765 protein-coding genes, 10 tRNA genes, 3 rRNA genes, 7 pseudogenes and 1 riboswitch (2 of these 786 running past the window's edge) are annotated in these 922,746 nt (G+C 30.6%); of the genes and pseudogenes, 395 read left to right on the top strand and 390 right to left on the bottom strand.

Annotated features, from left to right (window positions below; all coding sequences use genetic code 11):
• The 3 genes from L2Z92_RS04795 to L2Z92_RS04805 all read right to left on the bottom strand — a co-directional run.
• Window positions 1-281, bottom strand: partial view of a type 1 periplasmic binding fold superfamily protein gene (locus tag L2Z92_RS04795; RefSeq protein WP_236457706.1) — the beginning only. The gene continues 292 nt to the left of window position 1, outside the view; 281 of the gene's 573 nt are visible here — the first part of the coding sequence; its start codon is at window positions 279-281; its stop codon lies off the left edge, out of view.
• 24 nt (window positions 282-305) lie between these two features.
• On the bottom strand, window positions 306-2,684 hold the full coding sequence (locus L2Z92_RS04800) for a TonB-dependent receptor (protein WP_236457707.1): 2,379 nt from the start codon (window positions 2,682-2,684) through the stop codon (window positions 306-308).
• 260 nt (window positions 2,685-2,944) lie between these two features.
• Window positions 2,945-3,280, bottom strand: a complete 336-nt coding sequence (locus L2Z92_RS04805; protein WP_236457708.1) for a hypothetical protein — start codon at window positions 3,278-3,280, stop codon at window positions 2,945-2,947.
• A 107-nt stretch (window positions 3,281-3,387) separates the two neighbouring features.
• On the opposite strand from L2Z92_RS04805, the gene L2Z92_RS04810 reads away from it, so the two are divergent.
• Window positions 3,388-4,023, top strand: coding sequence for a hypothetical protein (locus L2Z92_RS04810; protein WP_236457709.1), 636 nt, complete (start codon window positions 3,388-3,390; stop codon window positions 4,021-4,023).
• A gap of 62 nt (window positions 4,024-4,085) precedes the next feature.
• Here the strand turns inward: L2Z92_RS04810 and L2Z92_RS04815 are convergent, their stop codons facing one another.
• From L2Z92_RS04815 to L2Z92_RS04830, 4 genes are all read right to left on the bottom strand, one after another.
• The gene (locus tag L2Z92_RS04815) at window positions 4,086-5,075 is read right to left on the bottom strand and encodes an aspartate-semialdehyde dehydrogenase (RefSeq protein ID WP_236457710.1); all 990 of its coding nucleotides are present in this window, start codon (window positions 5,073-5,075) and stop codon (window positions 4,086-4,088) included.
• A 155-nt stretch (window positions 5,076-5,230) separates the two neighbouring features.
• Window positions 5,231-5,632 carry a large conductance mechanosensitive channel protein MscL gene (mscL, locus tag L2Z92_RS04820; protein WP_236457711.1) on the bottom strand — a complete coding sequence of 134 codons (402 nt, stop codon included), beginning with the start codon at window positions 5,630-5,632 and terminating at the stop codon, window positions 5,231-5,233.
• Window positions 5,633-5,729: 97 nt separating this feature from the next.
• On the bottom strand, window positions 5,730-8,168 hold the full coding sequence (locus L2Z92_RS04825) for a bifunctional UDP-N-acetylmuramoyl-tripeptide:D-alanyl-D-alanine ligase/alanine racemase (RefSeq protein ID WP_236457712.1): 2,439 nt from the start codon (window positions 8,166-8,168) through the stop codon (window positions 5,730-5,732).
• Window positions 8,169-8,171: 3 nt separating this feature from the next.
• Complete coding sequence (locus tag L2Z92_RS04830; RefSeq protein WP_236457713.1) at window positions 8,172-8,765, bottom strand: thymidine kinase; 594 nt, start codon at window positions 8,763-8,765, stop codon at window positions 8,172-8,174.
• Window positions 8,766-8,950: 185 nt separating this feature from the next.
• Here L2Z92_RS04830 and L2Z92_RS04835 point away from each other — a divergent pair, with 185 nt between their 5' ends.
• The 8 genes from L2Z92_RS04835 to L2Z92_RS04870 all read left to right on the top strand — a co-directional run bounded on the left by L2Z92_RS04835 (window position 8,951) and on the right by L2Z92_RS04870 (window position 21,577).
• Entirely contained in the window at window positions 8,951-9,808 is an 858-nt protein-coding gene (locus L2Z92_RS04835) for a hypothetical protein (protein ID WP_236457714.1), read from the top strand.
• 4 nt (window positions 9,809-9,812) lie between these two features.
• Window positions 9,813-10,172, top strand: a complete 360-nt coding sequence (locus L2Z92_RS04840) for a DoxX family protein (protein ID WP_236457715.1) — start codon at window positions 9,813-9,815, stop codon at window positions 10,170-10,172.
• 7 nt (window positions 10,173-10,179) lie between these two features.
• On the top strand, window positions 10,180-10,857 hold the full coding sequence (gene rsmI / locus L2Z92_RS04845) for a 16S rRNA (cytidine(1402)-2'-O)-methyltransferase (RefSeq protein WP_236457716.1): 678 nt from the start codon (window positions 10,180-10,182) through the stop codon (window positions 10,855-10,857).
• An 803-nt stretch (window positions 10,858-11,660) separates the two neighbouring features.
• Window positions 11,661-13,292 (top strand): T9SS type A sorting domain-containing protein, encoded by a 1,632-nt coding sequence (locus L2Z92_RS04850; protein WP_236457717.1) that lies wholly within the window; start codon window positions 11,661-11,663, stop codon window positions 13,290-13,292.
• A 25-nt stretch (window positions 13,293-13,317) separates the two neighbouring features.
• Window positions 13,318-16,677, top strand: a complete 3,360-nt coding sequence (locus L2Z92_RS04855; RefSeq protein ID WP_236457718.1) for a hypothetical protein — start codon at window positions 13,318-13,320, stop codon at window positions 16,675-16,677.
• 193 nt (window positions 16,678-16,870) lie between these two features.
• Window positions 16,871-17,290, top strand: a complete 420-nt coding sequence (locus tag L2Z92_RS04860; RefSeq protein WP_236457719.1) for an endonuclease domain-containing protein — start codon at window positions 16,871-16,873, stop codon at window positions 17,288-17,290.
• Window positions 17,291-17,631: 341 nt separating this feature from the next.
• Complete coding sequence (locus L2Z92_RS04865) at window positions 17,632-21,162, top strand: DUF6443 domain-containing protein (RefSeq protein ID WP_236457720.1); 3,531 nt, start codon at window positions 17,632-17,634, stop codon at window positions 21,160-21,162.
• Window positions 21,152-21,577 carry a hypothetical protein gene (locus tag L2Z92_RS04870; RefSeq protein ID WP_236457287.1) on the top strand — a complete coding sequence of 142 codons (426 nt, stop codon included), beginning with the start codon at window positions 21,152-21,154 and terminating at the stop codon, window positions 21,575-21,577. Before L2Z92_RS04865 ends, L2Z92_RS04870 begins: the two co-directional genes overlap by 11 nt.
• Before the next feature lie 497 nt (window positions 21,578-22,074).
• On the opposite strand, the gene L2Z92_RS04875 is transcribed toward L2Z92_RS04870, so the two are convergent.
• The gene (locus L2Z92_RS04875) at window positions 22,075-22,434 is read right to left on the bottom strand and encodes a helix-turn-helix domain-containing protein (RefSeq protein WP_236457288.1); all 360 of its coding nucleotides are present in this window, start codon (window positions 22,432-22,434) and stop codon (window positions 22,075-22,077) included.
• Between the two features lie 150 nt (window positions 22,435-22,584).
• Between L2Z92_RS04875 and L2Z92_RS04880 the strand changes: the two genes are divergently transcribed.
• The 12 genes from L2Z92_RS04880 (at window position 22,585) to L2Z92_RS04930 (ending at window position 33,166) form a co-directional block, all read left to right on the top strand.
• Window positions 22,585-22,767 carry a SymE family type I addiction module toxin gene (locus L2Z92_RS04880; RefSeq protein ID WP_236457289.1) on the top strand — a complete coding sequence of 61 codons (183 nt, stop codon included), beginning with the start codon at window positions 22,585-22,587 and terminating at the stop codon, window positions 22,765-22,767.
• On the top strand, window positions 22,764-25,184 hold the full coding sequence (locus L2Z92_RS04885) for a CHC2 zinc finger domain-containing protein (protein WP_236457290.1): 2,421 nt from the start codon (window positions 22,764-22,766) through the stop codon (window positions 25,182-25,184). Before L2Z92_RS04880 ends, L2Z92_RS04885 begins: the two co-directional genes overlap by 4 nt.
• 188 nt (window positions 25,185-25,372) lie before the next feature.
• On the top strand, window positions 25,373-26,224 hold the full coding sequence (locus L2Z92_RS04890; protein ID WP_236457291.1) for a tyrosine-type recombinase/integrase: 852 nt from the start codon (window positions 25,373-25,375) through the stop codon (window positions 26,222-26,224).
• Window positions 26,225-26,227: 3 nt separating this feature from the next.
• The gene (locus tag L2Z92_RS04895) at window positions 26,228-27,088 is read left to right on the top strand and encodes a tyrosine-type recombinase/integrase (protein WP_236457292.1); all 861 of its coding nucleotides are present in this window, start codon (window positions 26,228-26,230) and stop codon (window positions 27,086-27,088) included.
• 1,013 nt (window positions 27,089-28,101) lie between these two features.
• On the top strand, window positions 28,102-29,133 hold the full coding sequence (locus L2Z92_RS04900) for an RHS repeat-associated core domain-containing protein (RefSeq protein WP_236457721.1): 1,032 nt from the start codon (window positions 28,102-28,104) through the stop codon (window positions 29,131-29,133).
• Window positions 29,134-29,167: 34 nt separating this feature from the next.
• Window positions 29,168-29,614 carry a hypothetical protein gene (locus L2Z92_RS04905; RefSeq protein WP_236457722.1) on the top strand — a complete coding sequence of 149 codons (447 nt, stop codon included), beginning with the start codon at window positions 29,168-29,170 and terminating at the stop codon, window positions 29,612-29,614.
• Between the two features lie 231 nt (window positions 29,615-29,845).
• A complete protein-coding gene (locus L2Z92_RS21395; protein WP_319800398.1) occupies window positions 29,846-30,940 on the top strand; it encodes an RHS repeat domain-containing protein in 1,095 nt (364 codons plus the stop codon).
• Window positions 30,912-31,157 (top strand): hypothetical protein, encoded by a 246-nt coding sequence (locus L2Z92_RS04915; protein ID WP_236457723.1) that lies wholly within the window; start codon window positions 30,912-30,914, stop codon window positions 31,155-31,157. Before L2Z92_RS21395 ends, L2Z92_RS04915 begins: the two co-directional genes overlap by 29 nt.
• 58 nt (window positions 31,158-31,215) lie before the next feature.
• The gene (locus tag L2Z92_RS04920) at window positions 31,216-31,689 is read left to right on the top strand and encodes a hypothetical protein (RefSeq protein WP_236457724.1); all 474 of its coding nucleotides are present in this window, start codon (window positions 31,216-31,218) and stop codon (window positions 31,687-31,689) included.
• Window positions 31,685-31,867: an RHS repeat-associated core domain-containing protein gene (locus L2Z92_RS21465; protein WP_379678002.1), complete on the top strand. Its 183-nt coding sequence runs from the start codon at window positions 31,685-31,687 to the stop codon at window positions 31,865-31,867. The genes L2Z92_RS04920 and L2Z92_RS21465 overlap by 5 nt, the downstream gene beginning before the upstream one ends.
• Window positions 31,868-31,912: 45 nt before the next feature.
• Window positions 31,913-32,638 carry a hypothetical protein gene (locus L2Z92_RS04925; RefSeq protein WP_236457725.1) on the top strand — a complete coding sequence of 242 codons (726 nt, stop codon included), beginning with the start codon at window positions 31,913-31,915 and terminating at the stop codon, window positions 32,636-32,638.
• 3 nt (window positions 32,639-32,641) lie between these two features.
• Entirely contained in the window at window positions 32,642-33,166 is a 525-nt protein-coding gene (locus tag L2Z92_RS04930; RefSeq protein WP_236457726.1) for a hypothetical protein, read from the top strand.
• A 50-nt stretch (window positions 33,167-33,216) separates the two neighbouring features.
• Here the strand turns inward: L2Z92_RS04930 and L2Z92_RS04935 are convergent, their stop codons facing one another.
• Window positions 33,217-33,417, bottom strand: a complete 201-nt coding sequence (locus L2Z92_RS04935) for a hypothetical protein (protein WP_236457727.1) — start codon at window positions 33,415-33,417, stop codon at window positions 33,217-33,219.
• A 137-nt stretch (window positions 33,418-33,554) separates the two neighbouring features.
• Between L2Z92_RS04935 and L2Z92_RS04940 the strand changes: the two genes are divergently transcribed.
• From L2Z92_RS04940 to L2Z92_RS04965, 6 genes are all read left to right on the top strand, one after another.
• Window positions 33,555-33,770: a hypothetical protein gene (locus tag L2Z92_RS04940; protein ID WP_236457728.1), complete on the top strand. Its 216-nt coding sequence runs from the start codon at window positions 33,555-33,557 to the stop codon at window positions 33,768-33,770.
• Window positions 33,771-33,796: 26 nt separating this feature from the next.
• Entirely contained in the window at window positions 33,797-34,237 is a 441-nt protein-coding gene (locus L2Z92_RS04945) for a hypothetical protein (protein ID WP_236457729.1), read from the top strand.
• 112 nt (window positions 34,238-34,349) lie between these two features.
• Entirely contained in the window at window positions 34,350-34,886 is a 537-nt protein-coding gene (locus L2Z92_RS04950; protein WP_236457730.1) for a hypothetical protein, read from the top strand.
• Between the two features lie 117 nt (window positions 34,887-35,003).
• The gene (locus L2Z92_RS04955) at window positions 35,004-35,807 is read left to right on the top strand and encodes a hypothetical protein (protein WP_236457731.1); all 804 of its coding nucleotides are present in this window, start codon (window positions 35,004-35,006) and stop codon (window positions 35,805-35,807) included.
• A gap of 359 nt (window positions 35,808-36,166) precedes the next feature.
• Entirely contained in the window at window positions 36,167-36,625 is a 459-nt protein-coding gene (locus L2Z92_RS04960; RefSeq protein WP_236457732.1) for a hypothetical protein, read from the top strand.
• A 241-nt stretch (window positions 36,626-36,866) separates the two neighbouring features.
• Entirely contained in the window at window positions 36,867-37,418 is a 552-nt protein-coding gene (locus tag L2Z92_RS04965; RefSeq protein WP_236457733.1) for an SAM-dependent methyltransferase, read from the top strand.
• A gap of 563 nt (window positions 37,419-37,981) precedes the next feature.
• Here the strand turns inward: L2Z92_RS04965 and L2Z92_RS04970 are convergent.
• Window positions 37,982-38,674: a LytR/AlgR family response regulator transcription factor gene (locus L2Z92_RS04970; protein ID WP_236457734.1), complete on the bottom strand. Its 693-nt coding sequence runs from the start codon at window positions 38,672-38,674 to the stop codon at window positions 37,982-37,984.
• Window positions 38,671-39,687, bottom strand: coding sequence for a sensor histidine kinase (locus L2Z92_RS04975; protein WP_236457735.1), 1,017 nt, complete (start codon window positions 39,685-39,687; stop codon window positions 38,671-38,673). Before L2Z92_RS04975 ends, L2Z92_RS04970 begins: the two co-directional genes overlap by 4 nt.
• 135 nt (window positions 39,688-39,822) lie before the next feature.
• Here L2Z92_RS04975 and L2Z92_RS04980 point away from each other — a divergent pair, with 135 nt between their 5' ends.
• The 3 genes from L2Z92_RS04980 (at window position 39,823) to L2Z92_RS04990 (ending at window position 42,041) form a co-directional block, all read left to right on the top strand.
• The gene (locus L2Z92_RS04980) at window positions 39,823-40,728 is read left to right on the top strand and encodes a DUF6268 family outer membrane beta-barrel protein (RefSeq protein WP_236457736.1); all 906 of its coding nucleotides are present in this window, start codon (window positions 39,823-39,825) and stop codon (window positions 40,726-40,728) included.
• Between the two features lie 555 nt (window positions 40,729-41,283).
• Window positions 41,284-41,709 (top strand): OsmC family protein, encoded by a 426-nt coding sequence (locus L2Z92_RS04985; protein ID WP_236457737.1) that lies wholly within the window; start codon window positions 41,284-41,286, stop codon window positions 41,707-41,709.
• A complete protein-coding gene (locus L2Z92_RS04990) occupies window positions 41,709-42,041 on the top strand; it encodes a HopJ type III effector protein (RefSeq protein WP_236457738.1) in 333 nt (110 codons plus the stop codon). Before L2Z92_RS04985 ends, L2Z92_RS04990 begins: the two co-directional genes overlap by 1 nt.
• 68 nt (window positions 42,042-42,109) lie before the next feature.
• Here the strand turns inward: L2Z92_RS04990 and ade are convergent, their stop codons facing one another.
• Window positions 42,110-43,732: an adenine deaminase gene (gene ade, locus L2Z92_RS04995; protein WP_236457739.1), complete on the bottom strand. Its 1,623-nt coding sequence runs from the start codon at window positions 43,730-43,732 to the stop codon at window positions 42,110-42,112.
• Between the two features lie 137 nt (window positions 43,733-43,869).
• Between ade and recJ the strand changes: the two genes are divergently transcribed.
• Genes recJ through L2Z92_RS05010 form a run of 3 tightly spaced genes read left to right on the top strand, consistent with a single transcriptional unit; the run spans window position 43,870 to window position 47,520 of the window.
• Window positions 43,870-45,570 carry a single-stranded-DNA-specific exonuclease RecJ gene (gene recJ, locus L2Z92_RS05000; protein ID WP_236457740.1) on the top strand — a complete coding sequence of 567 codons (1,701 nt, stop codon included), beginning with the start codon at window positions 43,870-43,872 and terminating at the stop codon, window positions 45,568-45,570.
• Window positions 45,563-46,831 carry an MFS transporter gene (locus tag L2Z92_RS05005; protein WP_236457741.1) on the top strand — a complete coding sequence of 423 codons (1,269 nt, stop codon included), beginning with the start codon at window positions 45,563-45,565 and terminating at the stop codon, window positions 46,829-46,831. Before recJ ends, L2Z92_RS05005 begins: the two co-directional genes overlap by 8 nt.
• Window positions 46,832-46,860: 29 nt before the next feature.
• On the top strand, window positions 46,861-47,520 hold the full coding sequence (locus L2Z92_RS05010) for a peptidoglycan-binding domain-containing protein (RefSeq protein ID WP_236457742.1): 660 nt from the start codon (window positions 46,861-46,863) through the stop codon (window positions 47,518-47,520).
• Here the strand turns inward: L2Z92_RS05010 and L2Z92_RS05015 are convergent.
• Entirely contained in the window at window positions 47,509-48,270 is a 762-nt protein-coding gene (locus L2Z92_RS05015) for a UDP-2,3-diacylglucosamine diphosphatase (RefSeq protein ID WP_379677991.1), read from the bottom strand. The genes L2Z92_RS05010 and L2Z92_RS05015 overlap by 12 nt on opposite strands.
• Window positions 48,271-48,430: 160 nt before the next feature.
• On the opposite strand from L2Z92_RS05015, the gene L2Z92_RS05020 reads away from it, so the two are divergent.
• From L2Z92_RS05020 to L2Z92_RS05030, 3 genes are read left to right on the top strand one after another with little or no spacing between them, the layout of a single operon-like run.
• The gene (locus L2Z92_RS05020) at window positions 48,431-54,076 is read left to right on the top strand and encodes a T9SS type B sorting domain-containing protein (protein WP_236457743.1); all 5,646 of its coding nucleotides are present in this window, start codon (window positions 48,431-48,433) and stop codon (window positions 54,074-54,076) included.
• Between the two features lie 55 nt (window positions 54,077-54,131).
• Window positions 54,132-55,067 (top strand): PorP/SprF family type IX secretion system membrane protein, encoded by a 936-nt coding sequence (locus tag L2Z92_RS05025; RefSeq protein WP_236457744.1) that lies wholly within the window; start codon window positions 54,132-54,134, stop codon window positions 55,065-55,067.
• A 17-nt stretch (window positions 55,068-55,084) separates the two neighbouring features.
• On the top strand, window positions 55,085-56,950 hold the full coding sequence (locus L2Z92_RS05030; protein ID WP_236457745.1) for an OmpA family protein: 1,866 nt from the start codon (window positions 55,085-55,087) through the stop codon (window positions 56,948-56,950).
• 85 nt (window positions 56,951-57,035) lie between these two features.
• Here L2Z92_RS05030 and L2Z92_RS05035 read toward each other — a convergent pair whose 3' ends face one another.
• The 14 genes and pseudogenes from L2Z92_RS05035 to L2Z92_RS05100 form a co-directional block, all read right to left on the bottom strand.
• Window positions 57,036-57,836 carry a TIGR00266 family protein gene (locus L2Z92_RS05035; protein ID WP_236457746.1) on the bottom strand — a complete coding sequence of 267 codons (801 nt, stop codon included), beginning with the start codon at window positions 57,834-57,836 and terminating at the stop codon, window positions 57,036-57,038.
• A 119-nt stretch (window positions 57,837-57,955) separates the two neighbouring features.
• Window positions 57,956-58,918 carry a fasciclin domain-containing protein gene (locus tag L2Z92_RS05040; RefSeq protein WP_236457747.1) on the bottom strand — a complete coding sequence of 321 codons (963 nt, stop codon included), beginning with the start codon at window positions 58,916-58,918 and terminating at the stop codon, window positions 57,956-57,958.
• A gap of 23 nt (window positions 58,919-58,941) precedes the next feature.
• A complete protein-coding gene (locus tag L2Z92_RS05045) occupies window positions 58,942-59,826 on the bottom strand; it encodes a hypothetical protein (RefSeq protein WP_236457748.1) in 885 nt (294 codons plus the stop codon).
• 181 nt (window positions 59,827-60,007) lie between these two features.
• Window positions 60,008-60,328 (bottom strand): hypothetical protein, encoded by a 321-nt coding sequence (locus L2Z92_RS05050; RefSeq protein WP_236457749.1) that lies wholly within the window; start codon window positions 60,326-60,328, stop codon window positions 60,008-60,010.
• Window positions 60,329-60,560: 232 nt separating this feature from the next.
• On the bottom strand, window positions 60,561-61,577 hold the full coding sequence (locus L2Z92_RS05055) for a hypothetical protein (protein ID WP_236457750.1): 1,017 nt from the start codon (window positions 61,575-61,577) through the stop codon (window positions 60,561-60,563).
• 276 nt (window positions 61,578-61,853) lie between these two features.
• Window positions 61,854-63,860 (bottom strand): T9SS type A sorting domain-containing protein, encoded by a 2,007-nt coding sequence (locus tag L2Z92_RS05060; protein WP_236457751.1) that lies wholly within the window; start codon window positions 63,858-63,860, stop codon window positions 61,854-61,856.
• A gap of 264 nt (window positions 63,861-64,124) precedes the next feature.
• Entirely contained in the window at window positions 64,125-66,671 is a 2,547-nt protein-coding gene (locus L2Z92_RS05065; protein WP_236457752.1) for a T9SS type A sorting domain-containing protein, read from the bottom strand.
• Window positions 66,672-66,766: 95 nt separating this feature from the next.
• Window positions 66,767-67,525: a LytR/AlgR family response regulator transcription factor gene (locus L2Z92_RS05070; protein WP_236457753.1), complete on the bottom strand. Its 759-nt coding sequence runs from the start codon at window positions 67,523-67,525 to the stop codon at window positions 66,767-66,769.
• Window positions 67,525-70,449, bottom strand: coding sequence for a sensor histidine kinase (locus L2Z92_RS05075; RefSeq protein WP_236457754.1), 2,925 nt, complete (start codon window positions 70,447-70,449; stop codon window positions 67,525-67,527). Before L2Z92_RS05075 ends, L2Z92_RS05070 begins: the two co-directional genes overlap by 1 nt.
• A gap of 111 nt (window positions 70,450-70,560) precedes the next feature.
• On the bottom strand, window positions 70,561-71,292 hold the full coding sequence (gene mtgA / locus L2Z92_RS05080) for a monofunctional biosynthetic peptidoglycan transglycosylase (protein WP_236457755.1): 732 nt from the start codon (window positions 71,290-71,292) through the stop codon (window positions 70,561-70,563).
• Between the two features lie 3 nt (window positions 71,293-71,295).
• Window positions 71,296-72,408 (bottom strand): NAD(P)/FAD-dependent oxidoreductase, encoded by a 1,113-nt coding sequence (locus tag L2Z92_RS05085; RefSeq protein WP_236457756.1) that lies wholly within the window; start codon window positions 72,406-72,408, stop codon window positions 71,296-71,298.
• Entirely contained in the window at window positions 72,408-73,100 is a 693-nt protein-coding gene (locus L2Z92_RS05090) for a DedA family protein (protein WP_236457757.1), read from the bottom strand. The genes L2Z92_RS05085 and L2Z92_RS05090 overlap by 1 nt, the downstream gene beginning before the upstream one ends.
• Window positions 73,093-73,782, bottom strand: a pseudogene (locus tag L2Z92_RS21470) (dicarboxylate/amino acid:cation symporter); the annotation flags it as partial. The pseudogene L2Z92_RS21470 and the gene L2Z92_RS05090, both read right to left, overlap by 8 nt.
• Before the next feature lie 135 nt (window positions 73,783-73,917).
• Window positions 73,918-75,414, bottom strand: a complete 1,497-nt coding sequence (locus tag L2Z92_RS05100) for a dicarboxylate/amino acid:cation symporter (protein WP_236457758.1) — start codon at window positions 75,412-75,414, stop codon at window positions 73,918-73,920.
• A gap of 233 nt (window positions 75,415-75,647) precedes the next feature.
• Here L2Z92_RS05100 and L2Z92_RS05105 point away from each other — a divergent pair, with 233 nt between their 5' ends.
• The gene (locus L2Z92_RS05105; RefSeq protein ID WP_236457759.1) at window positions 75,648-79,289 is read left to right on the top strand and encodes a reprolysin-like metallopeptidase; all 3,642 of its coding nucleotides are present in this window, start codon (window positions 75,648-75,650) and stop codon (window positions 79,287-79,289) included.
• A gap of 124 nt (window positions 79,290-79,413) precedes the next feature.
• Entirely contained in the window at window positions 79,414-81,309 is a 1,896-nt protein-coding gene (locus L2Z92_RS05110; protein ID WP_236457760.1) for a S9 family peptidase, read from the top strand.
• Between the two features lie 101 nt (window positions 81,310-81,410).
• Here L2Z92_RS05110 and accC read toward each other — a convergent pair whose 3' ends face one another.
• The 6 genes from accC to pdxA all read right to left on the bottom strand — a co-directional run bounded on the left by accC (window position 81,411) and on the right by pdxA (window position 86,416).
• Window positions 81,411-82,763 carry an acetyl-CoA carboxylase biotin carboxylase subunit gene (gene accC, locus L2Z92_RS05115; protein ID WP_236457761.1) on the bottom strand — a complete coding sequence of 451 codons (1,353 nt, stop codon included), beginning with the start codon at window positions 82,761-82,763 and terminating at the stop codon, window positions 81,411-81,413.
• 111 nt (window positions 82,764-82,874) lie between these two features.
• Entirely contained in the window at window positions 82,875-83,360 is a 486-nt protein-coding gene (gene accB / locus L2Z92_RS05120) for an acetyl-CoA carboxylase biotin carboxyl carrier protein (protein ID WP_236458821.1), read from the bottom strand.
• A 25-nt stretch (window positions 83,361-83,385) separates the two neighbouring features.
• On the bottom strand, window positions 83,386-84,384 hold the full coding sequence (locus L2Z92_RS05125; RefSeq protein ID WP_236457762.1) for a beta-ketoacyl-ACP synthase III: 999 nt from the start codon (window positions 84,382-84,384) through the stop codon (window positions 83,386-83,388).
• Window positions 84,385-84,547: 163 nt separating this feature from the next.
• Window positions 84,548-84,742, bottom strand: a complete 195-nt coding sequence (gene rpmF / locus L2Z92_RS05130) for a 50S ribosomal protein L32 (RefSeq protein ID WP_236457763.1) — start codon at window positions 84,740-84,742, stop codon at window positions 84,548-84,550.
• Window positions 84,743-84,751: 9 nt separating this feature from the next.
• Window positions 84,752-85,285, bottom strand: coding sequence for a YceD family protein (locus L2Z92_RS05135; protein ID WP_236457764.1), 534 nt, complete (start codon window positions 85,283-85,285; stop codon window positions 84,752-84,754).
• 93 nt (window positions 85,286-85,378) lie between these two features.
• Window positions 85,379-86,416, bottom strand: a complete 1,038-nt coding sequence (gene pdxA, locus L2Z92_RS05140) for a 4-hydroxythreonine-4-phosphate dehydrogenase PdxA (RefSeq protein ID WP_236457765.1) — start codon at window positions 86,414-86,416, stop codon at window positions 85,379-85,381.
• A 58-nt stretch (window positions 86,417-86,474) separates the two neighbouring features.
• Here pdxA and L2Z92_RS05145 point away from each other — a divergent pair, with 58 nt between their 5' ends.
• Window positions 86,475-87,065: a riboflavin synthase gene (locus L2Z92_RS05145; RefSeq protein ID WP_236457766.1), complete on the top strand. Its 591-nt coding sequence runs from the start codon at window positions 86,475-86,477 to the stop codon at window positions 87,063-87,065.
• Window positions 87,066-87,073: 8 nt separating this feature from the next.
• On the opposite strand, the gene L2Z92_RS05150 is transcribed toward L2Z92_RS05145, so the two are convergent.
• The 3 genes from L2Z92_RS05150 to mce form a co-directional block, all read right to left on the bottom strand.
• Window positions 87,074-87,286, bottom strand: coding sequence for a PID-CTERM protein-sorting domain-containing protein (locus L2Z92_RS05150; protein ID WP_236457767.1), 213 nt, complete (start codon window positions 87,284-87,286; stop codon window positions 87,074-87,076).
• Between the two features lie 192 nt (window positions 87,287-87,478).
• Window positions 87,479-87,552, bottom strand: a tRNA-Ile gene (locus L2Z92_RS05155).
• Window positions 87,553-87,610: 58 nt separating this feature from the next.
• Complete coding sequence (gene mce / locus L2Z92_RS05160) at window positions 87,611-88,012, bottom strand: methylmalonyl-CoA epimerase (protein ID WP_236458822.1); 402 nt, start codon at window positions 88,010-88,012, stop codon at window positions 87,611-87,613.
• Window positions 88,013-88,108: 96 nt separating this feature from the next.
• Here mce and rbfA point away from each other — a divergent pair, with 96 nt between their 5' ends.
• Together rbfA and L2Z92_RS05170 are read left to right on the top strand one after the other, a co-directional pair.
• Entirely contained in the window at window positions 88,109-88,501 is a 393-nt protein-coding gene (gene rbfA, locus L2Z92_RS05165) for a 30S ribosome-binding factor RbfA (protein WP_236457768.1), read from the top strand.
• 3 nt (window positions 88,502-88,504) lie between these two features.
• On the top strand, window positions 88,505-89,704 hold the full coding sequence (locus tag L2Z92_RS05170) for an ABC transporter permease (RefSeq protein WP_236457769.1): 1,200 nt from the start codon (window positions 88,505-88,507) through the stop codon (window positions 89,702-89,704).
• Window positions 89,705-89,742: 38 nt separating this feature from the next.
• Here the strand turns inward: L2Z92_RS05170 and L2Z92_RS05175 are convergent.
• Window positions 89,743-89,822 (bottom strand) — tRNA-Leu (locus L2Z92_RS05175).
• Window positions 89,823-89,999: 177 nt separating this feature from the next.
• Here L2Z92_RS05175 and L2Z92_RS05180 point away from each other — a divergent pair.
• The 3 genes from L2Z92_RS05180 to pth all read left to right on the top strand — a co-directional run bounded on the left by L2Z92_RS05180 (window position 90,000) and on the right by pth (window position 92,342).
• Window positions 90,000-90,941 (top strand): ribose-phosphate pyrophosphokinase, encoded by a 942-nt coding sequence (locus L2Z92_RS05180; protein ID WP_236457770.1) that lies wholly within the window; start codon window positions 90,000-90,002, stop codon window positions 90,939-90,941.
• A 56-nt stretch (window positions 90,942-90,997) separates the two neighbouring features.
• Window positions 90,998-91,606 carry a 50S ribosomal protein L25/general stress protein Ctc gene (locus L2Z92_RS05185; RefSeq protein WP_236457771.1) on the top strand — a complete coding sequence of 203 codons (609 nt, stop codon included), beginning with the start codon at window positions 90,998-91,000 and terminating at the stop codon, window positions 91,604-91,606.
• 169 nt (window positions 91,607-91,775) lie between these two features.
• Entirely contained in the window at window positions 91,776-92,342 is a 567-nt protein-coding gene (gene pth, locus L2Z92_RS05190) for an aminoacyl-tRNA hydrolase (RefSeq protein ID WP_379677980.1), read from the top strand.
• Window positions 92,343-92,403: 61 nt separating this feature from the next.
• Here the strand turns inward: pth and L2Z92_RS05195 are convergent, their stop codons facing one another.
• On the bottom strand, window positions 92,404-94,635 hold the full coding sequence (locus L2Z92_RS05195) for a zinc-dependent metalloprotease (protein WP_236457773.1): 2,232 nt from the start codon (window positions 94,633-94,635) through the stop codon (window positions 92,404-92,406).
• Window positions 94,636-95,058: 423 nt separating this feature from the next.
• Here L2Z92_RS05195 and L2Z92_RS05200 point away from each other — a divergent pair, with 423 nt between their 5' ends.
• The 3 genes from L2Z92_RS05200 (at window position 95,059) to bioB (ending at window position 98,586) form a co-directional block, all read left to right on the top strand.
• The gene (locus L2Z92_RS05200; protein WP_236457774.1) at window positions 95,059-96,036 is read left to right on the top strand and encodes a bifunctional riboflavin kinase/FAD synthetase; all 978 of its coding nucleotides are present in this window, start codon (window positions 95,059-95,061) and stop codon (window positions 96,034-96,036) included.
• On the top strand, window positions 96,033-97,331 hold the full coding sequence (locus tag L2Z92_RS05205; protein WP_236457775.1) for an HTTM domain-containing protein: 1,299 nt from the start codon (window positions 96,033-96,035) through the stop codon (window positions 97,329-97,331). The genes L2Z92_RS05200 and L2Z92_RS05205 overlap by 4 nt, the downstream gene beginning before the upstream one ends.
• Window positions 97,332-97,500: 169 nt before the next feature.
• Window positions 97,501-98,586: a biotin synthase BioB gene (bioB, locus tag L2Z92_RS05210; protein WP_236457776.1), complete on the top strand. Its 1,086-nt coding sequence runs from the start codon at window positions 97,501-97,503 to the stop codon at window positions 98,584-98,586.
• A 79-nt stretch (window positions 98,587-98,665) separates the two neighbouring features.
• On the opposite strand, the gene L2Z92_RS05215 is transcribed toward bioB, so the two are convergent.
• The 3 genes from L2Z92_RS05215 to L2Z92_RS05225 form a co-directional block, all read right to left on the bottom strand.
• Window positions 98,666-100,054, bottom strand: a complete 1,389-nt coding sequence (locus L2Z92_RS05215) for a dipeptidase (protein ID WP_236457777.1) — start codon at window positions 100,052-100,054, stop codon at window positions 98,666-98,668.
• 103 nt (window positions 100,055-100,157) lie between these two features.
• Window positions 100,158-103,292: a hypothetical protein gene (locus L2Z92_RS05220; RefSeq protein WP_236457778.1), complete on the bottom strand. Its 3,135-nt coding sequence runs from the start codon at window positions 103,290-103,292 to the stop codon at window positions 100,158-100,160.
• Window positions 103,293-103,306: 14 nt separating this feature from the next.
• Entirely contained in the window at window positions 103,307-108,001 is a 4,695-nt protein-coding gene (locus L2Z92_RS05225; protein ID WP_236457779.1) for a choice-of-anchor D domain-containing protein, read from the bottom strand.
• A gap of 106 nt (window positions 108,002-108,107) precedes the next feature.
• On the opposite strand from L2Z92_RS05225, the gene L2Z92_RS05230 reads away from it, so the two are divergent.
• Together L2Z92_RS05230 and thiL are read left to right on the top strand one after the other, a co-directional pair.
• Window positions 108,108-108,584: a regulatory protein RecX gene (locus L2Z92_RS05230; RefSeq protein WP_236457780.1), complete on the top strand. Its 477-nt coding sequence runs from the start codon at window positions 108,108-108,110 to the stop codon at window positions 108,582-108,584.
• A gap of 69 nt (window positions 108,585-108,653) precedes the next feature.
• Entirely contained in the window at window positions 108,654-109,703 is a 1,050-nt protein-coding gene (gene thiL, locus L2Z92_RS05235; protein WP_236457781.1) for a thiamine-phosphate kinase, read from the top strand.
• A gap of 77 nt (window positions 109,704-109,780) precedes the next feature.
• Here the strand turns inward: thiL and L2Z92_RS05240 are convergent, their stop codons facing one another.
• Window positions 109,781-111,322, bottom strand: a complete 1,542-nt coding sequence (locus L2Z92_RS05240) for a glycine--tRNA ligase (RefSeq protein WP_236457782.1) — start codon at window positions 111,320-111,322, stop codon at window positions 109,781-109,783.
• Between the two features lie 60 nt (window positions 111,323-111,382).
• Complete coding sequence (locus L2Z92_RS05245; protein WP_236457783.1) at window positions 111,383-112,213, bottom strand: hypothetical protein; 831 nt, start codon at window positions 112,211-112,213, stop codon at window positions 111,383-111,385.
• Between the two features lie 61 nt (window positions 112,214-112,274).
• Between L2Z92_RS05245 and L2Z92_RS05250 the strand changes: the two genes are divergently transcribed.
• Both L2Z92_RS05250 and L2Z92_RS05255 read left to right on the top strand, forming a co-directional pair.
• Window positions 112,275-112,952 (top strand): ComF family protein, encoded by a 678-nt coding sequence (locus L2Z92_RS05250; protein ID WP_236457784.1) that lies wholly within the window; start codon window positions 112,275-112,277, stop codon window positions 112,950-112,952.
• 70 nt (window positions 112,953-113,022) lie between these two features.
• The gene (locus tag L2Z92_RS05255) at window positions 113,023-114,636 is read left to right on the top strand and encodes an Ig-like domain-containing protein (protein WP_236457785.1); all 1,614 of its coding nucleotides are present in this window, start codon (window positions 113,023-113,025) and stop codon (window positions 114,634-114,636) included.
• 32 nt (window positions 114,637-114,668) lie between these two features.
• On the opposite strand, the gene L2Z92_RS05260 is transcribed toward L2Z92_RS05255, so the two are convergent.
• Window positions 114,669-115,436: an amidohydrolase gene (locus tag L2Z92_RS05260; RefSeq protein WP_236457786.1), complete on the bottom strand. Its 768-nt coding sequence runs from the start codon at window positions 115,434-115,436 to the stop codon at window positions 114,669-114,671.
• Between the two features lie 102 nt (window positions 115,437-115,538).
• Between L2Z92_RS05260 and L2Z92_RS05265 the strand changes: the two genes are divergently transcribed.
• Window positions 115,539-117,815, top strand: coding sequence for an aminotransferase class III-fold pyridoxal phosphate-dependent enzyme (locus tag L2Z92_RS05265; RefSeq protein WP_236457787.1), 2,277 nt, complete (start codon window positions 115,539-115,541; stop codon window positions 117,813-117,815).
• Window positions 117,816-117,873: 58 nt separating this feature from the next.
• Here L2Z92_RS05265 and L2Z92_RS05270 read toward each other — a convergent pair whose 3' ends face one another.
• The 5 genes from L2Z92_RS05270 to L2Z92_RS05290 all read right to left on the bottom strand — a co-directional run bounded on the left by L2Z92_RS05270 (window position 117,874) and on the right by L2Z92_RS05290 (window position 124,208).
• Window positions 117,874-118,635, bottom strand: a complete 762-nt coding sequence (locus L2Z92_RS05270) for a succinate dehydrogenase/fumarate reductase iron-sulfur subunit (protein ID WP_236457788.1) — start codon at window positions 118,633-118,635, stop codon at window positions 117,874-117,876.
• Between the two features lie 91 nt (window positions 118,636-118,726).
• The gene (locus tag L2Z92_RS05275; RefSeq protein ID WP_236457789.1) at window positions 118,727-120,736 is read right to left on the bottom strand and encodes a fumarate reductase/succinate dehydrogenase flavoprotein subunit; all 2,010 of its coding nucleotides are present in this window, start codon (window positions 120,734-120,736) and stop codon (window positions 118,727-118,729) included.
• Window positions 120,737-120,753: 17 nt separating this feature from the next.
• Window positions 120,754-121,590 carry a succinate dehydrogenase cytochrome b subunit gene (locus L2Z92_RS05280; RefSeq protein ID WP_236457790.1) on the bottom strand — a complete coding sequence of 279 codons (837 nt, stop codon included), beginning with the start codon at window positions 121,588-121,590 and terminating at the stop codon, window positions 120,754-120,756.
• 139 nt (window positions 121,591-121,729) lie between these two features.
• A complete protein-coding gene (locus L2Z92_RS05285; RefSeq protein ID WP_236457791.1) occupies window positions 121,730-122,605 on the bottom strand; it encodes a hypothetical protein in 876 nt (291 codons plus the stop codon).
• Window positions 122,606-122,726: 121 nt separating this feature from the next.
• Window positions 122,727-124,208, bottom strand: coding sequence for a helix-turn-helix domain-containing protein (locus tag L2Z92_RS05290; protein WP_236458823.1), 1,482 nt, complete (start codon window positions 124,206-124,208; stop codon window positions 122,727-122,729).
• Window positions 124,209-124,330: 122 nt separating this feature from the next.
• Between L2Z92_RS05290 and aceB the strand changes: the two genes are divergently transcribed.
• The 3 genes from aceB (at window position 124,331) to L2Z92_RS05305 (ending at window position 127,666) form a co-directional block, all read left to right on the top strand.
• Window positions 124,331-125,923 carry a malate synthase A gene (gene aceB, locus L2Z92_RS05295; protein ID WP_236457792.1) on the top strand — a complete coding sequence of 531 codons (1,593 nt, stop codon included), beginning with the start codon at window positions 124,331-124,333 and terminating at the stop codon, window positions 125,921-125,923.
• 21 nt (window positions 125,924-125,944) lie between these two features.
• Window positions 125,945-127,231 carry an isocitrate lyase gene (gene aceA / locus L2Z92_RS05300; RefSeq protein ID WP_236457793.1) on the top strand — a complete coding sequence of 429 codons (1,287 nt, stop codon included), beginning with the start codon at window positions 125,945-125,947 and terminating at the stop codon, window positions 127,229-127,231.
• A 234-nt stretch (window positions 127,232-127,465) separates the two neighbouring features.
• Window positions 127,466-127,666: a hypothetical protein gene (locus tag L2Z92_RS05305; RefSeq protein ID WP_265210649.1), complete on the top strand. Its 201-nt coding sequence runs from the start codon at window positions 127,466-127,468 to the stop codon at window positions 127,664-127,666.
• Window positions 127,667-127,719: 53 nt separating this feature from the next.
• Here L2Z92_RS05305 and L2Z92_RS05310 read toward each other — a convergent pair whose 3' ends face one another.
• Entirely contained in the window at window positions 127,720-130,518 is a 2,799-nt protein-coding gene (locus L2Z92_RS05310; RefSeq protein ID WP_236457795.1) for a VPS10 domain-containing protein, read from the bottom strand.
• Between the two features lie 95 nt (window positions 130,519-130,613).
• On the opposite strand from L2Z92_RS05310, the gene L2Z92_RS05315 reads away from it, so the two are divergent.
• Together L2Z92_RS05315 and L2Z92_RS05320 are read left to right on the top strand one after the other, a co-directional pair.
• Complete coding sequence (locus L2Z92_RS05315; protein WP_236457796.1) at window positions 130,614-131,228, top strand: Crp/Fnr family transcriptional regulator; 615 nt, start codon at window positions 130,614-130,616, stop codon at window positions 131,226-131,228.
• A gap of 72 nt (window positions 131,229-131,300) precedes the next feature.
• Window positions 131,301-132,593, top strand: coding sequence for an aminopeptidase P family protein (locus L2Z92_RS05320; RefSeq protein ID WP_236457797.1), 1,293 nt, complete (start codon window positions 131,301-131,303; stop codon window positions 132,591-132,593).
• Between the two features lie 90 nt (window positions 132,594-132,683).
• Here L2Z92_RS05320 and L2Z92_RS05325 read toward each other — a convergent pair whose 3' ends face one another.
• Window positions 132,684-133,034, bottom strand: a complete 351-nt coding sequence (locus tag L2Z92_RS05325) for a hypothetical protein (RefSeq protein ID WP_236457798.1) — start codon at window positions 133,032-133,034, stop codon at window positions 132,684-132,686.
• A 454-nt stretch (window positions 133,035-133,488) separates the two neighbouring features.
• On the opposite strand from L2Z92_RS05325, the gene L2Z92_RS05330 reads away from it, so the two are divergent.
• The gene (locus L2Z92_RS05330) at window positions 133,489-133,977 is read left to right on the top strand and encodes a DinB family protein (protein ID WP_236457799.1); all 489 of its coding nucleotides are present in this window, start codon (window positions 133,489-133,491) and stop codon (window positions 133,975-133,977) included.
• Between the two features lie 42 nt (window positions 133,978-134,019).
• Here L2Z92_RS05330 and L2Z92_RS05335 read toward each other — a convergent pair whose 3' ends face one another.
• Complete coding sequence (locus tag L2Z92_RS05335) at window positions 134,020-134,982, bottom strand: helix-turn-helix transcriptional regulator (RefSeq protein WP_236457800.1); 963 nt, start codon at window positions 134,980-134,982, stop codon at window positions 134,020-134,022.
• A gap of 77 nt (window positions 134,983-135,059) precedes the next feature.
• On the opposite strand from L2Z92_RS05335, the gene L2Z92_RS05340 reads away from it, so the two are divergent.
• Window positions 135,060-135,842 carry an alpha/beta fold hydrolase gene (locus L2Z92_RS05340; RefSeq protein WP_236457801.1) on the top strand — a complete coding sequence of 261 codons (783 nt, stop codon included), beginning with the start codon at window positions 135,060-135,062 and terminating at the stop codon, window positions 135,840-135,842.
• Between the two features lie 5 nt (window positions 135,843-135,847).
• On the opposite strand, the gene L2Z92_RS05345 is transcribed toward L2Z92_RS05340, so the two are convergent.
• The 5 genes from L2Z92_RS05345 to L2Z92_RS05365 form a co-directional block, all read right to left on the bottom strand.
• Window positions 135,848-136,690, bottom strand: a complete 843-nt coding sequence (locus L2Z92_RS05345; protein WP_236457802.1) for a mechanosensitive ion channel family protein — start codon at window positions 136,688-136,690, stop codon at window positions 135,848-135,850.
• Between the two features lie 9 nt (window positions 136,691-136,699).
• Complete coding sequence (locus tag L2Z92_RS05350; protein WP_236457803.1) at window positions 136,700-139,480, bottom strand: PD-(D/E)XK nuclease family protein; 2,781 nt, start codon at window positions 139,478-139,480, stop codon at window positions 136,700-136,702.
• A gap of 63 nt (window positions 139,481-139,543) precedes the next feature.
• Window positions 139,544-140,947: an OmpA family protein gene (locus L2Z92_RS05355; RefSeq protein WP_236457804.1), complete on the bottom strand. Its 1,404-nt coding sequence runs from the start codon at window positions 140,945-140,947 to the stop codon at window positions 139,544-139,546.
• 101 nt (window positions 140,948-141,048) lie between these two features.
• Entirely contained in the window at window positions 141,049-142,245 is a 1,197-nt protein-coding gene (kbl, locus tag L2Z92_RS05360) for a glycine C-acetyltransferase (protein WP_236457805.1), read from the bottom strand.
• 28 nt (window positions 142,246-142,273) lie between these two features.
• The gene (locus L2Z92_RS05365) at window positions 142,274-145,432 is read right to left on the bottom strand and encodes a UvrD-helicase domain-containing protein (RefSeq protein ID WP_236457806.1); all 3,159 of its coding nucleotides are present in this window, start codon (window positions 145,430-145,432) and stop codon (window positions 142,274-142,276) included.
• A 106-nt stretch (window positions 145,433-145,538) separates the two neighbouring features.
• On the opposite strand from L2Z92_RS05365, the gene L2Z92_RS05370 reads away from it, so the two are divergent.
• Window positions 145,539-146,147 carry a superoxide dismutase gene (locus tag L2Z92_RS05370; protein ID WP_236457807.1) on the top strand — a complete coding sequence of 203 codons (609 nt, stop codon included), beginning with the start codon at window positions 145,539-145,541 and terminating at the stop codon, window positions 146,145-146,147.
• A gap of 415 nt (window positions 146,148-146,562) precedes the next feature.
• Here L2Z92_RS05370 and L2Z92_RS05375 read toward each other — a convergent pair whose 3' ends face one another.
• From L2Z92_RS05375 to gdhA, 9 genes are all read right to left on the bottom strand, one after another.
• Complete coding sequence (locus L2Z92_RS05375) at window positions 146,563-148,461, bottom strand: amidophosphoribosyltransferase (protein ID WP_236457808.1); 1,899 nt, start codon at window positions 148,459-148,461, stop codon at window positions 146,563-146,565.
• Between the two features lie 83 nt (window positions 148,462-148,544).
• Window positions 148,545-149,471 (bottom strand): PfkB family carbohydrate kinase, encoded by a 927-nt coding sequence (locus L2Z92_RS05380; protein ID WP_236457809.1) that lies wholly within the window; start codon window positions 149,469-149,471, stop codon window positions 148,545-148,547.
• A gap of 94 nt (window positions 149,472-149,565) precedes the next feature.
• Window positions 149,566-150,165 carry a lipoprotein signal peptidase gene (locus L2Z92_RS05385; RefSeq protein WP_236457810.1) on the bottom strand — a complete coding sequence of 200 codons (600 nt, stop codon included), beginning with the start codon at window positions 150,163-150,165 and terminating at the stop codon, window positions 149,566-149,568.
• An 84-nt stretch (window positions 150,166-150,249) separates the two neighbouring features.
• Entirely contained in the window at window positions 150,250-150,630 is a 381-nt protein-coding gene (locus L2Z92_RS05390) for a TraR/DksA family transcriptional regulator (protein ID WP_236457811.1), read from the bottom strand.
• Between the two features lie 61 nt (window positions 150,631-150,691).
• A complete protein-coding gene (ileS, locus tag L2Z92_RS05395) occupies window positions 150,692-154,093 on the bottom strand; it encodes an isoleucine--tRNA ligase (RefSeq protein WP_236457812.1) in 3,402 nt (1,133 codons plus the stop codon).
• Between the two features lie 106 nt (window positions 154,094-154,199).
• On the bottom strand, window positions 154,200-154,913 hold the full coding sequence (gene recO, locus L2Z92_RS05400) for a DNA repair protein RecO (protein ID WP_236457813.1): 714 nt from the start codon (window positions 154,911-154,913) through the stop codon (window positions 154,200-154,202).
• Window positions 154,913-155,929 (bottom strand): acyltransferase family protein, encoded by a 1,017-nt coding sequence (locus tag L2Z92_RS21475; RefSeq protein WP_379677966.1) that lies wholly within the window; start codon window positions 155,927-155,929, stop codon window positions 154,913-154,915. Before L2Z92_RS21475 ends, recO begins: the two co-directional genes overlap by 1 nt.
• Complete coding sequence (gene porZ / locus L2Z92_RS05405; RefSeq protein ID WP_236457814.1) at window positions 155,929-158,214, bottom strand: type IX secretion system anionic LPS delivery protein PorZ; 2,286 nt, start codon at window positions 158,212-158,214, stop codon at window positions 155,929-155,931. The genes L2Z92_RS21475 and porZ overlap by 1 nt, the downstream gene beginning before the upstream one ends.
• A 123-nt stretch (window positions 158,215-158,337) precedes the next feature.
• A complete protein-coding gene (gene gdhA, locus L2Z92_RS05410) occupies window positions 158,338-159,681 on the bottom strand; it encodes an NADP-specific glutamate dehydrogenase (RefSeq protein WP_236457815.1) in 1,344 nt (447 codons plus the stop codon).
• A 226-nt stretch (window positions 159,682-159,907) separates the two neighbouring features.
• Here gdhA and L2Z92_RS05415 point away from each other — a divergent pair, with 226 nt between their 5' ends.
• A complete protein-coding gene (locus L2Z92_RS05415; protein WP_236457816.1) occupies window positions 159,908-160,690 on the top strand; it encodes a THC0290_0291 family protein in 783 nt (260 codons plus the stop codon).
• A gap of 87 nt (window positions 160,691-160,777) precedes the next feature.
• Here the strand turns inward: L2Z92_RS05415 and L2Z92_RS05420 are convergent, their stop codons facing one another.
• The gene (locus L2Z92_RS05420; protein ID WP_236457817.1) at window positions 160,778-161,233 is read right to left on the bottom strand and encodes a DinB family protein; all 456 of its coding nucleotides are present in this window, start codon (window positions 161,231-161,233) and stop codon (window positions 160,778-160,780) included.
• A 196-nt stretch (window positions 161,234-161,429) separates the two neighbouring features.
• On the opposite strand from L2Z92_RS05420, the gene L2Z92_RS05425 reads away from it, so the two are divergent.
• The 5 genes from L2Z92_RS05425 (at window position 161,430) to nadD (ending at window position 164,978) form a co-directional block, all read left to right on the top strand.
• Window positions 161,430-161,786: an arsenate reductase family protein gene (locus L2Z92_RS05425; protein ID WP_236457818.1), complete on the top strand. Its 357-nt coding sequence runs from the start codon at window positions 161,430-161,432 to the stop codon at window positions 161,784-161,786.
• Window positions 161,779-162,669, top strand: coding sequence for a DMT family transporter (locus L2Z92_RS05430; RefSeq protein WP_236457819.1), 891 nt, complete (start codon window positions 161,779-161,781; stop codon window positions 162,667-162,669). Before L2Z92_RS05425 ends, L2Z92_RS05430 begins: the two co-directional genes overlap by 8 nt.
• Window positions 162,670-162,787: 118 nt before the next feature.
• Window positions 162,788-163,648: a YicC/YloC family endoribonuclease gene (locus tag L2Z92_RS05435; RefSeq protein ID WP_236457820.1), complete on the top strand. Its 861-nt coding sequence runs from the start codon at window positions 162,788-162,790 to the stop codon at window positions 163,646-163,648.
• Window positions 163,649-163,735: 87 nt separating this feature from the next.
• A complete protein-coding gene (gmk, locus tag L2Z92_RS05440) occupies window positions 163,736-164,308 on the top strand; it encodes a guanylate kinase (RefSeq protein ID WP_236457821.1) in 573 nt (190 codons plus the stop codon).
• A gap of 88 nt (window positions 164,309-164,396) precedes the next feature.
• On the top strand, window positions 164,397-164,978 hold the full coding sequence (gene nadD / locus L2Z92_RS05445) for a nicotinate (nicotinamide) nucleotide adenylyltransferase (protein ID WP_236457822.1): 582 nt from the start codon (window positions 164,397-164,399) through the stop codon (window positions 164,976-164,978).
• A gap of 34 nt (window positions 164,979-165,012) precedes the next feature.
• Here the strand turns inward: nadD and L2Z92_RS05450 are convergent, their stop codons facing one another.
• The 22 genes from L2Z92_RS05450 to L2Z92_RS05555 all read right to left on the bottom strand — a co-directional run bounded on the left by L2Z92_RS05450 (window position 165,013) and on the right by L2Z92_RS05555 (window position 183,072).
• Window positions 165,013-166,461 carry a nicotinate phosphoribosyltransferase gene (locus L2Z92_RS05450; RefSeq protein ID WP_236457823.1) on the bottom strand — a complete coding sequence of 483 codons (1,449 nt, stop codon included), beginning with the start codon at window positions 166,459-166,461 and terminating at the stop codon, window positions 165,013-165,015.
• 4 nt (window positions 166,462-166,465) lie between these two features.
• Complete coding sequence (locus tag L2Z92_RS05455) at window positions 166,466-168,109, bottom strand: hypothetical protein (protein WP_236457824.1); 1,644 nt, start codon at window positions 168,107-168,109, stop codon at window positions 166,466-166,468.
• A 36-nt stretch (window positions 168,110-168,145) separates the two neighbouring features.
• Window positions 168,146-169,216 (bottom strand): adenylosuccinate synthetase, encoded by a 1,071-nt coding sequence (locus L2Z92_RS05460; protein ID WP_236457825.1) that lies wholly within the window; start codon window positions 169,214-169,216, stop codon window positions 168,146-168,148.
• The gene (locus tag L2Z92_RS05465) at window positions 169,217-170,098 is read right to left on the bottom strand and encodes a hypothetical protein (protein ID WP_045970631.1); all 882 of its coding nucleotides are present in this window, start codon (window positions 170,096-170,098) and stop codon (window positions 169,217-169,219) included.
• A gap of 2 nt (window positions 170,099-170,100) precedes the next feature.
• Complete coding sequence (locus L2Z92_RS05470) at window positions 170,101-170,436, bottom strand: hypothetical protein (RefSeq protein ID WP_045970629.1); 336 nt, start codon at window positions 170,434-170,436, stop codon at window positions 170,101-170,103.
• Between the two features lie 135 nt (window positions 170,437-170,571).
• Entirely contained in the window at window positions 170,572-171,306 is a 735-nt protein-coding gene (locus L2Z92_RS05475) for a metallophosphoesterase (protein ID WP_236457826.1), read from the bottom strand.
• Between the two features lies 1 nt (window position 171,307).
• Entirely contained in the window at window positions 171,308-171,910 is a 603-nt protein-coding gene (locus L2Z92_RS05480) for a macro domain-containing protein (protein ID WP_236457827.1), read from the bottom strand.
• Between the two features lie 4 nt (window positions 171,911-171,914).
• Window positions 171,915-172,451 carry an RNA 2'-phosphotransferase gene (locus L2Z92_RS05485; protein WP_379677960.1) on the bottom strand — a complete coding sequence of 179 codons (537 nt, stop codon included), beginning with the start codon at window positions 172,449-172,451 and terminating at the stop codon, window positions 171,915-171,917.
• 39 nt (window positions 172,452-172,490) lie between these two features.
• On the bottom strand, window positions 172,491-173,180 hold the full coding sequence (locus L2Z92_RS05490) for a Sir2 family NAD-dependent protein deacetylase (protein ID WP_236457829.1): 690 nt from the start codon (window positions 173,178-173,180) through the stop codon (window positions 172,491-172,493).
• 103 nt (window positions 173,181-173,283) lie between these two features.
• On the bottom strand, window positions 173,284-173,700 hold the full coding sequence (locus L2Z92_RS05495; RefSeq protein WP_236457830.1) for an ADP-ribosylation/crystallin J1: 417 nt from the start codon (window positions 173,698-173,700) through the stop codon (window positions 173,284-173,286).
• The gene (locus L2Z92_RS05500; RefSeq protein ID WP_236457831.1) at window positions 173,697-174,134 is read right to left on the bottom strand and encodes an NADAR family protein; all 438 of its coding nucleotides are present in this window, start codon (window positions 174,132-174,134) and stop codon (window positions 173,697-173,699) included. The genes L2Z92_RS05495 and L2Z92_RS05500 overlap by 4 nt, the downstream gene beginning before the upstream one ends.
• Window positions 174,135-174,141: 7 nt before the next feature.
• On the bottom strand, window positions 174,142-174,741 hold the full coding sequence (locus tag L2Z92_RS05505) for a DUF4291 domain-containing protein (protein ID WP_236457832.1): 600 nt from the start codon (window positions 174,739-174,741) through the stop codon (window positions 174,142-174,144).
• On the bottom strand, window positions 174,738-175,301 hold the full coding sequence (locus tag L2Z92_RS05510; RefSeq protein ID WP_236457833.1) for a 2OG-Fe(II) oxygenase: 564 nt from the start codon (window positions 175,299-175,301) through the stop codon (window positions 174,738-174,740). The genes L2Z92_RS05505 and L2Z92_RS05510 overlap by 4 nt, the downstream gene beginning before the upstream one ends.
• 18 nt (window positions 175,302-175,319) lie before the next feature.
• On the bottom strand, window positions 175,320-175,919 hold the full coding sequence (locus L2Z92_RS05515) for a nucleoside 2-deoxyribosyltransferase domain-containing protein (RefSeq protein WP_236457834.1): 600 nt from the start codon (window positions 175,917-175,919) through the stop codon (window positions 175,320-175,322).
• 8 nt (window positions 175,920-175,927) lie between these two features.
• Complete coding sequence (locus L2Z92_RS05520) at window positions 175,928-176,458, bottom strand: NADAR family protein (RefSeq protein WP_236457835.1); 531 nt, start codon at window positions 176,456-176,458, stop codon at window positions 175,928-175,930.
• 50 nt (window positions 176,459-176,508) lie between these two features.
• Complete coding sequence (locus tag L2Z92_RS05525; RefSeq protein WP_236457836.1) at window positions 176,509-177,513, bottom strand: ADP-ribosylglycohydrolase family protein; 1,005 nt, start codon at window positions 177,511-177,513, stop codon at window positions 176,509-176,511.
• Window positions 177,510-178,442, bottom strand: coding sequence for an ADP-ribosylglycohydrolase family protein (locus L2Z92_RS05530; protein ID WP_236457837.1), 933 nt, complete (start codon window positions 178,440-178,442; stop codon window positions 177,510-177,512). Before L2Z92_RS05530 ends, L2Z92_RS05525 begins: the two co-directional genes overlap by 4 nt.
• A 6-nt stretch (window positions 178,443-178,448) precedes the next feature.
• Window positions 178,449-179,021 (bottom strand): DUF4291 domain-containing protein, encoded by a 573-nt coding sequence (locus L2Z92_RS05535; protein ID WP_236457838.1) that lies wholly within the window; start codon window positions 179,019-179,021, stop codon window positions 178,449-178,451.
• A 63-nt stretch (window positions 179,022-179,084) separates the two neighbouring features.
• Entirely contained in the window at window positions 179,085-179,912 is an 828-nt protein-coding gene (locus tag L2Z92_RS05540) for a TIGR02452 family protein (protein WP_236457839.1), read from the bottom strand.
• Between the two features lie 127 nt (window positions 179,913-180,039).
• Window positions 180,040-180,870 (bottom strand): ribose-phosphate diphosphokinase, encoded by an 831-nt coding sequence (gene prs / locus L2Z92_RS05545; protein WP_236457840.1) that lies wholly within the window; start codon window positions 180,868-180,870, stop codon window positions 180,040-180,042.
• 71 nt (window positions 180,871-180,941) lie between these two features.
• A complete protein-coding gene (locus L2Z92_RS05550; RefSeq protein WP_236457841.1) occupies window positions 180,942-181,637 on the bottom strand; it encodes an NUDIX hydrolase in 696 nt (231 codons plus the stop codon).
• A gap of 538 nt (window positions 181,638-182,175) precedes the next feature.
• Window positions 182,176-183,072: a LysR family transcriptional regulator gene (locus L2Z92_RS05555; RefSeq protein ID WP_236457842.1), complete on the bottom strand. Its 897-nt coding sequence runs from the start codon at window positions 183,070-183,072 to the stop codon at window positions 182,176-182,178.
• A 140-nt stretch (window positions 183,073-183,212) separates the two neighbouring features.
• On the opposite strand from L2Z92_RS05555, the gene L2Z92_RS05560 reads away from it, so the two are divergent.
• Both L2Z92_RS05560 and L2Z92_RS05565 read left to right on the top strand, forming a co-directional pair.
• Window positions 183,213-184,007 carry a type 1 glutamine amidotransferase domain-containing protein gene (locus L2Z92_RS05560; RefSeq protein ID WP_236457843.1) on the top strand — a complete coding sequence of 265 codons (795 nt, stop codon included), beginning with the start codon at window positions 183,213-183,215 and terminating at the stop codon, window positions 184,005-184,007.
• 4 nt (window positions 184,008-184,011) lie between these two features.
• Window positions 184,012-185,175: an iron-containing alcohol dehydrogenase gene (locus tag L2Z92_RS05565; RefSeq protein WP_236457844.1), complete on the top strand. Its 1,164-nt coding sequence runs from the start codon at window positions 184,012-184,014 to the stop codon at window positions 185,173-185,175.
• Here L2Z92_RS05565 and L2Z92_RS05570 read toward each other — a convergent pair.
• The gene (locus L2Z92_RS05570; protein ID WP_236457845.1) at window positions 185,172-186,728 is read right to left on the bottom strand and encodes a T9SS type A sorting domain-containing protein; all 1,557 of its coding nucleotides are present in this window, start codon (window positions 186,726-186,728) and stop codon (window positions 185,172-185,174) included. The genes L2Z92_RS05565 and L2Z92_RS05570 overlap by 4 nt on opposite strands.
• A 254-nt stretch (window positions 186,729-186,982) precedes the next feature.
• Between L2Z92_RS05570 and L2Z92_RS05575 the strand changes: the two genes are divergently transcribed.
• The 4 genes from L2Z92_RS05575 to L2Z92_RS05590 all read left to right on the top strand — a co-directional run bounded on the left by L2Z92_RS05575 (window position 186,983) and on the right by L2Z92_RS05590 (window position 191,029).
• The gene (locus L2Z92_RS05575) at window positions 186,983-187,975 is read left to right on the top strand and encodes an NAD(P)H-dependent glycerol-3-phosphate dehydrogenase (RefSeq protein ID WP_236457846.1); all 993 of its coding nucleotides are present in this window, start codon (window positions 186,983-186,985) and stop codon (window positions 187,973-187,975) included.
• A gap of 176 nt (window positions 187,976-188,151) precedes the next feature.
• Complete coding sequence (locus tag L2Z92_RS05580) at window positions 188,152-189,129, top strand: TerC/Alx family metal homeostasis membrane protein (RefSeq protein ID WP_236457847.1); 978 nt, start codon at window positions 188,152-188,154, stop codon at window positions 189,127-189,129.
• 167 nt (window positions 189,130-189,296) lie between these two features.
• Window positions 189,297-189,593: a hypothetical protein gene (locus tag L2Z92_RS05585; protein WP_236457848.1), complete on the top strand. Its 297-nt coding sequence runs from the start codon at window positions 189,297-189,299 to the stop codon at window positions 189,591-189,593.
• Between the two features lie 95 nt (window positions 189,594-189,688).
• Window positions 189,689-191,029, top strand: a complete 1,341-nt coding sequence (locus tag L2Z92_RS05590; RefSeq protein ID WP_236457849.1) for a sigma-54-dependent transcriptional regulator — start codon at window positions 189,689-189,691, stop codon at window positions 191,027-191,029.
• On the opposite strand, the gene L2Z92_RS05595 is transcribed toward L2Z92_RS05590, so the two are convergent.
• The 5 genes from L2Z92_RS05595 to L2Z92_RS05615 form a co-directional block, all read right to left on the bottom strand.
• Window positions 191,007-193,391: an ATP-binding response regulator gene (locus L2Z92_RS05595; protein WP_236457850.1), complete on the bottom strand. Its 2,385-nt coding sequence runs from the start codon at window positions 193,389-193,391 to the stop codon at window positions 191,007-191,009. The two genes, L2Z92_RS05590 and L2Z92_RS05595, sit on opposite strands and share 23 nt — an antisense overlap.
• Window positions 193,392-193,516: 125 nt before the next feature.
• Window positions 193,517-196,294 carry a GH92 family glycosyl hydrolase gene (locus L2Z92_RS05600; protein ID WP_236457851.1) on the bottom strand — a complete coding sequence of 926 codons (2,778 nt, stop codon included), beginning with the start codon at window positions 196,292-196,294 and terminating at the stop codon, window positions 193,517-193,519.
• A 112-nt stretch (window positions 196,295-196,406) separates the two neighbouring features.
• The gene (locus L2Z92_RS05605; protein WP_236457852.1) at window positions 196,407-196,814 is read right to left on the bottom strand and encodes a hypothetical protein; all 408 of its coding nucleotides are present in this window, start codon (window positions 196,812-196,814) and stop codon (window positions 196,407-196,409) included.
• A 61-nt stretch (window positions 196,815-196,875) separates the two neighbouring features.
• On the bottom strand, window positions 196,876-197,895 hold the full coding sequence (pheS, locus tag L2Z92_RS05610; protein WP_236457853.1) for a phenylalanine--tRNA ligase subunit alpha: 1,020 nt from the start codon (window positions 197,893-197,895) through the stop codon (window positions 196,876-196,878).
• Between the two features lie 230 nt (window positions 197,896-198,125).
• Window positions 198,126-198,482 carry a hypothetical protein gene (locus L2Z92_RS05615; RefSeq protein ID WP_236457854.1) on the bottom strand — a complete coding sequence of 119 codons (357 nt, stop codon included), beginning with the start codon at window positions 198,480-198,482 and terminating at the stop codon, window positions 198,126-198,128.
• A gap of 156 nt (window positions 198,483-198,638) precedes the next feature.
• On the opposite strand from L2Z92_RS05615, the gene L2Z92_RS05620 reads away from it, so the two are divergent.
• The gene (locus L2Z92_RS05620) at window positions 198,639-199,181 is read left to right on the top strand and encodes a CvpA family protein (RefSeq protein WP_236457855.1); all 543 of its coding nucleotides are present in this window, start codon (window positions 198,639-198,641) and stop codon (window positions 199,179-199,181) included.
• 180 nt (window positions 199,182-199,361) lie between these two features.
• Here L2Z92_RS05620 and L2Z92_RS05625 read toward each other — a convergent pair whose 3' ends face one another.
• The 10 genes from L2Z92_RS05625 to L2Z92_RS05670 all read right to left on the bottom strand — a co-directional run bounded on the left by L2Z92_RS05625 (window position 199,362) and on the right by L2Z92_RS05670 (window position 211,134).
• Window positions 199,362-200,735 carry a glycine-rich domain-containing protein gene (locus L2Z92_RS05625; protein WP_236457856.1) on the bottom strand — a complete coding sequence of 458 codons (1,374 nt, stop codon included), beginning with the start codon at window positions 200,733-200,735 and terminating at the stop codon, window positions 199,362-199,364.
• A gap of 40 nt (window positions 200,736-200,775) precedes the next feature.
• The gene (locus L2Z92_RS05630; RefSeq protein WP_236457857.1) at window positions 200,776-201,537 is read right to left on the bottom strand and encodes a tetratricopeptide repeat protein; all 762 of its coding nucleotides are present in this window, start codon (window positions 201,535-201,537) and stop codon (window positions 200,776-200,778) included.
• Between the two features lie 6 nt (window positions 201,538-201,543).
• The gene (locus tag L2Z92_RS05635; RefSeq protein WP_236457858.1) at window positions 201,544-203,325 is read right to left on the bottom strand and encodes a BatD family protein; all 1,782 of its coding nucleotides are present in this window, start codon (window positions 203,323-203,325) and stop codon (window positions 201,544-201,546) included.
• A gap of 1 nt (window position 203,326) precedes the next feature.
• On the bottom strand, window positions 203,327-204,106 hold the full coding sequence (locus tag L2Z92_RS05640) for a tetratricopeptide repeat protein (RefSeq protein ID WP_236457859.1): 780 nt from the start codon (window positions 204,104-204,106) through the stop codon (window positions 203,327-203,329).
• Between the two features lies 1 nt (window position 204,107).
• Complete coding sequence (locus L2Z92_RS05645) at window positions 204,108-205,145, bottom strand: VWA domain-containing protein (RefSeq protein WP_236457860.1); 1,038 nt, start codon at window positions 205,143-205,145, stop codon at window positions 204,108-204,110.
• Window positions 205,146-205,156: 11 nt separating this feature from the next.
• Complete coding sequence (locus L2Z92_RS05650) at window positions 205,157-206,164, bottom strand: vWA domain-containing protein (protein WP_236457861.1); 1,008 nt, start codon at window positions 206,162-206,164, stop codon at window positions 205,157-205,159.
• A complete protein-coding gene (locus L2Z92_RS05655) occupies window positions 206,161-207,783 on the bottom strand; it encodes a BatD family protein (protein ID WP_236457862.1) in 1,623 nt (540 codons plus the stop codon). Before L2Z92_RS05655 ends, L2Z92_RS05650 begins: the two co-directional genes overlap by 4 nt.
• Window position 207,784: 1 nt before the next feature.
• A complete protein-coding gene (locus L2Z92_RS05660) occupies window positions 207,785-208,651 on the bottom strand; it encodes a DUF58 domain-containing protein (RefSeq protein ID WP_236457863.1) in 867 nt (288 codons plus the stop codon).
• Between the two features lie 83 nt (window positions 208,652-208,734).
• Window positions 208,735-209,739: an AAA family ATPase gene (locus tag L2Z92_RS05665; RefSeq protein ID WP_236457864.1), complete on the bottom strand. Its 1,005-nt coding sequence runs from the start codon at window positions 209,737-209,739 to the stop codon at window positions 208,735-208,737.
• Between the two features lie 294 nt (window positions 209,740-210,033).
• Window positions 210,034-211,134 (bottom strand): DUF3103 family protein, encoded by a 1,101-nt coding sequence (locus L2Z92_RS05670; protein ID WP_236457865.1) that lies wholly within the window; start codon window positions 211,132-211,134, stop codon window positions 210,034-210,036.
• A gap of 228 nt (window positions 211,135-211,362) precedes the next feature.
• On the opposite strand from L2Z92_RS05670, the gene L2Z92_RS05675 reads away from it, so the two are divergent.
• Window positions 211,363-212,502 (top strand): ATP-binding protein, encoded by a 1,140-nt coding sequence (locus L2Z92_RS05675; protein WP_236457866.1) that lies wholly within the window; start codon window positions 211,363-211,365, stop codon window positions 212,500-212,502.
• Between the two features lie 336 nt (window positions 212,503-212,838).
• Here the strand turns inward: L2Z92_RS05675 and L2Z92_RS05680 are convergent, their stop codons facing one another.
• The 7 genes from L2Z92_RS05680 to L2Z92_RS05710 form a co-directional block, all read right to left on the bottom strand.
• Window positions 212,839-213,516: a response regulator gene (locus L2Z92_RS05680; protein ID WP_236457867.1), complete on the bottom strand. Its 678-nt coding sequence runs from the start codon at window positions 213,514-213,516 to the stop codon at window positions 212,839-212,841.
• Between the two features lie 10 nt (window positions 213,517-213,526).
• Window positions 213,527-215,395 carry a tetratricopeptide repeat-containing sensor histidine kinase gene (locus tag L2Z92_RS05685; protein WP_236457868.1) on the bottom strand — a complete coding sequence of 623 codons (1,869 nt, stop codon included), beginning with the start codon at window positions 215,393-215,395 and terminating at the stop codon, window positions 213,527-213,529.
• Window positions 215,396-215,864: 469 nt separating this feature from the next.
• Window positions 215,865-216,107: a hypothetical protein gene (locus L2Z92_RS05690; protein WP_236457869.1), complete on the bottom strand. Its 243-nt coding sequence runs from the start codon at window positions 216,105-216,107 to the stop codon at window positions 215,865-215,867.
• A gap of 48 nt (window positions 216,108-216,155) precedes the next feature.
• Complete coding sequence (locus L2Z92_RS05695; RefSeq protein WP_236457870.1) at window positions 216,156-216,386, bottom strand: hypothetical protein; 231 nt, start codon at window positions 216,384-216,386, stop codon at window positions 216,156-216,158.
• A 36-nt stretch (window positions 216,387-216,422) separates the two neighbouring features.
• Window positions 216,423-216,653, bottom strand: a complete 231-nt coding sequence (locus L2Z92_RS05700; protein ID WP_236457871.1) for a hypothetical protein — start codon at window positions 216,651-216,653, stop codon at window positions 216,423-216,425.
• 36 nt (window positions 216,654-216,689) lie between these two features.
• Window positions 216,690-216,917 carry a hypothetical protein gene (locus L2Z92_RS05705; RefSeq protein WP_236457872.1) on the bottom strand — a complete coding sequence of 76 codons (228 nt, stop codon included), beginning with the start codon at window positions 216,915-216,917 and terminating at the stop codon, window positions 216,690-216,692.
• Between the two features lie 50 nt (window positions 216,918-216,967).
• On the bottom strand, window positions 216,968-217,174 hold the full coding sequence (locus L2Z92_RS05710; protein ID WP_236457873.1) for a hypothetical protein: 207 nt from the start codon (window positions 217,172-217,174) through the stop codon (window positions 216,968-216,970).
• Window positions 217,175-217,386: 212 nt separating this feature from the next.
• Here L2Z92_RS05710 and L2Z92_RS05715 point away from each other — a divergent pair, with 212 nt between their 5' ends.
• Genes L2Z92_RS05715 through L2Z92_RS05725 form a run of 3 tightly spaced genes read left to right on the top strand, consistent with a single transcriptional unit; the run spans window position 217,387 to window position 219,221 of the window.
• The gene (locus L2Z92_RS05715; protein ID WP_236457874.1) at window positions 217,387-218,112 is read left to right on the top strand and encodes a metallophosphoesterase family protein; all 726 of its coding nucleotides are present in this window, start codon (window positions 217,387-217,389) and stop codon (window positions 218,110-218,112) included.
• 35 nt (window positions 218,113-218,147) lie between these two features.
• On the top strand, window positions 218,148-218,642 hold the full coding sequence (locus L2Z92_RS05720; RefSeq protein ID WP_236457875.1) for a DUF6646 family protein: 495 nt from the start codon (window positions 218,148-218,150) through the stop codon (window positions 218,640-218,642).
• 3 nt (window positions 218,643-218,645) lie between these two features.
• A complete protein-coding gene (locus tag L2Z92_RS05725; protein ID WP_236457876.1) occupies window positions 218,646-219,221 on the top strand; it encodes a PhnA domain-containing protein in 576 nt (191 codons plus the stop codon).
• Between the two features lie 74 nt (window positions 219,222-219,295).
• Here the strand turns inward: L2Z92_RS05725 and amaB are convergent, their stop codons facing one another.
• From amaB to L2Z92_RS05740, 3 genes are all read right to left on the bottom strand, one after another.
• Window positions 219,296-220,849, bottom strand: coding sequence for an L-piperidine-6-carboxylate dehydrogenase (amaB, locus tag L2Z92_RS05730; protein WP_236457877.1), 1,554 nt, complete (start codon window positions 220,847-220,849; stop codon window positions 219,296-219,298).
• A gap of 86 nt (window positions 220,850-220,935) precedes the next feature.
• Window positions 220,936-221,466 carry a 3-hydroxyanthranilate 3,4-dioxygenase gene (locus L2Z92_RS05735; RefSeq protein ID WP_236457878.1) on the bottom strand — a complete coding sequence of 177 codons (531 nt, stop codon included), beginning with the start codon at window positions 221,464-221,466 and terminating at the stop codon, window positions 220,936-220,938.
• 97 nt (window positions 221,467-221,563) lie between these two features.
• Window positions 221,564-222,670: an endonuclease/exonuclease/phosphatase family protein gene (locus tag L2Z92_RS05740; protein ID WP_236457879.1), complete on the bottom strand. Its 1,107-nt coding sequence runs from the start codon at window positions 222,668-222,670 to the stop codon at window positions 221,564-221,566.
• Between the two features lie 139 nt (window positions 222,671-222,809).
• Between L2Z92_RS05740 and L2Z92_RS05745 the strand changes: the two genes are divergently transcribed.
• From L2Z92_RS05745 to hflX, 4 genes are all read left to right on the top strand, one after another.
• A complete protein-coding gene (locus L2Z92_RS05745; RefSeq protein ID WP_236457880.1) occupies window positions 222,810-225,611 on the top strand; it encodes a TonB-dependent receptor in 2,802 nt (933 codons plus the stop codon).
• 10 nt (window positions 225,612-225,621) lie between these two features.
• Window positions 225,622-226,239: a choice-of-anchor J domain-containing protein gene (locus tag L2Z92_RS05750; RefSeq protein ID WP_236457881.1), complete on the top strand. Its 618-nt coding sequence runs from the start codon at window positions 225,622-225,624 to the stop codon at window positions 226,237-226,239.
• Between the two features lie 7 nt (window positions 226,240-226,246).
• On the top strand, window positions 226,247-227,596 hold the full coding sequence (locus L2Z92_RS05755) for a DUF5689 domain-containing protein (protein WP_236457882.1): 1,350 nt from the start codon (window positions 226,247-226,249) through the stop codon (window positions 227,594-227,596).
• Between the two features lie 95 nt (window positions 227,597-227,691).
• Window positions 227,692-228,915: a GTPase HflX gene (gene hflX / locus L2Z92_RS05760; RefSeq protein WP_236457883.1), complete on the top strand. Its 1,224-nt coding sequence runs from the start codon at window positions 227,692-227,694 to the stop codon at window positions 228,913-228,915.
• 51 nt (window positions 228,916-228,966) lie between these two features.
• On the opposite strand, the gene L2Z92_RS05765 is transcribed toward hflX, so the two are convergent.
• The 12 genes from L2Z92_RS05765 to L2Z92_RS05820 all read right to left on the bottom strand — a co-directional run bounded on the left by L2Z92_RS05765 (window position 228,967) and on the right by L2Z92_RS05820 (window position 239,830).
• Window positions 228,967-229,902, bottom strand: a complete 936-nt coding sequence (locus L2Z92_RS05765) for a DUF3078 domain-containing protein (protein ID WP_236457884.1) — start codon at window positions 229,900-229,902, stop codon at window positions 228,967-228,969.
• 117 nt (window positions 229,903-230,019) lie between these two features.
• Window positions 230,020-230,526, bottom strand: coding sequence for a DUF2480 family protein (locus tag L2Z92_RS05770; RefSeq protein WP_236457885.1), 507 nt, complete (start codon window positions 230,524-230,526; stop codon window positions 230,020-230,022).
• Window positions 230,527-230,534: 8 nt separating this feature from the next.
• A complete protein-coding gene (locus L2Z92_RS05775) occupies window positions 230,535-232,370 on the bottom strand; it encodes an ABC transporter ATP-binding protein (RefSeq protein ID WP_236457886.1) in 1,836 nt (611 codons plus the stop codon).
• Between the two features lie 75 nt (window positions 232,371-232,445).
• A complete protein-coding gene (locus tag L2Z92_RS05780) occupies window positions 232,446-232,769 on the bottom strand; it encodes an SUF system Fe-S cluster assembly protein (protein ID WP_236457887.1) in 324 nt (107 codons plus the stop codon).
• Window positions 232,770-232,815: 46 nt separating this feature from the next.
• The gene (locus L2Z92_RS05785) at window positions 232,816-233,235 is read right to left on the bottom strand and encodes a SufE family protein (protein ID WP_236457888.1); all 420 of its coding nucleotides are present in this window, start codon (window positions 233,233-233,235) and stop codon (window positions 232,816-232,818) included.
• Window positions 233,236-233,238: 3 nt separating this feature from the next.
• The gene (locus L2Z92_RS05790) at window positions 233,239-233,742 is read right to left on the bottom strand and encodes a hypothetical protein (RefSeq protein ID WP_236457889.1); all 504 of its coding nucleotides are present in this window, start codon (window positions 233,740-233,742) and stop codon (window positions 233,239-233,241) included.
• A 145-nt stretch (window positions 233,743-233,887) separates the two neighbouring features.
• Window positions 233,888-235,108: an aminotransferase class V-fold PLP-dependent enzyme gene (locus L2Z92_RS05795; RefSeq protein WP_236457890.1), complete on the bottom strand. Its 1,221-nt coding sequence runs from the start codon at window positions 235,106-235,108 to the stop codon at window positions 233,888-233,890.
• Between the two features lie 129 nt (window positions 235,109-235,237).
• On the bottom strand, window positions 235,238-235,783 hold the full coding sequence (locus tag L2Z92_RS05800; protein ID WP_236457891.1) for a hypothetical protein: 546 nt from the start codon (window positions 235,781-235,783) through the stop codon (window positions 235,238-235,240).
• An 82-nt stretch (window positions 235,784-235,865) separates the two neighbouring features.
• Complete coding sequence (gene sufD, locus L2Z92_RS05805) at window positions 235,866-237,182, bottom strand: Fe-S cluster assembly protein SufD (RefSeq protein WP_236457892.1); 1,317 nt, start codon at window positions 237,180-237,182, stop codon at window positions 235,866-235,868.
• A 62-nt stretch (window positions 237,183-237,244) separates the two neighbouring features.
• Window positions 237,245-237,994 (bottom strand): Fe-S cluster assembly ATPase SufC, encoded by a 750-nt coding sequence (gene sufC, locus L2Z92_RS05810; RefSeq protein ID WP_236457893.1) that lies wholly within the window; start codon window positions 237,992-237,994, stop codon window positions 237,245-237,247.
• Between the two features lie 47 nt (window positions 237,995-238,041).
• Complete coding sequence (gene sufB / locus L2Z92_RS05815; RefSeq protein WP_236457894.1) at window positions 238,042-239,490, bottom strand: Fe-S cluster assembly protein SufB; 1,449 nt, start codon at window positions 239,488-239,490, stop codon at window positions 238,042-238,044.
• A 10-nt stretch (window positions 239,491-239,500) separates the two neighbouring features.
• Window positions 239,501-239,830, bottom strand: coding sequence for a HesB/IscA family protein (locus L2Z92_RS05820; protein WP_236457895.1), 330 nt, complete (start codon window positions 239,828-239,830; stop codon window positions 239,501-239,503).
• Between the two features lie 164 nt (window positions 239,831-239,994).
• On the opposite strand from L2Z92_RS05820, the gene L2Z92_RS05825 reads away from it, so the two are divergent.
• The 10 genes from L2Z92_RS05825 to L2Z92_RS05870 all read left to right on the top strand — a co-directional run bounded on the left by L2Z92_RS05825 (window position 239,995) and on the right by L2Z92_RS05870 (window position 253,601).
• On the top strand, window positions 239,995-240,855 hold the full coding sequence (locus L2Z92_RS05825; RefSeq protein ID WP_236457896.1) for an MBL fold metallo-hydrolase: 861 nt from the start codon (window positions 239,995-239,997) through the stop codon (window positions 240,853-240,855).
• Window positions 240,856-240,937: 82 nt separating this feature from the next.
• Window positions 240,938-242,539: a S8 family peptidase gene (locus L2Z92_RS05830; protein ID WP_236457897.1), complete on the top strand. Its 1,602-nt coding sequence runs from the start codon at window positions 240,938-240,940 to the stop codon at window positions 242,537-242,539.
• A 72-nt stretch (window positions 242,540-242,611) separates the two neighbouring features.
• The gene (locus tag L2Z92_RS05835) at window positions 242,612-244,495 is read left to right on the top strand and encodes a M1 family metallopeptidase (RefSeq protein ID WP_236457898.1); all 1,884 of its coding nucleotides are present in this window, start codon (window positions 242,612-242,614) and stop codon (window positions 244,493-244,495) included.
• Window positions 244,496-245,375: 880 nt separating this feature from the next.
• Window positions 245,376-249,041: a V-type ATP synthase subunit I domain-containing protein gene (locus L2Z92_RS05840; protein WP_236457899.1), complete on the top strand. Its 3,666-nt coding sequence runs from the start codon at window positions 245,376-245,378 to the stop codon at window positions 249,039-249,041.
• An 80-nt stretch (window positions 249,042-249,121) separates the two neighbouring features.
• Complete coding sequence (locus tag L2Z92_RS05845; protein ID WP_236457900.1) at window positions 249,122-251,518, top strand: hypothetical protein; 2,397 nt, start codon at window positions 249,122-249,124, stop codon at window positions 251,516-251,518.
• A gap of 3 nt (window positions 251,519-251,521) precedes the next feature.
• Entirely contained in the window at window positions 251,522-251,965 is a 444-nt protein-coding gene (locus L2Z92_RS05850; protein ID WP_236457901.1) for a hypothetical protein, read from the top strand.
• A gap of 110 nt (window positions 251,966-252,075) precedes the next feature.
• Window positions 252,076-252,267, top strand: a complete 192-nt coding sequence (locus tag L2Z92_RS05855) for a hypothetical protein (RefSeq protein ID WP_236457902.1) — start codon at window positions 252,076-252,078, stop codon at window positions 252,265-252,267.
• 158 nt (window positions 252,268-252,425) lie between these two features.
• Window positions 252,426-252,869, top strand: a complete 444-nt coding sequence (locus tag L2Z92_RS05860; RefSeq protein ID WP_236457903.1) for a hypothetical protein — start codon at window positions 252,426-252,428, stop codon at window positions 252,867-252,869.
• A gap of 77 nt (window positions 252,870-252,946) precedes the next feature.
• Complete coding sequence (locus tag L2Z92_RS05865) at window positions 252,947-253,267, top strand: hypothetical protein (RefSeq protein ID WP_236457904.1); 321 nt, start codon at window positions 252,947-252,949, stop codon at window positions 253,265-253,267.
• Between the two features lie 190 nt (window positions 253,268-253,457).
• A complete protein-coding gene (locus L2Z92_RS05870) occupies window positions 253,458-253,601 on the top strand; it encodes a hypothetical protein (protein ID WP_236457905.1) in 144 nt (47 codons plus the stop codon).
• Between the two features lie 283 nt (window positions 253,602-253,884).
• Here L2Z92_RS05870 and L2Z92_RS05875 read toward each other — a convergent pair whose 3' ends face one another.
• Window positions 253,885-254,583: a S24 family peptidase gene (locus L2Z92_RS05875; protein ID WP_236457906.1), complete on the bottom strand. Its 699-nt coding sequence runs from the start codon at window positions 254,581-254,583 to the stop codon at window positions 253,885-253,887.
• A 213-nt stretch (window positions 254,584-254,796) separates the two neighbouring features.
• Here L2Z92_RS05875 and L2Z92_RS05880 point away from each other — a divergent pair, with 213 nt between their 5' ends.
• A complete protein-coding gene (locus L2Z92_RS05880) occupies window positions 254,797-256,932 on the top strand; it encodes a tetratricopeptide repeat-containing sensor histidine kinase (RefSeq protein ID WP_236457907.1) in 2,136 nt (711 codons plus the stop codon).
• A 20-nt stretch (window positions 256,933-256,952) separates the two neighbouring features.
• Window positions 256,953-257,594, top strand: a complete 642-nt coding sequence (locus L2Z92_RS05885; protein ID WP_236457908.1) for a response regulator transcription factor — start codon at window positions 256,953-256,955, stop codon at window positions 257,592-257,594.
• A gap of 114 nt (window positions 257,595-257,708) precedes the next feature.
• Here L2Z92_RS05885 and L2Z92_RS05890 read toward each other — a convergent pair whose 3' ends face one another.
• The 3 genes from L2Z92_RS05890 to L2Z92_RS05900 all read right to left on the bottom strand — a co-directional run bounded on the left by L2Z92_RS05890 (window position 257,709) and on the right by L2Z92_RS05900 (window position 259,304).
• Window positions 257,709-258,104 carry a hypothetical protein gene (locus L2Z92_RS05890; protein ID WP_236457909.1) on the bottom strand — a complete coding sequence of 132 codons (396 nt, stop codon included), beginning with the start codon at window positions 258,102-258,104 and terminating at the stop codon, window positions 257,709-257,711.
• Between the two features lie 125 nt (window positions 258,105-258,229).
• Window positions 258,230-258,907 carry a hypothetical protein gene (locus tag L2Z92_RS05895; protein WP_236457910.1) on the bottom strand — a complete coding sequence of 226 codons (678 nt, stop codon included), beginning with the start codon at window positions 258,905-258,907 and terminating at the stop codon, window positions 258,230-258,232.
• Between the two features lies 1 nt (window position 258,908).
• Complete coding sequence (locus tag L2Z92_RS05900; protein ID WP_236457911.1) at window positions 258,909-259,304, bottom strand: hypothetical protein; 396 nt, start codon at window positions 259,302-259,304, stop codon at window positions 258,909-258,911.
• A 361-nt stretch (window positions 259,305-259,665) separates the two neighbouring features.
• On the opposite strand from L2Z92_RS05900, the gene L2Z92_RS05905 reads away from it, so the two are divergent.
• From L2Z92_RS05905 to L2Z92_RS05980, 16 genes are all read left to right on the top strand, one after another.
• Window positions 259,666-263,184, top strand: a complete 3,519-nt coding sequence (locus L2Z92_RS05905; RefSeq protein WP_236457912.1) for a hypothetical protein — start codon at window positions 259,666-259,668, stop codon at window positions 263,182-263,184.
• A 58-nt stretch (window positions 263,185-263,242) separates the two neighbouring features.
• A complete protein-coding gene (locus L2Z92_RS05910; protein WP_236457913.1) occupies window positions 263,243-266,239 on the top strand; it encodes a hypothetical protein in 2,997 nt (998 codons plus the stop codon).
• Between the two features lie 7 nt (window positions 266,240-266,246).
• Window positions 266,247-266,792, top strand: a complete 546-nt coding sequence (locus L2Z92_RS05915; protein WP_236457914.1) for a hypothetical protein — start codon at window positions 266,247-266,249, stop codon at window positions 266,790-266,792.
• 74 nt (window positions 266,793-266,866) lie between these two features.
• Window positions 266,867-267,925 (top strand): hypothetical protein, encoded by a 1,059-nt coding sequence (locus L2Z92_RS05920; RefSeq protein WP_236457915.1) that lies wholly within the window; start codon window positions 266,867-266,869, stop codon window positions 267,923-267,925.
• A 4-nt stretch (window positions 267,926-267,929) separates the two neighbouring features.
• Window positions 267,930-268,475: a hypothetical protein gene (locus L2Z92_RS05925; protein WP_236457916.1), complete on the top strand. Its 546-nt coding sequence runs from the start codon at window positions 267,930-267,932 to the stop codon at window positions 268,473-268,475.
• Window positions 268,476-268,547: 72 nt separating this feature from the next.
• Entirely contained in the window at window positions 268,548-269,267 is a 720-nt protein-coding gene (locus tag L2Z92_RS05930) for a zincin-like metallopeptidase toxin domain-containing protein (RefSeq protein ID WP_236457917.1), read from the top strand.
• A gap of 59 nt (window positions 269,268-269,326) precedes the next feature.
• The gene (locus L2Z92_RS05935; RefSeq protein ID WP_262913003.1) at window positions 269,327-269,449 is read left to right on the top strand and encodes a hypothetical protein; all 123 of its coding nucleotides are present in this window, start codon (window positions 269,327-269,329) and stop codon (window positions 269,447-269,449) included.
• Between the two features lie 62 nt (window positions 269,450-269,511).
• Window positions 269,512-270,168: a zincin-like metallopeptidase toxin domain-containing protein gene (locus L2Z92_RS05940; RefSeq protein ID WP_236457918.1), complete on the top strand. Its 657-nt coding sequence runs from the start codon at window positions 269,512-269,514 to the stop codon at window positions 270,166-270,168.
• 1 nt (window position 270,169) lies between these two features.
• Window positions 270,170-270,490, top strand: a complete 321-nt coding sequence (locus L2Z92_RS05945) for a hypothetical protein (RefSeq protein WP_236457919.1) — start codon at window positions 270,170-270,172, stop codon at window positions 270,488-270,490.
• Between the two features lie 71 nt (window positions 270,491-270,561).
• Window positions 270,562-271,371, top strand: coding sequence for a hypothetical protein (locus tag L2Z92_RS05950; protein WP_236457920.1), 810 nt, complete (start codon window positions 270,562-270,564; stop codon window positions 271,369-271,371).
• 9 nt (window positions 271,372-271,380) lie between these two features.
• The gene (locus L2Z92_RS05955; protein WP_236457921.1) at window positions 271,381-271,920 is read left to right on the top strand and encodes a hypothetical protein; all 540 of its coding nucleotides are present in this window, start codon (window positions 271,381-271,383) and stop codon (window positions 271,918-271,920) included.
• Window positions 271,921-272,009: 89 nt separating this feature from the next.
• Window positions 272,010-272,732, top strand: a complete 723-nt coding sequence (locus tag L2Z92_RS05960; RefSeq protein WP_236457922.1) for a cysteine peptidase family C39 domain-containing protein — start codon at window positions 272,010-272,012, stop codon at window positions 272,730-272,732.
• A gap of 3 nt (window positions 272,733-272,735) precedes the next feature.
• Window positions 272,736-273,257, top strand: a complete 522-nt coding sequence (locus L2Z92_RS05965; protein ID WP_236457923.1) for a hypothetical protein — start codon at window positions 272,736-272,738, stop codon at window positions 273,255-273,257.
• Between the two features lie 33 nt (window positions 273,258-273,290).
• On the top strand, window positions 273,291-274,793 hold the full coding sequence (locus L2Z92_RS05970) for a hypothetical protein (protein WP_236457924.1): 1,503 nt from the start codon (window positions 273,291-273,293) through the stop codon (window positions 274,791-274,793).
• Window positions 274,771-275,073, top strand: coding sequence for a hypothetical protein (locus L2Z92_RS05975; protein ID WP_236457925.1), 303 nt, complete (start codon window positions 274,771-274,773; stop codon window positions 275,071-275,073). Before L2Z92_RS05970 ends, L2Z92_RS05975 begins: the two co-directional genes overlap by 23 nt.
• A 4-nt stretch (window positions 275,074-275,077) precedes the next feature.
• Window positions 275,078-275,623, top strand: coding sequence for a hypothetical protein (locus tag L2Z92_RS05980; RefSeq protein ID WP_236457926.1), 546 nt, complete (start codon window positions 275,078-275,080; stop codon window positions 275,621-275,623).
• Between the two features lie 901 nt (window positions 275,624-276,524).
• Here L2Z92_RS05980 and L2Z92_RS05985 read toward each other — a convergent pair.
• Window positions 276,525-277,295, bottom strand: coding sequence for a DUF5995 family protein (locus L2Z92_RS05985; RefSeq protein WP_236457927.1), 771 nt, complete (start codon window positions 277,293-277,295; stop codon window positions 276,525-276,527).
• A 202-nt stretch (window positions 277,296-277,497) separates the two neighbouring features.
• Here L2Z92_RS05985 and L2Z92_RS05990 point away from each other — a divergent pair, with 202 nt between their 5' ends.
• The 10 genes from L2Z92_RS05990 to L2Z92_RS06035 all read left to right on the top strand — a co-directional run bounded on the left by L2Z92_RS05990 (window position 277,498) and on the right by L2Z92_RS06035 (window position 285,697).
• On the top strand, window positions 277,498-277,974 hold the full coding sequence (locus L2Z92_RS05990; RefSeq protein WP_236457928.1) for a M15 family metallopeptidase: 477 nt from the start codon (window positions 277,498-277,500) through the stop codon (window positions 277,972-277,974).
• A gap of 48 nt (window positions 277,975-278,022) precedes the next feature.
• Window positions 278,023-278,478 (top strand): hypothetical protein, encoded by a 456-nt coding sequence (locus L2Z92_RS05995; protein WP_236457929.1) that lies wholly within the window; start codon window positions 278,023-278,025, stop codon window positions 278,476-278,478.
• Between the two features lie 16 nt (window positions 278,479-278,494).
• On the top strand, window positions 278,495-278,824 hold the full coding sequence (locus L2Z92_RS06000; RefSeq protein ID WP_236457930.1) for a hypothetical protein: 330 nt from the start codon (window positions 278,495-278,497) through the stop codon (window positions 278,822-278,824).
• 2 nt (window positions 278,825-278,826) lie between these two features.
• Complete coding sequence (locus tag L2Z92_RS06005; protein WP_236457931.1) at window positions 278,827-279,864, top strand: patatin-like phospholipase family protein; 1,038 nt, start codon at window positions 278,827-278,829, stop codon at window positions 279,862-279,864.
• 43 nt (window positions 279,865-279,907) lie between these two features.
• Window positions 279,908-280,939, top strand: coding sequence for a T9SS type A sorting domain-containing protein (locus L2Z92_RS06010; RefSeq protein WP_236457932.1), 1,032 nt, complete (start codon window positions 279,908-279,910; stop codon window positions 280,937-280,939).
• Between the two features lie 146 nt (window positions 280,940-281,085).
• Window positions 281,086-281,523 (top strand): plastocyanin/azurin family copper-binding protein, encoded by a 438-nt coding sequence (locus L2Z92_RS06015; protein WP_236457933.1) that lies wholly within the window; start codon window positions 281,086-281,088, stop codon window positions 281,521-281,523.
• 431 nt (window positions 281,524-281,954) lie between these two features.
• Window positions 281,955-282,326, top strand: a complete 372-nt coding sequence (rnpA, locus tag L2Z92_RS06020) for a ribonuclease P protein component (RefSeq protein WP_236458824.1) — start codon at window positions 281,955-281,957, stop codon at window positions 282,324-282,326.
• Between the two features lie 63 nt (window positions 282,327-282,389).
• A complete protein-coding gene (locus L2Z92_RS06025) occupies window positions 282,390-283,235 on the top strand; it encodes a DUF4349 domain-containing protein (protein WP_236457934.1) in 846 nt (281 codons plus the stop codon).
• Complete coding sequence (locus tag L2Z92_RS06030; protein WP_236457935.1) at window positions 283,235-284,869, top strand: S41 family peptidase; 1,635 nt, start codon at window positions 283,235-283,237, stop codon at window positions 284,867-284,869. Before L2Z92_RS06025 ends, L2Z92_RS06030 begins: the two co-directional genes overlap by 1 nt.
• 3 nt (window positions 284,870-284,872) lie before the next feature.
• Window positions 284,873-285,697 carry an OmpA family protein gene (locus L2Z92_RS06035; protein WP_236457936.1) on the top strand — a complete coding sequence of 275 codons (825 nt, stop codon included), beginning with the start codon at window positions 284,873-284,875 and terminating at the stop codon, window positions 285,695-285,697.
• On the opposite strand, the gene L2Z92_RS06040 is transcribed toward L2Z92_RS06035, so the two are convergent.
• From L2Z92_RS06040 to L2Z92_RS06085, 10 genes are all read right to left on the bottom strand, one after another.
• Complete coding sequence (locus tag L2Z92_RS06040; protein WP_236457937.1) at window positions 285,694-286,137, bottom strand: GNAT family N-acetyltransferase; 444 nt, start codon at window positions 286,135-286,137, stop codon at window positions 285,694-285,696. The two genes, L2Z92_RS06035 and L2Z92_RS06040, sit on opposite strands and share 4 nt — an antisense overlap.
• A 106-nt stretch (window positions 286,138-286,243) precedes the next feature.
• Window positions 286,244-287,224 carry a DUF4837 family protein gene (locus tag L2Z92_RS06045; RefSeq protein WP_236457938.1) on the bottom strand — a complete coding sequence of 327 codons (981 nt, stop codon included), beginning with the start codon at window positions 287,222-287,224 and terminating at the stop codon, window positions 286,244-286,246.
• A gap of 13 nt (window positions 287,225-287,237) precedes the next feature.
• A complete protein-coding gene (locus tag L2Z92_RS06050; protein ID WP_236457939.1) occupies window positions 287,238-288,740 on the bottom strand; it encodes a lytic transglycosylase domain-containing protein in 1,503 nt (500 codons plus the stop codon).
• Window positions 288,741-288,779: 39 nt separating this feature from the next.
• Window positions 288,780-289,970: a phosphoglycerate kinase gene (locus tag L2Z92_RS06055; RefSeq protein ID WP_236457940.1), complete on the bottom strand. Its 1,191-nt coding sequence runs from the start codon at window positions 289,968-289,970 to the stop codon at window positions 288,780-288,782.
• Between the two features lie 93 nt (window positions 289,971-290,063).
• A complete protein-coding gene (locus L2Z92_RS06060; RefSeq protein WP_236457941.1) occupies window positions 290,064-291,017 on the bottom strand; it encodes a PorP/SprF family type IX secretion system membrane protein in 954 nt (317 codons plus the stop codon).
• 62 nt (window positions 291,018-291,079) lie between these two features.
• Window positions 291,080-301,636 (bottom strand): T9SS type B sorting domain-containing protein, encoded by a 10,557-nt coding sequence (locus L2Z92_RS06065; protein ID WP_236457942.1) that lies wholly within the window; start codon window positions 301,634-301,636, stop codon window positions 291,080-291,082.
• 62 nt (window positions 301,637-301,698) lie between these two features.
• Window positions 301,699-305,187, bottom strand: a complete 3,489-nt coding sequence (locus tag L2Z92_RS21560) for a PorP/SprF family type IX secretion system membrane protein (RefSeq protein WP_236457943.1) — start codon at window positions 305,185-305,187, stop codon at window positions 301,699-301,701.
• Between the two features lie 15 nt (window positions 305,188-305,202).
• Complete coding sequence (locus L2Z92_RS06075; RefSeq protein ID WP_236457944.1) at window positions 305,203-306,723, bottom strand: T9SS type B sorting domain-containing protein; 1,521 nt, start codon at window positions 306,721-306,723, stop codon at window positions 305,203-305,205.
• A gap of 112 nt (window positions 306,724-306,835) precedes the next feature.
• On the bottom strand, window positions 306,836-308,113 hold the full coding sequence (locus L2Z92_RS06080) for a hypothetical protein (protein WP_236457945.1): 1,278 nt from the start codon (window positions 308,111-308,113) through the stop codon (window positions 306,836-306,838).
• 27 nt (window positions 308,114-308,140) lie between these two features.
• A complete protein-coding gene (locus L2Z92_RS06085) occupies window positions 308,141-308,575 on the bottom strand; it encodes a hypothetical protein (RefSeq protein ID WP_236457946.1) in 435 nt (144 codons plus the stop codon).
• 540 nt (window positions 308,576-309,115) lie between these two features.
• Here L2Z92_RS06085 and L2Z92_RS06090 point away from each other — a divergent pair.
• Together L2Z92_RS06090 and L2Z92_RS06095 are read left to right on the top strand one after the other, a co-directional pair.
• A complete protein-coding gene (locus tag L2Z92_RS06090; protein ID WP_236457947.1) occupies window positions 309,116-310,264 on the top strand; it encodes a DNA polymerase III subunit in 1,149 nt (382 codons plus the stop codon).
• Between the two features lie 4 nt (window positions 310,265-310,268).
• Window positions 310,269-310,652 carry a DoxX family protein gene (locus L2Z92_RS06095; RefSeq protein WP_236457948.1) on the top strand — a complete coding sequence of 128 codons (384 nt, stop codon included), beginning with the start codon at window positions 310,269-310,271 and terminating at the stop codon, window positions 310,650-310,652.
• Between the two features lie 8 nt (window positions 310,653-310,660).
• On the opposite strand, the gene L2Z92_RS06100 is transcribed toward L2Z92_RS06095, so the two are convergent.
• The 6 genes from L2Z92_RS06100 to L2Z92_RS06125 form a co-directional block, all read right to left on the bottom strand.
• Window positions 310,661-312,937, bottom strand: a complete 2,277-nt coding sequence (locus L2Z92_RS06100; protein ID WP_236457949.1) for a helix-turn-helix domain-containing protein — start codon at window positions 312,935-312,937, stop codon at window positions 310,661-310,663.
• An 87-nt stretch (window positions 312,938-313,024) separates the two neighbouring features.
• On the bottom strand, window positions 313,025-313,633 hold the full coding sequence (locus tag L2Z92_RS06105) for an OmpH family outer membrane protein (RefSeq protein WP_236457950.1): 609 nt from the start codon (window positions 313,631-313,633) through the stop codon (window positions 313,025-313,027).
• Between the two features lie 252 nt (window positions 313,634-313,885).
• Complete coding sequence (locus L2Z92_RS06110) at window positions 313,886-314,731, bottom strand: class I SAM-dependent methyltransferase (protein WP_236457951.1); 846 nt, start codon at window positions 314,729-314,731, stop codon at window positions 313,886-313,888.
• Between the two features lie 118 nt (window positions 314,732-314,849).
• The gene (gene mnmG, locus L2Z92_RS06115) at window positions 314,850-316,727 is read right to left on the bottom strand and encodes a tRNA uridine-5-carboxymethylaminomethyl(34) synthesis enzyme MnmG (protein WP_236457952.1); all 1,878 of its coding nucleotides are present in this window, start codon (window positions 316,725-316,727) and stop codon (window positions 314,850-314,852) included.
• Window positions 316,728-316,881: 154 nt separating this feature from the next.
• Window positions 316,882-317,301 (bottom strand): rRNA maturation RNase YbeY, encoded by a 420-nt coding sequence (gene ybeY / locus L2Z92_RS06120; protein ID WP_236457953.1) that lies wholly within the window; start codon window positions 317,299-317,301, stop codon window positions 316,882-316,884.
• On the bottom strand, window positions 317,294-320,635 hold the full coding sequence (locus tag L2Z92_RS06125) for a DUF4175 family protein (protein ID WP_236457954.1): 3,342 nt from the start codon (window positions 320,633-320,635) through the stop codon (window positions 317,294-317,296). Before L2Z92_RS06125 ends, ybeY begins: the two co-directional genes overlap by 8 nt.
• Window positions 320,636-320,741: 106 nt before the next feature.
• Here L2Z92_RS06125 and L2Z92_RS06130 point away from each other — a divergent pair, with 106 nt between their 5' ends.
• Both L2Z92_RS06130 and gltX read left to right on the top strand, forming a co-directional pair.
• Window positions 320,742-321,773, top strand: a complete 1,032-nt coding sequence (locus L2Z92_RS06130) for an alkane 1-monooxygenase (protein ID WP_236457955.1) — start codon at window positions 320,742-320,744, stop codon at window positions 321,771-321,773.
• Window positions 321,774-321,851: 78 nt separating this feature from the next.
• Window positions 321,852-323,354, top strand: a complete 1,503-nt coding sequence (gene gltX, locus L2Z92_RS06135; RefSeq protein WP_236457956.1) for a glutamate--tRNA ligase — start codon at window positions 321,852-321,854, stop codon at window positions 323,352-323,354.
• A 38-nt stretch (window positions 323,355-323,392) separates the two neighbouring features.
• Here the strand turns inward: gltX and L2Z92_RS06140 are convergent, their stop codons facing one another.
• Window positions 323,393-324,055, bottom strand: a complete 663-nt coding sequence (locus L2Z92_RS06140) for a PorT family protein (RefSeq protein ID WP_236457957.1) — start codon at window positions 324,053-324,055, stop codon at window positions 323,393-323,395.
• Between the two features lie 142 nt (window positions 324,056-324,197).
• Here L2Z92_RS06140 and L2Z92_RS06145 point away from each other — a divergent pair, with 142 nt between their 5' ends.
• Complete coding sequence (locus tag L2Z92_RS06145; protein ID WP_236457958.1) at window positions 324,198-325,175, top strand: SPFH domain-containing protein; 978 nt, start codon at window positions 324,198-324,200, stop codon at window positions 325,173-325,175.
• Window positions 325,176-325,848: 673 nt separating this feature from the next.
• Here the strand turns inward: L2Z92_RS06145 and L2Z92_RS06150 are convergent.
• The gene (locus L2Z92_RS06150) at window positions 325,849-327,531 is read right to left on the bottom strand and encodes a glutamine--tRNA ligase/YqeY domain fusion protein (protein ID WP_236457959.1); all 1,683 of its coding nucleotides are present in this window, start codon (window positions 327,529-327,531) and stop codon (window positions 325,849-325,851) included.
• Between the two features lie 92 nt (window positions 327,532-327,623).
• Between L2Z92_RS06150 and folB the strand changes: the two genes are divergently transcribed.
• Both folB and L2Z92_RS06160 read left to right on the top strand, forming a co-directional pair.
• Window positions 327,624-327,983 (top strand): dihydroneopterin aldolase, encoded by a 360-nt coding sequence (gene folB, locus L2Z92_RS06155; RefSeq protein WP_236457960.1) that lies wholly within the window; start codon window positions 327,624-327,626, stop codon window positions 327,981-327,983.
• Window positions 327,984-328,058: 75 nt separating this feature from the next.
• Window positions 328,059-328,129 (top strand) — tRNA-Cys (locus tag L2Z92_RS06160).
• A gap of 128 nt (window positions 328,130-328,257) precedes the next feature.
• Here the strand turns inward: L2Z92_RS06160 and L2Z92_RS06165 are convergent.
• The 3 genes from L2Z92_RS06165 to rnr form a co-directional block, all read right to left on the bottom strand.
• Entirely contained in the window at window positions 328,258-328,941 is a 684-nt protein-coding gene (locus L2Z92_RS06165) for a LysE family translocator (RefSeq protein ID WP_236457961.1), read from the bottom strand.
• A 49-nt stretch (window positions 328,942-328,990) separates the two neighbouring features.
• Window positions 328,991-329,656, bottom strand: coding sequence for a head GIN domain-containing protein (locus L2Z92_RS06170; protein WP_236457962.1), 666 nt, complete (start codon window positions 329,654-329,656; stop codon window positions 328,991-328,993).
• Window positions 329,657-329,742: 86 nt separating this feature from the next.
• Complete coding sequence (rnr, locus tag L2Z92_RS06175; protein WP_236457963.1) at window positions 329,743-331,920, bottom strand: ribonuclease R; 2,178 nt, start codon at window positions 331,918-331,920, stop codon at window positions 329,743-329,745.
• A gap of 113 nt (window positions 331,921-332,033) precedes the next feature.
• Between rnr and L2Z92_RS06180 the strand changes: the two genes are divergently transcribed.
• From L2Z92_RS06180 to L2Z92_RS06210, 7 genes are all read left to right on the top strand, one after another.
• Window positions 332,034-332,273: a putative signal transducing protein gene (locus tag L2Z92_RS06180; protein ID WP_236457964.1), complete on the top strand. Its 240-nt coding sequence runs from the start codon at window positions 332,034-332,036 to the stop codon at window positions 332,271-332,273.
• 784 nt (window positions 332,274-333,057) lie between these two features.
• Window positions 333,058-333,489 (top strand): ribose 5-phosphate isomerase B, encoded by a 432-nt coding sequence (gene rpiB / locus L2Z92_RS06185; RefSeq protein ID WP_236457965.1) that lies wholly within the window; start codon window positions 333,058-333,060, stop codon window positions 333,487-333,489.
• A 281-nt stretch (window positions 333,490-333,770) separates the two neighbouring features.
• On the top strand, window positions 333,771-334,673 hold the full coding sequence (locus L2Z92_RS06190; protein ID WP_236457966.1) for a cation diffusion facilitator family transporter: 903 nt from the start codon (window positions 333,771-333,773) through the stop codon (window positions 334,671-334,673).
• A 135-nt stretch (window positions 334,674-334,808) separates the two neighbouring features.
• Entirely contained in the window at window positions 334,809-338,252 is a 3,444-nt protein-coding gene (locus L2Z92_RS06195) for a pyruvate carboxylase (protein WP_236457967.1), read from the top strand.
• An 86-nt stretch (window positions 338,253-338,338) separates the two neighbouring features.
• Entirely contained in the window at window positions 338,339-339,391 is a 1,053-nt protein-coding gene (locus L2Z92_RS06200) for a hypothetical protein (RefSeq protein ID WP_236457968.1), read from the top strand.
• A 21-nt stretch (window positions 339,392-339,412) separates the two neighbouring features.
• Window positions 339,413-340,123, top strand: coding sequence for a M15 family metallopeptidase (locus tag L2Z92_RS06205; protein WP_236457969.1), 711 nt, complete (start codon window positions 339,413-339,415; stop codon window positions 340,121-340,123).
• A gap of 88 nt (window positions 340,124-340,211) precedes the next feature.
• Window positions 340,212-342,335 carry a Tex family protein gene (locus L2Z92_RS06210; protein WP_236457970.1) on the top strand — a complete coding sequence of 708 codons (2,124 nt, stop codon included), beginning with the start codon at window positions 340,212-340,214 and terminating at the stop codon, window positions 342,333-342,335.
• A 64-nt stretch (window positions 342,336-342,399) separates the two neighbouring features.
• On the opposite strand, the gene L2Z92_RS06215 is transcribed toward L2Z92_RS06210, so the two are convergent.
• The 3 genes from L2Z92_RS06215 to tatA form a co-directional block, all read right to left on the bottom strand.
• Window positions 342,400-343,092: a hypothetical protein gene (locus tag L2Z92_RS06215; protein ID WP_236457971.1), complete on the bottom strand. Its 693-nt coding sequence runs from the start codon at window positions 343,090-343,092 to the stop codon at window positions 342,400-342,402.
• A 2-nt stretch (window positions 343,093-343,094) separates the two neighbouring features.
• The gene (locus tag L2Z92_RS06220) at window positions 343,095-343,556 is read right to left on the bottom strand and encodes a hypothetical protein (protein WP_236457972.1); all 462 of its coding nucleotides are present in this window, start codon (window positions 343,554-343,556) and stop codon (window positions 343,095-343,097) included.
• Between the two features lie 131 nt (window positions 343,557-343,687).
• The gene (tatA, locus tag L2Z92_RS06225; RefSeq protein ID WP_236457973.1) at window positions 343,688-343,891 is read right to left on the bottom strand and encodes a twin-arginine translocase TatA/TatE family subunit; all 204 of its coding nucleotides are present in this window, start codon (window positions 343,889-343,891) and stop codon (window positions 343,688-343,690) included.
• Between the two features lie 128 nt (window positions 343,892-344,019).
• Between tatA and L2Z92_RS06230 the strand changes: the two genes are divergently transcribed.
• From L2Z92_RS06230 to L2Z92_RS06280, 11 genes are read left to right on the top strand one after another with little or no spacing between them, the layout of a single operon-like run.
• A complete protein-coding gene (locus L2Z92_RS06230) occupies window positions 344,020-344,889 on the top strand; it encodes a murein hydrolase activator EnvC family protein (protein WP_236457974.1) in 870 nt (289 codons plus the stop codon).
• Between the two features lie 3 nt (window positions 344,890-344,892).
• Entirely contained in the window at window positions 344,893-346,383 is a 1,491-nt protein-coding gene (locus L2Z92_RS06235) for a GH3 auxin-responsive promoter family protein (protein ID WP_236457975.1), read from the top strand.
• A 1-nt stretch (window position 346,384) separates the two neighbouring features.
• The gene (locus tag L2Z92_RS06240) at window positions 346,385-347,263 is read left to right on the top strand and encodes a carboxypeptidase-like regulatory domain-containing protein (RefSeq protein WP_236457976.1); all 879 of its coding nucleotides are present in this window, start codon (window positions 346,385-346,387) and stop codon (window positions 347,261-347,263) included.
• Window positions 347,264-347,308: 45 nt separating this feature from the next.
• Window positions 347,309-349,000 carry a DUF6909 family protein gene (locus tag L2Z92_RS06245; RefSeq protein ID WP_236457977.1) on the top strand — a complete coding sequence of 564 codons (1,692 nt, stop codon included), beginning with the start codon at window positions 347,309-347,311 and terminating at the stop codon, window positions 348,998-349,000.
• Window positions 349,001-349,006: 6 nt separating this feature from the next.
• A complete protein-coding gene (locus tag L2Z92_RS06250; protein WP_236457978.1) occupies window positions 349,007-349,978 on the top strand; it encodes a hypothetical protein in 972 nt (323 codons plus the stop codon).
• Between the two features lie 3 nt (window positions 349,979-349,981).
• Window positions 349,982-350,995 (top strand): dTDP-glucose 4,6-dehydratase, encoded by a 1,014-nt coding sequence (gene rfbB / locus L2Z92_RS06255; protein WP_236457979.1) that lies wholly within the window; start codon window positions 349,982-349,984, stop codon window positions 350,993-350,995.
• Window positions 350,996-351,043: 48 nt separating this feature from the next.
• The gene (gene rfbA / locus L2Z92_RS06260; protein ID WP_236457980.1) at window positions 351,044-351,907 is read left to right on the top strand and encodes a glucose-1-phosphate thymidylyltransferase RfbA; all 864 of its coding nucleotides are present in this window, start codon (window positions 351,044-351,046) and stop codon (window positions 351,905-351,907) included.
• Complete coding sequence (gene rfbC / locus L2Z92_RS06265) at window positions 351,908-352,459, top strand: dTDP-4-dehydrorhamnose 3,5-epimerase (RefSeq protein WP_236457981.1); 552 nt, start codon at window positions 351,908-351,910, stop codon at window positions 352,457-352,459. It abuts the gene before it with no gap.
• Window positions 352,453-353,310, top strand: a complete 858-nt coding sequence (gene rfbD / locus L2Z92_RS06270; protein WP_236457982.1) for a dTDP-4-dehydrorhamnose reductase — start codon at window positions 352,453-352,455, stop codon at window positions 353,308-353,310. Before rfbC ends, rfbD begins: the two co-directional genes overlap by 7 nt.
• 5 nt (window positions 353,311-353,315) lie before the next feature.
• A complete protein-coding gene (locus L2Z92_RS06275; RefSeq protein WP_319800400.1) occupies window positions 353,316-354,422 on the top strand; it encodes an acyloxyacyl hydrolase in 1,107 nt (368 codons plus the stop codon).
• Complete coding sequence (locus L2Z92_RS06280) at window positions 354,422-355,171, top strand: head GIN domain-containing protein (RefSeq protein ID WP_236457983.1); 750 nt, start codon at window positions 354,422-354,424, stop codon at window positions 355,169-355,171. Before L2Z92_RS06275 ends, L2Z92_RS06280 begins: the two co-directional genes overlap by 1 nt.
• Here L2Z92_RS06280 and L2Z92_RS06285 read toward each other — a convergent pair.
• Entirely contained in the window at window positions 355,155-356,381 is a 1,227-nt protein-coding gene (locus L2Z92_RS06285) for an O-antigen ligase family protein (protein WP_236457984.1), read from the bottom strand. The two genes, L2Z92_RS06280 and L2Z92_RS06285, sit on opposite strands and share 17 nt — an antisense overlap.
• 116 nt (window positions 356,382-356,497) lie before the next feature.
• On the opposite strand from L2Z92_RS06285, the gene L2Z92_RS06290 reads away from it, so the two are divergent.
• Genes L2Z92_RS06290 through L2Z92_RS06300 form a run of 3 tightly spaced genes read left to right on the top strand, consistent with a single transcriptional unit; the run spans window position 356,498 to window position 358,939 of the window.
• On the top strand, window positions 356,498-357,013 hold the full coding sequence (locus tag L2Z92_RS06290; RefSeq protein WP_236457985.1) for a hypothetical protein: 516 nt from the start codon (window positions 356,498-356,500) through the stop codon (window positions 357,011-357,013).
• Between the two features lie 56 nt (window positions 357,014-357,069).
• Complete coding sequence (locus L2Z92_RS06295; RefSeq protein ID WP_236457986.1) at window positions 357,070-357,849, top strand: class I SAM-dependent methyltransferase; 780 nt, start codon at window positions 357,070-357,072, stop codon at window positions 357,847-357,849.
• A gap of 16 nt (window positions 357,850-357,865) precedes the next feature.
• Window positions 357,866-358,939, top strand: a complete 1,074-nt coding sequence (locus L2Z92_RS06300; RefSeq protein ID WP_236457987.1) for a glycosyltransferase family 4 protein — start codon at window positions 357,866-357,868, stop codon at window positions 358,937-358,939.
• Here the strand turns inward: L2Z92_RS06300 and L2Z92_RS06305 are convergent.
• The 6 genes from L2Z92_RS06305 to L2Z92_RS06330 form a co-directional block, all read right to left on the bottom strand.
• The gene (locus L2Z92_RS06305; RefSeq protein WP_236457988.1) at window positions 358,933-360,111 is read right to left on the bottom strand and encodes an O-antigen ligase family protein; all 1,179 of its coding nucleotides are present in this window, start codon (window positions 360,109-360,111) and stop codon (window positions 358,933-358,935) included. The two genes, L2Z92_RS06300 and L2Z92_RS06305, sit on opposite strands and share 7 nt — an antisense overlap.
• An 89-nt stretch (window positions 360,112-360,200) precedes the next feature.
• Window positions 360,201-361,892, bottom strand: coding sequence for an LIC_10190 family membrane protein (locus tag L2Z92_RS06310; protein WP_379678155.1), 1,692 nt, complete (start codon window positions 361,890-361,892; stop codon window positions 360,201-360,203).
• 3 nt (window positions 361,893-361,895) lie between these two features.
• Entirely contained in the window at window positions 361,896-362,609 is a 714-nt protein-coding gene (locus L2Z92_RS06315; protein ID WP_236457990.1) for a class I SAM-dependent methyltransferase, read from the bottom strand.
• 1 nt (window position 362,610) lies between these two features.
• Window positions 362,611-363,339 (bottom strand): glycosyltransferase family 2 protein, encoded by a 729-nt coding sequence (locus tag L2Z92_RS06320; protein WP_236457991.1) that lies wholly within the window; start codon window positions 363,337-363,339, stop codon window positions 362,611-362,613.
• Window positions 363,340-363,351: 12 nt separating this feature from the next.
• Window positions 363,352-364,089 carry an FkbM family methyltransferase gene (locus L2Z92_RS06325; RefSeq protein ID WP_236457992.1) on the bottom strand — a complete coding sequence of 246 codons (738 nt, stop codon included), beginning with the start codon at window positions 364,087-364,089 and terminating at the stop codon, window positions 363,352-363,354.
• On the bottom strand, window positions 364,082-365,395 hold the full coding sequence (locus L2Z92_RS06330; RefSeq protein WP_236457993.1) for a lipopolysaccharide biosynthesis protein: 1,314 nt from the start codon (window positions 365,393-365,395) through the stop codon (window positions 364,082-364,084). Before L2Z92_RS06330 ends, L2Z92_RS06325 begins: the two co-directional genes overlap by 8 nt.
• A gap of 113 nt (window positions 365,396-365,508) precedes the next feature.
• On the opposite strand from L2Z92_RS06330, the gene L2Z92_RS06335 reads away from it, so the two are divergent.
• The 5 genes from L2Z92_RS06335 (at window position 365,509) to L2Z92_RS06355 (ending at window position 371,360) form a co-directional block, all read left to right on the top strand.
• Entirely contained in the window at window positions 365,509-366,249 is a 741-nt protein-coding gene (locus L2Z92_RS06335) for a WecB/TagA/CpsF family glycosyltransferase (protein WP_236457994.1), read from the top strand.
• 60 nt (window positions 366,250-366,309) lie between these two features.
• Window positions 366,310-367,263: an NAD-dependent epimerase/dehydratase family protein gene (locus L2Z92_RS06340; RefSeq protein ID WP_236457995.1), complete on the top strand. Its 954-nt coding sequence runs from the start codon at window positions 366,310-366,312 to the stop codon at window positions 367,261-367,263.
• Window positions 367,264-368,258: 995 nt separating this feature from the next.
• Window positions 368,259-369,242, top strand: coding sequence for a UDP-glucuronic acid decarboxylase family protein (locus L2Z92_RS06345; RefSeq protein WP_236457996.1), 984 nt, complete (start codon window positions 368,259-368,261; stop codon window positions 369,240-369,242).
• A 1-nt stretch (window position 369,243) separates the two neighbouring features.
• Window positions 369,244-370,608 carry an undecaprenyl-phosphate glucose phosphotransferase gene (locus L2Z92_RS06350; RefSeq protein WP_236457997.1) on the top strand — a complete coding sequence of 455 codons (1,365 nt, stop codon included), beginning with the start codon at window positions 369,244-369,246 and terminating at the stop codon, window positions 370,606-370,608.
• Window positions 370,608-371,360 carry a glycosyltransferase family 2 protein gene (locus L2Z92_RS06355; protein WP_236457998.1) on the top strand — a complete coding sequence of 251 codons (753 nt, stop codon included), beginning with the start codon at window positions 370,608-370,610 and terminating at the stop codon, window positions 371,358-371,360. Before L2Z92_RS06350 ends, L2Z92_RS06355 begins: the two co-directional genes overlap by 1 nt.
• On the opposite strand, the gene L2Z92_RS06360 is transcribed toward L2Z92_RS06355, so the two are convergent.
• The gene (locus L2Z92_RS06360) at window positions 371,357-372,667 is read right to left on the bottom strand and encodes a phenylacetate--CoA ligase family protein (RefSeq protein WP_236457999.1); all 1,311 of its coding nucleotides are present in this window, start codon (window positions 372,665-372,667) and stop codon (window positions 371,357-371,359) included. The genes L2Z92_RS06355 and L2Z92_RS06360 overlap by 4 nt on opposite strands.
• Window positions 372,668-372,806: 139 nt before the next feature.
• On the opposite strand from L2Z92_RS06360, the gene purD reads away from it, so the two are divergent.
• Window positions 372,807-374,078 carry a phosphoribosylamine--glycine ligase gene (purD, locus tag L2Z92_RS06365; protein WP_236458000.1) on the top strand — a complete coding sequence of 424 codons (1,272 nt, stop codon included), beginning with the start codon at window positions 372,807-372,809 and terminating at the stop codon, window positions 374,076-374,078.
• A 26-nt stretch (window positions 374,079-374,104) separates the two neighbouring features.
• On the opposite strand, the gene L2Z92_RS06370 is transcribed toward purD, so the two are convergent.
• Entirely contained in the window at window positions 374,105-374,335 is a 231-nt protein-coding gene (locus L2Z92_RS06370; RefSeq protein WP_236458001.1) for a DUF6341 family protein, read from the bottom strand.
• 46 nt (window positions 374,336-374,381) lie between these two features.
• Between L2Z92_RS06370 and L2Z92_RS06375 the strand changes: the two genes are divergently transcribed.
• Window positions 374,382-375,308 carry a DUF6427 family protein gene (locus L2Z92_RS06375; protein WP_236458002.1) on the top strand — a complete coding sequence of 309 codons (927 nt, stop codon included), beginning with the start codon at window positions 374,382-374,384 and terminating at the stop codon, window positions 375,306-375,308.
• Here L2Z92_RS06375 and upp read toward each other — a convergent pair.
• Window positions 375,303-375,956, bottom strand: coding sequence for a uracil phosphoribosyltransferase (gene upp, locus L2Z92_RS06380; RefSeq protein WP_236458003.1), 654 nt, complete (start codon window positions 375,954-375,956; stop codon window positions 375,303-375,305). The genes L2Z92_RS06375 and upp overlap by 6 nt on opposite strands.
• 74 nt (window positions 375,957-376,030) lie before the next feature.
• Here upp and L2Z92_RS06385 point away from each other — a divergent pair, with 74 nt between their 5' ends.
• Together L2Z92_RS06385 and L2Z92_RS06390 are read left to right on the top strand one after the other, a co-directional pair.
• Window positions 376,031-376,636, top strand: coding sequence for a DUF4254 domain-containing protein (locus L2Z92_RS06385; RefSeq protein WP_236458004.1), 606 nt, complete (start codon window positions 376,031-376,033; stop codon window positions 376,634-376,636).
• Window positions 376,637-376,779: 143 nt separating this feature from the next.
• Complete coding sequence (locus L2Z92_RS06390; protein WP_236458005.1) at window positions 376,780-377,775, top strand: glycosyltransferase family 9 protein; 996 nt, start codon at window positions 376,780-376,782, stop codon at window positions 377,773-377,775.
• Here the strand turns inward: L2Z92_RS06390 and L2Z92_RS06395 are convergent.
• The gene (locus L2Z92_RS06395; protein ID WP_236458006.1) at window positions 377,765-378,511 is read right to left on the bottom strand and encodes a lysophospholipid acyltransferase family protein; all 747 of its coding nucleotides are present in this window, start codon (window positions 378,509-378,511) and stop codon (window positions 377,765-377,767) included. The two genes, L2Z92_RS06390 and L2Z92_RS06395, sit on opposite strands and share 11 nt — an antisense overlap.
• A gap of 335 nt (window positions 378,512-378,846) precedes the next feature.
• Here L2Z92_RS06395 and trpS point away from each other — a divergent pair, with 335 nt between their 5' ends.
• Complete coding sequence (trpS, locus tag L2Z92_RS06400) at window positions 378,847-379,815, top strand: tryptophan--tRNA ligase (protein ID WP_236458007.1); 969 nt, start codon at window positions 378,847-378,849, stop codon at window positions 379,813-379,815.
• Window positions 379,816-380,232: 417 nt separating this feature from the next.
• Here trpS and L2Z92_RS06405 read toward each other — a convergent pair whose 3' ends face one another.
• From L2Z92_RS06405 to hemB, 7 genes are all read right to left on the bottom strand, one after another.
• Complete coding sequence (locus tag L2Z92_RS06405; RefSeq protein WP_236458008.1) at window positions 380,233-380,628, bottom strand: hypothetical protein; 396 nt, start codon at window positions 380,626-380,628, stop codon at window positions 380,233-380,235.
• A 107-nt stretch (window positions 380,629-380,735) separates the two neighbouring features.
• The gene (locus L2Z92_RS06410) at window positions 380,736-381,281 is read right to left on the bottom strand and encodes a hypothetical protein (RefSeq protein WP_236458009.1); all 546 of its coding nucleotides are present in this window, start codon (window positions 381,279-381,281) and stop codon (window positions 380,736-380,738) included.
• Window positions 381,282-381,313: 32 nt separating this feature from the next.
• On the bottom strand, window positions 381,314-383,890 hold the full coding sequence (locus tag L2Z92_RS06415; RefSeq protein WP_236458010.1) for a phosphoenolpyruvate carboxylase: 2,577 nt from the start codon (window positions 383,888-383,890) through the stop codon (window positions 381,314-381,316).
• A 100-nt stretch (window positions 383,891-383,990) separates the two neighbouring features.
• A complete protein-coding gene (gene dprA / locus L2Z92_RS06420; protein ID WP_236458011.1) occupies window positions 383,991-385,097 on the bottom strand; it encodes a DNA-processing protein DprA in 1,107 nt (368 codons plus the stop codon).
• Between the two features lie 102 nt (window positions 385,098-385,199).
• On the bottom strand, window positions 385,200-386,258 hold the full coding sequence (locus tag L2Z92_RS06425; protein WP_236458012.1) for a CNNM domain-containing protein: 1,059 nt from the start codon (window positions 386,256-386,258) through the stop codon (window positions 385,200-385,202).
• 65 nt (window positions 386,259-386,323) lie between these two features.
• Window positions 386,324-386,833, bottom strand: a complete 510-nt coding sequence (locus tag L2Z92_RS06430) for a DinB family protein (RefSeq protein WP_236458013.1) — start codon at window positions 386,831-386,833, stop codon at window positions 386,324-386,326.
• A 69-nt stretch (window positions 386,834-386,902) separates the two neighbouring features.
• Window positions 386,903-387,892 (bottom strand): porphobilinogen synthase, encoded by a 990-nt coding sequence (gene hemB, locus L2Z92_RS06435; RefSeq protein WP_236458014.1) that lies wholly within the window; start codon window positions 387,890-387,892, stop codon window positions 386,903-386,905.
• A 138-nt stretch (window positions 387,893-388,030) separates the two neighbouring features.
• On the opposite strand from hemB, the gene L2Z92_RS06440 reads away from it, so the two are divergent.
• Window positions 388,031-388,660: a hypothetical protein gene (locus tag L2Z92_RS06440; protein WP_236458015.1), complete on the top strand. Its 630-nt coding sequence runs from the start codon at window positions 388,031-388,033 to the stop codon at window positions 388,658-388,660.
• 10 nt (window positions 388,661-388,670) lie between these two features.
• Window positions 388,671-390,608 carry a hypothetical protein gene (locus L2Z92_RS06445; RefSeq protein WP_236458016.1) on the top strand — a complete coding sequence of 646 codons (1,938 nt, stop codon included), beginning with the start codon at window positions 388,671-388,673 and terminating at the stop codon, window positions 390,606-390,608.
• Window positions 390,609-390,695: 87 nt separating this feature from the next.
• On the opposite strand, the gene L2Z92_RS06450 is transcribed toward L2Z92_RS06445, so the two are convergent.
• The 9 genes from L2Z92_RS06450 to hemA form a co-directional block, all read right to left on the bottom strand.
• The gene (locus L2Z92_RS06450; RefSeq protein ID WP_236458826.1) at window positions 390,696-391,724 is read right to left on the bottom strand and encodes a DUF4421 family protein; all 1,029 of its coding nucleotides are present in this window, start codon (window positions 391,722-391,724) and stop codon (window positions 390,696-390,698) included.
• Window positions 391,725-391,745: 21 nt separating this feature from the next.
• Window positions 391,746-392,648 carry an oxygen-dependent coproporphyrinogen oxidase gene (gene hemF / locus L2Z92_RS06455; RefSeq protein WP_236458017.1) on the bottom strand — a complete coding sequence of 301 codons (903 nt, stop codon included), beginning with the start codon at window positions 392,646-392,648 and terminating at the stop codon, window positions 391,746-391,748.
• Window positions 392,649-392,711: 63 nt separating this feature from the next.
• On the bottom strand, window positions 392,712-392,921 hold the full coding sequence (locus tag L2Z92_RS06460) for a hypothetical protein (RefSeq protein ID WP_236458018.1): 210 nt from the start codon (window positions 392,919-392,921) through the stop codon (window positions 392,712-392,714).
• Window positions 392,922-393,039: 118 nt separating this feature from the next.
• Complete coding sequence (gene hemE, locus L2Z92_RS06465; RefSeq protein WP_236458019.1) at window positions 393,040-394,068, bottom strand: uroporphyrinogen decarboxylase; 1,029 nt, start codon at window positions 394,066-394,068, stop codon at window positions 393,040-393,042.
• A gap of 78 nt (window positions 394,069-394,146) precedes the next feature.
• Window positions 394,147-394,797 (bottom strand): uroporphyrinogen-III synthase, encoded by a 651-nt coding sequence (locus L2Z92_RS06470; RefSeq protein ID WP_236458020.1) that lies wholly within the window; start codon window positions 394,795-394,797, stop codon window positions 394,147-394,149.
• 1 nt (window position 394,798) lies between these two features.
• The gene (locus L2Z92_RS06475; protein ID WP_236458021.1) at window positions 394,799-395,515 is read right to left on the bottom strand and encodes a potassium channel family protein; all 717 of its coding nucleotides are present in this window, start codon (window positions 395,513-395,515) and stop codon (window positions 394,799-394,801) included.
• Window positions 395,516-395,526: 11 nt separating this feature from the next.
• Window positions 395,527-397,269: a TrkH family potassium uptake protein gene (locus L2Z92_RS06480; protein ID WP_236458022.1), complete on the bottom strand. Its 1,743-nt coding sequence runs from the start codon at window positions 397,267-397,269 to the stop codon at window positions 395,527-395,529.
• 13 nt (window positions 397,270-397,282) lie between these two features.
• On the bottom strand, window positions 397,283-398,203 hold the full coding sequence (gene hemC / locus L2Z92_RS06485; RefSeq protein WP_236458023.1) for a hydroxymethylbilane synthase: 921 nt from the start codon (window positions 398,201-398,203) through the stop codon (window positions 397,283-397,285).
• 10 nt (window positions 398,204-398,213) lie between these two features.
• Window positions 398,214-399,461, bottom strand: a complete 1,248-nt coding sequence (hemA, locus tag L2Z92_RS06490; protein ID WP_236458024.1) for a glutamyl-tRNA reductase — start codon at window positions 399,459-399,461, stop codon at window positions 398,214-398,216.
• A gap of 229 nt (window positions 399,462-399,690) precedes the next feature.
• On the opposite strand from hemA, the gene L2Z92_RS06495 reads away from it, so the two are divergent.
• The 7 genes from L2Z92_RS06495 (at window position 399,691) to L2Z92_RS06525 (ending at window position 406,550) form a co-directional block, all read left to right on the top strand.
• Window positions 399,691-400,563, top strand: coding sequence for a helix-turn-helix transcriptional regulator (locus L2Z92_RS06495; protein ID WP_236458025.1), 873 nt, complete (start codon window positions 399,691-399,693; stop codon window positions 400,561-400,563).
• A gap of 129 nt (window positions 400,564-400,692) precedes the next feature.
• Window positions 400,693-401,727: a ferrochelatase gene (hemH, locus tag L2Z92_RS06500; RefSeq protein ID WP_236458026.1), complete on the top strand. Its 1,035-nt coding sequence runs from the start codon at window positions 400,693-400,695 to the stop codon at window positions 401,725-401,727.
• Window positions 401,727-403,061, top strand: a complete 1,335-nt coding sequence (locus tag L2Z92_RS06505; protein WP_236458027.1) for an MATE family efflux transporter — start codon at window positions 401,727-401,729, stop codon at window positions 403,059-403,061. Before hemH ends, L2Z92_RS06505 begins: the two co-directional genes overlap by 1 nt.
• 93 nt (window positions 403,062-403,154) lie before the next feature.
• Window positions 403,155-403,748 (top strand): hypothetical protein, encoded by a 594-nt coding sequence (locus tag L2Z92_RS06510; protein ID WP_236458028.1) that lies wholly within the window; start codon window positions 403,155-403,157, stop codon window positions 403,746-403,748.
• A gap of 5 nt (window positions 403,749-403,753) precedes the next feature.
• Entirely contained in the window at window positions 403,754-404,296 is a 543-nt protein-coding gene (locus tag L2Z92_RS06515; protein WP_236458029.1) for a CopD family protein, read from the top strand.
• A 62-nt stretch (window positions 404,297-404,358) separates the two neighbouring features.
• Entirely contained in the window at window positions 404,359-405,771 is a 1,413-nt protein-coding gene (locus L2Z92_RS06520; RefSeq protein WP_236458030.1) for a sensor histidine kinase, read from the top strand.
• 8 nt (window positions 405,772-405,779) lie between these two features.
• Window positions 405,780-406,550 (top strand): enoyl-CoA hydratase/isomerase family protein, encoded by a 771-nt coding sequence (locus L2Z92_RS06525; protein WP_236458031.1) that lies wholly within the window; start codon window positions 405,780-405,782, stop codon window positions 406,548-406,550.
• Window positions 406,551-406,609: 59 nt separating this feature from the next.
• Here the strand turns inward: L2Z92_RS06525 and L2Z92_RS06530 are convergent, their stop codons facing one another.
• From L2Z92_RS06530 to L2Z92_RS06590, 13 genes are all read right to left on the bottom strand, one after another.
• The gene (locus tag L2Z92_RS06530) at window positions 406,610-408,322 is read right to left on the bottom strand and encodes an alkaline phosphatase D family protein (RefSeq protein ID WP_236458032.1); all 1,713 of its coding nucleotides are present in this window, start codon (window positions 408,320-408,322) and stop codon (window positions 406,610-406,612) included.
• Window positions 408,323-408,498: 176 nt separating this feature from the next.
• Complete coding sequence (locus L2Z92_RS06535; protein WP_236458033.1) at window positions 408,499-409,143, bottom strand: HD domain-containing protein; 645 nt, start codon at window positions 409,141-409,143, stop codon at window positions 408,499-408,501.
• Window positions 409,144-409,170: 27 nt separating this feature from the next.
• A complete protein-coding gene (locus L2Z92_RS06540) occupies window positions 409,171-409,866 on the bottom strand; it encodes a cyclase family protein (RefSeq protein ID WP_236458034.1) in 696 nt (231 codons plus the stop codon).
• 16 nt (window positions 409,867-409,882) lie between these two features.
• Complete coding sequence (locus L2Z92_RS06545) at window positions 409,883-410,875, bottom strand: acyl-ACP desaturase (RefSeq protein WP_236458035.1); 993 nt, start codon at window positions 410,873-410,875, stop codon at window positions 409,883-409,885.
• Between the two features lie 5 nt (window positions 410,876-410,880).
• The gene (locus L2Z92_RS06550) at window positions 410,881-411,615 is read right to left on the bottom strand and encodes a lysophospholipid acyltransferase family protein (protein ID WP_236458036.1); all 735 of its coding nucleotides are present in this window, start codon (window positions 411,613-411,615) and stop codon (window positions 410,881-410,883) included.
• Between the two features lie 94 nt (window positions 411,616-411,709).
• Window positions 411,710-412,093: a hypothetical protein gene (locus tag L2Z92_RS06555; RefSeq protein ID WP_236458037.1), complete on the bottom strand. Its 384-nt coding sequence runs from the start codon at window positions 412,091-412,093 to the stop codon at window positions 411,710-411,712.
• A gap of 105 nt (window positions 412,094-412,198) precedes the next feature.
• The gene (locus tag L2Z92_RS06560) at window positions 412,199-412,609 is read right to left on the bottom strand and encodes a BrxA/BrxB family bacilliredoxin (protein WP_236458038.1); all 411 of its coding nucleotides are present in this window, start codon (window positions 412,607-412,609) and stop codon (window positions 412,199-412,201) included.
• Window positions 412,610-412,733: 124 nt separating this feature from the next.
• Window positions 412,734-413,876: a lycopene cyclase family protein gene (locus tag L2Z92_RS06565; protein ID WP_236458039.1), complete on the bottom strand. Its 1,143-nt coding sequence runs from the start codon at window positions 413,874-413,876 to the stop codon at window positions 412,734-412,736.
• Window positions 413,877-413,966: 90 nt separating this feature from the next.
• Complete coding sequence (locus L2Z92_RS06570) at window positions 413,967-415,373, bottom strand: di-heme oxidoreductase family protein (RefSeq protein ID WP_236458040.1); 1,407 nt, start codon at window positions 415,371-415,373, stop codon at window positions 413,967-413,969.
• A 5-nt stretch (window positions 415,374-415,378) separates the two neighbouring features.
• Window positions 415,379-416,560, bottom strand: coding sequence for an imelysin family protein (locus L2Z92_RS06575; protein WP_236458041.1), 1,182 nt, complete (start codon window positions 416,558-416,560; stop codon window positions 415,379-415,381).
• A 114-nt stretch (window positions 416,561-416,674) separates the two neighbouring features.
• Window positions 416,675-417,130: a DoxX family membrane protein gene (locus tag L2Z92_RS06580; protein ID WP_236458042.1), complete on the bottom strand. Its 456-nt coding sequence runs from the start codon at window positions 417,128-417,130 to the stop codon at window positions 416,675-416,677.
• A 1-nt stretch (window position 417,131) separates the two neighbouring features.
• The gene (locus L2Z92_RS06585) at window positions 417,132-418,544 is read right to left on the bottom strand and encodes an HmuY family protein (RefSeq protein WP_236458043.1); all 1,413 of its coding nucleotides are present in this window, start codon (window positions 418,542-418,544) and stop codon (window positions 417,132-417,134) included.
• Between the two features lie 18 nt (window positions 418,545-418,562).
• A complete protein-coding gene (locus tag L2Z92_RS06590; RefSeq protein WP_236458044.1) occupies window positions 418,563-420,683 on the bottom strand; it encodes a TonB-dependent receptor plug domain-containing protein in 2,121 nt (706 codons plus the stop codon).
• Between the two features lie 107 nt (window positions 420,684-420,790).
• Between L2Z92_RS06590 and L2Z92_RS06595 the strand changes: the two genes are divergently transcribed.
• The 3 genes from L2Z92_RS06595 to L2Z92_RS06605 all read left to right on the top strand — a co-directional run bounded on the left by L2Z92_RS06595 (window position 420,791) and on the right by L2Z92_RS06605 (window position 422,687).
• Window positions 420,791-421,696, top strand: a complete 906-nt coding sequence (locus L2Z92_RS06595) for a DUF6607 family protein (protein WP_236458045.1) — start codon at window positions 420,791-420,793, stop codon at window positions 421,694-421,696.
• Between the two features lie 2 nt (window positions 421,697-421,698).
• Complete coding sequence (locus L2Z92_RS06600) at window positions 421,699-422,043, top strand: DUF6686 family protein (protein ID WP_236458046.1); 345 nt, start codon at window positions 421,699-421,701, stop codon at window positions 422,041-422,043.
• Window positions 422,044-422,201: 158 nt separating this feature from the next.
• Complete coding sequence (locus L2Z92_RS06605) at window positions 422,202-422,687, top strand: PAS domain-containing protein (RefSeq protein ID WP_236458047.1); 486 nt, start codon at window positions 422,202-422,204, stop codon at window positions 422,685-422,687.
• 32 nt (window positions 422,688-422,719) lie between these two features.
• Here L2Z92_RS06605 and L2Z92_RS06610 read toward each other — a convergent pair whose 3' ends face one another.
• Entirely contained in the window at window positions 422,720-423,109 is a 390-nt protein-coding gene (locus L2Z92_RS06610) for an acyl-CoA thioesterase (protein WP_236458048.1), read from the bottom strand.
• Between the two features lie 99 nt (window positions 423,110-423,208).
• Window positions 423,209-425,458, bottom strand: coding sequence for a TonB-dependent receptor (locus L2Z92_RS06615; RefSeq protein WP_236458049.1), 2,250 nt, complete (start codon window positions 425,456-425,458; stop codon window positions 423,209-423,211).
• 87 nt (window positions 425,459-425,545) lie between these two features.
• Between L2Z92_RS06615 and L2Z92_RS06620 the strand changes: the two genes are divergently transcribed.
• From L2Z92_RS06620 to L2Z92_RS06630, 3 genes are read left to right on the top strand one after another with little or no spacing between them, the layout of a single operon-like run.
• A complete protein-coding gene (locus L2Z92_RS06620; RefSeq protein WP_236458050.1) occupies window positions 425,546-426,193 on the top strand; it encodes a metal-dependent transcriptional regulator in 648 nt (215 codons plus the stop codon).
• 2 nt (window positions 426,194-426,195) lie between these two features.
• Complete coding sequence (locus tag L2Z92_RS06625) at window positions 426,196-427,014, top strand: ZIP family metal transporter (protein WP_236458051.1); 819 nt, start codon at window positions 426,196-426,198, stop codon at window positions 427,012-427,014.
• A 29-nt stretch (window positions 427,015-427,043) separates the two neighbouring features.
• Window positions 427,044-427,478 (top strand): hypothetical protein, encoded by a 435-nt coding sequence (locus L2Z92_RS06630; protein ID WP_236458052.1) that lies wholly within the window; start codon window positions 427,044-427,046, stop codon window positions 427,476-427,478.
• Between the two features lie 7 nt (window positions 427,479-427,485).
• On the opposite strand, the gene L2Z92_RS06635 is transcribed toward L2Z92_RS06630, so the two are convergent.
• From L2Z92_RS06635 to L2Z92_RS06655, 5 genes are all read right to left on the bottom strand, one after another.
• The gene (locus tag L2Z92_RS06635) at window positions 427,486-427,614 is read right to left on the bottom strand and encodes a FeoB-associated Cys-rich membrane protein (RefSeq protein ID WP_236458053.1); all 129 of its coding nucleotides are present in this window, start codon (window positions 427,612-427,614) and stop codon (window positions 427,486-427,488) included.
• An 11-nt stretch (window positions 427,615-427,625) separates the two neighbouring features.
• Window positions 427,626-428,471, bottom strand: coding sequence for a hypothetical protein (locus L2Z92_RS06640; protein WP_236458054.1), 846 nt, complete (start codon window positions 428,469-428,471; stop codon window positions 427,626-427,628).
• Window positions 428,472-428,510: 39 nt separating this feature from the next.
• Entirely contained in the window at window positions 428,511-430,619 is a 2,109-nt protein-coding gene (feoB, locus tag L2Z92_RS06645) for a ferrous iron transport protein B (RefSeq protein ID WP_236458055.1), read from the bottom strand.
• Window positions 430,620-430,623: 4 nt separating this feature from the next.
• Window positions 430,624-430,860, bottom strand: a complete 237-nt coding sequence (locus L2Z92_RS06650; protein WP_236458056.1) for a FeoA family protein — start codon at window positions 430,858-430,860, stop codon at window positions 430,624-430,626.
• An 80-nt stretch (window positions 430,861-430,940) separates the two neighbouring features.
• Window positions 430,941-431,603, bottom strand: a complete 663-nt coding sequence (locus L2Z92_RS06655) for an SCO family protein (protein ID WP_236458057.1) — start codon at window positions 431,601-431,603, stop codon at window positions 430,941-430,943.
• A 121-nt stretch (window positions 431,604-431,724) separates the two neighbouring features.
• Between L2Z92_RS06655 and L2Z92_RS06660 the strand changes: the two genes are divergently transcribed.
• The 3 genes from L2Z92_RS06660 (at window position 431,725) to L2Z92_RS06670 (ending at window position 439,309) form a co-directional block, all read left to right on the top strand.
• The gene (locus L2Z92_RS06660; protein WP_265210650.1) at window positions 431,725-434,286 is read left to right on the top strand and encodes a T9SS type A sorting domain-containing protein; all 2,562 of its coding nucleotides are present in this window, start codon (window positions 431,725-431,727) and stop codon (window positions 434,284-434,286) included.
• A 71-nt stretch (window positions 434,287-434,357) separates the two neighbouring features.
• Window positions 434,358-437,171: a M4 family metallopeptidase gene (locus L2Z92_RS06665; RefSeq protein WP_236458059.1), complete on the top strand. Its 2,814-nt coding sequence runs from the start codon at window positions 434,358-434,360 to the stop codon at window positions 437,169-437,171.
• Window positions 437,172-437,245: 74 nt separating this feature from the next.
• Window positions 437,246-439,309 carry a M13 family metallopeptidase gene (locus tag L2Z92_RS06670; protein WP_379678177.1) on the top strand — a complete coding sequence of 688 codons (2,064 nt, stop codon included), beginning with the start codon at window positions 437,246-437,248 and terminating at the stop codon, window positions 439,307-439,309.
• A 48-nt stretch (window positions 439,310-439,357) separates the two neighbouring features.
• Here L2Z92_RS06670 and L2Z92_RS06675 read toward each other — a convergent pair whose 3' ends face one another.
• From L2Z92_RS06675 to L2Z92_RS06710, 8 genes are all read right to left on the bottom strand, one after another.
• Complete coding sequence (locus L2Z92_RS06675; RefSeq protein ID WP_236458061.1) at window positions 439,358-440,281, bottom strand: DMT family transporter; 924 nt, start codon at window positions 440,279-440,281, stop codon at window positions 439,358-439,360.
• Window positions 440,282-440,283: 2 nt separating this feature from the next.
• Window positions 440,284-441,120 carry an NAD(P)H-binding protein gene (locus L2Z92_RS06680; RefSeq protein WP_236458062.1) on the bottom strand — a complete coding sequence of 279 codons (837 nt, stop codon included), beginning with the start codon at window positions 441,118-441,120 and terminating at the stop codon, window positions 440,284-440,286.
• Window positions 441,113-442,546 carry an ExbD/TolR family protein gene (locus L2Z92_RS06685; protein ID WP_236458063.1) on the bottom strand — a complete coding sequence of 478 codons (1,434 nt, stop codon included), beginning with the start codon at window positions 442,544-442,546 and terminating at the stop codon, window positions 441,113-441,115. The genes L2Z92_RS06680 and L2Z92_RS06685 overlap by 8 nt, the downstream gene beginning before the upstream one ends.
• A 435-nt stretch (window positions 442,547-442,981) precedes the next feature.
• The gene (locus L2Z92_RS06690) at window positions 442,982-443,332 is read right to left on the bottom strand and encodes a hypothetical protein (RefSeq protein ID WP_236458064.1); all 351 of its coding nucleotides are present in this window, start codon (window positions 443,330-443,332) and stop codon (window positions 442,982-442,984) included.
• Between the two features lie 71 nt (window positions 443,333-443,403).
• Window positions 443,404-443,961, bottom strand: a complete 558-nt coding sequence (locus L2Z92_RS06695; protein ID WP_236458065.1) for a GNAT family N-acetyltransferase — start codon at window positions 443,959-443,961, stop codon at window positions 443,404-443,406.
• Complete coding sequence (locus L2Z92_RS06700; protein WP_236458066.1) at window positions 443,958-444,500, bottom strand: YfiT family bacillithiol transferase; 543 nt, start codon at window positions 444,498-444,500, stop codon at window positions 443,958-443,960. Before L2Z92_RS06700 ends, L2Z92_RS06695 begins: the two co-directional genes overlap by 4 nt.
• Window positions 444,501-444,555: 55 nt before the next feature.
• The gene (locus tag L2Z92_RS06705) at window positions 444,556-445,035 is read right to left on the bottom strand and encodes a DUF6265 family protein (protein ID WP_236458067.1); all 480 of its coding nucleotides are present in this window, start codon (window positions 445,033-445,035) and stop codon (window positions 444,556-444,558) included.
• Entirely contained in the window at window positions 445,035-446,561 is a 1,527-nt protein-coding gene (locus tag L2Z92_RS06710) for a carbon-nitrogen hydrolase family protein (protein WP_236458068.1), read from the bottom strand. Before L2Z92_RS06710 ends, L2Z92_RS06705 begins: the two co-directional genes overlap by 1 nt.
• Window positions 446,562-446,780: 219 nt before the next feature.
• Between L2Z92_RS06710 and L2Z92_RS06715 the strand changes: the two genes are divergently transcribed.
• Window positions 446,781-447,104: a single-stranded DNA-binding protein gene (locus tag L2Z92_RS06715; RefSeq protein WP_236458069.1), complete on the top strand. Its 324-nt coding sequence runs from the start codon at window positions 446,781-446,783 to the stop codon at window positions 447,102-447,104.
• A 44-nt stretch (window positions 447,105-447,148) separates the two neighbouring features.
• On the opposite strand, the gene L2Z92_RS06720 is transcribed toward L2Z92_RS06715, so the two are convergent.
• The 3 genes from L2Z92_RS06720 to L2Z92_RS06730 form a co-directional block, all read right to left on the bottom strand.
• Window positions 447,149-448,048 carry a histone deacetylase family protein gene (locus L2Z92_RS06720; protein WP_236458070.1) on the bottom strand — a complete coding sequence of 300 codons (900 nt, stop codon included), beginning with the start codon at window positions 448,046-448,048 and terminating at the stop codon, window positions 447,149-447,151.
• Between the two features lie 9 nt (window positions 448,049-448,057).
• Window positions 448,058-449,464 carry a hypothetical protein gene (locus L2Z92_RS06725; RefSeq protein ID WP_236458071.1) on the bottom strand — a complete coding sequence of 469 codons (1,407 nt, stop codon included), beginning with the start codon at window positions 449,462-449,464 and terminating at the stop codon, window positions 448,058-448,060.
• Window positions 449,465-449,555: 91 nt separating this feature from the next.
• On the bottom strand, window positions 449,556-450,251 hold the full coding sequence (locus tag L2Z92_RS06730) for an HAD family hydrolase (RefSeq protein ID WP_236458072.1): 696 nt from the start codon (window positions 450,249-450,251) through the stop codon (window positions 449,556-449,558).
• Window positions 450,252-450,409: 158 nt separating this feature from the next.
• Between L2Z92_RS06730 and L2Z92_RS06735 the strand changes: the two genes are divergently transcribed.
• Window positions 450,410-451,162 (top strand): ThiF family adenylyltransferase, encoded by a 753-nt coding sequence (locus L2Z92_RS06735; RefSeq protein WP_236458073.1) that lies wholly within the window; start codon window positions 450,410-450,412, stop codon window positions 451,160-451,162.
• On the opposite strand, the pseudogene L2Z92_RS06740 reads toward L2Z92_RS06735, so the two are convergent.
• A pseudogene (locus L2Z92_RS06740) lies at window positions 451,159-451,918 on the bottom strand (response regulator transcription factor). The gene L2Z92_RS06735 and the pseudogene L2Z92_RS06740 sit on opposite strands and share 4 nt — an antisense overlap.
• Window positions 451,919-452,073: 155 nt before the next feature.
• Between L2Z92_RS06740 and L2Z92_RS06745 the strand changes: the two are divergent.
• The 15 genes from L2Z92_RS06745 to L2Z92_RS06815 all read left to right on the top strand — a co-directional run bounded on the left by L2Z92_RS06745 (window position 452,074) and on the right by L2Z92_RS06815 (window position 465,832).
• A complete protein-coding gene (locus tag L2Z92_RS06745; RefSeq protein ID WP_236458074.1) occupies window positions 452,074-452,760 on the top strand; it encodes a hypothetical protein in 687 nt (228 codons plus the stop codon).
• A gap of 55 nt (window positions 452,761-452,815) precedes the next feature.
• On the top strand, window positions 452,816-455,194 hold the full coding sequence (locus L2Z92_RS06750; RefSeq protein WP_236458075.1) for a TonB-dependent receptor domain-containing protein: 2,379 nt from the start codon (window positions 452,816-452,818) through the stop codon (window positions 455,192-455,194).
• Window positions 455,195-455,288: 94 nt separating this feature from the next.
• The gene (locus L2Z92_RS06755; RefSeq protein ID WP_236458076.1) at window positions 455,289-455,465 is read left to right on the top strand and encodes a class I lanthipeptide; all 177 of its coding nucleotides are present in this window, start codon (window positions 455,289-455,291) and stop codon (window positions 455,463-455,465) included.
• A gap of 91 nt (window positions 455,466-455,556) precedes the next feature.
• Entirely contained in the window at window positions 455,557-455,739 is a 183-nt protein-coding gene (locus tag L2Z92_RS06760) for a class I lanthipeptide (protein ID WP_236458077.1), read from the top strand.
• Between the two features lie 71 nt (window positions 455,740-455,810).
• Window positions 455,811-455,990, top strand: a complete 180-nt coding sequence (locus L2Z92_RS06765) for a class I lanthipeptide (RefSeq protein ID WP_236458078.1) — start codon at window positions 455,811-455,813, stop codon at window positions 455,988-455,990.
• Between the two features lie 75 nt (window positions 455,991-456,065).
• Window positions 456,066-456,251, top strand: a complete 186-nt coding sequence (locus tag L2Z92_RS06770; protein WP_236458079.1) for a class I lanthipeptide — start codon at window positions 456,066-456,068, stop codon at window positions 456,249-456,251.
• An 85-nt stretch (window positions 456,252-456,336) separates the two neighbouring features.
• The gene (locus tag L2Z92_RS06775; RefSeq protein WP_236458080.1) at window positions 456,337-456,513 is read left to right on the top strand and encodes a class I lanthipeptide; all 177 of its coding nucleotides are present in this window, start codon (window positions 456,337-456,339) and stop codon (window positions 456,511-456,513) included.
• Window positions 456,514-456,590: 77 nt separating this feature from the next.
• Window positions 456,591-456,776 carry a class I lanthipeptide gene (locus L2Z92_RS06780; RefSeq protein ID WP_236458081.1) on the top strand — a complete coding sequence of 62 codons (186 nt, stop codon included), beginning with the start codon at window positions 456,591-456,593 and terminating at the stop codon, window positions 456,774-456,776.
• Between the two features lie 75 nt (window positions 456,777-456,851).
• Window positions 456,852-457,037: a class I lanthipeptide gene (locus tag L2Z92_RS06785; protein WP_236458082.1), complete on the top strand. Its 186-nt coding sequence runs from the start codon at window positions 456,852-456,854 to the stop codon at window positions 457,035-457,037.
• A 61-nt stretch (window positions 457,038-457,098) separates the two neighbouring features.
• Window positions 457,099-457,251 (top strand): TIGR04149 family rSAM-modified RiPP, encoded by a 153-nt coding sequence (locus L2Z92_RS06790; protein ID WP_236458083.1) that lies wholly within the window; start codon window positions 457,099-457,101, stop codon window positions 457,249-457,251.
• Between the two features lie 52 nt (window positions 457,252-457,303).
• Window positions 457,304-458,434: a lanthionine synthetase LanC family protein gene (locus L2Z92_RS06795; RefSeq protein ID WP_236458084.1), complete on the top strand. Its 1,131-nt coding sequence runs from the start codon at window positions 457,304-457,306 to the stop codon at window positions 458,432-458,434.
• On the top strand, window positions 458,431-459,375 hold the full coding sequence (locus tag L2Z92_RS06800; protein WP_236458085.1) for an LLM class flavin-dependent oxidoreductase: 945 nt from the start codon (window positions 458,431-458,433) through the stop codon (window positions 459,373-459,375). Before L2Z92_RS06795 ends, L2Z92_RS06800 begins: the two co-directional genes overlap by 4 nt.
• Before the next feature lie 2 nt (window positions 459,376-459,377).
• Window positions 459,378-462,452: a lantibiotic dehydratase gene (locus L2Z92_RS06805; RefSeq protein ID WP_236458086.1), complete on the top strand. Its 3,075-nt coding sequence runs from the start codon at window positions 459,378-459,380 to the stop codon at window positions 462,450-462,452.
• On the top strand, window positions 462,439-464,640 hold the full coding sequence (locus L2Z92_RS06810; protein ID WP_236458087.1) for a peptidase domain-containing ABC transporter: 2,202 nt from the start codon (window positions 462,439-462,441) through the stop codon (window positions 464,638-464,640). Before L2Z92_RS06805 ends, L2Z92_RS06810 begins: the two co-directional genes overlap by 14 nt.
• Before the next feature lie 10 nt (window positions 464,641-464,650).
• Window positions 464,651-465,832, top strand: a complete 1,182-nt coding sequence (locus tag L2Z92_RS06815) for a lanthionine synthetase LanC family protein (RefSeq protein WP_236458088.1) — start codon at window positions 464,651-464,653, stop codon at window positions 465,830-465,832.
• 56 nt (window positions 465,833-465,888) lie between these two features.
• On the opposite strand, the gene L2Z92_RS06820 is transcribed toward L2Z92_RS06815, so the two are convergent.
• Entirely contained in the window at window positions 465,889-466,758 is an 870-nt protein-coding gene (locus L2Z92_RS06820) for a DMT family transporter (RefSeq protein WP_236458089.1), read from the bottom strand.
• A gap of 7 nt (window positions 466,759-466,765) precedes the next feature.
• Window positions 466,766-468,829, bottom strand: coding sequence for a methionine--tRNA ligase (gene metG / locus L2Z92_RS06825; RefSeq protein ID WP_236458090.1), 2,064 nt, complete (start codon window positions 468,827-468,829; stop codon window positions 466,766-466,768).
• Window positions 468,830-469,021: 192 nt separating this feature from the next.
• On the opposite strand from metG, the gene L2Z92_RS06830 reads away from it, so the two are divergent.
• From L2Z92_RS06830 to L2Z92_RS06940, 23 genes are all read left to right on the top strand, one after another.
• Window positions 469,022-469,921 (top strand): S66 peptidase family protein, encoded by a 900-nt coding sequence (locus tag L2Z92_RS06830; RefSeq protein WP_236458827.1) that lies wholly within the window; start codon window positions 469,022-469,024, stop codon window positions 469,919-469,921.
• 30 nt (window positions 469,922-469,951) lie between these two features.
• Window positions 469,952-470,311, top strand: a complete 360-nt coding sequence (locus L2Z92_RS06835) for a YraN family protein (RefSeq protein ID WP_236458091.1) — start codon at window positions 469,952-469,954, stop codon at window positions 470,309-470,311.
• 53 nt (window positions 470,312-470,364) lie between these two features.
• Entirely contained in the window at window positions 470,365-471,030 is a 666-nt protein-coding gene (locus L2Z92_RS06840) for an aspartate kinase (protein WP_236458092.1), read from the top strand.
• Window positions 471,031-471,134: 104 nt separating this feature from the next.
• A complete protein-coding gene (gene porW / locus L2Z92_RS06845; protein ID WP_236458093.1) occupies window positions 471,135-473,744 on the top strand; it encodes a type IX secretion system periplasmic lipoprotein PorW/SprE in 2,610 nt (869 codons plus the stop codon).
• A gap of 30 nt (window positions 473,745-473,774) precedes the next feature.
• A complete protein-coding gene (locus L2Z92_RS06850; protein WP_236458094.1) occupies window positions 473,775-474,158 on the top strand; it encodes a bactofilin family protein in 384 nt (127 codons plus the stop codon).
• Between the two features lie 346 nt (window positions 474,159-474,504).
• Window positions 474,505-477,348 (top strand): TonB-dependent receptor, encoded by a 2,844-nt coding sequence (locus L2Z92_RS06855; RefSeq protein WP_236458095.1) that lies wholly within the window; start codon window positions 474,505-474,507, stop codon window positions 477,346-477,348.
• A gap of 79 nt (window positions 477,349-477,427) precedes the next feature.
• Window positions 477,428-477,637: an AtpZ/AtpI family protein gene (locus L2Z92_RS06860; RefSeq protein ID WP_236458096.1), complete on the top strand. Its 210-nt coding sequence runs from the start codon at window positions 477,428-477,430 to the stop codon at window positions 477,635-477,637.
• Window position 477,638: 1 nt separating this feature from the next.
• Window positions 477,639-478,025 carry a hypothetical protein gene (locus L2Z92_RS06865; protein WP_236458097.1) on the top strand — a complete coding sequence of 129 codons (387 nt, stop codon included), beginning with the start codon at window positions 477,639-477,641 and terminating at the stop codon, window positions 478,023-478,025.
• Between the two features lie 116 nt (window positions 478,026-478,141).
• Entirely contained in the window at window positions 478,142-479,335 is a 1,194-nt protein-coding gene (gene atpB / locus L2Z92_RS06870; RefSeq protein ID WP_236458828.1) for a F0F1 ATP synthase subunit A, read from the top strand.
• Window positions 479,336-479,372: 37 nt separating this feature from the next.
• Entirely contained in the window at window positions 479,373-479,567 is a 195-nt protein-coding gene (locus tag L2Z92_RS06875; protein ID WP_014165720.1) for an ATP synthase F0 subunit C, read from the top strand.
• Between the two features lie 84 nt (window positions 479,568-479,651).
• A complete protein-coding gene (locus tag L2Z92_RS06880; RefSeq protein ID WP_236458098.1) occupies window positions 479,652-480,152 on the top strand; it encodes a F0F1 ATP synthase subunit B in 501 nt (166 codons plus the stop codon).
• Between the two features lie 2 nt (window positions 480,153-480,154).
• Window positions 480,155-480,688: an ATP synthase F1 subunit delta gene (gene atpH / locus L2Z92_RS06885; RefSeq protein WP_236458099.1), complete on the top strand. Its 534-nt coding sequence runs from the start codon at window positions 480,155-480,157 to the stop codon at window positions 480,686-480,688.
• A 45-nt stretch (window positions 480,689-480,733) separates the two neighbouring features.
• On the top strand, window positions 480,734-482,308 hold the full coding sequence (gene atpA / locus L2Z92_RS06890) for a F0F1 ATP synthase subunit alpha (protein ID WP_236458100.1): 1,575 nt from the start codon (window positions 480,734-480,736) through the stop codon (window positions 482,306-482,308).
• 86 nt (window positions 482,309-482,394) lie between these two features.
• A complete protein-coding gene (atpG, locus tag L2Z92_RS06895; protein WP_236458101.1) occupies window positions 482,395-483,252 on the top strand; it encodes an ATP synthase F1 subunit gamma in 858 nt (285 codons plus the stop codon).
• Between the two features lie 140 nt (window positions 483,253-483,392).
• Window positions 483,393-484,085 carry a hypothetical protein gene (locus L2Z92_RS06900; protein ID WP_236458102.1) on the top strand — a complete coding sequence of 231 codons (693 nt, stop codon included), beginning with the start codon at window positions 483,393-483,395 and terminating at the stop codon, window positions 484,083-484,085.
• 63 nt (window positions 484,086-484,148) lie between these two features.
• Complete coding sequence (locus tag L2Z92_RS06905) at window positions 484,149-485,270, top strand: hypothetical protein (RefSeq protein ID WP_236458103.1); 1,122 nt, start codon at window positions 484,149-484,151, stop codon at window positions 485,268-485,270.
• A gap of 29 nt (window positions 485,271-485,299) precedes the next feature.
• Window positions 485,300-487,114: an OmpA family protein gene (locus L2Z92_RS06910; RefSeq protein WP_236458104.1), complete on the top strand. Its 1,815-nt coding sequence runs from the start codon at window positions 485,300-485,302 to the stop codon at window positions 487,112-487,114.
• A gap of 49 nt (window positions 487,115-487,163) precedes the next feature.
• The gene (locus tag L2Z92_RS06915) at window positions 487,164-487,934 is read left to right on the top strand and encodes an ABC transporter permease (protein ID WP_236458105.1); all 771 of its coding nucleotides are present in this window, start codon (window positions 487,164-487,166) and stop codon (window positions 487,932-487,934) included.
• 4 nt (window positions 487,935-487,938) lie between these two features.
• A complete protein-coding gene (locus L2Z92_RS06920) occupies window positions 487,939-488,769 on the top strand; it encodes an ATP-binding cassette domain-containing protein (RefSeq protein ID WP_236458106.1) in 831 nt (276 codons plus the stop codon).
• 10 nt (window positions 488,770-488,779) lie between these two features.
• A complete protein-coding gene (locus tag L2Z92_RS06925) occupies window positions 488,780-489,508 on the top strand; it encodes a phytanoyl-CoA dioxygenase family protein (protein ID WP_236458107.1) in 729 nt (242 codons plus the stop codon).
• Between the two features lie 6 nt (window positions 489,509-489,514).
• On the top strand, window positions 489,515-490,933 hold the full coding sequence (locus L2Z92_RS06930; protein WP_236458108.1) for an AAA family ATPase: 1,419 nt from the start codon (window positions 489,515-489,517) through the stop codon (window positions 490,931-490,933).
• Window positions 490,923-491,999, top strand: coding sequence for a porin (locus L2Z92_RS06935; protein ID WP_236458109.1), 1,077 nt, complete (start codon window positions 490,923-490,925; stop codon window positions 491,997-491,999). The genes L2Z92_RS06930 and L2Z92_RS06935 overlap by 11 nt, the downstream gene beginning before the upstream one ends.
• Window positions 492,000-492,206: 207 nt before the next feature.
• Entirely contained in the window at window positions 492,207-496,439 is a 4,233-nt protein-coding gene (locus L2Z92_RS06940) for a hypothetical protein (RefSeq protein WP_236458110.1), read from the top strand.
• Window positions 496,440-496,578: 139 nt separating this feature from the next.
• On the opposite strand, the gene L2Z92_RS06945 is transcribed toward L2Z92_RS06940, so the two are convergent.
• Window positions 496,579-498,666 (bottom strand): prolyl oligopeptidase family serine peptidase, encoded by a 2,088-nt coding sequence (locus L2Z92_RS06945; protein WP_236458111.1) that lies wholly within the window; start codon window positions 498,664-498,666, stop codon window positions 496,579-496,581.
• Between the two features lie 104 nt (window positions 498,667-498,770).
• On the opposite strand from L2Z92_RS06945, the gene L2Z92_RS06950 reads away from it, so the two are divergent.
• The 4 genes from L2Z92_RS06950 to L2Z92_RS06965 are packed head-to-tail and all read left to right on the top strand — an operon-like array spanning window position 498,771 to window position 503,535.
• A complete protein-coding gene (locus L2Z92_RS06950; protein ID WP_236458112.1) occupies window positions 498,771-501,119 on the top strand; it encodes a S9 family peptidase in 2,349 nt (782 codons plus the stop codon).
• Window positions 501,119-501,547 carry a GNAT family N-acetyltransferase gene (locus L2Z92_RS06955; RefSeq protein WP_319800401.1) on the top strand — a complete coding sequence of 143 codons (429 nt, stop codon included), beginning with the start codon at window positions 501,119-501,121 and terminating at the stop codon, window positions 501,545-501,547. The genes L2Z92_RS06950 and L2Z92_RS06955 overlap by 1 nt, the downstream gene beginning before the upstream one ends.
• Before the next feature lie 5 nt (window positions 501,548-501,552).
• Window positions 501,553-502,035: a hypothetical protein gene (locus tag L2Z92_RS06960; protein WP_236458113.1), complete on the top strand. Its 483-nt coding sequence runs from the start codon at window positions 501,553-501,555 to the stop codon at window positions 502,033-502,035.
• Between the two features lie 48 nt (window positions 502,036-502,083).
• A complete protein-coding gene (locus L2Z92_RS06965) occupies window positions 502,084-503,535 on the top strand; it encodes a lipopolysaccharide biosynthesis protein (RefSeq protein ID WP_236458114.1) in 1,452 nt (483 codons plus the stop codon).
• A 74-nt stretch (window positions 503,536-503,609) separates the two neighbouring features.
• On the opposite strand, the gene L2Z92_RS06970 is transcribed toward L2Z92_RS06965, so the two are convergent.
• The 5 genes from L2Z92_RS06970 to L2Z92_RS06990 all read right to left on the bottom strand — a co-directional run bounded on the left by L2Z92_RS06970 (window position 503,610) and on the right by L2Z92_RS06990 (window position 512,517).
• Window positions 503,610-508,418: a DNA repair ATPase gene (locus L2Z92_RS06970; RefSeq protein ID WP_236458115.1), complete on the bottom strand. Its 4,809-nt coding sequence runs from the start codon at window positions 508,416-508,418 to the stop codon at window positions 503,610-503,612.
• 144 nt (window positions 508,419-508,562) lie between these two features.
• Entirely contained in the window at window positions 508,563-510,575 is a 2,013-nt protein-coding gene (locus tag L2Z92_RS06975) for a flotillin family protein (protein WP_236458116.1), read from the bottom strand.
• A gap of 38 nt (window positions 510,576-510,613) precedes the next feature.
• A complete protein-coding gene (locus L2Z92_RS06980) occupies window positions 510,614-511,264 on the bottom strand; it encodes a hypothetical protein (protein ID WP_236458117.1) in 651 nt (216 codons plus the stop codon).
• On the bottom strand, window positions 511,264-511,968 hold the full coding sequence (locus L2Z92_RS06985; protein ID WP_236458118.1) for a PspA/IM30 family protein: 705 nt from the start codon (window positions 511,966-511,968) through the stop codon (window positions 511,264-511,266). Before L2Z92_RS06985 ends, L2Z92_RS06980 begins: the two co-directional genes overlap by 1 nt.
• A gap of 150 nt (window positions 511,969-512,118) precedes the next feature.
• Window positions 512,119-512,517 carry a YbjN domain-containing protein gene (locus L2Z92_RS06990; RefSeq protein WP_236458119.1) on the bottom strand — a complete coding sequence of 133 codons (399 nt, stop codon included), beginning with the start codon at window positions 512,515-512,517 and terminating at the stop codon, window positions 512,119-512,121.
• A 115-nt stretch (window positions 512,518-512,632) separates the two neighbouring features.
• Here L2Z92_RS06990 and L2Z92_RS06995 point away from each other — a divergent pair, with 115 nt between their 5' ends.
• From L2Z92_RS06995 to rrf, 13 genes and pseudogenes are all read left to right on the top strand, one after another.
• Complete coding sequence (locus tag L2Z92_RS06995) at window positions 512,633-513,244, top strand: helix-turn-helix domain-containing protein (RefSeq protein ID WP_236458120.1); 612 nt, start codon at window positions 512,633-512,635, stop codon at window positions 513,242-513,244.
• 144 nt (window positions 513,245-513,388) lie between these two features.
• On the top strand, window positions 513,389-513,823 hold the full coding sequence (dut, locus tag L2Z92_RS07000) for a dUTP diphosphatase (protein WP_236458121.1): 435 nt from the start codon (window positions 513,389-513,391) through the stop codon (window positions 513,821-513,823).
• A 47-nt stretch (window positions 513,824-513,870) separates the two neighbouring features.
• A complete protein-coding gene (locus L2Z92_RS07005) occupies window positions 513,871-515,010 on the top strand; it encodes a hypothetical protein (RefSeq protein ID WP_236458122.1) in 1,140 nt (379 codons plus the stop codon).
• A gap of 31 nt (window positions 515,011-515,041) precedes the next feature.
• Entirely contained in the window at window positions 515,042-516,052 is a 1,011-nt protein-coding gene (locus L2Z92_RS07010; protein ID WP_236458123.1) for a sugar phosphate nucleotidyltransferase, read from the top strand.
• 13 nt (window positions 516,053-516,065) lie between these two features.
• Window positions 516,066-517,418, top strand: a complete 1,353-nt coding sequence (locus L2Z92_RS07015) for a tetratricopeptide repeat protein (protein ID WP_236458124.1) — start codon at window positions 516,066-516,068, stop codon at window positions 517,416-517,418.
• Window positions 517,418-518,182 (top strand): DUF4292 domain-containing protein, encoded by a 765-nt coding sequence (locus L2Z92_RS07020; RefSeq protein ID WP_236458125.1) that lies wholly within the window; start codon window positions 517,418-517,420, stop codon window positions 518,180-518,182. Before L2Z92_RS07015 ends, L2Z92_RS07020 begins: the two co-directional genes overlap by 1 nt.
• Before the next feature lie 46 nt (window positions 518,183-518,228).
• Window positions 518,229-519,461: a murein hydrolase activator EnvC family protein gene (locus tag L2Z92_RS07025; RefSeq protein WP_236458126.1), complete on the top strand. Its 1,233-nt coding sequence runs from the start codon at window positions 518,229-518,231 to the stop codon at window positions 519,459-519,461.
• A gap of 438 nt (window positions 519,462-519,899) precedes the next feature.
• Window positions 519,900-520,112, top strand: a pseudogene (locus L2Z92_RS07030) (ABC transporter permease); the annotation flags it as partial.
• Window positions 520,113-520,801: 689 nt separating this feature from the next.
• A 16S ribosomal RNA gene (locus L2Z92_RS07035) occupies window positions 520,802-522,317 on the top strand.
• 82 nt (window positions 522,318-522,399) lie between these two features.
• Window positions 522,400-522,473 (top strand) — tRNA-Ile (locus L2Z92_RS07040).
• 98 nt (window positions 522,474-522,571) lie between these two features.
• Window positions 522,572-522,648, top strand: a tRNA-Ala gene (locus L2Z92_RS07045).
• A 112-nt stretch (window positions 522,649-522,760) separates the two neighbouring features.
• Window positions 522,761-525,642 (top strand): 23S ribosomal RNA (locus L2Z92_RS07050).
• Window positions 525,643-525,792: 150 nt separating this feature from the next.
• Window positions 525,793-525,902: ribosomal RNA gene (rrf, locus tag L2Z92_RS07055) — 5S ribosomal RNA — on the top strand.
• Together the 16S, 23S and 5S rRNA genes with 2 tRNA genes alongside form the textbook arrangement of a ribosomal RNA operon.
• Before the next feature lie 1,013 nt (window positions 525,903-526,915).
• Here rrf and mfd read toward each other — a convergent pair.
• The gene (gene mfd / locus L2Z92_RS07060) at window positions 526,916-530,224 is read right to left on the bottom strand and encodes a transcription-repair coupling factor (RefSeq protein WP_236458830.1); all 3,309 of its coding nucleotides are present in this window, start codon (window positions 530,222-530,224) and stop codon (window positions 526,916-526,918) included.
• A gap of 77 nt (window positions 530,225-530,301) precedes the next feature.
• The gene (locus tag L2Z92_RS07065; protein WP_236458127.1) at window positions 530,302-530,925 is read right to left on the bottom strand and encodes a hypothetical protein; all 624 of its coding nucleotides are present in this window, start codon (window positions 530,923-530,925) and stop codon (window positions 530,302-530,304) included.
• A 152-nt stretch (window positions 530,926-531,077) separates the two neighbouring features.
• On the opposite strand from L2Z92_RS07065, the gene L2Z92_RS07070 reads away from it, so the two are divergent.
• Both L2Z92_RS07070 and L2Z92_RS07075 read left to right on the top strand, forming a co-directional pair.
• Window positions 531,078-532,034 (top strand): NAD-dependent epimerase/dehydratase family protein, encoded by a 957-nt coding sequence (locus L2Z92_RS07070; protein WP_236458128.1) that lies wholly within the window; start codon window positions 531,078-531,080, stop codon window positions 532,032-532,034.
• 68 nt (window positions 532,035-532,102) lie between these two features.
• A complete protein-coding gene (locus tag L2Z92_RS07075) occupies window positions 532,103-533,518 on the top strand; it encodes a glycosyl hydrolase family 8 (protein ID WP_236458129.1) in 1,416 nt (471 codons plus the stop codon).
• A 57-nt stretch (window positions 533,519-533,575) separates the two neighbouring features.
• On the opposite strand, the gene L2Z92_RS07080 is transcribed toward L2Z92_RS07075, so the two are convergent.
• The 7 genes from L2Z92_RS07080 to L2Z92_RS07110 all read right to left on the bottom strand — a co-directional run bounded on the left by L2Z92_RS07080 (window position 533,576) and on the right by L2Z92_RS07110 (window position 538,877).
• Window positions 533,576-533,935 (bottom strand): hypothetical protein, encoded by a 360-nt coding sequence (locus L2Z92_RS07080; RefSeq protein ID WP_236458130.1) that lies wholly within the window; start codon window positions 533,933-533,935, stop codon window positions 533,576-533,578.
• A gap of 424 nt (window positions 533,936-534,359) precedes the next feature.
• Entirely contained in the window at window positions 534,360-535,454 is a 1,095-nt protein-coding gene (gene gwsS, locus L2Z92_RS07085) for a grasp-with-spasm system SPASM domain peptide maturase (RefSeq protein ID WP_236458131.1), read from the bottom strand.
• Window positions 535,455-535,640: 186 nt separating this feature from the next.
• Entirely contained in the window at window positions 535,641-536,570 is a 930-nt protein-coding gene (gene gwsG, locus L2Z92_RS07090) for a grasp-with-spasm system ATP-grasp peptide maturase (protein WP_236458132.1), read from the bottom strand.
• Between the two features lie 5 nt (window positions 536,571-536,575).
• Window positions 536,576-536,806, bottom strand: coding sequence for a hypothetical protein (locus tag L2Z92_RS07095; RefSeq protein ID WP_236458133.1), 231 nt, complete (start codon window positions 536,804-536,806; stop codon window positions 536,576-536,578).
• An 18-nt stretch (window positions 536,807-536,824) separates the two neighbouring features.
• Window positions 536,825-537,049, bottom strand: a complete 225-nt coding sequence (locus L2Z92_RS07100; protein WP_236458134.1) for a hypothetical protein — start codon at window positions 537,047-537,049, stop codon at window positions 536,825-536,827.
• Window positions 537,050-537,067: 18 nt separating this feature from the next.
• The gene (locus L2Z92_RS07105) at window positions 537,068-537,967 is read right to left on the bottom strand and encodes a hypothetical protein (protein WP_236458135.1); all 900 of its coding nucleotides are present in this window, start codon (window positions 537,965-537,967) and stop codon (window positions 537,068-537,070) included.
• Between the two features lie 10 nt (window positions 537,968-537,977).
• The gene (locus L2Z92_RS07110; RefSeq protein ID WP_236458136.1) at window positions 537,978-538,877 is read right to left on the bottom strand and encodes a hypothetical protein; all 900 of its coding nucleotides are present in this window, start codon (window positions 538,875-538,877) and stop codon (window positions 537,978-537,980) included.
• A 270-nt stretch (window positions 538,878-539,147) separates the two neighbouring features.
• Here L2Z92_RS07110 and L2Z92_RS07115 point away from each other — a divergent pair, with 270 nt between their 5' ends.
• Window positions 539,148-539,447, top strand: coding sequence for a helix-turn-helix domain-containing protein (locus L2Z92_RS07115; protein ID WP_236458831.1), 300 nt, complete (start codon window positions 539,148-539,150; stop codon window positions 539,445-539,447).
• Window positions 539,448-539,563: 116 nt separating this feature from the next.
• On the opposite strand, the gene L2Z92_RS07120 is transcribed toward L2Z92_RS07115, so the two are convergent.
• From L2Z92_RS07120 to L2Z92_RS07160, 9 genes are all read right to left on the bottom strand, one after another.
• Window positions 539,564-540,061: a nuclear transport factor 2 family protein gene (locus L2Z92_RS07120; protein WP_236458137.1), complete on the bottom strand. Its 498-nt coding sequence runs from the start codon at window positions 540,059-540,061 to the stop codon at window positions 539,564-539,566.
• A gap of 34 nt (window positions 540,062-540,095) precedes the next feature.
• Window positions 540,096-541,430: an ammonium transporter gene (locus L2Z92_RS07125; protein WP_236458138.1), complete on the bottom strand. Its 1,335-nt coding sequence runs from the start codon at window positions 541,428-541,430 to the stop codon at window positions 540,096-540,098.
• A 291-nt stretch (window positions 541,431-541,721) separates the two neighbouring features.
• Window positions 541,722-541,795 (bottom strand) — tRNA-Asn (locus tag L2Z92_RS07130).
• 65 nt (window positions 541,796-541,860) lie between these two features.
• A tRNA-Asn gene (locus L2Z92_RS07135) sits at window positions 541,861-541,934 on the bottom strand.
• A 72-nt stretch (window positions 541,935-542,006) separates the two neighbouring features.
• The gene (locus L2Z92_RS07140) at window positions 542,007-543,590 is read right to left on the bottom strand and encodes a site-2 protease family protein (RefSeq protein WP_236458139.1); all 1,584 of its coding nucleotides are present in this window, start codon (window positions 543,588-543,590) and stop codon (window positions 542,007-542,009) included.
• Between the two features lie 77 nt (window positions 543,591-543,667).
• A complete protein-coding gene (locus tag L2Z92_RS07145; RefSeq protein ID WP_236458140.1) occupies window positions 543,668-545,605 on the bottom strand; it encodes a M1 family aminopeptidase in 1,938 nt (645 codons plus the stop codon).
• Window positions 545,606-545,656: 51 nt separating this feature from the next.
• Window positions 545,657-546,220: a 5-formyltetrahydrofolate cyclo-ligase gene (locus tag L2Z92_RS07150; protein ID WP_236458141.1), complete on the bottom strand. Its 564-nt coding sequence runs from the start codon at window positions 546,218-546,220 to the stop codon at window positions 545,657-545,659.
• Window positions 546,189-547,451: a pyridoxal-dependent decarboxylase gene (locus L2Z92_RS07155; RefSeq protein ID WP_236458142.1), complete on the bottom strand. Its 1,263-nt coding sequence runs from the start codon at window positions 547,449-547,451 to the stop codon at window positions 546,189-546,191. Before L2Z92_RS07155 ends, L2Z92_RS07150 begins: the two co-directional genes overlap by 32 nt.
• A 59-nt stretch (window positions 547,452-547,510) precedes the next feature.
• Window positions 547,511-548,482: a succinylglutamate desuccinylase/aspartoacylase family protein gene (locus tag L2Z92_RS07160; RefSeq protein WP_236458143.1), complete on the bottom strand. Its 972-nt coding sequence runs from the start codon at window positions 548,480-548,482 to the stop codon at window positions 547,511-547,513.
• 60 nt (window positions 548,483-548,542) lie between these two features.
• On the opposite strand from L2Z92_RS07160, the gene uvrC reads away from it, so the two are divergent.
• The 16 genes from uvrC to L2Z92_RS07240 all read left to right on the top strand — a co-directional run bounded on the left by uvrC (window position 548,543) and on the right by L2Z92_RS07240 (window position 570,729).
• Complete coding sequence (gene uvrC, locus L2Z92_RS07165; protein WP_236458144.1) at window positions 548,543-550,348, top strand: excinuclease ABC subunit UvrC; 1,806 nt, start codon at window positions 548,543-548,545, stop codon at window positions 550,346-550,348.
• Window positions 550,348-552,561, top strand: a complete 2,214-nt coding sequence (locus L2Z92_RS07170) for a patatin-like phospholipase family protein (protein WP_236458145.1) — start codon at window positions 550,348-550,350, stop codon at window positions 552,559-552,561. Before uvrC ends, L2Z92_RS07170 begins: the two co-directional genes overlap by 1 nt.
• A gap of 182 nt (window positions 552,562-552,743) precedes the next feature.
• The gene (locus tag L2Z92_RS07175) at window positions 552,744-553,901 is read left to right on the top strand and encodes a homogentisate 1,2-dioxygenase (protein WP_236458146.1); all 1,158 of its coding nucleotides are present in this window, start codon (window positions 552,744-552,746) and stop codon (window positions 553,899-553,901) included.
• A gap of 50 nt (window positions 553,902-553,951) precedes the next feature.
• Window positions 553,952-555,112, top strand: coding sequence for a 4-hydroxyphenylpyruvate dioxygenase (hppD, locus tag L2Z92_RS07180; RefSeq protein WP_236458147.1), 1,161 nt, complete (start codon window positions 553,952-553,954; stop codon window positions 555,110-555,112).
• Window positions 555,113-555,400: 288 nt separating this feature from the next.
• Window positions 555,401-556,168, top strand: coding sequence for a DUF3108 domain-containing protein (locus L2Z92_RS07185; RefSeq protein WP_236458148.1), 768 nt, complete (start codon window positions 555,401-555,403; stop codon window positions 556,166-556,168).
• Window positions 556,168-557,100 carry a tryptophan 2,3-dioxygenase family protein gene (locus tag L2Z92_RS07190; RefSeq protein ID WP_236458149.1) on the top strand — a complete coding sequence of 311 codons (933 nt, stop codon included), beginning with the start codon at window positions 556,168-556,170 and terminating at the stop codon, window positions 557,098-557,100. The genes L2Z92_RS07185 and L2Z92_RS07190 overlap by 1 nt, the downstream gene beginning before the upstream one ends.
• Window positions 557,101-557,121: 21 nt before the next feature.
• Window positions 557,122-558,363, top strand: a complete 1,242-nt coding sequence (locus L2Z92_RS07195) for a M23 family metallopeptidase (protein WP_236458150.1) — start codon at window positions 557,122-557,124, stop codon at window positions 558,361-558,363.
• Window positions 558,363-560,000, top strand: coding sequence for a glucose-6-phosphate isomerase (pgi, locus tag L2Z92_RS07200; RefSeq protein ID WP_236458151.1), 1,638 nt, complete (start codon window positions 558,363-558,365; stop codon window positions 559,998-560,000). The genes L2Z92_RS07195 and pgi overlap by 1 nt, the downstream gene beginning before the upstream one ends.
• A 166-nt stretch (window positions 560,001-560,166) precedes the next feature.
• Window positions 560,167-562,776 carry a TonB-dependent receptor gene (locus L2Z92_RS07205; protein WP_236458152.1) on the top strand — a complete coding sequence of 870 codons (2,610 nt, stop codon included), beginning with the start codon at window positions 560,167-560,169 and terminating at the stop codon, window positions 562,774-562,776.
• Between the two features lie 96 nt (window positions 562,777-562,872).
• Window positions 562,873-563,298 carry a hypothetical protein gene (locus L2Z92_RS07210; protein WP_236458153.1) on the top strand — a complete coding sequence of 142 codons (426 nt, stop codon included), beginning with the start codon at window positions 562,873-562,875 and terminating at the stop codon, window positions 563,296-563,298.
• A 40-nt stretch (window positions 563,299-563,338) separates the two neighbouring features.
• Window positions 563,339-563,812 (top strand): septal ring lytic transglycosylase RlpA family protein, encoded by a 474-nt coding sequence (locus tag L2Z92_RS07215; RefSeq protein ID WP_236458154.1) that lies wholly within the window; start codon window positions 563,339-563,341, stop codon window positions 563,810-563,812.
• A gap of 109 nt (window positions 563,813-563,921) precedes the next feature.
• Entirely contained in the window at window positions 563,922-564,410 is a 489-nt protein-coding gene (locus L2Z92_RS07220) for a GbsR/MarR family transcriptional regulator (RefSeq protein WP_236458155.1), read from the top strand.
• A 10-nt stretch (window positions 564,411-564,420) separates the two neighbouring features.
• Window positions 564,421-565,530 carry an efflux RND transporter periplasmic adaptor subunit gene (locus L2Z92_RS07225; protein WP_236458156.1) on the top strand — a complete coding sequence of 370 codons (1,110 nt, stop codon included), beginning with the start codon at window positions 564,421-564,423 and terminating at the stop codon, window positions 565,528-565,530.
• Window positions 565,531-565,547: 17 nt separating this feature from the next.
• Entirely contained in the window at window positions 565,548-568,694 is a 3,147-nt protein-coding gene (locus L2Z92_RS07230; protein ID WP_236458157.1) for an efflux RND transporter permease subunit, read from the top strand.
• 10 nt (window positions 568,695-568,704) lie between these two features.
• Window positions 568,705-570,099: a TolC family protein gene (locus L2Z92_RS07235; protein ID WP_236458158.1), complete on the top strand. Its 1,395-nt coding sequence runs from the start codon at window positions 568,705-568,707 to the stop codon at window positions 570,097-570,099.
• A 45-nt stretch (window positions 570,100-570,144) separates the two neighbouring features.
• Window positions 570,145-570,729, top strand: a complete 585-nt coding sequence (locus L2Z92_RS07240) for a TetR/AcrR family transcriptional regulator (RefSeq protein ID WP_264554483.1) — start codon at window positions 570,145-570,147, stop codon at window positions 570,727-570,729.
• Between the two features lie 7 nt (window positions 570,730-570,736).
• On the opposite strand, the gene L2Z92_RS07245 is transcribed toward L2Z92_RS07240, so the two are convergent.
• A complete protein-coding gene (locus tag L2Z92_RS07245; RefSeq protein ID WP_236458160.1) occupies window positions 570,737-571,204 on the bottom strand; it encodes a CYTH domain-containing protein in 468 nt (155 codons plus the stop codon).
• 72 nt (window positions 571,205-571,276) lie between these two features.
• Between L2Z92_RS07245 and L2Z92_RS07250 the strand changes: the two genes are divergently transcribed.
• Together L2Z92_RS07250 and dinB are read left to right on the top strand one after the other, a co-directional pair.
• The gene (locus tag L2Z92_RS07250; protein ID WP_236458161.1) at window positions 571,277-573,304 is read left to right on the top strand and encodes a site-specific recombinase; all 2,028 of its coding nucleotides are present in this window, start codon (window positions 571,277-571,279) and stop codon (window positions 573,302-573,304) included.
• Window positions 573,305-573,338: 34 nt separating this feature from the next.
• Window positions 573,339-574,451, top strand: coding sequence for a DNA polymerase IV (gene dinB / locus L2Z92_RS07255; RefSeq protein ID WP_236458162.1), 1,113 nt, complete (start codon window positions 573,339-573,341; stop codon window positions 574,449-574,451).
• A gap of 357 nt (window positions 574,452-574,808) precedes the next feature.
• On the opposite strand, the gene L2Z92_RS07260 is transcribed toward dinB, so the two are convergent.
• The 10 genes from L2Z92_RS07260 to serS form a co-directional block, all read right to left on the bottom strand.
• Window positions 574,809-574,991: a hypothetical protein gene (locus L2Z92_RS07260; RefSeq protein ID WP_264554484.1), complete on the bottom strand. Its 183-nt coding sequence runs from the start codon at window positions 574,989-574,991 to the stop codon at window positions 574,809-574,811.
• Window positions 574,992-575,012: 21 nt separating this feature from the next.
• Window positions 575,013-575,747: a hypothetical protein gene (locus L2Z92_RS07265; RefSeq protein WP_236458163.1), complete on the bottom strand. Its 735-nt coding sequence runs from the start codon at window positions 575,745-575,747 to the stop codon at window positions 575,013-575,015.
• Window positions 575,748-576,492: 745 nt separating this feature from the next.
• Window positions 576,493-577,578 (bottom strand): leucine-rich repeat domain-containing protein, encoded by a 1,086-nt coding sequence (locus L2Z92_RS07270; protein WP_236458164.1) that lies wholly within the window; start codon window positions 577,576-577,578, stop codon window positions 576,493-576,495.
• A gap of 224 nt (window positions 577,579-577,802) precedes the next feature.
• Window positions 577,803-578,360 carry a hypothetical protein gene (locus L2Z92_RS07275; protein ID WP_264554485.1) on the bottom strand — a complete coding sequence of 186 codons (558 nt, stop codon included), beginning with the start codon at window positions 578,358-578,360 and terminating at the stop codon, window positions 577,803-577,805.
• Complete coding sequence (locus L2Z92_RS07280; protein WP_236458166.1) at window positions 578,353-579,180, bottom strand: hypothetical protein; 828 nt, start codon at window positions 579,178-579,180, stop codon at window positions 578,353-578,355. Before L2Z92_RS07280 ends, L2Z92_RS07275 begins: the two co-directional genes overlap by 8 nt.
• Window positions 579,181-579,499: 319 nt before the next feature.
• A complete protein-coding gene (gene mgtE / locus L2Z92_RS07285; protein ID WP_236458167.1) occupies window positions 579,500-580,852 on the bottom strand; it encodes a magnesium transporter in 1,353 nt (450 codons plus the stop codon).
• Window positions 580,842-581,618, bottom strand: a complete 777-nt coding sequence (gene rsmA / locus L2Z92_RS07290; RefSeq protein WP_236458168.1) for a 16S rRNA (adenine(1518)-N(6)/adenine(1519)-N(6))-dimethyltransferase RsmA — start codon at window positions 581,616-581,618, stop codon at window positions 580,842-580,844. Before rsmA ends, mgtE begins: the two co-directional genes overlap by 11 nt.
• A 180-nt stretch (window positions 581,619-581,798) precedes the next feature.
• Complete coding sequence (locus L2Z92_RS07295; RefSeq protein WP_236458169.1) at window positions 581,799-582,125, bottom strand: DUF4286 family protein; 327 nt, start codon at window positions 582,123-582,125, stop codon at window positions 581,799-581,801.
• A 52-nt stretch (window positions 582,126-582,177) separates the two neighbouring features.
• On the bottom strand, window positions 582,178-583,956 hold the full coding sequence (locus L2Z92_RS07300; RefSeq protein WP_236458170.1) for a tetratricopeptide repeat protein: 1,779 nt from the start codon (window positions 583,954-583,956) through the stop codon (window positions 582,178-582,180).
• 78 nt (window positions 583,957-584,034) lie between these two features.
• Entirely contained in the window at window positions 584,035-585,306 is a 1,272-nt protein-coding gene (serS, locus tag L2Z92_RS07305) for a serine--tRNA ligase (protein WP_236458171.1), read from the bottom strand.
• A gap of 173 nt (window positions 585,307-585,479) precedes the next feature.
• On the opposite strand from serS, the gene L2Z92_RS07310 reads away from it, so the two are divergent.
• Genes L2Z92_RS07310 through L2Z92_RS07335 form a run of 6 tightly spaced genes read left to right on the top strand, consistent with a single transcriptional unit; the run spans window position 585,480 to window position 608,751 of the window.
• A complete protein-coding gene (locus L2Z92_RS07310) occupies window positions 585,480-585,983 on the top strand; it encodes an OmpH family outer membrane protein (RefSeq protein WP_236458172.1) in 504 nt (167 codons plus the stop codon).
• Window positions 585,970-586,581 (top strand): hypothetical protein, encoded by a 612-nt coding sequence (locus L2Z92_RS07315; protein WP_236458173.1) that lies wholly within the window; start codon window positions 585,970-585,972, stop codon window positions 586,579-586,581. The genes L2Z92_RS07310 and L2Z92_RS07315 overlap by 14 nt, the downstream gene beginning before the upstream one ends.
• Complete coding sequence (locus L2Z92_RS07320) at window positions 586,578-592,229, top strand: hypothetical protein (protein WP_236458174.1); 5,652 nt, start codon at window positions 586,578-586,580, stop codon at window positions 592,227-592,229. Before L2Z92_RS07315 ends, L2Z92_RS07320 begins: the two co-directional genes overlap by 4 nt.
• A gap of 10 nt (window positions 592,230-592,239) precedes the next feature.
• Window positions 592,240-596,163, top strand: coding sequence for a PKD domain-containing protein (locus L2Z92_RS07325; RefSeq protein ID WP_236458175.1), 3,924 nt, complete (start codon window positions 592,240-592,242; stop codon window positions 596,161-596,163).
• Window positions 596,163-596,870: a hypothetical protein gene (locus tag L2Z92_RS07330; RefSeq protein WP_236458176.1), complete on the top strand. Its 708-nt coding sequence runs from the start codon at window positions 596,163-596,165 to the stop codon at window positions 596,868-596,870. Before L2Z92_RS07325 ends, L2Z92_RS07330 begins: the two co-directional genes overlap by 1 nt.
• 16 nt (window positions 596,871-596,886) lie before the next feature.
• Window positions 596,887-608,751, top strand: a complete 11,865-nt coding sequence (locus L2Z92_RS07335) for a thrombospondin type 3 repeat-containing protein (RefSeq protein WP_236458177.1) — start codon at window positions 596,887-596,889, stop codon at window positions 608,749-608,751.
• Window positions 608,752-609,382: 631 nt separating this feature from the next.
• Here L2Z92_RS07335 and L2Z92_RS07340 read toward each other — a convergent pair.
• From L2Z92_RS07340 to L2Z92_RS07435, 20 genes and pseudogenes are all read right to left on the bottom strand, one after another.
• Window positions 609,383-609,586: a type II secretion system F family protein gene (locus L2Z92_RS07340; protein WP_236458178.1), complete on the bottom strand. Its 204-nt coding sequence runs from the start codon at window positions 609,584-609,586 to the stop codon at window positions 609,383-609,385.
• A 328-nt stretch (window positions 609,587-609,914) separates the two neighbouring features.
• Window positions 609,915-610,406: a hypothetical protein gene (locus L2Z92_RS07345; protein WP_236458179.1), complete on the bottom strand. Its 492-nt coding sequence runs from the start codon at window positions 610,404-610,406 to the stop codon at window positions 609,915-609,917.
• Window positions 610,407-610,409: 3 nt separating this feature from the next.
• The gene (locus L2Z92_RS07350) at window positions 610,410-611,369 is read right to left on the bottom strand and encodes a phage tail protein (protein ID WP_236458180.1); all 960 of its coding nucleotides are present in this window, start codon (window positions 611,367-611,369) and stop codon (window positions 610,410-610,412) included.
• A 9-nt stretch (window positions 611,370-611,378) separates the two neighbouring features.
• On the bottom strand, window positions 611,379-611,831 hold the full coding sequence (locus L2Z92_RS07355; RefSeq protein ID WP_236458181.1) for a hypothetical protein: 453 nt from the start codon (window positions 611,829-611,831) through the stop codon (window positions 611,379-611,381).
• Window positions 611,832-612,431: 600 nt separating this feature from the next.
• A complete protein-coding gene (locus tag L2Z92_RS07360) occupies window positions 612,432-612,611 on the bottom strand; it encodes a hypothetical protein (RefSeq protein ID WP_236458182.1) in 180 nt (59 codons plus the stop codon).
• Between the two features lie 901 nt (window positions 612,612-613,512).
• Window positions 613,513-613,641 (bottom strand): hypothetical protein, encoded by a 129-nt coding sequence (locus L2Z92_RS07365; protein WP_262913004.1) that lies wholly within the window; start codon window positions 613,639-613,641, stop codon window positions 613,513-613,515.
• A gap of 184 nt (window positions 613,642-613,825) precedes the next feature.
• Window positions 613,826-613,954: a hypothetical protein gene (locus L2Z92_RS07370; RefSeq protein ID WP_262913005.1), complete on the bottom strand. Its 129-nt coding sequence runs from the start codon at window positions 613,952-613,954 to the stop codon at window positions 613,826-613,828.
• A 3,408-nt stretch (window positions 613,955-617,362) separates the two neighbouring features.
• On the bottom strand, window positions 617,363-617,491 hold the full coding sequence (locus L2Z92_RS07375; protein ID WP_262913006.1) for a hypothetical protein: 129 nt from the start codon (window positions 617,489-617,491) through the stop codon (window positions 617,363-617,365).
• A gap of 764 nt (window positions 617,492-618,255) precedes the next feature.
• Window positions 618,256-618,381, bottom strand: a complete 126-nt coding sequence (locus tag L2Z92_RS07380) for a hypothetical protein (RefSeq protein ID WP_262913007.1) — start codon at window positions 618,379-618,381, stop codon at window positions 618,256-618,258.
• A gap of 227 nt (window positions 618,382-618,608) precedes the next feature.
• Window positions 618,609-618,860, bottom strand: coding sequence for a hypothetical protein (locus L2Z92_RS07385; RefSeq protein WP_236458183.1), 252 nt, complete (start codon window positions 618,858-618,860; stop codon window positions 618,609-618,611).
• A gap of 469 nt (window positions 618,861-619,329) precedes the next feature.
• Window positions 619,330-619,542 carry a hypothetical protein gene (locus tag L2Z92_RS07390; protein WP_236458184.1) on the bottom strand — a complete coding sequence of 71 codons (213 nt, stop codon included), beginning with the start codon at window positions 619,540-619,542 and terminating at the stop codon, window positions 619,330-619,332.
• Window positions 619,543-620,489: 947 nt separating this feature from the next.
• The gene (locus tag L2Z92_RS07395) at window positions 620,490-620,807 is read right to left on the bottom strand and encodes a secretin N-terminal domain-containing protein (protein WP_236458185.1); all 318 of its coding nucleotides are present in this window, start codon (window positions 620,805-620,807) and stop codon (window positions 620,490-620,492) included.
• 48 nt (window positions 620,808-620,855) lie between these two features.
• On the bottom strand, window positions 620,856-621,077 hold the full coding sequence (locus tag L2Z92_RS07400) for a hypothetical protein (protein ID WP_236458186.1): 222 nt from the start codon (window positions 621,075-621,077) through the stop codon (window positions 620,856-620,858).
• A 98-nt stretch (window positions 621,078-621,175) separates the two neighbouring features.
• The gene (locus L2Z92_RS07405; protein ID WP_262913008.1) at window positions 621,176-621,310 is read right to left on the bottom strand and encodes a hypothetical protein; all 135 of its coding nucleotides are present in this window, start codon (window positions 621,308-621,310) and stop codon (window positions 621,176-621,178) included.
• Window positions 621,291-621,719: a hypothetical protein gene (locus L2Z92_RS07410; protein WP_236458187.1), complete on the bottom strand. Its 429-nt coding sequence runs from the start codon at window positions 621,717-621,719 to the stop codon at window positions 621,291-621,293. Before L2Z92_RS07410 ends, L2Z92_RS07405 begins: the two co-directional genes overlap by 20 nt.
• Before the next feature lies 1 nt (window position 621,720).
• Window positions 621,721-623,124: a GspE/PulE family protein gene (locus tag L2Z92_RS07415; RefSeq protein ID WP_236458188.1), complete on the bottom strand. Its 1,404-nt coding sequence runs from the start codon at window positions 623,122-623,124 to the stop codon at window positions 621,721-621,723.
• A 1-nt stretch (window position 623,125) separates the two neighbouring features.
• Window positions 623,126-623,608 carry a hypothetical protein gene (locus L2Z92_RS07420; protein ID WP_236458189.1) on the bottom strand — a complete coding sequence of 161 codons (483 nt, stop codon included), beginning with the start codon at window positions 623,606-623,608 and terminating at the stop codon, window positions 623,126-623,128.
• A complete protein-coding gene (locus tag L2Z92_RS07425) occupies window positions 623,608-624,045 on the bottom strand; it encodes a type IV pilin protein (protein WP_236458190.1) in 438 nt (145 codons plus the stop codon). Before L2Z92_RS07425 ends, L2Z92_RS07420 begins: the two co-directional genes overlap by 1 nt.
• Window positions 624,046-624,332: 287 nt before the next feature.
• The gene (locus L2Z92_RS07430) at window positions 624,333-624,803 is read right to left on the bottom strand and encodes a hypothetical protein (protein ID WP_236458191.1); all 471 of its coding nucleotides are present in this window, start codon (window positions 624,801-624,803) and stop codon (window positions 624,333-624,335) included.
• Between the two features lie 10 nt (window positions 624,804-624,813).
• Window positions 624,814-625,878 (bottom strand): annotated as a pseudogene (locus L2Z92_RS07435) (RHS repeat-associated core domain-containing protein); the annotation flags it as partial.
• Window positions 625,879-626,297: 419 nt separating this feature from the next.
• On the opposite strand from L2Z92_RS07435, the pseudogene L2Z92_RS07440 reads away from it, so the two are divergent.
• From L2Z92_RS07440 to L2Z92_RS07455, 4 genes and pseudogenes are all read left to right on the top strand, one after another.
• A pseudogene (locus L2Z92_RS07440) lies at window positions 626,298-627,245 on the top strand (2-hydroxyacid dehydrogenase); the annotation flags it as partial.
• A gap of 438 nt (window positions 627,246-627,683) precedes the next feature.
• Window positions 627,684-628,064, top strand: coding sequence for a DUF4234 domain-containing protein (locus tag L2Z92_RS07445; protein WP_236458193.1), 381 nt, complete (start codon window positions 627,684-627,686; stop codon window positions 628,062-628,064).
• Between the two features lie 127 nt (window positions 628,065-628,191).
• Complete coding sequence (locus L2Z92_RS07450; RefSeq protein WP_236458194.1) at window positions 628,192-628,503, top strand: DUF2752 domain-containing protein; 312 nt, start codon at window positions 628,192-628,194, stop codon at window positions 628,501-628,503.
• A gap of 99 nt (window positions 628,504-628,602) precedes the next feature.
• Window positions 628,603-629,834 (top strand): IS3 family transposase gene (locus L2Z92_RS07455; protein WP_236458195.1). Its coding sequence is split into 2 segments (ribosomal slippage): window positions 628,603-628,963 and window positions 628,963-629,834, totalling 1,233 coding nucleotides; the frame shifts between segments, so codons are not numbered across the junction.
• Window positions 629,835-629,860: 26 nt separating this feature from the next.
• Here the strand turns inward: L2Z92_RS07455 and L2Z92_RS07460 are convergent.
• Entirely contained in the window at window positions 629,861-631,666 is a 1,806-nt protein-coding gene (locus L2Z92_RS07460) for a GNAT family N-acyltransferase (protein ID WP_236458196.1), read from the bottom strand.
• 167 nt (window positions 631,667-631,833) lie between these two features.
• Between L2Z92_RS07460 and L2Z92_RS07465 the strand changes: the two genes are divergently transcribed.
• Together L2Z92_RS07465 and L2Z92_RS07470 are read left to right on the top strand one after the other, a co-directional pair.
• A complete protein-coding gene (locus L2Z92_RS07465; protein ID WP_236458197.1) occupies window positions 631,834-632,595 on the top strand; it encodes an exodeoxyribonuclease III in 762 nt (253 codons plus the stop codon).
• A gap of 53 nt (window positions 632,596-632,648) precedes the next feature.
• Window positions 632,649-633,614, top strand: a complete 966-nt coding sequence (locus L2Z92_RS07470) for an OmpA/MotB family protein (RefSeq protein WP_236458198.1) — start codon at window positions 632,649-632,651, stop codon at window positions 633,612-633,614.
• Window positions 633,615-633,920: 306 nt separating this feature from the next.
• On the opposite strand, the gene L2Z92_RS07475 is transcribed toward L2Z92_RS07470, so the two are convergent.
• The 3 genes and pseudogenes from L2Z92_RS07475 to L2Z92_RS07485 all read right to left on the bottom strand — a co-directional run.
• On the bottom strand, window positions 633,921-634,418 hold the full coding sequence (locus tag L2Z92_RS07475; RefSeq protein ID WP_236458199.1) for a hypothetical protein: 498 nt from the start codon (window positions 634,416-634,418) through the stop codon (window positions 633,921-633,923).
• A gap of 6 nt (window positions 634,419-634,424) precedes the next feature.
• The gene (locus tag L2Z92_RS07480) at window positions 634,425-635,225 is read right to left on the bottom strand and encodes a tetratricopeptide repeat protein (protein ID WP_236458200.1); all 801 of its coding nucleotides are present in this window, start codon (window positions 635,223-635,225) and stop codon (window positions 634,425-634,427) included.
• Window positions 635,226-635,235: 10 nt separating this feature from the next.
• Window positions 635,236-636,231 (bottom strand): annotated as a pseudogene (locus tag L2Z92_RS07485) (hypothetical protein); the annotation flags it as partial.
• A 212-nt stretch (window positions 636,232-636,443) separates the two neighbouring features.
• Here L2Z92_RS07485 and L2Z92_RS07490 point away from each other — a divergent pair.
• From L2Z92_RS07490 to L2Z92_RS07520, 7 genes are all read left to right on the top strand, one after another.
• A complete protein-coding gene (locus L2Z92_RS07490; RefSeq protein WP_236458202.1) occupies window positions 636,444-637,481 on the top strand; it encodes a tyrosine-type recombinase/integrase in 1,038 nt (345 codons plus the stop codon).
• A 70-nt stretch (window positions 637,482-637,551) separates the two neighbouring features.
• The gene (locus L2Z92_RS07495) at window positions 637,552-638,271 is read left to right on the top strand and encodes a toxin-antitoxin system YwqK family antitoxin (protein ID WP_236458203.1); all 720 of its coding nucleotides are present in this window, start codon (window positions 637,552-637,554) and stop codon (window positions 638,269-638,271) included.
• Window positions 638,271-639,494: a hypothetical protein gene (locus L2Z92_RS07500; protein WP_236458204.1), complete on the top strand. Its 1,224-nt coding sequence runs from the start codon at window positions 638,271-638,273 to the stop codon at window positions 639,492-639,494. The genes L2Z92_RS07495 and L2Z92_RS07500 overlap by 1 nt, the downstream gene beginning before the upstream one ends.
• The gene (locus tag L2Z92_RS07505; RefSeq protein ID WP_236458205.1) at window positions 639,469-639,795 is read left to right on the top strand and encodes a hypothetical protein; all 327 of its coding nucleotides are present in this window, start codon (window positions 639,469-639,471) and stop codon (window positions 639,793-639,795) included. Before L2Z92_RS07500 ends, L2Z92_RS07505 begins: the two co-directional genes overlap by 26 nt.
• Window positions 639,785-640,267 carry a prepilin-type N-terminal cleavage/methylation domain-containing protein gene (locus tag L2Z92_RS07510; protein WP_236458206.1) on the top strand — a complete coding sequence of 161 codons (483 nt, stop codon included), beginning with the start codon at window positions 639,785-639,787 and terminating at the stop codon, window positions 640,265-640,267. Before L2Z92_RS07505 ends, L2Z92_RS07510 begins: the two co-directional genes overlap by 11 nt.
• Window position 640,268: 1 nt before the next feature.
• Window positions 640,269-641,393: a type II secretion system F family protein gene (locus L2Z92_RS07515; protein WP_236458207.1), complete on the top strand. Its 1,125-nt coding sequence runs from the start codon at window positions 640,269-640,271 to the stop codon at window positions 641,391-641,393.
• Window positions 641,394-641,770: 377 nt separating this feature from the next.
• Complete coding sequence (locus L2Z92_RS07520; protein WP_236458208.1) at window positions 641,771-642,772, top strand: IS110 family RNA-guided transposase; 1,002 nt, start codon at window positions 641,771-641,773, stop codon at window positions 642,770-642,772.
• Between the two features lie 230 nt (window positions 642,773-643,002).
• Here L2Z92_RS07520 and L2Z92_RS07525 read toward each other — a convergent pair whose 3' ends face one another.
• Window positions 643,003-643,632 (bottom strand): hypothetical protein, encoded by a 630-nt coding sequence (locus L2Z92_RS07525; RefSeq protein WP_236458209.1) that lies wholly within the window; start codon window positions 643,630-643,632, stop codon window positions 643,003-643,005.
• Window positions 643,625-644,644: pseudogene (locus L2Z92_RS07530) on the bottom strand (hypothetical protein); the annotation flags it as partial. The gene L2Z92_RS07525 and the pseudogene L2Z92_RS07530, both read right to left, overlap by 8 nt.
• Before the next feature lie 428 nt (window positions 644,645-645,072).
• Between L2Z92_RS07530 and L2Z92_RS07535 the strand changes: the two are divergent.
• Window positions 645,073-646,113: an aldo/keto reductase gene (locus L2Z92_RS07535; protein WP_236458211.1), complete on the top strand. Its 1,041-nt coding sequence runs from the start codon at window positions 645,073-645,075 to the stop codon at window positions 646,111-646,113.
• Window positions 646,114-646,339: 226 nt separating this feature from the next.
• Window positions 646,340-649,573: a VPS10 domain-containing protein gene (locus L2Z92_RS07540; protein WP_236458212.1), complete on the top strand. Its 3,234-nt coding sequence runs from the start codon at window positions 646,340-646,342 to the stop codon at window positions 649,571-649,573.
• A gap of 73 nt (window positions 649,574-649,646) precedes the next feature.
• Here L2Z92_RS07540 and L2Z92_RS07545 read toward each other — a convergent pair whose 3' ends face one another.
• From L2Z92_RS07545 to L2Z92_RS07555, 3 genes are all read right to left on the bottom strand, one after another.
• On the bottom strand, window positions 649,647-651,035 hold the full coding sequence (locus tag L2Z92_RS07545) for a PQQ-dependent sugar dehydrogenase (RefSeq protein ID WP_236458213.1): 1,389 nt from the start codon (window positions 651,033-651,035) through the stop codon (window positions 649,647-649,649).
• 105 nt (window positions 651,036-651,140) lie between these two features.
• On the bottom strand, window positions 651,141-652,760 hold the full coding sequence (locus L2Z92_RS07550; protein ID WP_236458214.1) for a DUF4139 domain-containing protein: 1,620 nt from the start codon (window positions 652,758-652,760) through the stop codon (window positions 651,141-651,143).
• A gap of 104 nt (window positions 652,761-652,864) precedes the next feature.
• Entirely contained in the window at window positions 652,865-654,040 is a 1,176-nt protein-coding gene (locus L2Z92_RS07555) for a vWA domain-containing protein (protein WP_236458215.1), read from the bottom strand.
• 182 nt (window positions 654,041-654,222) lie between these two features.
• Here L2Z92_RS07555 and L2Z92_RS07560 point away from each other — a divergent pair, with 182 nt between their 5' ends.
• From L2Z92_RS07560 to L2Z92_RS07580, 5 genes are all read left to right on the top strand, one after another.
• Window positions 654,223-656,067, top strand: coding sequence for a tetratricopeptide repeat-containing sensor histidine kinase (locus L2Z92_RS07560; RefSeq protein WP_236458216.1), 1,845 nt, complete (start codon window positions 654,223-654,225; stop codon window positions 656,065-656,067).
• A 5-nt stretch (window positions 656,068-656,072) separates the two neighbouring features.
• Window positions 656,073-656,813 carry a LytR/AlgR family response regulator transcription factor gene (locus tag L2Z92_RS07565; RefSeq protein ID WP_264554490.1) on the top strand — a complete coding sequence of 247 codons (741 nt, stop codon included), beginning with the start codon at window positions 656,073-656,075 and terminating at the stop codon, window positions 656,811-656,813.
• A gap of 61 nt (window positions 656,814-656,874) precedes the next feature.
• Window positions 656,875-657,618 carry a hypothetical protein gene (locus L2Z92_RS07570; RefSeq protein WP_236458218.1) on the top strand — a complete coding sequence of 248 codons (744 nt, stop codon included), beginning with the start codon at window positions 656,875-656,877 and terminating at the stop codon, window positions 657,616-657,618.
• A 19-nt stretch (window positions 657,619-657,637) separates the two neighbouring features.
• Window positions 657,638-661,453 carry a T9SS type B sorting domain-containing protein gene (locus tag L2Z92_RS07575; protein WP_236458219.1) on the top strand — a complete coding sequence of 1,272 codons (3,816 nt, stop codon included), beginning with the start codon at window positions 657,638-657,640 and terminating at the stop codon, window positions 661,451-661,453.
• Between the two features lie 157 nt (window positions 661,454-661,610).
• Window positions 661,611-662,354 (top strand): hypothetical protein, encoded by a 744-nt coding sequence (locus L2Z92_RS07580; protein ID WP_236458220.1) that lies wholly within the window; start codon window positions 661,611-661,613, stop codon window positions 662,352-662,354.
• Window positions 662,355-662,501: 147 nt separating this feature from the next.
• Here L2Z92_RS07580 and L2Z92_RS07585 read toward each other — a convergent pair whose 3' ends face one another.
• Both L2Z92_RS07585 and purN read right to left on the bottom strand, forming a co-directional pair.
• Entirely contained in the window at window positions 662,502-662,981 is a 480-nt protein-coding gene (locus tag L2Z92_RS07585; RefSeq protein WP_236458221.1) for a ribonuclease HI, read from the bottom strand.
• 26 nt (window positions 662,982-663,007) lie between these two features.
• On the bottom strand, window positions 663,008-663,571 hold the full coding sequence (purN, locus tag L2Z92_RS07590) for a phosphoribosylglycinamide formyltransferase (RefSeq protein WP_236458222.1): 564 nt from the start codon (window positions 663,569-663,571) through the stop codon (window positions 663,008-663,010).
• Between the two features lie 173 nt (window positions 663,572-663,744).
• On the opposite strand from purN, the gene L2Z92_RS07595 reads away from it, so the two are divergent.
• From L2Z92_RS07595 to L2Z92_RS07620, 6 genes are all read left to right on the top strand, one after another.
• A complete protein-coding gene (locus L2Z92_RS07595) occupies window positions 663,745-663,981 on the top strand; it encodes an acyl carrier protein (RefSeq protein ID WP_007137004.1) in 237 nt (78 codons plus the stop codon).
• A 294-nt stretch (window positions 663,982-664,275) separates the two neighbouring features.
• The gene (fabF, locus tag L2Z92_RS07600) at window positions 664,276-665,529 is read left to right on the top strand and encodes a beta-ketoacyl-ACP synthase II (protein ID WP_236458223.1); all 1,254 of its coding nucleotides are present in this window, start codon (window positions 664,276-664,278) and stop codon (window positions 665,527-665,529) included.
• Between the two features lie 6 nt (window positions 665,530-665,535).
• On the top strand, window positions 665,536-666,279 hold the full coding sequence (gene rnc / locus L2Z92_RS07605; RefSeq protein WP_236458224.1) for a ribonuclease III: 744 nt from the start codon (window positions 665,536-665,538) through the stop codon (window positions 666,277-666,279).
• A 114-nt stretch (window positions 666,280-666,393) separates the two neighbouring features.
• The gene (locus L2Z92_RS07610; RefSeq protein ID WP_236458225.1) at window positions 666,394-666,867 is read left to right on the top strand and encodes an IPExxxVDY family protein; all 474 of its coding nucleotides are present in this window, start codon (window positions 666,394-666,396) and stop codon (window positions 666,865-666,867) included.
• A 5-nt stretch (window positions 666,868-666,872) separates the two neighbouring features.
• On the top strand, window positions 666,873-668,303 hold the full coding sequence (gene pyk, locus L2Z92_RS07615) for a pyruvate kinase (protein ID WP_236458226.1): 1,431 nt from the start codon (window positions 666,873-666,875) through the stop codon (window positions 668,301-668,303).
• Between the two features lie 35 nt (window positions 668,304-668,338).
• Window positions 668,339-669,097: a Bax inhibitor-1/YccA family protein gene (locus L2Z92_RS07620; protein ID WP_236458227.1), complete on the top strand. Its 759-nt coding sequence runs from the start codon at window positions 668,339-668,341 to the stop codon at window positions 669,095-669,097.
• Window positions 669,098-669,213: 116 nt separating this feature from the next.
• Here L2Z92_RS07620 and radA read toward each other — a convergent pair whose 3' ends face one another.
• The 5 genes from radA to panC all read right to left on the bottom strand — a co-directional run bounded on the left by radA (window position 669,214) and on the right by panC (window position 674,071).
• The gene (radA, locus tag L2Z92_RS07625) at window positions 669,214-670,575 is read right to left on the bottom strand and encodes a DNA repair protein RadA (RefSeq protein ID WP_236458228.1); all 1,362 of its coding nucleotides are present in this window, start codon (window positions 670,573-670,575) and stop codon (window positions 669,214-669,216) included.
• Window positions 670,576-670,577: 2 nt separating this feature from the next.
• Window positions 670,578-671,786 carry an alpha/beta hydrolase gene (locus L2Z92_RS07630; protein WP_236458229.1) on the bottom strand — a complete coding sequence of 403 codons (1,209 nt, stop codon included), beginning with the start codon at window positions 671,784-671,786 and terminating at the stop codon, window positions 670,578-670,580.
• Window positions 671,787-671,824: 38 nt separating this feature from the next.
• A complete protein-coding gene (locus L2Z92_RS07635; RefSeq protein WP_236458230.1) occupies window positions 671,825-672,784 on the bottom strand; it encodes a lysylphosphatidylglycerol synthase transmembrane domain-containing protein in 960 nt (319 codons plus the stop codon).
• Between the two features lie 2 nt (window positions 672,785-672,786).
• Window positions 672,787-673,137: an aspartate 1-decarboxylase gene (panD, locus tag L2Z92_RS07640; RefSeq protein WP_236458231.1), complete on the bottom strand. Its 351-nt coding sequence runs from the start codon at window positions 673,135-673,137 to the stop codon at window positions 672,787-672,789.
• A gap of 85 nt (window positions 673,138-673,222) precedes the next feature.
• Window positions 673,223-674,071 carry a pantoate--beta-alanine ligase gene (panC, locus tag L2Z92_RS07645; protein WP_236458232.1) on the bottom strand — a complete coding sequence of 283 codons (849 nt, stop codon included), beginning with the start codon at window positions 674,069-674,071 and terminating at the stop codon, window positions 673,223-673,225.
• A gap of 107 nt (window positions 674,072-674,178) precedes the next feature.
• On the opposite strand from panC, the gene L2Z92_RS07650 reads away from it, so the two are divergent.
• The 11 genes from L2Z92_RS07650 (at window position 674,179) to L2Z92_RS07700 (ending at window position 690,354) form a co-directional block, all read left to right on the top strand.
• Complete coding sequence (locus L2Z92_RS07650) at window positions 674,179-674,985, top strand: glycogen/starch synthase (protein WP_236458233.1); 807 nt, start codon at window positions 674,179-674,181, stop codon at window positions 674,983-674,985.
• A gap of 16 nt (window positions 674,986-675,001) precedes the next feature.
• Window positions 675,002-676,645 (top strand): DUF4270 domain-containing protein, encoded by a 1,644-nt coding sequence (locus L2Z92_RS07655; protein ID WP_236458234.1) that lies wholly within the window; start codon window positions 675,002-675,004, stop codon window positions 676,643-676,645.
• A gap of 10 nt (window positions 676,646-676,655) precedes the next feature.
• Window positions 676,656-678,503, top strand: a complete 1,848-nt coding sequence (glmS, locus tag L2Z92_RS07660) for a glutamine--fructose-6-phosphate transaminase (isomerizing) (protein ID WP_236458235.1) — start codon at window positions 676,656-676,658, stop codon at window positions 678,501-678,503.
• A gap of 152 nt (window positions 678,504-678,655) precedes the next feature.
• Window positions 678,656-680,167 carry a F0F1 ATP synthase subunit beta gene (atpD, locus tag L2Z92_RS07665; RefSeq protein WP_236458236.1) on the top strand — a complete coding sequence of 504 codons (1,512 nt, stop codon included), beginning with the start codon at window positions 678,656-678,658 and terminating at the stop codon, window positions 680,165-680,167.
• A gap of 78 nt (window positions 680,168-680,245) precedes the next feature.
• Entirely contained in the window at window positions 680,246-680,527 is a 282-nt protein-coding gene (locus L2Z92_RS07670; RefSeq protein ID WP_236458237.1) for a F0F1 ATP synthase subunit epsilon, read from the top strand.
• A gap of 94 nt (window positions 680,528-680,621) precedes the next feature.
• Window positions 680,622-685,430 carry a VPS10 domain-containing protein gene (locus L2Z92_RS07675; RefSeq protein WP_236458238.1) on the top strand — a complete coding sequence of 1,603 codons (4,809 nt, stop codon included), beginning with the start codon at window positions 680,622-680,624 and terminating at the stop codon, window positions 685,428-685,430.
• Between the two features lie 63 nt (window positions 685,431-685,493).
• Window positions 685,494-686,612, top strand: coding sequence for an aminotransferase class I/II-fold pyridoxal phosphate-dependent enzyme (locus L2Z92_RS07680; RefSeq protein ID WP_236458239.1), 1,119 nt, complete (start codon window positions 685,494-685,496; stop codon window positions 686,610-686,612).
• Window positions 686,613-686,669: 57 nt separating this feature from the next.
• Window positions 686,670-687,089 carry a putative signal transducing protein gene (locus L2Z92_RS07685; protein WP_236458240.1) on the top strand — a complete coding sequence of 140 codons (420 nt, stop codon included), beginning with the start codon at window positions 686,670-686,672 and terminating at the stop codon, window positions 687,087-687,089.
• 3 nt (window positions 687,090-687,092) lie between these two features.
• Window positions 687,093-687,713: a dethiobiotin synthase gene (gene bioD / locus L2Z92_RS07690; protein ID WP_236458241.1), complete on the top strand. Its 621-nt coding sequence runs from the start codon at window positions 687,093-687,095 to the stop codon at window positions 687,711-687,713.
• Between the two features lie 82 nt (window positions 687,714-687,795).
• Window positions 687,796-689,067: an adenosylmethionine--8-amino-7-oxononanoate transaminase gene (gene bioA / locus L2Z92_RS07695; RefSeq protein WP_236458242.1), complete on the top strand. Its 1,272-nt coding sequence runs from the start codon at window positions 687,796-687,798 to the stop codon at window positions 689,065-689,067.
• Window positions 689,068-689,199: 132 nt separating this feature from the next.
• Window positions 689,200-690,354, top strand: coding sequence for a beta-ketoacyl synthase N-terminal-like domain-containing protein (locus L2Z92_RS07700; RefSeq protein ID WP_236458243.1), 1,155 nt, complete (start codon window positions 689,200-689,202; stop codon window positions 690,352-690,354).
• Between the two features lie 238 nt (window positions 690,355-690,592).
• Here L2Z92_RS07700 and L2Z92_RS07705 read toward each other — a convergent pair whose 3' ends face one another.
• The 7 genes from L2Z92_RS07705 to L2Z92_RS07735 form a co-directional block, all read right to left on the bottom strand.
• Window positions 690,593-692,521 carry a PorT family protein gene (locus tag L2Z92_RS07705; protein ID WP_236458244.1) on the bottom strand — a complete coding sequence of 643 codons (1,929 nt, stop codon included), beginning with the start codon at window positions 692,519-692,521 and terminating at the stop codon, window positions 690,593-690,595.
• Window positions 692,518-693,060 carry an RNA polymerase sigma factor gene (locus tag L2Z92_RS07710; protein ID WP_236458245.1) on the bottom strand — a complete coding sequence of 181 codons (543 nt, stop codon included), beginning with the start codon at window positions 693,058-693,060 and terminating at the stop codon, window positions 692,518-692,520. The genes L2Z92_RS07705 and L2Z92_RS07710 overlap by 4 nt, the downstream gene beginning before the upstream one ends.
• Window positions 693,061-693,073: 13 nt before the next feature.
• Window positions 693,074-693,484, bottom strand: a complete 411-nt coding sequence (locus L2Z92_RS07715; protein WP_236458246.1) for a hypothetical protein — start codon at window positions 693,482-693,484, stop codon at window positions 693,074-693,076.
• 91 nt (window positions 693,485-693,575) lie between these two features.
• Window positions 693,576-694,580 (bottom strand): recombinase RecA, encoded by a 1,005-nt coding sequence (gene recA / locus L2Z92_RS07720; protein WP_236458247.1) that lies wholly within the window; start codon window positions 694,578-694,580, stop codon window positions 693,576-693,578.
• A 378-nt stretch (window positions 694,581-694,958) separates the two neighbouring features.
• Complete coding sequence (locus L2Z92_RS07725) at window positions 694,959-695,597, bottom strand: hypothetical protein (RefSeq protein WP_236458248.1); 639 nt, start codon at window positions 695,595-695,597, stop codon at window positions 694,959-694,961.
• Between the two features lie 60 nt (window positions 695,598-695,657).
• Complete coding sequence (locus L2Z92_RS07730; RefSeq protein ID WP_236458249.1) at window positions 695,658-696,293, bottom strand: hypothetical protein; 636 nt, start codon at window positions 696,291-696,293, stop codon at window positions 695,658-695,660.
• 1 nt (window position 696,294) lies between these two features.
• A complete protein-coding gene (locus L2Z92_RS07735) occupies window positions 696,295-696,630 on the bottom strand; it encodes a PadR family transcriptional regulator (RefSeq protein WP_236458250.1) in 336 nt (111 codons plus the stop codon).
• Between the two features lie 118 nt (window positions 696,631-696,748).
• On the opposite strand from L2Z92_RS07735, the gene L2Z92_RS07740 reads away from it, so the two are divergent.
• A complete protein-coding gene (locus L2Z92_RS07740; RefSeq protein ID WP_236458251.1) occupies window positions 696,749-697,801 on the top strand; it encodes a 2Fe-2S iron-sulfur cluster-binding protein in 1,053 nt (350 codons plus the stop codon).
• An 83-nt stretch (window positions 697,802-697,884) separates the two neighbouring features.
• On the opposite strand, the gene L2Z92_RS07745 is transcribed toward L2Z92_RS07740, so the two are convergent.
• The 9 genes from L2Z92_RS07745 to L2Z92_RS07785 form a co-directional block, all read right to left on the bottom strand.
• On the bottom strand, window positions 697,885-701,373 hold the full coding sequence (locus L2Z92_RS07745) for an efflux RND transporter permease subunit (protein WP_236458252.1): 3,489 nt from the start codon (window positions 701,371-701,373) through the stop codon (window positions 697,885-697,887).
• 12 nt (window positions 701,374-701,385) lie between these two features.
• Complete coding sequence (locus L2Z92_RS07750) at window positions 701,386-702,549, bottom strand: efflux RND transporter periplasmic adaptor subunit (RefSeq protein WP_236458253.1); 1,164 nt, start codon at window positions 702,547-702,549, stop codon at window positions 701,386-701,388.
• Between the two features lie 7 nt (window positions 702,550-702,556).
• Entirely contained in the window at window positions 702,557-703,903 is a 1,347-nt protein-coding gene (locus L2Z92_RS07755) for a TolC family protein (protein ID WP_236458254.1), read from the bottom strand.
• 9 nt (window positions 703,904-703,912) lie between these two features.
• The gene (locus tag L2Z92_RS07760) at window positions 703,913-704,506 is read right to left on the bottom strand and encodes a TetR/AcrR family transcriptional regulator (RefSeq protein ID WP_236458255.1); all 594 of its coding nucleotides are present in this window, start codon (window positions 704,504-704,506) and stop codon (window positions 703,913-703,915) included.
• A gap of 301 nt (window positions 704,507-704,807) precedes the next feature.
• Window positions 704,808-705,329 carry a hypothetical protein gene (locus L2Z92_RS07765; RefSeq protein WP_236458256.1) on the bottom strand — a complete coding sequence of 174 codons (522 nt, stop codon included), beginning with the start codon at window positions 705,327-705,329 and terminating at the stop codon, window positions 704,808-704,810.
• A gap of 5 nt (window positions 705,330-705,334) precedes the next feature.
• Window positions 705,335-706,510, bottom strand: a complete 1,176-nt coding sequence (locus L2Z92_RS07770; protein WP_236458257.1) for a cupin domain-containing protein — start codon at window positions 706,508-706,510, stop codon at window positions 705,335-705,337.
• 183 nt (window positions 706,511-706,693) lie between these two features.
• Window positions 706,694-707,431, bottom strand: a complete 738-nt coding sequence (locus L2Z92_RS07775) for a DUF3108 domain-containing protein (protein ID WP_236458258.1) — start codon at window positions 707,429-707,431, stop codon at window positions 706,694-706,696.
• A gap of 182 nt (window positions 707,432-707,613) precedes the next feature.
• The gene (locus L2Z92_RS07780) at window positions 707,614-708,309 is read right to left on the bottom strand and encodes a M50 family metallopeptidase (protein ID WP_236458259.1); all 696 of its coding nucleotides are present in this window, start codon (window positions 708,307-708,309) and stop codon (window positions 707,614-707,616) included.
• 165 nt (window positions 708,310-708,474) lie between these two features.
• Complete coding sequence (locus L2Z92_RS07785; protein ID WP_236458260.1) at window positions 708,475-708,900, bottom strand: GNAT family N-acetyltransferase; 426 nt, start codon at window positions 708,898-708,900, stop codon at window positions 708,475-708,477.
• Window positions 708,901-709,441: 541 nt separating this feature from the next.
• Here L2Z92_RS07785 and L2Z92_RS07790 point away from each other — a divergent pair.
• Window positions 709,442-710,416, top strand: coding sequence for a polyprenyl synthetase family protein (locus L2Z92_RS07790; RefSeq protein ID WP_236458261.1), 975 nt, complete (start codon window positions 709,442-709,444; stop codon window positions 710,414-710,416).
• Window positions 710,417-710,449: 33 nt separating this feature from the next.
• Window positions 710,450-710,800, top strand: a complete 351-nt coding sequence (locus tag L2Z92_RS07795; RefSeq protein WP_236458262.1) for a hypothetical protein — start codon at window positions 710,450-710,452, stop codon at window positions 710,798-710,800.
• Window positions 710,801-710,833: 33 nt separating this feature from the next.
• Here L2Z92_RS07795 and L2Z92_RS07800 read toward each other — a convergent pair whose 3' ends face one another.
• Complete coding sequence (locus L2Z92_RS07800) at window positions 710,834-711,202, bottom strand: hypothetical protein (RefSeq protein ID WP_236458263.1); 369 nt, start codon at window positions 711,200-711,202, stop codon at window positions 710,834-710,836.
• A 14-nt stretch (window positions 711,203-711,216) separates the two neighbouring features.
• Window positions 711,217-711,762, bottom strand: a complete 546-nt coding sequence (locus L2Z92_RS07805; protein WP_236458264.1) for a hypothetical protein — start codon at window positions 711,760-711,762, stop codon at window positions 711,217-711,219.
• Window positions 711,763-711,877: 115 nt separating this feature from the next.
• Between L2Z92_RS07805 and L2Z92_RS07810 the strand changes: the two genes are divergently transcribed.
• Together L2Z92_RS07810 and odhB are read left to right on the top strand one after the other, a co-directional pair.
• The gene (locus tag L2Z92_RS07810) at window positions 711,878-714,649 is read left to right on the top strand and encodes a 2-oxoglutarate dehydrogenase E1 component (protein ID WP_236458265.1); all 2,772 of its coding nucleotides are present in this window, start codon (window positions 711,878-711,880) and stop codon (window positions 714,647-714,649) included.
• A 75-nt stretch (window positions 714,650-714,724) separates the two neighbouring features.
• Window positions 714,725-715,939: a 2-oxoglutarate dehydrogenase complex dihydrolipoyllysine-residue succinyltransferase gene (odhB, locus tag L2Z92_RS07815; RefSeq protein WP_236458266.1), complete on the top strand. Its 1,215-nt coding sequence runs from the start codon at window positions 714,725-714,727 to the stop codon at window positions 715,937-715,939.
• 91 nt (window positions 715,940-716,030) lie between these two features.
• Here odhB and L2Z92_RS07820 read toward each other — a convergent pair whose 3' ends face one another.
• The 4 genes from L2Z92_RS07820 to L2Z92_RS07835 form a co-directional block, all read right to left on the bottom strand.
• Window positions 716,031-716,468 carry a retropepsin-like aspartic protease gene (locus L2Z92_RS07820; protein WP_236458267.1) on the bottom strand — a complete coding sequence of 146 codons (438 nt, stop codon included), beginning with the start codon at window positions 716,466-716,468 and terminating at the stop codon, window positions 716,031-716,033.
• A gap of 74 nt (window positions 716,469-716,542) precedes the next feature.
• Complete coding sequence (locus L2Z92_RS07825; protein ID WP_236458268.1) at window positions 716,543-719,137, bottom strand: CHAT domain-containing protein; 2,595 nt, start codon at window positions 719,135-719,137, stop codon at window positions 716,543-716,545.
• The gene (locus L2Z92_RS07830) at window positions 719,100-721,121 is read right to left on the bottom strand and encodes a PKD domain-containing protein (RefSeq protein WP_236458269.1); all 2,022 of its coding nucleotides are present in this window, start codon (window positions 721,119-721,121) and stop codon (window positions 719,100-719,102) included. Before L2Z92_RS07830 ends, L2Z92_RS07825 begins: the two co-directional genes overlap by 38 nt.
• Window positions 721,122-721,202: 81 nt before the next feature.
• Window positions 721,203-722,231, bottom strand: coding sequence for a P-loop NTPase family protein (locus tag L2Z92_RS07835; protein ID WP_236458270.1), 1,029 nt, complete (start codon window positions 722,229-722,231; stop codon window positions 721,203-721,205).
• 103 nt (window positions 722,232-722,334) lie between these two features.
• Here L2Z92_RS07835 and L2Z92_RS07840 point away from each other — a divergent pair, with 103 nt between their 5' ends.
• From L2Z92_RS07840 to L2Z92_RS07890, 11 genes are all read left to right on the top strand, one after another.
• Window positions 722,335-722,919, top strand: a complete 585-nt coding sequence (locus L2Z92_RS07840) for an RNA polymerase sigma factor (RefSeq protein ID WP_236458271.1) — start codon at window positions 722,335-722,337, stop codon at window positions 722,917-722,919.
• A 1-nt stretch (window position 722,920) separates the two neighbouring features.
• A complete protein-coding gene (locus tag L2Z92_RS07845) occupies window positions 722,921-723,658 on the top strand; it encodes a tetratricopeptide repeat protein (RefSeq protein ID WP_236458272.1) in 738 nt (245 codons plus the stop codon).
• Window positions 723,659-723,678: 20 nt separating this feature from the next.
• Complete coding sequence (locus L2Z92_RS07850) at window positions 723,679-724,446, top strand: TatD family hydrolase (RefSeq protein WP_236458273.1); 768 nt, start codon at window positions 723,679-723,681, stop codon at window positions 724,444-724,446.
• Between the two features lie 65 nt (window positions 724,447-724,511).
• Window positions 724,512-725,648 carry a 1-acyl-sn-glycerol-3-phosphate acyltransferase gene (locus L2Z92_RS07855; RefSeq protein WP_236458274.1) on the top strand — a complete coding sequence of 379 codons (1,137 nt, stop codon included), beginning with the start codon at window positions 724,512-724,514 and terminating at the stop codon, window positions 725,646-725,648.
• On the top strand, window positions 725,638-726,660 hold the full coding sequence (locus L2Z92_RS07860) for an asparaginase (protein ID WP_236458275.1): 1,023 nt from the start codon (window positions 725,638-725,640) through the stop codon (window positions 726,658-726,660). Before L2Z92_RS07855 ends, L2Z92_RS07860 begins: the two co-directional genes overlap by 11 nt.
• 79 nt (window positions 726,661-726,739) lie before the next feature.
• Window positions 726,740-726,827: transfer RNA gene (locus L2Z92_RS07865), tRNA-Ser, on the top strand.
• Window positions 726,828-726,904: 77 nt separating this feature from the next.
• Window positions 726,905-727,708 (top strand): MotA/TolQ/ExbB proton channel family protein, encoded by an 804-nt coding sequence (locus L2Z92_RS07870; RefSeq protein ID WP_236458276.1) that lies wholly within the window; start codon window positions 726,905-726,907, stop codon window positions 727,706-727,708.
• Window positions 727,709-727,731: 23 nt separating this feature from the next.
• Window positions 727,732-728,154 carry a hypothetical protein gene (locus tag L2Z92_RS07875; RefSeq protein WP_236458277.1) on the top strand — a complete coding sequence of 141 codons (423 nt, stop codon included), beginning with the start codon at window positions 727,732-727,734 and terminating at the stop codon, window positions 728,152-728,154.
• Window positions 728,155-728,156: 2 nt separating this feature from the next.
• Entirely contained in the window at window positions 728,157-728,765 is a 609-nt protein-coding gene (locus L2Z92_RS07880) for an ExbD/TolR family protein (protein WP_236458278.1), read from the top strand.
• A 23-nt stretch (window positions 728,766-728,788) separates the two neighbouring features.
• Window positions 728,789-729,262 carry an ExbD/TolR family protein gene (locus L2Z92_RS07885; RefSeq protein ID WP_236458279.1) on the top strand — a complete coding sequence of 158 codons (474 nt, stop codon included), beginning with the start codon at window positions 728,789-728,791 and terminating at the stop codon, window positions 729,260-729,262.
• 88 nt (window positions 729,263-729,350) lie between these two features.
• On the top strand, window positions 729,351-730,028 hold the full coding sequence (locus L2Z92_RS07890; RefSeq protein WP_236458280.1) for a porin family protein: 678 nt from the start codon (window positions 729,351-729,353) through the stop codon (window positions 730,026-730,028).
• A 654-nt stretch (window positions 730,029-730,682) separates the two neighbouring features.
• Here L2Z92_RS07890 and rpoN read toward each other — a convergent pair.
• From rpoN to L2Z92_RS07910, 4 genes are all read right to left on the bottom strand, one after another.
• On the bottom strand, window positions 730,683-732,146 hold the full coding sequence (gene rpoN, locus L2Z92_RS07895) for an RNA polymerase factor sigma-54 (protein ID WP_236458281.1): 1,464 nt from the start codon (window positions 732,144-732,146) through the stop codon (window positions 730,683-730,685).
• 82 nt (window positions 732,147-732,228) lie between these two features.
• Window positions 732,229-733,677: an asparagine--tRNA ligase gene (gene asnS, locus L2Z92_RS07900; protein WP_236458282.1), complete on the bottom strand. Its 1,449-nt coding sequence runs from the start codon at window positions 733,675-733,677 to the stop codon at window positions 732,229-732,231.
• A 29-nt stretch (window positions 733,678-733,706) separates the two neighbouring features.
• Complete coding sequence (locus L2Z92_RS07905; protein ID WP_236458283.1) at window positions 733,707-736,118, bottom strand: efflux RND transporter permease subunit; 2,412 nt, start codon at window positions 736,116-736,118, stop codon at window positions 733,707-733,709.
• A 79-nt stretch (window positions 736,119-736,197) separates the two neighbouring features.
• Window positions 736,198-738,684, bottom strand: coding sequence for a DUF5686 family protein (locus L2Z92_RS07910; RefSeq protein ID WP_236458284.1), 2,487 nt, complete (start codon window positions 738,682-738,684; stop codon window positions 736,198-736,200).
• A gap of 298 nt (window positions 738,685-738,982) precedes the next feature.
• On the opposite strand from L2Z92_RS07910, the gene L2Z92_RS07915 reads away from it, so the two are divergent.
• The gene (locus tag L2Z92_RS07915) at window positions 738,983-739,828 is read left to right on the top strand and encodes a carbonic anhydrase (protein WP_236458285.1); all 846 of its coding nucleotides are present in this window, start codon (window positions 738,983-738,985) and stop codon (window positions 739,826-739,828) included.
• 157 nt (window positions 739,829-739,985) lie between these two features.
• Window positions 739,986-740,675: a Crp/Fnr family transcriptional regulator gene (locus L2Z92_RS07920; RefSeq protein ID WP_236458286.1), complete on the top strand. Its 690-nt coding sequence runs from the start codon at window positions 739,986-739,988 to the stop codon at window positions 740,673-740,675.
• A 52-nt stretch (window positions 740,676-740,727) separates the two neighbouring features.
• Here the strand turns inward: L2Z92_RS07920 and frr are convergent, their stop codons facing one another.
• The 3 genes from frr to L2Z92_RS07935 form a co-directional block, all read right to left on the bottom strand.
• Complete coding sequence (frr, locus tag L2Z92_RS07925; protein ID WP_236458287.1) at window positions 740,728-741,291, bottom strand: ribosome recycling factor; 564 nt, start codon at window positions 741,289-741,291, stop codon at window positions 740,728-740,730.
• 54 nt (window positions 741,292-741,345) lie between these two features.
• Window positions 741,346-742,053 carry a UMP kinase gene (gene pyrH, locus L2Z92_RS07930; protein ID WP_236458288.1) on the bottom strand — a complete coding sequence of 236 codons (708 nt, stop codon included), beginning with the start codon at window positions 742,051-742,053 and terminating at the stop codon, window positions 741,346-741,348.
• 71 nt (window positions 742,054-742,124) lie between these two features.
• Window positions 742,125-742,904: a patatin-like phospholipase family protein gene (locus L2Z92_RS07935; RefSeq protein WP_236458289.1), complete on the bottom strand. Its 780-nt coding sequence runs from the start codon at window positions 742,902-742,904 to the stop codon at window positions 742,125-742,127.
• A 65-nt stretch (window positions 742,905-742,969) separates the two neighbouring features.
• On the opposite strand from L2Z92_RS07935, the gene L2Z92_RS07940 reads away from it, so the two are divergent.
• The gene (locus L2Z92_RS07940) at window positions 742,970-743,596 is read left to right on the top strand and encodes a thioredoxin family protein (protein ID WP_236458290.1); all 627 of its coding nucleotides are present in this window, start codon (window positions 742,970-742,972) and stop codon (window positions 743,594-743,596) included.
• On the opposite strand, the gene L2Z92_RS07945 is transcribed toward L2Z92_RS07940, so the two are convergent.
• The 4 genes from L2Z92_RS07945 to L2Z92_RS07960 all read right to left on the bottom strand — a co-directional run bounded on the left by L2Z92_RS07945 (window position 743,588) and on the right by L2Z92_RS07960 (window position 748,709).
• Window positions 743,588-745,186, bottom strand: a complete 1,599-nt coding sequence (locus L2Z92_RS07945; protein WP_236458291.1) for a DUF1501 domain-containing protein — start codon at window positions 745,184-745,186, stop codon at window positions 743,588-743,590. The two genes, L2Z92_RS07940 and L2Z92_RS07945, sit on opposite strands and share 9 nt — an antisense overlap.
• Before the next feature lie 12 nt (window positions 745,187-745,198).
• Window positions 745,199-747,043, bottom strand: a complete 1,845-nt coding sequence (locus L2Z92_RS07950; RefSeq protein ID WP_236458292.1) for a DUF1800 domain-containing protein — start codon at window positions 747,041-747,043, stop codon at window positions 745,199-745,201.
• 179 nt (window positions 747,044-747,222) lie between these two features.
• Window positions 747,223-747,924 (bottom strand): tRNA pseudouridine(55) synthase TruB, encoded by a 702-nt coding sequence (gene truB, locus L2Z92_RS07955; RefSeq protein ID WP_236458293.1) that lies wholly within the window; start codon window positions 747,922-747,924, stop codon window positions 747,223-747,225.
• A complete protein-coding gene (locus L2Z92_RS07960) occupies window positions 747,924-748,709 on the bottom strand; it encodes an undecaprenyl-diphosphate phosphatase (protein WP_236458294.1) in 786 nt (261 codons plus the stop codon). Before L2Z92_RS07960 ends, truB begins: the two co-directional genes overlap by 1 nt.
• Window positions 748,710-748,803: 94 nt before the next feature.
• Between L2Z92_RS07960 and L2Z92_RS07965 the strand changes: the two genes are divergently transcribed.
• The 3 genes from L2Z92_RS07965 (at window position 748,804) to L2Z92_RS07975 (ending at window position 752,956) form a co-directional block, all read left to right on the top strand.
• The gene (locus L2Z92_RS07965; protein ID WP_236458295.1) at window positions 748,804-750,669 is read left to right on the top strand and encodes a tetratricopeptide repeat-containing sensor histidine kinase; all 1,866 of its coding nucleotides are present in this window, start codon (window positions 748,804-748,806) and stop codon (window positions 750,667-750,669) included.
• A 2-nt stretch (window positions 750,670-750,671) separates the two neighbouring features.
• The gene (locus L2Z92_RS07970) at window positions 750,672-751,289 is read left to right on the top strand and encodes a response regulator (RefSeq protein WP_236458296.1); all 618 of its coding nucleotides are present in this window, start codon (window positions 750,672-750,674) and stop codon (window positions 751,287-751,289) included.
• An 80-nt stretch (window positions 751,290-751,369) separates the two neighbouring features.
• The gene (locus L2Z92_RS07975) at window positions 751,370-752,956 is read left to right on the top strand and encodes a T9SS type A sorting domain-containing protein (protein ID WP_236458297.1); all 1,587 of its coding nucleotides are present in this window, start codon (window positions 751,370-751,372) and stop codon (window positions 752,954-752,956) included.
• Window positions 752,957-753,168: 212 nt separating this feature from the next.
• Here the strand turns inward: L2Z92_RS07975 and L2Z92_RS07980 are convergent, their stop codons facing one another.
• Together L2Z92_RS07980 and L2Z92_RS07985 are read right to left on the bottom strand one after the other, a co-directional pair.
• Window positions 753,169-753,411: a DUF3098 domain-containing protein gene (locus tag L2Z92_RS07980; protein ID WP_236458298.1), complete on the bottom strand. Its 243-nt coding sequence runs from the start codon at window positions 753,409-753,411 to the stop codon at window positions 753,169-753,171.
• A 113-nt stretch (window positions 753,412-753,524) separates the two neighbouring features.
• Window positions 753,525-754,400, bottom strand: coding sequence for a cell division protein FtsX (locus L2Z92_RS07985; protein WP_236458299.1), 876 nt, complete (start codon window positions 754,398-754,400; stop codon window positions 753,525-753,527).
• Window positions 754,401-754,586: 186 nt separating this feature from the next.
• Between L2Z92_RS07985 and L2Z92_RS07990 the strand changes: the two genes are divergently transcribed.
• From L2Z92_RS07990 to L2Z92_RS08010, 5 genes are all read left to right on the top strand, one after another.
• A complete protein-coding gene (locus L2Z92_RS07990) occupies window positions 754,587-755,309 on the top strand; it encodes a phosphatase PAP2 family protein (RefSeq protein ID WP_236458300.1) in 723 nt (240 codons plus the stop codon).
• Window positions 755,310-755,342: 33 nt separating this feature from the next.
• Window positions 755,343-758,411 (top strand): leucine--tRNA ligase, encoded by a 3,069-nt coding sequence (locus tag L2Z92_RS07995; RefSeq protein WP_236458301.1) that lies wholly within the window; start codon window positions 755,343-755,345, stop codon window positions 758,409-758,411.
• A 255-nt stretch (window positions 758,412-758,666) separates the two neighbouring features.
• Window positions 758,667-759,263 (top strand): hypothetical protein, encoded by a 597-nt coding sequence (locus L2Z92_RS08000; protein WP_236458302.1) that lies wholly within the window; start codon window positions 758,667-758,669, stop codon window positions 759,261-759,263.
• A 124-nt stretch (window positions 759,264-759,387) separates the two neighbouring features.
• On the top strand, window positions 759,388-759,807 hold the full coding sequence (locus L2Z92_RS08005; protein ID WP_236458303.1) for a hypothetical protein: 420 nt from the start codon (window positions 759,388-759,390) through the stop codon (window positions 759,805-759,807).
• Window positions 759,808-760,290: 483 nt separating this feature from the next.
• On the top strand, window positions 760,291-760,989 hold the full coding sequence (locus L2Z92_RS08010; protein WP_236458304.1) for a zinc metallopeptidase: 699 nt from the start codon (window positions 760,291-760,293) through the stop codon (window positions 760,987-760,989).
• Window positions 760,990-761,076: 87 nt separating this feature from the next.
• Here the strand turns inward: L2Z92_RS08010 and L2Z92_RS08015 are convergent, their stop codons facing one another.
• The 3 genes from L2Z92_RS08015 to L2Z92_RS08025 form a co-directional block, all read right to left on the bottom strand.
• Window positions 761,077-761,547: an Lrp/AsnC family transcriptional regulator gene (locus L2Z92_RS08015; protein ID WP_236458305.1), complete on the bottom strand. Its 471-nt coding sequence runs from the start codon at window positions 761,545-761,547 to the stop codon at window positions 761,077-761,079.
• Between the two features lie 105 nt (window positions 761,548-761,652).
• The gene (locus L2Z92_RS08020) at window positions 761,653-763,023 is read right to left on the bottom strand and encodes a saccharopine dehydrogenase family protein (RefSeq protein ID WP_236458306.1); all 1,371 of its coding nucleotides are present in this window, start codon (window positions 763,021-763,023) and stop codon (window positions 761,653-761,655) included.
• Between the two features lie 182 nt (window positions 763,024-763,205).
• Window positions 763,206-765,812 (bottom strand): zinc-dependent metalloprotease, encoded by a 2,607-nt coding sequence (locus L2Z92_RS08025; RefSeq protein WP_236458307.1) that lies wholly within the window; start codon window positions 765,810-765,812, stop codon window positions 763,206-763,208.
• 186 nt (window positions 765,813-765,998) lie between these two features.
• Here L2Z92_RS08025 and L2Z92_RS08030 point away from each other — a divergent pair, with 186 nt between their 5' ends.
• Complete coding sequence (locus L2Z92_RS08030; RefSeq protein ID WP_236458308.1) at window positions 765,999-766,388, top strand: DUF423 domain-containing protein; 390 nt, start codon at window positions 765,999-766,001, stop codon at window positions 766,386-766,388.
• Window positions 766,389-766,455: 67 nt separating this feature from the next.
• Window positions 766,456-768,081: a phosphoenolpyruvate carboxykinase (ATP) gene (gene pckA / locus L2Z92_RS08035; protein WP_236458309.1), complete on the top strand. Its 1,626-nt coding sequence runs from the start codon at window positions 766,456-766,458 to the stop codon at window positions 768,079-768,081.
• 82 nt (window positions 768,082-768,163) lie between these two features.
• On the opposite strand, the gene L2Z92_RS08040 is transcribed toward pckA, so the two are convergent.
• Both L2Z92_RS08040 and L2Z92_RS08045 read right to left on the bottom strand, forming a co-directional pair.
• Window positions 768,164-768,922: a uroporphyrinogen-III synthase gene (locus L2Z92_RS08040; protein WP_236458310.1), complete on the bottom strand. Its 759-nt coding sequence runs from the start codon at window positions 768,920-768,922 to the stop codon at window positions 768,164-768,166.
• A 9-nt stretch (window positions 768,923-768,931) separates the two neighbouring features.
• Window positions 768,932-769,603, bottom strand: a complete 672-nt coding sequence (locus tag L2Z92_RS08045; RefSeq protein ID WP_236458311.1) for a DUF4271 domain-containing protein — start codon at window positions 769,601-769,603, stop codon at window positions 768,932-768,934.
• A gap of 104 nt (window positions 769,604-769,707) precedes the next feature.
• Here L2Z92_RS08045 and L2Z92_RS08050 point away from each other — a divergent pair, with 104 nt between their 5' ends.
• The 3 genes from L2Z92_RS08050 (at window position 769,708) to L2Z92_RS08060 (ending at window position 772,222) form a co-directional block, all read left to right on the top strand.
• Complete coding sequence (locus L2Z92_RS08050; RefSeq protein WP_236458312.1) at window positions 769,708-770,433, top strand: polyprenol monophosphomannose synthase; 726 nt, start codon at window positions 769,708-769,710, stop codon at window positions 770,431-770,433.
• Entirely contained in the window at window positions 770,433-771,776 is a 1,344-nt protein-coding gene (locus L2Z92_RS08055; protein ID WP_236458313.1) for a dihydroorotase, read from the top strand. Before L2Z92_RS08050 ends, L2Z92_RS08055 begins: the two co-directional genes overlap by 1 nt.
• Window positions 771,777-771,847: 71 nt before the next feature.
• Window positions 771,848-772,222 carry a DUF4296 domain-containing protein gene (locus L2Z92_RS08060; RefSeq protein WP_236458314.1) on the top strand — a complete coding sequence of 125 codons (375 nt, stop codon included), beginning with the start codon at window positions 771,848-771,850 and terminating at the stop codon, window positions 772,220-772,222.
• 1 nt (window position 772,223) lies between these two features.
• Here L2Z92_RS08060 and L2Z92_RS08065 read toward each other — a convergent pair whose 3' ends face one another.
• Both L2Z92_RS08065 and L2Z92_RS08070 read right to left on the bottom strand, forming a co-directional pair.
• Window positions 772,224-773,219, bottom strand: a complete 996-nt coding sequence (locus L2Z92_RS08065) for an NAD-dependent epimerase/dehydratase family protein (protein WP_236458315.1) — start codon at window positions 773,217-773,219, stop codon at window positions 772,224-772,226.
• A gap of 21 nt (window positions 773,220-773,240) precedes the next feature.
• A complete protein-coding gene (locus L2Z92_RS08070; protein WP_236458316.1) occupies window positions 773,241-774,302 on the bottom strand; it encodes a TlpA family protein disulfide reductase in 1,062 nt (353 codons plus the stop codon).
• A gap of 174 nt (window positions 774,303-774,476) precedes the next feature.
• Here L2Z92_RS08070 and tyrS point away from each other — a divergent pair, with 174 nt between their 5' ends.
• Window positions 774,477-775,784, top strand: coding sequence for a tyrosine--tRNA ligase (gene tyrS / locus L2Z92_RS08075; protein ID WP_236458317.1), 1,308 nt, complete (start codon window positions 774,477-774,479; stop codon window positions 775,782-775,784).
• A 1-nt stretch (window position 775,785) separates the two neighbouring features.
• Here the strand turns inward: tyrS and L2Z92_RS08080 are convergent, their stop codons facing one another.
• The 8 genes from L2Z92_RS08080 to L2Z92_RS08115 form a co-directional block, all read right to left on the bottom strand.
• Window positions 775,786-776,763 (bottom strand): LuxE/PaaK family acyltransferase, encoded by a 978-nt coding sequence (locus L2Z92_RS08080; RefSeq protein ID WP_379677587.1) that lies wholly within the window; start codon window positions 776,761-776,763, stop codon window positions 775,786-775,788.
• A gap of 98 nt (window positions 776,764-776,861) precedes the next feature.
• Window positions 776,862-780,113 (bottom strand): T9SS type A sorting domain-containing protein, encoded by a 3,252-nt coding sequence (locus L2Z92_RS08085; RefSeq protein ID WP_236458318.1) that lies wholly within the window; start codon window positions 780,111-780,113, stop codon window positions 776,862-776,864.
• A gap of 30 nt (window positions 780,114-780,143) precedes the next feature.
• Window positions 780,144-781,013: a hypothetical protein gene (locus L2Z92_RS08090; protein ID WP_236458319.1), complete on the bottom strand. Its 870-nt coding sequence runs from the start codon at window positions 781,011-781,013 to the stop codon at window positions 780,144-780,146.
• Between the two features lie 98 nt (window positions 781,014-781,111).
• Window positions 781,112-782,755 (bottom strand): T9SS type A sorting domain-containing protein, encoded by a 1,644-nt coding sequence (locus L2Z92_RS08095; protein ID WP_236458320.1) that lies wholly within the window; start codon window positions 782,753-782,755, stop codon window positions 781,112-781,114.
• Window positions 782,756-782,859: 104 nt separating this feature from the next.
• Window positions 782,860-783,207 (bottom strand): T9SS type A sorting domain-containing protein, encoded by a 348-nt coding sequence (locus L2Z92_RS08100; RefSeq protein WP_319800402.1) that lies wholly within the window; start codon window positions 783,205-783,207, stop codon window positions 782,860-782,862.
• A gap of 131 nt (window positions 783,208-783,338) precedes the next feature.
• The gene (locus tag L2Z92_RS08105) at window positions 783,339-785,012 is read right to left on the bottom strand and encodes a T9SS type A sorting domain-containing protein (protein WP_236458321.1); all 1,674 of its coding nucleotides are present in this window, start codon (window positions 785,010-785,012) and stop codon (window positions 783,339-783,341) included.
• A gap of 221 nt (window positions 785,013-785,233) precedes the next feature.
• Window positions 785,234-786,391, bottom strand: coding sequence for a hypothetical protein (locus tag L2Z92_RS08110; protein ID WP_236458322.1), 1,158 nt, complete (start codon window positions 786,389-786,391; stop codon window positions 785,234-785,236).
• A 112-nt stretch (window positions 786,392-786,503) separates the two neighbouring features.
• Window positions 786,504-789,221 (bottom strand): TonB-dependent receptor, encoded by a 2,718-nt coding sequence (locus L2Z92_RS08115; RefSeq protein ID WP_236458323.1) that lies wholly within the window; start codon window positions 789,219-789,221, stop codon window positions 786,504-786,506.
• Between the two features lie 180 nt (window positions 789,222-789,401).
• On the opposite strand from L2Z92_RS08115, the gene L2Z92_RS08120 reads away from it, so the two are divergent.
• Window positions 789,402-790,085, top strand: coding sequence for a response regulator transcription factor (locus L2Z92_RS08120; RefSeq protein WP_236458324.1), 684 nt, complete (start codon window positions 789,402-789,404; stop codon window positions 790,083-790,085).
• Window positions 790,086-791,123, top strand: coding sequence for a sensor histidine kinase (locus L2Z92_RS08125; protein WP_236458325.1), 1,038 nt, complete (start codon window positions 790,086-790,088; stop codon window positions 791,121-791,123).
• On the opposite strand, the gene L2Z92_RS08130 is transcribed toward L2Z92_RS08125, so the two are convergent.
• Window positions 791,100-792,155 (bottom strand): glycosyltransferase, encoded by a 1,056-nt coding sequence (locus L2Z92_RS08130; protein WP_236458326.1) that lies wholly within the window; start codon window positions 792,153-792,155, stop codon window positions 791,100-791,102. The genes L2Z92_RS08125 and L2Z92_RS08130 overlap by 24 nt on opposite strands.
• A 25-nt stretch (window positions 792,156-792,180) precedes the next feature.
• Window positions 792,181-792,999, bottom strand: a complete 819-nt coding sequence (locus L2Z92_RS08135) for a UDP-2,3-diacylglucosamine diphosphatase (RefSeq protein ID WP_236458327.1) — start codon at window positions 792,997-792,999, stop codon at window positions 792,181-792,183.
• Window positions 793,000-793,101: 102 nt separating this feature from the next.
• Here L2Z92_RS08135 and trmB point away from each other — a divergent pair, with 102 nt between their 5' ends.
• The 3 genes from trmB to L2Z92_RS08150 are packed head-to-tail and all read left to right on the top strand — an operon-like array spanning window position 793,102 to window position 794,751.
• Window positions 793,102-793,776 (top strand): tRNA (guanosine(46)-N7)-methyltransferase TrmB, encoded by a 675-nt coding sequence (gene trmB / locus L2Z92_RS08140; protein WP_236458328.1) that lies wholly within the window; start codon window positions 793,102-793,104, stop codon window positions 793,774-793,776.
• Window positions 793,777-793,780: 4 nt separating this feature from the next.
• Window positions 793,781-794,407 carry a LysE family transporter gene (locus L2Z92_RS08145; RefSeq protein WP_236458329.1) on the top strand — a complete coding sequence of 209 codons (627 nt, stop codon included), beginning with the start codon at window positions 793,781-793,783 and terminating at the stop codon, window positions 794,405-794,407.
• Window positions 794,408-794,409: 2 nt separating this feature from the next.
• Window positions 794,410-794,751 (top strand): MGMT family protein, encoded by a 342-nt coding sequence (locus L2Z92_RS08150; protein WP_236458330.1) that lies wholly within the window; start codon window positions 794,410-794,412, stop codon window positions 794,749-794,751.
• 28 nt (window positions 794,752-794,779) lie between these two features.
• Here the strand turns inward: L2Z92_RS08150 and L2Z92_RS08155 are convergent, their stop codons facing one another.
• On the bottom strand, window positions 794,780-796,111 hold the full coding sequence (locus L2Z92_RS08155) for a sensor histidine kinase (protein WP_236458331.1): 1,332 nt from the start codon (window positions 796,109-796,111) through the stop codon (window positions 794,780-794,782).
• Window position 796,112: 1 nt separating this feature from the next.
• Entirely contained in the window at window positions 796,113-797,462 is a 1,350-nt protein-coding gene (locus L2Z92_RS08160) for a sigma-54-dependent transcriptional regulator (protein ID WP_236458332.1), read from the bottom strand.
• A 140-nt stretch (window positions 797,463-797,602) separates the two neighbouring features.
• Here L2Z92_RS08160 and L2Z92_RS08165 point away from each other — a divergent pair, with 140 nt between their 5' ends.
• From L2Z92_RS08165 to L2Z92_RS08240, 16 genes are all read left to right on the top strand, one after another.
• Window positions 797,603-798,841, top strand: a complete 1,239-nt coding sequence (locus L2Z92_RS08165; RefSeq protein ID WP_236458333.1) for an efflux RND transporter periplasmic adaptor subunit — start codon at window positions 797,603-797,605, stop codon at window positions 798,839-798,841.
• A gap of 27 nt (window positions 798,842-798,868) precedes the next feature.
• Complete coding sequence (locus L2Z92_RS08170) at window positions 798,869-799,570, top strand: ABC transporter ATP-binding protein (protein ID WP_236458334.1); 702 nt, start codon at window positions 798,869-798,871, stop codon at window positions 799,568-799,570.
• 11 nt (window positions 799,571-799,581) lie between these two features.
• A complete protein-coding gene (locus L2Z92_RS08175) occupies window positions 799,582-800,382 on the top strand; it encodes a GIN domain-containing protein (protein WP_236458335.1) in 801 nt (266 codons plus the stop codon).
• A gap of 59 nt (window positions 800,383-800,441) precedes the next feature.
• Window positions 800,442-802,865: an ABC transporter permease gene (locus tag L2Z92_RS08180; protein ID WP_236458336.1), complete on the top strand. Its 2,424-nt coding sequence runs from the start codon at window positions 800,442-800,444 to the stop codon at window positions 802,863-802,865.
• Window positions 802,866-802,884: 19 nt separating this feature from the next.
• A complete protein-coding gene (locus L2Z92_RS08185; RefSeq protein WP_236458337.1) occupies window positions 802,885-805,311 on the top strand; it encodes an ABC transporter permease in 2,427 nt (808 codons plus the stop codon).
• A complete protein-coding gene (locus L2Z92_RS08190; protein WP_236458338.1) occupies window positions 805,304-806,605 on the top strand; it encodes a TolC family protein in 1,302 nt (433 codons plus the stop codon). The genes L2Z92_RS08185 and L2Z92_RS08190 overlap by 8 nt, the downstream gene beginning before the upstream one ends.
• A gap of 158 nt (window positions 806,606-806,763) precedes the next feature.
• A complete protein-coding gene (locus L2Z92_RS08195; RefSeq protein ID WP_236458339.1) occupies window positions 806,764-807,906 on the top strand; it encodes an Mrp/NBP35 family ATP-binding protein in 1,143 nt (380 codons plus the stop codon).
• Window positions 807,907-807,909: 3 nt separating this feature from the next.
• Window positions 807,910-808,149 (top strand): NifU family protein, encoded by a 240-nt coding sequence (locus tag L2Z92_RS08200; RefSeq protein ID WP_236458340.1) that lies wholly within the window; start codon window positions 807,910-807,912, stop codon window positions 808,147-808,149.
• An 82-nt stretch (window positions 808,150-808,231) separates the two neighbouring features.
• A complete protein-coding gene (locus L2Z92_RS08205; RefSeq protein WP_236458341.1) occupies window positions 808,232-809,290 on the top strand; it encodes an NAD(P)/FAD-dependent oxidoreductase in 1,059 nt (352 codons plus the stop codon).
• A 65-nt stretch (window positions 809,291-809,355) separates the two neighbouring features.
• Entirely contained in the window at window positions 809,356-809,688 is a 333-nt protein-coding gene (locus tag L2Z92_RS08210; RefSeq protein ID WP_236458342.1) for a 2Fe-2S iron-sulfur cluster-binding family protein, read from the top strand.
• 55 nt (window positions 809,689-809,743) lie between these two features.
• Window positions 809,744-810,106: an S-adenosylmethionine decarboxylase family protein gene (locus L2Z92_RS08215; protein WP_236458343.1), complete on the top strand. Its 363-nt coding sequence runs from the start codon at window positions 809,744-809,746 to the stop codon at window positions 810,104-810,106.
• A gap of 1 nt (window position 810,107) precedes the next feature.
• Window positions 810,108-811,328 carry a DUF4178 domain-containing protein gene (locus L2Z92_RS08220; protein WP_236458344.1) on the top strand — a complete coding sequence of 407 codons (1,221 nt, stop codon included), beginning with the start codon at window positions 810,108-810,110 and terminating at the stop codon, window positions 811,326-811,328.
• Window positions 811,329-811,514: a hypothetical protein gene (locus L2Z92_RS08225; RefSeq protein WP_236458345.1), complete on the top strand. Its 186-nt coding sequence runs from the start codon at window positions 811,329-811,331 to the stop codon at window positions 811,512-811,514.
• Between the two features lie 8 nt (window positions 811,515-811,522).
• A complete protein-coding gene (locus tag L2Z92_RS08230) occupies window positions 811,523-811,738 on the top strand; it encodes a DUF350 domain-containing protein (RefSeq protein ID WP_236458346.1) in 216 nt (71 codons plus the stop codon).
• Window positions 811,731-813,242, top strand: coding sequence for a polyamine aminopropyltransferase (locus L2Z92_RS08235; protein ID WP_236458347.1), 1,512 nt, complete (start codon window positions 811,731-811,733; stop codon window positions 813,240-813,242). Before L2Z92_RS08230 ends, L2Z92_RS08235 begins: the two co-directional genes overlap by 8 nt.
• Window positions 813,243-813,258: 16 nt before the next feature.
• A complete protein-coding gene (locus L2Z92_RS08240; protein ID WP_236458348.1) occupies window positions 813,259-814,731 on the top strand; it encodes a 2OG-Fe(II) oxygenase in 1,473 nt (490 codons plus the stop codon).
• Window positions 814,732-814,748: 17 nt separating this feature from the next.
• Here the strand turns inward: L2Z92_RS08240 and L2Z92_RS08245 are convergent, their stop codons facing one another.
• From L2Z92_RS08245 to L2Z92_RS08255, 3 genes are all read right to left on the bottom strand, one after another.
• The gene (locus L2Z92_RS08245; RefSeq protein WP_236458349.1) at window positions 814,749-815,651 is read right to left on the bottom strand and encodes a metallophosphoesterase; all 903 of its coding nucleotides are present in this window, start codon (window positions 815,649-815,651) and stop codon (window positions 814,749-814,751) included.
• Window positions 815,652-815,763: 112 nt separating this feature from the next.
• Complete coding sequence (locus tag L2Z92_RS08250) at window positions 815,764-817,050, bottom strand: S28 family serine protease (protein ID WP_236458350.1); 1,287 nt, start codon at window positions 817,048-817,050, stop codon at window positions 815,764-815,766.
• Between the two features lie 7 nt (window positions 817,051-817,057).
• A complete protein-coding gene (locus L2Z92_RS08255) occupies window positions 817,058-817,921 on the bottom strand; it encodes an AraC family transcriptional regulator (RefSeq protein ID WP_236458351.1) in 864 nt (287 codons plus the stop codon).
• 155 nt (window positions 817,922-818,076) lie between these two features.
• On the opposite strand from L2Z92_RS08255, the gene L2Z92_RS08260 reads away from it, so the two are divergent.
• From L2Z92_RS08260 to L2Z92_RS08275, 4 genes are all read left to right on the top strand, one after another.
• Entirely contained in the window at window positions 818,077-818,991 is a 915-nt protein-coding gene (locus L2Z92_RS08260) for a dihydrodipicolinate synthase family protein (RefSeq protein WP_236458352.1), read from the top strand.
• A gap of 77 nt (window positions 818,992-819,068) precedes the next feature.
• Entirely contained in the window at window positions 819,069-820,655 is a 1,587-nt protein-coding gene (locus tag L2Z92_RS08265) for an aldehyde dehydrogenase (NADP(+)) (RefSeq protein ID WP_236458353.1), read from the top strand.
• The gene (locus L2Z92_RS08270) at window positions 820,655-821,665 is read left to right on the top strand and encodes a 4-hydroxyproline epimerase (RefSeq protein ID WP_236458354.1); all 1,011 of its coding nucleotides are present in this window, start codon (window positions 820,655-820,657) and stop codon (window positions 821,663-821,665) included. The genes L2Z92_RS08265 and L2Z92_RS08270 overlap by 1 nt, the downstream gene beginning before the upstream one ends.
• 2 nt (window positions 821,666-821,667) lie before the next feature.
• The gene (locus tag L2Z92_RS08275) at window positions 821,668-822,906 is read left to right on the top strand and encodes an NAD(P)/FAD-dependent oxidoreductase (RefSeq protein WP_236458355.1); all 1,239 of its coding nucleotides are present in this window, start codon (window positions 821,668-821,670) and stop codon (window positions 822,904-822,906) included.
• A gap of 48 nt (window positions 822,907-822,954) precedes the next feature.
• Here L2Z92_RS08275 and L2Z92_RS08280 read toward each other — a convergent pair whose 3' ends face one another.
• Window positions 822,955-823,734, bottom strand: coding sequence for a DUF3050 domain-containing protein (locus L2Z92_RS08280; protein ID WP_236458356.1), 780 nt, complete (start codon window positions 823,732-823,734; stop codon window positions 822,955-822,957).
• A gap of 124 nt (window positions 823,735-823,858) precedes the next feature.
• Window positions 823,859-825,037, bottom strand: a complete 1,179-nt coding sequence (locus L2Z92_RS08285; RefSeq protein WP_236458357.1) for an acyl-CoA dehydrogenase family protein — start codon at window positions 825,035-825,037, stop codon at window positions 823,859-823,861.
• 667 nt (window positions 825,038-825,704) lie between these two features.
• Here L2Z92_RS08285 and L2Z92_RS08290 point away from each other — a divergent pair.
• Window positions 825,705-825,899 carry a hypothetical protein gene (locus L2Z92_RS08290; protein WP_236458358.1) on the top strand — a complete coding sequence of 65 codons (195 nt, stop codon included), beginning with the start codon at window positions 825,705-825,707 and terminating at the stop codon, window positions 825,897-825,899.
• A gap of 34 nt (window positions 825,900-825,933) precedes the next feature.
• Here the strand turns inward: L2Z92_RS08290 and L2Z92_RS08295 are convergent, their stop codons facing one another.
• Both L2Z92_RS08295 and L2Z92_RS08300 read right to left on the bottom strand, forming a co-directional pair.
• Entirely contained in the window at window positions 825,934-826,950 is a 1,017-nt protein-coding gene (locus L2Z92_RS08295) for a hypothetical protein (protein ID WP_236458359.1), read from the bottom strand.
• Between the two features lie 68 nt (window positions 826,951-827,018).
• Window positions 827,019-829,430 carry a T9SS type A sorting domain-containing protein gene (locus L2Z92_RS08300; RefSeq protein ID WP_236458360.1) on the bottom strand — a complete coding sequence of 804 codons (2,412 nt, stop codon included), beginning with the start codon at window positions 829,428-829,430 and terminating at the stop codon, window positions 827,019-827,021.
• 144 nt (window positions 829,431-829,574) lie between these two features.
• On the opposite strand from L2Z92_RS08300, the gene L2Z92_RS08305 reads away from it, so the two are divergent.
• The 6 genes from L2Z92_RS08305 (at window position 829,575) to L2Z92_RS08330 (ending at window position 839,431) form a co-directional block, all read left to right on the top strand.
• Window positions 829,575-832,643 carry a glycosyltransferase family 117 protein gene (locus tag L2Z92_RS08305; protein WP_236458361.1) on the top strand — a complete coding sequence of 1,023 codons (3,069 nt, stop codon included), beginning with the start codon at window positions 829,575-829,577 and terminating at the stop codon, window positions 832,641-832,643.
• A 101-nt stretch (window positions 832,644-832,744) separates the two neighbouring features.
• Window positions 832,745-834,640, top strand: a complete 1,896-nt coding sequence (locus L2Z92_RS08310; RefSeq protein ID WP_236458362.1) for a LodA/GoxA family CTQ-dependent oxidase — start codon at window positions 832,745-832,747, stop codon at window positions 834,638-834,640.
• A complete protein-coding gene (locus L2Z92_RS08315; protein ID WP_236458363.1) occupies window positions 834,630-835,730 on the top strand; it encodes an FAD-dependent monooxygenase in 1,101 nt (366 codons plus the stop codon). The genes L2Z92_RS08310 and L2Z92_RS08315 overlap by 11 nt, the downstream gene beginning before the upstream one ends.
• Before the next feature lie 103 nt (window positions 835,731-835,833).
• A complete protein-coding gene (locus L2Z92_RS08320; protein ID WP_236458364.1) occupies window positions 835,834-836,052 on the top strand; it encodes a hypothetical protein in 219 nt (72 codons plus the stop codon).
• A gap of 283 nt (window positions 836,053-836,335) precedes the next feature.
• Entirely contained in the window at window positions 836,336-838,105 is a 1,770-nt protein-coding gene (locus tag L2Z92_RS08325) for a flavin monoamine oxidase family protein (protein ID WP_236458365.1), read from the top strand.
• A 94-nt stretch (window positions 838,106-838,199) separates the two neighbouring features.
• Window positions 838,200-839,431, top strand: a protein-coding gene (locus L2Z92_RS08330; RefSeq protein WP_236458366.1) for an IS3 family transposase whose coding sequence is annotated in 2 segments (ribosomal slippage) — window positions 838,200-838,560 and window positions 838,560-839,431 — 1,233 coding nt in all. Because the reading frame shifts where the segments join, the coding sequence is not laid out codon by codon here.
• Window positions 839,432-839,484: 53 nt separating this feature from the next.
• On the opposite strand, the gene L2Z92_RS08335 is transcribed toward L2Z92_RS08330, so the two are convergent.
• The gene (locus L2Z92_RS08335) at window positions 839,485-841,656 is read right to left on the bottom strand and encodes a carboxy terminal-processing peptidase (RefSeq protein ID WP_236458834.1); all 2,172 of its coding nucleotides are present in this window, start codon (window positions 841,654-841,656) and stop codon (window positions 839,485-839,487) included.
• Between the two features lie 146 nt (window positions 841,657-841,802).
• Between L2Z92_RS08335 and surE the strand changes: the two genes are divergently transcribed.
• Genes surE through L2Z92_RS08370 form a run of 7 tightly spaced genes read left to right on the top strand, consistent with a single transcriptional unit; the run spans window position 841,803 to window position 847,841 of the window.
• Entirely contained in the window at window positions 841,803-842,573 is a 771-nt protein-coding gene (gene surE / locus L2Z92_RS08340; RefSeq protein WP_236458367.1) for a 5'/3'-nucleotidase SurE, read from the top strand.
• The gene (locus tag L2Z92_RS08345; protein WP_236458368.1) at window positions 842,570-842,842 is read left to right on the top strand and encodes a hypothetical protein; all 273 of its coding nucleotides are present in this window, start codon (window positions 842,570-842,572) and stop codon (window positions 842,840-842,842) included. The genes surE and L2Z92_RS08345 overlap by 4 nt, the downstream gene beginning before the upstream one ends.
• A 1-nt stretch (window position 842,843) precedes the next feature.
• Window positions 842,844-843,365 carry a phosphoglycerate mutase family protein gene (locus tag L2Z92_RS08350; RefSeq protein ID WP_236458369.1) on the top strand — a complete coding sequence of 174 codons (522 nt, stop codon included), beginning with the start codon at window positions 842,844-842,846 and terminating at the stop codon, window positions 843,363-843,365.
• A gap of 11 nt (window positions 843,366-843,376) precedes the next feature.
• Window positions 843,377-844,492, top strand: a complete 1,116-nt coding sequence (gene lpxB, locus L2Z92_RS08355; RefSeq protein WP_236458370.1) for a lipid-A-disaccharide synthase — start codon at window positions 843,377-843,379, stop codon at window positions 844,490-844,492.
• A gap of 34 nt (window positions 844,493-844,526) precedes the next feature.
• The gene (locus L2Z92_RS08360; protein WP_236458371.1) at window positions 844,527-845,174 is read left to right on the top strand and encodes a C40 family peptidase; all 648 of its coding nucleotides are present in this window, start codon (window positions 844,527-844,529) and stop codon (window positions 845,172-845,174) included.
• A gap of 5 nt (window positions 845,175-845,179) precedes the next feature.
• The gene (locus L2Z92_RS08365; protein WP_236458372.1) at window positions 845,180-845,812 is read left to right on the top strand and encodes a C40 family peptidase; all 633 of its coding nucleotides are present in this window, start codon (window positions 845,180-845,182) and stop codon (window positions 845,810-845,812) included.
• 16 nt (window positions 845,813-845,828) lie between these two features.
• Window positions 845,829-847,841 carry a ComEC/Rec2 family competence protein gene (locus L2Z92_RS08370; RefSeq protein ID WP_236458373.1) on the top strand — a complete coding sequence of 671 codons (2,013 nt, stop codon included), beginning with the start codon at window positions 845,829-845,831 and terminating at the stop codon, window positions 847,839-847,841.
• A gap of 2 nt (window positions 847,842-847,843) precedes the next feature.
• Here the strand turns inward: L2Z92_RS08370 and L2Z92_RS08375 are convergent, their stop codons facing one another.
• The 5 genes from L2Z92_RS08375 to L2Z92_RS08395 form a co-directional block, all read right to left on the bottom strand.
• Window positions 847,844-848,308 carry a thioredoxin family protein gene (locus L2Z92_RS08375; RefSeq protein ID WP_236458374.1) on the bottom strand — a complete coding sequence of 155 codons (465 nt, stop codon included), beginning with the start codon at window positions 848,306-848,308 and terminating at the stop codon, window positions 847,844-847,846.
• Between the two features lie 59 nt (window positions 848,309-848,367).
• Window positions 848,368-850,173, bottom strand: a complete 1,806-nt coding sequence (locus L2Z92_RS08380) for a peptide MFS transporter (protein ID WP_236458375.1) — start codon at window positions 850,171-850,173, stop codon at window positions 848,368-848,370.
• A 25-nt stretch (window positions 850,174-850,198) separates the two neighbouring features.
• Entirely contained in the window at window positions 850,199-851,704 is a 1,506-nt protein-coding gene (locus L2Z92_RS08385; RefSeq protein ID WP_236458376.1) for a peptide MFS transporter, read from the bottom strand.
• 112 nt (window positions 851,705-851,816) lie between these two features.
• Window positions 851,817-851,975, bottom strand: a complete 159-nt coding sequence (locus L2Z92_RS08390; RefSeq protein ID WP_236458377.1) for a hypothetical protein — start codon at window positions 851,973-851,975, stop codon at window positions 851,817-851,819.
• A gap of 1 nt (window position 851,976) precedes the next feature.
• Window positions 851,977-854,148, bottom strand: coding sequence for a S9 family peptidase (locus L2Z92_RS08395; RefSeq protein ID WP_236458378.1), 2,172 nt, complete (start codon window positions 854,146-854,148; stop codon window positions 851,977-851,979).
• Window positions 854,149-854,279: 131 nt separating this feature from the next.
• On the opposite strand from L2Z92_RS08395, the gene L2Z92_RS08400 reads away from it, so the two are divergent.
• The 3 genes from L2Z92_RS08400 to L2Z92_RS08410 all read left to right on the top strand — a co-directional run bounded on the left by L2Z92_RS08400 (window position 854,280) and on the right by L2Z92_RS08410 (window position 862,629).
• Window positions 854,280-860,231 (top strand): PAS domain S-box protein, encoded by a 5,952-nt coding sequence (locus L2Z92_RS08400; RefSeq protein ID WP_236458379.1) that lies wholly within the window; start codon window positions 854,280-854,282, stop codon window positions 860,229-860,231.
• Between the two features lie 33 nt (window positions 860,232-860,264).
• Complete coding sequence (locus L2Z92_RS08405) at window positions 860,265-861,581, top strand: hydroxymethylglutaryl-CoA reductase, degradative (protein WP_236458380.1); 1,317 nt, start codon at window positions 860,265-860,267, stop codon at window positions 861,579-861,581.
• 130 nt (window positions 861,582-861,711) lie between these two features.
• A complete protein-coding gene (locus L2Z92_RS08410; RefSeq protein WP_236458381.1) occupies window positions 861,712-862,629 on the top strand; it encodes a GYDIA family GHMP kinase in 918 nt (305 codons plus the stop codon).
• A 54-nt stretch (window positions 862,630-862,683) separates the two neighbouring features.
• On the opposite strand, the gene L2Z92_RS08415 is transcribed toward L2Z92_RS08410, so the two are convergent.
• Together L2Z92_RS08415 and L2Z92_RS08420 are read right to left on the bottom strand one after the other, a co-directional pair.
• Window positions 862,684-862,756: transfer RNA gene (locus tag L2Z92_RS08415), tRNA-Phe, on the bottom strand.
• Between the two features lie 64 nt (window positions 862,757-862,820).
• A tRNA-Phe gene (locus L2Z92_RS08420) sits at window positions 862,821-862,893 on the bottom strand.
• Window positions 862,894-862,997: 104 nt separating this feature from the next.
• On the opposite strand from L2Z92_RS08420, the gene L2Z92_RS08425 reads away from it, so the two are divergent.
• The 7 genes from L2Z92_RS08425 to L2Z92_RS08455 all read left to right on the top strand — a co-directional run bounded on the left by L2Z92_RS08425 (window position 862,998) and on the right by L2Z92_RS08455 (window position 870,631).
• Window positions 862,998-863,735, top strand: a complete 738-nt coding sequence (locus L2Z92_RS08425) for a type III pantothenate kinase (RefSeq protein ID WP_236458382.1) — start codon at window positions 862,998-863,000, stop codon at window positions 863,733-863,735.
• Complete coding sequence (locus L2Z92_RS08430) at window positions 863,728-864,978, top strand: hypothetical protein (protein ID WP_236458383.1); 1,251 nt, start codon at window positions 863,728-863,730, stop codon at window positions 864,976-864,978. Before L2Z92_RS08425 ends, L2Z92_RS08430 begins: the two co-directional genes overlap by 8 nt.
• 21 nt (window positions 864,979-864,999) lie before the next feature.
• The gene (locus tag L2Z92_RS08435; protein ID WP_236458384.1) at window positions 865,000-866,370 is read left to right on the top strand and encodes a tetratricopeptide repeat protein; all 1,371 of its coding nucleotides are present in this window, start codon (window positions 865,000-865,002) and stop codon (window positions 866,368-866,370) included.
• A 1-nt stretch (window position 866,371) separates the two neighbouring features.
• Window positions 866,372-866,932: an LPS export ABC transporter periplasmic protein LptC gene (gene lptC / locus L2Z92_RS08440; RefSeq protein ID WP_236458385.1), complete on the top strand. Its 561-nt coding sequence runs from the start codon at window positions 866,372-866,374 to the stop codon at window positions 866,930-866,932.
• A gap of 54 nt (window positions 866,933-866,986) precedes the next feature.
• Window positions 866,987-867,172, top strand: a complete 186-nt coding sequence (locus L2Z92_RS08445) for a hypothetical protein (protein WP_236458386.1) — start codon at window positions 866,987-866,989, stop codon at window positions 867,170-867,172.
• A gap of 3 nt (window positions 867,173-867,175) precedes the next feature.
• On the top strand, window positions 867,176-868,444 hold the full coding sequence (locus L2Z92_RS08450; protein WP_236458387.1) for a hemolysin family protein: 1,269 nt from the start codon (window positions 867,176-867,178) through the stop codon (window positions 868,442-868,444).
• A 99-nt stretch (window positions 868,445-868,543) separates the two neighbouring features.
• On the top strand, window positions 868,544-870,631 hold the full coding sequence (locus L2Z92_RS08455) for a peptidylprolyl isomerase (RefSeq protein WP_236458388.1): 2,088 nt from the start codon (window positions 868,544-868,546) through the stop codon (window positions 870,629-870,631).
• Window positions 870,632-870,686: 55 nt separating this feature from the next.
• Here the strand turns inward: L2Z92_RS08455 and L2Z92_RS08460 are convergent, their stop codons facing one another.
• Window positions 870,687-871,124 carry a hypothetical protein gene (locus L2Z92_RS08460; protein ID WP_236458389.1) on the bottom strand — a complete coding sequence of 146 codons (438 nt, stop codon included), beginning with the start codon at window positions 871,122-871,124 and terminating at the stop codon, window positions 870,687-870,689.
• A gap of 149 nt (window positions 871,125-871,273) precedes the next feature.
• On the opposite strand from L2Z92_RS08460, the gene greA reads away from it, so the two are divergent.
• Together greA and L2Z92_RS08470 are read left to right on the top strand one after the other, a co-directional pair.
• A complete protein-coding gene (gene greA / locus L2Z92_RS08465; protein ID WP_236458390.1) occupies window positions 871,274-871,750 on the top strand; it encodes a transcription elongation factor GreA in 477 nt (158 codons plus the stop codon).
• A 1-nt stretch (window position 871,751) separates the two neighbouring features.
• Complete coding sequence (locus tag L2Z92_RS08470; protein WP_236458391.1) at window positions 871,752-872,141, top strand: HIT family protein; 390 nt, start codon at window positions 871,752-871,754, stop codon at window positions 872,139-872,141.
• A 124-nt stretch (window positions 872,142-872,265) separates the two neighbouring features.
• On the opposite strand, the gene L2Z92_RS08475 is transcribed toward L2Z92_RS08470, so the two are convergent.
• From L2Z92_RS08475 to aspS, 3 genes are all read right to left on the bottom strand, one after another.
• Window positions 872,266-872,466, bottom strand: coding sequence for a cold-shock protein (locus L2Z92_RS08475; RefSeq protein WP_236458392.1), 201 nt, complete (start codon window positions 872,464-872,466; stop codon window positions 872,266-872,268).
• Between the two features lie 77 nt (window positions 872,467-872,543).
• The gene (locus L2Z92_RS08480; RefSeq protein ID WP_236458393.1) at window positions 872,544-872,777 is read right to left on the bottom strand and encodes a hypothetical protein; all 234 of its coding nucleotides are present in this window, start codon (window positions 872,775-872,777) and stop codon (window positions 872,544-872,546) included.
• A gap of 43 nt (window positions 872,778-872,820) precedes the next feature.
• Entirely contained in the window at window positions 872,821-874,566 is a 1,746-nt protein-coding gene (gene aspS, locus L2Z92_RS08485) for an aspartate--tRNA ligase (protein ID WP_236458394.1), read from the bottom strand.
• Between the two features lie 94 nt (window positions 874,567-874,660).
• Here aspS and L2Z92_RS08490 point away from each other — a divergent pair, with 94 nt between their 5' ends.
• On the top strand, window positions 874,661-875,674 hold the full coding sequence (locus L2Z92_RS08490; protein WP_236458395.1) for a TlpA family protein disulfide reductase: 1,014 nt from the start codon (window positions 874,661-874,663) through the stop codon (window positions 875,672-875,674).
• Window positions 875,675-875,825: 151 nt separating this feature from the next.
• Complete coding sequence (locus L2Z92_RS08495; protein ID WP_236458396.1) at window positions 875,826-876,170, top strand: toxin-antitoxin system YwqK family antitoxin; 345 nt, start codon at window positions 875,826-875,828, stop codon at window positions 876,168-876,170.
• A 73-nt stretch (window positions 876,171-876,243) separates the two neighbouring features.
• Here the strand turns inward: L2Z92_RS08495 and L2Z92_RS08500 are convergent, their stop codons facing one another.
• On the bottom strand, window positions 876,244-877,395 hold the full coding sequence (locus L2Z92_RS08500) for a sensor histidine kinase (RefSeq protein ID WP_236458397.1): 1,152 nt from the start codon (window positions 877,393-877,395) through the stop codon (window positions 876,244-876,246).
• 183 nt (window positions 877,396-877,578) lie between these two features.
• On the opposite strand from L2Z92_RS08500, the gene L2Z92_RS08505 reads away from it, so the two are divergent.
• The 4 genes from L2Z92_RS08505 to L2Z92_RS08520 all read left to right on the top strand — a co-directional run bounded on the left by L2Z92_RS08505 (window position 877,579) and on the right by L2Z92_RS08520 (window position 882,060).
• Window positions 877,579-878,454, top strand: a complete 876-nt coding sequence (locus L2Z92_RS08505) for a flavin reductase family protein (protein ID WP_236458398.1) — start codon at window positions 877,579-877,581, stop codon at window positions 878,452-878,454.
• Window positions 878,455-878,466: 12 nt separating this feature from the next.
• Window positions 878,467-878,841, top strand: coding sequence for a DUF3127 domain-containing protein (locus L2Z92_RS08510; RefSeq protein ID WP_236458399.1), 375 nt, complete (start codon window positions 878,467-878,469; stop codon window positions 878,839-878,841).
• 133 nt (window positions 878,842-878,974) lie between these two features.
• Complete coding sequence (gene aat / locus L2Z92_RS08515; RefSeq protein ID WP_236458400.1) at window positions 878,975-879,610, top strand: leucyl/phenylalanyl-tRNA--protein transferase; 636 nt, start codon at window positions 878,975-878,977, stop codon at window positions 879,608-879,610.
• Window positions 879,611-879,642: 32 nt separating this feature from the next.
• The gene (locus tag L2Z92_RS08520; RefSeq protein ID WP_236458401.1) at window positions 879,643-882,060 is read left to right on the top strand and encodes an erythromycin esterase family protein; all 2,418 of its coding nucleotides are present in this window, start codon (window positions 879,643-879,645) and stop codon (window positions 882,058-882,060) included.
• A 209-nt stretch (window positions 882,061-882,269) separates the two neighbouring features.
• Here the strand turns inward: L2Z92_RS08520 and L2Z92_RS08525 are convergent, their stop codons facing one another.
• From L2Z92_RS08525 to L2Z92_RS08570, 10 genes are all read right to left on the bottom strand, one after another.
• On the bottom strand, window positions 882,270-882,980 hold the full coding sequence (locus L2Z92_RS08525) for a HesA/MoeB/ThiF family protein (RefSeq protein ID WP_236458402.1): 711 nt from the start codon (window positions 882,978-882,980) through the stop codon (window positions 882,270-882,272).
• A gap of 39 nt (window positions 882,981-883,019) precedes the next feature.
• Window positions 883,020-884,165 (bottom strand): 2-iminoacetate synthase ThiH, encoded by a 1,146-nt coding sequence (gene thiH, locus L2Z92_RS08530; protein WP_236458403.1) that lies wholly within the window; start codon window positions 884,163-884,165, stop codon window positions 883,020-883,022.
• Between the two features lie 53 nt (window positions 884,166-884,218).
• Window positions 884,219-884,989, bottom strand: coding sequence for a thiazole synthase (locus L2Z92_RS08535; protein ID WP_236458404.1), 771 nt, complete (start codon window positions 884,987-884,989; stop codon window positions 884,219-884,221).
• A complete protein-coding gene (locus tag L2Z92_RS08540; protein WP_236458405.1) occupies window positions 884,976-885,599 on the bottom strand; it encodes a thiamine phosphate synthase in 624 nt (207 codons plus the stop codon). Before L2Z92_RS08540 ends, L2Z92_RS08535 begins: the two co-directional genes overlap by 14 nt.
• Complete coding sequence (locus L2Z92_RS08545; protein ID WP_236458406.1) at window positions 885,592-886,347, bottom strand: hydroxymethylpyrimidine/phosphomethylpyrimidine kinase; 756 nt, start codon at window positions 886,345-886,347, stop codon at window positions 885,592-885,594. The genes L2Z92_RS08540 and L2Z92_RS08545 overlap by 8 nt, the downstream gene beginning before the upstream one ends.
• On the bottom strand, window positions 886,320-886,907 hold the full coding sequence (locus L2Z92_RS08550; RefSeq protein WP_236458407.1) for a thiamine phosphate synthase: 588 nt from the start codon (window positions 886,905-886,907) through the stop codon (window positions 886,320-886,322). The genes L2Z92_RS08545 and L2Z92_RS08550 overlap by 28 nt, the downstream gene beginning before the upstream one ends.
• Window positions 886,908-886,951: 44 nt before the next feature.
• Complete coding sequence (thiC, locus tag L2Z92_RS08555; RefSeq protein WP_236458408.1) at window positions 886,952-888,775, bottom strand: phosphomethylpyrimidine synthase ThiC; 1,824 nt, start codon at window positions 888,773-888,775, stop codon at window positions 886,952-886,954.
• Between the two features lie 117 nt (window positions 888,776-888,892).
• Window positions 888,893-889,099, bottom strand: a complete 207-nt coding sequence (gene thiS / locus L2Z92_RS08560; RefSeq protein WP_236458409.1) for a sulfur carrier protein ThiS — start codon at window positions 889,097-889,099, stop codon at window positions 888,893-888,895.
• A gap of 66 nt (window positions 889,100-889,165) precedes the next feature.
• A riboswitch (TPP riboswitch) is annotated at window positions 889,166-889,263 on the bottom strand.
• A 408-nt stretch (window positions 889,264-889,671) separates the two neighbouring features.
• Window positions 889,672-891,672, bottom strand: coding sequence for a T9SS type A sorting domain-containing protein (locus L2Z92_RS08565; protein ID WP_236458410.1), 2,001 nt, complete (start codon window positions 891,670-891,672; stop codon window positions 889,672-889,674).
• Between the two features lie 137 nt (window positions 891,673-891,809).
• Complete coding sequence (locus tag L2Z92_RS08570; RefSeq protein WP_236458411.1) at window positions 891,810-892,025, bottom strand: VF530 family protein; 216 nt, start codon at window positions 892,023-892,025, stop codon at window positions 891,810-891,812.
• Between the two features lie 112 nt (window positions 892,026-892,137).
• Here L2Z92_RS08570 and L2Z92_RS08575 point away from each other — a divergent pair, with 112 nt between their 5' ends.
• Complete coding sequence (locus L2Z92_RS08575) at window positions 892,138-893,097, top strand: ion channel (protein ID WP_236458412.1); 960 nt, start codon at window positions 892,138-892,140, stop codon at window positions 893,095-893,097.
• 1 nt (window position 893,098) lies between these two features.
• Here L2Z92_RS08575 and L2Z92_RS08580 read toward each other — a convergent pair whose 3' ends face one another.
• The 6 genes from L2Z92_RS08580 to rplM all read right to left on the bottom strand — a co-directional run bounded on the left by L2Z92_RS08580 (window position 893,099) and on the right by rplM (window position 900,157).
• Window positions 893,099-893,659 carry a DNA-3-methyladenine glycosylase I gene (locus tag L2Z92_RS08580; RefSeq protein ID WP_236458835.1) on the bottom strand — a complete coding sequence of 187 codons (561 nt, stop codon included), beginning with the start codon at window positions 893,657-893,659 and terminating at the stop codon, window positions 893,099-893,101.
• Window positions 893,649-897,290 carry a TraB/GumN family protein gene (locus L2Z92_RS08585; protein WP_236458413.1) on the bottom strand — a complete coding sequence of 1,214 codons (3,642 nt, stop codon included), beginning with the start codon at window positions 897,288-897,290 and terminating at the stop codon, window positions 893,649-893,651. The genes L2Z92_RS08580 and L2Z92_RS08585 overlap by 11 nt, the downstream gene beginning before the upstream one ends.
• Window positions 897,291-897,395: 105 nt before the next feature.
• Window positions 897,396-898,220 (bottom strand): translation elongation factor Ts, encoded by an 825-nt coding sequence (gene tsf, locus L2Z92_RS08590; RefSeq protein ID WP_236458414.1) that lies wholly within the window; start codon window positions 898,218-898,220, stop codon window positions 897,396-897,398.
• A gap of 136 nt (window positions 898,221-898,356) precedes the next feature.
• Window positions 898,357-899,139 carry a 30S ribosomal protein S2 gene (gene rpsB, locus L2Z92_RS08595; protein WP_236458415.1) on the bottom strand — a complete coding sequence of 261 codons (783 nt, stop codon included), beginning with the start codon at window positions 899,137-899,139 and terminating at the stop codon, window positions 898,357-898,359.
• A gap of 176 nt (window positions 899,140-899,315) precedes the next feature.
• Window positions 899,316-899,702: a 30S ribosomal protein S9 gene (rpsI, locus tag L2Z92_RS08600; RefSeq protein ID WP_236458416.1), complete on the bottom strand. Its 387-nt coding sequence runs from the start codon at window positions 899,700-899,702 to the stop codon at window positions 899,316-899,318.
• Entirely contained in the window at window positions 899,702-900,157 is a 456-nt protein-coding gene (gene rplM, locus L2Z92_RS08605) for a 50S ribosomal protein L13 (protein WP_236458417.1), read from the bottom strand. Before rplM ends, rpsI begins: the two co-directional genes overlap by 1 nt.
• A gap of 217 nt (window positions 900,158-900,374) precedes the next feature.
• Here rplM and L2Z92_RS08610 point away from each other — a divergent pair, with 217 nt between their 5' ends.
• Window positions 900,375-901,403: a LacI family DNA-binding transcriptional regulator gene (locus L2Z92_RS08610; protein ID WP_236458418.1), complete on the top strand. Its 1,029-nt coding sequence runs from the start codon at window positions 900,375-900,377 to the stop codon at window positions 901,401-901,403.
• On the opposite strand, the gene L2Z92_RS08615 is transcribed toward L2Z92_RS08610, so the two are convergent.
• Together L2Z92_RS08615 and L2Z92_RS08620 are read right to left on the bottom strand one after the other, a co-directional pair.
• Entirely contained in the window at window positions 901,398-902,129 is a 732-nt protein-coding gene (locus L2Z92_RS08615) for a nicotinamide mononucleotide transporter family protein (RefSeq protein ID WP_236458419.1), read from the bottom strand. The two genes, L2Z92_RS08610 and L2Z92_RS08615, sit on opposite strands and share 6 nt — an antisense overlap.
• On the bottom strand, window positions 902,129-903,442 hold the full coding sequence (locus tag L2Z92_RS08620; RefSeq protein ID WP_236458420.1) for a serine hydrolase domain-containing protein: 1,314 nt from the start codon (window positions 903,440-903,442) through the stop codon (window positions 902,129-902,131). Before L2Z92_RS08620 ends, L2Z92_RS08615 begins: the two co-directional genes overlap by 1 nt.
• Window positions 903,443-903,680: 238 nt before the next feature.
• Here L2Z92_RS08620 and L2Z92_RS08625 point away from each other — a divergent pair, with 238 nt between their 5' ends.
• Window positions 903,681-904,277 carry a hypothetical protein gene (locus L2Z92_RS08625; protein ID WP_236458421.1) on the top strand — a complete coding sequence of 199 codons (597 nt, stop codon included), beginning with the start codon at window positions 903,681-903,683 and terminating at the stop codon, window positions 904,275-904,277.
• 25 nt (window positions 904,278-904,302) lie between these two features.
• Window positions 904,303-907,551, top strand: coding sequence for a T9SS type A sorting domain-containing protein (locus L2Z92_RS08630; RefSeq protein WP_236458422.1), 3,249 nt, complete (start codon window positions 904,303-904,305; stop codon window positions 907,549-907,551).
• A gap of 36 nt (window positions 907,552-907,587) precedes the next feature.
• Here L2Z92_RS08630 and L2Z92_RS08635 read toward each other — a convergent pair whose 3' ends face one another.
• On the bottom strand, window positions 907,588-908,160 hold the full coding sequence (locus tag L2Z92_RS08635; protein WP_236458423.1) for a deaminase: 573 nt from the start codon (window positions 908,158-908,160) through the stop codon (window positions 907,588-907,590).
• 73 nt (window positions 908,161-908,233) lie between these two features.
• Between L2Z92_RS08635 and L2Z92_RS08640 the strand changes: the two genes are divergently transcribed.
• The gene (locus tag L2Z92_RS08640) at window positions 908,234-909,322 is read left to right on the top strand and encodes a glycosyltransferase family 4 protein (RefSeq protein WP_236458424.1); all 1,089 of its coding nucleotides are present in this window, start codon (window positions 908,234-908,236) and stop codon (window positions 909,320-909,322) included.
• Here the strand turns inward: L2Z92_RS08640 and L2Z92_RS08645 are convergent.
• The 8 genes from L2Z92_RS08645 to L2Z92_RS08680 are packed head-to-tail and all read right to left on the bottom strand — an operon-like array spanning window position 909,310 to window position 918,192.
• Window positions 909,310-910,356, bottom strand: a complete 1,047-nt coding sequence (locus L2Z92_RS08645) for a glycosyltransferase (protein WP_236458425.1) — start codon at window positions 910,354-910,356, stop codon at window positions 909,310-909,312. The two genes, L2Z92_RS08640 and L2Z92_RS08645, sit on opposite strands and share 13 nt — an antisense overlap.
• The gene (locus L2Z92_RS08650) at window positions 910,353-912,038 is read right to left on the bottom strand and encodes an ATP-binding cassette domain-containing protein (protein WP_236458426.1); all 1,686 of its coding nucleotides are present in this window, start codon (window positions 912,036-912,038) and stop codon (window positions 910,353-910,355) included. The genes L2Z92_RS08645 and L2Z92_RS08650 overlap by 4 nt, the downstream gene beginning before the upstream one ends.
• Window positions 912,035-913,015, bottom strand: a complete 981-nt coding sequence (locus tag L2Z92_RS08655; RefSeq protein WP_236458427.1) for a glycosyltransferase family 2 protein — start codon at window positions 913,013-913,015, stop codon at window positions 912,035-912,037. The genes L2Z92_RS08650 and L2Z92_RS08655 overlap by 4 nt, the downstream gene beginning before the upstream one ends.
• Window positions 913,012-913,719: an FkbM family methyltransferase gene (locus L2Z92_RS08660; protein WP_236458428.1), complete on the bottom strand. Its 708-nt coding sequence runs from the start codon at window positions 913,717-913,719 to the stop codon at window positions 913,012-913,014. The genes L2Z92_RS08655 and L2Z92_RS08660 overlap by 4 nt, the downstream gene beginning before the upstream one ends.
• Window positions 913,716-915,086 (bottom strand): B12-binding domain-containing radical SAM protein, encoded by a 1,371-nt coding sequence (locus tag L2Z92_RS08665; protein WP_236458429.1) that lies wholly within the window; start codon window positions 915,084-915,086, stop codon window positions 913,716-913,718. The genes L2Z92_RS08660 and L2Z92_RS08665 overlap by 4 nt, the downstream gene beginning before the upstream one ends.
• Entirely contained in the window at window positions 915,083-915,859 is a 777-nt protein-coding gene (locus L2Z92_RS08670) for a class I SAM-dependent methyltransferase (RefSeq protein WP_236458430.1), read from the bottom strand. The genes L2Z92_RS08665 and L2Z92_RS08670 overlap by 4 nt, the downstream gene beginning before the upstream one ends.
• Entirely contained in the window at window positions 915,849-917,294 is a 1,446-nt protein-coding gene (locus L2Z92_RS08675; protein WP_236458431.1) for a B12-binding domain-containing radical SAM protein, read from the bottom strand. Before L2Z92_RS08675 ends, L2Z92_RS08670 begins: the two co-directional genes overlap by 11 nt.
• The gene (locus L2Z92_RS08680) at window positions 917,287-918,192 is read right to left on the bottom strand and encodes a nucleotidyltransferase domain-containing protein (RefSeq protein WP_236458432.1); all 906 of its coding nucleotides are present in this window, start codon (window positions 918,190-918,192) and stop codon (window positions 917,287-917,289) included. The genes L2Z92_RS08675 and L2Z92_RS08680 overlap by 8 nt, the downstream gene beginning before the upstream one ends.
• Before the next feature lie 261 nt (window positions 918,193-918,453).
• Here L2Z92_RS08680 and L2Z92_RS08685 point away from each other — a divergent pair, with 261 nt between their 5' ends.
• The 3 genes from L2Z92_RS08685 to L2Z92_RS08695 all read left to right on the top strand — a co-directional run bounded on the left by L2Z92_RS08685 (window position 918,454) and on the right by L2Z92_RS08695 (window position 919,328).
• On the top strand, window positions 918,454-918,639 hold the full coding sequence (locus tag L2Z92_RS08685; RefSeq protein WP_265210651.1) for a hypothetical protein: 186 nt from the start codon (window positions 918,454-918,456) through the stop codon (window positions 918,637-918,639).
• Between the two features lie 2 nt (window positions 918,640-918,641).
• Entirely contained in the window at window positions 918,642-918,812 is a 171-nt protein-coding gene (locus L2Z92_RS08690; protein WP_236458434.1) for a hypothetical protein, read from the top strand.
• A 324-nt stretch (window positions 918,813-919,136) separates the two neighbouring features.
• Window positions 919,137-919,328, top strand: a complete 192-nt coding sequence (locus tag L2Z92_RS08695; protein ID WP_236458435.1) for a hypothetical protein — start codon at window positions 919,137-919,139, stop codon at window positions 919,326-919,328.
• A 114-nt stretch (window positions 919,329-919,442) separates the two neighbouring features.
• Here the strand turns inward: L2Z92_RS08695 and polA are convergent, their stop codons facing one another.
• Entirely contained in the window at window positions 919,443-922,265 is a 2,823-nt protein-coding gene (polA, locus tag L2Z92_RS08700; RefSeq protein ID WP_236458436.1) for a DNA polymerase I, read from the bottom strand.
• A 194-nt stretch (window positions 922,266-922,459) separates the two neighbouring features.
• On the opposite strand from polA, the gene L2Z92_RS08705 reads away from it, so the two are divergent.
• Window positions 922,460-922,746, top strand: the 5' end (the start) of a protein-coding gene (locus L2Z92_RS08705; protein WP_236458437.1) for a hypothetical protein. It continues 1,177 nt past the right edge of the window; only the first 287 of its 1,464 coding nucleotides appear in the window; its start codon is at window positions 922,460-922,462; the stop codon falls past the right edge of the window.

Below are 922,746 nucleotides of genomic sequence, written 5' to 3' on the forward strand. Positions count from 1 at the left end.
GCTGGATTTTGTAGTTCATTTAAAAACTCCACACGCCCAACATAACTAGATCCTGCAACTAAATTACCACCTGTCGTTGTAAAAACAGGAGCATTCGGTCCATCTCCATCTAAATCTTTTGAAGTTAATGTAATATTTTGCGAAGTACTCATTAGTGTTACTTTCACCGTTGTAATAACTTCCTCTTCATTTACTGGAGCAGGTGTGTCATCACTAGAACAAGCTGTTAATGATAAAAATGCAATAATAGAAAGAACTGAAAATTTTAAATTATTTTTCATAATCTGATTTGTTTTAATGTTTTTTTAAAAATTTAATTTAACTTGAATTTGAAAATTCCTACCCATTTCATCAACGAAAAAACGTTGTTTATTTAGGTAGTCTCTATAAGTTGTGTTTGCTATATTTTGTATTGAAAATGCAGTTGTAATACTATTCTTTTTGCCCACTTGAAAAGTCATTTCATTATAAAAATGAAGCAAATGATAAGCTTCTGGAGAAGAACTAATAGGAACCAAAACAGGTATTAATTCATTATTGACCACTATGTTTGTGGTAAAATCATTATCAGGATACTGTGTCTGACGAAAAACCAATTCACTTTTTAATTCGGCTGTCCAATGATACCATTCTTCCTTTTTATATTGTATTTTATTCCCAATAGTAAAAGCTGGTATATCAATCAAATCTGTATCATTCGTTAAGTCAATACCTCTAACATAAGCAAAATTTGCCTCGTGACTCAATCGATTGGAAACATTCCATTTATAATTCACATCAAGTCCCATTAGCAAAGCATTAGTCTGATCAAACTCCCAAACAGGAAAAGCTCCTCTAATTGTGGTTTCAAAACCAATTGGTTTCAAAAACATAAAATTTGAAACACGATTTAAAAAAGGATTTACTTCTAAAAAAACCGATTTCCAGCTTTTCTTAAAAGTAGTATTCACTTTAAATGCTTGTTCTCTTTGCAAACGCAAGTCACCCAATTCAATTTGCCCTGTAGAATGATGCAAACCATCGCTAAACAACTCTGAAGGATTCGGGTTTCGCGAAGCAAGACCTATACTTAAAAACCATTCCATTTCATGATGAAATTCTTTTCTAAAACCAAGGCTTCCTGTAAAATTATGATACATAAATTTAGGTTTTGTTAGCCATTGATTCCCTTCTTCACCAATAATAAAATGAGAAAAATTGGTGGAATAACCGCGCTCATCCCATCTCGATTTTAAATAATATTTTGTCGCTTCAATCTGAGTAAAATCATAACGTAGTCCAGACTCTAATAGTAATGAATTATCGATTTCATAATTAACAACTCCATAACCACCTAGATCTATCTTCTGATAACTCGGAATTAAAGGACGAATTCCAGTATTCGGATTCGCATAATTATCCTGAAAACCAAAATTACTTCCTAATTTTATTTTCCAAGCCTCAAAAGAATTGCTATAATCCAATTGCAAAGTATGTGTTGCCAATTGCAAATCTAAAGCAGCTTTATCATTAGCACTGTTTCTACGAACATCAAATTCTAATCGATTATTAAACTGAAACGCATATTGTAAATCAAGAGAAGCAGTATCACTAATCCATCTCTGATAATTCAGTTTAAACAAATGGTGTTGCACTTCTTGTTTTGGTGCTTCTAATGCATAAGTAAAAGGTTCAATTGTACTTGGCCTTCTATTTGTAATTGACTGATACAAATCGTTAACATTACCAATATGAGATGCCTTTACAATACCAATTTGAGCATTATAAAAACTATACATTGCATTGAAATTGTATTTTTCTTGAGCAAACCGAATACCTCCCGAAAAATCTTGCTCTCGGTTGCCCGAATTAGACAAAATATAATCTGGAGTTTCGCGATCTCCTAAGTACTTAAAAGTCCCCAAAACATTCCAGCTCCAACCATATACATTTCCTTTTTGCAAACTGGTAGTCATACTTCCTCCTCTTCCGTTTGAAGACAGATTCAGAATAGTTTTCCCTATCAAAGTATCTTTCTTAATCACTTGTGGGTCTATAATTACAACACCTCCAATAGCATCACCTCCATATTGTAAAGCTGACGCTCCTTTAATTACAGTAATTCTACCTGCTGCATTAACATCAAAATTTGGCGCATGTTCTGTTCCCCACTGCTGATCTTCCAAACGCACATTATTATTAACAATAGGCACCCTACTGCTATGTAAACCATTAATTACAGGTTTAACAACATTGCTTCCCGATTTTAAAATTGAAACACCTGAAACTTCTTTAAGCACATCGCCTAAAGATTGATTACTGTATTTCTCTATAGTTGCTTCATTCAAAACCTGTTCATTACTACTACTGTTTTTAGTCGCAATATTCTGCTGGACAGCAATTTCGTTTAAAGCAACTACCTCTGGAAACAATTGACGGTTGATTGTTAGACTTGAAGAAAGCACAATTGTCTCTTCAATAGTTTGATAACCAATATAGGAAATGTATAATTTCTGATTTCCTTTTGGAACATCATTTAAAACATAACTTCCATCTGCAATAGTTGCACTTGTTCTATTAGCTATGTGCACGTGAACATCTCTTATTGGTAAGCCGTTTTCATCTGTAATTACTCCATTAATTGTTAATTGAGCAAAACCGAAACAGCCTACAAACAAGAAAAAAAAGATATAATTGAATCGCATTTTCTTAGTTTAAATATAAACACAACCTAGTATTTAAATACTACTATAGAAACACATTGAGATATAGCTTTTTAAGAACTAAACCTAATATATTACCATTTATAGTAATGTATTAATCATAAAATTTCAGTATCATTTCTCAACCCGAAAGAGAAAAACAAAATAGTTTTTTAAACTATACTATAGCACAAGACAAACATTGAATGTTTGAATTAAAAATAGCACATCATTAAAATTATGGTTAATAACTTCTTAGTATTTTAAACTAATGCAGGAGGACCTCTTAAATAGAATGAGTTTCTATTTAATATAGTAATGTTTTCATTATTACTATACTGATAAGGTATTTCTAAAATTGGTGGATATAACGAATATGTAGTAACTTCGGGAGAAAGAAAACTTGCAAATTTAAAATCACAAACAGGACAATCTTCCTTTTCTGAAATTGTTTTACTAAACAAAGCGTTAGACTCTTTAGAAGTCGAACTAGTTTCGTTATGGGTGTGGTGAGAAAAAAAATGCAATGATTGATAACTAACGGCAAACAATACCGAAAGCATCAAAACAAAATTTACTATTGCAATTTTCTTCTTCATTAGCGACAAATATACTAAGTTTTATTGAAGACTTTGATTTATAAAAAATTTTTTATGTAATAATAATGAGATATTTTTGCTAAACAACAATAAATATTAAAATTATTATGAAAAAATTATCTATCCTAGTATTAGGTCTACTTATGTTCTCTTGTAATAGCGACGACTCAAATGACACACAAGAAGACAGTTCAAGTGCGGTTGCCTTTTTTAAAGCAAACCTTACCAATTTAAGTGTAAACTACATCCAAGACAACAGTAATTCTCCGTCCCATGTTAACCAACAATCTATTGGGTACAGCGCTACCGGTTCTAACAAGTCTTTTTATTATAGTTCTAACATGCAGCCTTTAGGTCTTAATGATTACCCTTCATTAGACATTACGCTTCATCATATGTATGAATCTACCGATGAAAACACAGAAACGACTAACTTTAATACTATTTTTAGCAACAAACCAACCAACTTCATTACATCAACCCAAGACTTTAACTGGACAAAAGGTGTTAGTGTTACCTATACAGACAATAATGATGATACTTATTCCACTTTAAGCGGTAGCCAAACTGGAAGCACTATCACTTATACTTCAACTGTTGCAGGAACAAATAGCCTTACAGGATTACAAACACAAACTGTAACAGGAACTGTCGCTTGTAAGTTATATAAAGATAACGACCCGTCAGTTATAATTAACTTAACGGCTGGTTCATTTAAATTAGTTTTTCAAGAATACAATTAAAATTTAAAAAAAAGCGCTCTTGTTTTAAGACAAGAGCGCTTTTTTTATGCTTTTTTTTCGAATTACACTAAACTATTTGCTACTAAATATTCTGCAATTTGAACAGTGTTTGTCGCTGCTCCCTTTCTTAAATTATCAGCTACAATCCACATATTTATTGTATTAGGCTGACTTTCATCTCTACGAATTCTACCTACAAAAACATCATCTTTCCCTTCTGCATAGAAAGGCATTGGAAAAGTAAACGTATCAATATTATCTTGAACCGTAACTCCCGAAGTATTGTGTAGTATTTGACGTATTTCAGTTACATCGAAATCATTTTCAAACTGAATATTCACAGATTCACTATGACCGCCAACAACAGGGATTCTAATTGCAGTAGCAGTAACAGCAATTGTTCTATCGTCTAGAATTTTTTGTGTTTCACGCACCAATTTCATCTCTTCTTTTGTGTATCCATTCTCTTCAAAAACATCACACTGAGGAATAGCATTTTTATGAATTTGATATTTGTATGCCATTTCTCCTTTTTCTCCTGCATACTCATTTTCAAGTTGCTGCACTGCTTTTACACCAGTACCTGTAATTGATTGATAGGTAGAAACAACAACTCTTTTAATTTTATATTTCGAATGAAGAGGAGCCAATGCCATTACCATTTGAATTGTAGAACAATTCGGATTGGCAATAATTTTATCTTCTTTCGTTAAAGAAGTTGCATTTATTTCTGGCACTACTAACTTTTTTGTAGTATCCATTCTCCATGCAGAAGAATTATCAATAACTGTAGTTCCAACTTCAGCAAATTTTGGAGCCCAAATTAAAGAAGTTTCTCCGCCAGCAGAAAACAAAGCAATTTCTGGTTTCATATCTACAGCGGTTTGCAAACCAACTACCTTATATGTTTTCCCATTCCATTCCACTTCTTTTCCAACCGATTTTTCCGAAGCAACAAGAATTAATTCTGTTACTGGGAAATTTCTCTCTTTTAATACTTTAAGCATTATTTCGCCTACCATTCCGGTAGCTCCAACTACGGCAACTTTCATTTTATAAAAATTTAATACTACAAAAGTATAGAATAATATTTTGTTCCTCGATTGGAAATTATAAATTTCACAAAATTTAAACAAAACATACTTTTTTATAAAAAAAGACCCCGAATAAATCGGGGTTTAATTAGAATATGTAATATAGCGGTTGACTATTTTTTTAATAAATCTCTAATTTCTGCTAATAAATCTTCTTGAGAAGGACCAGTTGGAGCTGGTGTAGCTGCTATTTCTTTCTTCTTCATAGCATTCACTCCCTTAACAATCATAAACATTACAAAAGCAACAATAACAAAATCAATTACATTTGTTAAAAATTCACCCCATAATACAGCTACTTCTCCTTCAATAACTCCTTCTGCATTCGCAACTCCTTCATGAACCACATATTTTAACTCTTTAAAGTCGGAATTAAAAATTAAACCAATTAACGGAGAAACAATACCTCCTGTAAAAGAGGATACTACTTTATTAAAAGCAGCTCCCATTACAAAACCTACAGCAATATCTACTAGGTTTCCTTTCATTGCAAAATCCTTAAATTCCTTTAACATAATTAGTTGTTTTTAGTTTGTTATTTTTTAATTATTAAGCACTAAGTTAATTCAAAAAAAATAAAATGAAGAAAAATTTATTTAAAACAAAACAAAACTATCGATAAAACACACGTTTTACCCGTTGAGACACACTTGTTAGAATTTCATACGGAATCGTTTCCAGCTGCTTTGCCATATCAATTACTGATGGATTCTTACCAAAAACAATAACTTCGTCACTAGGATTACAATCAATATTGGTAATATCGACCATCATCATATCCATACAAACATTACCTAGTATATTGGCTTTTTGGTTATGAATCATAACATATCCTTTTTCATTCCCCCATGCTCTACGAATACCGTCTGCATAGCCAATTGGTATAGTCGCTACTTTTATAGGCTTTTCTACCCTATGTTTTCTACCATAACCAATACTCTCTCCTTCATTAACGATTCGAATTTGCGAAATAACACTTTTTAATGTGCTCACATTTTGAAGGTTTTTATTTTCAATTTCAGAATTCCCTACACCATACAAACCAATACCCAAACGCACCATTTCGAATTGCATTTCGCTATAATTAAAAATACCCGAAGTATTTAAAATATGCCGAATGGGCTGAATATCTAATGCTGTAATAATCTTTTCAGAATAGGTTCTAAAACGTTCAAACTGAAGTTCGGTAAAAGTTGCAAAAGCAACATCATCAGAAGCTGAAAGGTGAGAGAAAACACTCTTAATTTGAACAAAATTATTATTTTTCAATAGCGAAATTAACTCGTCTAACGCTTCCGATTCAAAACCTAAACGATGCATTCCTGTATCTAACTTTAAGTGAATAGGATAGGATGCAATATTTTTTTTCTGTGCTAATTTTAAAAAAGCTTGCAAACCCGTAATCGAATAAATTTCAGGCTCTAAATCGTAGGCTATCATTGCGTTAAAACTACCATTTTCAGGATTTAAAACCATGATTGGTAATTTTATTCCTGCTTTTCTAAGTTCAATTCCTTCATCGGCAAAAGCAACTCCTAAATAGTCCACCTTATTGTGTTCTAAGAGTTTTGCTATTTCATAGCCTCCATTTCCATAACCAAAAGCCTTAACCATAACCATTATTTTAGTTCCTGGCTTAATCTTCGATTTATAAAAATTTAAATTATTAGATATTGCATCTAAATTAATTTCCAAAACGGTCTCGTGTTTTTTCTCTTCCAATAAAACTACAATTTCATCAAAATTAAAACTTCGAGCACCTTTAATTAATATGGTTTCATTTTGAAATGATTCGGTATTAAATCGGTTCAAAAATTCTGCTGTTGAAGCAAAGGAAATTAGATTTGAAACATCTTTTAAATATTTAGATATGGTTTCACCAATAACTATAATTCTATCTATCTTATTATTCTGAATAGCCAAGGCTACTTTTTGATATAATTTTTCTATTGGCAATCCTCCTTGAAAAATATCAGACAATATAATGGTTTTCTTTTGGTAAAATTTTTGTTGTTCTAAAAAATCCAAAGCCATTTTCAGCGATTGGTAATCGGACGAATAAGTATCATCGATTAACATACAATCATTTATCCCTTTTTTAGCCTGCAAACGTATTTCTACTTCATACAAGTTTTGAATTCTATCGGCAATCGTATTCTCATCGATAGCTAAATACAATAAGGTACAAATACAACTCATTGCGTTTTCAACCGCGATAGTATCTTGAAAAGGAATCGTTATCGAAAAAGAATTTGAATTATAATGAATGAGCAATGATGTACTGTTGTTTTTTTGCGCAAGCACTTCTACAAAAACGGCTCCACTATTATCGTCAAAACTCCATGTAAAAGTTGGCTGATGAATGTATTTTTCAATCACTTCATTTTTCTGAAGCACAACAACTTCACAATTTTTAAAGAGTTGCATCTTTTCGACTATTTTTTCTTCTAGTGTATCAAAACCATCATCGTGTGCCGTTCCAATATGTGTAAAAACACCAATTGTTGGCTGAATTATTGCTTCCAATTTAGACATTTCTCCTTTACTTGAAATTCCAGCTTCAAAAATACCCAAATCATGATTTTCATTGATTCCGAAAACAGACAAAGGCACGCCAACTTGCGAATTATAACTCCTTGGACTTCTAACCACCGAATAGTCGGGACTTAAAAGAAAATTCAACCATTCTTTAACGATTGTCTTCCCATTGCTGCCTGTAATTCCAATAGTCGGAAAACAAAACAATGCTCTATAATACTTTGCCGTTTTTTGGAGCGCAAGTGTTGTGTTTTCTACCACCAAAAAATTAGCCTTCCCTTTTGCAGCATCAGGAATATGGTCTACTACAAAGAAAGAAACCCCATTTTCAATTAATTGAGCTATATAATTATGCGCGTCGTGATTTTGCCCTCTAAGTGCAAAAAACAAAGTACTCGAATTGTTTTGCATAGAACGGCTATCAATAGAAATGTTTTCGACAATAAAATCGTCAAAAACGCCAAAAGATTGAGCACCAATCTCTTTTACAATAGTATTAATTAAAAAATTCATTTATTATTTTGCTTCTTTGCTTTCCTTGATTGCTTTATAATAGGCTGCACGACTTAAAGGCTCATATTCATCAGTTTCGCCAAGCATAACTAATTTATCATTTTCCGATTTTCGAAAACTATAATTTGCCAAATTTCCAGTGCGAGTACAAACAGCATGTACTTTGGTTACATATTCTGCGGTTGCCATTAAATTAGGCATTGGTCCAAAAGGATTTCCTTTAAAATCCATGTCGAGTCCGGCAACAATTACACGAATTCCACTGTTTGCTAAATCATTACAAACAGAAACAATTTCATCGTCGAAAAACTGAGCTTCATCAATACCAATAACATCACAACCTTGTGCTAAAATTCGAATATTTCCAGCAACAGGAACCGGAGTCGATCTAATTTCATTGGCGTCATGAGAAATAACCATTTCATCATGATATCGAGTATCTACCGAAGGTTTAAAAATTTCCACTTTTTGTTTTGCAAATTGTGCTCTTTTCAAACGTCGAATTAGCTCTTCCGTTTTTCCAGAAAACATTGAACCACAGATTACTTCTATCCAGCCAAATTGTTCAGATTGATTTACGGTATTTTCTAGAAACATTTTGTATCTTTCGGTCGATTAATATTATTTTCTACTACTTTTGTAGATTGAACAAACTTACATAATTTTACGATAAGGTCAAACTATTAAAATAAGTAAGTACTCAATTTATTAAAGATAAATAATACTAGTCAACAACATCTATATTAACCAATTTTTACATTCAATTTCTATTTAATAAAGCTATGAAAAAAAAGTTAGAAGCCGAATTAATCAGTATTGCACACCGTGTTTTAAAACTTAAAAACCGTTCGGAGACAAAACAGTTACAAGAAGAAACTCGAAAATTATATGAGCAACTAACCGTTCTGCGTTTTTATGAAGAAAATATTGAAATAGCCAAACAAGAAATCTCGATGGAAGCGCTCGAAGAAAAATTAAACGCTACACCCGTAATTGAAACACCAGCTATTGAAACTGTTTCTAAAACAGAACCTATAATAGAAAATGTAGTCCCTAAAGAAATTACTCCTGTTTTTGAAGAGAAAATTGAAGAAACAGCAATTGAAGAAACAACAACGCTTCAAGAAAAAATAAAAATAGTACAACCAAATATCTTTGAAGGTGTTCATGCCGATGATTACAAAGAAATAGATTTTGTAAAAGTAGAAGATGTTCCGAAAGAAGTAAAAAAAGCATCAGAAATGACCTTCGAAAAAATTGAAGAACCATTGTTTGATGCTATTAAAGAAACACCTAAAGAGATTATAAAAGAAGCAATACAACCCATTGTTGAAGAAAAAGAAAAACCTTTAAAAAAGGAGACAATTTCTGAAGAAGAGCCACGAACAATGTCTTTAAACGACAAGTTAACAAGAGGTATTAGTATTGGTTTAAATGATCGAATAGCATTCGAAAAAAAATTATTTGGAGGAAGTTCAGACGATTTCAACCGAGTGGTTTCGCAACTGAACACTTTCGATACTTTTGAAGAAGTAACAGGCTTCATTAACGACTTCATTAAGCCAGACTATAATAACTGGCAAGGAAGCGAAGAGTATGAGAACCGCTTTTTAGAAATCATAGAAAAAAAGTTCAACTAAGAAGATGACCAAATATTTTAAAATAGCCTATTGGGTATTCACAGTATTATTCTGTGCTATAATGCTCTATTCTGCAAACATGTATTTTAATCATTACGAAATGGTAAAAGGTTTTTTCGAATCTTTAGGATACCCTAGCTATTTAATTTACCCCTTAGCTATTTTAAAAATCATAGGAGTCATTACTATACTATCCAACTTCAACAAAACACTAAGAGAATGGGCTTATGCTGCTTTTTTCTTTGAAGTTGTACTTGCATTTTTTGCTCACTATATGGTAAAAGATGGAGCGCAAGGCACAGCAGTAGTCGCTATAATTTTATTATTGATTTCTTATTTATTAGGAAAAAAAACAGGGAAATAAAGGAAAAATGGGGAAATTATTTTTAGTACCAACACCAATAGGCAATCTAGACGATATGACTTTTAGAGCCATAAAAACACTCCAAGAAGTCGATTTAATTCTAGCCGAAGACACCCGCAATAGTGGAAAACTATTAAAGCATTTCGAAATCACGACTCAAATGCACAGTCACCACATGCACAATGAACACAAAACGGTTGAAAACTTAGTAAAAAGAATGCAAGCAGGAGAAACCATAGCTTTAATTAGCGATGCGGGAACACCTGCTATTTCAGATCCAGGTTTTTTATTAACACGCGCTTGTGTAGAAAATGGTGTCCCTGTAGAATGCTTGCCTGGTGCAACTGCTTTTGTACCTGCTTTAGTCAATAGCGGATTACCCAACGATAAATTTGTTTTTGAAGGTTTCTTGCCCGACAAAAAAGGAAGACAAACACGTTTCTTAGTTTTGGCAGAAGAAACCAGAACCATGATCTTCTACGTTTCTCCACACAAATTAAACAAAACCATCGCAGAATACATTCAGTATTTTGGAGCCGACCGACGCATTTCTGTTTCGCGTGAAATATCTAAACTTCATGAAGAAACAGTTAGAGGTACTGCCGAAGAAGTATTACAACACTTTGAAGCCAAACCCGCAAAAGGAGAAATTGTAATTTGTGTAGCAGGAAAAAGTTTGAAATAATTAGTTCGTTACTACTTGTAAAGATAATTCCCCTTATTAATGGCACAGCAATATAACGATAAACAGAAACAACTTAATCTCTTTACACAAAGTAGATAAGTCTATCATCTTTTATCTATTATCTTTCGTCAGGTTAATAGCAACTATTTTATTACAACTTGTTTGCATTTTTTTTCTATGCTTTCAAAACAAAGTAGTATTTTAAATTTATTCTTCTGTACCACAAAAACCAAACACATTAAAAGCAAAACTAAACCTTGGCATTTTTTTTGCTGTGGGTATACTATTCTACTTCAAAATTGCTGTGACAAACGTATTTATTCATTCCACTTCGTCACAAAAAGTGTGGCATTCTCTATTTTTAAATCAACAATATCACAAAAACTGTGACAGATTGTTTCTGAAAGTAAAAAAAATCACAAGTATTTTCTAAAAAAACAACACGAAATTCCTGAATTCCGTGTACAACTTGCTTTTTTATAGTAGGAAATTGCATTGTTCTAATTATTTTTACAAACGAAATAAAATCTTACAGTTTTGTAACTTTTTACTTTTCAATAACGTATAACTATAAAATATATTAAAACAGCTTTAACCAAAATGATACTCAAAAAATCAATACCGTTCCCAAGCTTTTGTCTTTTACAACACTCCTTATAAAAAGCAGTTCGTAGAAATACGTACGTATTTCTACGAAAAAAAACAGCCAAAAAACATGAAAATTACGTATAAATACGCATTGACACGCAAACAATAATCATCTAGCTTTGTAGCCTATTACTCGCTAATTAACTCTTACATCTATGTATAGCAAATTGAAAATCAGTACGGTCGCCTTATTATGCTTCGCGCCCTACTTGTCTGCCCAAGACATCCTTTGGGAAAAATCCTATGGAGGAAAACATGCCGAATATCTTTATGATGCCATTGCAACACCCGACTATGGGTTTATTCTTGCGGGAAGCTCTATTTCTGATAAAAACGGAAATAAAGAAGAAAAAAACAAAGGCGATTTGGATTATTGGCTTTGGAAAATGGACGAACACGGCAATATGGATTGGCAAAAAAGTTTTGGTGGTAACAAAGTAGACCTATTACAAAGCATTGCCATTACACACGATGGAGGCTTTATTCTTGGAGGCACATCGTCTTCTGATAAAGGAATCGATAAAAAAGACTTTAACAAAGGACTAGAAGATTTTTGGGTAATTAAACTCAACGCAAAAGGACAAGAACTTTGGCAAAAAACCATTGGAGGGAGCGGAATGGAACGTCTTTTAAGTATTGCTCCTACCAAAGACGGTGGTTATATTTTAGGAGGTACTTCAAGTTCAGACAAATCCGATAAAAATGCAGAAGGAACCGAAGACTTGTATGGTAAAACCGAAGATTCGAGAGGAAACATGGATTATTGGGTTGTAAAACTAGATAAAGATGGAAAAATTATTTGGCAAAAAACCATTGGAGGGCTTTATGCCGACGAACTAAAAAGCATTCAACAAACCACAGATGGAGGTTATATTTTAGGAGGTTATTCTAATTCGCCAATTTCTGGAGACAAAACCGAAGCCAATTTCGGCATGGGCGATTATTGGATTGTAAAACTCGATGAAGAAGGCACTATTACTTGGCAGCGCACTTTTGGTGGCGATAAAGATGATAACTTATTTACACTATCGCAAACCAAAGACGGTGGTTATATTCTGGGTGGAAATTCTAATTCTAGCGCTACCCATTCTAAAACAAAATCGAACAAAGAAGGCACCGACTTTTGGGTGATTAAACTCGATGAAAAAGGAACAATAGATTGGCAGGAAACCTATCATTATGGCAAAACCGACATTTTAACTTCTATTGTAGAAAACGCTGATGGTACTTTTTTAATTGGTGGTTATGCACAGAGTGAAGCACAAGCAAAAAGTCAAAAGTTAAAAATTAAAAGTTTACCATCCGACAAAGAAGGCATCAACGATTATATTGCTTTAAAAATTAATGCCGAAGGAGAAGAAATATGGACACAAACCGTAGGTAGCAAAGGCGATGAAGTAATGAAAAAACTATTAGAAACCAGAGATGGTGGCTATCTTTTAGCAGGAACTTCTAACGGAAAAGTATCACGAGACAAAAACAGCACTAAAGGAGGCGACGATTTTTGGGTTGTGAAACTAAGAGACAAAGAAAAAGAAGAAAAAACAAAAATAACAGTAGAAGCTGTTCCTAACCCAGCAAAGAGTTTCACCAATGTAATTGTCAACTTCGACTACGATAAAGGAACTGCAACCCTATACGATCTAAATGGTAGAAGTTTACAAACTACCGAAATTAATGGCGAACATACCGTTCCTATGGAAGTAGACACACTACCACAAGGCATTTATCTGGTAGAAATTAGAACCAACACCCAACACGGAAGCGTGAAAGTGATTAAAAAATAAAAATTGAAAAATTAAAAGACATACAATGAAAATAACAAAACTGCTAGGTATTGCATTGATTGGAATATTAGGGTTTGGGCAAAATAACCCTAACCCACAAGATTTTTTACCAAAAATAACCCCACCTTCACCTGAAGCTTATGCATTAGGAAACTACGGAAATGTTCCAGTTGGATTATTTACAGGATCTCCCAATGTACAAATCCCTTTGCTAGAATTCAAAACAAAAAATATTAATATCCCCTTCAGTCTTTCGTACAGTTCTAATGGAATTAAAGTTGATGATGTAAATTCTAAAGTAGGACTAGGTTGGAACTTAATTGGTGGAGGTGTAATAACTAGGATGATAAGAGATTTACCTGACGAGGAAAGCATGATGGATGATTATCCACTAAAACATTTAGACCTTGTAAATATAAGTCCTAACAATGAAATACTTAATACCTATTTCAATATTCATGGGGAGAATGAAGGGTATGATACTGAATCTGATTTATTTAACTTTAGTTTCTTGAATTTTTCTGGTAAATTTTATTTTGATAAAAACAATAATATAATTCAAATAGAAAAAAGTAATTTAAAAATTGAAATTAATGACAACAATGGGATTAATCCATTTAGCTTCAAAATTACTGACGGCAATGGCGTTCAATATTTTTTTCATTTAACAGAAAGAACAATGTTAAGAACATCAGGAGATGGACACTCTATACCTAACACAAACACTACAGCTTGGCTGTTAACAAATATTACATATCCAGACAATAACGTTATACATTTTGAATATGATAATTATAATGAGTATTATATTACATCCGAGAGTCAACAAGTATCTAGGTCTTTCCCATATTTTCAATCATGTACTGGTATACAAGGACTTTACGCGAAATCTGCTACATTAAGCCCAATATATTCTCATAATTATAGGGCTATTGGGTATAGATTAAGAAAAATAAAAACAGATAACCCAATAGAAGGTTATTTGTTATTCGATTACGATAACAGCATGAGTCTTAATTCTCCAGACCCAAAGACAGTTTTAGACAAGATTACATATTTTAACAAGAACAATGAAACAATCAATTTTGTTAAATTAAATTATTTTTCAACTTTAAATGATAGAATTTTTTTAGAAAGCATTCATTTTTTAGATTCTTCAAAAAAATATTCATTTGAATATATTCAACCCAATAATTTCCCAAAGAGATTAGATAAAGGACAAGATGAATGGGGTTACTTCAATGGAGCAAACAACTCCAATCTAATTCCTGAAGTTAACGGGTATGGTTTCGAAAATATTAATTTCAATTTCGCAAATAAGATTATAAACCCATCTGTTTCAAAATTAGGATTATTAAATAAAATTATCTATCCAACAAAAGGTTATACATTGATAAACTATGAACCAAACAATTATTTTGGGGATGTAAAACAATTACCAACCCAACAGAACACAAGTATTTCTGTTTCTACAGACCAAAGCATACGTTTAAAAACAACTGAGCATACTTTTTTTTCTCATTTTGGACATGAAGTAGAAATGAAAGGTGATTCTTATTTTTATAATTGTGATAGTGATTTCGACACAGGTCGTAATCACCATAAAAGCGTACTTAGTGTATTTTGTGTTGAAGACGCACAAGAAATGGGATTATATAGTTATGATCAATACGGTAATGGTTTTGTTTTTGGGGTTTCAGCCGAAATAAAAGACCTTAAAAAGGTATATTTTTTTGCAGAAAAGGACAAGACTTACCAAATAAGACTTAAAAACAGTTATAACTGTACTTACGGTTATTTAAATATAAAATATTATAATCAAAATTATACAATATCAAGACAGAACATATTAGCCGCTGGAAATAGAGTAGAATCAACAACTGACTATACACATGCAAATGACTTAAATCCAATACTTAAACAATACAAGTATAACTACCCAAATGATATTAATAGATCTTCAGGAGACATAGGTCAAACCCCTTATTATTTTGATATTAGAAAATTCAAAGATGGAAATTGTTTTAAAAAAGATATAGTAATAACATCAAGTAGTCTTTCTAATTTATATGACACTAGTGGAAGCCATATATATTATAAATATGTAAATATTTCTGAAGGCAACAATTATACGAATGGTTACATTGAAAATGAATTTATAATTAATAGGGATTATAGAGAACATATTTATAGAGGATCTGATGAATTTAGAAATGTTCCTTTTTCAAATTTTGGCTGGGATAATGGAAAACTAAAAAGCACTAAAATTTACGCTAAAGAAGGCACTCAAATAATTTTAAAAAAAGAAACGATAAATACCTATTCAAAAACCTTAGAAACACCTATAGCAATAAACTTTGCAATAAGAAACCCTTATCCTGGTGTTTTTGCAATTCAAAACCAAGATGTTTGTAGATGTAATATAAATAATGTTTCCGAATCATATTCTATAAAACATTGTACAACTTTACATATTCATAAAAAAGATGCAAATGGTAACTGTATCGCTAATAATGCGACAAACACAACTTCTATAATTGAACATCCTTGCTTTGGTGAAAACATTGGAGAACTTATAAGTATTCCTTCTATTTTCCACTTAGACATTATGCCATACAAGTACTTTTCCTATTCCTCTCAACTTACAAACACATTAGATAAAGAATATTTTAGTTCAGGTGGATCTATTAGTCACTTTACTAACTTTTTTTATGACAATAATGACCATCTCCAATTAACAAAAAAAACCACAACAAATTCAAATGGAGAAACAATAAAAACAAAGTATTCCTATGCACACGAAATGGGCAACCAAGCCATGATTGATAAAAACATGATTGCTATTCCATTAAAAACCGAATCCTTTAAAGACACAGAAAAACTTGCTGAACAAGAAACCGTATATAATGACTGGGGTAATGGCATTTTAGCTCCTAAAGAAGTTAAAACGGCCAAAGGAAGTGCAACGGTAGAAACAAGAGTGAAATATAATGTACTAGATAATACAAATGGTAACCCACTAGAAGTGCAACAAGAAGGCGGACACCCTATTTGCTACATTTGGGGCTATAACAAAACCCTGCCTATTGCTAAAATAGAAAACGCAACCTACGCACAAGTGCAAAGTTATGTAGCCAATTTGCAAACACTTTCTAATGGTACCAATGAAGGCAATTTAATTACTGCATTAGATGCTTTACGAGCTGCTTTACCCAATGCAATGGTTACTACCTACACACACAAACCGCTAATTGGTCTAAGCACTGTAACCGATCCTAAAGGAGATAAAATTACCTATCATTATGATAACTTTAATCGTTTACAATTTGTAAAAGATAAAAACGAAAATATTTTAAGTGAGAACGAATATCATTATAAAAATTAATCCAACCCTTCCCCTCCTTTGGAGGGGTGTCCGAAGGACGGAGTGGTTAAAAACATGATAGAAAAATAAAACACACACAACGTTCAATTCCCCTCCCATGGAGGGGTGCCTGAAAGGCGGGGTGGTTAAAAATAGAATACAATAAAAAACAGAAAAGCATCCGAAAGACGAGGTGGTTAAAAAGATACAAGCCATGCAAACAAAAATAACAGCCAAAATAAATGACAAATCCATTAAAGAAAATGTTCTAAAACTTCCTTATAATCCTGAATTAAAAAACAGAGCAAAGTCCCTTAGAAAAGGATATAATTTTGCCGAAGTTGTATTTTGGAAACAAGTTAGAAACAAAAGTTTTTGGGGAATTGATTTTGATAGACAAAAAATTACAGGAAACTATATCGTTGACTTTTATATAAAAAAGCTAGGACTTGTTATTGAAATAGATGGTGAAAGCCACAATAATAAAGAAACCTATGATTTAAAAAGAGAAAACTATATGCTATCTCAAGGTGTACTTATTTTTAAAACCACAAATTTTAGAATACTACACGATTTAGACAACGTTATGAAAGAATTAGAACATTTTATTATTGAAAAATACGGGTGTAATTAAATAAACCACCCCGCCCGATGGGCACCCCTCCAAAGGAGGGGAATAAAAACATAGTAGAACAGCAAAACGCAAAAATAAAAACACACAGCGTTCAATTCCCCTCTCTCAGAGGGGTGCCTGAAAGGCGGGGTGTTTAAAAAAACAATAAAACAGCAAAACGCAAAAATAAAAACACACAGCGTTCAATTCCCTTCTCTTAGAGGGGTGCCTGAAAGGCGGGGTGTTTAAAAACACAATAGAACAGCAAAACGCAAAAATAAAAACACACAGCGTTCAATTCCCCTCTCTTAGAGGGGTGCCTGAAAGGCGGGGTGTTTAATAAATGAGATAAATTATTATTTATGAAAAAAATAGTATACATACTAACCCTTATCCCAATTCTTGCTTTAAGCCAAAGTCAAGATCAAAACTGGGTGAAAAGCAAAACTTACAAGCAAGCCACTACATCGGCTATAACCAGTCCCGATGTAAGCGTTGCTAACGTACAAGTGAGTTACTTTGACGGACTTGGAAGACCCATTCAACAAATTGCACACCAACAATCCAACACAGGGAAAGACATAGTTACCCACATAGCCTATGATAACTTTGGAAGACAAATTGAAGAATATTTACCCTTTCCAAATAAAACCCCTAGTTTAAACTATACCGATGGGGCAACAACCCTTACCGAATTAAGTACTTTTTATAGTTCCTACAACGGTGGAACAACCAATCCTTTTAGTAAAAAAGAACTAGAACCTTCTCCTTTAGGACGTGTCTTCAAGCAAGCAGCTCCTGGAGACGCTTGGGCAATGGGAAGCGGTAAAGAAATTAAATTCGATTACCAAACCAATACAACAAACGACCAAGTTAGGCTTTTTTACGCTACAGCTACCTGGAATGCAACATTAGGATTATTTAACACATCTATTCATGATAACGGTTATTATCAAGTTGATGAGTTATATAAGACCATTACTAAAGATGAAAATTGGACATCAGGTAAAAATAACACTACCGAAGAGTACAAAAACAAAGAAGGTCAAGTGGTACTAAAACGCGCTTATAATAACGGAGATCCCCATGAAACCTACTACATCTACGACCAATTTGGTAATTTAACATATGTTGCTCCACCACTATCAGAACCAAGTCAATCCATCACTTGGTCCGATATAGATGGCTTATATTACCAATACAAATACGATTATCGTAACCGTTTAGTAGAAAAAAAATTACCCGGAAAACAATGGGAGTTTATTATCTATGACAAACTAGACCGACCTGTAGCTACAGGACCCGCTTTCACACCCTATGGAGGAGCAACTATTGGCTGGATGGTTACCGAATATGACACCTTTGGAAGAGTAACACAAACCGGTTGGAAACAAATGCCCGTTTCACAAAACTACAGAAAAAGCAATCAAAATAGCATTACTGCGGGAGTAAATACTTTTGCTTTAAATGCCAATGACATATTAACCAAAAACTACTATGACAATTATGATTTCTTAACAGTACCACTTCCAACACAAATTGAAGGACAAAACACGGTTGCAACAGCGAGTAAGTTAAAAGGACTACCAACAGGTTCTTGGGTAAAAGTGTTAGATGTAAACAATCCAAACGCTTCCGAAGTATCATATACTGTTTACGACGATCGTTACAGACCCATACGCAGTCATACCGACAACTATTTAGGTGGTTTTACCGAAGTAGATAGCAAACTCGATTGGGCTGGAAAAACAGAATATACCATTACTAAGCATAAATATGACACCAACGGTTCAACAACAACAATTACCGATCGTTTCTCCTACTCTGCTCAAGACCGTTTAACGCTACACAAACAGCAAATTAACAGTCTGCCAGAGCAATTAATTAGCAAAAACACCTACGACGAACTAGGACAGTTGATTAGCAAAAACGTAGGCGGTGAAGATGTTAACGCAACTGCTAATGGACTACAAAAAGTAGATTACACTTACAACATTAGAGGATGGCTGAAAGCCATTAATGATGTAGACAATATAGGCACCGATTTATTTGCTTTTAAAATTAGCTATGAAAACCCAACCGATGTTACAAAAGCCTTGTTCAACGGAAACATAGCCGAGACCTACTGGAAAACCAGTAGCGATGATAAACTAAGAAAATACGAATATACCTATGATGGTTTAAATCGATTGTTAGACGCAAACTATTCTAAAGTAGGAGTAGTAACAGCACTAAACGATTATAAAGAAACTTTAACTTACGATAAAAATGGAAACATTAAAACATTAAACCGATTTGGAACTGTAAATGACCCTGGATATAGTCCAAATATCGATAACTTAGTATACACTTACGATACCAATATTAAAAACCAATTGGTAAAAGTAGACGACAGTTCCAATTCGCCACAAGGCTTTAAAGACGGAACCAATACCGACAATGACTTTTTCTATGATGCCAATGGAAACATGACCAAAGACAACAACAAAGGCATTGGAAGTATTACGTATAATCACTTGAATTTACCTGCGATAATAGATTTTGGAAGTAAAGGAAAAATTGAATATATTTACAATGCAATAGGAACAAAACTAGAAAAAAGAGTGACATCAACACCAGAAGCTACATGGACAAATCCTTTTCCTACACCTGTAACCAATAAGACTACTTATTTGGCTGGCTTCCAGTACAAAGACAACCAATTAGAGTTTTTCCCACACGCAGAAGGTTATGTAAAATACCAATATAGCGAAAACAGCTATAGTTATGTATTCAACTATACAGACCACTTAGGAAACATTAGGGTGAGCTATTCGGACATTGACAAAAATGGAATTTTAGGTAATGAAAGAAATATTGGAAATTGCAGGATAGAAACCGACAGAAAAGGCAATCCATCTACTGTTTGCGATATTTATATTACAAGTGCGATTCTAGAAGAAAGTCATTACTACCCATTTGGACTGAAACATGAAGGGTATAATTCTAATAATCAACAACCTAATTATAACTATAAATACAACGGACAGGAGTGGCAAAGTGAATTAGGGCTTAATGTTACCGCTATGGATTATCGTCAATATGATCCTGCTATTGGTAGGTTTAATTCAATAGACAAACTTAGTGAATTCACACATTCAATAACTCCCTATCGTTTTGCTCTAAACAACCCTCTTTATTTTAATGACCCTTCTGGCTTAAGCGAGTTTATAGAAAACAACAAAATTTCAGATTACTACCGTGACAATAGAGGTAATGTTATTTTTGATCCAAATGTAAACAAAAACACTATCCTACCTAATGATTATGAATACATTGGACCTACATATACAGACCCTAATAATGGTGTAGTCTGGGATAATAATGGAGACCCTACTTATCCACTTAATGAAGTTGTTGTGACAGGGAAATCAAAAGCAAGTTCAGGTGCAGATTATCATCAAATATCATTGATGTTCAGAAGTCTTTCTGGAAAATCTAAAATCATTCAAAAACCACTAGAGGCTGCTTATTTAAGCGGAACAAGATATGCTTCTCAATTATATTCAGGCCATACTTCAAATGTTGTTTTTGAAAAGGTAATTTTAAGCAAAAAAATTTATGTTCCTTTAGGAAATTATAATACAGCAACTATAGGTAAATTATCCAAAACTCTCAAAATAACAGGAAGAACCTTAGGAGCTGTTGGAGTCGGTTTAGCTGTTTATGACATTGCAAATAATGGATTAAATATATCAAATGGATTAGATACAACAATGGCAGTTTTAGCTCTTTCTCCAACTGGAGTTGGACAAGCTATTGCAGGAGTTTATTTTATATCTAATTTTGTTTTGGCTGTAACATTTGACACAAGCATAGGAGAAATCATTGAAAAACAAATAGATGGAAAATAGAAAAATATACTTCATAGATGTGGTTTACTACAACTGTTATTCTTTTTATAGGAGATATGAAAAAGACTTAAATGAATTTTCAGGTCAAGCTTTAACAGTAGCATGTTTATCTTTAAATGGCATTGCGGCTTTGATTTCAATACAATATTTTTTCAATTTATTGCTTTTTGAAAATAAATGGTATACTTTATTTATCTCATTACCTATTTTACTTTTTATAGTTATTAGATATAACAAACACATAAACATAGTCGAGATTGAAGATGCTTTGCGTAGTAAAGAACAATACAAAATTAAAAGATTAAACTTTATTGCAGGTATTTATATTATAATTTCATTGTTCGGTTCAATTATTTTAGCAATTATTTTAGGAGAATTAAACAACCCACCACCTTTTTGGGAAACATGGAATTAACCCAGCTCGGCTAAGTGTTCTCATGAAACCGTGATGCTCTACGATGGTCACACCAGCTGCGCAAAGTGTCCTCACTTTGAGCTATAAATAAAAAAGCAAAAAGCACTCTTGTAAAAAAGGGTGCTTTTGTTGTTTTATAGAAAAAGATTATTAAAAACAGTAGTAAAAAAACATATTACATCTTTACATTTTTAAGACTACGGTTTGCCGTAAGGAAATACAAAACATATTCAAGTAATTTGTTTTTAAGAATAAGAAAGCGTTGTTAAAGCAGAAGCTAGTTAGTAAAGCAATCTTAAACTTAGAAATAATATTTAATAATTAATCAAAAACCAGCTCTTCGAGGTGTTCTTATGAAACCGTGATGCTCTACGATGGTCTCCCCAGCTCTTCGAGGAGTTCTAATGAAAACGAATAGCTCTACGATGGTCTCCTGACCTCGTAGCAAATAATAAAAAAGCAAAAACCACTCTGTAAAAAGGAGTGGTTTTGCTGTTTTATATATTCATTGCATTACTCAAAGCTTCTTTAAGTCTTTTATTTGCAATAGCAGTATCTATCATAGTGCAAATAGAACTTTTTTGTATTTCATCTAATTCATCTAATAATTTTGCTCTTTGTAAAGTAGGCTCATCAATAGAATGAATTTCTTTATTATTCTTTTTAGCTTCAAAAAATTGCACAACTTCAATTTCTAAAACATCTGCAATTCTTTGTAGAATATTCATTGTTGGATCACTCTTTCCTGTTTCTATGCGATTATATTGCACTCTATTCATTGAAAGCTTATCTGCAACATCTTGTTGAGAAAACCCTTTTTCTTTTCTAATCTTCTTTATTTGTTCTGCAATATCCATAATCTTTCTTTTTGACACTACAAAGTTACAAAATAGCAACAATTAAGCAATATGTAAAAAAATAAGAAATAAATATGTAACAATATAATTACTTTTTATATTTTTGCTGTGTAAAAAAAATGTAACATATTTTTTAATAAAATTTCACACATGAAAACAAAACAACTCAAAGTCTATAGCAAATACAGCCCGAGAGCCTATAGAAAAAGCAAACACGTAGCCGAAATACGTTTAAACGGAATATGGTTAGAAGAACTAGGATTTATAGCAAATACCACCATGATAGTACGCTATGAAAACGAAAAAATTATCCTAACACCACAAAAAGCATGAGCATAGAAGAAATAAAATCAAGGCTAACAATTGCGGAAGTACTACAACACTACAATCTAAATCCAAACAAAAACAACATGCTCCGTTGTCCGTTTCATGAGGATAAAACAGCGAGTTTACAAGTAAGTTTTACCCAAAATAAATACAAATGCCACGCTTGCGATAAAAAAGGCGATGTTATCCAATTTGTTCAAGACTATGAAAAGTTAACCAAACACGAAGCCATTTTAAAATGTGCCAGTTTAGCCAATGAGTCAATGAGCCAATTACAACCAATACCAACAACAACAGCAAAACATATAACTCACAACCTAGAACATATAACGTTCTTAGAAAAAATGTATTTAAGTTTTAGAAAAGCCATATTTAATAGTCCACCAGCTAAAGAATATTGCAGCAGCAGAAATTTAGACTTTGAAAAATTAGACATAGGTTTTAACTCTGGGCAGTTCCATCATGGAGCAAGAAAAGATGAAAAGCTAATTAATACTTGTTTAGAATACGGATTGTTAAGCAAAGGCGGTACAAACTCAAGAACAGGCGGACAAGCCTACAAACCTTTTGGAAATCGCTCAATTGTCTTTCCATTAAAAAACAAAGAAAATCAAATCGTTAGCTTTTATTTTAGATCGATTGTCACAACTTCCCCTCCTTTGGAGGGGTGCCTAAAAGGCGGGGTGGTTAGTAAACATTTTTATCTGAAGAACCGACAAGGTTTATATCCTAATTATCCCAACCCAGACACAAAGAAATTACTACTTACTGAAGCTATTATTGATACAGCTAGTTTATTACAAATCGATGCAATCGCAGCAAACTACTCACTATTAACCTGCTACGGAACTAACGGACTAAACGAAGAAATCCTAAACGCTTTAAAACCCTTAAAACAGTTAGAAGAAATCATTTTCTTTTTTGATGGCGATAAAGCAGGAAACGAAGCCGTTACCAAATACGCTGAAATACTGCGAGAGTTACACCCAAAAGCCAAAATAAGCCAAGTAGAAACACCACAAGAAGAAGACATCAATAGTTTATTACAAGGTCATGAAAGTGAAATACTAACACACTTAATCGAACAAAGAAAGGATGTCATTGCGACTACGAGAGAAACGAAGCAGGAAGCAATCTCTTCTTTTTCAATTGAAGACACGAGCCATTTTAATGGCGAACTGGCGAAGCAAACTATAAAAGTTGAACCAAAACAGGAAGTACAAAAAGCTACTCCAGAATCCAAAAAACAGATAACCAATAACGGACAACCGATAACCTTTCTACAACAAGAAAACCTACTACAAGAATTGAACAAACTGATAGAACAAAGCGGAATAGTTGGAGAAGAAAACAGCAGACTATTACTATTTATTATTGCCAGTTCCTACAAAACAAAACAACCCTTACACGCAATCGTACAAGGTTCAAGCGGAAGCGGAAAAACACATTTAATCAGTAAAATAGCCGATATTATACCACAAGAAGACGTACTTCGATTTACAAGAATAACAGAAAGTTCTTTATACAATTGGGGCGAATATGAACTGGTAAACAAACTCTTAATTATAGAAGATTTAGACGGACTAAAAGAAGAAGCCATGTTTGCCATGCGAGAGTTAATCAGTAATCAAAGGTTATCCAGTTCGGTAAGTATCAAAGACAAAAAAGGCAATATCAAATCGACAAAAAAAGAAGTAAAAGGCGTGTTTAGTAGTTTATCAGCCACCACAAAGGGAGAAATTTACGAAGACAATATGAGTAGAAGTTTTTTATTAGCAATCGATGAAAGCACAGCACAAAGCAGAAGAATTATTGACTATCAAAACAAAAAATATGCTGGAGAAATTGAACCAAAAGACCAGGAGAAAGCACGCAATAAACTACAACAAATAGTTAGAGCATTACAAAATTATGACGTCATAAACCCTTATGCAACTAAGCTAGAACTACCACAAGAAGTACACAAAATAAGACGATTAAACGAAATGTTCCAAAGCATTGTGAGGCAAATCACCCTTTTAAATCAGAGAGATAGAGCACTTAAAAACGATAAATTAATCACACAAATCGAAGATTTACAACAAGCTACAGAAGTCCTTTTTGAAAGCATCATTTTAAAAGTAGATGAACTCGACGGCTCTTTAAGACAGTTCTTTGAAAAACTAAAAAAACACCTCAAAACACAAGAGAAAGACTTTACACAAAGAGAAATTAGACAAGCGTTTAATATGAGTAAAAGTCAATGTAGTCGTTTTATCATTCAATTAGTAGAACTAGAATATTTAATTACAATGAACAAAGGAAACTTAAGAAAAATATGTTACAAAGTAGACTATTGGGATGATTATCAAAAACTTAGAATTAAAATAAAAGAAAAATTATTATTACAAATTGAGAAGCTACGACCAAACACAACAGAATAGTGAGACAATTTGGGACAATCTTGGGACAATTAAAATTAACACAACTTACTAATTACTAGTCACTAACAACTAATTACTAGTTTATTGTCTCAATTCCCAAAAAGTCACAACCTAAAACCTAACGAAGTGGTTCGTGAATACCATAGGTAAACAATAAAAACTAATGAACAAACAATCATAGGTATACTATGGAAGACATTATTTTCAACTTTAGAAAAGAATTACAAAACTTAGGCTATAGCAAAAATGCAGTAAATGAATATCCGAAATTTGTAAAAAAACTACTCCATTACAGCAAAGAAAATCCACAAAAAATAAAACCAAAACACATAGCAAACTATCATCGCTATTTACAAGAAAAACCAAAAACAAGAGGCATTGGAAAACTCAGTGAAGCCTACATAAAAAGTCAACTACTCGCTATAAAACTCTTTTTTGAATACTTAGAAAGAACACAACAAATCAATAAAAATCCGTTCCTATTAAAAGTAAAAACACCACAAAATAAAACAAGAGCAACGCTCACTGTAGAAGAGATAAAAATCCTTTACGCTTCTTGTCAAAACCAACTAGAAACCACCATTATACACTTGTGTTATGGTTGTGGACTCAGAAGAACCGAAGTACAAAATTTGAATATAAAAGACATTCATTTTTCTAAAAAATTACTCTTTATAAGAAAAGGAAAAGGCAAGAAAAGAAGAGTTATTCCATTAACAAAAAGCATCACCAAAGACTTAAAAAAATACTATGTAGAAAGTTTTCAATACAGAAAAAAAGACCAAGATAGTTTTTTAATTACTCCAGATGGAAACCGATTATTAGGCAATAGTATTTACAATCAATTTAAGAAAATAAGCAAAAGAAATCTGCTTTTAAAACAACAAAAAATCTGTTTACACTCGCTTCGACATTCCATTGCAACCCATTTATTAGAAAACGATATGAGCGTAGAAATGGTGCGGGATTTTTTAGGACATGACCAACTAAAGACAACTCAAATTTATACTAAAATAAACCACCTAAAACTAAAACAATGACACATGAATTTACACGATTATTTACACCAAAACTTACAACCATCGACAGTCAAAAACTACAATTATGAAATACAAAAATTTAGAAGCATCAATAAAAATACAGAAAAATACAACTATCAAAAAATAATGGAATATGTAGCTCATTTACGAAAAAACTACAATCCGAAAAGTACAAACAGAGCTGTAGCAGCACTCAAAAAATACTATCAGTTTTTAATTGAAACAGGCAAACGAAAAGACAATCCAACCCTAAGCATAAAACTAAGAGACAGCAAAGAAGACCCAATACAATTACAAGATTTATTCACAGAAAAAGAGCTCGAACTACTACTCCAACCTAGAAAAGAACGTTATCCTATTTTAGAAAAAAGAAACAAAATTATACTGAGTTTACTAGTCAATCAAGCTTTAAAACCTGGAGAAATACAACAACTCAAAACAAACGATATTGATCTAGAAAAAGCACAAATACACATTGCAAAAACAGGATTAACCAATAGTAGAATTTTACCACTCAAAGCCGAGCAAATCTTTTTACTACATCAATACCTCACTAAAGACAGAAATGAGCTAAAAACACTTAGAAACGATAAAAACGCTTTACTATTAGGTAAATTAGGCACACCCATAACAACAGATGACATTCATTATTTAGTGACAACGTATCAAAATCAGTTCAATAAAAAGTTAACAAGCATCACCATTAGACAAAGTGTAATCACCAATTTATTAGCCAAAAACAACAACTTAAGAATAGTACAAGAATTTGCAGGACACAAACATTTAGACACTACAGAAAAATACAAACAATCCGGAATAAAAGCCCTGCAAAATGCAATACAAATTCATCATCCAATGAAATAAATAAAAAACTACTACTCCGTATCAAAGCCGTATTAAAGCCGTATCAAAGTCATATCAAAGCCATAGATAAAGTATAACCCTCATTTAACTTTTAGTCTTTAATCACAAAAAGCAATAAAACAAAAGGCAATCAAGCGGTCTCCCTTCGGTCGTTCACTTTGCTTCGCTCGGCTGTTCCAGTCGTTCGTGCCTCTCTCCATTCCACAGACCACTTGCCACCATCAAAAAAGCCTCTTGACTTCAAGAAGCTTTTTTGTTGTTGGCTGCGCTCCTCGTCTTCGCACGTTCACTACCCTACGCTCGTCGGGGCTACTACATCAAAAAAGACCACAAAACTCCGACAAGCTACGTTTTGCCGTCTTTCTCGCTGTCGCCCCTTGTGTTTTGGGCGGTTGCTCTCTGCTACAGCCATCCACTCGGCAAGGTGTGGCAGAGCCACTAGTTTGATTATTGTTTTCCTCGTGTCCGTTACACGCTCACAGCCCTTCACAAAACTGCACTCCGTTACGTTTTGTTCACGGTCTGTGGTGGCTTTTGCATTGCCGCAACACCGACCCGACGCTCCTCAAAAAAACTCCACTTCGTTACGTCTTTTTTGCGGTGCTTGGGGGTGTTAGCACAAAAACCGATTAAGTAAAGCTCTCTTTTTTTATACGATTGCTACCACCTTTTTCTTTCAATTGAAAATAAAATTGGCAATCGTATAAAAAAAGAGAGCGAACCGTTTTAACATAGCAGCCAACTAACGGGAAACGCAGTAAAATCAGTATTTACCTGAAATTGTAACCTGGAGAAATAAAAGTAATAAATTAAAAAAGTGAGACCGTAAAGCCTCACTTTTAATCTCCTTGCAAGAGTAAGTAATATTAATTTATAAAATTCTTAAATGAGAAGAATCAAAACAAATCTAAACATATTTATTGAAATCACAAACACGAATACAAAGCGAATAACTCAAAAATAAAGCAACATCTTTTTTTTTCAATTGAAAATAAAAAGATTATTTTTAAGCAATGGGATGTCTAAAATTACATACTTACACGCATTTACATATTGCTCACACGAGCAATACGGAACACTCGCGCGAGAAAAAAAGCGATGCAGGACGATACCAGTATAAATACAATGGAGTTGAGCTTCAAACCGAATTAGGGCTTAATATGTATGCAATGGAAATGCGACAATACGACCCAGCTATTGCTCGTTGGGTAGTGCAAGATCCTATAACACATCATTCTATGTCGCCTTATACTGCTTTTGATAATAATCCTACATATTGGAAAGACCCTAGTGGAGCTGATGGAGAGCATTATAATTGGAATACAGGACAATATAATGATGGTGACGGAAATGTGATATCATTTGGTGATGCTATGGCTGCATATGGTATGAATTCTGATGGGAGTAGATGTGAAAAATGTGAAGAAACTATTGCTAATGCAAAGAAAATGATAAAAAATGCAAGAAGTGTTGGGATGAACTTTGCTGCAGATAATATGGCTTTTTTTTTAAGTGGTAAAGGTGGTGAAAAATTAATTTCTTCAGAGTTTCTAATGTCAAATCAAAGTGTAAGAACGGGTATTTTGCAAAACATTTTGAAACTTTTTGATAAAAAATTTAATAAAATGATTAATGATTTGAAATTAGGTAAAACAATAAATTTAAGTGGAGAATGGACTAGTTCATATTATGCTGGTAATAATGAGCTTGACCTTTTGTATGGTAGCGGTGGGTATACAATTTCAACAAAAGTCAACTTAAAAATAACACGTGGTGAAACTTCTTTTTTTAATGGTTATACAATTTCAGGTAGCATTGATGTTAGTTATTTTGATGAATATAATTGGGATCCAGGAAAAGGAGATTATGTACCTGGTATTGGATATACTGATGACAATGATTTTGATGAATTAACTTATTTTAATAAAGCTGCAAATTTTGATATGAAATCAAATTGGAATATAAATATTTCTAATTGGAGCTGGTTAGCTTCTGGGATACAAGGTGGAATTTTTAATATTGTAGGTGGAGAGATTTCTCATTAATTACAGATTAATAAAAATTAAAACAATTTAATAAATGAAAAAAATGTTTTTTTTCTCCTTCATACTTCTATATATTTCTTGTGATTATAATAACAAGTGTTCAGAAAAAATAGATTTTAATAATATCCATATAGAGTTAAAAAAAAATAATGCTTTATTAAGGGAATATAAAAGATTTTTAATAATATCATGTAAAGATAATGTATTAGATAAGGTGGAGTTACAAAGTGATATTGGGAATGGTGTAAAAACTTATTTATATGATACTGAATTAAATTATATTGTAATTGATTGTAATAGTAATTGGTATACTATTAACAAGAAAAATGGCAAAATTAATTATCTAGGTGAATTTTGGATGAAACCAACACCAAAAAAATATTTAGGAACTTATGTCTTATTTAGCAATAAAAAAAATGTTGAATTTATTATAGAAAAGAATATTAATTTGAAAGATGTATATAAATATGGAGGTGGATGACCAGCTCGGCTAGGTGTTCTAATGAAAACGAATAGCTCTACGATGGTCTCCTGACCTCGTAGCAAATAATAAAAAAGCAAAAGCCACTCTTATAAAAGGAGTGGTTTTGTTGTTTTAAAGAGTGGCTACTTTTTTATTTTGAAAAACAAATCAATACTGTATCAAAAATTATTATAAAATCAACGTTTTTTCTATATTTACAATGCAATAGGAACAAAACTAGAAAAAAGAGTGACATCAACACCAGGAGCTACATGGACCAATCCTTTTCCTACACCTGTAACCAATAAGACTACTTATTTGGCTGGCTTCCAGTATAAAGACAACCGATTAGAGTTTTTTCCACACGCAGAAGGCTATGTAAAATACCAATATAGCGAAAACAGCTATAGTTATGTCTTTAACTATACAGACCACTTAGGAAACGTTAGAGTAAGCTATTCGGACATTGACAAAAATGGTCTTTTAGGTAATGAAAGAAATATTGGAAATTGCAGGATAGAAACCGACAGAAAAGGCAATCCATCTACTGTTTGCGATATTTATATTACAAGTGCGATTCTAGAAGAAAGTCATTACTACCCATTTGGACTGAAACATGCTGGGTACAATTCTAATAATGCACAACCTAATTATAACTATAAATACAACGGTAAAGAATTGCAAACAGAGCTGGGGCTGAACATGTACGACTACGGAGCTAGGAATTATGATGCTACTATTGGTAGATGGATGAACATTGACCCACTGGCGGAAATGTATGACAAAAACTCACCTTACGTTTATGCATCCAACAATCCTGTTTATTTTATTGATCCTGACGGAATGAAAATAGGTACAGCCTTAATTTTAAAACAAAATAAAAATGGAGAATATTTATATCCAGAATTAGCAGAAGCTTTCTTAAATTTCGCTAACTCAGAAGCTGGAATAGCTATTTTATCTAAATTTGCTGAAGCTGGACAAAAAATAAGAGATCACACTTATACTGAGAATGGAGAATACCATAATCTTGGGATTGACTTAGTTTATTCGGTTTCACAAAACAGTGCGGCTTGCCTTGACTGTATTTCAAAAGGAAATACTGGACCAAATGGTTCAACCGCTCCTAAACCTTATATTACAAGAACTAAAAAGAAACAGGAAAGACTAAAACTAACTTTTTATGCAAATAAAGATTTGAATACAAACAACATACATGCTAAAAATTATAAAGAAGACAGAAATAATAAAGAAAAAAATCAGATTTATACTAAGCAGAACTGGAACAATTTTTCACGAAACATACATACATGTTTTGTTATTTGCAGAAGATTACAAAGATGACAAATGTCTAAATGACTCAAATATATCTAATGCAACAAAGAAAAAAAGAGGGAGTGAAGGTGGTGATATTTCTCAAGGCTATCACCATGAAACAGCTAAATCAAGCACATCATTATTTCAGACGGTAGCAATGCCTGCCTTGATAAGCATATACAAGAAATATAGTATTAAAGTAACAAGGCAGCAATTACAAAAAGAACATGAAGGTCAACATTAATAGAGTCAGCATATTTTTTATATTTATATTTATATTTTGGAATTGCACTTACAAGAAGATGTTATCGTATGATGATAAAGTAAATATAATAGCTACTGTTTTTTCAGATTCACTATCCAATCCAAATCTTTTTTATAAACAATGTGTTTTTTTAAAAGAACAAATAACTAACCCAGTAGGATTTGATTATGTAGACCCAGATTCAGGATATTTGACTACTTTTGAATCATATACAGAATATGTCTCTGAAATTTTCAAAGAAAAAGACACTACTTTTATATCAAATCAAATAGTAAAGAACTTAAAATTCAAGATAATTAAATTAGAAAAATATGGTTTTAAATTTCAGGAACATGAAGCTCCACAATTAGATAATTTATGCTATGTTTCTATATCAAAGCCATTATTTAATAGAGAAGAAAATAAATTTTATATTATTGTAAAGTCAAATTATACCACTAATGAATTTTTATTTAAAAAAGATAATGAGACATGGAAATTAGACAAAAAAATAGGAATGAGTGTAGATTAATAAATCCACACCACCAGCATTACAATACCAGTATAAATATAACGAAAAAGAACTACAAACTGAGCTGGGATTAAATATGTATGATTTAGGAGCTAGACTTTATGACCCTGAAATTGGTAGATTTATGGTAATAGATCCGATGGCAGATTTTGTAAATTATCAATCTTCATTCACTTGAAGTGACAACAATCCTGTTTTATATAGAGATGAATATAGTCTTGGAGTGCTAAATGTTATAGGGAATTTATTTAGAAGAGCTAAAAATGGTGTCAAAAAAATATTTTCCAGCAACAATTGTGATTGTGGCGGTAGAGAAGAATCTATTTCAGATTCATGGAGAAGAGAAGATTTTCCAGGGTTAAGAAACTTATTTAAAGGAAAAGGTAAATCTTTAAAAAAATCAAGAAATACAGTTATCCAAATTCCATTTAATGGGGAAGCACAAGAAACTATGACAACGAATCCAATGACCTTTAGTCTCTCAAGTTATTTTGATTCCAAAGTACTTGCCCCTGGTCTTCGTCAAAAAGCTACAGGAGACGATGATGACGATGATGATAAAAAAAAGACCTTTATATTTCAAGGAAAAACTTATGAAGCAGGTACTAAACTAAACTTTAACATCGGTTTTCAAGCCTCAAAATTTCTTATAGAAGGCTCTAAGTCCAACGATAAAACAATACAAGATTTGGTTAAAACGCTAAAAGAATATCCAGAAATAAAAATTATAATTGAAGGTAATTACAAAGCAACAGGTGCAGAAAGCGACAATGATTATATCAAGACACTTCAAGACCCTAAAAAACCTATGACAGTTAAATCGTTCAAAGAAGACAGAGCTCAATTCTTTCTAAATGTTCTGAAAGGAAATGGCATAAGTAAGAGCAGGCTAGGCATTAAAAAAGGACACTCTAACTCATTGTCTGTAACCGTTGAATTTAATAACTAAAAAATGATTGCTAAAATTTATTTATATATTTTCCTATTATTAAGTTTTTTAGGGCATACTCAAAATAAAATAATTAATGACAGTATCCTTTGGAATAAAGATTACAAAATAAAATGGACTGATTTTAAAGGAGCTGTACCTTTTGGGGATCAAGGCATTAAAAAAGCTGTATCAAATATAAGTTTAAATGTGTCGGTTATAGAGTTCATAAATGAAATACCATTATTGAAAGTTGAAGTTTATTTTCACATGGAAGGTTCTTGGACAATAGTGAATACTAACGACGTCTTAAAACACGAACAAGGACATTTTGATTTAGCTGAAATATATGCAAAAAAACTTAGAAAGATTTACAAAGAAATGAAAGAAAGAAAAATTTCTAGCACTAATGAATATTTTGTTGCTTTTGAAAAAATAAACAATGAGTTAAATACTGTTCAAAATAAATACGATAAAGAAGTTTATTTTTCGTCAGAAAATCAAATCAAATGGTATGAAAAAATAAAAAAAGAATTAGAAACCCGATAGCTCCCAGGCTGCGCATTCTATGATAAAAAGCAACTAAAAAAAGTTAAATTTTAAGATGCAAATTTATAAGTATTAATATATGATGTTTCTCTCTTTACAACAGCAAGAACTCTACTTATAAGTTTGCATCTAATATTGTTTAATACAAGCATTGGGTTTTTACCTTCTTCTTTCTTTTTAATATAACATTCTTTCAATTGTGTGACATATTTTAATATGGTCATGGCACACATTTGCAGTAATGATTTCATTTTTTTATCTGCCATATAATTTATTTTAGTTCTTCCTTATTATACTTGTTCCGGAACTATATTCAAATGGAGCAACCCCAGCTCAATTTGGACAAGGTATATGGTTTAGAGAGAATAAAGTAAGAGTTAGGCCCTACTTGGTTACCCCAAATGGGCAATTATTTGTAAATGATGTTTTTCAGAGAGGTGGGCCAGCTATTAGAGATACTCGTAAAAACATTGGAGGGAATAACATTCCTAGTGAACCAGGAAGTACAGGAAGAATTAATAATGTAAATCCAGATATAACCCCAATTGTGCTACCTACTATTTGGAATATTGATGAATATCCATTGCCATTAGATAAAAAATGATAATTTTATAAAATTCAAAAATAAAAATGATAAAATCTTTATTTACTTTTATTTACTTTTTAGTAATAGTTAATTGTTTTTCTCAGGAAGTTGAAAAAACGTCTAAAAGTTATTCTATGATACCTTTAATTGCAAATCCTGAAAAATATGATGGAAAATGGATTGGTATAACAGGTTTTTTAAAGTACGAAAAAGAAGGAGATATACTAATCTTTTTTTCTCGTGACGATTTAACATATACTAACTATAAAAACTGTTTTGTTTTGTATTTAGACAAAAATAAATTAGCAGGCATTGATTTGTCGCATTATGATGGACATTGTGTAAGTATTATAGGCTATTTTAGTAACATAAAACATTATTATTATGGTGGTGCGGTAGAAGGTGTAACCTATATTGAAAGCCGTGATGATATTAATATTGAAATAAAAGCTATGGAAATTGAAGAGAGAAAAAAGAAAAACTAGATACCTGATAGCACCAGCTCCCGCACGAATCCTTTCGTGTGGTAACCAAGAGTACATAAATATTTTTAAGGATGGACAGATTATTGAACGAAGAGTTTTTAAAAAATAAGTTATGAGAAAAATAATTATAATGATATTATTGACTTTTGTTTCGTGTACAAAGACAAAAAGAGTTGATGAAAAATCTCGATGTGAAGTTATTCAGGATTTAAAAATTCAAGCAATCACAAAGGGGGATGAATCAGCGTATGGAACATATCTTGATTTTACCAGTCAAGATAAAAATTATTATGATGTTTTAACAATTTCACTTATAATGAATCAGAAATATAAAAGTAAAAAATCATACTATCAAATTTTTCGTTCTATTGTGTCTATAAAAAAAGAAGGTATTTATGAACCAAAACAAATCGAACGTTTAAGTAAGGTAGACAGAAATTATGCACTTTACTACCTCAAAGAAGGTGCAAAGTTGAATATTGTTAATTGTCAAGTCGCATTGGAAAAAGTCTATCGAAATGGTTATGGATCAAAAGTAGAATTCAATAAGTCTGATAGTGTTTATAAAATTTTAGAAAACAATAAAGCACTTGGTGATTTTTATAGAAGAAATCGAAAGAATAAAAGTAATGTTGATGAAATCAATTAAATGAGATCCCGATAGCTCGGATTTATCAACATAACGTTAGCGCAGATTTGCAATCTGTTCCCACAAAGTAAATAAAAGCAAAAAGCACCCGCTACAAGGAATAGTAACATTTTAACTATGAAATATATACACATCATAATTAGTATTTTAGTTTTTAATGTTAATTACGCACATAAAAACGTTCAATTAGAATTTAAAAAAGGAAAAATAACTTTAATTACTTCTACTTATAATGAAGAAATTAACAAATCTTTAATATTAGCAGAATATGCCGATATATTATTGGATAGTTTAGGTTATAAAAAAGACATGAAAATTTTAAATTTTCAAAGTAATAAAAAATTTTTAAAATCTAAATATGATGATAATGATGGTCAATTAACATTTTTCAGAGTCAATTTAGAATTATTAGATATTAAGAAGTTTTTAAATTTTATTCATTACATAATTGTTAATGAAAAAATAATAAATTTAAGACAGCCAGTAGATTCAAAAAATTTAAAAGAAAGTTATGAATTAGTTGATAGAATTATTTCTATAAAAATGAAACGACCTAATGAAGTAAAAGAACTAGATTGTTTTACCAACTATTCTTATTACTTTAAAGATAATAACTATTATTTTCATAAATTAAATACTGAAAAGGAAGTAGATATTTATAACATAAATAATTTTAAACAGATTCATTCAGTTACTTCGTCCAAATTTTTAGTATTTTTAAACGACCATAAATTTGATTTAGTTGAGGAGAATAAAAAAACAAGTTTTAAACTCTCTTTTGAAGATGATTATTCTACATATTACAGGATGATTTATATCAATGAAAAATATTCTTTTATACAATCTTACAACAGAGATAAGTTGATTTTATTAGATTTAAATAATCATACCATAATAGAAGATTATTATAGTAAATTTTAAGAAGCAATGGTAGCGCATACCCCACCCTGATAGCTCAGATTTATCAACACAACGTTAGCGCAGATTTGCAATCTGTTCCCACAAAGTAAATAAAAGCAAAAAGCACTCCTCTGCTTTAGACCATATTAAAGAAGAGAAGAAAAACGGAAAACATGGTAAAGTAACAGATTACTTAGGATTTAGTTCTACTGGTTATAAGCACTATAGATTATATAGTACTAATTTTTATCCCAGTAATTTAATGCACCAATCTCAAGATCCAAACCCAGATAAAACTTTAACAAGATGGCAATTAAATAAAATGATGAGTTTATATGAAACAGGTCAATCAAACAAAGGAATGCAAAAAGCAGATTAAAATGAAAGTAGTTAAATTATTACCAATAGTCTTTTTACTAATTACTTGCTGTACTTCTTTAGAAAAAAGAATGAATAGAAATGATTCTGATTTATATATAGGGGTATATGATTGTTTTGAAGATGATTCTATTAAAATTATAATTAATAATAAAGAAATTGTAGATATTGAAAATTTAACAACGGATTCATCTCTAGGAATTACAGGCTTGTATATTGAGTACTTTTTAAAATCAAGAGATAAAGGAATAATTAAAGTTGGAAACAAAAAAGTAGTAATTGAAAAAGAAATTTTTATTGATTTAAAGAAAGATATTTCACTAGAAATAATTCGAAATAACAATAGCGATAAGTTTCAAATAGACATTAACAAAGGAAAAAAAATTGGGATAAGCGGATGTAGTGATGATAGAAAACACACGAAAATGACTTATTTTAAAAGAAATAGAACTGTTGAATAACAAACATTTATCCCAGCTCTTCGAGGTGTTCTTATGAAACCGTGATGCTCTACGATGGTCTCCTGACCTCGTAGCAAATAATAAAAACAAAAGCACTCTTGTAAAAAAGGGTGCTTTTGTTGTTTTAAAGAGTGGCTACGTTTTTATTTTGAAAACCAACTCAATACTGTATCAAAAATTATTATAAAATCAACGTTTTTTCTATATTTACAATGCAATAGGAACAAAACTAGAAAAAAGAGTGACATCAACACCAGAAGCTACATGGGACAATCCTTTTCCTACACCTATAACCAATAAGACTACTTATTTGGCTGGCTTCCAGTATAAAGACAACCGCTTAGATTTTTTTCCACACGCAGAAGGCTATGTAAAATACCAATATAGCGAAAACAGCTATAGTTATGTCTTTAACTATACAGACCACTTAGGAAACGTTAGAGTAAGCTATTCGGATATTGACAAAAATGGAATTTTAGGTAATGAACACATACAGGAATGTCCGAAACAAATAGGGTCCACACCTCCTCCATGTCAAGACTTATACGTCTTAGCTTTGGCAGAAGAAACCAGAACCATGATCTTCTACGTTTCTCCACACAAATTAAACAAAACCATCGCAGAATACATTCAGTATTTTGGAGCCGACCGACGCATTTCTGTTTCGCGTGAAATATCTAAACTTCATGAAGAAACAGTTATAGGTACTGCCGAAGAAGTATTACAACACTTTGAAGCCAAACCTACAAAAGGAGAAAGTTTAATTTTTGTAGCTGGGAAAAGTTTAAAATAATTAGTTCATTACTACTTGTAAAGATAATTCCCACTTATTAATGGCACGGCAATATAACGATAAACAGAAACAACTTAATCTCTTTACACAAAGCAGATAAGTCTATTATCTTTCGTCAGGTTAATAGCAACTATTTTTATTACAACTTGTTTGCATTCTTTTTCTATGCTTTCAAAACAAATTAGTATTTTAAATTTATTCTTCTGTACCACAAAAACCAAACACATTAAATGCAAAACTAAACCTTGGCATTTTTTTTGCTGTGGGTATACTATTCTACTTCAAAATTGCTGTGACAAACGTATTTATTCATTCCATTTTGTCACAAAAAGTGTGGCATTCTCTATTTTTAAATCAACAATGTCACAGAAACTGTGACAGATTGTTTCTGAAAACAAAAAAAGTCACAAGTATTTTAAAAACAGTTTTAATCAAAATGATACTCAAAAAATCAATATTGTTCCCAATGTTTTGTCTTTTACAACACACCTAATAAAAAGGAGTTCGTAGAAATATGCATTGACACGCATTAAACCTTAAAATCAATACGATGATTTATTAGCTCACTCTGAAAGAAGTATCCTCAACAATCCTTCTTTCCGATTTCTTGCAATGGGCAAGTTAATTTCTTTTAAATATAAAGTTACACCATCTATATGAGTGATGTACTTTGTATTAACAATATATGATTTATGAATTTGTGAAAAATATTCCTTTGGCAATTGATTTAAAATACTTTTCAATGTATGATGAACAATAATGCGTTTACGGTTTTCTAAGTGTATTTCGATATAATTTTGCATACTTTGAATGTACAAAATTTGAGTTAAAGGAACTTTTACTAAAATGCCGTTTTCTTTAAAAAATAATGGTTTCATGATGTCTTCTTGTCGCAACATCAAATCGTACATTTTTTTTGCTTTTAAAACAGAGGCTTTAAAATCATCAAAAAAAATAGGTTTCAACAAGTAATCTAATGCATTCACTTTATATCCCTTCAAAGCAAATTCAGAATAAGCAGTTGTAAAAATAATCATCGATGGCATATCTATTATCATTTTTGCAAACTCCAACCCATTCAAAAGAGGCATTTGTATGTCCAAAAAAATTAAATCAATGGTTTCTGTTTTTAATTTTTCTAGTGCAAGATGCGCGTTAGAAAAACAGCCCATATTTTCCAAAAAATCAAACTCCTTGATGAATTGATTTAGTCCTTCTCTTGCTATTCGTTCATCATCTATAACAATACATTTCATTTATTCAAATTTAATTGTAGTTGAACACTGTATTTGTTTTCTTGAGACATAATGTCTAATTTGTAATTATTGAGATAAGAGAAATCTAATCTTTTCTGAACATATTTCAACCCAACACCTTGTTTTTTTGTGCTATTTAATACAGTATCTGTTGAGTTTTTTATTTCCATAATCAGTTGATTTTCATTTTTAAAAAAAACATTTAAATTAATATAATTTGTTTTATCGGTAAAAGCAGACACATGCTTGAAAGCGTTTTCTACAAAAGTTGACAAGAGAAATGGAATAATCATTAATTGATTTTCTGGAATATTCCACTGGCAGGAAATTTGTAAATCCTCGCCAGATCTATCTTTTTCTAATTGAAAATAATGCTTTAAAAAAGAAATTTCATCATCAAGTTTTATCCACTTATTTTGCGATTCATATACATAATACCGTAATATTTTACTATATCTCGAGAGCAATTCTAGTGCTTCTTCTTTGTCTTTTCGAATCAAAAAATGGAGATTATTCAAAATATTAAACGTAAAATGTGGACTCAATTGTGTTTTCAAATGCTCTATTTCAGATTCCAAAACATTGTTTTTTAATTCCTGATGGCGTTTTTCGGATTCTACATTTTGTTTAAACAATTCTATCGAATAACTCACTCCCGAAATCAAGATACTTAGCATCAACATTCCAAAAAACAAAGATACCATTTCATTCATCGTACCCATTCTTTCAGACAAAATCAATCTTATAATAACATATCCTTGGAGTGTCAAAAACAAAGCTATAAAAACACTAGTTATCGAGGCATAAATAACAAATTTCGTAGAGTTATCAATTTTCAAATACCTATTGGCTAACCTATTAACTACATAAACCACGTAAACCCTCAAAGTCAATGTGATAGTTATAGAATAAATAAAAGCTCCCCAAAACGATAAGTCATCGGACAATTGCAATAAAGTCATTAAGAACATAAAAGTCCAAAATAGGTAATCCGCCTTTTTTATAGTAAACATATCTTGTTTTTTTACAAAAATACTTTTTTCTTGTTGGTAATAGAAAACCGTTCATCAACAAAAAATAACCAATGGTCAAAAGCAAAAAATTGCTTTGAAGTAAAAATATAGTTTTGCTTCAAATTATTAACAAATATGAAAACATCATCATTTCTTATCCTAGTGCTTTTACTTATTATGAGTATAAAAACAATCGCACAAGTGTCTATTAAAACCGAATATTTTGGTTCGTCAAGCTATAAAGATAACGACGGAAATAAGGTCGGTAACAGCAAAGGATCGGCAATGGTTTATCAAGGAAATATCAAAATTCCGATTTCTATGAAATTTAGCAAAGACAGTCTAACTATAATTTGGGGTGTGAATGCATCGGGCGCATATGCTGCGCTCAACAACAAAAACTTCTCTCAGTATTTGGTTGTATCTAATATAACCAATGTTCAGTTATCAATATTTAACATACGTCAATTAAATAAGAAATGGTCATTAATTACCTTTGCAGGTGCTGGAATTTATACAAACGAAACCAAGATTTCTAAAATAAATAGCAATAGTATTTTGGGAAGTGGTGGTGCTCTTTTCGTAAAAAAAATAAATTCAAAATTGGATCTTGGGGGAGGTCTTGCTCTTACAAATGCTTTGGGATATCCAATGCTTTTTCCAACAATTTATGTAAATTATAACTCTGACGAGAAATATACTTTCCGAGTTTCTATGTTGAGCGGTTTTCAAGGATCTGCTGGATATAATTTCAACAAAACGTTTTTATTAAATCTAATTGCAGAAATGAACGGACAATTAGCGTTACTCAAAAAAGATGGCAAAGATGTTATGTTTACACATCAATATATTGTAACTGGCTTGAGGCCTGAAATAAAAATAAACAATAATATCTCTTTGCCAATTACTATTGGAGTAAATGCAATACGCTCAGTATATTTTAATGACAGAACTCTAAAAAGCATTTTTAACGAAAATGCAACTAATTCAAAATTTGATTTTTCACCTTATGTGTCTGCTGAAATAAATTATAAATTTTAAGGGCATCAAATATCATAATGCCTCCCATAAAAAATTTAACACATACAAAATGAACAAAACCTATATAATTGCCTTTTTAGTTTCCTATTTCTATGGACAAGAACCATTAAAGGCACTATCATGGCGACGAAAATTCACAACCTAAAAGAAGCTCTTGTTCTTGGCAGAATACTATACCCGATAGCTCGGTTTTATCACGCAACGATAGCGCGTTCGATAAAAAAAACGTTGTAAAAAGGATACTTTTCTTGTTTTAAAATCTCTAATATACGTATCGTTTAAATTGTATAAGATTTGCTTTTTACTTTCTTCTAAAAGTTCTAAACCGTGTATTCTTTCAAGAGTTCTTTTATCAAATGAAGTTTGACTAGTTTCTACAACTAAATAATCTAAAGACACAGCAAGAGCATCTGATTTTTTTACTGTATCAACAGAAGGAATAATCTCTTGTCGGAGAACAAGTGTCGTTAATAATCCATAATTAACAATAAACCTTCCCTAAGTTTCTGTAAATTTGTTTTCCTAAATATTTAGAACCTAAAATAAAGAAGAAAAATGGCAACACATAGCGTAACTACAACTTGGAAAAGGAAAATGCAATTTGAATCTACAAATCCTAGTGGCGAAACTTTATTAATTAATGCAGGAGCAGAAAACGGTGGCGAAGGAGCAGGATTGCGACCAAAAGCAATGATGCTAGCGTCTTTGGCAGGTTGCTCTGGCTTAGACATTGCTTCATTAATTGAAAAAATGAAACTAGATATTGAAGACTTTAAGATTGAAACCAGTGCAAATTTAACCGAAGAAGACCCAAAAATATATGATAACGTTGTTGTTGAATATCATTTTTATGGCAACAACCTTAACGAAACAAAGTTACAAAGAGCAGTAGATTTATCAGTAGATAAATATTGCGGTGTAATGGAAATGTTTCGAAAATTTGCAACTATTGAAACAAAAACCTTTTTTCATAAAATATAATGACGATTTTAGAACTCATTAACAAAGTAAAACATTCTAAAAGTATTGTTTTTGCTGAAGTAATAGAAACAATTGATGCTCACTACACCTTCACTCCTACTTATTTTAAAAATGGTGATATTATAAATGAAGAAAACATAAATAATGGTTCTTGCAAAGTATTTTCATTTGCAAAAAAGCATTCCTTAAGTGCACAGGAAACCGTTTTTCTTTTTGGAGAACATTATCAAAAAGTAGTAGAAACACCATTAGAAAATGACCATCAAAATATTAGAAACTTTCTCAAATTTGGTTGGGATAAAATAGCATTTGAAAAAGAAGCACTTTCATAGTATTCTATTCAAAAAAAAGGATAGCAATTCAAAAATTGCTATCCTTTTTTTTATCTATATTCTTTCACTTATTTCACTTCCAAGTCTACAAAAGAGAAACTATTTCCACTAAACAAACCTTTGTCGGATAGTTTTAAATCGGGAATAACCAATAAAGCCATGAAAGAAAGCGTCATAAAAGGGGCTTTTAACTGGCTACCAAATTCTTTTGCTAAGGCATCAATTTCCTGATACAGTCTACCCGTTTCCCAACCATCTTTATTACTCATAATTCCAGCTACTGGCAACGACAACACTTTTTGTTCATCGCCATTAACCGCACAAACTCCTCCTTTATTGGCAACCAATATGTTTACTGCTTTGCAAATTTCTTCATCACTTGTTCCAACCACCACAATATTATGACAATCGTGTGCTACAGAACTTGCAATTGCTCCTTTTTTTAAACCAAAATTCTTTATAAAAGCAATAGCAGGTTTTGTATCTTCATATCGATTGACAACAGCCATTTTTAAGATGTCATTTTCAACATCAGAAACTAATTTTCCATCTTGAACTAATGACTTATGATGAATTTCATTGGTAATCAATTGTCCTTCTAGAGCTTCAATCACTCTAATTATTGAAGCTGAACTTAGTACTTCAAAATCGGACATTTGTTTAGCATTGATATTAAAATTATTAGGACAATCAAACAAAACTTTTTTAACATTTGACACACCATTTTCAGCCACTAACTCTCCGTTTATGTAAGTTTGACTAACTTTAAAATCAGTTAAATTTTCAACAACAATAAAATCGGCTGCATCATTTTCCTGCAACAAACCAACATTCATAGCATAATGACGAACAGGATTTACACAAGCCGCTTGCAACACTTTAAAAACATCCATTCCTTTCGCAATTGCTCTTGCACATAACGTATTAATATGTCCTACGATTAAATCATCTGGATGCTTATCATCGGAACAAAACATCATGTTTTCGTAATTATCAGGCAATAAATCAATTAAAGCTTCAAAGTTTTTAGCCGCACTTCCTTCACGAATAATTACTTTCATTCCCAACGATAATTTTTCAGCAGCTTCATCATAAGTAAAACATTCATGATCGGTAGTAATTCCTGCATTTATATATTTTTGTAATGATTCTCCCCTTAATCCTGGAGCATGACCATCAACTGGTTTTTTAAAATATTTTGCCCATTCTATTTTCTTCAACACTTCGGCATCATCAAATAAAACTCCCGGATAATTCATCATTTCTGCTAAGTAATGAATGTCAGAAGACGTTAACAATTCTTTTATATCCTCTGAATCGATGACAGCTCCCGCAGTTTCAAAAGTAGTTGCTGGCACACAAGAAGGGGCACCAAAATGAAACTTTAAAGGCACTTCCTTACTATTTTGAATCATATAATAAACACCTTCTTTCCCTAAAACATTAGCAATTTCATGCGGATCAGAAATGGTTCCAACCGTTCCATGCAACACTGCAATTCTAGCAAACTCAGAAGGAACCAACATTGAACTTTCAATGTGAATATGAGCATCAACAAAACCAGGCATAATAAATTGTTGCACCGAATGCTCTTTCTCTACTATTTCTTTTATCTTTCCATTAACAACGGTAACTTCACCTGAATAGATTCTTCTATTGATAATATCAACTATTTGTCCTTGAATTTTCATAACACTATTTTAAATATCAATTTCAAAAATAACCAAATTATATTTAGTCACAGAATAAGGTTACATCAATTTTAATACTAAATTTGTGTTTCAAACTTACAAGCCGAAAAAAAATCGAATTCTAAATTTTTAAAATTATGCGTTGGAATTTAAAAACAAAGCCAGAAAAAGAAAAGATACAAGCCTTACAAAATGCGCTTCAGGTTGATGAAATAACCGCTACTTTACTACTACAAAGAGGCATAACAACATATGAAGAAGCAAAATCATTTTTCCGTCCCACTTTAAACGACTTACATGATCCTTTCTTAATGAAAGACATGGACAAAGCAGTAGATCGGATAGAAAAAGCAATTGAAAACAATGAAACCATTATGGTTTTTGGAGACTATGATGTAGATGGAACTACTGCGGTTGCATTGGTTTCAAGCTATTTAAAAACCATTTATTCAAATATTGCCACTTATATTCCTGATCGCTATGCTGAAGGCTACGGTGTTTCTTATAAAGGAATTGATTTTGCAGAAGACAATGCCATCTCTTTAATTATCGCATTAGATTGTGGTATAAAATCGATAGATCACGTTAATTATGCTAAAGAAAAGGGCATCGATTTTATTATTGGTGATCACCATAGACCTGGAGAGACACTTCCTAATGCGGTTGCTGTTTTAGATCCAAAACGAAAGGATTGTTCTTATCCGTATGATGAATTGTGTGGTTGTGGTGTTGGTTTCAAGTTAATTCAAGCCATTGGTTCAAAAAGAAATCAATCGATTGAATACTTTATTCCTTATCTAGATTTAGTAGCTACGGCTATTGCTGCTGATATTGTTCCAATGACAGGAGAGAACAGAGTTTTGGCAAAATTTGGCATGGAAGTTATCAATTCAACTCCACGATCTGGCATTAAAGCATTGATTCAAAACGTAAAAAAACAAATCTTAACAATAACCGATGTTGTTTTTATAGTAGCACCTAGAATTAATGCTGCTGGAAGAATTAAACATGGTGATTATGCCGTTCGTTTGTTAACCGAATTTAATTTAGAACAAGCTAACGAATTCGCATCTGAAATTGAACAATTTAATGCCGACCGCAAAGATTTAGACAAAAAAATTACCAAAGAGGCATTACAACAAATCATTACTAATAAGGAAGAAGAAAACTTCACAACGGTTGTTTATCAAGAAGACTGGCACAAAGGCGTTATTGGTATTGTGGCTTCACGATTAATTGAGAATCATTATCGACCAACTGTCGTTTTTACAAAAAGTGGTGATAAATTAGCAGCATCTGCAAGATCCGTAAAAGATTTCGATGTTTACAATGCCTTAGAAGCTTGTGCTGAACACTTGGAACAATTTGGAGGACACATGTATGCAGCGGGTATGACATTAAAAGAAGAAAATTATGAAAATTTCAAAAATGCTTTTGAGAATATCGTAAAAGAAACAATACCTCCTGAATTATTGACTCCCGAAATTGCTATTGATCTAGAGATTAATTTTTCTGATATTACACCAAAACTCATCCGAATTTTAAAACAATTTGAACCATTTGGTCCACAAAACATGCATCCAATTTTTATGTCTTCTAATTGTCAGGATACTGGCTATGGGAAAAATTTGGGTAGCGAAGACGAACATCTAAAACTTTTCATTAAACAAGATACTGAAGAAGGAATTGGAGCAATTGGTTTCGGATTGGGAAAAAACTTATCTTTGACAAAGAATAAAAACCGATTCCAAATTGCGTATTCTATTGATGAAAACGAATGGAAAAATACAGTATCTACACAACTTAACTTAAGAGCAATACAAGAGAATAATGAATAAGAAAGATCCTTACGCAGCACTTCGTTTTAAAGAATTTCGTTTTTTCTTAAGTATGCGCTTCGCAATGGTATTTGCTTGGGCAATGCAATTTATAATTATAGAATGGGAAGTTTATAGCCTAACAAAAGACGCTATATATTTAGGGCTTATCGGACTTATGGAAATAATCCCAGCCGTTTTAATGGCATTGTTTGCAGGTCACATTGTAGATCAAAACGAAAAGAAAGGACTACTTGTTAAATGTTTAATTGGGTTTTCATTTATAAGTCTTGGTTTATTTTTAATTACTGTTCCAAGTATTAAAAACACATTAACAACTTCAAACATATTATTAGTTATTTATATTTTAGTCTTCCTTGGAGGGTTGGTACGAGCTTTCATTGGACCAACCGTTTTTTCATTATTATCTTTAATCGTTCCGAAAAAACACTACCCTAACGCAGCCACATGGAGTAGTTCTACATGGCAAATGGGGTCAATGTTCGGCCCTGCTTTAGCAGGAATATCAATAGGAATAATTGGTGTTCATTGGTCATTATGTATCGTTTTTGGATTTACTATTTTTGCTTTATTAGGTTTAAGTCAAATTTCAAAAAAACCAATATTGAACCCAAAAATTGGAGAACCTGTTATGCAAAGTTTAAAAGAAGGCATCACATTTGTTTTCAAAAACAAAACCATCCTTGGAGCAATTTCATTAGATATGTTTGCTGTATTGTTTGGAGGTGCTGTAGCCTTACTTCCTATTTTCGCACAAGATATTTTGAAAGTAGGTTCGGAAGGTTTTGGAATATTAAGAGCAGCACCAGCTGTAGGTTCTATTATAACCATGATCATTGCTGCTTATTTTTCACTAAATAAAAACGCAGGAGTTAAACTACTTACAGCAATATTTATTTTTGGAATTTGTATTATTGTATTCGGAATTTCTGAAATATTTTGGATTTCTGTTATCGCTTTGTTTTTAAGTGGTGTTGCTGATGGTGTTTCCGTTGTAATTCGAAACACAATTTTACAATTACACACCCCCGACAATATGCGTGGAAGAGTATCTTCTGTAAATTCTATTTTTGTTGGTTCATCTAACGAATTAGGAGCTTTTGAAAGTGGCGTTACTGCAAAATTAATGGGTGCTGTAAATGCGGTAATTTTTGGTGGTTGCATGACAATTGGAACCGTAATCACTACCGCTTTCATTTCACCTTCTTTTAGAAAGCTTGATTTAGAAAAAGAAGTAGAAAAATTAGAAAATGAAGTATAATATTTTAAAAACAAATAATTATCTAACCTATGAAACAGATTATCATTACCCTACTAGTCGTTATTTTATCTATTGTAGGTTACAATCAGTATAGAACATATAAGCGTTTTCACTCTCCAGGAATAGATTATGTAGTGAATACTGAAGTTGACTTAAATTATCATAATGAAAGTTTCTTGAAAAATTACTTCCTATCTATTGAAGATTTGAATGCTTTTGTAAGAATACAATGGAATGTTTACGATCTTGATGTTCGTAATCCAGAACAAGACAACGATGATACAAAGACTGCTTTTATAAACTATTCTAAAAAACTAGCTACCATAAAATTTTACGAAAGCAGACTAATTCAAGCTGCACAATTAAAACAAAAAGGACTAAAGAATAAAGACATTGTTTTCTTTGAAGAGAACGGTTATAAAGTTATTAATTACAATGATTATTTGAAAGATCAGAAAATAAAAGAAATGTATTATCAGGATCCAGATAAATTCAGTTTAAAAATCGGAGACACTAATTCATTTGTTTTTGAAATTCAAAAGAAATTAATCAAAAAAGGATTTGATATTCCTACCGATGGAATTTTTAAAGAAATAACATTAAAAGCTCTTATTGAATTTCAAGAAAAAAACAAACTCTACTCCAACGGAAAAATAGACACAATAACCTTAGATTATTTATTTAGGTAATTCTTCAAACTTTTTTAACTCAAAATTCTCACCGTCAAAAACACCATAGGTAAAATAGCCAATCCAATCTCCTAAATTTACATATTTGGAGTTATCTCCTACATCAATAATCATAGGTAAATGGCGATGACCAAAAATAAAGTAATCATAATGTTTAGATTCTAACTTGCGTTTTGCATATTGAACTAACCACTCATTTTCTTCACCTAAAAACTTAACGTCTTCTGCACCAGATATCAACTTGTTTTTAACTGATAAGTATTGTGCTAATCGCACACCAATATCTGGATGCAACCATCTAAAAATCCATTTTGAAAAAGAATTTGTAAACACTTTTTTCATTCTTTTATACCCTAAATCTCCTGGACCTTTTCCATCACCGTGACCAATAAGAAAAAGCTTGTTGTTAAATATAAATTCAACATTATCATGATAAACAGGAATATTCAACTCTTTTTCAAAATAATCCTGCATCCATAAGTCATGATTCCCTACAAAAAAATAGACTGGAATTCCAGTATCTCTAATTTCAGCAAGCTTACCTAATACACGAATAAAACCTTTAGGAACAACAGTTTTATATTCAAACCAAAAGTCGAATAAATCACCTAATAAAAAAATAGCATCAGCATCTTTTTTCACCTCATCTAACCAATTCACGAATTTCTTTTCTCGAATAAAACTTTCTTCTGGATTAGGAGCTCCAAAATGTTGGTCGGATGCGAAATAGATTTTAAGATTTTTATCCAATGTTATGTTTCTTTTTAATTTATGCAAAAATAAGAAAAATAAACAAGCTAATTTTAACACTTTATCGAAGTTATGATACATTTTACCGATAGATATTTAATAGCATCAATTAATTGTTAACTTTGAATTATTAATCAAATTTTAACTAAAATATTATAGAATGAAAAAATTATTACTTTTTTTCATGTCGATGTTTACCTTGCTTTCCTTCGGTCAATTAACAGAAGGGTTTGAAGGGACTTCGATACCTGTTTCTAGCCCACCAGGAGATGACTGGGCTTTGACTTCAGGAACTTGGAAAATACTTGATAATGGTGTTGGAACTGCTCAAAAGTGGCAAGTTGCTCCACCAGGTCAACAATATCAAGGAACAAGAGCAGCATACTTAAACAGAGAGAATGTTGGCGCTGGAATGGCTGCCGACTGGCTTATTTCTCCCTCAGTAACAGTTCCTACTGATGGACAGCTTCGTTTTTACACAAAACTGACACAAGCAGGTATACAAGGAAGTACATTTTCAATTCGTATATCAACTGGTTCACAAACTGTTTTTACTGATTTTACTACAATACGAACGTGGGATGAGATTGAGTTAATGAACGGTGGATTACTCGCAGAACAAACAACTTACATACAAAAAGTTGTTGATTTAACGCCTCATACAACTGCTGGTGAAACTATTTTTGTTGCATTTGTAATGGAAAACAATAATGGAGACAGATGGCTTATTGACAATGTAAATATTGACTCTAAATGTTTAGACAACTCTAACTTGTCAGCAACACCATTAGCTACTTCTGCAACTTTAAACTGGACAAGTCCAAGTACTGCCACACAGTGGGAAATTGAATACGGACCTAATGGTTTTACACAAGGTACTGGAACAACTGTTACAGCTACTGGAACACCAACATATAATTTAACTGGTCTTTCTGGATTAACTACATATTGCTACTATGTTAGAGCCGTTTGTGGATCTGACAACACTAGTGATTGGTCTGGACCACATTGCTTTACAACTTCTGCTCTTCCTCCAGGTTGTGGTGGAAATTTTATAGATCAAGGTGGCGTTGCTGGAGACTATGCTAGTGGTGAAGATTATATTGTTACGATTTGCCCAGACAATCCTGGTGATTTTGTAACTGTGAACTTTACAATGTTTAATACAGAATCTAACTATGATGCATTATATGTTTATGACAGCAATACTACAGATGTAGCTACACTTATATTAAGTGCTAATGGAGCGGGTAACGTTCCTGGAGGTCAAGCTGGTGGATATTGGGGTACAACAATACCGGGTCCTTTTGAAGCTTTAAACCCTACAGGATGTTTAACTTTCCGTTTTAGAAGTGATGGATCAGTAACACGACCAGGATGGACTGCAAATGTTACTTGTGCACCTTTCCCAACTTGTCCTAAACCAACAAATGTTGCGTTTACATCTATTTCTCCAACAAGTGGTAATATAACTTGGCAACATGCTGGAACACCAACACAATGGGACATCTATGTAGTTCCAACAGGGTCTACACCTCCTGGAGCAGGAGCAGTTACTACACCTTATCAAAATGTAACCGTTAATGGTCCTTTATATTCTTATCCAGTATCATTGCTATTCGATTCTACTCCTTTAAATTCATTCACTACTTACGATGTATACGTAAGACCAAGGTGTAGTGTTTCAGACATTGGAGTCTGGTCTAATATTTCTACATTTACAACCGACCCTGATTATTGTGCTGGTGATCATTTCTATGATCAAGGTGGTCCAACAGGGAATTATCTTCCAAATCAAAATACGACTACAACAATTTGTCCAAATACACCTGGAGATGTTGTAATTGCATTTTTCAATACATTCAACTTAGATACTAACGATAATCTAACAGTTTACAATGGTAGTACCGCAACAGGTACTCCTATAGGAACTTATACAGGAACAACACTTCCTCCTATCTTAGTTTCAAATGCTCCTGACGGTTGTTTAACCTTTGTATTTACTTCAAATGGTTTCACAAATTTAGCAGGATGGGATGCTTCAATACAATGTACAGCTCCTCCAACTTGTCCCTATCCAACAAACTTAACAGTAACTAACATTTCTGATGTTGGAGCTACCTTAGGCTGGACAGAAGCAGGTACTGCAAATACATGGCAAATAATTATACAACCAGCAGGAAGTGGTTACCCAACCCCTCCTTATGCAAATGCTGTAGCTGGTTACCCTCAAACAGTAACTGGTACAAATTCTTTTACAGCAACGGGTCTAAATGCGAATACAGAATATGAATTTTATGTAGTAGCAGATTGCGGAGGTGGTGATTTAAGTTTTTGGTCTGGTCCAAAACCATTCAACACTTTATTCCCTGGTTGTGGAGGCTCAGTACCAGCTGGTGATATTATTCCAGATGCTGCACCAGTATGTAACTTAAACGGATATTGTGGTAACACTTCACTACTATACAATGATGAAGGTGATTGGCCAGAATTAGACACTGCATTTTGTGGTTCTATTGAAAACAATTCGTTCTTAACTTTCCAAGCAACTTCTACTACCATTTCTATGGATGTATTAGTCGGAAACTGTATCAATGGAAGTGACATTCAATTTATGATATTTAGCGCTGCTACTCCAGGTAGTGGACCGATAGATGTAATTGGTTGTGACGGACAAATGAACGTGGGTACAAATTCTTTAACTTTTAACGGATTAACACCAGGACAAAACTATTATTTAATGATTGATGGTTTTGCCGGAGCTCAATGTGATTACTCTGTAACTGTTACCTCAGGAGGTTCAACAACTACCGATGTAGACATTACACAAAACGACACAACAATTTGTGTTGACGAGACAATAACATTAGATGTTACTGGTGGTAATGGAGTCTATAACTGGACACCTAGTACAGGATTAAGTGCTATAACAGGTTCTAGTGTTGTATTCACACCTGCAACACCAGGAACATATACTATTCAAGTTGAATCAACAGATGCTAATGCGTTATGTGCAACTTCAGACTTTGTTGTAATCACTGTTTTAGAAAAAACAATTCCTTCATTCTCTGTACCTGGACCATTTTGTACAGGAGCAACAGGACCTACACTTTCTAATACTTCTAACAATGGAGTTCAAGGAGTTTGGACACCATCTGCCACTATAGACACATCTGTAGCAGGAATTCAACAATATACCTTTACACCAGATGCTTCTTTCCAATGTGCTGAAGTATTAGTAATTGATGTAGAAATTTTAGGATCTTGTACTTTTAATTCTTTAGCAACAGCAGTTAATATAGAAAATTGCGAAACTACACCTCCAGGTGAATATTTTAACACTACTGGTTCGGGTGCTGTAAGCATTGGACCTGCATCAAATATATTTACCAATAATGATTTCGGTACTTATGTACAAGGTTCAGGTAATTTATTACTAAACGGTGGGCAGTTAAAATCTTTCAAAGATATATCAGCTTCAAACGTTTGTTCTGCAACAATGCATTACAGAGTGTATTTAACATCTGCAGGACCTAGTGGTACATTTATTGACGTACCATTAACTACCGTTGAAGATTGTGATGGTACAGGAAACTTCCCAACAGGAGGAACTTGTAATCCAGGTGACCAAAAATGGATAAACAGTGCTCCGCTAGCAGAAGATTTAACTGCTGTACCTGCACCTGGTGACTATACAGTTGAAATCTACTATACTTTGATTGGTGACAACACAAGTACAACCGCTTGTAATGACACTGTACTTGTAAACAATGGTGGAAATAACTTTAAAGCAATATTCTCTATTCAAAGTGCACCAACATTCACTTTTACGAATGAAGAATGTGCTAGTTCTAATGCTTCAATAACTGTTTCTGGATTTAATCCAGGAGACACATATAGTGTAACTTATAATGACGACACCGTGACTGTTGGGCCAGCAAACTTCACCGCTAATTCTAGTGGAGAAATAGTGATTCCTAACCTTAACGCAGGAACATACAACACTTTTAATTTTGAAATAAATGGATGTGTAACTACAGATGCAACAGAAATTGTAATTACAGATTTCTCACCATCAGTTACACAAATAACTTCAAATTCTCCTGTTTGTTTCGGTTCTGATATTGTATTTACAGTTGAAGGAACTCCAAATTACACATTAGGATACACCATCAATAGTGGAACTACACAAACGGCAACATTTGATGCAACTGGAAGTCTTACAATTACCGTAGTAAATCCAGCAGCTGGTAACGTTGTTCTTACTTTAATTAACATTTACAACACATCTTGTAATATTCCATTAACAGATACTAATACTGCAGTGGTTAATCCACTTCCTGTTATCAACAGTTTAGTTGCTGTAAATAATATTGCATGTTTAGGAAATGATGCAGTATTTACAATAAACGGAAGTGCAAATGCAGATGTAACGTACACCATAAATAATGGAGCGAATCAAACATTAACACTTGATGCTTCGGGATCTTATACTTTAACAATTGCTGCACCAACAAGTGATGTTACTGTGCAATTATTAACAGTTACTAATTCTACTACAGGTTGTTCTACTACATTAAGTGGTATTACTTCAACAGTTGCTGTTATTACAGTACCTGTACCTACTGCAGATTATGTAACTTGTGCAGACCCGACTACAACAGTGGAAGTAACTTCACCATTAATTTCTCAATCGAACTATCCTTCAGACTTATTTATTTCTGAAGTAACTGACTCACAATCTGGTTCATTAACTTATGTTGAAATTTATAATGGAACTGGAGCTACAGTTGACTTAAGTGGTTACAAACTAAAAGTGCATACCAATGGAAATCCAACTGCGACTTGTGATTTATCTTTAACAGGAATGCTACTTAATGATGACGTTGTAGTTATAAAACTAAGTAATAGTGCAAACAACGCAACTGTTACTCCAGATTTAACATTCACAACATGTTCGGGAGTTAACAATAATGATAATATTAGATTAGCAACAAGTGCAAATGTTGATATTGATTCTTGGGGAACTACAGACGGGTCTTCATTTACTCCATCAAACGGTGTTGGATATACCTATAGAAGAATCGCTGCTGGGACTGTTTTACCAACATTAACTTGGAATCCTTCTGACTGGACCGCATTAGATCCTGAAGATTATTCTGATGTAGGTAATTATACTATATTCATTTCTAGCTATGAGTATATTCTAAATGACGGAACCAATTCAACGACTCAAACAACAACTACTTTTACAGGAGTTGGTGCTGGGACTTATACTTTAGTTGCGCATGATACAGCTACAGGATGTACTTCTGAACCAATAACATTTACGATTAATGAATTGGTCAACCCAACTTTTGATCCGATTGATGATTTATGCTCAGGTTCAACCGACACTACTCTACCTACTACATCATTAGAAGGTATAACAGGTACTTGGTCTCCTGCAACTATTAACACAACTACAGTAGCTACTTCAACTTACACATTTACACCAAATACAGGTACTTGTGCATCTCCAGTAGATATTCAAGTAACTGTGATCTCATGTACTATTCAAAAAGGTATTTCTCCAAATGGAGATGGCTTAAATGATAATTTTGACTTATCAGGATTTAATGTTAGTGAATTAAAAATCTTTAACAGATATGGTAAGCAAGTATATAGTAAATCAAGTTATGAAAACGAGTGGTTTGGTCAAACTGACAGCGGTAATGATTTACCTGATGGAACTTACTTCTATAGCATTGAATTTACAGATATGGAAGCAAGAACTGGTTGGATATATATTAACAGGCAACAATAAGAAAATAAATTTACTGCCTTCTTCAGGAAGGCAGTATTTAAAAATTTAAAATAAAATGAAGAAACTATATTTAGTAGCTTTAGGCATAATGTCTTTTCTGGTTGATGCTAATGCACAACAAGACCCACATTATACACAGTATATGTATAATATGAATGTTATAAATCCAGCCTATGCAGGAAGTAAAGAAAATCTTGCTATTGGATTATTATACAGAACACAATGGGTAGATATTGAAGGAGCTCCAACAACAGGTACACTTTCTGGACATTCTCCAGTAGGTAAAAATGTAGGATTAGGATTATCCGCAATTACAGACAAAATTGGTCCTGTTGAAGAAAACAATGTATATGGAGATTTCTCATACACTCTTAACTTAGGTGGCGAACACAAACTTGCGTTTGGTATTAAAGCTGGTTTAACTTTCCATAAAGTAGGATTGTTTAGTGAAATTGGTAATGGATTTGTTCCTGATTCTGGTGACCCTGCCTTTTCTGAAGATGTAAGCAACACCTATTTTAACGTAGGATCTGGTCTTTTTTATTACACAAATAAGTTTTATTTAGCATTTTCGGTACCGAACATGTTAAAGTCAAAACATTTAGACATCAAAGTAAACAATGATCAACTAGAGTTTGGTTCAGAAGCAAGTCACTACTTTTTAACAGGAGGATATGTTTTTGATTTGAACGACAAAATAAAATTCAAACCTTTCTTTATGTTGAAATCTGCATTTAATGTAGACCCATCTGTAGATGTTTCTACAAATTTCTTATTTAATGAAAAGTTTGAAATTGGTGCAACATATAGACTAGACGATAGTTACGGTGCAATGGTTAATTATGCAATAACTCCAAACATTAGAATTGGATATGCATACGACCATATTGTATCTGATTTAAAAATAACAACTCCATCTTCTCACGAGATAATAATGTTGTTTGATTTAAATTTCCCAAGAAAAGTATCACGTTCACCTCGATATTTCTAATTTAAAAGCGATAAAACATGAAGAAATTATATATAACCTTGAGTTTTGTAATCGCTAGTGGAATACTTAGTGCGCAAAACAACAAAACTAAAAGTGCAGATAAACTATTCGATCGATTTGAATATGTTGAAGCTGCCAATCAATATTTAAAACTTGTTGATGAGAATCAAAATGACAATTATATTAATCAACAGTTAGCAGATAGCTACTATAATGTTTTCAACACTAAAGAAGCTGTAAAATGGTACTCAAAACTTGTTCAAGAAGAACAAAAGCCAGAGGTCTATTATAAATATTCTCAAATGCTAAAAGCAGAGGGTAATTATGATGAGGCAAATAAACAAATGCAAAAATTTGCTTCATTAGCACCAAATGACAAAAGGGCAATTTCTTTTAAAAACAACCCTAATTATTTAACAAAATTAAAGTCGCAAAGACCTATATTTGATATTAAGCCGTCTGAACTTAGTAGTGATAAATCTGATTTTGGAGGTATTTTAACCAATGACAATACTATCTATTTTGCAAGTGCAAGAAATACAGCTAGAAAAAATCATGGTTGGAACAAAGAACCATTTTTAGATATATACCAAGCTACATATAATGAAAACGGGACCATTAGTGAAGCAACACTTGTAGAAGGAGTAAACACTAAATGGCATGATGGCCCAGCTTCAGTTACTGCAGATGGGAACACAATGTATTATGTTAGTGAAAGTTTTAATGAAAACAAATTTGAAAAAGTTAAAGAGAAAAATGCTAAATACGGCAGAATGTATCTTTATAAAGCGACAAAAAACGAAGGTAAGTGGGAAAACGCAAAACCTATCTCATTAAACAGTACTGAATACTCTCTTCGTAATCCGAGTATAAGTAATGATGGTAAGACATTGTATTTCTCATCAGACATGCCAGGTGGTATTGGTGGTGAAGACATTTGGAAAGTAAGCGTAAATGGTGACGAATATGGAACACCTGAAAACTTAGGAGAGAACATAAATACTGGAGGGAACGAAAGTTTTCCATTCATCACAGAAGAGAATTCACTATATTTCACTTCAGATTCAAGACAAGGTTTTGGAGGTTATGATGTTTTTGTTGCTGACTTAAAAAAAGGAACAGAAGCGATTAACGTTGGTGAACCTGTTAACTCTGAAAAAGACGATTTTTCTTTTAGTTTTAATACTGCGAAAAAAGTTGCCATGTTTTCTAGTAATAGAGAAGGGGTTGATAACTTATACTTAGCAAATCCAATTTGTGGTGTTAATGCAATTGTGATTGTGAAAAGTACTGAAACAAGAAAAACTATTGAAGGGGCTACTATAAATGTTGTTGACAACACTAATAACGTAATTGCAACAGATCTAACCAATGGAGTTGGTCAAAAAATATTTGAAGTAGAGTGTGAAAAAGAATACACTTATAAAATTTCTAAAGATGGTTTTGAAGATGGTATTTTCACTTCTCCAGCCTCAGGAAATGGATCAACACTTGTTGAAGCATACTTAGAACCAATTAAACCAATAATCACAGAGAAGGAAGTTATACTTCAACCTATTTTCTTTGAATTCAATGAAAGTAACATAACTGCACAAGGAGCTGAAGAATTAGACAAACTTGTTGCTATTATGATTGAATATCCGGAAATGGTAATTTTCGCTAAATCTCATACAGATAGTAGAGGTAAGGACAAATACAACTTAAACTTATCTGAAAACAGAGCAAAATCTACAGTTCAATATATTATATCTAAAGGTATAGACAAAGCTAGAATTAGCGGACAAGGTTTTGGTGAAAGTGAATTAAAAATTCAATGTGACGATTGTACAGAAGAAGAACATTCTCAAAACAGACGTTCTGAATTCTTAATAATCAAGAAATAGTTTAGAATTCATACGTTTAGAACTAACAAAAAAAGACCATAAAAGCAAAGCTTTTATGGTCTTTTAATTTATAAAATATCACTAATTAAAACCTATTGTCTCCGTCTAAAAGATTCCCTATTCCACCTAACAAACTACCTTCTCCTTTGTCCTTTCCGCCCATTTGTGGTGCAGATTGAATAATTCTATCGGCTAAACGACTGAAAGGCAATGACTGAACATATACAACTCCAGGCCCTTTCAATGTTGCGAAAAACAATCCTTCTCCACCAAAAACTGTATTTTTAATCCCTCCAACAAATTCAATATCATAATCAATATCTTTGGAAAAACCCACAATGCAACCCGTATCTACTTTTAGTATTTCCCCTGGCTTCAATTCTCTTCTTGCTAATGTTCCTCCTGCATGAACAAAAGCCATACCATCTCCTTCTAGTTTTTGCATGATAAACCCTTCACCACCAAACAAACCTCTTCCTAGTTTTTTAGAAAATTCAATCCCAACTGTAACTCCTTTTGCAGCACATAAAAAAGCATCTTTTTGACAAATAAATTTCCCTTGATACTCTGTTAAATCGATTGCAACAATTTTTCCAGGATAAGGAGAAGCAAAAGATACTTTTTTCTTGCCATATTCGACATTTTGATATGCTGTCATAAACAAACTTTCTCCTGTTAACACTCTCTTGCCTGCAGATAATAATTTCCCAAAGATCCCACTTTCTTTTTGACTACCATCTCCAAAAATAGTTTCCATTTTTATTCCACTTTCCATCATCATAAAACTTCCTGCCTCTGCAACTACAATTTCTTGTGGATCAAGTTCTATTTCTACATACTGCATTTCTTCTCCAAAAATTTCATAATCTATTTCATGTGCTCTCATAATTTATTCTTTTTAAAGTTTATTAATTAGTCGAGAAGATCTACAAAATGTTACGATTTAGTTCGCACATACAAAAAAGCCTTGCATTTTGCAAGGCTTTCATTCTCAAAAAATTCAAATTAAGGCAGTAAAACTCTATCAATTAAATGCACAACACCATTAGAACATTGTATATCTGGAATAACCATATTTGCAGGAACTGTATTACTATTTCCTAAAATTGTAAAAACTCCATTTTCAAAAGGGCTATATGTTAATGTATTCCCTCCTGCAGTTGTTGCAGTAGTACTTGTTTGCTCTGAAGTAAAAGTACCATTATCTGAAATAGCATGATTTAACAAAACAGTTTGTAAAAAGACTGGGTCTGCATTAGCAACATCTTGAATGGTTGCAAAACCTGCAGCTTTAAAAGCAGCATCTGTTGGAGCAAAAATGGTAAATTTATTGTTTTCATCTGCTAAAGTTGGAGCTAAACCAGATGTTATAACAGCTTGCACGAGAAAAGTAAGCTCTGGTGTTTTAAACACTTTAGAATCATTTAATAACAGAGCAGATTCAACAATATTCACACCTGTAGCAATCATTACTTTGTCTATGGCATGAACTGTTCCATTACTAGCTGCTACATTAGTTAAAATAATTTTTGACCCATTTATATATAAATCTCCTCCTCTACTAACGAAACGTCTATTAATTCCTAGTGCAGAAGCAGATGTGTTTCCGTCTGTAATTTGATTTGCAAATAAATTACCATTAGAAACATGATACAATAATGTATTTGTTAAAAAACTATTTTGCAAAGCTCCTAAGCTTCCAGCATCTACCAAACCTAATTTAGCAAAAGCATCATTTGTAGGCGCAAAAACAGTATATTTTCCAGAAGGATCATTAGGATTACTATTACTTAAAACAACAGCAACACCTCCTTGAATAGCAGCAGCTTCAAGTGTACTAAAAGCAGAATTTGACACTGCAATTGAAGCTATTGAAGGCATTTCAGACTCATAATCATTATCACATGAAACTAATGTTACAAGCAATGTAAAAGCTAATAAAGCGCTTTTTATATTTATATTTTTCATTTTCTTAAATTTAGAATTAATAATTAAAATTTGTAAACCAATGCACCATAAACCCCTGTTGCTTTTCCAATATTTCTTCCTGCAACTAGTGTACTAAATCCTCCAGCTATACCAAAATCTTGATAAATTGGAGTATATAGATTCAAACCAATCTTAGTATAATTTACTTTTGTTGCTGGAAAAAAACCTTCAAAACCTTCTCCTAAAATATCTACTCCACTTGTAGAAGTTTGATTTGCCAAATAAACATCTCCATAAATTTTTGATGCAGCATACCCTAATTTAAGTTCAGAAGTATAGGAATTTGGAACATCATTTGACGCTAGATTTCCTCCAAATTGACCCGAAGCAAAAAAACCAGAATTCATTTTAAACATGGCAACACCAATTGCGCTTACTGTTGTACTTCTATTTCCAATTGCAATAATAGATTGTAAACCTTCATTCTCTTTATAATTTCCTAGAGGTGTTTTTATACCTAATGCTCCAATCAATCTTAAAGAAGAAGACCCGTAATCAAAATAAAATGGGTTATACTTTACAAAAACAGACACATCTTGAACACCGCTTCTTTTATTTTCAAAATTTAAATTATTTAAAACATCTTGAGAAGCATCTCCTTTAGCTGTAATATAAGGTAAAGTAAGTACTACATCTAATTGATCGGTTATTCCATAAGTTGCATACAATGAAGCGCTAGACAATTGCACTTCATTAAAAACAGGAACACCATCTACCTCTTCTGGCACCAAATAAACCTCATCATACTTTTCAGAACTATAAGAAATAGAAACATTTCCTTTTCCTTTTCCTTGCATAAACCCACTAATTGGGCTTTGCGATTGTACTGTATTTACATATCCTAATGTTGTTACAGCAATGACTATTAGTAATTGTTTTTTAATCATAATATTAAATCGTTTAGTTTTACTCTTTCTATCATTTACGTAGAAAGTTTCATTGTGGTTTTAAAAAAAGTAAAAAAACAATTGAATATTATTAAAACACCCATTTTTAAAGGCTTTACAAGGCATAAAAAAAGCCGAAAAAATTTCGGCTTAAAAATTTAAAGAATGATACTCTTTACTTTTATTTCATTAGGTTAGACAATTTTAATGTTTTACCACACATCTCTTTTGTGATTTTAAAAATAACATCTCCCTTTTTGCCACTTTCGGCCCATCTAACTTCTTTACCAACATTACATCCAATACTAGTTTTTGAACCTTTATTTAAAGAAACAAATCCAGTTCCAGTATAAATAGACACTTTGTCTTTAGTATCATTAATCAAAGAAAAGCTAGCTCCAATAATATTCTTTTCAGTTGAAGGTTTACTAATTTCAACTACATTAAAAGAAACTAAAACAAAGCTAAAGCTCACTAATATTACAATTGCTATTTTTCTCATATTATTTAATTTAGTTTTTAACTATTTTTCGAGTTCCTATTGAACCCTTTTCTAATTCTAAAGTTAGCAAATAAATTCCATCTGGATAATTTGTAATTTGTAAAATAGCATTTTGAGTTTCTAAAAGGAGTCTAGTCTTCCCTTTAATGAATAAAGCACTACTTTTTTAATTTGTTCTTTAACGTCAATATTTATTAGATTATTTGCGGAATGTTTTTATTCTGATTTAAAACTAGTTTATTGTTATAGTACTACCACAACCTGAATTTGCACTATATACTTTGGTTTTTGTTGAACTATAAACGTTACTACCTCCAGATTTGGTTACAGTTTGTAAATAGCCATCTGTATCACAGTTCCAAGTTGCTGTTCCACCACTACTAATCTTAGTACCTGGATTACGACTTCCAGATTTACCTACGTAAATTGTACGTCCTGAATTATTTCGAAGCGTAACTTTATTTTTTGTTTTTGATGCTTGATAATTTGCTTCATTCTGTTTTATTCTTCGCTGCAAATCAATATACTCTGGTGTTGCTTTTATAGAATCATTATACCTCTTTATTTCTTCATCACCTGCTTCTCTACTACGCTTGATTATAGCAATATCTGCTTTGTCTTTTGAAGTTAAAGGATTGGCTTGTTTTGCTTTCATAGCAGTTACGTAGTCATTAAATATTTTTTTGATATTTACCGTCTTGATATATTTATGGGTTGCTGAATAACCCGAAGATTCAAGTTTTGATTTCATTCTGTTTAAAAAACCACCTTTCTTCTTTCCTTTATTCTCTTTTGATTCTGAACGGTCTTTAACCACTACATAAATAGCTCTAACATCTTCTAGCTTTGGAACACCTTTATCTGAGATGTCATCTATTTTAAACAACATATCATCAATAGCCATATAGCCATCGTCTGTATAATCATGTTTTATAGTCATTACATTTGGGTAACTATCTACTCTACCATAATCACTTATTTCTGTTTCGCTAAAACCACCATAATCTGCAGAAACTGGTTTAGCTTCAAAACCTACAGGCTGTCCTGTTACTAGTTTTGTTACTGTTATTTTAACAGCAGGTTCGCCTCTTACGATATCGACAGTTCCATCGTCTTTTATAGATATGCCTGAAAAACCTTCATAGGTTACTGTTTCTCCATTAGCCTCAAGGGCTTCGTAAAAATTTTTTTGAGCTTGTGTTAAGGTTGTTGCAAAAATCAATGCAATAGTGACTATTATTTTTTTCATAATACAAAATTTATTTTTTAGCGTTATTATATAGTATACTTACCCAATTCGCTAACACTCGGGGTCGCTTTTTTATTCATTATTTATTGCTTATAACGACTTAGTTTTAATGGTGATTTCATAATCATGGTAAAATTTTAGATTTTGCAACTATTACTATCCTACTCTTTATCCATACAAAACATGATGAGTTTTCTGAAACATCAATACATACCTAGTTCTAAAACAAAAAAACTCGTAAGCATAACTCTTACGAGTTTTAAAGTAATAAATGAATTATTGCTTGATAAAACGTTTCGTTGACACAAATCCGTTATCGTCTTCTATTGTAATTAAATACATGCCTGTATTTAAATTGGCTGTATTGATTACAGTTGATTTTGTTTGTAATACTTGAGTTCCTAAAACACTATAAATTGTTGCTTGCTTTAAGTTCGTTTTCATTTCAATATTTAATACATTCCTTGTTGGGTTTGGATAAACTGAAAACACTAAACCTGATGTAAAGCTTTGCGAACTTAAAGCACAATTTGTACTAAAACTTGTTTGCGCATCAATATTTGTCCAATTGCTTGTGCTGTACGCTGCGTCATCTACTTGGATGCACGTTAGGTTAGGGTTGCTTTGGGCATAGAAGTTATTTGAAGTTATATTGATGTTATTCCCATTTTGAACATCTAAACTGCTTAGTTGATTGAAAGAACAATATAATAGTGTTAAACTCGTGTTTTGACTCACATCTAAACTGTTAAGGGAGTTGTTTTGGCACCATAGGGTAGTTAAACTTGTATTTTGACTCACATTTAAATTGCTTAGTTGGTTGGAATTACAATGGAAGACTGTTAAACTCGTATTTTGACTCACATTTAAACTACTTAGTTGATTGATACCACAGGATAAGTCTGTCAAACTCGTATTTTGAGTCACATCTAAACTGCTTAGTTGATTTTCATTACAATTTAAAAATGTCAAACTTGTATTTTGAGTCACATCTAAATTGCTTAGTTGATTGTTAGCACAACGTAAGTCTGTCAAATTCACAAAAGCCTCTATGCCTGTTAAATCCGAAATGGAAAGACCTGGACAACTTATTTGTCCTGTAAATGCACTTGCTTCAGTACATTCTATTTCAGTATTTCCATTTGTGTTAATGGCTGTATTTCCAACTAAGTAGGCTTTGAAGTTGGCATCTGGGATGTTTACGACACAAGGTGGTGGACAATTGGTACTAAAGCTGGTTTGTGCATCTATAAAATTCCAATTAGCAGTACTGTAAGCCACATTATCAACTGTAATACAAGTAAGGTTTGGATTACTATTGGCAGCAAAATTTGCACCTGGAATATTTGAATTATTTCCATTGGCTACATTTAAGCTAGTAAGGTTCGGGCAACTTCCAACACTTATAAGTGTAAGATTTGTATTTGCAGAAACATCTAAAGAAGTAAACTGATTTACTTGTGCCCAAAGTGTTTGCAACTTTAAGTTTGTACTTAAATCTAAAGCAGTCAATTGATTTGATGCCACATTTAGCAATGTTAGCTTGGTATTTTGTGAAACATCTAATGCAGACAAATTATTTCCATTGCATCTTAATTCTGTAATTTCAGTAAATGCTTCAATCCCTGTTAAGTCTGAAATATTAATATTATTAACATCTATTGTGCCTGTAAAAGCACTTGCTTCAGTACATTCTATTTCAGTATTTCCATTCGTGTTAATTGCTGTATTGGCAACTAAAGCGGCTTTAAAGTTGGCATCTGGTATGTTTACTATGCACGGAGGTGCAGTATATGGGGTATATACAATATCGTCTATACCAAAGTTTTCAGAATCACCATCTGTTCTAGATATTTGTATTTGCACAACATTAGTCCAATTTAAAGCCACAATACTTGCAGCTGTTGTTACATTAGCTGTTGTTGTATTAAGTACTGTTGTTGATCCATAACCATCCATCGATTTAAAAGTCCAATTACTAGTAAGTGATCCAAACACTTTAAGACTTTGGGTGTCTACCGCTGGATAAAAAGTTAAAAGCACCGTTTGTTCATATTGTGCATTACGAACTGATAAACCCGTAGATCCTTGACCTGCATTTGTTAAATTAATGAGTGTATTATTCGAGGTTCTAAAACTAGCTTCATAACCATTGATAGTTTGTATAGCCACAGAATTAGGATTTTGACTACTTCCTCCTAAAGTAGCCGTTTCCCAGTCAAAGGTTTGACTGTAAGCCAAAGTTGAAAATAAAGCAATTAATACTAGTAATCTTGTTTTCATAATAGATGAATTTTAATTATAGCAACAAAATTGTGGAAGTATTGGTGTATTTTTAGTGTTTTTCTTCTGAAAGGTTCGATTTTTTTTCTAAATCGATACTAAAAAAGAAACCACCTTGATAACAAGGTGGCTGAACAAACAAAACATAAAACTATATTACCAAAAAAGCAACTATTCCTATGAACACATACATAAGTAAAAGTGTTATTTCTAGGCGGTATTTTTCAATAAAATTCATATTTTGTTCCTTTTTATCTGAAACATCTACTTCTTAATGATTTTCTTTGTTCCTATTGCTCCACTTTCTGTTTGAAGATTTACTAAATAGATACCCGAATCTAAATTTGAAATATTTATTTCTTTTTTATTTGTTTCTAAAACTTTTCTTCCATCTAACGAATAAATAGTTATCCTATTTATAACTTCTTTCGATTGAATGTTTATAAGGTTAGTTGATGGATTAGGATATATAATAAAATCATTATAAGTTGTAAATGAATTTGAAGAAAGTGAAGGTGAACCAAATTCATAAGCTCCCATATCTACAGTAGTATTAAAAACACGTTGGTTCCCTAATAAATCTGAAGTACCTAAAACATACGTATTATTACCCGAGTCAATTGCTGGAGAACCTGACATTAAAGAATAATCTCCATTAACTAAACTTACAAATAAAGGATCTGCATTAGATGTTGCAGTAAGAGTACTGATACTATCATCGTTAAAATTAAGAGGATCTAAGGAGTTAGAAACAGCCAAAGAAGTGATTGGTGCTTCGGACAAATCAGTTATTGACCTTGCTATAGCTCCTCCTGTTGTTGTATTAAATCTAAAAATACAATTGCTAACTATTGCGTTAAATGTACTTGTTATACTGGAAGATGACATACTTATAGCAACAGTAGCTCTAGAAGAATTATTTAAAGAATTAGCTGTACCTAAATCTGTATTATTAACATATGTATTATTATATAGATTTAATGCTACGTCTGATCCATTTGCTATAACTTTAAACCAAGAAGCACTTCCACTTCCTCCAGTAGCCGTTGTTGTATTCAGGTTACCCGCTACATTTTTATCAAATAATGAATTTGCAACTGTTAAATCCACATTAGTATTAGCTCTTACAAAACTATATATACTTGTTGCTCTTCGAGACATGTTATTAATAAACTTACAATTTTCAATAATTAGTTCACCTCTAGCACCTGCTGTGTTGTTTAATTCGAATTCTGCATCTAAACCGGCATTATCATTTCTTGATACATTATCTTTTACAACACAATCTTTAAGTGTTAAGTTAGCAATTGATTTATGTTTAATTATAGCTCCACCTCTTTCAGTTGCATTCAAATTATTGTGAGCATCACTTATGGTTAAACCCTCTAATAATAAATTATTTCCAGTTTCAGTAATATTTATAATATGATAACTATTATCTGCATTTCGAGTAGTATTGCTATAATTTGATATAAAATCTGCAACATTTACATCATTTCCTTGTAAGTCTCCAGATAAAATAGTTTCATTAGCACCAATAACACGCTCAGACAATTGTGTTTCTGTACCTGCAAAACCACCATAAATTTCAATATTATCGCCATAAATAGTATATGCTACAGATCTATTTGAAGGACTTGGGTTATATGTGCCACCAGCTATCCAAACTTCTTTATTATCCTGATAACTGTTCAATGCATCATTAAGATCGTTATAAGCATCTGTCCACGATGAGCCATCATTATTACCTGTTGCATTTATATTTACATAGTATCTAGGTAGAAAAGGCATAACATTATATTTTTTAACCGATATTTTAGTTCCGTCTTTATACAATGTGTAATAATCACCTGTTACAGGGTTCATTTCAACATCTGCAAAAAAAGCAGGGTCACTAGTAGGTATACTTGGAGCTACTAATGTTGTTACTGCGTTACCTATTGGGTTAATTTTGATTAGTGCTAATTGATCGTTAACATCATTATAAATAAAATAAATATTTCCATCTTTAGCGCTTTTTCTTAATTTAATTGTACCATTTCTGTTTCCTGTAATAGTAGTTAATAAATTCGTATTATTAAAAAAAACCCTTGCTCTATCAGCAATATCTAGATAACTAATGTAGGTCATATCATCAATACCACTAATTCTACTAATATTTCGCACTGTATTTGGTGGATATAAATTAGTCACACTATAATCGGCAATAATTGCATCAATATCATATCGACTCCCTGATTGAGAGTTAGCAATATAACATTTATCAAAGGATGTTAAATCTTCAGCTTGACCAGAAATTGTTGTAAAATTCCAAGTATTATTTACATACTTAATAAAACACTGTACTGAATTAGTTGTATTCCTTGCAGATATTCTTGGAATACCAGATGCATTAAATCTAATTCTAGTTCTTCTATCTATTAGATTCCCATTCCCAAGACCCGAACCAACAACAGACCAATTAGTTCCATCATAATTATAAACGCTTAATGTATTATCTGAAGTTCTAATATATGCCACCCAAACTTCGTTTGTTACTGGATTTACATTAATAGACGGACTCATCGCATCATCAGTAGAAACCAAACTTCCTAAATTAACCCATGAAGTACCATTATACTCCATAACCCTAACATTGTTATTATTTGATGCATCAATATATGCCATATAAGTACTACCTGTTGTTGGATTAAATCCAATACCACCATCAGATGCTACATTTGTAAATTGTTGAGTTCCTACTTGTTCCCAATTTTGAGAATTCCCAATGTTACTTATTAACAATAAGATTAAAAGTAAACGTATTTTCATAATTTTAAAGTTTTATAATTTGATGTAAAATTGAAGCTTTACAGTAGTATATAATTTACTTTTTTTATGAAAGTGCTGTTTTTTTTGCTGAAAGTTTAACTATTAAAAACGTCTTGAATTATTTTAATAAATTCTTCTCTTTTATCTTTTGCAATAGGAATGGTTTTATTGTTTTCCATAATTAAATGATAACCATCCTTTTTTGACAATACTTTTATATGCTTTAAATTAATTAAATAAGAGCGATGTGGTTTATAAAAAAAAGCCGTTTTTTCTAATTGTTCTGCAAAGTGCTTAATAGGCTTACAGATTAATTCAGTTTTGTTATTTCGCAAAAATACTTTGGTGTACATGCCGTCTGCTTCAAACAAAATAATATCATCATGACTTACGAAAAGAATCCCTTTTGGAATATCTAAAGCCAGTTTGTTAATTGATAGTTGCTGAAATGCTTTTTTTAAATCATCTAACTTGTAATTGTCACCTTCCTGTTTTATATTCTGAATTGCTTTTTCGGTTGCTATTTTTAACTCGCTACCATCTATAGGTTTTAACAAATAATCTACCGCTGATAATTTAAAAGCTTCAATTGCATATTGATTATAAGCAGTTGTGAATATAATTTGAAAATCGACTACTTCATTTTCGAAAAAATCTAGAATCTCTAAGCCAGAATATTTCGGCATTTCTATGTCTAAAAAAACAATCTTAGGCTGTTCTCTTCTAATAATTTCTACTCCTTTTTCTAGATCTGGAGCCTGAAGAATTGTAGTAATTTCTCTACACTCTTTCCTCATTAAATATTCTAATAATGTTCTAGCTTTATTTTCGTCATCTATAATTAGTACTTTCATTATGTTGTTACAGGTATTTTTAAAACGATTTTAGTTCCTTTCGAACTAGATATTGTATCGATTTCGATTTTATTTTTCTTATTTGTATTAATTAATTCAATCCTCTTTTTAGTTGCATTTGTAGCAAATGATTTATGATATTGAAGTCTGTTCTTTTTTAATAATTCTGAGGCTTCAATTCCTATTCCATTATCTATAATTTCGCAGAAAAGAAGGGTTTTAGTTGAATTAAGATAAAATTTTATGTCTAAATTTCTGATTCCATCTTTATGTAACAATCCATGCTTAATAGAATTTTCCACATAAGGTTGTATGAAAAGAGAAGGTATTTTTACTTTACTACTATTAATTTCTGGATCAATATTAATTGTATAATTAAGTAAATCTTCAAAACGATTTTTTTCTAGTTCAAGATAAATATCAAGCGCATTTAATTCTTCCTTAAGAAAAACTTCATTTTCTCTACTATGGTCTAAATAAATACGTATTAATCTGGAAAACTTTATCAAAAAGGAACTAGCTAATTCTCTTTCATTCAAAACGATATATTCTTGGATCGAGTTTAATGCATTAAATATAAAATGCGGATTCATTTGCGATCTCAGATTTTCCAATTGATATAAAACTAATTGTTTATCAACTATTTCCTTTTCTAGAAGTTCATTTTGACGAATTTTTAATTTTCTAATCCTAACATTAAAATAAAAGACAAAAAATAAAGTTATTAAAAAAATAGCTAATAAATAAAACCACCACTTTTGCCAAAAAGGACTGTTAATTACAAACTTTATTTCTTTAATTGAAGAACTATCATTTATATCTGATAATATTGATTTAATTTGAAATGTATAATCTCCACTTGGCAAACTGTTATATTTTACAGAATTAACTTGTTTGTCTGTAGTAATCCAATTCTCGTTGTCTCCTAATAAGCGATACATATACCTCTTATTTTCAAGTGATTGAAAGCCATTTGCGTTAAAAACAAATTTAATATTATTTTCGTTGTACTCTAGTTCATAAAAAGAAGTGATACTATGCTCTTTTTCATTTATTTCTATGCCAGAAAAATATACTTGAGAAGGGTTTACTGTTTTGAAAACTTTATCTTTAGCGAAGCTAAACATTCCTTTATCAGAAGAAAAGACCACCTTGTTATCAAAAACCTCAATTCCAGAAATTAGATAGGTTTTTATGCCGTCTCGCTTCGTTAAACTTTTAAAAGTATTCTTTTTTGTATCTAGTAATTGAATTCCTTTTGAAGTTGCTATCCATAGTTTATTACCATCTGCTTTAATACTTTCAATTTGATTAGATAACAATCCTTTTTTAGAATTAAATTCTGCAATTACTTTCCCTTCTTTTATTGCATAAATACCTTTTTTAAATGTTCCTACCCAAATGATACCGTCTTTAGTTTGTGAAATTGTATTTGCATATATAGAGTTGTTATTAATCGTTATATTTTTTGATTGATACAAAGAATCATAAAAAACTAAATTATCAACATAAGCTACGTAAATGGTTTTTGTAGTAGCGTCATAATACGAAGAATACCCTCTTCTTTTTAGCTCCTTTGAAAGTGAAAAATCATTTTTTTTATCCTTCAAATCCTTTATAAAAACGTTACTATTCGTAACCAATAACAGTTTATCTTTTCCAATAAAAGAGAAGTTTTTTACAGATAAAAAATCTGACTCTTTAGAAAGTAGTGTAGCATTATTAAATGTATATCCTATTTCATCTTTACTGATATACGTTTTATTGTTCCATTTGTTATAAATCAAAGCAGAGACCCTTGACGTGTTGCTAAAATCAATGATTTTTTCATCGTTAGTATCTAAATTATAAATTGACACGTCTCCTTTATTAGTTCCATAAATTATAGAAGAATCATCAAGCTTTGTGAGGCAGCTAATATTTATAAAGTTTTTATTAATCTTGTATTCCTGAACGTGAATATTAGGAATAACAAAAACACCATTAGTTAAAGTTGTAAACCAATAGTTTTCATCTTTATCCTTTATGATTTTTGTAATATATTCGTTTTCTAAGAATTTACTTATGAAATGAAATTTATTTTCAAAATATTCGTAAATATAAACTCCGTTATTAGTAGCAAACCAAACTTTGTTTTCATTTTCAAAAATTGAAATCACTTGCAGTTGTTTTAATAATTCAAGTCCTTCAACATTCTTTATTTTTTTATGCTTCAAGTCTAAATTAAAAAAAACACTCTCTCTGTTTAGTCTTTTTTTACAAAACAAATAATCTTTTGACCGAAAAAATTGACTTTTTCCAGTTTCTATATTCTCTCCTAAACTATTTTTTAACTGTAAATCAAAAGTAATTAAGTCTTTTTTTAAAAAGTCTTTTTTTAAATTAATTTGTTGTAACGAATTATAACCTGCTATAAAAATGGTCTCTTCAAATTGATAAGGACTTCCTGAGTTTTTATTATCTTTTTGTTGTAGTATTTTTTTAGTAATTAAATCAACAACAAACATTTCAGAATTAGAAAAAACAACTAAATGATTTTCATATATTAAAAACTCCGTTAGCTGTCCTTTTAGTAATAAATTACTTAAGTCAATAAAAGTAATTAGTTCATTATTTTGTACATAAAAAAATTGTCCGGAAATATTATTACACCAAATACGTCCTGAACTATCTTCTTTTACTCCAAAAACAGAGTTCAATCGCTTTTCAGAATTAGAAAAATTAACAAAATCACTTCCATTGTATCTAAAAAGACCTTTATCTGCACACAACCAAATAAATCCTTTACTATCTTCTATCATGTTATAGAATTCTATGTCAGGAAGTCCATCTTTTTCAGTTAAATGAACATGAACAGGCTCTTGTGCAAAAAGAAAATTTACAAAGAGTAAAAGAAAATGAAAAAAGATTTTAAAGTTATTCAATTAAATAAAGTTATTCTGTAAAAATACCTATTACTATTTAAAAGACATTTATTTTCTTTCCAAATAGCAATAAATCTTTCTAAAACAAATCTCTTTCAAAATAAATTATAATTAATAACTCAATTTTGTATAACCAATGTATTTACTAATTTTTGCTTTTCTACCATTAATATATGATGAAGAATTTGACGCTTTGAATTTTCTTGGATTCGGAAGTATTACAGCAATTCCTGCAGCTTCATGTCTTGTTAGATTCTTTGCTTGTTTATGATACCAGTGTTTAGAAGCAGCTTCCGCACCATATACACCGTCTCCCATTTCAATACTATTTAAATAGACCTCCATAATTCTTTCTTTACTCCAGATAAGTTCAATTAAAAAAGTAAAATAAGCTTCTAGTCCTTTCCTCACGTAACTTCTTCCTTGCCAAAGAAATACATTTTTAGCTGTTTGTTGAGAAATTGTACTTCCTCCTTTTATTTTTTTTCCTTTTTTGTTACTCTCATAAGCTTTCAACATAGAGTTAAAATCAAAACCATTATGTTCTAAAAATAATCCGTCTTCACTGGCTATAACTGCTTTTTGAAGGTTTGGAGAAATATTTTCAATAGACACCCAGTCATGTGAGCAACTCATTTCTTTTCCATTTGCCTTTTGTTCAAAAGCCCTTATAATCATTAAAGGTGTAAACGGAACGGGAACAAATTTATACAACAATACAAAAAACAGACTCACAATATTAAACCAAAGTATTGATTTCCATATAAATCGAAATATTTTTTGCCCGAAAGAACGTTTTTTATTTGAAGTTTTTTTCTTTTTTGGAGTAGTTTTTTTTGCCATACACTAAATTAAATCTGCTAATTCTTTCCCTATTAAACTCCCAATAGCGACACCCATTCCTCCTAATCTTACACCACAATAGACATTTTGGGACATTTGTTCGACAATTGGACTTTTATAATTACCAACTCCCATTATCCCACTCCAACGGTGTTCAACTTCGAATTGATAATTCGGCAAAATTACAGTTTTTAATAACTCCTCCAACTTGTCTTGAATAATTTTTGTTTGATGTAATTCTGTAGTAGTTTCTCCTTCAAAGTCAAGATTTCTTCCTCCTCCAAATAATATTCTGTTCTCAATATTTCTAAAATAATAATACCCTTGATCTAAATGAAAAGTTCCTCTAATACCTAAATTATGTATTGGTTTCGTAATTAAAACCTGTGCTCTAGCGGGTTGCACTTTACCTTGGGTTAATTCACCCGCGAAACCGTTCGTAGCAAATAACAATTTATTTGTCTTAAAAGTAATTTCATTCGTAACAACCTCAACTTGATTCTCTAATTCTTGATAATTAGTTACATTCTGTTGGTTTAAAATTAAAATATTTTTGGATGCCACTTCTTTCAACAAGGCTTGCATCATATTTCCAGTATCAATCTGGCCTTCAAAAGGGTTAAAAATCAAATACTCGAAAATATTTTTAAAATTAAATCGATCTGCTTCTTTTACAAAAACATCAGTTTTAAAAATCGGTCTTAAAACATCATTTATAAAGGGTAACTTCTGAATACATTCATTAAAGAAACTCTCATCTTTTTGAAGAAATAGCTCATAACCTCCATAAGGTTTAAAATCGATTACACTATCTCCTAAACGATTTCGTAATAATTTCAATCCACTTATTCTTTTTTGAACCAATTGAATTACTTCTTCTTCAGAATGGCTTTTTAAATCGTCTATAATTTCAGATATACTTCCAAAACAAGCAAAACCTGCATTTTTTGTACTTGCTCCTTGTGGTAATATACCTTTCTCTAAAATTATAATTTTAGAAGTAGGAAACTTTTCTCTCAACTGAAGCGCACAATGAATACCAACAATTCCGCTTCCAACAATTGTATAATCTACTTTTGAAAACCAATTTTTTAATTCCCAATAACTAAGTTGCATTATTTCTCACTATTTTTTAATAATTTCTTTTGCTTAAAATAATTCAAAACTAAAGGCAGAGTTGTTATGGCAATTAGAGTTAGAATTATGGTTTCTATATGCTGTTTTAAATCAACATTGAATTGATCCAAAAAAAGACTATACAAATAATGTCCAGCGAAAACCAATAAAAAGGACCACAATAATGAGCTAAAGACATTGTAGAACATAAATTTACTTTTCTTCATATGTACGATACCTGCAATGATAGGTACAAAAGTTCTAACAATTGGTAAAAATCGTGCAAAAACAATTGCAATTCCTCCATGCTTTTCAAAGAAAGTCTGAGATTGAATTAAGTATTTTTTCTTAAAAAAGAAACTATCTTCTTTTGAATATAAATAATTACCACTTCTTGAACCAAACCAATATCCGAAAATATTTCCCAAAGTTGCCGCAGAAGCAATTAAGAGCGACAAAACAATTACATTAGACAAATCACTTGAAATAATAAAAAAAGTTTCTACTAACTCTCTATTATAAATACCAGATAAAAACAACAAACTATCTCCAGGAAGAAAGAAACCTGCAAATAAACCTGTTTCGGCAAAAACAATAAATAACACCATATAAATTCCTATTGGAATTCCATTTATCTCCATCGTTATATAAAACTCTGGATTAAAAAGTTTTGTCCAGTGAAAATCACTCATCTATTATCGATTTTGTTTCCCATTTATAAATAACTGCAGTGACAAGAGAACTACCCAAAATATTGGTCATACTTCTTGCCATATCACAGAAATGATTTATAGGTAAAATTAATGCAATACATTCTGGAGGAATACCAAACATAGCAGAAGTAGCAACAATTAAAATTAAAGATGCTCTAGAAACACCAGCAACTCCTTTACTAGTTAACATTAAAACCAACAACATTGTTGATTGCTCACCAATACCTATACCATACACTTCCGTAATAAAATACTAGCAAATGCAATGTACATCATACTCCAGTCAAGGTTAAACAAATAACCCAATGGTAAAGTAAAGGAAACTATTTTATTTTGACAACCAAATCTTTCTAATTCTTCAACTAATTTAAAAAAAATGCTTCGGAACTTGTTGTGGAAAAAGCTATTAATAGTGGTTCTTTAATTCTTTGTAGAAGCACAAACAAATGCTTTCCTAAAACGTACAACCACCAAGTAGCAATATAACACAAAGGATGATAATACCGATTGCAATATCAATCAGATAATAATTACACAAATAAAAGATTCCAAAGCCATATTTAGAAATAGCTACAGATCTAAAAATCCCAAATGGAGCAACCCGAATAATATAGGTTATCATTTTAAGAATTACATGAGATAAAGCATCTAATAATTTTACATTTTTTGAGAAATCTTCTTAAGAAGAAAGGGGAATAATAATGACTGATTTCACCAGCAAAGACACCTAAAATTACAGCTATAACTATAAGGACAAAAAAACTTATTATTTTTTAGTAGATATAAATATAATCTATTATTCTAGTTTATCAACAGACTTTGCAACAATCATAGAAACAGCAGCATCACCTGTAACGTTTACTGTAGTTCTACACATATCTAAAGGTCTATCAATTGCGAAAATTAATGCCAAACCAGCCTCAGGAATTCCAGCTTGTGCCAAAACAATAACTAGCATTACCATTCCTGCACCAGGAACTGCTGCACTACCGATTGAAGCTAAAGTTGCCGTTGCAATTATACCTAATTGCACTCCAAAACTCAACTCCATTCCGAAAGCTTGTGCAATAAAAACGGCAGCAACTGCTTGATATAAACTAGTACCATCCATATTAATTGTTGCACCAATTGGTAATACAAAACTAGCAACTTCATCATCAACACCTAAATTATCAACAACTCTTTCCATTGTAACTGGAAGTGTAGCTGCTGACGAACTAGTAGAAAATGCTAATAATTGAGCTGGAGCTATACCATTAAGGAAAAAATTATGATTTTTCTTAGTCAAAATTCTAACCAAGAACAGATAAAAAACAATCAAAAGAGCCAAACCAAAAACAACAGTTAATCCATACATCCCAAGGGCTTTAAACAAGTCAAAACTTGGAGATTCTGCTACTAAAGACGCTAACAATGCAAAAACTCCAAAGGGAGCAGCAAGCATTATTATATCTATCATTTTTAAAATAGCTTCGTTAAAACCATCAAAAAATGCTTTAACTGGAGTTGCCAATTCTGTAGGTATTAATATTAATGCAATACCAAAGAAAATAGCAAAAAATATTACCTGCAACATATTTCCATTATCCGCAGAAGCCCCAATTATATTACTTGGAACTATATCTTCCAAAGCTTGCAATGGACCTGCTTTTTTTTGATTTTCCGCAGCTTCAATTTTAGAATTAGCATCATTTGAATAACTACCAACTAATTCTGTTCTTGTTTCTTCAGAAATATAACTCCCCGGCTTTATTATATTAACAACAGTTAAACCAATTGAAACAGCAAAGACAGTTGTAAGAATATAAAGTCCGATTGTTCTTCCACCCATTTTTGAAAGCTTAGAAATATCTTTTAAATCAGAAACTCCTTTTATTAATGAAGCTAATATCAAAGGAACAGCAATTAATTTTAATAAATTAATAAATATATTTCCAAATGGTTTTATCCAGTTTCTTATAAAATTTCTTCCTTTAGATTCTGGAATTACAATATTAGATTCAACTTTTTTAATTTTATCACTTAAAATCCTAATACTTGATTCTAATTCTTCTTTTTTAGTATAAAACTCATTAAAACTCATTTTTTTTGAATCAAAATGAGATTTTGTTTCTGAAAGCTCTCCTTCAACTTTTGTTTTTTCAGACAAAAGCTTCAACCATTCAATTTTATTTTCTTGTGCAAATAAAACATTTTCTTCTTTAGGTACTCCAACATTAATCACCATTATAGCAAACAAAACTCCCATTACCATTCCCAATAATATTTGCCAATGCAACGCTAATTTCTTCATTTCAGATATGTTTCAATTTTAAGAACGTGAAAATAAGCATATTTTTTTAAACTCCTAATTTTATCATTTTAAAGAAAACCAAACCTTAACAAGTAATCAATAAAAATCACTAACAAAATTGTAGTAAAATTACACTTAACACATTGATTTAACTTTTTTTATAAATAAACTGTAAAATAATTGAAAATAATTTATATATCTTTGAAGCGCTAAAAATCAAAACTATACAAATTATGAAACAAAAATTTCTTTTAATTGCAGCAATTGCAATTACAAGTTTCTCGTTTGCGCAAAACGGAGAAACTTTTTGGAAAAAAACCACAAAGAGCGATGCTCAGGTTTTTGAAAACAAAAGCTCACTATCAAACACCAGCCTATTTAACTTAGACATCAACAGTCTTAAACAAAGCATTAGAAGTGTTTCCAAAAGAGTTAATTTTAATGAAAGCTCAAACACCATCATCTCAATTCCGAATAGGGATGGCAAAATGGAACGTTTCTCCGTATTGGAAAACTCAAACATGGAACAAGATCTAGCAAATAGATATCCTGAAATTAAATCTTATGTTGGATACGGCATTGACAATCCAACTGCTACAGTGTATTTTAGCATATCTCCTTTAGGCTTTCAATCGATGACTTTATACGCAGACAAATCTGCCGAATTTATCGAACCTTATACTAAAGATTTAAAAACATATACAGTATACCGAAAAGCAGATCGAAAAGCTGCATTTTCAAAATTTGAATGTAGTGTTGTTGAACACGCAAACAATAAAGCAGCTTCAGATGCAGCAGCTCGCCCAAATGCTGACGACTCTAAACTAAGAACATTTCGCTTAGCAATGTCAGTTACAGGAGAATACTCTTCTCATTTTGGAGGAACAAAAGCACTTGCATTAGCTGCAATAAACACTACAATGACTCGTGTAAATGGTGTTTTTGAAAAAGATTTCAGTGCAAGAATGGTCTTAATTTCTAACACAGATGACGTAATCTACACTAACGCATCAACCGATCCTTACACTACAAGCTACAACAGTCAACTGCAAAGCACATTAACTTCGGTTATTGGAGATTCCAACTATGATGTCGGTCATTTATTAACAAAAGCTGGCAATAATGGAAATGCTGGATGTATTGGTTGTGTCTGCAATTCAGGAAAAGGAAGTGGTTTCACATCAAGTACAATCCCTGAAGGAGATAATTTCGACATCGACTATGTTGCTCATGAAATTGGACATCAGTTTGGAGCAAATCATACATTTTCCATGAGCAATGAAGGAACAGGTGTAAATATGGAACCTGGTTCTGGCTCAACTATCATGGGGTATGCTGGAATTACTGGTCAGGATGTACAACCACATTCTGATGCTTATTTTCATTCTGCAAGTATTCAACAAGTAACAAACAATATCAAATCTAAAACTTGCCCAACAGTAACTAACACTGGAAACACAGTACCAACTGCTGATGCGGGAAGCGATTTTACAATCCCAAAAAGCACTCCTTTCATTCTTAGTGGCTCAGGAACCGATGCCAATGGAGATGCTTTAACATACATCTGGGAACAATTTGATAACGCAGCAAGTTCTGCTACAGGAGCAAGTTCTGCTGCAAGTGCAACAAGAACGTCTGGACCAACATTTAGATCATACAACCCTACAACTACACCAACAAGAATGTTCCCAAGACTAGAAAGTGTTTTAGCAAACTCTTCTACAACAACAGGAGCAGAAATCACAGTTGAAGCTCTTCCTTCAGTTGCTAGAACAATGAATTTTAGATTTACAGTAAGAGACAACAGAGCTGGTGGTTCAGCAAACAACAGTGACGACATGGTTGTTACAGTAAATAGTACAGCAGGACCTTTTACAGTTTCTTCACCAAATACAGCAGTTTCTTACCCTGGAAATTCATCTCAAACAATAACATGGAACGTCGCTGGAACGACAGCAAATGGAGTAAATTGTGCTAATGTTGACATATTGCTATCTACAGATGGAGGAAACAATTTCAACACTGTACTATTAGCTGGAACTCCAAATGATGGATCGCAATCTGTTACAATTCCTAACACACCAGGAAATCAAAACAGAATCATGATTAAAGGAACAAATCATATTTTCTTTGACATTTCTAATTCTAATTTTACAATTACTCAAGGTAGTGGAAATGACACAACTGCTCCTTCAGCGCCAACAAATCTTACAGCTGCTGGAACAACACAAACAACAACGAATCTTTCTTGGACTGCATCAACTGATAATGTTGCAGTAACTGGATATGACGTATTTCAAGGAGGAACTCAAATTGGAACAGCTACTACTACAACATTTGCAGTTACAGGATTAAGCCCTGGAACTACTTACAATTTTACTGTAAAAGCTAAAGATGCTGCTGGAAATATTTCAGGCACAAGTAATACCGCAACTATAACAACTTTAACTGGAACAACAGATCCGACATATTGTGATTCTAAAGGAAACAGTGTAAACGATGAATACATAGGACGAGTTCAATTCAATACAATTGACAACACTTCTAATGGAGGTAATGGCTATACAAATTTCACAAGTATCTCAACGAGCGTAAGCAAAGGAACTTCATACAACATTACTATAACTCCTACATGGACAGGTACTGTATACAGCGAAGGATATGCGGTATGGATAGACTACAATAAGGATGGAGATTTTACAGATGCCAATGAGTTAGCTTGGAGCAAAGCTGCAAGTCAAACTACACCAGTAACAGGAAGCTTCATAATTCCTACATCTGCAATTACAGGCACTACAAGAATGAGAGTTTCAATGAAATACAATGGAGTTCCAACTTCATGTGAAGCATTTTCATACGGAGAGGTAGAAGATTACTCTGTAAACATTGGAACATCAGTACCAGACACTACAGCTCCATCAGCACCAACATTATCTGCTTCAGGTACAACTCAGACATCAACAACTTTATCTTGGACAGCGTCAACTGACAATGTAGGCGTAACAGGTTATAACGTTTACCAAGCAGGAACACAAATAGGTACCGCAACGACAACAACATATTCAGTAACAGGCTTAACATCTGCAACAACATACGCATTTACAGTAAAAGCAAAAGACGCTGCTGGAAATCTTTCAGCAACAAGCAACACAGCATCTGTAACTACTCTTTCTAACTCAGTTACATATTGTACCTCACAAGGAAACAATACAAACGACGAAAGAATTGCCAAAGTTGAATATGGAAGTATCAATAATTCATCATCAGGTACAACTGGCTATGAAGACTTTACAGCTATCACAACATCTGTATCAAGAGGAACTTCACAAACAATTACAATCACTCCTTTATGGACTGGAACTGTTTACAGCGAAGGATACGCCGTTTGGATTGATTTCAATCAAGATGGTGACTTCACTGATACAGGAGAACAAGTTATAACAATTGGAGCTACAAAAAACACCCCTGTTAGCGGTTCAATATCTATTCCTACAAATGCGAATTTAGGAGCAACAAGAATGAGAGTTTCAATGAAATACAACGGAACCCCAACTTCTTGTGAATCTTTCACTTACGGACAAGTAGAGGATTACACAATAAACATTACAGCTTCTACTAGAGACAATGAAGAAACTACCTCATTAGCTTTAGAAAATGAAGTAGTTATTTATCCTAACCCGACAACCAGCTTGTTAAATATCAGTTCAATATCCAACAACGCAACCTATAAAGTACACAGTTTACTAGGACAAACTGTCTTAAGCGGAAAAATAGCGAACAACTCTATAGATGTTTCCAGATTAAATGCTGGAAATTACATTATTGAGATTACAGATAACGAGAATACAATAAGTAAACAGTTTATAAAACAATAAACTAAATCAAATTCTAAAAAAGGTCTTCAATCTATATTGAAGGCCTTTTTTTATTACTACACATACCTCCTATTAAATATAAAATATTTATTTTTAAACTTTATTACATAATAATAAACAAGAAATGAAAAAAATAGCATTAATCTTATTTAGCATGGCTGGATTATCCACAACCGCACAAGAACAAATGACACCTGAACTGCTTTGGCAACTTGGAAGAATTTCTCCTTTAGGAATATCTAATGATAATAAAAGTATCATCTACAAAGTATCAATACCTTCTATAAAAGAAAATAATTCTAAATCAAAATATTACTTATTACCAATTGAAGGCGGCACTCCAGTTGAAATAAAAGAGTACAAAGAACTACTTTCCGATAAAAACAAATCTAGCAATGGCAATTGGACTTTAACTCATAAAGAAATCAAAATACAAAGCGTAAACGGAAAAGACTTTTATCCTTCGCTAGATAAAAGCGATGTTAAAATTTATGATGCTTTAGATTATCGTCATTGGGACACCTATAATGACGGAAATCATAATCATGTTTTTATTTCTAATAATAAAAACGAAGAAGTTGACATCATGAAAGACGAACCGTTTGATTGCCCACAAAAACCATTTGGAGGTGATGAAGATTACATTTGGTCTCCTGAAGGCAACAAAATCATCTATGTATCAAAAAAGAAGGTCGGAACATCTTATGCAATTAGCACTAATACCGATTTATTCGAATATGATATTTCTTCTAAAACAACAACAAATTTAACCGAAAAGTATACGGGTTATGATGTTGCTCCTCAATTTTCACCAAACGGAGATTTATCATGGCTACAAATGAAGCGCGACGGCTATGAAGCTGATAAAAACGATATCATCGTTCGACTTAAAGGTTTTGACTCCAATCTTACCATAAATTGGGATGGAACAGTTGATAGTTTCACTTGGAGCAAAGACGGAAAAAAAATCTTTTTCTTAGCACCAGTTGGCGGTACAAAACAGCTTTTTGAAGTTAACTTTCCAGGATTAACAAAAATCGCACCAATAGTAAAACAGCTAACAATGGGGCAATTTGATGTAAATCAAATTATCGAAATTAATGAAAATAGAGCTATCATTACAAGAAGCGATATGAATCATGCCAATGAAATTTTTAGTTATGATTTAAAAAAGAAAGACTGGAAACAAATGACCAATATCAATACAGCTATCTATTCAAAATTGACATTACCGAAAGTTGAAAAAAGAATGGTAAAAACTACTGATGGAAAAGAGATGCTTGTTTGGGTTATTTTACCGCCAGATTTTGATCCTAAAAAGAAATATCCAACATTACTATATTGTCAAGGCGGACCACAAGGAGCATTGTCTCAATTTTATTCTTATCGCTGGAACTTTCAAGTCATGGCATCTCAAGGCTATATTATAGTTGCTCCAAACAGAAGAGGAATGCCAGGACATGGTGTAAAATGGAACGAACAAATTAGTAAAGATTGGGGCGGACAAGTAATGGATGATTATTTAAGTGCAATAGATAACATTTCGAAAGAAGCATACGTAGACAAAGATAGAATTGGAGCAGTGGGCGCAAGTTATGGAGGCTATTCGGTATTTTATTTAGCAGGGATTCATAAGAACAGATTCAAAACATTTATAGCTCATGCAGGAATTTTCAACATGCAAAGCATGTATGGAACAACCGAAGAAGTTTTCTTCACCAACTGGGATATGGGAGGTTCATATTGGGACAAAGACAATAAACTTGCTCAAAAATCATATAATGAATTTAACCCTATCAATCTTGTTAACAATTGGAACACCCCTATTTTTATAATACAAGGAGCAAAAGATTACCGTGTACCAATTGGACAAAGTCAAGAAGCTTTCCAAGCTGCTCAACTAAAAGGGATTAAAAGTAGATTTATGCTATTCCCTGAAGAAAATCATTGGATATTAAAACCACAAAATGGCTTAGTTTGGCAAAATGAATTTTTTAAATGGCTAAAAGAAACACTTTAATAGTGTTTCTTTTAAAACACACGCTATCATGATGCCATTTAAAGAAGTTGAAGATATTTAACAATTACATAAAAAAAAGCTCCCAATCGGGAGCTTTTTAATTATTCTTCTACTCTATCTTTCATCACAAAAGACTCCATAAATTTTGTTGTATAATTTCCAGCAACATAATCTGGTTCTTCCATCAATTGCCTATGAAAAGGAATTGTTGTCTTTATCCCCTCGATTACAAACTCATCTAAAGCTCTTTTCATTTTATTGATTGCTTCTTCTCTAGTTTGAGCAGTTGTAATCAACTTCGCTATCATTGAATCATAGTTAGGAGGAATTGTATAACCAGAATACACATGAGTATCTAAACGCACACCGTGCCCTCCAGGAGTATGTAATGTTGTTATTTTACCTGGAGATGGTCTAAAATCATTATAAGGGTCTTCCGCATTAATACGACACTCAATAGAATGGAGCATTGGGAAATAATTTTTACCAGATATTGGAATTCCAGCTGCAACCATTATTTGCTCACGAATTAAATCATAATCAATAACTTGCTCCGTAATAGGGTGTTCAACTTGGATACGCGTATTCATTTCCATAAAATAGAAATTTCTATGCTTATCAACCAAAAACTCAACTGTTCCTGCTCCTTCATATTTGATAAATTCCGCAGCTTTAACAGCAGCCTCCCCCATTGCGTTACGCAACTCATCCGTCATAAACGGAGAAGGAGTTTCTTCTGTTAATTTTTGATGACGACGTTGCACAGAACAATCTCTTTCCGATAAATGACATGCTTTACCGAATGAATCTCCTATAACTTGTATTTCAATATGACGTGGCTCCTCAATAAGCTTTTCCATATACATCCCATCATTACCAAAAGCAGCAGCAGACTCTTGACGAGCACTTTCCCATGCTTTTAACAAATCTGCTTCTTTCCAAACAGCACGCATCCCTTTTCCTCCACCTCCAGCAGTAGCCTTAAGCATTACAGGATACCCCATCTCTTTAGCTAACTTCTGAGTTTGTTCAAAAGACTCCAATAAACCATCTGAACCAGGAACACATGGAACTCCTGCAGCTTTCATTGTCGCTTTTGCAGAAGCCTTATCTCCCATTTTATCAATCATTTCTGGAGAAGCTCCAATAAATTTAATTCCGTGTTCTTGACATATTTTTGAAAATTTTGCATTTTCAGACAAGAAACCATAACCTGGATGTATAGCATCAGCATTTGTTATCTCTGCAGCAGATATAATATTTGCCATTTTTAAATACGACAAACTACTCGCAGGAGGACCAATACAAACTGCTTCATCAGCAAATCTAACATGTAAACTTTCAGCATCAGCAGTAGAATAAACAGCTACCGTTTTAATGCCCATCTCTTTACAAGTTCTAATAACACGGAGAGCAATTTCCCCACGATTTGCAATTAATATTTTTTTAAACATATCTTGATTAATTAGATAATTAGACAATAAATAAATTTAGAATACAGAAATTAAAGCCTCTAAGACAAAAATCAATAAAACTTAAACATTCTGATTTCTAATTTCTAATTTTTAAGACGGATCTACTAAAAACAATGGTTGATCAAACTCTACTGGAGAAGAATCATCAACTAATACTTTAACAATTTTACCTGATACTTCAGACTCAATTTCGTTAAATAACTTCATTGCTTCAATAACACAAACAACATCTCCTTTAGAAATTGTATCTCCTACCTCAACAAAAACAGGCTTGTCTGGAGCTGGCTTTCTATATAAGGTTCCAATTATTGGTGATTTAACAGTAACGAATTTTGAGTTATCTTCTTCTACTGGTGCAGCTGGTGTAGCTGGTGCTGTAGGAGCAACTGGCTGAGGGGCTGAAGCCTGAGGCAATGCAGCAGAAACAGGAACTTGTTGAACATAAGTTGTAGTTGCTTCTGGCCCTTCGTTTGTAGTTTTTATGGTGATTTTAAAATCATCCATTTCTAATTTCACTTCTGTAGCACCTGATTTAGCTACAAATTTAATTAGGTTTTGAATTTCTCTAATATCCATATTGTTTGGAATTTGGTTTAGTTTGTTATTTTTTGTCATATGCCCATTTTAAATAAACTGCACCCCAAGTGAATCCACCTCCAAATGCAGCAAAAATGATATTATCTCCTTTTTTTAATTGACTTTCAAAATCAGACAACAGTAATGGTAAAGTTGCGGAAGTAGTATTTCCATAACGATGAATATTAATCAAGACTTTTTCTTCATCTATACCCATTCTGTTTGCAGTTGCATCAATAATTCTTTTATTTGCTTGATGTGCCACTAACCAGCTTACATCATCATGCGAAAGATTATTACGTTGCATAATTTTTTCACTTACATCAGCCATTCCAGAAACAGCATATTTAAATACTGTCTTTCCATCTTGGAAAACATAATGTTGTTTGTTTTTTACCGTTTCTTCTGAAGGTGGCAAAATAGAACCTCCTGCTTCGATCTTTAAGAATTCTCTTCCAATTCCATCGCTTTTCAGTATCTCATCTTGCAATCCTAATCCTTCGCTGTTAGGCTCGAACAATACTGCACCAGCTCCATCACCAAAAATAATGCAAGTTGCTCTATCTGTATAATCTATGATAGAAGACATTTTATCTGCTCCAATCAATAATACTTTTTTATATCGTCCAGATTCAATATAAGCTGAAGCTGCTGAAATACCATATAAAAAACTTGAACAAGCTGCTTGCAAATCATAAGAGAAAGCATTAATAGCCCCAATTTGAGTTGCTACATAAACACCCGTCGAGGCAACAAGTAAATCTGGTGTTGCGGTAGCCATAATAACCAAATCAATCTCTTTAGGATCAATTTGTGCTTTCTCAATTAAATTTTGAGCAGCTTTTATAGCTAAAAACGAAGTTCCTTGACCTTCTTCCTTTAATAATCTTCTTTCTTTTATTCCTGTTCTAGAAGTAATCCATTCGTCATTGGTTTCAACTAGCTCTTCCAATACCTTATTAGACAACACATAGTCAGGCACATAAGAGCCTACTGCTGTAATCGCGGCTGTAATTTTATTCATAAAAATTATTTTTCCTCATTAAACAAAACATTATTTTAACGAGTGGTGGAAATTACAAAAAAAAAATCAAACCAAAGAAAAAATAGAGCTTGTAAACTAACAAAAGTCTGTTTAACAAAAAAACTCTCACTGTGTGAGAGTTTTTCTCTATTTCTTCAAAGCTTTAAGCTACTGCTACTGCTTTATCAATTACAACCTGACCTCTGTAATACATTTTTCCTTCATGCCAGTAAGCTCTATGATATAAATGCGCTTCTCCAGTGATTGGACATGTAGCGATTTGTGGTACAGATGCTTTGTAATGTGTTCTTCTCTTGTCTCTTCTTGTTTTGGAGATTTTTCTCTTAGGATGTGCCATTTTACTATATTATTTATCCGTTAATAGTTTTTTTAAATTTTCCCATCTAGGGTCAATATTTTCTTGTTCTTGTTCTTCTACTTTTGGTGCCAATTTCTCTAATGTTTCCAATGCTTCGGATTTTAAACTTCCATCTTTCACTCCTGGATGAATTCTTTTTACCGGAACAGAAAGGACTATGCCTTCATATATATATTGTGAAACATCAACTTGAAACTCACCATGAGGCAAAACAAGCAACTCTTCATTTTCATTATTAAATTCCTCGCCAAAAGTAACAATCAGTTTTAATTTTCCTTTAACAGGTAAATCAAACAACTCATTTGTCAAATCACAAGGTATATTTACGACTCCATTATAATCAAAGTTAAGCTCAAGCATTGTATTCTTTTTTTCTAAAATCAGAACAACATCGATATTAACCTCATTAAACTCGTCATAATCAAAGCAACCAAAGAACGAATTATCTAACTGATAATCAAACTGATGCTTTCCTAATTTCAATCCAGCAAACTGAATCAAATACTCTTTTAATTTCTTCATAACAACAGTTTACCCATCATTAATGGGATGCAAAGATATAAAATTATTATAAATTCAAACCAGTTATAAACATTTTTTTGTTTACAACTCTATTTACCTGACTTTCAGAGGCTTTTTTATTAACTCTAAAAACTCATTTCTTTTCTTAAAAATATCCATAGCAGAATATACCGCTTCCCTGAATGACTCATAACTAGCCTCTCCTTTACCCGCTATCTCATAGGCAGTCCCATGATCTGGAGATGTTCTAATTTTACTTAAACCCGCAGTATAATTTACCCCCTTACCAAAAGATAACGTTTTAAAAGGTATCAAACCTTGATCATGGTACATTGCTAAAATAGCATCATATTTTTCATATTGAGTAGACCCAAAAAAACTATCCGATGAATAGGGCCCGAAAACCATTTTTCCAGAATCAAACATTTTTTTAACAGCTGGCTTAATAATTTTCTCCTCTTCATCACCTATAACACCGTTATCACCACTGTGAGGATTAAGCCCCAACAAAGCAACCTTAGGCTTAACTACTCCGAAGTCCTTTTCTAAAGCATCAATTACAGTTTCTACTTTTTTAAACAAAAGCTCTTCCGTCAAAGCATTAGACACTTCATTAACAGGAATATGATCCGTTAATAAACCAACTCTAAGCTTATCATGAATCATCAACATTAATGCATCACCTTCTAGCTCCTGACCTAAATAATCTGTATGCCCAGGGAATTTAAAATCTTCAGATTGTATATTGTATTTATTTATAGGAGCCGTTACCAAAACATCAACCAAACCCTCCTTTAACGCTTTTGTTGCTGATTGAAAAGATTTAATTGCATACTTACCCACAACTTCATCGTTTTTTCCATAATCAATATTCACACCTTCCTTCCAAACATTCAGTACATTAATCTTTCCGACAACAATTTGACTCAAATCATCAATTCCATGCAAACTAGCATCTAAACTCAGATTTTTCTTTAAAAAAGACACAATCTTGATATTTGCAAAAATTACAGGCGTACACAATTCCAACATTCTATTATCTTCAAATGTCTTCAGTACAACTTCTGGACCAATCCCATTTAAATCACCAATAGATATACCTACAATTATATTTTCTGCTTTTTTAACCATAATTAGTCCTATTAAATGCTTATTTTTGAACTGCAAATTTAGTAAAATAAAATTAGTTATGTTTACGGGAATCATTGAAACATTAGGAACAGTCAAAGAAATCATTAAAGACCAAGAAAATCTTCACATAAAAATAACCTCAAATTTAGCAGACAAGCTAAAGATTGACCAAAGTGTAGCACATAATGGAATATGCTTAACAGTAGTTGATATTAAAGAAAACGAATACACTGTTACCGCAATTAAAGAAACAATCAACAAGACTAACATTGGAACATGGAAAAAAAACAACACAATTAATCTTGAAAGAGCCATGAAGCTAGGAGACAGACTCGACGGACACATTGTTCAAGGACATGTTGATCAAATTGCCACATGTATTAATAAATCTGAAGAAAAAGGGAGCTGGCATTTTACTTTTCAATATGACGAAAAACTTAACAACATAACAATTGAAAAAGGATCAATAACCATTAACGGAACCAGCCTAACTGTTGTAAATTCAAAGAAGAATGAATTTAGCGTCGCCATAATACCTTACACTTATAAAAATACAAACTTTAACAACATAAAAACAAAAGACATTGTTAATCTTGAATTTGACGTTATCGGAAAATACGTAAAAAGAATACATGATTTACAAAAATAAAAGAAGCTCTATATAGAGCTTCTTTTATTTTTGTAAATATACCTAATTGAGTAATATCCGAATACAATCCCTACAACTAACATAAACCAAACACCTCCATCAACTGGAACATCTCCAGGCGGAGGAGTAGGCGGAGGAGGAGGATTTGTTTGAGAGAACACACCCTCAAAGCTCACCAACATCATCAAAATAAAAACTATTTTATTCACTATTAACTTCATGGTTATAAAATATAAAGTTATTCCCTTAACAAGAAACAACAAATCATTAATATTTATCTACATGCAAAAACATGTCAAAAATAACAGAGCACTAAAATAATAATATTTTCGCACTAAACAATGTTTTTACAAAAATACTTAAATATTTCTTAATAAAACAAAAAATAGCCTTTACAGGCTATTTTGTTTCTGTGGTCCCACCTGGGCTCGAACCAGGGACCACCTGATTATGAGTCAGGTGCTCTAACCAACTGAGCTATAGGACCGGTTTTGAGGTTGCAATATTACAGCATTTTTTTATTACTTGCAACTTTTTTTTATATTTTATTTTATCTCCTGACAAAGCTCTATCAAGACTCCATTAGTACTCTTTGGATGAAGAAAAGCAACTAACTTATTATCAGCACCTTTTTTAGGAATTTCATTCAAAACCACAAAACCTTCTTTTTTCAATCTTTCAATCTCACTCACAATATCCGTAACATCAAAAGCAATATGATGAATTCCTTCTCCTCTTTTTTCTATAAATTTAGCTATAGGACTCGCGTCACTTATCGCCTGTAACAATTCAATTTTATTGGGACCATTCATAAAAAAAGAAGTCTTAACACCTTCACTCTCCACCTCTTCTTCCTTATAAGAAGCCACACCAAAAAGCTTTTCAAAAACCAAATTAGAGACTTCTAAATCTTTTACTGCAATTCCAATATGTTCAATTTTATTTATCATTTTATTTATCATTTTAAGAACAACAAAATAACAAAAAGTTTTACTTAAAAAAAATAACCCTTAAAATATAACAATAATCCGTATTTTTGCAAAATGGAGACTAATAGACAAAAAAAAATAGGCACACTACTACAAAAAGATCTTGTAGATATACTTCAAGGTGAAATAAGAAAAAATAATTTAAATAATTTAATTATTTCTGTTTCAAAAGTAAACGTGACCTCAGATTTATCAATTGCAAAAGTATTCTTAAGTGTCTTTCCAACTGAAAAGGCTGGAGAAATACTTACTGCAATAAAAAGCAACACACCTTTAATAAAACATGATTTAGCTCAACGCGTAAAAAATCAATTAAGAAAAGTACCTAATTTAATTTTCTACATTGATGACAGTCTTGATTATATCGAAAAGATTGACGACGCTTTAACAGGAAAAGAAAACCCCGTAACCAATCCTGATTTATTAGAAAAAAGGAAAAAATCTTAAGATTTGAATTTCCCATTTTACATAGCAAAAAGATATGCTGTAAGTTTTAGTAAAAACTCTACAATAAACATCATTACGATAATTGCAACCATTGCAATTATCGCAAGTGCTATGGCATTATTCACTTTTCTTTCTGTATTTAGTGGCCTAAGAGAGTTTACACTAAGCTACAGCAACACATCAGACCCTGACTTTACTGTCTCTCCAAATTCTGGCAAATCCTTTCTTTTTACTAAAAACCAAGAAGAACAAATAAAAAACAGCACCAACTTCAGTAATTATTCTAAAATAATTGAAGACAGAGTACTTTTTAACTACGACAACAAAGAACAAATCGCAATTATAAAAGGAGTCGACAGCTTATTCACAAGTGTAAGCGCAATTGACCGACATTTATACGTAGGAAACTGGCTAGAAGCAAATTCAAACCAAGTAATTGTTGGAACAGAAATTTCAAAAAAACTCTCACTTGGATTATTTGACTACAACAATTCCTTAAACATATTCTCCCCCAAACCCGGAAGCGGACTAATAGAGAACAATGAAAACGCATTCAACTCAGCAAAACTCCAACCAGTTGGAATCTTTAACATAAACGAAGACATTGACAATAAATATGTTTTTTGCGACATTTCAATTACACAAAAACTGTTTAATTTCAAAAACAACCAAGTAACCAGTATTGTGTTAAAATCAAACACAAATACCTCAGAAGAAACAGCAATAAAAGAACTTAAAGATATCTTTAAGAACAAGGTAACAATAAAAACCAAAGCTCAACTAAACGACTCTTTATATAAAATGCTAAATTCTGAAAACTTATTCATATACCTATTCAGTACATTAGTTGTGATTTTAACACTGTTTTGTCTAGCTGGCGCAATTGTCATGATAATAATAGATAAAAAAGAAAACATCTATACCCTTTACAATATTGGACTAAATTTCAATGATATTAGAAAAGTATTTTTCATACAAGGAACAATAATTACCTTTTTTGGATTATTCTTCGGAATAACACTTGGAACCCTATTAATACTTATTCAGCAAAAATTCTCTTTACTAATGATAACACCTGACTTTCCATATCCTGTTGTTTTCAAAATAAAAAATATTGGCATCGTCATATTAACAATTATCCCCCTAGGAATAATCTCATCATGGATTGCTTCTGGAAGAGTAAACAAAGAGATCCTAAAATAAAAAAGCTTCAATGAAATATTGAAGCTTTTTTATTTATGTACCCTGGGTGGGAATCGAACCCACACTCCGAAGAACACGAGTTTGAGTCGTGCGCGTCTACCAATTCCGCCACCAAGGCATATCAAGAAAACAATAAAAATCTTTATCTTGATGTTTGAGAGTGCAAATGTAATTATTTTTTTAAAAAAACATAACAAAATACTTGAAAAATTACTTTCAGAGTTAAAATTTATTTCTAAATTTGCAGCACAATTATACAGCACAACACTAACCAACTACTAAACAATAAATTAAGATGTCATACAACGAGCCTGAGGCAAAAATATTTGCATGTTCTCAGAGTGTGTACTTAGCGGAAAAGATAGCTGAAAGCTATGGAGCTTCGTTAGGTAAAGTTACGTTCTCTAAATATAGTGACGGAGAATTTCAACCTTCTTTTGAAGAATCGATAAGAGGGCTGAGAGTTTTTCTAGTTTGTTCAACATTTCCTAATTCGGATAACTTAATGGAACTACTGCTTATGATAGATGCTGCTAAAAGAGCATCAGCACGTCATATAACTGCAGTTATTCCTTATTTCGGATGGGCAAGACAAGACAGAAAGGACAAACCAAGAGTTCCGATTGGAGCAAAACTAGTTGCTAAATTATTAGAAGCTGCTGGAGCTACAAGAATTATGACCATGGATTTACATGCAGATCAAATTCAAGGTTTTTTCGAGAAACCAGTAGATCATTTATTTGCCTCTACAATCTTTTTACCTTATGTAAAAAGTTTAAATTTAGACAACTTAACAATTGCTTCTCCAGATATGGGAGGATCAAAAAGAGCATATGCATATTCTAAATTTTTAGAATCTGACGTTGTGGTTTGCTACAAACAGAGAAAGAAAGCAAATGTTATTGACACGATGGAACTTATTGGAGACGTTAGAGGCAGAAATGTTATTCTAGTAGACGACATGATAGACACAGGCGGAACACTTGCAAAAGCAGCCGATGTAATGATGGAAAAAGGAGCACTAAGCGTTAGAGCAATATGTACTCATCCTTTATTGTCAGGTGAAGCCTATGAAAAGATTGAGAATTCTAAATTATTAGAATTAATTGTTACAGATTCTATTCCATTACAGAAAGAGTCTAAAAAAATAAAAGTTGTTTCGTGCTCTAAACTATTTGCAGATGTAATGCATATGGTACAAAACAACAATTCCATTAGTGGAAAATTTTTAATGTAATGCACTAAAGCAGTATTACCAAATTGAATTATTTTTATTAATTATATATTTACACAATGAAATCAATTACGATTAAAGGATCAGAAAGAGAAAGCGTAGGCAAAAAAGCAACAAAAGCCGTTCGCGATGCTGGAATGGTTCCTTGCGTTATTTACGGAGGAAATCAACCAGTACATTTTGCAGCAGATGAAAGAGCATTTAAAGACTTGGTATATACTCCAAACGCGCACACTGTTGTAATTGAATTAGAAAATGGAAAAAAAGTTGAAGCTATTCTACAAGACATCCAATTTCACCCAGTTTCAGATGCAATTTTACACATTGACTTCTTCGAATTAAACGAAGATAAAGAAATTGTTATGGAAGTTCCTGTAAAAGTTACTGGAAAATCTCCTGGAGTTATGGCTGGTGGTGTTTTACGTTTAAACCAACGTCGTTTAAAAGTAAAAGCATTACCTAAAAACTTACCTGATTTTGTTGAAGCAGATATTAATCCTTTACAAATGGGTAATAAGTTATACGTTACTAAAATTGAAACAAATAACTTTAAATTAATGCATCCTGACAACACTGTTGTGTGTCAAGTAAGAATTTCTCGTGCTGCAATGAAAGCTGCTCAAGAAGCTGCAAAAGCTGCAAAAGCTGCTCCAGCAAAGAAAAAATAATCCAATTATTTTTAATAATAGAAAAAGCATCAGTTCTACTGGTGCTTTTCTTTTTTTCAACCTATCACAACTAACAGAATAGCATTTTTTATAAACAAATAAATTAAACTATTTTTGCAAAATGAATTGGCTAAAAAAAATATTTAGAAAAAAAGAAGAAAAAATACCAATGAAAAAATTTTTAATTATTGGACTAGGAAATATTGGCTCCGAATACGTTAACACACGTCATAACATAGGCTTTAAAATCCTTGATCATTTTGCAAATCAAGAAAAATTAAGCTATAATACTGTTAAACTAGGAGACATTACAGAATTCAAAATCAAAGGTAGAACATTACTATTTTTAAAGCCCAATACTTACATGAATCTAAGTGGAAAAGCGATTAAGTATTGGATGGAAAAAGAAAATATAGAAAAAGAGAATATACTCGTTATAACCGATGATTTAAATTTACCATTTGGAAGCATTAGAATTAAACCCAAAGGCAGTGATGGAGGTCATAACGGCTTAAAAAGTATCCAACAAATTTTAAGCACAAGTGAATACCCTAGGTTTAGATTTGGAATTAGTGATGAATATAAAAAAGGACAACAAGTAAACTATGTTCTTGGCGAGTGGAGTGATGATGAAAAAGAAAAACTAAAGGAAAGACTACAAGTAGCTTCAGAAGTTATAAAATCATTTACGCTAGCAGGATTAAACAACACCATGAACACATTTAATGGAAAATAAAAACAAAAGAAAGAGCCACTTTTAGAGTGGCTCTTTCTTTTGTTTTGTAATTAACTAAAAATTATTCAACAACGACTCTTTTTGTTGTTTTATTATCTCCATCTGAAATAGAAACCAAATAAACACCAGATTGAACTTTTCCTAATTCAATATTCTGACTAAAAGTGCCTAAATTAGAGAATGACTCATCATAAACCAATCTTCCACTAATATCATGAACATTAACAGAAATACGATTAGAACTTGTAAACAGTTCAATATTAAAACTACCTTTATTTGGATTTGGATATAATTTAAAACCCTCAAATTCAAACGAATCTGAACTCAACGAACTAGATATTGAGAACTTCGTAGAGTTAACACTATAAAACAAATTATTTACAGCCTCAATTTTAATTCTACAATTTGTAGAGTTAATACCATTAGGTATTGTCAAACTCTCAGAACCATCATTAGGTGTACTAGCTGACAAGACAGTTGGAAAAGTAACACCATTATCAGTAGATAAACTAATCTTAACATTTGCAGTATTAACATTATTTGCAGTAGTTCCTGCAACATTCCATGTAAACATTTGATTAGATAATCCTGTATAAGAGATTCCAGTAGTATTTTGCGAAGTAACAACAAAAGGACCTGCCACACCACTTACCGTAACAACCATATCACCTCTACTTGTCTGTCCTCCTAAAGGACTTCTATTATCTCTTACAGTAAGTGCAAAATTCATTGTTCTTGCTACACTAGGCGTCACCTCCCAAGTAGGAACTAAATTACCAGCCACAACATTTGCCAAAGGTGGCATATAACGATCTGGAGAAACAGAAGGTATTCTAGATCTGTAATTTGGACCACTAGCAGCCGACTGAACTGGCGGTTGTGTTGAAATTTGTGTATCCGTTTGTTCCCAACAATAGGTTAATGCATCACCATTCACATCTGAAGCACTCCCTTTTAAAACAAAAGCAGTAGCTCTCGGGATAGTATAATTACCTCCTGCATTAACTACCGGTGGAGTATTTCCGCTTAAAACTGTATTTGCACAAGTGGAGTATGTATTAATCATATCAACCATTTCAGCAATACTTACTGCATGGAAATGAGCATCAGAATTACTTTGTACATTTGGACCACATATTCCAGCATAAGCCATTATAGTACTTCCGCTTCCAGGTTCAACAGCTGTAGAATTATTTCTATTATTCCCACAAGAATTATTAAACGTATGATTTGCTCCAAATTGATGTCCCATTTCATGTGCAACATAATCAACATCATAAGGATCTCCAACAGGAGCACCTGAACCAGTTATTCCGCTTGCTTTAGAAGGTCCATAACAAGGTGCTGGACCAGCTAAACCTCCACCTCCAGTACTAACCGTATGCCCAATATCAAAATTTGCTGCACCTGCTATCGCAGTAATTTGAGCTTGACTTTCATCAATCAATGCATTTGCATCGTTATTAGAAAAATTATCATTGTCAATAAAAATTAAAGGATCTTGATTAGCAATTAAAACCATACGCAATGACATATCTCTTTCATAAATACCATTAACTCTTGTCATTGTTACTGTCATTGCAGATAAAACTGCACCCTTCTTTTGAGCCAAAGTACCTGCACCTAAACCAGCTGCATTAACATGAAAAGCAGCATATTCAATCGTACAAGCCATAGCTAAACGAAAAGTTCTAAATCTTCCATCAGATGCTTTTTGAGCATTACTTCCTGATATCAAATCAGCTTTATTTAAACCTAATTCATCATTAACCAAACATTGAAAATGTCTTGATTGGGAAATATTTCTTTTATTATATACAATATAATTATTTTTATCCTTAGTGTAGGTATCAATATAAGAAACAGCTTCATCCGCAGAAAAAATCATTGCATGTAATCCAAAAACGGTAATACTAAATCTAACTGTATTACTTGGTCTATCAACCCCTTTACCAATATAAGACTTTATATTACTGTATCTTGCAGCTAATGCCTCTTCCATTATTGGAGCTTCAAATACCTTATAATTTTCTAATTCCCCATTAGAATTTGGAAAAGAAATTACTACATTAGACTCACTACTTATTATATCTACAGGTGCATTAGCCAAGTCCAATTTCAATCTATCTAAATTAATAGTAAAAAGTTCAAACTTAGAAGGCATATTAGCTCTTTCCATTTTTGGAAATGTTTTTAACTGCTCTTCGGAAATTTTTTCCCAAGAAGCTCTTTGTCCATAAATAGTATTTATTACTAAAATTAGAAAGAGCGACAGTAGTTTTTGTGTTTTCATATTTTAAATATTTAAATGTTAAAAAAAACAAAAATATAAAAAAGAGCTCTTATATAAGCTCTTTTCAATTTATATTTTAACGTTATAAAAATTTAAATACTAATCTTTTCGACCAATCATCAATATGGTCTTCAACAACAACAATATACATTGCAGATTAAAAACACTACCAGCTAAATACTTTCATTAAACAATGAAGAACTATTATACGCTTTATCAAAACTCTTCTACACTAATGCTCTGAACACAAAATCTAAAACAAGTTTAGTAGTAAAAATCCCTCGATTAAGATTTGGATAAATGACTAAACATTTCATAAAATTAAATTTTGAAAACACTTCTAAAACTTTACGTTTCATTAAAAATTAAAAGTTTCAAATCATATAAAAAAGTGGACTGATAAAATTATCAATCCACTTTTTTATGTCTAAAATTAAAATACTTACTTTTGCTATAAATATATTACCATTGAAAATTTACAATTCTATAAATTCTTTTAGTAACAAAAGAAAAACAGTAATAACTATCGGTACATTTGATGGTGTACACCTAGGTCATCAAAAAGTATTAAGTAAACTAAAAATTTCAGCATCTGAAAAAAATGCAGAAAGTATATTGTTGACTTTTTTTCCACACCCAAGAATGGTTCTTCAACAAGATTTAGACATAAAACTTCTAAATACTATTGAAGAAAAAAAGAATCTTATATCTAAATTCGGAGTAGATAATCTTATTATCCATCCTTTTGATTTAGATTTCTCAAGACTTACAGCAGAAGAATTCGTAAAAAACATACTTGTAGACCAATTGAATATTTGCAAAATAATAATTGGTTACGATCATCGTTTTGGAAGAAATAGGACAGCAACAATTACTGACTTAATTGCTTTTGGAGAAGAATACAATTTTGATGTTGAGCAAATTACAGCAAAAGAAATCGATGAAATTTCAATTAGTTCAACAAAAATAAGAAATGCTTTATTAGAAGGGGATATTGAAACTGCAAATAATTTTCTAGGAAATCCATATTCGATAGACGGAATTATAGTTGAAGGAAAAAAAATTGGTAGAACATTAAATTTTCCAACAGCAAATATAAAGGTTTCTGAAAGCTATAAATTAATTCCGAAAAATGGTGCCTATATTGTTTCTATAGAAATATCAGATAAAGAATACTTTGGGATGATGAATATTGGTACAAATCCAACAGTTTCAGAAGGCGAACAAAGTATAGAGGTACATATTTTTGATTTTAATGAAACTATTTATGGTAAAAATGTAAAAGTAAATCTATTAGAACGAATTAGAGATGAAAAAAAATATGATTCTTTAGATGATTTAAAAGAACAGCTTATACTTGATAAAAAAACATCTATTGAAAAAATAATAAAATACCAATGATTTCAAGTTTATCTAAACCAATTGATAATGCTGCTTTAATTGTATTTAGAATATTTTTCGGGTTTTTATTAGCCTGTGAAAGCTTTGGTGCAATAGCAACTGGTTGGGTAAAAAAAATACTGATTGATCCACAATTTACATTTTCATTCATTGGTTTTGAATGGCTACAACCACTATCTGGAAACGGAATGTATTTCTATTTTTTTATAATGGGAATTTTAGGAATCCTAATAATGATTGGATATCGTTATACTTACGCTATGATTCTTTACACCCTTTTATGGACTGGCGTATATTTTATGCAAAAATCTTCATATAATAATCATTATTACTTATTACTAATCATAAGTTTTATAATGATTTTTCTCCCTGCAAACAAATCATATTCATTAGATACAAAGCTAAACAATGTAGAAAAAACCAATTTTATGCCACAATGGATAAAATTAGTCTTCATAACCCAAATTGCAATTGTATATTTTTATGCTGCATTTGCAAAATTATATCCTGATTGGCTAGATGGAACATTTACAAAAAATTTACTCTCAGGTACAACCAACAATACATTAATCTTTGACCTCTTTAGTAGAAAATGGTTCTATATTTCCATTGCCTATACAGGAATCTTATATGATTTACTAATAATCCCTATGCTCTTAACTAAAAAGACAAGAACTTTAGCATTAATATCTTCATTAATTTTCCATCTATTCAATGCAATATTTCTACAAATTGGAATTTTTCCTTTTTTCGCATTAAGCTTTGCTCTTTTCTTCTATCCACCAGAAAAAATTAGATCGCTTTTTTTAAGAAAAAATAAAACAATTGTTATCGATGAAGCTGAAAAAACATTTAACTCAAAAATATTTTTATGCTTTTTTACCCCCTTTTTAATTATTCAATTATTATTACCAATTCGTCATTATTTCATAAAAGGCGATGTTTTATGGACAGAAGAAGGACACAGATTAAGCTGGAGAATGATGCTTCGAGAACGTAGTGGCTACATTTCATTTAAAATTATTGATAACTCCACAAATAAATCAAGTTATCATGATTACCATAGTGACTTATCTGAAAAGCAATCGAGACAGATTGCAACAAAACCTGATTTTATTTGGCAATATTGTCAAAAAATAAAAAACAAACATAAAGATCAAGACATTTCAATCTACATTACATGTAAAAATGCCATCAATCGAAAGGAATACAAAACCCTAATTGATCCAGATTATGATATGGCAAAAGCAAAATGGAATTATTTCACTCACAATGAATGGATTACAACCTACTAAAAACAAAACTTTTTTTATTTCTATTTTTCAAAAATACATAAACACAGTTATTTACAAAATATCCTACCTCCTTTTTTTTAAATAAATTACTTCAAAAAACAATAGATTTTCATTATTTTTTTAATGTTCTAAAGTAATTCGTTACTTTTGGCACATAAAAGAATTTGGTATGAATACGATTAGATATAATTGGACTAAAGAAGAAATAATTGCTTTATATAATAAGCCTTTAATGGATTTACTTTATGAAGCTTCAACAGTACATAGAGAATTCCATAATCCAAATGTGGTTCAGGTTTCTACATTATTATCCATTAAAACAGGTGGTTGTCCAGAAGATTGCGGATATTGTCCTCAAGCTGCTCGTTATCACACCAACATTGAAGGTAATGATTTAATGACTGTTTCTCAAGTAAAAGCACAAGCACTTAGAGCAAAATCCTCTGGATCATCAAGAGTTTGTATGGGTGCTGCATGGAGAAATGTAAAAGACGGGCCAGAATTTGATCAAGTATTAGAAATGGTACGAACTATTAACAAACTAGACATGGAAGTTTGTTGCACACTAGGAATGATTACAGAAAACCAAGCAAAACGTTTAGCTGAAGCTGGTTTATACGCATACAATCATAACTTAGATTCTTCTGAAGAATACTACAAAGAAGTGATTTCAACTCGTGGTTATGAAGATCGTTTACAAACAATTGATAATGTTAGAAAAACTAATGTTACCGTTTGTAGTGGAGGAATTATTGGAATGGGAGAAAGCGTTGGAGATAGAGCAGGAATGCTTGTTGCATTAGCTTCTTTAAATCCGCAACCTGAATCAGTGCCAATTAATGCATTGGTTGCAGTTGAAGGAACTCCATTAGAAAACGAAAAACCAGTTGAAATTTGGGATATGATTCGAATGGTTGCAACGACACGTATTGTTATGCCAGAAACTCAAGTTAGACTATCAGCTGGAAGAACACAAATGAGTCGTGAAGGACAAGCAATGTGTTTCTTTGCAGGTGCTAATTCAATTTTCGCAGGAGATAAACTATTAACAACTCCAAATCCTGATGTAAACGAAGACATGAAAATGTTTGAATTGCTAGGATTACAACCACAAAAACCTTTTATCAAAAAAATGCAACCTGAAACTGTTGAGGCACAAAATTCTCAATTTGAAACATTAGGTGAAAAACCAAAATGGACAAGACCAGGTCATGCCATTGACAGAAACTTAGAAGCTTCTGGAAAAGGAAAATAAGAGTTTCACTACTATAAAATAGTACTAGTAATATCAATAAAAAAATGCCATTCATCTGAATGGCATTTTTTTAATTTACTTATTTATTCATTTCGGTAAAATATTTATAAAACAAAGGAATAGTTTCGATTCCTTTTAAATAATTAAAGACTCCAAAATGCTCATTTGGCGAATGAATAGCGTCACTATCTAGTCCGAATCCCATTAAAATAGTTTTACTTTTTAATTCCTTCTCAAACAACGATACAATTGGAATACTTCCACCAGAACGAACTGGAATTGCAGGAACACCAAAAGTTTCCGTATATGCTTTATTCGCTGCTCTATACCCAACACTATCGATAGGCGTAACATATCCTTGACCACCATGATGTGGCTTCACAACCACTTTAACCGATTTTGGAGCAATACTTTCAAAATGGTTTTTAAACAATTCAGTAATATCTTCCCAATCTTGATTTGGCACTAAACGCATTGATATTTTAGCAAAAGCTTTACTTGCTATAACTGTTTTCGCACCTTCACCTGTATATCCTCCCCAAATTCCATTCACATCTAATGTAGGACGAATTGAGTTTCTTTCATTAGTAACGTAACCTGTTTCTCCATGAACATCTTCAATAGCTAAGGCATTTTTATATTTTTCCAAAGAAAATGGTGCTTTAGCCATTTCTGCTCTTTCTTCAACTGATAATTCTTCTACATTATCATAGAAACCAGGAATCGTTATATGATTATTCTCATCATGAAGAGAAGCAATCATTTTTGTTAATATATTAATTGGATTAGCAACTGCACCTCCGTATAAACCTGAATGCAAATCACGGTTTGGACCAGTAACCTCAACCTCAACATAACTTAAACCTCTCAAACCAGTAGTAATAGAGGGTTGTGTATTAGAAATCATTCCTGTATCAGAAATCAAAATTACATCATTTGCTAATTTCTCCTGATTACGTTCAACAAACCATCCTAAACTTTTTGAACCAACCTCTTCTTCACCTTCAATCATGAATTTCACATTACAAGGCAATGTATTTGTTGCAATCATATATTCAAATGCTTTAACATGCATATACATTTGCCCTTTATCATCACAAGCTCCACGGGCAAAAATAGCACCTTCTGGATGAATATCTGTAGTTTTAATTACAGGTTCAAAAGGTGGAGACGTCCATAACTCAACTGGATCAGCAGGTTGAACATCATAATGACCATAAACGAGAACCGTAGGTAAGTTTTTATCAATTATCTTCTCTCCATATACGATTGGATATCCAGGAGTTTCACATAATTCAACAAAATCGCAACCTGCTTTTTCTAAGCTAGATTTTACCATTTCCGCAGTCATTATAACATCATGAGCATAAGCACTATCGGCACTTACTGAAGGTATTTTTAATAATTCTATTAATTCTTGTAAAAATCGCTCTTTATTTTCTTGAACGTATTGTTTTATATTTTCCATTGTATTGTTTTGGATTGTGTCTCAAAGTTACAAAATATTATAATTACAAAAAAAATGAGCTGTTATTTCTAACAGCTCATTTCGATATTATTCTTATTCTTTATTAATAAATTGTCTTTTTTACGACTCTTTCACCACTAATCAATGTTATTTGTAGAACTAGAGCTGAGTTATTTTTAACAACAGTATCTATTATTAACTCTTGATTATTAACTTTTTTATTCTCATAAACTTTCCTTCCAAGAACATCAAAAACAATTACTTCTTGAACCTCTTCAGAAAGTGATTTTACTTGAATAGTTTCATTTGAGATTATTACAATTTGATTTTCATCTGTAATAAAACCACTATTAGATAAAGTAGCATCTTTATATTTTATCACAAACCTATCATTAAAAACACCTACAGTTGAATAAAAACTATAAGGAGAAACTTTTAAATTATGGGTTACATTTAAGTGCAAATCTTCTATATAAATATTTTGATTTTCGAAAAGTCCATCAACTTCATGTATACCTATTGAGTTTGTACCTGCTTGCGTTATTTTAACTCCAAAAGGCACTTTATCTTCATTATCAAAAGGAGTTGGTCTACCTTGTACACATAATTTATTATTATTTACAAGTGAATATATATTTGAGGCAGACGATTCTAATGCAACCGCATCATAATTTCTATCCTTTTGATAGGTAGCTCCTTCAACATAACCTAAAAGTGTTCTAATTGAATTATTTTCTGCTGTTACTAAATCTAACCAGACACGATTTTTTTCTTTCCCACCTGCATCGCTAGTTTTGAAGAATTGATCGTTATTATAACTTTTACTTCTCATTGCATTATTAAACACCACGCTTTGAGTAGCAGCAGGCCCATCGTTCATTACGACAAAGAAACCTTGCCCACCAGCAATTAACCCCCCAAAACTTCCAGAACCACTAATTGCACCCGTATTATTATAAACTATATAATCATTAATATTATAATTATAACCATATGTCCCATAGAATGGATTTGAATTAGCAGTTGACGGTGAAGTTGCATGTGTCCAAATTCTAACGGCTCCTTCTATATTTGAATTTGCATTAATAAAATCTGCCGCACTAATCGCAGAAGGGTATGGATTACCTAATAAATTCAAGTTATCATTTAAATTCGTAATGGTAACTCCATTTGTTCCAGCATAATCTGCACCAGTATAACCTCCACGAGTTATTGGAACATTAATAATCCCGTTATGTGGCACACCATTGAAATTAATTGAAAAAACATTTCTCAAAATATAACCAACACCTGTATTCATTGAGTTTCCAGAAGCATTTAACCAGTTACCTAATCCTCCATTTGAATTTGAAATATCTGGGTTCCAGTAGTAATAATGGCTTGAGCTCCCTAAAGTATGTGTACTAACCGGAGATGACCAGAAAACATAATCTAAAGCAACTCCCGTTGTATTTCTTGAATAAGTTATATTTCCTGTATTTACTCCTGCATTATTAATTTGCACTAAAGAAGCATCGTCAAACACATTAAAAACACCATTCACAGTTAAATTATTCTCAATAACAATATGATTGTTTGCCGCTACATTTAATGTTCTTCCAGAATTGATTATAAGAGAACAACATTCAAAACTTCCGTATGTTGCAGTATCATAATTCCCATTAATAATCACATATTTAGTTAAGTCAGGACTTCCGTTTGACCAACTTGAACTATGCCAAGTAGTACTATTTAAATTTACTGTAATTATTGATGAATTTCCACTTGTTCCACAAGGGCTAACCGCTCTAATTCTATAATATAAAGGTGTAACGTTTGCATTAGCAACACTCAAAGAAGTTACATTTCCAACATTTAAATTTTGATATCCCGCTACAAATGTGCCAGCTGAAAAACTTGAAGATGTAGCAACATCAACAATATACGAAGATGCATTTGCTTTAGCATTCCAGTTAGCAACAAAATTATTACATGAAATACTGGTTGCAGATTGTGCAGAAACATTGTTTGATGTCGTTGTTATAGCAACTGAATTACTAAAGAAATTACAAGAACCCACACTAGAAGCAGACGAAACGATACGTCTATAATACCTAACGACATCAGAAGACGTTGCATTAACTGATGCTGGTGTGTAATCTTCCGAAGTTGCTCCAGAAATAGAAGTGAAATTCATATTATCTGTTGAAACTTGCCATTGAAAATTAATTGTTGGATTTACCGAACTACCTCTATAAGGAAATGAAGTTCCATCTAATGTATTTGGAGTTGTATTATTACACACAACTGGAGTTGATGGTGACGCAACCGAATTAGAAGCATTATTAAAAGGTTGAATACTTAAATCAGCAACATTTTGCCCTCCATATTCATAATAGTCAAATATTAAATCTGCACTTCCGTCTAAGTAAACCAATACATTCGTATAATTAGTAGGCCCTTGTTGTCTCCATTCATCAAAAACTAAAACTCCATCATTATACAATCTAATTCCATCATCTCCTCGGAATCTTATTATATAACATCCCGCAGGTCTTGTCGATAACATTCTAAACCTAACAGCAAAAACTTCTGTTAATATGTTTGTTCTATTTACTCCATTTGACAAAACTGGAAAACATGCAGTATTTCCACCAAAATTTTCGGTTATGGTTTCTGATCCAACATTATAATATCCAACATAATTAGAAGTTAGAAAAGGTAGTGTATTTGAAGGAGAATTAGGTGAAGTTCCCCCAGGAGGAGGACTAGTACCAACCCAATTATAAACGTGCCCTATCCATTCATCTGTTGCGAAAGTGGTTTGACTATCTAAAGTATTTCCTATGGCTGTTAATTCAGCTGTTAAAGAAACATTAGTCGTGTTAGTCTGCGAACAAGTACCCGAAGCGATTACAACTTTTATTTCTCCGGAATAAGTTGCAGTCCAGTTTGTAATTGTTGCACCATTTGCACCAGAAGCATTTGCAAGTTGAGCATTCGTTGTAGCGTTATAAATATTTATATTTTCATTACTACCAGAATAAACATCACCAATACTAAATCTATAATTAAAACCTTGAACAACATTAACTCTAACATATTGTGTTGCATTTGTCGTAATTGTAATTGTACTATTCGGGTTGTTAATACAAAACATCTGTATTGATCCTGTTTGTGTATTCGAAGTAGGATAAGGACATTGTGAATTAGCAAATAGCGTTGCTAATCCAAATAAAACGGTTAATAACTTTTTCATTTCAAGAAGTCAATTTAATATAGAATTTTTTTAGTTACGATTTTATCATTCATCAGTTTAACTTGAACGATAAGAGCAGTATTATTCTTCATTAAATTATTTATATATATAGTTTGATTATTAATATTCTTTTTTTCATATAGTTTTCTACCAAGGACATCATAAACTGTAACTGCTTCAATATTCTCTAGGAGAGAGTTAATTTCAATGTTTTCATTTGAGACAACAACAAGTTGATTTTCATCATTAATAAAATCATCATTAGATAAAGCACTTCCTTTGTACTTTAAAACAAATCGATCATCGAAAACACCAACTGAAGCACTGAAGATATATGGACTTAATTTTAAATCATGGGTTATATTTAAATACAAATCTTCAACAAAAATATCTTGATTTTCAAACAACCCATCTACTGTATGAATTGCAATAGAATTAATTCCTGCACTTGCAATCTTAACTCCTAATGGTACTCTATCTTCTGTATTGAAAGGAAGTGGCCTTCCTTGAATACACATTTTCTCTTCATTAATTAAAGAATAGATATTAGCCGTTGTTGCCTGTATTCCAATAGCATCGTACATTCTATCCTTTGCATAAGTTGCGTCTGATTTATATCCAATTAAAGTTCTAACAGATTCGTTATTTACATCTATAAGATCCAACCAAATACGATGTTTTTCAATTCCGTTTTGGTTTTTATCAAAAGGTGTAGTTTTAAAAAACTGACTATTATCATACGTTCTACTTCTCAATGAATTATTAAACGTTACGTTTTCTGTAGTCGTAGTTCCATCATTCATAATGACAAAAAAACCTTGAGCACCAGCAATCAGTCCGTTAAACCCTGCAGGACCACTTGTAGTTCCAATACCATTATGAACGATATAATCATTTATTGTATAATTGGAGTTAAAATCACCATAAAACGGATCAGATATTGATGTAGACGGCAAAGTGCCATGAGTCCAAAGCCTAACTGCTCCTTCAATATTTGTATTTAAGTTTAAAAAATCCAATGCACTAATTGATGAAGGATATGGATTACCAATTAAGTTTAAATTATCATTAAATCGTGTAATTGTAACCCCATTCACACCTGAATAATCAGCACCTGTATAAGTACCTCTAGAAATAGGCACTTCAACTATTCCATTATGCGGTATTCCATTATTAAATGTAGCTGTATAGGTTTGAAAAGAATTATTGAAATTATTAGGTCCTCTAACAATATATCCTTTTCCGTTATTCATTGCATTTCCAGTTGCACCAATCCAATTACCAATTCCTCCATTAGAATTCACAATCGTTGGGTTCCAACTAAAGATTAGATTTGAAGGAGTGTTTGAAGAAATATTATCTATATTAAATCCAGTTACAGGAGAAGACCAATAAACATAATCCAATCTTCTCATCGAAGTTATTCTTTCATAGGAAATATTCCCTGTGTTTACTCCTGAATCATTCACTTGAATTAACGAACCATTATTTAAGACATTCAATGTTCCATCGACAATTAGATCATTATCAATTTGCACATAATCATTTGAAGAAACCACTAAATTACGAGTAGGATTTACAGTCAAATTACCTTTTGAAATTATATTGTTTGATGTAGCAGTGGTAAAATCATTGTCTAAAATAACATTTCCAAAAATTTCTGTACCTTCTGGAGCCACTGCACTAATTATTTGCGTTGCAGTCCCTTTAAAAATTACGGTACTATTTCCTTCTTCAAATGAAGTTTCATTAACATTATTTGTCCAATTCCCTCTTAAAAATATTTGACCATCTAAAGTAGCACTATTAGAATCGTCCATATCTAGCACACCTACATTGTCAATCAATAAATCTCCAAAAACTTCTAATCTATTATTTGAATCCCCTAGAATTTCAAGTCTACTACCTAAAATATTTAGATTATTAGCCATTGCTAAATCATTATATTCATCTGAATAATTTGAATTATAATTTATTTCCGCAACATTTATAGCTGATGAATTGATTATAACATCAGTTCCTGAATCTGGAACGGAAAGTCCTTCCCAGTTTGCACAATTAAACCAATTTGTATCAATTCCACCAACCCATTGCCCTGAAGGATTACTTGCGCCAATTTGAAATGTTTTACCAGCTCTAGTTACCGAATTACTTGTTGGGTCTAAAATATATCTTCCTGTACTTAATGTCCAATTATTTGTAACATCAGCAACAGCATTAATAATTTGATTTAAAGAAGCAATACCGTGTTGTTTATCATTTTCATAATAAGCACTTTCTGCACTTCCACTTATACTCTCAACATTGAAGCAAGTTAAAGAAGAAGGCAATCTTGATTCTCTAGGATTTGAGGACAATGATGAGCTCGATCCACTACAAGCATTTGCTAAAGGAACCCAAGCAGCCCTATTTGTTAATCCATGTAATAAATTACCTGACAAATAATAATTTGCCTCATTCAAATTAATAGTTCCATCTGAAACAAAACTACCTTGAACAAGATATATTTGGTCTGGTGAACTTGTTGAAATATTAGGAGAATTTAGAATACCTCCTACTATATTTCCTGAAAACTCAGAAGTTCTAACAGAAGATGTTGTTCCAGAAATAACTGAAACACTTCCAAACCAATTAGAAGACCCATTTGTTCTTATTTGAAAAATTGATCCAGCTGGAATTGTTGAAATTCCATTATATGTTATAGTCGCTTCGTAAGGTGCTTCGCTTGGATCGTCTCCTCCGCCTCCCCATTTATTTGTTCTTACACCTGCATTTGCACCTGCCTCATATCTTGCATTTACAATTGAAAAAATTGTTCCTGGCAAAACATCAACTAAAGTAGCTACTAAATATTCATCATCTGCTCCACTACCATTTACTTGGCCATCATACCCTACAAAAATAAGCTCTCCTGGACGAAAACTTGTTCCTCCTGTAGGAGAAGAAGAAGCAATAGCTAAAATGTCAAAATTATATAATGACTCGTTAGTATCGTCATTAGTGATATTAATTGTGTTTGTAAACAAACCAGACACTGCGCTATTAAAACGAACAGTAAAAAAAGTAGAATTCCCTGGTGTTACTATACTAATTGATGGCTGTGTAATAATAAATTCCTGAGGTAACGATGTATCTGTTAAAACAAGAGGTAACGACAAAGTTAAATCTGTTGTTCCATTATTTTCAATCACAAAAGTTTTAATAATATCTGTTCCTAATGTTGTTGATCCAAAATTAGTATTATCTAAAGCTGTAGGACTTGTGTCTCCATCAACAATTGACAATCCATTTCCTGTAACATTAATTTCTGGTCCTGATGGAGGTGTTCCACAAAATACATTTATATTCTGAAAATACCACGGAGAAGTAGTTGAAGATTGTTTTCTGAACCTTACATATACATTTGCAAAAGAAGTATACGCAGATAAATTAACTGTACACATTGTAGTACTTCCTGAAGTTGTATTACTATGATCATATGCAGCAACAGTTGTATATGTTCCTCCTTGAGTTGTTGTAGAAACTTCAACATACATTGTTTTTAAACTAGAATTCCCTGTTCTTCTCAAATCAAACGTTAAAGAAGTTGGATAAGACACCGCTAACGTTGTTAATTCTCCAGTATGTGAAGCAAAACTTACTTCATTAGATGCATAACTAACATTTGTGTCTAACCAACCAGATGGCGTACTTGTAAAATTAGCTTGATCCAAACAAGGACCAGAACTTACTGTTAAATTAGCAACAGATGATATCACAGAGCTACAAGGAGAATTACCTGAAATTATAACTCTATATTGATAACCGTTCATTGATAATATTGAAGCGGTTGTTGTATAGCTATTCGTATTCGTCCCTATATTAGACCAAGAACTTCCACTATCTGTAGAAATTTGCCATTGATATGAACCTACATTATTTGCCACAACATCAAAAGTAGCTGTTGCTCCTATTGTCGTGGATTGACTAATTGGTTCAGTTGTTATAGAAACTGGATTAGAAACTGATATCATTTGAGAAACCACACCACTTGACCAACAAGTACCATTGAATATTCTCACATAATAAGTTTCTGATAAAGTAGCCACAAAAGATGTTGTTGTTGGAAAAGTTGTATTTGTTCCTGTGGCGCTTGTTTGCCAATAGGCTGATGCGCTTGGAAACGAATAGTCCAACTGAGCAGAACCACAACTTGCAGTAGCTATTATATTTCCTGTTGGATCTGCTGGTGCAATACAAGCTGTATAAGTAGTCCAAGAAATATCATCAATTTTAATTTGAGCCCCTGAAGTTCTTAATTCTAAACTAACATTTCCAGAAACATTAATTAGCTGATTATAACTTATTATTGAATTTGATGTAGGCGATACAGTTATTGCACTTCCAACTTGCGTACCATTTACCCAAACCTCAATACTTCTAGAACTTGTTCCTGTAAAAGCTCTAACATAAGAAAAACTCAAAGTTCCCATTCCACCATGGTAAATTGGAGAAGAAATGGTTCCTGAATTATTTGTACAAATAGCGTTTGAATTTATTGTCTGATCTGTCCTTGCTGAAGTTGCATTCCAAGTAACACCATCAGTTCCGATCCATGTTCTTGATAAATAGCTAGAAGAACTCGTTGTGGTTAGATTTGAAAAATTTTCTAAACCTTGCGCACATGCAAAATACCCCATAAACAGGGTGAATAGTAATCTTAATCTCATTGGTTAATAACTTTAAGACTTGGTTAATAGTTTTAAAATAGCTGCGAAATATAGTAAAAAATATTCTATTATAAGTATTTTTGTACACTAACAAAATGTTAATAAATTGAGTAACAAAGTTTTCACAAAGAACGAATTGCTTTCTAAACTAGAGTACTATTGCTCTTACCAAGAACGCTGCTATAAAGAAGTTGAAGAGAAATTATTTTCTTTAAGAGCCACTGATTCTGAAAAAGAAAGCATCTTAATACACTTAATTGAAAATAACTACATCAATGAAGAACGTTTTGCAAAAAGTTTTACAAGAGGAAAACACAATTACAAATATTGGGGAAGAAATAGAATTAAAAACGAGTTAAAATTCAGGAATATATCTTCAAAAATAATAGAGATTGCCTTACAAGAGATAGACAGTGAAAGCTATATTAAAATATTTCATGATATTGCAGAAAAAAACTGGGAAACTATTAAAGAAAGAAAAGGACCAAAAAAAAATAAAAAATTTGTAGATTTTTTACTTCGTAAAGGTTTCGAAAACGATCTCATTTATGATAAACTAAATGAATTAAACAAAAAAGAATAGAACATCCTTATTTTTTTTCTTTTCTAGAATCTATCCTATCAAAAAACTATCTTTGCAAAAAAGAAATCCATGTTAGAAGATAAAAACCAGAAAAAGACAAGCATAGCTGAATTAGGAGAATTTGGTTTAATAGAACATTTAACTAAAGATATACAAATAACACAAGAATCGACAATTAAAAGCATTGGAGATGATGCAGCTGTTCTTGATTTTAATAACAAAAAAGTAGTTGTTTCTACCGATTTATTAATTGAAGGAGTTCATTTCGATTTAGCCTACATGCCTTTGAAGCATTTAGGTTACAAAGCCGTTGTTGTTAACATTTCGGATATTTGCGCAATGAATGCAACTGCAACTCAAATAACAGTCTCTATCGCTGTTTCTAATCGATTCCCATTGGAAGCGTTAGAAGAATTTTATGAAGGTGTGAAATTTGCCGCTAAAACTTACAATGTAGATATTGTTGGAGGAGACACAACTTCATCTCAAAAAGGATTAGTTATTAGTATTACCGCAATTGGAGAATCTAATTTAGATGATATCACTTATAGAAGTGGAGCACAACCAACCGATTTATTAGTTGTAACTGGTGATGTTGGTGCTGCTTACATGGGATTACAAGTTCTAGAAAGAGAAAAACAAGTTTTTCAGGTAAACCCAAACAACCAACCCGATTTAGAACAATATTCCTATTTAATCGAACGTCAATTAAAACCTGAAGCAAGAAAAGACATTAAAGAATTACTATCAAAACTAGAAGTAAAACCAACTTCAATGATTGATATTTCGGATGGACTTTCTTCTGAAGTATTACATATTTGCAAACAGAGTTCTGTTGGATGTAATCTATACGAAGACAAAATCCCTGCTGATCCACAGTTAATCAATGTTTGTGAAGAATTCAATATAGATATAACTACAATTGCATTGAGTGGTGGTGAGGATTACGAATTACTTTTCACTATTAAAATGGAAGACTTTGATAAGATTAAAGCGAACCCAAATTTCTCGATAATTGGACATATGGTTGAAGAAAAAGAAGGAGTTCACTTAATTACAAGAGCCAATACTAAAATTAAATTAAAAGCTAGAGGCTGGAATGCTTTGAGCGAAGACTAAGAACATTGATACCAAAAAAAATAAAGCCCGATTTTAAAATTAAAATCGGGCTTTTATATTTAAGTTTTTCAAAAAAACTACATCTTCATTAACCAGTTTTTCATTGAAACTTCATCATTAATAATTTTTCCTAGTTCATCTATAGCAACTCTTTGTTGCTCCATAGAATCTCTGTGACGAATAGTTACAGTATTATCTTCTACTGTTTGATGATCGACAGTAATACAAAAAGGAGTACCTAAGGCATCTTGTCTTCTATAGCGTCTTCCAACAGCATCTTTTTCATCATAAGCCACATTGAAATCCCATTTCAAGTTTTCAATTATACTTTTAGCAATTTCCGGCAAACCATCTCTTTTAATTAATGGTAAAACGGCTGCTTTTGTAGGAGCTAAAACCGATGGCAAACGTAGAACTGTTCTTGTAGAACCATCTTCTAAGATTTCTTCTTGTAATGCTTTCGAAAAAACGGATAAAAACATTCTATCTAAACCAACAGAAGTTTCAACTACATAAGGAACATAACTAGAGTTAGTCTCATTATCAAAAAACTGTAATTTCTTACCTGAAAACTCTTCATGTGCTTTCAAATCGAAATCCGTTCTAGAGTGAATACCTTCTAATTCTTTAAATCCAAATGGAAAATCAAATTCAATATCTGCAGCAGCATTTGCATAGTGAGCCAATTTCTCATGATCATGGAAACGGTAATTCTCTTTTCCTAATCCTAATGATAAATGCCATTTTAAACGTGTTTCCTTCCAAAACTCGTAATAGTGCATTTCTTCTCCGGGTTTCACGAAAAACTGCATTTCCATTTGTTCAAACTCACGCATTCTAAAAATAAACTGTCTTGCAACAATTTCATTTCTAAATGCTTTTCCAGTTTGAGCAATTCCAAATGGAATCTTCATTCGTCCTGTTTTTTGAACATTCAAAAAGTTAACAAAAATACCCTGAGCTGTTTCAGGACGTAAATACAAATCCATTGCAGTATCTGCTGAAGCTCCAATTTTAGTAGCAAACATTAAATTAAACTGACGTACTTCTGTCCAATTCTTAGAACCAGAGTCAGGACAAGCGATACCCAATTCTTCAATTAATGATTTCACATCTGCAAGATCATCATTCTCTAATGAGCGCGCCAGACGTTGTAAAATATCATTTTTTTGTTTTAAATAACCTTTAACGCGTTCATTTGTTGTAACAAATTCTTCTTCATTAAAAGCTTCTCCAAAACGAGTTTTTGCTTTTACGATTTCTTTTTGCGCTTTTATATTTATCTTTTCAGCATAATCTTCAATCAAAACATCCGCACGATATCTTTTTTTAGAATCTTTATTATCTATCAAAGGATCACTAAAGGCATCAACGTGTCCAGAAGCCTTCCATGTTGTAGGATGCATAAAAATTGAAGCATCTATACCTACAATATTTTCATGCATTTGAACCATTGACTTCCACCAATATTCACGAATGTTCTTTTTTAACTCTACCCCGTTTTGTGCGTAATCATATACTGCACTTAAACCATCATAAATTTCACTAGACGGAAAAATATATCCGTATTCTTTAGCATGTGAAATTACATTTTTAAAAAAATCTTCCTGTTTTGCCATAGCACAAAAATAAAAATAGGTTTCTAATAAAGAAAAGAAATTGAAGGAATAATTTAAAGTTTATTCATATTCGAAAATTGTAGAGCCAATTTTCGAGAAAGAATTGTAAATATTAATTATATATTTACCTTTTATTGTTTTGTTCGACTCTAAATTTACATAGGCACAAACATCTAAATCTTTCTGATTATAAAGAGCATCAACCTTAGCACTGTAAAGTAATTTTATATCATTTAATGCAATCGAAGTGTCTTCTGCAGAAATAATTTGATTTTTAGGATTCACAACTTGTATATAGATATCTTTATTGCCCTGTCTGATAAACTCGTTTCCTTGAAGAGTGAAACAAACTCTAATCTGTTGAATTTTTCGTTCTCTTTTCTTAGCATATAAATCTGACAAAATCTTCACGCCTCTTGCCGTAACATTCAAAGCAGATAATTTATCGTGTCTTATTCTCTTGTCATTACTTTTGATTGACTCTAGTTGATCTAATGATTTTTTGTTATTTTGAATTCTATCATTAATTTCAACGATATTTTCAGAATCCTCACTAATCGCATTTTTCAACCTTTCAATCTGACTTTCTAAACTTTTATTTTCGTTTTTAGCATCGAAATTATTTTCAAAATTATTCGAACTTTCAATTGCTGATTTAATCGCTTCTTCAACTTCAATAAGTTCTGCTTCTTCAATTGTTGAATTCAACGAATCGTATTTTTTTAATATTTCATCAAATTGATTTTGGAGCAATTTATTCTCTGTTTCTGCTCTTTCAATATATGCTTCATGCTTAACGCAAATATCATGATATCCTAAAAAAGAAAAGAAGACTATGACTGTAAATATTGCCATAGATATTTTTAGAATATTTTTTTTATTTAGCGTCATTGAGAGTATTTTTCATTAAATTAAATAAATTTATACAATGTTTTAACTTATAATCGTCAAAATGCTTAAAAATCTGTTTAAATTATTATTTCCAACTTTATGTGATGGTTGTAACTCACTTCTGATTAAAAACGAAAAAATTCTCTGCACAAGCTGTGTTCATAATTTGCCTTTTACGAATCATCATCTTACAGACAATAATGAAACTAAAAATAAATTTTACGGACTAATTGATATTGAATTTGCCTGTTCCATGCTTGTATTTTCACATGATGGGATAGTTCAAAAAATGATTCATCAACTTAAATACAAAAACAGACAGGAGATTGGAAATTACCTTGGAAAACTTTACATTCCAGAAATTAAAAACAAAATTATCACTAACAAAATCGATTATATAATTCCTGTTCCACTTCATCCCGAAAAAATGAAGAAAAGAGGTTATAACCAAGTAACTACTTTTTGCGAAACACTATCTAAAGAGCTTGAAATTCCATACAATTCTGAAATTTTATTCAGAAACAAAAATACTTCTACCCAAACAAAGAAAAACAAAGAAGAAAGACAAGCCATCAATTTAAAATCGTTTGAAGCTAAAACAGACATTGAGTTCCAAAACAAACACTTTCTACTTGTTGACGATGTAATAACTACGGGTTCAACTATAGAATCTTGCGCAAAAGCATTATTAAAAATCCCTAATACAAAAGTTAGTATTATTGCCATTGCCTACACATAATCATAAAAAAAACAAAAAATTATGTTTACATTAAATATAGTTGTTATTTTGTGATGATTTTCGAATAAAGATGAAAAATATATATTTAATTTTACTCCTATTAGTCATTGGCACATTCACATTTATAACGAGTTGTGCTAAAAGAGGAACCATTAATGGTGGCTCAAAAGACACCATTGCACCAAAAATTACTTCAAGTTCTCCTGATAATTTCAGCACCAATTTTTCAGGTAAAGAAATTAAGATTTATTTTAATGAACTCATTAAAGTAAAAGACATAAACAAGCAGTTAATTATTTCTCCACCATTAGAGAAAAAACCACTTATTATTCCACAAGGAAGTGCAAGTAAATTTATCTCAGTAAAATTATTAGACGAACTAAAACCGAACACAACATATAGTTTTAATTTCGGACAAAGTATTACTGACAACAATGAAGGAAACCCATATTCTCAATTTAAATATGTGTTTTCTACAGGAACCTATATTGACTCATTGGTTCTAGCTGGAAGAATTAAAGATGCTTACGAACAGAAACCTGATAATTTTGTATCCATCCAATTATATGATGCAACTACATTTCAAGACTCTACTATTTACAAAGAAACACCTCTTTATGTTACTAACACATTAGACAGTTTAAAAGTATTTGCGCTAGAAAACCTAAAAGCTGGTGAATATAGAATAATTGCATTAAAAGATAAAAACAACAATTACAAATACGATCCAAAATCAGACAAAGTTGCATTTATAGATGAATCTATCACTCTTCCAATTTTCAACACCATTTATGAACTCGAATTATTTAAGGAAAAACCCGAATTGAAATTTGACAGACCAATTCAGCAGTCGAACAATAAGTTCTTTATTGGTTTTCAAGGTGACGCAAAAGACGTTAAAGTTTCTGCAAAAATGGGCGAAGAAGAAATTCCTTTTCGAATTACTCGATATCCAGAAAAAGAAAGAGATTCTCTTCAATTGTTTTTCCCTATCTCTAAACCTGATTCTCTTGTAATAACTGTAGAAAAAGGAGAATATATCAAATCCTTTAAGACGAAAATCAAAGAACTAAAACTTACCGATTCGCTAGACATTAATCCTACTCAAAGTAATTTAAACTTCAGAGATTCATACAGTTTAAAAACTAAAACACCTATAAATACTATAGATAAAAGCAAAATAATCCTTTTAAACAAAGATTCTTTAGCTATTCCTTTCGAATACAATTATGATGAATTTGAACAAAAAATAATTTTTGATTTCAAGAAAGAAGAAAGTCAAAAGTATCAAATTGAATTATTACCTGGAGCAATAACCGATTTTTACTCTACTCAAAACGATTCGCTACTTTTTACATTTAGTACGAAAGCACTTTCCGACTATGGAAACCTAAATGTCACTGTTAAAAATATTGACCGATTTCCTTATATCTTAGAAATACTTACAGATAAAGGAGAAATAATTGCAAGAGAAGCTAGAAACGATGACCAACCTATATTTTTCGAATCTATTGAACCTCGAATTTATACTCTTAGAGTCATCTATGATGACAACAAAAATAACATTTGGGATACTGGAAGTTATTTAGAAAAAAGGCAAGCAGAACAAATTATTTATTTCCCAAAAGGAGTAGATGTTAGAGCCAATTGGGACGTTGAACAAGAATTTGATTTAGAAGAGTAATTATTCTTCTAAATTAAATACACTATAAATCATTACAATTCTATTTTAAAAACATCTTTATCATTCAAGAAATTTAATTTATTTCTTGTTTCTTGCATTTCCTCTTTATTAATTTCAACTATAAAAATTCCCTGTTCATCTTTGCAATTGATTATTTCATCTCCTAAATAGTCGTTGACTTGAGAACTTCCAATATATTCCATACCATTAGCATCTAAACCAATACGGTTTACTCCAATCACGTAAGAAAGATTCTCTATCGCTCTTGCCTTCAACAAAGAATTCCATGCGTTGATTCTTGGTTTTGGCCAATTAGCAACATAAATCAATAAATCATAGTTCTCTACATTTCTACTAAAAACTGGAAAACGAAGATCGTAGCAAACCAAAGGACAAATTCGCCAACCTTTATACTCAACAATTAATTTTTCAGTTCCTTTTTTATACACTTTCTCTTCTCCTGCCAAAGTAAACAAATGCCTCTTGTCATAATATTCAATTTCACCATTTGGAAAAACAAAAACAAGTCGGTTAAAATAATTCCCATTTTCTACTATAACCAAACTACCTATTATTGCACTATTTTTATTTTTAGCATTGAATTGCATCCATTGAATTGTTTCTCCATTCATTGGTTCTGCAACATTTTCCGTATTCATTGTAAAACCAGAAGTAAACATTTCAGGCAAAATTAACAACTCGTAAGAATTATCACAAGAATCAATATATTCTTGAATTAGGTTTCTATTTTCTTTTGGACTTTCCCAAACAAGTTTAGTTTGAAATATAGCTATTCTCATTTTTATTCAAATATTACAGGATAAAAGTAGAAAAAATTAGTCTAAATCAATTGCAAAAACTATAATTTTACTTTACTAACTAAAACAACACACAATTCCACAATGACAACAACAATTCAGAGTTATCTCTCGGAGGAGATCAATTCCATAATACAACTTGGAGGTTATGACAACCTCAATTATCTCATTAAAACTAATACTTCAAAATATATTTTAAAAACATATCCATACAATGAAGATACGTATGATTTATTGACTGAAGAAAACAGAGTTTTAACTCATTTACAAAACTTTAAAGACACAGAAACTCCACACCCAATCAAGTTTAACAACAATGAAACCTTATTAAATATCAATATTAATAATGAAGAAAGAATTTGTAGACTTTTGTCATATATAGAAGGACAATTTTTAGGAGAAACAAAAATAAACTCAGAAGAACTATTATCTTCATTAGGAAAAACTATTGCGACATTAAATAATAACTTAAAAAAATTTAAAAGTTATTTTTACAAAAGTCGAAAATGGGAATGGAACATTGAAAATCTATATTTGAATAAAAAATATTTAGACGATATTGACAAAGTCGAAAACAAAAGAGTTGCTACTTATTTTATAGATCAATTTGATGCTAATGTAATTCCAAAAGCTGAAGAACTAAGAAAAAGTATTATTCACAATGACATTAACGAATGGAACGTCTTAATTAAAGACAATAATATCTCTGGAATAATAGATTTTGGAGATGTAACTTATTCTTTCACAATAAACGAATTGGCAATTGCAATTATTTACGCAACGTATAATAATGAAACCTATCTTACCAATGCGTTGTCAATAATTAAATCATACCATGAAGCAAAACCGTTAACCAATATAGAGATTGATTCTTTATATTATATAATTGCTGCACGATTAGTGATTAGCGTTTGTAATTCTGCGCACGTTCGAAAAACGAATCCAGAAAACGACCACGCATTCATTAGTGAAGAAAAAGCTTGGAAAATGCTACATTATTTAGTTGCAACAAACCCAATTTATTTCTCAAATACAATTAAAGAAACTCTTGGATTCAAAATAAAAACACTTCCAAATATCGAGCAAGTAAAAGAAAAAAGACACCAACACCTCGCTAAGATATTATCTGTCAGTTACAAAAAACCTATTTATGTTGAAAAAGCTACATTTCAATATATGTATGACGCTTATGGAAACACGTTTCTAGATGCCTACAACAACATTCCACATGTTGGACATTCGCATCCTAAAGTCGTAAAAGCGGGACAAGAACAGATGGCTAAATTAAACACCAATACTCGATATTTATATGAAATTCTAAATATTTATGCTGAAAAATTGCTGTCAAAATTCCCACCTTCTCTTAGCAAAGTATTTTTTGTTACTTCTGGAAGTGAAGCAAATGATTTAGCAATTCGAATGGCAAAAAAACATACTGGACATTCGAATGTTATGGTTGTAGAACACGGATACCATGGACACACCCAAGCTGACATAGATATTAGCGACTATAAGTTCAATAATCCAAAAGGACAAGGTCAAAAAAAGCATGTAGTTAAAACTATAATTCCTGATACCTATAGAGGTCGGTTTACAAAAAACGATGGTACGGCTGGAAAACAATATGCAGAAATTGCTATAAATGACATAAAAACCAGTCCTAATAAAATCGCTGCCTTCATTGCTGAACCAATAGTGGGTTGTGGTGGACAAATACCGCTAGCTAAAGGCTATTTAAAACCCGTTTACGAAGCAATAAGAGCACAGGATGGAATTTGTATTAGTGACGAAGTACAAACTGGATTTGGAAGACTTGGAGATCATTTTTGGGGCTATGAGGCGGAAAATGTTATTCCAGACATGGTTGTTATTGGAAAACCAATAGGAAACGGACATCCAATGGCTGCAGTAATATGTACAGATGAAATTGCAGATTCGTTTAATACTGGAGTTGAGTTTTTTACTTCTTTTGGTGGAAACCCTGTTTCTTGTGCAATAGGACTAGCTGTTTTAGAAGTAATCGAAGAAGAGAATCTACAAGAGAACGCAAGAATTATTGGTAACTATTACAAAGAAGAATTCGCCCTACTACAAAAGAAATTTCCTTGTATTGGAGACATTAGAGGTTCTGGGTTATTTTTAGGTTTTGACATCATTAAAGACAATACAACAGAAGCTGACACTGAATTAGCACATCACATTAAAAACGAATTAAGAGAAAGAAATATTTTAATAAGTACTGATGGACCCGCTGATAATGTTTTAAAAACAAAACCACCATTAATCTTTACAAAAAAAGATGTTGATATTGTAATTCAAAATACTAAAATCATATTAGAAAATCATTACAACGAAAAATAGGAAACAAAAAAACGCATTCATTTCTGAATGCGTTTTTTGTAATGTATTTTTTTTAAAACTAGATAATACTAGCTTTTAAATATTCTCTATTCATACGAGCAATATTTTCTAATGAAATTCCTTTTGGACATTCGATTTCACAAGCTCCTGTATTTGTACAGTTACCGAATCCTTCTTCATCCATTTGACGAACCATATTAAGAACACGTTGCGTTGCTTCCACTTTACCTTGAGGTAACAAAGCATACTGAGAAACTTTGGCTCCAACAAATAACATTGCAGATCCATTTTTACATGATGCAACACATGCTCCACATCCAATACAAGCTGCAGCCATAAAAGCTTTATCAGCATCATCTTTAGGAACAGGAATAGAATTTGCATCAATTGTATTTCCTGAAGTATTTACAGAAACGAAACCACCAGCTTGTTGAATTCTATCAAAAGAAGTACGGTCTACAACTAAATCTTTAATTACAGGAAAAGCTTTACTTCTCCATGGTTCGATATAGATAGTATCCCCATCTTTAAATTTACGCATGTGTAATTGACAAGTTGTAGTTCCAGTTTCTGGACCGTGTGATCTACCATTAATATATAATGAGCACATTCCACAAATACCTTCACGACAGTCATGATCAAAAGCAACAGGCTCTTTTCTTTCGTTAACTAACTGCTCGTTTAATTGATCTAACATTTCCAAAAACGAACTAGCTGTAGAAACATTATCTAATTTATAAGTTTCTATACCTCCTTTTGCATTAGCATTTTTTTGACGCCAAATTTTTAAGGTAATATTTATATTTTTAGCTGAAGACATAATCTTGTTTTTTAGAGTGACTAGCTTTTAGTAAATAGTGATAATTCAAAATACACTTAACTTACTTTTACCATTCACTAATTACTGTTTACTATTTATAATTACGAGCTGCAATTTTAATGAATTCGTATTTCAAATCTTCTTTATGAAGCACTGCTTTAGTTGTATCTTGACCCTTATACTCCCAAGCACCTACGAATGACATATTTTCATCATCACGAAGCGTTTCTCCTTCTGCATCTTGATACTCATCTCTAAAGTGACCTCCACAAGATTCATTACGCTGTAATGCATCCATTGCCATTAATTGTCCCAATTCTAAGAAATCTGCTACACGAAGTGCTTTTTCTAATTCAGGATTCAATTCATCTGAACTTCCTGGAACATAAACATCTCTATAAAAGTCTTCACGAATTTGTCCAATTTCTTCGATTGCTTCTTTCAATCCTTTTTCATTACGAGCCATACCTACTTTATTCCACATAACAAGACCTAACTTTTTATGGAAATAATCTACAGATTTTGTACCGTCATTATTCAAGAATTTATCAATTGAATCTTTAACATTTTTCTCAGCTTCAGCAAATTCTGTCGCATCAGTAGAAATTTTACCTGTACGAATTTCATCTGCTAAATAGTTAGAAACAGTATAAGGCAATACAAAATATCCATCTGCTAAACCTTGCATTAAAGCAGAAGCTCCTAAACGGTTTGCACCATGATCTGAGAAGTTAGCTTCTCCTGCCACGAAACAACCTGGGATAGATGATTGTAAATTATAATCAACCCAAACACCACCCATAGTATAGTGAACTGCTGGATAAATTTTCATTGGAGTTTCATATGGATTTTCGTCAGTAATTTTTTCATACATTTCGAATAAGTTACCATATTTTTCTTCAATCCATTGTTTTCCTAACTTGATAATTTCTTCGTCAGAAGGATCATGATTACCTTGAGCATAAGCAACTTCTTTACCTTTACTCTTAATTTCCGAAGAGAAATCTAAATATACACCTTCGTTTGTATCATTCGCTTCAACTCCGTAACCATCATCACAACGTTCTTTTGCAGCTCTTGAAGCCACATCACGAGGTACTAAGTTACCAAAAGCAGGATACCTTCTTTCTAAGTAATAATCTCTATCTTCTTCAGCAATTTGTGTAGGCTTTAATTTACCTGCACGAATAGCCTCAGCATCTTCTTTTTTCTTTGGAACCCAAATACGACCCGAGTTACGTAATGATTCAGACATCAACGTTAACTTTGACTGATTTGTTCCATGTACTGGAATACAAGTTGGATGAATTTGAACATAACATGGGTTAGCAAAAGCTGCACCTTGTTTATGAACTTTCCAAGAAGCTGTAACATTACTACCCATTGCATTTGTTGATAAGAAATACACATTTCCATAACCTCCAGAAGCAATAACAACTGCATGTGCAGAATGTCTTTCTAATTCACCTGTAATTAAATTACGAGCTATAATTCCACGAGCTTTACCATCAACCTTAACTAAATCAAGCATTTCATGACGGTTATACATTTTAACACGCCCTAAACCTATTTGTCTAGATAAAGAAGAATAAGCGCCTAACAATAATTGTTGTCCTGTTTGTCCAGCAGCATAAAAAGTACGTTGTACTTGTACTCCACCAAACGAACGGTTATCTAACATTCCACCATATTCACGTGCAAAAGGAACCCCTTGAGCCACACATTGGTCGATAATATTTCCCGAAACTTCAGCTAAACGATGTACGTTTGCTTCACGAGCACGGTAATCACCACCTTTAATTGTATCATAAAATAAACGGTAAATACTGTCACCATCATTTTGATAATTTTTTGCTGCATTAATTCCTCCTTGTGCTGCAATCGAGTGCGCACGACGCGGTGAATCTTGAAAACAAAAAGCTTTAACATTATATCCCATTTCTCCAAGAGAAGCAGCAGCCGAAGCACCTGCTAAACCAGTTCCTACAACGATAATATCAATCTTAGGACGGTTGTTTGGAGCAACTAATTTTAAATGATCTTTATAATCGGTCCATTTTTTTGCTAATGGTCCTTCTGGTATTTTAGAATCTAACTTCATATTATATCTGATGTTGATTATTTAGTAAAGTGAATATATAATGGAATAATTGCAAATAATAAAGGAACCACAACAGCAAAACCTCTTCCTAAAAGCTTGATTACTGGTGTAAATTTATTATTTATTCCTAATGATTGGAATGCACTTTGAAAACCATGCCATAAATGAAATGCCATAGCCAACATCGCCAATACATAACCTATAGTAAAAATTAAACCATACTTTGCATCTCTAAAGAATGCAAATGTGATTGCATGCAAATCTTTATAACCCTCAGCAAATTCTGCTCTAACAGGTTTTACAATATAAATTTTATTACCTTCTATTAATAAATTTTGTCCATCAACTTGATCTTTTGGTAAAAATTTCGATTGACCAGAGCCTTTTGTTATATAAAACTCTTGTTTAGCTCCAGAAGCTTCGTCTGTAACTGATATTGTCTGAAGAGGTAACTTTTCAAAATGCATTTTAGCCCAAAAATTCACCATGTGAGTTACGATGAAAACTAAAATAATAGTTCCTAAAACTGCCATGTTACGTGATGCGAAACTACTGTTTTCAGAAGGTTTTGAGTATGCATAATTTACTGGTCTTGCTGCTTTATTTTGAAAAGCTAACAAAATTCCATCAATTGCATGAAAAAGAATTGAAATGTACGTTAAATAAGAAAGTAATTTTACTGCCGGATTAGTGGTCATAAATAATGCATATTCATTAAATTGTAATGCATCACCAAAAATCAATTGAAGATTTCCAGCTAAGTGACCAGCTAAAAATAAGCATAAAAATAAACCCGTAAGAGCCATCCAGTATTTTTTAGCAATAGATGACTTTAGAAGTGCTGATTTTGCCATAGTTTTATTTGATTGTTCTAGTTTTTAAAAATCAATCAAAAATACTGCATATTAACTTTAAGTACAACCTTTCGTGGCTTATTTATAATGAATTTAAAAAAGAAACAACACATTCACTCCAAACAAAAACAATTAAACCCTACTTTACATAGCTAGGAATCAAGCCTCTCAATCCCATATCAACTACTTTTTCACCAGCTGAAGGTTCATATTTACCATCAAAATTAACCTCTTCCCATTCAAAACTATTATTCACAGATAAGGACAAAGTAACTACAACATCTCTAGCTTCAGTACCATTTATAAGTAAACTTTCTAAAAACTTACCCGTTACAACACAAGACCCAGGCTGAATTGGAGAAGTTGAAGCAATTGGATTAGGAACTGTAGTTGCATTCTGAGGAGCTTGTCCAAATGTTGAATAAGGATATTCATTTAACGCAAAAGCCCAATAACCCTGTAACTTATTTGCATTAACATTAAAAATATTATTCCCAATGCTATGCGTTGCTATATACGTATTATACCCAACAAAACTCTCTAACACACCCGAGTAATCTATTCCGCTATTCAATACTGAAACATTATAATTCTGATACGACAAAGATACTCTTACATATTCATAATTCCCTTGGGTAACTTGACTTAATGGTATTGATAAAAAAACTTCTCCTTCTGAAACAATTTTTGAATACGAAAAATCTATTGCCAAATCTCCTCCTTGCAATGTTTCTGGAGCATGATACAAAACGGCACCTTGACCTAATTGAGTATAAGCATTTGGTGCTAATTCAAAATAATGTGCACTTATAGAATTAAAAACAGGAGATTGTGCCGCATTACCTAGCGGAACAGAAGAAGGTTGACCTAAATTATTTAATCTTATTTGATTTTCATCAAATTGAAATTTTATTATTAATTGTGGTTCCTCATTAACCAATTCATCATCCTTGTCTGTACAAGAGAAGAACGCCATTAACACAAAAACAATAAATAAATTCACTCTCCAATTCATCTCTCTTTTTTTTTAAATTTACAAAAAAGCCAATTCAACTAAATGAATTTATATATAAATAACGAAAAAAACGCAACTATATTTCAATCAACAGCTTAAAAACATTAATGTAAAAAACACACTAACTATATTTTTCTATATAATCATTCACAATCGCACTGGTGTTTTCATTTCTTATCTTTTGCTCTAATTGTATTGGAGCCGCAGCTCTTTGCAAACAATCTTTAACTGCACAAGTCTCACAAGTAACACCCACAACTTGCCTAATAATAGATTCATTTTCAATAAACTTGAATTTCTTTTTCAACGTAGCTGTAATCAAAATACCTACAGAAATACTCCTCACATGATCTTTCTTAAAAGGATCTGGTGTAGCCGAAGAAAAAACAAGATATTCATTTTTACTATTTTCATAAGAAGAAATCTGAGCATCGAAAAAATGTTCGTTTTTCTGCTTCAAAGACTCTACCATTGTACGAACAGAAACCCATCTCCTACAATAATGCTCATTCATCTCATTAGCATGTGGCTCTTGCTGATTGGTTATATGTAACTCTTTTTTAATCTTATAATTATCGCCACCCACTTCATGTGACATTCGCAAGAAAAACAAATTCTTCAATTGAAAATCCTTAGGTAACAGATTCGTTAATCTCTGATAAAAAGACTCTGGAGAAACCTTAAAATCATTTATTAATTGGACAAATTCTTGTGGTTTTGGATTTTCTTTCGCAACAAAGACATTAAGTTTCTCAATCATCTTTTTTCTAGGCAACAATAATGCACCCGCAAAATAAGAGGCGTAGAAATTATTTAAGACTTGGTCGAAGTTTTCAAATTTTATCCAACTAAATGTATATAATCTTTCTTCAATTTGCAAATAATTATAAGCAATCTCTTTAGCAAAAATAAACGCTCTTTGCGACGCATCAACATCATTGGAAATTAATAGCGTTTTACTTTTTGCAACAAAAATAGAACGCAAATCACCTAATTCCTTTTGCTCATTAAAAACCAATTCTTCAATTTTATAATTATATTCTTCAATTAAAATAGCTTTCAATTCATTTAAAGAAATCTCAACATCTAAATCAATATGAAAAGCTTTAGCAAAATCTAACACCTTTTGTTCTAAATCCTCAAAATAATTATTTTGCGCTTCTTGGTAGGAACGCAAAGAAGCAAGAAAAAAACTCTCTCTACTTAAATTATAATGTTGTGCAATTTCAATAATTGTACTAATAAACGCATTCACTTTCGCTGGTGCATTAGCAATAATATCAATTAAATCGTTCTCTTGAATCCCAAAAAGATCAAGAGGAATTTCCTTTAATATCCCCGATTTTAAAATCTCACCAATTGGCGCCAAATTATTATCTAATTTCAATGAAACCATATTATCATAAGACACTTCTAGCTTTTCTGATAAAAGAATAATCTTATCTGTTTTTGGGTATTTTTTACCTTTTTCTATTTCATTCAAATAAGATTTAGACAAACCTGTAATTTTTGCCAAGCCAAATAATGATAAATCTTTATTTGTACGTGCTTGCTTAAGCTTCAGCCCAAAAATCAACTTTATATACTCTCTTTCTAAATTCATCATTTTCAAATATACGCTAAATAACAAAATGTTGAAAAATATTTAATTTTAAATTTTAGCGTACGTTCGCTTGTTTTGTAAAAAACTTTTTTATAATATTGTGATAACAAATTATTTAACTCATGGAAAATCAAATCGAAACAATTTTTGAATTAACTAAAAAGGGAATTTCAAAATATCCAGACATTCTGACTAATACAGCAGTAGACTATTTATGTCATTTACACACAAATTTTAATGCAAAACGATTAAACTTATTAGAAGAAAGAAAAAAGCAACAACAAAAATTTGATGACGGTGAACTTCCTTGCTTTCCAAAAGAAACTAAAAAAATAAGAGAATCAGAATGGATTACTGCATCAACCCCACCAGATCTTCAAGACAGGAGAGTAGAAATTACAGGACCAGTAGATAGAAAAATGGTCATCAACGCTTTAAATTCTGGAGCGAAAACTTTTATGGCTGATTTTGAAGACAGCACTTCTCCTACTTGGGACAATCTAATGCAAGGGCAACAAAACCTAAAAGATGCCAATACCAGAACCATACATTTATTCGATGAAAAGAAAAATAAAGAGTACAAACTAAATGACAAAACAGCTGTTTTAATAATAAGACCAAGAGGTTTACATTTAAATGAAAAACATATTGCAATAAACAACCAAGAAGTTTCTGGCTCTTTAATAGATTTTGGTTTATACGTATTTCATAATTACAAAACACTAAAAGAAAACAAAACTGCTCCCTATTTCTATCTACCAAAACTCGAACACTATTTAGAAGCAAGATGGTGGAATGAAGTTTTTGAATTCACAGAAGATTACTTAGGCATAGAAAAAGGTACAATAAAAACAACTGTACTTATTGAAACCATTACTGCAAGCTTTCAACTTGATGAAATAATTTATGAATTAAAAGACTATATCGTTGGACTAAACTGTGGACGTTGGGATTATATTTTTTCATACATCAAGAAACTAAGAAATAACGAAAAATTTATAGTTCCAAATAGAGACCAAGTGACAATGACAAGTCCATTCATGAATTCCTACTCTCAATTAGTTATTCAAAGATGCCACAAAAGAAACATTCATGCAATAGGCGGAATGGCAGCACAAATACCCATTAAAAATGATGAAGCAGCAAATGAAATTGCATTTAAAAAAGTAAAAACAGACAAAGAACGTGAAGTCAAAAATGGACATGACGGCACATGGGTAGCCCATCCTGATTTGGTTGAAGTTGCAATGACTGTATTTGATGAAAATATGCCAACAAAAAATCAAATCCATTTAAAAAGAAACGAATTAAATATTACAGAAGAAAACCTACTTGAAGTACCGAAAGGCACAATTACAGAAGAAGGAGTACGGAAGAACATTCGAATTTCTGTGCTATATATTACCTCTTGGCTAAATGGTCAGGGAGCAGCAGCTTTAAACCACCTAATGGAAGATGCAGCTACAGCAGAAATTTCTCGATCGCAATTATGGCAATGGCTTCGCAATACAGTTGTATTAGACAATGGAAAACCATTAACTGAGAAATATTATGATAAGATTGCCATGCAAGAATATGAAAAAATAAAACATGAAGTAGGTGATGAAATTCATGAAAAACAGCGCTATAAATTAGCAGAACAACTACTAGACATATTAGTAGTCAACTATAATTTTATCGACTTTTTAACTCTAATTGCATATAAACACATATAACACAACTAACAACAATACATAATGAAAACAGCAGAAACAAGAATTCAAGAATTGGTAACAGAATGGTTAACTAACGAAAGATGGAAAAACATTGAACGTCCATATTCCGCAGAAGAAGTTATAAAACTACAAGGTTCTTACAAAATTGAACATAGCATTGCGAAAATTGGTGCAGAAAAACTTTGGAAAAAACTAAATGCACAAGAGTTTGTTGCAGGACTAGGCGCTTTAACTGGAAATCAAGCAATTCAAGAAGTAGACGCAGGCTTGGAAGCCATTTATCTGAGTGGTTGGCAAGTTGCTGCTGATGCTAATTTAGCAGGAGAAATGTATCCCGACCAATCATTATATCCAGTAAACAGTGTGCCAATGGTAATTAAGCGTATAAACAAAGCATTACTTAGAGCCGACCAAATACAGGTGGTGAATCAAACTCCTGTAGAAGACAGAAAAGATTACTTAGTACCTATTGTAGCAGATGCGGAAGCAGGATTTGGAGGTAATTTGAATGCCTTCGAATTAATGAAAGCTATGATTGAAGCAGGAGCTTCTGGAGTACATTTTGAAGATCAATTAAGTTCTGCCAAAAAATGCGGACATTTAGGAGGAAAAGTATTAGTCCCAACACAAGAAGCAATCAATAAATTAGTTGCCGCACGTTTAGCTACAGATGTAATGAATGTACCAACACTAATTGTAGCTCGCACTGATGCTGATGCAGCAAATCTATTAACAAGTGATATTGACCCTAGAGATGCTAAATTCTTGACTGGTGAAAAGACAAGCGAAGGTTTCTTTCATGTAAAATCAGGAATTGAACAAGGAATTGATAGAGGATTAAGCTATGCACCTTATGCTGATTTAATTTGGATGGAAACAAGTAATCCAGACTTAAAATACGCGAAACAGTTTGCAGATGCCATACATGCGAAATATCCAGAAAAAATGTTAGCGTATAACTGTTCTCCATCTTTCAATTGGGCTGCTAAATTGAGTGTAACAGAAATGGAAACCTTTAGAGAAGATTTAGCAGCAATGGGATATAAATTTCAATTCATCACTTTAGCTGGTTTTCATGCTCTAAACACAAGTATGTTTGAACTATCAAAAGCCTATAGAGAAAGAGGAATGGCAGGTTATTCAGAATTACAAGAAAGAGAATTTGCATTACAAAAAGAAGGATTCAAAGCAGTAAAACATCAAGGGTTCGTGGGAACAACTTATTTTGATGCTGTTCAAAATACCGTTACTAACAATAGATCTTCCACTACAGCAATGAAAGACTCTACTGAAGTAGCGCAATTTTAATTTTTAAGCAAAATTTGGTTGACGAAAATGCCTTGAGAAAATCTCAGGGCATTTTTTATGAGTATATTTTTAATTTCGAATAACTATTTTTGTTAGATAAATAAAAATTAAACATGATGATTAACTTAAAGATGCTTTAGGATTTTTTAGGACAAATCTATGCTACAATACTTTTTAAAAGAGTTAATTATGAAACATTTGGAACTATTAGGATGTAATGAAAAGATATATCGTATGAAAATTATACTAACTATCGTAAATAACACGAAAGTTAATGCTAAAGAAGCAAAAAAAATGGTCGATTTTCTATTTTTAAATAAATCAATTAATTTAATATTAGATTTTGACATTCAAAAGTGCGATGAATTTGCAATGTCTTTAGCTGAATTAGGAGTAAGAATAGGTTATACGTCTTGGCACGAAGAAAACAGATAATCATGAGAAGAGTATTTAGCTATTACTTTAAATCCTCTTCTCTACATATTAAGTTAAGCTTTCTTACTATCCGTTACTTCTAAGTTAGTATAAACAGCTTCAACACCTTTTCTAATATTGACGCTGTATTTAGCAGGAAGCACGTATTGTTTTCCATTACTAGCTTTTTCAAACACTGCTTTTTTATCTTTTTTCTTCAACTTAGCAACCACTTCTTCCGATAAAATATAATCATATTCAACAACATTTAATCCTTTATTTGACATCACTTTTTTAGTAAAAACAACAATTCCTTTTTCATTCTCTATAATCACTTCTACTTCTTCGTTAGCATTAGAATAAAACCAAATTGCTGCTTTAGGCTCATATGGTTCCCCCCAAGCACTCCAACTATTACCCCAACGTTCTGATTTTTTAATTGAAGGCACTTCAAAAACATACAAAGACTTACTTGTAATGTCTGAAGTTAATTTTTGTAATTTATCTATCCCAACTTTATACAACGAACGACCATGCGTTCCCACAATTAGCTCTTTTGCTTTTGGCTGAATAACAACATCATGCACTGCTACATTTGGCATTTCAGATGAAAATTCTTCCCATGTTTTCCCTTTATCTAAGGAAACAAACAAACCGTTATCAGTACCTACAAATAATAAGTTTTCATTTTCTGTATCTTCAAGAATAACATTCACTGAGCTTTCTGGTAAATTAGCTTTTATGCTTTTCCAAGTTGTTCCAAAATCTTCCGAAACATAAACATAGGTTTTAAAGTCATCATTTCGATACCCATTCAAAGCAATATAAACACGTCCTTTTTCATGACTTGAAGCAATTACTCTTGACACCCATAAATCTTGAGGTAAGTTATCCGATATTTTCTGCCATGTTGTACCGCCATCTTTAGAAACATGAACCAAACCATCATCTGAACCAACATAGAACAACCCAAATTGAAATTTACTTTCAGAAAAAGAAGTAATCGTTCCAAAAGCCACATTTCCTTCAACAGTACCTTTCGTTAAATCTGGTGATATTTTTTCCCAACTTTCTCCTTGATTCATTGACCGGTGTAAAAAGTTAGAGCCCATATACAAAATATCTTGATTATGAGAAGACAACAGAATTGGTGTTTGCCAATTGAAACGCAATGGTTCTTCTTCTTTTTTAGCTTGTGGAGAAATAAAGTCCATTTTATGATTCGCACGATCAATTCTATAATAATTACCAAATTGAAACCCTGTAAAAACAACATCAGAATTCCTATTATCTATTTGAATTTGCATTCCATCTCCACCCATTAAGCTTTCATAAGGATATTTTCCTTCTTGTTGCCAAGAAACAGATGGGTAATAGTTATTATTTGCAACCCAAACTCCATTATCTTGCAAACCTCCATAGACATTATACGATTCTTTATTATCAACATTCACAGCATAAAACTGCCCAACTGCTTGATTGTTACATTTTATCCAATGCGCACCATTATCATAACTAATATTAATTCCACCGTCATTACCATTAATAATATGATTTGGATTCTTAGGGTTTATCCAAGTTACATGATGATCTGCATGAACATTTTCTTTACTAATAATCTCTATAGTTTTTCCGCCATCTCCTGAAAACAAAAGAGGAACACCACCAAAATAGATTCTATTTTCATTATTCGGATCGACAGAAATAGTTCCGAAATAATAACCGTAACTATAATACAAATCGTCAATAAAACCTTCATGCGTAAGATTCCATGTTTTTCCTCCATCTAACGATTTATAAATTTCACACCCAATAACTTCTGTTTCAAAAAGTGCTTTATTTGCGTCTTTAAGAATAGCTTTCACTTCAATAGGTTTTAAATCGCCTTTTTCTATCCAATTTTTTAAAGTTTGCGCTCTATATTTTTCTCTTAGATTGTGTTTCTTTAAATATGCGTTTATCTCTTTATTCGTTTTTTGAAGAAAAACCTCACCAGGAGCACTAAACATTTCTGGCATAGGCAATTTATCATCTGTTTTCGTTTTTGACTCAGGTCTATTGTTTTGATTATCTACAATTGCGTATAAAACATTCTGATTAAATACAGCAATTCCAATTCTCCCAACCCCTTCATTATTTGGAAAACCACTTCCGTCGGTGGAAATTAACTTCCAAGTAGTTCCAGCATCATCACTTTTATAAATTCCAGAACCTTTCCCATTTCCTTTAAAGTTCCAAGCTTTACGCTCTCTTTCCCAAGCAGCTGCAAACATTATATTTGAATTTTCCGATGCTACCGATAAATCTACAATTCCTGTGTCTTGATTAATAAACAAAGTTTTTTGCCATGTTTTTCCACCATCTAGCGTTTTAAAAACACCTCTCTCCTCATTTGGAGAATACAAATGACCTAAAGCAGCTACTACAATTTCATTATTATTTTTCGGGTTTACCCAAATGCGACTAATATGATGACTATCTTTTAAACCAATATTTTCCCACGTTTTTCCTTTATCAGCCGATTTTAAAACTCCAATTCCAGCATAAGAAGATCGTGAGGAATTTACCTCACCTGTTCCAACCCAAATCGTTTCAGTTTTCCAATCAACAGTAACAGAACCACAATTTAATGTTGGGGCGCTATCCATAACAGGTTCAAAACTTGTTCCATTATTATTTGTGTACCAAAGTCCACCAGAAGCATAAGCTGCATAAAATTCCGTTGGGTTTTCAGGATTCACAGCTACATCAACAATTCGACCACTCATAATTGTTGGTCCAATATTTTGAAGTTTCACATCTGAAAACATATTGTTTTGTGCCCAAATTAAACTTTGAAAAAACAAAACTAAAAGAAGAAATTTACTTTTCATTATAAAAAAATTTGCTGAAAAATACAGAATTTATAAAGGTTCACAAAATTTTTATTTCCATTTTAACAGCTGTTCTTTTCAATATCTTTATAACTTTGAATTTACAAATAGTATTTGCAGTGGAAATTAAAGATACCTCGAAACATTTTGCGACCTATATTAAATCGTTTATTAAAGATACCATCTCTGAAAATGAAATTAATTTAGCCGTTGAACAATTTTCTAAAATTGAATTAAACAAAAACAGTTATTTCATAAAAGAAGGTGAAATTTGTTCCCATTTCTGTTATGTTGAAAGCGGAATACTTCAACACTCTATTATGGTTCTTGGAGAAGAAAAAACAAGCTATTTGGCTTTAAAAAATTCTGTCACAAGTTCACTAAACAGCTTCATTAACAAAGTTGCTTCTCGAAAAAACATCAAAGCAATTTCTGATTGTACTTTATGGATTATTGATTTAGATACCTTTAAAAATCTAATAAACAACAACAATGCATTTCATCAATTCTATTTTAATCTTATTGAACGTCAACTTTGTTTAATTGATGATTATAGAGTCGATTTACTAACACTAACTCCGGAAGAGCGCTATAAAAAACTATTAATCAACGAACCAAAACTACTTCAAGAAGTTCCGCTACATTACTTAGCTTCTTTTTTAGGCATTTCAACACGACATATGAGTAGGATTCGGAAAAACATAAAATAAAGCCATTTGGCTACCTGTTTTATAGTAAACATCGCTAATTTTGGGGTTGACAACATAAAAAACCTTATACTTATGAAATACCATCAAATTGAGAGCGATCTGTTTGTGAAAAATCGCAAGAAATTTGTTTCACAGATGAAACCTAATAGCGTTGCTATTTTTAATTCTAACGATATTTATCCAGTTAGTGCAGATAGTACTATGCCTTTTGCACAACATAGAGACATTTTTTATCTTAGTGGTGCCGACCAAGAAGAAAGTATCTTATTACTTTTTCCAGATGCTCCTCATGATAATTTAAAAGAAATTTTATTCTTAAAAGAAACAAACGAACATATTGCAGTTTGGGAAGGTGAAAAATTAACCAAAGAAAGAGCCTTTGAAGTTTCTGGAATTAAAACTGTAATTTGGTTACAAGATTTCCATAAGACATTAAAAGAAGTAATGGCTTATGCAGAAACAATGTACATTAACACAAACGAACATTATCGTGCGACTATTGAAACCGAAACTCGTGAAGCACGTTTTGTAAAATGGTGGAAAGAGAATTATCCAGCACATAAAGTAGAAAAATCGAATCCAATTCTTCAACGTATTCGTTCTGTAAAAGAAAGTGAAGAATTAGATTTAATGCAAAAAGCGTGTGACATTACTGAAAAAGGTTTCCGAAGAATATTAAACTTCGTAAAACCTAACGTAATGGAATATGAAATTGAAGCAGAATTTGCACATGAGTTTTTAAGAAATCGTTCTAAAGGTTTTGCTTACACACCTATTATCGCTTCTGGGAATAGTGCAAACGTGTTGCACTACATTGAAAACAATCAACAATGTAATCCTGGTGATTTATTATTATTAGATGTTGGTGCAGAATATGCTAATTATTCTAGTGATATGACTAGAACGATTCCTGTTTCAGGAAAATACAATGACCGTCAGAAAGCTGTTTATAATGCTGTTTTAAATGTAAAGAACGAAGCAACAAAAATGTTAGTTCCTGGAACTATCTGGAAACAATATCATGTTGAAGTTGGCAAATTAATGACTTCTGAATTATTAGGCTTAGGATTATTAGACAAAGCTGATGTTCAAAATGAAAATCCAGATTGGCCTGCTTATAAAAAATATTTCATGCATGGAACGTCTCACCATATGGGATTAGATACACATGATTATGGTTTACTTCATGAACCTATGCAAGCAAACATGGTTTTTACCGTAGAGCCAGGTATTTATATTCCAAAAGAAGGTTTTGGAATTCGTTTAGAAGATGATGTTGTAATCCAATCAAAAGGAGAACCATTTAATTTAATGCGCAATATTCCTATTGAAGTTGATGAGATTGAATCTATTATGAACAGTTAGTGTTCAGTTTTTAGTATACAGTAATAACGGTTTGCGAAAGTGAGCCGTTTTTTATTAGAATGATACTACTTTAAATACAATTAATATCCATTAACTTCTCAACTTCATTAATAAGTCATTTTGAATTTTTAGGACTTTGTTTTCTTCTAGTAATTGGGCTATGAGTTGATCCTTTTCAGAAACTAAACTTTTATCTTTCTTATTTTTTGTTGTAAAATCTTCTGGAAGTTGGTCTGCAATTTCTTTAAAAAAATTATGTTTTAAAGCATAGCAAATCTCAATTAATATACCCGTTTGAATACTACTGTTTCTAGTATAATTTAAAATAGAAATTCCTCTTCTATTGATAGCATTTCCTAGTTCGGTCTTATTAATTTTATAAGATTGTATGTAATCTGCCAGTATTTTTCCTGTATTAATATTGTTTTTCCCTTTTTTCATATGTAGATTATTATTGTTTTTTATTTGTCATATGGTATCGCTTATTTTTATTGGTGTTTGCTTACGCAAACTTGTTGTTAATGGCGATTTCATATCCTTTTTACAATTATGGTGGAGCAATTTAGTATTCGAGCTACATTAAAAGTGTTTTAAATGAATTTTTTATGGTCAGATTTGATACTTTAATTATCAAATTTAACATTTATAGTAATTAAATCTTAACTTTTAACTTTATTTTTGACATTTTTAATGTAAAAAATGACCATTATACTATTAAAAATGAACTAAAAAATGTCAAATTTGAAATTATTAATGTCAATATAAGAGTGTTTTAAACAATGGATGATGTTTTTTGAAAAGAACAATTGTTTTATTACACTTTAAAATTCCTACTGACAAACTGTTGTCATATAGCCCATTTACCTTTGTATCATAATCAAATAAAAAATACATTATGAACACTACAACAGCACCTCAAGTGATTAATTCTGAGCAATTATTAAAACATTGGCAAGGGCATCGTGCCTTAACTAGACATGTAATTGAAGCTTTTCCTGAAAAAGATTTTTTTGAGTTTTCAATTGGTGGCATGCGATCTTTTTCTAAACTAACTTCAGAATTATTATCTATTGCAGTACCGGGCTTAAAAGGAATTGTAAATCGTACAGAAGAACCGTATTCAGAAGAGAAAACAGAAACACTTACTACAAAAGTACAGTATTTACAAAAATGGGATGAAGCAACAGAAGAAATTAATCAGTATTTTAAACAAATTGCTATTGAAGATTTTGAAATAAGTTTTAACCTTTTTGGTCAATATGAAGCTCCAATTATTCAAAATATTCTCTATTTTATTGATAACGAAATTCATCATCGTGGACAAGGTTATGTATATTTACGTGCACTAGGAATTGAACCTCCTTTCTTTTGGACAAGAGAATAATAGCTAAAAAACCGAAAACGCTTATTGTTTTCGGTTTTTTTTTCATTTCAAAAGATTAATCTTATAGGATTCTAACATTTCAAGCATTCTTTCTTTTAATCGCTGAGGCTCTATGATTGTAGCATAATCGGCAAACATTAATAGCCATCTTGAAAAGCCATTTTCTATATCTCTACTTAAGAAAATCATTTCAATTTTATCATCTATTTTTTTTTGTGACACAAAACCGTGGTATTTTTTCTCATAATCAAGATATTTTACAATTTTTTTATCTACTAAAAGAATCACTTGGGTTGTAGGACACTCTTTTTCTTTATTCAGATAGGTCTCTAAGGTATTGTGTTCTCTTACAAAAAGGATATTGGTTTGTTCAATGCCTTGAATTCTATCGGCTCTAAATTGTCTGTAATCTTTTCGTAAATGACAAAAACCAAAAATATACCAATTGTTATTATCATGAAAAACTCCAACAGGCTCAATAATTCTTTCAAAACTATCTGAATCAAAAGCTTGGTATAGCAATTTTACTTGTGTTTTATTGGCTATACTTTTAAACAAGATACTCATGGCATCAGGAACTTTTTCGTTGAATAAATGTACAGAGGGTTGTTGAATAATAACTTTTGATTCTATAGACGAAAGCCAATCTTTATCTGTGTTTTTTAAAACAGATTTTATTTTAAACATTGCAGAAGCATAGTGTTTGCCCAATTCTTTATCGATAAAAGTTTCCATTAATTTTTCAGAAGCGATAAAACTTGTTGCCTCTTCACGAGTAAACATTACAGGTGGTAATCGATAACCATCTACTAGTGAATAACCAACACCTGGTTCGCTATAAATAGGAACACCAGAAGTTTCCAAAGAACGAATATCTCTATAAATGGTGCGCAAACTTACCTCAAACCGATCTGCTAATTCTTGAGCTTTTACAATTCGTTTAGATTGTAATTGAATTAGAATGGATATTATTCGGTCAAATCGTTTTGGAGATTCATCTAACATAAACGTCTTTTTTTCAAAATTAACTATTTATGTGAAATTAATTCTTTCATTACCTACTAAATTCTATTTTTGCACTCATGAAATTAACCACATATAAAAATAGTAAGATTCATTATACTGATTCTGGAAAAGGAAAGGCAGTTATTTTTTTGCATGGTTTTCTAGAAAACAGTAAAATGTGGAATGCTTTGGTTCCAGAGTTAATTCAAAAAAACAGAGTCATTTGTATTGATTTATTAGGACATGGCCAAACAGAATGTTTAAGTTATGTACATACTATGGAAGATATGGCTGATGTAGTGCATCATGTTGTTCAAGAATTAGATTTAGAAGAGGTAATTTTGGTAGGTCATTCTATGGGTGGTTATGTTGCTTTGGCATTTGCAGAATTATATCCTGAAATGATGAAGGGTTTGGTATTGGTAAACTCTACAGCAAAAGAAGACAGTCCAGAACGAAAAGCAAACAGAGATCGCGCTATTTTAGCGGTAAAACAAAATCACAAAGCAGCCATTAGCATGTCGATTTCGAATTTATTTAGCGAAGAAAACAGAGACCGATTGTCTCAAGAAATTGAATGGGCTAGGAACGAAGCTTTACAAACCTCATTACAGGGTATTGTTGCTGCTCAAGAAGGCATGAAAACAAGAAGCGACAGAGAAATACTTTTACACACCACTTCTTATCCTAAAACGATTATTTTAGGCAAAAAAGATCCTGTTTTAAATTATGAAGACAATAAAACACAAGTTACAAACACAAATACTGAATTAATCACTTTTAATGATGGTCACATGAGTCATTTTGAGAACAAAGAAGAGTTGCTTGTTGTGCTACAATCTTTCTTTAAAAAGGTGTAATTATATTATTTCCCGTATTGTTTAATTTCAATAATTTCAGAAGGAAGTGAGAAACCTTTATCTACCAAACTAGACAAAACACTTTTCATTACGTTTGTTCTTACACTTAAATGATAACTTTTTGAAGCACTTTTAAACGTATCTAACCAAAAAAATATTTTTAGATTGATAGTGCTTGCAGCAAATTCATCAACAATTACTGTAGGTTTTTTTTCTTTGATTAAAACACCATCAACTTTTGAAACCGTTTCAATAATTAATGCAATAGCGTCATTAACATTGCTCCCATAGTCAATTCCAATTATAAAGTCGTTTCTTAAAAAGCCATCAATTGTATAATTAATAAGTGGTGTTTTCAAAATTTGAGAATTCGGAATGAAAACATCTTTACCATCTGTCGTTTTAATTACGGTTTCCCTTATGCGTAATTCTTTCACATAACCAATCAATTTTTCAGTTTCAATTAAGTCATTTTCCTTAAACGGACTTTTGAAAGCTAATAACATTCCAGCTAAAAAATTCTCGCCAATATCTTTAAAAGCAAACCCAACTACAAAGGTTAATATTCCTGCTCCAGCTAAAATCTTAGTCGTAATATTTTGAAAACCGATTAAATCTAGACAAAGCATTATAACAAATATCTTGATTACAATACTTAAAATTTGTGCAATAAACAATCCAGACAAAGTATTCTTAACACGTGTTTTAATATGTTTTTGGGTAAAAACCTTAATAAAATTAGCAATCCAAAAACCCAATAACAGAATCGCTAATCCAGTAAAAAATGTGAAAGCGTTTTCAACAATCACATTATAATAAAACTGTAATTTTTCAATAATTTTATCCATAATGATTCATTATAAAGTTTCTTTAAAAGGCGTTTCTGCATCTAATATTCTAAGAATCAAATTGACTAATTCAGCTTTAAAATCATTAAGAATTCCTTCATTAATTTCATTTATTACATCTTTCCCTCTTCCCAAACCAAAAGGCATAAACCCAGCCTTCATGTTTTTAAACGAAATAATTCCTGCGACTATCGAATGATTCAAAAACTCTTCTTTTTCTTTAAACATTAATGCATAACACAATAATTGGATAATTTTCTCATTCTTTACAATGGTCGTTAACCCATCAAAATTAATTACTTTTAAAGTATTTGCTTCTACTTTACCCGTTTTATAATCAATAATACGTATCGCATTATTTCTAATTTCAATTCGATCCACATTACCTGAAATCTTAACAGGATACGGTAGTTTTTCGTCTTCAATAATAGTACTCAATTTCTCTTCAAGAGAGATGATCTTAATTGCATCTCCATCATTAACCGCCTTTTTCTCTAGTTGAAGAAAATTATAAATGTTTCTTTTAGCAACCTCAAAAGCCAAAAGGTTTTTCCCCTTTTTAATTTCACCTTCTTTATAAACCAACTTGAATTGCTCCAAGGTAACACTTTCAATTCTTGAAACCATCTCTTCTAAATCTTCAAAACTCAGAAACTTATTTATATAAGGCTTATAAAGTGCTTCCAAAGCTTCATGGATAATTGTTCCTAAAGTATTTATAGCAATATTTTCCTCAACCTCTTCCATTTCGTTAATTCTCAAAACACGTTGAAAATAAAACTGAATCGGATTTCTAATATAGGCTGTTAACGAAGAGGGAGAAAAACCTTTTATAGTAGCAATTTCCTTTAATCTTTCTAATAATTTTTCAGATTTAGGAACACGTATAATACTATATGCTTTTTCTGGAAGCACTGCATTATAAATTTCATGTGTAATAGTATGATTGCGTTGCTTTTCGATTTCTAATTGAGTAATAAATCTACTTTTTTCTCCTGCATCAATACCTTCATTATCTGTATTATAAAGAATATATACGTTTTTAGCTCTAAACAACAAGTGGTAGAAATGATAACTATAAATTGCATCTTTCTCTTTATAAGTTGGCAATCCTAATTCACGTTTGACGTCGTAAGGAATAAATGAGTTTTGAGTTTTACCAGAAGGAAATTTACCTTCATTTACAGAAGTAATGATAACATTATCGAAATCCAAAACCCTGCTTTCAAGCACCCCCATTATTTGCAAACCAGTTAAAGGTTCACCTTCAAAAGATACTTCAGCAACATCTATCACCTGCTTATACATCTCATAAAGCGATTCTAAACTATTTATTCGTTTATAAGTATCACAATAATTAATAAGCTTATTAATTACTTTATAAACTGCGTAAATAAATGATTTTGAAACTTTCTCTTGTTCTTCTTCATCACTTAAAAACTTTTTAACTTTTAAAAGTATCGTTGCTATTTTATTAAGTACTTCAACTACATCTCCATCCCACTTTGAGAATAATAAATCAAAATATTCATTTTCTACATTTGGATATTTTTCATTTTTCAATCGAAACAATGTTTCTGATGAGAAAAAAGTAAAATTATTATTATGTATCGTTTGAATCACCTCACTAACACCAAGGTATGGTTCAACTAGTGGATGATTTAAAATTTCCAGAACTTCTTTATAATAGAATGTATAATTAGACGCATGTCTTTTTATTGCACTCGAATGCAATTTAAATAATTTATTAATTAACAACTGCGCAGGATTGTTCTTCCCTGAATATCCCATCGTAATATTCAAAGAATCAACCGAATTTGGCAAAGCATATAAGATTGGAATTAGCAGATTTTCATCTCCCAATACAATTGCTGTTTTATTATTATTCTTATTCTCAGCGTTTAAATCTTCAATTATTTTACCTGCAATTTTTGCTTGCCCAACTGTTTTAGGTGTTCCGATTATATTAATTCTCTTTTCTTGTTGAAAATCTTCAGAAATCCATTCGAAAGATTGAGAAAAATAACTCTTCCATTGTGTTTTAAACTTTCGAATAAACAAACCAGCATCATGATAATAGTTGTTTATAAAAAATCCATCAATATCCCAATAAACCTGTGCATTATCATTAGTCATTAAATGCAAAATTATTTTTTCTTCGGCTTGGTTTAAAGCATTAAAACCTGCAAAGACTAACTTTTTTTCACCTAAATTATTTGAATAATCAATAATTCTGTTTACTGACTCTCTATAAATTAAACCTTGGTAACCAATCTTCTTATTCTTTAAATAATCATAGAATGCTGTATAATATTCTGGAATTTTTCTCCAAAAATCCAGATGATTATCTATTAATTCGGTAGTATCAGATGGTTCTAAATCCCAACGTTTTAAAGCTTCAATGTCTTTTAAATAAGAAAAAACATGATTAGGTTCTAAAAGGTAACGATCAATTTCATTAAAATCTTGAATTAAAGTTTTTGCCCAATTAGAAAAAACATCAAATGTTTGTTGAGCTTCCTTTTTGGTTATAGACAGGTAAACTTCATAAAACTCAAAAAGTAATTCTATCGAATCTACAACTCTTATGCCTGAAATTTCCTGTATTAAGTCTTCAATACTGGTAATTTGAGGTGCAAACATTGTTTTTGTTGTAAACTTATTAAGACTATCTAATAAAAAAACCTTAGCTCTTTTATTAGGTAGAACAACAATAACATTTTGCAATTCTTCATTATAGTTTGCTATAATTTGCTTGGAAAGTTTATCTAAGAAAGATTCATTATTCATAGTATAAAAATAAAAAAAACGCTCCGATAAATCGGAGCGTTTTAAAGATATTTTATAAGGAAATTATTTTACTAATTTCACTTCAACTCTTCTGTTGTTAGCTTTACCTTTAGAAGTTTTGTTTGAATCAATTGGTGTAGATTCTCCGAAACCTTTAGATGATAATCTAGAAGTATCAATTCCGTTTTCGATTAAATAATCTTTAACAGCTGCTGCTCTTTCTTCAGATAACTTTAAGTTATTAGCTTCAGAACCATCAGCGTCAGTGTGACCTTCAATTGAGAATTTAGAAGTTGGGTATTCTTTTAAGATTGCAGTAATAGCTTGTAGAACTGGGAAAGTTTGTTGTTGGAAAGATGATTTTCCTGAATTAAATAATATAGTTTTAGCATAATCATTTAATTTTTTAACTGCTTCTTCAGAAACTTCAGGACAACCATTGTTAGCAACAGTACCAGCAACTTGAGGACATTTGTCATCTTTGTCTAATACTCCGTCTCCGTCAGTATCAGGCCATGGACAACCACCGTTATCTCTAGCTCCTTTTACAGTTGGACATTTGTCATCTTTATCAGCTACTCCGTCTCCGTCTGCATCTGGACAACCTTTCATGATTTTTGTTCCAGCTACTTCAGGACAAGCATCTTCGTTATCGATGATTCCGTCACCATCAGTATCAGGACATCCATTAAATTCTGGAGTACCAGCTACTTCTGGACAAGCATCATCTTTATCAGCGATACCATCTTTATCAGTATCAGGACAACCCATTAATTCTTTAAGACCTGGCTCATTGATACAAGCGTCTTCTTTGTCATAAATTCCATCACCATCAGTATCTTTTCCTCCAAATCTGAAAGTAAGACCTGCAAAATGCTGGATATGAGTAGGAACATCTAAGTCTGCAACTCTATTCTCGTCGAATGAATGCTTATAAGTAGATTGGAATTGGATACCAACACCTTCAGTTACCCAGAAAGTTAAACCTAAACCTCCATTAACTGTACCTGCAGAAGCATCTCCGAAGAAATTGTAACCTCCACCAACATTAACAGAAGGATCTAACCATGATAATTTAATTAAATCTTGGAAGCTATACTTCACAACAGCATCAACAGCATAGTAAGATAAGTTACCAGGATTCAATACAGCATCTGTATTTTCAGTTCCAGGAACTCTCTCTAACCATTTGTCAATTTTGTTAACAGATCCAGTTAAACCTAATGAAAAACCATCGCCTACATATCTAGATACGTTTAAATAAGACACAGATGGTAAAATGTTCCAATTATCTCTAGCATTAGCTAATTGGATAAATTGCGGTTTAGAATTACCTTCGGCACTTACCTTGGTATCTACCGCATTTGCACCAAAGGACACTGCCCATGGATTGTCACCGTTTTGTGCTTGCGATGTTAAACCAGCAAACAATAAACCAGCAGCAAATAATTTGTTTAGATGTTTCATACTTTATTTTTTAAATTACAATGCGTTATAATTGGAACAAAAATACTATTTTTTTTTAAATACAAAAAGTTTTGTTAAAAAAAGTCTAGTCTATTTCGATTCTAATTAATAATTTTCAATGATTTACCTACTTCTACAAACGCATTAATTGCAGTATCTAGGTGTTCTTTAGTATGAGCAGCAGACAACTGCACTCGAATTCTTGCTTTTTCTTTTGGCACTACTGGGAAAAAGAATCCTGTTACATAAATTCCTTTTTTTAATAATTCTTCTGCCATTGTTTGAGACAATTTGGCATCATATAGCATAACTGGAACAATTGCAGAGTCTCCGTCTATGATATCGAAGCCTGCTTTTTTTATTCCATCTTTAAAATAATTGGTGTTTGACTCTAATTTATCTCTTAATGAAGTATCTTTCTCTAACAATTCAAACACCTTCAAAGAAGCGCCCACAATTGAAGGAGCCAACGAGTTAGAAAACAAATAAGGTCTTGATCGCTGTCTTAATATTTCTACGATTTCTTTTTTAGCAGTTGTATAACCTCCCATTGCTCCACCAAGGGCTTTACCAAATGTTCCAGTAATAATATCTACCCTTCCCATTACATTTTTAGCTTCGAGAGTTCCTTTACCTGTTGCACCAATAAATCCAGCAGCATGACACTCATCAACCATTACCATTGCTTCATATTTATCTGCTAAATCGCAAATTTTATCTAATGGAGCAACTAATCCATCCATTGAGAAAACTCCATCCGTAACAATCAATTTAAATCTATGACCTGCTTCTGTAGCTTTTATCAATTGTGCTTCTAAATCATTCATATCATTATTTTGATAACGATAACGAGCCGCTTTACACAAGCGTACACCATCAATAATTGAAGCATGGTTAAGACTGTCAGAAATTATACAATCTTCATCGTTTAATAAAGGCTCAAAAACGCCTCCATTAGCATCGAATGCTGCTGCATAAAGTATCGTATCTTCTGTTCCATAAAACTGAGCAACTTTGTGCTCTAATTCCTTATGTATATCTTGCGTTCCACAAATAAATCGAACAGAAGACATTCCGAAACCATGAGAATCCAATGCATCTTTAGCTGCTTGAACAACTTCTGGATGCGAAGACAAACCTAGATAATTATTTGCACAAAAATTTAATACCGTTTCTCCTGTTGAAATCTTTATTTCTGCCCCTTGAGGCGAAGTGATAATTCTTTCTTTCTTAAACAATCCATTTTCCTGAATAGTGTTTAATTCATCTTGTAAGTGTTGTTTTACTTTACCGTACATTTTAAATATTTATAAGGTTTTATAGTACCTACAAAAGTACTATTTCTATTTTCTCCCCAACATAAACTAGTGCTTTTTTTACAACCTTGATCCCCATTTCCTCTATTAATGCAGCATAACCATTTAACTGATCTGTATATTTAATGTCAGATTCTCCTGTTTTATAATCTAACAAGAAGGCCTCTTTACCTTTTACCACTACTTTATCTGGTTTTGTATTCCCAAAGTCTTTTTTAATAATTGTTTGCTCGTTATACACCACGCCTTCTCCATCAAAAAAATCATTTAATTCAACATGATTAACAATTTCACAAAGAATTTTCTTTATACTCTCTTTTTGCGCTACAGTTATTAAACCATTTTCTAACGCAATATTTATAGCCAAGTCCACATCATCTCGATTAACAACAAAAGCTAAAATTTCATGTAATAAATTACCAAATTCAATTGCTTTTTGCTGCTCTGTATCCCACATTAACGCTTCTCTTTGGGCGATTTTTATTTTTTTAGCTTCTAATTTTCTTGAAACGAGTTTAATAAATTTTTGCTCATTATTAAAATGTTTTTTTATTGATTTTCGACTAAAATCACCAAACTCATATTCTAATTCAGCTTCATTATATTTACCTAAATTCTGAAGAAACTCAATAAAATATGAAGACAAATTATTAGGAAGCCCTGTTTTATTAACCAAATGATTCGATATAACATACAACTGTTCTTCTGCCCTAGTTAGCGCAACATAAAGTACATTTACAATATCTAATATTTCTTCTTGTGTTTTTTCTTCGTAAATCTTTTTAGCATTTTCGCCATAAGTCACAACATCTTTTTTCTGATTGACTAGAGCTTTCGGAAAATCTATTTGTTCTTTATCATCAAAATCTATCCATAACTTATTTCTACTATTTCCTGAGAAATTCTCCTCAGCAAATGGATAAATCACTACCGAAAACTCTAAACCTTTAGACTTATGAATTGTCATTATTCGAACAGCATTATTTCCTTCTGGCGATGGAATACTCTTTTTATAACCTGTTTTATCCCAATAATCTAAAAAATCAGAAATACCCGACTGTGTTTTATTATCCCTTTCCAATACCAGATCAAGAAAATATTGTACATAGGATGTATTAATTTTTTCTTTTATAAATGTAGCTACTATAATTTCAACAGCTTCATATAATGATTTCTTTCTGCAATTTTTGAAAGATATTTCTAAACCAACACCATTTAGGTGCTTTTCTAAATCTACTTCCGACAAATCTTTAGTCAAAAGAATAAAGTCATGCACTGCAAATTCCTCTTGATTATATTTCCCAATGAAATACAACACTTTCACCTTAGATTCTTGATCCTTGCTATTTTTCAAAAAACGCAAAACATCAATAATCAGCTTTACTTCTGTTGCGTTTTGTATTAGCAATGTTTCCGAAGATAGAATTGGAATATTACTTTCTGTTAAGTGATTTGCTAAATAAACTCCATCTAACTTCCTTCTTGTAAGCAATACAATATCTCTATATTCAAATCCTTTTTCAAGTACTTTGTCAATAGTTTCTAATGTTTTATCTAGATAGAGCTTTGTTTTCAAAGAATATTCTTTATCATCCTCTTCAAAAGAAAAATCTTCTTCTTCTGTATTTATAAAGGAAATATTAACATAACCACCTTCTTTATTATTTGTTTTTTGAAAACTATTCTCCAAATACAACTCTTTATAATCTTCATTATCGAATTTACTTGACAAAAAAGAAAAGAAATCATTATTGAATTTTATTACTTCTGCGTAACTTCTATAGTTAGTATCAAGCCTAATTGTCTGCTTATCTTTATTCGAAAACGGATTAACACCTTCCTTCCCTAATGCTATAAACTGCTCTGCCTTTCCACCTCTCCATCTGTAAATCGACTGTTTCGGATCTCCAACAAGCATTAAACTTCCTCTTATACCATTATCCTCACTAGAAAGTGCATTATCAATTAGCGGAACTAAATTTTGCCATTGCATGATTGAAGTATCTTGGAATTCATCGATAAAAAAATGACGGTACTTTTCTCCTAAGCGTTCATAAATAAATGGAGCTGGTTGGTTTTGAATTTCATTAAAAATAATCTTATTGAAATCTGAAATCGACAAGATGTTTTGCTCTTGCTGAATTTTTTTAAATTCTTGATTTATTGTATTTAAAAGCGAAAGTGGATTTATATTTTGCAAAAAAGCTTCATAAAATGACATTTTAGCAATATTATAATAGGCATGATTTAGAAGAACCAGTAAATCACCAGAAACACTTTCTATCACGGCTTTATCTTTAGCTGTTTTATTTATAGCAATATCCTCAAAAGACAAATACTTATAATTATCTTTTACTGATAGCGTATTTGATTCTATTTTCTCAATATGATTTGGAAAAGTTTTTCTCGAAAAAGAAGCTAGATCAATATTTGAATCAGAAATCAAAAGCAAACATTTTGAAGCAACAACTTTATTTTCTTCTTCAAACTCTTTTATTTTCTTCTTTAAAACCTCTTTTATAACTGAGAAGTCTTCAAATGATTTTGTCTCAAACTCATTTATCTCATTAACATCGTTTTCATTTACTAGGAGTTTAGAAACTTCAACTAGTTCGCGAGAAATATCCCAGTTTTTATCTTCATCCGTTTTATCCCGCGTGAAATCAATTAGCAATTGTGTTAAAAACTTATCTTCTCCCACTTTAGAGATAACTAAATCAACTGCTTCTTGAAGAATAGAGTCCGTATCTAAACTTACTTCAAAATTTGGCGGCAAATTAAGATCTTGAGCAAAAGACCGGATCACTTTATGCGTAAATTTATCTATTGTAGATATTCCAAATGCAGCATAATTATGAATTATATTTTTAATTATTGCTTTAGATTTATCTTTAAGGGTTGTAATACTTAAACCCGTTTCTCTACTAATTGCTTTTAGAACCTCTAAAGCTTTGTCTGAAGAATCATTTTTTGAAAATTCATATAAGCTATCTACAATTCTAGATTTCATTTCTTCAACTGCTTTATTTGTAAAAGTGATAGCCAAAATACGTTTATAAGCATCGTCTGAACTTGCCAAAAACAATATTTTTAAATATTCTTTAGTCAAGGTATATGTTTTTCCAGATCCTGCAGAGGCATCATACAGAGTAAAAGCAGCTTTTTCCAAATGTTTATTTATCTTAATTATCGCTCTATAAGAACAATCTATTTTTTAATCCAAAGTTAAATGTATAAATTTGGATTCGCTAATACTAATAATAAAAAATAATATTATGGCTTTTGAATTACCAAAATTACCTTATGCATACGATGCATTGGAACCACATATTGATGCTAGAACAATGGAAATACACCATTCTAAACATCATAACGGCTACACAACAAACTTAAACAATGCTGTTGCTGGAACTGATTTAGAAGGAAAAACTATTGAAAACATCTTAATCAATTTAGATCTTAACAACGGAGCTGTTAGAAACAACGGTGGTGGATATTACAATCACAATCTTTTTTGGACAGTTATGTCACCTAACGGTGGTGGAAAACCTACTGGAGAACTTGCTACTGCAATAGATGCCGCTTTTGGTTCTTTTGATGCTTTTAAAGCAGAATTTTCTAAAGCTGCTGCAACTCGTTTTGGTTCTGGTTGGGCTTGGTTATGTGTTCACAAAGGTGGAAAACTAGAAGTATGTAGCTCTGCAAATCAAGATAATCCACTTATGCCAGGAATTGGTTGTAGCGGAACTCCTATCTTAGGATTAGATGTTTGGGAACATGCATATTACTTAAACTACCAAAACAGAAGACCAGATTATGTTGATGCATTTTTCAATGTAATTAACTGGACAGAAGTTACAAGAAGATTTACATCAGAAAAGTAATCTTTACTTAACATAATAAAAAAAGAGCGCATTCTTCACAGAATACGCTCTTTTTTATACTTTTAAAATAAAAAAAAGGTGAAATCTCTTCCACCTTTTTGCCCCAAATCTACCATAAAACTTAACCTACTAATTTTCTGGTAGCGCTAAAGTAGTACAGATTTTATATGTAAACATAAAAAAATTGTTGAACAACAAAAAAAAACGATGAATTGCTATTTCAGAGCATCTTTGCTCATTTTACGAAAGTATATAAAATAAAAAAGGTGAAATTTTACTTTCACCCTTTTTGCCCCAAATCTACCATAAAACTTAACCTACTAATTTTCTGGTAGTACTAAAGTAGTGTAGATTTTATTTGTGTAAATAAAAAAATTGTTGAATGGTAAAAAAAAACGTTGAGCAGTTTAATTTACTAATAGGCACGTGCATTTTTACCTTCATAAAAATTCATAAATGCTCTATTTACAACTCTATTTCCTCCTGCTGTTGGATAATCCCCAGTAAAATACCAATCTCCTAAATTCTTAGGACATGCTTTATGAAGATTTTCAACATTTTGGTAAATAATTTCAACTTCAGCCTTTGTATCTTCTGGTTTTAACATTTGTGAAATTTTCGCTGATATTTCTTCATCTGTAAATGGAGCATATATCTCATTCACATAATTAACTACATCTGCATCTTTAAAACTTTCTTGTGCTTTTGATTTTAAATAAACTTCATCAACAATATGATACAAATCTCTTTCCTTAAGCAACTCTAAAGCCGCTTTAAAAGCAACTAGTCCTTCCAGCTTAGCCATATCTATACCATAACAGTCTGGAAACCTAATTTGTGGCGCAGAGGAGACTACAACGATTTTCTTAGGATTTAATCTATCCATCATTTTGATAATACTTTGTTTTAGGGTTGTCCCTCTAACAATACTATCATCTATAATCACTAAATTATCTGTAGGCTTAACCACACCATAAGTAACATCATACACATGAGCAACTAAGTCATCTCTACTGCTATCCTCTGTTATAAAAGTACGCAACTTAGCATCTTTTATAGCAACTTTTTCAGAACGCAATTTTACAGAAAGTATTTCTTGTAATTTCTCTTCAGACAAGCCATCTTTACTTTCTAAAATAGATTGTATTTTTCTTTGATTCAAAAAATCATTTGCAGCTTCAACCATTCCGTAGAATGATGTTTCTGCTGTATTAGGAATGAACGAAAAAACCGTATTATCAGTATCGTTATTAATTGATTTTAATACAGATGGAAAAACCAACTTCCCTAATTCTTTTCTCTCTTTATATATTTCAGAATCACTTCCTCTTGAGAAATAGATTCTCTCGAATGAACAGGCTTTCTTTTCTAATGGCGTTCTAATCTCATTTATAGAAACATCTCCATTTTTCTTAACAATTATAGCATTTCCTGGTTCTAATTCTTGCACAGCATCGAAAGGAACATTAAAAACCGTTTGAATTACTGGTCTTTCAGAAGCCACAACAACGATTTCATCATCTTTATAATAAAATGCAGGCCTAATTCCTGCTGGATCACGCATAACAAACGAATCTCCATGCCCTAACAAACCTGCCATAGCATAACCACCATCCCAATTTCTAGAAGCTCTTTCTAAAATTCTTGGAATATTTAAACGTTCTGCAATAATTGAGGATGCATCTTTCTTACTAAAACCTTCATTTTTACAATCCTGATACAATCCTGTTACTTCATCATCTAAGAAATGGCCAATTTTTTCCATTACTGTAACCGTATCTGCTAACTCTTTAGGATGTTGTCCTAAGTTAACCAAATCCTGAAACAATTCTTTAACATTTGTCATGTTAAAATTTCCTGCAACAATTAGATTTCTATGCATCCAATTATTTTGACGCAAGAATGGATGAACACTCTCAATACTATTTTTCCCAAAGGTTCCATAACGCACGTGCCCTAAAAACAATTCGCCTATGTAAGGAATTTTTTCTTTTTGAAGTGCAACATTATTTAAGTATTCTGGATTCTCTTCAAGCTCTGTACTTATCCTCTCATTGATCTGCGAAAATATATCCTTTATTGGCTGAGAATCATTAGACCTCACTCTGCTTATATATCGTTCTCCAGGATTAACATCTAGTTTTATACTTGCCAAACCAGCACCATCTTGACCTCTATTATGTTGTTTCTCCATTAAGAGATACATTTTTTGAACTCCATAAAAAGAAGAGCCGTACTTCTCTTTATAATATTCTAACGGTTTTAAGAGTCTTAGGAAGGCAATACCACATTCATGTTTAATAGCGTCGCTCATAAAGTTGTTGTGTTGTTTTTGTTGTTATAGTTAAGTCAATGAAACTTATATTAAAAATGCCCCGAAAATCGAGGCATAAATATTTAATCCAATTCTATTTCGAACTGAGTCAATGCTTTAAATTGTTTCAAACGAGAAAGCACATCCTCTTTTTTTAGTTTTTCCATTCTTTCGGTTCCAAATTTCTCCACACAGAATGAAGCTAAATTAGAACCATAGATAATACCATTTTTCATATTATCAAAAGAAATATTTTCACTTTGAGCAATATACCCTGCAAAACCTCCAGCAAAAGTATCTCCAGCACCTGTTGGATCAAACACTTCTTCTAATGGTAATGCTGGCGCAAAGAACACTTCTTTACCTTGAAACAATAAAGCACCATGCTCTCCTTTTTTAATCACCACATACTTTGGTCCCATTGCATGAATCTTCTCTGCTGCTTTTACTAAAGAATATTCACCAGATAACTGACGCGCTTCTTCATCATTAATTGTAATTACATCAACACGCTTAATCACATCCATTAATTCTGGCAATGCACAATCCATCCAAAAATTCATTGTATCTAAAACAATCAATTTTGGTTTTACTGCCATTTGATCTAAAACTCCAGACTGAACTAATGGGTGCAAGTTTCCTAATAAAACTACATCAGAATCTTTATACGCATCAGGAACAACAGGTTTAAAATCAGCCAACACATTAAGCTCTGTAACCAATGTATCTCTAGAATTTAAATCATTGTGGTATTTTCCACTCCAAAAGAAAGTTTTTCCTCCTTTTACAATTTCAACCCCTTCAATGTTTACACCTTTATTCTCTAATAAATCTAAATATTCCTTAGGAAAATCTTCCCCTACAACAGACACAATTGCTGCATCTACATTAAAAAATGAAGACGACAATCCGATATATGTTGCAGCTCCTCCTAAAATCTTATCCGTTTTCCCGAAAGGTGTTTCAATAGCGTCAAAAGCTACTGTACCAACTATTAGTAATTTATTCATTATATCCTTTTTGAAATAAGGTGCAAAGATAAAAATTTCCTTTAAAAGATTAAAGGTTTAATTTATAGATTTAGCCAATTAATTAAATTAGCTATTATTTCGCAAATGCTCTTTTATTAAAAACAATTAAAATTCCTACACCTGTTGATATAGCCATATCCGCAATATTAAAAATGGCATTAAAAAAAGAAAAGTCATTTCCACCCCAGAAAGGCAACCATTCCGGCAATTTACCTTCCCAAAAAGGAAAGTAAAGCATATCAACTACTTTCCCATGAAACCAAGTTCCATAAGGCTCATCAGAAAACATTGTTGCAATTTGACCATTACTCTCATTAAATATTACACCATAAAAAACTGAATCTATAATATTACCAATAGCACCCGCTAGTATTAAAGCAATAGCAGTAATTAAATAATTAGACTGTTCTTTTTTTATTGCGTCCCATAGCCACCAAGCTATCCCTGGCACAACAATAAGCCTAAACAACGTAAGCGCAAGTTTACCATACTCTCCAGGAATGACTGCGCCCCATGCCATACCTTCATTCTCAATAAAATGAATTCGAAACCAATCTAAATCAAAAACCTTTATATAATCTCCAATATAAAAATGAGTTTTAATATAAATTTTAGAAATTTGATCTACTAATAATATTAGGGCTACTAAAAAATAGGCTTTCTTTAATGACATTCTTTTAAAAATTTGAACAAAAATAATGATTTTAATAAACAAAAAACGCTCCATTAGGAGCGTTTTTTAAATTTTATATAAAGATTAACGTTGTAAATTCTTTGCTTCTATACTCATTGTAGCATGTGGAACTACTTTTAAGCGTTCTTTACTAATAAGTTTACCCGTTACTTTACATATTCCATATGTTTTATTTTCAACACGGAATAGTGCATTTTTTAAATCTCTAATGAATTTTTCTTGACGAATAGCTAATTGAGAATTTGCCTCTTTAGACATAGTTTCGCTACCCTCTTCGAAAGCTTTAAATGTAGGTGATGTATCATCTGTACCATTATTTAAATCATTCATATAAGCACTTCTAATTAAATCTAAATCAGCTTGTGCTTTTTCTATTTTCTTCAACAAAATCACTTTGAATTCTGCTAAGTCAGCGTCTGAGTACTTTAATGTATCCTCTACCATAATTTCTAAAATATTAAGGTTATTAATCTAACATCTAAATAGAAAAAGCAACTAAACTATTCTACTTTGATATTAATATCTTTGTTTTTACTTCATCAAACTCAATTTCTGTACCACTTTTTAATTCTTCTACAAAAACGAGTTCATTTGTTAATGTTTCCGATTTGATGTAAACCTCATTCTCTTTAACAGCCAGTTCGATAATATCATTTTTTTGTATTTGAACCTTAATTTTATCTGTTACTTCAAATCCAGAATCTTTTCTTATATTTTGAATTCTATTTACTAATTCTCTAGCTACACCTTCATTACGCAATTCATCTGATATTGTAATATCTAATGCTACCGTTACTCCATCTGCATTTGCAACCAACCAACCAGGAATATCTTGTGAAGAAATCTCCACATCTTCGGTTGTTAAATTAACAATTTTTCCTGATATTTCAAGTACAATTTCACCATGTTTTTCAATAATAGCAATCTGTTCTTGATTGAACTCTTGTATCTCTTTGGAAATCAATCCCATATCCTTACCAAAACGTGGCCCTAAAGCTTTAAAATTTGGTTTAATTTGCTTCACCAAAACACCAGATGCATCATCTAACAACTCAACTTCTTTAACATTAACCTCCGCTTTGATCAAATCTGACACAGCTTCAATCTCAAGCCTTTGTCTTTCATCAAGCACTGGAATCATTACCTTTTGCAATGGCTGACGCACTTTTATTTTCTCTTTCGCACGCAATGATAAAACAAGAGATGAAACTGTTTGCGCTTTTGTCATTTTGCTTTCCAAAGATTTATCAACAAACTTTTCAACCGATTTTGGAAATTCAGCCAAATGTACACTGTCAAAATTTTCTAACTGTGTTGTAGCTGTTAAATCTTTGTAAAGTTTATCCATAAAGAAAGGAGCTACAGGAGCTGCTAACTTAGCAACTGTCACCAAACAAGTATATAATGTTTGATAGGCAGCAATCTTATCTGTACCATATTCACCTTTCCAAAAACGTCTTCTACATAGTCGCACATACCAATTACTCAAATTCTCCTGAACAAAGTCTGAAATTGCACGTGATGCTTTTGTCGGTTCATAATCTGCATAAGCTTCATCAACAAACTTAATTAAAGTATGTAATTCAGACAAAATCCAACGATCAATCTCTGGTCTTTCCTCCAAAGGAACTTCATCCTCTGAATAATTAAACGAGTCAATATTAGCGTATAACGCAAAGAATGAATATGTATTATATAAGGTTCCAAAAAACTTTCTTCTTACTTCCGCAACACCTTCAATATCAAACTTTAAGTTATCCCAAGGATTTGCATTAGAAATCATATACCATCTTGTTGCATCAGGTCCATAATCTGCAAGTGTCGTAAAAGGATCAACCGCATTACCAAGTCGTTTAGACATTTTCTGCCCTTCTTTATCTAACACTAACCCATTAGACACAACGTTTTTATAAGCAACCTTATCAAAAACTAGCGTTGCAATTGCATGCAAAGTATAGAACCATCCTCTCGTTTGATCAACACCTTCCGCAATAAAATCAGCTGGAAAATCTTGATTTCCATCAATTTTTTCTTTATTCTCAAATGGATAATGCCATTGCGCATACGGCATAGAACCAGAATCAAACCAAACATCAATTAAATCACTTTCGCGTTTCATTGGTTTTCCAGATTCAGACACCAATATGATCTCATCTACTACATTTTTATGTAAGTCTACTAAATCATAATTCTCTTCAGTCATGTTTCCAATTTCGAATCCTTTGAAAGGATTTTCTTTTTGAAAACCAGCAACAATCGATTTTTCAATTTCGTTATATAATTCCTCGACAGAACCAATTAAAACTTCCTCTGTACCTTCTTCATTTCTCCATATAGGCAAAGGAATTCCCCAATAACGAGAACGAGACAAGTTCCAATCATTTGCGTTTTTTAACCAATTCCCAAAACGTCCTTCTCCAGTAGATTTTGGCTTCCAGTTGATCGTTTCGTTTAAATCGAACATACGTTCTTTAACCTCCGTCACTTTAACAAACCAAGAATCTAAAGGATAATATAAAATTGGCTTATCAGTTCTCCAACAATGAGGATAACTGTGTACATATTTCTCAACCTTAAAGGCTTTGTTTTCTTCTTTTAATTGGATGGCAATTTCCACATCTGCGGAACGCTCTGGAGCTTCTCCATCATTATAATATTCATTCTTAACATATTTACCAGAATAGTCACCTAAACCTTGAATGAACCTTCCTTGTAAATCTACCAATGGCACCAAATTATCATTAGCATCTTTAACTAACATTGGTGGAATTTCTGGGTTTGCCTCTTTAGCCACTTTAGCATCATCAGCACCAAAAGTAGGAGCAGTGTGCACAATTCCAGTTCCATCTTCTGTAGTAACAAAATCACCTGAAATTATTCTAAAAGCATTTTCTGGATTATCATTTGGCAAAGCCAACGGCATTAATTGTTCATAACGAATACCCACTAAATCAGCTCCTTTGAACTCTGCTAAAACTTTAAAAGGGGTTTTATAATTTCCTTCTTTAAAATTCTCAAAATCACTTGATTCTGAAGATTCAAAATATTTTTTATTAAACTGTTTCCCAACTAAATTTTTAGCTAAAACAACATTTACAGGTTCAAAAGTATATTGATTGAACGTTTTTACTAAAACATAATCAATTTTTGGACCAACAGTTAAGGCTGTATTACTTGGTAAAGTCCAAGGTGTTGTTGTCCAAGCCATGAAATGCACTACTCCAAAACCTTGAAGAAAACTTGGCAATGTTTCTTCAATCGCTTTAAACTGAGCAACAATAGTTGTATCTGTAACATCTCTGTACGAACCTGGTTGATTTACTTCATGTGAAGACAAACCTGTTCCCGCTTTTGGAGAATAAGGTTGAATAGTGTATCCTTTATACAATAAATCTTTGTTGTAAATTTGTTTTAACAACCACCAAACCGTTTCCATATACTTGGATTTATAAGTAACATATGGATCTTCCATATCTACCCAATAACCCATTTTTTCAGTTAAGTCATTCCAAACATCTGTATAACGCATAACGGTTTTCTTACATGCTTCGTTATACTCTGCAACAGAAATTTTATTTCCTATATCCTCTTTTGTAATACCTAGTTCTTTTTCTGTACCTAACTCCACAGGCAAACCATGAGTATCCCAACCTGCTTTACGCTTAACTTGAAATCCTTTTTGAGTTTTATAACGGCAAAAAATATCTTTAATAGCACGAGCCATTACATGGTGAATACCAGGTAATCCATTTGCAGAAGGAGGTCCTTCAAAAAAAACATAAGGTTGATTTCCTTCTCTAGTTGTAACACTTTTTTCAAAGATGTTTTCTTCTTTCCAAAAATCTAGTACTTCTGACGCGACTTTTGGCAAGTCAAGTCCTTTGTATTCAGTAAATTTTGTGCTCATTTTATTGCTTTCTATAATCAAAGATGCGAAAATACTAAATTTCAAATAATTGTATGGTTTTTTAAATAAAAAAGAGTAGAAGAAAACAAGATAAAATTTAATATCATTAAGAAAAAACTTCTTTCAAAACTTGAAGTGATTTTGGCTGTCTGAAATTTTCGATATTAAAACTGTAATATTGCATTAATATTTTAAGCAACAATTGTCTTTGTGATACAGAAAAAACCTTCTGATTATCATCTAATTTTAGATTCATCAACCTTTTAAACAATGTAGTTTCTTCAAAAGACAAAGCACTAATTGTTTGAGAAGACACAAAAATACCTTCAGATATATCGAAAAAAATATTCGCTTCTATGTTGTTTTGCGGATACACTCCTAGGTATTTCGTTATCTGAAGTAATAGAATTAGATGAAAATTAGCTATTTCATCATGATTATCAAACCACTGTAAAGCTACTTCTAAAAACAAATGCAGTTCTTCCGACTTACCTTCCTCTTTCAGTATATTATGAAGTATTTCTGAAAGAAAAAGTGTAATTGTTGTTTTCTCAATATTCAAATAAATACTCTGATAAGGATTTATGATCTTTATTTCCTTAAATCGCTCTAGTGTTCCTTTATTTTTATGATTTGCTTCAATCTCAATTTGATTAAGCGGTTGAAACAAAGAATTTTTCTGCTTATTATTTTTTCCTGTAAATGCGTTATTTACAAAATATGATTTAATCCCATCTGATTTTGTTAGACATTTCACAATCAAGCTTTTTTCTTGATACTTTAAAGACGAAATTACTATTGCTTTTGTTTTAACTAGCATTATTTTACAGCAGTTTTCTTATATCTATCTAAAAATCTTTTCTCAATTACAAACCAAGAAAAAATTGAGAATAATAAAGACAAAATCACAACTAAAAAACCAATATAAAATGGATTGTATATCTCAAAATAATTTAATTGTTTAAACAATTGAATTATTGGAAAATGACAGATATACAAACCAAATGTAAAATCACCATATTTTCCAAAATTATTAAAAAAGGGCAATGAATAAGCTAACAAAATTACCACAAAACCAAATGATATTGGGTAAAGAAAAAAAACAGAAAACTTAATTGAAAAAATAAACACAAAAATTGAAAATAGCAGTAATTGTATTTTATACCTAATTAATATCTTTAAATACAAAAACAAAAAAATACCTGTTGAAAAATATGACAAAACACCTGGTAATTGTTTTGCTATAAGAGGCATACCAAGATATGATTTAAAAAAATAAAAATACAATATTGAAAATATATAAACTATTATTAAAATTAATATTGGTTTATTACTTCTCTTTATAAAAAAGAATAATAAAGGTAGAAAAAAATAAAAACTTTCTTCAACTTTAATTGTCCAAAGGGAACCATTTACAGCACAAATAATTGTATTATCAAATAAAGCAGGCAAACACGGTTGCATAAAATTCAGAAAAATCATATTCCACCCTAAATACTCAAACAATTGAGGGTCAGTAAAGTATTGAAAAAAATCAAATTTTGAAAAAAAAGAAAAAAAGAATATTGAAAATAAAACAACAAACACATAAGCCGGTAAAATTCTTTTTATTCTTTTCAAAAAATAGGTTCTCAAAGAAGGTGTATTGGTATAACTTTTTGCAACTAAAAAACCACTAATAACGAAGAAACCATTTACCGCTATAAATGAATTAGAAAAATGCCCTAAAAACAAAAGGTCATCAGATTGTGACAATTCTTTAAGATGTGCAAGTAAAACATTAAATGCAAAAAAAAATCTTATAAAATCAAAACTATTGGAATTAATACTAATCATTATCTTATTATCATTACTTTTTTAACTGTCGAATCTAAGCCATCTTGAGAAGTTATAAAAACCATATAAACTCCAGACGCTACCTTATACCCTCCAAAAGCACTTGTATCCCACTCTATCGTACCTCCTGCGGAAGTTACCTCATAAACTAAGTTACCTTCAACATCTGTAATCTTAACATTTGCTTTGTCTGTCAAACCAGCAATCTTAATTGTTCCATTAAACTCTGGTCTTACTGGATTAGGATATACATAAACATTAGCTAAATCATCACTCGGTTTCGTTGAAGTTCCTAAAAAGGAAACCATACCCTTATCTGTTGCAAAAAAGACTTCACCAGTAACTTCATCAATTTCAATATCATTAACATTATCACTTGGCAAGGGAGAATTACTATTCGTAAATCTATGAATTGTTTGCTGTCCATTAGAAGAAACCAAAAACACACCACCATCAGCAATTGAAACCCATTTCCTATTTGCGCCATCTACTTTTATATCCAATATTGACTGTTGATAAAAAAGCTCCTGAGCCAAATCGCCTTCTTGAATTATAATTGCAGTTGCTGACAACATATTTTCAGAAACAAATCGATCAACACTCGAAATCACCCTTAATCCTTTAAAGGTACCGATCCAGAGCTGATTTCTATTATCAATCTCTACACACTGAACTATTGTTGATGGTAATCCTGACATATCATCAACAACAATAGACTTATTATTAAGCTTATCATTAAACCCAAGTAATCCATCATTACGAGTCGGCAACCATTTTGTACCATTTTTATCAATACTAATTGGCGCAAATCTTGACACTTGAGCTTGCCCCAATATACTTGAAAATTCATACGACTGCCATTGACCATTTGTACGCATAACTTTCAACCCGTTTGTTACAAAAGCACTTGTCATCCAGAGATTACCTTCTTTATCAAATACAGGACTATTTACCCTTATAGAACCATCATAAATATTATTCACACTACTACCTACTATTGGCTCTAAACCATTCATACCTGTATTCGTATTATCAAAAAGCGTTACCTCATCATTTTTAATTTTTAAAAGCCCTGAATAATAAGAACTAAAAAATACTTCATTAACATTATTTGGATTACTTTCTATAGATGTAAAGCACTTTGCACCTAATAATGTATCGAAAGGTAATATAGTCCAACCATTATTTTTTTGAAAATAACTTATTCCGTAATCATTCAAAATAGGCACAAAAGGAAGAGTATACCCTCCATAAACTGCCCATAATTTATCGACAGTTTTCTTAACCCTAAAAATATAATTCCTCACTGGTCCATCTGGAGAAATATTTTCAAATGAAGTAGAACTCAAAAGACTCGTAACAAACAAACCATCTTTGCCTGTCCCTATAAACAACTCATCACCAACTACATTAGCTGCAGAAAAAACAACATTATAACTTGGAATATTAGTAATATGAGCCAACTGAATAAATTGATCATTTAAAACATATACATGATTTTGGGTAGTAATTATCAATTTACCGTCATTTGTTTTTATGTTCTTTCCTTGCTGAACATGATTTAAAATTTGTTGAAATGAACCACCGCTATATCTGTAACTTATACTATTAGTATTAACTGCTACAATCTCATCATTAAAAGTTACTATCCCTGACCAAAATCCTCCATCAAAAGTTTGCCACTGATTAAAGTCATATAAAAACTGATTTGACAAACTAGCTTTTCGAATTCCATATTGCCTTGTAACAGCATATATTTCATCATTCAAGACAGTCGTCTGGAAAACCTCTGTTTCTTGACCAGACGGACCAATGAAGTATGTACTTATAAACTCTGAAGTAACTAAATTTAAAACTGAAATCCCATAATCGGTAGCAATATAAACCTTACCATTATGCTCATATATATCATTAATTCTCTTTTTATTTGGAGCAACTGGAACCTCTTCAATAATATCAACTTTTATCTGTGTATTTCCCTCTCCATCAGAAATCAAAATCAAGCCATTTAAGTTTCCTGCAATTTTTTTATCAAATTCCTCAGAATAATGGATCGCAGTAATCGATTCTGGTTTAAATCCATTCACTGAATTCAAAATATCAACATTTCCATCACTATTATTTTTACTAAAAATCGCATTTTCAGTTGCTGCAAATACAGTGTTTGAAGATGCTTCTACATCAACAATTTCATTATATGAGAAGTAACCCTTCCAAAGTTGATTTCCTTGTGAAAAAAGTAAATGATTTAAAAAAAATAATATTACAATATATTTAAACTTCATTAGTTCTAAATTTATACAAATATAAGATAAACGCTCAAAAACTTGTTTAGGTATAATTTAAAATAAAAAAAGAGATTCTCATTTCTGAAAACCTCTTTTTATATTTTAGTATTAAAAGCTAAATTAAACTACTCCTTGTGCCAACATAGCATCTGCTACTTTAACAAATCCAGCAATATTTGCCCCTTTCACATAATCAACATATCCTGTTGAATCTTTACCATATTTAACACATGCTTCGTGAATGTTCGACATAATTCCTTTTAATTTTTCATCAACTTCTTCACTTGTCCAGCTTAAACGCAATGAATTTTGTGACATTTCTAACCCAGATGTTGCAACACCTCCTGCATTAGAAGCTTTACCTGGAGCAAATAATATTTTTGCGTTTTGGAAAACTTCAACAGCTTCTGGCGTAGAAGGCATATTTGCTCCTTCTGCTACACAGATACATCCATTTGCGATTAACATTTTTGCTTCATCTTCATTTAACTCATTTTGAGTTGCACACGGTAAAGCAATATCACATTTAACTTCCCAAGGACGTTTTCCTGCAACATATTTAGCATTTGGATATTTATTAACATAATCACTAATTCTTCCGTAGTTTACGTTTTTAATTTCCATTACATAAGCTAATTTTTCAGAATCGATACCTGCTTCATCATAGATATAACCAGCAGAATCAGAAAAAGTAACCACTTTACCACCTAATTCAATAACTTTTTCTGCAGCATATTGAGCAACATTACCAGAACCTGAAACAACAACAGTTTTACCAGAAAAACTTTGTCCTTTAGTAGCCAACATACTTTGCGCAAAATACACATCACCATATCCTGTAGCTTCAGGACGGATTAGCGAACCTCCAAAAGAAATCCCTTTACCAGTTAAAACACCTGTAAATTCATTTCTTAATCTTTTATATTGACCGAACATAAAACCTACTTCTCTTCCACCAACACCAATATCTCCAGCAGGAACATCTGTATTAGCTCCAATGTGTTTAGATAACTCGGTCATGAAAGCTTGACAAAAACGCATTATTTCATTTTCTGACTTTCCTTTTGGATCAAAATCAGCTCCTCCTTTTCCACCACCCATTGGCAATGTAGTTAAACTATTTTTAAATGTTTGCTCAAAAGCAAGGAATTTTAAAATGCTTAAATTCACAGAAGGATGAAAACGAATCCCTCCTTTATATGGACCTATAGCTGAGTTCATTTGAATACGATAACCTCTGTTAACTTGAGTATTTCCAGCATCATCTTGCCATACCACTCTAAACATGATTACTCTTTCCGACTCTACCATACGCTCTAAAAGCATTTTGTTTTGGTATTTTTTATTTTCTTCAATAAAAGGAATAACTGTTTCAGCTACTTCTTTAACTGCCTGCATAAACTCAGGCTCATTTGAATTTCTTTTAGCTACAGCTTCAATAAAAGATGCTACACTTTCTTTCATGATATTTTGGTTTAAATTTGCTTTAATATACGCCTCATTAAAATTAATGAAAACGTTTTCGTTTTGCGGAACAAATATACATTTTATTAAATCACAAGATCTTTTTTTTGACAAAAAAATATCTCTCTAGACCTGTTTTAGATTTTTTTTAACGAAAAAAATAAAAAAAATTTTCATGTGAGTTTAGTTTTCATATATTTGTTGTTACTAATGAAAATACTTTAAAATGCCTAAAATAATAAAACCCCTACTTTTATTAACCCTTCTTGCATCTTTTTCTTCAAATGCACAGAGAGGGTTTTCTCACGAGATAGGAGCTTTCGTTGGTGGTGTAGCTTTTCAATCTGATTTTGGTGTAAGAAATGATTTTGAGACAAACATGGGAAACACAGGTTTTGCTGTTGGTTTAGTACACTATTTAAATTTTTCTTATGGTGCAGAATGTAATTGTTACACTCCTGACACCTATTTCAATGATCACTTTAAATTGAGAACGGAATTATCATACAACAGTACAAAATTAGAACATTTTGGAAAATGGGCTGAAAAAGATTCTAATTACGGTTTACTTTTAAGATCTATGAAAGGAGAAACTAAAGTAACTGATATAGGAATGCAATTAGAGTTTTATCCTTGGAGTGTTAGAGAATTTACAGCTAGTCGTAGTGGTGCTTGGGCTCCATTTATAGGGCTAGGTGGTCATTTTTCATTCTTCAAGAACAATACTTACTCAGAACTAGGTCCTTTAGGAACTCCTGAAACAACATATTACAGGTATTTACCAGACGGTTATTCATCGGAGGGAGGAAGTACTTTTTCGGTTGTATCTAGTGTTGGTACACGATATAAATTAACTGAATTATCAGATTTATTTGTCGAGTTAAGATGGCAATATTATTTCTCTGATTGGGTTGACGGTTTAAGAAAAAACCCAGAACTGTATAAAGAAAATAAAGCAAACGATTGGAACATTTGGTTTAATCTTGGATACATTTACTATTTAGATTAACTGATTGGAAAACAAAGATATAAAAAAGCCTTGAATAATTATTCAAGGCTTTTTTATATCTTATATTACACACTCTAGAGACACAACTTAAAGAAACTTCTTGATCTGAAACATTACACCAAGATGAATACCTTCATGGTAGTTATTAAATTCGAACGCATTTTGAAGATTAGCTATATAAAAACCTGTCTTTGTTTGATAGGAATTAAACGTTTTAAAAACACCTTCGCTGTAGTCTAATTCAGTTTTCACAATAGTTGAAAGTAATAAGTCTTTAATTTCAGCAAGTTCTTCGCTAGAAACAAAACCTTCTGGCTTTGTTCCATTTTGATACTTTTCTACCAATTCCTGAGAAACATTTAAAGGCAATTCCGACAAAGCATACACTAATTTCTGCTGAGAAACTAGAACATGCGCAACATTCCAAATTAGATTATTACTAAACCCTTCTGGTATTTTATTCAACTGTTCTAGAGAATATTTTTCTAAAAAATTTAAATACGTTTCCCTACTTGTTTTCCAAATTTCAAATGTTGTTTCCATACAAAGCTATTTTTAACGAAGATACTAAAAAAGACACAGCAAAGAAAACTGAAAAATCATCAATTAGCCCTGACGGAAACAGGATCCTTATTCTCTTTTTTCAGAAAGAGAATAAGATAAAGTGAACAGCAGGAAAATGGAATACAAATAAAAACAATGGTTTTCGCTTCTAATTTGTATTTTTGTAAAAAAAAGAATGGATACTATTTACTATTTAGCTTCTTGCGATACTTGTAGAAAAATTATAAAATCTTTACCTAAAGACGTTGAATTAGTTTTTCATGACATTAGACAAGACCCATTAACCGAAGAGATTCTAGAAAAAATGCATTCACTTTCTGGTAGTTATGAAGCGTTGTTTAGTAAGAGGGCACAATTATACAAACAACGAAATTTAAAAAACCAAACGCTAACTGAGAATGACTATAAAGCATTAATTTTAGAACACTATACTTTTTTAAGCCGCCCTGTTTTTATCATTAAAAACGAAATATTTATTGGAAACTCACAACCCAATATTTTAAAATTAATGAAGACCTTAGAAAATGTCTAAAAGAACCCTAGCTATAATAGGGGCTACATTTGTTGCAATGATTTATGGGTCAACGTTTACTATTGCGAAAGACGTAATGCCAACCTATGTACAACCCTTTGGTTTTATTCTAATTAGGAGTATTGGCGCTACTATTCTTTTTTGGCTATTGACTTTTTTTGCACCAAAAGAAAAAATCGACAAGAAAGACTTCCCAAGAATTATGGCTGCTGCTTTTTTTGGAGTTGCTTTTAATCAGCTAACTTTTTTCAAAGGCCTAAGCTATACTTCACCAATTAGCGCATCGGTAATAATGGTTACTGCTCCAATTATTGTATTAATATTATCTGCAATTCTTATTAAAGAGCGAATTGAAATAAAAAAGGTAATTGGAATAATTATTGGCCTAACCGGTACTTCAATTTTGATTCTTTACGGAAAATCTATTGGAAACAGTTCAAATGCAAATTGGGGAAACTTTTTAGTTTTTACTAATGCCTTTTCGTATGCGATTTATCTTATTATTGTAAAAAAATTGATTTCTAAATATCATGCATTTACTTTTATAAAATGGATTTATTCATTTGGTTTACTCTTCGTAATTCCTTTCGGTTACTCTGAATTCAACGCAATAGAATGGCAGTCTATTCCTATTGATATTTACTACAAAATTGGATTTGTTGTTTTCTTTACTACGTTTTTAGCCTACTTAATAAACTTAATGGCAATGAAGCAGTTAAAACCAACAACCCTTTCAGTTTTTATCTATCTACAACCTCTTTTTGCAGCTAGTTTTGCTATTAGTTTAGGTAAAGATGAACTAAATTTAATCAAAATAACATCTGCAGTTTTAATATTCATAGGTGTTTATTTAGTGACACAAAAGAAAGCAACAAGCAATTAATATTCCATTATCAATATCTTTTTTTAGTTTTCTAGCAATACTATTATCAAATTACTATTCTCTAATTACAAATTACTAACCACTATTTCTTATCTTTGAAATCTTTTTAAAGTAAAATATGATACTATCCATGACAGGCTTTGGTAAGGCTACGAAACAATTACCAAACAAAAAGATTAATGTTGAAATAAAATCGTTAAATAGCAAAGGACTCGATTTAAACATGAGAATGCCTTCTATTTACAGGGAAATGGAATTAGGTCTACGTAATGAAATCTCTCAGAAACTAGAGCGTGGAAAAGTTGATTTTTCTTTATATATTGAAATCACAGGAGAAGAGACTTCTTCAAAAATAAATGCTCCAATTATAAAAGGATACATTAACCAGATGAAAGAAATTCTTCCTGAGGCTGATGTTACCGAATTAATGAAAATGGCTGTTCGAATGCCAGATGCATTAAAAATTGAACGCGAAGAGATAGATGAAAAAGAATGGAGTGATATTAAACTTGTAATTAACGACGCGTTAGAAAACATTGTTACTTTTAGAAAAGACGAAGGATCTTCACTTGAAAAAGAGTTCCAATTGCGAATAGCAAATATTCGTTCGTACATGGATCAAGCTTTAATTTTGGATCCTGAACGTGTAAAAAATATCAAAGAGCGTTTACAAATAGCTATTGACGAACTAAAAGTGAACGTAGACGAAAATCGTTTTGAACAAGAATTAATCTATTATCTAGAAAAATTAGACATCACTGAAGAAAAAGTGCGTTTAAACAATCATCTAGATTATTTTCTAGAAACATTAAATGGCAACGAAGCTAATGGTAGAAAATTAGGATTCATTACTCAAGAAATGGGAAGAGAAATCAACACTATGGGTTCTAAATCGAACCATGCTGAAATGCAAAAATTAGTTGTAATGATGAAAGATGAACTAGAAAAGATTAAAGAACAGGTTTTGAATGTACTATAAAAGTAATTAGTAACTAGTGGTTAGTAATTGGTCGATTTATGAAGACTTTTGCTAATTACTAATTATCAATCACTAATAACTAAAAATATGACTAAAGGAAAATTATTTGTGTTTTCTGCACCTTCGGGTTCAGGTAAAACAACAATAGTAAGACATTTATTAGAAAAAGAAGATTTAAACTTAGAGTTCTCTATTTCTTGTGCTACTCGTGAGCCAAGAGGTCAAGAAATAGATGGAACCGATTACTATTTTATTTCTTGGGAAAAATTTAAACAACACATTAAAGACGAAGACTTCATTGAATGGGAAGAAGTTTATACCGATAATTTCTACGGTACTTTAAAAGCAGAAATAGAACGTATTTGGGCTTTAGGCAAACATGTTATTTTTGACATTGATGTTGTGGGCGGATTACGTATTAAACACAAATTCCCTGAAGAAACGCTAGCTGTTTTTGTAAAACCTCCAAGTGTAGACGAATTGAAACGCAGGTTAAAATTACGATCTACTGAAAGTGAGGACAAAATCAATATGCGTATTGCAAAAGCTTCGGTTGAATTAGCGACTGCTCCACAATTTGACAAAATCATTAAGAATTATGACTTAGATACAGCAAAAGAAGAGGCATATCAGTTGGTCAAGAATTTTTTGCAAAAATAATATTACACAAAGCCTCGTAAAGATGCACAGAGATACACAAAGACTTTGTGAAACTTAGCGAAAACTCTGTGAAACTCTGTGAAACAATATGAAAATCGGATTATACTTTGGGACTTTTAACCCTATTCACATTGGTCATTTAATTATTGCCAATCATATGGCTGAACATTCGGATTTAGATGAAATATGGATGGTTGTTACACCTCATAATCCTCATAAAAAGAAAAGTTCTCTTTTAGATGACTATCATCGTTTGCACATGGTTCATTTAGCAACAGAAGAATATTCACATATAAAACCTTCTGATATTGAATTTAAATTACCGCAACCTAATTATACGGTGCATACTTTGGCTCATTTACAAGAAAAATATCCTAGCTATGAATTTTCTTTAATAATGGGTGAAGACAATTTGAATTCGCTACACAAATGGAAAAACTATGAAGTGATTCTTCAAAATCATGACATTTATGTTTATCCAAGATTAAATTCAGGAGAAATGGACGATCAATTTGTAAATCATCCTAAGATTCACAGAATTGGTGCTCCAGTAATTGAATTATCATCTACTTTTATTAGAAAAAATATTAAAAACGGAAAAAATATTATTCCAATACTTCCTCCTAAAGTATGGAAATATATAGAACATAATTTGTTTTACACAAAATAAAAGAGTCTGATTTTAAAATCAGACTCTTTGTTTATTACCTCACTCTTTTACGAATATCTTCCAAAGGATGATCTATCAATAATTTCCCATCTCTGAACACTTCTTTCATTTCGCCTTGTTGTTCTTCATACCAAGAAACATTATCGGTTAAGGTATAATTTCCGTCAATTAAATCGATTTTCATTAAGCCTTTTGCTGATTTTTTGGTTCCGTCATCTGTAATGGGATCTTTAAAAATGGCTCTTCCTTCTCCGTTTACTTCTCCGTAAGTCGCTTTCATGGCAAAGCCAAAAGTATCACGTGTGTTGTATTGATACGTAAACGAACCAATTCCTAAAACGACATTGGTAGACGCAAATCCTTTTTTCTTTAACTCTTCACAAATTTGAGTCGCTCTCTCAATTGTAATACTATCGCCATAAATCGCTCCAATTTGCGGAATCAATTCTTTATAGCCTTTTTCGTTTGTGGTTCCTCCAAATGTATCCCAAAGCAATTCTACTACACCTTTTCGTTCTTGTTCGGATTTTCCGTTTGGATTTCCGCATAAAATTAGAATTGGGTCACCACTATCTGGGCGAACGACTACTTTTCCTTCTCTGCTTATAATTTCTTCTTTTAATCTTGGTAAATAATCCGTTAGTACTTTCCACAAATCCCAAGTATCAGAAACGATAGAAACAATTCCTTTTGGATAGACTTCGCAAATTAATCTTTTGAAAGTGTCATATTCTCCTTCGGTTGTTCCCATACACATAACAGAATGTTCAGTTGCTGCTACTGAACCACCTATTAATTCCTTATCTGAATTGGCATTATAATATTCTTCTAAAAATTCAATTGCTGGAATGGTATCTGTTCCTGTAAAACTCAATAAATGTCCGGCTGCTGAAATTACGGCTGCTTCAATTCCAGCCATTCCTCTCATAGAGAAATCGTGTGCTTGCCAATCTACAAATTCGGTGATCGAAGATGTTTCATTAGCATATTTATCCAATACTTTTCGGTATTGTTTCGCAATAGTAGCCGAATTACATGGCATCCAAACCACTGCTGATAATAAAGTTTCAAAATAGTTGGTTAACCAAAAGAATTCTGGTTTTGTATTGTACATCGTGAACATAGGTGTACGAATAGGCACAGAAACTCCTTCCGGCAAAGCTTTAAATACCATTGGAATATAACCTAAATCGTGTAAATCTTCAATATGTTGAATTCCAACTTGGTTTTCACCTAAATAATTATTGATTCTACGGGCATATTTTTTAGCTACTTCTTCTTTTGGTTTATTAAAGAAATGCGTTTGAAAATCTTCTAGTATGTATTTTTTGATAAAATATTGTAAACCGAAGAAAACAACCTCATCAATACCTTCAATCCTTGATTTTCTTGGCGTCCAGTTGGAATAGACTAAGGTTGTTCCGTTTGGATATTGTCTTCTGTGGTCTACTTTGTAACCGTCGGTTAATAGTAATGGGTTCATATAATTATGCTTTATTGTAATTAGTAAATTGATTTAACATTTCTTCTGATAAATTTATTCTTTTTCGCCATGAAAATGGAGCAATGCATTTTAATAGTTTAGATAGGTTTTCGTCTTGACTGTTTGAAGGAATAAATTTTTTGTTCATTTCAGAAATATGTAAATCAAGCCATTCTTGAAAATTTGTATCATTTTTTAATAAATAATTTTTTGAAGAAATTAATGTATCAATATCTATAATAACTAAATCCTTAATTCTTGCTGAATCATAATTAATTCCTAATTTATCTCTTATTTGCTTTTTGTAGTATTCATTTAAAATAAAATTTAATCCGTGAATATCAAAAATTCGTTCGCATAAAACCAAAATTGGATATATTTTATTTGAATTTCCGTAATTTAGTTTGTTATCAAATTTAAATTCATTATTTATGATCTTTTCAATGTGTAACGTTAGTTGTTGAATACCTTTGGGAGTAATAAATTTTTCTTCTAGCGCCTTAATTAATTTCTCTAAATGTCTAGATTCTTTTACTTTTCCAGCAATCATGACATCTTTACACTCAAATATAAATATATCATTACTTTTTTTATTTCTTACATAGTAATCAGGTTCAAATTTTTCTTCTTTTTCCTTTCTTTCTAAAACGATATAATTTCCATTTTTAAAAATATCATCACAAATAGAATGAAATAAATGTTTTTCTGAAAATTCAAGATTGTAAAATGAAAAGAAATCTCCATACTCCTTAATAAGATTCACGTCATCTTTGAATGCTTTTATAATATTGAACTTTATTCCTTTATAAAATCGATCTACAACAAAAAGGAAGTCAAAATATGTATAATGGTTATCCGAGAGTTTAACAATTGGATTTTCTTTTAATTTTTTAAAATCTTCGTCAATTTGAACATTATCAGAAATTAACGAATCAAAAAACAAAATATCCTTTTCTTCTATCACTTTAAATTCATTGCTATTCTTTATTTTAGTCTCAATAAATATTGTGTATAGTAATTGGTGTATATTTTGTATTAGTTCAGACTCATCATTAAAACTAAATTGTGTAATTAAATTTCTCTTTAATTCTTCTAATCCTTTCTTCCCAAGGAAAACGAATAATTTTTCTAGTTTATATACTGTAGAATAGATGTATTTTATCAAGTCTTCATTATTTTTATCAGATTCAGTGTCTGCTAAAATAAATTTATTTAAAAGTATACTATATGAAAAATTCTCTTCAGGACTTATCTCTCCAAGGTTCATTATATATTGAAGTCCAAAATTTTCTTTTTCTTCTAAATCTTCATTGATTGATAGAAAAGCTTTAAAAATATTTTCTTCAAATTCACTTATGTCAATATTCTGATTTGTTAAATTCTGATTTTGAGAAAGAATAATCTCAATTATTTTTAAATATCCAATGTCACTTATAAAATCTATCTCTTCATATTTTAGTTTAGAGATTCTTTGATTAACATTATCCTGTATATCATTATCTGAAAAAAAATTATCTAACCTTAATGTATTGTTGTGTTTAAAGGGAATTATTCTTTTAATTTCCTCAAACGGAATATTTTTTAAATATTCTATTGTGTCTTTTCTCGAATCATCGTAAACATCGGAATATTTTAATAAGTATGTCATTTTTCAACTTTTTTAGGATAAATATTTGCCATTTCCTTACTTTATTATTTTAAAAAATTTAGATTCTGGTGCGTAAGAACCATAAATCGCGTCAAATTTAGTCTTTAATTTATCAAAATCAACTTCTTGTTGGTATTGATCCAAACACGTTAGTACTAAATTATTTTTTGTTGCATTTGAATATATTTGGTCTATTCGCAAGGCGTGAAGTAACAACTCTTCGTCTAGTTTTCCAAATCGAAGTTCTTTTTGATATTCGTTGTACACACAGGTTTCTTCTTCATTATTTACCAATTGGATATTTTCTTCATTTGGCATCCAACCACTTCCATGTCTAGTAGTGTAACATCTTGATACATAAAACAATTCTATATCTTGAATATCTAATTGCTTACAAATTTCTATTGCGTTTTTAGAAGTTGTGTTCGCATACGTTACATTAGGAAACACACCATGATCCATATCTAGCAAAATGCCTTGACTGCCTTCAAAGATAAAGGTTTCATAATTATTTAAAACTTCATAAGTAGTTATTTTCCAGTCTATTTTTTCAATACACTCTAAGAAATAAACTACTTCATTTTGTAACTGATTATCATTAGAAATGCCATAATAAGAAGCTATATTTTTCAATTTTTCAATCAGAAAATCTTTCGGACCTATTAAATCTATGGCAAATAACTTGTACGTACCTTCATTGCGCTTCATAGTTGCTCCAATTCCTTTTCCACAAGAACCGTGCGTTAAATTTTTAGTGTTATTTTGATTTTGCCAAACATCAAAAGGCGTGGTTACTTTGGCTAACGGATGAATATATAGTGTTGTATTTCCTTCTTTTTCCTTTAATTCTAGAAATTCATTATACAAAAGTGATGGATGAATAGTACAATGTTCACTAAAATAAGATGGTAAACCACGTAAAGCACCACTAGCAAAACTAGAATGTATGTGTTTTTTTTCGTTTAACATTACTGTATGTGCGGCTTGTTGTCCACCTGAAAAACGTATTACTATAGCTTCTGGGTTTTGGCTACAAAGGAAATCGGTTGTGATACCTTTTCCTTCGTCTCCAAATCCTAAACCAATAACCACTTTTGCTTTTTTCATTTATAACATATCAATATGGTCAAATCCTGTTGTTCCAGGAGTACTTAAATCTCCTGTTGATTCAGTTGTTCTTCCTGATTTTATTTTATGCTTCTCACAAATGATATTTTTAATCACATCTGGAATAGTTTTATAATCTTCTACTGAAATACAATTTTCTCCTAGTACTTCTTTCCAACCAATTTCTGCCGATTGGGCTCTTGTAGAATGCAAAACGCTAATGTGATAGACTTCGTATCGTTTTTTGGCTTCAGCCAATAATTCTAAATCGCTATACGTTTGTTCTCCACTTCCCATAATCTCTTTGATAGCAGAAGCTGGTAACACTTTTAAATTAGGTTCATCTCCAATTGTGAACAATAGTCCTTTTTGACCTCTTTTTTCGAAAGCATCAATTTTTGTATGAAACGCTGCAAAGTACCAAGCTAATAAATAACTTTCTCCTGCATTTCCACCACCACCAGATTCAATGTAGGTTCTAGTTAACCACATGTCTAGTTCTTCATCACCCGATTCAAATTGGCCAACCTGCAACGGATAACCATCGCATTCGTGGTCTCCAATTCCTAAGAAAAGAAGTGCTGGATCTGGAACGCCACCATCTATAATTCCTCCCATTAGTTTTGGTAAACCTTCTTTTACTAATTCGTGAGGAATATGTCCCATACTTCCTGTTACGTCTAATCCTAAAATGATTGGGTACGAATTAGGATTTGCTTCAGAATCTCTAGCTTCTCTAAAGGTTACTCCATTAGGATTCATGGACTCATGAGCCATTCTTAATTTGTTCTGTGTAAAAATTTCATTAGCTGCTTTTGAAGCATATCCTTCTTTTGCTGCTTTACTTAACCGTGCACTAAAGTTATATTTTGTTCCTCCCATGATTAAAATGTTTTACCAAATAAGTATTCGTATCTTGTTTTTGCTATTTCGAATTGGATTTTTAGGTTTCTGATATTCAAAGACAATTCAATGTCTCTTTGTACAAAAGTATCAGGATTGAAATCGGCAAAGGTTAAACTGTTTTTGTCTAATGGACTGATGTCGATACAACTTTCTTGTTCTCTTTCTAATCGTTTTATTTTTAATTCGATGTCTTCAATGCGTCTTTTATAAATGAGTTCTGAGTCTTCTGCTATGGCTTTGGCTCTGTCTTCTCTTATTTGGTCGTTGTTTCTTCGTAAAGCGTCAACGAATCTTGGTTTTAAATCGTCACTCATATTTTTAGTTTTTATAGTTTTTATAGTTTTGAAATATATGTGTTTTCTTGTTATTATTCTTTAGTTATTTCAACTCAAATATACGTTTGTAAAAGTTCTTTTACATCATCATAAATAATGATTTTCTTGTCTAATCTAATTTCTCCCTTTTTCATTTGGATATAATGTTTGCACTACATCGCTTTGCCAAAATTCTTTCGTTTCAATATCTAAACAAGTTAGTTTCCCCATGAAAGCTGCTCCAGTATCAATATTCCAAACGTTAGCTTTATTCATAGGGGTATCAATACCGTAGTTTATAGTTGGAGTATGTCCAATATAAATTTCGTTATAATGTTTTAATCGCTTTGGATATAATTCACTAGTTTTTTTAAGATGTTTATCCATAGCTACTGCTGTTTCCCATAAGGTTCTATCAAAATAATAATCAGACTCGTTTTGTTCTTTTTCAACACCATGAATAGACGTAAATCCTGCATGAAGGAACAGCTTACTGTTTTTATGTATATAATAATTTTTCAAGTTCTGAAAAAACACCTTGTGATTTTCGTTAATTATATAACCTGTTTTTAAATAACTCTCTTTGGTTGATTTCCCTCCATGTTCTTCCCAAACAGGATTTGATGCTCCTAATTCCAACCATCTTCCACACCACAAATCATGATTTCCTCTAATAAAAATACATTCTTGATTTTCAGCAGTTTTTATTAAAAACTGAACTGTTTCTGCTGATTCGTTCCAACCATCAACGTAATCTCCTAGAAAAATTAATCTATCATCAATAGTGATTTTAGCTCTTTCAAACAATTGTTGTAAAGCTCTTAATCCTCCATGAATGTCTCCGAAAACTAATGTTCTTTTTTGTTTCATTTTAATAATCCCAAATTAATCCATTTTCATTCAATCGATATTGAAATTTTTGAGTATCTCCAAAGGTTTGATAGTCCTTATAATTTCCGTTTATTATTTCGTCATAAGCCAAAAACATTTGATTAGATGCAATATGAAATGGCATTCTTCCACATCCTGTTGCCAATCCTGGAATTGCAACTGTTTTAATGGCTTCATTATTTTTGCAAGCAATTAAAATGGCTTTCATTGCTAAATAAGCATTTACTGAAGTGGCAATATTAAAGCTCATTGGTACACGCATAGTTGGTGCAGAAATTAGAAACGGAATTTTTTCATTTCCTGTAGCTAAAGTAATGGATTTTCCAATGAGTAATTCTCTTTCATCTAATTGTGCAATTTGCGCTTGCAATTCTTCTTGTAAATGCCAGCCTAGTTTTTCAGAAAGATGCAAATCCAAACCGCCATCCATAAATCCGAAAGAATTGGCTGGACTTACAATAGCATCGCATTCGACTTCTAAAATATCTTGACCAATTATGGTAACGTTTGGACACTCTTTGAAATCTTCTTTCCAAGCTGTTCCTAATTCCTCTTCTCTGTAAACTAATTTAACTTGTAACATCTCTTTAAAATTCAATGTACGCTACTGGTACTTCATTGGTTAACCAAACTCCGTTTTCTGATATGTAAAATTTGAAACCGTCTTGGTACATTTTTGGTGCGTTGATACTCAAAATTACAGGTTTCCCTCTTCTGCTTCCCACTTTTATGGCTGTTTCTCTGTCTTGACTCAAATGCACGTGTTGTCTGCTCATTTTTTGCAACCCTTCTTTTCGAATGGCTTGTATGAATTTGTCCACTGTTCCATGATATAGAAAATGAATGGGTTCGACTTCTTTTAATTCTAATTCAACCGAAATGGAATGCCCTTGACTAGCTCTTATTTTGGTTTTGTCTTCATTGAAAGCGAATCGTTTTTTATCATTGTTTTCTACTACATAATCGAGTAGCGTACTATCTAATTTCTTATGAAACTTATTACATTGTGTAATGAGTTCGTCTACATTTGCCCAACCGTTTTCATCTAGGGTTAAGACTATTTTTTCTGGTGTATGCCTTAGTACTAAACTAAGGAATTTGCTTATATCTTTTGTTTCTATCATAAACATGTCGCTCCTCTGGAACTCTTAAAATCACTTTTGTTATTTTGCTTCTTTTACCAAAACATCAAAAACTTTTTGCATGCCTGTTGTTGCGTTTTCTTTTACATAAATAGCTCTTCCTCCATAATTACCTCCATCGTGATCTGGATTGATAATGATTAGTTGAGCATCATGCTTTATAAAGCTCAACAAATTAGCTGCTGGATAGACTTGTAAAGAAGTTCCAATTACCATAAAGATATCGGCTTGTTTTACCATTTCGATAGCTACAGGATATAAAGGTACATCTTCTCCAAACCAAACAATATCTGGTCGTAATTGCGATTCGTCTTCTGCTTTGTCACCAATTTTTATGTCTTCAAAACAATCGTACACTAATTTTCTATTGAGTGATGAACACATTTTATTTAGTTCGCCATGTATGTGTAAAATATTGGTTGAGCCTGCTCTTTCGTGTAAATCGTCTATATTTTGCGTGATGATTTGTACTTCGAAATGCTCTTCTAATTGTTTTACTAAATGATGCGCCTCATTTGGTACTACTTCTTTTAGTTTTCGTCTTCTTTCGTTATAGAATTCTAATACTACTTCTCTGTTTTTTCTCCATCCTTCTGGTGACGCTACATCTTCTACTTTGTGGTTGTGCCATAATCCGTCAGCATCTCTGAAGGTTTGGATGCCACTTTCTGCACTGATTCCTGCTCCTGTTAATAGTACTATTTTTTTCATTTTTTATATTTTTTCACATTCTCTTTTTGTCTAGAAAGTTCTCGATACATTTTTTATTCCATTCCATTGCATAAAAAACACTCGAACAGACGTACTAGATTTATTAAAGAGCATCTATTTCTTTTAATTTTTTATTCAAGGTTTCATTTTGAGAAGGTTGATACTTTTCTCCATAAAACACTTGTTTTATTTTTATTTCTCCAACGATATTCTCATTGAATGTTCTTAATTCTTCTGATGGAATCCATAATTCGTTATGGTTTTTATCACCTACATTTTGAATTTCGAATTGTTGTAAATACTCACTATCCACTTCAAAAGCCGTTACTATGCCACAATAGCTTGAAAATTCATCGGGTGTGTTCCATTCTCTTGCTATTTGTGCTGCATATTCTTGGTTCATCACTGGATAAAATATGGGTTGCCATTCTAATCTTGGTGGAAAGGTTTTGAAATTACTTGCTGTAATTAATTCCATTTCTTTTAATCCGACTGGACGATATAATGTTATTGTTTTCATTTTAATTCTTCTCTTACTTTCATTAGAATTTTTCCTAATCTATTTTTTCCTTTTCCATCGCCACCATCTCCCCAATAATTATCATTTTCAGTATGCTCAATAATAATTGCTTCATTCGTTTCTGCTAGTAGAACTCTTAATTCTTCATATTGGGTGAATTTTGCTTTTATTACTTCATACATGACATTATCTTTAAGGTTATCCCAATTCATTTTTATTTTTTCCTTTCTACTTCTCCCTAGTTCTGCGGCTTTCATTGGAGTGAGTGCGTTGGCAATCTTATCTTGATAACTCTTATTTTCAAACTTTTGAGCTTGAAAGTAATGTTCTGATGTTTTCCATATTTTATTTTTCAGTTTCACAGGATAATTGGAAAAGTTTGAAAACTCTCCATAATTACCTGATTCACTATAAAATTTTATCACTTCTTGCATTTTTGATTTATTTTGAATTTTTGGCAATTTTATTTCCAATTTCGCTATTAATCGAATATACTTTTTCGTTTGGTAATAACCTTTGAGCTTCTTTATACTTACCCTCTTTAATAAGTGTTCTGATCTTCTTAACCAAAGGAGTATAATCTTCAATATCTACAATCCATTCTTCATTATATTCTTGAATTAAAAACCTGCTAATTCCCACTTGTATAGACTGATAGTTTAATTTAGTTCCTTTAAAATTACGCTCTGGATCCCATTGAATATGAACTTTTGCTTGATTAAATTTTTCTTCCCATTCGTGTCCTGAAGAATAAACATTCGAGTCTGGATGTGTTAAGACTCCCATATTTAATGCTTCATCCCATTTATCTCTTCTTATTCTTATCGCCAAAATATATTCTTGATTGGATTTGTTTGCCCAATTACTCCTTTCCATTAACCATAAAAAAGAAGGCTTTATCCATGTCATTCTACTAAATGAAAAAGGCTCTTGAAACTTTTTATTTTTTATTGCAGGAATCGCTATTTTTTCACCATAAGCTTGATATACTATGATGGTGTCTCTGTTATAATCTGCTCTAATCTCTTGATTCTGTTTCATTTTAATTCTTCTTTCATTCGATACATAATATCACTTCGTAATGCATATTTGTAACCACTTTCTATTTTTTTGCCTTCATGTCTGTACGGATGATAAAAAACCAATAAGTCACCTGTTTTAGGTTGGATGGTAAATAAATCTTCAAATTCGGTTGCTCCACCTTCAAATTCTTCGTTGAGATAGATTAGAAAAGTGAAGAAACTTTTTTCTCTTTCATTTCTTTTAAAACTTCCATCTCTGTGCATTTTAAATCGTTGTCCTGGACTGTATTTATAAAAACGAAAAAGTTCGTTTAATCCTATTCTATCATAATTTCCAATTTCATTAGATAATAACGGCAATGCTCTTTCGTATAATTGATTAGCCAATGCTTCATCTTTGTATAAAATCCGATCATTGTCTCTTACACTTTTTAACATAGATTGCGTGTTGGCTCCCGTTTGCACTTTAGCTTCTTCATAACCAATTTGCTCACTTTTCTCAATTAAAACTTTACATTCTTCTTTGGAAAGGAAGTTTTCTATTACAAATATGTCTTTGTTATAAATGATCTTTTTCATTGTTTCTTTCATAATTCATTAGAAAACCCATTTGTTTTTTACTAATGTTGAAGCAATTTCTTCAATAAAAGAATCTGCTACTTGTTTTTCTTTGTCTCCTTTTTCTAAAACATGCCATTTAATACCATGTGAAGCAACTAACTTTTTAGCCCAATTAACACTTTCGGCATCTTCTGGTGCTCCCACAATGAAATGTTTCTTTTGAGGGTTTTTAAGGTATTCCTGAAAATAATATCCAAACTCCCAACGGCTTGTGGGTCCAATATTATTTGGAAAATTCCCTGCTTTTTCTTCTGAAAAATAGGTTGGTAACCAAAAAGCCGTAATATCACACAATCCTAAATATTGCCATTCCCAAGCTATTTGATCATTATGTACTTTATTCAATAAACTGGTATTTGATTTTTCAATAGTATTCCAATTTCCAGATTCTGGTTCGGGAGAAACAATTAGCATACTTGGGTCTAATCTTTCATCTTTTAATAACTTATCTAGTATCACTCTTCTCCAACCTGATTCCATTCTTTCGTTTGGTGGTGTTGGTCCTGCTAAGAAAACACCTAAATTAGGAAGTACCGTTTCATGTTCTCTTGAGAATAAAGTTCTTATTGTTTCCATCTTTTCAATTACTTTCTTAATTCATCCCTAACTTCCATTAAAGCAAATCCTAACAAGTTTAATCCTTTCCATTGTTTTGGATTATGACAATCTTTATGATCACTTGCTATTCCAATTCCCCAAATAGGATCAACCGGACTTGCTTCTACAATAACTCTTTCATTGGTATTCAAAAAAAACTGTTTTAAATCTTTATGCTGACTGAACTTATGGAAGTTTCCTTCTTTTACTATTTGAAATCTATTGGCTAACCATATTTCATTTTCATAATTACGAACTTCTCTGCCTAGCTTTTTGGCTTCCGCTGGTGACTTACAAAGTAGTATTTTTTCTAACACTTCTTTATCTCCAAACAACTGAGCCTTTTTTGCCATCATCCAATGTTCGGCTGTTTTGTATTCAATTCCTTGAACTGTAAAACTACTTTTCCACCATTGACTGAAACAAGTTTTTGTGATTGTTCCGTCTTTTGAAGGTTGGTGACCCCAAAAGAATAGAAATTTATTGTCTGACTTTATAGTTTCAATTGTGTATTTCATATGTAGATAGTTATTTGATTTTAAAATTGTCATATGTTATCACCTAATCTTCATTTGTGTTTGTTTGCAACAAACTTGTTGTTAGTGGTGATTTCATATTTCTCACTTAATGTATCACATAGCTTTGTGATGTCGTTTTTTCTAGCTAAAACGTTGATCCATTCTTCTGGAATACTTTCGTAGCCATATAGTAATCCTGCTAATCCTCCTGCAATGGCTGCTGTTGTATCGGTATCACCTCCTAGATTTACCGCTTTTAAAACTGTTTCTTCATAGGTATTGGAATTTAACAAGCACCAAAAACTGGCTTCGAGACTACTTAAAACATAACCACTTGAACTTATTTCTTTTTCTTTTAATTCAGCTAATTTGACCAGTTCATAGTCTCCAATTTGGTTTTCTAGTACTCTATGAAATTTGTCAATTTCTGTTTGAGAACAAATAGGATTATTGGTTAGAAAATCATTTACTTTCTCTTTCATTCCTTCGAAAGCTTCTTCTTTATTTTTTCCTCCTAAAAGCAATAAGGCATATTCTATGTAGATAAAACAAGCTATTACTGATCTTATGTGAGCGTGTGTAATTGATGAAACTTCTTTCACTGTATCAAATCTTTTGGAGATACTAAAATCTTTTACATAAAATAGTAATGGAAGAATTCGCATTAACGAACCATTTCCGTTATCTCTTTCAGATGTTCCTCCAGCTAATAATGGATTTGTTCCGTTTTCAATAGCATGTATAGCTGAATTTGTTGCGATTCCTATGTCAAAAACACGTCCGTGTGGCGTCCAAAGTTGTTCTTGTCTCCAAAGCACGAAATTATTTGCAATATCCTTTACATCATATCCTTTGCATAAACTTTCAGCCAAACAAAAAGTTAGGGAACTATCGTCGCTCCAAGTTCCTCTTGGCTGCGCATGAGAACCGTTTTCTCGCATATTGGTTACTGGAAATCTTGCTAATAATTCTCTATCTTGAAATTCTACAGGAACTCCTAGTGCATCACCAACCGCTACTCCGAATAATGCGCTATGTATTTTGTTTGTTTTCATTTTTCATTTTCTTTATAAAAAATACTTTCTTCCCATTTTTCTACAGAATTGATCCATAGCGCAGGAATTTCATCTTTTTTAGTATTCATAATCGAAATTCCTCCTGCAATAGCACAAGTAGTATCTCTATCCCCTAAACCTGACACTGTTTTCCAAAGGCAATTTTCAAAATCATTCATAAAATGATAGACATTCCAGATAGCAAAAGGAACTGTATCTTGTGTTAACATTTTAACTCCATTCCCTAAAGCAGACACTATTGTTTTAATATGATAATTACATGGTAATTGCTTTATCTTTATCAATTTATATCTTATTTCACTTTCTGGTGTATATTCTATTAGGGTATTTAACCAGTCTTTTTTTGTTATCTTTTCTCCAAAATACATTCTCGTACAAAGTGCTGTTGCTATCGCTACTGTTATTGATCCTGCTACAGCTTCTTTGTTATAGTGTGTCACTTCACACGATATTTTTGCTTGTTCTGAAACTTTATAGAAATCATCATAAAAATAAGCTCCAATTAATGATACTCTCATTGCCCCACCATTTCCCATTGAACCTTCGCCATTAAAACTAGCTTTTGTAATGGATAACCAATCTGAAGATAATTTCATTTCCATTAATTTTCTATGCATTGATGGTCCATATCCTCTTCTGCTGTCTTTATCATAGTTGTTAGCAAACTCTTTAGCAATATAATCCTGATTAATTTCTTGAAATAGTTCTAAAGATTTAAACAGTGGAATTGCCATTACAGTATCATCTGTGTATCTCCATTGTGTTTCTGGAATGGCATTATTGTAAATTGCATCTTCTACCAATTCAGTCTCTCTAAAAAAACTATCACCAAAAGCATCTCCAATTGCAATTCCTGTTAGTGATTTTTTAGCTAAATCTAATCTATCTATTTCATTAATTGTTTTCATGCTTTCTTAAGTTGCAATCTTCAACTTTTTATTTAATTCATTATCCTTGAAAATTAATGGTTTTTCTGCTGGAATCATCAGGTTTTCTAAGGTGTTGTTTTTTACATTTTCATATTCATGAGCTACAAAATCGCTGATGTCTTCTATTAACAGAATGTCTTCTTTTGCAAATGTTTTTATAAACTGGTTTCGCAATCCTATTTGTATGGCTCTTCGTTCTAATTTAGTTCCATAAGGATCGTGATCTGGATCCCATTGTAATCGGACATTTGATGATTTTACTTCGTTTTGCCATTCTTCTCTTGTCATTCCTTCTACTTGATTATATGAGGAATATACTGCATGTTGCAAATACGTTTCAAAAGCCTCTCTTTTTAAATGTAGGGCTAAAACCACTTCTTGTCCTTCTTTTGTTCCCCAACCGTTTCGGTACATCATCCAAAGGAAATTGGGTTTTATCCAGGTCATTCTTTCCAAGCTAAATGCTCCACCAAAGAATTGATTATTAACTGCAAATTGGCCGATTTCTTTTCTGTAGGATTGGTACACTATTATTTTATCCTCATCATATTGTGCCATGATGTGATAGTCTTCTTTTGGCCATTCTTGTATTTGTGTTGTATATTTTTTTTAATTCTAGTTTCATTTTAAATCAATCACTTCATTGAAAGCATTTAATACCAGCTTCTTATCCGATGAATCTCGAATTGCAAATACTATTTTCTTAAATGCGTATGAATACTTCTCTTTTATAACAGTCATAAATAAACTTGCTACTTCTCTTGGTTCATTTCTAAATACTCCACAGCCCCAAGCTCCAAGAATCAAAGTTTCTATATTTTGTTGATTTGCAATTTGCAAAACATGCTCAATTCTTTCTATAAAAACAGCTTCTATTTGTTCTATTTCTTCTGTTCGGTTGTGTTGTAACATAGCTCCTTTATTAGGTGCAGGTGAAGTTATAACGTCAACAACTATCTCTTTTGCAAGTGTATTTCCTTCATCGTTAAACCAAAATATTGTAGCAGGACTGTATATCATATAATCTGAATATAAAAAAGTACGTTGACTTTTATTATATTCATACATGGTTTTATCTTTTGTAAGTGAGGCATACAAACTTGATGATCGTGCTAAACTTTCTTCTTGTGCTGATGCTCCTCCTAAAAAGCCTCCTCCAGGATTTTTTGCTGAGGCAAAATTCAAAACTGCTATTTTAGTCTCTCTTTCTTCTATCATAGCTTCCATAGTAGAACAATTTTTAACTACTATTTGTACACTTTCATTATTCTCGATTATTGGTTTATCCATTATTCCATTCCATTCTTCTGGTGCTATGGTAAACGTTTTTTCAATGTTATTTTCTATAGCAAGACGCACTTCTACTTTTTCATTATTTTTATAATAAAATCCGTCTTGTATAATTTGTATTGTATTTTGCGCTATTCCTAGCCTACTATTTTTATTCATTTTTTCTAGTATTAATTTCTTTAAAATATTTTAAAAAAGTTTAAAACATTATGGATTTTAGGTTCTCGATACATTTTTTATTCCATTTCATTGTATAAAAAATACTCGAACTGACGTGAACTACTATTTATTTTACTTCTAATTTAATCACTTCCACATTCTCATTCTCAATATCTTTGAAAGAATTGGTTGTAAATATCTTTTTAAAAACACTTAAACTTTCAAATCCTTTGTTGAAAATACCGTGGCTTACTGCTAAGTATAAGTTGCCAGCGTTTTTGTTTTTAAGTTCTTCGGCTAAGCCAATGAATGTTCCTCCTCCATCGCAAATGTCATCTACGATTAAACAATCTTTGCCTTGTAAGTCTTCTGAATACACTTTGAAGCCTGATAATTTCCCTGTTTTTACATCTCTACTTTTACTGCATTCTACTACCTCAACTCCTCCTAAATATTCCGATACTTTGTAGATTTTCTTTAATGCTCCTCCATCTGGTGAAATTAGCAAAACATTATTTCCTATTGTTTTAATAACTTGTTGGATGAAATTATAATTGGTTACTACTTCACAATTATTCAATAATGCGGGAGTTACTTCAGAATGCGGGTCGAATACTTGGATTCTATTTAAGTTAAAACTATTGATAATGTCTGCATATACTTTAACAGACAAGGGTTCACCTGGAATCATGACACGATCTTGTCTTGCTGCTGGAAAGTAAGGAATAAAAGCATTGATGGTTTTTACCCCCATTCTTCTTAAAGCATCTATTGCCAAACAAAACAATCCTAGGTCGTTAAATGAATTGAGACGGTGTGTAACGGTTACCGTTACAGTAGTATCAAAATTGGCTGTGATTTTTATATGTGGTTCTCCTCCTGAAAAAACAAAACTTTGAAATTCAATCGTATTTTCTTTTCCTAAGGGACTAAAATTAGTATCTAAATTAAGAATCATAATATTTGTGTTTATTTTACACAAAATTATAATTTAATTTTTTACTGACAAAATTTTATTTAGTGTTTTTTTTACACTAATTTGATTTCAAAGTGAATCCCCTCTTTTTCAAGCCTTTTGTACTCGGCAACATTAAAAGTATATAATTTTGCTGGACGGCCCGATTTCTTATCTGCAAATTCTTCCGTTTCGGTTATAAACCCAAAACTCATCATTTTTTTTCTAAAATTTCTTCGATCTATATCTTTTGCAATAATAGTCGTGTATAAATTCTCTAGATCCGAAAACATAAATTTATTGGGCAACAAATCGAAACCTATTGGTTGATAGGTTAATTTATTTTTTAATCTTTTTATTGCTCTATTCACTATCTCATCATGATCGAAGGCTAGATTTGGAATTTTATCAATTTCTACCCAAGATACATGGTCAGCATCTGTATCTGCAATTAAGGTTAATTTTGATGGATCTACTAAAGCAAAATAGGCTACAGAAATTACTCTATTTCTTGGATCTCTAGAAATATCGTCTCCAAAAGTATATAATTGTTCTAGGTAATTTACTGAAACATTCGTTTCTTCTTTCAGCTCTCTTTTGACCGCTTCTAGTAAAGATTCGTCTTCTTGCACCAAACCACCAGGCAAAGCCCAGTAAGTGTTTTGGCTACCAAATTTTTGCTGAATTAACAATACATATAATTTGTTCTCTCTGTATCCGAAAACTACTGCATCTACGGCTATTTTGATATTTTGAAGACTTGCTGACATAAAAACGTGTATTTAGTACGCAAATATAGTTTATTTTGTTTTCTCTATATACTTTTGACTATTTGTTTTATGCTTTCTCACGAATTTTTGTGGTATTATTTTCTAATTATAGTTACTATAAGGTTACTATAACCTTACTATAAAGTTACTATAAGGTTACTATAAAATAGCTTCATAATGGCTAAGCAGAAGACGATAATGAAACACAAGGCAAGCTAATTTTTAAAGGTTTTTATATTTTCTAATGCTTTATCTACTAACTCACCACTTTTCCATTTCAATTGTTCTTTTACAAAATAAGGTCAAGTCTTTTCTATTGAATTTTTAAAATGATTTGCAACAACTTTATCATTCCAATTTCTAAAATGGGAAACTACTTTTTAACAAAAATTACAAAAGTCTCCATTCTCTAAGGTTTTAAAGCTTTTCAATTTTTCAGAACAAGGTTCCTTTATAGCTAAATTGTTTATAGTTCACCGTTTTACTTTTGATAAACATGAAATATGTAAACGTTTAACACTAAAAAATATAAAAAAATTTATTTTAAGAACAGTCGTAATTCCTCTATGACTTCTTCTAAAACATTATTTAGGGCTTCATTTTTTCTGGACAATAAAAAAACTTTTGTAGTAGGCATTTTGGGACTATTCCAAAGTAATTGCACTTTTTTTTCTTTTATATATGATTTGATATTAACATCCCAAACGATAGCTAATCCAGAATTTTTTATCAGGGCTTGAATTAAGTCGCTTTCAGAAGGTATGATGTAGTTAGAAACTAGCGTGGGTCTTTTTTTATCAAAAACGTATAACCAAAATAATTTTACATGCGGTATTCTTGCATCATAATTATACCATTTCTGCTTGTTTAACCAATTTTCTACTGCTATTAAATTATCGTTTTTAATTTCCTTTTTCACATCTATTATATCCAAATCATTACTTGCAATCATGATTTGTTTGATTTTTCCAAGTTCCTTTTGGATTGTATCAAAAGTATCATATTGCTTCGTTACAATTGCGAAATCTATTTTTTTTGCATCTACTAAACTAAATAACTCGTCATTTTCTCCATAGAAAAAATCAATAAAGTCGAATTTTGAAATTAATTGATTACCAAAACAAGAAAATAAATGTTTAGAGATTCCAACAGAAACTAATTTATTAGCATTAAATGCTTTATCTCTAAATCCATTTTCTACATTTTCAAGTCTATCTAAAGCCTCTATAATCAGATTATTCAGTAACTTAGCATATTCAGTAGGCTCTACTCCTTTTGATTTCCTATTGAACAACTTATAGCCTACATGTGCTTCCAACATGGCTATTTGCTGGCTTACAGCAGGCTGGCTTATGAATAATTCTTTGGCAGCATTTGAAAAATTACCATTTTTATAAACCGATTTAAATGTTCGATACCATTCTAAATTAACCATGATATAAATATATTTATTACAAACATAATTTAAATTATTTTTACTAATATCATTAAAATAGTAATTTTGATAAATATTTAAAAAATGTTGAAACATAAAATAGTAACCTTATCCTTAATTTTGATTAAAATTTAGAAAGTATGAAAAACATAGCAATAGCTTTATTATTAGTAATGACAATCAGTTGTAAAGAAAAAGAAGATACCACTGAAACAGTAACACAAAACGAAGAAGAAACAACAAAAAAAGAAACCATGAAAAAAGTAGTATTTGTATTAACTAGTCATGATGAACTGGGAAGTACTGGAGAAAAAACAGGATTTTGGATAGAAGAATTTGCAGCACCTTATTATGAATTAGCGGACAAAGGAGTTGAAATAACTATTGCTTCACCAGCAGGAGGTCAACCACCAATTGATCCAAAAAGTGCTGATCCATCATCAGCAACAGAAGACACTAAACGATTTGACAATGACAAAACCTTGCAAGAAAAGTTAGCAAATACAGTAAAATTAGCCACTATAAATCAAGCTGATTATGACGCAGTCTTTTATCCTGGTGGTCATGGCCCATTATGGGATTTAGCTTCTAGTGAAGATTCGAAATCATTAATTGCTTCTTTTTATACGAACAACAAACCTGTTGCTTTTGTTTGTCATGCTCCAGGAGTATTGAAAGATGTAAAAGTAAACGGAGAATTTTTAGTAAAAGGAAAAAAAGTTACTGGTTTTACAAATACAGAAGAAGAAGCAGTTGGCTTAACTAAAGTAGTTCCTTTCCTACTAGAAGATGCTTTGCAAGCTAATGGAGCTATTTATAGTAAAGGAGAAAATTGGGCACCTTATGCCGTTGAAGATGGTGTATTAATTACAGGACAAAATCCAGCTTCTTCTAAATTAGTAGCTCAAAAATTATTAGAACAATTAAATAAATAAGATAATGAACAATTTTGAATTATATAATCCCGTAAATTATGTTTTTGGGAAAGGTCAAATAGAACAACTGAAAGACTTAGTGCCAAATAAAAAAATTCTAATCGCTTATGGTGGTGGAAGTATTTTTAAAAATGGTGTATACGATCAAGTTAAAGCTGCATTGCCTACTCACGACGTTGTGGAGTTTGGCGGCATTGAGCCCAACCCTCGCTATGAAACTTTAATGAAGGCTGTTGAAATTATTCGTAAAGAAAAAATCGAATTCATTTTAGCTGTTGGTGGTGGAAGTGTAATTGATGGTGTTAAATTTATTTCTGCTGCTGTGAATTATGAAGGTGATGCTGCTGAAATTTTAAGAAAACGTATCTTATTCAAAGATGTTTCAAAGGTTATTCCATTTGGAACTGTTTTAACTTTACCTGCAACTGGCTCTGAAATGAATTCTGGTGCAGTAGTAACTATTGAAGCAACGCAAGAAAAGTTAACATTAGGAGGAAGCGCATTGTTTCCAGTTTTTTCTATTGTTGATCCAACCGTTATTATCTCTTTACCAAAAAGACAGTTACAGAATGGTGTTGTAGACGCCTTTACACACGTAATGGAACAATATCTAACTTATACTCATGATGCGCTTTTACAAGATAGAATTTCTGAAAGTATTCTGCAAACTTTAATTGAAATAGGACCAGAAGTTGTAGAGAATCCTAGCGATTACAAATTAGCCTCAAACTTTGTTTGGAGTGCAACAATGGCTTTAAATGGTTTGATTCAAAAGGGAGTTCCTTCAGATTGGGCAACACATATGATTGGCCACGAATTAACTGCTTTATATGAAATTGATCACGCTAGAACTTTAGCTATTATTGCTCCAAGTCTATACAAAGTTATGTTTGAAACTAAGAAAGATAAATTAGCACAATACGGTCAACGTGTTTGGAATATTACTGGGAACTCTACGGAAGAGATTGCAGAAAAAGCCATTGAAAAAACCGTAGAATTTTTCCATACAATGGGTATGAAAACTAAAATTTCTGAAAACACAGAAAACTATGAAAACACAGCAGACTTCATTGTAAGCCGTTTTGAAGAAAGAGGCTGGAAAGCAATGGGCGAAAAACAAAACATTACTCCAGAAAAGGTGAGAGAAATAGTTGAAATGAGTTATTAATTTTTTACAATTTTAACCATCTTACTTCTAGAATTTGATTCCACTTTAAGAAAATAAACACCTTTCTCAATCGTTGAGAAGTCTATTTGAAAGTTTTCTTGATTTGGAATCAGTTCTTTTACAATAACACCTAGAGCATTCATTACCAAAACAGAAGATACGATTTCTTTGGACTCAATTTTCAAAATTGTTGTCGTTGGGTTTGGAAAAACTAAAAGCTTATTAGTGTCAAAAGCAGGAGTTTGTAATGCACCAACTTCAATACCTAACACAAAAGAACTACTTCCAAATATATTGGAAACTTCAACTGTATAGTCGGTCATTGGAGAGTTTTCCGTAGGTGTACCACTAATTTCACCAGTATACACATTAAAGTTCAATCCATTAGGTAAACTAGGTACAATTGAATATTTATAGGTAATTATCTTTCTAATCTTATGATTTGCATAATCTGCTATAAAAAGCTCATCTTGACTATTAATAGTAATACCCGTTAACTCTTTAAAGGTAGCCAAAGACACAACAACATCATTTGCTCCTTGAGCACCAGTACCAGCAAAAGTAGACACATTTCCAGAAGGATCAATTTTGCGAATCTTATGATTTCCACTATCAGTTACATAACAATTATCGTTAGAGTCGAACACAAGAACAGCAGGATGGCTAAAAGAAGCCAAAACACCTAAATCATCAGTACTACCATCGGTTCCGGAACCTGCAAATGTTGAAACAATTCCATTTGTGTTAATTTTACGTATTCTGTTATTACCATAATCAGCAACATATAAAACACCTGTAGAATCAAAACAAAGTCCCGTTGGCCCATTAAATTGCGCAACAGTAACATTACCATCATTAAAACCAGAAATACCTGTTCCTGCAAGTGTAGTTACTATTCCACTGGGAGTTACTTTACGTATACAATGATTACTATAATCAGCAACATATAGATTATCATTTTCATCTATAGCCATAGCTGCTGGAAAATAAAATTTTGAATTTACTCCTATTCCATCTTGAAAACCTGCCACTCCAGAACCCGCAAACGTAGTTACCTGTCCGTTAATATCAATTTTTCTAATCTTATGATTGCTTTGATCTGTAATAAAAATATTTCCTTGAGAATCTACAATTGCGCCATCTGGATATTTGAATGTTGCAACATTTGATGCTCCATCTGCCGCACCAATACTTCCCGTTCCAGAAATAGTCGTAACAATTCCAGTTGAAGAAACACTTCTAATTTTGTGATTACTTCTATCTACAACAATTAAATTATTCTGATTATCGAAAGTAACAACTGTAGGATAATTAAAAGAAGCTACTGTAGATGTTCCATCCATTGCTCCAATAGTTCCAGTACCTGAAAAAGTTGAAACTACAGGTTCTGTAGGAACTGCACCGCCAGAATTTGTAGGATATAATGGCGTAATTGTCTGATTGTTTACAAAACTATTTGGTGTTGTATAACTAATATTTGGTGCTTGAGAAAAAACATTCCAATAAGTTATAACAAAAAAAAGAATAAGAATATGTTTTTTATTTGTCTTCATAGTACTAACAAATGTAAAACAAAAAAGCGTTCAACAGTAAATCTTGAACGCTTTTAACTAACCAACCAAAACTAAATAGATTAACCCAAACTATTTAAAATATACACATAGAACGCAACGAAAAAAAAATAATTGCCCTAGGAATGATTAAATAAATGTTAAAATTTAAATCCTAAAAAAACACACATAAAACTGTTATTTCGGATATTGAAACTATTTCTTTACCTTTGAATTTCCTAAAAATTTTATAAAAAATGGAAAAACCGAAGTTTGCTGTCATTGGTGGAGGGAGTTGGGCAACTGCAATTGCAAAAATGTTATGTGAAAACCAAGAAAAAATTGCTTGGTATATGAGAAGCACCTACGCACTAGAATGTATTAAACATCAAAAGCATAACCCTAATTATTTAAGTTCTGTTCAGTTTGACAATGACAAATTAATATTGACGAATGATATTAACGAAGCTGTAGCATTTGCTGATTATGTTATTTTCGCAATACCTTCTGCATTTTTAAAAGGTGAATTGGAAAAACTTACTGTAGATTTATCTAATAAAATTATTTTTTCAGCTATTAAAGGAATTGTACCTGAAACAAGCTTAATTGTTGGTGAACATTTTCACACACAATACAATATCCCTTATGATAATATTGGTGTTTTAACTGGTCCTTGTCATGCCGAAGAGGTTGCAATGGAGCGTTTATCATATTTAACTATTGCTTGTAGCGATAAAGATAAGGCAAAATATGTAGCTGATAACTTAAGTTCTTACTACATTAAAGCAAAAACTACCGATGATATTATTGGTACCGAATATGCAGCTGTTCTTAAAAATATCTATTCTATTGCGGCTGGTATTGCGCATGGCTTAGGTTATGGTGATAACTTTCAAGCAGTATTGATGAGTAATGCAATTCGTGAAATGAAGAAATTCATTCGAAAAGTGCACAAAATGAAACGAAATATCAATAATTCTGCTTATTTAGGCGATTTATTAGTGACAGGTTATTCTGTATTCTCTAGAAATAGAATGTTTGGAAACATGATAGGAAAAGGATATACTGTAAAATCTGCACAAATGGAAATGAGTATGATTGCAGAAGGCTATTATGCTGCAAAAAGCGCTTACAAACTTAATCAAGAACATAAAGCAGACACACCTATAATTGACGCAGTTTATCGCATCTTATATGAAGGAAAAGAAGCTAAAGAAGAGTTTAAAAAACTAACTGAAAAATTAAATTAAAAAAGTGATTTTTTATCGTTAAGAACAATAAAAATTTAATTAATTGATTTTCAAAACATTAACTTCGTTTTGTTTCAAAACCAAATAAAATAAAGCATTGAAAACCAATTGATTAAAAACGATTCCCTTGGTATTAAAAATAGATAGTAATTTCGCGGAATAAAATCAAAAAAATCATGGATTCTCTAATTAATCATCCAGTTATTTTAACTGTTTTTGCAGTTGTAATTTTCGCTATGTTACTACTTGACTTAGGTGTTCTTAACAAAAAAAGTCATGTGATTTCAAACAAAGAAGCTGCTTTTTGGTCTGTTTTATGGATTTCATTAGCAATGGGTTTTAGTGGAATCATATACAACTATATGGGATTCGAAAAATTTGCACAATTTCAAGGAGCCTATTGGATAGAAAAAGCATTGTCTGTAGATAATTTATTTGTCTTTATATTAGTTTTTGGTTACTTTAATGTAGCAAAGGAATCTCAACATAAAGTACTGTTTTGGGGAGTTTTAGGGGCTTTATTTTTTAGAGCAATATTTATATTTTCAGGTGTATGGATACTCAATTACACTTATTTACCAGAAATATCACTTCTTGGTCATACCGCTAAGATAAACTACCTATTAACTATTTTTGGAATCATCCTAATTGTTGCCGGTATAAAATCTTGGTTTAGCGACAGTGGAGACGATGGCGAAAAAGATTTTTCAAAAAGTCCAGGCTCGAAACTTGTCCACCGATTCTTCAAAGTAAGTCCGAAATTTGATGGAGATAAGTTTTTCACCATACAAAATGGAATAAAAATGGCAACTCCATTACTTGTAGTAGTTACCATAATAGAATTTACAGATTTATTATTTGCTGTTGACAGTATTCCTGCAATATTTGCAATTGCACCAGATGATCCTTTCATTCTTTATACATCTAACATTTTTGCAATATTAGGATTGCGTTCTTTATATTTCCTTTTAGCTAATTTCATGTACATGTTTAGTCGCTTGCATTATGGATTAGCTTTAATTCTAGGATTTATAGGTGTGAAAATGATTATCGCACCATTTTTCCATATATCCTCTTTAGCTTCGCTAGCAGTTGTTGGTGGTGTTTTAGCAATATCTGTCATTTGGTCTGTAGTATTTCCAATTGAAAAATAGAATAAGCTGTGTAAAAAGAATACATCTTCTTTAATTTTTTCATAAAATTTACACACTTTCAAAAACACATTAACAAATTAAAAACATGATTAACAGCTAGTTAATCATTATAATACACAATGAATATAACTGGCACATTTTTTTCATACTAAATAGAAAAAATTGTTATGAAAAGAATCATTTTATTGGCGATCTTCGGTTTCGCATCAATTTCAACTTTTTCAGTTGAAAAAAACACATCTGTAAAAACTCAGATAACAGTAGCACAGGAAGAATATAAAGAATTACCTGTAGACAAATTACCAACAGCAGTTAAGGAAGCAGTGAAAAAAGACTTCGAAGGAGCTGTAATTACTAAAGCTTATATTAACGAAGACAAAGAATACAAGCTAGAGTTACAGCTTGAAACAGTTACACAAACTGTGTTTATAGATGCTAATGGTTATTGGCTAGAAAAAGAATAAATTTATCATCATTTATTTATTTAAAAATGCTATCTCGATGAGATAGCATTTTTTATATTATATTTAGCATGAAATAATTATAAAAGAAGAATCAAATGCCAAAGATATTAATCATTGAAGATGATAATACTTTCAACAACATGCTTTTACACTTTCTAAAGCGTCATGATTATGAAGTTGTACAAACGTTTACTGCGAATGAAGCTCTAGACCAAGTTGAACTTCATTCCTTTGACATAATTCTTTCTGACTTACGCTTACCCGATATTGATGGATTAACTTTACTTTCTATTTTAAAAGAAAGACAAAAAAACACCCCATTTATATTAATGACTGCCTATGCAGACGTAAAAACAGCAGTTAAAGCAATGAAAATTGGTGCTGCTGACTACATTTCTAAACCTTTTGTTCCTGAAGAAGCTTTGCTAGTGTTGCAGAAAATTATTTCAAATTCTAAAACAGAAAACAAAGAAATCATTGTAGTAGAAAAAGAAAAAATAGAAATTCCAACATCAGGTTATTATTGGGGAAATGGAATTGCTTCTATTACTTTAAAAAAACATATTGATCTAGTTGCTCCAACAACTCTTTCTGTTTTAATAACAGGAGAAAACGGAACAGGTAAAGAAGTAGCTGCAAAAACAATACACGACAAAAGCAACCGACACAAAGGTCCGTTTGTAGCTGTAGATTGTGGAGCAATTCCTAAAGATATTGCTAGCAGTGAATTTTTCGGGCATATTAAAGGTTCGTTTACTGGTGCTATTAATGACAAAATTGGGTGTTTTGAAGCGGCTAATGATGGAACACTCTTTTTGGACGAAATAGGTAATTTATCCTATGAAAATCAGATTCTTCTTTTGAGAGCGATTCAAGAAAGGAAAATTAAAAAAATTGGATCAAACAAAGAGATTGACATTAATATACGTTTGATTACTGCAACAAATGAAAATCTAAAAAATGCTGTTGAAAATGGCAACTTTAGAGAAGATTTATTTCATAGATTAAATGAGTTTTCTGTACAAATTCCTGCTTTGAGAGATAGGAAAGAAGATTTAGAAGCATTTTCGTATTTATTCTTAGAAAAAGCTGCAATTCAATTAGAAAAAAATGTGACAAAAATATCCAAAGATGCTTTAACTATTTTTTATCAATACCATTGGCCTGGAAACCTTAGAGAGCTACAAAATTACATCAAAAGAGCCACGCTTTTAAGCGCAGAAGACACTATTGAAGTAAATAGTTTGCCCGAAGAACTAACCTCGTCAGAAAAACAAGAAAACAATTTTCAATTTGGATTAAAAGATGTTGCTGAAAAAGCTGCAATAACCAATGCTTTGTCCATTGCTAAAGGCAATAAGTCTAGAGCAGCTGAGCTCTTAGGTATTTCTAGAAAAACATTATACAACAAAATCAATCAATATGAATTAACATAAGATTCTCTTTAAAAACATTTAATCTTTTAAAGAGTAATTGAAGCATTATTGTAAGCTCATTGTCAATTCCATTTGCCTTACAATCAACCTCAATAGTATTTAGCAAGAAAAAAATATCTTTCTCTTTCAATTGTCCTACCATAGTTTGCATTTTATGACACAATGAAATTATCTTTTTCTCATCATTATTCTTAACTCCTTCTTCTAAATATTGAATATCTAAGGTTAATTCTTCAATGTATTTTTTTATAAACTGATTAATTGATTCTTCATCATCACCTAAGTAAGTTGCTAAAATAGATTTATAACTTGTTGTGTTTTTCTCTATATTTTCAATTTTTTTACCTGATAAATTAGAAATACAATTTAAAAGTTGATTTGGTGTATAAGGTTTAGGCAAAAATCCATCAAATGAAAATGATGATTTAACCGCGTCTTCATAGGGCATTTGACCACTAACAACAATTGCTTGTACATTATTAGCTGATGGAATTTTTCTCAACTGTGTAAGAAAAGCATATCCATTCATTTTAGGCATATGAATATCTGTCAGAACAAATGAAGGTAATTCTTTTTTACAAAAAGCAAGTGCTTCATTCCCATCGGAAAAAGTATACACCTCTTCAAAATATGGTGTTAATAAAGCTTTTGCTAATTGTATTTGAGAATTATCATCATCTAAAATAACACAACTCTTTAATTCAATTTCATTAGTGTTCTGATTTTTTTCTTTAACTCTAAATGGCAAATCCACAGTAAAAGTCGTCCCTTCTCCTAGTTCGCTTTCTAAATGAATACTTCCTTCTAACAAATCGGTTAATCGTTTACAAATAGACAATCCTAAACCAGTTCCTCCATACAAAAGTTCAATTTGTTCATTTTCTTGTGTAAAGGAATTGAAGATTTTCTCAAATGACTCGAGCGGTATTCCAATTCCAGTATCTTTTATTGCAATTAAAAGACGATCTTCTTCAATTTTAGTAATAATTGTTATGCTACCATTCAACGTGAATTTATAAGCATTACTTATTAAATTATATAAGATCTGTCTTATTTTATTATAGTCTCCATAATAAATCAGATTTTCAGTATCGTCGATATCATATAACAAATCAACCGTATCTTTTTGATGTAAATCAGCTATATTTTGACCCGTTTCTTCTAATAACTCATTCAAATCAAACTCTTGAAAAAGTACTTTTATTTTTCCTTTTTCCATTCGAACATAATCTAATAGATCTAAAACTAATTGTTCGATATAATGTGTTGCTGATTTAATTTTTAATAATTTTTCTCTTTTCTCGAATGAGCCTTCGTTTTCTAATAATTGAGCACTATAGCCAATTAACGACTGTAATGGTGTTTTTACATCATGACTAACCGATGCCATTAATTGCTCTCTAGATTCTAAAATTACTTCTGTCTTTTGTTTTTGCAACTCTAACTCTTCTCTGTAATTTTTATTTTTAAGAAAATCTACAGACAAAAGAAAAAAGAAAAAAACCACAATTAAAAAACAAACTATCGCTGCAATTGATAAAAGCCGAAGGGATTTCTCTTGACTCTCAATTTTTTGTTTTTTATTCTTTGCGTGTTCTAAATCGCTTGTCTCACGCAACTTTGCAATTATACTTGTAATTTTTTGAGCAATGATTAATTCGTTTTCAAGCAACTTAACCTCTTTGCTTTTTATGACTACAGAATGTTGACTTCTCTTTTTCTGAGATTCTAATAATATTATCTTCGAAGCTGTCAATATCGAATCTGCTTCTTCATGAGATATTGAGTTCGTACCATCTTTTGGCACATTACTATTCAGGTAGTCTACATAGTCTTGTGCAACTTTTCTTTGATAAGGAGTTAAACTATTCGCGTTTTTAAACAGATTTTTAATTTTTAGCTTACCTTTCTCTTTTTCTATGTTTTCAATCTTCTTTACAAGTTGATTAATAGGTAAAGAATTATTTCCCTTCATTTGAACATCAATCAACATTAGAACATTATATTCTTTGTCTTTCAAACATTGTTTTAAGGAATCGATGACAACTCTATCTTCCTTTAAAACATCATTTTTTAATGTATCTAATTTTAAAATTATTTCGTCATTATCATTAAGAAAAGCAATAACACTTTCTCTGGATTTTGTCTGCATAGCAATTTGCGACAGATTATCAGTTCTATATAGATCTTTTATCAGTTCTGTATAAACCATTTGGCGCTCATCAATATTATCTGACTTTAACAACTGATTTAGTTTTGATTGTTGTTGAAACAAATACCAAACAGAAAAAGCCATTAACCCTAACAACAATAGATAGCTAAGTAGAAGTTTAAGGGAAGTATATTTAGAAATTGAATTCATTTAAACGTTATATGAAATACAAATATAGTATTTAGAAAAACATTGATCCCATTCCTGTTTTTAATTGATACAAATTCTGCTTTATCAAGACGTTGAACATTAATAAAGCAGAATTTAAAAATTAATTATTTCACCGTTATTTCGTCAATAAAGATAAAAGCATCTCCATTAGAAGGATAGCCTTGATGCCATTCAGGTAATTTTCCAAAGTTGTATGCTTTTATTTTTACAAAACGCCCCTTTGCGTCTATATCGCTAGAAAACCCCTTAATAACCGTATTATATTCTTTTGGATCTACACTATTATCTATCGTTGCTACTTTTTTAAATGTCACATTATCTTCAGAAATATAAAATTCAACTTTTATTGGCATTAAAATCCAAGAGCGCGTGTCTTGCAGAAAATTTGCACTTATATTTTTAATCTTTTTACTTTCATTCAGATCTATAACCGCTTCAAAATCTTGAGATTGATAACCTTGCCATTCTCCTTTTCGCCAATTTTCATTACCATAAATTCCGTCTATTAAACCTTCTGCTCCACCTGCATGGTATTGTGAATTGAATTTCGATTTAATCTCAATAGTGTAGTCATTTGGTTTTTTGAAGAATTGTGCGGAAATGGTGTCACTGATATTATATTGATTTTCATATAAATAAAAACGAATATTTGCTGATTCTTTTAACAATATCTCTTTTTCAAATAATTCAAATTTTGAATTATTAATACTATAAAATATTTTCGCATTTTTATTCCAAGCTTTAAAATTAATTGGTAATTCATTCTTAAAGGATTTACTTTTTGCTTGAATTACTGGCACTTGAGTAATAGTTGGATCAGCTGCATATGCCAATATTTCTGTGGCTACTGAATCGAAATATTCGATACTTTTAATTTCTGAACCTATCAAAATAGATTTTGAAGTATTATTTTCTAAGTTAAGTTTAATTTTTTCAAAATAGGGTTTGGTCTTATTCCAAGAATTTCCAGCAGGAGTTACTTGATACATTCCCATTGAACTCAACACATACCAAGCACTCATTTGTCCGCAATCTTCATTACCTATTAAACCATCTGGTGTGTTTTTGTAGAAATTATCCAAGATGTATTTTACTTTTTCATTTGTTTTTTCTGGTTTACCGATGTAATCATACAAATAAGCCATATGATGACTCGGTTCATTTCCATGTGCATATTGTCCAATTAGACCTGTTACATCTACTTGTTCACGACCTGTAGTTTTACTTTCACTGTTGAACATTTCGTCTAATTTGGCTTCAAATTTTTCTGGCCCACCATAAGCTTCAATCATCCCTTTAATATCTTGTGGCACGAAAAACGTGTATTGCCAAGCATTGCCTTCGGTAAAGTTGTTATTGACTTCTTTTGGGTCGAAAGGTTTTTCCCAACCACCATTTTTCTTTGGTCTGATGAAACCCGTTTCCCAATCGAATAAATTCTTCCAATTTTGAGAACGCTTCATGAAATATTGATAGTCTTCATGATTTTCTAAAATAGCAGCCATTTGTGCAATACACCAATCGTCATAAGCATATTCTACTGTTTTAGAAACACTTTCATGATCATCATCAATCGAAATGAAGCCATTTTTTTTATAAGCTTCTAAACCTAAAACATCTCTCATGGCAGAAGCTTTACTGGCCTCGAATGCTTTCTCATAATCAAAGCCTTGAATTCCTTTTACCATAGCATCAGCAATTACAGAAACCGAATGATAGCCAATCATACAATCGGTTTCATTAGAAGCTAATTCCCAAACCGGCAATCTTCCGCCTTGTTCGTATTGTTTGATGAAAGTATTAATGTAATCTGACGTTCGTTTTTTATCAATTAGAGTATATAATGGATGTGCCGCTCGAAAAGTATCCCAAAGCGAAAAAACGGTATAATAATCAAATCCTTCAGCTGTGTGAATTTCATTATCTCTACCTCTATATTTTCCATCTAAATCTTGAGCTATATTTGGTTGCATCATTGTATGATATAAAGCGGTGTAAAAAATCGCTAACTTATCTTTATCACTAGAAGTTACTTCAATCTTAGATAGTTCTTTGTTCCATAAAGCTTCAGTATCTTTTTTTACTTTTTCAAAATCCCAATGTTTGATTTCGGAACTGTTCAATTTAGCTCCTTCATAACTCGTTGGAGAAAGCGATACTTTTACCAGTATTTTTTCTCCTTTTTTAACTTGTTTAGAAAACACCATGCCTTTTGTTTCAACTGCCTCACCATGTCCCTTTGATATTTTACTTGCTAAAACTTTATCAATAGAAACATTAAACTCAATTCGTGCATATACATACTGATTGGTCGCCCAAGCTTCGCTTCTTCGTAAAACCTCAACCGTTTTATCATCAATAACACGAATTCTTCCTTCCAATAACTTATCACGATGGTTTAAATCCAAAATAATATTAGCTTGACCTGTTTTATTGAAAGTATATTCATGAAAACCCACTCGTGTTGAAGTGGTTAATCGCACATCAATATTGTGTTTATCTAATTTTACGCTATAAAATCCTGCTGATGCTTTTTCATTATCATGAGAAAATGTAGAAGAATAAACTTTATTATCGAATGAAGGCTCTCCAATAGTTGGCATTAACATAATGTCGCCATAATCTGAAACACCTGTTCCATTTAGATGTGTATGAGAAAAGCCATAAATCAAATTATCCGAATAATGATACCCAGAACAACCATCCCAACTTCCATCAATTCGTGTGTCTGGAGATAATTGAACCATTCCATAAGGTGTTGTTGCTCCTGGAAAAGTATGACCGTGCCCACCAGTTCCGATAAAAGGGTTTACGTGTTTTGAATAGTCTTGTGCAAATGAATAATTTGCGATAAAAAGTAGTGATAAAAGAAAATTCCTCATTTTACAGCTTGAATTAGACTATAAAATTGAGGAATTTTTATGAGGATTGCAATATTTTGTGTTTTCTACTTTTTTCTAAGTTCTTAACTCATTTCAAACTAACAGAAAAAAATTAAACCGCCATTATTCCTTGGTTTGGAATAATAGGTAAATCGATTTTTGCATTTTTATTTATACTATTTTCTTTGAAGATAAATTTCTTATCAAACATTTGGCTTCCAATAAAATAAGACAACATAAATTCGTTCTCTAATTGCAACACATTGTTCTCTAAAAACTCTATTTTAACTGCCGTTTGTGGCTCAACTTTTGCAAAAGCATGTCGCAATTGCATCGTGTTTCTTTCTTCACCATTTATTAAACCATACGCTCGAGAAATAAGCATTGCCATTTCTAAAGTTTCATTGGTTGCGTTTAATAAATAAGCGTACCAACAATTTTCTTGAAAATCATCGCTCCATTCTTGTATTGCTACAATATGAACATTTTCTACTTTTGGGATTATAATGTCTTTTTTCATGATATTAAACAATAAGACCTAACAGGTTTTAAAAACCTGTTAGGTCTGTATAATTAAAATATTAAATACTTGATTTGAATTGTTCTAAGAAACGTACGTCATTTTCATAAAACATACGAATGTCTCCAATTTGATATAATAACATCGCAATACGCTCTACTCCCATACCAAAAGCAAAACCTGTGTATTCTTCTGCATTGATATTACAGTTCTTTAAAACATTCGGATCTACCATTCCACAACCACCAATCTCTAACCAACCAGTTCCTTTTGTAATTCTATAATCGGTTTCCGTTTTTAAACCCCAATAGATATCTATTTCTGCACTTGGTTCTGTAAATGGAAAATAAGATGGTCTTAATCTAATCTTAGATTTCCCAAACATCTCTTTTGTGAAATACAATAACGTTTGCTTCAAATCTGCAAATGAAACGTCTTTATCGATATATAAACCTTCTACTTGATGAAAAATACAATGTGAACGCGATGAAATATCTTCATTACGAAAAACGCGACCTGGAGAAATTGTTCTAATAGGCGGTTGATTGTTTTCCATATAACGCACTTGTACTGATGAAGTATGCGTACGTAACAAAATATCAGGATTCGTTTGAATAAAGAAAGTATCCTGCATGTCTCTTGCTGGATGATATTCTGGAAGATTTAAAGCGGTAAAATTATGCCAATCATCTTCAATTTCTGGCCCTTCAGAAACGTTAAAACCAACGTTTGAAAAGATATCGATAATTTGATTTTTAACAATAGATATTGGATGACGAGAACCAATAGTTACTGGCTCGCCTGGACGTGTTAAATCTCCATAAATTCCTTTTATTTCTTCTTTGCTTTCCAATTGTTGTTGTATAGCAACAACTTTTTCTTCAGCAGTGTTTTTTAACTGATTTATAATTTGTCCAAACTCTTTTTTCATTTCGTTAGGGACATTTTTAAAATCTGCAAAAAATTCTTTTAGCAAACCTTTGTTTCCTAAATATTTAATACGGAATTCTTCTAATTTCTCTTTGTTATCAGTATGAAAAACTTTCGCTTCTTCAATATGACTTTTAATCTTATCTATCATCGTATTTTTTCTAATGTGGCAAATTTAATGTTTTTTAGTGATTAGTTAAAAGAAATAGTGATTTGTAATTAGTGATTAGTGATTAGCGTACCTAATTATTGCAAGAAAATTGTATTAACTACAAGTCCTTTTCTTACTTTAAAGAATACAAAAAATTTCCTCCATTAGAAGAAAACACACTATTCGCAATATCTTATCTTTTGATAGAAAAACTTTTCACTAGTAACTAACTACTCTATTAATTCTTTCTCCAAAAAGTAGCTCACTATAGCATCTTTCATTAAAATCGTTTGTTCTCCAGCTTTTAAGGTTGGTAATTCTTCTTTAATTTTATAATGAGGCCATCCTTCACTATCGAAATATTCGAATTCGTAGTAACCATAAGGCTCTAATAATCGACATATAGCAATGTGCATTAAATTAACTTTTTCATCTTTTTGAAATTCTTGCTTAAATTTTCCTAATTCTTGAATTCCAATCAGGTAAATGATACTGTCTAAATCAAGCTCATCTCCATCTGCGAATTTAGTTGATAATATATTGACAACGCTATCCCAGCGCTCTTTTAGTTGTTCGTCTCTTGACATTTTTCTTTAAGAAAATAGAAAATAGAGAAAAGAAAAAGTCTTTTCACAATATTTTCAAAATTAGATTGCAAAGATAACATTTCTATCTACTATTCTCATGATCTTTCTCTCCAAAAAAATCTATTATCTTTGTTCTATTCTCTTTAATCTTTAACTATGAGTTTTATTGATATTGTTTTTGCGGTTTTATTATGTTACGCGTTGTATAAAGGAATTAAAAATGGGCTGTTTGTAGAGCTCGCTTCTTTAATTGCTTTAGTGACGGGTATCTATGTTGCTATTAAATTCTCTTATATAACAAAGAATTTCTTAGAAACTAAAGTGAGTTGGGAACCAAAATACATTGAAATAACAGCCTTTGCTTTAACTTTTATACTTGTTGTGCTAATTATTCATCTTTCTGCTAAGTTATTAACTAAAATAGCCGATTTCGCCTACCTAGGATGGATTAACAAACTAACAGGAGCCCTTTTTAGCTGCTTAAAAACGATTTTATTATTAAGTGTTGTTATCTTTTTATTTGAGAAGATAAACACCAACAATACACTTGTAAAACAAGAAACGTTAGATGCATCTATTTTTTACAATCCTACAAAAGAAATTTCTGCTTTTATCTACCCAAAAATAGAAGAGTGGTATGAGAATACTATAGAAACCTCTTCTGATGAGAAAGAAACGAATGAAGATGAACAAGCATAGTATTCTGTAACAGTAAGCATATTCGAGAAGCATATTCGGAACAAATAAAACGTTTATCTCGCAACTTAATTGGATAAAGTTATTTTAGAATATTAAACACAAAATTATACTATTTGGGATGAAAATTTCTGTAATGTTATTGAATTTCATAGTATCGGAATTTATCGCTATGGCAATTATTTAATCACCACAACCTCCACAGCCTCCACCGCAAGAGCTTCCACAACTCGACCCACAACTACTACCACAGCTCGATCCACATCCTGAAAAAAAGTTAGAACTAGTGTATGAATTTGCTAAAGGAATAAATGCAGTGGAAAGTAACGCTGTTCCACTTAAGAAATAGTTCCATTCCCAACTGTTATGCGCTGACTTATTATTAGGAATTACTTCTTCTTTAAAATAATTAGGAATGGTTTTATTCGTTATTCTATTCCATGTTTTTTTTAGAAAAAGAAAAGAAAGATACAACGCGAGTACAAGTACAACTACAAGAAACAGGACTTGTTTCTCTCTTATTATGCCAATAACTAACCTAGTTATTCCAATAGCGATGAACAACAGCACAAATGCATAATTAAACACAAATAATTCCAAATTACTTTTCGAAGTTTTAATGGCTTCCTTGCTATTATTTGTTGCTTTAGATATTGTTGTAAAAACAGGTTTATTTATTAGTATAGCTAATAACTGACCATATTGCAAACTAGTTTTCTCATCAATAGAATCTAAAATAGTTTTTGTTACTTTATCAGTAATTGCTTTTCTAGTATTTGATTTTGAAATTTCTTTTGAATCTTTAATTTTTAATTTTTTACCTACAATTAGATTATTTACATAACCATGAACAACAACTTTTAGCTGATTAGTTTTTAAACAAATCAATTCGCTTGCAGATAAGTTTTCAATAATTCTATTAGGCAATAATTGCTTCATATATTTATTTGCGACTATTTCACTATAAGTATTTAAAGAAAAGTACATTACTATACCCAAAAATAAATATGATAATAAGAAAAATGGATTGTTTATACTTACAAAAAATCCGTACAAAACATATCTAAACAATAAAACCAAAAAGAACAATATGATTACACCTAGTGAAAGAACTGTATTTAAGTGTATATTCGATTTTTCAACCTCTAAAGCCTCAATAAATGTATTGAATTCCCAAAATTCTTTAGGTTGTAACCCAAAAACGCTTTCATACAATTCCTTAGTACGCTTTTTAGCTGTAAAAAACTTATCTTTTTCTTCTCTATTGTGTGTTGATGGGATGTGTTCTATTTTTTTACCTAAAACAACGCAAAACTCTTTATAGGATTCTGTGAAAATTAAATGTTGATGCCAAACGACATCTACAATTTCTGAAGGAGAAACCATTTGATTTGAAGTTGCTGCCAAATACATGAATTTCTTATACTCTTCAATTGCTTGTTTAGTAAAAAATTCTGTCCATTCGTTTTCATATGCTAAACGAGTCGTAAAACCATATTCTGAAAGTGGGAAATCTAAATCAAACTTTATAATTTCATTCCAAAGTTCTTTATTCATCAAACTATCTTTACATTTTCATCAAAAATAGATTTTTTTTCTATTTTTTCAGTTCGATGATTGCGTCTTTTTTTATCCAACCTTCTGTTTTATCTGTTAACTCAACTCGTTTCCAATTGTCTAAAGTTTCCTTTACATATACTTTTGTTCCTTCATGCAACACTTTTAGACTTTTAGAACTGTTTTTTGCTTCACTTTTAAGATTTGTAACTTCTTCAAAAACAATTGCTGGTCGAATTGTTCTTTCGAATCGTTTTTGCAGAAAAGCGAACGTTAAAGCTACCACCAAACAACCTATGAAAACAAACATTCCTAAAAAAAAAGTACGTTTAATGATTGTTCTTCCTGAAAAATAATAAAACACGAATGAAATTAAGAACAACATTGAAAATCCAACTGTAATCCATGCCCAAACATCATAATGAAACCACAATGATATTTTATATATAAAATTTGAAAAACCTACATTAGGCACTATACTGATATCATCTATAGCCGTTTTTTGAGCAAAAATTAAATTTGTTTTTATATCTCTATCTTCAGGCTTAAGAAGTAAAGCTTTTTCATAATTATAAATGGAAGGTGCTACTTTCCCTAATTTATAATAGCAATTTCCTAAATTAAAATAAAGTTCAGACGATTCGTATTTACCAATAGTTAGAATCGATTCATATTTATCAACAGCTTCAGTATATTTTTCTTTCTTATACAAGTCATTGGCTTCATCAAATAATTGCTTTACCTCATTTTGAGCAAAAATTAAATTTGACACTAGAATAATTACATAAACGATCTTTTTCATACACATTTAAACTAATTGTTTTTCAAGTTCTGAAATAACTTCTATTGCTTTTTCAAAATCGTGTTGCATACTTTCATTTGTTGAAGGAGCATATCGAGCAAACTCACAATCATTCATTAAAATCATAAACTGATTAATGGTTTCTTGATTCGCATGCTTGTTTTCTAATAATTCTTGAATATTCTCTTTACTCATTTCAGAGGTTTCAATATGTAATTTCGCTTTTAAGAAATTATGTAATGCTTTTTCCATAGCCATGTAAAAAGGCACTTTATTTCCTTTTTGCTTTTTAGCCTCTGAAAGATACTTTTTAGCGAGTTTATTATTTCTCTTAATTCTATTTCCGAACTCGTCTGCATCTATTGCTTCTTTTTTCTTTCTAACTAGAATAATTAGTGGAACAATTAAAAAAGGTACTAAAAGAAGTCCATAGAATAGTACTGTTCCAAAGAAAGCCTTGTGCTCCGCTTTTTTAAACTTCGCTTTCGTTTTTATCTCCTGAAAAACATTAGATTTAACTTCTTTCACTTTTTCATTTTCAACAACTTCACTAACTGTTGGTTTGAAATCTGGATTATCTAATACATTAATCTCTATTTCTTCTGAAGTAATTGTCTTATACGTTTTTGTTGCTAAATCAAAATATGAAAAAGTAAGCGGCTTTAATTTATATTTTCCTTTGTACTGCGGAACAACCGTATAAGTATCAGATATTACTCCATTCATTCCAGAAATAGGAGTACTTACCTTTTCATTATGTTTTGGATCAAACACTTCAAATGCGCTAGGAAATTCAGGTTTAGGAAGTGTAAATAACTTTAAATTACCCGTTCCTGTAACACTTACATCGAAATCTAAGGCTTCACCACTCTTTAATTCGGTCTTTGAAGGCTTCATTGTTAGTTCAAACTTTCCAATAGCACCATTAAAGTCTACAGGTTTTCCTTCTTCAGGGAAGGCTTTTACTTTTACTTTTTTATTTCCTGTTGAAAGGTTTTTTGTTACTGGTACAAATACTGTTCGTACAAAAGGTCCAAACTGTTCTCTTTTTGGCACACTTACTTCCAATGCCACCGAAAGTGCTTCAATCTCTTTCTCTCCAGCTTCTAATGGATATAAAAGAACTTTCTTAAGGATTGCCATTCCGTACTGTTTTCCATTATATTCAACTAATTCATGTTGAATATTTTTAACATCGATATTCTGACTCCAAAAACCGCTGTACTTTGGCGACTCTAATTCTGTTAGGTTATGCAGTCTGAAGTTCCTTTCATAGTATAATTTATAAACTACTGTAATTGGTTCATTTATAAATGAGCTCGATTTCGATATTTCCGAAACTAAATGCAAACCCTCACCCACAACATAATCTGGATCGTTAGGATCTTTAGGAATTTCTCTTGGAGCAATTATAGTTACTTTTACAGGATTCGATTTATAAATCTTACCTTCATATTCTATCTCAGCAGGTTCAATTGTGAAAGTTCCTTGCTTCTTAGGTGTTAGAAAAAAAGTATTTTGAGTACGAACAACTCTCTTGACTGTAGTTTGTCCATTAACCATTACTACTACAGTTTCTCCTCCTCTACCATAAATGGGTCCTTCTGCAATAAAATCTGCTAAAGAAGGTGGATTAAAGTTATCACCATCTGCATTAATTGAATAAATTAAACGTATCTTCTCATTTAGATGATAGGTCGATTTTTGCACAATAGCCTCAAATTCTATTTCTTGCGCAAAGAAAAGTGTTTGAACAAAAAGAGCTACAATAAAAAAAAGTTTTTTCATTTTACCAATCTTTTTCATTTGTTGATGGTGCTACTTTAACTTTTTTAGCATTTACTTTATCTTGAATTTTCTTTTCTGCATTATTTACTGCATTCAAAAGATTCTCTATTTGTTGTTTGTTAGCTCCTGAAGGTTTCGGATTTCCATTTTCATCTTCTTTCTTATCTCCGTCCTGCTTGCCTTTTTTATCGTCACCTTCTTTCTTTTTATCGTCTTCTTTTCCTTTATCAGAATCTTTTTTGTCCTTTTCTTTCCCCTTATCTTCTTTCTCTTTTTTATCCTGATCTTTTTTGTCTTTGTCTTGTTTCTCTTTATCCTTGTCTTTTTTCTTTTCTTTGTCGTCTTTAGGTGGATTTTCTTTTAATTTCTGTTTTGCTAACGCATAATTGTATCGCGTTTCATCATCACTGGGATTATTTCTTAAAGCATTTTTATAGGCTTCAACTGCTCCGCTATAGTTTTCTTCCAACATTAATGTATTCCCTAAATTATGAAATGCTTTATGTTTTTCTTCTTTCGTTTTTGCGACCTCAACAGCATTTAGAAACTTATATTTTGCTTCCCCAGGCTGATTTTGTCTGTAAATACTGTTTCCTAAATTATAATTTGCAACTGCTTTTTTTTCTTCATTATTAGATTGAGAAATTCTAAAATCCGTTTCAGCTGAAATATACTTTTTACCTGTAAATGATTCAGTTCCATTAAATAAATTTTTGTCTTTATTTTGTGAATATATCACTGAAGACATAAATAAAATTATTCCTACTACTATCCTTTTCATATTACTTTTCATTAAATAAGTTTAATTTTTGCAACCAAGATGTTTTTCTTTCTAAGAAAAAGACATCTAGCAACAAAAGAAAGAAAGCTATCCCAACAAACCATTGAAATTGTGTTTGATATTCTGCAATTTCCTGTGAATCAAATTCTGTTTTTTCAATATTATCTAAAACATTCTTTGTTTTTTCCAAAACTTGCTTAGTGTTATTGCCATCAATGTATGTTGCTTTTGTGCTTTTTGCAATGTTTTGAAGAATCTCTGAATTCAATTTAGTGATAACAACTTCTCCATTTCTATCTTTCTTATATTCAGCAATCACATTATTATCTCCTCTGATAGGAATATTTCCTCCAACTTCGGTTCCAACTCCAATAGTAAGGATTTTTATACCCTTTTCTTTTGCTAATTCACTTGCTTCTTCCGCTCCATCTCCATGATCTTCTCCGTCTGATATTAAAATAATTAGCTTACTTGTATCGACTGCATCAAAATAGGTTGTTGCTAAATTTATCGCGTCGTTTAATGCTGTTCCTTGCGAAGACAACATATTAGTATTCATATTTTGAAGGTACATTTTCGCAATACTATAATCGGTTGTCATTGGCAAAACTGGATAAGCACTTCCTGCATAACCAACAATACCAATTCTATCGTTTCCAAGGGAACTAATTATTTGACTGATTAATTGTTTTGATTTCTCCAATCGATTTGGCGCAATATCTTCAGCCAACATACTTTTGGAAATATCTAAAGCAAAAACTATATCAATTCCTTGGCGCTTAACTGTTTCTATTTTGGTACCAATCTTAGGGTTTACCAACGCAAAGATCAAACCTGTTAACGCTAGAAGTAAGGTCGTAAACTTTAGCACGGGTTTAAATCTTGACTTTGTTGGACTCAATTGTTTAATCAATCCTAAATCTCCAAATTCATTTTGCTTTTTCTTTTTCCAATATACCTGAAATAAGAACAGCCCTATTAATATCGGAATTAATAGTAATAAATATAATAATATTGGTTCTTCTAACTTATGATACATTTTTCATTTTTTTAAACAAATCCTCTAAAAACAGTATTTCTTAATGTAATTTCAATTAATAATAATGCAAAAGCAAACCAAATTAATGGCTTAAACTTCTCATCATAATTAAAATATTTTTTCTCTTCAACCTCTATTGTTTCTAGCTTATTAATTTCAGCATATATTGCTTTCAACTTCTTGTCATCTGTGGCTCTAAAATATTTTCCATCTGTCGTTTCTGCAATTTCTTTCATCAATTTTTCATCAATCTCTACTTGCATATTTCTAAACAAAAATTTCCCAGTTTGATCATCTTTTGCATAAGGAAAAAGAGCCATACCGTTTGTTCCAATACCAATTGTATATACTTTTATACCATATTGTTTGGCAATATCGGCAGCCATTCTAGGGTCTATTGTTCCTGCATTATTAACACCATCAGTTAAAAGAATAATAACCCTACTTTTTGCTTTACTATCTTTTATTCTATTGATTGAAGTAGCGAGTCCTACACCAATTCCAGTTCCATCTGCAATTATAGAATCATCATATTCAACTGTTTTTAATGATTGAAGAATCACTGTTTTATCAGATGTTATTGGTGTTCGCGTATAACTTTCTCCCGCATAAACTACTAATCCAATTCTATCATTTACTCTATCTTCAATAAACCTAGAGGCTACTTTTTTTAAGGCTTCTAATCGATTTGGTTCAAAATCTTTGGCTAACATACTTCCAGAAACATCTATTGCCATGACAATGTCGATTCCTTTTGTGGTTTTCGATTTTGCCGTAACATCTACACTTCTTGGTCGTGCCAAAGCCACAATGATAGATGATAAAGCCAATAGTCTTAAAACAAACAACAAAGGCTTCAATCTTGACAACAATGTTTTAGCATGCATAAAAGGAGCTAAAGAACTCATCTTGATTGTCGCTGTTTGTTTTTTTCTTGTAAAAAAATACCATGCAATTGCAAAAGGCAACAACAAAAACAACCAAAAAAATTCTGGATGTAAAAAAGTCACATTTTTCATTTTCCTGATGTGTTTTTAAGTTCAACTGAATGCATTACTCTTTCCATAATTTCTCTTGCATATTCATCTTCTTCCTTATAAACAACAAACAATTCTTGAGCACCACCAGCTTGTGCAAAAACAATAAATTCATAATTCATTTTTTGTTCTTCACCTTCTGTTGGGTTACCTACTATAAAAGTACCATATACTTTTTTACCTGTTAAGCCTTTTGCATCTTCATAGTCTTCTTCTTTATGCGAGATATTTTTTGCACCCAATAATTCTAGTTGTCTTAAACCATCTTCTAAAGCTAAATCTAAATCAACTACTGTTGTGTCTTTAAATGCAGTTGTGTTTAGAACAATTGAAAAATTATCAAGTATACTTCCATACATGAATTTCGCATTTGCTCTTACATGTTCGGGTAAATTATTTTGAATTCTTTCATCGCTTATTCTTTCTAAAACTTTCGGTGTAGAGATTACAATCGCAGGATCACCATACTCTGATGTTACCCATTCTTCATTTAATAATGATTTTGCATTGTGTCCTAACCAATTCTCTCTAACATAATCTGTTCCCTTGCTTACTCCTACAAAAACACCTCCTATTACAAGCAAGAAGAAAACAACTGACAACGGTATAAGTATTCTTTTAGACTTTTGAGCACGCTCACTTTTGCGTTTTAATTCTTCTGTAAACAAACCTACAGTTTCTTCTTCTGTTCTTGGAATTGCTTTATCTATAGACATCAGAAATGAGTTAATCATTTTTTTGTCGTTTTCAATTTCGAAATCTAATGGTTTCGATTTTGCAAATTTCACTAAATCAGCATTAGACATTACTCTTTTAAATTTATCTAAAGCATCTTGACTTAATTTTATTCTTTTATCTCTTACTGTAACCCTAAGTATTTCATAAAGTTCATTAGATGTGCTTTCCATTGCTGGAATATTTACGGATTCCTCAAGATAATTTCTCGCAATATCTGTTAATTCTGAATAATACGTCTTTGTATCTCCTTTTTGCCAAAGTTCTTTTTCTTCTAGTATTTTCAAATGAGACAATGCTTTTTCAATTGGAGAAGCATAAACTATATCTTCTTTTTTATTTTTTTTAACTTGATATTTTTTTATTAAAAAGTAAAGCAAAAGCCCTAATAAAAGTATTCCAATTATTCCTAGCAACACATATATCCAAAAATAATCAGCTGGTTTTTCAACGGATATAATTTCTTTAATATCATACATCTGTTGTTTTAATGTATCTACCACTATGTTATTAACAACAATTGCAAATGAATCAGTACGAATTGTTTTTTTATTAATTATTACTTGAAGTGGTGGAATTACATATCGACCTGAATCAAATTGTGTTAATCCGTATTTTTTAATTAATTCTAATTCATTATTGTTTTTTATAGAATCGATTGGATAAGATTCTAACACTTCTAATTGTCCGAAAAAAGGACTTTCTGGAAAAGTAACTTTATCCTTTTTAGTAACCTTCGCTTTGATTGTTAAATTAAATTGTGAACCAATTTTAATTTGAGTAGAATCGATATTTGATTGTATCGATTGTGAAAAAGCAAACGAACTAATGAACAGATAAAATAGTATGTGTATTTTTTTCAACATCTTAATTTCTTGCTTTAAAGTAACCTAAAAGTTTTTTTACATAATTTTCATCGACTCTTGAACTCACTGTTCCAGAACCACATTTTGAAAAAGTTTCTGTAAAATACTTCACATTTTCTTTATAATATTTTTCATAATTCATTCGTACACTTTTAGAGTTCGTATCAACTAAAAAGGAACTTCCCGTTTCTGCATCTAACATATTAACCATTCCTAAATTAGGAATAGATTCTTCTCTTTTATCAAAAACTCGTATGCCCGTTAAATCATGTTTTTTCGATGCAATTTTTAAAGTATTCTCATAGTCTTTAACCATAAAATCTGAAATCAAAAAAACAATTGCTTTCTTTTTCATGATGCTTGACAAAAATTTAAGTGCTTGTGCTAGATCTGTCTTTTTACTTTTTGGCTTGAATTCAATTAACTCACGAATAATTCTTAGAACATGTGATTTTCCTTTTTTAGGAGGAATATATAGCTCTATACTGTCTGAAAAAAGTATTAACCCAACTTTATCATTATTTTGGGTTGAAGAAAAAGCTAATGTTGCTGCAATTTCTGTAACAATTTCACTTTTAAATTGATTGGTTGTACCAAAACTTTCAGAACCACTACAGTCAACCATTAACATCATGGTTAACTCTCTTTCTTCTTCAAAAACTTTTACATAAGGTTCATTATAACGTGCTGTTACATTCCAGTCGATTGCCCTAACATCATCTCCATATTGATATTGACGGACTTCCGAAAAAGTCATTCCTCTTCCTTTAAACGATGTGTGATATTCTCCCGAAAAGATATGATTGCTCAATCTTCGGGTTTTTATTTCAATTTTTCGAACTTTCTTTAGAATTTCTTTCGTATCCATTTTATTTAGTAATTAGTGGTTAGTAATTAGAATTAGTCAATACACAATAATGTTTATTACTAATCGCTTGTTACTAGTTATTACTAAGGCACTTCTACTTCGTTTACGATTTTATTAATAATGTCTACTGAAGTAATATTTTCTGCTTCAGCCTCATAAGTAATACCAATTCTATGACGCAATACATCATGAACTACCGCTCTTACGTCTTCAGGAACGACATAACCTCTTCTTTTTATGAATGCGTAGCATTTTGCAGCAACAGCTAAATTAATACTTCCACGAGGAGATGCTCCAAAACTTATTAATGGTTTTAAATTTTCTAATTTATATTTTTCTGGATAACGTGTTGCAAAAACAATATCTAATATATATTTTTCAATTTTCTCATCCATATATACTTCTCTAACCGCTTGTTGCGCTCTAATAATTTGTTCTACAGAAACAACTGGGTTAACCTTAGCATATTCACCTGCTAAATTTTGACGAATAATCATTCTTTCGTCTTCCATTTTTGGATAGTCTATAACCGTTTTCAACATAAAACGGTCCATTTGAGCTTCTGGTAGTGGATAAGTTCCTTCTTGTTCTACTGGATTTTGAGTTGCCATAACCAAAAATGGTTTATCTAACTTAAAACTTTCATCTCCAATTGTAACTTGTTTTTCCTGCATCGCCTCTAATAGTGCCGATTGCACTTTTGCTGGTGCACGATTAATTTCATCGGCTAATACAAAATTTGCAAAAATTGGTCCTTTCTTAATTGTAAAATCATTGTCTTTTACACTATAAATCATTGTACCAACAACGTCAGCTGGCAAAAGATCAGGTGTAAATTGAATTCTACTAAACGACCCTTTAACAGCTTGTGAAAGTGTATTAATTGCCAATGTTTTCGCTAATCCTGGAACACCTTCCAAAAGAATATGTCCTTGTCCTAGAAGACCAATAAGTAATCTTTCGATCATATATTTCTGACCAACAATCACTTTATTCATCTCCATTGTTAGTAAATCTACAAACGCACTTTCTCTTTCTATTTTCTCATTAATTGCACGAATGTCTAAAGCAGCTGTATTTTCTTCCATTGTCATATAATTTTGTGTCAAATTTTCAAAAAATAATTAACAATTCAAAATTGAAAATTAATTTAGGACTACGATGTTAATATACCGTTAAAAAAAACAACAAAACTAGTGTTTTGAGACTTATTTATGATTTTATTTTTATTTTTTTAAGAAATGTTAATACAAAAATCATCAATTGAGAAATAAACAGATACTAATCAACGCTTTAACCATATTTTTAAAAATATATTTAAAAAACATAAAAAAAGCACATTTTAGAAAATGTGCTTTAAACTTTTTGAGTTTATTAGTTAGCTATAATGTTTCAAAAGAATATGTAATTGAAGCATTATTACTTGCTCCTTTCTTTAATTGATTAACATTTTGCTTTCTAATAATATAATATTGATCAATTTCATCATCTGAATCTTTAGACCAATTTCCTTTTATTGCGTCAAGAACTGAAGTTACAGTATTTACGACAAACGGAGTCCAAACTACATCGCCTGTTCCAATTGTTACTCCTGTTCCAATCGCTTTTATAACAATATTTATAACTGTTGCATAATCAAATCCTGAATCTTCTTCCATGATAATCATAGTTGCTGCATTTCTTGTATGCTCATTCCAGAAAACGAATGGTTGTTCTGGAGTATAAAGTACATTTTTTTTCTTAATGTATGGCATTTGCAAAACTCTAAGAGGTGGTACAGATGGATCATTGAAATTTTTATCAAAATTAAAAACAATCGCATAAATTTCTGGGTTACCTTTAAACCAAGGTTCCTCTACATCTGCTAGTTTTATAGCGTCTATTTTATTAAAATCTACAGCAGTAGACTTGTTAGCAACATTATCCGTTAACTTGTAATCATATCCTCTTTTCTTAAGCTCTTCATTGAACGAATTCATGTTTTTTTGAAACTCAAATTTACCATGTTGATCTATAAAAAGCATCGGTTTATCGCTTGGTTTCAAAGCATCTACAATTATTTTATTTCCGTTAATATCTACTCCTTCTAATTTTTTAACATTATCATCAATTGGTACAAAAAGAATCTGTAAGTCATTTAGAAAATTAGAATTCATTTTCTCTTGATTATAAACAAAGCACTCTAAAATTCCTTCTTTTCTAATCTCTTCAGAAATAAATTCTTCATCATTTTTCATGTTTAAAGAATTAAAAACTTCAGTAAGCAATACCTCGTTTTGATCTTTAAACTTCTCATTACTAAACAGATTTATTCCACTTGAACTTTTTATCGAATTTGCAATATATTTTGCTAATTCAATTTTGTCCGAAGATAAATAACTCGATTCATTGCTTTCGTTTTCAACAACTGGTTCGTTGTTACAAGAAAAGAAAAAAGTAGATATTGCTAAAAGCGAAGCAATTTTTCTAAAGTTTGTTTTCATAATTTTCAATGTTTAGTTTAATTAATACTATTTGTTTTTTTGATTTTAGTACTGTAAAACTACGATACTACTACAATAATTCGGATACAGAATAATTGCCTTTGTTGTTAAAGTTTATTCGTTATTTTTAACACACTAATATCTCACAATCAACATTATAATTTATATTTAAAAGATTTTGAATCCGCTGAAATAAAACAGTAAATTAGTAGCAAATTATTTCTAAAGATGCTAAATAAAAGATTACTGATAAAAAATTTATTAGCCCATAATGACGAGAATAGTTTTTATGATAAAAAGCGGCAATTAAACTTACACAGCAAAGAAGGAAAAGCAAAATTTTTAAAACACATTTGCGCTTTATCAAACTCTAATCCGGCAAACAATTCATATATTGTTGTTGGTGTTGAAGATGAAAACAATGAAATTGTTGGTGATGATTTTTTTGATGATAGTAAAATTCAAAACCTTGTCAATGCCTATTTAGAAAACCCTCCTAAAATTCAATATGAAAATATTCCTTTCCCTAACTTACCTTTAAACAAAGTCATCGGGTTAGTAACAATTATGCCAAAAAGTAAAACATCTCGTTTTAAAAAAGGAATTCATACAATAATTGCTAATACTATTTTTATACGCATTGGAAGTAACTCCACACCAACTGAAGAAAAAGTGAGATTTTCAAAAACAAACATTGAAACATTAATTAGTATTGAAAACAATTCGAGAAACAGCATTAAACACACTTTAGATGGTGTTTTAGACTTTATTAACAATAGACACAAAGATTTACATTCCGACTATAACGTTTTTAAAGAATTGTTTGTTGTTTGCTGGGCTGGAAATAAGAAAAAAGTCCGGGACAAAACTTTCTATTCTAGGGTAGACATTGAGCTTATTAACGAACAAATAAAGCTTTTCTACTCAACACAAGATGATGTTACTATTGATTATGATGAAACTTCCTTTGTTATTACAGAATATATTGCCTTAGGAATTAACGACAAAACAAGTTATTATCCGTTAGAAAAAGTAACAATTACCTTTTTTGATAATGGATATTACAAAATCGATTCTGAAATGATTTTCACACCTCCTTTATACAACAAGAGAATACTTCATCACATATACAACTCTACTATTAGCTTGATAAAAAAATTAGAAAACAACACCTCATTAAGCAAAAGAGAATTAAAAGATGTAGAGAACATCTCATCAACTCTTATGATTTGTTATTGGAATGGATTTGATGATGCTAAAACTAGATTAATAAACACTAAAAACCATCTTAAAAGACATAATTCAAGCGAAGCTTATACTAGCTTTAAAGAAACAATGAGAATTTTAAGAAAAATGAAATACAATTAGTTGAAATTATGATTGCTTTCTTTGTTATTTCTAAAAAATATCAACATTGAATAGGCAACAATAATGACGACACCTAAAACATAGACTATTTTTAGCTGCGTACTATACTCTAAAAGCAAAAGCTTAGTCTCAAATTCATGAAAGAGTAAATTATATAATAATTCCATAACAGCACAAAACCATAATAAACTTACTATTAACAATAATATTAGAGTTTTTATAAAATAGGATGGTTTATTAAATATTTTCATAAATGTTGCTATTACACAACATAAATTTACAAACTAATTAACATACAATTTTACAACTTTATTATAGATTTTGTTAAACATTTACTTACACAAAACCATGTTTCTTAGCTTCTCTAACAATATCTTCATCAGAACCACCTTTTACACAAAAATAATCTTTTATCTGTGCTTTTCTTTTATCTATAGAGCTTTGAGCAAGGTTAACATAGTTAGGTAGGTTTTTAGACAAAACACCTTGCGCTAATAAAGAAATTATTGTTCTATTGCTTTCGTCTAAGAATACATTATTCCTTACAGCTAGCATTTCTTGAATACTTTCATTCACAGTTTTACTAACATATTTTTCTTTGTTAATAATAACTTCAAATGCTTTTAAGAATTCATCTGCTGTGAAATCACTTTTAACCAATAGTCCATCTGGGTCTATCGTTTTTTGTATATCGAATAAAATGAATGCTTCTGCATGCGAAGTAAGCATTACAATTTTTGCGAATGGATATTTTTTTCTTGCAAACAAGGCAAGATCTTGTCCAGAGTTCATATTAGCTACTTCATAAGGAGGCAGACTTAAATCTAAGAAAATCATATCAAACTCATAAATATCTTCAGATTGAGACATTCTTTTGTATGCAGTTTCACAATCAAAAGCTGGTGTAACATTAATTTTGTACCCTAACTCATTATAAGAAAGTATACTTTTATACCCCTCTATCATTGAAGGATGATCATCTACCATGAAAATGTTAATTGTTTTTGAGCTCATAATATTACTTTTATTTTATTGGTATTTTTAAAAACAGAGTTGTTCCTTTCCCTATTTCTGATTCAATATTTAATTCACCGTTAACAGCAGTCGATCGTTGAAGCATATTTTTAATTCCAATACCTTTTTTAGCTTTGCTTACATTAAACCCATCTCCATCATCTCTTATTTGTAAAGTTACAATTTTTTCTTGTTTTACAATACTAACGTTTATAGTTTTAGCATTAGCATATTTATTACAATTATTTAGTGCTTCTTGCAATATTCTATAAATATGCATTTTTATTTCTACATCAAAAGTATCCCACTGAACTTCTTTATCGATACTATAAGTACAATCCGGAGAATAAAGATTCTGTTGATCTATTAATAATTCGGTAAGTATACTTTTAAAATTACTTTTTTCAGAGAATACATCATTACTAAGCTCGTGTGCAATTGCTCTAACTTCTTTTTCTATATTTTGAATTTCATTTACATGTCCAATACATTTTTGAATGGTCTCCTCATCTGTTCTTCTTGTCAAAATATACAAATTTAATCTAGTACTTGCTAATTTATTCATGACTCCATCATGTAATTCTCTAGCGATTCTATTTTTTTCAACATGCTTTACCTCATCAAGCTTTACTTGTTGATCTAACATTAATTGATAAATTTCCTCATTGGTCTTTTGTTGGTCTTGGATTAATATCAGCTCTTTCTGTCTTGACCTCTGAAATAAAATTATATATAGTAACGCTACAAACAAAACGACTAGAACCGCAATAGTAATTATTCTTTTATTTTCACTCGAAATGACTTCATTTTCATGTATTATTTCATCAGTTTCGAATTCAATTCTTGCTAATTTATTTCGCGTTGCCCTTTCGAGATCATACAAACTATCGCTTAGTTTAATATACTTTTTTGCATAGTAAAGCCCTTTTTTTGGAATGATCTTTGTATATAAATCTAGTGTTTTTAATAAATCCTGATTATAACTTGACTTTAGAGCAAGTGCGTTAGCTTCATCATTTAATTCTAGTGCTTTTGCAATATTTCCCTTCGTTAAATAGTATTCTGAAAGATGTATTTTACTTCTTATTATACCTGCTATATTACCTATACTATCTCTAATCAAAAGAGATTTATTGAAATCTTCATAAGCATCAATTCTTTCTAATTTAAACTTAGAATATCCTAAATTATCCATTAAAGCAGAATATACTGTAGGATGTAAACGTATTAAATTTTTTACAGCAAGACCTTTAGAAAAGTTTTCAATTGCCTTTTCATATTGTTTATTCTTCAGGTATACAAGCCCCAAGTTATTAAACGTTTGCGCTTTAAAAATATCATAAAATGGATTTTTCTTTAGTTTATCAATCTGAATAAGAGCTTTACTATGATAATAAAGCGCTCTATCATAATTATCTAAACCTAGCAAACAACTTCCTAAATTAACATAGCATTCGTAAATTAAAACATCATCATTTATTTCATTAGATAGATCAAGTGCTTTAATTGTAGCCGTTTCGCTACCCATAAAATCTTTTTCATACAATAAAATATATGCCTTGTATAAAATAGTATTTATTAAATTTACTTTATCATCAATTTTTAGATAGATTTTTTCTGCTTTATTATAATACCAATATGCACTATCATTTCTTGCTTTTTCAAAATGATAATCTCCAAGATAATAAAGTGCTTTAGCAATTGTTGACGAATCCTTACTCGATTTCCCCAACTCAAGAGCTTCTTGAGTTACTGTTTTGTATTTTTCAAGTTCATAAAGCGAAAAATACCTATTTGCAACTTTAAAATGATTCCTTCTAAGAGTAGAATCGTTACTTTTCTGCTGAAGTTCGGCATAGGCAGAGTCACTAAACTTCATCCTATTTTCATGTAAAAAAGTTTCATCCTGAGCATTAGACAAATACTTATTTATCTTTTGATTAGACACAAAAATAAGTTGCTCAGATTTTTTCTTATTTGAGCAACTTATTAAAGATAAAAATAACGTAATTATAATAATTTGTCTCAATAGACTTTGATTTAAAATTTAACACTATTGTTACAAATTTAAAAAAATTTATCCAAAAGCAACTTTTTTTTAAGTTATACAAATGAATCTTCCAAATCCTCATCAAAAAGACTGACAAACTAAAGACAAAGTATTTCGTTTAGGTTTTATTATCGGGTCAGTAAAAATAAAAAACGAATAAAAAACAGATAATTAAAATGGCAATCAATTTTTCAATATAAGTTGTATAAATATACATTCAATAGTTACATAATAAATTTAACTAAATTCCAAGAAGGAACCTAAATTATATAAAACAAAATAACTGATGTTTAAAAAATCAATCTCTTTTTGGCTTTACAATTGGATCTGTACTATCAACATTATCTCCTGCATTATCATACTCTGGTACTTCTGTGGTTCCATCATCTTCAACCGTTCCGTCTCCATCTTTATTCATAAACGAAGTATTTGACTTTACTGTAGTATCTTCCATCTGAACATCATACGCATCGGTTGTACATGAAACCATTGAAAATACAAATCCTATAATCGTCACTAAATATACTATACTTTTTTTCATCCTGTTTTTATTTTTAATGTTTAACAAAAATATTTATGTTTTTTTTAATTAATCTCTTTTTGGCTTTACAATTGGATCTGTGCTTTCCGCTTTATCTCCTTCAGGTTGGTCTGTTGTTCCGTCATCTTCAACCACACCGTCCCCATCTTTATTCATAAACGAAGCATCTAACTTTTCTGTAGTATCTTCCATCTGAACATCATACGCTTCGGTTGTACATGAAACCATCGAAAGCATGAAAACTAAAACCATTACTAAATATATTGTACTTTTTTTCATCTTGTTTTATTTTTTTATTTATCCTAACTGTTTTTTTTAATCTCTTTTTGGCTTTACAATTGGATCTGTACTTTCCGCACTATCTCCTTCTGGTTGATCTGTTGTTCCGTCATCTCCACCCACACCGTCTCCATCTTTATTCATAAACGAAGCATCTAACTTTTCTGTAGTATCTTCCATCTGAACATCATACGCTTCGGTTGTACATGAAACCATCGAAAGCATGAAAACTAAAACCATTACTAAATATATTGTACTTTTTTTCATCTTGTTTTATTTTTTTATTTATCCTAACTGTTTTTTTTAATCTCTTTTTGGCTTTACAATTGGATCTGTACTTTCCGCATTATCTCCTTCTGGTTGATCTGTTGTTCCGTCATCTCCACCCACACCGTCTCCATCTTTATTCATAAACGAAGCATCTAAATTTTCTGTAGTATCTTCTTGAACATCATACGCATCGGTTGTACATGAAACCATCGAAAATGCAAACCCTAAAATCATTACTAAATATGCTAGACCTTTTTTCATCCTGTTTTTATTTTTAATGTTTAACAATTAAATATTTATGTTTTTTTTAATTAATCTCTTTTCGGCTTTACAATTGGATCTGTACTATCATAATCCAAATCATCGTCGTCCTCTGTTACTTCATTTTTATAGAATTGAATTTTATCCTCTTGAATCGTAATAGATTCAGTTGATGAATCATAAGAATCTGTTGTGCAAGATGTTAATAATATATTTAATCCAAATATCATTAAGACAACTAATAGAGCTCTTTTCATACTATTAAAAATTTTAAGTTTGTTTGTATTGTTTTTTTTCATTACTTTTTATATCTTTTTTGAGGCAGTCAAACTTTATTAATTTGTAACACCTTATTTTTGTTATTTCAAAAATAAGGTGTTACAATGTTTAAATTTTACAACTTTTCTGCCGATTTTGTTAAAGTTTACAAACACACAAGTTTCTAATAATCAATTATTTAGTTTAAAAAATGAAAAAATTAGTCATAGGAGATATTCATGGAGGGCTCAAGTCGCTCCATCAAGTACTAAATAGAGCATTAATCTCTAAAAAAGATGTATTGATTTTTTTAGGTGATTATGTAGATGGATGGAGTCAATCTACAGAAGTAATAGATTTTTTAATTTCATTAAAAAATACGCACAATTGCATTTTCATAAAAGGAAATCACGATGATTTATTATTAAACTATTTAAAAACAAATCAGGCACATGAGGAATGGTTAATTCATGGAGGACAAACAACAATGAATTCATATCAAAAATTATCTAAACCTCACATTGAAAAACATATTGATTTTTTAGAATCTTTATTACCTTATTATATAGATGAAGAAAACAGATTATTTATTCATGCAGGATTCACAAATCAAAAAGGAGTTGAACACGAATATTTCACTTCCTTATTTTTTTGGGATAGAACATTATGGGAAACTGCATTGGCATTAAACCCTAAACTCTCCAAAGAAGATACTAAATACCCCAAACGATTAAGTCTTTATAATGAAATATTTATAGGCCACACACCTGTTACTAAAATCGGGCACGAAACACCTTTTAAAGCCGCAAACATATGGAATATAGATACTGGTGCAGCATTTACAGGAAAACTTACTTGCTTAGACATAGACTCTAAACATTTTTGGCAAAGTGATTCTTTACCATCGTTATATCCAAATGAAAGAGGAAGAAATTAACTTATATTTTTATATTTGCATTAAATATAAATGTAATGAAAAAAATTTTAATCTTAACAGTACTATTCACGAGTATTGTAAACGGACAGGTGTTTTCAGGAAAAGGTGATGCAAAATTTCAAATTGGAGCCAATTTTCAAAATAAAGGAAACGGAATAATTGCAACATTTGACAAGGGAATCAGTCAAAACATGTCATTTGGATTTACAACTTCCTACATTCTAGGAATCGAAGAAGTATTAGGAGAGAAACCAAATTTTGACGACCGTTTCGATTTTAGAGCAAGATTTAGTGCAAATATTGCAGATATTTTCAACATAGAAGACAAATTTGATGTTTATCCCGGATTAAATGTTGGAATTAAAAATTTTGGTGCCCATTTAGGAGGTCGCTATTATTTCACAGATGCTTTTGGTGTATATTCTGAGGTACAATTTCCAATAGCATATTATGACAACAGTCCAGCTAATTTTGTTGAAAAATATAACAATCAATTTAACTTCTCAATAGGAGCAAGTTTCAATTTATAAACAATGAGTGTAATAGAAAAAAAGTTAAAAGATAGAAGTGACTCAAAATGCGAATTATGTGGTAATGAACATGATTTATTAGTTTTTAATGTCGCTCCAAACACAGAAGAAAGTTTAGATCAATCGATCTTAGCATGCTCAACATGTATCGATCAAATTGAAAATCCCGAAAAAACAGACCCTTCTCACTGGCATTGTTTAAATGATAGTATGTGGAATGAAAACCTACCAGTACAAGTTGTTTCATGGAGAATGCATGCACGTTTAAAAAATCACGACATGCTAGATATGATGTATTTTGATGAAGAAACTTTAGAGTGGGCAAAAGCTACTGGAGAAGGAGAAGAAGAAGATGAAAACAAAATTATTCACAAAGACAGTAACGGTGTAATTTTACAAGACGGAGACTCTGTTGTATTAATTAAAGATTTAGATGTTAAAGGAGCTACATTCACTGCAAAACGTGGCGCAGCTGTTCACAATATTAAATTAGTTTGGGACGATGCAAATCTTATTGAGGGTAGAGTTGAAAACCAAAATATTTATATTTTGACACAATATGTTAAGAAGACAAAATAAAATTTTGTGAAAAATATTCCAAATAAAAACCCTGCAAATAGCAGGGTTTTATATTTATATTCAATTCTAAAAAACTACAAATCAAATTTAATTCCTTGCGCTAAAGGTAATTCATCTGAGTAGTTAACAGTATTAGTTTGTCTTCTCATATATACTTTCCAAGCATCTGACCCAGACTCACGTCCACCACCAGTTTCTTTCTCACCACCAAACGCTCCACCAATTTCAGCACCTGAAGTACCAATATTTACGTTAGCAATTCCACAGTCAGAACCAGCGAATGATAAGAACTTCTCAGCTTCTTTCATTTCGTTTGTCATAATTGCAGAAGATAATCCTTGAGCAACACCATTTTGAACTTCAATAGCATTTTCAACATCACCACTATACTTCATTAAATATAAAACTGGCGCAAATGTTTCATGCTGTACTATTTTGAAATGATTTTCAGCTTCAATAATAGCAGGCTTCACGTAACATCCAGATTCATATCCTTCACCAGAAAGAACTCCACCTTCAACTAACACTTTTCCACCTTCAGCTTTAGCTGATTCAATAGCTGCTAAATAAGTATTTACAGAATCTTTATCAATAAGTGGTCCAATATGATTTCTTTGATCTAATGGATTTCCAATTGTTAACTGCCCGTAAGCACCAACAATTGCATCTCTTACTTTATCGTAAACTGATTCGTGAATGATTAAACGTCTTGTAGATGTACATCTTTGCCCCGCAGTTCCTACAGCTCCAAATACAGCTCCTGGCACAACAACTTTTAAATCTGCAGTTGGAGTAATAATAATAGCATTATTTCCACCTAATTCTAATAAAGATTTCCCGAAACGCTCTGCAACTTTTGCTCCAACGATTCTTCCCATTCTTGTTGAACCTGTAGCAGATATTAATGGAATTCTTGTGTCGTTAGTCATCATTTCACCAACCGTATAATCACCATTAATGATACAAGAAATGCCTTCAGGTAAATTATTTTCTTTTAAAACCCCAGCAATAATATTTTGACAAGCAATTGTACATAAAGGTGCTTTTTCAGAACCTTTCCATACACAAACATCTCCACAAATCCAAGCTAAAGCAGTGTTCCAAGCCCAAACTGCAACTGGAAAGTTGAAAGCAGAAATAATACCAACAACACCAATAGAATGCCATTGCTCTCTCATTACGTGACCGGGACGCTCAGAAGGAATTGTTTGTCCATTCAATTGACGAGATAATCCAACTGCGAAATCACAGATATCGATCATCTCTTGAACTTCGCCATATCCTTCTTGTAAAGATTTACCCATTTCGTAAGAAACCAATTTCCCTAACGGTTCTTTTAATTCTCTCAATTTGTTTCCAAATTGACGAACAATTTCTCCTCTTTGTGGAGCTGGAATTGCTCTAAATGTTTTAAAAGCAGAAGTTGTAGCTTGCATTACTTTTTCGTAATCTGCTGCAGTAGTTGTTTTTACTTTTCCTATTAATTGACCATCAACTGGTGAATAACTTTCAATGATTTCTCCGTTTGAAAACCATTCGTTTCCTGTTGAGGTTCCCTCGTTAATGGCTTTTACTCCTAGTTTTTCTAGTGCTTCAACCATTCCGAATTGTTGTGCTATTGTTGACATTGTAACTTTTTTTAGTGTTTTTGTTATATTTATACAAATGTATGAAATTGATTTTAATTATCTCCTTTTGACAAATTGATAGTTAATTAAAGGAATTTTGGATCTACTTTCATAACTGTGTTGCATTTTTCACATGTTCTTTTTTCTTCAGACAAATAAAAATCTTTAAAATGTTCTAAGAAGTCTTTTTCAATATCATGTAATTCAAAATAAACTTCATGTAATTTATGATTACAATTATCACAAAACCATAATAAGCCGTCTTTTCCAGGCAATCCTTTTCGTTTTCTCTCAATCACTAGACCAATTGACCCTTCTGTTCTATTTGGTGAATGCGGAATTTTAGCAGGATGAAGGTACATATCTCCAGCTTTAAGCGTCATAGTTTCTTTTTTTCCTTCATCTTGAATATATATTTCAATCTCACCTTCTAATTGATAGAATAATTCTTCCGTCTCATTATAATGGTAGTCTTTTCTAGAGTTAGGTCCACCAACAATCATTACAATATAATCTCCAGAATCTATATATAAATTTTTATTGGCAACAGGTGGTTTTAACAAATGTCTGTTGTTTTCAATCCACTTAGTCAAATTAAAAGGTTTCTGTATACTCATTATAAAAAAATTTAAACCATAAAATTAATAAAAAAAGAAAAGGTTAGCCATAATTATCAATTATTAACTAACCTTTTTTTATTACAAAGTACTTTTCTTAATTTACTTGCTTAATCAAATAAAGATAAACAGGAAGGTGATCACTATAACCTGGAACACCATTTGAATTTCTTTTTGGATATCCTTTCCAACGTCCTTCATTCTGAATCAAATAAGGCTTCTTAAATACCTGAGCTTTCCAATATTTCCAAGAAGCATAATTAGTACCTAGTAAAGGTTCTGAAACGATCATCTGATCAAAAATATTCCATGAATCTCTATAACCTAAAGTTCCGATACCTTGTTTGTGCATTTTCTCCATTGGATTATACATTCCAAATTCTTTTACATCTTCCTTTTTTCCAATAGCCTTAATTCCTTTTTTAACACTCTTATTAGTAGGGTCATCATTCAAATCTCCCATTGTAATAATTTTAGCTTTTGGATTTATTTTATATAAGGAATCAATAATTGTTCTATTCAATGCCCCAGCAGCTTCACGATTTGGACTACTTTTCTTCTCTCCACCTGAACGAGACGGCCAGTGATTTACAATAAAACTTATTTCCTCTCCATCTAAGTAGCCCGTTACAAGCAATTGATCTCTTGTATAGATTCTCTTCGTATTATTATCAACTTCTAAATTATCATCTGTAACTTCTTCAGTCTCCTCTTTCTCCTTTTTATTATTTCTTTCTGCATCTTTATATATATACAATGGCACATTCGTATAACTTACTGGAGTAAAATATTTTTCTTGATACAACAAAGCTACATCAATCCCTCTTTTATCTGGTGAATCAAAGTGGATGATCTTATACCCTTTGTCAATCAATTTAGGATGCTTTACCAAGTCCTCTAAAACTTGTCTGTTTTCAATCTCACATGCACCAATGACTACAGGAGAATTGGAAGGGTTTTCGTCTGTTCCAATCTCAATAATTACTCTGGATAAATTATCTAACTTCTTTCTATAATTCTTATACGTCCAACCATTTGTGGGAGTATATTCTTCATCATAAGTGTTAGGATCATTAATTGTGTCAAATAGATTCTCAAAGTTATAAAAAGCAACAGTGTGAATCTTAAATTTTTTTTCTTGAGCAAATGAGTGATTTATTACAAAAATCACAAAAAAAATGGCTAATAATTGTTTAGTTTTCATAAAATGAAATGTTATGTTATTATCAAGTTTATTACAAAACGGGTGCCAAAGGTATATAATATTATTAAAATTTGTACATTTGCAGGCTGTTAAGTTTTAAATCTTAACGTTAAGATAATTAATAATTTTAATTAAATTTATGAAAAAATTTTTACTCAGTGCCTTATTGTGTCTATTTGGGTTTGCTATGCATGCACAACAAAACCCAGCGCTGAAAGGTAAAGTCATTGACTCAAAGAATCAAAAACCACTTCAAAATGTTGTTGCAACTATTCAAAGCACGAATCAATCTGTAACAACCGATTTTGAAGGGAATTTTTTCTTTCAAATACTACCTTCTGGAGAACCTGTCCTTTTAATAAGTTCCACTGGATTCAAAACCAAGACATTTATATTAGAGCCTACAGAAGGTGAAACTCTAGATTTAGGAGTTATTAGCCTAGAAGAAGATATAACAACAGAATTACAATTAAGTTTAGTTACAATAACAGAAAATGATTTAGGTGACGATAACTCTGGTTCAGAAAGCACTTCTGGATTATTACAATCTTCAAGAGACACCTATCAACAAGCAGCAGCTTTCAATTGGGGTCAAGCTAGATTTAGAATACGTGGATTGGATAATGCTTATGGAAAAACTATGATAAATGGTATTTCTATGAACAAAATTTATGACGGTAGACCACAATGGAGCAACTGGGGAGGATTGAATGACGCAACTCGTAATCAAGAATTCTCGATGGGATCAACCGCTTCAGATTACACATTTGGTGGTGCGCTTGGAACTCAAGAAATTAACACAAGAGCTTCTTTCTACAGACCTGGTAACAGAATTACTATGTCAAGTACAAATACCAATTATAGCTGGAGAGCAATGGGAACACATGCTTCTGGTTTAAACAAAAACGGATGGGCATTTGTAGTATCTGGATCAAGAAGATGGGCTCAAGAAGGTTATTTTGACGGAACAGATTATGGTGCAAATTCATTATTTGCAAGTGTTGAGAAAAAAATCAACGATAAACATAGTATCAATTTTACTTCTATTTACGCACAAAACAGTAGAGGAAAAAGCTCTCCTAACACTCAGGAAGTTACTGATTTAATGGGAGTAAAATACAACTCTTATTGGGGGTGGCAAGATGGTAAAAAACGCAACTCTAGAGATAAAGACATTGCAGAACCAATCAATATGTTATCTCATTATTGGAAAATAAATGAAAACACTTCATTAAATACTAATGTTGCTTACCAAATTGGAACAATAGGAAACACAAGAATTGACAACCAAACGGCTAACAATCCTGATCCGACCTATTATAGAAACTTACCAAGTTATTATTTAAACACTCACAATAATGATGGTGTTTGGACACCAAATTATGCACAAGCGAGCATTGCAGAAAGCTATTTTCTGGCGAATAATCAAATTAATTGGACAAGTATTTATACTGCTAACCAAAATAGTGCTGACCAAGGAAAGAGTCTTTACGTTTTATATGAAGATAGAACAGATGACAAGTTATGGAGCGCAAATACTGTCTTAAATACTAGTTTATCTGACAACATCACAATGAATGCAGCTGTAAACTTTAAAAGGTTAAAATCTCATAATCATCAAAATCTTTTAGATTTATTAGGCGGTGATTACTTCTTAGATATTGACCCATTTTTTACAGGTAATGCAATTCAATCTGACTTAAACAATCCAAACAGACAAGTGAAAGAAGGTGATACTTATGGATATAACTATAATCTTTTCGCAACAACTTTTGATGGATTTACACAATTTAAATTTGCTTACGACAAAATTGATTTCTATTTAGCACAATCTTTCTCTAGATCAGAATACAAAAGAGAAGGTTTATATAGAAATGGCATCTATGCTAATAATTCTTTTGGAGACAGTAACTCTAAAGTTTTTGAAAACTTTGGTTTTAAAGGTGGTATGACATACAAAATCAATGGTCGTCATCTAGTAGACTTTAATGCAATGTACATGACTGCTGCTCCAAACTTAAGAAATTCATTTTCTAATGCACGTCTAAACAACAACTTTACTCCTAATCTTGAAAGTGAAGCGATTACAAGTGCAGACTTAAGCTACATTATCAGAACACCAAAATTAAAAGCGAGAATTACTGGTTTTTATAATAAAATTAAAAACGCAACGGAAATATCTTTCTTCTACGGAGAAGGAATTGGAGAAGTAGACGCAAGTACTGGATCTGCTGATGATTCTTTTATTAGTGAAATCGTTACAGATTTAGACAAACAATCTTTAGGAGCCGAATTAGGTCTTGAGTATCAAATAACCTCGACAATTAAAGCAACAGTAGCTGCTTCATACGGACAATATATTTACTCAGATAACGCTAAATTATTAACTAATGATGATGGTAGAGCCGCTTTAGGACTTAACTCTATTAGAGATTTCGGAACGGCTTACTTGAAAGATTATCATCAACCAGGTATGCCTCAACAAGCTTACTCTTTTGGTTTAGAATATAGAGACCCTCATTATTGGTGGGTTGGGGCGAATGTAAATTATCTTTCAGATAGCTATTTAGACGTTTCAAGCATTGTAAGAACTAATAATTTTACTATTGACCCTGCAACTGGAATTTCATATCCTGGAGCCAATGAAGAAACAGTAAGAGATTTATTAAAACAAGAAAAGTTTGATTCTTTTATGTTATTAAACTTAATTGGAGGAAAATCTTGGAGAATAAGTTCAAAAAACAGAAACACTTTTGGTTTTTTCGCATCTATCAACAACTTACTTGATATAGAATACAAAACGGGTGGTTTTGAGCAATCAAGAAAAGCAACATTTACAGATCTTCAACAAGATCATGCGAGTGGAACACGTGCCTTTGGACCAAAATATTTTTATGGTTATGGAAGAACGTATTTTGTAAACTTCTATATTAATTTCTAAAAAATATATTATGAAAAAAATTATAAAAAACATACTTATATTAACATCAACGATAGTATTAACAACAGGTTGTGTTAGCGATGATGATTTTGATATTCCAAAACTTAGAGTACCCTTTTTCGAAGAAAATTTTGAAACTGCAACAAATAACACAAACTTAGATCTAACTGATTGGACTAATTTTGCTGAAGAAGGAACTTGGTTATGGAGAGAAAAAACTTTTGGAGGTAATGGATATGCTGAATTTAGTGCTTTTGGCTCTGGTTCTGCTTCAAATTTAGTTTGGTTAGTTTCTCCTGCTATTAACTTAAACGGGTATTCTTCACCAATTCTTAAATTTAGTGTAGCACAACACCATCTAGATGTAGATTCGCCAGATAATTCTTTAGAAGTATTAATTTCAACTGATTATGATGGAACAAACGTATTAGCAGCTACTTGGACAGCCGTAAATGCTAACATCCCAAATTCAACAATTTCTTGGTATCAATTTGTAAAATCCACAGTTGCATTACCGTCAACAAATGGAAATATTCATATTGCCTTTAAATTTAAAGGTTCAGGAACAAATACTGCTTTAGATGGTGCATTCCAAGTAGATAATATTTTATTATATAATGAAAATTAAAAATACTATGAAAAAAATAATTTTAACAACTGCAATTTTTGCAACTTTATTTAGTTGTGTAAATGACGATGATTATAGTGCTCCTGCTGAAGACTGTACTTCACTAATCGCTAATGTTACTGTCCAAAGCGTTACAACAACAGCAACTAGTTCTGCAACAGAATATACAAACGACGATATCATTGAAGCTTATGTTACTTCAAGTGATGAAGGTGGAAACTTCTATAAATCTATTTCTTTTGTATCCTTAGATGGTACTACTGGTTTTAGTATGCCCGTTGATAATTACAATCTATTTACAAAATATGAACCAGGAAGAAAGGTTTTCATAAATTTAAAAAACAGATTTTACAACACCCAAAATAATAGTACTGTAATCGGTTCCGATTATGAAGGCGGAGTTGGTAGAATTTCTGGCGTAGAATATCAAAACATTATTATTCGTTCATGTGACAAAGTAGATGAAGACGATATTCTAAATAATATTACTATTACTCAAGCACAACAAAATCAAAACTTAAATAAATTAATTGAGTTTGATAACGTTCAGTTTACTGATGCATCTATAGATCAAAACTATTACGACACAGATGTATTCACTATTGGAGGAGGAACAAATCATCAAATCACTGATGAATTTGGAAACACTACAACATTAAGAGTAAGCTCTTTTGCCTCTTTTGCAAGTGCAAACATCCCAAGTGGAAGTGGAAAAATAAGAGGTGTGATGACAAAATTCGGTAGCACTTATCAATTTATGATAAGAACATTAAACGATGTAAAGTTAGACAATGCAAGAATGGAAATCGATTTCTTCCCTCCATTAGTAGGTAATGCACTTGTATATGGCGGGACTTTAAATGAACCTTTTACAAGTTACACAGCTTCTAATCAACAAGATTTCCCTGCATATATCAATGATGCTTCTGTAGGTAGTAGATATTGGCAACTAAAAACATTTAGCGGAAACAAATACATCCAAATGTCTTCTTTTGGAGGTGGAAACACTGAGGCAAATCGTGGTTTATTTATTATTCCAGTAAATATGACTACTGCAAACACTTTTTCATTCAAAACAAAAGACGGCTATAATAATGGAAATGTTTTAAAAGTTTATTATTCTACAAACTACGTTCCTGGAAATCAAATTTCAACAGCAACTCTTGTAGATATAACTTCAAGTTTCACTATTTCATCTGGAAATACTTCAGGTTATGGAGCAAATTTTATTAATAGTGGTACTTACAACATTCCAGTTTCTTTAACTGGAAACGGATATTTCATCTTTGAATATGTTGGAAACGGTTCGACAGGACCAACAACAACAATGCAAATTGATGATATTGTTATTAATTAAATATTTGATTAATATTGAATAAAAAAGGTTGTCTAAAATTAGACAACCTTTTTTATTCAATATTAATCTTACCTTTGTAATGATAAAGAAAGACTATGTTAGAAAAAATAGAACATCAATTTGAAAAAACTGCCATTGTTGGTATTGTCACGCAAAACCAAAGTGAAGAAAAATTAAGAGAATATCTAGATGAACTAGAATTCCTTACTTTCACAGCTGGAGGTGAAGTCGTGAAACGTTTTTCTCAAAAAATGGACAAACCAAATCCTAAAACATTTGTAGGTACTGGAAAGCTAGAAGAAATTAATTACTACATTAAAGATAACGATGTTAAAACAGTAATTTTTGATGACGAATTAACACCGTCTCAATTAAAAAATATAACAAAAGAATTAGATTGTAAAGTTTTAGACCGAACCAATTTAATTCTAGATATTTTTGCCCAACGTGCTCAAACTTCATATGCTAGAACACAGGTTGAATTAGCACAATGTCAGTATTTACTTCCAAGGCTTACAGGTATGTGGACACATCTTGAACGTCAACGTGGAGGAATTGGAATGCGTGGCCCTGGAGAAACAGAAATTGAAACAGACAGACGTATTGTTAGAGATCGAATTTCGTTATTAAAAGAAAAAATCAAAACAATCGACAAACAAATGTCTGTGCAACGTGGAAATCGTGGAGCAATGGTTCGAGTTGCTCTAGTTGGTTATACTAATGTTGGTAAATCGACTTTAATGAATGCCGTTGGGAAAAGTGATGTTTTTGTTGAAAATAAATTATTTGCAACTTTAGATACTACTGTTAGAAAAACTGTAATTAGGAATTTACCCTTTCTTTTAAGCGATACAGTGGGCTTTATTAGAAAACTACCAACTCAATTGGTTGAGTCCTTTAAAAGTACCTTAGACGAAGTTAGAGAGGCTGATTTATTACTTCATGTAGTAGATATTTCTCATCCTGAATTTGAAGACCATATTGCATCTGTTAATGATATTCTTAAAGAGATAAAGAGTGACAATAAACCAATTATCATGGTTTTTAATAAAATTGACGCATTCAATCCTGTTTATTTTGATGTAGAAAATTTAGAAATTGAAAAAGAATCGAAACATTATACTCTTGATGAATGGAAACAAACTTGGATGAGTAAAATGGGCGAAGATAATGCCTTATTTATTTCAGCAACTGACAAATTAAACTTTGAGGAGTTTAGAGAAAAAGTATATGAAGCCGTGAGAGAAATTCACATTACGCGATTCCCATATAACAAATTCTTATATCCAGAATATAACGAAGCATTAGATACGGAATAATAAAAAAGACCTCAAAATTTGAGGTCTTTTTTATATAAATAAATCATTAGATTAAAATCCGTAATTAAATCCTAAACCAAATACTTCTCTAATTTGAAATGCTCCAATTGCATTATCATCGTAAATAGCTTGAAAAGCAATATTAGTAGAAATGTATTTATTAATTTTCATCACTAAATTCATTTGATAATCTATATCTACATTTTGTGGTTTATCTAAATAATTAGAATAAAGATTCAAAATGTTTTCCATAGAAACATTCTCCATTATATTAAACTTATAATACCCGTTTACAGCAGCACCAAATTCGAAACGAGAACTTTTTCCTTGTTCTACCCCAAAAGCTGATCCGAATTCTGTAAAATGCTTATGAACAAAAATCAAACGTGATGTTGCAGGAGCGAAATTAAATTTCAAATTATCACTTTTTTTCCATAATAAGCCTGGACCTGCTTGAAGATAGGCAGGAGAGAAAAAATGAGAAATGGTTACTCTTTGATCAAAATCATCTGTTAAAACTGCAGGTGTTCCATTATCATTAGTCACTTTTTTAAAACCAACATCCATTTGAGTTTTAAAATTTAAAAAAGCTGAATAAAACCAATATCCTTTCGCTTTCTTACCTACTAATGAAGTAAATTCTATACGGTCGTCTGACTTTGTAGTTTCTTGTCCTTTAATCTTAGTTAAACCATAAGAAGCAATAAATTTATTATCCCAAATTAAATCTGAAGTTTTATAATTAAAATCATAATTTAATCCAGCATTTCCAGCAATGTTAGAAGTCCCACCACCTAACCATTCATTATTAAATGCAGACTGATTAAAAAGGAAAACAAAGTTTCCTGTCGTTTTCCATCCAGAATAAGTTGTGTCTACTGCTTTTTTTGCAGCTTCTGCAGTAACATTAATTAATTCTCCTTCTGTTTTTTGCGCAAAGCTATTTGCAGCAACAAATACCAGTACTAATAATAAAGCTTTTTTCATTCGTAATCGTTTATTTTTTTATAACACAAAGTTAGTATTATCTAAACAATTATCATTTAATAGTAGACAAACAACACAATAAATATCGATTAATTGTTGTTTTTTATCGATAAAAGGCTATTTTGCTTTAAACAACGGAACTGCCGAACATGCTTCTCCAAACATAATACTCTTTGCAAATGGGCAAATTTTCTGAATTGCTAATGTATAAATCTCTTGAGGAACATCTTTTTTAGAACATCCTTTTAAAATTAGCGGTATACCTTGGTAGACCGAAAAATCAATTAAACTCAAAGCACTAGTATAATGAACCAACAAATAGTTCAATTTATTTCCATGTACGATTTGCTTTGCATAGGGAAATAAATAAGATGTAATTAATGCAAACGTCCAAGCAGGCAGAATTGCATCTGTACTACAAAAAAGGGTTACTCCTTTACCTGAAAACTGACTCCAATCGAAAGCTTTCAAGTTTTCTCTAAAATCTTTTTCTCTCAAAATGAAACCCTCATAAAGCCACTGAGAGATATCTAATGATACAATTTCCTCTTTTGGAAAATAATCTTCCAAATCAAAAACTTCTAACTTACTATTTGCAACTTTATTTATAATTTCTTTTTCCATAATTTCTTTTATTGATATCCTTCAGCTTGAAGCGTAAATAATTCAGCATATAAACTTTTATTATTCATCAACTCTTGATGTGTTCCTGCTTCTAAAATCTTACCATCGGCTAAAACTATAATTCTATCTGCCTGACGAACTGTACTAAACCTATGAGAAATTATAACACTTGTTTTGTTTTCAATTAAATGTATAAAACGCTCAAAAACCTCACTTTCAGCTTTTGCGTCTAATGCAGAGGTTGGTTCGTCTAAAATCATTACCTCAGCATTTTTCATATAAGCTCTAGCCAATGCAATTTTTTGCCATTGACCGCCTGATAATTCTTGGCCTTTTACAAAGCGTTTTCCAAGTTGCTGTTCATAACCTAAAGTAAGTTCTGAAACGACCTCATCTGCTAAACTTAATTGCGCAGCCTTTTCAATACGAACTTGATTATTAACTTCATCTATCTTACCAATTGCTATATTTTCTTTGACTGTAAATTCGTAACGAAAGAAATCTTGAAACAAAACACCAAAATAGGCTTGGTACTCTTTTTTATTATATTTATTAATGTTTATTCCTTCAAGTAGAATTTCGCCAGAAGTAGGTTCATAAAAACGAAGTAATAATTTTGTTAAAGTTGTTTTTCCTGCACCATTTTGTCCAACGAAAGCTATTTTCTCACCTGCTTTAATAGTAAAATTAACATCTTTAAGTATTTGTTGTTCCGATTCTGGATAAGCAAAGTAGACATTCTTAAATTCAAAACCAATTTGAATTTTAGTAGGCAATGGAATATCCTCTTTCACTTTTGATTCACAAGGAATATCTATAAAATCAAAATAATCCTTTAGATATAAAGCACTTTCAGATATTCTCGTAAACCTAGAAAAGAAATCTTGTAAACTCTTCATTAATCTATTAAAACTACCCGATAGAAAAGTTAATTCCCCTAATGTAATTACACCAGATAAAACTCGGTAAATTATAAAAACATAGGCCGCATAATAACTAATAGACCCTAAGAGGTTAAACAAAAAACCATAGGCTGAACGTTTAATTACTAATTTTTTATTTAGATTAAAGTATTTATTAGCAAGATTACCAAAACGTTCTACAATAAAATCGGTTAAACCGAAAAGTTTTATCTCTTTAGCTGTTTTGTCGTTTGCACCTATATATCTTAGATAATCTAACTCTCTTCGTTCTGATGTCCAACTCCTTGCTAAAGAATATTGTTGTTGACTAAAACGAATTTCATTAATAAAGGATGGAATAATACTTAATACTAATAAAATGATTAAATAGGGTTCAAAATAGATCAAACCAATAACCAAAGTAATTATAGATATTGTCGTTTGAGCTTGCCCTAATACATTCGACATTAAGTCGACTCTGCCCATGGTTTGCGTTCTCGCTCTTTCTAGTTTATCATAAAATTCAGAATTTTCAAGAAGACTAATATCTATTTCATTTGTTTTTTCAATGATTTGAATTGATGTTTGAATGTTATATTGATCTCCAAGAACACCATCAGTTAAAGAAATAGCTCTGCTTACTAAATCAGAAAGAATTATAAGTATAAACTCAATAAAAACAAACTTCCACAAATAATCAAAATCAGTTTGGGATGTTGTTGTAATGCGAATGATTTCGTCAATTATTATTTTTCCTATCCAAAGTATAACAACAGGTAACAAAGCTGCTATTATTCTACAAAAGGCAGAAACAAGAAATAATTTTTTATTCGTTTTCCAAATCTCTTTAAAGAATCTAGGAATAAAAAAAAGAGATTTAAAAGTATCCTTTAAACCTATTTTTTGTTTGTCGTTTAGTGATTTCGGTTGAAAACGTACCATTTTTTAATATTCAATATTCAGTGCTCAGTACATCGTAGTGAAACCTACTAAAAACCGAACACTGAATATTTTTTTTTAAAGCATTCCTAATTCTAGTTTAGCCTCTTCACTCATTAAATCTTTACTCCATGGTGGGTCAAAAGTAATTTCAACTTCACAAGATTTCACCTCATCGATCGATCTTACTTTCTCTTCTACTTCCATTGGTAACGATTCTGCTACTGGGCAATTAGGAGAAGTTAATGTCATTAAGATTTTAACATCATTATCTTCATTAATCATTACATCATATATTAGTCCTAACTCGTAAATATCAACAGGGATTTCAGGATCATAAATACTTTTTAAAACCTTTACAACATTTTCCCCTAAGTTTATCTCATCTTTAAATTCTTCCATTATTATTTTTCTTGTTTTGCCTATTGCAATATCTTATTATTTTAATTTACTGCTTTGCTTGGAAAGCTAAAGCATACATTTTAATCTTTTTAATCATTGAAACCAATCCGTTGGCTCTCGTTGGCGATAGATGTTCTTTTAATCCTATTTCATCAATAAAATCGGTATTAGCATCTAAAATATCTTGAGGAGATTGATTAGAGAAAGTACGTATGAGTATTGCAATAATTCCCTTTGTTAGAATTGCATCACTATCTGCAGTAAATACAATTTTATCTTCAATCATTTCTCCATTGACCCAAACTTTAGACTGACAACCTTTTATAATATTATCTTCCGTTTTGTGATTTTCATCTATCAATGGAAGTGTCTTACCTAATTCAATAATATATTCATAACGCTCCATCCAATCGTCAAACATGGAGAATTCATCAATAATTTCTTCTTGTATGGCTTGTATTTTCATTTTTTAATTTAATTTTTCTGCAATTCTCAAAAGAGTATTAACTAACTTTTCAATATGTACTGGTGGGGTTCCTCCATCAAATTCAGGCGTTAAAAAAACATCTTCACCTATCGTAACTTTTAAATTTGCAATGGGTGCTCCGTCATAAAAACGTTTTTCAGAAGGTGCTTTTAAGCTAGGTAACTCTGTTACATTAATTGCTTTATAATCATTTTCAATTGCTTTATAATCTTCTGGTTTTAATTCCCAAAAAACAGGTTTTGCAGCTCTTGCACTTTGCACATAAATCCTTCTTCCTTCAATTGTTATCATTCTAAAGTATCCTCTAGATGAAGATTCATAAACAATTAATGGCAAATCTTGATTTTCGGTCATAGCACTTGGTTTTTCAGAAACAATAGTATTTTTAGATTTTTCTCCAACTAAACCTGCATCAGTTGCTTTCTTTTGGCAATTACAACTAGTAAGCGTAATTAATAATGTCGATAAAATGGTAATTAATTTCATATGTTTATAATTTGTTTTTATTTGTAACATATGGTATCGCTTTTAATCTTTTGTGTTTACTTCACTAAATACATTTTAATTTGAGTTCAGTGAATTCTATTTGTTTGCAACAAACATTTTGTTAGTGGCGATTTCATAGTGTTATTTATGACAACATTGTTATAGCTTTTTTAACAGCTTCTACAAATATATCAATTTCTTCTTTGGTATTATAAAAAGCAAAACTTGCTCTTATTGTCCCAGGAATTTTGAAGAAATCCATAATTGGCTGTGCACAATGATGTCCTGTTCGTACAGCTATTCCTAATTTATCTATAATCGTGCCAATATCATACGGATGAATACCATCAACATTAAAAGATATTACTGAGGCTTTTCTATTTAAATCTTCTGGACCATAGATTGTTAAATTATCTATTTCCTGAAGTCTTTTAGTTCCATACTCTAATAATTCTTTTTCTTGCTTTGCTATACCGTCAAAACCAATTGCATTCATATAATCTACTGCAGCTCCAAAAGCAATTCCTCCACAAATATTTGGTGTTCCTGCTTCAAATTTATGAGGCAAATCTGCATAGGTAGTTTTTTCAAAAGTTACTGTTGCAATCATTTCACCTCCACCTTTGTAAGGAGGCAATTTTCGCAACCATTCTTCTTTACCATATAACATCCCTACACCTGTTGGCCCACACATTTTATGCGCAGAAGTAACGTAAAAATCGACATCTAAAGCTTGTACATCTGGTTTTAGATGTGGACAAGCTTGCGCTCCATCAATTAAAACTGCTGCACCCACTTCATGTGCTTTTTTAATTATATATCCTATTGGATTTAAAGTACCTAATGCATTCGATATATGATTACAAAAAACCAATTTCGTTTTATCTGAAAGTAATTTATCATATTCAGACATTATTAACTCCCCATGAATATCCATAGGAATTACTTTCAAAATTGCTCCTGTTTGCTCACAAAGCATTTGCCAAGGCACAATATTACTATGATGTTCTAATGCAGAAACAATAATCTCGTCATTTTTTTGTAAAATTGATGCAAAACCATTAGCTACTAAATTAATGCTTTCTGTAGTTCCAGAAGTTAAAATAATTTCATAGTTCTGCTTTGCATTAAAATGCTTTTGAATCTTCAAACGCGCTTCTTCATAAGCATCTGTTGCTAATTGGCTTAATGTATGTACACCACGATGAATATTAGCGTTGTATTTGGAATAATAATCAACAATAGCATCAATTACTATCTGCGGTTTTTGAGAAGTAGCTCCATTATCGAAATATACTAGTGGTTTTCCGTTTACTTTTTGAGATAAAATTGGAAAATCTGCTCTTACTTTTTGAATATCAAACATTGTAAATCAATTTGGCTACAAATTTACAACTTGATTATTTAAAATTGGAATAAATAAAGGTTAAAATGGTTATAAAATACAACACAAAATAACTTGACAATTTTAATAAATAATATTTAAAACTAATAATTACATAAATGTATAGTTCAAACCTAAATTTAAGGTTATTCCACGAATCGAATTAGGAAAATCAAAACCATAGTTATTGACTTCAAGAAAAATACTCTGAAAATTTTCTTTTTCAGTATAGACACCATATCCAATAGAATATTTCTTAAAATAGCCACTTAGATGTTCATGCCCGATTTGAAAGCTTCTTCCATAACCAAAAGAAATCATTATTTTATTAGAATCAAAAATATCAAATCCCATTTTTGCATTCAAATAAACTGGAAGAATAAATATTTCAGATCTATAATTAATATCAGCTCCTGAATTAATTCCAAGGAAGAAAATTTCATCTGGATCATGTAACCCTATTCCACTTCTAATATTAATACCACCAAGATTAACAAAACTATTTGTTCCGTCTTCTTCCTTTACTAAGAACGAAGCAGTCCCAGCAATATCTCCCTCATAATACATAGTGTCATCTAAGAAAGATTCACTAAAAGATTGACTGAAAACATACTCAAAACTTAAAAAAAAGCATACTACTAAAAGACACCTGTTCAAAATCATCACTTATTAAATAGTTTAAAATCAAAACAAAAGCCACACATTGTGGCTTTTATTATAAATTAAATACATTATATTTTTACAAATCAAAACCCATTTTCACACCTAACTTCGTAGCTATTATTTTTGTAATTCTCTGTTTTAATTCTGGTATTTTAATGCTCGATATAACTTCGTTTGAAAAAGCATACATCAACAAGGCACGTGCTTCTTTTTTAGGAATTCCACGTTGTTGCATATAAAACATTGCGCTTTCATCTAATTGACCAATAGTACAACCATGCGAACACTTAACGTCGTCTGCAAAAATTTCTAGTTGTGGTTTAGCATTTATAGTCGCTTTTTCACTAATTAGAATGTTATTATTTTGCTGAAATGCATTTGTTTTTTGTGCTTCTTTCTCAACATATATTTTACCATTAAAGACTCCTGTAGAGTTGTCTCCAAAAATTCCTTTATAATCCTGATGACTTTCACAATTTGGTTGCGAATGATGAACCAATGTAAAATGATCCACATGTTGCTTATCTCCAATGATTGTAATACCTTTCAGTGTAGAATCGATACGTTCCCCAAAATGATAGAAATTTAAATTGTTTCTCGTGATATTTCCTCCAAAAGAGAAAGTATGCACAGAAACTCTGCTTTCTTGCTTTTGAGAAATATAAGTATTATCAATCAAATTAGCTGTTTGAACGTCATTTTGAATTTTATAATAATCTACATTAGCTCTTTTCTGAGCAAATATTTCTGTTACAGAGTTTGTTAACACAGGGTTTTCATTCAAACTTTGATGGCGCTCAATAATCTGAACGTGAGCATTTTCACCAACTACGATTAAATTCCTTGGCTGAACCATCATAGCGTCTTCAGTTCCCGTAGAAAAATATATTATCTCAATTGGCTTATCTGCAACTTTACTCTTAGGTATATTTATGAATGCTCCTTCTTGAGCAAAAGCAGTATTTAGAGAAGTTAGACTATCATCTTTTTTTGCAACCTGATTAAAATAGGTTTCTAAAACTAATCTATATTTTGGCTTAGTTAATACTGAAGAAAGTAAACATACATCTATTCCTTCGTGTGTGGTTGAAGATAAAAACGAACTGAATTTACCATCTATAAACACCAACTTATAAGTGTCAACTTCGTGAAGAAAATATTTTTTAACAGCAGGAAATTCAATTGCATTTTCATGCTTTGGAAAAACAGAAAAATCATTTTTCAATATTGAGTTTAATGATGTATATTTCCATGTTTCCTCTTTTTTAGTAGGAAACCCTTTTGTTTCGAAGTTTTTTATTGCTTGATTTCGTACTTCATGCAAAGTAGAGTCGTTATCAAATTTCTCTTCTAATGCAATGTATGACGAAAGTAATTTATCTTTTAAATCCATTGTTTTAAGTTTACAGTTTGCAATTTATAGTTTACAGCATTTATACTGAATTCTAAGATTGCTTACTGGATTTCAGCTTTAATCCAATCATATCCTTTTTCCTCTAATTCTAAAGCTAAAGCGGCTGTACCAGATTTAACAATTTTACCGTCCATTAATACATGTACAAAATCTGGAACGATATATTCTAACAAACGTTGGTAGTGTGTAATTACTACTACCGCATTGTCTTTACTCTTTAATTTATTAACACCGTTTGCAACGATACGAAGTGCATCAATATCTAAACCTGAATCTGTTTCATCAAGAATAGCGATCTTTGGCTCTAGCATTGCCATTTGAAAAATTTCATTTCTTTTCTTTTCACCCCCAGAAAAACCTTGATTTAATGAACGAGAAAGAAATTTTTTGTCCATTTCAAGTAGTTCCGATTTTTCACGAATTTTTTTCAACATTTCATTTGCAGGCATATCTTCTAAACCTTTTGCTTTTCTACTTTCGTTGATTGCTGTTTTAATGAAGTTAGTAACTGAAACTCCAGGGATTTCAACAGGGTACTGAAACGACAAGAATATTCCTTTATGTGCTCTTTCTTCTGGAGCTAATTCAGAAATTTCTTCATTATCTAAGAAGATTTCACCTTGAGATACTTCATAGTTTTCATTTCCTGCTATAATTGAAGAAAGTGTTGACTTTCCAGCTCCGTTTGGTCCCATTATAGCATGAACTTCTCCTGCTTTTACTTCAAGATTAATTCCTTTTAATATTTCTTTATCTTCAACTGAAGCATGTAAATTTTTAATTGATAACATTTTATTCTTTATTTTAAACCGTTTAAGGTATTAAGACTCATTTAGATTTAACCAACACTTCCTTCTAATGAAATTTCTAATAGTTTTTGAGCTTCCACCGCAAATTCCATTGGTAATTTATTCAACACTTCCTTACTAAATCCATTCACAATTAATGCAATAGCTTTTTCTGTAGGAATTCCACGTTGATTACAATAAAACACTTGGTCTTCACCAATTTTTGAAGTTGTTGCTTCGTGTTCAATTTTTGCAGTCGTATTTTTACTTTCTATGTATGGAAAAGTATGCGCTCCACATTCATTACCCATTAACAAACTATCACATTGAGAAAAGTTACGTGCGTTTTCAGCTCTAGAATTAATTTGTACCAATCCTCTATAACTATTTTGAGATTTTCCAGCAGATATTCCTTTTGAAATAATGGTAGATCTAGTATTTTTACCCAAGTGAATCATCTTTGTTCCTGTATCTGCTTGTTGATAATTATTAGTAACTGCAATAGAATAGAACTCACCAATAGAATTATCACCTTTTAAAATACAAGATGGATACTTCCAAGTAACTGCAGAACCAGTTTCAACTTGTGTCCAAGATATCTTTGCGTTTTTCTCACACAAACCTCTTTTAGTTACAAAATTGTAAACCCCACCTTTACCTTCTTTATTTCCAGGAAACCAGTTTTGAACTGTCGAATATTTTATTTCTGCATCATCCAAAGCAATTAATTCAACAACAGCAGCATGCAATTGGTTTTCATCTCGACTTGGAGCTGTACAACCTTCTAAGTAAGAAACATAACTTCCTTCATCTGCAATCACTAATGTTCTTTCAAACTGTCCTGTACCTCCTTGATTAATTCTAAAATAAGTCGAAAGCTCCATTGGACATCTCACTCCTTTTGGAATATAACAAAAACTACCATCTGAAAAAACAGCCGAATTTAATGCAGCATAAAAATTATCTTTAATCGGCACAATTGTACCTAAGTATTTCTTTACTAATTCTGGATGTTCTTTTATCGCTTCAGAAATTGGGCAGAAAATGATCCCCTTTTCTGCTAATGTTTTCTTAAAAGTAGTTGCAACTGAAACTGAATCTACAACAATATCCATTGCTATATTATTCATTTTCTTTTGTTCATCAATTGAAATACCTAACTTTTTATACATTTCTAAAAGCTCAGAATCAACATCATCAAGCGTTTTATTAGGGTCCGATTTTTTTGGAGCCGAATAATAAGCAATCGATTGAAAGTCAGGCTTTGTATAATGAACATTAGCCCATTCTGGTTCAATCATTTCTTTCCAAACTTTAAAAGCTTCAAGTCGCCATTCCGTCATCCATTCTGGCTCCTCTTTCTTTAAAGAAATTGCACGAACGATATCTTCATTTAACCCAATAGGAAAAGTTTCCGACTCTAATTCTGTATAAAATCCGTATTCGTATTCTTTGTTTTCTAATTCGACTTTTAAATCGTCTTCGGTGTATTTACTCATATATTTATATCTATAAAGAAAAAGATTCTCCACATCCACAAGTTCTCTGTGCATTTGGATTGTTAAAAACAAAACCTTTTCCATTCAAACCTCCTGAATATTCTAATACTGTTCCAACTAAGTAAAGAAAACTCTTTTTCTCTACAGCAATCTTCACATTATTATCTTCAAAAAGCTTATCATTTTCTCCTAATTCTTTGTCAAACTTTAATTCATAAGACAAACCAGAGCATCCTCCACTTTTAACACCTACTCTAACATAATCTCGAGTAGCATCAAAGCCATCATCTTTCATCATGTCGATGATTCTTTTGCTAGCAGTATCTGAAACTTTAATCATACCTATTTTGATTTTGTCTAAATTAACTGCAAATATAATTCATATAATGCTTATTACAAGGTTTCATAACATTATTATAACTTATTGCTTTATAATTTTTATTTATAATCAACACTAACTATAAAATCTTTTCGTTTTTTGTAAATTGCAGAAATTTTAATAAAATGAATCTTTATCCTATAGAATCTGGTAATTTCAAATTAGATGGTGGCGCAATGTTTGGAGTAGTTCCTAAAACAATATGGAACAGAACAAATCCAGCAGACGCTAATAACCTAATTGATATTGCAGCTCGATGTTTACTTATTGAAGATGGTAAAAAACTTATCCTAATTGATACTGGAATGGGTAATAAGCAATCCGAAAAATTTTTCGGGTATTATTCACTTTGGGGAAACCAAAACATTGATAAATCTTTAAAAGAAAAAGGTTTTCACAGAGATGATATTACCGATGTGTTTATGACGCATTTGCATTTTGATCATTGTGGAGGAGCTGTAAATTGGAATAACAACAAAACTGGCTATGAAGTAGCGTTTAAAAATGCTAAGTTCTGGACCAATGAAAATCATTGGAAATGGGCAACAGAACCAAATGTTAGAGAGAAAGCATCTTTCTTAAAAGAAAACATATTACCTATCGAAGAAAGTGGTCAACTTAACTTTATTTCTAGGACAGAAAATGGATTTTTAGAAAAAAGCGATTTAGACTTTGGTATATTCTTTGCAGATGGACATACAGAAAAACAAATGATTCCTATGATTAATTACAAAGGAAAGACTATTTGTTTTATGGCCGATTTGTTGCCAACTGCTGGTCATATACCATTACCTTACGTAACAGGATACGACACAAGGCCCTTATTATCAATGAATGAAAAAGATATCTTTTTAAAAAAAGCAGTTGAAAATAATTATTATCTTTTTTTAGAGCATGATGCTCATAATGAAATTATAACATTACAGAATACTGAAAAAGGGATTCGTTTAAAAGACGTTTTTAAATGTAATGAAATCTTAAAATAGTGTTAACACAATAGCAAAATGTAACTTTTATAGTCGATTTTTGTCTAATTGTATAGAATAATCAGATTAAAAAACCAAATACATGAAAAATTTAAAGCCAATCTATTTATCAGCTGCATTTGCATTAGCATTAGCAAGTTGTGGTGGTGCAAAACAAATGATCTCTACTCCTGTAGAAAATATTGATAATTTAGCATTAAAGATTACACCTTTAGCAGAAAATGATTTACAAAGATGGAGTCATTTAGATTTAGTTAAAGATACTGTTCCTGGAATGAGTGTTGATAAAGCTTATGAACAACTTTTAAAAGGTAAAAAAAGCACAACTGTAGTTGTTGGAATTGTAGATTCTGGTGTAGACATACGTCATGAAGATTTAAAAAGTGTAATTTGGGTTAACCCAAAAGAAATTGCTGGTAACGGTAAAGACGACGACAATAACGGATATATAGATGATGTTAATGGATGGAATTTCCTTGGCGACAGTAACAATGAACAGTTAGAAATGACTCGTATTGTTAAAATGGGACCTGGCACACCAGACTATGAAAAAGCAAAAGCAGAATTAGACGGAGAACTTAATGCTGCAATGGAGCAAAAAATGTTCTATGAAGGACTTTTAAAAGGTGGTAAAGATTTACAAACATTTTTAAAGAAAGAAGATTTTACTGCTGAAGACTTAAAAGCAATGAATTCTGACAACGAAGAATTAAACAACTCAAAAAACTTCTTTTTAACAAGAGTATTTCCTAGATCGACAGTTGCTGATTTCATGGAACAAGTTAAAGGGGGCATAAATCATTTTAATGACCAATTGAACTATAACTTCAATGTTGACTTTAATGGCCGTAAAGTTGTTGGAGACAACCCTAACGATATTAACGATACTAAATACGGTAACAATAACGTTATTGGATTAAATCCAGATGATGCATTACATGGAACTCACGTTGCAGGAATTGTAGCTCAAGTACGAAATAATAAAAAAGGTGGAGACGGTGTTGCCAACAACGTTAAAATAATGGCAGTTAGAGCCGTACCAAATGGTGATGAATACGATAAAGATATCGCATTAGGTATTCGTTATGCTGTAGACAATGGTGCAAAAGTAATTAACGGATCATTCGGAAAATATTATTCTCCAAACAAAGAATGGGTTCAAGATGCGTTAAAATATGCTGCTAAAAAAGACGTTTTAGTTATTTTTGCTGCTGGAAATGATTCTAAAGATTTAGATGTTATAAACAAATATCCAAGTGATTCTTATGATGGTGCTGAAGAAATTTCAGATAACGTTTTAATAATCGGCGCATTAGCTCCTAGCTATGGTTCTAAAATGGTAGCTTCATTCTCAAACTATGGTACAAAAAATGTTGATATTTTTGCTCCTGGTGTTCAAATTTATGCAACTATTCCAAATCAATCCTATAAATACCTTCAAGGAACTTCAATGGCTTCTCCAAATGTTGCAGGTGTTGCTGCATTAATCCGTTCTTATTATCCAAAATTATCTGCTAAACAAGTTAAGCAAATTATTATGGAAAGCGGAACTCCTTTAAAAAACGAAGTAACTGTTGGTGAGGGAGAAGGAAAACATCAAGCTAACTTTTCTATAGTTTCAAAAACTGGAAAAATAGTAAATGCATACAACGCATTACTAATGGCTGAGCAAATGTCTAAATAAATTCACTCAATAATTCATAAACAAACCACAAAGAAAACAACAGTTCCCTTTGTGGTTTTTAATTTTAAAAAAATGAAAAAATTAATATTATTAACCTTGTTCTCTGCTTTAAGCTTTGGACAAAACAATCCAAATCCTGGATATTGGCAACAACATGTTGACTACAAAATGGAATTGGACATGAATGTTAAAAACTATCAATACAATGGTAAGCAAGAATTAGTTTACACTAACAACTCTGCCGATACTTTACATAAAGTATTTTACCACCTGTACTTTAATGCTTTTCAACCTGGAAGTGAAATGGATAGTCGCTTAAAGACTATTGCCGATCCTGACAAGAGAATGGTTAAAACCTTTAAAGTTGCAGACAAAGAAGTAAAGGAAAGTAGAATTAGCACTTTAAAGCCTGAAGAAATTGGTTATTTAAAAATCAAGAACTTTAAACAGAATGGAGCAGATGCTAAAACAAGAGTAGTAGGAACCGTTCTAGAAGTAACACTTAACACTCCAATTACTCCTAATCAAAAAACAACATTCACTCTTGAATTTGATGGTCAAGTGCCTTTACAAGTGAGACGTTCAGGTAGAAACTCTGAAGAAGGTGTTGCATTATCAATGACACAATGGTATCCTAAAATGGCTGAATATGACTTCGAAGGGTGGCATGCTGATCCATATATAGGAAGAGAATTTCATGGTGTTTGGGGTAATTTTGATGTGAAAATTAACATTGATAAAAACTATACTATTGGAGGAACTGGATACCTTCAAAACAAAAATGAAATTGGTCACGGCTATCAAGATAATGGTGTTGAAGTAAAACACTCTAGAAAAACTAAAACATTAACTTGGCATTTTGTAGCTCCAAACGTACATGATTTTGCCTGGGGAGCAGATGATAATTACATTCACGATATAACTGTTGGGCCAAACAATGTTGAATTACATTTCTTCTATAAAAACAAAGCTGAAAATTTAGAAAACTGGAAAAAACTACAACCAAAAACCGCAGAAATATTAGATTATTTAAACAAAAGTGTTGGAGAATACCCATACAAACAATATTCAGTTATTCAAGGTGGTGATGGTGGAATGGAATATGCAATGTGTACTTTAATTACAGGAAACAGAAGTTTTGGAAGCCTTGTTGGTGTTACAGCTCACGAGTTTGCACATTCATGGTTTCAACACATTTTAGCGTCAAACGAATCCAAACATGAATGGATGGACGAAGGATTCACCTCTTTTATTTCTGATTTAGCGATGCAAAGTGTTCTTCCTTCAAAATCAGAAGAGGAAGAAAATCCATTTGAAGGTGCATATAGTAATTACCGTTATCTTGTTAAAACTGGAAAAGAACAACCTTTATCTACTCACGCAGACAGATACGACATTAATATGGCCTATGGAATTTCTGCTTACAGTAAAGGAGAAGTCTTCTTAGCACAATTAGGGTATATTATTGGTGTTGAGAATTTAATGAAAACAATCAAACGCTATTATAGTGACTATAAGTTTACACACCCAACTCCAAATGACATTAAAAGAACTGCAGAAAAGATTTCTGGTGCTAACTTAGATTGGTATTTAGTAGATTGGACACAAACTACCAACACTATTGATTATGCTATAAATGAAGTAACTGATGAAAACAACAAATCTAAAATTACATTAGAAAGAATTGGAAGAACACCAATGCCTATAGATATTTTAGTTGTTTATACAGATGGAACGCAAGAAACAATATACATTCCTAACACATTAATGCGTTGGGAAAAACCAAACCCTTATCAAACATTATCAAGAACAATTTTAAAAGGTTGGGATTGGGCCTACCCTACTTATACTTTTGAATTAGAGAAATCAAAAGAAAAAATTCAAGCAATTGTTATCGATCCTAGTGGATTAATGGCAGATGTTGAGCTTGATAATAATGTTTATGAAAAAGAATAATCTTAGTAAATTTCATTAAGAAAAGCGAACCAAATGGTTCGCTTTTCTTGTTTTAATACATAGAATTAATTCTTATACTCGCTTTTACTAAGGATTATATTTTAATTTTCGTCATTTCTACATATTTATCCTGATGATGCTTATTCTGACTAACTAATTTCACAAATCCGATTTGTTCTGATTTTTGGATTTACTTTACAGTGATATACCCATATCAAATAATTAACAAATACATTTCCTAAAAAAATTCGTCTTGAATTTTTAATAAATACTCTTCCCTATTAATAATCCAATCGGAGCTAAAAGAATGAAAATTTTCAACATGTAAATTATTTTAATTGATTTATTTCAACAAAACTAATCAAATAATCAAATACTTATGATGTAATTAGAAAATAATCTACAATTAATTAGTTATTTAGATTTATTTCTTTTATATTTGTACTCAATAAAGAAAAAAATCAATTAAAAAGCAATGAGTAATCATCAGAAGAGACAAATCAATAAAAGAATAAAGATATTTAATAGAAAATTTGACAATAGCACGTAGAAATTCTCATTATTAACAACTATAAAAAATTCATGCTAAAATCATAAGTAATTACTTAACTAAGTTTAAATGTACAATCTAAAGCTTTACATGCAAATACAGTAAAGATTAAAACAGAAAACCTCTTTTAACTTAAAAACACATTATAATTCTTTAAACAGATAGTTTAAAATCTGAATTATTCTTTTAAAAAAACAAGAATTATTCAGCGTGGAAATGCTATGTCTAATTTATACGTAAAACATAAAAAAAAATACAAACTAAACAATTGTAAATCAATCACTAAACTAAGAATTAAATAAAAAAAATAAAATTTTAAATTAAATAAATATGTCAACAAAAAATGATGCGTCACAAACGCTATTCAGAATGGTGAGTTTAAGAAACCCACAATTAACAGAAATTAAAAGCAGGAATTTAGGCTTTATTCAAAGACCAAATGGAGCAACAGGTATATTTGATGTCGTTATTAAAAATCGACCAGCAAATAGCACAAAAATTAGCGCTATGGAAAGTTTTATCAAAACTTCAGAATTTGAAAATGTTGCTTTCAAATCAGAAAAAGAATTAGAAGAAGGAACATTTGGTCAATTATTAATCATTGGAAGAAAAATAACAAGAAAAGAAGATGTAACAGATAACGATTGGCAATTTGTTAAAGAATTTTATGCGAATTTAATAGACACAAATAAGGAACTTACTATTGAAGGGGTTAAAGTATTTGAAAAACTTTGGAGCAACTTGATTTATCAAACAATTTCGCAAAAAGACTTCTACATTAAAGAAGGCATTTCTGATATTTTAAAGGCAATCCATTTAGGTTTTGCCCAGAGTATTACCATTGATGAAGACTTTAAAAGAGTGAATGGAGAAAAGACATTCAAAAATGGAATAAATGGTAAAATTGTTTTACCAAAAGAATTGTTTGTAGATGATGAAATTTATGAAAACAAAACAATTGCCAAAGCAAGTACGGAAACAAAATTATCTAAAGCAACCGAGTTTCGATTAATCACCGAAGCACAAGCGAATACATTAGTACAAAGTACCGTTCTAAAAAAAGAGAACCTTAAAAAGTTAGAAAGCGAATTAAAAACATTTCAAAAATCATACTATAAGCAAAAAGAACTAGCATATAAAGCATCGTTTGACAGTTATCTTGAAGAAAATAAAACAGTACTAGATGAATATGGAAAAATTTCGGAGGAAATTGAGCATCTTGTTGCGCTAAAAACACCCGAAGAAGAATTAAAACCTTTGTATGAAAAAATGAACAGTCTAGTCATTGCTTCACATGAATTTGCTTATAAAAATGAAATTGATTTAGCAGAATTTAATGCTAAACTGTCATCAAATTCATTTGACACAATGATAGAAAGAGTTTCAAAATCAGAAACAAAAAACCTTTCAGAACAAAAAAGTACACAAAATCTAGAAATTATTTCTAGTAGAGAAATGCGTATTGGAGCGAGCTTAATTAAAATAGATGATGCATATGAAACCTTAGATGATGTAATAACAAAAATTCAAGATGAAATTTCAAGTTTAACACAAATTACACTTGACAATACACCTTTAGTGCAAGAACACTATATTAATTTAGGAGGCGCAACCATACCTATCAATCAAAATATTGAAAGGACACCACTTGCTTATGCAGCTATTGCAAATATTGACCGATCGGGGTCATTTATAAGTTTTTCATTTGAAGTAGAAAATGCTACTTGGAACGTTGCATCTGCTAAAATTGTTGCCGATACAGATTATGGTCATTTTGAAGAAACATATAGCAACTTACTTGTAAGAAACAACAAAATCGTTTTCCCTCCAATTTTAGTTAAAAAGTTCAAGGCATCTCCAAGTTTTAAAATTGAAATTATTTTTACAAATGAAAGAGAAGCAACTGCACAAATAGACAATGTTGAGTACAATACTGTAAAAACAGGAATGTTACTATTCAAAACTATTGATGGAAACACATCACATTCGGGAAATACCAAAAGAGAAAACTTTGGAATTAAACGATTAGGTATTGCCGATTATCTAAAGGTGGTTCAAAGCGTACACGCGTATGTACCAGGCCTGGTTTCTAACATAGAAAATGTGATGGCTAGTGAGCTAAGACATAAATCTTCTGTTTCTAGAGATTATTCAGAGGTAACCGATACAACTTCAAAATCTCAAGAAAACGAAAAACTTTCGGATACATCTAAAACCTCAAGAACCGATATGCAAAGTGAAATTGCGAAAGAAATTGATAAACAAAAAAGCATTACTGCTAACACAAGGTTTAGCTATAATACTGGAGTTTACAATTTCGAAATATCCGGAGGCTTTGCGAATAATACTGCTCAACATGACAGCACACGTCAGGCTGTAACTAAATCGCAAGAAGTTACAGAAAAAGCGATGGAAAAGGTGTTGACTAAAATTTCGGAAGAGCGTATACAAAAAATTATTAAAGAATATACCGAAACAAACGTTCACGAATTTGACAACAGAGGAAAAGTTACCGAAACCGACAATGCGGAAGCAGCACAGCCTAAGCATATTTCAGGAGTTTATCGTTGGATTGACGTTAAATATAAAAATCAGATTTATAACTACGGTAAGCGCACCATGTTTGAATTTATGATACCAGAGCCAGCAAAACTTCATCGACTAGCATTGGCTACATCAAAAGGTCAAATTCTTACAGCTCCAATCGATCCAAGAAAGGCAGAAGGAGAATGGAATATGCCTGATACTAAAAAAGTAACTAAAGAATTGCTTGAATATTGGGCACAAATTTATAAAGTGGAGTTAACATCAATTTTACCAAACACGAAACAGGTACAACATCAAGCAATTAGCCGTCCAGATACAGATAATAATTTTGGAATACACTATACTCGCTTTGATATTCCAGAAAATTATATAGGTAAAAACGCAAAATTTATTTGTAGATCATCTAGAAATAGAGGTGGTGGCTGGTCAGGATCTCGTTATTCAGAAGTATTGTATACCAACTTTAAAGGGGGATTTATAGGAGGTAATTGGCGTGGTGATATTAATTGTGAACAACATGAATTTGGGTTGAATGTAAATGGCAGTGTTGACTTTGGAGTAAAAGGGCATAATGTTGACAATTATAATGTTACCGTAATTGTAAATTGTGAATTGAGCAGTCAATACATTGAGCAATGGAAAACCGAAAACTTCAATGCTATCATTGCTGCCTATGAAGAAGCGTATAATAATTTTAAAGAAGAACAAATCAAACTTGACGAAGAGCAAAAGATAAAAGAACAAGAAGCAAAAGATAAAATGGGGCAGTTTTATCGCTACATGGAACACGATGTATTAAAACACAATTGTATTGCTTATTTATTGCAAGATTATGCTAACATTTTAGGGACTAGCTTTACGCAAGGAGAAAAAATGGAAGATTTTCAAGTTCATTTGGGAGAAGACCTAGACAAATATACCGCTTTAGCCAAGTTCATGGAACAAGCTTTTGAATGGGAAGTTATGGATTACACTTTTTACTCCTACTATTGGGCAAAAAGAGAAATGTGGAAAGAAATGTACATTTCAGATTCAATAGATCCTTTGTTTAGAAGTTTTTTACAAGCAGGTTTAGCCAGAGTTATTGTAACGGTAAAGCCAGGATTTGAAGATGCTGTACAATTCTTCATGACCACAGGTAAAATATGGAACGGTGGAGAAGTGCCAGTTATTGGTGATCCACTATACATGAGCATTGTAGACGAAATGAGAGCTCCAGTAGGCGAACCACAAGGGAAATACTGGATTACCAAACTTCCTTCTACTTTAACCATCCTACAAGATAAGTCAACTGGTTTACCTGTAGAGAGACCTTTACCTATTTTCCCTGTAAATGATCCTGAAAAATGTGAGAATCCAAACGAGTTAGAAAATAATTCTAGCTTTAGATTGGACGAAGCAAATTTGTTAAGATCTGATAAAACTGAAAGTACGTTACCTAAAAATTAGGATTTTTCTTGAGATTTAGCGGTGGTTCAGTCACCGCTAAATTTTCATTAAAAAAATAATTAAGTGAAATAAAAAGAAATATGGATCAGCCTAAAAAAATAAAAATAAAAGCGTTAAGAATACCTGAAAACACTTTAGGAACTGTTAATCCTCAGGCTTCTAAAAATGCTTATAAAGCAGACTTTTACGGAAATAACGAAAGAGATGGAGTTGACTTCCCAGCTTTGTTACAGCTAATAAACAAAGTAAATACTAATCCTAAATGCATTTTCAAATGGAACGATTTTGAAAGACAACCAACTATTCGTACATATGATACGAGAGATGGTGAAGGTGGTACAATTCAAAGAATGAAAATTACCGCTAACAACATCCCATTTACCTATAAAAACGAATTTGGTCAAACAATAGAAACACAGTTACAAGCCAAACTTAATAAAAGAATAGATTTCATCGATTCCCAATGGAGTTTTAAGATAGACATAGATGGAAAAAAAAATAAGATTTTTGCACAGTTGTCATTGTATTATGTCAATACAGAAAAATTTAGAAAAGAAGTTGAATCGACAGCAAATCCTAATGATTTTAATATAAATGATAAATATAGAGCTATTATTTTTCAAACAGAAAATTTAACCGACTTTGCTCATTTAGTAAAAGAAATTGATGCAGACTCAAACTATTCTTATTATATAAAAGATAAAATAACAGAAAAAATGGTAGCAGCATTAAAGGCTACTAAAGATAAAGAAGAAATTGTGTTTCTTTTTGAGAATGCTCCAAGTTGGATTGCTGAAAATTTTAAAAGTGAAGAGCTAATAACTTTTTTAGAACTCATTTTGAGTTATGATGTAGATGGTTTTTGGAGTGGCTATGTAGATGGGAGTTCGGCATTTATCAATGTATTAAGAGGATTTAATACACAAGAAAAATGTGTGGATTTATATACTTTTTTTAAAAACAATCCTACCAAATTAAAAGAAATCTATCATGCATTAGATGGGACTTCCGTTTGGGAAGGAACTCAAATGGCTAACAAAACCATTTTTGCCTCTTTCCTAGTAAGTTTATGTTATGCGAATTATGATCAGTTAGAGTTTGCTTCGAAAACATTTTTTATTGGTGATGGCTATAAGGTGAATACATCTGCTATAGGAGCTTTAGATTTTAACAAAACCAAATACTTTTTAAAACAGGAAAGAACAAAATTGATAACAATGATTCCATTGGCAAATTTTGCGTACTATCCTTTAACGTATGATGAAGATTTAGAAAAAGGGAGTGAATACAATCCATTAGAAATGATAATCGTTTATGATTATGACCAAAAGCAACCTCCGTCTAAATCTAAAACCAAAACAGCACCTATTCCCATGATAGTGCCTGCTATTTTCTTGCACGATATGGCCTCAAGAGAAGAATTAGCAGAGATTGTAAAAGTAGTTCGCATAGGTGTAAACATATTTGTCATAGCTCTTTCAGTTGCTTCCTTTGGCTCTGCAAGTCCGCTAGTAGCCTTGATGCTTGCGGTAGATATTACCCTTGCAACTACCGATACTATTATAGCGCTGGCAGAAGACCACCTTTCGCAAGAATTTTTGGAAACATGGAGTAAAATTTATTTAATAGGTGGTGCTGTAGCAGCTACCCCATTGCTATTAGATAAAATTTTCACAATAGGCATAAAAGTATTGAATGGCACAGTGAAGGCAGAATTTAAAAATTTTGTAAGAGCCTTTATATTTAAAATAATTATTGAAAAAAATATTGCTAATTTTACAAAAAATACAATTAAAGAAATTCTTTTTGTAGAAGAAACAATAATTTCCAAAGGAGTTAGAATTGAATTTGCAAATATTACCCGATTACAAAAAGCTGGAACAACTTTTATAAAAGGTATAGATTTTGATGGAAAAGTAAAAGGTTATGCCGTAATTTACAAAGGTGAAGATATTGCAAGTGGCACAGCTAAAGAAATTAAAGAAACTTTAAAAAATGCATGGAAGGCTAGTGGAAGTAAATTAATTGAGGTTTTAGATAAATTACCTATTACAAGAAAATTTAAAGATGTAACATATAAAATAGTTAGAGAAGAGAATTATATAGAATGGATTATGAAAGAATCCAATTTAAAAAACAAAGCTAGACTATTTAGTGGTATGCTTGAATTTGATTTAAATACATTAGGAGCGGCAAAAGGTTTAGGACAAAAATTTACAAGTGAAGCTTTTGAGTTTTTTAAAGATAATATTAAAAGCGTTAAAGCTGAATGGCAACTGAATCCTAAATATCCAGGAGGAAGCTCGCTAGGTTATAAAGAATACACTAAAGCTTTATTAGAACTTGGCAATAAGACAGAAGCTGTAAAAAAGACTACATTTTACAGAACTATGAGTTTGTATCAATTTGACAAAGTTGATGATGTATTAGACTATTCTAGTACAGGTGGCAACATAATAATATTACTTAAAAAATAATTTATGAAAGACTTAAAAATAATATTTGCAGATAAGAGTCATATTAGCTTTTATCCTTCAATAAGGTTTTATGAATATCATATTGAATGTTTAGAGAATTTAGACAGAGAATTTATAAAAAAAATGATTGTTAAAGAAGAACATTTTTCTTTAAATGTTGACATTTTGAGCGTTTTAAAATCATCTATTGAAAATAGAATTGATTATCTTGTTCAGCATTCAGATTTTGATCCTTTTAAAAAAGAGTTACTAAAACAAGATAAAGAAGAATATGGTAATTATCCTTTTGAATGGAAATCAGTACAATACTATCTTTATCCAAGGATGGGTTTTGAAGTTGACAGGGAGATTGATAAATTTTCTTTACTAAACAAACTTTTAGAAAAACAAATTAATACTAATAAACCACTTGAGTTTGTCTTTGAAAAATTTGATGCAAAATCATAAAATTAAAACTGCAATATAAAAGTTGCAGTTTTTTTATTTAAAGTAGCGAAATCACTAGTTTATCAAGCTAGGTTAAAAGTACAAATGAGGAAGCTGAAGTTGCAAGAGAATTGAGTAAACTTGATAAAATAACAAATTTTGGCAATATTTATAAGATAGTTAAAAAAAGTAAAACATTAAATGATGCAGGAGATATTGATGTAGGAACCTCAAAATATATTATAGAATGTAAGGAGAGTGTTTCTAAAAATATTAAATCAAAAGACTATTTTGATCAATTTGATAAATATTTAAACCAATAAAACGAAAAATATATAAATCTTAACGGTAGGAAATCTGTTTTAGCGATAAAATCATTTAAAAATAATGCAATTGATATTACACATCCAGTTTTTAAAGCGCTTCAAAGAAAAGGTGTAATAATTATAACAGACATACAACAAATTAAAAATTTAAGATAATGGCAAATACAATTAATATAATTAGTAAAGAATACTTAAATACTGTGGAATTAATTAGGGTAATAGAAAAAATTGCAAAAAAATTAGTTTACCAAGCTGGAAAATCGTATTCGGAAGAATATGACATTACTGATATTGGTTTATTTAAGGAAAATTCAAATGATTATTTAAGCGTTAGAATTAGCTGTAAATCTGATTACAATGACACATTTAACAATCTTTATGGTATTAGTAATTATGGTATTATGATCAGTATTGAATATCGTTATGAAGATAAAATACTCATACCTTTTTTAAAGGAGATTATATCAGAAATACCGGATATGTTGGTTTACAACGAAGAGACTCCCAAAGGAATAGATAGTATTATATTTAATAAATCTCAAGTTTTGAATTTTCCTCAGAAAGATACTTACACTCTATTAAATACACCGTTAAATTAAATTGTTTTATTAAGATAATTTCTAAAAAAACAATTAATACAAAAAGTCAATAAACCATTATGCTAACAGATCAAGAAATGAAACAAATAGCTGAGAAATATTTGTTGTTTAAAATGCTTAATTCAAATATTGATATAGCATTATATGATTTTCAAACAAAAAAGGAGTATGGTAATATTTATTATTATCAGAGTAAAAACTTTTTATTAACTAATGATGAAAAATATCTTATAGGAGGAAATGCACCTTTTTTAGTAGAAAAAGCAACAGGTAGAATTGTTATTTTTGGAACAGCTTACCCTGAAGAACACTATATAAAAGCATATGAAAATGACGCATTAGAACCAGTTTTACGTAGATATTGGTATCCGGAAACTGAAACATATAGTCATAAGTAATAAGCTTATCATATTTCGTGTTAAAAAAGTTTGCAAGAAGCCAGTTCTAAAATTGAACTGGCTTTACTTTTGCTAAAAATTGCCTTACTATTAAAAATTTTATTAATAAAATAGGGTACAAAATTAGAAAAAGTAGATCATTATGATAAGCCATTTGATGATATGAAATAATTTTAAAAGAAATATAATCATGACCAAAAAAGAACAATTAGTAAAAAGAAATAATGAGGTACATGATATTGTTATTGTGAGTTTAAAAACTAGTGAAGAATTAGATGCACATAGAAAAACTAGAGAAACGGAAAGAAATGAATATTATGGCAATTACCAATAATCAAAAAATTAAAATGGGAATTAATAACACCTGAGGAACAGGCTAAAAGAATAGAAACTGTTCGCAAAGTAATGACAAAAAGAAATTCAAAAAGTCAGGCAGAAATATTAGAGACTATACAAAGTATAATTGCAAATGAAGGTGGGTTATAAAATTCTTTTTCCATTCGCTCAACTGTTTCAAATCTAAGCCTCTATCATTAAAGCGGAATTATATTCTGTGCGTACAAAGACAAGAAAAAAACTAAAAAGGCTACCTAAAATTAGGACAGCCTTTTCTTATATTAATGCATAGAATTAATTCTTATACTTGCTTTTACTAAGGCTAATGCTTTAATTTTCGTCATTTCAACATCTTTATCCTGGTGGTGTTTATTTTGACTAACTAATTTCACAAATCCGATTTGTTCCGATTTTTGGATATACTTTACGGTAATATACTCTTCTCCGCTCATGTCCATACTTAACAAATACATTTCTCCCCAAAAAATTTCATTCCTAATATCATTTACTTCTTTATAAAGAACAATATCACCACTTTTTAACAAAGGATACATACTGTCACCTGTTACATAAACTGCCCCATCACATTTTGGCAATCGAGGAATAGAAATATAGTCTAAAGGAGTTTGCGTTGTTCTGTCTTGAAATAATGGCACCAAACCAGCAACGGCTTCAATATCATATAACGGAATTTGTTGTCCATCAACACTTCTATCCGTTCGAAGTCCGTAGGTCTCAACGCTCTTGTTTAATAAGAAATCTTTTTCTTCTTTAAACATCGTTCCAGTTCCAGTTAACAACCAAATTGGATTTAAATCGGAATAAATCGACAGAATATTTTCTATAACATTAGAACCAATACTTTTTCCTTCTTTAACTGCTTTAGAGATACTACCTCTTCCCGCTCCTAAGCTATTTTCGAAAGCATAAAAGCTAAACCCTTTTTTTTCTATATATTCACCAAGACGTTCAGATACCATGATTTTTATCTTTAAATTTCAAACAAAAGTATGAAAATTTTCAACAAAATAAAAAATAGTTAGATTTTTTTCAAATAAAAAACACTTTTTCTATATAATAAATGAAATTCATCATAAATAATTTGTTATTTTTGATGTCCATCTTACAAAACACAAAAAGAACCTCAACATTTTAAACAATGGTTGATTAAACGCTGTGAACTTATCCTTTTTATGTCAAATTCATATTTTAAAAAATCCGCTTATATAGTATTATTTTTTGTTGTAATAATGGTTAATGCGCAAGAAACAAAAAACAAAAAACAGAACACAAAACTTATTGAGTTAATCGCAAAAGAGAAAGCAGAAATCAACACACTTTATGAATTATTAAATAATAGAAAAAGACAAGAAGCATATAAAAATGCTCACATCATGTTAAAAAAAATAAAAGCAAAAGAGTCTATTGTTAGAATGGATTTATTTTTTGCTAATTATTTTAACCGTGAAGCTGTCCTTGATTCTACTTTACATTATGCAAATAGAGCTTTAAAAAACTCTAGCTATATCATAAATGATACATTGAGAAGTAACGTACATGCGACGAGCTATAATTTAATTGGTCTTTGCAATAACAAAAGAGGACTGATGGAGGCGAGCAAAAAAGCACACTTGAAAGGTATTGAATCAGTAGATAAATATGAAAAAAGTTTCTCGTATTATGTGAACTTACATGGATTAGCAAATGTTTATATGAAACAAGGTGATCATATAAATGCGCTAAAATATTTCAAACAATGTCTAGAATATAAAAGTGAAGATGAAATTGGTGAAATTGCCATTGGAAGCTATATTAATATTGGAACTATTTATGGTGTCCAAAAGAAATTTGAATCTTCTAATCTTTATCTAAAAAAAGCCAATCAAATTTGTAAAGACACAGACAACAAAGATTGCCAAGCCATTACGGCTATCAATATTGGCTCTAATTATCAAGATTTAGGAGATTATGATCAAGCAATGAAATATTATAAAGAAAGTTTAATTATTGCTAAAGAAAACCAACTCTTTCAAACACAAGTATATGTTAATGAATACATTGGACATCTTTTATATACTCAAAAAAACTATACAGATTCTAAACTATACTATTTAAATGCTTTAACACTTTCTATTAAACATAACTTTCTTAGCAATCAAAAAGATATATATATGCGATTGAAAGACATTGCTGTTAAAGAAGGTGATTATAAAAATGCATATGCACTTATTGACCGTTATTCTCAAACACAAGACTCTATAATAACTTTAGAGAAAGACAAAGAAATTAATGAACTCGATATTAAATTTAAAACACTTCAAAAGGAGAATGAAATTAAAGATTTAGTATTTGAAAACAATAATAAATTTTTACAATTAAAAAATCAAGAAAAAGCGATTGAAAACCTTAACCTTCAGAAAACCATTGAAGGCAAAAAGAATGAAAATAGCTTATTACGATTACGAGAATCTTCACAAAACAAAGCAAATCAGATAAAATTATTAAAAAAGGAACAACAACTAAAAGATTCTGAAATTCAAAGGCAGAAAGAAACTCGAAAAATCATTTTTATTGGTTTTATTATCATATTAATTCCGGTTATAGCTTTATTAATCGTTTACTATCAAAAGCAAAAAGCTCAAATTCTTATCAACACAAAGCAGAAAGAAATTAGTGAACAAAAGAACAAATCTTTACTTAAAGAACAAGAACTAGAACTAATTAAAGCGCAAGTTGAAGGACAGGATAAGGAACGTTTAAGAATTGCACAAGAATTACATGATAGTATTGGTGGAAATCTCGCAGCTATTAAGCTTCAATTGAGCAACTCAGATTTTGGAAAGGAAAGAGAAATTAAGAACATAAACAATCAAATAAATGACACCTATAATCAGGTTAGAAGTTTATCACACAATATGTTACCAAAACGATTCAATCAAAACAAGTTTTGTGATGTGTTAGAAGATTACCAAAAGAAATTAGCAGAAGTTAGTAAGCTAACAGCTTCATTTTCTGCCTATCCAAGAAAAGATATAGATCATTTAAATGAAAAAATTCAGGTGGAGATTTATACTATTGTTCAAGAATTAATTACAAACACGATCAAACATGCTTATGCTAAAAAGATTGAGTTACAACTCAATCTAATTCAAAATTCTTTAAATATAATGTTTGAAGATGACGGAATTGGTTTTAACACAAAAAATAACAAAGAAGGAATTGGCTTCATTAACATAAAAAACAGAATTAACAGTCTTAAAGGAACCATAAACATTGATTCCTCTTTAAGCAGAGGTTCTATTTTCAATATTGAAATTCCAATATCATAATTATAGTAAATACAGACAAAATGGAAACAACAAAAATAATAATTGCAGACGATCACAATATGTTTCTAGAAGGGATTGCATCATTATTAAGTAATAGTGACGACGTTGAAATTGTTGGAAAAGCATCGAATGGAAAAGAAGCACTTTCTCTTCTCGAAAAAACAAAAACCGATATTATTGTTTTAGATATTAGTATGCCACAAATGGACGGAATTGAAGTTGCAAAGTACATAAAAAAGAAATATCCCGATTTAAAAACGTTAATTTTAAGTACTCATAGCAATTCACACATGATTGCAAAATTAATACGAATAGGAATTGACGGATACCTCTTAAAAAATGCAGAAAAAGACGAGTTACTCTATGCTATTAAGAAGATAAAATCTGGAAGCACCTATTATTCTAAAGAAGTTACAGAAATTCATAACGAATATGAAAGCAATCTTAAACAAAACCTTGCTACAACAACAGAACTAAGCAATAGAGAAAAAGAAATTCTAATTCTGATTGCACAACAATTAACAGCGGCTGAAATAGCTGAAAAAACTTTTATTAGTTTAAATACTGTAAACACACATAAAAGAAACTTATTATCAAAATTGAATGTAAAAAACACAGCGGGATTAGTTAAATATGCAATAGAACTCGGTTTGTTAGACTAACATATACAAAAAACACCATACAATTATACAAATTGTATGGTGCTATAATTATCCAAAAATCATCTTACTTACTTTGAATAATCTAAGTGAATCATGTTTGTTATTTGTTGTTTATTATAAAAGAGACTCTACATAACCTTTCAACACCTTTGGCCCGTGATTACTAAAAACACCACCTGCTAAAAGTTCAGTAAGATATAAAACATTGTCTTTCAACTCCATTTTAAAATCTTCTTCTTTATCAGAGTTAGAAATATGTATTCCCTTTACACTCTCTTGCATTGCTTCTTTACCCATATCGTCGCTACAAATTCCCTGTACAAATTCAGTAATATCACTAAATACATAATTTGCTAAACGGTTTAAAGGATATTGATCAAAAGCTGTAAAAGTATTCCAATCAATTTCTACTTTTAAATCGTAACCTGAAAGTTCATTCAGTTTAGATTGAAATTCCGGAAATTTGTCTGTCTTAATTGTTTCTGCTAAGCGTTTTTCTGCTAATCCCATAATTAATTTTTATTTGTTAATAATTTATACTGCAAATGTATATCCTCAGCTCATGTCTGGAATCACCATAAATAGTGATTTTGTAAAACACAGTAAAGTTGTTACACTTTTCTATATTGTAAAAATTACAACAATGACTCCAATTTTTCTTTCAAAGCCTTACAATCATTGATTATCGTGTTTTTTATTGTAGTTTTAACGCAAATAACAAACGCATTGGCTTCTATTCTAGTTGCTTCAGCATCACTAATAACTATTTTAATAGAACGAATAGTATCATTAAAAGAAGAGATACTCATTTCGTCCACTAAGACACTTTTAAAAACAGAAGGAATTTGCGCTACTATTCTATGAATTATCATTCTTTGTTTTTCTTCTAAAGTTTCCCATTCAATCATAATCGGAATGTTTTTTTTAAGGACATCGTAGATCTCTTCTTCTACTTTTTTATTTACTCTTTTCAATTCTAAAAGACCAATATTTCGGAAACTTTTACGCTCCTCTTTCAGTCTGAGAAAAGCATCAAAATCGATAATATTAATTCCAAAAATCTGATTGCAGTTTATCAAAGCGATACTACTTTTTGTTTCACTTTGATTTCTTGTTTCCAACCAAATATGCTGTACGGAAGGCGATTCTTGGTATTTAATAATTTTTCCATTAAGAGAAAAACCACTACTAAGAAACAATTCAACACGCAGCAATTGTTGACTATCTTCTTCTTTTTCCCCTAAGTGACTCAATTGCTTACACATTTCAACTACAGAAATGGGTTCTACTGTTTTAAAATATTCAAAATTCATATTATAATATAGGTTTCATATAATTTACAAGCACATTTGCCATATTATTACTAAAAGTATCTCCAACAAGTTGGTCAGTAATAAAAAGAGTCTCATCTCTAAACACAACTTCCATCTCTTTTTCATCCATACAGTTTCTCAATTGAATCCTTTTCAACTTGACTTGTAATCTTTGTTTCAGCATTTCATCATTACAAATACTTTTTACAAAATCGATAATATCAATAAAAACAAAATTCACTAGACGTTTTAAAGGAAATTCGTCATATAGAATATAGCTGTCCCATTCAATAGCAACCTCAACATCACTTCCAATTATCTTGTTTAATTGTTCCTTAAATAATGGTAAATCTATATTCTTCACCTGTACTATCTGACGTTTTTCTAATAAACCCATTTTCTACTATCTTGTTTTTTAAGATTATTTTCATTTATACTCAAAAACAAAGCTATACGATTTAGAATAGAATAAAATCACTATAAATAATGATTTCTTAAAAGTCTAGTGAATTCTTCTCCATTCAAAATCAATAACGAATAAATCAAACAAAAAGATTATTTTCAATTACAATACGTAAATAATCAAACAAATACATATTTATTTGATTATTTTCTATTTTTTGTTTGTGTAACTGAATATTTTCTTTTATATTTGCAGTGTTGTTAAGATTTAAAGCTTAATAATTAGAATATATTCTTTTAAAATAATAAGATGCGCAGCTTATTAATGAATTTTTCACCTTAAAAAAACAAAAAAAATGAGTACACAAATTAAAAACACGCTTTTCAGGTTTGTAACAATGAGAGCGCCAGAGTTAATTGAAAAAGAAAAAGTAGAATCTGGCTTTGTAAAACATCCAGAATCTGAAAAAAAATTAAATGAAGTTTTTCAAAGTAGTTATCTAGAACAAATTGCTCGAAATCCAGAAAAGAATAAAAATCAATTATTAAAAGATGTTTCAAAAGAATACGAAGTTGTTGCTTTATTAAAAAAAGAAGCACTAGTAGAGAAAAGTTTGGTTTCCCAAAAAGTCTATGATTTTTCAATTTGGTTAACTAAAAACAGAACCACATTAACATTAGAATCGTTAACCAAAACAATCACTGAGCTTGGTGAGACAGAAAAAATTGATAATGGTTCACTAATCAAACTTTGGGACAATCTATTCTTTCAAATAGTAACATCACAATCAGCCTATCTTAGAGATGCTATTCTTTCAATATTAGTAGCAGATTTCTTTCTTCAAAACTATACTCCTGTAAAAGGAGAAGTAGCTCTCTTAAGAAAATTAGCGCAAGCAAGAGTAATAATGCCGAAAACATTATTTGGAAAAACAGAAATTACGACAACCCAAAATGCAAAAACAGCTGTTTCAAGTAGAGCGACAATAGAACAATTAACAAAAGAAGTTGAAACTATTAAAAGTAATGAAAAAATAGCTTTATTAAACACTGCAACTGATGAGTTGAAGAGAGCTCAAAAAGCGTATCAAAAAGAAAATCAAATTGCCTACGATGCAGCATGTAAGTCACATCAACAAAATGTAGATGAGGCCTATGCAGCGGCAACCAAGGTAGAAAAAACAATTATAGATCCAGAAACGAATGCTGAGAAAACTATAGTTGAGTATGAAAATTTAAACTTACCCGCTTTTAATTTTGATAAAGCTGCTCAGTTAGATACTGAAGCACTTACCAATCGTGTTTCTACAACAACTTTAAAAATAGTAGAAAAAATAGTAGCAGAAAATAATTATGATTGTTTTGATGAGGTACTAAATGAAGTAAACCAAGAAGTAAGCACAACAACACAAACACTATTTGCTAATAATCAATTATCACAAACAATTGTAAGTGCTAATGGTGTCTTACTTCCAATAGCAAACACTACCAACGCAACCAATGAATTTGTAATAACAAATACAGGTCTAAATTTTGATGGAACCACTTCTTTACAATTATTATTTAGCGGAATTCCAAATTTAGAAAATGTCGATGCCTCAGATTACCAGATAACTATGGATAACAATCCAGTACCCGTAGAAGCCCATTCTTTCCAAAGCGAAATTATTAATGGCAAACTATCGGTTAAAATTTTTATAGATGGTATTGATTTGTCTGCAAACAAAAACATAAAAATATCGGGTACTTTCATTCTAGAAAATGATGACAAAATAGTATTTAGTGGTAATGCAAGTATAACTGGGAATGGTACAAGAGAACTGGCAAGTTATAATGTATTAGGCAGAGGTACTTATGAGTTAACATTAAATAATGCCGATACTGGAGATACTGGGAACCATTCAAATAATAGTTTAGAGTATATACCTTCTGGATATGGTATTAATCGTTTGGGTATTGCAGACTACAGAAAAGTAGAACAAGAAGTGTGTTGCTACGTTCCTGGAGAAGTATCGCATGTTGAAAATGTAATGGCTCGTGAATATAAAGAAAAAACAACCCGTCGTTTAAGAAGAACTGAAGACACCACAACAACTAGCAAAGAACAAGAAATTGAAAAACTGACAGATACCTCAACAACCGATCGTTTCGAAATGAACCAAGAAGTGAGTTCTCTATTGGCTGAAGACACGCATCAAGGCGCATTTGTTAACGCAGGATATTCAACTACAGGCTATTCTTTAAATGCTGGTGCCGATTTTGCAACCAACACAACGTCAGAAGAATCCAATTCGCAAGCGGTTACCCATGCTAAAGAAATTACAGAAAGAGCATTAGACCGAGTTGTTAAAAAGACAAAAGAAGAACGTATTTCTAAGATTATTGAAGAATATTCAGAAGAGAATACACATGGTTTCGACAACAGAAAAGGAGACAGTCATGTTTCGGGTGTATATCGTTGGATTGACAAAATTTACAAAAACAAAGTTGTGAATTATGGAAAACGATTGATGTATGAGTTCATGATTCCAGAGCCTGCAAATTTTCACAATGTAGCAGCAAGCAAAGAAAAAAAGAACGATTACGAAGTAGTTTTAGAAAAACCAATTGATCCAAGAACCGCAAATAATGAAGTAGCCTTAAAACTAGATGATACTTTTATATTTAAATACAAAAATTGGATTTCACATTATAACGTAACAGTAGCACCAGAGCCAGTAAAAGAAAAATGGAAAAGTGCAGCCATAATAACAGATGCTTCAACAAATTCATACAAAGTTGATGTTCCAGAAGGCTACCATTTAGTATACTATAAAGTAAGTTCTGGAGGAAGCTATAGCAATGCAGGCTATAATATTGCAGGAAACTATAATTATATTACTGGAAATAATGCTAAAGTATGGGATGGTACCGTTGATTCAAGATTATATGAAGATACCATTCATTTTGGAGCGCATTTAATTGGTGGTGCACCAGGGCATATTACCCTAGATTTAAAATTCGAAAGAAATGCCTATACCTATGAGCAATGGCAATTAGAAGCTTTTAATGCTATTATTAAAGCGTATGAAGAAAAATTAGCCGAATACAATGGGAAATTAGCCGAATTAAAATCGGTACAAGCAGAAAAAGCAAAAACGAACCCTGCCTTTTATCGCCAGATAGAAAACATGGTTTTAAGAAAAAATTGTATCGAATATTTAATTAGTCAAGAAGCTTTAGGAAAAGAGTCCTTAATAGCTGGAAGCAATGTAATAGACACAAGAGTTAAGTATGATGCTCCACTATTAGAAACCTATGCTGGAAAAGTAAAATTCTTTGAACAAGCTTTCGAATGGAATTTAATGAGCTACAATTTCTACCCTTTCTATTGGGCAAGCAAAGAAAACTGGGCAAGTTTATATAATATTAACGACATAGACGACTCTACTTTTAGAGCCTTTTTACAAAGCGGAATGGCAAGAGTAATTCTTACAGTGCGTCCAGGGTTTGAAGAAGCCGTTAACTGGTATATGGCAACTGGACAAGTATGGAATGGTGGACAAGTGCCAACAATGGACGACGAACTATTTGTATCTATCATAGAGGAGCTTCGCGTTAAGGAAGGAGATGTAGAAGAAACTTGGGAAAGCAGAGTACCTACGTCTTTAACAGTAATACAAGCAGGAAGCATTGGTTTAAACGTACAAGGATTGCCTTGTAATACCGATTGCGACGATCATTTATTATTTGGTTCAGATGGAAACCCTATCAAACAAAATGTAGATGCGAACGGAAACGATGTAGTATTAGGAAACAGTCAGAATGACACCACAACAACCGACCCTGATGGTCTTGTGGGCGGAGCTAGACCTGTAGAAGAAGGAGCAGCCTAATGGTATTGTATAACCCAAAACCCCAACAAATTGTTGGGGTTTTTAAACTAATGTAATAATGAGCGATTTCAAACAAATTATAAATTATTTAAAGTTTTTTAGACGATCAGAAGACGCTGCTTTAAATAACAAATATAAAGAAGCAATTATTGTAGATGAAAGTTATAAGCACAAAGAAATACCGCACGAGGACGATTTTATTTTTGTAGAAAAAAAAGCTGTAGAAAGCCAAAATGGATATATCTATTTAGGTCATGAAATTGAAGACACCTTATATCTTCAACAACAATCCAATGGAATAATTGAATATTATATTAAAAAAGATTTTCAAATAGACAATGAAACTATTACAAAGTATAGAAGAATTCCATTATATTTTAATGATTCATGGGAAGAAAAAGAAGGAGTTGAATTTGTAGAAATTGAAACACCTGGGAACTATTATTACAGTCAAGCTATAGATAGAATTGTAGAAATCTCTCTCGATAGTGTTTTTGTATTCCCAGATTATTTTGTATATCACCCAAATGACCTACAAGACATTACAAATGGCGATTATAGTTTTAACTACAAAGATGAAGAAGGTTACACTAGCGATTATAGCGACCTAGCATTAAGAGCTTTACTTTCTACAGGTTATAACTTAGTGAGTTCGGAAACAAAACGAAACGTCGGTTTTCACAAAAACGACAAAGCAGGTTTTGTGTTTCTCTTACCAAAAATAAGTCAAAGAGGAGGAAAATACTATTTAGAATATACCTATTACCAAAAAGGAATATCCTATAACAGTTTTATGACCGAAACCGCAATACGCCTAGAATTCAACTATTTTGGAGCTCTTTTGGAGTTTCTAAACCAAACTGTTTTTTATGGCTTAGAGGGTTTAGACGCATTTAATAGTAACGCAAAAAAGTTATTTTTAGAAGATTACACCGTTTTTGTAGAAAACCTTCTCCATTTTTCTAGTGGCACTAAAATTCTAGAAACACTCTATTTTGTACCTATCTTCTTCTTTAAAAAAATAGATCCTAACTTCCTATGGTATGTTTTAGAAAAAACATTAGAATATAGTGTAACAAACATTGGTTTAAACAAAGAAGACATTGTTTTGCGTATATTAGAAGGCATCTATGAAGGCTCAAAAAGTGACACAATTTTTCTTCAAGAAGTTGTAAACAAAAGAACCAAAAGTAAAAAATCACTCCTCCATGAATTAATTCATAGTATAGATGGCGATAATTTTAAAAAAATGCTACAATTTTTGTGGAATATCTGGAAAAATTCCGATTTTAGCACAATAGATCCAGAAAAAAACAAGTTCATTGATATAACCGATAAAAACCCTGTTTTAATTGACTATCGTTCAACTAAAAAACTAGGTTTTCACACAGATAACACTGCTATAGAATGGAAACTAAGCAGCAATAGCATAGCGCTAAAGGTTGTTTCTGGCACAGGTATTTATAAGGAAATTACTGTACGTACTGCCGATGGAAACGATATCCGATTCGTTGAGGAGAAAATAACGCATGATTATGATTACCACCCACTATCTCCTCTAGCAATAATCGAGGCAGACAATCCTACTTTTATTCTCAAAGATGAAGAACAACAAGAAGATAGTAAATTTACAATTTTACCCGCTTTTGTGCTATATGCTAATAACGAAAGTGCTTTTTGGGAAAATATAATGACGGGTGGTGAATATGCTATCGATGTACTAACAACACTTTCTGGAGTAGGAAACATTTTAAAAGTAGGTCGTTTAGCAAAAATACTAAAAGCAGGACATTCACTAATAGGAAAGTCTAAAGCTGTCACCAATGTAATTACAGGTGTAAAAGCCTTTGCTGGAGTTGTTGAAATTAGTAGCGGTGTGGGTAATGCATTATTAAAGCTGTTAGATGTAAACGATACCGAATTAGGTAGAGAAATAGCCGAATATTTGTTTTATTTAGAAATGATTTCCTTATCGGGAGAAATTACTGTTGCACTACATGTTGGATTGAAAAAAAATGCAAAAAAATTAGTAGGTAATGCAAAAAACAAAGCTAAATTAGAAAAAAAATTAGACGATTTAGTAGATCAAAAGCAGATTTCTAAATCAGAAGCAAATGAGGTTATTGAGCATTTAAAAATTGTGGCAAATGAGATAGAAAAAATTAGTTATGTTCCACTACGATTTGACAAACTATATAGTATTTCTGCAGCTGCATTAGATACTGCATTAAATGTATCAAAAAACATATTTTTCTATCTCAAAAACCTAACAAAAGCAAATACAGAAACGGTGTTTTATAAAGGTGTTGAAATATTTACGGATTCACCAGCAAAAGTAAAAGTTTTTTTAGATGATGCAGCAAAGGTTTTAAATGCCAAAGGGAATAAAGGAGTCGAACAATTTTTTGAATCAACAGGTTATGTTTTACCCAAAAAAAGATTACACTCTCAAACGGGAGAAACCTTTATTTGTAATCTAGTGCGTAAAAAAGAAATGAACAAATATTATTATTATGAAATAGAAGACTTTCAATATGGTGTTAAAAATTGGAATAGAAAACAAACTTTGAGAAGCGAAAGATTTGAATGTTTTGTTACACTAGCTGATAAACCAAGTATTCCCGAAACTATTGGGAAAAATATATTATATGCTGATTTATACGTTCCTAAATCTTTAAACGATACTTTTCAAGCCAATAAATTAGATTTAACCGATATAAGTTTAGGTAAAACAATGCTTGATGACGGATATGCTATTCTGAAAAAAGATTTAGGTAAAGATTTAGATGGCATTTATGGAGAATGGCTAAATAACCCAGGTTATAAAGATTTTGGAGGAGAATCTGTTAATTTAACTAAATTAAAAGAAGCAATGAGTAAACAAAAAATAACCAAAGAAAACCTAGAAATTGCTGCTATGGAAACTGTAACAGGCAAATGGGCAAAAAGCAAAGGGTTCACTAAAGCTATGGTGGTATCAAAATCAAATGTTTATGAATTTCTTGATGATGATATAAACCGATTAAAACAATTAGAAGTAATTTTTATAAAATAATAATTAAATGAAAGATAAAAGATTAAAATATGTAATAGTTGCAGTACAAGATTATAGAGTACACGGATATTCTAATACAGTTCATACAGATAAAGGATACGGAATAATTGTTGAAGATTATCCTGGTGGCAAAGAAGCACCTCATAATTTAACCAATTATGAAAGGATTACATTTGAAAAAGTATTAAGAGAAAAATTTGGGCATGAAGCCATAATTTTAGAACCAAAAAGCGAATTGTTTTTAGCATTGCTAACTGAAATGGAGTTGAAGTTAAAGGATTTATTAAAAACCCAATGTAGAGAATTTTTAGACCATATCAACTACAGATATGACGAAGAAATAGAATATTTTGGTGAAAAATATGTAATTAATGGCAGGAATTACGATGACAAAGCCTTACGTTACTTTTATGAGTTTTATGAAAAAATAAAAAGATTTTATGATTATAATTACCCATTGTATTTGGTTCCAGCCACTCAAGAAGACGAAGAAAAGTATTATGGAGACCATGAAAGAGGAAATTATTACGAACCTATTTCACCTCAAAAGTAAATACTTCTTGTTTAACATAAACCACCTTCGGGTGGTTTTTTTATGCTTTATAATTAGCCCTTCAAATCTTATCTTTGAGTGGAGAATTAACCGTTGCCATAAAAGGAGGTTTACGCAAAAGTGCCAAAGAAGTTCTAGAACATAGTGATGATTTAAAGAAAACAGCAAAAAATACAGAGGAAGCCAAGCAAATAGATGAGGTAATTGAGCATTTAAAAATTGTGGCAAATGAGGTAGAAAAAAATAGTTATATTCCACTACGATTTGACAAACTATATAGTATTTCTGCAGCTGCATTAGACACTGCATTAAATGTATCAAAAAACATATTTTTCTATCTCAAAAACCTAACAAAAGCAAATACAGAAACAGTATTTTATAAAGGGGTTGAAATATTTACGGATTCACCAGCAAAAGTAAAAGTTTTTTTAGATGATGCAGCAAAGGTTTTAAAAACAAAAGGGGTTGAAGGTGTCGAACAATTTTTTGAATCAACAGGTTCTGTTTTAACTAGAAAAAGATTACATTCACAAACTGGAGAAGATTATTTAGCAACATTAGTAAGACACAAAAAAGGAGAAAAATATATTTATGAATTAGAAGAATTTAAAGATTTCAAACCAAAATGGGACGCAAGTGCTAAAGATCCATCCGATAAATTTGATTGTACCATAAAATTTGCAGAAAAAGGACATCATACTGATGGTAAAAATATTTTGTATGCCGATTTATTTATACCCAAAAAATTAGGGGATTTTATGTCGTCATATAAAGGAACTGGTTTTAAAGACATAAGCTTAGGAAAAACCATGTTAGATGATGGTTATGTTATGTTAAAAAAAGAAATAGGCAAAGATTTAGATGGTATTTATGCGGAATGGTTAAAATCTTCTGCTTACAAAGATTTTCCTAATTCTGAATCTGTTAACCTATATGATTTAAAAACAGCTATGAAAGGCAAAAAAATCACTAAAGAAAACCTTGAAGAAGCTGCATTTAAAACATTTACGGGAAGCTGGGCTAAAAGCAAAGGATTTACGAAAGCAGTAGTGGTTTCTGAGAATGATGTTTATAAGGAACTTAATGGTGATATAAATAGATTAAAAGAATTAGAAGTAATATTTATAAAATAATAATATGGAAGATAAAAGATTAAAAGAAGTAATTATTGCAGTGCAAGATTATAGAATACACGGTTATTCCAATACTTTATTTACTGATAAAGGATACTTAATTATAGTTGAAGACTATCCAGGTGGGAATTCAAACATTAGTAACCTCACAAATTATAGAAGAGTATCATTTGAAAAAGTATTAGGTAATAAGTTCGGGAGTGAAGCTATTGTATTAGAACCTAAAAGTGCTTTATTTCTAGAGTTATTACAAGAGATGGAATTAAAAATTAAAGAATTATCAAAAGATAATCCTAATGAGTTCTTAGATCACGAACTTGATAGATATGATGAAAAAGTTACTTTTTTTGGAGAAGAAATTGTAGTGAATGCAAGAAATAAATATGATAGAGTGTTGGTTGAGTTTTATGAGTTTTATGAAAAAATAAAACGCTTTTATGATTATAACTATCCCTTGTATCTTGTACCTGCTACTAAAGAAGATGAAGAAAAGTACTATGGAGATCATGAAAGAGGAAATTATTACAAACCTATTTCACCTCAAAAGTAAATACTTCTTGTTTAACAAAACCACCTTCGGGTGGTTTTTTTATGCATTAAATTTGACATTCAAATCTTATCTTTGAGTGGAGAAATAACTGTTGCCATAAAAAATGGCTTGCAAAAAAGTGCCAAAGAAGTTCTAGAACATACTGATGATTTAAAGAAAACCGCAAAAAATGCAGACGAAGCCAAGCAGATAGATGAGGTAATTGAGCATTTAAGGAGAGTTTCGGGAGATAATATTAAAGGCAAAGGATTTTATGGAGGAAAAGTATTATCAAAATCTGATATAGAAAAATGGGCAAAACATTTAAAAAAAAAATATGGAACTAATCTTGAAAAAGTTGATGATTTTGAAAATCCTAATGTATTAGCTCAATTTGATGCCAATACCAATACAATTCGTTATAAAGATGATGTTACAGAGTATTTTATGTTACACGAATCTTTTCATGCTGAAGAGTTTAAGAAAATTGGTTTTGATGAATATGTGAAAGATGCACCATTAAGAGGAGTTAAAGAAGCAGATTATACAAATGAAAATTGGATAAGATTATATAAAAGAGAAAAATATGTGTATGATAGGTTAGTAGAAAACGCAAAAAAATATAAATTAAATTCTGAAGAAATATCTACACCACCTTTTGGTCATGCTTTCCAATATTTTGATGGACAAATTGTTTTACAATTAGAAATATACCAATCCCTAAAAATTAAAATCATGATAAATAAAGAATTAGAAAAAAAATTAGAACAGTTTTTAATAGAAAATATTATAAAGAATCAATTAAGTATTTAGGTTTAAGAGAAGGTTCGACAATTGGTAGAAAAATTGGAAATTTCCATATAGTTTCATATATGGTATCTATCACAAATCAGCCCTATGATGGGGATGCTTTTTTTAGTGCTCGTTTTGATGAAAAAGATTATCATTTGGTAGATATTATTGGTCCTCAATCATGGGAAAATTTTGAAGAATAATTTTTAAACCACCTTCAGGTGGTTTTTTTTATACTTTATAATTAGCCTTTCTAATCTTATCTTTGAGTGGAGAATTAACCGTTGCCATAAAAGGAGGTTTACGCAAAAGTGCCAAAGAAGTTCTAGAACATACTGATGATGTAAAGAAAACAGCAAAAAATGCAGACGAAGCCAAGCAAATAGATGAAGTAATTGAGCATTTGGAGGAGGTGGCTGAGTTAGAAATGAGGACTCTAAAAACGTTTCCTTTAGGTTTAGAGTTAGAAGTATTATCAAAAAACTTGCTAAAGAAATACATTCAAAGATTAGATGAAAAAATGCTTAAAAGCGGATATAAGTTAGAAATTGAATGGATTGATGAGTTGCATAGTCAATTCTATACAGGATTGCAAGGTAGAGTTATAGTGAATACTGAAGGTCCTATAAAACTTCTTATAAGAAAAGACTGTTCAAAAATGGCTTGGTTTCACGAAAATATCCATATTGATGATTTTTTAAAACTGGGCAGGAAACAATATAGGAAGATGGCAATTGAAGAACCTTGGCTTTTAGAATGGAATGTTTGGGAAGGGCTTTTTAAAAATAGAAATAAGTATAGAGAAGTAGAATTGGTAAGTGCTTATAAATATGTGAAAAAAATTTATGATGAAAAAAAGATTTTAAATTTATTCAAAGAAAATAAAGAAATGGAGCAATTAATAATTAAATACCAAAAATAATATGAAACTAACTGAGGAACAAGCAAAAAAAATAGTCTCAAAAGTTTTAAAAGATTTAAAACTATATTATGAAGATAAAATCCCTATAAAAGTCAACTTTATAAACAAAGATAGTAATGCAAATTGGGGTAAAATTAATTACTGGGCAGGATTTTATGATTACTCAAAACTACCAAAGGAGTTTAATCTCGATAAAGGTATACCATATGATTCAGTAGTTGTGGATGATGAAAAAGGAATTGCAATTGCAGTATCATTTTTTCCAGAGCCTAGCCCAATAAAATTGGATGAAAACGGAAAATATATTTGGGGGAATGAATAGAATTATTTAACAATTTAACCACCTTTGGGTGGTTTTTTTATACTTTATAATTAGCCATTCAAATCTTATCTTTGACTGGAAAATTAACCGTTGCCATAAAAGGAGGTTTACGCAAAAGTGCCAAAGAAGTTCTAGAACATACTGATGATTTAAAGAAAACAGCAAAAAATGCAGAGGAAGCTAAACAGATTGATGAGGTAATTGAGCATTTGGAAGATGTTGCAGGAGAAACCAATGAATTATATAGAAGAATAGAAGAATTATTTGATTTATCTCCTTTTATTAGAAAATTTACAAAAATCACATCTAAACAGAATGATAATGTATCCAAAATTGTTAAAGAAGCTGAAAAAAATATTTTAAAACAAGCAAGTTTAATACAAGATAGTTCAAAACAATTTGAATATGCTTTTGTATGGCATCCAAAAAAATTTTTAAATCCAAAAATTTTTACTTCAAATTCTAATGAATATGTAAGGCTATCCGAAGCTTTTGGAACAAGTGGAAATTTAACAAAAAAGCAAAGATATTTACTTAAAGGATCAGTTTTCACTCACAATCATCCAAATTTTAGTAGATTTAGTAATGAAGATATAAAAGTATTTTTGCAATTTCAATTAAAAGAACTTAGAGCTATAACCTCTGAAGGAATAGTATATAGTTTAAAAATGAAGTCTAATGTAAATAATTTTGCAAAAAGTGAGATTTCTCTTCTGTATAAAAATCTTGAAAAGGCAAAGTCTGATTTTGTAACTAAAAAACTACTTAATGCTAGAAGTTTTGATAAAAAAAATAAGATTTATTTTGAGTTGCAAGATTTTGAAGAAGAATTTATACTAAAAGAGATTAAAAATAAAATAGATTATAAAATTTTTAAATAATAAAAATATATGATAACAAATAAGAGATTAACAGATTGGTTATTTTATCGTTCTCCTTTTAAAGACACGCTTGATAAAGGAGAATATACTGACCCAAAATATATAGAATTAAATTTCCCTCACAGAAAAGAATTTTGTGATGAACTAAAGAGATGTAGCCTTAAAGAATTTGTAAGCACTTTAATTTGGATTTTTAAAGATAAATACCCTTTTGAATATAGGTATATTGAAATTTTTCAACTTGTAGAGGAGTCAGATGGGATGTTAAAACAAAACACGAATAACAGAGAATTAAAAGATATATTTCCATTGGAATTTATTGAAGACTCAGAAGTTTTTGGATATTTATTATCATTAAAAATAAAATTTAAAGAAACTCAGCCTTTATTATTAAACTGGGTAGAAGAAGTATTTGCAGGCGCAAATTTTAAAAAAGAGCAAAATGGAAATGTAATAATTTATTCAATAGAAAATTCACCAATAGAAACATTAGAAGTTTACAACAACTATATTCAAATAAATATAAATCAAGAAAAGATTGATGAATAGCTTTTTTGAAATTAAGTTTATTTATGAGGCTGTCCAAAAGCAAGGACAGCCTCTTTTATACTTTATAATTAGCTATTCTAATCTTATCTTTGAGTGGAGAATTAACCGTTGCCATAAAAGGAGGTTTACGTAAAAGTGCCAAAGAAGTTCTAGAACATAGTGATGATGTAAAGAAAACAGCAAAAAATGCAGAGGAAGCCAAGCAAATAGATGAGGTAATTAAGCATTTGGAAGATGTTGCAGAAGCTGGAATAAAAAACACCTCAAAGAGAGCCAAAAGAGTTGCGAGAACTGCTAAAGAGGGTGACATACATAAATCATTTTTTGAAAATGCAGGAATATCTCTCAAAAAAGAAGAAGGATTAGGTTTAATCTCAGGTCAAACCAAACCAAATACTTGCGCAGCTAACTCATTACGAATGGTCTTAGATGATTTAGGAATAACAAAATATGAAGATACTCTAGCAGCAGCATTAAAGACGGATAAAAATGGTGCGAATATTTTAGATATTCCTGAAGCTTTAAACAATGCATATATCGAAGGACTTCAAACCATAAGTAGAGGAGGAAGAAAAGATAGAAATATAACTTTTAATACTTTGGAAAAAGCTATGAAAACGGGTAATAAAAAAGCTGTCGTTAGTATTCATACTGATGATTTTGGAGCTCATGCAGTTGTTGTAAATAAAATAGAAAACGGAAGGGTTTTTGTTAGAGATCCTTTACCACTGAACATAGGCTCTTCTTATAGTGTTACTATTGAAGATTTTAAAAGTGTATTTTATGAAAAATTTGTAACCATAAATAGATAAAAAATGACAGAAATAGAAAGAATAAAAAATAATACAAATGGAGAGTTGCCTAAAGGAGAATATAGTTTTTTAATTGTACAGGATATACCTAATCCTAAACATGAGTTAGAAATTTTTAAACAAACTATGTTAGCTTTTCTTGAAAACAAAGAGTTGGATGAAGAAGATCCTAAATGGGAAAAACTACTGCCAAAGCAGCTTGTTGCATTTACTAATCAATTGGAAGAGGAAGATTATCATAAAGACGATTTGATTTCACACATACCTAATATGATAAGGAGGCTAAGAGAAATAAGAGAATGGGAATGGTATAGTTCTACGATGTTAGAAAATGACGAAGGTTTTGAAGTAATATATACAGGGAAGTTAAATGTTACGGCTCAGCCACTATTACACCATCAAGGTATTCCCCATGCCAGTATTTTTGTAGAGAAGAATGGAGAATTATATGCAACAAAAGCATTGACAGATGTTTTAACTTATAAAAAGTTTGATCCTGTAACAATGAAATTAACAAAAAAATAAATGTAAGCTACTTTCGAGTAGCTTTTTTTATACTTGAATATCTGGAAAAATTCCGATTTTAGCACAATAGATCCAGAAAAAAACAAGTTCATTGATATAACCGATAAAAACCCTGTTTTAATTGACTATCGTTCAACTAAAAAACTAGGTTTTCACACAGATAACACTGCTATAGAATGGAAACTAAGCAGCAATAGCATAGCGCTAAAGGTTGTTTCTGGCACAGGTATTTATAAGGAAATTATTGTACGTACTGCCGATGGAAACGATATCCGATTCGTTGAGGAGAAAATAACGCATGATTATGATTACCACCCACTATCTCCTCTAGCAATAATCGCGGCAGACAATCCTACTTTTATTCTCAAAGATGAAGAACAACAAGAAGATAGTAAATTTACAAATTTACCCGCTTTTGTGCTATATGCTAATAATGAAAGTGCTTTTTGGGAAAATATAATGACGGGGGGTGAATATGCTATCGATGTGCTAACAACACTTTCTGGAGTAGGAAATATTTTAAAAGTAGGTCGTTTAGCAAAAATACTAAAAGCAGGACATTCACTAATAGGAAAGTCTAAAGCTGTCACCAATGTAATTACAGGTGTAAAAGCCTTTGCTGGAGTTGTTGAAATTAGTAGCGGTGTGGGTAATGCATTATTAAAGCTGTTAGATGTAAACGATACCGAATTAGGTAGAGAAATAGCCGAATATTTGTTTTATTTAGAAATGATTTCCTTATCGGGAGAAATTACTGTTGCACTGCATGTTGGATTGAAAAAAAATGCAAAAAAATTAGTAGGTAATGCAAAAAACAAAGCTAAATTAGAAAAAAAATTAGACGATTTAGTAGATCAAAAGCAGATTTCTAAATCAGAAGCAGATGAGGTAATTGAGCATTTGAAAATTGTGGCAAATGAGGCAGAAAAAATTAGTTATGTTCCACTACGATTTGACAAACTATATAGTATTTCTGCAGCTGCATTAGACACTGCATTAAATGTATCAAAAAATATATTTTTCTATCTCAAAAACCTTACAAAAACTAATTCAGAAACAGTATTTTATAAAGGGGTTGAAATATTTACGGATTCACCAGCAAAAGTAAAAGTTTTTTTAGATGATGCAGCAAAGGTTTTAAAAACAAAAGGGGTTGAAGGTGTCGAACAATTTTTTGAATCAACAGGTTCTGTTTTAACTAGAAAAAGATTACATTCACAAACTGGAGAAGATTATTTAGCAACATTAGTAAGACACAAAAAAGGAGAAAAATATATTTATGAATTAGAAGAATTTCAAGATTTCAAACCAAAATGGGATGCAAGCGCTAAAGATCCTTCAGATAAATTTGATTGTACCATAAAATTTGCAGAAAAAGGACATCATACTGATGGTGAAAATATTTTGTATGCCGATTTATTTATACCTAAAAAATTAGGGGATTTTATGTCGTCATATAAAGGAACTGGTTTTAAAGACATAAGCATAGGAAAAACCATGTTAGATGATGGTTATGTTAAAAAAAGAAATAGGTAAAGATTTAGATGGTATTTATGCTGAATGGTTAAAATCTTCTGCTTACAAAGATTTTCCTAATTCAGAATCTGTTAACCTATATGATTTAAAAACAGCTATGAAAGGCAAAAAAATCACCAAAGAAAACCTAGAAGAAGCTGCATTTAAAACATTTACAGGAAGCTGGGCTAAAAGCAAAGGTTTTACGAAAGCAAAAGTGGTTTCTGAGAATGATGTTTATAAGGAACTTAATGGTGATATAAATAGATTAAAAGAATTAGAAGTAATATTTATAAAATAATAATATGGAAGATAAAAGATTAAAAGAAGTAATTATTGCAGTGCAAGATTATAGAATACACGGTTATTCCAATACTTTATTTACTGATAAAGGATACTTAATTATAGTTGAAGACTATCCAGGAGGAAATTCAAACATTAATAACCTCACAAATTATAAAAGAGTATCATTTGAAAAAGTATTAGGTAATAAGTTCGGGAGTGAAGCTATTGTATTAGAACCTAAAAGTGCTTTATTTCTAGAGTTATTACAAGAGATGGAATTAAAAATTAAAGAATTATCAAAAGATAATCCTAATGAGTTCTTAGATCACGAACTTGATAGATATGATGAAAAAGTTACTTTTTTTGGAGAAGAAATTGTAGTGAATGCAAGAAATAAATATGATAGAGTGTTGGTTGAGTTTTATGAGTTTTATGAAAAAATAAAACGCTTTTATGATTATAACTATCCCTTGTATCTTGTACCTGCTACTAAAGAAGATGAAGAAAAGTACTACGGAGATCATGAAAGAGGAAATTATTACGAACCTATTTCACCTCAAAAGTAAATACTTCTTGTTTAACATAAACCACCTTCGGGTGGTTTTTTAATTCTTTATAATTAGCCCTTCTAATCTTATCTTTGGGAGGTGAGTTAACCGTTACTATAAAAAATGGCTTGCAAAAAAGTGCCAAAGAAGATTTATTAGCAAAAGAAATGGATCTCCTTTTTCTTAAATAAACTTATACTAAACTAAATAGCTCAATTACTAAACTAAATAGCTCAATTACTAAATTAAATAGCTCAATTACTAAACTAAATAGCTTAAATACTAAATTAAATAGCGCAAATACTAAATTAAATAGCTTAAATACTAAATTTAATAGCGCAAATACTAAATTTAATAGCGCAAATACTAAACTAAATAGCTCAATTACTAAACTAAATAGCTCAATTACTAAACTAAATAGCTCAATTACTAAACTAAATAGCTCAATTACTAAATTAAATAGCACAGTTACTAAACTAAATAGCTTAAATACTAAACTAAATAGCTTAATTACTAAATTTAATAGCTCAAATACTAAACTAAATAGCGCAAATACTAAACTAAATAGAAGTTTTCAAGTTCACATAAAATTATGTCAAGTCTGGCTTTACCCTATTCATAAATCCTTTTTTAATTGTCCGTAGACCAGAATATACATTTAGAAGCTATTATTTTACTTTCTGTAAACCATTTTAAAGTGTTAAAAGACTTTAATTAGATGTTAGAAACCTATAGGAAATTGTCAGAAGACCATTAGAAGCTGTCCGTAGCGCATCGGAAGGTATAGAAGTATCTAATAAATTATCTTTTGTTGCTTTTAGTAGTTCAATCCTTGCTCATTACTAATTAATAAAATAGCAAAAGACGAAACTGAGCCTGTATGAGTAAAGAAAACAAAAAACAAACTAAGAAGAGCGTATTAAATTACACTTCTTAACTTCTCAATTTTAGAGACAACACTCCCTCTTTCAAACAAACGCAAAATTTTAAAAAGTAAAGACGGAATATAACCAGGGTTAGTAATCAAATCGGCAATTTTAGTAATAGAAGCATCACGCTCTTTTATTTTTTGCGTTAATGCTACACTATCTAAAGGAGCTAATGAAACTGCAAACTTCCACGCTCCGTTTCGTGCTTCTTGCATACTAAAATCAATAAGAAAGGTATCTACTTTTTGAGTTTTCTTTAAAATCCATTTCAAAATAGGCCAAACATCAGACAAGGCTGTTTCCACATTCGCAACTAATCCTGATAAAATGGTATTAATCGTATTAAAATCGTTTTTAAGATCTTCAATGACATCACCAGGCGCTACTTGTGCTGCTGCCACTCCTAAATCTAGATTAATATGAGCATTCATCCCTAATAATAAATGTTGCAAAACAATCATCCAAAAATCGTCAGCATGTTTAAAAGCAACTTCCCAACAAGAAGAAGCTTCCTCTCCATTTTTATATTGGTAATACGCTTTAATATATCTATTAGCAAAAATTACATCTAACTGCTCCATTCTTGGCCCGTTTTCAAACATTCCGTTAGCAATTCCTTCTTTTACTTTCTCAGTTACTTTGCAATATAAAACAGCAAAATACCCCAAGGTAGTACTATCTTCTATAGCTTCTTCAATTATAGTATTTAAAATTACAATTACTTCATCTATTGTTTTTGCTTGTGGAATATTTTCAGACATAAGGTTCTATTTTTCATTGGTAAATATAATCACTTTTAAATTATAAGCTTCACTAAAATAGCGTATTAGTGAATTATAACTATACGAAATAAATCTTTTGTTGAAAAGAATAAAATCTAATTATATTGATTATTTTCTTCTTTATGTTTGATAATTAAGATTATTTTCTTTATATTTGTACTATAATTTAAATTAAAAAACAATGGACAAACACACCCAAAAAAGAATCGAAAAACTTCATCCTTTCGTTAGAGATGAGGTTGAAAAAATCATTAACGAATGTAATGAAGTACTCACTGGAAATGCAAAAGTAAGAATTACACAAGGACTGCGAACATTTGAGGAGCAGAATGCATTATACAATAAAGGACGTACTGTTTCAGGGAAAAAAGTAACCAATGCAAAAGCAGGCCAATCCATTCATAACTATGGGTTTGCAGTAGATATTTGCCTCATTATTAATAACAAAATTGCTTCATGGAACACAGTAAAAGATTGGGACAATGATACTGTTGCTGATTGGTATGAATGTGTGAAAATTTTCTCAAAGTACGATTGGGAATGGGGCGGAAACTGGAAAAGCTTTAAAGACCTTCCCCACTTTGAAAAAAATGGTTTTAATAATTGGAGAAAACTTATCAAACTAGATAAAGACCAAAATGGTTATGTAGTTATATAAGAAAATCTAATAAAGATTAAAAATTTTATAATAAAAAACAAACAAAACATGAAAACACTAAAAATAAAACTCCTTCTATTAACAATGATAGCAATTGCAAGTTGTCAGTCGTTAAAAACAGCACTATTTGATCATTATTCGTATCAAAAAACAACAGCAGTTAAAGTAGAAACACTTCTTCTAATGGACAAATCGGCTTTTGCGTATGAAACACAAAAAGAAAACATTGAAAAACTTTTATTAGAGATAGACCAACTAAAAGAATACGAAAAAAACAAACCCAATAACGAAATCACTTATGAAATGTGGAATGTTTTAACCGATAAGGAAAAAAATCTAATAGGCGGTTATTTTAAATTTTGGAAAGAAAAACAAACCCTTTCCCCTCAATTTACAGCAGAAGCAAAAAAACAAATAAGTGAAGCTTTAGATTTATTAATTCAATATGAAGTTAAAAAAGACAGAACCTCTAAAGACAACTTACTAGAAATAATTACCCAATAAAAACAAACAAAACATCATGGAAATAGATAAATTAATAATTGATTTAGAAGAAGCTCTAGTGGCACTTCTTGGAAAAAAATACAGTGAACTAAAACCTGAAATTCAAAAGGATATTGATGATTTTTTAGAGAAATCTAAAGAGAAAATGAAACGTTGGACACTTCTGCTTGCCGAAACATCTATAACAATAGAAGAGTTTGAATGGTTACTAAAAAGTCAGAAAGACATTCTTGTTCTTAAAGCACTACAAAGTGCTGGAGTATCAAAAGTTCGATTAAACACAATAAAAAACAGCATTATCAAAACAACATTCGATATTGTTTTGGCTGCCTTAATAAAACAATAACTATGGCAAAAAAAATCAGAATATTAAGCCTAGATGGTGGTGGAATTAGAGGAATTATTAGTTGCGTTGTACTGAAATACATTCAAGAACAATTACAAAAAATTGACAATCCGAATGCGAAAATTGGTGATTATTTTGATTTAATTGCCGGAAGTAGCACAGGAGGTTTGTTATCCGCAATATTATTATTTCCAGACAACACAAAGAATGCAAAATTCTCTATTGAAGCCGCTTTAGATCTCTATGCAAAAAAAGGAGATACCATTTTTAACGTCTCCTTTTGGGAAGAAATAATAAACCCTTTCGGATTGTTTAATGAGAAGATATCGCAACGCAATTTAGAAAGACAATTGCATGAAGTTTTTGGTAATTTAGAATTGAGAGAATTAATAAAGCCTTGTTTAATAACATCTTATGATATAAATCAGCGAAAAGCAAAATTCTTTTGTAGTCATGAAGCCGAATCTGTATTAGAAAACTTCTATGTGAAAGACGTTTGTAGAGCAACAAGTGCAGCACCAACTTATTTTGAACCTGCAAAAATAAAATCGCTCTACGATCAAGAATTCACATTAATAGACGGTGGTGTTTATGCTAATAATCCCGCTTTGTGTGCCTATGCGGAAGCGAGAAAAATTCCATTTTCAAAAATATTGAAAGATTCCGAGAAAGTCGATTATCCAGACATTAACGACATGATCATCGTTTCCATTGGAACTGGAGAAGTTTTAAAACCTTATACTTTTGAGAAATTCGAAAATGCAGGAAAAATTAAATGGATTTCACCTTTGATTGATATACTATTGTCTGCCAATGTGGAAACTGTTAACTATCATCTTTCAAAGATGTTTGAATCTTTAGGGCCAAGAAACAGAAAAAATTACTATCGATTGATGCCTCAATTGCATAATGCTTCACCAGAAATGGACGACACTTCGAAGAAAAACATCTTTGAATTGATACAAGCAGGTTTGTATTTTGTGGATCAAAACAGAAAAACTTTAAATGAAGTCGCTAAGAAATTAGTGAAGAACAAATGATAAATGTTAAATAAAATCTTACTTTTGTAAAAAAAATATCATTATGAAATTAAAAAAATTACACTTACTATTTTGCTTTACATTATCAAGTTTTTCCTTTGCTCAATCAACTTATACAAATGGATCGATATCAACTGGGCAAACAACAAAAAGTGGTGTTTTAGCTCCAACTTTGCCTGCACAACATCAATGGAGTGAGATGCAAAATAATACTGGAAACACAACACAAACCAATAATATTTCTGGTTATAACGGGTATTATAATGGTAGTAATACAGATTTAAGAATTTTTGATGATTTCACAGTCCCATTTGGACAAACTTGGAATATTGAAAATGTAGATGTTTTTTGTTATCAATTAGATTACTTAGGGAGTACATCACCATTAGATGTTTTGAGAGTCAGAATTTGGAGTGGTTTTCCATATTTAAATACTTCTACAGTAGTTACAGGTAATATGACAACAAACATAATTGATTTAGCGAATTGTGAAGACACCTATACACTTAGAATTAGCAACACTCAGATTCCAAGCCCAGGAACACCTCCAACAGAAAGTAAAAGAATTTGGAAAATAAGAGGAAATCTAACTGCAAGTTTAACTGCTGGAAGGTATTGGATAGAATATCAAGGAAAAGCAGCAAATAACGCTAGTTTTAAATTTATACCAACTACAACAATAGACTCAAGAGGAAATGGTAATGCAAATCAATACAATGTAAACTCAAATACTTTTAGTTCTTTATCAGATACAGGATCTCCTTATTCATCACCAGATGTTCAACAAGATTTGGCTTTTAATATAAATTACACTACTCCACTTAGTACTGTATTAAATAATAAAACTAATTTTTCTATTTATCCTAATCCAGCATCTGACATTCTTAATATAGAAGTTGCAAATAAAAATGATAATTATAATTATCAAATAAATGACATAATGGGAAAAGTTATCAAATCAGGAATTATATCAACTGAAAGTATATTAATTGATGATTTAAAAAATGGCGTTTATTTTCTAAGTTTGAGCTCAGAAAACGAAAAGTTTAACATCAAATTTATCAAACAAAACTAAAAAATTTAAAATAATTACACTAAAGCTACTCTAACCAGTAGCTTTTTTTATCTCCAATAACCAAAAACACCAATTATGTAATCTAGCCAACATTTCAAAAAAAAACCATAGGCTACATTTGCACTATAATTTATTAAGATAAAAAAATGAAAAAAAGTATTTTAGCAATTAGTGCATTCGTAGTAATGCTTTTTGCATCTTGTAATGAGAAAAAAACAGAAGAAGTAATGGCAGAAGAAACTCCAGTTACAGAAGAAGTAATGGTTGAGGAAACTCCTACTACTGAAATTGTAAAACTAGAAGAAGTAGAAGGTGCTTTTACTACAACAGAATTGAAATTAAAACCAGGTAGCTATTCTTTCGAAGTAACAAACAAAGGAATTGACCATGAAGTGGCTTTTGTTTTAGCTCCTAATAAGGAAAACCTTCAAGAATCTGATTTTATTGCAGATGCCATGTTAAGGCAAACTATTAAAGACGGTGAAACGGCTTCTTCAAAAATGCCTGTAACCCTTGAAAAAGGAGAATATGTATATTTTTGTCCGTTAAACAATACTCCTAAATACAAGCTAATTGTTGAATAATTTATTAGAACAACTTTAGACCATCTTACTACGAGAAAAGCTCATCAAATTAATGATGAGCTTTTTTAAATTTTCCTTTATAGTTCACAACAAATCTATTATACCTAGGAATAGATTCTTCTATATATATAATCTTGTTGTTGTTATTCTTTAACAGGCAAAAACAATTCGTAAGGTTTCACTTCTCTAAAAATTGTATTGAGAAAAGCCTTTTCTTCATTTAATTGTTTTATTTTTCTCTCAATGCTTTCCTTTTCAGCTTAAGTACTTTAAAAAGCAACTATATATATTTCATTGTCTGTTTAAAAAATTAGTTATTCTAAAATAAAATTTAATGAATCATACAACGAATTATGGTAAGAACGAATCATCATGAAAGATATTCTCAAATTTCTATTGTTTTATATATCTTTGCCTCTTGTAAAATTATTATGACTTTCAATTACCCAAAAAACGAAAAGCTAAAAAGCAAAAACACAATTGATTTACTCTTTTCTGAGGGAAAATCGGTTTCTAAATATCCGCTACGTTTAGTTTTTGTTGAAAACCCTACTGAAAGTGAATTATTAAAATTTGGAGTTTCTGTTTCTAAACGGTATTTCAAAAAGGCTGTTGATCGAAATTACTTTAAAAGATTACTTAGAGAATGCTACCGATTAAACAAAAATATACTTCTAGAAAACATTGATAAGCCTTATGCTATTATGTTTTTCTACCAAACGAAAGACCAACTTTCTTATCATGAAATTCATGAAAAAACCATTTTATTGTTTGAAAAATTCATTTCAGAAATTAAAAAATAATTTTTGGCTAAGTTTTTGTGATTTGTTATATTTATTAATGTAAGTTTAAATAAACAAATTCCCATGAAAAAAATAGCAACCAGTATACTATTACTTTGTCTTTCTTTATCTTGTAGCAAAGGATCAGAAATGAAAGATAACATCACAGAAGAAGCTGTTGAAAGTGTTGCTCCAAATTCCAATTATTTTAAATCCGAGGATAGCGATTATAAATCATCCAATACTAGTAATGCAAAAGAAAAACAAGTTGCAGATCTAAAGATTATAAAAACCGCAGATCTAAGTTTTCAAACTACAAATTTATCTAACAGTTTTGCAACAATTCAAAATGCGTTAAAGAAACACAAAGCCTATGTTCAAAATGATAATTCAGGAAAAAACTATGGCACAACTTATAGAAACATAATTGTTCGTGTTCCAAACAATTACTTTGATTCTTTTATAAATGAAATAAGTAAAGGGGTAAAGCATTTTGATAGAAAAGAAATTTCAGCTCAAGATGTAACTGAAGAATTTGTTGATTTAGAAGCACGTTTAAAAGCAAAACGCACCTTAGAAAACAGATATTTAGAAATATTAAAAAAGGCTAATAAAATTTCGGAAATATTAGAAATAGAAAAAGAACTTTCAAAAATTCGTGAAGAAATAGAAGCTAAAGAAGGCCGATTAAAATATCTAGAAAGCAAAGTAGGAATGAGTACTGTTAGTATAGAAATGTATACCGAAAATCCAACCGGATCAGAAAACACAGTTTCCTATGGTAGTAAAATGTGGAATGCTATTGCTTCAGGATTTAACGGATTATCAAGTTTCTTCTTAGGAATACTACAAGTATGGCCATTTATCCTTATTTTCGTTGTATCATTTTTCTTTATCAGAAGAAAATTAAAAAATAAAAAATCATCCTAATGAAATCATTATTCAAGAAAAAATACATTCTAACTTTTTTTAGTGCAACCTTTCTTTTTGTTGCCGTAAGTTTTAAAAACGATTTTTTCGAAATTGCGAAACAGATTGAAATATTTACAGCTGCATTTAAAACTATTAATCAAAACTATGTCGATGAAACAAACCCTGGTGAATTGATGAATGTTGCAATTAAAAACATGTTGGCAGAATTAGACCCATATACCGTATTCTTCAATGAACAGGATGTTTTAAAATTCAAAATCAACAATACTGGTGAATATACAGGTATTGGAGCTATGGTTCAAAGAAAAGAAGGTCGTGTGTTTTTAAAAGAAATATACAAAGGGTTTCCTGCTGACAAAGCAGGTTTAAAAGCAGGAGATGAAATCATTCAAATTGGAGACATTAACTTAAAAGAATATAAAGAAGATGCGTCACAATTATTACAAGGTGTAAAAAACACTAAAGTGAATCTTGCATTCGAAAGACAAGGAAAAAAGCAAAATGCAACTATTATTTTAGATGAGGTTGAGGTAAAAGCTGTTCCATATTATTCATTATTGGCTGATAATTCAGGTTATATTGTGCTTTCAAAGTTTACTGAAAAATCGAGTAGTGAAACCAAAGCTGCTTTTTTAGAATTAAAAGAAAAAGGAGCGACGAAAATTATTTTAGATTTAAGAGGCAATCCTGGTGGATTACTTCATGAAGCTGTAAATATATGTAACTTCTTTGTGCCTAAAGATGAAACTATTGTAACAACAAAATCAAAATCTGAAAAACATAACTCAACCTATAAAACCAAATATGAACCCTTAGATTTGGAAATTCCATTAGTGGTTATTATAAATGAAAGAAGTGCTTCTGCCTCTGAAATTGTTTCGGGTGCTTTGCAAGATTTAGACAGAGCAGTTGTAGTTGGAAATAGAAGTTTTGGAAAAGGTTTAGTACAAAGACCATTAAACTTATCCTATGGTACACAAGTAAAAGTAACTATTTCGAGATATTATACTCCTTCAGGAAGATGTATTCAAGCTTTAGATTATGGAAACAAAGATGCTAATGGAAAGGCAATAAAAATTGACAAAGAAAACTTTAATGCATTTAAAACTAAAGGTGGAAGAACAGTTTATGATGGTGGTGGTGTTTTACCCGATGTTATAGTAGCTGAAGCCAAAACAAGTACTGTAACAGATGCATTACTTAAAAATGATGCAATATTTGATTTTGCTACTTCATTATATTACAAAAAACCAACATTAACGAATATTCCAAATGTTTCAGATTCGGATTTTAATGAGTTTAAAAACTTTATAAAGCAAGAAAAATACAATTTAGATACTGAAACGGGTAGAGCTTTAAAAACTTTATTAGAAAAAGCTAAAAAAGAAAAAGTAGACAGTAGTATCACAAATGAATACAAACAACTTCAAACGGCTTTAGAAAAAAGTCAAGAACAAGAGGTCTCAAAATATAAAAATGAGTTTGTAAAACTAATACAAGAAGAATTGATTACACGCTATCAATACAAACAAGGTCTATATGAATTTTATACACAAAATGACATCGAAATTAACAAAGCGAAAGCAGTATTAAATAATACTTCCAACTATAATTCGCTACTAAAAAAATAAGAAATGAAATGGGTTGCACTTCTTCTCCTTACCTTAACTCCTTTTTGCTTAAAGGCTCAGGAAGAAGAAGTACATTCTTTATATTTTGAGTTTGATAAATATAGTTTAAAAGAAAATCAAACTATTGCACTTCTCGAATTTGTAAAAAAACTAGACACTACAACTATAGAAACCATAGAAATTTTTGGTTATTGCGACGATAGAGGAAAAGATAAATACAATTTCAAACTTTCAACTAATAGAGCAAATACAGTAAAAGAAAAACTTGTTTCTGAAGGAATAAAAAACAAAATCATTATTACTATTGAAGGCAAAGGGAGAATATTAATAGATGATGATTTGTTAGATAATATTCCAGAAGTACGCTCTAAGAATAGAAGAGTTGATGTTGTTGTTAATTATAAGCCCATTATAATTGAAAACTTAAAAATTCCTGGCGTATATAGTTCAATTCCTAAAAAGCCGATCGTTGGTGACCGAATTTATCTTGACAAACTACTTTTTGATAGAGGTAGCAGTAAATTACTTTATCCTGCAAAAAAAGAATTAGACCGCTTGGTCAAGCAATTGTATAAATTTAAAAATATCGAGTTTGAAATTCAAGGACATGTTTGTTGCACACCAAAATTTCATAAAGAAGCTATAGATAGAGGTACAAAAAAAAGAGAACTTTCAGTTAACAGAGCTTTAGAAGTCTATAAGTATTTGAGTATAAAGAAAATTAAAAAAGAAAGAATGAGTTATAAAGGTTATGGCAACAGTCAACCGTTAGGAAAAGGACCTTTATTAGATAGACGTGTAGAAATAGTTATTACAAAAGTAGATTAAGAGATTTTCATTTGAAGGTGAGGAATATCATCTTCTAAATACATTTCACTAGTTTGTACAAAACCTAAAGAGTTGTAGAATTTCGTTAAATATTGTTGGGCAGAAATGGTTATTTCTTTTTCGCCAAAAATATCTTCCACAGCTTGTATTGAAGCCTTCATTAAATCATATCCCCATTTTTGGTCTCTATATTTTTCAGCTACTACTACCCTACCAATTGAAGCTTCTTCAAAATAATCTTTCTTATTGAATATTCTTGTATAGGCAACAACTTCATCATTAAAATATCCAATAACATGAATTGCTTTTTCATCTTTACCATCTATATCTTGATAGACGCAATTTTGCTCAACAACAAAGACTTCAGCTCTCAGCTTTAATACTGAATACAATTCCGATAAAGAAAACTCGTTAAAACGCTTTATTTTGAATGATATCATTTTATAAGTAGAATTAAGTGCTAAAATTATAAAAACAATTTGAACTAACTAAAAATCTCATTAAACAATTTGTCTAATGAGATTTTTAAAATTGTAAGTAAAAAAATTACTTAATAAATTTTACCGATTTAATAATAGCTTCTAATTCAAAAACTAAATCTCTTTTAACTTTTGATGGATTAAATGTAAAGCCTTCTAAAATTAAATAACGGTTGTTCTTTTCATCTTTAATAGCATAATTAATAAATGGTCCTGCCATGAAATCATTTTTTAAATACCAATTCCCTTTTGTTTCGAAAGTTTTTCTGCCAGCAACTTTTATATCAAAGAAATAAGGTGAATAGGCTTCTTCTGTAACCATCCATGTATCTTTTAATGTTCCATGAATAAATTGTTTACCAATTGAATCTCTCATTTTCACAACATTATTCACAACATTCGAATCGTTTTCAATAGTGTTAATTGGCACTTCATAAATAAGAATACTATTATATCCCGTTGTAAATTCTTTTCTAATCCACAAAAACTTATCATGAACCATATCGTATTTATAACCATGACCAATAGTTAAACCAATACCGAATCTATCTTTAATTTTTTTATCATCTACAGCTGCTTTCTTCAATCGAACTTGATTTTCTTCAATTTCAGAATCTTTAATAGACTTAATAATTTCGTTCGCTCTTTTTTCTAAGCCCGCTAAAATTTCTTCTTGATTCTTTCCTACTATATAAAATACACTTTGAGGTTTTGCAAACTCATTTTTTTTATAACTATAACCCGATTTATCCGATTTTTGAACAATTACAATATTTCTGCTTTTTCTAACAATACCGTCAAAAATTTTAGTAGGATATTGATTAAGGTTAAACATCGGCTCTTCGTTTAAAAGTCCATCTACTGGAGCAGCGAATTTTTTTCGAATTGAGTCACCAATTTCTCCATTCCATAAATTCTCATCAATAATAATAGAAACATTATTAATCATGCCATTAGACTCTGTAAGAACAGCATTTTTATCTCCTTCATTTTGTTTACAAGAGAAAAGGAGAAACAAACTAAAAAAAGTTATAAGTATTTTTTTCATAAAAGTAATTTTTTTATCCATTTATGTTAAGTATCATTCCTGGTTTAATATTGTTACCTCTAATATCGTTCCACTTTTTAATATCATCAGCAGAAATTCCAGGAAACTTCTTTGCAATTAAATACAAAGAGTCACCTTTTTTAACTCTATATGATTGACTATTAGTGCTTTTACTAGATTTTTTACTGTTTGTAGATGACACTTTTACGTTAGAATAAATTTTTAATTTTTTTCCAGCAATTATATTATTTCCTCTAATTCTATTCCATTTTCTCAAATTAGAGACAGATACACCATATTTTTGAGCAATTAATCCTAAACTTTCACCACTTCTAATCTTATGATATCTTAGATTGGTAGCATATGAACTTTCATTATCGGTATTTTCTGGTATAAATGTTTTTTCTCTTTTAGTATCCAAATGATCAATATAAGCATATATTTTATCTTCATTAGAAACGAAAGATCCAATTTTAGATTTAGGTAATCTTAAATAGTGAGCTTTATCTGATTGAAAAGGAATAACACTTAATTTATAAATTGGATTTAAAAACTCTATTTCATCTAATGAAACATCTAATAGATCAGAAATATCTTGAAAAGTCATTCTTCGTTTTATAACAATAGTATCTGTTTCAAAATAAGTTAAATTTGCTTTTCTAGGTTCAAATTTATGTTCCTTTTGAAATTCATACATGTACATCGTTGCAAAGAAAGCAGGAACATAGTTAGCTGTTTCCCTTGGTAAATTCTTTCGAATGTTCCAATAATTTTGACTACCACCAGAACGTCGTATTGCTTTAGATACATTTCCTGGCCCAGCATTATATGAAGCTAGAACCATACTCCAATCTCCAAATATTTTATATAAACTTGATAAATACTGACAAGCTGCTTCTGTTGCTTTCAAAGGATCGTAACGCTCGTCAACATAAGAATTCACCTCTAAGTTAAATTGCTTTCCTGTAGGATACATAAATTGCCATAAACCAGTTGCTCCTACTCTAGATCTAGCTTTAGGGTTTAAAGCAGATTCTACAATTGCTAAATATTTAATCTCTAAGGGAACGTCATATTTTGAAAGATGTTCCTCAAACATTGGGAAATAATATTCAGAAATTGCCATTAATCTTTCAAAAGATGTCTTTCTTCTATTCAAATAAGATTTAATAACATTTTCTAGAATAGGATTATATTCAATGTGAAATGGAGTTTTACTATCAAGAATTTTTAATCTTTCTTTCAATAAATCTGTTGACAATTCGTAAGAAACTAATGAATCAGCTTCAATCTCATTAATATCTTCATAAATTTCTTCAAATATATCTTCATTTGTAAGTTCTGCCAACCAGCGTTCATCAATACAATTACTAGTATTGTGATCTGTAAATGTTGCTTTAATAGAATCTAAAAAAGAAATATTTTTCGTTATTTCAGATTCATTACTTACTGACTCCTTCTGAGCAAATAAACATGAAAAAGAAAAAAAAGCAATTATTATCTTTATTTTGTGCATTATAATCTTTCTTGGTTAATAAACTAAAATCACTATTATTTAATCGTTCAAAATAGCCTCAATTCCGGGTAAAACTCTACCTTCAAGCATTTCTAACATTGCTCCGCCACCTGTAGAAACATAACTCATTTTTTCTTCAAGTCCGAATTGTTTAACTGCTGCAACACTATCACCACCTCCAACTAAAGAAAAAGCTCCATTGGAAGTCGCTTTAGCAATTGATTCTCCAAGACTAATTGTTCCTTTAGCAAAATTTTCCATTTCGAAAACTCCTAAAGGACCATTCCATAAAATTGTTTTAGAGTTATTCAATAATGTATCGAAAATGACTAATGATTTTGGTCCAGCATCTAAACCCTGCCAACCATCTGGTATTAAATTAACATCAAATACTTCTGTTTTAGCTTCATTTGAAAAGGAATCTGCACCAATAACATCGACAGGTAAATGAATTTGAACACCTTTATCTTTCGCTTTTTTCAAAATTTCAATTGCTAATTCCAACTTATCATCTTCGCAAATAGAATTACCAATCTTCCCTCCTAATGCTTTAACAAATGTGAAAGCCATTCCTCCTCCGATAATCAAATGATTAACTTTATCTAAAATATTCTCAATCACTGTAATTTTTGAAGAAACTTTGCTTCCGCCAAGAATAGCAGTTACAGGTTTTTCAGGATTAGAAAGAACTTTGTTAATACTCTCAATTTCTTTTGCTAATAAAATTCCAAAACATTTATTATTAGGAAAAAATTGTGCAATTATTGTAGTTGAAGCATGTGCTCTATGAGCAGTTCCAAAAGCATCATTTACATAGATATCACCAAAGTTAGCTAACTTCTTTGCAAATTCTAAATCGCCTTTTTCTTCTTCTGAATGAAAACGTAGATTTTCTAACAATAAAATTTCACCAACTTCTAGCTTATTCACTTCACCTTGGGCATCTTCACCAATACAATCCGAAACGAATTTAACTGGCTTATTATAAGCCTTTTCAATAGTCTTCAGAATATGTCTTAAAGAATATTTTTCTTCAATTCCTTTTGGACGTCCTAAATGACTCATTAAAACAACGCTACCTCCATCTTTTAAAATTTTATCAATGGTAGGTTTTGCAGCATCAATTCTAGTAGTATCTGTAACATTAAAATTTTCATCTAATGGTACGTTAAAATCTACTCTTACTATTGCTTTTTTATTATTAAAATTAAAATCATTTAATGTTTTCATCAAGACAATGTTGTTTTTAATTATTAAAGTTTACCCTGACTAGCGCATTAACCAGTAAAAGTAAACTTTAATTGAATTTATAATATATGTTATTTAGTAAACTATTCTATTTTGTGTACAAGGACAATTACTTAAACTTTGTAAAAAGTCAAAACCTAAAGTAATCATATGTGTACCTGAATTATAACCTAAAAGTTCATTAGTATTAATCTGATAAGAATATCCGAAATAGAAATCATTCTTTCTTAAACCAACCATTGGTCCAACCGTAACAGGCGTCATAGATTGCTCATTTAAGAAACGAGCAGTAACTCCAATCCAATAATAATCTTCAAAAATATGTTTCTTTAATTTCAGGTTTAAATCAGTTGTAGAACGACCATCACTTTGAAAATACTGAAACAAAGCAGACGGTTCAATTTCAAATGTAGAACCATTACCTCTCAATTTACCACCAACATATACTTGATGATTTAATAATAAATCGGGTTCAATAAAATTTACTTCTTTAATGTTTTTATCTAGAATATTAGAAGCATTATAACTCAAATAAAAATCTTTATTTCTATACAAAAAACCAATATCAAAATTATAATTTTGAGTAGCTCTATTATTTACTACAGATTGATCATTTTGACTTGTGAAATTCTCAATATCCAGTCTAAAGTGATTCAAATTAAAAGATAAACCTAGCGATAAATATTGTTCTGAATCATAATCTAGAATAAGGTGTTGTGCAAAAGAAAATTTAGCACCATATTGACGAGTATTTCCATTCTTATCATTATAAAAATAAGCACCAACACCAGATCTATCTGCAATTCTAAAATCTAAAGCAAGAGATTGGTTAATTGGAGAATCCTTAATTCCAACCCATTGTGTTAATCCATTTAAACGAATTCTAGCGTTATCACCAATACCAGCAAAAGTTGGAGACATAGAAAATGGATTATCAGCTAAGTACTGCGTCTGCTGAGGTATTGTTAGCTCTTGAGCTCGCAATTGACTCAAACAACAGAGTGTTAAAAATAATGCTAACTTTTTCATTTTATTTTTTTTTATTGTTTAATACTAAGCCTACAAAAGCAGGCTTAGTATATTTTATAATTTTATCTATATAATGTGACATTACCAATAAATTCTCTATCATCTTCATCTCCATTCAATTTCAATACATACCAATAATCTCCAGAAGGTAATTCATTCCCTTTATAAGTACCATCCCAAGTATCACCTGGTCTTAAAGTCTTAATTTTTCTACTATATCTATCAAAGATATAGGTTACAGCTTTAGGGAAATTATCTAGATATTGAGGGCTCCAACCGTCATTAGTACCATCTCCATCAGGTGTAAAGAAATTATCAATTTCAATGTCATAGAATGTCATTGGTATTGATTTTGTATCTGTACAGCCAAGAGCATCAGTTACAGTTACAGTATACACATCAGTTTGATTCACTAAATAACTAGTATTTGTACCTGTATAAAGTAGTGTACCTGCACTATTCCAGATTTGATATTCATAAACCGGTTGACCTCCCGTTGTAGACATCGTAAAGGTATTTAACGTTCCAGGACCATTTAATGTTAATACTAAAGGATTCGCTAAATTAACTGTAAAATTAACTTGCACTTGACATCCAGTAATGTTATCTGTTATAACAACATTATGATTACCATTTCCTACACTTGTAAAGATATTATCTCCGTTTTGAATCAAAGTACCATTATCTAAATCAAAAGTCAAATCAGCTAAATTAATCAAAGTATCATCATACGTAACAGTTACATTAGCATTAGGCAAGTCATTTAAACATGTATCATCTATGAAGGTATTACCTTGAATATCTAATCCTGGGTTAATTGTAAAGTTAAAATCAAATCTACAATTATTGTCGTCTGTAATATACATTGGATAATTACCAGGAGCTAAACTTCCAAAACTAGGAACATTAGTACTGTTAAACAATCCACTAACAGAATTAATAACCGCACCATTAAAGTGTAGGTTATATCCTTCTGATGTAGTAACAGAACCTCCTAATTGAGTTCCTCCTTCTATTTGAAATTCTGCAGAACCACCTTCATTAATACAAACTTCATCAACAATATTATAAACAATGAATCCAAATGAATCAATTGGATCAATTGTAATTACAGCCGTTTGTTTAAAACAACCATTACTATCTATAATTTTAATAGTATAATTACCAGGACCTAAATTGGTAAACACACCCGAATTTACTGTTTCAAAAGGGTTTGATGAAATCGAATACTGATATGGAGGAGATCCACCACTCGGTGTCACAATAATAGAACCATCAACAGCTTCGTCTGGACAAGAGATTTGACTTACTTGAGTTGTAAATGTTATCTCAATTGGAGCTACTATATCAAAGCTATTAGAAACCTCAGAACAATCACCGCTTGTTACACTTACACTATAATTAACTCCTGAAGGAACGTTAGTATAGGTAACCTGATTTCCAGTTACTGTAGTCAAAACACCCGCAGTTGCAGGGTTTAATGTAAATACATAATTACCAACACCTCCTGTAGCTGTTGCAACAATTTTTCCAAAATCAGATGCTGGTGTGTTTGTACATAAAATAACCGCTTCGCTTAAATCTAAATCAATAAGTACTTCGTCTAAAGGAGTTACAACAACAGCGTTAGAAACTTCAATAATACAGTTATTAGCATCAACAACATAGTATTGATAGCTTGTTGGTGTTGTAACAAAAGGAACTGTAATAGTAACATTACCACCAGTTAAAGGAGTAGTAAATGGCCCTGCAGGGTTAGTACTATATCTATATGGAGCCGTTCCCCCTGAAGCACTAAGCTCTAACTGCGCACTATTAACACACGATTGTTGAGTTACAGTAGATAAACTAGCAATAACATTTTCAGTTGGTTGATTTATTGTAACACTAGTTGTTGTAAATGTACAATTAAATGAATCCGTAACTGTTACAGTATAGTTACCTGCACCGACATTATTGAATATATTACTTGTTTGTGGACCAGATGTTTGTCCACCAATAGTATTAGTTAAAATATATAAATACCCACTACCAAAACCACCAGTTGTGCCATTAACAGTTATTGTTGCATTTGTATCACCGATACACGCTAACATTGTCGTTGAAGCACTTATCGTAGCATCGATTGGAGTTGGAGCATTTAGCGTTACATCTGTAGTAACAATACATCCAATATTATCTCTTACATTAACAGTATAAGTACCTGGAATAAGTCCTGTAAAAGTAGCCTGAGAAGACCAATCTACAAGTATTGTACCTTGTACTAATTGGTATTGATAAGGTGCCCCCCAACCATGACTTCCAACAGCAGAGATAGTTCCATCAGCTGCAGGTACACATGAAATAGGTGTACTACTTGTTGCTAAGGCTAAAGCTGTAATTGGTTGTGTGATTGTAAAGTTTGTAGTCGCAGGACAAAATGGACTACCATCAAGGGTAGTTTGCAGTTGATACGTTCCAGCAGGTAAATTAGGAACTGTAAAAGGGCCTGCGTTTGGACTTGATCCAGAACTTACAACAGCTAAAGTTACAGTATTTGTAATTACATAACTAAATGGTCCTGCATCATTTGTTGGTGTTAAATTTTGATCTACGAAAGTAAAACTTACACTTCCATCATTTCCACCAAAACATGTCACGTTATTATTAACTGTTGCATTTACAACAAAAGTGTTAGGACTAAATACATAATGTATTGTTTGTACACTACATCCTGTTGTTGCATTCTCGACAGTAATTTGATAATTACCAACAATTAATCCAGAAAAATTAGGGTTATTTGTTTGTGTAACATTATAAGTATTACCAGTATTTAAAGCAACTACTGAATAATTTAATGTAGTTGGAGTTCCACCAGTTGTTGCAATATTTATAGTTATATCCTCAGTATTCGTACAAGTAATTGGATTTGTAACTGTTACTGTTGGATTAGATATTCTGATAAACGGATTAATTGTTGCTGTTGTTGTTGCAAAACATCCATTATCATCATATACATTAATTGTATATGTTCCACCAAGTACGTTTGCTTCCACATAAGTATTACTAGTACCCCACTGAAGAATAGTATTTGATGCATCTAAAAATTCATAGTTTGTATATGTTCCAGAACCTCCAGTTACACCATTTACAACTATGGTTGCATTGTTTACAGAGTTTGAACCTGTATTACAAGCAAATTCTGTAACAACAGGTGCTGGAATGATAATTGGAGTTGCTTCCCCAACAATAACCGTTTGTGTAGTAACACAATTTCTTCCAGAAGTAACTTCAACGTCATAACTTCCTGCAGTTAATCCTGTAAATACATTTGAAGATTGTTGTACAAATGTTACTGGACCAGAAGTTATAGCATACATGTAAACAGGATCAGTATTAGTACCTGTTAAGTTTACTGTAATTGTACCATCTGAACCTAAATTACAAGTCGCACCAGTAACAGTAGTGTTAAATGTTGGAGCCGTAGGCTGTACTAACGTAATAGAGCTGTTAATGGAACAATTTGTTACGTTATCAGTAATTGTTACAGTGTAAAATCCAGCTGCAACATTTGAAAACACATTATTAGTTAGGGTAATACCAGTATTTGGACTAATTGTATATGTATAATTAGTTGAACCAGAACCACCAGAAGCGTTCACTGTTATTACTCCATCTGTAGCACCACAGTCTAATGTTGCTGCTAATGAAGATAAAAGTGTATTGTTTAATGGAGGTAATATTGTAATTGTTTCTGTTTCTGTACAACCATTAACATCTCTTACTATAACAGTATGCGTTCCAGCATTTAAATTTGTTAATTGGAATGAAAAAGCTACATCCTCAGTATATGTCGTAAATGCAGATCCATCAACACTATAAGTGAAAGGAGCAATTCCAACTGTATTATCTCTAGTTACTGTCACCGTATAATTTCCATCAGTAGTATTACATAATGTAGCTGCATCTAAAGTTAAAGAAATATTAGGAGTACTATCCGTTGGTACGAAAATTGATGTTGCCGATTGGATACAACCATTAGCATCCATAATGTATACATCATAACTACCTCCTTCAACATTAAATACATTAGAAGCTTGACCCGCCCAAGTAGCTTGAGTAGGAGCAGGAGATCCTGCTGTAACTATTTGATAAGAGTAAGCTGGTGTACCATTTAAACCCGTTACAGAAATCTGACCCGCATTAACATTACAGTTATCATTTTTGATCACTGTTGCTGTTAAAGATAATAATACTGGTGATTCAGAAATTGTAAAAGCAGTTGACGTTTGTGAACATCCCGCATTAGGACCGCCAACTTCTGTAAATAAAATATAATAGCTACCAGTTGGCAGTGTTCCAAAATTAGAAACAGTTGCTGGCGCTGGTCCTACAACATTACCAACTGAACTTACTGGCATATTATTTAAATTTTCAAATATTTGATACGAAACTCCTGTTCCTGTAAAATTATCAACCGTAAAACTTATACTACCATCATTTGCACCTGTACATGTAACATTATGAGGTGTTATTACAGATGTAATTGTTGAAGGTGTAGGAATTGGGCCAGGTGCTGTTTCAAAATAATAACAATTTGTTGTTTCATCAAATACAATAATTGTATAAGTAACTCCAGGTGTTAAACCTGTAAAAGTTGAACATAATCCAGTTGGATCACTAATATCAGCATCTTGATAACCTGGCCATGCAGGGTAAGTAGGATAGGGTGGGGTTGCTGGTGATAAATCTTGATAAAGTGCAAAATGATAAGGTCCTCCTCCAACAAATGTATTAACACATGCGGTTAAAGTACCTCCAGCAGTACAATCTGTTGTTGCAGCTGATATATCAATATTTAAACTATTAGGAGGAGATGCAATAGATATGTTATTACTAACTAAAGTACAACCATTTGCATCTACAACTGAAACAGTATAAATTCCAAAATTTAAAATAGTGAAAGAATGATCTTCAGATCCAATTGTATTATATGAAATAGGGAATCCAGCACTATTTAAACTATTTGTAACAGTATATGTATATGGTGCAGTCCCTCCAGTTACATTAGTAACATCAATAGCACCTGGATCTGTACCACTTGCTCCACATTGTATATCGGTTTTAATTATAGTGAAATTAACAGGATCAGGTTGAAGTAATGTAATGTTAGAAGTTGCAATACAAGAATTTGCATCAGTAACTGTAACAGTATAAATACCCGCAGTTAATCCAGAGGTTTGAGTACCGTAATTATTACCTGTAGTAGTATTAACTATGTTTATAACATAAGGTCCTTGTCCACCTGAAGGTGTAACTGATATTGCAGCATTACTATCACCATTACAACGATTAAATGCTGTTTGTACTAAAACCGGAGGATTTAGTACAGGTAATGGGTTAACAGTTACAAGATTAGTAACTACAGTACAACCAATAGCATCAGTAATTGTAAATCTATACGTTCCTGCTGTTGAAGCTATGTGTGTAAAAGTAGTACCCGTAACATTCGCTGATGCAGATAAAGTACCCGCATTAAATGAAACTTGATAAGTATAAGGAGCGTTACCACCATTAATAGTAACAGCAATCTCAGCATCTGGAGAAGCCGTACAATCTAAGCCTTTAATTAATACTGCACTTGCTGTTAATTGAGGAGCAATTGTTACAGCTGGCATTGTAAAAGTACAATTGTATGAGTCCCTTACTATTATAGTATATGTGTTAGAAGTTAAACCTGCAAATGTGTTACTATTTCCAAATGCTCCATTGTTTATACTATATTGATATGGAGGAACACCTCCACTAGCAGTAACAACAATAGTTGCCGCATTCGTTCCGTCATAACATAAATCTGAAGTAGTACTAACTACAGCAGTAGGAGGAGTTGGAGTTGGAATGTTTATTGCTACATTAATTGGGTCAATACAACCTGAAGCGTCTCTCACACGAACTATATAGTCTCCTGGAGTTAAATTTGCAAATACATTATTAACTTGATAAGATACAAGTATATTGTTTGAATTATCTTCTAACTGATATTGATAATTTAGTGTGCCTCCAGTTGCTGAAGCAGTAATTACTCCACCACCTGAACAAGTTGCAGGACTCGTTAAAACAGCATTCGCAACTAAAGCATTAGGTTCTGAGATAACTTGAGTTATAGGAAAGGAACATGTAGTTCCATTTATATCATAAGCAATAACAAGATTATAAGAACCAGCTACTAAACCTGTAATAGTAAAAGGAGAAGTAGTAACTTGAGTAAATGGTGCACCACCTGTTAATGAATAATAATATCCAGTAGGAGCATAATTTTGAGCAGCGATAGTAATTTGTCCGTCAGTATTTCCATTACAAGTAGCATTAGTAGAACTTGTTACTTGTGCAGAAAATGCAGCATTACAATCAATATGAATTGGATAAATAACTTCTGTTATACACGAAACTGGCTCTTGAAAAACGTTTAAATCGTCAATTACAACGTCATTACCACTAGTTGCTGTATTGTTAGAACGAATAACAAAAGCTAAACTTGAATTAGCACCTGGATTAAGTGATAAAATATAGTTTTGCCAAGTTTCTGTTTTTGGTACATCTCCAGTATCCTGAGAAGCAATTACAGTTTCAGTTGCTAAACCTAAATCTCTTACTAATTGAATAGTAAGGTTAGGATTAAATTGTGTATTACCAATTACTAATAAGTTCATTGCCCAAATTGAAGCTTGAACTGGCTGGTTTGGTATTATATCGTTAATTTGTTTACTGTATAGAATTCCTCCAACTCCTGCAGTACCTCCAATGTTTACACATAAGAATCTACCATTAGGATTTGTACCGTTTGAAGTATGATCTCTTGCATCTACCCATGCACCAAATCTTGGATTAATTCTTCTTGTTACAGCATAGTCACCATCATTAATTTGAATACTACCATTACACTGTGTAGCCGCAACTTGTCTTTCAAAACAATATGCTGGATTGATACCTGGTGAAGTAGTATTACTACCTTCTCCAAAGTCTTCAAACAATAAATTGCTATAAGTAGGAACTGTTAACCTTTCAAATTGAACAGTAACATCATGATCTCCGCAAGGTACATTTGTAAATACATTATTATCAGGAGGATTATTTGGATTACCATCTAATAAATAAGTATAGCTAAAGTTACCACCATTATTATTAACTGTAACAGTAGTTGTTGCAGTACCGTCACAATTAAAATCTGGATCATCTACCGAAATTGTAGGATCAGTTGGAGCAGGGTCTATAGTTACAGTTGTACAAAATGTACAATCATTTGAGTCTCTTATACATACCGTATGTGTTCCAGGCATTAAATAAGCTTCGTTAGTGGCAACCCAAGTTGAACCACCATCAAAACTATATTCATAACTTGGTACACCACCTTGAGGATTTGTTATTCTAACTCTTCCTTCCCCACTAGGTCCACAACCAGCTAATTCAGAAACACCCGCAGAAGCAGTTAATGCAGCAGCTGGTTCAGATATAATTATTGTTTGAGCAGTAGTTAAACAAACTGCAGTTCCTAATGTGTATCTAACAATAGTTTCATAAGTACCTGCTGATAAGTTAGAAAAAATTGGATTTGTTCCAAAGTTTCCACCATTATCAATACTATACTCTAAAGTATAACCATTTGTATTTGTTACATTAAATTGAATTTCTCCAGTCGCTTCCCCATAACATAATATATTAGTCTGAGAAACTGTAAATATAGGAGCTGGTACAGTATCAATAGTTATACTTGTAGTTGCTGTACAGTTATTCGAATCTGTTACTGTTATTGTATATGTTCCAGCAGCTGTAATTGGAATATTTGGTGATAAATAAATATTACCCGGATCACTACTTATTTCGTATGCATATGTAGCAACTCCACCAATAATAGTCGGTGTTCCTCCCACTGGGTAAACCGTTATTTCACCATCTTCACATGTCAATGGAATCGTAACAGCCGCAGTAAGCGTTAATAATGGGGGATCTGAAACTGTTACTGTTTCAGTATAGGTACAACCGTCTGAAGTAGAAACATTAACAGTATAAGTTCCAGCATTTAAGTTTGGAAACGTATAGTCATTAGCGTTAATTGGTCCTACATTATTTATTAATGTAGTTCCTTGCAACAGTTCATAAGTATATTGCGGTTCAACATTATTTACTTGAACTCTAATACTTCCTTGATCACCGTTACATAATGCATCGTTCAAAATAACATCTACATTAAAATCTCTATCAAGAACTTGAATATTTGGTATATCGAAAACACAGTTTCCAACTCCACCAGCTATTTGTCTAATATATACAATATGAGAACCAGCTGTAACATTGTTGAAGAAATTTGACGCTTGCCAACTAGATGTATTATCTAAACTAAATTCATAACCACTTGGTACACCATTTACAGTGATAGTTCCTGGTGTTGTACATATTATATCTGTAGCAGTTACAGTAGGAGTGAACACATTTTTATACACATTAAAGTAATACGTTCTAAAACATCCGTTTTGAAAAACTATTCTTACTCTATATTCTCCTGCATTTGCAGCAGTATAATTTGGTCCTGTTCCTACTTGCGTCCAGTTAGCGTCTGGACAAGAAGTGTTAGGACAGTTTGGAATTGGTGTTGATGTACCACAACCAGTTGTTGAAGTCAATTGTTCCCAAACCAATGTTGCATTAAGAATATTTGTTTCTATTAATTGTGTGTCTGTAGCTCCACATAAATAAATTTTAGGTAAATCAGATCCATCAACTGGACACACATCTACTTGATCTGCATATGGAATAACTGGATTTGGTACAATACCTCCAAAATCAACCACATTAAAAGTTTCTGTAATTGATAAACAAGGAGCTGGTGCAGTATTTACAACACTATATGTTCCAGTTGCTGTTACAGTATAGGATTGATTGGTTGCACCAGAAATCAAATTTCCTGCTGTTGGTGGAGACCCACTATGCCATTGGTATGAAGTATATCCACTACCTGCAGTTAATGTTACATTATTACCACAAAGAACTTCTTCTCTTTGGAAAATACAGTCATCAATATCAGCAAGGAAATTTGTTGTTCCAGGTGATAAAATCAAACATGAATTTATTCCAGAAGCACTAGGTTGCTGGTTTTCTACAACATTCCCAGAATTCAAACTACTGTATGTTTTATAAGCCTGATTTGTAATTTCATTCGAACATGCATCTCTTAAATCATTACATGATTCGACAACTTTTACTTTAATTCTTATTTGATAATTAGCACCTCCTTGGGTTACTAGATTATTTGGAATATTAAAAGTTAATGTATTTGATGGTAACCCAGAAAAAGTATAAGTAACTCCAGGAGGTAAAACTAAATCTGCTGGTAAAAAAGTTACGTTTAAAGGTAATTGATCTGTTATCGTAAAATTAGTTGCACCATCATTTCCAATATTTTGAAAATCTAATTCATAGAATAACTCTTGCCCTAAAGCAATCGTTTGGTTTCCAACATCATTATTAGCTAAATCTCTAACTACTTTAATTAAGTTGATTTGTGGTTGAATAACTTCAATAGAAAAAGCATTTAAAAAATAGACATAAGCATCTCCAGAAGTTTGTAGTCGTACTGTTGCATTTGTTGCATTGTTAGCAATAACACCATTACCTAAATTAAGTATGCTTATAATTCCAGAATCGTAGCCTAATAAATTTGAACTATCAATATTCCTATCATCGAATGGTCCATTAATGTCATTAATAGTACTATTAAAAAAGTTATTTGCCGCTCTAGTAGGAGTTAGCATTGATGATCCATTAATACGTAATCTATCTCCATTATATTCATAATCTCCTTCTAAAGCAGCAAAAGCTAACTTTGCTCTTACTGGACCAACTGGAATAGAATTAAACCCAGTAATAGGAATATCTAATGCAGGATCTCCTGGTTGAATATTACTAAATCCATCAAAAAGTGTTATGTTTTTTGCAGTAGCCAATGGGTCTTCATACACCACAAATAATGACCAACCTCCACAAGTATTAGAACCTAATCCTGATTGAATGTTAGCTACACCATAAGTACCATTTGCATTTGGTAATCCTTGAAGCATTGTAGTAACATCAAAATATGACACATAACCTGGTCTATTGTTACCCGAAACTCCTACAGGGTTGGTATTATATAGAACCGTACCAGTAATATTATTATAACCGCCACCAGGCATTCTAAACTTTACCTTGTCTATATCATTTAAAGTAACTTGATTACCTACATTGGCAGTGTTAAAAACTCCAGCCCAATATAATACTGCATACTTTATTTGATAACATCCATTTGTTGTAGCAGGAATTGTCAAATCTGCAGTAGTAGAGTTGAATGTAGTAGCATCACTATCTACATCAATATACTGCATATTAAAATTGTTATTGGGTTCAGAACCATAGTAAGGTACATTTGGCCCATTTGATGTAGTACTTCTATTTAGTATGTTATTACCGATTAGAAGCATGTCCCCTTTCAAACTTTCATTGAACTTGGTGTTTGTAAAGGGTACATAATTTTGGGTGAATGAATTAATACTCACCATGCAAATGACGGCAAATATTAACTTTTTTAGATGAGTAATTTTGTATTCCATAGCTAACGTGATTTAAGACCTTTAAAAGTAATAAAAATTTATTAAAAAATTAACATTTTTATTTATTCAACTTTTACTACTGACATTCTTTTATTATATGTTTTAGTTCCTCTTGCTTGTAATCCTTTCATTGCAGCAGATAAATCTTCAAATTTATCAATATAAACATAGTATGTTGCGTCATAAATATTATAGAATAGTGTAACACTTGTTCCACCTCCTGCAACAACTTGACGAACAAAAGCATCTCTTTCTGATGTGTTTTTGAATTTACCTAACACTAAATAATAACCCGATTCTACTCCATTCAATTTCTTAATAATAGAAATATCATTCGAAACTGGTTCTTCTTGTTCTCCATTTTCTGTGTTGGTAGAATTTGAAGATTGACTTGTACTATTTTTAATAGCCTCTATCGATTTCTTGTCATCTTCTATTCTCTCTTGTTCATTACTATATTCTGCTCGTTTAATTCTTTTTAATCTTTCTTCTTCTTTATCTGCATTTACTTTTTTAATTCTTTCATCAGCAATTTTTTCAAATTGAATATACTGTTGTTTTTTATTTTTAAGATCGTTAATAACAGAATCATAATATTGGTTTAATTGTTTCGCTTCTTCGTCACTAACACCATTTTTCTTTAACTCTTCTAATCTTCTTCTGTTTGCGCTCTCAAAATCAATTATTAAATCATCAAATACTTTTTTATTTGCTGTGATTTCATTTTTAATTGCATTAAGTTGTGCATTTTGTTGTGATGTACTAACAAACTTTTGAGGTCCAGCTTTAAAATTAGGATCATTTTCTGAAATATATGCTTGCAAATCTAACTCTCTTACTTTAACAATCGAATCTAATCGTTTAATTAAGTTATCTGAATTTTTAGTTTTTTGTGCAATTTCTCTTTTATAATTATCCAATACTTTATTAGAAACATTGAATTTTGTTTCAATACTTGAAACTTTTTCTTCAATTGTCTGGTTTGGTTTAGCAGCTTCTCTTGCTAATCTATCCTTCTCAGCTTGTGCATCCGCAGCTTCTTTTGCTAATCTATCTCTCTCTGCTTTTGCTTTTAGAGCAGCCTCTCTAGCCAATCTATCCTTTTCAGCTTGTGCATCTGCTGCTTCTTTAGCCAATCTATCTTTCTCTGCTTGCGCTTTTAATGCAGCTTCTCTAGCCAATCTATCTTTCTCTGCTTGTGCTTCAGCTGCTTCTTTAGCCAATCTATCTTTCTCTGCTTGCGCTTTTAATGCAGCTTCTCTAGCCAATCTATCCTTCTCTGCTTGTGCTTCAGCTGCTTCTTTAGCCAATCTATCTTTCTCTGCTTGCGCTTTTAATGCAGCTTCTCTAGCCAATCTATCTTTCTCTGCTTGTGCTTCAGCTGCTTCTTTAGCCAATCTATCTTTCTCTGCTTGCGCTTTTAATGCAGCTTCTCTAGCCAATCTATCCTTCTCTGCTTGTGCTTCAGCTGCTTCTTTAGCCAATCTATCTTTCTCAGCTTGTGCTTTTTCTGCTGCTTCTTTAGCCAATCTATCTTTCTCAGCTTGTGCTCTTTCTGCTGCATCTTTTGCTAATCTGTCTTTCTCTGCTTGTGCTTTTTCTGCTGCTTCTTTTGCTAATCTGTCTTTCTCTGCTTGTGCTTTTTCTGCTGCTTCTTTTGCTAATCTGTCTTTCTCTGCTTGTGCTTTTTCTGCTGCTTCTTTAGCCAACCTATCTTTCTCTGCTTGTGCTTTTTCTGCTGCTTCTCTTGCTAATCTATCTTTCTCAGCTTGTGCTCTTTCTGCTGCTTCTTTTGCCAATCTATCTTTCTCAGCTTGTGCTCTTTCTGCTGCTTCTTTTGCTAATCTGTCTTTCTCAGCTTGTGAATTAGCAGCTTCAATTGCTAATCTATCCTTCTCTGCCTGAGCTTCTCTTGCTAATCTATCTTTCTCAGCTTGTGCTCTTTCTGCTGCTTCTCTTGCTAATCTATCTTTTTCAGCTTGTGCTTTTTCAGCGGCTTCTTTTGCTAATCTGTCTTTTTCAGCTTGTGCTTTTTCAGCAGCTTCTTTTGCTAATCTGTCTTTCTCAGCTTGTGAATTAGCAGCTTCAATTGCTAATCTATCCTTCTCTGCCTGAGCTTCTCTTGCTAATCTATCTTTCTCAGCTTGTGCTCTTTCTGCTGCTTCTCTTGCTAATCTATCTTTTTCAGCTTGTGCTTTTTCAGCGGCTTCTCTTGCTAATCTGTCTTTTTCAGCTTGTGCTTTTTCAGCAGCTTCTTTTGCTAATCTGTCTTTCTCAGCTTGTGAATTAGCAGCTTCAATTGCTAATCTATCTTTTTCAGCTTGTTCTTTTTCAGCAGCTTCTTTTGCTAATCTGTCTTTCTCAGCTTGATTATTCTCTTCAACCTCTACATTATTCTCTTTCTGAGCATTTGCTTTAGCATCAGCAGCTTCTTTAGCCGCATTGATTTTATCTTCTCTCGCTTGTTTCGCAGCTTCTCTTTGTATTCTTAATTCTTCTATTCTATCTTTTCTAGCTTGATCTTTATCGGCTTTATCTGCCTCAGATGAAGCCTTATCCGTTTTAGGAGTTTCTTTATTTGCTCTTTTTGCTGCAGTTTTTTCTCTTATTTTTTGAGCTCTATCTCTAAAATTATAAGAATCATCATAATCAGTAAAGCTATAGGAAAGGGAAAATTCATGGCTGGAACCAAAAAATAATGAATTACTAATTGCTAAATTATATGAATAACCAATAAAAAACTTTTTAGAAATTGCAGCCCCAATTCCTGCATTAACACCTTTAGAAGTATTATAACCTGCTTCTAACCAACCTAAATCTCTTTGATCAATTAATAAATTACCCGAGATTGCAGTACCATCTTTTCTATTTTCCAATTGAATCATTGTAGAAAAATTACTACCATCGAGTATATTATAGAAACTACTTATTTCTTTAGTGTACATTAAGTGACCAGAAAATGAACTTGAATTATTTTCTTGAACAGCTTCACTTGAACTTAAATTGTATGATATAATGTTGTTTGCAGCTATACCAATATCAAAATTATTTAACCTTAAATTTAAACCTGGCTTCACACTTATTAAAGAAGTTGCGCTTAATTCATTAAATAATGGTTCTGTAGTTTCTGTAATGGCTCTATTCTTATCTAAATTACTACTTGAAAAGTATACATTAACACCAAATGTTAGGTTTTTTTCATCCTCCATTGGTACATTCAATGAATAATTTAACAACCCTCCATTGTTTTTTAACAAACCTGTAGATTGTGAATATACACCAATACCAAATCTAGATTCATTACTTAATCTACCTTGATAATTTAAAAAGTACAATACTGGTGCGTCTTCAAACTTAACCCATTGTCTTTTATTAGCTAAATTTATAGAAGGTGCAACCTCTCTAGCATAGCTAAAAGCAGGGTTGATTAGAAATCTATTTAATTTAATCGAATTGTTTAATGAAACATCAAAAGAGGAGTATGCATTTTCCTGTGAAAATACTACAGTAGATAGCATACATAAAATTACCCCTAGGTATAAATTTTTCAATTGGTTAATAAAGTTTTATTTGATGATAGTTAATATTCCTTCTTTTATTAATTGATTCTCTTTTGATAATTTAAAATAAAAGAATGCTTTTGTCTGAAAAATTTCATTTGTGTCTTCTGGCCAATTATTCTGATAATTGTCTGTTACATAAATTTGCTTTCCAGCCGAATTATATATTTCTAAATTTAAATTATTTGAACTTATTAATTCAAATGGGACTTTGAATTTATCATTAAAACCGTCGTTGTTTGGGCTGATCAAATTGGGAATTTCATCTACATCGGGGCCAGTTACTACTAGAATAATTTCTTTTGTAGCTATACAACCAACTGTTTGTGTGACTTTAACTTTATACTCACCAGTTTGTGTGATTGTTATTGTGTTTGTTGTTTGTCCTGATATCGGATTGTCATTTAAAAACCATTGAAATGTAGGTGTATTTGCATCAGTAGTAACAGTTACTACAACTGAACCACCTACTGCTAATTCATATGGAGAAATTACATCAATACTTGCGTTGAATGTAATTGGAGTTAATACATAGGGTTGGGACTCTGCTATACATGAACCATTATCTACAGATGCATGATAGGAACCCGCTAGTAATGCATTATGCGTATTAGTATTTTGTCCTGTTAATAACTCACCATCTAAATACCAAGATATAACGTTAGGTGGATTGTTTGAAACGTTTAACGACAATAACACACCATTTCCTTCACATATTGTGTTTGTTACTGGATTTGTGCTAATTACAACCGAATTTGCACCTGCTTCAGTAACCGTAACTATTCTAGATTTTGATAGTGAGGAAGATTCGGTACATTGGCCATAATTAGTTTGAACATAATATTTACCTGGTGTTGAAACAGTGTAAGTTGGTCCATTAGCACCTGTAATGGTAACAAAAGTACCTCCTACTTCTTTCTTCCATATATACGTTAAATCGGGGTAAAATAGAGGTGATGAACTTGTACCTGAGTCAAAAATTGATAACGTAAATGTTGATCCTGTACAAAACGAAACATTATCTACTCCAAGGGCATTGTTTAATTTAATTTCCTGATTATGTATCATGTAATACGCAGCAAACACAACTGATTGAGTACTTATTGCCGAAGGAGCCGAACTTCTAACTCTTAATGAATAATTAGTTCCATAAATAGTATTAGGAAAAGAAAAACTCATTTCAAATGTATTCCCAGAGAGTAAAACTGTTGAAATGGGTATTATTTGAACAGTATTTGCTTGGACTGTAAAACCATCATTCGATAATTCCAAACTGAATACATTTCCCGGTAATAAATTTGCTAATGGAGAGACATTAAATTTTAATTTATGAGTTTCATTAACGCCATTTGCTTGACAAACATATGAATTAGTTGGATCAAACGGATTTACAAAACTAGGTACGAGGGTAGTAATATTAACACTAAAAGAAGACTTTGGAGATAGAACATCGTTGTTTTCTGCCTTAATTTTAGGCAAAAAAACTATTGATAAAACAATCCCTATTTTTAAAATTCTACTTAACATATTCAATTACTGATTAAGTTTTAGCATTTTCACATATAACAATCAAACTGTTAATATTAAAACTTAACGTTTATAATATTAACAGTTGAAATATCTTCCTATGTTGATTCCTTTAATTTATACTTCCAATTTTTAATCTAAAATCGGGAGTTCTTTGATTATTTGCATCTACAAATAAATCTTCTGATTTCGCTTTTTCATATCTATTCGCAAAACTTGGTTGAGCATAATAGAACTCTAAATCGTCATTTGAAACTCCACCAACTTCAGAAACAATGTTCTTTTTACAGTTATTAATGAAGATTCTTTGTAATTTAATTTTAGATAAATTTGGATCTGAAATTTCGATATTAGAATTTAACAATAAAGCTGAGTCAAAACCAGACACAATACTGTTTTTGAAAGAGAATAAACAATCTTTATTAATATAAATCGCTTCTTTAATTAGTCCGTCTGTTGAAGACTTTCCGTCTATTTCATTTACTATCGTAAAATTACTCATACTAACGTTTGTAGTTGCTTTTGTTAAATCTGTCATGTCTTTGTTGTCAAAAGATGTAACAGTAACCGCTCTAAAGTTAGTACTACCTGAGAAGAATGGATTTCTTAATACAAGTCCGTTTTCAAGATTAGCAACTGCTCCTTGAGTGAAATAAAAATCACTATTACTTGATCTGAAAGAAACCAATTTTTTAGCTTTAGGATTACCTCCTACGAATTTAAATGAATTACCGCTAGACATACTAACTTGTACAGATTCAATTATTGTACCGCTACCTACTCCGATAAGAGAAACCGCATCATAAACAGAATATCTATCTTTTCCTTTTCCTGCAAACTCAATTCTAACATTTTTAATAGATCCAGAATTATCTGTTGCTACCTCACCACCACCAACTCTAAAGTTACTAGGGATTTCGCTTTCAATTCTAGCAATATTACCATAAGTATTTATTGGTGCATTACCTAAAATGATAATTCCTCCCCAATCTCCTGATTTTCTTTCGTTTACAGATTTATCAGATGTAAATACAATTGGATTAACAACTTCACCGTCAGCAATTATTTTTGAACCTTTAGTTATGATTATTGCACTATACTCACTTGAACTAGCTCTAATAATAGTACCTGGCTCAATTGTTAATTTTGCATTATTGGTTACATAAACTTCACCAACAAGGTTATATGTTTCCAGATTTGTCAATGTGATATCTGAAGATATGTTCCCAGTTAATATTTTTGTTGTTTGTGGATACTCTCTTCCAACTGGGTTGAAAGAAGACCATCCGTTTAACCAATTACTTCTCCCTACAATGCCCCAATCATCTTGCTGAGCCTGTAAAGAAAGTCCGGTTAGGACTAATACAATTAATACGATAGTTTTTTTCATAACTTTAACTTTTAAATTATTCAACCTTTACTCTACTTGTACTCTATGAACAAGTTTTAAGACTTCTTCATAAAATAAAATCGCCTTTATAATATTACTTGTATCTGAATACGGTAATATTCCAGTTAAAAATTGTTCATTATTTTTTAAAAAATTGTCTCTATTCTCAACTTCTGCTTCCAGTGCTTTTACATTTTCTTTAGAAGTAGGAATTCCTAAATCTGTAAATGTCACACCTGGTTTGTTAGTAACTCCAAAATACTGAATAATACTAAACAATATCTTAACTCTCTCTACATACAAAGGTAACAATTGTCCTTTAGTCATAGATTCTAGTTCTTTTCTATCATGGTAAGTTCCAATACCCCTGATATCAATAACAACTTTTTGATCTTTCTGTGCCAAACCATCAATCGATGATAGCATAAATAATGCAATGATGCATACGTAAAATTTTCTCATAATAAAATTTGTTAATTTTCAGTAAATAGGCAAACCAACTACAAATATATATAATAAAATCTTTTAACAAAACTTTTTAATAAAAATGTTGATAAAAATTTTAAAAAAACTTTTTTTGTTCTTGTTTTTAATTCTATAATTAGTTCGCAAAACACTCTTTTTTTTCTCAATATATTGATTTACTGGTATACATTCAAAATGCGTGCCAAAAAATAATTTGTTCAAAATTAATTAATTAATTATTCAATTTTATAGTAAAAAAATTAAAAAAAATTAACATTTAACAGTATTTCAACTAATATATCTATAGATTAAATGCAAATAAAATAGATTATCGTCAGTTTTATATTTTCATAAAGTTACGAATATTTTATCGATTCTACGATTTTTTGAGGATTTTAACAGCAGTATATTTTTTCTATTAAAAGAGCCAAACTAATTTTATTCGAAAAATATTTTGTTAATAACTTTACTATCAGATAACTATCTGAATCTGCTACATTGTAATTTTAAAATAAATTAAGAGTTGTATATTTGCTCATGCTTTTAAAAGATATTTTAGGACAAGATCATATAAAAAATCACTTTATAAAAAGTGCTAGTTTGGGCAGAATACCTCATGCTCAATTATTTGTAGGACCAGAAGGTTGTGGAACGTTAACTTTGGCTATTGCATATGCTCAATATATTTTATGCTCAAATGTAGATGGCGAAAATAATACTGGTAATGCAGCTTGCAATCTAAAATTTGAAAACTATTCGCATCCAGATTTGCATTTTGTATATCCAGTTGCGACTAATGATCAAGTTAAATCGCACCCTGTTAGTTCAAATTTTGTAACACAATGGAGAACTTTTTTAAAAGAAAACCCTTATGGTAGTTTATTTGACTGGTATAAAAGTATTGGTGTTCAAAATAAACAAGGTCAAATAGGAGTAGACGAAGCAAGTGAAATTAATAAAGCACTATCTTTAAAAGCCTATGAAGGAGGTTATAAGGTAATGATTATTTGGATGGCAGAAAGAATGAATATTGCTTCTTCTAATAAATTACTAAAACTTTTAGAGGAACCACCTGCAAAAACGATTTTTATTTTAATTACTGAATCTTTAGACGATATCCTCCAAACGATAATTTCTAGATGTCAAATTATTGATTTTATGGGGCTTAGTGAAGACACTATCGCTAAAGGTTTGATAACTAGAGAAAATTGTGATGAAAAAACAGCTTTAAAAATCGCGCATCAAAGTGAAGGTAATTATAACAAAGCATTGCATCTTTTAAAAAATGATGATAATGAATATCCATTTGAAACTTGGTTTATTCAATGGGTGAGGAGTGCGTTTAAAGCAAAAGGAAATGCAGCTGCAATTCAGGATTTAATTAGTTGGAGCGAAACCATTGCAGGACTGGGTAGGGAAGTGCAAAAACAATTTTTACATTATTGTATTTATTTTTTTAGACAAGCCTTACTTTCTAATTATCAAGTAACTAATTTAGTTTACTTTGAACCTACTGAAGCAAATTTTAATTTAGAAAAATTTGCTCCTTTTGTAGATGGAAGCAATATTAATGATATATTTAAAGAATTAGAATCTGCTATTTATCATATTGAAAGAAATGGTAATAGCAAAATTATTCTTACTGATTTGTCTATAAAACTAACCCGTTTAATTCATAAAAAATAAAATTATGACACAAGCAACGCCCATTCTATTACTTTTGTTACTTAGTGTAACTTTTTTACAATCTGGATATGATAAAATTAAAGATTGGAAAGGAAATGTTTCATGGCTAAAAGGTCATTTTTCTGAAACAATTTTAGCTAAGCAAGTCCCACTTGCGTTATTTATAATTTTGATTTTAGAAATTTTTTCTGGAGTTCTTTGTATTTCTGGAATTATTGAATTGTTTACTAAAAAATCAAGTCTCGTTGCCTATTATGGAGCCGTTTTATCTTGTCTAACTTTGATTTTTCTTTTGTTTGGACAACGAATTGCTAAGGATTATGATGGTGCAAGAACAATAGTAATCTATTTTGTTCCTGCAATTATGGCTGTATATTTACTTAGTTAATCCTGTTTTTATTTTAATGATGCTTTATACAATCTTAATTCATCCCAACTGATTGATTCTCCGTGTTTTTCTTTTAATTCACTTAGACTTTGATCATTGTATCCATTGAAAACTTCTTTTAATACTGAAATTCTATCTTGTGTTAATATGTCAGAAATTTCAACTATTTCCATTTGAATTAATTTTGAAAAATGATTGAAAATTGTTTGCGGTGTAAGTTTTCTCAATACAGCAATTTCTTCAATTGATACATTCTGATTCCAAAGCTCTAAAGTTTCTTCAATAGTAGATTTCTTTGGTGCTTTGGTTTTTATCTTTTTAGGCTTTTCTTCATAGTATGTATATGTCTCTTCTTCTTCAATTAAAGTAGAGAATTCTTTTCTAAACCTTTCAGAAACAGTAACTAATTTATTTATTTTGTATGTAGCAATATCTTGAGATGTTAAATTTTCTTTAGTTATCTTTTTTCCTTGAGTTATTATACTTGTCAATAATTTTGCTTTTTTTAATTTAAGAATTGTATTAATATGAATTTCTTCTAATGCATATAATTCTTCATAAAAAGCCTTTACTTTTTTTATTCTTTTTATTTCTTCCAACTTTAAAAGTAATTCTTCAGCAATTTGATCTAAAATATTGAAAAAGTAATCATAAGCAGCAATACATCGTTCATTCACAAAATCATTATCAATAGAATCTTTAGAAAAAAGAGAATGAATTTGTGATAAAAACTTTTCTGAAAAAATCTCGATTTTAGCTAATTGTTCATATTGATTTTTTGCCCAACTTGTATGCTTTATTTTAACCGATTTAGGAGCTTCAAAATTATAACTATAAAAATGATTTCTCCATTCTTGAATTAAATCTTTGAAATTAAAAGCATTAGTAAGATATTGAAAGACGAAATTTTGTGTTTCCTTAACAAGCGATTTCGCTAAAGCTTCTTCTGTAGATTTATTTTCTGCATAGGAAAGCACATCAACATCGCTAGAAATGCCATTCATTTGTATTTTTGACAATAAAATAAGGCCATTTAAGGAACGTAAACGAGAAAGTGCTACATATGCTTGTCCAGGCGCAAAAACTTGCGATACATCTAAAGCAGCTTTATCAAAAGTTAATCCTTGACTTTTATGAACAGTAATTGCCCAAGCTAATTTAATAGGGTAGTGGACAAATGTTCCAACAACTTCTTCTTCTATCTCTTTTGTATCTTCATTTACTTTAAAACGAATATTTTGCCATTCGTATTTATCAACTTCTATGGTTTTATTTTCTTCTGGAAAATGAACACGAATTTCTTCACTAGATAGTGAACTAATAACACCCATTTTTCCATTAAAATATTGCTTTTCAAAATTTAAATCATTTTTGACAAACATTACTTGTGCACCAATTTTTAATTCTAATTTTTCTTCTAAAGGGTAAATTTTTTCTGGAAAATCGCCAACAATCTCTGGAGAATAAAAACTAGATTTTCCTATTAAATCTTTTAAAGATTGCTCATTAATTAAATCGGCTTTTGAATTATGTGTAGTTAATGTTATATAACCTTTATTGTTTTTTAAATCGAAATTTGGTTGTACGAACTTATTAAGAACTGAAATATCTTCATTTGTGATTTTATTTTGACGTAAATTATTTAAAACATTAATAAATAAATTATCAGTCTGGCGATAAATTTTTTCTAATTCAATATAGAGTGGTGGGTATTGTTGCATAACATGCGAATGGAAAAAAAACATACCACTGTAATAGTTCTTTAATAATTGCCATTCTTCATTCTTAACAACAGGTGGAAGTTGCAATAAGTCACCGATAAATAAAACCTGAACTCCTCCAAAAGGACGCTCAAGTTTTCTGATTTTACGCAACATAAAATCAATGGCATCAAGAATGTCTGCTCTAAGCATTGAAACTTCATCAATTATCAATAATTCCATATTTCGTATTACTGATTTTTTTGTTCCATTCATCTTGAAATGTCTAGCTAAAGTAGCGCGACTTTCAAATTTGATATTTCCTGCAAAACTTGAAATATTCTTATTATCTGGAAGAAAGGCTCCAAAAGGTAGTTGAAACATTGAGTGAATTGTAACACCGCCTGCATTAAGTGCTGCAATACCTGTAGGCGCAACAACAACTGTGTTTTTATGAGTAGTTTTAATAATCTCTTTTAGAAGAGTAGTTTTTCCTGTTCCTGCTTTTCCAGTAAGAAAAATTGATTTATTAGTTTGATTAATAAATTGCAAAGTGTAGTTTGCTTCGGCTGATAAAAATTCCATATGGCAAATAATTTATTTGACAAATATAAACAAATGAAAACCAATAAAAAAAGCCCCAAAAGGGGCTTTATAAAATTATAAAAAAAATTATTTTTTATCTTCTTTCGTATCTGCTTTTTTATCATCTGCAGAAGTTTCATCTTCTTTTTTAGAAGTCTTACCGTTTTTGGCAGCAAACTCTTCGTTAAGTTTCTTTAAAACTTCTTTTGTAATATCATAAGGATCTTTTGCAAACAAAATTGTTTGAGCATCACCTGTTCCATAAATATAATCATATCCTTCTTTTTTACCGTAAGTTTTGATATAATCTTTTAATCCAGTTACAATAGAATTACGGATACTATCACTTTCAATTTGAATTTGTCTTAGGAAAGCTTCTTGTTCCATAGAAAGTTGTTGCTCTCTTTGTTGTAATTCTGCACCTTTTTGTTGTGCCCATGCCATTCCTTTAACTTGAGCGTTTCTTTGAAAACCTGCTGCTTCAGTTTGGAAGGCTTGTAATTTTGCTTCTAATGGACGACCTAATTCTTGAGATTTAACTTTGAACTTATCTTCTTCATCTTTGTACTTGTCATATTCTTTTAAAAGTTCAACAGTATCAATGTAAGCAGTTTTAAAATTTTCTTTTTTATCTTCTGACTTGTTGCAAGAAAATAATGCTAAGGATACTCCTAAAATCAATAAGGCTTTTTTCATTTTTAATTATTGTTATTATTGCTTATGTATATTTAAAATATAATTTTTTGTAAAAATAGTAAATCCCTTTAAAGTAACAAATATTGCGCGTTTATTAATTATAATAAAATCTTATGCTAATTATAGATAAACATAGGAAAATGCTATAAAAAACAACCGATTTAAAGGCTGTTTTCTTAAAGAAATAAATTTGGGTAAATAAAACGCTTAATACACACATCTAAGTGCGCTGAAAACGTCTTAAATTAGTTTTTAGTGCTTTTTTATGATGTAAATATGCGAGGAATACTCTTTTTTTATAATTCCAACACAATTTGAGATAAAACCAATAAAAAAACCTTTAATAAAATTCATTTTCCCATTTTTGTTTTTTTCAGATAAAAGAGAAACATAAAAACTATCAAACCACATTGGTTTCACTTTTATCAATTTCATATTTTGTTTTTGAAAAAGTAAATCAATTCCTTTTTTAGAAAAATGCCATAAATGTCTTGGAACATCGAAAGCAGCCCAAAACGATTTATAATATTTTGCATCGTAAGATTTGAAATTCGGAACAGCTATAATAATTGTTCCATTGGGTTTTAATAAACGTTTCAGTTCTGCAATTTGAAATTCTAAATTGGGTACATGTTCTAAAACATGCCACATAGTAATTACGTCAAAAGATTCGTTTTTTAAATCGGCTAAACTATTTTCAAAACTAACACCTTTATCAATTGCTATTTTTTTAGCTTTCCCACTTGGTTCAATTCCGGTAGTATTCCAATCTGATTTTTTTGCAGCGATTAGAAAATCACCAGTTCCAGCACCAATATCTAAAACGGAACCTTTAGTATTGTATTTTGATAAAAGATTTACCTTTTTCTGAATGGCGCTCTTTTTTACTAAATGGTACATTTTTTCAAACAAGGTTCTTTTTCCATCTGTATGTGAAATATAATCTTCACTTTCATAATAGGAGGGAAGTTTTTCTAAAGATGGTTGAGGATCTGTTTTAAGAATTTGATATTCTTCATTTAATAACAATGAAAAAGATTCTCCCGAAACGGAAAAATCTTTAACTGTGTTGTAAATATTGTTTTTTGTAAAATTCATTATAATTTTAAATAATTCAATAATAATAAGGTTTAACAAGAATGTTTCACGTGAAACATAGTAATCAGGTTGTTTAAAAAACTCATTAACATAAGTAACATATCAAACATCAGAAATATTAACGACCCATATAAATTAACAGTACAGAAATATCACTTGGAGAAACTCCACTAATTCTAGAAGCTTGAGCAATTGTTTTTGGACGAATTTTATTCAGTTTTTGTTTTGCTTCAATCGAAATTGATTTTATTTTATTAAAGTCGAAATTATCTGGAATAATAACATCTTCCAATCTATTCAATTTGTCTGCATGATTTTTTTCTTTTTCAATATAACCAGAATATTTAACTTGAATTTCGGCTTGTTCAATAATTTCATTATCCAAATTATGTATTGCAACATATTCAGATACTTTTTTGAATTTAAGAAAATCTGAAAGCTCTAATTGTGGTCTAGAAAAAACTTTAAACATTTTATCAGGTTGCGACATATGAGCAGAACCTTTTTCTTCAAGAATTGGATTTGCCTCTTCAGGTTTTAAACTTGTCTCTCTAAAGAAAGTAACCATAGCTTCCGATTTAGAAAATTTTTCTTCCATACGAATTAATCGTTCTACTTTAGCCAAACCAATTTCATGTCCTTTAGGAGTTAATCTAATATCGGCATTATCTTGACGAAGTAACGTTCTATATTCAGCCCTTGATGTAAACATTCTATAAGGCTCTTCAGTTCCTTTAGTAATTAAATCATCAATTAACACACCTATGTAAGCTTCATTTCGTTTTAAAACCAATGGTTCTCTTTCTTGTACTTTTAACGCAGCATTAATTCCTGCCATTAAACCTTGAGACGCTGCTTCTTCATAACCAGTTGTTCCATTAATTTGACCAGCAAAATATAAACCTTCAACTAATTTAGTCTCTAGAGTATGCTTTAATTGTGTAGGAGGGAAGTAATCGTATTCAATAGCATAACCAGCTCTGAAGAATTTTACTTTTTCAAAACCAGCAACAGAACGCATTGCTTTAAATTGAACATCTTCTGGTAAAGAAGTAGAAAAACCATTTACATAAACCTCGACAGTATTCCATCCTTCTGGTTCAACGAATAATTGATGACGGTCTTTATCTGCAAAACGATTAATTTTATCTTCAATAGAAGGACAATATCTTGGACCAACACTTTGAATTCTTCCGTTAAACATTGGACTACGATCAAAACCTTCACGAAGTACTTCATGTACTTCGTTTGAAGTATAGGTCATCCAACAAGAACGTTGTACAGAAAGAGGCTTAGTTAAATTGGAATAAGAAAATTTATCTGGAATAACATCACCAGGTTGTTCGGCCATTTTAGAATAATCTAAAGAACGACCATCAACACGGGGAGGAGTTCCAGTTTTCATTCTTCCAGATTCAAAACCAAGTTTTAATAAGTCTTCTGTTATACCGAAAGAAGCACCTTCTCCTGCGCGACCACCTCCGAATTGTTTATCTCCAATATGGATCAATCCATTTAGGAAAGTCCCATTGGTTAAAATAACACTTTTACTTTTAATCGTTATTCCTAGTGAAGTTCGAACACCTACTAGCTTACCGTTCTCAGATAAAATTCCAGAAACCATTTCCTGATAAAAATCCAAGTTAGGAGTTTGTTCTAACATCAAACGCCATTCTTCTGCGAAACGCATACGATCACTTTGAACACGAGGAGACCACATTGCGGGTCCTTTCGATTTGTTCAACATCTTAAACTGAATAGCCGTCTTATCTGAAACAATTCCAGAATAACCACCAAGCGCATCAATCTCTCGAACTATTTGTCCTTTTGCAATTCCTCCCATTGCAGGGTTGCAAGACATTTGTGCAATGTTTTGCAAACTCATTGTAACCAATAGAGTGGAGCAACCCATATTTGCAGCAGCAGCAGCAGCCTCACATCCAGCATGTCCACCACCAACTACAATAACATCATATTCTTCTTGAAATAAACTCATTTAATTTTAAAATTTTTCGATTGATTTTTTTTTTAAAACCAATCGTTCTACCATATAAACAACTTCAATGTTTCACGTGGAACACTCTTGATAGAGTAATGATATTTTATATGTTCCACGTGAAACATATAAAATATTTAAAATAGGTTTTGTACTAATGTTTCACGTGGAACATAGCTATTTTTTCATTCTCTTTTTTACGCATCACTAATTCATCGTTTTTACTTTTGTCTTTATAGCCACAATAGTGCATTACCCCATGTATTATAACTCTCTTTAATTCTTCATTAAAACTAGTATTGTAATCGGATGCGTTGTCTTTAACTCTTTCCACTGAAATAAAAATATCACCACTAATAACATCACCTTCTGTATAATCAAAACTAATAATATCAGTTAGGGTATCATGGTTTAGATATTCTACATTAATCTTATGTAGATATTCATCATCACAAAAAACATAGGTTAGTTCGCCTAGTTTTTTCTTTTCAGAGTGAATACTTAAGGTAATCCAATCTTTATAATCTGTTTCATTTTCTAAAATAAAATCAGTTTCGTAATTAAAATTAATCATTTGTTTTGAAATATTTTTGAACCTTCTGATTGAAATTCGGCTGCAAAGGTAAAGTTTGTCTGTTTAATATTTCAATACTATTTAAATAATCTCTAAACTCTTTCGGTAAGGATTGAGAAGAACCATTAAATTCTTGTTCGTTAGATTTTGATTTACGCTTTGTATCTTCGCCTTGTTGTTGAATTGCATTTTCTAATTTTAGTAATTCGTGTTTTAGATTAAGCATCTTAGATAAGGTTTGATTATTAAACCCTTTATTGATAAGTTGCTTTTCTATATCTTTCATTTGATTTAATGCATTTTGCCCAAGACCAGACATACCTTCTTTTTCTAAAGCTTTCTGCAAAGCATCTCTTAATTGTTGTTGCTCTTTAATAATTTCTAAAACTTTACCAGCATTTCCTTCTTGTCCATTTTCCCCTTCCGATTCTACACCAGAACCTTCGCCAGGTTTATTTCCTTTACCCTCTTGTTTACCTTCTTTACCTCCAGATTTGTCTCCTGGTTTGTCTCCTGGTTTTTTACCTTCTTTTTCTCCAGGTTTATCTCCATCTTTCATTCCATCCTTCATTTTCTCACCTAAACCTTCTTGTTGTTTAATAATATCTGGTAATTGTTTTCCTTTGTTTTCTCCTTTCTTTGGTTTTCCAGAACCACTACCTTGAGTTTGCATATCATCACGAACGTTACTTAGAAAGTCCGCTAATTTATTTGCAGAATTTAAAATATAATGTTGATGTGATGTTCCTTTATTAATCATGTTTTCAGAAAGGGTAGACAGTGATTTGTCAAGATTATAATGTATTTCACCAACTTCATTTAATATCTTTTCACTAATCATCGGGTTACGTAGTGATACTGCAAACAAACTATCATCGATATGTTTGAATTGAATTTTTAAATCTTGCTGCTTTTTTAAGATCTTACTAAAGTGTACAGATTTAGTATTTGATTTTTTTGTAATGTCTAATAAATCTTCTTCATCAAAAGAGAAGGAGAGGAGGTTGTCTAGAATCTGACGAAGTACTTTAGCATCTTCTTCCATCTGTTCTTGTGAACCACTTGACATTGATGCAGCCATTTTTTGACCCATTTCTTTCATCTTCTTACCTGCTTTCTTTTGCTTTTCTTTAGCACTAGACTTACTATCTTTTTGTAATTCTTCTTCTGCTTTATTTAAATCATTTTGAATATCCTTTTGTACATTTTTATCTATAGGAATATCCATTGGTGATTTTAAATCTTTATTATCTTTATCTAAAGCATCTAGCTCTTTCTTAATCTCATCAAATTTATCAGATAACTCTTTTTGTTTCTCTAAACTATTATTTTTATCTTCTGCTAATTGTTCTTCTTTCTCTCCAAGTCGTTCTAGTTTATCACCAATTTGTTCTGCTTTTTTTTCTACATAAAAACGTTTCGTTAACTCTACTAGCTGTTCTAAGTTTTTAGATTGCGTTTTACTATTCTGTTTTAGCTTTTCAGATTTTTCTAATAATTTATTTTTATCTAGTTTTTCAGAAAGCTCTTCCAGTTCTTTTAAAAGTTTTTCGTTTTCTTTAGATTGTTTTTCTGTTTCTTCTAGTCTTCTAAGAAGCTCTTCTTTATTTTTATCAAGCTCTTTTGGATTAAAATCTTCGAGATTTTCAGAGAGTTTTTTAGAAAACTCTTTCATCATTTCATCTTGTTCTTTTTGTTTTTTAATAAAATCTTCAATCTTCTTTTGATCTTTGAAATCAAGGTTGGCTTTTTCTTTATTTAATTTTTGAAGTTTATCTAATTCTTGAAGTTGCTTCTCTTGATTTTGTAAAGATTTTTCTAAACTATTTATATTTTCGTTTTGATCTTTTAGCAATTTATCGTCGATTTGATCGGAAGTTAGTTCGTAATGCTTAAAAATGGAAGATTTTGTGCTTTTGTAATTATTAACTACATCATTATCAAATACTTCAAAGTAATATTCATAGTTATTTCCTTCTTGTAATTCTAAACCAGTAGGAAAAGTATAAATAAAACGATCTACAGCATCATTTTTAATTGAAATTGCTTTTTTAAGTAAAATTTTTGGATTGTTTTTATCATAATAAACAACATTCAATTTAGTTAAACCATAATCATCTGCAAGGTGACCAACAATAATTTTTTCTTTAAGCTTTAAACTATCTGGTGCAAATTGAACATTGATTGTAGGATATTGATCTTTGATTATTGAAATTTGATAATTGAGTTTTTCGAAATTTGAAACATTACTATTTGAAGTAACTATCTGATAATTCAAATCGTTCTTTAATCTTAAGGAATAATCGAAGACAGATTCATTATTTGAAAAAGGATTGCTAATATTATTATATACAAAATCAATATTAGTTGTTGACTCGGTATTAATTTTCCATTTAATAATTGTTCCTTCAGGAACAACTGCATTACCAGAACCAAGAATTGTTTCGGGGTTTTTCTTTAAATAAGAAGGGTAACTCAAAACCATTTGAAAATTAGAAATCGAAGGAACATCAATTACATTCAAACTATATTCTTTAGTAATAACTTCGTTTGATTGAATATGAAATTTTGTATTCTTAATAACGTTTTTAAAAGTATATTTAAACAAACCATTACCATTATTTTCTAAATAGTACTCTTCTTCTCCAATAATTATAGATGCATTTTCAGGTATAACTTTACCAATAGATTGTACTTCTAAAACAAAATCATTATTTTGTTGTGTGATTAACTTTTTATTCAGAACAGAAAATTGAAATGGAGCAGGAGGTGAGTACAATGTTTGGTAGTGTACAACACGATCTAAACTATTTGCAATAATATTTGAATTTCCAGAAACAAAAAACAAAATTAAAAGTAGTACCGGAAAAATTAAGTAGGGTAAAAATCTTTTATTTTTTGAAAAAGAAATAGCATTAGAAAAAGGAATGGGTTGAAGATTACTTGCTTTTTGTTCAATTGAAGCAACTAATAATTCTGATGAAGTATCTTTTGAAGACAACTGTAAGAAGTTTAAAAGTGAATCTTTTACTTCTGAAAAATGATTTCCAATAATAATTGAAGCCTCTTTATAGTCTAAACCTTTTTGAAGATTAAATAATTTAAAAATTGGAAAAAGTATAAATCGTAACAAAAGGAAAACCTCTACTATGATAAACATCCAAAACAATATTGACCTTCCTAAAGTAGACAACCACAAAAAATGTTCAACTAAAAGTATAAAAATAAAATATAACAAACCAAAACCACAAAATAGAATTGCTCCTTTTATAAGTTCGTTGATATAAAATTTTCTAATAAATGATTCTAACTTACTATAAATAACAGACTTCATTTCGTAATTTTTAGGACGTTTAATTATAACTGATAAAATTACGATTTTAATGAATATAAATAGAATAAAAAAAATCGTAACTTTAAGAGTAGTAAAAACAGTAAAAATGAAATATTTATTAGCATATTCAATTCCTTTAATTTCAATTTTAGGAATAAACGAACAAGGAATTGCTTCCTATTCTGGAGTAATATTTTCTTTTGTTATACTCCCAATTTTGGAACTAGTGATGCCAATTGATAAATCAAATTATTCGGAAAGTCGAATTAAAAGTAGATTAGAAAATAATATTTTCGACTATCTATTATATGTAAATATTCTAATTGTTTATGGAGTTTTATTATTTACGCTTATTAAAATAACAAATACAAAATTAGAATTGTACGAACTGATAGGAACAATTTTAAGTTTAGGAATTGTATTAGGAGCAAACGGAATAAATGTAGCTCATGAATTAGGACACAGAAAAAAAAGATGGGAAAGAATTTTAGGTAAACTATTATTAGTTCCATCACATTATACACATTTTTTTGTTGAGCATAATCTAGGACATCATCTTCATGTGGCTACTCCTGAAGATCCATCTACAGCAAAATTTAATCAAAGTCTATATGCATTTTGGTGGCAAACAATAGTTGGAACTTATAAGAAATCGTGGCAAATTCAAATGAAATTAAACAAACTAAATGAAGTTTCATTTCTATCGATATATAATGATATGTTTTGGTTTACATTAATTCAAGTTTTTTATATCACACTAATAGCATTCATATTTGGAACAACAGGGTTTATAGTTGCAATACTAGCTGGAATAGTAGGTTTTCTATTACTTGAAACAATCAACTATATTGAACATTATGGTTTAAAAAGAAAGAAATTAGAATCTGGAAGATATGAAAGAGTATCAGAAAAACATTCCTGGAATTCTAATCACATAATGGGGAGAATTATTTTATATGAATTAACAAGACACAGTGATCATCATTACAAATCTGTAAAAAAATATCAAGTTTTAGAATATCATGATGTAAGTCCGCAAATGCCTTTTGGATATCCTACAAGTATGGTACTCTCATTACTACCTCCTTTGTGGTTTTATATAATGAATAAAAAAGTTCCAAATGAAATGAAAAATTAGCAAACGAATGTATTATATATTATCTTGTTTTTTATAAAAATGCAATAAGCTATCTTTGCATTAGAAAAAATTTAAAAGATGTCAAGACCAGTTAGAGTACGATTTGCTCCAAGTCCAACAGGACCATTACACATTGGTGGTGTTAGAACCGCATTGTTTAATTATTTATTTGCTAAAAAAAACGGTGGTACTTTCTACATTAGAATAGAAGATACAGACCAAACTCGTTTTGTAGCAGAAGCAGAAGATTATATATTTGAAGCATTAGAATGGTTAGGAATTTCACCAGATGAAACTATAGGAAAAAATGAAAAGTTTGGACCGTATAGACAAAGTGAACGAAAAGGAATGTATAAAGAATATGCCGAACAATTGATAAATTCTGGTTGGGCTTATTATGCATTTGATTCTAGTGAAAAATTAGATGAATTAAGAAAAGAAGCTGAAGCGAATAAAAACACATTTATCTATAACCACACTATACGTGAAACTTTAGATACTTCTTTAAAATTATCAAAAGAAGAAATAGAAAAGAGAGTTGCAACTGGAGAACATTATGTGATACGTTTTAAAACTCCAGTGAATGAAACATTAGAAATTAATGATTTAATACGTGGTACTGTAAAATTTGACACCAATCTTTTAGATGATAAAGTATTGTTTAAAAGTGATGGAATGCCAACGTATCATTTAGCAAATATTGTTGATGATCATTTAATGGAAACTTCTCATGTTATTAGAGGAGAAGAATGGTTACCTAGTGTTCCTTTACATTATTTATTATATAAAGCTTTTGAATGGGAAGCACCAGAATTTGCACATTTACCATTAATATTAAAACCAGTAGGAAATGGAAAGTTATCTAAAAGAGATGGAGATAAAATGGGCTTTCCAGTTTTTCCTTTAGAGTGGAAAACAGCAGAAGGAACATCTATGGGTTATAGAGAAAATGGATTTTTTCCAGAAGCAGTTGTTAACTTCTTAGCTTTATTAGGTTGGAATGACGGAACTGAACAAGAATTGTTTTCTTTAGAAGAATTAATTGAAAAGTTCGATTTAGGAAGAATTCATAAAGCAGGAGCAAAATTTGATCCAGAGAAAAACAAATGGTTTAATCATAAATATCTTCAAAAGAAAGAAGATGAAACTTTAGCTAATTTATTCAAAATTGAGTTAGATAAAAAGAACGTAACAACCACATTAGATATTACAAGAGTTGTTAGTTTAGTTAAAGAACGTGCCAATTTTGTAACAGAACTTTGGGGTTTATCCGATTACTTTTTTGTAGCACCTAATGAATATGATGCTAAAGCAAATAAAAATTGGAAAGACGATACTCCAGAATTAATGCAAAAAGTAATAACTGAACTAAATACTATTTCAAATTTTACATCATTAAACATAGAAACGCTTTTAAAAGAATGGATGACTCAAAATGAAATAGGAATGGGTAAAGTGATGCAACCACTTCGTTTAAGCCTTGTAGGCGCTTTAAAAGGCCCACATTTGTTTGATATTATTGAAATGATAGGGAAAGAAGAAACAGTAAGAAGAATAGAGAAAGCAATAGCAACATTATAAAAAAAAGAAACCCAGCAAAATTGCTGGGTTTCTTTTTTTTAAAGATAAACAGTAATCATTCCACTTAGAATACCATAATTGGCCTTAAACTTCTTATCACCATTTAAAAGTTTTAAATCATCACTTTTATTTAGATTGTTCATAAAATTATTTACTCCATATTGATAAGAAACATGTAATCTTAAATTTTTAATACCAGCAGTAACTCCTGCATAAAGGTTACCATTAATCTTAGTAACATCAACAATATCTTTAGCAAGTAATGGATTTATGATTGAAGGACTATCTTTTAATATAGTCGATTCGTCCTCTTTATCAATGGCAAGTTTACCATTAATTTGAAGAACTGGACCAATTTCAAAAGTTAAATGATTTTCAATAATCATATAACTTCCAGTCAAAAATATTTGAACCGCAGATAATTTATAATTAATATCTTTTGTGCCAAATAAAGGTGCTAAACTAAAATTACTTTCAGTAAAATTCATTCCAAAAGCCATTTGCCAATCATTATAATAATTACCTCTTAAAGAAAAACCACCTGTCCAACCAGATTCTGGTTTAGCATTAAACTGATCAGAAAAAACACTCATTTGTGTTAATCCACCAGAAATTCCTATTCTATTACTGTCTCTGTTCCCATATTGAGCATTAGCAGAAAAAGCTAAGAATAATGAAAACAAACAAATAACTCTTTTCATATATGTAAAATTAATTTTTTAGTGACCATAAATAGTATCACTTATTATATTTAATAAATCCAAAAATAGGTTTAATAATTTTATTTTGTAACTTTTTACGATAAAAAGCGTATAATAACTATAAACCAATTAAATCAACATTATGAGTCCATTTGTAATAGTACTCCTTGTACTAGGATTATTTATTTTCTTAAGTTCTTTTTTTACTGTAAAACAACAAACTGCTGCTGTTATTGAGCGATTTGGAAAATATGCAAGTACACGCACATCGGGTCTACAACTTAAAGTTCCTGTTGTAGATAGAATAGCTGGAAAAGTAAATTTAAAAATTCAACAATTAGATGTTATCATTGAAACTAAAACAAAAGATAACGTATTCGTGAAACTAAAAGTTTCTGTGCAATTTAAAGTATTACAAGAAAAAGTATATGAAGCTTTTTATAAACTAGAATATCCACATGATCAAATTACATCATATGTATTTGATGTTGTTCGTGCAGAAGTTCCAAAATTAAAATTGGATGATGTTTTCGAAAGAAAAGATGATATTGCAATTGCAGTAAAAAGAGAATTGAATGAAGCAATGTCAGCTTATGGATATGACATTATCAATACATTAATTACAGATATCGATCCAGATATTCAAGTAAAAAATGCAATGAATAGAATTAATGCAGCTGATAGAGAAAAGACTGCAGCGGAATATGAAGCTGAAGCTGGAAGAATTAGAATTGTTGCAAAAGCAAAAGCTGAAGCTGAAAGCAAAAGATTACAAGGTCAAGGTATTGCAGACCAACGTAGAGAAATTGCAAGAGGATTAGTAGAATCTGTAGATGTATTGAATAGAGTTGGGATAAATTCACAAGAAGCATCAGCTTTAATTGTAGTAACTCAACATTATGATACATTACAAGCTATTGGTGCAGATGCAAATAGTAATTTAATTTTATTACCAAATTCACCACAAGCAGGAAGTGAAATGTTAAATAATATGGTTGCAAGTTTTACAGCAAGTAACCAAGTTGGTGAAGCAATGAAAAAAGCAAATAGTAATAAAAGAGTTGAAACTGGAAAGAAAGATATTTTCGGTGGAATAGAAGAAAATAAAAACGACGAATAGAAATATATTTTAAAAAAGTTAATTTTAACCATCAATTCTAAATTGGTGGTTTTTTTTATGTAAAAAAAGAAGTAAAATTAAAATAAAGCTATTTAAAGAAACATTAATACGATAGTAGTGAATTCATATTACTCATATATTTTAATTAATTAAAAAGCATTTATTTAATCGTTTTATTATAAATATTTTTTATTAAATATATTTATAATATCAACAAAATTAATTAAAACAAAAAACAAGGAGAAAAACTATTTTAAAGAGATTTAAGCTACTATAATTTATAAAATAAAGTATCATATTATTAAAAATTAAAGTTTCATTACAAGTACTATATAGAAGTGAAAATTAATAATAAAAAACTATATAGATTAAAATAAAATAGATAATATATATAATAAATAATTAAATAATAATAAATTAAATTTATAGATAAATTCTATTATATAATAAAAAGTTGAATAAAAAACAAAAAATCTATTTTAAAGCGATTTAAGGTATTTAAAAAATATAATAATAAAAGTATATTATCATATTTAAAAAATGGATTAAATTAAATATATGAAGTTTGTTTTTAATAAATAAAAATGATTAAAAATAATTTAAAAATAGTTAATATTAATAATAAAAAAAGCACTGAAAATTCAGTGCTTTTATAATAAATATCTATTATTTTTTATTTTGACTCAATTTTTGCCCAAGTATCTCTCAAGCCAACAGTTTTGTTAAAAACTAATTTTTCTGAAGTTGAATCTTTATCAACACAAAAATATCCTAAACGTTGAAATTGAAAATGATCTAATTCTTTTGCAGTTGTTAAACTAGGTTCAACATAACCTGTAATAATTTCTAAAGAATTTGGGTTAATATATTCTTTAAAATCTACTTCTTTATTACCATCTGGGTTTTCATGTGTAAATAATCTGTCATATACTCTAACTTCAGCAGCTACAGCATGTTTCGTAGAAACCCAATGAATAGTTCCTTTAACTTTTCTTTTACTAGCCTCAGAACCACTTCCAGACTTAGAATCTACATCATACGTACAATGCACTTCTGTAATATTACCTTCTGAATCTTTTATAACAGACTCTCCTTTAATAATATAAGCATTTTTTAAACGTACTTCTGTACCTAATGTTAGCCTGAAAAATTTCTTATGTGCTTCTTCTTGAAAATCTTCTCTCTCAATATATAATTCCTTAGAAAAAGGTAATTGACGATATGTCATTACTTCATCTTCAGGATTATTTTCTGCTTCTAACCATTCCTCTTGACCTTCTGGATAATTAGTAATAACTAATTTAATTGGATTCAAAACAGCCATAACACGAGGAGCAACTTTGTTTAAATCTTCTCTTATACAAAAATCTAATAAAGAAACATCAATTAAATTTTCACGTTTTGCAATACCAATTGTGTTTGCAAAATTACGAATTGAAGTAGCAGTAATACCTCTTCTTCGCATACCAGAAATAGTACTCATTCTAGGATCATCCCATCCTGTAACATGCTTTTCTTCAACTAATTGCAATAATTTTCTTTTAGAAACAACAGTATGAGATAGATTTCTACGAGCAAATTCACGTTGTTTAGGACGTACTTTTGAATCGTCATAAATTTGATTTAAAAACCAATCATATAACTCTCTATGAGGTAAAAACTCAAGTGTACAGAAAGAATGAGAAACTTGTTCTAAATAATCACTTTCACCATGAGCCCAGTCATACATAGGGTAAATACACCAATCATTAGCAGTTCTATGATGATGAGCATGCATGATTCTATAGATAATAGGATCTCGCATTAGCATATTATTAGCATTCATAGATATTTTAGCACGTAGAACATGAGTTCCTTTTTCGAATTCACCATTTTTCATGCGCTCAAATAGCTCTAAATTCTCTTCTATTGAACGATTTCTATATGGAGAGTCTATACCATTCTGAGTAGGAGTTCCTTTTTGTATCGCCATTTCTTCAGAAGATTGACTATCTACATAAGCTTTACCTTTCTGGATAAGAATAACAGCCCAATCGTATAATTGTTGGAAATAATCGGATGCATAACACTCTTTATCCCATTTAAAACCTAACCATTCAACATCTTTCTTTATAGCATCTACATATTCTTGCTCTTCTTTAGAAGGATTTGTATCATCAAAACGAAGGTTTACTGGTGCGTTATAATCATTACCTAAACCAAAATTTAAACAAATTGCACTAGCATGACCTAAATGCAGATATCCATTAGGCTCTGGTGGAAAACGGAAACGTAATTTATCTTTTGACAAGCCATTTTTTAAATCTTCCTCAATGATTTGTTCAATAAAATTTAATGATTTTTCTTCAGTTGACATAAGAATTATTAATTTTGACAAAGATAAGAATTAGTTTAGAATGTTTATAAGTTTAAATAAGACTTGTATGCTCTAAACTGTAAACTGTAAACATGGGAATAATCAAATTGAATAAAATACGCACATTTTCATATCATGGCTGTTTAGTTGAAGAAGGAAAAATTGGTAGCGATTATACTGTAGATTTAGAAATAAAGACAGATTTAAGGAAATCTGCACTAACAGATGAATTAAATGACACTATTGATTATGTAGAATTAAATAAAATAGTTGTAGAAGAAATGTCAATTAGAGCAAAGCTTTTAGAACATGTAGCACATAGGATTATTGTACGCATTTTCAATGAATTAGCTCAAGTATCTCGAATTAAATTAGCGGTTTCTAAGCTGAATCCACCTATTGGTGGTGATGTTGCTTCGGTTACAATTGAAATGGAAGAATATAGAAATTAAAAAATTGTACTACAAAAAATGTGCAACACACTAGATTTTTTAAAATATATTTATATATTTGCAATCCAATCATAAGGCGTCGTGGCCGAGCGGCTAGGCACCGGTCTGCAAAACCGTCTACTCCGGTTCGAATCCGGACGATGCCTCAAAAGAGTTACTAGAAATAGTAGCTCTTTTTTTATGTTTAAATTTTAGAAAAGAGGACGATAAAAGTTAAAAATAGCTTCATTAACATCAAAAAAAAAAGGATGTATAAAAATTTATACATCCTTTTTTAACTTTTAAAATTTTCTATAACTTCTTGAAGTTTATCTTTTTCCTTTGGAAAGAAACCTTGTAACACAAAAAAGAAACCAAAAATTAAAATAATTATACTAATAACTCTTTTAATTTTATAAATATTCAAAGGTGTCAACTTATGTTTTAATTGTTTAGCTAATAGTATTTTAGCAATATCAAAAATTAAATAAAAAACCAGAATTGCAGTAAAGAAAATAAAAATTCTTTGTGTATTCATTTCCATTTGAGGTCCATAATTAATAATTACCATTAACCAAAAACCTAAAACACCAATATTTATAAAGTTTAAAAGAAAGCCTTTAAAGAAAAGTGCAAAATAATTATTCTTTTGAATATTATCTTCATCTATAATATCTTGTTGTTGTTTTTTAAAATTTCTTTTTAATAATATGAAAGAAACTATACCATAAACAAGCATAATAGACCCACCAATTATAAATAAAAATGGATTATCTTTTACTTGTTCAAGAAGCTGATTTGTGCTAAAATAAGCAATAAGTATAAAGATAATATCAGCAAACACAATTCCTAAGTCTAAGGTAAAAGCTGCTCGAAAACCTTTAACAATACTTGTTTCCAATAAAACAAAAAAACCAGGACCTATAGAAAAAGCTAAAAGCAATCCCCAAGGGATTGCAGTTAATAAATCTTGCCACATAGAATAAGCAATAAATTAATATTAGTAATACGAAGTTAACAAAAAAAAACTACTTCGCTTGTTCAATAGAACCACCAGCAACAATCTTTTGATCTATCTGCTTTGGTTTTCCATAAATTAAAACACTACCACCAGCTCTAACTTTAGCATTAACAAAATCAGTGGCATTTACATCTGCTTTTCCTCCTGTGTTAGCAGTTATAACTGTTTGTTTGGTAACTAATCTTTGTGCTTCATATTTTCCTCCAGAATTAACTAAAATATCTGCATATTCTACTTTTCCATCTAATTCTAAAATACTTCCTTGAGTCAATTTTGTTGTTAATCTATCAACATCTAATCTTAATTTTATATTCGATGATTCTTTCGCTATAATACTAAAATTTATGGCTTTAAAAATCTCATTCGATGCTACTCTAGAGCCTTCATTTGCTTCAACAGCTTCTATTTTTTTATAATAAACTGTTGCAGAAATATTATCGCCTTTCATTAGATTACTAAAATTCATTTTAATTTTTAGTTCTCCATTCTTATTCACTAATTCAACATCTTCAGATTTATCACCTTTTAAAATAACTTTATTCTCATCAGATTGTATTAGATATACATCTATTTTATCAAAAGCAGTTACTTTATAAAAGTCTCCTACCGTTTTTTCTATTTGTGAAAAAGCTACTGAACTGATTAAAAGTAAACTATAAACTATTTTCTTCATATATGTAAAAATTTTATTTATTAATAATCTTAACTAATATCGTTTTAATAATCAGGAATCATATAAAACGATATCAAGATTATTATTTATTCATTTTTTCTTAAATAATTGAAGTCTAGTTGTTTTTTAACTAAATCTGCATTTTTAACTTTAACATAGACTTCATCTCCTAATTGAAGAATATTCTTTGTAACTTCTCCTACTAAGGCATATTGTTTATCGTCGAAAGTGTAATAATCGTCTTTAATCTCTCTAATACGACACATTCCTTCGCATTTGTTTTCAATAATTTCAACATAGATTCCCCATTCGGTTACTCCAGAAATTACTCCTAAAAACTCCTCATCTTTATGGTCTTGCATGTATTTAACCTGCATGTATTTGATTGAATCTCTTTCAGCTTGTGCAGCTAAATGTTCCATATCTGATGAATGTCTACATTTAACTTCAAAATCTTCTTCATTAGCACTTTTTCCTCCATCTATGTAATGTTGTAACAAACGGTGTGCCATAACATCAGGATATCGACGAATTGGAGAAGTAAAATGACTATAATAATCGAAAGCTAAACCATAATGACCAATATTCTCTGTAGAATATACAGCTTTACTCATCGTTCTAATCGCTAATGTATCAACAAGATTTTGTTCTTTTTTACCATTAACATCTTGCATTAATTGGTTTAAAGACTTAGAAATATCTTTTTTGTTACGTAAATCTAATTTATATCCAAACTTAGAAATCAAAGCTTGAAGATTAAATAATTTATCTTCATTTGGTTCATCGTGAATTCGATACACAAATGTTTTTTTCTGTTTCCCTATAAATTCTGCAACTTTTCTATTAGCTAAAAGCATGAATTCTTCAATTAAATGATTAGCATCTTTACTTTGTTTAAAGTAAACTCCTATTGGTTCTGCTGCTTCATTTAAATTGAATTTTACTTCAACCTTATCGAAAGAAATTGCTCCAGAAGCCATTCTTTTTCTTCTAAGAATTTTAGCTAATTCGTCTAACTTTAAAGTAGCTTCAACTATAGCTTGTGGTGCTTTATAGGCTGCACCAGTTAAAGAAACTTCAGCTGGAATAGTATCTGATTTAGATTCTATAATACTTTGTGCTTCTTCATAGGCAAAACGTTGATCTGAATAGGTTACTGTTCTTCCAAACCATGAATCTAAAACTTCTGCTTTATTATTTAACTGAAAAACGGCTGAGAAGGTATATTTTTCCTCATGTGGACGTAGTGAACAGGCGAAGTTAGAAAGTACCTCTGGAAGCATAGGAACCACTCTATCGACTAAATAAACAGATGTTGCTCTGCTATAAGCTTCATCATCTAAGATTGTTCCTTCTTGTAAATAATGAGAAACATCGGCAATATGAATACCAATTTCATAATTTCCATTTTCTAAAACTTGAAAAGAAAGTGCATCATCAAAATCTTTTGCATCTTTTGGATCAATTGTAAATGTAAGTACATCTCTCATGTCTCTACGTTTTGCAATCTCTTCTGCTGTTATAGAAGTATCTATTTTATTAGCATAGGTTTCAACTTCTACAGGGAAATCGTAAGGCAAACCATATTCTGCCAAAATTGCATGAATTTCGGTATTATGTTCTCCTGGTTTCCCAAGTACTTTTATTACTTTTCCAAAAGGTGAATCTGCTTTTTTAGGCCAATCTTCCATTGTAACTAAAACAACATCACCATTTTGAGCATCACCTAATTTATTTTTTGGAATAAAAATATCAGTATACATTTTAGCATTTGTAGTGGTAACAAAAGCAAAATTCTTTTGAATATCTATTACACCAACAAACTCAGTTTTTGCTCTTTCTAATATTTCTAAAACTTCTGCTTCTGGCTTTCTAGAACTTCTTCTGTTATAAACATATACTCTAACTTTATCTTTATCTAGAGCATGATTTAAATTTTGTTTTGGTACATAGACATCATCTTCTAATTCATCACAAACAAAATAACCAGATTTTCTAGAATTCATATCTAAATATCCTTCATAATATTCTGATTTAGATATTACTTGATATTTTCCTATTTCAGTTTCATGAATTTTATCTTGAGCCTTAAGTAATTTAAGATCTCTAATTATTTCATTTCTACTTTTAGTATCTTTCAATTCTAATAATCCAGCAATTTGTTTATAGTTATAGCTTTTAGCAGGATCTTTAGATAATATTTTAAATATTTGTGCGGTAAAATCTTTACTCTTTTTACCAAATTTTTTTGGTTTCTTATTCATTGTATCTTTTTCAATTAATGGTGAAAGTTACGAAATAGTTATAAGTTATAACTTAAAATTATAAGTTTTAATATAATTCTAACAATAACTATCTTTATATAAATAATTTTCCAATGAAAGAATATATCACTGTAGCAATTTTTAATTATCAACATGAAACCTTCATAATTAAGAATCTTCTTGAACAAGAAGGAATTAAATTTATTTTTGAAAATGAAACTTTGGTTTCAATCGATCCTTTTGCTTCTATAGCCTACGGAGGAATTAAATTAAAGGTACATTCTAACGATTTAGAAAGAGTAAAACAAATCTTAGATAGTTTCAAAAATGACAATCATTTAAAAATTGTTTAATTTCTAAAAGTTGAAAGTTTTCAACATATATTAAATACAAATAAAAAAGATTTAATTAATTTTAAAAAAATTGATGGGTATTATAGCTTGTTAATAAGGGGTATAAAATTATTGATTTTAGTCTTTTTTTAAAGTTTTAGATAGTTATACAATTCTATCAACAATGTTATTTTAATGTAAAATACTGATTTTTAACTTGAAGAATGATTTTAGTTTTTACTTATTAACAATTGTTAATTTATGGTTTTACTATGATTTTGTAAATAACTCGACTACTAGTTTTATGTTGATAACCTATTAATAAGTACTCATAACTTTAGAATAAATTCTAAAAACTATTAGTCATTTATTCAATCTAATTTTTGCTTATAAAAAAAAGCTTAGGTTCTCAAAAAATCTATCTTTTTCTATTTTTACTTATTAACAATTTATGTTAATTTAATGTTACTTGATTATCAGTCTATTGTAAAACGTTATTAACAAAGTTGTAAAACGGATTAAAAACTAAGCTTTTTTTGAACTCATTATAAATTCTTATTTATTTTAAAATAAACCAAAAAATTAAAGAATATCATTATAACTATATGTAAAACAATTAATTAACAGTTATTAACAATTGACTCTAATAACTATATAACCAATAAATTGATACTATTTTGAAGTTATTAATATTAGATAGTAATGCTTTTTAAAAAATAATAAGAGATAAACATAACTGTAGTTTATTATTTAAAAATGAAATCCTATTTGTATTTTTGTAAAAATAACAACACAACAATATATTATGATTATTTCGATAGGTAACGACCATGCAGGTCCAGATTACAAAAAAGCTATTATAGCATTTTTAGAAAAACAAGGGCATACTATTTTTAACCACGGAACAGATACATTTGATAGTGTAGATTATCCAGATTTTGGACATGCTGTAGCGTATGATGTAGAAAGTAAAAAAGCAAATTTTGGTATTGTAATTTGTGGTTCTGGAAATGGAATTGCAATGACAGTTAATAAACACCAAGATATTAGAGCAGCACTTTGTTGGACAAAAGAAATTGCAGAATTAGCACGTTTACATAATGATGCCAATATTTTAAGCATTCCTGCTCGTTATACTTCTATTGAACAAGCGATTCAAATGGTAGATGTTTTTTTAACAACAGCATTTGAAGGTGGAAGACACGCAAATAGAGTAAATAAAATTGCTTGTAAATAATAAGTTGATGGTATATAAAAATTGGTCATTTAGATTTTTTATTTATAGTTTTATTTCAGAAATTGTTTTAATTTATAAAACAGCTAATTTTACTAATCTATTTAATAATGATGCGGATTGGTTGTTAACTTCTTTAAGTTTTTTAGCAATAATTTTTGAAGTTGCTTCTTTATTTTTTTTAATAATTAGTTTTATAAAAAAAGAAAAAAAAGACGTTTTTTTTTATATACCATTACTTTATTTCATTTTACATATTCTATTAATACCATATTTTTACATTAATGTCTCATAACCACAATCATAGTCATGAAGTACAAGGAAAAAATTTACTTTTTTCTATAATATTGAACGTGGTTATTACTTTAGCCCAGCTTATAGGAGGAATAGTTTCAGGTAGTTTGGCATTAATTTCAGATGCACTTCATAATTTTTCTGACGTTTTATCTTTAGTTTTTAGTTTTGTAGCCCATAAACTATCTAGACGAAAAGCATCATTAAATCAAACATTTGGATTAAAAAGAGCTGAAATTTTAGCCGCTTTTGTTAACGCAGCAACATTAATAATTGTAGCGTTTATTTTAATTTATGGAGCAATAGAACGTTTTTTTAATCCACAAGCAATAGAATCAAAATTAGTTATTTGGTTAGCATTATTAGGGATTGTAGTTAATGGTTTTTCTGTATTACTACTTAAAAATGATGCCGATAAGAATTTAAACATGAAATCGGCCTATTTACATTTATTAACAGATATGATGGCTTCTGTAGCTGTGTTAGTTGGTGGTTTATTAATGCTTTTCTATGAAATTTATTGGATTGATAGTGTAATGACATTATTAATAGCAATTTACCTAATAGTTGTTGGTTTTGATTTACTCAAAAAAGCTACAAAAATTTTAATGCTTTTTACACCAGATGCTATAAATATTAAAGAAATAATAAAGGAAGTACATAAAATTAAAGGTGTAAATAAATTACATCATATTCATGTTTGGCATTTAAATGAAGAAGAATTACATTTAGAAGCACATTTAGATTGTTCAGAAGATATAAAAATGAGTGAATTCAATAATTTACTTCAAGAAATAGAAGATTTACTACTTGTAAAATTCGAAATTAATCATACAAATATTCAACCTGAATTTAAAAGAGAAGATCCTAAAGATTATATTGTTCAAGATTGATTTTTAAAACGTTATAATTTTCTCTAAAATGTAAAAAGAAGTGAATTAAACGTAAATGTATAAAAATTTATTATGCATGCATAATAAATTTTTATACATTTACGTTCTAAGAACTACAACAACACAACATACATTATGAAAATTACAACAATTACGAAGCTTTTAGTGGCTAATCGTGGTGAAATTGCTATTCGTGTATTTCGAGCAGCAACTGAATTAAGAATTCAAACGGTCGCGGTTTATACTTTTGAAGACCGTTATTCCTTACATCGTTACAAAGCCGACCAAAGTTTTCAAATTGGTGACGATACTGAATCTATCAAACCTTATTTAGATATAGAAGTAATTATTAAAGTTGCTAAAGAAAATCAAGTCGATGCTATTCATCCTGGTTATGGCTTTTTATCTGAAAACGTAACTTTTGCTAAAAGATGTTCTGAAGAAGGAATCATTTTTGTGGGTCCAAAAATAGAAGCAATGCTACAATTGGGAGACAAAGTAGAAGCAAAAAAAGTAGCTAGAGCTGTTGGAGTTCCGCTTATTCAAGATTCAAAGATAAATTTAGAAACCGTTGAAGATGCTTTGTCAGAAGCTAAAGTAATTGGTTTTCCAGTAATGTTAAAAGCTGCAGCTGGTGGTGGTGGAAGAGGAATGCGTGTTGTTAGAAGTGCAGAAGAAATAAAAACAGCTTTTGTAAATGCAAAAAGTGAAGCTTTAAAATCATTTGGAGACGATACCGTTTTTATTGAAAAATTCATCGACAATCCAAAACATATTGAAGTACAAATATTAGGAGATAACTACGGAAACGTAGTGCATTTATATGAAAGAGATTGTTCGGTTCAAAGACGTTTTCAAAAAGTAATAGAAATTGCTCCTTCTATTTTAAAGCCCGAAACCAAGCAAAAATTATACGATTATGCTATTAAAATTGCAAAATATGTACATTATAATAATGCTGGAACCGTTGAGTTTTTAGTAGATAAAGAAGAAAATATTTACTTTATAGAAGTAAACCCAAGAATTCAAGTTGAACATACAATCACTGAAGAAATTACAGGAATAGATATCGTTCGTTCGCAAATAATTATTGCTGCGGGTCATCCGTTATCTCATAATCAAATATTTATTCACGGTCAAGAAGATATTCCTTGTAAAGGTTGGGCCATTCAATGTAGAATTACAACAGAAGATTCAGAAAACGACTTTAAACCCGATTACGGAACCATAATTGCGTATAGAAATGCTGCTGGTTACGGCATTCGTTTAGACGAAGGAAGTTGCTATTCGGGAGTTACTATTTCTCCTTTTTTCGATTCTATGTTGGTTAAAGTTTCGTCAAGTGGAAGAACATTAAAAGGAGCATCCGATAGATTAAGAAGAACATTAGAAGAATTTAGAATTAGAGGTGTTAAAACCAATATTCCATTTTTAACCAATGTAATGTCTAACGAGACATTTAGAAGTGGAGAAGCTACTGTTAATTTCATTCCAGAAAACCCACATTTATTAGTTCCACGTTACGAATATTCGAAAGATAGAGCAACCAAATTAATTAAATATTTAGCGGAGGTTAAAGTAAACGGTCATCCAGATATTAAAAAAGTAGATACTGATAAAGTATTTAGAAAACCATTAGTTCCTGAAGTTTTAGAAACCGAATATCCAAAAGGAACAAAAGACTTATTAAATGAAATGGGTAGAGATCAATTTATCCAATACATTAAAAATGAGACTAAAATTTTCTATACCGATACTACTTTACGGGATGCACATCAATCGCTTTTTGCAACAAGATTGCGTAACCACGATATTTTAAAAGTAACCGAAGGAATGGCTAAAAATTTCCCACAACTTTTTTCATTAGAAGTTTGGGGTGGCGCTACTTTTGATGTTACGATGCGTTTTTTACACGAAGATCCATGGGAGCGTTTGCGAATAATTAGAAAAGCAGCGCCAAATGTTTTACTTCAAATGTTATTTAGAGGAAGTAATGCAGTTGGTTATTCGGCTTACCCAGACAATGTTTTAGAGCAGTTTATTATAAAAAGTGCCGAAAATGGTATCGATGTGTTTAGAATTTTCGATTCTCTAAACTGGATTGAAGGAATGAAGCACAGTATAAAGGTTGTGAACGAAAAAACCAATGCCATTGCCGAAGCTTGTATTTGTTATACAGGTGATATTTTAAATCCAGACAGACAAAAATTTAATTTAGAGTACTATGTTAATTTAGCGAAAGAATTAGAAGCTGCTGGAGCACACATGTTGGCAATTAAAGATATGGCTGGTTTATTAAAGCCGTATGCTGCTCAAGTGTTAATAACCGAGTTGAAGAAACATATTTCTATACCAATTCACTTGCATACACATGATACTTCTTCGATTCAGTCTACAACTTATTTAAAAGCAATTGAAGCAGGTGTAGATGTTGTAGATGTTGCATTGGCATCTATGAGCGGATTAACATCGCAGCCTAATTTTAATTCGTTAGTAGCAACTTTAAAAGGTTCGGAAAGAGAAAATCCTATCAATCTTAAAAAATTAAACGAATATTCAAACTATTTTGAAGTCGTTAGAGAATATTATTATCCGTTTGAAAGTGAATTAAAAGCAGGAACTGCTGAGGTCTATGACCATGAAATTCCAGGCGGACAATATTCTAATTTATTACCACAAGCACGTGGTTTAGGTCTTGAAGATAAGTTTGAAACAATTAAAGAAAACTATAAAATTGTCAATCATTTATTTGGTGATATTGTAAAAGTAACGCCGTCTTCAAAAGTAGTAGGTGATATGGCTTTGTTCATGACTTCTAATAATTTAACAGCGCAAGAAGTTATAGAAAAAGGAGACACATTGGCTTTTCCTGAATCGGTAAAACAACTTTTCCGAGGCGATTTAGGTCAGCCGTATGGAGGTTTCCCAAAAGAATTACAAAAACTAGTATTAAAAAAGGAACAACCGTATACTGAGAAACCAAACGCACACTTAAAACCTATAGATTTTGAAGTTCAACTAAAAGAATTACATCAAAAATTTGATGATAAATTAACGACAGAAGATTTATTGTCTTACATAATGTTTCCAAAGGTATTTGAAGATTTCTATAATTTTAGAAAGTATTTTGGTAGAGTAGAAAAATTACCAACACCAAGTTTTTATTATCCTTTAGTACTAAACGAAGAGATTATTGTGAACCTAGATTTAGGTAAAAACATCATCATAAAATTAAGATATGTTGGTGAACCGAATGAAGAAGGATTTAGAGAAGTATTTTTTCAAATAAACGGACAAACTAGAAATGTTTTAGTAAAAGATAAAGCGATACAGTCAATAAAGGTCACAAACGCTAAAGTAAACGGACCAAATGATATTGGCGCACCATTACAAGGAAGTTTGCTTAAAATTTTGGTTACAGAAGGTGAAAAAATAGAGAAAGACACACCTTTATTTATAATTGAAGCCATGAAAATGGAAACTACAATTTGCGCTCCAAAATATGGAACAGTAGCAAGAGTAGTACTGAAAGAAAAATCAATGATAGAACAAGATGATTGTGTAATTCAGCTTCAATAAAAGACTATTTTTCATATTTATAAAGCTGTTTCATTTTTTGGAACAGCTTTATTCGTTAAATTTACAGCATAACATTAAAAATTTCCATGAGCGAAAATAAGCCACAGTTAAAAAAATTAAATTATCCTATAAATGGTGAGTTAAGACGTTATTTAGAAAAATACAAGCGATTAACACGTATAAATATTTTTTATGATGACTTGTTACGATTTCAAGGTTCAATTTCTGTATTTGACAAAGAAGATAAAGACACACTTTGGGTAAGGGTTTATTATAACGGATTTGAAAAAGAAGAGATAGACAATAGTCTTAAAAAGATATATACACTTTTACATTCTGATGGTGATATAAAAAATATTCAATTTTTAAATGTTGATTATATCGACTTTTGCACCTTTGGAAATTCGCAACCATTTCGTATTAAAATCAGAAATATTTTAAATGATAATTACACTCATTTTTACATAAAAAAAGCCGACGCTTCGCGTGTTTTTGGTTTAGAACTGGAGCATATTTTATCACCAAATAGGATTAATTTTTTAGTTTTTGGAGATACTTTAATCGAAGAGCATATTTTAGGAATCCCAGGAGATGTTTTTTTAGAAAAAAATTTAAAAAAATGTAATGAACATGAAAAAGCACAAATAGCCAAAGAATTTGTAAAGTTTAATGAACGTTGTATGATTGGATTATTAGGAGATATGCGTTCCTATAACTTTGTAATTGTACCAATTTATGATTTTGACCAAATAGTTTTTAAAATAAGAGCTATAGATTTTGACCAGCAATGCTACGAAGGAAGTTTTAGATTGTACAAACCACATTTATTTAAAGAAAATTACCCTTTTAATAGATTAGTACGCGATAAATTAAATAAAGATGCAATTGAACAATATCAAAACGAAGAACGTTCCATTTTAGTAAAGCGACTACTAGACTCCGAAACACGATTACTTGATCTTTTAGAAGCTATGAAATCATCAAAATTAGCTCCTATAGAACATATTGTTCAACTGCAAGAGGAAATCTATGAGTTTACCTTAGATTTAGACTTTAAAAAAGCAAATTCCATGGGAGAAATTGTAGAAGTAGCTTTAAATTTTATGAAACGAAACTTTAAATATGAAGATTTCGAATAAGAAAAATTGAACAGTAAAAAAATGAAAAAACTATTACTAATAGTACCTATATTTCTATTCTTATCTTGTAAAAAAGAAGTAGATACTAAAGAGAATACTAGAACAATAAAAAAAGAAAAAGATACAATTAGTAAGCCTATTATAATTGAAAAAGAAGAGGTTATAGTACCTGAAATAATAGTAAGCGATACTTCTTTTGTTAATATTAAAAACTATAGTTCCGATTTTATTCTAGACATGAAATATGCAACAACCGATAATTTTCTAAATCAGAAAGTATATGATTGTTCCGATTGTTATTTATTAAAAAACACTGTGTTAGCATTAATTGAAGCCAATAAAGAGTTTATCGAAAAAGGATATCGAATTAAACTTTTCGATTGTTATCGACCATTAGATATTCAAAAAAAAATGTGGGAAATATTACCACACACCAACTATGTTGCAAACCCCAAAAGAGGTTCTAAACACAATAGAGGAACAGCTGTAGACATAACTTTGGTAGATGAACATGGAAATGAATTAGATATGGGAACAAAATTCGATTTTTTTGGAAAAGAAGCACATCATAGTTATTTAAATCATTCGGAAGAAGTACTTCAAAACAGAAAATTACTAAAGGAAACACTTTCAAAACATAATTTTAGATCAATTTATACAGAATGGTGGCATTATGAGTTTCGAACAACAATGGATTTAAAAATATCTAATTTTAAATGGGAATGTGATTAATTTCAAATTTCAATACATAGATTTTATCTTTTTTAGACAAATAAAATTATTTTTACAGCCAAATAAATAGCATCATATTCATTAAGTAATGACAAACATACAATTCATAAAAAAAGAAGTAAATACTTCAGATAAAAATATTGAAGCAACGCTTAAACTACTATCAGAAGACTGTACAATTCCTTTTATAGCACGCTATAGAAAAGATGCAACAGGTAATCTAGATGAGGTTCAAATTGAAAACATTGCGAAATCAAAAAAACAATATGATGAGATTTGTAAGCGAAAAGAGAGCATTTTAAAAGCTATAGAAGAACAAAATGCTCTAACTCCAGAATTAAAACAAAAAATAGAAACAAGTTTCGATTTGCAAGAAATAGAAGATTTCTATTTACCTTATAAAAAGAAAAAGAAAACAAAAGCCGATGTTGCTCGCGAAAATGGATTGGAACCATTAGCTAAGATTATCATGTCGCAGCGAAATGATGATATTGAGTTTTTAGCTTCAAAATATTTGAATGATAAGGTAATTAATGAAGATGATGCTTTGCAAGGAGCAAGAGACATTATTGCCGAATGGATAAATGAAAATATATACGTTAGAAAAGCATTAAGACGAATGTTTCAACGTCAGGCTGAAATTACTACAAAAGTAGTAAAAACCAAAAAAGACGAAGAAGGAGCTCAGAAATTTTCACAATATTTTGAATGGTCTGAGCCATTAGCTAAAGCACCTTCACATCGATTATTAGCGATATTAAGAGCAGAAGCAGAAGGATTTATTAAATTTAAGATAGAAGTAGACAAAGAAGAAGCCATTTCTTTTATTGAAGATACTATTATCAAGTCAAATAATGAAACAACACAACAAATTGAACTAGCAATAAAAGACAGTTATAAAAGATTGTTAGAACCTGCAATTTCAAATGAAACCCTACAAGAAGCAAAAAACAAAGCGGATGTAAAAGCGATTGATGTATTTTCAGAGAATCTACGTCAGTTATTATTAGCACCACCATTAGGAGAAAAACGAATTTTAGCGATAGATCCGGGTTATAGAACAGGTTGTAAAGTAGTTTGTTTGGATGAAAAAGGCGATTTGTTAAATAACGAAACTATTTATCCACATGCTCCTCAAAACGAGAGTGCAATGGCGATGAAAAAAATTCGTTCTATGGTAAATGCATATGGAATTGAAGCCATATCAATAGGAAATGGAACAGCATCTAGAGAAACAGAATTCTTTATTAAAAAAATAGCTTTTGATAAACCTGTACAAGTATTTGTGGTTTCAGAAGCAGGAGCATCGGTGTACTCTGCAAGTAAAATTGCTAGAGAAGAATTCTCTAGTTATGATGTCACAGTTCGTGGTTCTGTGTCAATTGGAAGACGACTTTCAGATCCTTTAGCAGAATTGGTTAAAATTGATGCCAAATCTATAGGAGTAGGTCAATACCAACATGATGTAGATCAAACTAAGTTGAAAGAAGAACTAGACAATACAGTAATTCGTTGTGTAAACTCTGTAGGAATTAATATCAATACTGCAAGTAAATCATTATTGAGTTATGTATCTGGAATAGGAGAAAAAATGGCAGAAAACATTGTTGCCTATCGTTCAGAAAACGGACCTTTTGAAGACAGAAAACAACTAAAGAAAGTACCAAGATTAGGAGAAAAAGCTTTTCAACAAGCAGCAGCATTCATTAGAATTAGAGATGGAAAAAATCCGTTAGACAATTCAGCTGTACATCCTGAGTCCTATAAAATAGTTGAGAAAATGGCTAAAGATCTAGGTATAAAAACGAATGAATTAGTCGCTAATAAAGAAAAAATAAGTCAAATTAAGCCAGAAAATTATATTACGGAAGAAATAGGTATTTTAGGTTTACAAGATATTTTAAAAGAGCTTGAAAAACCTGGATTAGACCCTAGAAAATCAGCAAAAGTATTCGAATTTGACCCAAATGTTAGAACAATAAAAGATTTAAAACAAGGTATGATTTTACCAGGAATTGTCAACAATATTACTGCTTTTGGTTGTTTCGTAGACGTAGGAATAAAAGAAAGCGGATTAGTTCATATATCACAACTTAAAGAAGGCTTTGTTTCCGATGTAAATGAATTTGTAAAACTACATCAACACGTTCAAATTAAAGTTGTTGAAGTGGATGAAGCTAGGAAAAGGATTCAGTTGACGATGATATTGTAATTAAAGAAAAGCCAAATTTCAAAAAGTATTGAAATTTGGCTTTTAAAATGATAATAAAATCAATCTAGCTCTTCGCTTTCAAGTTTGGATAAAGCGCACTTATTTTAGCATAAAACTGTTCTCCTACAATTTGATTTCTAGTTAAATTTTTAGAATAACTACTACCAAACATTGAAGTAACATCATTATTAAAGGCTAACCTGTCATGAACTTCTATTGTACTTTTTTGCCCATCAATATCAAAGTTAAAAAAGTATTTAGTAGCAAGAATTTCTTTTGCTTTTGAAGCTGCATTTTCATTACCTTTTGTAGCATCTAATGTTACAGTTGCTTGGTTTAGACGTTCAGAATTAAAGATTAAATGTTCTTTTAAATCACCTTCAACATCAGTACTCAAATAATGCATTTTTCCTTCACTTAATACTACAAAAGAAGGTGTTTCTACTGTTCGGAATTTTACAGTTCCTAAAGTCATTGCCGACTTTAATAAGTCTTTACCAACATCTTTAGCTCTATCTAAACCAGTGTAAGTAATTGATGAGGAAGTGAATGCATCTATTGGAGCATTCTTCATCCATTTATTAATATAAGAATATTCACCACTTAATAGTTCAGTTTGATACTTATCAGTATGTGCTCTTTCTTTTTCTAAATCTTGATTATTAATGTGTTTCTTATTTTTATTTAAAACATAAAACATCATTACAAAACCAATTGAAAGGACGAATCCAGGAATTATTAATGAATTTAAATCCATAATTATACTTCAGTTGGTGTAATATCGTCTTCGTCTTTTTTACCCATATAACTCCATATAATAAGAGCTAAAATTATCCCTAATATAATTTTTCCGCCATATTTATTATAGAATGGTACTTTTAATACATCTTCTTTATTAATTTTATTTTCAGATAAAGTTAAAGCTAACTCTTCTTCGTCAAGGTCATAATATGTTTCAGATTTAGAGCTATATAAAACAAGTTTAGGCTCTTTTGTTATCCATAAAGGAAGAATCCAAGCAATATTAAATTCTTCATGAAGTGTTGCTAAATCTAGGTAATCTAGGCTTCCTTCACTAGTTTCATACATTTCATTGTCGGGTAATTCGCTTACAATTTCAATGACTTCTCTTTTTCCAAAAGGAATTTTCGCTCGTCCAAAAGCATTTGAAAAACCAAATACTAAAACACTAATGATAATAATTTTTTTAAAGTTGTTCATGATTTTTTAAAGTTTTATTTGTTAAAAAACCAAATATATACAAAATGTTTTATAAAACAAGAACACCTTATTGGGCCTAAACTCAATAAGGTGTTCTATTATAAACAGAATAGTATTTAAAAATAAAGCTACTATTCTTTAGTTTCGTCTTCTTTTTTAGAAGTTAATTTTTGGTCTTCTTCTTTCATTGCGTTTTTAAATTCTTTAACTCCACCACCAAGACCTTTCATTAATTCAGGAATTTTTTTACCACCAAAAAGTAATAAAATTATAACCACAACTAAAATTATTTGTGGAGCTCCTACAACGCCTAAAAATATTGTTAATGCATTCATGATTTCAGTAATTAATAGTACAAAGATAATAAGAAAAAGATAAACCCATATTTTTTAACTAATAATTATACGCAATAACTTAAAAAACCGTTGTAATTACTATATTTGTGGGAACAATTAAGAGTAAAATGGCAAAAAGAAGTATAAAGAGAAAATTACTTTTAAGAAAATTACTAAACAAAAGAAGGTTAGTAATTCTTAATGAAGATACTTTTGAAGAAACATTCTCATTAAAATTGAATTTGATGAATGTTTTTGTTGTTGTTACTTTATCAGCAATTTTTTTAATTGGTATCACATCATATATTATTGCTTTTACACCATTAAGAGAGTATATTCCTGGATATGCATCTACAGAATTAAAGAAAAACGCATTAGACTTAGCTATAAAATCAGACTCTTTAGAAAAATCTTTCAAACTGAATAATATTTATATAGCGTCAATAAAGAAAGTTTTAGCAGGAGATTTAGAGTACGCTAAGTTGAATAAAGATTCTTTAAAAGCTACAGAAAAGCAAGTTGTAGACGAAAAAACATTATTAGCTTCAAGTGCTGAAAAGGAATTGAGAGAAAAAGTTATTGCTGAAGATAAATTTAACGTTTTTGAAACAGCTAAACCTAAAGTTAATTTTGTGTTATTTCCGCCTGCTCAAGGAGTAATAATAGAAAAATATCATGCTAAGAATAATCATCTTGCTGTTAAGATAGCATTAGCAAATAATACTCCAATAAAATCTGTTGCAGCAGGAACAATTATTTTCGCAGATTGGACACCTTCAAATGGCTATGTAGTTATTGCCAGACATCAGGAAGGAATTTTATCTGTTTATAAAAATGCTGGTTCTGTTACTAAAAAGCAAGGAGATACTGTTAAATCTGGAGAAGTTATTGCTTTAACAGGAAATACTTCAAATCAAGAAACAAGTATAAATTTACATTTTGAACTGTGGAAAGATGGTTTCCCAATAGACCCAACTCAGTTTATTAATTTTAATTAACCTATGTCAATAAAAGTTTTTGCAGCCAAAATTTTCGCAAAACAAGTTCATAAAAAAACTCAAAAATGGGTTAATAATCCAATTGAAACTCAAAAGAAAGTATTTCAAGAATTAATACAATCAGCAAAAGAGACACAATTTGGAAAAGACCACAATTTCTCTTCTATAAAAACTGCTAAAGATTTTACAAGAAATGTTCCAATAAGAGATTATGAGGAACTTAAGCCTTATGTTGAGAAAGTTGTTCAAGGAGAAGAAAACGTTCTATGGAAAGGAAAACCAATTTATTTTGCTAAAACTTCTGGAACAACTTCTGGGGCAAAATATATTCCACTAACAAAAGAGTCGATGCCGTTTCATATTCAGGCGGCAAGAAATGCAATATTGTCTTATATTCATGAAACTGGAAATGCAGATTTTGTAGATGGGAAAATGATATTTCTTCAAGGAAGTCCTATTATGGAAGAAAAAAATGGAATCAACTTAGGTCGATTATCAGGAATTGTAGCGCATTATGTTCCAAAATATTTACAAAAAAACAGAATGCCATCTTGGGAAACTAATTGCATTGAAGACTGGGAACTGAAAGTGAATACAATTGTGAAAGAAACCATCAATGAAAACATGGCGGTTATTTCTGGAATTCCTTCTTGGGTGCAAATGTATTTTGAAAAGCTAAAAGAAAAAGCAAACAAACCAGTTGGAGAAATATTCAAGAATTTCAATTTATTTATTTATGGAGGTGTTAATTATGAGCCTTATCGAGCAAAATTTGAAAGTTTAATAGGTAGAAAAGTAGATGCTATAGAGTTATTTCCTGCTTCGGAAGGATTTTTTGCTTATCAAGATTCTCAAAAAGAAAAAGGGATGTTACTTTTATTAAATTCAGGAATTTTTTATGAATTTATAAAAGTTAATGAGTTTTTTAATGAAAGCCCAAAACGTTATACAATTGGAGAAGTAGAGTTAGGAATTAATTATGTTTTAATCATTTCTACAAATGCAGGTTTGTGGGCATATAATATTGGTGACACAATACAATTTACTAGTTTAAAACCATATAGAATAATTGTTTCAGGTCGAATTAAACATTTTATTTCGGCATTTGGAGAACATGTTATAGGAAAAGAAGTAGAGAGTGCTTTGCAAGAAGCAATGGAGAATACCAATGTGAGTGTAAATGAATTTACTGTTGCACCACAAATTACCCCAAAAGAAGGGTTACCTTATCATGAATGGTTTATAGAATTTGATGAAGAACCAGAAAATCTTGAAGACTTTTCTTTAAGGATAGATAATGCAATGCGAAAACAAAATGTATATTATGACGATTTGATTGTTGGTAAAATACTTCGTACTATAGTCATTTCTAAAGTACAAAAGAATGGTTTTCAAGAATATATGAAGTCAATAGGGAAATTAGGTGGACAAAATAAGTTACCTAGATTAAGTGATAATAGAAACATAGCAGATAAATTAAATATTTTGCCCTAAAATGAAAGAGCACAGATTTTATGTACTGTTGATGATTTTTATGACCTATTCAATCACAGCTCAAATAAAAGGAGTAGTGAAAGATAGCGTTTCTGGTATGCCAATTTCATTTGTGAACATATGGGTTGAAAATGAAGAAATAGGAACAACTTCAGATTTTGATGGAAGTTTCTCTATGAATGTAAAAGAGACGAATAAAAATTTAGTTTTTTCAGCATTAGGATTTCAAAAGAAGACGATTAAGATAGTAAATGCAAAAGAGGTTTTTCTACAAGCAACTGTTATAGAATTAAATGAAGTAGTTCTTTTAAATAAAAAAGAAACGAAAGTAATAGAGATAGGCAAAACTCCAAATGCTATTTTGCAAACATTCGATAACGGACCAAAAATTGAAGCTAAGTATTTCCCTTATAAAGATTCTTATAAAAAAACTCAATTTATAAAAAAAGTAAGTATTCAAACGGATAGTAAAATAGAAGAATCTACAATAAAAATTCATTTTTACAGTGTTAATAAAGATGGTTCTCCAGGTGAAGAGCTGTTAAACAATGATTTTTTAGTGATTATTAAAAAAGGAGTTTTAAAAAATAAGTTTGATATATCAGATCATAATTTGGTAATGCCTACTAATGGTATTTTTGTAGCCTATGAAAAATTAATGATAGAAAGTAATAAGCTTGAAAGACAAATTGTAGATCCTTATACAAAAAGTAAAAAAACTAAAACAACACATTATCCATTGGTTTTATATAATTATGTAGAACGTGATTTTTTATATAGTTTTTTTGGAGGAAAGTGGAATAAAAAAGTAAATGAGCAAGATTCAAACGATAAATTAACAATATTTGAACCAGCTATTAATCTAACATTAACCAATTAAAAAATAAAAATCTTACCTTTGTTGGTTAGATAAACATAAATATTAATGAAAGACATTAAAAACATTTCGCGTTCTAGAGCGCAAGAGTCGTCAGGAGCTATTGAACGACTGTACATTACAATGAGACATTTATTTAATAGAGGTTTTTATAAACCAATGGGTGTTTCAGGAGATACTTTAAGAGAAGCTTTATTACAACTAAGACCAGAAATCTATGGTAGTATTGCGGAAGAAAAAGTAGAATTAAATGGATTACTTTATGTAATTGAACGTTTACCAATTGGAATTGAAGAGTGTAGATATATTAATCTTACTTCAGATGAAGGGTATTCAAAATCTCATTTTAGAGCAATTGTACCTCCAAAAAGACGTAGAAATTGTTATCGAATTGATGATGAACAAATGAATGTAGAAATTACGCGTGGTAGATCTGATATCTATGATATTTTAACACATTTAACATTCATTTTTATAGAATCTCATAAAATTAAAGATAGAGTTTTAATAGATGATGAGGGAACTGTTTCTAGAGATTGGCAAAAATTAGAGCAAGTAGTAAAACAGACAAAGAAGTTAACTTTAATCGAAAGAGAAAAAGCTCTTTCACATGCTTCTAATGTCTTAGGAAGAACTTTTGCAGAAGTTCAAGATATTTATGATGATTTTGCAACAATAGATGTTCCGGACCGTTTCTTACATGTTATTTATTGGTTAGGAAAATTAGCTATTGAAGAAATTGTTGATAACAATAAAAGAACAATTACTTTTAGTCCAATTTTAAGAGAAAGATTAGGGCACCATATTTATGGAGATATCTGGGCAACCAATATTAAAGATGTTTTATTTGAAAATAACTTAATTGAAAAACCAATACACATAATTAGTGCCAATATGCACAGTGTAATGAATTCAATTTTTGCTGAACCAGTTTTAGGAAAAAAATATAAAGATTTAGCAGAATATCAAGTTTTTGAAGACTTAAGTAAGTCTGGAAGTGATGTATTAAGAAAAAAAGTAGAAGAATATGCTTTACAAAATGGTATGATTTCTCTACTAGATACTTCAGGAACAAATATAGATGTACAAATATTTGACACTTCAAAAATTGATTTTAAAAAGACTGTTTTTTCTAATTCAAAATTTGAAAAAGAAACTCCAATTCTAATCGTTATGGATTATGCTTTTGGAGAACAAGCTTATGAAACTATAGATGAATTACTAAAACCATATAAAACAGAAGAAGGAGAAACATTATTATTAAATGTAGAGTCGGTATCTATTATGGGTAAAGCAGGAATTCTACAAGGAGGAAAAGGTGATATAATGATTCCAACAGCACATATTAATGAAGGAACAGCAGATAATTATCCTTTTGACAATATGTTAACCTTAGAAATGTTTGCAGGTAACGGAATTCCAGTTTTTCAAGGACCGATGGTTTCTGTTTTAGGAACATCACTTCAAAATAGAGATTTATTAAAATTCTTCCACGAATCGACTTGGAAAGCAATTGGACTTGAAATGGAAGGAGCTTATTACCAAAAAGCGATTCAATCTGCTTCAAAAATTAGAAAAAGTATCAATCCAAATGTAAAAGTGCGATATGCTTATTACGCTTCGGATAACCCATTAGAAACGGGAAGTACATTAGCATCTGGAGGATTAGGAACTACAGGAGTGAAACCTACCTATTTAATAACAATTAAGATTTTAGAGCAAATTTTTAATGTAAAATAATTTTAAATGAGTACAAATTCTCAAGATCAAGAGATTGATTTAGGTCAAGTTTTTAAAAAAATCGGTGAGTTTTATCAATTATTTATCGATAAAATTTTTGATTTTATTCTTTTCTTAAAAAGAAACATCATCATTGTTATTGTTTTATTTATTTTAGGAGCTGGACTAGGATTTTATTTAGATAAAGATTCTAAAATATATGATCATGAAATCATTGTATTGCCTAATTTTGGAAGTACAGATTATTTATACTCTAAAGTTAATTTATTAGAATCAAAAAGAAAAGAAAAAGATACTTCTTTTCTAAACAAGTTAGGATTTATAGATAAAAGTGATTTTAAAAGAATTGAAATTGAGCCAATTATTGATGTTTATCAATTTATAGATTCAAAAGAGAGTAATTTTGGTTTGATAAAATTAATGGCGGAAGATGGAGATTTGAAAGAAATAATTAAAGATGATGTTACAAGTAAAAATTATTTATATCACGTTATTAAAATAAAGACAACTAATAAAATAACATCCGAAAAATTGCATTCATCTATATTAAGTTATTTAAACAAGTCAGATTATTTTGAAGTTATTCAAAAACAGTTTATAGAAAATTTAAAGGTTAAAATTGTAGCAAACGATGTTACGGTTAGTCAAATAGATAATTTACTTAATGATTTTTCTAAGACATCTTCAAGTAATCAAAAAAGTGATAAACTTGTTTATTATAATGAAAATAGCCAATTGAATGATATAATAAAAACGAAAGAAGATTTAATTAAAGAACAAGGTTATAATAAGATAAACTTAGTTAATAGTGATAAAATCATTAAAGATATTAATACATCAATAAACAGTAAAAATACTGAAGGATTGAGTGGTAAAACAAAATTGATATTACCATTTCTATTTATTTTGATATTTTTATTTATGAAAGGATTTATTCGTTTTTATAAAAAACAGATGAATAAAAGAAATACTGTTTAATTTATGAAAACTATTTTAATAACAGGCGGTGCAGGTTTTATTGGCGCAAATTTTATTTCATATTTCTTACAAAATAATACAGAATATAATTTGGTTAATTTAGATTTACTGACCTATGCAGGTGATTTAGAAAACCTAAAAGAGATAGAGAACAATCCAAAATATACTTTCGTTCAAGGAGATATTTGTGATAGAAACTTAATAGAGGGATTGTTTACCAAATATCAGTTTCATGACGTAATACATTTTGCAGCAGAAAGTCATGTTGATAATTCTATTTCTGGACCAGAAGCATTTATTAAAACTAATGTTTTAGGCACTTTTAATCTTTTAGATACAGCAAGAAACCTTTGGATGTCTGCTCCAAATGAATATGTTGCTAATTTTAAAAATTCACGCTTTCATCATGTTTCTACTGATGAAGTATATGGAACATTAGGAGAAACTGGTCTGTTTGAAGAAACAACTCCCTATGCGCCTAATAGCCCTTATTCTGCATCAAAAGCTGGATCAGATATGATAGTGAGAAGTTATTTTCATACGTATGGAATGAATGTAGTGACAACTAATTGTTCAAATAACTACGGACCTAAGCAACATAATGAAAAATTAATACCTACAATTATTAGAAAAGCATTGGCTGGTGAAGAAATTCCTATTTATGGAGACGGTAAGAATGTTCGTGATTGGTTATATGTAATTGATCATTGTAAAGGAATTGAATTAGCTTTCAAGAATGGAAAAGCTGGAGAGACGTATAATATTGGAGGAAGAAATGAACGTAATAATTTATATATAGTAGATAAAATTTGCGATATATTAAATAATAAAACACCTCGAAAAGCAGGAAATTATAAAGATTTAATTTCATTTGTAAAAGACAGACCCGGTCATGATAAAAGATACGCAATTGATGCAACTAAAATTGAGAATGAGTTAGGTTGGAAAGCAGATGAAAATTTTGAAACAGGAATCTTAAAAACAGTGGAATGGTATTTAAATAAGTTTAAAGCATGAGTTTTTAATAACTTTCGACTTAAAACTTTCGACTTAAAACTTTAAAACATGAAAGGAATAATATTAGCAGGAGGTTCTGGCACTAGGTTACATCCATTAACATTAGCGGTAAGTAAGCAATTAATGCCTATTTATGACAAACCAATGATATATTATCCACTTTCTACTTTAATTTGGGCAGGAATTAGTGAGATATTAATTATTTCAACGCCTCATGATTTACCATTATTTCAAAAGTTATTAGGAGATGGAAAAAATTTAGGCTGTAGATTTGAATATGCTATTCAAGAAAACCCAAATGGATTAGCTGAGGCTTTTATAATCGGAAAAGAGTTTATTGGAAATGATAAAGTTGCTTTAATATTGGGGGATAATATTTTTTATGGTACGGGGTTAGCAGAGCTTCTACAGGATAATAATAATCCAAATGGAGGAATAGTTTACGCTTATCATGTTCATGATCCTGAAAGATATGGTGTAGTTGATTTCGATAAAGATGGGAAAGTATTGTCTATAGAAGAAAAGCCTTTAAAACCAAAATCTAATTATGCAGTTCCAGGTATTTATTTTTACGATAATTCTGTTGTTGACATTGCTCAAAATATAAAACCAAGTACTAGAGGTGAATTAGAAATAACAGATGTTAATAAAGAATATTTAAAACAAGGAAAACTTCAAGTAAGTATTTTAGATAGGGGAACAGCGTGGCTTGATACGGGAACATTTAATTCATTAATGCAAGCTAGTCAGTTTGTTCAGGTGATTGAGGAACGTCAAGGTTTAAAGATAGGAGCAATTGAAGAAGCTGCTTATAGAATGGGTTTTATTGATAAGATTCAATTAAAAAAAATAGCAGAACCATTACTTAAAAGTGGTTATGGAACGCACTTAATGAGTTTATTAGCAGAATAAATGGAATTTATAGAAACAGATTTAAAAGGATGTTTTATTCTTGAGCCTAGAGTTTTTAAAGATGAAAGAGGCTATTTTATGGAAAGCTATAATGAGTTAACTTTTCAAAATGGAGTTGGACAAAAAGTTAATTTTGTTCAGGATAATCAATCTCATTCTACTAAAGGAGTTTTACGAGGGCTACATTATCAATGTGGAGAAAATACTCAAGCTAAATTAGTGAGAGTATTAGAAGGAGAAGTTTTAGATATAGCGGTAGATATTCGTCCTGATTCAGAAACATATGGACAATATATATCCATTGTATTGACTGCTGAAAATCAAAAACAATTATTCATTCCTAGAGGTTTTGCCCATGGATTTTTAGTTTTAAGTGAATCAGCTACATTCTTTTACAAATGCGATAATTTTTATAATGCAGTAAGTGAAGGAGGAATTATATTTAATGATCCAACTATAAATATAGATTGGAATTTTTCTATTGAAGAATTAATTATTTCCGATAAGGATGGAGAATTACCAATGTTAGCAAATGCCAAGAGAATATGGTAGTATTAGTTACTGGAGCGAACGGACAATTAGGACAAGCTTTGCAGTCTATTTATGAAGATTATCCAGAAATTCAATTTGTGTTTTCTAGTTCATCTGAACTAGATATTACAAAACAAAATGTGTGTTCTTCTGTTTTTAAAAAAATAAAGCCAAATTACTGTATAAATACTGCAGCATATACTGCTGTTGATAAAGCTGAGGTTGAATTAAAAAAAGCATTTGAAATTAATGTTAAAGGGGTTGAAAACCTAGCCAATGTTTGTAAAGAGTATAATACTATTTTAATCCATATTTCTACCGATTTTGTTTTTGACGGACAATCTTCCAAAGCTTATACAGAAAAAGACATTCCAAATCCAAAAGGAGTTTATGGACGTACCAAGCTAGATGGAGAACAAAAGATTCAGAACAACTGGGATAAGCATTTTATAATTAGAACATCTTGGGTATATTCACAGTTTGGAAATAATTTCATGAAAACAATGATTCGTTTAGGAAATGAACGAGAATCATTATTGGTTGTAAATGACCAAATAGGCACACCTACGAATGCTGTTGATTTAAGTAGAAGCTTAATAAAAATCATTCTTTTTCCAAATGATAAACAGCAAAAAGTATTTGGAATTTACAATTTTAGCAACGAGGGGTTTTGTTCATGGTTTGATTTTGCTAAAGAAATTTTTAAGATAAATAATATTCAAATAGATTTAAAGCCAATTTCTACTTTATCCTATCCTACACCAGCAGAAAGACCAAAATACAGTGTATTAGATAAAACTAAAATTAAAACAATTTTTGATATTGAAATTAATGATTGGAAAGATAGTTTATATAAACATGTTCAAATATAAAAAATATGATTAGGAGAATAAGTTTGTTTTTATTTCTTATATATTCACTCTACGCTACTTCTCAAGAAAAGAAGAATATAGCTTATTTTGATGCACAACTTTTTAGGGGAAATGTTATTAAACATACAAATGATGTTGGACACTTAATAACAGGGCATCCAGACGGTTTTATGTTAAGTTATAATTGGAAAACGTTTGGTAATAAAGAGTGGGAACAAGTATATAATTATCCGGATTATGGAATTTCAATTCACTATTTAGATTTTAAAAACAAATTTTTGGGTTATAATTTTGCAATAGGACTACACTATAATTTTTATTTTTTAAATAGAAATTTAATATTTCGTATTTCACAAGGTATTGGGTTAACTTCAAACCCATATAATAAAGAAACAAATAACAAAAATAATGCATTTGGAACAAAAGTAATGGATAATACTTATTTTATGTTGCAATATAAAAAAGAAAATATTCTAGATAGAATAGGTTTTCAAGCTGGTTTTATGTTAACTCATTTTTCAAATGGAAGATTTAAGGCACCCAATAGTGGAATTAATACGGTTGCATTAAATGTTGGATTAAATTATAATTTTAATAATTCTCAAGAGTTTATAAGAGACACATTAGCTAGCAAGGAAACTTATAAAGAAAGAATAAAATATAATTTAGCTTTTAGAACAGGTGTTTCTGAAGGACCAGTTCCTCATTTAGGGCAACGACAATTTTATCATATTGGCTTATATGCTGATAAAAGAATTGGAAGAAAAAGTGCTTTGCAATTAGGGACAGATGTTTTCTTTTCACGATATTTGCGTGATTATATTAAATTTGTTTCTGTAGCTTTTCCTAAAGGACACAAATCCTATAGTGATGCAGACGTTGATTATAAAAGAGTAGGGTTATTTATTGGTCATGAATTATTTATAAATAAATTATCAATTGAAACACAATTAGGGTATTATATTTACAAACCTTTTAAATATGAAATTGATATTTATCAACGTATAGGAGCAAAATATTATATTACCAAAGAATTATTTTCTGGAGTTGGTTTGAAAACACACGGAGGAAGAGCAGAGGCAATTGAAGTAACATTAGGAATACGTTTATAATGAAAAAACACATAAAAATAGCACTTGTTTTATTACTTTTTATAGTTACAAGCTGTGGTATTTCTGAAGATTGCTTTAAGGGCAATGGAAATAGAGTTTCACAAAGTTTCCCTTTAGAAGATTTTACTAAAGTTAAAGTTTATAGTGGAGTTGGTTTAGTAATTAAAGAAGGACCAAATTATGAAGTAAGAGTTGAAACTAGTGATAATATAATTGATGATTTGGACGTTAAAGTAGTTGATGATATGTTGATTGTTAAAGATAATTCAACGTGTAATATTACTAGAGATTATGGATTAACAATTATATATGTAACAGCTCCTAATTTAATAGAAATTCATAGTAAAACTGAACAAGATATTATAAGTGATGGAGTACTAGGTTTTCCAGAATTGAAGTTTGTTTCTATTGATTTGTCTGATGGAGCAGGAACAGGAGATTTTTATCTAACAGTAAATTGTATTAATCTTTTTATAGAAAGTAATAATGTTTCAAATTTTTATATGGACGGTTTTTCTCAAAACTTAAATGTTTCTTTTTATTGGGGAATTGGAAAATTTAATGCAGAAGAATTATTTATTAGTGAAAATTTATTTATAAATCATAAAGGATCAAATGACATAATTTTATATCCATTAAAAAGCATATATGGAGACATATATGGAGTTGGTAATATAATAATAAAAAACAGACCTCTTGAAGAAGGAGTTTTTCAACATTATACTGGAAGGGTTATTCATGATTACTAATCTGTTTTTTATGCATTAGAAATGTAAAAAAAATTAAAGAAAAATAAAACAATCCTTTTTGTCTATAAAAGAAATCTTCTGTAAAATTTAGTAAAAAAATATTTATCATTGTAACTGTTAATAAAAAAGTATTTATAAATTTAATATTGACAAATACTTTATATAAGAATAATAAATAAATTAATAAACTAATAACACCTCCTCCTAGTAAGATATACATAAAATAATTATGTGTTAGATATTTTTTTTCTTTATAAAAATTTGATTGGAAATTTTCTTTATAGCATTGTAGTAACTCACTTTCTATATTGTTGTAGCCTATACCAAACCAAAAATTTTCTTTTGCAATTGAGCTACTACATTTAATAATTGAAACCCTAATATTTGTTGAATCATATTCCATTCCTATTGGAGGATTATTATAGCTATTAACCATTTCATAAAATCTATTTTTAATACCTGGAATATATAAAATGCAAGATAGGGAAAATAAAAAAATAAGTATTGATAATGTAATTTTCTTGAACGAAGTTAGTTTTAATCTAAAAAACACAATATATCCAAATAATATTAATAGAAATATTAAATTAAATTTTGCTAAAAAAGTGAATATTGTAAAGGAAAAAAAAACAATAAAAAATAATTCTGAATATTTTTTTTTATTTATTATCTGATCAAAAGATCGAGTAATTGAAAATAATGCAATAGAAGTATAATATGTTGGATGTATTTTAAAAAAAGGAATTTCATTATAAATATAATCTCTAAATTTTGGAATATTATATTTGTATACAAAAAGATCATTAAAATCATAATAATAAAAGAAACTAAAATAATAAGTTAAGGCAATTATTAATAGCGTATATTTTAAAATTTCAAAATATAAATTAATCTTTTCAAGTGAAAAATGCTTTTTAGGAATATTAAAAAAAAGAACAGGAAAAATTAAAAATAAAAGTGCGTTTTGTAATGGTTTTAAATCGTTTAGACTTTCAAATTTGATAACGCTAACAAATAACACTATCAAAAAAGGAATTGTAAAGATTAAAATTTCTTTGTTTAACGAAAACTTTTTTGTTTGTAATAAATAAAACAAAGTGTTTACAGAAAGTAATATTATCATTAATGAAATGAAGCTCTCTTTCAATAAAGGGAAAATAAATAAAACGGGGATTAAAAAGTAAAAGAATTTATCAAAACGAATATTCATTTTTTATTTTTTATTTTAATATAATGGCAAATATAAGGGGATATTTTTTTTTATTTATTGTTTGAAGGGATTATTAAAAAATAGCTACATTTGCTAAAAATTAATTATTTTTAAAAATGAAAAAAATAGCCTTATTATTACTTGTAGGAGTTACTTTTTTTTCTTGTGGTAGAGAAAAAAAAGAAGAAGCCGATTTTTCTGAAATTGCAGAAGAGTCTTTAAAAACTACTTTAATTTTAGATGCAATTTATATAAAAGATGATAGTTTATCTGTTTTCTGTAAAGTAGACAACTATTTCCTTTATGACAAACCAATTGCTGTCAAAGTAAAAGGATCTGATGTTATTCAAAGAATTAGCATTGAAATTCCGGAAAACACACCAGTAGAAAGTTTTTCTATAGTAGCAAGTACAAATAAAGACCAAAGCACTTTGGTTATGAAAGGTATTTCTGTAGAACAAAACGGTAAAATGGTTTTCGACGGTAGTGATTATAAATATTTGGATTATTTTTTAGCTGATGAATCTTTTAAATGGGATGAAGCTAAACAAAGATGTGACATATCTCACTCAAATAAGTACCCTCCAGGAATTGTGGGAAGTGAAAAAATAGAACACATATTGATTAAATAGTATTACAAAAAGAAGTTTTTTTAAAAACTTCTTTTTGTTTATATAAATATTTTAAAATGAATAATTGTAAAATTTGTAATAGCAAAATTGAAAAAATATTTACAACAAAAATTTTATACAAATATGATGTCGATTATTTTAGATGTATAAATTGTAAATTTGTTCAAACGGAACAACCTTATTGGTTAGAGGAATCATATGCTAACCCTATGAACCTTACTGATACAGGAATAATGTTAAGAAACAATAGATCTTCTAAAATTGTAACAAGTATTATATTGCTTTTTTTTAAGAAAGAATATAATTTTATTGATTATGCTGGTGGTTATGGTGTTTTTACTCGTTTAATGAGAGATATAGGGTTTAATTTTCATTGGAATGATCCTTATACAAAAAACCTTCTTTCGAGAGGTTTTGAACAAAAAGAGAGTATTAAATATGATGTAGTTACAAGTTTTGAAAGCTTTGAACATTTTGAAGAGCCTTTAACAGAAATAGAAAAAATATTTTCAATTTCTAAAAATGTAATTTTTTCAACAGAACTAATTCCTGATAATTCACCAAATCCAGAAACATGGTGGTATTATGGAAGAGAACATGGTCAGCATATTGCTTTATATTCAAGAAAAAGCATGGAATTTTTGGCTAAAAAATATGATGTAAATTATTATAACTTAAATAATTTGCATTTTTTTACAACAAAAAAAATAAATATTTTAAGTAGTATGTTTCTTCGCTTTAAATATGCAAAACATATACTGTATATTTTATCATTTCCATTACAGCTTTTTTTGAAGTCAAAGACAATGTCTGATATGGAAAGTTTAAAAAAATAATTGTAAGTTTTAATTAATGAAATTAATTTTAGACAATATAATATATTCACATGTTAAGCAAGGAGGAGTTTCTAACTACTGGTTCGAACTATCGAAGCACTTAATTAAAAGCAATCATGATGTTACTTTTTATGAAGGCACTAATTCAATTTCAAACTTCCATAGAAAGCTTTTAAAAATTCCTAATGAGAAAATAATTAAGGAAACTAAAAATTATAGATCATCTATTTTAGAAAGAATGGCTAAAGTAAATATTAATGAAAAAGAACCATTTTTATTTCATTCTAGTTACTATAGAAGTTTATCAGATACTACTTTTGGAAAAGAAGTTACAACTGTACACGATTTTACTCATAATTTTCATTCTTCTTTTTTAAAAAAACAAACTCACAATTTTTTAAAATATAAGAGTATTAAAAAAGCATCAGGAATAATTTGTATTTCAGATAATACTTATAAAGATTTATTAAAATTTTGTCCACCGAAGAAAAATCAAAAAGTTACAATAATCCATAATGGAGTAAGCGATGATTTTTTTATTTTAAATAAAGAAAATATAAATCAATTACCACTTTCAATAGAAAAGAATGGTTATATCTTATTTGTTGGAGGAAGACAGAACTATAAAAATTTTGATTTTGTAATTAATATTTTAAAAGAAACATCTTATAAATTAGTTGTTGTTGGAGAAGCTTTAAATAAAGAAGAAAAATTAAAAATTGGTAATGCTATAGATAACGTAGATGTATTAACAAACATCGACAATATTACTTTGAATATTTTATACAATAATGCTTTGGCATTAATATATCCTTCAAACTATGAGGGTTTTGGAATTCCTGTAATTGAAGCAATGAAGGCAGGTTGTCCAGTTATTGCATTAAATAGTTCATCTATACCCGAAGTTTCTGGCTCAGCGGGTTTATTATTAAATGAATTAAACTCTATAGAGGCCAAAGAATACTTAGCAATTTTAAGTAAAAATACCGAAAGAGATATAATTATTGAAAAAGGAATTAAACAATCTAAAAAATTTAGTTGGGAAAAATGTTGTTCAGAAACCGAAGAGTTTTATAAAGAAATTTATTGAGTTAATTTAGTAGCTAAAAAGTCTTTATATGAAAAGTAAAAAATCCAAATAAAGAAGAATAGTTCAGGTGGAAAATAAGTTCCATCACGAAATAGTTTTAACAAAAAATAAATAACTACTCCTTGTGCAAAATATAATTCTTTATGTTTATAGCTCTTTGAAACAAAAAACAAAGCAAATACAATAGATAAAAATCCAATAATTCCAAATTCAGAGCAAATTCTAGTAAATAAAGAATTTGCATCAAATGAGTTGTCAGTTTGTTTATTTTGAGAAACCAAATAAGGTGGTGGTCTCATTTCTTTTAGATAATGTTGGGTATGCATAAAGTGATGACTCCCAATTCCACTTCCTAAAGGGTGTTCAATAACATTTTTCTTAGCTACATACATATTACTAACTAATACATAAGTACTTAAATTAGTATACTCATCAAATTTTCCAGTATTAATAACATTTAAAGAAGAGTATGTTTCTTCAACTCTCATTTTAAAAAACTCAAAGTTATTATAAACATAGATAAAAGTGATTACTAAAAGTGGTGTAATTGCTAAAAAATACTTTACTCTTTTTAAGGTTAAATTAGGCAATAAAAAAAGCAAACCACAACCTACATAACCTAATGAGGAAGAAGAAAGAATTAGAGTGCCAAAAATAACTAAAAACGAAAAGTATTTTTTTTCTTTAAAAAAATAATAACAAGCCGGCAATACAACAATAACATAATGTGCGGGTTCTTTAAATATGCTATACAGTCTTGTGTCTCCATGCTGTCCAAAATTAAATCCTAAAAAAAACATTGGATAACCGATTAAAGCAACCCAAAATGCCATTTTGCAATACACATTAATAATTTCTATTGGTTTGTATAGTTTAACAAAATTGTAATAATAAGTACCAACAACAGCAATTCCAAGAATTTGGGAAAGCATAAAGTTATAGGGAATTTTTATTTTTGTGTAAGAAATAACACCATGAATAAAAAAAAATATAAGTAAGTTAATGAAATTGATATTGAATGTTAATTTTTTATACTTAAGAAGTATTATAAAGTTAACAAAAATTATTAAATACAGTAACTTCCAATCTATAATAAAATTAAAGAAAAAAGCTTCTGTAAATATGGCAAATACAGAAGAATATAATAAGTATTTATTTAAGTTTATTTTCATGAATAATTATTTATACAAATATAGACAAGTATGAGTGCTATTTTGACGTGCATGTAATATCAATAGTTAATTATTGATATTCAAATAATTTAGTTTTTATCATTCTTGAAACCATCACTTAAATCTTCACCCCTTAATTTAATTGTATTATCTAAATACCAGGAGCAAGGAAACTTATCAAAGCATTGAGTATATCTGTTTTTTGGTTCAAAAAGATTAATTTTTAACCCTTCGGGTGTTTTATATTCTAATTGATTATATTCAATTTTTCTTTTATATTTTACATAATAAACATCACTAGGTAAATAATAATAATTTTCAATTTTTTTATAGTTTTTAAATTCACTTAAAAACAAATTATTTCCTATTGTTAGGAATTCATATAAGAAAAATAAACTAAATAAAATAATTGATATTTTTATAACTTTTGTAAAGCGGTAAATATATTTATTTAATAAAATTAATGGAAAAGCACATAAAATTAATAAAGCTGAAAAAGAAAATCGAATATCAGGTGCAGTAAATAACCAAATCAAAAGTGTAACATAGCAAATAATAAATGTAATTGATATATGTAATTTTTTTTGCTTTTTATTCGTAAAAAAATAAAAAGTAAAAATAATTGGAGAAAATAATGAGATTATAAAGATAATTTTGTTTCTCATTAGACAATTCTGCCACCATACAGAAAACCAATCAAAGAAAGATAAAGAAAGTACCTCATTATGATTTTTGAAAGGAATTCTGGCCCATGAGTAAATCCATTTTTGAATATCTACCACACTTTCTTTTGAAACTTCCCAATCAAAATTAAAAACATCTAGACTTGACAATGGATATATTACATATCCGGTTAGTATTACATTTCTAATAATCCAAGGTAAAATAAATATAATACCAAAAAGGAAAGTTTTTTTTATAAAAAAAGGAAAGTTTTGTTTATGAAGATAGATTGAAATTAAACCAATAATTACTATTGGGAGGAGTGAAATTTTAAAAGTTATTATAAAAAAAGAGAGCACAATAAATAACAAACGTTTATTGTTTATTGAATCAGAATTAAAAATTAATTTTAGCATTAAAAAGCCAAATAACAAATTTGGTATTAAATCTGTACTTGGGGAAGATAAATCGGTGTGATATTGATAAAAAAAATAATATCCAAATAGTAATGCAATTAGTCCAAACAAGTTTTTTTTATGAAAAGAATAAAGTAATATCCAAATAAAAAAAATTAAAAAGCACAAGGAATTGGTTGTAAAAATATATTGATTATAAAGTTCATTGAATGAAAAAGCTGCTGACAATACAAATTGAGAAGAGTTAAATCCAAATCTATCATGTAAATTGGCTAAACCAGGTACAACTGAAAATTTTTCATTCCATTGTATTGAATTTATATGATAAAGATAAGAATCATAATTTTTTGGAATTCCTACAGAATATAATAATTGTATTAAAATTATTGCTAATATCAATAAAGAAATAAGTTTGTTTTCTTTAATTTTTCTAAAAAACTTTTTTACTTTGAGATTTAAAAACTTTTTTTGCTTGTAATAAATATAAATTCCAAAAAGCATCAAAAAAAGAATCGAAAATATATTTGTAGGTAAAAAGATTGACCAAAGATTTAATATAGTACCTATAAAACAAAATCCAATAAAAAAAGAGTCAAAAAAAGAATATCTATTCATTTCACTATTAAAAATAGATATAAAGTATACACCATATGTGTAAAATAAAATACATGATAAAAATAAACAAAACAAAAGGACTAGCATAGATTAATCTTTAATAGCAAAACAAATTACAGATAATCCAATTTTTCTAAAAGTAAGCACATCAGCTAATTTGAATATAGGAACCAATTTATTAAACAAACCCATTTGTCCTTCTGGAATTGATTTTTTCTTTAAAACAGAACCAGTAATAAACCAACCTAATATACCTATCACATTAAAAGAAAATGTTTTTTTTATGGTTAATTGATTTTCTATAATTATTTTTTTTAAGCTTTTTTGAGTGTATCTTCTATAATGTTCAAGTTCAACATCAAATTGATTAAATAAACTTTGATAAGCAGGTACTAGAATAATAAGGTGACCTCCTTTTTTTAATAGTTTTTTACAGTTTGTAATTGCTTGTACTTCATCTTTAATATGCTCTACCACATTTAAAGCAAAAACAGTATCAAAAGTTCCTAATAAATTAGTATATTTAGTATCAAAATCAGCATCAACCAAATCAATTTTTATTACTTCATTCGTAAATTTATTTTTGGCTATTTCTATATAATTATCTCTTAAATCACTTAGAATAATATCTTGTTTGTCTTTTATAAAATATTCAGATATATTTCCAATACCACTTCCTATTTCTAGTATTTTTCCTTTACAATGTGGTTTGATGGTGTCAAACATCCATTTATTGAATTTATTTGCTTTTTCAATAACATTTAAAGTTTCTAAACCTTCTAAATCAATTTCTTTAATTTCCATTTTATTTTATTCTAAAAAGTCCATACTTCATGATACAATAAATAGCTCTAAAGCCATCTTTCCAACCAATTTTTTTACCTTCTTCATAGGTTCTACCATAATAAGAAATACCTACCTCATAAATTCTAATTTTTGGTACTCTTGATATTTTTGCCGTAACTTCGGGTTCAAAGCCAAAACGATTTTCTCTTAAAGGTATTGATTGTATAATACTGGTATTAAAAAGTTTATAACAGGTTTCCATGTCTGATAAGTTCAAATTGGTAAACATATTTGATAAAAAAGTCAAGAATTTATTACCTATAGTATGCCAAAAAAAGGAAATTCTATGAGGATTTCCACCAGCAAATCTACTTCCGTAAACAACATCAGCAAAACCATCTAAAATAGGTTTTAAAAGTAAATTATATTCTTGCGGATCATATTCTAAATCAGCATCTTGTATGATTAAATAATCACCAGTTGCTTTTTGAATACCGGTATGTAATGCTGCTCCTTTTCCCTTATTAACCTCATGTTTAAAATATTGAATATTTAAAGTAGGATTGCTGTTCATGTATTTTTTAATAGCATTTTCCGTATTGTCTTTAGAACAATCATTAACTATTATTATTTCTTTCTCAATATCGTTTAACAAGTTTACCTGTTGTAATTTATCTAAAATAAAATGAATAGTAGGTCCTTCATTATATGCAGGAATTATAACAGATAGTTTTTGAAATGTATGCATCGTTATTATGTTTTATTTAAAAAAGACACCATCTACTTCTAATAGTTTGCCTGTGTTTTTGTCGTAATGGCCACTTTCAATCGTGGTTAATTTAAAATCTAAAGATTTAAGAAAATTACTCATCTCTTCAAATGTTAAACTTCCTTCATAAGAAGGAATAAGAGCCATTTCTATTTGAATTCCAGCTATTTTTTTTAGAGAATCTTTTGCACCATCAAGAACCATTTTTTCATAACCCTGTGTGTCAATTTTAAGATAAATATTTTTATCCTTTAAATTAAGTTTTGAAAATAGTGTGTCTAGTTTACTAATTGTAATAGTTTCAGTAGTAACAAAAGTAGCCTCTGGAGCACTACTAGTTAATTGAGGTAAATCTTTTAATATAGAACTACTTACAGAGTTTTTAGATATATTTATAGTTGATTCACCATCCCGCTCTCCTAAAGAAACATTATGAACTTCCCATAAATTGTCACTTGAAGAGGCTTTCTTCAATTTAGTAAATGCCTCAGAAGTAGGTTCAAAAGATATGATTCGGCCTCTATAACCAATATTTCTCAATTCTGAACCATATTGACCAATATTTGCACCTACATCAATTACTAGGTTAATATTATAGTCTTTTAAAAGTTTAATTCTTCTGTCTAGTTCAGGTGTTGGATACCTACTAATTTCAATTCCTGTTAAAGAATTAAAAAAATGTTTAAATTTTAAAAGTACAGCTTTGTTTTTATATATAAATTTATTCATTTATGGCAATAGAATTTACAATTTTGTAGCACTTATATGGAATAAAAATAACCCAAAGTACCATAATAACTAATGAGGACAAAACAACACTGTTTATATCGAAGCCCAAATCTACAAAAAAATATGACAATGGAATTTTTATTATTACACTTATTAATATAAATAAAATATAAAGATTCAATTTACCTATTCCATTTAAAAAGAAAGTATAGAAAGTAACATAAATTCTAATTAAAGTTACTAAAGATATTAATAATATAAAATGACTTGGATATACAATTTTTTCGTTTAGCCAAATAGATAGAATAAAAGGAATTAATAATGCTAAAAAAACAACAGCTATAACAATTACACTAAAAAAAAGATTAAATTTTTTAAAAGCTGTTAATAAAGCATTTTTATTTTTTTCAATATAATGTTTTGCAAACATCGACCACAATGGTGAAAGTCCTGCAAATAAAATTAAAAAAGGAAACTGAAACAACTTATTAACTACTTCATATACTGTAACTTTTGATGTGCCAAAAACATTTGAAATAATATAGTTATCAGAAGTAAATATAAAAATTATACCTAATTCTATCAACATATATTTTGATCCTAATTTTAATAAATTAGTTATAAATAATGGAGGAGTTTTTGTTTTTGTCTTTAAATTTAATTGTTCTCTTTTAAAAAAAGTATAGGTATAAATAATATTTATTATTAATGCGAATGTACCATTTACGATTGTAATCATTAATAATTTTACTTCTACATTAACATTACTAAATGTATTAACTAAAATAAATAATAAAATAAAAAAACCAAATTGATTTAGTGCTATAGATTGTTCAGCATATTTTCCTTTTAAAAAAGCAACATTCAATGATTTTTGAATGTTTATAATGAAGTTCAAACAAAAGAAAAAAACATTTAAAAGAAATAAATTATTAATAAAAGTCCTTGAGTGATTTTCAATATTTAATAAGGATTTTATATCTACTAAATAACTAAATATCAAAAAACTAAAGAAAACTATTAAGCCAATATATGTTGAAAACTTATAAGTTGTTTTAATATAACTTTTTAACAAATCGTGCTTGTTTTCATGTAATAAAACAGGAATTTTTGTTTTTAATGAGCTTTGGATTCCAAAATCCATTAATAATACCCATTGAAAAAAAGTAAAAATAAGCACCCAAAGACCATACTCTTCAATTCCTAAAAAATCTATTAAAATTCGAATAGATAAAAATAAAGACAAGCCAGAAGCTGCTTTATATAAGCCACTCATGATTAAGTGATTTTCTAAAATTTTTTTCATTCGAATTTTAATAGATTTTTTAGAATCCAAAAATACAATTAAATTAAACATTTAAGATAAATTTGATTTAAAGTACTTTAAAAATTAAGTATTATTGCATAAATTTTTTTGAAATGAGTTATCAATTTGTTCAAATATTAGGTATAAAATTCTATAATGGTTTAGTGGAAGGAGCTTTTAATTTTCTAAAAGAAAATGGAGGATTAATGACAGTACCAGCAGCACCAGCTTTAGTTACAATTAAAGATGATAAGTCATACTATAATTCTTTATTAAATTCAGATATCGTAATTCCTGATAGTGGTTATATGGTATTGATTTGGAATTTTTTATATAAAAACAAATTAAAAAAAATATCAGGATTAGAATTTATTAATCATTTTTTATCACAAAATGATAGAGTAAATCAAGGTAAATTGTTTTTAATTAATCCTTCAGAACTTGATGGTCAAATTAATACTCAATATTTAAACAATGCCAAATTTGATTTAGAAGAAGCATATAATTATACTGCACCTTTTTATAAAAAAACCATAATTGATGTCGATTTATTAGACCGATTGGAAGAAAAAAAACCAAAATGGATTCTTATTAACATTGGAGGAGGGACACAAGAAAAACTAGGATTGTATTTAAAAGAAAATTTATCCTATAAACCTGCAATCTTATGTACAGGAGCAGCAATAGCCTTTAAAACGGGAAGACAAGGTAAAATGCCAACTTGGATGGATCAAATTTATTTAGGTTGGTTGCATAGGTGTTTTTCAAATCCCAAGATTTTTATTCCTAGATATCTTAAAGGATTTAAATTAATAAAAATTATATTGCATAATAAGTCTAGTATTTTGAAATGAAAATTTGTCAATTCTTATATTAAAATTATATTTGTAATTGATAATTAATTAATAATTATAATGAAAAAAGTTTTAGTTTGTGGTGCCGGAGGATTTATAGGTGGACACCTTGTTAGTCGTTTAAAAAATGAAGGATTTTGGGTAAGAGGAGTTGACTTAAAAGAAAATGAATATGGTAATACTAATTCAGATGACTTTATATTAGGAGATTTAAGAGATCCTGAAATTGCAAAAAAGGCAGTTAAAGGTATTGATGAAGTTTATCAGTTAGCTGCAGATATGGGAGGAGCTGGATATATTTTTACAGGAGAACACGATGCTGATGTTATGAATAATTCTGCTTTGTGTAACTTAAATGTTTTAGGCGCATCTCAAAAAGAAGGAGTAAAAAGGATTTTCTATTCATCTTCAGCATGTATGTATCCCGAATATAATCAAATGGATCCCAATAATCCAAAATGTTCTGAAGATTCTGCTTATCCAGCAGCTCCTGATAGTGAATATGGATGGGAAAAACTTTTTAGTGAAAGATTATATTTATCATATCAAAGAAATTATAGCATAGAAGTTCGTATTGCAAGATTTCATAATATTTTTGGACCTCAAGGAACTTGGAATGGAGGAAAAGAAAAAGCTCCAGCAGCTATGTGTAGAAAAGTAGCAGAAGCAACAGAAGGTAGTTATATTGAGGTTTGGGGAGATGGAAAACAAACACGCTCATTTTTATATATTGATGAATGTATTGAAGCTGTTATTAGGTTAATGAACTCTAATTTTTCAGGCCCAGTGAACATTGGTTCTGAGGAAATGATTTCTATAAATGATTTTGCAAATATGGCGATTGATATTTCAGGAAAAAACTTAATAATTAAAAATATTGAAGGTCCAACAGGTGTGAGAGGTAGAAATTCAGATAATCGATTATTATATGATAAATTAAATTGGCAACCCTCAATGCCTTTGAGAGAAGGAATGGAAAAAACTTATAAATGGATAGAGTCTCAAATTAAATAAAAAAATAAAAGAGGTTGTTCATCCTTCATTTTTGGACAACCCCTTTTTTAGTGCTTTTATCTAAAATTAATATATTGGAGTTTATTTAAAAAAACACACAATAGTTAAGATAGTTTTTAAAAATAAGATAGGTAATTCTTCAGAATTATTTTCAATAAACATTTTCGATAGAATACATAAAATCATTTAGTTCGTTTTATTGAACAAGTTGCTAATCTGTTTAATATTAGTAATATATTAAAAAAACATAAAATAGTAAGTTCTTTGGCTTATCATTCAAAAATGATTAATAGGGTAATGTTTGTCCTATTAAATACCTTGAGGTTAAGCAAAAAAATGATAAACGGCAGGTTTTCAAAACACTTTTGTTGAATGAATGATGAACATATTTATAAAAGAATAATACGTTGCTATTATACCACTCGGGATATAAGATAGATATTCTAACAGAACTTTCAGAATCTTGTTTTGAAGTCGATTTGTTTAGAAATATCAGAGCGATCTGAAATGGAATTTGTTAAGATAGGTTTTGAATCAGATTAGGTTCATTTTTTGATACAGAGTCTTGCATCATTTTCAGTTACCAAAATGGTTATAGTATAACCGCTAGAGAGATGTTCAGATTATTTCTAGAGATAAAACAAAAGTTATGGAGGGAATTATAGACAAGTGAATACTGCTTAAACACTGTAGGTCAAATACATTAATAGAGAAGTAATTTATAAATATGTTGAAAGTCAAGCTAAAGTAAAGGAATATATAAAAGTATATTCGGGATAGCTTCAGTTCTTTTGATACTTTGAGACTTGCCTAGGGTTATCCATTTATAAATTTTAAAAATATACTTAAAAATAAAGATTTTATAGATATTGCTTTTGCAATTCTAATGATAAGTGTATTTTTGACCGAGTCTTTTTTATGGAGATAAAGAGGAATAATCTTTTTTATTGTTTATTCAATTCAAAAGTAATAAAATTTAATTCAAAGGAAAGTAAATGAAGAGAGTATTAATAACAGGAGCAGCAGGATTTTTAGGTTCACATCTTTGCGATAAATTCATAGCAGAAGGTTATTTCGTTATTGGAATGGATAATTTAATTACGGGTGATTTAAAGAACATTGAACATCTTTTTAAAGAAAAGAATTTTGAGTTTTACCACCATGATATTACGAAATTTGTTCATGTGCCAGGTAAATTAGACTATATTTTACATTTTGCATCACCAGCAAGTCCAATTGATTATTTAAAGATACCTATTCAGACATTAAAAGTTGGTTCTTTAGGTACCCATAATTTATTGGGATTAGCTAGGGTAAAAAAAGCTCGTATTTTAATTGCTTCAACTTCTGAAATTTATGGAGATCCATTAGTTCATCCACAAACAGAAGAGTATTATGGAAATGTGAATACTATTGGACCACGTGGTGTTTACGACGAAGCAAAACGTTTCCAAGAATCAATTACTATGGCTTATCACACTTTTCACGGTGTAGAAACTCGCATACTAAGGATTTTTAATACATACGGGCCAAGAATGAGATTAAATGATGGACGTGTTATTCCTGCATTTATTGGTCAGGCATTAAGAGGAGAAGACTTAACAGTTTTCGGTGACGGAAGTCAAACTAGGTCATTCTGTTATGTAGATGATCAAGTAGAAGGTATCTGGAAATTATTACATTCTGATTATTATTTACCTGTTAATATTGGTAATCCAGATGAGATTACTATTAAGGATTTTGCAGAAGAAATTATTAAGTTGACAGGAACAACTCAAAAAATAATCTATAAGGATTTACCAATGAATGATCCTTTACAACGTCAACCAGATATTTCAAAAGCTAGAGCTATTTTAGGTTGGGAACCTAAAACTGGAAGAGCTGATGGTATGAAAATTACCTATGATTATTTTAGATCGCTTTCTACTGAAGAATTGGCAAAAGAAGAACATAAGGACTTTACTAAATATATTCATTAGGATGCCTAATAATAAAGGAAGATATTCAAAATATATAAGGCCTGTAAGCGCTTTTTTAGACATTTTCATGGTTATAGTTTTATTTCCGTTCTTTTTTAAAGAACTGGAAATAAATTACCTATATTTTAGTGTTTATTTATTCTTAATTTGGTTTTTAATTTCCTTTTTTACTAAGTTTTATGAAATTTATAGATTTACGACACCTGTAGAAATTGTTTCAAAAACAGTAAAGCAAGCCGTTTTTTTTCTATTATTAATTATTGCTTTTTTTCCTTTTAATAGAAAAGTTTTTTTTAGTGGTTTAGCTATAGCAAAATACTTTATAATCCTTTTTTTAGTAATTATAATTTTAAAAACTATACTTTTTTATTATTTAAAAAAGTATAGGATTGCTACTGGAAATAATTATAGAAATACAATTATTATAGGTTATACAGATCAATCTAAAGATTTAAAAGATCTTTTTGATAAAAGGCCAGATTATGGATATAAGTTTAAGGGTTTTTTTTCTGACAAGAAGAGCAATGAAAATGTTATTGGAAAAACAGATGCTATAAAGAACTATTGTATTGAACAAAAAATTGATGAAATATATTGTTCGCTAAACGAAATATCTAATGATAAGCTTAAAAGTTTAGTTGAGTTCTCAGATATTAATGATATTGTGATCAAATTTATACCTGATACAAAGGCAATATTTTCTAAATATTTAAAGATAGATTATTATGGATTGTTTCCTGTTTTATCGTTAAGAAAAACACCATTACATGATCCGTATGTTAAGTTTTTAAAAAGGAGTTTTGATTTTTTGTTTTCAATATTTATAGTTGTTGTTATTTTATCTTGGTTAGCTCCAATTATGGCTGTTTTAATAAAATTAGAATCAAGAGGACCAATTTTTTTTAAACAAAGTAGACCTGGATTAGATGAAAAGGGTTTCGTTTGTTATAAGTTTAGATCTATGAGACTTAATGGAACTACTGAGCAAGAAGCTTCAAGAAATGATCCAAGAGTTACACGTATTGGTAGATTTATTAGAAAAACGAGCTTAGATGAATTACCACAATTCTTCAATGTTCTTCTTGGTGACATGTCTGTTGTTGGTCCACGTCCTCATTTATGGTCACAAAACATAAATTATGGAAAAAAAGTAAAGAAATATATGGTGCGTCACTATGTTAAGCCTGGAATAACTGGTTTAGCACAGGTTAAAGGATATAGGGGAGAAATTGAAACTGAAGAGGATATGGTTAATAGAATCAGATATGATGTTTTCTATATTGAGAATTGGTCAATATTTTTAGATTTTAAAATAATAATCCTTACAGTGGTCAATATTTTTAGAGGAGAAGAAAAAGCATATTAATGAAAGAACTAGTATCCATAATAACTCCTACTTTTAATTCTGCTACTTTTATAGAAGAAACAATAAAATCGGTTCAAAGTCAAACGTATACTGATTGGGAAATGATTATTATTGATGATGGCTCTACAGATACTACTGCTAGATTAATAGAATTATTATCAAAAACTGATAGTCGTATTCAGTTTTATAAATTAGAAAAGAATTCTGGACCAGCAGTGGCCAGAAATATGGGTATTGATAAAGCAAAAGGTGAGTTTATGACTTTTATTGATGCTGATGATGTTTGGTTTCCCAATTTCATTAAAAAGAGTATTGATATAATTAAACAATCGAATATTCCATTTGTTTTTTCTTCCTATAGAAGAGCCAATGAAAAGTTAGAATTTGTTTACTCGGATTTTATTGTTCCTAATAAAGTTACATATACAGACATCTTGAAGTCGAATTCAATTAGTTGCCTGACTGCATTTGTTGATATTAATACACTTGGAAAAAAACGTATGCCATTAATCAGAAAGCGCCAGGATATGGGATTGTGGTTACAATATTTAAAAGTAACTCCCTTTGCTTATGGTATTCAAGAAACTCAAGCAATTTATAGAATTAGAGAAAACTCTCTTTCAAGAAAAAAGGCAGATCTAGTAAAGTACCAATGGCAATTTTATAGAGAAGTAGAGAAGTTAAATATAATCCAATCCAGTTATTATATGTTGCATTGGATGTATAGAGGCTTCATGAAGTATAGAAACTAAAGCAATGATTCAAATTGCTTCAATTTACCTCTTTTGGTACGTTTAAGAATTTCTTTTCTATTGTAGGTAAAATGTAAATTAGGCTCTAAGTATTTAGCAATAGCTTTTTCAATTTCTTGAATTTGTTCTAAAGTTAATGCTACAGAGCTCACATAGTCAATCTCAAATGAATCAATTTTTGTTTGCCTGATAATAAATTCTTTTACATTTCCATCATCTTCAATAATACTTTTTGTAACATAATAAAAAGTTAAGCCAGGTGATTTTTTGCCACTTGGTAAAATTGCTACATCATTTGTTCTTCCTATTAGTTTTTTAAGGATAGGTTTTTTAGAGGTACTTTTTTCATCGAGAACACCAATATCACCAATTTCATAGCGAATGAAAGGATGTGCTTTATTAAACAATGAAGTGATAACAATTTTGCCTTCTGTTCCATTTGGAACGGGTTGGTTATTATCGTTTAAAATTTCAACAAATAAAGTTTCTGCATTTATTTGCCAGTAACCATCTGTGTTTTGAAAAGCAATTAAGTCTAGTTCTGATGCTCCATATTCGTTTACAATTGGAATGCCTAGGTATTTTTCCAAAAGGACTTTATCTTCATCGAAAAGCATTTCTGAAGTAACCATACATACTTTTAGAGTTGGACAAATATCAGTTAATACTATGTTTCTTTCTTTAAGGTATTTTCCAAACAAAACAATTGAGCTTGTATATCCATTGATGTAATCAAACTTTGATGTTTTAAATTTAGATAAAATTTCTTCTAGAATTTTATCGGACAAATCAAAAATTGGAAAACGAAATCGTTTACTTAATATATCTTTTAAACGTTCTTTTCGATAACCTATAAAGTCTAAAGGAATACCATAAAAACGAGCTTGATACGATTTATTAAAGTCTACACCATACCAACCAAATCTATAAATAATAGATGCCCAAGTAATGGCGTGAGCTTCTTTGTCTTTTGCAAAAACAAACGGGTCACCACTAGACCCTGATGTTTTGTTTATAAAAACTGTTTTTTCGGTATATCCCTTAGATAATCGCTCTTGTAAAGGTTGCTGTAAATCTTTTTTAGTTAAAACAGGTAAATCATTCCAATTTTCAAAAGTACTCTTGCCCACTAAGTTTCGGTAGTAAGGATTGTATTTTAAATGATACGCTACAATTTCGTTTTTTTTATTTTCAATAAAATTTGGATATTGTTCTTCTGGAATTTTTAAAATTGTATCGAACTCAGCTTTAGCTTTTTCAACAGGAAAACCATTTAGTTTTAAGGTAAGATTAAATAAGTTGAACATGATATAGATTTAAAATCAAAAATATAAAAAGGAGAAATGATAAACTATTCCGTTGAAACTTTTTTTTCTATTGAAAACAAAGTATTTTTGCGAAATACTAAATTGAATCCGATCCAATTCGGATATAACAACACACATAATGAAAATTTTATTATTAGGTTCTGGCGGACGTGAACATGCTTTAGCATGGAAAATGCTTCAAAGTGCTAAATGTACTTCTTTATTCGTTGCTCCTGGAAATGCAGGAACTGCATCAATAGCAAAAAATGTAACAGTTAATCCTAACAATTTTGAAGTAGTTAGAGATTTTGTTTTATCTGAGAAAATTGAAATGGTTGTTGTTGGTCCAGAAGACCCATTAGTAAATGGAATTTACGATTTTTTTAAGAATGACCCAAATTTAAAAAATGTTCCAGTTATTGGCCCATCAAAAATGGGAGCTCAATTAGAAGGTAGTAAAGAGTTTGCTAAAGAATTTTTAGTAAAGCACAATATTCCAACGGCAAAATATGAAAGTTTTACAGCAGCATCGGTAGAAAAAGGATGTGATTTTTTAGAAACATTATCGGCACCTTATGTTTTAAAAGCAGATGGATTAGCAGCAGGAAAAGGAGTTTTAATACTTCACGATTTAGAAGAAGCGAAGAAAGAGCTAAGAAGTATGTTAGTTGATGCGAAATTTGGTCAAGCTTCATCTAAAGTTGTTATTGAAGAATTTTTAGACGGAATTGAGTTAAGTTGTTTTGTATTGACTGATGGTAAGTCTTATAAAATTCTTCCAACAGCTAAAGACTATAAAAGAATTGGTGAAGGAGACACAGGGTTAAATACAGGTGGAATGGGAGCAGTTTCTCCAGTTCCTTTTGCAGATCAAGTTCTTTTAGATAAAATTGAAAATAGAATTGTTAAGCCAACTATAGAAGGGTTAAAAAAAGACAATATAGAATATAAGGGATTTGTGTTTATTGGACTTATAAATGTTAAAGGTGAACCTATGGTTATTGAATATAACGTTAGAATGGGTGATCCTGAAACGGAAGTTGTAATGCCAAGATTGAAAAGTGACTTGGTTGAAATATTTGAAGCGATTTCTAAACAAGAGTTAGAGAAGACAAGTTTAGAAATAGATGAGAGAGCTGCAACGACTATCATGGTAGTTTCTGGTGGTTACCCAGAAGATTATGAGAAAGGTAAAGAAATCACTGGAATTGAAAACATCACAGATTCTATTGTGTTTCATGCAGGAACAAAATTAGAAAATGACAAGGTGATTACCAATGGAGGTAGAGTTTTAACAATTACTTCTTTTGGAAATAATTTCCAAGAAGCCATAAAAAAATCTTATCAAAGTATAGATAAACTACAATTTGATAAGATGTATTATCGTAAAGATATCGGTTTTGATTTGTAAATAAAGTTCCTCTTAATTGAGGAATTTTATTTTAAGAATGAATGAGCAGTTGTATCTTGCTCATCTTCATTGTTCGCTTTGTATATATTTAATTGTTTAACCCAATATACCAATGCACCACAACAAATTAAAATAAATACCCAGTTTAATGTGTTTGCTGCCCACCAATTAGTTAGTTCTAGTTCTCTTATTAAATCAAAAGGATAGAATAAAAAATCTGAAAAAAGCGAGCCAATTCCTTCAAAAAATGATTTCATTTTAATAATGTATTATATTTACATCACAAAAATATAAAATATCCTGATGATAGCAAGTGTTTTTAATAAAACAAGACCATTTAATTACGTAATAATAGGTACATTGCTTCTAATTGCATTTGTTTCTTATTCATTTTCTCATTCTTTGTTTAAAGGTTGGCAAGGCTTTTTATACGGTAGCCTATACTTTATCAGTATTGTTGCTTCCTGTTTTGTTGTTAATTTTATTTCATTAAAAAATAATTTAACAAGAAATGATAATTATGCAATCTTATTGTTTTTTATTTTCTTATTATTTTTTCCAACTATTTTTAAAAATAAAAACATACTAATCTCTAATTTTTTATTACTACTGTCTTTAAGAAGATTAATGTCTTTAAAGTCAATGAAGAATACAAAGGAAAAAATATTTGATGCTTCTTTTTGGATTTTCCTGTCTGCATTATTTTATTTTTGGAGTATTCTTTATATTGGCTTAGTTTTTATTTCTATTATACTATATGTTTCTAGAGATTATAAAAATTGGTTAATTCCTTTTATCGCTTTATTAAGTGTTACCATTTTATTCTTTGTTTATAACTTTATGAATGCTGGTGAACCGCTAGAAATTCTATTGAATAAAACATATATAAGTTTTGATTTCACTTATTTTGAAAATATCTATCAAAATATTGCACTTGCAATTTTCTCATCAATAGCTTTATTGTTTTTTGTAAGTATGATAATGACAATTAGTGCAACACCAATAAACATGCAATCGTCCTATAAAAAAATCGTTTTCTCTTTCTTATTAGGTCTTGGGATTTATGTTTTGTCTGCTAATAAAAACAATAGTTGTTTGTTATTTTGTTTAGCACCACTTTCCATAATGGGAGCAAAACTTATAGAGAATCTTGAAAACAACTTAATAAAAGAAATTACACTCTATTCTTTGTTTTTTATGGGACTATTCTTTTTTGTAATGCAATTATAATTTAATTCCATAAGCTAAATCTCCAGCATCACCTAGTCCAGGAATGATATAGTTTTTCTCATTCAATTTTTCATCTAATGAAGCAACCCATAAATGAACATTTTCAGGAAGACTTTCTTGTAAATATTGCACTCCTTCAGGGGCAGCAATAGCTACGGCAATATCAATACGTTTAGGTTTTTCTTCTGCATTTAGTTTTTCAAGTACTGCTACTATAGATTGACCAGTTGCTAACATAGGATCAATAAGAATTAATGATTTGTCTTCTAAGTCTGGAGCCGCTTGATATTCTACTTTTATCACAAATTCGTCATCATTATTAGGATGATGTCTATAAGCAGAAACAAAACCATTATCAGCAGCATCAAAAATATTCATAAAACCAGTATGTAACGATAGTCCAGCTCTCAAAATAGAGCATAAAACAATTTTATCAGAAATCTGAGTAGTTTTTTTTATTCCGAGTGGAGTTTGAATATTTATCGTTTCATATTCAAGCGTTTTACTTAATTCGTAAGCCATAACCTCTCCTATACGCTCAATATTTTTTCTAAAGCGCATACTGTCTTTCTGAATTGTAGCTTCTCTAATTTGGGCCAAAAAATGATTTAAAACAGTGTTTTCTTCAGAAAGATAATGGATGTGCATAGGATTAGTTTTTATTTTTCAGGCTAAAAGTACAAAAAAACGTTATTTTTGTAGAAATTTTAAACAAATTTATCATGTTTGCAGAATTTGCATTTCCAATATTTGAGCGTTCTATAAAAGAATATCACGTAATTGATGACGTGTACCAACCTACTCAGAACCCTTATGAAAAGGGATCAATTGAACATTTACTGTTTGCAAAAAACTGGGTAGATACAGTACAATGGCACTACGAGGATATTATTCGCGACCCTCAAATAGATCCTGTAGCAGCATTAGATTTAAAACGCAAGATTGATGCTTCAAATCAAGTGAGAACTGATATGGTAGAATATATTGATAGTTATTTTCTTCAAAAATATTCAGATGTTCAAGTAAAACCAGATGCTAAAATCAATACTGAAAGCCCTGCTTGGGCAATCGATCGATTATCAATTTTGTCCTTAAAGATTTATCACATGAGTGAAGAAGCAAATAGAGCAGAAGCTTCGGTTGAACATAGAGCAAAATGTCAAGAAAAATTAAATGTATTATTAGATCAAAAAAATGATATGTTTGTTTCTATTAGCCAATTAATTGAAGACATTCAGAATGGCGATAAGTATATGAAAGTATACAAACAAATGAAAATGTATAATGATGAGGAACTAAATCCTGTGTTATATCAAAATAAAAAATAATAGTATTAAATAACTTTTAAAACCATTAAGGAAATTAGAATGTTAAGTGAATCTTAATAGTACTAAGTTTTTTAATGGTTTTTTTAAAACTCAAAAAGTTGTCTAAAAACAGAAAACATATATTAATAATAAGATTCTCAGCCATGGGTGATGTTGCTATGACGGTTCCTGTTTTGAGGGCTTTTTCTATGCAATGTCCAGAGGTGAAAATAACGGTAGTTTCAAGACCTTTTTTTAAACCTTTTTTTGATGGAATTCCTAATCTGGAATTTTTTTCAATTGATTTAAAGAAAAAGCATAAAGGTTTTATTGGATTATTAAAACTGTTTACTGAAATTAGAAAATTGCAAATTGACTATGTTGCCGATTTGCATAATGTACTTCGTTCGAAAATACTTCGTACTTTGTTTTTATTATCAGGAAAAAAAGTTTCGGCTACAAATAAAGGAAGAGCAGCCAAAAAAGCATTAACACGATCCGAAAATAAGGTTTTTAAACCAGTAAAGTCAATGTTTGATAATCATTTGGAAACATTTGCAAAGCTCGGTTTTGAAATAGATTTAAACAATCCAAAGTTTCCAAAAAAAGCAATTTTATCCGAAGAACTAATTAATACAATTTCATTTTCTAATGAAAAAAACATTGGAATTGCACCTTTTGCACAATACGATAGTAAAGTATATCCTTTAGATTTAATGCAGAAAGTAATTGATGGTTTAGTAACAAATTCAAAGCAGAATATTTACCTTTTTGGAGGCGGTGAAAAAGAAATTAAATTACTAAATCAAATGAAAAACAATCATAAAAATGTGATTGTTTTAGCAGGAAAATTATCGCTAAACGAAGAATTAGAAATTATTTCAAATTTAGATGTAATGCTTTCTATGGATTCGGGTAATGCTCATATTGCTGCAATGTTAGGAGTAAAAGTAATCACACTTTGGGGCGCAACACATCCTTACGCTGGTTTTAAGCCATTCAATCAACCAGATGAATACTGTATTACTTCAAATAGGGAAGAATATCCATTATTACCCACTTCAATATATGGTAATAAGAAAATTGAAGGATATGAAAAAGTAATGCGTACTATTTTACCAGAGACAGTTATTGCAAAAATTGAAACAATTATTTCTTAATGTAAGACTCTAATTCTTTTAAGATAATAGCTCTTGTTTTATGTTTCACTTCTTGACGGTTTTCAAGAGTTAATTCTTTAGTTTCAATAAAAGGATGTATTTTAACACGCATTCTACCTACAGTTCCGCTAAAAAATCGAAAAGGAAAACGTTTCTTATTATCTACAAAAGTGATAGGTACAATTGGAATTTGATGTTCAATTGCCAAACGAAATGCTCCATCTTTAAATTCGTCTAAAACAATGCTTTCATCATCTGGAACACCACCTTCAGGAAAGATACAAATACTCAACCCTTGATGTAGTCTCTTTTGAGCCAATTCAAATACTTTAAAACGACTTTTACTACTACTTCTATCAACCATAATGCAAACACGTTTGAAAAAGAATCCAAAGACAGGAATTTTAGCTAATTCCTTTTTACCAACAAATACAAATGGATTCTTTTTTACCACAATCAACATTAGCATAATATCTAACATTGAAGTGTGATTGGCAACCAACATATAGCTTTTTCCTTTTTCTAGTTTTTGTTCAAAATCTACTTTATAATAAAAACCCATACCATACAAAATAATTTTCGCCCATAACCTAGCTAAGAAAAAGAATTGCGGATATGTTTTTTCGCTTAGAATAGAAAGAAATAAAAAAGGAAATAAGATTAATATAGGAATAATTACTAATAGGTAAAACCAAATTCTCCATACAATCCAAAAAGCATATTTTAGTATTTTCATATTTTAGGAACTAAATGTTAATGAGTTATTTTTAAATCATTTTCCTGCTCTCCCTTTTATCTTTTATACCAGACAGGTTTTAGAAACCTGTCTGGTATAAAAGATAAAAGGGTTAGACTCAAACAAAAGGCATTTAAAAAATCATTCAAAAATAACAATATTATTCAACCATTTACTTATCATAGCAGTTAACTTTTTAAAACAATAACACCTTTGTCAAAGTTTCAAATATTAAACAAGCTTAAGTAGTATAAGGACATACTTTGAAAATAATAAAAAAATAACCTTTTACCATTTCTTTAAAAGTGCTATTTTTGTAGCAAATAACAATAAAAATGTCAAAAATATTAACAGGAGTCCAAAGCACAGGAACACCGCATTTAGGAAATTTATTAGGAGCAATTATGCCAGCAATCGAAATGGCAAACAACCCTTCTAATGAATCATTTCTTTTTATTGCCGATTTACATTCAATCACGCAAATAAAAGACGGAAAAACATTAAGAGCAAATACCTATAGCGTTGCTGCAACTTGGCTTGCATGTGGTTTAGACGTGAGTAAAGTTGTTTTTTACCGTCAGTCTGATGTGCCTCAAACCACTGAACTTTCTTGGTATTTGAGTTGTTTTTTTCAATACAAGCGATTAACATTAGCACATTCGTTTAAAGATAAAGCCGATCGATTAGAAGATGTTAATGCTGGTTTGTTTACCTATCCTATGTTGATGGCGGCAGATATACTATTATATGATGCAGATTTTGTTCCAGTAGGGAAAGATCAAAAGCAACACATTGAATTTACAAGAGATGTTGCTGAAAAGTTTAATCATCAAATGGGTGAAACATTAGTTTTGCCTGAAGCAAAAATTGATGAGAGTATTATGGTAATTCCTGGAACAGATGGAGAGAAAATGAGTAAGTCCAGAAATAATACGATTAATCTGTTTGTTGAAGATAAAGCATTACGTAAACAAATAATGACTATTCAAACGGATAGTACTCCTTTAGAAGACCCAAAAAATCCAGATACTTGTAATTGCTTTGCGTTGTATAAATTATTAGCATCACCAGAACAAACAGCAGAAATGAGCGCTAATTATTTAGCTGGAAACTATGGCTATGGTCATGCTAAACAAGCACTGTTTGAATTGATAGTTGAAAAATTCGCAACCGTAAGAGAGAAGTACAATTACTACATTAATAACCTTGAAGAAGTTGACGCTTTACTAAAAGAAGGAGCAGCAAAAGCGAGTATAGTTGCTAATGGTGTTTTAGGAAGAGTGAGAGAGAAGTTAGGGTATTAATAATTCGATATAATAAATAGTGAAAGCCTTGTTAATCTGGAATTGTTTCAGAATACCAAGGTTTTTTCATTTAGATGCTGAAACAAGTTCAGCAGGTCAAGATTATCTTTTTACATTTTTTTTATTCTGAACTAGATAAAGAATCTCAACTATTAAAAATAAACAATAGGCAAACCGAAACCATTATTTACTTCTTTTATTAACCATTTATTTTTTATTTTTTTAGAAATTACTATTACTGGGTATATATTATAAAACTTATGTAATTCAATATATGCAATATCTTTTTTATTGTTAAACAAAACTCGTGAAGAATTAATTAAAACTCCATTAATTTCTGGATCATCAAAAAAATCACCTTTAGCAGAAACAGAATCTCGAGAAATAATTTTTATGTTTAAAGGACAGCTATTAAATTCATATTACCTGTTTTTCTTTCACCTTTATTTCTACGAAATTATAACTTTTATAATCCTTGTTTAAATCTGGTTCAATTAAATAATTCATTAAACCAATTTTAAGTTTTTTGTTTTCGAATGCTAAATTTTTTAATGAATCAATATAAATATTTTTCTTAATAATATTTTTTTCTAAAATTTCTTCTTGAATATTATTAAGTTTTAGTGTATCAACATATGGAGGAGGAGGTAATAAATGAAAAGTAGTTACGAAATTTGGAATTATCTCAGGTAAAACATCGCACAAAACTTCTGCTTTAAGTTCTTCGTAGGATTTGTGTGTTTCTTTAATCTTTTCTTGGCAACTACAAACAAATAGTAAAACTAATAACGAAAACTTTGCTTTTTTAATCATATTTCTCTTTTATAATTTCCTGAAAATGCCATTTTTCATTTTCTTTTTTAGCTAGTATTTTATCTAGATATGGTAAACAACCACCTTTATAAATAGTAAAAAAAGCTTTATCTTTTGTATCGTTTAAAACAACTCTTGAAAATAGAAATAATAGTGTGTTCATTATGGTTATGATTACTAGTCATATGAGGTAAGTATTCAATATTATAAAGATTGATTAATAAGGTTGATTTTTCAACTTCTTTTTTTAGAATTGTTCTATCAATTAACGAATCATGTGTTGGGTTAAAGTTTTTTAACTCCTCTGGAAATAGATTCTTATAATAAGTATAGTTCATAAAACGTAAAGTATCAATGATACCTATTTTATATTTGTTCTTTTCTTTTGTTAGTGTTCTTAAACGGTCTTTAGCTATTTTAACCATCTTAATAAACTCCTCATTAGAGTTCTCATTATTTGTTTTTTGACTAAGACTATCTGATGGTAGTGGAGGAGGAGGAGGTTGAACATTAATTTCAGGAATTACCTCAGGCAAAACATCGCATAAAACTTCTGCTTCAATTTCTTCGTAGGTTTTTTGCGTTTCTTTAGTCTTTTGTTGGCAACTAATAAAAAACACGAACAGGAATAAAATAAAAGCACCTTTTCTCATAAAGTAATATTTAAGAAAAGATGCTTCAAAAATTAAGCCGAATTTCGACTTGCATTAATATTACCAAATAGAGAACGCATTACAATTTTTTCATAAACAGCAATTTGTTTTTCATTTTCTATCGGGCTTTCTTTTAATTCTTTAATTTTTAATAATGCATATTGTTGTATAGTTAATAAAGGCAATACAATTTTCTCACGCATTGCAACCGAAGCTTTACCGTCGGGATAGTTCTCCATTAACTCGGTAAAACCAGATATTTTTAATAACAAACGCTTTGTTTTTAAATACTCAGTATGGATAATGGTCCAAAAAGGTCCAAATTCTGGGTCATTTTTCATATAGGCAGTTAATGGGAAAAAAGATTTACTTAGAGCCATCATACTATTTTCTAATAGTGTTTTGAAGAAAAGAGAGTTGTTGTATAGATTTTGAACATCGTCCCACTTTCCATTCTCTTCAAAATATTTTAAAGCGGTTCCAACTCCAAAAAAACCAGGCACATTTTGTTTCAATTGACTCCAAGAACCCACAAACGGTATTGCCCTCAAATCATCTAAATTCAATTGTGCAGATTGTTTTCTTTTAGAAGGTCGACTACCAATATTCGTTTTAGCATAATAATTTAAGGTACTCATGTTCTCTAAATATGGCACAAATTTCGGATGTTTTTTAAAGTCAATATATTTTTGATAACTAATTTCAGAAAGTTTTTGCATTACTGCTTTTTCATCATTAGTTAAATGATTTTCTTCTTTATGAAATACTTGGTTATTTGCTCCAGCACTCAATAGATTTTCTAGGTTATAATGGCAAGAATCTATTGTGCCAAAGTTAGAACTGATTGTTTGTCCCTGTACAGTTAATTGAATTTGTTTGTTTTCAATTTCTGGACCTAAAGAAGCGTAGAACTGATGTGTTTTTCCACCACCACGAGCAGGTGGTCCACCACGACCATCAAAAAACACTACTTTGATATTATATTTTCTAGACATATTAGAAATGGCAGTCTTTGCATTGTAAATTCCCCAATTGGCCATTAAATAACCTCCATCTTTTGTACCATCTGAAAAACCAAGCATTATAGTTTGTTCGTTGTTTCTGCTTTCTAAATGTTTTTTATAGGTAGGATTAGTATATAATTTTTCCATAATTTCATCTGCTTTTTGAAGTGCTTCTACACTTTCAAAGAGCGGAACTATATCTACAGTAGGATTTTTCCAATTGCTTAGACGAAATAATGCAAGTGCTTCTATTACATGTATTGCCATTTCATTATTACTAATAATATAGCGATTACAACCCAATTCTCCGTTGTTTTCTTGAATGGTTTTTATAGCATTTATTGAACTTAGTGTAATCTTTGTTTCATGATTATCGAAATCCTCTTCTTTTAAATCGGCAGAGACATTTGAAAGAATTTTTATTTTTTCTTCTTCATTTAATGTATTATAATTTACCGTAAAGAGTTTAGGATTTTTATCAATTATATCTTGAAATACTGTTTCGTGTATTTTACTGTTTTGTCTAATATCTAATGTGGCAAAATGATAACCAAAAACAGTAAGCTTATTGATTAAATTGTCTATTTCATTTAGATATAATGATTGATGTTTTTCAATTAATAATGTTTTAATTAGTTTCAAATCGGATGCTAATTCTTCTTTAGAAATGAACAACGTTCCTTCCGAATAAAAAACAGAACGATAGAGTTTGTTTTCAATGCTACTGATTAATTCTTCAACACCAGAGAAGGTTAACTTTCGTTTTAATTTTCGAATATCTAAATAATAAGATTTTAAAATAGAAGTACGCAATCGATTAGCAACTTTCAAAGTGATCTCAGTTGTAACATACGGATTTCCATCTCTATCTCCACCTGGCCAGAAACCAAGGTTAAAAATAGGGTTGTTAAGCTCTGCTTTGTTTTTAAAAATATTTTTCTGAATATATTGCATCATCTCACCAATCGTATGATAAAATACGTTTTCTAAATACCAAATTAAACTTACGGCTTCATCAAAAGGTGTTGGTTTTACTTTTTTTATAAATGGTGTTTTTCCAAGTTGTGCTAATGATTCTTTAATCGAATTCAAATCATTTACTTTGATAGCCTGTGTTAAATCGGTTATGATTCCTAAAACGGGTCCAGGGTAAAATTGTGTTGGGTGGGCTGTTAAAACGGGTCTCACTTTGAAATCGTTTAAAAAAGCAATTAGCTCTTCTCTTTTAAAGCGTTGTTCTGCTCTTTCTTTAATATTTCTTAATGAACCTCTTCCTTCCATATTATTCACTACATTGAAAGAAGCATCTTCAATAGCATCAAACAAAACCACTTGTCGTTCAACGTATTGAATGAAACGAAACATTAGATCGATTTTTTCTTCTTCAGTTGGATTCTCTAAATATTTTGAAGCAAAGGCATTGAAGATTTCTTCTGGACTTTGATTGTTTTTATAACCTTGTTCACAGATATCTGAAAACAAAGGCAATAAAACACCAGTGTTATTGATTTCATTGAAGGGCAACGTGATAAAAATACTATTATAAATATTGAATTTTGAAGCAACGTTTTGTTCAAAACGTTCTAATTTTGGTAGTGAGTACATTTCAAAAAAGTTTGTTACTAATTTACAATTTTATTCTTTAAAGCATTGTCTAAATAATGTTATAAATCAATATGATTCGCAAGTATTTATGATTTTTCAGTTAAATAATTTCAAACAGTTTTCCAGGTAACGGACGAATGACTCCTTTTAATTCCATATTTAATAAAATAGAAGAAGTTTTGAAGATAGGAATTTCACAATCTAAAGCTATTGTATCAATAGATTCATTTTCTTTATTTTGAAGATAGTCATATATTTTTTGTTCTTCATCCGTTAAAGAAATGAACAATTGCTTTTGAATTGCTTTTTCGGTATTTTTAGAAACTAATTCCCAATTTAAAATGTAAACTAAATCTGCTGCAGAAGTTAATACGTGTGCACGTTGCGTTTTAATAAGGTTATTGCAACCATGACTATATTTATCGGTTGTTCTGCCTGGAACAGCAAAAACATCTCGATTATAATCATTAGCAATTTGAGCAGTAATTAAAGACCCTCCTTTTTCTGCACTTTCAATAACAATTGTAGCTTCACTCATTCCAGCAACAATACGATTTCGTCGAACAAAGTTTTCTCTATCGGGTTTAGAATGACTCCAGAATTCGGTAAGAAAACCACCATTTTCTTCCATTCTAACCATGTGTTTTTTATGTACTTTAGGATATATTTGATTAAGACCATGTGCTAAAACGCCAATAGTTTGTAAGCCTAAATCCATTGCAGTTTGATGTGCTACAATATCTACACCATAAGCAAAACCACTAACAATTATAGGATTTAAAGGTATTAGTTCTTCAATTAGTTTTTTAGTGAATTCAGTACCATAAGTAGTAACTTGTCTTGTGCCTACAACACTAATTATCTTTCGGTTTTGTAAATTAACATTACCCGATTGAAATAATAATACCGGACTATCGAAACATTGTTTTAATCGTTCAGGATAATTATTATCTTGATAATAGAGTAGATTAATATTTTCATTTTCAATGAATAGCAACTCATTATCGGTTTTTTGAAAAACAGATTTGTCCTGTAAATTAGAGAGTAATGATTTACCGATACCATCAATTTTGGCTAGAGTGGATCTCTTAGATTTAAAAATTTCTTCCGCAGAACCACAATGGTTAATGAGTTTTTTGGCAATAATATCACCTACTCCTTCTACTTGCAATAACGCAAGCGTGTAGTATAATTCGTTTTGTAACATGGCGTGTAATAAAATAATTGGCTTATATATTACACAAATGTAGTTTATATTTTGGAATTTGCAAATAGAATTAATTACATCTAAGTTAGAAGATTAGATGTATTAATTGTCAGATTTTTTCAGTTCTTCAATTCTTTTTTCTAAGTTTCTTTTGGCTAACTTTTGTAGGTCTTCTACCGAATCACTTTCGTCCATTATTTCTAGGCCTAATAAGGTTTCAATAACATCTTCTTGAGTAACTAATCCGCTAAAAGAACCATATTCATCAAGAACAGCAGACATGTGGTTTTTGTTTTGAATTAACTCTTCAAAAAGTTGAGGAATTGGTTTGTTTCTCTTAGTAAAAACAATGCTTCTTTTGATAGATTCTAAAGACTCATTCCCTTTATTGTTTATCATTGCATCTAAAATATCGGTTTTTAAAACCAAACCAATAATATTATCTGATGAAGTGGTATAGATAGGAATTCTAGAAAAACGGAGTTTTCTGTTTGCTTCATAGAAAGTTTCAATAGACATTGCGCTATCTGCAATTTTAACAACAGTTCTAGGTGTCATTATATCTTTTGCAAAAACAGAACCTAAGCTTAAAAGGTTTTTTAATACTTTAGACTCCGATTCTTTAAAAACACCTTCTTTTTCAGCAATATCTGCCATTGCAGAAAAATCATCTCTACTCAAAATTGAAGTATGACCCGTTCCTCCAATTAGTTTTGTAGTAAGCTGTAGCAACCACAATATTCCTGTAATCTTTAAAGGGAAAATTAATAATTGTAGTGTACTAGTTGTAAAACTTGCTAACTCTTTCCAATATTTTGCACCTATTGTTTTAGGTATAATTTCAGATAGAATTAATATTAAAAATGTCATTATAGAGGAAACTATGGCTACAGCATTATTTCCGTTTCCGAATGTTTTTTCAGCTTGAACACCTACTAGGATAGCACCAACAGTATGTGCAATAGTATTTAGTGTTAATATTGTAATTAACGGTTTGTCTATATCTGCTTTTATCGCTTCTAATTTTGGAGCAAAAGCTTTTCCTTCTTTTTTAGAAATGGTTATAAAAGTGTGAGTAACACTTAGTAAAACAGCTTCGAGAATAGAACATAGGAAAGAAAAGAAAATAGAAGTAACAGCGTAAATGATTAATAATGTCATTAAATAATATTTTTAAAGTTCTAAAATACTCAATTATTATTGAGAAAGCAAGCAAAAAAGATTAATTACCAGCCAACATATTTAGGTGGTTTTATTTCGTTAAGGTTGAGGTATACTATAATTTGTCCGCGATGATGTGTAACATGATCTTGAAGTAAGTTCAAAATTTGTAATTTAGTTTTTGGTCCAGCAAAGAAGTCTACTTTCTCTTTTAAGCTTTTCGGCTTTGTTGTTTCAATTGCTTTCGAAACTGCATTAAAAGAAGTTTCTAAAAATGTAATTATCTCTGCTTTTGTATAGGTAGATGCTTCTTTCGGTTTTTCTATTTTTTCTGCACCAAAATAGCTAGTGCTTAGCCAATCCATATTTACTTTAATATGTAATAGTTGTTCACCGAAATCCATTTCTCTTTCCGTAGGCTTGAAATTATATTTATCTTCTGGCATTGCTTCAGCTAATTCTAAAAGATACTTTTTTGAGTTTTCCCATTTTTCTAAAAAGGCACTAATTGGTTCATCTTGTGCGAACACATTAGCAAAAGAAATTACAGAAAGAATAATAATAAAATACTTCATGGTGTATTTATTGTTTAAAAACACAGAGCCACAAATTTTTAGTTAATTTATGGCTCTCTAATATTGATCTTATTTTAATAGTTTCACTATGTCTTTTGCAAAATAGCTTGCAATAATATCGGCACCAGCTCTTTTAAAAGCAGTGGTTTGCTCTATCATTATGGCATCATGATCTAACCAGCCTCTTTCTGCTGCTGCTTTTATCATAGCATATTCTCCTGAAACTTGATAAACAGCAACAGGAACTTCACTCATGTTTTTAATATCTCTAACAATATCTAAATAAGCAATACCAGGCTTCACCATAACAATGTCAGCACCTTCTTCAATATCCATTCGTGTTTCTCTAGTTGCTTCTTCGCGATTATGAAAATCCATTTGATAGGTTTTTTTATCTTTTGGAATGTCTATTAAATCAACAGGAGCAGAATCTAAAGCGTCACGAAAAGGACCATAAAGAGCAGAAGCATATTTTGCTGAATAACTCATTATTCCTGTATTGACAAAATTTTCTTCTTCTAGTAATTCTCTCATTTCTAAAATTCTTCCATCCATCATGTCACTTGGAGCAACAAAATCTGCACCCGCTTTTGCGTGAGACAATGCCATTTCTGCTAAAAAACTAGAAGAAATATCATTTGCTACAAGTCCGTTTTCAATAATTCCATCATGACCATACATAGAATATGGGTCTAAAGCAACATCGGTCATAACAATCATTTCTGGAACTGCATTTTTAACTGTTTTAATAGCGCGTTGCATTAATCCATTTGGGTTTAGTGCCTCTGTACCTCTGTTATCTTTCAAGTTATCAGGTACTTTTACAAAAAGTAAAACAGACTTTAATCCCATTGCCCAAAGCTCTTTTACTTCTTTTTCAAGTAAATCTAAACTATATCTAAAATAGTTTGGCATTGAAGGAATTTCTTCCTTAATGCCTTTGCCTTCTACAACAAATAGTGGTACAAGGAAATCATTTGGCGTTAATATTGTTTCGCGAACTAAACTTCTAATAGATTCGTTTGTTCTTAATCTTCGATTGCGTCTAAGTGGAAACATAGTATATATTTTTAAAACTTTTAGTAATGAATTTATGATAGACAAAGTTAACTAAAATTAGGCTAAAAGGTGGAGTTTAGTAGACAAGTATTGAACGATAAAAACAGAAAAATCAATAATTAATTCTAAATTTGCAAAATGAAAAAGTATATGGTTTTGTGTTTATGCTTATTCTTAACTAGTTGTTTTGAAATAACCGAGAGAATTAGACATAATAGTGACGAAAGTGGTAATTATAGTCTTGTTGTAGATTTTTCTAAATCTTGGTTAAAGACACGCTCTGCAATTTGGTTAGAAGAAGTAGACGGAGTTAGTATTCCGAGCGAACAAGATATAAAAGATAAACTGGCAAATTTCAGATTATTAGCCTCAAAAGTTGATGGAGTTTCTGGTATAACTACAAAATATGATTTTAACAATTACATTTTTACTTTAAAGTTCAATTATAAAAATATTGACGCTTTAAATTCAGTTTTGAATAGTATGAATAAACAAAATGCACTAACACATTTTAGTGGTTCTACAACAACTATTTTTGAACGATTTGCTGCTTATCCAATTCCGAAAAATTTAATAAAAAACGACGACAAAAAAGAAGATTTGCTAGACGCTAAGATTACCTCAATTTATACTTTTGATAAGGAAGTAGTTAAAACAGGAAATCCAAATAGTAAAATTTCAAAAAACAAACATACTGTCTTTTTAAAACATAATGTTTACAATGTTTTAAAAAACAATACAATAATGAATAATACAATTTATTTTTAATTCTTGATTTATGAAAAAACGTTTTAATGTTTTATTACTATTAGCCAGCACCTTTATTTTTGGTCAGGTTGCGCCAAAAGATTTTGATTACTTTGTTCAATTTAATGGAAGTCAGTTCTCTAAAAAAGTGACACTAGACGAAATTATGAACCACAATGCAATAAAAAAAATAGCAAAATCAGAAAAAGATTTTAATATTAAAGATTATACGTCACTTATAAAATCAGATAAAAATGTAACCATTCACGGAAATTTTTCAGACAGTATTCCTTTTTATCAAATTACTATTCCTATTAAAAATAGAGAAGAAGTGAAGGCATTTGTAATGCAAAAAATTAAAGAGAATAGCGAAAAAATATCAGATGAAGTTACGACCCAAATTGAAGATTACGACACCTATACGGTTTATAATTCTTCAAATACTGCTGCATCTATGGCTTGGAATGATGAATATTTGGTTATTTTAGAATTTATTAAACCAAAGAACTCTAGTTATAACGATCCTTATGCTTATGAAGTAGTGGAGCCTTATGAAGAAGACTATGATTATGAATATGGAGTTGAAGAAGATAGAGACTCAGTTCAATTTAATATAGATGATCTTCCACCACCACCACCTAGCGAATATGAAGATTGGGTTGAAGTTGTTGAAGCAGAAGCTGTGATCGAATCTACAGAAGTAGAAGAAGCTGTTGAATGGGTTGAAGTAGAAGAAGAAGTAATTGAATCTACAGAAGATTACGATTATGACTATGAAGAAGAAGACAATGAATATTTAAAACAATTAGAAGAAGAAAAAGCAAAAAGAAAAGAGATGCAAAACATGCAGATTGAGTATCTTTTTAGTAACGGTTTTGTTCTTCCATTTTCAGCAAAAATAAATACAAAAGCAGATATTTCTACTTGGGTAAATTATAAATCAGCATTTAGTTCTATTAGAGACTTAACAAGTTCTATGAAATATATATTTGGAAGAAATACTTCATTTACTGATACTGATATAATTGAGAATTATATTAACGGAATGAATTTCGATTTCTATTTTGAAAACGATAAAGCAAGAGTAGAAGAGGTTATAGAATATTCTAGCTCGTTAGCTGAAGTTATGAATAAGGTATCAAACCGTAAAATAAACAAAAGTATTTACAAGTATTTTCCAAATCAAGATCCTTTAGGATATATGACATATCATATAAATTCTAAGGAGTTATTGAATAGTTATCCAAAATTAATAGAGCAAATGTATAGTGGAAATCCATACTTTGGTCATGATGATATGAGTATTGTTGTCGATTTAATGGCCACAATGATTGATGAAGAAGCGGTTTCTACACTTTTTGATGGAGATTTAAGCATGTTCTTGCATGACATTAAAAAAGAGGAATCGAGCTATACAACCTATGAGTATGATGAAAATTATGATGAGGTTGAAGTTGAAAAAACAATACAAAAAACAATTCCAGTATTCACAATGTTATTCACATCTACACACAAAACAATGGCTGATAAGCTTTTTGATTTAGGTGTTAGAAAAGGTGGATTGATTAAGAGAAAAGGATATTATGAAGTTAAAGGTTCTAGTGATATGGGAGCTTTAAAGTTAATAAAAGACGGAGATGTTATTGTTATTACAAATGGACTTGAGTACCTTATTAATGGAAAAGGTTCTAATTTTTCTAAGAGCATTATAAAAGATTCGAAACAAAATACTATGTCGGCAAGCGTAAATCTAAAAGATTTAATTGTTAAATATGTTACCAATGAAGATTTCGGAAAAGACACTACAAAGATGTTGAAAGTTAGTCAGCAGTTTGAAAAAGTAGAAATGAAATCATCTAAGAAATTGAAGAACAATAAGCAAAGTGTTGAAATGATTTTACATTCATCAAATTCAGATAAGAATATTATATTACAAACTTTAGACTTAGTTGACTTCTTGAACGATTAAGAATTTAAAAAATTAATCCTAATAAAAAAGCAGTAATTCGAGATGAATTACTGCTTTTTTTATTGTAGTATTAAAAGGTATTTTTCTTTAAAAAATCTTTTTTTCAAAAAGTTCAAAAGCTTTCTTTATTTTCTTGTTTTCATTAAAACGATACCCAATAAAGAAATCGAGAAAAAGTTTAGAATTAATAAGCTCAGCTGTTTTGGCACTGTCATATTGATAATCCTTATAATTTACTTTTACACCAGAAAACAAGTTCTTATTGTTATAGCCCAATGAAAAGTTTACATCAAAATTAATATTTAAATTAGTCGATTTTAGTACGGTTTGTCTTTTTATCATTTCTTCATAGAAATAACTTTTAGAATTATTGAGTCCTATTCCTGGATGAAAACCAAGTGTTGTGAACCATTTTTTTCCTAATACAAAATTATACATATAACCATATTGTAAAATAGCATCAAAAGATTTTACCTTAATGAGCGATTTTTCACTTTCATCAATCCTTCTCGATTTAAGGGTGTTGAAATAGTAACCAATAGAAGGAATAAAACTTCCTGCATTTCTTATTTGTCTTTCGGTCATGTTTTCAAAAGCACGATAAGAAAAATTATTGTTTAAAATATAGAATGTTTTTCCACCAATAGTTTTAATCTCAAGATTAGGATATAAGTCTATAGGGACTAGTTCATCAAAATGTTCAAGATAGAAACCTCTAATTTTTTTATATTCTACTTCTTGTCGTAATCTGTCATTATAGAAAAACTTAAAACTCAAATCTAATGTTTTAGTTTTCCCATAAGTTGTCTCATTATTAGAAAAAAAATCAGGTGAGAAAGAGACAAAAAGCCCTAAGAATTTATAATCAAAAGAAAGTCTAAGTTTTGTTTTTTGATTGGGAATAAATTTACTTTCAGAATAAGAACTTGTGTTTAAATTAGGAATAGTATAGTTATCGACATCACCATTTAAATCTAATTTAAAAATCATTTTATCGAAATAGTTTACTCTATAATTTGGATCATATTTATGTCTTTTGGCATGAAGAATTTCTCCTTCATCTTGAGCAGAAACAAAATTAAACACACATAATAACAATAATCCAAGACATTTCATATAATCCAAATAGCTATAATTTTAAACCCAATCTGTAGGATTTTGTAATGTATTAATAAGCTTTTCTTCATCGCTGCCTTCTTTTGGTTGATGATCATATACCCATTGTACATGTGGTGGTAAACTCATTAAAATACTTTCAATCCTTCCGTTTGTCTTTAAACCAAAAAGCGTGCCTTTATCATGAACAAGGTTAAATTCTACATATCTTCCACGACGAATTTCTTGCCATGTACGTTGTTCATCAGAAAAAACAAGTTCTTTTCTGCGTTCTACAATTGGGACATAAGCTTCTAAAAAACTATTTCCAACTTCGGTAACAAAGTTATACCAATCTTCCATCAAAGTTGTTTCTGTAGCCTTACAATAATCAAAAAACAAACCACCAATGCCACGTGCTTCATTTCGGTGTGTGTTCCAAAAATAGTCATCACATTGTTTTTTATATTTCGTATAAAATTCAGGATTATGTTTATCGCAAGCAGTTTTACATGTTTGATGAAAATGTTTTGCATCTTCTTCAAACAAATAATAAGGCGTTAAATCTTGTCCACCACCAAACCAACTATTGATTACATTTCCATTATCATCATACATTTCGAAATACCTCCAATTCGCATGAACAGTTGGTACCATCGGATTTTTAGGATGTAAAACCAAACTTAATCCACAAGCAAAGAAATCGGCTTCACCAACATTGAAAAGTTTTTGCATAGAATCGGGAAGTTTTCCATGAACAGCAGAAATATTAACACCGCCTTTTTCAAAAACAGTACCGTTTTCTATAACACGTGTTCTGCCACCACCACCTTCAGGTCTGTCCCACAAATCTTCACGAAATTTGGTTTTCCTATCAACCTCCTCTAAGCCTTTACAAATTTGGTCTTGTAATTTTTGTATGTATGCGTAAAATTTATCTTTCATTAAAATAATAGTTTACTGTTATCAGTTGACAATTTTAAAGTATTGCGGTTATTTTTCTTAATATTAGAAAATCATATTTATTACTCCTGAAAAAGTTAAAACTAAAAAAGGAATTGTAATGTATTCATAATCTGTATAATATTTATTTTCATAAATTTTATTCAATATCAAGAGAATTATTAAAGTAATTATAGAAAATAGGATAGTAAAAATTGGTAGTCCAATCATTAAGTATCCTGCTCCACAAGGTGATTCATTAGCAAATGATTTCATTTTAAATAAAAAGAAATATAACACATATAAACACCAAATTAAATAAAGTGTAATTGGTATTAAATTAATTCTATTTTCAATTTTTATTCTCATTTAACTGCTGACTAACTGCTGAACACTACTTTCTTTTATACTCTTTAACCGCTTCTACAAATGCTTTTGCATGGTCTACAGGAATGTTTGGTAAAATTCCATGACCAAGGTTCACAATATAATTATCTGGACCAAATTCATCAATCATTTCATGAACCATTTTTTTAATTACTGGTATTGGAGATAATAATCGTGAAGGATCAAAATTTCCTTGTAACGTTTTCTTTCCACCAGTTAAATATCTTGCATTTTTAGGAGAACAAGTCCAGTCAACACCAATGGCAGCTGCTTTAGATTTTGCCATATCATCAAGAGCAAACCAACACCCTTTTCCAAAAACGATAACTTTTGTAGAATCAGCAAGAGCTTCAACAATTTGGTTGATGTAGTTCCAAGAAAACTCAGTGTAATCAGTAGGAGATAACATTCCACCCCATGAGTCAAAAATTTGAACAGCATTTACACCATGTTTCACTTTTTCTTTTAAATATAAAATGGTTGTATCTGTGATTTTTTGTAATAATAAATGTGCAGCAACAGGATTAGAAAAACAGAATCCTTTTGCTTTGTCGAAACTTTTTGAACCTTTTCCTTCAACAGCATAACAAAAAATTGTCCAAGGTGAACCTGCAAAACCAATTAAAGGCACTTCATTGTCTAGTTTTTCCCTAGTCATGTCAATAGCATCCATTACATAACCTAAAGTTTCGTTGATATCTGGAACGAGTACTTTGTCAACATCGCTTGTTTTACGAATTGGATTGGGTAAAACTGGTCCGATTCCATCTTCTAACTCTACATCAATTCCCATTGCTTGTGGAATTACTAAAATATCAGAGAATAAAATAGCTGCATCTGGCTTTATAATTCGAATGGGTTGTATTGTAATTTCAGAAGCTAATTCTGGAGTTTTACAACGTGTAAAAAAATCATATTTTTCTTTGATTGCCATAAATTCTGGCAAATATCGTCCTGCTTGACGCATCATCCAAACTGGCGGACGTTCTACAGTTTCATTATTTAAAGCTCTTAAAAAAAGGTCGTTTTTAATCATCGTTTATAGGTTTTAAAGTTCTAAGTTTTTAATCGTTAAGTTCAAAATAAAACTTAAGTCAGAAAGACTAAAAAACTATTAATTATAATATTTTATTATTTCTTCAATTACATTTTCAACAGATGGTTGTGTAATTATTTTTATATTTTGTGTTTTGTTCTCTAATGCTTTTGCGGTGGTTTTACCAATACAAAAACAAACTTCATTCTTTAATTCGTTGTTCTTTAAATAACTTGAAACACCTGATGGACTAAAAAATGCTATTCCGTTAAAAGCTGTTTCTAATTTATGAGGTTTTAGATAGGTTTCATAAACAGTTATTTCATTATATACAACATTGTTTTCAATTAAAACTTTTGGTAAATCGTTTTTTCTAAGGTTACCAGAGAAAAAGGTAAATGTCTTTTCTTTGTGTTTAGTAATTATAAAATTAGCTAGTTGTTCAGCATTATTTCTATAATCAATCACTTCAAAACCTTTTTTCTCTAAATACTTTTTAGTTTTACTCCCTACACAAATGCATTTTTTTGAAGTAAGTGAATTTGAATTTTTTAAAACACTTTTTACAGCGTTTTTACTTGTGAAAAGTAGAATTTCATTTAGAATATTTATTTCAAATGGAACTATTTTCGTTTTAATAAAGTTTTTATCTACAACTTGTAACCTATTATTCTCAAATGATTTCTTCTGAGTTTTAGTAAGCTTTTTGGTTGCTAAAACAGTTATCATTTTAGATTTTTTTGTTTCTTAAATCAAATTCTTCTTGACCCATACAATACATTTCTATATCTTTATTATAGCCATAAACTACTAAAATATCATCATCTTCAACCACAGTTTCAGGAGTTGTTCTTCCGATAGTTTCTCTAGTTATTGTTTTTTTTCCAATTAGATTTCGTTTCTCTTTTTTACGAATAATTGTAATTAAAGTAAGGCTATATTTATCGATAGAGTCTAATTCTTCAAGTGTTTTGCCGAAAAATTCTTTCTTAGCTTTTACTTCTGAAATAGTATAATTATTATCTAATTGATAATTTTCTAAAGTGGATTTGAAATTGATTTGTTTTGTTAGTCTATCAGCAGAATCTTGTTCAGGATGAATGATACTATATATTCCCATTGCTTCAAGAACTGTATCGTGTATTGGTGATAAAGCTCTACTGATAATTTTTACATCACTGAGTTTCTTGATAATTGCAGTTGTAATAATTGCAGCACCTTCATTCTCTCCAATTGCAACAACAACCTTGTCTGCATCTTTTAAAGGAACAGCATCATAAGCAAGTTCATTAGTTGAATCCATACAAATGGCATGAGAAATTTTATCTTTTACAAGATTTATCTTGTCCATTTGTTTATCGATACCTATAACTTCATTTCCTGTTTCGGTTAGACTTAAAGCTAAAGACATACCAAAATTACCAAGTCCAAAAACGATTATTTTCATTTAAAACTTATTTAGTTAATCAATATATTTTCTTTTGGATACTCATAAAACTGATGATTCAATTGACGTAATAAGCCAATCATCAAGTTGAGCATTCCTATTCTTCCTATAAACATTACGGCCATAATTACATATTTACTAGGCTCAGACAAAGTCGAAGTGAAATTCAAACTTAACCCAACTGTACTATATGCAGAAAAACATTCAAAAACCACGGTTAATAAAGGTGTGTCTTTTGGTTCTAATATGAGTAGCGCCATTATAGAAATTCCAATTACGATTAATGAAATACATAAAATCGCAAAAGCCCTAGATGTAGATTCGCTACTTATTCTTCTTCCGAAGATTTGAATTTTGTTTCTCCCCCTTGCTACAGCATAAATATTTAATGTTGCTAATGCAAAGGTACTTGTTTTTACTCCACCACCAGTAGAAGCAGGAGAAGCACCAATCCACATTAAGAAAATAATGAACAACAAGGATGGAACGGTAAATTTAGTGAAGTCTACTGTATTGAATCCAGCTGTTCTTGGAGTTACAGAATTAAAAGCAGCATTTGTGATTTTTCCAAATGCGGTTTTATGTTCTAATAATGTGTTATTGAATTCTGAAATAAACAAAAACACCCATCCAACAAATAATAAAATAATAGTAGTATAGATTACTATTTTAGTATTAATTTTAATTACTGGTACTTGTTTATGTATTAATTTTTTATCAAATATTTCTAATATATAGGTTTTTAAATATTTATAGAAATTAAAAATGATATTATGTCCTAATCCTCCAAATATGATTAAAATTATGATTATCCATTGAAAGAAATAATGAAAACGAATAGATTCATCATATAAACCATTTGAAAAAATTGAAAATCCAGCATTACAGAATGCAGAGATAGAATGGAAGACAGAAAAGAAAAATTTATTGTTTATAGAGTTGTTGTTCAATATGGAAGAATAAATAAAAAGTGCTCCAATTATTTCTACAGCAACAGTAAAAATTACCACATTTAGTGCTGCTCTAAACACATCTTTTAATCCTTCTGTAGCAATAAAATCTTTGGTGTTCAATCCTTCTTTAAATGAAGAACTTCCTCTAAAAAAGAAAGCAAAGAATGAAGTGAAGGTTAGAATTCCAATACCTCCTAATTGTATAAGTACTAATATTATTGATTGCCCAATAACAGTAAAATCTTTACCAGTATCTACTACTGCTAAACCAGTTACACAAACAGCACTTGTAGAAGTGAAGAGTGCATTTGTAAAGCTAATTCCATTTGTTGTTGCACTTGGAAGCATTAATAAGAATCCTCCAGATAACGCAAGTATTAAAAAACTACCAACAAAAACAATGGCAGGATTAAAGTAAATATCATAGACATGTCTAACTAGAACTAGTAATCTTAAAAGGAAATAGACGATTAAACCTCCTTCTAGAAAGGCTTTTATTTCTTGAAGAATATAATGATAACTAAAGTCAGTGTTAATTAACGCAATAATTCCAGACGTAATAAGTAAAATGGAGATGATGACCATGTTTACCAAGGCGACTTTCTTATTGCTTTTATATTTATAGATGAAAAATTTAAAAGTATTAAATACCAGTAATAGAAAAGTTAATATTAATAGACCAACAACGTGTGGTGTATTGAAATTTTCTCCAAAGTCATAGCCAAAATCAAATACAATGAAAAGTAATACAATGATATCAAAAAAGCGGTAAATATAATTGAGTAATGATTCTCTTTCCATTATTTAGAGTGATTTATTTCACTTTTAAGGTTTCTCTAAGTTTTTCCATAAGGAAACTTCCTCCATTATTTAAAATCTCAGTTGCGCAGTTTCTTCCAAAAAAAGTATAATCCTCAAAATTACAACTTTTTTTGATTTCATAGTTTTCTTTTCCGTCTAAAGAATGAAGTACACCTTCAAAATAAATCTTTTCACCCTCAAATTTTGCAAGCGCACCAATTGGAGCTGTACAACCACCTTCTAAAGTTTTTAAAAATTGTCTTTCAATGAATGTACAAATTTCAGTTTCTTTATGATTTAATTGTGAAAGCGCTTCTTTTGTATATGTATCATTTTCCATAGCAACAACTAACATTGCTCCTTGTGCAGGTGCAGGAACCATCCAATCTAAATTCATATAGGTGTCTGGTTTTAAATTGATACGTTCTAAGCCAGCGGCAGCAAAAATAGCTCCATCCCAAGTATTATCTTTCAATTTTTGCATGCGTGTATTTACATTACCACGTAAATCTTCAACAATATGGGAAGGATATTTGTTAAGCCATTGTGCTTTTCGTCTTAAACTACCTGATGCGATTGTTCCATTTGTGTTTAAAAAGTCTAAACTTCCTTTATGTACAAGAATATCTAGTGTGTTCGCTCTTTTTAAAACTGCTGCTTGGACTATTCCAATTGGTAATGCAGTTGGAACATCTTTCATCGAATGTACTGCAATATCAATTTCACCCTTTAGCATTGCAATGTCTAAAGTTTTTGTAAAAATTCCAGTAATCCCTAATTCATATAAGGGTTTGTCTAAGATGATATCTCCTGTTGATTTTACAGCAACAATCTCTGTTGAATAACCTAAATCGTTTAACTTTTTTTGAACAGTATGTGCTTGCCAAAGAGCTAACTCACTATCTCTTGTTCCTATGCGTATTGTTTTTTTCAAAAGGGGGATTTTAATTATTTAAACGAAATACTTTTTCGATCCATTCAATACTTTCATCAACCATTGTATCTTCGTCTTTTAGATGATTTGCAAAATGAGTTGTGATTTTTTGTATAATTCGATTGCTTATTATCTCAGCTTGTTCTTCATTAAAATTATCCAATTTTTTACGTTGATAATTTAATTCAGATTGCTTTATTAAAGCTAATTTTTCTTTTAGAGAATGTATTGTTGGTGCAAATTTTCTCGCTTTTGTCCAGCTTAAAAATTCTTCAATGATATCTTCAATGATTGCCTCAGCTGCAGGAATGTGTAGTTTTCTTTTTTCTATTGTCTCGTCTGTAACTTGAGAAAGGTAATCTAAATGTACAAGTGTTACTCCTTCAATATCTGAAACGTTACTGTTAACGTTTTTTGGTATAGATAAATCTAAAATTAATAGCGGTTTTTTTAGTTTTAAAACTTCAGAATCAATTGTAGGGTTTTGTGCTCCTGTAGCAACAATTAGTACATCTGCTTTTTGAATTTCTAATTGTAAGTTAGCATAGTCTTTAACAAGCAGATTAAATTTACCAGCAATTTTTTCTGCTTTTTCTTTTGTTCTGTTAATTAGAACGATATGGTCATTTTTAGTATGTTTTACTAAGTTTTCACACGTGTTTCTACCTATTTTTCCTGTACCAAATAGTAAGATATTTTTATTGCCAATATCTTCTACATTATTCATAATATATTGTACAGAAGCAAAAGAAACAGAAGTCGCACCTGAACTGATTTGGGTTTCATTTTTTACTCTTTTGCTAGCTTGAATAACTGCATTTACTAGTCGTTCTTTATAAGAGTTTGCAAGGCCAAGTTTTTTACTCGCTACAAAACCAGATTTTATTTGAGAGATAATTTCAAAATCTCCTAAAATCTGACTATCTAAACCCGTTCCTACTCTAAAAAGATGATTTATAGCTTCTTTATTTTTGTAAACATAGGCTACTTTTTGAAAATCTTCAACAGTACCATTACTGTGCTCACAAAGTAATTTTATTAATTGAAATGGGTGTTGCGAAAAACCATATATCTCGGTTCTATTACAAGTTGAAATTAGAATTAAAGATTCTATACCATCTTCTTTTGCTTGAAGGAGTATGTCTTCTTTACTTTTTTCATCTAAACTAAATTTTCCTCTCATTTCAGCATCTGCTTTTTTATAGCTTAAGCCAATGGCATAAAAAGTAGTGTGCTTCAATCCTGTAGTATTATCCATAAATTGTACTTTGCTTAAAGTAAGAACAAAATTACTGTAGTCGCTTTTATAAAAGTAACGCTCAAAGGACTTTTTGTGTCGATTGCAGAATTTTTATAAAAATAATGTTCAGGTTTTATATTTTCACCTATTTTTGTAGTAGAATTAGCTGTTGGGAATTTATTTATTTATAATGAATCTAAATAAATTCAAAATGACAAGTTCAAAATCACTCTTAAAAAATAACGCTATGAGTTCTTTTGAAGAAATAAAAATAGAGCAAGATTTCACATTACTTCGTTTTCAAAATGATTCGGAAATAATGGAACGAATTGAAAAACAAGTGAAAACAGGTTTGATTCAATTTCATTTTAACCTAAAAGGTAAAGCAAAATTTATTTTTAATCAGAGAAGTTATGCATTAGATTTAAACGAAGAGAAATCGTTACTTCTTTATAACCCTCAAAAAGAATTGCCGTTGCATTTAGAAGTGAGTCCGAAAACATGGGTTATTTCTGTTTTAATTTCAATAAAGAAATTTCATGCCTTGTTTTCAAATGAAGCAGAAGTAATACCTTTTCTAAGTCAAGAAAATTTAGACAAAAAATATTATGGAGAAGAAGATATAAGTCCTTCAATGGCAATTGTTCTCAATCAAATATTTCATTATAATCAAAATTCATCTATTAAAAATCTCTATCTAAAAGGAAAAGGATATGAATTAATGAGTTTGTATTTTAATCAAAATGAAGATCCAAATGCAGAACATTGTCCATTCTTAATTGATGAGGAAAATGTACTTAAGATAAAAAAAGCTAAAGAAATAATTATTGAAAACATGGCTGAGCCACCTGGCTTGCAAGAATTGGCAGATAGAGTAGGGTTAACACTGAAGAAATTGAAAGTAGGTTTTAAACAAATTTATGGAGATAGTGTTTATAGCTTTTTGTTTGATTATAAAATGGAATACGCCCGAAAAATGCTAGATTCTGGTTCTTATAATGTTAATGAAGTAGGTTTAAAAGTAGGGTATAGTACTTCGAGTCATTTTATAGCGGCCTTCAAGAAAAAATTTGGAACAACACCAAAAAAATATTTAATGAATTTAAATTTGAATGTTTAGTATTAACGTACAATATCAAATTATTGAATACTACAATAGATAAAAAAAAGTTAAGGAGTCTTAGTAAGCTATTAAGATTAATTACTTTTATCGAACTTTTATAAAGAAGAAAATAAAATAGAAATAATAATGAAAGGAGTATTATTAGTAAACTTAGGTTCACCAGAAAGTCCAACACCTAAAGATGTAAAGCCTTATTTAGATGAGTTCTTAATGGATAAATATGTAATTGACGTTCCGTTTTTATTACGAGCTTTATTAGTAAGAGGAATTATTCTTCAAACAAGACCTAAAAAATCTGCAGCTGCATACAAAAAAATCTGGTGGGAAGAAGGTTCTCCGTTAATAGTTCTTTCAAAAAGGATGAAAGAAAAAGTAGAGAAAGATGTTAGCGTTCCTGTTTCTTTAGCCATGCGTTATGGAAATCCAAGTATAGAATTTGGATTACAAGAATTGAGTGATAAAGGAGTAACAGAAGTATTATTGTTTCCACTATATCCGCAACATGCAATGGCTTCAACGGTAACAATTTTAGTTTTGGCGGAAGAATTGCGTAAGAAGAAGTTTCCACACATGAGTTTTACGATTGTTCCTGCATTTTATAATCAAAAAGATTATGTTAGGGATTTATCAAACTCCATTAAAAAACATTTAGAAGGCTTTGATTATGATCATTTATTATTCTCATATCATGGAATTCCAGAACGTCATATAAGAAAAACAGACGTAACAAAAGGTCATTGTAAAATTGACGGAAGTTGTTGTAATATACCTTCTCCAGCTCACGAATTTTGTTATCGTCACCAATGTTATGAAACGACAAAACAAGTAGTTGAATTTTTAGGAATTGAAGAAGGAAAATACAGTCAAACTTTTCAATCACGTTTAGCAGGAGATAAATGGTTAACGCCATATACTGATGTTGAGATTAATAAAATGCCAGAAAAAGGGATTAAGAAGTTAGCAGTGGTTACACCAGCATTCGTTGCAGATTGTTTAGAAACATTGGAAGAAATAGCTATGGAAGCAAATCATGAATTTAAAGCTCATGGTGGAGAAGAGTTTAGAGCAATTCCTTGTTTAAATGATGATGATGATTGGTGTAAAACGTTGAGCCGTTGGATTGATCAATGGGCTTTTCAAAATGAAGAACAAAAAGCATAATGGCAGTTTCTTCTAAAGAATTAGGATCATTAGATATAAAAAAATTATTGATTAAACAATCGGTACCCGCTTCTATAGGTATTTTGTTTATGTCAATTAACATACTAATAGACACTATCTTTGTAGGACAGTGGATTGGTTCATTGGCAATAGCAGCTGTTTCAGTGGTATTGCCAATTACTTTTTTAATATCCTCCTTAGGAATGGCCTTAGGTATTGGAGGAAGTTCAATTATTTCAAGAGCATTAGGAGCGGAAGACAAAGAAAAAGCACTCTTAACGTTTGGAAATCAGTTAATGATGACGATTTTACTTGCTGTACTATCTGTTGTTGTTGGTTTGTTTTACTCGGATGAGGTTTTGTTGCTCTTTGGAGCAAACGGAGCAATTAAAGAACCCGCTAAGGAATTTTTTATGCCTGTTTTATATGGAGTGCCTTTTTTAGCACTTAGTATGATGGGTAATACAGTAATTAGAGCAGAAGGGAAGCCAAAGTTTGCCATGATGGCTATGATTATTCCTGCTTTTAGTAATATTATATTAGATATTATTTTTATAAAATTTCTAAATTTAGGTATGTTTGGAGCAGCTCTAGCTACTTCAATTTCTTATTTTATGTGCTTTGCTTTCATTCTTTGGTTCTTTATTTATAGAAGTGAATTGAAACCGCAGTTGAAGCATTTTTTATTGCAACAAAAAGTAGTGTCTGAAATTTCTTCTTTAGGTTTTGTAACCTTTGCAAGACAAGGAGTTGTCGCAATTTTATCAATAATCTTAAATCATACCTTATTTACCTATGGTGGAGAAGATTCTGTTGCAATCTATGGAATTATAAGTAGAATGCTAATGTTTGCATTGTTTCCAATTCTAGGAGTAACACAAGGGTTTTTGCCAATTGCAGGTTATAATTATGGTGCAAAATTATATGCACGTGTAAATGAGTCTATCACAACATCAATAAAGTGGGCTGCGTTTTTAGCAACAATAATTTTTGTAGTTATCTTAGTATTTGCGAGCTCTATCGTAACGATATTTACTACAGACGCAAAAATAATTGCTGAAACACCAAATGCATTACGAATTATATTTGCAGCATCTCCAATTATTGCCATACAACTAATCGGTGCGGCCTATTTTCAAGCAGCAGGAAAAGCAATTCCAGCATTACTATTAACACTTACTAAACAAGGGTTTTTCTTAATTCCTTTAGTACTTGTTTTACCAAATTATTATGGTATTTTTGGAGTATGGATTTCTTTTCCAATTGCAGATATTTTGGCAACATTAGTAACAGCATTCTTTTTAAGAAGGGAAATGAAGCGGGAATTAGTTTAATTAGACTTCACATTATTTGAGAGTTTATATTGTGAGTCTTTAAAGATAAATGGAACATATTTAAGATTCTAAACAAATAAATTTATACATACTATGAAAAAATGTTTTGTACTTTTTGTTGTTTCTGTTTTTGTTGTTTCTTGTTCAATACCAAAATATGTTTTTGATAATAAAGGACAATCTACAGGTGTCGATTTTACTACTGGAAAATGGTTGTTAAACAATGTTGACGCTCCTTCAAATGTTGAAAATCAATTAACAGCATTGGTTCTGAAAGATTTTAAAGGTTTCCTAAATGACAGAGTAATTCCTATTAATGAAGCAAAAGGCTTGTTATTGCCAAGGAAAATAAATGTTAACCCTGATAAGAAAACATTAGAAGATTTAAAAAAAGGAACAAATTTTAATTTTTTCATTAATATAAAAGCTTCAAAAACCAAAGAAGATTTTGGATCGGTAGATTTAACTCCCAGTAGATTCAACGACGGGGGAATGAACCAAAGTGAAGTGCTTTTAGAAGTATATGATTTAAATATTGCAGAAATTATATATTCTCAAAGAGTAATTGGTTCAACAGAACTGTCTCAAGACAATCAAGATGTTCACATATCAAAATCCTCCCAATCACTTTTAATAGGCGCATATAAAAAGTTAATAAAAGATATAGAGAAAAAGTCTATAAAATAAATACAATGGAATATAATTATATAAAATCACTTCATCTAATTTTTGTTATAACATGGTTCGCTGGGCTTTTTTATATTGTTCGTCTGTTTGTTTATCATGCAGAAGCAAAATTGAAGGAACAACCAGAACAAGATATTTTAATAAAACAATATCAATTAATGCAATATAGATTGTGGTATATAATTACTTGGCCAAGCGCTGTATTAGCTAGTTTATTTGCTTTTTACTTATTATACTTAAATCCTAATTGGTTAACGCAATCATGGATGCATGTTAAATTGGCATTTGTTTTGCTACTCTACATTTATCATTTAAAATGTCATCAAATATTTAAACAGTTGCAAAATGATGAGGTAAAGCATAGTTCCAACTTTTTTAGAATTTGGAATGAAGGTGCAACAATTATTTTATTTGCAGTGGTTTTTTTAGTAATTTTAAAAAGTGCAATAAATTGGATTTTTGGTGTAGTCGGTATTATTACTTTTTCTGTTTTGATAATGCTAGGATTTAAATTTTACAAACGAATTAGAGAAAAAAATAAAGAATAGTATATATCGTGTTTACTTTAAAAATAAAAAAATTATCACTACGAGTAAGAATATTTTTATCAATGATATTCTTAACCCTAATTGCGTCTATTTTAATTGCATTGGTATCCTATTATCAATTTAAAAAAGAGGCAAGAGAATACCATCAAGACAGATTAGAACGTAAAGAAAACGCAATTATTGAGAATATTAATTATGTTTTAAATAATACAACCTATTTGTTAACTACAGAAAATATTCAATTTATATTTAAAGATAAAATTCACGAATTAGCCGATATTCATAGTTTAGAAATTAACTTTTTTAACCTAAATGGAAATTTATTAATATCATCCAAACCTGTTTTTAAAATGGATAGTATTAAACCGAAAATTAATTCTTCTACTTTAAAAATATTAAGAGGAACAATTGAGAAAAGGTATGTTGAATTCACAAAAATTGACGGACTACCATATCGAACTTCCTATAGTTATATTAAAGACAATAAGTTTAAACCATTAGCTATTTTAAGTCTTCCTTATGAAGAAGATACGGAGTTTTATGATAATGAAATTAGAAACTTCCTAATTCGATTTAGTCAGGTATATTTCTTGATGTTTTTAATTGCTATTTTCCTGTCTTACTTTTTATCAAGTTATATTACAAAATCATTAAAAATAATTTCAGATAAAATTCAAGAAACCAATTTCAATCAATTAAACCAAAAAATTGAATTAGAAGAAGGTAGTAGAGAAATTAATCTTTTGATAGAATCATATAACAATATGGTTGATAAATTAGAAGATAGTGCTACAAAATTAGCACAAAGTGAAAGAGAGCAGGCTTGGAGAGAAATGGCAAAACAAGTAGCACATGAAATTAAAAATCCATTAACACCAATGCGATTAACGGTGCAAAGTTTTCAAAGACGTTTTGACGAAAATGACCCTAAGATTAAAGAAAAACTAGATGACTTCTCTAAAACTTTAATACAACAAATCGATACGATGAGTTCTGTGGCAAGTGCTTTTTCAAATTTTGCTTCTATGCCGGCACAACAAAATGAAACATTAAATGTTGTTAAAATTGTGCAACTAGCATTAGAAATTTTTAATGAAGATTTTATTGAGTATTCTTTTATAGATGAAGAAATAATTGCCCGTTTAGATAGGACTCAGTTAATTAGAGTAATAACGAATTTAGTTAAAAATGCAATACAATCTTTGCCAGAAGAACAAGAAAATAAATCGGTTTTAGTTCGTATTTTTAAAGAAGACAACGAAGTTAAAATAGAAGTAAAAGACAACGGTAAAGGAGTTTCTGAACAAAACAAAGCAAGAATTTTCGAACCAAAATTTACCACTAAATCAAGTGGAATGGGGTTAGGGCTAGCTATCATTAAAAAAATAATTGAAAACTATAACGGAAGAATAACATTTGAAAGTAAAGAAGGAGTAGGTACAACTTTCCTTGTGTGCTTTCCGATAACATCATAAATAAAGAAATGGAAAATATTTTAATTGAAAAACAAGAAAACATTGCAATTGTAACCATTAACAGACCAGAAAAATTGAATGCTTTAAACAAAGCAACAATCTTGGAACTGCATGAAGGTTTTAAAACTCTTAATGAGGATGCAAGCATAAAAGCAATAATTATTACAGGTAGTGGTGAAAAAGCATTTGTTGCTGGAGCAGATATATCTGAATTTGCCCATTTTTCGGAAGAAGACGGTGGGAAATTGGCAGCAAAAGGACAAGAATTATTGTTCGATTTTGTGGAAAATTTAAGTACACCAGTTATAGCTGCTGTAAACGGTTTTGCATTAGGAGGAGGATTAGAATTGGCAATGGCTTGTCATTTTAGAGTAGCTTCAGATAATGCAAGAATGGGGTTGCCAGAAGTAACATTAGGAGTAATTCCTGGATATGGAGGAACACAGCGTTTATCGCAATTAGTAGGTAAAGGAAGAGCAATGGAAATGATAATGACAGCAGGAATGATAGATGCTACTACAGCAAAAGAGAGTGGACTTGTTAATCATGTTGTAGCTCAAGCAGATTTAATTGAGTTTACAAAAGGAATTGCTTCAAAAATTGTTAGAAACTCTAGTGTTGCTATTTCTAAAGCTATCCAAGCGGTAAATGCTAATTTTAAAGACGGAGTAAACGGTTTTGAAGTAGAAATCGAGAATTTTGGAGCTTGTTTTGGAACCGAACACTTTAAAGAAGGAACAACCGCATTTTTAGAGAAAAGGAAAGCGAATTTTAAATAGAAAGAATACGATATTTTAAAAAGGCTGTTTGAAAACTTCAAACAGCCTTTTTTGTTTTCTTAGATTGAATATGAAACTACACGTTCTGTATTTTCAGAAAAATTTTCATTAAACACTGTAGTTACAAAATTCCATTTCGATTCTACAGTACTAGAAGTAAAATGAACCGTTAAATAGCCTCTGTCGGAAGCATTTAAATAATTAAGATCATCAATTAGTACTTGCATTGCCGTTTCAAAACCACCAATGGCAGAAGCATCAAGTCCTAAATATTTTTCTAAACCAGGAGAAGTCACAGAGGAAGTCGCAAATTCTCTTCCTTTTCCATTGGCATTACTATCATTTAAGTTACTATACCAAGCATTGTGTGTGTCTCCAGCAAGACAGATGATTTTTTTATTTCCAAAACTATTGTAAAGTATTTCTCTTTCTACAGGATAACCATCCCAAGCGTCTAAATTATAAGGTAGCACTGTTGTTATTCTTCCAATTTCTGCATTAGTAAGTGTTGGGTCTCCATTAGTATAGCGTAATTTTATACTAACAAGTTCTGTTAGTGTTTGTTGAAACTGTTGTAATGCTGCTGCAGAACCTCCTAATACAGAACCTAGACCAATTAATAATTCAGCAGGAATCATCATTTTTCCCATTAATACTTGTTGCCCTAAAACTTGCCAAGGAGCACTACTTCCTGTTACTTGTGATATTAGCCAATTTCTTTGTGTTGTTCCAAGTAGTGTTCGGTTTGGATTTAATAAATCGGTTTGAAAACTTGGAATGTCAAAGTTTCCAGAATTATCAAAATAATTAGAGTATTCTAATTGTTTATCACGTCCAATTACACGTGTGTCTAGCATTACTAAATTAACAAGGTTTCCAATATTGAAATTTCTATAGATCAAATTAATGTCATTTGTTTTCATAGGTAGAAATTCACTATAAGCTTTAATTGCATCTGCTTTTCTTGCTTCAAAACTTCCTTCGTTTGGCTGATGATTTTCTGCACCATCTTTATAGGTGTCATTGGCTATTTCATGATCATCCCAAACACAAATGAATGGTTTCTTTTGATGCGCTAATTGTAAGTTTTTATCCGTACGATATTGTTTATAACGTGCTCTATAATCATTTAATGTTATAATTTCATTTGCTGGAGAATGCTTTCTGTTTAATGCATTTGTATATTCATTAGTACCATATTCTTCTTGTGCATATTCATAAATGTAATCGCCAAGATGTACAATAATATCAGCATTAGAATTAGCCATTGCCTGGTAAACATTAAATAAACCAGCAGGATAATTTGCACAAGAACAAACCGCTAATGTAACTGCATTTGTAGCAACAGGTAGTGTAATTGTTTCACCAATTACAGAAACACTTCTGTCTTCTTGATTAAAGAAACGATAATATAGTTTTTTATCGGCTTCTAAATTCTGAAGTTCAATGGCAATTGTATAATCTCGTGAGTTATCTGTAGTTACTCCTCCACTTCTAAAAACGGTTTCAAATTTAGCATCATAAGCTACTTGCCAAAGTATTTTAACACTAGGTTTTCCAGTGTTATATCGTGTCCAAATAATTATTTGGTTATGAGTTGGGTCAAAACTAGCTACTCCATGTGCAAAATTATCATTTGAATAATCATCTGGCACACCAAAAACACTATCATCATCTGAGCAACTAATAAAGTTGGGAGCTAAAAGAATTCCTCCAGTTGTTAAAATAGAATTGATTAAAAATCGCCTTCTTGACAAAGAATTTTGACTCATTATTTCTGTATTTAAATTTTTACAAAATTCAAATATTAGATTTAAGAAGGTATTATTTAGAGATTAATTAACTATTAAAAAATAAGTTTCAAAAGTGTTGAAAAAAGTAAGTTGTTAAAGAAAAGAACAAGAATTCATCATTTTAATATTAAATGATAGAAAATGAAAAATAGTTGTTATTTTTCACCTTCCCATTCTGCATAAAATTGCGACAAGAATTTCTCCATGAAAATATGTCTATCTTTTGCAATTTTTTTTCCAGTTTCGGTATTCATTTTATCTTTAAGAAGTAGTAGTTTTTCATAAAAATGATTCAATGTTGGAGCATCACTGTTTTTATACTCTTCTTTGCTCATATTCAATTGAGGTTGAATATTCGGATTATATAATGCTCTGTCTTTGAAACCACCATAATTGAAAGTCCTAGCAATTCCTATTGCACCAAGAGCATCTAAACGATCAGCATCTTGAACAATATCAAGCTCTTTAGATGCGAATTTTTTGTCGAAATTTCCACCTTTAAAGGAAATGTTTTCAATAATAGCAATAACATGGTTTATGGTGTTTTTGTCTACATTTTGACTTTCTAAAAAAGTAGTTGCTATTTTAGGACCAACAGTTTCATCTCCATCATGAAATTTACTGTCGGCAATGTCATGTAACAGAGCACCTAGTTTTACAATTTCAAGATTACATTCTTCATCTTTAGCAATTAAAAGAGCATTTTTATAAACCCGTTCAATGTGAAACCAATCATGTCCTCCTTCTGCATTTTGAAGCTTCTCTTTTACGAAATGTATTGTAGTATCAATTAATTGCATTTTTAACTTTTATATATATTTTGGAATCTATTTATCAAAGACAGCAATAGCTCTAACTGGAGAACCTGTACCACCTCTTATTTTTAAAGGAAGAGCGATGAATTGAAAACGTCCTCGTGCGACTAATTGATTAAGGTTAATCATGTTTTCATAATGAGTAAAACCCATTTCACCACAAATATAATGGACTTCTTTATTGGTTAATTTAGGAATTCCTGGCGACATAGTTTCTACACCAAAAGCAGCTATCTTTTTTTGACCTAACCATCTTGTTGCTTCAGCGGTTAGACCAGGACCATTGTTCCAGTTTTCTGTGCCAAAATAATTTCTATAATGATCTGTATAGAATAATACGGTGTCTCCTTTTTTTATTTCTAACTTATCTTTTTCACAAGCTTTCTCAATGTCTTCAATAGAAATTAATTCTTTCAATTTTTTATATGAGAAATCTAGGCAGATGCCTTCTGTATAGAACATCGAAAGTGGCATTTTATCTATAGATTGGTCTTTAAATTCTTTTCCCATGTGATTAATAGCATCAACATGTGTCCCTGTATGCTCTCCAAGTTCTAATTTGTAAACACTAGGTGTTTCGGTTGTAGGGTCTAATTCTTTATTCCATTGCTCATGAGTTGCATGAACAGTAAAAGATACTTCTGGAAGCCCATTGAAAACAGGCATTCCAGAATATATTTCTTGACTTAAGTCGATGATTTCTTTCACTAAAAAACGAAAACGATTATTTGATTAAAGCAGGTTGTACCCATTTGAATACATGTCCAGTTTCTGGAATCACTATTCTTTCAGATACTCTTGCCATACGAGCAGGAAGTTTCATAAGGAAATCTCTCGCTTTTTCAGCTTCATCAGTTAAATTAACAATTTTATCAATTTCCCATTTATCAATTAATTTTTGCATAATATCTACATAATCATTTGCAGTGTAGACACCAATTCTTTGTGCAGAATCTGAAAATTGTTCAAAAGCAGTACTAATTTTTTGACCTGATTCTCTTAGGAAATGTGCAGGCATTGTAATTTTATGTTTCATCATGTGCTGAAAAGCCAACATCATTTCACTTGGATCTACTTCGAAAATTCGACTTACAAATGTGCTATATGCTTGATGATGACGCATTTCGTCTCCAGCAATTAAACGACACATTTTTGCCAATTTATTATCACCAAACTTCTTTGCCATTTGTGCCACTCTATTATGAGAAACATATGTAGCTAATTCTTGAAAACTAGTATAAACAAAATTCTTATATGGATCGTTACTTGTTCCAATATCAAAACCATCATTGATTAGGTGTTGGGTTGTCATTTCAATTTCGCGCATATCAACACGACCAGATAAATATAAATATTTGTTTAAGGTATCACCATGACGGTTTTCCTCTCCTGTCCATTGTCTAACCCATTTGCTCCAGCCATTTCCACCATTATCTTGGTCTACACCCTCGACTTGCATTAGCCAAGATTCATAAGTTGGTAAAGCTTCTTCTGTAATTGTGTCACCAACAAGAACTACCCAAAAATCATAAGGTAAATCTTTTGCAATTTCTCTTAGTTCTTTTACTTCTTCAAAAAATTTTTCGTTTTGAGAGTCTGGAAGTAAATCGGTTGGTTGCCAAATTTTTTCTACAGGAATTAGAAATTCATCTACAAAAGAATCGATTTTCTTTTCTAGAAACTGCATTACTTCTAAGCGTACATTTTTTATTGACATTTTAATTATTTTTTTATGTGTTGTGTAATTATTGCTTCAGTTTTTTCAAAAATAGCATCAAATGAATATTCTGAAATTTTTAAAGGTTCGTGTACTTGAAATTCTAATTTATTCCCTAACCCAAGCGGAAATTTTCCAAATCGAGTCATTTTCCAAGAATTATTTATTGTAATAGGTGCAAAATAAGCATCTGGAGCAAATTTATAGAGCATTTTTAATCCATTAACAGAAAATGGTTTAGGTACTCCAGTTTTACTTCTTGTTCCTTCAGGGAAAATAACAACGGAATAGTTGTTTTGGTTAATAAACTCGGCACATTTTTTTATTTCTGCAAGAGACTGTTTTCCATCTTTTCTATCGATAAGAGCAGAACCACCGTTTCTTAAATTATAGGAAACACTTGGAATTCCTTTACCTAATTCTTTTTTACTTATGAATTTCGGATGCCAACCGCGTAAGAACCAAATTATGGGTGGAATATCGTACAGACTTTGATGGTTTGCAACAATGATTAATGGAACGTTTTTTGGAAGTTTTTCAATTCCTTTGAAAGAATGTGTTGTCCCAAGAACAAGTGTACTTCTTACCAAGAACAAGTTCATTATTGCAACACATTTCTTGTGTGCATTATATCCAAAAATATTAAAGCACAACCATTGAATTGGATGAAATACGCACAGCCAAAATAGAAACAAAAATGTATACAATATAGAAATTGGGTAAGAAATAATCTTTTGCATAACTCTTTAACGTTTAGACAAAGGTACTATTAAAAACAAAAAAAAACATTAGAATCACTAATGGTTTTTTTGTTTAAAAAGTAAAATTGATTGGTTAGTCTATAATTGTGCAAACACCATCAACACAGCCAATGTTTGTGGGAGGATTTACAATTGCACAATCAGAAATTGCATTAATTTGGATATTATACGCATCATCTAAATTATTGTATTCATTTACCATTTGTTGTAGTGTTGGTAAATCGATATCATTTGAGAAAACTAAATATTCTCTTGGACCACCACAAGGTTTTGCTCCAAACGCAATACTATTACAGCCAGAAGAATTAGCACAAGAAAAACTATTGATATAATCTGTGATTTCAGTTTTTTTAGCATCTAATTGTTCAGGTGTAATGTTTGTTGGCAAAACATCGTCTTCACATTGAAAACTCTGTAAAAGTAATGCAAGCATTAAAATTCGTATTATAATTTTCATAGCATTTTTATATAAAAGATACACATTATTGTTTTTGGTTGCGTAAAAAAGAAAAACCCTTTCAAATTTTATTTTGAAAGGGTCTTTTTATTATTGTTTTAAAGGCTAGCAATGTTCGCTATATGCATCTTTTAAATTTTCTGCAATTAATTCTGCTGGTCTTCCTTCAATATGATGACGCTCTAACATGTGAACTAATTCACCGTTTTTAAACAATGCCATACATGGTGAAGAAGGAGGGAAGGGAAACATATGTTCTCTTGCTTTGTCAACAGCTTCTTTATCTACTCCTGCAAAAACAGTTACAATTTGAGTTGGTTTTTTTGCATTATCTAAACTCATTTTTGCTCCAGGTCTTGCATTTCTAGCTGCACATCCACAAACTGAATTTATAACGACTAAAGTTGTTCCTTCTTTTGCTAATACTGCATCAACGTCATTAGCATTATGTAATTCTTGAAAACCAGCTTCTGTAAGCTCAGCTCTCATTGGTTTTACCATTTCTTCTGGATACATATTTTTTATTTTAAATTTCTTATTAGGTGTTTAGATTTTATAAAATCCGATACAAAGATAATGAGAATTATAAACTTAAGAATTAAAGAAATCATAAAGATTTATTATAATGCTATAAACAGATTTAAAATTTAAAAACTCTTCTAATCAATGCTTTTATAAAAGGTGTTTTTGGACATTTCAGGATAACTTTTAAATCTTCCCAATAGTTAGTTTCTTCATCTAAAAATTTAAAAATAAGATTTGGATTTCCTTTTTTGAAAAGTGAAGAAAAAACAGTCGATCCTAAATTATTGTTTTTAAATAGCACCTCTATAAATAATAGATCATACAACCAAAATTTGTCTTTCTTATGAAATTTTCTAAAATCAACTTCATGAGTTAAAAATTGGGTTAGTGCTTTGGATTTCTTTGTTACATTTTTGAAAGTAAAACCAGTACTTGCTTTTGTCCAACCGCCAGCAGAACCAATATTTACAATGTTTTTTGTGTTTTGTTTCCAAAATTCATAACATGTCATTGGAATATTGCCTTGCTCTTTTTCAATTATATGATAGTCATTTATCCCTAGGTTTTTAATGTAATTGACAATTCCATTTTCATATTCTTCTTTTGGAAGTAAATCTTTAGAAAACAAAGTATACTCAATTAAAGCTTCTGTTGAAGAGGTTGGTAAAACATACATGAAACGTGTATTTCCTTTTTGTGAGATAGAAAAATCCATAAATGTAGCGCAACTAGAATCAAAGACAGGTTCTTTAGATTTGATAAACCAACCAATAAAATGCTGCTGTAGTAAAGGGAATTTTGTTTGTGATTTAACAATCTCAATATCTAGGATAGAATTGAAAACTTTCTTACATTCAAAACTGCTTTTTTCGGTTCTTACTATACAGTGACTATTTAAATCTTCAAAATGAGTTACTTTTTCATTTATAAACGTAATATTTTTTTGTTTTGAAATTGTATTAAAAACATAATTGTAGAAATCTATTGCCTTAATCATTTTATATTGATAAGGTGAAAAATTTAATTGTGTCTTTGTTGTTGTATTTGAAAAAAAAGCCTTGTTCCAAGTTTTGGAAATTATTGCTTCAAAAAGAGTTGAATTATCCCAGAAACACCAAGTTCTATCATTATACTTTTTAAGGTTTTCATCGATTAATAGGAAAGATTTATCTTGGAACTTCCCTGAAAGTATCATTTCATAGACAGTCATTAAAGCAGATAGCCCAGAACCGGTAAAGATATAATGATAATGTTGCATTTTTCAAAGATATTGAAGTAATATAAAAAACAAAAGCCAATCTTTTATTAAGATTGACTTTCTAACTAATTAAATATAACGCGTAATTGTTTAAAGTGTTTTTAGGAACTCAAGTATTTTTGTTCTATCGGCTAGCGATAAGTTTTTAAAACTATTTTTTGCATTTAAAGCTTCTCCACCATGCCATAAAATAGCTTCTTCAATACTTCTTGCTCTTCCATCATGAAGAAGAAATGTATGATTGTTAACTGTTGGAATGAGTCCAATTCCCCATAAAGGAGGTGTTCTCCATTCATTTCCTGTGGCTAAATAATCAGGGGCGTTGTCTGCTAATCCATTACCCATATCGTGTAATAATAAATCCGTGTAAGGTCGAATTACTTGATTTCTAAACGCTGCGATAGCATAGTTATTACTTGTTGTATGTTTAGGAATGTGACACTTTACACATTGTAATTCTTCAAATAATTTTTTTCCAGCTAGAATATTTTGATTGTCATAATTTCTTCTAGCAGGTACTGAAAGTGAACTAGAATACAAGACTACTTTATCTAAAGTTTCATCTGTTATTTCTGGATTCCCTCCATTTGGAGCAGGTGTTCCATTGAAATTACTAGGATAGTTTTCGTTAGGGAAAATGGAAGATGTAATACCAATATCTCCGGCAAAAGCTCCTGCAACTTGCTGTTTTACGCTTGGTTGGTTTGCTTTCCAACCAAATCTTCCCATTTTTATTGATTGACTTTCCACGTCGAAAACATAATTAGCTTTTCCAGAAATTCCATCACCATCTGCATCGTTCGTGTCTTGTAAACCTAATAAGGTTGCTTCAGGAATGGCTTCTAATAATCCCATACCAATCATTTGATTTGCAATTCTTGGAGAAACCTGTGTTGAAGCAGATAATGGACCATACCCTAATTGTCCAATAGAATATATTGGTTTGCGAAGTTCAATACTAGTTCCATCGGCATAGACTTCATTAAAATACTGATAGGTTATTGTGTAATTACCTTGTGTAGTTTGACCTGCAATTGCAATATCTTGTAATTGACCACCATAAATAGGATCAGGCAAATAGCCACCATGTGCATCTGTTTGTGGAATATTTAAACGTAACAATAAACCTTTTGCCAAATCACCATCGAAAGCAGGTGGTCTTCCTCTTCCATCTTTAAAGTGACAACTCGAACATGCTATGGCATTAAAAAAAGGCCCTAAACCATCTCTAGCTGTAGCTGTAGCGGGCGAAGTTATCCAGTTTTGTCTAAAAAAAGAATTTCCTATTCCAAAATCAATTTGTTGACTCGAAGTTAAACTGAAACTAAAAAAACCAAAGGCTTCTGCAGAAGTATTAAAAGTGGTCCCATTTTGTCCTCCAGAGTATTGTTCTTCCACTTCTGGAATTAATTGATAATCGGAATCATCATTAGTACTACAGCTGAATAGGAAAACACTTATTAATAAAAAATAATATAATTTACAGTTTAACTTCATTTTTATTATTGAATTGTTATACCTAATTTTTCAGCACCTGCTTTTAAGTTTGAACCTAAAAGTTGCATAGCATCAAAAGCACTTTTCACTTTCGCTCCTTCTATAGAAGTTGGACCATTAGCAATGGCTAAATCGAAAGGAATTAATGTAGCATTTGTTTTTGAAACGGCATCAGTTATAGCATTTGAAGTATCGTTTGCAGCCGTTGTGTTTACAGAATTAACTAAATCTTCTAATGATTCACCAGCAACCGATCCATAAGTTCCTTTGTATACATTAATTACACCTTTAAGGTTTAATCTAACATCTCTATGCGTGTTGTCACTAAAACAAGAATGTTCATCTTCTTGGTCTTGATTGTATAATGCTGTACTAACACGTTCAACGGCTAATTCAGAGTAAACAAGTACTATTGCACCAGTAAATATTTTAGTTATGGCAGTTTTATTATTTAAACTTACAAATTGATTTCTATACGTTCCATTAGGTTTCCATTGGTCTACTAAATAATCTAAATGATCCGTTAACAAATCGGCACAAATGCTTAAATATTGTCTTCTTCTATTTTGATTTGCAGCTGTTCCGCCATCAACATAATCAGTATATTGTCTTTGTCCAGCAAGATTTGCACTTGGAATCGTTAAATCTTGACCCCAAAGTAAGAATTCAATTGCATGATAACCAACACTTACATTTGTTTCATTAGCTTCGTCAATCGCATTTAAATCTACTAATAAAGTTTTAGTTATATTAGGATAAGTTACTAAATCATTTATGATACCAGAATTTACAGCTCCATTTACATAATCAATGTAATTCTCATCTAATGGCCAAGAGTTCAATAATGCTTCTGGTCCGTTCGCATCGTCAATTGGACCATCAATAAAACGAAAAGCTTCAGTAGTACCATAACTTTCACGAGCTGTTTTCCATGCATTTTTAGCATTATCAAAAAGTGTTTGATCTGGATTAGCAATAAAAGCATTTATTGCTGTTTCTAAACTAACAGCATCATTATATGATTGTAAATAGTTTTCATACACTAAATTAGCATAATTTTCTATGACTTTATCTTCTAGTATTTCTCTACTATTATCTGTAGTTTCGTCATCTTTTTGACAAGAATTAAATGCTAAACCTGTTATCAAAACTAAGGTTGATAATTTTAATATGGATAATTTTTTCATGTTTTGTATTTTATTTTGCAAACCTATAAATTTATTTAGACTTAATACAAATAAATCTTGAAAAAAATCCAAGATTTATCTGTAAGGTTAAAAATATTTAAAAAAATGCTTTTTTTAATTGAGTATTGATTTATTGTAGAGTAATGATTTCCAGTCTCTATAATGCACAAATAGTAGATATAAATTTGCAACTAAAAGTGCTGTAACTAGTACTAATTCTCCAATTTCATGAGGTTCGAGATAAAGATGAAATAAAAAGATATTGATGGTTAACGGAAAAGTTACAAATGCCCCAATTTTTGCAAAAACTTGACTTACTAAAAGAAAACCTGCAAGAAGTTCCATAATTCCTAAGAACGGCCAGAAATATCCAGTTTGTTTCATTCCAAAAATATAGTTTTTTATAACTAGAACGGTTTCATTTGGAGCAATTTCTTCTCCATTTTTTACTTGTTCAATAACTTTATCTGGACGTGGTGTTTCTCCTTTAAATTTTCCAATTCCACCATAGATCATGAATCCTCCAACAAAAAGATTTAGCGCTATTATTATGATTTTTAATAGTTTCATATTAGTTTAATTTTGAATATTCAAAAGTTGTTGTACCTCTTTCACTAGCAGTATTTAACATAGCTGTAAATTTTACTTTGTATAAATTTCCTGCGGTATCTTTAATTACATAAAAACGATCTGTTTTTACTGATGGAGAAGGATATGTTGATCTCCAATTTGAACCAATTGCTCTTCTATCTTTAGCATCATTTGTTGCAAAATTAGAAGTAATTACATTGCTTTCTACGAAAGTATCATAGGCAAAATCACTTGTTGAAACACTATAAGCAACTGTTCCAGATAAAGCATTTGTTAGAACTACATCGCTATAGAAATAAGAAACATCTTGCCCGTTATATTGTGTATAATTCATAAAAGGAGTAAGGTTTAAATCCCATTTGTTTTTCTCTGGTTCTGCAGCTACTACATTGTTTGTAATTAAACTGAAAAAGGTGTGATTGAAAGCTGCATTTTTAGTAACAACAACTTCATTGTGAGTAGTAGCATCTATATCTGCATATTGTAATTTATAGTTACTTCCATCTCTTAGAATTCTAATTTTTTTCCAACCTCTATTATTTCCAGTTAAGGCTGTTCCCGTTCCAGATGCATTTGTTGTTGCAACATCTTGACCTAAGTTGACTAAGTAAACTTTATTGTCACTATCTGTTGCAGAAATTTCAGCAATTGAAGTACCAGATAAATTACCGTAAGGTTGATCGATATATGGAGCACTTGTTGGACTATAATTTCCAGTGGTTACATTCGCATCGGCAGTTTGCACTTCATCAATATTTGTAGTTGCTAATTGTTTTACAGCAAATTTATTGATAGCTGGGTTTAATACTACTCTAAATTCATTACCAGAATGAAATCCTAATTCCCAAGCAGTTCTTGAAATTGAAGTTTTTGTTCCAGAACTTAAGTCGATAAATACCTGATTTGGAAGTGTATTTCCTCCATTTTCTACTACAGATGTATTAGTTGTTATGGCAGTTTCATTGAAATTTAATTGCGTACTGTTTGTTGCAGTTGGAATCTCAATATTTGAAAGAGAACTAGAAGCAATTGTGAATTTCACATTTTTTGTTTCTCCTTCTATTGCTTCAATTAATTTTGTAAAAGTAAATGTTGCATTACTCGCGCTTGCAGTAAAAGGTACTGAAATTGTTGTTCCAGAACTTGTTGGATTCGTGTTGAAATCGGTTCCATTAGTAACATTTGTTGGCACAACATTTAAAATAATAGTTCCAGCAGATGTTGCAGGACTTGAAAAAGCAATTGTAACGGTTGTTTCGGTAGCAGAAAGATTAATTTCTGAATTCATGAATGCTGCTTGAATAGTTGACAATGTTTCTGCGTCGTCGTCTTTACTACAACCAAAAATGGTTATAGCAATTATAGATAAAAATAATAGGACATTTTTTTTCATGGTAATATAAATATTTAGTTAATAATTCAAATTGTATGCGATTTTAATAAAGTAGGAGCGACCATATCCAAGGAGAATAGTAGATGAATTGCTATGTGCACCTGCAATTGTGCCTTGATTTGCATTGGTTACGTTTAATAAATTTCGTGCTCCAAGATTAATTTCAAGTTGTTTTTTATAGAAGAACTTTCTAACTGAAGCATCTAGAAAAGAGTAATTATCAATTTCAGAAAGTTTATAAACGGTTTCATTGTTTTCTACGCTACTAATAAATTGTTGTTGTTTCCCATTAAATTTATAATAGGCAGAAAATTGAATATTGCTTTTCGGAACTTCATAAGAAAGACTTCCGTTTAATTGTAGGTTATATAAAAACCGATCATCAGATTTTGCTTCTCCATTATCTATAACCTGAGAAATTCCAACATATATTAATCCAGTAGAAAAATTCCAATTTTTATAGTGCAATTGATGTGTGGTTGAAACATTCCACATTTTATAGGAATTAATATTAATGTATTGATATATTGGATCTGTTGTTCCAGTTTCGAAACCAACGAATGCCATATCAATACGGTCATCAACATTCAAAAATGCAGATGAAACTTGGTTCGACATTTTTAATTGAGAAGAAAGAAAGGCTGTTTTTTTTAAGTTAAAATCGTATGAAGTACTTTGTTCAGGAACTAAATTCTCATTGCCATAGAATTGATGACCTGAAAATTTTATTTTAGAATATAATTCTTCAAAAGTGGGTACTCTAAAAGATTTTCCCATAGATGAGCGTACTTCAATATTATTTTCAAATAAATAGCGTAAACCTATTGAGCTGGCTGTTTGATTATCAAATTTTGATTGAATTGAAGCTCTAATTCCAGTTCTAACTAATAATTTTTTAGTTGCTTTAATTTCTGATGCTATAAAGAAATCATAATTTTCAAATCGTTTTCTTACTAATATCAAGGATTGATTTTCACCATTTACTAAAGCATGGCCAAGATTATTTACAAGTTCATATCCTATTTGCAAATCGGCTTTCTTATTTTTAAAAAAGTTACTAATTGTTCCTGTTGAATATAAAACTTCAGCAGATTGATTTGTTGTTGTACTATTTCCTTCTTCATTATTGTTTTGGAAATTATATATAAAATCTTCGGTTTCTCTACTTTGTTTTTGATGAGAGATAGATACATTATATTTTAAAGAAAATAATGTTCCAACACTATTCAAATGATGATAAAACCGAGCTGTTTTGTAACGCTTATCTTTTGCAAACGTATTTGCTCCAAAAGGAGGATTAGCAATGACTAATAGCGTTGGATTGTAATAATCTATATTCTCATTTAAGTAATCGAATTTATAAAAAGCCCTAAATGCGTTTTTCTTATAAGAAAGCATTCCGTTTGTGAAATATTGCAATTTTGGAAGCCAAGTATAGCCTCTTTTTCCGTCAGATTCTGTGTGATTTTCTCCTTTTCTAGTATCTAAATAGCCTTTAAAATCATTTCTATTAACTCCTATTGAGCCAAACCAATTATCATTTATTTTATTAGAAACTTTAACGGTTTGAATATGTTTTCCTTTATTAAAAACAGCATATTCTTTTCCAACAGTTTCTTCTTGTACGCTTGCTGAAATTTCCCATTCGTTCTGCGAATTTTTCTTTGTTATTATATTTAGAATTCCTGTTACAGCACCAGCACCATGAGTTACACCCATAGAACCTTCTATAATTTCTATTTGCTCAATATCATCTAGATTAATTTGGGTTAAATCGATATTGTTTCCTAAGCTATTATCACTAACAATAGGAATATTGTCTACAAGTATTTTAAAATAACTACCATCTAAGCCAAACATAGAAACGGTTGAACGACCCGTTCCTGAACTTGGAACAATGGTAATATTTAGGTATTGATTTAACACGTCGGATAAATTATTTGCTGCTAATTTTTTTAGATCATTATTTGTTATAACTCTGACATTATGAACTGATTTTTTTAGAGATTGTGGTTCGAACTGAGCAGTTACAACAACTTCATTTAGTTTGTTAGTAGTTATACTGTCTTTTTTTAAATCCTGCGTAAACCCCTTAAAAAACAAAGGGATTAGAAAGATATAGAGTAGTCTTTTTTTCATTATTTAGAAAGGTTCTTAATAAATTTTGGTCAAAAGTATATCTTATTTTTATTTATTCCAAATAAATATAATATATTTGCAACAGAAAAAATTTTAAAAAAAACACCATGAAAATTAAATTGAAATTAATTATTGTAGCAACCCTATTTAGTAATTTAATTCTAGTTGCTCAAAAATCAAACAAAAAAGAAGACATTAAAGCGATAAAAGCAATGTGTGGTTGCTATGAAGTGAAATTCAACTTTGCAGAAACCTTTCAAAAAGAAAAAGATTCAACGTATAAAGCATCTCCTGTAAAAAAAGATTACGGTCTAGAATGGGTAGAGTTAGTTGAAGATGCATCAGACAAACTTGTTTTGCAACACTTATTGATAGTGGGTGATGATGCAATTGTGAAGCATTGGAGGCAAGATTGGATATATGAAAACACTAATTTTTATCAATTTTTCAAAGATAAAACATGGAAATTTGAGCAATTAGAAGCTAAACAAGTAAAAGGACAATGGACACAAAAAGTATATCAAGTAGATGATAGTCCTAGATATGAAGGAACAGCTTCTTGGGTACATGTTGATGGAAAGCATTATTGGATGAACACAACAGATGCTCCTTTGCCAAGAAGAGAACATACAATCCGTAAAGATTATGATGTATTAGAACGAAGAAATATACATGAAATTACTGATTATGGTTGGTTGCACGAGCAAGACAATAGAAAAATTGCAAGAGACGATAATGGTAAAGATGTTGAAATTGCACAAGAAAAAGGATTAGATCTATATATTAAGGTAGAAGATTCAAAATGTCTTGCAGCACAAAACTATTGGAAGGAAAATAAAAACATGTGGAAAAATGTTAGAGACAAATGGCAAACATTTTTTGATATGAACCAAACAATACACTTAGAAAAAAGTGTAGACAACAAGCCTCTTTTCATGCATTTATTCGATTTGAAAGGAGATACTCCAAAAGCAGAAACAGACAAAATCATAGATTCATTTGTAAAAAGATAAATATGTGCCGATTAGAAATAATAAAAAGAACGACAAATGGACTTTTATTATTTTGTCCAAATGCAAACATGTTTCAATTATTGTTCAATAACGTGTTATTAAACTTAACCGATTTTGAACTAAAAACATTTACTAGATATATTGATAAAGTTGATGAAGAATATTGGGAAAAAGAATATGAAAACTCTATCTACGACAAGAAAATTCCAATACCAACAAGTCAAAAGAATTTAATGATAATGTTAGATATTTCTGAAATTAAAGAATTAAGAATTCTAATGGGTTTGAAAAAAAAGCAAAGTTTTTTAACCCTTAGTGAAATAGATTACAAGTTAATTTTGAATTAATTTGTGCTTTGTGTATAGTTGGTTAGTTGCAAAGAGTTTCAATTTTATTGAAGCTCTTTGTTGTTTTAGATTACTTGAACAAAAGTTAAAAGGAATAGTAAAGCTACATTTGTCTTTGTAAATAAGTATTTTTGTTTAGATAATCAATATTGGAAGTTATGTTTAAAGAGTACGAAAAAGCTTGGGAACAATATAGAAATGGTTTAGATATTGTGTCTTTGCCATTAATTAGTTGGGAATTCTATAATTTACCAAGGATTGAACAAAAAGAGTTTAATGCTGTTCAAAGTTTATGGAATGAAAAAGTTAATTATAATACGATTATTTCTAAAATGAAGAAAGCAATTGTAGTAACCGATGCTAATTTTAGAATCATTTTTGCTTCAAGTTCAATTTCAGAAATGACAGGATATGATTATCAAGAAATAAGAGGAAGATCTCCAAAAATGTTTCAGGGTGAAAAAACATCTGAAGAAACGAGAGAAAAAATACGTATTGCTATAAAAGATAAAAAGCCATTTAAAGAAGTAATTCTAAATTACAGAAAAAATGGTGAAACGTATTATTGCGAAATTGAAGCACATCCAAAATTTGATAAAAACGGAAATTTCTTAAACTATATAGCTTTTGAACAGGCAGCATAAAAAAATCCCGAAATTTTCGGGATTTTATATTTTTAGTCTACTATAATTTTTTCAGCTGATTTATTTTCATTAATAGCAACAAAAGTAAATTCTCCAGTAACAGCTTTCTCACGAGTATCATCATACATTTTTTCTATAAAAATATCTACTCTAACTTTTATACTTGTATTCCCTAAATAGGTGACTTTTCCAATAAGTTCAATAATAGTTCCATGAGGAATAGGCTTTTTAAAGTCTATTTTGTCACTACTAACAGTAACCATTTTTTGTCTACTAAAACGAGTTGCTGTAATAAAAGCAACTTCATCCATTAATTGCATTGCAGTTCCTCCAAAAAGAGTGTCATAATGGTTGGTTGTATTTGGAAAAACAGCCTTAAATACTCTTGTAATCGAATTTTCTATTCTTGATTCTAAACTCATAAAATGTAAATTATCTCGCAAATTTTGTGCTAAAATTCTTGAACTATTTTGAATATCAAAAATAAAACATATAAATGTTAAACTAGCAATTTTTTAGTTTTAATTTAAAATATAACGAAGTCCTAAAAACCCACGAATACCTTGGTTTGGTCCATAAACAAAACTTGGATCAAAAGTTAATGCATAAGGATTATTGGGAGTTGCTGTAGCGTTTCCATTATTATCAAAAACTACATCATTATCGAAAGGATCATTAGCTCTCGCGATTAAAAACGGGTTACTTTTGTTAGGTGTCCAATTCAATAAGTTTTTAACACCACCATATAATTCAAAATGCGTTATCTTTTTATAAGTAAATTGAATATTTTGAATACTCCAAACGGGTGAATATTCACTTCTAGGATCTAAAGAGCCTAATAACGGCAAACGCATTGGGCCATATAAATTACCCGTATAATCAATTGATAAATACCATTTAGGAATATCATAAGAAATTCCCCAAGTTGCACTAAATTTTTCAGTTAAAATTGGAGTAGATGTTATTCCATTTCTTTTGTTTTTAGATTCCAAAAGTGTAAAACCAAGCATCGTTTTTAAACCAAAAGGAAAAATTAATTCTAAGTTTCCTGTAACACCATACGTTTTAGAATATCCATTTAAATTGGAATATATAATTTGATTTGGATTTGTATCATAATCCGGTAGAATTTGATTTTCAAAATGAGTATACCAACTTGAAAATTCAATTACAGAATGGATTCCATTTTCAAATTGAAATTTTTTCAGATAATTCAAATTAATATTGTACGACGTCTCAGGGTTTAAGTTTTCTGTAATGATAACGTCTCTAGATCCAGTTAAAACAGCATGCTCTTCAGTAAATAAATTAACAATTCTAAAACCAGTTCCAACATTAATTCTAAAAACATCATTTGGAGAAGGTTTCCATTTGTATGCTATTCTAGGGGTAAAAATAGAACTATGAACAGAATTATAATCATAACGAGCTCCTAAAAGAACACTGTGTTTCTTAGCTAATTTTATTTCGTCTTGAATAAAAAAACTACTAATTTTACTCTTTTCCGATTGAATCGTAGCTGTCGTATTATCATCATAATATTGATAGCGATAAGCAATTCCAAGGAGTAAATCATGATTCTTGATTTCTTTATCCCATGTCAATTGGCCATATGCTATTTCTTGTTGTGCTAAGAAGAGTATATCTCCATAGACTGAATTTTGATCGTGATTAGTATAGGAAAAAGAAGCATACATGTTCTCGGAAACGGGCAATTGATATTTCCCTAACAGTTCGTAACGTTTAGTGTAAATGCTTTCACCATATACTTGATTGCCACCGCGAAAATCTTTATTCCATTGCATTTCTCCACCCCATCGATCTTCATAGAAAAACCGACCAGCAACGCTTAGTTCTTTCTCACTTTTTCTATTAAATGTAAATTTATTAAAAACAGAAACTCTATCCTGAAGGGTAACATCTGTAAAATTATCATTGTTATTGTCGATCGGATTGTTGTAATTGAAATAGTTTATTCCTAAGAGCGAATTTACTTTTTTTCCGATTTTATATTTTGCGCCCAAATCAATATTGTTTTCTAACCAAGAAGTAGTAAAAACATCGGCATAAATTAATGGAGCTGTTTCTGGGCTCTTTGTAATAATGTTTATTAAACCACCAACAGCTTCACTACCATATAAAGACGAAGCTGGGCCTTTAACAATTTCAATTCTCTCTATTAACGAGTTAGGAATTCCAGATAAACCATAAACGGTTGATAAACCACTAACAATTGGCATTCCGTCTATTGTAACCATAGTATAAGGCCCTTCTAAACCATTAATATGGATGTCTCCAGTATTACAAATATTACAGTTTAATTGAGGACGAACACCGTTCACATTTTGTAAGGCTTCAAAAATATTTGGTGTTGGGTTTTTCTTTAAGAAGGTAGCGGTATAGACCTCTACAGGAACAGGTGTTTCTAATCTAGAAACGGCCTTTAAAGTTCCAGTAACCACAACTTCATCTAAACTATGACTCTCTTCAAGGTTGATATTTACAGTTAATTGATTTTCATTAGTTGTTGTGATGTTTTTCTTTTGTGTTTTAAAACCTATAAAAGAATAATGGATTGTATATTCTCCTTTTGGTACATCTTTAAGAATATATTGTCCATTTTCATCGGCATTAATACCAATATTAAGTTTGGGTATAAATACAGAGGCGAAAGCTAATGGTTCTTCTTTAGAAACAATTTTTCCTTTAATTGTTGTTTGTGCAAAAGTGAACGAAGAAAGCAATATGGTTAATATAAATATTTTTTTCATTAATGCTAAAATAAAAATTTAGATAAAACTAAAAATATTATTTCACCACACAAAACTATTTTGTTTATATTTGTTAAAAAATAATAAATGACTGTTTCAGAAGAAAATTATTTAAAAGTAATTTATCATCTATCTTTAGTTTCTCCAAAAGGAGTAAATACAAATGCAATTGCTGGAATGCTAGATACTAAAGCATCATCGGTAACGGATATGATTAAAAAAATAGCAGAAAAAGATTTAGTAAGTTACATCAAATATCAAGGTGTTTCTCTAACAGAAAAAGGATTATATTCTGCTAAGATGATTGTTAGAAAGCATCGTCTATGGGAAGTGTTTTTAGTAGAAAAATTGCATTTCTCTTGGGATGAGGTTCATGAAATTGCGGAAGAATTGGAACATATTAAATCAGAAAAGCTAATTAATAAGTTAGATGAATTCTTAGAATTTCCCGATTTTGATCCGCATGGCGATCCAATTCCAAATGCAGATGGAGAAATTAAAAAAGTTCAAAAGAAATTACTTTCAGAAGTTGCGTTACAAATACAATATCAATGTGTAGGCGTAAAGGATACTTCGGTTGAGTTTTTACAATTTCTAGATAAGAAAAATATTGCCCTTGGAACATTTATTACTATTCTAGAAAAGGAAGCATTTGATGAAACATTAAAAATTGAAGTGAATAGCAAAACGATTACGATATCAAATAAAATAGCAAATAACTTATACGTTCAATAATTATGTATCAAGATTTAATTCAATATTTAGAAGGCATAGATCCTATTTTGGCAGCTTTTTATGCTACTATGTTTACATGGTTAGTAACTGCTTTTGGTGCGTCATTTGTGTTTTTCTTTAAGACGATGAATAGAGCAGTTTTAGATGGAATGCTTGGTTTTACTGGTGGTGTTATGGTTGCCGCAAGTTACTGGAGTTTGCTTGCTCCTGCAATTGACATGAGTGAAGGGGAAGGATTCGTTAAAGTAATGCCTGCAGCTATAGGTTTTTTAATGGGTGCTTTGTTTCTATTTGCTTTAGACAAAACATTGCCTCATTTACATATTAATTTTAAAGAAAGTGAAGGAATTAAATCACCTTGGCAACGTACAACTTTATTAGTTTTAGCAATTACGCTTCATAATATTCCAGAAGGTTTAGCAGTTGGTGTTTTGTTTGGAGGAGTTGCAGCAGGAATTCCTGAAGCATCTATAGCTGGTGCAGTTACTTTGGCTATCGGTATCGGTATTCAAAATTTCCCTGAAGGAATTGCTGTTTCTATGCCATTGAGAAGAATGGGAATGACAAGAAGAAAAAGTTTTATGTACGGACAAGCTTCTGCAATTGTAGAACCTATTGCAGGTGTAATTGGTGCAGTGGCTGTAACTTTTTTCACACCAATTTTACCTTATGCTCTTGCTTTTGCGGCTGGTGCAATGATATTCGTAGTGGTTGAAGAGGTTATTCCAGAAACACAACAGGATAAACACACAGATATTGCAACCCTTGGTTTTATTGGAGGATTTATAGTTATGATGAGTTTAGATGTTGCTTTAGGATAAAATGTTTACATTAGTATAAATTTTATAAGATGAAGACAATTTTTATTTTTCTAACTGTTTTTTTATCACAATGTGCACCTAAACAAACAGAGAATGCTATGGCAGAAAACACAGTTGAAGTTTCAGATACTATACTTTTGAATACAAAAGAATTCGTTACTATTGGAAATGGGTACGAAATGAAAATTAGTAAGTTCGTTTCAGATTCTCGATGTCCAGAAGGAGTAAACTGTGTATGGATTGGTCAGGTTGAGATGAATGTTGCTGTTTATAAATCTAAAAAACTGGTAGAAGAAAAATTAATTCTTGTTACTTCTACTACCTTTGAAGAGAATAAAAAGTGGTTTGCTAAATATATTTTTGGTGATAATAAATCAATTACATCTATTGAAGTAAAACCAAATAGAGTAAAAGACATTGAGATTAAAGAAAACGAATATTTACTTGAAATTTTAAGTAAATAATTATCAATTAATGACAAGCACAATCGTCACCACAAGATCCGGTTTTCTTAGGTTTCTTTTTCCAAAGGAATTTTCGAACTAAGAATCCTATCGCAACTGAAAGTGTTATGTAAACTAATATTTCTTGAATGTCCATAATTTTATTTTTTAAAAGTAAATCCCTGCACCTAAAGTTACAAAATTATAAGTAGGTTCAGCAATTTTTAAGTGTTCAAATCCTAAAGAGAAATAATAATTTTTCTTATGAAGCTTACTTTGTAGTTCGAAAGAATTTACAGGATGTGTATTAATGGAACTCCATTTTGCTGTTCCTGTAAAACTAATTCTTCGACTTAAGAAATAATCAGCATTTAATCCGTAGGCAAAACCAGCTTTCTTCACTTCATTACCAATATAAGTTGCTCCAAGACTCCACCCTAAATTAAAGCGATTGAATCTGATTCTGTCATAGCAAAGGTTAAATTGGAAAATTGAAAGCTTGTAACTTTTATCATTAATTCTGTCAAATTCATAGAGTTGATGAAAATCGGTTTGAAGATAAAAATACTGAAAGGGTCTTATTTTTGCTTTTAGATGATTACCAAATAAATTCTTACTATTATATACAAAACTGTTTTCTAAGTCGAGGCGCATTCTGTTTTTGTAAAGAGAATCATTACTATTGAAATTGCCATAACTATCTTCTTTAAACGGATAAGGAGAAAGTTTGTTGTGTAGATGTTCTTCATTGTTATAATTGCCTATTAATCCATATTTGAATGTACCGTAAGTAATATATATAAAACCTTCAATAATTACTTCTACAAATAAGTTATCTGATGATGAGGATGAAGACGAACTACTTCTTGAAGACGATGTTGATGAAGAATTATTTCTAACTCCAGAACTTTCTGTAAGAGCTTCTTTCGATTTTTCTATCTTTTTTTGACTATTTATGTTTGAATGAAACCCACAAAAGATGATGACAAAAAAGAGCAGTAATTGATTTTTCATAAAAACATTTTATACTAACGTATCAAAAACTAAACCATTTTATTTTAAAATTTGATAAGCAATTAAAGCTGTTAAATAGGCAAAACCACTCATAAAAACAAATTGAATTAATGGCCATTTCCAAGAATTAGTTTCTTTTTTAACAATAGCTATTGTCGACATGCATTGCATTGCGAAAGCATAAAATAACAATAATGAAACGCCCGAAGCAAAATTGAATATTTTTTCACCAGTTACAGGATGTACTTCAGCAGCCATTCTTTTTCTAATAGTCACTTCTTCTTCGCCATGATTTCCAACATTATATATTGTTGCTAATGTTCCAACAAAAACTTCTCTTGCAGCAAATGAACTAACAACTGCAATACCTATTTTCCAATCATAACCCAATGGTTTAATTACAGGTTCGATGGTTTTACCCATTATACCTATATATGAATTTTCTAGTTTATAACTATTTGTTTTATTATCAATAGCTTCAGTAGAAAGTTCTTCTTTGTTTTTAGTCATTTCCTGAATGACTATCTTTTCTGCATTTTTAAAATTAGAACTTGGTCCATGCGAACCTAAGAACCAGAGAATAACGGATAAAGCCAAAATAATTTTCCCAGCACCAGCAACAAATGATTTAGTTTTTTCAATAACATTTAGCGCTACGTTTTTAAACATTGGCACTTTATAAGAAGGCATCTCTATAACAAAATAAGATTTGCAATTTAATTTTAGAAAATAATTTAAAAGCATTGCCGAAACTATAGCCATACCAAAACCTAAAAGATACAATAGCATTAATGTTAGTCCTTGTAAACTTAAAAAACCAAAAACTCTTTCTTCAGGTATGATTAATGAGATTAGAATTGAGTAAACAGGAAGTCTTGCAGAACAAGTTGTGAAAGGAGTAACTAAAATGGTTATTAATCGTTCTTTCCAATTTTCAATATTTCGAGCACCCATAATCGCTGGAATAGCACAAGCAGTTCCAGAAATTAAAGGGACAATACTTTTTCCAGATAATCCGAATTTACTCATTATTTTATCCATTAGAAAAACAACACGACTCATATAGCCACTTTCTTCTAAAACTGATATAAATAAGAATAGAAATGCAATTTGAGGAATAAAAATCACTATTCCGCTAATTCCAGGTATTATTCCTTCACTCAAAAGATTAGTAAATTCTCCAGCAGGAATGTTGTTTTTTGTATATGTACTTAATGAGGTAAATGTCTCATCAATAAAATCCATTGGAATAGTACTCCAGTCAAAAATAGATTGAAATATAAGCATCAATATCCCGAAAAAGATAAGATAACCATATATTTTATGAGTAAGAATTCTATCTAATTTTGCTCTTAAATTGGTAGCTTTAGTTTTATCAACTTTTTGTCCAATTTTTAGTGTATCATTAATGAACTGATACCGTTTTATAGTTTCTTTCTGTTGTAGTCTCTTTAAATCACTATGTGATTTAGTAAATGAATTTTTGATTTCATTTCGTTCTAAATTTAAAAAGTTAACATCTTGTGTAATAACTAGCCAAAGCTTGTATAATAGCTGATTTGGAAATGCTCTTCTTAAGTTATCAAAATATTCTGGATCAATTATAGATGCGTTTAAACATGGTTCCGTTGATAGAGAATTATAATTGATTATTAAAGATTTAAGTTCATTTATTCCCGTCTTTTTTCGAGAACTAACAAGCGCAATCTTGGTGTTTAGCTCTTTTTCAAGAGCAGGTATATCGAGTTCAATTCCTTTTAATTGCATTCTATCTGCCATATTAATGACAAGTATAGTTGGAATCTCAAGATCTTTTATTTGTGTAAATAAAAGTAAATTGCGTTTTAAATTTTCTACTTCGGTTACAACAATGGCAACATCGGGAAAGTCTTCGTCTTTTTTATTGAGTAATAATTCAATTACAACATTTTCATCAATTGAACTAGCATTTAAACTGTAGGTTCCAGGAAGATCAATAATCTTAGCCTTTATCGTTTCGGATAATTTACAGATACCTTGTTTTTTTTCAACAGTAATTCCAGGATAGTTTCCGACTTGTTGATTTAAACCCGTAAGCTGATTAAAAACAGAAGTTTTACCTACATTAGGGTTTCCAATTAAAGCAACTTTTATTGTAGCGTTTTGCATTAAGTTAAATAGCGTTTTCGGTAATTATAATAATTTCATTTGCTGTTTCTTTTCGAATAGCTACATGAGAATCATTAATATTAAAATAATAAGGATCGCCTAAAGGGGCAATTTGAATAAGTTCAACCAAATTTCCAGGTAGACAGCCCATTTCTAATAATTTCAGAGGAATTTCATCAATGTTAATTTCATCAATGTATCCCTTTTCACCAATTTTTAAATCTGATAATATTTTTTTCAAGCTTATTTAGATTGAATTAAAATACAAATGTACTTAATAATTAGAAAAGGATTCATAAAATAAGAATAAAAAAGCAGATGTTACTCAGATAAGTATAGAATGTCTTCATAGAGCTTTTTCACCTCTTCTAGGTTCGTTCCATCATAAAAGCCTCTAATTCTTCTTTTTTGGTCAATTAAAATGAAATTCTCAGTATGAACCATATCATACATCTCTTCTGGTTTACCGGTTTTAACAGCTAAATATGATTTTCGGGCTATATAATAAATGTCTTTTTTGTTTCCAGTAACCAAGTTCCATTTAGAATCAATAACTCCTTTTTCTATGGCATATTTTTTTAGTACCGAAACACTATCAATATCAGGTGTTACAGAGTGGGAAAGTAACATTACTTTAGGGTTGTTTTTTATTTTATCTTGAAGCCAAACCATATTGTCCGTCATAATTGGACAAATTGTTGGACAAGTAGTAAAGAAAAAATCAGCAACATATATTTTACCTTCATAGTCTTTTTGAGAAATGAGTTTCCCGTTTTGGTTGGTAAACTCAAAATCTGGAATTATATGATTGTAGCCAATATGTTGAACAGTAGTGTCAACTAATTCAGGATTCACATCTCTTGGGTTGTAAATACGTAACTTTTTCTGAGGTTTTAAGAGTGTATAAATCCCTACGAATATGCTGGTTAAAATGAAGGCAAATACAATAATAAAACCAATATGTTTTTTATTTTCTATTCTCATACGTTTACAAAATTAAATTATTATGTTTGAATTCTAATAAAACAATTGTTAATGTTATAATAATCAATGAATTCTAAAAAAAAACCACTTATATTTGCGAATTACTAAATAAAAATCTTAAATGATGAAAAAAACCTACATTTTACTATTATTAACATCATTTTGTAGTTTCTCACAATTTAATTCTTCGGCACCGTGGAATATAAATAATGAGAGTGCAAAATCGGGTGAAATGACAATCAATGAAGAGGTTACTTTATTTAATCAGTATTGGTCAAATAAAGATAAAAACGTTAAAGGATCTGGTCATAAACCATTTATGAGATGGGAAAATTATTGGAGAAATAATACAAATGACCAAGGATATTTAATTACACCTCAAGAAATTAACAATGCTTTTCAACAGAAACAGCAAGCAAAATTAAATAAAAGCGCGACATCATTACCACCAAGTAATTGGCAACCAGTAGGTCCATTTACACATACAAATTCAGGTTCTTGGTCTTCTGGACAAGGAAGAGTTAATGTGGTCTATGTGGATCCTTCGAATGCAAATACTATGTATATAGGTACTCCAGCTGGAGGTATTTGGAAATCGGTAGATGCAGGAGTAAATTGGTTACCGCTTTCTGATGATTTACCGCAAATTGGAGTGTCAGGAATTGTTGTAGATCACACGAATTCTAATGTGATTTACATTGCAACTGGAGATAAGGATGCAGGAGATACTTATTCTGTTGGAGTTATGAAATCTACTGATGGAGGAGCGACATGGAATACTACAGGATTATCCTTTTTAAATACAAGTACAAGAGCAGGAGATATTATTATGCATCCAACAAATAATCAGATATTATTATGTGCAACAAGTCAAGGAATCTTTAAAACAACAGATGCTGGTGTAACATGGACAAATGTGCAATCTGGAAATTTTGCTCAAGGTTCTATAAGGTTCAATACATTACTTATTAATAACATTTATGCTGTATCGAACAATAGGTTTTATAAATCAACAGATACAGGTTCAACATTTACAAGTACTGCGACAGGATTGCCACCACCAACAACTAGTAATCCAACTAGAATGATAATGGAAATAACACCTGCTAACTATAGATATATTTATATTTTAGCATATTCAAGTAATAAAACCACTTTAAATGGACTTGTAGGTCTTTACAGGTCAATTGACGGAGGAGATTCATTTGAATTAAAAAGTGATACAAATACAGCTTCACCTACTGATTTTTTAGAATCTCGCCAAGGTTATTATGATTTGGCACTAGGAGTATCCCCAACAAATGCACAAGTGGTATATACAGGTTGTTTAAATCTTTGGAAATCTACTACAGGTGGAGGAGCTTTTACAAAAATTAATGATTGGAATCAGCCTACGACAAATCAATACACACATGCAGATATTCACTATTTAGGTTTTCATGGAAATAAATTGTTTTGTGGAAGCGACGGAGGTGTATATGTTTCTACCGATAATGCAGCGAGTTTTACAGATTTAACAGCGAGTGCACAAATAAGTCAATTCTACAGAGTTTCTGTATCAAAACAAACTTCTGCGAATATGGTAGGAGGTCTACAAGATAATGGTGGACATGCTTATAGTAATGGGCTTTGGAAAAATTATTATGGCGCGGATGGTATGGATACAGGAGTTGATCCAACAAATCAAAATTTATATTATGGTTTTATTCAATATGGAGGAGGACTGTACGGTTCTACAAATGCTGGAAATAGTAGAAATATCTATGTAGGAGCACCGTCAGCTGAAACAGGAGCAAATGATGATGGAGGAAATTGGATTACACCATTAAAAATTAATAGTATTGGTGAAGTTTTTGCTGGATATGGAAACTTATATAAACTAAGTGGAAGTAGCTGGGTACAACAAAGTAATGCTGCAATTGGAACAGGAGATATTGAGTATATTGAAGTTGCTCCTTCTAATGATAATATAATGTATGTTGCTAATGGTAATCAGCTATATAAAAGTTCTAATAAAGGAGTAGCTAACTCCTTGTCTTATACAGCATCTAGTGCTATTACTTCAATAGAAGCACATCATTCGGATGTAAATATTGTATATATAACAACAAGTGGAACAGGTGGGGAAGTTTTAAAGTCTACAGATGGCGGAACTAACTTTACTAGTATTTCTACAGGATTACCAAACATTGCTAAAAATATAATTATTCATCAAGGTCAAAACAGCGATAACCCTTTATATGTAGGGACAAGTTTAGGTGTTTACTATAGAGATGATTCAATGGCACAATGGGAACCTTTTGACACAAACTTACCAAATGTATCTGTGAGAGATTTAGAAATCAATTTAATAGATTCTAAATTAATTGCTGCAACTTATGGAAGAGGTATTTGGCAAACAGATATTCCTCAAGATCCATTATCTAGTGAAAGTTTCAAATTAACGAATATTAGTATTTATCCTAATCCATCAAGAGGGTTGTTTACAATTGCTCTTGGAGATGTCCAACCTAATTTAATTGAGGTATACGACATCACAGGAAAAGTTATTCTTTCGAGAACGAATAATAGTATTACTAATTTCGAAACAAGTTTAGATTTGAGTTCTGCATCACAAGGAGTTTATTTTGTTAAAATAGGTTCTGATACAGGAACAACTACTAAGAAAATTATTAAAAAATAAATTTTAATAGAGCTGGCTGAAAAGTCAGCTCTATTTTTTTATACTCCATGTTTAACTTTATTTTTTTGCATATGAGATTAAATAGTATTCAAACACTTTTTTTGCTTATTAACCTTACATTGTTCTCTCAAAATAAAACAGTTCAAAAAAAGATCTATTTTAATTCTGAAAATATTTCATCTAAAGGAGCTATAACAATTTTTTCAAAAGAGTATAATTTTGTAGGAGATTATGGGTTTATTCCTCAATATTCAAATACTGATAGAAAAGGAACTACTCATCAAAAATTTCAACAATATTATAAAGGGTTAAAAGTAGAATTTGGAACAGTAATAGTACATTCAAAAAAAGATAAAGTTTTCTTTATTAATGGTGAATTGTATAATGCTAATGATGTTTCGATAGTTCCAGAAAGAACTGCAAATGAATGTTTTCAATTCGCAATAAAAAGAGTAAATGCGAGCTCTTATTTATGGGAAAACGAGATGCAATCTAAGTTAATGGATTATAGAAAACCAGAAGGTGAATTGGTTTTAATTCCGAACCTTAAAAAAGGAATAGTTAATCTAGCCTACAAATACGATATATATGCAACTAATCCAATTTCAAGAGAAGAAATATATATTGATGCAAATACTGGAGAAGTATTATTCTTAAATAAAATCATTAAACACGCAAATGAATTAATTTCAGATAGTGATATTCAAAAACAAAGAGAGAAATTAGAAAACAAAATACTTTATGCAACAGGATCTGCAGATACAAGATATAGTGGAACAAAGGAAATTGAGACAACCTTCGATGGTATTAATTATGTTTTAAAGGATCAAACTAGAGGGTTTGGGGTACATACATTTAATTGTGAAAATACATCTTCTTATCAAAATGTAGATTTTACAGATAATGATAATAATTGGTCTGCAGCAGAATATGATAATCTAGCAAAAGATAATGGAGCGCTTGATGCACATTGGGGAGCAGCAACTACATATGATTTTTGGTTAAATATTTTCGGAAGGAATAGTTTTGATGATAATGGAGCAAGGATTAGAAGCTATGTTCATTTTGGAAATAATTATAACAATGCTACTTGGAATGGTGCTGTTATGACTTATGGAGATGGAAATAGTTTTGATATTTTAACCTCAATTGATGTGTGTGGACATGAAATTGGACATGCTGTTTGTACTTATACGGCTAATTTAGTATATCAAAATGAGTCTGGAGCCATGAATGAAGGGTTTTCGGATATTTGGGGAGCATGTATTGAACATTATGGAAGAACTGGTGGACTTCAGAATCCTATTCCTAATAATGTTTGGCAAATAGGAGAAGATATTTCTAGTACTCCACTACGCTCAATGAGTGATCCTAATTCGGTTAACGACCCAGACACTTATTTAGGAACTAATTGGTATTCTGGAACAGCAGATAGTGGAGGGGTTCATACCAATTCAAGTGTGTTGAATCATTGGTTTTATATTCTTACAGTTGGAGAATCTGGAACAAATAATGCACCAGATCCTGATACTTATAATGTAATTGGTATAGGTATGGAAAAAGCTTCAGAAATTGCCTATTTAGCAGAGAGAGATTATCTTACTCCTAATTCTACCTATGAAGATGCAAGAAATGCAACAATTGAGGTTGTAAGTTCTATTTATTGTTCAAATAGTCCAGAGGCAATTGCTGTAACAAATGCATGGTACGCAGTAAATGTCGGAGAAGAATTTATAGCAGTTCCTGACGATATTGCTTTGTTATCAATAGAAAGTTTAAATAATATTCCTTGTTCATCTAATTCAATAACTAGAGAATTAACTTTAAGAAACCAAGGTTTGAACACAGTTACATCAGCAACTATTTCATACGTTTTAAACGGAAGTTCACCAGTAACTTCTACTTGGAACGGGAATTTAGCACCTTGTACAGAAACGAATCATTCAATAACAATAAATGGGTTAACGAGAGGAGCTCACACACTGGAAGTAACTACGACAATTATTAATGATGGTAGAGCTGAAAATAATAGACGAATTGTTTTATTTTTGATAAATGATGAAGGAGTAATAAATCAAATAAATTCATTTACAGATATTTCAGATGCCTTAATTTCATACGATTCGGAATCTATAACTTCCCAATGGGTTAGGGGAGAAAGAGCGGGTGATGCAATGGAGACAAATGGGAATATTGTTTATACTACCAATCTAACAGCAAACTATCCTAATAATGTAAAATCGTATTTAGTTTCTCAATGTTATAATTTAACGACTGTTTCAGATCCTGTAATCAGTTTCTCAATGCAATATGATTTAGAAGTAAACTGGGATATTGTTTATGTAGAATATTCAACAGACTTTGGAGCGAACTGGCAAGTGCTTGGTGAAATGACAACTAATTGGTATAATAGCGATAGAACACCACAAACTACAGGATCAGATTGTAATAATTGTAAAGGAGCACAGTGGACAGGTTCAGAAACAAATAATACAACTTATTCTTACCCGTTAAGTAATTTAAGTACTCAAACAAATGTTGTTTTTAGAATCGTTTTTCATTCAGACCAAGCCATAAATCAATTAGGAGTAAATATTGATGATTTTGTAATCAGTGGAGCTTTATCAAATGAAAGTTTCAATACCAATACGATATCTATTTATCCCAATCCTTCTAAAGGAATTTTTACTGTTTCGTCTAACACTATAAAATTAAACACGATTGAAGTATTTGATGGTTTAGGAAAGCTTTTGTTTTCTGAAAACGAGGGTTTAAAAAATGCGACAGAAACAAATATAGATTTAACAGGAATGTCTTCAGGAATCTATTTTATTAAAGTTAATTCTGAAAACGGAATTTTTTCTAAAAGAATTGTTAAAGAATAGTTCTATTTTATAAGAACTAGTTCAAAAAAAGTATATTTGTCGTTAAGACTACTTTAAAAAACTAAACAATAAAAATGAAAAATTATATTTTTAAAGGAAGCATATGCTTCCTTTTTTTAGCTTCCTTGTTTAATTCCTGTAAACCAACTCAGCCTACTAAAAAGGTGCCAGTGGGAATAAACACTAATCATATGGACAAATCAGTGCGCCCAGCAGATGATTTCTTCAGATTCGTAAATGGTAAATGGTTAGACAATACTGAAATCCCAGCAGATAGAACAAGATGGGGAAGTTTTGATGAACTTCGTAAGAAAACAGATCAAGATGTAATGCTAATTCTTAAAAAAGCATTAGTAGATAGAACAATAGATCCAAATTCTGATCAAGGGAAAGCAATTAGTCTTTATAAATCAATATTAGATACAGAAACTAGAAACAAGCAAGGAATCACTCCATTAAAACCATATCTAGAGAAAATTGAAGCGATAGAAAACTCAAAAGATTTAGTCGCTTTTATAACAGAAATGGAAAAAGAAGGTGGACTTGGTTTCTTTGGAACTTATGTTGGAACAGATGCTAAAAACAGTACTAGAAATGTAGTGTATTTAGGAACAGGAAGCTTAGGTTTGCCAGACAGAGATTATTATACTTCTGATTCTGCCGATAATAAAGAAAAAAGAGAAAAATATGTTGAGCACGTTTCTAAAATGTTATTGTTTTTAGGGCAAACTGAAGAGCAAGCAAAAACAAACGCAGATGCGATTTTAGCATTAGAAACAAAAATGTCTGAATCAACTTTTGATAGAGTTGAAAGAAGAGATAGAAGAAAGTCATACAATCCAATGACAATGAAAGAGCTAAATAAATTAGTTCCTGCTGTTGCTTGGGAGAATTATTTTGAAGAGATTGGTGTTGGAAAATTAGATACTATCATTGTTTCTCAACCAAAATATATGTCAACACTTCAAGAAATCATCAAAAAAAATGATGTTGCTACTTGGAAAGAATATATGAAATGGACACTATTACGTCAAACTTCTGGCTTATTAAGTACAGAAGTTGGTGATGCTAATTGGGAATTTTATGGAAAAACATTAACAGGAGCAGTAAGGCAACGTCCAGAAGATGAAAGAGCTTTGCAAACCGTTAATGGAACACTTGGAGAAGCCTTAGGGAAACTATATGTTGCTGAAAAATTTCCTGCAGAAGCGAAAGAAAAAGCACAAGCAATGATTGCAAATGTTTTTAAGGCTTTTGAAAACAGAATTGATAATTTACCTTGGATGACAAAAGAGACTAAGGAAAATGCAAAATTGAAATTACGTAAATCAAGAGTTAAAATTGGTTATCCAGACAAATGGAAAGATTATTCTCAATTAGAAATTACAGCTCCTAATGAAGGAGGAACTTATTTCGAAAACATGAAGAATGCTTCTATTTGGGCAACTAGAGAAAACATTGAAAAATTAGGTAAACCGGTCGATAAAGAAGAATGGGGAATGTCACCACAAACGGTAAATGCTTACTTTAACCCTTCTTATAATGAGATTGTATTTCCAGCAGCTATCTTGCAACCACCTTTCTACGATTATAAAGCAGACGAAGCTGTAAATTATGGTGGAATTGGAGCAGTAATCGGACATGAAATTTCTCATGGTTTTGATGATTCTGGATCAAGATATGATTCTGATGGGAATTTAGTAAATTGGTGGAGTGATCAAGATTTGTCTCAATTTACAGGTTTAGGAACTGCTTTGGCAGATCAATATTCAAGCTTACAACCTTTACCAGGTATATTTGTAGATGGTAAATTTACATTAGGTGAAAACATTGGTGATTTAGGTGGTGTTAATGCTGCTTATGATGGATTACAGATTTATTTAAAAGAAAATGGTAACCCAGGTTTAATTGATGGGTTTACGCCAGAACAACGTTTCTTTATTTCTTGGTCAACTATTTGGAGAAGTAAAATGCGTGATGAAGCAATTAAAAACCAAGTAAAAACAGATCCACATTCACCAGGAATGTATCGTGCTTATGTACCTTTACAAAATGTTGATGCATTCTATGAAGCATTTAGCATTAAAGAAGGTGACGGAATGTATATAGCTCCAGAGAAAAGAGTTAAAATTTGGTAATCAAATTTATAATAACATTAGAATCCTAAGTGAAAGCTTAGGATTTTTTTATGCCTTTTTAATTGCTTTATTGACAAGGAATAGACCAATAAGAGTAACAGCACCTCCAATTGCTATAGAAACAGTTAAAGGTTCGTTAAACAATATATAACCAAAAAATAAAGCAACCATAGGGTTAATATAAGCATATAAACTACTCACTTCTTTAGGAAGATTCTCTAAAGCATAGATGAAGGCAATAAATGTTAGTACAGAACCAAAAACCACTAAATAGCCGATGGACCACCATGAAATAGCTGGGATTTCAGATAATGGTACAGTTTCTCCTGTAGTTTCAATTACACTAAAAATAGCAACACAAGAAATTAGCATTTGCAATCCTAAACTAAAATAAGGGTTAAAATTAGTTTTGTTTTCTCGAATATAGATAGAAGATAATGCCCAAGTAAAAGTAGCAATAATAGACAATATTATACCAAATCGAAATTCTGGTTCTAAAAAGTCGTTGAGGTAATCATAAAAAATAACACAAATTCCAGAAAAACAAATTACCAAACCTAAAGCAGCTCTCCAAGATATTTTTTCTCCTCTAAAAAAACTGATAACAACGATCCAAAGTGGAAAAATAGAACCAATAATAGCACCCAAACCACTAGAAATATATTTCACGCCCCAAGTGCTTAAACCATTACTCAACATAAAGTTTAAAATACTCAATATGAGAATATTTCTCCATTGTCTTTTGTTTGGCCAAGGTGCTTTCTTAATTAGGAAATAAGCTAAATAAATGAGCCCGCCAAACAACTGACGGATAGCTACTAATTGCATGGCAGGCATATGTTTTACACCTTCCTTAGATGCAATCCATGTGGTGCCCCAAAAAAAACTAATCCAACAAAGTGCAATAAAAGGTAAACCAACAGCACTTTTTTTTCTTTTAATATATTCGTGAAAAACACTAAAATAAGCCATTTTTAAATCTCTTTTTTGAAAGTATAAGATAATAAAGATTCAATTTTTTTGCTTGAAATGATTTTACCCTTACTTGTAGAATTTTTTGCAAATGTAGGTAAAGCTAAATTCATTTTTTTAGCTTTTTTGTGATAATATTCTATCCTTTTTGGATGTTCAGGAGCAACAACATTAAAGACTTGATTATTTTGCATTTTGTCGGATGGATTTAGTTCGAGTTTTTTCTCAATAACACCTTCAATAATTCCAATACAATCTTCTTGATGAACAAAATTAATAGGAGCATCTGGATTTTCAACATTTTCTTTTCCTGCAAGGTATTTAATAGGATGTCGATCTTCACCAATCAATCCGCCAAATCGGATTATAGTTGAGTCAAAATGAGTGTTTTTTACTAATAATTTTTCAACTTTAACCAATTGTCTGCCACTTTCAGTATCTGGATTTGTTGGTGTTTCTTCTGTAATTTCTTTAATCGGAAAGGTATCACTATAAACAGAAGTGGAACTAATGAAAATTATTTTTTTTACACCAGACTTTTCAATTTCAGTAATTAATAATTTTATTTTATTTACGAATGAAATAGAAGTATCCCTCCTCAACCCAGGTGGAATATCGATAATTAAAATTTCAGAATCGTTTAAAAAATCAGTTATATTTCCTTCTATCTTGTTTTCGAATAGAGAAACTAAATACGGTTGAATTTTATTGGTTTCTAATAATGAAAGTTTATTTTCTGAAGTAGTTGAACCTTTAACCGAAAAACCGTTTTCAATTAATGCTTTGGCTAAAGGCAATCCTAACCAACCACAACCTAGTATGGAAATTTGTTTATTCATATATTTCTTCATCTTCGAATTCTAATATAGGTAATGGTAAATTATTGAAATCTATTTTTGATATTAACTCTAATTGTTTAGCTTCAACCATATAAAAATATAAAATTTGATTTGGAAAATATGCTATTGTAAAATCATCAACTCCTTTTTCTCTACCAATAATTTGACAAGCTTTAAGATATCCTTCTCTTGAATAGGAAAGAAGTTGCATATAGTGGAAAAACAATGGTTTTTCTGGGAGTTCTATTGAAATTAAATAATTTTCATTTTCAGCTATTTTTTTAGCAATAGTATTTGCAATTTCATTACAAGAAATAGGATTGTTGTTTAAAAGAATTTCATTTTCATTTGTTAAATGTAAAGTAATAAGATTTTCATAGTTAAGCTTAAAAGAATTATTTTCAAATAGACCAACAGAATGTTCTTGGTAAATAGCCTCTTTTAATTTTATTTCTTTTGGATATGCAGCAAAAGCGACCTGATAATTTGAATTTCGATTTATTATTCTTAGTATTTTATTAAGATTTTTCATAGAAATATTTTCATCTACATTTAACTGAACAAAAGGGTTGAAAGTACTTGAATTATCATAATAATACTCATCTTTTAGATTTTTGATTAGGGAAACAGAATCGAGTACTTTATTGTTGTAAATAATTTTTAAATCTTTAGTTATAAAAATTTCTTTCTCTTTATGTTTTAATGAAAGTGATTCAGTAAAACGGACTTTTGGTAAGTGGATATTTCCTTTTATATAAGGATTTTGAGAATGTTTTTCTTTAAAATAAGATTCAAAATCAACTAAGTTAATTTGGCTAAAACCAAAAGCTAAAACGGAAATTAATAGAAAAGAGCCCATTAAGTATTTGAAATAATTGCGAATGGTTAAACCTAACCCTTGCCACGATTGAAGAAATAATACAAGTACAATCAATACAAACAAATAAAGATATTCTTCATAAAAACTAAAATACTCATAAAAAACAGGAGCATAATTTACTTTTTGTCCAAAACCAACCATATTTAAAAAACTATACATGGTTGCGAATCTAAAAATCCATAACAAGAAAAACCAAATCCATATATTTTGGTTGTGCACTATTTTTTTCCGCTTGAATTGAATTCGTTTTTCTCCAAATTTTTTACTGGTGTCGAAAATAATTTTTAGAAAAAAACTTTGTCCAATAATTAAAGCTAAAAAAGCATAGAATAAATTATAAAAAAGTAATTCGTTTTCAGAAAAATCTAAATAATTGAAATGATCACTAAAAGTAAGTAAACGAAGTAAATCTCTACCTAAAACAAAAAATTGGTAAATTGAAAAACTAAGTAACAAACCTATTGAAAAACCACACCATAGTCTGAATTTTGAAATAGGAATATTTTGTTTAAAATGAATTCGTTTAGCTAAAGTATTTACTGCCATTTATAATGCTCAATATAAGTATTGTTTGAAATATCGTATTCGTAATATTTTTTGTATTTGAAACCAGTTTTTACAAGAGTAAGTGAGTCGGGTTCAATTTGTTTGTCTAAATGGATATAATTCTTTTCAAGGTTGTTTTTATCAAATGTGACAAGAAAATAATCATTTATAATGTCTGATCTATGTTCTTATTCATCCTCTAAAGTTTGTTTACCATAATAAAGTTTGTTTTTATAGTAAAAATAAAACTTTATAGAATGTGAATTCTCACCGCGAAATATTTTTTTAGTGTAAGCTATACTTTTGCCATCATATTTTTCAATTTCTTCTTGTTTTTCTCTTTTGTTATAAAAGTCTAGAACAAAAAGAAAAACAATTAATAATAATCCAAAAGCATATATGTTACTTTTTCATTCTTTATCTTTTTTCTACAACTTAACTATCTTTCTTAACCAAAACAAACCCATCATTTTCAATTGCCATATAACCTTGGTCGTATATGAAATAATAGGTGTTTCCTGTTTTTGTTTTATAAATCGAAGTAAAAAACTCAAAGTCGAAACCTTTACTCACTAATTTTGTTTTTGTGGTTTTTGTTTTATCCTCTGGATTCAAAGCACATAAAATACGATAGTTTTTACGCAATTTATTATTAATGTTGCGCATTAAATTAGTTTGATCTTTATTTCGTCTATTATTGTAAGAATTTCTACAACCATCGGAACAGAATTTTTTATCTTCTCTTCCTATAATTTTTTCGTTACATTCTAAGCAGTTTTTACTCATGATAATTCATTGTGAGGAACGAAGCAATCTAATCATTCCATTTGTTTGTCTTATTTACCTTTGTTAAAGTTTTAAAATTTATTCTTTCTTGAATCACTTTCGAGAATGGCATATTCAAAATTATCCGACCAACCCGATTTTAATGGTAATATTTGTCGGCAACGTCCTTCTCTTGTCATTCCAACTTTTTCTAAAACTTTAATCGAACCCAAATTTCCCACAGCACAACCTGCTTGAATTCGGTGTAATTTTAATTCATCAAAGCAGAAAATAATGATACTGTTTACTACTTCAGTGGCATACCCTTTATTCCAAAAATCGGAGTGAATCTTGTACCATATTTCTGCTCTATTGTATTTCTTATTTCCGATTTTTATTCCAAACAAACCGATACTCTTATTGTCACTTTGTTGTTTAATTATAAAAGTATAATTGACTATTTCAGTTTTTTTATTTTCTTCAATCCAAGGTGTAATGATGGATTTTGTTTCTTCAATATCTTTTGGAATTCCTAAGGTATTGTATTCGTCGGTTTCAGTTAACGAATGTAATTCATGAATGAAATCTAAATCCGTGTGCTGAATCAATCTTAATTTCGTTCTTTCAGTTACTAATTGAATTTCATTCATTCTTCAAACTGATTTTTATAGGCTAAAGCTTGTTTAATATGTGCCAAATGATGATTACAATGCCATGCATATAAACTCGCAACTTCTTTTAATTGGAACGATTTTTTAGATTCTGGATGAAAATAGGTTCTTTCCCAATCTTCATTTGTCATTGCATTTAGGATTAAAGACCACTTGTAATGAATGGCTTTTAAAATCATCATAGAATGAGAAATATCATCGTTTGAACCATCAACTAAATTTGCCCAGACATCTTCTGCATAAGGTTTTATAGTTGGATTCTCTTCTGTGAGAGCCAATTTAAATCGCATAAATGCATTGATATGACTATCGGAACAATGATGTACTACTTGTTTGATGTTCCAACCCTTTGGACGATACAACCAATTTAATTGTTGAATAGTTAAGTTACTAGTTATTGTCTCTACTTCTTTTGGGAAATTAGTAATTGTTGCTATCCAATTTTCTAATTCTTTTGTAGAAATGGTGTTTGGTGTTTCAAATTCTCCAATTGGAAATTTTAGTTTTTGTAGATTCATCTGATTTGTTTTTCTTAGTCTTAATAGAATTCAAAAATCTGTTGGGTTTTATCTTTCACTTCTTAAAATTAAACACAACTTCTTTTTTAGAATCTTCAAAATAGGCATAGACATTCACTTCATTGTTGGATATTTTTTCAAACGTGAAGTTGTCAAAATACATTCTGTTTTTTTCTTTTTTGATGAATCTAAAATCTTCGGATTTGTCTTTTTCTTCCCAACCTTTTAAGTTACCATCGAAATGTTTAATTTGATACAACAAAGTATTGTCTTTCTCTACAATGTGACCTAATTCATAGAATGCAATTTTACCATCTGAAACGAGTTTGAAACTAAACAGCATTGAGCCACCAGAGGGTGCACTCCAGTTTTCTTCAAATTGTCCTCCAAACGCTTCTCCTTTCCAATTGCCAGCAAGCCATTTAATGTCTTCGAGCGTGGCTTTTTCTGAACCTTTTTCATCATTATAATGCAAGGTGTTTTGTGCAAAATTAGAGAAGCATATTAATAAGAAAAGGAAAAGAAGCTTCTTCATTATTTTAGCTTTTTAAGTTGGTACAAATCGTGCCTTCTGTCTTTCATGGTATTTACACTACCATGTTCATGTAGCTCCTTTAATAAGTTAATATCAACATCTACAATTAATGTCATTTCAGTGTTTGGTGTTGCCTCTGCTTTGATTCCATTACTTGGGAAAGCAAAATCAGAAGGGGTAAACACAGCAGCTTGTGCATATTGAATATCCATATTATTTACTTTTGGTAAATTACCCACACAACCTGCAATGGCAACATAACACTCATTTTCGATCGCTCTAGCTTGTGCACAATGTTTCACACGTGTGTAACCATTCTGTGTGTCTGTAAGGAAAGGAACAAATAAAATATTCATACCTTCATTTGCCATTAAACGCGATAATTCTGGAAATTCAACATCATAACAAATTACAATTCCAATTTTTCCACAGTCAGTATCGAAAGTTTGAATTATGTCTCCACCGGTCATTCCCCAATGGAAAACTTCATTTGGAGTGATGTGAATTTTACGATACATTTCATAAGTCCCATCTCTTCTACATAGAAAACCAACATTAAATACGTGTCCGCCTTCTAAATAAGGCATACTGCCACTAATGATATTAATATTATAGGATATAGCATATTTTTGAAATTTTTCACGAATAGCATCAGTATGTTTTGCTAATTCCTTTATAGCTTCAGCTTCTGAAAGATGATTATAATCTGCCATTAATGGAGCTGTGAATAATTCGGGAAATAAAGCAAAATCGCTTCCATAACCAGAGACAGCATCAATAAAGAATTCGGCTTGTTCGAATAAAGCGTCTAAGTTGTTCAAGGAGCGCATTTGCCACTGTATTAAACCTAAACGAACAACACTTTTATCTACATTGATTAGTTTTTTGTTGTCTTCATAATAAATGTTATTCCATTCTAATAATACAGCATATTCTAATGATTCTGAATCTCCTGCTAAATAATTTTTTAGTACACGAACTTCATGGAAATCATTGCTTAACTGAAAGGATAAAACAGGATCGTATACTTCTTTTTTCTTTACTTTTTCTATGTAAACTTTTGGGGTAATTTCGTTTGCGTATTTTCCATAACTAGGTATTCTTCCTGCAAAAATAATGGAACGAAGGTTTAATTGTTCACATAATTCTTTTCTAGCGTCGTAAAGTCTTCTTCCTAAACGTAGACCTCTGTAATTAGGATTGATAAAAACATCTATGCCATATAAAACATCTCCAAATTCATTATGAGTCGAAAATGTATAGTTTCCTGTAATATCTTTATATGTTTTTGTTTTGAAGGCAAAATTTTCAGTTACTAAAATAGATAAAGCAGAACCAACAACAACACCGTCTGCTACAATAACCAGTTGTCCTTCTGGAAAAACTTTTAATAGCTTTTTAATATCGTCTTCTTTCCAATATGAACCTGCCATTTCTGGATATGACTCAATCATTGATTTCTTTAATTCTTTGTAATCTTCAATCTGTAAATTTCTTAATGCTACTTTCTTAATTGTACTTGACATATAAATTATTTGGTTTGTATCAAAGATAGAAAAAATACTATCCGTTTACAAACGCTTACAATTATTTACAACCGAAAGTAAATAGATAACTACCGAATAATTTTTGAAAGCCGAATAATCTTTGCACTGTCGAAATGAAACAAGTGAAATTGTATTATCAACAAGCAAATCTTTTATTTGACAAAGAACAAATTATATAAATATTAAATTTTACACGCCATGAAAAACAAAGTGCAATTAATCGGACACGTTGGTCAAGAACCAGAAATTAAAACATTAGATGCTGGAAAAAAAATAGCTAATTTATCTATAGCTACTAATGAAGTATATTATCGTGACAATGGTGATAAAGTTGAAAAAACAGAATGGCACCGTGTTACTGCTTGGGGGAAAACAGCCGATATTATTGAAAAATATGTTACTAAAGGTAAAGAAATAGGTATCGAAGGAAGATTATCAAACAGAAGTTATGATGACAAAGAAGGTGTTAAGCGTTATGTTACCGAAATAATAGCGCATGAAGTTTTGCTTTTAGGGAAATAATTTTCAAAAAATAGCCATCGTTTTCTACATATCGGTGGCTATTTTTAAAATATAGATTTTGCTGCTTTATATGTATTTGCATGAGCATCAATAATAGTTTTAATATCTGGTGAATAACCACCACCCATAGAAACTTGTACAGGAATTTGAAATTGAGAACAAAGATTGAATACAATTTCATCTCTTTTTTTGCATCCATCAATAGAACAAGATAGTTTGCCAAGTTTATCGCTTTCTAAAATATCAACACCAGCTAAATAGAAGATGAAATCTGGTTTTTGTTCATTAATTAGTTTTGGAATTATGCTTTGTATTATCGTTAAAAACGCATCATCAGTTGTGTTATTTTCAAATGCAATATCTAAGTCGGATTTTTCCTTTTTGAAAGGGTAATTCGTTTTTCCATGTGTTGAAAAAGTAAAAACACTTGAATTTCCTTGAAAAATTTCGGCTGTTCCATTTCCTTGATGTACGTCTAAATCAATTATTAAAATTTTTGTAGCGAATTTTTTATCAAGAAGAAATTGTGCAGCAATAGCTTGATCGTTTAATAAACAAAAGGCTTCGCCATGAGTAGAATAAGCATGATGAGTTCCACCAGCAATATTAAATGAAACTTTAGTCGTTAATGCTTTTTGAGCACCGACAATTGTTCCTTCTGCAATTCTTAATTCACGTTCCACTAATGCTGCGGAAAGTGGAAAGCCAATTTTTCGTGCAGATCTAGGGTTGAGACTTAAGTTTAGTAAATGGTTTACATATTCTTCTGTGTGAATATTTAGTATTGGTTCAATTTTACAGATTTCTGGTTCAAAAAAATCAGAGGCTTCTGCAATTCCTTCATGTAGTAATTGTTGTGGTAACAATTCATATTTTAACATGGGAAAACGATGTCCTTCGGGTAGAGGATGTTTATATATTGGGTGATATGCAATTGGGAACATATAGGTTTACTATTGAATTCCGTCTTGAAACTTTGTTAATACTATCGCCTTGTTTTTTTTATCATAATGGCATAAAATGTAATAGTTGTCAAAAGGGAAATAATGTTCGTATCTGATATTTTTATTATTAGAGGTAAATTGATTTATTTTATCAATGAATAGAGGTTCATTATTTTCAGTTTCTTCAAAACTAGAATTTAGTACAACTTCAAAAGTGGTATTTTGAATGACTAAATCACCACTAAAAGTATCATAATCAAATCCATTATAACCAGCTGCAACAGAAGTCATCGCTAAACCAACTCCAAGTAGTAAATCGCTATTTCTTCTAATGTCTTTAGAGCCTCCAAAAGTAGCAATGTAATTTCCGTTGTAATTATAAATTAAAGCTCCAATTTTTGTATTGGAAGTTTTATTGATGAATTTTTTAGTATTCTTTAATTTCCGAGGAGAACTGTTCGAAGTCTGACTATAAAATGTGCTATTTTTAAAAGGACTTGGGTTAATTTTGTCAATTGTATAGCTGTTAATAAGATTCTTATTCGTGTAATCTAGGATTTGTATTTGGAATATATCTTTATTAGATTTTAATTGGAACAAATAATTATTAACTAGTAATGAGTTTGATTGTTTTATGTTTTTTTCGGTAGTGTTTTGCAAAAAAACAGATTCATTAACTTCAAAAGTAGATAAGTTTAATTCTAATACTTGGGTTTTAGTAGTAACATGATCTAGAGTAAAAATGAGTGTGTCGTTGTGTAAATAGTATTTCAATTTACTTGTTCCTGCTTCAAAAGAATTAAATCCTTTTTTTTCAATTTTGGTTAATCCATATTCCTTGAGTAAATCAGAAATAGTTGTCTTGTTTTGTTTGTCATCTTTAAAGTTATATTTCGAAAAATCTAAAGTGTTTTTTTGAATTGTTTTCCCTTTTAAAGAGATTAATTGTATTGCTTTTGATTCTTTATCTTCAATTAGAAAATAATAGGTTCCTTTTTCTGAAAATTCATTAAATATAAAAGCTTCTTTTAAGTTTACATTTAACTCAATTGTTTTCGTTACTCTATTCTCAAAATCAAATTCTATTCCTATAATTTCTTCATAATTTTTTGTTGCCCAATACAATATAGGATTATTGTTTTCTAAGAAACTGGAACCTAATAAAAAGTTGTATTCGTTTGGTTTTTTAATAGTTAAACTGTCAGAGAAGAAAACGGAACTATTAAATCTTGCACCAAAAATAGATTCTTTGTCAGATGCAAAAGTAAAAATTTCGGAAGTAATGGGATTAACATTAGTTGTTAATTGATGGTAATCGTTATTTTTTTTAAATTCAAAATTTACATCCGTCAATCGGATTTGGCTAAAAAGTGAAAATGTTATAATAAAAAAAAATAAAAAGAAGCTCTTTTTCATGTTCAATTAGAATCAGTTATGAATCAAATATAAAGGAAAAAGAGCTTATTATAAAGTTAAATATTTTGTAAAACTTATTTCGTAAGGAAATTTATGAATTTAAAACTGTTTTTACATCGCTAATATTTGAAAGCGCTAAAAACTTTTCGTGTTCAACTTTAAAATCAATTTTTTCATATTCCCAAGTAGTATGGTACGGAATATGAATTCCATAACCACCAATATTTAAAATAGGTAAAACATCCGATTTTAGAGAATTTCCAATCATTAAAAAATCTTTCGCTCGAATATCCAAACGACCTAGCATTTTCTCATAATCTATTTCTTTCTTGTCGCTTAAAACTTCAATATGGTGAAAATAATGACCTAAACCGGAGTCGTGTAATTTTCTATGTTGGTCTTTTAAATCTCCTTTAGTTGCAACAATTAGTTTGTAATTTCCTTGCAGGGCTTTTAAGACTTCTTCAACATTGGGTAATAACTCTACAGGCTTTAGTAATAAATCATTACCTATAGCAATTATCTTTTCGATTCCTTTTCCTGATATTTGATGTTTGGTTAATTGTAAAGCAGTTTCAATCATTGACAATGTAAAAGCTTTAATTCCAAAACCATATAATGGCAAGTTTTTAACTTGGTGATTTAATATTGAACCTAAAATTTCTTGACTAGAAGCATAATCTTGAAATAATTCGCAAAAACGCTCTTGCGCTTCATCAAAATAAGGTTCGTTGTGCCAAAGCGTATCATCTGCATCGAAAGCTATAGTTTTTGGAGAGAAATTCATTGTTTTATTGTTTTTTAGAATGGTGAACAATCAAAATTACTATTTTTGAAATGATAAAGAAAGAATAAAACTAATAAAAAATTCATTTAAATAAAACTACACTTTAGGGTAAAGCACTATGTTTGCATTAGCGCTATTTTTGTATTAAAATTAATGAAATGGAAACACGATATAGTAGAAACAGAATATACCTTACAGAAGAGGAACAAGCTTTAATTAAGGATTACCCTATATTGCTTGGAGGTAGCGGAATTGGTAGTGTAATTGCAGAATGTGCGCTACGTTTTGGTTTTGAGAATATAACTATTATAGATGGTGATCAGGTTGAATTAACCAACTTGAATAGACAGAACTATACGGAAGAAGATATAGCAGTAGATAAAACAGAGGCACTTTTCAAGAGATTAAAACAGATAAACAAGAATGCGAAGATTACCTGCCATAATTGTTTTCTAACGACAGCTAATGTTGAAGAATACATTACAGGTCATAAAATCGCTATTAATGCATTAGATTTCTCGTCTGATGTTCCATTAGTGTTCGACAAAATTTGTCAAGAACAAAACATACCCGTTTTACATCCTTACAATTTAGGATGGGGAGGTTTAGTAACCGTAATTACACCAGATAGTTTATCATTAAGTTCTTTAGCAAAACCCAATGAAAAGTTTAATGAGGTTAATATGGTAGAATATGCTTCGAGTTATTCCAGATTTTGGGGAAATCCACAAAAATGGTTAGAAGATATTATTGAGGAGTATAAAAACGAAAAAGAAGTTTTACCGCCACCACAACTTTCTATTGCTTCTTGGATAGTTGCTGCAATGTGTACCCATTTACTTTTTAATATTGCTACAGAAAAAGAATTTAAAATTTTTCCAGAGTTTTATCTACAAACAATAAACAATTAAATGAGTTTATTGTTTGTAGCATAAGCTACGGCTTCAGAAATATTATTTACTCCTAATTTATCAAACAGTTTTTTTCTGTGAAACTTAACAGTATCTGGTGAAACAAAAATAGCTTCAGCAATTTCATTAATAGTAAATCCTCTAATTGAAAAGCTTAATACTTCTTTTTCTCTTTCTGATAATTCTATTTTCCCTTCCGACTTCCAAAAATCACCTTCAAGGTCATATCTAAAAATTTTATTATCTCCTTTTTTAAAGATTCTTATATTTCCAGAATCATGTTCGTTAGATAACGAAACAATGCAAATTGCTTTCCAGATTTTACCATCGTTTGTTAGGAATAAAGGAGTTAACTTTTGATTAATTAAGATCGTTTTTTCCTTCTTGATTTTTTAAATGGAAATCATAAGAAATGGTGTGAAATTTACGATCTTCTATTGGTATTTTCTCATAAAATTCAAAACCGACTTCATTTACTTTTAAAAGTAAATCAAGATCTTTTTTAATTACATATTTAAAATAAAATAAATATCCCATTTCTGTAACTTCATCTCCAGTATGTCCACAAAGAAATAGTGGATTGTCAGAAACGTAATCAAATCCTTTTTTTTGATAATCAATAACATAAATACTATTATAAGTAGTTCTTGATAACGCTTTTATAGGTTCTAAATAGTTTTCTGTTTGTTTCTGTTCGTCATCAGAAATGTTATTAACTGTATTTTTAAATGAAAAAAAACCGTCTATATCTTCCATGTTTATTTATTTGTACCCAAATATAAGTTTTTTTTAGAATAAAATCTAGTTTACTACACTTAAGGGTAGTTTTTATGTAACATGTTCATTACTACTATTTTGGGTAATGGATACCTTGAGTAGGTTGAATAGCTTTGAAAGTAAATCAAGGCATTATGATACTTATAGAAAACCACTTAGAAAGATTAAGAACAAACGAGATAAAAAACTTATCTGAATTTGTAGTTAGAGAAAATTTTAAACATCATACAAATAATATACTTCCTACAGGTTATGAAAATGATGTAATGGAAATTTACTTAGAAGAGATGAATTACATTAATAATTCTGAAATTTTTGTTACTAGAGATTCTTCAGGAAATATCTTAGGTTCTATTCGTGTTTTAAAATGGGACTATGTAAGCACACTTCCTTTACAGAAGATTTTTGATATTAATCCTTTATCAGTAATTGGAGATATTCAATTAAATGACATTTGGCATATTGGTCGATTTGCAATTAATAAAGAGGTGAGTGATGTCAATCTATTTAAAAAATTAATGGTTTGTGCTATTTCTCCAATTTGTCAGTATAAAGGGAATATCGCTTTTGCAGAATGCGATAGTAAGTTATTACGTGTATTAAGACTATTAGGAATTAAAGCAAATGTAATAGGAGAGTCAATAGACTATTTAGGCTCGGAAACAATTCCTGTTAGTATGTCTTATGACGGTTTGATTGAGTTTTATAATGCTAATAAAGGATTAGTATCTAATGAAGTACTAAATCAGTCACCTGAAAAAACGGAACTACCTGAAAGTGTAGTTTTTAGTACTCTTAGTTACAACTACTCTTTGGTGTAGTAAAGAAGGGAGAATTGTTGATTAGTTTTGAAGTGTAGTTAAAAAATAAGAAAAGATGAAAAATATAATTTTCAGTTTAATAGTCCTTTTTTCAAGTTCAATAGTTTTATCACAAACTATATATTCTGGTAAAGTAGTTGACATTAAAAATGAGCCAATAGCTTTTGCAAATGTTGTGATTTATAAAGCAAATGATAAATCAATTGAGAAAGGAGATATTACAGACGAGGATGGTAATTTTAAAATTGAAATAAACGCAAAAGAGTCTCATTATTTAGAAATTAGTTTTCTGGGCTTTAAAACAAAGAGGTTAGACTTGACAGAAAACAATTTAGGTAAAATTACTTTAGAAGAAGATGTTAATAGTTTAAAAGAAGTTGTCGTTAAGGGTAAAAAGCAAAACCTAATAAGAAAGAACGACCGATTAATATTTAATATTGAGAATACAATTGTTCAGGAATTAGGATCGGCTGTTGATGTACTAAGAGTTACTCCAAACATAGTAATGAGAGATGATAAGCTCACAATGTTAGGAAAAAACTTTGTAAGGGTTATGGTTAATGGTAAAATGATGCCGTTTCAAGGAGATGATTTAAGAAATTATTTGGCAACTATTAATAGTAACGATATTAAAAGTATAGAAGTAATAACTGTTCCTCCATCTGAGTTTGAAGCGGAAGGTAATGGAGGTGTAATAAATATAATTCTGAAGCAGCAAAAAAATGATTTTTGGAGTGTAAATGCAGGTCTCTCTAGTATACAACGTACCGAATTTTCATATGATAGAAATATGTCCTTTAACTATAAGAAAAAGAACACCTATTTAACGGCAAGTGTTTCTAACGGTAAATTCATAAAGAATAATGTTTTTAAAAACAATAACTTTTATGAAGATGAAACTTGGGATGGTAATGGAGATAGTAAATACGATAATGATTATTTAAACTATAGATTATCAGTCACACAAAACATAACTAAGAATTGGGAAATTGGAGCGAGTTATTCTGGATCAAATTCAGACACAGATAATCGAACATATAATCTAGATAAGATTTATGATTTATCGGACAATCTAAAATATAAGATGGATTCAGATGGTTTATCTGTGAGTGATTCCAAAATACATACATTAAATTTTTATAACCTAATTAAGTTAGATAGTCTAGGAAAAAACATATCATTCGATGTCGACTATTATAAAGTATTATCTCAAAAGAATGGAGCAAACAGTGGAGAAAAGACAGAAAATAACCTTACAGCGCCTCTTTTCTCTAATGATACCAATATTGATTATGATTTTGAAAATTTTTCAAGTAAAATTGATGTTTCTCTACCTTTTGAAAAAATTGAGTTGCAGTTTGGAGGAAAAGCTTCTCTATCTAATACGAATAATAATTTTAAGTTTTATAATACTTTTAGTGGCACACCAGTATTGGATGAAAATCAATCAAATGTATTCGATTATAAAGAAAATATATTTGCAGCTTATGTTTCTGGAAGTAAGCAAATTACAGAAAAGCTTTCAGCAAAAGTAGGATTGAGAACAGAAACAACAATGACAGAATCGTATTCTAAATCGAATAATCAATTCAATAAAAACGATTATACAAAGCTATTTCCAACACTGTATCTTACTTATAATTTAAAGGATAATAAGTCGCTCTCTTTCAATTATAGTAAACGTTTAAACAGACCCGTATTTGAAAGTTTAGACCCTTTTAAAATAGTTTTAAACCCTTTTAAAACAGCACAAGGAAATCCTTTTCTAAAACCATCTTACATTACAAATTTTGAGTTACTGTTTAATACTAAAAAGAATGAACTAAAGGTTTATACTCAATTGCTAAAAGATGGTTATGATCAAATTAGTGAAATAGACCCCAATACTAAAATTATAAATTATACCTATTATAACTATATAGATACCTACAGTTATGCAATATCAGACACCTATATTTTTGATAAAATGGATTGGTTAACATCCTATAATACGGCTGAAGTGGGCTATTCTAAAATGACGTCATCTATACCTCAAACAATAAGTAGTCAAAGTGGTTTTAATGCATTTGTACAAACACAAAATTACATCACTTTAGATACCAAAAAGAATCTTTCACTAGGAGCAAACTATTATTATGTTTTCCCAGCGAAACAAAATTTATACAAAATGGAAGGGTATGGGGCATTAGATCTATCATTACGATTGAAGCTTTTAGAAGGTAATTTAAACCTCTCTTTATTTGCAAACGATATTCTAAAGACAAGTAGAACATTAGTGACGAATTACTACAATAATGTAAGAACAACCTATAAAAATTATTACGATACCAGATCGGTAAGTTTCAATATAAGATACACATTTGGAAATACTAAAATAGGATCTAAATCGAATAGATCGGGTAATTATGACGTACAAAATAGAGCAACTAAATAAGTAGATAAAATATTCCTGGCCAGGAATTAGACCGAAGAGCAGTTAATGTCTTTAAACTAAAATTGAAGTAATAATCATTAAAGTCATATAAAAATTGAAAAAAGTTCAATTAAACAAAGGATTAAATCTAAACAAAGAGACAGTTACAAAGTTACAAGAATCTCAATTGCCGAATTTAAAAGGAGGAGTTAATCGCGTAAATGCTGTAGCTACATGTGCAAATATGTCATGTACAGATACTTCATGTAATGAGAGCTCTTGTATTGGATAATAACAATCTAGTAGTGAAAAACAAAAAAGGAATGGTTAAACCAACCAAAGTATCAACCATTTCTAAATATTAATTTAAATACATAAACAAAATGAAAAAAATTCAATTAAACAAAGGATTAAATTTAAACAAAGAGACAGTTACAAAATTACAAGAGTCTCAATTATCAAACTTTAAAGGAGGAGTAGCTGGTGTTACATGTGGAAATGCATCTTGTGCAAATTCATGTAATGAAGGATCTTGTAATAAGACAAAAGTTGCTCAACTACAATAACAAAAAAAGAAATGGTTAAGCCAACCAAAATATCAACCATTTCTAAATATTAATTTAAAAACGTAAACAAAATGAAAAAAATTCAATTAAACAAAGGATTAAGTTTAAACAAGGAGACGGTTACAAAATTACAAGAGTCTCAATTATCAAACTTTAAAGGAGGAGCAGCAGGATTTACATGTGCAAATGCATCTTGTGTAAATTCATGTAATGAAGGGTCTTGTAACAAAACAAAAGTAATTCAAAAGTAATAAACAAAAAAAGAAATGGTTAAACCAACCAAAGTATCAACCATTTCTAAATATTAATTTAAAAACGTAAATAAAATGAAAAAAATTCAATTAAACAAAGGATTAAGCTTAAACAAAGAGGCAATTACAAAATTACAAGAGTCTCAATTGTCAAACTTTAAAGGAGGAATTAATCGTGTAGACCAAGGTTTAACATGTGGAAACGCTTCATGCGCAGCATCATGTAATAAAAACTCTTGTAACGCTGCTCAATTACAGTAATAATAAAAATAAACAAAAAAAGGAATGGTTAAACCAACCAAAGTATCAGCCATTCCTTAAATATTAATTTAAATACATAAACAAAATGAAAAAAATTCAATTAAACAAAGGACTAAGCTTAAACAAAGAGGCAATTACAAAATTACAAGAGTCTCAATTGTCAAACTTTAAAGGAGGAGCAGCTGGAGTTACATGTGCAAACGCTTCATGTGCAGCATCGTGTAATAGAAATTCATGTAACGCAGCTCAATTAGAGAAGTAAAATAAACAAAAAAGGAATGGTTAAACCAACCAAAGTATCAACCATTCCTTGAATATTAATTTAAAAACGTAAACAAAATGAAAAAAATTCAATTAAACAAAGGATTAAATCTAAACAAAGAGACAGTTACAAAATTACAAGAGTCTCAATTATCAAATTTTAAAGGAGGAATTAATCGTGTAGACCAAGGTTTAACATGTGGAAACGCTTCCTGTGCTAATTCATGTAATGAAGGATCATGTAACAAAACAAAGATTGCATAATAAAGAAAAAAGGAATGGTTAACCAACCAAAGTATTAACCATTCCTTAAATATTAATTTAAAAAACGTAAACAAAATGAAAAAAATTCAATTAAACAACGGATTAAGTCTTAATAAAATAGCTATTACTAAGCTTCAAGACGCTCAAATGTCAAAATTAAAAGGAGGAGTTAATCGTATCAATGATAGTATTTCTTGTCTTCAACTTACATGTAACACATCATGTAATAATGGAACCTGTAATGGTGCTGTTTTAAAATAATCTTCTTAAAAACAACAGGAATTATTCTTTCCTGTTGTTTTTAAACTAAAACTTTAGAAATATGAAAATCAGCTTAAAAACAAAATTAAAATTGAATAAGAAAGCGGTAATAAAACTTCAAAATTCAGAAATGGTGACTTTAAAAGGTGGTGGAGATTCTCTTTCTTGTCGTTGCATGTCTTGTCATAAAAATTCCAATTTAGGAATAGAGTAATATCAGAACAAAAGTAAATCCTTTTAGTGACTTACATTAAAAATAGTTTAAAATGAAAACAGCAAATCAATTAATACAAAAAATAGACGACCTAAATACTCAAGAGTTAAATTCTGATAGTCTTTTAAATGGCAGATTAGGGTTAGTATATTTCTACTTATCGTTATACAAACATTTCAAAGAAGAAAAATATTTAGATAAAATAGAATCTAATTTAGGAATGGTTTTTAAGAACATCGAAGATCAAACATCTAGTTTGTTATTAGATGCTTCAATTGAAAACGGCTTAAGTGGTTTAGGATATGTATTACAGCTATTAATTGATGAAAATATATTAGATGCGGAATATAAAGATCAAGTTAAAGAAATAAACAATATGGTTTATGAAGATGCTTTAAAATTGATTGCTGAAAAAAATTATGATTATGTACGTGGTCCATTTGGTATACTTTTTTATCTAAATTCTGTTAAAGACGAAGCATACGTTAACATTATTTTAGAAGAATTGATGAATAAATTTAAAGAAGATGAAGACTTCTTTTTTTACAACGAATATAGCTACATAGAAGGAGTACATATTGGATATGCTCATGGACTATGTGCTATAATCAAAGTACTTAATGATATAGAAGATGAGAGAGCTGAATTTATAGTTAGAGAATTATTAAAAAAGCTTTCTCAAATCATTAAGGAGAATAACTTTTACATAAAAGATAAAAAATACTACCTACCGAGAAGTATCCATAAGGGAGATACTTTTGAAGGAGGATTAAACTTTAGAGCAGTTTTAGCATGGTCAAACAGTGACATTAACTTTTCAACGCTCATTTTTTCCCTTAAAGAAAAATTCATAAACAAAGAACTATTAGAAATAGCAAATCAGATTGCTTTAGAAAGTATCGATAAAAAAGAAGAAGAGCATACTAGGGTTTGGGACCATCGTTTTTATTTTGGTAGTTCAGGGGTTTTAAAAACATATAATTTTTTATATGAGAAAACAGGAATTGAAAAATTTCAAAAATCTTCACAATACTGGTATGAAAAAACATTAGAACTTTTGGAAGAAGATAACATAGAAGAACATTCATTAAATTTTCTAAATAACCTTCCAGCCACAACATTATCAATACTAGAATTTGAAGAAAAAAAAAATATTAACTGGTCAAAATTATTACTAATATGAAAAATGAAGATATAAAAATAGGACTTTTAGAATTAGGCTTGAGCGATAAATTAAATTCATTAAATGCTCTTGAAGATATTTTTACCTATGCAGCAACTGCAGATGAATTAGGATATTCTAGATTTTGGATTTCAGAACACCATAGAGCTAATCCATTGCACCCATATAATAATCCTGAAATATTAATAACACTTATAGCAGGAATGACTAACAATATAAGAGTTGGATCTGCTGGTTCTTTAATTGGATATTATTCTCCTTATACACTTGTTCAAAATTATAAGTTGTTAAATAATATATATGATAATCGAATCGATTTTGGATTGTCAAAAGGACGCCCTGAAAACTCTCATTTACATAATTTTTTCAATTTAGACGACCAGTCTTTTGAAAACAAAAAATACATAAGTAATCTAGAAGGAATTTGCGATTTATTACAAAATGAGGAAGCAAATTTTGAAGAAAAAAAGATAGTAATACCACCTTATAAAGGACTTTCTCCTTCTTTATGGTATTTATCAAATAGCTACAGATGGAAAGATTTAGCAGTTAAAAATCAATTAAATATTTGTAGATCATTAATGCACGGCCTAGATGTTTTTGACTATGATGCAGATTTAGAAGGTTTATCAAAATATAAAGAAGAATTCTATTCATTACATAATAGAATACCAGAAGTATCTGTTGCTATTGCAGTTTCTTTCACCGAATCGGAAAAGAGTTTAAAAGAAAGAGAATTAGCAATAACAAATATAAGAGAGGGAATTAAAATTTTGCCAGTATCAGAAGACAATTTTATAGAAACATTAGATAATCTTCAAAGAAAATATAATATAGATGAGTTTATTATTTATGATACTGAAAATAACATAGATAAAAAGATTGAAAATCTTAATCTAATGAAAGAGTTAACTAGTTATAAAATTTGTAAAGCGGTCTAAACATGAAAAATATTAATATACTATCAGATAAAATTGTTCGCGAACCATTATTTCCGCTAAGCGATTATAAAAAAATACCTAAAGAGATTAACGAATTAAATCAGTTTGTAGATTCTTTATTTCTTGACAAGAAATTTTCTGAAGCCATTTATTTAGCATCTCCAGTTTTGCATGAAGAATGGGAGAAAATAGTTAATGGAGAAAAAGAGAGAGGAAAAATTAACGAGTCTATTCTGAAATATTATTTAAGAGCAATTTCAAATACGGTTCCGTTCGGACTTTTTACTTCCTATTCAGTTTTATCTGAAGACAATGACACTACGGAAGAAGGTGAATTTAAGAGATTTTCAAATGTTGACATGGAGTATTTATTAAAAGTACTTCATTATTTAAACGAAAATGAAACGGTTAGAAAAGTAGTTACTTACAGAAAAAATAATTCTATATACAAAGTTGGAGATAAATACAGATATATAGAACCTAAATATACTAATGAAAATCTTGGATATACATTATCATCAATTGATAGTGATGAATTAATGGATTTTTTAATGACTACTGCAGAAGATGGTATGACTTTTAATAAATTAAAAGATACAATTCTGGAGTTAGTTGAAGGAGTAACAGAGGACGATGTTGAAGGTTATATTAATGAATTAATTAATTCTAAAGTGTATGTTACTTCTTTAGAAATTGGTTTGAATGAAGAACATTTAATAGGTCAAATTACAAACTTCTACACAGAAAATAGAGATATATTAGATACAGATGAAAAATTGAAACCTATTTTTCAATCTTTAATTAAAGTAGACGAGAAAATTAAAAACATAGACAAAGCAGTTTTTAACTCAAAAGAAGAATATCAAAAAATATTCGCAGAGCTTTCTAGTATAGAAATACCATTTCAAAGCAAATATGTTATTAACTCAAATTTAAGAAGAGATAAGAAGAAAGACATAGAGCAAGAAAACATTAATTCAAAATTGAATAAGCTTTTAGGAAGCTTGTCTAAAATTTCACATAGTGATATTATACCTCAATCGAACTTAGATTTATTTAAACAAAATTTCTATAACCGATATGAAGATCAAGAAGTTTTACTATTGGAAGCACTAGATAATGAATTAGGTATTGGTTATTTGGCTCATTTAAAAGAAGATGTTCTTTTTTCAGACCTAATAGACGATATAACAATTTCACCAGCAGCAAAAAACACTAGTGAGAAAAAGACAGAACCTAAAATATATAGTTTCTGGATGAACCAACTAATGAATGCTTCAAACAGTGAAGAATTGGATTTAGAAAAATTAAACCTAGATGTTTATAAAGAATCTAGTAGGGTTAAAAACGGAGCATTCTCTTTGTCATATACTTATGCAAATGATAAAGTTTATTTAAAATATGCAGGAGGAACAACAGCAACAAATCTAATTGGAAGATTTAGTAATAATGATAAAAATGTACAAAGTGTAGCAAATAAGGTTGCAGATTTTGAAAAGGAAATGCATAAAGATAAAATTACTGCAGAAATAGTTCATCTTCCAACAAATAGAGCAGGAAACATTCTAATTAGAAAAGTAGATAGAGAAGCAGAAATTAGTCTAATTTCAAAAGCATCAAAAGGTATAAAAACAATAGATATTAACGATTTATACGTTAGTATTAAAAACAATAGAGTTTTTTTAAGATCAGGAAAAGAAAACAAAGAAGTAATTCCTTTTTTAAGTTCTGCTCAGAATTTCCATTTCAATTCTTTACCTGTTTATCATTTCTTATGTGATTTACAAATGCAAGATCGATTAATTGATTATTCAATCAATTTTGGTGGGTTTAATGTTGGTGATCTTGATTACTGTCCAAGAATAGTAATCGGACAAGATATTGTGCTACGAAATGCAACATGGTTATTAAGAAAAGAGAAGTTTAAAAATATAAATGATTTAAGAAACTATTTAAACAAAATAAATGTTCCACAATTTGTTTATTTAAGTGATGGAGGAGAAGACAAAATGATTATTGATATAGATAACCCAAGTACTTTAGGTATTTTATTTAATGAAATAAACAAAAGCAACATTGTAAGAATCACAGAATGTGTTTACAATATGGATCAAGAGAATCTATATGCAAATGAACATATTAGTATTATAAAATCACAAAAGGATACTATTTTAGATAGAATAGTAACCTATAATAAAAAAGAAGAAAACGGAGTAAAGAGATCTTTTATTTATGGTGATGAATGGGTATATTTTAAAATATACACAGGAAGAGTAACATCAGATACGATACTTATAGAAAATTTATCAAGAATAACCAATTCGTTGTTAGAAAAGAAAATTATAGACAAATGGTTTTTCATAAGATTTACAGATCCAGAATTTCATTTAAGAGTGCGATTTCATTTAACAGATGAGAAAAAATACGATGAGGTTTCTAAAATAGTAAATCAAGAATTATCTCAGTTAGTTCAAGAAAGAAAAATATGGAAACTAGACTTATCAACATATAATCGAGAATTAGAAAGATATCACTGGAGTAATATTGATAATTCTGAAAACATCTTTTTTATTGATTCAGATTTTACAATCAAATTACTAGATTTTTTGAAATCGAATAACGAAACTAGGGTTTGGTTATATGTGCTAAAATCGATAGATGATATTTTTAATGCTTTCAACATAAGCTTAGACGAAAGACATAAAATAATTGAGAAAATGTTTACTAGTTTTTGGATAGAACATGGAGAAGTAAAATCAGTTAAAAAAGATATTAGTAACAAGTTCAGAAAGTATAATGACGAGTTAACACAATTAATCAAATCACCTCCTACAGCATTAAATGCTATTTATGAAGAAAGGTTAGAGCGTTTAAAAAAGATAACGTTAAGTGATGAGGTTAAAGAGGATACAACAAATTTACTATGGAGTTATATCCACATGAATGTTAATAGATTCATACAAGCAAATCCAAGATTTCATGAATTAATAATGTATGGTTTATTGGAAAAACAGTACAGTAAGGAGAAAGGAATGAGAAAGTATAATCAAAAACTGGTAGAAAATGAAGCTTATTAGACAATATGATAAAATGGATTGTGGACCTTCATGTTTAGGTATGATTGCTAATGCTTATGGTAAAGATATTTCTTTAAATTCTTTAAGAGAAAAATGTCATATAACAAAAGAAGGAGTTTCTTTATTAGGAATTGATGAAGCAGCAAAAGAAATGGGTTTCGATACTTTCTCGGCTAGTCTAAACCTAGAAGAACTTAAAAAGATTGAATACCATAATTATCCTTGTATTCTACATTGGAACAACAATCACTTTGTAGTGTTAAGAGGATTTGATAAAAAAAATATATTTAGCAGAAAAAAAAGGTGGCAAATTGCAGATCCAGGGCATGGTTTTATAGAGTTAAATGATGAGAAGTTTCAAAAATCATGGTTAGGAGAAAACGAAACAGGAATTGCTTTTTTTCTTAAACCTAAAGAGAAATTTTTCAATACTGAATTTAAGCAGCCTGAAAAAATATCTTTGAAGTTTTTTGTAAAATATTTTAAAGAACATAAGAAAAAATTAGGGATTGTATTTTTATTGATGTTATTGGGAAGTTTAATCAACATGATATTTCCATTTTTAACGCAGTACTTAATTGATAAAGGAATATCTAACAAAGATGTAGATTATATTCAACTTATTTTATTTTCTCAGTTGAGTTTATATCTAGGAGCTATTATTATAGAAATATTTAGAAATTGGTCATTGCTGATTGTAGGAACCAAGATTAGTATAAAAATTATTTCAGAGTTTCTGACTAAGATATTAGAGTTGCCTTTACGTTTTTTTGATTCGAAGCTAATAGGAGACTTTCAACAAAGAATTCAAGATAATGATAGAATTGAATATTTTCTTACGTCTCAATCAATAGCAACATTTTTTTCAACCATTACATTTTCAGTGTTTTTTATTGTATTGGCTTATTATAATTCAAATGTATTATTAATCTATATTTCTTTAACAGTATTGTCTATTTTATGGTCTAATTATTTTTTAAAGAAAAGGAAAATTTTAGATTATCATAGGTTTGTAGAAAACAGTAACAATCAAGAAACCATTTATGAAATTTTAAATGGAGTTTCAGAAATGAAGCTAAATAATTTTGAAGATCATAAGTGTAATCAATGGAAAGAAGTTCAAGATAGATTATTTAAGATAAACCTGAAAATATTAAAATTAGATCAAATTCAAACGTCTGGATTTAATTTTATAAATCACGTAAAAAACATTTGTGTCTCTTTTTATACGGCAGTTTTAGTAGTTCAAGGGGACATGAGTTTAGGAGTTTTATTGAGTGTTTCTTACATTATAGGGATGATGAATTCTCCAGTAGATCAATTAGTCTCATTTTTAAAAGCATTACAAGATGCTAAATTGAGTTTGGCAAGATTAAATGAAGTACAAAGCGAATTACCTGAAGAAAAAGAATCATACTCAAAACTAGAATTATCTAAGTCAAATTTAAATTCCGGCATTAAATTAAGTAATGTTTCGTTTCAGTATGAAGGACCTCGTTCTCCATTCGTTTTGGAAAATATTGACATGTATATTCCAGATGGAAAAATTACAGCAATTGTAGGAGCAAGTGGAAGTGGAAAGACAACATTAATGAAAATGCTTTTAAGATTTTATAATTCAATTGGCGGTCATATTAGTTTTAATGGACAAAATATTTTAAATATTTCTCCTAAAGATTTAAGAAAAAACTGTGGAGTCGTGATGCAAGATGGTTTCATTTTTTCAGACACAATTAAAAGAAATATAGCTACGTCAGATGAAGAAATAGATTATGATCGATTAAAAAACGCTGTTAAAGTGGCAAATATTGAAGAATATATAGAATCATTACCACTAAAGTATGATACTAAAATTGGAGCAGCTGGTAGTGGTCTTTCAGGAGGACAAAAACAAAGAATATTAATAGCAAGAGCAGTTTATAAAAATCCTCATTATGTGTTTTTTGATGAAGCAACTTCAGCATTAGACGCTGAGAATGAAAAAATAATTCATGATAATTTATTTGGGTTCTTTAAGGGGAAAACAGTAGTTATTATAGCACACAGGTTAAGTACAGTAAAGCATGCAGACCAAATTGTTGTTCTGAAAAAAGGAAAGATTAGTGAAGTTGGAAGTCATGCTCAATTAGTTGATAGAAAAGGAGATTATTTTAGTTTAGTTAAAAACCAATTAGAATTGGGAAGTTAAAAATATAGATATGGAGACAAAAAATATAATGACAGAAAATGAAATAATTGTAGAAATCGAGAAATCTATTACAGACAATTATGATGTTTTTACATCAATGGGTGTTGTAAATGGTTTAGCAGGTGTATCATTATTTTATTATTATTTAGGAAATAAAGAGCTTACAATTTCCTTTATAGAAAAAGCAATTGAAGGGCTAAATGATTCGTATCAAGGAACAAATATTGTTGAAGACATAATTGATATTGGTAAGTTGCTTAATTTTTACGAAGAAAAAGGGATATTGACTTCAGATGATATTGATTTTTATTTCGAAAATTACGATTCTGTAGTTGAAGAGTTATTAATGGATAGTTTGAAAGAAGATAATTTAAGTCCTGTTTCTGGAATATTAAAATATGCAAACTATTTTATTTATAGAACAAGATACTCAAATAAAGATTGTAGTTGCTTGTTTTCAGAAGTGCTCGATAAAATTGAGAAACTATCTCATAATGATGTGGGAACAGGTGGTACTTATTGGATATCAAATGTAGAAAGAGATGGAAGAAAGCTAATTGAGTTAGGGATAAAGCATGGTGTGATGGGAATTGTTGATCACTTAGTAAGTTTGTATAAAATAGGCTTTCAAAAAGAAAGGGTTTTAGGTTTAATAGTAAGCGGATTAAAATATACGAGTAGTTTTAAACTTGAAAATAAAAAATTTCTATTTCCTTTCTGTTCAGATAATGTTCCAGAAGCACAATCTTCATCATTTGGAATACTTTATGGAGATCTAGGTGTTGCATATGGAATTTATAGAGCAGGTTTAGTTTGTGAAATTGAAGAATATAAGAAGCTAGGGACAGAAACATTGATGCTTTCTACTAAAGTAAAAGATGACAACAATGAATTTATAACCGATGCTAATTTGTTTTATGGAAGTTTAGGAATTGCATCATTTATGACATTCATGAAAAAACAATTACAAGTAGATTTCTTTGATTCAACTATAGACTATTGGTACAATAAAACGAAAGAACATAAAATTCATCAAGGACAATGGGCAGGATTTGATACTACTTTCAATAAATTCGATATTAATGCACAATTATCTTTTTCGCACGGAATTGTAGGAGTTGGAATAGCTCTTTTAAACTTTGAAAAGCAATTAGATTTTGATTTTTTAAAATTTGTAGGTTACGAATTTTAAAGTTGAATTAAACTAATAACAAATCCCTTTATGAATCTTAAATATAAAAGGATTTGTTATTTGATTACATTAGCTTTCTTATTCTCATAAAAAGTAATTCCAATTCCTAAAAGTAGAATTAAACCACCTATTATCATCTGTAGCGTTATTTTTTCATCTATAAATAACCAGGCTAAAAACGTAGCAATTACGCCTTGACTTAATAAACTGAGAGATACTCTTGTAGCTCTCATATTTTGAGTTGCATAACTAATTAGTAACCATGCAGCTAATTGACAAATAGCTCCTTGTATGAAAAGAACAAGCCATGCGTTAGAAGAAAAACCAAAAAAGGACTCATCTGCAATTAAACAAATAGCACCTAAAAATAGAGTGGACGCAAATAAACTGATGGTCATAAATGAATAAATATCTACCTTAGATAAGACGTTTTTACTAACAAGAATATATATAGCGTACAAAACACCTGACAGTATAGCTAATGAAAAGGCTAAATCAAAGTTCATTTTGATAAAAAAATCAAATCCAACTAGTGTTATCATACCAAAAAGAGCAACGACTGTTCCAATCCAGAAATTAGTCGAGGGCTTATTTTTTAAGAAAAAAAACGAAATAATTCCAACCCAAACAGGAGCTAAATTAGTTAAAAGCGTTGCTTGTGTAGCACTCGATTTTTGTATAGCAATATTCCAAACTGCTACATCAGAAGCAAATAAAATACCACAAAAAATAGAGACAAATAATAGCTTGCTTTTAGGAACAACCATCTTTTTCGTTAATATAACGTAAGGTAGTAATAAGCCTAGAGCAATTGCCATTCTATAAAAGGCAGAAATTAATCCTGATGTTAATTGTAATTTAATTAATATAGGAAAAATAGAAATACAAATTATCCCTATTAACAGAGCTATTCTAGGCTTATTCATTATGTTTTTAACTAATTAAAGCACCATTTAAAATGCCTTCAGTATCTGGATTAACAAATACTAGTTTCCCTTCAGCATTATTGGTCATTAAAATCATTCCAGCACTTTCCACACCTCGTAAAGCTCTTGGAGCTAAGTTAACTAAAACAGTTACTCTTTTACCAACTACTTCTTCAGGAGAAAAATGCTCAGCGATTCCAGAAACAATAGTTCTAACATCAATTCCGGTATCTACTTTAAGAACTAAAAGTTTATTCGCTTTTGGCATTTTTTCAGCTTCAAGAATTGTACCTACACGAATATCTAATTTTGTAAAGTCATCGAATGTAGCAATCTCTTTTTGTGGTTCAGCTTTAGTATTTTCTATCTTGTTGGCAGTTTTTGTTGCTTCTAATTTATCCATTTGTTTTTGAATTTCAGCATCATCTATTTGAGCAAATAAAATTTCAGCTTGTCCAATTTGATTATTAGAAGGGATTAATTCTGTTTTCTTAGAAATGTCATTCCAGTTTAATTTTGAATCAGTAAGTTTTAAAATTGATTTTAACTTAGTAGATGTAAAAGGCAAAAAGGGTTCACATAAAACACTTAATGCCGTTGCAATTTGTAGCGCAACATACATTTGTGTTTTCACTCTTTCTGGATTTTCTTTAACCATTTTCCATGGTTCTTCGTCTGCTAAATATTTATTCCCTAAACGAGCGACATTCATAACTTCTCCTAAAGCTTCTCTAAAACGGTAGCGTTCAATAGAACTCGAAATAACAGCAGGATACGCTTTTAATTCAGCTAATGTTTGTTCGTCAATTGCTGTAAATTCATTTGGAGCAGGAACAATTCCAGTATAATATTTGTTTGTTAAAACAACAACACGATTAATGAAGTTTCCATAAATTGCAGCTAATTCGTTATTGTTTCTTGCCTGAAAATCTTTCCAAGTAAAGTCGTTGTCTTTTGTTTCTGGAGCATTTGCAGTTAATGCATAACGTAATGCATCTTGTTTATCTGGGAAATCCTGTAAATATTCATGTAGCCAAACTGCCCAGTTTTTAGAAGTTGATAATTTATTACCTTCTAAATTTAAAAATTCATTAGCAGGAACATTGTCTGGCAAAATATAACTTCCTTCTGCTTTTAACATCGCAGGGAAAATGATACAATGGAAAACAATATTGTCTTTCCCAATAAAGTGAACTAATTTAGTATCTTGATCCTTCCAATAAGGCTCCCAATCTTTTCCTTCTTTTGCAGCCCATTCTTTAGTCGCAGAGATATAGCCAATTGGCGCATCGAACCATACATATAGTTTTTTGCCTTCAGCACCTTCAACAGGAACATCAATTCCCCAATCTAAATCACGCGTTACAGCTCTAGGTTCTAAACCACCATCAACCCATGATTTTACTTGTCCGTAAACATTAGATTTCCAGTCATTTTTATGACCTTCTAAAACCCATTCACGCAAAAAAGCATCATATTCATTCAATGGTAAAAACCAATGCTTTGTTTCTTTTAAAATAGGTGTTTCACCTGTGATAGTAGATTTTGGTTGTATTAAATCGGTTGCATTCAATGATGAACCACATTTCTCGCATTGATCACCATAAGCTTCTTCATTTCCGCATTTTGGACAAGTACCTGTCACAAAACGATCGGCTAAAAATTGATCCGCTTTTGCATCATATAATTGTTCCGTAGTTTGCTCAATAAATTTACCGTCTTCATATAATTTTCTAAAGAATTCCTGCGCAGTATCATGATGGATTTTTGCAGAAGTTCTGGAGTAATTATCAAAAGAAATTCCAAAATCTAAAAAAGACTGACGAATAATTCCATCATACTTATCAATTACTTCTTGCGGTGTAATTCCTTCTTTTTTAGCCTTCATCGAAATCGCAACTCCATGTTCATCACTTCCACACATAAAAGCAACGTCTTTTCCTTGCAAACGTAAATATCTTGCATATATATCACTTGGAACATAAACACCTGCTAAGTGACCAATATGAATTGGACCATTAGTATACGGCAAAGCAGCAGTAATTGTGTATCTTTTTGGATTCTCTAACATGTTTTTAAAATAATTTTAGTTGCTGAAATTTCTTCAGAATTCATGCAAAAATAATTCATTGATAGTGAATAAGCGAATTTTAAATTGAATTTGTTTATTTTTGAAAGAAAGTATTAATTTAACTCCTACCAAATGATAAGATTATTAATTTTACTTTTTTTATTTTCTAATTTAAACTATTCTCAAACTGAAATGAAAATTCCACCATTTTTAAAAAAAGGCGACACTATTGCAATTGTTTGTACTGCTCGAAAATTTATGCCCGAAGAAGCAAAACCAGCTATTGATTTATTAGAATCTTGGGGATTAAAAACGAAGCTAGGTAGAACAATTGGATTAGATAGTTGTCAGTTTGGAGGAACTGATGCAGAACGAGCTGCAGATTTGCAAGAACAGATGGATGATAAAAACATTAAAGCAATTTGGTGTGCGCGTGGAGGATATGGAACGGTTCGAATTATCGACTTGTTGGATTTTACAAAATTTAAGGAAAACCCAAAGTGGATTATGGGCTTTAGTGATGTTACTGTTTTGCATAGTCATTTAAATACTTTAGGAATTGCTTCTTTACACTCAATTATGCCTTTTACAGTGCCAAAAGCATCAGATACTGTTAAACGAACATTTTATGATGCATTATTTGGTAAAAAATTAGAATATGTAATTCCTTCTAAAGATTATAATTTAAAGGGGAAAGCTAAAGGGGAATTAGTTGGAGGAAATATATCTATTTTGTATAGTCTTCTAGGGTCTAAATCATCTATAGATACAAAGGGCAAAATTCTTTTCATTGAAGATTTGGATGAATATTTATATCACTTGGATAGAATGATGTATAACATAAAAAGAAATGGGTATTTTGAAAATGCAAAAGGAATCATTGTTGGAAGTATGTCAGACATGCATGATAATGAAATTCCATTTGGACAAAATGGTGTTCAAATAATAGTAGCAATAGCAAAAGAGTACAATATACCAATTGCATTCGATTTTTGTGCAGGCCATCAGAAAGATAATAGAACACTTGTTTTAGGTAGTCAAGTTGAGTTAGAAGTAAATGATAATGAAGTAAAACTAATGTTTAAAAACTAATCATTTTACTAATTACTATTCACTCGAAAAATGGCAGAACACAACGATTTAGGTAGGATTGGAGAAGAAAAAGCTGTTGAATTTCTTTTGGAAAAAGGATATGATATCTTAGAAACCAATTGGGTTTTCGACAAGGCTGAAATTGATATTATCGCTCAAAAAGATAATTTTTTAGCTGTTGTTGAAGTTAAAACAAGATCAAGTTTAGATTTTGGTTTGCCTCAGGATTTTGTTAAACCTAAGAAAATTCAATTATTATTAAAAGCTGTAAATGAATATGTTATTTCAAATGACTTAGATGTTGAAGTTCGTTTTGATATAATTGCTATTCATAATAAAAAAAATAAATTTAACATTGAGCACATAGAAGCGGCTTTTTATTATTTTTAGTTATAAATATAACATTTTGTGTTTTTTTATTACATTTGTAAAAAACATACACAATGAAAACTATTTCTTCTGTTGTAGAACAGTACATTAAATCGAAACCTTTTCTATTAAATTCTTTATCTCAAGGAATTATAAATTTAACTTCTTTGGCAAGAGTAATGATGCCGTATTTAGAAAAAGAGTTAGGGAAAGATGTAAAACAAGGAGCGGTAGTTATGTCTTTAAAAAGACTTTCTGAAGAATTAGATTTTAAAATTAATCATAAAATATCTAGAGTTTTAAAAAACACTGGGGAAATTACAGTTCGTTCTTCTCTAACCGATTATGCTTTTGTAATCTCTGAAACATTATTAGATAATCAAGCTAGATTATTATCTGAAATTAATAAAGAAGCAGACGTTTTCTACACATCATCAAGAGGTGTGAATGAATCTAATATTATCATTAGTACATCAATGTCTTATTTAGTTGCAGATTTATTAAAAATGGAGAAAATTACTCATAAAATCGAAAACTTATCTTCAATTACGGTAAAGCTACCTCAAGAAAATATTTCGGTTCCGGGTGTTTATTATTATATTTTTCAAAGATTAGCTTGGGAAGGTATAATTATTCATGAAGTTATTTCAACTACAAATGAATTTACTATAATCGTAAGTGATAGTCAGATAGATATTGCATTTAAAGTAATCAAAGATTTGAAAAGCATACAAGACTAGTAAAAAAGGTCTTGTTTTTTTTTACATCAAAAAAAGAAGTGTATTTTTACCAATCTATTATACTAAAAATAGAAAATTGAAGTTAAAGAAATAAAGCTTTTATCTTGAAGAACAATATATTAAAATATTCATACACTTTTGGCCTATTATTTTTTTTGATAGCATGTTCTGTTAAGAAAGATAAATTCGTCAATAGAAATTTTCATGCAGTAACTACGGAGTATAATGTTCTGTATAATGGAAATATTGCGCTAGATGCTGGAAAGGCAGAGTTAGTTTTGACCTATAAAGATAATTTTTGGGAAACATTGCCTGTTGAAAGAATAGGCGATAAAGAGGAAGAGGTCCTTCCTGGTCAAGCTAAAAACCCTAATTTTGAGCGTGCAGAAGAAAAAGCAGTAAAAGCAATTCAGAAACATTCAATGAATATTGATGGTTCAGAAAGAAATCCGCAAATGGATGAAGCTTATTTACTCTTGGCAAAAGCTAGGTATTTCGATAATAGATTCTTACCTTCATTAGAAGCTCTAAATTATATTCTTTATAAATACCCTAAGAGTGATAAGATCTATCATGCAAAAGTTTGGAGAGAAAAAGTAAATATCCGACTTGAAAATGAAGAAACAGCGATAAAGAACCTAAAGAAGCTTTTAGAGAGTCAAAATATTGAAGGGCAAGATTTAGCAGATGCTAACGCTATGTTGTCTCAAGCATATATGAATATTGGGGCAAATGATAGCGCAATTGCAACCATTAAAATTGCAAAAGAAGAAACACGCGATAAAGAAGAAAAAGCGAGATATTCTTTTATTCTAGGTCAGTTATATGAATCTTTTGAATATAACGACAGTGCCTATGCTACTTTTCAAGAAGTTATAGATATGAATAGGAAATCTCCTAGAAGATATGTTATTCAAGCACATGCTAGACAAGCTTTACAGTTTGATTATAAAAATGGAGACACTTTAGTTTTTACTGAAAAATTCAATGAATTAATAGAAGATAGAGAAAATCGTAAATTTTTAGATGTCTTGTATCATCAAATGGGAGTTTTCTATGATAAACAAGAAATTGATAGTACTGCTAAGAAATATTATAACAAATCGATAAAATCAACATCGCAAGATAAATACCTAGTAGCATCCAATTACAGAAATATGGGTGAAATTTATTTTAAAAATGCTGAATATAAAATTGCGGGTAAATATTATGATAGTACTTTACTTCGCTTAGACGATAGAACAAAAGAGTTTAGGAAAATCAAGAAGAAGAGAGATAATCTAGAAGATGTAATTAAATATGAAGATATTGCTAGAGAGAATGATAGTATACTTTCTTTAGTCGCAATGTCAGAAAATGAAAGAAACGATTATTTTCAAAAGCATATTGATAAAATAAAAAAAGAAGATGAGTTAAAAGCAAAAAAAGAAGCAGAATTAGCCGAAATTGAAGCGATTAAACAAGCAAATAATGCTAACTCTTCTGCAACAAATCTTTCTAAATTAAATCAAAAAGGAAATTTGGCTTCATTCTCTCCAAATGGACTTCCTCCTTCTGCTGGAAATGACGAACAAAGTACATTCTATTTTTATAATCCTGTAACAGTAGCGTTTGGTAAAAAAGAATTTAAAAACAAATGGGGAAATAGAAAGCGTAAAGAAAACTGGAGGCTTTCAAGTAGTTCTTCGGATAATTTTTCAAACTCAACTAATAATACTGATGAGGGTAGTATTGATGAAGATTCTTTAAGTGTAGATATTTTTAAGCCAGAATATGAGATAGAATTCTATACATCTAAATTGCCTACAGATAAAAAAGTTATTGATAGTATTCATAAAGATAGAAATTTTGCATATTATCAATTAGGAGTAATATATAAGGAGAAGTTTAAAGAATATGAATTGGCAGCGTCCAGATTAGAAAGGTTGCTAAAGAATAATCCTGAAGAAAGATTAGTATTGCCTGCAAAATACAACTTATATAAAATTTATCAGATAATCAACCCAACTAAAGCAGAAGAGTATAAGAATCAAATTATAACGGAATATCCAACGAGTCGTTATGCTCAAATCATTCAGAATCCTTCAATGGCTTTTGAAGATGAAACAAATCCTCAAGTTGTCTATAATAAGTTATATAAAAAATACGAACAAAATTTATTAAGAGAAGTCCTTGCAGAAGTAAACGAAAGAATAGATCAGTATTTTGGAGAAGAAACATTGCCGAAGTTTGAAATGTTAAAAGCGACTGTATTAGGAAGGTTAAATGGTATTGAAGATTATAAAAAATCACTCAATTATATTGCATTAACATATCCTGATATTGAAGAAGGAAAACAAGCTGAGCAATTGTTGCAAAGTGATATACCTAAATTAGAAGTGTTAGATTTTGGAACGAATGAACCAACTTCTTGGAAAGTGATTTTCCCTAAAAATGAAACGGATAAAGAGAGTGCTACTATATTAATTAATAAGATTAATATGTATTTAAAGGCAAGGAATAATGATGATCTAAAAGTTTCTACAGATATTTATTCGTTAGACCAAGATTTTATTGTAATTCACGGATTAATTACAGAAGAAGTGGCAAAAGCAACATTGAGTGTGTTGGAGGAATATAAAGATTATAAGATAAAAGACAAATCATATATTATTGCTTCAGAAGATTATAGGATAATTCAAATAAAGAAGAAATTTGAAGAAAGGATAAAGTAAAAACATAAAACCCCAAAAATATATTAAGACATGTTCGATAAAACTAAGCAAAAAGAAACACCACTCGGAAAAACCAATAGAATTGTTCAGGGTACAATAATAAAAGGAGATATTGAATCTAAAGACGATTTCAGGTTAGACGGAGTTTTAATAGGGAATTATAGTTCGCCTGGAAAATTAGTAATTGGTCCATCTGGTGAAGTACAAGGAAATATTAAGTGTAAGAATGTCGATATTGAAGGGAAGTACTTAGGAAAGTTAGAAGTTGACGAGTTGTTGACGATTAAGTCGACTGCTAATATTCAAGGTGATGTAGTAATTGGAAAATTATCAGTTGAACCTGGAGCTGTTTTTGAAGCTACATGCGCTATGAAGTCTAAAGGAAAAGAAATTGAAAAGCCACAAAAAGTATAAATTTTTTATAACTATGCTAAAGCCTGTATTTGTACAGGCTTTTGTTGTTTTATGACTCTTTTCTTCATTTAAATAGAACTATTATTTAGAATAGTTCTATTTATAATTATTTCACAATTTTTTGTAATTATTATTAAAAATTCACAAAAAAGGGAATAAAATTAAATTATTCGTGTTTTAGGATTTTTTTTTGTTAAAAAAACAACACGTTTTTAACAAAAAAAATACATTCTAAAATCATAATTAAACGTTAAAAGTTCATGATTAAACTGTTCGTAATTAGGTACTATTTGTTTAATACGTTTTTTTTATAAAACCTTTGCACTTTAATACAAAGTACAATTTTATGAAGAAGAATTTTTTTTACTTATTAATGGTATTATCCGTTATGAGTGTGTTTCAAGCAAATGCACAAAGTAAATTTAAAGGTATTGTTAAGGATAATCAAGAAAGACTTAGTCTTTATGGTGCTACTGTAAGAGTATTATCCCCAGGTAGTAATTTAGAGGAAAAAATTACTGTAGATTTTGATGGAACTTTTAAAATTAGTTCGGTTAAAGCGTTTGGAACAATAGAAATTTCTATGAATGGTTATCTAACCAAAGAAATTCCTTTTTACAAAACTAAAGATGACACTGTTGATTTAGGGACTATCTATTTAGAAGAAAACTTAGTAGTTGAGCGAGATGTTGTGGTAACAACTTCTAGTATTGACGTTATTAAGGATAGAAAGACTCCAATTTCTTCTTCTACAATGAGAAATTATGAAATGCGTGAAAAAGTTTCTAATAAAGACTTTATTGAGTTAACGAATCAAATGCCAGGTGTTTATACATCTAAAGTAGGTGGTGGTTATGGAGATACGAGAATCAATGTAAGAGGGTTTGAGCAAAACAATATTTCACCAATGATTGATGGTATTCCTGTGTATGATTTAGAGGCAGGTATTGTTGATTGGGCAAATATTGCTTCAATGAATGATATCGCAACTTCTATTCAGTTACAAAGAGGATTAGGAGCGTCTAAGCTTGTAAATTCATCTGTAGCAGGAACTATGAATATGATTTTAAGAAATGCGAATCACGATAAAGGTGGTTTTCTTTATAATTCAGTAGGTAATGATGGTTATAAAAAATTTGCAGGTTCTTATTCAACTGGATTGTTGAAAAGTGGATTCTCTGCGAATATGTTGTTAAGTGCTACTTCTGGTGATGGATATGTTAATTCTACTAATTTTGAAGCGTATTCTTATTATTTAGCCTTAGGATATACAAAAGGAAAGAGTGATTTTCAGTTTAAGGTTTTTGGTTCGCCACAAACACATAGTCAAAGAGTTTCTGATATTAGATTATCCGATTATATTGCAAGAGGTAATGGTGTAGACGAGCCTGGTTATAAGTATAATCGTGACTGGGGATATTTAGATAATAAAGAATATGCTACTAAGGTAAATTTTGGACATAAGCCATTAGGAATTTTTCAATGGGATTTAAATTTCACAGATAAAACACAGTTATCTACAAAATTTTATGGATCTAAAGGAACTAGTGGAAGTACAAATTTCTCTGGTGTAATTGATGGAGATGCAGCATTGACTTGGCCAGATCTTAATGGCCAGATTGACTTAGAATTTATTAGAAACTTTAATTCAGGTAATCTTGCTGTTTGGACTAGTCCTACTACTGGTAATGCTTTTACTTATCAAAGAACTCCTAATTATAATGGGCAGTATATTAATTCAGATTTCACAGGAACTTCTAATACTACTGGTATTTCGTTAGTTTCAGAAGTTACTAATCAAACTTTCTACGGAGGAATTGTGAATTTAAAAACAGAATTGGCTAAGAATTTAGTGCTTAGTTATGGTCTTGATGCAAGAAATACAGTCTATAATAAAACAAGAATCGTAAACGATTTATTTGGTGCGGATGGTTATGATCCAGACTTTGCAACTACGCCAAGTTATTCTCTTAATACAAATAATACGGCTTTACCAGAAGCAATGTTCGATTTTACAAAGAAAAATTTGGGTGCGACTCCTGTAGATTATAAATATGACGCTAAAATTGCTTATTTAGGTTCTTATGCGCAAATTGAATATGATATTTGGAAATTAAATTTATTAGCACAAGGAGGTTTTAATAGACAATTTATTCAAAGAGTTAATTACTCTTTGGGTGATTATGCTGAGTCGACTCCTGGTTCTGGAGTTTATGATATTGATAATAATACGAGTGAGTCAACTAACGAGTTGCCTATTGATGGTTATAACGCTAAGTTTGGTGTGAATTATAATATTACAAATAAACATAACTTCTGGGCTAATGCTGGTTTTGTTTCAAGAGCACCTGTATTCGTAACTGTTTATAGTGGATTAAATAATGATATCAATCCAAATTATAAAAATGAAAAATTCCAATCTATAGAGGTAGGATATGGATTTAGATCTAAGCATATAAGTTTGAACTTAAGTGCATACTCATCAACTCATGATGATGCAGAAACTCCATATTATACTCCAGAATTAGGTAACTTTGGTACTACTTCAGGAATAAATAGAATTAATAAAGGTGTTGAATTAGCAATAACTGCTGCTCCGATAAGAAAATTAATTTTCAATGGTACTTTATCTTTAGGGGAATGGACATATAGTTCAAATGCAATTTTTCAAGATTTAAGACCAACAACAGGTGGTGGTTTGTCAGATCCATCTGAACTTTTAATTAAAGATCAAAAAATTGGTGGTGCTCCACAATTAATGGCTTCTATTGGTGCAAATTATGAATTATTTAATAACTTTATTTTTGGTTCAAATCTTAAATATTCAGATAAAATGTATTCTTCGCCAGCTTTAGAGAGATATGATCCAGTTTTTTACGGAGATGTTTTCGCTTTTAAAGACCCTGTAAGATTACCTTCATTCGCAGTTGTTGATGCATTCGCTTCTTATAGATTTAAAATAAATGTTAATGATGCTATCGATTTACGTTTAAATATTGATAATTTCTTTAATAAGAAATATATTTCTGAGTCTAATACAAGTTACCAACTGGATAGTGTAGATCCTACAAGTGGTACAGGTTCTACTTTTAGAAATAATGGTAATGTTTATAACGGTGTTGCGGCAGGTAACAATGCATTCTTTGGTTTAGGAAGAACTTGGAACTTTACAGTAAGATACGAATTCTAATCATTTAGAATTATAGTTTAAAAAAGGAGTTGCTTTTGCAGCTCCTTTTTTTTATATTTACGTTTTATTTTAAGAGAGAATGAATAACAAACCTAATAAATGGTTATCGCTTATAACAATCCCATTTCAAATGGGATTTATTATATTCATAGCTAATAGATTAGGTTGTTGTATTGACGAGAAGTATCAAACAGATGTATATGGTAAAATAATTACATTATTAGGTGTTTTTATAGCAATGTATCAAGTGATTCAGCAGGTTAATTTTATAAACAGAAACGATAAATAAGGTGAGAGATAATATATATGTAAGGTTTTTGTTTTTATGTGTTTTAATCTTATTGGTAAACCTTGGTGTGGTTTATGGCTTAGGACTTAATGTAAGAATGGAAATGGAAAATGTTCAAATGTTTAAGATGATGATTTTTTTTCTTTTAAGCAGTGCTTTGATGTTGATTGCACATGTTTATATAGATAAAGATAAAAAAGAGATTTTAGGCTATGTGTTTTTGGCGACATTAACAATTAAGATGATTGTTTCTTATGTTTTTCTTTCATTAGTAAAAGGAGCAGAGGTTTTAAAAGAATTAGAGAAAATTTGTTTTTTCGTTCTTTTCATTGAATTTTTATTTGTAGATGTCTTTTTTACAGTAAAATTATTAAATAAAAACGATTAGAAATTAAAAAAAATAACAGGTTGTAAAAAAAAGTCCAGATTAAATAACGCGATGTTAATTAATATTGTACTTTTGCAAAAATTTTAACGACCGTAAAAATGATATTTTATAACGATATGGTGATTTCAAGAAAACCACTTAGTTTAATTGTAGCTATCGCATTTTCGATACTGCCATTCATTAGTACAGCTAACACGACATTGGATAGCACATCAGTTGCTGTCGAACACGTACAAGAAGTTCATGTAGAAGACCATTCTAGCCATGAAGGTTTGTCGCAAAAAGAAAAAGTTGAGGCTCATATTGCGCATCACTTGCAAGATTCTTATGATTTTGTATTCTTTTCAGACGAAGCAGAAGGTAAGCATTATGGCTTTTCATTACCAGTTATTTTAATTGATAATGGATTGAAAGTGTTTTCTTCTTCAAAGTTCCACCATGGTGAAACCCTTGCAGAAGTAGACGGGCAACATTATAAGTTGTTTCATAATAAGATTTATAAAACAGGAGCAGAAGGTGTATTGGATTTAGATGAGCATCATCATCCAACAAATGTAATGCCTTTAAATTTTTCTATAACGAAGAATGTTTTTTCTTTGTTAATAACATCAATTATAATCTTCTTTTTGTTTTTTGGTTTAGCAAAAACATATAAGACAAGTCATAACAATTTACCAAAAGGGTTTAATAGAGTTTTAGAGCCATTGGTAATTTATGTTAGAGACGAAATTGCAAGACCAAATATTGGTGAGGCAAAGTATAAAAAATTTATGCCGTATTTATTAACTGTATTTTTCCTTATATGGTTATTAAACTTAATTGGTTTAACACCTTTAGGGATTAATGTTACAGGGAATATTGCAGTAACTATGTGTTTGGCTATATTTACGTTCATTATTACTCAGTTTAGTGCAAACAAAGATTATTGGGGACATATTTTCTGGATGCCTGGAGTGCCTGTTCCAATGAAAATAATTTTGGCTCCAATTGAAGTTTTAGGAATGTTTACAAAGCCATTCTCTTTAATGATACGTTTGTTTGCAAATATAACTGCAGGACACACAGTAGTAATGGGATTAATTGCAATTATATTTGTATTGAAAGAGCAATTAACAACTGTAGGAGCTACAACAGTTTCTTTGGCATTAACCTTGTTTATTTCTGTAATTGAAATTTTAGTTGCATTTTTGCAAGCCTATATATTTACAATGTTATCGTCTTTATTTATTGGTATGGCGGTACAAGAGCATCATCATGATCATGAAGAACACCATGACGGTTTAGATCATTCAGATAATGCAATAGTTTAAGAATAAATTTTGTTTAATTATATATAAATATTTCATGATGACAATTCCAAATTTAGTAGGTGCAGGTTTAATCGTAATCGGAGCTGGTTTAGGTTTAGGTAAAATTGGTGGTTCTGCAATGGACGCTATTGCTCGCCAACCAGAAGCTGCTGGTAAAATTCAAACTGCAATGATTATTATTGGTGCATTATTAGAAGGTTTAGCATTCGGTGCTTTAATCTTAGGAGCATAATTAAAACAACAACACCTTTAGCGGTTGGCTTAAGGTGTTGTTTTGTTAAACAATTTTTTTGAAACGTATTTTAAAGTTTATATAATGGATAAATTAATTAATGATTTTTCATACGGTTTGTTTTTTTGGCAAGCTATTATACTTGTAATTTTAATTATATTATTAGCTAAATTTGCTTGGAAGCCAATTATAGCTTCATTAGCAGCACGTGAAGACGGTATTTCTAATGCTTTAATGGCAGCAGAAAATGCGAAGAAAGACTTAGCTAATTTAAAAGCTGATAATGAAAAATTACTAGTTGAAGCTAGAGCGGAAAGAGATGCTATGCTTAAAGAAGCTCGTGAAATGAAAGATGCTATGATTGTAGAAGCTAAAAACGAAGCTACAGAGCAAGGAAACAAAATGATTGCTCAAGCAAAAGCAGCAATCGAAAACGAGAAAAATTTGGCTATGGCAGAATTGAAAAATCAGGTTTCTTCACTTTCATTAGAAATTGCAGAAAAAATATTAAAAGATGAACTTTCTAACAAAGAAGCTCAAACTAAATTAGTTGAGAAAATGTTAGGAGATGCTAAATTAAATTAATTATGGCAGGAACTAGAGCAGCTATACGATATGCAAAAGCTATTCTGGATATGGCTAAAGCAAATAATAATGAAGCAAATGTAAATGTCGATATGAATTCGATACTTACTGCTGTTAAAGATAGTGACGAATTAAAAGATTTTTTAAAGAGTCCGGTAATATCAGGAACATCTAAATTTTCTGCTTTATCAGAAATTTTTGCTACAGCACAAAATGAAACTAAAGGATTGTTTCGATTACTTTTGGAAAATAAAAGATTTGGAATACTTTTAGCTATTGTTTCAGAATATAATAAATTATCTGATGAGGATAATGGTTTGGAAACAGTTGCTGTTACAACAGCAGTTCCTTTAACTTCAGATTTAGAATCGAAAGTATTGGCGAAAATTAAAGAATTTTCAAAAAATAAAATCACTATAAACAATATAGTAGATCCATCAATAATTGGAGGATTTATTATTAGAATGGGTGATAAACAATATAATGCATCTGTAGCTAACAGATTGCAACAATTAAAAAGAGAGTTTAGTAATTAATAATATAGATCGCACACTTAATTGGTGTTAAAATTATAAATTAAGATGGCTGAAATTAAACCTGCTGAAATATCAGCAATATTAAAAAAACAATTATCAGATTTTCAATCTGGTGCTACATTGGAAGAAGTGGGAACAGTTCTTCAAGTTGGAGATGGAATTGCTCGTGTTTACGGATTAGCTAATGCTCAATATGGAGAGTTAGTACAATTCGATAACGGATTAGAAGCAATTGTTCTAAATTTAGAAGAGGATAATGTTGGTGTAGTATTATTAGGTCCTTCAACAGGAATTAGAGAAGGTTCTACAGTTAAAAGAACACAGCGTATTGCTTCCTTAAAAGTAGGTGAGCAAATTGTTGGACGTGTTGTTGATACTTTAGGAAACCCTATCGATGGTAAAGGTCCAATAGGTGGTGAGTTATATGAAATGCCATTAGAGAGAAAAGCTCCTGGTGTTATCTATCGTCAACCAGTAACTGAGCCGTTACAAACTGGTATTAAGGCTATTGATGCTATGATTCCAGTAGGTAGAGGACAACGTGAATTAGTAATTGGAGATCGTCAAACAGGAAAAACTTCAGTTTGTATTGATACAATCTTAAATCAAAAAGAATTTTATGATGCTGGAAAACCAGTATTCTGTATATATGTAGCTGTTGGGCAAAAAGCTTCAACTGTTGCTGCAATTGCAAAAACATTAGAAGAAAAAGGAGCAATGGACTATACAGTTATTGTTGCTGCTAATGCTTCAGATCCTGCTGCAATGCAAGTTTATGCTCCATTCGCTGGTGCATCTATTGGTGAGTACTTCCGTGATACTGGTCGTCCTGCTTTAATTATTTATGATGATTTATCTAAGCAAGCAGTGGCATACCGTGAGGTATCTTTATTATTAAGAAGACCGCCAGGTCGTGAGGCATATCCAGGAGACGTTTTCTATCTTCACTCAAGATTATTAGAAAGAGCAGCAAAAGTTATTGCTAATGACGAAATTGCCAAAAACATGAACGATTTGCCAGATTCGTTAAAACCAATAGTAAAAGGTGGTGGTTCTTTAACTGCTTTACCAATTATTGAGACTCAAGCTGGTGACGTTTCTGCTTATATCCCTACTAACGTAATTTCGATTACTGATGGTCAGATATTCTTAGATGGTGATTTGTTTAATTCAGGTGTACGTCCAGCAATTAACGTTGGTATTTCTGTATCTCGTGTTGGAGGTAATGCACAGATTAAATCTATGAAAAAAGTTGCAGGTACTTTAAAATTAGACCAAGCACAATACCGTGAGCTTGAAGCTTTCGCTAAATTTGGTTCAGATTTAGATGCTGTAACATTAAGTGTTATTGAAAAAGGGAAACGTAATGTTGAAATCTTGAAACAAGCGGTAAATGATCCATCTACTGTTGAAGATCAAGTTGCAATTATCTATGCAGGTTCTAAAAACTTGTTAAGAAACGTTCCTGTGAATAAAATTAAGGAATTTGAAATTGACTTTTTAGCGTTTTTAAATGCTAAACATAGAGATACATTAGATGCTTTAAAAGCTGGAAAGTTTGATGATACTATCACAGACGTATTAGCAAAAGTAGCTAAAGAAATTTCATCAAAATATTAATTAAAAGGTATAACGTATACTGTATTAAGTGAGAACTATAAATACAGTATACATTATGCAATATCTACAATATACAATTTGTAAGAATGGCAAACTTAAAGGAAATTAGAAATAGGATTGGTTCAATTTCATCTACGATGCAAATAACATCGGCAATGAAAATGGTTTCTGCAGCAAAATTAAAAAAGGCTCAAGATGCTATTACGGCTATGCGTCCTTATGCTGAGAAGTTAACAGAATTATTGCAAAACTTAAGCGCAACTTTGGATGGTAATTCTGGAGGAGCTTATGCAGAGCAAAGAGAAGTTAATAAAGTTTTAATCATTGCTGTAACTTCAAATAGAGGTTTATGTGGCGCTTTTAATTCTAATGTTATTAAAGGTGTTAAAAATAGAATTGAATTTTATTCAGGTAAAACGGTTGATATTTTTGCTATAGGTAAAAAAGGAAATGATGTGTTACGCAAAACAAATACGGTTATCGAAAATCGTAGTTCTATTTTTGATGACTTAACTTTCGATAATGTTTCTGATGTTGCTGAAATAGTAATGAAAAAGTTTGTTGATGGAGAATATGATAAAATTGAAGTAGTTTATAATCATTTCAAAAATGCAGCAACTCAAATTGTAAAAACTGAACAGTTTTTGCCATTAGAGCCAATTACTGGTGGAGAAGCAATTGCATCTGATTATCTTTTTGAACCATCAAAAGAAGATATTGTATTAACATTAATACCAAAATCTTTAAAAACTCAGTTGTATAAATCAATACGTGATTCATTTGCATCTGAGCATGGAGCACGTATGACAGCAATGCATAAAGCAACTGATAATGCAACAGAATTAAGAAATCAATTAAAATTAACATACAATAAAGCAAGACAAGCTGCAATTACTGGAGAGATTCTTGAAATTGTTGGTGGAGCAGAAGCTTTAAATAGTTAATTCGATATATAGGCATTATTTAAAAAGGCTATTTGGTTTTCCAAATAGCCTTTTTCTTATTTTTGAAAATAAAAAAAAATAAAAATTGTAACTTTAGCAAAGTTTTTACGTATAATAAAGAACAACGAAATAATAAATCAATGTCAAAAGAAAGTTTTAATTGGAAAAGTTTGTTTGTTAATGATGAAGCTAATTCAAAAATAAATCAAGAAAAATCGTCTAAACCCGCAGAGAATAATGCTTTTACTGCTCCTGTTGAAACAAAGAAATTTCCTGAAGAAAAAATGGCTACCAATACAATGAGTAGTGATAATTCTTCTAATCCATTTGTTAATGAAATTTTAGGAGTATATGAAAAAGGTTTTGAATCTTTAAACTTAAGTGATTTTGATTTTTTCGAAATGTATAAGTCTGTTGTTGCTGTTGGAATAACTAATCCTCAAAGTTATCAAATGGCATTTACAATGGGGAAATCTATTAAACCAGATTTAACCAAAGAATTCCTTATTGAAAAATCTAAATTTTATATAGATGAGATCAATAAAGTACATGTAAAATATGATACTACTGGAAATGCTAAAAGGCAAGATTTAAGTAATTTAGTTCATAATGAAAAAGAATCATTAACAGTTTCTATTGCAGATCTAGAAAATAGAATTGCCCAAATGCAACAAGAATTGCAACAGAAGAAATTATTACTGGTTAATATTGATAGTAAAAACGAAAATGAATTAAGAGAACTTCAATTAAAAATTGATGCAAATAATTTTGCTAAACAAAAAATACTAGACTCAATTAACTTGGTAATTAGTGGTATAAATCAATATTTATAATTTATAGGAAACGTATTTTTTTAATAGGTTTAACATAAGATAAAAAAGCAATTAAAAAACATTATGAATAAATTCGAACAAGAAAAAAGTACTCTTTTAGAGTTACCTATTTTAAAACACTTTGATGAGTCTAAAGGTGAAATTGCCTTAAATACTAAGTCGTTAAAAAAAGGCGAAAAATATATATTTTTTGCTATTGCCCTAGGATTATTGGGTATAGGAGGTTATTTAACTTGGACTTACATAATTCCGCCATTATTCACTATGCTTGGTCAAGCAATTGCGCTTTCAGCAACAGCTGTATTCTTGATTTTTTTAGTGATGATGTTTCCTGTAATAATGAAAGCATTACGTTTTGCAACTAAAAACCTTCATAAAGCTTTAATTCAAAGTAACCCTTTTAATGAGTTAGAAGAGCAAAAACAAAAAATGGTGAAAAACCGTGAAGTTTTTAAAAATACTAAAGCAAAGCTTAAAGGTTTAAAAAATGAAATGGAAGTAGAAGCTTCAAAATCTGAAAAAGAAGCAAAAGATTATCAAGAGGAACTATTAAGCCTACAACGTCAATCTGAAAGGTTAAAATCTGCAATGGACGAGATGGTAAGGGTTAATGGGTTAGCAGCAAAAGATACAGACGAGTATGTTACTTTACAAAGTGAGCTTGCTAAAAAATTAAGCAACTCTCAAAGGATTTCTAATCAATATGAACAAAGTAAAAGCTTCATTCAAAAATATGGAGTTAGAGCAAATGTTCTTGGAAAAATGGATCGTAAATTAACACTGGCTGGAACAGCAATTGATATTAAAATTGCCGATTTTGATGCTACAATTACGATGTTAAGAAAGGAATATGAGTTTGCTAAAAATGCAAAAGCAGCGACTGAAAGTGCTAAAAACGCAATGATGTTCACTAAAGATTGGGAATTAGAATATGCATTAGAGGTAGTAACTTCAACAATTGCTCAAGATATTGCTAGAACATCTGAAAACTTATTAGATATTGACACATTAACATCTCAGTATTCGGTTGATAATGACGAATTGTATTCAAGATTAGACTCTTTGGCAGATAAAATTAAAACTGGAGATAATACTATTCCAGATTCGACTAGATATTCAAATCCTAACTATAAAATGTCTAAAGAAGACAAGCAAAATGCTAGTGGATTTGGAGATATTTTTTAAATTAATCAAAACTAAATTACTTATATAACATGGGAAAAATTCTTAGAACAAAAAAATTAACCACTTTATCAGAATTACTTATTGTAATTATTGGTATTGGAGGAATTTTAGGATCAATCTATTATTTGGCTCCAGGACTTAGAACTGAAGTGTCTAAAAAATTAGACGGTATGACTTTAGATAAAACTGTAGTTGATAACGTTCTAAATGCAGATAAAATAGAATTACCTTCAAAAGATATTTCTTCTGAGGTGTCTAATGCACCAAAGATTAGAATTGCTGGTTATGCATGGAATGCGCAATCTGGAATAATTGTTTCTAATGGTGGACCAAAAACGACAAAAGGTTCGTTAATGGAAAAAAATGGAGTTAATTTAGAAATCATTCGTCAAGACTGGTTGTCTGAACTTCAAAACATGCAAATGAAATTTATCGAAGAATTTGATCAAGGAACGAAATATCCAACATCAGATAAATCTGCATTCGCAGTTATGATTATGGGAGATGGAGCACCATTCTATATTAGTTCTGTTCAAAAATCATTAGATGATAAATACGGAAAAGACAAATACCACCTTCAAGTTATGGGAGCAATTGGTATGAGTTATGGTGAAGATAAATTAATCGGACCACCAAGTTGGAAATCTGATCCACAAACTATGAAAGGTGCTGTTGTTTCTGCTGTATTAGGAGATGGTGACTGGGTTACAACGGTAAATTACTGTTTTGCGAATGGCTTAAAAGTAAATCCAGATCCTTCAACTTATGATGCTGATGCAGTTAATATTTATGCTTCAGAGAACGATGATTATATTAAATCAGCTGAGGAATTAATTAAATCGCAAACTACTGGATGGACAGTTTCTTTAAAAGAAGTTTCAAATGGTAAGTTAACAGGTAAATCAGTAAATAGAAAAATTGATGGTTGTGCAACTTGGACGCCAGGAGATAAATTGGTCTTTGATAAATTATCTGGATTTGTAGATATTGTTTCTACTAAAGAATTTAACAATCAAATGCCAACTGTTTTAATTGGTTTAAAAGAATGGGCTGCTCAAAACCCTGCAATTGTGTCTAATATTTTAAAATCTTCTTTAACAGCATCTAATCAAATGAAAAATTATGATGATTGGAGAGTTAGAGCATCAGAAGCTGTTACGGATACTTATCAAATGGAGTCTCCAAAATATTGGTATGACATGTTCAAAGGACAACAAGGAACTAAAAATGGTTTAACATATAATATGGGTGGTTCTAAAGTGTTTAATAATTCAGATGCAATGCAATATTTTGGATTATTAGATGGTGTAAATAGATATAAATCAGTTTATAATCAAGTATCAACATATTTGACAGAATTAAACCCATTTGGTTTTAATGAAAATGTAGGTAAAGTTTCAGCTTATGAAGATGCTGTGAATTTATATTACCTAAAAAACATTAATGACATTCAATCTACTGCTCCTGAAAAAGTAGATTATAGTGCACAAGCTACAGAGGTAATGGCTTCAGGAGAATGGAGAATTAATTTTAATACAGGAAGTGCTCAAATTTCAAGCAGTTCAACTAGTGAATTAGAAAAAATTTACAACCTTTTAATTCAAGCGGAGAACACTAAATTAACAATCGTAGGACATACTGACAATGTAGGTAATCCAACTTCAAATGTAACGCTTTCTAAAAATAGAGCTGAAGCAGTGGTTGACTATTTGAGAGGTAAAAATATTCCTTTAAATCGTTTTCAAATGATAGATGGTAAAGGAGCAAACGAACCAACTGCAGATAATAACACAGCAGCTGGGAAAGCAAAAAACAGAAGAGTAGTAATTACGCTATTGAAATAATAAAAAACCTTAAGAGCTATCAAATTTGGTAGCTCTTTTAATTCAATCCATGATAAAATTAATAACACCATTTGAGAAAATTTCCAAATCAAAAAGGATGATCATTCTTTTCGCTTGGATTGCAATCTTAATCCTTATTTGGATTATAGGTACTTCTGGAGAGAAACATTTGTTTCCAAATCCGCAACAAGTATTTAAAGGTTTCACAGAGTTATATAATGAAGGTTTGGTGGTGCATATTTTCAATTCGTTGAAATTGTGTTTTTTATCTGTATTTCTTGCCACTGTAATTTCATTATTATTTGCCTATAGTTGGCCAATACCTTTAATGAAACCTGTTGCAGAATTTATAACGAAATTCCGTTTTCTTCCTTTTACAGGTTTGTCTTTCTACGTGACTTTAGTTGTTCACGATGCTAGAAATATGCAAATCTGGATAATGGTAATTTTCCTAACTACTTTCCTAACCACATCGTTAATTTCAGTAGTAAAAGATATTCCACAAGAAGAATTCGATCATGCAAAAACCCTAAAATGTAATCGTTTCGAAGTATTATGGCAAGTAATTGTTCTAGGAAGATTGGATTATGTAATAGATGTTATTCGTCAGAATTTAGCCATTACATGGATGATGTTGGTAACAATCGAATCGATAGTCGTTGCTTCTGGAGGCTTAGGTTTCTTAATTAAAAATTCAGATAAGTTCATGAATCATGGACGAATTATAGCATTACAAATAATCATCTTAGGAATTGGTTTATTATTAGATTGGTTTATTAACTATCTAAGAAGAGCCGTATTCAGATACTCTAAAATATAAATTTATGGATTTCGAATTTAAAGAAACGCTTTTATATGTGGAAAATCTTAGTGTTGCCTATGATGACACTGTTATTATTAAAGATATAAACTTAATTGAAAAAGATGTGGTTCGAGAAAACCACAATAGTACTTCACAAGTTATTGCTGTTGTTGGTCGCTCTGGTAGAGGAAAATCAACTTTTTTTAAAGCTTTAACTGGTTTGGTAGCACCAAGAACTGGAAAAATTCTAATTAAAGATTTTAAAAGCACTGTAGAAGGAGCTGCAAAAGATATTAAAGAAGGAGATATTGGTTTTGTAGACCAAAAATATACTTTGTTTCGACACAAAACAGTATTGCAAACGCTGAAATTTGCTTTAAGAAAAACGAATTTAACAGAAGAAGAAAAGGAAGAAAAGATAAAAGAATACCTTCATAAATGGGGATTAGATAACTGTACTTACAAGTATCCAAATGAGCTTTCTGGCGGACAAAGACAAAGAACGGCAATCATTGAACAATTATTTTCTTCGGAACAGTTTATTGTAATGGATGAGCCTTTTTCGGGTTTAGATGTTGGAAACATTAAAGAAGTGAAAAAATCTTTCGATTTGTTAAATTCAACTTCAGAATACAATACCATAATTTTTTCTTCACACGATATAGAATTAGCAGTTTCGCTAGCACAAGTAATTTATGTTATTGGTTACCCAACAATTGAAGGAGAAAAGCAAAATTATGGTTCAATTGTTGCAAAGTTCGATTTAAGAGAACTTGGATTAGCTTGGCAGGAATTTGGTGAAGCACATTTAAAATTGACAAGAGAAATTATCAATCAAATGATGCTTTCATAAGGTTGTTTGGATGAATCACAATACAAAGTCAAATTATAATCAAGAAGTTGAATCGAATGGCTATGCTATAATAAATGATGTTTTTTCGAATGAAGAAACCCAATCGTTTATTTATGAAATAGAACAAATTAGTGATTCTTTAAACAAAACTTTTAGAAAATCAAAAGACCTTTTTGCAATTAGACAGTTTCTTAAAGAAGTTCCAACTATAAATAAAATACTATTCAATGATGCATTGAAAAATATTTTGGGGCAGCTTTTAGGAAATGATTACTTTGTTGTAAAATCCATCTATTTTGACAAACCAGAACAATCCAATTGGTTTGTTTCCTATCATCAAGATTTAACTATTTCTGTAGATAAAAAACTGGAATGTAGTGGTTTTAATAATTGGACAATTAAACAAAATCAATTTTCAGTTCAGCCAACAGAAAAAATCTTAGAGAATATTTTTACAATTAGAATTCATCTAGATGATACTGATGAAAAAAATGGAGCATTACGTATAATTCCTAAATCACATGCGAACGGTATTGTTCGATTAGATAGTTTTGATTTTAACGAAGCTGAAGAGCAAATAGCAAAAGTTAAAAAAGGAGGTATAATGATAATGAAACCGTTATTGTTTCATGCCTCAAACAAAACGATTAATAATGAAAAACGAAGAGTTATTCATGTAGAGTTTTCAAATTTAGATTTACCAGAAGGAATTTCTTGGTCAGAAAAAATTAATATATAGGTAGAAATGGGAATGTTATTTACTAAAGAATATATTCAAGAACTTAAAAATGCAACAACAGCAGTTTTAAGTGTTTGTGATACTTTAAATTCAGATACAAAATGTATTTCAGAATTGAATGCACTTTTGCCACAAAATAGCACGAATAAAGTACTTCTTAAAGCAGAAAAAATATTTATTTCAGATTTTATTTTTGTCTTTAGTAAGGTTAAAAATCTTTCCGAAAGTTCGCAGTTTGGATTAGCCTATTATTATGATGCAATACGAAATCAGCATTTTGCAAATGAAAATGAGATAGAGAGCTTAAATAAACTTGTAACAACTAATCCATTTAAAAGTCATTTCAATAAGATTATTCAATCTAACATACTTTTTGAGTTAGATCAAAGTAGGACTTTTCTATTGAATTATTTAAAGAAAAATAAGCACCCAAGATATAAAGAAATAGTAACGATTTTTAAAGTCTTTTTGAAGTTAGTTTGCGTTACAGAAGATCAAAATAATAACAAATTAGATGAAATTTTAGGAATCGATTTTAAAATAAATGATGTAATAGAAATTTCAGACGATTCGTTAGAAAAAGTGCTAGAAGAGTTAAACGGACTTATTGGTTTAGAAAATGTAAAAAAAGATGTAGCTGAATTGGTAAACCTTTTAAAGGTGCAACAAAAACGCACAAAACAAGGGTTGAAAAATATAGAGATTACATTGCACACTGTTTTTCTTGGTCCTCCGGGAACGGGGAAAACTACTGTTGCAAGATTATTGGGTAGAATATTTAAACACTTAGAGTTTTTATCAAACGGACAAATGATAGAAACAGATAGAGAAGGAATGGTTGCTGGGTATGTTGGTCAAACAGCTACAAAAGTTGATGCAATTGTAGAAGAAGCTAAAGGTGGTGTTTTGTTTGTAGATGAAGCTTATGCTTTAAGTCAAAACGCATTGGGGAATGATTATGGAGGAGAAGCAGTGAATACTTTGTTAAAAAGAATGGAAGATTTTAGAGATGATTTTGCAGTAGTTGTTGCAGGATATGATGAACCTATGCAGATTTTCATAGATTCTAATCCAGGATTACGATCAAGATTTAATCGTTTTTTTCATTTTGACCATTTCAAACCTTCTGAATTATTTTCCATTTTTGAATTGAATTGTAAAAAAGCAGATTTCATAGTAACCGAAGAAGCAAAAGAAAAATTAAAAGATACTTTTGAGTTATTATATGAAAAGCGAGACGATAGTTTTGGTAATGCAAGAGTTGTGAGAAACCTCTTTGAAAAATGCATTCAAAAACAAGCAAATAGAATTGTTACGATTAAAAGAGTATCAAAAAAAGCATTAAAAACATTATTAGAACAAGATATTCCGGAACCAAAAGAAACAATAGAACAAGTATTTTATAAGCATAAAAATGATGAATAGAAATTTTTTTAAAATAGCTGTATTATTAGTAACAACAGTTGTTTTTTCACAAGAAGAAGTAAAAGAAGAGAGTAAGTTAAAAGTAGATTTTTCAGGATATCTAGAAGCTTTTTACGGATATGATTTTAATAAACCCACAACAGATAAAAGACTAGATTGGATTTATAATCATAGCAGACATAACGAATTTAGTATCAACATGGGGATGCTACGAACAAGCTTAACCTATGAAAATGTTTATGCAAATATTGCAATTCAAGCAGGAACAAATGTTGACGATAATTATAGTGCAGAAAGCATGAAATTATTTCACGAAGCTTTTATTGGAGTGTATTTAGATAAAGATCAAAAGCATGTTGTTGAAGCAGGTATTATGCCTTCTTATATTGGTTTTGAAACTTCGTCATCATTTTCTAATTTGACACTAACAAGGTCAATAATGGCTGAAAGTTCACCATTTTATTTTACAGGAGTAAAATATAACTATGTGCCAAACAATAAATGGTGTTTAGCATTTGTAACTACTAACGGTTGGCAGAGAATAGAAAAACCAAATAGTAAAGCACTACCGACATTTGGAACGCAAGTAGTATATTCTCCAACAGATAAGACAACATTAAATTGGAGCACTTTTATAGGAGACGAACCAATAGTAACAGATGCTTTGAGAACAAGATATTTTAATAACTTGTTTTTAGATCACGGTTGGAACGAGAAATGGAGAACTATTTTAGGATTTGATATGGGTTTCCAAAAAAGTATGATTGATGATACTTTTCAAGATTGGAAAACAGTTACATTAATTACACAATATTCAGTAACACAAAAATGGAATGTTGCAGCTAGAGCAGAATACTTTGAAGATAAGGAAAATGTAATTGTAGGTGTTGGTGCTCCATTTGAGGTATTCGGAGCATCATTCAATGTCGATTTTATTCCAAATTCCAAATTGAAATTAAGAACAGAAGCAAAATGGTTCGATTCTAAAGAACCAATTTTTAATAAAGAAACGGGTACAACGAATTCTAATTTTTTCTTAGTGACATCTTTAGCATTTGAGTTTTAATTACGAACTCCAATTTTTTTAAACAAATACGCCCCATTAATTTTAATGGGGCGTATTGTTTTTTAAGAAAAATGAGTGAAAATCACTACTTTTTCTTAAATAGGATAATATACTACAATCTTGGGGTAATATTCTATTGTTTTGCTTTTATGTAAACTACTATTTTTGGCATTAAAGTTTATTAATCTCGTTAAAATTGTTAATATTGTGAAAAAAGAACACTTTTTTTTGATTTTTTCTTTATTTTTTATTATTGATTCAATTCAATCTCAAAATCATAATTCTCATACCTGTACATCTCCAAAAGAGCATGTACGAGATGAAAATGAGATTAGAATGTTCAATCAATTAAATAAAGTTAATGCCGCTAAAGCAGCAGGAGTTAATGCTTGGGTTGAAAGCATTCATAGTTTTGCAGCAACTTGGGTATCGGGTGGATATGACTCTTTTTCAATTGGAACAGGAGCAACACCAAATGGTGCTAATCGTCAAAACATTGGATATACACAGGGATTGTATATTACAGATAAAACTATTTATGGTTATAGCTACGAAGAGCTAAGATTGGCTGCATTGTCAAATCCTCTAGGATCAACTGTTTTTAACTTAGGGCAAAACTTCTACTTACATTTATATAACGGAGGGACAGATGATGTTTATGGGCCTTTTCAGTTCAATTGGGAAAATCTAGGAGCAGCGGCAAATGATGTTTCAGTAAATGTAGAAACTCAATTTGGAATAAACGGAGTTGGACCTTTTGCAAATTGGCAACAAATCAAAATAATGGACTTTTATAATAAAGTAATTCCAATTATTAAAACAGTATATGGTCCACCTTCATTAAACCAGACTTTAAATGTAATTAATGATGGCAACTCAGTAGGAATAAACACATTTTATAATGGTCCAAACTGGATTACATCTTCCTATTTTGTAAATGCATCAGGAGATCTAGATCAACCTCGCTTATTAATTCACGAACTACTTCATGGCTGGAGAGATAACGTAGGTTTGTCATCTAATAACTTATGGCATTACGATCCAACTCTTTCAGGATTTGAAGAAGGAATGGCAGAAGCAGTAGCAGTAATAGTGATGGATAAGTTTATAGAACAATATCCAAACTATTTTAACGATACAAGGTTTAATATTCGTTGGGGGGCAGAACCTGGATATGCTTTCGATTGGGATTATGATTTTCAGAATCATCAACAAATAACAGGAACCGACTTTTGGTCTAGTGATCAAGGAACGGGAGTACATTGGGAACGTTATGGGACAGCATCGGCAGCATTTTATAAAATGTATATTGAAGACAATAATATATTTAAAAGTTTTAATGCTGAGTATTATAAACGAATGAATAATAATCACTCGCTACTAACTTCAAGAGCTTTAATAACAGATATTTTAGCTACAGTTCTACCAAAAGTTGAAGAAGAACAAACACTAACTTGGATTAATAATCAAAGGATTTTTGATTGTAATGTTTTACCAGGAAAGAAAGTCCATATGTTAAGTTTTCAAGGTGCTGACGGTATAATAGATATGGGACATGATAATAGAATCCAAGTTATAGAAACACAAAATTTACCTGGAGGAAACGAATGGTCTTGGGATGTTTATTCAGGTGGAAATCTAACACAAAGATGGTATCAACAACTTAACAATCTTTCAGGAACAATAACAGTAAAACGATATGACGGAACTACATTTGCTACAAAAAATATTAATAATAATTTAGATGCAAATGGATTGGCAAACGGAAATGGTGGTCCTCATCAAGGACCTTGTGTTACACCTAACATTAATGGGCCAGGTGCCTGTTTTCCAACAGGAATTAGTCAATTTGATTTTTATACAACATCAGCAGACCCAGCAATTACAAATGGAGGAATGAATGATGGAACTTGGTATACTAACCAAGGTGTAAAATCATCTCGTAATATCTATAAGATTCAAAATAGAGGTTTATACTCTTATAATATTTCATTTACAGATCAAGGACAACAAATAACAGGAAAGTATTATCGACTACATGGTAATGATTTTATTAATAATGATGGTGTTTATGCTGGAATTAGAAATAATAATGATACACCAGTTACAGGAAGAATGTATATTGAGCAAAAAAATGATGCAGTTGCTGCAACTGCAGATGAAGAACCAACAATTCCGATTGTTAACGGAACTGTTTTAGCCTCTAGAGTTTGGGGTTCTGTTCCAGAAACAGATGTAACTAGACAAGCAGGAAGAACAGACAGAAGATATTCCAAATTAGGAAAAGTTCATGCAATATATATTAGTGAAGACCCAACAGCAGCAGATCCATCAATTCCAGAAGATAGAAGTACAAAAAAAATTGGTTTTAGAAACATTGCTTATGGTGCATCATTAAGTGGAACACAAATGTTTTTATTTAATGTAGATGAATTAAAAGAAATTATTTTCACAGCTGAGGCAACAACTGCAAATTGTGAAGGAGAACCGGTTGATTTAACGGCTGAAAACAATTTCCCTACTTATTTAGATACCGATACACGTATCACCTACCAATGGGAAGATCCAATTGGAAATGTAATAGCAAATACAAAAAATTATACAATTCCATCAATTAGTAATGCAAATACAGGAATTTATAAATTGAAAATTACTTTTTTTGGAAATACTAAGCCAATTATTATAGATAAAATGGTAGACATTGGCACAAAAAGATGGAATGGGGTAGTAGACGGAAACTGGGATAACCCTATGAACTGGACACCAAATGGTTCAATTCCTAATAATACGGACTGTGTAGTTATTCCACCAGCAACAAACGAACCAGTTATTTCTGGAACAAATTATGCAGGTTTTGCAGGTACATTAAAAGTATTATCTGGAGCGGTTTTAACTGTTAAATCATCAAACACAATCGCAGTTACTGATAAGGTGACTGTAGATGCAGGTGGAATATTAGAAATAGAAAATTCAGGAAGTTTAGTTCAAATTAACGATATAGCTAATTCGGGAGATATAATTTATAAAAGAAATAGTATTGTTAGAAATTTAGATTATACTTTTTGGTCTTCACCAGTTGCTAATTTTAACGTTAGTAATATTGCAACTCCAAATGTACTTGGTCCAATTTTTAAATGGGATCCAGTATTTGCTAATCCAAATGGTGGGCAAGGATATTGGATAAATGCTGCTGGAAACACTATGGATATTGCAAAAGGATACATTGTTAGAGCTCCAAGTACATTTAGCCCGTCAGTACCAACCAGTTTAGGAGGAAGTTTTGAAGGTGTACCCAATAATGGAACTATAAACGCTTCAATTATAAGAGGTAATGATATTGATACGAATCCGCATTATGGACAAAATGGAATTCCAATTACTAACTTAAGTGATAACTTAAACTTAATAGGTAACCCTTATCCATCATCAATTAGAGCGAATCATTTTTTATACAATAATGCAACGAAAATATTAGGAAATGTAAGATTATGGAAGCACGAAAGTTTGCCTTCATCAGCTATACAAAATCCGTTTTATGGAAGTTATGGAGAAAATTATAATCCAAATGACTATTTAACCTATAATCTTTTAGGAGCAAATTGTTGTCCGGCAATAGGTTCAGATCTGTTGATTGGTTCTGGACAAGGATTCTTTGTACAAATGTTAGATGGACCAACTGCAACAGATAATGTAACTTTTGATAATCAAATGCGAAATGTTACATATGATAATAGTCTTTTCTATAAAGGAATGAATGCAAATTTAGAGCGTCATAGACTTTGGATAGATGTAACGAACCTATCAAACAACCAATTTGACAGAACACTTTTAGGTTATATTGAAGGTGCAACCATGGATGAGGATAATTTCTTTGACAGTACAGTTATTCCAAATAATGATGCTATGACTTTTTATAGTTTAATAAATAACAATGCATTCACAATTCAAGGAAGAGCATTACCTTTTGATGAAAATGATGAAGTGTTTTTAGGAATCGATATTATAACTCAAGGAAATTATACTATTGGAATTGGTTCTTTAGATGGTCTTTTCCAACAACAAAATGTGTATCTAGAAGATATGGAATTAAATATAGTTCATGATATTAAACAATCACCTTATCAGTTTACATCGAATGTTGGTAAAATCATTAATAGATTTAAAATAGTGTATTTAAACACAACATTGAATACAACAGATTTTGATTTGGAGAATGATGTTACGGTAATTAATAGTAATAATGATATTAAAGTTATATCAAATAACGAACTATTAGACTCAATTGTAGTTTATGATGTTTTAGGAAGACGTCTTGCAAATTATGGACAAATTAATTTAAAAGAATTTACATTGGACGACTTTACTAAAAACAATACAACATTACTATTACAAATAAAACTACAAAACGGGTCAGTAGTTAATAAAAAAATGATTTTTTAATTCAGATTCTGAGGAAATGTTTATTAGATAATTATTTTGGGGGCAAGCTTAATTATATTTTACAACTGAATGATCAATGTTTTAGATTTAACAAATTTTTATTGTTACTTAAAAGAGTCAAAGAAATTTGACTCTTTTTTTATTCATTTAGGTGTTCCCAAATAAAGCTATAAAATTCGTCTAGGTTTTTTACTGAATTCTCATAGTTTGAAATTTTTCCATAATGACCAGCATTACTGTTTATTTGAAGATAAATAGGATTTGTTTGAGCTTTTCTGTTTTGTAATTTTGCAGCAAATTTATAAGAGTGAATAGGAGGAACTCTATCATCATTTTCAGATGTTATAATTAATGTTATAGGATAATTTATATCTTCTTTGATGTTGTGATATGGAGAGTAACTTAATAATGATTTGTATTCTTCTTCAACTTCTGGATTTCCATATTCATCTAAATGATATTTTCCAGTTGTATATTGGTCAAATTTAGCCATGTCAAAAACACCAACTTTAGGAACAGCTACTTTAAATAAATCGGGTCTTTGTGTCATAGCCACTCCAACAACTAGCCCTCCATTAGAGCCGCCAGTAATTGCTAATTTATTTGAAGAAGTGTACTTTTCATTAATTAGAAATTCAGCTGCATCGATAAAATCATTAAAAGAATTCATTTTTTTTAATCCTTTTCCATCTCTATGCCATTTTCTCCCTTTTTCACCACCACCTCTTATTTGGGCAAATGCATAAACGCCTCCTTTTTCAAGAAAATGTAATAACCCAACATTATAATTAGGTCCACTTACTGACCCAAAACCGCCATAAGCTTTTAATAAAGTAGGGTTGTTTCCGTTAAGTTCTATCCCTTTTTTGTGTATAATAGTTATAGGTACATCCTTTCCGTCTCTACTTTTGTAAGTGATGGTTTTGTTTTCAAAATGATCAAATGGAAAAAGAGTTGGCTTTGGCTGAATAAAATAATTATAATAAACATTAGTATCTCCTGTTGTAATATTTAATCGATAGTTTAAATATGAAATAGTATTGGAATAAAAAGTAACATATAATTCATTTGTCTTACTGTCTAAAAAACGAATAGAAAAATCCATTTCCATAGGAGCTTCAAACTTTCTTACAAAGCTTCCATCATATTTATGAATGTTAATGTAGTTGTTTCCTAAATTTCGATATTTGCAAATTATATAGTCATTTGTGAAGTCAATATCAACTAATAAATGCGTGTATATTTGAGGTATTATTGAGGTTTCTTTATTAGAATCATTTATGTTAAATGATCTAATGTCTCCCCAGTCATATTTTGTATTAGTAAAATAAACTCTATCGTCTTTAAAGTATAAGAATGAAAAATCATCAACTTTGTTAACACTAAACTCGTTTAATGTAAAAGTCTCATCAGTTAGATCAATATAATGATATTTTGTATTTGATTCTTCTTTATTGGTTTCAAAAACAAATAACTTATTCTCTCTAACAAAAAAACTAAAATTACTTTCGTCATTAGTTGTATCGAAAACTAATCGATCTTTTTCTTGAATATCTCTTAATTTATGATAATAAAGTTGGTAAGTAGAATCTTTAGTAAAAAAATTTTGGTTTGAATTTTTTTTATAAAAAACACCATCATCATTGTTCCAAACAACATTTGAAAATTTGATATCTTTTAGTACTTCATCTAAATATTTTTGATTAGCAATATCTACAAAACGTATTTCATGTCGATCACTCCCATTTGGGCTAATTTTATATGCTAAATATTTTGAATTTTCAGAAGGGTAGTAACCATTTAAAAGCACATTTTTATCTTTGTATACTTTATATGGGTCGACTAATTCTAATGGAGAATCATTTAGTTCTTTTCTATAATGTAAAACGGATGGTTTTTTCTTATCCAATCTGTATAAAGAATAGAAATATTTCCCCTTTTTTATAGGGAGTCCATTCGTTGATAAATAATCGTAATCTTTTATTTTGAATAAGAAGTTAGTAGCTTTAGTAACATCTTTTAAGTGATTTTCAGAAAAATTGTTTTGTTCATTTACCCAACGAACTACTTCATCAGAATTAGTGTTTTCTAGCCAAGAATAATCATCATCGATTATTATATTGTGTTTAGTAAATTGAGACGGTTTTTTTTGAGAATCGGGTTGAACTTGTCCTATTATATTTTGAAGTATAAAGAAGTAAGTAAATAAGAAATAAATATTTTTCATTATAGAATATTAGATTTCAAAAATATTCCTTTTTCAATAAGTAAGCAATAATTAAATATATTTTATTCCAAATTGATATATTTGTTTGAATCAATTTTTTTATCATGAAAAGATATCTTTTGTCCCTTTTTGTATTGCTTTCCATTTTAGTTAATTCCCAATCACTCCAATTAGAGCAAATAATGAAGGGAGATGGTTTTATAGGAAATCAACCAGACAATACGCATTGGTCTATTGATGGAAGTACTGTATATTTCGATTGGAATCCGAAAAATGAAATAGGAGGAAGCACCTATTATTGGAATGAAAAGTCAAGTAAAGTGCAATTATTGGAAGAAGATCAAAAAGAATTTTCAGAAATAAATGCGCAGTCTCAAAGAGAATATGATGTAGTTTATTATTCAAAGAGAGGAAATTTATATGCATATGTTCGAAAAACTAAAGAAATTAAAAAACTATATACTTCTTCAGATAAAATCTATGGAATTGAAAGAAGTACTAATCAAGATGTACTATTCTATCAGCAAAACCGTAATTTATTTCAGTTGAATGTAAAAGATTTTGCAATAAAACAATTAACGAATTTTAAAAACGGTAATGAATCAACTAAGAGTACTAAAATAGATAATTATCTAGGGAAGCAACAGGAAGAACTATTTCAATTTGTTAGAGATAATAAAGCAAAAGAAGATTGGTGTGATAAAAAAAATGAAAATAGTAAAAGTGATTTGCCAAAAACAATTTATTATGGAAGTGAGTCGTTAGAACAAATACAGGCTTCTCCCGATGGTAAATTTGTAACGTTTAGACTTTCTACTTATCCCTCAGAGACACAAACAAAAGTAGAACATTTTGTTACTGCAGACGGTTATACTAATAATGAAGTAGCACGTACAAAAGTATCAATAGATAATTTGAGTAAGCATAAAATGGGTGTTTTTAATATAGAAAAAGATACAGTATATTATGTTTCATTTTCGAAATTATCAGGTATAAAAGAATATCCAGCATATTATCAGGAGTATCAAGAATTAAAAGAGAAAGAAAAGGAAGAAAAAGCAATTGTAATGTTGCGTCTAATTTATAATAAAGATGGAAGCAGATCCGTTTTTGAAATTAGAAGTCAGGACAACAAAGACAGATGGATTGTTCAATTAAATTTGAATACAGGTGAAATTACAGAATTAGAACACCAACATGATGAAGCTTGGATTGGTGGACCTGGAATACCTAATTATTCTTTTTGGGGAGGAAATTTAGGTTTCTTAAATGATAACGAGACAATCTATTTTCAATCAGAAACTACAGGATATTCTCATTTATATACTATCAATTTAAAAACAAAAAAGAAAACGCAATTAACCACTGGAAATTGGGAAGTGAGAAATGCGACACTTTCTCAAGATGGAAAATCGTTCTATTTGACTACCAATACTAATCACCCTGGAAACAGAGAGTTTCATAAATTAGATATTGCTTCAAAAAAAATGACAGCAATTTTAAATGCTGATGGAGCACATGAAGTTGTATTATCTCCAGATGAGAAGAAATTAGCAGTTCGTTATTCCTATAAAAATAAACCATGGGAATTATATATTGCAGACAACAAACCAAACACAACGTTAAAGAAAATAACACATTCAACTACACCAGAATTCGAAGCTTATAATTGGAGGAATCCAGATGTTATTACTTTTAAAGCAACAGATGGGGCAAATGTTAATGCAAGGCTCTATAAACCAAAAGAAGAAACGAAAAACAAAGCAGCAATTATATTTGTACACGGTGCAGGATACCTTCAAAATGCACATAATTATTGGAGTTCCTATCATCGTGAATTTATGTTTCATAACCTTTTGTCTGATTTAGGTTATACCGTTTTAGATATTGATTATAGAGGAAGTGATGGTTATGGTAGAGATGTTCGAACAGGAATTTACCGACAAATGGGTGGTTTGGATTTATCAGATCAATTAGATGGAAAAAAATATCTAGTTGAAAACTTAGGAATCGATGCGAATAGAGTAGGGATTTATGGTGGATCATATGGCGGTTTTATTACATTGATGGCATTGTTAACCAAGCCAAACGAATTTAAAGCTGGTGCAGCCTTGCGTTCTGTAACCGATTGGGCACATTACAATCAAGGTTATACTGCTAATATTCTAAATTTCCCAGAAACAGATAGTATTGCCTATAAACAAAGTTCTCCAATTTATTTTGCTGAGAACCTTCAAGACCGATTACTAATGTTACACGGAATGGTTGATGATAATGTTCAATTTCAAGATGTTGTTCGTTTATCGCAGCGTTTCATAGAATTAGGGAAGAAAAATTGGGACATTGCAATTTTTCCAGTGGAAGAACATGGTTTTGTAAAAACATACTCTTGGGTGGACGAATACCGACGAATATTAAATTTATTTAACGAGAATTTATTAGAGAAAGAATAATGATTGAGGTAAAAGAAATCGCTACAATAACAGAAATGTTGGAACAAATTGAAATTATCCAACAAATGTATCCTGATTATACTTTGGAAAAATATGAAGCATTGTTAAATGAAATGCTACCTTTACAATATAAACAAGTTTTGGTTCTTGAAAATGAAGTTTGTATTGGTTTGGCAGGATTTTGGATAGCTACTAAACTATGGTCGGGAAAATACCTTGAATTAGATAATGTAATAGTACATACAGAGCATCGTTCAAAAGGAATTGGAGAGCTAATTGCGGAATATCTAAACAAAAAAGCAATTGAAGCCAATTGTAATGTTGTTGTTTTGGATGCCTATACCTCTAATTATAGAGCGCAAAAATTTTTCTTTAATCAAGGTTTTGTTCCGCAAGGATTCCATTTTGTAAAACATTTAAAAAAATAGAAAAGATGAAATTTATAATTAATTTATTGTTAGTCAGTTTGCTTTCCTGTTCATCTGTTAAAGAAATGAAACAAGATACTAGTATGATAAAAATTCAAGAAGTATATTTTCAAAAATGGGTTGCAGGAATACAAGGAGGAGGAAGCGGAATAGATGTATACTTAAATCTAGAAGAGTCATTAGAAGAGGGAGTTAGCTTCAATAGAATTCAAATAAAAGATATTGAAACAACTGTAATTCAAAAAACAGATGATTTGAAATATGTTGCTCGATTTAAAACCGATTTGAATCAATTGAATTTAGATAAAAACACTGAAAAGGAATATGGTAATCAAGCTCCTCAGAAAAAAGAAATCAAATTAAAAGAAGGACAAGTAAAAATCTATTTCACGAAAAACGGACAAGAATTCTATAAATTGATAGAAAATGTACAAGAAAAACCAATGATGGCCTATCCTTCTATGAAGCCACAAAACAATGAGGAATAAACAAAAGAATTAGTTACTTTTGTCGAATAAATTAGAAAACAATTTCCATTGAGTCTTTATAAAAAATTACTGAATCAGACGGCTATTTATGGTATAGCAACTGTTTTGCCAAGAATGTTAAGTTTCCTATTGGTAAGACTATATGTAGACTATATGCCTACAGAAGAATATGGAGCTGTTTCAGTTATTTTTGCCTATTTAACCTTTTTCAATGTTGTTTTGTCTTACGGAATGGAGACTTCTTTTTTCCGTTTTTATAATACCGAAGTAGAAAAGAAAAAAGTAGTTTCAACTAGTACAATTTCACTTTTAGTTTCAACATTACTATTCTTATGTTTAGGTTTGTTTTTTAAAGAAAACATTGCCTTGTTGAGCGATATTAAAGTAAATTACATTCTCTATACGGTACTAATTTTAGCCTTAGATGCTTTAGTAATTATTCCTTTTTCAAGATTAAGAGCAGAAGGACGTTCCTTAAAATATGCAATTATAAAAATAACGAATGTTGCTATTAATTTAAGTTTGAATGTGTTTTTAATAGTTTATTTACCAGAATGGTACTCCAAAAGTAGTTTTTTAGAAGCTATTTATATTCCTGATTTTCAAGTAGGTTACATTTTTGTATCTAATTTAATAGCGAGTTTTTTCACACTGCTTGTATTACTTCCTGATTATTTTAAATTGCATTGGAAATTTGATACCGAGCTTTGGAAACGAATGATGCAATATGGTTTTCCTATTTTAATTGCAGGAATTGCCTTTGCTATTAACGAACATTTCGATAAAATTTTATTGAAATATATGGGCGTTTCTTTGTCCGATATTGGTGCGTATTCAGCGTGTTATAAGATTGGGATGTTTATGGTACTTTTCAGAACAGCTTACACTTTAGGCATTGAACCTTTCTTTTTTAGTCATGCCAATAATAAAAATGCTCCAAAAACCTATGCAGAAATCACCAAATACTTCGTTATTTTTGGTTCTTTTATTTCACTAAGTGTCATCGTTTTTGCAGATGTTCTAAAGTTGCTTTTAGTACCCAAATCAGAATATTGGATTGCAATGGATATTGTTCCTTTAATTGTAATTGCTAATTTCTTTCTAGGTATTTATACGAATCTTTCTGTTTGGTACAAATTAATTGATAAAACTAAAATTGGAGCTTATATTTCTATAGTTGGAGCTCTTGTTACCTTATTGTTAAACATCGTTTTAATTCCGTTTATAGGATTTGTAGGTTCTGCGATTGCAACGATTTTAGCATATGGTACAATGATGGTTATTTCCTATAAACTAGGACAAAAAAAATACCCTATTCCTTATGATAAAAATAAAATTGGACTTTATTTAGGACTTTCAACCGTGTTGAGCGCGTTGTCTTTTTATGTGGATATTTTTAGAGAAACTTATATTTTTGGAGTTGTATCTATTTTACTTTTTGGTTATTTTGTTTACCGTAATGAAAAAGAATTGATATTGAAGATTGTGAAGAGGAAATAGAAAATCCTCATTTACACAACCAGATTTTATCAATCAAATTATATAAATGAGGGTTTTAAAATAATAGTATATCTCTACTTTCTCAGCACATCTTTTATTCCATTCAAACCTTCTGAAAATTCAGATAGCAAAGCAATAACTTGAGCCATTCTATCGTCTCCACCAACACCTTTTAAAAGTTTGTTTTTCATAAAAGTAGTTTTGATTTCTTCCCAACGTTTTAGTTCGTCTTCGGTTTGAATTTGCATCAATTCTTTTAATTTCAATAAATTGGCTTCAGCACCAGTAGTTAATGTTTGTGATTCATTTTGATAATGATTCAAAACAATCGCTTCTACTTCTTTTTCAGTTAAAATGGGCTGAATTTTTGCCACTAACTTATTCATATCACGATAAGAACCTTGTAATTTAAAGTTAGGTTCATTTCTATAATCATCAGACATAGCAGCCGATTTTATATAAAGAGCATTTGCTTGTAAAACCGTATCTCTCACTTGAATGATCTTTAATAAAACCTGTTTAAAGTCTTCAATTTCTTGAGAAGAGAAGTTGCCTTCTAAATCATAATTGGTATTATTTTGTTGAATGGAATCATACAATTTGTACAAGTTTTTATACGATGGTTGTGTTAATCGAACCATATATTCATTCGACATCAAAGCATTTTCAATCAAACTTAAGTCAAATAAATCACTTCTAGAACCTGAAATATCTCCTAAATTGTATGTATCTGCTCTGTTGGCCAACATGTCTGGAATTTGGAATTTATCACCACTTTCTGTGTACGGATTTCCTGCCATAATCAAACAAAAACGTTTTGAACGTAAATCGTATGTTTTAGCTTCGCCATTATAAATACCTTCAATTTTTCGTTGTCCGTCTGCTAATGAAATGAATTTCTGTAAAAACTCTGGATTACAATGTTGAATATCATCTAAATACAACATTACATTATCGCCCATTTCAAAAGCAAGATTCAGCTTTTCTAACTCTTGTCTTGCACCAGCATTTTTAGCTTCACTCGGATCAGTCGAAGTAATATCATGACCAATAGAAGGACCATTAATCTTCATAAATACCAATCCCATTCTATCGGCTAAATATTCCATTAAAGTTGTTTTTCCATAACCTGGAGGAGAAACCAATAAAAGCATTCCCATTCTATCGGTTCTTTTATTGTCTCCAATAGCTCCTAATTGTTTGGCTAAATTGGCTCCAATTAAAGGAAAATAAACATCATTAATTAATTTATTTCGTACAAAAGAAGTTAAAACCTGACTCGTAAATGTATGCAGTTTCATTTCTTTCTTTTTAACGTCTACCCATTTCTTTTTAAGTTGTTGTAATTCTAAGAAAGCGGGTCTAAGTTTGGAATGAAAATAATCCAATCGCGCAGAAAATTCGTAATAATCTAAAGTATAGGTAAGGTTACTTTCTATCGATTTCAAACCTGCAATTTCAACAGATGAATTTACATTAACGATTTGTCGTTCATGGTAATTTTGTGTCAATACAAAAGCGGCAACTTCTTCTACAAAACTTTGAGAAATTGTTGTGTTTTCTTCTATGAAAAATGTTTTTAAGGCATTTTCCACAATATCATAACAAGCAGAAGGGTAATTGTATAAATCTTTTACCTGATTAACAAAAACAATGTCTTTACCTTTTTCTTTTAAGCTCTTGAAGAAACGTTCGTAAGCATCGGCTGCAATTTTTGAAATTGAAAAAGCTTTACGATTTTCTTTCTTTAAATAAACTGCTGCTCTGTAGGCAGAAGTAAAATCAAAACCATCAAAGGTGCTATTGAATTCTTCAACCTTTTGCGATAAGCGTTTGTTTAAATATTTGAATTGCTCAGAACTTGAAAATGTTTCTTTCAACAAACTTACAGCATCAAACTGTTTTTCATAAAACTCTTTATCTTCTTCATTAAGGAAAAACCAAAATAATTGTGCCAAAGCTCTTTCGGAAGGAGTATATTTTAAAACGCCTAATTCGTTATTAATTTGTTGTAAGTGTTGTAAAATTAACAAAGCATCGATATCATGAACACCTTTAACTAAACCTTCACCAAAATGCGTTGCCATGAATTCTTGCACTCTTTGTAAATTCACCGATTCAGGAACAATGTTTTCTTGTTGCAAGAAAATCTCCCAAGCCATGTATTCAAAGCGCTTTACCTTTTGGTTTTCAGATATGTATTCTTGATTCCAAACTTCTTTGTATTGTTCAATTTCCTCAAAATCTACCGCTTGATAAAAATTAGTTCCTGTTAAATGATAAAAATAGTGTTGGTCTTTTAAAACTAAAGTCAAGTCTAATTTTTGTTTGTTAACTGCAAATTTATGTTCGCCAAAAGCAATTACAGCATCACCATCTTCATAGATTTCATTTTTGTCTTTCAATTTTCTAACCGATTCTTGCTGTGCAGTTTTTAGTAAGGTATTTACTTCCTCTGATTTGTTGGTGTCGCTTAGGTTTTTTAATTGATTAGCAATATCACGTACCTTTTCAATCATTAAATCGGAAGCAAAATAACCATTGATTTCGGTTTCGGTTGCAAAAGAAGCGGCTTTGTTCTTGACACTTTTCAAGATACGCTCAGCCGACTGAAACAACATAGTTGTTCGCTTATTTTTAGCTTCGGTTAGCTGGACACTTTTGGTTTGAAAATGACCATAAACTTCTTCTCGTTTGTCATTGATTTGTTGAATAAAATCGTCAAAATCAACAAACTTCGCTTCCATTTCTTCTAACTGAATGGATAATTTGTTTAGGAAATCATCGCATTTTTCAGCAGTATTAGCTAATTCTAGAAAGTTGATAACTGTTTGGTCATAAAGCGTGATTTGTGCTTTAAAATCGGCAGAAAGCTCTTTTCCAGAGATTTGTCTTTTCTTGTTATTTAGCTCTATTCGTTGTTGATTGATTTGGGCAAAAATTAAAGATATATTTTCAATAATTTGAGTTGAATGTGAAGTGTCTTCAATCTTTAAATTATTAACAATATCTACTAATAGCTCTAACTGTAAAGCCAATTCGTCAATGTCTTTTTCAAGTGTTTTTGCATCAATAGTCTTTTTAAGATCAGCTATTTGTTGGTTAATCAACGTAACTTTCTCTTGATAGGGAACTAAGGCATTGTCTTGTAAAAGAAAAGAAACACATGCATTGGAAAGTTCATCAGCTCTTTCGTGCAATTGTTTTTCTAACGATTCAATTAAAGCAATGTCTGCATATTTTAATTCTCGTGCACTAATTAATTCGCCTCGTAAAGCACGAATTTGTGCTAAAACAGCAATAAATTGATCTAAAGATTGATACGAAATGACACTAGTATCGGATAATATTTTTTCACACTTTTCTTTTAATTCAGCTATGGTTTGCCCCGTTTTATTTTTGACTTCTTGTGCTTTTTCAAATTCGTTAATTGCAGCATGTGCAATTTTTCTAATCTCTAGTAAAGGTTCATTTAGTTGATGAATTTCTTTTTCCCCTAAGAAATAATAACTATCTAAAATTATTGTAGCTTGCTTAACGATATCATTATATAGACCGGAATAGGAATCTTTTTTAGATAATAAAATATTCAGTTCTTGACATTCGGCCATTACACGAACTAAATCTTTATTTCCAATTTTATATAATAAATTAGATTTTAAAGCATCGTCAATAGTAACTTCTTTGGTAAAAGGTGTTTGCCAAATTTGAACGAGATGATGTTTTGTTTCTTCATTCGATTTGAAATACGCTAATTTTCCATTATCAAACAACGTAAAACCATTACAATTGATAGGAGTTTCTATCGTTTGTTTAATAATATTGTATGGAATTAATAAGTAATCATGTGATTGTTCATCATAAAAAACAAACATAAAATTTTCTCCATTAATACCTAAAATTCTACGGTTGAAATATACAGGTTTATCATCTGTAGCAATTACTTTTATTTCACCAGTTTGTAAGGCATAACCATTTGGATAAATAACACCTTGATTTTCGGGTAAAAGAATAATCGAATATTGTAATGAATCTACTCGTGCAACTTTCTTTTCTTTGTGATTGTATATAAAGTAACGTTCTGCTTCTTGATAAGGCTTAATTTTGAAAATGACTAAATTATTATAGTCAAAATAATGAATTTCAGCATCATCAAGCGTTTGATCTTTATGCGTAACGTCTTCACTATAAATTCCTTTTCCAGAACTGGTATTGTCTTCTATTTTTATGGTAATATCACCACCAATAGCTTCCACAAAAACTTTATCAGCTAATGAAACGTGTGGATGACTTCCGGTACGTTGCATATCGCGCGTAACTTTCGTCCAAGTAAATTCTTGTTGGTTTGGATACTTTACTTCCGCTGCACTTCTAGCATCAACAAAAGTAAGAGTGTAGTCTTTAATTAACCATTTAAAGACTTTTATATCGGAAGGACTATTTGATAATTGAAATACAAAATACAAATAGTTTTGTGTAATATGAAAACGAACAAAAATGGTATTTCTGTAGTATTTATAGAGGTTTTTAAATTCTTCTATAAAAACTGGATCTTCAATAAATTGAATGGATTGAGGTTCAAATCGGTTATCTTTTGAAAGGTATGCTGAAAAGACATCATTTAAATTTATTTCTGTGCGTAATCCTAGATGCGTATTGTATCCAACTAAACATAATCTTCCTAAAGAAAATATGTCTTTTATATTACAATTTTGGTCTGTAGAAATACGTTCATTAGCGATTAATGAAAAATCAACACCTCCAAAAACTTTTTTTCGATCTTCATTTAAAGATTGAATGCGTTGAATTAAATCCTCTTTTTGTTCATTCAATCGGTTTTGAATGATTTCGTATGTACCCGTATTTAATTTTTCGTTGCTCATTAATTTTTGGTAAATTTTTGGAAGTCTTTAGCTTAATGACTTTAATTTGCTTGAAAGTGAAGAATAAGCAAATGGAAAACTATAACAATTCTCTACTTGAAAAAGTAAAGAATTGTTTGTAGTTTAAAATGAATCGATTAAATATTACTTTAATGGTTTGTTGTCGATACCTAAATGTTTTGCCATATTCATAGCTCTAGATAAAATACCTTGTTCGTTCTCGTTAGCCACACCTTTTAATTGAAAAATTAAAGAAGCTACACTTAAGTTTTTAATGTCTTCTGATGAAATTTTATATTTTTCAACCATATTCATGACTTTTCCAATAAGGTTTTCATCACCATCATTGCTAAGTAATGCTTCTTTAACTATTTGAGCATTTTCACTATGTTGAATGAATTTATCGATTCCTTTTCCAGCAGAAATTTGTTTTATTACATTGTCAAAGAATGAATGATCTCCACCAACAATATCAATATTTGCAGTTTTAAATGCTTCTGCTAACACAAGTGCTTGTGCTTGAGCAATATCTTTTTGGATAGAGATTTGTGCTAATTCTACTTCTTTTTCTTTTGCTAATGTTAACCTAAACTCTTCATGCTCTTTACCAGCATCATTTAGTTTTTTCATTGCCTCTGCTTTTTCAGTAATTCCAGCTGCTTCTGCAAATGCTTTTTCTTTAATTACTTCAGCTTGTGCTAAACCTTCTTGTTTGTTTGCAGCTGCTTTCTTTTCAATAATGTTAGCTTCTACAAAACCTTGTTTTTCCATAGCTTCTGCTTTAGCATGCATTACTTGTGCTTCAGATAAACCAACGGTTGCTTCTTCTTTCGCTAATGCTTCTGCAATAATTTTACGAGCATCACCTTCTTTTTCTGCAGCATCACGTTTGGCTTGTGCTTCAATTACATATTTTTGAGCATCTTTTTCTGCAGATAATTTACGCGCTTCAGCTGCACGAGTTAATGTAATTAAGTTTTCTTCCGCTTCACGAGATGCAACAATTAATTGCACTTGTTTCTCTCTTTCTGCTGTTTTTAAAGCTTCAACATCTAAAATGTTTTGTTGTTCTTCTACAACTGTTTTTTCTTTTACTAAACGTTCGCGAATTACATCTTGAATGTTTTTCTTTTCTACTTCGACAGCTTTATCTTTTTCAATGTCTGCTAGAGCGACAACTCTTTCTCTTTCTGTAGCTTCAAGAGATCTGTCTTTCTGAACTCTTTCTGTTTCTACTAATTCAGCTCTTTCTTTATTTTTAGACGCAATAACAACTTGTCTTTGCTTGTTTTCTTCAGCTATTTGAAGTGTTTCTTCTGTTGAAATTCTAACGGATTCAGATTTTAATCGTTCTTCTTCAGCAACTTTTAAGATTTCGGCATTTTCTCTAGATTGAATATTCGAAATTTCTCTACGTTGTTGTTCTTCTTTTTCTGCTAATTGTTTTTCTAATTCAAGAATTGTCTCTCTAGCTTCAACATCTTGTTTTTTGATGGTTTTTTCCTCATCTCTACGTACTAAATTAGCTTTAATGTTTTGTGTAGCTGTTAGTTCGGTAATTTTCTTAATACCTTCAGAATCTAAAATATTGTCTTTATTCAGATGTTGTATAGATGTTTGCTCTAAATTGTCAATAGCACAGTCATCTAAAACATAACCGTTTAAATCTGTACCAATGATATTTAAGATTTCTTGTCTAAACTCACTTCTTGCTTCATATAATTCAATGAAATCGAATTTTTTACCAACAGTTTTTAAGGCTTCAGAAAACTTTGCTTCGAATAATTCTCTTAAAGTTCCAATGTCAGAAGCTCTTTGGCAACCAATAGTTTGTCCTACATTTACGATATCATCAACCGATTTGTTCACACGAACGAAAAAGGCTACTTGAATATCCGCACGCATGTTGTCTTTACAGATTAAGCCATCTTTTCCTTCTCTTGAAATTTCCAGTTTTTTTACTGAAATATCCATGTGTTCTAAACGATGAATAACAGGAATTACAATACCTGCGTTGAAAAACACTTTAACACCGCCATATCCAGTTCTTAAAAGGACAACTCCTTGAACTGTTTTTTTGTACATGGATAATATCCAGAATATTAAGCCTAAAAATGCAATAATTATTACTGCAATTGTAATGTAAAATGTAGTCATAAATCTATTTTTAATTATTTAATTATGATTGTAAAGTTTTAAATTTCGTATGATTTTTCCACAAAGTAAAATTTCTTTTCAGGATGTTCGTCTACAATGCTGACATTTTCTCCTTCTTTCAAAAGTGATCCGTCTTTACTTTTTACTAATAGTTTTATTGGGTCCTTATTAATGAATAGTTCTAACATTCCTAATTTGTCATTCTCTATGGTGGATTTTAGTTTACCAATTCTACCTAAATAATCATAAGCCACTTCTCCCTTATGATTAATTTCCTTAAAAATAGGCTTTAGAGGCATACTTATATATTTAGTTGCAAAAAGACTTACTATAAATGCTGGAATAATCGTTATAAAATACATCCAAAAAGGTAAGGGAATCATGTAACTGATATTAACATTAATAAGCCAAGTGAATAACAAAACAAGAGTTAAGAAAAAGGTTATAGGTATAATATCCAGATTCAAAAATTTCAAAAATTGAATGAATGAAGAAGGGTCTTGTGGTACTTCTATCATTCCGTCTGGAGTTTCTACATCAGCATCAAAATCAGCATCAAAATCGATATCAAAATCGCCAATTCCAGTAATTATTGTAAAAATCCAATATAACACACTTAAAATTAGCAAAATAGACAGAACACTATTTGCTGGATTGAAAGAAACTTCTATTAACTCGTCAAAACTCATTAGCCTTTATTATTGAATTGTTCTTTTAGTCTTTGTAATTCGTTTTCTGCATGCGAATCTGACGTGTCTACAGCTGCATTTATTTCTTGGTCAATACTTTTTGAATTATCTGCAATATGACCATATGCATCTGCAAGCGCTTCTTGTTGCAAAACTTTATCTTTCATCTTTTCAAGCATAGAAATGGTGCTGTCAGAATCAATTTGTGTCATTTTTTTATTAATATCTTGTGTAGCCTGGCTCACTTGAACACGAGCTCTAAGTGTTTTTAATTCACTTTCCCATTTAGAGATACTTGATTTTAATGAGTTAATATTAATTTGCATTTTTTCAACATCACTTTCCAGTTTCTGACGTTCTTTATCAGCAATTTGAGCATCAAAGATAGATTGTTCTTTCTTTTTTAATGCTTCTTTTGCAAGTCTGTCTGCGTCTTCAATAGGCATCTCTTCTTTAATTCCTTTTTGTACTAAAAGCATGGCTTTGTTTTGATAATCTTCGGACTGATTAACTAAAGCTTCTTTTTCGTTTTTTCTTCTGATAGATAAAGCTTTAACTTGCGCTAATGCCTGAATACTTTGATCTAATTGTTCTTTCATTTCACGAATGCCTTGTTCGGTCATTTTTATAGGATCTTCAAGGCTATTAATTGCCGAGTGAGCTTCTGCTTTACCTATTCTAAAAAGTCTTTTTATAATGTTCATAATACTAAATGAATTATAATGTTAATACTACGTTTTTTTTTCGAATTATCTAAAAATTAGAAATAATATTTTAGTTAAAAAACAAACTATATGAAAAATTAGGAATACCATATTGATTTTAAGTTTTTTAGGACTAATACTTTTTTGTAACTATTTACTAAAAGCAATCATTTCAGTTGAATATTCACTAATGAGTAAACTCAAAGAATTTATTGTTGCAATCAATTCATTCTGATTTAAGTTTTCCGCTTGAAGTGTGTCTCTGAAAATTACTTTTTCTCCTGTTTCATCAATAACAAAGGCTCCATGTACAATGTCTCTGTTTTTAATGAGCAACTGTTTGTAAACGTTTTGCTGATTATTTTTGCAACGAAATAAAAACTGTTCAATTATTAAAATTTGAGGAGCAATTACAATCATCATATTTTTTATTCCTTCACTTTCTTTTTCTATGATAAAAGATTGATGCTCTTCACTTTCTAAGTGAATGTTATACTCAAGTTCGAGTAACCAATTTTTAACTTTTGAAAACAATTTTGAATGATCCATAAATTGAGAGATTAGTTTATTGATTAAGCAAATTTATATAAAAAAATCAATATTGCAAATATTTTTAGCAAAAAAATAAACTTTAGTTTGTATATTTGCAAAAAAGAATAGCGAAATGACATATTTTGGAACAAATTTAAAGAAAATAAGACAGATAAAAGGATTGAGCCAGCAAGCCTTTGCAGAACTTATCGATTTGAATAGAGGTGTAATTAGCTCCTATGAGGAAGGGCGAGCAGAGCCAAAGATTGAAACACTTTTACGAATTGCTACTTATTTTGGCATTCCGACAGATGATATCATTTCAAAACCGCTAACTGTTAATCAATTGGCAAATTTTACATTGATTGAAGATAGTATAGCTACTTTAGAAGATGTAAAAGAATGTAATTTAAAGGAACTGACTAATAATGGTGAAAATAAAAACATCGAATTGCAAAAAATATTTGCACAATTTGATTTTGTTTATTTTGTGGATGAAAATTTAGCAAATAATAGTGTCTTTGAAAAAGAAGCAACTTTGTTTTTAAAAGAAATAAAAAAAGATTTAAAGAAATATAAAAACTATTTAACGCTAACAAATGGTGTTGCAATGGTTTCAAACACTTTTCTTTCTGATGTTGAAAACTATGCTATTGTTGGTGTTTTGGGAAGTGATTTCTACGAGGAGCAACAATCGATGTTAAAGCGTATTGAATTATTAGAAAAGATGGTTTACGGCAATTAAACGTTTTACGTTTCTTTTTTTTATAGCTTTATATGTATCCAAACTCAAAATCGAGCTATATATCTTTATTTTTTTTAACTTTGATGATTAAATTCTCTTAAATAGTATAAAGAGTTAGTATAATTTATTATCAAGATTAAAAAAATGCAAATTAAAATCATCAATAAATCTCAACATGAACTGCCTAATTATGAAACCATTGCTTCAGCAGGAATGGATGTTAGAGCAAATGTTTCAAAATCTATCGTTTTAAAACCTTTAGAACGAACTATAGTAAAAACAGGACTTTTTATTGAATTACCCATTGGTTATGAAGCACAAGTGCGTCCAAGAAGTGGTTTGGCCGCAAAAAAAGGAGTAACAGTATTAAATGCCCCTGGAACAATTGATGCCGATTATAGAGGAGAAATAGGTGTAATTTTGGTTAACTTATCTAATGAAAATTTTACCATAGAGAACGGAGAAAGAATTGCACAAATAGTAATTGCAAAACATGAACGTGCAGAATGGATTAAAGTTGAGGAATTGTCTGAAACGACTAGAGGAGAAGGTGGTTTTGGAAGTACAGGAGTTAAATAATATTCGGCTGTATTATCCGTTTAATTTTAAATTATAAAAAATAAATTTTGAGCAAAATATCATGTAAATTAATTATCCTGTTTGTTGTAGTTTTTACTATAAGTTGCTCAGATAATAGTTCTACGGATGATGATTTAGGGAAGAGAACTTTTTTCATGGGAACTACTCCTTGGCCAGCAGATTTAACGGTTAATGAGGTTGATAAAACGTATGATTTTATAAATCAGCATTGTGATATCGTCTCACATCATTTTGATGAAGGGGTGCCGTATGATGAAGCATTCAGTGGAACAGCAATGCCTCAAGAACTGTTAGATAATATTTATACTAGAAAATCGAAGACCGATAGTGGTAAAAAAGTGTTTTTAAGTGTTTCTGCATTATCTATTACTAGAATAGCAAAAGCGAAATATTATGAGTCAGTTTCAACACCACAAGCTGTTAAAGAAAGTTGGGAGCAATTACCATTCGATGATGTAAATGTTGTTACTGCATATGTTAATTATATGAGTTTTTTAATTGATGAATTTAACCCTATCTATGTAAATTATGGAGTAGAAAGTAATGGGCAATTTTGGGATCCAATAGCATTTATAAAGTATAAGCAGTTTTTAGGACAAGTGTATTCACAGTTAAAAATCAAGTATCCAAATATTCCTTTTTTTATAAGTTTTATAGTCGATGAAAGTAATCAAGGGTTTGGTTATGCGAGTCAATTAACTCAATATTCCGATTTCGTTGGACTGAGTGCTTATCCATATGTTTCTATAAGTTCTTCTCAGAATGGAAACACAAATCCAGAAAATTTTCCAGCTAATTATTTTGAAAAATTCATTGCATTAGATTCAAATAAACCCATTGCATTTGCAGAAACAGGTTATATTGCAGAAAATTTAGTTGTTCCACTTTACAGTTTAAATAAGCAAGGAAATGAGAATTGGCAAAAATTATATTTAGAAAAAGTACTTGAATTAAGTAATTCAAAAAGAGCTAAATTGTTTATATGGTTTTGTCCAAAAGATTATGACGCCCTAATTACTACATTTCAAAATCAAGGAATGAATGATGTTGAAACAGTAAGTATATTAAAATTATGGAGAGATACAGGCTTGATCGACGAAAACGGAAATAGTAGAGCGTCTTATAATAGTTGGCTAACTTGGATGAATAAAGAGAGAATAGATTAAAAAGTAGAATTAGTAAAAAGAATTAAAAAAAATGAAAATAATTGTCCCAATGGCAGGACGTGGTTCACGTCTCCGTCCACATACATTAACCGTACCAAAACCATTAATTCCAGTAGCAGGAAAACCAATAGTTCATAGATTAGTAGAAGATATTGCAGCTGTTTTAAATCAAGATATTGAAGAAGTAGCTTTTATTATTCATGAAAGTTTCGGTAAACAAGTAGAAACAGATTTAATTGCAATTGCTGAAAAATTAGGAGCAAAAGGAACTATCTATTATCAAAATGAAGCTTTAGGTACAGGTCACGCTATTATGTGTGCTAAAGAATCATTAAATGGCTCAGCAGTCATTGCCTATGCAGACACGTTAATTCGTGCTGATTTCGATTTAGATACTACAGCAGATAGTGTAATTTGGGTAAAACAAGTAGATAAACCTGAAGCTTTTGGTGTAATTAATCTTAATGAAGCAAATGAAATTGTTGAGTTAGTAGAAAAACCAAAAGAATTTGTTTCCGACTTAGCTGTTATAGGGATTTATTATTTTAAAGATGTAGCTATTCTTAAAAATGAACTGCAATCGGTATTAGATAATAATATTATTCATGGTGGAGAATATCAAATTAATGATGGAATTAAGCAAATGATGCAAAAGGGCATGAAATTTGTACCAGGGAAAGTAGATGAGTGGATGGATTGTGGGAATAAGAACGTTACAGTAGAAACAAATTCGAGAATGTTGAATTTTCTTCATCAAGATGGTGAGAATTTAGTAGCTAAGAATGTCAAGTTAGAAAACGCAACAATTATTCCACCTTGTTTTATTGGTGAAGATGTTGTTTTAGTAAATGCAACAGTGGGACCAAACGTTTCTTTAGGGAAAGGATCTCGTGTTGAAAACGCACAGATTAAAAATAGTTTGGTGCAAACTAATGCAATTATAAAAAACGCTACATTAGACAACGCAATGATTGGTAATCATGCAAGTTTCGATGGTAATTTTACAAGTATAAGTATAGGAGATTATTCCGTTTTAGAATAAAAAAAAATAAAGGATGAGTAGATTTATAAAGTATTTTTTTTTGATTTTGTTGCTTACATTTAGTAGTCAACAAACACTTTTTGCTCAAGAGAATCCTGAAGATATTGCTTTGGTAGATGATGAGATTGAAGATGAATTTTATGAATCATTGAAACAAAGAGCAATTGAGAATTATGACAAAGCTATCGTCTCGATTGAGAAATGTATTTTAAAGTCAGACAAAAACCCTGTATTTTATCACGAATTAGGAAAGAATTTGTTAGACTTAAAACGTTTTCCAGAAGCAGAATCAGCTTTTCGAAAAGCTGTCGATTTGAATCCAAAAGAACGTTGGTATTGGAACGGATTATATGATGTTTATTATCAATCTAAAGATTATCAAAAATCAATTCCAGTAGTTCAAAAACTAATTACATTTGATAAAAACATGAAGGAAGATTTAGTTTCTCTCTACATGTACACCAATCAACGAGATAAAGCTTTAGTACTACTAAAAGAAATGGAAAAGGAGATGGTTCTTAGCAAAATTATGGAAATTTATAAGTTAAGAATTCAAGAGTCAAGTGCTTATGCTAAACCAGAAAAAAAGGAGTTAGAAAAAGCAATTGAAGCGAATCCTTTAGTAGAGCAAAATTATATCGATTTAATGTTGCTTTATTCAGATAGTAATCAAGAAGAAAAAGCTTTTGATATAGCCAAAAAATTAGCAAAAGAAATTCCAAATTCAGAATGGGCGAACGTAAGTTTGTTTAAGTTTTATCTAGTTGATAAAAAGGGGAAAGAAGCTTCAGAATCTATGTTTAAGGTTTTTAAGAGTCATAAAATAGACATGAAAATCAAGCAGAGAATGTTAAATGAATTTCTAATTTATGTTGCTAATACAAACACTTTAAATGAAGAACTGTCTAAAGCGATTGACTATTTGCAATCGGACTCCAAAATAAACACTGCAAAAGAAGTAGGAAAGTTTTTCTATAATAGGAAGGACATGGAGAAGACGGTTTATTATTTGGAAAAAGGATTAAAAAACGACACGGAAGATTTCGAAACCTTAATGCTTCTAATGCAAAGTTATATTTCTACTCAAAACCATGAAAGTTTAGCTAATTTGTCTGAAGATTATTTAGAATTGTATCCTTCGCAATCTATTCTATACTTCTATGCTGGGTTATCCAATAATAAATTGACGAATTATAAAAAAGCGATAGATTATTTGGAAACAGGTCTTGAGTTTATAATTGAAGATCTAGAATTAGAAAAACAAGTGTATATTCAATTAGTAGAATCCTATAAGAACATAGGTAATAAAAAGAAGGAAGACTATTACGGATTAAAACTTCAAACGTTAGCTAAAAAAAATAAATAATGAATAAAATTTTTCTTGTTTTGTTAATTGCACTTTTTTGTGCTTGTAAATCGAAAAAATTAGTAGGAGAAGCTAGTGCGAATAAAGAATTAGCGACTGTTAAAGTAGTTCAAGGTCATTATGAAAACCTGAAAGACTTTAGTACAGTTAATATTAGAGTAAACGCAAAATATAAGGACGATAGACAATCTCATTCTATTAATGCAGATATACGTATTAAAAAGGATGAAATGATTTGGATTAATGTAAAAATGCTTGGTTTTCCAATTGCAAAAGCATTAATAACACCGAATAAGGTGAGCTATTATGAGAAAATTGGAAATACTTATTTTGAAGGCGATTTTAGTATGTTAAGTAATTGGTTAGGAACCGATTTAGATTTTAATAAAGTGCAAAACTTATTTTTAGGAAATGCAATTGATGATTTAACGAAACAAAACTATAATACATCTATTGAAGAAGGACTTTATAAAATGGTAGAGAAAAAGAAAAGTACTACAGAAAAAGAATTTTATTTTGAAGCAGCTAATTTTCTATTAAAGAAAGAAAATATCAATCAGAATGATAAAAATAGAAAATTAGAAATAGCCTATCCAACACATTTAAAGCATGATGATGTTTTTCTACCTGAACAGATTAATATAAAAGCAGTTCAGGACACTCAAATACATATAGATTTATACTATAAATCGGTAACATTTAATGAAGATTTAAGTTTCTCATTCACAATTCCAAACGGATATGATAGTATCAGTGTAGAATAATCTAAGAAAAACAAAAACAAAAATTATCTTTGTAAAAAAATAAATAATGAATCGCATACTCCTTTTTATCTGTTCACTTCTACTATCGAACATGATGTCTGCACAAACTTCTTCTGAACAAGAGAAACTTGAAGCACGAAAAGAGCAAATTAATAAAGAAATAGCTGCTTTTAAGACATTGTTACAAGGTGAGAAAAACAAAGAGAGATCGGTTCTTAGTCAAATAGCAGAACAGAAAGTGAGAATTAGGTTAAGCGAAAAACTAATTAGTACAACATCTAAACAAATGCGTTTGTTAGAAGACGATATCTATTTGAAACAATTAGAGATTAATAAATTAAATAGAGAATTAAAAGTACTAAAGGAAGATTATGCAAAGATGATTGTAAAATCATATAAAAGTAGAAATGATCAAAGTAGAGTAATGTTTGTTTTGTCTTCACAAAATTTTCTTCAAGCCTATAAGCGAATTCAATACATGAAGCAATATGCGAGTTTTAGGAAGATGCAAGGAGAAGAAATAGCAGAAAAGCAAGATAAGTTAGCAGAAGCAAAACTAAAACAAGAAGCAAGTAAAAAAGATAAGGTAAAAGCATTAGCAGAAAACCAAGCAGAAAAAGTTGAATTAGAAAAGCAAAAGAAAGAGCAAGAGATATTAGCAAAAGAATTTAACAAGAATAAGAAAAAATATGAGTCTGAAATAGATAAGAAAGAGAAAGAAAGAAAAGAAATTGACAGACAGATAAAAAAAATAATTGCAGATGCAATTGCAGAAGCAAACAAGAAAAACGCAGTTAAAACTGGAACAAAATCATCTGGATCATCATCAAAATTTGATTTAACTCCAGAAGCAAAATTGGTTTCGGATAATTTTAAAGCGAATAAAGGTAAATTACCATGGCCTGTTGAAAAAGGTTATGTGTATTTAAAATATGGAGACCAACCACACCCAGTACATACTAATTTGAAAGTACATAATAGTGGAGTGGAAATTGCTACAGAACCAGGATCAGTGGCTAGAGCAATTTTTGATGGAGAAGTATTACAGATTCAATTGATAAAAGGAGGGAATAAAAAAGTAGTATTAATTCAACATGGAGATTTTATTACCATTTATCAAAACTTAGAAAGCGTAAACGTTAAAGAAGGAGATAAAGTTACTCGTAAACAAAATCTAGGTCGAATTCAAACAGATTCCTCTGGAAAAGCTATTTTGAAATTTATGGTATCCCAAAATGCGAATACTTTAAATCCAGAGCACTGGTTGTCAAACATGTAAAGTGTAAACTTTAACAAGAAAGGCAGAAAATACGCATAGGGATTAACATATTAATTGCTTATCTTTGAAATAGTTAATAGCAGTAAATTTTTTTCCATAAATGGAAAGGGTGAAAATTAAGAAAGGTCGAACATCTCATTTCGGCCTTTTTTTATGTCTTTTTTTGAAGGTATTATATATTCCAAAATCAATTAAATAAAAAATTAACAATAACGGCAGTTTTCATGTATTTAACTTAACAGATGACTTCCTTATCTTTGTCTTGGTTAATAGCAGTAATTTTTTCTACTCAAGAAAAAATTTAAAGGTCGAAGTTTTACTTCGACCTTTTTTATGGAAATTATTGTGATTTTACATTTGCTTAAAATTTCTTTCCATTAATTTTTATAAAGAAAGAGTAAAGAGTAGTGAATTTCTAGATTGTTTTTTTATTAGGAGGTTGCAATATCACTTTTGTTAATTCAAAAATATTTTGGAGTAGTAAAACTAGATCCAGAAAGTTATTATGTTAGTCAGGCACCGGTTGATATTAATATCACTTATATAGTGTTGTTAAATATTGGGACTATAGGTGTATGTCTTTTAGTTTTATTGATTCCTTCTTACATAATTACAAAAATATCACCAGTCAAAGCAATTCGCTTTGATTAACTATTTAGTATACATAAAGGAGTAAAAAAAATGTAGTATATATAAGGATTAGAAGTAAAAGATTAGAAACACTTTTCGTCCCGCTATTCGCGCTACGTGGTAGTTAGCTTCTATCGTTGCTATAAAAGAAGTTTAGTATTTGATAAGAAGAAAAAAAAATACGTGTAAGTAATTGATTTTCAGAACAGCTGAAAATATATTAAAAAATAGTTAAGAAAAGATTAGGAAACTCGCAAAAAGTGGCTACTTTTGCACCCGCATAACCGCAGAAGTTCTTAGATATATATTGATGATTACAACGTAAAGTTGAGGCTTAAAAAAAGAGTGATTTTTTTTCAAAAAAGCTTGTCAGAAATAAAAAACTAATTATCTTTGCACCCCGCGAAACAAGCGAAGTTCATTTATATATTGAGTAAGATTTATTAAGAAAAAAAAATAATTTTTTTTATCAAATAAAGCTTGCGAGATTAAAAAGAAGGTTGTAGTTTTGCACTCGCTAACTGAGATACTGAAAAGCTTTTGAGATATAGAGTTTTAGGGGGTTAAAGAAAGTGAAGGTTATAAAACAAGAATGACACGTTCATAGACATATTGAATTGACAGCATAATTTAAAGTGATTTAAATTATAAAATAAGAGAGTAAAGGCGAATTAAATACAAAAGCTAGAATCGTACAATATAAAAAATATACGATGAAGAGTTTGATCCTGGCTCAGGATGAACGCTAGCGGCAGGCCTAACACATGCAAGTCGAGGGGTATAGTTCTTCGGAACTAGAGACCGGCGCACGGGTGCGTAACGCGTATGCAATCTGCCTTGTACAGAGGGATAGCCCAGAGAAATTTGGATTAATACCTCATAGTGTTATTGAATGGCATCATTTGATAACTAAAGTTCCAACGGTACAAGATGAGCATGCGTCCCATTAGTTAGTTGGTAAGGTAACGGCTTACCAAGACAATGATGGGTAGGGGTCCTGAGAGGGAGATCCCCCACACTGGTACTGAGACACGGACCAGACTCCTACGGGAGGCAGCAGTGAGGAATATTGGACAATGGGCGCAAGCCTGATCCAGCCATGCCGCGTGCAGGATGACTGCCCTATGGGTTGTAAACTGCTTTTATACAGGAAGAAACACTGCTACGTGTAGCAGCTTGACGGTACTGTAGGAATAAGGATCGGCTAACTCCGTGCCAGCAGCCGCGGTAATACGGAGGATCCAAGCGTTATCCGGAATCATTGGGTTTAAAGGGTCCGTAGGCGGCCTTATAAGTCAGTGGTGAAATCTCCTAGCTCAACTAGGAAACTGCCATTGATACTGTAGGGCTTGAATTTTTAGGAAGTAACTAGAATATGTAGTGTAGCGGTGAAATGCTTAGATATTACATGGAATACCAATTGCGAAGGCAGGTTACTACTAATGGATTGACGCTGATGGACGAAAGCGTGGGTAGCGAACAGGATTAGATACCCTGGTAGTCCACGCCGTAAACGATGGATACTAGCTGTTCGGTTTTCGGACTGAGTGGCTAAGCGAAAGTGATAAGTATCCCACCTGGGGAGTACGCACGCAAGTGTGAAACTCAAAGGAATTGACGGGGGCCCGCACAAGCGGTGGAGCATGTGGTTTAATTCGATGATACGCGAGGAACCTTACCAGGGCTTAAATGGGAGACGACAGGACTGGAAACAGTTTTTTCTTCGGACGTCTTTCAAGGTGCTGCATGGTTGTCGTCAGCTCGTGCCGTGAGGTGTCAGGTTAAGTCCTATAACGAGCGCAACCCCTGTCGTTAGTTGCCAGCGAGTGATGTCGGGAACTCTAACGAGACTGCCGGTGCAAACCGCGAGGAAGGTGGGGATGACGTCAAATCATCACGGCCCTTACGTCCTGGGCCACACACGTGCTACAATGGCCGGTACAGAGAGCAGCTACTAGGCGACTAGATGCGAATCTTCAAAACCGGTCTCAGTTCGGATCGGAGTCTGCAACTCGACTCCGTGAAGCTGGAATCGCTAGTAATCGGATATCAGCCATGATCCGGTGAATACGTTCCCGGGCCTTGTACACACCGCCCGTCAAGCCATGGAAGCTGGGGGTACCTGAAGTCGGTGACCGCAAGGAGCTGCCTAGGGTAAAACTGGTAACTAGGGCTAAGTCGTAACAAGGTAGCCGTACCGGAAGGTGCGGCTGGAACACCTCCTTTCTAGAGAAAGATTTTAGAATTTGTAGATTTGTTTTTATTCTCGCTGTTAGTTCAAATAATATAATAAAACTTAAAGAAACAGAGTCTCGTAGCTCAGCTGGTTAGAGTACTACACTGATAATGTAGGGGTCGGCAGTTCGAGTCTGCCCGGGACTACTATTTTGGGAAAGTTTTATTAAAAGGAAATTTTAGAGGTTGAGTGAAGCCGTTTTAAGTACTGTTAACTGAAGAACTGTTAACTTAGCGCTAAAAATGGGGGATTAGCTCAGCTGGCTAGAGCGCCTGCCTTGCACGCAGGAGGTCATCGGTTCGACTCCGATATTCTCCACCACGGCTTAAAAAGCCACAAGTTCATTGACATATTGAGAAAAGAAAAATATAAAAATATAATAGAAAGCACAAATTTTGGGTGTTATATTTCGTATAACATTTAAATAAAAGTACAATAAGCAAAATAAGGGCGTATGGGGAATGCCTAGGCTCTCAGAGGCGATGAAGGACGTGATAAGCTGCGAAAAGCTACGGGGATTGGCACACACGAATTGATCCGTAGATATCCGAATGGGGCAACCCACTATGTTGAAGACATAGTACTCCTACGGGAGAGTAAACCCGCTGAACTGAAACATCTAAGTAGGCGGAGGAGAAGAAAACAAAAGTGATTCCGTAAGTAGTGGCGAGCGAACGCGGATTAGCCCAAACCAGTGTTGTTACGGCAATACTGGGGTTGTAGGACTGCGATATTCTATGCGGATTGAATTAGAATAACCTGGAAAGGTTAACCAAAGAAGGTGATAGTCCTGTATAGGTAAGAGAAGATATAGATAGCAGTATCCTGAGTAGCGCGGGGCACGTGAAACCCTGTGTGAATCTGCCGGGACCATCCGGTAAGGCTAAATACTCCTGAGAGACCGATAGTGAACCAGTACCGTGAGGGAAAGGTGAAAAGAACCGTGAATAACGGAGTGAAATAGATCCTGAAACCATACGCTTACAAGCGGTCGGAGCCCTTTCGTGGGGTGACGGCGTGCCTTTTGCATAATGAGCCTACGAGTTACCGTTGCTGGCAAGGATAAGTGGTTAAGCCACGGATCCGTAGCGAAAGCGAGTCTGAATAGGGCGCTTTAGTCAGTAATGGTAGACGCGAAACCGTGTGATCTACCCATGGGCAGGATGAAGCTTTGTTAACCCAAAGTGGAGGTCCGAACCCGTTGACGTTGAAAAGTCTTGGGATGACCTGTGGGTAGGGGTGAAAGGCCAATCAAACTCGGAAATAGCTCGTACTCCCCGAAATGCATTTAGGTGCAGCGCTGAAATAGTTATATAGAGGTAGAGCTACTGATTGGATGCGGGGGTTTCACCACCTACCAATTCCTGACAAACTCCGAATGCTATATAATGATTTTCATCAGTGAGGGCATGGGTGCTAAGGTCCATGTCCGAGAGGGAAAGAACCCAGACCATCAGCTAAGGTCCCCAAATGTATGCTAAGTTGAAATAACGCGGTTTGTCTGCATAGACAGCTAGGATGTTGGCTTGGAAGCAGCCATTCATTTAAAGAGTGCGTAACAGCTCACTAGTCGAGCGGACGAGCATGGATAATAATCGGGCATAAGTATACTACCGAAGCTATGGATTTGTAAAATATTACAAGTGGTAGGGGAGCATTCTAAACTGGGTCGAAGGTGATATGTGAGTATTGCTGGACTGTTTAGAAAAGAAAATGTAGGCATAAGTAACGATAATGCGGGCGAGAAACCCGCACACCGAAAAACTAAGGTTTCCACAGCTATGCTAATCAGCTGTGGGTTAGTCGGGTCCTAAGGCGAATCCGAAAGGAACAGTCGATGGATAACGGGTTAATATTCCCGTACTACTTATAATTGTGATGGAATGACGGAGTGATGAAAGCACCACGAACTGACGGAATAGTTCGTTGAAGTACCTAGCTATATTCTCTATAGGCAAATCCGTAGAGAATGGCGAAATACGATAGTACTCGGAGTCTTCGGACAAAGGGATAGTGTGCCTAAGGGCTTCCAAGAAAAGTTTCTAAACTTAGATTATAAGTACCCGTACCGTAAACCGACACAGGTAGTTGAGGAGAGAATCCTAAGGTGCTCGAGAGATTCATGGCTAAGGAATTAGGCAAAATAGACCTGTAACTTCGGGAGAAAGGTCGCCAGCAGCAATGCTGGCCGCAGTGAAAAGGTCCAGGCGACTGTTTATCAAAAACACAGGGCTCTGCAAAATCGTAAGATGAAGTATAGGGCCTGACACCTGCCCGGTGCTGGAAGGTTAAGAGGAGATGTTATCTTCGGAGAAGCATTGAATTGAAGCCCCAGTAAACGGCGGCCGTAACTATAACGGTCCTAAGGTAGCGAAATTCCTTGTCGGGTAAGTTCCGACCTGCACGAATGGTGTAACGATCTGGACACTGTCTCAGCCATGAGCTCGGTGAAATTGTAGTAGCGGTGAAGATGCCGCTTACCCGCAGTGGGACGAAAAGACCCTGTGCACCTTTACTATAGCTTAATATTGACCTTGGACACGTGATGTGTAGGATAGGTGGGAGACTTTGAAGTGGCGTCGCTAGGCGTTGTGGAGTCATTGTTGAAATACCACCCTTTGCTTGTCTGAGGCCTAACCCCGCTTAAGTGGGGGACATTGTTTGGTGGGTAGTTTGACTGGGGTGGTCGCCTCCAAAAGAGTAACGGAGGCTTCTAAAGGTTCCCTCAGCACGCTTGGTAACCGTGCGTAGAGTGCAATGGTATAAGGGAGCTTGACTGAGAGACATACAGGTCGATCAGGTACGAAAGTAGAGCATAGTGATCCGGTGGTTCCGCATGGAAGGGCCATCGCTCAAAGGATAAAAGGTACGCCGGGGATAACAGGCTGATCTCCCCCAAGAGCTCATATCGACGGGGGGGTTTGGCACCTCGATGTCGGCTCGTCACATCCTGGGGCTGGAGAAGGTCCCAAGGGTTGGGCTGTTCGCCCATTAAAGTGGCACGCGAGCTGGGTTCAGAACGTCGTGAGACAGTTCGGTCTCTATCTACTGTGGGCGTTAGAAATTTGAATGGATCTGATTCTAGTACGAGAGGACCGAATTGGACAAACCTCTGGTGTATCTGTTGTTCCGCCAGGAGCACTGCAGAGTAGCTACGTTTGGAAGGGATAAGCGCTGAAAGCATATAAGCGCGAAACCCACCATAAGATGAGATTTCTTTTAAGGGTCGTGGAAGATGACCACGTTGATAGGCTATAGATGTAAAGGCAGTAATGTCATAGTCAAGTAGTACTAATAACCCGTAAGCTTATGTACGAATTTCCTGCTCCGCAAGGAGCAGGGATGCACTTTCTATAGAATAATAAATATATTTTCTTGTCTCAATATGTTAAGATATTATTGCACATATTCATTTTGAAAAACAAATGTTTATTGCAATTAATTGCCCAAAGCAATTAGATCATTTAAGGTGGTTATTGCGGTGGGGCTCACCTCTTCCCATTCCGAACAGAGAAGTTAAGCCCACCTGCGCAGATGGTACTGCAATCCTGTGGGAGAGTATGTCGCCGCCTTTCTTTTAAAAACCCTAATCATACTGATTAGGGTTTTTTATTGTATCTTTTTTTTAGAATTGTGAGATAATTGGATCAATCCGAAAACTTGTGTCTTATATAAAAGACACAAACTTATTTATGTTTTATTTTGGTTTCGTATGTTATTATATTCCAATCTCTAAAGATAATTTGACTAATACCTTAATTAAATCAACTTCTACAAGTAATGTTTAGATAAATTTTATATTTAACTATTATATCAGCAAAGAATTCTTTCTAGTCTATTTTAAATAATGATAAGTATTACCTTGACTCTAAAAAGAAGTGAGTTTAAAATAATCCATAATAATTTCAGTTAATAAAATTTTAGAAGTTTGATAAAAGTGTCATGTATTCATATTAAAGTTTAACAAGAAAGGCAGATATCTTGTATTTGTTTTATATAACTTACAGCTTATCTTTGGTGTTAGTTAATAGTAGTAAATTTTTTCCTCAAAGGGAAAGGGTAAAAGTAAAAGGTCGATTATCTCATATCGACCTTTTTTCTTATATAGAAATCTAAGAATTATATAAAAATAAAACTTTAATAAGAACGGCAGTTTTTCTGTATCCAACTTAACAAATGACTTCCTTATCTTTGTATCGGTTAATAGCAGTAATTTTTTCTACTCAAGAAAAAATTTAAAGGTCGAAGTTTCACTTCGGCCTTTTTTTATGTTTTATCACGAATGAAACTTTAACAAGAACGGTAATTTTCGTGTAACCGTTTTAGAACTAATATATATTATTTTTGCACTCGGTTAATAAAGGTGTATTATCCAAATTAGTTAATAAGGTAAAGTAAAAAAAGGATACTAGAAATAGTATCCTTTTTTTATTACTTATATTTTAGTAATTCCATAACCTTAACAAAATCGGCAATTTTATTGTATTTAACTTTACTGAATTTCGCCTTATATTTGTCTCGGTTAATAGCAGTAATTTTTTCTACTCAAGAAAAAATTTAAAGGTCGAAGTGTTCACTTCGGCCTTTTTTATATTTTAGAAATCAGTTCAAGCGCTTTGTTAATCGTTTTTACATTATCGAAAGTTAAGAGTAAACGCAATCCGTTTTTAGTTTGCTTTTCTTTCATTTTACAAAGATTTCCATTTTGTTGCACAAATTGAACCACTTTTATGAAACGATTACTTTGATAAAAAGTGCTTTGCTGATCATTTATAAAATAACCAATCATTTTTCCTTGCTTAATAACAACTTTCTCTAATCCTAAAGCAGAAGCTCTCCATTTTAAACGAACACTGTTTAAAAGTGCAACAGCGGACTTAGGTAAAGCTCCAAAACGATCAATTAGCTTTTGTTCGAATTGTTCTAGTTTTATTTCGTCTTTAATTAGGTTAAGTTCGTTATATTGATTTAAACGTTCGGTAATATTATTGATATATTCATCTGGAAAAAGAATTTCAAAATCGGTATCTATTTGAATGTCTTTTACAAATTCTTTGGTTTCAATATTATTTTCTTCAACATATAAATCGGCAAATTCATTTTCTTTAAGTTCTTCAATAGCTTCATTCATGATTTTTTGATAAGTATCGAAACCAATTTCATTTATGAAACCACTTTGTTCACCACCTAATAAATCTCCAGCACCACGAATTTCTAAATCTTTCATCGCAATATTAAATCCGCTTCCAAGTTCGCTAAATTGCTCTAAAGCTTGAATACGTTTTCTGGCATCATCAGTCATAGCAGAATAGGGAGGAGTAATAAAGTAACAAAATGCTTTTTTGTTACTTCGCCCAACACGACCTCTCATTTGGTGTAAATCGGAAAGACCAAAGTTATTAGCGTTGTTAATAAAGATAGTATTTGCATTAGGAACGTCTAATCCGCTTTCAATAATAGTAGTTGCAACGAGAACGTCAAATTCACCTTCAATAAAAGAGAGCATTAATTCTTCCAATTTTTTTCCATCCATTTGTCCGTGTCCAATGCCAACTTTTGCATTAGGAACTAATCGTTGAATCATTCCAGCAACTTCCTTTATATTCTCAATTCTATTATTTATAAAAAAGACTTGGCCACCACGTTCAATTTCATAAGCAATAGCATCACGAATAATTTCCTCATTAAAGCTTACCACATTTGTCTCTATAGGATAACGATTTGGAGGAGGTGTTGTAATTACTGACAAATCTCTCGCAGCCATTAATGAGAATTGTAATGTTCTAGGTATTGGCGTTGCTGTTAATGTTAAAGTATCAACAGTTTCGGAGATTGTTTTTAATTTATCTTTTACGTTAACTCCGAACTTTTGTTCTTCGTCAATGATTAATAAACCTAAATTTTTAAATTTCACATTCTTATTTACCAATTGATGCGTACCAATAACAATATCTAATTTTCCTGCTTCTAATTGTTCTAAAGTTTCTTTCTTTTCTTTTGCAGATCTAAACCTATTCAAATAACCAACAGTAACAGGCATGTCTTTTAAACGTTCGGTAAATGTTCTAAAATGTTGATAGGCTAAAATAGTTGTAGGTACTAAAATAGCAACTTGTTTACTATTATCTACTGCTTTAAAGGCAGCTCTAATAGCAACCTCTGTTTTTCCAAAACCAACATCTCCACAAACCAATCGATCCATAGGTCTGTCACTTTCCATATCTAACTTAACATCATGTGTTGCAGTAATTTGATCTGGTGTGTCTTCATAGATGAATGAGCTCTCTAATTCTTTTTGTAAGTAACTATCTGGAGCACAAGCGAACCCTTTTTCTAAACGTCGTTTTGCATACAATTGAATAAGGTTAAACGCAATATGTTTAACTCTTGCTTTTGTTTTTTGTTTTAACGTTTTCCAAGCATTACTTCCGAGTTTGTAAATCTTTGGTGGTGTTCCGTCTTTACCACTGTATTTGGAAATTTTATGTAATGAGTGAATGCTAACATAAACAATGTCATTATCTGCATAAACAAGTTTAATGGCTTCTTGTTTCTTCCCTTCAACATCTATTTTTTGTAAGCCTCCAAACTTTCCTATTCCATGATCTATATGAGTAACATAGTCGCCCACAGATAATGAAGTTAGTTCTTTTAAAGTAATTGTTTGTTTTTTGGAATAACCATTTTTAATACTGAACTTATGGTAGCGTTCAAAAATCTGATGATCTGTATAGCATGCAATCTGAAGTTCGTCGTCAATGAAGCCCTGAAATAAAGGGAATACTAATGTTTTGTACTGCTTTCGTGTGGATTCATGTTTTTCAGAATCAATATCTTCAAAAATATCATGAAAACGTCCTGCCTGATTTTCATTAGAACAGAATAAATAATTTGTAATATTATTAAAATGATTCTCTCCTAGATTGTTTAGAAGTAAATCAAATTGTTTGTTAAAAGAAGGTTGTGGTTGAATATGAAATTCAAACTGTTTGTCTGTTTTAAAGACAGGTTTGTTGTGCAATTCAACTACGGTAAAGTCTAATGCTTTTTTTAGAAATTGTTTTTGATCTAGAAAAAGTTCTTCAGGAGCTGAATGTTTAATGTCAGAAGAAAGTTTGGTAAAAGCTTCGTTTGCTTTTCCAAATAATTTATCTAATTGATGCCCTAAAAGCTCAGTATTTTGAATAAAAAGCACAGTCTTGTCATTAATATAATGTAAAAAACTCTCTCTATTTTCTTCAAGAAGTTTGTTTTCTACATTAGGAATGATACTTATTTTTTTTAGTTTTTCAACAGAAAGCTGTGTTTCAACATCGAAAGTTCTAATGCTATCTACTTCATTACCAAAAAACTCAATTCTATACGGATGATCGTTAGAAAAAGAAAAAACATCTACAATTCCTCCACGAACAGAAAACTCACCTGGTTCGGTTACAAAATCTGCTCTTTTGAAATTGTATTCAAAAAGTGTTTCGTTAATAAAATCAATAGAAACCTTATCGTTTACATTAAGTTTTAAAGTGTTCTTTTCAAGTTCTTTTCTCGTAACAACTTTTTCAAAAACAGCATCAACATAAGAAACAATTATGGCTGGTTTTTTTCTAGAATTAATACGATTTAGAACTTCTGCTCTTAATAGAATATTTGCATTATCAGTTTCTTCAATCTGATAAGGTCTTCTGTATGAGCCAGGATAAAACAAAACATCTTGATCGTTGATTAATTGTTCTAAATCATTCAAATAATAGGCGGCTTCTTCTTTATCATTAAATAAAAATAAAAAAGGCAGTTCGGTTTTTTTGAAAAGCGAATCAATTACAAACGATAAAGAAGAACCAATAAGCCCTGAAACATTTATCTTTTTGCGATTATTAATGTATTCGGTAATTTGAGCAATTTTTGGCTGTTGCTCATATTTTTTTACTATTTCGGAAGCTTTCAAGTTATGTTGTATAATTTAAATTTGAGGAGATTTTACTCTTCTGTCTCTTCAGATTTTTGTTGATCTTTGTTTTCTATAATTTCGTCTTGGAATTTCTTTCTAGCCAAACGGGTAGTGTCTAAGGCTCGAATCATAATTTCTTCGCCTATTTCTTTAGGAATGGCTTTTTTAATTACAACCTCGTCCATTTGAGTGTACACACCTTTAATTTCTTCGTTTATCTCATTTATTAAAGTAATTACTCTTTTTTGAGGTATATCTTCTAAATGGATATAGGTATCTAACGATTTTATTTTGGTGTTTAATGTAACTAATCGACTTCTAACTTGAGGGATGTTGAAACTTTCAGGAACAGTTAAACTTAAACTGTCTGATTTTTCAGAAACATTTTTCACTTTCATTTGAAAAGCTAAAAGAGAGGTCTTCGGTTTCTCTTCTAATTCTCGTTTAATTTGTTGCCACTCGTTCCACTCAGAAATACTAGCTTTTACTTCTGGTTTAGATTCTGGAAATGTGAATTGCCATTTTTTAGAAATTTCCTTAAAAATAGCGTCATTCTTCTTCGATATTTTAGTAGATTCTTCATTCTGTTTGTCATTATCTTCACATGAAATTAATGTTGTTAGCAGAATAAATAGTGGAATTAAATACTTCATTTTGATGTCTTATTATAGCAAAAGTAATAATGTTTATTGAAAGTTAGATTATTTATATGTTTTCTTAACATTTGTTGCAGAAATAAAACTAATAAAATGCTTAAATGATGCTTCTGAAAATGTTATATTTGCATACTAATTACACCTATATAATGAATACGAAAATTTTGATTATTGGTGCTTGTGGACAAATAGGCACCGAGTTGACGGCTAAATTGAGAGCTACTTATGGAGTAGAAAATGTTGTTGCTTCTGATATTAGAAAATTAGAAAATGATGTTGTAAATAACGGAATATTTGAAGTTGTTAATGCATTAGACTATAATCAAATTGAACATTTACTTGAAAAATATAAAATTACAGATGTCTATTTAATGGCAGCACTTTTATCTGCAACTGCAGAAAAAAATCCTGCATTTGCTTGGGATCTAAATATGAACTCTCTTTTTCATGTATTAAACTTAGCAAAGGCTGGAAAAATAAAAAAAATATTTTGGCCTTCAAGTATTGCTGTTTTTGGACCAACAACTCCATCGCAAAATACACCACAATATACCATTATGGAGCCAACAACTGTTTATGGAATTTCGAAACAAACAGGTGAAAGATGGTGTGAGTATTATAACAAACAATATGGTGTAGATGTTAGAAGTATTCGTTATCCTGGATTAATTAGTTGGAGTACAGAACCAGGAGGAGGAACTACAGATTATGCAGTTGATATTTTTCATAAAGCAATTACAGAAGGGAAATTTACAAGTTTTCTTTCCGAAAACACAGGTTTACCTATGATGTATATGGACGATGCAATAAAAGCGACCATTGGTATTATGCAAGCTCCAGAAGAACAAGTAAAAATTAGATCTTCTTATAATTTATCAGGAATGAGTTTTACTCCAAAAGAAATTGCTGAAGAAATTAAAAAACATTATCCAGATTTTACAATTGACTACAATCCAGACTTTAGACAGAAGATTGCGGATAGTTGGCCAGCAAGTATAGATGATACTTCTGCGAGAGAAGATTGGAATTGGAAAAATGATTTTGAAATTGAAAACATGACGGAAGATATGTTTGAAAATTTAAAGAAACACATTTATAATACCTAAAAACATCTAATTGTATATACTATTTTTCATTTTTTGTGGTTAAGTTTGTAAATAAATAAACACTTAACATGAAAAAATTTTTAAAATTGAAGCGCATCTTTGCGCTCACGATTGCTATTCTATGTAGTAGCGTTTCTGCACAAACTCGTCCTTTTCCTGCTAACATTGACTATGGTAACGGGCTAACTGCTTCTGGGAAAAGTAGTGTGGATGCAGAGAATAGTTATAACATTTGGAAAACAAACTTTGTAGAAGCCTGTACTAATGGGCGATTTAGAGTAAAATTTGATAACTCAAGCGAAACAGTTTCTGAAGGAATAGCCTATGGAATGTTGCTTACTGTTTATAAGGCAGACAAGGTTACATTTGATGGTCTATGGCAGTATTATAAAGACAATCGTAACGGAAATGGTGTTATGAATTGGAAAATAAATGGATGCTCAGGAGTTAACGGGCAAAATGGTGCAACAGATGCAGAAGTAGACGCAGCGATGGCACTTATTGTAGCCGATTATCAATGGGGAAGTTCGGGAGTAATTAATTATAGGTTAGATGCAGAAAATTTAATCAATGCAATTAAAACGCATGAAGTAGAAGCGGGAACTTATGTTTTAAAACCAGGCGATATGTTTGGTGGTTCACAATTAACGAATGCTTCGTATTTTGCACCAGCCTATTTTAGAGTATTTGGAACATTTACTAATGATACAGCATATTGGAACAACGTAGCTTCCCAATGTTATACTATTATAAATGCAAACTTGACAGCAAATAATGCAGCAGGTGGTTTGGTATCAGATTGGTGTCAAGCATCAGGAGCTTATTCTTCTCAAAGCGGTGGTTATGTAAATCAAGGGCAAACCTATAAATATGATGCAGCAAGAACACCTTGGAGAATTGCGGTTGATTATTTATGGTATGGAAATAATAGTGCAAAAGTATATGCTAAAAAATGTTCAGATTTTGTTAGGGTAGATCTAAATGGTACTGCAAATATTAAAGATGGTTATAATCAAAATGGATCAGTTATAGGGCAATGGCACAATGCTACTTTTGTAGGGGCATTTGCTTGTGCGGCTACAGCGGGAGAAAACCAACCACATTTGGATGCATCTTATGTTGATTTGAATTCTCTAAACGAACCAAATAGTTATTTTAACCATACATTAAAAACAATGTATTTGTTCTTGTTAACGGGTAATTTCTATTTGCCACCAACAGGAACATTGTCTAATGATTCTTTTCAGAATGAAGATTTTAATGTGAGTTTATACCCAAACCCTAGTAAAGGAATTTTCACATTAACAGTACCTTCAAGTTCTAAGATTGAAGTTGTAAATGTGCAAGGAAAAATTGTTTTAGAAAAAGAAATGAACGATGTGCTTACAACATCTATAGATTTAAGTAGTAAAGCAGCAGGGATTTATTACATGAAAGTAATTAACAATGATAGAACAGTTTTTAGAAAGATTGTTTTAGAATAACTCAGCCTATTTTATATAAATAAAGAAAACCACATTTTTTAGATGTGGTTTTCTTAGTTATCGGCTTTTATTTTTCTTCGGAGTAGGCTTTTTACGTTCGCTTTTTTTCTTACCTCCTGCCATTTCATATTGTGAGCTGTTTTTTCCATATTTTGTAGCTACACCCGTTAGGATGCGTTCGTTCCAATCTTTTATCACTTCTATTTGACTAATACATTCATTGTATAAATCATCAATTGTACTTAAAGCAGTATTGTAAACGCTTAGTTTTGTTGAAAGAGCGGTAATTGCCGCTTCATAATTTGGAACTGTAATATCGTTTCCTAAATCTAATGTACTGCTAATACTTTTTACAGCTGCTAAACGAGTATTTGCCTTCTCAAGATCTAATACTCTGGTTAATTTTCTTCTTGCCATGATTTTCAATTTTTAATTATTATTTGTTTTATTCGTTGAAAATGATAAAACAAATTATGTGCCAAATTGAAGTAGAAACTTAACAAATAGCCTGTTTATATGTTTTTTTTATTGTTTTAATTAGAAACAATAAACCTAATTTAATGAGTATTATGCCCAATTAGATATGTATTAAACTAAGATTAATTAGTATTAAATGGAATTAAATTTATAATAAGTCAAACTAGATTCATAATAAGCATAATTAAATTAAGAGTAAACAAAACTTAATTTGTATTAAGTGTAATTAAGCTTGTATTTAACCCAATTAGATTTATAATAAGCATAATTAGGTATCTAGTAAATTAAACTTAATTAGTAGAAAGTAAAATTGCAAGCATTTTTGTTTCTCAAAATAAGAAGGCTTACAATGTGGAACAAAAAGTTATTTGTCTTTTTTTGCGTGAACTAAATCTTGCATATCGTAGTATTCAATTCCTTTTTGTTTTAGTGGGTTAGTGCTCCATTCTTCCCATTCGTTGGTGTATGGACTGTAGCCGCATTTTAAAGGTTTGGAATACTGATTTTCTGGGTCTTCAACATAGGCACGGCAATCGGTACACACATGACGGAATTCGCAATCTTTGCACACATCAATTTGGTCTTTGGTAATGTTCCAGTATTTTTTTAAATCTTTGTGTTGCAACGCTTCTTCTAATGTGGTGTTTTTTATGTTACCAAAGCTCTGAGAAATTGCTGGGCAATTTTTAATATTACCGTCTTTGTCGATGGCTATTTTTTTGTTTAGGCAAGAGTTGTGGTTGAGGGACTCTGTAAAATGACTTACATTTGAAGTGAAATATTTTTCATCAACATTACCACAAAATTTAAATTCAGTAATTTTTTTTTGAGTATAAATTATATTTGTGAGATTGAATTCTTCAAAATCTAGCAATTCTTCTCTCTCTGAAGTATGAATAATAATTTTAGTTAACCTTAATTTAGTTGAAGTTATATTTTTTAAAAAATCATTATTTATAGTAATATCATCTTTAATTATTAAACCTATATATTTAATTGAGCTATAATAAAAAGAATCTAGAAAAGAAATTAAATCATTGCTCTCAATTAAATTATAAAAGACAAGTTCTAGATATTCACATCCGAGATTTTCTAATTGACCTATAGTATCGGAATAATCATTTTTTAAATTAAAATTTTCAATAATAGCATTGTTGATAGCAAAAGGTGATTTATAATCTAGCTTTAAATCTGGAAAATAATCTAACTCAATTTCTTCACAGAAAAAACCTAAATCTAAATTTTCTAGATTAATAAAATAATCCTTAATTATTTCTGTATTTTCTTCTCCATATTCAATGTATATATCCTGAATTTTTATGTTTTTACATTTAGTTAATATTTCACACAAATCATTAGGGATAAAATGCACATTAGATCTTTGAAGGTCAACGATAACACTTCTTTTGTACCCCTTAACAACAATACAATTTGCAAACAGTTTAAAATATTTCATCATATAAAGCGAGTAACATGTTTAATATAAAGACTCTTTTGATAAAGATTAGTCTTATATTTTTTAATTTTTATTAATTTAGAGGTGACTTTTTTGTCTTTTGTTTTTGATTCTAAATCAAACAAAACCAACGGTAGATCCTCTTTGTTTTTTTCTGCTAATTCATTATATTCTTCATTCATAATACTTCTAAACTATTTTATTAAAGAAAGATGCTATTTTTTCATGTAAATAATAATTACATGGGTTTGATACCATTCCATATTGACCTATTGGATTTACTTCAAGAAAAACAAATTCATTTTTAGGAGTGCAAATCATATCTATTGAGCCACAATTTAAATCTAATTTATTCATTAATTCTGTGAGTTTTTTTTCTACTTCCATTGGCAATTTAAATGGAACGTTTCTATTTGGCTTTACTTTATTATAATTTCTAAAATCAATTTTAGTTTTTTCATCTTTTTGAGAGAAAATGGCCATTACATAAAATTCACCATGTAAAAAGAAAATCCTTAATTCATATTTTTTAGGTATATATTTTTGAATCAAAGATGGAAAAAAAACATTTGGTAATTTATCTTTCTTATTGATTTTACTAGTATAGCCTACAAGGTAGAAATCTTTATAATCAAAAATTAAGCTGCCTGTTATTGATTTTGTTATATAATCATCTATATCATTTATCCTTTCTAAGTCTATTTTATTATTTAAAATACGTTCAAACGGAACTAGAATTCCTAGTGATTTAGCGATATCATTAACTATTAACTTATTTACATCTGAATTAAAGAACTTATTGATATGGGGTAATTTTGATAATTTATAATATATAAATTCTTTTAATTTTATGAATTCATTTTTCCTAAATTCATCGATTGTCCCTTTGTCAACTGATTTGATTTTAAGATTTAAAAAACCTCTTCGATACCAAACACCTTTTAATTCTGAAATATAAAAACTACAATTATTGGTAACTATTTTTATATTTCCTTCATTAAACACAACCTTCAATTCATCATTTTCATTAATCCTAATGAACTTTATTTTAAAAAACAAAAGCCAATCTATCACCAAACTAGTTGATAAATCGGCTTCTTCTGTAATTATTAAAATCATTCTATTTAACAATCAATATCACTTATTGTTGTAGCATCATGATAAACCACACCATCTTTTGATCTTGTAACGTGCATGTCGCTACATCCGTTATCACAAGTATCTACATACGAATGGCATTGGTCATTAGTATCTCCTCCACCCATACCACCTTGAATAAGTAGAGCTTGATTATTAGATATTTTTGTTGTTCTATTTTCAAGATTAAACTCTTGAATGCTTTTTAATTTTTTCATAATTATTTTTTTTATTGATTAAGCACAATCATTAGTTGAAACTGTAGTTTGACTACTTGTCGATATAACCTTCCCTTCAGCATCATCTCTTGTCCATGTATGTGTATAATCTTCACAACCATTATCACAAGTAGTTTCTCCACAAGATGTTTTACTGCCCACCGCAGATCCTCCACCGATAATTAATGTTTTGTCTCTTTGAGATAAAACACTGTTTTCAAAAAAACTTTCTAATTTTCTCATATAAATATATTTAATTAATTAATACTCTTCGTCAGGAAACATTTTTTTAAATCTCCATTTTTCATAACCATAATTAGGTAGGCCAATAGTTCTTCTTCTTCTATTTAATTCCGTTATTGGTATATCAACCTTATTGGTATAAGAACCATAATATTGTTCTCCTCCATTATATAAATTATATTGATCATACATATTTGCATAAGTAAACGGTTTAGCTTCCCCTTTTTTTATGTATTCTAATATTTTGGGTAAGAAATAATTAACTCGTTCTTCATTATTTGTATGTAACAATATTATATCTTCATTAATTATACGTTTATCAATAGAAAAATCTCCAATAACCCTTGCGCTTGGATAACCATATTGGTTAAATATTTCTATGTATCGTTTTGCATTTTTTGCATCTATTTCTTCTTGCTTATCGATATTTGCTTGGTAATTTTTTTTTCGATACAATTGATCTTGTTCAATCATTTTAACTATTTCTTCCCTTAAATCTAATTGAAGACTGCTCATAAATTTTTCTCTCAATTTTGGGTAATCAAAATTTAATTTTCCTTTTTTCGAATAGTAAAGTTTTAAAATGGAATCATTTTTTAAGGACGATAAAGTAATTCCGTAATTAACAATCCAGTTTTTGGTTTCTTTTTTTGTAATCTTCTTATTTAATATTACTTTCAAATTCATATAAGTATGAACTTCATAATACATTTGAGTATTAATTGGTTCATATCTTTTAAAGACACTATCTAATATTTTGTAAGATTCTTGATAGTTTTTAACCAAATACAAGCTATCTGCTTCATTTACTTTTAGATAGTATGGAATGTAATTTGCGTCTTTATCACCTATTCTTGTGTAAGCACTTTTACATGAAAGGATACATAGACATAGAATTAATAAAACTATTTTCCTCATTTTTTTATTTTTAAAACTCTTCATTTGGATATAGTTTTTTAAATCTCCATTTTTCATAACCATAATTGGGTAAACCAATAGTTTTTCTTCTTCTATTTAATTCCATAACAGATATATCTACCTCACTATTATAAGAACCATAATACTGTTTTTCTCCATTGTATAAATAAAATTGGTCATACATATTAGCATATATCATAGGGCGCGCTTCCCCCTTATTTATAAACTCTAATATTTTGGGTAAGAAATAATTGATTCGCTCTTCATCATTAGTATGTAATAAAATTGCATCTTCACTTATCATACGTTTATCAATAGAATAATCTCCAATAACTCTTGCACTTGGATAACCATATTGGTTAAATATTTCTATGTATCGTTTTGCATTTTTTGCATCTATCTCTTCTTGCTTATCGATATTTTCTTGGTAATCTTTTTTTCTGTAGAACTGGTCTTGTTCAATCATTTTAACTATTTCTTCCCTTAAATCCAAATGAATTGAACTTATAAATTTTTCTCTTAATTTTGGATAATCCTTTTTCAGTTTTTCATCCTTAGAATAATATAAATTTAAAATAGAATCATTTTCTAATCTAGAAAGTGTAACTCCGTAATTGAGAATCCAATTTTCAGTTTCTTTTCTTGAAATTCTCTTATTCAATATTACTTTTAATTTCATATAGTTAATAACTTCATAATAGATATGAGCATTTACAGGTTCGAATTTTTTAAAAAGGCTATCTAATATTTTATAAGAACGCTTATAGTCTTTTACTATATATAAACTATCTGCTTCATATACTTTTAAGTAATAAGGAATATAATTTGCCTCTTTACTACCTATTCTTGTGTAAGTACTTTTACAAGAAAAAGTAAAAAAGCATAGTACTATGATGATAATATTTCTCATTATTGTTTATAAAATTGTATTTCTCTTATATTTAGATAAGTAAGCTTACAAATGTAAGTAAAACCCTCTCTTTGTTAAATACAGAAAATCTGTAAAAATTGTTAAAGTTTAAGGTTGTTTATTGATTTTATATCTTTTATTATTTATATAGCGAATTTCTTTAATTTTTTTGCATATCATTTGTGTAAAGTAATACAACCATGATTAAGGAGAAATTAAAAACTGTTCGTAAGAAAAAAAGGATTTACTCAGGAAGAAATTGCTAGACATATAGCAACAGATACTTCAAATTATAGTAGGAAGGAAAATGGAGAAGTGAAAATTACTCCAAAAGAATGGGAGAAAATTGCTGATTTTTTGAATTGTGATGTGGAAGAAATCTACGAAGAAAATGAACCTAATGTTAGCTACAATAATTTAAGGAAAAGTCCTGTAAATAACTCGGGAACAATTCATTATTTTAATGTTCCGGATTTTGTTTTAGAACATTTAGAGTTAATTAAGAAAGAAAATAAAAGATTAGAAGAAGAAAATAAAAAGTTAAAGGAGCGATTAAAAGACAAAGAATAAAACATGTTGATACTATTAGGTATTAGTTTGTAAAAACAGTCCTCATTTGTTAATTTAAATGAGGACTGTTTTTTTATGTTTTCATAAAATAACTTTCATAGGGTAGGGAATTGTGTTTAAAATTTTTCAATCAAAGCTTCTTCAATAGGAGCTTTAATTTTAATAACTTCCGCTGTGTTGTCGTTGGGTATTGTCATAGACAGGACATAATGTTTAATTTTCCAAGACTCATTCTCTTTCATTAAAACACCACTTCCTCTGCAAATTTTCATTTGGGTGTTTAACAATTCATCAAACCAAGCCATTTTACCATCAGTAGAAAAATAAACATTTCTCTCTAGTGTAGTAAAGCTCCAAGCTTTTCCTTTGTCAAAATAGGGCTTAGCAAAATCCATGAATGCTTTTTTGTTCCAGTTTTCTGTTGCATCAGTACCAATAAAGATGGATTCATTAGACATTGCATTAAAATAGCCTTTAAAGTTTGTTTCTGATGCATCTTTGTGCCATTGATCTAGTAAAGTGTTTATTTCTATTTTAGAAGGCGCTACCGCTTCTTTATTGGTAGTACAATTTAAAAATAGAAATAATAACAAAATAGAATAATATCGAGTCATGATAATGCAATTAAAAGTATGATTTGTAAAGATATTATAATTTTTCATCATGTTGCGATAAATCTAAACCAATGCTTTCAGAATTAGATGATACTCTTAAGGGTATGATTTTGTTGGTAATTTTATAGAGAATTAATGCGCCAAAAAAAGTAAATAAAGCAACTAGAAATAAAGCAATCATATGATGTGAAAAAACGCCCCATCCACCATGCAATAGACTTGCGTTTTCTCCTTCGGCAAATAGTGCTGTGAGTAGCATTCCCATAATACCTGCAACACCATGACAAGCAAAAACATCTAGAGTGTCGTCTATTTTTTTTAATCTTTTCCAGTTTAATGCTAAATTAGAGACTATAGCAGCAATAAAACCAAAGAAAATGCTTTTAGGGATAGAAATAAATCCAGCAGCGGGAGTAATAACTACTAAGCCAACAACTGCTCCAATACAAGCTCCTAAAGCAGAAACCTTTCGACCGTTTATTCTATCGAAGAAAATCCATGTCATCATTGCAGAAGCGGAAGCAATTGTAGTAGTAGCAAATGCCATTGCTGCGGTACTATTAGCAGCCATCGCAGATCCAGCATTAAAGCCAAACCAACCAAACCAGAGCATCCCTGTTCCTAATAATACAAAAGGAATATTAGTTGGAATGTGTTCTTTGTCTTTTCTTTTTCCAAGTACTAGAACGCCAGCTAAAGCAGCGAAACCAGCACTCATGTGTACTACTGTTCCTCCTGCAAAATCTTTAATTCCAAAATAAGCACCTAATAGACCGCTAGGATGCCAAACCATATGGCAGAGTGGGGCATAAATGAAAATGGTAAACAAACAAATGAATAGTAAATAAGATATAAAACGTACTCTTTCTGCAAAAGAACCTGTTATTATTGCTGGGGTTATTACGGCAAATTTCATTTGAAAAAGTGCAAAAAGTATAAACGGAATGGTGCTACCTATAGATTTATGAGGTAAAGTAGAAACATTATCAAAAAACATAAAATCAAAAGGATTGCCAAATAGCCCATAAGTTATTCCGTCTATTTCAATACCAATAGAAGAGCCAAAAGAAATACTAAATCCAACGATAACCCAAAGTAAAGAAACTACTCCTAAAGAAATGAAACTTTGCAGCATTGTTGAGATGACATTTTTTTTACCTACCATTCCACCATAGAAAAAAGACAGTCCAGGCGTCATTAGTAAAACAAAAGAAGAAGAGGTTAAAAGCCAAGCAATATCGGCATAATTTAGGTTTGATGTTTTTAGGAAGTCATTTTCTAAATTATTTGTGTTTTTCCAAAATAAACTTGTTATTGCTATAGCTGTGATTAATAGAAAAGAAATTACCCATCTTTTTTCAGTTTTCATATCTTTTTTTTAAAGTTGTAGATTATAAAAATAAAATTTAATCTAATTAATCTTTTGAAAAACAATGATGTAGTATGTGTTTTTGTTATAAAATGAAAATTAGCCTTTTAAAATGAAGAGTTCTAAAAAAGTGATGTTATTTTTTGAGATATTTTTTTTGAATATTGTTGTATTAATTCGAAAAATAAGTATTAAAGGAAAGATTGTGTCGTGATTTTTGAAAAAGTGTATTCTTGTTTCTATAAAATGAAAAAAGACCTTACATTTCTGTAAAGTCTTTCTTTTAATTAGCTCCCTCTCTTGGGCTCGAACCAAGGACCCTCTGATTAACAGTCAGATGCTCTAACCAACTGAGCTAAGAAGGAATAACCAATATTTTTGCAATTTGAGATATTAAATAACCATTCTAAACGAGTAGCTTTTTAATTAGCTCCCTCTCTTGGGCTCGAACCAAGGACCCTCTGATTAACAGTCAGATGCTCTAACCAACTGAGCTAAGAAGGAAGGTGTTTTTACCTTTATTGCGGTGCAAATATAAGCCGATTATTTATTTTCACAAACAAAATATGAAAAAATTTAGAAAAATTTATTGGCAACTAATTGGTAAATATCTTTTCCAAAGGTTAATGCCATCAGCGTCAATAAGATAATCATTCCTGCTGTTTGAACATATCCCATTGCTTTATCGCTTAAAGTTCGTCCAGTAATCATTTCTGCAATTGTAAATAGTGCATGTCCACCATCTAATCCAGGAATTGGAAGTAAATTCATAAAAGCTAAACCGATTGAAAAAAGAGCTGTAAAGTTCCAAATGAATTCCCAATTCCAAGTGTCTGGTAAACGGCTTGCAATTCCAATAGGGCTTTGTACTTGAGTGTAAGCACCTGTTTTTGGTCGTGCAATTAGTTTCAAACTTTGAACATTGTATTTAAATAATGCCCAAGATTGGCTTACTGCTTCTGGAAAAGCTTCTCCTAAACTTAGTTTTTCTGTAATTGTATATTTTTTATCTTCTTTTTGATCAAAGCTAATACCTAGGCGTCCGTATTGATTTAGAGTTACTTTTAAATCAGTTTTTTTACCTTCTCTTAAAACATTTAGAGTTATTTCTTTTCCTTTGTTCTCAGAAAGAATTCTATTAAGTTCTTTTTTAGATTCTGTTTTAATATTGTTGATTCCAATAATTTCGTCTTTAAATTCTATTCCTCCTTTTTCAGCAGATGAATTCTTCATGATTGTAGATACGAAACTATTTTTTAAATCTTCGTTTGGCACTAATGCATATGTTTGATTAACCCCAGAAAGTCCAGTACTGTCAACTTTGGTTCTTAAAACGACTTCTACATTGTTTCTTTTAACGATAAGATTTACGGAGTCATTTTTGTGAGTTCTTAGTGCATCAGATAGTTCATCGGAATACACAAATCGTTTACCATTTACACCTACAATTTCATCAAATCGTTCGAATCCAGTATTGTTTTTGCCAATTGAATCAATAAAATATTCATTCATGCCAAAACGCGCATGAACAAAGCCTTTACCTTCTTTTTTGATAATTTCTCCTTTTTGCTCATCAGTTAAAAGTAGTTCAACTTTTTTTCCATCACGCTCAATTTCGATTTTGTCTCCAAAAAGCACACCCATGTTCATGAATTTAAAATCTTCATGATGTTTGCCATCAATACTCATGATTTTATCTCCATTTTTGAAGCCTACATTTTGACCTACTTCACCAAATGCTAATCCATTTTTTTGTAATTCATCGGTTGAAATGATTTTCTTCCCTACAGTAATATACATTACTGTAAAAATTAACCATGCTAATAATATATTAACAACAATTCCTCCCAACATAATGATTAATCGTTGCCAAGCTGGTTTTGAACGGAATTCCCAGGGCTGAGGTTCTCCTTTTAGTTGTTCTTCGTCCATACTTTCATCCATCATTCCTGAAAGTTTTACATATCCACCAATTGGAAGCCATCCAATTCCCCACTCTGTATCTCCAATTTTTTTCTTTACAATTGAAAAACCGGCATCCATGAATAAGTAGAATTTTTCAACTCTAACCTTGAACATTTTTGCGGTTAAATAATGTCCGAATTCATGAAGAATTACTAAAACAGAAAGTATGAATAATATTTGTGCTGTTTGAATCATCTTTTAAGTATGCTTTTAATTTAAAAAAACAAAAGTAAGGTTTTCACCTTACTTTTTATCATTATTTTTATTGGGAACTATTTTTTTATAAAATTTTTATGAATCACACCTTTATTAGTGGTTAACTTTATGATATGCATTCCTTTTGAAAGATGATCGATAGCGATGTCTTTCTTTTTTTGCGTATAAACTAACTGCCCAATAGTGTTATAAAATTCAACCTTTTCTAGTTCTAAATCATTTGGTATTTTTATATGTATTGTAGTAGCACTTGGATTTGGAAAAATAGATACGGTTTGTTCTAAAGTAAATTCTTCATTTGCTAAAGTAGCTATATTGTTTCTTGATATAATATCTTTGTTTGGATCGAATTCTACATTTGTTACTTGAAATGGTACGTTAACAATAAATTCTTCATTGTTTATAGTGTTGTTTACTGTGAAATCTTGTGTTTGTCCACCATTTCCAGATAAACGGATTACTAAAGGCATTTCAAAATAGCTAACAGAAGGGTCTGATTGTGTTTGATTTACTGTTATTTTAGCTTGACCAGAACCCCAATTTTGAGCACTAATAGTATAAGTTGGGTAGCCTTCATTATATACCCAATCATTAAAAAACTCTGTAAAATTTAATCCAGAAGCAGTTTCTAAATGACTTTGGAATTGTGGTGTTATTGCATATTTATAAGCTAGAGCAGGATCGGCTAAATAATTACGTAATGCTTGAAAGAAGTTTGCGTCTCCCATTTTATAGCGAATCATATTGGTTACCATTGATCCTTTGTTATAGGTGATCCTTCCGCTAAAAATTCTGCTGACACTTTGTGTTTGAGTATCTGTTAAGTATAAATTTCCATTAGGTTGAGAAGTTATATTGCTGGTTTTTGATTCTTTCCAGTTTCTAAATGAAACGTCTCCATCTAAGTTTTCAACTACTACACCAGACATGTATTCTGTAATACCTTCGTTTAGCCAAATGTCTTTCCAAGTTCCGCATGTGATTTTATCACCAAACCATTGATGTGCCATTTCGTGAGCAATTAGTCCTCTAGACCATCCTCCCATAAATGATACTGTTGTGTGTTCCATACCACCTCCCCAACCAAATTGAGCATGTCCATATTTTTCATTTCTAAAAGGGTAGTCACCTATTAAAGTTTCAAATAAATTAATGATTGTTGGAGTAACCGCAAGGCTATTTTGAGTCGATGTTGCTGTTTCAGGGTAGATGTAGTTTACAATTGGAAAAAATGGGCTCACAGTTGTTCCTAATCCTCCTTGTTGGTTGTAAATTTGGTAATCGGTTACTGCAATAGCGACTAAATAAGCAGGAATTGGATAACTATGATGGAAGTGAGTTGTTTTTGTGTTATTTCCATTATCTATTGCGCTTTGCTCTAATCCATTTGATACACTCACATATTGTGATGGAGCTGTTATGTAGACATCAATACTTTCTATTTTATCATTTAAGTCTTGTTTACATGGCCACCAATCTCTTGCTCCATACGGTTCTGATAAAGTATAGATTATGGGTGTTCCTGAGTGATTTCCAGCAGTAAACGCTTGTTCTGCAGTTGAGGGAGCTCCACTATATATGATTTCTATTGTAGCGCTGTTTCCTGTGGTTAATGTTGTTGGAAGTGTTATTTCTAATTCGTGTGTGCTATTATGAGAATAACTAAGATTGTTGCCGTCTTTCTTTACCGAAGTAATTGTAAAAGGAGAAGACGTTTTTTTGTAAAAATCAAAAACAACAGTATTCATGTTTTCTAGCGCAGTAAATGTTGTTGTAACTTGTCCTTCAATATTAAAAACAGCAGGATCTACAGTGAATCTTAATTCTTGATGTGTAACATTGTAATTTAATGTATTGGGATTGGCTTGAAAAGTACTTAATGAGGAAGCTGACTTCATTTCTGACTCAATCATTCTGTCAAAATCATCATTTTCTACTTGAGCAAAGATGAAAAAAGAGGGAATGAATAAAAGTGATAGGAGTGTTTTTTTCATTTTTTTTTAGCTAATGTATTGAATTTATGATATAAAATAAAAAAAAGCGATTTAAAAATGGTATGCGTTTTTATCTGTAACACAAAAATCTAATTTTATATCATTTATATATATGTCTTCAATTAATTTTTCAGGATTAAAAAAGGAAAGACCAATTTTTATGGTTTCTGGTTTGCATTCTTTCAAGAAATTATCATAGAAACCTTTTCCATATCCTACACGGTTTCCTTCTTCATCGTAGGCTAATAGCGGGATAAAAACAACATCTATTTTGCTAGAAGGGACTTCAATTCCGTCTACAGGTTCTGGAATATTATAGTTGTTTTTTTTAATTCGAGTATTGTCAGTTAGTAAGATATGCGTCATAGTTATCGTTTCAAAATTGGATTTTGAAACGATAACCTCTTTATCTTTTCCTGCTAAAATTTGTAGTATGTATTCTGTGTTAACTTCCTTTTGCTCTTCAATGGGTAAAAAAACATGAAAATATATTTTCTCCCAAATATCTAAACGTAGTAATTGATTCGCTATCGCTAAGCTTTTTTCTTCAATTTCTTCAAAAGTCAACTTTTCTCTTTCTGCTTTATACTTTTTCCTTATTTCTTTCTTTATCATTTATAGACAGTTTTAATTCGTCTATAAAAGTAGTTAAATGTTCAACTTCTACATGATACATCAATACAATTTTATACCATTTATTATCTTCATTATGTTGTTGAGGAACTAAATCGTATTTTTCTGCAAGATGATGAGGGATGTTTTTAGCTTGAATAGTGACTATATTCATATTCGGCTCACGAAAGTAAGGGATGTCTAATTTGTCTAATTCATTACAAAGAAACTTTGTTCTCATTTGTAGTATGCTAACTTTTTCAAACCAACCAAATGGGCCATAGGTAAATAGAATCATCCAAACAGCGACAGCATTCGCTCCAGATCTACTTCCGCATAGTGTTAAATCCATTCCTTCAACATATTCGGCCTCTTTTGTTAGTACATTTTCAATTAATCCTTTTCTGCAAATGAAAACACCTGTTCCATAAGGAGCTTGGAGCATTTTATGTGCGTCTATAGTTATAGAGCTTATCTTTGGATTACTGAAATTTATTGATGAGTTTTCATTGCTAAAAGGATAAACAAAACCTCCATAGGCACCATCAATATGTAATTTATAGGCTACACTGTGTTTTTCTAGAACCATAATATAATCATCAGGATTGTCTACAGAACCGAACATAGTTGTTCCTAAATTTGATATGGCAATAAAATATTTTTTTCCTTTAGATTTAGCTCCTGTAATTATGTTATCAAGATTTTGAATCTCGATTGCTCTACTGTTAAAGTTTACAGGAATTTTTATCCAATCAATTTGTAATAAATTGGCAGCTTTAGGGATAGAGTAATGTGTGTCTTCAGAAGCAAGAATTGCAATTTCATCTGCTTTAGCATCAAAATGATTCATGAAATAATTTCTAAATATCCAAATGGCTTGAATATTTGCTTCCGTGCCACCTGGAGCAATATAACCATCAAATTCATTTTCTTTTGCCTTGAAAACATCAACAGCAAGAACATTTAGTACTTCTCTTTCTATTTCTTGAGTTCCGCTAAATGCCGTTTCTGAAGTTCCAAAAGTATGGCAACCAATGTTGTTAGGATTAGCAACATAAGTTTGCAATGTTGGTGCGTCTTTTAAAAAAGGAGCATCATCATAAAATACTTGTCCGTCTAGTTTTGAAGCAGGATAACCTAATGAAGCGTCATTAGAGAAGTTTACATTTTCTTGTAAAGCTTTTTGGACTCTTGCTTTAAGTTGTTCTTGTTTTAATTTTTTCCAAAATATCATTTGTCTAGTGGTTTTTTGCAAAGCTAAGGCATACTAAACAAACAAAAATATGATATTTGTTAGTTTTCTGTTTCTAATTGTGTTGATATGTGAAAAATAGCATCACCTTGATAAACGATGGGTGCATCATTTACGTTAATTAAATAACCATCATTTGGAGCTTTAACTTTATTTTCAGTTTTCCCAAAAGGATCTGATATAGTAGCTAAAATTGTCCCTTTTTTTACAAAAGTCCCAATCTTGATAAGGCCAATAAACATGCCAGAAAAGTGAGCTCTTATCCAATAAGATTTTTCAATGTAAATTGTTTTTTGAACATTTTGATTGGCAACTTTTTTAGGATTTAACATGTCTAAATGAGAGAGAAAACGTTTAGAGCCTTCAACGCCATCTCTAGTAATTTCCGAATTTAAGTCTAATGATTTTCCGCCTTCAAAAAGTAACATTTTTACATTTAAACGTGTGCACGCATTTCTGAAAGAGCCATGAATGTTTTTAGAATAAAGAGTAAATGGTGCATTGAAGATTGTTGCAAGTTCTTTTAATTCTAAATCATTTGGAACAATTCGAATTTGAGAAGCATTAAATCGACTGGCTCCACCTGCATGGAAATCGATAGCATAGTCAACAATAGGAATTATTTCTTTTACCAAGAAATGTGCAAATCGGCTAGCCAAAGAGCCATTTTTACTTCCTGGAAAAACCCTATTTAAATCGCGACCATCTGGAAACTGTCTGCTTTGATTTACGAATCCGAAAATATTAATGATAGGAATACAAATTACAGTGCCTCGTTTCGGTTTGTTTATTTTTCGAATAATAAGCTGACGAACAATTTCAGTACCGTTAATTTCATCACCATGTAAACCTGCGCTAAATAAAACAATCGGGCCATCAATTTTAGATCGTTCAATAATTATTGGAATTTTAAGTTTGGTCGTAGTGTGAAGTTTTGCAATTTCTACATCTATAGTTTTACTTTCTCCAGGTAAGATAGATTGTCCTAATAATTCAATTGCTTTGTTTTTCATCTCATTAAATTGTGAAGAAGTAAAAGTAGAAATTAAATTCGGATTTTGTAAATTTGTTCAATGCAAACACCACTTGAGCTTCAAATACAAACATTGCCTGATAATCCTGGAGTTTATCAATATTTTGATAAAGATGAGAAGATATTATATGTAGGTAAAGCCAAAAACTTAAAGAAACGAGTACAATCCTATTTTACTAAGAATCATGATAATTATAAAACATCGGTTCTAGTAAAGAAGATTGTGTCCATAAAACATATTGTTGTTCCAACAGAAACCGATGCACTTTTGTTAGAGAATAACTTAATAAAAAAACTACAACCTCGTTATAATGTCCTGTTAAAAGACGACAAAACCTATCCTTGGATTTGTATTAAAAGAGAGCCTTTTTCAAGAATTTTCCCAACAAGGAATATGGTAAAAGATGGTTCTGAATATTTCGGACCTTATACTAGTTTTAAGACCGTTAATACGCTTTTGGATTTAATAAAAGAATTGTATCCACTTCGAACATGTAGTTATGATTTGTCTAAAGGTAATATAGATTCAGGTAAATATAAAGTGTGTTTGGAATATCATATAGGAAATTGTAAAGGGCCATGTGAAGGCTATGAATCTTTAGAAGAATATCAGAATCAGGTGAATGCGATTCGTGAGATTTTAAAAGGAAACTTTAAAGAGAGTTTAAAAGATTTCAAAACGTTAATGACCACTTTAGCTTCTGAAATGATGTTTGAGGAAGCACAAAAAATTAAAGAAAAAATAGAAGTTTTAGAAAATTATCAATCACGATCAACAATTCTAAACCCTAAAATATCCAATATTGATGTTTTTTCTATTGTTTCAGATGAAGGTATGGCATATGTGAATTTCTTGCAAATTTCCCATGGTGCAATTATACGTTCTCATACTATGGAAATAAAGAAAAAATTAGAAGAAACAGACGAAGAATTGCTAGAATTAGCAATTGTAGAACTGAGAGAACGTTTTCATTTATTAACCAGGGAAATAGTTGTTCCTTTTGAAGTTGATTTAGGAGAAAATGTAAAAATTACGGTACCTAAACTAGGAGATAAAAAGCAAATTTTAGATTTGTCTATTCGAAATGCTAAATTTTATAGAATGGATCAATTAAAGCAAATTAAAATTGTAGATCCAGATAGACATGCAAATAGAATAATGGCACAAATGAAAAAAGATTTACGTCTTTCTGTTGAACCGAGACATATTGAATGTTTTGATAACTCTAATATTCAAGGAACAAATCCTGTAGCTGCTTGTGTAGTTTTTAAAAATGGAAAAGCGAGTAAGAAAGATTATCGTCATTTTAATATTAAAACAGTAGAAGGGCCTGATGATTTTGCGTCTATGGAAGAAGTGGTATACAGAAGATACAAACGACTGTTAGATGAAAAAGAGGAGCTTCCTCAATTAATTATTATCGATGGAGGAAAAGGACAGCTATCATCAGCTTTAAAAAGTTTGGATGATTTAGGGCTTAGAGGGAAAATTGCAATCGTTGGAATTGCAAAACGATTAGAAGAGCTTTTTTATCCAGATGATCCGATCCCTTTATATTTAGATAAAAAATCGGAAACATTAAAAATTATTCAACAATTAAGGAATGAAGCGCACCGATTTGGTATTACACATCATAGAGATAAAAGAAGTAAATCGGCATTAAAAAACTCATTAGAATCGATACCAGGAATTGGAGAAAAAACAATGATAACGTTATTAAAACACTTTAAAAGTGTTAAAAGATTACAAAAAGCAACTGAAAATGAAATTTCTGATGTTGTTGGTGCTTCTAAAGCCAAAAAAATTACCGACTTTTACATGACTATAAATAAACCACTGCTATAATGAAAAAAACGTTCTTGTTATTAAGCCTATTTCTATTTTTCCAAATCAGCTTAGCACAAGAGGATTCAGTTCAAAAAACACGACCAAAAGTAGGACTCGTTCTTAGTGGAGGTGGTGCGAAAGGATTAGCTCATATTGGAGTTCTAAAAGTAATCGATTCTATGGGGATAAAGATAGATTATATTGGTGGAACAAGTATGGGGGCAATTATTGGAGGTTTGTACGCTTCTGGATATTCAGCAAAAGAATTGGATTCGATTTTTACTACATTAGATGTTGATGCTTTATTACAAGATTTTACACCAAGAGATTCTAAAAGTTTTTATGAAAAACGAAATGACGAAATGTATGCTCTTACCTTGCCTTTTGATAAATTTAAAGTAGGATTGCCTTCAGGGCTTTCAAAAGGACTTTATAATTTCAATTTGCTTTCAAGACTTACAATGTCTGTTAATAATATTCATGATTTTAATGATTTGCCGATCCCTTTTTTCTGTATAGCAACAAATATTGAGAATGGAAAAGAAGTGGTTTTAGATAAGGGAATACTACCACAAGCTATGATTGCCAGTGGAGCGATACCTACATTGTATAATCCAATTGAAATAAATGGAAAAGTATTAGTAGACGGAGGTGTAGTAAATAATTACCCTGTCGAGCTAGTGCGAAAAATGGGTGCAGATATTGTTATAGGTGTGGATGTTCAGGATGGTCTAAAAAACAGAGAACAGTTACAAGAAGCTACAGATCTTTTAGTGCAGGTATCTAACTTTTCTATGATTGAAAAAATGGAAGCTAAAAGAAAAGTAACAGATATTTATATAAAACCTGACATTAGAGGATATAATGTTGTTTCTTTTGAAAAAGGAAAAGAAATAATTCCTAAAGGTGTAAGTGCAGCTTTAAAATTCTCAGCAGAATTAAAAGAGTTGGTTGTGCAAAAAAGTGCAAATAATAAAAAAGACAATCCGCGAGAGGTTTTAAATATAAAGGAGATTAATGTCAACGATTTAGAGAATTATACGAGAGCATATGTTTTAGGAAAGTTAAAATTTAAACCAGAATCTAAAATAAGTTTCGAAACTTTAGAAAAAGGAATAAATAATCTGAATGCAACTCAAAACTTTAGTTCTATTGTCTATTCTTTTCAAAAAAATGGAGATGGAGAAGATGTTATTTTTAATTTGAAAGAGAAAAGGAGTAACATGTTCTTAAAGTTTGGATTGCATTATGATGACTTATTTAAAAGTGGTGTGTTAATTAACTTTACAAAGAAAAAGTTATTAAAAAGGAATGATGTTCTTTCTTTAGATGTTGTCTTAGGTGATAATTTCAGATATAACATAGATTATTATATCGATAATGGATTCTACTGGAGCTTTGGAATAAAATCTAAATATTCCTATTTTAGTAAAAATGTACCGAATGATTTTAATAACGGATTTACACTTTCTTCACTTGGAATTAATTCATTAAACGTTAATTATTCAGATTTAAGTAATCAAGTATATTTGCAGACTATTTTTGCTCAAAAATTCTCAATTGGAACAGGAGTAGAGTTAAAACATTTAAAAATTGACTCTCCAACGCTTCAAAATATACGTCCTATTTTTGATAATAGTGATTATTTTTCGATATATGGATACATGAAATTTGATTCTTTTAATCAGAAATACTTCCCTAAAAAAGGATGGTATTTTAACGGAGAAGTAAAAACATACTTATACTCATCAGATTATAATAATGAGTTCGATGAGTTTACTATGGCAAAAGCAGATATGGGAATAGCATATACTTTTTTGAATAAAATTACTTTTAAACTACTTGCAGAAGGTGGTTTTTCTATTGGAGAAAACAGGGCGAATTATTTAGACTTTGCACTTGGAGGATATGGTTTTGCACCTATTAATAATTTAAGACCGTTTTATGGGTATGACTTTGTGGGGCTTATAGGAGATAGTTATGTAAAAGGGACATTCGAATTAGATTATGAGTTTTATAAGAAACATCACGTTAATTTTAATGGAAATTATGCAAATATTGGATATGCAATATTTGAAAGCTTAGAAGGTTGGTTCTCAAAACCAAATTATAGTGGTTATGCTTTTGGGTATGGATATGATTCGTTAATTGGACCTTTAGAAATAAAGCATTCTTGGTCTCCAGAAACTGGCGATCATCATACTTGGTTTACAGTTGGTTTTTGGTTTTAAAAATTGAAAAATATTTACGATATTTGTATAATTATGAAATTACATTGGTCAGAATTGTTATCGCACCTCAAATTCCTTATCAAGAGAAATCCTGAATGAGTAGCATAATTGTGCAAATTAGTCAATGCAGATGTTTATAACCTTTGCATTTGTTTATTGTTAAATTTTTAAAATTAAAAATTATGCCATTTTATCATAAATTAGGAGAAATTCCACCGAAACGTCATACACAATTCCGAAAACCAAACGGCGATTTATATTACGAGCAGTTATTTGGAACAGTTGGTTTTGACGGAATGTCTACAAATTCATACCACGAACATAGACCAACACAGGTTAAAGAAATTAAAGCTCAATATAGTATTAAGCCAAAAATAGCAAAAGAAAACAACATTCAGTCCTATCGATTGAGAGGTTTTCAAGTTGCACCTCAAGATGATTATTTAGAGAGTCGAAAAATTGTTTTAACCAATTCAGATTGTCATATTGCTTTAGCAGCACCAAAAAAATCAACTACTGAATATTTTTATAAAAATACAGATTCAGATGAAATGATTTTCATTCATCGTGGAACGGGTAAGTTAAGAACCATATACGGAAATCTTGATTTTAAGTATGGAGATTATTTAATTATTCCGCGAGGAATTATTTATAAAATAGATTTTGATACGGAAGACAACCGTTTGTTTATAGTTGAATCTCATTCGCCAATCTATACTCCAAAACAATATCGAAACTGGTTTGGTCAATTGTTAGAACATTCTCCATATTGTGAAAGAGATATTCGACGTCCTTATGAATTAGAGACGAATAACGAAAAAGGAGAATTTCTTATAAAAGTTAAAAAGAAAGATGAAATTTTTGATATGATATATGCGACACATCCATTTGATGTTGTTGGATATGACGGTTTCAATTATCCTTATGCGTTGTCAATTCATGATTTTGAACCTATAACAGGAAGAATTCATTTGCCACCACCAATTCATCAAACTTTTGAAACAAATGCCTTTGTAATTTGTTCTTTTGTGCCAAGACTATATGATTATCACCCATTATCGATACCTGCACCGTATAATCATAGTAATATAGATGCCGATGAGGTATTGTATTATGTAGATGGGGATTTTATGAGCCGTAATGACATCGAAGCAGGTCATATATCTTTGCATCCTGCTGGAATTGCTCACGGACCACATCCTGGAGCAGCAGAACGAAGCATTGGTAAAACAGAAACACAAGAATTAGCAGTTATGGTCGATACTTTTAAACCATTAATGGTTACAGAAGAAGCTATGAAAATAGCAGATGAGAAGTATTATCAATCTTGGTTAGATTAATTTAATAAACACAACACTAAGAACACTTATTGTTCACAAAATATATTATTATGAGTAAAGAAGTAAAATCAGTAAACTACGGTTTAGAGAAAATATTCGAAGGAGCGCAAGATTTCCTTCCCCTTTTAGGAACAGATTATGTAGAATTTTATGTAGGTAACGCAAAACAAGCTGCTCATTTCTACAAAACAGCATTCGGATTTCAATCATTAGCCTATAGAGGATTGGAAACAGGTTCTAGAGATTCTGTAAGCTATGTGTTAGTTCAAGATAAAATACGCTTAGTGTTAACAACTCCTTTAAATAGCTCATCTCCAATTAATGATCATATTGTTAAGCATGGTGATGGTGTTAAAGTAGTTGCACTGTGGGTAGAAGACGCTAGAAGTGCCTATGAAGAAACTACAAAGCGTGGTGCAAAATCATTCATGGAGCCTGTAGTTGAAAAAGATGAGCATGGAGAAGTAATTAGAGCAGGTATTTATACCTATGGTGAAACAGTTCATATGTTTGTTGAACGTAAAAACTATAGTGGTACATTTATGCCAGGGTTTAAAGAATGGAAATCAGATTATAACCCTACAAGTGTTGGCTTGAAATATATTGACCACATGGTTGGTAATGTGGGTTGGGGAGAAATGAATACTTGGGTAAAATGGTATGAAGATGTTATGGGGTTTGAGAACTTCCTTTCGTTTGATGATAAACAAATCCATACGGAATATTCAGCTTTAATGAGTAAAGTAATGAGTAATGGTAATGGAAGAGTTAAGTTTCCAATTAATGAACCTGCAAAAGGAAATAAACGTTCTCAAATTGAAGAATATTTAGATTTCTATGAAGGTCCAGGTGTTCAGCATATTGCTGTGGCAACAGATGATATTATAAAAACGGTTAGTGAATTGAAGGCTAGAGGTATTGAGTTTTTGCCACCACCACCACAAGCATATTACGATGGTATTCCAGAAAGATTAGGAGTGCACCGTGACATGATGAAAGAAGACATCAGCGAATTGCAAAAATTATCAATTATGGTAGATGCAGATGAAGAAGGATATTTGCTACAGATTTTCACTAAGCCTGTTGAAGATAGACCAACCTTGTTTTTTGAAATAATTCAAAGAATGGGAGCTAGAGGTTTTGGTGCAGGTAACTTTAAAGCACTTTTTGAGTCAATTGAAAGAGAACAAGCATTGCGAGGTACATTATAAAAAAGCAATATTTTTTTATATTATTAAAAAATAATCAATTTCGTTAAAGATATTTCTGTTAAAATGGTTAAAGTTGTTGTTTTGGTGAGAAATATTTAAAAAACTATATACATTTGCACTCGCAAAAAAGAGGTAGTTAGAGCCTTTTTAATTTGTTAGTAAATTTTCATAATTTATAGTTTTTGGTTGGTTAATAGCATAAAAACTCAGTCATAATTTTGACTGGGTTTTTTTGTTTCTTATTTTTGGAACAGAAATTGCATTTACATTCTAAAAAAACTTTAGATTATGAAAAAACTTATTTTACTTTTAGTCGTTTTTGTTACTACAAATTCATTCGTAGAGAAGGAAAGATCTTTTGGAACAGGAGAGTTTATAAAGCTCAGAATACATTACGGATTGGTAAATGCTGGATTCGCTTCATTAGAAGTTAAGGAATCAACTCGTAATAATAGAAAAGTACATCATGTTGAAGGAAAAGGCTGGACAGTTGGTATGGCTAAATTTTTCTTTGAAGTTAAAGATGATTATCAAAGTTTTTTTGATAAAGAAACAGGTAGGCCTTATCAGTTTTTAAGAAAAATTGATGAAGGAGGTTATACCAAATATCAAGAAGGTTTTTTTAATCAAAATAATAGTACTGTTAGAGTTAAAGATTATAAAAACAATACAGAAAATACATTTTCAGTACCAGAAAATGTGCAAGACATTGTTTCTGCTTTTTATTATTTAAGAAATCATCCAGAAGTAGATAATTTAAAAAATGGAGAATCTATCGCAATAGATATGTTTTTTGATGATGAAACTACAAAGTTTAAGTTAAAATATCTTGGTGAAGAAAATATAAAAACTAAATTTGGGAAAATTTCTTGTAAAATCTTCCGTCCTTATGTTCAAGCAGGTAGAGTTTTTAAAGAAGAGGAGAGTTTAACAGTTTGGATTTCAAATGACGACAATAAAATACCTGTTCGTGTAAAAGCGAGTTTAGCTGTAGGTTCGTTAAAAGCAGATTTAGATAGTTATAGTAATTTAAAACACGCGATTAATTTCAAATAATGGAAATAACACCCGAAAGAATTCATCAATTAGAACAAATTGAAAAAAAATACAATGCAATAAACCAAAGCACAGATACTCATCTTGAGGGTTTGTTGTGGTCGAAACCCATAACTTATTGGGACTATATTCAGACTGATGCTTTGTTGAACTTACAGATTCAAAGAACAACATTGCCAGACGAAATGGTTTTTATAATGTATCATCAAGTTAACGAGTTATTGTTTAAAATGATTCTTTGGGAAATTGATCAATTAGCGCATACGGAAAAACCAACAACTAACTTCTTTGAAGAAAGATTAGGAAGAATAAGTAGATATTTCGATATGTTAACGACTTCGTTTACAATAATGACAGACGGAATGGAACCAGAGCAGTATCTGAAATTTAGAAACACATTAACACCTGCAAGTGGATTTCAAAGTGCTCAATATAGATTAATTGAATTTGCATCAACAGACTTAATAAATCTTATTGACTATCGCTTTAGAGCTACCATTGATAGAAATACTCCCTATGAACATGCATTTGAACACTTGTATTGGCAAGCCGCAGGAAAAGATTATAAAACAGGAGAAAAATCATACTTGTTGAAGCAATTTGAAAATAAGTATAAAAAGGAATTCTTAGATTTCATGGAAGAGTATAATACCATAAATTTATGGAGAAAATACAAACAACTTCCAGAGGAATCTCAAAAAAGTGAAAGCCTTATTAATGCAATGAGACACCTTGATAAAACTATAAATATTACATGGGTGATGGGGCATTTTAATGCAGCTAAAAAGTATATTGAAAGTGTCCCAGGTAATCATGAAGCAACTGGAGGGAGTGACTGGAAAAAATATATGCTTCCAAAATATCAAAAGAGAATATTCTTTCCAGAATTATGGTCTAAAGAAGAATTAGAAAACTGGGGAGAAGAATTATAAAATTATTTAAATACTGCTACATTGAAATACCTACCACTACTATTTTTATCATTGTTTTTATTCATTTCTTGTAATGATGTAAAAGAAAAAGAAGTTAAGAAACCAAAAGTTAAAGTTAATACAGAGCCTATTGTTAAAGAATATGGATTTGTTTTTAATGATTATAAAGTGATAAGAGACACCATCAAATCAGGTGATAATTTAAGTTTAATATTTGGTAAATTTGATTTGCCAGATAGTTTAAGAACCTTTGATGCTGTTGAAAAAGTAAAAGATTCATTCAACCCTAGAATGATAAAAATAGGAAAGCCGTATTTGTTATTTTTAGATAAGAAGAAACCTAATGAGCTAAATGCTCTTGTTTATGTAAAAAACAAGATTGAATATGCTGTAATCGATTTTAGAGACTCAGTACAAGTTAATAATAAAAAGAAACCAACGTCTTTAAAAAGAAGAACAATTGCTGCGGAAATTGAAGGTTCGTTGTCTGAAACGCTTTCTAAACAAGGCGTAAGCCAAGCTTTTGCTACAAAGTTGGCTAAAGTCTATGAGTATTCCATAGATTTCTTTAAAATACAGAAAGGTGATAAATTCTCTGTCACAATAAATGAAAGATATATTGAAGATTCAATTTATGTTGGAATTGAAAGTGTAGAATCTACCTATTTTCAACATAGAGGAAATGATTATTATGCATTTCCATATAAGTTAAAACCAGAGCAAGCTTATCCAGATTACTACGATGAAAAAGGAAATGGACTTAAGAGTATGTTTTTAAAATCCCCTTTGGATTATTTTAGAATATCTTCTCGTTTCTCTGGTAGACGTTTTCATCCTGTTCAGAAAAGATGGAAAGCACACAATGGAACAGATTATGCGGCGGCACATGGAACGCCTATAAAAGCGACAGCTACAGGTGTGGTAGAAAGAGCAGGTTATACCTCTGGAAACGGTAACTATGTTAAGATTAGACATAATGGTACCTATTCAACGCAATACCTACACATGTCAAAAATATTAGTTAAAAACGGACAGCACGTTTCTCAAGGGCAAGTTATAGGGAAGGTGGGAAGTACTGGTTTAGCAACAGGACCACATGTTTGTTATAGGTTCTGGAAGAATGGTGTGCAAGTTGATCCATTTCGTCAGCAGTTACCTAATGCAGAACCCATGAATGACAAGGATAAAACAATATATTTAAAACATATTGAGCCACTTCGAAAAGAACTTGATAGTGTAATAAAAGTAAAATTTAAGAAATAATGGCATTAGCAATAAATAATCCTACTAATTCAGTAGCTTGGAAAAAGTTAGAAGCGCATTTTGAAGAAATTAAGAACCTTTCAATGAAAGAAATGTTCTCTTCGGATAGTGCAAGAGCTGAAAAGTTTCATATTGAATGGAATGATTTTATTGTAGATTATTCTAAAAATAAGATCACACAAGAAACGATTGATTTATTGCTAGAACTGGCTAATGAAATAGGATTAAAAAAAGCAATCGAAGGCTATTTTTCTGGAGAAATAATAAATCAGACAGAAAACAGAGCTGTATTGCATACTGCTTTAAGAGCAACGGAAAATGAGAAGGTGTATGTAGAAGGGAAAAATATAGTTCCAGAGATTTTTGAAGTAAAGAAAAGTATTGAGGTTTTTACAAATGAAATAGTTGAAGGAAAACGAAAAGGTTTTACGGGTAAATCGTTTACAGATGTAGTGAATATTGGAATTGGAGGTTCAGATCTTGGTCCGGCAATGATTGTTGAAGGATTGCAGTATTATAAAAATCATTTAAATGTTCATTTTGTATCCAATGTAGATGGAGATCATGTAAATGAAGTATTAAAGAAAATAAATCCAGAAACGACACTCTTTGTAATTGTGTCAAAAACCTTTACAACACAGGAAACACTGTCTAATGCAGAAACTATAAGAGAATGGTTTTTGCAAGAAGCTAAGCTAGAAGATGTGGCTAAACATTTTGTTGCTGTTTCGACAAATATAAAAAATGTTACTGAATTTGGTATCGCCAAGGAAAATATTTTCCCGATGTGGGATTGGGTTGGTGGACGTTTTTCATTGTGGAGTGCTGTGGGGCTAAGTATAAGTTTGTCAGTTGGCTATGATAATTTCAATAAATTACTAAAAGGGGCAAATAAAATGGATAATCATTTTAAAGAAGCTCCATTTGAAGATAATATTCCAGTTATCTTAGCAATGCTAAGTATATGGTATAATAACTTTTTTAATGCAGAAACAGAAGCTATAATTCCATATACGCAATATTTACAAAAATTAGCACCTTATTTGCAGCAAGGTATAATGGAGAGTAATGGAAAAAGTGTTGGTAGAGATGGAAAACTAGTTAACTATCAAACAGGAACTATAATTTGGGGAGAGCCAGGGACAAATTCACAACATGCTTTTTTTCAACTAATACACCAAGGGACTAAGTTAATTCCAACCGATTTTATTGGGTTCAAGAAATCGTTACATGGAAATAAGGGACATCATGACAAATTAATGTCCAATTTTTTTGCGCAAACAGAAGCCTTGTTAATGGGTAAAAATGAAAATAAAGTAAGAGAAGAATTAAATGAAGCGGGTATGTCTTCTGAGCGAGCAGATTACCTATTGCCTTTTAAGGTTTTTCAAGGTGATAAACCAACAAATACTTTATTGATTGATAAGCTTTCTCCTGAAAGTTTAGGAGCGTTAGTGGCATTATATGAACACAAAATATTTGTTCAGGGAATTGTATGGAATATTTTTAGTTACGACCAATGGGGGGTAGAATTAGGTAAGCAATTAGCGAATTCTATTCTAACCGAGTTGAATGACAAAAAAATTAACACTCATGATAGCTCAACAAATTTCTTATTACGTAAATATATTTCTTAAATTATATAGATAATAAGGAACTTATATGCCAATTTGTTATATATTGCTAATAAATGTATAACAAAGTTCGTAAATAAGTAAATGTTAAGGATATCGTAAAATTTAACATTAAGTTAACATTGAAAAGAGTCTTAAGTGTGAAATTTGCAAAAAAATCACATAACAGATGAAAATTTTTAATAAACTAACATTTTTCGGGTTCTTTTTTCTAATAACCCTTACTGCTTTTTCTCAATCGAGAGTATCAGGATCGGTTGTTGATGCAAGTTTCAATGAGCCTTTACCAGGAGCAAACGTTGTTATTAAAGGAACAAAAGATGGTTCTACAACAGGTTTCGATGGTAAATTTACAATTTCAACTTCTGTAACTTCAGGAGAGATTGTTGTTTCTTACTTAGGCTTTAAAACAAAAACAATTCCATTTACAGTTACAGGTAGTAGTGTGAATTTGGGTAATATAATGCTTTCTGCTGATGAAAATCAATTAGAAGGGATTGTATTGGTAGGTACAGGTATTATTGATTTGGCTTCAGATAGAAAAACACCAATTGCTGTTTCAACGATTAAAGCTGCAGAGATTCAGGCTAAGGTAGGTACTTCTGATATTACACAAGCTTTAGTTAATACGCCATCTGTTTATGTAGCAGACCAATCTAGAGGATATGGGGATTCTAATATTAGAGTTCGTGGATTCGAGCAAGATAATACTGCGGTATTAATTAATGGACAGCCAGTAAACGGTATGGAAGACGGTTTAGTGTATTGGTCAAACTGGTCAGGCTTAACAGATATTGCTAATGGAATTCAAATTCAAAGAGGTTTAGGTTCTTCGAAATTAGCTATTTCTTCTGTTGGTGGAACTATTAATATTGTAACGAGAGCTACAGATAAAAAAGAAGGTGGTTTTGCTTCATTAGGTGTTGCAAATAATAGCTATTTTAAAACGTTAGCAGGATATAATACAGGTTTAAACGATAAAGGATGGGGAATGAGTATTATGATGTCTCATTGGCAAGGTGAAGGATATACAATAGGAACTCAAGGCCAAGGACAAAATTATTTCATCTCAGTAGGATATAAGCCTAGTGATAAACATAATTTTAATTTTTTATTAACTGGTGCTCCTCAATATCATAATCAAAGTTTTTCTCAAAGTATAAGTACTTTCTTAGAAAAAGGCAGAAAATTTAATGGTAACTGGGGTATTTCAAACGGAGAATTTAAAAGTGAAGTAGCGAATTATTATCACAAACCAGTAGCTAATTTAAACTGGGATTTTTCAATTTCTGATAAATCAAAATTATCTACTGTTATTTATGCTTCATGGGGAAGAGGTGGAAGTGTAGGAAGTGTAGGTAATAGAATAAGAACTGCAGATGGTCAAATTGATTTTGAACAGATTTATGCAAACAATATAGCAAGTCCAACAGGGGCATCTACTTACGCTTTAAGAAACTCAGTTAACAGTCATGAATGGTATGGTTTAATTACAAATTTTGAAACTAAATTATCAGACGTGCTTACTTTTAATGCAGGTTTAGATGTAAGAACATATAAAGGTATTCATTTCAGACAAATAACAGATTTGTTAGGTGCGGAGTATTATCTAGATACTAACAATGTTAATATACCTAATAATCAAATATCAGCGACTTTTGATTCTAATCCGTGGAATGCATTGTTTAATTATGCAGATACAGGAGAAAGATATGCTTGGGATTATGATGAAAGAATTACTTATGGAGGTGCCTTTTCTCAACTTGAATACTCAAATGATAAATTTTCTGCTTTCTTTCAAGGAGCAATATCTAATCAATCACACGTAAGATGGGATAGGTATCAATACTTACCTGAAAATGAAAAATCAGAAAATGTTAATAATGTTGGTTATAACGCTAAAGGAGGTCTTGCTTATAGATTTAATGAAAAAAATGTTGTTTATGGAAATGCAGGGTATTATTCTCGTCAACCATATCATGATAATATTTATTTAAATTTTGGAAATGACGTAAATCCATTAACGGAAAATGAAAAAATATTAGGTCTTGAATTAGGATATAGTTTTAGCTCTTCTTATTTTTCAGCTAACTTAAATGCTTACAGAACATCTTGGAAAGATAGAGTTACTTCTAGCTCTAATACAGCTACAGCTGGTCAAGTGATAGGTTCTACTACGTTAAATGAAGGCGATATATATTATGTTACTAATCAAGGTGTTGAACAATTACATTCAGGTGTTGAATTAGATTTTACAGCTAGACCAACTCAAAAACTTGATTTAAGAGGGTTCGCATCTATTGGTGATTGGCAATATAAAGGAGATGTAGTTACAGTTACAAGAGATCAAGATAGAAATGTTCTTGATGAAGTTAAAGAAGATGTTGATGGAGGTAAAGTTGGAGGTGCTGCTCAAACTTCATGGGGTCTAGGGATTAAATATGAAATTTTTACTCGTTTCAGTTTTGATATGGATTGGAGAAATTATAACAAATTATATTCTGATGTTGGTTCAGTAAAAGAAAATTTAGAATTACCAAAGTATGACTTAGTCGATGCTGGACTTTCTTATAAAATGTTGGTAGGAAAAGATGATAAAAATTCTGTTTCATTTAGATTTAACGTTAATAATGTATTTAATGAAATTTATTTAGCAAGTTTAACTACTACTAATGTTGCGCAAGTTGGGGATCAAACTTATAATGGAATTAAAGTGAATAATAGAGGTTATTTCGGTTTAGGAAGAACTTGGAATTTCTCTTTAAGATATGAATTCTAATTAGAATCAATATATTTATTAAACCGTTTAACAATTTTGTTAAACGGTTTTTTTTTATTTAGTATCTTTGTTAATAAACATTATAAAATTACAATCATGTATACAACTCTACAACCAGCACATTCTATTTTTGCTTACATTGTTTTAACAGTTTTGTTTCTTGCATCATTAAATGCAATTATGGGAATCGTTTCTAAAAAAAGATTCACAGATAAAGACTTAAGGATTTCTCTTTTTGCTATGATTTTAGCACACATGCAATTGTTAATCGGTTTTATTTTATATTTCATATCTCCTTTAGGATCTTCTTCTTTAGGACAAATGAAAGATTCAGCATTACGATTAACGTCTTTGGAACATCCATTAATTAACATTATCGGTTTAGTCTTAATTACAATAGGTTGGTCTAAGCATAAAAAAGAAGAAAGTGATAATGGTAAATTTAAGAAGATAGCCGTTTTCTACACATTAGGATTCCTTTTAATTTTATCAAGAATACCTTGGACAAATTGGTTTAATTAATTTGGTACATTATTTGACATACAAGAAGAAAATTAAAAACATGAAGTTATCTACAAAAATTATAAGTGTTTTATTTCTTCTTATCTTTATAAGTAGCTTTACTAATAATCACTCTAGGTGTATTATTGGTAAAGCTATTTTTTTTGACACTATAAAAAAGAATACTACTTTTAAGGATAGTACTTTGCAAGATAGTTCTCAAGTGGTTTTAGAATCATTTAAGAAAAATGTACATGCTTCTTACTATCATGATAAATTTAATGGAAGACGAACTGCAAGTGGTGAGAAGTTTAATAATAATCTTTATACAGCAGCGCATCGAAAGCTTAAATTTGGAACAAAGGTAAAAGTGACTAATACGGTAAATGACAAGAGTGTAATTGTTGTCATTAATGATAGGGGGCCTTTTGTTAAAGGCAGAGAGATAGATTTGTCAAAAAAAGCTTTTATGGAAATAGCAAAGAATAAAAATCGAGGCTATTTAGATGTCAATATAGAAATAGTAAAAGAGTAAAAATCAGCAGAAGCTGATTTTTTTTGCTTATAACTTTTAACAAAACTTTATGTTCGTTTAGTTCGGTGATTTGTGAACCAACTATATCTTTGCAAAAAATATTTTTATAATGCATGAAGAGAAACTAGAAATAATAGAATTATTGGGAGTTCATTTTGAACAACTTTATAATATTCCACCTTTGGCAGCAAGAATTTTAGGAACTTTAATTATCGATGGTTGTAAGAGTGGATTAACATTTGAAGATTTAGTTGAAAAAATGAAGGCGAGCAAAAGTTCAATTTCTACCAATTTGAATTTACTTCAAAAAATGGAAAAAATTAACTATTTCACAATTGTTGGTGATAGGAAAAAGTATTTCAAAGCAGCACCTTTAAGTGAACGATTAGAGAATTATTTAACATTAGTAAACAATGAAAAGATATTAATTGATAAAATTATCAATTATAGGGAAAAGAATATTTCTTGCAAACAGGAAGAAATAAACCTCCAAAACAGTTATGCTTATAAAGAACATATGTTAAAAGCGGAACAACTTTTAACGAATACTATAAATAAGTTTAAAGAAATAGAAATAAAAAACCAATCCAATAAATAATAGTTTCAAAATGAAAAAGAAGATATATTTTATAAGTGCATTAATTTTAGCAATTAGCTTAATCTCTTGTAATAAAAAGCAAGATGAAAAAAAAGGAAATGCTCCAATGCCTTATAAAGTCGTTCAAGTATCAAAAAGCAATACTACGTTACTTGCAGAATACCCAACTAAACTAGAAGGGATTACCGATATTGACATTCGCCCAAAAGTAGATGGTTATATTGAAAAAATATATGTAGATGAAGGGCAAGAAGTTAAAAAAGGACAATTATTGTTCAAGTTAGAGACACAAACAGCTACACAAGACGCAGGTGCTGCAAAAGCGAGAGTTGATATGGCTCAGGTAGAAGTTAATCGATTAATGCCTTTAGTGGAACGTAAAATTATTAGTGATGTACAATTAGAAACAGCTAAAGCAAATTTAGCTAGTGCAAAAAGTACGTATCAAAGTATAATTGCAAGAATAAACTATGCAACTATTAAAAGTCCAGTAAACGGAATCGTAGGAACACTACCACTTCGAATAGGAAGCTATGTAAGTAGTCAAACTGCAGAACCTTTAACTCGAATTTCAGATATTAGTAAAGTGTATGCTTATTTTTCAATAAATGAAAAAGAGCAATTAGATATAATGATGAATGCTGAAGGAAAAACTTTTCAAGATAAAATTGGAAAAATGCCAGCAGTAAATTTAGTTTTAAGTAATGGTTTAGCATATCAAGAGTCAGGGAAAATAGAAACATTTAGTGGTCAAGCCAATTCACAAACAGGTTCATTTAATGTAAGAGCAAGTTTTCCAAATCCAGCTAGACTATTACGTTCTGGAGGAAGTGGAGTTATTCAAATCCCAACTAATTTGAAAGATGTGATTTTAATTCCTCAAAATGCAACCGTAGAATTACAAGACAAAAGAATCGCATTAATAGTTGACAATGAAAGCAAGGTGAAATTTGTTCCTATTGAAGTTCGTGCAGTTCCTGGTGGAAAGTATTTTGTTGTAGATAAAGGATTAAATACAAATGATAAATTCCTAGTGGAAGGTGTTGGTATTATTACTGAAGGAACACCAATTAAGCCACAAGTAATTGACTTAAAACAATTAGATACTCCAAAAAAATAATTTAAAACTTACGAATTATGTTTTCAAAATTTATTGACAGACCTGTATTGTCAACGGTGATTTCTATTATCATCGTTATTTTGGGAGTTCTAGGATTAACTTCACTTCCAGTCTCACAGTATCCAGAAATAGCACCGCCAACGGTATCAGTATCTGCAAATTATCAAGGTGCAAGTGCTGAAGTTGTTATGAACTCAGTAGTCATTCCATTAGAAGAACAAATTAATGGTGTGGAAGACATGACTTACATGACTTCTACTTCAAATAATGACGGTTCTGCTTCGATTAATATTTATTTTAAATTAGGTACAAATCCAGATTTAGCAGCGGTAAATGTTCAAAATAGAGTATCTCGTGCAACACCTTTGTTACCACAAGAAGTAACTAGAGCGGGTGTAACAACATCAAAAAGACAAAGTGATAACATCTTAATTTTCTCTTTATACAGTGAGAACCCAGAATATGATGATACTTTTCTTCAGAATTATGCCAATATCAATATTTTACCAAAAATAAAACGTGTAGCTGGTGTAGGAGATGCAGTTATATTTGGACAAAGAGATTATTCAATGCGAATTTGGTTGAAACCAGATGTAATGGCTGCTTATGGACTTATTCCATCTGATGTTACTGCATTATTGGCGGAACAAAATATTGAAGCTGCTCCCGGACAATTAGGAGAAAGTGGTGATCAATCTTTTCAATATGCCTTAAAATATAAAGGACGTTTACAAAGTACCGAAGAGTTTGAACAAATTATAGTTCGCTCAACAGAAGGTGGAGAAGTTCTTAGGTTAAAAGATGTGGCAAGAATTGAACTTGGAGCGGTGAGTTATGCCGGTAGTGCAAGAACAAACGGAAATAAATCCGTAGCAATTGCTATTGCGCAAACTGCTGGTTCAAACGCACAAGAAGTTATTGAAAACTCGTTGAAAGTATTAGATGTTTCGGCTGTTAATTTTCCTAAAGGTGTAAAATATGCAATTCTTATTAACGCAAATGATTTCTTAGAGGAATCAATCTCTAAAGTTATTTACACATTAATTGAAGCTTTTCTATTAGTATTTTTAGTGGTTTTTGTGTTTTTACAAGATTGGAGATCAACGCTAATTCCTGCTATATCTGTACCAGTTGCCATCGTAGGAACATTCTTTTTCTTGAGTTTATTTGGGTTTACCATTAATTTATTAACCTTGTTTGCGCTAGTACTTGCCGTCGGAATTGTAGTAGATGATGCTATTGTGGTAGTGGAAGCTGTACATGCTAAAATGGAAGCTGGTGAACACGACCCTAAGAAAGCAACACATAGTGCTATGAATGATATTAGTAGTGCTATTATTTCCATAACATTAGTGATGTCGGCTGTATTTATTCCAGTTTCGTTTATTAGTGGTTCAGCAGGAGTTTTCTATAAACAATTTGGATTAACATTAGCGGTGTCAATTGTATTGTCTGCAATTAACGCACTTACTCTTTCACCGGCTTTGTGTGCAATATTCTTAAAACCTCATAACGAAGAAGAAAAGAAAAAAGGTGTTTTACAACGTTTCTATTCTTCATTTAATGTTGCTTTTGATGTAACTACTGCTAAATATAAAAAATCAGTAGAGTTTTTTATCAAACGTAAATGGGTAGCATTTTTAGGAATAGCTGTTTTTGCTGGGATATTTGTATTGCTTTTAAATATTACTCCAAAAGCATTTGTACCTGGTGAAGATACAGGAGCAATTTTATCTGATGTATCATTGCCTCCTGGAACTTCTCTAGAAAGAACAGAAGAAGTATTATTACAGATTGAAAATCAAGTAAAAGATTTACCTGAAATCAAAGAAGTACTTCGTATTTCTGGTCGAAGTTTAATTAGTGGAACGGGTAGTAACTACGGAATGGTTATCGTAAAATTAAAACCATGGGCAGATCGTCCAGATGCAAATCAGGAAATTACGGCTGTTGTTGGAGAATTGTTTAAACGAGCATCATCAGTAAAAGATGCTAAAGTATTATTCTTTGGTCGTCCAACATTAGTAGGGTTTGGTTTTACCAATGGATTTGAATTTCAGTTACAAGATCAAAAAGGAGGAACTATTAAAGAATTGAGTGAGGTGAATAATAAATTTTTAGCGGCTCTAAATAGTCGTCCAGAAATTAAATATGCAGCCACTTCGTTTTCTCCAAATTATCCACAATATCTTATTGATCTTGATGTTGCTAATATTAAGAATTCTGGTCTAACAGTAACCGATGTATTAGGAACAATGCAAGGATACTATGGTGGAGTTTATGCCTCTAATTTTAATAAATTTGGTAAACAATATAGAGTTGTTTATCAATCTGATCCTAAATTTAGAACAGATCCAGCATCTCTAAAAAGTGTAATGGTTCGAAATAATAAAGGACAAATGGCTCCAATTTCACAATTTGTGACATTAAAGAAAGTGTTTGGGCCACAAGCCATAGAGCGTTTTAACTTGTTTACTTCAATTAAAATTACAGGTGCTCCAAATGAAGGTTTTAGTACTGGTGATGCTATTCAAGCGGTACAAGAAGTAGCAAGTCAAAGTTTACCAATTGGTTATGGATATGAGTTCTCTGGTTTAACTCGTGAAGAAATTAGTGCAGGCGGACAAACACTTTATATTTTCTTATTATGTTTAATATTTGTTTATTTCTTATTAGCAGCTCAATATGAAAGTTATATGTTGCCGTTTGCTGTTTTACTATCGTTACCAGTAGGTTTAGCTGGCGCCTATATTTTTGCCTATTTCTTTAATGTAAGTAATAATATTTATCTCCAAATTACTTTAATTATGCTTATTGGTCTTCTGGCCAAAAATGCCATTCTTATAGTTGAGTTTGCGGCTGATGCGCGACGAAAAGGTTGGAGTATTTCGCAAGCCGCTTTGCAAGGAGCAACGGCACGTTTACGTCCAATTTTAATGACATCATTTGCATTTATTCTTGGATTAATGCCATTAATGTTAGCAAGAGGAGCTGGTGCAGTTGGAAACAAAGCAATTGGAACTGGAGCCATTGGAGGAATGTTGATAGGTACCATTTTAGGAGTTTTTGTAATACCAGTATTGTTTATCGTTTTCCAAAATTTACAAGAAAAAGTGAGTAGTAAAACTATTGAAACGACTAAAGAAGATGCTGAAAATTTATAAGAATAAGATCATGAAAAAACAAAATATAATTAAAGGAAGTCTTTTAGTTTTTACAATGGTTGTTGTGCAATCTTGTTTTGTAGCTAAGAACTACGAAAAACCTCAAATAGATACAGAAAACCTTTATAGAACAGAACAAATAGCAGATAGTACATCTTTAGCGATGATGTCTTGGGATAAATTGTTTACTGATGAACAACTGCAAGCTTATATTAACGAAGCAATTCAGAATAATTTAGATATGAAAATTGCTTTACAAAATATGGCTGCAGCTGAAGCCACTCTAAAGCAAAGTAAAGCAGGCTATTTGCCAAGTATTAATACTACAGCTACTTTAACGCATCAGGAATTGTCTAAAAACAGTCAGTTTGGGCGTATTTTTAATGGTTCTATAGATCAATATGACTTTTCTGCAAAGTTATCTTGGGAAGCAGATATTTGGGGAAAGATAAGAAGTACAAAAAGAGCTTCAGCAGCAAAATATTTAGAATCTACAGTAGCCAAACAAGCTATTCAAACAGAACTGGTTGCTAATTTAGCTTCATTGTATTATCAAATATTAGCTATAGATGAACAGATTAAGGTGGTTACTACAACTTTAGAGAATAGAAATGCAAGTGTCGAAGTAATTAAAGCTTTGAAAGATGCAGGAAGTGTAAATGAAGTTGCTGTACAGCAAACTGAAGCACAACTTTATGCTGTTCAAATTATTTTAGAGGATTTAAATTATAATGTGAAAATTTTAGAAAATTCATTCAATCAATTATTAGGAAAGCCATCTAATAACGTAGAAAGAGGTTTGTTTGAAAATCAAAAAATTGATGCAGAAATCAAAACAGGTTTACCTGCTTTTTTACTAAGCCAAAGACCAGATGTTGTTGCAGCTGAATTAAACTTTAGAAATGCTTTTGAATTGAAAAATGTTGCCAAAAGTTATTTCTATCCTTCATTGACTTTAAATGCGACAGGAGGTTTTCAAAGTTTAGAATTAAAAGAATGGTTCAGTACAAATTCTTTGTTTGCAACGCTTATAGGCGGAATTGCACAACCAATTTTTAATCAAAGACAAAATAAAACACGTTTAGAAGTGGCAAAAGTGAATCAGCAGAAAGCCTATTTGCAATTTGAAAAATCATTATTAGTAGCAGGTAAAGAAGTGTCGGATGCTTTGGCTAATTATGAAAATGAAACAAATAAATTAACGATTAGAGAAAAACAAGTTGAAGCTTTAAAAAAAGCAGCAGATTATTCTGATGAATTATTACAATACGGAATGGTAAATTACCTTGAAGTTTTGACAGCAAAAGATAATGCGTTAAATACTGAAATAAACTATATCGATAATAAATACAAACAACTTAATGCTGTAATTACACTTTATAAGGCATTAGGAGGTGGTAATTAATTCTTAAAAAATCCTGTGAAAGCAGGATTTTTTTATACAAATACGATGGATAAAAAATCTGAAATAATTGAAAAGGCATTACATCATTTTCTTAGAAAAGGATGTAAAATTATTACGATGAATGATATTGCAAATGAATTTTCTGTATCTAAAAAAACACTTTATTCTCTTTTTGAAAACAAAGAAATGCTTTTGTCTGAAGCAGTAGATTTATTATGGAATAATTATTTAAAAGAAGTTGCAACAATACAAGCAACGAATGAAAACCCGATTCAAAAAATAGTTTTAGTTTATAAAAAAACGATAGATGTTATAAGTAGTATTGAGCCTATTTTTATTATTAGTTTAAGAAAATACCATCAAAAAGTGATGCGTAAATATGCAAATAATAGAAACACGTTAATTAATGATGTTGTGTTAAAATTACTGATTGAAGCACAACAAAATGCTTTTATAGACGACAAAATTAATCTAGTTCTATTTTGTGAAGTCAATTTTAAAGACATTGAAGAACGTATTTGGAGGATAAATTTTCTTGAAAAATATTCTAAAGAAGACGCTTTAGAATATTTTATCAAAAGAAAATTAAGAGGTATACTTTCTGTTCCGTTTTTATTTTTGTCCGATTAAAAGTAAATTACCAGTTCTTATATGGATTCTTGCTTAAATAAGAATTGTAATACCGTTTGTCTTGCGTAACTTCATCTCCAAGCCATTTAGGTTTTTCAAATTTTTCATCTTCACTTGAAAGCTCAACTTCAGCAATAATTAGTCCTTCATTTTCTAGATTAAAAACATCAACTTCAAAAACATGAGTACCAACTATTACTTCATGTCTAATTTTGTCAATTGTTCCTTTTTCACAAAGCAGTAATAACTCTTCTGCATCCTCAATTGAAATTTCTTTTTCCCATTCCATTCTACTCATTCCGGAAGCATTGCTCATTCCTTTAATGGTTAGGTAACCACAAGATCCTTTAATTCTAATTCTGACAGTTCTTTCTGGATTGCTAGACAAGTATCCTTGAACGATTCTATTAGACTTAATTGCATCCTTTAAAAAAGCATTAGATCTTACCAAAAACTTTCTCTCTATTTCAATCATTTGTATTCTGAAATTTTATAATTTCGACTAAAATAAGAAATGATTTTTTAAAATAACTAATTCATTCAATTTATGAATGTAAGGCATCAATTTCAAAAAAGTTCAACGGTAAAAGAATTGTTTGAAAATCATTTTGAGAATAATTTATATGCAGATCATAAATTGCTTTTCTTGATTGATTTAGTTCACGTTTTTAGACCTAAGAAAGAAAGAAGTAACGACGTCATTTCTATAGGAGAATTGATTCGTTTTTTGGAAGTACATTCAGAATTTAATTTGTTGTTTAAGAAGTATCTTAAAACTTTAATTAAGAAAAATAAATTTTCACGACTATTATCCGATTCTGGAATAATAAGTGATAATCAATTTTTTAAAGAGATAAGAACACGTCTCTTCGATAAACTTTTACCCTATCAACCAGAAAAAGATACGTTACAGTATGTTTTAAATCAAGTTTTTTATCTTAGTTCAGACCCCGTTTGGATTGATACAATTCCGTATGACGAAATCGTATTGTTGTTTAAACTACTTGGTTTTGATGATATTTACACAACCGTAAAAGACGAAACAGCATTGTCTGAAATTATTCTTGCGATGCAATTATTGGCGCAACGAATGAGTGGTAGAGCATTAGAAAATGATGTGATTAAAATGGTGCCTGAATTTTCAAATCTTGAAAGCCCATTTTTAGCATTAGAGAATGAGTTAAACCAATTAGAATTAAGTCTAAGGAATTCAAAGCATCATTTTGTCCAAAGTAATGACTTGTTTATAAAGCAATTTTTAATGTTTCATAAACAGTGTAACGCATATATCGATAAAGCCTTTTTGAATAGTTCAAAATATGGGATTACATTATCTGTAAATCAAAGTTTATTGCGTATTCGACAACAATTAGAGCGTTTAAAAGAATTAATAGCTCTAGTCATTGTTGATGAAGATAAAGACAAGTTGAAAAACAGTATTTCAATATTGTTAAAGTTAATAAAGTATAATTGCTATAAAAATAATATAAGAAAGTTATTAGCGGAAAGTACGCAGTTAGTTTCCTATGAAATCACACAACACACCGCAAAGTCAGGACAAAAATATATAACAGATGGTTATAAGGAATACTTTAAAATGTTGTATGCAGCCTTGGGAGGAGGAGTAATCGTAGGTTTTCTTTGTGTTTTTAAATTGTTATTTTCAAAATTGCAAGTATCAGAGTTTAATCATGCTTTTTTATATAGTTTCAATTATGCATTTGGCTTTGTTGTTATTTTTTTATTAGGCTATACTTTGGCTACTAAACAACCAGCAATGACAGCGGCAACTATTGCACAAACCTTAGAAGAAGGAATGAAAAAACAGGTTAATTTGGTAGACAAACACAAAAGTTTTGCTAAATTATTTGCTCGAATCTTTAGAACACAATATATCGCTTTTGTGGGCAATGTTTTAATCGCTTTTCCGGTAGCAATATTTGTTGTCTGGTTTTTTGATTTTTTAACAGGGCAAAATATAGCTGTTTCAAAGTCAGAAAAATTAATAAATGATTTGAATCCAATATATTCATTAGCCCTTTTACATGCTGCTATCGCAGGAGTTTTTCTTTTTTTATCAGGAATAATCTCTGGAAGTATTTCAAACAGAAACAAACATTTTCAAGTTGCCTATAGGATTCAAGAAAACCCATTTTTAAAACAGACTTTTGGAATTTTAAAAACACAGAAAATGGCAAATTGGGTCGATAAAAATTGGGCAGGAGTAATTTCAAATATGTGGTTTGGTATCTTTTTAGGTAGTATAGGTCCTTTAGGTGTTTTTTTAGGACTGAATATTGATATTAGGCATATTACTTTTGCTAGTGGAAATCTTGCATTAGGGTTATATGGAGCAAACTTTAATATTGACTTTTGGACAGTAGTAGTTGCTGTATTTGGTGTGTTTTGTATTGGTTTTATTAACTTTATTATAAGCTTCACTCTGTCTATGCTTCTTGCATTTCGATCGAGAAATATACCATTATCAGAACTTTATTTGCTTAATAAATCCATTTGGAGTTATTTTAAGACCGCACCACTTAATTTTTTCTTTCCATTAAAAGATAAAAATTAATCATTCTTTCTAAATATCTTATAATTTTGTGATTATGAGTGAAGTTGTTCAATATCGAAAAATTATTCATATAGATATGGATGCCTTTTATGCATCTGTAGAGCAACTTGATAATCCAGATTTAAGAGGAAAACCTTTAGCAGTAGGAGGAAGCGAAATGAGAGGTGTAGTAAGTGCAGCTAGTTATGAAGCACGTAAGTTTGGTGTACGGAGCGCTATGAGTGGAGTACAAGCGAAGCGCTATTGTCCAGAGTTACTTTTTGTGCCACCTCGTTTTGATAGATACAAAGAGATTTCAAGTAAAATAAGAAAAATATTTTTAGAATATACCGATTTAGTTGAACCACTATCGTTAGACGAAGCCTATCTCGATGTTACGGTAAACAAAATGAATAATCCAAGTGCATCACTTATTGCTCAGGAAATAAGAAGAAAAATTTATGAAGAGGTTGGGCTAACAGCTTCGGCTGGTATTTCAGTAAATAAGTTTGTCGCAAAAATTGCTTCTGACTATAACAAACCCAACGGACAGAAAACAGTTAATCCAGACGAAGTGGAAGCTTTTCTAGAGAAATTGGATATTAAAAAATTCTATGGAGTAGGGAAAGTTACAACCGAAAAAATGTACCAATTAGGTATCTTTTCAGGCTTCGATTTAAAGCAAAAATCGCTTGAATTCTTAGAAAAACATTTTAGTAATAGTGGAAACTATTATTATCAAATATGCAGAGGTATTCATAATAGTCAAGTGAAGCCGAATAGAACCATAAAATCAATAGGAGCAGAGCGTACATTTTTTGAAAATCTATCTTCGGAAGTGTTTTTAGAAGATAAAATAATTAGCATTGCTAACGAATTGGAAAAGCGATTGCAAAAGAGTAAAATAGCAGGAAAAACAATAACTTTAAAATTAAAGTATTCCGATTTTTCATTGCAAACCCGAAGTAAAACGCTTCCTTATTATATTTCAGATAAAAACTTGATAATAGATATTGCAAAAGAGTTATTATATCAAGAGCGATTAAAGAATTCTGTACGATTATTAGGACTGTCCTTAAATAATTTAAACAATCAAGAAAAGAAAACTAGCGAACCCATTCAGAAAAGCATTTCTGTGCAACTACAATTTGATTTTAAAGAAAAGTAGTGGTTTTGTATAAAATTTCTCCTTATACTTAATAACGTTTTGTTGTCTCAAATATATGGAGGAATTAAGGTGTTTTAATAAAGTCAAAGCTTATATATTGGTAAAATAATACGATTTAGAACAACAAAAACCACTTGATTGCTTCTTTCTCGCAATGACTAAGTGGCTTTGTTTTTTATTGTGCTACGAGGTCGGGAGACCATCGTAGAGCGTGTGCATTTTATTTAGAACTCTTCGGACAGCTGGGGTTTTTTTAAATTTTTAAGGCATTAAAAATTTTCCGTAGGTCAATATAGAGTTTCCGTAGGTATGATTCAAGCTTCCGTATGATAAAGTAGAATTTCCATAGGTAAATGTTTATTTTCCGTAGCTTAAAGTTAAGCTTACCTGTGTTAAAGTGAAGTTTCCGTAGCTCAATGTAGATTTTCTGTAGGTAAAAGTTGAGCTTCCTTGTGTTAAAGTGAAATTTCCGTAGGGTATAATTGAGCTTCCGTATATCTTAATAGTGTTTCCGTGTGTTGCTTTATATGGATAGCTCAATTATATAGGATTGCCTTTTATTTATGCTTTTTTTGCTGTTGTACTTGAAGTTGTACTTTTGCTATTCATTGTAGCGCTTACTTTTGAAAAACTAAAAAGGTCTTGTTTTGTTTTCTCGGTTTTATACAAATTTCTCGCAATCGTTGCGACACTTATTACTTGTTCGTAGATGTTATTAAATGCAACAATTGCTTCTTCTGTTGTTTCTTTACGTGTTCCTTTTTTGCCTTCTTGGGTAATGTTGGCTTGTTTTAGGGTGTTTGCATAACCTACAATTGCATCTATTGTTGCTTGTGCAATGCCTTTTTCTACTATTTCTGTATTAAGTGCGGGTACTATATTTGTTTTAAATTGATATAGTAATTGTACTAGGGCTTCTTGGTCTCCTGTTTTTACTTTTTTATAGTGTGCCGCAAAGCCTAGTGTATTTAAGATTTCGTCTTTCTTTGCTGGTGTTTTTTTGAAATCTTGTGCTATTTGTGTTTTAAATTCTGAAAGGTCGTTTTGTGCTTTTGCTTGAAGGCTAACTACAATTTGTGTTGCTTCTCGCATTTCTTTTGCTGCGTCTTTTCCTAAAAAGTTTTCAGTGGTACTCTCAATTTGCGATTTTAGATCGTTGAAAAAGGCATCTGTCCACGTGCTTCTTTTAGATTGTAATACTGTTTTATTAGCGATTGCATTATCGATAATTGTTGCTGCCGATGTGAGCATTTCAACATCTTTTAATTTGTACTTTCTCGTGGTTTTAACTGCCATATATTTGATTTTTAATGATTAAAAACAAATATAATAAATAGATGTATTGAAAATAGATGCCTTAAAATTATTGTTATTTTACTAAAAAGGGTGTGCTATTGCTTTTGTTTTTTGCATAAAAAGGAGTCTTTTTTATTTACTATTGTGATTATTCTAATAAATAATACCATTTACAACTTGAATTTACTGTAATAAAACGCCCTTTTTTCCTCGCTATTTTAATATAAAATAAAAATGTAGCGATGCTATGCTTTGATTTTCTATTTCATGTCAAGAAAAAAATCATCCTTTTATTTTACAGTAAATTCAAATCACAAATGGTATAACTTTTTTTTAAATGACTACTTATGAAAAAAGGGTTACAACATGGGTTGTTCCAATGGAACTTGAGAGTTAACTTATTTTAGGATGAGATAAGTTAACCACGCGAAAGGATTCGCGCGGTAGCGGGGATATGTTGTTGTTCAGAGAAAAATGTTAATCTACATCTATACGCTTTGGAAAAATAATCAACCGTATCAGCCTCAAGAGAATAATATTTCCGGTAATGATGAGTCTAAGTCTCTCTTTCTGCTTGTTTCCGAAGGAAACATTATAGATTAGAAAAAGAAGAAATAGTCCCAGAAAAAACCAGGACTATATTAGAAGAACTTCCGTGCAAAGAGTCACCTGAAGTCCTCTTTCTGCTAGAGTAAAATTACGAAAATTTATTTGTTTTTTAAGACAGTACCTCGATTTGCTGTAGTTAATAATTTTCAAGATTTTTTATTTCAGGATATTTGTTTTCGTCCATATTCTGTGGTGGATAAAAAAGAGTTAGATTTGTTAGTGTTTTAAAGAAATCAGGAGGTAAAATTTTAATATATACTGTTTCATTAAAACTTGAAATATCTAATATTTTAAGTTTTTTTAAATTCAAGAACTCTTTTGGTAAAGATGTTAATAAATTATCTGCCATTCTAAGTTCTCTAATATTTGAAAGTTTGAATAATTTTAAAGGTAATTTTTTCACATTATTATGGTCGATTTCAATAACTTCGATATTTTTTAAACAAAATATTGAATTTGGAATTTTTGATAAATTACAATTGTTTAATCGAATTGTTTTAAGTTTATTAAATTCACATAAAATGTTTAAGTCTACATTTTTCAAATCATTTTCACTTAGGTCTAATATTTCTAAATTTCTAAATTTTTTTATTTCTTTTGGTAATAAATTTATTTTCCAATTAGATAAATTTAATTCTTTAATTTTTTCAGGTTGTGGGCTATTTAAAATTGATAATCTTCGTTCCTTTTCTAAACTGTCAAAATCAAAATCTTTATTTCTGATTTTTAATTTGAATTTTCCTGAAATTGTTGTTGTGTCAACAATATTTTTAGTTGAATCCAAAACAAATATTCCTTGATAAAATAATTTTCCAGTTAATGTGTCATCAATTTTATAATTTGATTTATTTAACACCAAACGTTGTTTAATAACATTGTATTTATTTCTATACGTACAGTCATGTTCAAATAATTTGATTTCAAATTTGCCGTTCGAAATCAAAATAAAAAGTGTATTACTTGGTCCAAGTCCTTGATGGGTCTGGATAAAAATAGTATCGTTTGATAGATTGCAAATTCCGACATTATCGGAAAAATAATTAAATGAATATTTTTTTCGTGATTTCCGTGTCCAATTTATTTCAAGTGTATCAGTTATTGATTTCTTTAAATCAAGATTTACTGTAATATTGTTACTTAAAATTTCTTGATTAGATTTTTTGTTAATACAAGAAAAAATAGAAAATAAAAGAAATGTAATTGGTATAATGTTTTTTTTCATTTTGATTTCATAGCTAAACTTTTGTTAATCCTGGCACAGAATGCAATTCTGCGCTAACTGTTGCGTTGAGAATCAGTTTGTGTTATACCTGAGCGATCGGGTCCTGATTTCTCTGCAAATTTATACTTTCTACTCATTTTGTAAAAATAACAAAATTATTAAAACCTATTTTAACCTTGTTTGTAGGCACGAGCAAGATGCTCGCGCTAGCGGGGGTCGGGTTTTTACTCTTTTATATTTGGTTTTATTGAAATTATCTTAATTAAATAGGTTGGAATTTGAATTTTTCTATAACTTAATTTACTAGGACTATCTAATATTGGGACATATTGTTCAATTAACCCCAAATAATGTTTTTCAAAAGTTACTTCACATAAAAAATAGACCCAAATAGTATTAAAAATCACCTTTTTTATTTCTAAAGAATTTTCATAATTATACCAAAATTCACTAAATAATTTATCATTTTTCAAATAATCATTGTGAATTAATTTCTCATATGTTGAATCTTTTCCACGTATATTACTTAGCTTTTCAATTTCATAATAACCCATTTCATAACTTTTTTGAGAGATTTCTTCTTTAATGTCAAAACATTCTACAAACCCTCCAACTCCTTTATACATTGTGTCATCATTATCTGAATAATGTCCTAAATAAGTTTCAGCCCATAATAGTTTGGTCACTTGATTAGTTTTATTTTGTGAATTAGCAACATTTATAAAAAAACAAACAAATAATAAAAACTTTCTATTTCTAAAATTCCTTTCTAGCTTATTCATTTATTTCTAAATTATTAATATTTATAATCATTTTGGTTTCGTCTTTTGTTGGATATACATTTCCAGGGACAGAACCTTTCAATCCTATTTTTTTATATTCTGCCGCATTTTCTTCTGGGTCTATTGGGTGAGTATGCCCCGCCATATTATGAATACCTGTTTCATGAGCAATTGATTCGGTAGCTGTAGTATATTGCTTTCCATCCACAAGTCCCATATTTCCAGTAGGATTTGGTCCAAAAAATCTCGGGTTAGCAATAATAGTATTTCGATCTCCATCTACTTGTGCCTTTGCGGCAGTATTAGGATTACGACTAAATTGTCTAGCGATTCCTAACGAAGCTATAGAATATAGAGTAGGATCTTTTAATTTTAGCCTTACGGCTTCGCTACTGCTAACAAAACTGAGGGTAACGTCATATTCAATATCTAGCTCATAAATATTATTTTCTATTCGATGCTCTTTGCCAGAAAAAAGTGGCACATCAGCAAAAGTAGGTAGTACGCCATTTTGAAGCATTCCATTAATATGTAGTTTGCGATTACCTTTTTTGAATATAGCTTCAAAACTCGAACTAGAGATCTTTTTATATTGTTCAATCATACCTGCTCCCTCATTAACAACTAAAACTACTTTTCTAATTCTTAATTTAGCTGTTCTGTTTTCATTATTAATTTCACTAACTATTAATTTTTCTAACCCTTCTAACTCAACAGCATCAACAACTCTATTTTCGCTAAATGCATAAGTGCTATTATGAGGATAATCCCTAAATAAAGGATCCACAGCAAAAAACCTACCCACTCTTGGGTCGTGCATTCTATATTTGTAATTTAAAGAATTCCCTTCTCCTTTTAATTCGTCATCTTTTTCTTGCCCTTGGAAGTCATAACGGTATTCCTTACTGTTTCCTTGCCTACCAGGCAGTAACTAACCAAAAGGATAGTAATCAAAATCACTATAGGTTTACTATTTTCAATACTTAACAACTTCATTTAAATATCTATAATAGCACTTTTTTGCGTTTTTTGACATTTCTTGCACTCTAAATTGGTGTTTTTTTGCTATTTTTAAGAACGTTTTGTTATCTCAAATATAGGGAAATTTTTAAACGGCCCTACTTTTTTAATTTCTTATTTTAAAACCCTAAGAAGGCTTTTGCAATAGAAAAAAAGATTATAATCCCCATGATGTCATTACTGGTTGTTATAAACGGACCTGTTGCAAGTGCAGGGTCGATTCCGTATTTATCTAAAACGATAGGTATAAATGTTCCTATAAGTGATGCCATTATAATTACTGATAATAACGCAAGTGAAACGATAACTCCAGTTTTAATGTCTATATTTAAAAGAAAGTAACTTCCAATGATAAGTAAAATGGCTAATATGGTTCCGTTTAATAGGCTTAATGAAAGCTCTTTTAATAATCGACTAAACAAAGAACCTGAAAGTGCATCATTTGCTAAACCTTGGACGATAATTGCAGACGATTGTACTCCAACATTCCCCGCCATAGCTGCAATTAGTGGAGTGAAAAAGAATAATTCGGGATGAATATTCATTGCAGGTTCATATAACCCGAGTACTCTTACTGATATGAATCCTCCAAATAATGCTAGAACTAGCCAAGGTAATCTTGCCTTTGTTAGTTCTAAAATGCTATCATCTGCTTCTACGTCTTGAGAGATACCTGCTGCTAATTGGTAATCTTTATCTGCTTCTTCTTTAATAACATCTACAATGTCATCAATTGTAATACGACCAACAAGTCTTCCAAGCTCATCGATTACAGGAATGGCTTCTAAATCGTATTTTTGCATTATCCTAGCTACTTCTACATTTTCAGCATCAACTTTTACTGAGTCAACTTTTGGTATGTATATATCTCGTATTGGTGTTTTAGTTGATGTGGTTAATAGATCTTTTAAGGAAAGCCTTCCTTTAAGCCTGTTGTCATCATCTACTACATAGATAGAATGTACTCTCGTTACATTTTCTGCTTGAGCACGCATTTCTTTCACACAGGTTAATACGTTCCAGTTTTCATTCACTTTTACAAGTTCCTTCCCCATTAATCCTCCTGCGGAATCTTCATCATAGCGTAATAATTCTACAATGTCTTTAGCATGTTCTACATCTTCAAGTTCAGAAATTACTTCTTCTTTACGTGATTGTGGTAGTTCTGCAATAATATCGGCAGCATCATCCGTGCTTAATTCATCAATCTCTTCTGCAATTTCTTTTGCGGAAAGTGATCTTAGAATTTTAACCCTAACTTCTTCGTCTAACTCAAGTAGAATTTCTGCTGTTTTTTCAGAATCTAATGCGTTGAAAATATAAATAGCCTCATGAGATTCCATTTCTCCCATGACTTCGGCTATATCAGCAAAGTGAACTTCTTGTAATAATTCTAAGACTTCTTGTTCTTTATTTTCTTGAATAAGAAATTCTAATTTCTCTAAAAGCTCTTTACTGATTTTAAACTCCATCGGCTGCTATTTTTTGGGTTAGTTCTATGAATTGTTCTACTGAAAGTTGCTCTGGTCTAAGGTTGAAAATAACATCTTCTTTTAAAGTATCGGAATGAATCATGCTTTTTAAGCTGTTTCGCATTGTTTTTCTTCTTTGATTAAAAGCTTGTTTTACAACGGAAAAAAATAATTTTTCATCGCATGGCAAATGGTAATTTTCTTTTCTTGTTAACCTTAGTACACCCGATTTTACTCTTGGAGGTGGATCAAACACATGTTCATCTACTGTAAATAAATATTCTGCTTCATAGAAAGCTTGAGTTAGTACTGAAAGTATTCCATATACTTTGCTTCCTTTTTTTTCACAAATACGTTGAGCGACTTCTTTTTGAAACATCCCTGAAAATTCAGGTATTTGATTTCGCATTTCCAATGTTTTAAAAACAATCTGGGTTGATATATTATACGGGAAATTTCCGATTATAGCAAATTGATCATTGTTAAATATTTCGTTCAAATTGTATTTTAAAAAATCTTTTGAAATAATATGATTCTCTAGTTTTTTATAGTTTTCTTCTAAATAGGCTACAGATTCTGTATCTATCTCTACTACAAATGTCTCAATTGGCTTTTCGAGAAGGTACTTTGTTAATACACCCATTCCTGGTCCAATTTCTAATACTTTCTCATAACCTTTTAAACATAGAGTGTCTGCTATATTTTTAGCCACACTTTCGTCTGTAAGAAAATGTTGTCCTAGATGTTTTTTTGCTTTTACTGACATTTTTTTTGTTTTTTATTCCCTTTAGAAACGGAGAATTTTTCTATTTACCTTCTGATAAATTTTGTTTTGGCTCCTCTAAGTTTCCTTTTTAAAAGATAGAGATTGTGTGTTTAAAGCACAAGTATAATTTCTCTTAATTATACAATTATTAAGACTTAAGTGGAAATGCAAATTTAAGCATTAATTTTCTTTTCCATAATGTTCGCTCATTACTTCTAGTTCAGTTCTGAAAGCTAGCATTTTATCTGCAAAAAGAGCTAATCCTTCATTTCTTAATCTTGGAGCATGATTTTTGTAATATTCTTCTAATTTCTCTCTAGAATCAGTAAAATACTGAACGGAATAGGTTTGTCCACCCATTTCTTCTTCAACAAGTACTTTTACCATTCTCGCGCTAATGAATAAACCTGTAGCTAACACATCGTCTATGTGTTTGTTTCTCATCCATTGCAACCATTGGTCATGCACACTTTCGTCAATATTTATAGTAACGTTGTATATTATCATTTTATGTAATTTGGTGTTTTGAAAAATTGAATACTGTTTTAGTTTATAAAATCTAGGTATTGCTATCGCCTCTTAATATCCTAAATTGTTTTCTTGCTTCAATAAAGTAAATGCTATCAGAATGTTCGAAAATCATTTTTTCATAGAGTGGTTTTGCACTTTCATTATCGTTTAATTCTTTTCTATAAATTTCAGCAGAAAAAAACAATGCTTCATCTACAAATATTCCATCAGCATGATTATCTAATATCAGTTTGTAGTATTCTAATGCTTTATTATGTTCTTTTCTCTTAGAATAAATTATAGCAATTTTTAATAAAGTTTCGTCTTCAATACTATTTCCTTTATTAAGTTCTAATATTTTAAGAAAAGCCTGCAATGCTTCTGATTCTTTGTTTTGATATAATAATAAATCAGCTTTAGAGAATGCTGTTAAAGCAACTCTTGTACTGTCTTCATAGGAGTTATCTTGAATGAGTAGAAATAATTCAACAGCATCGTTTGCGATTAACAAACTAGAGGATTGTTTTAACACTTTTACCTGTTGCAATGTCCAATCAAAATCTTGTTTATAATAGTTAGCTTTTGCCATTTTCATGCTTGCTTCATGTGCCAAAGCATCATTCTTCATATTGTCTTCCACTTGTGCATAATACAATATTGCCTGATTAAATTTTTCATCATAAACCAAAATGTCTGCTAATTCCATCTTGAATTTAGCTTTTTCTCTATAATCAAATGGCAATTCTAATACTTTATTTAGCAATAAAATAGCAGATTTAGTGTCGTTAATGTAGAAAGCATCAAAATGAGCTACTAGTTTAATTAAATCTAAAGTATATGGATTGAAATTGAACTGCTGTAATAAAAGATCTAAGTCTTCTTTAATTTTAGGATAATCACTCTTTTCGGCTTGATCTATTTTTATCTTCATTAAAAGTGTGTGTGCAGTAACCTTCCACTCTAAGTCGTTTGCATTTTCAATAATAAATTCCAAAATAGTAATTGCGTCTTCGTTTTGTTTATCATCAATTGCTAAGTTTGCCAATGTAATAATATTGTCAAAACTATCAGGATTTCTTTTGTAGATAGCTCTTTCTTGAATAAATGCTTTTCCGAATTCTTTTTGTTGAATGTATAACCAACTCAAAAATTGATTCCAATAGATATCTTGGCTTTTTTGAGTTCTTATTAATAGTGCTTTTTTTAAATAGGTTAAAAATGTTTCATTGGCTTCATTACTAATAAAACGAGTCAAATAATTTTTAACAATTGGAGTATTTTCTTGTCTTTGATAAGCAAAATCGAGTAATTTGTCTGTCATTAATTCAATGTTACCAGATTGACCTTGAAGCAAAGCAATTTGATAATCAAAATTAAGGTTGGGATTTCCTTTTGTACCCGTTTCATATGCTTTTAATGCCCATTCAACTAATACCTTTTTTTCAAAATTATTTCCAATTTGGTAGGCATAGTTGGGTTGCTCTTCAATTGCTTTTATGGCTAATTCAAACTGCTTTTTTGCTTTTTCTTCTTGATTTTGAAGATGATAATTGTACCCTAAATCTACTAAAAGTAAAGGTTGATAATACATCTCTTTTCGTTCTTCAATTGCTTTTTCTACTTTTTCAAACTGTTGTAATTGTTGATAACAATCAATCACACGTTGAAAATAAAAGTAGTTAGAGGGTTGTTTTGAAGCTATTTGTTCTAATAATGTAAGTGCTTTTTCAAATTCTCCCTTTTCATAATAGTCAATTGCTAATTGTTCGTTTTGAGAATAAACAATTAGAGCGAAAAACGAGAATAGTAATGCAAAATATTTTTTCATCTTCATTTAGAAACAAATAATGTACTAAAGTAACACATTTTGCGTCAAATTAGTACATTATGTTAGTAAGATTAACGTTTAATCTATAATATCAAAACCAGTATATTTTCTTAAAACCTCTGGAATAACTATTCCTTCAGGAGTTTGATAATTCTCAAGAATACCAGCTAAAACTCTTGGTAACGCTAATGAACTTCCGTTCAAAGTGTGTGCCAATTGATTTTTTCCTTCCTTGTCTTTGAAACGCAATTTCAATCGATTCGATTGGAATGTTTCAAAATTAGAAACAGAAGAAATTTCTAACCAACGGTCTTGAGCTGTAGAAAATACTTCAAAATCATAAGTTAAAGCAGAAGCGAACCCCATGTCTCCACCACAAAGTCTAAGTATGCGGTATGGCAACTTAAGTTCTTGTAGAATTACTTTAACATGTTCAACCATTCCGTCTAAAGCCTTGTAAGAATTGTCAGGATGCTCAATGCGTACAATTTCAACTTTATCAAATTGATGTAAACGATTTAGCCCTCTAACATGTGCTCCGTAAGAACCTGCTTCTCTTCTAAAACAAGGGGTGTAAGCCGTGCAAAGAATTGGTAAATCACTTTCATTAACTAAGACATCCCTAAATAAATTAGTTACCGGTACTTCTGCAGTCGGAATTAAATAGAGGTTATCTTCCGTTGAATGATACATTTGCCCTTCTTTATCTGGCAATTGACCTGTTCCATAGCCTGACGCTTCATTTATTAAATGAGGTACTTGATATTCTTGATATCCAGCATCGGTATTTTTATCTAAGAAATAGGTAATTAACGCACGTTGCAATTTTGCTCCTTTACCTTTATAAACAGGGAATCCTGCACCCGTAATTTTTGCTCCTAAATCAAAATCTATAATGTCATATTTTTTTACCAATTCCCAATGAGGTAAAGCTCCTTCATGTAATTTAGGAATGTCGCCCTCTTCAAATATATTTAAATTTTCTTCAGGTGTTTTTCCTTCAGGAACGATATTCGCAGGTAAGTTAGGCAACTTATAAAGTACATCTTGAAGCTCTAAAGAAGTACTATTTAATAATTCTTTAAGTTCTTCAACTCTCCCTTTTGATTGCGTTACTTTTGCTTTTAGAATTTCAGCTTTCGCTTTTTCTCCACCCTTCATTAAAGCTCCAATATCTTTGGATAACTTATTGGAATCTGCAAGAAGGTTGTCTAATTCAACCTGAGTTGTTCTTCTTTTTTCATCTAATTCTACAACCAAGTTTACCAAGTCTTTAGCATCCATGTTCTTTTTTGCTAATCTCTCGATAACTTCTTCCTTGTTTTCCCTAATGTAAGTTACCTGTAACATAATTTTATTATTTTTTAAAAAGCAAATTTAATGAATTTGTGATTAGTTTTTTAAAATTAAATTAAAAGTTAGATAATAATCTGTAAATTAAATCTTTATAAAAAAAAGATAATTTTTATGCTATAGCACAATGTTATTTTTCTTACTTTTGCATAAATTTTATATAAACTAAAGTGTTAAAACAAAAATTACCTATTATAATTGCGATCAATACAGTAGTATTGGTCTTTTTGTTGTTGTTTGTTTTTTATACTTTCTTTTCGAAGTCAGATTCGGTTTATTATGTGGATAATAGTAAGTTATTCGATGGATTTAGGATGACTAAAGAGATGAAGAAAGAAGGTGAGAAGCAATTTAATAGTAAGAAAGCAACTCTCGATAGCTTATATCTTGAAATTCAGAGGGAAGATTTAAGCGGACAAACTAAGGAGATTTTAATGCAAGAATTTGTTGCAAAGAGAGAGGAGTTTGACTCTTTTAATAAAGTATTTGCGCAAGAAGAATCTAATAAAATTTGGACACGAATTAATAGCTATACACAACAATTTTCAAAAGATAAAAACTATAAACTCATAATAGGTTCTAGTAACCAGGGTGATGTTTTGTATGCTGATAAATCTGTTGATGTTACAGCAGAATTATTGCAATATGTAAATAAAAAATATGAAGGATTATAGGCAAAGTATACTTTTTATAGCGTCAATTCTTCTATTTTTTTCATGTGGAAAAGACAACAAAGGAAACATTCCAGTTGATGATGGATCAATTCGTTATCAACTTTTTCAGTTAGAAAAAAAAGGATGGAAATCAAAATTGCATTCTCAAAAAGCAGATGATATAAAATTCACAGCGACAGAAGTTCCAATACAGTTTTATTTACTTAAGGATAAAGGTAATCATGATTTGTTTGAAATTGATTCACTATACCAAGAAAATAAAACGGAACGCGTTATAGAGTTTACTTATGAACAAGAAGATGAAGAGGATTTATTGAAAGAACAATTTACAACGCTTTCCTATGAGGAAGGTGTAAAGTACATGTCTTTTGCATTAGATAAAGATTTTTATGTAGTTACATCAAAAAAAGATACTATAAAATGCACAGGAGTTAGTTATGAACGTAATTTTAAAATTGCTCCTTTTCAAAAAGTCTTATTGTTTTTTTCAGGTATTGATCCTGAAGAAAAAGTGCAACTAATATACAACGATAAATTATTCAAAAAGGGAACTTTAAAATTCCAATTTAAAGACACATATACAGAAATATTATTATGAAGCAGATTAGATCTAGTAAGTTTTCTAAATTTTTGGCCTATTATTTAGCCATTATGATGTTGATTCAGGTAACGCAACCTATGCAAATGTATGCATTAACTGAAGGACCTTCACAACCAGAATTCAATTCATTTACACCAATTGGAACTTCTGATATGGTGGATTTAGCAAGTGGAGATTTTAACTACAATATTCCCATTATGGATGTGGGTGGTTATCCATTAAATTTAGCATACAATTCAGGAGTTACAATGGACCAAGAAGCTTCTTGGGTTGGATTGGGGTGGAATTTGAACGTAGGTCAAATTAACAGACAAATGCGTGGTTTGCCAGATGATTTCAACGGGGATCCAATGACTTATGAGAATAATATGAAGGACAATATTACTATTGGATCAAATGGAACAATTAATTTTGATTTACTTGGATTAACAGAGGGAGGAGAAACACCTAAAAAGAAAGAAAAAAAAGGTGAACTTAGCGTTGGTCTAACTGTAAAACATAATAATTATGATGGTTTAGGTTTCTCTATTACAGGTGGATTGAGTTATGCTGTTAGTGAATCTTTATCAGTGGGTATGCAAATGGAAACATCTGCAACGGAAGGGGTTTCTGCATCAGCCAATGCCTCTTATAATGCTAAACAAAGTAGCACTTCTAAAAAGGATTATAGCTTAGGTTACTCAGGTGGAGTTGCTTATAATAGTAGAAGAGGTATTGAATCAATGACGATAGGAGTAAGTGCTAGAAAAACCTTTACAACAAACAAGAAAAAGTCTTTTTCCACAGGTTCAGAAGGTGGATTGTCATATAATCCTATAGCTACATATACTCCATTAAAAAGAGTAGCTATGCGATCTTCAAATATTATGTTTAATTTAGATCTTGACGCATCTGCATTCGGGGGAAATATTGGTGCGAAATTTTCAGGATTTATGACGAAACAGGGTATTCATGATTCTGAAAAACACAAAATTGAAAACGGTTTCGGATATGAAAACACCTACAATGCTTCTGAGAGAGATATTTTAGATTTCAATAGAGAAAACGATAGAACGGTAAATAAATTCACAAATGTATTACCAATAACAAACTATACTTTTGATATTTATAGTATCGAAGGGCAAGGTGTTTCAGGAATGTTTAGACCATATAACAGTCAAGTAGGGTATGTTTTTGATAATAAGATTGTTGATAAAAGTTTTGGAGGGAATCTAGGTATTGAAATAGGAGCTGGAGCTGGACACGAATGGGGTTTCGATGCTACTGTTACTATTGGTAAGAGTCATACAAAATTGTGGGGCAATCGTGCTTTAAATCGCTTTTTGGAAAAAAAAGGGAATCGACCTGATTATGAAAAAGTATATTTTAAAAATATTGGAGGGAATCATGTTGATAAAGAAAATGATCTGTTTAGGGGCAGTCTTGGAGGTTATGCCCCAATAAAATTAGCACTTGATGGAGGTGAGTATGGAAGAAATACAACACAAGCCTATTATAAGTTTGAGAATCCTACAACTACAGAAATACAAGGAAATAACAAAATTGCAAGAACGGAAAGAGTAAACAGAAACCAAGCCATTCAAAAATTAACTCGCAAGGAAGCAGCAAAATATGGTTTTAGTAAATCATTTAGTAAATATGCAAAAGACCATCATACTGCAGAAATACGAATCATAAAAGATGGTGGAGATCAATACATTTTTGGAAAGGCTTTATACAATCACACAAAAAAGGAGGTTACTTTTGACGTTAGTAACAAAAGTGGGCATGATGGTGATTGTTCAACAGGATTGATATCTTATTTCAATAGTGATAATTCTGCTCAAAATGATAGAGATGGAGATCGTTATTTTAATAGAGTAACTACTCCCGATTACGCTCACACCTATTTATTAACACATATATTGTCATCAGACTATCAAGATATTGATGGTGAGGTGGGGCCAACGGATGGAGATTTAGGTTCTTACACTAAATTCACTTACGATGATAAAAGCGATGTGAGTAAAGATGGGTTATACAAATGGAGAGTTCCTTTTGGTAAAAATAAAGCAAACTATGATGAAGGATTAAAATCAAGTAAAAAAGACGACAAAGGAAATTATCAATACGGAGAAAAAGAATTGTCTTATATTAAGCGAATAGATACAAAAACACACGTAGCTATTTTTGAAATATCGGCACGTAAAGATGGATTTGGAGTTAAAGACGAAAATGGAGGATTTAGTGACGCTTCTAAGTCATATAAATTAGATAAGGTGCTACTTTACTCTAAACCAGAATACGATAAATTACAAAGAGATGCTAAACCAATTAAAGTAGCACATTTTGAATATAATTATACACTTTGTTCTGGAATAGAAAACAATATTAATTATGAAGCTTACAAGAAGAATAAAAACACTCCTGATGTAGGTAAACTAACACTTAAGAAAGTTTATTTTACGTATCGTGATTCAAACATGGGGAAATATACCCCTTATGTTTTTAATTACATGAATAATTATAGTTATGACATGAAAGCGTATGATGTTTGGGGGAATTATAAGCCAACACCTACAGATGTTAGTTGTAACCCAACTTCAGGTTCAATGCCAAATACAGAGTTTCCCTTTGTTGACCAATCAAACAGACAGCTTGCAGATCAATATGCTACAGCTTGGCATTTGGAAAGTGTAAAGTTACCTTCTGGAGGAACAATAGCATTAGAATATGAAGCAGACGATTATGCTTTTGTGCAAGACAAAGAAGCAATGCAAATGTTTAAAGTTATTGGTGCTGGAGATGGTACTCCAGGACAAGCTACACAAACTAATTTATTTGGTTCAGAATATTTATATATCAAAACTAATACTGCAGTTTCAAAAGAAGAATTCAAGAAAAAATATATAGGTGATTTGTTTGGTCAACCTGTCTATTTTAGATTCTTAGTTAACATGACCGATCCTAATCCATTACCAGGAGCAAATAGAACAGATAAATATGATTATGTTACAGGCTATTTAAAACTTATTGATGGCGTTGATGGCATAAAAATTAACGGAAACGAGGTTGCAATAAAAATTGAATTTGTATCAAAAGGAGACGGAATTAATAAAGGTAAAAAGGTAAATCCAATTTCGAAAGCAGGTTGGCAATTTGGACGTTCTTATTTAAACAGATTGGTTTATGGGGTAACAAACAATGAAGATTCAAAAGATTTGAAAAGTATTGTTATGGAAATGCTTGGAACATTGCCTTCTGTGTTGCAAATTGCGCAAAGCCCTAATGGGAGACTAGAAGACAAAGGAATTGCAAGTGATTTTGTGTCTAATAAATCTTGGATTCGTTTGAAGCACCCTGAAAACAGAAAAATTGGAGGAGGAAGCAGAGTAAAGAAAGTGCAACTACATGATGAATGGGATGTTATGACTGGTCATATTGATGATGATGTTTATGCTCAATTTTACGGTCAAGAATATAGTTATAATACGGGAGATGGAGATAAAGACAATAGCACTACATCTGGTGTTGCTACTTATGAACCATTAGGTTGTAAAGAAAATCCATTAGTACAACCATTTTATGATCGAAAAAATCCAGGAGTATTATTAGGACCAGATGAACAAAACTATGTTGAAGAACCCTTAGGAGAATCTTTTTTTCCTTCACCGAAAGTAACCTATTCAAGAGTAAGCGTGAAGAATTTACCTAGAAAAAAAGCAATAGGAGAAACAAATTATGAAGTAAAAAAGCACGCTACCGGACATGTGGTAACAGAGTTTTTTACATCAAAAGAATATCCTACACTAGTTAAATACACCCCGTTATCATCGCATTATGATAAATCAAATTTAGCAGGAATACTTAATATTAATGCGAAACAACATTTAACAATGTCCCAAGGTTTTTCTATACATACAAATGATATGGATGGGAAAATGAAGAGCCAGAGAGTATATGCTGAAGGGCAAACCTTATATATTTCTGGAGTAGATTATAAATACATGGACAATACTACTAAAGAAGATATTAATAATTTTGGTTTATTAAACAATGAGATTACTACGATTAATTCTGAAGGAGTAGTAGAACAAAATATAGTTGGAGTAGATTATGATGTAATTAATGATTTTAGAGAAAACAAATCCGTTACTTCTACTTATGGAGTTAGATTTAATATGCAAGGAATTCCAATTGCAGCACTTTATGTAATAATACCTGTTCTACTGCCAAAATATTCAAGGCATGAAGATCTGTTAAAAACTGCAGTAACAACAAAAGTGATGCATTCTTCTGGAATCTTAAGAGAAACTATTGCGTATGATCTTGGTGCTGTTGTTTCAACTAAAAATTTAGCTTGGGATGCAGAAACAGGGCAAATACTCGTTACAGAAACGGTAAACGAATATAATGATAAATATTACAGTTTTAACTATCCTGCCTATTGGAATGGAGAATATAAAGGAATGGGACAAGCAGTTACCAACTTAGACTTAGAATGGAACATAGAAATGCCAGATCAAAATAGCGCTTTATATCGTTTTACAGATGATCATAATGCTAAACAGTATTTATTGCCAGGAGACGAATTGTGGCTAACACAAAATAGACAAAATGGCTTTGAAACTCCATTATATGATGATAATCCAAGGCCTTTTAAAGCTTGGGTAGTTAACGTAGCTGATGATGGAAATATTACACTTATTGATAAACAAGGATTGAGAGTAGACAAGTACGATATTACAAATGGAACTATGAAAGTAATACGTTCTGGATATAGAAACCTACAAATGGGAAGTATGGCTTCAGTTACTTCTATGACAAACCCATTAAGTCATATTGTAAATAATAAACTAAAACCAAACTTGTTTGATTCAAGCGATTGGAAAGAGTATAGAATTATAAATGCTTCTGCTGTTGAGTATTCAAATGAATGGGCTGGACAATGTGAATGTAACTTACCACAAATGAGATTTAATTCAGAAGGTGAATTAGTGTTCAATTTTGACAAATTAGATTATGATAGTGATGAATATGACAATATTTTAAAAGCTACTTACAATCCTTATGTATACAATATTCTTGGAAATTGGAGAGCAAAAAGATCCTATGCTTATTTAACGGGAAGACATCATTCTGAAAATGTTACACCAAGGGTTTCTGGATTCTATGAAGACTTTTATCCCTTCTATACTTATGATGCAACAAATAAATGGAAAAAGAGTAGTAATGCAGATATAGAATTATTCCCTAATACAAAATGGACATTCGCTTCTGAAGTAACTAATTATAATCCGTATGGTCAAGAAATTGAGAATAAAGATGCTTTAAATAGATATTCATCTGCTTTATATGGTTATAATTATAGATTTCCTTTAGCAGTTGCTTCTAACACAAGATATAACGAATTAGCTTATGATGGTTTCGAAGATTATGACTTTTCGGTATGTGATTCATTATCTCATTTTAGTTTTGAAGGAAGTTTAGATGAAAATAATATCAGTATTTCAAATACACAATCACATACAGGAAGAAGAAGTATTCGAATAGCTCCAAGTGAAGGTAATGAAACTAGAAAAGCTATTATAACAAAGAAAATTGCGACTTGCAATGACCCATTACCAGTTACGAAAAACACAAAAGCAATACAAACTAAAAAATAATAGTAGAATAATGAATACTTTAAAATTTAAAATACTTTTAAGTACTGTTTGTTTTATAATAACAAGTAGTTTGTTTGCATTCTCTTCTATTAATGAAAAAATAACTAATAATGTAGCTACTATTCCTCAATCAGAAAGAGATGCATTAATTGCTTTGTACAACGCAACAGGAGGTGCAAATTGGACAAACACAACACAAGGTAAAGGGGTTTGGCCAATTAATGACCCCAATGCTGCAGTTACTTCTTGGAATGCCACTACTAATACAGGTTGGTATGGTGTTACTGTAACGAATGGACATGTCACTCATTTAGGTTTATGGTCTAATAATTTAGAAGGTGAAATACCCAATGAAATTGGAGATTTTATAGGCTTGACAAATTTACTTTTAGGAGTAAATAAATTGTCTGGAAATATTCCAAGTTCTATTGGTAATTTAATTAATTTAAAGACATTACAAATTAGTGATACATTTATTTCAGGAACGATTCCAACATCAATTGGTAATTTGAGTAATTTAATTAATCTTTATTTAAGTTCAAATCAACTAACGGGTTCTATTCCTAATATATTCAATAATATGCCTAATTTGATTAGGTTATGGTTAAGGAGGAATAAATTATCAGGAAACATTCCTAGCTCTATTGGTAATTTATCAAGTCTCCAAGATTTGTCCCTTTATCAGAATGAATTATCAGGAATATTACCCGTTAGTCTTAAAAACTTAACAAATCTTAAATCATTTGCTATACATACTAATAGATTTAAATTTATTGATTTCGAAGAAATATATAATCACTATAAAGTAAATATACCAACAGTTGCGATGAGCTATGCACCTCAAGCAAAAACTGACACACCTTTGAATATAAATGGTTCAATAGGAAATTCATATGTATTAAAAATGTATGAAAACAATATTTACACTGTTTCAGAAACCTACCAATGGTATAAAAATAATCAACCCATTAATGGAGAAACTTCACGTACTTTGACACTATCAAATGTTTCGTTAAGTGATGAAGGTATTTATCACTGCATATCTAAACATCCTGATATTACAAAAACACTTACACCACCTAATTATGCTTTAGAATTAGTACTTAGAAGAGAACCCATCACACTCTCTGTGATTAATTGTCCACCACCACCAACGGGAAAAATTATTACAAGTAAATCAAATTATTGTACCGGCGAGAATGTTCTTTTTTCTTTTCAATTTGACACTGCTCCTTCAACAACATTTTCTTATAATTGGAGTTATGTTGATGGATCAACACAAACATCTCAAATTAATACTCCAACTTTCGCTTTTAATAACCCTGGATTATATTATATATATTTAGTTTTAACAGATGCTAATGGATGTGAATCTAATTTTTCCAAACAAATTGTAATAGAGGATTGTACATCTTGTTTACATACAAATAACCAATCAAATAATGTGAAAAGTTTATTTGTGGATTTAGTGAATCATTTGAAATCTTTATCAAGCGTGCCTAATGGCTATAATTGTCCAGAACTTGTTGCGCTTTCTCCCTATATTACTGACCCAAATCCAAGAATATATAATTTCACAATAAGTAATTCACTTATGAAGTTTTCATTTGCCGATCATGGGATGCAAAATGATGTTCAAACTACTTTGCTTAGTAATCAAATCTTGCAAGATATATTCTTAACTAATTATGTTTTACCAAATATTAATTCTAATTATTATACAGAATATATAAATGGCTATATAGAAAGTCCAGATAGAAATTATGTAAACCATATAGATTTTTGCCCTGCAACCCCATGTTCTACACCAATAAATGGAACTGTTGTAGCGAGTAATAATGCAATGAGTAAATCAACAACTAAAAATGATACAGCAAAATTACCCGTTATAGAAGCATGTGTAAATCAAGCAACTTTGTTTACTTTCCAAACTACATCGACTAATTTAACCTATAATTGGGAATTTAAAGATTCAAATGGAAATGTTATTCAAACTTCTAATGTAGCACAACCTAGCGTAGTTTTTCAAAATGTTGGATATTACAGAATATCTTTGAACGTTTCAGACGCTAATGGTTGTACAAACTCATTTGCATACGGCCTTAATATTGTAGATTGTAATCCAGTTTCATGTACAGAAAACAATCCTAATTCTCAAGTTGTAAAGAATGCGTTTATTGCTTTAGTGAATTACTTAATTATGCAACCAACTGCAAGTACTCCTTTTACTTGTACACAGTTAGATGATTTAGCTCCCTATATCACAGATCCTAATCCTATGATATATAATTTTTCTAATTCAGGATTATATATAAGATTCTCATTTTCAGACCATTCGAATGATTTTGATATTCGAATACCATATAATAACAGTAATAATACTGTTACGGATATTGAAATAGGAAGTTATAGTGATAGTGAGACAAAAATGAATATTATTACTCATTTGAGTGATGGGTTTATTGATACTTCAAAAGGTTATATAAAACACATTAATTTCTGTCCTACAGATACTATAAGATGTGAAAGACACATTGCTATTGTAGTCGATGAATCAGGGTCAATAAGTGAAATTGAAGCAAGAAAAATTAGAAGTCAGTTAAGATCGTTTGTTAATAAACAATTAGATGATAATAATGATGTAAGTCTAAATACAGATGTCCGTATCTCATTAATTGGATTGTCAGATTCAGATTCAGATACTAGGACTAATGCTTCAATCCCGAATAATGGAAATAATGTTATCTTGAATGAAAGGATTTCAAGCAATAACATCGCTCAGTATATTGCATGGATAGATGGGTATAGAAAAAAATATGAGGTAACTCCTGGAGACCCAAATACTGAACATAGATATAGAGTAAGTCCAAATTCAGATTATTGGAATAGTGGGTTAACGAAAGCAGCAGACTTAAATCCCGACTTTGTTATTTTAATAACCGATGGTTGCCAAACTGCATTACCTTCAACAGACGCAGGTAGTTTGTTAAAAACTATGCAGCGATTTAATAATAATAATGGAGCGACAACAGGATCAGCTGGAAAACCACATTTGTTTGTAGTAGGAATTGAAGATGGATTTTATGTAGATAGTGATATCGCTACTTCAAAAGCACGAACTTTGAGTCCAGACGAGGATCCTAACTTTAATTCTGAACTTAGCAAAACAGCAAGTGCTACAGCAAAAGTGTCTTCCTTTTTAAGAACGTCCTTGAAATATTTAATGGCTTATCCATCTTCGCAATTTCCTATAATGGATAAATACTATTTTCTAGATGACTATTATGGCGCAGATGATTTTAACTTTCTATATGATGAACCAAATTATCTTTCTAACGGCTTAATTGCAAGAAGTTTTTCAGTAAATAATGGAGAAACTACATTAGTTGATCCAGTTGGTATGAGCTGTGGTGCAATAATTCCACTAGAGGGGTGTAATGATTGTTTGAATTTTAAACCAGAAATAGGAAAAAAATATATTGTTAGTGCTTGGGTAAAAGAAGAAATCAACAAGCAAGTTATGAGCTATACCAATCCAACTATTCAAGTTAATTATTTGGATGGCGCTAAAATTTCAATTGGTACGGAAGATTGTATTACAAGTGGTGACATTATTGATGGTTGGCAAAGAATATTCAAGCAAATTAGTATTCCTGGAAACACAGCATATATTGAGATAGCATTGGTAAATAACAGTCAAAGTATTCCAGTTTATTTTGATGATGTTCGTATTCATCCAATAGATGGAAGCATGAAATCTTTTGTATATGACCCAGAAACTTTCCGATTAATGTCGGAATTAGATGAAAATAATTATTCTACTTTCTATGAGTATGATAATGAAGGTGGATTAGTTCGTGTTAAGAAAGAGACATCTCGAGGTATAAAAACCATTCAAGAGACACGATCTGGAAATGTTATAAAAGCAGAATAATGAAAAAGAGAATCGTATTATTTTTATTTTTAATAAACTTCAGTTTGAACGCACAAACCGTAGAAACGGTTTTAAGCAAATTAAACACGGAGTATTCTAGTGCTAAAGCTTTACAGTTTGAAACGAAGTACAATCTTTATAAAAACAAGACTGCCAAACAGGTTTATGAAACCTATAGCGGTGTTTTTAAAAAGAATGAACGCAATGAGATTTATCAAAAAATTGACAAGACAGAATTTATTTCAAGTAAAAAGCTAAGTTTAAATATAATTCATCCAGATGAATTAATTATTGTGTCATTTTCTGAACCAATGAATAATAGTGCTTTTGAGTTAAAGAAATTATTAGAATTTTGTAAAATAAAAAGTTTTGCAGACAAGAAGAATTACTGGGAATTGACCCTAGAGAGCAAACCCTTTTCAGGTTTAGAATATTCCGAAGTTGTAATTCAAATAAATAAAAATTATTTCATTCAAAAACAGTTATTCTATTATAATACAGCTATAAATTTCTCCTCCGATTTTAGTAAGCAAGATATTGACTTACCAGTTTTAGAAATTATTTATACCAATTTTAATCGCAATAAAATAGAGGATTCCTATTTTGACGTTTCAAAATATATAATGGAATCAAACAAAACAATAAAGCCTTCTAAAAAATATCCTAGATATACTGTAGAAGATCAAAGAGAAATTACAATAAAATAAAACATAGGGATACAAAATGGCAAAGTTTAAAACTATTTTTAAAATACTAATCTTAATAGTCACATTATCTGGATACTCACAGAAGGAGATTACAGAATCTGCAATTTTAAGAGGTAATGCAATAACTAATGGAGTAACTTCTGTAAGTGACCCATTATTTAATGATTTAGAGAATAATAACTCAAAGTTTAAATCTGTTGATCCTGCAGTATATCTACATTTTGGATATGAAGAGGAAGTTCAAAACAGTTTAAAATATCAGGAAATATATTACAGTGAAATAAACTATTCCATTGAAAATACTGTTGTAACATTAGCAGGTCAAGTTCAAGGGAATGCTATAAATAGATCTTTAAAAATATATCATAACAATATTAGCAATGATTATAAACTCAAAGATTATGCTGTCGTAAAGTTTCCAGGTATACATAAATCTAAAGTAACTATTTTAAGTGTAAAATATTATGATGCAAGTAATACTATTATTACAAACTTTGACCAAACAAAAAATTCTACTTATGTAAAATTAACATTTGAAACAGAAAGATATTATAATATAGCAAGCACACAATTAAATTTAACCCATTCCCTTATAAATTATACTGGAACAACAGAGAATAATTTAGGATATAATGCTATTTCTGGAGATGCTAAAGAAATGGAGATTTCTTGGGTAATAAAAGAAAATGCAGATATAAAACCAGTAGAATATGAGTTAGAATGGACATGGGTTGACAATTATGCCGATGTTTTTGCAAATGAACTTACTGCGGCAGATATTGATTTGTCTGAAATTGATTTTCAAAGAAACAGTACTCGAATTCAAACTAAAGATACTAAATATAGAATTCCTTTAATTTTTAACAAGGGTTTTTTAATCTATAGAGTAAGACCTGTTGGCCGATTTTTGGATAATATTAATAAAATATATTATGGTACTTGGACTACAGAAAAACCGAATAAAAATTATATAACAGTTGCAGATTGGCCAAATGTGTTAAGAATTTCGAAAGCACATGAAAACGGATCTAAAAACTGGCAATATCAAGCAAGCTATGCTGAAGATGGTAAAAAGAAAGACGTAGTTAGCTATTTTGATGGTAGTTTAAGAAACAGACAAACAGTTACTAAAATTAATAGCGACAATCAAACCATTGTTGGAGAAGTTATTTATGACAATCAAGGGCGACCAGCTATAGAAATATTACCCACTCCAATTGGTACAGCTGGTATTAGTTATTTTGAGAGGATGAACAGAAGCATGTCTGATGCATCCTATTCGCACCATGATTTTGACTGGGATGATCCAACAATTGATGTTTGTGCTCCAGAAACTATTGATGGAATGTCTATAGCTTCAGGAGCGAGTAAGTATTATTCACCAAGTAATGATGTTTCAAACAATTATCAAGATTTTGTTCCCGATGCAGAATTATATCCATTTTCTCAAATTGAATATACTCCCGATAATACAGGAAGAATTAGAAGAAAAGGTGGTGTTGGTAAAACGCATCAAATTGGTGAAGGAAACGAAATGAACTATTTTTATGCTCAAGCCCAACAAGAAGAATTAAATAGATTGTTTGGTTATAAAGTAGGAGATTTTAAAAGATATAAGAAGAATGTAGTAGTAGACCCTAATGGACAGGTTAGTATAAGTTATCTTGACCCACAAGGTAGAACAATTGCAACAGCTCTAACAGGCGAAGCTCCTGCCAATTTAGAACAATTAGAAGGCTCTTTAACAGGTCAACTTACTGTTAATCTTTTAAGTGATAATGCGAACACTGTTTCTGGTTTAAATGGGGTTCTTGTAGATGGAAAAACATTAAGTACTCAAGTAGCTGTGGTTAAAGAGGGCTCTCTTGAGTTTGAATACAATTTAAATGTATCTCCTAAGAGCTCCTATATTTCTGATTGTTCAACGACTCCTTATCCATTTTTTTATGACTGGTCAGTGAGTCTTTTAGACGATTGTGCAAATGAAAAACTTATTAGTACAGGGACAGGTTTAACTTTAGAAAGTACAGGTGCTTTTACAAAAACCATTACTACTAGCGCATTAAAAGTTGGTACATATAGTTTAAGTAAAACATTAAAAGTAAATCAAGATAAGCTAGATTTTTATACGAATCAATATATGGCTGACATCATGAATAAAGATGGTGCCTGTTACCCAAATGTTAATTTCGATACAGGTGGAAGTATTGAAGACTGTAATGTGTCTTGTTTAAGTTGTGAGTTGTCTTTAGGAGAAAGATACCTTACATCTGCTGATTATGTTCTATTTAAAGATGATATAGATATAAAAACTTACGATGCTAATAGTACAACATGGACTTCCTATGAAGATTATCTTGCTTCTCCAGAATATGCAGCACAATTTATTTTAGGAAATGTTGCTACAAGAGTAATTTGGATTGATAAAATGCGTAATAAATATGTTACTGAAAATTTAGATATTCTTTTCCCAGATTTCTCAATTATCAGTCCATTTAATTATAATTCAGGTACTTTAAATCATTCTTCACCTGAAATATTAATTGCAGAATCTCAGTTAAAGGATGAGTTTGATCAATTATTAGAAACATGTAGAAGTCTATGTAGTCAGCCTTACGATACTTGTGGAATCAATTTAGATGTATTGCTAAGCGATGTAAGCCCAACAGGACAATATGGAGCTATTGATTCATCATCAGATGGAGAAGAAGACAACACGACTGATCCTGATCCAGACCCTTCAACGACTCCAACTACTAATTTTGAGTCATTAAGTGTGTTTGATGAATATAATGGATTGATTTATGGTGGTGTAGATGCTGTTTCTGGTCGTACAAACTATAGCTGGAGAAACCGAACAATTACTTACGAAGATGAATTTGGAAATCCTTCAAGAATAGAAGTAACAAAAATTGACGATAATACTTTTAATCCAGCTGTGTTGGATGGAATAAATCCTACATTAGGAAGTGATAATAAATATTATATAGTACCACAAGATCTTGCAAACGTTGAAGATTTCGTAAACATATATTGGCAACCAACTTGGGCAAATGCTCTTGTTCAATTTCATCCAGAATATCAATATTTAAAATATTTCAAGGAACTATGTGAACAGAAATGGGAAACAGGTAATTTTGGAGAAATCAATACTGATACTTTTGATCAAAAATTATTAGATATTGAAACTTTTGATGATGCGTATAATGGTGGTAACGGAATTTTAAACAAATTGATTGACTTTGGAAGTACTTTCACCAATAATGACCCTTTTTATCGTCTTGATTATGGTCTTGGAAATTTGGCTCTAAGAAAAGACATCATGACCGAAGCCATGCTAACAAATTATGATGGTATTAAATTAGAGATTTATGGGGTTGAATATCCATTACACATGTTGGCTGCAGCATACTATACAGTAGTTTTTAGTAACGGATTAGTGCCGAATAGTCAATATAGTACTTTCTTAACTGGAACAAATGTTATTAGCCCTTTAGATGTAATAGGACTTATTAATAATAATAATTTAACTGCCTATCAAAAAGATAGAATTTGGCAAACATTTAGGAGTTATTATACCAGTACAAAAGAAAAAACAAAAACAGTTTTTTCTCATGCTTATGCGTTGCATAGAAAGGGTTATAATGCTTGTATTGGTGACCCTGAGTATACAGACACATTCTATACTTTATTAAAAAAACAAACAGCAAGTTATCAAGCTTTAGTTACTTTTATGAATAGTGCGTTAAGCTCTAATTATAATGTTGTTTCAGAGATGTTTGTTACTCCAGTTTGCGATAACAATTCATTGCAATATTACAAAGAAAAGGAAAAACGTTTTGTATCTGCAGACTACGGCTATGACTCAGGTGTTCCAGATAGTGTAGTGGCTCAAAGTTCTCAACAAGATGCCGATTCTTCAATGTTTTTAGAAACAGGTAAGTGTCCTTTATTATTAGATATTGAAAGTCTATTAAATGGGTTAATTAATACAGATATAAGACCAAATGCAAGTTTAATTATACCTACAAATTCAGTTCCGTTGTCTAGTATGCCTTTCTTAGCACCTGACTTATATATAGCATTAGGTGGTAACACTCTTTTTCCTAATGGACCAGAGTTCATCGCATCTGGAGTAATTCCTGGTGGACAACAATTGAAAATAAATGTTGGTAGCGCCAGCCCAATTGAATTAGAAATTATACCATCTACTAATTTTAATAATCCATGTTTAGATTCTAATTCACCTCCTTTAAACTGGCAAAACTATGCTAACCATTTTAACATTACTAAATTTAAAAACATATACTATGTACCTGGTACAACAGCTCCATATGAATTTAGAATAGTAGCCGAAATAGAAAGAACACAGCCTGTTGACCCTGCTTGTCCTAAAGAAGAAATTATTATAAGAGGGTTCACAACTGCTTCAATTGGAAATTGTCAGTTTGATAACCCAGATAACCCAGGAGGTTTAAGTACTAATGCAGAAACAGAAGCAGGTTCTGGATGCTACAACAAGACACGTTTCGAAAAAGGACTAGTACGTTTAATAAACGGATTGATTAAAAAAGGTAAATTAAATACTATAGAAACTCTTGTTTCAGCAACACAAGTTGATACTTATGGTTATGGACAAGGGATACTTCCAGAATTATTAGAAGACACTAATTTATTAGGAACTTGGAATTTCATTTCTTCAACAAATACCTATACAATAACAACGAATTCTAACGTGATATTAACGCTTAACAACCCTATTACGGATAATCCAAATGGGATTAATTATACGTTAGAGCAACTTCTTAATCAATCTTTTTTTAATAAAATAACAAGTATTCAAATAAAAGATCAACCAAATAACAGCGGATTTTTACCTGTTACAATTTATTATTTAAAGAATAATGGAGAAATAGCGTCGTTAACGGCAACTATATCAAATATCGATTTTGGATGTAAATGTACAGAGAGAGTATATATTAAAGAACATCAAGCGGAAGTAAATCTATTAGAATTAATAAATCATTTATGGACTGTAAAAACACCTACTAAGCCAATTAAAGGTTCTAGTACTAGTAGTGTATATAACATTTCTAATGGGTACAAACCACAACCTTATATAGATAATCTATTGCCATATATTGCATCAACTGGTATATATGATTTCCATACTGTTGATAGTAGTTCTTCAACATGGGATGGAGGAACAAATTATGGCTTATTTTTTAATTTTAAAGACGGTAGTTGTAAGTTTAATTTAGAGTTTTATTCAGAGCGACCTCGTGAACTATTTCTTTCTAACTTAATCAATAAGATAACTCATTTTTCTAATTTTGAAATAGGAGATGAAATTAGTCCTGGAATTTTTGAGTTTACAATAAATGTACACCATAATGCATATAACTTTTGTAGTGATGGTAGTTCTTGTTCAAACTGGGAGACGAATCCATACTATATGAAGCCAGCAGGTGTAATAAAGAAAAAAGGAACCATTGAGTGTTTAAACTTAGATTGTGAACAAGCTGTACTTGTTAAGAATCGTCTTACAGATGTTTTAAACTCATTAATTTCGCAATATTTAACAACGGGTGCAGTTGCAGATGATTTTGAACCAGATGGTTATACAGATTTAATACCATACATTGCTAACTCAGGAACTGGAGTATATAATTTTTATGCAGTTGAAAACGAAAATGGATCGCAAATTGGGTTCAATTTTTCAGAAACAGAGAACTGTAAAGTTGTGTTTACCATTCCAAACCTTAAATTACAACATGTTCTTAATAATATTTCTAATATAGAATTTAACGAATACCTAAATACGTTTACAGCAACTATTGAAAATGGCAAGATTGATGTAATTGCTAATGGTACTATTTCTTGTTTAAGCATAGAAGAGTGTTACAAAGATGTTATTATTCCTTGTGAAACTTGTGTGCCCACAGCGGTAGAACCTGTAGATTGTGCTGTGGAATGGAACAAATTCTTATCTAAATTTTATAATTATGTTGGTGGTTCCCCGAATCCATTCTCTACTCCATATACAGCTTTATTTCCTATTTTGGTTAAAAATTTCCCATATGAGATAGATTCTGATTTAGCTAATGGCGTAAGCCAAGTAGAGATTCAGAAAGCATACAAACTATTTTGTGAAGCCAATTACAGTTATATTGCTGAAGATTATATTGCTTATTTAAATGGATTTGGATTACTTGATGGGGTACCAAATTTAAGTAGTAATTATCCAAATTTTAGTAGTACAGATAGTAGTGGTGCTTTTGTTTCAGATGTGCAGAATCCTTTATTTATTACCATTGGAGAGTTCGGTGCATCTAAATTAAACTATGGCTATCAGTTTACTATGGATGCCATAAATGAATATAGAAATTATATTATAGCACAGTCTCAACTAGATCCTAAAGGAACAACACTAACGTGGATAGAATATATAGATCAGGTATATACGGTGCAAAATCAGGTTTGTCCTCCTGCACCATTAATACCTAATTTAACAATTGATGATATTGAAATCTATACACCTTGTGAGGTTTTTAATGCCAATGTTCAAGGTACATATCAATCGCAATTGTTACAAACGTTATTTGATGAACAAAGACAGAAATTCAGAACCGAATATATTCAGCAAGCTATTGAAAATGCAAAAGAAACATTTACTAAAAAAGGTTTCGATGGCGAATTTCAATATACATTGTACTATTATGATCAGTCTGGTAACTTAATACAAACTGTTCCACCACAAGGAGTACAAACATTACCAGAAACAAGTAATAGTACTATCGATGCAATTAGAGATAGTGAATTACCTGCGCAAACATTGTTAGACGAAGCAGGTAATAGTACAACTGTTCCTAGTCATTCAATGGAAACAGAATATAAATACAATTCATTAAACCAATTAGTTTGGCAAAACACACCAGATGGTGGAGAAACTCGTTTTGCATATGACAAATTAGGAAGAATTATTGCTTCTCAAAATGCAAAACAAAAAAAGAATTCAACAGCTAAAGGAATATTTAGCTATACCCGTTATGATGAACTGGGTAGAATTTATGAAGCAGGAGAGTTTATTGCAGATGTAAACAATTATAAAATAGACAACACAGGTAAGTTAGTACATAATGATAATTCTCCTGTGGCTATTGATTTTGATTCGCCAGTTACTGGATTCCCTAGAAACATCGCATCGAATTACAATCAAGTTACAAAAACAATCTATGACGAAGCATTCCAAGGAGCAGCAGCATTTTTTACAAACTACGGATCAGATAATACATTCAAACGAGTAACTGCTATATTGTATTTTGATAACTATACCAATGCAACAATTGACTCAGAATATAATAATGCGATATTCTATGACTATGATGTGCATGGAAACGTAAAAGAATTGGTACAACGCAATAATGATTCCGAATTAAATGAAGCGCATAGAACGAAAAAGATTGTATATGATTATGATTTAATCAGTGGAAACGTAAATAGCGTTACTTACCAACCTGAAAATAAATTAGAACAATTTGTTCATAAATATACCTATGATGCCGATAATAGAATTGTAGAAGTATTTACAAGTAAAGACAAAGTTATTTGGGAAAAAGAAGCAAATTATGAATACTACCAACACGGCCCTTTAGCGAGAACTGTAATTGGTGATAAAGAAGTGCAAGGTTTAGATTATATCTATACACTACAAGGCTGGTTAAAAACTGTTAACTCTGAAACAATCGGGAAAGATTTCGATGCAGGGAAAGACGGATTAAGTGTGGCTCAAGATGCATTTGGATTTGCTTTAAACTATTATAATGGAGATTATAAATCAAGATTCGAAACAACAACGCCAATCAAGCTATTCAAGCTATCTAAAGACAATTCTTTAGAAGGAAACAGAGACCTTTATAATGGAAACATTAAAGAAATGGTTACATCACTAATAGATGAAAACCAGAGTATGCTACCAACACTATTCAATCAATACAAATACGATCAATTGAATAGAATTAAAGCGATGGACTCTAAAAGTGTTGTCGTAAATGCTAGCGGTAACGTTACAGGAACACCTGCAAATGCTTATTCAAGTTCTTATGTTTATGATAAAAATGGAAACTTAAAAAACTTAACAAGAAATGATGCTCAAGGTCTTGCATTAGATGATTTAGATTATGAATATAAGGATGGAAATAATCAATTAACTTTGGTTGATGACCAAGTGCCAACAACTGCTTATGATTTAGACTTAGAAAGCCAAATTGTAAAGTTAACATCATTGAATCCTAGTTACGTTTATGATGTTAGTAATAGCAATACTCATAACTATGTATATGATGAAATTGGTCAATTAACAAAAGATCGCACAGAAGGTTTAGATATTGAGTGGAGAGTAGATGGAAAAGTAGATCGTGTTATAAAAACAGATGGTACAATTATAGCATTCGATTACGACGGATTAGGAAACCGTATTGCTAAAAGACATACATCTAACGGTCAAACAACCACTACCTATTATCAAAGAGATGCACAAGGAAATGTAATGGCTGTTTATGAAAACAAACCAACAGATACAAATCCGACAAATACTTTAGAACAAAATTTAGTTTTAAACAATTACAACAATACAGGAACCGATTCAAAATTAGCGAAAAACATACAAGTTTCAACCGATGGAAACCCTTCAGTAACAAGTGCACCAAACGGAAATGTAACTTTGCAAGCTACCGAAACCATTAGTTTAAAACCAGGGTTTAAAGCAGAAAGCGGAAGTAGATTCTTAGCGCAAATAACCACAAGTGATGATACTCCTGTATTAATACCAGGAAGCTATGTCTTAAAAGAACATCACATTTATGGAAGCAGCCGATTAGGAATAGAAAAATGGGATTTAGTTATTCCTAGTGCTGCTAATAAAGCAATGGCTAGAATGGCAGCACCAATGGTTTTTGCCGCTAAATCTGCAATGCAACCTGTTGCTATGAGCGCAAACATTGTGCCTGCAACTTCTGGATTGAAATTTGATGGAAATAATTTTACTACTTGGGAGGATAAAGAAAATAAAATGAATTTCTTTTCAGGAATTGCTCCTTTATCTGAAGAAATAGTTATAGAGTCAAATTTTAAAATTTTAGATGATCCTTCAAATTCTTCTTGGAGTATAAATTCAGCTAGATCATTAGCATTATTACAAGATGATTACTTTACAGGTGGAGATTATGATAATTTTAAATATTATAACAGTATTATATATTTGAGTATTGTTAAGACTTCTTCTGGATATAAACCTGTAGTAACAATAGATAAGTATTCTAGAGGTTATTGGAGATTTAAAGAAAAAGGGAAAAAATATGATTGTTATAGTAATTATCTAAATAAAAATGTTTACACATTAAAAGGTAGTGTTCCAGAGAGAGAGTGGAATTATAAGCTTTCATTAAAGTTAAATGAAACTACAAAAAAATTAGAACCTCAATTAGAATTAAACGGAAATATATATAAGATTTCAGATTTTGTACCTGTAGTTGAAACGAATGCACCAAATGGTCAAAGAAGTTTTGAAATAAGGAGAAATCTTGATAGATCTCCTCTTTTACCAAGAAAAATATATAATCAAATAGGAAGTGTATATAAATTTTATGGTTCATATGATTCTGATCATTGGGATAACCACGAAGAATTTACAGCGCAAGGTGCTCCATTAGAAATTTGCGATTTTTCTTATAATGTAGATAAACATCTAAAAAACCTAGACGATCCATTAACTGAAAATGTTTTCTTTTTTGATGAAAACAACAATTCACTAACTAAAACCTTAGCAGAAAACGGATTAGAAATGAAGATTTCTAATGTTAGAAATAATATAACTTATACAGTTCCATTTGTAACAACTTTCTGTGGAAATGCCAATGCAGATTCAGATGGCGATGGTATTGTGGATAGTAGAGACAATTGTCCATATACTTTTAATCCATTACAAGAAGATACAGAAGACTTAGACGGAGATGGAATTCCTGAGGGAGATGGAGTTGGAGATGTATGTGATAATTGTAAAAAACATAACAATCCTGAGCAAGAAGATTTAGATAAAGATGGAGTTGGAGATGTGTGTGATAATTGTCCAAAAGTTAGCAACTTTGATCAAACAGATTCAGAAGATACAAATGGAAATGGTATCTATGATTTAGGAGATGGAGATGGAATTGGAGACGTTTGTGACAACTGTCTATCTAAAGTAAATCCTTTACAAGAAGATAGTAATCAAAACGGTATTGGAGATGTTTGTGAAGGAGATGACCAAGGTGATGGTGGAAATTTAGCGGCAATAACAGATCCTATTGACTACTATAGAACAGTTGGAGACAAACAATATGAGTTGTCTAACCATTTAGGAAACGTATTGTCTGTTATTACAGATAGAAAATTAGGTAACAGTGGCGTTCTTGGTTCGCAAGAAACTCTTTATGACTATGATTTTACAAATATTAATAGCATTAATGATGCTAGTAATTGGTCTATTTACGGAGGAGCTCAAGTAACTACTAACAATAACTTGAATGTTTTTGTAGATGATAAAGAAGAAGGGGTCGCTTATTTTATGTCGACAGAAGCAGGCAAACAATATACTGTATCTTACGATTTAGGTTTAGTGTCTTCACCACAAGTTATGGTTGTTGCAATAGATGGTAGTCCAGATGCAACCTTGTTGTCAAGTAAAATTGATACGAATACTGATAGACATTCAATAACTTTTACTGCAAATGGATATGTAAGTTTTATTAAATGGATTAGAAATAGAGATTTTGATAACATTGTAGAAAACTTCACATTAGATAATGTAACAGGATCTACAATTGTACAGAACCCAAACACAGTTGCATACGGTTTAATACCAGACGTAATTAGCTACAATGACTACTATCCTTTTGGAATGACACTCCCAGGTCGCACCAGCACCGGGAATGACTACCGTTACGGCTTCCAAGGACAAGAAAAAGATGACGAATTAAAAGGGAAAGGAAATTCTTTAAATTATACTTTTAGGATGCACGACCCGAGGGTAGGTAGGTTTTTTGCTGTGGATCCGTTGTTTAAAAAATACCCTTGGAATTCACCTTATGCATTTAGTGAAAACAGATTAATTGATGGGATTGAATTAGAAGGATTAGAGGTTGTTTCTGTAGGTAAAGAGTTTAATGTCTCATTTGTGGTTTCTGGTAGTTTTGGAGATGGATATGTGTTTGCTCCTGATGGGATTTATGAATATAGTAATTGGTCAGTTGGAGGTAAAACTAATATTTCAGCTGGTGTATCTGCTCTTAAAGTTATGGTTTATCCTACAATGAAAACTGTTAAAGATTTCGCAACTCCAAGTCATTCTTTTGGATTATCTGGTGGAGAAGTTGTTACTGGTGGTGTCGGATATTTACAAACTACAGATAGTAATAATAATTTATTATCAGGATTTTCTCTCGAAATTGGACTTGGTGTGGGGTTATCACCTCTTGATATTTCATATGAGTATGGACCAACAACTGTTAAGCCAGTTTCAGATAGAGCAAAAGCCATTACATTTGCTTATGAAGCCATTACTAAAATTGATGGTAAAATAAAAGAAGAGAAAGAAACTTTAAAAGAATTGGAAAGTAGTAAATACGATTATAGAATGGAATATACTAATACTCTAAATAGAATAACAAAAGAAAATAGAACTAAAGGTAAAACAATGAATTACAGAAAAGAATTAGATTACAGAAACTCTTTAAATAGAAAATTGAAAGAAACTAATAATTCGATTAAAGAAACAACAGAGTCAATAGATAAATTAAATCAGACTAAAGTAACTATTCAAAATTCTATCAGTAATGAAGGCTAATGTTTTTTCAAAATATTTGTTATTAATATTTTTCACTTCCTTTTTGATGGTTATCCTAAAAGTTGGGTTTTATAAATATACGACTGTTTTCTTTTTTATTTTTTTTTCTCTACCTTGTTTCTATTATTATATTTTAAATTTTTTATCTTTTAAAGAAGAGTTAACAAAACACTCTAAAGTTAATAGTAATATATTAAAAGGGGCGTATCCTAAAGCAGGATTTATGCTTTTTAAAAAATCTGAAATAGAGAAAATTGAGTTTATAAGAAAAAAAGTCGTAAAAAATATATTGCTTTTTTTTATGTCAATTATTACAATTTTTATTTTAGCTATATTGACAATTCATGATAATTTATCAAATTTTTTTGTCGATTTATTATCGTGTTTTAAATAAAAAAATATTTTCTACCCCGCTCCCAGCTCTCCGAAGAGTTCTAAATAAAACGCACACACTCTACGATGGTCTCCTGACCTCGTAGCACAATATAAAAGACAAAGCCACAGTAATGTGGCTTTAGTTGTTTTGCATAATTGTTTAGCTTAAGAAAGTTGTCTTCTTTGAAAGACATAGATTTTAACAAATGCGATTTATTTTACCATTACGTTCTGAATTCTTAGAGATAAAAAAGTATTAACTATTAATAATTTTGCTTAAATCGAACATTGGAGCATACATAGAGACCATAATAACAACAACTCCAATAACAATAATTATCATAGGTTCTAAAACGACACCAATCATCTTTGTTTGATGGCTAATTTCTTCATTGTATTGTTCCGTTAAGCGTTCAAACATAGTGTCTATTTGGTTAATCTGTTCTGCAACTTCGACCATAGAAACCAAATTGTTCCCAGCTCTCAGAAGAGTTCTAAATAAAATGCACACGCTCTACGATGGTCTCCCGACCTCGTAGCACAATAAAAAGACAAAGCCACTTAATCATTGCAAGGAAGAAATCAAGTGGCTTTTGTTGTTATAGTAATGGTAAGTTGACTTTTTATCCAATAATTTAAACAGTTTTATTGAATGTAATATCAGATTTTTTGACACTGTTCTTCTGAGTTTTCATTTATAAAAAAAGTTTATTGAAACGAGTTTCAATAAACTTTTTAGCAGTTTTGAAGTATCAAATAATTTCAAATTATGCAATATGTCTTTAAAATTACTTTTTCTTAAAACTTCTCGTTTCATTGTTGTAAAACACAGAAACAGAGTCTTTATAGATTTTTTTAATTACTAAACCATCAATGTCGCTGTTCAATCTAACGCGTTCTAAGCGATTATTGACTTTAACTAGTATTAGTTCTTCTTTTTTGTCTTTTGACTTAATATAACCGAAATATTGCACATAAGGAAAGGGTGTAATTGCTTTTGGTTCTGGCTCTTTTTTTACTACGGGTGTCGAACGAACTATTATTGGTGCAGTTGTGGGTTTAGAAAACACTTTGTTTAAGAAAGGGTCTTTTGTTAAGGGGTGCAAAGCAAAAGTATCTTTTTTGATGATAGAAATAGCATCATAATTATAGGCATTAGAAAGCGTATAATCCAATTCATCATCTCCAAAAAAACGATTAATATATTTATAGCCCACTGTTCCCCAAAGTGAAAGCACTACAAGAATAAGAATGATATTAATCGTTTTTTTTGTATCCATTTTTTAGTTGATTGTTAATTTGTTACCAGAACTATAGGCTCCTACATTTCCGGCTGCATCTTTAGCTCTCACTCTCCAATAATATACTCCAGCAGTAGCAAATGCTTGTTGATAACTTGTTCCTGTTGCAGGTGATGTTTGGATAATAGTTGTGAAATTAAGATCGGATGCAATTTGTAATTCATAAGTAATAGCCGATTGTATTACTCCAGAATCTTGAGAAATGGTCCAACTAAAACTAACCGTTTGATTAATCGTTTGTGAAGCATTATTTGCTGGTTGATTGTTTTGTGGCTGATTTGGAACAACAATATCCCTTAAAAAACTCCTTGTTGAATATACCGTTTCAGTTGACGTTGTTGTATTATAAGCTTTTACTTTCCATGTATATTGACCGTCACTAGTAATATGTGAACTGTTCAATGTTACGTTGGTAGTCGTAACATTGTCTTGCGTGAAGACAATACTTCCAGATGTTATATTTATTACTTCAACTTTATAATGATCTGCGGCAGTTAAATCATTCCATGACAATGTTATTGTGTTTAAATTGGTAGCAAAGCTTGCTGAAGGCGCGACTAATACTACTTGTTGATTCGTAAGATCGTCCGATTCTTCTACATCAAAGGTTAAAGGAAAAGAATAAGTAGATTGATATGCTGAATTTTCTCCTCTCACTCTCCATTGATAGGTACCTTGAATTAATGGCAACGTTACTGTGTTTGTGTTTACTAAGGTATCGAATACTTTAAACTGATTGTTATTGTATACTTGCACACGATAATCATCTGCTCCATCTAATTGATTCCACTGAAAAACAGTTACATTACTTTCTACAGTTGCTCCTTCTAAAGGGTAAACCACTTGAACCAAATCATTAGAAATGTCTTCTTCTAGAATATCTTCACAAGAAAAAGTGAATACTGCTAAAGCAATTAGGATTAATTTATGTATTATTTTCATGTCTAAATTTTATTTATCGTTATCTTCTTTTACTACTTTTTTATTACCAATCTCATAATTCTGAAATACTATTTTTAAATGTAATACTTCATTACTATTATTCTTTTTTACAGTATAATAATTAGTACTCACCACTCTTGAATAATTGAATTTTGTTTCAAAATCATATCCTAATTTTAATAAATTATTAATGTTTCCTGTAATATCTAATTGATTGGTGTAAATGGTATAGTTTTCACCTTCAAAAGTATGAATAGCTTGTAAATCATTAATAGAAATTCCTTCATGTTGTGTAGCAAAAGCAATAATTTCTTGTTGCACAACATCTCTCTCTACGTTCTGATTTCCTAAGTATTTATCATAACTTGCTATTTCCATTGAAAGCACATCTAAATTTTTAGACTTACTAGCTATTTCATCAGAACGTTTTGTTAGTTTCTTTATTTTCTTGATAAACCTCAATTAAGCTTTTAAATGAACGTTTGTATGCTGTATAAGACAGCATCAAGAAGATTACCACTAACGCAATACATTTTTGTTTGTATGTGTACTGTTCAAACATTATTTAATACGTATTTTTAAACTAAATTGAAGTATTGTTTTTTTTGTCTTTCTTCAAGCTTTCCAATTCAAATTTTGCAATCCAATGAAAGGATTTTAAGCTTCTTAACCAATTATTAAATTCATCTTCATTCACGGTTACTCCTTTACCCAGATAGTCCCTGGAGTAATTTCAACTTTCTCATTATGCTTCACAACTTTCTGCAAAGGAGCTGTGTTTAATTCGTTTAACGAAATGGAGTTCGGTATCGATTTATAATTTCATAGGAATAAAAAGACAGGAATTTATCCGATAAAAATCCAGAATCTTTAATGATTTTTTCTTGTCTTTTTTCTGCTTTTCTAAAGTAACAATTTGTTGGTAGGCTTTGTTAGAGTATACATTTTGAATGTTCAATGCTGCATTTTTCTCGCTATAATATTGAATTGTCAAATAACTCGCTAATAAAGTGATTAAAAAACCAACAAGCATTTATTAAACCGAAGTTGAAAAAGCCCTTTCTATAACAACTTCATCAATAGAATTGTTATTAAATTCTGATTTAGAAATGAATCATTCTGTACAAAATAGTTCAAACCAATACCATATAACGGCAATACAAAATTAGAAACAGAATGTTCACCTATCGTATAATTAGCAGATGGAATAGCTTCTGGTTTTTGAAAATTGAACAATCTCATTTTGTTCCAATACCAAAGCTAAATCTCCTGAATAACCGACAGGAGAACCTTAAATTATCGGCTAACAAAACAGAAAGAATGAACCAATGTAAACATCAATAATTTGTGCTTTTTGCTTTCAAAACGAGACAACCATTCGTCTGCAATATTCTTTCTACAAAAACTAATGAATGTATTGTTTTTTAAAGTATAACTAGTGTGATAAATGGTATTGAAATCGATGTTTTTTGCCAAGCCAAATCAATATCACTAGTACTAATCAATATTCTTATTTAGAACGCCTTTTCCATCAATCGCTAGAACAATAGGTAGCTTTAGGTCGATATTTTCTAAAAAAGTTTTCTTAGAAATAAAACTCTTGTTTTCTATTAGTTTTAATTGATTTTTTTCTTTTTAAAAGTAAGCAAAGTATTATTCTTTCACTGTCGGTTTCTTGATAGATACCTACAACTTGAATACTATTGATTTTGAATATTTTAGAAAGAAAATTTAGCATTAATACACAATTGGTGGTTTAATGAAAATATGCAGTTTAGAAATTTCCTTTTGCTTTCTTTTTGCTACTAAAAAAACCATTTATAATAGGAATTCTAGAGATTAAGGCACACCCGTTCCTGAGTTTTCTTTTTTTAATTCATCTAAAACCACCTAATAGTATCATTTCATTGTTCTTTACTCTTACTAAAGATTCCAAATTGTTGCGTTGCTTTACCAGGAGGAGCATTTTCTCTCAGCTCTACCTAAGAAAGCACTTTTCCTCAACATTAATATTTAGTGTTACATATTTCATCCGCAGAAACATAGGGTTTTATATTTGACAGCCAGATTAGCTTCAGTTGGTTTCCATGTTCCAGATTGCAAAATATCACCTCCATTTCCAATATTATTATTTAGAATACGATTATTTTGGTTCAATAATATAATTCGTTTCTCCAATAGATAATGTTGCTTCATGACCACTTAATGTAGCTATTTTTGGTGTTGATTCTATTTTAATTATAGAATTGTTTTCTAGCAGTTTTAAATTCAAATAAAAAGCATCGGTAACCTTACCTATTTAAGAAGTCCAAGACCATTAAAAGCGTCTATCAAACTATTCACAGAAGAACTCCCAAGGTTTACATCTGTCGTTGGAAAAAGAACACCACCTGTTTGATGCTTTATTTAGCTTATCTAATCCCGCTTTTAAACCCGTTTGAACATCATAGGATTTGTTATACTTGAACAATAATCACTTCTATTTGAACCAAAGGAACAACTTTATCAATCTGTTTAATGTATAATTTTAATTCCTCAATAGTCGATTTTGCCCCTGAAGCAATCAAAGAGTTAAGTTCAACCAAATTCTTTAAATTTCAACTTTATCATTGAATATTTTTGGTAAGGATTGTAAAACAGATTCGATAGAGCGATTCTCTAATGGAATAATCTCTGTAGAACGCAATCCTTTGTAGATTGTTCACCAATAAGATAAAAACCATCCTGATTTTTATAGGTGTATTTTTTACCTTTTAAAACATGAACTCAATAAGTCATCAAAAGTGAGTTTATTGGCTAAAAAAGCGATGTTTTCTCATTTTCTGGTGTTGTTATAAATGAAATAATTTACGTTCAGTTTCTCGGCCGCTTCAATCAATAAATCAGTTGCGTCAGCTACGTTGCCTTAACTGTAAGAAACCTTGATTGTCCACTTCAACATCATAAGACCCTTCCGAACAGAAGCAGGTTTTTGGTGGTTCCTATGTGAGTTTCGGTTATTTGAGACAGATGATGAATTGCTTCCTTTGGCAAGGTGTTTTGTTCTAAATAATAGAAACCCATTATCATCTTTTTTAGCTACTAAATCACTTCGATTTTGCCTATCATATCAAAAAACTTGTTACCAAAAGGACGGCTATTAAGAATATAGGAATACACTCATTATCGGTTAATATCGGTGCCAAACATACATTTTTTACCCGATTATCAATAACGCTTGTGTACAGTGACAATGAGCATTTTCTAATTTAACCGATAAAAAAATTCATCTCTGAGGATTCGTAACTAACATCAATTTATTTTTGCTGTTTCTTCTCAATTATTTTTACTTCTGTTTCGCGTCTTAAAAAAATAATAAGTATGTACTATTAAAGCTGGATTCTGAGATCATATTTCTGACCATATATGTAAAAACAAAAAGAAGATAATCTATTTTTACTGTTACATCATGTAAAATTATTAAAACCACAGGAGTACTTAAGTCATTATCAACACATCACATTCAATTGAGTTCCTATCAGAAACATTGCAATAAACTAAATCATCTAAAGATAGCCCTGAAAAAATGCAACTCACTTTACGATTTCCTCTTGATATTAATAATACTGGCTTTATATCTTCACCGAACAACTACACATATCAACGATATTTGTAGTCCTCTAATCATAAAAGGTCCTGCTGTGCAAAACGAGAATGGGTGAATAGCCCTACAGGTAATATTACAATTTATTTTTTTTATCATTTATACATTTAAAATTATAGAGTATATCCGTTGTAGAGAGAGGTTTCTCCTTTGGCCAAAAAATCATACGCTTTTATCTGGAAGCGATTATAAATTGTTTCGTCCTGTTGCAAAAGAGTTGGCCAATAGCTATTACTTTTTATTGCATTTGCATGGTCATTGTAATATAATCACTTCTGAGATGGCAGTTCTTCCCTTTGAACCCGAATGAAAACATCTCATTGCAACCAACAGGTGTTATAGGCTTTTATCAACTTGCTATGAGATTGATCCAAACTAACTGGAAAATCTTTTACATCGATAGCTAGTTCTTCCTTGTGCAAATGATTACATATTTACGAATTAATCGTTGTGGCCAGACTGAGAGAGTGAATGTCGTTCTGAAAAGATATGGAGGAACAGCCCTGTCAATTAGACCTTTGGAAAACTGTTCCAATAGCAGAATTGTGGCTATTGAATTGGTTGAACACAGTACACAAATTGCCTGTTAAAGAAGGACTCTCAATATGCCATGTAATGTAACTCGTAATGATGTCGGACTCACGAATTTACCAAAAGCAAGTACAATCACATCAGGATCTTAGAAGCAAAAACGATTATAAAAGCACGGAAGGCAAAAGGTTAGCCCAATGTCTTTCTTTAATTGTGTACTTAGGGTCAATTTCCTTTAAATAGCGTATCACGTCATAGGGTGTATAGTTCTACGGTTAAATATTTCTTCTTACAATCGTTAATAAGCGTAATGTGGCGATAGTTGTAGTGGTTGTACCAGAACACACCTGTTGGACCACTAATAAGTGATAATTCCGTTTGGTTTTTTTAACCGGCTTCTAAATAACCTGTTAGTCTTCCATTGCTGAAACCAATGATTTCAAATCGATATTGAATGCATTACTTGACCTAATAAAACGAATGTACAATTTTTTTCCACACATACAATGTAAGGTAAAATAGATACACGAATATACAACACGGTAGTAAGTGTGTCTACATCTTGTGGCAAACGTTTTTCGAGTGATGTTTAGTTATGCGAACAGAATTTTTCATCTTATTAACTAAATCCAAATCAGTTCTACGCGTTCAATTTTATAGCGTTCAATTAACTGACCGTCAATTCTAAATCGGATGCGAGCTGAATCGTCATTAGACTTTCACAAACGAATATCACTACTTTTTAAACCCTTCACGAATTCACTGTTAATAAGTTTTATCAAGAAACATACGCCTGAACCCCTAAGTGATCTGAAAATGTCTTTTTTGAGTTTCAATTGCGTTCTTTTTCCGGTAACTTATATAGAAAGTGCTATGTTTATTTCGAGTCTGAATAGAAAGCAACTACTTTCTACCTAATAACAACTCTACTCTTCTTTACTTCGTAGTGGTTTTTATTCTCTAGGACAATATAAAATAAATAGTATCAGAATTACGTTTCTGTGGGTATAACTTTGTAAAATTGCTAAATCTGCCAGAAAAGAATAGTGGCAAAGTCGATTTCGTTGTATAAATATCTCTTCCATATTATCGGATTAAGTGATTTTTGAAGAGGAAAAGAAAAATATCTTTGTTAATTAAAAGGAGGAATAACAAAGGCAGCAACGTCCCGCTAATGCGACAGCACATCTTTTTTTATCATTTTTTTAAAACAAATTGCATAACCATGCAACAAAGCAAGAAAAAAAAAGTTATAAAAAAGAGTACATAATTGTACCATACAAAACAAAGGTGTAAGAGCGAGGTACAAACAACAAAACGCCCACAATGCACAAAATAAGTTTTGAAAAGGATTAAAAAGGGAATTTATTTTTAAGGCTCTCATATATAGCGGTTAACACAATGATTGCATGAGTACTAAAAAATATAAATATTTCAATACACCTAATATAAGCTAAGAAAGTGTTGAGTCACCTTCGTAAATAATGTGTGATAAATACATCATTAAAAAGAAACCTATTAGCCCAAATACCTTAAAACAGGCAACACCACATGTATGTGTCTAAATTATAGCCAAATCTCTGCTAAACATAATAATTTGAGTCAAAGACAAATGACATTAAAACAGATTGGATAATCTACTATGACATGCAATAGATCTTTTAACTACTGAGCGTGAAAGCTATTTTGTTCGTTATTCGTGTGTTAATTTCCTCAATGCCTATGAATTTATGCTCCCATCTCCATCTAAATCGCCGGAAACTGATAGACGCCTAGTCACGAGACCCACAAAAGAACCTAGTCAAGAAGCGCCGCCTTTCTATAATTTCACAAATTCGATAGACCACGTGACCTCATCGTCTACAGTTTGTTCTTGTTCAAAACCTAATTCTTCTAAATCTCCCGTATATTTTTGAGTAACGATAAAAATGACTTTTCTCCAAACCATATACTTGATTTAGCATCGATAAGTAGAGTGATATTGCCTCTGAATTTTCCGTCCTCTCACTCTCCATTAGATAGCCGTAACCTGTGAATTATATGCTACGCAACGTTACTGTGTTTGTGTATACAAAGTATAAGGATCAGAATACCTGTAAACTGATTGTTACACTTGCTCATACTTGCACACGAGAATCAACTGCCGCCATACTAATTGATTCCACTGAAAAAACAGCTTACAATTAACTTTCTACAGTTGAGCTCTCCTTTCTAATAGCGGCACTAAACCACTTGAACCAAATCATTAGCCAAACTGTCTTCTTCTAGGAAAATTCTTCACATTTTTTTTTTTTTTTTTTTTTTGCTTCACAAGTGAATACTAGGAACAGTACGAATTACGGACTTCTAAAGCAATTTAGGATTTAATTCTATGCCTATTATTCTTCAGATGTCTAAAATTTACCTAATCTAGCAGTACTATCTTCTTTACTACATTTTTTAATATAACCAATCATCTCATAAATTACTGACAATACTATTTTTAAAATGTAATACTTCACATCTACTATTATCTCTTTTTTACAGCCTATGAACTAATTAGTACTCACCACTCCTTGAATAATTGAATTGTTGTTTCCAAAATCATAATCCTAATTTTAATAAAATTATTAATCGTTTCCTGTAATATCTAATTGCATTGCGGCTACATGGCCCTATAGTTTTCACCATTACCAAAAGTACTAATGAATAGCTTGCTAAATCCATATAATTTTAGCAAATTCCTTCATGTGTGCCTGTAGCAAAAAGCAATAATTTCTTCGTTGCCACAACATCTCTACTTCCTAACGTTCTGGCGATCTTCCTAAGTATTGCATCATAACTTGCCATAGTTTCCATTGATTACGATAAGCGGACATCATCAAATATATAGACTTACCTAGCTATTCCATACAGAACGTTATTGTATTAAGCCTTCTTATATTTCGCTGATTACAAACCTCAATTTAAGGCTTTTAAATGAACTGTTTGTATGCTGATAAGAACCAGCATCAAGAAGATTACCACTAACGCAATACATTGTTGTTTGTATGTGTACTGTTCAAACATTATTTAATACGTATTTGTTAAACTAAATTGACGTTTGTTTTTTTTTGTCTTTTCTTCCAGCTTTCCCAATTCAAATTTTGCAATCCAATGAAAGAGATTTTAAGCTTCTTAACCATTATTAAATCATCTTCATTCACGGTTACTCCTTTTACCCAGATAGTCCCTGGAGTAATTTCAACTTTCTCATTATGCTTCACAACTTTCTGCAAAGGAGCTGTGTTGAATTCGTTTAACGAAATGGAGTTCGGTATCGATTTTATTAATTTCATAGGAATAAAAAGACAGGAATTTATCCGATAAAAATCCAGAATCTTTAATGATTTTTCTTGTGTCTTTTTTCTGCTTTTCTAAAAGTATACAATTTGTGGTAGGCTTTGTTAGAGTATACATTTTTGAATGTTCAATGCTGCATTTTTCTCGCTATAATATTGAATGTCAAATAACTCGCTAATAAAGTATCTAAAAAACCAACAAGCATTATTAAACCGAAAGTTGAAAAAGCCTTCTATAAACAACTTCATCAATAGAATTGTTATTAAATTCTGATTTAGAAATGGGAATCATTCTGTACAAAATAGTCAAACCAATACCATATAACGGCAATACAATTAGAAACAGAATGTTCACCTATCGTATAATTAGCAGATGGAAATAGCTTCTGGTTTTGAAAAATTGACAATCTCATTTTGTTCCAATACCAAAGCTAAATCTCCTGAATAAACGACAGGAGAACTTAAATTATCGGCTAACAAAAACAGAAAGAAATGAACCAATGTAAACATCAATAATTTGTGCTTTTTTGCTTTCAAAAAGAGACAACCATTCGTCTGCAATATTCTTTCTACAAAAACTAATGAATGTATTGTTTTTTAAAGTATAACTAGTGTGATAAATGGTATTGAAATCGATGTTTTTTTGCCAAGCCAAATCAATATCACTAGTTACTATCAATATTCTTATTTAGAACTCCTGTTCCATCAATCGCTAGAACAATAGGTAGCTTTAGGTCGATATTTTCTAAAAAAGTTTTTCTTAGAAATAAAACTCTTGTGTTTCTCTATTAGTTTTAATTGATTTTTTTCTTTTTAAAAGTAAGCCAAAGTATATCTTTCACTGTCGGTTTCTTGATAGATACCTACAACTTGAATACTATTGATTTTGAATATTTTATAGAAAGAAAATTTAGCATTAATTACCACAATTGTTGGTTAATGAAAATATGCAGTTTAGAATTTCCTTTGCTTTCTTTTGTGCTACTAAAAAACCATTTTAATAATAGGAATTCTAGAGATTAAAGGCACACCCGTTCCTGAGTTTCTTTTTTTAATTCATCTAAACCACCTAATAGTATCATTCCAATTGTTTCATGTTCTTACTCTTACTAAAGATTCAAATTGTTGCGTTTGCTTTACCAGGAGAGCATTTTCTCCAGCTCTACCTAAGAAAGCCACTTTTCTCAACATTAATATTTAGTGTTACATTTTCATCGCCAGAAACATAGGGTTTATTTTGACAGCCAGATTAGCTTCAGTTGGTTTCCATGTTCCAGATTGCCAAAATATCACCTCCATTTCCAATATTATTATTTAGAATACGATTATTTTGTTCAAATAATAATTCGTTTCTCCAATAGATAATGTTGCTTCATGACCACCTTAATGTAGCATATTTTTGGTGTTGATTCTATTTAATTATAGAATTGTTTTCTAGCAGTTTTAATTCAAATAAAAAGCATCGGTAACCTTACCTAATTTAAGAAGTCCAAGACCATTAAAAGCGTCTATCAAACTATTCACAGAAAGAACTCCCAAGGTTTACATCTGTCGTTGGAAAAAGAACACCACCTGTTTGTGCTTTATTTAGCCTTATCTAATCCCGCTTTTAAACCCGTTTGAACATCATAGGGATTTGTTATATTGAACAATAATCACTTCTATTTGAACCAAAGGAACAACTTTATCAATCTGTTTAATGTATAATTTTAATTCCTCAATAGTCGATTTTGCCCCTGAAGCAATCAAAGAGTTAAGTTCAACAAATTCTTTAATTTCAACTTTATCATTGAATATTTTTGGTAAGGATTGTAAAACAGATTCGATAGAGCGATTCTCTAATGGAATAATCTCTGTAGAACGCAATCCTTCTGTAGATTGTTCACCAATAAGATAAAAACCATCCCTGATTTTTATAGGTGTATTTTTTACCTTTAAAAACATGACTCAATAAGTCATCAAAAGTGATTTTATGGCTAAAGCGATGTTTTCTCATTTTTCTGGTTTGTTATAAATGAAATAATTTACGTTCAGTTTCTCGGCCGCTTCAATCAATAAATCAGTTGCGTCAGCTACGTTTGCCTTAACTGTGAAGAAACCTTGATTGTCCACTTCAACATCATAAGACCCTTCCGAACCAGAAGCAGGTTTTTGTTTGTTCCTATTTGAGTTTCTGTTATTTGAGACAGATGATGAATTTGCTTCCTTTGGCAAGGTGTTTTTTTCTAAATAATAGAAACCATTATCATCTTTTGTAGCTACTAAATCATTCGATTTTTGCCATCATATCAATAACTTGTTCAAAAGGACGGTTAAGAATATAGGAAGACACTTTGTATCGTTTTAATATCGGGTGCCCAAACTACATTTTTACCCGATTTATCAATAATAGCTTGTGCTACAGCTGGCAATGAGTCATTTTCTAACTTAACCGATAAAAAAATCATTCTGAGGATTGTAACTAACATCAATTATTTTTTGCTGTTTCTTCTCAATTATTTTTACTTCTTTTCGCTTTTTAAAAATAATAATATTACTCATAAAGCTTGCTTCTAGATCATATTTCTGAACTAAAAACAAGAAGATATCTTTTACTGTTACATCATGAAAATTATTAACCACAGGAGTATTTAAGTCATTATCAACACTCACATTCAATTGATGTTCTTCAGAAATTGCAATAATTAAATCATATAAAGATAGCCCTGAAACATCAATCTTTACGACCTCATTAATACCTGGCTTTATCTTCGAAAACTCATCTAATTTTCGTCCTAATTCATTAAGGTCTTGCTGTGCAAAAAGAGAATGGGTGAATAGACTCAGGGTTAATATTACAATAATTTTTTTTATCATTTTATACATTTAATAATATAGAGTATATCTCGTCTAACGATGTTTCTCCTTTGGCCAAAACATCATACGCTTTTTCTGGAAGCGATTTATAATTTTCGTCATTTTCAAAATAAGTTGCAATAGTATTACTTTTTATTGCATTTGCAATGTCATTTGTAATATTAATCACTTCGTAGATGGCAGTTCTTCCTTTATAACCCGAATGAAAACATTCATTGCAACCAACAGGTTTATAGGCTTTTTCAACTTGGTATGGAATTGAAAAACTACTTGGAAAATCTTTTTCATCGATAGTAGTTTCTTCCTTGCAATGATTACATAATTTACGAATTAATCGTTGTGCAACTGATAGATTTAATGTTTCTGAAATAAGATATGGAGGAACACCCATGTCAATTAGCCTTGAAACTGTTCCAATAGCAGAATTGGTATGAATTGTTGACAGTACCAAATGTCCTGTTAAAGAAGCTCTAATTGCCATTAATGCTGTTTCGGAATCACGAATTTCTCCAAGCATAATCACATCAGGATCTTGACGCAAAAACGATTTTAAAGCGGAGGCAAAAGTTAGTCCAATGTCTTCTTTTAATTGTACTTGGTTAATTCCTTTTAGCGTATATTCAATAGGGTCTTCTACGGTTACAATATTTCTTCTACTATCGTTTAATAAGCGTAATGTTGCGTATAGTGTAGTGGTTTTACCAGAACCTGTTGGACCACTAATAAGGATAATTCCGTTTGGTTTTTTAACCGCTTCTAAATAACCTGTTAGTTCTTCTTGCTGGAAACCCAATGATTTCAAATCGATATTTGAAGCATCTTGACCTAATAAACGCATTACAATTTTTTCCCCATATAATGTAGGTAAAATAGATACACGAATATCAAACGTAGTAGTAGTGATTCTACCATCTTGTGGCAAACGTTTTTCGGTGATGTTTAGTTTGGAACGAATTTTTATCTTATTAACTAACTCCAAATAGTTCTCGCGTTCAATTTTATAGCGTTCAATTAACTGACCGTCAATTCTAAATCGGATTCGAGCTGAATCTTCATAGACTTCACAATGAATATCACTACTTTTTAACCCTTTCGCTTCACTTAATAAGTTTTCAAGAAAATCGCCTGAATCTATTGAAAATGTCTTTTTTGAGTTTTCAATGCGTTCTTTTCGGTAATATATAGAAAGTGCTTTGTTTATTTCGATTTCTGAATAGGAAAGCAAACTCACTTTCTTACCTAATAACAACTCTAATTCTTCTTTTACTTCGGTAGTGTTTTTATTCTCTAGACAATATAAAATAATAGTATCAGAATTACTTTTCTTGGGTAGTACTTTGTAATAATTTGCTAAATCTGCAGAAAGAATATGCAAGTTTTCGTTGGGTATAATTATCTCTTCCATATTATCGGATTAAAGTGATTTTTTGAAAGGAAAAGAAAATATCTTTTGTAATTATAAAGAGTAATAACAAAGCAGAAAGTCCCGCTAATGGTACAGCATCTTTTTTAATCCATTTTCTTAAAACAAATTGCATTACAATTGCAAAAAGCAAAGAAGTTATAAAAAAGAGTACATAATTGTACAATACAAACAAAGGTGTAATAGCGATGTAAAACAACAAATCGCCCAAGCCAAAATAGTTTTGAAAAGGATTTAAAAAGGATTTATTTTTAAGGCTCATATATAGCGTTAACACAATGATTGTGATACTAAAAAATAAAATATTAATACCAATTAGCTGAAGGTTTCCTTGTAAATAATTTGTAATACAATAAGAACAAGCAAATACTAAAACAGGCAACACAACATGTATGTGTCTAAATTTAGAATCTTGCCAAAAAATAAGAGCAAGACAAATGCATAAAACAATTGGAAATACTATCATTATTCTTTTACTACTTCTTTAAGCATTTTCTTATCGTTGATTTCCCAAGTATTGAATGCTCCATCTCCATCTAAATCGGAAACTGAAGTAGCACGAGCCACAAAAGAACTATTAGAGGCTTCTATAATTTCAATTCGATAGACCGCTTGACCTCCATCTTCTACAGTTTGTTCTTGTTCAAAACCTAATTCTTCTAAATCTCCCGTATATTTTGAGTAACGATAAAAATGACTTTTCTCCAAACCATATACTTGATTTAGCATCGCTTGCGCTTCAATAGCCTTTGCTTGACTAATAACCGATGTTTGATTCGGCAGTACCATAAGTAACAAGATACCTATAATGCAGAGTACAATTAATATCTCCGTTAAGGAATACGCTTTTACATAGGCTTTTTTAGAAAGGTGTTGTATATAGCGAATTGTTTTATTTTTCATTTTATAACGTCTAAAGAATTTGATTGCCACAAAAATACAAACTTTAAGCAAAACGAAATGATTTCTTTTTTATTTTATGGTGTACTATTTTTAACACAAGAAAATTTTAAGCTTTTAGACTAAAAATTTGTATCTATGATACTGTCCTAAGAATGTGTAAAGTTATTATAACAACAAGAACCACTTGTTTGCTTCTTACTTGCAATGAAAGTGGCTTTGTTTTATATTTTTTGTTGGCACAGAATGCAATTCTGCGCTAACGTTTGTGCATATCTGCGCGATCGGGTTTATTCTTTAGCCTTTCTTCTTGGTGTATCTCCTTTCCAACCTGGAGGGTAATGATATTTGAATTTAGTCTTTATTGCCTGAATATAAGTTTTCTCTGTGTCTAGTGTTAACTGTAACGTATAACTTTCTTCAGTTTCTTGAATAGTATCAATATAAATATTATAATTTGCATTTAATCTAGGATCTTTACTATTGAAAACATCTATCTTTAAAGTGTCAACATTCATATAAAATTTATAATCGTATAATACAAACTGATTTTTTTCTCCGTTTTCAGCTTTAATCATCCATGATTTTTTAGTATCCTGAAAACCTATTGAATAGTATCCTTCTGTCCATAAATCTTTATTACCATGATAAAAAGTAGTAATCTGCCATTCTCCTTCTACCATTTTAAAATATTTGTTATGAACTGTCGAACATGAAACCATAAACGATAAAAATGTAAAAAACAAAACTTTTTTTTCCATAACTATTTTTTTACTTTTTATCACACGCAAGACATTCCTTTGACTCATCAGTACTATTTTCATTATTTAAATTCTTTATTTCATCAACTTTTGTTTTAATCATAGCTAAACGTATACTAGCTTCGGGATCTGAAACTTTATTAATAATTGCTTCTGCAGTTTTTCTAATAGTTTCTCCTTCATTTCCATTTCCTCCGAACATTACAATATTGGCTATATCAGTTAAATCTTTGATATTATAATTTTCTGGCTTTATCAAACCTTGATTTACAGCTTTTTGCATATCTCTTATAACAAGACCAACAATTGAACTATTTCCTTTTCTCTGAATATCACCAGTAAATACATCTTTTGTTTCATCCCATGAACGTGTTTGTGCGTCAAATGCAAGTTTATCTTTCATGTTTGCTTTTGTATCTACAAACTCTTTAATCCCCTTGTAAAGATCATAAATGAGGAGTATTGCCATAGCACTACCTTTTGCTGGTAGCGGAGTTGGCTCATAAGTCTTTACAGTTTGAGCTTTACTCAAAATTTTTCCTTCAAATCTTTGTCTACGGTCTATTTTTCCGTTTCCTTTATTATATCTAGTATTCCTTATAATATCATAATTTGAATCTGTAAGTGTTCCGTCACTATTAGCTGATAGATTATTAGTTGATGTTAAATTAACTTTAAAAGAAACGTCTTCTTTTAAACTACCATTGGATCCTAAGCCAAATAATGGATTATTTTGTTTATATGTTTTTTGAAAATTATCATTAAAATTTTCAAGTTTTAAATATATTCTACCATTAGAAAATTCAACTCTAGCATCATTGTAATTTAAATATTCTAAACCTTCAAGCTCTATTCCATCGACAACTCTATTCTCAGAATAGGAATAATCACTATTCCAAGGATAATTTTTAGATAATGGGTCTCTAGATAAAAAACGTCCAAGCCGTGGATCATGCATTCTAAAAGTATAATTTAAAGAATTCCCTTCTCCTTTTAATTCGTCATCTTTTTCTTGTCCTTGGAAGCCGTAACGGTAGTCATTCCCGGTGCTGGTGCGACCTGGGAGTGTCATTCCAAAAGGATAGTAGTCAAAATCACTATAGGTTCAATATTTTCAATACCTAACAACTTCATTTAAATATCAAAAAATGCACTTTTTTGTGTTTTTCGACATTTTTCGCACTCTAATTTGGTGTTTTTTTTGGCTATTTTTAAGAACGTTTTGTTATCTCAAATATAGGGAGAAATTTTCAAACAAAATAGTTACTTTTCTTTAAAATCAAATTGTAGTTAAACAGAATTATTTTTCTGAAAGGGTTCGCTAGTTTTTTTTCTTTATTTAAATACTAGATTAACATCTGTTTTTTTGACTTGTATTAAAGAACTCGTAGAGTGTAAAAAACAAAATTATTTTATGTAGCTTTTGTTGTTTAAAAAGACAATAGTTTTTCATCAACTGTGAATTATAATTATCTTTAGGCTTTTATTATCAAAATGGAAGCAAATCAAATTAAAATATTACACATAGACAGTAATCATGCTTTATTATGGAAGCAACTTGAAGCAGTTGGTTTCCAAAATGAAGCAGATTACAGTTCGTCTAAAGAAATCATAGAAGCTAGAATACACGAATATAATGGTATTGTTATACGGAGTCGTTTTAAAATAGACAAAACTTTTCTCGACAAAGCAACACAACTTCAGTTTATTGCAAGAGTGGGTGCTGGTCTTGAAAGCATTGATTGCGATTATGCCGAAAGTAAAAATATAAAACTTATTGCTGCACCAGAAGGTAATCGTAACGCAGTGGGAGAACATGCTTTGGGTATGCTTTTGTCATTATTCAATAATCTAAACAAAGCCAATACTGAAGTAAGGCAAGGGCAATGGAATAGGGAAGCGAATCGTGGTTATGAGCTTGATGGAAAAACGGTTGGAATTATAGGCTATGGAAACATGGGAAAAGCTTTTGCGAAAAAGTTAAGAGGTTTTGATGTTGAAGTACTTTGTTATGATATTCAAGAAGGAGTGGCCGATAGTAACGCAAAACAAGTTTCTTTAGAAGAATTGCAACAAAAAGCAGATGTACTAAGTTTGCACACACCTTGGACATCTTTAACCGATAAAATGGTAAACGCTTCTTTTATAGAGGGTTTCAAAAAATCGTTTTGGCTGCTCAATACAGCTAGAGGAAAAAGTGTTGTAACAACCGATTTGGTGAAAGCATTACAATCGGGTAAGGTATTAGGAGCAGGATTAGATGTGTTAGAGTATGAAAAATTATCGTTCGAAAATCTTTTTGATGAAGAAAGTAAAAATGAAGATTTTGAATATTTAAGACAAGCCGATAATGTATTGTTGACACCACATGTTGCGGGATGGACATTTGAAAGTCATGAAAAATTGGCTCAAACAATTGTAGATAAAATCAAGGCGATTTATATTGAGCCACAACCAGAGATTAAAGAAGATGTTCGTGTTACCGGTATTGGTGGAATGTTTTTTAAAGCTGAAAACCCTACCCTGCTTAAAGAGTGGTATAAAAAACATTTAGGTTTAAATACGGATGATTATGGTTGCACTTTCTGGTGGAATGATAAAAAAGGAAATGACTGTAGTACACAATGGAGTCTATTTAAAAATGACACAAACTACTTTGAACCGTCGAAAAAAGAGTTTATGCAGAACTTTAGAGTGCATGACTTAGAAGGTCTTTTGAAAAAAAACATAGCAGAAGGTGTAACAATTATAGGTGAAATGCAGACTTATGAATATGGAAAGTTTGCTTGGATATTGGATCTAGAAGGAAATAAGATTGAACTTTGGGAACCAATAGATAGCGCTTTTAAATAGAAAATCAAATTAACTAAACTATAAAAAATGGAAACAACAAAAATTGAAACTTGGAATAGGCCGAATAATATTCCAGAATTTAAAGTAGACCCAATTGTGGTGTTATTATTAAGCTTTGTAACGTGTGGATTGTATTTAATCTATTGGAACATGAAAGTTGCAGAAGTAATTAATGCAGTTACAAATAAAGAATTAATATCGACACCAATTGCTGTTTTTTCAGGTTGTTGTTTGCCTGTTAATTTATATTTCTACTATGTTTTAGGTAAAGAAGGAATGCCTTCTGTTTATAAGATTACTGGAGAAATTGAAAAAGATCAATCTACATTGTTAATTGTTTTAGGGTTGTTTTTCCCTTTTGCAGCTGCAATGATTGTTCAAGGTGACATAAACAGGCTGTACAATTAATACATTTGTAAAATATAGGATATATGGAATAATCGGAGCAGTTTTGACTCTGGTTATTCCATTTTTTATTGGAGTAAAGAATCCTGAGAATTCCCTTGAGAAAAAGCAATCGTTTTGTCCTTTAAAAATGGCAACAGGTTTTCCATGTCCTTCATGTGGGATAACAAAATCTTTGGTGTATACTTATAAAGGTAGTTTTGAAAAAGCAATTGGTTTTCATGCTTATGGTCCTTTGGTAATTGCCTTTTGCCTGTTTATAATTGTACTTTTCTCGGTGGAATTAAAAACGAAAAAGAGTTATTTTAAAACGTATTTTTATAACAAGAAAATAGCCTATTTTTTGGCAATTACTTTGATGATTTATCACACAGTTAGACTCGTTTATTTTGTAAAAGATCATTCTTGGAATGAAATAAAGAAAGAGTCAATTTGGGAATGATTATTAAAATTGAAGCATAAATAAAGACTCATTAATGAGTCTTTTTTTTATTTTAACAGTGTCCCGTCCTGAAATAAGTTGACATAAAATCGACTTATTATGAATAAATCAGAAAACAGGCCAGCAAAGCGTAGTCAACGCGATTATAATCTGGGCTTTAAATTAGCTGTTATTTCTCAAGTAGAAAAAGGCGAACTTACCTATAAGCAAGCTCAAAAGAAGTATGGAATTCAAGGTAGAAGTACAGTTTTGGTTTGGTTAAGAAAATTTGGTAATTTAGATTGGAGTAACCCCAAGCTTTTGTTTATGGTCAAATCTAAAGAAACTCCAGCCCAAAGCATTAAAAGATTAGAGAAAGAATTAGCTGATGAGAAGCTTAAAAACACAGTGCTAAACACCATGATTGATATCTCAGATAGTCAATACGGTACTCAAATTAGAAAAAAGTTTTCACCCAAACCATCCGACGCATCCAACAAGAAGAAGGCATAAGTATGTCCAGAACTTGTAGATTGTTTGGGGTAAGCCGACAAGCTATTTATCAGCAGGAAGCACGTTGTTTAGAACGAGAGAAAGAATTATTAATAGTAAAGCAACTCGTTGAAAAACAAAGAAGAATTATGCCTCGATTAGGCACAAGAAAACTTTATTTTTTACTAGAACAATCTTTTGTTGAAAATAGAATTAAAATCGGGAGAGATGCATTTTTTGCTTATTTGAAAAGAGAAAAAATGCTAGTTAAACCAATGAAAAATTACACAAAAACCACCTTTTCTAAACACTGGTTACGTAAGTACCCCAATTTATTTAAAGATATCGATATCAACAGAATAGAACAGGTTTTTGTTAGTGACATAACTTATATAAAATCTAATAAAAGAACTCATTATCTATCATTAGTTACAGATGTTTTTAGCAGAAAAATAGTTGGTTATCATTTGAGTGATGACATGAGTGCAGAAAGTGTGGTTAAGGCCTTAAGAATGGCAGTAAAAAACAGAAAAACAAACCTTCAATTAATACATCACTCAGACAGAGGTTTACAATATTGTTCTAAAATTTATCAAAATGAATTAACCAAAAATAATATTATTGCTTCTATAACCGATGGCTATGATTGTTATCAAAATGCTCTAGCGGAAAGAATAAATGGTATTCTAAAACAAGAATTCCTCATATACAAATGTAAATCAGGTGATGAACTTAACCTTTTAGTTAGAGAGTCTGTGGAATGCTATAATAGTAAAAGACCTCATTTGAGTTTAAATATGAAAACACCTAACTTTGTATATGAAAAAACCAGTGAAGTTAACTTCACTGGTTTTAATTAATTTATTGTAAAACTCGTCAACTTATTTTAGGACGACTCACAGCTTTTTTCTTTTCTCTCTAGTTCAGCTTGAAACTCTTCCATAACTGGTTTTACTGTGCTTTCTGGTAAATCAGCTATTCGAATATACATTAGTCCGTCAATTGCATTGTTAAACAATGGATCAACGTTAAAAGCGACTACACGTGCGTTTTGCTTGATGTATTTTTTAATTAATACTGGTAAACGTAAATTACCAGGTTCTATTTCATCAATAATTTTATCGAACTTGTTTAAATCAGCTTCGGTTTCATTAAAAACAAAATCCTTGTCTGCGTCTTTAAGTTTTACTTTAAACTCTTTCTTAGGATGAATATATTGTGCTACATATGGATCATAGTAATGTGATTTCATAAATTCAATCATTAAAGATTTAGAAAAATCAGAAAATTGATTACTAATACTAACTCCGCCAATTAGAAATTTATGTTCTGGATAGCGTAATGTGGTGTGAACAATTCCTTTCCAAAGGAGGAATAAAGGCATTGGTTTTAATTGATATTCACTAATAATGAAAGCTCTACCCATTTCAATAGAATTGTGTAGCATATCAAACAATTCAGGTTCAAAACGAAACAAATCTTGTAAATAGAAACCTTCAATTCCATGTTTAGGATAAATATGAGACCCTAATCCCATTCGGTAAGCACCAGCAATCATTTGAGCATCTTCATCCCATAAAAACATGTGATGATAATATTTATCATATTTGTCTAGGTCAATCGATTCATTGGTTCCTTCTCCAACCTCTCTGAAAGTAATTTCTCTTAAACGACCAATTTCATGAAGTATATTTGGTATTTTATCAGCTGTAACTAGGAAGACTTCATAGTTTTTACTTTGCAATAGTCGACAATCATCGTCTCTTAAAGAAGAAACTTCTTCCAAAATTTGGTCTTGATTGGCTGGCTTTACAATCTGTTTCGGACTTCTAGGTATTTTTAACGAAGCAGTAGTAATCATTTTGCTTTCTTTCTCAAAAGCATTCGATAACATGTATGTTTTCTTTCTTAGAAACTCACCATAGGTTTCTGTAGTATTATATTCATTCTGTTCAGCAACAGAAATCGGTTTTCCAATACGTACTTTAATTACTCTGTTTTTTTGAGATAATAATTCGCTTGGTAATTTTGCAGTTCTTAATGTTCCGTTTAGTTTCGATAAGAAATAAAAGAGTTTACTGTTCTTAGCATGAAAATAAATTGGAACAACAGGAACACCTGCTTTTTTAATGATTTTTATAGCACCTTCTTCCCAAGCTTTGTCAACTACAATTTTACCGTCTTTATAGGTTGAAACTTCTCCAGCTGGAAACATTCCTAATGGCTTCCCGTCAGATAAGTGTCGAAGCGTTTCTTTAATACCTATAAGGCTAGATTTTGCATCCTTATGTTCTTCAAAAGGATTTACTGGCATAATATAAGGCTTCATAGGTTCAATTCTATGCAGTAAAAAATTAGCAATAATTTTAAAATCAGGCTCTCTTTCAAGCATCAATTTTAAAAGCAAAATACCATCAATACCACCAAGAGGATGGTTTGAAATTGTAATGTAACCTCCATCTTTTGGCAAGCGTTTTAAATCTTCCTCAGGAATTTCAAACTTAATTTGAAATTCATCTAATATAGCATTTAAAAAATCTAATTTCTCTAAATGTTTGTTTCTATCGTAAATTTTGTTGAGAGTAGATATTTTCAGAACTTTCATCAGTAACCATCCTGAAAAAGTTCCTAGAAAACCATATTTATCAGCATTTATAGCCTTAGCTACTTCTTTGGCGTTTACTAATCCCATTTATATCTTTTTTGAGCGAAAAGCAAAGATAACAATTCTTACGGATATTGCGAAAAAAACTATTTGATTGGAGAAAAACTATTAAAAACAGAATGTTAATGTCTTATGAAATTGTTTTAATATACACTAAGATTTTAGTACTTTTGGTCAATAACAAAAAAAGGAAAATGAAGATAATTTCATATAACGTAAACGGAATAAGAGCAGCGATAACGAAAGGTTTTCTAGATTGGTTACAACAAGCTAATCCAGATGTTATTTGTTTGCAAGAAATTAAAGCGAATGAAGATCAAATTCCTAGAGAAGAAATAACAGCAGCAGGATATCCATATCAGTATTATTTTTCGGCAACAAAAAAAGGATATAGTGGTGTAGCAATTTTATCTAAGGTTGAGCCTAAAAATATTGTTTTTGGCACAGGAATTGAGCATATGGATTTTGAGGGAAGAAATATTAGAGTTGATTTCGATTCGGTTTCTGTTATGAGTTTATATTTGCCTTCTGGAAGTAATATTGAAAGATTGGAACATAAGTTTATGTATATGGATGATTTTCGCAAGTATGTAGATAATTTGAAGAAAGAAATTCCAAATCTTATTATTTGTGGAGATTATAATATTTGTCATGAAGCCATAGATATTCATGATCCAGTTCGTAATGCAAAAGTTTCAGGTTTTTTACCCGAAGAGAGAGCTTGGTTAGATAGTTTTATGAATAGTGGTTTTATTGATACTTTTCGTCATTTAAACAAAGAACCACATAATTATAGTTGGTGGAGTTATAGAGCCAATGCAAGAAATAATAATAAAGGATGGAGGATTGATTATTGTTTGGCATCTGAACCATTAAAAGAGAAAATACAAAGAGCGTATATTTTAGCAGAAGCAAAACATTCAGATCATTGTCCAATAGTAGTAGAGATTAGTTAAAGACTACAAAAAAGCGAACCTATTAATAAAGAATATAATAACAGTTTAAAATTATGATAAAAAAAGTTGCCCTTGCAATGATTGTTTTAGGATTAACAACATCATGTGTATCAAAGAAAATCTATCAAGATTTGGAGAGTAAATATGCTGATTTGAAAAAAGAAAGAAATGCACTTTCTGATGAAAAAGACGGATTTAAAACTGCAAAAAACAAATTAGAATTAGAAAATAATAGTCTGCAAAAAGAACTAGATAAAGTAAAAGCTGAAAGAGATAAACTACAAGGAGAATATGCCGCTACAAAGAAAAGTTTAGATAATTTAAATTCTTCTTATAGTGCTTTAGAAAAAAACAGTAATGATGCTTTAGAAAGCAACATGAAAAAGAATCGTGAATTGTTAGCAGAATTAGAAGCCAAACAAAAGGCATTAAGTGCAGAACAAGAAAGGTTAGATAAATTAAAAGCCGATTTAGAAAAATCTTCTACACGTTTAGCCGAATTAGAAAAAATGATGGCAGATAAAGATGCTGCAATGAGAAAGCTGAAAGAATCTTTATCTAAAGCATTAAATGCTTTTGAAGGAAAAGGATTAACAGTAGAACAAAGAAATGGGAAAGTATATGTTTCTATGGAAAATAAACTATTGTTCGAGTCTGGAAGTTGGACAGTTGGTTCTGAAGGAAAAAAAGCGGTTAAAGCCCTAGGAGAAGTTTTAGGCCAGAACCCAGAAATTTCAGTTCTAATTGAAGGACACACTGATAATGATAAGATTGTTGGTAGTATAGGAGGAGGAATTGAAAGCAATTGGGATTTATCGACTAAAAGAGCAACAGCAATTGTAACTATTTTATCGGATAATAAAGCTATTGATAAGAAAAACTTAACGGCAGCAGGAAGAGGAGAATTTGCTCCAATTGGTCTAAATGAAACAGCTGAAGGTAAAGCAAAAAACAGAAGAATTGAAATTATTTTAACACCTAAGTTAGATGAGATTTCTAAATTGATGAATGAGTTGTAGGAACAGAAGGATCATAACATAATAAAGAGAGTCTTGAAAAATTTCAAGACTCTCTTTTGTTTTTTAATTAGTTGATATTTTTTTAAAATAAAACCATCTACCATAACTTAAACTTTTCCAAAGCCATTCTTAAGGGATCATTATTATATTTAGACACCGGCGATCAGAGTATCTATTAAATAACCTTTCTAGTTAGAAAGTTTACCATAACAACAAAAGCTAATTGTTTGCTTCTTCCTTGCAATGACTAAGTGACTTTTTTAAAATACTTTGAGAGGACGGAAAACATTTCCGCGCAATCGGGTGCTACCATACGCCACCTATTGATAAACCCAAAGTGGATTCTTTCGGTGAAATTTTTGGTTGTATTATACCTGAGTATATTTGAAAAAACCAACCAGTGTCTGTAATATATTTGTAACCAATACTTAAAGAATAGGCTGAATCGAATCTAGGAAGTTTTGATTCAGGCTTCATTTTAATAAATGAAGCAGAGTAACCTCCGCTAATATTAAAAAAATGGTTTTGCTTTCCATATTCTAATACAGCAGCTGTTGGGATAATTACAGCATTTGCAGTAACATAATTCTCATAGTTATAATATTTATAATGCCCAATTCCTGTTCTAGCATTTAAATGAAGGTCTTTGTGTATTTTAAATAAATATCTCTCATAATTTAAAGAATAAGTAGATCTTGTATGCCCCATGAAGTCATAATAAACTGCGTTTTTTGGAAATGATTGACTTAAAAGATTATTAGATGCTAATGAAATTATAATAAATACTAAAATTTTATTTTTCATATTACTTTATTTACATTTTAATCTTAAAATACCTTCGCTTGCCTGATCATTTTTATAAATGGAATTACTTAACTTATAATCATTGCAGGCTTTTTCTAAAGCGTTTATTCTTTCGTAACATAGACCACGTTGATATAATACAATTGGGTCCATTTCAAAAAATCCCAAAGAATTATTTAAATTATGAATTGCTCCAATATAATCCTCTTTTATTATCAATACAATTGCTTTATTTGCGTATGCTTTTTGATTAGGTGACAAACTCAAAGATTTGTCAAAATCTTTTAATGCGTCTTCTAATTTATTCATAATTATTTCGGTATATCCTCTATTAGAGTAATGATTCTCATTATTAGGATCCATGCTTATTGCTGTATTAAAATCTTGCATTGAACCATCTAAATCATCAAGAAAGCATTTGACCATTCCTCTATCACCAAAAGCATCACTGTTAGAACTATCCATTTTTATTGATTTATTATAATATTCAAGTGCTTTTTTATATTCTTTTTTATAGAGATAATACTGTCCATACAAAGAATATACTTGTGCATCTTTGGGGTCTAGGGCAAAAAAAATGTCTATATTTAGTTTTGCCTCTTCTAACTTAAATTCATCAATATTTATGATTGCTTTATATTGATAACATTTAGCGACATTTTCTTTCAATTCAATTGAGATATTCAATAAACTGTCTGCTTTTTTATTGTTATAATTAAGAAATTCATTATATGCTTTATCAAAAACACTTTGTGCAAATAATTGGAAAGTTAAAAAAAAGGATACTATTAAAATTTTATTTTTCATACTGTTATTTTTAGTGTGATCTTCTTTTATGTCTACCATTATATCCCAAGCCAAAATTGAAACCAATAGAATTAATTGATTCTCCTGCATAATTAATTTCAGGATGATCATCAATTTTCATATGATGTAGTGTCATTCCATAAGAAATATAATAATTACCTATAATATAAATGTTTACTCTTGTTATAATCGCGGCACCATAACCAATAAATTTATTCCTGCCTTCATATGTAGTTGAACGAGGTTTACCAAATTCTTTTCCTAGTCCAAAATTAACATCTAAGGTCGTGAAATTTTTCAACAAATTAAACTCTCTTCCAACACTGATAAAAATTGATGTTGGATGTTGAAAACCTGAACCACTTTCGTTGTCATTTAATTTATTCTTAAAAGTAGTTAAACCAACTTTAAGATTATTATTAAGAATGTACCTCAAATTAATGCCGTTATTAGGCTCTGTCATATTGCCTATAAATCCACCATCACCATTTGATGTACTATTGTAAAAAGTATGTTCTCCTTCAAGGTCAAATATACTAGTTTTTGATCCAGGACCATTTGCATCAAAGGTATTGCTATAAGAAATTTCCGTGTTTTCAATAAATCTTGTGACTCCTGCTATTCTTCTTCCTAGCCAACTTCTATCTCTTTTGTCTGAAGTATAAGCATTACTTTTATTAAATAAAATCGAATATAAACTAGTATTAGTAACTGGAGGATCTGTTGAACAAGAACAATCTTCTTTGTCTTTAGTATTAGCCGATTCCAAACCTTCTAATTCAACCATATCCATTACCCTATTTTCGCTAAATGCATAAGTGCTATTATAAGGATAATCCCTAAATAACGGATCAACAGCAAAAAACCTACCCACTCGTGGGTCGTGCATTCTAAAAGTATAATTTAAAGAATTTCCTTCGCCTTTTAGTTCATCATCTTTTTCTTGTCCTTGGAAGCCGTAACGGTAGTCATTCCCGGTGCTGGTGCGACCTGGGAGTGTCATTCCAAAAGGATAGTAGTCAAAATCACTATAGGTTCACTATTTTCAATACCTAACAACTTCATTTAAATATCAAAAAATGCACTTTTTCGCGTTTTTCGACATTTTTCACACTCTAATTTGGTGTTTTTTTTTGCTGTTTTTAAGAACGTTTTGTTATCTCAAATATAGGAAAAAAATATGTTGGTTTTTGTTTACTTTTGCAAAAATATTTTTAAATGAAGAAACCACAACCTTTAACTCCTTTATTCAAACATTTCATAAGAGATTCTGAATCTGGAAAAAGATTAAAGAAGAATGGTGAACGAATTACTGCTGGTTCAATTGTAAATTATAAATATGTACTTCAAAATTTAGTACAGTTTAGTACAGATACTGATTTTGAACTGCGTGTGTGTAGTATTCTTCGATTAACTGCAAGGGAATTAAAGTCTGAAAAAGCATATTGGAAAAAATTCTACAAAAACTTTACCGAGTTTATGTATAAAAAAGGTTGTTTCGATAATTATGTTGGAGCTAATATTAAAATTATTCGTGTTTTTTTCAATTACCTTAAAGAAGAGAAAGACTTATATGTTGGCGATTTTCATAAACAGTTTTATGTTAGAAAAGAAGAAATTGATATTTTAGTACTATCTCCCGATCAATTGAAGTTTTTAATTCATGACAAGGAGTTTGAAAAAAGATTGACTTCAACACAAATTAAGTTGAAAGATATATTTGTTTTTGGTTGTACTACTGGACTTCGTTTTTCGGATATTTTTTTATTAACCAATAAGAATTTTGAAAAAACAAACGACGATTGGTATTTAAAATTAAAATCGAAGAAAACAAAAACCTATAGTTTTATTAAGTTGCCTAGTTACGCTGTTGAAGTATATAAGAAATACAAATCGAATAATAGCAAAACAACTCTGTTTGGAGAGAAAAATTTATCTAATTTCAATAGGTCTTTGAAACGAATTGGAGAAATGGCTGGCTTTACCGATTCGGTTGAAGTCTCTCGTGAGAAACAAGGTAAAACTAAAAAGGTCAATAGTAAAGCTAAAGAACGTTTTTGTGACAAAATGAGTTCACACATGATGCGTAGAACTGCTATTACTACTTTGCTTATTTTAGGTATGCCGGAACATTTAGTTCGAAAAATAAGTGGACATAGTCACGGTAGTAGTTCATTCAATCGTTATGTTCATTATGCACAAGCTTATATTGATAAGGAAATTGAAAAAGTGCATGTGAAATTAGAAAATTATTAATTAAAATAAAAAATACAAGTTTAGCGTTCTATAAAAAACCTAAATTGCAACGACTTTACACAAATATACAATGAAGAAGATTTTTATTATTGCTATCATCAGTTTTTTATTAGTTTCTTTTACTGATCCTTATACTATTAAAAGGGTTTCAGATAAAGAATTTCGTTATGAATTTTATACTACTGATAAAAAAGGAAGTATAAAAAACACAAAACATTATTATTGGTTTAAGGGTGGTAAAGTTCATAATACACAAGGAGGAATTGCGGGACAGTTACTTAATGAGGAATTCAAGAAATTTTATCATACAAATCAGTTAGCAGAACAAGGAAAATTCAAGAAAGGTCTTAAAGTGGGGCAATGGAAAACTTGGTATGAAAACGGAACTTTAGCTACTACACAAAAATATTGTGGTGGATTATCGAATGGTGCTTTTGTGGAATATGACAGTAAAGGTAACTTGGTAGCGCAAGGAAAATTTAAAAAAGGGAAGAAACATGGCTTCTGGATTAATCATATTGCAAAAGATACGATTGAATATAAAAGCGGAAAAGTTTTTGTTCCAAAACCAAAACTGACTATAGAGGAAAAAGCTATCGAAAAAATTCAAAAGAAGAAAGATAGAGAAGCTTTAAAGATTAAGAAAGAACAAGTTAAAGAAGCAAAAAAAATAAAAAGAGAACAAAAGAAGAATCAATCAAAAGAAGTAAACCCTTCTGCAACTGAAGGTACACAAAAAGCAAAGAAGGATAATTTCTTCAGCCGTCTTTTTAGTAAAAAAGAAAAATAATGATTAAAGCACATAGTTTATTATATGCTGTTTATGTTTGCCTAATTGTTGCTGTGCTTTGCGGAGGATTATTGTTGTTGGCTAACTTATACAATCAGCTTAACTTATACTATGTTACACACGAGTCATTATATATTAGTAATCAATCTACTGTTAATTATGCATTAGGAACTAGTTTAGTTTCTGATGAAGATATACTAACTAAAGAAAACACAGGAATTCAGTCACAATTCTCTGTAAAAAATCATGGTTTACTTCCTTTATTATTGACGAAATCTTTTATGAAAAATGACACCGTTTCATCGGTGCATTTTGTAGGTCAGAAAGTTGCAAATACGACCACTGCATTGTATATGGCAAATTTTACTCAAGCGTTAAATCTTTCTGGAAACGTTACAATTAAAGGAGATGTGTTTATGCCAACTGAACGCACAAAAGAATCTTATATAAATAACAAACCCAACATAATTAACATTCAAGGAAAGAAAGCCATTTCAGAGATTCAACTACCAACACTTTCGGATAAATGCAAATCTATTTATGAAACTAGAAATAGTGCAAAAGTGAATTGGAATGATTTTGAAAAAAAGAATGATTCTATCTATGTAAATTCTTTTTTCAATGAAACTATCAAATTTCAAATGAGTAGTACGATATTAGACAATAAAATCATTAAAGGCAATTTTATAATTAGTTCAAATGATTCGATTTACATTCGAAAAAACAATGTATTGGAAGATGTGATTATTATTGCTCCAAAAGTTGCAATTGAAGAAGGTTTTGAAGGTACTATTCAGGTGTTTGCTAAAGAATCGATTACCCTAGAAAAAGAAGTGATTTTACATTATCCTTCAGTCGTTGCTTTGTATAACCCTATTGAAGATAAAAAAGCTTTTATCCAAATTGATGAAGCAGTGAAAATTGCAGGTTTGGTGTTACTTTTTGGAAATGATATTATTCATTTGGATAAAAACAAATTAGAAATAAAAGAAAAAGGCAAAATAATAGGTAATATCTATTGTTCTGGAATTTTAACCTTAAAAAGTGATGTCTATGGTTCTGTTTATACTTCAAAACTAAATCATAAAACACCTTCTTCTACCTATTCTAACACACTGGCAGACATTATAATTGATGTTACAAAGAAACCAAACGTTTTTATAGATATGCCCATTTTTGATAATAAAAACACGCGTTATGCTATTATTAAAAAAGTATTATAAAGCCAATTCTATTATAGAATCCGTCATTGCATTAACCATTATTTCGATATGTATTTATATCTCTATAATGGTATATGCAAATGTATTTTCGCCTAGAACGTCAATTCATCAATACAGTCATCAAAATGAAGTTAATGAGCAATTCTATTTGTTACAACTACAAGAAGAAGCTTCTGTTGAAAATATAGAAATAACAGAAAACTGGCTCACTACTTATTTGAAAGAAGTAACGCTAACGTATAAAGATAGTTTGACTTCTGATGTTTCGAAAACTGTTTATATTCATACAGATGGAGAATAAGAACTATATAAAGGCTTTTTCAATAGTTGAAGTCATGGTAAGCATGGTAATTACTGCTATTATTGTCGGACTCATTTTTGGTGTTTTTACTATTGTTTCTGAACAGATATTAGAATTTAAGAAAGAAAACGAACAAACAGCAGATTTCAATCGATTGTCTTATAGTTTAAATAAAGCGGTTTTCGATTGCGAAAAGATGTTGCCAAAAGAGAATGGAGTTTATTTTCAAACTTATGATGGAGATACAATTTTGTATCAAAAAAAAGACGATTATCTCATTCGAAAAGCAGCAACTTTTACCGATACGTTTAGGCTTAATTTTCAAGCAATACGACTCGATTCTGTTTATAATGCTAAGAAGAGCAAAGTGTTTCAGCGATTAGAATTAGAACTTGTAATTCATGAAAAGAATGTTCCTTTACGATTTTACAAACCTATTTATGCCAATCAATTAATCCTTTGGAAAGAATAATATGAGTTTAGACTTAAACAATTATAAGAAAACAGCGCAAAAAGAAAAAAAGGATTTCCAATTTAGTTTGGGAAAAATTAGTTTGTCCAAAACTTTTTCAGACAAGCAAAAAGAGGTTTTTTATAGAGAATTAGGTATGCTTTTAAAATCGGGAGTCGATTTTAAAAAAGCATTAGAAATTTTGAGTCAGCAAGTAGAAAAGAAAAAAGAAAAAGAGTTAATCTTAACTTTGAAAGACAATATTGTACACGGTAAAAGCATCTATGAATCGATGATGGAATCGAAGCAATTTTCTCCTTATGAATATTATAGTGTTCAAATTGGTGAAGAAACCAGAAAATTAGAAGAGGTTTTAACTGAATTGCAAAAATATTTCAATCGAAAAATTCAAATGCGTAGGCAAATTGTATCTGTATTAACATACCCTTCTATTGTAATGTTGGTGACTGTTTTGGTGCTGTATTTCATGTTGAATAAAGTTGTTCCTATGTTTAGCTCGGTGTTTCGTCAATTTGGGAGCGAATTACCTAAAAGCACACAATATATTATTAAAATTTCTAACTATTCTGGAACGTTATTTTTATTGTTTTTCTTAACAATTATTGGTTTAGTGGTAGCGCATTTCATGTTGAAAGAAAAAGAAGGTTATCGAAAATTCATTTCAAACCTAATCTTGAAAATTCCTTATTTCGGAAACCTCATTCGAAAAATATACATTTCTCGTTTTTGTCAATCGATGAATTTATTGATTACATCAAAAACTACTTTACTAACATCTTTGTCTTTAACTTCAAAAATGATTGGATTTTACCCTATTGAAAAGTCAATTGAAACGATTAAAGCAGATATAACAAAAGGAGCTTCTTTACATGAAAGCCTTAGAAAGCACACTATTTATGAAAACAAATTGGTTTCTATGGTTGAAGTTGCAGAACAGATTAACCAACTAGACACGATGTTTGAACGCTTAACGGAACAATATAATGAAGAAATTAGCCATCAAACAAAGATGATTGGTGTCGTTTTAGAACCTATGATAATTATTGTTATTGGAGTTATTGTTGGAGTTATTATGGTCTCTATGTATGCCCCTATGTTCGATTTAAGTAAAATTATTAATAGTTAATACTTTTTTATCTCTAAGAATTCAGAACGTAATTGTAAAGCAAATCGCATTCGTTAAAATCTATGTCTTTCAAAAAAGACAACTTTCTTAAGCTAAACAATTATGCAAAACAACAAAAGCCACTATAATGTGGCTTTTTTGTTTTATATACTTTGTGGGCCTTTAGATTTGCATAATAAATTATTCGTAATTTTAAACTAACAACCAAACTGACAAAGTGAACCATTTTGTGGGCAAGATTTCTAGATCTATTCTGTGATTAGGACTTTGTCAGTTTATATTGAATAAGCATCAAATAGTAATTCAGGTTTTTAGACCTATTATTAAGGTTACGAGTGTATTCAATAAATTGGTTGCTAATCTTTAAAAACTTTTCTATGAGCAAATTTAAACATTTTTTAGGCATTGATGCTTCAAAAGAATACTTTGATGCTGTAGTTATTTTAGATGGAATTAAAGAAAAACCCGTTCACAGTCAATTTGTAAATGATTACAAAGGAATCAAATCCCTTTATAAATGGTTGAAAGAACAAGGTTCTACTTTTGAGAATACGCTTGTTTGTTTAGAACATACAGGTATGTATGGGAAATTAATTATCAAATATTTAATGGTTTATAATTTTTCTCTTTGGGTTGAAATGTCATTAAAAATAATCAAAAGTATTGGAATTCAAAGAGGTAAAAACGACAAAGTTGATGCCGAAAGAATCGCTTTTTATGCTATGAAAAACGTAGAGGAATCCATTACTTATAATCCCCCGAGAACGGAAATAGATAAAATCAAAAACCTTTTATCATTACGTGAGAAACTAGTTGACACAAAATCTTGTTTATTACGCAATGCAAAAGAACTTAAATCATTTGATTTAGAAGTAGCTAAATTTTCTGAAAAGCTACAAAAAAACACAATCAAAGGAATTGATTTAGATTTAAAAAACATTGAAAGGCAATTGGATAATATAATAAAAGAAGATGAAAATCTTTGTAGAATCTATAAAATTGTCACATCCGTTATAGGTATTGGCAGAGTAACTACGTTGTTTTTGATTTGTTATACAAATGAATTTACAATGTATTCAACTCCTCGTCAATTAGCTTGTTATGCGGGCGTTGTTCCTTTTGAACATACATCAGGAAAAAGTATAAGAGCAAAGCCTAAAGTTCATTATTTGGCAAATAAAAAACTGAAAAAGCAACTGCATATGTGTGCATTATCAGCAATTAAACACGACCCAGAACTAAAGCTTTATTTTAATAAAAAAGTGGAAGAAGGAAAAAGCAAAATGCTTGTCATTAACAATGTTAGAAACAAACTCGTTCATAGAGTATGTGCTTGTATTAGAGAAAATAAAATCTTTGAAAAAAGACAAGTAGCTTGAACGTTAGAGAGTAAATTAATATTTTTCTTTTGAAAGGAAAGAAGTAAAAAACTTCTTCCCCTTCGCAAGACCTATTGTTTTTTCTAAAGCAAATTTATTGAATTATTCACAGAAAATAATTGAAAAATTTATGAATTATTATTTGCTAAAGACATAGTAATCACAGAATGCAATTCTGCGCTAACGTTTGTGCATATCTGCGCGATCGGGTTAGCTTTTTTGCCTTTCATTTATTTTATTTGGTTTGCAAGAAGACCGCTCGAATAATACTTTCTAAAATAATCAACTTTATATTCAAAATACATTGCTAATGATTCAATTACTTTCCCTGAACAAGTTAATTTAGAATCGGAAGTAACGTAATAAATTTTATTTTTAAACCTGAAAAAAAACTTATAAGGTTTTTCAAAAAATGATGATGAACTTACCCAAGTATTGAAAATTTTATAATTCTCTAAAGCCTCAATATCATTATTAAAATAAAGTATTTGAAACTTGTTTTGAACATCTGAATTGTAACAATTAAAATTATACGTTAATACCTTACCTTCAATATTCTTCTTTCCAATAACACCTCTCTTTTTTAATTTTATAACTAGTGGATGTTCAATTATATTTATAGTATCTATTTTTTGACTTTTATCATTACTTATAATTTTTTCAGATAAGAGCTTGTTTATAAGAAATTCAAATTCATCAATATCATTTAGAGTTATTTGTTCTTTTTTTAAATTCTCATTACTGATAAGATTAGTATCTATATTTTTTATTTCTATCTTTTTATCTGTATCATTTTTACAGCCAAGTATAAAAAATATAAAAATGTAACGTTTTATAATTGAATGTGAAATTTTATTCATCTTCTTTATGTTTTATTTGTTGTATTACAGTAGTATTCTCAACTCCCCAAGCATCTATTTCAGCATCTAATTCTGTAGCTGTAAACCATTTATTAACAAATTTTGCGTTTTCTTTATCTGTAGGTTTTTTTGATAACATTGAGCCATGCTGGTCTAACATATTATACATAGGGTTTTTAGGGTCAGAATTGTTAACCACTATTGTAACACTATGGTAAGCACCTTTTATCGAAACTCCATAAAAAGCATAACCAGGAACATCACCTGCTTTTGAACTAACAAACTCTGATGGTTTCATTGTAGACTTTGCAGTGTATTCAAATCTTTCACCACCAAAACCTTTTGTTGTTAAGATTTTTAATTGGTCTAACATATGTGCCCCTCCTTTACCATCTGTACTATAGATTGGTATATTCTCTTCAAGTAAGACATCATAACTTCTATTTATACACGTTAAACAATCGTGTTTATTACCCTCTTGACTTCCGTAACCTAAACCATTATGCGGTGCTGGCCCATCATAGGGGTCTTTAATTGCATTTGCCTTAATATATTTTTGATAATCTTTTATTTCTGATTCGTGAAAAGAAGCATCATCTATCCTAGTTGTAAGTTTGTTTCCTTCTAAATCATTAATATCAAAACCTATCCAATAATATTTTTTTCCATGTACTTCAATAGTTTCTAAAGTATTAGCAAGAGTACCATTAGTATGATAGTGTTTCAACAATGGACTAGATAAGTTTTCGACTTGGTCATATGGCAAATACTCTAAACCTTCTAATTCTACACCATCAATCAATCTATTTTCACTAAAAGCATAAGGACTATTATATGCGTATTCTGAAGCTAAAAGGTCAACAGCAAAAAACCTACCCACTCGTGGGTCGTGCATTCTAAAAGTATAATTTAAAGAATTTCCTTCGCCTTTTAGTTCATCATCTTTTTCTTGTCCTTGGAAGCCGTAACGGTAGTCATTCCCGGTGCTGGTGCGACCTGGGAGTGTCATTCCAAAAGGATAGTAGTCAAAATCACTATAGGTTCAATATTTTCAATACCTAACAACTTCATTTAAATATCAAAAAATGCACTTTTTTGTGTTTTTCGACATTTTTCGCACTCTAATTTGGTGTTTTTTTTGGCTATTTTTAAGAACGTTTTGTTATCTCAAATATAGGGAGAAATTTTCAAACAAAATAGTTACTTTTCTTTAAAATCAAATTGTAGTTAAACAGAATTATTTTTCTGAAAGGGTTCGCTAGTTTTTATTTGTTTATTTCCAAAAAATAAAAATGTAGTTATTAATTGTTTTAGTTTTCATCAAATAATTCAAATTTTAAACATAGACTAGATTTGTATTCACATTTCTTTAACAACATTTATCCTGTTTTTTCTTGATTAGAAATGTATTTTTGTAACGCTATATAATTATTTTAGAAGATGAGATATACTACTTTACCTAATACAGATATAAAAATAAGTGAAGCTTGTCTTGGGACAATGACTTTTGGAAATCAGAATACTGAAGAGGAAGCACATTCGCAACTCGATTTTGCAATAGAGAAAGGAATCAATTTTATTGATACAGCAGAAATGTATCCAATAGGAGGCAACGAGCATATCTTTGGAAGCACAGAAAGATATATTGGTAGTTGGATTAATAAAATTGGTAAAACAGAAAGAGAAAAATTAGTTATTGCTACTAAAATTGCGGGACCAAATAGAGGGATGACATATATTCGTGAACCTTTAGACTTTTCTAAAAAAAGTATAACTGAAGCAGTTGAGCTTAGTCTGAAAAATTTGCAAACAGATTATATAGATCTATATCAAATGCATTGGCCAGAAAGGGTTATGAATATGTTTCAAAAAAGAGGTGTTCAGGAAATTGATTCAAATTGGCAATATAATATTTTAGAAATTCTACATGTTTTCGATGGTCTAATTAAGGAAGGGAAAATTAAACAGATAGGAGTTTCTAACGAAAATCCTTATGGTGTTATGCGCTTTTTAATGGAAAGTGAAAAGCATAATCTTCCAAAAATTGCAACCATACAAAATCCATATTCTTTATTAAATAGACTTTATGAAGTAGGACTTAGTGAAATGTGTATGAGAGAAGATGTTGGTTTATTAGCCTATTCGCCATTAGGCTTTGGTTTTCTTTCAGGTAAATATTTAAATGGAATGGAGCCAAATTATAGAATGGCAATGTTTCCAAACTTTATTAGATATACAAATGAGAATTGTTATAAAGCAACACAGTTGTATAAAGAATTGGCAGAATCTAATGGTTTAAGTTTAGTAGAGATGTCTCTAGCTTTTGTGAAACAACAAAATAGTGTGACAGCTACAATTATTGGAGCAACTTCTTTAAAGCAATTAGAAGAAAATATAAATGCTTTTGAAGTTGTTTTATCGGAAAAGATTCTTCAAAGTATTAATATGATTCAAGAGAGTATTCCAAACCCTGCTCCATAATAAGAAATTGTAAATTTTTACAAACACAAAAAAACCTTTAAAAGATTTCTATTTTAAAGGTTTTTTTTGTGTTTAATTGTTTGTAATACAGTGTTATATGAAAAATGTATATTGTGTTAAAAAACAAATTAATACGTTTTTTTTAGTCAATGATACAATAAAAAGCATTATTTTTCTGTTATCAAATGATTCTTAAATCACAAACAACTAACAAACAATTAACATTATGAAGAAAATTAAAAGTCAACTGTGCTATATTTTAGCACTCGGTTTATTGTCCTCCATTGGGTACGCACAGTTTAATGAAGATGCACCTTGGATGAGGGAATTAAGTAACAAAACAAACAAAGGAGCAATTACAATTGATGAAATGGTGGGATCATTTAATCAATATTGGGAAACTCATGACAAAGACAAAAAAGGTTCTGGTTATAAACCATTTATGAGATGGGAATATCATTGGAGAAACAATGCACATTCAAATGGAACATTAATTACTCCTTTAGAAATTAATGCAGCTTTACAGAATAAAAAAAATCAAGTAAACAATAAAAATGGATTTGCTTCTAAAGCAAGTAATTGGCAGCCGGTAGGCCCATTTAACCATACAATTAATGGGTCTTGGTCAGCAGGTCAAGGAAGAGTTAATGTGGTTTATGTAGATCCAAATAATGCTAATATAATTTATGTAGGAACTCCAGCTGGAGGAATTTGGAAAAGTACAAATGGAGGAACAACATGGACTCCACTTGCCGATGATTTGGCTCAAATTGGTGTTTCTGGAATTGTGGTAGATCACACTAATTCTAATGTTGTGTATATAGCGACAGGTGATAAAGATGCGGGAGACACATATTCTATAGGTGTTTTGAAATCTACAAATGGTGGAGCTACATGGAACACTACAGGTTTAAGTTTTACAAATACATCAACACGAGCAGGAGATATTTATATGCACCCAACAAATTCAAATATTTTGTGGGTAGCAACAAGTGTTGGAGTGTATAAAACAACAAATGGAGGTACATCTTGGAGTAATGTTTTATCTGGAAATATTAAAGATATAAAAGTAAAACCAGGTGACCCAAATACAGTTTATGCAGTAACAACTTCAGCTTTTTATAAATCAACAAATGGAGGAACCTCTTTTTCACAAGTATCTTCTGGGTTACCTTCAAGTTCAGGACGTTTAATTATTGATGTAACACCTGCAAATTCTAATTATGTGTATGTACTAAGTGCTACTACTGGTTATGGTTTTCAAGGTTTATATAAATCTACAAATAGTGGTGCATCTTTTGCAAAGACATCATCAAATACAGACATCTTCGAAAGTACACAGGCTTGGTATGATTTAGCATTATCTGTATCTCCAACAGATGAAAATTTAATATTTACAGGAGTGCTGAATGTTTGGAAAAGTACAAATGGAGGAACGTCATTCTCTAAAGTAAATAATTGGAGTAGTCCAACAGCAGCAGCATATACTCATGCAGATATTCACTTTTTACGTTACTACGGTAATAAATTATACTGCGGAAGTGATGGAGGGGTTTATGAATCTTCTAATAATGGAAGTTCATTTACTGACAAAACAAGCGGATTGCAAATAGGTCAATTCTATAAAATTGCTGTATCAAAACAATCATCAGATAAAATGGTTGGAGGGTTACAAGATAATGGCGGTTATGCATATAGTAATAGTCAATGGAAAAATTATTATGGAGCAGACGGAATGGACACAGGTGTAGACCCTAACAATAGTAATAAGTTTTATGGCTTCATTCAGAGTGGAGGAGGTTTGTATATTTCTACTAATGGGGGTAATAGCCTAAGTTCTACGGTTAACAAACCAAGTGGAGAATCTGGAAACTGGGTAACACCTCTTGTTGTTAATTCGGTTGGAGATGTTTTTGCAGGATACAGAAGAGTATATCGTTTAAACGGTTCTTCATGGGTTGCAGGTAACACTTCTTTCTCATCAAGTATCGAGAATGTAATTGTAGACCCTTCAAATAATAATATAATGTATGTTTCTGATGGAACGAAGCTATATAAAAGTACAGATAAAGGAGTAAATTTCTCTGCGGTATATACTTTTTCTGGAACAGTAAAAGATATAACAGTACATTCTTCAAATAGTTCAATTGTTTATGCAATAACGCAAGGAACTGGTGGGCAAGTTTATATTTCTACAAACGGAGGATCATCGTTTACAAGTATTAATTCAGGATTACCTTCAATTGGTAAAAATGTTATTGTTCACCAAGGACAAGATGCTAAAAACACGTTATACGTTGGTACTACTTTAGGAGTATATCATAAAGATGACACAATGTCTTCTTGGTTACCATTTGATACAGGATTACCAAATGTATCTGTAACAGATTTAGATATAAATTATGTAGATAATAATTTAACAGCAGCAACTTATGGAAGAGGTATTTGGAGAACATCATTAACTTCTTCATCAGATACTGTTGCTCCAACAGCTCCAACAAATCTTGCAGCATCTGGAACTACAGGAACTTCAACTAATCTATCTTGGTCTGCTTCAAATGATAATGTAGGTGTTTCAGGATATGATGTTTATAGAGGAACAACTTTAATAGGAACAGCATCTGGAACTACTTATTCAGCAACGGGTCTTACGGCAGCAACTAATTATTCATTTTATGTTAAAGCAAAAGATGCTGCTGGAAATGTGTCTTCAGCAAGTAATACAGTAAATGTAACTACTTCAAGTACAACAATTACGTATTGTGGTTCTAACGGTCAAAACGGTACAGAAGAATACATTGGTAAAGTAGTTTTTGGAAGTATAAATAATACTTCAACAGGAACTGCTGGATATGAAAATTTTACTAGTAATTCTACTAACATAACAAGAGGAAGTACTTATACAATTACTATAACTCCTGTTTGGCCAGGTTCAATTTATCCAGAAGGATATGCAGTTTGGATTGATTATAATAAAGACGGTGATTTTGAAGATGCAAATGAACTAGTATGGTCTAAAGCAGCATCAACAACGTCTCTGGTTTCTGGTAGTTTTGCAATTTCTAGTGCAGCATCATTAGGAACAACACGAATGAGAGTTGCTTTGAAATACAATGGTATTCCTACTTCTTGTGAGTCTTTTTCTTATGGACAAGTAGAAGATTATACCGTTAATATTGTAACAACTGCTTCAGGTCCTAGTGCAGAAGTTGTAAGTGAAGTAAAATCGGAACTATTTAGCATGAAGATTTATCCAAATCCTGTTGAGGATTATTTAAATATTGATGCTTTAGAATTAAAAACTGCTTCTTTTGAGGTGATTGATTACTTAGGGAAAGTTGTAAAATCAGGAAAGTTAGAAGAAACTCGAATTGATGTTAGTGATTTGAAAAATGGAGTGTTTTTCTTAAAAGTAACGAATAATGGTACTGTTCAAACGCAACAGTTTATTAAAAAATAGATAGTTTTTTTGAATAAATAAAAAGGTCGTTCAGTGAAAATTGAACGACCTTTTGTTGTTTCTTAAATTTTGTTTATTGAATTACAAGTTTCGAATTATAACGTTTGTTGTTGTTATCCAAAAGAGTAACTGTGTAAATTCCTTTTGAAAGGGAAGAAGTATGTATTGTTTTATTTTCTGAAATGTCTTTTGTTAAAACTAATTTTCCAGTAACATCAAATAATTGAATTTCTCTAATTAAAACTGTAGTAGAATTAGAAATAGTAAAACTACTTGAAGTAGGATTTGGATAAAGTGAGAAACCGTTACTCTCAAAATCAGGACTATTTAAAGACGTATCGATAATTTTATAAATTGTTCCGTTGGCAGAAGCCGCAATGTATAATTCTCCGCTTATATCTTCTCCAAAAGTGGTATAATATGCATTTCCAGAAAAATTAGAGGTATATGTTGTGCTTCCATTTGTAACGTCTACATAACCAATTCTATTTACACAATAATCAGCAAAAAAATACTTGTTTTGAAAATTAGGATACGTTGTACCCGTATATACATAGCCACCAGTAACAGAACAATTTCCTCCGCTATGATCATATTCTGCAAAAGGCATTGTTAAACTGCTCATTGGCACACAACCAGAAGTATTATAGGTTGAATTCCCTTCATAACATCTCCAACCAAAGTTTAAACCAGGAGTTAAAGGAGCTACAGTTTTATTAATTTCTTCAATACTATTTTGTCCAACATCTGCAATCCATAAATCACCATTGTTTTTATTAAATGTGAATTTCCAAGGATTACGTAAACCAATAGCCCAAATTTCTTCTTTTCCTGTTTGTCCAACATAAGGGTTTGTTGCAGGTATTGAATAGTATGGCGTTGTAGCAACATTTACATCAATTCGAAGCATTTTACCTAGAAAAACTCGAGTTGGGTTTCCGCTATCTATAGTTAGGTTTTGAGAATAACCTTGTGGGTCTCCACCGCTTCCGCCATCTCCCATACCTATATACAAAAACCCGTCAGTACCAAATTTAAGACACCCACCATTATGGTTGCTATAAGGTTGGTTAATCGTCATTAGTACCACTCCAGTTGAAGTAGCAACATCAGGATTGGAACTCACAATATATCGAGCAATTACAGTATTGTTGCTAGAATTAGTGTAGTTAATAAAAAAGTAACCATTTGTTGCAAAATCAGGATGAAAAGCAAGACCTAGCAATCCTCTTTCTCCTCCAGCATTTGTAAGAGTAGAAACATCTAAAAACGGAGTTGCATTAACGCTTCCATTTGTGTTTAAAATTTTAATAAGACCTCCTTTTTCGGCTACAAATAAGCGAGAATCTCCTGCGTGAGCAATTTCTACAGGTTCTGTAAATCCAGAAGCAAAAGACTGTAAGTCTATGGTTTGTGAAAAAGAAAAAAGACTCGTAAAGAGTACTACTACGATAGTTTTCATGGTAAAAATGTTTTTTGTTTGTTCGTTAAAAATACTTCTTTTTTTATAAAGCATAAATAATCAAAATAAAAAGAGCCTTGTTTCTGAAGACAAGGCTCTGTAGTATTATAGATTTTCGATTGTTTTATCTTTCGGATATTTCACTTTGTAGCTAATCCTGAATTTTTTCGTTTCATTGGGTTTTAAATCAATTTTCCAAGTTAAAACACCTGTCTCTTCATTAGCACTTGCCTTGTCTTTGTCTAAAAGTTCAATGGTGATGTCTTTATCTGTACTAATTGGATATTGATCTTTTAATATCATATTAATACTTTCTTTTTTATTGTTTCTTACGATAAGATCATAAGTAAATACTTGTTCTTTATAGGAAGATAAAAATTTAGTACCGGATTTATCAACTACTTTTTCTCGTTTAATAGAAATCTTCTTGTCTCTACCCATGCTTAAGTTTAAGGTGTCTGCTGTAGCATTAGCATTAATGAATGTTTTTCCTACATAGGTGCCTTCAAAAATGATGTTTGCTTCTCCTGGTAATAGATTAAATTTTGAATAATCGTTTATTTCAGCTAATAAGAATGCTTCTTTTTCCATTTTTGGCACAGCATAATATTTGTATGAAGCAGGTAATTTAATTTCTTTTAAAACAACACTATGCGCTTTACCATTAGAGGAAATGTCGTAAGCAATGTCAATGTCAAAAGTAACATTTAATTGATTTTCTGAAATAGTGGTGTAGTCGGATATTGATGCTACTTCTTTTGCTAATTTATCTTTTTCTTTTATGTCATAGACAGCAGATTTTGATTGAATATAGTTTAAGGCTAAATCTCCTCTATTATAATATCCATGATTAAGACTTCCAAAACGCAAGAACCATGCTCTTAAAATTGGAGTCACATTGCTTTGGTTAGGATTGCCACTAGACAATGTTAGTTTTATTTTTTTCCAATCAATTCCTGTGTTTTGTGTCACTTGTCCTTTGTATAACATGTCAATTGGGCTACTAATATTTTCAGCTCTTAAATCATAGAACGGTTGCCAAGAAGCACCTTGTGTTAGGTAATTAATGTCTAAATCTATATTTCCAGCTAATTCATTCATTACTTGAAGAATCAATTTTCCTTTGGAAGTTTTTTCTTCATTTTTAGTATTAATCTCTAATCGAGCTTTAAGTTTTTCTAATTTTTCCGTTAATAGGTTTTGCTTTTCTGTATAGGTGTTTACTAAGTTGCTTAGCTCTGTTCTTTTTGTGTTATAATAATCAACAAGTTTCATTAATTCGGCAACACTTAAACTTGCGTTTCCACCAGAAATTTGTTGATTTTTGTCTAATAATTCAATAGTTTTTGAATAGGATGTGCGTTGATTGTATGTTCTATTAATTTCTTTGTTAACAAAATCAATACTATCTCTCACTTTTTTAATGGTTGGATTGCTTTCGTCTATTTCATATTCTGAAATGTAATTTTTGGTAAATTGAACTGATAATACTGTAATGTTTTTTGGTGCATTAATTTGAACCGTACTTTCGTTTACATAATCGGCAACGTTTTTAATAATGATTTCACTTGTTCCTTTTGGAAGGTTAACCGATGTGGATTGAAATAATTCAGCACTATTAACATAGACCGTGGCAGCATTTACTTTTGCAGTGGTGAAAATAGGTTTTTGTGCAAAAAGTGAAGCACTTATGAATAGTGTGAATCCTACTATTATTTTTTTCATGATGAGCAATTTTATGTATAGTGTATAAGTTTTGTATAAGTTTGATTGTAAAGCTGTCAACTTTAGTTGACGGCTTTACAATCAAAGATAAATAGAAGTAGTAATTATTTTTCTACGGTGTACCCTTTATTTTTTCCTAATGCAACAATTGAGGATGCAATTGCGTTTCCTAAATCGTCTTGTGTTTTTTGTTTTTTCATTTCGTTGTCAATATATTCCTGACGCTTTTTTGCTAAAACACTTATTTCTTTCTGAATTTTTTCTCTTTCAGCCGATTTTTGAGCAACATAAACTTTAATTTCTGCTTTATTTTTATCTTTTAATTCCGAAGGTAATTCTTCTTTTGCAATGTCGTCTAACGCTTCTTCGTTTTCACTTATTTTATCTACTAAATCCCAACTGTCATTTTTATACACTTGTTTTGATTTGCTTACAGAACGTTCTACATAATTGGCTTTAGAAACACTTTCTGCATTAGCATCTTGCGTTGCTTGATTCATTTTCTTTTCGGCTCCTTTTCTACCATAACTAATATAGGTAGTGTTTATTCTTTCATTACATTTTGTAATTTGATCATCATAAGGCGTGTTGATATATTGTACACGTTGATTAGAATCAATATTGAAATATTTTCCATTTCCAGTAATAGCACCATCTTGCCAAAACGTACGAATGCCTTCTTCGTTATTACCACAAAAAATAGTGTTCACATAGATGTCATTATTTAGAGCGTTTTTTACAGCATCTTTATAATTAATACTACCTTGATTGAAAGGTTCGTTTCCTGCAATATAAACCAATTTCATATTTTTGTTTCCGTCTTTCCATTTTAATTGGGTAACAGCATCTTGAATAACAGCTCCACAATATTCTTCACCGCCATTCGTTTTAAGTGAGAAAAGTTTTTCGGAAATTAAATCCAAATCAGTTGACAGCGGTGAAATTTGTCTAATGTAATTTGATTCAGATGATAAACCTGAATTTCCATATTCATATAAGCTTATTTCAATTTCAGGAGTTTTGCCTTTATATTTCAAGGTTGTTAATGTATTCACGATATTCCATAAACGCGATTTTGCTTGTTCAATTAATCCATTCATACTACCCGATGTGTCTAAAAGAATAGCTACCTGAATTTTGTTTTCTGCAGTTGGTTTTTCTGTCAATGTTGTAACTGCTGTTTCTGGATTAGTTATCGTTTCTGCCTTTGAATTATTGCAGCTTCCAAATGTTAATGTAGTTGCTAATAATGTACTGATGTAAAAAAGTTTCGTTTTCATAATTTATGTTTTTAATGTTATTGTGAAATTTTTCATGTTTTTGTTTATTACTTACTTCAAAAGTAGCTCGATATTTCACCCCTTTTTTGTAGACTTGGTGAAACGAGCCTTTCACTTGGTGAACTTGTTTAAAAATGAATTTTAAAAAAAGTATCTTTACAGTATATAATTAAAGAGTAGAAATGCGAAAAAATAAAATCCTATATATCACCTTTTTAATGCTTCTTCTGGCTTTGTCTGTAAGGGGGCAAGATTCTATTAAAAAGAAAACGACTAAAGCAGTTTTTTCTAATTCTATAAGGAAATTAGAACAATCTATAGATGCAAACGATGCTTATAAAACAGCAAAAAATTATGAAGAATTAGCATTAGTATATCAAAAAAAAGGCGATTTTGCCAAAGCAGAAGCGTTTTACAAAAAGGCAGAACAAGGTTTTGTGAAATTGAATAAAGTTGAAGATAAAATTAGAGTAACACGTTCAATTGCTCAAGTACAAGAAAAACAAAATAAAACTATTCCTGCAATTCAAAGTTATGATAAGGCTGGACGAATTGCTGATGATGATCTTTCTCAACGATTAAATTATAATGATGCCAATCGCTTGCGAAATCAAAGTAATCCAAAAGCACAATCGGATTATATAAATTCAAATATTCAACTCTTAGAAGAAAAATCGAATGATAAATTAGCTAAAGAATATAAGAATAAAGAAGTAAAAGAAGAAGTTGCAAAAGCGTATGTTCAAAGAGCAGAAATTAATTTATCAAATGCAGAAGCTCAAGAAGCCATTGAAAGTTATGAAACAGCTTTAGACTATGTAAAAGATGATAAAGTTGAAACGATTAAGATTAAGAATAAAATTGCAGATGTTTATAAAGAAGACAATCAATTAGACAAAGCCTTAACTGTTAATTTGAATCTTCTGGAAGAAGCAAATAAGAATAATGATTTTGAAACGGAAATAAAGCAACTACAACAAGTAGCAGATATTTATTTTCAATCTAACCAACCAGAAGCAGCGATTATTTCTTTAAAGAAAGCTTATGCTTTAGCTAGTGAAAAAGGAGTTTCTAAAGAAGTGAAAACAAGTTTAAAATTACTTTTAGAACATTATAAATCGAGCGGAAATGATAAAGAAAGTATATTATTATATGATGATTTTTTAACTAATTTCGATAAAATAATTGCCGCGGATAGTTCGTTAATTGATGAGAAAGTATTTCAAATTTCTGAGAAGAAAATTCTACAATTAGAAAAAGAAAAGGCACTAAAGGATGAATTAATAACTAAGAAAAACAGGTTTAATTATTTCTTAATTGGTTCATTAGTCTTGCTTTTCATCTTCCTTGTGTTAATTGTAAAAGCATTATATTCCATAAAAACAAAAAACAAGAAAATAGCATTACAATCTTTACGAAGAGAAATGAATCCACATTTCATTTTTAATAGTTTGAATAGTGTGAACCAATTTATTTCCGAAAACAAAGAATTAGAGGCAAATAAATATTTAACGTCTTATTCTAATTTAATGCGTAACATGATGGAAAATTCGAATAAAGATTTCATTAGTTTAAGTAATGAAATGGAACAATTAAAGAAATATTTGGACTTAGAACACCTGCGTTTTCAAGATAAGTTTAATTATGAAATCATTTTAGATGAAGCAATAGATAGTGAAGCTGTTTTTATTCCGAATATGATTTTACAACCTCATTTAGAGAATGCTATTTGGCATGGATTGCGTTATAAAGAAGAGAAAGGGAGTTTGGTTTTAAAGTTCGAATTGCAGCATAAAAAAATTCAAATTACAATTGATGATAACGGTATTGGTTTAACGCAAAGTAAAGCTTTGAAAACCGTCAATCAGAAAGTGCATCAATCAAGAGGTACAACGAATACATTAGAAAGAATAAAGTTATTGAACGATTTGTATAAAATGAATATTACATTTTCTATAGCTGAGAAAGAAAAACCACAAACAGGAACTATTGTAGAAATTACTATTCCTTTATTAGATAAGATATGACAGGATTGCATAAAATTAAAAGTGTCATTGTAGAAGATGAAACCGCAGCAAGAGAAGTGTTGAAAAATTACCTTAGAAAATATTGCCCACAAGTTGAGGTAATAGGAGAAGCTGCAAATATTAAAGAAGCCGTTCCTTTATTGCACGAAGTAACTCCACAATTGGTCTTTTTAGATGTCGAAATGCCTTTTGGGAATGCTTTCGATGTATTAGAAGCCTGTAAAGGGTTACAATTTGAAACCATTTTTGTAACTGCTTTTTCAGAATATTCTTTGAAAGCCCTAAATCAAAGTGCGGCCTATTATTTATTGAAACCGATTAGCATCGAAGAGTTGATTGTTGCAGTAAATAAAGTGCAACAGCAATTAGCGAATCATGATTTATTAGACAGAAACAAAATAATTGTAGAAAATTTCAGAGAAACAAAACCGGAGAAGCAGCAAGTTATTCTGCCTACATTAGAAGGTTTTGAAGTGGTACTAATGAAAGATATTGTACGACTGAAAGGGAATGGAAACTTCACCGACATCTTCTTGGTTGATGGAACTAAGAAAATGGTGTGTAGATTTTTAAAACATTTTTCAGAAATTCTACCTTTTCCTTTTATGCGCGTGCATAAATCACATATTATTAACGTAAATTTTGTAAAAGCATACAACAAAGGTGGATTTATTACACTTCAAGATGCTACTGAAATTGAAGTTTCAAGTACCTATAAAGAAGATTTTCTGAATAAGTTTAAGTGATAAAAATTTTATACTTACTTAGTCAAGAGCTACTTTTTTTGTCAATATTCAAAAATAAATTATGAAAACGATTTTATATTTAGTTTTATTTGTATTCTTATTCTCATGTAAATCAAATGAGGAAACTTTAATTTTTAAGTTAAAGAATAATGAATTGCAGTATAGTGTTAATCCAGATTCTTTGAGTTTTTATAAAAGAGAATACGATACTATTGCGAATGATAAAGATTTATCAACAAATATTGTAAGAATGGAAATTATTAACACTACGAAAAATAAATATTTGTTTTTTGTTAATGACCTAGATCTTTATGAAAATTCGTGTATAAATATAAATATTTATGAAGATGGAAAAATTATAGAACAGATGAATCCTTTTATACAAAGAGCTACCATTCCTAAAGATTTTGTAGCTCTTGATAATTATGTTTCTTACGAGTTCATAAAAAAGAAAAAAAAATGGAATATTTTAAAAAAAATAGGTTTTAAGGAAGTTGATGATAATCCTTATCATAATTATTTTGAACAATCGAAAGTGGTTTACCCTAACGAAAAGACATTATTGTTGTATACTTTAACAATTCCTTATTTAGAAGAAGATAATCTTTCGGGTCTCTATTCTCCAAAATTTTATGGTTTTAAGAATGGAAAGAAGTATGAATTCTCAATTACTTATGAACTTAAAAAGAATATTGAAAATAAACTACCACAAGAAATTATTGATAATTTAAAAGAAAATAATATTAAAATTTTTTACGGAAAAGTTGAGAGTAATAAAATTCCAATAATAAACGTTTTTAAATAAATTATCTGATAGTTTGAAAATGAATAAACTTATTTATTTTGCCATATTTTTATCAACACTCGCTTTTTCTCAGCAAGAAGCGAGTGTTTGGTATTTTGGACAAAATGCAGGGATAAAATTTGAGAGTAATGGTACTATTACTACGCTAACTGATGGGCAATTAAGTACTTTAGAGGGGTGTGCAACACTTGCAGATAGTAATGGGAATTTGTTATTGTATACAGATGGAATTACAGTATGGAATAGATACCATGGTATAATGCCTAACGGTACAGGTTTAATGGGAGATCCGTCTAGTACGCAATCTGCCACTATAGTGCCTATGCCAGGTTCTGTTACTTTATTTTATGTTTTCACTTTAGATGCATTTGCGGGGGGTAATGGTTTTCGTTATTCTATAGTTGATATGACTTTAGATGGTGGCAATGGAGCTGTTATCACTAAGAATGTATTGATTTATACTCCATCTTGTGAGAAGTTATCTATTGTTAAGCATGCAAATGATACCGATTATTGGTTGGTAACTCATGGTTGGAATAATAACAAATTCTACAGCTATTTATTAACAAATAGTGGATTAAGTGCTGCTCCAATTTTAACTTCTATTGGAGTAAATGTATCTGCAATTAATACTGATAATGCTATAGGTTATATGAGAATTTCTCCAAATGGTAGTAAATTAGCTTTAAACCATTATTATGATGGAATACTTCAACTTTTTGATTTTAATACCTCGACAGGGATTCTTTCCAATGCTAATACAATTTATAGTGCTCCTATAGGGAGTTTTTTATATGGTTTAGAGTTTTCACCTAATAGTGAAGTATTGTATTTTACAGAAGAGGTGCCTAGTACTATTGTATATCAATGTGATTTGACAGCTTCTAATATACCTAGCACTGTTCTACCTGTATATTCAGGTTCAAATCCATTAGCTATGGCTTTGCAATTAGGCCCAGATAGTAAAATATATATTGGTCAATTAACTTCCAATAAATTGGGAGTTATTAATAATCCAAATACTTTGAATGCAGGATGTAATTTACAAATGAATTCAATAGACTTAGGTAGTCGATATTGTTTTAGAGGATTACCCCCTTTTATTTCTTCTTTTTTCTTTACTCCAGCCATTCAGTTTGATAACAGTTGCGTTGGGGACAATACCCAGTTTCAATTTAATAGTAGTCAACCTGTTTTGAGTGCCTTGTGGGATTTTGGTGACGGAACTACCTCTACAGATATTTCGCCCATTCATAGTTATGTCATTACTGGAGATTATACAGTTTCGGTACAAGTAACTACCGCATTAGGTAGTGGTAGTAATACAAGGGACATTACCATTTCAGCTGTTCCAACGGCTACACAACCTACCAACTTATTAGCCTGTGATGATAACAACGATGGTTTTTATACTTTCGATTTAACACAAAACACAACAGCCATTTTGAATGGACAATTGCCAACTGAGTTCGGTGTGCGTTATTATGCCAATGCAACTGATTATACTAATAAAACAATAATTACTACACCTACAAGTTATCAAAATCTAGTAGCCTATCAAGCGCAGACGATTGTAGCTGAAGTATATAATCTGGTTAATAATAATTGTAACGCTATAACTACTTTTGATATTCAAGTTTTTGAAACTCCAACTCCATTAACTATTGTTCCTGCGATTAGACAATGTGATGATACTAGTTTTGGTACAAACAATGATAATCGTATTCTGTTTGATTTAATCCAAAATGAAAGTGCTATTTTAAATGGGCAATCGGCTACTGCTTTTACAGTAAATTATTATACAGATGCGAGCTATACAAACCTAATTGTAAATCCAAATAACTTTGTAAACACTAATGCAGTTGAAACTATTTACGTCCAAGTCAGCAATAATTTGAATACCAATTGTATTGGTACCACTTCTTTTGAAATTGAAGTGTATGCCAATCCTGTAATTAATTCGCCAGTTACTTTAAAACAATGTGATGATGACAATGACGGTTTTAGTGCTTTTAACCTCACTGAAGCTGAAAACTTAATCGTTGGGAATACAACAGGATTAACCATTGCCTATTTTGAGTCTTTTGTTGATGCACAAAACAATAACAACCCTATTACTAATGCAACAGCCTATACGAATCAAACGGTAAGTACCGATGTGGTATATGTAAGACTAACAAATGCTACTTCTTGTTATAGTATTTCCCAATTAAACTTAGTAGTTTCCACCACACAAATTTCAAATAGTATTCAAGAAACGTTTACAGTTTGTGATGATATGGCTTCGGGTTCTAATGCAGATGGCATTGCTACTTTTGATTTTAGTAGCGTCAATGCACAAATTTTAGCACAATATCCAAGTGGGCAATTATTAGATATAACGTACTATCCCAATATTGCTGATGCTTTAGCCGAACAAAATGCTATTGTAGACATTTCAAATTATACCAATATTGGCTACCCAAATACTCAGGATATTTATGTTAGAGTTGATAGTCAGCTCAATAATGATTGCTTAGGTTTAGGTCATCATATTACATTGATTGTAGAATCTATTCCAATTGTACAACCACAAAGTTATACGCATTGTGATGATGACCAAGATGGTATTTATACTTTTGATACTGCCAATTTAGAAAGTGATTTATTGAATGGATTAAGTAATGTTGTAGTGACTTATTCTGATGCTTTGGGTAATCCTATACTTATGACGAATCCTTTTGTTACATCTTCACAAGTTTTAACTGCTAGAGTAACAAATACTACTTCAACGGCTTGTTTTTATGAAACTACTATTACTTTCACTGTTGACGATTTACCAGAAGCTTTTGCCATACCAATAAGCTTAACAACAGTTTGTGATGATGAAGTGAACCCAAGTTTACAAGATGGTTTGTATGCTTTTGACACTAGTAGTTTTCAAAGTGCTATTTTAGGCACACAAGCTGGAATGCTAGTTAGCTATTATGATGAAAATGGGATCGCTTTATCAAGTCCATTGCCAAATCCTTTTATAACAAGAACACAAAACGTGACAGTTGAAGTAATTAATCCTATAAATACAACTTGTGCTGCTACAACTACGATTCCTTTTGTAGTGCTTCCTGTTCCAGAAATAGAATTGCAAGGTGATGGTTTAGTGTGTAGTGACAATACTACTTTTACACTTGATATAGATGCTGGATTAATCGATACAACTACTCAGAATGATTATACGTATCAATGGTATTTAAATACTACTCCAATAACGAATGCAAACCATTACATTTTAACAGTAAATACAGAAGGTAATTATACGGTAACAGTAACTAATATGAATAACTGTTCTAGAACCAGAACTATTATCGTTACCGCTTCCGATATTGCAACTATAGATGCTATTCATGTTACTGATTTGTCAGATAATAATTCTATTCTTGTTTTAGTATCTGGAGAAGGTAATTATGAGTACAGTTTAGACAATAACATTTACCAATCCTCTAATGTGTTTGCTAATTTACCAGCTGGGATTTATACCGTTTATGTGAATGATATTTATGGTTGTGGTATTGCTACAAAAGAGATTAGTGTTTTAGGTGTGCCAAAATTTTTCACCCCCAACGGTGATGGTTATAATGATACTTGGAATATTCAAGGTGTAAACGAACAATTGAATGCCAAAACAATTATTTATATTTTTGATCGTTATGGAAAATTATTAAAACAAATAAGTCCTCTTGGGACAGGTTGGGATGGTTTTTTTAATGACAAACCTTTACCTTCTTCAGACTATTGGTATGCAATAACCTTAGAAAATGGTAAAACTGTGAAGGGGCATTTTACTTTGAAGCGATAATTCGTTTATTTGTATGGATTTATTACACTTCAAGATGCTACTGAAATTGAAGTTTCAAGTACCTATAAAGAAGATTTTCTGAATAAGTTTAAGTGATAAAAATTTTATACTTACTTAGTCAAGAGCTACTTTTTTTGTCAATATTCAAAAATAAATTATGAAAACGATTTTATATTTAGTTTTATTTGTATTCTTATTCTCATGTAAATCAAATGAGGAAACTTTAATTTTTAAGTTAAAGAATAATGAATTGCAGTATAGTGTTAATCCAGATTCTTTGAGTTTTTATAAAAGAGAATACGATACTATTGCGAATGATAAAGATTTATCAACAAATATTGTAAGAATGGAAATTATTAACACTACGAAAAATAAATATTTGTTTTTTGTTAATGACCTAGATCTTTATGAAAATTCGTGTATAAATATAAATATTTATGAAGATGGAAAAATTATAGAACAGATGAATCCTTTTATACAAAGAGCTACCATTCCTAAAGATTTTGTAGCTCTTGATAATTATGTTTCTTACGAGTTCATAAAAAAGAAAAAAAAATGGAATATTTTAAAAAAAATAGGTTTTAAGGAAGTTGATGATAATCCTTATCATAATTATTTTGAACAATCGAAAGTGGTTTACCCAAATGAAAAAACATTGTTATTCTATACTTTAACAATTCCTTATTTAGAAGAAGATAATATTTCAGGTCTCTATTCTCCAAAATTTTATGATTTTAAGAAAGGAAAGAAGTATGAATTCTCAATTACTTATGAACTTAAAAAAAATATTGAAAATAAACTGCCGCAAGAAATTATTGATAATTTAAAAGAAAATAATATTAAAATTTTTTATGGAAAAGTTGAGAGTAATAAAATTCCAATAATAAACGTTTTTAAATAAATTATCTGATAGTTTTAAAATGAATGTATTTTAAAAACTCATTTCTCCTTAGGGTAAAGGAATGTTAGATATTTTAGAGTAATTCATTTTTGATCTTAATGTATATACAGGTGATTTTAAAAATGAAGAAATGAAATAGTGATAATTCTATTTTAATAATCGTCCTTCGTTTTCATAGTAAGTGTCAATAGAAAGTTTTTCTTGCTGAGAAGCCATAACAGCTAATGCATCACATCTTTCGTTTTGAGGGTGGTTATTGTGTCCTTTTACCCATTTAAAATCAACCTGATGCTTACGGTAAGATTTAAGAAATCGAAGCCATAAATCAGGATTTTTTTTATTTTTAAATGAAATTTTTTCCCATTGAAAAACCCAACGCTTCTCAACAGCATCAACAACATATTTAGAATCAGAAACGACCAATACTTTTGTTTTAGAATTCTTTAATTTTTCTAAACCAACAATAACAGCTAATAACTCCATTCGGTTATTTGTAGACAAACGAAAGCCTTCGTAGAACTCTTTTTTATAGGGAGTTCCAACCATTTCCATAACTACTCCATATCCAGATGGTCCAGGATTACCTTTTGCGGCTCCGTCTGTATATACGTGTACTTCGTGTGACATAAATAATTAATAGCTAATTAGGTTTCTTAGTTTGATAATAAATTTTCTATTATTTCAGGAAAATATTGATGCTCTAGTTTCTGAATTTCTAAGGCAATTTCTTCAATCGTTTTACAAGTTTCTATAGTTACAGATTTTTGAAAAATGTAGGCACCTTCATCATAATTTTCATTTACATAATGAATGGTTATCCCTGTTTCTTTTTCTTTATTTTCTAAAACAGCACTGTGTACATGTGTTCCATACATTCCTTTTCCTCCATACTTAGGTAATAAGGCAGGATGAATGTTGATTATTTTATTGGGATAATAATTAATTATTGATTCAGGAAACTTTAATAAAAAACCTGCCAATACAATTAAATCGGGCTGTATTGTGTTTAATTTTTCTAAAATCACACCATTATTAAGTTCTTGTTTTTCAAATGCAATGGCTTCAACTCCATTTAGTTGCGCTCTTTCTAGAACTTTGGCACGGGGATTGTTTGAGAATACCATGACTACGTTTGCGAGACTAGATTTTTTGAAATGTAATATTATCTTTTCGGCATTAGAACCATTACCAGAAGCGAATAGTACTATTTTTTGCATTACCCTGTAATTTTTATTACACAAAAAAAAGAATAATAATTGGTAAAAAATAGAAAAAAGGAGTCTTTGTTAATTTTTTTTTTTAATTTCGTAGTCTTATTTAGTAACAAAAAGGTTGTTTTAAAATAAAGTTTTTTATTTTTGCCAACAAATTAAATTAAAAATTAAAGATTATGTCAGACATTGCATCAAGAGTAAAAGCGATTATCGTAGACAAATTAGGTGTTGACGAAAATGAAGTTGTAACTGAAGCTAGCTTCACAAACGATCTAGGAGCTGATTCATTAGACACTGTTGAGTTAATTATGGAGTTTGAAAAAGAATTTGATATTCAAATTCCAGATGATCAAGCTGAAAACATTGCTACTGTAGGTCAAGCTATTTCTTACATCGAAGAGGCTAAGAAATAATATTTTAAAGCACCCGTAAGCTATTCTTATGGGTGCTTTTATTATTTTTTAATTCTTGTTTTTAGAATCTTTTACTTGATTTTCTCTAAGAATAATGTGAATAATTCAAAGAGGTAAAATGTTAGAATGAACTATATAATTATATTTGTTTATATTTATATCGAATTTTGTTCTTTTTGTAGAAAACATTGATTGTATTACAATCATATAATAAAAACTATGTAATACCCATTGTTTCTTTTAGTTTTCATTAAAAGCACATTGGGTTTTTTTATATAATTAAAATTTTTTTATATGCAATTAAAGCGTGTTGTTGTAACTGGTCTAGGTGCATTAACCCCAATTGGGAATAATGTTGAAGAATACTGGAATAGTTTAATCGAAGGAAAAAGTGGAGCCGCTCCTATAACCTATTACGATACTGAAAAACATAAAACCAAATTTGCTTGTGAAGTTAAAAACTTCAACATAGAGGATTTTATTGACCGTAAAGAGGCAAGACGAATGGATAAATTCGCTCAATATGCTGTGGTTGCAAGTGATGAAGCCATAAAAGACGCAGGTATTACATCTGAAAACGTTGACAAGCATAGAGTCGGAGTTATTTGGGGTGCAGGTATTGGTGGTTTAGAAACTTTTCAAGAAGAAGTTTTATATTATGCGAAAGGCGATGGAACTCCAAAGTTTAATCCTTTCTTTATTCCAAAAATGATAGCTGATATAGCTCCTGCTCATATTTCAATGAGAAATGGATATATGGGGCCAAATTATACTACTGTTTCTGCTTGTGCTTCCTCTGCAAATGCAATGATAGATGCGTTTAACTACATCCGATTAGGTATGTGTGACGTAATCATTTCAGGAGGTTCAGAAGCTGCAGTTACTATTGCGGGTATGGGTGGATTTAATTCCATGCATGCTTTATCAACAAGAAATGAAAGTCCAGAATCAGCTTCAAGACCGTTTGATGCTACAAGAGATGGTTTTGTTCTTGGAGAAGGTGCAGGTGCTTTGGTACTGGAAGAATATGAACATGCAAAAGCTCGTGGAGCAAAGATTTATTGTGAAATTGGTGGTGGTGGAATGTCCTCGGATGCTTATCACTTAACAGCTCCACATCCAGAAGGATTGGGAGTTATAGCAGTAATGAAAAACTGTTTAAACGATGCTGGAATGAAGCCCGAAGATGTAGATCATATAAATACACATGGAACATCTACTCCTCTGGGTGATGTTGCTGAGTTGAAGGCAATTAGCGCTGTGTTTGGTGGTCATGCTAAGAATATCAACATCAATTCAACTAAATCTATGACAGGACATCTTCTTGGTGCTGCTGGAGGGATTGAAGCGATTGCGTCTATTTTAGCAATAAAGAATGGCATCATACCTCCAACTATTAATCATTCAACAGTTGATGAGAGAATCAATCCTGAACTTAATTTAACTTTAAACAAGGCTCAAAAAAGAGAAATTAAAGTTGCAATGAGTAATACATTTGGATTCGGAGGTCATAATGCATGTGTTTTATTTAAAAAATTAGAAGAGTAAGCTGAAATGCGTAGATTTCTGAAAAAAATAATAAGAAATTCCCGTTCTCATGAAGACGGGATTTTTTTTGATAAACTTTCCAAAATATTAGGCTTTAAGCCTGTAAATTTGAGATTTTATAAAAAAGCTTTTACACATCGATCAACAAACAAGCTAGATGAAAAAGGGAATCCTTTTAATTATGAAAGGTTAGAATTCTTAGGAGATGCAATGTTAGGGAGTGTTATTGCTGCACACCTATATAACGAAGTGCCAACAGGAGATGAAGGATATCTCACAAAGATGCGCTCTAAAATAGTTAGTAGAGATCATCTAAATGAATTGGGTAGGGATTTAAATTTGTTTCAGTTTATTGAAAGTAAAGCAAATCCACTTCATTTTGGTGAAAATATACATGGAAATATTTTTGAAGCATTTATTGGAGCTATCTATTTAGATCAAGGCTATGTTTATTGTGAAAAATTTATACATAATAAAGTAATCGAATCCTATGTCGATATTCCGAAACTAGAGGGAAAAGTAATAAGCTATAAAAGTTTAATTATAGAATGGTGTCAAAAAGAAAAAAAGCAATTTGTTTTTGAAGTATTTGATGACACAGGAGTAGAGGATCAAAAATATTTTGGGGTCAAACTTATCATTGATCAAAAAATAATTGGAAAAGGAAGAGCTACTTCAAAGAAAAAAGCAGAAGAAAAAGCTGCCAAAAGAGCCTTTTTTGCTTTGCAAGAAAAAATAGATAAGAAATAATTAGTAAAAGTTATAAACTAAAACGTTTTCGTTGTAAAGGATTTGTTAAGTTCTTTATAAACAGTACTATTTGTATCATATAAATAGTATATTTACGATATATTTATTAAAAAAATGGCTATTCATAAAATTCAAATAAATGACTTTATTTCGACAGATTATGAGCTTATTGCCATTCATACTTCTATTGAAGATTATCGTTTAGCTTATTTAATTAATGAAGCTTTGGAAATTCAATTGAGTAAAAATGATTTGAATATAGAAATCGAAACCAAAGAAGGGAAAAGTGAGTTTAGTCATTTCATTTATGATGATGAAATAAATGATGTTGTATGGAATTTAATAGAAAACAAGGCAACACTTGTTCCTTTTGAAACAACAACAACAGGTATTTTTGATTCAATTGATGTTACAATGTATGTTGTGCCCGAATTTAAAAAAGCCGATTTTATATTAAAAATAGAGAATATAGAAGGAACTTTCAAAATGGAGGATATACTTTTTTCTATTTCTAACACCCAACAAATTTCAATGGCTTATATCATAAATCAAGTCAAGTTAAAATCAAAAAATAATTTAATTTTTTAATTAAAATGTCAACAAATAAAAAAACAAAAATTGTAGCTACATTAGGCCCAGCTTGTAGTTCAAAAGAGATAATAAAAGGAATGATTGATGCTGGGGTGAATGTTTTTAGAATTAATTTCTCTCATGCAGATTATGAAGATGTTACAGAGAGAATTAAAATAATCAGAGAGCTAAACGAAGAGTTTAACTATACCACTTCTATTCTTGCTGATCTTCAAGGTCCTAAATTAAGAGTAGGAGTAATGAAGGAAGATGTAGTTGTTTCGAAAGGGGATAAAATAACCTTTACAACAGCGGAAGATATCTTAGGGACTGCTGAAAAGGTTTACATGAATTATAAGGAATTTCCAAAAGATGTAAATGCTGGAGAAAGAGTGCTGTTAGATGATGGGAAGCTTATTTTTGAAGTTGTTAAAACGGATAAAAATACAGAAGTTGAAGCTTTAGTAGTTCAAGGTGGGCCTTTAAAATCTAAGAAAGGTGTAAATTTACCTAATACAAAAGTATCGCTACCAGCTTTAACAAAGAAGGATATAAAAGATGCTATTTTTGCTATTGAAAATAAGGTAGATTGGATTGCTCTGTCTTTTGTACGTACTGCTGAAGATCTTGAAGAGTTACAAGATTTGATAGCTAAGCATTCAGATCATAAAATTCCAATTATTGCAAAAATTGAAAAACCTGAAGCTGTTGAGAACATTGATAAAATTGTTGCTTTTTGTGATGGTTTAATGGTTGCTCGTGGAGATTTGGGTGTTGAAATTCCAGCAGAACAAGTGCCTCTAATTCAGAAAAAACTAATTCATAGAGCAAAAACAGCGCGTATACCAGTAATTGTGGCTACACAAATGATGGAAACAATGATTACTAGTTTAACACCAACTCGTGCAGAAGTTAATGATGTAGCGAACTCAGTAATGGATGGTGCTGATGCAGTAATGCTTTCTGGTGAAACTTCTGTAGGTAATTATCCTATTCAAGTAATTGAGACAATGACTCGTATTATTGAAAGTGTGGAGGACTCTCCGTTAATTACTGTGCCATTAACGCCACCTCATGTTAGAACAAATCGTTTTATTACAAAATCAATTTGTTATCATGCTGCAATTATGGCAGATGATATTAATGCAAAAGCAATAACTACATTAACAAATAGTGGTTATACAGCATTTCAAATATCAGCATGGAGACCAAAGTCACATATTTTGGTTTTTACATCAAATAAGAGAATTTTAACACAGTTAAATTTGCTTTGGGGTGTTCGTGCTTATTATTATGACAAGTTCGTAAGTACAGATGATACAATTGAAGATATTAATCATATTTGTAAAGAAAGAGGATACGTTAAAGCAAATGATATGGTTATTAACCTTGCTGCTATGCCAATTGTAAATAAAGGGATGGTAAATACATTACGTGTTTCTGAAATTGAATAATTTTTTATTATTTTTGATAAAAATATTTTAAGAATATGAATCTAAAATCTAAGAACCCTTTTTTAGGGTCGAAAGCATTTAATAATACGTCAAGAAGTGCAGAAGCTACTGTTCTTGATTTTGAAGAAACAATGACTGTTGATGGTGCAATTAATAAAAGTTTTATTTTATTAGCAACATTATTAGCTTCAGCATGTATTAGCTGGTGGTTAACAGCAAGTGGATATAATCCAATGGTTTTAATTGTTGGTGGAGGTGTAATTGGTTTCATTCTTGTATTGGTTGCTGTGTTTAAGCCAACAACTTCTCCTTGGGTTGCTCCAGGTTATGCGTTATTTGAAGGGTTATTTATAGGAGGTGTCTCAGCATTGTTTGAAGCAATGTATCCTGGAATAGTTATTCAAGCGGTGAGTTGTACTTTTGTTACTTTTATTGTTTGTTTTGCACTATATAAGTATAAAATTGTAAAAGTTACAGAAAGATTTAAATCTGTAGTAGTAGCTGCTACATTAGCAATATTTACGTATTACATTTTGTCATTGGTTTTATCTTTTTTTATTGATTTTAAACCAATGCATCAAGGAAACTCTTTAATGAGTATTGGAATAAGTGTATTTGTAATTATAATTGCTGCTTTGAATTTATTTTTAGACTTTGATCAAATTGAAGAAGGTGCTAGAAAACAAATGCCAAAGTATATGGAATGGTTTAGCGCAATGGGATTAATGATAACTTTAGTTTGGTTATACATCGAATTTCTTCGCTTGCTTTCAAAATTGTCAAGTAGAGATTAATTTTTTCTAAAAATTATATATAAAACAGAAAGCAACTTTTTTAGAGTTGCTTTCTGTTTTATATCTGTTTATTTAAAATGTTTAATGTTTCGTATTCTTCTTAAGAATTGAATTTTCTACCCAAACAATTCACTAACAACGTCTTCAATTTTAGAAACAAGAACTACCTTTATTATATTATTCTTGATGGATATTTTATTGTGTTTAGAAACTAAAATAGTAGTAAAGCCTAGTTTTTCAGCTTCTTGAATACGTTGGTCAATTCGGTTTACGGGTCTAATTTCACCAGATAAACCAACTTCTCCTGCAAAGCAAAAGCCTTCTTCTATACCAATGTCTTCATTAGATGATAAAATTGCAGCAACAACTGCTAAATCAATTGCAGTATCGTCTACAGAGATTCCTCCTGTTACATTAAGAAAAACATCTTTCATTCCTAGTCGAAATCCTGCTCTTTTTTCTAAAACAGCCAAAATCATATTTAATCGTTTTGCATTGTAGCCCGTTGTACTTCGTTGTGGAGTTCCATATACAGCCGAACTTACAAGGGACTGAATCTCTATCATTAACGGACGCATTCCTTCAAGTGTGCAAGCGATAGCGGTTCCAGAAAGTGATTCTTCTTTATGAGAGATTAATATTTCTGACGGATTATCAACTTCTCTTAAGCCGTTGCCGAGCATTTCATAAATGCCTAATTCTGCTGTAGATCCAAAACGATTTTTTAAAGAGCGAAGAATTCTGTAAACATGGTTTCTGTCGCCTTCAAATTGAAGGACGGTGTCTACCATGTGTTCTAATATCTTTGGACCTGCAATTGTTCCATCTTTTGTAATATGACCAATTAGAATTACGGGAACGTTTGTCTCTTTAGCAAATTTTATAAGTTCTGCGGTACATTCTCTAATTTGTGAGATGCTTCCTGCAGAAGATTCAATATAATCAGTGTGTAGTGTTTGTATCGAATCTATAATAACAATTTCAGGTTGCATTTCCTGAATTTGTTTAAATATATTTTGTGTTTTGGTTTCTGTTAGAATATAGCAGTTATCACTATTTGGAACTATTCTTTCTGCACGCATTTTTATTTGTTTCTGACTCTCTTCTCCAGAAACGTAAAGCGTTTTGTAAGGTAGTTTTAAAGAAATTTGAAGTAATAATGTACTTTTTCCAATACCAGGTTCACCTCCCAAAAGAGTTAAAGAACCAGGAACAAGACCACCGCCAAGAACTCTATTTAACTCTCCATCGGTAGTGTTAAGTCTAATTTCTTGTGTGCTATCAATTTCTTTTATGAGTAAAGGCTTAGTAGCTTTAGAAACGGTGTTAGATTCTGTTTTCCAAGCTTTTTTCTCTTCTTTTTGAATAATTTCCTCTGCAATTGTATTCCATTCTTTACATGCATGACACTGTCCTTGCCATTTAGAAAAAGAAGTTCCGCAATTTTGGCAAAAAAAAGAAGTTTTAACTTTACTCATATTTATTCTTTTTTTTCTTCAGCTGGTACAGGGTCAGCGTATTCTTCAACTTTAGATTCGTCTTTTTTGTTTTTTAAATCTTCTGCGCGCGAAATCATAAAGTCTTTGGTTAATTCTCTAATTTCACCAATTTCTTCTTTTACAAAGGCTTTTCTATATTCTTTTATGGCTTTTTTATATTCTCCCATCTTTTCATAATAAAGCGCTTGATGATAGACACCTAAGATTGTTTTTGGGTAATTTTTATCTGCATATTTTGATAGCTCTTGTAGTTCAGGATATGCTTTATTTTTAAGGATTGCTGCTTCAATAGCTTTAAAATCTGTAAGTCTAGGTGTAACAGTCATTCCTAGTGTTTGTTCTAGTTTGGTGTATTTATCTATCAAATACTGAGTGTAGCCTTTGTCAAGAGTAACAATTTTTTCTTGAAATTCCACCATCGAAATGGGTTGGTAACCATTAAAAATAAAATAAATAGCTTGTGGTATTGCTTGTGGAACAAGTGAATAATGTGAGGCATCATCAATTATATCGAAACGATATTTGAAATTTTTATTTGGAATTGACTTGATGTTGTTGTGTAATGTTTTTACACCATCATTAATATCTTTAATATCATCAGAACCAATTGCTTGATAATAAAAAATTGGCTTTGTAATTTTTGCAAGTCTTTCTGAAATCCTTGTTTCCATAGCTGGTGCAAGTTCTGGTGCTAAAGAAATATAGGCATTAAAAATTGGGTCATCTTTGTATAAATAGAAGTTTATAAATCCAGCAGTTGTGTCGTGTCCGGCTATAATTCTAAAAGGTTGTGTTCTGTATTTTTTTTCAATATATGGTAATAATTCAAAGCCAATGAACTCAAAAAATGCAGCTCCTTTTTTTGAAGGTAAACCAGTGTAGTCATATTCACTATCATTGAAACGCGTTTCTCCATAATTTTGATTAATCGCTACAATTATCATTTCAGGTAAATCATCCCAATAATTTCCATATTTTAATGTGCCTTCAAATGGGTTTAAAAGGTATTCACCGTCTAATACGACAAGAATAGGGTATTTTTTATCTGTATCAAATTCATAATTACTGGGTAAAGAAACTGTAAACGCTCTCGTTTCTTCAAGTTTTTCAGATTGAATAGTTTCGTTTACTCTTTGAGAGAATACAGAATTTGTAATCAGCGCGAGTAGTAAAAATAATTTTGTTTTCATGATAGTATTATGATGTTAAATGATTAGCAAGATACTAATTAATTTTTATTGAAAATATTTAAAAATAAATATGAAGTTAGTCCTAAAATAATCGTTAATAAGGTTTGTGATGTCCATATGATCCATCCTAATGCTGTTCCAATATCTTCTGCAATACCATATAGAAGTAATACTTTTGCGATAGAGATAGGAAAGGCTCCAATACCTCCGTTTGTAAAACCAACAGCTAAACTACCAAAAATAAAACCCATAATTACAATATCGAAAGACATTGTTGCCGTTTCTTCTAGTGAAAAAATACAAACATAAAACATCATTAAATAGCAAAACCAAATAAAAAAAGAATGAAAAAGATATTTCCATTTTTCCTTCATTTTAAAAACGCTTGTCATTCCTTCAATTAGACCATTGAATTTTGATTTTATTTTTAAAATAATTGGCCATTTAGCCCATCTCCAAACGAGTAAAAAAGCACAGAAAGAAACAAATCCAATAGTAGCTAGTAGTAGTATTTTATTTGGTGATATATTAGAAAAAATAAAATCACTAAGCTTATTAAATTGCAAAACAAATGCTGTTATTACAAATAAGAGGAAAATTAAAAAATCAACAACTCTTTCTGCTACAATTGTTCCAAAACCTTTGTCGAAAGCTATGTTTTCGTACTTTTTTAAAATTACAGCCCTTGTAAATTCTCCAGACCTTGGTATCGTAAGATTCATTAAGTATGAAATACAAACCGCAAAAAATGAATTATAAAATTTAGGTTGATATCCTAAATGTTGTAAAGAATACTTCCACCTATAGGCCCTTGACCAATAGCCGAAAAGAGAAATTAAAACCGACAAAAGAACGTAAAAATAATTTGCATTCTTAAAATAGGACTTTATAGTTTTTAATTGTTCGCTACTGAAAGACGAATATTGATAATATATAAGACCTATCCCTAGTAATAAAGGGATGGCGATTTTTAATGTTTTTTTAAAGGGAGAACTCAAAACTAGGTTAAAGAATTGTCCTTTTCGTTTGGAAAAACTAGCGTAGGCTTGAAGTTTTTTGCTTCTTCAAAATCCATAGAAGCATAAGAGATAATGATTATAATATCACCTCTGTGAACTTTTCTAGCTGCAGGTCCGTTTAACGTAATTTCACCCGTGTTCTTAGGTCCTTTTATTGCGTAAGTTTCTAAACGTTCACCATTGTTAATGTTAACAATTTGAATTTTTTCACCCTCAATAATGTTAGAAGCTTCCATTAACGATTCGTCAATTGTGATGCTTCCTATGTAATTCAAATCAGCACCAGTTACTGTTACTCTATGAATTTTCGATTTTACTACTTGAATATGCATGGTGCAAAGTTAATTATTTTGAATAAAAAAAATATATTTTTCCTGTAAATATGTAATTTCTTTACTTTAGGTTTAAATAGATGCTTTATTGCATTGAAATATTGTCGATTAATCGTATGTTTTCAATAAAGACAGCAATAAAGGCTCTATATGATTTGTTTTTATCTTTTCTTTTGCAGGTGAGCAAGTTGCTTTCATCTGCAATCTCGAAATATTCGAGTTTAAAATCACTTGTTTTTTTGAATTTGTTGACTACTATTTCTATCACTTCTTTAGCCGATTTAACTTTAAATAATTCTTTAGCTTCATTAAGTGTTGCGAAAATAATTGCTGCTTTTTCTCTTGATTGCTTAGAAAGTCTTTCGTTTCTAGAGCTCATCGCTAAACCGTTTTCTTCTCTGTAAATAGAACAACCTATTATGTTTACAGGTATAACATACTTAGAAACTAATTTTTTTACTATTTGAAGTTGTTGAAAGTCTTTTTCTCCAAAATAGGCGTTACTTGGTTTGATGATTTCAAAAAGTCTTTTAATAATTGTACCCACTCCATTAAAATGTCCTTCTCTGTGCTTTCCTTCCATTTGGTGTTCGAGATTGTCATATTCAAATTTTTGAGAAACAACATTTTCTTTGTAAATATCTGAAACCGTAGGAGCGAAAATAATGACGCTAGTGTTAAGTGCTTTGATTTTTTCAACATCATTTTCAAGGGTTCGAGGATATTTTGCTAAATCCTCTTGGTTGTTGAATTGAGTTGGGTTTACAAAAATACTCATTACAGTAATGTCATTTTCTTGTAGTGATTTATCAATTAAAGACAAATGCCCTTGATGTAAAGCTCCCATTGTAGGGACAAAACCAATTGATTTCTTTGTAGCTTTAAAAGAAGATAAGTGAGTGGTTAAAGCTTCGTTTTCTGTAAAAATGAGCATCCTGTTTTATGTTAATTAGTATGCAAACTTACTATTTTACTAGATAAATCCATAAATTTTTGTAATTTTGCGTGTTTTTTAAAAACAAATGTTAAACAAAAATAGTTATGGAAGATAAGAGGATATTGTACGTATCATCTGAAGTGGTGCCTTATTTAGCGGAAAACGAAGTTTCGCTACAGTCATATGAATTTCCTAAAATGATTAATGATATTGGAGGGCAAATTAGAATTTTTATGCCTCGATATGGAAATATAAATGAGAGAAGACATCAACTACACGAAGTGATTCGTTTGTCAGGAATGAATTTAGTAGTTAATGATATGGACATGCCTTTGATAATTAAAGTTGCTTCTATTCCTAAAGAAAGAATTCAGGTTTATTTCATTGACAACGACGAATATTTTAAAAGAAAAGCTACTTTTACTGATGAAGATGGAAATCTTTATCCAGACAATGACGAAAGAGCTATCTTCTTTGCAAAAGGAGTTGTTGAAACTGTAAAAAAATTAAATTGGGTTCCAGATGTGATTCATGTTCAAGGGTGGATGGCATCGTTGTTGCCTGTTTATTTGAAACATTATTATAAAAACGAGGGTATTTTTGCAGACACAAAAATTATTACTTCTGTTTATAATTTAGGTTTTGAAGGTGAGTTGGATGCTGAGTTAATGAATAAAATGAGTTTTGATAACATTGATAGTAAAGTGTTAGAAGGTATCAAATCGCCAAATTATGAAAACTTAATGAAGCTGACGATAGATCATTCAGATGGTGTTATTATTGGATCTGAAGCGTTAAATTCAACTTTAACAAAATATATAGAAACTTCGGAAAAACCTTTTTTACCTTTCGCTCCGAAAGACGAAATTAATGAGGTGTATACTAGCTTCATTAAAAAACATATTTTATAAATTACTGTATTATTAAATGAAAAAAATTGTTTCAAAAATAGCTTTAATGCTAAGTATAGTTGCTATAGTTTCTTGTGATAAAGATTTCAATACAATTGGATCAGATGTTATTGGAGATGATCATTTTGGTTTAGAAAAAAAAGAAGATGTTACTTTGGTTGCATATACTAAAGCAACAGGTGCAGTTCAGTCAAATAATTTGCCTACAAACTCACTGGGAATTTATTCTGACGGGTATTTTGGGGAAAGTAAATCTACCTTTGTAAGCCAGTTGGAGTTGAGTAGTGTTTCTCCAGATTTTGGAATTGAAATTGATATTCAAGCAAATGACTCTGTGTATTTGTATGTGCCTTATTTTAATAAGCAAACAGCAACAGGTTCTGGAAATGATGCTAATACATTTGAATTGCAATCAATATATGGTGAATATGAAACCGCTTCATTTGATTTAAAAATATATGAAAACAAGTATTACTTAAGAAGCTTTGATGCTATTGATCCTTCTGTTAGTCAGAAATATTATTCTGATCAAAAGGATGATGTGGAAGGACTTATTGTTGGAGACCCTCATTTAAATGATGGTGCTAATGTAGTTGAAAATACAGAATTTAGATTTAAAAAAGAAGAGATTATTATTTATAAAACAGATGGTAATGGTGCTTATTTAGATAGTGATGGAGCTGTAACTACAGATCTAACGAAAAGGGTTGTAAAAGAAAGATTAACACCTGGAATGTGGATTAATTTAAATAAGGACTTTTTTGAAAATAGAATTTTAAATGCTTCTGATGCCGATTTAGTAAATAATAATGTTTTTAAAGAATATTTAAAAGGTATTTATTTTAAAGTAGATGCTAACTCTAGTCCAGATTCGAATGTTTTAGCAATGCTTGATTTCTCAAGAGCTTATATTAATATTCAATATCATTCAAAAGCTGCTTTGACAACAGATGAGTTGAAGAAGAAGGCGTTTAAACTGAATTTAAAAGGAAATACTGTAAATTTCTTTGAGAATACATCAAATGTGGATTATGTAAATGCTATAGGCTCTCCAAATGAAACTATTGGAGATGAGTTTCTTTATCCTAAAGGAGGTGACGGTTCAGTTGTTTTTATTGATTTGTTTGGTCCTGATGTTGATGGTGATTTGATTCCTGATGAACTAAAGCAATTAAGAGATGAAAATATATTGATTAATGATGCTTATTTGACATTTATTATAAAGAATAACGGACAAAAGAATCCTACTAGAATCTTTTTGTATGATGCTGCTAATAATATTCCTATTTTGGATTATATCTTTGATAGTTCAACAGCTACAGATCCTGAAAATAATAAATTTTTCTATGGTGGTATTTTAGTAAAAGAAGACGATGTTGAAACGAAATATAGAATTAGATTAAGTAGTCACATTAATAGGCTGATTAGAGGAACTGATCCAGATACAAATAAGAATGTAAGATTAGGTCTTTCGATTACTCAAAATATAAATAACGGTAATAGATATGGAATTAAAAATGCCTTTGCAGGTACTGCTAATAAAAATATTCCAATTGGTTCGGTTATGAGTCCTTTAGGTACAATATTATATGGAAACACAGCAAGTGTGTCAGTTGATAAAAGATTGAAATTTGAAATTTATTATACTAAAGCTAATTAAAAATTAATTTATGTGTGGTATTGTTGGTTATATAGGTCATAGAGAGGCATATCCTATTCTTATTAAAGGTTTGAAAAGACTTGAGTATAGAGGATATGACAGTGCTGGTATTGTGTTGTTTGATGGTAAAGATCTTAAATTATCTAAAACCAAAGGTAAAGTTTCAGATTTAGAAGCAAGAGCCGAACAAGAAAACACTAAAGAAGGAACTGTTGGTATGGGACATACGCGTTGGGCAACTCATGGAGTTCCTAATGATGTAAACTCGCATCCGCATTACTCAAATTCTGGAGATATTGTTATTATTCATAACGGTATTATTGAGAATTATGAGCCAATTAAAAAAGAATTAATCAAAAGAGGCTATGTGTTTAAATCAGATACTGATACGGAAGTTTTAGTTAATTTGATTGAAGATGTAAAAAATAAAGAAAAAGTTGGATTAGGTAAAGCAGTTCAGATTGCCTTAAATCAAGTTGTAGGAGCTTATGCTATTGCTGTTTTTGATAAAAATAAACCCAATGAGATTGTTGTTGCTCGTTTAGGAAGTCCTTTAGCGATTGGTATTGGTGAAGATGAGTTTTTTATTGCTTCAGATGCTACACCTTTTATAGAGTATACTTCTAATGCAATATATTTAGAAGATGAAGAAATGGCTATTGTGCGTTTGCATAAGCCGATGAAAGTTCGTAAAATCAAAGATGATTCTTTGGTAGATCCTTATATTCAAGAGCTTCAGATGAATCTTGAGCAAATTGAAAAAGGGGGTTATGACCATTTTATGCTTAAAGAAATTTACGAACAACCTAATGTTATAAAAGATACTTATAGAGGTAGATTGTTAGCAAATAAAGGGATAATTCAAATGGCGGGTGTAGAGGATAATCTTGAAAAGTTCCTTAATGCAGATAGAATTATTATAATCGCTTGTGGTACGTCATGGCATGCAGGATTAGTAGCGGAATATGTTATTGAAGAATTTGCAAGAATACCAGTTGAGGTAGAATATGCATCAGAATTTAGATATAGAAATCCAATTATTAATAAAAATGATGTTGTGATTGCAATTTCTCAATCTGGAGAAACTGCAGATACTTTAGCAGCAATTAAGCTTGCTAAAGAGAATGGAGCATTTGTGTTTGGTGTTTGTAATGTGGTAGGGTCTTCTATTTCAAGAGAAACTCATGCAGGTGCTTATACGCATGCGGGTCCAGAAATTGGTGTTGCTTCAACAAAAGCATTTACAACACAAATTACTGTTTTAACAATGTTGGCTTTGCGTTTGGCAAAAGCTAATGGAAAAATGGCGAATTCAGATTATCAAAGGTATTTGTTTGAATTGGAATTGATTCCTCAAAAGGTAACTGAAGCATTAAAAAGTAATGATGTTGCAAAAGAAATTGCGGCTATTTATAAAGATGCACCAAATTGTTTATACTTAGGAAGGGGTTATAATTTTCCAGTTGCTCTTGAAGGTGCGTTGAAACTAAAAGAGATATCTTATATTCATGCAGAGGGTTATCCAGCAGCTGAAATGAAACATGGACCAATTGCATTGATTGATGAATCTATGCCAGTGGTTGTAATTGCTCCTAATAAAGGTCATTATGACAAAGTAGTGAGTAATATTCAAGAAATTAAATCAAGAAGCGGAAAAATTATTGCGGTTGTAACAAAAGGAGATACACAAGTTAGGGAACTAGCAGACCATGTAATTGAAATTCCAGAAACATCAGAAGCTTTAACGCCACTTTTAACTACAATACCTTTGCAGTTACTGTCTTACCATATTGCAGTAATGAGGGAATGTAATGTTGATCAACCAAGAAATTTGGCTAAATCAGTTACCGTAGAATAGTATATTAAAAGCGAAATTTAACGATTTCGCTTTTTTATTTTAAAAAACTCAAAGAATTTATTGCAAAATTGTCTACAAAAAAACTATCTTTGCAATCTGAAAAATGTATCGGTTTTTCAATACTAAATAGCTATTAAATAAATACATAAGCAATGTCTAAAGTTACAGGAAAAGTTGCAAAAATTATCGGACCAGTTGTTGACGTGGTATTTAACACGGAAAATGCTGAGCTTCCTAAAATTTATGATTCATTAGAAATCACTAAAGCAGACGGAACAAAATTAGTATTAGAAGTACAATCTCACATAGGTGAGGATACTGTTCGTACAATCTCTATGGATTCTACAGACGGTTTGTCAAGAGGGCAAGAAGTTGCTTCTTTTGGTAATCCTATCCAAATGCCAATTGGTTCTGAAGTGTTTGGTCGCTTATTTAATGTAATTGGTGATGCAATTGACGGTTTAGGAGATTTACCTAAAGGAGGTTCAAATGGTTTGCCAATTCACAGACCAGCTCCAAAATTTGAAGATTTATCAACTTCTACTGAAGTTTTATTTACAGGGATTAAAGTAATTGACTTAATTGAGCCTTATGCAAAAGGTGGTAAAATTGGTCTTTTCGGTGGTGCTGGAGTAGGTAAAACAGTATTAATTCAAGAGTTGATTAATAATATTGCAAAAGGTCACGGTGGTCTTTCTGTATTCGCAGGAGTAGGTGAAAGAACACGTGAAGGTAATGACCTTTTAAGAGAGATGTTAGAGTCTGGAATTATCAAATATGGTGATGATTTTATGCATTCTATGGAAAATGGAGGATGGGATTTGTCTAAAGTAGATAAAAACATCATGAAAGATTCTAAAGCAACTTTCGTATTCGGACAAATGAATGAGCCACCTGGAGCGCGTGCACGTGTTGCTTTATCTGGTTTAACAATAGCAGAATATTTCCGTGATGGAGCAGGAGATGGTCAAGGGAAAGATGTACTTTTCTTCGTAGATAATATCTTCCGTTTTACACAAGCTGGATCTGAAGTATCTGCATTATTAGGTCGTATGCCTTCTGCGGTAGGTTATCAACCAACTTTAGCAACTGAAATGGGTGCGATGCAAGAGCGTATTACTTCTACAAAAACAGGTTCTATTACTTCTGTACAGGCAGTTTATGTGCCTGCGGATGATTTAACTGACCCTGCACCAGCAACAACATTTGCTCACTTAGATGCAACAACAGTATTGTCTCGTAAAATTGCTGAGTTAGGTATTTATCCAGCGGTAGATCCTTTAGATTCTACCTCTCGTATATTAACTGCGGATATTTTAGGTAATGAGCATTATGCTTGTGCACAAAATGTAAAAGAAATTTTACAACGTTATAAAGAATTACAAGATATTATTGCAATTCTTGGTATGGAAGAATTATCTGAAGAAGACAAATTAGTTGTATCAAGAGCACGTCGTGTACAACGTTTCTTGTCTCAACCTTTCCATGTTGCTGAGCAATTTACAGGATTGAAAGGTGTTTTAGTTGATATCAAAGATACTATCAAAGGATTTAATATGATTATGGACGGTGAATTAGATCATCTACCTGAAGCTGCATTTAACCTTAAAGGTACAATTGAAGAAGCAATTGAAGCTGGAGAGAAAATGTTAGCGGAAGCATAAAAATTAGTTAGTAGTTGGTAGTTGGCAGTATTCAGTTTGTGCTAGTTACTAATCACTAATTACTAATCACTAAAAAATATGATTTTAGAAATAGTATCACCAGAAGCTACATTGTTTAAAGGGGAAGTTACTGCGGTAGCGGTTCCTGGAATTAATGGAGAATTTCAAATGTTAAATAATCACGCACCTATTGTGTCTTTATTAACAAAAGGAAATGTGAAAATAAATGCTCAAAATATTAAAATAGAAAAAGAATTTATTTCTAAGTTTAATAAAATTAATGAGCAAACGTTTTGGTTGCCAATTGATTCAGGTACTATCGAAATGAATGACAATAAAGTTATTGTTTTAGCAGACTAAAACAATAGTAATTAATATAGTATAGTATAAGCCTTGCAAATTTGCAAGGCTTATTTTTTTTTGCAATATTTGTAAACTTAACTATCACTTTACTATGAGAAAACTACTATTGTTAACCACAATATTGTGCTGTTGTTGCGGTTTTTCGCAAAATAATTGGCAAGATTTAATGCATAACAAAGATGCAAACTTTAATGAAATCAAAAAAGATTTCGAATTATATTACAATTTAAACGTTTCTAATTCTAAGAAACTTCCAAAGGGACGTGGTATTAAACAATTTAAAAGATGGGAATATTATTGGGAAAACCGTGTAGATGAAAATGGTAATTTTCCAAATGAAGGAAATGTTCTTGAAGAAATCACAAAATATAGAGCTTCACATTCAAATGTGAATAATAAATATACTTCTGGATCAGGAAATTGGTCTATTGTTGGGCCAGTATCATTACCTAATAACGGTACAGGACAATTGAACGGTAATGGAAGAGTGAGTTGTATTGCTTTTCATCCTACAGACCCAAACATAATTTATGTAGGAGCACCTTCTGGTGGTTTTTGGAAAACTACAGATAACGGTACTACTTGGACAGAATTTTCTAGTGGATTAACTCGTTTAGGAGTGTCAGGAATAGTAATAAATCCCTCAAATCCAGATATTATTTATATTGGAACTGGAGACAGAGATGGTGGAAATGCTCCAGGTTATGGGGTCTGGAGAAGTACAAATGGTGGAGTAACTTGGGCTCCGCATAACACTGGAATGGGAAACAGAACTATTAATGAATTATTGATTGATCCATCAAATTCTAATATTATGGTTGCCGCTAGTTCTAATAATGTAATATATAGAACAACAGATGGTGGAGCAAACTGGTCAGCTTCAGCTTCTTTGGGGACTAATCCTAAAGATATTGCTTTCCATCCAACAAATTCAAGTATTGTTTATGCATCTGGAACTTCATTTCATAAGTCTACAGACGGAGGAGCTTCTTTTACACAAATAACAAGTGGTGTACCAGGTGGTTCTCAAAGAATTGCTATAGCAGTATCTGCAAATCAACCAAACTGGGTATATTTACTTGCAGGTGGTGGTAGCGGATTAGTAGGAATATATCGTTCTACAGATAGTGGAGATAACTTTGCAACAAGAACAACAACGCCTAATATTTTAGGATATGAAACTAACGGTTCAGGTACAGCTAGTCAAGCTTGGTACGATTTAGTTATTGCTGCAGACCCAACTAATGCTGATGTTATTTATACAGGAGGTGTTAATCTTTGGAAATCTGTTGATGGAGGTTCAACAATGACTTGTTCTTCTTATTGGGTAGGTACAAGTGGTTCTATTGATGGAGTTCATGCCGATCAACATGCATTGGAGTTTTCTCCGCATACAAACAGTTTATATAATGGAAATGACGGTGGTGTATATTTTACGACGGATAACGGACTAAATTGGAATGATATTAGTAGTGGTTTGGCTATTGCTCAAATTTATAAAATAGGAGTTGCACAAACAGTTCCAGAAGTCGTAATTAATGGTTATCAAGATAATGGTACTGCTGTTAGTGATGGTGCCACTTTTTCAACTGAAATTGGTGGAGACGGAATGGAATGTATTGTTGATCCAACCGATGCTAACTATATGTATGGTGCTCTTTATTATGGAGACATTAGAAGATCTACGAATGGCGGAAATACATTTTCAGGGAATATTGCAGGAACAATAGGTGAAACAGGAGCATGGGTAACACCTTATAAACTAGATCCAAACAATGTAAATACTATGTTTGCAGGTTATGATAATGTTTGGAGAAATACAGCAGTTAAAACAGGTACGGCATGGACTCAAATTTCAAGTTTTTCCAATACTTCAGATATTGTCGATTTAGCTATTGCTCCATCTGATAGTAATATTTTGTATATTTCAAAAGGTGGAAGTAGTAATTTTTATGTTTCTACAAATGCGCAGGCAGCTTCACCAACATGGACAGACTTAGAAGCTAGTTTACCAGCAGCAGGAACTCCCAAAGATATTGAAATAGACCCAACTGATCCAACGCATCTTTTTATTGCAATTGGAAATGATATTTACGAATCAACAAATTCAGGTACAAGTTGGACTAATGTTTCAGGTACTTTGCCTAATATTTCTTTAAATACAATTGTAATTGATCAGTCAAGTACTGTTGGTGCAATGTATGTAGGGATGGATGTTGGTGTTTATTATAAAGATAATAATTTAGCAGATTGGGTTTTATATTCAGGCGGATTAGCGAATCTGGAAGTTGCTGAGTTAGAAATATATTCTAATGCAACGGAATGTAAAAGTAAATTATATGCTGCTACTTACGGTCAAGGGTTGTGGATAAGTGATTTAAAAGACCCAGGTAATGTAGCGCCTACTTCTTGTTTTGAAGTGAATGCAACAAGCGGTTGTGTTGGTTCTGATTTTATTTTGACAGATAATTCAGATTTCACTCCAACTTCTTGGTCATGGACAATTACACCTGCAACAGTGGTCTATGTAAATGGTACTTCTTCTACATCACAAAATCCAGAAGTTAGATTTACTAATGCTGATTTTTATACTGTTGAATTAACAGCAACAAACGCAAACGGATCGAATACACAAACAAAAGTGTCCTATATTGAAGTAGTTGCTGGTACAATTGCTTCAAGTTTTAATGAAGATTTTGAAGGAGATGCATTATGTGGAACTGCTTCAGATTGTGGAACAACTGTTTGTGGATTGAGTGGTTTTTGGTTGAATTTAGCAAACGGTACGGATGATAATATCGATTGGAGAGTTGATGAGGGAGGAACGCCTTCAACAGGGACAGGTCCAAGTGTAGATTATAACCCAGGAACTGTTACTGGTAATTATGCTTATTTGGAAGCGTCAAGTTGTAGTGGTCAAACTGGAATCTTAGAGAGTCAATGTATGATAATTGATCAAGGCTATGATTTTAAATTTGCCTATCATATGTTTGGTGGAGACATGGGTGCTTTACATGTTGATTTATTTGTTGATGGTTTGTGGCAAAATGATATAATAGCTGCCATTTCGGGAAATAGTGGTGATGTTTGGAACATTGCAACAGTAGATCTTGCACCCTATGTAGGTAAGACAATAAAAATAAGAATAAGAGGAATTACTGGGGTAGGTTTTGCTTCTGATATAGCAATTGATGATATTCAATTGACATCGAAATGCTCCGGAACAACAACTTGGAATGGGACAGTGTGGTCAAGTGGTGTGCCAACAATAACAACACCAGTAGTTATAAATGGAGATTACAATACAGGAGTGAATTCTAGTTTTAAATGCTGTAGCTTATTAGTAAACTCTGGATTTGAACTGAATATTAATGATTCTGATTATGTAGTTGTAGAAAATGGAATTACAAATAACGGAACATTAAATGTTAAAAATAATGGATCATTAATTCAAATAAATGATACCGATACTAATGTAGGTAATGTTACTTACGAAAGAATTGCGAGCATTAGAAAACAAGATTATGTGTATTGGTCATCACCAGTTAAAAATTTTAATGTAGCAGCTATTTCACCATTAACACCTTCGGATAAAATTTTTAAATGGGATCCAATTTATGCAAATCCAAATGGAGCTCAAGGATATTGGATTGATGCTTCTGCTGATGTAATGGCTGATGGAGTTGGTTATATCGTTAGAGGACCAAGTACATTTACAGCTACACCTCAAAGTTTTATGGCATCCTTTAATAGTGGAACACCTAATAATGGATTAATTCAAGCTCCAATTGCAAGAGGAAGTTACACAGGTGCTGATTATGCAGGTACAAACTCTGTTACAATTACTCGTTTTGATGATAATTGGAATTTAATTGGTAATCCTTATCCTTCTTCTATTAGTGTAATGGATTTCTTGGCGCTAAATAATACAAAAATTGAAGGAGCAGTTAGAATTTGGACACATGGAACACTACCAAATAGTAGTAATCCGAATCCATATTACGGAAATTTCACATCAAATTATTCAGTGTCCGATTTCATTGTTCATAATGGAACAGGAACATTAAGTGGTCCAGGTGGTTTTAATGGATATATTGCTGGTGGACAAGGTTTCATGGTGTTAATGAATGATGGAGCGGCAACAACAGATAATATTACATTTAATAACTCATTAAGAAATGAAGTCTATTTGAATGATCAATTCTTTAAGAGTCAAAATTTAGGAACAGATAAAAGTAGAATTTGGTTAGATTTATCTAATTCAGATTCTAGCTCAGATAGAACGTTGATAGGTTATGTTGATGGAGCAACAAATGCTAAAGATTGGTTATTTGATGCTTTTACAAAAGTAGAACCAAACCAACAGCGAATCTATACTTTTGCTGGAAGTGATAAAATGATAATTCAAGGTTTTGGTTTGCCTTTTTCAGATGAGGATAGTATTCCATTAGGGATAAATGTTCCTGTAAATGGTAGCTATACATTCTCAATTCATGCTGTTGATGGTGTTTTTGAAAATCAAGATATTTACATTGAAGATACTAATGTTGGAATTGTAACGTCGATATCAAATCAACCTTATACTTTCTATGCTGAAGCAAATGAGATTAATAATAGATTTGTTTTAAGATTTAAAAATCCAGCATTATCAAATGATGATTTTACTTTAAATCCTAATGATATTATTATAAGTGGAGTTGATCAAATTGACGTAACGTCAAAAACAGATAATATTAAAGATATTTCAGTCTATGATGTTTTAGGAAGAAGATTATTAGATAAGAAAAATGTAAATGCTAATAAATATGAAATAAATACTTTAACAAAATCGAATACTGCATTATTCTTGAAAATTACTTTAGAGAATAATCAAACGATATATAAAAAGTATGTTTTTTAGTCTTTTTTAAATAATAAAATAAACAAAGTCCTGCAATTGCAGGACTTTGTTTATTTTTGAACTATGAAACTTCCGCAATCATTACAAAATAAATTAGAGAATAGAAGCGTTAATAATCTATTGCGTACTCTTCCTGAAGCAAATAATTTAATCGATTTTGCTTCAAATGATTACTTAGGTTTTTCTAGAAACGAAACGATTTTTCAAAAAACAAATCAATTATTATTAGAAAGAAAGATAACACAGAACGGAGCAACAGGCTCTAGGTTACTTTCTGGAAATCACGAATTGTATTTTGATACAGAAGAATATATAGCTAGTTTTCATCAATCGGAAGATGCTTTAATTTTCAACTCTGGCTACGATGCTAATGTTGGATTTTTTAGTGCTGTACCACAAAGAAATGATATTATTGTATATGACGAACTCATTCACGCATCTATTCGAGACGGAATTCAAATGAGTTTGGCAAAAGCATATAAATTCAAACATAACAATTTAGAAAGTTTAGAAAAAATACTGCAAAAAGAGAAGACAACATCAAACGTAATTTATGTTGTTACAGAATCTGTTTTTTCTATGGATGGAGATTCTCCAGATATTGGGCAATTAGTAAAATTAACACAACAATACAATGCTTTGTTAATCGTTGATGAAGCACATGCGTTAGGGGTTTTTGGAGCAAAAGGAGAAGGTTTAGTACAAAGTTTGCAACTTCAAGATGAAATTTTTGCTAGAATTATGACATTTGGAAAGGGATTGGGTTGCCATGGTGCTGCAATTTTAGGTAGTAAGTCATTAAAAGATTATTTAGTAAACTTTTCGAGAAGTTTTATTTATACAACTGCATTAGCTCCACATTCAATAGCTACCATTCTGATAGCCTATCAAGAGTTAGAAAAAAGCAAAGTCTTAATTCAGAAATTACAAAATAATTCATTGTTTTTTAATTCAATCCATCAAGATTCTCTGTTTAAATCCTCCATAAAATCAATAGTTATTCCTGGGAACAATAATGTAAAACAAACTGCATTGTTTTTAAAAGAAAAAGGTTTCGATGTTAAACCTATAGTCTCTCCAACGGTACCAAAAGGAGAAGAAAGATTGCGTTTTTGCTTGCATTCTTATAATTCCAACGAAGAGATACAATGCATTCTTTTATTACTAGAAAAACATTTATAGGTAATATAAAATATTTTAATTGTGTTTTTCGTGTAATGTTTGCGACCTTTGTACTCTATGGAAAAAGCAAAATTCAGGAAAGTAGCGAGCTATCAATATTCTTCCGAAGCGATTATTTTTAAAGGAAAATTAGAATCGGAAGGAATTCAGGTTTTTATGAGAGATAATCATACTATTGATACCGATCCTTTGGTTAGTAATGCTATTGGTGGTGTGAAGCTGTTTGTTAAAGAAGAAGATTTTACTAAGGCAACTACTATTTTAGAATCCATTTCTAAATATGAAGTAGATAATCAAGGTCAAGGAATAGTTTGTCCTAGTTGTAAAGAGAAAAAGGCAATGTTAGTTTCTGTTGTAGATGATGCAAAATCATTCCTGTCTATGCTTATAGCATTACTTTTTATTGTTTTACCCTTCTATGTAAAAAGAAAATACAAATGTGATTCATGTGGATTTGAATTCGAAACTAAAAAATAGAAAATGAAAATATTTGTAACAGGAATTGGAACCGATGTTGGGAAAACAATTGCATCTGCAATTATTACCGAAGCGCTAGAAGCCGATTATTGGAAACCAATTCAAGCCGGAGATTTAGAAAATTCAGATACACATAAAATAGCAAAATATGTTTCTAATGAAGCAACAGTTTATCACGAAAATAGCTATGCTTTAAACACACCCGCAAGTCCTCATTATGCAGCAGAATTAGACAATGTGGTGGTTGATTTGAATATAATTCAAGAACCACAGACAGATAATAATTTAGTTATTGAAGGAGCAGGAGGGATTTTTGTTCCTTTAAATGATAAAGATACAATTGTAGATTTAATTCAGCCCGATTATAAAGTCATAGTAGTTTCAAGACATTATTTAGGAAGTATCAATCACACGCTTCTTACCATTGAAGCTTTACAATATAGAGACATTGCAATAGCTGGGATAATTTTTAATGGCGATGTGAATGAAGCAACAGAATCAATCATTCTTTCTAAATCAGGTTTAGAAATGATTGGTAGAATAGAAAACGAACCTTATTTTGATAAAAATGTGATTCGTTATTATGCAGATGTCTTCAGAGATAATCTTTTAAAAATTAAATAAAAAATAAAGAGAAAGGAAAATAGACTTCCATCTTTGTGTAAAGAACAATTCTAACTTCTGATTTCTAAAATCTAACTTCAAAATGACACTTTCAGAAAAAGACACATTATACAATTGGCATCCTTATACGCAACATAAAACGGCATTTACACATCCTGTTATTATAAAAGGAGAAGGAGCTTTGCTTTGGGATGAAAATGAAAAGGAATATATTGATGCTATAGCGTCTTGGTGGGTAAATCCATTCGGGCATAGTAATCGTTTCATGGCAGATGCTATTTATAAGCAATTAACAACTCTAGAGCATGTCCTTTTTGGAGGCTTTACACACAAAAAAGCAATTGCGCTATCAGAAAAATTAGCTAAAATATTACCTTCAAATCAGAAGAAATTTTTCTATTCCGATAATGGCTCTACAGCCGTAGAAGTAGCAATAAAAGTAGCACTTCAGTATTTTCATAATAAAGGAGAAAAAAAGACAAAGATTATTGCTTTTGAAAATGCTTTTCATGGTGATACTTTTGGAGCAATGGCAGCAAGTGGTATTTCTTTTTTTACAGAAGCTTTTCAAGGTTCATTGTTAGAAGTCGTTCGAATTCCTGTTCCAACCAAAGGAAATGAGGAAAATTCATTGAAGACTTTTGAAGATTTACTAAAAACAAATGAATATGCAGCATTTCTTTTCGAGCCTTTAGTACAAGGAGCTGCAGGAATGGTCATGTACGCACCAGAAGTTTTAGATCAACTTATTCATGTTGCTAAAGAAAACAATGTGTTTACTATTGCAGATGAAGTAATGACAGGGTTTGGAAAAACTGGGAAGAATTTTGCATGCGATTATCTTCAAGAACAACCCGACATGATGTGCCTTTCAAAAGCACTTACTGGAGGTACAATCCCAATGGCGGTTACTAGTTTTACGAATGAAATTTATGATGCTTTTTACGATGATGATACTTCAAAAGCATTGTTTCATGGGCATACTTTTACTGCAAACCCAACAGGTTGTGCAGCAGCGCTAGCAGCAATTGAATTGCTAGAATCGAGTGAGATGCAAACAAATATTCAAGAAGTAAATAAACAACATTTAGCATTTCAAAAACAGATAGAAACACATCCAAAAGTTAAAACTACAAGAGTGCTAGGTGTTATTTTTGCTTTAGAAATTCATGTGGATAGTCAGCAAGATTATTACGGAGCATTGCGTAACAAACTATATAGTTTTTTTATTGAGAATGGAGTCATTCTTAGGCCTGTTGGTAATGTTATCTATATTTTGCCTCCTTATGTTATTTCAAAAAAGCATTTAGATAAAATATATACAACCATAGAAAAAGCATTAGCTATTATATAATTTTGATAGGAGCGAATCTCTAGGTATATTTGCAAACCATTTTCCTGATGGAAACGACATCCAGTCATTGCAAGGAACGAAGCAATGACTGGATGTCGTTTCCATCAGGGCTAAAAGTAAACCATAAACCTCTTGAATCAAAAAATATCCATAACCGCTTTAGCTTCCCTTTCTACTTTAGGTACTACTAAAAAAGAGATTTGGGACAATTATTTAACTCCAAAATCACACATTGCTAAAAAACAAATAGGAGATAAGTCAGTTTGGGCTGCTTCAATTTCTGAAAAACTGAATGAAGAGATTCAAAAACTTCAAGAATCAGATATAAAATATAAAGGTTTAGATAAATCTGTTGTATATGCTATTTATGTTTCACGATTGGCAATGCAACAAGCAAATTGGTCAACAGAAGATATTTTTGGAATAAATATTGGATCTTCTAGAGGAGCTACAGAATTATTCGAAAAATACCATGCAGAATTTGTACAAACCAATAGAGTAAGTACATTAGCATCTCCTACAACAACTCTGGGGAATATTTCCAGTTGGGTAGCTAATGATTTGCAAAGTTCTGGTCCAGAAATTTCACATTCAATAACTTGCTCTACATCTTTACATTCACTTTTAAACGGAGTTGCGTGGTTGTTGTCAGGAATGACAAATAAGTTCCTTGTTGGAGGTTCAGAAGCCCCTTTAACCCCTTTTACTATTGCTCAAATGCAAGCATTGAGTATCTATTCTCGGCAAGAAGATGATTATCCTTGTAAAGCTTTTGATTTGAGCAAGAAAGAAAACACAATGGTAATTGGAGAAGGGGCAAGTGTTATAGCCTTAGAAATTGGAGAAAAAGACAATGCATTAGCCTTTGTAGAAGGTGTTGGTTATGCAACCGAAGTACTTCAACATAATATATCTATTTCTACAGATGCAGAATGCTTTCAAAAGTCGATGAAAATGGCTTTGAAAAACACACCTATTGAAGAAGTAGATGCGATAGTTATGCATGCTCCAGGAACAATTAAAGGAGATACTTCCGAATTGAATGCTATTAGAAAGGTATTTGGTAATCAATTACCATTTTTAACGACTAATAAATGGAAAATAGGGCACACTTTTGGAGCTTCTGGTTTATTAAGTGTAGAATTAGCTGTATTGATGTTGCAAAACCAAGAATTGATAGCTATTCCTTTTTATGAACAAGAAAAAAGGAATAGACCAATTAAAAAAATTCTTGTAAACGCTGTTGGATTTGGAGGAAATGCAGTGAGTATTTTGATTTCTAAGTAAAGTTATGAATAGCATAATTAGTTATAAAAAAGACAATTCCATAGCAAAACGTTTTTTTGGAATTGCTTTTACTGATAGTAATAAGTGGGAAATAGTATTACTTTAATCTTGGTTATAATTATTCAATTGTCAAATGTATAACAGAAAAGTCTCTTATAAAAAGAGACTTTTCCGGTTTCAATCTTTATTATGGAATAAGAATGAAACATCTAACTAAAATTCAAGCCTAACCAAAAGCTTAAAAACTAAAACTAACTCCAGAATATACCCCTATAAAATAAGGTTTAAAATTTCCAGAGTCGTTATCAAAAGTATTGATTTGGTATTTAAACATAGGTTGAATATCTACGTTGAAAGATTTCCAAAAACTATATTTAAAACCCAAACCGACATTACTACTAAAATGTATATCGTTAAGGTTATTTGCTTCACCTATATTCATTTCTGAATCATTAGTTACTAATGAAATTGAATTTTTGTTTAGAAACATAGTACTCATTCCTCCAATTAATTCAATACCAAATTTTTTATCAATGATTTTATAACTTAGTTCTAATGGTACTTCGATATAACCCATTTCTTGTTTTAAGTTTGCTTCATTTTCATACCTTATACCATTTGCTTCCATATTAATAGCAGAAGCAATATTAGTAGGTTTACTTTTTAAAACAAGATATTGAGCATTTTCATTCGTAGTTACATTTAATGATGCTACGGATGATTCCTGCAATGATTTTGAGTAATAAATATTATTCGTGTTGTAGTTTAACGAAATAGAATTAATACCAGTACGGATATTTATTTTTTTTGATAAAGCATATTGTACGCCAACTCCGTAACTTACAGAAGTAGCATAAGTTTTATTATTACTAGTAAATTGTTCGTCGATTGGAGAACCCTCTGACATCGAATTGAAATAAACGGGTGCAGCATTACTGCTAACAACCCATTTATTCCTCATCTCTTTTTCTTTTTCATCAGCATTCTTTCCCTCTTCCTTTTGTTCTAGCAATTGTTCTAATGCATTTACCTCTGTATTAACTTCGGCAATCACACTAGTACTATCTTTAATTACACCTAAATTATTTCCGTTAGTAATAGGATTCTCTTTATTTGTAATTATTTCTTTATTGTATTCAATTGTTCCTGTTACAACTCCTGTTTTGTTATTTGTCTTTAACTTATTAGAAGTAGTACTAGCAACTGTGTTTATTGTTTTCTCATTTATAACTACTGTATTAATAGTAGTATTTGTATTGTCATTTGATGAATTTATAGTTGCATTTGTATTGTCTTCTGCAACAACAATATTGTTTTCTGTATTACTATTTAGTGCTAATCTTTTTTCTGTAGTCGAATTTGTTTCTTCAGAATGTGTTGCTAAATTAGAATTATCTAAAGTTGAATTCTTATCAGTAAATTGTACATCAGAATTAATGCTGACTAATGTCTCATTCTTTAAAATAGTTTCTTTGCTATTTGTGTTTTCAATAATTTCTTTTTTAGTATCGCTATTTTGAACTATTAACTCGTTGTTTGTGTTTTTTTCTGATTTCAAATTAGTAAGACCAACAATTTCTTCGTTACTTATATCGTTAATGATTAATGTATTGTTTGAGGCTTTTTCAGATTTTACTATGTTATTATTTTGTTCAACTAAATCATTATTATTTATTTTATTTTCAAAACGCAATTTTTCGTTAGTAGCTTTACTCGATTTCTCTTTTTTGTTTTTCTCTAATGCAACTACTGTATTATTTTCTTTACTAACAGTTGAGTGGATTGAAGTATTGTTTTCTTTTAATGTTTCATTTTTAGAATCATTTGCAATGCTTTCATTTGTCTCTTTAGTATTTAAGAGCAATCCTTTGTCTAAAATATCTTCTTTGATGTTACTCTCTTTAGCGTCCTTTGTTTTATCTTGAGTAACAACAGTGTTTCTTTCTTTTTTTTCAGTACTATAAAACTCTAATATACCATAAGAAATTAATAATAGTGATGCGGCGATACCTGTTAATTTAAACCATAAAGGAATAATTCTTCTTTTTTCTTTTTTATTACTTTCTAACTTGGAAGCAATAGAATCCCAAGCCATACTTGGAGGTGTAGCTTCAAAGTCTTTAAACTTTTCTTGAAATAAGCGCTCTATATTTTTATTCTCTTTCATTTAATCTTTGGAATTGAGGCAACTTCATTTGTTTCAATCTTATTTTTTAATATGGCTTTGGCTCTTGCTAAATTAGATTTTGAAGTTCCAATGTTTATTCCTAACATTTCGGCTATTTCTTTATGTGAATAACCATCCATAACATATAAATTAAAAACCAATCTATATCGATCTGGTAGTTCTTGTATTATTCTAGTTAAAAAATCTAAAGAAATATTTTCTTCTTCAATTTCAACTTCTTCAACTTCTGCAAAATTTTCAGATACAATTTCAAGAATATTTTGCTTTCTATATTGTTGAAGGATATAATTAATTACAACTCTTTTTGCCCAACCCTCAAATGAACCTTTAAAGTTAAATTGATTTATTTTCTCAAACAATAACAAAAAACCTTCTTGTAAGTTGTCTTGAGCTTCCTCATAACTTCTCGAATACTTAAGGCACACAGCAAAAATTTTCGGACTTAAATGTCGGTAAATTTGCTCAAGAGCCTTAGTATTTCCTTGCTTGCATTCATTTATGAGGTTGTCAATTATCAAAATTCATTAAAATTTAGTCAACAACTGGGATTTCAACTTCAAGGTACATATTCTCACCATTAGCATCTGTTCCTTGCCAAAATTTAAAAATATATGACCCTGTGTTCAAAACGCGAAAATCGAAAGTTGCTTCAGTTAATGTAGGAGTTGTGATATCTTGACATTCACTTCTTTCATAAACCACATTTTGCACTGCAAAAGTTCGAATGTTTTCATTTCTATCATAATATATTCCATCATAAACATGACACGTTGTAGGTTTTTTATACTTCACTTTTATACTATAAGTTTGATCTAATTGAAAAGAATCTGGAACGACAACTTCTTCAATTGGTAATAAAGTTAAGTGGTATTTTTCACCTTCATCAACACTACATGAGTTTAATATTAAAAATAGACTTAGTATAGATAATAACCGTTTCATAATTGTTTTTTTTTAAAAGATGTTCATTTTTTTAAATGGTTGCGTCATAAAAGTAAAAAATCACGAATATTTCGTGATTTTTTACTTTCTGTTAAGCGTTGTTTGCTTTTATTGTTTCTTTTATTTTTTGTTCTAGTTCATCCATTAGTTCAGGATTATCTTTTATGAGACCTTTAACAGCGTCTCTACCTTGACCTAATTTAGTTTCACCATAGCTAAACCATGAACCACTTTTCTTAACAATTTCAAATTCTACAGCTAAATCTAATACCTCTCCTACTTTAGAAACTCCTTCTCCATACATAATGTCGAATTCTGCAGTTCTAAATGGTGGTGCTACTTTATTTTTTACAATTTTAACTTTCGTTCTGTTTCCAATAACGCTATCTCCATCTTTTATTTGTGATGACTTTCTGATGTCAACTCTAATAGATGCGTAAAATTTCAATGCGTTACCACCCGTTGTTGTTTCAGGATTTCCAAACATAACTCCAATTTTTTCACGCAATTGATTAATGAAAAATACCGTACAATTGGTTTTGTGTATTGTTCCTGTTAATTTTCTTAAAGCCTGCGACATTAAACGAGCGTGTAGTCCCATTTTAGAATCACCCATATCTCCTTCAATTTCACTTTTAGGAGTTAATGCAGCTACAGAGTCAATAACAACAATGTCAACAGCACCTGAACGAATTAAGCTCTCAGCAATTTCTAATGCTTGTTCACCATTATCAGGTTGCGATATGATTAAGTTATCAATATCAATCCCTAATTTTTGTGCATAAAAACGATCAAAAGCATGCTCAGCATCAATAAATGCTGCAATTCCTCCTGCTTTTTGTGCTTCAGCAATGGCATGAAGTGTTAATGTTGTTTTTCCAGAAGATTCTGGACCATATATTTCTACTATTCTTCCTTTTGGATATCCATTTACACCTAAAGCTAAATCTAATCCTAAAGAACCAGAAGATATTGTCTCTACTTCTACAATAGCAGAATCTCCCATTTTCATCACCGTACCTTTTCCGTAGGTTTTATCTAATTTATCTAAGGTTAATTGTAAGGCTTTTAATTTTGCTTCTTTATCTGAACTCATATTGTTTATTTTTGGTAAAAATACCTAAATTTTCTTTTTCAGCAATGAAATTTTATTAACAAGCTAAACTCTTTTTTTATAGTTTTAAGAATGTTGAAGGATTAGTTCAGTGAATTAACTAATTCATATTCAGGATAAGTTTCTCTCAGGTAGCTTTCTGTCTTGGATTGTATCATTTTTATTATGATATAGGGTACTAAATATAATGAAACGGTAAGTAAGCTAATACCGACTAAAATGGTATCTAGTAAACTGATATGATCTATCTATTTGTTCTTCGGTTAGTTTCATTTATACAGATATTTCTCATTTCAGTTTTATGGTTCTTTCTGTTTTCTTTATTAACAGATTTTATATTTTTACAATACTATTTTATTTTTATTTGATGATTTCAATAGATTTAATGAAGTTTTTATGTGATATATAATTCTTGACCATAAAGAATGTATAAATGAAGAATAAAGAGCAATAGAATAATTGTAAGTGAACCATTGTTTCATCAAAAGCTATTACTATTAAACTCAAAGCTAAAATAGGTGAGGATTGATTAACTAGAAAACGATATGTAGTCGGTTTTGATTTATAGTTAATCAATACAATTAAAACAACCATTATAATAGAGAAAACAACGCTACTTATTGAAACTATTGTTGAGAAAGGTTTTAAAATTTCAATCATATTATTTTTATAATAATTAATTAAGAAAATCCATATAGCTGAGATTATCGAAGACATAAAAAAGTATTTTTTTGCTTTTGAAACTAGTTTGTTTAAAATTATTTTTGGAAATGAATGAATAATACCTACGAAAAAATTGCTGCTATAGACAAATTGACGCTTCCATTTATCTAGAGCTAAACACAAAGTAGTTTCAAAATCCGCTCCTTTTGTATTCATTTCTTGTTCAATCTGAGTTGCAATATGATCTATTAGTTCTAATTTAATATCGATATATTTAATGCCTTTTTTTTCTAAAATGGCATCTATAGTTTGTATTTGTTCTTTTGTAAGTTGCATCTTAATAACTTAATTTAGGATTAACAATGGTTTGCATGTTTTGAATCTTTGATTGTTGTGTTATTCAAAAGCATATAATTCTTTGTTTTTGATATAGAAATCATATGTCTTCTTTACAACAAACCAAATAAATAAAAACGTAAGAATACTGTATGTTAGCGTTAAATTAACAGCTAAATCACTTTTAGGTTGAGTTAGAATTCGTGCTAAATTAAAGGCATTAATAAAAAGAATGCTTACATTAAAATTATTTTCTATGGCAAAAAATCTTCTTTTAAAAATTCCTGTAAAAAACAGTAACCAACCTAAACACATTACGATTATCATTAAAACAGAAATAACTTGAATCATTCCAATATTTTCTCTAATGAATTCAAAAAAGTTTTTTTGAAAAGTAAGGAACAATACTATAGAAACGATAATTATATTTTTATTCTTTAAAAACTGGAAAAATGTCTTGTATGCTAAAGGGAAATCCCATTTTTTATACACTTTTCCTGCTTTTAAAATTTCGACTTTATTCTCTTTTATAAATTCTAAAAATGCAGTGTTAAATGGTTTTTCATTTTTCACCATTTCAAATTCAACTGCAGAGGATATATGATCGACCAACTCAATTCTGATATCATCAAAAATGACATTATTTTTTTTTAAATAAAGATTGATATACTGTATGTTTTCTTTTGTAAGTGTCATCTTAATAACTCAATTTAGGATTAACAATGGTTTGCATGTTTTTAATAAACTCTTCTAATTCGGCTAATCTATTTACCGTTTCTGTAGTTCCTTTTTCTGTGAGTTTATAGTATTTACGTAGTCTATTGTCGACTCTCTCAACTTCAACTTCAAGTATTCCTTCTGCTTCTAACTTGTGCAAAGCCGGATAAAGTGCACCTTCAGTGATATTCAACTCTCCTTTTGTGATCTCTTTAACCATTTGAGTAATTTCATAACCATACATTCTTCCTTTTTCTTCTAAAAGTTTCATGATTATGGTGTTTAAACTTCCTTTGTATAATTGTGAATTCTTCATTTTTAATTATTTTAACAGTACAAATGTATGCATAATTTTCTTATGTATAATAATCTTATGTATATATTTTTTAAATTTTATTGTTTAGGTTTCTTATTTTTGTAGAAAATATAAGATAATGTCAACATTCTATAAATTAGTAATAAAAGAAATAAAAAGAGAAACAGCTTCTTGTGTTTCTATACTTTTTAATGTACCTGAAGAATTAAAAACATTTTACAAATTTGTTTCTGGTCAATATGTTACACTAAAAGTAACATTAGATGGAGAAGAGGTAAGGAGAGCTTATTCAATTTGTTCTTCTCCTAAAAGTGGAGAATTAAGAGTTGCGGTAAAAGCTATTAAAAACGGACTTTTTTCGACCTTAGCAAATGAGAAATTAAGTGTTGGTAATTTAATTGAAGTTGGTTTGCCAGAAGGAAAGTTTGTTTTTGAACCGCAAGCAGATAGGCAAAGAAATTACGCGGCTTTTGCAGCAGGAAGTGGAATCACACCTATAGCATCAATTATCAAGTCGGTTTTAGAAGAAGAACCTAAAAGTACATTTGTATTAACTTATGGGAATAAAAACCCTGAAGAAACTATTTTTTATGATACACTGCAAGAATTACATTTAAAATATGTAGGTCGATTCTTTGTGCATTATGTGTATAGTAAAATAAATGTAGAAGGAGAATTGTTTGGAAGAATAGATAAAGCAGCTGTTAATTTTGTTATTAATAACAAACACAGCGAAAAATCGTTTGACAAATTCTACTTGTGTGGACCAGAAGAGATGATTAATACTGCTTCAGCAGTTTTAAAAGAGAACAATGTAGCAGAGAAAGATATTAAATTTGAATTGTTTACAACGGCTTCTAATGAAGGTTTTGAAAATGCAGTTTTAGGAGGACATACAAAAATTACTGTTTTGGTTGATGATGAAGAAACTTCTTTTGAAATGAGTCAGAAACAGACAATTCTAGAAGCAACATTGAAGCAAGGAATTGACGCTCCTTATTCTTGTCAAGGTGGCGTTTGTAGTAGTTGTATTTGTCGTGTTACAGAAGGAAAAGCAGTGATGAAGAAAAATGCTATTTTAACCGATGGAGAAATAGAAGAAGGCTTGGTTTTAGCATGTCAGGCAGTGCCAACAACAGATTCAGTATTTGTAGATTTTGATGATGTTTAGTAGTTGAAATTAGCAAATTATACATAATAAAAAATGCTCCGAAACTTTCGGAGCATTTTTTATTATAGTAATGATTCTTGTAATTAGTTGCTTTCAGCTACTTTTAATTTTCTGTTTTTAAAACGTAGTTTCAGTCTGTTTACTAAATAGAATAAAACGGGTACAACAATTAACGTTAAGAAGGTAGCGAAGATTAATCCGTAGATTACTGTCCAAGCTAATGGTCCCCAAAAGATAACATTGTCTCCACCAAAATAAGCATGAGGGTTTCCTGTTGAAAACAAACTAAAGAAATCTATATTGAATCCTGTTGCAAGTGGAATTAATCCTAAAACAGTTGTAATTGCAGTTAATAAAACAGGTCTTAAACGTGCTTTTCCACCTTTTACAATTGCTTCAAAAACATCCTCGTTACTTAGAAGTTCTTTTTTGCCAACGCCTAATTCTTTTCTTTTTCTTGTAATTAACAAATCGGTATAATCCAGTAATACAACACCATTATTTACAACAATTCCGGCTAACGAAATTATTCCCATCATGGTCATCATAATTACGAATGGTTTTCCTGTAATCATTAATCCTAAGAATACACCAATAAAACTTAAGAAAACGGCAACCATAATAATTGCGGGTCTTGAAACTGAGTTGAATTGAAAAATTAAGATTAAGAAAATTAAGAATAAACCTGTAAATAAAGCTCCCATTAAAAACTTCATTTGTTTTCCTTGTTCTTCTAATTGTCCTGTATAGTCAAATTTAACTGTTTTTGGTGCATCAAACGAAGCCATTTCTGCTTGAATTTGTGCAACAACTGCGCCAGCATCTGTAAACCCAGGTGCTAAAGCAGAATACAATACTACAATTCGACCCGAATGTTTGTGTTTTACAGCACTAAAAGAAGATGTGTTTTTTTGACTAGCAACGGTTGAAACCGGAATTTCTTTAATTTGGCCAGAAGCCATATCTCTAAACGTAATGTTTTGATTAAAGATTGCACTTTTATTATATCTATTTTCTTCGTTAAAACGAACATAAATATCATAGTCTTCACCATCTTTTTTGTAAACACCTGCTTTTTCACCAAAAATAGAACGTCTTAATTGATTACCAACTTGACCTGCAGAAACGCCAAGTTCTCCTGCTTTTTCTCTATCAATTACCACTTTCATGGCAGGTTTATCTTTGTTTACATCTACTTTTAATTCATCTACACCAGGAATGTTCTTCGTGTTTAAGAAATCTTTCATTCGCTCAGCAGTGTTAATTAACTCTGCATAATCATTCCCTTTAATTTCAATATTAATTGGATAACCTGCTGGTGGACCAACTGCGTCTTTTTCGACAGAAATAGAAACTCCAGGGTAAACATCTTTTAAAGATTCTTGTATTTTTTTACGTAAATCTTCAGAATCTCTACCGTTACGGAATTTAAATTCCTTCATAGAAATGGTGATTTTTCCTTTATGAGGCATTTCTGCAGAAGAACCTCCATCTGTTTGTGGGTTTCCAGCACCTTCACCTACTTGGGCAACACCATTTTCTACTAAATAGTTTTGTTTTTTTCCATCTTCATCAGTGTAAACAAATTCTTTATCATCTAAAACTTTATAAACACGTTTTTCAATAGATTTTGTAATCTCATTTGTTTTTTTAATATCTGTTCCTTGCGGATATTCTACATAAACAATAATTTGATTTGGCGTATTATCTGGGAAAAATTCAACTTTGGTTCTTCCACTTCCTACGCTCCATCCAAAATACAACATAATAACTGCAAAGAACATGATTATCATTGCAATAACTGTAATGACTGGTTTTCTGCCTGATAAAAAGAAACGCAAAGCTCTTTCGTAAGCATTTTCTAAACGAGTTAGTAGTTTGTTTTGGAAAGAAATAGTTAATCCTTTGATTACATATTTATACAGCCAAAACATTAAAGCGGTAAAAATCATTAATGCCCCAAAACCTTTTACAACTCCACCAAAAATTAGAATTATTGTTCCAAAGCCACCTAAGATTATACTTAGTGTAATTAGTTGTTTTTTAGAAACTACTTTTTCATTAATATCCATGAATTGCGAAACCAAAACCGAATTGAAAAAGATTGCAACAAATAATGAAGAACCTAATACAACAGATAATGTTATTGGGAAATAAATCATGAATTGTCCCATAGTTCCTGGCCACATACCTAGTGGTACAAAGGCTGCAACAGTTGTTAAAGTAGAAATGATAATAGGTAATGCAATTTCACCAATTCCTTCTTTAGCAGCTTTTATACGACTCATGCCTTCATCTTCCATTAATCGATAGACGTTTTCGACGACTACAATTCCGTTATCTACAAGCATTCCAAGTCCCATAATTAATCCGAAAAGAATCATGGTATTCATGGTGTAGCCTAAAGCATTTAGAATCATAAACGACATAAACATAGACATTGGAATTGCAAAACCTACGAAAAGAGCATTTCTAAAGCCTAGGAAGAACATTAAAACTCCAACCACTAATATAATTCCGAATATGATATTGTTTACCAAATCATCTACCTGATTTAAGGTTCTTGAAGATTGATCATTAGTTACAGAAATAGTTAAATCTTTTGGAAAGTGATTTGATTTAGCGTCTTCTAAAATCACTTTAATTTTTTCAGTAGCTTCAATCATGTTTTTACCAGCACGCTTTTTTACGTCTAGCATTACTACACTTGTTCCAAATTCTCTTGCATAAGTGGTTTTGTCAACTTCTTTAAAAGTAACTTTTGCAATATCTTTTAGATAAACTGCACCACCTTGGGTTTTAACTACAAAGCTTTCTAAATCAGATGGGTTTTCAACTTCACCTAATATTCTAATAGTTCTTCTTTGATCGTTTGCAACTAAATTCCCAGCAGACATGGTTACATTTCCATTTCTAACGGCATTAATAACATCATCAAAACTAACTTTTGACGCCATCATTCTGTAAATGTCTACAGCTATTTCAATTTCTTTTTCTTGTGCACCACGAATATCTACTTGCTTAATTTCAGATAAAGCTTCAATTTCGTCTTCCAAATATTCTCCAAACACTTTTAATTGTTCAATAGGATAATCTCCTTGAATATTAATGTTTAGAATTGGAACTTCTTCAGAAATATTAAGATCAAAAACATTTGGTTCTACTTTAGCACCATTAAATGTTGGCCAATCTTCGCCACCTGTTTTGGTGTCGATCTTGTCTTTTATCTTTTGTTTGGCAGCTTCAACTGATATTTTTTCATCAAATTCTACAGTTATAATTCCGTAATCTTCTTGTGAAGTAGAAAGAACTTTAACAACGTTACTTACGTTTTTGATTTCCTCTTCTAAAGGATCTATAATTAAACGTTCAATATCTTCTGCTGTATTTCCAGGATAAACTGTACTAATGTATATTTTAGTTTCTTTAATTTCTGGAAAATCTTCTCTTGGCATGCTGTAATATGCTGACAATCCTAAGAAAAGAATCATTATCATCATTACATAAGCCGTCATCTTGTTCTCAATTGCCCAAGAAGAAAGTTTAAATTCGTTATTCTTTTTATTGCTCATAATCTTCTAAAATTATTTTATTATAGATACTTTTTGACCGTCTTTAACGCTACGAGCACCTTCTTTGATGATTAAATCACCATCTTTAATTCCTTCTACAATTTCTACGAATTCTCCTTGTGATAAACCAACTTTTACAATAACTCTTTTTGCAATAGCTTTTCCCTCTTTATCAGGATTTTTTGCTATGTATAAAAATTGTTCACCGTCTGCATTTTCTGAAATAATACTAGTAGGAACCGTAATTGCTTTTGGGTTTGTGTAATCTTTAATTTGAATCTTTGAAGATAAATTTGGTTTAATGTTTCCGTTTTTATTTGGAACTGCAATTTGTATGTTAAACGAGCGATTTGCTGGATTTATATAGTTGTTTGCTTGTGTCACTTTAGTATTTAAAGTTTCTCCAAGAATTGGAAAATCTACAATTACATCTGACCCTTTCTTAATAGTACTAATGTTTTTTTCAGGAACTTCAGCCTCTAAATACATATTTCCAAGGTTTACAATTCTCATAACTGGTGTTCCAGGCCCAACAACGCTTCCTCTTTCGTTCTCAATACCATCAATTGTACCACTAAAAGGAGCTCTTATTATTGTTTTTGAAACTTGAGATTTCATTTGAGCAACTGCTTTTAATTGTGCTTGATAGTTTGTTTTAGTTTGTAAGAATTGAATTTCTGAACCGATTTTTTGATTCCAAAGGTTTTGCTGTCTTTCAAAAGTAGTTTTTGCTAAAGCTGCTTGTGTTTCTATTTGTGCTAATTGAGAACTTAATCCGCCATCATCAATTCTTGCTAAAATTTGTCCTTTAGATACTTTTTGACCTTCTTTTACATAAACTTGTTGTAAAATACCACCAAACTCAGCATTTAATAAAATGTTTTCTTTGGTTTTAACATTTGCTTGTAATTCTACATAATGGTTGAAAATTGTGTCTTTTGCAGCAATTGTTGTAATTAAAGTAAGTTTTTCACTAGTGTCTTTAATACCGATAGCTTCATCAATTTGTGCTAATTCTTTCATTAACGCATCAGATTGATTTACTAATTCAGTTCTTTTTGCTCTTAACTGCTCTAATGTTCCTTTTTCGATAACAGAAGCTGTTGAGTTTTTTTTGTCACCACCACACGAAATTAATAAAAGTGAGGATGCTATGATTAAATATATTTGTTTCATTATGAGATTATTGTTTTGTTGTTATTTTGTCTAAAGCTGTTTTTTTATTAATTACGTCTATCATTGATTGTAATAAACCTTGTTGAGAACTATACAATTGTCTTTGTGCTTCTGTAAATTCAAAACTACTTGATAAACCTTCTTTGAATTTTACTTGTTGTTTTTTCTCGATTCTTTCTGCTAATTTTAAATTCGATTTAGAAGTAGCATATTGTTCGATACTGTAGTCGTAATCGCTTTGTGCTTGTTGGTATTGAAGTTTTAAACGTTGTTCTGTATCTTTTAATTCATTCTTTGCTTGTTCTAGTGCAATTTTAGCTTGTTGTTTTCTAGAATGATCTCTAAAACTACTAAAAATTGGCATGTTGATGCTAACTCCAAAATTAGAGTTATTGTACCATCTTTGATCTTGGTTAAAGAAATCAAATTGATTCGCAAACGAATTATAACCGTAATTTAATTGCGCACCAATTGTTGGTAAACCTCTATAACGTTCCAATTTTAATAGTAATTGTTTCGATTTTTCGTTGTTTTCACCCATTCTATAATCGATTGAGTTTTTTACTTCAAAATCTTCAGACATAGATGTTAAAACTACATTTTTAGTAGTAAGTTCATCTAGATTCTCTTTCAACTCTAAATCATTATTTATGTCTATACCTAGAGCAATTTTTAGAAAATTTAAAGCAATTTCACTTCTTTTAGTTGCATTAGATAGAGAGCTAGTAATTTGCGATAAAGTAATTTGCAATTGTTCAACATTCTCTTCTTCAATTAAACCATTTTTGAATGTTTCTTGAGTTTCAAAAAGAGTTTTTTCTAATGATGTTTTGTTGTTTTCTAATATGGATATATTCTCTCTTGCAAGAAGAACATTTCCGTAGGCATTAGTCACCATTTCGGTAACTTCTAAATCGGTTTTGATTTTTGCATTTTCAGAAATTTGCAAATACACTTTTGCAGATTGTAAACCAACAATATAAGAGCCATCGAAAATTAATTGACTTAATGTTGCTTTTGCATCCATACTGTGTTTTGTTCCAAATGTTATAGTCGATACATCATTAGGATCTCCACCAGGATTAAAGGCATTACCTGTAACTCCTTGTTCTGTAAAGTTCAAGTTGTTTAAATAGGTAAGATTAGCATTAATTTGAGGAAGACCACTTGCTGTTGTTTCCCATTTTTTTTGCTTTGCAGCTTCTATATCTTTACTAGCGTTTATCGCTGTGTAATTGTTTTTTTTAGCATGTTCAATTGCTTCGTCAAGAGAGAAGGAGTAACTTGTTTTTTCTTCTTGAGCATTGATTAAACTAGCAAAAAACAAAAAGATAATAATAAATCTATGTTTCATTTTTAGTTATTAATTTAATTTAGATAATTGGTATTCTAATTCTTTTAAACCTTCTGCAGTTGCAATAGATTTTGTATGGTATTTTAACGCACCTAATTCGTTTTTATTTACTTCCTTTTCAGATTCATAATGTTCGTTTATTCCAAAAATTAGTAAGTAATAAAACAATACGGTTTGTTCAATATTAATTTCTTTACAGTATAAGCCTTGCTTAATTCCTTTTTCTAAATTTTGATGAAAGAAACTCTTGCATTGGTGTGATTCTCTTTCTCTAATTTTATCATAGATAAATGGATAATGTTTTTTTAACTGATACAATGGAGCATCTCCATCGGTTTTAAACATTTCGTCAAACATTTCTCTAACGATGAAATTTTCTTCGATAGCATTCTTTCCTAATTGAATAATATCTTCAAATTTTTTATGAATAATAACATGAATATAATCGCATCCTGCTTCTATTAATTCTTCTTTGTTTGAAAAGTATTTGTAGAGTGTCTTTTTAGATATTCCGAGCTTAGCCGAAATGTCATCCATTGTAACACTTTTAAACCCCAACTTAAAGAACATTTCGGTTGCTTTTATAATTATTTTCTCTTTCAAGTGTATTGTGGTTATTAAATTAATTCGGGTGCAAATGTATAAAGGAAACTTTGAATACAAAAATAGTTTCCAATGTATTTTCTAAAAATTAACATTGTTTTAAGTTTAGATGCTTTATTATGATAGGTTGGAACGCATTTAAAAAGTTTTTTTAATATTTAAGACGTTGGTTATTAGTGGTTTGATTTCTTTTTTTAAAGAAATAGTATTCTATAAAAAAAACCTCATTTAAAATGGTTTAAATGAGGTTAATTGGATGTTTATAATGGAAACTGGTTTTGATTTTTAGTTTTTTCTACTTTTAGATTTCATGAGTTTTCAAGATATGATAATCTATTAAAGTTATACAGCAAGCGGCAATTAAAATGTTTCTATAGGTTTCATTAAAAATAGTAATTCTGAATTCTCCATTTTTGAAGATGAAATATTTGTTTTCGATTAGTCCAATCAACTTGTCTTCATGATAAAAAAGTTGTCTATCGTACTTGGTTTTAATTTTAATTTGTGTAGAATTAGCATCTTTTAGAAAAACAGGTTCGTTTTTAAAAAAAGAAAAATTTGTGTTCGAGTTACTAAATTGCCAAATAGTATTGGTTGATAATTCATGAATTTTAAATTCAGAATTAATAGTATTTTTAAAGGAAATTTCAATTTTTTCTGAGTCATCAAATAGAATTAAATAGTTGTTTTTAGATTTTTTAAATTCTGCAATAATATTTCCTGATTCTAAGAAACGAACTTTTGTTAATCTTCTAAAAAAAGGAATTCCTTTAAATTCATTTTTAGTAGTAATTGAATATTTTAAGTTTTTTATTTCTCTCAATGTAATTAAAGCTTTCTAAGTATTTCCGTTTCATCTACTTTCATTAAAAATTGAAATAGATCAAATCCAAGAGTTTCTGGTTGTAGTCCAATATTTAAGGTTGCTAGGTTTATAGGAGCACCAGTGTTTATAAGATTAATAAAATCTAAAAGTTCTTTGTTGTTTTCAATAATTATCTCATGTCCTCTTGCGAATACAGTTGATTGCTGCTTTTTTAAAGGAAGTAATTCAAGAGAAAAAGGCTTTTTTAACTGATATGTTCCTTGCAAATCTAGATTTGAATAGCTTAAAATAGAAGGTTTCATGAAGCCTCCATTACTCTTAAGACGCGACATTAATCTTTTAACAGCTTGTTCACTTTCGTTTTGAAAATTTAAGGTTTGTAATAATTCAGAAGGAGGAATATGATTCAGTAAAGTATCGTTGTCTGGATTTACTTGTAATAGTTCGTTGATTATTAGTTCTTTTACTTTTCCTTGAGATGCTCTCCTGTAATCGAGTACTAAACTAACAGAAAACTCCTCAGTATTTGCTACATGATACATGTCATCGGGAAAAGAAATGGCATCTCCAGGCTCTAGAATGTAGGCAGTTGCAGCATGTAAAATTTCTTCAACATTCTTATAGGAAGTAGCATGATTGGTTAATCGATTATACTCATCTGTTTCCCATATATAAAAAGTTTTAGTAGCTGGCCCTAGGTGAAATAAAACACCATCTTCACCAGCACTTCCTCTATGAACTCCAAACGGAGTATAACCATAATCGCCCATAAAATACAGCATTGATAGGCCTGCAAAAGGATAGCCAAGTTCAGCAATAAGAGGTGCTACTTTCTTTGCCATTTCTTCAACAATAGTGTTGTTGTAATTTTCAAGAAAGTTCATAATAAAACCAAATGGTTCTCCTTTAAATGAACGTGTAGACCATTCTTTTAGCGATTCATTATCTTGAGGAGGGTTTTCTATAAAGGGTTCGTTCTGAGAAACATCTTGTACACCTTTTGTGAAAACTTTTAAGCCATTGTAAGGTTTTTTTTCTTTGGCAAATTGCTGCGTACTTTTTGCAATTAAATCTAAAAACAACTCACATTCTTCTGCGCTAAGAATTTCTTTTTGCATTGCAGGAGTAGTAAGTCTATTTGTGTTGTTTAATAATGTATTCCATTTTTCGGAGCTCATTGTATAACGTTTATGAATGGTTTAATTTGACTTAGAAATGACAAGTAAAAAACGAGCCATAATCATATCAAATATAAATTAAACTTTTTATATTATGGAAGGCAGAATGATGATATTTAGTTTAGAAGAGTAAGATGAAATTTTCATTCATATATTATAGCTCATTTATATTATTGACTTAATTTATTCCGTTAGTTCCATTAATATTTTTCTACCACCAAAATCAATTTCTTGTTTAAGTACTTTTCTTGTAGAAACTTCAATATAATAAGTGTTTAGAGTAGAATTATTTGAGATATCATCAGTAGTTTCAACTTTCCAAACGGATTTTTTTTGCCCATTAAAATCAATAGTTACTTCTTTCGTATTTCTAATAGTTGCAGTAATAACGTCAATTTTAGCAGTAGGATTATAATCAAAAATTGAAATAGTAGTGGAATAATTATCCTCTAAAGGTAGTAATCGTATTAATTGAGGGTAAAAATTACTATCAAAAAAAGATTTGTGAACTTCTTCAGAGATTAGGGTCTTATTTTTTGTTTGTTTATCTAAATAATAACCCGTAATTTTTTTTCCAAATTTTAATACCATATCTCTTTGTTGATTATATGATGAATGGTAAATAGGTTTAAAATTTTGCGTTTCAACAATAGTGCTATCAATCCATTTTGTAGAAGATTGTTTCATTTCTACTGTTGTAATAATGAATATCTGATTTTTCTTTTTCTCAATTTGAGTTTGTAGTTTTCCAATTTGAACTTTTACAGAATCTTTTATCATAAACCAATTCATTTCTGAGGTTTCTGGTTTCAGAAGTTTCGAGTTAGCTGGATTATTCGAAGGACTAAGTGGTGGTTCTTGACTAAAAACAGGTGCAGAAGACCCAAAAGCGATTAGTAAAATAAGTAGTATTTTTTTCATTTCTATTAGTTATTAAATTTTCATTTTTGTTACATTTTTTTTTCAGTATTTCAATGTAATCAAGTTGGATAGAAAACCTGTTTATTACAGATTATGTCCGTAGAAAATTTGTAATTTGAAATGAATGAGTATAATTGCTTGTACTTATAAAATTAGGAAAGAAAAAAAACACACCAAAAAGGCTAATTAAACCGTTCACCTGGATGTCTGTAAATATATCTAAGTGCAACAAACAAAGTAAATACTGCAATTAAGATCCAAGTTACACCTATTAGTTGGCTAGAAAAACCAGTAAGTTCTGCAATTTGATCTGCATCACTACCAATATTAGTTCTATCAATTAAATCATCTTTAATATCTAATATAACATAAAAACAAGAAGTTATACCTAAGAATTTTAACCATGAGTCATGAAATACTGGACTAAAATATTTAAAAGCAATCAACATAAAAACTCCTAATCCAGCAGTCATAATTGTTCCAAACAATTCACCAGATTTCAAAACAAAATAGGAAAGCCATAACAATACAAGTCCAATTACTAATGAAATATTTTTATCTTTTTTTGATTTAACAGCTAAAACCAAAATCAACGTTCCCCAGAATAAACTTCCTAAATAGCCAGCGCTAGCTGTCATAAAGCTACCCCAAAAACTGGATTCCATTGTGTATTGACAATAGCCACCTATTTGTGGGTCAATCTGTATTTGTAGTATTGTACCGCCAAATAGTACCGCCATTAAGCCGTGACTCATTTCATGTAGCATGACCACAAACAATTTAATAGGATAAATGAAAAAAGTATTCCAAAAAAGGGCAGCTATAATTATCATAATAGCTAAATATAAAATTTGGAATTTACCGTTTGTTATATTCATGTTTGAAGGATTGTTGTTGGAGTTTTATTATAAAACAAATATAAATAAACTTTAAAAATCCTAACTGATTTTTTGAAAGTAAAGCGATACACGTTATTATTATTTGAATTCTGTTCAGAAGAATTTTTAGTTTTTTGTATTGAAGCGCTTAATAGAATTTGTTGGCTAATTGTTAAACTGTTGTTCCATAACGACATAGTCGATTCCATCTTTTTTGAATTTTTCAGATGCAAGCTTTAAGTTAAATTTTTCATAGAATTTCGATTTTTCAATTCGAGCATTACACCAAAGTTTTGTAATGCCTTCTTTTTTTATTAAATCGATTATGTTTTTTAATAGAATTGTTCCATATCCTAATCCTTGAAATTCAATTAATGTCGCAAACTTTCTAAATTGAATTTCATTTTTCTCTTTAAACAAGGATATTATGGATATTATTTCTCCATTTACAAATAAACCAAAATGCCTTGCGCTTTCATCATTTGGTAATTTAACATACTCTAAAGACATATTGGGCCACATTACTTTGTGCCGAATTGCTATGGTTTCGTTAGAAGTGATTTGTTTGATTTTAGGAGTTATAGTTTCCATTTCTATCGGTATTTGATAAAGATTGGTAGGTGTTGGTTTAAATGTCTAAAATTAATAAATAAAATTTTCAATAATATATAAACTTATTTTATTGGATCATCAATTTGTAATTCTTATTTTAAATCTTGTTTGTTTATAGGGCTCCAAAATAAATTGTGATTTTTTTATTTTAACTGAAAAAACAATCACATTTTTGTGATAATAAATTTATTTCTAAAAAAACAATCACAAGAACGTGATAATAAAATAATATACAATAAAATAATCACAGAATAGAGATTCCTTCTTAGTCCAGAAATTTGTTAGAATTGTCTATTCTAGTAAAATAGCATTTGTAGTAAAATCAAATTGCTTAGGGTAGTTTTTTCTATAAAAGAAAAGCAAGTGATATTGAGTAAGTAAAGATAGAATAGAAACGTTATTGAAACCTCTGCTAAAGAATGATGAAAACAGAAAACAACTTTCAAAAGGAAACTTTATCAATTGAATACAGGTTATAAATAAAAAACTTACTTTTGCATAAAGCTATTACTCGTAAGAAATGCATGCAATAAGTCAATATCAAGAAATAATTAAAACTCATTTTGAAGAGTTACAAACAGTAAAAGAACCCAAAAATCTATACGAACCTATTCAGTACATTCTCTCACTAGGAGGAAAACGAATGCGTCCTGTATTAACATTAATGACAAGTGAAATTTTCGATGTTTCCTATGAAAAAGCGCTTCATGCAGCTACAGCGATTGAGGTTTTTCATAATTTCTCATTAATTCACGATGATATTATGGACGATGCTCCACTGCGAAGAGGAAATCAAACGGTTCATGAAAAATGGGATTTAAATACAGGAATTCTTTCAGGTGATGCAATGCTTATTTTGGCGTATCAATTTTTTGAAAACTACCAACCACATATATTTCAAGAACTAGCGAAGCTCTTTAGTAAGACAGCGTTAGAAGTTTGTGAAGGGCAGCAGTACGATGTTGATTTCGAAACACGAGACGACGTTACGATTCCTGAGTATCTAAAAATGATAGAATATAAAACAGCTGTATTGGTTGGAGCAGCAATGAAAATGGGAGCAATAGTAGCCGAAACTTCCGAAGAAAATGCAAATTTAATTTATGATTTTGGTTTAAATTTAGGAATTGCGTTTCAATTGCAAGACGATTATTTAGATGCTTTCGGTGACCCAAAGACATTTGGGAAGCAAGTAGGAGGAGATATTATTGAAAATAAAAAAACCTATCTCTATTTGAAAGCTTTAGAGTTTAGTAATAAAGACGAAGAAGAACAATTACAACATTTGTTTTCGATACAACCCAATGATAATACAGATAAAATAGCATCGGTAAAAACAATTTTTAATTCCTCTGGAGCATCAAAGGCAACGCAAGACGCAATAAAGGAATACACAATGAAAGCTTTTGAAACATTAAAAATAATGAGTATTTCAGAAGATAAAAAATTGATATTAAGAATGTTTGGAGAAAAATTGATGAATAGAAGTGTGTAATTTCAACATTATCATTATAAAATTGAATTGAAAATGTATGAATCTCCAGTAAGTATAGAGGATTTAATAAACCAAGCAGAAGAAGATCATCTGTATTTTAAACTCATCGAACAAACCAATAAAGACTTTGCTTTAGCAAATGAAGCAATAGATATCCCATTAGATATTTTTCCGTTTCAGTTCAAGGAGCTAGTACATGAAAAAATAATAAAACTCATTAATTATAAGTTTGCGGAATACCTTAACTTGCTTTACATCATCGATGTTTCAGAAGAAGAAATAAAGAAACTAGACGGATCAGATATAATACAATTATCGGAACAAGTAACTTTTCTCATCTTAAAAAGAGAATGGCAAAAAGTATGGTTTAGGAATAAATATTAAACCTTTAGTGCTGAAATACAAAGTAAAGATGTACTATTTGAATTGGAAAGTAATGTCAGATTTCAAAATATAATTAACTGCTCCAAAAATTAAAGCGGCCCCCATATCGTTTGCGCCACTAGGATTTAGTGAGTCTATTTTGTTTGTATTTAAATTATGATTGATATAGCTTAAAGAATAATTATTTTTTGTTTTTAGATAATTCGATTGAATGTCTAAGTTGCTATCATATATAGATAAAAAAAGGGGCTTGCTTTTAGAATTGAAGAAATTGAGAACTTCAAAAGTGAATGGCTCGTTAATAGAAATAGTATTCAAATCGGGCAATACTATTTTCGGGTCTTTCGATTGAGAAAAGCCAAAAGCACTAAACAAAATAGAAAAAAATATAAACTTTTTCATGGTAAAAATGAATTCTAAAAATAGACTCTGATAAAAGGGATAAAAGGATCAGCATAAACACCTTGGTTTTCTTTATATAGAACATTATATCGAATTCCAATAGTTACATTGTTTGTTCTATATCCAGCTCCTAAAAACAAAGCAGTATTCCAAAAATTATCAGTAACTCCACCAAAAGTAGAGTTGAAAGAGGTATTTACTCTTAGTTGTTCTAATTCTACAGAAACTTGAATTTGTTGTATCGGATTAACTAAAGCAATAAGACTTCCTCCGTAGATATTAGATTTATAAAAACCTTTCTGATTAACATAACTATATTGTAATCCTACACCAGCAGAAACATATTCGTTAATGTTATAAATGGCACTTGGAGCCACCGTAATATTGGTGAAATTACTACCGAAACCTAGCCCTAAACCGCCACCAATTTGAACTTTTTCCCAAAAAGGGTTTTTTGTACTAACTTCTTCATAATCTTGCGCGTTAACTTTTAAACTATATGTTATTAAAAGTGTGAATACGAGAAATTTTGTTAAATAAATGGTCGGATTCTTTTCCATAAGTCAGATTCTAAAAAAATTATGTTATAAAAGTACAAATTTCTTTAAAAGATTATCACAAATGTTTTATTTTTGCGTAATATTTTTAACCAAATCGTCATTATAGACAAGATATATGGATAGGTTTTCCTTTTTAAATGCTGCACACACTGCTTTTTTTGCAGATTTATACGATCAATATTTACAAAACCCTGATACGGTAGAACCAAGTTGGAGAAGTTTTTTCCAAGGTTTTGACTTTGCAAGCGAATTCGCAAGCCCTACAGATCAATTATCTGCTATGGCAAACGGAGGAGCAACTGTTGGAGACAATTCTGAAAAACTTCAAAAAGAATTTAGCGTTCTAAAGTTAATTGAAGGATATAGAACTCGCGGACATTTGTTTACAAAAACAAATCCAGTTAGAGAGCGAAGAACATATTCTCCAACATTAGCATTAGAAAATTTCGGATTGTCACAGTCTGATTTAGCTACCGTGTTCGATGCTGCAAAGATTGTGAATATGCAACCAAGCTCTTTAGCAGACATCATTAAGCACTTAGAAAGTGTTTACTGTTCGGCAATAGGTATAGAATATATGTATATTCGTAATCCAAAAGTTCAAGAGTGGATTAAAAACAGGCTAGATATTAATGATAATCAACCTCAATTTTCTGCAGACAAAAAGAAAAACATTCTTAAAAAGTTGAACGAAGCTGTTTCTTTTGAAACATTCCTACATACAAAATATGTAGGGCAAAAACGTTTCTCATTAGAAGGATGCGAATCTGCAATTCCCGCTTTAGATGCATTGATTGAAGGTGCTGCTGAAAGAGGAGTAGAGCAATTTGTTATGGGAATGGCCCATAGAGGAAGATTAAATGTGTTAGCAAACATATTTGGTAAGAATACTCAAAATATATTCTCAGAGTTTGATGGAAAAGATTATGATGATGATATGTATTTTGATGGTGATGTTAAATATCACTTAGGATTAACATCAGATAGAACAACAAGTTCAGGAAAAAAAATAAACCTAAATTTAGCACCAAATCCATCACACTTAGAAACAGTTGGAGCTGTAATTGAAGGTATTACAAGAGCAAAACAAGATAAAAGTTATCCAAACGATTTCTCTAAAGTATTGCCAATCGCTGTTCATGGAGATGCAGCAATTGCAGGACAAGGTATTGTATATGAGATTATACAAATGGCTAAGTTGGACGGATATAAAACAGGAGGTACAATACATTTAGTAATTAACAATCAAGTTGGTTTTACAACAAATTACCTAGATGCTCGTTCTTCTACCTATTGTACAGATATTGCAAAAGTAACATTGTCACCAGTACTACATGTTAATGCAGACGATGCAGAAGCAGTAGTTCATGCTATGATGTTTGCCTTAGATTATAGAATGGAATTTGGAAGTGACGTTTTTATTGACCTATTAGGATATAGAAAATATGGACATAATGAAGGTGATGAACCTAAATTTACACAACCAATTTTATACAAAGCAATTGCGAAACATAAAAATGCAAGAGATATCTATGCTGAAAAATTAAAAGAGGCAGGAGTTATTGATGCAGGTTACGTAAAAGAATTAGAAGAAAAATACAAATCAGAATTAGATGAAAACTTAGAAGAGTCTCGTAAAAAAGACTTGACAGTAATTACTCCATTTATGCAAAATGAATGGACTGGTTTTCAACAAGTTTCTGATGATGTAATGTTGAAAAAAGTAGATACTACTTTCGATAAAGATAAATTAACAGAAATTGCTAAAACGATAACGGAATTACCTTCGGATAAAAAATTTATTAGCAAAATTTCTAAAATTATCAATGCTAGGAAAGACATGTATTTCAAAAACAATGAGTTGTATTGGGAGATGGGTGAGCTTTTAGCATATGGAACATTAATGACAGAAGGATATGATATTCGTATCTCTGGACAAGATGTAGAGCGTGGTACATTCTCTCATCGTCATGCGGTTGTTAAAGTTGAATCTTCAGAAGAAGAACTAGTATTGCTAAACGATATTAAAGATAAAAAAGGTAATTTTAGTATTTACAATTCTCATCTATCAGAATATGGAGTTGTAGGTTTCGAATATGGTTATGCCTTGGCATCTCCAAAAACATTAACAATTTGGGAAGCACAATTTGGAGATTTTTCAAATGGAGCTCAAATTATGATTGATCAGTATATTTCTGCTGGTGAAGACAAATGGAATAACCAAAACGGATTAGTAATGTTATTGCCTCATGGTTATGAAAACCAAGGAGCAGAGCATTCATCAGCTCGTATGGAACGTTATTTACAAATGTGTGCTAAGCACAATATGTATATTGCAGACTGTACTACACCGGCGAATTTCTTTCACTTGTTGAGAAGACAAATGAAGACAAACTTCAGAAAGCCTTTAATAGTATTTACACCTAAATTGTTATTGCGTCTTGAAGATGCAGTTTCTACTGTTGAGGATTTAGCAAATGGTCAGTTCCAAGAAGTGATAGACGATCCAAAAGTAACAGATAAAAAAGCAATTAAAACGTTAGTTTTCTGTACAGGAAAGGTATATTATGATATTATTAAGAAACGCGAAGAACTAGAAAGAAACGATGTTGCTGTAGTTCGTTTAGAACAATTGTTTCCTTTAGCAATAGAACAGATAAAAGCTATTATTGAAAGCTATCCAAATGTTAATGATTATGTTTGGGCACAAGAAGAGCCTAAAAACATGGGAGCTTATAGCTTTATGTTGATGAATTTCGATCTTGTTAAATTAAGATTAGCATCTCCAAAAGCTTATAGTGCACCAGCAGCAGGAAGTTATGAACGTTCTAAAAAACGTCAAAAAAATGCTATTGCAATGATATTTGATAAAACATTATTCCAATAAAATTAAAGTACTACTTTAAAGAGTAGCCAAACAACACAAAATAAAATAGTCCTAAAAGATCAAAATTATTAAGATATGATTTTAGAAATGAAAGTTCCTTCTCCAGGGGAATCAATTACAGAAGTAGAAATTGCAACTTGGTTAGTACAAGATGGTGATTATGTTGAAAAAGATCAAGCTATAGCTGAGGTAGATTCAGACAAAGCAACATTAGAATTGCCTGCGGAAGCAAGTGGAATTATTTCACTTAAAGCGGAAGAAGGAGATGCAGTAGCAGTAGGACAAGTAGTTTGTCATATTGATACAGCAGCAGCAAAGCCTGAAGGTGGAGCACCTGCGAAAGTAGAAACTAAAGTAGAAGAGAAGAAAACTGAAGATCCAAAAGCAGCACCTGTTCAAGCAACAACGTATGCAACTGGAACACCTTCTCCGGCAGCTAGAAAAATATTAGACGAAAAAAACATTGAGCCATCTACAATTGTAGGAACAGGTAAAGGTGGAAGAGTAACTACAGAAGATGCAATGAATGCTGTGCCTTCTATGGGAACACCAACTGGAGGATCTCGTGGTTCTGAAAGAACTAAATTGTCAATGCTACGTAGAAAAGTAGCAGAACGTTTAGTAGCGGCTAAAAACGAAACAGCAATGTTAACGACTTTTAACGAAGTTAACATGACACCAATTAATATTATCCGTAATCAATATAAAGAAGAATTCAAAGCTAAACACAATGGTGTTGGTTTAGGATATATGTCTTTCTTTACAAAAGCAGTAACAAGAGCTTTACAATTGTATCCTGATGTTAATTCAATGATGGATGGTGATTATAAAATAGCTTATGATTTTGCTGATATTTCAATTGCGGTTTCTGGACCAAAAGGATTAATGGTACCTGTAGTTCGTAATGCAGAAAACTTAACATTTAGAGGTGTAGAAGCTGAAATTAAAAGATTAGCACTTAGAGCTCGTGACGGACAAATTACTGTTGATGATATGACAGGTGGTACATTTACAATTACTAATGGTGGTGTGTTTGGAAGTATGTTGTCTACTCCAATTATTAATCCTCCTCAATCAGGAATTTTAGGAATGCACAATATTATTGAGCGTCCAATTGCTGTAAATGGAAAGGTTGAAATTCACCCAATGATGTATGTAGCATTATCTTATGACCACAGAATTATCGATGGTCGTGAATCTGTTGGTTTCTTAGTAGCAGTTAAAGAAGCATTAGAAAACCCAATGGAGTTATTAATGGATAATAATCCTAAGAAAGCGTTAGAGCTTTAGTAAATATAAATGTAGAAACTAGGTAGGTTTTTAAAACCTATCCGGTTTAAACAAAAAATCCTAAATTCATATTGAGTTTAGGATTTTTTGTTTATTTCAAATACAAATAATGATTCGAATAATCAATAATGGCTTTTCCAGTTAATAAAATATCAGCACCAATAATACCATCTACAGCTTTTGTTTTGTAATACTGTAAAGCTTCATTCACATGGCTCATATCGAAAATAACAATATTGAAGTCGTTGGTTTTCCAATGGCTTAGTTTTAGATTGTTTTTTTTAGATAATTGTGTCTCCATTCCAGTAGCTCCTGCTCCTGCAGCTTTTGTTTCAGAATTTTCTGCAAATAATTGAAACTTTTCAATGCCTTCTAGTCCTACACAGCTATTACTAGCACCTGTGTCTAGAATGAAAGTTCCTTTAATTCCATTAACCGTTCCTTTAATTAAAAGATGTTGTGTTTTTAGAACTGTAAATCTAATTTTTTTATATTTTTTTCCTTTTAAGAAATCTTGTAAGTCTTCCATTTATGCCGAACTTATTTTTCAGTATTTATCATTATTACTACAAATATGCAACGTTTTTTTGCTACTTTTAAACTTTAATGGACTTTGTGTTTTCTTTGTGAAATATGACGAACATAGAAAAACAAAAGCAAAAGTATAATACAACCAAGTATAATATAATGAGTATAATGTGTTGCATTAGTGTCAATACTTCCATAATATACAAATGCACTCCAATAATAAGGAGATTTTTTAGCATTAGCAATAGAACTATCTTTTAAATAATCTATTTTAGCATTATAGTTTGACTCAAAAAAAGAATGATTTTTTGAATAATTACTATAAAAGTTAGTCATTAGTTGTGCTGTTGCATAATCATTAATTTTCCAAAGACTAAACAGAACATTTTTTGCTCCAGCATATTGAAAAGCTCTTGCAATACTAATGGTTCCTTCTCCTTTTTGTAGTTTTCCAATTCCAGATTCGCAAGCACTCAAAATAACTAAATCTGGATTGCAATTTTCTAAACCATATAATTCATTTACAAGCATCACATCATCATAGAAAACCAAAGTAGCTGGTGAAGAAAAATTACCACTCGTTCCATGAGTAGATAAATGAATAATAGAATATTGACTCGTGTTTTGTTTGAAGTTATCACGATTAGCTTCTTCATTCATGAACAAAACAGCATTGCTCTTCTTTAATGCTTTTGCCTCTTCTATAGAATATTCTAAGTAAGCATTAGAAGCTTTAAAAACAGGGAAAAAGCCAACAATTTTATCGTTTTTCTTCTGAACAAGATTGTCAATATAAAAAGCAGCATTCGTTTGATAGACAATTTTGTTTTGATGTATTAAAAAAGGAATTTTATTAAAGTTTGTCGTGTTTGTATTTTTAGTTGTTAACGCATCAAAAGATAGAAAGTAAAATAATCCATCAGGAACTATGACAAGATTCTTGTGTTTTTCAAGAGTATCTATTTCTAAAAGTTGAAACAAGGAGTGAGCAGTAGATGAAAACGCAGTAACATCTTCATTAATTGCATTAGCATCATCAAAGAAATGAATATAGTTTTGAATTAATGTCGTTGTTGTTTCGTTCAAATTTATTCTTTTCCAAATAAGAGTATTAGCATTAAAGTAGAAATAGTAAAAATGTTCTTTTGCCCAAAAATAGTAAAGCATTTGAGCCTTGTCATATTCTAATTTCTTTAGCAATGAAGCAGTTTCTATTTGTTTTTCGTTACTCTTAAACGACTTTTGAACTGTATTGTTTACTTCTTTTAATTGAAAAGTAAGAGTTGTCAGTTCATTGTTTAACGTAATAATTCGGTTGGGGTTTTCATTAGTAATCTGTAATCGAATGTATTCATTAATTAAAGACTCTTGCTTGGAAAGTAGATTGTTTTGGAGTTGTAAATCTTTGTTTTTCGGATGCTGTTCGAGTAATGTTTTTAGTTTGTTTCGGTCTTTTAAAACAGTGTTTTTGCTCTTTTCAGCATATTGATAAGCGAGTTCTAAAGTAGTCGTAGAATGGTTTTTTTGGTAGGATTCCCACAAAGCATCTATACACTTTTCGGTTCGTTTCCTGTTTTCAATTTGTTGTAGAATTTGTGTTTCTTGAGAAGTTAAATTATCATAGATTAATTCATTCACATAAAAACTTAAATCATACCAAGCCATTTTTTTGACTGTATTGTTTTCAAGATGAGCGAATCCATCAAAAATATCTAAAAAAGTATTTTCTGCATATAGAACATTTTTGTTTGGTAAATCTGTATTTATATTGAAGGGTAATAATGTTTGTAATGCATTTGACAGACAAGAATATGCTTTTTTAGAGTTTCTATTATAGGTATAGATAGAGGCTTCTTCAATATAAAGTTTTGCAATTTCTCTTGCTTCTATTTCTTTTTTTTGAAAAAGAATGTTTTTTGCTTTTTCAAAATAATCTACTGCCAAATTAAAATCATTTTGTTTTAATGCTATAAATGCATTTGCTTTTAAGGTCTGAAAATCATTTTGCTCTTTATTGTTTTCAAGTAATTCGTTTGCAATATTGTATTTTTTTAAACCAATAAAGTTTACTGTTAGTTCTTCTTGAATTCTTTTGTTCTGAAGAGAAGAAGCGTCTAGTTTTTTAGCTTTCTGAAGAAGGTCAATGGCTGTTTTATGGTTGCTAATGGTTTTGTAAACAATTGACAAATTAATGTATCCTGAAATAATTGTTGCTTCATTTTTGTCTTTTTCTGCTATGAAAATATATTTTTTAATGATGTTTTCAGCAAGCGCATAATTCCCAGATTTTGTATATAAAGTGCCTAATGGTTTTAAGCAATATTCGGTTATATCGTAGTTTGAGAGTTTGTTTTTTGAAAATAACGACCAAGATTTTTCATAGGAGATTATAGCCTCTTTTTGAAGATTTTGTTTCATTTCAAAAGAGCCTTTATTGCAATATAGAATTACCATTGCTAACTTTTCATCTTGATTAGAAACTTGGGTAGCAAATTCTTTTTCTTTTTGATTGAGAACTTTTAATGAAATAGTATTTGCATTAGCAACAAAAGTGTCTAAAGCATTATAAATCTGATCTTCTAAAGTTTGTGAAAAACTGGAGATAGAAAAAAATAAAAAAAGGAATAAGAATTTAAAATTTCCAAATTGCATAGAATTGCCACGAATCAAAATCGGTTTTAAAGTTTTTATAATAACGAATACCTACACTTGGACCAATTCGAGCAAAACCAAAAGTTGTGTCTAAAAAGAGTTGTGTTTGTATTTGCGTTTTCTCATTATTAGTGAGTGTTTCGCGTTGTGTTAGTTCAACATATTCCTCACCAGGAACAAAGTTAGGATTTGTAGGAGATTGTGTGGGTTCATAATAACGAGTTGTTTTTTTGCTGGTTTTCTTAGAGGAAATAATTGTGGTAATTTGTGGTCCAAATCCAATACCTATATAATTATTGATATTGTATCTTAAAGAAATAGGCACGGTTTCTATTATTGTTCTAGATTTTTCAACCAAATTTTCTCTTCTAACAAAAGCATTGTCAATAACCAATCCACTGTTTAAATCAAAAGGACCAACATTTTCAGGTGCATCAGAAATTACATTAGTATTTTCGCTTTCAAAATCATGTTTGTTTGCATAAAGCTCGCTTTGCCAATAAAAACGATAAGCTTTGAAAGGTGAAATTGTGAAACCCGTAAAATAGCTTCTAGAATTGTTTAATTTCGGAAAATAATTATATCCAGCTTTTGCTCCAATAGAAATACCAGGATTAAATCGTGTTCTTGAATAATTGGTTATAATGGGTTCGTTTTTATCGAAAATGATGACAGTTCTACTTTTTGTTGTTTTTTTGTGAAAATCTTCTCCGAATTTTAAACTGTATTTAACAAAGCCTTTCGTAGAATCTTTTTCCATAACATTTTTTTGTTGTGTTCCAGGTAGATAAATATTTTTAAATGTAAAAATGATTTGTTTTTGCATTACAATTGTGTCTAAGCAACTATAGCGAACTTCTTTGTTTTTTGGACAAATAGGACATTCAGGATACATGCTTTCAATTTGTAATGTAGATTTGTCAAACATATCAGGAACATCTGTTTCTAAACGTATGGTTCGTGCTGGACCTTCACCATCATTTTGAAAACGAGTTTTAAATTTAATTCGCTTAAAACGTACTAACCTATAATTAATGAATAAACCGCTAGTTGACATTTTGTTTGGGTCATGTGAAGTAACAATCTCCATTTCCATGTCTTTTATTTTATGATTCTCATAGTTTTCATCAGGAACATAAATACTTCTTACTCTTAAGATGGCACTAGTATCTTTAATCATTTCTGGAGTAGTTTTTAGATTAAAGAAGATATTACGTTGCTCGTTTGGACTTAAGTTTTTAAATGTTATTTTTTTACCTTTCTTAAATGTTTGTTTAGCTTCTTCTATAGATAAAGGTAGGTTTTTACGTTCTGTAGTGTCTTGATATTTGTAGGTTGTTGTAAATGTATTATTGGTTGAAGCATAGGTAGAAAAATTGTCGTCATGATCGTGGTTAAATACCAAATCGTTACCCAGATCATTAATCGTTTCGTTATGATAGTTGCTAATTTCTAATAGTTCAAAGTTGTCATTTTTGAATTCTTTTTCATTGTAATAAAAGTAAACAGTACCGTTGGTAACATAGTCTTTTTCGTTTTTATAAGTTAAAACGATGATAAAATCTTCATCAGGTAATGGTTCTCTATTCCGCTTTAAGTCAATATCATTTTTAATAATTTGAATTTCATTTTCAGAAATGTCAGCTGTTTCATTGGTTTTAACCTTTGTAGGTCTGGTTGTAGGCGTTTTTCCAGTGTCATAATTATTAGTTACCCAAAGTTTTACTTCATATTCACCAGGTTTTTTATAGGTATGCTTGGGGTCTTTTTTTGTACTATAATTACCATCTCCTAATTCCCAAAAATAAGTGTAATAAGCTTTTGGCGCACCAGCAATTTGATTTAATAATGGTGTTTCCGAATTGAATATAAATGTGTTCTTATCTTGTTTTGGAAGTATAATCGCTTTTCTGGATAAGGTGTCTTTGTTGTCTAGATGTGTTTGAGAAAAAAGCACACAATAAAAGACTAAAAATAGAAGTGTGACTGATTTTTGGAACATAACTAATGGGTTTATAGATTTTAAATATAAGAAAAAGCGATGAATGACTCATCACTTTTTCAAAAAACTAACGTAATCTAATTATGGCAAAGCATTTATAGCGGCAACTAATTGTGCTTCGGTACCTAAAATTGTTTCTGGAAGTGTGAAATTATAAATTTCATTTGCAGTTATAGTTACAGGTTTTATAGCATATCTCCATTGTCCGTTTTCTTCAGTAGCGAATATAATATGACAGTTTAAACCAATAGGAATTTGTCCATAGTGTTCTGAAAACTGACCTGTAGCCGCATCATAAGTGTCAAGGTGTGCTAAAGCATTTCCTTCACCATCATAATGTAAATATACAGCACTGTTTCCATAGTTATATCCAGTAGGAACTGTTGCTAAAATTTGTGTCTTCGGTCCTGTGAAATTATAAAACTTATCCACATTTGTCCATCCAAAATTATTGAAAAAAGCATAGTATTGTGCGTTTCCAGCAGGTCCTTGTTCAAGAAAAACGCCACCTTGTGTGCCAACAGGGTCAATTTCTTCAGCCCATTCTAAATCACCATTAGCATCAAATGTTCCATTCCATAAAGTCATTCCAGCTTCTTCTTCAGTTAAGTCAGAAGGTATTCTTAAATTCATACTACAAGTAAGCTCTAATTGTTGTCCGTTTTGTGTAGCGTTAATGTAAAATTCGCCACCAGAAATTAACATTGACTTGTCACCATTGGGAAGCAACCCCATTGTTGGTTTGTTTGTAGTTAACATTTTCCCAGCATCAAAAAGTTCAATGTATTTAATATCAATAACTCCAGAAACAATCGTTCCGTTTAAAGTGATACAGTTCGGGTTAATGTCTATTTCAACACCATTAGCAGAAGTAAAAGTGGTTGTTCCGTTGGTAGTGTTTAATTGAAATTCTTGTGTAATACTTGCTAGAGCATCTTCTTTTAACGCTGCAAATTCTGCATTGGTTGGAATGTTGCAAGTGTCGCAATCATTATCGTCAGAAGTTTCACAGCTTGTTAGAATAAATGTTGATAATGTGAAGACCAATAAGGTTTTGAATAAAGACGTTTTGCTTCCTGTTCTGTTGTTTAATAAATTTAACTTTTTCATAATTTTTATTTTTTTTGTTCTATAGTTATATACATCCATCTATTGATTTGTTACCCCTATAATCTAAAAATGTTTATATCTTAGCTTTTTTAATACCATTTTAATGAATAAAGAAGAAGTACATCAAGATCAAATATACATTGAGGGATTGTTAAATAACGATTCAAGGATTATTCATGCTATATATGATAAATTCTCATTTAAGGTTATTCATTATATAAAAATGAATAGCGGAAATGAAGAAGAGGCGAAAGATGTAATTCAGGAAGTTTTAATTATGATTTATAATCAAGCCAAACAAAATGGATTGAAGTTGACTTGTCCTTTTGATGCTTATTTTTTTCTATTATGTAAAAGACGATGGTTAAACGAATTAAAAAAATCTTCAAAAAAAGAGGTAACATTACCCGATGAAAATGTATCTAAAGATGAAACATTAGAAGAGATGCTTTTTCAAACCGATCAATTTAATGAAAGACAGGTTCTTTTTGAAATGATGTTTCAAAAATTAGGCGAAAAATGTCAGGAGATATTAAAACTAAGTTTTGTAACTAAAACAATGGAAGAAGTTGCGAAAAAGTTAAATGTTTCCTATGCCTATGCAAGAAAAAAGAAATCACTTTGTACAGGTAAACTTACGGAGTTGATTCAAGAATCAGTAATCTATCAATCATTAAAAAACTTTTAAAATGCAAGAGGGAATTTATATAGTTTTTGATAACTATCTTCAAAATAGAATGAGTTTTGAAGAGAAAAAAAATCTAGAAACACAATTTCAAAAAGATATAGATCTTAGAGAAAAATTTGAATTGTATAAGCAGGCAAATTTATTTTTGGAAACTAAGTTTTCTAAGGATACTCAATTTTTTAAAGAGAATTTAAGTCAAGTGTCAGAGAAGTATTTTTCAAATGTAAGTGAAAAGAAAATAAAGAAAACAAAAATAATTCCGCTCACTTCTAAATGGTTTGCAATAGCTGCAACTATAGTAGTGGTGGTCTCTTTTTGGATTTTCAATCAGAGTGGTATTCCAAAATACGAGGAGTATAATAATCATCAAAAAATTCATTTAACAGAAAGAAGTAGTGAAAACACAACTTTAAAGTTGGCTGAAAAAGCGTTTAATGATAAAAACTTTCAACAGGCAATAATTGAGTTTGAAGCGAATAATATTGAGAGCTTAGATACTGAAGAACGACTATATTATGCAGTTTCATTAATTGAAACGGAACAATATCAAAAATCAGAAGCGATTTTGTTAGCGATTAAAGAGGGTAATTCTATTTTTAAAGAAGATGCAATTTGGTATTTAGGACTAATGGCATTAAAGCAAAAAAAGTATGACGAATCTATCAAATATTTGAAATTAATTACAGATAATTCCGAAAGATTTGACACAGCGCAAACACTTTTAAATGATTTAGATTAAATTTGCAAAAAAAAAGAAAATTGATACTTACTGATACGCATACCCATTTATATTCTGAAGAATTTGATAATGATAGAGAGGAAGCAATACAAAGAGCTATAGATGCAGGTGTTTCTCGTTTTTTTATTCCTTCAATAGATTCTAGTTCAACAAAGAAAATGTATGATTTAGAAAAACAATATCCTTCAAATATTTTTCTAATGATGGGACTTCATCCAACTTATGTGAAAGAAAATTATTTAGAAGAATTGGCGCATGTAGAAAAAGAGTTAGCTTTAAATAAATTTTATGCTGTTGGTGAAATTGGTATCGATTTGTATTGGGATAAAACTTTTTTAAAGGAACAACAACATGCTTTTCAGTATCAAATTCAATTGGCTAAAAAGTATAAATTAGCAATTAATATACATTGTCGCGATGCTTTTGGTGAAGTTTTTGAGGTTTTAGAAGATGAAAAGGCAGACGATTTGTTTGGGATTTTTCATTGTTTTACTGGAGATTTCAATCAAGCAAAAAGAGCAATAGATTTAAATATGAAGTTGGGTATTGGTGGTGTTGCGACTTTTAAAAATGGAAAAATAGATCAATTTCTTAATGAAATCGATTTGCAACATATTGTTCTTGAAACGGATGCACCTTATTTGGCACCAGTTCCAAATCGAGGAAAACGAAATGAAAGTAGCTATACTTTGCTCGTGGCTCAGAAATTAGCAGAAATTTATCAGTTGCCATTGTTTGAAATTGCTAAGGTTACAACAGAGAATTCAAAAGCAATTTTTGGAATTTAACGAAGAATTGACTTCCATTTATTTTTTTTTTTGTTCTTTTGTGTACCGATTTTTTAAAAATCCCTATGCAGAAATTTGACTCTATTCGTCCATTTTATGATTCAGAGGTTAACGAAGCCTTGTGTTCTTCATTAAATCATCCTATGATGAAAGCAATGATGAACTTTACATTTCCAGAAACTGAAGAAGAAGTTTGGAAAGACCAATTAAGCAAAACTCATTCAATTAGAGATTTCCAGATAAACTTTGTTTACCAATCAATAAAAAAAATATTAGAAAATAGTTCAGATGGACTAACGACTTCTGGTTTTGAAACGTTAGAACCAAACACTTCTTATCTTTTTATTTCAAATCACAGAGATATTATTTTAGATACTTCTTTGCTAAATGTTTCTTTGTTTGATCACGGCTTGGTAATGACAGCATCTGCCATTGGAGATAACCTTGTAAAGAAAGATTTTGTTTTAAAATTATCTAAATTAAATAGAAATTTTTTGGTGCAACGTGGTTTAACACCTAGAGAGTTACTCCAAAGTTCAAAACTAATGTCAGAGTATATTTGCCATTTGGTATCCAAAGAAAATCGTTCCGTTTGGATTGCGCAAAGGGAAGGAAGAACAAAAGATGGAAATGATGCAACACATCAAGGTGTGTTGAAAATGCTAGGAATGGCTTCAGAAGAAAAAGAAGTGACAGATTATTTTAGAAAATTAAAAATAGTTCCTGTTTCTATTTCTTATGAGTACGACCCAACCGATGCTTTAAAAATGCCTCAATTACTGGCGAATGCAAAAGATGAAGTTTATATTAAAGATAAAAACGAAGATTTTGTAACGTTATTAAGTGGAATTATTGGTCAGAAAAAGAGGATTCACATACATGTTGGAGCGGTAATTGATAAAGAGTTAGATGCAATTAAGGCAGATAATGATAATACGAATAAGAAGATTCAAGCATTAGCAAATGTTATTGATGATTCTATTTTGCAACATTATAAATTATGGCCAACGAACTTTATTGCCTACGATATTTTGAATAATACGAAACAATTTTCTCACTTATATACTTCAGATGAAAAGCAATTATTTCAAAGAAGATTCGAAATGAGAATTGATACAGATAATGATACATTAAGAGAAGGTTTTTTGGCAATGTATGCAAATCCAGTTGTGAATAAAATGAAGTATCAAAATGCAGAATAAAGTACAAATATTACTCATTTATACTGGTGGAACAATAGGAATGATAAAGGATCCTGAAACAGGAGCGTTAAAAGCCTTTAACTTCAAGAAATTGTTGAATAAGATACCAGAATTAAAGCTTTTAGATTGCGAAATTGACACTATTTCATTTGAAGAACCAATAGATTCATCAAATATGAATGTTAAATATTGGCAACAAATAGCGGTTATAGTTGAAGAAAATTACTCTAAATTTGATGGTTTTGTTGTTTTGCATGGTTCAGATACAATGTCATACAGTGCTTCAGCATTGAGTTTTATGTTTGAAAACCTTACAAAACCAATTATTTTCACTGGATCTCAACTTCCAATTGGTGATTTAAGAACAGATGCTAAAGAGAATTTGATTACAGCCATACAAATTGCATCCTTACAAGAAAAAGGAGAGGCAGTAATTCAAGAAGTAGGGCTTTATTTTGAATATAAATTATACAGAGGAAATAGAACAACGAAGATAAGTGCAGAACATTTTAATGCATTTGCATCACCAAATTTTCCTGAATTAGCAGAATCTGGTGTACACTTAAGAGTGAATAAAGATGTTTTGTTGAAGAAAGCAGGGAATAAAGTTTTAAAAATTAACAAGAATTTTGATCAAAACGTTGTTATATTGAAAGTTTTCCCAGGAATTAATGAAAAAGTTGTTGATGCTGTTGTGAATATTTCAGGTTTGAAAGGAATTATTTTAGAAACTTATGGTTCCGGAAATGCGCCAACAGAAGAATGGTTTGTTGCTAAATTAAAAGAGGCAATTGAAAAGAGAATTCATGTCGTAAATGTAACGCAATGTACTGGTGGAGCGGTTGCTATGGGGCAATATGAGACAAGTACGCAATTGAGAGAGTTAGGAATTATATCTGGTTTTGATATAACTTCGGAAGCTGCAATTACAAAATTAATGTATTTGCTAGGGCAAAATGTGGCTTTTAATGTGTTTAAAACCATTTTTGAAACAAGTTTAAGAGGAGAATAAACGTAAAAAAAGGTGTTAAAATTTTTATTCCTGAGAATTTTTACGTTATTTAGCGCCCTTGAAATTGGTATTTATCAATGGAGAGGTGTCCGAGTGGTCGAAGGAGCATGCCTGGAAAGTATGTATGCTTCAAAAGAGCATCGAGGGTTCGAATCCCTTCCTCTCCGCAAAGAAATATTTTTAATTTCATAAATTATTTTATACTTTTAACCAAATTAACTAATTAAAATTAAGAACAAAAGCGATGAAAAGATTATTTTCTATTTTAGCAATCACAGGGCTTATGACTTTTGGTAACATTCAAGCTCAAGACTCTACAGAAACAGAAGCTCCTGTAGTTGAACAAGTCCAAGAAGAAGTTGTAACTGATGAAGAAGACACTGTGGTTATGGACGACGTAACTACTGATGATCAAGAAGCGACCTTTACACAAGAACTGAAGCAACGTTTCATTGAGGGTGGTCCTGGTTTTATGGGAATTGTATTAATCTGTTTGATTTTAGGATTAGCAATTGCTATTGAAAGAATTATTTATTTAAATCTTTCTACAACAAACTCTAAAAAATTGATTTCTAATGTAGAAGATGCATTAAAATCAGGTGGAGTTGAAGCAGCAAAAGAAGTATGTAGAAATACAGCCGGACCAGTTGCATCGATTTTCTATCAAGGTTTAGACAGACATTCTCATGGTATTGATTCAGCGGAAAAAGCAGTAGTTGCTTACGGTGGAGTTCAAATGGGACAATTAGAGAAAAATGTTTCTTGGATATCTTTATTCATTGCATTAGCACCGATGTTAGGATTCATGGGAACTGTAATTGGTATGATTGAAGCGTTTGACCAAATTCAATCTGCAGGATCTATGGAGCCATCTTTAGTTGCTGGAGGTATTAAAGTTGCCTTATTAACAACTGTATTTGGACTTGTAGTTGCAATTATTTTACAGATTTTCTATAATTACATTATTGCAAAAATCGATTCTATCGTAAACGATATGGAAGATGCATCAATTAGTTTAATTGACATCTTATCAGACTATAAAAAATAATAACCCTTAAATAGACAATTGTCATGAAATTACACAAGTTAACTAAATTTGCAGCCATTGTCATTGCCATTTTAAGTGTTGTTTTCTTATCTGGAGTTATGGCCTCTAATGATGAGCCTGTAGATAATATTTGGATTGGTTTTTTGATTTATTTATCATATTTTGCACTTGCAGTTTGTATTGGTGTAGTGTTGGTATATGTATTGAAAAATCTAGTTTCGAATAAAGAAAATTTTAAAAAGACAATAATAAGCGTTGGACTATTCTTGGTAGTATTAGTATTATCATATGTTTTTGCAAGTGACGGAGAAGTTGTAGCAAACGGAATGACATATTCTGGTTCAACTACAAAATTATCTGGAGCTGGTTTAAATGCGTTTTATCTTCTTTTCCTTGTTGCAATTGGAACAATGGTATGGTCTTTATTTACTAAAATTAAAAAATAATTATGGCAAAAAGAGAAGCACCAGAAGTAAATGCTGGTTCCATGGCAGATATTGCCTTCCTTCTTTTAATCTTCTTCTTGGTCACAACTACCATTGGAGTTGATCAAGGAATTAATAGATTGCTGCCGAGGTATGAAGAAGAGCCGGATATACCACAAATTAACGAAAGAAATATATTGAGAGTTTTGGTAAATAAAGACAATCAGTTATTAGTTAATGATCAGGTAACGGTAATTAAAGATTTAAGACAAGTCGCTATTGATTTCTTAGAAAACAATGGAAAAGGTGACTGTGCTTATTGTGAAGGAAAAAAGAACCCACAGTCATCTGATAATCCAGAAGAGGCTGTAATCTCTTTAATGAATGATGCTGAAACTTCTTATCAGACCTATGTAACGGTTCAGAATGAGTTAGTAGCTGCATATTATTTCTTAAGAGATAGAGAAAGTATGAAACGTTTTGGAAAGAAATATACAGAACTTGAATATGTTGCGAATGATCCAGCATCAAAAGCGGTTGAAGGTTTGGTTGAAGAGCTAGAACCAAAAGTAAAACAAATTCAGGATATGTATCCAATGCGTCTTTCAGAAGCGGAATCAAAAAAGAACTAATAACCCTTTAAATTTTAGAAATTATGTCTAGGTTTAAAAAGAAAAAATCGGGCGGAACACCTGGGATTTCTACGGCATCTTTACCGGATATTGTATTTATGCTTTTGTTCTTCTTTATGACTGCAACAACCATGAAGGATAGCGATTTGATGATCGAAAACAGATTACCAAAAGCGGATCAAACAGCTAAATTGCATAAAAAACAATACATTATGTATATTTATGCAGGAAAGCCTAAAGATGGATATAAATCTTTAGGATCTTCAGATCGTATACAGTTGAATGATAAGATTTCAACAGTTGCTGATTTAAGAGCCTTTGTTATCACGGAAAGAGCAGCAAGGAATTCTCAGGATGAGACATATTTGACAGCATCTTTAAAAATTGATAAAGAAGTAAAAATGGGATTAGTACAGGATATTAAAACTGAATTACGTAAAGTAGATCAGTTAAAAGTAAACTATACAACCAATCAAGGTAATCCATTAGATAGATAATTTATCTTTTCAATCGTAAATTATACAAAAGGCACGCAATTTGCGTGCCTTTTTTTGTTATTTTTATACCTTCATTATATTATATTAGATGAGATATCTTTTTTTTGTTTTTTGTTTTTTGAATTTTTCATTTTTATTTTCTCAAGAAGAAGATGAATACAGTCTGCCGGTTGATTCTCTTTTTAGGGAAGATCAATTTTATGTATCTGTAAGTTATAACTTGCTTAGAAATAGCCCTACTAGTTATTCTCAATATTCTTTCTCTTCAGGTATAACTTTGGGTTTTTTAAGAGATATGCCAATCTCTAAAAATAGAAATTGGGCAATTGCTACAGGATTAGGATATTCTTATAGTGACATTAAACATAATTTAAAAGTAATTCCATCTTCTCCAAATGAATATAGTATTGATAATTCTTATGATAGGAGTAAATTAAGATTACATTATGTAGAACTTCCTATAGAGATTAGATGGAGGAATGTAACTTACAAAAGTCATAAGTTTTGGAGAGTATATACTGGGTTTAAATTAAGCTATTTATTTTCGAGTTCAAGTATTTTTGAATCTAATGCAAATGATTATAAGTTGAAAAACAATAATGATTTGAATAAGTTGCAATATGGTCCTTATTTAAGTTTGGGATATAATACGGTGAATTTGTACGCCTATTATGGTTTGAATTCTCACTTTAAAGACTCCAAAATTGGTGATGAAAGGCTTCAACTAAACTCTTTTAATGTAGGTTTTATATTTTATATCCTATAACCAAAAAATCCAGAATGTTACTTGTGAGCCTATTCCAATTAAGGTTCCTATCAATAACTCAATAGGAGTATGCGATTTCATGTACAGCCTAGATGACGATACTAAGCCCATGGTTATGATTAATAGTAGTATGATGTTTACTAATTGTATTTGAGAGTGCAATGAAAGCGCATATGCAAATGTTGTAAGCGATGATATACCTATCATATGTAAACTAGCCTTGAATTTTATATATACAGCTAAGAAAGCTATTAATGAGCTTAAAAAACCGCCCATAAAAAAATAATAGAGCTCTCGAAGGTCATCTAGAGATGCGCTAAATTTTATTAAAACAAAAAGTAGTATAGCTTGTATTAATATAGGTAGTTTTCTTTCTTTAAGTGTGGCTTCAGTAAATGAAGAAATCACACCCAAGGACATAAATAAATAATATAGTGATATTGGAAGTAATAATGTTAGTATTCCGACTTGTAATAGAGTTAGATAAAATTGAGATTGATATAGGTATAATTGAGTGATTAGAAAATAGAACAAAGTACCGTATAGTGAGATAAATATCGGATGAAAAATATATGAGAATATTGGCAATATTTTTTTTATATCCATAAAGTTTTACTCTTGGTATTTTTTTGTTTCTTAATCTTCATCAAAGAATTATATTTTTTTTCGAAGACGAGCAACAGGAATGTCTAGTAGTTCTCTGTATTTAGCAACAGTTCGTCTAGCGATCGGATAGCCTTTTTCTTTTAATATTTCAGCTAATTTATCATCGGGTAATGGCTTCTTTTTGTCTTCTTCGTTGATAACACCTTCAAGTATTTTTTTTATTTCTAGTGTTGAAACATCTTCACCTTGGTCGTTTTTCATTGATTCACTAAAGTAATCTTTAATTAGCCTTGTGCCATAGGGTGTGTCTACATACTTGCTATTTGCAACACGTGAAATTGTTGAGATATCTAAGCCAACCAAGTCTGCAATATCTTTCAATATCATAGGTTTTAGGTTGGTTTCGTCTCCGTCAAGAAAATACTCTTCTTGATAATGCATTATTGCATTCATTGTTACATAAAGTGTTTCTTGTCTTTGCTTAATTGCATCAATAAACCATTTTGCAGAATCTAACTTTTGTTTAATAAACTGAACAGCATCTTTCTGAGTGTTAGATTTTTCATTTGTTACTTTGTAACTTTGAAGCATATCTTGGTAGTCTTTAGAAACATGTAATTCTGGAGCATTTCTACCGTTTAGGAGTAGCTCTAGCTCTCCATCAATAATTTTAATTGTAAAATCAGGAACAACGTGTTCTATTGGTTTTTGATTGCCGTCATATGCTCCTCCTGGTTTGGGATTCAATTTTTCAATTTCATCAATAGCCTTTCTTAGTTGCTCTTTTGAAATCTCATATTTTTGAAGTAGTTTTTCGTAGTGTTTTTTTGAAAATGCATCAAATTGATTTTTAATAATATCAATAGCCAAATCAACACTATCAGAAGGTGTTTTGTGTTTTAGTTGTAAAGATAAACACTCTTGTAGGTCTCTAGCAGCAACACCAGCTGGCTCAAGCTCTTGTATGATTCCGAGAATTCTAGTTGCAGTTGCTTCATCTGTATAGATTCCCTGTGTAAAGGCCATGTCGTCAACAATGTCTTGAATACTTCTTCTAATGTATCCAACATCGTCAATACTCCCTACTAAAAATTCAGCAATTTCCCTTTCTTCATCACTAAGGATAAAAGTATTCAATTGATTCAGTAAATCTTGATGAAAAGTTACACCAGCAATAAATGGCATGCTATTGTCTTCATCGTCATCACTATAATTGTTTGCTTGATATTTATAATCAGGCGTTTCGTCATTACTTAGGTATTCATCAATATTAATGTCTTCGGCTTCAATTCTTTCACCTTCAAAATCATCATACTCGTCATTAGAATTGTCGTATTCATCTTCATATTCGGAACTTTCTTCTTTTCCGTTTTCTAATGCAGGGTTTTCAACTAATTCTTCTTGTAGTCTTTGTTCAAATGCTTGTGTAGGCAATTGAATCAATTTCATTAGCTGAATTTGTTGAGGAGATAATTTTTGAGATAATTTAAATTGTAGGCTTTGTCTTAACATTATTTTGGGTTCGTATAACAGTTAATCGTTTAATCGCTTTGTTGGTTAAACAAATATACGATTAAACGATTAAATATTTTAATTAAAATTCTGCGTTCTGTGGTGTTCTCGGGAAAGGAATGACATCTCTAATATTTGTCATACCGGTTACGAATAATACTAAACGTTCAAATCCTAATCCGAAACCAGAATGTACAGCGGTACCAAATCTTCTAGTGTCTAAATACCACCATAATTCTTCTTCTTCAATACCAAGATTTTTCATTTTTTCGAGTAAGACATCCAAACGTTCTTCACGTTGTGAACCTCCAACAATTTCTCCAATTCCAGGGAAAAGAATGTCCATTGCTCTAACAGTTTCTTTACCAGGTTCTGTGTTTTCATTTAAACGCATGTAAAACGCTTTTATGTTTGCTGGATAATCAAAAAGTATTACAGGACATTTAAAGTGTTTTTCAACAAGGAATCTCTCATGCTCGCTTTGTAAATCTGCACCCCATTCGTTAATGATATAGTTGAATTTCTTTTTCTTATTTGGTGTAGAGTTCTTTAAAATATCAATAGCTTCAGTGTACGAAACACGTTTGAAGTTGTTATCTAAAATGAAATTAAGTTTTTCTAATAAACTCATTTCACTTCTTTCTGCTTGAGGTTTTGATTTTTCTTCATCTAATAAACGACCTTCAAGGAATTTTAAATCATCTTCACATTTTTCTAATGTGTATTTAATTACATGTTTAATGAAGTCTTCTGCAAGATCCATGTTTGCATCTAAATCATTAAAAGCAACTTCTGGTTCAATCATCCAGAATTCTGCAAGATGACGAGAAGTGTTTGAGTTTTCAGCACGGAAAGTAGGTCCAAATGTGTACACTTGTCCTAATGCCATTGCATAGGTTTCTGCTTCCAATTGTCCTGAAACGGTTAGGTTGGTTTCTTTTCCAAAGAAATCTTCTTTATAGTCTACTTTTCCTTCTGCGTTTCTTGGTGTTTCATCGAATGGAAGTGACGTTACTTTGAACATTTCACCAGCTCCTTCAGCATCGCTACCTGTTACAATAGGTGTGTTTACGTAGAAAAAACCATTTTCTTGAAAATATTGGTGTACAGCAAATGATAGCGTTGAACGAACTCTCATTACAGCACTAAATGTATTCGTACGTACTCTTAAATGAGCTTGTTCTCTTAAGAATTCTAAACTAGGTTTGTTTCTTAATTGTATTGGATATTTTTCAGCATCACTATCTCCAAGTATTTCAATTTTAGTAACCTGAATTTCTACACTTTGTCCTTTACCTTGACTTTCGTTTAGTGTTCCAGTTACAGATATTGCTGCACTTGTAGTGATTCTTTTTAATGTTTCTTCTGGTGTGTTCTCAAAATCGATTACACACTGAATGTTATTTATAGTTGAACCATCATTTAAAGCAATGAATTGATTGTTTCTGAAACTTCTAACCCAACCTTTAGCGGTTACTTCTTGAAGTGTTTTTGTATTGTTTAAAAGATCGTTGACTTTTATATGTTTCATTTTGTAAACTTTTTATAATGCAAATATAATTATTCGTTTTTATTTTCCACATCATCTTTATCTTCTGCTAAGATATCGATTGTAGGTTCTATAAACTCTTGTTCGTTTGCGATTGATTTTTCTAATGATAATAATAATGCGGGTAATAGGATAAGGTTTGAAAGCATTGCAAATAATAATGTAGCAGCAACTAAACTTCCTAGAGCGACTGTTCCACCAAAGCTTGATAATGTGAAAACAGAAAAACCAAAGAACAAGACTACAGATGTATAGAACATACTAATTCCTGCTTCTTTTACAGTGTTGAAAACTGATTTTTTAATTCTCCAATTGTTTGCTTTTAATTCTTGACGGTATTTGGCAAGAAAGTGAATTGTATCATCTACAGATATTCCAAAAGCAATACTGAAGACTAATATCGTTGATGGTTTAATTGGTACACCTAAGAATCCCATTAATCCAGCAGTAATTATTAGTGGTAATATATTAGGAAGTAGCGAAACAATTATCATTTTGAATGATCTAAATAGATAGGCCATTAATAATGAAATTAGGAAAATTGCAAATAATAAAGAGAGTACTAAGTTTTTTACAAGATAATGTGTTCCTTTTTCAAAGACATATGCTTTTCCAGTCATTGTAACTGTGTAGCGTTCTTTTGGGAATACTTTGTCTATCTTTTCTTGTAATCGATCTTCGATTTTTTTCATTTTATCGGTACCAATGTCTCTCATGAAAGTAGTAACGCGGGCATATTGTCCTGTGCTATCTACATAGCTTTTCAACATGTTCTCACTTCCTTTTTGTGTAGAGTTTTTTATGTAAGATAAAATAAATGTTTCCTCTTGTTTTGTTGGAAGTTCGTAATATTTTGGATTACCATTATAAAATGACTGTTTAGCATATTTTACAAGATTAACAACAGAAACAGGTTTCGATAACTCTGGAATCTCTTCTATTGTTTCTTGAAGTTCATTTATTCTTTTTAAGGTGGTCGATTTTAAAGCACCTTTTGGTCTTTTAGTGTCGATCATTATCTCTAATGGCATAACTCCATCAAACTCTTTTTCATAGAAAAGAATATCTTCAAAGAAACCAGTTTTTTTAGGCATATCTTCAATAATGCTTCCAGAAATTTTAATTTGAAAAATTCCAATAATTCCAAAAACTAAAAGTCCAATAGCAGAAGAGTAGATAACAACTGGATGTTTTCGAATAGAATTCTCTATCCATTTTATAAAAGTATTGGTGTAGTTTTTTCCTAAGTGCGCTAAGTGCTTTTCTTTAGGAAGAGGCATATAACTATAGATAATAGGAATAATAATTAAACACAATAAGAATAAAAATAAAATATTTAAAGAAGCAACAATACCAAATTCTTTTAGTAATTCACTATCTGTAATTATAAATGTTGCAAAACCAGCAGCAGTAGTTAAATTCGTCATTAAAGTTGCATTTCCTACTTTAGAAATAACTCTTTGAAGCGATTTGGCTTTGTTACCGTGCTTTTTAATTTCCTGTTGGTATTTATTAATTAAGAAAATACAATTCGGAATTCCGATAACAATAATTAAAGGAGGAATAATAGCTGTTAGAACTGTAATCTCATAGTTTAGTAAGCCTAAAGTTCCAAACGACCACATTACACCAATAATAACAATAATCATAGATATAATAGTTGCTCTAAAACTTCTAAAGAAAAAGAAGAAAAGTAACGATGTAATTAGTAAGGCAGCACCAACGAATAATCCAATTTCATCAATGATGCTTTGAGAATTCAGTGTTCTAATATATGGCATTCCAGAAACCTTTAAATCGATTCCTGTTTTTTTCTCAAACGCTTCGATTTTTTCTTTGCTCAGGTGCTTTAATACAAAATCTTTACGTGCAGCAGTGTTTACAATTTTTTTATCAATATAAATTGCAAAACGAACAGCACCAGATTCTTTATTAAAAAGCATTCCTTCGTAGAAAGGAAGGTTGTTGAAGAATTCGTTTTGTTTTTCTTTAAGGTAACTATCGCTAATTTTATCATTATTGATAAAAGGAACGAGTTTAAATTTTTGTTCTGTAGTATCTTTTTTAAGTATTTTTAGGTCTTCAATGGAAAGAGTAAGTTCTACAGCTTTGTCTTTTTTTATTCCGCTGATGAATTCTTGCCAATGTTTTAGATTTTTAGTGTTAAAAAAAGTTGAATCTTTAAAGCCAATGACGATTAGATTTCCTTCTTCTCCAAATTTATCTAAAAAAGAACGGTACTGAACATTTATTTCATGTTCGTCTGGAAGTAGATTCGCTTCAGTATAAGTGAAACGCATATTATTCCATTGAAACGCCATGAAAAGAGTGAAAAGCACAAGGGTGATGAGTAGGAAAATACGATTACGTAAAATTCTACTTGCTATAAAATCCCAAAAACTAGTGGATAACCATTTAAACATTGCCAAAATTTTGAAGCGCAAAGGTAAGGATTCTTGCTTAAATACTTAGAATCCAACAAAAAAAAGAATGCTTCATTACTTAAATCCCTAAATCTAAAAAATAGGATATTTTTAAAGATAAATTATCTTCAAAAACAGGTAGTTGGTTGGGTCCATATCTATAGAAAACAGTAGCGCCTAATCCTCGGTATATTTTATTACATTCAATGCCACTTTCAAAGAAACCCTCTTCTAAAGATTTGAAATTTAAACCTATATGACTGTTTGATTTGTTTATTTCTCCCCAAGCCATTCTTGTCGCAATTGAAAATTCTGGATTTATTCTGTAGCCCAATCTGATTTTGTTAAACGTATGCTTTAATTGAAGAGAAACATATTTATCCGAGAAAAATTCATTAAAATACATCGTTTCAAAACTGTCTTTTCCCGCAAATGTTATTCTTTGCAATAATGCATCTCTGTTAAGGTTGTTTGGTTGTAAGCTATATAAATGGGTTAAAGGAACATCTCCAAAGGCTATTCCTGTTTGAAAAAGAAGCGCACTTTTTTGCCCAGAAATGAAAGGAATTTCATAGAAAGTTTTGAAATCTATTTTCGTAAAATTAAAATCATTTCCAATTACATCAGGTAAAGTTTGAGTAACTTGGAATGAAAACTTAGGATGTCTTTTTTCATACTCAATTCTTGTTTTTGGAGTTAACATATAATTACTGAATGGATTCCATTGTATAGCAAGCTGAACTGCAGTAATGTTATATTGTGTATATGCATTTTCTTTATTAATAAAAGTGTAGTCGAATTGAGGGATTATTTCACTTCTAAATATAGAAAGATATGTGTTTGAGTTTCTAAGGTAATTTGATTCTATAAAAATGGATGCTGTTTTATGAGCATAGAATGTAGAAATATTTATAGGTCTTGGATCGTATATCTTAAATCTACGACTGTCTGTTGCGAATGTTGTTTTTGAAGTTTCATCTAAGTCGTCTGTATAGGATGCGTTTATCCACGTTTCGCTTGATCTGTGTAGTAAATAGGAAGGGGTAAAATTGTATTTAAATTCTTTGTCTTTTAAACCATAAGCTCCGTAACCACCAATTCTATATCGTTCCGATAGTTTTTCGTTTGTAACACCACCAAATCCTAATCTAAATCCTTCGAAGTTATTGTATTTGACAATGCTTCGTAGGTCTAAATCAAAATAGCTTATAGGGTAATAACCATTAAGAACTTTTTTTCCAACATAGACTTTTTTTTCAATTTTTCTCGATTTCGAAAGACTGTCAATTGCATTATAAGTTCCAATTCGTCGGATATCGATACTGTCTTTTACAAATTCTGCCCAATACTTTTCAGGCTTGTCTATTCCATCTTTTGAAATTTCAATTTTGATTCCTTTATTTTTGAATGTTACATTTTTATTTAATTCTATATCGAAAGGAGTCGACTCAATAGTTAGATAAATTTGATCTGTAGTGTTTGAATTTTGGTCCGGTTCTAAAGCAGAACTAAATTCGATTGTTCTTCCTAATATCTTAATATCGTCAACATTGTTACCTTTAAGAACAGTAAATTTTCTTTTTTTCGGAAACCAAAGTTTTTCTTTTTTGTAATAGTCAAAAGTATAGTCAGCATTGATATTAACAACTCCGTAGATTCTATAATAAGCTTTTGCTATGGCAAATGTTTCTGCGTCAACATAAAGCAAACCTCTCAATCTACTTGATTGAAGTTTTTTTGGTTGGAAGAAAATTTTATATGTTTTTCGATCTTGTATAGTTAGAGAATCAACTAAATAGAAGTTATACAAACGACGACCATAGTTTGAAATTGGGTTTTGTAATGGTGTTTCTAATATTTCAAAAGGATTTTCATAGACGGAATAGGACACAAGATTTAAACCTAAATACTCATATAGTGGCTCTTTAAAACCAGCCATTCTACTTGCTAAAATTGTTTCTTTTTGACCATTTTTATTGTATTGAATTTGATTTACCTTTTCTGTTTGGTACAAATGATATTTTTCAACTATTTTTTTGAACTTATAATTTGAAGAATCCAGTTTTATTTTAGTTTTTCTAAAAAGGCGTTTTTTACGTATAGTGTCAATTTTACTAGAAATAGAGTCCGGATTTGCGGTTATAAGTATGTTTTCATAGTTTTTGTATTGGAAACTACCTAAAATGTTTTCAGGTTGATTGTTTTTTTTGTTTTTGATTACGTTTCGAACAATTTTATTTACAGTGTTGTCGGTGTAAATCTCTACTTTTTTATATGTATCAAGATCAATAGTCATTTTTACAACAACAAACTGCTCGTTTTTAGAAATATAAACGCTTTTTCTATGATAACCTTTATAGGTTATAATTAAAGGTTTGTCATAAGCAGATATGTCTAAATTGAATTTACCTTCCCAATTGGTTGTAAAAGTTTTGTCTAGATATTCAATTTTGCAAAATGAAAGAGGAACCCTACTATCAATGTCGATAATCTGACCTTTTATTTTGTTCTGGGCGATACAAAATGTTGATAGAAAAAGAAAAGTTAATAGCGTAATATATCTCATTAAGTAATCAAAATTGATGAAGGTGATGATTGATGAAATCAGCCTTATATTATGGCTTAAAAGTATGTTTAATTAAATTGTTGGACAAGTTATTTTTTGTCGAGCTTTAAAAATAATGTATTTTATACATTTATTTTAATATTTCGAATGAATTTAACTATAAATTAAGTTTTAAGAATCGACATGGTGACTTGGGGTTTCGGTTTTAAAATATTGATATAAATCAATTAATAGATTGATAATGTTATGGTTTTGTAATTATTTATTTAAAATAGATTTGTATAAATAAATTAACAAAATGAAAAAAGTAACACTTAGTTTCACTATCGCTTTTATGATGCTATCATGTCAAGAAGAATCAATCAAAAACAATGATGAAAATTTAACCAATAATGATGAACAATCATTAGCAAATTCATTCTACGGAAAAACAACAAATTCAAATTGTCATTTTGAATATGAGGGTGCAAACGGACCTGATAATTGGAGTGGTATTTGTGGAAATGATTGGCAAGACTGTGGAGGTCATTCGCAATCGCCAATAAATATTCAAACTAGAAATGTTGTTGAGAATGATAACTTGGAGGATTTGGAATTTAATTACTCTAATTCTTTTACGAGAATTATTAATAATGGACATACAATTCAGTTTGATTATAGTTCAGGAAGTACATTGTCAGTAAATAATAAGACGTATGAATTGAAACAATTTCATTTTCATACTTCAAGCGAACATACAGTAAATGGAATTAGTTATCCTATGGAAGTGCATTTGGTGCATAGAGACAATACAACTGGCTTGCTTGCTGTTATTGGAGTGTTTTTTGAACTGTCTAATAATGATAATCCTTTGTTGGCTAATTTTATGAATGATTTACCATTGAATGAAGGGGGTATTTATAATAGTAATTTTAATTATAATGCTTTAGGTTTTTTAGATTATGAAGACGAAATTGAAGAGTATTATAGTTATTCAGGCTCTTTAACTACACCACCTTGTTCTCCAATTGTTAGTTGGTTTGTTGTTAAAAATAGAGTGAAAATTTCTAGAAAACAATTGTTGCAGTTTGAAGCATTAATGCATCAAAATAATAGACCTATTCAATTATTGAATGGAAGAAATATTTTTGTTCCAGAGTCTTAATTTTGAATGTAACTACAATAAAAACAAGTATCTAGCGTTGTTAATGTAGACTTCTAGAGTGATTTAGAATGAAGGTTAAAAGTTTAAAGTCAGTTTTTTAAAAGAAACTGACTTTTTTGCAATAAAAAGGTTTGTATCTGATTTTAAAAAAAATAAAATGTTGTTTCCAAAAGGTAATTTTTTAGAAGATAATCAAGATTTAGCAGAATATTTATATGAACATTATTCTAATGAAACTGAAGATGTTGAAGTCTTAATTAAGTTAAAGAAAAACCAAGTATTGTTTCATCAAGGAGTATTTCCTAGTAGTGTATTTATTGTAAAAAAGGGGGTTTTAAAGGTCTATACAGTAGACGGTAATGGTAAAGAATATATTTTTAGTTTAGTTAAAGAGAATAATATTATTGGATATTCAACTTTATTATCAAACACGCCTTATTTGTATTCGATCTCTGCAATTACAAACTGTGAAATTGTTGTTATTAATAAAGATTTTTTTCATTCGCTCTTTGATAGCGATTCTCTTTTTTTGAAAAGAATGAATGCTAACTTAATAAGAAGTTTAATTGCGTTTACTCATAATGCACATATAATTGCAAACTATTCGGTAAGGGAGCGAACCGCTTTGTCTTTAATTAATCTGGATGATTTTTTTACTAAACTTTCCTATTCAGATGGTTTTATAGATTTGTCAAGAATGAATCACAGTAATATTATAGGGACTTCGGTTGAATCTTTAGTTAGAATTTTACATGATTTTAAAGTCGAAAATTTAATTGAAGTAGATAAATCGAAGATTAAGGTTTTAAATAAACAAGGCTTAATTAAAGCTTCTGGGTTTATATAAAAAAATCCAACTCAAAAAAGTTGGATTCAAATATTTTCTTATATATAGATAACTATACTTTCATTATTTCAATTTCTTTAGCCGCTAAATGCTCTTCTGTTTTTTTAATGAATGCATCTGTTAGTTTTTGAATGTCTTCTTCTGCTTTTTTACAAATATCTTCAGATGTTCCGTTTTTCTCTTCTTTTTTAATATCTGTGTTTGCATCTTTACGAGCATTACGAATACCAATTTTTGCATCTTCAGACTCTGTTTTTGCTTGTTTTACAAGGTCGCGTCTTCTTTCTTCTGTTAATGCAGGAACGTTTATGATAATATTATCTCCATTATTCATTGGGTTTAAACCTAAATTAGCAATCATAATTGCTTTTTCAATAGGTTGAAGCATTGGTTTTTCCCAAGGTGTAACAGTTAATGTTCTTGCATCTGGTGCATTAATATTTGCAACTTGAGACAATGGCGTTTGTGAACCATAATAGTCAACAAAAACACCACCAAGCATTTGAGGAGAAGCTTTACCAGCTCTAATGTTTAAAAATTCTTTTTCTAAATGCGCTATAGAACCTTCCATCGATTCCCTTGCACTGTCTATTATGAAATTAATTTCTTCTGTCATTTTCTTAAGTTTTTATTTCAAAAATATGTCTAAGTGATATTACTTTGTGTTTATTTATATTGTAACTGTTGTTCCAACTGTTTGTCCTTCACAAACTTTTAATAAATTACCTCTTTTGTTCATATCGAATATAATAATAGGTAATTTGTTTTCCTGACTAAGTGTAAAAGCAGTAGTATCCATAACATTTAAACCTTTTGCTAATACATCTTCAAACGAAATATAGTCAAATTTAACAGCATCTGCATTTTTTTCTGGATCTGAAGTGTAAACACCATCAACACGAGTTCCTTTTAAAATTACATCGGCATTCACTTCTACACCTCTAAGTACAGCAGCAGTATCTGTTGTGAAATATGGATTTCCAGTTCCTGCTCCAAAAATAACAATTCTTCTTTTTTCTAAGTGTCTTGTTGCTTTTCTTTTAATATAAGGTTCTGCAATGGCTTCAATCTTTAAAGCTGTTTGCAAACGTGTTTGCATTCCTGCTTCTTCAAGAGCACCTTGCAATGCCATTCCGTTAATTACGGTTGCAAGCATTCCCATATAGTCACCTTGAACTCTATCCATTCCATTACTAGCGCCAGCAACTCCTCTAAAAATATTTCCTCCACCTATAACGATTGCAATCTCTATCCCTTTGTCATGAATCTCTTTTATTTCTTGCGCATATTCAGCTAAACGCTTAGGGTCAATTCCGTATTGTCTATCACCCATTAGGGCTTCACCACTCAATTTTAGAAGAATTCTTTTGTATTTCATTAGATTGTCTCTATATTATTTTGTGATGCAAATATAATTATATATCTACAGAAAAAAAATGTTGAATTGTATTATGAGCTTAATTCTTCAAAAGTACTTTTAGCTTCATCATAACCAATTTGAAAAATTGTTTTCATTTTAGACTTACTAGTTTCAAAAGTACTATAGTTTGCTAATTCTTTCGGTTCTATAATTGTATCGCATAAACTAAATTTTTGATAATTTCCTTGGGCAGAAAGTAAATCAAAAGCCCTAGAAGTAATCGACTTAATGGAGTTTAAGTCTTTATTTTCAATGTTTTGAATAGGACTAACATATATGCCTATAATGTTTTCGCAATTTCCGAGTAATAAATCAGTTGGAAAATGATTGAGAATGCCACCATCGCTATATAATCGTTCATTTATTTTATAAGGACTCAAGACACCTGGGAATGCTGCCGAAGCAAGTATAGCATCGGTTACTTTTGTATTGTCATTAAAAACTTTCAACTTTCCTTTTACTAAATCGGTTGCAGTTATTTTTATAGGAATTGGTAAATCTCCAATTTTAGTATCTTTAAATATTGCATTGAAATAGACTCTAAAAGAATCAGAATCTATTATTCCTGCTTTTTTTAAGGTAAAATGTTTCCAATTAAAAAAATAAATAGATTGAAAAAAACTAAGTATTTCGGCTGGAGTTTTTCCAAACGAATACATAGCAGCAATAATTGCACCAGCACTTGTTCCAGATATAATTGACGGTTTCATTTTTTGTTCATCAAGGAATTGAAGTGCACCAGCATGAGCAATTCCTTTTGAACCACCACCCGAAAGTGCAATCCCAATGTTTTTAGGTTTTGAATCCATTTGTAACTAAACTAACATTTAATCTCCAAATTTAGTTTTAAATTTGTCAAATAAATATTTTAATTATGAAAAATATAATAGAAAATGCTCTTTTAAATTCATATACTTACTCAGAATACAGACAATTAGTAAGTCAATTAATTAGTGAAGGAAAATCTACAGGACATAATCAAACAGTCGATTTATTGCATTATTCAGAATTGAATGAAACACGATTAAAAAGATTAGATAAGACTTTAGTGGTTAGTGAAGAAAATCGTACTAAAATCGAAAATTTAGATAAGAAATACACTTGGTTAGTAATTTCTGAAGGCTGGTGTGGCGATGCAGCGCAACTATTACCAATAATGAATAAAGTTGCAGAAGCATCTGAAAATATTGATTTAAAAATAGTTTTAAGAGACGATAATGAGGTTTTAATGAATCAGTTTTTAACTAATGGAGGAAAAGCAATTCCAAAATTGATTGTACTTGATGCTGAAACGAATGAAATTATTGCAGATTGGGGACCAAGACCAGAACCAGCACGTAAACTAATTGCCGATTATAAAGCAGCGAATGGAGTAGTAGATGAGCCTGTTAAAATTGAATTGCAAAAATGGTATTTACAAGACAAAGGACTAACAACTCAAAATGAATTATTAGCCCTTCTTGAAAAATATTCTAAAGAAAGTCAAACAGTACTAGACTAAGAATTTCTTTTGAAGTATTGTTCTGTTGTAATTTACTTCCAATATATAGGTTCCTTTAGAAAGTAGTGTTGGTATAGTAAATGTTAAAATATCTCCAAGAACATAATGTTTGTTTGTATAGAGTAATGAGCCTACGATTGAAAAAATTGTAACAACTACATTTGTTTTAATAAAATCTCTAAACGCAATGTTTATTTGATTGTTTACAACAGGGTTTGGGTAGATATACATAAAATCGTCATTAAGAATAACTTTAGAGAAATCCTTTTTGAAGATAGGTAATTTTTGAAAAGTATCACCCAAAACAGAGGTAGCCTGTGCGTCTGTCATACAAAGCCAATCTTGCATTATAGAGTTGTAAATTTGCCTGAAATCAAACTGCATTGGAACTTGATCGTTTACCGATGCATTTTGAGGCAAATTAGGAGATGTTCCAATCATTCCAGAAACAGGATGTGCTGTCCCTTCAACATTAGCAACACCTGTGTTTAAAGAAGTTCCGAAAAAGATTACAGGAGCACTAGAACCATGATCGGTTCCAAAACTTCCATTACTTTTCACTCTTCTTCCAAACTCACTAAAAGTCATTCCTGTTACTTTTTTGTCTTTACCCATTTGTTTTAAATCTGCTTGAAAAGCACTAATAGATTGCGACAATAAACTTAAGTTTTCAGGCTGTCTTCCTAATTTTCTGTCGGTATCAAGAACTTGGTTTTCATGCGAATCGAAATTCTTATGATGGTTTACAATATAAATAGGAGTTTGAAGTCCACCATTTATTAATCGAGCCACAATTTTTAGTTGAGCAGCCAATTTATTATCTGGATATTCAACAGAAGGAGGATTTGTTACATTATATGCCGATTGAATTGTTTCTCGATAGGCATTACTTTGGTCTTTCATTAACCTAAGAAAAGTAAGTTCTAATCCATAATCTGTATTCGGTGCAGGATCTGTAGTTTCATTAATAACATTTAATAAATCATCTGGATCAGGAGCACTATATCCCATGTTTATATTTGGTCCTTGCAAAGAGAAAGGTAATGTTGAACCAATTTGTATTGCCAATGGGTCTGGCATATTGGAATTAGGATAACTCTCAGGGAAATCAGGATAGATTTCGTCTAATGCTCTTCCAATCCAACCAGTATTTAGGGTTTCATCACTTTTAGAACCAGTAAACCAAATATCGGTAGCTCTAAAGTGACTGTAACTTGGGTTTGGATAAGAAACACCTTGAACAATCATTAGTTCACCCGTATTATACATCTGTTGCATTTCTTGCATAGCAGGATGAAGACCTGTAGTTGGATTATGATTTAAGGATAAAACATCGGTCTCATCTATTAATATATTGGAGCGTGCATTAGATAGTTCAGACCATTTGTCTCTTGGGAAAACCGTATTTAAACCATCATTTCCACCGTTCATTTGTATGATTACTAAAATCTTACCACAGTTTACTGCTGCATTAGCAAGTGTTTGAAGGTTGCTACTTTCAAGTTGTGAGGAAGCTAAAACGGGTATTTTGTTAAATAATAAAGGTGCAGATACTAAGGCTGTTGACTGTATAAATTTTCTTCTTTTCATTTTGTTTCGATATTACATTAGTTGAAATTCAGCCAACTGAATAATGGTTAAAAATAGACTGTCCAAACGATTTTTTACGATTTGCTTATTGTTTTCATCTGTTGGATCTTGTGTGTAGACTGTCCAAGCACCTGTCCAATAATAATCGTTAGATTGTCCTGAAAGTAAATTTTGCGTCTTTAAAATATTTTTCTGTCCAATACTTAAATCGATAGGTAAAAGATATTTTATACATTCATCTACTAATAGGTTTGGATCTTGACAAATAGTATTTGGAAATTGTAATACAAAATTTAAAGTATCTGCTTTTATAGTAGTTGTATATCCGTTTCGACTTAACGGTATACCATAAAATGCATAAGCAATATAAGCGAAGCGTTTTTGTATTGAGTTGGAATTTATCCAATACTCATGAAAAGAAGGATTTTGATAAAAAGCTTGCCAACCTGCAACATTTGGAATACTTCCCATACTTTGTCCCATATCGGACAATAAATCGTCTATTCTTTTCCAAATGTAATATTGAGCATTATGATTTGTAGGATCTGAAATAGTAGTTTCCATATTGAACGTTCTTATAAAACCTATAAACAAATCTAAAGGTGATTTTATATAAACACCTCTATTTGCCATGTCATAAAAATGTTCGCTTTTGAAAAGTTTTTCCAAAACTGGTACTATTTCCCAATTGCTTGCTACAAAATGTTGTGCTAAAGGAACTATTACATTGTCTTCAATATGTTGATCAATATCATAATAGACAAAAAAGCGGTATAATCTTCTACAAATATATTGTGAAACAACTTCCGTTTTAGAGAAAATCATATCAATGAAAGCGTCTAATTCTGAAGATCCAGTAAATGGAATCGTAGTGTTGTTGAAGAAAGCCGAAAATTGCTTATTACTTTCATCATGCTTTGTGTCGACAAAATCTGTAGTAGGGTTTGGTGTGTTTAAATTTTGAACTCTCCAACCTGTTAATACTTTCGCAGCCTGAATAACATCGGGTTGAGAATATAAGCTATTAGAACCTTTTCCAAGAGTAAAAAGTTCCATTATCTCTCTAGCAAAATTTTCATCGGGAGCAGTTTTTGTATTCGCCTGATTGTTCAAATAATACATCATAGCTGGTTGCGTAGCAATTTCTCTAATTAGAGTTTTAAAATTACCATCAGAATAGGCTCTTAAATTTTTAATGTATTGATAGCAAACTCTTGCCGAGTTTCCAGAGATGTATTGATTAGAACTAGCCTTGATAAAATCGAAATCTACAGGAATAAAATGATACCAAAACATAACCATTTTCTCTCTAATAGAAATATCTTGAGTTATTGCTAAGTTTGTCATCCAAGCTGTTAAACTGTCAATACGTTTTCTGTCGGTTGTGTTTCCAGTTCCTAAATCGGTGAAAGGATTTGTTGTCCAATCGTCTCCATAAGGAAGATTGTTTTCATCTGGTTCGTCTATGTCATAATTATTAATAGGAGAAGGTGGAACAGTAGGGTCAATAGTTAAAATTAAATCTACAGCTTGTGTCATAGACATTCCAAGAACGGTGTCTAAGTCGGTTTTTTTAAAACCAAATCCAGTTCTTTTTAGTAAATGAATAGCGAGTCGATCTGTCCAAGGACCAGTGTAGACATTCAATCCAGAAGTTATCGGGTTAACCCTTTCTAAGGATGCGTCTGAATTTGCTTCTTGATTTTTGTTTTTCCTTTCTTTTGAAAGGTACTTTCTACCATTGTAGATTTTTCTAGAATATTTTTCAAATAGTGGGTCAGTTTGATCGAACTGATCCTTATGATTTGAGAATATTTTCTTAAAAAGTTTTCTTCTAGTTAGTGTACTTTTGTTCATGTGTTAAGTGTTCTTATCGTGTTGTGAGACAGGGCTTGAACGTAAAGTTAACAAAAAAAGTATTTAGAAAAACAATAAAGTTTAATAGTGTAAAAAAACGAAACAGGTGTTCTGTTAATTACACACTTTTTAAATAGGAATGAATGTTTTTTTAAGAATTTAGAGTTAAAAATAAAAAGTTAGGAAATGTGTTTTTTTACTTCCTCTTCGAATTGTTCAGGAGAAACGGCATTCCCAACCGTATGATTTCCAATTTTTGTTCTTCTTAAACTAGCTAAATGTCCACCAGATTGTAGTGCCTTTCCAAAATCATAAGCAATAGAACGGATATAAGTTCCTTTGCTACAAACAATTCTAAAATCTATTTCGGGTAGTTCAAATCGAGTAATCTCAAACTCATGAATAGTTGTTTTCCTAGCTTTAATTTCAACCTCTTCTCCTGCACGAGCATGTTCGTAAAGCCTTTTTCCATCTTTTTTTATTGCTGAAAAAACAGGAGGTTTTTGATCTATTTCACCTAAAAATTGTAGTAAAGTATCGTTAATTAAAGCTTCTGTAATATGTTCGGTAGGGAAAGTGGCATCTATTTCAGTTTCTAAATCATAGGAAGGTGTCGTTGCACCAAGACAAATTGTTCCTGTGTACTCTTTTGCTTGACTTTGGATTTCTGAAATTGTCTTAGTAAATTTCCCTGTACAAATAATTAACAGTCCAGTTGCTAAAGGATCTAAAGTACCAGCATGTCCAATTTTAAACTTCTTTGGTAAATCAAAGTTGTTTTTTAAAATATATTTTAATTTGTTGACTGCTTGAAAAGAAGACCAATTCAAAGGTTTGTCAATCAATAGTACTTTTCCAGCTAAAAGATCTTCTGCTTGCATTAGATAATTGTTAGTTTTTGAACAAAAAAGTGAATCAATAGAATTGCAACACCAGCTACAATTCTATAATAACCAAATATTTTAAAACCATGTTTTGTTAAAAAACCAATAAAAGACTTAATAGCAATTAGGGCAACAATAAAACCAACAATATTTCCGATGATTAACAGGTTAATTTGTTGATCGGTGATTTCAAAACCTGCTTTATTATAATCATAAAGTTTTTTAACTGTTGCTCCAAGCATGGTTGGAATAGCAAGGAAGAATGAAAATTCTGCCGCTGCTGTTCTTGAAAGCTTTTGACTCATACCACCAACAATACTTGCTCCACTCCTAGAAACTCCAGGAATCATTGCTAAACATTGGAAAAAACCTATTTTTAAAGCAGTTAGGTAGGAGATTTCAGTGTTTTCAGAATTCCCAAACCAATCGTCAACTTTTAATAATAGAAAACCACCAATAATTAAAGATATTGCAACAACAATTGGACTCTCTAACATGCTATCGATAAAATCATTTAGTAATAATCCAAATACTACTGCGGGAATAAAAGCGACAAATAGTTTGAAATAGAAATCTAAACTTTGAAAAAAGCGTTTAAAATATAATACTACAACAGATAGGATTGTTCCTAGTTGTATTACAATAGTAAAAAGCTTAGTAAAATCGTCGCTTGCAATTCCAAAAAAAGAAGAAGCGATAATCATATGTCCTGTTGATGAAACAGGTAAAAACTCTGTAATTCCTTCTATAATAGCAAGAATAATTGCTTGTAGTGTATTCATGTTGCAAATATATTTTTTTTTGTAGAATAAAGACGATTGATTCTAGGGTTTAATTTTTTTTTATACATTTATCGTCTGCACCAAAGTAACCAAAATGAAATTTTTTAAGATATTTTTTTTATTTCTTCAACTCCCTATTCTAGTCTCTTCGCAAGAGGTTTCGGAGTTTGAAATCGTTAAGAAACGTATCTCTGAAACATTTCGTGTTAATCCTCAGAGTGCAAAGAATGATGCTTTTTTATTAAAAAAAATAGCAAAAAATGAAGAAGAGAAGAATTCTTCCTATCAATACTTAGGCTATATCTATGATTTGACAGGAAATGTAGATTCAGCAAGATATTATTTTCAAAAAAGACTAAATTTATCAAAAGAACAATTTTCTAACACGGATGCTTATTATCAATCGGTAATTGATTATGTAAATTGGGGAGTTAGTTATGTAGATACTAATGCTTTAATGACAGAATTAACCCAAGCATTATTGAAAATTAACGTAAATAAAAATCCACAAGAAAAAGGGTTAATGTATTTATTGATGGGCGATTTATTATTGCGTGAAAATCGATTGGATAAAGCAAATGACTACTATGATAAATCATTTAGTTTGATTAAAGGGAATTTTGTGGCCTCAGATTATTATTTAAGGAAAAGTGAGGTTAATATAAAGAGGAGAGAATATGAAGAAGCAAAGGAAAATTTGCTTAAAGGTATAGCGTCATTTGATGAAAAAGAAACGTATGCATATCCTTTGTATCTGAATAAATTAGGCTATGTTTTTCTTATGTTAGGAGATGTTGAGAATTCAAATCAACACTTATATGAATCGCTACATTATCAAAGAAATAATAATTTCCAGAGTTTGTCATCAAGTACATATCTAAATTTATATTATTTATCAAAGATTCAGAAGAATGAGCGTTTAGAGAAATTTAATCTAGATAAAGCATTAGAATTAAACCAAGGTGATATTGCAATTTTGAAAGATATTTATTTAGCTTATAAAGAATATTATTCAAAACAAGGTGATTTTCTAAAAGAGAGCGAAAGTTTAATGAAGTTTAATCAGATAAACGATAGTATTTTTAATATTGAAAAGGCACGAATTGGAACCGATTTAGAGTTTCGATTTCAATTAAGAGAGAATAAGAAAGAATTAGAATTAAAAGAAAAAATAATTCAAAAAGAGTCTCGAATTAAAATGCTGCTTGTTGTTAGTTTTTTGATTTTGTTTCTTATGTTAATTGCTTTGATGATTGTCTATTATCATAAGATAAAAACACAGAAAAAGTTGAGAAAAAATCAAAAATTGCTTCATGAAGAACAATTGAAGGCAACTTTAGAGACACAGAAAACAGAAATTATTAAAGAGAAAATTAAAGCAAAGTTTGAAGAGAGGGAAAAAATTTCATTAGAATTACACGATGGAATTGCAAATGAAATTGGAGCTTTAAAAGTGTCATTAACATCAGAAGAAATACTAGATAAAAGTAATATTAATTCAATTGTTGATAAAATAGATAAGTTATATAATGAAGTTAGAGATATGTCTCATGAATTGAATCCTGATAGAATTTTAGATGTAGAGTTTACTCAATTAATAAATAGTTTGTGTTTAATGGTTGAGAAAAACGGTATTAAAACTACTAAGAATATTCTAATAAGTAAAAAGATAAATGTATTAGACGATAGTGTTCTTTTGAGTATTTATAGAATTCTACAAGAAGCAATGAATAATGTTGTAAAACATGCTTATGCTACTGAAATTAAAGTAGATATAGTAGAATTAGAAGAAGAGTTGCTGTTGCAGATTAAAGATAATGGAGTTGGATTTTCTAAAAATAATTCTAGATCTGGAATTGGTTTAAAGAACATTGAAAAAAGAGTAGAAGTATTAAATGGAAAATTTGAAATGAACTCTTCAGACAAAGGAGTTTCATTAGAAATAAAATTACCACTATAACCATGTTACAGAAAATACTAATTGTAGACGATCATAAAGTCTTTGCAGAAAGCATCGCTTCGGTATTAAGAAGTAAATATGAAGTAAAAGAAGTTACTTCTGTAGACAAGGCATTGCAAATTAGATCTATTTTTGTGCCAGACTTAATGATTACAGATTTACAATTGCCAGAAAAAGATGGTTTATGGCTTATTAAAACAATAAGAGAAAAAGATGTAGAGGCTAAAATTTTAGTTTTAAGTAGCATGACTAATCACGCTACAATTCATAAATTACTACAGTTTGAGGTTAATGGTTTTTTGAATAAAAATGTTTCTAGTTTAGACTTGTTAAATGCAATTCAAAAAATAATAGAGGGAGAAAATTATTTTCAAACCGATATTTATGAAGATTATCTAGAAAATTATAAATCGAAATCGGGAGCAACGCAAACTATTACACCTAGAGAACTTGAAGTATTACAGCTGATTATTGAAGAAAAAACAACGAGTGAAATTGCTGAAATTTTAAAATTGTCTAGCTATACAGTTGAAGGATACCGAAAAAACTTGCTTTTAAAGACAGGCTCATCTAATGTTGTGGGCTTGATTAAGCATGCAATTAAGATAAATTTGATGTAAAAAATAGTACACCCCTTTTTTCGGGGGGTGTGGTAAAATTTATATGTGCTTAATTTGCATCAGTAAACAAATAAACAAGCATGAGAAAAATATCTATTATTACCATAATCTTTTTTTATGTTAATTGCATTTTTTCACAAGTTCATCAATTTAGTGACCCAATTGTCTTAGCGTATTTTCCTTCTTACTCAGAAAATTGGGCTTCAACTAATCAGAATTCCAAATTAAGAGAAATTCCAGCCTATGTAAATTATGTATTTTTAGCTTTTGGAAAGCCAGATTTAACATATACGCAAGGTTCGTTTGATATTTCAGGAACGGGTATAGAAGTTCCTTATGATGGTTGTGGATTAAAAGAAAGTGTATCAGCATTAAAAGCTAAAGGAGTAAATGTGATTTTATCAATTGGAGGAGAGACCTATTGGAATTCTAATGTATATGCAAACATTAATTATCAACAAATAAAAGACTTGGTAGATGATATGGGTTTCATTGGTATCGATTGGGATTTCGAACCAAGTGGCTCGTTTCAACAGATTGGAAATGCTGCTAATGTGCAACACTTCATTGATTTTTTTACCAATTCCCGTGCAATAATGCCAAAAAGTGAAGGCTATATCTTAGCCTGTGCGCCAGCTGGTGTTGGAGCTTTAGGAGGACAAACAAATAACGATTTAGCGTCTCCTTTTGCTTATGCGAATAGAAACACGGTAACAGGAGAGTCAGATACAAATCTATATAATGCAACTGCAGCAACTAACGGAATTAATCTTTTTGGATTTTCTTCAACGGGACACATGATTCCTGTAATGCAAGCCGTTGGTGATAAAATTGATATTATTGCGTTTCAAGGGTATAACACAGGTGGAAGTACAAATAGAAGTATAATGTATGATGCCTATGCGTACTATGCAGAACAATATGGTTTCAAAGTTGCCGCAGGAGTACATTATCCAAATGAACCATGGGGACCTTATTATACCTATACACATCAAAATGTTGCAGAATTAGCAAGTCATATTCGTAATCATCCAAGTAGAGTTGGTGATAAAGACGGAATAATGTTATGGCAATTGCTATTGGAAAACACAAGCCTAAATAGTTCTGGTTATTCCTATATGAATGTATCGAGTAAAGTTTTGAATGGGACTTCAATAAGCACAGCAGTAACAGAGGCAAATGATTATTCATTATCTCCTTATACTGGTGGAGCGGAAGGTTGTGGTTCAAATCAAGGTGGAGGAACTTTTTGCGGTTTCTCGGAATATAATGCTTCACAAGAATATCCTAATGCAAATACTAATGTGTATTATGAATGTAAAATTTGGAAAAACCAATGGTTTGCAAATCCAAATGAAATACCAGGAGATAATAATGTTTGGACACAAGTTAGCGTTTGTAATGAAGGAGCTGGTTGTACTTTAAGTACAGAGGATTTTTCGAATGAACAATTCCAAGTTATTGTAAAAGATGAGGTAATAGTGATTGAAAGTAAGTATGAGATAAATCAACTAGCTTTATTTGATATTTCTGGAAAAGAATTAGTAAGAAAAACAGATAATAAAAAAGAAATACATATTGATAGAGTGTTTTTAGAAAAAGGACTCTACATAATAAGACTGGAAATCAATGGCAATATGCTAAATAAGAAATTATTGTTGCATTAAAACATGTGCATCATTAATTGCTGCTTTCCACATTTAACTATCAAAACGCAATACCCTTATTTAATTTTAAATAAGGGTATTGTCATTTTCTATACTGTTTTTATTGGCTATGGTCTATATTTATATTCATTTCTAATCTTCAAATAAAAAAGATATTCGAATTTTTAATCCATGAATTAAAAATTCGAATATCTTTTTTATACTAAAACCTTTTATTTTGTTGTTTTGAAGATTGAATAAATTACAATACCAAAACCAGCTAAAACCGTAGTTGGAGCCAAGCGAATTCTTCTAAAGTTAAAGATCTCTTCGCTAAATACATTTGGATCTTCGCTTCCACCACCGCTCATTAATATAAAACCAAGAGCAATAACACCAAGTCCTATTAAAAGAACAGTATAGTTCGATTTGTCGAATAAGAATTCAGGTTCGTTGTTTTCTTCTTTGTTTTTCATATAGTTTAAATTTTATTATTAATGCCGTCTTTAAAAATTGATGTTTACCCTCGTAAACTTGTTCTTTAAGACAATCTCATAATTATAGTTTTATATTCTAAAAAGGACTTATGTTAATATAAATCATCTGTTCTTAAATTCAAGAAACGTTGCGTTGCGAAAAAGGTACTAATCCAAGTAATGATAATCCCAACAAATAAAACACTTCCAAAAACAATTCCTAATGAGAAATAGTCTTTAGATAAATGTAATGAAGGTAAAAGGTCATCAATATAATATACAGCTCCTAGTAAGGCAAAAATAGCCAATAAAGAACCAATTAGTCCAAGTTTAATACTTCTCCAAATAAAAGGTTTTCTAATAAACGATTTAGTAGCGCCAACCATTTGCATTGTTTTAATGGTAAAACGATGAGAATAGATAGAAAGACGAAGCGAACTATTAATTAATAACATAGCAACGATCGCTAGAAAAGCACTAATAATAAGCATCCAGAAACTAATCTTCTTCACATTATCATTAACCAAATCAACTAATTGTTTATCATAGATAATCTCAGAAACCATGTCGTTTTTCTTAATATCGTGTTCAATCTTCTTGATACTATCAGCAACAACATAGTCTCCTTTTAGGTTAATATCGAAAGAATTTTGAAGCGGATTAAATCCTAAAAACTCCATAAAATCTTTACCAACAATATCTACATTATTTTTTGCTGCACTATCTTTATGAACAAATGCGTATTCTTTAATATAGCGTGCATTTTTCATTTCTGCATCAAACATATTTAATACACTATCTTTTGCTTCATTTTTAAAAAACACAGTCATAGGAATGTTCTCTTTAAAATCGTTTGTAATTTTCTTAGAATTAATTACAAACAAGCCTAAAGCTCCAAGTAAAAAAAGCACAAGAAAAATACTAACGATTACAGAAAAATAGGAAGAAATTAAACGTCGTTTTTGATAGGTCTCAAATGAAGATGCCATATTGAATTTATAAATTATGCTGTAAAAATAAAAAAGAATTTTGTTAAATATAGAATATAACGTTCAAAGTTTTGACTTTCGTACAATAAACATAAAATCATAATTGATATCATCTGTTAATTTTTATAGATTTACACGAAAATTTCACTAAAACTATGATAAAAAAAAATACTAATTATTATATTCATGCTAAATAATTTGAATATTAATGCTCAAGATACTTTAAATGTTGTTCAAAATAATACTTCAAAACTAAAGGTTAAGAATTTTATTATCCCAGCTGCTCTAATTACTTCGGGATTAATACTTAGAGATACCGATTTAAAAAAAGAAGTATATGATTTTCAAAAAAATGCATTACAAGATCGTTTTGCGTTTAAACATGATGATTATATTCAATATACACCAACAATTTTAGCAGTATTAGGAAATTCCATGTATTTTAATTCTAAAAACTCGTTTGAGCAACTGACTACAAACCAGTTAGTTTCATTAATAATATCTGGATTAATAGGCAGAGGAGTTAAAGAAGTCGTAAACGATAAAAGACCAGAGCTATACGGAGTAAAGTCTTTTCCATCTGGGCATACTTCTACAGCTTTTAATGGAGCAACATTACTTTTTCTTGAGTATAAAGATGATAATTTGTGGTTTGCTTCTTCGGGATATCTATTAGCAACTGCTACTGCTTTTTTTAGAGTAACAAACGATAAGCATTGGGCAGCTGATGTTTTGGCAGGAGCGGGTTTGGGAATGGCAACAGCATTTGTTGTGCATTATTGGAGTCCTAATTTATATAAATATGTAGAACGTCTTTTTGTAAAAAAAGAAACAACAACAATAATACTTCCCTATCCAATAATAAATAACAATAATTTGGGTATCGGAATATTAATGAATTTAAAATAGTTATTTTTGCAATTATAAAGAGAAAAAAAAGTAATGAAATACAATCCAAACGAAATCGAAGCCAATTGGCAACAATATTGGGCAGAAAAACAAACTTTTGCTGCATCGAATAATTCTGAGAAACCTAAATATTATGTTCTAGATATGTTTCCCTATCCTTCTGGAGCAGGATTACACGTTGGGCACCCTCTAGGATATATCGCTTCTGATATTGTAGCTCGATACAAACGTCATAAAGGATTTAACGTATTACATCCGCAAGGGTATGATTCTTTTGGTTTGCCAGCAGAACAATATGCAATTCAAACGGGGCAACATCCAGATAAAACAACTAAAGAAAATATTACGCGTTATAGAGAGCAATTAGATAAAATCGGATTTTCATTTGATTGGAGTAGAGAAGTGCGTACTTCAAATGCCGATTATTACAAGCACACGCAATGGATTTTCATTCAATTGTTCAATTCTTGGTACAATAATGATTCAAATAAATCGGAAGATATTACAACTTTAATTTCAATTTTTGAAAAAGAAGGAAATGCAACTGTAAATGCAGTTTGCGATGATAATATAGTTTCTTTTTCGTCAAGCGAATGGAAAGCATTTTCATCAGAGGAACAACAAAAAATACTATTGCAATATAGATTAACGTATTTAGCAGAAACCGAAGTAAACTGGTGTCCAGGATTAGGAACGGTTTTAGCGAATGACGAAATTGTAAATGGAGTTTCTGAACGTGGTGGGCATCCTGTTATTCGTAAAAAAATGACACAATGGTCTATGCGAATTTCGGCTTATGCTGAAAGATTATTGCAAGGTTTAAACGATATTGATTGGTCAGAATCATTGAAAGAATCACAAAGAAACTGGATTGGAAAAAGTGTTGGTGCAAGTGTAGATTTCGTAATTCGTAATTCTGAATTCGTAATTTCTGTATTTACAACAAGACCTGATACAATTTTTGGAGTAACATTTATGACTTTAGCACCAGAACACGATTTGGTAGCTAAAATTACAACTCCTGAACAAAAAGAAGCTGTTGAAGCTTATATTGAAGCAACAGCAAAACGTTCAGAAAGAGAAAGAATGGCCGATGTAAAAACCATTTCTGGAGTTTTTACTGGTGCTTATGCTGAACATCCTTTTACAAAAGAACCAGTTCCAGTTTGGATTGGTGATTATGTGTTAGCGGGTTATGGAACAGGTGCTGTTATGGCGGTTCCTTGTGGTGATGAACGTGATTATGCTTTCTCAAATTTCTTCAAAGGAACGAACGGAATGCCTGAAATTAAAAATATTTTTGACCAAGATATTTCGGAAGCAGCTTTCGGAGCAAAAGAAGGTTTCAAATTAGTAAATTCTGATTTCTTAAACGGTCTAGGGTACAAAGAAGGAACTAAAAAAGCGATTGAAGCTTTAGAAAAAATAAAACAAGGTAACGGAAAAACAAATTATCGTTTGCGCGATGCTGTTTTTTCAAGACAAAGATATTGGGGAGAGCCTTTTCCTGTGTATTATGTGAATGGTTTACCACAAATGATAGATAAAAAACATTTACCAATTGCTTTGCCAGAAGTAGAAAAGTATTTACCAACAGAAGACGGGCAACCACCTTTGGGTAACGCTTCTGTTTGGGCTTGGAATTCTGAAACAAATGAAGTTGTTAGCAATGATTTAATTGATAATGTTTCCATTCACCCTTTAGAATTGAACACCATGCCGGGTTGGGCTGGTTCTTCTTGGTATTGGATGCGTTATATGGATGCACACAATGAAGACGATTTTGCAAGTAAGGAAGCTTTAGACTATTGGCAAAATGTAGATTTATACATTGGTGGAAGCGAACATGCAACCGGACATTTATTATATGCTCGTTTTTGGAATAAATTCTTAAAAGACAGAGGTTTTGCACCCACAGAAGAACCATTCAAGAAGTTGATTAACCAAGGAATGATTTTGGGAATGAGTGCGATTGCTTATAGAGTTCAAGCATCAGTTTACTTAGTTAAAGGAGAGAAAAAGAATTTAAAAGGTGAAACTCTAGTAGAAATAGGAGGTCTGATAGAAAGATCAAAAGTTAATAATTTATATGTTTCTAAAAATATTTTATTTGAATTATTAGGAGGTGAAAAAGTTAAGATTTCACCAGAGGATTTTCAAAAACACCAAGATTTAAATAAGAAAAATGAACTTTTTGATTATGTGATTCAGAATTTTGGATTTGAAAATAATGTTATTGAAGATGTCAATCAAGGAAAAAATATTTTAATATATGAAGTTTCTCCGATAAGAATTGATGTCAATAATGTAGACTCTTCAGATGAAATTATTGATATTGAGAAATTGAGATTTTGGAACGAATTTAAAGAAGCTTATTTTCTTACAAGAGATGATAAATTTGTTGTAGACAGAGAAGTTGAAAAAATGTCAAAAAGATGGTATAACGTAGTTAATCCGGATGATATTTGTGTTGAATATGGTGCAGATACTTTGCGTTTGTATGAAATGTTCCTTGGACCATTAGAACAAGCAAAACCATGGAATACAGCTGGAATTACTGGAGTTTTTGGTTTTCTGAAAAAATTATGGAAATTGTATTTCGATGATAATGGCTTAGTCGTTGTTGATGACGAGCCAACAAAAGAAATGTACAAATCGTTACACAAAACCATCAAAAAAGTAACAGAAGATATAGAGAATTTTTCTTTCAATACTTCAGTTTCGCAATTTATGATTTGTGTGAATGAATTGGCAACTTTAAAATGCCATCATAGAGCCATTTTAGAACCATTGGCAATTGTAATGTCTCCGTATGCTCCTCATATTGCAGAAGAATTATGGAAGCAATTAGGACATGAAGGTTCTATTGCAACGGTTGCTTTTCCAATTTTTGAAGCGTCATATCTTGTAGAATCAGAAAAAGAGTATCCAGTTTCATTTAACGGGAAAATGCGTTTCAAAATTAATTTGCCTTTAGATTTAACGAAAGAACAAATCGAAGAAATTGTAATGAAAGACGAAAGAACTATTGCTCAATTAGCAGGTAATACTCCTAAAAAAGTAATTATTGTTCCAGGTAAAATTATCAACTTGGTAGGGTAATATTTTTAATACAGAATGTAAAGCCCAAATAGTACTTCATTGTATTTTTTGGGCTTTTTTGTTTAAATTTATCTCTTTTTGCTATCTTTTGCATAAAAAAGTCTTATAAAAAAGTTAAAAATACTGTTTAACACAATAAAAACGTGTTTTTTTTCATTCTCTTTCTTATACAAATAAAACAAAACGAGTAAAACTATTTACAAATTATTAAACCAGTTTGTAATTTTTATTAATTCCCCTAAACAAAAATTAAAGATGAAAATAACGAGAATTTCATTTGTAGCAGTGCTTATTTTTTGCACTAGCTTAATATCGTTACGTGCACAAGAAAAGAGTAAGAAAGTATTAAATGATTTAACAACATTAATCGAAGCATCAAACAGCTATGAAAACTATAAAGTAGTAGAAAAAAGGGGTATCAATGCTTTTGAAACTACACTTAAAAATTATATCGAAAACGAACAGAATACACAAGCTTTGCTTAGGGAAGAAGTAAAGAAAAATGAAAGCACAATTGTAGGATTACAAAATCAAATAGAGGAATATAAAAATTCTAATGATGCCCTTTTGAATGAAAAAGCAAGTATTGGTTTTCTAGGTTTCTCGATTGATAAGAAAAACTATTCTTTTGTAATGTGGACTTTGTTTCTTGGAACGTTATTAGTAGCTCTAATTCTGTTTTTTAGATTTAAAGCAGCAAATAAAATCACATCCAATTCAAAATCATTACTAATCGATTTAGAAAAAGAATATGAATCGTATAGAAGAGTATGTATCGAAAGAGAGCAAGGATTAAGAAGACAATTATTTGAAGAAGAAAAAAAGAATAAAGAATTTATGAATGTTTCTTAGCGATTAAACACGTAAAAAAATAATTATGCCGCAATTTTCAGAAAAATAAAAATCTGAAATTGCGGTTTTTTTGTAACTTTTTTTATTTTTTGCGTATAATAGATATATACAAAATTTAATCAAAATGGAAAAAAGAAGTGCGCTGAAAGCAATTTTATTAGTGGGTTTTTTAATTATAGTAGTAGTTTCTGTCCTAATGTTTGGTTTGCCACGTTATAACGTTTGGCAACAAGAAATGGCTGGAAAAGCAGAAATGGCAAAAGCAGAGCAAAACAGAAGGATTTTAGTAGAAGAAGAAAAAGCAAAATTAGAAGCCGAAAAGTTAAATGCACAAGCTGAGGTTGAGAGAGCTAAAGGTATGGCGGAAGCAATGAAATTGGAAAACGGAACATTAAGTGAAACGTATAATCAATATTTATTCATTCGTACCTTAGAAAAGTTAGCCGATAAAGGCGATTTACCTCAAATTATCTATATTCCGTCTAATGGGTTGTTGCCTGTAATGGATATTAATAAAACAACGAATACGGTTTCTAATAAATAATACCAGTTATGATTTGAATTTACTGTAAAAGAAAATGATGATTTTTTTCTTGATATAAAATAGAAAATAAAAGCATAGCATCGTTACGTTTTTATTTTATATTGAAATATCGAGGAAAAAAGGGTGTTTTATTGCAGTGAATTCAAGTGATAAATGGTATAACCTGTTTTTTACAATCAAATACCTGTCAATGCTTAAAAATAAATATTGAGCATATGAAAAAATACCAAGTGCATACATTGTCTGTTAGGTCAGGTTTTTAAAGTATGAAAGATGAGTTAAAGAAATGATGTGAATCAATTTCTAAATAATAAAGCAATTGAAGGTTATGATGTAAATATTGTCTCATTTATGTATTATGAATCTATAGAATTGATTGCATTTATCACTTTGTGTAGGTATAAAAATGACAAAATGACGGTTTGAGTTATTGGAATACAATTTGATATTTATTTTGTAACTTTAGTAATTAAAATAAAAATTATGGATTTCACATATTTAATATTAATAGGAGGGATAGCCTTATTTAGCTGGTTAGTGAGCTCTAAATTAAAAAGTAAATTTGCTTATTATTCAAAAGTACACTTACGCAATGGAATGAGTGGAGCAGAAATTGCTGAGAAAATGTTAGCCGATAATGGAATTCGCGATGTAAAAGTAATTTCTACACCAGGTAGGCTAACTGATCATTACAACCCAATGGACAAAACAGTAAATTTGTCGGAAGAAGTTTATAACCAAAGAAATGCGGCAGCTGCGGCTGTAGCGGCTCACGAAGTTGGTCATGCTGTTCAACATGCCCAGGCATATAGTTGGTTAACCATGCGTTCTAAAATGGTGCCAATGGTAAATGTTTCATCAAATATGTCGCAATGGTTAATCATGGGTGGATTAATCTTAGGGTTTGCTTCAAAAACAAGTATCGGTTTCTATATTGCGGTTGCTGGATTAGCGCTAATGGCAATTGCTACAGCGTTTAGTTTTATCACGTTGCCTGTAGAGTATGATGCAAGTAATAGAGCATTAGCTTGGTTGAAAAATAAAAATATGTTAAGCCAAGAAGAATACGCAGGAGCAGAAGATTCTTTAAAGTGGGCTGCACGAACTTATGTAGTTGCTGCTTTAGGAGCGTTGGCTTCATTGTTGTATTGGGCATTTCGAATTCTAGGCTCTAGAGATTAATTACATTAAAATACAGATAATAAAACCCCAAATTTTATATAAAAATTTGGGGTTTTATATGAATGGCATAATTTTCTAACTTCTAACTTATATTTGAATTTGTCTGTCGATTTGTTGATCTAGAGAAATAAAAGTTTCAGTTCTAGAAACACCTTTAATAGCTTGAATTTTTTTATTTAATAATTGCATTAAATTTTCATTGTCCTTGCAAATTATCTTAATAAGGACGCTCCAATTCCCTGTGGTATAATGACATTCTAAAACTTCTGGTATTTTTTTTAATTCTCTAACAGCTTCTGAATTGCTTGAAGCTTTGTCAAGATATACTCCAACAAAAGCCATTGTAGAATAACCAAGCACTTTAACGTCTACAGTGAATTTTGAACCAGAAATGACACCAGCTTGCTCTAGCTTTCTTAATCTTTGATGGATAGCTGCACCAGAAATTCCAATCTTGTTCGCAATTTGTAAAATAGGTTTTCTAGCATCGTTCATTAAGTCTCTCAAAATTTCTTTATCGATTCCGTCAATTTCAATTTGTAACTGATTTATTTTCATTTTGTTTTGAATAGGAAGTAAAACTAATGAAAATATGTTTTTTATAAAACAAAAGTCCGATATTAATTACTATCGGACTTTGTTGTTTTTAATAATATGTTCTTTTTAACTACTCACATTTAAAGGATTGTAGCCTAGATAGTCAACATGTTCTTCTTTGAATATTACACCATATTCTTCTAATTCTTTTAATATAGGAGTATAAACTTCTTTAGCAATTGGAAGTTGTACACCAGGAGTCTTAATTTCTCCATTTAATATTTTAATTGCTGCAATAGCAACAGGAAGTCCTACTGTTTTTGCCATTGCAGTATACGTTTGATCGTCTCCAATACAAACCATAGTAGAGTCAATTTGTTTTTTCTCGCCGTCTAATTTATAACCAAATTTATGATACATTACAATCATATCTTTGTCCTTTGGTTCAAGAGTCCATTTTTCAGAAAGAATTTTTTCTAAAACTTGAGCAGGTGTCGCATTTTTTAAAGTTATCTTTTTGTCTGCATTAAAAATGTCTAACTCTAATAGTTTGTCCCAAATAACATCGTCTTGGTCAATTTTTTGAGCATGTCTTAGTTTTATTTCAACAGTATCAGTTGGATGATAGGGTAGGAAAGAATTGGTAAATTCACGATAGGTCATATCTTCAGAGTTCTCAATAGTATAAGAGTCATCGGTCATTCCTAATTGTACTAAAATATCCCAAGCTCTAGAATATCCCACTCTTCTAATAGTTCCTCTATAGCATGTTAAAGCATCATCTAAACCATACACAGTTCTGTATTTTAAAGAATCTCTGTTAGCATACCCTTCAAAACGACCATAACCTTCTACTTCTAGAAATTCAGTTCTTCTGAATAATTTGTTATAAGGAATGTATTTATAAGTACCTTCTTGAATGAATTTTGCAGCACCACCCTGTCCAGCAAGCACCACATTTCTAGGATTCCAAGTGAATTTATAGTTCCAAAGATTAGTATCACTTTCTGGAGCAACAAGTCCACCACAGAAAGATTCGAAAAGGATTGTTTTTCCACCTTTTTCTCTAATTTCATCTAGAATTTTCATTGCACTCATATGGTCAATTCCAGGATCTAAGCCAATTTCATTCATGAAGATTAAACCATTCTCTTTTGCAGCTTTGTCTAGTTCTTGCATCTCTTTACTAATATAAGAAGCAGTTACCATATTCTTTTTGAATGTAATACAGTCTTTAGCCACTTCGATATGCATACTTGCAGGAAGCATAGATACAATTATGTCAGCTTTTTGAATTTCTTCATGACGTTGTTGTTCGTTAAATATATCAAAAGCAATTGCCTTAGCGTTGGGATGATTCTTTGTCTTTTTTTGAGCTAATTCTAAAGATAAATCGGCAATTGTAATTTGTAATTGCTCTTGTCCAGATTTATCTAATAAGTATTTTATTAACGAAGAAGCAGATCTTCCTGCTCCTATTACTAATATGTTTCTCATAACAGGATTTTGTAAAAATATCACACGAAGGTAGTGAAATGTTATATTTATAAAAAACTTTTAGACTTATTTGTCATTTTTGAAAATAATTCGTGTTTTCTATAATTAAGATGTTCTTTATAAGTAAAACAGTGGCTATTTTATATAAATAGCCACTGTTTGTGTGAATTTGTTATTCCGAATTATTTAATTTCTTTCAAGTTGTTGTCTATTAAAGTAACTAAGTATTCTTTATGTGCTTTTGTTGCTATATCTACATTGGTAGAGGCAGCCATCATTTTTCTAATACTTTTTAAATTGTATAAAGCCATTGATTTAACCACATTTGAATTTCTGTTCTTAGGGTCGTTCTTAATAATAGTTATTAATCTATTTGTGTATTCTGCTTGTAGATTCTGTCTAAATGTATTGATATTGCTGTAAGCATCTGCTTTAAAAATAGCATTGTTTAAGTCGGTCATAAAAGTAGAAAGTTTGTATTCATTTCCGTATAACTCACTATCTACAATTCTCTGTAATGTGTTATAGTGTAAAATGTGATCTAAAATGCTTTCTTGGTAGCTTAATACTTGTGCGTGAATCTTTGGGTCTTCAGGTCCATTAAAGAAATTATAACCTCTTCTTTGTATTGCTAAAAAGTTATAAAGATCGTTTGGAGCATCGAAAGCATTTGGAGCAAAAACATATGTTTCTAAAGCATCCATAGCTCTTTTTTGGTCTTTCAAATTAACTGGAGTGAAAGGTTTTGTAGCGTTTGCTTGTCCAGCCATGGCTCTATCAACATAAACACCGCCTATAAATCTAGAAATAACACCAGAAGCTACTCTTTTTTGGTTGTTTAAGAGGTAGTAAATTCTTCTTAACTCATGGTATGATTCACCTGTTTTTGTAAATTTCGATTTAGCGTCTAGCATCATTTTGTCAACCAATTTAAATCGATCAACAGAATAACGAATAGGATCATTAGATAAATCACCAACCATTACTCTTGGATCGATTGCTTTTCCAGGTGCACGCATATCATCAGCATCATTTCCAAAGATTAATTCTGGTTGAGTTGATTTGTTTAATAAGGTGTTCTTTTCTGTTTCAGAAGTAAATGGAGTATAACCAAATTCTATTGCCCAGAGATCATAAGGACCTACAGAAGTATCGTAGTATTGTCCTTGTTTGGTTCTGTCAAGATTGATGTTTATATCAGCATAATCCATTACAGAGCCAGTTAAAGCTTTTCCTTTAATAAACTCGGCATCGTTTAATTGTTCTGGAGAGAAAATATGACTTGCTTTCATGTTGTGGTTTAATCCTAGAGTATGACCAACTTCATGCATGATTAATGCGATCATTGATTCTTTTTTCATCCTAACCATTTCTAAGTCTGAAGCTGCGTTTGCTGCTAAAAATGATTGTCCGAACATTGTGTTTTCATGCATCACATGACCAAGGGAACATAATTTATGATTGTCTTTTAGGAAGGCTAGGTTGTTTTCAGGAGCAGAAGTAGCCGATAAATCAAATACTTTGTCATAAAGGACTCTATTTGTAAAATGAAGATATTCTAACATAATATCAGCCCCCATAATCTCTCCTGTTTTAGGATTAACAAAACTAGGACCATAACCACCAAAGCCTGGATTAGGAGAAGATGCCCAGCGCAAAACATTATATCTAATATCTCCCGCATCCCAAGTTGCATCATCGGGTTGTATTTTTACAACCATTGCATTTTTGAAACCTGCTTTTTCAAAAGCCTTGTTCCATTCTAAAACCCCTTCAGTAATAGTTTCTCTCCATTCTAATGGTGTTGTGTTTTCAATCCACCAAGTGATTGGTGTTACAGGCTCAGAAATTACTGCATTTGGGTCTTTCTTAATAAGATTCCAACGGTGAATTAAATCTCTATATGGAGTAGAAGAAGTAGAGGTTTGATTATCTACTTGTGTGGTGAAGTACCCAACTCTAGGATCGTCAAAACGAATTTCAAAATCATTCTCAGGCATAGCAATTAAGCTATGGTATACTTTTATGCTTACATTTCTTCCGTCAGATATAGCATTTGTCCCGTTGTTGATTACAGAAGCGTTAGAATAAACATATTCGACAGCTATATCTGTGTTTTCTGGATAGTTTCTAATTGCATTTATTTTTGTTTTGTCTTTGTCTAGACTTCCTAATGTAAATGCGAAAGGAGATGAGGTTGGAAACTTCGAAGGTTTAATCTGAGTTAGTGTTTCTTTTAAGAAAAGATCATTAGCAGAAATTAAATATAGTTTTTTTGCTTCATCATGAGCTAAAACTTTTTCACTAGCCATGTTTCCATTACTTAAATTAGCATCTTGAGATTTAGAAATAGGATTGTTTGGGTCAAAGTAAAAGGAAGTGTTTTGAGTTACGAATTCAATTTTGTCGAAGTACTTTTCAATTTTAAAAACGATCGAGTTCCCATAGGCTCCTCTAAAGCGACCTGTGTCTGATGTTCCGTCTGCAGTTTGATTGAAATAGATAAATTCTTTGCCAATTTGGTCTTCACTAATTAACATTTGAACGCTACCATTTACTGTGTCTTGGTAAATAGTAAAGAGACCTTCGATTTTTTTACTTTGTTTTACTAATTCCTCAATTGTTTTCTTTTCAGTTTTTTTTGCTTTAGCAGCTAATGCTTCTGCAGCAGCCTTTTCTTTCTTTTTTCTTCTGCTTTGTGCTTCGGTTGTTTGAATTTGGAATAAAAACAAACAAACTAAGAAAACAGAAAAAATACTTTTATTAGATTTAAATGTATTGATTTTCATTGTTTATTATTAATTGGTTTAAAAGAGGCACAATTTAGAAAAAACTAAATGGCGAATTGAAAAATAAAAAGTTAAAATTTGTTAAATTACAAGAAAGTTTTGAGTCGTTAATTAAAGTAGCGGTTTCTTCATTTTAGGATTAAGTTTTTAGCTTTATCTTTACAGTGTTATTGAATAATAAAAAAAATGGAAAGAAAAATTATCTTAGTTGCAGTAATTTTAGGACTAGTATCAATCGTTTTAGGTGCTTTCGGAGCTCATGGATTAAAGAAGTTTTTAACAACAGATCAATTATCTACTTTTGAAGTAGGTGTGCGATATCAAATGTATCATGCTTTGTTTTTGCTATTTGTAGCAACTACTAATTTTCTTAGTTTAAAAGAAAAAACAGTAGTATTTTATTTAGTAATTGTTGGGGTTTTATTGTTTTCGGGTTCAATATATTTGTTGTCTACAAGTAGTATAACATCAATCAAAACTAAAATTATAGGACCTATAACTCCAGTTGGTGGTCTGTTTTTGATTGCTTCTTGGGGGTATATGTTTTATAGTGTTTTAGTAAAAAATAGTATTTAACACCTAATTTTAAAATTAAATTTATAATTTTACACCTTTAAAACAAACACAACATAACTCATTTTTTATGAACAGTTACAATCAACCTACGAAATCGATTTCGTTAGAGAAATATGGAATTAAAAATGTATCACAAGTTATTTATAATCCTTCGTACGACTTTTTATACAAAGAAGAGCTTACTGAAGACTTAAAAGGCTTTGAAAAAGGGCAGTTATCTGAATTAGGAGCTGTAAATGTAATGACAGGAGAGTTTACAGGTCGTTCTCCTAAGGATAAGTATATTGTTAATGATGATACTACAAAAGATACAATTTGGTGGACTTCAGATAAAGCGGTAAACGATAATAAACCAATTTCTACAGATACTTGGAATGCATTAAAAGAAACAACAGTTTCTCAATTGTCTGGGAAAAAGTTATATGTAATCGATGCTTTTTGTGGAGCGAACGAAAACACGCGCTTAAAAGTTCGTTTTATAATGGAAGTAGCTTGGCAGGCACATTTTGTTAAAAATATGTTTATTAGGCCTACGGAAGAAGAATTAGCAAACTTTGGTGAGCCAGATTTTGTAGTTATGAATGCTTCTAAAACATTATTCAAAGATTATGCAAAACATGATTTGAATTCGGAGGTATACGTGGCTTTTAATTTAACTGAGAAAATTCAGTTAATTGGAGGTACTTGGTACGGAGGAGAGATGAAAAAAGGAATGTTCTCTATGATGAACTATTATTTGCCTTTGCAAGGTATTGCTTCAATGCACTGTTCTGCAAATAAAGGTAAAGATGGAGATGTAGCTGTTTTCTTTGGTTTGTCTGGTACTGGAAAAACTACATTGTCAACAGATCCTAAGAGAGAATTAATTGGTGATGATGAGCATGGATGGGATAATGATGGAGTGTTTAATTTTGAAGGTGGTTGCTATGCAAAAACTATCGATTTAAGTGCTGAAAATGAGCCAGACATTTATAGAGCAATTCGTAAAGATGCTTTGTTAGAGAATGTAACAGTATCTACAGAGGGTAAAATTGATTTTACAGATGGTTCTGTAACACAAAATACACGTGTTTCGTATCCTATAAATCATATTGATAATATTGTTAAGCCTGTGTCTAAAGCAGGACATGCAACAAAGGTAATTTTTTTAACAGCAGATGCTTTTGGAGTAATGCCACCAGTTTCTAAGTTAACTCCAGAGCAAACAAAATATTATTTCTTATCTGGTTTTACAGCTAAATTAGCAGGAACAGAAAGAGGTGTAACAGAACCACAACCAACTTTTTCAGCTTGTTTTGGTAAAGCATTTTTATCTTTACATCCAACAAAATATGGAGAAGAGTTGGTTAAAAAAATGGAAGAGAATAATGCAACTGCATATATGGTGAATACGGGATGGAATGGAACAGGTAAGCGTATTTCTATAAAAGATACAAGAGCAATTATTGATGCTATTTTAGATGGTTCAATTGAGAACGTAGAGACTAAAGTTGTGCCAGTATTTAATTTTGAGGTTCCAGTATCTTTGAATGATGTAAATCCTAGTATTTTAGATCCAAGAGATACGTATGAGCAAGCTTCTCAATGGGAAACAAAGGCAAATGATCTTGCAGGTAGGTTTGTGAAAAACTTTGAGCAATATACAGATAATTCAGAAGGGCAAAACCTTGTAAAAGCAGGTCCTCAAATCTAATGATCTAATTTAGAAAGATTAATGTAATGAAAAAGCGTTCTAAAATTTAATTAGAACGCTTTTTTTATGCTCTGTAAGGGGGTTATTTTCCTTTATTGGCTTCTAGTATGTATTTTTCTAATGCGCCTGTCATAGAGGGTGTTCCAGGGGCAGGTGCCATAATGTCTATTCTAAGACCTCTGTCTAGCGCTTCTTTTTGAGTTGTTGTTCCGAAAACAGCAATTCTTGTGTCGTTTTGTTTGAAATCTGGAAAGTTCTTAAATAAAGATTTTATTCCAGTTGGACTAAAGAAAGCTAAAATATCATAATAAACATCTTTCAAGTCAGAAAGGTCACTCATTATGGTTTTGTAGAAAATAGCAGGAGTCCAAGCTACTTTTAAATTGTCTAAAGTTTGCGAAATATCAGCATTTAATTGGTCGGAAGCCGGAAGTAAAAACTTTTCATCCTTATATTTCTTTATTAATGGTGCTAAATCAATAAAATCTTTTGGTCCAACATATATTTTACGTTTTCTGTAAACTACATATCGTTGTAGATAAAAGGCAACTGCTTCAGATTGACAGAAATATTTCATATCTTCCGGAACTTTATAGCGCATTTCTTCTGCAACTCTAAAAAAGTGATCAACAGAATTTCTGCTTGTTAATATGATTGCGGTAAAATTATTTAAATCTATTTTTTGCGCTCTCACTTCTTTCGCAGATACACCTTCTACGTGAATAAAAGTTCTAAAGTCAACTTTAACTTTGAGTTTGTTTTGTAGTTCAAAATAAGGAGAATTCTCTACCTTAGGCTCTGGTTGTGAAACCAATATCGTTTTCACTTTTAAATTTGACATACGTTTTTTCTAATTTTTTGTAATAAAATAATACATAAAATAGTAAGGTGCTATTTCAAGGGTGCAAAGATACAAAATAAAATAAAATATCTTGCGAATTACTAAATTTTGATGCATTTTTAAGGATACCAAGTAGGTCGTAAAATTTGCAAGCACAATGATAGCTGTTACTAAGAGGAAAAACCAAGTTGTATTGAAATTGGAATTATAGTATAATATAATGTTTATTGGGAGTAATAAGAAGCTAAAATAGGATCTATAGCTAACTTTTAAGAGATTAAATTGCTCTGTGAATTCTTCGATTCTGAAAGTTGTTGCAATAATTTTTTCAATTAAATACTTTGAAAGGATAAAAACACCTAGAAAAGTGAAGATTTGCAAGAAAACTATTTTGTCGTTATTTTTGTTGTAAGATGGTAAGTGTTTTAGAAATAAGAAAATAAAAAAAGAATAAGAAAATACTTGAATAAAGAACATAGATAAAGTAAAACCACTTCTAATATTACTGTTGTCTTTGTATATTTTAGTATACTTGTCTGAAATGGCAAGCTTAACGAATTCGCTAAAACGAGCTTCAAATACGTTTTTGTTTATTATTATTATAACAAAACAGAGCAAGAACAATAATGTTGCCCAGTCTTTATAATCGATTATTCTCTCTTGAAATTGTATTGTTAGCATGTTTGGCAAAATTACAAAAATTAATGTCAATATTATTATTATAAAATTATTAAGAGATAAACTTAAGAAATAGTTTATTTTTGCATTCGAAAATGTGTTGAAAAATGACAAAATCGATAGTAGTAATACCTACCTATAATGAAATTGAGAACATTGAAAGTATTATAAATGCTGTATTTTCTTTAGAAACTCCATTTCATGTTTTAATTGTTGACGATAATTCTCCCGACGGAACCTCAAAAAAGGTTCAAGAACTTCAAAAAATATACAATGACAGGTTGTTCTTGGAAGTGAGAACTAAGAAGGCAGGATTAGGAACTGCGTATGTTCATGGGTTTAAATGGTCGTTGTCAAATGATTATGATTATATTTTTGAAATGGATGCCGATTTTTCACATAATCCAAAGGATTTGGAACGATTGTTGAGCGCTTGTAAGAATGATAAAGCAGATGTTGCTATTGGGTCGAGATATTCTACAGGGGTAAATGTTGTTAATTGGCCACTTAACAGGGTTTTAATGTCTTATTTTGCTTCTGTATATGTTAAGATAATTACAGGAATGAAGATTCATGACGCCACAGCAGGTTTTATTTGTTACAACAAGGAAGTTTTAAAAAATATTAAGTTAGACAGAATAAAGTTCATAGGTTATGCGTTTCAAATAGAAATGAAATATAGAGCCTATGTAAAAAAATATAATATTGTAGAAGTGCCAATCATTTTTACAGATAGAACAAAAGGTGTTTCAAAAATGAGTGGTTCAATCATTAGAGAAGCCGTATTTGGAGTCATAATGTTACGTATAAGAAAATTATTTAATAGATTATAATGAGTACCTTTTTAATTAGGAATGCAAAAATTGTAAATGAAGGAGTTGTTTTTGAAGGAGATGTATTAATTGAAGACGAATTCATTAAAGAGATAGCCGACAAAATAAGTCCTAAATCTTCTGAATGTATCATTATTGATGCAGAAGGAAGTTATTTAATACCTGGTGCAATAGATGATCAAGTTCATTTTAGAGAACCAGGGTTAACACATAAAGGAAATATTGCTTCCGAGAGTAGAGCGGCAATTGCTGGAGGAATAACTTCTTTTATAGAGCAGCCAAACACAGTTCCTAATGCGGTAACGCAAGAACTTTTAGAACAAAAATATCAAATTGCATCAGAGACTTCGTTTGCAAACTATTCATTCATGATGGGTGGAACAAACGATAACTTAGAAGAAGTTTTGAAAACCAATCCAAGAAATGTTGCAGGTATTAAATTGTTTTTAGGTTCGTCTACAGGAAATATGTTGGTCGATAATCAAGAAGTTTTAGAAAAGATTTTTTCCTCGACAAAAATGCTTATCGCAGTGCATTGTGAAGATGAAGGAACAATTAAAGCCAATTTAGAAAAATACAAAGAAGAGTTTGGTGATGATATTCCAATGAAATACCATCATTTGATTCGAAGTGCGGAAGCATGTTATTTGTCTTCTTCTAAAGCTATAGAACTAGCCAAGAAAACTGGGGCAAGATTGCATGTTTTTCATTTGTCTACTGCTAAAGAGATGAGTTTGTTTACAAATAAAATTCCTTTAGAAGAAAAGCAAATTACGGCCGAAGTTTGTGTGCATCATCTTTGGTTTTCAGACAAAGATTATGATACTAAAGGAGCGTTGATCAAATGGAATCCAGCTGTAAAAACAGAATCCGATAGAAATGCGCTATGGGAAGCTTTATTGGATGACAGAATTGATGTTATCGCTACAGATCATGCACCTCATACTTTAGAGGAAAAGATAAATCCTTATACAAGTTGCCCTTCTGGAGGTCCATTAGTACAACATGCAGTTGTTGCTATGTTTGAAGCGGTGCATAAAGAAAAAATATCTGTAGAGAAAGTGGTAGAGAAAATGTGCCATAATCCTGCGAAAATTTTCAAGATAGAAAAGAGAGGATTTATTAAGGAAGGATATTATGCAGATTTAGTAATTGTTAATCCGCATTTGCCGTGGAATGTGAAAAAAGAAAATATACTATACCAATGTGGCTGGTCTCCTTTTGAAGGAACAAATTTTAAATCGAGAGTTACGCATACCTTTGTTAATGGTAAATTAGTATTTATAAACGGAAAAATTAAAGAAGTTAAAGCTGCGCAAAGATTATTGTTTGAAAGAGAATAATTTTTTGGCACTATTTGATAATAGGTAATGAAAGTCTAAAAGGGTAGTTTGAATAAAAAAAAAGAGATCAGATGAAAAAAGTAGTTTTTTTAATAGTAAGTATGGTGCTGTTTTCTTGTTCAGAGAAACCTGTTCCAGAACCTGATATGCTTTTGGAAGAAGAAGTAATGGTAGCTATTTTATATGACACCGCAATTCTTCAAGCTGTTGAAGCTTATCTTCCAGATAAATTGACTACCAATAACATCAAGATAAAAAATTATATTTATTCTAAGTATAATATTGATAGTGTTACCTATTATCAGAATCAGCGTTATTATGCTTCGGACTCTAGAAAATATAGAGATATGCATACCGAAGTAATGGAACGATTAGAGTTTGAAAAAACAAAGACAGATACATTGTTAAAGCAAGAGAAAATGGGTAGTAAAGAACCGATTAAGTAAATTATAGATACTCTTTGGTTAGCTTAGTGATGTATTCGTTCATATTTGTAAACTTATAATTTAAGTTTTTAACAATTTTAGAATTGTCATATTCTGTAATAGAATGCGAAGATATTGAAGTTGCTTTAGTTAGTTTTCTTCTTCTTCCAGTTAATTTTGATAATAACCAATCTGTTTTCCACGCAATTGTAGTAACTGTTTTGTTAGCGTAAATGAAAGGTCTTTTTAATTTCATAGTGTCAGCTATGCAAAACAAAATATCCTCTAGAGATTTGTTTTCTGCTACTATAGTATATCGTTCGCCATTACTATTAGAGTTTGTTAGCTGAACGGCACAGGTAACAACATCTTCAACTGAAACAATTCCAACCTTTCCTTTGGTGTAAAACGAAAGTCCTTTTTTAATTGAATTGAACAATATACTGCTTCCTTTTTTTGGAAATCCATAACCAAAAATGACACCTGGATTTATTATAACAACTTGTAGCCCTTCTTGGAAACCTCTCCAGACTTCTAGTTCTGCTCCATATTTAGAAATAGCATAATCGCCATGTAGTTTTTCAGGATTCCAATCGGTTTCTTCAGTAATTTTTAATTCATTTTCCTTTGCATCACCTAATGCAGCAATCGAACTCACATAGCAAAGTTTTTCTACATTAAAATCAATACAACAATTAACAATATTAGAAGTGCCTTCAATGTTTGTTTTTCTTAGTTTTTCTTCATCTTTTGGATCGAAAGAGATTAATGCAGCACAATGATAAACGGTTTTAATGTTTTTGAAAGCGTTATTTAATGATGGGATATCATTAATATCTCCTTTAATCCAAATGATATTTTTGAATAAGTCTAAATGGTTTTTGTGTTGAAAAACATTTCTTACTTCTTCAATTTTTTTCTCATTTCTGTACAATGCAGAAACGGTTTTGTTTTCTAGTAATAATTGTATCAGTAAGTGAGAGCCTACTAATCCGGTTGCACCTGTAATTAAAATCATGAGAATGTGGGTTGTATTTATTTAGTGTTGTTGTTTTAAGTTTTGCTTTAAAAACTTTTCTAATTCATTTAGATCCATATCTTTCTTAATTAAAACACCATTTTCATCAATTAAAAAAAGAGTTGGAAACATAGAAATACTGTTCTGTTTTGCTATTTCACCGTTTAAATCGAGATAGTTTTCCCAATTCATGTCTAATTCATGTCTTTGCTTTTTCCATAAATCAATATGTTTTTCTTTGTCGGTTGAGATTGATATAACATTAAAGCCTTTGTCTTTATATTTTTCATACAAAGATTTTATTTCAGGCATAATGGCGATACAAGGCTTGCAGCTGCTAAACCAAAAATCGATTAATGTGAATTTATTTTTTTTGATTTCTAATTTGAAATCTATTAATTCTCGATTTTTAAGTGTTAACCTAGGAAAAGGTTTGTCTAAAAATATTGTAATTGTACTGATATTAGCATTTAAACTTTTCCATAATTTAGATTTTTTTACTTCATTTGAAAATAAATTCATGATTTTTTTGTGAATCACATTGTTTCCAGTAATCTTATTGCGTTGAGCGATAAACCATAATGCAATATAAGAATCGGGGTGTTTTTCTACATATTTCAGCAATCGTTCGTCAAAGTCAATTGATTCAGACCTTGTATATCTAAAAAAATGTTTTTTTAAATCCTCATCATTATTTGTAATAAACGGAATAAAAATGTCTCTAAACTCTTTTTGAGTTATTCCATCGTGCTCAGTGGGTGTTAAGTTTTTGTCTATGCTAAGTTTTGTAGTGGAGTTATCGAGAAACAAAAAACCAACTCTAAAAAAAATGGAATCGCTAATGCTTTTTAGTTGATGCACATATAATTGAGGGTAACTGAATGCTTCTTTAATTTTAAATTCATTGTTTTTTATTGGAACAATAATAGATGGGTTTTCATAATAATCGTTACTAAGTGTACCACTAAAGAATTTTAGTGTGTCACTCTTTATGTCTTTTAAAAGAATTTTGCCTGAAATGTTTGTTTGAGAAAAAGTGATTGTTGAAATAAAAGATAAAAAAAGAATAGCAATTTTATTCATAATTAAATTTTCTTGATAAAGCATTTTCTTTAATTGTACTTAAAAATGCAGCTACACAAATATATGAAATTTTATCGATCAACTATTTTATCAGTTTTTAAACGTTGAATTTATTTCAAGCTAAGCTTTTAAACTTTTAAACTAAAAACTATATTTGTGAAAAGTTTAATAAAAATGAAAAATCTAGTAGAAGAATTACGTTGGAGAGGGCTTATTCATGATGTGATGCCAGGAACAGAAGAGCAATTGTTAAAAGAAGCAACATCAGCATATATTGGTTTTGATCCAACTTCAGATTCACTACATATTGGAAGTTTAGTGCCAATAATTTTATTAATGCATTTAAGAAAATTTGGGCATAGACCTATTGCATTGGTTGGTGGTGCTACAGGAATGATTGGAGATCCTTCTGGGAAATCGAATGAAAGAAACTTGCTGGATGAAGCAACATTGAATCATAATGTAAATGGAATAAAATCGGTTTTGTCTCGTTTTTTAGATTTTGATGCAACAGATGCAACAGCTCCTGTATTGGTAAATAATTACGATTGGATGAAAGATTTCTCTTTTATCGATTTTGCACGTGAAGTTGGAAAACGAATCACCGTTAACTATATGATGGCTAAAGATTCTGTAAAAAAACGTTTGAGCGGTGAAGAAGGTGGAGAAGGAATGAGTTTTACAGAGTTTACTTATCAATTAATTCAAGGTTATGATTTTTATCATTTAAACAAAGAATATAATTGTTTGTTGCAAATGGGTGGAAGCGACCAATGGGGAAATATTACAACAGGTACGGAGTTAGTACGTAGAATGAATGTTGATAATGAAGAAAGAGCGAAAGCATTTGCGATGACATGTCCTTTGATTACAAAAGCAGATGGTTCTAAATTTGGAAAATCGGAAGGTGGAAATGTATGGTTAGATGCAGAAAAAACATCACCTTACAAATTTTATCAATTTTGGTTGAATACTACAGATGTTGATGCAGAAAAATACATTAAAATTTTCACATTCTTAGATCAGGAAACAGTAGCGAAATTAATTGCAGAACATAATGAAGCACCACATTTAAGAATCTTACAGAAAAAATTAGCGGAAGAGTTAACCTTGCTAGTGCATACGCAAGAGGATTTAGAAAGCGCTATTTTTGCTTCAAATGCTTTTTTTAGCAAAGATATGGACGGTTTAAATGCATTGTCTGAAAAAGCCTTGCTGGAAGTTTTTGAAGGTATTCCAATGGTTGAGGTTTCAAAAGCCGATTTTGAAGAAGGATTAGATATGGTGGCAGCTTTGGCAACAAAGACAAATTTTCTAGCTTCAAATGGAGAAGCAAGAAGAGAATTAAAACAAAATTCGGTTTCGTTAAATAAAACGAAAGTAAATGAAGAACGTGTAATAACGGCTGAAGATTTAATTAATAATCAGTTTTTGTTATTGCAAAAAGGAAAGAAAAATTATTATGTAATTAGAGTGGTTTAGTTTATAAAACCATCAAATTACAACCTCTAATATCAGAATTATCAAAACGTCCCAGCACTTCGAAAGAATGGTTGGGATTTTTTCTGCCCAAATCTTGCGTAGCTATAAAAGAACAAGAGTTGAAATTCGCTAAATCGATAACATTTAGACCTCCAGTTTTTCCATAATTTACATAGGATAACGCGTCTTCTGTGTCTCTAATTAAAATTTGCATCCATGGTGGGCATTCAAAAATACCATTACCTAACGAATAGGCTTGCGATAATAATTCGGTCATGCCGTATTCTGAGTGAATATTTGATACGCCAAATCCACTGCATAAAATGGTATGTAATTCTTCACGTATAATTTCTTTTCGTTTGCCTTTCATTCCGCCAGTTTCCATAATAATGGTGTTTTTTAGCTGAAATTGATACTTTTCAACAATATCTAATAAAGCATAAGTGACACCAATTAGTAATATGTTTTGACCGGAGCGATCTAAATCAATTAATTTGTTCGCTAATTCTTCGTAGTTGTTTAAGTAAAAGCCAGAATCTTCGTGATTGCTGCTTTTAATTAAATCATCAACCATATAAATTAATGAAGAACCATCACGCTCTAAATAGGATGGAAGCAAAGCTAAAACACAGTAATCTTCAATGTTACCATAGAATTCAGAAAAGGCATTGCGATAACTTTGCTCGTAGATTGAAACATCCGTAACAAAATGCTTACTTGTTTGCATTCCTGTTGTTCCGCTGCTTGTGAATGTTTCCTGTACGTCGTTGTTCGAGCTCAGTATAGTGTGACTTTTAAAGAACTGAATGGGTAAAAACGGAATATCGAGAATAGATTTCACATTGGATTTGTCTTTTTTTAGAAAACTACAAAAATCATGATAAACACTATTGTTGTCATATTGATGTCTGAAAACTTTTAATGTCATTTTCTCAAAATCTCTTTTGCTTGAAATAGTGAATAGGTCTTCCGTTGTCATTATGATATTATTTATTACTTGTTCTTGTGTTCTGCAAAAGTATAAAATAAAAAAAGCACCAACGCTAGGTTGGTGCTTTAAAATTAGCACTAAAAAATCTAATTTTTAACTAACTTCTTTATAAAACCAGTTCCGTTTTTGGTAGTTATGTTTACTATATAAACTCCAGCTTGAAAACTTGAGGTATTTAATTCTAGTTTAGAATTATTTACTGAGTTATTAGTATAGATAATTTTTCCATCCATAGCTGTAATAATCACACTATTCATAGCTACATTATCTGAAGCAATGGTTAACCTATCACTTGTTGGGTTTGGAAACAATACTATAGATTCATTTAAAATAGCCTCTTCTAAGATTACTTTTTCTATTGTTTCAATATTACTATTTTTACTTGTAGGAGTACAAACTTCAATTAACGCTGTTACTTCGGAACCTGCTTTCAAATGAGAATCTGTATTAAAAACAATATAATCTCCCGCTTTCATGGTTACATTTTTATTTACATCCACAACATAGCTTGCATTAGCTTCTATCCAATTTGCTCTTTTGTATATTATCGTACTGTTATTTTCTATAGTAGATAACGTTAAATTAGGCAGACAAGGATTACTGTTGCAGCTTGGGTCATTTGCAGGTAAAACCTCAATTGTTAAAGTGCTAGATGTCGCACATTGATTAGCAAATGGGGTAAAAAGATATGTAGTGCTTATTGTGTTGTTTAAGGAAGGTGACCATGAACCTGTAATGCCATTCAAGGAAGTAGTAGGTAGTGGGTCTATATTTTCGCCTGAACAAATCGGTTGGATGTTATCAAATAATGGACTTATTGCATTTGTATTTGTTACATTAATTATGTCAGTAAGTGTATACGTTGTGCCGTTTAATTGATAAGTAAAAGTGATGGTATGATTACCTAATCCTGCAATAGATGAATTAAATGAAAAAACACCATTGTTGTAACCTACACCATTGCCACTAAAAGTTCCATTAAAAGGGTTTAGTATTACAAAATTATCTAAGTTATGAAGGATTTCATTAGTGCATAATTCATTTGGTAAATCAAGTTCAACTTCATCTTTAACTATAAGACTAACATTATCTATATAATAATAACTCCATCCATTAGCAGAAAAACCAGGGCCATTAAAATTGTAGCCATTACAATTGTTAACTAACGATACTGGTGGTTTTCTTAAGAAATCTACGTTGTAAAGGCCTCCTAGATATAGATATTCTTCTCCTGCTACAGGTCTTGAGGGGATTATAAAAGATATTCTTTCCCATCCATTTGTAACTGTAGTAAATGTTGGATTTGTGAAAAGCATGTTTAGTTGATTTAAAGGTATTGGGATAGATCCTTCGTCATTCATGACAATATTAGTATTGCTCAAAAATGCCTGAAATTTAACAACATTAGTGCTAACATTTTCAGCCAAAGAAACATCAAAACTAAGTTGATAAGTTGTGTTTGCTTGTAATGGAGTGTCTAATTTTGTTTTTATAGTTTCAAATTGATTTCCTAGACCTGATTTTTCTATAATTAACATTCCAGCATATGCTTTTTCAGTATTTTGAATGTCGTCTTCATAACCTAGTTTGTTGCAAGGGATGCTTACTCCGGTTTGAGGTAATGCTAGCGCATTAAAATAATCGGGAGATGTACTGTATGTAGCGATAGAGATGTTTTGCCAGCCACATGCTCTGGCTATCTGTCCAAGGTTATTAGGTGTAGATGAGTATTGGTTAAATTTTCCGTTTTTAACCAAATCATTAGGAGTGTTTGTAGCGCATTCGTTATTGTCATATATGTATACATATATATATGTTATGTTTCCTTTTTCGCCTTCTGAATTAATTGGAATATATCTCAGTAGGCGAAGTCCGCTATTAAGTGATTTAAAACTAACACTTGTTGACGAATCTCCAAATGTTGGAAATATTGTTGCACTTGCATCGTTTATAACTTCCAAACATTCAAAGCCAATAGCATTGTAATCATTTGCTAATATGTTGTTTATGGATATAAATTCGTTTGTGTAAACAATGTAATTATAAATACCATCTTCTGTTATACCGTCATTAAATCCAACTACATTATTTCCATTATCAATTGTGCCTCCATAATCATAATAACTATTTTGTACAGTACTGTTGTCTCCATAAACTAAATTTAAGCTATAGCCAATATCAATTAGAGCATTTCGCTCTTCTGGTTTTAAATAACGCTTTGTATAGTAACTGTTGCTTCCTGTGCTACTGCTTTTTGACATCACAAAGTATGAGTTTGCTGCATGTGATGGAGATGTACATAAGTCTTCGAAATGACTTAAACTACTTGAAGGTCTAAAGCAATTAGGTGTGTAAACAGGAGTAGTGTTAATTCCAGAAAAGAATATTGAAGTATTACAGTTTGTATTTGGGTTGTTGCAATCTAATGTGTTAGGACTAAAAACAGTATTGCTGAGATTAGTGTTGAAGCTATAGTTATACATACTTCCACACATATTATCATTAGTTATTAAGGAGTAGTTTTGAGTATGGTCTTTTAAAAAAGTATCATATCTAGAGAAATATTTATAGCTATTTCCTAAGAGAGAAGTTCCATTTGTGTTTAATAAACTGTTGAAGCCTAGTGCATGAGTTACTTCATGAAGAACAACTGTGTATAAATCTTGTTGCTGATTTTGTGCATTAGAGTTTAAATCTATGTTCCAATTAATCCCATCAAATCTTAAAGCAACCAGTCCATGATAAAAATTTATTGGGCCATTTATAGATTCAGTAGTTGATCTAATTGGTAATGCGGTAAATTTATAAGAATCTTTTCCAGATTGAATTGTTTTCCAGATTTCATTATCAATTATTCCACCAATAGTTGTATTTGATATCATCGTATAGAATGATGTAGCTAAACCAGCTGCATTTGAAGGAACTCCATTAATGTTAGATATGTTCCTTATCCATATCTTTACTTTTGTAGTGTTACCATTGTTTTTTAGTGGAGAGTTGATAAAATTACTAATGTCTTTAAAAACTTTACAGACAACAGCTCTTCTAGCATTGTGAGAGCTGTTGGTCTCGTCTTCCATTCCTGAACCAGTTTCAAAGTATAAATCAAAAAAGCCAGAATCACAAGTGATTAATTCGCTTGAGGTAGTTTCTTGTCCCACTTTTGTTTTTGCGCCAACGAGCAGGTCTTTTAGTTGGTAGCTATTTTCATAATTATCAAAAACTTTCTCAAAATAACCGTTTGGACTAAATGTGGGTTCTACAATTGCTTTATCTTGAGCAAAAATGCTATTGAATACTAGATAAAATAATATGTTTATATAAATAAGTTTTCTCATTATATTTATTTTTTAAAATTTAATGATTACTTATTTTTTATCGACTAATTGTTTAACTAAAATTTTTAGTTCTTCAATTTCTTGATTTTGCTTCTCATTTATCTTATTTTGCTCAATGATATACAAAGTTAACTCTTCAATTTTCTCTTGTTGAATTTTAGCGATATTACCTAATTCTAAACCATTTTCTGCTACTTCTTTTGCGCTAGGAACATTAATTAAATGACCTTTTTCTTTAATGTGATTTTCTACTTCTTCTAATGATGGTAAGTTATAATCTTTGTTGAAAACATAATCTGCCCAAGTGCCAGTAAGACTCACTCTTAGTTCTTCTGTTAAAATACCGCCTTTTACAAACAAGTTATAATTAGAGATATTTACACTCCCTGCCATTGTGGGATAGTTTCCGAAACCATAACCAACACCTACTTTGGCATTGAATTTTAGTTGGTCTTGTGTAAAATCTCCCCAGATTAATTGATTTGTTTCATTATTACCAATAATAAGTTTATTATTTCCTGTTTGTTCAAAACCGGCATTGTAACCTATAAAAATATTTCCCGAAACATTGCTTCCATCATCAGGTCCAGCATTTACCCCAATATAAACATTGTTGTTGCCTAAGAGATTTGTAGAGCCTGCTGACGTACCTATGAAAACATTGTTGTTTCCTGTTGTGCTACTTCCGCCAGAGCCGTTTCCAATCATTACATTTTGACTGCCAATTGTGTTGTTTTTTCCAGCCATATAGCCATAGAAAGTGTTTCCTCCTGCTCCAGAAGTTGTTGTTCCTGCATTTAAACCACCACTGGTTGCTAAGGCATCAGATTGTACGTTTTGTGCAAATGATAAATAAGTAACAGTGCATAATAATGCCGTAAAAAAATGTTTTGTTTTCATTTTAAAATTGTTTATTGAATGTAAATAATTACAAAAGTATAAAATAAAAAAAGCACCAACGCTAGGTTGGTGCTTTAAAGAATGTATTTTAAGAAAAATTATTTAACTACTAATTTTCTAGTAGCTGTTTTTCCTTCTTCAGTAATTTTAACAATATACATACCTGCGTTAAGGTTTGTAGTGTTTATTGTGTTGTTTGTTACTTTAGTGTTGATTACTTGTTTTCCTACGATGTCAAAAATTTGAACTGTCATAGTTGCATTCGCTGCAGAAGAAAAATGTAAAACATTTCCAGCAACTGGATTAGGGTACATTGTTAATCCTTCGATTGCATTGAAAGAATTTGTAGATAAAGTTACATCTGCTAAAGAACGAGCTACAACTTGAGGTGTTCCGTTAAATTCTGCAACTAAAACTGTTAAATTGTTTGTTCCAGTAGGAACTAAATCTGTATTTACTACATAATTTGCTTCTGCAAAAATAGATCTAAAAGCCATAGTTGTTCCATCAGCAATGTCATAATTTGTGTTTGCAGCAAAAGTGTTAATTCCATCTCCATCTGCAAATGTTACCCCGTTAATTTGAACTAATTCACTTTCGTAAGCATTAACATCTCCTGTGATGTTAGCTATAGTTACCACTTCTGGAGTAATAGTGAAAGTTGCTGTAGCTGGAGTGATGTCTTCTAAAGGAATTATTTGTAATACTCCGCTGTAAGAAGAAAGTCTTCCTTTTAATCCAGTCATTGCTTGTCCAATAGCGAAAGAATTAGTTATTGTTTCTGCAGCATCATCAATTAATATAGCAGCTGTAGCATCTTGAATGTATTTCTGATTTCTTGTTGTAGAGCCTGGTCTAGTGAATGTTACGACTGCTTCGCTTGATAATTCGTAATAATCACCTTCAATTCCTGCTCTTAAAGCAGCGATGCTAGAAACAGTTGTAATGTCAGCTACTGAAAAACTTACAGTTGCTGTAACGGGAGTTGAAAGTGGAGCACCCATGTTGTCTACTAATTCTAAATCTACAGTGTAAGATTGACCTGCTGTAGTTGGTACAGCGATATCTGCGGTGTCAAATTTATCTACAGGAGATCCGCTGTTAATTGTGTAAACAATATGTCCGTCTCCAGTACCATTTGCAACAGCGAAGTTTCCAACTGACATTGAAATACTTACATTACTTGTTAACGGGTTAAATACCGTTGAGTTAGCAGGAGAAGTTATAGCCAGAGAAGGTGTCGCTACACCTGTGTAGCCTGTCCAAGATATATCATCTACGATTACTTGTTTTGTAGTTGTATTAACAACCTCTATGATTATGTCACCAGGTTGGTTGATTGCGTTCACTGTGAAAATATGCTCTAGGTTATCATCAAAAACAGGAGAAGTCCCTTTTGATATGCCATTAATAAAAACTTCAACTTGTCTGTCGCCACCACCTGTAAAGCCTTTGTATAATTTCACAGAGAAATTACCAACTCCACCAGATATGGTACTTGAAGTAACTTTGCTTCCGTCAGCTACTCTTCTTAACATAAGTGCGTTTCCATCAATTCCAGAACTGTTAGCGTCTCCATTTTGGTCTCTAGAGGCAACATAAGTCCATGTAATTCCGTTATCACCTACAAAGCTGTTGTTTGCATATGAGTTAGTTGCATTAGAGTTAGTGAAAGTTTCTAATCCTTGTCCAAAAGTAAAAATCGAGACAAAAGAAACTAATAAAAAGTAAATTTTTTTCATTTTTTTTAATTTGTGTTTAGCACAAATATAACAACTATTTTTCTGTTTTAATAAAATAGTAATGTGAAAAAATGGTTAAATTTTTAAAACAAGAGGGGTTGTAACTAATTGATAATTAGTTTTCGAGTAGCAGAAGCATCACCTTCTTTTATTTTTAATATATATACACCAGGGTTTAGCGCGCTTATATTTATTTCTTTTGTGGTAGAAATTGTTTCAAATACTTTTTTGCCAAGAACGTCAAAAATTTCTACTTTTTTTTCAATAGAAGATTTGCTGCTAATGTATATTTTTCCAGTGTTTACTGGGTTGGGGTAAATAGTCAATCCCTCAATCGAAGTCTCTTGAGATTTGTTTGTGGTATTCCCTTTTGTGTCCTGTGAATAAACATTCGCAGAAAACATAAAAGCACCAATAAGAATAATATAAAAGTATTTTTTTATCACTAACATAACTATTTGAGGTGTAAATATAATTAAAATATAATTAGCAATAACAATGCCAAATAAAAAAATCCCTCTTTTGAGGGATTTTTAACTTTTTATGTAGGATTTATAATCTGTATAGTTTTGATTATTTTAAATTATTTAGATATTTTTCTAGTTTCTAAAGGTGTTTTTATTATGTACAAACCTGATGGGAGTGTACTTATGATTTCACTTTCTTGTTCAAGAGAATTTATGGTAGAAAATTTAATTAGTGTTCCTGAAAAATCATAGATAGATAAGTCGTATGATTTTGTAATTAACTCATTGTTGTTTTTTTGTATATTATTAAATTGATTTTTATCTAAAGTTGGGGGAGTTCTATTAGTCATATTAATATAACTAATAGGTATGGTAATTAAATTGTTGTTTTCTCCACCATTAGGCCCTTCATTTACGCTACCATCTTTGTCAATAACTATTAAAATGTGATAATTTCCATATGCTTTGTTACTTGGTATGTCAACTGCAAAAATGGACTGTTGTTTTAGTAAATAATCATTAGGTGAAATAGATGTTAATGTAACATCACGATTGTTAAAATAATAATCATCTGAACTAAGAGTTGCATTTGTAGATAAGTAAAATTTTAAATTTGAGTTAGTTGAAGTAACTGCTCCAATGTTATCAATTATAATTTGCTGAATATTTAATATGCCACTATAGGCTCTATTTAAAATATGTCTTTTACTTCCTAAACTTCCTAAATTAGAATTACAATCTGAACAATTACTATAAATATAAACATTGTTTTTGTTAATAGTTAAATCTGCAAAACCTGCGGGAGCAGTTACGGAAAATAAAAATGATGTTGTATTATTACTGAGATTTATTTCTGTATTATTATTAACTTTCATAATAATATAGTAGTTTCCGATTACAGTAGTTGATGGAATAGTTAATGAAGTTGAGCCATTTTTAATTTCATTAGTGTTTAATGCTGCAATGTTTATTTGCTTTATTAAGACATCATTTGAACTTAAAACGGCATCGTCTTTAGAAAGGTAAAATTGACACTGTGAAGTATCTGCATAACCACCAATATTCGTGATTTGATAATTTGCTGTTTTAGCTGAACCAGCAGAGACATTTGTACTTCCAGTTAGTGAAATCGAATTTGCTTGTAAATCGGGTTTAGGGCAATTTATTGTTGCTTCTGAAATGAATGAAAAAACAGCTGTGCTGCTTGTAGTATCTAAATCATAATCTGAATCTCCTTTTTCAACATTTGCCCCATAAATTATGTAATAATTACTTCCTAAACCGAAATCCATTAAGTATACATTCCCTATTGTCAATGGACTTTCTATTTTTATATTGACTTTTTCTCTAGTGGAGTTAGCAGTCTGTCCAGAGCAATAATTATCTTTAGCTTCTTGCAACGTAGATCCTAATAATATAGGTCTTACATATTTCCAAGATAACGCATTACAAACGTCTATTGGGCTACCAAAATTTACAGGAGTATCAACTTCATCACCTTTATCTACACCATAACCAGCTGCATATTTAACTCTGTAATACCTTGTTCCAAAATTACCATAGCTTAAACCTAAGTCAGCTTTATATATTTGTCCGACCTCTAGTGTATAATTTTGCCTAAAATTTACTTCCATAACACGATATGGAGCATATGTTTGAGCGCAATGAATAGAAATTGCATTTTCTATATAGATTCCTAAATCTTCTAGTTCATGATATCTATAACTTGAAGTTTGAGACCATGCTGAAAAGTTGAAACTAAGAAGTACTAATAAAATAATTTTTTTCATAATATATTGGTTATTAATGTTATTTAAAAGTAGATCTTAATTGATTAAGTGTTGTTTATAATGCGTTAATTTTGAGTTATTAAATAATTTTATTTTAATATGAATAGGATACTGGATTCTAAAAAAAAACTGCATAAAAAAATCCCTCATTTGAGGGATTTTTAACTTTTATATAGAAAATTAATCAGTATTATTCTAAATTAATTATATGCTTTTGTTGATTAGAAGCTATAACCAGTCCAAGCAAATAAAGTTGTTGATACAGAACCAGTAGTACCATTAGTAGCATTAATTGTTGCTGCTGGAGCGTTTTTATTATCTGAAATATCTACACCGTTAGCAGCGTTTCCAACAACAGTTACTGTAGTTGCTGAGTTTGCACTACCTTTAGTGTCTTCAAGGTCTACAAAATCACCAAAAGTAGATGTTGCAGAACCAGCAGCTACATAAGCACCTGTTATAGTTGCTGTAGCACCTCTTCTAACTTTGATTGCGTCAGACATTTCAATTCCACCATTGTTGATAATTGTAACATTGTTTATTGTGAAAACAGATTGATTGATATCAGTAGGTGTATTACCGTCTAAATTACCATCAGCTTCAATTCCTCTTGGGTCAGAAGTTACAGCTGTATAGCCAGCTTCTCTTATCCCGTATAAATTTGTACATGTTCCTGCATATCCTTGAGTATAATCAAACATATCATCCTTAGCATTAACTACTAATATATTTGAAGCGTTTACTGTACCTCCAAAAAATTCGATACCATCATCATCACCATTCTTGATGAATATGTTAGATATTGTTGTTCCAGAACCTACACCGTTTAAGGTTAGTCCATTATGTTCTGATTCGTCATCAATACGTGCACCAGTATATTCTAAGATTACATAATCTAAGATTCCAGAATTGTCATTTGATAAATCTCCACCAAAAAAGATTCCAGTATTTACTTCAGTTGCAGCATTACTAGCAGCACCAGTTTGTCTACTTAATGGCGCTTTTCCGTTTATTATTATTCCTCCCCAATCACCAGCTGAAGGACTTGTAGCATTTGAAGTGAATTTAATTGGACTTGTTTCTGTACCGTCAGCGATTATTTTCCCACCTTTTTCAACAAGTATATAAACATCAGTTCCGCCAGCTAATGCTTTTATCGTAACTCCTGGTTTGATTGTTAATGTAGCACCGTTTTTAACAAACAAAGCACCGTTCAATGTGTAATCTGCTCCGTTGTTTTCTAAAGTCAAATCAGAAACTAAATTTCCTGATAAATTTGTAGCAGATGGTCCGTTTTGTTCAGTAGAACTATCATCACTACTGCATGATGTAAATGTTAATGCAGTAATAGTTAATGCTGATAATAATAATTTTTTCATTTTTTTAAAAATTTAATTTTAATTGTGTTATTTGATTGCAAATGTAAAAGCACTATGTTATGTGAATGTTTTTTTAATCTGATGCTTTAGTTATTTTAATGTTTCTTTAATGTTAAAAAGAGTAACCAAAGCCAATTGAAAAGTTTATTCCTTTTTTATAATCTTTTAAAACAATGTTTTCTCCATTGTTTGCGCTATCTCTAGAAAGACTAAAGTTTGGGTTTAAAAGATTAGATCCTTTTAGACTTATCTTAAATTTGTCATTTAATTTAATTTTAGATACAAAGTCTAAAGTTGGAATAGATTTTTCAACTATGTTTTCGAATCCACGTGTTCCAATTGAATATACTCTATTGCTAAAATAGTTAAGTACAATTGTTGATGAGAATTCAGATTTTTCAAATTTGTGATTAAAAGTTAAATCTGTGTTTACAAGTAATGGTGTTGCTCCCTCAAGCTCACTCGAGTTATTAGTGAATTGAGCGATTGAGTTTTGATCTAAATTAACTTTTGTGTTTAAATATGATGCATTTAATCCTAGGGATAAGGCGTTTTTAGCTTCTGTATCATTAGGATCGTTGATTATGTTTTTTCTTAGTTCTAATTCTAATCCAAAAATAGTTGCATTTTCTCCAACATTTAAGTAAGTTAGTGTACTTCCTGCACTTGGTATTTCAGATCTACTAATTGGATTTTGTATGATTTTACCAAATGCGGTTAATGAAATAATTTCACCTTTACCAAAGTATTTTTCAAATTTCAAATCAAAATTGTAATTGTCTGATGCGATTAAGTTTGGATTACCTTGACTTGAAAAACTTACATCTTGGTATTTGAATGGTGCAACTTCTTTGAATTGAGGATATGTGTATGTTTTACTTGCGTTGAATCTAATGATATTTTTGTCACTTAAGCTGTATTTAATTGCTAAGCTTGGCAATATGTAAGTGTTATCTAGCTTTGAAGGTCCTACATTTCTACTAGAGGCAATATTTGTGTCATATTCCACTTCTTGATTGATTTTTTCACCTCTAACTCCAATTACAGTAGTTAGTTTTTTATTAAAAGAATATGTTAGTTTACCATATCCAGCTACAATAAGTCTATTTGCATCATAATAAAAAGGATCAAATGCTCTTGGATTATTACTGTTTCCTCTTCCTGTAATTAAATTAAATGTCCCATTATTTATTGAATTTTGATTAAAAATGACATCAGGATTGTTGATATCTGTTGCAATTCTTGTCGAGAAATCATGATTAAATGTAAATGCATCAAATCGTCTCGTTGTTAATCTGAAATCACCACCAATTTCAATTAAATTTGTCTTTTCTTCTTTTGAAAAATCATAGTTTATACTCGTATTTGCTACAATGTCTTTTTCATCTAGTTTAGAGAAATATCTTTCGTTTTCCCCTGCACTGTTTGTTTGTGGGGCATAGAATCCGTCTCTAAGTAAGTAATTGTTCGACCTTCTATCTGGTTCGTTTCCAGTAACTGTGTTGAATGCTAATCCAGCATTGTATTTTAGTTTTTCAGATATTTTTATATTAGCTAATAATTGATTAACGAACAATAAATTATCATTTGTTTGTTGTCTAACTAAATATTCTATATCACCTGCTTGCTCTGGGTTGTTTATCCCAAAGTAAGTTCCATATGTTTGGTTGTTGTTGTGTATTAAAATATTATTCAAAGATAATGAGTGTCCATCTCCAAATTTATATTTCATATTATTCATTAATAGTTGAGATACATTGTAATTGTATTTTTCAAACTTTTGATCTTGGTAAATAGATCCAATACTATTTGTTTGTTTAATGTTTCCTTCTGAGAATAAATAGCTATTGTCGAAACTTCCAACTAAATATAATGAAAGTGAGTTTTTCTCACCAATATGAAATTTTTTACCTCCAGAGATTGAAAAACCACCATTTAGTTGAAGATTTTGCTCTTTTGGTTTAAGATTGTTTCTGAATGTGTAATTATTTAAGTTTGAAATGTTAGATTCTGTTCTTTGAGTACCAAACCAGTTGTTACCATCAATTAAAAAGAATTGTTTTCCTATTGTTTGTGTATTGAAACCAGAAGATACTCCAATTTCTAGCTCATTTCCTGATCCTAACTCTTTTGATATAATATTGATATTTGCACCGCCAACATCTCCTAATAAAGAAGAGCTAAACACCTTGTTTATTCCAACGTTTTGGATTACTTCTGTTCCAAAGAAGTCTAGAGAAATATTCTTATATTCTGGATCATCAGATGGTAAAGCTAGTCCGTTTAAAGATGTAGAATTATATCGATCTCCAAGTCCTCTTACAAAAACGTTTTTAGCTCCTTGTTGTTTTGCTACCCCACTTGTTTTAGTTACAGCAGCTTCAGCGTTACTAACTCCTTTTCTTGATAGTTCTTGTGCACCAATAACCTGAGTTATTTCTACAGCTTTCTGTTGTTCTTGAAGTAACACACTCTCTTTTTCTTTAAGGACTGAGTGCGTAACTACAATATCGTCTAATTGTACACCACTTGCTTCTAAAGTATGGTTAATTACTTTTTTTTCTCCTGCTTTAATAGTGAAAGTGATTTCTTTTGTTTCGTAACCAAGATATCCAATTTCTAAAACATAACTCCCAGGTTTAACAGATAATGAATATTTTCCAAGATCATCTGTTGAAGTTCCAATTGTTGTTCCTTTTATTAGTACATTAGCAAAAGGTAATGGTTCGTTGTTGTATTCTTTATCTAAAATAACTCCAGATACTGTTCCCGTTTGACTGAAAGAGTAAAGGCTAATAAATAAAAAGCTTAGTAATAAATGTAGTCTCATTTTGTGTTGTTGAATTTTGTGCAAAGGAACTTCTGCAAGATTACTAGAGTGTTACTTGCTTGTTATAAAAAAGTTTTTTAAATGTTATGTAATTGTAAAGGCATTAAATAATTGTAAAGTCCTTGAAAAATTTTAGATTATATTTACCTTTACAATCGATAGGGAGAACTTTATTATATTATGAAAAAAAGAGATATTAAGATTTTGTTAGTTGACGATGAGCCGGATATATTAGAAATAATAGGGTATAATCTGTCGCAAGAAGGGTATCAGATAGTTACTGCTGCAAATGGTAAAGAGGCGATTGCTAAGGCAAAAAAAGAACATCCTAATTTGATAATTATGGATGTTATGATGCCAGAAATGGATGGTATTGAAGCTTGTGAAAATATTAGGAAACTGCCTGATTTTGAAAATACAATAATTACGTTTCTAACTGCTCGTTCAGAAGATTATTCTCAAGTAGCTGGTTTTGATGCTGGTGCAGATGATTATATTGCTAAACCGATTAAGCCAAAAGTATTAGTAAGTAAAGTAAAAGCGCTTTTAAGAAGATTAAAAGAAAATGAAATTGCAAGTGATACTTTAATGGTGGGTGATATTGAAATTAATAGAGAGGAATATAAAATTGTTCGTAAGGATGAGGAAATTATATTACCAAGAAAAGAATTTGAATTGTTTTATCTTTTAGCAACTAAACCTGGGAAAGTATTTACAAGAGAAGAAATTCTAGATAAAGTTTGGGGTAATGAAGTTGTAGTTGGAGGAAGAACTATCGATGTTCATATTAGAAAGCTTAGAGAAAAAATAGGAGATGATTATTTTAAAACTATTAAAGGAGTAGGTTATAAACTAGAAATTTAAATGGTTATTAATTTTAAAAAATCATACAAGTTTGCTGTTAAATCGGCTACCTATGTTACTATTTTCTCTTCTGGATTATTTTCTCTTTTAAATTATTTTTTTCTAAAAGGAAGTTCCTGGGTTGTATTCTTTTTTGGACTTTCGGTATTTGCATTTTGTTTTTTTGTGCTTCAATATAGAGTGGAACGCTTTATTTATAGAAGGGTAAAGAAAATCTATGATGATGTTTCCTTACTAGAAAATGCTTCTTTTAGAAATCAACCTGTAACTACAGATATGGCTACTTTGACAAGAGAAGTTCAGAAGTTTGCTAGAGATAAAAAAGTAGAAATTGAAACTTTAAAAATTAGAGAAGAATACCGAAGAGAGTTTCTAGGGAATATTTCTCATGAACTAAAAACACCCTTGTTTACGGTTCAAGGGTATTTGCTCACATTGCTAGATGGAGCGATGGATGACAAGGCAATACGTAAAAAGTATTTACAAAGAGCAGAAAAAGGAGTGGAGCGATTAATTTACATTGTGAAAGATTTAGATTTAATTACTAAGCTTGAAACGGGTGATATTAACTTGGCTCTTTCAGAATTCAATATCGTTGATGTTGTTCAAGGTGTTTTTGATCTGTTAGAAATGAGGGCTTCAAAAAAGAATATTTCTTTAACATTCGACATAAAATACAAACCTATAAAAGTTATTGCAGATCAGGAGAAAATACAGCAAGTTGTTACAAACCTTGTTATGAATTCTATTAAATATGGAAAACAAGGTGGAACTACAGAAATTAGTATTGAGGACTTAGTGAATAATAAAATAATTGTTCGAGTAACCGATAATGGAGAAGGTATCGCAAAACAACATATTCCTAGATTGTTCGAACGTTTTTATCGTGTCGATAAAAGTGGCGCTAGAAGTGAAGGAGGTTCTGGTTTAGGACTTGCAATTGTGAAGCATATTATAGAAGGGCATGAAGAAAAAATCTATGTAGAAAGTCAGTTTGGTGTAGGTTCAGAATTTTCATTTACTTTGGAAAAGACTTAATAGCTTCTTCCAGCTAATCTTTGCAGAATGATTCACAAAACCACTATATAGTGGAATTTCTTCTAATTTTTCAACTTTAAAATCTTCTTGATTACAATAAGGAGCTATGCCTTCTTTCTTGAATTTTTTCGCAAGGTATATTTGTTCATATTGCCCAGGTGTCGGAATGAAGAAGGCTTTCTTTCCTAAATGTGCCAAATCCATTATGGTAGTGTAACCTGATCGACACAAAATTTGACTACTCTCGTTAAAAGCAATTTCTAATTCATCACTTTTCATGAAATTGTAATAAGTGATGTTTTTTTCGATAGTGATTTTTTGCTTACTATCAATAATTCCCTTAACGAAAAGAACATTTTTCGGGTAGTTTTCTAATTCGTGAATTAGTTTGTTTTCTAATAAAGTTCGTTGTGGTTCTGGGCCAGAGAGAACAATTAATAAGTCATATTTGTTTTCTACAACTTTTTTATGAAGTCGACTTAACGGACCAATATATTTTAAGGTTTTGAAAGCATCTTCTAAATGACCTAATTTACCCGATAAGTTTGGTTTATTTTCCATATCTGGAATCCAACATTCAGTATATTTTTTAATATAGTATTGATGCAATTGTGTTGTGAACCAAGTTGTGTTTCCTGTTAAAACATTCAGTTGATGTGTAATGAAAACGGAAGGGATTTTTTTTGAAAAAACACCAAGTCTATTGTCTGAAATTAATCCTTTAATTTGATAGGCATCGATAATTTCTTTAGTAGCTTTTCTTTCCGATTTTATAGCGTTAATAATAGTTGGTATTTGAGAAAAGAGCTTCAATTTGAAGTTTTTTCCCTTCTCAGAATATTTTATTTTGTAGGAAGGAAGTTCAATCGCAATTAAATGTGGAAATTCTTTTTTTAATAAGCTCAAGGCAACTCCATCAGAAGCAATTACAGGCTCTAAATTATTTCTTTCTAAAGCTTTAATAATAGGTATGCATCTTGTAGCGTGACCTAAGCCCCAATTTAAAGGAGTAATTAATATTCGTTCTTTCATTTATGGAGTTATTACCAGTTGAGATTTATTTTAAAGCAGTAATAAACTGTTCTGCTAACTTGTTTTCATATTCAAAAAAAGATTCTTCATTAACACTATTTTCATTCTTTTCGTGTTTGTAAAGTTTCCATTTTTTATTATTATATTCAAGAGCCGTTAAGTTTTCAATCCAATCTCCAGAGTTTAAATAGATAGTTTTTCCTTTTGGAGTTTCTATATGCTCAATTTTGGGTTCGTGAATATGTCCGCAAACCACATAGTTGTAATTATTCTCTATTGCTAATTCCGTACAAACGTTTTCAAAGTTAGTAATAAATTTAACAGCAGATTTTACGTTGTTTTTTATTTTTTTAGATAGTGAATAAGGTTCTTTTTTCATTTTTGCTAAAACCCAATTCAAGAATCGATTAATCAAAATTAGCAAATCATAACCCCAACCACCCAATTTTGCTAGCCATTTTGCGTGCGTAATAGAAGAATCAAAAACATCTCCATGAAAAAACCAAGCCTTCTTACCATCTAAATCAAGTACCAATTTATCTAATAAACTTAGATTTCCTAAATGTAAATCGCTAAATTTTCTAAGAAATTCATCATGATTTCCTGTTAAATAATATACTTTTGTCCCCTTGGAACTTAAAGAAATTATTTTTTTAATAATTTTTAGATGGCTAGCAGGGAAATAGGACTTTCTAAATTGCCAAATATCTATAATGTCTCCATTAAGAATTAAAGTTTTGGGTTTAATCGATGATAAATAGGCTAGCAATTCTTTTGCATGACAACCATAGGTTCCTAAATGAACGTCTGAAATGACAACGACCTCAACTTTTCTTCTTTTCAAAATATTTCTTTTTACAAAAAAAGAAAATATATATTTAATTAAAGTTAATCAAAGATTATTAAAACTTTATTTCATTAATTTTACAAAAAATTATCAGACATCGTGGGAAGTAAGAATAAACTTAAAAGATTTAAAGAAAACGAAACATTCACAAATGTTTTTCAACCAACTAGAGAAGAAGTAGTTTCAGAAAGTTTTCAATTGAAAGGGAAATGGAATAGCGAATTTTTTAAAAACGACAACCCAATTGTTTTAGAATTAGGTTGTGGTAAAGGCGAATATTCGGTAGGTTTAGCAGAACGTTTTCCAAATAAAAATTTTGTTGGTATCGATATTAAAGGAGCTCGTTTTTGGAGAGGTGCGAAAACAGCTCAAGAAAACGGCATGAACAATGTAGCTTTTATTAGAACTCAGATTGAACTTATAGAACATTGTTTTGAAGAGAATGAGGTAGATGAAATTTGGATTACTTTCCCAGATCCACAAATAAAATATAAGCGCACAAAGCACAGAATGACAAATACTGAGTTTTTGCAACGCTATAAAAAGGTTTTAAAACCAGATGGATTAATGCATTTAAAAACAGACAGTGAGTTTATGCATGGTTATACTCTTGGTTTATTGCATGGAGAAGGACACGAAGTGTTGTATGCGAATCATAACGTATATCATAATGAAGGAGCACCAGAAGAAGTAATAAAAATTCAAACTTTTTATGAAAGTCAATATTTAGAGCATAACAAAGCAATAACCTATATTCAATTCAAAATTAAATAATTACATGACTTATTTACTTCCTTTACTTTTAGGTTTTTTAATTGCTTTTATTGGTATAATTCCTCCAGGGATGTTAAATATGATAGTGGCAAAACTAAGTGTAAACGAGAGTAAAAAAGCAGGTCTTTTGTTTGGTTATGGTGCTGGATTAATTGTTTTAGTGCAATGTTTTGTAGGACTATATTTTGCTAAATTTTTGGAAAGTCATCCCGGAGTTAGTGAAAGTTTAAAGAAATTTGCCGTTTTTATATTTATAATATTAACGATATTCTTCATTTATAGTGGTTTTAGAGCTAAAAAGCCGGAAAAAGAAGTGGAAATTAAGAGTAAGAAAAATCGTTTTTTCTATGGGATTATAATGTCTTCGTTAAACATGTTTGCCATTCCTTATTATGTTTTTTCAAGTCTAACATTGTCATCGAAAAATATTTATGATTTTTCAACGGTATCGAACTGGTTTTTTATTTTAGGTGCTGGTTTTGGAACGCTTTTGGTTTTTTATATCTATGCAGTACTATTTAAACGAATTGAACATAAAGTAGGTTTCTTAATTAGAAATATAAATTTCATTATTGCAGCAATAACAGGAATTGTAGCTATTTCTTCACTTTATAAAATGATTGCTACTTAATTTTGGAAAAGAAAGAATCAAATAAGGATAATTTTTTTCAACGTGTTTATGACGTTGCAAGGCAAATTCCTGAAGGAAAAGTAACTTCGTATGGAGCAATTGCAAAAGCAATAGGAGCAGCTCGTTCAGCAAGAATGGTTGGTTATGCAATGAATGCTAGTCATACTATGGATGATATTCCTGCACATAGAGTAGTAAATAGAAATGGATTACTTACTGGTAAGTTTCATTTTGATGGAACTAACTTGATGCAGCAACTTTTAGAAAGCGAAGGTGTTAAAGTAGTTGAAAATAAAATTGTCGACTTTGAAAAACACTTTTGGGAACCTGAAATTAGTGCTTAGTTTATACGGTTTTCATGATTACACAAAATTAATCCATCAAACAAATCATAAATGTGGTTTTATCATCTTTGTTTTGATAGGACAAGTAACCGCCATGAGCTTCAATTATATTTTTAGATAAGGTTAAGCCAATTCCTGCGCCTTCTTTTCTTGTAGTGAAGAAAGGTAAAAATATTTTATCTTCAATTTCAGGATCAACTCCATTTCCAGTATCGGTAATAGAAAGGAATAATCTTTTGTTTTTAGTTTCAGCTGCCAAAATAATTTTCTTATTGGTTTTGTCTGCCAAAGCATAGATACTATTCGTTAATAAATTAATTAAAACTTGTTCTATTTGTAATTTGTCAACACTAAACCAATGTTTAAAATCAATAGTGTTTTGTACTTCAATTTTCTCTTTCTTAAATAACGGGCGCATTATTTCTAATCCATTATTTACAATTTCTGTTAGCTCTATTTTTTCTTTTTGAGGAGTTGGTAACATTGCTAGTTTTCGGTAGCTCTCTACAAATTGCTGTAAATGGTTACTACGGTTAAGCATGGTTTGAACACTTTGCTTCATATCTTCTAAATCTTCATTAGTAAAAGATTCTTGCTCGACTAGTTCCTTTAAGTTTTGTGAAAGCGAACGAATAGGTGTTAAGGAATTTAGAAGTTCATGAGAAATGACTTTCATTAGGTTAATCCAAGCTTCTTTTTCTTTCTTTTCAACTACTTTCTGAATAGAGTCGAGCAGAACAATATAGTATTCTTGATTGTACGTTTTTGTTCTAGAAGATTGCATTACAAAAGTTTGGGTGTCTTGTTGATTGACTCTGATTTGTAAGGAAGTTTTAATTTCACTAAAATTTTGTTCTTCAATTAATGTGCAAAGTGAAGGAAATTGATTTTTAAGATAATGCCATTTGCTTACTTTTGGGACTTCAAAATGAGATGAAAAATAATCATTCATTAAAAAAATGTTCCAATCGTTTTTTTCTTTTTGTAGAATTAAAATGCCTGTTTCAATGTTATTTAAAATGGAACGATAAATAATATCTTTAGAAACATGTTCGTTTTGCTTGTTCTTTAAAGTATCATATAGTTTGAATAAGCTTTTGTAATTTACGTGAGATTTATGTTTGGAAAAATCGGCAGAAAAATCATTTTGTAAAATAGCCTGAATGGTTTTGTCATAAAACTGAAAAGCATTTTTTAAGTAAATATAAAGCTCAATAACCAAGCAAATAATCAATAAACCAATAAAAATGGCAGTATAGATTAATTCCTTCTGTAATAGAAAAAATACGACACCAAACACAACTAAGATGAGTAATAATCGAAGAAATAATTGATTGTAAATTTTAAAAGAAGCAATCATGTTATGGAGTTATAATGTTATATTTTTCAATTCTTCTGTACAATGAAGCTCTAGATAAACCTAATTCTTCTGCCGACTTGCTAATGTTATATTCGTTTTTAACTAAAGCTTTTTCAATCGTTATTTTTTCAATATCAGATAATTGTAAATCATCTTGATTCTCTTCATAGCGCGTAATAATTTCTAAATCTAAATCGGCAACTTTAATACTGTCATTTTCGCAAAGAATAATAGCGCGTTCTATTCGGTTTTCCATTTCGCGAATGTTTCCATTCCAAGCATGTTCTTCAATTTGATGTAGTGCTTTTTCGTCGAATGTAACCTTTCCTTTTTCATATTTAACAATCATCTTGTTTAATAAAAATTCAGCTAATGGAATTTTATCAGCTAAACGTTCACGCAAAGGAGGTAGTGTAATTTCCATAGTATTAATACGGTAGAATAAATCTTCACGAAAGTTTTTAATACCAACTTCTTGTTTTAAATTTAAATTGGTAGCCGTAATAATTCGAACATCAAGTGGCCTTGGTTTTGATTCCCCAAGACGAGTAACAGTTTTTGTCTGAATGATTTGTAATAATTTTGCTTGTAAATGAATGGGAACATTACCAATTTCATCTAGGAAAATAGTACCATTTTGTGCCGATTCAAAACGTCCAGCAGTATCTGTTTTTGCATCTGTAAAAGCACCTTTCGCATAACCGAATAATTCACTCTCAAAAATATTTTCATTAAGTGAGCCTAAATCCACATGAACAAAAGCGTTTTCTTTTCGATTAGAAACTGAATGAATGTAATGAGCCAAAACGTATTTTCCTGTTCCGTTTTCTCCTAGAATTAAAACATTAGCATCTGTTTTTGCGACTTTATCAGCAAGAGTATAGGCTTTTTTAATAACAGGAGAAGTTCCAATAAAATAGGTGTTAACACTGTCTATTGAAGCATTTTTCTTTTGGTGTTTTCGAGATTCGTCTACTCCTTTTTTTACAGCTTCTAGTAACTTGTCGTTGTCCCATGGTTTCAAAACATAATCGAAAGCACCTGACTTTAGTCCTTCTACAGCAGTTTCTACTTTCCCAAAAGCAGTCATTAGAATGACAACCGTTTTAGGAGATAGTTTCTTTATTTCTTTTAAAAAATACAATCCTTCTTTACCATCTTCAAAACCAATGCGATAATTCATGTCTAATAACACAAGGTTAATGGTGTTTTCAGCTAGCAATTGCACTACATTTTTTGGGTTACTCAAAGTATGAATAGTTTCAAAATGTTTTTTAAGAAGCATTTTTGCCGAAAAAAGAATGTCCTCTTGGTCATCGATTATTAATATATTGGCTTGTGTTTTTTTCATTTACTGTTCAGTTGTGTACAAATGGTGTTCGAAAATGAACATTAAGTTTTGTTTTTTAAATGTAAGTAATTGTTATGTAGTGCTTTGTGATTTTTAAATCCTTGGCATGAAATTGCCACTATATCTAGAAAATTTAAAGCATGGACACTGTCATAAAGCGTAAAAATAGTAAAAAGAAGTTACTTTTAGCATTACCAATACTCATAGTTTTAGGCTATTTGATATTTGTTTCTGTAACAAAGAAGAGAAGTTTCAATGTAAAGAAGGCTGAAATTACTGTAAAAACGGTCTCTTCAGATTTTTTTGAAGATTTTATATTGTTTCAAGCAAAAGTAACTCCTTTACATTCAATGTTAGTTAACGTAATTGAAGGTGGTGCTGTTCAAGAAATTTATGTAGAGAATGGAGATTTGGTAACCAAAGGACAGCCGTTAGTCCGTTTGTATAACCCAAATACTGAGTTAACATATATGCAACAAGAAACATCAATTATAGAGCAGATAAATAATCTAAATAAAGCCAAATTAGACTTACGAAATCAAGAATTAAATTTAGCCAAAGATTTAATTGCTATTGAACACGATTTTCTAGATGCAAAGAATTTATACGACTTAAATAAAAAATTATTTGAACAAGAAATAATTGCTAGAAATGAATGGACGGTAACACAAGAGAATTATCGTTTTCAGAAAGAACGAATGGATATTATAAAACAAAGTGTAACTAAGGAAAAACAAGCGAATAAAATTCAGATTGGTCAACTGAATCAATCAATAGGTATTATGAATCAGAGTTTGTCTATCTTAAGAAAGAATAAAAATAATTTCTTAATAACAGCACCACTTTCAGGAAGACTGTCTTCATTTGAGCCTATTTTAGGAAAAACATTTACACAAGGTAATAGTATTGGAACAATAGACGTAATGAAGGGATATAAGCTCGTAGCTGATGTGGATGAGTTTTATTTGAACAAAGTAGCAGAAGGTCAAACAGGTTCTGTAGATCATAATGGTAAAACGATAAAAATTCAAATTTCAAAAGTAATTTCTGAAGTGAAGAATGGAAGATTTATTGTAGAACTTAATTTTATGGAAAAAGAAGATTTAGAATTAAATCAAGGAATTTCTTTTGGAGTACGAATCAATTTATCTGAGAAAACAAAAACCAAAGTGCTTTCAAAAGGAAGCTTTTATCAAGAAACGTCTGGAAAATGGATTTTTGTTGTAAACGGAAACAAAGCAGTACGCAGAACGATTAAATTAGGAAGAGAGAATCCTTTATATTATGAAGTTTTAGAAGGATTAGAATCTGGAGATAAAGTGATAACATCTTCCTATAAAGATTATGAAAATATAGAAGAATTAAATATAGAAGAGTAGAAAAAGTTAATTACTAATAAAAAAATTATGATAAACATCAACAAACTTTCAAAAGTGTTTCAAACAGAAGAAGTAGAAACAAAAGCATTAAACGAGGTTTCAATCGCAATCAATCAAGGAGAATTTGTAACTATTATGGGGCCATCAGGAAGTGGAAAATCGACACTTTTAAATATTGTAGGTCTTTTAGATAGTGCATCAACAGGAAGCTATCAACTATTAGGTCAGGAAATGTTAGGACTAAAAGAACAAGAAAGAGCTAAAGTTAGAAAACAAAATATAGGCTTTGTTTTTCAAAACTTTAATCTCATCGATGAACTTTCAGTCTATGATAATATTGAATTGCCTTTAATTTATAATAATGTTGCAGCTTCAGAAAGAAAGAAAAAAGTAGAAATAATTGCAGAACGTTTGGGAATTTCTCATCGTTTAAAACATTATCCACAACAACTTTCTGGAGGACAACAACAACGTGTAGCTGTTGCAAGAGCATTGATAAACGACCCAAAAATCATTTTAGCCGATGAACCAACAGGAAATTTAGATTCTAAAAACGGAAATGAAGTAATGGAATTATTAACCGATTTACATGCACAAGGAGCAACTATTTTAATGGTAACTCATTCTGATTATGATGCTTCTTTTTCTCAGAAAACAATCATTATGAAAGATGGAATGGTGCTTTCAGAAAGAAATAATTCTAAAAAAGTAGATGTGTTAATCTCTTAAAATAAACAATCATGACTAAAATAATTTTCACTATAACATCATTTTTAATCTGTGTATTTTCAGTTGCACAAGTGATTGAAAATAGAGATGTAACAGATTTTAATAAGTTGCAAGTATCAAACGCAATTGATGTGTCCTATAAAGTTTCCAATACAAAAAGTATAAAAGTAGAAACAGATGATAAAGAAAACTTAAAATATGTAAAAACTGAAGTTGAAAATGGAACTTTAAAACTATATGTTGATACAAAAGACTATAAAAATGAGGGAAAGAGTAAAAGGCGTTCAAAGGGTAAAAATGTAAGTTGGGTAAATGGAGTGGAGTTTTTGCTACTGAAAATTACAGTTTCAGGTCCAAATTTAGAAGCTATAAAAGCAAGTTCCTCTGCTGATGTTACAATTGAAAACACTAACGCAAGTACAAGTTTAGATGTTACAGTGAGTTCTTCTGGAAGTGTTTCAGGAAATTTTAAGGCTACAGATGTTACTATTGATGCTTCATCTAGTGGCGATTTTTCTGGAAATGTAACTGCAACTTCTATTGAAATAAAATCAAGTAGTTCAAGCGATGTGAATTTATCTGGGAAAGCAACAACAATTTCTGCAAAAGCAAGTAGTTCATCAAAATGTAATTTAAAAGAATTTACAGTCGAAAATGCAATCCTTAAAGCGAGTTCGTCTGCAGCTATTGTTTTAAAAGTAACAAAATCAATCGAAGCAAAAGCATCATCAAGCGCTTCAATAAACTATTATGGAAACCCATCTGAAGTTAAAAAAGAAGAAAGTTCTTCGGGTGCTGTAAGAGGTAAATAATCATCAAAATCATCATTCAATCTGAGTTTCTTTTCAGATTAAATAAAAAACGAACTGTTATGTTAAAAAACTGGTTACATATATTTCTATTCCATGTTAAAAATAATAAACTGTTTACCATTCTAAATATTCTAGGGTTAAGTATTGGTATTGCAGGATTAATATTTGCTATTTTATATTGGAATGATGAAAAAAGCTATGATGATTGGAATCCAAACAAAGACACTATTTTCTTATTGGTAAATCAAGTAGATGAGAATATTTTCTGGACATCAGGTTCTGCTGCCGTTGGCTCTAATTTGATTAAAAAAACAGATGAGGTAATCTCTTATTGTTATTTAGACGGAGATTATGTTAATGATATTATTCGGTTTAAGAGCAAGAAAGTTCAATCGGACAAGGTTCTTTTTACTCAAAAAAACTTTTTTGAATTCTTTCCTTTTGAATTTGTGAGTGGCAATAAAAATACAGCGTTGCCCGATGAAAATAGTATTTGTTTATCAGTAGAATTGGCAATGCAATTATTTGGTAATGAATCGGCATTGAATAAAGAAGTTACATTTCGAGATAAGAAAATGAGAGTGAGAGGTGTTTATAAAATAAATAATAATGCATCGTATCAACCTTCTTGTGTAGTCAATTTCATGGATACTAGAATTAAAGAACATATTGATCAATGGGGTAATTATCAGTTTGTTTTGTTAATGAAAGTGAAGAATGCGAATTCTAAAAATCAAATTCTAAAAAAAATAAAAGAGTTGTATCATGATAATATGACCGTACGTTTTGCAAAACAAAGAGGTATTTCTACAGATGAATTTATCGAGAAGTATGGAGCAACAAAAGTATCATTAGAACCTTTGTCTGAAGTACGTTTGCATACAAAAACAAATGGTTTAGCAGAAGGTAAAGGAAATTATCAGTTTCTAATTATAATGATGGGATTAAGTATCTTAATTCTATGTTTGTCAATTTTTAATTACATAAATATGGCTACTGCTACTGCAATGAAAAGAGCAAAAGAAGTAGGAGTGCGCAAAGTTCTAGGAGCTTCAAAAAAGAATATAGTAATTCAATTCATTTTTGAAACGATTATAATTGTGTCATTTTCAATGTTACTTTCATTAGTAATTGTAGAACTAACATTGCCTTTTTATAATTCTTTTTTAGATAAAAATATCAACATACAATTTCAACAAATATTTATACAACTAGTAATTGTTTTTATAGGAATCTTATTTACTGCGGGTGTTTCTCCATCTCTTTATGTTGCCAATTTTGAAGTGCTAAAAGTGTTAAAAGGAAATTTTAATAGAAGTAAAGCAGGAGTGTGGTTAAGAAATGGAATGTTAATATTACAATTTGCAATTGCGACATTTTTTATTGTAGGATCTTATATAGTTTATCAGCAAATAGACTACATGAATACGAAAGATTTAGGCTTTAAAGGCGATCAAATATTAAATATATCGTATAGAAATATAGGTGGAGATGGAATAACGAATAAGATTAGGTTTGATAAATACATAACTATTAAAAACGAACTTCTAAAAATAAAGGGAGTTAAGAAAGTAGCTGGTGGTGCTTTTAAATTTGGTAGTGGTGCTCCAACAACAATAGACTATACATATAAAGACATCAGTATTAGTGGAAATAACATTCCAGTTGATTTTGGAATGCTTGAAATGATGCAAATAAAAATGGTACAAGGAAGATATTTCGATCCGAAATATGCTCAAGATACTATTAATTCGATGCTAATTAATGAAACAGCGTTAAAGATGTTGAACGAGCCAAATCCAATAGGGAAAAAAGTAGATTGGGATGGAAAAGAAACTATTATTGTTGGTGTTGTGAAAGATTTTAATTTAGGAAATCCAAGCGAAGAAATTCCTCCTATGTCCTTTTTTCATTTTAAAACGATTCCTTGGTTCATAGCTACTTTAAACAATATCTATGTTGATGTTGAAGCAGAAACGATGGAGCAAGCTTTGACAGATATAGAGCATTTTTGGCAAATGAAAGTGGATTCAAACTATCCTTTTTCATATGATTTTGTAGATAAAGAATACAAAAGGTCATATAGTAGTTTTGTAAAACAGAAAAACTTGTTTACGGCATTAAATGTCATTGTTATTCTTATCGCTCTGTTCGGATTGTTTGCTTTAGCAACCTATTCTATTCAAAGTAGAATGAAAGAGATTGCAATTCGAAAAACACTTGGTGCAGAAACAAATACCTTACTTAAAACACTTTCTAAACAATATGTTGTTTTTTGTGTGATAGGGTTTTTAATAGCATTGTTTCCGACCTATTATCTACTGAATTTATGGTTGGAAGACTTTGCTTATAGAATAGAAATTCCATTAACATCTTTCATTGTCGGTTTTGTCAGTTTATTGGCATTAACATTACTAGTAGTGCTTTCTAGAGCTTTTGTAGCAACTAAAGTAGATGTTTTGAAATACTTAAAATACGAATAATTAATTTAAAAAATAAATTATGTTAAAAAATTGGACAAACCTTCTTTTGCATCATATAAGACATAACAAACTCTTCACTTTTCTTAATATTTTAGGATTAAGTATTGGAATTGCAGGACTAATATTTGCTACGTTATATTGGAATGATGAACAAAGTTATAACGATTGGAATCCTGAAAAAGATAAAGTACATCAAGTTGTTAGTGACTTAGGTAACGATTTAGTTTGGGGATATACTGCAAGTCCGTTAGGGAAATATTTAGGAGACATTTCAGAAGTAGAATCGCATTGTTATTTTAACACATGGTATTATGACGAAATAATAACCTATAAAGGTGAGAAACAGTTAATCGAAAAAATATTCGACGCACAAAATAACTTTTTTGATTTTTTTCCTTTTGAATTTATTAAAGGTAACGGAAAAACAGCGATTCAAGACAATACAAGTATTGCGCTTTCAGAAGAAGTTGCTCAACGACTATTTGGGGAAGATGAAGCAATGGGAAAAGAAGTACAATATTCTGGTAGAACTTTAGTAGTTAGGGGAGTTTATAAAATAAATAAAAAATCATCCATTGCTCCGGAAGTAGTGACCAATATAATTGATAAGCAATTAGAAGCAAATAGTGATCAATGGGGGAATTTTAATTTCGGATTATTATTGAAATTGAAAGATCCATCTCAAAAAACAAAAGTAGAAGGGAAATTAAATCAGTTATTCTTCAAGTATAAAATGTCAAGAGAAGCAGAAAATGAGGGCATTTCAACGGAAGAATATATAAAACTATACGGGTCAATTAATAATATACTAGAGCCTTTAGCTTCAGCACGGTTACATTCAGTAACACACGGTTATCCAGAAGGAAATGGAAACTATCAAATGTTAATGATACTGGTTGGGTTGTCTTTTTTAATCCTAATACTTTCAGTGGTAAACTATGTTAATTTAGCGACAGCAAATGCAATAAAAAGAGCAAAAGAAGTTGGTGTTCGTAAAATAATTGGTGCTACAAAAAGTAACATTATTCAACAATTTGTATTTGAAACAATAATAATGGTTTTGTTTGCTGTAGTAATTTCATTAGTACTAGTTGAACTATCATTGCCCTATTATAATGGTTTTTTAGAGAAAGAGCTAATTATTCACGGAAGTCAATTCTATGTGCAGATTATTTCAATTTTCATTATAACAGTAATTGTAGCAGGAATATTTCCAGCAATTTATGTGTCAAATTTTGAAACATTAAAAGTCTTAAAAGGCAATTTCGGAAGAAGTAAGAGTGGAGTATGGTTAAGAAACGGAATGCTAATTCTTCAATTTGCAATTGCAACATTTTTTATAGTTGGATCTTATATTGTTTATGAACAAGTACAGTTTATGTTGAATAAGGACTTAGGATTTCAAGGTGAACAAGTTTTAGAAATTTCATATAGAAATCCATATGATTATAAAGAAGAAAATTATCAACAAAAATTAATCACACGCTATAATACTATAAAGCAAGAAGTTGCTAAGATTAATGGAGTGAAACAAGTTTCGACAGGTGCTTTTAAATTTGGAAATGGAGCAACTTCATCATCAAGTTTTAGATATAATGATGCTACAATTCAAGGACAAAATATGGCGGTAGATTTTGGAATGCTTGAAATGATGAAGACTAATGTTATAGAAGGAAGATTTTTTAATGAAAAATTCGCATCAGATACTATAAATACGATGATGATTAATGAGACAACATTAAAAATGATGAATGAAAAAAATCCAATTGGTAAAACGGTTGAATGGAATGGGAATAAATTAAAAATTATTGGTGTTGTGAAAGATTTTCATTTATATGGTCCACAAGCTGAAATTCCACCCATGTCTTTCTTTCATTTTAAAACAATCGATTGGATGCTTCAAAATGTGAATACAATTTATGTAAAAGTAGAACCAGAAAACCTAGAGCAAACCATCAGTAATATTGAGAAATTTTGGGTGAAAAAAGTAGATACAGAGTATCCTTTTAGCTATGATTTTGTAGATAAAAGATATGCTAGAACTTTTGAAAAGTTTATAAAAATGAAAAATCTATTTTCATTACTAAATATTGTAGTGGTATTAATTGCATTGTTCGGACTTTTCGCACTTGCAAGTTATTCCATTCAAAGGAGAATGAAAGAAATAGCCATACGAAAAACCCTTGGAGCAGAAACAAATGTGCTTCTAAAAGAACTGTCTAAACAATATATTGTGTTTTGTGTTATAGGCTTTCTAATTGCACTGTTTCCAGCTTATTATTTATTAGGACTATGGTTAGAAAATTTCGCTTACCGAATAAATATCTCATTTGTACCTTTCTTGGTAGGTTTCTTAATTCTATTAAGCTTAACGTTAATTGTTGTGCTTTCGAGAGCTTACAAAGCAACAAGAGTAGATGTTTTAAAATATTTAAAATATGAATAAAATAAGTAAAGTAGCGTTTTTTCTACTAATTAGTTTTTTTGTAAAAGGCCAAGATAATTCTTGGTCTTTACAAAAATGTATTGGTATTGGACTAGAGAATAGTATTCAAATAAAAATAAACTTGCTTGAAGTAAAACGCACACAGAAAGCAAAGAATAGCTTTGTTAATGAAATTTTACCAACAGTAAACTTGTTTGGAAGTCAGAGTTATAATTTTGGTTCAACAATTGACCCTTCAACCAATGGAAGAGTAAGTTCAAATATTCAATATGATAATTTCTATTTGAATGCTCAAATGAATCTACTCGATTTTAATAAACTAGCCAATACTCAAAGAGATAAAATAAATATTGAGATTGCAAAAGCAGACAAAGAAGTAATTGAAAACGAATACAAACTTCAAATTTTAGAAAGCTATTATCAAACATTATTCACGCAAGAGTTATTAAGTATTCAAAAACAACAAGTTATTAATTCGAAAAATAATTTAGACAGAATTCAAAAAGAAGTAAACATAGGAAGCAAACCCAAAAGCGATCTATACGATATTCAGTTTCTATTTGCAAAGGAAGAAAAGCAAGTGGTAGAAACCGAACAATTGTATATCATACAAAAAACCGAACTATTTCAGTTAATCAATTTTACAGATCTTTCAATAGAAGAAGTAGTTTTAGAAAAAAGCATTACACAGACAGAACATCAAACCAATTCGGAAGAAATTAATAATCCGAAAATCACAGTAGCAAAATTAAACTATGATAAAAACAGAAAAGAAATCAAAGCTCAAAGAGGATTAGGTTTGCCTACGCTTTCAGCTTTTTATCAAATATCTTCGTTTTATTACAAACCATTAAATCAACCAAATAGTGCAGTAGAATCGTTTAGTAATCAAATAGAAAATAATAAAAATCAACAAATAGGCTTACAATTAAATATTCCAATTTTTAATGGTTTTAAAAAGAATAAAAGAGTAAGTGTTGCAAAGATAGAAAGCGAAAAAGCAAAGTTGGTGATTACACAAGAGAATCAGAAAATAAAGCAACAAGTAGAAGTAGAGAAGAAGAATTTATACAATTATCTTCAATTACAAGAAAAATTAAACGAAGTTGAGAATTATGCTAATGAATCCTTTGGTACAACACAAGCTAAGTTTACGTCAGGAAAAGCAGATGCGTTCAGTTATGCTTCTTCAAAAAACAATTTGCTTTCATCGGAATATGATGTTTTAAAAAATAACTTACAAGTTCAATTTACCCAATTAAAAATGAATCTAATACAGTTCAATCAGTTATAAATAGAAAAAATAAATTTTTTCTATTCTTTTATTAACAAAGTTTAAACCGAGAAGCTTTTAAACTTTTAAACTTCTGCCTATCTTTGCAATTCATATTCAGTTTAAATAAAAGCTGTTCTCAATAGCTTTTAAACTTTAAACTTTAATTATAAAATATAATGAAGTTAGATAGAAAAGAAATTCTTAATGCATTAGAAACGATTACAGTTGCAGGAGAAGGAAAAAATATGGTAGAAAGTGGAGCAATTAAAAATGTAGTCACTTTTGGAGATGAAGTAGTTGTTGATGTGGTTTTAGCTACGCCAGCCTTACATATAAAGAAAAGAGCTGAAGTAGATATTATGAAAGTAATACACGACAAAGTGTATGAAAAAGCAAAAGTTAAAGTAAATATAAAAGTAGAAGCACCTGTAAAAGAAGAAAATCCAAACTTAATTAAAGGAAAGCAAATTCCAGGAATAAGTAATATTATTGCGGTTTCTTCTGGAAAAGGAGGTGTAGGTAAATCTACAATTACTGCAAATTTAGCAGTTTCATTATCTAAAATGGGCTTCAAAGTAGGAATTTTAGATGCAGATATCTACGGGCCATCAATGCCAATAATGTTTGATGTTGAAAACTCTAAACCCGTTTCAGTCGAAATAGACGGAAAGTCTAAAATGCAACCAGTACAAAGTTATGGTATAGAGATTCTTTCTATTGGTTTTTTTACAAAACCAGACCAAGCAGTTATCTGGAGAGGACCAATGGCTTCAAAAGCCTTAAATCAAATGATTTTCGATGCCAATTGGGGAGAAATTGATTTTATGTTAATCGATTTGCCACCAGGAACAGGAGATATTCATTTATCAATCATGCAATCTTTACCAATAACAGGAGCAGTTGTTGTGAGTACACCTCAGGCCGTTGCCTTAGCTGATGCTAAAAAAGGAGTTTCCATGTTTGCAAACGAAAGTATCAATGTACCTGTTTTAGGGATTATTGAAAACATGTCTTATTTTACACCAGAGGAACTTCCAAACAATAAATATTATATCTTTGGACAAGAAGGTGCTAAGAATTTAGCAAAAGATTTAGATGTTCCCTTTTTAGGAGAAATTCCACTTGTACAAAGTATTAGAGAAGCTGGAGATTATGGAAGACCAGCAGCAATGCAAACAGGCTCTCCTTTAGAAACAGCATTTGAAGAATTAGCTAGAAATGTAGTTAGAGAAACAGTTAGTCGTAACGAAAGTCTACCTGCTACAGAAGCAATTAAAATAACTACAATGGCAGGTTGTTCTGCTGTTAAAGGAAAGTAAGACATGAATAAAGAAGAAATTATAGTAAATATCGAAAAAGCCTTAGATGAAATAAGACCTTTTTTAAACTCTGATGGTGGAGATATTTCACTAGTTGAGGTAATAGACGATAAACACGTTAAAGTTCGTTTAGAAGGAGCATGTACAAGTTGTAGTTTAAGCGTTAGCACAATGAAAGCTGGTGTTGAAACAACAATTAAAAAATATGTACCACAAATCGAAACTGTGGAAAATATTGCCTAAAAATTCAATATGATAAAAGTCATGTGTAAAGCCAAAAAAACTTTGCAAATTTGTGACCTTAATACTTTGGAACTTATAAAAAATGATTGAAACTGATATACTAATAATTGGTGCAGGTCCAACTGGACTTTTTACAGTTTTTGAAGCTGGATTATTAAAATTAAAATGTCATATAATTGACGCTCTTCCTCAGCCAGGAGGTCAATTGGCTGAATTATATCCTAAAAAACCTATTTTCGATATTCCTGGTTATCCAGAAGTATTAGCAGGAGATTTAGTGACTAATTTAATGGATCAGATTAAACAATTTGAACCTGGTTTTACACTTGGAGAAACTGCGGAAACCATTAATAAATTAGAAGACGGAACTTTTATTGTTACTACAAGAGAAGGGACAGAATATAAAGCAAAAGCAATTGCAATTGCAGGTGGACTAGGAACATTTGAACCTAGAAAACCTTTGTTGAAAGACATTGAATTCTATGAGAAAGAAGATAGAGGTGTCGATTATTTTGTAAAAGATCCAGAAAAATATCGTGATAAAAACATCGTAATTGCTGGTGGTGGAGATTCTGCTTTAGATTGGAGTGTTTTCTTGTCTAATGTGGCTAAATCTGTTACATTAGTACATAGAAGAAATGAATTTAGAGGAGCATTAGATTCTGTAGAGAAAGTGCAAGAATTAAAATCTGAAGGGAAAATTAAATTAATTACTCCTGCTGAGATTGTTGGCTTTAAAGGAAGTGAGCGTATAGAATCATTGGATATCGAGATGAATGGTGCTCGCATGAATGTAGAAACCGATTATTTTATTCCACTTTTCGGATTAACTCCAAAATTAGGGCCTATTGCAAATTGGGGACTTGAGATTGAAAAAAATGCAATCAAAGTTAATAATGCTTTAGATTATCAAACAAATATTGACGGAATTTATGCTATTGGAGATGTTAACATCTATCCAGGTAAATTAAAGTTAATCCTTTGTGGTTTTCACGAAGCAACCTTGATGTGTCAAAGTGTATACAATAAGTTAAATCCTGGAAAACGATATGTATTAAAGTATACAACCGTTTCTGGAGTAGATGGCTTTGATGGAACACGTAAAGAAGCAGAAAAAGCAGTTGTTAAAGCAATAGATTAGTTTACTTAAAGATTTTATAGATTTGTCAACTTTTAAAAAGTTGACAAATCTAAATTAGAAATAATATGCAACAAGACATTACCATAAAAATTACTGATAGAAACGGAGTTTTACATGAAGTACAAGCTCCAACCGACATGAATATGAATGTTATGGAGCTAATTCGTTCTTATGAATTAGCAGAAGAAGGAACTATTGGTGTATGTGGAGGAATGGCAATGTGTGCTTCATGTCAATGTTACCTTTTAAACGATGTTTTAAAAACAGAACGTAATGATGACGAAGAAGCGATGCTTTCTGAAGCCTATCATGTAAAAGATAATAGTAGGCTAGGTTGTCAAATTCATCTTGTAGAAGAATTAGACGGACTAGAAATAGAAATTGCACCAGAGCAATAAAATTTTTGTAACTTTTTTTAAGAATGTGCGTATAAGAAGTATACAAACGTGATAAATGCTACAAAAAGAGTCTATTTTAGGGTTACATATTCTACAAACACTTCAATCTAGGAAAGAAGAACGATTATTAAATTATACAGCTTGTATTCATTTTATCGATGGTTTATTGTTGGAATATAACCTTGAAAAAGTTGGAGAATCTCACTTTGTTTTTGATAATAATAGTTTTACAACAGCTATTTGTTTAAAAGAATCTCATATTTGTATTCATACTTGGCCTGAAATTAACCGAATTACGATGGATGTTTATTTGTGTAATTATTCGGGAGATAACACAGAAAAAGTGCGAGCTATTTCAAATCAAATGGCAACTTTTTTTGAAGCCACTATTGTTTCATCTAACGAAATTTTTAGATAATATGGAAATAGTTTGTGCTAATTGTAATACTAAGGTAACTACTTCGTTTAATCTTATCTATAAATACTATACTTGTTTTTCGTGTCATAGTAATTATAAGTTTGATAATGGAATTAATAATTTTCTAGATAAACAATCCAATACTGCATTTCCATCACTTTTAAAAATTGGAGCAAAAGGTGTTTTTAATGAAGAAGAATATACTGTTGTTAGTTTTTCTTCTAGAAAAAATAAAGAAAATGAGATTTGGTTTGAATATAATTTAATCTCACCTTCGGATAAAAGACTTTTTCTAATTGAAGACTGTGGACATTGGATTCTTGAAAAAGAGATAGATACTAAAGAAATTACTAAAAGTACTGGTTTAACCTATAAAGGAATTGAATATAGAAAGTATGAAACAGGGAAATCACAAGAATCCTATCGTTGTGGTTTTTTTAATTATAAATTCGATTCCAATTTTAGCCATTATGAAGAATATATAAATCCTCCATTTTGTCTATCTATTGAACATGATGATAAAAAAAAATATTATCACGGAGAGCATATAAGTCGAGACAAGATAAAAAAAATATTTAATATAGATAATTTAAGAGCAAGAGAAGGGACAGGTATGGTCCAACCTTTTTATTATAATCTAACTCATGTTTTTACGATTTTTATAATTGCTATTCTAGCTATTACAGCTCTTCATATTTTCTTTTATTCACAAAGTAAAGAACAATTGGTATATCAAGATGTTTTTGATTTAAACCAAGTGAATAAAAAAGAATTATATACAGATGTGTTTGAGCTTAAAGGACCGATAGCTCCTTTAAGTATTGATGTACTTTCTAATGTAGATAACTCTTGGATGACTACAGATTTTGCTCTTATTAATCAAGAAACTGATGAAACAGTTTATTTTACTAAAGATTTAGAATATTATCACGGTTATTCAGAAGGAGAGAATTGGACAGAAGGGAGCAATAATGACGAGTTCAATATCTGTGGAGTGAGTGAAGGAAAATATAAAATAATGATTCTTTCAAATAAAGACGAAACAGATACGAATAATACTTCTCTAAATGTGAAAATATATTGGGGAAAACCGGATAATTGGAATTTATATGTTACTATTTTTATATTCCTTGCAATAGGAGCTCTGTTGTATTTTATTAAAAATAGTTTTGAAAGTCGTAGATGGGAAGATAGTTATTATTCACCTTATAAAAAAGAGTAGATGAATACATTTAAACAGTACATTTTCAATAATAAATTACCACTATTAGTTGTAGTGTTCGTAATTGCAACCTATTTATTTTCTACAATGTCAGGAAATAGGATATGTAATTGTGAAAAAATAGAAAAAGAAAAACGAACACGATCAAGTAGAATCTATAATTCAAATAGTTATAATCATAAATAATCATAAACATGGATGAATTCTTTTTTAAACCAATTCTAGCTTCAATTATATATTCCGTTTTAGGGTTTATAATTTTATTAATGTGTTATTTCATAATTGAGAAAATTACACCAGAAAAATCATGGAAAGAAATTGTTGAGAATAAAAACACAGCATTAGCTATTGTTTTGGGTGCTTTTATTTTAGGAATCTCTTTTATCATAGGAATGGCAATTCATGGTTAAAATTAAATATGAATACCTTTTTCTTGTAACAATTTTTATAATATCTACTTGCGGTTTAATTTATGAATTAGTTGCAGGTACACTAGCAAGTTATTTGTTAGGTGATTCAGTTACGCAGTTTTCATTGATAATAGGTATTTACTTGTTTTCAATGGGAATTGGTTCCTATGTTTCAAAATTTTTCAATAGTAATAATCTCATCAGTCGATTTGTAGAAATAGAAATTCTAATTGGATTAGTTGGAGGATTAAGTGCTCCATTATTGTTTTTGATTTTTAATAAAGTAGATTTTTTTGAATTCTATTTGTATTTTATTGTCTTTATAATTGGGTGTTTAGTGGGCTTAGAAATACCTATTTTAATGATTATTCTTAAAGATAAATTCAAGTTTAATACATTGGTTTCTAATGTTTTTACATTTGATTACATCGGTGCGTTATTAGCATCAATCTTATTTCCAGTGTTTTTTATACCCTATTTAGGACTTATTGAAACCTCTATTGTTTTCGGAATTGTAAATATTGGAACAGGTTTGTTAATGTGCTATATCCTTCAGAAAGAAATAAAAAATGTGCGTTTTCTAAAAGTAAAAGGTTTTTTCTCATTGTCGATTTTAGTTATAGCATTCATTTTTTCTTCTAAAATATTATCGTTTTCAGAGAAGAGTCTGTATGGTGAAAATATTGTTTTTTCAACAACAACAAAGCACCAACGCATTGTATTAACTCATGAGCGAAAGAACTTCAATCTTTATTTAAATAACAACCTACAATTTAGTACTTTCGATGAATATCGTTATCATGAAATGTTAGTGCATCCAGCGATGTCATTCGCAGACAGAGTAGATAATGTACTGATCTTAGGAGGTGGAGATGGATTAGCTGCTAGAGAAATTCTAAAGTATAAAGAGGTTAAAACAATCACATTAGTCGATTTAGACGCTGAAATGACCAATTTGTTTAAAGAGAATAATCTATTCACTAAAATGAATAGTTTTTCCATGCAAAACAAAAAAGTTGAAATTATTAACCAAGATGCATTTGTTTGGGTTAATAAAAAAGCAAATAAAAAATATGACGTAGTAATTGTTGATTTCCCAGATCCATCAAATTTTAGTCTAGGTAAATTATATACGACAAGTTTTTATAATAGTTTACAACAAATTTTAAGTAAAAAAGCGGTAATCGTGGTGCAGTCTACCTCTCCTTTTTTTGCTCCAAAATCGTTTTGGTGTGTTAATAAAACCATTCAGTCCGAATTTAAAAATGTCTACCCCTATCATGTTTATTTGCCTTCATTTGGGGAATGGGGTTTTTGTTTAACAACAAATTTCAACTTTGAAAAAAAAGTGCATAGAAGAATAGAAGACTTAAAATTTTATGATTATTCTTTTGAAAAGTATACACAGTTTTCAAAAGACATGATAACTACAGATGTTGAAGTGAATAAGTTAAATAATCAAAAGTTGGTTGCTTATTTTAATAAAGAATGGGGAAGTTATTAATTTTTATTAATAAAACATGAAAAAGGAACCTTCAAATACAATTATTAATATTCTGCCAGATCCAAATTTTACTTGTTATGTTATTACTTCTTTATTTTCTAAGGATGAATGTGAACAGCTTTTAAATCCAAAAATTAAAGAGTCATTTGAAAAAGCAATTGTTAATTATCCAACATATTACAGAAACAATGAGAGGTATGTTATTGATGATAATGAACTTTCTGAAAAATTATTTAAAAAAGTAAAGCCATACTTACCAAAAACGATTGAAGTTAATACAGGTATTTTATCTGAAAATGGTAAATGGCACTTACATAAATTAAATAATAGAATTCGTTTTTGTAAATATTCCTTAAACCAATATTTCAATAGACATCTTGATGGGATATATCATCAAGACGAAAAGACACAATCCAAGTTAACGTTTATGATTTATTTGAATAATGCTACAGAATTTGAAGGAGGTAAGACATTGTTTTATAGATCTAAAGATTCAACTGAAATTTGGGGTTCTTATATACCGAAACTGGGGGATTTAATCGTTTTTGATCACAATGTTTGGCATGAAGGTGAAACTTTATTGAAAGGTGAGAAATTTGTTTTAAGAAGTGATATTCTATATACGAGAAACTTTTTTAAAATTGAAAAACCACCATTTTATGGGCATTTAGGATATATATGGTCACTTTTGAAGTTTGATGAAAATGCTGTTTTAAGTGGAGGAAGAGATAAAGAGATAAAAGTTTGGAGTGTTGATGGAAAACTAAAACAAGTACTAAAAGGACATGGAAACTCCATTTTGTCAATTGAAAAAATTAATTCAGATACTTTTATTACTGGCTCTAGAGATCAATCTATAATTGTTTGGAAGAATTACACTATACTTAGAGAGATAAAGATTCATAATGCAGTTGTATTGTCTCTTTGTAAATTAGACGACACTACTTTTGTTTCTAGTGGTGGAGATAATACAATTAAAATTGTTACTCTTGAAGGAACGGTTTTAAAAGTGTTTAATGAGCATAAAAGTTGGGTTTGGAAATTAATTAGAATTAGTGATGAAATAGTTATTTCTGCATCTGAGGATAAAACAATTAAATTATGGAATTTACAGTTGAATCAATCAGTTATAACTTTTCATGAAAACCACCCCGTAATTAGTCTTGAGTTTAATAAAGAAACGAGTTGTTTACTATCTGGAAATTTAAATGGAGATATTACTATTAGAAAATTAAATAATTATTTTGAAATAGAAGAAGAATTGATTTTTAACGCTCATTGTGGAATAATTAGAACAATAAAGTGGCTTAATAATGGGCAATTTGTAACTGGTGGAGAAGATAATAAAGTTAAAATTTGGAATAGAGAGGGCGAACTGATTTCTGAATTTCAGCATCAAAATTTTGTACAAGCAATTGAATTATTAGACAATAGAACATTATTAACAGGTTCTTTTGATGGAACAATTAAAAGATGGAGTTTGAAATAAAGCATTCAATTTATAAGTTAAGATTTATAATCCTCTAATCGACAAGGTCCTTCTAAAACCTCTTTTACAATTTGAAGTGTTCCATCTTCTTTAGTATCAATAAACCATTTAATAAGAGCAATAGTGCCATTAACGATTTCAATCCCTGTAATACTTCTAGGGTGCACACAACTTCCATCGTTAAAATAATGTAAAGCATTTTCTATTGGGCTAGGAAAACGAGGCCTATGAGTATGGCCTGTAATGGTAATTTTATTATTGTTATTAGCAATCCATTCTTTTATGTTTTCCTCAACCTTTATTAATTCAATATAATTCTTCGCAGGACTTGTAGGGTCTTTTATTCCCCAGACTTGTAAAGGTTTCCAAAGTACTCTAACTAGAAAACGATTAATTTTCCAACCTACATAGTTCATAAAATCGGCTTGGTGGCCATGGGTTAAAAATAATTCTTGATTATGGTTGTCTTTGTTAATTAAAACTAAGGCTTCATGGTATTTTATATTTGGAAATAGTGGCACTTTTTCTCCTTTTCTTTGATCGAAATAGTGACTTAAGTTTTTCTTTATAATATTTTCATTACGATACACCATATCATGATTGCCATAAATCATGTGTAATCGTTTAGTATTAAAAAACTGTTGAAGTAGGAGGTAAACATTTTTATTGGCTTCAAAAATATCTTTAAAAAAGATATTTTCCCATAATTCATCACCATCACCTAGTTCAATGTATGAAAAGTCTTCTTTGTAATAATGATTAAGTGCATGAAAATAAATGTTTCTATTGTTTGCAAAATCATCAGCAAAACTACTGTCACCACGATGACAATCGCTAAATAAAATAAATTTATCGTCATTAGTAAACGAGATTCTTTGGGCTGCTTTATAGGCTTTGTTTAATCGATTTTGGGAAGACATGATTGTTAGGTTGTGTTTTCTTACTTTACTTCCAAAAATACATTTTTTTCTTGATAAAATGAAAAAGCTCTAAATGTAGTTTCACGCTTAGAGCTTTAATCGTTGCTTTGGATTATTTAGCCGACATCCATCTTTCTAGAGTAGCCATTATTTTTTCTTGATCTGCTTTAGGAAAGTGCTTTATTCTTGTTCTATGTGTTCCTGTTGGTAATACCATTTTGAGAGCATCTAAATTCTCTTTAGGAGTAGGAGAACAAGCACCCCAAGTATCGTAACCTCCATATATATAAAGGATTTTATTTCCTTTTGTTTCAACAAATTTTCTAACTTCTTTAATATATTTTGGGTTGTAATCTAAATTAACATCTTTTGGAGCAAAACGTTTGTTGGAAGTGCTCTTTACGATTTGTAATAAATCTTCAACAGGAGTAAAATCGAAGCCATAATAACCTAATTCTCTAATATGTTGATAATAGGAAGGAAGTAAATTATGATAAGTCTCATCATTATAAAAACTAATACCAACAATTGCATTCATATAATCAAACAATTCTTTAGGAGAAGCACTATTGTCTGGAATGTCTTCACATTTTCCTGACCATTGCCAAAATGAAAATGAAAACTCTAAGGCTGCATACTCTAAAGCTTCTTCTATAGTAACTTCTTCAAAAGTCATGTTTTTTTCAGTTGCATAATTCTTTATTTCTGCTATAATAGCTTCTCTGTTTAATAATAGTGCTCTTTGAAAATTCCTTACTTTTTCTCTACATTCTTTCGTACCTACACTATTAATATGATTGGTAGTTCTAATGTCTTCCTGCGTATCAATTAAAGGAGCAACATAAGGAATAGCAATAGTAACATCATTAGGATATTTCGATTTATAGATTAAGGTAGTTTCTCCACCTTTACTAATTCCAGTAGAAATCCATTTGTTTTTATAAAGTTTTTTTAATAGCCCTACGATATAATGATAATCTTCTATGGCTTGATCATTAGTTAAAAATTCCCAAGGAACAGGATTAGGTCTTGATTTTCCATAGAATCGGTATTCAACAACAACCTGATTTGCATTTAGTAGATTACTCACTTCATTCTTAACATAACGGGCAGCATAGCCTTCAGTTTCTATAATCATTGGTTTGTTGAAATCAGAATGAGAAAGATAAATATGATGCTCAAAAGTCCCTTTTTTAGGGTTTTTATGATCTAATAATTGATTTAGTATAATTTCAAAAGACTGAGAATAGCCTTCAAGGTTTTCAATCGGAATAATTTTTGCGGTTGGAAATAACTCAAGCAAACGAGATTTTATTTTTTCTCCTTCAATGTTCTGTCCAAATAGTAATGTTGTAGATGCCAATAAAACGGCAATGAGGAATGGTTTTAAAAGTTTCATTTTGTTTTTAATTTTTAGGTACATATTCTTTTCTATAACTCAAAGGAGAAACACCTTTAATTTCTTTAAACTTTCTATTAAAATTGGAAATGTTATTAAAGCCAGATAATTCTGCAATTTCAATTACAGGAAGTTCTTTTTGTTTTAATAATAGTTTAGCAGATTTTTCAATTCTCAACTCAATAAGAAACTGAAAAAAAGTTTTATTTGTTCGTGTTTTAAAATACCTGCAAAATGCATTTTTAGACATATTAGCAATACTAGCAATTTCTTCAAGGCAAATATTCGAATGAAAATTATTCATAACAAATTCGAACACTATTTGCATTCTTTTTCCTTCGGTATCAGTCATAAGCTTGTTGTATCTAAAACTTGAAAGAGATTCTTTTTCAGATTTAGTAAGCAGCTTAATTATTTTAAAAAAAAGAATAAAGCGGTTAAAATTATTCTCTTTTGAAAATTTTAGAATTAATTTTCTAATTTTTTCAGTGTTAGTATCTATTTTACAACCATTTTTAATTTCTTTAAATAAAGGTTGAATCGATTTAAATTCAGAAAAATTAAACAATAATTCTCCAAAAGATTCTGGAGTAAAAAAAATAGAATGAACTAAGCTATATGGGTTTTCATCAGGATCTCTTGGTTCACTTCTTAATACATGAGGTAGGTTGCTTCCGAAAATAAGAATGTCTCCATCTTTATATTCGGAAATAGTATCGCCAATAATAATTGTACCCTCTCCTCTTTCAATATAACTAATCTGAATTTCTTCATGCTGATGAAGCTTATCATAGAGGATAATTTCTTCGTCCCTTTGATAGATTAGTGTCTCATCTTTTGTTTTTGGAATTTTAAACGGAAATACTTTCATAATGAAAAAAATCTATTCAAATATAAAGTAATTATTAAATATTAGTCAATAAAACTACTTTATATGATACAACAGGGTAATATAGTATCAATTTGGGTTAATATAATCAAAGTAGCCCTCTTTTAATCAGGATATCTTTGCATAAAACAAATGATATGAGTGTTCAATGGAAAGGGGTAATGCCAGCAGTTACCACAAAATTTACAGAAAAAGATCAGTTAGATTTAGAAATGTTCCAAGTAAATATTAATGCACAATTAGAAGCAGGTGTAGAGGGTATTATTCTTGGAGGAACATTAGGAGAGGCAAGTACTCTTTTAGATGAAGAAAAACGCGAACTTGTTCGAGAAACAGTTCGAATAGTAGATGGAAAGGTACCTGTAATTATGAATGTTGCAGAGCAAACTACCCGTGGAGCTATTGAAGCAGCAAATAAAGCTGAAAAAGATGGAGCAAGAGGTCTAATGATGCTTCCTCCAATGCGATATAATGCAACAAATCATGAAACTGTAGTTTATTTTTCAGAAGTAGCTAAAAATACATCATTACCAATAATGGTATATAATAATCCAATAGACTATAAGATAGAAGTAACACTTGATATGTTTGACGAATTATTAAAATTTGATAACATACAAGCGGTTAAAGAATCTACAAGAGATATTTCAAATGTAACAAGAATAAAAAATCGTTTTGGAGATAGGTTAAAAATCCTTTCTGGAGTTGATACCTTGGCTTTAGAAAGTATTTTGATGGGATCTGATGGTTGGGTAGCTGGATTAGTAGATGCTTTTCCAGCAGAAACAGTTGCTATTTATAAGTTAGCGAAAGCTGGAAGAATAGATGAAGCATTGAAGATCTACAGATGGTTTTTACCATTATTAGAATTAGATATTAATGCTCAATTAGTTCAGAATATAAAGTTAGCAGAAGTTGCAACAGGAATAGGTACAGAATATGTTAGAGCTCCAAGATTGCAATTAATAGGTGCAGAAAGAGAAAGAGTACAAAATATAATAACGGAGGGGTTAAAAAACAGACCTCAATTACCCGATTATAAAAGTTTATAGTTTGTTTATTAATTAAATGGCTTATCTACAGATGTATATGCTGTAGGTTTGCTGTTTAGGTTTAAAAAAAAAGAAAAATGATTGAAGGAAAAAGTTATATAGGAAGTCAATTAATAGCAGAAGGGGATATAAAAGTAAAAACATTTAATCCAGAATTAAATGAAGATAATCCATGGGTGTTTACTGAAGCAACAGCTTTAGAAATTGATAAGGCGGTTACCTTAGCAGATGAAGCTTTTGCGACGTATAAAGATTACTCAGGAGAACGGAAAGCTTCTTTTTTAAATGCAATAGCTGATGAAATAGTAGCTTTAGGAGACCAATTATTAGAAGTATACACAAAAGAGTCAGGTTTACCAAGAGGAAGAGCAGAAGGAGAACGAGGAAGAACAATTGGTCAGTTGAGAGCTTTTGCAGAAATGCTATTAGAAGGTAGTTGGGTAGATGCCGTAATTGATACTGCTATACCAGAAAGACAACCTTTTCCTAGAGTAGATCTAAGAAAAATGAATGTACCATTAGGTCCAGTTGTAGTTTTTGGATCCAGTAATTTTCCATTTGCCTTTTCAACAGCAGGAGGAGATACTGCTTCAGCATTAGCTGCTGGATGTCCGGTAATTGTAAAAAGTCATTCTATGCATGTGGGAACTGGCGAATTGGTTGCTTCAGCTGTAATTCGAGCAGCCAAAAAAACAAATATGCCAGAAGGTGTGTTTTCAAACTTAATAGGAAGTGGGAGAACATTAGGAACGGCTTTAGTAGCTCATCCAAAAGTAAAAGCGGTTGGATTTACAGGTAGTATTGCTGGAGGAAGAGCCCTTTTTGATTTAGCTGCCAAAAGACCAGAACCAATTCCTGTTTTTGCAGAAATGGGAAGTATAAATCCTGTTGTGATTTTGCCAAAAGCGTCAGAAATGAATAGTAAAAAATGGGCTACAGCCTATGCAGGTTCAATAACAATGGGTACAGGACAATTTTGTACTAATCCAGGTTTGATTATTGGTGTGAAAAGTGATAGTCTGAAACGTTTTACTGAAGAATTGTCGCAAGAGATAAGCAAAATAAATCCAACATGTATGTTACATCACTCTATCAAGAATAATTTTGATAAAGGTAGGGATTTATTGATGTCTCAAGAAAATGTTGAAGTGATAGCAAAGTACAATGAGGATATTAATCCTAATTATGCAGCACAAACTGTTTTAACGGTATCAGGAAAAACATTTTTAGAGAATAAAACATTAAGCGAAGAAGTGTTTGGACCATTTTCGGTTATTGTTCAATGTGAGAATGAAGACGAATTGATTACTGTTATTAAAGCGTTAGATGGACAATTAACAGGAACGATTCTAAGTGAGGGCGATGAAATAAATGAATATTCAAATGTAATTTCAGCATTGCAAAATAGAGTAGGTCGACTCATTTTTAACGGTGTTCCAACAGGTGTTGAAGTTTGTCCAGCAATGTTACATGGTGGTCCATATCCCGCTTCATCCGATTCTAGATTTACAGCAGTTGGTATAAATTCTGTAAAGCGTTGGGTGCGTCCTGTCAGTTTTCAAGATTGGCCAAATAGCTTATTACCAAAGGAACTTCAAAACGAAAATCAGTTAGGTATTTCAAGAATGGTAAACAATACAGTAACTACTTTACCTATAGAATAATGGCTAGAAAAACATTTTTTTGTGTAGATGCTCACACTTGTGGAAATCCTGTAAGAGTTGTAGCTGGTGGCGGCCCTAATTTAGTTGGGAACAATATGAGCGAGAAGAGGCAACACTTTTTAAATGAGTTCGATTGGATTAGGAAAGGATTGATGTTTGAACCTAGAGGGCATGATATGATGAGTGGGAGTATTTTATATCCGCCAAGTAATCCAGATAATGACTTTGGGATTCTGTTTATTGAAACATCTGGGTGTTTGCCAATGTGTGGTCATGGAACAATTGGAACCATTACAATTGCAATTGAAGAAGGATTAATTACTCCTAAAGTTCCAGGTAGGATTAAAATGGAAGCGCCAGCAGGTTTGGTTCAGATAGAATATAAGCAAACAGGAAATAAAGTAGAGTGGGTTAAACTAACAAATGTTAAGTCTTATTTAGCAGCAGAAAATTTAACAATTGACTGTTCAGAATTAGGAGAGATTGTTTTCGATGTTGCCTATGGAGGAAATTATTATGCAATTGTTGATCCACAAAAGAATTTTTCAGGCATTCAAGATTTTACAGCAAGTAAAATCATTCAATATAGTCAAGAAGTAAGGAAAAGTATTAATGAAAAATATCCAAACTTATTTATTCACCCAGAAAATGAGACAATAAGAGATGTAAGTCATATGTTATGGACAGGAACACCTTTAGACGCAACATCGTCTGGAAGGAATGCTGTTTTTTATGGAGATAAAGCAATCGATCGTTCTCCATGTGGAACAGGAACTTCTGCAAGAATTGCACAATTGTTTGCAAAAGGAAAACTTAAACAAGGGGAAGATTTTATACACGAAAGTTATATTGGTAGTAAATTCACTGGAAAAGTAGAAGAAGTAACCAAGTTAGGAGATTTTGATGCAATTGTGCCAAGTATTCAAGGATGGGCAAAAGTTTATGGATACAATACAATTATTATTGATGATAAGGATGATCCTTATGCGCATGGATTTCAGGTAATTTAAAAATGAAGAAAATAAGTATTATAGGTGGTGGAATTATTGGTCTGTGTACGGCCTATTATTTATCTAAAGAAGGTTTTTCAGTTACCCTATTTGATAGATCCGATTTGACAGATGGTTGTTCGCATGGTAATGCAGGAATGATTGTTCCTTCACATGTTATTCCATTAGCACAACCAGGAATGATAAAGCAAGGGATTAAATGGATGTTTGACAATAAAAGCCCATTCTATGTAAAACCTAGGCTAGATAAAGAATTACTTCAATGGGGTTGGAAATTTTATAAACATGCAAACCAAAAGCATGTGGAAAATGCGATGCCTGCTTTAAGAGATTTATCATTGCTAAGTAAGGAATTGTATAGAGAATTAAATAGAATTAGTGATTCTTTTCTTTATGAAGAAAGAGGATTATTAATGCTGTATAAAAGTGAAAAAGTAGGTGAAGAGGTAATTCATGAAGGGGAATTAGCAGAAAACTTAGGACTTAAAGTCGATTTTTTGTCGAAAGCAGAATTAACTCGACTAGAGAAAGGAACAACAGTTGATGCTATTGGTGCTGTTCATTATAAAAGCGATGCCCATTTGCAACCACAAAAGTTAGTTGCTTTTTTATTTGATGAAATAGAAAAGTCAGGTGGAGAAATTAAGCGAAATTGTAACGTTAATGATTTTGTAATAGAAAAAGGAGAAGTTGTGGAAGTTATTACAACCCAAGGAAATTTTAAAACAGATGAGGTTGTAATTGCTACAGGAACTTGGAGTCCAGAAATTGCTAAAAAAATAGGTTCAAATCTTTCATTATTACCAGGTAAAGGATATAGTTTTACGCTTTTTAATGAAAAAGAAAAGCCATCAATACCTTCCATTTTGTGTGAAGGAAAAGTAGCGGTAACACCAATGGGAGATTCTATTCGATATGGGGGAACAATGGAAATTACACATACAAATGATATAAAAATAAAACAAAATAGATTGCGAGGAATTGTGAATACAGTTAATGAATTCTATCCTAATTTGAATGTTCAAATGCCAAATGAGGAGAATGTTTGGTATGGATTTAGACCTTGTACTCCTTCAGGAATGCCAATTATAACGAGGGATAAAAAAATTAAAAATGTAGTTTTTGCCACTGGGCATGCTATGATGGGGCTTAGTTTAGCTCCAGCAACGGGTAAGATAGTTGCAGAGATTATTTCTGAGAAACCTTTGTCAGTTTCGACAAAGATGTTTCAATTTGTTTAGTATGCAAAAACCGGTCTTTATTACGACCGGTTTTTTTATTTTGTAAGATTAGACCAATTCTTTTTTCAGAATTTGCTCTTCAATTGCATTCCATAGACCAATTCTTTTTTGTAATGCTAAAATTGAAACTTGTTCCACTTCTTGCCATTTTTTTGCATCATTTTCGCATAACTCTTCAATCATTTTCATAGCCATAGGGCCATGTTCGTCTGCGTCTAGTTCAATGTGACGTTCGAAATAATATATTAATTTAGATAAATCCGTTTCTGGAAAGTTTTGTTCGAACTTCTTTAAAATTGCAGAAAACATTTCAGGAATTAAGTCTTCACGACCAAATGTGAATGCAGCTGCTATTTGATGAGGTTCTCCTTCTTCAATAATTCTAAAAGTGAAATCTAGAAATGTTTTTATGTTCTCATGAAGATTACTCTGTTTAATACTAACAAAAATATTTTGAGTAGTTACCACATCTTCTAAGAAGTCTTTCATTATTGAAGTATTAGCTCCACAAGCTTCCATTGCTTCTAAATACAATTCATAATGACTTTTTCTATTTCCTTCTTGATCAATATCTGTTTCTTCAGCAACTACAATCTCATTAATTAAATAACGAATTTCAGGATTTCCTTTAGGAAGCCATGGTGTAGTTGTGCAGGTTAATTTATTTTGTAAAGCTTTTAAGAGTGACATAAAGTCCCATACAGCAAAAACATGACTTTCAAGAAAGCTATGTAAATCTTCTATAGATTTTATTTCATTATATAAAGAATGCTCTAATAGTTGATCTTTATATGGTTTAATGCTACGGTTAATAGTTTGAGTATCCATAATTTTACATTTTTAAATTATTATACGAATGCCATTTGAGTAATAGATTGCAAATAATGTTCCAAAATTAAAAATGCTTCACTAAATAGCGAAGCATTTTGTATAAATTTTATTTATTGTTTAATTATTTAAATGCAGGGAAGCCTGTAATGTCCATACCAGTAATCAATAAATGTATATCGTGTGTTCCTTCATAAGTTACTACAGACTCTAAATTCATCATGTGTCTCATGATGGAATATTCACCTGTAATTCCCATACCACCAAGCATTTGTCTTGCATCTCTAGCAATTGTTAATGCCATGTCAACATTATTTCTTTTTGCCATAGAAATTTGAGCAGTAGTTGCTTTTCCTTCATTTCTTAAAACACCAAGTCTCCAAGTTAATAATTGAGCTTTTGTGATTTCTGTAATCATTTCAGCTAATTTTTTTTGTTGTAATTGTGTTGCACCAATTGGTTTGTCAAATTGAATACGTTCTTTAGAGTATCTTAAAGCAGTATCATAACAATCCATTGCAGCACCAATTGCACCCCATGCAATTCCATAACGAGCAGAATCTAAACATCCAAGTGGAGCACCTAGACCCGATTTATTTGGTAATAAGTTTTCTTTAGGAACTTTTACATTATCAAAAATTAATTCACCAGTAGCAGAAGCGCGAAGAGACCATTTGTTATGTGTTTCTGGGGTTGTAAAACCTTCCATTCCACGCTCAACAATTAAACCGTGAATTCTACCTTCTTCATTTTTTGCCCAAACAATAGCAATGTCTGCGAAAGGAGCATTTGAAATCCACATTTTAGCACCATTCAAAAGATAATGATCGCCCATATCTTTAAAATTTGAAGTCATTCCACTTGGATTAGAACCATGATCTGGTTCTGTTAAACCGAAACAACCAATGAATTCTCCAGTTGCAAGTTTTGGTAAATATTTCATTCGTTGCTCTTCGTTTCCATATTTCCATATTGGATACATAACTAATGAAGACTGTACAGATGAGGTTGAACGAACACCAGAATCTCCTCTTTCAATTTCTTGCATGATTAGACCATATGAAATTTGATCTAAACCAGCACCACCATACTCTACAGGGATATAAGGTCCAAAACCACCAATTTCACCCAAACCTTTTACAATTTGTTTAGGAAATTCAGCTTTTTGAGCATATTCTTCAATAATTGGAGATACTTCTTTTTTAACCCATGCGCGTGCAGCGTCACGAACTAATTTATGTTCATCAGACAATAAGTCGTCTAAAAGGTAATAATCAGGTGATTGAAATAAATCTGGTTTCATAATTATGTCATTGGAAGTAACGCTATTAAACGTTACATTTAGTTATAAATTTACAACAAAAGTAATTAAAGATTTTTAACAAATCAATTGTAAAATGTTATAATTTTAAAAACTATAGAAATGATGAGATCTATGTTGCTTTAAGGTGAGTTATATTCAATAAAATGAAGATTTTTTTCTTTATTTTGCTGTTTTTTATGTTTATTTTGAAATTATCTTTTAATAAAACTTAAAATAAATGTTGTTTGTGTTCTTTTTCTTTTTATTTTAGACGTGTTCTTTTTTTAGAGAATAGATTATATAATATTTTGATAAGTGAATTTAAAAAAAGAAATCAAGTTTTCTAATTGTATCCTTTTATTAATTGATTTAGATATAATTACTGCAAAAAACCACAAATAATAATCGTAAAGATTTCAATTTTTATTTAGATTGAAATGACTTAGAATTTTAAACTTTAAGTTAATGATTATTAGAATTTTATTATTAATATTTTTCTTTGTTTTATGTATATAAAGAAAGAAAAAAGTTGCTGAAGCTAATTCATTACGTGAATTGTAATGTTAGTGTATTTTATGCAATTAATGATCTATGGATTATAGATGATTGAAACTAAAATAGTAATAAAGTTTTTGAAGTAAAGAATATTAATTAAAAATCAAATAGTATGTTAAAAAAAATTTTAAAACTAGACGGAGCTCAAAAATTAAATAAGTCTGAGCAAAAAAATATTAGCGGTGGAGTAAAAATTCCTTTCCCACCTTTTGAACCAAAATTTTGTGGTGGTGACGGAAGCTTTATTTATGTAGGTGGAAAAAAAGTATGTTGCTACATTCCAGCAGATAATAATTATATTTGCTAGTAAATTATAGCATGAAAACAAATAAATTAAAAGACTACTTCGTGTGGTCTTTTTTTATGTAATGATTTAAAATTGACTTTACACAAAGTAGGTTTAAAGGGAATTCTATAAGTACATGTAAAATGCTTAAAAACAAAAGTAAAGAAAGTCCTAAGCTATAATTATAGAAATAAATGCTAACAGCAATTATCCATGTAAGTAAAATGTAAGCAGATTTTTTATGAGTAATTTTTTTATGCCAGCCTATAATTGATGTTTTTGAAAACCAATTTAAATAATGATAGGTATATGCAAATGAAATAAACATTTGAATTTTTAAATCGAGTATTTCATAAAAGAAAAAATTACTTTCATGTTTATTACTTATCATTTTAGATATAGAGTTATTTAAAACATGAAAATTATTAGTAGTAAAAATAGACTTTATAGTCTCTGAAAATTGATAACTACTGTTGTCGATATTTATAAATAATAAGATTATAGGTATACTTAAGAGAAGAAGAATATTAAATGAATTTATATTGTTTTTTTCTTTTAAATTCCCATACCACATAAACAATAGTGTAAAAAGATACACATGAATAATTGTAGGAAGTAGCACACCAATAATCATTTGATAAGATGAAATCTGATGCGAAAAATAGGCTACTAAAATTCCAATAATAATAAGTACTAATTGAATATTCCTTTTTTTTATGAATAGAAAACTAAATGCAACAACTATTGATATAAAGAACAAATGATTTGTATATTTTGGAAGGACGTATTTTAAGATTTTTAAAATAGAATAATCTTGAAATGATGAGAAAATAGAAAGATTCGTTATGCTAGGAATAGCAATAATAATGGAAAAAAACAGAATAATATAGATCCATTTTTTATCATTTAAGAAATATTTTTTCTCCTGAATCCAATTGATCTCTGTTAAATAATGTAACGGACCTAGAATAGCATATACAATAATAAATAATTCAAACGGAAAAATATAAGCTAATCCAAAAGAAATTAGAATTAGTACTGTGTTAAGTTTGTCTATCGGAATACTTTTCATGGTGTAAAAATATCAAAAGCTCTAGATTATTCCAGAGCTTTTGATATTAATATTTATTTTTTAGTTGATTAATACTTAATAACCATTTTTTTACTATCAATTTTTTGATTACCTACAAAAAGAGTGTAGTTATAAATTCCAGAAGCCAAACCTTTTGTGCTGATATTTAGTTCTTTTTCTCCAGTTTCATTTAAATCTACAGTTTCAATTGTCTTTCCTAACATGTCGGTAAAGATAATTTTAGCATTATCTGTTGAAGCAGGTAAGAAATATTTAATTATTGAATTATTATTGAATGGATTTGGAATGTTTTGGTAAAGAATTGGTCCAGAATTTCTGTTTGCTCCAAGAACAGGTGGTCCTGCAAGTGTTCCATCACAAGCACAAGCTTCAATAATATCTAAACGAGCTAAGATATCGTTAATTTGTGTTTGTTGGTTTGTGTTTTCAGTTTGAAGTGCACTTAAAATTGGTGATAAATCAACATTTACTGAAGAGCCATTTTCAATAGCTATAGTTAAAGTGTTTCCTGATAAAGTTGCAGATGTAAGGTTTTGCGAATCAGTGTTAACATAAGCCGATAAATCTACAGTTGAAGGATCATTTGTTAAACTTAAAATATTACCAGTTAGAGTTAAATCCTGAGCATCTGTTCCATTTAAAGAAGATAAATCTATAGTATTCGTTCCACCAGAAATGCTTAAAGTAGATCCGGATAAAGCTAACTCTTGAGAATCAGTATTGTCTAAATAACCGCTTAAGTCTACTGTAGTAGCATCATTTGTTAAACTTAAATTATTACCTGTTAATTCTAAATCTTGTTCGTCTGTGTTGTCCAAATAGCTGGTTAAATCGACAGTATTTGTTCCTCCAGAAAGACTTAAAATATTACTTCCATCTACTGCTAATTCTTGGGAATCTGTATTAATTGAGCTAACCCAAGCAGCACCATCCCACACATAAAGTGCTTTGTCATCTGTATCATAAACCATTAACCCTTCGTCAGTAGTTGTTAAACTTCCTTCTAAAGTAGTTCTTAGTGCATTAGTTAATCGGTTAATTTGAAGTCCTTTGTTGGTATCTGCTAATTCTAAAGAAGCATTAGGGTTTGGAGTGTCTGTACCAATACCTACACTTAAAGGATTAGTAACTCCACCAAGAACCATAGTGTTATCATTAACTGCTGTAGCAGCATTACCAATGGCAACAGCGTTATTCCCTTGTACATTTGAAGAATGTCCAATTGCGATATTATTAGTTGGAAGTAACGTTCCAGGATCAGTAGAAGTAGCTCCATAACCTAAAACAATCGTTCCATTAGCTTGAGCAACTGAGTTTGAGCCTATCGCAATAGCTTGTGTATTGTCGATGTCAACTACATTTCCTATTCCAACACTGTAGGATTGTGAATTGTTTACTTGGTAACCAATTCCTACAGAATAATCTGCATTAGCATTCATATTTGTTTGATATCCCATTCCAATGGCACCAGTACCTCTCAGGTCCATATCATTTCCAATACTAACAGAGTATTGAGCGTTATTATAAATACTATATCCCATCATTATGACATCATTATTACCTACTGTATTTGCAGCTCCAATAAAAGTATTTCTACTTCTAACGGTGTTGTTAAAATCAGAAAAAGCTCCCATACCTACATTGTCTTCTCCTTCTCTGTTTGAAAATCCAGTAGCTCTTCCTACATAAGTATTTCGATTTGCATTAGTAGTACTGTTTGTTCTGTTGTTGTCCCAACCTGCTTCCGCTCCAATAAAAGTATTGTTGTCTGCGTATTCGGTTGCAACTCCTGATGCAGCACCAACAAAGGTATTGTAAATACCAGTGCCCACATCTATTCCAGAGGAATCTCCTAATGCAGTATTATGATGACCAGTATCTATATCACTCATAGATTCGCTTCCTACACCAACATTTCTATACCCTGTCCCATTTGATCCAGCGGAGCCATATCCGCCAGCTTCATTTCCAATAAATACATTTTTGTATCCTGTTACAATTTTACTTCCAGCATCTTCTCCTATAAAAGTGTTTTCATATCCTGTAGTGTTACTAGTTCCTGATTCTTCTCCTATAAAAGTGTTGTCATAACCAGTAGTATTGTTTTCACCTGATTCAGCTCCAAAAAAAGTATTATCGCCTCCAGTTGTATTAAAATATCCAGATTGCCAACCTATAAAAGAGTTGTCGAAGCCAGTAGTGTTTGAATATCCAGCTTGATAGCCGATTGCTAGAAATTCGCTGGTTGTCACACTTCTTCCTGCCTGATATCCTATTAAAGTAGTTCCAGAGCCTGAAGTTAAAAAACTTCCTGTACTGTCGCCATACATAGTGTTAAAGTCACCAGAAGTAATGGATATTCCAGAGCCTGTTCCTTGTACTTCATTTAATGTTTGAGCCTTTGAAAACGCTAAGGTTAACAGCCCAATAATAAACGAAAAGAGTAATTTTTTTTTCATCTTTTATGGTTTTAGTTTTAACAAAAATAGTGAATTCGTAAAGAAAAGGCGATTTAAATATATTAAAATCACTATTTGACGATAAAATGCATTTGTTATTGAAGATTATTCTGCTATATTGCATTAAATTTATCCCGTTTTAAAATGAAAAAAAGTAAAAAGTTCATAGAGGTAATACTATTTGCTCTTGTGTTTTTAGTCTACCTGTTTTCTGCGTCTAAAACTATTACTTTTTGGGATAGTGCAGAGTTTGTAACCAGTAACTATCATTTGCAAGTAACGCACCCTCCTGGCGCATCGTTTTACACACTTCTATGTAATTTTATAATGCTCTTTTTTCCAGCAAGCTGGGTCGCTTTAATTAGTGCTATGTTATCAGCTTTCTTTGGTGCTTTAACAGTTGTTTTTTTGTATCGAATTACCCAATTAATTGCTCTTAGAATAGTTCAAAAAGATAGTTCAAAACAAGTTTTAATTCTTACTCATCTTTGTGGTTTATTAGCAGCTTCAACTTTGGCTTTTTCAAATACTTTTTGGACAGTTGCTACGGAAACAGAAGTGTATACTTTGTCTTCATTCCTTCTATTACTCACTTTCTATTTAATGATTTTGTGGAATGATTGTAATAATGTAGTGCAATCGAGAAGGTTAATGTTTTTTCTGTTGTTCGTACTTGGAATTTCGATTGGAGTGCATTTAATAAATCTTTCAGTTATAATACCATTATCTATTTTGTATGTAAATAAAAAGAAGAATTTAGGCTGGAAACAAATAGTTGTTTCTTTGTTTTTGAGTGTTTTTCTTTTTCTGTTTATTTATAATATAGGTATTCAAGGTTTTTTAAAAATTGCTTCTTTTGTAGATGTGAAATTGGTTAATAATTATAATTTACCAGTAAATTCTGGATTGTTTATATTGATTGTTTTGTTTCTATTTATGGTTTTTTATGGATTGAATAGGGCAAAAAAGAAGAAAAACATAAGAATATATAACATAATTTTAGGGACACTTTTTTTTGCTATTGGCACGAGTACTTATATTATTCCAATTCTTAGGAAAGATGTAGTTACTCCATTTTCTAATTCAATTGAGACAAGTAATCAATTGTTGAATTATTTGAAAGCAAAACAGTTTGGAGTAGATAATACACCTCTTGTTAAAGGGACAATTTTCAATGCTCCGTTAGACAAGGATTTGCCTTTCCTCAATGATGAAGAAATATTAACTTATAACCAAGAGAGTCAAAAATATGAGGTTGTTGATGATGGTAAGTATAGTAAAATAAACTATGCTAATGAATACGATATGTTTTTCCCAAGAATGTATAGTCAGAAACCATTAAGTGCAGTTGGTTATTCTAATTGGGTTGCTATTAAAGGTGAGAAAATTAGTTATCCTGTTCAAGGGAAAATGACAGATTTGTTAAAACCTACTTTTAGTGAAAATTTGCAGTTCTTTAAAAATTATCAAGTAGAATGGATGTACTTGAGGTATCTATATTGGAATTTCATTGGGAAGCAAAATGAGAATAAAGGAACAGGAGAAATTTTTAATGGAAACTGGATTAGTGGATTCAACTTTATTGATAAGAGTAGAATTGGAGACGAAACAGTTATCCCGAGTCGCTATAAGAACGATAAAAGTAATGATGCTTATTATTTTTTACCGTTTATGTTGGGATTGATAGGATTATGGTCGTTAAGAAAAAATAAAGCCTACTTAATTACTACTGTAGTTTTCTTCCTAACTTTTGGAATAGGAATAACAATTTATCTTAATCCATTGCCAGAAAGTGTTTTAGTTAGAGAAAGAGATTATATCTTTCTTGGTTCCTTTCTCATCTTTTCAATGTGGGTAGGCTTTTCAATCTTAACATTAAATGAATGGTTAACAAAAATTAAATCCCAGCAAATCAGAGTTACAATAATAAGTCTTTTTGTGTTGTTGGCATCCCCTTTGCAATTATTGGCTAAAAACTGGAATAATCATCAAAGAAGTAACGATACTTTTGCATACGAATTAGCTGAAAAATATTTAGACTCTTGTCCTAAAGGTGCAATATTAATTACAAACGGAGATAACTTTACTTTTCCGTTATGGTATCTACAAGAAGTTGAAAGCTATAGAGATGACATTCGTGTGATTAATTATGATCAATTAAATATTGAAAACTACATAGATAAGCTAAAATGTAAAAGTTTAAACTCAGAACCATTGAAGGTTAGTTTTCTAAGAGAAAATTATATTGAGGGTACTCCTAAATTATTTCCACTTAAGAAAGAAACTGAAAAACCAGTAGATTTATCTCAATTATTTCAGTTTTTAAACAATGAAAAAACTAAGATTAATTGGAACGGTAAGCAACAACATTATATTCCTGGAGATTTATTTTCAATTAATGTTGATACAATAAAAAAGGTCTTTTCTAATTTTAATATTAAAGAATTAAAAGCAAACTATAATTCGAAAATTCTATTCAAATATTCAAAGAATTTTTATCAGTTAAAAGATATTATGTTGTTCAATATAATTCAAGAAAATATTAATGAAAAACCAATTTGTTTTGCAATAAATGGAGCTACAGATCATTATGTAGGTTTTCAAAATAATTTAATACACAGAGGGTTTGTAGAGCAATTAATCCCTATTGTAAGAGATAGTAAGGTGTTAAATCCGAAAATTGTAGCTTTAAATCTGTGTGATGAAATTTTGATGAAAGGAGTCAGTTTTGAAGAATTAAAAACAAAAACAAATTTTATTAAATCAGAAAATATAGAGTATACACAAATTATATTAAGAAAGAACTACTATTTTCTTGCTCAGGCATTAATCGAGGAAGGAAAGAATAAGGAAGCAAAACAGGTTTTAGATAAGTGTATGACAATGTTTCCAAATTACACAATACCATTCAAACAATATTCCTTTGCATTAGGGAAACTCTATTATAGAATTGGAGAGAAACAAAAAGGGAATGAGGTTTGTTTGTTGAGTATGAAGAATATTTGGGAAGAATTACAATGGATAACGTCATTTAATCCAGAAGTTAATCAAATTATAAATGTAAAGAAAGCTGTAAAAATAAAAGACATTTACTTGCAAATGATTAATCAACTGAATCATTACAATCAGGAAGAAGCTAAAAAGAAAATGATTGAAGCAGATAGTTTTGTAAAGCGATTTTCAATTTGGGAAATAAAAAATAGTCCATACTAAACATAAACTTCATCATAAGTTAATACACAAAAACAGGTAATTGTACCTGTTTTTTTAGTTCTTTATTTGGGTAATTTTGAAAGAAACAAAACAAATAAAACATGGGAACAGATAAAACAATTCAAAGTGTTGCAATTTATCCAGCTGTCGGAATTGCAAGAATAGGGAATTCATCAGAATATTATTTTGCATCCGATTTGCCAAATGCGATTGAAAAACCAGATGGTGGTTTTAAGGATAATGAAGGGAAAGTAAAAAAACAAGTAGCTCGATTCAGGATTTATGGTTTCAATGCTGAAGGTGAAGTTGTAAGAGAAATTACGGCTGCTGAAGCGAAAATTGGTTGGAGAGTGCATGTTGCAAATGTAAAGTCAGCTTGGTATGAATTTAATAACGCATTAGATCTTGAAGGATATGCAATTCCATCAACTTTTAGAAATGGAAATGTAAAAGGAGACGATAGAGAACAACTAGTAATTAATCCTGGAATAAAAAAAATAGAGGGCAGAAGCGAGAAAGGAAAACCTGAATATGAATTAACTGGCGGGAAATTTTACGGAAAAAATGTCCCTCTGGGTAAGATAGAAACAGATGAAGAAGGAAGATTGCTTTTCTTTGGAGGAGATGGAGATTCTGCTTCTTATGATAATAAACCAGCAACGACTTTTGCAAATAATGTGGGATGGCATGATGATACTTCTGATGGGGTTATTAGAGCCTCGGTAGTTATTGATGGTAAAATTTTTGAAGCAGAACCAGCTATGGTTGCTGTAACGCCACCAAATTTTGGACCAGGACTTTTTGGAGTTGTTACAATGTATGATGTAGTTTTAAATTTATTTATAGAAGAATTTAATTACCCAGATCCTACAATAATTAATGGAGTAAATTTTTGGGAACACATTTATCCAGTTTTAGAACGAATGACGAACACACAGTGGGTTAATCAAGGGTTTTTCATGCTTTTTGGGAAAAATTCGCCTTCAGATTTTACAAATCCAGAATTGTTGAATAAACTATCAGATCCTTCAGAAGAGGCAAAATCAGAAAGAGAAAGGATATTTAATTGGTTAAGAGACCCAAATAGTACTATTGCTGAACCGAAGAAAATTCCACCTTTTTATGGAGATGGTTTCGGAGATTACACAAATATTGCTTTAGACGATTTGCCAATTACCAAAACTCAATATAAATGGTTTGAAAAATGGGCAAAAGGAGATTTTAATAACAATAAAATTGAAGAAATTACTTCATTCAACGAATTAACGGCAGACCAACAAATCAAAGCATTAAATAGTGCTCCATTTGAAGAATGTCTAGGTGGTCCATTTCATCCAGGAATAGAGCTAACATGGCCAATGCGTAATGCAAAAATGTGGAAAGAACCTTTTAGGTTGAATGTGTTACCAGAAAATGAAATGCCTAATTTAGATTATGGTAGCCTATTAAGTCCTGCGATTGCTTTAGCAGATGACGGACCTTTATCAGCAAGCGGACCTGGTTCTTTAACAAGATGGTTGGGTGTGCCTTGGCAAACAGATGAAGCAAGTTGTTTGTCGGGTTATGATACAACAACCTATTTGCCATTGCCTTCATTTTGGGCTGCGAGAGTTCCGAATCAAATACTAAGTGAAGATAGTTATACCAGAATGAGTGATAAAAAAATGAATATTGGTCAACGATTGAAACATTTTGATTATCGTCAAGATTGGTTAAGAGAGTTTGGAACACAATATCTTCCAAAAATTAATAAAATGATTAGCGAATGGCATGATTTAGGAATTATTGCAGAAACTGAACATGTGAATCAAGATACAGAATTCTTGCCAGATAGAGTTTGGAAAGAAACAAGAATGGCATATACTTCTATAGATCCAACAATGGAGCAAGTAAGATATGCAGAAAGAGTAGAACAAGAACGATTATTGAAATCAGCACATTCAGATTCAAATAGACGAACTAAGAAGCGTCCATTCTATGGTAGAAATGAGCGATAATATATTCTTCAATATAATTATAATTGGTGGTGGTCCTGCAGGAATAGCTGCAGGACTCACTATTACATCACGATGTTTATCTTGTGTAATTGTTGAAGCGAATCAAATTAGCGATCAAAAATTAGGTGAATGTCTTCCTCCGAATTCTCTTCCTTTGTTTAAAAAAATGGGATTAGAATCATTACTTCAAGATGAGCAACATCATCCTTATTATGGAAATAAATCAGTTTGGGGAAATGATAAAATTGAAGAGAAGCTATTTCTTTTTGATAAGTTTAGTCAAGGGATTTTATTAAATAGAAATTATTTTGAAAAACAACTAAGAGAGGTTTCAAAATTAAATCATCTACAATGGCTTGAAGGATATACTTTTTATTCTGTTGAAAAAGAAAATGATGTAACAAAAGTAGTATTGAAATCTAAAACCAATACTAAAACACTTTATTGTAATTATATAATAGATGCAACAGGAAGAAAGGCTTCTGTTTGTAGAAAATTGGGTGTTAATAAGAATACAATAGACGAATTGACTTCATTAAACTTTAAATACAAGATTAAGAAACCTGTTCCTTTTTTTGTTTTTACAGAAAGCTTAGAAAATGGATGGGTTTATGTTTCACCTTCAGAAAAAGATTTTCTAACTGTAATGATTTTTACAGATTTAGACCTAATTCCTTCTAAAAAAGAGGAAAAGGAGTTTATAGAGAGACATATCAATAATTCAGTTCTAATTCAAGAAATACTAAAAAAAAACGACATCGAACCTGAGATTTTAGATTTAAAAACACGTGTAGCAAATACAACTTGTTTGAATGTGCCTTTTGGAGAAAATTGGATTGCTATTGGAGATGCTGCCTATTCGTTCGACCCATTGTCATCTTATGGAATTACTTCTGCTTTAGCGGCTGGTTATTATGGAGGTCATGCGGTTTCTGATGCAATTTCTGGAAAAACAGAAGCCTTAGAAACGTACCATTTTATAATGGATAATGCATTTCTAAATTATAAAATTCAATTGAAAGAACAGTATGCTACAGAGAAGAGATGGAAAGAGAAAACCTTTTGGAAAAGAAGATTAAACTATAATTAAAGCGATGAATATTAACTTTTTTTACAGAAAAGTAGTAAGGTTTATTGATAATATCGTTTTAATTTAGTAGGAAACTCATATAACAGAACAACAAATAAACAACATGCGAAAAAATGAAAGTCATTACAAAGTTATTGTAGTTGGAGAGGGAGCTATGGGATTAATTTCCGCATATCAATTAAATAATAGAGAAGTTAAAACGTTAGTGTTAGAGCAATTCACATTTAAAAATCAATTAGGAAGTTTAGCTGGTGTTTCTCGTCAATTTAGAATTCCTTATCTAGATGCTGATATACTTTTCAGTGGATTGAAAAACATTTGAAAGGACTAGACTCAAAACCATATTACACGTCAACTTGTTTGGTAGCGTTGAGCGATATTTCAAATAAAGAATTAATAATAGATTTCGCTCCTAATTATGTGCCAAACTATAAAAAATTGTGATTTATGCTACAGGTTGGGCAGCAAAATTCACTCCTTTTTTAGGTAAAATTTTATCAGATTTAGCTTTAGACGGAGAAACACATTTTTGATATTACCCCTTTTAAATTAGGAGGAGATTACTTTAAAGCAATATAAACAAAATAGTTAAAAAATAGTTTAGTATGAAGAATCATAAAAATATTCCATTAAATAACGGAATGTCTCGCGACATGAAAATTGAAGTTGCAATTGTAGGAGCAGGAACATCAGGATTATATACTGCCTTTCGCTTAACTCAAGAAAAAAAACATGAAGCTAAAGATTTGCAAATTTTTGATATGAACTCAAGAATTGGTGGAAGATTAGAGTCTGTGAAAATACCTGGTATGGATTTTTGGGGAGAGCTTGGAGGAATGAGATATCTTACTTCACAAGAGATTGTGACTACCTTAATTGAAGGATATCCATTATCGGAGTCCGATTTAGAAAAAAGAACAGCAGTTTTAGATTACCCAATGACTCCAATTCCATTTCCAATGGGTGATCCAGCAGATTTATTGATGTATCTTAGAAAAGAAAGATTCAAGCAAGATGCTTGGGAAGTGGCACAGCAAAAGGGACAAAAATTCCAAACGCGCTTCTATTTAAATCAAGATGATTGTGGATTTAGTGGAGATCAGTTGTTTAATAAAATAATCTATGATGTCTTAATGTCAGACCCTTGGTTTGTTCAAAAGTATGGAGATAAGGTTTTTAAATATACTACTTATCGATATGAATTTCAATTGACAAGTAGAGATTGGGATGATATTAAGCCGAATTTAGAATACCGTTTTGTTGGTTCTCCTTATAATAATAGAAAGGTTAATGATATCGGTTTTTGGAACTTAATTAAAGATCAAGTATCTCAAGAAGGATACGTTTTTCTTGCCAATGCAGGAGGATATTATTCAAATACAATCAATTGGAATTCTGCAGAAGCTTTTCCTTATATGGTTGGAGATTTTTCAAGTAGTCCAACATATAAAACAATTGAAGAAGGTTATGATAGTATAGCTTATGCTTTAGCAAATCAATATTTAATGAATGAAGGGGCTTGTATTTGGTCTGAAAACAAATTGCTTACATTTAATAGAGAACATGTAAATAGTACTACTCATAAATATGAATTAGTGTTTTTAAATCTTCAATCCAATGAAGAATGGAAAGTGTATGCAAACACATTAATATTAGGTATGCCTAGACAATCTCTGGAATTGTTAGATCAGAATAATTTCTTTTTTGATACTAATATAAGAGAAGAGTTAAATGAGAATATACGTTCCGTAATAAAAGAACCAGCATTTAAGATACTTATGGGGTTTGAATATCCTTGGTGGAAAAAAGCACTAGATATAGATTCTGGTCATTCAATTACCGATTTACCAATGCGTCAATGTTATTATTTTGGTACAGATGAAAATAATGATCATTCAATGTTGTTAGGTAGTTATGGTGATATGGAGACAGAAACATTTTGGAAAGCATTATCAGATGATAAAGTTTTGTTTGAAGTAAGACCTACGAAATCGGCATCGCTTTTAGAATTAGAAGAATTGAATGATGTTCAAGCTACTCAAATGATGGTGAATGAATTGATGAATCAATTGAGAGAGCTTCATGGACCCGATGTTGTTATTCCAGATCCATATGTTACATGGTTTAAAGATTGGACAGATGCGCCTTTTGGAGCAGGTTATCATGCATGGAAGGCAGGTTTTTCTGTAAAACATGTAATGCCATATATGAGAAAGCCTTTAGAAGAGGAAGCGATTCATATTATTGGAGAAGCTTATTCGGATCAGCAAGGTTGGGTGGAAGGAGCTTTTTGTGAAGCAGAAAAGATGCTTCAAGAATACTTCGAGATGAATCGCCCAGAATGGTTAAGTCCAGATTATTATTTGGGTTGGTAAAAAAACTCACAAAAGAAAGAGGCTGTTATTTCTAACAGCCTCTTTTTATATTCTTGTCCCGTCCTGAAATAAGTTGACATAAAATCGACTTATTATGAATAAATCAGAAAACAGGCCAGCAAAGCGTAGTCAACGCGATTATAATCTGGGCTTTAAATTAGCTGTTATTTCTCAAGTAGAAAAAGGCGAACTTACCTATAAGCAAGCTCAAAAGAAGTATGGAATTCAAGGTAGAAGTACAGTTTTGGTTTGGTTAAGAAAATTTGGTAATTTAGATTGGAGTAACCTCAAGCTTTTGTTTATGGTCAAATCTAAAGAAACTCCAGCCCAAAGCATTAAAAGATTAGAGAAAGAATTAGCTGATGAGAAGCTTAAAAACACAGTGCTAAACACCATGATTGATATCTCAGATAGTCAATACGGTACTCAAATTAGAAAAAAGTTTTCACCCAAACCATCCGACGCATCCAACAAGAAGAAGGCATAAGTATGTCCAGAACTTGTAGATTGTTTGGGGTAAGCCGACAAGCTATTTATCAGCAGGAAGCACGTTGTTTAGAACGAGAGAAAGAATTATTAATAGTAAAGCAACTCGTTGAAAAACAAAGAAGAATTATGCCTCGATTAGGCACAAGAAAACTTTATTTTTTACTAGAACAATCTTTTGTTGAAAATAGAATTAAAATCGGGAGAGATGCATTTTTTGCTTATTTGAAAAGAGAAAAAATGCTAGTTAAACCAATGAAAAATTACACAAAAACCACCTTTTCTAAACACTGGTTACGTAAGTACCCCAATTTATTTAAAGATATCGATATCAACAGAATAGAACAGGTTTTTGTTAGTGACATAACTTATATAAAATCTAATAAAAGAACTCATTATCTATCATTAGTTACAGATGTTTTTAGCAGAAAAATAGTTGGTTATCATTTGAGTGATGACATGAGTGCAGAAAGTGTGGTTAAGGCCTTAAGAATGGCAGTAAAAAACAGAAAAACAAACCTTCAATTAATACATCACTCAGACAGAGGTTTACAATATTGTTCTAAAATTTATCAAAATGAATTAACCAAAAATAATATTATTGCTTCTATGACCGATGGCTATGATTGTTATCAAAATGCTCTAGCGGAAAGAATAAATGGTATTCTAAAACAAGAATTCCTCATATACAAATGTAAATCAGGTGATGAACTTAACCTTTTAGTTAGAGAGTCTGTGGAATGCTATAATAGTAAAAGACCTCATTTGAGTTTAAATATGAAAACACCTAACTTTGTATATGAAAAAACCAGTGAAGTTAACTTCACTGGTTTTAATTAATTTATTGTAAAACTCGTCAACTTATTTTAGGACGACTCATCTTTAATAATTGATTAATTCAATTTTTCAAAAATTCCTTTTTTATTTTTAGTGTAAACAACACTTTTGAAATCGATTTTTTCAACATCGTTTAACACATTCAACGCTTCATCTAGATAAATATCTTTTTGAAGATCTTCATGCCAACGATCTCTTTTTTCTTTTAGAAGTGAATCTTTTTTGAAAAGTTCGAGTTCAGATGGAAGAGAATTAAAAACTAATTTATTGTTATATTCAGAAAGTGATTTGAATTTTCTTAGTTTGTTGTCAATAATTTCCATTTTAATTTCAAATTTTTCTAAACTTAACTCAAAACTATTGTCATCTTTTCTTTCATATATCCATTTCGCATTCTCTTCAATTAACTTGAAGTTATCATTTCTTTTGATTCTTTCGTTACTATTTGAAATAACAGTTTCAAAACCTGAAAAAATTGGTTTGTATGGAGCAGCATCAATTTTGTCCCATGGTAAAGCATTTTCTTCATCTCTTTCTCCCATATCTAAATAGGCAAAACGATCTGGAAATACAATGTCACTTAAAACACCTTCTCTTTGAGTTGAACCACCATTAATTCTATAGAATTTTTGAGTAGTCGTTTTTAAAGCTCCTAAATCACCGTATGAATTGCTTCTTACAAATTGATTTAAGTCTACAAGGTTTTGAACAGTTCCTTTTCCATATGTATGTTTACTTCCAACAACAAGACCTCTTTTGTAATCTTGAATTGCTGCAGCAAAAATTTCAGAAGCAGAAGCAGAGAAGTTATCAACCATTACAACAAGTGGACCTGTCCATTGAACACCAGGATCTTTATCTGAAAGAATGTCTTTTTTACTTCCAGAAGATTTAACTTGAACTACTGGGCCTTGCTCAATAAATAAACCTGTCATGTTAACAACAGTTTCTAATGAACCTCCACCGTTACCTCTTAGGTCAATAATAATACCTTCAATTTTCTCTTTCTTTAGTTTTTCAATCTCAACAGCAACATCTTTGTATGCGTCTCTTTTGTCTTTGTTGTCAAAACTGATGTAAAATTTCGGTAAGTAAATAACTCCGAATTTTTTTCCTTCTTTATCAACAACTGCAGATTTTGCAAATGTTTCTTCTGTTTCAACTTCATCACGAATAATAGAAATAACAGTGATAGAACCATCAACTTTTTTAACAGTTAAACGAACCTCAGTACCTTTTGAGCCTTTAATTTTTTTAACAACATCATCTAGTCTCATTCCTGCAATATCAACAGGATCTCCTTTTCCTTGTGCTACTTTCAGTATCACATCTCCAGACTCTAATTCTTTACCTCTCCAAGCAGGCCCACCAGAAATTAATTCAGAAATTTCAACAGCATCATTTTTCTTTTGTAAACGAGCACCAATTCCTTCGAATTTTCCACTCATGCTTATATCAAACTTATCTTTTTCTTCTGGAGAAAAGTAAAAAGTATGTGGGTCAAATTGTTCAACAATAGAATTGATGAAAATGGAATACCAGTCGTTACTATCAAGCTCTTTCTCGATAAAGTCAAAATAATCATTTAGTGATTTAAGAGAACTTTCGCGAGCTTCTTTTTCAATTTCAGCAAAACTTTTTTCTTTATAAGAACTATCGTTTTTCTTTTTGTCTTTTTCTAATTTTTGTTTGTCGATAATAGTAGAAAGTGCAGACAATTTTAGCTGTCTTCTCCATCTATTTTTTAAATCCTTGTCGTTTTTTGCGTAAGGTTGATTTTCATAATCTGTACTTATTGATTCATCTATAGAAAAATCAAAAGGTTTAGCTAGTACAGCTTTATAAATCGATTTAGATTCGTTCACTCTTTTTATTAATCGAGTGTTAGTTAAGTAAAAGAAAGATAAGTCTTTATTTTTGATCATATCATCAATTACATGCTTGTATTGATCAAATTCTTTAATATCTGAATCTAAAAAAAATCTTTTTGTAGGATCTATCCCGTTAAGATATTTGTTATAAACCCTTTTAGAGAAGTTATCATTAATCTCAACAGGACTATAATGCCCCTTCTCTAAAACATAAGTCAGTAACTCTAAAAGTAATTTATCTTTCTCTGGGTCTTCGGTTTTGGTAGTAGGAACAAAGCTCCATAGAACTGCAGATAAGGCAGTTACTAGCAAAATAACCTTATAATTTCTTCTCATAAAATCAACAATTTGGGTCATTAATAATTTTTTAACTAAGGTACATAAAATATCATGCCAATATGTTGCAATGTACAATATTTTTTTCAAAAAAACCAATTTTTTTATTTGTACTCTCTTGATTTTCGGTTCCATTTAAATTATTTAAATTAGCAAAAAAATAATTCATGAAGAAACCACTCATTCTGGTAACAAATGACGATAGTATTGTGGCTCCAGGAATTCGCTTTTTAATTAGCGTAATGAAAGAGATAGGAGATGTGATAGTTGTAGCTCCAGATAGTCCGCAAAGTGCTATGGGACATGCGATAACAATCAATAATACGCTTCACATTGATAAGGTAAATTTAGACAAAGATATAGAACATGAATACAGTTGTTCGGGTACACCTGTAGACTGTGTAAAAATGGCAGTTCACGAAATTTTAAAGCGTAAGCCAGATTTATGTGTTTCGGGAATTAATCATGGTTCAAATTCCTCTATAAATGTTATTTATTCAGGGACAATGAGTGCAGCTGTGGAAGCAGGAATAGAAGGCATTCCTGCTATTGGTTTTTCACATTTAGATTATGGATGGGGAACCGATTTTGAACCGACAAAAGAATATATTAAAAAGATAACTTTGGAAGTTTTAGAACATGGTTTGCCTGAAGGAGTTGTCTTGAATGTGAACTTTCCAAAAACAGAAGAAGAACCAATAAAAGGCATTCAGGTTTGTCGTCAAGCGAAAGCAGCTTGGGTTGAGAAATTTGATAAAAGAACCAACCCTCAAGGTAAAGAATATTACTGGTTAACAGGGGAATTCGTGAATTTAGATAAGGGTGAAGATACAGACGAATGGGCATTGAAAAATGGTTATGTTTCAGTGGTTCCTGTTCAATTCGATTTAACGGCATATCATGCAATACAAACACTTAATTCTTGGAATTTAAAATGAAAAAAACAGACATATTAATAGGGTTTCTAATTGGTCTATTTGGCGCTTTTTTAGGAACATATCTTTCCTTATCATTTTTTACAGAGCAAGGTTTTGTAGAAGGATTTAGATTGATGAAACAAGGTGGAAATATTGGTAAAGTGATAACATTAGGAGCAATTCCTAATTTGATTATTTTCTTCTTTCTTTTGAAAAAAAACAAAGATTTGATGGCACGTGGGATTGTCTTGTCTATGTTCATTTTAACAATAATAACATTAATTTTATAAGATGAAAAAATCGATCCTAGTTTTATTTTTTTGTACATTATTTAGCTTTGCACAAGAAACAACAGTGACTGATTCTGTTGCAGAGAAAAATGTGATAACAAAGATTATTTTGCTTCGTCATGCAGAAAAAGAAAAAGATGGAAGTAAAGATCCTAAATTGTCTAAACAAGGAATGTTGAGAGCAGAGAAGCTGAATTTTATGTTGTCTGACTTTTCAATTGATAAATTATTTTCTACAGCTTATATTAGAACTCAAAAAACATTGGGAGCTATTTCACAATCTAGAAATATCACAATATCGAATTATGAAGCTAGAGATAAGAATTTTGCTGAACAATTAGTGAGAAATGAAATGGGTAAAACTATCATTGTTGCAGGTCATTCAAATACAATTCCAGCATTGGTTAATGTATTAATAAAAGAGGATAAATATAAAGATTTGTCTGAAGAAGAGTACGGTAAGTTATGGATTTTGACATTTTCTAATGAAGAATTGATAGATTGTAGTTTATTTAACTTTTAGATTTTATCCATATGAAATATTATATAATAGCAGGTGAAGCATCAGGAGATTTGCATGGTGCAAATTTGATGAAAGCGATCCTTAAAAAAGATTCAAATGCGGATATTCGATTTTGGGGTGGTGATTTAATGCAAAATGCGGGAGGTGTTTTGGTTAAACATTATCGAGATTTAGCATTTATGGGATTTTTAGAAGTAGTGATGAATTTAAAAACCATTTTAAATAACATCAAAATTTGTAAAGATGATATTGAAAAGTTTCAACCAGATTTAATTATTTTTATTGATTATCCTGGTTTTAATATGAGAATTGCAACTTGGGCAAAAGAAAGAAAAATACCGACACATTATTATATATCACCACAAATTTGGGCTTGGAAAGAAAGTAGAATTAAGGCTATTAAACGAGATGTGGATTATATGTATGTAATTCTTCCATTCGAAAAAGATTTCTATGAAAAGAAACATAATTTCCCTGTTGAATTTGTAGGTCATCCATTAATTGATGCAATTAAAGATCGAAAAAGCATTGATGAATCTGTTTTTAGAAAACAGCATCAATTAGATAAAAAACCAATAATTGCACTTTTGCCTGGTAGTAGAAAACAAGAAATTACAAAAATGCTTTCTGGTATGTTATCAGTTGTAAAAGATTTTCCAGATTATCAATTTGTAATTGCAGGAGCTCCAAGTCAAGACTATTCTTTTTATGAGCCTTTTCTGAAGAAAAAAAATGTACATTTTATATCGAATAAAACCTATGATTTATTGAGTGTTTCTCATGCAGCATTAGTTACTTCAGGAACAGCTACATTAGAAACAGCTTTGTTTAAAGTGCCAGAAGTGGTTTGTTATAAAGGAAGTTGGGTTTCCTATCAAATAGCAAAGCGCATTATCACATTAAAATATATTTCTTTGGTTAATTTAATTATGGATGAAGAAGTTGTTACAGAACTGATTCAAGATAAATTTAATACGAAGAATATAAAAAGCGAACTTCATAAGATATTAAAAGGAGAAGATCGTGAGGAAATGATTAATTATTATGATGAATTGGAACAAAAATTAGGAGGAAATGGAGCTAGTGAAAAAACAGCGAAATTAATTGTATCGTCATTAGAAAAATAATCTTTACTTTCGCACAAAATTAATCATTTTCATTATGAGAAAAATTATATTTATTGTCCTAGTAGCTTTCTCTTTTGCGAGTTGTAAAACTAACGCAATTATGATTCAAAATAATGAAGAAATACAAGATGAGGCTGCTGGTAATTATGAGATTAGCTTAGATGTTACTTATAAAGACAGTTTAGTAAAAATAAAAAAAACACTTCCAAAACCAGAAAAGACTGTTTTTTTAAAGAAAAGATTAAAAGAAAAAGAAAAAGCAAGATTTAATGACATTGTTGAAGATATTGATGATTTTTTAATTCGAGCTAAAATAATCGATAGCGCAAAAGTATATGTTGGTACTCCTTATCATTATGGAGGAATGAGTGAAAAGGGAATTGATTGCTCTGCATTAATCTATAGAGCTTATCAAAAAAATGATTTTTCCGTCCCTAGAACATCTATTGCACAGAGTGAATTAGGGGAAAAAGTAAAACCTAAAAAAGCAGATATTGGCGATTTAATTTTCTTTAGAACAACTCGAAGAAAGAGGATTTCTCATGTTGGTATGGTTGTTGAGAATTATAATGGAGATATTAAATTTATTCATGCTTCATCGAGTAAAGGTGTAATGATTTCTTCATTGGAAGAGGCTTATTTTAAGAAAAGATTTGTGAAAATTAAACGATTAATACTATAATAATTTTGAAAAAAATACTACTCTTTATTGTTGTAATAAGTTTTGTAAGTTGCAAAACACAGTCAAATATTGTTACGTCTAAAAAAGAGGCTAAAGCAAAAGGCATATACATATATGACTATTCTGTAAACAGAGACACTAAAGTAGTAAAAGTAGCAAAGGGTAAAAAAAGTAATAATTCTGTAGCAAAAACAGAAATACAACCAGAAGAAGAAAAGTCTTTGTATAGAAATAATAACAAAGCAAATTCCCTTGCTTTTGAAATTGTTGATTATGCACGCGATAATCTTGGTGTTAAATATAGAACAGGAGGAACAACAAGGAAAGGAATGGACTGTTCCGGATTAGTATTTAGTACATTCGGAAATTATGACATTTCATTGCCTAGAACCTCTATAGATATGTCCAGACATGGAGAAAAAATTAAAAGGGATGAAGCACAGCCAGGTGATTTAATTTTCTTTAAAACTAATGGAAGAACGGTTATTAATCATGTTGGAATTGTTACTCAAATTAGAGAAGATGGTGAAATTGAATTCATTCATTCATCTACACGTAGAGGTGTTATTATTTCTTCCACTGCGGATAATTATTATTCGAAAACCTATGCGCAAGTGAACCGTGTTTTAAGTAATTAATCTTCATATTTAGAAAATGAATGTATTAAAATACCCAATGATTACAATCTCAATTAGTTTTGTAATAGGTATTTTAGTTAATTATTTTTTTCTTTTATCATTTACCCAAATTTCATTATTCGTATTTTTTTTCTTCTCTATATTTCTTTTTACTTTTTTTAGAGCAAGGAAAGAACTCTTTCAAGATATTTATTTCGGATTCAATTGTTATTTATTAGTAGCTTCATTAGGTTCGATGGCGCATTATTTAAATAGCGATTTGAATTATGAGAATCATTATTCTAAAATAATGGTTAATGAAAAGAATGAAATAATTGGAACTGTTTCAACCATTATTAAAGCGAATGAAAAATACAATAAGTACATTGTAGCTTTAGAAAAATGTAATAACAAAAAGAGTATTGGAAAAATACTTTTGTACTATTCAAAAGAAGATACCTTAGGATTAAGAGTTGGACAAAGGATAGTATTCTATGAAAAATTGAATAAAACTCCAAAAGCATTTAATCCGAATCAATTTGATTATTCAAAGTATCTTGAAAAACAGAATATTTACCATCAAGTTTTTTGTAAACAGAATAAAATTGTAAAATTAGGAGTAGTAAAGGGCTATGAGTACTTTTTTCAAGAAATGAGAACTAAACTGAGGGAAAGTTTTTCCATTCATGGTTTTGATGTAAAGACGAGGTCAATTTTAGAGGCTTTAATCCTTGGACAAAGAAGTTATATGGATAAAGAAACAATGAATGATTATTCTAAAGCAGGAGTTATTCATATTCTAGCCATTTCAGGACTACATATAGGTATTCTTTTTGTTTTCTTATCAGGTTTGTTGAAACCACTTGAAAAAAAGAAATACGGTAGGTATTTAAAGTTAATAATAATTATTACTCTTTTATGGGGTTTTGCGATTATTACAGGTTTTTCAGCTTCTGTGGCTAGAGCGGTAACACTATTTACTTTTGTCAGTATTGGAAAATTTTATTATCGCCAACTTGGTGTTTATAATGGAATTGCAATTTCAGCTTTGGCTTTGTTAGCTTATAATCCAAATTTTATTTTTGATATAGGTTTTCAACTAAGTTATTCGGCTGTAATCTCAATATTATTATTTCAGCCTTTTTATGAGAAAGCCTATTTTACGAAGAATAAAGTAGGTATCTATTTTATAGATATAATTCTAGTTTCTTTAGCTGCTCAAATTGGTGTTTTGCCCTTAAGTTTGTATTACTTTAATCAGTTGCCATTGCTTTTTTTGGTTGCAAATCTATTGGTTATTCCTGTTGCAAGTGGTATTCTAATAATTGGAATAATAACACTGATTTTAAATTTCGTTTTTCAACCTTTAGCCGTAATATTAGGTAAAATAATTACCTATCTAATTTGGTTAATGAATAATTATGTTGCCTATATCTCAAAGATTGAAAAAGGTAGTATAAATAATATTTCTTTCAATTTATTATTAGTGGTTTTATTGTATTTGTTTATTATTGCACTTGTCTTTTTGATGTATAATAGGAAATGGTATGCCTTTCGAAATCTAATTTTTAGTATATTATTGTTTCAAGTAGCCTATGTTTTGATAAAAAAGAATGAAGCTAATTATGATGAATTTTTAGTTTATAATAGTAAAAAGAGTTTAATTTCAATTAAGCGAAAAAATCAAGCTATTTTTTATACAAATTCTGAAGGAAATAATAATATTATCATTGATGACTATATTCAAAGTACGTTTATAGATTCAGTTAAGATAGAACCATTGCAAAACGTTTTACTTTATAATGATAGAAGAGTTCTAATTATTGATAGCAATTCAGTGTATAGGATAAGTTTAAAACCAGATATTGTTGTTTTAACATATAGTCCTAAGATTAATTTAGAACGACTTATAAGTGAAACTAAACCACAAATTATAATAGCAGATAACAGTAATCCATTTTATAAAATTGAACAATGGAAAACTACTTGTAGAAAAGAAAAAATCCCTTTTCATGCAACAGCAGAAAAGGGATTTTATAGATTAAAATAATTTTATTTCTTTTTTGAAACAATTCCATCTGCAACGGCTAGCCATTTTTCAGGTCCACCAGCAACATATCCAGTACTTCCCAATCCATTTAGATTCATTTTACCTTCGTCACTTTTTTTAGGAGTAACAAACCAAACAGTAGGATATCCTCTAACTTGGAATATACTTTGTAATTGGCTGTTCTGAGCTTTTATGGTAGCATCTTGAGCTGTTCTTCTAGGAAAATCTAACTCTACTAAAATCACATTTTCTTTTGCCCATTTTCCAAATTCTGAAGTTTTTAAAACCTCTTTTTGTAATCGAATACACCAACCGCACCAATCTGAACCAGTAAAGAAAAGTAGCATTGGCTTTTTCTCTTTAATAGATAATTCAGAAGCTTTGTTCATATCTGTATGCCAAATTAGTTCTTGAGCATTGCTCATGCTAAAACTTATCAAAAACAGTACTAAAAATATCTTTTTCATTTTCCTTTTAATTAAACGTTATAACAAAATTAGGCAAAAAGAATGCCAACATTTGTTTGTTATCTAACACCATGCATTAGTTTTTTTATAATTGGAGTCATTAAAATAGAGAATAAACCAACGATAACAGATACTATAGTTAACATCCAAAAGAAGTAACTTAGCCCATGTTCGTTAGCAATTTTATCAATATTTTCTCCAAATTTACCAGCACCTTTCATACCAATTGCAACCGCTAAATACCAAACTCCAAACATGAATGCAATCATTCTTGCAGGCACTAATTTACTTACGTATGATAATCCTACAGGAGAAATACATAGTTCTCCCATTGTATGGAATAAATAGACAAGAATTAACCAAATCATACTTACTGAAGCAGTTTTTGCTCCAGGCTCAATTCCTGTTGCTCCAATTGCAACACATGCCATACCTAAAGCTAATAATCCCATACCAATACCATATTTCATATTTGCATTTGGGTTGTATTTGCTTTCCCACCATTTAGAAAATAATGGTGCTAATGCAATTATAAATAAGGAATTCAAAGTAGAGAACCAAGTTGCTGGTACTTCTGTAACACCTTCTGTTACCTTATCTATTTTCAGCATCTGTAAAGTAGCATCTGATAAGTCTATAAAGCCAGCAGTATAGAAATCTTTAAGTAACATCCAAATTGCAATTGCCCAGATGATTACAAAACTTGCTGCCAAAATAAGGTTAGCGACTGCGTAATTCTTAAAAGTTTGTTTGAATAATAAGTACAATACCCAAGTAATTATCGCTAATGGAACTACTGTTATAAGTGAATTGATAATTAAGAAAAAAGTACTCCAGCTTCCTTCTAATACTCTATCTGTATAATCACTTGCAAATATTGTTAATGAGTTAGGTGACTGTTCGAAAATAGCCCAAAAGAATATTGTTAAGAATGCAAAAAACGTTACTGCAATTAATTTTTCTCTTGTAATTTGAGAATATTTCATTAATCTTATTACTAATAAAATAACAAATAAAATCAGTGCTGAAACAATTGCTATATTATTACCGTTTTCTCCTAGGAATCCGAATATGTTTACAGCTCCTCCAGAGATTTTAGAAGCAGGATCATTAATAATCCATAATAATCCTAATATCGAACTAATAGCAATTATTCCTAATTCTAAAGGTGTAAATGGGTTTCTTTTATCAGTGTCTTCTGCTTCAGACTTTGCTTTGCTTTCAGCTGTTGGCTTTAGACCGATATTACCAAAAATATTTTGTGATAACCAAAATTGTAACATTCCAAAGAACATGAAAATTCCAGCTAAACCAAATCCATAACTCCATCCTACCTTTTCACCTAAATATCCACAAAGAAGAATACCGAAAAATGCTCCAGCGTTTACACCCATGTAAAATAATGTGTAGGCTCCGTCTTTCTTCTCAGGTCTATCTTTATACATTTCAGAAATAATAGAGGTCATATTTGGTTTAAAAAAACCATTTCCAAATACTAATAAGACTAAACCTAAATAGATAGAGAATTCGGTTTCAATTGCCATGGAAGCATGACCTAAAGTCATTAATACAGCTCCAACAACTACAGCCCATCTAAATCCGATTATTTTATCTGCAAAATAGCCTCCTAACATAGTAGATAAATATACTAAACCTACATATGAACCAAAAAGTGCCGATGCATTTTCTCTAGTCCATTCCCAACCGCCATCTATAAAAGATGATGTTAAAAATAATATTAAAAGTGAACGCATTCCGTAGAAAGAAAAACGTTCCCACATTTCTGTGAAGAATAATACAAATAATCCTGCTGGGTGCCCTAAGACAGGGTTTTTGAAAAACTGATCTGTTGAATTTTGACTCATATATTTATTATTGTTAGTTAGTTTTTTATTTTTCGTTATCTTCAGCTCCGTGAGTTAAGCGTTGTAGAGGTTTTAATAATAGTATGAAGAGTGTTCCAATAATTAGAGTAAATATGAATATACTTAAAAACACAGAATATTCTCCAAAATCACTTGCAGATTCACCTACTATTCCTGCAACCTTGTTACCTAATCCTGTTGCAGCAAAATAAACCCCCATCATTAATGAGGCATATTTTGCAGGAGATAATTTTGTAATAAAGGATAACGCTACTGGTGAAATACATAATTCTCCAATAGTATGGAATAGGTATGCTAAAACAAGCCACATCATACTAGATGTTCCTGATTTTTCAAATTGCATTGCAGCAAAAACCATGAAAATAAAACCAAACCCCATTACAATTATTCCGACTGCCATTTTAAATAAAGACGATCCTTCCTTTCCTTTTAATTTTCTGTTAGCCCAATAACCTGCTATTGCTGTCGCTAAAAGAATAATAAAGCCTGCATTCAAACTTTGGAACATTACAGTTGGAATTTCTAATCCAAATAAAATTCTATCTGTTTTTGTGTCAGTATATAAATTCATTAGTCCCCCTGCTTGCTCAAAGGCTCCCCAGAATATAATCACCATTATAAAAGAAAGTAAAAGCACTAAAAAACGATCTTTTTGTATTTGATTATTTAAATCTTTATAAACCATCATTAATAATGATGTAATTATTGTTAAAAATAAAAACAATAAGCCATAACCCCATCCGAGTTTGTACCATCCAATTAGTGAAACTATTGAAAGAAATATAGCAATTACAAGTTGTTTTTGTGATTTAAATAATTTTTCAAATAAAAGACCATATGAAACGGAGTTTTCTTCCTTTGTTTGAGGTTGTAAATTTCCAACATGAATTAAATATTTTTGCCCCCAGATATAGACTAAAAGTCCAAAAACCATAGCAATACCTGCTAGACCAAAACCAGCATGCCAGCCCCACTTTGCAACAACTCCGCCTATAACCAAGGTTGCTAATAATGACCCTGTATTTATCCCGATATAAAAAATACTAAACCCTTTATCCCTTCTTATGTCACCTTCTTTATAAAGTCCACCAACCATAGTCGAAATGTTTGGTTTTAATAATCCCACACCTAATATAACTAATGCTAAGCCAGTGTAAAATGCCCAAGGATCAGTTAATACAAGAACACCATGACCTATACAAAGAATGATTGCACCTAAAAGGACTGATTTTTTCTGACCAAGAACTTTATCGGCTATCATCCCTCCTGGAATAGACATTACATATACTAGCATTGTGTACCATCCATAAAGAGCTAATGCTTCTTTGCTGCTCCAGCCTAGACCTGGACCTCTTTCGTCTCCTATGGTTTGTGTTGTCATATATAAAACAAGTAAAGCTCTCATTCCATAATAAGAAAAACGTTCCCACATTTCTGTGAAAAATAGTATATAAAGACCAATTGGGTGTCCGAATAATTCTTTTTGATTAACAGTGTTTGTATTGCTCATATTTTAATTTTTCTAAAAGAGAATTAGTTGTTTTTGTATATTTTTATATTTTATCTGAAATTCTACCGCCAATAACAGTAGATGCATATACAGCGGCAGCAGCGACGTCTTTTTAGGCTAAGGCTTTGAAAATTTCATTTACCGTATAGAGCATTAATAGAGCTCTAATTCCATAGAAACTAAATCGTTCCCATAGTTCTGCGAAAAATAAATAAAATAGACCTTTTGGGTGTCCGAGAAGTTCTTGCTGTTGACTTGCCTTGTTGTTCATGTTATAGTTTTTCTAAAATGAAATTTGTCATTTTTGTATATAATTGCAGTCTAGTTTTTCCACCATAAATTCCATGATTTTTGTCTGGATAAATAGCCCAATCAAATTGTTTGTTTGCTTGAATTAAAGCCTCAACCATTTTCATTGTGTTTTGAACATGTACATTGTCATCTGCTGTTCCATGAATTAAAAGGTAGTTTCCTTTTAGTTTTTCAACATGATTAATTGGTGAGTTATTGTCATATCCACTAGCATTTTCTTGTGGTGTTTGCATGTATCTTTCAGTGTAAATACTGTCATAATATCTCCAGCTAGTTACTGGTGCTACAGCAATTGCTGCTTTAAAAATATCTGCTCCTTGAAAAATACAGTTTGAAGACATAAAACCACCATAACTCCAGCCGAAAATTCCAATTCTTGATTGATCAACATACGCATAATTTCCAATTACTTTAGCTGCGTCAATTTGATCTTCAACTTCAAACTTGCCTAATTCTTTATAAGTACATTTTTTAAACGCTGCTCCTTTATATCCTGTTCCTCTTCCATCTACACAAACTATAATGTAGCCTTTTTGAGCTAACATATAGTACCAATAATCGTTGTATGAATTCCATTGATTTGTTACAGACTGAGAACCTGGTCCAGAATATTGATACATGAATACTGGGTATTTTTTTGAAGCATCAAAATTCTTAGGTTTAATCATCCAAGCATTTAATTCATGACCTTTCTCTGTAGTTAATGTAAAGAACTCTTTTGGAGCAACATTATACCTTGCTAGTTTTTCTTCTGCTTCATTATTAGAAACAATCTCTTTAATCGTGTTTCCAGATTTAGATTCGTTCAATGTATAAAGTGGCGCATTGATTGCGCTAGAATATGTGTTTATGAAGTATTGAAAATTTGGACTAAAAATAGCGTTGTTAGTTCCTGTTTTAGAAGAAAGTCTAGTTTTCGATTTTCCGTTGATTTTAACAGAATAAACATCTCTATTTATTGACCCATTTTCAACAGATTGATAGTAGATAGTTTTGTTTTTCTCATCAAAACCATAATAATTAGTTACTTCCCATTTACCTGATGTGATTTGTTTTTTTAGTTTACCAGATTTATCATAATGATATATATGATTGAAGCCGTCTTTTTCGGAAGTCCAAATAAAACTATTGTCTTCTAAGAAGGTAAGATTGTCAGTAATGTCAATATATGCTTTATCTGTTTCATTTAAAACAATTTCAGTATTTCCAGAGTTTGCATCAACAAAATGTAAATCCAAGTTGTTTTGATGACGGTTTATAACTTGAACACTAAGGGTGTTTGCTTCATTTGTCCATTTAATTCTAGGAATATAGAAATCGTTGTAGTCACCAAGGTTAATTTTTTTAGAAACATTAGATTTTAAGTCATAAACATGTAGAGAAACATTTGCATTTTTTTCTCCTGCTTTTGGATATTTAAAAACATATTGTGAAGGATATAAACCTTCATTGTACATATCCATAGAAAATTCAGGCACTTCTGTTTCATCAAAACGAATAAAAGCAATTTTATCACCAGACATATTCCAATCATACGCTTTTACAAAAGCAAACTCTTCTTCATATACCCAATCAGTAATTCCATTTATAATTGCGTTTTTCTTTCCATCAGTCGTAATTTGTAAATGTGTTTTTGAAACAACATCATAAACATATAAATCATTTTCAAAAGCATAAGCAATTTTAGAACCATCAGCTGAGAAAGTTGGTTCTTGAATTTGTTTATCTGTAAACTTTGTTAGGTTTTTAGTTGGAATATCATATACGAAATAATCAGCAGTAAAAGAATGTCTGAAAATTTGATTAGTGTTTGTGGCAATAAGTATTTTACTCTCAGTTTTATCAAAAGTATAACTATCAATCGACTGTAGTTCACTATGATTTTTAGTATCTATGAGGTTGCTTACTTTTTCAAGAGTCTTGAAGTCGTATAAATCAATCTGTGTTGACTTAGTTTGTCTGTTGGAATTTAATACGGTGTATTGATTTGTATTCTTCATTGCTTGAAGTTCGTCCATTCCAGAAGTTCTAAATGATCCAGACCAAATCTCTTCAAGTGTGATATTTTGTTGTGCAGTAACTGAAAAAGAAGTTACAAACAAGAATAATGCGGTAAAATTCTTTAATAACATATGTAGTTTTTTTTATTAAAAACCCCCAATAATATGAATTTTTTGCGACATATCCATCAAATTTAACTTATTTTGGTCGCTATATTTTTTTTTTATACATTTATAGAATAAACCACCTGCTATTATCTTTTATGGTTAAATTTTACTATTTAATTTTTTTTTCATTATTTCTGCTATCCTATACCCTACATGGTCAGCAATATAATTTTGAAATAATAAATCAAGAAAGGGGATTTCCTTCCTCTTCAGTCAACAAAATTCTTAAGAGTAATGATGGCTTACTGTGGTATGGAACAAATGGAGCAGGATTGGTTCGTTATGATGGAAACAGCTTTATTCATTACAACCGATTTAAAAATTTAGAAAATCTTTTTATCACAGACATTATCGAAGATAAAAATAAAAATCTGTTGCTAACAACGAGATACAAAGGTTTATTTGTCTTTGATGGAAGGAAAATCATTAAAGAAATTGATTATATCAAGTATAATGATGAAATTGATGTTGTCCAAAAACTTGTAAAAATCAATAATAAAATTTATGGAATATCTTCCAACAGAATTTATCTGATTAATGATGATTTTACTATTAAGCCTGTACTTAGTATTTTTGATAAAAAAATAACAAAAATAAATTCTATTACTGCAATTGGGTCAGACAGTTTTATTGTTGCCACAGATATTGGGTTGTATCAATATTTGAATAATAATTTTTTTCTTATCGACTTTGAGGGAAATAATATTTGCCTTTCGGAGAATAATAAGACATTTAATTATGTTGGAGACAAGAATGGGAACATTTATATTATTCAGTTTAGTAATGAGAAATATATTTATAATCGATTAATTACAACGATTAAAGATTCTGACGGTAATAATTTCAATATCGACAATATATACAGAGCAAATTCTGGAAATATTTGGATATCGAGTAAAGGATTTGAAGGTGTTGGAGTGCTTTACAAGAATGGAAGTCATTTAATTATTAATAAGAAAAACGGTTTTCCTAGAACTGAAATAAATACCATTTTTGTAGACAATAGTAGTTTGTTTATTGGTTCTAATTCACTTGGAGTAATTCAATTTAGTGATCAGACTTTTGTGAAATATAATGAATCTCCAGAGTTAAGTTCAAAATCAATACATGCCGTTGTAGAAAGAGATGATCATTTGTTTGTCTATAGTTTAGACAATGGATTAAACATGTTTAGAAAAGAAGGTTTTTTTATATTGGATTTTGAGAAGAGAATACCTGTAAAAGAAAAAATAAATTTATTATTTAAATCTAAAAATAATGAAGTAGTAATAGGCTCTAAGAGAGGATTATGGACCTATGTTTCAGATTCTGTAAATACCGTTATTCCGGAAATCTATGTAGAAGACATTAAACAAGATGAAAAAGGTAGATTCTGGATAAGTACAAAAGGAAATGGATTATTAATTACAGATTCAGCATTTAATATAAAGTACAGGCTTTTTACAAATGCAAAAGTTTGTTACAACTCTATATATGTAAAAGATAATCTTTGGTATGTTTCAACATCATTAGGCTTGCATGAAGTTTTCGAAGAAAATGGAACGTTTGTTATAAAGGATAAATTAATAAAAGATTTATTGTTTTTAACCACCAAAGACAAGCATAATACAATTTGGTATTCAGGAGAAAACACGATTTATTCGGTAAATAATGGAAATGTAAAATCGTTTGGCACAAAAGACGGTCTGTCTTCCACATTAGTTTATACCTTAACAGGAATTGGGAATAATATTTTAATTGGTTCTAATTTTGGTTTAGAAAAAATAATTTCAGACGATAAAGGTAACGTGTTCAATGTAGAAAGTTTAAATTCTACAAATATGTTTGATGGTGTTGAAACCAATATGAAATCAGATTTTATAGATAGTAATGGTAATATATATTTTGGAACAGTAAAAGGGTTGTACAAGTTTTATTTTAAAAATAAAAATTCAAGAAGGCACGTTCCAATATTTTTAACTCGATTTCTTGTTAATAATAAAGATTGGGAAACTACAGATAACAAGTATTTTAATGTTCCAAAAAGAAATACTTCTTTTGCGCATAACGAAAGTACATTAACATTTCATATAGGTCAAATTAATAATTCATTACTTCAAAGTAATTATTATTCATTTAGATTAAAAGGGTTGAATAGCTTGTGGACGAAACCGTCTAAAAGTAAAGAGGTTAGCTATCATAATCTTCCTCCTGGAAGCTATACATTCTTTGTGAAAGAAGTAGATGTTTTAGGGAACGACATGGGAAACTCAACATCCTATACTTTTAGTATAAATCCACCTTTTTATGCGTCTTGGTGGTTTGTTTTTCTTTTGTGTTCGTTAATAATTATAGCTTTTAATTATTTAGTAAGAGATTCATCAAAGTACAATAAAGATTTTGTGAAAAGCATTTCTGAAAATGAAATGCAGTCTGACTTGAAAAGTTATTTCCTATACATTGGTATTATAATAATATTCACACAACTAGCCTATTTTATCTTTGAAATCTATAACGAGAAGGAACTTGTAATAAAAACAGTATTAGGATTTTGTTCTTTATTCCTTTATTTTCTTTCCTATATTAGAAAAATCAGAGTCAATTTAGAACGAATATTTACGGTTTTCTTCATTATTATAACAATAATTGTCTTTACGAATTTGACATATTCGGAAGTTACTTTTATAAATTTCTCAGAATTTTTGTTATTGATATTCTTCTCTTATAATGTTTTTAGAAAATTTAGCAACTATATCGTCTATACACTAATTATAATAGCTGCGCTGCTATGTTTCTTTATAATTCAAGCAGAAAACAAAGGAGTGTTTATTCAATTAATTAGTGCAACATTTGTAATTTTAATCATTAATTTTTCAAGGAGAATTAATTTTTTAAATACCCACGATCGATTGGTTTTTACAAATAACATAATCAACCAATCAAACTCACTTACTATTGCTAGCGATAAACTTGGTAATATAGTTTTTTGTAGCGATTCTGTTCAAAAAGTGTTGGGTTATAATGTGGAAGATGTAATGGGACATGGGTTTTGGAGGCTGACAGAGGATAAAGAATTCGAACAGATCAATTATAATGATAAGTTTGTGCCTAATACAGTTCATGTTAGAAAGCTTAAATTGAAGAATGGAGAATATAAATTTATTCAATGGAGCGATTTTAAATATTCAGATAACTTATTTATTGCAACAGGTCACGATGTAACTCAGAAAATTATTGCAGAAAAAGAATATCAAACATTAATTCAAAATGCACCAGATATTATTTATGATGCTAATAAAGACGGAATTATAACATTAATAAATGAAGCTTCAAAAAGAGTTTTAGGATTCGAACAAAATGAAATTGTAGGGAAGCATTTCTCAGATTTCTTGTCAGATGAAGAAAAAATAAAAGCATTAGAATTCTATAAGAAAAAAAATAGAGGAAAAACGGATTTCGATTCCTATGTAATTCCTTTAAAAAACCGCAAAGATGAAACATTGTGGTTTTCGCAAAAAGTAAGAATGAAACACGATTTTGAAAATAAAATTTCAGGTTTTTCATGCGTACTTAGAGATATAACAAATACTAAGAAATTAGAAGAGCAAATAATTTATAAAAACAACATATTAACACAGCTTTCAAAATATACAAATAAATTAATTCAAAAAGACAATATCGATGAAATATTCGATGACTCATTGGGACAATTAACTGTAGCAATAAATGCAGATAGAGTGTGTTTCTATGAGTTCAATATTGAACAAAGTCATGTAAGTCAAAAATTCGAATGGTTTGCTTTAGAAGATAAATTGAATATCAATAACCCTGATTTTCAAGATTTAGATATTAATAATTGTTCAGATATGTTCAATTCTTCTTTTAAAAATCAATCTTTCTCAATTACGGTTAAAGAAATAGAGGATGATTCTTTTAGACAGAAAATTGAAGAAAGAGGAACTAAGTCATTGTTGTTAGTGCCTGTTTTTCATGTTGATAGGTTAATTGGCTATTTAGGGTTTGATAGTTTTTATGAGGTAAGAGAATGGGGTAAAGAAGAAATTATTATCCTTGAAACCTTAGCTAATAATATTGCAACTTCAATTATAAGAATCAAAAACGAAAGAGCGCTTCAAGAAAGTGAAGAGAAATTTAAACTTCTCGCGAATAATATTCCTGGGGCAGTTTACTTAGTCAAATGCGACGAGAAGCGTACTAAAGTTTATTTGAATAAAGAAATTGAAAAATTGACAGGGTATTTAATGTCTGAATTTTTTGAAGGAACAATTGGATTAACCGATTTGTATCATCCTGAAGATAAACTTAAGGTAATGCAGGAAATTCAATACGCTATAACTAATCAGAAAGCATTTTTTATAACATCGAGATTGGTTAAAAAAGATGGAACAATAGTTTGGGTAGAAGAACACGGTGAGGGAATATTAGTAGATGGAAAAACAGAATATTTAGAAGGAGTTTTAATAGATATAACCGAAAGAAAAAAAGCAGAAGAGGCAATTTTAGCAAGAGAATTAGCTGAGACATCAAACAAAGCAAAATCGGAGTTTTTGGCCAATATGAGTCATGAAATTCGCACACCTTTAAATGGTATTATTGGCTTTAGTAAGTTGTTGTTAAATACCAGTATAACAGAAATTCAACATCAATATCTTCAAACAGTAAACCAATCGGCAGAATCACTACTAGATGTTGTTAACGATGTATTAGACTTGTCGAAAATTGAAGCAGGAAAGCTAACTTTACATGAAAGTAAAACAAATCTACATAATATAATTAACCAATCTGTCGATATGGTTAAATATACAGCACATCAAAAAAATATAGAGATAATTGTAAATGTTCAAGAATATATAGAATGTACAATCTGGAGTGATGAAGTGCGTCTTAAACAAATTCTACAAAACTTATTAAGTAATGCAGTTAAGTTTACATTAAAAGGTCAAATAGAGCTTAATGTTGCTGCTCGAAAAACTTTAGAAGGAACATCGATTATTGATTTCCAAGTGAGAGATACTGGAATAGGGATAAAACCAGAAAATAAAGATAAAATTTTAGAAGCATTTTCACAAGAAGATAGTTCAACAACAAGAAATTTTGGAGGAACAGGATTAGGACTTTCTATAACAAATAGTTTACTGAAATTAATGAATAGTCATCTAAAAATAGAAAGTGAAATTAAAAAAGGAAGTACATTCGGATTTGAAATTGAATTAAGAACATCGCCTTGCGAAACTCATGTAGTGCTTTATAATAATAAGTTCGAAAATGCATTAGTTGTAGAGGATAATAAGTTAGTGTGCGAAGTGATAAAACGAATGTTTAATAATCTAAAAGTACCTTGTACAGCTATTTCTTCAAAAAATAATATAGTAGAAATAATAAAGGAAGCAAAGGAATACGATTTGATTTTAGTTGATTATGAATTTTTGTCTAAAAAAACAATCTTAGAAATAATAGATGTTGTTAGTATTAGGAAAAAGACACATCTCTTAATAATGCAAAATTCCACTTCAGATTTCATTGCAAACAAGAATATAACAAATGTTCAGAACATAATAAAGCCTTTAAAGATTTATGTTCTTCAAAACTATCTAAATAAAATAAACAATCCAGTCAAAAAAAACGCAAAAGAAACGTTGCAATTTGTAAATAAAAAAATGCCAAAAGTATGTGTGTTAATTGTTGAAGATAACAAAGTAAACATGTTGCTAACAAAAACATTAGTAGCGAAAAGTTTTCCAAATACAATCATACATGAAGCAACAAATGGTTTAGAGGCAATAGAAGTCTTTAAAAATGCTAATCCAGATATTATATTAATGGATATTCAAATGCCTGTAATGAATGGATATGAGGCAACAGAAATTATTAGAAAGATCAATTCTGAAATAGTTATAATTGCATTAACGGCAGGAGTAATTACAGGTGAAAAAGAGAAATGTCTAGATTTAGGAATGAACGATTTCATATTAAAACCAATAGACAAGCGACATTTCGATAATACATTAATAAAATGGATAAATGCAGTACAAAAAATATCCATTTAGTATCTTTGCAGACTTATTAAGAAAGTAGAATTCATGACTCAAAACATTAAAGGTTTCTCAAAATTATCAAAAGAAGAGAAAGTAGATTGGATAGTTAAAACTTATTTCTCAACCCCAGAAACAGCAAAAGGAATAGTTAGTCAATATTGGAATAGCAATGAAAGTTTGCAAAAACTACATGATGAGTTTATAGAAAACACAATTACAAACTTCTATTTGCCCTACGGAGTTGCTCCAAACTTTATTATAAACAATAAAAGTTATACGGTTCCAATGGCAATCGAAGAAAGTTCGGTTGTTGCTGCAGCATCAAAAGCGGCAAAATTTTGGGGTGAAAGAGGCGGGTTTAAAGCAACTGTAATCAACACAGAAAAAATTGGACAAGTACATTTTCTTTTTAATGGAAATTCAGAAAAATTGCAATCTTTTTTTAATGCAATTAAACCGAAATTCTTTACAGAAACCGAAAATTTTACCAAGAACATGCAAAAGCGTGGAGGTGGAATATTAGATATAGAATTAAGAAATAAAACGGAAGAATTAGATAACTATTATCAGCTTCATGCTACTTTTAATACGAAAGATAGTATGGGAGCAAACTTCATAAACACGTGTTTAGAGCAGTTTGCAAAAACATTAGAAAACGAAGCGCAAGATTTTTTAGATTTCACAGAAAACGAAAAAAATATTCAAATAATAATGAGTATTTTGAGTAACTATGTGCCAAACTGTGTAGTTAGAGCAGAAGTTTCATGCCCAGTTTCCCAAATGAGCGAAGATGCATCAATAGATGCTAAAGAATTTGCAGAAAAATTCGTAAATGCAGTTAAAATAGCAGAAATAGAACCTTACAGAGCGGTAACGCACAATAAAGGAATCATGAACGGGGTAGATGCAGTAGTTTTGGCTACAGGTAACGACTTTAGGGCTGTAGAAGCAGGGATTCATGCCTATGCAAGTAAAACGGGGCAGTATCGAAGCCTGTCACATGCGAAAATAGAAGACGATATCTTCACTTTCTGGATAGAAATTCCATTAGCATTAGGGACAATAGGAGGTTTAACTTCTTTACATCCTTTGGTTAAATTTTCACTTGAAATGTTAGGTAATCCAAGTGCAGAAGATTTAATGAAGATAGTTGCAGTAACTGGCTTAGTGCAAAATTTTGCCGCAGTTCGCTCGCTAACAACAACAGGGATACAACAAGGACACATGAAGATGCATATAAACAATATACTGAATCAGCATAAGGCAAGTAAAGAAGAGAAAGTACAAGTTATGGAGTATTTCAAAAACGCAACAATCTCACACAGTTTAGTCGTAGATTATTTAGAAGGACTAAGAAAGTAATCTTTTTTAGGAGCTAATTCCTGCTGTTCGCTATATCTGTCATTGCGAGAAATGCATTGATTTTTAAATACATAAGTTCAAATCTCGCAATGTCAGGATGTCGCTTCCATCAGGGCTAAAACCAATCAATATGAAAGAACAAATTTTTTATAGTAATGGAAAACTACTCCTAACAGGGGAATATGTTGTGCTCGATGGGGCAAAAGCCTTAGCGGTGCCAACAAAATTCGGTCAAAACTTGGTAGTTAATCAAGGGAAAAATAAAGAAATTAGTTGGGTAAGCTATGATTCAGATAAAACAATATGGTTTCAAGATGTGCTTACTTTTCAGGAAATTCAAAAAAAAGAAACAGAAGGCACAAATTCTAAGGTAAAAAATACACTTTTAGAAATTTTACATCAAGCCTTTATTCAAAATCCTGGCTTTATTAATAATTCAGATGGGTATGTTATCGAAACGCATTTAACATTTCCAAGATTATGGGGGCTAGGAACATCTTCTACTTTAATCAATAACTTAGGACAATGGTTGCAAATAGATGCTTTTGAATTGTTGCAAAAAAGTTTTGGAGGTAGTGGGTACGATGTTGCATGTGCTCAAAATAACCACCCTATAATTTATTCTATAGAAAATAATAAATCAAAATTTCAAATTGTAGATTTCGAACCTTCGTTTAAAGAAAATATACACTTCGTTTATTTAAATAAAAAGCAAAGTAGTAAATCCGCAATTTCAAATTATATAACAAAACGACATAGAGTCGATACTATTATTTCAGAAATAGATCAAATTACTCAAGATGCATTAAAAACAAGCGAAGGGCGAGCATTTGCATTGTTGATGGAAAGACATCAAGTTATAATGAGTAATGTTCTAGAAACTGAAACAGTGAAAGAAATGTTATTTCCAGATTTTAAAGGGATTGTAAAAAGTCTTGGAGCTTGGGGAGGTGATTTTGTTATGGTGTTGTCTAAGCAAAGCCCTAAAGAGTATTTTATAGAAAAAGGATATACTACAATATTAAGCTATGATGAAATGGTTTTGTAGAAAACTATAAATTATTGGAAATAAAAAAACCACTCGTTTGAGTGGTTTTTTTTGTGGTACCTCCAGGAATCGAACCAGGGACACATGGATTTTCAGTCCATTGCTCTACCAACTGAGCTAAGGTACCATTTTGTTCAAAGAACAAATAAGATTATAACGATATTTTAGAATCTACTTTTAGTAGTAATTTGTGGTACCTCCAGGAATCGAACCAGGGACACATGGATTTTCAGTCCATTGCTCTACCAACTGAGCTAAGGTACCATTGCTTTGTTTTAGCGAGTGCAAATATATAACGCTTTTTTAAATATCCAAGACATTTTTTTAAAAAAATCATTTTGTATATTTGCGAACCGAAAATCTTAATAATGCTTTTAACTATAGATATTGGTAATACAAGGATTAAATGTGCTGTCTTTGAGTATGATAAAATTTTATTTAAAGAGAGCTTTGTGAGAAATGATGCTGAAAAAAAAATAAAAGAAATTTTTTATAATTTTCCAGAAATAGTAAATTCAATATCATCTTCAGTTGGTAATCTAGATAAAGAAACATTTTTATTAATAGAAAAGAACTCCAATTTAACCGTTGTATCTAATCAAACAAGAATGCCATTTCAGAACAAATACAGTACGCCAAATACTTTGGGGGTAGACAGAATGGTATTAACTGCTGGTGCGTCTATAAAATACCCAAAGAAAAATTGTTTAATTATCGATGCAGGAACTTGTGTTACTTATGATTTTATTGATGAAAACAACAACTATTTAGGAGGTGCAATTTCACCAGGTATTAAGTTACGTTATGATAGTTTACACAATTATACAGCTAAATTGCCGTTATTAGAAAAAAAACATCCAAATAATTTTGTTGGAAACTCAACGGATGAGGCAATTCATTCAGGTGTTATCAATGGAGTAATCAGTGAAATAGAGGGATTCGCATCACAATATTTTCTTAAATATGAAGATTTAACAGTAATTTTAACAGGAGGCGATGCGGAATTTTTGGCTAAAAGATTAAAAAGCACCATATTTGCCAATTCAAATTTTTTACTAGAGAGTTTGAATTTATTATTTACTTATGTACAAAGAAAAAATGACTAAAAAATTAATTGTTTTTGTAACACTTTTATTTTGTGTTATAGGTTACTCGCAAGAAGGTACTTCATCACCATATTCATATTATGGTTTAGGTGAAGTTAAATTTAGAGGTACTCAAAGCTCAAGAGCCATGGGAGGCTTAGGTATTCAAGGGGATAGTATTTCTCTTAATTTACTAAATCCAGCTTCATATTCGCATTTAAGATTAACAACATTAGCAGTTGGTGCAACGTCAACATTTACTAATTTAGAGAATGAAACTGAAAAAGGAAAAGCGAAAAGAACAGGCTTAGATTATTTAGCAGTTGGTATTCCTATGGGTAAATTTGGTGCTTCTTTAGGTGTTTTGCCTTATAGTGCAGTTGGATATAAGTTAAAAAGCTCAACTACAATAGACGGTCAAGTTGTAGAGAAAAGTTTTACAGGAGAAGGAAATATAAATAAGGTGTTTTTTGGTTTAGCATACAGTGTAAATAAAAAATTAAGTTTAGGTTTCGATGTTCAATATAATTTTGGAGATATTCAAAATGAAAGTATAGAGAATAACACGTCAATTACTTTGTCTGGAAGAGAAAGAAATACTTCAAGAATATCAGGTAGCTCATTTAATATTGGGGCCTTGTATACTACAAAATGGAAAGAAAAATACGACATTTATACTAGTTTTGTGTTTTCTCCAGAAGCAAGATTAAATTCAACAAACGAGCGCAATCTTGCAACAGTTACTTTTACGGGTAACGGAGCAGAAATTGTCAATGATAATATTGATATTGCAGTACCAAATTCAAAATTGTCAATTCCAACTAAATTAGCTTTAGGATTAGGTTTGGGTGAAAAAAACAAATGGTTAGTTGGTTCAGAGGTTACTTTTCAAAGTAGTAGTCAAATATCAAATAGATTTAGAGATGAAGATGCTGATGTAGCTTATAAGAATTCGCAAAAATTTGTATTAGGTGGATTTTATATACCTAAATTCGATTCGTATACAAGCTATTTAAGTAGGGTTGTTTATAGAGCTGGGGTTAGATATGAAAATACTGGCTTGGTGATAAAGAATAAAGAGATTAATGACTATGGCATGAATTTTGGTCTAGGATTACCGCTAGGATATTCAAAAATAGATGTAGGTTTCGAATTCGGTGTAAGAGGAACTACATATTATAACTTAGTAAGAGAAAACTATTTTAATTTAAGTATAGGTTTATCTTTAAGTGATAAATGGTTTAAGAAAAGAAAAATTGATTAATAAATTTTATAATTAGTATATATGAAAACTAAATTATCTTTATTATTTGTAGCAACGATTGGTTTTTTTGCAAATGCACAAAATAGCGATGCTTGTACAGAGACTTTAAGTTTAATGGGTTCTTCCGTTAGGGCAAACGACCCAGCAGGTTATGATTACCTAGCGACATTGAGAAAAGATTGTGCTTCTTTTGATAAAAGAGTTTATTCTTATGGTGAATTTGCTATTAAGCAAAAAATTGAAAGAGTAGAAGGCGCTGAAAAAGAAAAATACGTTCGTGATTTAATGAGTTTTTATGATGAAAACTTAACGCACTTTCCGGAAACAGCAGGTAGTGTTGATATGAAAAAAGGTTTGACTTTGTTTAATTATAAAGTTGGAAATAACGAAGAAATCTTTGCTTTTTTAGATAAAGCTTTTAAAACAGATAAAGAAAATTTCGATTCTACAAGAGCTTTATATGCTTACTTCGAAATCTTTGTAAATGATTATAAAGGAGAGAAAAAAGGAATTACGCTTCAACAAGTATTTGATAAATATGATGATATTTATGAGAAATTAGCGTTACAAGAAAAAGAATATTCAGATGCTAAAGATGTTTTAATAGCAAAAGAAGAAGCAGGTCAAGAATTAGATGCAAAAGAGGCGAAAGCGAAAGGAAAATACGAAGCGAATTTAGAGGATATAGCTATAGTTACATCAAGTATGGATGGAATTATTGTTCAATTGTCATCATGTGATAAATTGATTCCTTTTTATCAAAAATCATTTGATGAAAATGTTGGTAACAAGCAATGGTTGCTGAGAGCTGCGGATCGTTTAGAAGCTAAAGAATGTGACGGTGATCCATTGTTTTCTAAAATTTCAGAAGCGCTTTATAAGTTAGACCCAAGTGCGGAAGCTGCTTATAAGTTAGGTGTTGTTGAGTATCAAAAGAAAAATATCACTAAAGCAATGAGCTATTTTAATCAAGCAGCAGATTTGTTTACAGATAGTGGTAAGAAAGCAAATGTGTATATGAAAATGGCTACTATTTATTCTAGATCAAGTAAAAGTCAAGCAAGAAATTACGCAAGAAAAGCATTGCAAGCTAAACCTTCATATGGTAGAGCGTATATGTTGATTGGTGATTTATATGCTGGTAGCTTGAATGATTGTGGAACAGATCCATTTAGTAAGAGAGCTATTTATTGGTTAGCGGCACAGTATTGTGATAAAGCAGCTTCGGTAGATTCTTCTTTAAGAGGAACGGCTTCGAGTAGAGCAGCAAATTACAGAGCATCTGCGCCTTCTAGAGCAGAAATTTTTAATCATAAAGATGGAAACATGTCTGGAAAAAGAATTTCTTTTAACTGTTGGGTTGGAGAAAGTGTAACGGTTCCTTCTCTATAATATGAGAAAAAAAAATAGAAATATAATATTTAATATAGTCACAGTAATAATCACTGTGACTATGTTTTTTTCATGTGAAGGGTCTTTAAAAGATGTTCAGAAGTTTAATAAATCTTCTTTTTTGCCAGCAGGTGAGGTAGATTCGGTTAATTTAAAATATACAGATTCAGGACGTGTTAAGTCTATTCTTAAAAGTGAAAAAATGTTGGATTATAGTAATATACCAAATGCTTTTACTGAATTTCCAAAGGGAGTAGAGGTAACGATGTTTGATGCTAATAATAAAACAACAGTTATAGAATCGGATTATGCAATTTCGTACAAACGTACAGATATTATTGATTTACAAGGTAATGTGACTATAACTTCAAGCGATGGTAAGAAGTTAGAAACATCTCAGTTGTATTTTGATCAAAAAAATGAATGGTTTTTTACTGAAAAACATTTTAAATATACAGATAATGCAGGAGGTTTTCTTCAGGGGCCCGGTGTAGACTTTAGTAAGGACTTTAAAATCTTCAATATGCAAACGAGTAGTGGAGAAATCAATAGTGTAGAATAAAACATTTTATTTTTTGTCAATTAATTTCCTTATTTTTGATGAAAATTTGAAAAAATGAATTATTTAAAATTTATACAATATTTCTATTTGCTTTTTGGTGTTTTCTTTTTTTATGAAGCATTTAGAAGATATCAAAATAATGAAAGTTACCTTATGAGTATTGTAATTGCAGTAGTCGCAATAGGAATGTTCTTCTTTAGAAGACACTTTTATAATAAACAGAAAAATGGTCAAAAGTAATATATGGAAATAGCGATTATTGTTATTTGTTTACTACTTTCAGCCTTTTTCTCTGGAATGGAAATTGCTTATATTTCTTCCAATAAAGTATATCTTTCTATAGAAAAAAAACAGCAAAATTTTAACGCAAAAATTTTATCTAAATTAACAGAAAAACCATCTCAGTTTATCACTTCGATGTTGGTTGGAAATAATGTTGTTTTGGTAATTTATGGAATTTATTCGGGTGATTTATTGATGAATTGGTTAACTTCTTTTAGTTATGCTTTTTCTCCATTTGTAAGTCTCCTACTTCAAACACTGCTTTCTACTGCAATAATTTTAATGACTGCAGAGTTTTTGCCAAAAGTGTTCTTTCAGATATATGCAAATTCTTTTGTGAAGTTATTTGCAGCACCAGCTTATGTCTTTTATCAATTATTTTTTTGGGTTTCTAAGTTTATTATCTGGATTTCAGATTTTATTTTGAAAAAATTCTTTAAAACAGATGGAGATCAAGTGCAAGACTATTTTAGTAAGGTAGAGCTGGGGAATTATATTACGGAACAAATGAATAGTATTTCTCAAGATCATGAAATTGATTCAGAGATTCAGATTTTTCAAAATGCATTAGAATTTTCAGACTTAAAAGCAAGAGATATTATGACACCTCGTACTGAGATTTCGGGTGTAGATATTTCAGATTCAGTTTCTGAGTTGAGAACTTTGTTTGTAAGTACAGGATACTCTAAAATAATTGTTTACCAAAATTCGATTGATGATATTTTAGGATATGTTCATTCTTTTGAATTATTCAAAAAGCCAGAGACAATAAAGTCTATTATGATGCCTATTGAGTATGTTCCAGAAACTATTTTTGTAAAAGATTTGTTGGATATTCTAACTAAAAAAAGAAAAAGTATGGCAATTATTCTAGATGAGTATGGTGGTACATCTGGAATTATTACCGTTGAAGATATTATTGAAGAGTTGTTTGGGGAAATTGAAGACGAACATGATTTAGATGAAGCTCTAATAGATGAAAAAATTGAGAATGATGCTTATCTTTTCTCGGGAAGGTTAGATGTTGAATTTATAAATCAGAAATATGGCCTAGGAATACCAGAAAATGATTCCTATAGTACTTTGGGTGGTTTTATTGTTCATAATACAAAAGAAATTCCTCAAAATGAAAAGAAAATTAGGATTGAAAACTTTGAAATTACGATACATTCTGCTTCAAATAAAAAGATAGAATTGGTTAGACTTTCAATCTCAGAAGAAAAACAATAAGAAAAAGACAAAAAATTAATAGAAATTTTAACTTTTCTGTTTTGTTATTAAATAGATAATTGTATTTTCGCTCACTGAATAAAATTAAATTAATATAAAATGGCAGTTTTATCTAAAATTAGACAACGTTCATTCTTTCTAATCGTAATTATCGCTTTAGCATTGTTTTCATTTGTTTTAGCTGATGTTATCAAATCTGGAAGCTTTGGTTCAAACTCAAATAATATTGGATCTGTAGATGGGACAAATATTGCATCACAAGAATTCATGAAGAAAGTAGCTCAAGTTGAGCAACAAGCACAGCAAGGGCAAAACATGAGTTCTACTCAAGCAATGAATACTGTGTGGGAACAAGAAGTTAGAAGTATTTTGGTTGGAGGAGAAATTGAAAAAATCGGATTAGGTATCGGAGATGAGCAAATTATTAACGTTATAAAAGCAAATCCATATTTTTCTCAAAATCCACAGTTCTTAAATGAAGGTGGGAAATTTGATGAAAGTAAATTTAAAGAATTTGTAAAGTCAATTAAAAATGACCCTAATCAGGATCGTTGGATTCAATGGAAGCAATTTGAAAAAGATGCTGAAAAATCTGCTGTAGAGCAACTGTATTATAATATGGTTAAAGGTGGTGTTTATACTACTAAAGCTGAAGGTAAATTTAAGCATGAATTAGATAACAAGAAAGCTGATTTTGATTATGTAACTGTTGGTTTTTCAACAATTAATGATGATCAAATTAAAGTTTCTGATGATGAAGTTATGGCATATATGAAAAAGAATGCTAAAAAATACAAATCAGAAGAAACTAGAAGTATTGACTTCATCTTATTAGAGAAAAAACCTTCTACAAAAGATGAAAAAGATTTAGAAACTGAATTCTATAATTATGTTAACGGTGGAGAAGGTGTTCCTGCGTTTAAAGATGTAGAGGTTGAAAAGTTAGCTGCTTTTGTAAATAAAAATTCTCAAACGCCTTATGATTCTACTTATATTTTAAAGAAAAATTTGCCTATTGAGTTTCAAGAGCAATTGTTTAACTTAACAGAAGGTGAAGTTTTTGGACCTTATTTAAATAACGGTAATCAATCTTTATCAAGACTTGTAGGTAGAAAATCTAATTCAGGTGCAAAAGCAAGTCATATCCTATTGTCTTTTGATGGTGCACAAAGTCCTACTTCAACAAGAACTAAAGAAGAGGCTCAGGCATTAGCAAATTCATTGTTAGCACAAGCTAAGTCTAATCCTGATGGTTTTGCAGCTTTAGCTTCGGCTAATTCTGATGATCCAGGGTCAAAAGATAAAGGTGGAGAATACGATAATATCGCTCCAGGTCAAATGGTTCCAACTTTTAATGATTTTGTTTTTAATAACCCAGTTGGATCAATTGGAGTTGTAGAGACGGATTATGGATTCCATGTTATTAAAGTATCAGCTAAGTATGATGCAGTTCGTTTAGCTACAATTTCTAAAAAAGTTGAAGCATCAAACGAGACTATTGATAATTTATATAGTCAAGCAAGTAAATTCGAAGAAGCAGTTAGAGGTAAAAACTTTGAAGAAGTAGCAAAAACTTCTAAATTTACAGTACTTCCTGCTGCTAATATTAAATCTTCAGATGAATATATTCAAAGTTTAGGCGCACAAAGAGAAATTGTTCGTTGGACTTTTAACAATGAAACAGAATTAGGAGATGTTAAACGTTTTGAAACTCCAACTGGATTTGTTGTTGCTAAATTGAAAAGTAAAAATGACACTGGTTTATTATCTATGGATGTAGCTAAAGAATCTATAGGTGTTATTTTAAGAAATGAGAAAAAAGCAGAGCAAATTAAAAAGAAAATGACTGGGACTTCTTTAGAAGATATTGCAAAGAGTTCTGGTGGATCTGTTTTAACTGCTGCAGGTGTTTCTTCTGGAAACCCGTTAATTCCTAATGTAGGTTTAGAGCCTAAAGTTGTTGGGACTGCATTTAGTTTAGCAGAAGGGAAGTCGTCTAAGTTGATTGTAGGTAATTCGGGTGTATTTATGATTAAATCTAAGAAAGTAAGTGCTGCACCAGCATTAGATAACTTTTCTACATTTATTACTCAAGAGAAATCGCAACAAGCTTCTTCTTCTCAGTCTAGAGCATATCAAGCTATTAAAGAGAAAGCGGAAATTAATGATAATAGAGCTAGATTTTAATGATAAAATAAGCTTAAAAAAAAGATCCGTTGAAATTTTCAGCGGATCTTTTTTTTTAGTTATAAACTCTTAACGTGGTAGAGTTTATTTGTTGCACTCTGTATTGTTTCATTGGGTATTCTTTTCCAGGGGCTAATCCTGTAAAGAAACTATATTCGGTATCATCACATGGGCATTTAGCCTTTATCCCGTTAATTGTCATAGTTGAACATGTAGAGAGTACTTGGTTTGGGCATGCAGCATCAAAAGCTTTGTAATTTCCACCTCCAGCATTGAAAACGAAAACACCTCTAATTCCTGCTGCACCATTGTTTACGTAAACTACATTGGTATCAAAAACTAATTGACTATATTGTGGTAAGTTTAGATTTAATGTTACGTCAACTGGAAAGTTTGGTAAATAGGGATTACTGTTGTTAATTTTATCATCTTTCGAACAACTGATTGATAAGCCAATCATGATAAAAAATATTATGCTTTTTCTTATTTTCATGCTATAAATTTTAAATATCAAATTTAATTTATTTAAATTTGACTAGCTAAAAATCAGACATAAATTAAAATTAAAAAATAATTATTACCTTTGTAGAAGGGAATCCCACTTTGGTGGGATTCTTTCTATTTTATATAAAGAATGAACTTATGAGTACAGTATCTTATTACACAGCAGAAGGTTTGAAAAAACTAAGAGATGAAGTTGAGCAATTAAAAAGCATTGAAAGACCAAAAGCATCACAGGCTATTGCGGAGGCTCGAGATAAGGGCGATCTGTCTGAAAATGCAGAATATGATGCGGCTAAGGAAGCGCAAGGGTTACTTGAAATGAAGATTTCTAAAATGGACGAAATTTTGGCAAATGCTCGCTTAATTGATGAATCACAATTAGATTTATCAAAAGTACTTGTGTTGTCAACTGTTAAAATAAAAAATCAAACTAATGGTATGGAAATGACATATACATTAGTTGCAGAAAGTGAAGCGAATTTAAAAACTGGAAAAATTTCAGTTACTTCACCAATAGGAAAAGGTTTGTTAGGGAAAAAAGTAGGTGAAATTGCCGAAATTAGTGTTCCTAATGGTGTGTTAAAATTTGAAATCATAGAAATATCAAGAGAATAATATGGCGTCTATTTTTACTAAGATAGTAAATGGTGAAATTCCATGCTATAAAATAGCAGAGGATGATAATTTTATAGCTTTTTTAGATGTTAATCCAAATGCTAAAGGACATACTTTGTGTGTGCCTAAAAAAGAAATAAATAAAATCTTCGATATGGAAGATGATTTGTATTTAGGACTTATGGCTTTCTCTAAAAAAATTGCAAAAGGCATAGAGAAGACAATAGAATGTAAAAGAGTAGGTGTTGCGGTTGTAGGGCTTGAAGTTCCTCATGTACACGTGCATTTAATTCCTTTACAAGATATGGATGATATGCGTTTTCAGAGGAAGGTAAGTTTAGAAAAAGAAGAATTTGAAGCTTTAGCTAAAAAGATAAGTCAAAATATTTAAATTAAAATCCTGTTAAAGCAGGATTTTTTTATTCTGAAAAATATAATAACAAAAAAAAAGTTCTGCAATTGCAGAACTTTTTAGTCTTTCTAGGTAATCAAAAAATAATAATGATATAAATATATTAGTCTTCGATAACTACTACTTGAGCAGCTACTTTACCTTTTCTTCCTTCTTCTTCTTCGTAATTTACTCTTTCTCCTTGAGTTAATGACTCAACTCTCATTCCACTTGCGTGTACGAAAATGTCTTTTCCTGTTTCTTCATCTGTGATGAAACCGTAACCTTTTTCTTCATTGAAGAATTTAACTGTGCCTATTCGCATGTTGTAATGTAAAAATAATTAATAATACTCCAAAGATATACTTATTTGTGAAACAAACACAGTTTTGAGTGAAAAAATTATTGATTTTCAGACTTTTCCTTTTCTGGAGCATTATTTTTTAACACATAATCTTTAATATTTTTGTTACGATACCTATGATAAATGAATAATGGCATTAAGACTAAAGCAAGTAATAGTACGCCTAAACCTACCCATTTGTCACCATCTGCACTATTAATATTCTTTAGATAATAACCGTAGATTACTAATGCGAAAAAAGAAAAAAGTAAAAACCTAAGTATGTATTTCATAATTAAAGAAAATTAAAAAAGGCTCAATTTGAGCCTTTTTGAGTTATTTTAAACGAATATGTAATTCGTCTAATTGTTTGTTGTCAATTTTTGCAGGTGCATCAATCATAACATCTCTACCTGAATTATTTTTTGGAAAAGCAATAAAATCGCGAATTGTTTCCTGTCCGCCTAAAATAGAAACTAATCTATCTAAACCAAAAGCTAAACCACCATGAGGAGGAGCTCCAAATTCGAAAGCATTCATTAAGAAACCGAATTGAGCTTCAGCTTCTTCTTTGCTAAAGCCTAATAAATCAAACATTCTTGCTTGAAGTTCTTTATTATGTATACGAATTGAACCACCACCAATTTCATTTCCATTTAAAACCATGTCATACGCGTTGGCTCTTACTTTTCCTGGTTCAGTTTCAATCAATTTGATGTCTTCTGGTTTTGGAGATGTAAATGGATGATGCATTGCGTGGTAGCGTGCACTTTCTTCATCCCATTCAAGTAAAGGGAAGTCAATTACCCATAATGGTGCAAATTCGTTAGGTTTGCGTAAGCCTAAACGAGTTGCTATTTCCATACGTAAAGCAGAAAGCTGTGCTCTCGTTTTATCCGCGTTTCCGGATAATACTAATATTAAATCACCAGGTTTGGCATTGGTTGCTTCTGCCCATTTTTTTAAGTCTTCTTGATCGTAAAACTTGTCTACAGAAGATTTAAATGTTCCATCTGCTTCACATTTTACATACACCATTCCTAGAGCACCAACTTGTGGTCGTTTCACCCATTCGATTAACGCATCTATTTCTTTTCTTGAATAAGAAGCACAACCAGGAGCTGCAATACCAACAACTAATTCTGCACTATTGAATACTGAAAAATCTTTATGTTGAGCGATTGCGTTTAACTCTCCAAATTTCATTTCGAAACGAATGTCTGGTTTGTCGTTTCCATATGTTTTCATTGCATAATCGTAAGTTATTCTTGGGAATTTTGCAACTTCTACACCTTTAATTTCTTTTAGCAAATGACGAGTCAATCCTTCAAACATATCTAATATGTCTTCTTGTTCAACAAAAGCCATCTCACAATCTATTTGTGTAAATTCTGGTTGACGGTCTGCCCTTAAGTCTTCATCACGGAAACATTTTACAATTTGAAAATATTTATCCATTCCACCAACCATCAATAATTGTTTGAATGTTTGTGGAGATTGAGGTAAGGCATAGAATTGTCCTTCGTTCATTCTGCTAGGTACAACAAAATCACGTGCTCCTTCTGGAGTTGACTTTATTAGATAGGGTGTTTCAACTTCGCAAAATCCTTTATCAGAAAGAAATTTACGAACTTCCATACTTACTTTATGACGGAATAATAAATTATTTTTTACTGGGTTTCTACGGATGTCTAAATAACGATATTTCATTCTTAGGTCTTCTCCGCCATCTGTTTCGTCCTCAATTGTGAAAGGAGGAACCATTGCTTGGTTTAAAACAGTAAGTTCTGAAACTAAAATTTCAATTTCACCTGTTGGCATGTTTGGGTTTTTAGACTCTCTTTCGATAACCTTACCTTTAACCTGAATAACGAATTCTCTTCCTAATGATTTCGCTTTCTCAAAAACATCTTTATTAGTTCGTTCTTCATCTAAGATTAACTGAGTGACTCCATACCTATCACGAATGTCGACCCAAATCATAAAACCTTTGTCTCTTGATTTTTGTACCCAACCAGCTAATGTTACTTCTGTATTTATGTGTGAAGCATTTAGTTCTCCACAAGTATGACTTCTATACATTTTCTTAAAATTTATGCAAAAGTAATAACAAATATTAATTTTATCGCTTAAATTTATTAGATTTGGTTTTTATTTTAAACTCAATATAAGTGTTATGAAAAAAGTAATCCTATTATTTTTATTTGCTATAGTATCTACATATGCTCAAGATAGCAGTGAAATGGTCTCTTTTGAAGGGAAAATAGCAAATCGTAATTCAGATTCTATAGTTGTTTCTTCTGGAAGAAATTTTGGAAAGACTATAAAACTGAATAAAAAAGGTGAATTTAAGGATGCATTTGAAATTCCAGCTGCTGGTTTATTTCAAATATTCGATGGAACTGAAGCAACTTTAGTATATTTAAAAAGCGGATATAATTTGAAGTTAACAATGGACGCAAAGAAATTTGATGAATCTATTGTTTATTCTGGAAATGGTTCTAAAGAGAATAATTATTTAGCTAAAAAAGCATTATCTGATGAAGCTTTTGGTATTGTGGCGGAAGACTTGATGAAAGAGGATCAAGCTGGATTTACAAGAGGTTTAAACAAGAAAAAAGAAAGTGATTTAGCAAATCTTAGTAGTGCAGATATAGATGCAGACTTAGTTGCTTTATTGAATCCTATGATTGAGCAAGATGCAAAAATGTTTGCACAATATTATGGACAAAAATTAGAGGCTAGTAAAATGGCAGGAACTTCTTTTCCTTCGTTTAGTTTTGAGAATCATAAAGGAGGAATGTCTAAAATTAGTGATTTCAAAGGAAAATTAGTTTATATAGATGTTTGGGCAACTTGGTGTGGACCATGTAGAGCTGAGATTCCATTTTTGAAAAAAGCTGAAGAAAAATACAAAGGAAAAAATATAGAATTTGTTAGTATATCTATTGATTCGAAGAAGGATTATGATAAGTGGAAAAAATTTGTTATAGACAAGAAACTTGGAGGAGTTCAATTAATTGCTGAGAATGATTGGAATTCTGATTTGGTGAAAGCATTAAAAATTAGTGGTATTCCAAGGTTTATTTTAGTAGATGTTGAAGGTAATATTATGATAGCTGATGCGCCAAGACCATCTTCTGAAGCTTTTAATTCTGCTTTAGATGAGCTTTTAAACTATAAAGGATAAGACAAAGAGATAATATTAAAAAGTCGATGTGAAAGCATTGACTTTTTTTAAATTTTCAATGTTACCAAATTGTTAACTTAATGTTTGTTTATTGTAAAATAGTTTATTATATTTGTTATAATAATTACTTAACCTATTAAAATATAGACATATGAAAAATATAATAATCACAGCATCTTTATTAATCTCAAGTTTAATGTTTGCTCAAAAGGTAGAACCAAAGTTCGAAGCAGTTGATAATATGGTTAAGGCTACTTATTATCATGATAACGGTCAAGTGAAACAAGAAGGTTTCTATTTGGATGGAAAATTACATGGTGAATGGATTTCATATAATGAAAGTGGTGTTAAGCAGACTATTGGTGAATATAATAAGGGAAATAAAGTTGGTAAATGGTTTTTCTGGAATACAGATAAATTAAGTGAAGTAGACTTTTCTGATAGTAGAATTGTAGCAATAAAAAAATGGTCTAGTGAAACATTAGTTAAAAACTAGATTTCAATAAAAATTATAAATAAAAAAGATGGTAAAATTTACCATCTTTTTTTGTTGAAGGTATTTTCTTTTTTTATAGGTTTTTATAATAGCTCACTTGTATTGTTGTTCCTTTTCCAATCTCAGAGGCAATAACTTTAATTCTCCCTTTGTGATAATCTTGAACAATTCTTTTTGTTAATGATAAACCTAGTCCCCAACCTCTTTTTTTAGTAGTAAAACCGGGTTCAAATATTTTATTGAATTGGTTTTTTGGAATTCCTTTTCCAGTGTCCGTAATCTTGATTTTTATAATATTTACATCATCAATGATGTTTATATCTAATTTCCCTTTTCCTTTCATGGCATCGATAGCATTTTTAACAAGATTTTCAATTGTCCAGCTGTGGAGTATTGGGTTGATGGGAATCTGTATAGGGTATTCAGGACCGGAGAAAGAAAAAACAACATGTTTGGAGGTTCTGGCTTTAAGATATTCGTAAGAGTTCTTAGTCTCATCAATAATATCTTTTATTTCAAGAACAGGTTCGCTACCAATTTTCGAAAAACGATCTGTAATGGTTTGCAAACGATTGATGTCTTTTTCAATTTCTTGAATGGTACTTTCTTCTACATTGTCTAATTTTAAAATTTCTAACCAACCAATTAATGAAGATAAAGGCGTGCCAATTTGATGAGCTGTCTCTTTTGCCATTCCTGCCCAAAGTTTATTTTGAGTAGCCATTTTTGTGGCTCTATAGAAATTGTATACTACAGCTCCAAATAAAATGATAATCAAAACTAAAGCAATTGGATAATATTTTAATTTGTTCAGTAATGGAGAATTTCCATAATATAATAGATGATAAGTGTCATCAGAAAGAGACATTTTAATTGGCATGTTTTCTGTTTTAATCTTATCAAAAAGCTTCTTTAATAAAATACTATCATTGGCAATCTCTTCTTCAATATTATTGTTGTTGAGTATAACGTTATCATTGTTAATAACAATCATAGGGTTTGTACTATTGGCGCTTATAATTTTAAACGGCAATTCAACATCGGTATATTCATTAGCATTAGCTAAGTTTTTTTGAGCATCCGCCCATAATTCAACTTTTAAACGTTCTTCGTTTTTAAAAATCTGAAAGAAAGTATAGGTGTTCCAAAGTATGATGATTACAATTAGGAAGGAAGATAATATTATGAACCAACGTGTGATGTTTCTTTTTTCGTAAAATTGCATAGGAAATATTTGTTAGTAAAAATACTAAAAAAAGTAATTAAGTATATAGGGATCTATTAATACTGAAACGTAATTATTAAAAACTTATTTTGTTTTTAATAGAAAAGAGAAGAATTTTATATAAATGCCTTTTCAATTTGGGTTGAGATTAAAATTGTGTAATTTTGTAAAAATATTTTCAAAATGATATCAATAGACCCAAAGGAAATAGCACCAGCAAAATTACAAGGATACCTTCAAGGAGCCGTTGCACCGAGACCAATTGCATTTGCAAGTACGCTCGATGAAAACGGAAATCCAAACTTGTCTCCTTTTAGTTTTTTTAATGTTTTTAGCTCTAATCCTCCAATTTTGATTTTTTCACCAGCAAGGAGAGTCAGAGATAATTCAATAAAACATACGTTAATCAATTCTAAAAGCACTAAAGAAGTTGTTATTAATGTGGTTAATTATGATATTGTTCAGCAAATGTCATTATCAAGTACAGAATATCCAGATGGTGTAAATGAATTTGAAAAATCAGGTTTAACCATGGTTAAGTCGGATATTGTGAAACCATTTAGAGTAGCAGAAAGCCCTGTTCAGTTTGAATGCATAATTAATGAAGTTATAGCATTAGGAGATCAAGGTGGTGCTGGAAATTTAGTAGTTTGTGAAGTAGTTAAAATTCATATTAACGAAGCGGTTTTAGATGAAAATGGAACAATAGATCAACATAAAATTGATTTGGTTTCTAGAATGGGTGGAAATTGGTACAGTAGAGCTAATATGGGAATGTTTGAAGTTGAAAAACCTATTTCAACCTTAGGTATAGGTGTAGATGCAATTCCTGTAGAAGTTAAAGAGAGTAATGTTTTTACAGGTAATGATTTAGGAAAATTAGGAAATATTGAAGCAATTCCTTCTGAAGAAGAAATTACTATCTTTGCAAAAGATAATTTTGAAATAAAAGCTGTTTTGAGCTCAGATGATGTATTGAAAAAGTATCAATTAGCCAAAAAATATTTAGATAATAACGATACTAAAAGTGCGTGGCAAGTACTTTTAGCAAAAAAATAAAATTTTTAAGAGATGGAAGTAACAGGAAAAGTAAAGGTAATCAACCCGGTACAACAAATTAGTGCAACGTTTAAGAAAAGAGAGTTAGTTGTAACAACTGAAGAGCAATACCCTCAACATATAATGATTGAGTTTACTCAAGATAAAACAGATTTGTTGAATAACTATAATCAAGGAGAAGAAGTAAAAGTTTCTATCAATTTAAGAGGTAGAGAATGGGTTAATCCACAAGGAGAAACTAAATATTTTAATTCTATTCAAGGTTGGAGAATCGAAAAAATGCAATCAGAAGCTCCTTCAGGGCAAGTGCCACCTATGCCAGCTGCAGACGCTTTTGAACCTGCAACTAACTTTAATGAAGAAGAACACGACGATTTACCTTTTTAATCAAGAGAAAAGAGAATAGAATATAGAAAAAAGAAGTCATTCGATAATTAAAACTTATTTGAATGACTTCCTAATTTTTAGTACATTCTTCTATCTATTTTCTTTCATCTATATTCTTTTATCTTTTTTTTAAATGTATTTTCTAACAAAAGACCTTTATTTCCCACCCGTTGAAGAAGCTTCACCTGAGGGTATTATTGCTATTGGAGGCGACTTATCTATTGAGCGATTACTGTTGGCATACAGAAGTGGTATTTTTCCTTGGTTTGAAGATGACGAACCTATAATGTGGTGGGCTCCAGAAGAGCGTATGGTGCTGCTTTTTGAAGATTTAAGAATAACCAAAAGTATGCGTAATGTTTTTAATAAAGAGGAGTTTAAAGTAACATTTAATAAAGATTTTAGAGCAGTAATAACTAATTGTCAAGTAATAAAACGAGAAGGTCAAAATGGAACTTGGATAACCGAAGATATGGTGGAAGCTTATTGTAAACTACATGAATTAGGTTATGCTAAATCTGTTGAAGTTTGGCAAAATGAGGAACTAGTTGGCGGTTTGTATGGGGTAGATTTAGGTCATATTTTTTGTGGAGAAAGCATGTTTTCTAAAGTTTCCAACGCTAGTAAAGTTGCTTTTATAACGTTAGCACAAAAACTTCAAAAAGCAAATTACAGACTGATTGATTGCCAAGTTTATAATGATCATTTAGCCTCTTTAGGTTGTGTGGAAATTGATAGGGAAGATTTTATGATGGTTTTAAATTATTAATTGTGTAGTTTTATACTTTAATATAAGTTAAAATGAAGTCTTACCTATTGCTATTGTTCTCTATTTTATCCTTTGGACAAACGTCTATAAAAGGAGATCTTAAATATTTAGAAAGTAATGATTATTCCTTCTTAAATAAAATATTAGAAAACAAACGAATCGTTTTATTAGGTGAACAGTCACATGGAGATGGTGCTACTTTTGATGAAAAAGTTGAGATTATCAAATATTTACATGAAAAACTAGGATTCAATACTATTGCTTTTGAAGGTGGTTTCTATGATAATTACAAAGCGAGTCAGCTTTTTTTGAACAAAAAAGAGAATAGTAGTATCTATAATGAATCTATTTTTTCAATTTGGTCAGACACACAATCTTTCCAAGACTTATTTCTTTATATTGAAGAGAGAGCCAAAAATAAAGATACCATAAGAATTACTGGTTTTGATTGCCAAGAAGGAGTTCTGTTTGAGAAATATTTTATATCCGATTTAAAAACAATTTTTGCTTCAAGGAAAATAAAAGTAAGTCCTTTACAAATTGAAAAAATAGAAAAAGCCTTTGTTTATCGAGATTTAGATCTAATTGCTTTTAGTAAAACTGATTCAATTTCTTTATATAAGGATTTTGATTATATTGTAGGTGCATTTGAAAAAATGACTACTTTAACTTTGCATGAAAAAATCATTCAACAAGTTTTTAAAAGTAGTTTAGCCAACGTGAATTTTGAAATCGCTCAAATTCAAAAACAAAAAATAGCCGTTCAAAACCCAAGAGACGAGCAAATGGCTCAAAATTTTATTTTTTTAGCAGAAACCTATCCAAAAGAAAAAATTATAGGTTGGGGCGCTTCTTATCATTTTGCGAAAGAAATAAGCAATTTAGAAATAGATACGCTTACAGAAGACTATTTTAGTCAACAATCCGATTTAGAAAAGAAAGCAACAGGTTATACTGATTATAAAAAAGGAGAAGGAAAGCAACTTCTTGAAGGAGGTGTTCCAATGGGTAAGTTGTTGAAGGAACATTTTAAAGAAAAAATGTATACCATTGCTTTTTCATCTTACGAAGGTAATTATGGTATAGTAAATTCCAATACTTATCCTATTTTAACACCACCAGAAAATAGTATTGAAAAGCAACTTTCAAATCAGGATAAAGCTTTTTTTGAGTTTGATGACGAAAAGAAGGAGTCTTTCTATTGTTTAGCTTTAGGAAATATGCCTATTAAAGGTAATTGGCAAACTAATTTTGATGCTTTAGTTTTCATTAAAAAATCGTATCAACCTTCAGTAAGAAAATATAATGAAAGTGATTTTAAGAAAGGTAGTTTTTCTGGTTTTATTGCCAAAGGATATGTTTTTGATAAAGAAACTAATTTGCCTATCAATACTGTAGAAGTAGTTTGGGGAAACAATGAGAAAGCAACTCTTACAAAAGAAAATGGTTCTTTTGAGTTTATTATTGACACTTCCGATTTAACTAAGTTTTTAAAAGTGAATGCTTTTGGATACGCTTCCGATTCTATTCAGGTAAACCTAGAAAAAAAAAGCTATGAATTCAAACTCAATAAAAGTAAACTAGGAGGAATTGTTCTTGATGAAGTAGTTTTGAATTCTGATAAAAAGGAACTAATTGCCATTAATATTATTAAAAAAGCGAAATCACAACTAAAAGAAAACTATTATCAAAAAGGATACAATCAAACGTTTTATTACAAACAAAATAGCATTAAAAATGAAGAAGAAACCATAAAAGACGAAGCTATTATTACATTTTATAATCCGAAAGGAATAAATAGTGGTAACGATAAGGTTTATGGTAAGGTTGACAAGTTAAAAAAAACGCCCAATAAAGAGGAGAAATATACTTTTACTGGAGCTTTTGGTTTGATTTCTCTTTGGAATAGAGAGCTCATCACGATAAAGTCAAATCCTTTATATAGAACTAATTCTTATACTTACACGAAAGAAGGTTTTGAAACTATAAAAGGAAAGAAAGCTTACAAAATTCATTTTAAAAATACTTCTCCAGGTTCTTATTCAACAGGATATGGTTATCCAGCACCAAAAAGTTCATCGGGTTACTTATATATAGATTGTGACTCTTTTGCAGTATTGAAATATGAGCATAGTGTGGAAAGAGCACCTTTTGATTTGAAAGACGATTCCAATAGAACGGTTTCCTATTCACATACAATTTCGGAAACGTATCAATATAATAATGGATTTTATTTTATTGATGAATTAACAGAGACTCAAAAAAACAACATTACATCAACTATTGATGAGCACTATTTAATGATTACTTATACTAAAACTACATTAAAATCTACTGGTTTAGAGGTGAAAAATTTAGAAGTAATTAAAGAACCATTAAAGCTGAATTTTGGAGCTAGCACCACTTTCAATGAAGATTTAGTGTTTTGGGAATCGATGAAGAATTTTTAATTACAGTAAATTATGATAGTTTTTTTAACGGGTGATATTTCGGGTTTACTACTTTCATTATTACTATTATCCTTAGTAATAGGATTGATTGTATTTGTGATTATAAACTTTTTTATAAAAAATAAAGTACGATTTATTTGGAAGTTACTTTTCATTATTGTCTTTATTTTCTTCTTGTTTGTCTTGCTATTAAGAAGGGTTAGTTCTTTTTAAAACTTCAACTTAATAAAACTCCATTCTAAAGTATTGAAAATAATCAGTTCATTGGTTAAACAAGGTAAATTAGTAATAATTTTTAAGGTTTCGTGAGCCATCATAGTGCCAATTATTCCTGGCAATGTTCCTAAAACACCATTTAAACTGCAATTCGGGACATCCTCGGGATTGGGTGGTACTGGAAATAAATCGCGAAGGTTTTTACTGCCTTTGTTATTAAAAACTGCAATTTGCCCCTCAAATTTTAAAATACTTCCATAAATTAAAGGTTTGCCCAATTTTACACATGTATCGTTAACCAAGTAACGAGTGGCAAAATTATCGCAACCATCTATAATTATGTCAAATTGAGAAAGTATGCTTTCGCAATTATCACTAGTTATTTTTTCTTCAAACGGAATGTAATTGATTGCTGGATTCAGTTTTTTTAATACCTCTGAAGCGGTAGTTGTTTTTGGTAGTTCGATGTGGTTTTCGTTATATAAAACTTGTCGGTGTAAATTAGATAATTCTACGAAGTCAAAATCTACTATGCCAATTGTTCCAACACCAGAAGTTGTTAAATATTGTAATATTGGACAACCTAAGCCACCAGCACCAATTACTAAAACTTTAGCATTTTTTATTTTTTCTTGTCCTTCGTTACCAATTTCAGGCAACAACATGGGTTTCGTATAACGTAAATAATCTTGAATACTAAGCATTGTTTACTCTTAATTTATAATTTCTTTAAATTCACATTTTTAAAACTTTTCCACTTCATAACTTTCGACTTTATGACCAAATGTCCTATCCCAATCTTTCCAAACAGGTTCGTATCCTTTTTGACGAATAATAGTTGCTATTTCATCAGCCGAACGTTCATCACTGGTTTCAAATTGTTCTAAGGATTGTTTGTCCACACTATAACCGCCTGGATTTGTTTTGGAACCAGCACTCATGGTTGTTGTTCCAATGGGAATAATATTGTCTCTGAATTTCTCGTTTTCTCTTGTGGAAACAGAAATTTCTATATCAGGATTCCAAATGCGATAAGCACAAATTAATTGGGTTAAATCCTTGTCGTCCATAATAAAATTAGGTTCAATAATGCCTTCAGCTGGGCGAAGCCTTGGAAAGGAAACAGAATATTTACTTTGCCAATAGGTTTTTTGTAAATAGTCCAAATGTAGTGCGTTGAAAAAACTATCGGTTCTCCAGTTTTCTAATCCTAACAAAACACCTAATCCAATTTTATGAATACCTGCTTTTCCAACGCGATCTGGTGTGTCTAAACGATAGTCAAAATTTGATTTTTTCCCTTTTGGGTGGTATTTTTTATACACTTCTTCATGATAGGTTTCTTGATATACCAAAACGGTATGCACACCAGCATTGTGTAAAGCCACATATTCTTCTTCCTCTAGTGGTTGTACTTCGACTGAAATATTAGCAAAGTGTTTTTGAATAATTGTTATTGCATTTAAGAAATAATTGATGTTTACCGTATAGTTCGCTTCTCCTGTAACCAATAGAACATGATCAAAACCAGCTTCTTTTAGTACTTTTATCTCTTCTTTTATCTCTTTATCATTTAGCGTTTTTCGTTTGATTTTATTGTCTAAACTAAAACCGCAATAGGTGCAAATGTTTTGACATTCATTACTCAAATACATAGGAGCATACATTTGAATGGTTTTTCCAAAGCGTTGCTTTGTAAGTACATGACTTTTTTGTGCCATGACTTCCAAATAATTTTGAGCCACTGGAGAAATTAAATTTAAAAAATCATCGACTGTACATTTGTTTTTGGAAAGACTTTGTTCCACTTCTTTAGCAGTTACAGAATAGATTTTTTCTTGAATAGAATTCCAATCGTATTTTTTGAATATTTCGTTGAATGTGTTCATGTTATTTTGTTCATAATAGGAGATTAATTACTTTTTACTAATCACTAAGGACTCTATTCATTTAAAAAAGCAGTTAACGGACTTGATGCTTGTGCGAAACTAGAAACCGAACCCAATTGCGCTTCATATGCTTTTCGACCAGCAATTACTGCTTCTTTAAAAGCTTCTGCCATTAATCTTGGATTTTGTGCAACAGCAATTGCTGTATTTACTAAAACTGCGTCTGCACCAATTTCCATGGCTTTTGCAGCATCAGAAGGAGCACCAATTCCGGCATCAATAATGACAGGAACTTTACTTTGTTCGATAATAATCTCTAAAAAATCAATTGTTTTTAGTCCTTTGTTACTTCCTATGGGTGAACCCAATGGCATAACTGCTGCTGTGCCAACTTCTTCTAAACGTTTGCATAAAACCGGGTCGGCATGAATGTAAGGTAATATTATAAAACCTAGTTTGGCTAATTCTTCTGTTGCCTTTAAGGTTTCAATAGGATCGGGTAATAAATATTTGGGATCGGGATGAATTTCTAATTTTAAAAAGTTGGTTTCAAAAGCTTCTCTGGCTAATTGGGCTGCAAAAACTGCTTCTTTCGCATTTCGAGCACCAGAAGTATTTGGTAATAAATTGATATTGGGATGTTTTAAATGGGAAAGAATAGCGTCTGTTTCGGTTTCAAAATCGACACGTTTTAAGGCTACTGTGACCAATTCGCTTTCCGAAGCCAAAACTGCTTCTTCCATTTGTTGGTTGGAACCAAATTTTCCTGTTCCTAAAAACAAACGAGAAGTAAAAGTGGTATCTGAAATTTTAAATGTTGACATATAATTTTTCGTTGAGAGTGGTTGTTATTATTGGGTTTTGTGTTAGTAAACCTGAAACGGCAATACCATGAAGACCTGTTTGTATAAGCGCATCAATATCTTCTAAAGTAATGCCTCCAATGGCAATAAGTGGAATTTTAATTTGATCTTCAGCCATTTTATTTAGAATAATTTTATAACCTTCTAAACCTAAAATGGGACTTAATTTTTCTTTAGTAGTAGTAAAACGAAATGGACCAAGACCTATGTAATCGCATTTTTCATTTGCTCTTTGTAGAACATGTTCAAATGTATTGGCTGTTCCACCAATGATTTTTTGGTTACCCAAAATGGCACGAGCATCTTTAATTCGCATATCGTCTAAGCCCAGATGAACACCATCTGCATCAATTTGGTAAGCCAAATCTACTTTGTCATTAATAATGAAAGTCGCTTTGTATTGATTACAAAGTTGTTTGGTTTTTTCGGCAACAGTCAAAAGTTCATTGTAATTTCCGTTTTTAAAACGCAATTGAATCCAATCGCAACCGTTGTCTAATGTTTTTTGAATGTTATACAATTGTTCGTCAACTGTATTTCCTTGTGAGATATAGTGTAATTTGCTAATCATGATGGTATCCTAATAAAGTGTTGTTGGAAAGAAGTAATTTTTCAATGTAAACCTTAGCTTTTTGGCATGAGGTAGTAGTGTCAATTCCCAAAGCTAAATTTGCTGTAATTGCAGATGATAAAACACAACCTGAACCATGTTTTTCATTAGCCAAAGTTGTAGTTGGAGCGAGTTTTATGAATTCGTTTTTGATAGATAAGTAGTCAACTCCTTTTTCGTTTGTATTATGACCTCCTTTTAACAAGACATCACAATGTTTGGAAAGAAGTACTGCTATGGTTTCAGCATTAATTCCTTTGGTAGATAATTGCAAAATTTCCTTATAATTGGGAGTAATCAAATCGATTTTTTTTAGAATTTCTTCTAATTTGGCTTGGTTTTCAATCTGTAAAAAGTCGAATGTTGTACTGGATTTTAAAACAGTATCCCAAATGATTTTTGTTTTTTGCGAATGCTTTTTTATTTGGAAAACAATGTGTTCTAAATAATCCAAGGAAGGAACAATCCCAATTTTCACCGCTTTAATTTCGTATTTATTAAATAGAGTAGTTATCGATTCTAATACAAAATCAATTGCAATCCATTCCATTTTGATGAATTCGTTTTCTGTTTGAATGGTATTTCCTGTTATAATTGCCAAACCATAAACCTGATGTTGCTCGAATGTTTTCACATCGGCTAAAACACCAGCTCCACCAGAAGGATCAAAACCAGCAATACTTAAAACGAATGGGCGATTTGTTGACATATTTTAAAGTTTTCTATTGGGTTTTTACTGTTCCAAATAGTTCCAAGTAAAGCGAAATCATCAAAGCCATTGGTGAGTACTTCCTCAATGTTTTCCACTGAAACACCTCCTAAAGCAATTAATTTTGTATTTTGATTGGTTCGTTTCTTTATTTCTTCGAATGCATTTTTCGTTGGTACATAATTCTGTTTTGAAATACTTGGATAAATTGGACTTAAAAAGGCATAATCAAAAGCCTTTGTTAAACCATTAAAAGCTTCTATCGAATGTACCGATGTTGAAAGAAACCTAACAGGTTTTTGAAACCTGTTAGGTTTAGCAAGTCTATCTTTTTCTGTAAAATGAAGCCTATCGATCTTAAATTCTTCTGCTAAATCATGACGTTGATGCAAAACCAATTTGGAATAATAGCTCGAATTTATTTTTGATAGAAATAAACGCAATTCCTCTTTCGAATAATTCGGTTTTCGAATATGAAATAGCTCCATGCCTTCTTCAAAAAGAGAATGAATTATGTTTATTTCATTTACTATTTCTATTGGATTCGAAATTACAATCATATCATTTTGACTAATCACTAAGTACTAACGACTAATTACTAATATTACAAATAAATTTCCTTTCCGTTTTCGATAAATTCTTCCGACATGGCTTTCATTCCTTCTTCTGCAGCTGCTGAATCTCTAATTTCTTGAGAGATTTTCATCGAACAGAATTTTGGACCACACATCGAACAAAAGTGCGCTACTTTAGCACCATCTGCTGGTAAAGTCTCATCGTGAAATTCTCTTGCTGTGTCTGGATCGAGAGCCAAGTTGAACTGATCTTCCCATCTAAATTCGAAACGTGCTTTACTCAAAGCATTATCACGGTATTGTGCTCCTGGATGTCCTTTGGCTAAATCGGCAGCATGTGCTGAAATCTTATACGTAATTACTCCGTCTTTTACATCTTTTTTATTGGGTAAACCCAAATGTTCTTTTGGAGTCACATAACAAAGCATCGCACAACCATACCAACCAATCATGGCTGCTCCAATTGCAGAAGTAATGTGGTCGTAACCTGGAGCAATATCAGTAGTTAAAGGTCCTAATGTATAAAATGGAGCTTCCGAACAATGTTCTAATTGTTTCTCCATGTTTTCCTTAATCATATGCATAGGCACGTGACCTGGACCTTCAATAAATACTTGAACGTCGTGTTTCCAAGCAATTTTTGTTAGTTCGCCCAACGTTTCTAATTCGGCAAATTGAGCTGCATCATTGGCATCGGCAATAGAACCCGGACGCAAACCATCTCCAAGAGAAAAGGCTACATCATATTGTTTCATGATTTCACAAATGTCTTCGAAATGGGTGTATAAAAAGTTTTCTTTATGATGGAACAAACACCATTTTGCCATGATGGAACCACCACGAGACACAATTCCCGTTACACGATTGGCTGTTAAATGAATGTATCTCAAAAGCACACCTGCGTGAATCGTGAAGTATGAAACCCCTTGTTCTGCTTGTTCGATTAAAGTATCTCTAAATATTTCCCAAGTTAAATCTTCGGCAACTCCTTTTACTTTTTCCAAAGCTTGATAAATTGGTACTGTTCCAATAGGCACAGGAGAGTTACGAATAATCCATTCTCTCGTTTCATGAATATTTTTACCTGTAGACAAATCCATAATGGTATCTGCTCCCCAACGACAAGCCCAAACGGCTTTTTCTACTTCTTCTTCAATACTCGAAGTCACAGCACTGTTTCCGATATTTGCATTGATTTTCACTAAGAAATTACGACCAACAATCATAGGTTCACTTTCAGGATGATTGATGTTATTTGGAATTATCGCACGACCAGCGGCTACTTCGCTTCTTACAAATTCGGGTGTGATTTTGTTTTTTGGTGTATTGGCTCCAAAACTTTCCCCTGCATGTTGGCATTGCATGGCTTTGGTTTGGTGCTCTATTAGTTCAATGCGTTGGTTTTCACGAATGGCAATGTATTCCATTTCTGGAGTGATGATACCTTGTTTTGCGTAGTATAATTGGCTAACATTGGCTCCTTTTTTGGCACGCATGGGTTTGTGTAAATATTCAAAACGCAAATGGTCTAATTCTGTTTTGTGCAAACGTTCTTTTCCGTAGTTTGAAGAAATTTCGGTTAATTCTTCTACGTCACCGCGGTCTAAAATCCATTGTTCGCGTAAACGTGGTAATCCTTTTCGAACATCAATGTCAATGTTTGGGTCAGTGTAAGGACCTGAAGTATCGTAAATGGTTACTGGAGGATTTTTTTCTACACCACCTTTGGCTAATTTTGTGTCTGATAACACAACTTCACGCATTGCTACTTTGATAGGATGGATGTCACCATTTATGTATACTTTTCTCGAATTTGGAAAAGGTTCTCTTGATATTTTCTCTTCGTTCGTCATAATTATGTTTTAAATTTTTAAAATAGAATAGTTTTTTGCACGCTGATTTTGCAGATGAAGCAGATTTTTTTAATATTTTAAAAACTGCTAACTAAAATCTGAACACTGCATACTAAATTAACCGCCTTGTGTGGCAGTAATGATTAAAATGTCATCGGAAGGAGAAAGCGAAAAAGTAGCCCATTGGTTTTTAGAAACCACAGTTTGGTTTACAGCAACTGCAATTCCGTTTTGTTTTTCGGGAAGTTCGAAATCGATAAGTTCTTGGACTGTAAGGGATTTACAATCGAAGGTTTTGTTTTTGTTGTTGATTTTTAATTCCATTCCTTTTACTGAATTTAGTATATAGTTATACTTTAGGAATGGCTATAATGGTACATGAATGTACAATGAAGTCATCTTACTTTTCCCTACGCTAGTATGAACTAGATCAGGTTCAGAGGGTAAAATCTCAGCCTGTAAAATTACAGACACCCCTAAAGTGAATAACAAATGTAGTGAAATGAAATGAAAAATAATCTTAAAGTTAGAAAAATAACAAAAGTTGTAATCCGGTTACTTTTGATTTTTACTTTGTGGGTAAGGATTATAAATTTATGCTATCAGGGGTTTTATAAAATTATAAGTGCAACAAGGCACCTTACTATAGTAACCCATACTAGTTACAAGTGTATCATAGCATTTTACTATAGTAAGTGATACTAGTTACAAGTGCAACAAGGCACCTTACTATAGTAACCCATACTAGTTACAAGTGTATCATAGCACTTTACTATAGTAAGTGATACTAGTTACAAGTGTATTATAGTACTATGCTATAGTAACTCATTATAAATGTTTTATCCCTAGGAATGTTCTTGTAGTTATTTCTAATTGTCAAGCGAATCCAATAAAGCTTATTTTTTCATAATTTTTTTAGTTGCAGTGCCCGCATCTGTTTTTACATACAAAAAGTATAGACCTTTTGATAGGCTAGACATATCTACTGCATTTTTACCGTTTATTAGCTCTCCTTTTTGAATTACTTGTCCGTTTATAGTTATTAATTGATAAGTAGCGTCAGTAGTAAGATTTACATTAATGCTAGAAGTTGTTGGATTGGGATAAATATCTGTTTCAGAAAGGATAAAATCTTCATTATCTAAAACATTATTTAAATCGTATATCTGCGTCCAATTTCCAGCATTATCTTCTAGGAATAAATATACATCAAAAGATGCATTTGCAGGTAAAGAAGAAACAACATTATTGACATTTCCATTTTGGACATTCATTAAGAAATTACCATTTGCAATTGCTCCAGTTCCATTAAGGATGTCATTGTGGGTTACTGTTCCTGCGTTGTTTCCTGGGAAAATAGCATAGTGAATTGTTCCTGTTTCTGGACCATTAACAATCAAAGTAAGCGCTGTAGGTGTCACATTTTCAGTTTGTGGATATCCAATATTTAAAGGCATCGCATAATGGTCTCCTCCAAAAATAACATAAGATTTCCCTATTTGTGTGGTTGGTGTATATGGACTACTTACAACAAAATCGGATATTCCATCTCCATTTATATCTCCATTACCGCTAACAGGACGAGCTATATTGGTTGGGTTTAGTCCTTCTATAATAAAACCATTTACTCCATTTAGTGTAGTTTCGTTTATTGGATTTGGAAAACCGCTAGTACTTCCAAAAACAATATATGCACGACCACCACTTCCATATACTGAAATGAAATCATCAATACCGTCTATATTTATGTCTCCAATACCAGCAGATGTTAATTGTCCAGGAAGTGTAAATCCGTCTGTTCCGTTTAAACTACTTAAAGGAAAATGGGCAGGAAAAGGATCAGTACTTCCGTATATCGCATTTGTTTCTGAGAAAAAATCATCAATACCATCATTGTTAATATCACCTAAAGTACCTACAAAGGTTAAAAAGTTTCCTCCATTGTTATCAATACTGAATCCATCAGTTCCGTCTAAAGTTGTTAAATCCACCAAAGGAGAAAATGGTGTTTCTTTTCCAAAAAGTAAATAGCTAATAGCTGGGTCAGTTGAATCCCAATTTCCAATAAGAATATCTTTGAATCCATCATTATTTATGTCGCCTGCTCCTCCAACTTTGTAAGATGGTCTTGAGCCAGGAAAACTACTGGTTTTAAAACCTTTTGTGCCATCTAACCAAGAGGCATCAATTGCTGTTGGAAAATTGCTTGAACGACCAAAAATAATCCATGCTTGTCCTGACCAATGTCGAGTGCCAATAATGAAATCGTTAATTCCATCACCGTTAACGTCACCTAAACCAGCTATTTGATTACTTCCTGGTGAATCAATTAAAAAGCCATTAGTGCTATTAATATCATTAATTGTTATTAAAGCAGGAAAAGAAGTTGTCCCATAAATGACAATTTCATCTGGAGATGTACTGCTAGACCCAATGATTAAATCATCAATTCCGTCTCCATTAATGTCACCAGGTCCTGTTATTGTTGCTCCTCGTCTTTCATCATAAGCTATACCGTCTACAGTAAAACCATTGGATCCGTCTAAAGTTGATAAGTCAAACGGACTAGGGTAAGGAACGCTAGATCCAAAAATAATATACGCTGCACCTGCATATTGTAAGCCACTTGCTGTTGCAGTTCCAGAACCAAATGCAATATCTTCTAGCCCATCGTTGTTAATGTCTCCTATAAACTGACTTTCTGCACCAAATTGTAAATTTGTTGAGAGTCCAGAAACTTCAAATCCATTACTACCGTTTAAAGTACTAAGATCAAATGTTGTTGTATAGAGTTGATTTTGTGCTAGTATTTCATAGTTATGACAGTAAAAGCAATATAGAAATGCAATAAAAGCAAATTGTACCTTTTTTAATAGTTTGATTTTTAGGCTTTTCATGATAAATTAATGTTTTTTTATTAAAAAGCACATTTAATTCATCGATAAAAGGTTCACATCACTATAAATGATGATATTTCCTGATTTGGAAAAAATAGTATTTTCTATTATGTCATCTTTTAAAAGGCATTTTTTCTTTATGAAAATTTCGGCAATGTTCTCACATACAGTTCTTCTACTTTTTTTCTTGCCCAATCAGTTTTTCGTAGAAAAGTTAAGCTTGATTTTACAGAAGGATTTTCAGTAAAACACTTAATTTTAATTAATTCTCCTAAAGTATCAAAACCATAGAAATCGACTAGTTGTTCTAGAATTGTTTTTAAAGTTTTTCCGTGTAATGGATCGTTGGACATATTGTTTGGATTAAATGAGTTTTGGGTAATGAAAATTGTAATGGTATAAAAATGTAAAAATATTTAATTAATTTTAACCACTTCTAATTAATCAAAATCATTTTATATAATAATGGCTTTTTACAAATTTAATAAAAATGCTCGTACTGATGAAAATACTGGTTTTGGTACAAATGCTTCCATTTATGGCGGTCGATTTATAAATAAAAACGGAACAGCAAATGTTGTTAAACGTGGTGTTCATTTTATGAATAGAACAAGTTGGTATCATAAAATGTTGGAATTATCGCATGTGAATTTTTTAGCAGTGATTTTTTTATTTTATTTTTTGATTAATATTTTGTTTGCTCTGTTGTATTATTTTGTAGGTGTTGAGAATTTACAAGGCTTTAGAAGTTCTACGTCTGAATTGATAAATTTAGGAAATGCGTTCTTTTTTAGTACACAAACGTTTACAACAGTAGGTTATGGACATATTAGTCCTGTTGGTTTTTTAGCAAGTACAATTGCGTCAATAGAAGCTTTAATAGGTTTGTTAAGTTTTGGAATTGTAACAGGTTTGTTTTTTGGTAGGTTTAGTAAGCCTACAGCTTATATTAAGTTTTCTGAAAACGCGCTTATTGCACCTTATAAAGGAGGGAAAGCTTTAATGATGCGTTTGTCTCCTTATAAAAACACGAATTTTACTGATGCAGAAGCGAAAATCACTTTAGGAATGATTGTGGAAGAAAACGGAAAAAAGACAAACAAGTTTTTTTCTTTAGATTTAGAAATGACTAAAATTAATACTTTAACCCTAAGTTGGACATTGGTTCATCCAATTACTAATGAAAGTCCTTTGTATCATTTAAGCGAGACTGACTTTAAGAATGGGGAAGGAGAGGTTTTAGTATTTCTAAAAACATTTGACGATATGTTTAGTGGAGTTGTTTCTGTACAAACTTCCTATTTGTTTGATGAAATTATTTATGGTGCTAAATTTGATATTATGTATGCAGAAAATGAATCTAAAACCAAGACGATTTTACATCTGGATAAATTAAATTCATTTTCTAAATACAATTTTGATTAAATTATTTTCTTGTGAAACAATCTTCAATATGATCGTTAACCATTCCTGTGGCTTGCATGTGTGCATACATAACTGTCGAACCCACAAATTTGAATCCTCTCTTTTTTAAATCTTTACTTAACGTATCAGATATTGGAGTCGTTGCTGGAACATCACTCAAGCTTTTTGGATTGTTGTCTATTGGCTTGCCGTCAACAAATGCCCAAATATATTTTGAAAAACTACCAAATTCTTTTTGAATTTTTATAAATGCTTGCGCGTTTGAAACTGCCGATTTTATCTTTAATCGATTTCTAATTATTCCAGTATCCAAACACAAAGATTCAATTTTTTCCTCATTGTATTTTGCAATAACTTCTACATCAAAATTATCGAATGCTTTTTTGAAATTTTCTCTTTTTGATAAAACCGTATACCAGCTTAACCCAGCTTGGAAAGTTTCAAGAATTAAGAATTCGAATAGTGTTGGATCATCATATACTGGTTTTCCCCATTCGTTATCGTGATAATCTCTATATAAATCGTCTTTTTCGCACCATCCACATCTTATTTTAGTAGTCATCATACAAATAATTTATATTAGAATTTCGTTCTCTCTTTTTGAAACTAGCTCTAAGATGAGGTTCGTTTATAGTTTGATTAATGATTGTTTCAATATCTGTTTCAATCTTGTCTTCGTCAGTAATTACAGTGCTTCTTAGGTATCTATAAGTATAAAGTTCTAACTTATTGTTTTTAGTCACAAATGCAAAAGAACAAAGATTGTCTTCATAGTTTTTTGGTTCTTTTTCAGTTATCTTATAAAAGAAAAAAGTAATTTTATGATTATTACAGTCAACTAATTTTTTTTGTAAAAAGACAATACTATCATTTTTTTTAACATCATAGAAGTTGTTTAGAGCAAAATTTGCGATTTCGGTTTCAGAAAAGTCATATGTGTTGTTCTCTAATTGCATTAATAAGAAAGCTTTTTTCGGATCAGATAGTATCTCTTTTTTGTCACTTTCTGTTAATGTGTTGTTTAGGCTAGAGAGACGCATTATCTCAATGTCTAAAGCAAGTATGTCTAGTTTTTTTAGCTTCGTAATAAATTCTTGTGTTTCATTATTGTTTTTGAAATGCTCTAATAAATTTAAATAACCAATCAACTCATCAACAGGAGCGTATTGCTGATCTGCTAGATATTCATCTTTATCATCATCATTGTACTCGGTGTTTTCTATTTTCCAACTTAAAACGCGTTTGTATTCTAATTTAGCATTCGTTAATATCATTTTTCTAAATGATTTAAGCTTAGAAGCAGAAGCATGTTTGGTTTCTATTAATTCATTACAAAAATTAATTAATGGTTCGTTATATTCTGGAATACTATAAAATTGGAATATTTTAGGAAATAACTCTTTACTGTTTTCTTTATCTTCTAAAAAGGTATAGAATAGACTGCTAATATCATATTCACTGTTACTCAAGGGAAGATCATATTCTAAGAGTTCCATTATTTTTTGATATCCTTTTTTAGATTTTTGGAAGGTTAATGCCTTTAAAATATTTAATTGAATTTCTGCAGGAGCATTTTCTCTTTTGTAGTAGTTTTCTAAGAAAGGAATAATTCTTTCATCGTCTATAGAAGCTAGCTTGTTTAATAAGCTATTCTGAGCTGTTATTTCTGTTGCTTTAAAGCTAAATTCGTTCAAGAATTGAATTACTTTAGGAATGTCGCTCTCTAAAATTTTAAGTTCATGAGTAGAGTTTAATGCAGAATAACGAATTGTATCCTTTTCATTATAGGCATCCTTAATGTATTCGTCTATTTTACCTTCAAAAATACTGTTTTTGGGTTCATCATTAAAGGCTAGGCTAGAAAAAACCGTTTCAATGAATTCATCATCATTATTATAATCCTTATCAACTAAGACTTGAGTTACAATATATGCGTCTTCTCTAAAAAGAACATTGCTTTTTATGGCTTGATTGCTACCTTCCTTACTAACCAAATAGTTTATAGAAACAGTTTTGTTCTCTTTGTTTTCTGAGGTAGTTTCTTTAATTATAGTGTATTCTCTTTCTTTATCTTCAAAAAGAACTTCATACCAATTACTTCTTTTAAAACCTTTTTTACTGTAAACTGAAAAGCTTAAAACTGAATTGTTATTTACATAGTCATAATCATTCTCGTAATATGCGTCATCTGAATGAGTATAGAATTTGGTGAAATAATGTTTTAAGTTCGATTTTATAGAGTCAAGATTCTTGAAGTTGTCGTATTTATGAAATTTATAATACTCAAGGTTTATTTTTTTACCATTTTCGGCATTTATATATAGATACTTATTATCTACATTGAAAATGTTTTTATTTTCGGTTTTTTGTTCACCAATACCATAAAATAATTTTTCATTTAATTTTCTTGGAATTTTTACAGAAAATTTACTAATTGTATCGGTATAGACTTCTAAGGTGTCTTTGTAGATAAAAGGTTTTTCAACGAATGAATTGAAAAACGTTTCTTTGTCTTTTGCAGTTGCATTAACAGCTCCTAGTAGATAGTATTTATTTCCAAAAATGAATGACTCTAGAACAATTTCTTTTTTATTCAGTATTGCTTTCCCTTGTGTTTTCTTTCTTGAATTTATAGAAAATGTAGGTTTGATTTCATGTTGAATGAAGAATTCTTCTTGCATTTGCTTTTCTTCAAACTCTTTGTTTTCTAATAAATGAAGTGTATTTAAATTACGTTCTGTTACAAAAAAGTAACTTTGAGTTTCATTTTTATAGGCTTGAAGTTCGATGTTTTCGGGTGTAGTTGTGTTTTCACCATAGACTATAAAATAGGAAGGGATTTTAACATTAAAGCCACCTCTTGTTGGGGAATAATCTTGCCATTCGTTTGAGAATTCTTTCAGCTGAATAGATTCGAAGATATCTTTAGAGTATAATTTTGCATAGTTTTTAGCACCAGTTAAAGAAACTGAAATAATTTCTAAAGGTGTGATGTAGAAATTAAAATGTTGACTATTTCCTGTTTTCGTTTCATTGTCAATTTCAAATCGAGTGAAGTTTTTTTCTTCGGTTAGTTTTTTTGAGTGAATTGTACCAGGTATGTTTTCAAAAAACAGACTGTCTAACGATTTGTGATTGTATTCACCTTTTTTGCTTAAGAAATTATTTACTGGTTTTCTGATGATTTTAATAACACCTCCATTTGTATAGTCGGGAGAGCCAATAGAATACTTATCAGTAACTACATATTTATTCATAGATAATGAAATCATATTGTCAGCCGTACTGTGTTTGTGAAGCGTTGGTTTTGGAAAGTTAGTTTCGATAGTTTTTTTTAAATCTTTTCCAATTTCAGAAAGTTCTGTGCTCACAGGCTTTACAGTATATCCTTTTTCTTTTAAAAGTTGAATGACGCCTTCTTTTCCAGCTAAATGAGCAGCTCCTATTGCAGCAAAAAGAGATTTGTCTTGCATTATTTTCACCATACTGTCTGCCATTATTTTATTTCGGCTAACAATTAGAGCATCATGTGCTTTTGGAGATATCATTAATTTATAGAGTGAATCTAAAATAACGATGTTTTTTTCCCTGTAAGATTCTTTGATGAATTCATTCAGGTTTTTATTTTTCAACATTTTAAGAAGTATCGACTTATTTTCTTCTTTCGGTTTAGCTTCTTCTTCTGTTAATTTATAGATAGGAATTAAAGACGTTTTAGCATCTTCAAGTCCCATTATTGTTTTGTTGTATTTTTTTCCAGTTTGAAAAATAAACATATCAAGAACTGTGTCTTCTTGATAATCTGCACTATTGTTGTTGTTACCCGAGATGACATTGTCAAAATAGGTAGTGTTCGTATTGAATAAGGTTTTTACTTCGTCTTTAGTAATAGCATCTAAATAGAATTCAGTATAAAGCTTATAGGCAGAGTTTAGGTCTCTAGAATACATAAGGTTTGTTAAGTCTCCCCAAGTTTCTGGATTGCTTTCGTTTGCTACAACTTCTACGTTTAGCAAAGCTTCAAAAAAAGCATCAGAAAGATGATATGATATTTTATCGTTTACATGCATTGTTCCGTAAACGAAAGATTTTTTTTCTGAGCCTTTTTTAGATATTTCCCAGAGTAAATTATTTTCTTGTTGACCAAATAAAAAATAAGAAGATAATAGAGTTAAGAATAGTAATTTTTTCAAGCTTATAAAGATTTAGGTATTCTATCAAATATAAAACAAAAAACCTTAATTTGATTAATCAAATTAAGGTTTTTGTTTAAAATAAATTGCAATAATTTATTTAAATTATCCTAAAGAAACTCTTTTGAATCCTGTAACTGTTAAATCAGCATTAACTGTTTTTACATATCCAGCAACATTCATAGAACCATCTTTAATATAGTCTTGGTTCACTAAAGTATTGTCTTTGTAGAAACGTTGAATTTTACCTTTAGAAATGTTGTCTAACATTGCTTCTGGCTTTCCTTCAGCGCGTAATTGCTCTTTAGCAATTTCTATTTCTTTTTCAATGATTGCAGCATCAACACCATCTTCGTTTAACGCGATTGGGTTCATTGCAGCAGCTTGCATAGCAACGTTTCTTGAAGCTTCTTCTGCACCATCTACGTTAGCAGATAATGAAGTTAAAACAGCAATTTTGTTTCCAGCGTGAATATAAGAACCTATAAAAGCACCTTCTAATCTTTCAAAAGAACCGATTTCGATTTTTTCTCCAATTACTCCAGTTTGTTCTATTAATTTATCAGCAACAGTCATACCGTTATAATCAGAAGCTAATAATTCTTCTTTAGTTGCATAATTTAATGCTTGGTTAGCTAAATCAGAAGCTAATTTTACGAAAGAATCGTTTTTACCTACGAAATCAGTTTCACAGTTTAATGTGATAGCTACACCTGCAGTTTTGTCAGCGTTAACAACAGTAATTGCTGCACCTTCTGTAGATTCTCTATCAGAACGGTTAGCCGCTACTTTTTGTCCTTTTTTACGAAGGTTTTCAATTGCTAAATCAAAATCTCCATCTGCTTCAACTAAAGCTTTTTTGCAGTCCATCATACCAGCACCAGTTGCTGTTCTTAATTTGTTTACATCTGCAGCAGTAATATTTGCCATAACTTTGTCTTTTTATTTTTTAAATGTAAAAATTCCAAAACTCAAAATCCAAATTCCTATTTTAAATTATTATCAACATTATGTTTCTAATAGAATAGGAATTTGAAAATTGTTTTTTGGAATTGTTATTCTATTATTATTCTTCTTTAGAAGTTGTTGTAGCTTCTGTTTTAGTTTCTACTTCTTTAGCGGCAACTGCTGGTGCAGCTGGTTGCTCATCTTTTTCAGCTTTTCTGTCAGAAAGACCTTCAATGATAGCAGCAGATACTAATCCTAAAACTTTATCGATTGATTTAGAAGCATCATCATTTGATGGAATAACAAAGTCAATTGGACGTGGGTCCGAGTTTGTATCAACCATTGCAAAAACTGGAATGTTTAATTTTTGAGCTTCTTTTATTGCGATATGTTCAGCTTTAACGTCAACTACAAAAAGAGCAGCAGGTAGTCTAGTCATGTCTGAAATAGAACCTAAGTTTTTCTCTAATTTTGCACGTAGACGATCTACTTGTAATTTTTCTTTTTTAGATAGTGTATTAAAAGTACCATCTTTTTTCATTCTATCAATCATCGCCATTTTCTTTACAGCTTTACGAATAGTGATGAAGTTTGTTAGCATACCACCTGGCCATCTTTCAGTGATGTAAGGCATGTTACAAGCAGCTGCTTTTTCAGCAACAATATCTTTAGCTTGTTTTTTAGTAGCAACAAAAAGTACTTTTCTACCTGAAGCAGCAATTTTTTTCAAAGCTTCATTAGCTTCTTCAATTTTAGCTGCAGTTTTGTATAAATTTATAATATGGATACCATTGCGCTCCATATAGATGTAAGGAGCCATGTTTGGGTCCCACTTGCGAGTCATGTGTCCAAAATGTACACCAGCCTCTAATAACTCTTTAACGTCAATTTTGTTTGCCATTATGTAATAGTTTACGTTCCGTGTTATAGCAATAATCAAGTAGTCACTTGCGTTAGTCTTGAAAATTTAGATGCTAAACTAATCCCCTTTTTACAAGGAATATCGACAACTTTGTTTTTAATTCAATTTTAATTGTAAAAATTTGTTTGAAAATATATTCAGATAATAATCGAATATTAACGTTTCGAGAATTGGAATCTCTTACGTGCTTTCTTCTGACCAAATTTCTTACGTTCTACCATTCTTGGATCTCTTGTTAGTAATCCTTCTGGTTTTAAAATAGCTCTGTTTTCAGCTTCTACTTCACACATTACTCTAGCTAAAGCCATTCTCACAGCTTCTGCTTGTCCTGTTGAACCACCTCCATAAACATTTACTTTTACGTCAAAGTTTTCTGCATTTTCTGTCATTGCTAACGGTTGCATTACTTTGTACTGTAAAGTAGCAGTAGGGAAGTAAGTTGTAAATTCTCTTTTGTTTACGGTAATTTTACCTGTTCCTTCAGTAACATAAACACGTGCAACTGCACATTTTCTTCTACCGATTTTGTGAATAACTCCCATTACTTAAGATCGTTTAGGTTTACGGTTTTAGGTTTTTGAGCCTCATGTTTGTGCTCAGTACCTACATATACATTTAAATTGCGGAATAATTCAGCACCTAATTTTGTCTTAGGTAACATTCCTTTGATAGCTTTTTCTACTAATAATGCAGGGTTTTTTTGTTGCAATACTTTAGCAGTTAAACTTCTTTGTCCTCCTGGGTAACCTGTGTGTCTGATGTACGTTTTGTCATCTAACTTGTTACCAGTAAGGTTGATTTTTTCTGCGTTGATAACGATTACGTTATCTCCACAGTCAACGTGTGGTGTATAACTTGCTTTGTTTTTACCTCTTAAAAGTATTGCTACTTTTGATGCAAAACGCCCTAAGTTATGACCTTCAGCATCTACAACAATCCATTCTTTCGATACGGTTGCTTTGTTTGCAGATACAGTCTTGTAGCTTAATGTGTTCACAATAATTAATTTAAATTAAACATTCCATTCCCAATTAAGGGAGTGCAAAAGTACAATTATTTATGATAAATACAAACAGGAAGTGTATAATATTTCTTGATTTTTATTTTTTATTATTCGTTGGTAATGTTTTGAAAATAAATAGTTTCTGTGTTTTATACAAATTAATCTAGAAATTAATCTTAAATTATTATTTTTATCCTTTTAAATTTTCTACATGAAGTCTAAAGCGACATTAAAACAAATTGCAAAAGAATTAGGAGTTTCAATATCAACAGTATCTAAAGCGTTAAATGATAGTTCAGAAATTAGTAAAGCAACAAAAGATAAGATTAAGGAATTTGCAGAGTTGAAAAACTATACGCCAAATTTGATGGCTAAAAATCTCAAGTATCAAAAAACAAATACTATTGGTGTTGTTTTGCCAAATATTCTAAATTCTTTTTTTGCGAAAGTTTTCAGTGGTATTGAAAATGTGGCTAGGGAGAAAGGATATAATCTTATTACAGCTATTTCGAATGAATCTTTAGAAAGGGAAAAGCAATTAATGGAAATGCTTAATAATGGTGCAGTGGATGGATTTATTTTGTCTGTTGCAGAAGAAACGCAGTTGTCTAAAAAATTAGATCATTATAATGCAATCATTAGAAGTGGAACGCCAATTGTTTTGTTTGATAGAATTGTTGATCTGCCTAAATCAGATAAAGTGATTGTTGATGATTTAGATTCTGCAATAGACGCAACTCAGCATTTAATAAATATTGGCTGTAAAAAAATAGCATTAATTTCTACTATTGATAACTTGAGTGTTGGAAAGTTGCGTTTTGAAGGCTATAAAAAAGCGCTAGAAAATAATGAAATACAAATTGATGAAGAATTAATTATTGTAGATAATGATATGGATTCATTCGATGATAAATTAAAACGAATCATGCAACAGCGATTGGTTGATGGTGTTTTTGCTTTAGATGAGCATGGATTAACTAAAGTACATAAAATTGCAATTCAAGAAGGGATTGCAATTCCTGAAGAAATTAATATTTTAGGTTTTGCTGATGGTGTTTGGTCTAGAAGAATGTCTCCTAGTATTTCAACGGTTAGTCAGCACGCACCAGAAATAGGTGAGAAGTCTGCAACACTATTAATTGATAGATTACTAAATAAAGACGAAGAAAAAGCATTCGATTATAAAACAATTATTATTAAAACAGAATTGAGGCAAAGAGAATCTACAAAAAAACTATAATTGTTTTTTTTGATCATCATTCCAAGTAATATAACCGATTATAGCATTGAAAAAATAAAATATATATTTAGCTGTATTAGCAATATTGAGCAATAGCAGATTTTGAATAATTTTTGTAAGATTGTAAAATTGCCATAAAAACCAATTGTCAGGATACATTCTAGCAGTATTGAAAGTACCTCCAAATGTTAGTCCAGCAGGAATTGAAATAGCAAAATAAAGTTTCCAATCGATTGTGTTGGTTGACAAATATTTAAAAGCAATATAATTAAGAAGAAAAGAGAAGAAGAACCCAAGAATAATATTTCGGTAAAAAATAAAATCTATTTTTCGTAGTACTTTACTTTTTTTCCAAGAATTAAAAACAAGATAATTACCTATAAAAGAAACTGGGTAGGTTAATATCGCTCCAGCATTTCCGAGTAAATAATCTATTGAACCACTCAAGAAAGTATTGCAAGTAGTTATAAAATTTCCAATATTATTTTTCTTCGTTACAAGTCTGTTTCCAATCATCGAAAAACTGGTATTAATAATAGAAACATAACCTAATAGAAACATATAATTTTTTCCATTGAAAGAAAAATTATAAACTGTTTTATGATACCCTAGGACTATAGAAGCTGTTATTACTATGATTAAACCAATAATATCTAGATAAGTACTATTTGTTATTGATTTAATTTGTGTTGTAAGCGCATTGGAAATTTTCAGTTTAAAAATCATTATTCCTTAGTAAAGTTAAATTTTGCCCCACCTTGATGCAAAATTAGACTTTTTTCTTGAAAGACGATTTGAATTCCAGCAGGAGAATATATAAAAGTTTTCTCGTCTTTAAAAGTTAGTGGAAATGCACTTTGTCCTGTTGCTTGCGCGAAAAAATCACCTTCTTTTTCAAAAATAGTTAATTTTAAAGCAATGTCATTGGAAGAATAGGTTCCAATGTGTTTAGAAATTAATGCTTTATCTATTTTTTTGAAATTTGGAAAAGGAAAAGGAATTTTATAATAAATACTTAAAATACCAATCATAATGTCGTTTGTATTGTAGTTATCGCCATTAACAATAAGAGAAATACTAATTTTTTCTGTCGGATAATAGCCTATGTTAGATCTGAAACTCTCTATTCCTCCAGTATGTCCATAAAACCGTCTTTCTCCAAACGGAAATTGAATCAAAGCTTTACCATAGCTGTCTTTTAGTGTTTTCATAGCTTCTAGAGAGCTTTGCTTAATTAGCTTTCCATCAAATAAGGCATAGATAAATTTTGTTAAATCAGAGGGAGTAGAAACTAACGCACCAGCAGAATATGCAATCTCGTTTTTCCATTCTTCCGTTTTTTTCCATTGGTTATCATTAAAAAGAAAAGAATAGCTTTCGTTATTAGAAATCTGTACCCCATTTGAAGGATAAAACGTGTTTTTCAATCCAATTTTTGAAACAATTCTTTTTTCTATATTTTCAGCAAAAGATTTTTTAGTGATTTGTTCAATAATTCCACCAAGGAGATAATAATTAGAATTACTATACGCATATTTTGAATTTGGTTCAAAATTAGATTCATAATTGCTTATTTTAGTATAAATAGCTTCTTTCAAATCTGGAGCATTCAATTCTGCTTTTGTAATAGAATCCTGGTTGATATAATCAGGAATACCAGTTCTTTGGTGTAATAAATGGTCTATAGTTATTTTGTCTGCATTCTTTACATTAGGAAAATAAGAAGTTAGTTTAGTGGCTAACGACAATTTCTTTTCTTCTACAAGCTGCATAATTATTACCGCAGTAAATGTTTTTGTAATAGATCCAATTTTATATTTGGTTTCACTATTTGCTTTAGTCCTGCTCTTCGTGTCGCTATAACCATAGGCTTTAGAAAAGACAATTTTGTTTCCTTCTTGAATCGCCAACGACCCCATGAATTTATTGTTTTTTTCTAAATGACTTAAAAGGCTATCAATTCTTTGTAGTCTTGGTTCTACTTGAGCAGAAACTGTAATTCCAAAATAAAGGAATGAAAGTAAAAGAAGTTTTTTCATGGTTTAAAATTACTTGTTTTGAATATATTAGACAATGAAATTGATTATTTGTTACGAGTGATTAATTATTTTTTTTTTTTTTAAGAACTATATTTGTTACTTAAACAAATAAATAAATTTATGAAAACAACAATGTATTTTTTTTTTAGTTAGTGTATTATTTTCTTTTTCTGCTTTTTCACAGAATTGGGGATTAAATACAAATCAAGGAGCTGTATATACTACAACTCAAAGATTATTGATTGGAGCTGACCAGTCAAATACTACTCTTAACTCAAATGATGGTTCTATTGAATTATTTTCACCAAGTTATTCAGCTTTTTTTATGAATGCTGCAGATAAACATTTAGTTTATTGGTTAGGTCAGCAGGATTCGGGAATGAGAATAGATGACCATGGTCCATTTAAAATATATAAAGATGGTGTAGGTTTTGTGATGAATTTTAATAATAATGGAAGTGTAAGTGTAGGTACAGATTTAATACCAACCGGCTACAAACTAGCAGTAGGAGGTAAAATAATTGCAGAAGAATTAAAAGTGCAATTGCAAACTGCTCCATGGCCAGATTATGTTTTTGCTAAAGATTATAAATTACCTTCTTTGCTAGAAGTTGAAAAACAAATTAAAGAAAAGGGTCATTTAGAAAATATGCCATCTGCTACAACAGTAAAAGAAAATGGATTTGAAGTAGGAGAAATGAATAGGTTATTATTAGAAAAAGTAGAAGAACTTACTTTATATACTATTGACCAACAAAAACAATTAGACAAGCAAACTAGAGAAATTGAAGAACTAAAAGCTTTAGTAAATACATTGGTTCAAAAAAATAAGTAATCATTAATTTTAAAAAATAAATATAATGAGAAAACTTATTTTTATAAAGCTATTAGTGTTTTTGATGCTACAAAATGTTTTTGCTCAAGACCCAACAGTTGCAGAAACAGTCCACAGTCCAAATGGCTACTTCGATACTGTTTTTGACTATTATGGGAATAGTTATCAATTAAAAGATTTATTTGCAGGCGTTGATGTTAAGGTGGGAAAAGAAACAACTTCAAGTATAGTTATTCCATGTGATACAGGAATTTTCGAATTGTATTTTGAAACTGGTTCAGGAATGGAAGACGTCACTGATGTTAATCATAATACTAGAAGAGCCGTAGTTTGTCAAGTTTTTCATGATTTAAGTGATTTTATTGTGACTCCTTTAAAAGATGCTGGAAATACAACTAGAGTAAAAATTTGGGTTAGAAATATTGCTAATGTTTCTAATTCTAGTTCAAATGTATTAGGATTGGCATCTTCTTTTTTTACCATGCCTTATAATTCAAACACAAGTTTTGGAGGAATTGTTGATAATGAAATTTGGAAAACCATAACATTAGGTAGTGACTCTTATATTAATGTTGTTACACCAATTTTAACAAATAATGCTAATGGGGCTCCTAATGGTTCAGGAAATATTTATCATGGAATGATAGCTTTTAATTTTAGTAACCCTAATTGGAATTGGAATACAGATTTAAGTAATAATACTCCTTTTGAATTAGTTGATTTATATAGTGTTGTTTTGCATGAAGTAACACACGCTTTAGGTTTTGCAAGTTTAATTTATGCAAATGGAGAATCGGCCTTTAATAGTGGTTATAATTATTACAGTAGATATGATACTTTTCTTAAAAATAATGATGGAACTCAAAACTTAATTACTAATACAGGAGCTTTCCCTTCTATGTATAATTATTCGTTTAATAATTCTTTTTTGAATACATCTTTTTTGCATCCAGACACAAATAATTGCATTGCAGGACAGACTACTTGTATTGATGCTGTCAAATTTTCGGGAACAAGTATTAATGTACCTGTTTTTACTCCTAATTGTTTCAGATATGGAGGCAGTTTGAGTCATTTTGAAGATACTTGTTCTTCTCCATCACATGTAGATAATACTTATTTTGTTATGAGCGATATTATTTCAAATAGCTTAACTAAAAGATATTTGAAGCCTGAGGAAAGAAAAGCGCTCTCAGATATTGGTTATAGGCTAAATTCTACTTTTGGAAATAATTCAATAGTTTATAATAGTTTTATTGATTATCAAGAACCTATTTCTACTGGAATAAATGTAGCTGGAGTAAATGATGGTATTGATAATTTAGGCGCATTTACATTAACTGGAGCAAATGGAGTCTCATTCCCATTAAACAACATTTTTGATAATGATATTAATATTAGCAGCTTTGAAGGATTGGAAGATGTTTTTCACAGTAGCTCTATTTTTTCTGCAACAAGTGGAAGTTCAAACATTACAGTAGATTATACAGGATTTGAATTTGGTTTACATCTTTTGAGATATATTCCTATTAATTCTAATGGGCAAAGAGGAAATATAACTTATATCTATGTTTTTATTGATAATGGTGTTGACTGTACACCTTTAAGTTCTTGTAATTTAGTTTTAAATGGAGGTTTTGAGGAGTATTCAATGGTTCCTAATGGACAAGGTCAATTAAATAGAGCCTGTGGATGGAGTCATGTTAATTTTCCAATTACAGGAGCGGCTGATGCTTATCATGTAAATTCAACTTCTCAACCTATTCCATGCAATAGTTTTGGATTTGAAACAGAAAATAATGATTTGTTAAGTTATGCAGGTATGTGGTTTCAAAGGAATAAATCTGGTCAGTATGGGAAATATTTTGAAAATATTAGAACAAAATTATCGACTCCATTAACTCCAAATACAACTTATCAATTGAGTTTTGATGTATCTTTAAGTGAGGGAGCTAGTGCCAACGCAATCAAAATACAAGCTTACCTGGACCAAGATCTGATAGCTACTTCAAACTATGGTGAAATTAATATAACTAACAATAGCATGTTGTTTGAAAGTAATTATTTTCCTCAAACTACAAATGGGTGGGATAGTTTAGTTTTTACATTTAAAACAGGGGCTATCTCAGGCGAAGAATTTTTGTATATAGGAGGATTACATAACGTGCAATTTCAATCTATTACTCCAACACCAGCTCCATCTGGCTGTGTTGTAAATTCAAATAGTGGTACTCAAGCAGCTAGTTGGGGGTATTCATATTACTATATTGATAATGTTAACTTAATTTCATTAAATGGTTCATCATTTGATTTACCTAATCAAGTATGTACTTACATGTTCTTAGCAAATTTAACACACTTTTTACAAGCTGTCCCTACTAATGGTGTATTCACAGGAAATGGTGTTTCATTAAATAGCGGAGTTTATGTTTTTGATCCTTCATCAGTAAGTTTAGGTAATCATACCATTACTTACACTTATACTAATAGTAATGGTTGCGAGGTTTCAATTTCAGATACTATTGAAGTGGTTTCAGATAGTATTGTTCCAGAATTTGATCCTATAGCCCCTATATGTTCAGGAGGAAGTATAGCATTGCCAACCACTTCGGTTAATTTTATAAATGGAACTTGGTTTCCAGCTATAAATAATACTGCAACAACAACTTATACTTTTACTCCAAATGCAAATCAATGTGGAGCGGTTACAACAAGTTTAACAGTTACTGTTTTACCAACAAACGATCCAAGTTGTAATAGTAATCCTTGTCTGCCTAATTTAACGTTATCTACTACAGAAAATAATAGTATGATAATATACAAAAGAGCAAATTGGATAGAAGCTAATTCAAGCTATGTTGTGGATGTAAATAAAAATGTAACAATGAAAGCAGGAGATTATATTGTTTTTAATACAGATTCTCATTTGAAATCGGGTTCTGAAGTGACAGCATTAATTGAAGTTTGTACTCCTACAAGTAAAAGTAGTAATGTTAAAACAATAGAAAAAACAATCTTAGAAGAGGCTATTTTAAATGAATCTATAGTATTGTTTCCAAACCCTACAACGGATAGATTGACCATTGCTTCTGATAGTGCAGCTATGAATAGTGTGGTTATTACAGCTATGGATGGAAAAATTATTTATAGTAATCAAACGGTAAATGCGTCTAAACTAGAATTAGATACCTCTAGTTATCAAGGTGGTATTTATATGGTTGCTATAACCACTACAAATGGAACTAGTTTTATAAAGAAACTGGTTAAAAATTAATGTTTTTTAAGAGGCTAACTGAAAAGTTAGCCTTTTTTAATAAGGATGTTTTATGCTGTCAAAAGATTCATATCTTTTAAATAAATCATATTGTAATCGAGGATTTGTAGTTTGTTTCAAATTTCTGTAATAATTAAAATCTTTTTTTATAGAAATCAATTTATCTCGCGATTTTTTAGATAAACCAAAAATTACATTGGAAATATCATATTCCTCAATTAATCCTCTACACATTTTACATGGCTCATAAGTTGTTATTAAATATAATTTATTTCTATCTAAAGCTTTAAATTTTTTATAACCAATTTTATCAAAACAATTTTTAACTGCATTTATTTCTGCATGTCCTGATGGATTATTATTCTTTGAGACATCATTATATCCTTCACCTATTATGCTATCATTATATATTAACAAACTTGCGACAGGAACGTCATTTGAAGGAATACATTTTTCTGCTAAACTAGAAAGTCTTTTTTCATAATTTGTAATGTTTTTATTAGTTGAAAAAAGATACAAATTTGTGACAATAAGATAAATTAGGATAGTAAAAAAGGTGCCAAGAAATATATAAAAAACAGGCCAAAACAATTTTTTTAAAAAATTCATTTATATTTACTTTCAGTATCTATAAAAGTATGAAAATACTTTTAATTAATTTCTATCAAATTATAAAAAAGTAATGCATAATAAAACGTTAGTAGATTTATTGTATTATACATTTAGTTTATCTAAAAGAGAAAATGTAATAGGCTCTTGTAATAGTACTCTTGGATACCTTTATAAGATAAGTGCCTTTTTTAGAGTAATTTCTGTTACTAGAACAACAAATAATTTTGAAAATATTCGAATGAATAATATTGATTTATGTTTTTATAAAACAAAACCATTATCAAAATGGAAAATACCTTTTAAATTTAATTCTTTTATAAAGTCTTTGCAACCTGATTATATTTTGGCGCATGGTTTTGGGTTTGTACATTATTTAATTTTTTTAAAAATAATACTTCCGAAAACTAAAATCGTCTTACAAAGCAATGGTTTTGCTCCTAAACCTAAGGGGATTAAAAAATACATTTATAAAGTTTCTGATGTATTTATTGATGGTTATTTATTTACGGGTATTGAAAATGCAAAGCCTTGGTATGAAAATAAAATCCTTACAAAAAATAAAATTTTTTCTGTAATGGAAGGCTCAACCTACTTTACGTTTTCTGGAAATGAAAACCGAAAGTCAAATACTTTTCTTTGGGTAGGAAGATTAGACACGAATAAAGATCCATTAACAATACTAAAAGCATTTGATCGTTTTCTTATTATTCAAGAGGATGCAGTTTTAACAATGGTTTTTCATGAGAATCATTTATTAGAAGAAGTAAAAGATTTTATTTTGAATAGTGAAAAACTTAAAAATGCAGTTATAATAAAAGGATATGTAGCGCATCATTTATTAGAAAAAATATATAATGAAAATGAGTTCTTTATATTAGGTTCGCATTATGAAGGCAGTGGATATGCTTTAGTTGAGGCAATGGCTTGTGGTTGTATTCCAATAATAACAAATATAGCTCCATTTAGGTACATGACGAATGAAGGAGAATGTGCTTTTCTATTTACACCAAATAATGAAGAAGAATTGTTTTTTCAACTAATAAAATCAAACGATTGTGATTTATTAGTTATACAAGAAAAGGTATTAGAGCAATTTGAAAATAGATTGTCTTTTGAAGCCATAGCTAAAGCCATAAAAAATATTTTTCAGTCATTATAAAAATGATTATAAATCACATTAATATTATCTTCCATTCTAAAGACCTGAATCCGTTTAGGTGCTATTAATTGGTTTAAAAGATTTTTTAATTTAGTACCTATATCGTTTTTATTTTCAGAATAATAAAAATTTTCAATACTTTTAGTGTTTTCTATGTCAATTGTGCTTACAACTTTGCATCCAGAATATAACGCTTCTTGTATTACTGTGCTATTACCTTCATATTTTGATGTATGCAGGAAAATTTTTGAATTATTTAAATATTTGAGAGTTTTTTTATGAGTCAAAAAACCAGTAAAAATTATATTGTCAGATAATCCAAGTTTTTTTACCTTATCTAAAAGTAATTGTTTTTCTTCACCATCACCAATAATTACTACGTTTAATTTTTTTATGTTTAAATGTGAAATAATATCAATAAAGAAAGAATAGTTTTTTAAAGCACCAAGATTTCCAATGCCAACTATATCTATTTCTCTGTTATCTAAATTTAATTTTGGAAAAACATCAGGATTAATAAAAACATTTGAAATTTTCCTTACATTATAGTTGAAGTTTTTGTTAAACAAAACTTTTTGTTTTTCTGAAATCATTACCAAATCATCTTCCTTTAATTTTAATATTTTGACATATTTATTATTTTTTTTTGCATCTTGACCTTGAAGCCAGACGAGTAGTTTTATCTTAAATATTTTACTAATTATAAAACCAACTAATGAAGCTTCTCTGTACCAAAAACATATTATCCCATCGTAATTGTTTTTTCTGTGAAGAGAGGTTGCCTTTAAGATTGTTTTTAAAATTGTCGGAATTTGTTTTAGTTTAGAATTAAATTTTCCACCAATAGAGTGAATATTAACTTTATCCAATTGATAGTTCTTTTTGGAAAAAGGATACATCATACTTATCACATCAATCTCTATATTCTTTTCATTTGCAAAGCTTTTAGTAAATTGACTAATAAAGGGTACAACATTATCTTCATGAATGTTTTTTGGAAAAATAGGTGTAATAAATAATAATTTTTTAGTCATAGCTTTTTTAAAATTCGATTTTCTAAGATATACTTTTTGTTTGAAAAATTGGAAGCTTCATCGTTATGTGAAACTACAATTACAGAAAGTTTTTTTTCAAATGTTAATGTTTGAATATATTTAAGAATATCTTTTTCTAAAGATTGGTTTAATTGATTTGTAGCTTCATCTAACAACAAGACTTTTGGTTTAAAGAATAATGCTCGTGCTATTGCAATTCTTTGCTTTTGACCACCTGATATTGTTTTGCTATCTAATAATAAATAACTATTTATTTTTTCAGGTAACGTATTTATCCAATCATATAAATCAAGAGCAATTAATATTTTATTTAAGAATTCATAATCTATATTACTTTCATTTGTAAAAAGCGTTATGTTTTCTCGAATCGTTCCTTGAAATAGAAATGGTTGTTGAGATACATAACCAATAAAGTCAAAAATAGTATTGTTGGAATTGGCAGAAATATTATCAATATATATATCCCCATTTTTAGGGCTTAATAATCCAGAAATTATATGTAAAAGAGTACTTTTTCCTTGGCCAGATTTTCCTGATATACAAATAAAATCTCCTAAATCAATCTGAAATGAAATATTTTCTAAAATGTTCTTTTTATTGAACTCAATACTAATATTCTTTAACTCTATTCTGTTATTGAAGGTTAGCTTACTGGTGGTTCTAATATTAGATTTGTTATAACTAGATAATATTTCAACACAATTTAGATTTGTTTTAATATCTATGAAAGAATTTAAAATTTTATTAAAAGAAGGTAAAATTTTAATGCTTGCACCTGCAAAAAAAGAAATTAATATTAAGGTATTCTTATCTGCTTGATTTATCATATAAAAAAGAATCATTGATGATAAACCGATAATGATTAGTATTTCGAAATACCTTGAATTTGATTGTTTAAAAGCCGATAATAATGCAAGTTGTCTATTGTGAGATTCATTTGAATTTTGAAATTTTTTTTGAAATTCTTGCTCACTTTTAGTTGTTTTAATCTCAATAAGTCCGTAAAAAATATTATTAATATTTTTTAAATTATCTTCATATAACCTAACTATTGTCTCATTAAAAAAAACAATTTTTTTCTGTTTAATTTTTAACAACAAAAGGACAAATAATATTAGTGACAAAAGGGAAAATAATGTAATAGTCGGATTATACAATATACCAATTGAAATAATAAATAGTAGAATAATTAGTTCAGATAACAATGTGTAAAATGAAAATAGAATATTAGTTGAAAACACAATAGGTAATTGAAAAACATCTCTAAAAAATGCATTCTTATCTTTTTTAGTATAGTTAATATAGCTATTATGTATATACTCATTCATCAATTTTTCAGATATTAAGGAAGATATACTATAGATGAATAAAGATTGAAATCTTAGAATTACAGATTGAAGGATGTTTTTTATAATATAAAAAGCAATTAATGCAATAATCAAAAGAACAGTAATCTTATTATTAAGATTTATATTAAATGTTGAAAATAGAACAGAACTTAAACGGTCTTTATCAAGTACAATTAAAAACAGTGGTACTAATAATGTTAAAGAAATAAAATCGAGAAAAGTATTAATTAGGAAGTAAACTATAAAAACAGGAAGTTTTTTCCTTTTAGAATGAGGAATTAATAAATAGGATTTTAAAATTAATGTTTTCAATTTTTTTTATTGTAAATATTTCGATTCATTATAATTCCAATAATCAATTTTAAGTTATATAAAAGTAATTTTTTTTCTAATTTAAATATTGAATAAATTATATTTCCATTTAATGAGTTTAAAAGATAAAGTAAGTTAATAAAATTAAATCTTTTATTTTTAAGCATAATAAAGTGTAATGCAGAGACTCTATAAAAGTATGCTTTTTTATTGTTTATTCTATTTGTTTTGTCTTTATGGTGATACGCTAAAGAGTTTTTCACAACATAAATTTCTGAATTGTTTTTTAAAGCAAAATCATAGTTGTCTCCAATACCGTTTTTATAAAATGCTGTTTCAAATTTTATTTTAGTATTTCTAATAACCGAAGCTCCTAAACCATATATGGGAGTTTTAAAAACAGGAGTTTTATAATCAATTACAATTGGCCAACCTGATTTAGCAATTCTGTTCCCTTTTTTTAAATAAAAGGCAATAAATTTTTGAATAATTTTATTTTTTGAATAATCTTCTTTTTTCAGGTCTACCCATACAGACAATCCAAAAATATAGTTGAAAATTAATTTAAGAAAAGGAATTCTCTTTTCTGAATATTTCCATTCATCATTTCTCTTTTCATAGATTAAACCACTAGTCATATTAACGGATGGGTTTTCATCTAGATAAGTTATTAAATTCTCTATATAATTTTCAGAAATTTCAATATCGTCATCGCATAAAAAAATAAATTCTGTTTTACATTGTTCAATACCAATATTTCTTTGCAAACATACAGAAGGTGAAGAATGTATAATTTTTATATCTAATTGAGTAAAAAAAAGTTGGTTGCTATTTAATTTCTCATCGCTTGAATCAACAATTATAATCTCTTTTGGAAGATAGGTTTGTTTGGAAATAGAATTTAAAAGTCTATTTAAAGAATTTATTCTATTTCTTGTAGGTATTACTATTGTTATTTGAGATTTTTTTTCTTTCATTCTGGGTTTTTACAAAATAGATTTCCATGTAAGTTTTTTATAGGTAAACCTTTAATTATTTCTTTTATCTCTGTATTTTTTATCCATTTTTTTAAATGAAAATTTTGATTTTCGTTTAATGTATAATTGAAATCAATATTTTGATTTTTGAATAAATCTATTATTTTAAGAGTATCAGCGATTAATTTTCCTGTAAATTCAAATTCTATTATTGGTATTTGGTAATTTAAATTTGATAAAATTTCAAATTCATAGCCTTCAACATCGATTTTGCAATATTTTGGTAATCCATATGTTTCAATTAAATGATTAAATGATTTAACTTCGACAAATTCATAGTCTTTCCAATATACTTTTTCAGTGGTGTAATTTTTAATGAACTTTTTTGATAGAGATGCAATTTCACTATAGTTTCCTAGATATAATTTTTTAATTTCATTTTTTGCACCAACAGCATATGGGAGATAATTAAAATTAACATTTTTTTGCTTTAACTTTTCTAAATGTAAGTGACAGGATTTTTGAGGCTCAAAAGCAATAACATTTTCACTAATATTGAGCATGATTTTACTTTTTGCTCCTATATTAGCACCTATATCAAAGCATAAATCTCCATTGGAAATAATATTTGAATAAAATTTTATTTCTCTTTTTTTTATTTTTTTTGCAAAAATAATTTTATAAATTTTATTTACTAATTTCATCTATTTAACATCATCAACCCACTTGCTAAAACAGCTTTTGTCTTATGTTTTAAAGCTTGGGTTATATTCGTACTTTTCTTTTTGTAAAACTCTACTTCGTTTACTACTTTACTTACAGCATAATCATAATATTTTCGAGAATAGGTTCGTTTAAAATCAATATCTCTATCTGTTGAGGTTTCCCAGTCAGGAGCAATTGTTATTTGGTTTTCAATTTCATTATAAAGGGAAGTTCCTTTTATAGGATAGGCTATCGTTATGGTATAATGTGTTGGGTTCGCTTCTTTTAGATACTGAATAGTTTCATGGATGTCTTCTTCAGTTTCTCCTGGATAACCTAGCATGATAAATGTTCCCGTTTCAATTCCTAATTGATTGGTTTTCTGAATGGCTTCTTTTACAATATTAACATCAACTCGTCTGTCCATTAAATCAATTATTTTTTGCGAACCACTTTCTGCTCCTATCCAAATTCTAAAACAACCCGATTCTTTTAATAATTGTAATATTTCATCATTTAAACGTTCAGCACGTGTAATACATTCAAACGGTATAATTGTATCTTGTTTAATAACTTCATCATGAAAGGCAGTCAACCATTTGTGACTTACTGTGAAAACATCATCAACAAACCAAATAGCATCTGGATTATAAGTTTCTTTAAGCATTTTCATTTCCGCAGCAACTTGATCAGCAGGTCTTCTTCTGTAACTTTGCCCGTAAACAGCAGTACTACACCATTTGCAAGTATATGGACAACCTCTTTGTGTAGAAATTGTCATAGAACTTTGACCATGATTTTTTTTCCATGTATCTAAATAGTTTTGCATATTTATAGCTTCTCTATTTGGTAATGGTAATTCATCTAATTCTTTAATTTTTACTCTTGCAGGTGTTTTTATGACACTATCATTTTCTAAAAAAGCAAGACCATTTATAGTTTTAAAATCACCCTTTGAGAGTATTGCTTCATATAATTCGAAAGTTGTTTCTTCACCTTCACCAATCACTAAAAAATCGGCTCCTGCTTTTAAATAATTTTGAATATTATAAGAAACATCGGGCCCACCAAGTACAATTTTCGGATAATTGTATTTGTCGCTTTTTATAATTTTTATCAACTTAATAACTTCAATTTTAGTCATTAAATTGGTATATATGCATATTACTTGTGGTTTTTTAGATAAAATGAAATGTAATTGTTCATCTTGAGTTGAAAAAGTACTATCAAATACATCGTTAGGAATGTTTTTATTTACTAAATAAGCAGAAACATACAACAAACCCAAAGGAGGGTAGGGCTTCATTATCTTCTGTTCTTTTGGATCGTCAGAGACATAGTAGGCATGTGTAAATAAAATGCTCATCGTTTTTCTAAAGTTATAATGTAATGATCTGAATATTTAGAAAGGAACGACCAATTAGAAGTTGTCTTTTCCAAAAAAAACAAAAAGTTAAATGTTTTTCTTTTATTCTTGAAAAATGGTTCTAAATAAGAAGGAGGTACAAAAAAACCAATTGGTTTGTATTCTACTAACTTAAAATATTCTTTTGCTAAATTTACAATATCTTTTGGATTATAATAATAAGTGGGTACATTTTCTCCATCTACATTTGCAATTGCTACTTCTTTTCTTCGCCTAAGAGCTGTTGAAAACTTACCCTTCAACATGAAATAGAGTTGTTCCCAAATCGTGTTTTTTGGCATAATTACTAATGATAACTTTCCCTTTTTATTTAGCGCATTGGAAATAGTGCTAAAGAAATGCTCTATTTCATTTTTAGACAAACAATTTAATCCACCAAAATTTGAAAAGACTAAATCAAATGTTCCAAAATCTTTTGTTTTACTAATTAAATTAATATCTAGTTGAGCAAAATCTAGGTTTTTATATTGATTTTTTGCTTGCCCAATTGCAATCATATTTTCAGAAATATCGGTTGCCAACACATTAAAATTTTGTTTCGCTAACCAAATAGCATCCTCGCCAGTTCCACAATTGACTTCCAATATATCTTTACAATTACTTAAATGTTTGGTAAGGATTTTGTACACAGAATTTCGTTGTGCTTTTCCAATCAATGTGTCTGTAAAAGATTGGTCGTACGTATTTGCAGCGTTATCAAAACTAGCTTCCATTTTGAAGTGTTTTCAAAGCAACTTTATCCAAATATGCGCTAGGAATATAATAGCCTAATTTTACAATTGATTTTATTTTCTGTATTGAAAACGAGAAGTTTTTTAAATTATAAAACCCTTGACTTTTTCGATATTCTTTATGAACAAACCGTTGTAGTTTTCTATAATAATTGGAAGAGTAAGTTCCTTTAAACATCATGTCTAAGTCGTCAGAATCTTTCCAATTTGCTTTTAATTGCAAATCATCTTTTACTTTCTCATAGAATTTCGTTCCAGGTAAAGGATAAGAAACAGAAATGCCAATATTATCAGGTAACAATTCTTTTACCATAGCTATGGTCTTTTCAATATCTTCTTGAGTTTCGGTTAAATAACCAAATTGCAAGAAAAAAGCAACTCTAATACTTTTTTGTTTTAGAAGGTAAGTAGCTTCATAAATTTCAGATACTTGAGTTCCTTTGTCCATAGCATCCAAAATTTTCTGTGAAGCACTTTCTGCACCAACCCAAACTTCCTCTAATCCAGATTCGGCTAAAGCATCAATAGTATCTTCTTTCAATAGTAAATCTACTCGACTTTGAATGAAATACTTAATTGAAATATTTTTTTTCTTTAGTTCTGTATTAAATTCTTGCACCCAATTGGGCTTTAAGCCAAAAATATCGTCACACATCCAAAAACGTTTTACACCAAATTCTTGTTGTAAATATTCAATTTCATTTACAATATATTCAGGTGAATGGGCATTATATCGATTCCCATAAATAGGTTTTGCACACCAATTGCATTTGTAAGGGCAACCTCTTGTTGTTGCTAAATTTAAGGTGAATTCTTGTCCACTTTGGCTCCAAATGTTTTTATATGCATTTATATTTATCAAATCCCAAGCAGGTAATGGCAATTCATCTAAGTTTTGTAAAACGGTACGTGGCTTAGTTATTATGACTTGTTCATTGACTGTGTAAGCTAATCCAGCAATATCTTTTGTTTCTTTATTTTTCTCTAGCGCATTGATTAGTTCTAAAAGCGTAATTTCTCCTTCTCCTTTTATAATGAAATCGGCTCCTTTTTCTAAATACTCTTTATAATGATCGGTTGAATCGGAACTTGATATTATAACAATACAATTATGTTGTTTTCCATATTGAATCATTTCAAAGCAAGCATCTCTCATGTTTGTAAGACACATTTTGGTGAGATAATTAAAGCCATCATCATATATAACCAAATAGTTGGGTTTAGATTCTTTTAAAAGTGGTAAGATTGATTTTGGAGAATCTAATAGGTTTGTGTCAAACAGAGCAACATCATAATTGTTTTTTCTTAATGTTGAAGCCGCATATAGCGTTCCCAAAGGAGGAAAAGGAGTTTTGTTTTTCCATTGCTTTGGATCAAGCTTATAATAATAGGAATGTGAAAAAAGAATTTTAGACATGTTCTTTTGGTATATCAATATTATGTTTTTCTTTAATTTCTAAATACTTAGTATTCAATAAATCAATTACTTTCTTTTGGAAATTCGATGGATGGTGTTTAGAAACTTTTTTAGACGATTTAAATGCAATAGCGAAATCTTCGGGTTTCATTTTGTTTCTAAATTTTATTTTCCAAACATTGAAAGTAAGTGTAAAACAGAACTTTTCAACAAGTACTCCAAATCTTTTTTGAAGAATAGTTTCTAATAATCGAGCAATCCAACTAGTTTCTACTGTTTCTTTTTCGAGGCTTTTATTCGTCTTGTTAGGAAGTAGGTTTCTATTCCAGTTATTGTTTTCAAAAAAACGATTAAAAACATCACCTTGTATAGGTATTAAAGTCGCTATTTCTGTTGCAGTGAAAATATTTTTTTCTTCAATTTCTAAATTATCAGAACTTATAAAATAATTTAAACAGAAATATTTTCTTGAGTTGAACAGAAATATTTTTTTAAAAATAACCAAAAATGTTCTACAAGTCCATAAATGATTGGGTTTTGAAATAATGAAAAAATCAACATCACTATTCGCATCAAAATAACCTTTAGATAGCGAACCAGAAATTGATACACCTTCTACAAAAGGAAAATATTTTTTAATAAAATTGCCTTTCTTTTTCGCTTTTACTAATGCTTTTATTGCGTTCTTATTTCCTACTATTCTATTTGTAACATTTTCTTCTGTTAAGTTAGGATGAAAAAATACATCAGTTTGTGTTATGATTTTTTTTTCTAAAGCATCTTTCAATTCTTTTTCTACATCTTCCATTTTTTCATGAAGCGAGTATAGAAAAATCTCTTCTTTTTTTAATGGATGATTAAAAATTGAAAAATATAATAGTGGTCTTAAAATTTTCAATGCAATTTTAGTTAAGTTTTTTCAAATATATCAAATGTATGTCGGAATTAATAATTCAATGATGAATAATTCAATTAGGTCAGTGTTTATGGGTGTTTTAGAAGTAGAGCTGATTCTAACTGATTCTTTTGTAGGGAGATAAAAGTATTTGTTGATTAGAAAAAATAAAATTTTAACATTCGTAATAGAAAAAATATAATAAATGTTAATTATATTTACAATGAAATTAATGGATATATCGGATTTTTCTTTTATAAGCGTTTGTTTTTTGGAATTATATTGTTTTTTAGTAAGGTAGGTATTAATACTACTTTTCCTTCTGGAGATTTAGATGTGAATGGAAGTAGTTTAAGAGTAATAAGTCTTGCTGGTGAAACAATTACCAGAATTGATAGTGGTGATTATAGAGTTGTGTTTTTTTTTACAATGTCAGTAGCTATTGTATAATTATGTTGTCTGTTAAGGATTTCGATGGGAATAACAATTATGATAACCTTGAAATTGCATATTTAAACCAAACAAATGCAGGTTTTTACATTAATGATGGAGACAGTGATAATGGAAGAAGTGTGAAAACGGATGTTGATTTAGAATTTATGTTTGTTGTTTATTCTATTTAATATTAATAGACAAACAACCCTTTTAGATAAATTTATTGCATTAACCAAACTTAAAAACTTAAACGTTAATTCGTTTAAGTTTTTTTTTGTTTTATTATAGAAAAAGTGTAATTATTGTTAAATAAAACAATATTGTTAATGCGTAATTGATTATAAAAATGCTTTTAAACGTTTTTATTATACACTTTGTCGATTTATTGTTTTCTGTTTTGCATTCTTGATATTGAAAATTATGTAAGTTCTAAATTTGACTAACGATTAAGAAGTGAATTTTTTTTAAATATTATTTTATAGTAAGTGTTTGAAAATGAATGAGCAGTTGATATGCTAGAGTTGTTATTTGACAATGGAAATTTGAGAGTTAAAGATTGTGATGGAAATAATAAGTATGATGATTTAGGAATTAACTATTACGATCAAACAGCATCGGGTTTTAGAATAAACATCGGAGATTGTAATGACGGTAATTCAGTAAAGACGGACGTCGATTTAGAGTTTATAGTATATGCTATTTAATTTTGTGAGATGAATTGAATGGTACTTTTTAGATAGATTTATTGCATTAACCAAAAAAAGCTTAAACAATGTGTTTAAGCTTTTTGATGTTTTTACACCTAAAGGAATCGTTTTTTAATGTGCTTCTAGCCAGTTTTTACCAAGCCCTAAATCGACAGTAAGTGGCACTTCTAATTTGAAGGCATTTTCCATCTCGTGTTTTATCATGGGTTGAATCTTTTCAAGTTCACTATTGTGAACATCAAATACAAGCTCATCATGTACTTGTAGAAGCATTTTAGATTGCCAATTTTCATCATTTAAGCGATTGTGTATGTTTATCATTGCAATCTTAATAATATCAGCAGCGCTTCCTTGTATTGGTGCGTTTACAGCATTTCTTTCAGCAGCACCTCGAACAACCGCATTTGCAGAATTAATATCTTTTAAATAACGTCTTCTTCCTAATACAGTTTGAACATAACCATTTTCTCTAGCAAAATCAATTTGCTCTTGAATATAAGACTTTAATTTAGGGTATGTTTTGTAATATGCATCAATAAGATCTGCACTTTCACTTCTCGATAAATCAGTTTGATTACTAAGACCAAAAGCTGAAACACCGTATATAATTCCGAAATTAACAGTTTTAGCATTACTTCTTTGCTCTTTAGTAACCTCTTCTAGAGCAACATTGAATACTTTTGAAGCTGTACTTTTATGAATGTCTTCACCGTTTTTAAAAGCTTCAATCATAGTTGTTTCTCCACTAAGTGCTGCAATAATTCGAAGTTCAATTTGAGAATAATCGGCAGCTAGTAATGTGTAATTTTCATTTTTAGCTGTGAATGCTTTACGAATTTGTCTACCTCTTTCTGTTCGAATGGGAATGTTTTGAAGGTTTGGATTGTTAGAACTTAAACGACCTGTCGCAGCAACTGTTTGCATGTAATCGGTATGTACTCGTGTTGTTTTAGGGTCAACCTGATTCGGAAGTGCATCTACATAGGTGTTTTGAAGTTTTACTAATTGTCTCCATTCTAATATGTAACGAACAATCTCATTGTCTTTTGCTAAATAGCTTAAAATTTCTTCTCCAGTTGCATATTGACCTGTTTTCGTTTTCTTTTGTTTTGTGCCACCAATTTTAAGTTTGTCAAATAATATATCGCCTAATTGTTTTGGAGAAGCTAAATTGAATGTTTCTCCTGCGATTTCATATATTTTTTGTTCAAAGGAATTAATCTCGATTTGCATTTCTGAAGACATAGATTTAAGAAATGCTACATCCAATTGAATTCCTTCTCGCTCCATTGAAGCTAGAACTTTAACTAATGGAATTTCAATATCATCAAATAGTTTTTTTGTACCCACTTTTTCAAGAATAGGAGAGAAATGTTCTTTCAGTTGAAAGGTAATGTCAGCATCTTCTACAGCATATTCCTTCACATCTTCAATGCTAATGTCACGCATTGATTTTTGATTCTTTCCCTTTTTCCCTATTAAATCTACAATTGGTTTAGGAGAATATTTTAAATAAGTTTCACTTAAAATATCCATATTATGACGCATATCTGGGTTGATTAAATAATGAGCAATCATAGTATCAAAAAAATTGCCTTTTACTTGAATTCCATAGTTCGCTAAAATCTTTAAATCATATTTTAAATTTTGACCAATTTTTTCAATTTCTTCATTTTCAAAGAAAGGAATAAATTTATTCGCTAACTGTTGTGCTTCTTCTTGGTTTTCTGGGAAGGGTACATAGAAACCTTTTCCTTTTTCCCATGAAAATGCAATACCTACTAATGTTGCATTTAAAGCGTCTAAACCTGTAGTTTCTGTGTCAAAACAAACAGATTGTTGCTTTTCTAAATTTTGGAGTAATAATTTTGTTGCTAAATCACCTTGAATAATTTGATAAAAATGTTCGGTATTTTCTAATGAAGCATAGTAGGAAGTAGTTGTGTTTTCTGTTGCTTCAGTATCATTAAAACCAAACAAATCAAACTGATTTTCATCTTTTGGAGGTGTTTTTTTAGTATTATTTCCGTTTGTGTCTTCAGTAGTATTAGAATCATTAAATATTTTATCGAATTGCGTTTTCATTTGACGAAATTCTAATTCCATAAAAATCGCATCTGTTTTTTCAACATCTGGTCTAGATAATTCGTAATCTTTCTCATTAAAAGTAACAGGACAATCGAGTAAAATTGTTGCTAATTTTTTAGAAAGAATTCCCTTCTCTTTGTTAGCTTCAATATTCTCTTTCATTTTTCCTTTAAGCTCATGTGTGCTTTCTAGAAGCTTTTCCATAGAACCATATTGAGCTAGGAATTTTTTAGCTGTCTTTTCTCCTACACCAGGTAAGCCTGGAATATTATCTACAGCATCCCCCATCATTCCTAAAAAGTCAATTACTTGAAGCGGATGTTCAATTTCAAATTTAGCTTGCACTTCTGGAACGCCCCATATTTCGATACCATTTCCCATTCTTGCAGGACGATACATGAAGATGTTTTCTGATACTAACTGTGCAAAATCCTTATCGGGTGTAACCATAAATACTTGAAAACCTTCTTTTTCAGCTTGTTTAGCAAGTGTACCAATCAAATCATCTGCTTCAAAACCAGCTTCTTCTATAATTGGAATATGCATTGCGTTTAATAGATCTTGAATGTACGGAATTGCTATTTTTATAGCTTCGGGTGTTTCGTCTCTATTGGCTTTGTATTCTTCAAACATCTCTAATCGAAATGTACTTCCACCTTTATCGAAAGCTACGGCTAAGTGGTCTGGCTTCTCTCTTTTGATAACATCCATTAAAGAATTCATGAATCCCATAATAGCTGATGTATTCATTCCTTTTGAATTAATTCTAGGGTTTTTTATGAATGCATAATACCCTCTAAATATTAAAGCATAAGCATCAAGTAGAAATAATCGTTTTTGCGACATGAAGTGTTTTTTTAATTTGAGTCGTAAAAATACAATTCTTCTAAGATTTAGATCGGAATTATGTAAAAAAATACAGTATTTATTAATGTAGAAAAACTACATAAATTGTTAAAGTTTTGGTTTTCAGTGATTTTTATAGTTATATATAGAAGAATTTCGTAAATTCGAGAGAATTAATTAAACGACCCCTTACTATGAAAAAATTTTACTCATCTATTTTGAATACAAAATACTTTGTATTCACTTTATTGTTCTTTGCGTTAAGCATGAATGGACAAGTTGGTATAAACACTACTACTCCAGACGCAAGTTCAATTTTAGACATAACTTCTACTACAAAAGGAATATTAACACCTAGAATGACAACAGCTCAAAAATTAGCAATTGCATCACCTGCAAACGGATTGTTAGTATATGATACAGATTTAAATGGGTATAGTTATTATGATTTACCCACAACTACTTGGGATAATATACCACA

It is taken from the genome of Flavobacterium jumunjinense (assembly GCF_021650975.2).
Lineage (GTDB): Bacteria > Bacteroidota > Bacteroidia > Flavobacteriales > Flavobacteriaceae > Flavobacterium > Flavobacterium jumunjinense.

Bases quoted from the DNA above. Each gene is read 5' to 3' on its own strand.
- L2Z92_RS07910 (WP_236458284.1), bottom strand. From the start codon at position 738,684: ATGAGATATATTACGCTATTAACTTTTCTTTTTCTATCAACATTTTGT.
- L2Z92_RS06195 (WP_236457967.1), top strand. From the start codon at position 334,809: ATGAAAATTACAACAATTACGAAGCTTTTAGTGGCTAATCGTGGTGAA.
- L2Z92_RS07360 (WP_236458182.1), bottom strand. From the start codon at position 612,611: ATGAGATTGTTCAATTTTCAAAAACCAGAAGCTATTCCATCTGCTAAT.
- L2Z92_RS07915 (WP_236458285.1), top strand. From the start codon at position 738,983: ATGAAAAAAGTAACACTTAGTTTCACTATCGCTTTTATGATGCTATCA.
- L2Z92_RS04870 (WP_236457287.1), top strand. From the start codon at position 21,152: ATGGAAAATAGAAAAATATACTTCATAGATGTGGTTTACTACAACTGT.
- L2Z92_RS07585 (WP_236458221.1), bottom strand. From the start codon at position 662,981: ATGTCACACGAAGTACACGTATATACAGACGGAGCCGCAAAAGGTAAT.
- L2Z92_RS06730 (WP_236458072.1), bottom strand. From the start codon at position 450,251: ATGAATTTCTCTCCAAAAACTATAGCTTTCGATGCAGATGATACGCTT.
- L2Z92_RS06415 (WP_236458010.1), bottom strand. From the start codon at position 383,890: ATGTACTCACTACCAAAATTAGAACGTTTTGAACAAAACGTTGCTTCA.
- L2Z92_RS08410 (WP_236458381.1), top strand. From the start codon at position 861,712: ATGAAAGAACAAATTTTTTATAGTAATGGAAAACTACTCCTAACAGGG.
- L2Z92_RS07210 (WP_236458153.1), top strand. From the start codon at position 562,873: ATGTATACAACTCTACAACCAGCACATTCTATTTTTGCTTACATTGTT.
- L2Z92_RS07495 (WP_236458203.1), top strand. From the start codon at position 637,552: ATGAAGAAGATTTTTATTATTGCTATCATCAGTTTTTTATTAGTTTCT.
- L2Z92_RS07875 (WP_236458277.1), top strand. From the start codon at position 727,732: ATGAAATTACACAAGTTAACTAAATTTGCAGCCATTGTCATTGCCATT.
- L2Z92_RS05485 (WP_379677960.1), bottom strand. From the start codon at position 172,451: ATGATAGAAACAAAAGATATAAGCAAATTCCTTAGTTTAGTACTAAGG.
- L2Z92_RS06880 (WP_236458098.1), top strand. From the start codon at position 479,652: ATGGATAAATTAATTAATGATTTTTCATACGGTTTGTTTTTTTGGCAA.
- L2Z92_RS07785 (WP_236458260.1), bottom strand. From the start codon at position 708,900: ATGGAAACTATAACTCCTAAAATCAAACAAATCACTTCTAACGAAACC.
- L2Z92_RS05110 (WP_236457760.1), top strand. From the start codon at position 79,414: ATGAAAAAAATAGCATTAATCTTATTTAGCATGGCTGGATTATCCACA.
- L2Z92_RS07545 (WP_236458213.1), bottom strand. From the start codon at position 651,035: ATGAAAACTATCGTAGTAGTACTCTTTACGAGTCTTTTTTCTTTTTCA.
- L2Z92_RS05985 (WP_236457927.1), bottom strand. From the start codon at position 277,295: ATGTCTGAAAATATTCCACAAGCAAAAACAATAGATGAAGTAATTGTA.
- L2Z92_RS07095 (WP_236458133.1), bottom strand. From the start codon at position 536,806: ATGAAAAAATTAAAAAGCATTCAAGAGTTTAATCTTGAAAATAGAACA.
- L2Z92_RS05905 (WP_236457912.1), top strand. From the start codon at position 259,666: ATGAGTACACAAATTAAAAACACGCTTTTCAGGTTTGTAACAATGAGA.
- L2Z92_RS05870 (WP_236457905.1), top strand. From the start codon at position 253,458: ATGACCAAAAAAGAACAATTAGTAAAAAGAAATAATGAGGTACATGAT.
- L2Z92_RS07415 (WP_236458188.1), bottom strand. From the start codon at position 623,124: ATGGAAGAGATAATTATACCCAACGAAAACTTGCATATTCTTTCTGCA.
- sufC (WP_236457893.1), bottom strand. From the start codon at position 237,994: ATGTTATCAATTAAAAATTTACATGCTTCAGTTGAAGATAAAGAAATA.
- L2Z92_RS04825 (WP_236457712.1), bottom strand. From the start codon at position 8,168: ATGAATTTTTTAATTAATACTATTGTAAAAGAGATTGGTGCTCAATCT.
- L2Z92_RS07505 (WP_236458205.1), top strand. From the start codon at position 639,469: ATGCTATTATTAAAAAAGTATTATAAAGCCAATTCTATTATAGAATCC.
- L2Z92_RS05830 (WP_236457897.1), top strand. From the start codon at position 240,938: ATGAAAAATTTAAAGCCAATCTATTTATCAGCTGCATTTGCATTAGCA.
- L2Z92_RS06900 (WP_236458102.1), top strand. From the start codon at position 483,393: ATGTCAAAAGAAAGTTTTAATTGGAAAAGTTTGTTTGTTAATGATGAA.
- L2Z92_RS05720 (WP_236457875.1), top strand. From the start codon at position 218,148: ATGAAAAAAATTTTAATCTTAACAGTACTATTCACGAGTATTGTAAAC.
- L2Z92_RS06300 (WP_236457987.1), top strand. From the start codon at position 357,866: ATGAAATTAATTTTAGACAATATAATATATTCACATGTTAAGCAAGGA.
- L2Z92_RS05980 (WP_236457926.1), top strand. From the start codon at position 275,078: ATGGAAGATAAAAGATTAAAAGAAGTAATTATTGCAGTGCAAGATTAT.
- L2Z92_RS08080 (WP_379677587.1), bottom strand. From the start codon at position 776,763: ATGACAACGGAAGACCTATTCACTATTTCAAGCAAAAGAGATTTTGAG.
- L2Z92_RS06495 (WP_236458025.1), top strand. From the start codon at position 399,691: ATGAGTTCTTTTGAAGAAATAAAAATAGAGCAAGATTTCACATTACTT.
- L2Z92_RS07945 (WP_236458291.1), bottom strand. From the start codon at position 745,186: ATGAAAAGAAGAAAATTTATACAGTCAACAGCCTTAGTATCTGCACCT.
- L2Z92_RS07175 (WP_236458146.1), top strand. From the start codon at position 552,744: ATGCCATTTTATCATAAATTAGGAGAAATTCCACCGAAACGTCATACA.
- L2Z92_RS07150 (WP_236458141.1), bottom strand. From the start codon at position 546,220: ATGATAAAGAAAGAAATAAGGAAAAAGTATAAAGCAGAAAGAGAAAAG.
- L2Z92_RS04800 (WP_236457707.1), bottom strand. From the start codon at position 2,684: ATGCGATTCAATTATATCTTTTTTTTCTTGTTTGTAGGCTGTTTCGGT.
- L2Z92_RS07160 (WP_236458143.1), bottom strand. From the start codon at position 548,482: ATGAAAAACAAAGCAATTGAATTATTAGGACAATCTATCTTACCTGGA.
- L2Z92_RS07805 (WP_236458264.1), bottom strand. From the start codon at position 711,762: ATGGAAAAGAATCCGACCATTTATTTAACAAAATTTCTCGTATTCACA.
- L2Z92_RS05330 (WP_236457799.1), top strand. From the start codon at position 133,489: ATGAACACTACAACAGCACCTCAAGTGATTAATTCTGAGCAATTATTA.
- L2Z92_RS08170 (WP_236458334.1), top strand. From the start codon at position 798,869: ATGATAAACATCAACAAACTTTCAAAAGTGTTTCAAACAGAAGAAGTA.
- L2Z92_RS08210 (WP_236458342.1), top strand. From the start codon at position 809,356: ATGCAACAAGACATTACCATAAAAATTACTGATAGAAACGGAGTTTTA.
- rpiB (WP_236457965.1), top strand. From the start codon at position 333,058: ATGATTATTTCGATAGGTAACGACCATGCAGGTCCAGATTACAAAAAA.
- L2Z92_RS06915 (WP_236458105.1), top strand. From the start codon at position 487,164: ATGATAAAATTAATAACACCATTTGAGAAAATTTCCAAATCAAAAAGG.
- truB (WP_236458293.1), bottom strand. From the start codon at position 747,924: ATGCAAGCAGAAGATCTTTTAGCTGGAAAAGTACTATTGATTGACAAA.
- L2Z92_RS04990 (WP_236457738.1), top strand. From the start codon at position 41,709: ATGACGATTTTAGAACTCATTAACAAAGTAAAACATTCTAAAAGTATT.
- L2Z92_RS07340 (WP_236458178.1), bottom strand. From the start codon at position 609,586: ATGGTCGAAGTTGCAGAACAGATTAACCAAATAGACACTATGTTTGAA.
- L2Z92_RS08235 (WP_236458347.1), top strand. From the start codon at position 811,731: ATGGTTAAAATTAAATATGAATACCTTTTTCTTGTAACAATTTTTATA.
- L2Z92_RS05020 (WP_236457743.1), top strand. From the start codon at position 48,431: ATGAAAAAATTATTACTTTTTTTCATGTCGATGTTTACCTTGCTTTCC.
- L2Z92_RS07245 (WP_236458160.1), bottom strand. From the start codon at position 571,204: ATGATTGAAATAGAGAGAAAGTTTTTGGTAAGATCTAATGCTTTTTTA.
- L2Z92_RS08065 (WP_236458315.1), bottom strand. From the start codon at position 773,219: ATGATTTTAATTACAGGTGCAACCGGATTAGTAGGCTCTCACTTACTG.
- L2Z92_RS07630 (WP_236458229.1), bottom strand. From the start codon at position 671,786: ATGAAAACAAAATTATTTTTACTACTCGCGCTGATTACAAATTCTGTA.
- L2Z92_RS08380 (WP_236458375.1), bottom strand. From the start codon at position 850,173: ATGAGTCAAAATTCAACAGATCAGTTTTTCAAAAACCCTGTCTTAGGG.
- L2Z92_RS07580 (WP_236458220.1), top strand. From the start codon at position 661,611: ATGAAAACGATTTTATATTTAGTTTTATTTGTATTCTTATTCTCATGT.
- L2Z92_RS05100 (WP_236457758.1), bottom strand. From the start codon at position 75,414: ATGAAGAAATTAGCGTTGCATTGGCAAATATTATTGGGAATGGTAATG.
- L2Z92_RS07975 (WP_236458297.1), top strand. From the start codon at position 751,370: ATGAGAAAAATATCTATTATTACCATAATCTTTTTTTATGTTAATTGC.
- L2Z92_RS07715 (WP_236458246.1), bottom strand. From the start codon at position 693,484: ATGAAACGGTTATTATCTATACTAAGTCTATTTTTAATATTAAACTCA.
- L2Z92_RS08000 (WP_236458302.1), top strand. From the start codon at position 758,667: ATGAAAATAACGAGAATTTCATTTGTAGCAGTGCTTATTTTTTGCACT.
- L2Z92_RS05840 (WP_236457899.1), top strand. From the start codon at position 245,376: ATGTCAACAAAAAATGATGCGTCACAAACGCTATTCAGAATGGTGAGT.
- L2Z92_RS04865 (WP_236457720.1), top strand. From the start codon at position 17,632: ATGAAAAAAATAGTATACATACTAACCCTTATCCCAATTCTTGCTTTA.
- L2Z92_RS04920 (WP_236457724.1), top strand. From the start codon at position 31,216: ATGTTATCGTATGATGATAAAGTAAATATAATAGCTACTGTTTTTTCA.
- L2Z92_RS21475 (WP_379677966.1), bottom strand. From the start codon at position 155,929: ATGATTAGTATTAATTCCAATAGTTTTGATTTTATAAGATTTTTTTTT.
- L2Z92_RS07770 (WP_236458257.1), bottom strand. From the start codon at position 706,510: ATGAGCTCCGAAAAATGGAATACATTATTAAACAACACAAATAGACTT.
- L2Z92_RS08500 (WP_236458397.1), bottom strand. From the start codon at position 877,395: ATGCAATTTTACGAAAAAAGAAACATCACACGTTGGTTCATAATATTA.
- fabF (WP_236458223.1), top strand. From the start codon at position 664,276: ATGCAATTAAAGCGTGTTGTTGTAACTGGTCTAGGTGCATTAACCCCA.
- L2Z92_RS07475 (WP_236458199.1), bottom strand. From the start codon at position 634,418: ATGAAAAATAAAATTTTAGTATTTATTATAATTTCATTAGCATCTAAT.
- L2Z92_RS07990 (WP_236458300.1), top strand. From the start codon at position 754,587: ATGCTAAATAATTTGAATATTAATGCTCAAGATACTTTAAATGTTGTT.
- L2Z92_RS06670 (WP_379678177.1), top strand. From the start codon at position 437,246: ATGAAAAATTATATTTTTAAAGGAAGCATATGCTTCCTTTTTTTAGCT.
- gwsS (WP_236458131.1), bottom strand. From the start codon at position 535,454: ATGATGAAATATTTTAAACTGTTTGCAAATTGTATTGTTGTTAAGGGG.
- L2Z92_RS06345 (WP_236457996.1), top strand. From the start codon at position 368,259: ATGAAGAGAGTATTAATAACAGGAGCAGCAGGATTTTTAGGTTCACAT.
- L2Z92_RS05990 (WP_236457928.1), top strand. From the start codon at position 277,498: ATGGACAAACACACCCAAAAAAGAATCGAAAAACTTCATCCTTTCGTT.
- L2Z92_RS06375 (WP_236458002.1), top strand. From the start codon at position 374,382: ATGATAGCAAGTGTTTTTAATAAAACAAGACCATTTAATTACGTAATA.
- L2Z92_RS06950 (WP_236458112.1), top strand. From the start codon at position 498,771: ATGAAAAGATATCTTTTGTCCCTTTTTGTATTGCTTTCCATTTTAGTT.
- L2Z92_RS05775 (WP_236457886.1), bottom strand. From the start codon at position 232,370: ATGGTACGTTTTCAACCGAAATCACTAAACGACAAACAAAAAATAGGT.
- L2Z92_RS08425 (WP_236458382.1), top strand. From the start codon at position 862,998: ATGCTTTTAACTATAGATATTGGTAATACAAGGATTAAATGTGCTGTC.
- L2Z92_RS08620 (WP_236458420.1), bottom strand. From the start codon at position 903,442: ATGAAAAAACTTCTTTTACTTTCATTCCTTTATTTTGGAATTACAGTT.
- L2Z92_RS04860 (WP_236457719.1), top strand. From the start codon at position 16,871: ATGCAAACAAAAATAACAGCCAAAATAAATGACAAATCCATTAAAGAA.
- L2Z92_RS08290 (WP_236458358.1), top strand. From the start codon at position 825,705: ATGTTAAAAAAAATTTTAAAACTAGACGGAGCTCAAAAATTAAATAAG.
- L2Z92_RS08445 (WP_236458386.1), top strand. From the start codon at position 866,987: ATGAATTATTTAAAATTTATACAATATTTCTATTTGCTTTTTGGTGTT.
- L2Z92_RS08295 (WP_236458359.1), bottom strand. From the start codon at position 826,950: ATGAAAAGTATTCCGATAGACAAACTTAACACAGTACTAATTCTAATT.
- L2Z92_RS05915 (WP_236457914.1), top strand. From the start codon at position 266,247: ATGAAAGATAAAAGATTAAAATATGTAATAGTTGCAGTACAAGATTAT.
- L2Z92_RS08275 (WP_236458355.1), top strand. From the start codon at position 821,668: ATGAAGAAAATAAGTATTATAGGTGGTGGAATTATTGGTCTGTGTACG.
- L2Z92_RS06800 (WP_236458085.1), top strand. From the start codon at position 458,431: ATGAAAAATGAAGATATAAAAATAGGACTTTTAGAATTAGGCTTGAGC.
- L2Z92_RS05145 (WP_236457766.1), top strand. From the start codon at position 86,475: ATGTTTACGGGAATCATTGAAACATTAGGAACAGTCAAAGAAATCATT.
- L2Z92_RS06325 (WP_236457992.1), bottom strand. From the start codon at position 364,089: ATGAATAAATTTATATATAAAAACAAAGCTGTACTTTTAAAATTTAAA.
- rbfA (WP_236457768.1), top strand. From the start codon at position 88,109: ATGGAGACTAATAGACAAAAAAAAATAGGCACACTACTACAAAAAGAT.
- L2Z92_RS05045 (WP_236457748.1), bottom strand. From the start codon at position 59,826: ATGATTAAAAAACAATTACTAATAGTCATTGCTGTAACAACATTAGGA.
- L2Z92_RS08370 (WP_236458373.1), top strand. From the start codon at position 845,829: ATGAATGTATTAAAATACCCAATGATTACAATCTCAATTAGTTTTGTA.
- L2Z92_RS07950 (WP_236458292.1), bottom strand. From the start codon at position 747,043: ATGAACAAAAGTACACTAACTAGAAGAAAACTTTTTAAGAAAATATTC.
- L2Z92_RS05555 (WP_236457842.1), bottom strand. From the start codon at position 183,072: ATGGTTAATTTAGAATGGTATCGAACATTTAAATCGGTTTATAAAAAT.
- L2Z92_RS07185 (WP_236458148.1), top strand. From the start codon at position 555,401: ATGAAAAAACTTATTTTACTTTTAGTCGTTTTTGTTACTACAAATTCA.
- L2Z92_RS08375 (WP_236458374.1), bottom strand. From the start codon at position 848,308: ATGAAAAAGATATTTTTAGTACTGTTTTTGATAAGTTTTAGCATGAGC.
- L2Z92_RS05285 (WP_236457791.1), bottom strand. From the start codon at position 122,605: ATGAATTGGAGAGTGAATTTATTTATTGTTTTTGTGTTAATGGCGTTC.
- L2Z92_RS08360 (WP_236458371.1), top strand. From the start codon at position 844,527: ATGAGAAAAATTATATTTATTGTCCTAGTAGCTTTCTCTTTTGCGAGT.
- L2Z92_RS08450 (WP_236458387.1), top strand. From the start codon at position 867,176: ATGGAAATAGCGATTATTGTTATTTGTTTACTACTTTCAGCCTTTTTC.
- L2Z92_RS05215 (WP_236457777.1), bottom strand. From the start codon at position 100,054: ATGGAAAATATAAAACAATACGTTCAAGAAAATAAAGAGCGATTTTTA.
- L2Z92_RS05925 (WP_236457916.1), top strand. From the start codon at position 267,930: ATGGAAGATAAAAGATTAAAAGAAGTAATTATTGCAGTGCAAGATTAT.
- L2Z92_RS05725 (WP_236457876.1), top strand. From the start codon at position 218,646: ATGAGTGTAATAGAAAAAAAGTTAAAAGATAGAAGTGACTCAAAATGC.
- L2Z92_RS06625 (WP_236458051.1), top strand. From the start codon at position 426,196: ATGTATCAAGATTTAATTCAATATTTAGAAGGCATAGATCCTATTTTG.
- L2Z92_RS08665 (WP_236458429.1), bottom strand. From the start codon at position 915,086: ATGAGCATTTTATTTACACATGCCTACTATGTCTCTGACGATCCAAAA.
- L2Z92_RS06440 (WP_236458015.1), top strand. From the start codon at position 388,031: ATGAAAAAGTATATGGTTTTGTGTTTATGCTTATTCTTAACTAGTTGT.
- L2Z92_RS06360 (WP_236457999.1), bottom strand. From the start codon at position 372,667: ATGTTCAACTTATTTAATCTTACCTTAAAACTAAATGGTTTTCCTGTT.
- L2Z92_RS07345 (WP_236458179.1), bottom strand. From the start codon at position 610,406: ATGGATACAAAAAAAACGATTAATATCATTCTTATTCTTGTAGTGCTT.
- L2Z92_RS05680 (WP_236457867.1), bottom strand. From the start codon at position 213,516: ATGAGCTCAAAAACAATTAACATTTTCATGGTAGATGATCATCCTTCA.
- L2Z92_RS07425 (WP_236458190.1), bottom strand. From the start codon at position 624,045: ATGAAAAATAAAACAATTCGCTATATACAACACCTTTCTAAAAAAGCC.
- pyrH (WP_236458288.1), bottom strand. From the start codon at position 742,053: ATGAAATACAAAAGAATTCTTCTAAAATTGAGTGGTGAAGCCCTAATG.
- L2Z92_RS06525 (WP_236458031.1), top strand. From the start codon at position 405,780: ATGGAAAATATTTTAATTGAAAAACAAGAAAACATTGCAATTGTAACC.
- mscL (WP_236457711.1), bottom strand. From the start codon at position 5,632: ATGTTAAAGGAATTTAAGGATTTTGCAATGAAAGGAAACCTAGTAGAT.
- L2Z92_RS05885 (WP_236457908.1), top strand. From the start codon at position 256,953: ATGGAAACAACAAAAATAATAATTGCAGACGATCACAATATGTTTCTA.
- L2Z92_RS07890 (WP_236458280.1), top strand. From the start codon at position 729,351: ATGAGATATCTTTTTTTTGTTTTTTGTTTTTTGAATTTTTCATTTTTA.
- L2Z92_RS04855 (WP_236457718.1), top strand. From the start codon at position 13,318: ATGAAAATAACAAAACTGCTAGGTATTGCATTGATTGGAATATTAGGG.
- L2Z92_RS07985 (WP_236458299.1), bottom strand. From the start codon at position 754,400: ATGGCATCTTCATTTGAGACCTATCAAAAACGACGTTTAATTTCTTCC.
- surE (WP_236458367.1), top strand. From the start codon at position 841,803: ATGAAGAAACCACTCATTCTGGTAACAAATGACGATAGTATTGTGGCT.
- L2Z92_RS05510 (WP_236457833.1), bottom strand. From the start codon at position 175,301: ATGAAAAAGATCATTTATAACAAAGACATATTTGTAATAGAAAACTTC.
- L2Z92_RS05850 (WP_236457901.1), top strand. From the start codon at position 251,522: ATGAAAGACTTAAAAATAATATTTGCAGATAAGAGTCATATTAGCTTT.
- L2Z92_RS08505 (WP_236458398.1), top strand. From the start codon at position 877,579: ATGATATCAATAGACCCAAAGGAAATAGCACCAGCAAAATTACAAGGA.
- L2Z92_RS06775 (WP_236458080.1), top strand. From the start codon at position 456,337: ATGAAAAAAATTCAATTAAACAAAGGACTAAGCTTAAACAAAGAGGCA.
- L2Z92_RS05150 (WP_236457767.1), bottom strand. From the start codon at position 87,286: ATGAAGTTAATAGTGAATAAAATAGTTTTTATTTTGATGATGTTGGTG.
- L2Z92_RS06920 (WP_236458106.1), top strand. From the start codon at position 487,939: ATGGATTTCGAATTTAAAGAAACGCTTTTATATGTGGAAAATCTTAGT.
- L2Z92_RS08050 (WP_236458312.1), top strand. From the start codon at position 769,708: ATGACAAAATCGATAGTAGTAATACCTACCTATAATGAAATTGAGAAC.
- L2Z92_RS06875 (WP_014165720.1), top strand. From the start codon at position 479,373: ATGACAATTCCAAATTTAGTAGGTGCAGGTTTAATCGTAATCGGAGCT.
- L2Z92_RS06675 (WP_236458061.1), bottom strand. From the start codon at position 440,281: ATGGCTTATTTTAGTGTTTTTCACGAATATATTAAAAGAAAAAAAAGT.
- L2Z92_RS06660 (WP_265210650.1), top strand. From the start codon at position 431,725: ATGATGAAAAAAACCTACATTTTACTATTATTAACATCATTTTGTAGT.
- L2Z92_RS05570 (WP_236457845.1), bottom strand. From the start codon at position 186,728: ATGAAGACAAATAAAAAACATATTCTTATTCTTTTTTTTGTTATAACT.
- L2Z92_RS07790 (WP_236458261.1), top strand. From the start codon at position 709,442: ATGCATGCAATAAGTCAATATCAAGAAATAATTAAAACTCATTTTGAA.
- L2Z92_RS05710 (WP_236457873.1), bottom strand. From the start codon at position 217,174: ATGAAAAGAGCTCTATTAGTTGTCTTAATGATATTTGGATTAAATATA.
- L2Z92_RS08325 (WP_236458365.1), top strand. From the start codon at position 836,336: ATGAAGAATCATAAAAATATTCCATTAAATAACGGAATGTCTCGCGAC.
- L2Z92_RS08230 (WP_236458346.1), top strand. From the start codon at position 811,523: ATGGATGAATTCTTTTTTAAACCAATTCTAGCTTCAATTATATATTCC.
- L2Z92_RS04960 (WP_236457732.1), top strand. From the start codon at position 36,167: ATGAAAGTAGTTAAATTATTACCAATAGTCTTTTTACTAATTACTTGC.
- L2Z92_RS06720 (WP_236458070.1), bottom strand. From the start codon at position 448,048: ATGTTCCCAATTGCATATCACCCAATATATAAACATCCTCTACCCGAA.
- L2Z92_RS06410 (WP_236458009.1), bottom strand. From the start codon at position 381,281: ATGAGAAAAGGTGCTTTTATTTTATTCCTGTTCGTGTTTTTTATTAGT.
- trpS (WP_236458007.1), top strand. From the start codon at position 378,847: ATGTCAAAAATATTAACAGGAGTCCAAAGCACAGGAACACCGCATTTA.
- L2Z92_RS04880 (WP_236457289.1), top strand. From the start codon at position 22,585: ATGAAAACAAAACAACTCAAAGTCTATAGCAAATACAGCCCGAGAGCC.
- L2Z92_RS06770 (WP_236458079.1), top strand. From the start codon at position 456,066: ATGAAAAAAATTCAATTAAACAAAGGATTAAGCTTAAACAAAGAGGCA.
- L2Z92_RS05250 (WP_236457784.1), top strand. From the start codon at position 112,275: ATGCTTAAAAATCTGTTTAAATTATTATTTCCAACTTTATGTGATGGT.
- L2Z92_RS06060 (WP_236457941.1), bottom strand. From the start codon at position 291,017: ATGAAAAAGTTAGCATTATTTTTAACACTCTGTTGTTTGAGTCAATTG.
- serS (WP_236458171.1), bottom strand. From the start codon at position 585,306: ATGTTACAGGTAACTTACATTAGGGAAAACAAGGAAGAAGTTATCGAG.
- pdxA (WP_236457765.1), bottom strand. From the start codon at position 86,416: ATGGTTAAAAAAGCAGAAAATATAATTGTAGGTATATCTATTGGTGAT.
- L2Z92_RS08070 (WP_236458316.1), bottom strand. From the start codon at position 774,302: ATGAATAAAATTGCTATTCTTTTTTTATCTTTTATTTCAACAATCACT.
- thiS (WP_236458409.1), bottom strand. From the start codon at position 889,099: ATGGAATTAAAAATCAACAACAAAAACAAAACCTTCGATTGTAAATCC.
- L2Z92_RS06210 (WP_236457970.1), top strand. From the start codon at position 340,212: ATGACAAACATACAATTCATAAAAAAAGAAGTAAATACTTCAGATAAA.
- accB (WP_236458821.1), bottom strand. From the start codon at position 83,360: ATGGATATTAGAGAAATTCAAAACCTAATTAAATTTGTAGCTAAATCA.
- L2Z92_RS08125 (WP_236458325.1), top strand. From the start codon at position 790,086: ATGGTTATTAATTTTAAAAAATCATACAAGTTTGCTGTTAAATCGGCT.
- L2Z92_RS05220 (WP_236457778.1), bottom strand. From the start codon at position 103,292: ATGAAAAAGTTATTAACCGTTTTATTTGGATTAGCAACGCTATTTGCT.
- L2Z92_RS05245 (WP_236457783.1), bottom strand. From the start codon at position 112,213: ATGACGCTAAATAAAAAAAATATTCTAAAAATATCTATGGCAATATTT.
- L2Z92_RS07395 (WP_236458185.1), bottom strand. From the start codon at position 620,807: ATGTTTTTAAAGGTAAAAAATACACCTATAAAAATCAGGGATGGTTTT.
- L2Z92_RS06960 (WP_236458113.1), top strand. From the start codon at position 501,553: ATGAAATTTATAATTAATTTATTGTTAGTCAGTTTGCTTTCCTGTTCA.
- L2Z92_RS05795 (WP_236457890.1), bottom strand. From the start codon at position 235,108: ATGTTTGATATTCAAAAAGTAAGAGCAGATTTTCCAATTTTATCTCAA.
- L2Z92_RS07820 (WP_236458267.1), bottom strand. From the start codon at position 716,468: ATGGAAGACTTACAAGATTTCTTAAAAGGAAAAAAATATAAAAAAATT.
- L2Z92_RS08575 (WP_236458412.1), top strand. From the start codon at position 892,138: ATGGCTTTTTACAAATTTAATAAAAATGCTCGTACTGATGAAAATACT.
- L2Z92_RS06635 (WP_236458053.1), bottom strand. From the start codon at position 427,614: ATGGACATTCAAGAAATATTAGTTTACATAACACTTTCAGTTGCGATA.
- L2Z92_RS05700 (WP_236457871.1), bottom strand. From the start codon at position 216,653: ATGAAAAAAAGTACAATATATTTAGTAATGGTTTTAGTTTTCATGCTT.
- L2Z92_RS06450 (WP_236458826.1), bottom strand. From the start codon at position 391,724: ATGAAATGTCTTGGATTATTGTTATTATGTGTGTTTAATTTTGTTTCT.
- L2Z92_RS05385 (WP_236457810.1), bottom strand. From the start codon at position 150,165: ATGTCATTAAAGAAAGCCTATTTTTTAGTAGCCCTAATATTATTAGTA.
- L2Z92_RS06725 (WP_236458071.1), bottom strand. From the start codon at position 449,464: ATGAAAAAGAGCTTCTTTTTATTTTTTTTTATTATAACATTTTCACTT.
- L2Z92_RS07595 (WP_007137004.1), top strand. From the start codon at position 663,745: ATGTCAGACATTGCATCAAGAGTAAAAGCGATTATCGTAGACAAATTA.
- L2Z92_RS07510 (WP_236458206.1), top strand. From the start codon at position 639,785: ATGGAGAATAAGAACTATATAAAGGCTTTTTCAATAGTTGAAGTCATG.
- L2Z92_RS06640 (WP_236458054.1), bottom strand. From the start codon at position 428,471: ATGAAAAATCAATTACTGCTCTTTTTTGTCATCATCTTTTGTGGGTTT.
- L2Z92_RS07920 (WP_236458286.1), top strand. From the start codon at position 739,986: ATGTTGTTTCCAAAAGGTAATTTTTTAGAAGATAATCAAGATTTAGCA.
- L2Z92_RS07705 (WP_236458244.1), bottom strand. From the start codon at position 692,521: ATGAAAGAGAATAAAAATATAGAGCGCTTATTTCAAGAAAAGTTTAAA.
- L2Z92_RS08105 (WP_236458321.1), bottom strand. From the start codon at position 785,012: ATGAAAAAAATTATTTTATTAGTACTTCTTAGTTTCAACTTTTCAGCA.
- L2Z92_RS08540 (WP_236458405.1), bottom strand. From the start codon at position 885,599: ATGATTAGCAAATTACACTATATCTCACAAGGAAATACAGTTGACGAA.
- L2Z92_RS08635 (WP_236458423.1), bottom strand. From the start codon at position 908,160: ATGAATTTTTTAAAAAAATTGTTTTGGCCTGTTTTTTATATATTTCTT.
- L2Z92_RS07315 (WP_236458173.1), top strand. From the start codon at position 585,970: ATGAAGGATTATAGGCAAAGTATACTTTTTATAGCGTCAATTCTTCTA.
- L2Z92_RS06665 (WP_236458059.1), top strand. From the start codon at position 434,358: ATGAGATTAAATAGTATTCAAACACTTTTTTTGCTTATTAACCTTACA.
- L2Z92_RS06830 (WP_236458827.1), top strand. From the start codon at position 469,022: ATGAAAATTCCACCATTTTTAAAAAAAGGCGACACTATTGCAATTGTT.
- L2Z92_RS07830 (WP_236458269.1), bottom strand. From the start codon at position 721,121: ATGTTCCAAAAATCAGTCACACTTCTATTTTTAGTCTTTTATTGTGTG.
- thiC (WP_236458408.1), bottom strand. From the start codon at position 888,775: ATGACGAACGAAGAGAAAATATCAAGAGAACCTTTTCCAAATTCGAGA.
- L2Z92_RS05450 (WP_236457823.1), bottom strand. From the start codon at position 166,461: ATGAACCCATTACTATTAACCGACGGTTACAAAGTAGACCACAGAAGA.
- sufB (WP_236457894.1), bottom strand. From the start codon at position 239,490: ATGAGTAAATACACCGAAGACGATTTAAAAGTCGAATTAGAAAACAAA.
- aceA (WP_236457793.1), top strand. From the start codon at position 125,945: ATGAAAACAGCAGAAACAAGAATTCAAGAATTGGTAACAGAATGGTTA.
- L2Z92_RS08400 (WP_236458379.1), top strand. From the start codon at position 854,280: ATGGTTAAATTTTACTATTTAATTTTTTTTTCATTATTTCTGCTATCC.
- L2Z92_RS06805 (WP_236458086.1), top strand. From the start codon at position 459,378: ATGAAAAATATTAATATACTATCAGATAAAATTGTTCGCGAACCATTA.
- atpH (WP_236458099.1), top strand. From the start codon at position 480,155: ATGGCAGGAACTAGAGCAGCTATACGATATGCAAAAGCTATTCTGGAT.
- L2Z92_RS05375 (WP_236457808.1), bottom strand. From the start codon at position 148,461: ATGAGCGACGCTATTAAACATGAATGTGGTATTGCCTTCCTAAGACTC.
- gltX (WP_236457956.1), top strand. From the start codon at position 321,852: ATGTCAAGACCAGTTAGAGTACGATTTGCTCCAAGTCCAACAGGACCA.
- L2Z92_RS06555 (WP_236458037.1), bottom strand. From the start codon at position 412,093: ATGAAAATTATAATACGAATTTTAATGCTTGCATTACTTTTACAGAGT.
- L2Z92_RS08565 (WP_236458410.1), bottom strand. From the start codon at position 891,672: ATGAAAAGCCTAAAAATCAAACTATTAAAAAAGGTACAATTTGCTTTT.
- L2Z92_RS05305 (WP_265210649.1), top strand. From the start codon at position 127,466: ATGAAAATTATACTAACTATCGTAAATAACACGAAAGTTAATGCTAAA.
- L2Z92_RS07300 (WP_236458170.1), bottom strand. From the start codon at position 583,956: ATGAAAAAATATTTTGCATTACTATTCTCGTTTTTCGCTCTAATTGTT.
- aceB (WP_236457792.1), top strand. From the start codon at position 124,331: ATGGAAAATCAAATCGAAACAATTTTTGAATTAACTAAAAAGGGAATT.
- L2Z92_RS07140 (WP_236458139.1), bottom strand. From the start codon at position 543,590: ATGATTCAAACAGCACAAATATTATTCATACTTTCTGTTTTAGTAATT.
- L2Z92_RS08395 (WP_236458378.1), bottom strand. From the start codon at position 854,148: ATGTTATTAAAGAATTTTACCGCATTATTCTTGTTTGTAACTTCTTTT.
- L2Z92_RS08640 (WP_236458424.1), top strand. From the start codon at position 908,234: ATGCATAATAAAACGTTAGTAGATTTATTGTATTATACATTTAGTTTA.
- L2Z92_RS06075 (WP_236457944.1), bottom strand. From the start codon at position 306,723: ATGTTAAGTAGAATTTTAAAAATAGGGATTGTTTTATCAATAGTTTTT.
- L2Z92_RS06910 (WP_236458104.1), top strand. From the start codon at position 485,300: ATGGGAAAAATTCTTAGAACAAAAAAATTAACCACTTTATCAGAATTA.
- L2Z92_RS08385 (WP_236458376.1), bottom strand. From the start codon at position 851,704: ATGAGCAATACAAACACTGTTAATCAAAAAGAATTATTCGGACACCCA.
- L2Z92_RS07500 (WP_236458204.1), top strand. From the start codon at position 638,271: ATGATTAAAGCACATAGTTTATTATATGCTGTTTATGTTTGCCTAATT.
- L2Z92_RS04905 (WP_236457722.1), top strand. From the start codon at position 29,168: ATGAAAAAAATGTTTTTTTTCTCCTTCATACTTCTATATATTTCTTGT.
- L2Z92_RS04980 (WP_236457736.1), top strand. From the start codon at position 39,823: ATGAAAACATCATCATTTCTTATCCTAGTGCTTTTACTTATTATGAGT.
- L2Z92_RS07965 (WP_236458295.1), top strand. From the start codon at position 748,804: ATGAAATTTTTTAAGATATTTTTTTTATTTCTTCAACTCCCTATTCTA.
- L2Z92_RS05660 (WP_236457863.1), bottom strand. From the start codon at position 208,651: ATGGATACGAAAGAAATTCTAAAGAAAGTTCGAAAAATTGAAATAAAA.
- panC (WP_236458232.1), bottom strand. From the start codon at position 674,071: ATGCTCATTTTTACAGAAAACGAAGCTTTAACCACTCACTTATCTTCT.
- L2Z92_RS04950 (WP_236457730.1), top strand. From the start codon at position 34,350: ATGAGAAAAATAATTATAATGATATTATTGACTTTTGTTTCGTGTACA.
- L2Z92_RS05225 (WP_236457779.1), bottom strand. From the start codon at position 108,001: ATGAGATTAAGATTACTATTCACCCTGTTTATGGGGTATTTTGCATGT.
- nadD (WP_236457822.1), top strand. From the start codon at position 164,397: ATGAAAATCGGATTATACTTTGGGACTTTTAACCCTATTCACATTGGT.
- L2Z92_RS07745 (WP_236458252.1), bottom strand. From the start codon at position 701,373: ATGAGCAATAAAAAGAATAACGAATTTAAACTTTCTTCTTGGGCAATT.
- L2Z92_RS07065 (WP_236458127.1), bottom strand. From the start codon at position 530,925: ATGAAGTATTTAATTCCACTATTTATTCTGCTAACAACATTAATTTCA.
- L2Z92_RS06405 (WP_236458008.1), bottom strand. From the start codon at position 380,628: ATGATTAAAAAAGCAAAGTTTTCGTTATTAGTTTTACTATTTGTTTGT.
- L2Z92_RS08630 (WP_236458422.1), top strand. From the start codon at position 904,303: ATGAGAAAACTTATTTTTATAAAGCTATTAGTGTTTTTGATGCTACAA.
- L2Z92_RS08390 (WP_236458377.1), bottom strand. From the start codon at position 851,975: ATGAACAACAAGGCAAGTCAACAGCAAGAACTTCTCGGACACCCAAAA.
- thiH (WP_236458403.1), bottom strand. From the start codon at position 884,165: ATGAACACATTCAACGAAATATTCAAAAAATACGATTGGAATTCTATT.
- rnc (WP_236458224.1), top strand. From the start codon at position 665,536: ATGCGTAGATTTCTGAAAAAAATAATAAGAAATTCCCGTTCTCATGAA.
- L2Z92_RS07070 (WP_236458128.1), top strand. From the start codon at position 531,078: ATGAATACGAAAATTTTGATTATTGGTGCTTGTGGACAAATAGGCACC.
- L2Z92_RS05910 (WP_236457913.1), top strand. From the start codon at position 263,243: ATGAGCGATTTCAAACAAATTATAAATTATTTAAAGTTTTTTAGACGA.
- L2Z92_RS07120 (WP_236458137.1), bottom strand. From the start codon at position 540,061: ATGACTCGATATTATTCTATTTTGTTATTATTTCTATTTTTAAATTGT.
- L2Z92_RS06550 (WP_236458036.1), bottom strand. From the start codon at position 411,615: ATGCAAAAGATTATTTCTTACCCAATTTCTATATTGTATACATTTTTG.
- L2Z92_RS06995 (WP_236458120.1), top strand. From the start codon at position 512,633: ATGACATATTTTGGAACAAATTTAAAGAAAATAAGACAGATAAAAGGA.
- L2Z92_RS07810 (WP_236458265.1), top strand. From the start codon at position 711,878: ATGGATAGGTTTTCCTTTTTAAATGCTGCACACACTGCTTTTTTTGCA.
- L2Z92_RS06220 (WP_236457972.1), bottom strand. From the start codon at position 343,556: ATGAACAACTTTAAAAAAATTATTATCATTAGTGTTTTAGTATTTGGT.
- radA (WP_236458228.1), bottom strand. From the start codon at position 670,575: ATGAGTAAAGTTAAAACTTCTTTTTTTTGCCAAAATTGCGGAACTTCT.
- L2Z92_RS08025 (WP_236458307.1), bottom strand. From the start codon at position 765,812: ATGAAAATCAATACATTTAAATCTAATAAAAGTATTTTTTCTGTTTTC.
- L2Z92_RS06065 (WP_236457942.1), bottom strand. From the start codon at position 301,636: ATGGAATACAAAATTACTCATCTAAAAAAGTTAATATTTGCCGTCATT.
- L2Z92_RS08570 (WP_236458411.1), bottom strand. From the start codon at position 892,025: ATGTCCAACGATCCATTACACGGAAAAACTTTAAAAACAATTCTAGAA.
- mtgA (WP_236457755.1), bottom strand. From the start codon at position 71,292: ATGGCAAAAAAAACTACTCCAAAAAAGAAAAAAACTTCAAATAAAAAA.
- purN (WP_236458222.1), bottom strand. From the start codon at position 663,571: ATGCAAAAAATAGTACTATTCGCTTCTGGTAATGGTTCTAATGCCGAA.
- hppD (WP_236458147.1), top strand. From the start codon at position 553,952: ATGAGTAAAGAAGTAAAATCAGTAAACTACGGTTTAGAGAAAATATTC.
- L2Z92_RS05470 (WP_045970629.1), bottom strand. From the start codon at position 170,436: ATGAGTGACGATTTAAAACCAAGATTCGTTGACGCTTTACGAAGAAAC.
- L2Z92_RS08610 (WP_236458418.1), top strand. From the start codon at position 900,375: ATGAAGTCTAAAGCGACATTAAAACAAATTGCAAAAGAATTAGGAGTT.
- L2Z92_RS05945 (WP_236457919.1), top strand. From the start codon at position 270,170: ATGAAACTAACTGAGGAACAAGCAAAAAAAATAGTCTCAAAAGTTTTA.
- L2Z92_RS06765 (WP_236458078.1), top strand. From the start codon at position 455,811: ATGAAAAAAATTCAATTAAACAAAGGATTAAGTTTAAACAAGGAGACG.
- L2Z92_RS08535 (WP_236458404.1), bottom strand. From the start codon at position 884,989: ATGTCAACATTTAAAATTTCAGATACCACTTTTACTTCTCGTTTGTTT.
- L2Z92_RS06510 (WP_236458028.1), top strand. From the start codon at position 403,155: ATGAAAAAATGTTTTGTACTTTTTGTTGTTTCTGTTTTTGTTGTTTCT.
- L2Z92_RS08265 (WP_236458353.1), top strand. From the start codon at position 819,069: ATGATTGAAGGAAAAAGTTATATAGGAAGTCAATTAATAGCAGAAGGG.
- L2Z92_RS07870 (WP_236458276.1), top strand. From the start codon at position 726,905: ATGAAAAGATTATTTTCTATTTTAGCAATCACAGGGCTTATGACTTTT.
- L2Z92_RS07670 (WP_236458237.1), top strand. From the start codon at position 680,246: ATGATTTTAGAAATAGTATCACCAGAAGCTACATTGTTTAAAGGGGAA.
- L2Z92_RS05675 (WP_236457866.1), top strand. From the start codon at position 211,363: ATGCTAAATAAAAGATTACTGATAAAAAATTTATTAGCCCATAATGAC.
- L2Z92_RS06980 (WP_236458117.1), bottom strand. From the start codon at position 511,264: ATGAGTTTTGACGAGTTAATAGAAGTTTCTTTCAATCCAGCAAATAGT.
- L2Z92_RS05530 (WP_236457837.1), bottom strand. From the start codon at position 178,442: ATGAAAACAATTAATGAAATAGATAGATTAGATTTAGCTAAAAAATCA.
- L2Z92_RS07540 (WP_236458212.1), top strand. From the start codon at position 646,340: ATGAAGAAAATTAAAAGTCAACTGTGCTATATTTTAGCACTCGGTTTA.
- accC (WP_236457761.1), bottom strand. From the start codon at position 82,763: ATGTTTAAAAAAATATTAATTGCAAATCGTGGGGAAATTGCTCTCCGT.
- L2Z92_RS07780 (WP_236458259.1), bottom strand. From the start codon at position 708,309: ATGAATATAACAAACGGTAAATTCCAAATTTTATATTTAGCTATTATG.
- L2Z92_RS07520 (WP_236458208.1), top strand. From the start codon at position 641,771: ATGAGCAAATTTAAACATTTTTTAGGCATTGATGCTTCAAAAGAATAC.
- L2Z92_RS08310 (WP_236458362.1), top strand. From the start codon at position 832,745: ATGGGAACAGATAAAACAATTCAAAGTGTTGCAATTTATCCAGCTGTC.
- L2Z92_RS07325 (WP_236458175.1), top strand. From the start codon at position 592,240: ATGAATACTTTAAAATTTAAAATACTTTTAAGTACTGTTTGTTTTATA.
- L2Z92_RS05455 (WP_236457824.1), bottom strand. From the start codon at position 168,109: ATGACATACTTATTAAAATATTCCGATGTTTACGATGATTCGAGAAAA.
- L2Z92_RS08260 (WP_236458352.1), top strand. From the start codon at position 818,077: ATGAGTGTTCAATGGAAAGGGGTAATGCCAGCAGTTACCACAAAATTT.
- L2Z92_RS07535 (WP_236458211.1), top strand. From the start codon at position 645,073: ATGAGATATACTACTTTACCTAATACAGATATAAAAATAAGTGAAGCT.
- L2Z92_RS06290 (WP_236457985.1), top strand. From the start codon at position 356,498: ATGAAAAAAATAGCCTTATTATTACTTGTAGGAGTTACTTTTTTTTCT.
- L2Z92_RS05780 (WP_236457887.1), bottom strand. From the start codon at position 232,769: ATGGAAGAATTTAAAGATGAGATAAACTTAGGGGAAAATGTTGTAAAG.
- rnpA (WP_236458824.1), top strand. From the start codon at position 281,955: ATGACTTTCAATTACCCAAAAAACGAAAAGCTAAAAAGCAAAAACACA.
- atpD (WP_236458236.1), top strand. From the start codon at position 678,656: ATGTCTAAAGTTACAGGAAAAGTTGCAAAAATTATCGGACCAGTTGTT.
- L2Z92_RS05180 (WP_236457770.1), top strand. From the start codon at position 90,000: ATGTCATACAACGAGCCTGAGGCAAAAATATTTGCATGTTCTCAGAGT.
- L2Z92_RS08215 (WP_236458343.1), top strand. From the start codon at position 809,744: ATGCTACAAAAAGAGTCTATTTTAGGGTTACATATTCTACAAACACTT.
- L2Z92_RS06040 (WP_236457937.1), bottom strand. From the start codon at position 286,137: ATGATATCATTCAAAATAAAGCGTTTTAACGAGTTTTCTTTATCGGAA.
- L2Z92_RS06560 (WP_236458038.1), bottom strand. From the start codon at position 412,609: ATGTATCCAGAAGAAATGGTAAAACCAATGAGAGCTGAGCTTACAGAA.
- rsmI (WP_236457716.1), top strand. From the start codon at position 10,180: ATGGGGAAATTATTTTTAGTACCAACACCAATAGGCAATCTAGACGAT.
- L2Z92_RS07560 (WP_236458216.1), top strand. From the start codon at position 654,223: ATGCGAAAAAATAAAATCCTATATATCACCTTTTTAATGCTTCTTCTG.
- L2Z92_RS06745 (WP_236458074.1), top strand. From the start codon at position 452,074: ATGATACTTATAGAAAACCACTTAGAAAGATTAAGAACAAACGAGATA.
- tsf (WP_236458414.1), bottom strand. From the start codon at position 898,220: ATGGCAAATATTACTGCTGCAGATGTAAACAAATTAAGAACAGCAACT.
- L2Z92_RS05575 (WP_236457846.1), top strand. From the start codon at position 186,983: ATGGAAAAACCGAAGTTTGCTGTCATTGGTGGAGGGAGTTGGGCAACT.
- L2Z92_RS06580 (WP_236458042.1), bottom strand. From the start codon at position 417,130: ATGAAACTATTAAAAATCATAATAATAGCGCTAAATCTTTTTGTTGGA.
- L2Z92_RS06790 (WP_236458083.1), top strand. From the start codon at position 457,099: ATGAAAATCAGCTTAAAAACAAAATTAAAATTGAATAAGAAAGCGGTA.
- L2Z92_RS05205 (WP_236457775.1), top strand. From the start codon at position 96,033: ATGATTTCAAGTTTATCTAAACCAATTGATAATGCTGCTTTAATTGTA.
- L2Z92_RS05565 (WP_236457844.1), top strand. From the start codon at position 184,012: ATGAACAATTTTGAATTATATAATCCCGTAAATTATGTTTTTGGGAAA.
- L2Z92_RS06335 (WP_236457994.1), top strand. From the start codon at position 365,509: ATGAGTTATCAATTTGTTCAAATATTAGGTATAAAATTCTATAATGGT.
- pth (WP_379677980.1), top strand. From the start codon at position 91,776: ATGAAAAAATTTTTAATTATTGGACTAGGAAATATTGGCTCCGAATAC.
- L2Z92_RS08010 (WP_236458304.1), top strand. From the start codon at position 760,291: ATGGATTTCACATATTTAATATTAATAGGAGGGATAGCCTTATTTAGC.
- L2Z92_RS08350 (WP_236458369.1), top strand. From the start codon at position 842,844: ATGAAAAAATCGATCCTAGTTTTATTTTTTTGTACATTATTTAGCTTT.
- L2Z92_RS06520 (WP_236458030.1), top strand. From the start codon at position 404,359: ATGATATTCTTAACCCTAATTGCGTCTATTTTAATTGCATTGGTATCC.
- L2Z92_RS05560 (WP_236457843.1), top strand. From the start codon at position 183,213: ATGAAAAACATAGCAATAGCTTTATTATTAGTAATGACAATCAGTTGT.
- L2Z92_RS04810 (WP_236457709.1), top strand. From the start codon at position 3,388: ATGAAAAAATTATCTATCCTAGTATTAGGTCTACTTATGTTCTCTTGT.
- L2Z92_RS06130 (WP_236457955.1), top strand. From the start codon at position 320,742: ATGAAATATTTATTAGCATATTCAATTCCTTTAATTTCAATTTTAGGA.
- L2Z92_RS05460 (WP_236457825.1), bottom strand. From the start codon at position 169,216: ATGAAAAAAGCAAAAGTGGTTATTGGTTTAGGATTTGGAGACGAAGGA.
- L2Z92_RS07775 (WP_236458258.1), bottom strand. From the start codon at position 707,431: ATGAAAAAAATACTACTTATTTTACTAATCGCTTTTGGGTCTTCTGCA.
- L2Z92_RS06930 (WP_236458108.1), top strand. From the start codon at position 489,515: ATGGGAATGTTATTTACTAAAGAATATATTCAAGAACTTAAAAATGCA.
- L2Z92_RS08060 (WP_236458314.1), top strand. From the start codon at position 771,848: ATGAAAAAAGTAGTTTTTTTAATAGTAAGTATGGTGCTGTTTTCTTGT.
- L2Z92_RS06515 (WP_236458029.1), top strand. From the start codon at position 403,754: ATGGAATATAATTATATAAAATCACTTCATCTAATTTTTGTTATAACA.
- L2Z92_RS05715 (WP_236457874.1), top strand. From the start codon at position 217,387: ATGAAAAAATTAGTCATAGGAGATATTCATGGAGGGCTCAAGTCGCTC.
- L2Z92_RS06430 (WP_236458013.1), bottom strand. From the start codon at position 386,833: ATGAAGTATTTTATTATTATTCTTTCTGTAATTTCTTTTGCTAATGTG.
- L2Z92_RS05265 (WP_236457787.1), top strand. From the start codon at position 115,539: ATGACAACAACAATTCAGAGTTATCTCTCGGAGGAGATCAATTCCATA.
- L2Z92_RS07470 (WP_236458198.1), top strand. From the start codon at position 632,649: ATGATAAAAAAAGTTGCCCTTGCAATGATTGTTTTAGGATTAACAACA.
- L2Z92_RS05875 (WP_236457906.1), bottom strand. From the start codon at position 254,583: ATGGTATCTGAACGTCTTGGTGAATATATAGAAAAAAAAGGGTTTAGC.
- L2Z92_RS05955 (WP_236457921.1), top strand. From the start codon at position 271,381: ATGATAACAAATAAGAGATTAACAGATTGGTTATTTTATCGTTCTCCT.
- L2Z92_RS06685 (WP_236458063.1), bottom strand. From the start codon at position 442,546: ATGGCAGTAAATACTTTAGCTAAACGAATTCATTTTAAACAAAATATT.
- L2Z92_RS05465 (WP_045970631.1), bottom strand. From the start codon at position 170,098: ATGGGAGGAACAAAATATAACTTTAGTGCACGGTTAAGTAAAGCAGCA.
- L2Z92_RS08250 (WP_236458350.1), bottom strand. From the start codon at position 817,050: ATGAAACTTTTAAAACCATTCCTCATTGCCGTTTTATTGGCATCTACA.
- L2Z92_RS06785 (WP_236458082.1), top strand. From the start codon at position 456,852: ATGAAAAAAATTCAATTAAACAACGGATTAAGTCTTAATAAAATAGCT.
- L2Z92_RS07525 (WP_236458209.1), bottom strand. From the start codon at position 643,632: ATGAATAAAATTTCACATTCAATTATAAAACGTTACATTTTTATATTT.
- L2Z92_RS05750 (WP_236457881.1), top strand. From the start codon at position 225,622: ATGAAAAAAATTATAAAAAACATACTTATATTAACATCAACGATAGTA.
- L2Z92_RS08660 (WP_236458428.1), bottom strand. From the start codon at position 913,719: ATGAAATTAGTAAATAAAATTTATAAAATTATTTTTGCAAAAAAAATA.
- L2Z92_RS08120 (WP_236458324.1), top strand. From the start codon at position 789,402: ATGAAAAAAAGAGATATTAAGATTTTGTTAGTTGACGATGAGCCGGAT.
- L2Z92_RS05515 (WP_236457834.1), bottom strand. From the start codon at position 175,919: ATGGAAACAATAAGAACTTTATTCTCAAGAGAACATGAAACGGTACTT.
- L2Z92_RS06985 (WP_236458118.1), bottom strand. From the start codon at position 511,968: ATGAACATTATAAAAAGACTTTTTAGAATAGGTAAAGCAGAAGCTCAC.
- L2Z92_RS06005 (WP_236457931.1), top strand. From the start codon at position 278,827: ATGGCAAAAAAAATCAGAATATTAAGCCTAGATGGTGGTGGAATTAGA.
- L2Z92_RS07265 (WP_236458163.1), bottom strand. From the start codon at position 575,747: ATGGCAGTTAAAACCACGAGAAAGTACAAATTAAAAGATGTTGAAATG.
- L2Z92_RS06705 (WP_236458067.1), bottom strand. From the start codon at position 445,035: ATGAAGAAGCTTCTTTTCCTTTTCTTATTAATATGCTTCTCTAATTTT.
- L2Z92_RS06545 (WP_236458035.1), bottom strand. From the start codon at position 410,875: ATGTCAATAAAAAATGTACGCTTAGAAGTAATGCAGTTTCTAGAAAAG.
- greA (WP_236458390.1), top strand. From the start codon at position 871,274: ATGAGTACAGTATCTTATTACACAGCAGAAGGTTTGAAAAAACTAAGA.
- L2Z92_RS06750 (WP_236458075.1), top strand. From the start codon at position 452,816: ATGAAAAATATAATTTTCAGTTTAATAGTCCTTTTTTCAAGTTCAATA.
- L2Z92_RS06240 (WP_236457976.1), top strand. From the start codon at position 346,385: ATGAAAGAGCACAGATTTTATGTACTGTTGATGATTTTTATGACCTAT.
- panD (WP_236458231.1), bottom strand. From the start codon at position 673,137: ATGCATATTCAAGTAGTAAAATCGAAAATTCATAGAGTAACAGTAACT.
- L2Z92_RS08405 (WP_236458380.1), top strand. From the start codon at position 860,265: ATGACTCAAAACATTAAAGGTTTCTCAAAATTATCAAAAGAAGAGAAA.
- L2Z92_RS05290 (WP_236458823.1), bottom strand. From the start codon at position 124,208: ATGAATTTAGAAAGAGAGTATATAAAGTTGATTTTTGGGCTGAAGCTT.
- L2Z92_RS07490 (WP_236458202.1), top strand. From the start codon at position 636,444: ATGAAGAAACCACAACCTTTAACTCCTTTATTCAAACATTTCATAAGA.
- L2Z92_RS06760 (WP_236458077.1), top strand. From the start codon at position 455,557: ATGAAAAAAATTCAATTAAACAAAGGATTAAATTTAAACAAAGAGACA.
- pgi (WP_236458151.1), top strand. From the start codon at position 558,363: ATGGCATTAGCAATAAATAATCCTACTAATTCAGTAGCTTGGAAAAAG.
- L2Z92_RS05310 (WP_236457795.1), bottom strand. From the start codon at position 130,518: ATGAAAAGTAAATTTCTTCTTTTAGTTTTGTTTTTTCAAAGTTTAATT.
- L2Z92_RS05525 (WP_236457836.1), bottom strand. From the start codon at position 177,513: ATGAAAACAAACAAAATACATAGCGCATTATTCGGAGTAGCGGTTGGT.
- L2Z92_RS08455 (WP_236458388.1), top strand. From the start codon at position 868,544: ATGGCAGTTTTATCTAAAATTAGACAACGTTCATTCTTTCTAATCGTA.
- L2Z92_RS07795 (WP_236458262.1), top strand. From the start codon at position 710,450: ATGTATGAATCTCCAGTAAGTATAGAGGATTTAATAAACCAAGCAGAA.
- L2Z92_RS06820 (WP_236458089.1), bottom strand. From the start codon at position 466,758: ATGAATAAGCCTAGAATAGCTCTGTTAATAGGGATAATTTGTATTTCT.
- L2Z92_RS05420 (WP_236457817.1), bottom strand. From the start codon at position 161,233: ATGGAAACAACATTTGAAATTTGGAAAACAAGTAGGGAAACGTATTTA.
- L2Z92_RS05835 (WP_236457898.1), top strand. From the start codon at position 242,612: ATGAAAAAATTAATATTATTAACCTTGTTCTCTGCTTTAAGCTTTGGA.
- L2Z92_RS06570 (WP_236458040.1), bottom strand. From the start codon at position 415,373: ATGAAGTTAAACTGTAAATTATATTATTTTTTATTAATAAGTGTTTTC.
- L2Z92_RS05620 (WP_236457855.1), top strand. From the start codon at position 198,639: ATGAGTTTTATTGATATTGTTTTTGCGGTTTTATTATGTTACGCGTTG.
- L2Z92_RS07015 (WP_236458124.1), top strand. From the start codon at position 516,066: ATGAGTAGATTTATAAAGTATTTTTTTTTGATTTTGTTGCTTACATTT.
- rfbC (WP_236457981.1), top strand. From the start codon at position 351,908: ATGGAATTTATAGAAACAGATTTAAAAGGATGTTTTATTCTTGAGCCT.
- L2Z92_RS07845 (WP_236458272.1), top strand. From the start codon at position 722,921: ATGCAAGAGGGAATTTATATAGTTTTTGATAACTATCTTCAAAATAGA.
- lptC (WP_236458385.1), top strand. From the start codon at position 866,372: ATGAGAAAAAAAAATAGAAATATAATATTTAATATAGTCACAGTAATA.
- L2Z92_RS05580 (WP_236457847.1), top strand. From the start codon at position 188,152: ATGGATTCTCTAATTAATCATCCAGTTATTTTAACTGTTTTTGCAGTT.
- L2Z92_RS07335 (WP_236458177.1), top strand. From the start codon at position 596,887: ATGGCAAAGTTTAAAACTATTTTTAAAATACTAATCTTAATAGTCACA.
- rpsB (WP_236458415.1), bottom strand. From the start codon at position 899,139: ATGGCAAACAAAATTGACGTTAAAGAGTTATTAGAGGCTGGTGTACAT.
- L2Z92_RS05965 (WP_236457923.1), top strand. From the start codon at position 272,736: ATGACAGAAATAGAAAGAATAAAAAATAATACAAATGGAGAGTTGCCT.
- L2Z92_RS05765 (WP_236457884.1), bottom strand. From the start codon at position 229,902: ATGAAAAAAGCTTTATTATTAGTACTGGTATTTGTTGCTGCAAATAGC.
- L2Z92_RS05425 (WP_236457818.1), top strand. From the start codon at position 161,430: ATGGATACTATTTACTATTTAGCTTCTTGCGATACTTGTAGAAAAATT.
- bioA (WP_236458242.1), top strand. From the start codon at position 687,796: ATGACACTTTCAGAAAAAGACACATTATACAATTGGCATCCTTATACG.
- L2Z92_RS07240 (WP_264554483.1), top strand. From the start codon at position 570,145: ATGGATAAAAAATCTGAAATAATTGAAAAGGCATTACATCATTTTCTT.
- L2Z92_RS08315 (WP_236458363.1), top strand. From the start codon at position 834,630: ATGAGCGATAATATATTCTTCAATATAATTATAATTGGTGGTGGTCCT.
- L2Z92_RS07170 (WP_236458145.1), top strand. From the start codon at position 550,348: ATGAAAAAAACGTTCTTGTTATTAAGCCTATTTCTATTTTTCCAAATC.
- L2Z92_RS06285 (WP_236457984.1), bottom strand. From the start codon at position 356,381: ATGAATATTCGTTTTGATAAATTCTTTTACTTTTTAATCCCCGTTTTA.
- hemB (WP_236458014.1), bottom strand. From the start codon at position 387,892: ATGTTTCCACTTAGACGCAATCGAAGATTAAGAACAAACGAATCTATT.
- L2Z92_RS08240 (WP_236458348.1), top strand. From the start codon at position 813,259: ATGAAAAAGGAACCTTCAAATACAATTATTAATATTCTGCCAGATCCA.
- L2Z92_RS08285 (WP_236458357.1), bottom strand. From the start codon at position 825,037: ATGAAACCAGATTTATTTCAATCACCTGATTATTACCTTTTAGACGAC.
- L2Z92_RS05585 (WP_236457848.1), top strand. From the start codon at position 189,297: ATGAAAAGAATCATTTTATTGGCGATCTTCGGTTTCGCATCAATTTCA.
- L2Z92_RS06170 (WP_236457962.1), bottom strand. From the start codon at position 329,656: ATGAAGAAAATAGTTTATAGTTTACTTTTAATCAGTTCAGTAGCTTTT.
- asnS (WP_236458282.1), bottom strand. From the start codon at position 733,677: ATGAAACATATAAAAGTCAACGATCTTTTAAACAATACAAAAACACTT.
- L2Z92_RS07205 (WP_236458152.1), top strand. From the start codon at position 560,167: ATGAAAATTTTTAATAAACTAACATTTTTCGGGTTCTTTTTTCTAATA.
- dut (WP_236458121.1), top strand. From the start codon at position 513,389: ATGCAAATTAAAATCATCAATAAATCTCAACATGAACTGCCTAATTAT.
- L2Z92_RS05415 (WP_236457816.1), top strand. From the start codon at position 159,908: ATGCCTAAAATAATAAAACCCCTACTTTTATTAACCCTTCTTGCATCT.
- uvrC (WP_236458144.1), top strand. From the start codon at position 548,543: ATGCAAACACCACTTGAGCTTCAAATACAAACATTGCCTGATAATCCT.
- L2Z92_RS05200 (WP_236457774.1), top strand. From the start codon at position 95,059: ATGTCTAAAATTAAAATACTTACTTTTGCTATAAATATATTACCATTG.
- L2Z92_RS05790 (WP_236457889.1), bottom strand. From the start codon at position 233,742: ATGAAATTAATTACCATTTTATCGACATTATTAATTACGCTTACTAGT.
- L2Z92_RS07220 (WP_236458155.1), top strand. From the start codon at position 563,922: ATGCATGAAGAGAAACTAGAAATAATAGAATTATTGGGAGTTCATTTT.
- L2Z92_RS08675 (WP_236458431.1), bottom strand. From the start codon at position 917,294: ATGTCTAAAATTCTTTTTTCACATTCCTATTATTATAAGCTTGATCCA.
- prs (WP_236457840.1), bottom strand. From the start codon at position 180,870: ATGATTCTTAATTTAGATACTAATTTTAGTCCCTTAGGAAAAGAAAAT.
- recA (WP_236458247.1), bottom strand. From the start codon at position 694,580: ATGAGTTCAGATAAAGAAGCAAAATTAAAAGCCTTACAATTAACCTTA.
- L2Z92_RS05600 (WP_236457851.1), bottom strand. From the start codon at position 196,294: ATGAGGAATTTTCTTTTATCACTACTTTTTATCGCAAATTATTCATTT.
- L2Z92_RS06575 (WP_236458041.1), bottom strand. From the start codon at position 416,560: ATGAAAAAATTATCCATATTAAAATTATCAACCTTAGTTTTGATAACA.
- L2Z92_RS04935 (WP_236457727.1), bottom strand. From the start codon at position 33,417: ATGAAATCATTACTGCAAATGTGTGCCATGACCATATTAAAATATGTC.
- L2Z92_RS06030 (WP_236457935.1), top strand. From the start codon at position 283,235: ATGAAATCATTATTCAAGAAAAAATACATTCTAACTTTTTTTAGTGCA.
- L2Z92_RS04890 (WP_236457291.1), top strand. From the start codon at position 25,373: ATGGAAGACATTATTTTCAACTTTAGAAAAGAATTACAAAACTTAGGC.
- ileS (WP_236457812.1), bottom strand. From the start codon at position 154,093: ATGAGCACAAAATTTACTGAATACAAAGGACTTGACTTGCCAAAAGTC.
- atpB (WP_236458828.1), top strand. From the start codon at position 478,142: ATGGTGATTTCAAGAAAACCACTTAGTTTAATTGTAGCTATCGCATTT.
- L2Z92_RS06205 (WP_236457969.1), top strand. From the start codon at position 339,413: ATGAAAAAACTATTACTAATAGTACCTATATTTCTATTCTTATCTTGT.
- rnr (WP_236457963.1), bottom strand. From the start codon at position 331,920: ATGAATAAGAAACCAAAAAAATTTGGTAAAAAGAGTAAAGATTTTACC.
- L2Z92_RS05105 (WP_236457759.1), top strand. From the start codon at position 75,648: ATGAAACAAAAATTTCTTTTAATTGCAGCAATTGCAATTACAAGTTTC.
- L2Z92_RS06835 (WP_236458091.1), top strand. From the start codon at position 469,952: ATGGCAGAACACAACGATTTAGGTAGGATTGGAGAAGAAAAAGCTGTT.
- L2Z92_RS08430 (WP_236458383.1), top strand. From the start codon at position 863,728: ATGACTAAAAAATTAATTGTTTTTGTAACACTTTTATTTTGTGTTATA.
- rfbB (WP_236457979.1), top strand. From the start codon at position 349,982: ATGAAAACTATTTTAATAACAGGCGGTGCAGGTTTTATTGGCGCAAAT.
- L2Z92_RS08190 (WP_236458338.1), top strand. From the start codon at position 805,304: ATGAATAAAATAAGTAAAGTAGCGTTTTTTCTACTAATTAGTTTTTTT.
- L2Z92_RS07250 (WP_236458161.1), top strand. From the start codon at position 571,277: ATGAATGTAAGGCATCAATTTCAAAAAAGTTCAACGGTAAAAGAATTG.
- L2Z92_RS08460 (WP_236458389.1), bottom strand. From the start codon at position 871,124: ATGAAAATAAGAAAAAGCATAATATTTTTTATCATGATTGGCTTATCA.
- L2Z92_RS08145 (WP_236458329.1), top strand. From the start codon at position 793,781: ATGACTTATTTACTTCCTTTACTTTTAGGTTTTTTAATTGCTTTTATT.
- rfbA (WP_236457980.1), top strand. From the start codon at position 351,044: ATGAAAGGAATAATATTAGCAGGAGGTTCTGGCACTAGGTTACATCCA.
- L2Z92_RS05860 (WP_236457903.1), top strand. From the start codon at position 252,426: ATGGCAAATACAATTAATATAATTAGTAAAGAATACTTAAATACTGTG.
- hemA (WP_236458024.1), bottom strand. From the start codon at position 399,461: ATGGATAATACTACAGGATTGAAGCACACTACTTTTTATGCCATTGGC.
- L2Z92_RS08020 (WP_236458306.1), bottom strand. From the start codon at position 763,023: ATGAGAAACATATTAGTAATAGGAGCAGGAAGATCTGCTTCTTCGTTA.
- L2Z92_RS07680 (WP_236458239.1), top strand. From the start codon at position 685,494: ATGAAACTTCCGCAATCATTACAAAATAAATTAGAGAATAGAAGCGTT.
- L2Z92_RS06045 (WP_236457938.1), bottom strand. From the start codon at position 287,224: ATGAAAAAAATACTTATAACTTTTTTTAGTTTGTTTCTCCTTTTCTCT.
- L2Z92_RS06505 (WP_236458027.1), top strand. From the start codon at position 401,727: ATGGCAGTTTCTTCTAAAGAATTAGGATCATTAGATATAAAAAAATTA.
- recO (WP_236457813.1), bottom strand. From the start codon at position 154,913: ATGCTAGTTAAAACAAAAGCAATAGTAATTTCGTCTTTAAAGTATCAA.
- L2Z92_RS05995 (WP_236457929.1), top strand. From the start codon at position 278,023: ATGAAAACACTAAAAATAAAACTCCTTCTATTAACAATGATAGCAATT.
- L2Z92_RS05630 (WP_236457857.1), bottom strand. From the start codon at position 201,537: ATGAAAAAGATCGTTTATGTAATTATTCTAGTGTCAAATTTAATTTTT.
- L2Z92_RS04900 (WP_236457721.1), top strand. From the start codon at position 28,102: ATGGGATGTCTAAAATTACATACTTACACGCATTTACATATTGCTCAC.
- L2Z92_RS08045 (WP_236458311.1), bottom strand. From the start codon at position 769,603: ATGCTAACAATACAATTTCAAGAGAGAATAATCGATTATAAAGACTGG.
- L2Z92_RS08670 (WP_236458430.1), bottom strand. From the start codon at position 915,859: ATGGAAGCTAGTTTTGATAACGCTGCAAATACGTACGACCAATCTTTT.
- L2Z92_RS06445 (WP_236458016.1), top strand. From the start codon at position 388,671: ATGAAAAAACGTTTTAATGTTTTATTACTATTAGCCAGCACCTTTATT.
- L2Z92_RS08225 (WP_236458345.1), top strand. From the start codon at position 811,329: ATGAATACATTTAAACAGTACATTTTCAATAATAAATTACCACTATTA.
- L2Z92_RS06090 (WP_236457947.1), top strand. From the start codon at position 309,116: ATGCTTTTAAAAGATATTTTAGGACAAGATCATATAAAAAATCACTTT.
- L2Z92_RS05655 (WP_236457862.1), bottom strand. From the start codon at position 207,783: ATGTTGAAAAAAATACACATACTATTTTATCTGTTCATTAGTTCGTTT.
- L2Z92_RS05935 (WP_262913003.1), top strand. From the start codon at position 269,327: ATGGTATCTATCACAAATCAGCCCTATGATGGGGATGCTTTTTTTAGT.
- L2Z92_RS07730 (WP_236458249.1), bottom strand. From the start codon at position 696,293: ATGACACTTACAAAAGAAAACATACAGTATATCAATCTTTATTTAAAA.
- L2Z92_RS05480 (WP_236457827.1), bottom strand. From the start codon at position 171,910: ATGTTACAAGTTAAATTAGTTTACAGAGAAGAGGAATTAGGAACAGCT.
- L2Z92_RS06385 (WP_236458004.1), top strand. From the start codon at position 376,031: ATGTTTGCAGAATTTGCATTTCCAATATTTGAGCGTTCTATAAAAGAA.
- polA (WP_236458436.1), bottom strand. From the start codon at position 922,265: ATGTCGCAAAAACGATTATTTCTACTTGATGCTTATGCTTTAATATTT.
- L2Z92_RS06350 (WP_236457997.1), top strand. From the start codon at position 369,244: ATGCCTAATAATAAAGGAAGATATTCAAAATATATAAGGCCTGTAAGC.
- L2Z92_RS07230 (WP_236458157.1), top strand. From the start codon at position 565,548: ATGTTTTCAAAATTTATTGACAGACCTGTATTGTCAACGGTGATTTCT.
- L2Z92_RS06460 (WP_236458018.1), bottom strand. From the start codon at position 392,921: ATGAAATCATTTGCTAATGAATCACCTTGTGGAGCAGGATACTTAATG.
- L2Z92_RS05890 (WP_236457909.1), bottom strand. From the start codon at position 258,104: ATGGGATTAGCAGAAAAACGCTTAGCAGAAACAATTAAGACAGACAAA.
- L2Z92_RS05845 (WP_236457900.1), top strand. From the start codon at position 249,122: ATGGATCAGCCTAAAAAAATAAAAATAAAAGCGTTAAGAATACCTGAA.
- L2Z92_RS05640 (WP_236457859.1), bottom strand. From the start codon at position 204,106: ATGAAAAGGATAGTAGTAGGAATAATTTTATTTATGTCTTCAGTGATA.
- tatA (WP_236457973.1), bottom strand. From the start codon at position 343,891: ATGAATGCATTAACAATATTTTTAGGCGTTGTAGGAGCTCCACAAATA.
- L2Z92_RS05280 (WP_236457790.1), bottom strand. From the start codon at position 121,590: ATGGCAAAATCAGCACTTCTAAAGTCATCTATTGCTAAAAAATACTGG.
- L2Z92_RS07855 (WP_236458274.1), top strand. From the start codon at position 724,512: ATGCAGAAATTTGACTCTATTCGTCCATTTTATGATTCAGAGGTTAAC.
- L2Z92_RS07675 (WP_236458238.1), top strand. From the start codon at position 680,622: ATGAGAAAACTACTATTGTTAACCACAATATTGTGCTGTTGTTGCGGT.
- L2Z92_RS07215 (WP_236458154.1), top strand. From the start codon at position 563,339: ATGAAGTTATCTACAAAAATTATAAGTGTTTTATTTCTTCTTATCTTT.
- L2Z92_RS07100 (WP_236458134.1), bottom strand. From the start codon at position 537,049: ATGAGAAAATTAGAAAGTTTTTTTGAAAACAGTGTTTTATCTCAAAGA.
- L2Z92_RS05005 (WP_236457741.1), top strand. From the start codon at position 45,563: ATGAATAAGAAAGATCCTTACGCAGCACTTCGTTTTAAAGAATTTCGT.
- L2Z92_RS08520 (WP_236458401.1), top strand. From the start codon at position 879,643: ATGAAGTCTTACCTATTGCTATTGTTCTCTATTTTATCCTTTGGACAA.
- L2Z92_RS05975 (WP_236457925.1), top strand. From the start codon at position 274,771: ATGTTAAAAAAAGAAATAGGTAAAGATTTAGATGGTATTTATGCTGAA.
- L2Z92_RS08085 (WP_236458318.1), bottom strand. From the start codon at position 780,113: ATGAGAAAACTTATTTATATAAACATATTATTTTATCTAGTATTCAAT.
- L2Z92_RS08615 (WP_236458419.1), bottom strand. From the start codon at position 902,129: ATGATTTTTAAACTGAAAATTTCCAATGCGCTTACAACACAAATTAAA.
- L2Z92_RS05030 (WP_236457745.1), top strand. From the start codon at position 55,085: ATGAAGAAATTATATATAACCTTGAGTTTTGTAATCGCTAGTGGAATA.
- L2Z92_RS05490 (WP_236457829.1), bottom strand. From the start codon at position 173,180: ATGAAAAAAATAGTACTATTAACAGGAGCAGGAATCAGTGCAGAAAGT.
- L2Z92_RS06025 (WP_236457934.1), top strand. From the start codon at position 282,390: ATGAAAAAAATAGCAACCAGTATACTATTACTTTGTCTTTCTTTATCT.
- rpmF (WP_236457763.1), bottom strand. From the start codon at position 84,742: ATGGCACATCCTAAGAGAAAAATCTCCAAAACAAGAAGAGACAAGAGA.
- L2Z92_RS05390 (WP_236457811.1), bottom strand. From the start codon at position 150,630: ATGGTAGAGGATACATTAAAGTACTCAGACGCTGACTTAGCAGAATTC.
- L2Z92_RS05505 (WP_236457832.1), bottom strand. From the start codon at position 174,741: ATGAAACAGAATCAAGAGATTAGAGCAGATTATAACAGAGACACCATC.
- L2Z92_RS06955 (WP_319800401.1), top strand. From the start codon at position 501,119: ATGATTGAGGTAAAAGAAATCGCTACAATAACAGAAATGTTGGAACAA.
- L2Z92_RS07735 (WP_236458250.1), bottom strand. From the start codon at position 696,630: ATGAAGAATTCACAATTATACAAAGGAAGTTTAAACACCATAATCATG.
- L2Z92_RS06795 (WP_236458084.1), top strand. From the start codon at position 457,304: ATGAAAACAGCAAATCAATTAATACAAAAAATAGACGACCTAAATACT.
- L2Z92_RS07800 (WP_236458263.1), bottom strand. From the start codon at position 711,202: ATGAAAAAGTTTATATTTTTTTCTATTTTGTTTAGTGCTTTTGGCTTT.
- L2Z92_RS05275 (WP_236457789.1), bottom strand. From the start codon at position 120,736: ATGAAGTTAGATTCTAAAATACCAGAAGGACCATTAGCAAAAAAATGG.
- L2Z92_RS08040 (WP_236458310.1), bottom strand. From the start codon at position 768,922: ATGTCAAATTTAAAAGTGAAAACGATATTGGTTTCACAACCAGAGCCT.
- L2Z92_RS07960 (WP_236458294.1), bottom strand. From the start codon at position 748,709: ATGAATACACTACAAGCAATTATTCTTGCTATTATAGAAGGAATTACA.
- gwsG (WP_236458132.1), bottom strand. From the start codon at position 536,570: ATGATTTTAATAATTACAGAAGAAGCCGATTTATCAACTAGTTTGGTG.
- L2Z92_RS06330 (WP_236457993.1), bottom strand. From the start codon at position 365,395: ATGAAAAAAATTTTAGAAAATCACTTAATCATGAGTGGCTTATATAAA.
- L2Z92_RS08480 (WP_236458393.1), bottom strand. From the start codon at position 872,777: ATGAAATACATACTTAGGTTTTTACTTTTTTCTTTTTTCGCATTAGTA.
- L2Z92_RS08320 (WP_236458364.1), top strand. From the start codon at position 835,834: ATGCGAAAAAATGAAAGTCATTACAAAGTTATTGTAGTTGGAGAGGGA.
- L2Z92_RS05895 (WP_236457910.1), bottom strand. From the start codon at position 258,907: ATGAATTTTGAATATTTTAAAACAGTAGAACCCATTTCTGTAGTTGAA.
- L2Z92_RS08130 (WP_236458326.1), bottom strand. From the start codon at position 792,155: ATGAAAGAACGAATATTAATTACTCCTTTAAATTGGGGCTTAGGTCAC.
- L2Z92_RS06590 (WP_236458044.1), bottom strand. From the start codon at position 420,683: ATGAAAAAAAGACTACTCTATATCTTTCTAATCCCTTTGTTTTTTAAG.
- L2Z92_RS05430 (WP_236457819.1), top strand. From the start codon at position 161,779: ATGTCTAAAAGAACCCTAGCTATAATAGGGGCTACATTTGTTGCAATG.
- L2Z92_RS06015 (WP_236457933.1), top strand. From the start codon at position 281,086: ATGAAAAAAAGTATTTTAGCAATTAGTGCATTCGTAGTAATGCTTTTT.
- L2Z92_RS05500 (WP_236457831.1), bottom strand. From the start codon at position 174,134: ATGCAAGAAGTGATAAAATTTTATAGTGAATCAGGTAATTATGGAGAG.
- L2Z92_RS06050 (WP_236457939.1), bottom strand. From the start codon at position 288,740: ATGCACAAAATAAAGATAATAATTGCTTTTTTTTCTTTTTCATGTTTA.
- L2Z92_RS05535 (WP_236457838.1), bottom strand. From the start codon at position 179,021: ATGGCACAATATGATGAGGATAAAATAATAGTGTACCAATCCTACAGA.
- L2Z92_RS06475 (WP_236458021.1), bottom strand. From the start codon at position 395,515: ATGAAAATAATCGTTTTTGGACTTGGTAATTTTGGTATGTCTTTAGCT.
- L2Z92_RS06305 (WP_236457988.1), bottom strand. From the start codon at position 360,111: ATGAAAATAAACTTAAATAAATACTTATTATATTCTTCTGTATTTGCC.
- L2Z92_RS08475 (WP_236458392.1), bottom strand. From the start codon at position 872,466: ATGCGAATAGGCACAGTTAAATTCTTCAATGAAGAAAAAGGTTACGGT.
- L2Z92_RS06710 (WP_236458068.1), bottom strand. From the start codon at position 446,561: ATGTCAAGTACAATTAAGAAAGTAGCATTAAGAAATTTACAGATTGAA.
- L2Z92_RS06085 (WP_236457946.1), bottom strand. From the start codon at position 308,575: ATGAGAAAATTTTACGTATGCATCATTGCATTATTTATGCTATCATCG.
- L2Z92_RS06810 (WP_236458087.1), top strand. From the start codon at position 462,439: ATGAAGCTTATTAGACAATATGATAAAATGGATTGTGGACCTTCATGT.
- L2Z92_RS08470 (WP_236458391.1), top strand. From the start codon at position 871,752: ATGGCGTCTATTTTTACTAAGATAGTAAATGGTGAAATTCCATGCTAT.
- L2Z92_RS06280 (WP_236457983.1), top strand. From the start codon at position 354,422: ATGAAAAAACACATAAAAATAGCACTTGTTTTATTACTTTTTATAGTT.
- thiL (WP_236457781.1), top strand. From the start codon at position 108,654: ATGTTAGAAGATAAAAACCAGAAAAAGACAAGCATAGCTGAATTAGGA.
- L2Z92_RS06530 (WP_236458032.1), bottom strand. From the start codon at position 408,322: ATGAGTCAAAATTCTTTGTCAAGAAGGCGATTTTTAATCAATTCTATT.
- L2Z92_RS06315 (WP_236457990.1), bottom strand. From the start codon at position 362,609: ATGGAAATTAAAGAAATTGATTTAGAAGGTTTAGAAACTTTAAATGTT.
- L2Z92_RS07450 (WP_236458194.1), top strand. From the start codon at position 628,192: ATGGCAACAGGTTTTCCATGTCCTTCATGTGGGATAACAAAATCTTTG.
- L2Z92_RS05605 (WP_236457852.1), bottom strand. From the start codon at position 196,814: ATGAAAAAAGACATTATAATCCCAAAAGTAGAAAATGTTCATATTGTA.
- L2Z92_RS08110 (WP_236458322.1), bottom strand. From the start codon at position 786,391: ATGAAAAAATTATTATTATCAGCATTAACTATTACTGCATTAACATTT.
- L2Z92_RS06620 (WP_236458050.1), top strand. From the start codon at position 425,546: ATGACTGTTTCAGAAGAAAATTATTTAAAAGTAATTTATCATCTATCT.
- L2Z92_RS06095 (WP_236457948.1), top strand. From the start codon at position 310,269: ATGACACAAGCAACGCCCATTCTATTACTTTTGTTACTTAGTGTAACT.
- L2Z92_RS05050 (WP_236457749.1), bottom strand. From the start codon at position 60,328: ATGAGAAAAATAGCAATTGTAATATTAGTGAGCTTTAGCTTTGTTTTA.
- L2Z92_RS08255 (WP_236458351.1), bottom strand. From the start codon at position 817,921: ATGAAAGTATTTCCGTTTAAAATTCCAAAAACAAAAGATGAGACACTA.
- L2Z92_RS05475 (WP_236457826.1), bottom strand. From the start codon at position 171,306: ATGAAACAAAAAAGAACATTAGTTTTCGGAGACATTCATGGAGGATTA.
- L2Z92_RS05260 (WP_236457786.1), bottom strand. From the start codon at position 115,436: ATGAGAATAGCTATATTTCAAACTAAACTTGTTTGGGAAAGTCCAAAA.
- L2Z92_RS04930 (WP_236457726.1), top strand. From the start codon at position 32,642: ATGATTGCTAAAATTTATTTATATATTTTCCTATTATTAAGTTTTTTA.
- L2Z92_RS08180 (WP_236458336.1), top strand. From the start codon at position 800,442: ATGTTAAAAAACTGGTTACATATATTTCTATTCCATGTTAAAAATAAT.
- L2Z92_RS07025 (WP_236458126.1), top strand. From the start codon at position 518,229: ATGAATCGCATACTCCTTTTTATCTGTTCACTTCTACTATCGAACATG.
- L2Z92_RS06535 (WP_236458033.1), bottom strand. From the start codon at position 409,143: ATGCAATTAATTGATACTACAATACATTTCGTAAAAGAGAAGCTTCAA.
- L2Z92_RS06165 (WP_236457961.1), bottom strand. From the start codon at position 328,941: ATGTGGCAAGATTTATTAACTGCAATCCCTTGGGGATTGCTTTTAGCT.
- L2Z92_RS08095 (WP_236458320.1), bottom strand. From the start codon at position 782,755: ATGAAAAAAATTTACTTTTTATTAGTTTCTTTTGTCTCGATTTTTACT.
- L2Z92_RS05740 (WP_236457879.1), bottom strand. From the start codon at position 222,670: ATGAAAACTAAACAATTATTAGCCATTTTTTTTGTGATTTTTGTAATA.
- aat (WP_236458400.1), top strand. From the start codon at position 878,975: ATGTATTTTCTAACAAAAGACCTTTATTTCCCACCCGTTGAAGAAGCT.
- L2Z92_RS05010 (WP_236457742.1), top strand. From the start codon at position 46,861: ATGAAACAGATTATCATTACCCTACTAGTCGTTATTTTATCTATTGTA.
- L2Z92_RS05595 (WP_236457850.1), bottom strand. From the start codon at position 193,391: ATGAATTCAATTTCTAAATATACTTCCCTTAAACTTCTACTTAGCTAT.
- L2Z92_RS06975 (WP_236458116.1), bottom strand. From the start codon at position 510,575: ATGACTACATTTTACATTACAATTGCAGTAATAATTATTGCATTTTTA.
- odhB (WP_236458266.1), top strand. From the start codon at position 714,725: ATGATTTTAGAAATGAAAGTTCCTTCTCCAGGGGAATCAATTACAGAA.
- L2Z92_RS04945 (WP_236457729.1), top strand. From the start codon at position 33,797: ATGATAAAATCTTTATTTACTTTTATTTACTTTTTAGTAATAGTTAAT.
- L2Z92_RS06655 (WP_236458057.1), bottom strand. From the start codon at position 431,603: ATGAGAATAGAAAATAAAAAACATATTGGTTTTATTATTGTATTTGCC.
- L2Z92_RS05670 (WP_236457865.1), bottom strand. From the start codon at position 211,134: ATGAAAACAAACTTTAGAAAAATTGCTTCGCTTTTAGCAATATCTACT.
- L2Z92_RS06035 (WP_236457936.1), top strand. From the start codon at position 284,873: ATGAAATGGGTTGCACTTCTTCTCCTTACCTTAACTCCTTTTTGCTTA.
- L2Z92_RS05520 (WP_236457835.1), bottom strand. From the start codon at position 176,458: ATGAAATACACAATTGAAACTATAAAGTCAGACAATAAATTTCTATTC.
- L2Z92_RS04835 (WP_236457714.1), top strand. From the start codon at position 8,951: ATGAAAAAAAAGTTAGAAGCCGAATTAATCAGTATTGCACACCGTGTT.
- dinB (WP_236458162.1), top strand. From the start codon at position 573,339: ATGAGTGAAGTTGTTCAATATCGAAAAATTATTCATATAGATATGGAT.
- L2Z92_RS06200 (WP_236457968.1), top strand. From the start codon at position 338,339: ATGAGCGAAAATAAGCCACAGTTAAAAAAATTAAATTATCCTATAAAT.
- L2Z92_RS07020 (WP_236458125.1), top strand. From the start codon at position 517,418: ATGAATAAAATTTTTCTTGTTTTGTTAATTGCACTTTTTTGTGCTTGT.
- L2Z92_RS05090 (WP_236457757.1), bottom strand. From the start codon at position 73,100: ATGAGTGATTTTCACTGGACAAAACTTTTTAATCCAGAGTTTTATATA.
- L2Z92_RS07225 (WP_236458156.1), top strand. From the start codon at position 564,421: ATGAAAAAGAAGATATATTTTATAAGTGCATTAATTTTAGCAATTAGC.
- L2Z92_RS08270 (WP_236458354.1), top strand. From the start codon at position 820,655: ATGGCTAGAAAAACATTTTTTTGTGTAGATGCTCACACTTGTGGAAAT.
- L2Z92_RS07155 (WP_236458142.1), bottom strand. From the start codon at position 547,451: ATGATATTTTGGAAAAAATTAAAACAAGAACAACTTAAAGCAAGAGTC.
- L2Z92_RS07320 (WP_236458174.1), top strand. From the start codon at position 586,578: ATGAAGCAGATTAGATCTAGTAAGTTTTCTAAATTTTTGGCCTATTAT.
- pyk (WP_236458226.1), top strand. From the start codon at position 666,873: ATGTCAACAAATAAAAAAACAAAAATTGTAGCTACATTAGGCCCAGCT.
- L2Z92_RS06390 (WP_236458005.1), top strand. From the start codon at position 376,780: ATGGGTGATGTTGCTATGACGGTTCCTGTTTTGAGGGCTTTTTCTATG.
- L2Z92_RS06700 (WP_236458066.1), bottom strand. From the start codon at position 444,500: ATGAATCTACAAAAACTAAAATTTCCAATTGGAGAATTTGAAACACCA.
- L2Z92_RS08165 (WP_236458333.1), top strand. From the start codon at position 797,603: ATGGACACTGTCATAAAGCGTAAAAATAGTAAAAAGAAGTTACTTTTA.
- L2Z92_RS05370 (WP_236457807.1), top strand. From the start codon at position 145,539: ATGGCTTTTGAATTACCAAAATTACCTTATGCATACGATGCATTGGAA.
- rpsI (WP_236458416.1), bottom strand. From the start codon at position 899,702: ATGGGAGTTATTCACAAAATCGGTAGAAGAAAATGTGCAGTTGCACGT.
- L2Z92_RS07010 (WP_236458123.1), top strand. From the start codon at position 515,042: ATGAAAATAATTGTCCCAATGGCAGGACGTGGTTCACGTCTCCGTCCA.
- L2Z92_RS06310 (WP_379678155.1), bottom strand. From the start codon at position 361,892: ATGCTAGTCCTTTTGTTTTGTTTATTTTTATCATGTATTTTATTTTAC.
- L2Z92_RS05495 (WP_236457830.1), bottom strand. From the start codon at position 173,700: ATGAAAACAATAACATTATATCGTCCAGTCGGATTAAAAGAAATGGAA.
- L2Z92_RS07105 (WP_236458135.1), bottom strand. From the start codon at position 537,967: ATGAGGAAAATAGTTTTATTAATTCTATGTCTATGTATCCTTTCATGT.
- L2Z92_RS08090 (WP_236458319.1), bottom strand. From the start codon at position 781,013: ATGAAAACAAAACATTTTTTTACGGCATTATTATGCACTGTTACTTAT.
- L2Z92_RS07860 (WP_236458275.1), top strand. From the start codon at position 725,638: ATGCAGAATAAAGTACAAATATTACTCATTTATACTGGTGGAACAATA.
- upp (WP_236458003.1), bottom strand. From the start codon at position 375,956: ATGCACATCCATTATCTTTCTGAAGAAAACACTGTTTTAAATCATTTT.
- L2Z92_RS05825 (WP_236457896.1), top strand. From the start codon at position 239,995: ATGAATCTTTATCCTATAGAATCTGGTAATTTCAAATTAGATGGTGGC.
- hemE (WP_236458019.1), bottom strand. From the start codon at position 394,068: ATGATTAAAAACGACCTTTTTTTAAGAGCTTTAAATAATGAAACTGTA.
- L2Z92_RS04840 (WP_236457715.1), top strand. From the start codon at position 9,813: ATGACCAAATATTTTAAAATAGCCTATTGGGTATTCACAGTATTATTC.
- L2Z92_RS04830 (WP_236457713.1), bottom strand. From the start codon at position 8,765: ATGTTTCTAGAAAATACCGTAAATCAATCTGAACAATTTGGCTGGATA.
- L2Z92_RS05645 (WP_236457860.1), bottom strand. From the start codon at position 205,145: ATGTATCATAAGTTAGAAGAACCAATATTATTATATTTATTACTATTA.
- hflX (WP_236457883.1), top strand. From the start codon at position 227,692: ATGTTAGAAAAAATAGAACATCAATTTGAAAAAACTGCCATTGTTGGT.
- L2Z92_RS04815 (WP_236457710.1), bottom strand. From the start codon at position 5,075: ATGAAAGTTGCCGTAGTTGGAGCTACCGGAATGGTAGGCGAAATAATG.
- gmk (WP_236457821.1), top strand. From the start codon at position 163,736: ATGACTAAAGGAAAATTATTTGTGTTTTCTGCACCTTCGGGTTCAGGT.
- L2Z92_RS05340 (WP_236457801.1), top strand. From the start codon at position 135,060: ATGAAATTAACCACATATAAAAATAGTAAGATTCATTATACTGATTCT.
- hemH (WP_236458026.1), top strand. From the start codon at position 400,693: ATGAAAGGAGTATTATTAGTAAACTTAGGTTCACCAGAAAGTCCAACA.
- L2Z92_RS04885 (WP_236457290.1), top strand. From the start codon at position 22,764: ATGAGCATAGAAGAAATAAAATCAAGGCTAACAATTGCGGAAGTACTA.
- L2Z92_RS07685 (WP_236458240.1), top strand. From the start codon at position 686,670: ATGGAAAAAGCAAAATTCAGGAAAGTAGCGAGCTATCAATATTCTTCC.
- L2Z92_RS07905 (WP_236458283.1), bottom strand. From the start codon at position 736,118: ATGTTTAAATGGTTATCCACTAGTTTTTGGGATTTTATAGCAAGTAGA.
- rfbD (WP_236457982.1), top strand. From the start codon at position 352,453: ATGGTAGTATTAGTTACTGGAGCGAACGGACAATTAGGACAAGCTTTG.
- L2Z92_RS07940 (WP_236458290.1), top strand. From the start codon at position 742,970: ATGAAAAATATAATAGAAAATGCTCTTTTAAATTCATATACTTACTCA.
- L2Z92_RS05785 (WP_236457888.1), bottom strand. From the start codon at position 233,235: ATGAAAATACAAGCCATACAAGAAGAAATTATTGATGAATTCTCCATG.
- L2Z92_RS05085 (WP_236457756.1), bottom strand. From the start codon at position 72,408: ATGCAACTTAGTTATTGGGAATTAAAAAATTGGTTTTCAAAAGTAGAT.
- L2Z92_RS07110 (WP_236458136.1), bottom strand. From the start codon at position 538,877: ATGAGAAATATTATCATCATAGTACTATGCTTTTTTACTTTTTCTTGT.
- L2Z92_RS07980 (WP_236458298.1), bottom strand. From the start codon at position 753,411: ATGAAAAACAAAGAAGAAAACAACGAACCTGAATTCTTATTCGACAAA.
- L2Z92_RS08160 (WP_236458332.1), bottom strand. From the start codon at position 797,462: ATGAAAAAAACACAAGCCAATATATTAATAATCGATGACCAAGAGGAC.
- L2Z92_RS07235 (WP_236458158.1), top strand. From the start codon at position 568,705: ATGAAAAAACAAAATATAATTAAAGGAAGTCTTTTAGTTTTTACAATG.
- pheS (WP_236457853.1), bottom strand. From the start codon at position 197,895: ATGATAGATAAGATTAAAAGTCATATTGAAGAAGCGAAAGTTTTTCAT.
- L2Z92_RS04975 (WP_236457735.1), bottom strand. From the start codon at position 39,687: ATGTTTACTATAAAAAAGGCGGATTACCTATTTTGGACTTTTATGTTC.
- L2Z92_RS04955 (WP_236457731.1), top strand. From the start codon at position 35,004: ATGAAATATATACACATCATAATTAGTATTTTAGTTTTTAATGTTAAT.
- L2Z92_RS05865 (WP_236457904.1), top strand. From the start codon at position 252,947: ATGAAACAAATAGCTGAGAAATATTTGTTGTTTAAAATGCTTAATTCA.
- L2Z92_RS05820 (WP_236457895.1), bottom strand. From the start codon at position 239,830: ATGATTAAAGTTTCAGATACTGCTAGCAAAAGAATCATCGACATGATG.
- L2Z92_RS05325 (WP_236457798.1), bottom strand. From the start codon at position 133,034: ATGAAAAAAGGGAAAAACAATATTAATACAGGAAAAATACTGGCAGAT.
- porZ (WP_236457814.1), bottom strand. From the start codon at position 158,214: ATGAAGTTTAAATATATTGTAATATTATTTTTTTTAAATCATTTACTT.
- L2Z92_RS06935 (WP_236458109.1), top strand. From the start codon at position 490,923: ATGATGAATAGAAATTTTTTTAAAATAGCTGTATTATTAGTAACAACA.
- L2Z92_RS06630 (WP_236458052.1), top strand. From the start codon at position 427,044: ATGAAGACAATTTTTATTTTTCTAACTGTTTTTTTATCACAATGTGCA.
- L2Z92_RS08115 (WP_236458323.1), bottom strand. From the start codon at position 789,221: ATGAGACTACATTTATTACTAAGCTTTTTATTTATTAGCCTTTACTCT.
- L2Z92_RS06480 (WP_236458022.1), bottom strand. From the start codon at position 397,269: ATGGAAAGAGAATCATTACTCAATTATATTTACCGCTTTTTTGATATC.
- L2Z92_RS04895 (WP_236457292.1), top strand. From the start codon at position 26,228: ATGAATTTACACGATTATTTACACCAAAACTTACAACCATCGACAGTC.
- L2Z92_RS06610 (WP_236458048.1), bottom strand. From the start codon at position 423,109: ATGAGTTTAGAATCAAGAATAGAAAATTCGATTACAAGAGTATTTAAG.
- dprA (WP_236458011.1), bottom strand. From the start codon at position 385,097: ATGTTACAAAACGAATTATACTACACGCTTGCGTTATTGCAAGTAGAA.
- L2Z92_RS07280 (WP_236458166.1), bottom strand. From the start codon at position 579,180: ATGCACGACCCAAGAGTGGGTAGGTTTTTTGCTGTGGATCCTTTATTT.
- L2Z92_RS08695 (WP_236458435.1), top strand. From the start codon at position 919,137: ATGCTAGAGTTGTTATTTGACAATGGAAATTTGAGAGTTAAAGATTGT.
- L2Z92_RS06395 (WP_236458006.1), bottom strand. From the start codon at position 378,511: ATGAAAATACTAAAATATGCTTTTTGGATTGTATGGAGAATTTGGTTT.
- L2Z92_RS06690 (WP_236458064.1), bottom strand. From the start codon at position 443,332: ATGAGTAAAAACTGCTTAGAATGTAACGAAAAAATTATAGGAAGAGAA.
- L2Z92_RS06230 (WP_236457974.1), top strand. From the start codon at position 344,020: ATGGCAAAAAGAAGTATAAAGAGAAAATTACTTTTAAGAAAATTACTA.
- L2Z92_RS07610 (WP_236458225.1), top strand. From the start codon at position 666,394: ATGGCTATTCATAAAATTCAAATAAATGACTTTATTTCGACAGATTAT.
- L2Z92_RS06250 (WP_236457978.1), top strand. From the start codon at position 349,007: ATGAGTACAAATTCTCAAGATCAAGAGATTGATTTAGGTCAAGTTTTT.
- L2Z92_RS07740 (WP_236458251.1), top strand. From the start codon at position 696,749: ATGTCAACATTCTATAAATTAGTAATAAAAGAAATAAAAAGAGAAACA.
- L2Z92_RS06150 (WP_236457959.1), bottom strand. From the start codon at position 327,531: ATGTCAACTGAAGAAAAATCATTAAATTTTATTGAACAAATCATTGAG.
- L2Z92_RS06605 (WP_236458047.1), top strand. From the start codon at position 422,202: ATGTTTAAAGAGTACGAAAAAGCTTGGGAACAATATAGAAATGGTTTA.
- L2Z92_RS04805 (WP_236457708.1), bottom strand. From the start codon at position 3,280: ATGAAGAAGAAAATTGCAATAGTAAATTTTGTTTTGATGCTTTCGGTA.
- L2Z92_RS08195 (WP_236458339.1), top strand. From the start codon at position 806,764: ATGAAGTTAGATAGAAAAGAAATTCTTAATGCATTAGAAACGATTACA.
- L2Z92_RS05255 (WP_236457785.1), top strand. From the start codon at position 113,023: ATGAAAAATATATATTTAATTTTACTCCTATTAGTCATTGGCACATTC.
- L2Z92_RS06970 (WP_236458115.1), bottom strand. From the start codon at position 508,418: ATGAGCAACGAAAAATTAAATACGGGTACATACGAAATCATTCAAAAC.
- L2Z92_RS08525 (WP_236458402.1), bottom strand. From the start codon at position 882,980: ATGCTTAGTATTCAAGATTATTTACGTTATACGAAACCCATGTTGTTG.
- L2Z92_RS05755 (WP_236457882.1), top strand. From the start codon at position 226,247: ATGAAAAAAATAATTTTAACAACTGCAATTTTTGCAACTTTATTTAGT.
- L2Z92_RS06855 (WP_236458095.1), top strand. From the start codon at position 474,505: ATGAAGAAGAATTTTTTTTACTTATTAATGGTATTATCCGTTATGAGT.
- L2Z92_RS06295 (WP_236457986.1), top strand. From the start codon at position 357,070: ATGAATAATTGTAAAATTTGTAATAGCAAAATTGAAAAAATATTTACA.
- L2Z92_RS07570 (WP_236458218.1), top strand. From the start codon at position 656,875: ATGAAAACGATTTTATATTTAGTTTTATTTGTATTCTTATTCTCATGT.
- L2Z92_RS05060 (WP_236457751.1), bottom strand. From the start codon at position 63,860: ATGAAAACAAGATTACTAGTATTAATTGCTTTATTTTCAACTTTGGCT.
- L2Z92_RS05695 (WP_236457870.1), bottom strand. From the start codon at position 216,386: ATGAAAAAAAGTACAATATATTTAGTAATGGTTTTAGTTTTCATGCTT.
- L2Z92_RS05705 (WP_236457872.1), bottom strand. From the start codon at position 216,917: ATGAAAAAAGGTCTAGCATATTTAGTAATGATTTTAGGGTTTGCATTT.
- glmS (WP_236458235.1), top strand. From the start codon at position 676,656: ATGTGTGGTATTGTTGGTTATATAGGTCATAGAGAGGCATATCCTATT.
- rsmA (WP_236458168.1), bottom strand. From the start codon at position 581,618: ATGTCAGTAAAAGCAAAAAAACATCTAGGACAACATTTTCTTACAGAC.
- L2Z92_RS06370 (WP_236458001.1), bottom strand. From the start codon at position 374,335: ATGAAATCATTTTTTGAAGGAATTGGCTCGCTTTTTTCAGATTTTTTA.
- L2Z92_RS07885 (WP_236458279.1), top strand. From the start codon at position 728,789: ATGTCTAGGTTTAAAAAGAAAAAATCGGGCGGAACACCTGGGATTTCT.
- L2Z92_RS07725 (WP_236458248.1), bottom strand. From the start codon at position 695,597: ATGCAACTTACAAAAGAACAAATACAAACTATAGATGCCATTTTAGAA.
- L2Z92_RS05665 (WP_236457864.1), bottom strand. From the start codon at position 209,739: ATGGAAGAAAATACAGCTGCTTTAGACATTCGTGCAATTAATGAGAAA.
- L2Z92_RS06245 (WP_236457977.1), top strand. From the start codon at position 347,309: ATGAAAGACATTAAAAACATTTCGCGTTCTAGAGCGCAAGAGTCGTCA.
- L2Z92_RS05320 (WP_236457797.1), top strand. From the start codon at position 131,301: ATGAAATACCATCAAATTGAGAGCGATCTGTTTGTGAAAAATCGCAAG.
- L2Z92_RS07550 (WP_236458214.1), bottom strand. From the start codon at position 652,760: ATGAAAAAAATAATAGTAGGATTCACACTATTCATAAGTGCTTCACTT.
- L2Z92_RS08495 (WP_236458396.1), top strand. From the start codon at position 875,826: ATGAAAAATATAATAATCACAGCATCTTTATTAATCTCAAGTTTAATG.
- L2Z92_RS07620 (WP_236458227.1), top strand. From the start codon at position 668,339: ATGAATCTAAAATCTAAGAACCCTTTTTTAGGGTCGAAAGCATTTAAT.
- recJ (WP_236457740.1), top strand. From the start codon at position 43,870: ATGCGTTGGAATTTAAAAACAAAGCCAGAAAAAGAAAAGATACAAGCC.
- L2Z92_RS07515 (WP_236458207.1), top strand. From the start codon at position 640,269: ATGAGTTTAGACTTAAACAATTATAAGAAAACAGCGCAAAAAGAAAAA.
- L2Z92_RS07385 (WP_236458183.1), bottom strand. From the start codon at position 618,860: ATGAAATTAATAAAATCGATACCGAACTCCATTTCGTTAAACGAATTC.
- L2Z92_RS06180 (WP_236457964.1), top strand. From the start codon at position 332,034: ATGAAAGAATATATCACTGTAGCAATTTTTAATTATCAACATGAAACC.
- mgtE (WP_236458167.1), bottom strand. From the start codon at position 580,852: ATGGAGTTTAAAATCAGTAAAGAGCTTTTAGAGAAATTAGAATTTCTT.
- L2Z92_RS05745 (WP_236457880.1), top strand. From the start codon at position 222,810: ATGAAAAAATTTTTACTCAGTGCCTTATTGTGTCTATTTGGGTTTGCT.
- kbl (WP_236457805.1), bottom strand. From the start codon at position 142,245: ATGTACGGTAAAGTAAAACAACACTTACAAGATGAATTAAACACTATT.
- L2Z92_RS05135 (WP_236457764.1), bottom strand. From the start codon at position 85,285: ATGAAGAAATTAAAAGAGTATTTGATTCAGTTTGCTGGATTGAAATTA.
- frr (WP_236458287.1), bottom strand. From the start codon at position 741,291: ATGACAGAAGAAATTAATTTCATAATAGACAGTGCAAGGGAATCGATG.
- L2Z92_RS07410 (WP_236458187.1), bottom strand. From the start codon at position 621,719: ATGATAAAAAAAATTATTGTAATATTAACCCTGAGTCTATTCACCCAT.
- L2Z92_RS05380 (WP_236457809.1), bottom strand. From the start codon at position 149,471: ATGAATAAATTACTAATAGTTGGTACAGTAGCTTTTGACGCTATTGAA.
- L2Z92_RS06140 (WP_236457957.1), bottom strand. From the start codon at position 324,055: ATGAAAAGAGTTATTTGTTTGTTTTCATTATTCTTAGCTTTTTCTGCT.
- L2Z92_RS06945 (WP_236458111.1), bottom strand. From the start codon at position 498,666: ATGAAAAATATTTATTTCTTATTTACTTACTTCTTTATACTTCAAAAT.
- L2Z92_RS06110 (WP_236457951.1), bottom strand. From the start codon at position 314,731: ATGAATTTTACAAAAAACAATATTTACAACACAGTTAAAGATTTTTCC.
- atpA (WP_236458100.1), top strand. From the start codon at position 480,734: ATGGCTGAAATTAAACCTGCTGAAATATCAGCAATATTAAAAAAACAA.
- L2Z92_RS07405 (WP_262913008.1), bottom strand. From the start codon at position 621,310: ATGATTTTTTTATCGGTTAAGTTAGAAAATGACTCATTGCCAGCTGTA.
- L2Z92_RS06340 (WP_236457995.1), top strand. From the start codon at position 366,310: ATGAAAAAAGTTTTAGTTTGTGGTGCCGGAGGATTTATAGGTGGACAC.
- L2Z92_RS06125 (WP_236457954.1), bottom strand. From the start codon at position 320,635: ATGAAGTCTGTTATTTATAGTAAGTTAGAATCATTTATTAGAAAATTT.
- L2Z92_RS07125 (WP_236458138.1), bottom strand. From the start codon at position 541,430: ATGAAAACTGAAAAAAGATGGGTAATTTCTTTTCTATTAATCACAGCT.
- L2Z92_RS08155 (WP_236458331.1), bottom strand. From the start codon at position 796,111: ATGATTGCTTCTTTTAAAATTTACAATCAATTATTTCTTCGATTATTA.
- L2Z92_RS08490 (WP_236458395.1), top strand. From the start codon at position 874,661: ATGAAAAAAGTAATCCTATTATTTTTATTTGCTATAGTATCTACATAT.
- L2Z92_RS05350 (WP_236457803.1), bottom strand. From the start codon at position 139,480: ATGAATAATGAATCTTTCTTAGATAAACTTTCCAAGCAAATTATAGCA.
- L2Z92_RS05035 (WP_236457746.1), bottom strand. From the start codon at position 57,836: ATGAGAGCACATGAAATAGATTATGAAATTTTTGGAGAAGAAATGCAG.
- L2Z92_RS08220 (WP_236458344.1), top strand. From the start codon at position 810,108: ATGGAAATAGTTTGTGCTAATTGTAATACTAAGGTAACTACTTCGTTT.
- ade (WP_236457739.1), bottom strand. From the start codon at position 43,732: ATGAAAATTCAAGGACAAATAGTTGATATTATCAATAGAAGAATCTAT.
- L2Z92_RS05625 (WP_236457856.1), bottom strand. From the start codon at position 200,735: ATGAATAAAGAACTTTGGAATGAAATTATAAAGTTTGATTTAGATTTC.
- L2Z92_RS08245 (WP_236458349.1), bottom strand. From the start codon at position 815,651: ATGTCTTCCCAAAATCGATTAAACAAAGCCTATAAAGCAGCCCAAAGA.
- folB (WP_236457960.1), top strand. From the start codon at position 327,624: ATGGGAATAATCAAATTGAATAAAATACGCACATTTTCATATCATGGC.
- L2Z92_RS06815 (WP_236458088.1), top strand. From the start codon at position 464,651: ATGGAGACAAAAAATATAATGACAGAAAATGAAATAATTGTAGAAATC.
- L2Z92_RS08645 (WP_236458425.1), bottom strand. From the start codon at position 910,356: ATGACTAAAAAATTATTATTTATTACACCTATTTTTCCAAAAAACATT.
- ybeY (WP_236457953.1), bottom strand. From the start codon at position 317,301: ATGATTAATTTTAATTACGAAACTGATTTTATTTTAGAAAATGAAACA.
- L2Z92_RS08545 (WP_236458406.1), bottom strand. From the start codon at position 886,347: ATGTCAACAAATCGCCCATTCGTTTTAAGTATTGCTGGTTTTGATCCT.
- sufD (WP_236457892.1), bottom strand. From the start codon at position 237,182: ATGGATTTAAAAGATAAATTACTTTCGTCATACATTGCATTAGAAGAG.
- L2Z92_RS08030 (WP_236458308.1), top strand. From the start codon at position 765,999: ATGGAAAGAAAAATTATCTTAGTTGCAGTAATTTTAGGACTAGTATCA.
- L2Z92_RS05025 (WP_236457744.1), top strand. From the start codon at position 54,132: ATGAAGAAACTATATTTAGTAGCTTTAGGCATAATGTCTTTTCTGGTT.
- mnmG (WP_236457952.1), bottom strand. From the start codon at position 316,727: ATGAGTTTATTTCAAGAAGAATATGATGTTATTGTAGTTGGTGGTGGA.
- L2Z92_RS06010 (WP_236457932.1), top strand. From the start codon at position 279,908: ATGAAATTAAAAAAATTACACTTACTATTTTGCTTTACATTATCAAGT.
- L2Z92_RS08200 (WP_236458340.1), top strand. From the start codon at position 807,910: ATGAATAAAGAAGAAATTATAGTAAATATCGAAAAAGCCTTAGATGAA.
- L2Z92_RS05550 (WP_236457841.1), bottom strand. From the start codon at position 181,637: ATGTCAGCAAGTCTTCAAAATATCAAAATAGCCGTAGATGCAGTAGTT.
- L2Z92_RS05735 (WP_236457878.1), bottom strand. From the start codon at position 221,466: ATGAGTATACAGAAACCTTTTAATTTGACTAAGTGGATTGAAAACAAC.
- L2Z92_RS07575 (WP_236458219.1), top strand. From the start codon at position 657,638: ATGAATAAACTTATTTATTTTGCCATATTTTTATCAACACTCGCTTTT.
- L2Z92_RS08345 (WP_236458368.1), top strand. From the start codon at position 842,570: ATGAAAAAAACAGACATATTAATAGGGTTTCTAATTGGTCTATTTGGC.
- L2Z92_RS06600 (WP_236458046.1), top strand. From the start codon at position 421,699: ATGTGCCGATTAGAAATAATAAAAAGAACGACAAATGGACTTTTATTA.
- atpG (WP_236458101.1), top strand. From the start codon at position 482,395: ATGGCAAACTTAAAGGAAATTAGAAATAGGATTGGTTCAATTTCATCT.
- L2Z92_RS04875 (WP_236457288.1), bottom strand. From the start codon at position 22,434: ATGGATATTGCAGAACAAATAAAGAAGATTAGAAAAGAAAAAGGGTTT.
- L2Z92_RS08185 (WP_236458337.1), top strand. From the start codon at position 802,885: ATGTTAAAAAATTGGACAAACCTTCTTTTGCATCATATAAGACATAAC.
- L2Z92_RS08690 (WP_236458434.1), top strand. From the start codon at position 918,642: ATGTTGTCTGTTAAGGATTTCGATGGGAATAACAATTATGATAACCTT.
- L2Z92_RS06990 (WP_236458119.1), bottom strand. From the start codon at position 512,517: ATGGATCATTCAAAATTGTTTTCAAAAGTTAAAAATTGGTTACTCGAA.
- L2Z92_RS08580 (WP_236458835.1), bottom strand. From the start codon at position 893,659: ATGACTACTAAAATAAGATGTGGATGGTGCGAAAAAGACGATTTATAT.
- L2Z92_RS08280 (WP_236458356.1), bottom strand. From the start codon at position 823,734: ATGGATACTCAAACTATTAACCGTAGCATTAAACCATATAAAGATCAA.
- L2Z92_RS05435 (WP_236457820.1), top strand. From the start codon at position 162,788: ATGATACTATCCATGACAGGCTTTGGTAAGGCTACGAAACAATTACCA.
- L2Z92_RS08550 (WP_236458407.1), bottom strand. From the start codon at position 886,907: ATGATTGTAATTTCGAATCCAATAGAAATAGTAAATGAAATAAACATA.
- L2Z92_RS07420 (WP_236458189.1), bottom strand. From the start codon at position 623,608: ATGATAGTATTTCCAATTGTTTTATGCATTTGTCTTGCTCTTATTTTT.
- L2Z92_RS08055 (WP_236458313.1), top strand. From the start codon at position 770,433: ATGAGTACCTTTTTAATTAGGAATGCAAAAATTGTAAATGAAGGAGTT.
- L2Z92_RS05540 (WP_236457839.1), bottom strand. From the start codon at position 179,912: ATGAATAAAAATAGTAGGCTAGGAATAGCGCAAAATACAATACAAATT.
- L2Z92_RS06000 (WP_236457930.1), top strand. From the start codon at position 278,495: ATGGAAATAGATAAATTAATAATTGATTTAGAAGAAGCTCTAGTGGCA.
- metG (WP_236458090.1), bottom strand. From the start codon at position 468,829: ATGTTAGAGAATCCAAAAAGATACACAATTACTGCTGCTTTGCCGTAT.
- L2Z92_RS06080 (WP_236457945.1), bottom strand. From the start codon at position 308,113: ATGAAAAAAACTATCGTATTAATTGTATTAGTCCTAACCGGACTTTCT.
- bioB (WP_236457776.1), top strand. From the start codon at position 97,501: ATGAATACGATTAGATATAATTGGACTAAAGAAGAAATAATTGCTTTA.
- L2Z92_RS06320 (WP_236457991.1), bottom strand. From the start codon at position 363,339: ATGCATACATTTCAAAAACTATCTGTTATAATTCCTGCATATAATGAA.
- L2Z92_RS05770 (WP_236457885.1), bottom strand. From the start codon at position 230,526: ATGGAAAAAGAAATTATAAATAAAGTTGCAAATAGTAAGTTAGAAGTT.
- L2Z92_RS07480 (WP_236458200.1), bottom strand. From the start codon at position 635,225: ATGAAAAATAAAATTTTAATAGTATCCTTTTTTTTAACTTTCCAATTA.
- L2Z92_RS07465 (WP_236458197.1), top strand. From the start codon at position 631,834: ATGAAGATAATTTCATATAACGTAAACGGAATAAGAGCAGCGATAACG.
- L2Z92_RS06850 (WP_236458094.1), top strand. From the start codon at position 473,775: ATGTTCGATAAAACTAAGCAAAAAGAAACACCACTCGGAAAAACCAAT.
- L2Z92_RS06055 (WP_236457940.1), bottom strand. From the start codon at position 289,970: ATGAAAACATTAAATGATTTTAATTTTAATAATAAAAAAGCAATAGTA.
- L2Z92_RS05635 (WP_236457858.1), bottom strand. From the start codon at position 203,325: ATGAAAAAACTTTTTTTTATTGTAGCTCTTTTTGTTCAAACACTTTTC.
- L2Z92_RS07295 (WP_236458169.1), bottom strand. From the start codon at position 582,125: ATGATAATATACAACGTTACTATAAATATTGACGAAAGTGTGCATGAC.
- L2Z92_RS07275 (WP_264554485.1), bottom strand. From the start codon at position 578,360: ATGAATAAGCTAGAAAGGAATTTTAGAAATAGAAAGTTTTTATTATTT.
- L2Z92_RS05335 (WP_236457800.1), bottom strand. From the start codon at position 134,982: ATGTTAGATGAATCTCCAAAACGATTTGACCGAATAATATCCATTCTA.
- L2Z92_RS05195 (WP_236457773.1), bottom strand. From the start codon at position 94,635: ATGAAAACACAAAAACTACTGTCGCTCTTTCTAATTTTAGTAATAAAT.
- L2Z92_RS05345 (WP_236457802.1), bottom strand. From the start codon at position 136,690: ATGGATAAAATTATTGAAAAATTACAGTTTTATTATAATGTGATTGTT.
- L2Z92_RS08205 (WP_236458341.1), top strand. From the start codon at position 808,232: ATGATTGAAACTGATATACTAATAATTGGTGCAGGTCCAACTGGACTT.
- L2Z92_RS07190 (WP_236458149.1), top strand. From the start codon at position 556,168: ATGGAAATAACACCCGAAAGAATTCATCAATTAGAACAAATTGAAAAA.
- L2Z92_RS08510 (WP_236458399.1), top strand. From the start codon at position 878,467: ATGGAAGTAACAGGAAAAGTAAAGGTAATCAACCCGGTACAACAAATT.
- L2Z92_RS07380 (WP_262913007.1), bottom strand. From the start codon at position 618,381: ATGGAAACTATGGCAAGTTATGATGCAATACTTAGGAAGATCGCCAGA.
- L2Z92_RS06235 (WP_236457975.1), top strand. From the start codon at position 344,893: ATGTCAATAAAAGTTTTTGCAGCCAAAATTTTCGCAAAACAAGTTCAT.
- L2Z92_RS06355 (WP_236457998.1), top strand. From the start codon at position 370,608: ATGAAAGAACTAGTATCCATAATAACTCCTACTTTTAATTCTGCTACT.
- L2Z92_RS06190 (WP_236457966.1), top strand. From the start codon at position 333,771: ATGTCTCATAACCACAATCATAGTCATGAAGTACAAGGAAAAAATTTA.
- L2Z92_RS07330 (WP_236458176.1), top strand. From the start codon at position 596,163: ATGAAAAAGAGAATCGTATTATTTTTATTTTTAATAAACTTCAGTTTG.
- L2Z92_RS08175 (WP_236458335.1), top strand. From the start codon at position 799,582: ATGACTAAAATAATTTTCACTATAACATCATTTTTAATCTGTGTATTT.
- L2Z92_RS05055 (WP_236457750.1), bottom strand. From the start codon at position 61,577: ATGAAAAAAATAATAGTCACTATTGCATTGATTTTTGCAACAACCTTA.
- L2Z92_RS08435 (WP_236458384.1), top strand. From the start codon at position 865,000: ATGAAAACTAAATTATCTTTATTATTTGTAGCAACGATTGGTTTTTTT.
- L2Z92_RS06585 (WP_236458043.1), bottom strand. From the start codon at position 418,544: ATGAAAAAAAATGTCCTATTATTTTTATCTATAATTGCTATAACCATT.
- L2Z92_RS05690 (WP_236457869.1), bottom strand. From the start codon at position 216,107: ATGAAAAAAAGTATAGTATATTTAGTGACGATTATAGGATTTGTATTT.
- L2Z92_RS07755 (WP_236458254.1), bottom strand. From the start codon at position 703,903: ATGAAACATAGATTTATTATTATCTTTTTGTTTTTTGCTAGTTTAATC.
- L2Z92_RS07840 (WP_236458271.1), top strand. From the start codon at position 722,335: ATGAATAAAGAAGAAGTACATCAAGATCAAATATACATTGAGGGATTG.
- L2Z92_RS06680 (WP_236458062.1), bottom strand. From the start codon at position 441,120: ATGAATAAACAAATTTCCATACTAGGTTGTGGTTGGTTAGGATTGCCT.
- L2Z92_RS06595 (WP_236458045.1), top strand. From the start codon at position 420,791: ATGAAAATTAAATTGAAATTAATTATTGTAGCAACCCTATTTAGTAAT.
- L2Z92_RS05880 (WP_236457907.1), top strand. From the start codon at position 254,797: ATGTCAAATTCATATTTTAAAAAATCCGCTTATATAGTATTATTTTTT.
- L2Z92_RS05070 (WP_236457753.1), bottom strand. From the start codon at position 67,525: ATGAAAGTACTAATTATAGATGACGAAAATAAAGCTAGAACATTATTA.
- L2Z92_RS06275 (WP_319800400.1), top strand. From the start codon at position 353,316: ATGATTAGGAGAATAAGTTTGTTTTTATTTCTTATATATTCACTCTAC.
- L2Z92_RS05125 (WP_236457762.1), bottom strand. From the start codon at position 84,384: ATGAATAAAATTACAGCCGCGATTACAGCAGTAGGCTCTTATGTGCCT.
- pckA (WP_236458309.1), top strand. From the start codon at position 766,456: ATGAACAGTTACAATCAACCTACGAAATCGATTTCGTTAGAGAAATAT.
- L2Z92_RS08305 (WP_236458361.1), top strand. From the start codon at position 829,575: ATGAAAAAAAGTAAAAAGTTCATAGAGGTAATACTATTTGCTCTTGTG.
- L2Z92_RS05590 (WP_236457849.1), top strand. From the start codon at position 189,689: ATGCCAAAGATATTAATCATTGAAGATGATAATACTTTCAACAACATG.
- L2Z92_RS06780 (WP_236458081.1), top strand. From the start codon at position 456,591: ATGAAAAAAATTCAATTAAACAAAGGATTAAATCTAAACAAAGAGACA.
- gdhA (WP_236457815.1), bottom strand. From the start codon at position 159,681: ATGAAAGAAAGTGTAGCATCTTTTATTGAAGCTGTAGCTAAAAGAAAT.
- L2Z92_RS06425 (WP_236458012.1), bottom strand. From the start codon at position 386,258: ATGACATTATTAATCATTTACGCTGTTACTTCTATTTTCTTTTCTTTC.
- aspS (WP_236458394.1), bottom strand. From the start codon at position 874,566: ATGTATAGAAGTCATACTTGTGGAGAACTAAATGCTTCACACATAAAT.
- L2Z92_RS06905 (WP_236458103.1), top strand. From the start codon at position 484,149: ATGAATAAATTCGAACAAGAAAAAAGTACTCTTTTAGAGTTACCTATT.
- L2Z92_RS07430 (WP_236458191.1), bottom strand. From the start codon at position 624,803: ATGGAAAAAAAAGTTTTGTTTTTTACATTTTTATCGTTTATGGTTTCA.
- purD (WP_236458000.1), top strand. From the start codon at position 372,807: ATGAAAATTTTATTATTAGGTTCTGGCGGACGTGAACATGCTTTAGCA.
- L2Z92_RS07375 (WP_262913006.1), bottom strand. From the start codon at position 617,491: ATGGTTTGGAGAAAAGTCATTTTTATCGTTACTCAAAAATATACGGGA.
- L2Z92_RS07555 (WP_236458215.1), bottom strand. From the start codon at position 654,040: ATGAAAACGAAACTTTTTTACATCAGTACATTATTAGCAACTACATTA.
- L2Z92_RS04985 (WP_236457737.1), top strand. From the start codon at position 41,284: ATGGCAACACATAGCGTAACTACAACTTGGAAAAGGAAAATGCAATTT.
- L2Z92_RS07935 (WP_236458289.1), bottom strand. From the start codon at position 742,904: ATGGATTCAAAACCTAAAAACATTGGGATTGCACTTTCGGGTGGTGGT.
- L2Z92_RS05685 (WP_236457868.1), bottom strand. From the start codon at position 215,395: ATGAAGTTTAGTGACTCTGCCTATGCCGAACTTCAGCAGAAAAGTAAC.
- hemF (WP_236458017.1), bottom strand. From the start codon at position 392,648: ATGAAAGATAAATTTTACGCATACATACAAAAATTACAAGACCAAATT.
- L2Z92_RS08015 (WP_236458305.1), bottom strand. From the start codon at position 761,547: ATGAAAATAAATCAGTTACAAATTGAAATTGACGGAATCGATAAAGAA.
- L2Z92_RS05900 (WP_236457911.1), bottom strand. From the start codon at position 259,304: ATGGGTTTATTAGAAAAACGTCAGATAGTACAGGTGAAGAATATAGAT.
- L2Z92_RS06840 (WP_236458092.1), top strand. From the start codon at position 470,365: ATGAAAACTATTTCTTCTGTTGTAGAACAGTACATTAAATCGAAACCT.
- L2Z92_RS05065 (WP_236457752.1), bottom strand. From the start codon at position 66,671: ATGAAAATACGTTTACTTTTAATCTTATTGTTAATAAGTAACATTGGG.
- L2Z92_RS07080 (WP_236458130.1), bottom strand. From the start codon at position 533,935: ATGGCAAGAAGAAAATTAACCAGAGTATTAGATCTTGAGAAGGCAAAT.
- L2Z92_RS07835 (WP_236458270.1), bottom strand. From the start codon at position 722,231: ATGAAAAAGTTAAATTTATTAAACAACAGAACAGGAAGCAAAACGTCT.
- L2Z92_RS05650 (WP_236457861.1), bottom strand. From the start codon at position 206,164: ATGAAAAATGTGACTTTTTTACATCCAGAATTTTTTTGGTTGTTTTTG.
- tyrS (WP_236458317.1), top strand. From the start codon at position 774,477: ATGAAAAATCTAGTAGAAGAATTACGTTGGAGAGGGCTTATTCATGAT.
- L2Z92_RS07075 (WP_236458129.1), top strand. From the start codon at position 532,103: ATGAAAAAATTTTTAAAATTGAAGCGCATCTTTGCGCTCACGATTGCT.
- L2Z92_RS05240 (WP_236457782.1), bottom strand. From the start codon at position 111,322: ATGGCAAAACAGGAAGATTTTTTTAAAAATGTAATTTCACATGCTAAA.
- L2Z92_RS08300 (WP_236458360.1), bottom strand. From the start codon at position 829,430: ATGAAAAAAAAATTACTCTTTTCGTTTATTATTGGGCTGTTAACCTTA.
- L2Z92_RS07460 (WP_236458196.1), bottom strand. From the start codon at position 631,666: ATGGGATTAGTAAACGCCAAAGAAGTAGCTAAGGCTATAAATGCTGAT.
- bioD (WP_236458241.1), top strand. From the start codon at position 687,093: ATGAAAATATTTGTAACAGGAATTGGAACCGATGTTGGGAAAACAATT.
- L2Z92_RS07880 (WP_236458278.1), top strand. From the start codon at position 728,157: ATGGCAAAAAGAGAAGCACCAGAAGTAAATGCTGGTTCCATGGCAGAT.
- L2Z92_RS07970 (WP_236458296.1), top strand. From the start codon at position 750,672: ATGTTACAGAAAATACTAATTGTAGACGATCATAAAGTCTTTGCAGAA.
- feoB (WP_236458055.1), bottom strand. From the start codon at position 430,619: ATGCAAAACGCTACAATAAAAGTTGCTTTAATTGGAAACCCTAATGTA.
- L2Z92_RS08100 (WP_319800402.1), bottom strand. From the start codon at position 783,207: ATGTTAGTGATAAAAAAATACTTTTATATTATTCTTATTGGTGCTTTT.
- L2Z92_RS06565 (WP_236458039.1), bottom strand. From the start codon at position 413,876: ATGCAACATTATCATTATATCTTTACCGGTTCTGGGCTATCTGCTTTA.
- L2Z92_RS07995 (WP_236458301.1), top strand. From the start codon at position 755,343: ATGAAATACAATCCAAACGAAATCGAAGCCAATTGGCAACAATATTGG.
- L2Z92_RS05040 (WP_236457747.1), bottom strand. From the start codon at position 58,918: ATGAAAAATATAAATATAAAAAGCGCTTTATTAGCTTTTACATTGCTT.
- L2Z92_RS07650 (WP_236458233.1), top strand. From the start codon at position 674,179: ATGGAAGATAAGAGGATATTGTACGTATCATCTGAAGTGGTGCCTTAT.
- L2Z92_RS07655 (WP_236458234.1), top strand. From the start codon at position 675,002: ATGAAAAAAATTGTTTCAAAAATAGCTTTAATGCTAAGTATAGTTGCT.
- L2Z92_RS05615 (WP_236457854.1), bottom strand. From the start codon at position 198,482: ATGTCAAGAGACGAACAACTAAAAGAGCGCTGGGATAGCGTTGTCAAT.
- L2Z92_RS08655 (WP_236458427.1), bottom strand. From the start codon at position 913,015: ATGAAAGAAAAAAAATCTCAAATAACAATAGTAATACCTACAAGAAAT.
- L2Z92_RS06215 (WP_236457971.1), bottom strand. From the start codon at position 343,092: ATGGATTTAAATTCATTAATAATTCCTGGATTCGTCCTTTCAATTGGT.
- L2Z92_RS07350 (WP_236458180.1), bottom strand. From the start codon at position 611,369: ATGAAAATAATACATAAATTAATCCTAATTGCTTTAGCAGTATTCACT.
- L2Z92_RS06715 (WP_236458069.1), top strand. From the start codon at position 446,781: ATGAAAAACAAAGTGCAATTAATCGGACACGTTGGTCAAGAACCAGAA.
- L2Z92_RS06860 (WP_236458096.1), top strand. From the start codon at position 477,428: ATGAATAACAAACCTAATAAATGGTTATCGCTTATAACAATCCCATTT.
- L2Z92_RS06145 (WP_236457958.1), top strand. From the start codon at position 324,198: ATGAGTCCATTTGTAATAGTACTCCTTGTACTAGGATTATTTATTTTC.
- rpoN (WP_236458281.1), bottom strand. From the start codon at position 732,146: ATGTTAAGACAAAGCCTACAATTTAAATTATCTCAAAAATTATCTCCT.
- L2Z92_RS04850 (WP_236457717.1), top strand. From the start codon at position 11,661: ATGTATAGCAAATTGAAAATCAGTACGGTCGCCTTATTATGCTTCGCG.
- L2Z92_RS06735 (WP_236458073.1), top strand. From the start codon at position 450,410: ATGGAAACACGATATAGTAGAAACAGAATATACCTTACAGAAGAGGAA.
- L2Z92_RS08335 (WP_236458834.1), bottom strand. From the start codon at position 841,656: ATGACCCAAATTGTTGATTTTATGAGAAGAAATTATAAGGTTATTTTG.
- L2Z92_RS06925 (WP_236458107.1), top strand. From the start codon at position 488,780: ATGAATCACAATACAAAGTCAAATTATAATCAAGAAGTTGAATCGAAT.
- L2Z92_RS08005 (WP_236458303.1), top strand. From the start codon at position 759,388: ATGGAAAAAAGAAGTGCGCTGAAAGCAATTTTATTAGTGGGTTTTTTA.
- L2Z92_RS06695 (WP_236458065.1), bottom strand. From the start codon at position 443,961: ATGAATGAAATTCAATTAGTAACTGAAAGAACGAAATTAAGATTGATT.
- L2Z92_RS07145 (WP_236458140.1), bottom strand. From the start codon at position 545,605: ATGAAAAAAACACTCCTATCACTTTTATTCATTCCCTCTTTTTTCATC.
- L2Z92_RS05270 (WP_236457788.1), bottom strand. From the start codon at position 118,635: ATGTCTTCAGCTAAAAATATAAATATTACCTTAAAAATTTGGCGTCAA.
- L2Z92_RS04970 (WP_236457734.1), bottom strand. From the start codon at position 38,674: ATGAAATGTATTGTTATAGATGATGAACGAATAGCAAGAGAAGGACTA.
- L2Z92_RS07445 (WP_236458193.1), top strand. From the start codon at position 627,684: ATGGAAACAACAAAAATTGAAACTTGGAATAGGCCGAATAATATTCCA.
- L2Z92_RS07750 (WP_236458253.1), bottom strand. From the start codon at position 702,549: ATGAAACAAATATATTTAATCATAGCATCCTCACTTTTATTAATTTCG.
- lpxB (WP_236458370.1), top strand. From the start codon at position 843,377: ATGAAATATTATATAATAGCAGGTGAAGCATCAGGAGATTTGCATGGT.
- L2Z92_RS07270 (WP_236458164.1), bottom strand. From the start codon at position 577,578: ATGAAAAAAAACATTATACCAATTACATTTCTTTTATTTTCTATTTTT.
- L2Z92_RS06470 (WP_236458020.1), bottom strand. From the start codon at position 394,797: ATGATAACTGTTTTAGCAACCAAAAAGCTTACTAAAACTCAGAAGAAA.
- L2Z92_RS06100 (WP_236457949.1), bottom strand. From the start codon at position 312,937: ATGGAATTTTTATCAGCCGAAGCAAACTACACTTTGCAATTTATTAAT.
- L2Z92_RS06615 (WP_236458049.1), bottom strand. From the start codon at position 425,458: ATGAAAAAAATATTTATATTAACCATATTGCTTTCTTCGTTCACTTTT.
- L2Z92_RS05355 (WP_236457804.1), bottom strand. From the start codon at position 140,947: ATGAAACATCTAAACAAATTATTTGCTGCTGGTTTATTGTTTGCTGGT.
- L2Z92_RS05185 (WP_236457771.1), top strand. From the start codon at position 90,998: ATGAAATCAATTACGATTAAAGGATCAGAAAGAGAAAGCGTAGGCAAA.
- amaB (WP_236457877.1), bottom strand. From the start codon at position 220,849: ATGTCAACAATAGCACAACAATTCGGAATGGTTGAAGCACTAGAAAAA.
- L2Z92_RS06105 (WP_236457950.1), bottom strand. From the start codon at position 313,633: ATGAAAAAAGCCTTATTGATTTTAGGAGTATCCTTAGCATTATTTTCT.